This window comes from Pseudomonas sp. SK, assembly GCF_012975065.1.
GTDB classification, from domain to species: domain Bacteria; phylum Pseudomonadota; class Gammaproteobacteria; order Pseudomonadales; family Pseudomonadaceae; genus Aquipseudomonas; species Aquipseudomonas anuradhapurensis.
In genome coordinates this window covers 4,890,762-5,679,110 of record NZ_CP051857.1, presented here as the reverse complement: position 1 = coordinate 5,679,110, position 788,349 = coordinate 4,890,762, and the positions used below count along the sequence as shown (strand labels likewise).

Below are 788,349 nucleotides of genomic sequence, written 5' to 3'. Positions count from 1 at the left end.
GGATTTCCCCTGAGTTTGAAAGCCGGATGAGGCAAAAACAAACCGCCATTGTACCGGTCGAGCGTCCAGTTATCCACATGTGGACACGTTAGGAGCCATGACAAAACAGCCATTTATCGACCAAAACGGCTTCGCCTCGGTGTGAATAAGCCCTGTGGATAAACGCCCTTGAGGGCTATGCACAACCCTGAGCGTCACCCAGTTGATAACTCATCTGTGGATAACGACTGATTTAATCCACAGCTTTCGACCACGAACAAAACAAGCGCAGCACCGGTTGAAAACACAGTTATGAAACGCTGCACGCATTGATTTTACTGGGCTACACAAGGTTATCCACAGAAGGTTATCCACCTAAGATCTATAAGTTCTTCAGAAAAGCTTTTTATATGTCTCTTCTTTTTTTTCATGTTGTCCCCAATGTCGCTGTCCGATCAAGCACGTTGGTGATGCCAGATTGAGCCACCGTCCATCACACGCTCTATATGGAAAGGCTGGTTGGAAATTGACCTATGGGCTTGCTTTCTCTAGAATCGCCGGTCTCTTAAAAAGGGGGCCATCCCGGCCCGTCGTCGACAAACCAGGTAACACGCCATGAAACGTACTTTCCAACCAAGCACCATCAAGCGCGCGCGCACCCACGGCTTCCGTGCCCGTATGGCTACCAAGAACGGCCGCGCTGTTCTGTCGCGTCGTCGTGCCAAAGGCCGTAAGCGTCTGGCCATTTGATTTTTCGGCACAGGTGGTGAGTCAGGACTTCAGTCGGGAAAAGCGACTGCTTACACCCCGGCATTTCAAAGCGGTCTTCGACTCCCCAACCGGCAAGGTTCCAGGGAAAAACCTGCTGATCCTTGCTCGCGAGAACGGCCTCGATCACCCACGCCTAGGCCTGGTAATCGGAAAGAAGAGCGTCAAGCTCGCCGTTCAACGCAACCGCCTCAAGCGCTTGATGCGCGATTCCTTTCGTCTGAACCAGCATTTGCTTGCCGGGCTGGACATCGTGATCGTCGCGCGCAAGGGATTGGGTGAGATAGAAAACCCGGAATTGCACCAACACTTTGGCAAACTCTGGAAACGCCTGGCGCGCAGCCGGCCCGCTCCAGCAGTTACCGCCGATTCCGCAGGGGTAGACAGCCAAGATGCGTAAACTGGCCCTCGTTCCGATCCAGTTTTACCGTTACGCCATTAGTCCTCTGATGGCCAGTCACTGTCGTTTCTTCCCCAGTTGCTCCTGTTACGCTTATGAAGCCATTGAAAACCACGGCCTCTGGCGTGGTGGGTGGCTAGCCGTTCGTCGCCTGGGGCGTTGTCATCCGTGGAACGACGGCGGTTTCGATCCCGTTCCTCCCGCTCCTTCCTCCCGAACTTCTTCGATAGCCGAGTAATCATGGATATTAAACGCACGATCCTGATCGTCGCCCTGGCAATCGTGTCCTACGTCATGGTCCTCAAGTGGAACCAGGACTACGGCCAGGCTGCCCTGCCGACTCAGAATACTGCTGCCAGCACTGTTGCCCCGGGCCTGCCGGATGGCGTACCGGCCGGTAATGCCGGCGCCAGCGCCGATGTGCCGAGCGCCAATGCCGAAACCAGCGCTGCCGAACTGGCACCGGTTGCGGTCAGCAAGGACCTGATCCGGGTCAAGACCGATGTGCTGGACCTGGCTATCGATCCGGTCGGTGGTGACATCGTCCAGCTGAACCTGCCGAAGTTCCCACGTCGCCAGGACCACCCGGAGATTCCGTTCCAGCTGTTCGATAACGGTGGCGAGCGTGTCTACCTGGCACAAAGCGGCCTGACCGGTGTCAACGGTCCGGACGCCCGCCCAACTGGCCGCCCGCTGTACGCTGCCGACCAGAAGGGTTACCAGCTGGCTGATGGCCAGGACCAACTGGTGGTCGACCTGAAGTTCAGCGACAACGGTGTCAACTACATCAAGCGCTTCAGCTTCAAGCGTGGTGAGTATGACCTGACCGTCACTTACCTGATCGACAACCAGAGTGGCCAGGCCTGGAACGGCAACATGTTTGCCCAGCTCAAGCGTGATGCCAGCTCCGACCCGTCGTCGAGCACTGCCACCGGCACTGCGACCTACCTGGGCGCTGCCTTGTGGACAGCTTCCGAGCCTTACAAAAAGGTCTCGATGAAGGACATCGACAAAGGTAATTTGAAAGAAAACGTGTCCGGCGGTTGGGTTGCCTGGCTGCAGCACTACTTCGTGACCGCCTGGATTCCGGCCAAGTCGGACAGCAACGTTGTCCAGACCCGCAAGGACAGCCAAGGCAACTACATCATCGGCTACACCGGCCCGGCCCTCAGCGTGCCTGCTGGCGGCAAGGTTGAAACCAGCGCGATGCTGTACGCCGGCCCGAAAATCCAGTCCAAGCTGAAAGAATTGTCCCCAGGCCTGGAACTGACCGTCGACTATGGTTTCCTGTGGTTCATTGCCCAGCCGATCTTCTGGCTGCTGCAACATATCCACAGCCTGCTGGGTAACTGGGGCTGGTCGATCATCGTCCTGACCATGCTCATCAAGGGTCTGTTCTTCCCGCTGTCGGCTGCCAGCTACCGCTCGATGGCGCGCATGCGTGCCGTTGCACCGAAGCTTGCTGCGCTCAAGGAACGCTTCGGTGATGATCGCCAGAAGATGTCCCAGGCGATGATGGAGCTGTACAAGAAAGAGAAGATCAACCCGCTGGGCGGCTGCCTGCCGATCCTGGTACAGATGCCGGTATTCCTGGCCCTGTACTGGGTACTGCTGGAAAGCGTGGAAATGCGCCAGGCCCCGTGGATACTGTGGATTACCGACCTGTCGATCAAGGATCCGTTCTTCATCCTGCCGATCATCATGGGCGCCACCATGTTCATCCAGCAGCGCCTGAACCCGACCCCACCGGATCCGATGCAGGCCAAGGTGATGAAAATGATGCCGATCATCTTCACCTTCTTCTTCCTGTGGTTCCCAGCCGGTCTGGTGCTGTACTGGGTTGTGAACAACTGCTTGTCGATCGCGCAGCAGTGGTACATCACCCGCAGCATCGAAGCAGCCACCAAAAAAGCTGCTGCTTGACAGGCTACTGCGCTAGCCTGTGAATAAAAACGCCCCCTAGTGGGGCGTTTTTGCTATCTGTCGTTTTGTCGTAGAGGCTTTCGAGCATGAACATTGTGCGTGAAACCATCGCTGCCATCGCCACCGCCCAGGGCCGCGGCGGTGTCGGTATTGTCAGGTTGTCCGGCCCTCTGGCTGCCAAGGCCGGGCAGCTGATAACCGGCCGTACGCTGACCCCGCGGCATGCGCACTACGGCCCGTTCCGCGACGAGGAAGGGCTGGTGCTGGACGAAGGGATCGCGCTGTTCTTCCCCGGGCCGAATTCGTTCACCGGTGAGGACGTGCTCGAACTGCAGGGCCATGGTGGCCCGGTGGTCCTGGACATGTTGCTGCAGCGCTGTGTACAAGTTGGCTGCCGCTTGGCCCGCCCGGGCGAATTCAGCGAGCGCGCGTTCCTCAACGACAAACTCGACCTGGCCCAGGCTGAAGCCATCGCTGACCTGATCGAAGCCAGCTCAAGCCAGGCGGCGCGCAATGCCCTGCGTTCGCTGCAAGGGGAATTCTCGAAGCGTGTGCATTCCCTGACCGAAGCGTTGATTGCCCTGCGGATTTACGTCGAGGCGGCAATCGACTTCCCTGAGGAGGAGATCGACTTCCTGGCTGATGGCCACGTCCTGTCGATGCTCGATGCAGTACGCCTGGCGTTGTCCACAGTACAACGTGAAGCCGGGCAGGGCGCCTTGTTGCGTGACGGCATGACCGTGGTCATCGCCGGGCGGCCGAACGCCGGCAAATCGAGCCTGCTGAACCAGCTGGCCGGGCGGGAAGCTGCGATCGTCACTGATATCGCCGGTACCACCCGGGACATCCTGCGTGAACATATCCACATCGACGGTATGCCGCTGCATGTCGTCGATACCGCTGGCCTGCGCGACACCGACGACCATGTGGAAAAGATCGGTGTGGAACGCGCACTGAAAGCCATTGGCGAGGCCGACCGAGTGCTGCTGGTGGTGGATTCGACCGCGCCCGAGGCCAGCGATCCCTTTGCCCTGTGGCCGGAATTTCTCGACCAGCGGCCAGACCCGGCCAAGGTCACGCTGATCCGCAACAAGGCCGACCTGAGTGGTGAGCCGGTGGCGCTTGAGCAGTGTGATGACGGGCATGTGACGATAACCCTTAGCGCCAAAGGGGACGACCTGGGGCTGCAACTGTTGCGTGACCACCTGAAGGCCTGCATGGGCTATGAGCAGACAGCCGAAAGTGGTTTCAGTGCTCGTCGACGCCACCTGGATGCCTTGCGTCAGGCCAGCGAGCATCTGGAGCATGGCCGTGCCCAACTCACGCTGGCCGGGGCAGGCGAGCTGTTGGCAGAAGACCTCCGCCAGGCACAGCAGGCCTTGGGCGAGATTACCGGGGCATTCAGTTCTGACGACCTGCTAGGGCGGATCTTCTCCAGTTTCTGCATCGGCAAGTAATCCACAACCAGGCAAGGCCAAGGGCCGCTCCTTCGGGAGCGGCTTTTTTTTGCCCTGAATTTCATCGCAGCAGATGCCCGTAGCCAGGCGAACGGAGTGCGTGTGGGAACGGGCCTGCCCACGAAGAACGCCTCACAAAGCCTGAGATTCTGTAGCTGTACCGATATTTCGCGGTCTCGCCCGCTTTCTCCTTGTCTGTACCTAGCCGCTATCTCGATGATTTTCCTGCTCGAGGTTGAAAACGCGTTCAGGAGCCCTGTGGAAAACCCGCCTTCAGCTCCGTTGATAAGCAGGTTTTTTTTCTGAGGACAAACCGCCCTGTGGGTAAGCAGGCATTTAATCCACAGGCTAAATCGCGTTATCCAGAGCCCTCATGGCCCTCCAGCCACAGGGTTTAATTTCTATCAAAGTAGCGTGAATCATGGGCTGCGTGAGTTTATCCACAGATAAGGCTGTGCATAAGAATAAACATAAAAACAAAGCTTTTTTAAATTTTTCCTCTTTGATTTCTGTTGTCTGCCATTCATCCACAGACTGGTCAAAATTTGCTCAGACGGTTTCTTTAAAGGGGGTGAAGTCCCTATACTTGTCCGCTTACCTTCTCTATTCGCAAAAACAGGCACGAGGTGCGTGGTGGATTTCCCTTCCCGTTTTGAAGTGATCGTCATCGGCGGCGGCCATGCCGGTACCGAGGCTGCGCTTGCGTCTGCACGCATGGGTGTGAAAACCCTGCTGCTGACCCATAACGTGGAAACCCTCGGTCACATGAGCTGCAACCCCGCCATCGGCGGCATTGGCAAAAGCCATCTGGTCAAAGAGATCGATGCCCTCGGCGGCGCCATGGCGTTGGCCACCGACAAGAGCGGCATCCAGTTCCGCGTTCTGAACAACCGCAAGGGCCCGGCCGTACGCGCTACCCGTGCACAGGCCGACCGCGCCATCTACAAGGCAGTGGTGCGTGAAATCCTGGAAAACCAGCCAAACCTGTGGATATTCCAGCAGTCCTGCGACGATCTGATCGTCGAACAGGACCAGGTCAAAGGCGTGGTGACCCAGATGGGCCTGCGTTTCTTCGCCGAATCGGTGGTATTGACCACCGGTACCTTCCTCGGCGGCCTTATCCACATTGGTCTGCAGAACCATTCCGGTGGTCGCGCAGGTGATCCGCCTTCGATCGCCCTGGCCCACCGCATGCGTGAACTGCCGCTGCGCGTCGGGCGCCTGAAAACCGGTACGCCGCCACGCATCGACGGCCGTTCTGTGGATTTCTCGGTGATGACCGAACAGCCAGGCGATACACCGATTCCGGTGATGTCGTTCATGGGCAATGCCGAGATGCATCCGCGCCAGGTGAGCTGCTGGATTACCCACACCAACGCCCGCACCCACGAAATCATTGCCTCGAACCTTGACCGGTCGCCGATGTACTCGGGTGTGATCGAAGGGGTCGGCCCGCGCTACTGCCCGTCGATCGAAGACAAGATCCACCGCTTCGCCGACAAGGAAAGCCACCAGGTGTTCATCGAGCCGGAAGGCCTGAACACCCATGAGCTGTACCCCAACGGTATTTCCACTTCGCTGCCGTTCGACGTGCAGCTGGAACTGGTGCGTTCGATCCGCGGAATGGAAAACGCCCACATCGTGCGCCCGGGCTATGCCATCGAGTACGACTACTTCGACCCGCGCGACCTCAAGTACAGCCTCGAAACCAAAGTCATCGGCGGCCTGTTCTTCGCTGGCCAGATCAACGGCACCACCGGTTACGAAGAAGCCGGCGCCCAGGGCCTGCTGGCCGGTACCAACGCCGCCCTGCGGGCGCAGGGCCGTGACAGCTGGTGCCCGCGTCGCGACGAGGCCTACATCGGCGTGCTGGTGGACGACCTGATCACCCTGGGTACCCAGGAGCCGTACCGCATGTTCACTTCACGTGCCGAGTACCGCCTGATCCTGCGCGAAGACAACGCCGATCTGCGGCTGACTGAAAAGGGCCGTGAACTTGGCCTGATCGACGACCAGCGCTGGGCCGCCTTCTGCGCCAAGCGCGACGGCATCGAGCGTGAGGAACAACGCCTGAAATCGACCTGGGTACGGCCGAACACCGAGCAAGGCCAGGCCATTGTGGATAAGTTCGGTACCCCGCTCAGCCACGAGTACAGCCTGCTCAACCTGCTGGCCCGCCCGGAAATCGACTACGCCGGTCTGATCGAGGCGACCGGCGGCGAAGCGATCGATCCACAGGTCGCCGAACAGGTCGAGATCCGCACCAAGTACGCCGGCTACATCGACCGGCAGCAGGATGAAATCGCTCGCCTGCGTGCCAGCGAAGACACCCGCCTGCCTGTGGATATCGATTACTCGGGCATTTCCGGGCTGTCCAAGGAAATCCAGGGCAAGCTGGGCCTGACCCGTCCGGAAACCCTCGGCCAGGCTTCGCGCATTCCTGGCGTCACTCCGGCGGCGATTTCCCTGTTGCTGATTCACTTGAAGAAACGCGGCGCTGGCCGCGAATTGGAGCAAAGCGCTTGAGTTCCCTGGTCACCCCGCAACACGCTGAAGAGTTGTCCACAGGTGCGCGCCAGCTCGGTGTCGAGCTGAGCGCCGAGCAGCACGAAAAGCTGCTCGGCTACCTGGCCCTGTTGATCAAATGGAACAAAGCCTACAACCTGACTGCCGTGCGCGACCCCGACGAGATGGTGTCGCGTCATCTGCTCGACAGCCTCAGCGTCATGCCGTTTATCCACAGCGAACGTGACAACTGGCTGGATGTCGGCAGTGGCGGCGGCATGCCTGGCATCCCATTGGCTATCCTGCATCCGCACAAGCGGGTGACGGTGCTGGATGCCAACGGCAAGAAAACGCGCTTCCTGACCCAGGTGAAAATGGAACTCAAGCTGGACAACCTCACGGTTATCCACAGCCGGGTCGAGGCCTTCCAGCCGGCGCAACCGTTCAACGGGATCATCTCCCGCGCTTTCAGCAGCATGGAAAATTTCACCAACTGGACCCGCCACCTGGGCGACACCGGGACGCAATGGCTTGCAATGAAGGGGCTGCATCCTGCCGATGAACTGGTAGCATTGCCCGCAGACTTCACAGTGGAAAGCGAGCAGGCCCTGACCGTTCCAGGTTGCCAGGGCCAGCGCCATCTGCTGATACTGCGCCGCAAGGCATGACTGGGAACACACGCAACAATGGCTAAGGTATTCGCAATCGCGAACCAGAAGGGTGGTGTGGGCAAGACCACCACCTGTATCAATCTCGCTGCCTCGCTGGCCGCAACCAAGCGTCGTGTGCTGCTGATCGACCTCGATCCGCAAGGCAACGCCACCATGGGCAGCGGTGTGGACAAGCACGAGCTCGAGCACTCGGTCTACGACCTGTTGATCGGGGAATGCGACCTGGCCCAGGCCATGCATTACTCCGAGCACGGTGGTTTCCAGTTGCTGCCGGCGAACCGTGACCTGACTGCCGCCGAAGTGGTGCTGCTGGAAATGCAGGTCAAGGAAAGCCGCCTGCGCAACGCCCTGGCACCGATCCGCGACAACTACGACTACATCCTCATCGACTGCCCGCCGTCGCTGTCGATGCTGACGCTCAACGCCCTGGTCGCCTCGGATGGCGTGATCATCCCGATGCAGTGCGAGTATTACGCGCTGGAAGGTCTCAGTGACCTTGTGGATAACATCAAGCGCATCGCTGCCCGGTTGAATCCGGAGCTGAAGATCGAGGGCCTGCTGCGGACCATGTACGACCCGCGGCTGAGCCTGAACAACGATGTTTCGGCGCAGCTGAAGGAGCACTTCGGCCCGCAGCTGTACGACACGGTCATTCCGCGCAACATTCGCCTGGCCGAGGCCCCGAGCTTCGGCATGCCGGCCCTGGCCTACGACAAGCAATCGCGCGGCGCGCTGGCGTATCTGGCCCTGGCCGGGGAACTGGTCCGCCGCCAACGCCGTCAATCACGCACTGCACAAACAACTTAAGGAATCCGTATGGCCGTCAAGAAACGGGGTCTCGGACGTGGGTTGGATGCACTGCTCAGTGGTCCTTCCGTCAGCGCGCTCGAAGAGCAGGCTGTGAAGATCGACCAGAAAGAACTGCAACACCTGCCGGTCGAGCTGATCCAGCGTGGCAAGTACCAGCCGCGCCGGGACATGGACCCGGAGGCGCTGGAAGAGCTTGCGCACTCGATTCGCAACCATGGCGTGATGCAACCGATCGTGGTGCGCCCGATCGGCGACAACCGCTACGAGATCATCGCCGGTGAGCGCCGCTGGCGTGCTACCCAGCAGGCTGGCCTGGACAAGATCCCGGCCATGGTCCGCGAAGTGCCCGACGAAGCTGCCATCGCCATGGCGCTGATCGAGAACATCCAGCGCGAAGACCTCAACCCGTTGGAAGAGGCCCTGGCGCTGCAGCGCCTGCAGCAGGAATTCGAACTCACCCAGCAGCAGGTGGCCGACGCCGTAGGCAAGTCGCGGGTAACCGTGGCCAACCTGCTGCGCCTGATCACCTTGCCTGAGGCGATCAAGACCATGCTCGCCCATGGCGACCTGGAGATGGGCCACGCGCGTGCATTGCTCGGGCTGGAAGAAGGCCGTCAGGAAGAGGGGGCGCGTCATGTTGTCGCACGCGGCCTCACCGTGCGCCAAACCGAGGCACTGGTTCGTCAGTGGCTCAGCGACAAACCTGATCCGGTCGAGCCGAGCAAACCTGATCCGGATATCGCACGCCTTGAACAGCGTCTCGCAGAGCGCCTGGGCTCGGCCGTGCAGATCCGTCATGGCAACAAGGGCAAAGGCCAGTTGGTTATTCGCTACAACTCGCTTGACGAGTTGCAAGGCGTGCTTGCTCACATCCGCTGAAACAATTCCTGTTGTAGCGTGCAGTCGGAAATCACTACGAAGAGTTGAATAGGGGTTAATCCACCCCTATACTCTGCGCGCATTTTGTCGGCACAAATTATGCCAAGTCATAGCTGACTTGTTGGTCGACTTCCGAGGAGCAGTTGTGATGGAAATCCGCACGCCAAACCGCCTGCCTTTCCATCGCTGGGCGGTTTTTCCGGTACTGCTGGCTCAATTCGTCGTACTGCTGCTGGCAACCTTGGTGTTGTGGCAGTGGAAAGGGGCGGTCAGTGGATATTCAGGCCTTTGCGGAGGTTTGATTGCCTGGCTACCCAATGTGTACTTCGCCTGGAAGGCTTTTCGCTTCAGCGGAGCCCGGGCGGCACAAGCCATCGTCAAGTCGTTCTACGCTGGCGAGGCAGGCAAGATGATTTTGACGGCAGTGCTTTTTGCACTGACCTTCGCAGGAGTGAAGCCATTGGCGCCGTTAGCAGTATTCGGCGTCTTCGTGCTGACCCTTTTGGTCAGCTGGTTCGCGCCCCTGCTGATGAATAAAAGACTTTCGAGACCTTAGGGCGTTTGAGGCAACCATGGCAGCAGAAACCGCTTCGGGCTATATCCAGCACCACTTGCAGAACCTGACCTACGGTCAACTACCAGACGGCAGCTGGGGCTTCGCCCATTCGGCTGCAGAAGCCAAGGCAATGGGCTTCTGGGCGTTCCACCTGGACACCCTGGGTTGGTCCGTCGCGCTGGGTCTGATCTTCCTGTTCATCTTCCGCATGGCGGCCAAGAAGGCGACTTCCGGCCAACCTGGCGGCCTGCAGAACTTCGTTGAAGTGCTGGTGGATTTCGTCAACGGCAGCGTGAAGGACTCCTTCCACGGCCGTAGCCCGGTAATCGCCCCGCTGGCGCTGACCATTTTCGTCTGGGTGTTCCTGATGAACGCCATCGACCTGGTACCGGTCGACTGGATTCCTCAGCTGGCCATCCTGATCTCCGGTGACCCGCACATTCCGTTCCGCGCCGTGTCGACCACCGACCCGAACGCGACCCTGGCCATGGCCTTCTGCGTGTTCGCCCTGATCATCTTCTACAGCATCAAGGTCAAGGGCCTGGGCGGCTTCATCGGTGAGCTGACCCTGCACCCGTTCGGCAGCAAGAACATCTTCGTGCAGATCCTGCTGATTCCGGTCAACTTCCTGCTGGAATTCGTCACCCTGATCGCCAAGCCGATCTCGCTGGCACTGCGTCTGTTCGGCAACATGTACGCTGGCGAGCTGGTGTTCATCCTGATCGCCGTGATGTTCGGCGCCGGCATCCTGTGGCTCAGCGGCCTGGGTGTGGTGCTGCAGTGGGCGTGGGCTGTGTTCCACATCCTGATCATCACCCTGCAAGCCTTCATCTTCATGATGCTTACCATCGTCTACCTGTCGATGGCTCACGAAGATAACCATTAAGACCGCCTGGCGTGTCTGATAGCCTTCCCCGCTCGTTTGGGGGGAGGGCTTAAAAAGTCCGCAAGGGCATGCTGTACCAAACGATTTGTTTTACCGCTTCAAACTAAAAACCTAACCAATACGACGTAAAAGTCGGGAGGAAAGATGGAAACTGTAGTTGGTCTGACCGCTATCGCTGTTGCTCTGCTGATCGGCCTGGGTGCTCTGGGTACCGCCATTGGTTTCGGCCTGCTGGGCGGCAAGTTCCTGGAAGGCGCTGCTCGTCAGCCTGAAATGGTTCCGATGCTGCAGGTCAAAATGTTCATCGTTGCCGGTCTGCTCGACGCCGTAACCATGATCGGTGTTGGTATCGCTCTGTTCTTCACCTTCGCGAACCCCTTCGTTGGTCAGATCGCCGGCTAATCACTCGTTTCCACGAGTTGATTGGTGTGATGGACAAAGACCGAGCGAGGTGTTGGCGTGAACATTAATGCAACCCTGATTGGCCAATCCGTTGCTTTTCTGATTTTTGTACTCTTCTGCATGAAGTATGTATGGCCTCCGGTCATCACTGCTCTGCAAGAGCGCCAAAAGAAGATTGCCGACGGCTTGGACGCTGCCAACCGCGCAGCTCGCGACCTGGAGCTGGCCCAAGAGAAAGCGGGTCAGCAACTGCGTGAAGCAAAGGCACAGGCAGCCGAAATCATTGAGCAAAGCAAGAAACGCGCTGCTCAGCTTGTCGAGGAAGCCCGTGAACAGGCTCGCGTCGAAGCTGACCGTGTGAAGGCTCAGGCTCAAGCCGAGATCGAACAGGAACTGAACAGCGTCAAAGACGCCCTGCGTGCCCAAGTGGGTGCCCTGGCTGTTGGCGGTGCTGAAAAGATCCTTGGCGCCACAATCGATCAAAACGCGCATGCGGAGCTGGTTAACAAACTGGCCGCTGAAATTTAAGCGAGGGCGATCATGGCAGAACTGACCACGTTGGCCCGACCTTACGCTAAGGCTGCCTTTGAGCATGCCCAGGCCCATCAGCAACTGGCCAATTGGTCAGCCATGCTCGGCCTGGCTGCTGCGGTGTCGGAAGACGACACCATGCAGCGCCTGCTCAAGGCCCCGCGACTGACAAGCGCAGAAAAGGCCGCCGCATTCATTGAAGTGTGCGGTGACAAGTTCGATGCACAGGCACAGAATTTCATTCATGTTGCCGCGGAAAACGACCGTCTCCTGCTCCTGCCGGAGATTGCCGCCCTGTTCGACCTGTACAAGGCCGAGCAAGAAAAATCCGTGGACGTGGAAGTCACCAGTGCTTTTGCGTTGAACCAAGAACAGCAAGACAAACTCGCCAAGGTTCTCAGTGCACGGCTCAGCCGGGAAGTGCGCCTGCACGCGTCGGAGGATGCCAGCCTGATCGGCGGCGTCGTCATCCGCGCCGGCGACCTGGTAATCGATGGCTCGGTTCGCGGCAAGATCGCGAAACTGGCCGAAGCATTGAAATCTTGAGTTTGAAGGGGCAGCAGAGCAATGCAGCAACTCAATCCTTCCGAAATTAGTGAAATCATCAAGGGTCGCATCGAGAAGCTCGATGTCGGCTCCCAAGCCCGTAACGAAGGTACCGTCGTAAGCGTTTCCGACGGTATCGTACGGATCCACGGTCTGGCCGACGCTATGTACGGCGAAATGATCGAGTTCCCGGGCGGCGTATACGGTATGGCACTGAACCTGGAGCAAGACTCCGTAGGTGCGGTGGTACTGGGTGCGTACACCTCCCTCGCCGAGGGCATGAGCGCCAAGTGCACCGGTCGCATCCTGGAAGTTCCGGTCGGCAAAGGCCTGCTGGGCCGCGTCGTCGACGCTCTGGGTAACCCGATCGATGGCAAAGGTCCTCTTACCACCACCGAAACCGACGCGGTCGAAAAGGTCGCTCCGGGCGTGATCTGGCGTAAGTCGGTAGACCAGCCTGTACAGACTGGCTACAAGTCGGTTGACGCCATGATCCCGGTTGGCCGTGGCCAGCGCGAGCTGATCATCGGTGACCGTCAGATCGGTAAGACTGCCATGGCGGTCGACGCGATCATCAACCAGAAAAACAGCGGCATCTTCTGCGTATACGTGGCCGTAGGCCAGAAGCAGTCGACCATCGCCAACGTTGTGCGCAAGCTGGAAGAAGCCGGCGCCCTGGCCAACACCATCGTTGTTGCCGCCAGCGCCTCGGAATCGGCCGCGCTGCAGTTCCTGGCTCCTTACGCCGGCTGCACCATGGGCGAATACTTCCGTGACCGCGGTGAAGACGCCCTGATCGTTTACGATGACCTGTCCAAGCAGGCCGTTGCCTACCGTCAGATCTCCCTGCTGCTGCGCCGTCCGCCAGGACGTGAAGCGTACCCAGGTGACGTGTTCTATCTCCACTCCCGTCTGCTGGAGCGTGCGTCGCGCGTTTCGGAAGAGTACGTCGAGAAGTTCACCAACGGCGCAGTCACTGGCAAGACCGGTTCCCTGACCGCCCTGCCGATCATCGAAACCCAGGCTGGCGACGTTTCCGCGTTCGTTCCGACCAACGTGATTTCCATCACCGACGGTCAGATCTTCCTGGAATCGGCCATGTTCAACTCGGGCATCCGCCCTGCAGTTAACGCCGGTGTTTCGGTATCCCGCGTAGGTGGTGCCGCTCAGACCAAGATCATCAAGAAGCTGTCCGGTGGTATTCGTACCGCTCTGGCTCAGTACCGTGAACTGGCTGCATTCGCCCAGTTCGCTTCCGATCTGGACGAAGCGACCCGCAAGCAGCTGGAGCATGGTCAGCGCGTTACCGAGCTGATGAAGCAGAAGCAGTACGCGCCAATGTCCATCGCGGACATGGCCCTGTCGCTGTATGCCGCTGAGCGTGGCTTCCTGACCGACGTAGAAGTCTCCAAGGTCGGCAGCTTCGAGCAAGCTCTGATCGCCTACTTCAACCGTGATCACGCCGAACTGATGGCCAAGATCAACGTGAAGGGTGACTTCAACGACGAAATCGACGCTGGCATGAAAGCTGGTATCGAGAAGTTCAAGGCCACCCAGACCTGGTAAGCCGCAGCGGGGGCCCTGGCCCCCGCTTGCTAACCTGATAGGTGATACATGGCAGGCGCAAAAGAGATTCGCAGTAAGATTGCGAGCATCAAAAGCACGCAAAAAATTACCAGCGCCATGGAAAAAGTGGCGGTCAGCAAAATGCGCAAGGCACAACTGCGCATGGCTGCTAGCCGTCCTTATGCGGAGCGTATCCGCCAGGTGATCGGTCATCTGGCCAACGCCAACCCGGAGTACCGCCACCCGTTCATGATCGAGCGCCCTGTAAAGCGCGCCGGTTATATCGTGGTGAGCAGTGACCGTGGTCTGTGCGGTGGCTTGAACACCAACCTGTTCAAGGCCCTGGTCAAGGACATGAACGAAAACCGCGAACAGGGCGTTGAAATCGACCTGTGCGTGATCGGCAGCAAGGGTGCGGCATTCTTCCGCAGCTTTGGCGGTAACGTCGTAGCCGCGATCAGCCACTTGGGCGAAGAGCCATCGATCAACGACCTGATCGGCTCCGTCAAAGTGATGCTGGACGCCTACCTGGACGGCCGCATCGATCGCCTCTCGGTGGTTTCGAACAAGTTCATCAACACCATGACCCAAAAACCGACGGTCGAGCAATTGGTACCGTTGGTGGCAACCCCGGATCAGGATCTCAAGCATCACTGGGACTACCTGTACGAACCCGACGCAAAAGAGCTGCTGGACGGCTTGATGGTGCGTTACGTGGAGTCGCAGGTGTACCAGGCGGTGGTCGAGAACAACGCTGCTGAACAAGCGGCCCGGATGATCGCCATGAAGAACGCCACAGACAACGCCGGTGATTTGATCAGCGAACTCCAGCTGATCTACAACAAGGCGCGTCAGGCTGCGATCACCCAGGAGATCTCGGAAATCGTCGGCGGCGCTGCCGCGGTTTAACGGTTCAAATATTCAGAGGATCCAGCTATGAGTAGCGGACGTATCGTTCAAATCATCGGCGCCGTCATCGACGTGGAATTCCCACGTGACGTCGTGCCGAGTGTTTACAACGCGCTGAAAGTACAAGGCGCGGACACCACCCTGGAAGTTCAGCAGCAGCTGGGCGACGGCGTGGTTCGTACCATTGCGATGGGCTCGACCGAAGGCCTGAAGCGCGGTCTGGATGTCGTCGACACCGGCGCTGCCATCTCCGTTCCTGTTGGTAAGGCCACCCTGGGCCGTATCATGGACGTTCTGGGCAACCCGATCGACGAAGCTGGCCCGATCGGCGAAGAAGAGCGTCGTGGTATCCACCAGAAGGCGCCTTCCTTCGCTGACCAGGCAGGCGGCAACGACCTGCTGGAAACCGGCATCAAGGTTATCGACCTGGTTTGCCCGTTCGCCAAGGGTGGTAAGGTTGGTCTGTTCGGTGGTGCCGGCGTCGGCAAGACCGTTAACATGATGGAACTGATCCGTAACATCGCCATCGAGCACAGCGGTTATTCCGTGTTCGCTGGTGTGGGTGAGCGTACTCGTGAGGGTAACGACTTCTACCACGAGATGAAGGACTCCAACGTTCTCGACAAGGTAGCACTGGTCTACGGTCAGATGAACGAGCCACCAGGAAACCGTCTGCGCGTAGCGCTGACCGGCCTGACCATGGCTGAGAAGTTCCGTGACGAAGGTAACGACGTTCTGCTGTTCGTCGACAACATCTACCGTTACACCCTGGCCGGTACCGAAGTATCCGCACTGCTGGGCCGTATGCCTTCCGCAGTAGGTTACCAGCCGACCCTGGCCGAAGAGATGGGCGTTCTGCAAGAGCGTATTACTTCGACCAAAGAAGGTTCGATCACCTCGATCCAGGCCGTATACGTACCTGCGGACGACCTGACCGACCCGTCGCCAGCCACCACCTTCGCCCACCTGGACGCCACCGTCGTTCTGTCCCGTGACATCGCTTCCCTGGGTATCTACCCAGCGGTTGACCCACTGGACTCGACTTCGCGCCAGCTGGACCCGAACGTGATCGGCAACGAGCACTACGAAACTGCCCGCCAGGTTCAGTATGTTCTGCAGCGCTACAAAGAGCTGAAAGACATCATCGCGATCCTGGGTATGGACGAACTGTCCGAAGCCGACAAGCAACTGGTAGCCCGCGCTCGTAAAATCCAGCGCTTCCTGTCGCAGCCGTTCTTCGTGGCCGAAGTCTTCACCGGTTCGCCAGGCAAGTACGTTTCCCTGAAAGACACCATCGCTGGCTTCAGCGGCATCCTCAAAGGTGACTACGACCACCTGCCAGAACAAGCGTTCTACATGGTCGGCAGCATCGACGAAGCGATCGAGAAAGCCAAGAAACTGTAATCCCGGCGCCCCGAAAGGGGCGCTAATCAGGTTGAGGCAAGCAGATGGCTATGACAGTCCATTGCGATATCGTCAGCGCGGAAGGAGAAATCTTCTCCGGTCTGGTCGAGATGGTGGTTGCGCACGGCAACCTGGGCGATCTGGGTATCGCTCCGGGCCACGCGCCGCTGATCACCAATCTGAAGCCAGGTCCGATTACGCTGACCAAGCAGGGCGGCGAGCGCGAGGTGTTCTACATCTCTGGCGGCTTCCTGGAAGTGCAGCCGAACATGGTCAAGGTACTCGCCGACACCGTGCAACGTGCAGCCGACCTGGACGAAGCCTCCGCTCAGGATGCCGTCAAGGCAGCTGAGAAGGCCCTGCATGAGAAAGGCGCGGATTTCGACTACAGTGCCGCATCCGCACGTCTGGCCGAGGCCGCAGCCCAGCTGCGTACCGTCCAGCAGATCCGCAAGAAGTTCGGCGGTTAATTCCGCAGGCTTCATGTAGATTGAGAACAAGGGTAGCCATCGGCTACCCTTTTTCTTTTTTGCAACCTTAGAACCGGTCATTTCACTGACCGCCCAGGATTGGTAGCCAGTAATGTCACTCGATATCGTTATTCTCGCTGCCGGCCAAGGTACCCGCATGCGCTCGGCGCTGCCCAAGGTGCTGCATCCGGTAGCCGGCAATTCCATGCTCGGACATGTTATCCACAGTGCGCGCCAGCTTCAGCCGCAAGGTATTCACGTGGTCATTGGCCATGGTGCCGAACTGGTACGCGAGCGCCTGGCCGCCGACGACCTGAACTTCGTCATGCAGGACAAGCAACTGGGCACCGGCCATGCAGTTGCCCAGGCGTTGCCGGCCTTGACTGCCGACACCGTGCTGGTGCTGTACGGCGACGTGCCTTTGATTGAAGTGGAGACGCTGCAGCGCCTGCTGGCCAAGGCCAACTCCCAGCAGCTGGGCCTGCTCACGGTAACCCTCGACGACCCGACCGGCTATGGCCGCATCGTGCGTGACGAGCAGGGCAAGGTGACCGCTATCGTCGAGCACAAGGACGCCAACGATGCGCAGAAAGCGATCAAGGAAGGCAACACAGGCATTCTTGCCCTGCCAGCCGCACGCTTGGCTGACTGGATGGGTCGCCTGTCGAACAACAATGCCCAAGGCGAGTATTACCTGACCGATGTCATCGCCATGGCGGTGGCCGACGGCCTGGTAGTGGCTACCGAGCAGCCACACGACCCTATGGAAGTGCAAGGCGCCAATGACCGTCGCCAGCTGTCCGAACTGGAACGTCACTACCAACTGCGCGAAGGCCGCCGCCTGATGGCCCAAGGCGTGACCCTGCGCGATCCGGCACGCTTCGATGTTCGCGGTGAAGTTACCGTCGGCCGTGACGTGCTGATCGACATCAACGTGATTCTCGAAGGCAAGGTTGTCATCGAGGACGACGTCCAGATCGGCCCGAACTGCGTGATCAAGAACACCACCCTGCGCAAGGGCGCGGTGGTCAAAGCCAACAGCCACCTCGAAGGCGCCGTGATGGGGGAGGGCAGCGATGCCGGCCCGTTCGCCCGCCTGCGCCCGGGCAGCGTGCTGGAGGCCAAGGCCCATGTGGGTAACTTTGTCGAACTGAAGAACGCGCACCTGGGGGAGGGGGCCAAGGCTGGCCACCTGACCTACCTGGGCGATGCGGAGATTGGCGCTCGCACCAACATCGGTGCCGGTACCATCACTTGCAACTACGATGGCGCCAACAAGTTCAAGACCGTGATGGGCGAAGATGTCTTCATCGGCTCGAACAATTCGCTGGTTGCCCCTGTGGATATCCAGGCGGGTGCGACCACTGCAGCTGGATCGACCATCACCCAGACCGTCGAGGCTGGCGACCTGGCGGTAGCACGAGCCCGCCAACGCAACATCGCGGGCTGGAAGCGGCCGGAGAAGATCAAGAAGAACTGAGTTATACACAGCTGGTTCGATCAACAGCCGACTTATGTGAATAAGTCGGCTTTTTTGTGGGCAAGTTTTGCACAATTCCTGTAGGAGCGGCTTCAGCCGCGAACACCGGCAAAGCCGGTGCCAGCCACAGGTGGTTCTTCGCAGGCGAACCCACTTCCAGCGGTTGGCCATTTATCTTGGGCTTTTATCCACAGCTTGACGAATCGCCAATCTTAGGTTTTGATTGCAAGCATTATCTTTCGAATCGAAACTTAAGCGCGCATGTCGAAACGAAACACACCACAACGGCGGCATAACATCCTGGCATTGCTCAGCGAGCAGGGCGAGGTGAGTGTGGACGCGTTGGCCAAGCGTTTCGCCACCTCGGAAGTGACCATTCGCAAGGATCTGGCCGCCCTCGAAACCAACGGCCTCCTGTTACGCCGTTATGGTGGCGCAGTCCCGGTGCCGCACGAGCTGCTCGCTGAACCCGCCCAGCCCGTGTCTTCCTATAAAAAGGCCATTGCACGTGCCGCCGTCGGCCGTATTCGTGAACATGCACGCATCATCATCGACAGTGGCAGCACCACGGCGGCGATGATCCCTGAACTGGGGCGCCAGCCTGGCCTGGTGGTGATGACCAATTCGCTGAACGTCGCCCGCGCCATCTGCGACCTCGAACATGAGCCGGTGCTGCTGATGACGGGCGGTACCTGGGACCCCCATTCCGAATCGTTCCAGGGCCAGGTGGCCGAGCAGGTATTGCGTTCCTATGATTTCGACCAGCTGTTCATCGGTGCCGATGGCATCGATCTCGGCCGGGGTACCACCACCTTCAACGAGCTGCTCGGGCTGAGCCGGGTCATGGCCGAAGTCGCCCGAGAAGTGATCGTGATGGTCGAGTCGGACAAGGTCGGGCGCAAGATCCCCAACCTTGAGCTGCCCTGGGGCAGCGTGCACACCCTTATTACTGATGAGCGCCTGCCCGCAGCGGCACGCGAACAAATTCAAGCCCGCGGCATCAACCTGATCTGCGCCGCGATCAGCCAGGAGCAATAAACCATGTGTGGAATCGTTGGTGCCGTCGCCGAACGCAACATCACAGCCATCCTGATCGAAGGCCTCAAGCGTCTTGAGTACCGCGGCTACGACAGCGCCGGCCTGGCCGTGCTCACCCAGAACGGTGAACTGCAGCGCCGCCGCCGTATCGGCAAGGTCAGCGAGCTGGAAGCTGCGGTTGCCGCCGAGCCACTGTCCGGGCAGCTGGGCATCGCCCATACCCGCTGGGCTACCCACGGTGCGCCGACCGAAGGCAACGCCCACCCGCACTTCTCCAGCGACACGGTGGCGGTGGTACACAATGGCATCATCGAGAACCATGAAGAACTGCGCGAGGAACTGAAGGGCCTTGGCTACGTCTTCAGTTCGCAGACCGATACCGAAGTCATCGTCCACCTGATCCATCACACCCTCAAGCGCGTTCCCGACCTGACCGATGCCCTCAAGGCCGCGGTGAAGCGCCTGCATGGCGCCTACGGCCTGGCGCTGGTCAGTGCCGACCAACCCGACCGCCTGGTGGCGGCACGCAGCGGCAGCCCGCTGGTCATCGGCCTGGGGCTGGGTGAAAACTTCCTGGCCTCCGACCAGTTGGCGCTGCGCCAGGTCACCGACCGCTTCATGTACCTCGAAGAAGGCGATATCGCCGAGATCCGCCGTGACCAGGTGAGCATCTGGGACCAGGCCGGGCACAAGGTACAGCGTGAGACCGTGCAGTACCACGAAGGCGCCGAAGCGGCCGACAAGGGCACCTATCGCCACTTCATGCTCAAGGAAATCCACGAGCAGCCAAGCGTAGTGCAGCGCACCCTGGAAGGCCGTCTGGGCAAGGATCACGTCATGGTCCAGGCCTTTGGCCCACAGGCTGCCGAGCTGTTCGCCAAGGTGCGTAATGTGCAGATCGTTGCCTGTGGCACCAGCTATCACGCCGGCATGGTGGCCCGCTACTGGCTGGAAGAACTGGCGGGCATACCTTGCCAGGTGGAAGTGGCCAGCGAATTCCGCTACCGCAAGGTTGTAGTGCAAGCGGACACCCTGTTCGTCTCCATCTCCCAGTCCGGCGAAACCGCCGACACCCTGGCAGCGCTACGCAACGCCAAGGAGCTGGGCTTCCTGGGCAGCCTGGCGATCTGCAACGTAGGCATCAGCTCGCTGGTGCGTGAATCCGACCTGACCCTGCTGACCCTGGCCGGCCCGGAAATCGGCGTAGCCTCGACCAAGGCCTTCACTACCCAGCTGGTTTCGCTGATGCTGCTGACCCTGGCCCTGGGCCAGGTGCGCGGTACCCTGCAAGCCGGTGTCGAGGCCGAGCTGGTGGAGGAGCTGCGCCGCCTGCCGGCCCGCCTGGGCGAAGCGCTGGCGATGGACGCCATCGTCGAGAAGACCGCTGAGCTGTTCGCCGACAAGCATCACACCCTGTTCCTGGGCCGTGGTGCCCAGTACCCGGTGGCCATGGAAGGAGCGCTCAAGCTCAAGGAGATTTCCTACATCCACGCCGAAGCCTATCCGGCGGGCGAACTCAAGCACGGCCCGCTGGCCCTGGTAGACAACGATATGCCAGTGGTTACCGTGGCGCCGAACAATGAACTGCTGGAAAAGCTCAAGTCCAACCTGCAGGAGGTGCGCGCCCGTGGTGGCGAGTTGGTGGTGTTCGCCGACGAGCAGGCCGGCATGAGCAACGGCGAAGGCACCCACGTGATCAAGGTACCGCACATCATCGATGCCCTGGCGCCGATCCTATACACCATCCCGTTGCAGCTGCTGTCCTACTACGTGGCGGTGCTCAAGGGCACGGATGTGGACCAGCCGCGTAACCTGGCCAAGTCGGTGACTGTGGAGTAAGGCGCTGCAGTTTCTGCAGCCGTTGGTTTCTGATAACTGAAGCTGTCGCAAAGGGAGGGAGCCGCCCGTGGCTCCCTTCGGCGACAAGCACTTCCTGCCTCTGTTGCGCTCGCCGCAACCCGCTTCGCCTCTCGTCCACGCCTTTCCAATAGCTCGTCTCCTGCCACAGCGTCCTACTGGCGATAGCTTTTCACCTGTCAAAGCCGCCTGGGCCCGATGCCGGCGACACGCTATAGCACTAGCAAATCAGCGGCAGTGCCAGCTGAGAAAGGGGATAGGTGTCTAATTAAGTCACAGCAGAGGCGCAATTAAAGCGTTTGTAAGCTTGTGTGCTTCACGCCAATCTAAAGGTCGCACCTCTGTGGGGGCGATGGTGGCTGCGCTGTCACAGCCTGCAGCTGTCACTGCACGTGGTCGGTACTGGCTCGTTGTTAACCGGGGCTGCTTGGCAGTACAGGTTGTGGACGCCCGGAAGCTGTTGAGTTGATTGCCAGGAGGCACCTTGCATGGCCAGTTATGGACTGTTTCTCATCCTCGCGACCCTTACCGTATTGAGCCCCGGCCCCGGGGTGGTGCTGACCCTCTCCAATGCCCTGCGCCACGGCTGGAGCGGTGCCCTGCCGGGGATCTTCGGTATCGCCTTGGGCGCTTTCATCGTCGCTGGGCTCTCGGCCAGTAGTGTGGGGTTGGTTCTGGCGACCTCGGCAACGGCGTTCACCGTACTCAAGTACGTCGGCGCGTTGTACTTGTTGTACTTGGGCGTGAAGATGTGGCGTACCCAGCGTTTCATCCCGGAGCTCGCCGTGACCGCCACGCAACCCTGGCGGCGCTTCGTCGAAGCGTTGTCGATCCAGCTGCTGAATCCCAAGGCCGGATTCTTCTTCCTGGCGGTGTTTCCGCAATTCATCAGCCCGCAGGGCAACTACTACCGGCAGTTCTTCCTGTTGGTTTCGTCCTATGCCTTGCTCGTCGTGTTGGTGCACACCGGCTATGCGCTGATGGCCAATGGCGCCAGGGGCTGGTTGTCGACCAACCGTGGCGCGCGAATCGTCGGCAAGCTCTCCGGAATCACCTTCTTTTGCTTTGGTATTCTGATGGCGTCGGCTAGCAAATAAGACGCTGAATGGAACTTATCCGAAAGTCGCAATCTATATGTCACATGCGACACGTACCTTGGTCGTAATCGCGATAGCCACGACAAACGGATAAACAGAGTTCCCGCATCCTCATTGACTCACATTTTAATATCACCGACTATCACGCTTGCGCGGTAATCCGCGACTCACGATCTTTTCGAGCAACAACTCTAAAATGATTTGCACGGCGCATGGCTTTGCCAATTTATCGCGCCGTTAGAAACGGCAGGAACACGACATGGACAGTCGAAACCGGGACACAGATACAACATGTGATAAAAACCACCCCATCACACACCTGCACGACGAGCTGCAGCTTCAATTGTGTGATCTGAAAGATTTGAAATACGCTTACTACGCCGCTACTCATAATCGCAATGTAGAGCCGATTATCATTTCAAATTACCCGCCGAGCTGGGTTAAAAGCTATAAAGATAACAAGAGCTACCTGATCGACCCAATCATCAAGCATGGGCTGAGGGAGATCACCCCCTTCTCCTGGCACGAAGCCCTTGCCAACAGCGGTCCCGAAGGCGTGGCCTTTTTCAGGCGCGCTACCCGTTATCGAATCTGCTCGGGTACCACGTTTACCCTGCGCGATGCGTCCGGGACCTTCTGTGCCTTGAGTGTGTGCGATGCGGGTTCGCAAGTAGATTTTGATCGGCGTATGGCCAAGCAGCAAAGCCAGCTGCAAATGCTACTGATCAAATTTCATAGTTGGCTGATGACCTCGCGCACAACGGATCAGCTGTTTTCCAGTGCAGCCGATGGGCCGCTTTCCACCCGCGAACTGGGCGTGCTGCAACTGGTCATGCGCGGCAAGACCTACCGCGAAATTGCCACGGACTGTGGAATTTCAGAGCGCACAGTGAAATTCCACATGTCGAACATTTCTGGCAAATTGCAGGTCGGCAACGCCAAGCAAGCCGTCTACGAGGCCAAGCGACAGGGCATCATCTGATCAGGCAATGTGGTTGTCGGATACATCGTGCAACTGCAGGCTCAATGGCCACTGCTGGGTCTGCAGTGATGACAGCGGTTGCTTGCGCGCAATGCTTTCGAGCAGTCGCAGGCGGTTGGACGAACTGATCGGCATGTCCAGCAAATGCACCGTCTCACCCGGCGATGCCTCGCCGCTGTCGAGAATCTGGTAGTGCCAGCCGGCCTGTCGAACGATGCGTGCCATGGCATCGCTGACCACGGTGACGATCGATTTCAAGCCGGTCAGTTCGCCGTGGTCATGCATGCTGAAAAGCAACATTTCGGTCAATGGCAAGTGCGCCAGGCCCAACTTGCGTGAACGGGTCTTATCGACGAAGAAGCGGCTGGATTCAGCCATCAAGGCCCGCTTGGGCGGTGTGCAACTGAAGAAATCGCGAAAGGGGCCTTCAACCATATAAGGGTGCAACGTGTTGATCAGGCGCAGCCCCGCCAACGGTATGCCTTGGCAAGTGCCAACCAGATACGTCGTGTTCCAGTTGTCATATTCATCCAATTCAATGCCATTTCTCACCGTGACTTTCCAATTAAGGCGATCACAGAAGACATGCTTGCGTAAGCCGTACAACTCGGCAACCCAGGGATGTGGGTCACGACGGTATTCAATCTTGTGAAAGTCGATAGTTATCATATTGGGCTGTTCCCTTGCCTCAGGTATGGCGGTCGCGTGGGCGTTGGTATACAGCATGCCCTTCGAACTACAACCTGCTGATTCTATCAACTGTCGACGCTGAGCAACCTGTACTTAAGTGCATGCAGCCCGTCGGTATTTCGGCAAATACCGAGCGCCTGTACCTAGATACAGTTGTTGCCATCGCAGAATTGGGCACACTTCCCGGGTCGTTGTGTAGGACGCCAGTTTTCACAACTTACAAGACGCTATTTGCCAGGCACACGGTTGCGATGGGTATTGAAAACCCTCGTACCTTCGGCCCTGGCAGTTAGCGCCTGCACTCAATGCCGCCCTTGTTCATACACGGGTTGTCACGCCAGCACATCAATCAGGGAAGACCATGGAAAAGCCAGCCTCTCCAGCACCTCGCCGCGTCGTCGTTACTGGTTACGGTGCGATCTGCTCGCTCGGCCAGAACGCCGATGCCATCTGGGACGCGATGATGGATTACCAGATCGGCTATCGTCTGCACCGTTTTGATGACCCGACTATCCATGCGCGCTTCTTCGGTTTCATCGACGACTTCGGCCGCGAGGCCATGCGGCCGTTCTCGAAGAAGATTTCCAAGATGTTGCCTCTGTTCGCCAAGTACAGCTTGGTGGCGGCCCATGAAGCACTGCACATGGCTTATGGCGACACACCACTGGATGACGTGGTCGCACCGTTCGACCGTGGTGTCGTTCTCGGCACCGGTTGGGGAGGGCTGGACACGGCGAACTTCAACAACAACGAATACTGCCAACAAGGCATTTCCACCTCGTTCGCCACGGTCATGTCGATGTGCAATGCCGCGACGGCGGCCATCACCATGAACTGGAACATGCGTGGTGTTCAAAACAGCCCGGTGGCAGCGTGCGCAACGGGCACCATCGCCATTGGCGAAGCCTATGAAGCGATTCGTGCCGGTCGCGCGAAAATGATGATCGCCGGTGGCAGCGAATCGTTGAAAGAGCAATTCAACGTCTGGTCGATCGACGTCATCCAGGCTCTAAGCAAAGAGCAGGAAAACCCGCGCCTGGCTTGCTGCCCGTTCAGCAAAGGGCGAAGCGGTTTCATCCTTTCCGAAGGCGCGGCGGTACTGTGCCTTGAGGATTATGAGCTGGCCAAGGCCCGCGGCGCCAAGATCCTTGGCGAAATCACCGGCTACGCCAACTACTCGGACGCCTTCGACATGACGGCCCCGGCCGAGGACATGCAGGCTCGCGTGCGGGTGATCCAGGAAGTATGCAGGCAAGCCAGTGTCGATGCGCCGCACATCGATTACATCAACTTGCATGGCACCTCCACACCGCTGAACGATGTCAATGAAGCCCGCTCCATCAAACTGGCGCTGGGCGACGCTGCCCATGGCATTCCGATGTCCAGCACCAAGTCGTACACCGGCCACCTGATTGGTGCAGCAGGTTCGATGGAAGCGATCTTCTGCCTCAAAGCCATGGCCCGTGGCACGATCCCGGCAACCATCCATCTGGATGAGGCCGATCCTGAGTGCGACCTGAACTTCGTACCCAACGAGCACTTGCACGGGCAGCAACTGGACAACGTGCTGAACCTGAGCTTCGGCTTCGGTGGCGCCAATGCCGGCATCATGCTGCGCAAGGTGCATTGATCATGCAGTGGCAATTTGGCCCTGAACAGATCGAAGCGTGGGCTGATCTTTCCGGCGATCGCAACCCTATTCACTTTGACCTGGAAGCGGCGCGGCGCATGGACGCCGCGGATGTCGTGGTGCACGGCATGCTGGCGCTGCTGCCAATCAAACATCAAATGGGGCGTGCCGCCGACGGCCGCGATGAAGACTGGGTACAGTTCAAGGCGCTGCTGAAGGCGCCGGTTCTGCGCAACCGCCCTGTCGCGCTTTCCACCCGCCCGCGCAGTGCAAGCACGGCATTCACGCTGCGTTCCGAGGGCAGTGACAGCGAGCATGTGCTCGGCCATGTCTCGCAAGTTGCGCCGCCAGCGTGGGCGTCGAAATCCCCAGGCTTCGCCCTCGACCGGGAATACGTCGAGGCTTGGCTCACCCAGTTTCGAGAAGGGTTGGGCAAGGGGCTGGATGACTGGGTGGCACTGGATGCGCTGATATTTTCCCACTTCATCCGCAACCATCTGGGGGTGATCTTCGAGCGCCTGTCCGGGCAATTTGCCCAACGCCAGGTTCCTGAGCGTATCGAGGACATCACCAATCACCTGGTCGTGCAGACCAGTCACGAGATCACGTTCTGCACGCAACTGCGTTCGTTGGGCAGCTTGCAGTCCGATATCAGCTGCGAGATCGACAACATTCTCTTGATTGAAACACCAGGCAAGGCCGTTGGCACCCTCGACCTGGGAGTCGTCGTCAGCGGCCGCCATGTAATGACCATAACCCTCGGCTTGATGATTAAAACCGTTCTCACCCCCACTGGAGCGAAACAATGACCACTGTTGACCAAGTATTCACCATCGTTCGTGATCTGATCCTGGACCTCAAGGATGTCGATGAAAGCGAAGTGACCCTCGATACCACCATTGAAGCGATGGAGTTCGACAGCCTGGACTTCGTCGAGATGCAGGTGGTCGTGCAGAAGAAGATCGGCGTTGCGATCAACCCGGATTCGTTCGTCACCCGCAAGATCGCCACGTTGCGCCAGCTCTGTGAATTCATCGTCGAGCTCAAGGAATCGACTGCCGTCGAAGCCTGAGCCGCTGGACCCAATTCATGGAGGAGCAGGAAATGTCTACGCTGAACAATAGTGTGCTCGCTATTTCCCCGGCGAGGGAGTCGAAGGTTCGCAAGTTAAGCGAAGTGTCGCATCACAAGACGATGGACCACGCGACCGTACTGCCATGGGACCAGGACATCGATCGAAGCCTTTACCCCAAGGATCCCGAGCATCTGTGGATCAATGGAACACGCTATTGCGAAGGCTTGACCGACGCCCAGAAGCTGGAACTGGCCTGGCTCGAGACGGGCCGTGACATTTCCATGTTCATCTGGCTCGAGCAGACCATTCCGCCGTTGTACATGGGCTACATCACCCAGTTCCATGACCGTATTTCGCCGGACCTGCAGGAATACCTGATGATCTTTTCCAAGGAAGAGATCGTTCATACCCTCACCTTCAAGCGCTTCATGGCCAAGGCCGGCCTGCAGATCTGGAACCCACCGGTCGGGCTCTATGAGTTGCTGACCCAGACACTGCCGAAAATGGAGCCGGCGGTTGGCGTGTTGTTCACGCTGTTGATCGAATGGGTTGCCGAAATGGGCGCCATGCACACCTCCCAGGGCGCAGCGGTAGAGCCGATGACCCGCACCCTGTTCCGTGAGCATCACTATGACGAGGCACGGCACATCGCCTTTGGCCGCTGGATCAGCGAGTCCTTCTTCGAAACTGCCAGCGCTGAGTCGATCACCCAGGTCAAAGCCATGAGCCGGAAAATCATTCCGGCGCTGATCGACATGTTCACCTACAACCCCGAGATCGCGTTGCACACTTCCTTCGAGTTCCCGATTGCAGTGGATGACAAGGCAAAGATCGAAGAGGTCTGGCGTTCACCGAACAATGCTCGACTGAACGACGCCCGATTCGCCGAAATTTACGCCTGGATCGACAAGTTGGGGCTGCGGCAATGAGTTCTTCGACCTGGGACGCGATCTTCGTGGGTACCGGGATCACGAGCCTGGCCTGCGCGGCCATGCTGGTCAAGCGTGATCGCGGTGCACGCGTCCTGATGCTCGACAAGCATATTGTGGTTGGGGGCTATGCCTCGACGTTCAGCCGGCCCAAGCAATCGGCGATCTTCGATTGCAGCCTGCACAAGCTCAGCGGCATGGCGGAAGGCGGCAACCTGATCCGCATCCTGCGGGATCTGGGCCTTGAGGATGAACTGAACCTGGTCTACCCCAACGACTATTTCTGCGCCTACCAGAACGGCACGGCGCTGCCGTTGGCTAACGATGCCGACCAGGTCGAACGGCAACTGATCGAACGGTTCCCTCATCAGGCAGAGCCCTTGGTTACCTTTTTCACTCAGGTACGCACCTATGGGCGCAACGGCTACTACCAGTTCCAGATGCTCGATGGCAGTTTCGAGCCTGACATGGCGCAGTTGCGCTGGGCCCATCGTAACCTCAAGCACAAGACCGTGCGTGAGGCGTTGCACGAGTTGTTCGATGACCCCTACCTGATTGAAATCCTGGCAGCCCCTGGCATTTATGTCGGTGGCTACTCGGAGGACCTGGGCTACCTGTACTACCTGCACGTGGTGTATGCCACGCTCAATCGCGGCAACGCCTACGTTGCAGGCTCGTCCCAGCGCCTGTCCGACCTGCTGGCGCAGCAGGTCGAACAGGCTGGGGGCAAGATCATGCTCAGCACGCCTGTAGAAGAAGTGACCACCGACAGCAACGGCAATGTCACGGGGGTACGCACCCGGGCCGGAGAGTTCCATGCGCCACAGGTGTTCATCAATACCTCGCCCCATTATGCGGTGGAGCACTTGTTCCAGGCGGATGTGGACCTGACGAGCACCCGAGAGAAACTGGCCGCGTTGAAGCCGGCACGCTCGACCACCACGGTGTACCTGACCACCGATCAAGCGCCCGCACAGCTGGGGCTGCGGCATAGCGAGTCGATGCTGTTTGCTGCGGACCCCGCGTTGGCAGCCGAGCTGCGCATCAACGCCGAGCGCAGCGGTTTTCAGCCAGAGCTCTGCGAACAGGCCTTCTGGGCGATGTCCCCGATCGAGGTCACCAACTATCACGCCCTGGCACCCGCTGGCGGCAAGGTCGTGTGTATCAACGTGCTTGATTCCATCGCCCATTGGCCTGCCCGGCGTACGGCGCAATATCGCGCGAAAAAGCAACGCGCGTGTGAGGTGCTGGTGGAGCGGCTGCTGGTTCAGGTTCCTCAGCTGCGTGGCCACATTTTGCATACCGAAGTGGCTACCCCGCATACCTATGTGCGCTTCACCAACAACACCGATGGCTCTGGCTACGGGGCGATGGTGGGTACCGACCTCAAAGGGCATGTCTTCCACCATGGCTTCCCGGTGCAGGGCGTGCAGTTTCTCAGCGCTTGGGTCGCGGGCCCAAGTTATGAAGCCGCCTTTGGCTATGCCGAGATGAAAGCCAGGCAATGGAGACGGGCATGACAACGCATGCACACTCGCCCAGCTGGTTTGGAATCGCCGTTTCCAAATTGTTCATTCGCGTGATGTTCAGGCAGGTACAAGGGTGGAAGCGCGACGTGCCCAGCCGGGCCGAGGGCTTCGTCGAGACGGCCAGCGACGGCAGCAAGCTGGAAGGGGCGGTACTGCTGGCCAACCCAGCCAAAGCCAAGGGTGTCGTGCTGCTGTGCCATCCGTTCTTGAAATATGGCATGCATTACTTTTTCGAGAACGGCATCGATCAGGCGTTCCTGGAACAGGGCTACCACGTCGTTGCCTTCAACTTCAAAGGCTTCGGGCGCAGCACCATCGGTGGTCATGCATTCGCCGATGACGTCTTGTCCATTGCGCGAAAGATCGCCCGGGAATACCCAGGCCTGCCGATTCACCTGGTCGGCTGCTCATTCGGTGGCTACCACCTGTCACATGCCTTGGCACGTGACGCCTCGCCCTTCACCTCGGCCGTCCTGGACAGTGTGCCTGTCTCGGTTCGCAGCTATTTCACGCGTGGTCCGTTGCGCCTCGCCATGCGCTGGATCAGCGGGAGCCGTCTGGCAGTGCCTACCGGTACCTGTGCGATCGACCATTCCCTGAAGCATGTTCAGCACCTGCCAATCGCCTACTTCTACGGGTTGAGTGACCGCTATATCCCAGGGGCGAGCGTGGCAAGGCTGAGCCTGGATTGCACATCCCTGCATGTGGTCGGCTTCGAAGCGTGTCGCCACCTGGAAAACCACAAGAAGCACCGGGATCAGTACTTCCAGGAGATCTTCGCGTTCTTCGCCCGTGCTGAATCTCATAAACCCGTTGTAACGGCCTGACTACGGGCTCTTTGACTTAAGGAAACAGAACATGGATGTCCAACAGCTCGGCAAAGGCAAGTGGATACTCATCAGCGGCGGTACCCGCGGTATAGGGCGTGCCCTTGTGCAACACCTGTCGCGTGAAGGTTATGAAGTTGCGTTCACCTATCAGTCCTCCGCTGACGCTGCTCGCCAGCTCGAACAGGAGGTAGCCGCCAGCGGCGGCCGTGCGCATGGGCATGCCTGTGACGGTCGGGACTTCCAGTCGGTCAGTTCATTGTGCGAACAGTTGGTCAACGATCTCGGCGGCCCCTATGGCTTGATCAACAACATGGGCGTGACTGGCGACCAGCTGCTGTTCAACCTCGACGTCGAGCGCTATCGCGACGTGGTTGCGACCAACCTCGACTCGGCAGTTTATTTCAGCAAGTCATTGGTCCCGGCCATGGCTGGTGAGCGGCGGGGCAAGATTTTGCACATGTCCTCCGTCAGTGGCGTCAAGGGAAACAAGGGCCAATTGGGTTATTCCGCAACCAAGGCCGCGATGATCGGGATTACCAAGACCATGGCGTTGGAACTGGCGCGCTTCAAGATCAATGTCAATGCCATTGCTCCCGGCTACATCGCCACGGACATGATCGACCAGATCCCCGATCACGTGCGCAAGTCGATCACCGACAACATCCCCCTCAAGCGCTTCGGCGAAGTACACGAAGTTGCTGCATTGGCCAGCTTCCTGTTGTCACCGCAAGCTGACTACATCACTGGCCAGACCTTCCTGATCGACGGTGGCCTGACGGCCTGATTCGCCTTGCGCGATCTGCTGTGCGGTGATGCCCGGAGCATTCATGAGTCAATCATACGATACTGTTTTTGTAGGATCAGGGCTGGGCGCGCTCGCCAGCGCCAGCCTGATGGCCCAACGGGGCCAGAAGGTCCTGGTGGTGGAAAAGCACAATATACCCGGTGGTTACGCGAGCAATTTTCGTCGTAAAGACTTCACCTTCGATGTGTCTCTGCATTCGTTCGATGGGGTGGTCCGCGGTGCGCATTCATTCAAGGTGATCGAGGCTTGTGGCGTCGCGGACAAGGTCGAGTTTCTCCATCATCCGACGCTCTATCGCTACCGTTCTCCCGATATCGACATCACCGTCGGGCATCGCGACCTGGAAGGTTACAAACAGACCCTGTATCGCTGCTTCCCCGAAGAAATCGACAACATCGATCGGTTGTTCGCCGAGTCCAAGCGCAACTACAAGGACCTGTGTGGCTTCCTTTATTCACCCAAACCGTTCTGGATGCGATTTGTCGCTACCCCCTTCGCCTATCCGCGGGTCCTGCGCTATGGCCATGAAACGGTGGATAAGTACTTTTCCAGGTTCACCCGCAACGAACGCCTGAAGGAAGTACTGTCGGCGCAGTGGAGCTACTACGGGCTGCCGGCGAAAGACCTGGCATTCGGCTATTTCTCGTACCCCTTCATCGACTATCTGGAAAACGGCGGCTATTCGATCAAAGGCGGCTCGCAGGCGCTTTCCTCGGCATTGGTCGAGGTTATCGAGGCGCACGGCGGCCGTGTCGAACTGGAGTCGGGAGTCCAGCAGATATTGGTCGACCGAGGCAGGGTCACCGGCGTTGTCACGCGCCGATCGGGGCCGGTGAAGGCCCGCAACGTGGTGGCCAATGTTTCCCCGCATGCCGTGGTGGGCTTGGCAGGAAAACAGCACTTCCCCAGCAAGTACCTCACTCGGCTGGACAAGCTGAAGTTCTCGGTATCCGGCTTCCAGGTGTACCTGGGCCTGGATTGCCCGCTGAGTGAACTGGGTGTCGGCCCTGAGGAATACATCCACTTCTTCTCACCCGGGAAAACGCAGCGCACGCAATTCGAACATATCCAGGCAGGCGAGCTGCATCAGGACAACACCAGCTGGTCGATCAACTACTTCTCCAATGTCGACCCGTCCATGGTGCCACCTGGAAAGTCCAGCCTTGGCCTGTTCACCCTGACCGGCCCCGACGTCTGGCACTCGCTGGACAAACTGGCTTACCGCCGCAAGAAAGCCGCGCTGACCGACTTGTTGATCGCTAATGCCGAGCGCGTCATTCCAGGCCTGCGCGACCACATCGAAGTTTGTGAAGCAGGCTCTCCGCGCACCATGACCAAGTTCACCCAGAACCCCCAGGGTGCGATCTACGGCTTCGAACAAACGCCTCAACAGTCCGGACTGTTCAACCGGTTTCCGCAGAAGTATCCGGTAAAGGGGCTCTACCAGGTGGGCGCCTGGACGTTCCCTGGTGCGGGCTTCATCGGAACGATGTTGTCTGCCCGCTTGTTGGTTGACCGCTACTTCTAGGCGGTGATGTGCCCGTAAATGCGACCTCGAGAGACTAACCATGACTTATGTAGTGACTGACAACTGCATCCAGTGCCGACACACCAACTGTGTGGATATATGCCCTGCAGACGCGTTCCACCTAGGGCCGAACTTCATCGTGATCAACCCGGAGGCATGCGTCGATTGTGGTCTCTGCCTGCCGGAATGCCCTGAAGAGGCGATTCTGCCGGAGAACCGCCTGGATGGTGGTAATCGGCACTTCCTGGCGTTGAATGCCGAGCTTGCACAACATTGGCCCGTCATTCTCCAGAGCATCCCACCGCTGGGCGATTACCAGAAGTGGAGTCACCAGCCGAACAAACTTGCACACCTCGTGCGCGAAGCCGAAGCGGTCGATCCGACCCGCGACCACCATCTGCAGCACGCTTGAAGTGCCCCTGGACGAATGCCCATGCAAAGCTATGACCGCTTCAAGACGCTGGAAAGCGATACCTTCGACGTGATTGTCGTGGGTGCCGGCATTGGTGGACTGACCGCAGCCGCGACCCTCGCCAATCGTGGCAAGCAGGTATTGGTGCTGGACATGCACTATGAGATGGGGGGCTGCGCCACGGTCTTTCATCGTAAGGGCAAGGATTACGAGTTCGACGTAGGTCTTCATTACATCGGCGACTGTGGCAAGGAAGGCTTGATCCCGCGTATTTTGCGCGGGGCCGGCATCGATGATGGCGAGATCAATTTTATCGAGCAGGATCCAGAAGGTTTCGAAACCCTCTGCTTCCCCGACTTTCAATTTGCCGTGCCGCGTGGGTATGAGCGCTTCCGGGAAAGGCTCATCGAGGCGTTCCCCAAGGAAAAATCCGGCATCAACCGCTATTTCAAGATGCTGCAGCAAGTCTGGGACTTCATGGGCATCCACTCCCGGCCGCTCTCCGCGCTGTGGGTGCTGCCACGTTCGTGGATGCTGATGCGCCATTCGAAATCGACGGTTGCCCAGTTCCTCGACACCTGCACCCATGATCAGCGACTGCGCGCCATCCTGACCGGACAGCTCGGCGTTTACCATCAGCCTCCCAGCAGGGCGACCATGGCTGGCCACGCTGCGGTGGTCAACCACTTCCTGCAAGGGTCATATTACCCTTCGGGAGGGGGCCAGATGTTCTCTGACAAACTCGGCGCGGTTGTCGAACGCAACGGAGGTAAGATCCTGCTGCGTTCCAAGGTCGAACGTATCCTGGTCGAGAAGGGCCGCGCGGTAGGTGTCGAATTCAGCAACAAGCATCTGGGCAAACGTACGGTCAAGGCAGACGCGGTGATCTGCAACGCCGACATCAAGCACACCTTGCTGGACTTGATCGGACGGGACCAGCTCAAGGCGAAGACCGTCACCAGGGCAGAGCGTTTCGAAATGTCGCCGGCCATGGGCGTGGTTTACCTGGGCATCGATATGGACCTGAAGGCGATGGGTCTTAAAAACACCAACTATCGCATCTATCCCGGTTGCGACTATGAGCGTGCCTACCGTGAGGTGTTCGCCGGTCAATTCCCGGATGAGCCGCATCTGTTCATCGGTAACGCCACGATGAAGGACCCGGACAATCCGGCCATTGCCCCGCCTGGCATCTACAACCTGCAATTGATGTCGGCAGTTCCTTCGAACCCGGAAAGCTGGGGTGTTACCCAGGCCGAGGTAGCGGATGGCAGCTATCGGAACAACCCGGCGTACCTGGCGAAAAAGGAATGGTATGCCCGGCAACTGATTGCACTGGCTGAACGCGTGATACCAGGTATGTCGCAGCATATCGTGTATCAGGAAGTCTCCACTCCGTTCTCGGTGACCCGTTTCATCGGTTCAGCCGGGGGAACATCTTATGGCCTGGCATTCACTCCTGAGTACTTCCTGCATAATCGGCCGGGTACCAAAACCGAAATACGAAACCTGTTCTTGTGTGGCGCATCCACCCGCACCGGGCACGGGATATTCGGCGCTATGACGGGTGGTGTCGAAGCCGCTGCCGCTGTCGACGGGCGCAAGCTACGCTACCAGATCATGGATGTCGGCACGCGTGCCGAGGCCCAGGCGAGCACTTGAGCCCACCCAATGTCGGTCGATAACGCCCTGTAGTGCATGAGGCAGCTGGCGCCGTGCAATTCATCAAGGAGAGATGATATGTCGAATGACTACAACACCGCTTTGCTGCTGGCCGCGGGGCTTAGCCTGCTGGCGTCGATCCTGCACGTGGGGGTAATCCTGGTGGGCCCATCGTGGTATCGCCTGTTCGGCGCAGGCGAGCGTTTCGTGCGTGCGGCCCAGGCTGGGCGCTGGTATCCGGCGGTAGTAACGGCGGGCATCGCCCTGGTTCTCGCTACCTGGGGCGTTTATGCCCTGTCGGGAGCCGGAGTGGTCGATCCGTTGCCGCTGTTACGGCCGGCGCTGATCGCCATTACCGTGATCTACCTGTTACGCGGTGTACTCGGACCTTTTGCTCTGGCTGGTACCGGGCGCAGTGGCCGTTTCATCGTGGTCAGCTCGGCAATCTGCTTGTTGTATGGCCTTGTGCACCTGGTCGGGCTCATTCAAGTGTGGCAGTTGCTCAATCCCACTGGCTGATTACGTTTGGCCAGAGCAAATCGGCAAGTGCATGAAAAGGGCGAACCTCACGGTTCGCCCTTTGTTTAGGCACAGCCTTTTTCGCCGCCGTCAGATCTGCATGGCCATGCCATCCACGTTCATCGCCGCCTGGCGCAGGGCCTCGGAGCGGGTCGGGTGCGGGTGGCAGGTGAGGGCGATGTCTTCCGCCGAGGCCGAGAACTCCATGGCCACACAGAATTCGCCAATCATCTCACTGACGCTTGGGCCCACCAGGTGCACGCCCAATACTTCATCGGTCTGGGCATCGGCGATGACTTTGGCGAAGCCTTCGGTCTCGTGATTGATCTTGGCCCGGCTGTTGGCGGTGAAGGGGAATTTGCCGACCTTGTAGGCCCGCCCTTCGGCCTTGAGCTGCTCCTCGGTCTTGCCCACGCTAGCCAGTTCCGGCCGCGTGTAGATCACCCCGGGAATGAGGTTGTAGTTGACCTCATGGGGCTTGCCGGCGATGCGTTCGATGCAGGCCACCGCTTCGTCCTCGGCCTTGTGCGCCAGCATCGGGCCGGAGGTGACATCGCCAATCACCCAGATGCCCGGCACGGAAGTGCGGTAGTGTTCGTTGCCGAGCATGCCGCGCTTGTCGGTTGCCAGGCCCACGCTTTCCAGATTCAGCCCTTGGGTATAAGGGCGGCGGCCAATGGCGACCAGTACATAATCGGCCTGCAGGGTTTCCGTGCTGCCACCTGCGGCTGGCTCCAGGGTCAGGTCGACCCCGTCGTTGCTGGCATTGGCCTGGGTCACCTTGCTGCCCAGCTTGAACACCATGCCTTGCTTGGCCAATGCTTTCTGCAGGGTCTTGGCGGTTTCTTCGTCGGTGCCGGGGCAAATACGGTCGAGGTATTCGATGACCGTGACCTGGCTGCCCAGGCGACGCCATACCGAACCGAGTTCGAGGCCGATAACGCCGGCACCGATGACGACCAGGTGCTTGGGTACCTGCGGCAGGGACAGGGCGCCGGTCGAGTCGATGATGCGCTGGTTGTCGATGGCCACGCCTGGCAGCGGCGTAGGCTCCGAGCCAGTGGCAATGACGATGTCCTTGGCTTGCAGTGCGGTTTCACTGCCGTCCTCGGCCTTGACCACGACCTTGCCAACGCCATCCAGGCGACCCCAGCCCTTGATCCAGTCGACCTTGTTCTTGCGGAACAGGTACTCGATGCCCTTGGTCAGGCCAGTCACGCTCTCATCCTTCTGTTTCATCATCTGGGCGAGATTGAGGGAAGGTTGCACCTCGATACCGAGGTGGGCGAATTCGCCACCGCTGGCAGCCTCGTAGAGCTCGGACGCGTGCAACAGTGCCTTGGAGGGCATGCAGCCCACGTTCAGGCAGGTACCACCAAGGGTCGAGCGGCCTTCCACGCAGGCTACGCTAAGGCCCAGCTGGCCAGCACGGATGGCTGCGTTGTAGCCGCCAGGGCCACCGCCGATGATCACCACGTCATAGGATTTCATGGGTTCAACTCCAGGATGAGGAAGCACGAGAGGGGCACAAGGTTAAGCTGAGAAGCAAAAATTGTATACAATCTGACGCCTGGATAAGATCGACCAATGCTCGACCATGGTCTGGATAAAAGGAAACATCCCACGAATGAACTACTCTGATTCGGCGACGTTCGAAATTCCAGGCGTCGTGGCCAAATACGGACAGGAGGGTCGTTCATGCTTGCGCAACTTCCACCGGCATTGCAGAGCCTGCATCTGCCGCTGCGGCTGAAACTGTGGGACGGTAACGAGTTCGATCTGGGGCCTAGCCCTCAGGTCACCATCCTGGTCAAGGAGCCGCAGCTGATCAGCCAGTTGAGCCACCCGAGCATGGACCAGCTGGGCACGGCATTCGTCGAGGGCAAGCTGGAGCTGGAAGGGGATATCGGTGAAGCCATACGCGTGTGCGATGAGCTCAGTGAAGCGCTGCTGACCGAGGAAGAAGACGCTCCACCGCAACGGCAGGCGCATGACAAGAGCACCGATGCCGAAGCCATCTCCTACCACTATGATGTTTCCAACGCGTTCTACCAGTTGTGGCTGGATCAGGACATGGCCTACTCGTGCGCCTACTTCCGCGAGCCGGACAACACCCTCGATCAGGCGCAGCAGGACAAGTTCGATCATCTGTGTCGCAAGCTGCGCCTGGACGCCGGCGACTACTTGCTCGACGTAGGCTGTGGCTGGGGTGGGCTGGCGCGTTTCGCTGCCCGCGAATATGGGGCCAAGGTGTTCGGCATCACCTTGAGCAAGGAGCAGCTCAAGCTTGCCCGCGAGCGTGTCAAGGCAGAGGGGCTCGGCGGCAAGGTCGATCTGCAGATCCTCGACTACCGTGACCTGCCGCAGGATGGCCGCTTCGACAAGGTGGTCAGCGTTGGCATGTTCGAACATGTGGGCCATGCCAACTTGGCGCTGTATTGCCAGAAGCTGTTCGGTGCCGTGAGGGAAGGGGGCCTGGTGATGAACCACGGCATCACCGCCAAGCACGTCGATGGCCGCCCGGTCGGGCGTGGCGCTGGTGACTTCATCGACCGCTACGTGTTCCCCCATGGCGAGCTGCCGCACCTGTCGATGATCAGTGCCAGCATCTGTGAAGCGGGGCTGGAAGTGGTAGACGTGGAAAGCTTGCGTCTGCACTACGCCAAAACCCTGCACCACTGGAGCGCGAACCTGGAGAACCAGCTGCACAAGGCGGCGGCCCTGGTGCCCGAGAAGACCTTGCGTATCTGGCGCCTGTACCTGGCCGGGTGTGCCTATGCCTTCGAAAAGGGCTGGATCAACCTGCACCAGATACTGGCGGTCAAGCCTTATGCCGATGGCCACCATGATCTGCCGTGGACGCGGGAAGACCTGTATCGCTGAAAATCATGCAAGGCTGCTCCGGTGGGAGCGGCCTCGTGTCGCGAAGGGTCATGCAGGGCGATCTGGGTATTTGGTCTTGTTATCGGATAGAACAGGGTGCTCCGGCTCTCGGTCATGGCCTTCCTGGGTGTGCGGGTGGCCGCAGCAACTGTGACGTTCGCCTGCGCTGTCGTGTTCATGTCCATCATTTTCGTCGCGCGCATGTGTGCGATGCCCACGGTGCATGAGCAAATGCATCAAGGGGCAGGCCAGCACCAGCAGGAAGGGCAGATACGGAATGATGTGAGCCCTGTGCTCAAGGAACAGGAAATAGCCGGCGATCGCCAGAAAGCCCAGTAGGTACCAGTTGGTTCCCCGTGAGTGGCGGGGGCGTGATTCGGGGCGGTTCATGATGGCGCTCCTTGGACGAAACGGCACAGACGACACAACCGTATCAGGGCAGGTTCTTCTTCTGCATGATACGGCGCGCCTCGCTCATGTCCTTGTCGAACTGGCGCACGCCGCGCAAGAGCTGCACCCCGACAAAAACCGGACACAGCAGGAATAGGGCTGCCATGGCCAACGATTTACCGCTGAGCCCCATCAGATAAAGCACCGTGGCAATGCCCACACCCGTCACCAGCAGACAGAACAGCAGGATTTCGCGTTTCATGATTTCGCCTCGTGACTCAAACCGATATGGGCGCGTTTCAGCAGCGCAGAGTTGGCGATTACCGATAGAGAACTGAGCGCCATGGCGGCGGCAGCGATGATCGGATTAAGCAATCCGAAGGCTGCAATCGGGATACCGATGCCGTTGTAGAGAAATGCCCAGAACAGGTTTTGCTTGATCTTGACCATGGTTGCGCGCGACAGCTCGATCGCGTTGACCACGTCGCGTACATCGTTCTTGAGCAAGATGATGCCGCCCGTTTCCTTGGCGACATCGGACCCCGAGCCGATGGCGATACCAATGTCGGCGGCGGCCAGTGCCGGTGCATCGTTGACCCCGTCGCCAACCATGGCAACGACCTGCCCTTCGCTTTGCAATTGACGTATCACTGCGACCTTGTCGTCTGGCAACACCTCTGCAATCACCCGCCCGATACCGACCTGTCGGGCGACCGCTTCGGCAGTGCGGCGGTTGTCACCGCTCAGCAGCACGACCTTGATGTTGCTTGCCTGCAATGCCGTTACCGCTTCAGCTGCCTCTGGCTTGATGGTGTCAGCCACCGCAATCACCCCAAGCAGGCGGTTGTCGACACCAACCAGCATGGCGGTCTTGCCGTCGGCCTCAAGGCCTAGCAAGTGCTCTTCGGCTGCCTCGGTTGAAATGCCTTGGCGGCCGAACAAGCGCCGATTACCCAACCAGACTTTGCCATGGTCGATACTGCCTTGGATGCCGTGACCGGCGATCCCGCTGATGTCGGTGGCCTTTGGCAGGTGGATGTCACGATGCCGGGCGGCGCGCACTATCGCTGCTCCAAGCGGATGTTCCGAACCGGACTCCACGGCAGCAGCGAGCCCCAACACCTCGATTTCTGACGCTGTGCCAAGCGCAATCACGTCGGTTACGTCAGGTTCACCGCGGGTGATGGTGCCGGTCTTGTCGAAAACCACCGTAGTCAGTTTTTCTGCCCGCTCCAGTACCTCGCCGCCCCGTATGAGAATGCCGTTATCAGCGCCCTTGCCGACACCGACCATCAAGGCAGCGGGCGTCGCCACGCCGAGTGCACAGGGACAGGAGATGATCAGTACCGCGATAAAGGCCAACAGGCCCTGCGGAAAATTCCCAACCACGGACCAACCGAGCAATGCCAGGAGGGCGACGGCCACAACCGCGGGTACGAAGTAGCCAGTGACCTGGTCGGCCAAGCGCTGGATCTGCGCGGTGCTGCTCTGTGCTTCCTCAACCATCTTGATGATCTGCGCCAGTGCAGTATCGGCGCCGATCCTGCTCGCTGTGATCGTGAGTACACCGCTGCCATTGAGCGTACCCCCGATCACCGAGCTGCCCCGGTGTTTGTCCACCGGCATCGATTCGCCGGTCAGCATGGACTCATCCACCGTCGACTGGCCGTCACGGACTTCGCCATCGGTAGGGATCTTTTCGCCAGGCTTGACGATTAGTGTCTCGCCAGCCATGACGCTTTCAGCAGGCAGGTCGATTTCTTGTCCGTCACGCATGACATGTGCGACCGCCGGTTTGAGTTCAAGCAAGCGTCGCACTGCAGCGGAGGATTTTTTCTTGATGATCTCCTCCATGTACCTGCCGAGCAGCACGAAGGCGATTATGACTGCAGACACTTCGAAATAGACGTCACGCTCGTACACTTTCACCGGTAGGACGTCCGGGAAGAACAACACCGCTACCGAGTAGAAATACGCCACCGATGTGCCGAGGGCGATCAGGAAGTCCATGTTGATGTTGCGGGTGTGAATGGCGTTCCACGCGCCCTTGTAGAAACTCCAGCCACCGATGAACTGGACCGGAGTGACCAACAGGAAAAGCCATATCCCCCAGGTGAACCAAGGGAGCGCCGGGATTGGCACCCAGGTCAGTAGGGTGGCCCCGGCGGCCAACGCAATGAAGGCGCCCGCGCGCAGAAGGGCCAGGGCGAGTACACCGGTGAGGGCGATAGTCACGCGGGTCTTGATTGCCTTCAATTCCCTTTCTGGCGATTCGAAGGTACGCAGGCACGCATCGCTACAAAAGTAATAGGTACGGCCGCCACGTTCGCGTGACAGTGCGCTGGTCTTGTCCACCATCATTCCGCAGATCGGGTCTTTCGCCAGGTTCCTGGAGGCGGACGCCAACGGCTGGTGATTATGCTGCATAGGCGATTCGTTCATTTCGTCTTCTGCCTGCGTCGACGTTCAAGACTTGCCATGGAGCTTGCCTGACAGCCAGGCGAACAAGGTTCCGACTATCGCGCCCCATAGGGTCAGGACCAGTAATGGGCCGAGGAAAGTCATCATTCCGTAGCCCTGCGTAGTTTGCAGGCGATTGAAGTCGAGCCCGTGGAACAAGGCGTTCAGAAAAGCGATACCTTGCACCGGCCATAGCACATACAGCAGCGTGCAGATCGCATAGGAAACAGCCATGGTCAAGGCCAGGGAGAGACCGGTTTTCCAAGGAGCGTTCATGATTGTTTACCTGAACTGGGAGGTGCGTTGGACGGGATGTCGGGACTGCGACGGGTTAACCAAGGCAGGAACGCTGGCGTCTTTGCACGGTAAACGCGGTAGGCATCGCCGAAGTGCGTAAGCAATTCACGCTCTTCCCGTTTCGCAAGTTGGATGTACGCGAACAAGAGAATTGGAAACATCAGCAGGGTGATCAGGGTTGGCCATTGCAGTAAAAAGCCAAACATGATCAGCACGAAGCCGACGTACTGTGGATGGCGGATCCGCGCATAGGGGCCCTCAAGTGCAAGTCGTCCACTCGCTTGGGCTTGGTAGAGGACCCGCCACGCAGCCGCCAATAACCAGAAACCGCCCGCGATCAGAAAATTGCTGATGACGTGAAACGGCCCCCAATGCGGGTTGACCTTCCAGCCCAGCACCGTTTCGAGCAAATGCCCGGCATCGTGCGAGAGGAAATCGATGCCGGGGAAGTTGCGAGTGAGCCAGGGCATCAGCAGGTAGATTGTCAGCGGGAAACCGTACATCTCGCTAAACAGAGCCACCAGGAACGCTGAAAACATGCTGAAGGAGCGCCAATCTCGGCTTGTCTTCGGCCGGGCGAAGCTGAAGGCAAACAAGATGAACACCAGCGAATTGAGGATAACAAGCGACCAGAGGCCGTAGGCCGGCTCATTGTGGTTCATGGCGGGCACCCCTCTTTGTTACGCGCTCACTTTTTAGTTGGCATGTCCATCATCGATGACTGCTGCTCCATCATCTGCATCATCATGTTCATCATGCCCATGCCTGAACCGTCCTTGGCTCCATGCATGCCCATACAATCCATTGCGCCTTTGTCCTTGTTCATCATGGCCATGCTGTCCTTCATCACTTGCATGCCTTCCTGCATGGCAGCGTGACGTTCGGCGGGCGTCTTGGCCGCTGCCGCTTTGTCGTGTGCCGTCTGCATCTTCTGCATTTGCTCATTCATGGCTTTGGTCAGGTCGCTCGACGCGGGGGCGGGGCTCGTGGCTGAGTCAGCGGGCGCAGCGTCTGGGTGATGGGCATCTTCGGCAGAGGCGATGAGGGTGCAACCAGCCAGGATTGCAGCCAGAACGAATTTAGGATGCTTTTGCATGGTGAACTCCAGGGATCGTCAGAAGTGAACATGGACAGATAGCCGAGCCGCGAAGAAACGGCGCAGCAGGACAGCGCAATCAGTGCTTTGCCGATATGCAGTGAGGTCTAATCGTTGAGGCGGGCGAAAATCAGGCGGGCAGGGCGCTTTGATGGTGCGGGGAGCTTCAGTGCCAGAACGGCAAGGGATGACTTTTGCGCAGGACCGAGCACGATTACCAATGCCGAAGTTAACAGCAAAAGAATGGGCCAATGGAGAGGATCCAACATCTGGATCATCTGTGCTGCAGGTCTTATTGCTGCACCAGCGTCCTCGCAGTTCTGAAGACAACCATTGGCGTGGAGATCATGCGCATGGCCCACATGCAGCTCGGCATGGTGGGCAGCAGTGATATCGTGATCCGGTTGTACCAGGCAGCCATGGATCGTCATCACGGCCAAAGCTAGCACCCATGCGGCGAGGGTGAAGTACAAGATGCTTTGGCGGTGTCGACGGAACCAGTACATGAGGTATGACCTCGACCAATCAAGTCGTATTGGTTTCAATCTAGCTGGCAAAGCAAAGGCGCATTTGATCAAAGTCAAATTCCTCGAATAGCCAGCACCAATGACGACCCGAGGCTGCTCCCGCGAGTGGGCTGTGTACCTTACAGAATCGGCGAAATCAGCCGTGCAATCCGCATCCCCAGCTGCTGTAGACGATGGGTATCACGGCTGTCCTCCGCCGTGATTTCCCGAGCCTGTTCAAAGTCATTGATCAACATGTTCTCGACCTGGTCGGCGAAGCTGCGGTCGACCGTCAACAGGGTGATTTCGAAGTTCAGGCGGAACGAGCGGTTGTCCAGGTTGGCACTGCCGATCGCGCTGATGTCGTCATCCACCAGCACTACCTTCTGATGCAGGAAGCCAGGTTGGTAGCGGAACATGCGCACCCCGGCACGTACCGCTTCGAAGGCAAACAGGCTGGAGGCGGCATAGACGATACGGTGGTCAGGGCGTGACGGTATCAGCACGCGTACATCGACCCCACGCAGGACCGCCAGGCGCAACGCGGCGAATACCGCTTCGTCGGGGATGAAGTACGGGCTGGTGATCCATACTCGTCGGGTAGCGGAGTGGATCGCTTCGATGAAGAACAGCGAACAGGTTTCCTGTGGGTCGGCCGGGCCGCTTGCCAAGGCTTGGCAAAGGACGCCGTCCTCCGGGTAGGCGTCAGGCAGGATCAGCGGCGGCAACTGGCGGGTGGCCCAATACCAATCCTCGGCGAACGACTCTTGCAGGCACGCCAGCACCGGCCCGGTGATCTGCACATGGGTATCGCGCCATGGCGAGAGCTGCGGATGCGCGCCCAGGTATTCGTCGCCCACGTTATGGCCACCGACGAAACCGAGCAGGCCATCCACCACGACAATCTTGCGGTGGTTACGAAAGTTCACCTGGAAGCGGTTGAACCAGCCTCGGCGAGTGGCGAAGGCGTGGATCTGCACACCGCCTTCACGCAGGACCTGGCTGTAGCTGGCCGGTAGGGCGTGGCTGCCGACCCGGTCGTACAGGACGAATATCTGCACGCCTTCGGCAGCCTTGCGCAGCAGCAGTTGTTGCAGCGCCTTACCAAGGCTGTCGTCATGAATGATGAAGAACTGGACCAGCACCACGTCGCGGGCATTTTCAATGGCAGCGAAGATGGCATCGAACGTCGCTTTCCCGTCGATCAGCAGTTTCACCTGGTTGTTGGCCAGGCAGGGCATGCGACCAAGCTTGGGCATGGCACGCAAGGCTGCGTAGCTTTCCGACTCGCGAGCGGTGAGGGCTTCCTCTACCCATGGCCGCCAGTTGAGGTTGGCCATGGCAACGTGCATTTCCTGGTTGGCCTGGCGCCTGGCCTTGATGTAGGCGTAGAACGAACGCGCACCGAAGACCAGGTAAGGGATCAAGGTGAGGTAGGGGATGAAGAACAATGGCATGGCCCAGGCAATTGCGCCTTGGGCAGTACGCACGGTGAACAGCGCATGCAGTGCCGCGACGATACCCAGCAGGTGGACCAGGCCGAGTAGGTAACCAAAGAAGTAGGGGCTGTGGTAATCCATATGCATCCTGCCTGCCGAGTACACTTGAGTAACAGAACACGTTCCCGCTCTGCCTTGCAACCGGAAGGTGGATTTGGCGTCTAAGGCTCAGCCCGGCCCGGTTGGCCGGCTTTTTTTCCAGGAGCGTTCGTCCATGAAGATTCGTCTGCCACTGTTGGCGTTGGCCCTAGGTATGAGCAGTCCGTTGGTGCATGCTCAGATGCTGCAGCCAGGCTTGTGGGAGCTGACCACCAGCAACATGCAGGTCGATGGCAAGCCGTTACCCGACATGGAATTCATGCTCGGCCAGTTGAAGAACCTGCCACCGGAACAGCGCGCGATGATGGAAGGCGTGCTGGCCAAGCAGGGGGTGACTGTGGGTGGTAAGGGGGTGCGTTCTTGCTTGACACCAGAGCAAGTGGCAACCAACGACATCCCGCTACAGGACCCTAAGTCAGGTTGCACCCAGAAGATCACGGACCGCACCGGCAATGTGTGGAAGTTCCAGTTCAGCTGCCCGCGAGCACAGGGCAGTGGCCAGGCGACTTTCCTCAGCGACCGGGAATTCACTACCCAGGTGAACGGTACGTTCAACGCGTCGGGTGTGCAGCAGCAGGGCAGCATGAACACCCGCGCCGTGTGGTTGGGTAGGGACTGCGGTTCGGTCAGGCCGCGCAGCTGATATCCCACTGCCACTGGCTGGCCGCGACAGCATCGTGGGCATGCAGGCTTTCTGCATGTTCCACGCGTAGTTTGAAGGCGGTGCTCCAGTCGATTTGTCGCAACGCCTTGTGCAAACGCCGAGCAGCATCTTCACAGAACATCAGGTTCTGGCCATTGGCCAAGGCGAAGGCTTGTTCATCGGCGCGCTTCACTGCGGTCTGTACCGCAGTCCCCAGGCTCGCCTCCACGCAATCGATCAGCTCGGTAATTGGCAACTGCTGCTGATTGCTGCGTAGCCTCACCTGCACATGCGCGCTACTGCGTTGGCTGTGGGGTGTTGCGACGATGCCCTCGGCGCTACCAAGCCACTGCATCACCGCATACTTGTCGACTTGGTCGGTGCTGAAGTCCGCCTGGAACTGTTGCTGGATCAGTTGTCGTGCAAGCGCAGCCGAGCAGGGGCAGGTCGACGAGTAGGGAACGCAAACGGATAGTTCCACGTGGAACATTCCTTTCTCAATCTTTGCATCGACCGTTACCGCATAGCTTTTCCAGCCGTGCAAGGGGCTGACCAGAGCGGGCCTTTTCAGCAGATGTTCAAAGCGCAAACGCAGATAGGCAGCAGCAGAAAGCCCGTCATGGCTGTCCAGAAAGTCAGACAACAGCTGGCGAATGACCAGTGGCGTAAGGGGCTGGTGTTCCAGAGCTTCCAGGGCAAGGTAAAGCCGCGACATGTGGATTCCACGTGAGCTGCCGTCCACCAGGCTGACGCCAGCATCCACCGTAGCAGCCGCGATGCGCCCTTCGAAATGGATCGGCAGGGCTATCCCGCACATTCCCACCCAGTTCAAAGGCAAGGTGTGTTCCTGGGCCTGTGCGGCGATGTCGGGGAGCTTGAGCTGGGTCATTTGGCATTCCAAACAATTGGTAGGTCAGCGGCAGCCGGCGATCAAACTGCAATGCAGGCTGAAGCGCTGACCACTGGAGCTGGAAACACGGTTCACGGTGGTCCAGCCGATGCGGCGGCTATAACCCACCCAAGCCTCGCCATCGCTGGCCAGGCCGGTGAAAAAGGTCAGCGAGCCGTAGCGGCTGTTGGTTTGCGCCCAAAGGCGACGGCTATTGAAGTCGAGACCACGCAAATAGAACGTGCTGCCTTCACTGCGAACGCTGTAGTAACTGCCCTTGCCGTCCTGGCAGGCGAGCAGTGTCGCGCTGCGGGTACAGAGCGCCAATGGGCCACCCTGTGGCATGGCATACAGTGCCGTGGGCAGCGCGAGCAATAGCAGCACCGAGGCGCGTAGCAGATTCATTTTCATCCTTTGTCAGCACGCGTTCGTCGAGAACGGCTTGGCGAAATTGTATTGTTACTTTATAACATTGTGCAATGCATCGTTTCGAATGCGCTTCGCCTGAAGAGGTTTCGCCATGTCCAATCGTCTCCCTGTTACTGTGCTGTCCGGCTTCCTTGGCGCCGGCAAGAGCACATTGCTCAACCATGTGCTGCGCAACCGCGACAACCTGCGAGTCGCAGTCATCGTCAATGACATGAGCGAGATCAACATCGACGCCAGCGAGGTACAGCGCAACGTCAGCCTCAACCGTGCTGAAGAAAAGCTGGTGGAGATGAGCAATGGCTGTATCTGCTGCACGCTACGTGAAGACCTGCTCGAGGAAGTGGCACGGCTGGCTGAAGAAGGTCGGTTCGATTACTTGCTGATTGAATCCACGGGGATCTCGGAGCCGCTACCGGTAGCCGAGACCTTTACCTTCCGCGACGAACAGGGCCGTAGCCTCTCTGACATGGCGCGGCTGGACACCATGGTCACCGTGGTCGATGGCCTGAACTTCATGCGTGATTATCAGGCGGCCGACAGCTTGGCCAGCCGTGGCGAAACCCTGGGTGAAGAGGACGAGCGCTCGATCAGCGACCTGTTGATCGAACAGGTCGAGTTCGCCGATGTGTTGTTACTGAGCAAGATCGACCTGATCAGCCAGCATCAGCGCGAAGAGCTGATGGCCATTCTGCGTAGCCTTAACGCGCGAGCGCAGATCATCCCCATGGTAATGGGCCAGGTCCCGCTGGCGCGTATCCTGGATACCGGCTTGTTCGACTTCGAGCAGGCCGCCCAGGCACCCGGTTGGTTGCAGGAACTGCGAGGCGAACATGTACCCGAAACCGAAGAGTACGGTATCGCAGCCACTACCTGGCAGGCCCGGCGGCCGTTTCATCCACAGCGCTTTTTCGATTTTATCCACACGCCCTGGAGCAATGGCCGGCTGCTACGTTCAAAAGGCTTTTTCTGGTTGGCCAGCAAGTTCCAGGAGGCGGGGAGCTGGTCGCAAGCGGGCGGGATGATGCGTCATGGGCTGGCGGGCCGCTGGTGGCGCTTCGTTCCGCGCGAACAGTGGCCGCAGGATGTGGATAACACCGCTGCGATCCTGGAAAACTGGACAGCCGAGAGTGGTGATTGCCGCCAGGAGCTGGTGTTCATTGGGCAGAATATCGATTTCGCGGAATTATCCACAGCACTCGATGCATGCCTGTTGACCGATGAAGAAATGGCCTTGGGACCCATGGGCTGGTTACGCCTGCCCGACCCGTTCGGTCCATGGCAGGAGGAGGCCGCAGCATGATCCCCGTACGCACACCTGTGGATATCTTTCAGGTAAGCGGCGATATACCTCAGGTGCTGACCGAGGTGCTGCAGGACGGCGTCAACCTGGCGGTGTGGCGCCGGCGCTTGCCGGCGCAGCTGGAGGACTTTGCCGCGCTGGCCATCAGCCTTGGCCAGCCATTGGCGGACCAGCGCGTTATCGACGTGGACGAGCAGCGCATGCCGGTATTGACCGAGCTGTTGCGGGAAACGGCAGATTTGCACGGCTATGAAGCGTTCGTTGCCGATGTGAATTGGCTGCTGGCGGCCTACACCTGCCTGGTGGGTGCACGGCGGGTCGGCTTGCGCTTGCGGGTATTGGCGGGGCCCATGTGCCCACGCTTCCATGTGGATAACGTGCCGCTGCGCTTGCTTACCAGCTACGCTGGCCCGGGCACCGAATGGTTGCCCGTGCAGGCCAGTGCGTGCGTCGATTTGCGCACAGCGCAGCCGCCTGTGGATAACATTCAGCGTTTGCACGCAGGCGATGTGGCAGTGCTCAAGGGCGAGAAGTGGCATGGCAACGAAGGCGCTGGCCTGGTGCATCGTTCGCCTCCGGAGCGGCAGGGGCGACTGTTGCTCAGCCTTGACTGGCTGGCCTGACGGCGCATAGTGAGGCATTGCCATCGCCCGAAGCCACGCCATGCTGCAGAATATTCCCACCCATGTGATTGCCGGCCCGCTCGGGGCCGGCAAGACCACCCTGATCCGCCATCTGTTGGCCCAACGTCCGCGCAATGAGCGCTGGGCAGTGCTGATCAACGAGTTCGGCCTGGTCGGGCTTGATGCGGCCTTGCTCAGCCGTGACGAGGACGGGATCGCCATCGGCGAGGTCGCGGGTGGCTGCCTGTGCTGCGTCAACGGCATGCCGTTCCAGGTCGGCCTGGGCCGGCTGCTGCGCAAGTCCCGGCCTGACCGGCTGTTCATAGAGCCATCCGGGTTGGGCCATCCGCTGCAGCTGCTTGCTCAGTTGCAACAAGCCCCTTGGGCTGGGGTGCTGGCGGTACAGCCGTTGCTGATGGTCATGGATGCGCAGTCGATGGTTCGCAACGAACGGCTGGCGGAGGCGCAACAGCAGGCGCTCGATGCAGCGGAGAATGTTGTCTTCAACAAGGCAGAGTCGGTGGGTGATGCTTGCAAGGCATCGATAACAGACAGGTTTCCCGCCAAGAAAGTGTTCTGGACGATCGAAGGGCAGCTGCCCGTGTCGGACCTGCCCACTGTACCCACCAGTGCGGCTGCCAATGCCCTTGTGGATAACCTGATTCCCGACAATACGGTGATGCCCCCGGCACTCTGGGCAGACCCTGACCAGCCGATCTGCCTCGCCCAGCAAGGGGAGGGAGGTTGGAGCATCGGCTGGCGCTGGCATCCCAGCCAACGATTTTATCCACAGCGGCTGCTGGCGTTCCTGCACGCCTGGCCATGGCGGCGTGCGAAAGGGGTTATCCACACCGTGGAAGGCTGGCAAGCATTCAATGGCCTGAACGGCGACATGCCCATCTGGCAGCCCAGCGACTGGCGCCGGGATAGCCGCATCGAGCTGATTTTCGACCAGCCACAGTCGCAGCCGGCGTTACAAGCCGGTTTGAGCGAATGCCGCGTCAGCTGATCAGTTGCGCCAACGGTTGTGCTCCTGGCGCCACTGCTGCATCTCGATGACATTGTCGGCGCGTGGAGGGGTCTTGATTTCGAACGGATAGGGCGCCAGTTCGATCTGCACGCTGTGGGCGCCGAACTGGGTTATGGTACCGGGATGGCGTTGCTCACCGGTAACCGTGAATTCGAAGGCATAGACGCGCGCCAGGCGCTTGCGGCCATTGGCGTCACGGACAAAGGCGATGCGCTTGAGCGCGACGGCATCGTCGAGCAACTCGAGGTCGAGTTTGGCGCAGTGCTGTTTGACCCGTTCCAGGGCTTTTTCACGCAAACCGTGGTTGTGCCACAGCCAGGCGCCTGCCGTGGCTACCAGCATCAGGACTAAGAGGTTTTCCAGGGTCAACATTTGCATCTGCTCCAAACAGGTCGATCCAGCTTAACTGCGTCCCTGGCCTGTCGTACAGGTGGCAATCGAGTCCATACTGCGTTGCGCACAATCCTTGAAACAGCTTTGGAAATCTCCCGCATGAAACGTACTCCGCACCTGCTCGCCATCCAGTCCCACGTGGTGTTCGGCCACGCCGGCAACAGCGCGGCGGTGTTCCCCATGCAGCGTATCGGGATCAATGCCTGGCCGCTCAATACCGTGCAGTTCTCCAACCACACACAGTATGGCCAGTGGGCGGGTGAAGTGCTTGCCCCGGCGCAAATTCCTGCGTTGGTGGAAGGCATTTCCAACATTGGCGAACTGGGCAATTGCGACGCGGTGTTGTCCGGCTACCTGGGCAGTGCCGAGCAAGGCCGGGCGATTCTGGCGGGGGTCGCGCGGATCAAGGCGGTAAACCCAAAGGCTTTGTATTTGTGTGATCCAGTCATGGGGCACCCGGAGAAGGGCTGCATCGTGCCGGCGGAAGTCAGCGAGTTCCTGCTCGACGAAGCGGCCGCCACGGCTGACATCCTGTGCCCCAACCAGTTGGAGCTGGACAGCTTCTGTGGGCGCCGTGCGCAGTCGCTGGAGGACTGCGTGCGCATGGCGCGCAGCCTACTGCAGCGCGGGCCGCAGGTGGTACTGGTCAAGCACCTGGCCTACCCGGGGCGGGCCGAAGACCAGTTCGAGATGCTGCTGGTGACCGCCGAGCACAGCTGGCACCTGCGTCGCCCGCTGCTGGCGTTCCCGCGGCAGCCGGTTGGGGTGGGCGACCTGACCTCGGGCCTGTTCCTGGCCCGCGTGCTGCTTGGCGACAGCTGGCTACAGGCGTTCGAATACAGCGCTGCGGCCGTGCACGAAGTGCTGCTGGAAACCCAGGCCTGCGCCAGCTACGAGTTGCAACTGGTGCGGGCCCAGGACCGCATCGCGCACCCACGGGTGCGCTTCGAGGCGCAGCTGCTGACGCTTTAAATGGCGTCGGTCTTCAGGTCCTGGTAGCGCTTTTCCAGCTCCTGGCGGATCTGCCGGCGCTGCTGGCCCTGCAGGAAGCGGCGCTTCTCCTCGCTGCTTTGCGGCTGGCGGGGTGGTACCGGTACCGGGCGACGGTTGTCGTCGACCGCGACCATGGTGAAGAAGCAGCTGTTGGAATGGCGCACCGAGCGTTCGCGAATATTCTCGGTCACCACCTTGATGCCCACCTCCATCGAGGTGTTGCCGGTGTAGTTGACCGACGCCAGGAAGGTCACCAGTTCACCCACGTGTACCGGCTCGCGGAAGATCACCTGGTCGACCGACAGGGTGACCACATAACTGCCGGCATAGCGGCTGGCGCACGCATAGGCCACTTCGTCGAGGTACTTGAGCAGGGTGCCGCCATGTACGTTGCCAGAAAAGTTGGCCATGTCCGGGGTCATCAGGACGGTCATGCTCAGCTGGGCGTTTCCAGGTTCCATAGTGTGCTCACGGTGAGGTTGCGCTGAATCGGGCGAATGGGGCCGTTGGGGATCGTTATCTGAAGACACTTCTTTTCCCCTCATGTGAATTAGCCGTCTTGCTACGGGACGCTGGCTGACGCGCCATCGTCACGCTGATCATGCCATCAGCGGCGCTTTTCCTGCCGATCTGTTTCTGCATATTGCACCGGCTTTTTGCAGCGGAGTGCGATGTTAACCTGACCATGCCCATGCAACATGGCCACATTGCGCGTCCACAACAGTATGTACGCGCTGCTCGCACAAGGCTGCCCTGGTCGAGGAGCGGTCTGCCCCGGCACCCGCCAAAGGACGAAAAAGGGAGTATCACGCCATGCATGCCATCAGCTTCATCCAGGACCTGGCAGTGATCATGCTGGTCGCTGGCGTGGTCACCGTTGTCTTTCACCGCCTCAAGCAACCCGTCGTGCTGGGTTACATCGTCGCCGGCTTCATCATCGGCCCGCACACGCCCCCGTTCGGCCTTATTCACGATGAAGACACCATCAAGACCCTGGCCGAGCTGGGCGTGATTTTCCTGATGTTTTGCCTTGGGCTCGAGTTCAGCCTGCGCAAGCTATTCAAGGTCGGCGCTACCGCCTTTATCGCGGCGTTCCTGGAAATCGTGCTGATGATCTGGATCGGTTTCGAGATTGGCCGCTGGTTCGGCTGGAACACCATGGATTCGCTGTTCCTGGGGGCGATCCTGGCAATTTCCTCGACCACCATCATCGTCAAGGCGCTGAATGACCTGAAGATGAAGAACGAGCGCTTCGCCCAGCTCATCTTTGGTGTGCTGATCGTCGAGGACATTCTCGGCATCGGCATCATTGCCTTGCTGTCGGGCATCGCTGTCAGCGGTACGGTCAGTTCGGGCGAGGTGTTTTCCACCGTGGGCAAGCTGTCGCTGTTCATGATCGTCGCGCTGGTCATCGGCATCCTGTTGGTACCGCGGCTGCTGGCTTACGTGGCCAGGTTCGAGAGCAACGAAATGTTGCTTATTACCGTGCTAGGCCTGTGTTTCGGCTTTTGTCTGCTGGTAGTGAAGCTCGAATACAGCATGGTGCTCGGCGCGTTCCTGATTGGCGCGATCATGGCCGAATCGCGCCAGCTACTGGCAATCGAGCGCTTGATCGAACCGGTACGCGATCTGTTCAGTGCCATCTTCTTCGTCGCCATCGGCCTGATGATCGACCCCCTGGTGCTGGTCGACTACGCCTGGCCGATCGTGGTGATTACCCTGGCAGTGGTGCTGGGCAAGATGCTGTCCTGTGGCATGGGCGCGTTCATTGCCGGAAATGACGGGCGCACGTCGCTGCGGGTTGGCATGGGGCTTTCGCAGATTGGCGAATTTTCCTTCATCATCGCCGCACTGGGCATGACCCTGCAGGTGACCAGCGACTTTCTCTACCCGGTGGCGGTGGCGGTATCGGCAATTACCACGCTGCTGACACCGTACCTGATCCGTGCGGCTGACCCGCTGTCGCGCAAGCTGGGCAAGGCAGTGCCCGCCCGCCTGGCGCGGGTGTTGTCGTTGTACGGCGAATGGTTGCGCAGTATCCAGCCACAGGGTGAGGGTGCCATGTTGGCGGCGATGATCCGGCGCATTCTGTTGCAGGTGGGGGTCAACCTGGCGCTGGTTATCGCGATATTTTTCACTGGCGGCTATTTCGCCGGGCGTATCGGTAACTGGCTCAGCGAGTGGGTCAGCGATGTCAGCCAGCAGAAAGCCTTGATCTGGGGCGCAGCATTGCTGTTGTCGCTGCCGTTCCTGATTGCCGCCTATCGCAAGCTCAAGGCGCTATCGATGCTGCTGGCGGAGATGGGCGTGAAACCAGAGATGGCCGGGCGGCATACACAGCGCGTGCGCCGCGTGATTGCCGAGGTGATTCCGCTGCTGTCGTTGCTGGTGATCTTCCTGCTGCTGTCAGCGTTGTCGGCGAGCATTCTGCCGACCAGCGAGCTGCTGCTGGTGATTGTCGTGGTGGCAGCGGTGGTCGTGGCTTTGCTGTGGCGCTGGTTTATCCGCGTGCACACACGGATGCAGATCGCCTTGCTGGAGACGTTGGAGCACAGTCGCGAGAATTCGCACTGAGCAAGGCAACGCTCCCTGCGCCAACTTCACCGTCGTCCGAGGGGATGGAGCGGTAGCGATGTCGCCAGGCGCAGAAAGCCTGGCGATGTTAACTGCATTAATGGCACTGAGCCATAATTTTGCGACTGGCGATCAGCTCTCCAGCCAGACATCCCGCGCCCAGTGCCAGACAGACTCCCAGCTGTCTTCACCGATATTTTCTTCTTCGGCATCCCACAGCACCACGGTGCCGTCTTCTTCGACACAGTAGTAGTTGTCGCCATCCTGGCACAGTGGAATAAGGTCGCGCGGCACGCCGGCATCCCAGGCGTTGGCAGCAACCTCGGGCAGGTAGGTGTGCGAATGTGGGTCGGTGACGGTCACTGGCTCCAGCGAGCCGTACACCACGTCGCTGACGGTCAGCAGAAACTCCTTGAACACGAACGGAATGTTGATGAACAGCTCTTCCTCGATTTCGACCAGCAGGTCCTCGTCGGGAAGCTCGAGCGGCACCGGCACTGGCTCATTGGCTTCACGGAGTTGTTCGATCACTTCTTCCACGGTTCACTTCCTCTGACCTAGATGACAACGCTGCGCGTTATACCCTAGTAGCCCAGTCTGGCAAAAGCAAAAACCCCGGGGCAGCCCCGGGGTTTTTTGTGCAGCACGCAGCGGTTAGCCGTTCTGACGGATACCGGCGACCAGCCAAGGCTGGTTTTCGCCTTGGGCACGGACCATGTGCCAGCTTTCGCTGAACACTTCGCCCTGGTCGAAGCGCGAGCTCTTCGACACGCCACGGAAGGTCAGGGTGGCGTCGGTGCGGTCGGCACGGTCGTCGACACCGTCCAGTTGCACATCGAGGTTGTCGATGTAGGTGGACTGGAAGCCGTCACCCAGGTCAGCCCGCTCGCGCTTGAGGAACTCGAGCATTTGCGGGGTGACGAATTCGGCGATCTTGTCCATCTCGTTGGCGTCCCAGTGCTGCTGCAGGGCCTGGAAGTGGTTACGAGCGGCAGCCAGGAAGCTTTGCTCGTTGAACCAGGCCGGGGCATTGATCACCGGTGCAGCGGCGGCAGCAGGTGCGGCCGAACCACCGAAGATCGAAGGCTGGGCAGCTTGGGCGTGGGCTTCACGCTGCATCGGCGCGTGGCCTGGCATGGCCATTTGCGGCTGCTGCTGGCGGCGGCGCGCGGCGATGAAGCGGAATACCAGGAAGGCGATGAGCGCAATGATCAGGAAGTCCATGATCTGGAAGCCTTCGAAACCGTCACCCATGAACATGGAGGCCAGCAGACCACCGGCGGCGAGGCCGGCCAGTGGGCCCAGCCAGCGCGAAGCACCGCTGGCGGCCGGCGCGGCGCGGCCAGGTGCGGTCGGCGCGGCAGCAGGCGCAGTTGGCGTGGCTTGACGGGTCTGGTGGATAGGCGCGGAGCCCGAGCTCTTGCCGCCGCCAAAACGCTTGGCGTTGGCGTCCAGGCTCAGCGTCAGGCCGACGCAGAGCGCCAGAGCGATGCTAAGAAAACGTTGCATAAATGGGATATCCCCTGTTGTGGATTGCACGCGCGTCATGGTGCACAGGTTCCCAGGCACATGACCAGCGACATAATGTTTCTAGCTTTTGCCTGGATATTACCAAGCCGGCTGGGGCTGGCGCTTGCAGGAGCGGCCTGGTGTCGCGATGGGCTGTGCAGCAGCCCCAGGATTTCGACGTGGACGCTGGGACTGCCGGGGCTGCTGCGCAGCCCATCGCGACACAAGGCCGCTCCTACAATGGCCGGTGCAGGTTTCAGATGGCTTCGAGCTTGGCGTAGCCCAGCATCAGCCACTTGCTGCCTTCGGCAAAATTAACCTGCACCCGTGCCTGCGCGCCGGAGCCCTCGAAATTGAGGATCACGCCCTCGCCAAACACCGCATGTTGCACACGCTGGCCGAGGTTGAAGGTCGTCTGCGGGATATTGGCATTGGCGAACAGGTTGCTGTTGGTAGTGGCCTTGGCCCCACCAAACGGGCGGCTGACACTGTTGGACAGGCGCACTTCCTGAACCAGACCAGCCGGAATTTCACGTACGAAACGCGACACCTTATTGTAGGTCTCGCTGCCATACAGGCGGCGCGTTTCGGCGTAGGTCATGACCAGCTGGCGCATGGCGCGGGTGATGCCGACGTAGGCCAGGCGGCGTTCCTCTTCCAGGCGGCCGGGTTCTTCCAGGCTCATCTTGTGCGGGAACAGGCCTTCCTCCATGCCCACCAGGAATACATACGGGAACTCCAGGCCCTTGGCGCTGTGCAAGGTCATCAGCTGGATGCTGTCTTCATGCTCGTCGGCCTGGGCATCGCCTGCCTCGAGCGAGGCATGGCCGAGGAACGCCGAAAGTGGCGAGAGGTCGGCGTCTTCTTCGGTGGACTCGAAGTTGCGCGCCGCGCTGACCAGTTCCTCAAGGTTTTCTACCCGAGCCTGGCCCTTTTCACCTTTTTCTTCCTGGTGATAGATGATCAGCCCGGACTGCTCGATGGTGGTCTGGGTCATGGTATGCAGCGGCATGTCCACAACTTTGGCAGCCAACCCCTCGATCAGCTCGATGAACGCACCCAGGGCGCTGGCGGCGCGGCCTTTCAGGGCCTTTGCCGCCAGCAGCTGGCACATGGCTTCCCACATCGACAGCTGGCTGTGGCGGGCATGCTCACGGATGGCTTCGACGGTTTTCTCGCCAATCCCGCGTGGCGGTACGTTGATCACCCGCTCGAGGGCAGCATCATTGCCACGGCCTTCGATCAGGCGCAGGTAGGCCATGGCGTTCTTGATTTCGGCGCGCTCGAAGAAGCGTTGACCGCCGTAGATACGGTAGGGAATGCGTTCGCGCAGGAGGGCTTCTTCCAGCACCCGCGACTGAGCGTTGGAACGGTACAGGATGGCAATTTCGTTGCGTGCATTGCCCTGCTTGACCAGGCCCTCGATGGTTTCCACCACGTAGCGCGCCTCGTCGTGCTCGTTGTAGGCCGCGTACAGGGTCAGGGGTTCGCCTTCGCCCATATCGGTCCACAGCTCTTTGCCCAGGCGCCCGCTGTTATTGGCGATCAGCGCGTTGGCCGCCTTGAGGATGCCACCGGTGGAGCGGTAGTTCTGCTCCAGGCGGATCATCTCGGCGTCAGGAAAGTCGGCGGTGTACTGATGAATGTTCTCGATCTTGGCCCCGCGCCAGCCGTAGATCGACTGGTCGTCATCGCCCACCGCCATCAGGCTGTCACCGCCGCGCGCCAACAGGCGCAGCCAGGCATATTGCACGGCGTTGGTATCCTGGAACTCGTCCACCAGTACGTGGCGGAAGCGCCGCTGGTAGTGTTCGAGCAGGCCCGGATGGTCACGCCACAGGTCCAGGGCGCGTAGCAGCAGCTCGGAGAAGTCGATCACCCCGGCGCGCTCACAGGCCTGTTCATAAGCGGTATAGACGTCGCGCATGGTCGACAGGAACAGGTCGCCACCGGCCTGGATATGCTGTGGACGCAGGCCTTCATCCTTTTGCCCGTTGATGAACCACTGGGCCTGGCGTGCCGGCCATTTCTGTTCGTCCAGGCCCAGCTCGCGCATCACTCGCTTGATCAGCCGCTGCTGGTCGTCGCTGTCGAGGATCTGGAAATTCTGCACCAACCGCGCTTCCTGCCAGTGTGCCCGCAACAGGCGATGGGCCAGGCCGTGGAAGGTCCCGACCCACATGCCCGCCGGGTTGATCCCCAGCAATTGCTCGATCCGCTGGCGCATTTCAGCCGCAGCCTTGTTGGTGAAGGTCACCGACAGGATCGAGTGCGGCGATGCCTGCTCGACCTGGATCAGCCAGGCGATGCGGTGCACCAGCACGCGGGTTTTACCGGAACCGGCGCCAGCAAGCACCAGTTGACGCCCGAGCGTGGCCGCTACGGCCTGGCGTTGGGCATCGTTGAGGGAATTCAGCAGGAGGGAGAGGTCGTCTGTGTGCATCGGGCCATTCTAGGGCGCGGCAGGGGAACGGGCAAACCTCTACTGTATAAATATTCACCTTGCCAGCGGCCGTTCATCGACCCGATGGCAGGCGCCAGGCCGCCGCTCGGGCGGCCCGGTCAACCACGGTTCAGTCGATCATCTCTACGGTGCGTATTTCGCAGCGCTGCTGCGAACCGGCGTGAATGATTTCCAGCATTTTCCAGTGGGTGCCACCCGCGCGTTCAAACGTCACGGTTTTTTCCGTCAGCACTTGCGGGGCGATCTCGCCGCTGTCCAGCAGCTGAAGCTCCAGCACTTCCCAGCCTCCCCGGTGGCGTATCTTGGGTTCGACCAGCACCGGTTCGATAGCCGGGGAAGCGACCGTGACGGTGCAATGGACCTTGAAGGTCTGTTCGCCGTCGGCGATGTCATTGATTGCAACGAGATTGGCGATGGTAGCCATTGATTTGCTCCTGTGATGGTTGAAAGTAGCGACAGCGCAACTGTCGTCCCTTTCATCCATCACAGGAGCAGGGCAGTGCTTCAGCTATGCCAATGCCTGCCATGTCTGGCGAGCAGGCTGTTGGCTTGCTCCGGGCCATTGGTGCCTGCCGGGTACGGTCGTGGTGCCTGGAAGTGTTCTTCGCAACCCTTGATGATCGGGTCGATCCACGCCCAGGCCGCTTCCACTTCGTCGCGGCGCATGAACAGCGTCGAGTCGCCCTCCAGCACATCCAGCAGCAAGCGCTCGTAGGCCTCCCAGCGGCGGGTCTGGCTGAACACCTGGGCCAGGTTCAGGTCCAGGTCCACCGGCTCCAGGCGCATGCCCTTGCCCGGGCTCTTGGTCATCATGCGCAGGCTGATGCGTTCGTCTGGTTGCAACTGGATCAGCAACTGGTTGACCTGGCCACCCATGAACAGCTCATGGGGCACTGGCTTGAACTGGATGACGATCTGCGACGAGCGCCGTGCCATGCGTTTGCCGGTGCGCAGGTAGAAGGGCACGCCCGCCCAGCGCCAGTTGTCGATGTGCGCCTCGATGGCGACGAAGGTTTCGGTGTCGCTATCGTTGTCGACGTCCTTTTCGAAGTAATAGGCTGGCACTTCCTGGCCACCGATGCGCCCGGCGCCGTACTGGCCGCGCACGGTCTTGTCCTGCACGTCCTGGCCGGTGATGGGCTTGAGGGCGCGAAGGACCTTGACCTTTTCGTCACGCACCGCTTCGGCCTCGAACTGTGCGGGAGGTTCCATGGCCACCAGACACAGCAATTGCAGCAGGTGGTTCTGCAGCATGTCGCGGATCGCCCCGGCGCGGTCGTAGTAAGCGCCCCGGTTCTCGACCCCCAGGGTCTCGCATACGCTGATCTGCACATGGTCGACCTGGCTGTTGCGCCATACCGGCTCCAGCAGGGCGTTGGCAAAGCGCAGGGCCATGAGGTTCTGCACGGTTTCCTTGCCCAGGTAGTGGTCGATGCGAAATACCTGGTTTTCCTCCAGCACCGCACCAATCGCTTCGTTGATGGCGGTAGCCGATTGCAGCGAGTGGCCGATCGGCTTTTCCAGCACGATGCGCGCTTCGGCGTCGGCCAGGCCAGCGTTACGCAGGTGGTTGGCAATGGGCACGAACAGGTTGGGGGCGGTGGCCAGGTAGAAGATGCGCGTCAAGCCGCCGGGCTCGCCCAGGTAGCGCGCCAGCCGGCCAAAATCGGCGCTTTGCGAAGCATCCATGGGGAAATAGTCGACCCGCGCGGAAAACCGCCGCCAGACATCTTCGTCGAAATCGTTGCGGGCGATCTGGGCTCGGCAATGGCGTTCGGCGAGCTTGAGATAGTCGTTGCGTGGCAGGTTGCGTCGCGCCAGCGCGATGATCCGCACGGCATTGTTCAGACGGGCCTCGCGAAACAGGTGGTAGAGCGCCGGAAGCAATTTGTGCAGGGCCAGATCGCCGGTGCCGCCGAAAACCAGAATGTCGCAAGGAATAGTCAAACCACCACTCTCCACGTTCGTTTAACTGGGCGGGTTGGCGTCCATGTAGTATAACTACAAGAAAGCTACAACCCGGCCAGCCGATCATAACCGAGTCCAGCCTGTGAATCTGTTGCAACATATCGCCCAATCGCGCCACCTGCTGCGCAAATCGGAACTCAAGGTAGCCGACCACGTGCTACTCGACCCGGCTGCCGTCATGCACAGCTCCATGGCCGACTTGGCGCACAGCGTAGGTATCAGTGAACCGACCATCGTGCGGTTCTGCCGTGCCATCGGTTGCTCGGGCTTCCAGGACCTGAAGTTGAAACTGGCACAGAGCCTGGCCGCCGGGGCCAGTTTCGGTCAGTTCGCCATCCATGAAGACGACTCGGTTGCCGACTACAGCCTGAAGATCTTCGACACCACCCTGCACACCCTGATGGAAGTGCGTGAGCACCTCGACCCTCAGGCGCTGCAGCAGGCGGTAACCGCCATGGCCCAGGCGCAACGTGTGGAGTTCTACGGCTTTGGCGCCTCCGGTGCGGTGGCGGCCGATGCCCAGCACAAGTTCTTCCGCCTGCTGCTCAGCGCGGCTGCCTACTCCGACCCGCACATGCAGGCGATGTCGGCGGTGACCCTCAAGCCGGGTGATGTGGCGGTGTGCATTTCCCAGTCGGGCCGCTCCAAGGACCTGCTGATTACCGCCAACCTGGTGCGTGAGAGCGGCGCCAACCTGATCACCCTGTGCCCCAGCCAGACGCCGCTGGCCGAACTGTCGACGGTCAACCTGGCAATCGACGTGCATGAAGATACCGAAATCTACACCCCGCTGACCTCGCGCATCGCCCACCTCGTGGTGATCGACGTGTTGGCCATGGGCGTAGCCATGGCGCGTGGGCCGAGCCTGGTCAATCACCTCAAGAGCGTGAAGCGCAGCTTGCGCAGCCTGCGTTTGTCGCCCAAGTCGATCAAGGCTACCGACGACTGAACGCCTGCACCGGCCTCTTCGCGGGCTGGCCCGCTCCCACAGGGATTGCGCCGATTTCAAAAAGTGCGCGGTACCTGTGGGAGCGGGCAGGCCCGCGAATGGGCCGGTACAAGACAGTGAAATTTCACTGTTTTGTCACCATTCCACAGTCAAACCGTAAACCACCAAGGCCAGTCTGAAACTCCCGCATCCTATCTGGGAGACAGGCAATGGCTCGTGATTACGACGGTACTTACCAACCCAGCGCCAAGGCTCGCAAGCAGCAGGAAAAGGATCAGCGCCGCATGGAATACCGCCGCGCGATCGAAAGCTATTGCGACCAACGTCAACTACTGCGCGACCTGGTGGACTACCCCGAGTTGCAGGACCTCACGGTTTGGCAGGCGTCGGCGGCAATTTCCCCGAAAAACGCTCAACCAGGCCGCTGATCAGCGCACGTTCGCTACGGATGAACGCCAGGAAGGCCAAGGCAACCGGCGACTGCCGTTTGGCCTTGGACTGCACCACGCACCAGCTGCGGTACAGCGGTAGCTCCTCTACCGGCAGCTCCTTCAGCACACCGGTGGCCAGCTCAAGGTTGACTGCATGGCGGGTGAGCAAGGCAATACCCAGGCCGGCGATCACGCATTCACGCTGGGCGTCGGCCGAGGCCACTTCCAGGGTCTGGGTGAAGTGCACACGCTTGTCCTTGAAGTACTCTTCGCAGGCCTTGCGCGTACCTGAACCTTGTTCGCGGATCAGTAGCGTATGAGGTTCCAGATCCTGCAGGCGCAGTCGTTCCAGTTTGCACAGCGGATGCTCGGGTGGCGCCACCGCGACGATCGGGTTGTTGAGGAACGGCAGAAACTCCAGGCCCATGTCTTGCGGCACCATGGACATGATGATCAAGTCGTCGCGGTTGTCCGAAAGGCGGCGGATGGCCTGGGCACGGTTGACCACGGTCAGGGTCAGGTTGACCTCCGGGTGACGCTGCTTGAAGGCGGCGAACAGGTGTGGCACGAAGTATTTGGCGCTGGACTCGATCGCCAGTTTCAGTTGCCCCTGGAGTGAGCCCTGCATATCCGACAGCTGCATGTCCAGGCTCTCCAGGCGGCCGAATATGTCGCGGCTGGCACGTTGCAGGGCTTCGGCCGCTTCGGTCAGGTAGAGCTTCTTGCCTACGTACTCGAACAGCGGCTGGCCGATCAGCTCTTCGAGTTGACGGATCTGTAGACTAACGGCGGGTTGTGTCAGCGCCATCTCTTCCGCAGCGCGGCTGTACGAACGCAAATCGCACACCTCGTTGAAGATCTGCAGTTGACGCAATGTCATACGCATCAATGACTTACGCATTTTAGCCCGGCCTTCGGCAATACCTTGTTACCGCACCATAAGCTTTTACTAATACAGCGTCTAACAAATATTGATTTTTGTTTATCGACCTACAGCGCTAGGGTGAATGTGCGACTGGCCAGCGACGCTTGGTCACGCGCCGACCGGTAGAACCGGCTCGACTGTTCCTACGGCTTTGGGAAGACTCCAGTGATAAAAAAAATCCTGATCGCCAACCGAGGTGAAATCGCAGTGCGCATCGTGCGTGCCTGCGCCGAGATGGGCATTCGCTCGGTAGCGATCTATTCCGATGCCGACCGGCATGCGTTGCACGTCAAGCGCGCCGACGAAGCCCACAGCATCGGTGCCGAGCCGCTGGCCGGTTACCTGAACCCGCGCAAGCTGGTCAACCTGGCTGTGGAAACCGGCTGTGATGCCTTGCACCCGGGCTACGGTTTCCTCTCGGAAAACGCCGAGCTGGCGGAGATCTGCGCCGAACGCGGGATCAAGTTCATCGGCCCAGCCGCCGATGTCATTCGCCGCATGGGCGACAAGACCGAAGCACGCCGTACCATGATCGCTGCCGGCGTGCCGGTGACCCCCGGCACCGAGGGTAACGTTGCCGATATCCACGAAGCCCTGAGGGAAGGTGACCGCATCGGTTACCCGGTCATGCTCAAGGCCACCTCTGGTGGCGGCGGTCGGGGTATTCGCCGTTGCAACAGCCGCGAAGAACTGGAACAGAACTTCCCACGGGTCATCTCCGAAGCCACCAAGGCCTTCGGTTCGGCCGAGGTGTTCCTGGAAAAGTGCATCGTCAACCCCAAGCATATCGAGGCGCAGATCCTCGGTGACAGCTTCGGCAACGTGGTGCACCTGTTCGAGCGCGACTGCTCGATCCAGCGGCGTAACCAGAAGCTCATCGAGATCGCCCCAAGCCCGCAGCTCACCCCCGAGCAGCGTGCCTACATCGGTGACCTCGCGGTACGTGCCGCCAAGGCGGTGAACTACGAGAATGCCGGTACCGTGGAGTTCCTGCTCGCCGATGGCGAGGTGTACTTCATGGAAATGAACACCCGGGTGCAGGTGGAGCACACCATCACCGAGGAAATCACCGGTATCGATATTGTCCGTGAGCAGATCCGCATTGCCTCGGGCCTGCCACTGTCGGTGAAGCAGGAAGACATCCAGCACCGCGGCTACGCGCTGCAGTTCCGGATCAACGCCGAAGACCCGAAGAACAACTTCCTGCCCAGCTTCGGCAAGATCACCCGCTACTACGCCCCCGGCGGCCCGGGCGTGCGTACCGACACGGCGATCTATACCGGCTATACCATTCCACCGTTCTATGACTCCATGTGCCTGAAGCTGGTGGTCTGGGCGTTGACCTGGGAAGAAGCCATGGACCGCGGCCTGCGGGCCCTGGACGACATGCGCGTGCAAGGGGTGAAGACCACTGCCGCGTACTATCAGGAAATCCTGCGCAATCCCGAATTCCGTAGCGGCCAGTTCAATACCAGCTTCGTCGAAAGCCACCCCGAACTGACCAACTACTCGATCAAGCGCAAACCCGAAGAGCTGGCCCTGGCCATAGCCGCCGCCATCGCCGCCCACGCAGGCCTGTGAGGAACCCCATAATGTCCAAGAAAATTCACGTAACCGACACGATCCTGCGCGACGCCCACCAGTCCCTGCTGGCCACCCGCATGCGTACCGAAGACATGCTGCCGATCTGCGACAAGCTCGACAAGGTCGGCTACTGGTCGCTGGAAGTCTGGGGCGGCGCCACCTTCGACGCCTGCGTGCGCTTCCTGAAAGAAGACCCGTGGGAGCGCCTGCGCAAGCTGCGCGCAGCGTTGCCCAACACCCGTCTGCAAATGCTGCTGCGTGGCCAGAACCTGCTGGGCTACCGCCACTACAGCGACGACGTGGTCAAGGCCTTCGTCGCCAAGGCCGCCGTCAACGGCATCGACGTGTTCCGCATTTTCGACGCCATGAACGACGTGCGTAACCTGCGCGTGGCCATCGAGGCGGTCAAGGCTGCCGGCAAACACGCCCAGGGCACCATCGCCTATACCACCAGCCCGGTGCATACCATCGAAGCCTTCGTCAACCAGGCCAAGCAGATGGAAGCCATGGGTTGCGACTCGGTGGCGATCAAGGACATGGCCGGCCTGCTGACCCCTTACGCCACCGGTGAGCTGGTCAAGGCGCTGAAGGCCGAGCAGTCGCTGCCGGTGTTCATCCACTCCCACGACACCGCCGGCCTGGCCGCGATGTGCCAGCTGAAGGCCGTGGAGAACGGTGCCGACCACATCGACACCGCCATCTCCAGCTTCGCCTGGGGCACCAGCCACCCCGGCACCGAGTCGATGGTTGCCGCGCTCAAGGGCAGCGAGTTCGACACTGGCCTGGACCTGGAACTGCTGCAGGAAATCGGCCTGTACTTCTATGCCGTGCGCAAGAAGTACCACCAGTTCGAGAGCGAGTTCACCGCCGTGGACACCCGCGTGCAGGTCAACCAGGTGCCTGGCGGCATGATTTCCAACCTGGCCAACCAGCTAAAGGAGCAGGGCGCGCTCAACCGCATGAACGAAGTGCTGGCAGAGATCCCGCGTGTGCGTGAAGACCTCGGTTTCCCGCCGCTGGTGACCCCGACCTCGCAGATCGTCGGTACCCAGGCGTTCTTCAACGTGCTGGCTGGCGAGCGTTACAAGACCATCACCAACGAGGTGAAGCTGTACCTGCAAGGCGGCTACGGCAAGGCCCCGGGTGTAGTCAACGAGCAGCTGCGTCGCCAGGCGATCGGCAGCGAAGAAGTGATCGACGTACGCCCGGCCGACCTGCTGAAGCCGGAAATGGCCAAGCTGCGTGCCGACATCGGTGCCTTGGCGCGTTGTGAAGAAGATGTGCTGACCTTCGCCATGTTCCCGGACATTGGCCGCAAGTTCCTCGAGGAGCGCGAAGCCGGCACCCTGACGCCTGAAGTGCTGCTGCCAATTCCTGAGGCGGGCGCAGTAGCGTCCCATAGCGGCGAAGGCGTGCCGACCGAGTTCGTCATCGACGTGCACGGCGAAACCTACCGTGTCGACATCACTGGCGTAGGGGTGAAGGCCGAAGGCAAGCGTCACTTCTACCTGTCGATCGACGGCATGCCGGAAGAGGTGGTGTTCGAGCCGCTCAACGAATTCGTTGGTGGCGGCAGCAGCAAGCGCAAGCAGGCCAGCGCCCCGGGCCACGTCAGCACCACCATGCCTGGCAACATCGTCGATGTGCTGGTCAAGGAAGGCGACATGGTCAAGGTCGGCCAAGCCGTGCTGATCACCGAAGCCATGAAGATGGAAACCGAAGTGCAGGCGGCCATCGCCGGCAAGGTCGTGGCCATTCACGTGGCCAAGGGCGACCGCGTGACCCCGGGCGAGATCCTGATCGAGATCGAAGGCTGAGATAAGCCTTCATCTACAAGCGGTTAACCTCTGGGGAGCGGATGCTCCCCTTTTTTTTAACTGTGGGGCCCCAGGCCAATCACAGGGCTCAAGGCGGATGACGCCCAAGGGGGCGGGTCCACCCGCGCAGAAGCCGGCTGCTACAGCACAACCCTCAGCCTTTGCGACAGGCCTCCAGCGTTTTTACCTGGCCTGTCGGCAGTTGGTTTTCCTCGCTCAACCAGCGTTCGAATCCGGCAGCCAACGCCGGCCACTCATCATCGGTAACCGAGTACCAGGCGGTATCACGGTTATGGTCCTTTACCACCAGGTGCTTGCGGAACACCCCTTCGTAGACAAAACCAAACCGCTCCGCCGCGCGTTTGGAGCGGGCGTTGGCGTTGTTGCACTTCCATTCCAGCCGGCGGTTGCCCAGTTCAAAGGCCAGCTTGCCAAGCAAGTACACCGCCTCGGTGCCCTTGGGCGTGCGCTGCATGGCGGCACCGAAGGCGACGTGGCCGATTTCGATGCGGCCATGCTCGGGCACCATCGACATCAGGCTGAGGATGCCCTGGGCCTGGCCGTTGTTGCGGTCGATCACGGTATAGAACAGCGGATCGCGGCCGGCAGCATTACCTTCCAGCCAGCGGTCGAAGGCAGCACGTTCGGCGAACGGGCCATAGGGCAGGTAGTCCCACAGGGCAGGGTCGGCAGCCGGACCTTGCAGCATCTGCCAGAGGTCGTTGCCATGGTGCGCCGGGTCGAGCTTTTGCAGACGGATAAAGCGGCCTTCGATGGGCTCGGCCCGCGGCGTAGCGGCGGGCTTCCAGTTCAATGCGTCGTTCATGTTCGGCTTACAACTCTTTACGGAATTGGATAAAGCCCGAGCGCTCGGCAACCTGCTGGTACAGGCTGATCGCGGTGGCGTTGGTTTCGTGGGTCACCCAGTACACCTTGCTGCATTTTTCAGCCTCGGCTGCAGCATAGACGTGCTCGATCAATTGGCGGCCGATGCCCAGGCCACGCTGCGTGCTGTCCACGTAGAGGTCCTGCAGGTAGCAGGCATTGCCGATACTCCAGTTGGTCCGATGGTAGATGAAGTTGACCATGCCGACCGCCTTGCCATCGACCCAGGCCAGGGCTGAATGGGTCGGCTCGTTGGGGTCGAGCAGGCGCTGCCAGGTGCTCAGGCTCACCTCATCGGTCAGTTCGGATTTATAGAAGCGCAGATAGGCGTGCCACAGGGCAAGCCAGGCTGCGTGGTCTTGGGCAGTGACGGGGCGCAGGGTAACGCTGGGCATGAGGCTGTTCCTTCAGAGTGAGCGCATGTGCGCTGCGAGTTGGTTATCCAGATAGTCCGGGCTGGCGCCCAGGCCTTCACGCACCCCGGCAATGTCTTGCGCCGAGCGGTTCTGGCTGAGCTTGCGCGCGCCTTGCAGGCGAGCGATGGGCACACGGATGCCGACAATGGCACGGAGCATGCCGTCGATATAGTCGGCCGGGGCGTCAGCGACCTTCCACGGTTCGGTGCGGCCTTGTTCGTGGCGTTCGGTCAGGCGGCTGACGATAGCCAGCAGCGCCGGGCCATCGTGCAGCACCTCGGCCGTGCCGTAGGCATGCACGGCCAGGTAGTTCCAGGTGGGGACCACCTTGGGGTTCTCGGCCTTGCTTGGGTAATAACCGGGGCTGACATAGGCATCGGCGCCGGGAAACACCAGCAAGGCCTCGGCACCTTGTGCCAGGTCCTGCCATTGGTGGTTGGCCCGGGCCAGATGGGCATAGACCGTGCCGAACTCGCCTTCACTGGTATCGATCAACACCGGCAGGTGGGTAGCCAGCAGGCCTTGCTCGCCATGGCTGACCAGTATGGCCAGGCGGGTGTCATGCATGTGCTGGTACAGGCGACCAAGGTCGTGTTCCTGGTGGGGTTTGCTGTTGTACATGCCCGGTTTCCTTGTGCAATGACGCCATCCTAGGCAGGCTATTGGTTCCATGTAAGAGCCATTGCTGGCTATTCTGATAGGTCCAATGCCATGACCGAGCGCCCTTTAGTGTTGCCCTTCGACCCTGCCGGCATCGTCCTGGATCGCCGCCGCGGGCTCAGCCAGCAGCTGTACCAGGCGCTGCGTGCGCGGGTGCTCGACGGGCGTCTGAGCAGCGGCACGCGGCTGCCGGCTACGCGCGATCTGGCTGCCATGCTGGCGCTGTCACGCAACAGCGTGGTGCGTGCCTACGACCAGCTGTATGCCGAGGGCTTCATCGAAAGCCGGGTAGGTGATGGCACCTATGTCAGCCAGCTACCTAAACTATCCACACAAGTATCCACAGGGTTATCCCGTGGTTTATCAACAGGGTTATCCACAAAATTTGTAGAAGGCACTGGAAATTTATCCAGCCAGCCACGCCCCAGCGAGCCTTTGCGGCGCCTGGAAAATAACCATTTGCTACCGCCAAGAAGTGGTGCGCCGCGAGCGTTTCGGCTTGGTATTCCGGCGTTCGATTTGTTCCCGTTCGACGTGTGGGCCAAGCTGCAGGCGGGTTTCTGGCGCAACCCGGCGCCTGCGCAGCTCGGTTATGGCGACCCGGCAGGCGAGCCGCAACTGCGCGAGTTGGTCGCCGCCTACTTGCGTAGCTCGCGTGGGTTGAGTTGTACAGCTGCACAAATTGTGATCACCAGTGGTGCGCAGCAGGCGATCAGCCTTTGTGCACAGCTGCTGTTGCAGCCGGGAGACGGTGTGGCTGTGGAAAACCCAGGTTACCGGGCGGCGGGACATGCCTTTGCGTTGGCCGGTGGCAGGTTGCATGGCGTGCCGGTGGACGAGGATGGTTTGGACTGCCGCTGGCTGGGGCAATTGTCCGATTGCCGGCTTGCCTATGTCACGCCGGCTCACCAGTACCCGACCGGGGTGACCATGAGCCTGGCGCGGCGCCTGGAGCTGCTGGCCTGGGCCGAGCGAAGCGGTGGCTGGATCATCGAAGACGACTATGACGGCGAATATCGCTACAGCGGCGCACCCCTGGCTCCGCTGGCGTCGCTCGACCGGAACGGGCGGGTGCTGTATGTCGGTACATTCGGCAAGATCGCCTTCCCGGCACTGCGCCTTGGCTACCTGGTGCTGCCGCCGTCGCTGGCGCAGGCGTTCAGCCAGGGCAGGGCACTGGCGATGCGGCACTCGGAGGTCAGCAGCCAATGCGTGATGGCCGAATTCATGGCACGGGGGCACTTCCAGCGGCATATCCGGCGCATGCGCAAAGCGGCCTTGAGCCGACGCAACGTGCTCAAGGCCGGTTGGCCTGTGGATATACCGGGCTTGGGCAGCATGCCGGAAGTGGCGGCCGGGCTGCACGTCAAGGTGGTTGTGGATAATTTAGCCCTGGAACAAGAGCTGGTAGCCAAGGCTGAAGGTGTGGGGGTGGAGATGACTCCGCTGAGTAATTTCTGGCTCGCTGACAGCACCGAGCCTGTGGATAAGCGGGCAGGACTGGTGCTTGGATTCGCGGCGGTGCCGGAGGGTGAGATTGCCGAGGCCTTGCTGAAGTTGCGCAAGGCCTGGCGGCCGCTTCGCGGGTAAACCCACTCCCCAAGGGGCTGCACAGCACCTGCGGCCAGCGCTCTCCCTGTGGGAGCGGGCTTGCCCGCGAAGCAGGCGACTCAGGTACCGGACTTGATCCGCGTCCAGGCCCGCGTGCGTGCCCGCTCGGCATCCCGCGCCAGAGGCTTGAGGGTATACAGCTTGGTCATCGCCTCCGCCGTCGGGTACAGGTTGGGGTTGTTGCGAATCGTCGGGTTCACTTTGTCGGTGGCATCCTTGTTGGGGTTCGGGTAGCCGACAAAATCGCTGATCGGTGCAATTACCTCAGGCCGCAGCAGGTAGTTGATGAACGCATGCGCGTCTTCCGGGTTGGCTGCATTCTTCGGAATTGCCAGCATATCGAACCAGATCGGTGCTCCTTCCTTGGGCAGGCGCATGTCCACCACCACGCCATTCTTCGCATCGCGGGCGCGGTTGGCGGCCTGGGAGAAGCTGCCGCTGTAGCCGACCGCCACGCAGATATCACCATTGGCTATGTCAGCCATGTATTTCGAGGAGTGGAAATAGGTGATGTAGGGGCGGATTTTCAGCATCAGTGCCTCGGCCTGCTTGTAGTCGGCCGGCTTGTCGCTGTTTGGCGGCAGGCCCAGGTGCTGCAAGGCCAGCGGCAGGATCTCCGACGGCGAGTCGAGCAGTGCCACGCCACACTGCTTGAGCTTGGCGATGTTCTCTTCCTTGAAGATCAGGTCCCAGCTGTCCACTGGCGCGTTGTCGCCGAGCGCAGCCTTGACCTTGGCCGGGTTGAAGCCGATCAGCACGGTACCGTACATGTAAGGCACGGCAAACTTGTTGCCCGGGTCGTTGGCTTCGATCAGCTTCATCAGGGACGGGTCCAGGTGTTGCCAGTTCGGCAGCTTGCTGCGGTCCAGTGGCTGGAACACCCCGGCTTCGATCTGCTTGGCCAGGAACACGTTGGATGGCACCACCACGTCATAGCCGGAGTTGCCGGTCAGTAGCTTGGCTTCCAGCGCCTCGTTGGTGTCGAAGATGTCGTAGATCAGCTTTACACCGCTGTCCTTCTGGAACTCGGTGAGCGTTTGCGGGGTGATGTAGTCGAACCAGTTGTATACCCGCAGGGTGCGCTGTTCGGCCTGGGCCTGCAGGGCGCCGGTAGACAGCGTGGCGGCGATGAACGGGGCGAGCAGTTGCTTGAGTCGGACCATTTAGCGGGCTCCTGGTTGGCTGCGCTGGAAGCCTTCCAGCACATTGACTGCGTTGATCCCGATTTCTTCGACAGCGTAGCCGCCCTCCATCACGAACAGGGTCGGCTTGCCGAGCTGCGCGATGCGCTTGCCCATCTCCAGGTAGTCCGGGCTGTCCAGCTTGAACTGCGAGATCGGGTCGTCCTTGAAGGTGTCCACGCCGAGCGAGATCACCAGTACGTCGGCGTCATAGGCTTCGATGCGCTGGCAGGCGTCCTCCAAGGCAGCGCTCCAGGCAGTCCAGTCGCTGCCGGCGGGCAGTGGGTAGTTGATGTTGCAGCCTTCTCCGGGACCCTCGCCGGTTTCGTCGGCATAGCCGAGGAAGAACGGGAATTCGTCCTGCGGGTCGCCATGGATCGAAGCGAAGAACACATCCCCGCGGCGGTAGAAGATGTCCTGGGTGCCGTTGCCATGGTGATAGTCGACGTCGAGGATGGCGACTTTGTGCCGGCCCTGGTCGAGAAACGCCTGGGCGGCGATGGCGGCGTTGTTCAGGTAGCAATAGCCGCCCATGACTTCGCCGGCGGCGTGGTGTCCTGGTGGGCGGCACAGGGCAAACGCCGAGTGAGCGCCCTGCTGGATGGCGGCCTGGGCGGTGAGGGCCACCTGGGCGGCGCTGTAGGCAGCCTGCCAGGTACCGGCGGTGATCGGTGCCCCGGCATCGAAGCTGTAGTAGCCCAGCTCACCGTGCAGGCCGCTGGGCTTTTTCTGGCGCAGGGTGCGGGCTGGCCAGGTGAACGGCAGCAGGTCGCCTTCCTGGCCCAATGCGGCCCAGCGCGCCCAGGCGCCTTCGAAGAAGTCCAGGTAGGCGGCGCTGTGGATGCGCAGGAGCGGTGCGCGGCCGAAGTCGGTAGGGCCCTGGATGTCGCCGAGGTTGCGCTTTTTTACCTGTTCGAGCACATGGTCGGCGCGCGAAGGCATTTCGAAGCAGGGCATCAGCTTGCCGTCTATCAGCTCGCAGCGGCCATGGTGCAGGCGGTGGTCATCGGAATAGATCGTCAGCATTGTTGTTCTCCCTTGGACACTGGCGTTGGCCCATTCTCGGGTGGACGCCAGTAGGGGAGAACGACGCAAACGGCCAAAAGGGGATCGATGTGGCCAGGCTCTTTGGCCGGCTTTCCCTGTGCCGGCCCCTGCCCGGGGCACGGCTGGCGCGGTCAACCGCGAAAATGGCTGGGAGCTACACCACTCCAACGCTGGAAGGCATGGCGGAAACTGGCCGTCTCGCTGAACCCCAGCGTTTCGGCAATCCGGTAGATCGGCATCTGATTGTCGGCCAGCAACTGCTTGGCCCGCTCGAACCTCAGCTCATCCAGCAGTTGTTGATAACTGCTGCCCAAGGCCTGCAAATGCCGACGCAGGGTACGCGATGAACAGTTCATCTGCCGCGCCAGGCCCTCCAGCCCGGGCGCCGCATCCAGTTGCTGCGCCAGCAGTTGGCGGATCCGCCCCAGCCAGGCCTGGCGGCCAGTGAATTCCAGGTTCAGGCGCCGGCAACGTTCGCTCATGGCCTTGTGGGTAATCGGGTCGGCCAGCGGCAGCGGCGTGTCCAGCCAGCGGCGTTCGAAAGCAAAGGCATTGGTCTCGGCGTCGAAACCGACCGGGCACTGGAATGCATCGGCATAGAGCGCGTGGTAGCTGGGCCGAGGGTGCTCGAAGCGGGCGCCCAGCAGCGGCAGTGGGCGGCCGAGCAGGTCGTCGCAGATGACTTTCAGCGAAACCAGGCAGAACTCGGCGTTGAAGGCGGTCAGTGCCGGGCTGTCATGGCAATCGCTGGCGCTGAACCAGACCCGCTGGCCGTCGTCGAGCAAACGCAGCTTGAAGACTGTTCCCAGCAGTGCCGGATACTGCAACGCCAGGCGCAAGGCGTCACCCAAAGTGGCACTGGAGAGCAGGGCGTAACCGAGCATGCCGTAGCACGACACATGCATGCGCCGGCCCAGTTCCAGGCCGATGTCCTCGCGCCGGGCAACGGCGTTGGCGCATACCTGCAGTTCCTGCTGGGTGGTGATGCGCGCATCGGCATGCCCCAGGTCTGCCGGGCCGATGCCGCTGCCGGCCAACAGCGCCGACGCCTCGCAACCGTCTGCCTGGAAGACGTTGAGGATCAGCGAAACCGCGTTGAGGGTAGTCAGGTGGCTGTGCAGCATGCTGGGAAGTCCCGTTGGCCTGGGACGCATTATGGAGCAAGTTGTGTGCCGATATCCCGAGGGCTGCGCAGGAGCCCGAGAATCCGCAGGCAAAAAAAAAGGCCCGAAGCATAGGCTCGGGCCTTGTAAAGGTTGAGAGGTGTCTAGTCCCTCGACCTGGTGAGACTGTTTACAGCGGCCTGGTTACGCCTTCAGCGGTACCAGACGGGGAGCGATCATGTTTTCCGGGCGCAGGATGTCGTCGAGCATCGCGTCGTCCAGCAGCTTCTCCTCGCGCACCAGTTCCAGTACGCCGCGGCCGGTTTCCAGGGCAACGCGGGCGATACGGGTGGCGTTTTCGTAGCCGATGTACGGGTTCAGGGCGGTGACCAGGCCGATCGAGTGCTCGACCAGTTCACGGCAGCGCTGTTCGTTGGCAGTGATGCCGACGATGCAGTGCTCGCGCAGCATGTCCATGGCGCGCTGGAGCAGGCGGATCGAGTCGAAGATCTTGTAGGCGATCAGCGGTTCCATCACGTTCAGCTGCAGCTGGCCACCTTCAGCGGCGACGGTCAGGGCCAGGTCGTTGCCCATGATGGCGAAGGCCACCTGGTTGACCGCTTCCGGAATAACCGGGTTGACCTTGCCTGGCATGATCGAGCTGCCTGGTTGGCGCGCCGGCAGGTTGATCTCGTTGATGCCGGTGCGCGGGCCGCTGGACAGCAGGCGCAGGTCGTTGCAGATCTTCGACAGCTTGACGGCGGTACGCTTGAGCATGCCGGAGAACAGCACGAAGGCGCCCATGTCGGAGGTGGCTTCGATCAGGTCGGCAGCCGGTACCAGCGGTTGGCCGCTGATGGCAGCCAGGCGCTGTACGGCCAGGGCCTGGTAGCCCGGGTCGGCGTTGATGCCGGTGCCGATGGCGGTACCACCCAGGTTGATTTCGGTCAGCAGTTCCGGAGCCAGCGAACGCAGGCGCTGCAGGTCTTCGGTCATGGTGGTGGCGAAGGCGCGGAATTCCTGGCCCAGGGTCATCGGCACGGCGTCCTGCAGCTGGGTACGGCCCATCTTCAGTACGTGGTCGAACTCTTTACCCTTGGCAGCGAAGGCCTGGATCAGGCTGTCGAGGCTGGCCAGCAGGGCGTCGTGACCCAGCAGCAGGCCCAGACGGATGGCCGTCGGGTAGGCGTCGTTGGTCGACTGCGCCATGTTCACGTCGTTGTTCGGGTGCAGGTACTGGTACTCACCCTTCTGGTGGCCCATGGCCTCCAGCGCGACGTTGGCAATGACTTCGTTCGCGTTCATGTTGGTGGAAGTACCGGCACCACCCTGGATCATGTCGACCACGAACTGGTCGTGGTAGTCGCCTTTGATCAGGCGGGCGCAGGCTGCGGTGATGGCAGCATGCTTGGCATCGCTCAGGTGACCCAGCTCACGGTTGGCGTCGGCAGCGGCCTGCTTGACCATGGCCAGGGCCACGACCAGCTTCGGGTAGTGCGACAGCGGAACACCGGAGAGGTGGAAGTTGTTGGCAGCGCGCAGGGTCTGGATGCCGTAGTAGGCATCGGCAGGGACTTCAAGGGTACCAAGCAGATCTTTTTCGACGCGGAACGATGCAGCGGAGGACATGATGGATATCATCTCGATTTTGACCCGGCACATGCCGGAATGGCGCCAATCCTAGGCCTGAAGGCAATTTTGCGGCAAATGCTGTTGCACGCTAACCTATGCACAAACGGCATAGTGTTTCATGTGACGCCAATTGACATTCGAGCGTGTTCCATTTTGGTGCATGCCAGGAGATGTGCTTCGTGAACCTTGAAAGCAAATGGCTGGAAGACTTCAGCGCGCTGGCGGCTACGCGCAGTTTTTCCCAGGCGGCAGAACGGCGTTTCGTGACCCAACCCGCATTCAGCCGACGCATCCGCAGCCTGGAAGCGGCGTTGGGGCTACAACTGGTGAACCGTTCCCGCACGCCGATAGAACTGACCGAGGCCGGCCAGCTGTTTCTGGTCACGGCACGTACGGTTGTCGACCAGTTGAGCGAAATTCTTCGTCATTTGCATCATCTTGAGGGCGGGCAGGGCGAAGTGGTTCAAGTAGCTGCGGCCCACTCGCTGGCCTCGGGCTTTTTCCCCCGCTGGGTGGCCCAGTTGCGCAATGACGGCCTGAACATCGCCACCCGCCTGGTTGCGACCAACGTCGGCGATGCCGTGCATGCCTTGCGCGAAGGCGGCTGCGACCTGATGCTGGCGTTCTATGACCCGGACGCCGCGCTGCAGATGGACGCCGAAATCTTCCCGTCGCTGCACATGGGCACCACCGAAATGCTGCCGGTGTGCGCGGTGGACGCCGACGGCAAGCCGTTGTTCGACCTCGAAGGCGAGGGCAGCGTGCCCCTGCTGGCCTATACCGCCGGCGCGTTCCTCGGCCGTTCGGTCAACTTGCTGCTGCGCCAGCGCAACCTGCGCTATACCACGGTCTATGAAACTGCCATGGCCGACAGCCTCAAGAGCATGGCGCTGGAGGGCATGGGCATCGCCTGGGTACCGCGCCTGTCGATGCGTGGCGAGCTCGAACGGGGTGAGCTGGCGATCTGCGGCGGCAGCCAGTGGCATGTGCCGCTGGAAATCCGCCTGTATCGCTGCGCCCTGGTACGCAAGGCCAATGTCAGGCTGCTGTGGCGCAAGCTCGAGGGGGCGGCAATGGTTGACTCGAAAGTCAGCCAAAGCCCCGAAAAATAAGGGGCGACAGTTGGTCGCCGGGGTGCCTTAAACGCACCACCTTACGATATACTGCGCGGCCTTTCGACCGGATGCGTCCGGTCCTGATCAGCAAACAAGCCACGCCGGCCGTCCCGCGTGGCTTGTTGTTTTTTGACGCGCCCAAGGGCGCACAAGCGAAGAGGCTCGACGATGAGTGCACTGGTTGGCGTGATCATGGGCTCCAAGTCCGATTGGTCCACCCTTAGCCACACCGCCGATATGCTGGAAAAACTCGGCATTCCCTACGAAGTGAAGGTGGTTTCCGCCCACCGCACCCCGGACTTGCTGTTCCAGTACGCCGAAGAGGCTGAAGGGCGGGGCATCGAGGTGATCATCGCCGGTGCCGGTGGTGCAGCCCACCTGCCTGGCATGTGCGCGGCCAAGACCCACCTGCCGGTGCTGGGCGTGCCGGTGCAATCGTCGATGTTGTCGGGCGTCGATTCGCTGCTGTCGATCGTGCAGATGCCTGCCGGCGTGCCGGTTGCTACCCTGGCCATCGGCCGGGCTGGTGCAGTCAACGCCGCGCTGCTGTCGGCCAGCATCCTCGGTGCCAAATACCCGCAGTACCACACGGCGCTCAAGCAGTTCCGCACGGAGCAGACCGAGACCGTGCTGGACAACCCAGACCCGCGCCAGGCTTGAGGCTCTACCCATGAAGATCGGTGTAATCGGTGGCGGCCAGCTGGGCCGCATGCTGGCCCTGGCGGGTACCCCGCTGGGCATGAACTTCGCCTTCCTCGACCCGGCACCGGACGCCTGCGCCGCGCCACTGGGCGAGCACCTGCGCGCCGACTACGGCGACCAGGACCACCTGCGCCAATTGGCCGACGAAGTCGACCTGGTCACCTTCGAGTTCGAAAGCGTCCCGGCCGAGACCGTGGCCTTCCTTTCGCAATTCGTACCGGTGTACCCCAGCGCCGAAGCGCTGCGTATCGCCCGCGACCGCCTGTTCGAGAAAAGCATGTTCCGCGACCTGGGTATCCCTACCCCGGCATTCGCCGACATCCTCTCGCAGGCAGACCTGGACGCCGCAGTGGCCAGCATCGGCCTGCCGGCCGTGCTGAAAACCCGCACCCTGGGTTACGACGGCAAGGGCCAGAAGGTACTGCGCACGGCTGAGGACGTGGTCGGTACCTTCGCCGAGCTGGGCAGTGTGCCGTGCCTGCTGGAAGGCTTCGTCCCGTTCACCGGCGAAGTGTCGCTGGTGGCCGTGCGTGCCCGCGATGGCGAAACCCGCTTCTACCCGCTGGTGCACAACACCCATGAAAGCGGCATCCTGCGCCTGTCGGTCGCCAGCCAGGCGCACCCGCTGCAGGCCCTGGCCGAGGACTACGTGGGCCGCGTGCTCAAGCAACTCGACTATGTCGGCGTGCTGGCCTTCGAGTTCTTCGAAGTCGACGGCGGCCTGAAGGCCAACGAGATCGCCCCGCGCGTACACAACTCCGGGCACTGGACCATCGAAGGCGCCGAGTGCAGCCAGTTCGAGAACCACCTGCGTGCCGTCGCCGGCCTGCCACTGGGTTCGACTGCCAAGGTGGGCGAGAGCGCGATGCTCAACTTCATCGGTGAAGTGCCGGCTGTGGACAAGGTGATCGCCATCGATGATTGCCATCTGCACCACTATGGCAAGGCGTTCAAGGCCGGGCGCAAGGTTGGCCACGCCACCCTGCGTTGCCACGACATGGCAACCCTGGAGCGCAAGATTGCCGAAGTAGAAGCCCTGATCGACAACTGATCGAACTTCTACCTGCGGCATGCCCTCTGAAATGGCAACAAGCCAAAGCGCTGTCTAGGCTTTGGCTTGTTCCATTCTTCATTGCAGAGGGATCGCCATGGGCATCATTGGAACCATCTTCATCGGCCTCATCGTCGGCCTGCTGGCCCGCTTCATCAAACCGGGCGACGACAGCATGGGCTGGATCATGACCATCCTGCTGGGTATCGCCGGCTCCCTGTTGGCCACCTATGGCGGCCAGGCGCTGGGCATCTATCAGGCCGGGCAGGCTGCCGGCTTCCTTGGCGCCCTGGTGGGTGCGGTCGTTCTGCTGGTGATCTACGGATTCATCAAGAAGCGTTGAATACTGGGTAGAATGCCCGGCAATTCTTCCGAGTTGCCGAGCATTTCCATGCGTGCCTTTTTCCTCGCCCCCTTGCTGTTGGCCAGTGCCCTGGCCCATGCCGAGCTGCCCGAAACCGACTGGCTTGAGCTGATGCCCAAGTCGGACCAGAAGGCGCTCGAGCAGATGCCCGAAATCGACCACAATTCGCCGGAAGCCATGGGTACCTTTACCGCCAAGGGCGGCCTCAAGCAAAGCAAGGGCCTGCCGGCGGTGATGTACTCGACCAAGACCGTGGCGGCGATGAACGGCAAGGACATCCGCCTGGGCGGTTACCCTGTGCCGCTGGAGAGCGACGCCAAGGGCAACAGCACGTTGTTCTTCCTGGTGCCGTACCCGGGCGCCTGCATCCATGTGCCGCCACCACCGCCGAACCAGTTGGTGCTGGTGCGCTACCCGAAAGGCCTGAAGATCGATGACATCTACACACCGCTGTGGGTCAGCGGCACGCTGAAGGTGGAAAAGGTCAGCAACGATCTGGCCGATGCCGCCTATGCGCTGGATGCCCAGAAGGTGAGGGTGGTGGAGGATGCCGACCTCTGATGCCTTGCGGCGCGCCTCAGGTGACCGCGTACCCTTGTAGGCGCGGCCTTGTGTCGCGAAAGGACCGCACAGCGGTCCCGAGTGCTTCAGATCAAAGCGCTTCGCTCGCCACTACCAGGCCAAGCGAATGAGTTGCCCCTGGCTTCAACTCCACCAGGTCATCCCACACATTCGCCGTCTCGATGCACAGCATCCGCTGCCAGCCATCATCGGCCATGTCCGGCAACTCCTTGGCCCGCTCGGTCCAAGGGTTCCAGATCACCGCCGAACGTGACCCGCTGCTGGCCAGGGTGATCCGCCGGTTCCAGTGCGGGTCGACAATGCTCAGTTGCGGCGGGGTGGCGAGGTAGATGCGGTCAGTCTCACCGCTGAACGCCAGCGCGCCCTGCTGCTGGCGCTGCTCCCAGTCGGCCAGGGTCTCGATGTAGCCCAGCCCTTCGACACCTTCAACCCGCACCTGCCGCACATCGCTGACTGCAAAGTAGCTGTGCAGGGCCTGGCTGAGGGTGACCGGGGTATTGCCCATGTTGCGGCTGGTCAGCTTCAGTTTCAGCTCAGCGCCCAGTTCCACCAGCAACTTCAGCTCCACGTCGTGGGGCCAGTCGGGCAGCTTGCCCTGCGCTTCGGGCAGCTCGAACTCGATACGCAGCCCGTCGCCCGCTTCTTCGATGCCCAGCAGTTGCCAGTCACGGGTCCGCGCCAGGCCGTGGGCAGGTGCCTGTTCGCCGTGGTACATGGCCTGCACGGCCTGTGGGTTGCGCTGCAGGTTGCCGAACCACGGCCAGCATACCGGTACCCCGGCACGCACCGACTTGCCCTGGCGGAAGATGGCCTGGTCGCTCAGCCACAACAGCGGTGGCTGGCCAACGCACTGGTAGCTGAGGATCTGCGCGCCCTGCTGGGCGATCAGTAGTTCGGCGTGGTTGCTGCTGATACGCCAGCAGTTGAGTTCGCCATGTTGCTCGCTTACGACCTGGAAGGAAGCCATTGTGTTCATCTCATTGATTGCCAGTGGGCCTTGGACCCGGGCACATGCAATGAGTTTACCGCCGGCGTGGCTCAGCGACGAGGTACGGAGCGGGTACGGCCACTGCCATCGATGGCGACGAAGACGAACACCGCTTCGGTGACCTTGCGCCATTCGCTGGACAGCGGGTCGTCGCTCCACACTTCGACCATCATCTGGATCGAGCTGCGGCCGATTTCCAGGGTCTGGGTATAGAAGGACAATTGTGCGCCAACGGCCACTGGCACCAGGAAAGCCATGCGGTCGATGGCCACGGTGGCTACACGGCCGCCGGCGACACGGCTGGCCATGGCGGTACCGGCCAGGTCCATCTGGGCGACCAACCAGCCGCCAAAGATATCGCCAAACCCGTTGGTCTCGCGCGGGAGTGCGGTGATCTGCAAGGCCAGGTCGCCTTGCGGGATAGGATCTTCTTGTTCGAGCTCAATCATGCGATGGGGCCTCTGACCCGTGACGCTTTTCGTTGGTGTGGCGCAAAGGCCGGGTAAACGATTCAGCTTGAAACATACTACGCCGATTTCGTTTCACTGGGCGGCCGTAGGGAAACTCTGCGAAACCGCCTGACAATAATGACCGGCGTTTTCGCACAACATCCCACGTTAGCAGCAACCGTTTCCTACGAATCGCCAGTATATAGAGCATAACGGCCAGCGACGACCGCGCATTCATGAATATGTGTATGGATTTTGTATCGCTTTCGGCGCAGCTCGGCAATTTGCTATCTTCGTCCGTTACCAATCCAGAAGCCGCGTGCCAAGCGGCCTGCATGCCCCTACAAAGAGAACAATCAGCGATGACCTCCGTGCCGAGCAGTATCGAGCAGCCCTCGCGGCCGCTGACCCGCAGTGACTACAAGACTCTCTCTCTGTCCGCATTGGGCGGCGCGCTGGAGTTCTACGACTTCATCATCTTCGTGTTTTTCGCCACGGTGGTCGGCAAGCTGTTCTTCCCCGCCGACATGCCCGAATGGCTGCGCCTGATGCAGACCTTCGGCATTTTCGCCGCCGGCTACCTGGCGCGACCGCTGGGCGGCATCATCATGGCCCATTTCGGTGACCTGCTCGGGCGCAAGAAGATGTTCACCCTGAGTATCTTCATGATGGCCCTGCCAACACTGATCATGGGCCTGTTGCCGACCTATGCGCAGATCGGCCTGTGGGCGCCGGTCCTGCTGTTGCTGATGCGCGTGATCCAGGGTGCGGCAATCGGTGGCGAGGTGCCGGGTGCCTGGGTGTTCGTGTCCGAGCACGTGCCGGCACGCAACACCGGCTACGCCTGCGGGACCCTCACGGCCGGCCTGACCGCGGGCATCTTGCTCGGCTCGCTGGTGGCGACCCTGATCAACAGCGTCTACAGCGCAGAGGAAGTGGCCGATTACGCCTGGCGTATCCCGTTCCTGCTTGGCGGTGTGTTCGGCCTGTTCTCGGTGTACCTGCGCCGCTGGTTGCACGAAACCCCGGTGTTTGCCGAGATGCAGCAGCGCAAGGCGCTGGCTGAGGAACTGCCGCTGCGTGCCGTGCTGCGTGACCATCGTGGCCCGATCGTGCTGTCGATGCTGCTGACCTGGATGCTGTCTGCCGGCATCGTGGTGGTCATCCTGATGACGCCGGCGCTGCTGCAGAGCATCTATCACATCAGCCCCACCGATTCCCTCAAGGCCAACAGCCTGGCAATCGTACTGCTCAGCTTCGGCTGCATCGGTGCTGGCAGCCTGGCCGACCGCTTTGGCGCGGGTCGGGTGTTCGTGATCGGCAGCCTGCTGCTGCTGGCGAGCTCCTGGACCTTCTACCACAGCCTGCCGACCCGGCCCGAGCTGCTGTTCCCGCTGTATGCAGTGACCGGTTTGTGTGTGGGTGTGATCGGTGCGGTGCCTTATGTGATGGTCAAGGCGTTTCCGGCGGTGGTGCGGTTCAGCGGGCTGTCGTTCTCGTACAACGTGGCCTACGCGATTTTTGGCGGGTTGACGCCGATGGTGGTGACTGCGCTGTTGAAAGTGAGCCCGATGGCGCCTGCCTACTATGTGGCCGGGTTGTGTGCCGTTGGTCTGCTGGTGGGGCTGTACCTGCTCAGCAACAAGCGCTGACCTGTTGCAGGAGCGGCCTTGTGTCGCGATGGGCTGCGCAGCAGCCCCGGCAATTCGTGCCGGGTTCGTCATGTCTGGGGCTGCTGCGCAGCCCATCGCGACACAAGGAGTTGCCAGGCAGCTGATGATGGCCTTTCATCCAATTGTCACATTCAAGTCATATCGTATTCATGCGGCCTGCAGATACTTGGGCCCGTTCCATCCAACACCCCCTATTCCTGCTAGGAGCAAGGCATGAAACTGAAGCGTTTGATGGCGGCCCTCACCTTTGCCGCCGCTGGCGTTGCAACCGCCAACGCGGTAGCCGCTGTCGATCCTGCAATCCCGACCTACACCAAGACCACCGGTGTTTCGGGCAACCTCTCCAGCGTCGGTTCCGACACCCTCGCGAACCTGATGACTCTGTGGGCCGAGGCCTACAAGAAGGAATACCCGAACGTAAACATCCAGATCCAGGCTGCCGGCTCCTCCACCGCGCCACCCGCGCTGACCGAAGGTACCGCCAACCTCGGCCCGATGAGCCGCAAGATGAAGGATGTCGAACTGCAGGCCTTCGAGCAGAAGTACGGCTACAAGCCAACCGCCATCCCGGTTGCCGTCGATGCCCTGGCCGTGTTCGTGCACAAGGACAACCCGATCAAGGGCCTGACCATGGCTCAGGTCGACTCCATCTTCTCGTCCACCCGCCTGTGTGGCGCCAAAGCCGACGTCAAGACCTGGGGTGACCTGGGCGTGACCGGCGACCTGGCCAACAAGCCAATCCAGCTGTTCGGCCGCAACTCGGTATCCGGCACCTATGGCTACTTCAAGGAAGAAGCCCTGTGCAAAGGCGACTTCAAGCCTAACGTCAACGAACAGCCTGGTTCGGCTTCGGTCGTGCAGTCGATCAGCTCCTCGCTGAACGGCATCGGCTACTCGGGCATTGGCTACAAGACCGCCAGCGTCAAGACTGTTCCCCTGGCCAAGAAAGAAGGCGGCGAGTTCGTTGAAGACAACGAAACCAACGCCCTGAACGGCAAATACCCGCTGTCGCGCTTCCTCTACGTCTACGTCAACAAGGCGCCGAACAAGCCTCTGGCCCCGCTGGAAGCCGAGTTCGTCAAGCTGGTGCTGTCGCAAGCTGGCCAGCAGGTCGTGGTGAAGGATGGCTACATCCCGCTGCCGGCCAAAGTCATCGACAAGACCCTGGCTGACCTGGGCCTGTCCCACGCCGGTAACGTCGTAAAGAAGTAACTGACTGAGGGGGAGGCCGGTACTGCTGCCTGGCCTCTTCCACGAATTCCCAGCCCGAAGCCAGGCTTCCTGTGCGGCGGGCTTTCGTGCGTCACTACATTGTCATGTTTTTGTCATACGGGACCGCTAGGGTGTGCGCATGAATGATCTGGCCAACTCCACAATGACTCCAAATTCCCAGCCCGAGCGGATTGACTTCAATACGCCGGAGTTGCAACGCAAGCGCCGCATGCGCGCACTCAAGGACCGCCTGACCCGCTGGTATGTACTGGTGGGCGGGCTTGCCGTGTTGGCGGCAATCACCCTGATCTTCTTCTACCTGGCCTATGTGGTACTGCCGCTGTTCCAGGGCGCCGAGTTGACCAGCAAGAAGGCGCTGGAGCCAACCTGGCTGCAACAGGATTCCGGCAAGCCGCTGATGATCGCGCTTGAAGAGCAGAACCTGGTGGGCATGCGCGTTTCGGACAAGGGCCAGGCACTGTTCTTCGATACCAAGACCGGTAACGCGCTCAAGCGGGTCGACCTGCCGCTGCCGGCAGGCGCCCAGGTGACCTCGATCAGTACCGACCAGCCGGGGAGCCCGCTGGTGGTGCTGGGCTTGTCCAATGGCCAGGCCCTGGTGTTCCACCACAGCTACAAGATTACCTACCCCGACAACAAGAAAACCATCGACCCCGGTATCGACTACCCGTACGGCGAGCAACCGTTCGTGCTCGATGACCAGGGCCAGGCGCTGGATCACGTCAGCGTCAACGTCAATGGCGACGTCCTGCTGCTGGCTGGCTCCACTGGCGCGCACCTGCAGGTGGTCGAGCTGACCCGTAGCGAAAACATGATGACCGGCGAGGTCACCACCGAGCAGAACCGCATTGAACTGCCGCAGATGACCGAAACGGTGAAGAACATCTTCATCGACCCGCGTCAGCATTGGCTGTACGTGATCAACGGCCGCGCCACTGCCGACGTCTTCAGCCTGCGTGACAAGAGCCTCAACGGCCGCTACAAGCTGTCTGACAGCGCGGACACCGAAATTACCGCCACGGCCCAGCTGGTTGGCGGCATCTCGCTGATCATGGGTGACTCCAAAGGTGGTCTGACCCAGTGGTTCATGGCCCGCGACCCGGATGGCGAGTCGCGCTTCAAGCAGATTCGCAGCTTCCAGATGGGCAAGGCGCCGATCGTGCAGATCGACGCCGAGGAGCGCCGCAAGGGCTTCATCGCCCTGGATGCCGAGGGCAAACTGGGCGTGTTCCACAGCACCGCGCACCGTACCCTGCTGGTCGAGCAGGCTGCCGAAGGCGCCGGCATCCTGGCCCTGTCGCCACGCGCCAACCGCATCATGATCGAAGAGGGCGGCAAGCTGCTGCCGCTGAGCCTGCGTAACCCGCATCCGGAAATTTCCTTCAGCGCGCTGTGGGGCAAGGTCTGGTACGAGAACTATGACGAGCCCAAGTACGTCTGGCAGTCGACTGCCTCGAATACCGACTTCGAGCCCAAGCTGAGCCTGTCGCCGCTGACCTTCGGCACCCTCAAGGCGGCGTTCTACGCCATGGTGCTGGCGGCGCCGCTGGCGATTGCCGCGGCCATCTACACCGCCTACTTCATGGCCCCGGGCATGCGCCGCAAGGTCAAGCCGGTGATCGAACTGATGGAAGCGATGCCGACGGTGATCCTTGGCTTCTTCGCCGGCCTGTTCCTCGCGCCCTACCTGGAAGGTCACCTGCCGGGTGTGTTCAGCCTGTTCGTGATCATGCCGATCGGCATCCTGGCAGCAGGCTTTGCCTGGAGCCGGCTGCCCGAGTCGATCCGCCTGCGCATTCCGGACGGCTGGGAGGCGGCCATCCTGATTCCGGTGATCCTGGTGATCGGCTGGTTCGCCTTGTACATGAGCCCGCTGCTGGAAACCTGGTTCTTCGGCGGCGACATGCGTCTGTGGATCACCCGCGACCTGGGTATCACCTACGACCAGCGCAACGCCCTGGTGGTGGGTATCGCCATGGGCTTCGCGGTCATCCCGAACATCTACTCCATCGCCGAAGATGCCGTGTTCAGCGTGCCGCGCAGCCTGACCCTGGGCTCCCTGGCGCTCGGCGCCACGCCCTGGCAGACCCTGACCCGCGTCGTCATCCTCACCGCCAGCCCGGGTATCTTCTCGGCGCTGATGATCGGTATGGGCCGTGCGGTGGGCGAGACCATGATCGTGCTGATGGCCACCGGCAACACCCCGGTGATGGAGCTGAACCTGTTCGAAGGCATGCGTACCCTGGCCGCCAACGTGGCGGTGGAAATGCCTGAATCGGAAGTCGGCGGCAGCCACTATCGCGTGTTGTTCCTGGCCGCGCTGGTATTGCTGATGTTCACCTTCATCATGAACACCTTGGCCGAGCTGATTCGCCAGCGTCTGCGCAAGAAATACTCGTCGCTTTGATAGAAAGGTAGCGATCCGTGAAAAAGGATTCCCTCAAAGGCTGGTTCAAGAGCGGCGCCCCAGGCGTCTGGATGAGCGGCGGCGCGGTGGCCATGGCGGTGATCATGACCGTCGGCCTGCTGGCGGTAATTGCCGTGCGCGGCCTGGGCCACTTCTGGCCGGCCGACCTTGTCCAGGCCACCTACAAGGTGCCGGGCCAGGCCGATCACGTCGTCATCGGCGAAGTGGTGCAGAAGGAGGAAGTACCCCGGGCCCGTCTGAAGGGCGCCGGCTTGCCGGTACCTGACCAGGGCCCGGAGTTCATGACCCGAGAGCTGATCAAGGTGGGTAACCGCGATCTCAACGGCAGCGACTTCACCTGGGTAGTCGGAGAGTGGCTGGTCGATGAACAGCACCCAGCCGACCTGATGGCGCTGGAGCGCCGCGAGTGGGGCAACTTCTACGGTTACCTGGTCAGCGTCAAGGAAGAGGGCCGCGTGGTCGCCGAGGGGCCTGCCGCCTGGAACGAGCTGCAGGCCCGGCTCAAGCGCGCCAACCAACTCAACCGCGAGCTGCAAAGCCTTGAGAAGAAGGACATTGGTGCCATCAACCATGGCCTTGAACGCCTGCGCCTGCAGGCCCGCAAGCTGGAACTGGACGGCAAGCTGGATGCCGCTGCCCAGGCCGACATGGACGCCGACCGCGCCGAGCTGAACAGCCGCTACAAGGCCATCGAAGAGCGCCTGACCGGCCTGCACCAGGCGTTTGCGCGCGACAGCCTGGTGGCTCGCGATGCCAATGGCCGGGAAGTGGAGATCAACCTGAGCAAGGTGGTGCACGCCATCCAGCCGAACGGCATGTCGGGCTTCACCAAGCTGGCCAGCTACTTTACCAAGGTGTGGGAGTTCCTCAGCGACGACCCGCGCGAGGCCAACACCGAAGGCGGTATTTTCCCGGCCATCTTCGGTACCGTGATGATGACCTTGATCATGGCCGTGATCGTTACCCCGTTCGGGGTGCTGGCGGCCGTCTACCTGCGCGAATACGCCAGGCAGGGCCCGGTGACCCGGCTGATCCGCATCGCGGTGAACAACCTGGCCGGGGTGCCGGCGATCGTCTATGGCGTATTCGGCCTGGGCTTCTTCGTCTACGTGCTGGGCGGCTCGATCGACCGCCTGTTCTTCCCCGAGGCATTGCCGGCACCCACCCTGGGTACCCCGGGCCTGCTATGGGCATCGCTGACCCTGGCGTTGCTGGCCGTGCCGGTGGTGATCGTCGCCACCGAGGAAGGCCTGGCGCGTATCCCGCGCACCGTGCGCGAGGGCTCGCTGGCCCTGGGCGCGACCAAGGCCGAGACCTTGTGGAAAATCGTCTTGCCCATGGCCAGCCCGGCCATGATGACCGGCATGATCCTGGCCGTGGCCCGCGCCGCCGGTGAAGTGGCGCCGCTGATGCTGGTGGGGGTGGTCAAGCTGGCGCCGTCGCTGCCAGTGGACGGCAACTACCCGTACCTGCACCTGGACCAGAAGATCATGCACCTGGGCTTCCACATCTATGACGTCGGCTTCCAGAGCCCCAACGTCGAAGCCGCGCGGCCACTGGTGTACGCCACGGCGCTGCTGCTGGTGTTGGTAATCGCGGCCCTCAACCTCTCGGCAGTGTGGATCCGCAACCACCTGCGCGAAAAGTACAAGGCCCTCGACAGCTGATCCTGATCGCAAGCGTGCCGCCCCATGTGGCGCGGCCCTTTGAAACGAATTGTTAGCGTATGGAGTTGACCATGCAGCAAGAATCCCACGCCCACGGCATCGACATGTCTGCCCTGGGCCGCGACAAGCAAGGCCTGCGCCTGGCCGAAGAAACCGTGGCCATCGAAGTACCGGGCCTGAGCCTGTTCTACGGCGACAAGCAAGCGCTGTTCGACGTGCAGATGAACATCCCCAAGCAGCGCGTGACCGCCTTCATCGGCCCGTCCGGCTGCGGCAAGTCGACCCTGTTGCGTACCTTCAACCGCATGAACGACCTGGTTGACGGCTGCCGCGTGGAAGGCGCCATCAACCTGTACGGCACCAACATCTACCGCAAGGGCGAAGACGTGGCCGAGCTGCGCCGCCGTGTCGGCATGGTGTTCCAGAAGCCCAACCCGTTCCCCAAGACCATCTATGAGAACGTGGTCTACGGCCTGCGTATCCAGGGCATCAACAAGAAGCGCGTGCTCGATGAAGCGGTCGAGTGGGCGCTGAAGGGTGCGGCCCTGTGGGACGAGGTCAAGGACCGCCTGCACGATTCGGCCCTGGGCCTGTCCGGCGGCCAGCAGCAGCGCCTGGTCATCGCCCGCACCATCGCCGTGGAGCCGGAGGTGTTGCTGCTCGACGAACCGTGCTCGGCGCTGGACCCGATCTCGACCCTGAAGGTCGAGGAACTGATCTACGAATTGAAATCCAAGTACACCATCGTCATCGTGACCCACAACATGCAACAGGCGGCGCGGGTCTCCGACTACACCGCGTTCATGTACATGGGCAAGCTGGTCGAATTCGGCGATACCGATACCCTGTTCACCAACCCGGCGAAGAAGCAGACCGAAGACTACATCACCGGTCGCTACGGCTAGCAGCCCTGCGGCACAGGGAACCAGACGATTACTTGAAGCTTTGAGCTTCTTCGCGGAGCGAATGATGATCAACAAAGAAAGCCTTACCCATCACATTTCCCAGCAGTTCAACGCCGAGCTCGAAGAGGTGCGCAGCCACCTGCTGGCCATGGGCGGGCTGGTCGAGAAACAGGTCAACGACGCGGTCACCGCGCTGATCGAGGCCGATTCCGGCCTGGCCCAGCAAGTGCGCGAGGTCGACGAGCAGATCAACCAGATGGAGCGCAACATCGACGAGGAGTGCCTGCGTATCCTGGCCCGTCGTCAGCCGGCGGCGTCCGACCTGCGCCTGATCATCAGCATCTCCAAGTCGGTGATCGACCTGGAGCGCATTGGTGACGAGTCGACCAAGATCGCCCGCCGTGCCATCCAGTTGTGCGAGGAAGGCGAGTCGCCGCGCGGCTACGTCGAGGTGCGCCACATCGGCGACCAGGTGCGCAACATGGTCCGCGACGCGCTGGACGCCTTTGCCCGCTTCGACGCCGACCTGGCGTTGTCGGTGGCCCAGTACGACAAGACCATCGACCGCGAATACAAGACCGCCCTGCGCGAGCTGGTGACCTACATGATGGAAGACCCGCGCTCGATCTCGCGGGTACTGAGCGTGATCTGGGTGCTGCGTTCGCTGGAGCGTATCGGCGACCACGCGCGCAACATCTCCGAGCTGGTGATCTACCTGGTGCGCGGCACCGATGTGCGCCACATGGGCCTCAAGCGCATGACGGCAGAAGTGCAGGGCACTGCAGTCGATGACGGCGAAAAAGCTAATGTTCCGGCTGAACCTGACGATAAATAAGGTTGCTCCCGAGCATCGACGCCCGGCCTTGGCCGGGCGTTTTCGTTTGCGGTCGAGGAGCCGGCAGGCACCCGCGAACGATGTGAAGAAGTCCCGGCGTGACCAGGTTGTAGCAAATGGCCATTATTCGGCGGTAGGCTAGCCGGGATTCAGAAGGAGTATCGATGAGTAAAGTGAATGTGCTGGTTGTGGATGACGCTCCGTTCATCCGTGACCTGGTCCGCAAATGCCTGCGCAATGCCTTCCCGGGCATGACCATCGACGATGCCGTCAATGGTCGCAAGGCTATGGCGCTGCTGGGCAAGGAAGCGTTCGACCTGGTCCTGTGCGACTGGGAGATGCCGGAAATGTCCGGCCTGGAACTGCTCACCTGGTGCCGTCAGCAGCCTGAGCTGAAAAACCTGCAGTTCATCATGGTGACCAGCCGTGGCGACAAGGAAAACGTGATTCAGGCGATCCAGGCCGGCGTTTCCGATTTTGTCGGCAAGCCGTTCACCAACGAGCAATTGCTGACCAAGGTGAAAAAGGCCCTGAGCAAGATCGGCAAGCTCGACAGCGTGATGAGCAGCGGCCCTGCGCGAATCAACTCGGCGTTCGCCAACGATTCGCTGAGCGCGCTGACGGCCGGCAAACCGGAAGTGGCAAAAATCACCGCCCCCGCAGCGGCGCCGGCACCTGCCAGGCCGTTGGTCAGCGCTGCTGCTGCTGCTCCCGCTACGCCAGCACCGACCGGCCGTGGCCAGGGCCAGCTGCGCCTGGCCAGTGGCATGCAGGCCTGCGTGATCAAGGCGCTGAGCCTGAAAGAGGCCTTGTTGGTGGTTCGCCGTGGCGAAACCCTGCCGCAGGTGCTGGAAGGCGCCGTGCTGAACCTGGAGCAGGGGGAGAACGCCGAAGTCGCGCGTCTGAACGGTTACCTGCATGCCATCGTGGCGCTGGAGCCCAAGCCCGACAGTGACTGGCTGCAATTGACGTTCAAGTTCGTCGACCAGGACGCCCAGAAGCTCGACTACCTGTCGCGCCTGATTGCCCGCGGCACTGCGCAGAAGCACTTCACCCCGGGCGCCTGACCCTCGGCCCCGCGCCGCTTTCTTTGTAGCGGCGGCCTTGCGTCGCGAAAGGGCTGCAAAGCAGCCCCGGAAATCGATACGGCAACGCCGAAATCCTGGGCGGCCTTGCAGCCCTTTCGCGATGCAAGGCCGCCCCTACAAAAGCCTGCACAACCGTTGTGCCATCCGACCAACTGTCATACCCGCCGTAAAACTGGCTGCTAGTCTTCGACAGACCATAACTGTCAAAAAGCCACCATCATGCCTGCCCGCCTGCTGCTGTTCTGTGCACTGCTCATGGCTTCGGCGTCCAGCCTGGGCATGACTACCTACACGATCAACGATGATGGCCGTGTAACCTCCTATACCGACCGGCCTGGTCCCCGTGCCAAACCCTTGGTGCAGCGCGTGCCCATGGTCGAAATGCACGAAGGCCAGGTGCAGCTGAACGCGATAACCTTCGACGGTGGCGTCAGCTTCTCGGCCCGCAATCAATTGCATGTGCCGGTAGAAGTGGAGTTGCGGCTGGACAACCTGGTGAATGCCCAGGGCGGCAATGCACCGCGTATCGTGCGCCGGCTACTGCCCCCGCATAGCACGCAGATGCTCAGCGTGCTCCGTGGGCGGCCTGGCATGTTGCTGAACTATCGCTCCACCCTGCTGCAGGCCATGGGCGACCCGGGCAGGCGGCCCCAGGGCTTTCGCTATGCCTTCCCTTGGCTGGGTGGCCCGTTCCGTGTGACTCAGGGCCCCAATGGCCGAGTCAGCCATTTTGGGCCGAAAGGGCGTTATGCCATGGACATTGCCATGCCCGAGGGCACCACCATCATTGCGGCGCGGGAAGGCGTAGTGGTGAAGACGGAGAACCGCCAGAGCGGGCGCGGGCCGAACCCGTCGGGCAATTTCGTGCGGATCCTGCACCCGGACGGCACCATGGGCGTCTACCTGCACCTGATGCGCGGTTCGGTGGTCGTGACGGAAGGGCAGCGGGTGCGGCAGGGGCAGATGCTGGCCAAGTCAGGCAACACGGGCAACAGTACCGGGCCGCACCTGCATTTCGTGGTGCAGCGCAATGTGGGGTTGGCGCTTGAGTCGATACCGTATCAGTTCGACAGGCCGATCAACGGGTTACCGGACTTCACCGCGGGCAACCCTTGAGTTTGCCGGGCCTGCTTCGCAGGCCATCGCGACACAAGGCCGCTCCTACGGGGACATGCGGTCCTCTGCAGGAGCGGCCTAGTGCCGCGATGGGTTCCTACGGGACACGCGGTCCTCTGTAGGAGCGGCCTTGTGTCGCGATGGGCTGCGCAGCAGCCCCATAGGCATTCAATCCAGCTTGAGCACCTTGGCCAGGACGATCTTCGGCCCTTTCATCTTCTTGATGATGATGCGCAGCCCTTCGACCTCCAGCACTTCCTCTTCTTCAGGCACGCGCTTGAGCGTCTCATAGACCAGCCCGGCCAACGTTTCTGCCTCGATGTGGTCAAGGTCGACACCCAGCAGGCGCTCGACCTTGAACAGCGGCGTGTCGCCGCGTACCAGCAGCTTGCCCGGCTGGTAGGCGAGAATGCCGCGTTCGGCCTTGCGGTGCTCGTCCTGAATGTCGCCAACCAGCACTTCCAGCACGTCTTCCATGGTCAGGTAGCCAATCACCTTGCCATCGGCTTCCTCGACCAGCACGAAATGCGCGCCGCCCTTGCGGAACTGCTCCAGCAGCTGGGCCAGCGGCATGTGCCGCGACACGCGCTCCAGCGGCCGGGCGAGGTCGTCCAGGTCGATGGTTTCGGGCAGGTGTTCGAGTTCTGCCAACTCCAGCAGCAGGTCCTTGATGTGCAGCAGGCCGGTGAACTCCTCGCGCTCGGCGTCGTACACCGGGTAGCGGCTGAACTTGTGGCGACGCACCAGTGCCAGGATCTGCTTCAACGGCGCATGGGCGTCGATGCTGACCATGTCCTCGCGCGAGTTGGCCCAGTCGACGACCTCCAGCTCGCCCATTTCCACCGCCGAGGCCAATACGCGCATGCCCTGGTCGCTCGGGTCCTGGCCACGGCTGGAGTGCAGGATCAGCTTGAGTTCCTCACGGCTGTAATGGTGCTCGTGGTGCGGGCCGGGTTCGCCCTGGCCGGCGATGCGCAAGATGGCGTTGGCGCTGGCATTGAGCAGGTAGATGGCCGGGTACATGGCCCAGTAGAACAGGTACAACGGCACGGCAGTCCATAGCGACAGCAGCTCTGGCTTGCGGATAGCCCAGGACTTGGGCGCCAGCTCGCCGACCACGATGTGCAGGTACGAGATGACGAAGAAGGCGACGAAGAACGAGATGGCCTTGATCAGCTCGGGCGTGTCGACGCCCAGGTAGGCCAGCAATGGCTCCAGCAGGTGGGCGAAGGCTGGCTCACCGACCCAGCCCAGGCCGAGGGAGGCGAGGGTGATACCGAGCTGGCAGGCCGACAGGTAGGCATCGAGCTGGTTGTGTACCTTGCGCAGGATGTTGCCGCGCCAGCCATGCAGCTCGGCGATGGACTCGACGCGGGTGGCCCGCAGCTTGACCATGGCGAATTCGGCGGCAACGAAGAAACCGTTGAGCAGCACCAGCAGCAAGGCAAAGATGATCATGCCGAAATCGGCGAATAACGAGGTGAGGCTGATACCAGGGGAAGGGTCCATGATGGAGTTTTTACGGGTTCCGTCTTTGAGATCGAGAGAAAAAAAGTGCCAGCTCCAGCTGGCACAGGGGGTCCAATGTAGCGGCTGGGGCGGCAAAAGCAAAGGGTGATGGTCTGGTCGCGGCCGCTGTGGCGGCGGGCGCGCCCGCCAAGGGCTGCGCTGCAGCCGCGGTTTCAGCCCTTGCCGCTAGCCAATTGTGCCGGGGCAAAATGACAGGTGAAGGTGCTGCCGTGCCCCGGCACGCTGCTGATCTCCAGCCTGCCGCGGTGGCGCATCAACACATGCTTGACGATCGCCAGCCCCAGCCCGGTGCCACCGGTATTCGATGCGCGGCTGGAGTCGACCCGGTAGAAGCGTTCGGTCAGGCGCGGCAGGTGCTTGGCATCGATCCCTACCCCCGAGTCCTGCACCGACAGGTGCGCGCCCTGGGCGTCGGCCCACCAGCGGATACGGATGCTGCCCTCGTCCTGGGTGTACTTCACCGCGTTGAATACCAGGTTGGAGAAGGCACTGCGCAGCTCCGACTCACTGCCCTTGAGCTTCACCCCAGGCGCCGCTTCGAGGGTAATGCGCTGGTTGCGCGGCCCGGACAGGGCCTGGGCGTCGTTCTTGATCGCCGCAAGCAAGGCATCGACCGCCACCGGCTGGTTGTCCGACGGGTAGTCGGTGGCTTCCAGTTTGGCCAGCAGCAGCAGGTCGTTGAGCAGGGTCTGCATGCGCGAGCCCTGTTGGCTCATCTGCTGCAGGGCGCGGCCCCAGCGCGGGTTCACGTCTTCGACGTTGTCGAGCAGGGTTTCCAGGTAGCCGGTGATTACCGTCAGCGGTGTGCGCAGCTCGTGGGACACGTTGGCGACGAAGTCCTTGCGCATCTGTTCCAGCTGGTGGATGCGGGTCACGTCGCGCACCAGCATCAGGTGTTCGTTGTTGCCGTAGCGGGTGATATGCAGCTGCAAGCGCATACGGTCGTTGATCGGCGAGGGGATTTCCAGCGGTTCGAGGTAGTTTCCCGCCTCGAAGTATTCCTTGAAGCGCGGGTGGCGGACCAGGTTGGTGACTTGCTGGCCGCCGTCCTGCGGCGTCTTGAAGCCCAGCAAGGTTTCGGCGGCGCGGTTCCACCATTCGAGGTTGCCGTCGCTGTCGAGCATGATCACCGCATCACGCAGCGCGGCGGTGGACTCCTGCACCCGGTCGATCACCGCCTGCAGGCGGCCACGCACGCGTTGGTCGCGGCGTTGCAGGTGGTAGATGCTGTCGAACACCTCGCCCCACAGGCCATAGCCATCGGGTGGTGCTTCATCGGGTTGGTGGTTGCGCAGCCAGTCGTGCAGGCGCAGCAGTTGCTTGAGGGTCCAGCCCAGGTAGAGCGCCAGGCCGATGGCCAGGCTCCAGCCATAATAGCCGCTGGCCAGCCCGCCGATGAGGCAGACGGTAATCAGCAGCAGCAGGTGGCGGATCAGGGTGGCGTGCCAGTTCTGGTTCAATTGACTGTCCTTGTACAACGACGTGCAGCTTGGCGCTTTTGAACTCGATCAGCTTTTGGTCGAGAAGCGGTAGCCGGTGCCCCGGACGGTTTGTACCAGATTTTCGTAGGCTTCACCCAATGCCTTGCGCAGGCGGCGGATGTGCACGTCGACGGTGCGCTCCTCGACATAGACGTTGCCGCCCCACACCTGGTCCAGCAGTTGCCCACGGGTGTAGGCGCGCTCCTGGTGGGTCATGAAGAACTGCAGCAGGCGGTATTCGGTGGGGCCCATCTCGGCCGGCTTGCCATCGATGGTGACACGGTGGCTGATCGGGTCGAGCAGCAGGCCGCCGACTTCGATCGGTGCCTCGCTGTCGCTGGGGCCGGTGCGGCGCAGTACGGCTTTCAGGCGCGCAACCAGTTCGCGTGGCGAGAACGGCTTGGTGATGTAGTCGTCAGCACCCACCTCCAGGCCCTGGATCTTGTTGTCCTCTTCGCCCTTGGCGGTGAGCATGATGATTGGAATATCACCGGTCAGCTCATCGCGCTTGAGGCGGCGGGCCAGCTCGATGCCGGAGGTGCCCGGCAGCATCCAGTCGAGCAGGATCAGGTCCGGCTTGCGGTCGACGATGATCGCATGGGCCTGTTGGGAGTTTTCTGCTTCCAGGCAGTCATAGCCGGCCATTTCCAGGGCAACGGCGATCATCTCGCGAATGGGCGCTTCGTCGTCGACGATCAGTATGTTCCTGCCAACCATGCTCAAAACCTCTCCTGGATACGATGTCTTGGCCCGCATTAGATAACGGAATTATTGCAGCTGTGTGACAGGCTGTTGGCCGTTCTGGCGACATTCCGTGACTCAACTAGGCTTGAAAGGGCTGTTTTGCCGCAACCCGAACTCAACCCCCCGAAACGATGATGAATCCAATGACACGACATACGCTGAGCTGGATGGCCCTTTTCACTGCGCTGGCGCTACCGGGGGTGGCCTCGGCCGAGCATGCGATGGAGAAGGGCGGCATGTTGGTCGACCCCGCCGGCATGACCTTGTATACCTTCGACAAGGATACGGGCGGCAAGTCGATGTGCAATGACGGTTGTGCCAGCAACTGGCCGCCGCTGATGGTCAAGGCCACTGACGAACCGGCCGAGGGCAAGTGGACCGTGGTGATGCGCGATGATGGTTCCAAGCAGTGGGCCTATGATGGCAAGCCGCTATATACCTTCATCAAGGACAAGAAGGCCGGGGACATGACCGGTGACGGCGTGAAGGACGTCTGGCACGTCGCCAAGCCTTGAGATAGCCGGGGCCGCTGCGCGGCCCATCGCGACGCAAGGCCGCTCCTACAGGAGTGCGCGATCCCCTGTAGGAGCGGCCTTGTGTCGCGAAAGGGCTGCAAAGCAGCCCCAGAACCCTCAGCGCAATGCGTAATCCAGCACTACCCCGATAAACACCAGCATCCCCGCCCAGTGGTTGTGCAGGAACGCCTTGAAGCATGACTCCCGGTCCAGCTTGCGCGTCGACCAGTACTCCCAGGCAAAGCACGCCGCCGCGCCCAACAGGCCGAGGTGGAACCAGCCGCCCAGCTCGAAGCGGTTACCCGCCAGCAACAGGCAGCCCAGCGACAGCAACTGCAAGGTCAGGATGATGGTGCGGTCGGCGTCGCCGAACAGGATCGCGGTCGACTTCACGCCAATCTTCAGGTCGTCATCTCGGTCGACCATGGCGTAGTAGGTGTCGTAACCCACCGTCCACAGCAGATTGGCGATGTACAACAGCCAGGCACTGGCCGGCAGTTCGCCACCGGCTGCGGTGAAGGCCATGGGAATGCCCCATGAATAGGCCGCCCCCAGCACCACCTGTGGGTAGTAGGTGTAGCGCTTCATGAATGGGTAGCAGAACGCCAGCGCCACCGCGCCGAACGATAGCCACACCGTGCGGCTGTTGGTGCACAACACCAGCAGGAAACTCACCCCGACCAGGATGGCGAACAGCGCCAGCGCCTCGCGCGGACGGACCCGACCACTGGCCAGGGGGCGGTCGGCGGTGCGTTTGACGTGGCCGTCCACCTTGCGGTCGGCAAAGTCGTTGATGCAGCAGCCTGCGGCGCGCATCAGCACCACGCCGAGGCCGAAGATCAGCACGTTGGCCACGGTTGGTGAGCCGTTGCCGGCAATCCATACCGCCGACAAGGTTGGCCACAGCAGCAGGTAGATCCCGATCGGCCGGTCCATGCGGCTGAGCTGGATGAAGTCCCAGGCCCGCGGGTGCAAGCGGTTGAGCGACTTGAGCAGTTGCAGGTACATCAGCGGGTCTCCTCCCTGGCCGCTTGCCACAGGGCTGGCAGGAACACTTCTGCCACCAGCAGGTCCAGGCCGCCACGTTCAAAGCGTGAGCGGCGGCCCCATAGCGCCGTATGGGCGGCTTCGCCAGGCAACCAGGCCTGTGGGTAACTGCACACCTCGATCGGGTGGCGGATGAACGCCTGGTCGCAGAACAGCAACTCGCCCAGCGAGCGGCTGCCCAGGGTTTCCAGGTCCAGCCCGCCACGCTCCAGGGCTGTGCGGCTGGCGACGCTGCGGGCGAACACCCAGGGTTGGCCGTGGCCACGCAGGTATACCTCGCGCACCCAGCCTTCGGCACCCGCGGCGATACCCAGGGCCTGGCATTCGTCATCGCGCAGCGGCTGCCAGCCTTCGAACAGTGGCGTGACGCTGAAGTGGTCGTCGGACAGGCGGGTCAGGCGGCGGGTCAGGGAGCCTTCGTCGAACAGCCAGTCCAGGGTGGGCTGGTCGATGCCGGTCGCCAGCTGTGAATACGGCAGCCACGCGACAGCGGCTGCTTGCGGGGATTCGTACGACACGTCGGTCTGCTTGTTACATCCAGAGAGGCGGCGAGCTTAGCATGATTGCCCCGACTGCTTGCATACTGCTGGCAGGGCCGATACAAAGCCCCCACGAATCGCGCACTGCTTCTTCGCCGGTGAACCCGTCCCCACAGGCTGCGCGGTCGCTGTAGGAGCGGCTTTAGCCGCGAAGAGGCCCTTGGCAGCGCCACCAAGCCCCAACGAACCGAGGAAAACGACCTGATGAAAAAGTGGCAATGTATTGTCTGCGGCCTGATCTACGACGAGGCTGAAGGCTGGCCCGACGACGGCATCGCCCCCGGCACCCGTTGGGAAGATGTACCGGAAGACTGGCTTTGCCCCGACTGCGGTGTCGGCAAGAGCGACTTTGAAATGATCTCCATCGCCTAATCGAGGAACGCACGACATGACGTCCCCTGTGGTAATCATCGGTACCGGCCTGGCGGGCTACAACCTGGCCCGCGAATTTCGCAAGCTCGATGCGCAGACACCGTTGCTGCTGATCACCGCCGATGACGGTCGTTCCTACTCCAAGCCCATGCTCTCCACTGGCTTCGCCAAGCACAAGGACGCCGATGGCCTGTGCATGGCCGAACCGGGAGCCATGGCCGAACAACTGAATGCGGAAATCCGTACCCATACGCGTATCAGCGGCATCGACCCTGGCCACAAGCGCCTGTGGGTCGGGGAGGAAGCGGTGGAATATCGCGACCTGGTGCTGGCCTTGGGCGCCCAGACGGTACAAGCACCGATCGACGGCGATGGCGGCGACCTGGTGTTCCCCATCAACGACCTGGAAGACTACGCCCGTTTTCGCGCCGCCGCCTGTGGCAAGCGGCGCGTGCTGATTCTGGGTGCCGGCCTGATCGGCTGCGAATTCGCCAACGACATGAGCCTGGGCGGCTTCCAGGTCGACGTGGTGGCACCGTGCGAACAGGTCATGCCTACCTTGCTGCATCCCGCTGCGGCGACGGCGGTGCAGGCCGGGCTGGAAGGCTTGGGCGTACGTTTCCACCTGGGCCCGGTGCTGGCCCGTCTTGAAAAGGTGGGCCAGGGCCTGGCGGCGCACTTGTCCGACGGCAGCGTGATCGCCTGCGACCTGGTGGTCTCGGCCATCGGCCTGCGCCCGCGCACTGACCTGGCCGCCGCCGCTGGCCTGCAGACCAACCGCGGCATCAGCGTGGACCGCCAGTTGCGCACCTCGCATGCCAATATCTTTGCCCTTGGCGACTGTGCCGAGGTGGATGGCATCAATCTGCTTTATGTCATGCCGCTGATGAGCTGTGCCCGCGCCTTGGCGCAAACCCTGGCCGGCAACCCGACGACGGTCGCCTATGGGCCGATGCCGGTGACTGTGAAAACCCCGGCCTGCCCCCTGGTGGTCTCGCCGCCACCGCAGGGCCACGAAGGTACCTGGCAAGTCGAGGGGCAGGGCAGCGACCTCAAGCTGCTCTGCCTCGATGCCGAAGGCAAGCTGCTGGGCTACGCCCTCACCGGGGCGGCGGTGATGGAGAAGCTGGCGCTGAATCGCCAGTTGCCAGCCGTGATGGCATAAATAGCTGGTGTTCTGTCGGATTTATCCTGTTGTTGCCTGCACAATGGCCGCCCAGATACTGGCGCGGCCCCGGTGCACGTGCCATCCTCACTCCCGTCTGCCGCAGATTAGAGCCTGCGGTGCCTTGAGCGCTGCTCCCAGAGGCAGCACGGCATAACAACAAGAATTCCGTCAAAGAGGCTTCACTATGCGCAAACCAGAACTCGCCGCCGTCATCGCCGAAAAGGCCGATCTGACCAAGGACAAGGCCAATCAGGTGTTGAACGCGATTCTCGACAGCATCACCGGTGCCCTGGACAAGGACACCGTGACCCTGGTCGGCTTCGGCACCTTCGAAAAACGTCATCGTGGCGCGCGTACCGGCAAGAACCCGCAAACCGGCGAGCCGGTCAAGATCAAGGCCAGCAATACCGTAGCCTTCAAGCCAGGCAAGAACCTGCGCGACAGTGTCAACGTACCCGCCAAGCCGGCCAAGAAAGGCAAGTAATCGCGTCCAGATGACGCAGTGCCAGCCAAACGGGCGCCGCCAAGGCGCCCGTTATGCTTTCTGCAGGCAAAATGTTTCGAACTTGTATAAACCGTTCTGGAAAAGGATAAACTGCGCGCTTTAGTCACTTTTAGTTCGAGGCGCGTTGATGAAGTTTCGCTTTCTTCTCTGGGCCATGGGATGGTTGATGGCCCGGGCCAGCCGTAACAACCCGGCATTCCAGCAGCAGCTCAAGGGCAAGGACCTGGTGTTCCAGATGCAGACCCTGGACGGCAAGGTCGCCCGGCACTTCATCGTCAGCAACGAGCGCATCAGCAGCAAGGGCGGTGCCCACCCGCAGCCGGCCTTCGCCATTGCTTTCAAGGACGCCGCCTACGGCTTTGCCACGATGCAGGCGAGCAACAAGCAGCTGGCGTTCATGCAGGGGATTCAGGACAAGCACATCCAGATCAAGGGCAACCCGGCGTTGGTGATGTGGTTCCAGGGGTTGATGAAGTACCTGAAGCCGAAGAAGTAGGGCCGCAAAGCGGCCCCATGGCCTTAATGCGGTGCGTGGAACTGCGAAGCCAGTTCACGCAACAGGTTCTCTGCCTCGAGCACCTTGTTCACGACTTCCTCGGCCTTGTCACGGGTAATCCCCAGGCGCTCCAGCAGCTCCTCGGGAATCTCCTCCTGCGGCCCCGTGCCGATTCCCCGTGCGCGCAGCAGACGGGTGGTCAGGCAGACCAGGTTGGGGAACGCCGAATACTCGCCATCATAGGTCGGGTCGTGCTGGAAGCGCAGCGCGGCCGCCAACTCTTCCGGCATGTCCCATAGCTTCATCAGCCAGGCACCGATCTGTTCGCGGCTGATGCCCAGCAGGTGTTGTTCCACATAGGTGTGGCACAGATGCGGGTTGACCTCCAGATGGCGGCAGATCAGCGAAAAGTGGGGTGGGAACACATGGGCCAGCAGCAAGTAGCCAAAATTGTGCAGCAACCCGGCCAGGTAGGTCAGGCCCGCCTCCGGGCGTTCAGCTCGCGGCATGGCACGGGTCAGGCCATCGATGACGGCGGCGGTATAGATTGACTGCTGCCAGTACGGCGTGGCCTGTTGCGGGTGGTCTTTCGGCAGGCTCAGGGTCTTGCCCAGCGCCAGGCCCAGAGCCAGGTTGATCACCAGGTCGAAGCCCAGCACCCGCACGATGGCATCTTCCACCGAGCGAATCTTGTGGGTCGAGCCGTAGTAGGGCGATGCCGCCCAGCTCACCACCTGCGCTGCCAGCGCCGGGTCGGTTTCGACCACCCCGGTGATGTCGTCGATGCTGGCGTTGGGGTCTACCCGCAGCTTGATGATCTTTTGCGCGGTGTCGGCCAAAGGCGGGATTTCGATGGTTTCTTCCAGGCGTTTCTGAATGCGTCTGGCGGTAAAAGCCTGTACTGCCTGGCTGATTTCCCGGGTGTCGTCATGGGGGCGGTCGAGGTTGGGGCTGATCGCTTCGACCTCGAGGCCGAAGCTGCTGGCGCTGGCCTTGACCAGCATGCGCTTGAAATGCGCGCGTTCGATTTCCAGCAACAGCCCGGTCTCGCCGGACTGGATATACACCCGTTCAGCGTCGAGCAGGCTCTTTTCGTACTGGCACGGTGAACTGGTCAATGCCGGGATACCCGGCAGGGCCTTGAGCTGGTGCTTGTCGAGCATCTGCTTCAGGCGCGCCATCGACACGGCGGTAAGCTGGCGCCCGGTCAGTTCGGCCAGGCGGTTGAGGTCCAGCAGCTGACTCTGCGGGAACAGCACCAGCAAGGCGCCGATTTCGTCATCGAGCAACACGGCCTGTACCCTTGACGCCGCCGGCAGTTGCGGATGCTCCACTACCTCACGGTAGGCCACGCCGAGCTTTTCGAGCAGCAGCCTGATGACGGAGGGTGCATGTGGGGTTGCGGTGTCCAGGGCGACTTCAGTCATGGTCCGTATCCACTGATTCCTTTAAACGCGAAGTATAACCAGCCTTGGGGTAAATCTGGATCCATTATGGAACCATCGTCACACTTGGCCATATTGCTGGCCATGCCGCAGCCAGCGGTCGAGCAACGGGCTGACATGCTCCGGCCAGCGCGCAAGCAGGGCCTGGGCGGCATCACGCACAGCCGGTAACAGGTCGGCATCGCGCATCAGGTCGGCGACCTTGAACTGCAGCAGGCCGGTCTGGCGGGTACCGAGCATTTCGCCCGGGCCGCGTAGCTCGAGATCTTTCTCGGCAATGATGAAGCCGTCGTTGGTTTCCCGCATGATCCCCAGGCGCTCGCGGCCGATCTGCGACAGTGGCGGGTGATACAGCAGCACGCAATGGCTGACGGCACTGCCCCGGCCAACCCGGCCGCGCAGCTGGTGCAACTGGGCCAGGCCCAGGCGCTCGGGGTTCTCGATGATCATCAGGCTGGCGTTGGGCACGTCAACGCCAACCTCGATGACCGTGGTGGCAACCAGCAGTTGCAGGTTGCCGGCCTTGAACTCGGCCATGACCTCGGCCTTTTCCGCCGGCTTCATGCGCCCGTGGATCAGCCCCACACGCAGCTCGCCCAGGGCGCTGCCCAGCTCCTCGTAAGTGCTTTCGGCGGCCTGGCAGGTCAGTTCCTCGGACTCTTCGATCAGGGTGCACACCCAATAGGCCTGGCGCCCTTCGGCGCAGGCCGCACGCACCCGCTCGACCACTTCGAAACGGCGGCTGTCGGCCACCAGCACGGTGTTCACCGGGGTACGCCCCGGCGGCAGTTCATCGAGTACCGACGTATCCAGGTCGGCATAGGCGCTCATGGCCAGGGTACGCGGGATAGGCGTGGCGGTCATGATCAACTGGTGCGGGCACAGTTCGCCGGCCACGCCTTTCTTGCGCAGGGCCAGGCGTTGCTGTACGCCAAACCGGTGTTGTTCGTCGATGATCGCCAGGGCCAGGTGCTTGAACTTCACCTCGTCCTGGAACAGCGCATGGGTGCCGACCACCATCGGTGCACCGTTGGCAATCTGCTCCAGGGCGCTGGCGCGGGCCTTGCCCTTGAGCTTGCCGGCCAGCCAGGCCACTTCGATGCCTAGCGGCTCGAGCCAGCGCTTGAAGGTGATGTAGTGCTGTTCGGCGAGAATCTCGGTGGGCGCCATCAACGCCACCTGGTAACCGGCTTCCAGCGCCTGCAGGGCGGCCAGCGCGGCGACCACGGTCTTGCCGGCGCCGACATCACCCTGCACCAGGCGCATCATCGGCTCGTGCTGGCTGAGGTCATAGGCGATTTCGTTGGCCACCCGCTGCTGCGCACCGGTCGGCTGGAAGCCCAGGTTGGCCAGGTATTGCGCCTGCAGGCGCCGGGCCTTGGGCAGTACCGGCGCGCGCAGGCTGCGCAGGCTCTCGCGCAGGCGCTGCTGCGACAGCTGGTGGGTCAGCAGCTCTTCGAAGGCCAGGCGGTGCTGGGCCCAGTGCTGGCCTTCGGCAAGCTCGTCGAGGTCGGCGTCGGCCGGCGGGTTGTGCAGGTAGCGGATGGCATCGTCCAGCGGGGCCAGCTGGTAGTCGCGGGCCAGTTCGGCGGGCAGCCAGTCCGGCAGGCTGCGCGGGCCGAGCAGGGCCAGGCTTTGCTGGCAGAGCAGGCGCAGGCGCTGCTGGGTAAGGCCCTCGGTGGACGGGTAGATCGGCGTCAGGGTCTGCTCCACCGGTGGTGGCGGCTCGTCGCCATTCAGCGCGCGGTACTCCGGGTGGTAGATTTCCAGGCCCGAGGCGCCGGGGCGCGCTTCGCCATAACAGCGCAGGTGGGTGCCGCGCTTGAGGCCTTCCTTCTGCGCATTGCTGAAGTGGTAGAAGCGCAGGCTCAGCACGCCACTGCCGTCACCCAGGCGCACCACCAGGCTGCGGCGTTTGCCCATGGTCACGTCGGCACCGCTGACCACGCCCTCGATCACTGCGTCCTGGCCGGGGCGTAGCTGGCCGATCGGCACCACGCGGGTGCGGTCCTGATAACGCAGGGGCAGGTGAAACAGTACGTCCTGCAGGTTTTCCAGGCCGACCTTGGCGAGTTTTTCTGCCATGGCCTCGCCAACCCCCTTGAGTACCGTGACCGGGACCTTCGACAGCTCACTCATGGCTCAGGCCGGTTGTTCCGCAGGGGCCTTGGCGACCGAGCAAAGGCGGATCGAGTCGGCGAGGATCTCGATGGCCTTCGGCCGCGGGAAGCTGGCGCGCCAGGCAATGGCCACGGTGCGGAAGGGTGCTGGTGCAGTCAGCGGGCGGACCTCGATGACACCCGGGGCGTAATGGTGACTGTGCACTGCCGACAGGGGCAGGATCGACACGCCAAGGCCCGAGGCGACCATGTGGCGGATGGTTTCCAGCGAACTGGACTCGACCGTGGTGTGCCTGGACCCTTCGCCGCCCTTGTTCAGGGTCGGGCAGGCTTCCAGCACCTGGTCGCGGAAGCAGTGGCCTTCACCGAGCAGCAGCAGGCTCTTGTCGTTGAGCATGGCGGTGTCGATGGTCTTTTTCGCTGTCCACGGGTGGTCGGCCGGCATCAGGGCGCAGAATGGCTCATCGTACAGCGGCAGGGTCAGCACATCGGCTTCGTTGAACGGCAGGGCGATGATCACCGCGTCCAGCTCGCCGTTGCGCAGCTTTTCGCGCAGCACGTGGGTGAAGTTTTCTTCGATGTACAGCGGCATCTGCGGCGCTACGCGGTGCAGTTGCGGGATCAGGTGCGGGAACAGGTAGGGGCCGACGGTGTAGATGGCACCGACCTTGAGCGGGGCAGTCAGCTGGTTCTTGCCAGCCTGGGCGAGTTCGCGAATACCCTGGGCCTGTTCCAGTACCTTCTGCGCCTGGGCGACGATGCTTTCGCCGACCGGGGTCAGGCGTACCGCGCTCTTGCTACGCTCGAAGATCAGCACGCCAAGCTCGTCCTCGAGCTTCTTCACACCGACCGACAGGGTCGGCTGGCTCACATGGCAGCGTTCGGCGGCGTGGCCGAAGTGCTGTTCCTGGGCGAGTGTGACGATGTAGCGTAATTCTGTAAGGGTCATAACGTGCGTCCATGAAGTTGCGAGCCCAGCATAGCGGCTGCAATCGATAGACGCACGTTATCAGAGTTGCCGATTTGTGACAGAAACAAAGCCTCAGCGGCGGTCCAGCGAGTAGACGAACGGCGCCACGACTTCGATCGTGCCGTTGTTCAGCAGCTCGGGTGGTGGCTTGGGTACCGTGCCGGCCCGACGGATCATTTCCAGGGTCGCCCGGTCCAGGGCGGCACTGCCTGAGCCACCGGCCATGGAGTACGACACCACCTTGCCTTCGGCGTCGACCACGAAGCGCAGCCGGTTGATGCCCTGCAGGCCGCGCCGGCGCGCGTCTTCCGGGTAGCGCTTGTACTTGGCCAGGTGGCGCAACAGGTCGCTCTGCCAGGTTGGCAGGGCGTTGCTGTTGGCCGCAATGCTCGGTGTCGGCGCCGCGGACTTCTGCGGTGGCGTGTTGCTGGGCGGCGCATCCACCGTCTGTTCGGTCGGCGGGGCTTCCTTCGGCGGCTCAGGCTTTTTCTCGGGCTTGGGCGGCTGCGGTTGCGGCTTGGCCTTCGGCTTGGGCGGCTTGGCAATGGCGATCTTCGGTTTGGGAGCCTCGGCCAGCTTTGGCAGCGGTGGTTCCTCGACCGGTGCCGGCGGCTGCGGCGCTGCTTTCGGAGGGGGCGGTGGCGCAGGCTCCGGCAACGGCGCCAGCTCGACCATCATGGCTGCCGGGGGCAGCTCGATGGCCTGGGGTACCGACCAGTTGAGCGTGAGCAGCACAGCCACGGCATGGACACCCAGCACGAGGGCCAGGCTGCCGCCGTAACGCGCCAGATTGTGCCGCGTCTTCGTCATTTCTTGGCTGCCGTCTCGAGACCTACCAGGCCGACTTTCAGGTAGCCGGCCGCGCGCATGCTGTTCATCACTTCCATCAGGTCACCGTAATCCACGCCTTTGTCAGCCTGGAAGAAGATGGTGGTGTCCTTGTCGCCCTTGGTCTTGGCGTCGAGCATCGGGCCAAGCTGCTCGGGGGCCGGGACCTGATCGTCGCCGACGTACAGCTTCTGGTCGGCCTTGACGCTGACGAACACCGGTTTTTCCGGCCGCGGTGCCGGCTTGGCGGTCGAGGCAGGCAGGTCGACCTTGATGTCGACCGTGGCCAGGGGCGCTGCGACCATGAAAATGATCAGCAGCACCAGCATCACGTCGATGAACGGCGTAACGTTGATTTCGTGGTTCTCGACCAGGTCGTCACCACCTTCGTTGAGATGCAGGCCCATGGCTTACCCCACTTTCACCATGTGCGGGGCGGCGCGCTCGCTGCCCTGGTGGTCCAGGTCACGGCTGACCAGCAGCAGCACCTGGGCGGAGGCGTCGGACACCTGGGCCTTGTAGCCGGCGATGGAACGGGCGAAGACGTTGTAGATGACCACGGCCGGAATCGCCGCGACCAGGCCCAGGGCGGTGGCCAGCAGGGCTTCGGCGATGCCCGGGGCAACCACGGCCAGGTTGGTGGTCTGGGTCTTGGCGATGCCGATGAAGCTGTTCATGATGCCCCAAACGGTACCGAACAGGCCGACGAACGGCGCGGTGGAGCCGATGGTGGCGAGCACACCGGTGCCGCTGCTCATGGTACGGCCGCTGGCGTGTACCAGGCGCTCCAGGCGGAAGCTGACCCGTTCCTTGATGCCTTCCTTTTCCCGGGCATTGGCCGACAGGCGCATCTCTTCAAGCGCATCCTGGACCAGGGTATGGGCCAGGGTGCCCTCCTTGTTGGCGTGATCGCTGGCTTCTTTCAGGGTGGTGGATTTCTTCAGCAGGGCGATTTCACCACGCAGGCGACGCTTGGCACCCATCAGCTCGAAGCCTTTGGCAATCCAGATGGTCCAGGTAATGATGGAGGCGATGGCCAGGCCGATCATGACCGCTTTCACCACCACGTCGGCGTTCTTGTACATGCCCCAAGGCGAAAGGTCGTGGGCCATGCCCAGCGAGGTATCTTCAACCAGGGCTTCGGCGCTCGGGTCTGCCGCGGTCGGGGCTTGAGCCGGAGTGGCGGTAGGGGTGTCGGCCGTCGGTGCTGCGGCTGGAGCAGCGGGTGCGCTGGCGGCAGCTGGCGCGGCGGCGCTGGCGGTTGGCTCATCGGCCATGGCCACCGGGGCCAGCACCAGGCTGAGCATCAGCGCGGCGATGGCGCGCCAGGCGCGCGACGGGGTTGGCGAAGCGGAAGGTTGAATACGTGTCATGCTGGCCGGACCTGATGAAGAAAAAGTAAGCGTTCTCCAGGGCCTCGAGGTAGGCCGAGAACAATTTGGCCGCCATTATTGCAAGTAATTCTTGTTAACAAAAGTAATCTTGTTGCTTTTTTCGCCTATGGTCTAGTCACCCATCGTGTAGCGTGGCCGGGTTGATCAAGTTGGTCTAGGGAGTCCAGAGATGTCAGACCTTTCCGTGATGGTTGTGGGTTGTGGTGATGTAGGCGGGCGTCTTGCCCGGCAGATGCTGGCGCGCGGCTGGCAGGTAAGCGGCCTGCGCCGTTCGGTGGGGCAACTGCCGGCAGGTGTTGCGCCGGTGGCTGCAGACCTGGCCGAGCCATCGATGCCACCAGCCTGGCCGCAGCGTGCGCCGGATTACCTGGTGTATTGCGTGGCGGCCAGCCAGCACGACGAGGCCGGTTACCAGGCAGCCTATGTCGACGGGCTGCGCCATGTGCTGGCCTGGTTGGCCGCACGCGGCCAGCGCCCACGGCGCCTGCTGTTCGTCTCCAGCAGCAGCGTTTATGCGCAAAAGGGCGGGGAATGGATCGACGAGCGTGCAGCCACTGAGCCTGAAGGTTATTCCGGGCGGGTGATGCTGGAAGCTGAGCGGCTTGCCTTGACCAGCGGCATTCCGGCGACTGTGGTGCGCTTGACCGGCATCTACGGCCCGGGCCGCCAGTCGCTGCTCAGTCAGGTGCGCCAGGGTTACCGCTTTGCCGAAGAGCCGCCGCTTTATAGCAACCGTATTCATGTCGACGATGCCGCCAGCCTGTTGGCTTTCCTGCTGCAGGCCGATGCCGATGGCAAGGCACTGGACGGCTGCTACATCGGTGTCGACGACGACCCCGCGCCGTTGGCCGATGTGGTGGCCTGGCTGCGGGATTACCTGGGGGTTACCGAGTGGTCCGATGAACAGCGGGGGCGGCGGACGGGCAGCAAGCGTTGCAGCAATGCGCGGGCGCGGGCGCTGGGCTGGGTGCCGGTGTATCCGAGTTACAAGGAAGGCTATGCGGCGATCCTGGCGGGTAAAAACTAGCCCCCAGGCTTGATGCGGTACCCTGTGGGAGCGGGCGTGCCCGCGAATCAGGCTACGCGGTGTATGGCGCCGGCTTCGCCGGTGTTCGCGGGCATGCCCGCCCCCACAAAGGGGCGGTGCTCGGCTCGAAACAAGGCTTCAGTCCTGCTCCAGCAACCACTGGCGCTTGCCGGCCGCCAACACGGGCATCTCATCCGGCTGCGCACGGTTCACCGCCTGGAATATCTCCAGCTTGTCGCCATCGCGCTTGAAAATGAAGGGCGCGCCGCGTTGCTCATGCTCCAGCCACAGGCTGTCATTGCTGCCACCCATGGTTGCGCAATCACCCGCCAGGCACAGGGCGAAACGGTCTGGTCCCGGCAGGCCGGTGACGTTGCCGGTATCGCTGAAGCGTACGCTGGCACCTTTGCCCTGGCCGTCGATGATCTTCCAGTTGCCACCCAGATAAGCCTGGTACAACGCCTTCTCGAAGCTGCTACCCAGTGGCGCATTGGCTGCCGCTGGCGCCTTGGCCCGCACGAAAGTCTGCTTGGCGCCTTTTTGATCGATGGCTTGCAGTTCGTCACCATCGAGCGACAGCTGCTCGGTCTGGCCACCCTGGAAGCTGGCCTGCCATTGCTTGTCGCTGGCCCTCAGCTGGCCGTCGACCGCCTCGAAACCATTGCTGTAGCTGGCCTGCTGGCTGGCGACGTCGAGCTTCCACTCGAACACCGGGCCGTGCTCGTCGAGCGCCTGGCGCAGGCTGTCGCCTTTGACCGCCGCAGTGATGGCGTCCTGGTTGATCCAGGTACCGTTGAAGTCTTCGGGTTTGTGGCTGGCGCAGCCGCCCAGAAGCAGGGCTGCCAGCACGAGAGGCAGTGCTTGACGCATGACGGGTAACCTTGCAGAGGAAGGGAGGGTGACGGGCAGGGCGCCCGTCACCGGGGCATCATTCGATGACCAGAATGGCGTCCATTTCAACCTGGGCGCCTTTTGGCAGCGCGGCAACGCCGATGGCGGCGCGGGCCGGGTACGGCTGCTCGAAGTAGCGGCCCATTACCTCGTTGACCTTGGCGAAGTGGCTCAGGTCGGTGAGGAAGATGTTCAGCTTGACGATGTCCTTGAACGAACCGCCAGCGGCTTCAGCCACGGCCTTGAGGTTCTCGAAGACCTGCACGGTCTGGGCTTCGAAGCCTTCGACCAGTTCCATGGTCTTCGGGTCCAGCGGGATCTGGCCCGACATGTACACTGTGTTGCCGGCCTTGATCGCCTGCGAGTAGGTGCCGATGGCGGCAGGGGCCTTGTCGCTGTTGATGACGGTCTTGCTCATGATGACTCCTTGCGGTTGGCGGACTACGTACGCATACGGGTTATGCGGACCACACCGGTCAGGGTACGCAGCTTCTTGATCACACGCGCCAGGTGCACACGGTCGTGCACGCTGACCACCAGTTGGACCACGCTGATACGGCCGTCGCGTTCGTCCATGCTGATCTTCTCGATGTTGCCGTCGGCGGCGTTTACGCTGCTGGCCAGCAGCGCGATCAGGCCGCGCTGGTGTTCCAGTTCGACACGCAGTTCGACGTTGAACTCACCAGTGATGTCCTTGGCCCAGGAAAGCTGTACGCACTTCTCCGGGTTGTGGCGGATTTCACTGATGTTGCGGCAATTTTCCAGGTGCACGACCATGCCCTTGCCGGCTGACAGGTGGCCGACGATCGGGTCGCCCGGGATCGGCGTGCAGCACTTGGCGTAGCTCAGCACCAGGCCTTCGGTACCGCGGATCGCCAGCGGGCCTTCCGGTGCCGGCAGTTGTTCGCCTTCAGCCGACAGCAGGCGGCGCGCAACCACGTAGGCCATGCGGTTGCCCAGGCCGATGTCTTCGAGCAGGTCTTCGATCAGCTCCAGGCGGTACTCGGCGAGAATCGCCTGGATGTGCTCCTGAGGGATGCTTTCCAGGCTGCTGTCGAAGCCGGTAAGCACCTTGTTCAGCAGGCGTTCGCCCAGGCTGATGGACTCGGAGCGGCGCTGCTGCTTGAGTGCGTGACGGATGTGCGTGCGGGCTTTGCCGGTAACCACGAAGTTGAGCCAGGCCGGGTTCGGCCGTGCACCCGGGGCGCTGACGATTTCCACCGTCGAGCCGCTTTGCAGCGGTTCGGACAACGGTGCCAGGCGGCGGTTGATGCGGCAGGCGATGCAGCTGTTGCCGACGTCGGTGTGCACCGCGTAGGCGAAGTCGACGGCCGTGGAGCCCTTGGGCAGCTCCATGATGCGGCCCTTGGGCGTGAACACGTAGACCTCGTCCGGGAACAGGTCGATCTTCACGCTCTCGATGAACTCCAGCGAGTTGCCGGCACGTTGCTGCAGTTCGAGGATTCCCTTGACCCACTGGCGAGCACGAGCGTGGCTGCCCTTGGGCTGCTCATCGTCGTTGGACTTGTACAGCCAGTGTGCGGCGATACCGTTGTTGGCCATCTCTTCCATTTCGCGCGTGCGGATCTGGATTTCGATGGGCACCCCGTGCATGCCGAACAGCGTGGTGTGCAACGACTGGTAGCCGTTGGCCTTGGGGATCGCGATGTAATCCTTGAAGCGACCGGGCAGCGGCTTGTACAGGTTGTGCACGGCGCCGAGCACGCGGTAACAGGTATCGACCTTGTCGACGACGATGCGGAAGGCATACACATCCATGATCTCGTTGAAGGCGCGACGCTTGCCGCGCATCTTCTTGTAGATGCCATAGAGGTGTTTCTGCCGGCCACTGACCTCGCCCTCGATGCCGTCGGCGGCCAGGCAGTTGGCCAGCGAGTGCTCGATCTTGGCGACGATTTCCTTACGGTTGCCGCGTGCGCTTTTCACCGCCCGGTGAATCAGCGACGAGCGCATCGGGTGCATGGCCTTGAAGCCCAGGTCCTCGAACTCCACGCGCACGGTGTGCATGCCCAGGCGGTTGGCGATGGGGGCGTAGATCTCGAGGGTTTCCTTGGCAATGCGCCGGCGCTTTTCGCCAGACAGCACTTCCAGGGTGCGCATGTTGTGCAGGCGGTCGGCCAGCTTTACCAGGATCACGCGGATATCGCGCGCCATGGCCATGGCCATCTTCTGGAAGTTTTCGGCTTGCGCCTCGGCCTTGGTCTCGAAGTTCATCTGGGTCAGCTTGCTGACGCCATCGACCAGCTCGGCCACGGTCTCGCCAAACTGTTGGCTGAGGGCTTCCTTGGCGATGCCGGTGTCTTCGATCACATCGTGCAGCATGGCGGCCATCAGGCTTTGATGGTCCATGTGCATGTCGGCGAGGATGCTGGCCACGGCCAGCGGATGGGTCACGTAGGGCTCGCCGCTGCGGCGACGCTGCCCGTCGTGTGCCTGTTCGGCATAGAAATAGGCACGCCGGACCAGGTTGACCTGTTCGGGGCCAAGGTAGGTCGACAGCCGTTCGGCCAAAGCTTCTATACCCGGCATGGGTTCACCTCCTGCCGAGGAAGAGGGCCTTGCGCCGTGCGACGTCGACCAGGCATCAATCAGACAGCCTCGTTGTTCTCGTCCTCGAATGCGGCGAACACCGGATCCTCGGTGACGATCTCTTCGGCGGCGATGAATTCGTTGGTGACGATGCCTTCGGCGATTTCACGCAGGGCAACAACGGTCGGCTTGTCGTTTTCCCACGCAACGCGTGGCTCTTTGCCGCCGGTCGCCAGCTGGCGAGCGCGCTTGGTCGAGAGCATGACCAGCTCAAAGCGGTTATCCACGTGTTCCAGGCAGTCTTCAACAGTTACGCGGGCCATGGTCTTCCTCAGTAGCAATTGCGGTGGGCGTGCAGCCCGATAATGGGCAGGCGGACTCGATAGTTTAAAAAATCACCAGCCAATAGGGAAGCGCTGTTTTGTCGGGTGGATCGGTGTGGGCTTCTTCGCGGGCATGCCCGCTCCCACAAGTCCTGCACAGTTCTCACCGCCGCCGCTTTACCTGTGGAAGCGGGCGTGCCCGCGAAAGGGTCGGAACAGACATGCTCGATACATGAGCCTGACGATAACCTCAGAGCATCGCGTCACGCAACCGCGGGGTCAGCTCCTCGAACAGCGTCTGGACCGAGCGCAACGCCCGGCAGTCCGGTCGGGTCAGCAGCCACAGCTGGGTGTCGCAGCCGGGCAGCGGCCCGCTCAACGCGTCCACCCCAGGCAGGGCATGCACCATGTAGTCCGGCAGCGCCGCCACGCCCAGCCCGGCCGTGACCAACTGGGCGATGGTGGACATGCCGCTGCACTGGTAGCGCGGGCTCAACCCCGGATGCTGCTGGTTGCGCCAGACCACCGTGGGGTGGTCCTGCATCGAGTCGTCCGGGGCGATCCACGGCACGCTGGCCGGCGATTCGGCCAGGCGCTCGCGCCACTGCGGCTGGCCGCAGACCACATACGAAGTCGACCCCAGGTTGCGCCCGACCAGGTGCTCCGGCGGCGTGTTGGTCAGGCGCAGGGCAATGTCGGCATCACGCCGGCTGAGGTTGGCGAAGGTGTTGGAGGTGCCCATTTCCAGCGACAGCGCCGGGTAGTTGGGCATGAACTCGGCCAGCGCCGGCAGCAGCAGGCTGTGCATCACCGCTTCGGTGCAGGTCAGCCGTACCGTGCCGCTCACCACCTGTTCGCCACTGGTCATGGCAATGCGCGCCGCTTCCAGCGCCTGCTCGGCGCGCTCGGCCTGCTCGGCCAGGGCCTGGGCAGTGTCGGTCGGCAGGTAGCCCTTGCGGCTCTTGACGAACAGGGCCGTGCCCAGCGCCGACTCCAGCCGGCGGATCGAGCGGAACACTGTCGAGACATCGACCTTGAGCAGCTCGGCAGCCTTGGCCAGGGAGCGACCGCGTTCCAGCGCCAGGACCAGGGAAAGGTCGGCATGGGTAATCTGATATTGCATTGGTGCACGCTCTGCTTGCCGAATTGCCAATGTCTGTTGCGTTTTGGCCATTTTATAGTGAAACGGCCCCCGGGAATCAATGCGCCCGGTCGGGTAACCAATCCCCACGATGGGAAAGTGAAAAGAACAACAGCTGCAACCATCGTCGCCCGTGAGGCGCCAGCCGTATCCCCACATCGCCGCAGCAAATCATAGGATGTACAGCCATGACGTCGGTAACCCCGTGCGCCAGTTCTTCCAGCGAGATGAGTGACTTCCTCCAGGCCCATCCGGACACGCAGTACGTCGACCTGCTGATCTCCGACATGAACGGCGTGGTACGTGGCAAGCGCATCGAGCGGGCCAGCCTGCACAAGGTGTACGAGAAGGGCATCAACCTGCCGGCGTCGCTGTTCGCCCTGGACATCAACGGTTCCACCGTCGAAAGCACCGGGCTCGGCCTGGATATCGGCGATGCCGACCGTATCTGCTTCCCGATCGCGGGCACGCTGTCGGACGAGCCCTGGCAGAAGCGCCCGACCGCCCAGCTGCTGATGACCATGCATGAACTGGACGGCCAACCGTTCTTCGCCGATCCGCGCGAGGTGCTGCGCCAGGTGGTGAGCCGGTTCGACGACCTGGGCCTGGATATCTGTGCCGCGTTCGAGCTGGAGTTCTACCTGATCGACCAGGACAACCTGAACGGTCGCCCGCAGCCGCCGCGCTCGCCCATTTCGGGCAAGCGTCCGCAGTCGACCCAGGTGTACCTGATCGACGACCTCGACGAGTATGCCGACTGCCTGCAGGACATGCTCGAAGCGGCCAAGGAACAAGGCTTGCCTGCCGACGCCATCGTCAAGGAAAGCGCCCCGGCGCAGTTCGAAGTCAACCTGCACCACGTTGCCGACCCGCTGAAGGCCTGTGACTACGCGATCCTGCTCAAGCGCCTGATCAAGAACGTGGCCTATGACCATGAAATGGACACCACCTTCATGGCCAAGCCTTACCCGGGCCAGGCCGGCAATGGCCTGCACGTGCACATTTCGTTGCTGGACAAGAAAACCGGCAAGAACATCTTTGCCAGCGATGATCCGCTGCAAAGCGACGCCTTGCGCCATGCCATCGGCGGCGTGCTGGAGACCATGCCGGCGTCGATGGCCTTCCTTTGCCCAAACATCAACTCCTACCGCCGTTTCGGTGCGCAGTTCTACGTACCCAACGCGCCAAGCTGGGGCCTGGACAACCGCACCGTGGCTGTGCGCGTGCCCACCGACAGCAGCGACAATGTGCGCCTCGAGCACCGTGTCGCCGGCGCCGACGCCAACCCCTACCTGATGCTCGCGGCAATTCTCGCCGGTGTGCACCATGGCCTGACCAACCAGGTCGAGCCGGGTGAACCGATCGAAGGCAACTCCTACGAGCAGCTGGAGCAGAGCCTGCCGAACAACCTGCGCGATGCCCTGCGCGCGCTGGATGACAGCGAAGTGCTCAACCAATACATCAGCCCGGACTACATCGATATCTTCGTGGCCTGCAAGGAAAGCGAACTGGCCGAATTCGAAGTGTCGATCTCCGACCTCGAATACAACTGGTACCTGCACACGGTGTAAGCCCATGAGCGCAAATGCGGTCCCCTTGATCGGTGTCAGCGCCTGCCGCCAGCAGGTCGGCAAGAACCCGTCGCACACGGTCGGCGACAAGTATGTCGAGGCGGCCGGCTTTGCCGGCCTGCCGCTGATATTGCCGGCGCGTGACGGCGGCAGCGACACACAGGCGCTGCTGGCCCGTCTGGACGGCATTGTTTTTACCGGCTCGCCTTCAAATATCGAACCGCATCATTACAATGGCGCCCCCAGCGCGGCCGGTACCCGGCACGATCTGGCGCGCGATCGCCTGACCCTGCCGCTGCTGCAGGCGGCCATCGCTGCCGGGGTGCCGGTGTTCTGCATCTGCCGCGGTTACCAGGAATTGAACGTGGCCCTGGGCGGCAGCCTGCACCAGCGCGTGCAGGAGCTGCCCGGTTACCAGGATCACCGCGAACCCGAGGACGCACCCCTGGAAGTGCAATATGGCCCTCGTCACCTTGTCGGCATCGAGCCGGGTGGGTTGTTCGAGCGCCTGGGCCTGGCTGCGCAGTTCGAGGTCAACTCGCTGCACAGCCAGGGCATCGACCGCCTGGCCCCTGGCCTGCGCGTCGAGGCACGGGCCCCGGATGGCCTGATCGAAGCGGTATCCATGCCTGCGGCGCCGGGCTTCGTGCTTGGCGTGCAATGGCACCCGGAATGGCGATTTAGCGAAAACCCGGTCTCGCTGCGCCTGTTCCAGGCGTTTCGCGAGGCTTGCATTGCCTACGCAGCACGGGAGGGCGCACGGCAGACAGCATTCTGACGTCAGCCGAAGGTCTCGGATGACTGATTCCCGGCAGCAGCTTTCAATGAGTGAAAGCGAGCCTTGCGCGCAAGGCCAGTGAAAACAATTCCAAAATCTACGGCAAATACTCATGAGCGATTACACAGAAGCCGGCCGCCCACCCGACGTGGTGGCCGACGCGGGCAATACCCAGCGCAGCAAGGGCCTGGCCAAAGGCCGGCTGGGCTTGCTGGCCAGCGTGGTGCTGGGCATTTCCACCATCGCCCCGGTCTATACCTTGACCGGCGCACTTGGCCCGACCGTGCGCGAGGTGGGCGCCCACCTGCCAGCGGTGTTCATCGTCGGCTTCCTGCCGATGCTGCTGGTCGCCCTCGGTTACCGCGAGTTGAACTCGGCCGAGCCGGACAGCGGCACATCGTTTACCTGGTCGGCGCGTGCCTTCGGCCCGATGATCGGCTGGATCGGCGGCTGGGGGTTGGTCGTCGCCACCACCATCGTGCTGTCGAACCTGGCGGGCGTGGCCGTCGACTTCTTCTACCTGTTCCTCGGCCAGATCACCGGCCACCACGAGCTGGCGGCGTTGGCCGACAACTTGTTGATCAACGTGGTGACCTGTTGCGTGTTCATTGCCCTGGCGGTGTGGATCTGCTGTCGGGGCATCGCCACCACCATGACCGTGCAGTACGGCTTGGTGGCGCTGCAGTTGGTGGTGCTGATCGGCTTTGCCTTTGCCGCCTTCGACGGTACCACCGCGCCGCCGCCGCTGGAATTCGATTTCGCCTGGTTCAACCCGTTCGGTGTCGAGTCGTTCTCGGCCTTCGCCGCCGGGCTGTCGCTGTCGATCTTCATCTTCTGGGGGTGGGACACCTGCCTCACCGTCAGCGAAGAGTCGGTAGGCAGTGAAGAGGTACCGGGCAAGGCGGCCACCTGGACCGTGATGTTGATTCTCGGCCTGTACCTGTTCACTGCGATCGCCACCCTGCAGTTTGCCGGGATCAGCGAGTCTGGCCTGGGCCTGAACAACCCGCGCATCCAGGAAAACGTGTTCGCTCACCTGGCCGGCCCGGTCATGGGGCCATTGGCGATCCTGATGTCCATTGCCGTGCTGGCCAGTACCGCAGCCTCGCTGCAGTCGACCTTCGTTGCGCCCGCGCGCACGCTCTTGGCCATGGGCTACTACGGTGCGGTGCCGCAGAAGTTCGCCAGCGTCTGCCCGCGTTCGCAAACCCCGCGCTACGCCACCATCTGTGCCGGCCTGGCCGCGGGCCTGTTCTACGTGACCATGCGTACCCTGAGCGAGAACGTGTTGGCGGATACCATTACCGCCCTAGGCATGATGATCTGCTTCTACTATTCGCTGACCGCATTCGCCTGCGTCTGGTATTTCCGCGACAGCCTGTTCGACAGCCTGCGCCACTTCATCATGCGTGGCCTGTGCCCGTTGGTGGGTGGGGTGATTCTGTCGGTGATCTTCGTGCGTACTGCCATCGACAGCGCTTCGCCAGACTTCGGCAGTGGCTCACATGTGGGCGGGCTGGGGCTGGTGTTCGTGATTGCCGCGATCATTTCGGTGCTCGGCATCGGGCTGATGATGCTGTCGCGCATGCGCGCACCGGCGTATTTCCTCGGGGCTACCCTGCGTCAGCAGGCTACCTTGCCACTGCAGGAATAAAGCCGGGGGGCGCTTCGCGCCCCTTTCGCGACACAAGGCCGCTCCTACAACAGCACGGCGTACGCCTTCCTGTGTAGGAGCGGCCTTGTGTCGCGAAAGGGCCTCGAAGAGGCCCCGGCAATCTTCAGCCGATCATTTGCTTCAGCAACGCCGCATGACGCTGTTGCTGCTTCTTCAGCACCAGGCGGTTCGAGCGGAACACCGCTTTCAAATCCTCCAGCGCCACGTCGAAGTCATCGTTGATGATCACGTAGTCGTACTCGTCGTAGTGCACCATCTCACTGACCGCTTCTTTCATGCGCCCGGCAATGATCTCTTCACTGTCCTGCCCGCGGCCGTCCAGACGATGACGCAAGGCCTGCTGGCTTGGCGGCAGGATGAATATCGACAACGCCTGCGGCATCAGTTTGCGCACCTGCTGGGCGCCTTGCCAGTCGATTTCCAGAATCAGGTCGTAGCCCTGGTCCAGCGTTTGCTGCAGCGCACTGCGCGAGGTGCCATAGAAGTTGCCGAACACCTCGGCATGCTCAAGGAAGTCACCTTGCGCGATCAGGGCCTTGAATTCCTCGTGGACGACGAAGTGATAGTTCACCCCGTGCTGCTCGCCCGGGCGCATGGCACGGGTGGTGTGCGAGACCGAGACGCGGATCTGCGGGTCGTCCTTGGTCAGGGCGGTGACCAGGCTGGTCTTGCCGGCGCCGGAAGGGGCCGAAACGATATAGAGGGTGCCGCTGCTGTGGTTCATGGTCGGGGTGGCCTTACTCGATGTTCTGTACTTGTTCACGCATCTGTTCGATCAGTACCTTCAGGTTGACCGCCGCTTGCGTGCTGCGTGGGTCGAAGGCCTTGGAGCCGAGGGTATTGGCCTCGCGGTTGAGTTCCTGCATCAGGAAGTCCAGGCGCCGGCCGGCGGCACCGCCACCCTTGAGCACTCGGCGTACTTCGGTGACGTGGGTGCTCAGGCGGTCGAGTTCCTCGGCCACGTCGCTCTTCTGGGCCAGCAGCACCAGCTCCTGCTCCAGGCGTTGCGGGTCGAGTTCGGCCTGCACGTCGCCGAAGCGGTCGAGGATCTTCTGTCGCTGTGCCGCCAGCATCTGTGGCACCAGGGCGCGCAGGGTTGTGACTTCGCTGGCCATGTTGTCCAGGCGTTCGTTGATCAGCCGGGCCAGCTCCTGGCCTTCACGCTGGCGCCCGGCCTTGAGTTCGGCGAGGGCTTCGTCGAACAGTGCCATGGCTTCGGCATTCAGCGCCTGCGGGTCACTGGCATCGGCCACCAGCACGCCTGGCCACGACAGCACCTCCAGCGGGTTCAGCGGTGCCGGTTGCTTGATCAGGCCGGCCACTTCCTCGGCAGCGGCAACCAGTTGTGCGGCGCGCTCGCGGTCTACCTTCAGCGGTTTGCCGTTGCTGTCGTCGTTGAGGCGCAGGGTACATTCCACCTTGCCCCGCGACAGGCCCTGGCGCAGGCCCTCACGCACGGCGCCCTCGAGGTCGCGCAGGGCTTCGGGCAGGCGCAGGTGCGGCTCCAGGTAACGGTGATTGACCGAACGCAGCTCCCAGACCAGGGTGCCTTGGCTGCCGGCGCGCTCGACACGAGCAAAAGCGGTCATGCTGTGCACCATGGGGAGTACCTCGCGTAGATGAATGAACGGTGGGAGCCTCTCGGCTGCAAGGCGCAGGATTGTAGCGCAGTGGCGCCCTGGCGCCCAATCCACCCATGTTACCGAGGGCTGGCTGGCGCAGCAGGAAAAGGCGACGGGCAGCGCCGGGCGCGACAATAGGCATGTCCTCCCCGGGCCGCGGGCTCTATAATGCTCGGCAGATTCAAAGTCCCAGTACAGGTATCCCAGATGAAACGTCCAAGTGGTCGCGCCGCCGATCAGCTCCGCTCGATCCGCATCACCCGCAACTACACCAAGCACGCCGAAGGGTCGGTACTGGTCGAGTTCGGTGACACCAAGGTCATCTGCACGGTCAGTGTGGAAAACGGTGTACCGCGCTTCCTCAAAGGGCAGGGCCAGGGCTGGCTGACCGCCGAGTACGGCATGTTGCCGCGTTCCACCGGCGAGCGTAATCAGCGCGAGGCCAGCCGTGGCAAGCAGGGTGGTCGCACCCTGGAAATCCAGCGCCTGATCGGCCGTTCGCTGCGCGCTGCGCTGGACATGAGCAAGCTCGGTGACATCACCCTGTACATCGACTGCGACGTGATTCAGGCCGATGGCGGTACCCGCACTGCATCCATCACCGGTGCCATGGTCGCCCTGTGCGACGCCTTGGCGGTGATCAAGAAGCGCGGCGGCCTGAAGGCCGGCAACCCGCTCAAGCACATGATCGCCGCGGTATCGGTGGGCATGTACCAGGGTGAAGCGGTACTCGACCTGGACTACCTGGAAGACTCCGCCGCCGAGACCGACCTGAACGTGGTCATGACCAGCGCCGGTGGTTTCATCGAAGTGCAGGGTACCGCCGAAGGCGCGCCGTTCCAGCCGGAAGACTTCAACGCCATGCTCGCCCTGGCACAGATGGGCATGGCTGAAATCTTCGAACTGCAGCAGGCCGCACTGGCCGACTGAACCCAGCCAAGGAGGTGCGGGGCATGAGCGATTCCAACCTGTCGATCACCCCGCCCAGTGCCGAAGTCCGGCAGTGGGCGATGTTCTGTCACCTTTCTGCGCTGCTGGGCCTGGTGGTGCCGCTCGGGCACTTGCTGGGCCCGCTGGTGCTGTGGCACCTCAAGCGTGAGCAAGACCCTTTCATCGATGCCCAGGGCAAGGAGGCGCTGAACTTTCAGATCAGCGTGACCATTGCCGGGTTCATCTGCTTCCTGCTGATGTTCGTGTTCATCGGGCTGATGCTGTTCGCCATGCTGATGGTGGCAGTGCTGGTGCTGATCATCATTGCGGCGGTGCGGGCCAATGAAGGCAAGCCGTATCGCTACCCGATGATCTGGCGGCCGATCAAATAGCAATTGGGGCCGCTTTGCGGCCCTTCGCGGGCACGCCCGCTCCCACAGGTTCGGCGAGCAACGCTATCCCTGTGGGAGCGGGCGTGCCCGCGAAGGGCTGCAACGCAGCCCCAATAGGCGTTTAGATGGTCAACGTCCAGTCATAGTCGACAATCAGCGGCGCATGCTGGGAGAAGCGCGGCTGACGCGGCAGGCGGGCGTTGCGCACGAAGCGGCGCAGGCCCGGAGTGAGGATCTGGTAGTCGAACCGGTAGCCCAGGTTGAGCATCTCGGCCTGCTCGTTGTCCGGCCACCAGCTGTACTGGTCGCCTTCACGGCTGACTTCGCGCAGGGCGTCGACGTAACCCATCTCGCCGGTGATCGCATCCATCCAGGCGCGCTCCGGCGCCAGGAAGCCCGGCGACTGCTGGCTGTCACGCCAGTTCTTGATGTCGAGCTTCTGCTGCGCCACGTAGAACGAGCCGCAGTAGATGTACTCACGACGCTTGCGACGCTGTTTGTCCAGGTACTTGGCGAAGTCATCCATCAACTTGAACTTCTGGTTCAAGTCTTCGTCGCCGTTCATACCCGAAGGCAGCAGCAGGCTGGCAATACTGACCTTGTCGAAATCTGCTTGCAGGTAACGCCCGTAGCGGTCGGCTGTCTCGAAGCCCAGGCCGGTGATGACTGCCTTGGGCTGCATGCGCGAATACAGGGCCACACCACCTTGGGCAGGCACCTCCGCGTCGCAGGCATAAAGGAAATAGCCATCGAGCTGGAAAGCTGGGTCATCGAGTTCAAAGGCCGAGGCGCGGGTATCCTGAAGGCAGATGACGTCGGCATTCTGGGCTTGCAGCCAGCTGAGCAAACCACGCTCGGCCGCAGCCTGAATGCCATTTACGTTCACACTGATGATCCGCATAAATGGCCCCAAAAATCTCGTGCGTGTATGATACCCGAGCTCAACCCATTTAGCTAAATCCGTGGTGTCCGGGACTATCCATGCAGCCGTATCAGCGCGACTTCATCCGTTTTGCCATCGATCGCGGGGTACTGCGTTTCGGTGAATTCACCCTGAAATCGGGGCGTACCAGCCCGTATTTCTTCAATGCCGGCCTGTTCAACAGCGGTTCTGCCCTGGCCCAGCTGGGTCGTTGCTATGCGGCGGCCATCGTCGACAGCAAGATCCCGTTCGACGTGCTGTTCGGCCCGGCCTACAAGGGTATCCCGCTGGCGGCGGCGACTGCCGTGGCCCTGGCCGAGCAGCACCAGCTCGACGTGCCATGGTGCTTCAACCGCAAGGAAGCCAAGGACCACGGCGAAGGCGGCAGCCTGGTTGGCGCGCCGTTGGCCGGTGAAGTGCTGATCATCGACGACGTGATCACTGCCGGTACGGCCATCCGTGAAGTCATGCAGATCATCAATGCGCAGCAGGCCAAGGCCGCAGGTGTATTGATCGCGTTGAACCGCGAAGAGCGCGGCAATGGCGAACTGTCGGCGATCCAGGAAGTGGAGCGTGACTTCGGCATTCCGGTCGTCAGCATCGTTTCGCTGACCCAGGTGCTGGAATTCCTCGCCGATGACCCGCAGCTGAAGCAGCACCTGCCAGCTGTCGAGGCCTACCGGGCGCAGTACGGGATCTGATCCCGGCCTGGAACTGAAAAAGGCGACCTTCTTGTGAAGGTCGCCTTTTTTGTGTCGCCTGTTCCGGCCTCTTCGCGGGCATGCCCGCTCCCACAGGGTTGGCGCTATTCCTGTGAGAGCCGGCGTGCCCGCGAAGAGGTCAGTGCAAATTACCGAACAGTCAGCGCGGCTTGCGGTTGGTAATCAGGGTACCTACGCCGCTGTCGGTGAAGATCTCCAGCAGCACCGCATTCGGCACACGGCCGTCAATGATGTGCGAGCTGTTCACGCCGCCCTGCACCGCGTCCAGCGCGCATTTGATCTTCGGCAGCATGCCACCGTAGATGGTGCCGTCGGCGATCAGTTCGTTGACCTGCTCGGTGGTCAGGCCGGTCAGTACCTGGCCCTGCTTGTCCATCAGGCCGGCGATGTTGGTCAGCAGCATCAGCTTCTCGGCCTTCAGCGCCTCGGCCACCTTGCCCGCCACCAGGTCGGCGTTGATGTTGTACGACTCACCGTCGGCACCTACACCGATTGGCGCGATGACCGGGATGAAGTCGCCCTTGACCAGCATGTTCAGCAGGTCGGTGTTCACGCTCACCACTTCACCGACGTGGCCGATGTCGATGATTTCCGGAGTGGTCATTTCCGGCGTCTTGCGGCTGACGGTCAGCTTGCGCGCGCGGATCAGCTCCGCGTCCTTGCCGGTCAGGCCGATGGCGCTGCCGCCGTGGCGGTTGATCAGGTTGACGATGTCCTTGTTGACCTGGCCGCCCAGCACCATCTCCACCACATCCATGGTCGCCGCGTCGGTGACGCGCATGCCGTCGATGAAATGGCTTTCGATCGACAGGCGCTTGAGCAGGTCGCCGATCTGTGGGCCGCCACCGTGGACCACCACCGGGTTGATGCCTACAGCCTTCATCAGCACGATGTCACGGGCGAAGCCGGTCTTGAGCTCCTCGCTCTCCATCGCGTTGCCGCCGTACTTGATCACCAGGGTCTTGCCGACAAAGCGGCGAATGTAAGGCAGTGCTTCGGACAAAACCTCGGCTACATGGGAAGCGGCATCGCGATCGAGGGTCATGCAGGGCTCCTGTAAGGAACAGATAGTCGGTCAGAACGGCAGTTGCAGCTCAGGCTCTACCCGCAGCAACTGGGTACGGAAAACATCCTTGATACGTTGCAATTCGGCGTCGCTGTCGGCCTCGAAGCGCAGCACCAGCACCGGGGTGGTGTTGGAGGCGCGAACCAGGCCCCAGCCGTGGGCGTAGTCCACCCGCACACCGTCGATGGTGGTCAGGTTGGCTTCGCCCCAGTCGGCGTCGCGTTGCAGTGCATCAATGATGCTGAATTTACCCTCGTCGGTCACATCAATATTGATTTCCGGCGTGGAAATATCGTTCGGGAAGGCGGCGAACAGGTCTTCTGCGCTTTGCCCGGCCTTGCTGAGGATCTCCAGCAGGCGCGCGGCGCTGTAGATACCGTCATCGAAACCGTACCAGCGTTCCTTGATGAAGATGTGACCGCTCATCTCGCCTGCCAGCAGCGAGCCGGACTGCTTCATCTTCTTCTTGATCAGCGAGTGGCCGGTCTTCCACATCAACGCGCGGCCACCGTGCTGTTCGATCAGCGGGGTCAGGCGGCGGGTGCATTTGACGTCGAAGATGATCTCGGCACCCGGGTTACGCGACAGCACGTCCTGGGCAAACAGCATCAGCAGGCGGTCGGGGTAGACGATGCTGCCGGTATTGGTCACCACGCCGACACGGTCGCCGTCACCATCGAAGGCCAGGCCGATGTCGGCACCGGTTTCCTTGACCTTGGCAATCAGGTCTTCGAGGTTTTCCGGCTTGCCCGGGTCCGGGTGGTGGTTGGGGAAGTTGCCGTCGACCTCGCAGAACAGCGGGATCACTTCGCAGCCCAGGGCTTCGATCAATTTCGGCGCGATCACGCCAGCGGCACCGTTGCCGCAATCCACCACCACCTTGAGCTTCTTCGCCAGCTTCACGTCATCGACAATCTGCTGGAAGTAGCGGTCAAGGATCTCGACCTTTTCCACGCGACCATCGGCGCGGCTCAGGTTGTTGGTTTTCAGGCGGGTCAGCAGGGCCTGGATCTGTTCGTTGGCCAGGGTGTCACCGGCAATCACGATCTTGAAGCCGTTGTAGTCCGACGGGTTGTGGCTGCCGGTCAGCATCACCCCGGACTTGCCGGCCAGCACATTGGCCGCGTAGTACAGGGCCGGGGTAGGCACCAGGCCGACGTCGCTGACGTGGCAGCCGGCGTCGACCAGGCCCTTGATCAGCTCTTCGACCAGCATCGGGCCGGACAGGCGGCCATCGCGGCCGACCGAAACCTGCGGTTCGCCCTGGGCCAGGCTCTGTGCACCGATGGCGCGGCCGATCCAGTAGGCGGTTTCGGCGTGCAGGGTCTTGCCGACCACGCCGCGGATGTCATACGCGCGGAAAATGCTGTCTGGTAGTGCTGCGGGTACCAGGTGGGCCATGTCGTTCATCTCTGGAAGCTCCATTAGTCAAAGGCTTTCTGGGCAGGCGCAAACTGAACGCTTGGACGGTGGTTTCGCCAGAGAGTTCGCCATCCTTGGCCTGAACGGTCATCTGTCGGCTCAGTGGCTGCCAGAATGGCCGAAGCCGCCAGCGCCACGCTGGCTTTCATCGAACGCTTCGACGATGTCGAAATGGGCCTGTACCACCGGTACCAGCACCAACTGGGCGATACGTTCGCCCACCGCGATGGTGAACGCGGTGTTGCCACGGTTCCAGCACGACACCATCAGCTCGCCCTGGTAGTCCGAGTCGATCAGCCCGACCAGGTTGCCCAGCACGATGCCGTGCTTATGGCCCAGGCCCGAGCGCGGCAGGATCACCGCTGCCAGGCCTGGGTCGCCGATGTAGATCGACAGGCCGGTAGGGATCAGCAGGGTCTGGCCCGGCTCGATGATGGTGTCTTCCTTGAGCAGGGCGCGCAGGTCGAGGCCGGCGGAGCCGGGGGTGGCGTACTGCGGCAGAGGGAATTCGCTGCCCAGGCGTGGGTCGAGGATCTTGGCTTGAAGAGCGTGCATGTAACTTATTGAACCTGATTGAGCCGTTCGGCGATGAAGGCGACCAGTTGCCGGGCGATCTTGCCCTTGCTGGTCTGCGCGAAGAGGGTCTGGTGCTGCTGGCGGTCGATTACGGTCAAGGCGTTTTCTTCGCTGTTGAAGCCGATGCTGGGGTTGGCCACATCATTGGCGACGATCAGGTCGAGGTTCTTGTCCTTGAGCTTGCGCGTGGCGTAGTCGAGCAAGTGTTCGGTTTCGGCGGCGAAGCCGACGCTGAACGGGCGGTCGGCACGGCCGGCGATGGTGGCAAGGATATCGGGATTGCGCACCATCTGCAGCAGCATGCCGTCGCCGGTCGTAGGATCCTTCTTGAGTTTCTGCGTGGCAACGACTTCCGGGCGGTAGTCCGCGACCGCCGCCGAGGCGATGAACAGGTCGCACGGCATGGCCGCTTCACAGGCGGCGAGCATGTCCCGCGCGCTGACCACGTCGATGCGGCTGACCCGGTCGGGGGTTGGCAGGTGCACCGGGCCGGTGACGAGGGTGACCCGAGCCCCGGCCTCTGCGGCCGCTTCGGCCAGGGCGAAGCCCATCTTGCCGGAGCTATGATTGGTGATGTAGCGCACCGGGTCGATGTTTTCCTGGGTCGGGCCGGCGGTGATCAGCACATGCTTGCCGGTCAGTGCCTGACGCTTGAAGCTTTCCGCGGCACACCAGGCCAGGTCGGTGGCTTCGAGCATGCGGCCCAGGCCCACGTCGCCACAGGCCTGGCTGCCGGACGCCGGGCCGAACACCTGGATGCCACGGCTCTTGAGCAGCTCGAGGTTGGCCTGGGTGGCGGGATCGCGCCACATCGCCTGGTTCATGGCCGGGGCCACGGCGACGGTGGCGTCGGTAGCCAGCACCAGGGTGGTCAGCAGGTCATCGGCCATGCCTTGGGCCATGCGCGCCATGAGGTCGGCGGTGGCCGGGGCGATCAGCACCAGGTCGGCCCACTTGGCCAGTTCGATGTGGCCCATGGCCGCTTCGGCGGCAGGGTCGAGCAGGTCCATGTGCACCGGGTGGCCGGACAGTGCCTGCAGGGTCAGCGGGGTGATGAACTCTGCACCACCACGGGTCATGACGACGCGCACCTGCGCGCCGTGCTCCAGGAGTCGGCGAATCAGTTCGGCGCTTTTGTAGGCGGCAATGCCGCCACCCACGCCGAGAACGATGCGCTTGCGATACAGCCGCTGCATAGGCTTGCCTTTTTCCAGTGAGAGCGGGCGACGACGTTTGGGAATGCCTGCGGCAGAACGTCGCATGTACGAGGCGAAATAGATTAACACAGGGCCGAAATCGGTCGCAGCAAGGGTAGACGGCGGATGAATATCAGGGAGTGGCCGGCGGAAGAGCGGCCGAGGGAGAAATTGTTGCAGCGTGGAGCGGCGGTGCTTTCGGATGCCGAGTTGCTCGCCGTACTGCTCGGCTCGGGAGTTGCCGGGCGCAATGTGCTGGACCTGGCGCGAGGGCTGCTGGCGCGGTTTGGCGGGCTCAGGCAGTTTCTTGAAGCCGATCGCGACGCCGTACTGCGTGAGCCGGGCATAGGGGCCGTGAAATATGCCCAGTTACAGGCGCTTTTGGAGATTGGCCGGCGCTATCTGGATGAGAGCATCGAGCGCGCAGCGGTTCTCGAAGGGCCTGCGGCGGTACGGCGTTACCTCAAGGCCATGCTGCGTCATGAAGCGAGTGAGGTGTTCGGCTGCCTGTTTCTCGATACCAAGCACCGGCCGTTGGCGTTCGAAATCCTGTTCCGCGGCACGATCGACCGGGCCAGTGTCTACCCGCGGGAGGTGGTGCGGCGTGCCTTGCTGCATAACGCGGCGGCGTTGATCCTTTGCCATAACCATCCTTCGGGCAACAGTGAGCCGAGCCAGGACGATGTGCACCTGACCCTGTCGTTGAAGCGCGGGCTGGCGTTGATTGATGTGCGGGTGCTGGACCACATCATCATTGGCGACGGCGAGCCGCTGTCGATGGTCGAGCATGGGTGGATGGTGGCTTAGGCACTTGTGCAGCCTGTCCCGGCCTTTTCGCGGGCTCGCCCGCTCCCACAGGTATCGCACCAACCTTGAATGTTGTGCTGTCACTGTGGGAGCGGGCGAGCCCGCGAAAAGGCCGGTGCAGGTTTACCTGGTCACTGAGACCTTGCTGAAATCCACCCGCCCGAACGGGCTCACCTGATACCCCTCGACGTCCCGGCGCAGCAAGGTCGCCGCCGTCGGGTGCGCCAATGGCACCCACAGCGCCTGTTGCTGGATCAACGTCTGCGCCTGCTGGTACAGCCGGCTGCGCACGCTCTGGTCATTGGTGGTGCGCCCGGCGCTGATCAGCTGGTCCAGGCGGCTGTCGCAGAAGCGGGCGAAGTTGGTCCCCGATTGCACCGCCGCGCAGGAAAACTGCGGGCTGAGGAAGTTGTCCGGGTCGCCGTTGTCACCTGCCCAGCCCATGAACAGCAAGTCATGCTCGCCGGCCTTGGCGCGGCGGATCAGCTCGCCCCATTCGATCACGCGGATTTCTGCCTTGATGCCAACCTTGGCCAGGTCTGCCTGCAGCATCTGCGCGCCCAGGCTGGGGTTGGGGTTGAGCAGGCTGCCCGACGGGCGGGTCCAGATGGTGGTGTTGAAGCCTTCGTCCAGGCCAGCCTTGTTCAGCAGCGCCTTGGCTTTCTTCAGGTCCAGCGTATAGCCGGGCAGGTCCTTGGCGTAGCTCCAGGTGTTGGGCGGGTAGGGGCCATTGGCGGCCACTGCGGAGTCCTCGAACACCGCCTTCAGGTAGGCCTGCTTGTCGAAAGCCAGATTGATGGCCTGGCGTACCTCCGGCTTGTCCAGCGGCCGGTGCTGGCTGTTGATGGCGACAAAGGCCGTCATGAAGGCCGGGGTGGTGGCCACCTTGAGGTTGCCATCCTTGCCTGCTTCGGCAATGTCCAGTGGCTTGGGCGACAAGGCCACCTGGCACTCACCGCGCTTGAGTTTCTGCAGGCGCACATTGGCGTCGGTGGTGATGGCGAAGATCAGCGGGTCGACCGCCGGCTTGCCGGCAAAATAGTCCGGGTTGGCGCGGTAGCGCACCATGGCGTCCTTCTGGAAGCGCTGGAACACGAACGGCCCGGTGCCGACCGGCTGGCTGTTGAGCTTCTCCGGGGTGCCGGCCTTGAGCAGCTTGTCGGCATATTCGGCGGAGTAGATCGAGGCGAAGCCCATGCTCAAGGTGGCCAGGAACGTGGCGTCCGGGTGGTTGAGGGTGAAGCGCACGGTGTTTGGCGTCGGCGCCTCGATCGCCTTGATCAGGCTGCCCAGCTGCAACGACTGGGCATGCGGGTAACCACCCGGTGCGGTCTTGTGCCAGGCATGGGCGGGGTAGAGCATGCGCTGGAAGCTGAACAGCACATCGTCGGCATTCAGTGCGCGGCTGGGCTTGAAGTAGGCGGTAGTGTGGAATTTCACGTCATCGCGCAGGCTGAAGTCATAGACCAGGCCGTCGGCCGATACCGTCCAACTGGCCGCCAGGCTCGGCACCACCTTGCCTTGCTGCGCATCGAACTCCACCAGCCGGTTCATCAGCACGTCGGCGGTGGCGTTGGTGGTGGTCAGCGAGTTGTACTGCACCACGTCGAAGCCTTCGGGGCTGGCCTCGCTGCAGACGCTCAGCGGGGCAGCCTGGGCAGCGCCGGCGGCGAACAGGGCACCGGCGGCGAACACGGAGTTGAACAATAAGGAAAGGGCGGCGGCACGCATGGTGGCTCCTTGGCTGTCAGTGGCCCATCTGCCAGTGCAGTCTGGAAAAGGCCTACCCTAGTGCGCCTGTCGGGAAATGACCACACCCTTTTTTACAAAACTGGCGACGAGCGGTCGACGGCTGGCGGGGCCTGCCGCTATGCTGGCCCGGCGCGCTTGGCCGGCGCCGGAAATGTATCTTCTGTTGTTGTGGCCAAGTCTTTCTGGTATAAAGCAGCGCTCTTTTCTAGGGGCTCGGCCTGTCGCGTCAGCGTATCCGGTCGGTAAGACCTCCAGAATCACGGCGCCCAGGCGCCAAAGACTGAGAGATTAAGCGGCCAACCCATGCCGGGTTGGGCATGTGGTTTTAGAGGGCTGAGTCATGTCGAGAGTCTGTCAAGTTACTGGTAAGGGTCCAGTAACCGGGAACAACATTTCCCACGCAAACAACAAAACCCGTCGTCGTTTCCTGCCGAACCTGCAGCACCACCGTTTCTGGGTTGAATCCGAGAAGCGTTTCGTGCGTCTGCGCGTATCCGCCAAAGGCATGCGCGTCATTGACAAGCGTGGTATCGACGTAGTGCTGGCCGAGCTGCGCGCTCGCGGCGAAAAGTTCTAAGGAGAACGTCATGCGTGAATTGATCCGTCTGGTTTCGAGTGCTGGCACTGGCCACTTCTACACCACCGACAAGAACAAGCGCACCACTCCGGACAAAATCGAGATCAAGAAATACGATCCGGTTGTTCGCAAGCACGTGGTGTACAAGGAAGCCAAGATCAAGTAATTGATCGGCGACCTGAAAAAAAACCCGCCTCCGAAAGGACGCGGGTTTTTTTATGCCTGTCAGGGCCTCTTCGCCGGCTTGCCCGCTCCCACAGGGATTTCACTACTCTCAGGGGCCGTGATGTACCTGTGGGAGCGGGCAAGCCCGCGAAGAGGCCGGCACAGCCTCAGATCATTTCTGCTCGAACATCACATAGATCTTGCGGCAAGGCTCCAGCACCTCCCAAGTGCCCTTGAAGCCGGCCGGGATGACAAACCGGTCGCCCGTACGCAGGGTCTTGGCGCCACCGTCCTGGTCGCGCAGCACCGACACGCCCTGAACGATCTCGCAGTATTCATGCTCGGTGTAGTTCACCGTCCACTGCCCCACTTCACCCTCCCACACGCCAGCGGCGAATTGCCCGCAGGGGCTGGAATAATGGTTATAGACGGCCTGGTCGGGTTCGCCCTTGAGGATTTTTTCCGCCGCCGGGCGGTAGCGTTCTGCCTCGGTGATCACCTGTGCGAAGTCGATGATGCTATCAATGCTCATGCTGCGGTACCTGTTGTTGTTTAATAAAATGCACATCACTAGGCTTTTCAGCCTTTTGTGTCAAATATATTGATAGTTTACACGGCCTGGTTTAGGGTGTCGGTAGCCAGAGTGCCTTTGCCGACCGGCCCAAATTCTGACAACGCCTGTGAATCCTCAGTGCGGCGTTGCACCTAAACAAGAGGAGGAGTTTCGTATGACCACCCTGACTCGTGCTGACTGGGAACAACGTGCCCAGCAACTGAAGATCGAAGGCCGTGCCTTCATCAACGGCGAATACACCGATGCCGCATCCGGTGAAACCTTCGAGTGCCTGAGCCCGGTCGACGGACGCTTCCTGGCCAAGGTTGCCAGCTGCGACCTGGCCGATGCCAACCGTGCCGTGGAAAACGCCCGTGCCACCTTCAACGCTGGCGTGTGGTCGCAACTGGCCCCGGCCAAGCGCAAGGCCAAGCTGATCCGCTTCGCCGACCTTCTGCGCAAGCATGTCGAAGAGCTGGCACTGCTGGAAACCCTGGACATGGGCAAGCCGATCGGCGATTCCTCCAGCATCGACATCCCGGGCGCTGCCAATGCCATCCACTGGACCGCCGAAGCGATCGACAAGGTCTACGACGAAGTCGCCCCCACCCCGCATGACCAGCTTGGCCTGGTCACTCGCGAACCAGTGGGTGTGGTCGCTGCCATCGTACCGTGGAACTTCCCGCTGCTGATGGCCTGCTGGAAACTCGGCCCGGCCCTGGCCACCGGTAATTCGGTGGTGCTCAAGCCGTCCGAAAAATCGCCGCTGACGGCCATTCGCATTGCCCAGCTGGCCATCGAAGCCGGTATCCCAGCAGGCGTACTGAACGTGCTGCCAGGTTACGGTCACACCGTGGGCAAGGCCCTGGCCCTGCACATGGATGTCGATACCCTGGTGTTCACCGGCTCGACCAAGATCGCCAAGCAGCTGATGGTCTATGCTGGCGAATCGAACATGAAGCGCATCTGGCTGGAAGCGGGCGGCAAGAGCCCGAACATCGTCTTCGCCGATGCCCCGGACCTGCAGGCAGCAGCCGAGGCCGCTGCCAGCGCCATCGCCTTCAACCAGGGGGAAGTGTGCACCGCAGGTTCGCGTCTGCTGGTCGAGCGCTCGATCAAGGACAAATTCCTGCCCATGGTGGTCGAGGCCCTGAAAGGTTGGAAGCCAGGTAACCCGCTGGACCCACAGACTACCGTCGGTGCCCTGGTCGATACCCAGCAGATGAACACCGTGCTGTCGTATATCGAGGCCGGCCACAAGGATGGCGCCAAGCTGCTGGCTGGCGGCAAGCGCACCCTGGAAGAGACCGGCGGCACCTACGTCGAGCCGACCATCTTCGACGGCGTGACCAACGCGATGAAGATCGCCCAGGAAGAGATCTTCGGCCCGGTACTCTCGGTAATCGCCTTCGACACCGCCGAAGAGGCCGTGGCCATTGCCAACGACACGCCGTATGGCCTGGCGGCGGGCATCTGGACGTCGGATATCTCCAAGGCGCACAAGACCGCTCGTGCCGTACGCGCTGGCAGCGTCTGGGTCAACCAGTACGATGGCGGCGACATGACTGCGCCGTTCGGTGGCTTCAAGCAGTCGGGTAACGGCCGTGACAAGTCGCTGCACGCGCTGGAGAAGTACACCGAGCTGAAGGCGACCTGGATCAAGCTGTAATCCCAGGGGGGCTGCACGGCAGCCCCAACGATAGCCGGGTAGGCTAACGCTGCCCGGCTTCGTCGTTTCTGCTGTTCGAATTTCTGCCTGGGAGGCTGCAATGCGTTGGGGGAGCTACTTCGCCGTACTGGCATCGGTGCTCAGCGTCGGGCTGGCGCTCGGCGTGAGCATGCCGCTGGTATCCTTGCGCCTGGAGGCGTGGGGCTATGGCAGCTTCGCCATTGGCGTGATGGCCGCGATGCCGGCGCTGGGTGTACTGGTCGGCGCCAGTCTGGCCAGCCGCCTGGCTGGCTGGGTCGGCGTCCCTTCAGCCATGCGCCTTTGCCTGTGGGGCGGGGCGCTGTCGATCGGCCTGGTCGCCTTGCTGCCCAGTTATCCGCTGTGGCTGTTCTTGCGCCTGCTGATCGGTATGTCGCTGACCGTGGTGTTCATCCTCGGCGAGAGCTGGATCAACCAGTTGGTGGTCGAGCAGTGGCGAGGCCGCCTGGTGGCGCTGTATGGCAGCAGCTATGCCCTCAGCCAGCTGGCCGGGCCGTTGGTGCTGGGCTTTCTCGGCTCCGATGATGACTTTGGCTTCTGGGCCGCTACCGCCTTGCTACTGGTGGCACCGCTGATTCTCCTGGGGCGTGGCGGCGCACCGAGCACCGAAGCCTGCACTGTCACCTTCAGCGACCTGTTCGCCTTCTGCCGGCGTTTGCCGGTGATTGCCTGGGCCATCGCCCTGTTCGCCTCGTTCGAGGCAATGATCCTGACGTTACTCCCGGTGTACTGCCTGCAGCAGGGTTTCAGTACCGAAACGGCCCTGTTCATGGTCAGTACCGTGGTGGTGGGCGATGCGGTGTTGCAACTGCCCATTGGCGCGCTGGCTGACCGTATGTCGCGACGTGCCCTGTTCACCGGTTGTGCGGTGACCTTGCTGGTGTCCAGCCTGGTCATTCCGCTATCGCTGCACACGCCGCTGATCTGGCCGCTGTGGGTGTTGTTCGGGGCCAGCGCCGGGGGCTTGTTCACCTTGTCGCTGGTGTTGATCGGCGAGCGCTACCGCGATGATGAGCTGGTCCGGGCCAATGCCCATGTGGCACAACTGTGGGGCATTGGCTGCCTGCTCGGGCCATTGCTGGCAGGGGCGGGAAGCCAGTGGCTCAGTGGGCACGCGCTGCCGTTGCTGATGGCGCTGGGGGCTGCGGGGTTGGTGGTGTTGACCCGGCGGCGTGGGGCTTTCGAGCCTGCATCGGCTTGATAGAACCTGGGGCCGCTTTGCGGCCCATCGCGACGCAAGGCCGCTCATACAGGCGATATCCCCGGTAGGAGCGGGCTTGCCTCGCGATGGGCTGCAAAGCAGCTCCAAATCCGGTTACAGCATCTTTTCCAGCCCGACCGCCTTGCTGATCCAGGCATTGAACCGCCGCCATATGCCGCCCGGCTCGGAGGTCAGCATGTGCCGCTGGCCATTGTCCTCGGTCGCCCACACCAGTTTGTCGCCCACCAGCTTCACCTGGTAGCTCAATGCGGGCGCCATACCCTGCTGGGCCAGCTCGCGGGTGTACTCGGCCAGTTCCGGGCTGTCCACCAACACGCCGACCTCGGTATTCCACAGCACCGAACGTGGGTCGAAGTTGAACGAGCCGATGAAGGTCTTGCGCCGGTCGAACACGATCGCCTTGGTATGCAGGCTCGAATCCGAGCTGCCGTGGTAACTCAAGCGCCCGGCGCTGGGGTCACCGGGTTGCCGACGCAGCTCGTAAAGCTGCACGCCGTGCTCAAGCAAGGCCCGGCGGTAGGGCGCATAGCCGCCGTGCACCGCCGGCACGTCGGTGGCCTCCAGCGAGTTGGTCAGCAGCTTCACCGACGTGCCGGCGTCGGCACGGCCGGTCAGGTACAGCAGGCCAGGCTCGCGCGGCACGAAATACGCCGACATCAGGATAAGTTCGCGATGCACGTTGGCCAGGTCCGGCGCGAGCTGCTGGCTCAGCAGCAGTTGCGGGTCCGGTTCGTCATCAGCCAGCACCTTGCTTGGTGCATCCCACAGCGCCTGGGCGTGGGCCCAGATCAGTTCGTTGCGCCACACGTCCAGGCGCGGTTGTGCTTGGTAGGCCATCAAGCGGTCGTACAGGGCTTTACGTTGGGTCCTGGCTTCGGCCAACGACACTTCCAGGCGGTGGCGGCTGGCACTCAGGTCGCTGGCATCCGGATCGTGCCAGAGGAAGTCGGTGATCGGCCGGCTGAGAGCGCTGTTCCAGTACTGGTCGAAACTGTGCCCCAACTGCTCGGCGATCGGGCCTACCCCCAGCAGGTCGATGTCGGTGAAATTGAGGTTGGGCTCGGCATCGAAATACTCGTCGCCCAGGTTGCGCCCGCCGACGATGGCCATGCTGTTATCCACCAGGAACAGCTTGTTGTGCATGCGCCGGTGCTGACGCGACAGGTTGAACAGGCGGCCTACGGCGCGCGTTACACCAGTGCTGCGGCCCAGGTGCAATGGGTTGAACACGCGGATGTGGATGTTCGGGTGGGCATCGAGGGTGCCCATGATCACGTCCAGGCCATCGCTGGTGGTGTCGTCGAGCAGGATGCGTATGCGTACGCCACGGTCGGCAGCACGCAGCAGCTCATGCACCAGGGCGCGGGTGCTGAGGCCGTCGTGGACGATGTAGTACTGCAGGTCGATGCTGGTCTGGGCGTTGCGGATCAGTTCGGCGCGGGCGCGGAACGCCTCGTTGCTGTTGGGCAGCAGGCGAAAGCCGGAGCGGCCGCTGTACGGTGCAGCTTGGCGCAGCACCGAGCGGCCGAACGCCGAGTCGTTGGCCGGCAGCGCCTGGCTGGTTTCGCGGGGCGTGCCGACGCTGGCGCAGCCGGCAAGGCCGAGCAGTAGCACCAGCAGCAGAGGCAGGGCTCGCTGGAGTCTCAAGGGTGAATCGTCCTGTGCAACGAAGGCTTGAAGGGTTGGACCGTAGCGGGCGGCGCAAAGTTACGCGCCCGCGTTTTCTTCATCCAGTAGACGAAGGGCGGTTTCACCGACCTTGCGCACTGCAGCTTCGATCTGCGCTGTCGGCCGCGCGGCGAAGTTCATGCGCAGGCAGTGGCGGAATTTGCCCGAGGCCGAAAAGATGCTGCCTAAGGCAACCTGCACGCCTTGCTCCAGTAAAGCGCGGTTTAGCCGCAGCGTATCGAAATGTTCAGGTAATTCCACCCACAGCATGAAACCACCCTGCGGCCGGCTGACCCGCGTGCCCGGCGGGAAGTAGCGGGTCACCCAGTCGCTCATCAGGTCGCGGCTGCGCTGGTACTGGCTGCGCATGCGCCGCACATGGGGTTGGTAGTGCCCGGCGGCGATGAAGTCGGCAATGGCCAGCTGCGGTTGGCTGGCGGTGCTGCCGGTGCTGATATATTTCATGTGCAGCACGCGTTCCAGGTAACGCCCGGGCGCCACCCAGCCTATCCGCAGGCCGGGGGCGAGGGTCTTGGAGAACGAGCTGCACAGCAGCACGCGGCCATCGTCGTCGAAAGACTTGAGGGTGCGCGGGCGCGGGTAGGTGTAGGCCAGGTCACCGTACACATCGTCTTCGAGAATGGCCACGTCGTAGCGCTGGGCCAGGCTCAGCAAGGCCTTCTTGCGCGCCTCGGGCATGATGTAGCCGAGCGGGTTGTTGCAGTTGGGGGTGATCTGGATGAGCTTGATCGGCCATTGTTCCAGGGCCAGCTCCAGCGCCTCCAGGCTGATGCCGGTGACTGGGTCGGTCGGGATTTCCAGGGCTTTCATGCCCAGGCCCTTGAGGGTCTGCATGGCCCCATGGAAGCTCGGCGAGTCGACTGCGACGATGTCGCCGGGTTCACATACCGCGCGGATGCTGCACGACAGCGCTTCATGGCAACCCGTGGTCACCACCAGGTCGGCCGGGCTCAGGCGGCAGCCAGAGTCGAGCGTCAGCCGCGCCACTTGCTCGCGCAGGGCCAGGTTGCCGTGAATGTTGTCGTAGTACAGGCCAGGCATGTCCTGCCTTCTGCTCAGTTGGGCGAGGCTGCGCAGCAGTGGCTTGAGGGTGGGGCTGTCGATGTCGGGCATGCCGCGGCCGAGCTGGACAACATCCTGGCGCGGCGTGCTGCGCACCAGTTCCAGCACCTGTTCCCACTGTGAAATGTCCACCGGACGCTGGGCCGGGCGGCTGACGGCGGGAAGGGCAGGCAGCTGGCGGAGGGTGCTGACGAAGTAGCCGGACTTGGGTCGCGGCGAGACCATGCCGCTGTCTTCCAGCATGCGATAGGCCTGCTGCACGGTGCTCAGGCTGACCCCGTGCTCCACGCTCAGGGCGCGCACCGACGGCAGGCGCTGGCCGGGGCGGTAGAGGCCCTGCTCGATACGGGCGCCGAGCAGTTCGGCGAGGTTCAGGTAGAGGGTCACGGCATACTCCTGAGCTGCATTGGCATAGCGACCGGTACAGTTGCGTTGAAAATACAGCATTCAGTCAGTCAGCGGCCAATTCTGTATGGGAATAATAAGGCTGTATTGGATCTGTATTGCCGGTGCTTGCAGCGCGCATGCTTTCTCCACGGTATCAATCGAACGGAGAACGCAGCGATGGGTGGCATGAGCGATGTGCGCTTGCAACTGTTGGCCAAGGAACTGGAAGCCGGGCAGCAGGCCAAGGTGTTCAACGCGCCGCAAGGGTTGGGGCGTTGGGGGCTGATGCTGCATCGCTGGCATACCCGCAGGGCGTTGCTGCAGCTGACTGACGATGAGTTGCGCGACGTCGGGCTGAGCTGGGAACAGGCGCGTACAGAAGGGCGCAAACCCTTCTGGAAAGACTAGTCACGGCAGGTGCCGCTCGGTCTGTGTAGGAGCGGCCTTGTGTCGCGAAAGGGGTGCGTAGCGCCCCCAAGCCTCCAGTGTCACCGCAGGTATTGCTGGGCCGCTATGCGGCCCTTTCGCGACACAAGGCCGCTGTTACGCTTCAGATCAGCTCTTTCAGGCGATGCCACAGCATCCCCAACGCCAGCAGTGGCGAGCGCAGGTGTTGGCCGCCCGGGAAGGTGATGTGCGGCACCTTGGCGAACAGGTCGAAACGCCCGCTCTCCTGGCCGCTGATGGCCTCGCCCAACAGGCGCGCGGCCAGGTGCGTGGCATTCAGCCCATGGCCGGAGTAGGCCTGGGCGTAATAGACATTCGGCTGGCTGGCCAGGCGGCCGACCTGTGGCAGGCGGTTGGCGCCGATGCCGATCATGCCGCCCCACTGATAGTCGATGCGGACATCAGCCAGTTGCGGGAATACCTTGAGCATCTTCGGCCGCATGTAGGCGGCAATATCCTTGGGGTCACGCCCTGAATAATGGCAGGCACCGCCGAACAACAGGCGCTGGTCGGCGGACAGGCGATAGTAGTCCAGTGCTACACGCTGGTCGCACACGGCCATGTTCTGCGGCAGCAGCATACGCGCACGCTCTTCGCCCAGCGGTTCGGTGGCGATGATGTAGCTGCCCGCCGGCAGCACCTTGCCGCCCAGTTCGCGGTTGAGGTTGTTGTGGTAGGCATTGCAGCACAGCACCAAGGTCTTGGCCCGCACCCGGCCTTGCGCGGTATGTACCTGTACCTCTGGGCCGTAGTCGATGCGGGTTACCTCGGACTGCTCGAACAGCTGCACGCCCAGGCGGCTGGCCACGGCGGCTTCACCCAGGGCCAGGTTGAGCGGGTGCAGGTGCCCGGAGCCCATGTCGACCAGCCCGCCCACATAGCAGTCGGCGCCGACCACGCTGTGGATATCGTCCTTGCCGACCAGGCGCAGTTCATGGGCATAGCCCAGGCTGCGCAGTTCTTCGGCGTCTTCGGCAAAGCCCAGCAGCTCGGCAGGCTTGTTGGCCAGGTCGCAGTAGCCCCAGGTCAGGTCGCAGGCGATGGCATGCTTTTCGACCCGCTCGCGGACGATTTGCACGGCCTCCAGGCCCATCAGCTTCATGCTGCGTACGCCTTCCTCGCCGATCACCGGGGCGAACTGCTCCAGGCCATGACCGACGCCGCGGATCAGCTGGCCGCCATTGCGCCCACTGGCGCCCCAGCCGAGCTTGCGGGCTTCCAGCAGGATGACCGAGAAGCCGCGCTCAGCCAGCTCGATGGCGGTGTTCAGGCCCGAATAACCACCGCCGACGATGCACACATCGGCGCTGTGTTCACCTTGCAGGAAAGAGTGATCAGGGTGTGGCGCGCTGCTGGCGGCGTAGTAGGAGGCGGCGTGCTGCGCGCTGTGGATCATTGGCTCGGTCCTGAAGCTGGTGGGCAAGGGAAGGAGGATAAGCCGGGGCTCTGGGGTGGGCAACCGCCTGGCCTGGCGTGTCAGGGATGCTGGGGCCGCGCTGCGGCCCTTTCGCGACACAAGGCCGCTGCTGCAAGGCGCCGGTGCGCCTATAATCCGGCCAGGTTCCCTACGTTGTATTCAGCCATGTCCTGCAACCGCCACAAGATCCATTTCCTGCGCGAACTCATCCCTTCATTCGAGTGCGAACCCGGCTGCCATGACTGCTGCGGCCCGGTCACCACGTCGGCAGAAGAAATGGCGCGCCTGCCGCGCAAGTCGCAGGCCGAGCAGGACGCTGCCCTGGAACGCCTGGATTGCGTGCACCTGGGCCCCAACGGCTGCACCGTCTACGAAGAGCGGCCGATGATCTGCCGGCTGTTCGGCACCACCTCGCGCCTGGCCTGCCCGCGGGGCCGTGGCCCGGAGCAGATGATCGACCCTGCCGCCGAGCAGCTGGTCCACCAGTTCATCGCCACCACGCGCCAGGTGCTGGTCTAGCCTCAGTCCGGAATCGGCAGGCAGAGGCTTTCCTTTACCTCTTCCATCACGATGTAGCTCTTCGATTCGCGCACGTGCGGCAGCTTCAGCAGGATGTCGCCAAGCAGTTTGCGGTACGAGGCCATTTCCGAAATGCGCGCCTTCACCAGGTAGTCGAAGTCGCCCGAAACCAGGTGGCACTCGAGCACGTGTGGCAGTTTCAACACCGCACGGCGGAACTCCTCGAAGGTATCCCCCGACTTGTAGTCCAGGCTGATTTCCACGAACACCAGCAGGCTGCCCTTGAGGTGCTGCGGGTTAAGGCGGGCGTTGTAGCCCATGATGATGCCCTCGCGCTCCAGGCGGCGAACCCGCTCGGTGCAAGGGGTAGTGGACAGCCCGACTTTCTCGCCCAGTTCGGTGAAGGAAATACGCCCGTCGTTCTGCAGGATACGCAGGATGTTGCGGTCGATCTTGTCCAGCTCACGCTTGCTCTGGTGCTGGGTTCGCATAGGGGATGCCCCTCCGTGAAAGGCAATCTTGCCGAGAATTCTCGCCAATAATAGGCTTTTATATAGTGAATTGCACTGCCTTCAAATTCCTATACTGCGCGCATCCATGCCATTTCAACAAAAGACTGCGGTGCGCCGCGTGCGAGGAATAAAACGATGCGAGTTCTGGTACTTGGTAGCGGTGTAATCGGAACCGCCAGTGCCTACTACCTGGCCCGGCAAGGTTTCGAAGTAACGGTGGTCGACCGCCAGCCGGCGGTGGCCATGGAAACCAGTTTTGCCAACGCTGGCCAGATCTCGCCCGGCTATGCCTCGCCCTGGGCTGCACCGGGCGTGCCGCTGAAGGCCATCAAATGGCTGCTGGAGCGCCATGCCCCGTTGGCCATCAAGCTCACCGGCGATGTCGACCAGTACCTGTGGATGGCGCAGATGTTGCGCAACTGCACCGCCAGCCGGTACGCGGTGAACAAGGAGCGCATGGTGCGCCTGTCCGAGTACAGCCGTGACTGCCTCGACGAGCTGCGGGCCGAAACCGGCATCGCCTACGAAAACCGCAGCCTGGGCACTACCCAGCTGTTCCGGACCCAGGCCCAGGTAGATGCCGCAGCCAAGGACATTGCCGTGCTCGAACAGTCCGGCGTGCCTTACGAGCTGCTCGACCGCGACGGCATTGCCCGCGTCGAGCCGGCCCTGGCTGGCGTGAAAGACATTCTGGCCGGCGCCCTGCGCCTGCCCAACGACCAGACCGGTGACTGCCAGCTGTTCACCACCAAGCTGGCCGACATGGCCACCAAGCTGGGCGTGGAGTTCCGCTTCGGCCAGGACATCCAGCGCCTGGACTTCGCCGGCGACCGTATCAATGGTGTGTGGATCGACGGCAAGCTGGAAACCGCCGACCGCTACGTGCTGGCACTGGGCAGCTACTCGCCGCAGATGCTCAAGCCGCTGGGCATCAAGGCTCCGGTGTATCCGCTGAAGGGCTACTCGCTGACCGTGCCGATCACCAACGCCGACATGGCCCCGACGTCGACCATCCTCGACGAGACCTACAAAGTCGCGATCACCCGTTTCGACAACCGTATCCGGGTTGGTGGCATGGCTGAAATCGCCGGCTTTGACCTGTCGCTGAACCCGCGTCGGCGCGAAACGCTGGAGATGATCGTCAACGACCTTTATCCTCGCGGCGGTGACCTGAGCCAGGCCAGCTTCTGGACCGGCCTGCGTCCGGCGACCCCGGACGGTACGCCGATCGTCGGTGCCACGGCGTTCCGCAACCTGTTCCTGAATACCGGCCACGGTACCTTGGGCTGGACCATGGCGTGTGGCTCCGGTCGCCTGCTGGCCGACCTGATTGCGCGCAAGAAGCCGCAGATCAGTGCCGAAGGCCTGGACATCTTCCGCTATGGCAACAGCCGGGAAGTGGCCAAGCATGGGCAGGCTGCGCCGGCTCACCAGCAGTAAGTTCGCCTGTACCGGCCTCTTCGCGGGCTCGCCCGCTCCCACAGGAACACCACAGATGTTGAAAACTGTGCAGTACCTGTGGGAGCGGGCGAGCCCGCGAAGAACCCAACACCGATTTCAACCCGAACCACCATAAGGCAGCCGCCATGCGTCCCGCCCGCGCCCTGATCGACCTCCAGGCCCTGCGCCACAACTACCGTCTGGCCCGTGAACTGACCGGTGCCAAAGCCCTCGCCGTGATCAAGGCCGATGCCTACGGCCATGGCGCCGTGCGCTGTGCGCTGGCCCTGGAAGCCGAAGCCGACGGCTTTGCCGTGGCTTGCATCGAAGAGGCGCTGGAGCTGCGCGCCGCCGGTATCAAGGCCCCGGTGCTGTTGCTGGAGGGCTTTTTCGAGGCCAGCGAACTGGCGCTGATCGCCGAGCACAACCTGTGGTGCGTGGTGCACTCGCTGTGGCAGCTGGAGGCGATCGAGCAGACCCAGTTGCACAAGCCGCTCACTGTCTGGCTCAAGCTCGACAGCGGCATGCACCGAGTTGGCCTGCACCCCAAGGATTACCACGAGGCCTACCAGCGCCTGCTGGCCAGTGGCAAGGTCGCGCGCATCGTGCTGATGAGCCACTTTGCCCGCGCCGACGAGCTGGATGCCGATGCTACCGCCCAGCAGATCGCCGTATTCGAAGCCGCTCGCCAAGGCCTGGCCGCCGAATGCAGCCTGCGCAATTCGCCCGCTGTGCTGGGTTGGCCGCAGGCACCCAGTGACTGGGTACGCCCGGGCCTGATGCTGTACGGTGCCACGCCGTTCGAGGTAACCCAGGCCGAGGCCGAACGCCTGCAGCCGGTGATGACCCTGCAGTCGCGGGTGATCAGCGTGCGCGAGCTGCCCGCCGGCGAGCCGGTGGGCTATGGCGCCAAGTTCGTCAGCCCGCGGCCGACCCGTGTGGGCGTGGTCGCCATGGGCTATGCCGATGGCTACCCACGCCAGGCGCCGAATGGCACCCCGGTGCTGGTCGCCGGCAAGCGCACGCAACTGATCGGTCGTGTATCGATGGACATGCTCAGCATCGACCTGACCGACATACCGGAAGCGACTGTCGGCAGCCCGGTCGAACTGTGGGGCAAGCATGTGCTGGCCAGCGAGGTGGCTGCCCAGGCTGGCACCATTCCCTACCAGATCTTCTGCAATCTGAAGCGGGTACCGCGGGACTACTGCGGCGAATGAAACGCTGAAGCGGACAGGTTGAGGGGCTGTGTGTTGTAAATACTGAACGGCATTGCCATGATATCGTTCACATCCACCCCCCTTTTCCACCGTTTCAGGAGGCTCCAGCTTTGGACGTCGGCGAACGACTGCAAGCCATCCGCAAGCTCAAGGGCCTGTCCCAGCGTGAACTCGCCAAGCGAGCCGGGGTGACCAACAGCACCATCTCGATGATCGAGAAGAACAGCGTGAGCCCTTCGATCAGCTCGCTGCGCAAGGTGCTGAGCGGCATTCCCATGTCCATGGTCGAGTTCTTCTCGGTCGAGCTGGAACCTGAAAGTCCCACGCAGATCGTCTACAAGGCCCATGAGCTGATCGATATCTCGGACGGTGCGGTGACCATGAAGCTGGTCGGCAAGTCGCACCCAAACCGTGCCATCGCCTTCCTCACCGAGGTGTACCCACCGGGCGCCGACACGGGTGCCGAAATGCTCACCCACGATGGCGAGGAAACCGGCATCCTGCTGGAAGGCCGCCTGGAGCTGGTGGTCGGCAACGAGATCTTCATTCTCGAGGAAGGCGACAGCTACTACTTCGAAAGCACCCGCCCACACCGCTTTCGCAACCCGTTCGACCGGCCGGCGCGGTTGATCAGCGCGGCGACACCTTCGAACTTTTGATCCAGCGCAGTGCATTGATTCGGCAATACCCCTTTCCCGTGTAGGGTCGTTTCACGGCCTCCGGGTTCCCGCTATACTTTTCAGCGCTCGCCGATCCGTGGCCGCGAGCGTGATTAGCCACCATGAGGGTGTTCGCGTGAACCAAATCAAGAAGATGCTGGCCGTACCAGCAGCCGTATTCGCCCTCTGGGCAATGAGCGCAACCGCTGCGACCAAGGATGACATCGCCAAGCGCCTGGAGCCGGTCGGCCAGGTGTGTGTGCAGGGCCAGGAATGCAAGGGCATGGAAGTGGCCGCTGCCGCTGGTGGCGGTGGTGCCAAGACGCCGGATCAGATCATCGCCAAGCACTGCAATGCCTGCCATGGCTCCGGCCTGCTCGGCGCGCCGAAGATTGGCGACACCGCAGCCTGGAAAGAGCGTGCCGACCATCAGGGCGGCCTGGATGGCATCCTGGCCAAGGCCATTACCGGTATCAACGCCATGCCACCGAAAGGCACCTGCGCGGATTGCTCGGATGATGAGCTGAAAGAAGCGATCAAGAAGATGTCCGGGCTGTAAGAGTCCGCTGAATTGCACAAGGCCCGCCTGATTCTGGCGGGCTTTGTTTTTGGCGCGCCTGTACCGGCCTCTTCGCGGCTGAAACCGCTCCTACAAGAGCCTCACGCTCCTTGAGGCTGGCGTTGTACTTGCAGGAGCGGCTTCAGCCGCGAAGAGGCCGGCACAGGCAACCAATGACTTCCGGCCCGTGTCCAACCCCTGAACCCATGGATGTCTCAGGAGGCCCCGATGCACCTCTGCTCCATCGATCAGGCTGTCGAGCAGGTCCTGGCGCGCTTGCCAGCCCACATCCACATGGGCCTGCCGCTGGGTCTGGGTAAGCCGGTCGCTTTCGTCAATGCCCTGTATGCCCGTATACGCGAGCAGCCCGAGCGCCGCCTGACCATCTACACCGCACTCTCGCTCGGCCGTCCAGCACTGGGCGATGGCCTGCAGCGGCGCTTTCTCGAACCCTTCGTCGAGCGGGTGTTCGCCGACTACGAAGAACTCAGCTACCTCGCCGACCTGCGCAACGACAGCCTGCCGCCGAACATCCGGGTCGAGCAGTTCTTCCTGCAGCCCGGTAGCCTGCTGCACAGCGAGTCTGCCCAGCAGGACTACGTCAGCAGCAACTACAGCCACGCCGCGCGCGATATCAACGCCAAGGGCCTGAACCTGATTGCCCAGCTGGTGGCTGCCACCCCGGAGCGGCCGGTGCACCTGAGCCTGGCGTGCAACCCTGACATCACCCTCGACCTGTTGCCGATGGTCGCCAGGCGCCGTGCCGCTGGCGAAACCATCCTCATGCTTGGCCAGGTGCATGCCGAACTGCCGTACATGCCCGGCGACGCCGAGCTGCCCATGGATGCCTTCGACCTGCTGCTCGATGAAGCCGAGCAGCGTCGCCTGTTTTCCACGCCGAACATGCCGGTGAGCACCCAGGATCATTGCATCGGCCTGCATGCCAGCAGCCTGGTACGGGACGGCGGCACGTTGCAGATCGGCATCGGTGCCATGGGCGATGCGGTAGCCGCCGCCCTGCTGGCGCGCCAGGGCGACAACGCCGGCTACCGTGCCGTGCTCGATGACCTGGATATTGGCCCATGGCAAGCGCTGATCGAACGGGAAGGGGGGCTGGGTGGTTTCGCCCAGGGGTTGTATGGCTGCAGCGAGATGTTCGTCAACGGCCTGCTGGTGCTGGCTGAGGCGGGCCTGCTGCGACGCCCGGCGGATGCGCAGGGCAGCGTGCTGCACGGCGGCTTCTTCCTTGGCCCTCAGGCCTTCTACCAGCGCCTGCGTGACATGACGCTGGAACAGCGGGCGCGGTTTGCCATGACCCGCATCAGCTTCATCAACGAGCTGTATGGGCAGGAGCAACTCAAGCGCCGCCAGCGTCGCGATGCGCGCTTCATCAATACCGTGTTCGGCATGACCCTGCTTGGTGCCGGGGTGGCCGACCAGTTGGAAGATGGTCGTGTCCTCAGCGGCGTGGGTGGCCAGTACAACTTCGTCGCCCAAGGGCATGCGCTGGAAGGTGGGCGCTCGATCCTGCTGCTGCGCAGCTGGCGCGAGGCGGGCGGCGAGGTGACCTCGAACCTGTTCTGGACCTATGGCCACTGCACCATTCCGCGGCACCTGCGCGATATCGTGGTGACCGAATATGGCATTGCCGACTTGCGCGGGCAGACCGACAGCGAGGTAATTGCACGTTTGCTGGCGGTGTGTGATTCACGGTTCCAGCAGGGGCTGATCGAACAGGCAAAAGACGCTGGCAAGCTCGCCCGGGATTTCCAGCTGGATTCGCGCTTCACCGACAACACGCCGCAGCGGTTGGAAGCGATCAGGGCGAAGCATGCGCGGCTGTTCCCGGAGTACCCGCTGGGCACGGACTTTACGGCGGAAGAGCGGGATTTGCTGCGGGCGCTGAACTGGTTGAAGAGCAAGTTCAAGCTGAGCGAGGTGCTGGAGCTGGGCAAGGCAGCGCTGGATGCGCCGGGGCCAGAGGGCTATGCGAGGCACCTTGCGCGGATGCAGCTGGACCAGCCGCAGGGGTTGAAGGAAGAGCTTTACCAGCGGTTGCTGCTGGCGGGCTTACAGGCTGCAAAATAAACGCTCGGACATACTGTCCCGTGTGGGAGCGGGTTTACCCGCGAATGCGATGGCGCATCCCAAATCGCATTCGCGGGTAAACCCGCTCCCACAGAGATCGCATAGCGGCCTTATTCGATGAAAGTCACCACACCACCTTCCAGCGACTTCACCCGGGCCAGCGATTCGACGCGGTAGCCCTGGCTGTCCAGCTCGGCACGGCCACCCTGGAACGACTTCTCGATGACGATGCCCAGGCCGGCCACGGTCGCGCCGGCCTGCTTGATGATCGAGATCAGTGCCTGCGACGCCTTGCCGTTGGCCAGGAAGTCGTCGATCACCAGTACACGGTCGCTGCTGTTGAGGTGGCGCGGCGAAATGGCCACGGTGTTCTCGGTCTGCTTGGTGAAGGAATACACCGAGGCAGTCAGCAGGTTTTCGGTCAGGGTCAGCGACTGGTGCTTGCGGGCGAAAATCACCGGCACGCCCAGCTTCAGGCCGGTCATCACCGCCGGAGCGATGCCCGAGGCCTCGATGGTGACGATCTTGGTCACGCCGGCGTCGGCGAACAGGCGGGCGAACTCGTCACCGATCAACTGCATCAGCGCAGGGTCGATCTGGTGGTTGAGAAACGCATCGACTTTGAGAACCTGATCGGAAAGCACGATGCCTTCTTCGCGAATCTTCTGGTGCAGTGCTTCCACTGTGTTTACCTCGAAACAAAGGTGGCCGCTGTACGCGGCAATAGTAAAGAGTAATGGTTGATCAGCGTTTGAGCATCGCCCGGATATCGGCCAGGGCGTTGTTGCCGCGTGCCGCCTTGACCTCGACCGGCGCATCGTCCAGGCCCTCCCAGGCCAGGTCTTCCGGCGGCAGTTCATCGAGGAAGCGGCTGGGTGTGCAGTCGATGATTTCGCCGTACTGCTTGCGCTTGGCGGCGAAGGTGAAGGCCAGGGTCTGGCGCGCGCGGGTGATGCCCACGTAGGCCAGGCGGCGTTCCTCTTCGATGGTGTCGGCCTCGATGCTGGAACGGTGCGGGAGGATTTCCTCTTCCATGCCCATGATGAACACGTAGGGGAACTCCAGGCCCTTGGAAGCATGCAGGGTCATCATCTGCACGCCTTCGGCGTTCTCTTCTTCTTCCTGCTGGCGCTCGAGCATGTCGCGCAGCACCAGCTTGCCGATGGCGTCCTCGATGGTCATGTCACCCTCTTCGTCCTTTTCGAGGGTGTTCTTCAGCGCTTCGACCAGGAACCAGACGTTGCTGATGCGGAATTCGGCAGCCTTGTCGCTGGCGGTCTGCTGGCGGATCCAGTTCTCGTAGTCGATGTCGCGGATCATCTCGTGCAGTGCGGCAATCGGGTCTTCCAGGGCAACCTTGTGGCGCACCCCGTCCAGCCAGTGCTTGAAGCGCTGCAAACGCTCGGTATAGCGGGCGTCCAGGTGCTCGCCCAGGCCCAGCTCCTCGCTGGCGGCATACATCGAGATGCCGCGCTCGGTGGCGTAGTTGCCAAGCTTTTCGAGGGTGGTGGAGCCGATTTCCCGGCGCGGTACGTTGATCACCCGCAGGTAGGCGTTGTCATCGTCCGGGTTCACCAGCAGGCGCAGGTAGGCCATCAGGTCCTTGACTTCCTGGCGGCCGAAGAAGCTGTTGCCGCCCGACAGGCGATACGGCACCTGGTGATGCTGCAGCTTCAGTTCGATCAGCTTGGCCTGGTAGTTGCCCCGGTAAAGGATGGCAAAGTCGCTGTAGGGGCGGTTGGTGCGCAGGTGCAGGGTGAGGATTTCCATGGCCACGCGTTCGGCCTCGGCTTCCTCGTTCTTGCAGCGGATCACGCGGATCTCGTCGCCTACGCCCATCTCGCTCCACAGCTGCTTCTCGAACGCGTGCGGGTTGTTGGCGATCAGCACGTTGGCGCAGCGCAGGATGCGGCTGGTGGAGCGGTAGTTCTGCTCCAGCATCACCACCTTCAGGGAGGGGTAGTCCTCCTTGAGCAGCATGAGGTTTTCCGGCCGGGCACCACGCCAGGCATAGATCGACTGGTCGTCGTCGCCGACCACGGTGAACTGGTTGCGCATGCCGATCAGCATCTTCACCAGCAGGTACTGGCTGGCGTTGGTGTCCTGGTATTCGTCCACCAGCAGGTAGCGCACGCGGTTCTGCCAGCGCTCCAGCACGTCGGGGTGCTCCTGGAACAGCTTGACCGGCAGCAGGATCAGGTCGTCGAAGTCCACCGCGTTGAACGCCTTGAGCGTGCGCTGGTAGTGGGTGTAGACGATGGCGGCGGTCTGCTCGCGCGGGTTGCGCGCCTTTTCCAGGGCCTCGGGCGGCAGGACCAGGTCGTTCTTCCAGGCACCGATCATGTTCTTGATCTCGTCGATGCCGTCGTCGCCGGAGTATTCCTTCTGCATGATGTCCGACAGCAACGCCTTGATGTCGGACTCGTCGAAGATCGAGAAGCCCGGCTTGTAACCCAGGCGCTCGTGCTCCTTGCGGATGATGTTCAGGCCAAGGTTGTGGAAGGTGCACACCGTCAGGCCGCGGCCTTCGCCCGGGCGCAGCAGGGTGGCGACCCGTTCCTTCATCTCGCGGGCGGCCTTGTTGGTGAAGGTCATCGCCACGATGTACTGGGCACGGATGCCGCAGTTCTGGATGAGGTGGGCAATCTTGCGCGTGATCACGCTGGTCTTGCCCGAACCTGCACCGGCGAGCACCAAAAGAGGGCCGCCGACATAGTCACGGGCTTCCTGCTGCCGGGGATTGAGTCGGGACATGCTAGAAACCGGGGGTCGCCAGAAAATAGCCGCGCATTCTAACAGGCATGCGGCCGTTATGGCGCGACCGTCTGACGTCTGAGTCAGACTTTTGTGACCGTTCCAGTATTAGTGCAGCTAATCCTAGGCACTGAAAAAAACGTATTTGCCGGTTGGGTCCGTTTCGCGCAGGATGCACGACAAAATACGTCGGGATGTTACGCCTGCCTTTGCGCGCACAAATTTAGAAATCATTCTCATTTGTGCAGTAGCATACCCGAACTCTTCCGTTGCACCGTGAAGCCCTAAGGAGCCCGCTTGTCCACGCCTGTCGAACCTCTGCGTTTGCTGCTGTTGGCTGATGAGCCGGAATGGACCGTATTGCTGCGCGACTGCGTGCAGGCATTGGACGGTGCTGCAGTGTTGCTGACTGCTCCCAACTGGGAGGCGGTAGACAGCCTGTTCAGCAATGACCGCCAGGCTGTCGTGCTGGCCACCCCGGCTTTGCAGCCTGCACCCGGGCGCTGCGACCTGCCGACCATCCTGCTGCTCGAGCATGAGCCCGAGCTGCCACCGAGCGCGGTCAGCGATTGGCTGGTGCGCGAGCAACTCAATGCCGACAGCTTGCGCCGCTCGCTGCGCCATGTGCGTGAACGCGGCGTGCTGGTGGCCACCTTGCAGCGCCTGGCCGAGCAGGACCCATTGACCGGTATCGCCAACCGCCAGGGCTTCCAGGCCTTGCTCGCCGCGCGCCTGGCCGAGAACGATGGTCGCGGCGTTGCCCTTGGCCATCTGGACCTGGACAACTTCCGTCACGTCAACGATGCGCTTGGTCACCAGAGCGGTGACCGCCTGATCCTGCAAGTGGTGGCACGCCTGAAGCAGCAACTGGAGGCGGGTGACCAGCTGGCGCGCCTGGGCAGTGATGAATTCGCCCTGCTGATCGACACCCGCCGTGACGCCAACCGCGCCGAGTGGATTGCCGAGCGCATTGTCGAAGCGTTGGCCGAGCCCTACTGGATCGACGGCGAAAGCCTGCTGCTGGGTTGCAGCCTGGGCCTGGCCCATGCGCGGGTCCAGGGCGGGGCCGACCCGCTGATGTGGCACGCGCACATTGCCATGCGCCAGGCCAAGGGTAGCCAGGGCTGTACCTTCCATGTGTTCAACGAGCGCATCAACCGCAATGCCCGCAGCCTTGCCGACCTGGAGAGCGAACTGCGTCGCGCCCTGCGCCGTGACGAGCTGGAGCTGCACTACCAGCCGCGACTGAACCTGGCCGATGGGCGCATCGTTGGCCTGGAGGCGCTGGTGCGCTGGCGGCATGCCGAGCGTGGCCTGTTGCCGCCCAGCGAATTCGTGCCGCTGGCCGAGCAGAGCGGGCTGATCGTGCCGTTGGGCTACTGGGTCATTTCCCGTGCCCTGCGTGACATGCAGGCACTGTGCGAGGGCGGGCTGGAGCCGCTGCACATGGCGGTCAACCTGAGTTTCCGGCAGTTCCAGGACAGCCAGTTGCTGGCCACCTTGAGCCGGCTGATCATCGAGCATGGCGTCGATGCCCGCTGGCTGGAATTCGAACTGACCGAAACAGCGGTGATGCGCCGCAACGAGCTGGTACGCCAGACCATGGATGCCCTGGGTCGCCTGGGTGTGCGTTTCTCGCTGGATGACTTCGGTACCGGGTTCTCTTCGTTCGTGCACCTCAACAGCCTGCCGATCACCTTGCTCAAGGTGGACCGCAGTTTTGTGGCCGAAATGGAAATGCGTGAAGAGAACCGCAAGCTGGTGCACGCCATGATCAACCTGGCGCACAACCTCAACCTCGAAGTGGTGGCCGAGGGAGTGGAGAGTGAAGAGCAGCTGGCCTTGTTGCGCGGGTTCGGTTGTGACCAGGTGCAGGGCTTCCTGGTCAGCAAGCCGTTGCCGATGGGCGAGTTGATGGAGTTCTTGCTGGATTACAGCAAGCCGAAGCTGGTTAGCCTGTGACATCGCAGGGGAGGGCTTCGCCCTCCTGTCGCGACGCAAGGCCGTTCCTACATTGATCGGCGAACGCAGGCCCAGGTAGGAGCGGCCTTGCGTCGCGAAAGGGCTGCAAAGCAGCCCCAACGGTCACACAGACACTGCAGACCTGTCAGTCAGCCCGGCCTTCCCCAGCAACCGCTTCATCCGCCACTCAAAACCAAAGGTCAACGCCACCGCCGCACACGCCAGCCCCAGCGCCAGGCCCCACCATACCCCCACCGCGCCACCGCCCAGGGTAAAGGTGAACAGCCAGGCGCTCGGCGCCCCCACCAGCCAGTAGCACACCAGCCCGATCAGGAAGGTGGTCTTGGCATCCTTCAGCCCGCGGATCGAACCCATGGCAATGGTCTGCATGCCGTCGAACAGCTCGAACCATGCCGCCACCGCCAGCAACTGCACCGCCAGCTGGAAGATCGCCGCGAAGGCCGGGTCGTTGCGGTCGATGAACAGCCCCACCAGCGCATCGGGCAGCAGCCAGAACAACGCGGCAAAGGCAAACATGATCATCGCCCCGAAGCCGATACCCACCCGCCCGGCGCTGCGTGCCGCCAGCAGGTTGCCGGCGCCGAAGTACAGCCCCACCCGCATGGTCACCGCGTACGACAGGCCGGTCGGCACCATGAACGCCGTGGAGACGATCTGCAGGGCGATCTGGTGCGCCGCCAGCTCGGTACTGCCCAGCACGCCCATGCACAGCGCGGCGAAGGCGAACAGGCCGACTTCCACCATGTAGGTACCGCCAATCGGCAGGCCCAGCCGCCACAGTTCGCGCAGGGCCGGCAACGACGGGCGCGACAGGCCTTTGCGCAGCGGGTAGGCCGCATAGGCCGGGTGCCAGCGGATATACAGCGCCAGGGCGATGGCCATGCCCATCGACACCACTGCAGTGACCAGGCCGATGCCCATCAGGCCCAGCCTGGGCAGGCCGAACATGCCTTCGATCAGCGCCACGTTGAGCAGGTAGTTGAGCACCGTGCCTACCAGGCTGATGACCATCACCGGGGTCGAGCGGCCCAGGGCGCTGGTGAAACCGCGCAAGGCCATGAAGGTCAGGTAGCCGGGCAGGGCCAGCGGCAGCAGGGTGAGGAACTCGGCGGCCGAGGCCACGTTCTCGGGTTTTTGCCCGAACAGCAACAGCACCGGCTCAAGGTTCCACAGCACCAGCCCGGCGCACAGCGCCAGGCCCCAGGCCAGCCACAGACCGTTCTGCGCCAGGCGCGTGGCGCCGTCGATGTCGTTGGCACCCTTGCGGATCGCCACCAGTGTGCCGACTGCCGCGATCACGCCCAGGCAGAAGATCGACACGAACGAATAGCTCGCCGCCCCCAGGCCACCGCCGGCCAGTGCCTGCGGGCTGATGCGGGCCATCATCAGGGTGTCGGTGAGCACCATCAGCATGTGCGCCAGTTGCGAGGCGATCAGCGGCCCGGCCAGGCGCAGCAAAGCCTTGAGTTCGGTAGTGGGCGCGACGTGCATGGGACGGTCCTTCTTCCTGGGGCGATCAACGAAGGGCGATTCTGAGGCTTTGGTCAACTTTGCACAAAAGGATAAAAGCGATCGTTGGCATGAGTGTGACTCATGCATATATGCTCAGCGGTGATCCGTTCATAGCCCCGCATGGCAGGTGCCTCATGTCCCGTCAGCTTCCCCCGTTGTATGCCCTGCGTGCATTTGAAGCCGCCGCCCGGCTGAGTTCGTTCACCCGTGCCGGTGAGGAACTGTCGATCACCCAGAGCGCGGTCAGCCGGCATATCCGCACACTGGAAGACCACTTCGCCTGTCGCCTGTTCGTGCGCAATGGCCGCAGCCTGCAACTGACCGAAGCGGCGCGGGTGCTGCTGCCAGGCGTGCGGGAAGGCTTCGCCGCGCTGGAACGGGCCTGCGATACCTTGCGTGGCGAAGACGGCATCCTGCGCATGAAGGCGCCTTCGACCCTGACCATGCGCTGGCTGCTGGCGCGGCTGAGCCGGTTCCGGCACCTGCAGCCCGGCAACGAAGTGCAGCTGACCAGTGCCTGGATGGACGTCGACCATGTGGACTTCAGCAACGAGCCGTTCGACTGTGCGGTGCTGCTCAGTGACGGCGTGTTCCCACCAGACTGGGAGGTGCGCCGGTTGTTCGCCGAACTGCTGATACCGGTAGGTGCGCCGGACCCGCTCGCGGATGGCCCCTGGGATGTGCGACGGCTGGCCGGTATCGAGCTGCTGCACCCGACGCCGGACAAGCGCGACTGGCGCGCCTGGCTCGAACGCATGGGCCTCGGCGACCAGGTCTCGCTCAAGGGCGGGCAGGTGTTCGATACCCTGGAACTGGGCATGATCGCGGCCGCGCGCGGCTACGGCATCTCCATGGGAGACCTGCTGATGGTCGCCGAGGACGTGGCCCAGGGGCGCCTCAGCCTGCCGTGGCCGACCGCCGTTCCCAGCGGTATGGACTATTACATGGTGTGGCCGCGCACCCGCCCGGGCGGGGAGCGCTTGCGACGTCTGAGCAGGTTCCTGCAGGACGAAGCGGCGGCAGTGGATCTGCCCGATGTGCAGATCCTGCCGACGCTTTGAATGCCAGGCGCAAAGGTTTGCGAATATCCCGGTCCGACACTCAAGTATTCCCTGGCGACGCCGATCAAGTGGCACCAGCGTCCCGGAAGAGGGCGCGCTTCCCGACGACAACAAGCGGGTGGCCCACGTGATCAGGACGATCCCGGCCTCTTGCCAGGAGCTTGACCATGTCTCAACCGCGTGCCCGAATCGCCTCGCAACTGGGGGTTGCCCTCGCCATCGTGCTGGCGCTGGTGATTTCCGGCAGTACCCTATTCGCCTTGCGCTCGCTGGACGATGCCAACCTCGCCACCCGCCAGGCCCACCTGGCCAGCGAGGCGCGTTTGCTGGCCGACCAGCTCGACACCTTCCACGGCTCGCTCAAGGACAATACCCAGCGCCTCAGCGGGCTGTTCGAGCGGCGCTTCGCCTCGGGCCTGTCGCTGCATGCGGGGGAGACCGTGCAGGTCGCCGGCCAGGCCACGCCTGCCCTGTACCTGGGCAACCAGCTGCTGAACAACGACTTCCAACTGGTCGACGATTTCCAGCAGATGACCGCCGGCATCGCCACGCTGTTCGTGCGCAGCGGTGACGATTTCGTGCGTATCAGCACCAACCTGAAGAAGCAGGACGGCAGCCGCGCCATCGGTACCCTGCTGGATCGCCAGCACCCGGCCTACGCCCGGTTGCTGGCCGGGCAGATGTACGTGGGCCGCGCCGTGCTGTTCGAGCGTAACTACATGACCCGCTACGTGCCGGTGAGTGACGCCAGCGGTCAGGTAATCGCCGTGCTGTTCGTCGGCTTCGACTACACCGACGCGCAGAATGCCCAGTTTGCCAACCTGGCGCGCTTCCGCATCGGCCAGACCGGCTCGTTGGCCTTGCGCGACGAGAAGGGCGCCTGGCTGGTGCCGCCGGCCAATGCCGACCAGCAGTTGTACAGCGCCACCGCCCCCTTCGCCGAAGGGCCCTGGACCGTGGTCGCCAGCATGCCGATGGCAGAAATCCGCGAAGTGACCTGGAGCGTTGGCCTGCGCCTGGCCATCGGCAGCCTGCTGGCGATGCTGCTGGCTGTTGCCGCCACGCTGTGGCTGTTGCGCCGCAAGCTGCGCCCGCTGGACGACCTGGTGCGCCAGGCAGAAGCGCTCGGGGCGGGAGACCTGGGGGCACGCCTGAGCGTGACCAGCGATGACGAGATCGGCCAGCTGGCACGCAGCTTCAACAAGATGGGTGAAGCACTGGCGACCATGGTCGAGCACATCCGCAGTGCCTCCGAGCAGGTCAGTACCCGTGCACGCTCGCTGGCTGGCCTGTCGGCCGGTGCGTGCGAAGGCATGGACCAGCAATCCGGCGAAATCACCAGCATGGCCGGCGCGGTGGAAGAGTTCAGCGCCACCTCGATGAACATCGCCGACAACATGGCCGGCACCGAGCGCATGGCCCGTGACAACGCCCAGCAGACCCGCATCGGCCGCAATGCCATGGACGAGGCGTCGCGCTCGCTGACGCAGATTGCCGAGGCGCTCGGCGGTACCGCCACGGTGATGGACAGCCTGGGCGCCCGCTCGCAGGAAATCGGCGGCATCATCAGCGTGATCACCGCCATTGCCGAGCAGACCAACCTGCTGGCGCTGAATGCCGCCATCGAGGCGGCCCGTGCCGGCGAGCAGGGGCGTGGCTTTGCCGTGGTGGCCGATGAGGTGCGCGGGCTGGCCGCGCGCACCCGCCAGGCCACGGACGAGATTTCCAGCATGATCACCAGCATCCAGCAGCAGACCGGGCACGCCATCACCACGCTGGAGCAAGGCAACCAGCTGATGCAGGAAGGCCTGGAACGCAACGACAAGGTGGCCCAGGCGTTGGCGCGTATCGACGAGCAGAGCCGTGCGGCCGGTGAGCAGTTTGCCGTGATCAGTACCGCCACTCAGGAGCAGAGCAGTACCGCGACGGTGCTCAGCCGCAACCTGCAGAGCATTGCCCAGGCCAACGGCGAGCAACGCGAGGTGGCCAATGAACTGGCCTTTACCGCGCGTGAACTGGAAGGTTTGGCGGCACAGTTGCGCCAGGAAGTGGACCGCTTCCGCTGAAACCGCAGGGGGCGCAGGGCGCCCCCGCAATCTGAAACCTTACATCGAACCCAGGTTCAACGCCTGCGCACAGGCCTGCAGCGACCGCCGTTCGCTCAGTGCATACATGGCCAGCTCATCCTGCACCTGCATGCCCAGCGCTGCTTCGAACGCAGCGCGGTTGGCATTGCTGCCGTACTCGGCGTGCGCGTCGTCACCCAGGTTGGACTGGAAGATCCCTGCCGCACTCACCGGCAGGAAGTCCTCGTAAACCAGCGCTTCGTAGTGCACGTGACCCGCTTCGATCAGCCCTTCCAGGGTGCTCGGGCGGTCATCCTGGTCACGCGCGGCCAGGCCTTTCTCGGTGGCGAAGTAACGGAAATACGCCAGCCCCTGCTGGCGCATCTGTGCCAGGTCGTCCGGGAATTCGGCAAAGGTTTCCTTCAGCAGCGCCATGTAGCGTTCGGCATTGGCCTCGGCCGGCACGCCACCCAGGGCAGCCCGAGTGGCATCGAGCAGCTTGTCGTACAGTTGACGGCCTTTCGGCGTCAGGGCTGCACCGCGTTGCTCGATTTCGCCGAAGCGCGCGGTGTGGCTGCCTTCGCTGCCCTGCTGGTCGCTGAAGGCGACCTTTTCCTGCAGGGCCTTGAAACTGGTCTGGCGCAGCAGGATCGGGTGGCGCCGGGTGGGTGGCCCCTCGACCACCGCCTTCGGCGGGATGCCTTTGGCTGGCATGCCGGCCTGGATCGCATCGATGTCCAGCGTGCGCGGGGTCAGGTGGTTGATGTGCGGGCCCTTGAAGGCCACCACGTCGGCGATCAGGCGGTGCTGGTCGTGCAGCTGCTGATACTGCTCGGCAGTAACCGTGGCGTCATGGTGCCAGCGGAAGGTGTGCAGCGCTTCCTGCACGAATGCCTCGGCATCTGCGCCGTTCAGGCCACCGTCGCGTTCGCACTGGGCAATCAGTTCAAGGGCGCGGTCGGTGAAGATCTTGCGTTTGGCCAGGATGCTCTCTGCCAGTGCACGCAGCTGCGGGTTGTCGATCAGTTCCAGGCGCAGCAGCGAAGTGAACACGCGGAACGGGCTGACGTGCAGCGACTGCTCGTGCACTGCGCGGAAGGCGGTGGAGTGAACTGGCACCCCGGCGGAGCTGAGGTCGTAGTAGCCGACCGGCTGCATGCCCATCACTGCGAACAGGCGGGCAATGGTTGCCAGTTCTTCAGCAGTGCCGACGCGGATAGCCCCGTGGCGCTCTTGGTCCAGCCGTTCGATTTCGCCTGTCCAGCGCAGGGCCTCGGCGACTTCAGGTTGCCGGGCCATGACCTGCTGGTTGATTTCGCTCACCAGCTCCAGCAGCGTGCCGTACAGGGGCACTTCCTGTTTGTACATGAGCGACATGGCGGCAGAGAACTGCGCGCGGATGTTGTCGGGGCTGACGAAATCGTGGGCGGGCATCGCTAGCTTCCTGGTTGGGTTCGGACGCTTACATGAAAGCGGGGAATGCACTTGGCTTACAAGCGAAAAAAAGTGAGTGTGTCATTCCTTTTTTGATCGACCTCGAGGGCCTTTTCGCGGGCATGCCCGCTCCCACAGAGTTCAGACCATGCGTGGACCCTGTAGGAGCGGGTGTGCCCGCGAAGAGGCCCTCAAGCCGAGAGCTGCTCGCGAATCCACTCCACCAACGCCCGCACCTTGGGCACCTCCGCTGCATGCTCGGCATACGCCAGGTAATGCGCCCCGACACTGGGCATCGCATGGTTCCACGGCATCACCAGGCTGCCCTCGGCCAGTTCCTTCGCCGCCAGGTAGCGCGGCACCAGCGCCACGCCGCAGCCGGACTGCGCAGCGCTCAACGCCATATAGAACGTATCGAAGCGCGGCCCGTGGTAGGCGCTGACGCTTTCCAGGCCCAGCTCCAGAAACCATTCGTGCCACGCTTCTGGCCGCGAGGTGCTCTGTAGCAGCACCAGCTCGGCCAGTTGCCCGGCATCGACCAGCTCGCGGCCGGCCAGCAGCTCCGGCGCACACACCGGCACCACTTCTTCTCCGAACAGCTCCATGCAGGTAGCCCCCGGCCAGGTGCCCTGGCCATAGAAGAACACTACGTCTGCCGAACCCTGCAGCAAGGCGAACGGCTCCATCTCGTTGCGGATGTCGAGGTGGATGTTGCCGTGGCGTTTGCCAAACCCCTTGAGGTGCGGAATCAGCCAGCGCACGCCGAAACTCGGCTGGGTGGCTACCTTCAATATCTCGGTCTGCTCGCCGTAGGTGAGCACGTAGCGGCTGGACATGTCGACCTGGGTGAGGATCTTGTTGACCTCGGCCAGGTACAGGCTACCGGCTGGGGTCAGCTGCAGGCGGCGGCGGATGCGCAGGAACAGGTGGTGGCGCAGCATGTCTTCCAACTGCGCCACCTGCTTGCTGACCGCGCTCTGGGTCAGGTGCAGTTCTTCGGCGGCACGGGTAAAGCTCAAATGGCGGGCTGCAGCTTCAAAGCACTGCAGGGCGGTCATGGAGGGCACCAGGCGTTTGGACATAGCGGTCTCTGCGGCTCAAATCATTACCTGACGGAATGATATGCGGAATAAAGGTCGTTTGTTGTAGCTATGTGATCGGATTAATACTGACCCACATCATTTTTCCACCCCATCACCCGATGTAGGAGAAGCACAATGGTTGCTGGATTGCTCGAGCGCCTTGGCGTTGCTGCCGAGGCTTACACCCAGGGCGACTACCCTGTTCACACGCCGATCGACGGCAGCCAGATCGCCTCGGTGAAACTGCTCGGCAAGGCCGAGACCATCGCCCGCATCGACCAGGCGCAAGGTGCCTTCGAAGCCTGGCGCAGCGTGCCGGCCCCGCGCCGTGGCGAACTGGTGCGGCTGTTCGGCGAAGTGCTGCGTGAGCACAAGGCCGACCTCGGCGAGCTGGTATCGATCGAAGCCGGCAAGATCACCCAGGAAGGCCTGGGCGAAGTGCAGGAAATGATCGACATTTGCGACTTCGCCGTTGGCCTGTCGCGCCAGCTGTACGGCCTGACCATCGCCTCCGAACGCCCTGGCCACCACATGCGGGAAACCTGGCACCCGCTGGGCGTGGTCGGTGTGATCAGTGCCTTCAACTTCCCGGTCGCGGTCTGGGCCTGGAACACCGCCCTGGCCCTGGTGGCCGGCAACTCGGTGGTGTGGAAGCCGTCGGAGAAGACCCCGCTGACCGCGCTGGCCTGCCAGGCGCTGTTCGACAAAGCCCTGAAAGCCTTCGGTGATGCCCCGGCTGGCCTGGCGCAACTGGTAATCGGCGGCCGTGAAGCCGGCGAAGCCCTGGTCGACGACCCGCGCGTACCGCTGGTCAGCGCCACTGGCAGCACCCGCATGGGCCGTGAAGTAGGCCCGCGCGTGGCTGCCCGCTTCGGCCGCAGCATCCTGGAACTGGGTGGCAACAACGCCATGATCCTGGCCCCGAGTGCCGACCTGGACCTGGCCGTGCGCGGCATCCTGTTCTCCGCTGTCGGTACCGCCGGCCAGCGTTGCACCACCTTGCGCCGCCTGATCGTGCACCGCTCGATCAAGGACGAAGTGGTTGCCCGCGTGAAGGCCGCCTACGGCAAGGTGCGTATTGGCGACCCACGCAAGGACAACCTGGTTGGCCCGCTGATCGACAAGCAGTCGTTCGATGCCATGCAGGGTGCGCTGGCCAAGGCCCGTGACGAAGGCGGCCAGGTGTTTGGCGGCGAGCGCCAGCTGGCCGACCAGTACCCGAATGCCTACTACGTGTCGCCTGCCATTGCCGAAATGCCGGCGCAGAGCGACGTGGTGCGCCACGAAACCTTCGCCCCGATCCTGTACGTGCTGGCCTACGACGATTTCGAAGAGGCCCTGCGGCTGAACAACGAAGTGCCACAAGGCCTGTCGTCGTGCATCTTCACCACCGACATCCGTGAGGCCGAGCGCTTCCAGAGTGCTTCGGGCAGCGACTGCGGTATCGCCAACGTCAACATCGGCACCAGCGGCGCCGAGATCGGCGGTGCGTTCGGTGGCGAGAAGGAAACCGGCGGTGGCCGTGAGTCCGGTTCGGACGCCTGGAAAGGCTACATGCGTCGCCAGACCAACACCGTGAACTACTCGCGCGAGCTGCCGCTGGCGCAGGGTATCGTGTTCGATTGATGGATTGATGCTGCATGGCCGGGGGCATGGCCCCCGGTTCGCGGGCAAGCCCGCTCCCACAGGGTCCCCATAGCGTTCGAAGCCTGTGAGGATTCTGTGGGAGCGGGCGTGCCCGCGAATGGGCTGCAAAGCAGCCCCAAACAAGAATAAATTGCTGGAGCCGGGCCATGTCCGAACTGCGTCAACAATGCTTGTGGGAATTCGTCACAGAACCGAGCGTCGCCGCGCAGGCCCTGGCCGGTGAGCACAAGGCCGATGTCTGCGTGATCGGTGGCGGCATTACCGGCTTGTCAGCGGCCATCCACCTGCTCGAGCAGGGCAAGTCGGTGATCTTGCTGGAAGCCTGGAAGATCGGCCACGGTGGCTCCGGGCGCAACGTCGGCCTGGTCAACGCCGGCACCTGGATTCGCCCTGACGATGTCGAAGCCACCCTTGGCCTGCAGCAGGGCAGCCGCCTGAACAAGGTGCTGGGTGAGGCCCCGGCTGAAGTGTTCGCCATGATCGAGCGCCTTGGCATCGACTGCCAGGCCCAGCACAAAGGCACCTTGCACATGGCGCACAACGCCACCGGCATCGCCGACCTCGAGGCCCGCCACGAACAATGGCGCCGCCGGGGGGCCGATGTGGAGCTGCTGACCGGCGCCCAATGCCAGGAATACTGTGGTACCGACAAGATCTCCGCCGCGCTGCTCGACCGCCGCGCCGGCACCATCAACCCCATGGGCTACACCCAGGGCCTGGCTGCTGCGGTAGCGCGCCTGGGCGGCAAGCTGTTCCAGCAGTCGTCGGTCGAAGGCCTGGCGCGTGACGGCGATGCCTGGCGGGTGAAGACCGCACGTGGCGCCGTGCGCGCCGACAAGGTGGTGATTTCTACCGGCGCCTATACCGAGGGCGACTGGAGCAACCTGCAGAAGCAGTTCTTCCGCGGTTACTACTACCAGGTGGCGTCCAAGCCGTTGCACGGCGCTGCCGCCGACAAGGTACTGCCGCATGGTCAGGGTTCGTGGGACACCCGCACCGTGCTCAGCAGCATCCGCCGCGACGACCAGGGCCGCCTGCTACTGGGCAGCCTTGGCCGGGTCGACAACAAGCCGGCCTGGTTCATACGCAGCTGGGCCGACCGGATCCAGAGCCACTACTACCCCGAGCTGGGCAAGGTCGAATGGGAGATGCACTGGACCGGCTGCATCGACTTCACCCCCGACCACCTGATGCGTCTGTTCGAGCCAGCGCCGGGGCTGGTGGCTGTCACCGGGTACAACGGGCGTGGCAATACCACCGGGACCGTGATCGGCCGGGCATTTGCCGAATTCCTGCTGAAGGGCGAGGCGGGCAGCCTGCCGATTCCGTTCTCGCCGATGAAGGGGGTGAGTGCACCTTCGTTGCGCACTGCATTCTACGAGTCCGGGTTCTCGCTGTACCACGCGGGGCAATGCCTGAGGGTTGTGCTGTAAGCACTGGCGCTATCGCTGGCAAGCCAACCCCAACCGCGCGGGCCTCGAGACCTGTGCGGTACCTGTGGGAACCGGCCAGGCCTACTTGTGCAACCAGCTGAGGAAGCCGCCCTTCTTGATCGAAGCCGGCTTCTGCAACAACAGCGATTCCCGGCTCTGGCGCCTGAAGCGCTGCAACTTGCCAAGCGCTGCCTGCACCTCGCCACGTTGCACCAGGCAGCTTTTGACCTGTTCCTTGTCGATGCGATACAGCACGCAACTGGTCAACGTGCGGAACTCGGCAAACGAGTCATCCTCGTCGATGATGCCCTCGATCCCCAGCACCTCACCCGGCCCCATGCGCCCGGCTTCCACCAGCCGGTCGCCATCGCGGATCGACGCCGACACCACGCCGCTGCCAATCACCAGCAGGTGCTCGGAATGCTCGCCCACACCCAGGATGACCTGGTCCGCGAGGTATTCCACCGCTGTCATGCGCTGGCTCAGGGCATCACGTTCTTCATCGGTCAGCGAGCGGAACACTCGTACTTCGTCCAGTACCTCGCGCTGACGGCTGCGTGGCGGCATGGCCAGGTCCACGTTCCACATCACCCCGCTGGCCTCCAGGTGCCGGTGCGCAAGGTCGAACAGCTGGTTGCGCGCATCACCCTTGACGCCTGCGTCGGCGACGAAGCCGCTGGCCTCGTACTCTACTGATTCCAGCGTCGACGCCTTCACCGCGACCTTCGGTTTTGGCGTGGCCAGAATGGCGCTGACACCTTGCAAGGCTTTTTCCAGCGCATCGAACACGCGCTTGGGGCGCACCTTGGCTGGCACCACCACGCTGATCGATACGCCATGTACGTCGGCCGGGCGGCTGTGGTTGAGCAGCCGCGCCTTGGCTGCCACCGAGTTGGGGATCACCGCCAGGCTGCCGCTGCCGGTGAGCAGGCGGGTAGCACGCCAGTCGATTTCCAGCACCTTGCCTTCGGTGCCGTCGATCGAGATCGAATCGCCAATCTGGTAGGGCCGCGTGGTGTTCAGGATGATGCCGCTGAACACGTCGGCCAGGGTGCTTTGCAGCGCCAGGCCGATGACGATGGCCATTACCCCGGAGGTGGCCAGCAGGCCCTTCACCGGCAGCTGCAGCACATAGCCTGCCGCGGCGACCACGGCGGCCAGGAAGATCAACGCCCCCAGCACATCCTGCAGCAAGCGCCCGCCATGGCTGCCACGGGCCACCAGCAACAGGCCGAACACCACCGTTACCGTACGCGCGCCGAACAGCCACCAGCCGATGGCCAATACCGTGGCCAACAGGTTGCGCGAGACATCGTCAGGCCACGGCGGAGGTTGCAGCGGGCTCATGCCGGCGGCCACCAGCACCAGGCTGAACAGCAGGAAGATCCCCAGCCGTACGCCGATGCGCCAGGCTCGGTGCTGGAGGGGGATCAGTTGCCAGAGCACCAGGTCGAGCAGGATCAGTGCGGTGCCGAGCAACAAGGGGGAGGACTGGATGAAGGCCAGCATGGTGGTCTCGGGTGGAGGAGGGCAATGGGTAGTAATAGAGCAGGTTGGGGTGGCAGGCAATGGGGAAGAGGTCGGCATTTCCTCGCATCACAGTGCGTTGCCTGCCACTTTGCCGGAGAGGGTAACAACCGGCAATGCTATTTGTTGAGTTCGATAAAAGTGGCTGCTGACAATAGCCAGAGGAATCCTGTTATTAGAAGCCACGAGGCAATGCGCATTTTCAGTTTCATATTAACAGGAAGCCTCTTCATGTCCTCGGGATCCAGTAGTCCTCGCTTGGTGAAGAAGGTTGGATAGATAACTGTTCCGCACAAAGTTGCTATAACCGAGACGCGAGAATGCAAGGTGTTCGTGCCCCACAAGCTGATGGCAAATGCCAAGCACTTGCTCCGGGCCAAGGCACTCGTGAAGTCCAGATAATTTTTTTGAGAGGCAGTTTGTACAATGAGACCCATGCCTGACAGTAAAAGTATGAACGGCATCAAGGCCAATCCAAGCCCCCATGTGGAATCAATGAAGCTAGTCACGTTCGGTAGACTCATACAGTTTTTCTCCAGCGTATTCACCGATGCTCGTCCCTCCCACGCTTCCCACATAACTGCCAGCACCTACAATCGCAACGGCACATGCGGTGGCGCTTACCGGGCCTAGGCTGACACAAGCGAATCCAGCAACCAGTTTCCCTGCAATGGCCCCAGCGGTACCTCCTGCGAGCCCGCCGGAGAAATTACCTGCTTCCATGAACTTTATTTTTTTGCAGACATGCTCAGTGCCTGATGTACATGCTTCTTGAACTTTCAAGATAGACGACCCGCCGCCCACTGCTATTCCTACATAGCCTCCAGCCTTCAGATATTTCGAAATAACTGCGAGTTTATGCAAGTGGGTTGAGTAGCCAGGGATTTGGTCTGGTGCTCCAGCTTTGCTCCAGTGATGCACAAGGCTGCGACTGGATATTCCCAGGTCGCGGCGTAGCGTTTCATACCTGCCCAAATCCAAGCGCTTGTTCAAAAACGTCATCCTCAACTGTGTATCCAGTAGCTTGAATAGCTTACTGCGTTCGGTAAAGAACTCAGCGCTGCGCAGATGGCCGTGTTTGGAAAATTGTTGTTGATGCAACTCCTCAATCTTGCGCAAGGTGGTGGTCAGTTCATCCAGCGCTTTAGCCATCGCCGATTCACTGACGCCCATTGACAAGCTCAGTTCACTGAACAGCCCAGCAATCTCAGCCTGGTGCCGCATCATGAAGTTGGCCTCTTCCGTTGTCAGGCTCGCCAGCGCCTCCCGTGCTTGCTTCGCTGCGCTCATGACCTGCAATTCTTCCTGGGTGTAGGCCGGCCGGCTGAGGCCATCGCCAATGACGAAGATCTCGCCGGCCTTGAACCCTTGCTGATGTGTCGGGTTCAGGCGTTCCAGGATCGAGCGCGGCAGGTTGGCTTGCGGGGCACCGAGTTCAATCAGGACGTCCTGGTACGTCATGCACCGCGGAACGATGTAGAAACCGGGCGCCATGCCCTGCATTGCAGCAGTAGGCCCAGCCGAAGGCTGCCAGCCACTCATCGCGTGCGAACTTGCGCAAGCCTGTGGCAGTGCATCGCTAACGGCTGCGACCGCATTCGTGCGACGCGGGGCAGGACCTATGTGCAATGGGGCGACCACACGATTGTCGCCCAACGGGCACCCGCATCTGACCAGTGTGCCATCGACTGCCGTGGGTATGCCGTCCTGCGTCCAGCAGGCCTCGCCTTCGACCAGAGTGCCAGTTTCTCCACAGCGCGGGCAGGCAGTGGTCTTGTCACCTTCGAGCAGCCAGGCGTTGCCATTGGAACGGCCCCTGCCCTGGCTGGCGATGCAGATGGCGCCGGTGGTGGTTGTGTCTCCGTCCAGGCCTTGGCCTTTGCCGAAGATGCTGATGCGTAGGCTCATGGCTTACCTCACATTGAAGGGGAAGCCTGGAACTTAACAGTCGAAAGGTGGGAATTTTCGGGGTGAGGGTGGTTTGGGAAATGTCCTACCTGCAATAAAGATTTGGACCTACTTCACTTCTGCACGCTGTGCTTGCTGGCGAAGCATCTAGCAAAAGATCGTTCATCAAATGGAACGCTAAAGCCAAAAAACGCTTACTACCGCGCCAAAGGTCATGGTTTTAATCTTCTCCCATCAACGCGAAACACCCAACTTACTGAACATCGAAACCTTTAGGAGCAATGACCATGGCCCACTTCAAATACAACCGCCTGAACAAAGACGACGCCGCTGTCCTGCTGGTCGACCACCAGGCTGGCCTGCTGTCGCTGGTGCGTGACATCGAGCCGGACGCGTTCAAGAACAACGTGCTGGCGCTGGCCGACCTGGCCAAGTTCTTCAACCTGCCGACCATCCTCACCACCAGCTTCGAGCAAGGCCCCAACGGCCCGCTGGTACCCGAGCTGAAAGCGCTGTTCCCGGACGCCCCGTACATCGCCCGCCCAGGCCAGATCAACGCCTGGGACAACGAAGACTTCGTCAAGGCAGTGAAGGCCACCGGCAAGAAGCAGCTGATCATCGCCGGCGTGGTGACCGAGGTCTGTGTAGCCTTCCCGGCGCTGTCGGCCCTGGAAGAAGAGTTCGAAGTGTTCGTGGTGACCGACGCTTCCGGCACTTTCAACGCCCTGACCCGCGACGCTGCCCACGACCGCTTGAGCCAGGCCGGTGCACAGCTGATGACCTGGTTCGGCGTGGCCTGCGAGCTGCACCGCGACTGGCGCAACGACATCGAAGGCCTGGCGGCGCTGTGCTCCAACCACATTCCGGACTACCGCAACCTGATGACCAGCTACAACGCCTTCAACGCCAACAAGTAAGCCACGGTCCCGGGCGCCGCCAGTCGGTGCCCGGCCAGTGCAGCACACCCGTCCAATCCTCCGCCCGTCCGTCGTTGCACAGTTGCTGCGGGCAAGCTCATCCCAAGGAACGCCGATGAACACCGCATTCCAAGACAACCGCAACGTGGTGACCCTGGTCATCCAGCACAAGGTCCGCGCCGCGTCGCTGGCCGCCTACGAAGCCTGGCTCAAGCGCACGGTCAGCGCTGCGCGCCGGCAGCCTGGGCACCTGGACGTCAATGTCATCCGCCCCGATGACGGCGGGCTGCACTTCACCACCGTGGTGCGCTTCGCCGACGCCAGCCTGTTGCAGGCCTGGGTCAACTCGGCCGAGCGCCAGGCACTGGTCAACGAAGTGTTGCCATTGCTCGAAGGCGGAGACCACACCCAGGTGCATGACGACCCGGAGTTCTGGTTCACCCCGCCGAGTAACCGCGCAGCGCAACCGCCGCGCTGGAAGCAGGCGCTGCTGACCTACCTGGTGATCTGCCCGATGACCCTGATCGTTCCGCATCTGTTGGCGCCGCTGTTCGCGCGCTTTCCGCAGTTGGGCGGGGCAATCATCGGCAACCTGATCGGCAACCTGTTCGTCATCCTGCCCGTGGTGTTCTACATCATGCCCTGGGTCACCCGTCGCTGCGCCAACTGGCTGCGCGGCTGAGCAAGCCTTTACCTCGACATTTTCAAGGAGATACCAACATGAGCACGTTCGTTACCCGCGATGGCACTTCGATCTATTACAAGGACTGGGGCAGTGGCAAGCCTGTGCTGTTCAGCCATGGCTGGCCGTTGGATGCCGACATGTGGGATTCGCAGATGGAGTTCCTGGCCAGCCGCGGTTACCGCGCCATCGCCTTCGACCGCCGTGGCTTTGGCCGTTCGAGCCAGCCGTGGAGCGGCTACGACTACGACACCTTTGCCGACGACATCGCCCAGCTGATCGAACACCTCGACCTGCGCGAGGTGACCCTGGTGGGCTTCTCGATGGGCGGTGGCGATGTCAGCCGCTACATTGCCCGTCACGGTAGCGAGCGTGTGGCCGGCCTGGTCTTGCTGGGTGCGGTGACGCCGATCTTCGGCAAGCGTGACGATAACCCACAGGGTGTCGACCAGTCGGTGTTCGAAGGCATCCGCGCCGGTCTGCGTGCCGACCGGGCGCAGTTCATCGCCGATTTCGCCACGCCGTTCTATGGCCTGAACCATGGGCAGCAGGTGTCCCAGGGCGTGCAGACCCAAACCTTGAACATCGCGCTGATGGCGTCGATCAAGGGCACCCTGGACTGCGTGACGGCATTCTCCGAGACCGACTTCCGCCCGGACATGGCCAAGGTCGATGTGCCGACCCTGGTGATCCATGGCGACGACGACCAGATCGTGCCGTTCGAGACCACCGGCAAGCAGGCGGCGGAACTGATTCGTGGGGCTGAACTGAAGGTGTATGCCAGAGCGCCGCACGGGTTTGCCGTGACGCATGCGCAGCAGCTGAACGAGGACCTGTTGGCGTTCTTGCAGAAGTAATTGTGCCAGGCATTCGCGGGCTCGCCCGCTCCCACAGGTACGGCGCACGCCTCAGGCCTTGTGACCTACCTGTGGGAAACGGGCTTGCCCGCGAAGAGGCCGGCCCAGGCAGCACAAAGCTTGAACAGGGCTAACCTTCTACAACCCACCGCACATCCATCCAAGCCCTGGCCTTGCACCAACCGGCATGCTCCGCAGTTGCGCCTGCCGGCGCCGCCACCAGACGGAGAAGACCATGTCCCAGGACCGCAACGACAAGACCCGTCGCCAGTTCCTCGCCACCAGCAGCGTGCTCGGTGCCGCCGGTGCGCTCTGGTCCGCATTGCCCTTTACCGGTTCCGCTTACGCATCCACTCAAGGAGGTTCCATGACCGCCGACCTGATTCTGTTCAACGGCAAACTGCACACCGTTGATCGTGAAAAGCCCACCGCGACCGCCGTCGCCATCAAGGATGGCCGCTTCATCGCCGTGGGTAACGACGCCGAGGCCATGGCCCACAAAGGCGCCTCCACGCAAATTATCGACCTCAAGCAGCGCACGGTCATTCCGGGCCTGAATGACTCGCACCTGCACCTGATTCGTGGCGGCCTGAACTACAACCTGGAGCTGCGCTGGGAAGGCGTACCCTCGGTGGCCGATGCCCTGCGCATGCTCAAGGACCAGGCCGCGCGCACGCCTACCCCGCAGTGGGTGCGCGTGGTCGGTGGCTGGAACGAATTCCAGTTCGCCGAAAAACGCATGCCCACCCTGGAAGAAATCAACCAGGCCGCGCCGGACACGCCAGTGTTCCTGCTGCACCTGTATGACCGCGCATTGCTCAACCGCGCTGCGCTCAAGGCTGTCGGCTACAGCAAGGACACGCCTAACCCGCCGGGTGGCGAGATCCAGCGCGACAAGTTCGGCAACCCGACCGGCATGCTGATCGCCCGCCCCAACGCGATGATCCTCTACGCCACCCTGGCCAAGGGGCCGAAGTTGCCGCTGGAGTACCAGGTCAACTCTACCCGCCAGTTCATGCGTGAACTCAATCGCCTGGGCCTGACCAGCGCCATCGATGCCGGTGGCGGTTACCAGAACTTCCCGGACGACTACCAGGTGATCCAGCAACTGGCCGACAACAACCAGTTGACCGTGCGCATCGCCTACAACCTGTTCACCCAGAAACCCAAGGAAGAGCTGGACGACTTCCGTAAGTGGACCTCCAGCGTCAAGCTGCACAGCGGCACCGACTTCCTGCGCCACAACGGCGCCGGCGAGATGCTGGTGTTCTCCGCCGCCGACTTCGAGGACTTCCTCGAGCCGCGCCCGGACCTGCCGCAGACCATGGAGCAGGAGCTGGAGCCGGTGGTGCGCCACCTGGTCGAGCAGCGCTGGCCATTCCGCCTGCACGCCACCTACAACGAATCGATCACGCGCATGCTCGACGTGTTCGAGAAGGTCAACCGCGACATTCCGTTCAATGGCCTGCCGTGGTTCTTCGACCACGCCGAAACCATCACCCCGCAGAACATCGAACGCGTGCGTGCGCTGGGCGGTGGTATCGCCATCCAGGACCGCATGGCCTTCCAGGGTGAGTACTTCGTCGACCGCTACGGCGCCAAGGCTGCCGAGCAGACCCCGCCGATCAAGCGCATGCTCGACATGGGCGTGCCGGTGGGTGCCGGTACCGACGCTACTCGCGTGTCCAGCTACAACCCATGGACCTCGCTGTACTGGCTGGTCAGCGGCAAGACCGTCGGCGGCATGGAGCTGTACCCGGAAGGTCTCAGCCGTGACACCGCATTGCAGCTGTTTACCCAGGGCAGTGCCTGGTTCTCCAGCGAGCAGGGCAAGAAGGGGCAGATCAAGGTGGGCCAGCTGGCCGACCTGGCGGCACTGTCGCTGGACTTCTTCAGCGTCGACGAAGAAGCGATCAAGGGCATCGAGTCGGTGCTGACCGTGGTCGATGGCAAGGTGGTGTACGCCGCGGCAGAGTTCGACAAGCTCGGCCCGCCACAGGTGCCGGTGCTGCCGGAGTGGTCACCGGTGACCAAGGTACCGGGCCACTGGCGCGTCGGTACGCCATCGCTGGCGGCTGTGGCGCACCAGTGCGTCGGGCCTTGCGGGGTACATGCGCACAGTCATGAGAAGGCGCGGCATTCGAATGTGCCAGTGAATGACTTCCAGGGCTTCTGGGGGGCGCTGGGTTGCTCGTGCTTCGCTTTCTAAGCTGAGCTGATGTGAAGAAGGGGCCAGTATCTGGCCCCTTTTTTTGTTCCTTCAGTGCTGGCCTCTTCGCGGGCTCGCCCGCTCCCACAGGTACACCACAGCCCTCAGGCTTTGTGCGATCCCTGTGGGAGCGGGCGAGCCCGCGAAGAGGCCGGAAAAGCCAACATCAATGGTGAGCCTTGTGCTCAACTCCAGCCAACAGATGCCGGATCTTCACTTCCACCCCATCGGTCTGCAACATCCGCACTCGGGCCTCGATCTTCAGCTCACCCCGGGTCACCCGGTGGTGGTGCCGCAAATGCTCCAGCCACGACTCTTCAAAAAAGAACTCCAGCCACACTGCCGGATCGGCACTGTCGCGCATCAACCCCCACGACAATGCGCCATTGCGCTTGCGCATCGCCTCCAGCTCCCGCGCGGCCCGTTGGAAGGCTGCGGCCTTGGCCGGTTCGATATGGTATTCGACGGTGACCATCACCGGCCCGTTGTCCTGGTCGAGGTCATCGCTCAGCACCGGCACCGGCCAGTGCAGCGACGGTGTCAGCTCTTCGGCTTCGGTTTCCGGCAGCGTCACCCTGCAGGTCAGCAGGGTGCCGAAGGCCAGCCCGCCTGCGGCCAGCAGCAAGCTCAAGGTGATCGATGCATGACTGGCCAGCGTGCCCCACAGCAGCCCGCCAGCGGCCATGGCACCAAAGAAGATCAGGATGTACACCGACAATGCCCGCGCCCGTACCCAGGCCGGCACCGAAGTCTGCGCAGCCACTTGCAGGTTGGACAGCACCGCGATCCACGCCGCGCCGCTGAGCAGCATCGCTGGCAGTAGCACATAAAAGTTGCGCGCCAGCGCCAGGGCCAACAGGAACAGGGCATACAGCAGGCTGGCCAACATCACCAGGCGGTCGCGGCTGATGCGTTCGCGCAGGCGTGGCAGCAAGGTGGCGCCAGCCACTGCGCCAATCCCGATGGCCGCCAGCAGCAAGCCGAAGTCTGCTGCGCTGCCGCGCATCTCGCCACGCACGATCAGCGGCAGCAGTGACGTACCGGCACTGGCGCAGAAAAAGAACGCCAGCGCGCGTAGCATCACCGCCTGCAACGGCTTGGCACTGCGGGCAAAGCGCAACCCGGTGCGCATGGCACCAACGAAGCGCTCGGCCGGCAGCAGTGGCTCCTTCACCTCGCGTTTCCACAGGAACAACACCAGGATCACGCCAGCGAACGAGACGGCATTCAGGGCAAAGGTCAGCCACGGGCCGACCAGGCTCACCACCACCCCTGCCAATGCCGGGCCGATGGCGCGGGACACGTTGATGCCGACACTGGAAAGCGCCACTGCGTTGGCCAGGTCCTGCTTGCCCACCAGCTCCGGCGTCAGCGCGCTCCACGCCGGCATCATCAACGCCGTACCGATGCCCAGCGCCAGGGTCAGCGCCAGCAGCAAGGTGACGTTCATCAGCCCGAGCAGGGTCAAGGCTGCCAGCACAACGGCCACGCCGGACATCCACAGCTGCACCAGCAGCAGGTAGCGGCGTTTGTCGACGATGTCCGCCGCGGCGCCGGCCGGCAGGGCCAGGAAGAACATCGGCAGCGAGCCGGCCACCTGGATCAGCGCCACATGCAGCGGGCTCGCCGACAGCGTGGTCATCAGCCAGCCGGCGCCCACCTCGTGCATCCAGGTGCCGATGTTGGAGGCAATGGTGGCGATCCACAGCATGCGGAAGGTGGTGTTGCGCAACGGGCTCCAGGCGCCTGAAGGGGATGTGCTCATGATCAGAAGCTGCCTTTGAGTGGGTATTCGATGATCAGGTAGAGGCGATCGATGTCATCGCCGGCCTGGGCCTGGTTGGCGCGGTGGCTGACATGGGAGAGCGACAGGCTCAGGTCCTTGGCGGCGCCCGACTGCACCAGGTATTTCAGGTCGATGTCGCGCTCCCAATGCTTGCCGCCCTCGCCATACTGGCCTACGTAGGCGCCGCGCGCCGGGGCGTGGCTGCCGTCGATGCCACGGCCGCTGACGTAGCGGCCCATCAGGCTCAGGCCAGGCACGCCGAGGGTGGCGAAATCGAGGTCATAGCGCATTTGCCATGAGCGCTCGCCGGGGCCATTGAAATCGGCGTACTTGATCGAGTTGGCCAGGTAGATGGAGTCGCCACCGACGAAGTCGAACGGGGTGGCGCCTTCGACCTTCTGGTAGGCCAGGCTCAGCGCCTGGGCGCCGAAGCTGTATCTGCCCAGCAAGCTGTAGGCGAGGGTATCGATCGCCCCGGCGCTGGCGTTGCCGGTGTCGCGGGTCTTGTACAGGTTACCGTCCAGGCGCCAGGTGCCCTCGGCAAGGTTCAGGTTGAGATAGGCCTGGCGCCAGGTGTCCTGCAGTTGCCCGGCGTACAGCGCAGCGCCGAATGGGCCTGAGGGCGCGAAGGTAGCGCCGGCCAGGCTGATGGCGCGGTTCTCGGTGCTGGCGCCGTAGCCGCTGAAATCATCATGGGTAGCGCTGTTGTCCTGGTTGTTGAAGGCGGTGAAGCGCCCGGCCTGCAGGTGCCAGTCGGGCAGGCTGCGGTTCTCCAGCAACCAGCCGGTGGCGTATTCCGGGTGCAGGCGTTTGTCGGCGGTATCGAACACCGGGGTTTCCACGGTCATCTCGCCGTAGCGCAGCTGGGTGTCGCCCAGGCGCAGCTTGAGTGCGGCGCCGGCACTGGAATAGTCGGACTCGGCACGGCCATCGCTGTCGCGCGGCAGCAGGCCGGTACCGGCATGGCCGCGGCCACCGTCGAGCTTGAGGCCGAGAAAACCGTGGGCATCGATACCGACGCCGAGCGTGCCCTCGGTGAAGCCGGAACGGATGTCGCCGATGAAGCCCTGGGCCCATTCCTGGCGGTAGTTCTGGCCGCTGGCGGAGGGTGAGCGGAAGTCGCTGTGCAGGAAATAATTGCGGCTGAGCAGCGACCAGCCAGCTTCGTCGGCCTGGCTGAGCAACGGGCAGAGGGCAAGGGTGGTGAGCAGGACGCGGCCTGGTCCGGGGTTGGCGCGGATCATGGGGGCTCCAGCGGGGATGATCCGGGACTATGGCTGAAGCATAGGCCAGCGGTCTTGTAAGGGTGTGCTGGAAGGCAAGTCGGCTAGTCAGCGAAAGCCTGCACGATAGCTTCGATCACCGCCCGCACGCGTGCCGTACGCCGCACATCCTGATGGGTCACCAGCCAGATGTCATAAGGCTTGCCGTGCGCCCACACCTGCTGCAACCCCTCCCGCTCGCCCAGCGGCACCGGCAACTCGCCCAGCCCGAGCCCGCTGGCCAATGCCCGCCGCACCATCAACCCCGATGTGCAGGTCATGGCAATCCGCCCGCGCGCGATCGGCTCACCGGCCAGCATCACCTCCTTGCCGCTGTCCAGATAAGGTTGGTAGACCACCAGCTCATGCCCGGCAAACCTGCTGCCTGGCGCGGGTTCGCCAAAGCGCTGCAGATAATCCCGTGAGGCGAACAGGCCACTGTGCCAGCGCGCCAGCCGGCGCACCACCAGCTCCGGGTTGTCCGGTTTTTGCGTGCGCACGGCAATATCCGCTTCGCGCTGGCTGAGGTTGAGCATTTGCGTGGATGCCTGCAACTGGCGATCGCCGGCCCGGTGCTCTACGGGTTGCTGGCTGATCATCTGGGGGCGCGTGCCGGCATCCGCTGGGTGTTGCTGGCACAGCTGGCTGCCCTGGCTGTGTTGCTGGGTAGCCACGACTTGCGCCTGCTGGGGGCCGCAGCGCTGTTGATCGGCTCGTTCCCGCCCGGCATCGTGCCGCTGGCGTTGGCGCGGGTCCATCAACTGGTGCCGGGGCATGCCCGACAGAATGCCACCTGGAGCCGTGCTACGGTGTCCTTCGCCAGCTTCCAGGCCATTGCCGGCTACGCCTATTCGGCGCTGTTCGCCGCCAGCGGTGGCCACTACGGCGTGCTGTTTGCCGTGGCGGCCACTGCCGTGGTGCTGGCACTGCTGGTGGACATGCTGGTCCGGGACAATCAAGCCATGTCGCTGATGGCGAACTCCTCGGCCAGGTGATCGATCAAGGCCCGTACCGAGGGCAGCAAACCGCGCCGCGACGGGAAGATCGCGTGCACAATGCCGCAGCGCGGGTGCCAACCCGGCAACAGCTCCACCAGCCGCCCGGCCACCAGGTCCTCGCGCACCGCCACCCGTGGCAGGTGCGCGATGCCCACGCCGGCGACCACGAAATGACGCAGTGCGAACAGGTCGTCGGTGACCATGCGGGGCGTATGCGGGATGACGATGCTGTGGCTGGTGTCCTCGCCCTGGAACAGCTCCCAGTGGTATTCGCGCTGGGCGCTGCCCCAGTGCAGGCTGGGCAGCGTGCCGAGCAGTTGCGGGTCGAAGCCTTTGGGCAGTTGCTCCAGATACTGCGGCTGGCCGACCAGGCATTGGGTACTGTTGCTCAGCACCTTCATCACCATGTCGGTGTTTTCCAGTGGCGGGAAGCGCACCCGCAGAGCGATGTCGAAACCTTCGTGCAGCAGGTCGACGCGGCGGTTGGTGCTCTCGATGAACAGTTCCACCTGCGGGTACTTGAGCATGTAGCGGGTCAGCATCGGCCCGACCCAGGAGTTGAGCAGGGTCGTCGGGCAGCTGATGCGTACCAGGCCGCGCGGTTCGCTGCGGTTGCGTTCGATGATCTCCGCCGCGCCCTCGGCTTCCACGCGCATGGCCAGGCAGCGGTTGTAGTAGGCCTGGCCGATCTCGGTGAGCGAACAATGGCGGCTGGTGCGGTGCAGCAGGCGCACGCCCAGGCGGTCTTCAAGGTCGGCGATGCGCCGGCTGAGCTTTGACTTGGGCATGTCCAGCGCCCGCCCGGCCGGGGCGAAACCGCCATGCTCGACTACCTGGGTGAAGTAGTAGAGCGAGTTGAGGTCTTCCAATGATCGGTCTCCAGGCATGTGGTTGCCTGTGCTGGCCCCTTCGCGCCTGAAGCCGCACCCACAGGCGCGGCGCAGGTCCAGATCCGGCGCGATCCCTGTAGGAGCGGCTTCAGCCGCGAAGGGCCGGCACAGCAAATCCATCGTTCATAAATTAGAACGCTAAAGCCAAATTCTGCTATCTACCGCCCTAACGGTGGTGATTTTAATCTGTGCCCATCAACGCGAAACATCTCGAAATGCTGAAAAATTCATAAACCTTTGGGAGCACAGACCATGAGCAAATTCACCTACAACCGCCTGAACAAAGACGACGCCGCTGTCCTGCTGGTCGACCACCAGGCAGGCCTGCTGTCGCTGGTGCGTGACATCGAGCCGGACGCGTTCAAGAACAACGTGCTGGCGCTGGCCGACCTGGCCAAGTTCTTCAACCTGCCGACCATCCTCACCACCAGCTTCGAGCAAGGCCCCAACGGCCCGCTGGTACCCGAGCTGAAAGCGCTGTTCCCGGACGCCCCGTACATCGCCCGCCCAGGCCAGATCAATGCCTGGGACAACGAAGACTTCGTCAAGGCAGTGAAGGCCACCGGCAAGAAGCAGCTGATCATCGCCGGCGTGGTGACCGAGGTCTGTGTGGCCTTCCCGGCGCTGTCGGCCCTGGAAGAAGAGTTCGAAGTGTTCGTGGTGACCGACGCATCTGGCACCTTCAACTCCATGACCCGCGACGCCGCCCACGACCGCATGAGCCAGGCCGGTGCACAGCTGATGACCTGGTTCGGCGTGGCCTGTGAACTGCACCGCGACTGGCGCAACGACATTGAAGGGCTGGCGGCGCTGTGCTCCAACCATATTCCGGACTATCGCAATCTGATTACCAGCTATAACGCGCTGACTGCGGGTAAGTAACAGCAAGGATTCTGGTTCAAAAGGCCGACCCCGATTGCGGGGTCGGCTTTTTTGTCTGTGGATGGCTGCAATGTGCCTGCCTTGATGGCGTACCAGGGCCGCCAAGGGCTCGCCTCGAGATTTGCAGTGCCTGTGAGATCGAGCGCCGCCCGCGCGGCGCATCGCGGATAAATCCGCTCCTACATCTGTTTCGGGCCAGTTATTCCTGCACCATTGGCGCGCGCACCCTTGGCGCATGGCGGGAGATAGGTAAAGCGGCAGCAGCGATGCCTTCGATTACGAATGGGACAAACAAGGCGGACACCGGTGACCTGACAGGAGGTACTGGCCCGAAACAGATGTAGGAGCGGATTTATCCGCGATGCGCCGCGCGGGCGGCGCTCGATCTCACAGACACTGAAAACCTCAAGGCATGCGCCTGGTAGCATTGACTCAACAACCCGCCAGGCACCTCGCCTGCCCTCTGAATTCCAAAAACAAAAAGAGGGCCTAGGCCCTCTTGTCGTTTCGCTGTACCTGCCTCAATCCGCATCCGAAGCAAACAACCGCTCCAACTCCACCCGCGCCTCCTTGGCCGTCTGCATCACCTTGGCCCGGTCATCGCGCACCTGCCCCTGGGCCACCAGCACCTCTTCGTCATGCTGGGTAAACCGCTCGATGCGGTCTGCCGCCTGTTCGTCGCTCAAGCCCAACCCCACCAATGCCCGGCGGGTCATCTCGAGGCTGGAGTAGAACGTCTCGCGAATCGGTTCGGCACCGGCATCCACGAGTTTGTGCACATGCTGGCGGTTACGCGCTCGGGCGAGCACTTTCAGGTGCGGGTACAGGCGTTTGACCCGCTCTGCCGTATGGATGGCGGCCTCCGGATCATCGATGGTGATGATGAAATACTCCGCCTCACCCACCTTGGCCGCATGCAGCACCTCAGGCCGCAGCGGGTCGCCGTAGAACACCGGCACCTGTTCGAACATGCGCGTCATCTCGATGGTGTCCACCGATGTTTCCAGGGCAATGAACGGGATCTTCTGGGCGCGCAGGATGCGCGCGACGATCTGGCCCATGCGGCCCATGCCGACGATCACCACCCGTGGCGTGTCGGTCTGGATCTGCTTGTACTGCTCAGGCACTTCACGCACCGCTGGCGGGCGCTTGAGGGCGCGGGCGCAGCCAATCATCAACAGCGGGGTAATCGCCATCGACAGGGTGATGGTCATCAACAGCAGGTCGTAGGTCTGGGTATCGAACAGGCCCTGGTCCTTGCCCAGCTTGAACACCACGAAGGCGAACTCGCCACCTGCGGCCAGCACCATGCCCAGGCGCAGCGCACTGGCACTGCTCAGGCCACCCGCCAGACGGCCGACGCCGATCAGCAGCACCAGCTTCACCGCCACCAGCAACAGGGTCAGGCCCAGCAGAACCAACGGCATCTCCAGCAGCAGGCGCAGGTTGGCCCCCATGCCGACGCTGATGAAGAACAGCCCCAGCAGCAGGCCCTTGAACGGTTCGATCTGCGATTCCAGCTCGTGGCGGTACTCCGAATCGGCCAACAGCAGGCCGGCAAGGAACGCACCCAGGGCCATGGAGATACCGGCTTGTTCCATCAGCCAGGCGGTGCCGATCACCACCAGCAATGCGGTGGCCGTGGACACTTCCGGCAGGCGCGTGCGGGCCACGGCGCGAAATACCGGGCGCAGCAGGTAACGGCCACCGACGATGACCACGGCAATGCTGGCGAACACCTTCAGGCCGTGCCCAAGGCTGTCGCCACCGCTGGTGTCCGGGCCACTGGCGGCCAGCAGCGGGACCAGGGCGATCAGCGGGATCGCGGCAATGTCCTGGAACAACAGGATGGCGAACGCCAGGCGGCCGTGTGGCGCGTTGAGCTGCTTGCTCTCGGCCAGGCTCTGCAGGCCGAGGGCGGTGGACGACAAGGCCAGGCCCAGGCCGAGCACGATGGCTGCCGGTAGCGTCTGGCTGAAGCCGAACAGGGCGATGGCGCCGATCACTGCGCCGGTCAGCAGCACCTGTGCAGTACCGACACCGAACACCGACTTGCGCATCAGCCACAAACGCTTGGGCGACAGTTCCAGGCCGATGATGAACAGCAGCAAGACCACGCCCAGTTCGGAAATGTGCGCCACGCTTTCGGTATCGCGGATCAGGCCGAGTGCCTGCGGGCCGATGATCACCCCCGCAAGCAGGTAGCCGAGTACGGCACCCAATTGCAGGCGTTTGGCCAGGGGCACGGCGAGGACTGCGGCGAGCAGGAAGATCACGGCGGTTTGTAGAAGGCTGCCTTCATGTGGCATTGGCTCGTACTCCATGAGCTGCCGGGGCAGCATTAGACCAGTTTGGCGGACAATTCTGGGGGTTGTGATGGAGTCGGACAATCTGCTATTGGGGAGAAACATTGTCCCGGTACAGGTGACAACCTGTGGTGGTCTCTTCGCGGGCACGCCCGCTCCCACAGGTACAACACTGCCCCTGAGGCCGGTGTTATCGCTGTGGGAGCGGGCGTGCCCGCGAAGAAGGCAGCGCAGATCCGACTATTCACCGCCACCAAACTGTGCCCGATACTGCGCCGGCGTCATGCCAATCCGTTCACAGAACACCTTGCGCATGTGCCGGTCGCTGCCAAACCCGCACCGTGCTGCCACCACCTTCAACGGCAGGTCACTGCCTTCCAGCAACTTGCGCGCGCGGTCGATGCGCGCGTTCTGCAGGTACTGCAACGGCGTGATGCCCACCTCGCGCTGGAACGTGCGGGCAAAGTTGCGCCCACTCATGGCCACCAGGTCGGCCATCTTCTGCACGGTGAACGCCTGCTCGATATGGTCGACGATGTATGCCTGTACCCGGGCAATCGGCGAGTCATCCCGCGGCACTGCCGCCAGCAACGGCCCATAGGGCGTCTGCCCGCCCTGGCGATGACGGGCGACCAGCAGCACTTTGGCCACGTCCAGGGCCAGCGCCTTGCCGTGATCTTCGGCGACCACCGCCAGTGCCAGGTCGATACCTGCGGTGATGCCGCCCGATGTGATCAGGCAGCGGTCGATCACATAGATCTGCTCGGTTTCGACCTTGGCCTGGGGAAACGCCTGGGCCAGGCGCTCCACGTAGTTCCAGTGGGTGGTGCAGCGATAGCCATCCAGCAGCCCGGCCCGCCCCAGCAGGAACACGCCGGTACAGATGGCGCCGAAGCGCCTGGCCCGGCGCACGGCCTGGGGCAGCCAGCGCTCGATCCCGGGCAGGGCGATGTCATAGGCCCCCGGGCCGCCTGGCACCAGCAGCAGGTCGACGGCTTCCGGCAGGTCTTCCAGGCGCCGGTCAGCCAGCACTTTCAGGCCGCATGAGCCACGCACCGCTGCTGGTCCCTCGGCCAAGGTCAGCAGCCGATACTGCCGTTCTGCAGGCAGGAACCGGTTGGCAATGGCGAATGCATCCATGGGGCCGGTGACATCCAGCAGCAACATATCGTTGAACAGCACCATGGCCACGGTGCGGTGGGCGGGTTTTTCCTGCATGCCTCTTTCGCCTTGAATGCCGGCCACTGGCAGCGGCCGGAAGCTGAATACGAAACGCATCTTAAAGTATCGGCAAAACAGCCTGGGCCAGCAGCGCACAATTAACAACAATTCAGGTTTGGCTCAGGACTTTGTCATGCGCCGGGGGCGAGACTTCCTGCCATTGAACAGGAGAGTCGCCATGCACCCTGGGACGCCCGAAGCGCCGCTGCAAACCCCCGGCGCACTAACGCCCGCGCGGCTGCGCCGGGCCAAGGAACTGATGTTGCACAGCCCGTTGTCGATCATCGAGATCGCCGCGGTATGCAACCTCACCCGCAGCCATTTCTCCCGCGCGTTCAAAGTAGCTACCGGCCTGTCGCCCCAGGCCTGGCGCCTGCTGGCGCGCATGGAAAAGGCCAAGCGCCTGCTCGCCACCGAGGCGCCCATCACCCACGTGAGCCTGGAATGCGGCTTTTGCGACCAGGCCCATTTCACCCGCGCCTTCAGCCGTCTGGTCGGCCAGCCGCCGAAGGCCTGGCGTCAGGCGCAGGTACTTTCTTAAGCCAAAGCTATCCGCCGGTATAACCCCTGCGGAGAGTGCCGGCCCGTTATCCCAACCCAAGGAGTCACCCCCATGAGCCAACCCGATTACAAGCGCTTGAACAAAGACGACGCCGTGGTGCTGCTGGTCGACCACCAGACCGGCCTGATCTCGCTGGTACAGGATTTCTCGCCCAACGAGTTCAAGAACAACGTGCTGGCGCTGGGCGACCTGGCCAAGTTCTTCGGCCTGCCGACCATCCTCACCACCAGCTTCGAGCAAGGCCCGAACGGCCCGCTGGTGCCCGAGCTGAAAGAAATGTTCCCGGACGCGCCGTACATCGCCCGCCCAGGCCAGATCAACGCCTGGGACAACGAAGACTTCGTCAAGGCAATCAAGGCCACTGGCCGCAAGCAGCTGATCATCGCCGGTGTGGTGACCGATGTGTGCGTGGCTTTCCCGACCCTGTCGGCGCTGGCGGAAGGCTTTGAAGTGTTCGTGGTGACCGATGCCTCGGGCACCTTCAACGAGACCGTGCAGCAGGCAGCCTGGGTGCGCATGACCCAGGCGGGTGCGCAGATGATGAACTGGTTCTCGGTGGCCTGTGAGCTGCACCGCGACTGGCGCAACGACATCGAAGGGCTGGGCAACCTGCTGTCGCAGCGCATCCCCAACTACCGCAACCTGATGAACAGCTATGCGGCCTTGAGCTCGCGTTGATGTAGACCTGCGCCGGCCCCATCGCGGGTTTATCCGCGAAGGGGCCGGTACAGGCCAGGCTCTGTACGAAAAGCCTTGATACTTGTTCATGCTGCGTTGAAAACAGCCTGACCTGCGTCTCAAGACTTTTCGTACAGAGCCTAGGAAGGATTCACCGGCAGGGTGAAACGAATCCGGCAGCCACCCAGCTGCGATACCAGCGCCTGCAACTGCCCGCCGTGCGCCTGGGCCACCGAGCTGCAGATCGCCAAACCCATGCCCATGCCACCGGTCTTGGTGGTATGAAACGCATCGAAGACACGCTCGCGCTCGTCCGCAGCGATCCCCGGCCCGTTGTCGTCCACGCAGATCTCCACGCCATCCTCGACCAGCGCCGAGGCAATCCGCAGCAGCCCATCGCTGCGATACCCCGCCAACGCCTCCAGGGCATTGGTGATCAGGTTGAATACCAGCTGTTGCAACTGCACCGGGTCTGCCATCACGCACACCCCGGCCTGCAACTGCGTCTGCACGTCGACCCGGCTCCTGGTGGCATCGGCCGAGGTCAGGCGCACCACCTCGCGGATCAGCTCGTCCAGCTTCACCGCCTTGAGTTGCATCGGCGACTGCTTGGCCAGCGCCCGCAGCGCCCGCACGATGTTGGCGGCCCGTTCGCTGTCATTGCGGATGTCTTCCAGGCCGGCAATCGCTTCTTCCAGGTCGGGTTTGGCGCGTTTCAGCCAGCGCAGGCTGGCTGCGGCGTTGGAAGCGATGCCCAGCAGCGGCTGGCTGATTTCGTGGGCGATGGATGCCGACAGCTCGTTCATCACCTGCAGGTGCGCGCTGCGCGCCAGCTCGGCCCGCGAGCGGCGCAGTTCGGCTTCCATCTGGGCGCGGGTCTGGTTGTCTTCGGCCAGGCGGGTATAGAACTTGGCGGTTTGCAGCGACACCGCTGCCTGTGAGGCGAGGATTTCCAGCATGGCCAGGCGCTGGCTGCCGAACAGGTTCGGCACCAGGCGGTTTTCCAGGTACACCAGGCCGATCAGCACGCCCTGGATTACCAGTGGCAGGCACAGCACCGAGCGGGCATTGCGCGCCTGCAATTGCTGGCGGAAGGCCTCCGGGCAATCGCTGAGCGCATCGTTGAGCACCAGCGGCTTGCGGGTGCGCATGGTGGCGTTGATGACCGACAGCGGCGCCTGGGTCATGAACTTCTGGCAATTGTCCATGCTCACGTGCAACCCGTCATCGTCGATGTAGGCGAGGGCGGCCATCTGGAACTCGGCGCCGCTGACGATCAGCAACGCACCATGATCGGCGCCGGAGTGCTGGGTCAGGTGGCCCATCAGGGTTTCGATCAGGCCTTCGAGCAGCACTTCCTCGGACAGCGCGCGCGCGGCTTCGATGCCGGCTTCCAGGTCCAGCTTGGCCTGCTGGGTGGCGCGATAGGTCTCCTGGATTGGCTGGGTGCGCAGGAACGGGTGCAACGTCTCCAGCTGGTGCACCTTGCCGGTCGCGCCCCAGATATGGAAGCAGTCGCGGGCGATTCGCAGGTGCAGGTTGGCGCCGGAAATCAGGCCGCTGGGGATGCACACCTCGGCCAGTTGTTCATGGGCCAGCGCCTGCTCGTGGATGAAACCGGCGGCGGTGGCAGCGATCTGCGCCTGGTCGAAGCAGCGGATCGCGGCCAGGCCGTCGCCTTCGAGCTTGGCGATCACGCCTTCGACCAGCAGCAGCTTGTTGCGGAAGGTGGCCGGGTTGAATCCGGCCCAACGGCTGAAGCGTTCACGCACGGCCTGCAGCTCGCGCAGCTTGTCGGCCAGGCAGCCGGGTGCCTCCGGGCTGCCCAGGGCCAGGCCGCGGAACAAGTGGTAGTCGGCCAGGTTGATATGCGCCGGTGCTGCCCACGCGTTGTCAGCGGCCAGTGCCAGGTTGCGCATGGCCTGCGCAATATTGCCCATGTAGAAGGCGCCCATGCCGCTGAACAGGTGCTGGAAGAACCGCGTGGTGGGCGATTTCGACGGGCTAGCCGAGGCCGGGCAGGGCATGCCGCTCAGGGTGGCGACGAACGCTTGCTGGGCCTGCAGGATCTGTTCGACATCGCGGTAGCCGTGGCGGCGCACGGTGGCCAGGCCTTGCGCCACTTCGTCGATCACTTCCGGCAGATAGCGGCCCATGAACAGCGAGTCGGAAACCAGGTGGTTGCAGGCATAGCAGCTCATTGCCAGGTCGCCGCTCAGGCGCGCCGAATCGACCGCATCCAGCGCAGTGCGGCGGGCGAACTCCATGGGCGAAGTCCAGGCGCTGACCTGGTCCAGGGCCAGCAGCACGCTGGTCAAGTCAGCCTCGAAACCGTGCCGTTCGATCAGCTTGAGCGCGGCCAGGCAGCAGGCATGGCCGTCATGGTAAGCGCCGAACCGCTCGGCAATCATTACCCCATACCAGGCCATGCCGTAGGTACTGCCTGGGGCAACGCCGTGCAGCAGCGATATCTCCATGAGTTTGGCCAGGTGCAGGAAGCAGATGTCGTCCTTCACGAAAAACGATGATGACAGCGTGGCCAGCAGGCTGATCGCAACCGTTACCTCCTCCGAGTCGGTGCGCGGCAGCGATTCCAGGCAATGCCGGCCTTGTTGTTCGACCAAAGCCTGTACCTGGGCATGACTGGCCTCGACCTGTTGCCAATCGACGCCCCGTACCGGGCTCATACCCAGCAAGTCCAGGCCGGACAGGGCGCTGTCGATAGCCGCCTGATAGTCGCCGCGCAGGGTTTGCAGCAGCGCCTGCAGCCGGCACGCTCGCGCCTGGTCCAGCAACGAGCGTGCGCGCTGGCGGCACTCGGTGAGGCGCGCCTCGGCGGTGCCCGTCCGCGACAGCTGGATATCGCACTCGGTCGCCATGCAGGCGATGGCAAAGCCATGCGTGGCGCGGCTTTCCCGCGAGGCACAGTGGTGCAGCAACTGCTCGGCGGTGTGCAGATAGTCAGCGGTTTGCTCGAAGGCGCCGCCGTCGCGTGCGCGTGCTGCGGCTTCGCGTAAAAGCTGCAGGAACGCTTCGCAGTCATCCGCTGCAAACCCGCATGGGCTGGAGCGTTGCAGCTGGCTGGCGAGTTCGAACAGCACCTCGTGCAGGTACCCTGGCCAAGCCTCGCGCATGGCCAGGGCAATGCGGGCATGCAGCGAGGGGCGCTCGTGCTCGGCGGTCAGCGCGTAAGCGGCTTCCATCACGCGGTCATGCGTGAAGCTCAGGCCGTTCTGGCCCGGTTGCAGGAAACCCGCGCCAATCAAGGCTTTCAACGGTTCGCCTGGCGGCTGCGCGAGCACCTGCCGGAGCAGGCGTTCATCGCAGCGGCTGCCCGCCGCGCTGGCGACCCGCAACAGCTCGCGTTGCGCTGCCGGCAGGCGCGCCAGGCGCTGCACCATCAGGTCGGCGACATTGTCGGCGTAGCAGTGTCGGGCCACGGCCTGCAGGGACCACGACCAGCGCATGGCCTGGGTGTCGAAGGTGAACAGGTGGTCTTCGACCATGGCCTTGAGGATCTGGTTGATGAAGAACGGATTGCCGGCGGTCTTGTCGTGCACCCGTTCGGCCAGCGGCAACGCGTCCGCGGTGGCGACGTGGTAGCGCTCGCCAATCAGCTCGGTCACCGCCTCCACAGCCAACGGCTGCAGGCTCAGCGTGGTGCTGCGCAGCGCTGCGGGTATGGCCAGCGGCGCGCTGCTGGCGGGCGCGTCGTTGCAGCGGGCGAAAATCAGCAACAGGTTATCGGGCGCGTCAGCCAGCAGTTGGGCCAGCAGTTGCCGGCTGGCGTCGTCGGCCCATTGCAGGTCGTCGAAGAACAACACCAGCGGTTGCCCAGGGCGGCTGAACACCTGCAGGAATTCGACGATCGCGTGCAATTCCTTGTGCAGCGCAAGGCGCGTGAGCTTGGCCGGTAGTTGGGGCAGCGGGCCGAGGATGAGTTGCAGGTCCGGCGCCAGTTTGCCGAGCAGGCGGCCATGGCCTTTGATGCGGCGCAGGATCTCGCGACGCAGGGTGTCGAGGTCCTGGCTGTTGGTGGCCAGCAACTGGGTGGTCAGCGCACCGAGGATTTCCACCCAGGGCGTGTAGGGCACGGCCTGGGCCAGGCTGTTGCATTTGCCGACGGCCCGGTAGCCCTCGACGTCGGCCTTGAGTGCGGCTTCGACCAGGCTCGACTTGCCCATGCCGGCAGCACCGTTGACGAGCAGTACCTGTGGCTTGCTGTCGCGGCGCATGGCCTTGAGCAGCAGGGCGATGGCTTGCTGTTCGGCGCTGCGACCATACAGGCGTGCGCGGCTGGGCGCGACCGGGTCGGCGCAGCCTGGAGTGAAGGGCGCTATGGCTTGCGTGGCGGCCCACTGCCGCTGGCAGTGAGCCAGGTCCACTGCAAGGGCGCGCGCGCTCTGGTAACGGGCGTCCGGCTCTTTGGCCAAGGCCTTGGCCAGGATCAGGCTGAGGGGGTGTGGCACGTCGCTGTTTACATCGCAGGCTGCCCGTGGCTGTACGCCGGCATGCAACTGGCGCCAGTGCTGGGTGTCGCGCCCGGCCAGCGGCAGCTCGCCCAGCAATAGCTGGTAGAGGATTGCGCCCAGGGCATAGATGTCACTGCGGCGGTCGCTGCTGCTACCGTGCGGGCAAACCTGTTCCGGTGCCAGGTAGGCCCAGTTGCCGGGCGGGGTACCCTGTTCGCTGATCCGCTGTGCCGGGTCGGCGCGAAAGAAGCCCAGCCGCACCCGCTGCTGGGCACGCAGGCACACATGCTCGGGCTGCAGCGCACCGTGCAGTACATTGCGTTCGTGCGCCAGCGCCAGTGCATGCGCCGCATTCACTGCGATGTCGAGAAACGGCGTCAGCGCCACGGGGCCTTCAGCGATCAGGTCGGCGACTGAGCGGCCAGCCGGATACACCAGCAACGGGCCTTCGGCCGAGCGCACGAATGCCGACGGGATCACCGCCCACTGCGGGTCCAGTTGCAGGCGGTAGTCACGTTCCAGGCGCTGGCAGGCAGTGGGGGCCTCGAGCGGGGCGCGCACGGCGATCCAGGCCTGGTGGGTAGCCGGGTCGCGCAGGCGGAAGTAACTGAGCTCACCTTCCTGGCCCAGTGCGCTGATCTCGCATCGGTTCAGCCAGCCCTCATCGATTGACTGGTCGTAATCGATGGGCCTGTGGGCAAGGCGTTCATCGAGCATAGAGCACCCCCTGCTAGCGACATCCCGAGGCGCGAGTATACGCAGCGAGCCCAGCAAGGATGCGGGTTGCAGCTTGCTTGGCAGGAACGGGCACGCTGTTGTCCGTTATCGTCCCCTTGGGGCTGGCGGGCTTTTGTATAGTCCTCAAGCCAACCTATCCCTCGGGATAATTGTCTGAACGCGTACGCTGGCCTAGGCTGCCCAGGCAGCGAAAACGCCCGTGCCCGCGCGAGGAAGCCATGATCCGAATAGGCAATGCCCAGGTGTCGCTGGAGCGGCGCGAAGTCTTTGTCGACGGCAAGCCGATCCTGCTGGGTGGGCGTGCGTTCGAGGTACTGGCCACTTTGATCAGGGCCAACGGCCGGGTCGTCGGCAAGGAAGAGCTGTTCAGCCAGGTGTGGGCCGGCACGGTGGTCGAGGACAATAACCTGCAGGTACAGGTGTCCTTGCTGCGCAAGGCCTTTGCTGACCGTGGGCTGATCCAGACCGTGCCGCGTCGGGGTTATCGCCTGGCCGCCGAAATCAGCCTCGAAGTGCCAGGCCAGGCGATGAGCAAGGCATTGCTGCGCAGCGTGGCCGAGACCGTCGAGCCGCTTGGTGAGCGCTTGGAGGTGCCGGTGCTGGTCGTGGATGACGACCCGTCGGTGCGCACTGCTCTGGGCCGCCTGTTGCGCTCGCAGGACATCCCGCATCACTTGTTTGCCAGTGCCGAGGCGCTGTTCGAAGCCTGCCTGGAAACGCCCTGTGCCTGCCTGCTGCTGGACATGCACCTGCCCGGCACCAGCGGCCTGGAGGTACAGGAGGCACTGCGCCGGCTGGCGTTGCCCTGGCCGATCGTGTTCATGACTGGTTTCGGCACCATCCCGATGACCGTCCAGGCCATGCGTGCCGGGGCGGTGGAATTCCTGACCAAGCCGTTCGAGGAAGACCAGTTGCTGACCCTGTTGCAGGCGGTGCGCAGCCGTGCCGTGACCGAGGGACGCAAGTGGCACCACGCGCGGCAGGTCGAGGAAAAGTACCAGCGCCTGACCCAGCGTGAACGCCAGGTGTTCTCGCTGGTGGTCGGCGGTTTGTCCCACAAGCAGATCGCCCGGCAGATCGGCACCAGCGAGGTGACCACCAAGGTGCACAAGAAGAACATCATGAACAAGATGCAGTCCCGCTCGCTCGTTGAGCTGGTGGCCATGCACAACGTCCTCGGAGCACGACCTGAGGGCCTGGGCGGCGCATGAGCAGAGGGGTGTGCATCGTCGACGACGATGCGTCGGTGCGTAAAAGCCTGGCCAACCTGCTGCGTTCGGCGGGCTTCGAGACCCTGACGTTTGCCGCGGGGGAAGCCTTCCTGGCATCGCCACTGGCGGGCGAGGCGGGGTGTGTGTTGCTGGACCTGAAGATGCCGGGCATGAGCGGGCTGGAGGTACAGCGTGAGCTGGCGCAGCGGAGCTGGCGTTTGCCGGTGATCTGCATGTCGGCGCACTGGGATGATGGCTCGGTGCAGGCGGCGATGGGGCAGGGGGCGCTGGCCTGCCTGGGCAAGCCGTTTTCTGAAGAGGTGTTGCTCAAGGCGGTAGAACAGGCACTCGCCGGTAGCCGGTGATGCGCGGGCTCCGCACCAATACGGCAGTCGACCCAGCACATCTGCACAATCAATTTACCTGGCGCTGCGCAATGCTCCCGGGCTGATCGACCAGAGAGCCAGAGTCATGCCTCGCCTGAAGCCTTTCCTTGATGCCCCATCGCCACGCCTGACCGACAGCGGCCTGTTGTTCCTGCGGGTCATGGCCGCCTTGCTGCTGCTGTTCATCCATGGCCTGCCCAAACTGTTGAATTGGAGCGCAGAGCTGCAGCGCATTGAGGACCCCTTCGGCCTGGGCGCATCGCTGACGTTGGGGCTGGCAGTATTTGCCGAAGTGGTCTGCCCACTGCTGCTGATGCTGGGGGTGGCCGCACGCCTGGCTTGCCTGCCGGTGCTGGCGGTATTGCTGATAGCGCTGGTGGTGGTGCACCCGGACTGGACGCTGGAGCAGGGGCAGTTCGCCTGGTTGCTGGTGACCCTTTATGGCGGGCTTGCCTTGACCGGGCCGGGAGCCTATTCGGTTGCCGGGCTTTGCTGCCGGAGCAAGGTTGCCTGACGGATGTTGTGGTCGCTTTGCGGCCTATCGCCGGCAAGCCCCACAGGTAAAGCGCAGCCCTGACAGGCTAACTGCTCCCCGGCCGGTACTGCAGGGCCTCGGCCAGGTGCGCCCGGCCAATTGCCTGGCTACCTTCCAGATCGGCCAGTGTTCGCGCCACCTTCAGCAAGCGGTGCGCCGCGCGCAACGACAGGGTCAGCCGTTCACACGCACTCTCCAGCCAGGCCTGGTCTGCCGCTGCCAGTCCGCAATTACGGCGCAGCCCCTCAAGGTCGAGAAACGCATTGGCGCATCCCTGCCGTCTTTGCTGGGCATCCCGTGCCTCGGCAACCTTGGCGGCGACGTCGGCACTGGTTTCACCGCAAGGCTGGTTGTTCAGCGTGGTGCTCTCGCGGGCCACGGTCAGGTGCAGGTCGATACGGTCCAGCAACGGCCCGGACAGCTTGTTGCGGTACCGCGCGATCTGCTCGGTGCTGCAGCGACAGCGCCCGGATGGATCGCCCAGGTAGCCGCAAGGGCACGGGTTCATTGCCGCCACTAACTGGAACCGGGCGGGGAAGCGCACCTTGTCGCGGGCCCGGGCAATCACGATCTCGCCGGATTCCAGGGGCTCGCGCAGCACTTCCAGTACCCGCCGTTCGAATTCCGGCAGCTCATCCAGAAACAGCACACCATGGTGGGCAAGGGTGATTTCGCCCGGCTGCGGTCGGCTGCCGCCACCGACCAGCGCCGGACCGGAGGCCGAGTGGTGCGGATGGCGAAAGGGCCGCTGCGGCCAACTGCTCAGCGGTGTATGGCCACTCACCGAGCGGATCGCAGCCACTTCCAGCGCCTCGTGCTCGTCCAGCGGCGGCAGCAGCCCCGGCAGGCGGCTGGCGAGCAAGGTCTTGCCAGTGCCGGGTGGCCCGGTGAACAACAGGTTATGCGCCCCGGCCGCCGCCAACAGCAATGCACGCTTGGCCGCCAGCTGGCCTTGCACCTCGCTGAGGTCCGGGTAGGGACGTTGTTGCAGTATCAGGCCGTTGGCGGCATAGGGCGGCAGTGGTACCTGGCCGTTCAGGTGGGCGACCAGTTCCAGCAGATGCCCCACCGCATACACCACCAGCCCGCCAGCCAGGCTGGCTTCCTCGGCATTTTCCCGCGGCACCACCAGCGCCCTGCCTGCATCGCGTGCTGCCAGCGCTGCGGGCAGCACGCCCTGAACCGGGCGCAGCTTGCCAGACAAAGCCAGTTCACCCAGGCATTCAAGTTCGGTTAGCGGCGCCGTTGGCACCTGGCCATCGGCGGCCAGGATGCCCAGGGCAATGGCCAGGTCGTAACGCCCGCCATCCTTGGGCAGGTCGGCGGGCGCAAGGTTCTGGGTGATGCGCCGCGGCGGGTAGTTCAGCCCGGAATTGACAATGGCGCTGCGCACCCGGTCCTTGCTTTCCTTGACCGTGGTTTCCGGCAGGCCGACCAGGGTGAGATGGGGCAAACCATTGGCCAGGTGAGTTTCGACGCTGACCGCTGGTGCCTGTACGCCCACTTGGGCGCGGCTATGGACGAGGGCTAGGGACATGGACGCTCCGTTGTCGCTGGAAAAGGCCGCTTCCTGCGGCTTTGCAAGCATAGCGGGCACCCTGCAGGCCAGCGCAGGAAGTGTGCTTCCGGGTTTTGCGAGGCAGGTTTTGTTGCGGACTTTGATGCGCTGCAGAGAATGGATCCAATTACTTTGCGCAAGTGCCAGGTATGGCTTAGTGTTGTTGGGCAACAGCGGTTGCCATGGGATGGCACCGCAGCTTCCTTCAAATGGACTTGAGGTGGTGCTCTCGTGCAAACGCTATCCCGTACGCGACAGGTAATCCGCGACCTGGTGCAGGCCAACGCATTCGTTGAACTCAACCGCTTTTTCGACACCCTCGAAGGGCAATGGCGGCAAGCCCCGCCCGGTGAATTTCCCCTCTACCTGGCAGCTGTCGAAGGGCATCTGCTGACCGACCTGGACTGCCAGGGTGACAGGGCCCTGAGCCAGGTGCTCAAGGCGTGGATCGACGCCTGCCCCAAGGCTTATCACCCCCAGGTGGTGATGGGCTTTCACTGCTTCCAGCGGGCTTGCCAGGTGCAGGAAAGTGGCAGGCACAACGCGGCGCGTGCGCTGGCCGTCGAGCAGATCTGCGAAACCGCGACCGCGCACCTGCTACGGGCCATGGGCCGCTCCACCCAGCCCGTGGCGGCAGCCATTGGCATGCTGCATGTCTGTGCCCGGTTTCGTGAGCCGGGCTGGCTGGCCGAACTGTTCCAAGGGCAGCCGGCGCGCTACCGGCCCAGCGCTCACGCTGATGTGGAAGTGCAAGAGGCCGTGGCCCCGATTCTGGTGAGGCACGGGTTGCAGCCGTTGGCCGAACTGCCGCAGGCATTGCCAGCATGCCTGGGCTGGCGAGCCGAGCGCGAAAGCCAGGACCCTCGCTATTACTGGTTGCGCCATGCCCTGGCTGCGCGCCCCGGTTGCTTCGAGGCGGTTCAGGCCTTGGCTATTTACCTGCAGCCTCGACCGGGTACCAGCCCGGATGCGATCGAGTTGCTGGCCAATGGTCCGCTGTGCGAAGCGTGGGACGAGACCATGCGTAATGCGCTGCGCTGGATGCCTGTCGAAGAGCGGCTGACGCTGCCCCATGCTGACCAATTGCAAGCCATTGCCGAGTGGCAGCAGCTGTTCGAAGCCTGGTCGCAGCGCCCGCTGAGGCCCAGGGAGCGTGCCGTCCTGCTGGGCTGGCGCGGGGCGTTGTACAGCCGGGTGCTGCAAGACCCTTCTGGCGGCATGCGTGACATCGCCGCGAGCCTGGCGTGCCAGGCTGATCTTGCGGCCATTCCGGCCATGGGAGCCCCTTTTCGCTGTCTGGTCGAACTCATACTGCTGAACGGCATGACCGATGAAAAGCAGCTGTTACGCAGTGCCATCGAGCAGCTGTGCGAGGGCCGCTCGCATGCAGCGGCCTGCGCATTGCGTGCCGCCGGGCACCGCTTCGGCCTGTGGGGCTTGCCACGTTCCGACGAACAGGCCAAAGCCTGGGTACAGATTGCGGTAAAGCGCCAGCGTGCGGGCCGGGCGCCGGGTTTCGGAGTGCTCGACGCGGCACGACTGCTGTGGTCAGGTAACCGGCATGAAGTGGCCTGCTATCTGTACGAGCGTTTTGCCGAGCTGAACCTGCCGGGGGCAGCCCTTGCACTGTACGGCTTGTATCACGGCGAGCTGGGCGACACCCCTGAGCAATACCTGGATGACGAGGCGGCCCGGCACTGGCTGCAGCGCGCCGTGGAGGCGGGCAGCCGGCACGCCAAGTACGAACTGGCCCGTCTGCGCATGGAGGGCGATGAAGACCTCAACGATCGCGATGCCATGCTGGCGGTCCGGCATTTGCTGGACGACGCGCTGGGCAACGCGCAGACCAATGCACAAGCGCGCTTGCACCTGGGGATCTTGTTACGTCAGTTTGGCGAGCCGCAGGAGCGGGCCGAGGCGGTCGCCTACCTGCTGAGCCTGGTCGAGCACCCCGACCCATGGATTGCCGGGCGCGCCAGCGCCGAGCTGGGGCTGGCCTGGATGCAGGGGCGCGGCACCCGTAAACAAAGCCGTTTTGCCGCCATCGAATGGGTGAACCGGGCCGCCACCTTGCAGCCGGGGGATTCGGCCATCGGCGAAATCCAGGCCGAGATCCTCAATTCACGCAACCGGGTGAAGACCTTGTTCACCCAGTGCGGTGCGGCCTTGTTCCGCGGCACCCTGCACGCCAGCGAGCTGCCGCCCGTGTGAACGGTGCAGCCTGGTGGGGTTCAGGCGCGCACGTAGACCCAGGCAGTCAGGCCCGAGGCGAGGGTGACGGCGATGCGCTTGTAGTCAGCGACTTCATAGCGGTCGGCAGCCGCCAGCTCTTCTTCGCTGATCTGGAAGACCATGCCGGCGACGCTGTCGTCGGCCTGGCTGCTGGGGGACACGATGGGGTGGTGGGACTTGCCGCTGGTCGCCAGCACGGCCGGGTCGGTAATTTCGACCCAGTCCTGCCGGTAGCCAGGCATCCGGTCGGCCTGGCCAGTCAGCTCGCGGCCGAAATTGGCCAGTTGCACGGCCTTGTCCTGCAAGGTGCCGTAGGAGAACAGCAGTACCGGGTATGCGCTGGAGGGCTGCATTCACTTGTCCTGTGGGGTCGGGTTCAGCCGTGCTTCCAGCTCGGCTACTTGTTGTTCCAGGGCTTCGAGGCGGGCACGGGTGCGCGCCAACACGACCATCTGGCTGTCGAATTCATCGCGGCTGACCAGGTCCAGCTTGCTGAAGGCACCTTGCATCAGCACCTTGAACTGGCTTTCCAGTTCGGCACGGGGCTGGGCGGTATCGCTGCTGAACAGGCGCGAGGCCTGGTCGCTCAGGGCGTCGAGGAGGGCTTTGGGCGCGAGCATGGTTCGGCTGTCCACTGATACTGGGAAATGGCCGGCAGTGTAGCACGCACAAACCGGGCCTTTGAGTGAACGTTGGCCAGTGCTGCAGGAACGCGCAGTTGCACATTTTTCGAGCAAGGCGGCGAACCGCTACGCACCGAATTTGTGCATGTTTCCGGTGCTGGCGACTGGCCAATCCCCAGTTGTTCGCATAAGCCGCTGTTTTCTCGTGGCTTGGTAGAACTGGCAAGGTTTCTGCAAAGACCACTACGAGCCATGCACTGATGCGGTTCTTTGTGACCAGGCAGTGCGCATGCGGAGCCGGATGCCGACGACGCGTTACAAAGCCAACTGCTGCGCTTAGACTTGAGACGGGTTTGTTTTCCTGGGGCAAGTCCACCAAATCGGGAGAGAGTTTCATGAAGCTAGTCACAGCCATCATCAAGCCGTTCAAGCTGGACGACGTGCGCGAGTCGTTGTCGGAAATCGGCGTGCAGGGCATCACCGTCACCGAAGTCAAAGGCTTCGGTCGGCAGAAAGGCCACACCGAGCTGTATCGCGGTGCTGAATATGTGGTCGATTTCCTGCCCAAGGTGAAGATCGATGTCGCCATCGATGACAAGGACCTTGATCGGGTAATCGAAGCCATCACCAAGGCAGCCAACACCGGCAAGATCGGTGACGGCAAGATTTTCGTGGTGAATCTGGAGCAGGCGATCCGAATCCGTACCGGCGAAACCGATACCGACGCGATCTAAGCAGCAAAAAAAAGCCTCACCAAACCCAACGCCCCAGGAGAAAACAACATGACTCTGCGTAAGATCGCAGGGCTAGGAGCCCTATTGTCCCTCGTAATGCCCGGGCTTGCCCTGGCAGAGGAAGCTGCCCCAGCGCTGAACTCCGGCGACACCGCCTGGATGCTGACCGCAACGGCGCTGGTGCTGTTCATGACCATTCCAGGCCTGGCCTTGTTCTATGGCGGCATGGTGCGTTCCAAGAACGTGCTGTCGGTGATGATGCAGTGCTTTGCCATCACTGGCCTGATGAGCATTCTATGGGTCATCTACGGCTACAGCATGGCCTTCGATACCAGCGGTATGGAAAAGGGCGTGCTCAACTTCAACTCCTTCGTCGGTGGCTTCTCCAAGGCCTTCCTCAGCGGCGTCACGCCCGGGAACCTGACCTCGGCCACCGCGCTGTTCCCCGAGGCGGTGTTCATCACCTTCCAGATGACCTTCGCCATCATCACCCCGGCGCTGATCGTCGGTGCCTTCGCCGAGCGCATGAAGTTCTCCGCGATGCTGGTGTTCATGGGTATCTGGTTCACCCTGGTCTACGCGCCGATCGCCCACATGGTCTGGAGCGGTGACGGTGCCCTGATGTGGGACTGGGGCGTACTGGACTTCGCGGGCGGCACCGTGGTGCACATCAACGCCGGTGTCGCTGGCCTGGTCTGCTGCCTGGTGCTGGGCAAGCGCAAGGGCTACCCGACCACCCCGATGGCCCCGCACAACCTGGGCTACACCCTGGTGGGCGCGGCCATGCTGTGGGTCGGCTGGTTCGGCTTCAACGCAGGCTCGGCCGCTGCCGCCAACGGTACCGCCGGCATGGCCATGCTGGTGACCCAGATCGCGACTGCCGCTGCCGCACTGAGCTGGATGTTCGCCGAGTGGGTTGGCCACGGCAAACCGAGCGCCCTGGGTATCGCTTCGGGCGTGGTCGCCGGCCTGGTCGCGATTACCCCGGCTGCCGGTACCGTGGGCCCGATGGGCGCCTTGGTGATCGGCCTGGCCGCAGGTGTGATCTGCTACTTCTGCGCCACCAGCCTGAAACGCAAGCTGGGCTATGACGACTCGCTGGATGCCTTCGGCGTACACGGCATCGGCGGTATCGTCGGCGCCATCCTCACCGGCGTGTTCGCGGCCCCGGCACTGGGTGGCTTCGGTACCGTGACCGACATCGGCATGCAGGTCTGGATCCAGGCCAAAGGCGTGATCCTGACCGTGTTGTACACCGCCATCGTCACCTACGTGATCCTCAAGGTGCTGGATGTGGTGATGGGCCTGCGGGTCAACGAAGAAGAAGAGTCGGTCGGCCTCGACCTGGCTCAGCACAACGAACGCGGCTACAACCTGTAACCGCGGCGCGGTAAAAAACTTGCCCGGCTTGCCGGGCATTTTTTTTGCCAGATTTTTAGCATTTCGCGTACGGCAAACGGTTTATTCGCTACGTTTGCGACGTGGGCATAAAACTTACAAAACGTAGAGCGTTCAGGGTGCTTTGCTTTTTCTTCTGGCGCGCTAGAATGCGCGCCGAAGGGTGTTTGACAGTTGTCCGCACGCTTCGCCAGCCTTTGCTAGGCTTGCCAATAGCGAGTGGCCAGCAGGGGCTTATGGATTTGTCAGGTCCTGCCAGGAGCAGGGTCTGCTGGGTACCGCCTCCCATCAGGAGCGCCGACCCTAGGGCAGTGGCCTTACCACGGCCAGTTGAATTTTCACTGGTGGCTGCCGGTCTACGGCTGCACTGGTCTATAACTAACCTGCTTTTCGCAAGTCATGAGGTAGAACATGAGCGACGACGATCTGGAAAATGATGACCTCGAAGTAGGCGACGAAGACGAGGCTGATGATGGCCTCGAAGCTGCGGCTGATGATGTCGCCGAAGATGCCGGCGATGATGACAGCAGCCCGGCACCCACTGCCAAGGGCAAATCCAAGGCGGCCGTCTCGGTAGACGAGATGCCGAGCATGGAAGCCAAGCAGAAGGAACGTGATGCCCTGGCCAAGGCCATGGAAGAGTTCCTCGCTCGCGGTGGCAAGGTTCAGGAGGTCGAGGCCAACGTGGTCGCCGACCCACCCAAGAAGCCGGACAACAAGTACGGCAGCCGCCCTATCTGAGTGGCTGATCGTCAAGAAGCCCGCCGTCGCTGCGGGCTTTTTTGTGCCAGTTCTACAGCCTGTTCTTTGGCCCCTGTAGGAGCGGCCTTGTGTCGCGATAGGGCCGCAAGGCCGCCCCCGCCAATTCATGTTGCGAAGCTGAAACCTCGGGGGCGCTGCGCACCCCTTTCGCGACACAAGGCCGCTTCTACAGGGGTTCGCGAGGGGCCGGAGGGGAGTCTGTCAGCGCCAGCGCGCGAGCACGTCGGGTAGCTGCGACAGGCGCTGGATCTCGGCATCGGGCGCCTGCTCGCCGATCCAGGCCTTGCCCTGCGGGTTGAACCACACCGCCCGCAGCCCGGCGCGCTGGGCGCCGGTGATGTCGTCGCCGGGGTGGTCGCCAATGTGCACGGCGGCACTGGCTTCCACTTCACCGCGGCGCAGCGCCTCCAGGAACGGCGCCGGGTCGGGCTTGCCGATGCCGAGGTCTTCGGCACACAGGGCAAAGCGGAAGTAATCCGCCAACCCCAGCCGGCTCACGTCGGCGTTGCCGTTGGTAACCACACCCAGGGTGTAGTGGTGACGCAGGATCTCCAGCACCGGCTGTACTTCCGGGAAGATCTCGACCTGGTGGCGGGCATGCAGGAACACTTCGAAGCCTTCGTTGGCCAGCGCCTGCGCCTGCTTCTCGCTGTAGCCGACCTCTTCCAGTGCATGGAACAGCACCCGGCGGCGCAGGGCGCTGATACGGTGCTTGAGGCCAGGCTCGGCCTGCACCAGGCGCTCGCGGATGGCGAACAGGTGTTCCACCGGCACGCCACCGAGGATCGGGGCATTGGCTTCGAGCCAGTCGCGCAGCACCACTTCTGCGCTGGCAATCACCGGCGCGGTGTCCCACAGGGTATCGTCGAGGTCGAAGGTGATCAGCTTGATGCTCATGAGTCTGTGCCTTTGCTGCGTTTGGCCCGAGGGTGGGCGCTGTCGTACACCGCGGCCAGGTGCTGGAAGTCCAGGTGGGTGTAGATCTGTGTGGTGCCGATGTCGGCATGGCCGAGCATCTCCTGCACCGCGCGCAGGTCCTGGGACGATTCCAGCACATGGCTGGCGAAGGAATGGCGAAGCATGTGCGGGTGCAGGTGCTGGCCCAGCTCGCGCTCGCCAGCCGCCTTCACCCGCTGCTGGACTGCCCTTGGGCTGATGCGGTTGCCCTGGCGGGTAATGAACACCGCGCGGTCGCGCGGGTTGCCGATGCCTCGCAGGCGGTACCAGGCCTGCAGCGCTTCGCGGGCCTTGCGACCTACTGGCAATACGCGCGTCTTGCTGCCCTTGCCCAGCACCTGCACCAGGCCGGCGGCGAGGTCGAGGTGATCGAGGTCGAGGTTGGTCAGCTCGGACAGGCGCAGGCCCGACGAATAGAACAGTTCGAGCATGGCCTGGTCGCGGCGAGCGATGAAATCGTCGTCGACGCCACCATCCAGCAGCTGCTGTGCGCGGTCGGTGTCCAGGACCTTGGGCAACCGGCGTTCACCCTTGGGCGGGCTCAGGCCGCTGGCCGGGTCGTGCTGGCACAAGCCCTCGCGGTTGAGATAGCGGTACAGGCCGCGTACTGCCGACAGCAGCCGCGCCAGGCTGCGCGAGGACTGGCCATGATGGTGCTGGCGGGCGATCAGCTGGCGCAGTTGCTGGATCTGCAGCGCCGGCCAGCCGGCAATGCCATGTTCCTTGCAGTAGGCAACGACCTTGTCGAGGTCGCGACGGTAGCCCAGCAGGGTATGCTCGGACACCTGGCGCTCGTTGCGCAGGTGTGCGCAATAAGCCTCCAGCTGGCGTTCCATCAGCGTACCGGGCGCAGCGGCTGGGTTACGCGCGGCACAACGCGGCCAAGCACTTCGGCGATATAGCCGAGGAACAGGGTGCCGACGCTGCTCTTGTAGTGTTGCGGGTCGCGGCTGCCGATTGCCAATACCCCGTGCAGGCCTTGATATTCCAAGGCGGCGACGGCGCTGGAGCCCACTTCCCGGCGCTGTTCTTCACCAAACAGGAAGGCCAGCTCATGCTCGCGCAGGTTACCGCTGACGGTCTTGCCGCCGCCCAGCAGGGCACCGATGGCCTGCTGCGCTTCGGCATTGCTGACCCAGCGCCCGACCGGTGCAACGTTATCGCCGAACAGGATCAGGCTGACGAAGGGCACCTGGAACTCCTGGCGCAGGCTGTCTTCGACCGCCATTACCACTTCCTCCAGGCTGCCGGCATCGAGCAGGTCGAGGATCAACCGACGGGTCTTGTCGAACAGCCGGTCGTTGTCACGGGCCACGTCCATCAACTGCGACAGGCGGTGGCGCATTTCGATGTTGCGATCGCGCAGCAGCTTGAGCTGGCGTTCCACCAGCGACACGCTGTCGCCGCGTTGGTGCGGGATGCGCTGCTCGAGCAGCAATTCATCGTGCTCGGCGAAGAAGGTGGGGTGTGCGCGCAGGTACGCGACAACCGCATCGGCATCGAGCTCGGCGGACTGCTTGGGTACAACCTGGGGCTGATCGGTCATGGCGGTTACTCGTTTAGAGACGAACCTGTCCTTCGTAGACGCGTACGGCCGGGCCAGTCATCAGCACCGGTTTGCCGGGGCCGGCCCATTCGATGTGCAGGCGGCCACCGGGCAGGTCGAGGGACACCGGGGAATCCATCCAGCCCTGGCTGATCGCTGCCACTGCGGCGGCGCAGGCGCCGGTGCCGCAGGCCTGGGTTTCGCCCGCACCGCGTTCCCACACGCGCAGGTTGGCGCGGTGACGGTCGATGACCTGGAGGAAGCCGGCATTCACCCGCTGCGGGAAGCGTGGGTGGTTTTCGATTTTCGGCCCCAACTGGTGCACTGGCGCGCTACGCACGTCGTCGACCCGCAGCACGGCATGCGGGTTACCCATGGACAGTGCGGCAATCGGATATACCTGGCCGTCGACCTCCAGTGGATAGCTCAGCGCCTGCTCAGCGGCGACGAAGGGAATGTCCGCAGGGGTGAAGCGTGGCGGGCCCATGTTGACGCTGACCTGGCCGTCGTTCTGCACGTCCAGTTCGATGATGCCGCTCTTTGTTTCCACGCGGATGCGCTTTTTCGCGGTCAGGCGCTTGTCCAGCACGAAACGGGCGAAGCAGCGCGCACCGTTGCCGCACTGCTCGACCTCCGAGCCGTCGGCGTTGAAGATGCGGTAGCGGAAGTCCACTTCCGGGTTGTTCGGTGCCTCGACGATCAGCAACTGGTCGAAGCCGATGCCGGTGTGGCGGTCGCCCCACTGTTTGGCGTGCTTGGGCTGGATGTGCGCGTGCTGGCTGACCAGGTCGAGGACCATGAAGTCATTGCCCAGCCCATGCATCTTGGTAAAACGCAGCAGCATGGGCTTACTCCGGCAGCAGGCTTTCGCCAGCGTACAATTCGGCGATGGTCTCGCGGCGGCGTACTTCGAAGGCCTGGTCGCCGTCGACCAGGATTTCAGCGCAACGGCCACGGGTGTTGTAGTTGGAGCTCATGACAAAACCATAGGCGCCCGCGGACTGAACGGCCAGCAGGTCACCTTCGGCCAGGTTCAGCACGCGGTCCTTGGCGAGGAAGTCACCGGTCTCGCAGATCGGCCCGACCAAGTCGTAGGCACGGCCTTGGCCTGCCCGCGGGGTGACCGCGCTGACACCCATCCAGGCCTGGTACAGGGCCGGGCGGATCAGGTCGTTCATCGCCGCATCGACGATGGCGAAGTCCTTGTGTTCGGTGTGCTTGAGGTATTCCACACGGGTCAGCAGAACGCCGGCATTGGCCACGATGTAGCGACCCGGCTCGAACACCAGGGCCAGGTCGCGGTCGCCGATGCGCTGGCGGATGGCCTTGATGTAGTCGGCCACCAGTGGCGGCTGTTCATCGCGATAGCGCACACCGACACCGCCGCCCAGGTCCAGGTGGCGCAGGTGGATGCCACATTCGGCCAGGCGGTCGACCAGTACCAGCAGGCGGTCGAGGGCGTCAAGGAAAGGCTCGACGCTGGTCAGCTGCGAACCGATGTGGCAGTCGACCCCGACCACTTCCAGGTTCGGCAGCTGCGCGGCGCGCACGTAGATGGCCTCGGCGTCGGCGATGGCGATGCCGAACTTGTTTTCCTTGAGGCCGGTGGAGATGTACGGGTGGGTGCCAGCGTCGACGTCCGGGTTGACCCGCAGCGAGACCGGGGCAACCTTGCCCATCTCGGCGGCGACCACTTGCAGGCGTTCCAGCTCGTCGGTGGACTCGACGTTGAAGCAGTGCACGCCGACTTCCAGGGCACGGCGCATGTCCTCGCGGGTTTTGCCAACACCGGAGAACACCACGCGGTCGGCGCGGCCGCCAGCGGCCAATACGCGCTCCAGCTCACCGCCGGAGACGATATCGAAACCGGCGCCCAGGCGTGCCAGTACGTTCAGCACGCCCAGGTTGGAGTTGGCCTTGACCGCGAAGCACACCAGGTGCTCGGTGCCTTGCAGGGCGTCGGTGTAGCTGCGGTACTGGGCTTCGATGTGGGCGCGCGAATACACGTAGGTGGGGGTGCCGTAACGTTCGGCGATGGCCGACAGGCCTACGCCCTCCGCGAACAGCTCGCCGCCGCGGTAGTTGAAAGCGTTCATCTGGTTTCCTTACTGCGCTGGCGACTGCTCGGGCTCGGGCTCGGGCTGCAGCTCGGGTTGCTGCTCTTCCTGCGTCGGGGCCGGCTTGGCTTTTGGCTGGTGCTGGTGCGACTTGTGCGCTTTGCCGTTATCGCCGTCTTCAGGCAGGTACAGTGGGCCCTTCTGACCGCAGGCCGAAACGAGGCAGGCAACAGCGACCAGCGCCGCGAGGGAGGAAATCAGGCGCTTCATGGGTGAAATCCTTAGAAATATGCAGTATTGCGCCCGAGTATACCGAGCGACCGACGGCTTGCCTATGCAAGGGCAGGCCCGCCGGGCGGGCTATTCCTGGCGCCTGCCACGGCCCTTTCCCAAAGCCACGGGCACTGCGCTGGGTTCGAGTTCGTGCCGGTGCAGGCACGGCTAAAACTTTGCATTCGGCGGCAAGCGCCCGTATCTTGCCCGGCATGCCAGTAACGCAGCCAATTTCGAGGTTCCTGCAATGAGTTTGAGTGAAGCGCGTTTCCATGACCTGGTCGACACTACCCAACAGGCCCTGGAAGACCTGTTCGACGAGAGTGGCCTGGACCTGGACATGGAGAACTCCGCTGGCGTCCTGACCATCAAGTTCGACAACGGCAGCACGCTGATCTTCAGCCGCCAGGAGCCGCTGCGCCAGCTGTGGCTGGCCGACCGTTCCGGCGGTTTCCACTTCGACTACGACGAAGAAAGCGGCAAGTGGGTGTGCGAGAAGAGCGAGGAACTGCTGGGCGAAATGCTCGAGCGCATCGTCTGGGAACGGGCCGGCGAAAAGCTGGATTTCGACGAGATCTGATATGAGCGACACCCAGGCCCGGCCGCCCAAGCCGCTCTACAGCAATGTCAGCCCCGCCGTGCCGTCGCCGTGCATCAGCGTGTGTCGGTTGGACGAGCAGCGTATTTGCACGGGTTGCCACCGGCATGTCGAGCACATTCGCGAATGGCGTTCAGCCGATGACCAGCGGCGCCGGCAGATCTGCCGCGAAGCCCAGGCCCTGCGCGACCAGGCTAAGGCACACTGATCGCAGGGGCTTGAGTATTTGCCCGGCTGTGGTAGTGTCGGGTTCTGCGTCGCTGACGCAACGCCATTACAAACCCCGCCCTTGGGCGGGGTTTTGCTTTATCTGCACGATGAAAACCGCCTGTTCAAAGGAGTCTGACTGGATCATGAGCACCAAGCCTTCCCTCATCCTCACCCGATTGGACGTACAACGTCTGGAGCGTCTGATCGACAGCCTCGACGAGAATACGCCGGGTGTGCTTGCTTTGATGGGCGAGCTGGACCGCGCCGAACAGGTGGTCGGTCATGAGGAAGTGCCAGCTGGGGTGGTGACCATGAATTCGCGCGTGCACTGCCGCGAGGAAGCCAGTGGCAAGGACTACCACCTGACCCTGGTGTACCCCAAGGATGCAGGGCCTGAAGGCAGGGTCTCGGTCCTGGCGCCGGTTGGTTGCGCCTTGCTGGGATTGTCGGTGGGCGAGCAGATCGACTGGCCTGCACCGGGCGGCAAGACCCTCAAGCTGAAGCTGCTGGAGGTCGAGTACCAGCCGGAAGCGGCGGGCGATTTCGACCTGTAAGGCCCGGGGGCTTCCATCCGCCCATGGCGGGCTGGGTGGGGGCGGGTGAGCCCGCTCCCACAGCTACCGCAATGGGTCATTCGCCCAACACTTGCTCCAGGCCCTCGTTCAACGCCTGCTCCAGCTCCCGCTTGTAGCGCAGGTACAGCTGCGTCGACCCTAGCTGGTCATCCAGCAGCTCGGACAAGTCCAGGTCAGTGATATAGCACCGGTAGTGCCTGTTGCCGCGCCGCTGCCCAATGATCTGCCTGGCGACCACCGCATACAGCTGCTCGCCATGCTCCAGTTCGGAATATTCCTGCTGGTCGCAGTACAGCGTCACATGCGCAGCACCCGCCACCCCGGCCTGGATAATGGCCTGCACCTCGTAGTAGGGCTGGTCGTTACCTTCGGGGGCCGGGCGCGGCTCACTGCTGCGCGCCTTGCCTGGGCCGGAGGGCAGCAGTTGTACGTAATGGATATCCAGTGACGCTGGCCGCAGGGTGTCCATCGGCAGCCGGGCATCGCGGCGCATCACCACCGAACGCAGAAAACGCTGCAGCGGCAGCAGCAGGTGCGCTTCGTCATGCAGCGGCAGGCGTTGTTGCCACAAGGCGTTGTATTCATCCAGCACATACAGTTCGGCCCAGCTCCCCTGCAGGCGGTAGAACACCTGGATGCAGGCTGGCTGGCCCTGTTCCAGGACCAGGCGCAGGTCGTGGTCCTGCAGGGCGTTGGCGTCCAGGTACAGCGGGCTGTAGCTGCTGCGCTCTTCGCCCAGGTACGCCAGTAATGCCTCATGCTCGGCCAGGGTCGTCAGGCTGACGTGCCCGGCCAGCAGCTCAAGCACATGCGTATGCTGGGCAACCTGCAGCAGGTAGCGGTGCTCAAGGCCCTGGTCCAGCAGTAGTTGCACAGTGTCGAAGACTTCCTCCACGCGCTGGGCGATGGCCTGGGCGCGGCTCTGGCAGAAACAGCGCACCCGCATCCGTGGCCGCTGGCCGTGCAGCACCGGGCTGTTGAGGAAGTCGCGCAGGCAGCGCACCAGCGCATGTTCGCCGTCATAGCGCTGGACCAGCACTTCGTTCCAGCTGTTGAGGGTGACCTGGTCCAGGGTCAGCACCAGGTTTTCGCGCACCCCGGCATAGCTCAGCGAGTCGGTGCGCTCGGTGGTCATCAGGATGTTCAGGTCGCGGTGGTGACGCAGCGGGTCGATGGCGACATTGACCAGCAGCAGTACCTCGTCGGCAACGCTGGGCTGCAGCAGGCGCACCTCGCTGACGATCGGCAAGGGCAGGGGAATGCTCTGCTGCAGGCAGCCCACCAGGTTGAACAGCTCGATTTCGCTGAGGTCGCTGACGCCGGGGTGCAATGCCAGGCGTGTGCTGCTGTCGATCACCCCGTTGCGGTGCGCCCAGGTCAGCAATTCGATCAGTTCGCGGCAGCGTTTCAGCGGGCTGAAATGCTCCACGTCATGCGTGCTCAGGTTGCCGGTGTACAGCCCCCAGTGATGGCTGCCGGGCTCCTTGCGGTTGGGCGCCTGGACCAGCGTCAGGGTGCCTTCGGCGAGGTCCGGGGCGATGCCGGGGTTGATCAGTTCGACCTTGCCGGCGCGGCGCTCGAACGCTGCGTACAGGCGTCGGCCCAGCACATTGAGGTCGCGCTGGTCGGCGCGGCTGCTGGCGTTCTGGGTGCGGGCGAACTGGCTGAGAAAGCGGTAGCTGTGGTTCAGTTCGGCTACCAGGTCACGGCGCTCCACGGCGACTTGCTGGACTTTCCACTGGCTGCGGCTGTCGAGCAGTGTCAGCTGGCGCCTGTCCCAGCCCCATTCGTCGGTCAGGCGCTGCAGCAGCCGGCGTTGCCAGCCATTGGCCCGGGACGGGTCACTGAGCTTCTTGTTCACCTTCAGGTACAGGCTGCGGCGTACCAACTCCAGGCGGGCCCGCTCGCCACGCTGCAGCAGGTAGTGTTCGATGCGCCGATAGACCATCACGTAGGGGTCCAGCTCGTCGAGGTCGAGCTGGTTGGCGAACACGGCTTGCTTGTAGTCCAGGCTCAGGCAGCGCACGCTGGGATGTTCGCTGGCATAGGCCTCGGTCAGCAACAGCTTGAGCAGCGACTTGTAGGGCGATTCGATGCCTTTGAACAACTGCCACAGGCCGGCCCCGACGAACTCGCCAGGCGGGATGTTCGCCAGGCTGCCGAGGTCGAGGGCGTCCTGGCTGCGGATGAAGCGCTTGGACAGCAGGGTCTGGGTGTAGCTGTGGTAGTGCTGTTCCTGGTAGACCGGCACCAGCCACCACAACGGCGTGCGCCCGGCCAGCCAGATGGTGGTGCGGTAGAACTCGTCCAGCAGCAGGTAGTGCTGGGTCGTACCGCAATCGTCGGAGCCGAGCTGGCCGTCGCGTTGGCCCTGGGCGAAACCTTGTGTGTCGATCAGAAAGAAATGCGCCTCGGCGCCCAGGCTTTCTGCCCATGCCTCCAGCAGCTGGCATTTGCGCCGCAGTTCGCCCAGCAGTTCGTCGGCCAGGCCGGGGGCATGGCACACCCACAGGTCCATGTCGCTGTGCTCGGCCTGCGCCAGCGAGCCCAGGCTGCCCATCAGGAACAGGCCATGGATCGGACGCGGCGGGTTGCCGTGGCGGGCTTTGTAAGTGAACGAGCGGGCCAGGCGCTGGGCCTCGAGCACCAGCTCGGCGCTTGGTTCGTAGCCTGATACACCGGCCGGGGTGCTGCCCGACACATAGCCTGGCAGCAGCGGATGGTTCACGTGGAACAGCAGCGGCAGCAACGTCAGTACCTGTTGCTGGCGCGTCGACAAGCCTTCCAGTGCCCGCTGCAGCCGGCCCTGGTTAAGCCGCAGGAACCGCGCACGCAATGTCGCCAGGACTTTGCGGTCGATGCCTTCGTCCAGGTCGGGGCGGATTTCATGAGGGTGGTTCATTGCGCACTCGGGCCGGCCAGTGGAGCTGTGGCGAGTGTAGCCTGAGGGATCGGCGCTGGATAAGCGCCAATTGAAAGATTGACGCCATTTTGCCAGCGCGCATGGCGGCAAGCTCCAGCTTTTCCTGCCGTTGAGGCATGATGGCTGCCTTGAATGAATGACGAGGTTACCCGATGCGTGTCTGGATCGATGCCGACGCCTGCCCCAAGGCAGCCAAGGATCTGGTCGTCAAGTTCGCCCTCAAGCGCAAGTTCGAAGTGGTCATGGTCGCGGGCCAGGCTGTGGCCAAGCCGGCGTTCGCCATCGTACGGCTGATCGTGGTGCCCAGCGGCATGGACGCGGCGGACGATTATCTGGTGGAGCACGCCGTGCCCGGCGAACTGGTGATCTGCAGTGACGTACCGCTGGCCGACCGCCTGGTGAAGAAGGGCGTGGCAGCGCTGGACCCGCGTGGGCGCGAGTTCGATGAGCGCAACATGGGTGACCGGCTGGCGGCGCGCAACCTGTTCACCGAGCTGCGCGAGCAAGGCCAGGTGGGGGGAGGGCAGGCGCCTTATGGCGAACGCGAGAAGCAGGCGTTTGCCAATGCGCTGGACCGGATCATTGCCCGGCTTTCGAAAGCCTGAAGCATACGCGCCCCTGTGTAGGAGCGGCCTCGCGTCGCGATCGGGCTGCGTAGCAGCCCCTCGATTGCAGCTGCAACGCAGATAACGCTGGGGCTGCCTTGCAGCCCGATCGCGACGCAAGGCCGCGCCTACACCGGGCGCGCCAGCAAGAACCTATCCGTGCGCCAGCTCCAGCACCCGATCCACCAGCTTGTAGATACCCCCAGCCGCTTCACTGATCGACTTGGCCTCCATGTACGCCGGGGTGGTGACCAGCTTGCGCTGCGGGTCTTCGACGATATCGTGCACATCGCATTGTTCATGGGTGCCGCCCATCTTCACCACGGCCGCCGCGGTGTCTGCGTCGGTACCGATGGTGCAGACCACACCCGGCCCGTAGATCTTCGCCGCCAGCGCCGGCGATATGCAGATCAGGCCAACCGGCTTGCATGCGCTGGCGAAGGCTTCGGCCAGTGCCAGCACGTCCGGGTTGACGCTGCAGTTGGCGCCTTCCACGGCAAAGTTGGAGAGGTTCTTCGCCGCACCGAAACCGCCCGGCACGATCAGCGCATCGAAGTCCTCGGCCTTGGCTTCGCGAATGTCCTTGACCTGACCGCGGGCGATACGTGCCGATTCAACCAGTACATTGCGCGACTCGGGCATCTCCTCGCCGGTCAGGTGGTTGATCACGTGCAGCTGCGCAATGTTGGGCGCGAAGCACTGCACCTGCGCACCGCGCTGGTCGAGGCGCAGCAGGGTGATCACGCTTTCGTGGATCTCGGCGCCGTCGTACACGCCACAGCCGGAAAGAATCACCGCTACTTTTTTTGTCATGCTCATTACTCCAGTGTCGAGGCGCTAAATGTCCTCTAGTTTGGCAGATGTCGCCATAGGGGTTCTGGCACGCGCGGCCTAATCTTGGTGAATAACGCCTGAGTTCGTGCCCATGGACCTGATATTGCTGGCCGTGCCGTTCTTCTTCGTGCTGATCGCCGTGGAACTGGTAGCCGACCGTGTGCGTGGCCAGCGCAACTTCACCCTGGCCGACTCGATCAACAGCCTCAGCACCGGCGCACTGTCGACCAGCACCGGGCTGCTGACCAAAGGGCTGGGGCTGCTCACCTATGCCTTCGCCTTCGAGCACCTGGCGCTGCTGCGCTTGCCGTCGCAGGCTTGGTGGGTGTGGTTGCTGGCCTTTGTCCTGTACGACTTCTGCTACTACTGGCTGCACCGTCTGGGGCACGAGCGCAACGTGCTGTGGGCTGCGCATTCGGTGCATCACCAGAGCGAGGAGTACAACCTCACCACTGCACTGCGCCAGACCAGCAGCGGTTTCATCTTTTCCTGGATCTTCTACCTGCCGCTGGCGCTGGTCGGGGTGCCGCCAGTGGTGTTCATCACCGTGGCGTCGCTCAACCTGTTGTACCAGTTCTGGGTACATACCCGCCATATCGCCAAGCTTGGCTGGCTCGAGTGGGTGTTGATCACGCCATCCAACCATCGCGTCCACCATGCGCAAAATCCTGCTTACTTGGATCGCAACTACGGCGGCGTGTTCATTCTCTGGGACCGTCTGTTCGGCACCTTCAAGGAGGAGGACCCGGCCGAGCCGGTAGTGTTCGGGGTGACCACGCCGCTGGCCAGCTGGAACCCGCTGTGGGCCAACCTGCAGTTCTATGCCCAGCTCTGGCACGACGCCCGGCGTGCCGACAGCGTGTGGGACAAGCTGCGCATCTGGTTCATGCCCACCGGCTGGCGCCCGGCCGATGTGGCCGCCCGCTATCCGCAGGCCAGGCAGGACCTGGCGCGGTTTCGCAAGTTCGCGGTGGCCCTGGGCCGCCCGCAGCAGGCCTACGTGGCGGCGCAGTTCGTGGTTTACGTGGCGTTGGGCAGCTATCTGATGGACGTGGCCGAGCGTGTGCCAGGCGCCGCGCTGGTGCTCGGCTGGGCGCTGATGGCGTTTGGCTTGTTCGTGCTGGGCGCGCTGCTGGAGAACCGGCCGTGGGCCACGCGCCTGGAGCTGGTACGGCTGCTGGCCACTGTGCCGGCGCTGTACCTGGCCGGCGCCCTGGGCCTAGCGGTGGTCGTGCCGTTGGCCTGGCTCGTGCTCGTGGCTTATTGCCTGCTCAGCTTCTGGGGCCTGGGCCTGGCCCGCCGCCTTGCGCTCCGCACGCAAGGTCCGGAAGCGTCGGCGCAGCCATAGCAGGCCGCCCAGCGCCAGCAAGCCACCCAGCACCCATAGCTCGTAGCGCTTCACATTGCCCAGCAGGCCTTCGAGAATGGCGCCGAAGTGGTACGCGGCGGCGCCCAGGGCCACTGCCCAGATCGCCGCGCCCAGGCCGTTCAGCAGCAGGTAGCGGCGCGGCGGGTAGCCCGACAGGCCAATGGCCACCGGCATGACCGTGCGCAGGCCATAGACGAAGCGGAAACTCAGCACCCAGATGTCGGGGTGGCGGCGGATGTGGTCCAGCGCCCGGTCGCCCATTGCCTGCCAGCGCGGTTTGCGGGCCAGGATCCTGCGCCCATGGCGACGGCCCATGAAGTACCACAGCTGATCGCCGGCATAGCTGCCGAAAAACGCCACCAGGCACACCAGGTTGATGTCCATGTAGCCGCGGAATGCAAGGAATCCCGCAAGCACCAGAATGGTCTCGCCTTCAAAGAAGGTGCCTAGAAAAAGGGCGAAGTAGCCGAAATCCTGCAGGAATTGTTGAAGCATTTTCTGAGGTGCTGGCGAAATGAACGCGCAGCCTACCCCTTCGCGCGCATTCGTGAAAGTGTCCAAATGTGTCTCGACGTGAACATTTCCTACACGGAGAATGCCGGAAGGCACGCGCCACGGCTTGCCCTGCTGTGTAACACAGGCGTCATAATGGGCGCTTATCTTGCCGCTCAATTGATGATAGGGCGTTAACGTCCTCAGGAACGCCAGATGAATAATGAAGTGCTAACCCCTGTCGCGATCAAGGATGCTCAGGAACTCCCCGAAGAGATGGTGCAGACCCCGCCAGACCTGCCGCCGGCGCCCCAGCCCGTGGTAGAACCAGTGGCCCCGGCGCCTGCGCCGGCCCCGGCGATCACCGTCCCCGGCCTGGACGACAGCAGCCTGTACATTCATCGCGAACTCTCGCAGCTGCAGTTCAACATCCGCGTACTGGAACAGGCGCTGGATGAAAGCTACCCGCTGCTCGAACGCCTCAAGTTCCTGCTGATCTTTTCCAGCAACCTCGACGAGTTCTTCGAGATCCGCGTCGCCGGCCTGAAGAAGCAGATCAATTTTGCCCGGGAACTGGCCGGTGCCGACGGCCTGCAGCCGCACCAGGCACTGGCGCGCATCAGCGATCTGGTACACAGCGAAGTGGAGCGCCAGTACGCGATCCTCAATGACGTGCTGCTGCCAGAGCTGGAAAAGCACCAGATTCGCTTCATCCGCCGCCGTTACTGGACACCCAAGCTCAAGACCTGGGTGCGCCGCTATTTCCGCGACGAAATCGCCCCGATCATCACCCCGATCGGCCTCGACCCGACCCACCCGTTCCCGCTGCTGGTGAACAAGAGCCTCAACTTCATCGTCGAGCTCGAGGGGGTCGACGCCTTCGGCCGCGATTCCGGCCTGGCGATCATCCCGGCCCCGCGCCTGCTGCCGCGGGTCATCCGCGTGCCGGAAGAGGTGGGTGGTGCAGGGGACAACTATGTGTTCCTGTCGTCGATGATCCACGCACACGCCGACGACCTGTTCCAGGGCATGAAGGTAAAGGGCTGCTACCAGTTCCGCCTGACCCGCAACGCCGACCTGGCGCTGGATTCCGAAGAGGTCGACGACCTGGCCCGCGCGTTGCGCGGCGAGTTGTTCTCGCGTCGCTATGGCGATGCCGTGCGCCTGGAAGTGGCCGATACCTGCCCGAAACACCTGTCGGACTACCTGCTCAAGCAGTTCAGCCTCAGTGAAAGCGAGTTGTACCAGGTCAACGGCCCGGTCAACCTCACCCGCCTGTTCAGCATTACGGGCCTGGACAGCCACCCCGAGCTGCAATACACGCCGTTCACCCCGGCGATCCCCAAGCTGCTGCAAAACGCAGACAACATCTTTAGCGTGATCGGCAAGCAGGACATCCTGCTGATGCACCCGTTCGAGTCGTTCACCCCGGTGATCGACCTGCTGCGCCAGGCGGCCAAGGACCCGCACGTGCTCGCCGTGCGCCAGACCCTGTACCGCTCCGGTGCCAACTCGGAAATCGTCGACGCGCTGGTGGACGCGGCGCGTAACGGCAAGGAAGTCACTGCGGTGATCGAACTGCGTGCGCGTTTCGACGAAGAATCCAACCTGCAGATGGCCAGCCGCCTGCAGGCCGCCGGTGCGGTGGTGATCTACGGTGTGGTCGGCTTCAAGACCCACGCCAAGATGATGCTGATCCTGCGCCGCGAACAGGGCGAGATCGTGCGCTATGCGCACCTGGGTACCGGTAACTACCACGCCGGCAACGCCCGCCTGTACACCGACTACAGCCTGTTGACCTCCGACGACGCCCTCACCGAGGACGTCGGCAAGCTGTTCAGTCAGCTGATCGGCATGGGCAAGACCCTGCGCATGAAGAAGCTGCTGCACGCGCCGTTCACCCTGAAGAAGGGCATGCTCGACATGATCGCGCGGGAAACCCAGTTCGCCCTCGAAGGCAAGCCGGCGCACATCATCGCCAAGTTCAACTCGCTGACCGACGCCAAGGTCATCAAGGCGTTGTACAAGGCCAGCCAGTCGGGCGTGAAGATCGACCTGGTGGTGCGTGGCATGTGCTGCCTGCGCCCGGGTATCCCGGGGGTTTCGCACAACATCCAGGTGCGCTCGATCATCGGCCGCTTCCTCGAGCACACGCGGGTGTTCTACTTCCTCAATGGCGGTGAAGAGCAGATCTACCTGTCCAGCGCCGACTGGATGGAGCGCAACCTCGACAAGCGTGTCGAGACCTGCTTCCCGGTGGAAGGCAAGAAGCTGCTGCTGCGGGTGAAGAAGGAGCTGGAAGGCTACCTGACCGACAACACCCACGCCTGGACCCTGCAGCCAGACGGGCGCTACGTGCGCAGCACGCCGACCGGCAACCAGAACCCGCGGAGTGCCCAGGCGACCCTGCTGGAGCGCCTGAGCAACCCGGTCCTCAACGTACGCTGAGGACGAAGCCGACCCGGGCCAGCCACTCCGCCTCGTTGGCGAAGTCGGCCTGGGTCAGCTGGTTCTGTTCCAGCCAGCCTTGCGGGAATACCACGTCCAGGCAATCGCCGGCAGCCTTCAGTTCCACCTTTGGCATCTGCTGGTTGCCGCGGATGTGGTGGAACAGGATGGCGAAGCGCAGCAGCACGCACAGGCGCAGCAGCTTGACCCCTTCCTCGCCCAGCTCGGCGTATTTGTCCTTGGGGATGTTGCGGCGGTGGCCGCGTACCAGCAAGGCCATCATCTGCTGGTCCTCGCGGGAGAAGCCCGACAGGTCGGAGTGCTCGATCAGGTAGGCGCCGTGCTTGTGGTAATGGTAATGGGCGATGTCCAGGCCGATCTCGTGCACCTTCGCCGCCCAGCCCAGCAGGTCGCGCCAGTTGCCGTCCTTCAGGTCCCAGGCTTCGGCGACCTGGTCGAATGCGTGCAGCGCCTTGCGCTCGACGCGTGCAGCCTGGCCCTGGTCCACGTGGTAGCGCTCCATCAGCGAGTTCAGGGTGCGCTCGCGCACGTCTTCGTGGTGGTGGCGGCCCAGCAGGTCGAACAGCACACCCTCGCGCAGGGCGCCGTCGCAGTGGTCCATGCGCTGCAGTTCCAGCGCATCGAAGATCGCCTCGAGAATCGCCAGGCCGGCCGGGAAGATGGCCCGACGGTCGGGTTTGACGCCGTCGAAGTCGATCTTGTCGACTTCACCCAGCTTGAACAGTTTGCGCTTGACCCAGGCCAGGCCCTCGGCGTTGACCTCGCCATTGCCCAGGCCACCGGCCTTGATGGCTGCGCCGATGGCGCGGATGGTACCGGACGAGCCGATGGCCTCGTCCCAGGTCAGGCGATGCAGGGCATTCTCGATGCTCATCAGTTCCAGGCGCGCGGCAGTGTAGGCCTGGGCGTAGCGGGCCGGGGTGATCTTGCCGTCGCGGAAGTAGCGCTGGGTGAAGCTGACGCAGCCCATCTGCAGGCTTTCGCGCAGCAGCGGTTCGAAGCGTTGGCCGATGATGAACTCGGTACTGCCGCCGCCGATGTCGGCGACCAGGCGCTTGCCGGGTGTATCGGCCAGGGTATGCGACACGCCGAGGTAGATCAGGCGCGCTTCTTCGCGACCGGAGATGACCTCCACCGGGTGTCCGAGGATGGCTTCGGCGCGCTGGATGAATTCGTTGCGGTTGCGCGCTTCGCGCAAGGCGTTGGTACCGACGATGCGCACCGAGCCGGCGGGCATGCCGTTGATCAGCTGGGAAAAGCGCTTGAGGCAGTCCAGGCCCCGTTCCATGGCTTCTTCGCTGAGCTTGCGCTCGTCGTCGATGCCGGCGGCCAGCTGAACCTTCTCGCCGAGCCGCTCGAGGATGCGGATTTCGGTATGGTGGGCCTTGGCCACGACCATGTGAAAGCTGTTGGAGCCAAGGTCGATGGCGGCGATCAGGGACAGGTTCTTCGCGATGGTATGCGGCATGATCTGGTTGTTCTCGGTCGTTAACCCGGCAATCGTGCCACGATAGCAGGCTATCGCCAACGCGTGGCATACAGCCGTTGAGCAGGCCTTGATGCAAGGCAATGTGCCATTCGATGCTATGACACTGGCATGACAGTTTCGATTCGTGGCGTCTTGCACAACTATAGTTACACTCAATCGTCCGCGGCTTCCTGTAGGAGTCGGGTGCGGCTATGATGGGCAACGTTTTTTATTGCTTACGACCTTGGAGATTTCCATGAGCGACAAAATCAAACACGTCACCGACGCCAGCTTCGAAGCCGAAGTACTGCAGGCTCAGGGCCCGGTGCTGGTCGACTATTGGGCTGAATGGTGCGGCCCATGCAAGATGATCGCTCCGGTTCTGGACGACATCGCTGACACCTACGAGGGCAAACTGACCGTCGCCAAGCTGAACATCGACGAGAACCAGGAAACTCCGGCCAAGCACGGCGTGCGTGGCATCCCGACGCTGATGCTGTTCAAGAACGGCAATGTCGAGGCCACCAAGGTCGGCGCACTGTCGAAATCGCAGCTGGCCGCGTTCCTCGACGCCCACCTGTGATAGCAAAAAGCCCCGCGAATGCGGGGTTTTTTTTGCCTGCAAAGGTCTGCGGCGGTACGATTTCCACCGTCAAAACCACTAGACGTCGAAAAAAGCAAGTGTTACATTCGGCCTCGCACTGCTTCTCCAGTGCCCTCTACACGCCGTCGCCGAAGCATCCCTAATTCGAATCAGTACGCGATCCTGTCGCCATCTAGCGGCGCGGCTTCATTAAGCCAGAAGCTTAATTCTCCCTTCTTACATGATTACGTCATTCCCCTTATGAACCTGACTGAACTCAAGCAAAAGCCGATTACCGATCTTTTGGAAATGGCCGAACAGATGGGCATCGAAAACATGGCCCGTTCGCGCAAACAGGACGTGATTTTCGCCCTGTTGAAGAAGCACGCGAAAAGCGGCGAAGAGATCTCGGGTGACGGCGTGCTGGAGATTCTCCAGGATGGTTTCGGTTTCCTGCGTTCGGCTGATGCGTCCTACCTGGCCGGCCCCGACGATATCTACGTCTCGCCCAGCCAGATCCGCCGCTTCAACCTGCGTACCGGCGACACCATCGTCGGCAAGATCCGCCCACCGAAGGAAGGGGAGCGTTACTTCGCCCTGCTGAAGGTCGACACCATCAACTTCGACCGCCCGGAAAACGCGAAGAACAAGATCCTGTTCGAAAACCTGACGCCGCTGTTCCCGAACAAGCGCCTGAAGATGGAAGCCGGTAACGGCTCCACCGAAGACCTGACCGGCCGCGTCATCGACCTGTGCGCGCCGATCGGCAAAGGCCAGCGTGGCCTGATCGTGGCGCCGCCGAAGGCCGGCAAGACGATCATGCTGCAGAACATCGCGGCCAACATCACCCGTAACAATCCCGAGTGCCACCTGATCGTCCTGCTGATCGACGAGCGCCCGGAAGAAGTTACCGAAATGCAGCGTACCGTGCGCGGCGAAGTGGTTGCCTCCACCTTCGACGAGCCACCAACCCGCCACGTGCAGGTTGCCGAGATGGTGATCGAGAAGGCCAAGCGCCTGGTCGAGCACAAGAAGGACGTAGTCATCCTGCTCGACTCCATCACCCGTCTGGCGCGTGCCTACAACACCGTGATCCCGAGCTCCGGCAAGGTACTGACCGGTGGTGTCGACGCCCATGCCCTGGAGAAGCCGAAGCGCTTCTTCGGCGCCGCGCGTAACATCGAGGAAGGCGGCTCGCTGACCATCATCGCTACCGCGCTGGTCGAAACCGGCTCGAAGATGGATGAAGTGATCTACGAAGAGTTCAAGGGCACCGGCAACATGGAACTGCCACTGGACCGTCGCATCGCCGAGAAGCGTGTGTTCCCGGCCATCAACATCAACCGCTCGGGTACCCGTCGCGAAGAGCTGCTGACCGCCGACGACGAACTGCAGCGCATGTGGATCCTGCGCAAGCTGCTGCACCCGATGGACGAAATCGCCGCCATCGAGTTCCTGGTCGACAAGCTCAAGCAGACCAAGACCAACGACGAGTTCTTCCTGTCGATGAAGCGCAAGTAAGCGTTTCAGGCCAGGCAGTAATTGGGGCCGCTTCGCGCCCCTTCGCGGGCACGCCCGCTCCCACAGGTTCTGTGTGATCCTTGTGGGAGCGGGCGTGCCCGCGAAGGGGCGCGAAGCGGCCCCAATGCATTTTTGCCCCCAAACAGAGCCCGAACGGCGCTACACTCTGCACCCCGACCGATACGGCCAACATGAGGCTCCTGCATGCAGTATCGCGACTTGCGCGACTTCATCCGTGGCCTGGAACAGCGCGGCGAGCTCAAGCGCATCCAGGTTCCGATCTCCCCAGTGCTGGAAATGACCGAGGTCTGCGACCGCACCCTGCGCGCGAAGGGCCCAGCATTGCTGTTCGAAAAGCCCACCGGCTTCGACATCCCGGTGCTGGGCAACCTGTTCGGCACCCCGGAGCGCGTGGCCATGGGCATGGGCGCCGAATCGGTGGCGGAACTGCGCGAAATCGGCAAGCTGCTGGCCTTCCTCAAGGAGCCCGAGCCGCCGAAAGGCCTGAAGGACGCCTGGTCCAAGCTGCCGATCTTCAAGAAGGTCGTGTCGATGGCGCCAAAGGTGGTCAAGGACGCGGTGTGCCAGGAAGTGGTGGTCGAGGGTGACGATGTCGACCTCGGGGCGCTGCCGATCCAGCACTGCTGGCCGGGCGACGTCGCACCGCTGATCACCTGGGGGCTCACCGTTACCCGCGGCCCGAACAAGGACCGCCAGAACCTGGGCATCTATCGCCAGCAGGTGATCGGCCGCAACAAGGTCATCATGCGCTGGCTCAGCCACCGTGGCGGTGCCCTGGACTACCGCGAGTGGTGCGAGAAGCACCCCGGCCAGCCGTTCCCGGTCGCCGTGGCCCTGGGGGCGGACCCGGCAACCATCCTTGGCGCGGTGACGCCGGTGCCGGATACCCTGTCGGAATATGCCTTCGCCGGCCTGCTGCGTGGCAACCGTACCGAGCTGGTCAAGTGCCGGGGCAGCAGCCTGCAGGTGCCGGCCACCGCCGAGATCATTCTGGAAGGGGTGATCCACCCGGGCGAGATGGCCCCGGAAGGCCCGTATGGCGACCACACCGGCTATTACAACGAAGTGGACAGCTTCCCGGTGTTCACCGTCGAGCGCATCACCCACCGGCAGAAACCGATCTACCACAGCACCTATACCGGCCGCCCACCGGATGAGCCGGCGATTCTCGGTGTGGCACTGAACGAAGTGTTCGTGCCGATCCTGCAAAAGCAGTTCCCGGAAATTGTCGACTTCTACCTGCCGCCGGAAGGCTGTTCGTACCGCATGGCGGTGGTCACCATGAAAAAGCAGTACCCAGGCCACGCCAAGCGCGTGATGCTGGGTGTGTGGTCGTTCCTGCGACAGTTCATGTACACCAAGTTCGTTATTGTCACCGACGATGACATCAACGCCCGCGACTGGAACGATGTGATCTGGGCCATCACCACGCGCATGGACCCCAAGCGTGATACGGTAATGATCGACAACACGCCTATCGACTACCTCGACTTTGCGTCGCCGGTATCGGGGCTGGGGTCGAAGATGGGCCTGGACGCCACGCACAAGTGGCCGGGCGAGACGACACGCGAATGGGGGCGGGTCATCGTCAAGGACGAAGCCGTTACCCGCCGTATTGATGAGCTGTGGGATCAGTTGGGAATAGATTGATGCAGGTAACGTTGCAGCCGTCCGGGGCGGTGTTGGCGCTCGAACCCGGGGAACGGATCCTGGATGGAGCGCGGCGGCTGGGCTATGACTGCCCGAACAGCTGCCGCAATGGCAATTGCCATGTTTGCGCCGCGTTGCTGGTCGAAGGCCGGGTTTGCCAGGATGGCGAGGTCCGCGACCATGGTGAGCTGTTTACCTGCATAGCCGAACCGCTGGAGGACTGCGTGTTGCTCTGGGATGGTGTGCTCGCCCTGGGCGAGCTGCCGGTGCGCAAGCTGGCGTGCAGCGTCAGTGAGTGCGTCGAGGTGGGTGGCGATGTCTGGCGTGTGCGGTTGCTCGCGCCGGCCGGCAAGCCGCCGCGCTACCACGCTGGGCAATACCTGATGATCGAGCGCGACGGCGGCAAGCAGGCGGCGTTTTCGCTGGCTTCCGCCCCTCATTCCGGGCGTGAGCTGGAGTTGCATGTGCTGGCGCGCGAGCCCAGCGCCGAGCAACTGATTGCCCAGCTGCAGCGCGACCGCCTGGCGCGCATCGAAATGCCGTTCGGCGACACCCACCTGGCCGAGCTGCCTGACGGGCCGCTGGTGCTGATCGCCGCCGGCACAGGCATGGGCCAGATGCACAGCCTGGTCGAGCATTGCCGGGCGCAGGGCTTCCGCCACCCGGTGCACCTGTACTGGGGCGTGCGCCGGCCCGAGGACTTCTACCAGATCGAGCATTGGCAAGAATGGCAGCGCCTGCCCAACCTGTTCCTGCATCAGGTCGTCAGCGACCTGTGCGGCTGGGAAGGCCGTTGCGGCATGCTGCATGAGGCGGTCTGCGAAGACATTGCCGACCTCAATACCGTGCATGTCTATGCCAGCGGCTCGCCAAACATGATCTATGCCACCCTCGATGCCCTGGTCGAAGCTGGCATGGATGCGCACCGCATGCGCGCGGATGTGTTTGCCTACGCCCCGCGCGGTTAATAACCGAAGTTTCAAAGTGTGGGTATAAGGCGGTAATTGTTACCGCCTTGGCTAATAACTTTCACGCCGCCTGGAATAATAATTCCCAATCGTCGGAATGCCCGATGAAAATTTCGACATATACTTGAGCTGACGCACCGGTCTGTCTTAGGTTATGCATGTCTCCCGTGTGGGAGTTGGCTTGCCGGCGACAGGGCCGGCACAGGCGGTATACTACGACTGCCTCGAATCGTTTTTCGCTACATGCGTAGTTCACAGGGAATTATGGCGGCAGCTTATGTCGGCACTTGAAAGTTCGTCCTGGAAAGTTACTTATCCTCCCTCGCTCGACTTCGGTCAGCAATTGACCCACGAGCAACTGTACAACTCCATGCAGAGCACCATGTCTCGCCATCAGGGTGGGCCGGTGTGGCTGTTTGCCTATGGTTCTTTGATCTGGCGACCGGAGTGCAACTCCGTGGAGCGCCAGCGCGCCCGGGTGCACGGTTACCACCGGGGCTTGTATCTGTGGTCGCACGAACACCGCGGCACCCCGGAAACTCCTGGGCTGGTATTCGGTCTGGACCGGGGTGGTTCGTGCAGTGGCTTTGCCTACCGGTTGGAAGAAAGCAACCTGGATGACTCGCTGATGGCCCTGTGGCAACGCGAAATGCCGTACCCGGCGTATCGGCCGCACTGGCTCAACTGCCGGCTGGGTGATGGCAGCAAGGTACAGGCGCTGGGCTTTGTGCTGGAGCGGCACCTGCCGTGCTATGCCGGGAACTTGCCAGATACCTTGCTGAGCCAGATCCTGGCCAGCGCCAAGGGGCGTTATGGCACTACCCGTGATTATGTCGAGCAGACCTTGAATGCCCTGCGTAGCCACCAGATGCCCGATCGCAACCTCGAGGCACGGTTCCGCCGTTGCCATAACCTGCGGGAAGTTTAAGTATTTCCGGGGCCGCTTTGCGGCCCATCGCGACACAAGGCCGCCCCTACAGGGGAATGCGTAACCCTGTAGGGGCAGCCTTGTGTCGCGATGGGCTGCGCAGCAGCCGCAAAATCAGTGAGCCAACACCACCAGCTTACCCACAGCCTGCCGCTGCCCCAGCCTCTCAATGGCGGCGCCCGCCTCAGCCAGTGGATAAGTCTGCGACACCAGCGGCTTCAGCTTGCCTTCGGCATGCCAGGCAAACAGTTGTTGGAAGTTGGCCGCATTGTCCTGTGGCTGGCGCTGCGCAAATGCTCCCCAGAATACCCCCAGCACCGCAGCGCCCTTGAGCAACACCAGGTTGGCTGCAAGCTGCGCAATCGTCCCGCTGGCAAAGCCCACCACCAACAACCGGCCATTCCAGGCCAGCCCGCGCACCGCCTGCTCGAACAGCTCACCGCCCACCGGATCATAGATCACGTCCACGCCCTGGCCGCCGGTCAGGCGCTTGATCTCGTCACGCAGGCTGGCCTGGCTGTAGTCGATCAGTTCATCGGCGCCGGCCGCCTTGGCCACGGCCAGTTTTTCCGCACTGCTGGCCGCCGCGATCACCCGTGCGCCCATGGCCTTGCCGATCTCCACCGCCGCCAGGCCTACCCCACCGGATGCGCCCAGCACCAGCAGGGTTTCACCTGCCTGCAGTTGGCCACGCTGGCGCAGGGCATGCATGGAGGTGCCGTAGGTCATGCCGAATGCTGCAGCGGTGGTGAAGTCCATGCTCGCCGGCATCGGCAACACGTTGTAGAACGGCACCGCCACCTGTTCCGCGAACGCTCCCCAGCCGGTGAGCGCCATGACCCGGTCGCCGACCTTGAAGGCGCCGGCCTTTTCTCCGACCGCGGCCACCACGCCGGCTGCCTCGCCGCCGGGGGAGAACGGCAATGGTGGCTGGAACTGGTACTTGCCTTCGATGATCAGGGTGTCGGGAAAGTTGACCCCGGCAGCCTGCACATCCAGCAGGATCTCGTTGTTCTTCGGTACCGGGCTGGCCACCTCTTCCAGCACCAGGTCACGCGCCGGGCCCAGGGTTTTGCACAACACAGCTTTCATCGGGGCTATTCCTTTGCGGGTAATGGCCGATAAGTGTAGGAGGGCCGCCTGAGCGGTCAACGAGCATGGCCGGTCCTGATGGCGTGGCATAAGCCCAGGCTTGGGTTTGAGCGGTGTGCTGGGTAAGCTGGCGACAACTGTATTGAGGAGCGAATTCGTGAAAGCGTGGATCTTGATGGTGCTGGCGCTGCTGCTGCCGGCTGCGGCCATGGCCGAGGAAGCCAAGGAAGGGGCGCCCAAGGTCGCCTACATCAGCCTGAGCCCGCCCTTTGTCGGCAACTATGCCCTCGACGGCAGCCCGCGGCTGCGCGTGTACAAGGCCGATGTGGCCCTGCGCGTGACCGGCGACGAAGCGGCCAAGGCGGTGAAGCATCACGAGCCGCTGATCCGCAACCAGTTGGTGGCGCTGTTTACCCAGCAATCGGTGGAAAGCATGAGCAATGTCGAGGCCAAGGAGCATCTGCGCCAGGAAGCGCTGAAGCAGGTGCAGCAGGTGATGGAGGCGGAAGAGGGCAAACCGATCGTCGAAGACCTGCTGTTCAACAACCTGATCGTGCAGTGACCTGCAGCCCGCGTCGCTCGTGTTCGCGGGTCAAGCCCCTGCCATAGGGGCTCGCAAGCCTGGCGCCCAGTTCAGGACGCCAGGCTACGGCGAAACCGTGCCAGGGCCACGCTGAAGAACACCAGGCCGATCACGGCCAGCGCCAGGACGTCCGGCCACACCACTGTCCACCCGGCATCACGGAACAGGATTGCCGCGCCAAGGCTGACGAAGTGCGTCGATGGCGAGCCCTGCATCAGCCATTGCAACCACTGCGGCATGCTGTCCAGTGGTGTGCTGCCGCCGGACAGCATCAGCATCGGGATGATCACCGGGATCGCCAACAAGCCGAACTGCGGCGTCGAACGCGCCAGGGTGGCGAGGAAGATGCCCAAGGCAGTACTGGCGAACAGGTACAGCGCCGTCACCGCCAGGAACAACCCCATCGAGCCGGACAGCGGCACGCCCAGCGCACCCTTGACCACCACCACCAGCGAAATCCAGGTGCAGATCACCACCACCAGCGCATTGCTGGCGATTTTCGCCAGCATGATTTCCAGGGCGGTCAGCGGCAGCACCAGCAGGTGGTCGAGAGTGCCATGTTCGCGCTCGCGCAGCAGCGCGGTGCCGGTGAGGATGATCGCCAGGATGGTGATGTTGTTGACGATCTGGATCACCGCCAGGAACCAGCCACCCTCCAGGTTGGGGTTGAACAGGGCCTTGGCATTGATCGCGATCGGGCTCTGGGCGTCCGCCCGCTGGCCGTAGTCGAGCAGCTCGCGTTCGAAGATGCGGCCGATATAGCCGGCGCCCATGAACGCCTGGCTCATGGCGGTGGCATCGACGTTGATCTGCAGCTCCGGCGAGCGCCCGGCCAGCAGGTCGCTCTGGAAGTTCACCGGCACATTGATGACGAAGGTGTACTGGCCGCTGTCCATGGCCTGGTCCAGGCGCTCCGGGGCCAGCGGCACGGCGGGCTGGAACTCGGGCGGTTGCAAGGCTTCGCTGAGCTTGCGGGACAGCAGGCTGTGGTCTTCGTCGACCACTGCAACGCTGGCATTGTGCACGCCGATCACCGAACCGGCTGCCGGCATGTAGATGGCCACGCTGAAGGCGTACAGCAGGAACAGCAGCAACACGCTGTCATGGCGCAGGCTGGTCAGTTCCTTGAGGCCCAGGCGCAGGGTGTGGCTGAAGTGCGACATGTCAGGCCTCCTGCTTCTTCAGCATGGCCAGGCTGAGGCCGGTGAATACGGTGAAGAAGCCCAGCAGGATCAGGCACTGCGGCCACAGTTCGCGCAGGCCCAGTGCCTTGGTGAAGGTGCCCACCGCAATATCGAGAAAGTAGCCCGCCGGGAACAGCTGGCCCATCACCGCCGCTGCACCGTCCAGCGACGAGCGTGGCACGATCAGGCCGGAAAACTGGATGGTCGGCAGGCTGGTGATGATCATGGTGCCGAGGATGGCGGCGATCTGGGTGCGAGTGAAAGCCGAGATCAGCAGGCCCAGGCTGGTGGTTGCCAGCAGGTAGGCCAGGCCGCCACAGGCCAGGGCCAGCACGCTGCCCTTGAGCGGTACGGCGAACAGCCAGCGGTTCATCGCCACCAGCAGCGCCAGGTTGACCAGGCTCACGGCCAGGTACGGCATCTGCTTGCCGAGCAGGAACTCCAGGCGGGTGAGCGGTGTGGCGTAGAAGTTGGTGATGGCGCCAAGTTCTTTCTCGCGGACGATGCCCAGCGCGGTAAGCATGGCCGGGATGAAGGCCAGGATCAGGGCCATCACACCCGGGCCGATGGCATTCACGCTGACCACGTCCTGGTTGTAGCGAAAACGTGTTTCCAGGCGCACCAGGTCCTGGCGTGGCTGTGGCTGTTTGCTGGCCTTCGCCAGCTGTTCGAGGTTGGCCTGGTGCACGGCTTCCACGTAGTTGCGGCTGGTTTCGGCGCGGAACGGCATGCCACCGTCGAGCCAGGCGGCCACCACCGGTTGGCGGCCGGCATACAGGTCGCGGCCAAAGCCGGGCGGAATCTCCAGCGCCAGCTTGATCTCCGAGCGTTGCAGGCGCTGGTGCATGTCGCGGGAATCGCGGATCAGCGGTTGCTCGGCGAAATAGCGCGAGCCACGGAAGGCTTCGAGGTAGGCGCGGCTTTGCGGGCTCTGGTCTTGATCGTGGACGGCGAAGGCGAGGTTTTCCACATCCAGCGAAATGCCATAGCCGAAGATCACCATCATGAACATCGCACCCAGCAGGGCGAAGGCCAGGCGTACCTTGTCGCGCAGCAGTTCCTTGCCCTCGCGGCTGGCCACGGCCAGCAGGCGCCGCAGGCTGAAGCCTTGGCGTAGCGCCGGTGCAGGCGTGGCGGCCTGCTCCAGCACGGTGCTGTCGGTGGTCGGCGGGGCCAGCTCCTGGGCCTGTTCCAGGCAGCGCACGAACGCGTCTTCGAGGGTGTCGCCCTGGTACTGGCGCTGCAGGGCATCCGGCGTGTCGCAGGCCAGTACCTGGCCGGCGTGCATCAGCGAGATGCGGTCGCAGCGCTGCGCTTCGTTCATGAAGTGGGTGGACAGGAAAATGGTCACGCCCTGCTCGCGTGACAGTTCTACCAGCAGGCGCCAGAAGTCGTCGCGGGCGGCCGGGTCGACACCGGAGGTGGGTTCGTCGAGAATCAGCACTTCCGGGCGGTGCAATACTGCGACCGCCAGCGACAGGCGCTGGCGCAGGCCGAGGGGCAGGGCGCCGGACGGCTGGTTGGCAATGGCGCCGAGGTCGAAGCGCTCGATCACTTCATCGATGCGTTGGGCGCTCTCCGCCTTGGGCAGGTCGAACAGGCGCGCATGCAGGGTCAGGTTCTGCCGTGTGCTGAGCTCGCCATACAGCGAAAAGCTCTGCGACATGAAACCGACCCGCTTGCGCGTGGCCAGGTCGCTGGCATCCACCGGACGGCCGAGCAGGCTGGCGCTGCCCTCACTGGCCGGTATCAGCCCGGTGAGCACTTTCATGGTGGTAGTCTTGCCGCAGCCGTTGGAGCCGAGAAAGCCGAAAATTTCCCCGCGACCAATGGCGAAACTGACCTTCTTCACCGCCGTGAAGTCGCCAAAGCGCAAGGTCAGGTCGTGGGCTTCGATCGCCACCGGGCCGTCAGACGCCGGGCGTGGCGGGATGATCAGCGGCGGGTGTTGCGCCTTGCCCGCACCCTGGTAATGGGTGAAGGCATCGTCCAGCTTGCCGCTGGGGGTGGCCGCAGCCAATTCGTGGCTAGGCCCGGCGGCCAGCAGGCGGCCGCCATCGAGCATCAGGCAGTGCTCGAACTGTTCGGCTTCTTCCATGTACGCGGTGGCCACCAGCAGGGTCAGTTGCGGGCGCTGCGCGCGAACCTCTTCGACCAGCTCCCAGAAGCGCCGCCGCGACAGCGGGTCGACGCCAGTGGTCGGCTCATCGAGGATCAGCAGGTCCGGCTCGTGGATCAACGCACAACACAGGCCCAGTTTCTGTTTCATGCCGCCTGACAGCTTGCCCGCCGGGCGCTCGGCGAAGCGCTGCAGGTCGGTGGCCTGCAGCAGGTTGGCCATGCGCTGCTCGCATTCGCGACGGCCAAGGCCGAACAGGGTGGCGAAAAAGCGGATGTTCTCGCTGATCGACAGTTCCGGATAAAGGTTGTTGCCCAGCCCTTGCGGCATGAACGCCACTTTGGGGTACAGCGCCGCGCGGTGGCGCCGCTGACGGATCGAACCACCCAACACCTGCAGTTCGCCCTGTTGCAGGCGCTTGACCCCGGCGATCAGGCCCAGCAGGGTCGACTTGCCAGCCCCGTCCGGACCGATCAGCGCGCAGCGGGTGCCAGCCGGCAGGCTGAAGCCGAGGGTGTGCAAGGCCGCCAGGTCGCCATAGCAATGGCTGATGCCTTCGGCCAGCAGTGCCGGGGCGTTCATTGCAGGTTGGCCGGCCAGTCCACCTCAGCCGTGCGTACATAGCCGGCACCTGGCATGCCCGGTTTGGCCTGCGGCACGGCGCCCGGGTCACTCAGGCGCAGTTTGACCCGGAACACCAGCTTCTGCCGTTCGTCGCGGGTTTCCACCTGTTTGGGGGTGAACTGGGCCTTGGCGGCGACGAAGGCTACTTTCGCCGGCAGCGCCCGCTCGGGCAGGGCGTCGAGCACGATGCGCGCCTGATCGCCGACGGTCAGGCGGCCGCTGGTAGAGGCCGGCAGGTACAGGTTCATGTACTGGTCGCTGGGGTCGATCAGCATCAATACACGGCCGCCGGCACCCAGCACTTCACCGGGTTCGGCCAGGCGCAGTTGAATGATGCCGTTGATCGGTGCGCGCAGGCTGCTGTCGTCGATTTCGCTGGTGAGTTGCGCCACCTGGGCTTCGGCAGCACCGATGGCAGCCTTGATGGCGGCCAGCTGGGCGCGGGCGGCGACCACCGCTGCGTTTGCCGTGTCGAAGCGCGCCTGTTGCTGGTCAAGCAACTGCTGGCTGGCGTATTTGCGCTGGAAAATCTCGCGCACACGCTTGAGTTCCTGGCTGGCCAGCAGCAGTTCGCTCTGGCGCAGCTGCACGCTGGCCTGGGCCGCGGCATAGTTTTCCCGGGCGCGCAGCACTTCGGCTTCGGCCTGGCTGCGTTGGGCTTCCATGGTGCGCGTGTCGATACGTGCAAGCAATTGCCCGCGGGTGACCTTGTCACCTTCATCGACCAGCACTTCGGCCAGGCGGCCGGGGATCTTGCTGGCGATTTGCACTTCGGTGGCTTCGAGGCGACCGTTGCCCATGCTCAGGCCTTCGGGCAACTGGTCGTGCAGCGACTTCCAGTACCCCAGCCCAGCGGCTGCCGCAAGCAGGGCGAGCAGCGCGGTGGCGAAGATTCTGGGGGCGTATCGGTTCATCGTTCTGCATCCTTGCGGTCATGCACATTGCATCATGGCCTGCGGCCATGGGTGGTGTGTTGATATTGGTCAAATCCATGACGGGGCCTGCCCCGCAGCCCCATTTGGTTTATGACCTTAGCCGCAGTTTCAACGCAAAGCGACAATCACCGCCCATTGCTCGGCAGTCACCGGCATCACCGACAGGCGGCTGCCCTTCTGTACCAGCGGCAGTTCGGCCAGGCCGGCCTGCTGTTTCAGCCAGCCCAGTTCCAGCACCCGTGGCAGCGTCTGCACATGGGCCACATCCACCGCGCTCCACGGGTTCTTTTCCGGCGTGGCCTTGGCATCGTGATAAGGGCTTTGCGGGTCCAGCGCGGTTGGGTCCGGGTAGGCCGCGCGGGTGATTCTGGCAATGCCGGCGATGCCCGGTTGCGGGCAACTGGAGTGGTAGAAGAAAAATTCGTCGCCAACGCTCATGGCCCGCAGGAAGTTACGTGCCTGGTAGTTGCGCACGCCGTCCCAGCGCGCTTCGCCGAGGCGGCCAAGGGCTTCGATGGAGAGCTCGTCGGGCTCGGATTTCATCAGCCAGTAGGCCATGGAGGTGCTCCTGAAATGGTTTGAAATAACCTGTTGCACGAAACCGACAGCCGGTTGACGTCAAGGTTTGCGTGTAGACGCAGGTTGTCGGAAAATGCGCCCCGATAAAAGCACGATGCTCCGGCGGTACCCAGAAAATCGCCGAGCGCTGGACAGTTTGCCGGGGGGGCAATCTTCGATGAATCAACGCAACAAGCCAGACTTGCTGTGGGTCTTGGTGTTCATTTTCGGCCTGGGTGTGGTCACTACCGGTTATGCGCAAGGGTTCTGGGAGCGCAAGCTGGACAACGCCTACCAGATGCCGGTCGACGCCAGCCAGCCACAACGTTGATCCCCCTCGCTGGCGCCCTTCAACGTGGCGCCAGGTACCAGCCGCGGTCCGAGACCGTGCCCTGCAGCGGTACATCCCAGCTGGCCTGCGCCAGCCGCTCGACCTTCTGGCATTCATGCGCCAGCCCTAACAGCAATGGCTTTTTCCAGGTCTGGCGACGCGCCTGGTAGGCCAGGCTGCGATCATAGAAGCCGCCGCCCATTCCCAGGCGCCCGCCCACTTCGTCGAAACCGACCAGCGGTAGCAGGATCAGGTCCAGCGACCAGATCGGGCGCTGGCGCTTGCGCTCGGTGACTGGCTCGGGAATGCGAAAGCGGTTGGGCTTGAGCTTTTCGCCCTGTTCGAAGCGCTGGAACACCATTCGTGTGCGTGGCCAGGCATGGAGTACCGGCAGGTAGACACGCTTGCCACGGCGCTGGGCCTCGCGCAGCAGCAGGGCAGGGTCGATCTCGCCGTCATTGGGCAGGTACAGGGCAATGTGCCGGGCCCGGCGGAATAGCGGGTGTTGCGCCAGCTGGCGGTACAGGCCGACAGCGGCCTGGCGTTGCTGGGCCGGGGTGAGGGCGCGGCGGGCATTGCGCAGCAGGCGGCGAAGCTGGGGGCGGGTGAGCGGCGCGGTGTCGGTCATGGCACGAGCGGTCCCAAGTGTGTTGGCCGACATGGCCGACCAAAACGAATTGCCCGCCGGTAGAGGCGGGCAAGAGAATTCAGGCTCCCCGATAAGACCGCTATCGGTGTAGCCCTTGAACCCGAAAGTTCAAGGTGGAGATTGCAGGGGGCGTTAAGGCTTTCCGTCGGGCGGACATGCACACCGGCCCCAGCGTGCAACCCCCGTGGTTGTGCGTATCGGCTCAGGGACATAACCGACTGGCGCATCCCCCAGGGAGTGGCGCCAGTATACCAACCTCAGCCGATTTTGGTATCCGCATCGTCGGACAGCGCCTGATCGACCCGCTCCAGCAGGTCGCGCACCTGTTCGCGGGTGGTACCGCCGGCCGGCGCATCATTGCGGTCTTCCTGGCGGTGCAGCATTTCGTGGGTGATGTTCAACGCGGCCATGACCGCGATGCGGTCGGCGCCGATCACCTTGCCGCTGCTGCGGATCTCGCGCATCTTGCCGTCCAGGTAGCGCGCCGCGCTGACCAGGTTGTTGCGCTCTTCCGGCGGGCAGATGATCGAATATTCCTTGTCGAGGATCTGCACGGTGACGCTATTGCTTGAACTCATGAGTCTTGCTCCAGAGCCTTGAGGCGTAAAATCATCGACTCGACCTTGCGCCTGGCGATCTCGTTCTTTTCGATGAGGTGGGCGCGCTCTTCGCGCCAGGATTTTTCCTGAGCTACTAGGAGTGCATTTTGCCGTTTTAGTTGCTCGACGCGTTGGATCAGCAACTCGAATCGGCTCATCAGTGCCTGCAGGTCGTTCTCTTGCGTGGGTTGCACTCGATTCGCTCCGTCATTGAGTCACCGTGGCGATGATGATGCCTCTCGCCGGGCGGCGACGGCCAGTGCCGATGGTCTTGGCGCGCCTGCCGGTGCTAGGATACAAGGTCTCCATTCTAGTCATTGCGCCGTCTGGCGCCTAGCTGCCCATGCCCAATACCCAATCGCCCTACATCGCCTTCGCCATGCTGCTGTCCAGCAATGGCCATCCTGTCACCCCGGCCGAACTGCACGGCCTGCTGATCGGCCGCAGTTGCGCCGGTGCCGGCTTCGACGCCGAAGGCTGGCTGGCCGATGCCGCCCAGCTGCTGGAAACCGAACCTGGCGACACGGTGCGCAACGCCCTGGTTGGCCTGCAGGAAATGGTCAAGGGCGAGCTGACCAGCGACGACATGGCGATCGTCCTGCTGCTGCCTTCCGACGACGCTGCCCTGAGCGACCGTGCCACCGCACTCGGCCAGTGGTGCCAGGGCTTCATTACCGGTTTCGGTCTGAATGCCGGTGGCAAGGAGCTGTCCGACGAGGCCAAGGAAGTGCTGCAGGACCTGGTGGCCATTTCCCAGGTCCAGGAAGCCCTCGAAGAGTCCGAGGACGGCGAGAGCGACTACATGGAGGTCATGGAATACCTGCGTGTGGCACCACTGCTGCTGTTCTCCGAGCTGGCCAAGCCGGCCGCCCCCGCGCCCAAGCCATCGCTGCACTGATCAACCGGGGTAGTCTGCCCATGAGCCACATTCCCAAAGCCGAATATGCCCGTCGGCGCAAGGCGCTGATGGCGCAGATGGTCCCCAACAGCATCGCCATCCTGCCCGCCGCTGCGGTTGCCATTCGTAACCGCGACGTCGAGCATGTGTACCGCCAGGACAGCGACTTCCAGTACCTCAGCGGCTTCCCCGAGCCGGAGGCGGTGATCGCGCTGATCCCGGGGCGCGAGCATGGCGAATACGTGCTGTTCTGCCGTGAACGCAACCCCGAGCGCGAGCTGTGGGACGGCCTGCGTGCCGGCCAGGAGGGCGCGGTGCGCGACTTTGGCGCCGACGATGCCTTCCCCATCACCGACATCGACGAGATCCTGCCGGGCCTGATCGAAGGCCGCGAGCGGGTCTACAGCGCCATGGGCAGCAACCCCGAATTCGACCGCCGGCTGATGGACTGGATCAACGTGATCCGCTCCAAGGCACGCCTGGGCGCCCAGCCGCCGAACGAGTTCGTTGCGCTGGATCATCTGCTGCACGACATGCGCCTGTATAAATCAGCGGCGGAAGTGAAAGTGATGCGTGCTGCCGCAGACATCTCGGCACGGGCCCACGTGCGGGCCATGCAGGCCTGCCGGGCCGGGCTGCATGAATACAGCCTGGAAGCCGAGCTGGACTACGAGTTCCGCAAGGGCGGGGCGAAGATGCCGGCCTACGGCTCGATCGTCGCGGCCGGGCGCAATGCCTGCATCCTGCACTACCAGCAGAACGACGCGCCGCTCAAGGATGGCGACCTGGTGCTGATCGATGCCGGCTGCGAGATCGACTGCTACGCCAGCGACATCACCCGTACCTTCCCGGTCAGCGGGCGTTTTTCGCCCGAGCAGAAGGCCATCTACGAGCTGGTGCTCAAGGCCCAGGCGGCGGCGTTTGCCGAAATCGCCCCGGGCAAGCACTGGAACCACGCCCACGAGGCGACCGTGCGGGTGATCACCGAGGGCCTGGTGCAACTGGGCCTGCTCCAGGGCGAAGTGCAGGCCTTGATCGACAGTGAGGCCTACCGCGCCTTCTACATGCACCGCGCCGGGCACTGGCTGGGCATGGATGTGCATGACGTGGGCGAGTACAAGGTTGGCGGCGAATGGCGGGTGCTTGAACCCGGCATGGCGCTGACCGTCGAGCCGGGCATCTATATCGGCGCCGACAATCAGGCCGTGGCGAAGAAGTGGCGCGGCATCGGTGTAAGAATCGAGGATGACGTGGTGGTGACCAGGCAAGGCTGTGAAATCCTGACTTCGGGCGTGCCGCGCACGGTCGCCGAGATCGAGGCGCTGATGCAGGCAGCGCGCAAGGACGTCGCATGAACCGGGTGAATCTGGCGATCATCGGTGGCGGCCTGGTCGGCGCAAGCCTGGCCCTGGCCCTGCAGGCCGGGGTCAAGGCGCGCGGCTGGAAAATCCTGCTGATCGAGCCGTTCGCCCCCGGCGACAGCTTCCAGCCCAGCTATGATGCGCGCTCGTCGGCACTGTCGTTCGGCACCCGGCAGATCTACCAGCAGTTGGGCTTGTGGCAAGCGATCGAGCGCCGCGCCGAGCCGATCCGGCAGATTCATGTTTCCGACCGTGGCCGCTTCGGCGCTACCCGCCTGGATGCCCAGGAAGAAGGCGTGCCGGCGCTGGGTTACGTGGTGGAAAACGCCTGGTTGGGCCAATGCCTGTGGCAAGGCCTGGACACTGAAGTGGTGAGCTGGCGCTGCCCGGCGGAAGTGACCTCGATGCAGGCGATCGAAGGTGGCTACCGGCTGATGCTGAACGACGACACCCAGCTTGAATGTGACCTGGCGGTGCTTGCCGACGGTGGCCGCTCCGGCCTGCGCGAACAGCTGGGCATCCATGTGCGTCACACGCCCTACCAACAAAGCGCGTTGATCGCCAATATCACCCCGGGCGAGGCCCACGGTGGCCAGGCCTTCGAGCGTTTCACCGAAGCCGGCCCCATGGCCCTGCTGCCGCTGCCGGAAAACCGCTGCGCGCTGGTCTGGACCCGCCAAGGCATGGATGCGCGGCGCCTGGCCGATATCGACGAGCGCCACTTCCTGCGCGAGTTGCAGGCGGTGTTCGGCTACCGCCTGGGCGCGCTGCGCCAGGTTGGCGCGCGGCACCTCTACCCGTTGTCGCTGATCGAGGCCGAGGAGCAGGTGCGGCCGCACCTGGTGGTGCTGGGCAACGCCGCGCACAGCCTGCACCCGATTGCCGGGCAGGGCTTCAACCTGTCACTGCGTGACGTGCAGGCGCTGGCCGAAGCATTGCTGGCCGGCCCGCAGTGGCCTGGCGACCTGACCACCCTGCAGGCTTATCAACAGCGCCAGCGCCTGGACCAGGCCTTGACCATCGGTTTTTCCGATCAGGTTACCCGCCTGTTCGGCAGCAGCCAGCCGTTGCTGGCCGCCGGGCGCAACCTCGGGCTGCTCGGGCTCGACCTGCTGCCGCCGGCGAAAAGCTGGTTTGCCCGCCAGGCCATGGGCCTGGGCACCCGCGCCGATTCGCGGGGGCAGGCATGACCGCTGATGCACGCCGGCTGGCGCGCCGCGCGCGCCTGTTGCGTTGGCGCCTGAACCTGTTCCCGCCGCACCTCGGCGCCGGTATCCGCGTGCAGCACATCAGTGCAGACCTGCGCAGCGTCAAGGTAGCGATGAAGCTGACCCGCTGGAACCGCAACTACGTCGGTACCCAGTGCGGCGGCAGCCTGTACGGCATGGTCGACCCGTTCTACATGCTGTTGCTGATCGAGCAGCTGGGGCGTGACTACATCGTCTGGGACAAGGCCGCCAGCATCGATTTCATTTCACCGGGCAAAGGCCCGGTGTATGCCGAACTCCATGTCGATGACGTGTTGCTGGACGAGATTCGCCAGCAGACCGCCACTGGCAAGAAGTGCCTGCCGCGGCTGCAGGTCGATATTCGCGACGGCGCCGGCGAGCTGGTGGCGCGGGTCGATAAAACCCTATATGTGCGGCTCAAGCCGCAAGCGAGGCTGGCGTAAGGCATGGAAATGCGCGCAGATCTGTTGATTGTCGGTGCCGGTATGGTCGGCAGCGCCCTGGCCCTGGCGTTACGCCACAGCGGCCTGCAAATCCTCTTGCTCGACGGTGGCCCGCTGGCGGTCAAGCCGTTCGATGCCCAGGCCCCGTTCGAACCGCGAGTCAGCGCGCTGTCGGCGGCCAGCCAGCGCATCCTCGAACGCCTGGGCGCCTGGGATGGCATTGCCCGGCGGCGCGCCACGCCCTACTCGGACATGCATGTGTGGGACGGCAGTGGCACCGGCCAGATTCACTTCTCGGCTGCCAGCGTGCATGCCCAGGTACTTGGCCATATCGTCGAGAACCGGGTGGTGCAGGATGGCCTGCTGGAGCGCCTGCATGACAGTGACATCGGCCTGCTAGCCAACGCCCGGCTCGAACAGCTGCGCCGCTCGGGCGATGAATGGCTGCTGACCCTGGCCGACGGCCGCCAGCTGCGCACGCCGCTGGTGATCGCCGCCGACGGCGCCAACTCGGCGGTGCGCCGTCTGGCTGGTTGCGAAACCCGCGAGTGGGATTACCTGCACCATGCCATCGTCACCAGCGTGCGTTGCAGCGCCGGGCACCAGGCCACGGCCTGGCAGCGTTTCACCGATGAAGGGCCGTTGGCGTTCCTGCCGTTGACCCGCGATGGCCAGCAGGACTGGTGCTCGATCGTCTGGTCGACCACGCCGGAGCATGCCGAGCAGTTGATGGCATTGGATGAAGCGGCCTTCGTGAAGGCCCTGCAGCAGGCTTTCGAGGGGCGCCTGGGGGATGTCCTGCAGGCCGACCCGCGGGTGTGCGTGCCGTTGCGCCAGCGCCACGCCAAGCGTTATGTGGATGAAGGCCTGGCCTTGATCGGCGATGCTGCGCATACCATTCACCCGTTGGCCGGGCAGGGGGTCAACCTGGGCTTCCTCGATGCTGCTGTGCTGGCCGAGGTGCTGGTCAATGCCTGCGAGCGTGGCGAGCGGCTGGCGGATGTGAAGGTGCTGAGCCGTTACGAGCGCCGACGCATGCCGCACAACCTGGCGCTGATGGCGGCGATGGAAGGGTTCGAGCGGTTGTTCCAGGCCAACCCGTTGCCGTTGCGCTGGTTACGTAACACTGGCTTGAAGCTGGTGCAGCAGATGCCGGAGGCCAAGGCGCTGTTCGTGCGCCAGGCGCTGGGTTTGACCGGTGATCTGCCGGATCTCGCCAAGGCATGAGATTGCTGGAGTCTGTGGGAGCGGGCATGCCCGCGAAACAGGCAACGCGGTGTATGGCACCGGCTTTGCCGGTGTTCGCGGGCATGCCCGCTCCCACAGGAACCTCGCAACTGTTACCCTCTGCAACATCCAGTAACGGCTAGGTAGATGAGCCGGAAAATGGGATTCACTACCATTTGTGCCTCTCATACGATCCGAGGAGCGCTTTCCATGTTGCCACGCAAGCCCCTACTGGCCGCCCTGGCCCTGACCCTGTTCGGCGGCACTGCCCAGGCGGCGGACGAAGTGGTGGTGTACTCCTCGCGCATCGACGAGCTGATCAAGCCAGTGTTCGATGCCTATACCGCCAAGACCGGGGTGAAGATCAAGTTCATCACCGACAAGGAGGCCCCACTGATGCAACGCATCAAGGCCGAGGGCGACAACGGCGTGGCCGACCTGCTGCTGACCGTCGATGCCGGTAACCTGTGGCAGGCCGAGCAGATGGGCATCCTACAGCCGATCCAGTCCGACATCATCGACCGCAACATCCCGCCGCAGTACCGCGCTTCGTCGCACGACTGGACTGGCCTGAGCCTGCGCGCGCGCACCATCATCTACTCCACCGAGCGGGTCAAGCCGGAGGAGTTGAGCACCTACGAGGCCCTGGCCGACAAACAGTGGGAAGGCCGCCTGTGCCTGCGTACGGCGAAGAAGGTGTACAACCAGTCGCTGACTGCCACCCTGATCGAGACCCACGGCGAGGCGAAGACCGAGCAGATCGTCAAAGGCTGGGTCAACAACCTGTCCACCGACGTGTTCTCCGATGACAACGCGGTGATCCAGGCCATCGAGGCCGGCCAGTGCGACGTGGGCGTGGTCAACACCTATTACTACGGCCGGCTGCACCAGCAGAACCCGAAACTGCCGGTGAAGATCTTCTGGCCCAACCAGGGTGACCGTGGCGTGCACGTGAACCTGTCCGGCATCGGCCTGACCAAGCATGCGCCACACCCGGAGGCGGCGAAGAAGCTGGTGGAGTGGATGACTACTGAAGAGGCGCAGAAGCTGTTTGCCGACATCAACCAGGAGTTCCCGGCCAACCCGAAGGTCAAGCCATCGGACGAAGTGGCGGCGTGGGGCAGCTTCAAGGCCGACAGCATTCCGGTGGAGATCGCCGGCAAGCGCCAGGCTGAAGCGATTCGCTTGATGGACCGGGCTGGCTGGAACTAAGCGCCAGGCTTTATCCTTCCGGGGCTTATCAGGCCTTTTCGCGGGCACGCCCGCTGCCACAGGTTGGCCACTGCCTTTGGCGCATGTGTGGTCCCTGTGGGAGCGGGCATGCCCGCGAACGACCGCAAGGCGGTCGCAAATCATCCACAGAGACATTCTACTTGCCGCACACCGCCCAACGCCGCTGGTACCTCCCGGTCGCCCTGATCGCCGCCCTGGTGCTCCTGCCCCTGAGCGTGTTGCTGCTGTCGTGGCAGTCGATCGACCTGCAGATCTGGTCGCACCTGCTCGACACCCAGATGAGCCGCCTGCTGGGCAATACCCTGACGCTGGTGGTGGGCGTGGGCATCGGCGTCACCCTGCTGGGTGTCAGCCTGGCCTGGCTGACCAGCCTCTGCGAGTTCCCCGGCCGGCGCTGGCTGGACTGGGCGCTGATGCTCCCGTTCGCCATCCCTGCCTACGTGCTGGCGTTCGTCTTCGTTGGCCTGCTGGACTTCGCCGGCCCGGTACAAAGCGCCTTGCGCGAGCTGTTCGGGCCAATGCGCCTGCCGCGGGTGCGTTCGACCGGTGGGGTGATCATCGTGCTGGTGCTGGTGTTCTACCCCTATGTCTACCTGCTGGCGCGCAGCGCCTTCCTGGCCCAGGGCAAAGGCCTGATGGAAGCGGCGCGGGTGCTTGGGCTGTCCCCGCTGCAAGCATTCTGGCGCGTGGCGCTGCCCATGGCGCGGCCGGCTATCGGCGCCGGGATAGCCCTGGCGTTGATGGAAACCCTGGCGGACTTCGGCGCCGTGGCGGTGTTCAACTTCGACACCTTCACCACCGCCATCTACAAGACCTGGTACGGCTTCTTCAGCCTGTCCAGCGCAGCCCAGCTGGCCAGCCTGCTGTTGCTGGCGGTGATGCTGGTGCTGTACGGCGAACGCCGGGCACGCGGCGCCAGCCGCAGCGGCAACGAGCGCCCGCGCGGGCAGGCGCTCTACCACCTGCGTGGGATCAAGGCGTTGCTGGCCAGTGGCTGGTGCCTGCTGGTGTTCGCCTGCGCCTTCGTCATCCCGCTGTTGCAACTGCTGAGCTGGTTCTGGCAGCGCGGCCGGCATGACCTGGACGAGCGCTACGTCGGCCTGGTGCTGCACACCCTGTACCTGGGCGGCATGGCGGCGCTGGTCACGGTGAGCGTGGCGCTGCTGCTGGCCTTTGCACGGCGCCAGGCACCGACGAATGCCATCCGCGCCGGGGTCGGCCTGGCCAACCTGGGCTATGCCTTGCCTGGTTCGGTGCTGGCGGTATCGATCATGCTGGCCTTCAGCTACCTCGATAACCAGCTGGTCATCCCGCTGTCCAGCTGGCTGGGCGGGGCTGGCAAGCCACTGTTGCTGGGTAGCCTTGCTGCGTTGCTGCTGGCCTACCTGGTGCGCTTCATCGCGGTGGCTTACGGGCCGCTGGAAAGCAGCCTGGAGCGTATTCGCCCGTCACTTCCCGAGGCATCGCGCAGTCTGGGTGTCGGTGGCATGAGATTGTTTTTCAAGGTGTATCTGCCGCTGCTGGTACCGGGTGCCCTCAGCGCCGCCTTGCTGGTATTCGTCGACGTCCTCAAGGAAATGCCGGCCACCTTGCTGATGCGCCCGTTCGGCTGGGACACCCTGGCCGTGCGGGTGTTCGAGATGACCAGCGAGGGTGAGTGGGCACGTGCATCGCTGCCGGCACTGAGCCTGGTGCTGGTGGGGTTGCTGCCGGTCATCGGCCTGATTCGCCGTTCGGCTCGTCGACCCGGTCACAGTCACTGAGGGTGTCAGCCCGCGCCCTTGCGGCTACAATGCGCGGCACTCGCGCGGCGGGTCCTACACAAGAAGAGCTGACGACCCAACGTCATCGACCGCCGCCGCTTCGCCACGCCCGGAAGGAGAAACCCATGGGACAGCGCACGCTTTTGTACGACCTGCACCTGGCGCTGGGCGCCAAGACGGTCGATTTCGGTGGCTGGGACATGCCCCTGCACTATGGCTCGCAGGTCGAGGAGCACCATCAGGTGCGCAGCGATTGCGGGGTGTTCGATGTGTCCCACATGACCGTGATCGATGTCGACGGCAGCGACGCCACTGCCTGGTTACAGCGCCTGCTGGCCAACGACGTGGCCCGTCTCGACGATATCGGCAAGGCACTGTACAGCCCGTTGCTGCAGGAGCAGGGCAAGGTCATCGACGACCTGATCGTCTACCGCACCGAAGCCGGCTACCGCCTGGTCACCAACGCCGCCACCCGGGCCAAGGTACTCGATTGGCTGGCCGCACAGCGTGCCGGTTTTGCCGTGGACTTCCGGGTCCGTCCCGACCTGGCCATTCTCGCCATCCAGGGCCCGCATGCACGCGAAAAGGTCGCCGCCCTGCTCAGCTCCGCGCGCGCCGCGCTGATTCGCGAACTGCGCCCATTCGAGGGCATTGCCGAAGGCGACTGGTTCATTGCCCGCACCGGGTATACCGGTGAAGACGGCCTGGAGATCATCCTTCCTGGCGAGCAGGCCGTGGCCTTCTTCAACGACCTGGTCGGCGCCGGCATTGCCCCAAGCGGCCTTGGCGCCCGCGACACCCTGCGCCTGGAAGCCGGCATGAACCTGTACGGCCAGGACATCGACGAAGCACACACACCACTCACTTCCAACCTGGGCTGGAGCATCGCCTGGGAGCCCGCCGAGCGCAACTTCATCGGCCGCGCCGGCCTGCTGGCGGAAATCGAACAAGGTGTACAGGAAAAACTGGTCGGCCTGGTGCTGGAAGAGCGTGGTGTACTGCGTGCCCACCAGGTGGTCCGGGTGGCAGGGATTGGCGAAGGGGAGATCACCAGTGGTAGTTTCTCGCCTACGCTGAGCAAGTCCATTGCCCTTGCACGCGTACCCATGGCCACCGGCGACCGGGCCGAGGTGGAAATTCGCGGTAAGTGGTACCCGGTGCGGGTGGTCAAACCGACCTTCGTGCGCCACGGCAAGATCCTGATCTGAACAATTTTCAACCGGCGGGCGTACCGCTGAGCCAAATCGAGGAATTCAAGACATGAGCGATATCCCTAGCGACCTGCGTTTTGCCGAGAGCCATGAGTGGGCCCGCCTGGAAGCCGACGGCACTGTGACCGTGGGTATCAGCGACCACGCCCAGGAAGCCCTGGGTGACGTGGTGTTCGTTGAACTGGCCGAGGTCGGCAAGGCGTTTGGCGCTGGCGACGCCGCCGGTGTGGTCGAGTCGGTGAAGGCCGCTTCGGACATCTATGCCCCGGTGGGTGGCGAAGTGATTGCGGTCAACGAGGAGCTGGCTGAAAGCCCGGAACTGCTCAACGAAGCACCTTACGAAGCCTGGATCTTCAAGCTGAAGCCAAGCAACCCGGCCGAGCTGGACAAGCTGCTGGATGCTGCTGGCTACAAGGCTGCCATCGGCGAGTAACTGCAGGATCCTTGGGGCTGCTTCGCAGCCCTATCGACACCAGGCCGGTCCTACAGGCGATCGCGATCCATTGCAGGAGCGGCCTTGTGTCGCGATGGGGGCGCAAAGCGCCCCCGGCAGTCGCCAGGCGAAAACAAGTTTCCCCGCACAATCGGCAATCCCTTCCTAGACTTGTAAGTCTCCATGAGAGCAGGCCTAGGAAGAGAGCGTCGTCATGTCCCAGTCGCCATCCCTGCATCAACTGCAAGAGCCCAACCCTTTCCTGCGTCGTCACCTGGGCCCCGATGCTGCAGAGCAGCAGGCCATGCTCAATGTGCTTGGCGTTGCCAGCCGCAGTGAGCTGATCGAGCAGACCGTACCGCCAGACATCCGTCTCGATCGCCCGCTCGACTTGCCCGCTGCGCTGGACGAACAGGCCGCCCTGGCCAAACTCGCCGGCTACGCCGCACAGAACCAGGTCTGGACCAGCCTGATCGGCATGGGCTACCACGGCACCATCACGCCCACGGTCATCCTGCGCAACGTGCTGGAAAACCCTGGCTGGTACACCGCCTATACCCCCTATCAGCCCGAAATCGCCCAGGGCCGGCTGGAGGCGCTGCTGAATTTCCAGCAGATGGTCATCGACCTTACCGGGCTGGCCCTGGCCAATGCCTCGCTGCTCGACGAGGCTACTGCTGCCGCCGAAGCCATGGCATTGGCCAAGCGGGTGGCACGCAACAAGAGCAATGCCTTCTTTGCCGACGAACATTGCCACCCGCAGACCCTGTCGGTGCTGAAGACTCGCGCTGAGGGCTTTGGCTTCGAACTGATCGTCGACGCTGTGGATAACCTTGGCAAACACGCGGTATTCGGTGCTTTGCTGCAGTACCCCGACACTCATGGCGAAGTACGCGACCTGCGCCCGCTGATCGACCAGTTGCACAGCCAGCATGCACTGGCCTGCGTGGCGGCGGACCTGCTCAGCCTGGTGGTGCTGGCGCCGCCTGGGGAACTGGGTGCGGATGTGGTACTGGGTTCGACCCAGCGCTTTGGCGTACCGATGGGGTATGGCGGCCCTCATGCGGCCTATTTCGCCTGTCGCGACGACTACAAGAGGGCCATGCCGGGGCGCATCATCGGCGTGTCGCGTGATGCTCGTGGCAACACTGCCCTGCGCATGGCACTGCAAACCCGCGAGCAGCATATCCGCCGCGAAAAGGCCAACTCCAACATTTGTACGGCACAGGTGCTGCTGGCCAACATTGCCGGCTTCTATGCGGTATACCATGGCCCTGAAGGCCTGCAACGCATCGCCCAGCGCGTGCATCGGTTGACCTTCATCCTGGCCGCAGGCCTCGAAGCCAAGGGTATCCGGCGGTTGAACCAGCATTTCTTCGACACGCTTACCGTGGATGTCGGTGGCGCCCAGGCGGCCATCATCGAAAGCGCCGAAGCCGCGCAGGTCAATTTGCGTATCCTTGGCCGCGGGCGCCTGGGCGTGAGCCTTGACGAGACCTGTTCGGAGCAGACGGTGCTGCGCCTGTTCGACATCTTCCTGGGCGTGGACCACGGCCTGGACATTGCCGCTCTCGACCAGCTCGCCCTGCCCGAAGGGATTCCAGCGAGTTTGGTGCGGCGCACGCCGTTCCTCGCGCACCCGGTGTTCAACCTGCACCACAGCGAAACCGAAATGCTGCGCTACCTCAAGCAACTGGAGAACAAGGACCTGGCGCTGAACCAGTCGATGATCCCGCTGGGCTCGTGCACCATGAAGCTCAACGCTACCAGCGAGATGATCCCTATCACCTGGCCGGGCTTTGCCCAGTTGCACCCGTTTGCCCCAGCCGCCCAGGCCGCCGGCTACAAGGCGATGATCGACGAACTGGAAAGCTGGTTGTGCGCTATTACCGGCTTCGATGCCATCTGCATGCAGCCCAATTCCGGTGCCCAGGGCGAATATGCCGGCCTGATGGCCATCACCCGCTACCACCGCAGCCGTCACCAGCCGCAACGCACCTTGTGCCTGATCCCGTCCTCAGCCCACGGTACCAACCCGGCCTCGGCGCAGATGGCCGGCATGGAGGTGGTGATCGTTGATTGCGACGAGCATGGCAACGTCGACCTGGCCGACCTCAAGGCCAAGGCGCACGCCGCCGCAGACCGCCTGTCGTGCCTGATGATCACCTACCCGTCGACCCACGGCGTATACGAAGAGGGCATTCGCGAAATCTGCGAAGTGGTGCACCAGCACGGTGGCCAGGTGTACATGGATGGCGCCAACCTCAACGCCCAGGTGGGGCTGGCGCGCCCGGCCGATATTGGCGCCGACGTTTCCCACATGAACCTGCACAAGACGTTCTGCATACCCCACGGCGGTGGCGGCCCCGGCATGGGCCCGATCGGCATCCGCGAGCACCTCAAGCCGTTTGTTGCCAGCCACCCGGTGGTGCCGGTACCCGGCCTGGAGCCGAACAACAGTGCAGTCAGTGCCGCGCCCTGGGGGAGTGCGAGCATCTTGCCGATCAGCTGGATGTACATCGCCATGATGGGCCCGCAGCTGGCTGACGCCAGCGAAGTGGCGATCCTCTCGGCCAACTACCTGGCCAGCCAGTTGAGTGGCGCCTTCCCGGTGCTCTACCGTGGGCGCAACCAGCGGGTGGCGCATGAATGCATCCTCGACCTGCGGCCGCTGAAGGCACTGACCGGCATCAGCGAAGAGGACGTGGCCAAGCGCCTGATGGATTACGGCTTCCATGCGCCGACCATGTCCTTCCCGGTGCCGGGCACGCTGATGGTCGAGCCGACCGAGAGTGAGTCGAAGGCCGAGCTGGACCGGTTCGTCGAGGCGATGCTGGCGATTCGCGCGGAAATCGGCGAAGTGCAGGAGGGTAACTGGCCGGCGGAAAACAATCCGCTCAAGCATGCGCCGCATACCCTGGCTGACGTGCTCGGGGTGTGGGACCGGCCCTATAGCCTGGAGCAGGCAGTGGCGCCCAGTGCCCACGTACGCCAGCACAAGTACTGGCCGGCGGTGAACCGGGTCGACAATGTGTATGGAGACCGAAATCTGTTCTGCGCGTGTGTGCCGGTGGAGGCTTATCGGTAGCTAGCCTGCGCCGGCCTCTTCGCGGGTAAACCCAGCGATAGCCCAGAACTTGCGCTATCCCTGTGGGAGCGGGCATGCCCGCGAAGCAGGCGACGCGGTTACTGGGCTACCGCGTTCTTGGCCAGAATGGCATTGGCCAGTTCCATGTCGGTGGCCTGCAGGCCCGGGTTCTCTGCGCGGGCCTGACGAATCGCCGCTTCCAGGAACGGCCCACGGATCGCACCCTCGCTGGCCACGAAGCTGCCAGCGTCATCCTGCGCCGCCATCACCAGCTTGTGGTCCCCCGAGGTCAGGTAGCTGGATGCCGTGGTAGCACCGGTGGTCATCACGTTACGCCAGAAGGTATCGGCCATGGCCGAGCCAATAGGCAGCGAAAGCAAGGCAGCGGCGGCGATGGCGGTTTTGAGACGCATGTTGAAACACCTCGAAAGGGGTGGCGGTTGAAGATGCGCGGTTGGATTGGCGGTAAAGAGGTAAGTTCCTTGAATACAAGGCGTTTTTACCTATGAACAGACCCGTAGCACTTCCTCCTGTCGGGTCTGCCCGCTGGCCACCTTGGCCTCCCCGCAAGCGCGCAGGTCGAGCAGGCCATCGGCCTTTGCCTGGCGCCGCAGGCTGGCCAGATCGCTACCTGGGCCTATCTGTGCACGTAGGCTGTCGCTGGGTACCAGCAGCTCGAACAAGCCGGTGCGGCCGTGGAACCCGGTACCCCGGCAGGTGCGGCACGGCTGGCTGCCGGGTGCGGCCACTGTGCCGCGGCAATCGGCGCACTGCGTACGCACCAGGCGCTGGGCCATGACGCCGACCAGCGTTGCCTTGATTAGGTAGTCGGCCACGCCCAGCTCTTGCAGGCGGGTGATTGCACTGCAGGCGTCGTTGGTATGCAGGGTGGACAGCACCAGGTGGCCGGTCAGCGCCGCCTGTACCGCCACCAGGGCCGTTTCGCGGTCGCGAATTTCGCCGATCATGATGATATCCGGGTCCTGGCGCAGCAGGGCCCGTACACCGTTGGCAAAGCCCAGGTCCAGGGCGGGCTGCACCTGCAACTGGTTGAAGGCAGGCTCCAGGCGTTCGATTGGGTCCTCGATGGTGCACAGGTTGACTTGTGGCGTGGCCAGCAGCTTGAGGCTGGCGTATAGCGTGCTGGTCTTGCCGGAACCGGTCGGGCCGGTGACCAGGATAATCCCCTGACGCTGCTGCAGCAGGCGTTGCCATTGCGTCAGTTGCGACCCTTCCAGGCCGAGGCGATCGAAGCCCTCCTGCAGCTGTTGCGGGTCGAACAGGCGTAGCACCAGTTTCTCGCCGAACGGGGTCGGCAGGGTCGACAGCCGCAGCTCCACCTCGGCGCCGCCAGGCAGGCAGCTTTGCAGGCGGCCATCCTGCGGCCGGCGTTTTTCCGCAACGTCCATGCGTGCCAGATGTTTCAGGCGGCTGACCAGCGCCAGGGTGACCCCGGCCGGGAACGCATATACGCAGTGCAGCAGACCGTCGATGCGGTAGCGCAGCTGGCCCTGGTCGCGGCGGGGCTCCAGGTGGATGTCGCTGGCGCGTTGTTCGATGGCGTACTGCAGCAGCCAGTCGACGATATGCACGATGTGGGCGTCGTCGGCGCTGGCCTCGGCCTGGCGCTTGCCCAGTTCCAGCAACTGTTCGAGTTCACCGAGGCTGGCCGACTGCTGGCTTTGCGCGCCCTTTACCGACTGAGCCAAGCGGTGCAAGGACTGCCCTGCCTGACGAATTTGCAGCGGGCTGGCCAGCACGCGACGTATCGGTCGGCCCAGGCTGCGGGCCAGGTCCGCGTACCAGTCGTCCTGGTACGGCTGGGCGCTGGCGACTGTGACACCGGTGTCGTCGGCGGCGATGATGAGGATGCCATGGCGCTGGGCGAAGGCAGGGGAGATCAGGCCGCTGATCTGCGTCAGGTCGAGTTGCATCGGGTCGATGCGCAGATAGGGTTGGCCGACCTTGTGCGCCAGCCATCGGCAAAGGCCGTCCAGGTCCAGGGCCTGGCCAGGGTGCTGGCGGTCCTCCAGGGTGCAGGCAGCGATTTGCTCCAGCGGGTGGCTGATGGGATGGCTGGCGGCGTGTTCGAGTACTCGCAGGGTGTCGTTGGCGTGCAGATGCTGGTCGGCGAGCAGGGCCTGGAGCACGCGCCTGAGGTCGAGTGCCGGGTTGTCGGGGGTGTGCATGGGGGGCGTCCGTGCCTGATGAGGAAGTGCTGATCAAGGCTAGCCGGGCAGCGGAAGGTTATCGGGAGCGAAAGGTTTCGGGATTTTGCTGTGCCTGTCCTGGCCCTGCCGCCGGCAAGCCGGCTCCCGCAGCTACAGCGCGATGTTCGAGCCTGCGGTGATCTTTTGGGCGCTGGCCTGCCGGCAATAGGGCGGGTAACTGCTCACCCAATCGCCAGTTCCAGCCGCTGCAGGTTGGTCAGGCTCACCTCGCCCACGCACACCAGGTTGCGCAGCTTCTGCGCGATCACCTCGGCCCGGTGCCAGCTCAGGCCACCGATGCCGACCTCGATATCCAGCCAGTCATCCTGCTGGCTGACCTGCACGCTGTGCGGGGTCAGGAATTGCAGGGCAAACAGGTTGAGGACCCGGCACAGGCTGTCAGGCTCGGCTTCGGCCTGCAGGCGGTAGTGCACGGTGCTATGGGCGTTGGTGGCGGCCCAGGCGTCGGTACGGGGTTGTGCGTTCATGCTGGTCTCCGCAGATGTGGGAGAAATTCTTGCACGTTGGCAGGGGTATTTTTTCGCTATGATTCAGGCGTTTCCCTGTAATAGCGAATAGAAATGTTCGTGATATGACGTTTTGGAGAATAGTCAATGCACAGCGAGCTGGACGCCTACGACCGCCGTATCCTCGAACTCTTGCAGGAGGACGCTTCGCTCTCCAGCGCGCAGATCGCCGAACGCGTGGGGCTGTCGCAATCGCCGTGCTGGCGACGCATCCAACGCTTGAGGGAGGAGGGGGTGATCCGTGGGCAGGTGACGCTGCTGGACCGCAAGAAGGTCGGCTTGAATACGCAGATCTTCGCCGAAGTGAAACTGAATGCTCATGGCCGCTCCAACTTCACCGAGTTCACCGAGGCGATCCGCGGGTTTCCGGAGGTGCTGGAGTGTTATGTGCTGATGGGCTCGGTGGACTTTCTGCTGCGGATCGTCACGTCGGATATCGAGGCTTATGAGCGGTTCTTCTTCGAAAAGCTATCGAACGTGCCAGGGATTCAGGAGGTGAACTCAATCGTGGCGCTGTCGGAGATCAAGTCCACCACCAGCCTGCCTCTGTCGCGGTGAAGCAGCTTCAAGCCCGTTGACGCTATCCCCTGTAGGAGCGGCCTTGCGTCGCGAAAGGGCCGCGAAGCGGCCCCGGCGATATCAGCAGCGTGGGGGCGCTTCGCGACGCAAGGCCGCTCCTACAAAGGCAACATGAGCCTTCAGAGGGGCTCACGCCTTGAGCAAGTGCTTCCAGCCGCGGCTCTGATCAACAACCCTTGCCTGTTCCACACGTGCTTCCAGCACCTCGTCGCTGATCGGCTGCTCGGCCAGCTCGTGCAGCTTCTTCAGGTCGCCGTACAGGCGGTCCATCTGTGGTGCCTCCAGCACCTGGCGGGCATGGTGCAGCCAGGCCAGCAGCTGCTCGATACGTGGCAATTGCTCGGCCAGGTCTTCCGGGCGCTGGGTGTACAGCGGCAGCTTCAACGCACGGCCCTCTTCGCCTAGCAGGTGTGCCAGCCAGCTGGCCAGTTGCGCCTTGCCCTGGCGCTCGCCACGGCCCTTGCGCTCCACGGTCCAGGCACGCGCCAGCAGCCAGCGCGAGGTTTCCAGCGAGAACTGGCCCCAGCGCACGTCCTCCAGCTCTTCGGCGAACTGTTCGGGGGCGGCACGGCGAATGTCTTCGTCATCGTTGCCAGCCTGCACCAGCGGGCGCCAGTCTTCCAGCAGCGCGTCGAGGCTGCTGCGCAGCTCGCGGGTGGTAGCGCGTGGGGCGGCCTGGCCCAGGCTGGCGGTAAGGGCACGCAGCTCACTCAGGCACTCGACCCAGTCCTGCAGCAGGCGCCAGTGACCATTGTGGCGGTACTGCTCGGCCAGGCGCTGGCTGCTGCCCAGCAGTTGCCAGGCCAGTGCCGCATAGGCATCGTCGACAGCAGTTTCGGCTTCCAGCTCGGCGTGTGGCAGGCCCAGCTCGTAGCTGTCCGGCTCCAGCAGGCGGTAGCCGCGCTCGGCCTTGCTGATGTCGCAGGGCATCAGCGGCAGGCTGGCGGCCAGCTCGGCAGCCAGTTCCAGCAGGGCCTGGGGCTCACCTTCGCGCAGCTCCAGTTCCAGCTCGCAGATCTCTTCCTTGCGCTTGCCGGCGATCACGAAGCCTTGGTCCAGCGCCGCCTCGATCACCACCTTGCTCTTGCCGCGGCCCCAGGCGATTTCGGCGTATTCACGGCTGAAGTCGGTGGTGAACAGCGGTTTGATGGTTTTCTTGTCGAGGTTGGCCAGTTGCTCGGGCCAGCAGGTGGCGTCAAGCTTTTTCAGGTCGAGCTTGACCTTGTCCAGCGGCCATTCGTATTCATTGCGCTCGGACAGGCCGGCGACGCTCTGGCCGCGGCACTTGAGGGTCTGGATGATGGCCTCGCCGTCGCGGCGCAGGCGCAGGGCGACACGGGCGGCGGAAAGCTCGCGCTCGGGCGTGTCGAAGTACTGGTTGAGCAGTTCGCGGGTCTGCCAGCCGGACTTGTTGCGCTTTTTCAGCAGAGGGTGCTCGCGCAGGGCGGCAAGGGTCTCGCGGCTGGCGCGGAGCTTGAGTTCGGTTTCTTTGTGCATCACAGGCTCGAAGGAGGGGCGTGGTTGGCGGAGAGTCTACAGTAGTCGGCCGTCAACGGTTTATTCCAGACAGCGGATAGTCCTATGATGGGGCACGTTTCCGAGGAGTACGGGCATGCCGTTGCCAACGTTGAAAGACCAGTTCGCCGCCTTGATTGCCGCGCCCTCGGTCAGTTGCACCCAGCCCGCACTGGACCAGTCCAACCGCCAGGTCATCGACCTGCTGGCCGGCTGGCTGGGCGACCTTGGCTTCACCTGTGACATCCGTCAGGTGAGCCCCGGCAAGTTCAACCTGCTGGCCAGCCGTGGCAGTGGCCCAGGCGGCCTGGTGCTGGCCGGGCACAGCGACACCGTGCCGTATGACGACCAGCTATGGGCCAGCGACCCACTGAAGCTGACCGAAGTGGATGGCCGCTGGGTCGGCCTGGGCAGCTGCGACATGAAGGGCTTCTTCGCCCTGGTCATCGAAGCGGTCATCCCGCTGCTGGAGCATGACTTCAAGCAGCCGCTGCTGATCCTGGCCACCTGTGATGAAGAAAGCTCGATGTCCGGGGCCCGCGCCCTGGCCGAAGCCGGCCAGCCGCTCGGCCGGGCGGCGGTGATCGGTGAGCCGACCGGCCTGCGGCCGATCCGCATGCACAAGGGCATCCTCATGGACCGCATCGATATCCTGGGGCGTAGCGGTCATTCTTCGGACCCAAGCCTGGGCCGTAGCGCCATGGAGGCCATGCACGCGGTGATGGGCGAGTTGATGGGCCTGCGCCAGCAATGGCAGCAACGCTACCGCAACCCGCAATTCAGCGTGCCGACCCCGACCCTCAACTTCGGCTGTATCCATGGCGGCGACAACCCCAACCGCATCTGCGGCCAGTGCGCCCTGGAATTCGACCTGCGCCCGTTGCCGGGCATGGACGTGGAACAACTGCGCGCGGCCATCGGCGCCAAGCTGGCGCCCGTGGCAGAGCGCTTCGAGGTGCGCATCGACTATGCGCCGCTGTTCCCGGAGGTGCCGCCGTTCGAGCAGGCTGCCGATGCCGAACTGGTACAGGTAGCGGAGCGCCTCACCGGCCATCGCGCCGAAGCGGTGGCGTTCGGCACCGAAGCACCTTATCTTCAGCAACTGGGCTGCCAGACCATCGTGCTGGGCCCTGGCGACATCGCCTGTGCCCACCAGCCCGGCGAATACCTTGAAATGTCACGAATCGAGCCTACCGTGCGTCTATTGCGTGACCTGATCCGGCATTACTGCCTGAACTAAACGTCAACCGAGTTGATTCGTTCCTGCCTAGAGGAGACCGCGCGTGACCGCAAGCCTGTTCCGACGATGATCCTGAACGCCCCCTGTATCGCCGTTCTCCGTCCACTTATCCACAGGCCCTGTCATGCCCGACTACGTCAACTGGCTGCGTCATGCCTCCCCGTACATCAATGCCCATCGCGACTGCACCTTCGTGGTCATGCTTCCTGGCGATGGGGTGGAACACCCTAATTTCGGCAACATCGTCCACGACCTGGTGTTGCTGCACAGCCTCGGTGTGCGCCTGGTGCTGGTGCATGGCTCGCGCCCGCAAATCGAAAGCCGCCTGGCCGATCGTGGCCTGACCCCGCATTACCACCGTGGCCTGCGCATCACCGATGCCGCTACCCTGGATTGCGTGATCGATGCCGTCGGTGCCCTGCGCCTGGCCATCGAGGCGCGCCTGTCGATGGACATTGCCGCTTCGCCGATGCAGGGCTCGCGCCTGCGCGTGGCGTCCGGCAACCTGGTCACGGCGCGGCCGATCGGCGTGCTCGAAGGGGTGGACTACCACCACACCGGCGAAGTGCGCCGGGTCGACCGCAAGGGCATCAGCCGCCTGTTGGACGAGCGTTCCATCGTGCTGCTGTCGCCGTTGGGCTATTCGCCAACCGGGGAGATCTTCAACCTGGCCTGCGAAGACGTGGCCACCCGTGCCGCCATCGAACTGGGTGCCGACAAGCTGCTGCTGTTCGGCGCCGAGCCGGGCCTGCTGGACGAGGACGGCAAGCTGGTGCGCGAGCTGCGCCCACAGCAGGTTGCCCCGCATCTGCAGCGCCTGGGCAGCGATTACCAGGCCGAACTGCTGGATGCTGCCGCAGAAGCCTGCAAAGGCGGGGTGGCGCGCAGCCATATCGTCAGCTATGCCGAGGACGGTGCCCTGCTGACCGAGCTGTTTACCCGTGGCGGTGGCGGTACGCTGGTTTCGCAGGAGCAGTTCGAAGTGGTGCGCGAGGCGAGCATCGATGATGTCGGCGGCCTGCTGGAACTGATCAGCCCCCTGGAAGAGCAGGGCATCCTGGTGCGCCGTTCGCGCGAGGTGCTGGAGCGGGAGATCGAACAGTTCAGCGTGGTCGAGCGCGAAGGCATGATCATCGCCTGCGCGGCGTTGTACCCGATTGCCGATTCCGACGCCGGTGAGTTGGCGTGCCTGGCGGTGAACCCGGAGTATCGCCACGGCGGGCGCGGCGATGAGCTGCTGGCGCGAATCGAGGGCCGGGCGCGGCAGGCGGGGCTCAAGACCCTGTTCGTGCTGACTACGCGAACTGCGCACTGGTTCCGCGAGCGCGGGTTTGCGCCGAGTGGCGTGGAACGGCTGCCGGCGGCGCGGGCTTCGCTGTACAACTACCAGCGCAATTCGAAGATCTTCGAGAAGCCGCTGTAAGCCTGTATTGGCCTCTTCGCGGGCTCGCCCGCTCCCACAGGTTTCAAACCTTGTGATTACCCTGTGGGAGCGGGCAAGCCCGCGAAGCAGGCGACACCGATCTCAAACGAGAACGCCGCCCTTGGGGGCGGCGTTTTCGTTTACACGGTATGCAGGTACCAGTTGTACTCGAGGTCGGAAATCGAATGCTCGAATTCCTCCAGCTCGCTCTCCTTGCACGCGACGAAGATGTCGATGTACTTCGGATCGATGTACTTGTTGAGGATCTCGCTGTCGTCCAGCTCGCGCAGTGCATCGCGCAGGTTGTTCGGCAGGCTCTGCTCCAGCTGCTCGTACGAGTTGCCTTCGATCGGCTCACCCGGCTCGATCTGGTTGGTCAGGCCATGGTGCACGCCAGCCAGCACGGCAGCCATCATCAGGTACGGGTTGGCATCGGCACCGGCCACGCGGTGTTCGATACGTACGGCGTCCGGCGAGCCGGTCGGCACGCGCAGGGCCACGGTGCGGTTGTCCAGGCCCCAGCTTGGCGCGTTCGGTACATAGAACTGCGCACCAAAGCGACGGTACGAGTTGACGTTCGGGCAGAGGAACGCCATGGACGCGGGCAGGGTCTCGAGCACACCGCCGACAGCGTGACGTAGCGCGGCGTTCTGCTCGGGATCCTCGCTGGTGAAGATGTTGTTGCCATCTTTGTCCAGCACGGAAATATGTACATGCAGGCCGTTGCCTGCCTGGCCCGGGTAGGGCTTGGCCATGAAGGTGGTGTCCATTTCATGGTCGTAGGCGATGTTCTTGATCAACCGCTTCAGCAGTACGGCGTAGTCGCAGGCCTTGAGCGGGTCGGCAACGTGGTGCAGGTTGACTTCGAACTGCGCCGGGGCGCTTTCCTTGACGATGGCGTCGGCCGGGATGCCTTGTTCCTTGGCGCCTTCGAGGATGTCCTGCAGGCAGTCGGCATATTCGTCGAGGTCGTCGATCAGGTAGACCTGGGTCGACTGTGGGCGTTTACCCGAAATAGGCGAGCGCGGCGGCTGCGGGCGGCCGTTCACGTTCTCCTGGTCGATCAGGTAGAACTCCAGCTCGAACGCGGCACAGATGGTCAGGCCCATCTCGGTGAACTTGCTCACGACCTGGCGCAGTACTTCACGCGGATCGGCGAAGAACGGCTCGCCTTCGAGCTCGTGCATGGTCATCAGCAGCTGGGCGGTCGGGCGCTTCTGCCAGGGTTCGTTGGAGAGGGTGCCAGGGATCGGGTAGCAGATGCGGTCAGCATCGCCGATGTCCAGGCCAAGCCCGGTGCTCTCGACGGTGGAACCGTTGATGTCCAGGGCGAAGAGGGAGGCAGGCAGGTTGATGCCTTTCTCGTAAACCTTGTGGAGGCTGGTGCGCTCGATGCGCTTGCCACGCACCACACCATTCATATCTGCAATCAGAAGGTCAACGTAGAGAACCTCAGGATGTTCCTTAAGGAACGCGTTCGCTTCGTTAAGCTGAACGGCACGCGGGGGTACCGACATGATGCAACACCTTTGTTGTTAAAAATATCAATCAAGGGGGGCTTGCAGGTCCAGTCAATCGAAAACCCAAACTGATGTCAAGCCAACCCCATGATGCCCTGAAATGGCTCATCGACGGCAGATTTGCTGCATATCGGGGCAAGCCATTATCCGCTATTTACCGCATGAAGGGCTATCTCCGACGAGCCGTGTTTTATTTTTTACGGAGGTGTTGTGTAAAAAAATGAACAAGGCTAAGCTCGGTCTCAACCCAGAACACAATAATACGAGGGTCACATGGTCCGCTTGCCGCGACCTGAAAGCACTGCCTGCGCAGTGCTATCGGGTACCTCCGTCAATTTTGCAAGCTTCGTCAATGGCGTGGCCGCCATGGCCGCAATAATTGACGTTTGGCAGCCTCGGACTCGCCCTCGCAGCGGCTTGCCGCCCTTCGTTTCGTCTTCCTGCCCTTCGAACTCATTACGGATGCAGCTGTTTTCAGTGTATCCACTGTGGCTCTGCGCGGGGGTTTTTGCTTTAGCAATGTACTCCATCCAGAATCAATGCGCGGCCCACCTTACCTCCTGAGGTATTTATGAGTAACAACCTCGACCAGCTCACCGATTGGTTGAAAGAGCACAAGATCACCGAAGTCGAATGCATGATCAGCGACCTGACCGGCATCACGCGCGGCAAGATTTCACCCACCAACAAGTTCATCGCCGAAAAAGGCATGCGCCTGCCCGAGAGCGTGCTGCTGCAGACCGTGACCGGCGACTACGTCGACGACGACATCTATTACGAACTGCTCGACCCGGCGGACATCGACATGATCTGCCGCCCCGACGAGAAGGCTGTGTTCCTGGTGCCGTGGGCCATCGAGCCGACCGCGCAGGTTATCCACGACACCTACGACAAGAAGGGCAACCCGGTCGAGCTGTCGCCGCGCAACGTCCTGAAGAAAGTCCTCAAGCTCTACGCTGACAAGGGCTGGCAGCCGATTGTCGCGCCGGAGATGGAGTTCTACCTGACCAAGCGTAGCGAAGACCCGGACTTCCCCCTGCAGCCCCCGGTAGGCCGTTCGGGCCGCCCGGAAACCGGCCGCCAGTCGTTCTCGATCGAAGCCGCCAACGAATTCGACCCGCTGTTCGAAGACGTCTACGACTGGTGCGAACTGCAGCAGCTGGACCTGGACACGCTGATCCATGAAGACGGCACGGCGCAGATGGAGATCAACTTCCGTCACGGCGACGCCCTGCACCTGGCCGACCAGATCCTGGTGTTCAAGCGCACCATGCGCGAGGCCGCGCTCAAGCACAACGTGGCCGCCACCTTCATGGCCAAGCCCATGACCGGCGAGCCTGGCAGTGCCATGCACCTGCACCAGAGCGTGGTCGACCTGGCCACCGGCAAGAATATCTTCAGCAATGAAGATGGCAGCATGAGCGAGCTGTTCCTGCACTACATCGGTGGCTTGCAGAAATTCATCCCCGAGGCGTTGCCGCTGTTCGCGCCCAACGTCAACTCGTTCCGCCGCTTCCTGCCCGACACCTCGGCGCCGGTGAACGTGGAATGGGGCGAAGAGAACCGCACCGTCGGCCTGCGCGTGCCGGACGCCGGCCCACAGAGCCGCCGGGTCGAGAACCGCTTGCCAGGCGCCGACGCCAACCCCTACCTGGCGATTGCCGCCAGCCTGCTGTGTGGCTACATCGGCATGGTCGAAGGCATCGAGGCCAGTGCGCCGGTGCAGGGCCGTGGCTACGAGCGCCGCAACCTGCGCCTGCCGCTGACCATCGAGGACGCCCTGGAGCGCATGGAAAACAGCCGCGCGCTGGTGCAGTACCTGGGCAAGAAATTCATCACCGGCTACGTCGCCACCAAGCGCGCCGAGCACGAGAACTTCAAACGCGTCATCAGCTCCTGGGAGCGTGAGTTCCTGCTGTTCGCTGTCTGATCAACCCTGAGGCCGCCCGCGCGGCCGCCGGAAACTGGAGAGGCACATGAGCGTCAACAACCCGCAAACCCGTGAATGGCAAAACCTGAGCGGCGAGCACCACCTGGCACCCTTTTCTGACTACAAGCAGTTGAAGGAAAAGGGGCCGCGCATCATCACCAAGGCGCAAGGTGTGCATTTGTGGGATAGCGAGGGGCACAAGATTCTCGACGGCATGGCTGGCCTGTGGTGCGTGGCGGTGGGCTATGGCCGTGAGGAACTGGTGCAGGCGGCAGAAAAGCAGATGCGCGAGCTGCCGTACTACAACCTGTTCTTCCAGACCGCCCACCCGCCTGCGCTGGAGCTGGCCAAGGCGATCACCGACGTGGCGCCGGCAGGCATGACCCATGTGTTCTTCACCGGCTCCGGCTCCGAAGGCAACGACACCGTGCTGCGCATGGTCCGCCACTACTGGGCCCTGAAAGGCAAGCCGCAGAAGCAGACCATCATCGGCCGTATCAACGGCTATCACGGCTCCACCGTGGCCGGTGCCAGCCTGGGCGGCATGAGCGGCATGCACGAGCAGGGCGGCCTGCCGATTCCTGGCATCGTGCATATTCCGCAGCCGTACTGGTATGGCGAGGGCGGCGACATGACCCCGGACCAGTTCGGCGTGTGGGCGGCCGAGCAGCTGGAGAAGAAAATCCTCGAAGTTGGCGAAGACAACGTCGCTGCCTTCATCGCCGAGCCGATCCAGGGCGCCGGCGGCGTGATCATCCCGCCGGACAGCTACTGGCCGAAGGTGAAGGAGATCCTGGCCAAGTACGACATCCTGTTCGTCGCCGACGAAGTGATCTGCGGCTTCGGCCGTACCGGCGAGTGGTTCGGCTCCGACTACTACGACCTCAAGCCAGACCTGATGACCATCGCCAAGGGCCTGACCTCGGGTTACATCCCCATGGGCGGTGTGATCGTACGTGACAAGGTGGCCCAGGTATTGAGCGAAGGTGGCGACTTCAACCACGGTTTCACCTACTCCGGGCATCCGGTGGCGGCAGCGGTGGGCCTGGAAAACCTGCGCATCCTGCGCGACGAGCACATCGTCGAGAAGGCGCGCAGCGAAGCGGCACCGTATTTGCAAAAGCGTTTGCGTGAGCTGCAGGACCACCCGCTGGTGGGCGAAGTACGCGGCCTGGGCCTGCTCGGTGCGATCGAGCTGGTCAAGGACAAGGCGACCCGCAGCCGTTACGAAGGCAAGGGGGTAGGCATGATCTGCCGCACGTTCTGCTTTGAAAACGGCCTGATCATGCGTGCGGTAGGTGACACCATGATCATCGCGCCACCGCTGGTCATCAGCCACGCAGAGATCGATGAACTGGTGGAAAAGGCGCGCAAATGCCTCGACCTGACACTCGAAGCGATTCGCTAAGCGTTTGCTAGTCTAGCGGTGTGACATTAAGTGGTTACAAGGCCTTGCTTTCCTTGAAACAGAGCCTTGTAACTTGCCAGACTAGCGGTTGTTTCAGTCGCCGCGCGCTCTGCACCGTAGGTCCTGGCTACTGAACAGATGGCTAAATAAAAATTCCGGAGCATTACGCATGAATAAAATGGGCAAGACGTTGCTGGCCGCAGCCCTGATGGGCGCCATGGCCACCGCTGTTCAGGCTGAAGACAAGGTGTTGAACGTCTACAACTGGTCGGACTATATCGCGCCAGACACCATCGCCAAGTTCGAGAAGCAGACCGGTATCAAGGTCAAGTACGACGTGTTCGACAGCAACGAAACCCTCGAGGCCAAGCTGCTGGCGGGCAAGTCGGGTTACGACATCGTGGTGCCGTCCAACAACTTCCTGGCCAAGCAGATCAAGGCCGGCGTGTACGAGGAGCTGGACCGCTCCAAGCTGCCGAACTGGAAGAACCTCGACCCGGACCTGCTCAAGGCCGTTGGCGATGCCAGCGACAAGGACAACAAGCATGCCTTCCCATACATGTGGGGTTCGATCGGCATCGGCTACAACCCGGAGAAGGTCAAGGCCGCGCTGGGCGTGGACAAGATCGATTCGTGGGATGCGGTGTTCAAGCCTGAGAACATCGCCAAGCTCAAGAGCTGCGGCGTGAGCTTCCTCGACGCACCGACCGAAATGCTCCCGGCTGCGCTGCACTACCTGGGCAAGCCGACCGACAGCACCAAGAAGGAAGACCTGAAGGCCGCCGAGGAACTGTTCCTCAAGATTCGTCCTTCGATCACCTATTTCCACTCGTCCAAGTACATTGGCGACATGGCCAACGGCAACATCTGCGTAGCCGTCGGTTACTCGGGTGACCTGGAACAGTCCAAGGCCCGTGCTCACGAGGCCGGCGACAAGGTCAAGGTTGAGTACGTGATTCCGAAAGAGGGTGCCGGTACCTTCTACGACATGGTCGCCATCCCCAAGGATGCCGAGCACAAGGACGCTGCCTACCAGTTCATGAATTTCCTGATGCAGCCGGAAATCATGGCTGAAATCACCAACGCCGTGCGCTTCCCGAACGGCAACCAGGCGGCTACCCAGTTCGTCGACAAGGAAATCACCAGCGACCCAAGCATCTATCCGCCAGCTGAAGTGAAGAAGCAGCTGTATGCCATCGCTGCTCCTGAAGCCAAGGCCCAGCGTGACATCACCCGTAGCTGGACCAAGATCAAGTCGGGCAAGTAAGCCCGATGCAGCACCTCTGGGCCGGGATACCCGGCCCAGAGCCAGTGAAAGGCAATTGATGATTGCGGCATCGAAGCTGCGAAGGTAAGTTGCGCGCCGGTTTTGCGTGTGCGGCAGCATTGTCGCTACCCAGGCACTGATTGTGAGGAGCACCCACTTGTCCATTTCTGTATTCCGCAAGGCCTTGATGGCTGGTGCGGGCCTGACGCTGGCATGCAGCGTCCAAGCGGCGCCTACGGTGCACTTCTACAACTGGTCCGACTATATCGGCCCGACCACACTCGCGGACTTCGAGAAAACGACGGGCATCAAGCCCGTGCAGGACGTGTTCGATTCCAACGAAACCCTGGAAGGCAAACTGCTGGCCGGCAACACCGGCTATGACGTGGTGGTGCCATCCAACCATTTCCTCGGCAAGCAGATCAAGGCGGGCGCGTTCCAGAAGCTCGACAAGAGCCTGCTGCCCAATTACGCCAACCTCGACCCGGCGTTGATGAAGCGCCTGGAAAAGAACGACCCGGGCAATCAATACGCGGTGCCATACCTGTGGGGCACCAACGGCATCGGTTACAACGTCGACAAGGTGAAGGCCGCGCTGGGCGTGGACACCATCGACTCCTGGGCGGTGCTGTTCGAGCCCGAGAACATGAAGAAGCTCGCCAAGTGCGGCGTGGCGTTCCTCGACTCGGCTGACGAAATGTTGCCGGCGGTGCTCAACTACATGGGGCTGGACCCCAACAGCAGCAACGCCAAGGACTACCAGGCCGCCGAGAAGAAACTGCTGGCGGTACGCCCGTACGTGACCTACTTCCACTCGTCCAAGTACATCACCGACCTGGCCAATGGCGATATCTGCGTCGCGGCGGGGTTCTCGGGCGATGTGTTCCAGGCCAGGACCCGCGCCGAAGAAGCGAAGAAGGGTGTGCACCTGGCCTACGCCATTCCCAAGGAAGGCGGCAACCTCTGGTTCGACGTGCTGGCGATTCCCAAGGACGCCAGGAATGTCAAAGAGGCGCATGCCTTCATCAACTATTTGCTGAAGCCTGAGGTTATCGCCCAGGTCAGTGATTACGTCGGTTACGCCAACCCGAACCCCAAGGCTGGCGACCTGATGGACCAGGCCGTGAGGACTGACGCCGCGGTTTACCCACCGCAGGAAGTGCTGGACAAGATGTTCGTGAATGCAGAGTTGCCACCCAAGGTGCAACGGCTGATGACCCGCAGCTGGACCAAGGTCAAGTCGGGCAAGTAAATATCCAGGCCCGTGGCGGCACCTGCAGAGCAGGCCACGCGGGCACAAAAATCTTGTTGGGAGTTTCACTCATGGCAGTTGCCTCCGGTGCCTATAAAAAAGCCCTCGAGGGTGGCCAGCAACCCAAGCAGGTGCTGGTCAAGATCGACCGGGTCACGAAAAAATTCGACGAAACGGTAGCCGTGGACGATGTGTCCCTGGAAATCCGCAAGGGTGAGATTTTCGCCCTGCTGGGTGGCTCCGGTTCCGGCAAGTCGACCTTGCTGCGCATGCTGGCCGGCTTCGAGCGCCCGACCGAAGGGCGGATTTTCCTCGATGGCGTCGACATCACCGACATGCCGCCCTACGAGCGGCCGATCAACATGATGTTCCAGTCCTACGCGCTGTTCCCGCACATGACCGTGGCGCAGAACATCGCCTTCGGCCTGCAGCAGGACAAGATGCCCAAGGCCGAGATCGACGCCCGCGTGGCCGAGATGCTCAAGCTGGTGCACATGACCCAGTATGCCAAGCGCAAGCCGCACCAGTTGTCTGGTGGCCAGCGCCAGCGCGTGGCCCTGGCCCGCTCGCTGGCCAAGCGCCCCAAGCTGCTGCTGCTCGACGAGCCAATGGGCGCATTGGACAAGAAGCTGCGTTCGCAGATGCAACTGGAACTGGTGGAAATCATCGAGCGCGTAGGCGTGACCTGCGTGATGGTGACCCACGACCAGGAAGAGGCCATGACCATGGCCCAGCGCATCGCCATCATGCACCTGGGCTGGATCGCCCAGATCGGTTCGCCGGTGGACATCTACGAGACCCCCACCAGCCGCCTGGTGTGCGAGTTCATCGGCAGCGTCAACCTGTTCGACGGTGAAGTGCTCGACGATGCCGAGGGCCACGCGATCATTGCCAGCCCCGAGCTTGAGCGCAAGATCTACGTTGGCCATGGCATCACCACCTCGGTGGAAGACAAGCACATCACCTACGCCTTGCGCCCGGAAAAAATGCTGGTCACCACCCAGCAACCGACCTGCGAGCACAACTGGTCGCGCGGCAAGGTCCACGACATCGCCTACCTTGGTGGCCACTCGGTGTTCTACGTCGAGCTGCCGAGCGGCAAGATCGTCCAGTCGTTCGTGGCCAACACCGAGCGCCAGGGCACCCGGCCGACCTGGGGCGATGAAGTGTACGTGTGGTGGGAAGACGACAGCGGCGTGGTACTGCGGTCATGAAACCTCGCAAGCTCAAGCGAGCCTTCCAGCGCATCATCCCGGAGGGGCGGCACCTGGTGATCGGCGTGCCGTTCATCTGGCTGTTCCTGTTCTTCATGCTGCCGTTCTTCATCGTGCTGAAGATCAGCTTCGCCGAAGCCGACGTGGCGATCCCGCCCTACACCGAGATCTACAGCTACGTCGAGGACAAGGTCCAGCTCGTGCTCAACCTGGCCAACTATGGCCTGCTGACCGAAGACGAGCTGTACATTTCGGCCTACCTGGGTTCGCTGAAGATGGCCTTCTTCAGCACCCTGCTGTGCCTGTTGATCGGCTACCCGATGGCCTATGCCATTGCCAATGCCAAAAAGGAAACCCAGACGGTCCTGCTGTTGCTGATCATGATGCCGACCTGGACTGCGATCCTGATCCGCGTCTACGCCTGGATGGGCATCCTCAGCAACAACGGCCTGCTCAACGGCTTCCTGCTGTGGATCGGGTTGATCGACCAGCCGCTGCAAATCCTCAACACCAACCTGGCGGTGTATATCGGTGTGGTCTACTCGTACCTGCCGTTCATGATCCTGCCGCTGTTCGCCAACCTGGTGAAGCACGACCCGAGCTTGCTCGAAGCCGCTTCCGACCTGGGTTCGAGCACCTTCAACAGCTTCTGGAAGATCACCGTGCCGTTGTCGAAGAACGGCATCATCGCCGGTTGCATGCTGGTGTTCATCCCGGTGGTGGGTGAGTTCGTGATTCCGGAACTGCTTGGCGGCCCGGAAACCCTGATGATCGGCAAGGTGCTGTGGCAGGAATTCTTCAACAACCGTGACTGGCCGGTGGCGTCCGCGCTGGCGGTGGTGATGCTGGCGATCCTGATCGTGCCGATCCTGCTGTTCAACCGCAGCCAGGCCAAAGAAATGGAGGGCAGGGCATGAAGCGCTTCAGTTTCTCCAAGCTGATGCTGGTGCTCGGCTTGCTGTTCATCTACCTGCCGATGCTGATCCTGGTGATCTACTCGTTCAACGCCTCCAAGCTGGTAACTGTGTGGGGCGGCTGGTCGGTGAAGTGGTACGTCGGCCTGCTCGACAATACCCAGCTGATGGGTTCGGTGATGCGCTCGCTGGAAATCGCCTGCTACACGGCGGTGGCGGCGGTGGCACTGGGTACCCTGGCGGCATTCGTGCTGACCCGGGTCACCCGCTTCAAGGGCCGCACGTTGTTCGGCGGCCTGGTCACCGCACCGCTGGTGATGCCCGAGGTGATCACCGGCCTGTCGCTGTTGCTGTTGTTCGTGGCCATGGCGCAGATGATCGGCTGGCCGCAGGAGCGGGGCATCGTCACCATCTGGATCGCCCACACCACGTTCTGTGCGGCGTATGTGGCGGTAGTGGTGTCGGCACGCCTGCGTGAGCTGGACCTGTCGATCGAAGAAGCGGCGATGGACCTGGGTGCCAAGCCGTGGAAGGTGTTCTTCCTGATCACCATCCCGATGATCGCGCCGTCGTTGGCGGCGGGCGGCATGATGTCGTTCGCGCTGTCGCTGGATGACCTGGTCCTGGCCAGCTTCGTCTCCGGCCCGGGTTCGACCACCTTGCCGATGGAAGTATTCTCGGCGGTGCGCCTGGGTGTGAAACCGGAAATCAACGCCGTGGCCAGCCTGATCCTGCTATCGGTGTCGCTGGTGACCTTCCTGGTCTGGTACTTCAGCCGCCAGGCCGAAGAGCGTCGCCGCAAGGCGATTCAGCAGGCCATCGAGGAGGGTGCGGCAGCCAACGCTTCGCAGCCGCAGGTCAAGCGGCCGACGCAGGTGGCTGCTTCGGCCTGATCCGGCCTCTACGCGGGCTTGCCCGCTCCCTCAGGGACATCACAGCCTTAAGGTCAATGGTGATCCCTGTGGGAGCGGGTTTACCCGCGAAGGCCGCAGCACCTATTCAAAGCCAGGCTGCATCCCAATGTGGATAGTCCCTGACGCTTCTGACCAAGCCGGCTCGCAAGGGGTTGGCAATAATGTATCTGGCAACATGCACCGTGCTCTCCTCCCGCCGCAGTGCACGGTCCTGATATCCAGGCTGCCACACCGGATCATGCTCAACCCCCGCCTGATGCAAAACCAGACTGGACCTGGATTTGAACCTGCGCATCAAAGTGCCTAGCGTCGTGCCTTTCAATTCGATTAACCAATGCAGATGGTCGGGCATCAGCACCCAGGCCAGAGACCGGCATGCGTATTCCTGGTCAGATTTCCGAAGTTGGTGAATGACCAGCCGGGCATGGTGGAAATCATGGAACAGCGGCTTGCGCTGGTGGGTGACGGTGGTCAGCAGATAGAGCCGGCCAAGTTCTGAATAGCGACCGCGGCGAAGCAGGTGAGACTGAGCTCGCGACATTGGCTTCTTCCTTGAAAAGCAGATGGCTTTTCAAAGGTAGTGGCTGAGATGCAGGTGCTGTGTAGATGATGGTTTCTGGATATGGCAGAGATTTGTGGATGGCAGTACCGGCCCTTTCGCGGGTGAACCCGCTCCCACACGGTCATGTGCAGCCTCAGGGTTTGCGCAATCCCTGTGGGAGCGGGTTTACCCGCGAAGAGGCCCGCACAGGCGCTGAAAATGCCGAACTGATCCTCGTCAGTGCTGTTTATCGAACCCTGAACTACGCTGACAGTCGCATCCCACAAATCATTTGTGCGCAAGCAAGGAGCCTGCATGACGTTGTTGCGTCCGCTGTCGGTCGTTTGCCTGGGGCTGTTGTACCTGCTCACGGGCTGTAGCAAGGAAGAAGTTCCCGAGACACGGCCCCGGGTTGGCGTGCAGCAGGTCCAGCCGACCGACTTCGCCGCCAGAGTCACCCTGACCGGCGATGTCCAGGCGCGGGTGCAGACCGACCTGTCGTTCCGCGTCGGCGGCAAGATCATTTCGCGCAGCGTCGATGTCGGCGACCACGTCAAGGCCAACCAGGTGCTGGCGCGCCTGGACCCGAAAGACCTGCAAAACAACGTCGACTCGGCCAAGGCCGAAGTGTTCGCCGCCCAGGCGCGGGTCACCCAGAGCAGCGCCGCTTTCGTACGCCAGCAGAAACTGCTGCCCAAGGGCTACACCAGCCAGAGCGAATACGACGCCGCCGAGGCCGCCCTGCGCAGCGACCAGAGCGCACTCAAGGCCGCCCAGGCGCAATTGGCCGATGCCAATGAACAACTCAGCTACACCGCCCTGGTTTCCGAAGCCGATGGCGTGATCACCGAGCGCCAGGCCGAAGTCGGCCAGGTGGTGCAGGCGACCATGCCGATCTTCAGTCTGGCCCGCGACGGCGACCGCGATGCCGTGTTCAACGTCTATGAGTCGCTGCTGGTGGCGCCGCCCAGTGATGCCGGGGTGATCGTCAGCCTGCTGGACGACCCCAAGGTAAAGGCCCATGGCTTCGTCCGCGAAATCACCCCGACGGTGTCCGCGCAAAGTGGCACGGTACAGGTCAAGGTCGGGCTCAGGGACGTGCCGCCGGCAATGCAGCTGGGCGCACCGGTAACCGCCACCACCAATGCCGAGGGGCGACCCAGTATCGAACTGCCGTGGTCTGCCTTGACCAAGGCACTGCATGAGCCAGCGGTGTGGGTGGTGGGTGAGGGCGACAAGGTGGAACTGCGCAAGGTCGAGGTCAGCCGTTACCTCACCGGCCGGATCGTGATTGCTCGTGGCCTGAAGGGTGGCGAAACCGTGGTAGTCAATGGCGGGCAGTTGCTGCACCCCGGCATGCAGGTACAGAAGATCGATGCCAAGGCCAAAGGGGGTGAGCTATGAAGCACCTGCTGATGCTGATGTCGGCCGGCATGCTGTTGCTCGGCTGCAGCAGCGAGGAAGAAGCGCCGGAGCCGATTCGGCCGGTGCTGTCGGTCAAGGTCGAGCCCCAGGTGCAATCGCAGCTGGGCCGCTTTGCCGGCTCTATCCAGGCGCGTTTCGAAAGCACCCTGGGTTTTCGTGTGTCCGGGCGCATCGCCCGACGCTGGCTGGATGTGGGCGCCCAGGTGAAGCCGGGTGACACCTTGGCCACGCTCGATCCCACCGACCAGCAGAACCAGTTGCGCGCCGCCGAAGGCGACCTGGCCAAGGTGCAGGCGCAATGGATCAACGCCCAGGCCGATGCCCGTCGCCAGCAGCAGCTGTATGACCGCGGCGTTGGCGCCCAGGCCCAGCTGGATATTGCCCAGACCAACCTGAAAACCACCAGCGCCGCATTGGAACAGGCGCGCGCGGCGGTCAGCCAGGCCCGTGACCAGCTCGACTACAGCACCCTGCGTAGCGACCACGCTGCGGTGATCACCGACTGGAAAGCCGAAGCCGGGCAAACCGTCACCGCCGGCCAGGCGGTGGTGACCCTGGCCCGGCCGGACGTGAAGGAAGCGGTGATCGACCTGCCGATCGGCCTGGCCGAGCAGTTGAACAAAGGCCTGACCTTTACCGTTGCCTCGCAACTCGACCCGACCATCAACACCACGGCCAGCCTGCGCGAACTGGAACCCCAGGCCGACGCCACCACCCGTACCCGCCGCGCCCGCCTGAGCCTGGCCAGCACACCCGCGGCGTTCCACCTGGGCACCGCCATCAGCGTGACCCTGAGTTCGGCGGTGACGCCACGCAGCGAGTTGCCCCTGAGCGCCTTGCTCGAGCGCGATGGCAAGACCCAGGTGTGGGTGATCGACCCGCAACAGAAAACCGTGGCCACCCGCGACGTGGCCCTGATCGACCGCACCGACCAGAGCATCGTCCTGACCTCCGGTGTACAGCCCGGTGAGCGGGTGGTGACGGCAGGCGTGAACAGCCTCAAGCCTGGCCAGAAGGTGACCTTCGACGAGGATGCGCAATGAAAGGAAGCTTCAACCTGTCCGACTGGGCACTCAAGCATCAATCGTTCGTCTGGTACCTGATGTTCGTTGCGCTGCTGATGGGGATCTTCTCCTACTTCAACCTGGGCCGCGAGGAAGACCCGTCGTTCACCATCAAGACCATGGTCATCCAGACCCGCTGGCCCGGCGCGACCCAGGACGAGACCCTGTACCAGGTCACCGACCGCATCGAGAAAAAGCTCGAGGAGCTCGACTCGCTCGACTACACCAAAAGCTACACCCGCCCGGGTGAATCCACGGTCTACGTGTACTTGCGCGATACCACCAAGGCCAAGGACATCCCGGAAATCTGGTACCAGGTGCGCAAGAAGATCCAGGACATCCGTGGCGAGTTCCCGGCAGGCATCCAGGGCCCGGGGTTCAACGACGAGTTCGGCGACGTGTTCGGCTCGATCTATGCGTTTACCGCCGATGGCCTGACCCTGCGCCAGCTGCGCGACTACGTGGAGCAGGCGCGGGCCGAGGTGCGCGACGTACCCAACATCGGCAAGATCGAGCTGATCGGCACCCAGGACGAAGTGCTGTACCTGAACTTCTCCACCCGCAAGCTGGCAGCCCTGGGCATCGACCAGCGCCAGGTGATGCAAGCGCTGCAATCGCAGAACGCGGTGACCCCGGCCGGGGTGATCGAGGCCGGCCCGGAGCGCATTTCCGTGCGCACCACCGGGCAGTTCGCTTCGGAAAAGGACCTGCAAACCGTCAACCTGAAGATCAACGACCGCTTCTTCCGTCTGGCCGACATCGCCGACATCGAGCGCGGCTACGTCGACCCACCTTCGCCGATGTTCCGCTACAACGGCCAGACGGCGCTGGGCCTGGCTATCGGTATGAAAGCCGGGGGCAATATCCAGGTGTTCGGTGCGGCACTGAAAAAACGCATGGACCAGGTGATCGAGGACCTGCCGATAGGCGTCGGGGTGCATACCGTTTCCGACCAGGCCGTGGTGGTCAAGCAGGCGGTCGGCGGCTTCACCAGTGCGCTGTTCGAGGCGGTGGTGATCGTGCTCGGGGTGAGCTTTGTCAGCCTGGGGGTGCGCGCCGGCCTGGTGGTGGCCTGCTCGATCCCGCTGGTGCTGGCCATGGTCTTCGTGTTCATGGAATACAGCGGTATCACCATGCAGCGTATTTCGCTGGGTGCGCTGATCATCGCCCTGGGCCTGCTGGTGGATGACGCGATGATCACCGTGGAGGTCATGGTCACGCGGCTGGAGATGGGCGAGAGCAAGGAGCAGGCGGCAACCTTCGCCTATACCTCCACGGCGTTCCCGATGCTCACCGGCACCTTGGTCACCGTGGCCGGGTTCGTGCCCATTGGCCTCAATGCCAGCTCGGCGGGCGAATATACCTTCACCCTGTTCGCGGTGATTGCCGTGGCCCTGCTGGTGTCGTGGATCGTGGCGGTGTTCTTTGCCCCGGTGCTGGGGGTGCATATGCTCAGCAGCAACCTCAAGGCCCACGATGCCGAGCCTGGAAGGCTCGGCCGGGCCTTCGAGCACGGCTTGCTGTGGTGCATGCGCAACCGCTGGCTGACCATCATTGGCACCGTGCTGCTGTTCGCCCTGGCGATCTTCTGCCAGCGCTTCGTGCAGAACCAGTTCTTCCCGTCCTCGGACCGCCCGGAAATCCTCGTCGACCTCAACCTGCCGCAGAACGCCTCGATCGAAGAGACGCGCAAGGTGGTCGACCGCTTCGAGGCGCGGATCAAGGACGACCCGGACCTGGTGCACTGGAGCACCTACATCGGCCAGGGCGCGATCCGCTTCTACCTGCCGCTCGACCAGCAACTGCAGAACCCGTATTACGCGCAGTTGGTGATCGTCAGCAAGGGCTTCGAAGAGCGCCAGGGCATGATGGCGCGGCTGCAGAAGATCCTGCATGAGGAATTCGTCGGCATCGGTACCAACGTGCAGTCGCTGGAAATGGGCCCGCCGGTGGGCCGGCCGATCCAGTACCGGGTCAGCGGCGCCAATATCGACGAGGTACGCAAGCATGCCATCGAGCTGGCCACCTTGCTCGACCAGAACGAGCACATTGGCGAGATGATCTACGACTGGAACGAGCCGGGTAAGGTGCTGCGGGTGGAAATTGCCCAGGACAAGGCGCGTCAGCTGGGCTTGTCGTCGGAAGACGTGGCCAATGTGATGAACAGCATCGTCAGCGGCGTCCAGATCACCCAGGTCAACGACAACATCTACCTGGTCGACGTGGTTGCCCGCGCCCAGGACAGCGAGCGCGGCTCGCCGGACACCCTGCAGAACCTGCAGATCCTCACGCCCAACGGCACCGCGATCCCGCTGCTGTCGTTTGCCACCGTGCGCTACGAGCTGGAGCAACCGCTGGTGTGGCGCCGTGACCGCAAGCCGACCATCACCATCAAGGCCTCGGTCAATGGCGACATCCAGCCCACCGACCTGGTGGCCCAGCTGAAGCCGAAGATCGACGAGTTCGCCAGCAAGCTGCCGGTGGGCTTCGAAGTGGCTACCGGCGGTACGGTGGAAGAGAGTGCCAAGGCGCAAGGGCCGATCCGCAAGGTGATCCCGCTGATGCTGTTCCTGATGGCGACCTTCCTGATGATCCAGCTGCACAGTGTGCAGAAGCTGTTCCTGGTGGTCAGCGTGGCACCGCTTGGGCTTATCGGCGTGGTGCTGGCGCTGGTGCCCACCGGCACGCCGATGGGCTTCGTGGCGATCCTCGGCATTCTCGCGCTGGCGGGCATCATCATTCGTAACTCGGTGATCCTGGTGACCCAGATCGACGAGTTCGAGGCCCAGGGCTTGTCGCCGTGGGATGCGGTGGTGGAGGCCACCAATCATCGGCGCCGGCCGATCCTGCTGACCGCGGCGGCGGCGAGCCTGGGCATGATCCCGATCGCCCGCGAGGTATTCTGGGGGCCGATGGCCTACGCCATGATTGGTGGGATCATCGTGGCGACCCTGCTGACACTGTTGTTCCTGCCAGCGTTGTATGTGGCCTGGTACAAGATCCGCGAGCCACAGAAAAACTCCTGAAACCCTACAGCAAACCCTGTGGGAGCGGGTTTACCCGCGAATGCGATGGTGGAGCCGCTGCCGCATTCGCGGGTGAACCCGCTCCCACAGGGGCTTCTGTCGCTTTCAATATCGCCTTTTTGTTTGGTTATATAAACATTCTTAAACAGTATTTTTAAGAATAACATCGCCTCACTACTATTGCCTCAAGCCAGGCGTAATTCCCCTTCAAACCTCAGCCCGGCACCCTCATTCCAAGGAGAACGAGCATGAGTGCATCTCTGCGTAGCATCGACGGTCAGGACGAAGCCACCATTCTGCGGGAAATCCAGAGCGCCCTGCGCGACCTGCGTTTCGGTGCGGTGGAGATCACTGTGCACAACGCTCAGGTCGTACAGATCGAGCGCAAGGAGAAATTCCGCCTGCAACAGCCCGGCAACAAGACCGGCTGATCGCCTACCCATCCAAAACTAGAAAAATGCCAATCGGGAGCTTCACCATGTCCATCCGCCGTTATGCGCTCGCCGCCCTGGCCAGCGCTGTTTTTGCCGGTTCCGCCATCGCCAAGGACTACGAACTGCTGAACGTGTCCTACGACCCGACCCGTGAGCTTTATCAGCAATACAACGCCGAGTTCATCAAGCACTGGCAACAGGCCCACCCGGGCGACACGGTGAAGATCCAGCAATCTCACGGCGGCTCGGGCAAGCAGGCCCGTGCGGTGATCGACGGCCTGCGCGCCGACGTGGTGACCCTGGCCCTGGCTGGCGACATCGACGAAGTCGCCAAGCTTGGCAAGACCTTGCCCGCGGACTGGCAGAAGCGCCTGCCGGACGCCAGCACCCCGTATACCTCGACCATCGTGTTCCTGGTGCGCAAGGGCAACCCCAAAGGCATCAAGGATTGGGGCGACCTGGTCAAGAAGGATGTGTCGGTGATCACCCCCAACCCGAAGACCTCCGGCGGCGCCCGCTGGAACTTCCTCGCCGCGTGGGCCTATGGCCTGAAGACCGGGGGTAGCGAAGACAAGGCCAAGGCCTACGTGCAGGAGCTGTTCAAGCACGTGCCGGTGCTGGATACCGGCGCCCGTGGCTCGACCATCACCTTCGTCAACAACGGCCAGGGCGACGTGCTGCTGGCCTGGGAAAACGAGGCCTTCCTGGCGCTGAAGGAAGACGGTGGCGCCGACAAGTTCGAAATCGTCGTGCCATCGCTGTCGATCCTGGCCGAACCGCCGGTGGCGGTGGTCGACAAGAACGCCGAGAAGAAGGGCAACACCGAGATCGCCAACGAATACCTCAAGCACCTGTACAGCCCGGCCGGGCAGAAGATTGCGGCCGAGAATTTCTACCGCCCGCGTGACGCCAAGGTGGCTGCCGAGTTCGGCAAGCAGTTCCCGAGCCTGGAACTGGTCACTATCGACAAGGACTTCGGTGGCTGGAAGACTGCACAACCCAAGTTCTTCAATGATGGCGGTGTGTTCGACCAGATCTATCAGGCACAGTAAGCGCCACGGAAAAGCGGGGGCCGCTTGGCGGCCCTTTCGCGACGCAAAGCCGCTCCTACAAGGAATACGCGAGCTTCTGTAGGAGCGGCCTTGCGTCGCGAAAGGGCTGCAAGGCAGCCCCAGGATTTACAAGCCTGCACCGGCCCGGGATTGATCCCGGGCTTCGTGCGTTCAACCAGGGATATTTATGTCACGCCGTATTTCCCCCGTCATACCCGGCTTCGGGCTGACGCTGGGCTACACCTTGGTGTATCTCAGCCTGATCGTGCTGATACCGCTGGCCGCCATGTTCGTGCATGCCGCGCAGCTGACCTGGGAGCAGTTCTGGAACGTCATCAGTGCACCGCGGGTGATCGCCGCGCTCAAGCTGAGTTTCGGCACCGCCCTGTTCGCCGCCATCATCAACGGCCTGATCGGCACCTTGCTGGCCTGGGTGCTGGTGCGCTACACCTTCCCCGGGCGCAAGGTCATCGATGCGATGATCGACCTGCCATTTGCCCTGCCCACCGCCGTTGCCGGCATCGCCCTGACTGCCCTGTACGCGCCTTCGGGCTGGGTCGGCCAGTTCGCCACCGACCTTGGCTTCAAGATCGCCTACACCCCGCTGGGCATCACCCTGGCCCTGACCTTCGTCACCCTGCCGTTCGTGGTGCGCACGGTACAACCGGTACTGGCCGACATCCCGCGCGAAGTCGAGGAGGCCGCTGCCTGCCTGGGCGCCAAGCCGCTGCAGGTGTTCCGCCATGTGCTGGCGCCGGCGCTGCTGCCCGCCTGGCTCACCGGCTTTGCCCTGGCCTTTGCCCGCGGTGTGGGCGAGTATGGTTCAGTGATCTTCATTGCCGGCAACATGCCGATGAAGACCGAGATCCTGCCGCTGCTGATCATGGTCAAGCTCGACCAGTACGACTACACCGGCGCGACCGCCATCGGCGTATTGATGCTGGTGGTTTCCTTCATCCTGCTGCTGCTGATCAACCTGCTGCAGCGCCGCATCGAAACCCCTTGAAGGAGGCCGGCATGTCCAGTTCAACCCTGAATGCAACCGCCGCCGCCAACGCCGCCCGCCGTGGCAGTGCGACTTCGCGGCGCGTCCTGATCAGCCTTGGCTGGCTGGTATTCGCGCTGTTCCTGTTGCTGCCGCTGGTGATCGTGGTGTCGCAGGCGCTGAAGAACGGCTTTGGCACATTCTTCGAGGCGATCCTCGAACCGGACGCGTTGTCGGCCTTGAAGCTGACCCTGATCGCGGTAGCCATTTCGGTACCGCTCAACCTGGTGTTCGGCGTCAGCGCCGCCTGGTGCGTGAGCAAGTACACCTTCCGTGGCAAGAGCCTCCTGGTCACCCTGATCGACCTGCCGTTCTCGGTGTCGCCGGTGATCGCCGGCCTGGTGTACGTGCTCATGTTCGGCGCGCAGGGCCTGTTCGGGCCGTGGCTGCAGGACCACGACATCCAGATCGTGTTCGCCCTGCCGGGCATCGTCCTCGCCACCATCTTCGTCACCGTGCCGTTCGTGGCCCGTGAACTGATCCCGCTGATGCAGGAGCAGGGCACGCAAGAGGAGGAGGCTGCGCGCCTGCTCGGCGCCAATGGCTGGCAGATGTTCTGGCATGTGACTTTGCCGAACATCAAATGGGGCCTGATCTACGGCGTGGTGCTGTGCACCGCGCGGGCCATGGGCGAGTTTGGCGCCGTGTCGGTGGTGTCAGGCCATATTCGCGGCGTGACCAACACCTTGCCGCTGCACGTGGAGATTCTCTACAACGAGTACAACCACGTGGCGGCCTTCAGCGTGGCCAGCCTGCTGCTGATCATGGCGCTCTTCATCCTGCTGCTCAAGCAGTGGAGCGAGAACCGTATTAACCGCCTGCGCCATAGCGCCGCGGAGGAATGATTCATGTCGATCGAAGTTCGTAACGTCAGCAAGCGCTTCAACAGCTTCCAGGCACTGGACAACATCAACCTGGACATCAACAGCGGCGAGCTGGTGGCCCTGCTTGGCCCGTCCGGCTGCGGCAAGACCACCCTGTTGCGCATCATCGCCGGGCTGGAAACCCCCGACCAGGGCAATATCGTGTTTCATGGCGAAGATGTGTCCGGCCATGACGTGCGTGACCGCAACGTCGGTTTCGTGTTCCAGCACTACGCCTTGTTCCGCCACATGAGTGTGTTCGACAACGTCGCCTTCGGCCTGCGCATGAAGCCCAAGGGTGAGCGCCCGAGCGAGAGCAGGATCGCCGAAAAGGTGCATGAGCTGCTGAACATGGTGCAGCTGGACTGGCTGTCCGACCGCTACCCCGAGCAGCTGTCCGGTGGCCAGCGCCAGCGGATCGCCCTGGCCCGTGCGCTGGCAGTGGAGCCCAAGGTGCTGCTGCTGGACGAGCCGTTCGGTGCGCTGGACGCCAAGGTGCGCAAGGAGCTGCGTCGCTGGCTGGCGCGCCTGCACGAGGACATCAACCTGACCTCGGTATTCGTCACTCACGACCAGGAAGAAGCCATGGAAGTGGCTGACCGCATCGTGGTGATGAACAAGGGCGTGATCGAGCAGATCGGCTCGCCGGGCGAGGTGTACGAGCACCCGGCCAACGATTTCGTCTACCACTTCCTGGGTGACTCCAACCGCCTGGCCTTGAGCGAAGGGCACCATGTGCTGTTCCGCCCGCACGAAGTGTCGCTGTCGCGGCACGAGACCGAGGGACACCATGCTGCAGAGGTGCGCGATATTCGTCCGCTGGGCGCTACCACCCGGGTGACCCTGAAGGTGGAAGGGCAGAGCGAGCTGATCGAGGCCGAGGTGGTCAAGGACCACGACAGCCTGACCGGGTTGGTGCGCGGCGAAACATTGTTCTTCCGGCCGAAGGTCTGGCAGAAAGTGGCGGATATCTGAGCCGCCTTCGAACCTGAGAAACCCGGGCGTCGTCCCGGGTTTTTTCATGCCTGGCGGGGGGGCCGGGCCGCTGCGCAAGCCTGCAAATCCATGCATTGCGCGCATATTTTGCATGCGCCTGACGCACCGCTTTTTCCCGGCCCCGGCCGCAGCCCACGGAATTCGCGGCTTCGAAGCCATCACAGAAAACGCATATTCATTTACATTCTAAGCATAATTTCAAACATTCCTTTAAGGGATAAGAGCCCTGGTTCCATGATTCAGCCACACCCTGAATCGAGACCCTGGGAGTTTTATCAATGGGTAATGTCCAGTCGGCCATGAAGGCCTACGACCAGCCATGGCGCACCGCTCCGGGTGACCTGGTCGAGCTCGGGCGCACGCTTCGCCTCCCGCTCGGCCAGCTGCGCCTGCAACGCACGCCGGTCAGCGGGCTGAAGCGCCGCGACAAGCTGGCGCTGGGCCTGCTGGCGCTGGCGCTGCATGCTGCGGTCGCCTACTGGATCAGCCGGGCGCCAACGCCGGAGCTACCGGTGGTGCCGCCGCAGGTGCCGCCCATGACCATCGAATTCGCCGCGCCGGCCCCGCCTGTGGTCGAGCCGCCGCCACCCGCCCCGGCACCACCCGTGGTCCAGCCGCCACCGCCTCCGGTGGTCGACGAACTGGCCAGCAAACCGAAAGCCAAGCCCAAGCCGGTGGTAAAGCAACCACCCAAGCCACAGCCCAAGCCGCTCGAAGCTGCGCCGCCGGTGCCGGTAGCCGCCCCGGCAGCGCCGGCACCTGCGCCTGCCGCGCCGGCCCCGATAACCCCGGCATCGGCGAACGCCGCGTACCTGAAGAACCCGGCGCCGGAGTACCCGCAGTTGGCCCTGCGCCGTGGCTGGGAAGGCAGCGTGCTGTTGCGCGTCGAGGTGCTGCCCAGCGGCAGGCCCGGACAGATCCAGGTCCAGAAGAGCAGTGGCCGCGATGCCCTCGACGCCGCCGCGCTGGCGGCGGTCAAGCGCTGGAGTTTCGTCCCGGCCAAGCAGGGCGACGTGGCCCAGACCGGCTGGGTCAGTGTGCCGATCGATTTCAAGCTTCGCTAATTTCCGCAGAACACAGGAAGACACATCATGAGCCTGCTGGCATCCCCTCTCGAATCCGTTGAAAGCGCAGTCATCTGGCTGTTGATTGGTTTCTCTGTCGTCACCTGGGGCCTGGCCCTGGTCAAGGCCGTGCAGTTCGTGCGGTTGAAGCATCAGGACAAGCGCTTCCAGCAGCAGTTCTGGGCCGCCTCGAGCCTGGACTCGGCCGCCGAACCCAGCCACGAACTGCCGGGCCCGGCTGCACGCGTGGCCCAGTCCGGCTACGCCGCCATCGCCGTGGGCGATACCCAGGCCAGCGACTTGAGCCACGCCATCAACCATCAGGACCGCCTGGAGCGCGCGCTGCGCCAGCAGATCGTGCGGGAGCGCCGCTCGCTGGAAACCGGCCTGGCGGTGGTCGCCAGTATCGGCAGCACGTCGCCCTTCATCGGCCTGTTCGGCACCGTGTGGGGCATCATGGAAGCACTCAAGGGCATCAGTGCGGCCGGCTCTGCCAGCCTTGAAACCGTCGCCGGGCCGATTGGTGCGGCACTGGTGGCCACCGGTGTGGGGATTGCCGTCGCGGTACCGGCGGTGCTGGTCTACAACTATTTCCTGCGCCGCCTCAAGCTCACTGCCGCCGACCTCGATGACTTCGCCCACGACTTCTACAGCCTGGCGCAGAAGAGTGCCTTCCGCGTACTGGTGCACCCGACCGTGCATCCCTATCAGGGCGGCTTCACCCAGCCAGTGAAGGAGGCATCCTGATATGGCCTTCTCGACCCAGGATACTGACGAAGTCCTCAGCGAAATCAACGTTACGCCCTTGGTGGACGTCATGTTGGTGCTGCTGGTGGTGTTCATCGTCACCGCGCCGCTGCTGACCAACGCGATCCCTGTCAACCTGCCCAAGACCGAGGCCGTGGCGCCGGTGGAGCAGAAGGACCCGCTGGTGGTCAGCATCGATGGTGACGGCAAGCTGTTCATCAACAAGGACCAGATTCAGCCAGATCTGCTGGAAACCAGCCTCAAGGCCGCCAAGGACCAGGACCCGCAAGTGCGTGTGCAGCTGCAGGCCGACGACGGTGTCAACTACGGCGAAGTGGCACGGGCCATGGCGGCGATCGAACGTGCGGGCATCAGCAAGCTGGCGGTGATTACCGCGCGCTGAACCCGGCAATCTTCTTCAGGCAAGTGCTTAGGGGCCATATCTCTTGGCAGGGGATGGCCCTTTTTTTTTGCCCTGCGCGATCCCGTGTAGGAGCGGCCTTGTGTCGCGATGGGCCGCAAAGCGGCCCCAGGACCAGCAGCTGCGGTTCGTCAGGAAAATCCGGAAAGCAGATTTGGGGCCGCTTTGCGGCCCATCGTGACACAAGGCCGCTCCTACAAAGGGATCATATCAGCATTGAATTTTGGTTATTAATAAATAGCTTCTTATTCCTTTACTGATATAACTGCCGCCCTATACTGGTCTCCAAGCACGCAAACCCACTGGAGGCGTCCCCATGCGCAACGAGTCGATCCGTTACCTGATTGTGCCGGGCTGGCAAGGATCGCCAGACAATCATTGGCAAAGCCACTGGCAACGCACCCTGCCCAACAGCGCGCGGGTCGAGCAGCAGGACTGGCTGACCCCGCAGCGCCAGGACTGGGTGCAAGCGCTGGAGCTGGCGATCGCTGCAGAGCGCTCGCCGGTGATCCTGATTGCCCACAGCCTGGGCTGCGTCACGGTCGCCCATTGGGCCGCCCAGGCCAGCCCGGCACTGCTGCGACGGGTGCGTGGTGCCTTGCTGGTGGCCCCGGCGGATGTCGAGCGGCCCAGTTGCGCACCCGCCTTGCGCAACTTCGCGCCGATCCCGACCGAGGCCCTGCCGTTCCCCAGCCAGGTAGTCAGTTCGGACAACGACCCGGCCGTGAGCGTGCCACGGGCGCTGTACCTGGCCCAGGCCTGGGGCGCCGAAGCGGGGCTGCTGACCAACGCTGGGCACATCAACGTCAAGTCCGGCCATGAGCGCTGGGAACAAGGTTTCGCTTACCTGTATCGCTTGCAGAACCGGGTCGAGCAGCACGCTTTGCGCCGCGCCTGATTACCCAGACTGTCTACCGTTTGCCGACGCCCGGCCACTGCAGGCCTGGGGCGGGAGTTTGTCATGACTTTTCAAAACCCGTTTGGCCAGCCGCTGCTGACTTTCCCCGAACTGGACAAGAGCCCACTGAGCATTCGCGCCAAGGCGCTGGTTTTCATCGACCCGCGTTCCCAGCAGTTGCGTGAGCAACTCGAGCGCCTGGCACCGCAGCCCTTGCCAGTGCTGATCCGTGGTGAAACCGGCACCGGCAAGGAACTGCTGGCTCGGCAGATCCACCGCGCCAGTGACCGCGGCGGGTTGTTCGTGTCGGTCAACTGTGCGGCCATCAGCCCCAACTATGCCGAAGCCGAGCTGTTCGGCTACAGCGCCGGCAGCCATGGCGGTACGGCCAGCAGCCGCGCCGGCTGGTTCGGCTCGGCCAACGGCGGCACGCTGTACCTGGACGAGATTGCCGACTTGCCGTTGGCGATCCAGGGCAAGCTGCTGGCCGCCCTGGAAAACCGTGAGGTTACCCGGGTCGGTGCGCAGCAGCCGCAACCGGTGGATGTACGCCTGGTGGCCGCCAGCAGCATCGACCTGGCCCGGGTCGTGCGCGCAGGACGCTTCAACGAGCGCCTGTACCAGTACCTGCGCGAAGGGGCGCTGGAGCTGCCGCCGTTGCGTGAGCGGCCAGGCGATATCCTGCCACTGGCCGAATACTTCGTGGGCATCTACAGCGTGCGCCTGCAACGGCCGGTGCCGTTGGTGAGCGAGGCCGCGCAACAGGTGCTGGAAGCGCACCTGTGGCCGGGCAACACCCGCGAACTGGAAAATGTCATCCACTTCGCCTTGCTGGTGAGCGAGGGTGAAGAAATTGTGCCGGACGACCTCGATTTAGCCAGCCCGGCGCGCTAGACGTCGCTAATGAACAAAGTGACTGATGGCAGTTTGTTTTTGGAATAAGCAGCTAATTAAAAGATATTTTTGCGGAATAAAAAATCTAGGTATCGTCCATCCCACGCCCGCTGATGAACCGGTTGGGCACCCGATTCGCCATCGTCGATGGCCAGACCAGAACAAGGACCACCATGAAGAAGACCCTGCTGACCACTGCCCTGGCCGCTGCCCTGTCGTTCGCCGGCCTGGCTGCTGCCGCCGAGAAACTGGTGGTTGCCGCTACCCCGGTACCGCACGCTGAAATCCTCGAGCTGATCAAGCCGACCCTGGCCAAGGAAGGTGTAGACCTGCAGATCAAGGTATTCACCGACTACGTGCAGCCAAACGTGCAGGTTGACCAGAAGCGTCTGGACGCCAACTACTTCCAGACCCTGCCATACCTGCAGAACTTCAACGAAGGCAAGGGCACCCACCTGGAAACCGTGATCGGTGTTCACGTCGAGCCGTTCGGTGGCTACTCGAAGAAGGTCAAGAACCTGAGCGAACTGAAAGAAGGCGCCACCGTTGCCATCCCCAACGAGGGTAGCAACAGTGGCCGTGCCCTGCTGCTGCTGCAGAAGGCTGGCCTGATTACCCTGAAGGACCCGAAAAACGCCCTGGCCACGCCCAAGGACATCGCCGAGAACCCGAAGAAGCTGAAGTTCCGCGAGCTTGAATCGGCCATGCTGCCGCGCGTGCTGGACCAGGTCGACCTGGACATGATCAACACCAACTACGCCCTAGAAGCCGGCCTGAACCCGGCCAAGGATGCGCTGGTGATCGAAGGCAGCGACTCGCCATACGTGAACTTCCTGGTCGCCCGCCCGGACAACAAGAACAGCGAAGCCATCCAGAAGCTGGCCAAGGCCCTGACCAGCCCGGAAGTGAAAGCTTTCATCGCCAAGAAGTATGAAGGTGCCGTACTGCCGGCGTTCTGATCCGCAGCCGTATGAAAAAAACGCCGACGCATTCGTGTCGGCGTTTTTGTTTCTACAGGGTTGTCACAGGCTCTGCCGGCGATAGGCTGCAAGGCAGCCCCGGCAATCTCACGGGTTGCGCGGCAGCCAGTTCAGCAGGAATTCATTGACCACCCGTGGGTTCTCCAGGCTGGAGATATGCCCGGCGAAGGGGATCTGCGCCGCCAGGCAACCAATGAGCTGCGCCATTTCGATGGACTCTGCTGGTGGCCGTGGAATGTCCTGGTCGCCACAGACCACGATGGTCCGCTCGCTGGCCAGCTCACCCAGCCGTGACAGCAGGTCAGGTCGGCCAAAAATCACTCGCCCCAGGGGATCGAGGCTTTGCCGAATAACTTCGGCACTGCTCGCCTTCAGTGCTGCCCGGAAGCTTTCCCGCACCTGCGGCACCGTCTGCCCGCCCGCGTGGAAGAAGATCGGCACGACGATATCCAGCAAGGGCTCCGGGAACATGCCTGCGCCACTGGCCGCGTCCAGCAGGCCGAAATACTTGAGCCGGGTCGCCTCCGGTTCGGCGCCGAGGTAGGTATCCATCAATACCAGGCGGTCGACCCGCTGGGGGTGCTCCAGGGCCAGCTGCGCGCCCCACATGCCACCGACCGACAGGCCGACCAGGTGGCATTGGCCGATATCCAGGGCATCCAGCAGCGCCAGGTGCTGGCGGGCCAGGGCGCTCATGTCGGTGGTCGTGGCGGGCGGGGCGTCGGAGCCGCCGTGGCCCCACAGCTCGGGCACGATGACGCGAAAGTGCGCCGACAGGGCCTCGATCTGTGGCTGCCACATGTCGGCTGACCACAGGTAGCTATGGCCGAGCAGCACCGGGAAGCCCTGGCCCTGGTCGACGTAGCTCATCCGGGCGCCGTCGATTTCGATGAAGTGTCTTTGCATGGAGTGGGTCTCGGCTGGAGGACTGTAGAGTATTTGAAATTGTCGGGGCCGCTGTGCGGCCCATCGCGACACAAGGCCGCTGCTACAGGGTGGGCGCGGAAGCAGACCCTCACGGCCCTGGCACCAATCGCAAGGTGCTCTGCGCTGGAATCACGCCCATCTGCGCCCGCTGGTATTGCCCCTGCACATAGCCCTCGGCCTGGTCCGCGTAGTGCCCGTCGAACGGCACGCCACTCTGCCCGACCGGGTTGCTGGTCAACGCCTGCCCAGCATCGGCAAAGTCGATCAACCGCCGCGTAGACGGCCCATAGGTCACCGGCCAAGGCGCCGGGCCGATCTTCGCCGAGAGGTTGTTCGGTACCTCATGGGTACCCGGCGCGGCGAACGGGCCGACGTTGAACAGCAGGTGCAGTGGCTTCTTCACCCCAAGCGGGTGGTTGTGGGTCAGGGTGTGGGCCTTGCCCCACTGCCAGCTGGCCGGGTCGTTGCCCAAGGTGTCGCGCAGGTGCTTCAGGCTGTGCTGCCAGGCCGTGCGCACGATGGCGGTACGGTCGCTGCGCTGGTTGTCACCACGGCTGTTCCACCAGGGCGAATCGGCATCCGCCGCCAGGCGCGGCAGCGCGGCGTCGATGGCGCGGGTGCTGATCAGCACCGGGAACCAGGTATCGCCCAGTTCGTCATGCAGTGCGGCAAACGCCAGTTCGTAGAGGAACTGGTTGAACAGCGTGGCGCTGACCGAATCCAGCGGATAGTCACCCGCCCAGGCGGCCAGTTGCTCCACCAGCTCCTTCTCTTCGTCACCCTCGGCCACCGCGCGCAGTGTTGCCAGCAGCGGGGCAAGGGTACGCGGGCCATAATCGCTGGCGGTGCCCAGCTGTAGCGTCTGGCTGTTTTGCGTGTCCCACTTCACCTCGGGGTTGGCCAGTTGGTTGTCGAGCTGACGGCCACGGTCCGGCAGGTTGTAGTAACCCGGTATCGGCACCGCTGCCGGCGGTTGGTAATTGGCCGACACGATATAGCCACGCGCCGGGTTCTCCTGCTGCGGGTTGACGCTGAAGGGGTAGAAGCCGAGCTTGTCGGCCTGGGCGCTGGCGCCGTCGAGAATGAAGGCCGGGTCGACCCCGTCGGGGCGGATCGGCAGCTGCGCCGCCGCCCACCAGCCAATGTCGCCACGGGCATTGGCCCAGACGAAGTTCAGCCCGGGCGCGTGCACCTTGGCGGCGGCTTCGCGCATTTTGCTCAGGGTGTCGGCACGGTTGATCTGGTAGAAGCCATCGAGGATCGGGTTTTCGGTTTCCAGGAATGCCCACCACATGGCGATCGGCGTGGGCCCGGCGGTGGCGCCCAGTACGTCGTTGACGATCGGGCCGTGGGGCGATCGGCGCAGGCTGAGGGTCACCGGCGCTGCGCCTTTCACGGCGATCTGCTGCTCGGACTTCTCCAGCGCCTGCCATTGGCCATCGATCATGACCTGGTTGGCGTCAGCCGGGTTGGTGCGTTCGGCAATCAGGTCGATGTCATCGTTCTGGAACATGGTCAGGCTCCAGCCGAAGTCGCGGTTGTGGCCGAGCAGGGCGAACGGGTTAAGTGCCTGGAAGTAGCCGTACAGGTTGAAACCGGGCGCCGACAGTTCGGCCTCGTACCACACCGCCGGCACGGCGAAGCCGATATGCGGGTCGCCGGCCAGCAACGGCTTGCCGCTGCGGGTACGGCTGCCGGATACGGCCCAGGCGTTGCTGCCTTCGAACTGCGGGATGCCGGCCGCGCCGAGCGCCTCATGGCTAAGGCGGGCGAGCGCCTCCAGGCTATGCCAGTCGGCAGCGGCCAGCGGCGTACCCAGGGCGCCCTCCGGCTGCCAGCCGAGGTCGAAGATGCCCAGGTACTCGGGGCCCAGCTGGTCACGGATATAAGTCAGTGCCGGCTCGGTACGAAAGGCAGCGGCGAAACTGTAGGCCATGTAGCCGGCAATGCTCAGGGTGTCTTCGGCGGTGTATGGGCGCGGGGTGATACCGAGCAGGTCGAACTCGACGGGCTTGGGGTGACTGGCCTGCCAGTGGTTCACACCATCGAGATAGGCCTGCAGGGCCTGCCAGGCAGGGGCCTGGCGGTCCTGACGCGCGGCCATCAGCGCCGCCTGTTCGCGAATGCGCAGGCTGCGGAACAGGGTGTCGGTGGGTAGCAGCTTGTCGCCCAGCACTTCGGCCAGCTCGCCACGGGCCAGGCGGCGCAGGATTTCCATCTGGAACAGCCGGTCCTGGGCATGCACATAGCCCAGCGCACGGTACAGGTCTGCCTCGCTCTGCGCCTGCAGGTGCGGCACGCCGCGGGCGTCATAGCGCACGCTGACCGGCGCTTGAAGGCCGGCGATGGCCACTTCGCCCTCGCGTTGCGGCAGTTTGCCCTGCACGTACCAGTATCCGGCGCCTGCGGCCATGGCAACCACTACGGCCAACAGGGTCAGGCTGCGCTTCATTCAGGCTCCTTGTGCATTCAAGCGAAAAATGTGGTCCGATCATGGGCGGATTCGCGAACAGAGCATAGTCCCCAGGAAGGAGTTTCCATGTCCCTCAGCGAAAAACAGAAAATGCTTACAGGCCAGCTCTATCATGCTGGCTGCCCCGAGCTGCAGGGCGAGCAGATCGCCAACAAGCACTGGATGCACCGTTACAACAACAGTGTCGAATTGCTCAACGACGCACGGCATGGGCTGCTGGCCGAGCATTTTGGCCAGGTTGGCGAAGGCGCGGTGATCCGCCCACCGTTCTATTGCGACTATGGCTACAACATCAGTGTCGGTCGCAATACCTTCATGAACTTCAACTGCGTGATTCTCGATGTGTTGCCGGTGCGTATCGGCGACGACTGCCAGATCGGCCCCAACGTGCAGATCTACACCGCCGACCATCCGCTCGACCCCGAGGTGCGACGCACCGGGTTGGAAAGCGGGCGGCCGGTGACCGTCGGCAACAACGTGTGGATTGGTGGTGCAGCGATCATCCTGCCGGGGGTGACCATTGGCGACAACGCCGTGGTAGGTGCCGGTAGTGTGGTGACGCGGGATGTACCGGCGGGAGCGACGGTGGTGGGTAACCCTGCGCGGGTGCGCGGATAATATGAAAAGCCCTGCGGTTTCTGCCGCAGGGCTTTGTGGGTCAGGCGGGCTTGAAGCCGGGTTTGCCGTTGGCGGCGCGCCATTCTTTAATGCGGTTTATGACGCCTTGAGGGCTTTTGTCCGAGCCTGCTGGAGGGCGTGTCAGAACATCAGCCCCATCAGGGTGTTCGGTGATTTTTTTGAAATTGGAAATGATCCTGTCTCGAAAGCTCTCTAACTCAGTACCGCGGCGGCCCGCTCGATTTTCGTACAGTTCTGTTATGAGCGCGAGGAATTCATCTTCTGTGTAATCCTCCAGTTTGCCCTTGAGTGTCATTGATTGCTCTCCTTGTGGTGATCAATATGAACTCGCGGTGTCATGAGTACAAGATTGTCCAGATCATACACTGCGCCACCGCTTGCGATTTCATGCTTATGATGGATCTCCAGCTTTATTCGTCTTCCTACCCAATGACTCTCGGGGGCGTAAGGAGCAATGCCATTTCGCATGTTGTCAGCGTTCAGAAATTCTAGATGCTGTTTGAACACCTCATCCGCAGCGATCTCCATCCAGATTGCTTCCCGTAGATTATCGAACCTGCTGAACCTTCGCCCCCTCAGCCTTTCCGCAATCCTCGTGGGAATTGGCGCCCCTGCCGCCGTGCTTGCTGCGTCCAATACCCTGTCTGGCGTAAGCACCCCATTACCGCTGGCAACTCCCGGAATATTGCGGGGGCTGCGCAACATCACATAGATCGGCGCCAGTCCTGAGTCTGCTGGAAAGATGATGACGTAGTCGTCGATCTGCAGTTCGGGCAGTTCGGGGAAGGTGCGGATGTCCGCCTGTGGCGGCACGGCAATACTGCCTGGGCGATGTTTCTGCAGGTCCTCGACGATGGTGGCGCCGGGGATCATGTTGCCGCTCTTGTGGTCCAGCTCGTCCAGGGTCGTGGGTGGTGTGGCCGGGTGCCATAGCAGCGTCGCGCCACCGGGGCCTTCGGCAGTGAAGCGGTAGGCACCGTGGGCAGCATCCCACTGCGCCTGGCGAACGCGTACATCACGCAGCAGACCGCTGCCGTCGGTGGCCGCAAGGTATAGTTCGGTTTGCGTGCCCTGCGGCACTGCGTTCATTCGCAGCGGCAGTTCGAGAGCCTGGCCCGCCCTGCGGTGTGCTTCTTGGGTCAGGTCCGCATCGGGTGTCATCTGCACCAGCGGAACACTCACGCCCATGCGCTCGCCATCACCCAAGCGTGCGGAGTAGAGCATCAGTGGTACGTACCTGACGATGCCTTGCGCGGCACTCGCAAGTAGTTGCGCGGCGGCTCTGGCGAGGGCCTTTCCGAGGTCTTGCCAGATAGCTTCGAATAGCGCTGTGCCACCGCTGGAAGTGGTCAATACCAGCGCGTGTCGGGTACTGGCTGTCCAGGCATTGAAGGTGGCCGGTGTGTTGCTGGGCGTATGCCCAGACAGGGCGGCGAGCAGGTGTTGTTCATCGAAGGCGGCGGTGATGGCGCTGTCGGCCCGCGCCTGCAGCTGCCTTACCGCTGCTTGTTCCATAGCGGATATGGCTGCATACCTCGCGGTGTTTTCTTGCACCTGGGTTTGCAGCTTGGTCAGTTCAGCCTTGCGGTCGCTGGAAGCAGTCCGGGCTCGGTTCAGAGTGAAGTCGATCCACTGCGAGGACGCTGTCAATTGACGCTGGCGCGCATGTCGGGTGGCATAGGTCTCCATTAGCAGCGTGCGGGCCTTGAGTGCGTCGGAAATTTCGCGTTCCAGCTCGCGGCTGTGTTCCAGTGCTGCCTGTTCGGCAATGTCCTCGTGCTGGTGGCGCTCGAAGGCTGTGAGCAGGGTTTGCAGAGCGCCTTGAGCCTGCTCGAAAGCGTGGCTGGCAGCGTGCGTGTTAATAAGCGCGTGCTCGAGCTGGTTGACCATACGGTCGATGTCGCCGTTGTGGCTTGCTTTCCATCTGGCTGTGGACAGGGCCGCGCTCAGGCTGTGACGGCGGCTGGTCAGTCGGCTTTGCTGGCGCTGCAGATGCTTGGCCTCGAACGCGGCGCGGTAGGAGTCAAGCCAAGACTGGCGTGGGTCGGCCGGGCTGGTCGGGCCGCGGGCGACGGCCAGGAATTCGTTGAAGGTGCGATGCTCCGGGTCACGGCCAAAAAAGCTGTCGGCTTGTTGCCGTGCGCTTTGCAGGCGTGCCCCGAGCAGAGTGGCGAGCAGGTCGGCAGCTGCAATGCGCCGCTCGATGGATTGCACTTCGTCAAGACCGGCAAGGGAACCCGCATGGTCTTGAAGGGCTTGGTCGAGCTCTTGCTCCAGCGTGGTCTGGCGCTCTTCATACGCTTGCTTGACCTGACGCTTGTCTTGCTCGATCAGCGGGATCAGGTCGATGACCAGGTGGCCGGGTCGAAAGGTCGACGCCAGATAGTGAGACGGTATGCGGTTGTGGCCCCAAAAATATTGCGGGACTGGTGGAAGACGGGGGGCGTTTACAATGCTGTCGGCTAGCTCGACGGATCCGTGTTGAGACATACAGTTTCTCCATTGCTCTGTATGTCGCTACGGTAAGAATCCTCCTGGGGGCTGCTGCTGTAGATAATCCTTGGGTGCTTGCTATCTACCAGGGGCAATAGCACCCTGAGGCAAGGGTGTTGTCGGCCTGTACAGGCCGGTTCGCGAGCAATGCCTTTAACACCGGCTCGATGAAGCTGTTGCTGGCGTTGCACACGGCGCCCTCGCTGTAGGGGCCGAAGTAGGCGAGGTTGCCCTGCCTGTCCCAGATGGCCACGGCCGGAGAGGCCGGCAGCCGTTCGCTACCGGGCAGACTGGCGATGGGCTGCAGGCTGCTCAGGTTGGCCGGCAACTGACCATGGCTGCCTGGCTTTTGCAGCACATGAAAGATCACCCCTTGCTCGGCAAACTGGCTGACCAGCTCGCCCAGGTGCTGCTGGTTGCCGACGTTGCACGGGCAGGCCGGGTCCCAGAAGTGCACCACACGAATCGGCCCGGGGCCGGCCATTTCGCTGGGTAGCTGCAGTTGGCTGCCGTCGAACAGCGTGGTCTGGTTGTCGAACGGACGCAGGTAACGAGCCTGGAAGGTTGTGTAGGCCTGCCAGAGGATGGCGGCTCCGACCAGCAGGGCGACTGCTATGCACAGCGGTTTGATGATCCGGTTCTTCATGAAGGTCTTCCGCGGTCCCCTTGCAGGAGGTGGTCGTTCGAAGCTGAGCAAGCTTGCCACGACGCCGGCCAGAGCTGAATATCGCAGATCAATACTCGCTTCGTTGTGGATGTACCGATGCCCGCCGCCTTTCATCCCGACCTCCTGCGCACGAGCCTGGGGCCGTTGACCGCTCGCCAGCCGTTGTCGGCCCAAGGCCTGGAATACCAGCGCTTCTATGGCCTGAACCTGCCGGCGCAAAGCTGGCTGGGCGGCTTTCAGGCCGCAGGCTTCGATCTGGTCGGGCAGGTCTGGTTACCCGAGCAGGCCAACGCGACGCTGTTCCTGCTGCACGGTTACTACGACCATATGGGGCTCTATCGGCATGTGATCGAGTGGGCGCTGAAGCAAGGATTCGCCGTTATCAGCTGCGACCTGCCCGGCCATGGCCTGTCCAGTGGCGAGCGGGCCAGTATCAGTGATTTTGCGCTGTACCAGCAGGTGCTGGAGGCGTTGTTCGAACAGGCGCGCATGCTGCGACTGCCACGCCCGTGGCATTTGTGCGGGCAGAGCACCGGTGGTGCGATTGCCGTGGACCACCTGTTGTACCAGGGCGCGCAGAGCCCCATCGATGGCCAGGTCATCCTCTTGGCACCGCTGGTTCGGCCCTGTTCCTGGCGCTGGTCGAAGTTGAGCTACCGTGTGCTGCGCCACTTCGTCAATGGTATCGAACGGCGCTTCAGCGAGAACACCAACGACCCGGCCTTCCTGCCGTTCCTCGAAGCTGACCCGCTACAACCACGCCGCTTGCCAACGGCCTGGGTGGGAGCCCTGATCGCCTGGGTCAAACGCATCGAGGCCGCCCCGTGCAGCACGCGGCGGCCATTGATCGTGCAAGGGCAGGCGGATGGCACGGTGGACTGGCCCTACAACCTTGAAGTGCTCAAGGCCAAGTTCGCCGAACCGCAGATCCTGCTGTTGCCCGAAGCTCGCCACCACCTGGCCAACGAGCTGCCGGGCATTCGCCAGCGCTACTTCGACTTCATCGACCAGCGCCTGGGCTGATCACTTCAGGTCGCTGCTGCTCTGGCCCACCGCCAGGCCTGCGCGAACGGCGGCCAGGGCGGCCTGGTAGTAGGCCTTGCCGTCAGGCGATTCGGCAAAGGTGGCAAACTCTTCCAGCTCGGCGTCGGAGAGGTCGCGGTAGACATACAACAGGGTGTTGTTGAGGTCTTCGCCGATCTGGCTCATCAGGCGCTGGCGCTGGCCGTCGAGCAGGCCTTGGGCCTGGCCGTTACCGAACAGGCCGGGGATCATCGAACTGAGGCTGTCGGCGGCAACGCCCGCAATGGCCAGGCTGACTTCGGCGCCGGCCTCGCGCGCCGGCAGGGCCTGGGCCAGGTGGCCGATGATCAGCAGGCGGTCATCGCTGGCCTGGATCTTCGGCAGGCCTTTGGCGTTTCTGGCCAGTTCATCCTTGCGCGTGGCCTTGAGTTCGGCTGCCACCACCTTGCGCCCCAGCGGCGACTGGAAGAACGCCAGCGCCGGCGCCGGATTGGCCAGGGTCGCACGCAGTTTTGCCTGGGCGCGACGGTCCACGGCCTGGGCCTGGAAACGCTGGTTGCTGTTGTTGACCAGCGCCTGGTACACGGCAGGCGGCAGACTGTTGCGGTAGCGTTCCTGGGCAGCGGTCAGGGCATCGTTGAAATGGGCGCGCTGGTCAGGCCAGCCGGCGGCCTTGTACAGCCGATCCAGGTTGTCTGCCCAGACAGGCACGGTGCAGATCATCAGCAGAATCAGGGAAAACAGACGGCGCATTCAGGACTCCTGTCGGCAGGCGGCTATTGTCCTTGGCCCGGCGCCGGTTTGTCGAGATATCCGCGTACTTGTCAGCCAAGTGGCGCTGTGCGGCGGCATGGCTAATGGATATGATGCGCGCCATGCATATTACCCCTGAACACCCGATGCTCGCGGCCGTCGTCGACGATCTGGCCACCCATGGCTGGTCGCAGCAGGCACTCTTTCTGCCTGCCGACCTGGTGCGCGGGCTGGCAGCCGAATGCCGGCGCCGTGATGCCGAAGGCGAACTCAACCCTGCCGGGGTTGGGCGCGGTGTTGCCCAGGAGGTGCGCGAAGCCATTCGCGGCGACCACATCCAGTGGGTCGACCCCGGCCAGGGCGAGGCCTGCGACCAGTATCTGGCCGCCATGGACCAACTGCGTCAGGCCATCAACCGGGGCCTGTTCCTGGGCCTGGAAGATTTCGAGTGCCATTTTGCCCTGTATCCGCCAGGGGCATTCTATCGCCGGCACCTGGACCGTTTCCGCGACGATGACCGGCGCATGGTGTCGGCGGTGCTGTACCTGAATGAAGGCTGGCAGCCGCAGGACGGTGGCCAGTTGCGCATGTTCCTGGCGGACGGTGTCGAACACGATGTGCAACCGGTGGCGGGTTGCCTGGTGGTGTTCCTGTCCGGTGAGGTGCCGCACGAAGTGCTGCCGGCCGGGCGCGAGCGGCTGTCGTTGACCGGCTGGTTCCGGCGCCGTGGCAATGACCCGTTCTGAGTTGCCCAAGGTGCTGGTCAGCGCCTGCCTGCTGGGGCAGCCGGTGCGTTATGACGGCCGTACCAGCGGCTACCCCGAGCTGTTGCAGCGGTGGCAGGCCGAAGGGCGTGTGGTGCCGTTGTGCCCTGAAGTCGCAGGCGGCTTGCCGACCCCTCGGGCACCTGCAGAGATACCGGGTGGGCAGGGCGCAGCGGTGCTCGACGGTGACAGGCAGGTGCTGACGGTGAGCGGTGAAGATGTCAGTGCGCAGTTCATTGCCGGGGCGCAGCAGGCGCTGGAACTGGTGCGCCGGCATGGCATCCGCGTGGCGGTGCTGAAGGCCGGCAGCCCTTCGTGTGGTAACCGCTTGACCTACGACGGCACGTTCAGTGGCGTGAAGGTGGCCGGGGAAGGGGTGACCACGGCGCTGCTGCGGCGGGCTGGGGTGCAGGTGTTCAGCGAGCTGGAGCTGGAACTGGCGGAACAGGCGCTGGCGGGCAAGGCGCTTACTGCCCGGCCACCGTATTCGGTACACCCTTGAACCACTTCTGCTCGAGTTCGGCAGTCCGCCCGCTGTCCTTGAGCCGCTGCAATGCGTTGTTCAGCGCACTTTGGAAAGCCGGGTTGTCCCTCTGGAACGGGATCACCAGCTGTTTCTCGCCAAACGGCTGGCTTACGTCGAGCGCACCATCAGCCTTGGGCGTTTCACTCGGCGGGGTCAGGGCAATGTCGTACTTGCCACTCTCGACGCCCGGCAGGACCTCGGCTGCGGGGGCTTCGATGAATTCGGCGCGCAGGTCCAGCTGCTTGGCCAGGTCCTGGCCAAACTCCACGTCGAAGCCAGTCAGCTGGTCGTTTTCCTTGAAGGCGTATGGCGAGTTGCCGACCGGCACGGCAATACGCAGTTCGCCCCGGTCGGCAACTTCGTCTATCAGCTCGGCCTGTGCCAATGGCGTAATCAGCAGTGCCAGCAGTAGTCCAATGGTCGAACGCATGAAAGCCCCTTTCTTCTTGGCAGGTGAATAACGCCCGCTACGGCTTTTTTCCTCGCCGGGGTCGAGCGCAGCCTATGACCTTGAAGCTTCGGCGATGTTTGACCGTGACGGAAATATTTCTACCTGTCGATGTGAACATATGGGCGTCCATATCAACTAAGGTGAATTACCGCCGCCGTTGGATCGCAGGCGGGGGCCAACAAGTGAATCACAGGAGAAGTGAATGAACAGCCTATTTTCGCGTGCTGCCGTTGCGGGTCTGCTGATGGGAGCATCGGTGCTGGCCAGTGCCGCAGATGCATTGAAAAGCCAGGAGCCGCCCAAGGAGGCCAAGGTCTTCATCGTTTCCCCCGCCGATGGCGCCACGGTCGACAAGACCTTCACCGTCAAGTTCGGCATCGAGGGCATGGCACTCAAGCCTGCCGGTGACCACACCCCGCATACCGGCCATCACCACCTGCTGGTGGATGTGGACAAGGAGCCGGTGGCCGACATGCCACTGCCAACCAGCCTGATGCCGGAAAAAGGCGTGGCGCTGCCGGATGGGCCGCAGGTGCTGCACTTCGGCAAGGCGCAGACCGAAACCACCATTACCCTGACCCCGGGCAAGCACACCCTGCAGCTGATTCTGGGTGATCAGTATCACGTGCCGTTCAAGCCAAGTGTCGAGTCGCAGAAAATCACGGTTGAAGTGAAATAAAAAAAGGGAGGCCATCGAGGCCTCCCTTTTTCATGTCACCCGCAAATCAGAACAGGACGCGCGAGCGGATGGTGCCCTTGACCTGTTGCAGCTTCTCTTGCGCCAGGTCCGAGTACTCGGCGTCGACGTCGATTACCACGTAACCGACCTTCTCGTTGGTTTGCAGGAACTGGCCCGAGATGTTGATGCCGTTCTCGGCGAAGACCTTGTTGATCTCGCTGAGCACGCCCGGGATGTTCTGGTGGATGTGCAGCAGGCGGTGCTTGCCTGGGTGCGCCGGCAGGGCCACTTCCGGGAAGTTGACCGAGGACACCGAGGTACCGTTGTCGCTGTACTTGACCAGCTTCTCGGCCACTTCCAGGCCGATGTTGGCCTGTGCTTCGGCGGTGGAACCACCGATGTGCGGGGTCAGGATCACGTTGTCCAGGCCACGCAACGGGCTTTCGAACTCTTCGTCGTTGGAACGCGGCTCGACCGGGAATACGTCGATGGCGGCGCCGATCAGGTGCTTGTCCTTGATCGCGGCAGCCAGGTGGTCCAGCTCGACCACGGTGCCACGGGCGGCGTTGATCAGGATCGAGCCCTTCTTCATGGCACGGATTTCCTTCTCGCCGATCATCCACTGGGTGGACGGCAGTTCAGGCACGTGCAGCGAGACGATGTCGGCCAGGCCCAGCAGTTCGTGCAGGCTGGTGACCTGCACCGCGTTGCCCAGTGGCAGCTTGGTCAGCGGGTCGAAGAAGTACACCTGCATGCCCAGGCTTTCGGCCAGGACCGACAGTTGGGTACCGATCGAGCCGTAGCCGACGATGCCCAGCTTCTTGCCGCGGATCTCGAACGAGTTGGCCGCGCTCTTGATCCAGCCGCCACGGTGGCAGGAGGCGTTTTTCTCAGGGATGCCGCGCAGCAGCAGGATGGCTTCGGCCAGTACCAGTTCGGCCACCGAACGGGTGTTGGAGTATGGCGCGTTGAACACGGCGATACCGCGCTCGCGGGCAGCTTCCAGGTCGACCTGGTTGGTGCCGATGCAGAAGCAGCCAACCGCGACCAGTTTCTTGGCGCAGTCGAAGATCTCTTCGGTCAGCTGGGTGCGCGAACGGATGCCGATGAAGTGGGCATCGGCGATCTTTTCCTTCAGCTCGGCTTCCGGCAGCGAACCAGTGAGGTATTCGATGTTGGTGTAGCCGGCGGCCTTGAGGGTATCGACCGCGTTCTGGTGCACACCTTCAAGAAGAAGGAACCGGATCTTGCTCTTGTCGAGAGAAGTCTTGCTCATCTGCGTAAACCTGTATCCCGGAGAAAAAATGGCGAGGGGTGATGCCAGGCGCCAGGGCTGCCTTAGCATGAACAGCGGGAGGGCTATGCTAGCATACGCGACACAATCTGAGCTTATCCCGACAGGTGAAGAGTGCTCAGGGTGACTATGAATAAGTCGAGAGTTCCAGCGATGACCCATCCCGCTGTAATTGATGAACTGATGACCTTGGTCGACCCTGGCAAGGTCCTGACCGACGCGGCTTCCCTGGACGCCTATGGCAAGGACTGGACCAAGCATTACCCACCGGCACCCAGCGCCATCGTGTTCCCCAAGACGGTGGAGCAGGTGCAGGCGATCGTCCGCTGGGCCAATAGCCACAAGGTAGCGTTGGTACCCTCTGGCGGGCGCACCGGGCTTTCCGCGGGAGCCGTGGCGGCCAATGGCGAAGTGGTGGTCGCCTTCGACTACATGAACCAGATTCTCGGCTTCAATGCCTTCGACCGCACTGTGGTTTGCCAGCCGGGGGTGATCACCCGGCAGCTACAAGACTTCGCCGAAGAGCAAGGCTTGTATTACCCGGTGGATTTTGCCTCGAGCGGCTCCAGCCAGATTGGCGGCAACATCGGCACCAATGCCGGCGGGATCAAGGTGATTCGCTACGGCATGACCCGCAATTGGGTGGCCGGGCTGAAGGTTGTCACCGGCAAGGGCGAGTTGCTTGAGCTGAACAAGGGCCTGGTCAAGAACGCCACCGGCTACGATCTGCGCCAGTTGTTCATCGGTGCCGAAGGCACTTTGGGCTTCGTGGTCGAGGCCACCATGCGCCTGGACCGTGCACCGCGCAACCTCACTGCCATGGTGCTGGGTACCCCGGACTTCGATTCGATCATGCCGGTGCTGCATGCCTTCCAGGGCAGGCTGGACCTGACCGCGTTCGAGTTCTTCTCCGACAAGGGCCTGGCCAAGATCCTGGCGCGCGGCGACGTGCCGGCACCGTTCGAGACTGCTTGCCCGTTCTATGCCCTGCTGGAATTCGAGGCCAGTACCGAAGAGGTGGCCAACGAAGCCTTGGCTACCTTCGAACATTGCGTCGAGCAAGGCTGGGTGCTGGACGGGGTGATGAGCCAGAGCGAGACCCAGCTGAAAAACCTGTGGAAGCTGCGCGAATACCTGTCGGAAACCATCTCGCACTGGACGCCATACAAGAACGACATTTCGGTAACCGTGGCGAAGGTTCCGGCGTTCCTGCGTGATATCGACGCGATCGTCGCCGAGCATTACCCAGATTACGAAGTGGTGTGGTACGGCCACATCGGCGACGGCAACTTGCACCTGAACATTCTCAAGCCCGAGCACATGAGCAAGGACGAGTTCTTTGCCTCGTGTACCAAGGTCAACAAGTGGGTGTTCGAAATCGTCGAACGCTACAACGGCTCGATCTCCGCCGAGCATGGTGTGGGCATGACCAAGCGCGACTACCTGGGCTACAGCCGCTCAGCCGAGGAAATCGCGTGCATGAAGGCAATAAAGGCCGTGTTCGACCCTAACGGCATCATGAATCCGGGTAAGATCTTCGCACCTGAATAAAAAGCAGTATCCAGAGGAGTCGGCCATGAGTTACCAGCACCAGTACGTAGACGGCACGCGCATTCACTTCCCGCTGGGCAAGGTCGTGTGCATCGGCCGTAACTATGCCGAGCATGCCAAGGAACTGGACAACCCCATCCCCACCGAGCCGCTGCTGTTCATCAAGCCGGGTAGCTGCGTGGTACCGGCCGAAGGTGGCTTCAAGATCCCGACCGAGCGTGGGTCGGTGCACTATGAGGTGGAAATCGCGGTGCTGCTGGGCAAGCCGCTGTCGGCACACCCGACCGAGGAAGAGGTGCTGGACGCGATTTCCGGTTATGCCCCGGCGCTGGACCTGACCTTGCGCGACGTGCAAGCCAAGCTGAAAGAGAAGGGCCTGCCGTGGGAACTGGCCAAAAGCTTCGACGGCGCCTGTGTACTGCCGCCGTTCGTGTCGGCTGCCAGCTTTGACGACGTGAGCGACATTGCGGTGCGCTTGACCGTCAACGGCGAAGTGCGCCAGGACGGCAACAGCAAGATGATGCTCAACCCGATCGTGCCGATGATTCAGCACATATCGGCACACTTCTCGCTGCAGGCGGGGGATGTGATCCTCACCGGCACCCCGGCGGGCGTGGGGCCGTTCAGTGTCGGTGACGAAGTGGTACTGGAGCTGCCAGGTGTGAGCCGCTTCGAGAGCCGGTTGCTTTGAGCCTGAACCGTATCGCCTTCTTCGCGGGTAAACCCGCTCCCACAGGTACTGCGCAACCCTCAAGGGCGGCGCTATGCCTGTGGGAGCGTGTTCACCCGCGAAGAGGCCAGACCTGTTTACCGATTTTTCACACCCAATCCGGATAATGCGCGGATCTACGCCCATTTCACCAGGAACCTCGCATGCCATCTACCTCCAGCGCCCCGGCAACCGCCAAGCGCCGTTTCTACCTGCGCTGGCCCTTCGGCCTGGCCGTGGCGGCACTGATCGGCTATGGCGTGGCCGTGGCCATGCATTGGGATGACCGTGGCGCGCTGTGGGTCAAGGAAAGCTTCGAAAGCACCGCCGAACGCAGCGAAAGCGTGTGGCTGCCGAATTACCGGGTCGACATCGATGCCAAGCCGCTGCCGGGCATGGCGGATGACGAAGCCTCCGACGTGGCATTCAACCCGCGCACCCGCACCCTGTTCGCAGTGATGGGCAAGAACCCGTTCCTGGTCGAGCTGAACCTGGATGGCGATGTACTGCGCAAGATCCCGCTCAACGGCTGGAACAATCCGGAAGGCATCGCGGTGCTCGAAGACGGCCACCTGGCGATTACCGATGAGCGCTTGCACGACCTGACCGTGGTCAAGGTGGATGCCCAGACCACCGCGCTGAACCACGATGACTTCCAGAGCCACGACCTGGGCCAGTCGGTGAAAAGCAACAAGGGCTTCGAAGCGGTTGCCTGGGACCCGCTACGCCAGCGCCTGGTCATCGGCGAGGAGCGCCCACCCAAGCTGTATACCTGGAACAGCGATGGCCGTAGTCCGCTCAAGGGTGACAAGCAAGCGTTGCCCAGCGATGAGCTGGACCTGCGCAACCTCTCGGCGCTGAGCGTCGACCCGCGTACCGGCCACCTGCTGGTGCTGTCGGCCGATTCGAACATGCTGCTGGAGCTGGACGAGCAGGGCCAGCAAGTCAGCTTCATGACCTTGCTGGGCGGCTTCAACGGCCTGCAGGACACCATCCCGCGCGCCGAAGGGGTAGCCATGGACGACCAGGGCAACCTGTACATGGTCAGCGAACCGGCGTTGTTCTATCGCTTCAGAAAGAACTGAGCCGAATATCAGAATTTTCTGATGCTGGCATTAAGCTTTATTTCAGTTGTTCATGGTTAGATTCGTCACCCCTATGTCGAGTCTGTACACATGCGCCGTTTTGTTCGCCCCGCTCTTGTCCTGGCCGTTGCCGGCCTGTTCCTGCTCGGTTGGGCCGGGCAGGAGTTCCGCTTGTTCGAGCGTGGCTGGTTCAACCTCAAGGCCTGGTGGCAGCCTGCGCAGCAGAGCATCGGCCTGGACCGCTACCGGGTAGTGGTCGAGGCGCAGCCGGTCGAGGGGTTGGATGATGACCTCTCGGCGCTGACCTACGACCCCGACCGCAAGACCCTGTTCACGGTTACCAATGCCCGTTCCGAGCTGATCGAGCTGTCGCTGGACGGTCGCATCCTGCGCCGGGTGCCGCTGACCGGCTTCGGCGACCCGGAAGCCGTCGAGTATGTAGGGCCGAACAGCTATGTCATCACCGATGAGCGTCAGCAGCGGCTGATTCGCGTACGCCTTGACGACGACACCATGTTCCTCGACGCCGGCGATGCCGAGCAGCTGACCTTGGGCATAGGCCGGAACGGCAACAAGGGCTTCGAGGGGCTGGCCTACGATTCGGCCGGCAAGCGCTTGTTCGTGGCCAAGGAGCGCGATCCGATGCTGATCTACGAAGTGCGTGGTTTTCCGCATGACAACCCCGAACAGCCTTACGCGGTACACGTGGTGCAGGACAGCAAGCGCGATGCACGGCTGTTCGTGCGCGACCTGTCGAGCTTGCAGTTCGACGAGCGCAGTGGGCATTTGCTGGCGCTGTCTGACGAGTCGCGGCTGGTGCTGGAACTGGATGTGGAAGGGCGGCCGCTGAGCACCCTGTCGTTGCGCAAGGGCTTCCAGGGGTTGCAGGCGACGGTGCCGCAAGCGGAGGGGATTGCGATGGATGAGGCGGGGACCATCTACCTGGTCAGTGAGCCGAACCTGTTCTATGTGTTCAAACAGCCAGCGCAGTGAGGGTTGGTGGGGCTGCTTTGCAGCCCATCGCGACACAAGGCCGCTCCTACAGGAAATTGAGCTGCGCCCCAGATGTTGGACACCTGTCCACCATCTGGGGATTTTCATGAGCCCATCGAGGCACAAGGCCGCTTCTGCAGGAAATCGCGTACCTCTGTAGGAGCGGCCTTGTGTCGCGAAACGAGGGCGAAGCCCTCGCCGCAGGTTACTCGGCCTTGAGGCTTTTCACGCCTTCAGAGGTGCCCAGCAGCAGCAGGTCCGCCGGCCGTGCCGCGAACAGGCCGTTGGTCACCACGCCAACGATGGCGTTGATCTGCGCTTCCAGTTCTACCGGGTTGGTGATCTGCAGGTTGTGTACATCGAGGATCACGTTGCCGTTGTCGGTGATCACGCCCTCGCGGTACACCGGGTCGCCGCCCAGTTTGACCAGTTGGCGTGCCACGTGGCTGCGGGCCATGGGTATCACTTCGACCGGCAGCGGGAACGCACCCAGTACCGGCACCAGCTTGCTGGCATCGGCGATGCAGATGAAGGTCTTGGCCACGGCGGCAACGATCTTCTCGCGGGTCAGGGCTGCGCCACCGCCCTTGATCAGGTTCAGGTGCGCATCGCTCTCGTCGGCACCGTCCACGTAGAACTCCAGTTCGCTGACGCTGTTGAGCTCGTAGACCGGGATGCCATGGCCCTTCAGACGCTGGGCGGTGGCCTCGGAGCTGGCGACCGCGCCGTCAAAGGCGGTCTTGTGCTGAGCCAGGGCGTCGATGAAGAAGTTGGCGGTCGAACCGGTACCGACGCCGACAACGCTCTTTTCATCCAGCTTGGGCAGAATGAAGTCGACAGCGGCCTGGGCGACGGCCTGTTTGAGTTGGTCCTGGGTCATGCGGGCTCCGAGAGGGGCAGGGCGGTTTTGAAAAGGAGCCTAGTATAACGGCTCGCACGGCTTTGCTGTGGTCGCCCGACGTAGCGCTGGGGTAGACTCCAAGCCCTTGTCCCGCGGCCCAGTGATGCATTCCCGATGCTCGAACAGTACGTCAAGAAGATCCTCACCTCGCGCGTCTACGACGTTGCGGTCGAAACCCCGCTGCAGAGCGCCGGGCAGCTGAGCAAGCGCCTGGGCAACCAGATCCTGCTCAAGCGCGAAGACCTGCAACCGGTGTTCTCGTTCAAGATCCGCGGCGCCTACAACAAGCTCGCCCAGCTGAGCGCGGAAGAACTGGCCCGTGGCGTGGTCACCGCCTCGGCCGGCAACCACGCCCAGGGCCTGGCCCTGGCTGCGCGGGAAATGGGCATCAAGGCTACCATCGTGATGCCCAAGACCACCCCGGAGATCAAGATCGAAGGCGTGCGTTCACGCGGTGGCAAGGTGGTGCTGCATGGCGACACGTTCCCCGAGGCACTGGCCTATTCGCTGAAGCTGGTGGATGAAAAGGGCTTCGTCTACATCCACCCCTACGACGACCCGCACACCATTGCCGGGCAGGGCACCGTGGCCATGGAGATCCTGCGCCAGCACCCTGGCCAGCTGGACGCGATCTTCGTGCCCGTGGGTGGTGGCGGCCTGATCGCCGGCATTGCCGCGTACGTCAAGTACCTGCGCCCGGAAATCAAGGTGATCGGTGTCGAGCCGGACGATTCCAATTGCCTGCAGGCGGCCATGGCAGCCGGCGAGCGCGTGGTGCTGCCACAGGTCGGGCTGTTTGCCGACGGCGTGGCGGTGGCGCAGATCGGCCAGCACACCTTCGATATCTGCCGTCACCATGTGGATGAGGTGGTGACTGTCAGCACCGACGAGATCTGTGCCGCAATCAAGGATATCTATGACGATACCCGCTCGATCACCGAACCTGCCGGCGCGTTGGGTGTGGCTGGCATCAAGAAGTACGTCGAGCTGTACGGCGTGACTGGCCAGACCCTGGTGGCCATCGATTCGGGTGCCAACGTCAACTTCGACCGCCTGCGCCATGTGGCCGAACGTGCCGAGCTGGGTGAAAAGCGCGAAGCGATCATTGCCGTGACCATCCCGGAGCGCCCCGGTAGCTTCAAGGCCTTCTGCGAGGCCATCGGCAAGCGCCAGATCACTGAATTCAACTACCGCAAGCATACCTCCGACGAAGCGCACATCTTCGTTGGCGTGCAGACCCACCCGGAAAACGACCCGCGCGCGGCATTGGTACAGCAACTGACCGAGCAGGGCTTCCCGGTAACCGACCTGACCGACAACGAGCTGGCCAAGCTGCATATTCGCCACATGGTCGGCGGGCATTCGGCGGGTGCCAGCGACGAAATGGTCCTGCGCTTCGAGTTCCCCGAACGGCCGGGGGCGCTGTTCAATTTCCTCAACAAGCTGGGCGGGCGCTGGAATATCTCGATGTTCCACTACCGCAACCACGGCGCGGCTGACGGGCGCGTGGTGGCAGGGCTGCAGGTGCCGGAGGACGAGCGGCACCTGGTGCCGGCGGCGTTGGCCAAGATCGGCTACCCGTACTGGGACGAGACTGATAACCCGGCTTACAAGCTGTTTCTGGGCTGAGCAGCTAAGCTGAGCCAGATATCTCGTCTTTTGTAGGAGCGGCCTGGTGTCGCGATGGGCCGCAAGGCGGCCCCGGCAATGTGTGAGCATGGCCGAGACCCCGGGGCCGCTTTGCGGCCCATCGCGACACAAGGCCGCTCCTGCACAGAGAAAGGCTGCTGCCAACATGGCCTGGTAAAGGACAATTCGCACATGGAACACCTGACCACCTTCAAGACCCTGCACATCCTCGCCACCGTAATCCTGCTGCTGGGCGCCCTGGGCCTGGCAATCTGGACCGTACGCGCCCGTCGCCAGGGCGATGCCGAGGCCTACGCCAAGCTGCTGCGTCGGCCGCTGGTGTTCGTCTGGCTGGTGATGGGCCTGTGCCTGGTGAGCATGCCGTTCAGCGGCTGGTGGCTGGTACACCTGGTGGGGTGGCCGCTGGGGCAGGCCTGGGTGCTGGCGTCCAGCGTCATCTATATATTCGGCGCGTTTGCCGTGTGGTGGCTGCTGGTGCGGCTGAACCGGCTGCGCAAGGCCGAGGTAGTGGGGTTGCGTTTTACCTTGGCGCTGGCGGTGTTCAGTGGGGTCTGCTTGCTGTCCATCGCCGGGCTGATGGGCGCCAAGCCCGTCTGAAGGCCTTGTGCTCGTTGTGCCGGTCCGTTCACGGGTAAACCCGGGCCCGCACAGGGTGCCTCAATCGCGCAACGAGAGCACCGGCCAGCCGCGCTTCTCGGCCTCGGCCCGCAGGTTCGGGTCCGGGTCGACCGCCACCGCCTGCGTTGCCCGCTGCAGCAACGGCAGGTCATTCATCGAGTCGCTGTAAAAGCAGCTGTTCTCCAGGTCGAAGCCGTTCTCCAGCATCCAGCGTTCCAGCCGCGTCACCTTGCCTTCACGGAAACAGGGTATATCGGTACTACGCCCGGTATAACGGCCATCACGCATCTCGCATTCGGTCGCCAGCAACACGCGAACCCCCAGGCGCCGGGCAATCGGCGCGGTGACGAAGCGGTTGGTGGCGGTGATGATCACCAGCTGGTCGCCCGCTTTGCGGTGTTGCTCCAGCAGGGCCAGCGCCTTGGGCAGGATGATCGGCTCGATGCAGTCGCGCATGAAGTCGCGATGCCATTCGTCGAGCTGGGCCACGGACGTTGCCGCAAGGATTTCCATGGAAAAGGCCAGGTAGGCCTGCAGGTCCAGCGTGCCGTTCAGGTAGTTCTGGTAGAAGGCATCGTTGCGTTGCTTGTAGGCAAGCGGGTCGACGATGCCGCGCTCGCACAAGTAATCACCCCAGGCATGGTCGCTGTCGCCACCGAGGAGGGTATTGTCCAGGTCGAATAAAGCCAGGCGCATCGCGGTCACTCGCATCAGCCACAGGGTAGGCCCGCAGAATACGGAGTTTTCACACGGCTGCACATAAGCTTGGCGGGCGCGTTGCTGCGCTCGCAAGCTTTGTGGAACAATGCGGTGACATGCGTTTGCGAGGTTGCTGCCGTGATCGACCCGGATGGTTTTCGCCCCAATGTCGGAATCATTCTCACGAATGATGCCGGGCAGGTGCTATGGGCTCGACGGATCAACCAGGATGCCTGGCAATTTCCCCAGGGTGGCATCAACCCTGACGAGACGCCGGAAGACGCCCTGTACCGCGAGCTGAACGAAGAAGTTGGCCTGGAACGCGATGATGTGGAAATTCTTGCCTGCACCCGTGGCTGGTTGCGTTATCGTTTACCCCAGCGACTGGTACGCACGCATAGCCAGCCGCTGTGCATCGGCCAGAAGCAGAAGTGGTTCCTGCTGCGCCTGGTCAGCAACGAACAACGGGTGCGGATGGACCTGACCGGCAAGCCGGAATTCGACGGCTGGCGCTGGGTCAGCTATTGGTACCCGCTGGGCCAGGTTGTGACATTCAAGCGCGAGGTCTACCGACGCGCCCTGAAAGAGCTAGCACCGCGTCTGCTGACGCGCGACTGACGACGGAGTTCGACCCCGAGCCATGCTCAATACGCTGCGCAAGATCGTCCAGGAAGTAAACTCCGCCAAAGATCTCAAGTCGGCGTTGGGGATCATTGTCTTGCGTGTCAAGGAGGCCATGGGCAGCCAGGTCTGCTCGGTCTACCTGCTCGACCCGGAAACCAACCGCTTCGTGCTGATGGCCACCGAAGGCCTGAACAAGCGCTCCATCGGCAAGGTCAGCATGGCCCCCAACGAAGGCCTGGTTGGCCTGGTCGGTACCCGGGAAGAGCCGCTGAACCTGGAAAACGCCGCCGATCACCCGCGTTACCGCTACTTTGCCGAAACCGGCGAAGAGAAATTCGCCTCCTTCCTTGGTGCACCGATCATCCACCACCGCCGGGTGGTCGGGGTATTGGTCATCCAGCAAAAGGAGCGGCGCCAGTTCGACGAGGGCGAGGAAGCCTTCCTGGTCACCATGAGCGCGCAGCTGGCCGGGGTTATCGCCCATGCCGAGGCGACCGGCTCGATCCGCGGCCTCGGCCGTCAGGGCAAGGGCATCCAGGAAGCGCGCTTCGTCGGTGTGCCGGGCTCGCCTGGGGCCGCCGTGGGGCGCGCGGTGGTGATGCTGCCGCCGGCCGACCTGGAAGTGGTACCGGACAAGACCGTCGATGACATCGACGCCGAACTGAGCCTGTTCCAGAACGCCCTCGAAGGCGTGCGCGACGACATGCGCAAGCTGTCCGCCAAGCTGGCTACCCAGCTGCGCCCGGAAGAACGCGCGTTGTTCGATGTGTACCTGATGATGCTCGAGGACGCGGCCCTGGGCGGTGAGGTGACCGAAGTCATCAAGACCGGCCAGTGGGCCCAGGGCGCCTTGCGCCAGGTGGTGGGCGAGCACGTCAACCGCTTCGAGCTGATGGACGATGATTACCTGCGTGAGCGCGCCTCCGACGTCAAGGACCTCGGCCGGCGCCTGCTGGCCTACCTGCAGGAGGCCCGCTCGCAGTCGCTGGTGTATGCCGACAACACCATCCTGGTCAGTGAAGAGCTGACCCCGGCGATGCTCGGCGAAGTGCCGGAAGGCAAGCTGGTCGGCCTGGTCTCGGTGCTGGGCTCGGGCAACTCCCACGTCGCCATCCTGGCCCGTGCCATGGGCATCCCCACGGTGATGGGCCTGGTCGACCTGCCCTATTCCAAGGTCGACGGCATCGAGATGATCGTCGACGGCTACAAGGGCGAGGTGTTCACCAACCCCAGCGAAGTGCTGCGCAAGCAGTACAGCGATGTGGTCGAGGAGGAACGCCAGCTGGCCCGCGGCCTGGATGCCCTGCGCGAACTGCCGTGCGTTACCCCGGATGGCCATCGCATGCCGCTGTGGGTCAACACCGGCCTGCTCGCCGACGTGGCCCGTGCCCAGCAGCGCGGTGCCGAAGGGGTGGGCCTGTACCGCACCGAAGTGCCGTTCATGATCAACCAGCGCTTCCCCAGCGAGAAGGAGCAGCTGGCCATCTACCGCGAGCAGCTGGCGGCATTCCACCCGCTGCCGGTGACCATGCGCACCCTCGACATCGGCGGCGACAAATCGCTGTCGTACTTCCCGATCAAGGAAGAAAACCCGTTCCTTGGCTGGCGCGGTATCCGCGTCACCCTCGACCACCCGGAAATCTTCCTGGTGCAGACCCGCGCCATGCTCAAGGCCAGCGAGGGCCTGAACAACCTGCGCATCCTGCTGCCGATGATTTCCGGCATCCATGAGCTGGAAGAGGCCCTGCACCTGATCCACCGCGCCTGGGGCGAAGTGCGCGACGAAGGGACCGATGTGCCAATGCCGCCGGTGGGCGTGATGGTCGAAATTCCTGCGGCGGTGTACCAGACCAAGGAGCTGGCGCGGCAGGTGGACTTCCTCTCGGTCGGTTCCAACGACCTGACCCAGTACCTGCTGGCCGTAGACCGCAACAACCCGCGTGTGGCCGATCTGTATGACTACCTGCACCCAGCGGTGTTGCAGGCGCTCAACACGGTGGTGCGCGACGCCCACGGCGAAGGCAAGCCGGTGAGCATCTGTGGCGAGATGGCCGGTGACCCGGCGGCGGCGATCCTGTTGATGGCAATGGGCTTCGACAGCCTGTCGATGAACGCCACCAACCTGCCGAAGGTGAAATGGATGTTGCGCCAGGTGAACCTGAGCAAGGCCAAGGAGCTGTTGGTGGAAGCCCTGAGCCATGACAACCCGCAGGTTATCCACAGCTCGCTGCAGCTGGCCCTGAAGAACCTGGGGCTGGCACGGATGATCGGGCCAGAGGCCAATAAAACCCTGTGAAGTGCCGGGGTCGCTTTGCGGTCCTTTCGCGACACGAGTCCGCTCCTACAGAGAATGCAATTGCCCAGGGATACGCGATCCCCTGTAGGAGCGGCCTCGTGTCGCGAAAGGGCTGCAAAGCAGCCCCCTTGGCCCTCAAACCATAAGATCTACTTCCCCCAGGTGGCCACCAAACGGCCCGAAACTGCGCTCAACCAGTCGCCTTCTGCCCTGATCATCGACCAACAGCACGGTACTCGCCCGCGTGCCATAGTTCTGGCTGGCAATGAACACACTCGACAGCAGTTTCTCGGTCGCCAATCCCACCCCGGTCTCCGGCAACTCGCCTTCCGGCGCAGGTTCGGCATCGGCCAGCAAGGCCAGCAACCGCTGCGGGTCTGCCGTCTCCAGCAAACCCTGCAGCCCGCTGCGCGCCTTCACCAGCTTCGGCCATGGCGTATCCAGCCCGGCGTTGGATAACCCGTACACCCCGGCCTCGAGCAAGCGCGGTGCGGCCTCCCGCGCATGCAGGTAGCCAAGCTGTCGGCCATCGCCCACCAACAGGTTGAACCCCGAATACTGATCACTACGGCTGGCCACCTGATCCAGATAGGCCTCGACCCCCAGCTCAGCCTGCAGGTAGGCGGCTACCAGCTCGCCGCGTGAACGTGGACCCAACGGTTGCCGTGGGTCGCGGATATTGGTCAGCGCCGCGAAACGCCCTTGCGGACCCACCCCCAACCAGGTTCCGCCGGCCTCCAGGTCGCGCCCGGCATACACCCCTGGTGCGTCTTCCCAGGCTGCCAGGGCCTGGGTAGGGCGCGCATAGAACTCGTCGCGGTTGGCCGCCACCACCAATGGCAGGGCATGCCCTGGTCGCCAGGCGAATACGATCAGGCACATCGTTCGAGCCTCTGAGTGTTTTTGCCACTGTACCCACAGCGGTGGGGCTGATCCATCCTGACACAGACTTCACTAGAGCGCCGAGCCCGGCTTCCGTTACCATGCCGGATTGTTTTTAGGGGGAAGACGAATGGAATTCGTGCTCTATCTGGTGTTGGGCGCCTGTGCCGGTGTGCTGGCCGGGTTGTTCGGTGTGGGTGGTGGCATCATCATCGTGCCGGTGCTGGTATTCAGCTTCACCTTGCAGGGGTTCGATGCCTCGGTGCTGACTCATCTGGCGGTCGGTACATCGCTGGCAACCATCGTCTTCACCTCGATCAACGCCGTGCTCGAACACCATCGCAAAGGCGCGGTGCAGTGGCCGATCTTTGCCTGGATGACCCTCGGCATTCTCATCGGCGCCGGTATCGGCGCCAAGACCGCCTCGCTGATCCAGGGGCCGCTGCTGCAGAAGATCATTGGCGTGTTCGCCCTGGTCATCGCCGCCCAGATGGCCCTGGACCTCAAGCCCAAGGCCAGCCGTGGCATCCCCGGCAAACCCGCGCTGGTCGGTGCCGGTGGGGTGATCGGCTGGGCCTCGGCCATTTTCGGCATTGGCGGTGGTTCGCTGACCGTGCCGTTCCTGACCTGGCGCAGCCTGCCCATGCAGCAGGCGGTGGCCACGTCCTCGGCCTGCGGCCTGCCGATTGCCGTGGCCAGTGCCCTGAGTTTCATGCTGCTGGGCTGGAATGAGGCGCACCTGCCGGCTCATAGCCTGGGTTACGTGTACTTGCCGGCGCTGGTCGGCATTGCCGTGACCAGCATGTTTTTCGCCCGCTTCGGCGCGCGCCTGGCGCACAAGTTGTCGCCACGTTTGTTGAAGCGCCTGTTCGCAGCCTTGCTGTTCTGCGTCGGGCTCAGCTTTCTGATTTGAACCGAGAGGAAGTTCCATGCTGCCTTACCCGCAGATAGATCCCGTGGCCGTAGCCATCGGGCCGCTGAAAATCCATTGGTACGGCCTGATGTACCTGGTCGGCATAGGGGGTGCCTGGTTGCTCGCCTCGCGCCGGCTGAACCGCTTCGACCCCACCTGGACACGCGAAAAGCTCTCCGACCTGGTGTTCTGGCTGTCGATGGGGGTGATCGTCGGTGGCCGGCTGGGCTACGTGCTGTTCTACGATCTGCACGCCTACCTGGCCAACCCGACGCTGATCTTCGAGGTCTGGAAAGGCGGCATGTCGTTCCACGGCGGCTTCATCGGCGTGATGCTGGCGGCCCTGTGGTTCGGCAAGCGCAACAACAAGTCGTTCTTCGAGCTGATGGACTTCGTCGCCCCGCTGGTGCCGATCGGCCTGGGCGCCGGGCGCATCGGCAACTTCATCAACGCCGAGCTGTGGGGCAAGCCGACCGATGTGCCGTGGGCGATGATCTTCCCGCCGTTCAGCGACCCGGCGCAGCTGCCACGTCACCCGTCGCAGCTGTACCAGTTCGCCCTCGAGGGCGTGGCGCTGTTCGTCATCCTCTGGCTGTTCTCGCGCAAGCCGCGGCCAACCATGGCGGTGTCGGGCATGTTCGCGTTGTTCTACGGCATCTTCCGCTTCATTGTCGAATTCGTCCGCGTACCGGATGCCCAGCTCGGCTACCTGGCCTGGGGCTGGCTGACCATGGGTCAGATTCTGTGCGTGCCGATGATCCTGGCTGGCCTCGGCCTGATCTGGTGGGCTTATAATCGCAAGCCCACGGCGAAACCCGCCTGATTAATCCCACGGCAGGGGCGATCCTCCTGCCGTTCTTGCTACAGGTAAGCCATGAAACAGTATCTGGACCTGGTCCGCGACGTCATCGAAAACGGCACGCTGCAGGGCAACCGCACCGGCATCCGCACCATCAGCCTGCCGGGCGCCATGCTGCGTTTCGACTTGCAAAAGGGCTTCCCGGCCATCACCACGCGCAAGTTGGCGTTCAAGTCGGCGATCGGCGAAATGGTCGGTTTCCTGCGCGGTGTGAAAAACGCCGGTGAATTCCGCGAACTGGGCTGCAAGGTGTGGGACCAGAATGCCAACGAAAACGCCCAGTGGCTGGCCAACCCGTTCCGCCAGGGCCAGGACGACCTGGGCGAGATCTACGGCGTGCAGTGGCGCCAGTGGCCGGGCTACAAGCGCATCCCGCTGAGCAACCCGGCGGCCATCGAGATGGCCGAGCAGGCAGGCTTCCGCCGCATTGCCCAGGACGAGGAGGACGGGGTCGCCTTCGTCATCCTGTACAAGGCCATCGACCAGGTGCGTCAGTGCCTGGACACCATCGCCAACGACCCGGGCAGCCGGCGCATCCTGTTCCACGGCTGGAACTGCGCGCAGCTGGACGAAATGGCGCTGCCGCCATGCCACCTGCTTTATCAGTTCCACCCGAACGTGGAGACCCGGGAAATTTCCCTGACCCTCTACATCCGCTCCAACGACCTGGGCCTTTTATATGACGCAGCTAATAACGCACAGTACGTGCTAGCAGCGTAAAAAAATTTGCCTCTCTCCCGACTTTATCTTGACCTTGACAAGTTGCACATTCTGCATAGGATGGGCGGCCTTCAAAAGGGGGTAGTCGGTGAAGGTTGTAGTCACACAAAATCAAATGATCGACCTAGGCGGGTCGATGCTCAACGAAGACGGGCCACACGCAGCTGGCCTGGCATCCGTGACGGCGGTGGGGCTTTTTGACTCAGAAGAGAGGCTCGTTCCGCTTGTAAGTGAGTACCTCACCCAAGCTATTAAAACCGCGAATCTCTCCTTTGCTTCTGCTGAAACATATGGGCGAAATATCGGCTACTTGCTCGAAAACCTTAAAGGAACTACCACGTTCCACAATTCATCTTGGGATGAAATCCTCCTCAATGTAAGCCAGCAGGGAATCGCCAGATACTTCATTCATCTGCGCGAGGTTGAAGGTTTGTCGTCGGTAACTATCCGGAACAGAGATGGTTGTTACGCTGCCCTATTCAACGACTTCTTGTGTGTTGGCCGCAATCATCAACCCGCTCTGCGAGAAGATAATCCGTATGCAGCTGGATTCATTTCCCCGCCGCCGAAGAAGAAACTGATCGAGCCATGTTCGCTCAAAGATCTGAAGGCACTCATCTTGAGCACTGAAAGTGAAAGGGAACGGGTTCTCCTGCAGACAATATTTGATGCGGGTATTCGTCGGAGCGAGGTTGGCAGGATTACTCTTGGTGCGGTCAACAAAGCCCTGGAATTCTCCCGCGCTAACTTCATCGGTGAAAACGATATTGAGTGGATACATCCCGATTATTGCCCACTTTTCATCGAGGGTAGCAAGGGGCGCGGGCAAGAGCTTAAAGAGCGATATGCAATTGTGAGTAAGTCTACGCTTGAACGTATCAAGCGCTATCATGCTACTCCTTTGTACCGAAAATACGCGAGACAGTATGAGTCCGCCGATGTCACTCCCTGCTTTTTCAACTCAGAGGGCTCTCCATTCAACGCAGATTCTGTCAGCAAACTGCTTGAGCGGGTATCGGAGCGAGCTATAAAAAGTAAGCGGCTAGATCGCAGTGTCTCTCCGCACAAGCTTCGCCATGGACATGGGTACGAAATCATGACCAGCCCTGACTTGGGTAAGACCTATTTGGATAATCTGGTCGCGGCTCAGTTGTCGTTGGGGCATAGCAGCAGCGCCACTACCGAAAGGCATTACCTTCAACTTCCGCAAGAAGTCTTCCGCATCTGCCATTCCTCTAATGGAAAGATAGCAACTAAGGAAAGTAGCATGGCGGCCCTCGTTGCCGAGACCGCGCTCAAAATCCGTTTGGGAGATAAAAAATGACTACTCATGAGCGCGCCATCGGAGGCATGCGGGTATACAGCTGGTTGAAGGAGCTGGAAGAGGATCCGCACGGTTACTACGAGATCGAACTTAGTGATAATGATAGCGGAATGTATGCTCCGCTCACGCTAAGTGCTTCTTATATTGCAAGCAAAGATCTTAACCCGTCACTTGAGGTATTCGAGTTGGCGGAACAGAAAATCATCTTGGATATGTGCATCAGTGGAGCAATCCATCTTGGTGAGTCTGCTGCGGGGTGCAATTGGCGCCTAAAGGTCTTGGGTTGGTACAAGAGCCTTCCAGAGGAGGATAAGCGCAAGCTTCCTATTTTCGGCAACAAGCTGAGCATTCGTCGCGGTCTTACATTGGTGCCAGGCTTAGAGGGCATTGAGTCCCAGCTGAGTCGCTACGCCAGCGTTGCCAGCGCTTATAATGAAATCAACCAAGACCTTCAGCGCCTTGGAGTAATCTCCAGCGACTACCAAACTGTCAAAGAGCGGCGCGAAAACAAAGAAGAATACGTTCCTCAGGAACCTATCCTCGTTGATTTTAAGCGCCTGCGAATGAAAGAGTTCGTGACCGTAGCCGACCTTGAGGCAGCCTCAGAGGTTAAGCCATTCAATGATCTCAAGCACGCATTTGCAATTGCTTCGTTGAAAACGGCGAGCGATTCGGGCGAGCGCAACTACCTCGACGCGTTCAACCTTGTGTCGCGGTTTTTCCTTGAGCGTGGGCTCACCGGAGGCGAGCCTATTGCTGCTACCTTGGATGCGTTTATCCTTCCTCGCTTCTATAGCCATCTGGAGCAGATGATTGTCCGTGGTGAATCGTCTCCAAGCTTTGCCAATACTCTGCTCAGTGCGTTTCGTAAAACGCTCACCACTATCAAGAACCTGAAGGGCTACGCTGGGCCTGACTTTGTCAACTGCCAGGGGTTCGATGCTGACCGAGTCACTGATCAGTATCGTCCGTATACAAGTTCCGAGCGTCGACGGATCGCCGCATGCGTAGATGAAGACATCTTGCGCAACAATGCGCTCGCGCAGCCATATCAGTTATCCGGTGTTGGTGAGGATCCTGTCGGCTCCAATGGCCAAGTGAAAAAGGGATTCGGTACGCTCGACAATGCCCGGTGGATTTTCGAAAACAAACTGAACTGCAATGTGGTAGGTACGAGATCGAGAACTAGGGGTGATTCATACACTGATGCCTTCTGGGGCATCGTTAGTCGTTCTGGTGTAGGCCTGCGTGAGCTCCTAGAGAGCTGGGGTACGCATTATGTTATCGACTCCCAAGTTATCGCACCGTATGCGATTAAATTGGGACAAATAACGGGTCTTAATGCGGATTCGCTAAAATATCTGAATTTGGACGACTTCGAGCCGCAGCATGAGCTGACCGGGCGTGCCTGCTTGAAATATTGGAAGGAGCGCTCAGGGGGCGGAAAGGTGATGCCCGTTGATCTATTTGATGCGGATATCACCTGGCTCACCACTTCTCAGGCTGAAGCGGTAGCGAAAGTCTTCAAGGACGTGGAGGCCCTCACCGAGGGGTTCCGTGGCGCTGCGCCTGAGAAAGCGAGAAACAGCCTATTCATCTGGCAATCGAGTTCGCCCGGCGCTTTCCTTGAGGTTAAGTCGTTTACCACGGGTAAGAACGGGTTCGTAACGGTCGTTTTCAACAGCTATGCGCAGCGAAAGGGCATCCTCAGCGATGAAGGCACCCCGCTCAACCTTACTCCCGCACGCCTACGTCCGAGCTTCATCAGCGAGCTGGTTGAGCGTGGTGTGCCGATTCGTGAAATCCAGTTGATTCTGGGCCACAAACACATCAAGACCACCCAGGCATACCTCGATCGGATGGACTTCAACACCATTGCGCGTGCCAAGCTAGATGTGGCGCTACGGCAGCTTCACGACCGTGCGGTTGGGGCAGCAGACCTGGCTATTGCGCCCAAGCCGAACGAGACACAGTCCGCAAATCTTATCGAGGTCGTACAGCTCGATGCTCCAGTGGTAGTGTTCAAGACGCCATTGGCAAGCTGCAAGAACATCTTCAACCCCCCAGATTTCATCAAGAAGTTGAGCACTTATGTACCTGGACGGCCATGTTCCATGTACAACATGTGCTTGGGCTGTGAGAATGTCCTGCTCACTGCTTCCAACCTGCCTGAGCTATTTGCCATGGAGCGGGATTATCGAAAACTTGCTGAGGTCAGCCGAGTGATGGATACCCCTTATGGGCATGTAGTGCATGAGAATTTGTCGCTGCTCGAAAGTATCCTTGGTGATAAATCTGATTTTACTGCTGATGAGCTTGCCGAAGGTCGTCGTCTCGCTGAGTTCGTAGATACAACTATTCTTATTGATGGCGTGGGGTTGTAGTATATGGAACAGTTCGAATTTTCAACTCTACTGTCTTTCGCCAAGTACCGAGAAACCGTATCTGCGATTCTGCTTCAGTTGAAGTCAGGTGATGATGATATTGCTTCGGGTGAAGCTCTCAAATTTCTGAATTATATTCAGTCATTACAGGTATCCAAGCTTTCCGCCTTTGTTTCGCCGGTCTGGGACTTCAATGCGGACTATCCGAATGCATCACGGCACATTCGCGGAGCGAAGCTGCGAATGGACTTCACAAAGTACCCGAATATTCCTGAGTTTGCGATGCTTGAGTTGCGAACTGCCTTCATGCTTATTTTGAAGGGGATTAGTGGAGTGCCGGAGCAAGGAAGCTCCATGCGAATTTCCAAGGCGCTTCCAAAACCTAATACAGTAATAGCTAGATTCGAAGCTGGATTACGATTCTTAGATAAAACCTTTTCGGCTGCAGTCCAAGAGTTAGGGCGGGAACATGTTGAACGCGAATTTCTGTCGGTTCACATGCTGCCTTCTCACTTGTACGAGGAAGCTGCGAAAGACTTTGAATATGTCTTTGATAATGCTTTGGAAGTTTTTTTTAAAGGGCTTCGCTCTGGATATCTCGTAGAGAATGTCTTTGGCTCATGCTTGCCAGTTGTAAACCTTTCAACGCTAAAATGGAAGCTTCTTGGTAAAGCTAAACGTCCTGAGGGAGAGGAGAAAAAGAAGCGACAGGTGCTTCCAAACGACGTTTTTGAAGTATCCTCGCGCGCTTCCTCGCTGGCCATCGTCGATTTTCTTGACGCTATGGGTGAAAGGGTTGTCGATACTCTTACTTTGAGTCGGCGCAACTCGGAAAAACAATTATTAAGTCATATATATGGATTGTGTCCGCTCAAGTTTAACGTGTATGTTTATAAGCGTCTTGCGTACAAGGGTTTTCCTAAGAGTGAAGTCTCCAAGGTGGTTGGGGATACGTTTTTTGATTTAAGCTATTACTTTTTTACAGACGCTCTAGATGCGGTGAAGATGTATTCTGAAGATACTGGCTCAAAGATTGACGATGGGTTTAGGTATTATTTGAATTATGTTAACTATGCTTGTATGTACGTCATTGGCCAGTATACAGGCATGCGCCCTTCTGAATATGCCGAACTTTTGGCGAGTTCCTGCTTAATATTTGATGGCACTTACTGGGTGTTGAGAAGTAATGTCAGTAAGCAAGAAGATAACCTAGTCGAACTCTTTGATGACTTCTGGTTGGCGATTCCGATTGTTCGCGATGCTGTGCGTGTTGCTCAGTTACTTGCCAAATATAAGAATAACGATTTCATTTTTTCGAACGTCGACACGGTGCCCTTTGGCAAGCAGGGTCAGCCGCTTGGTGGTGCCGGCTCCAAGGAGACGCTAGATAAATTCTTCAAGAAGGTTCTGACTCCTGAGCAGTTCTCCGACCTCGACTTCAATGCTTATATGATGCGGCATACGCTCGCCTATCAACTGTACCGTGCGGATGTGGGCCTTCCCTTCATCTCTCACCAGCTGAAGCATTTCGGCGAAATCGTAGGGGTGGGCCATTCTGAGCGGGGTTTCAGTAAGACAACGCTGGGATACGGCGAGATCGCTGACATGCTGACGAAGAACGGAGGCAAAGGCGTCAGCGGCAAGTCCTTTCGACATGACGCCGAGGTTGAGAGCATCAAGCAGCGATTCGATCCTGATGGCAGTTATGCCGGTGTGAACGCTGCAGCCCACAAGGAGCGTTTGCAGAGGGTCTTCAAAGGTTACATGGCATCCGGACACACCAAGGACGATATCTTTGAGGCCATGGCTGAACAGCACATCGCTGTCATCAGCGTGGGCCAGGGCTTCTGCTACGGTGGCGGGCCCATGGAGTTCGATGAATCGATCCCCTGCATCGGCGGGCTTCGCTGCAACCCGAACCGTTGCGAAAATGCTGTCGTCAGCAAGGCCAACGCCCCTGCCTGGCGAGATGTGTATTATCAAAACAAGAAGCTGCTGGAGAACCTTGAGTACGCCCATCTGCATGCCCAAAGCAAAGCTGCAATGGAAGAGGCCTACGGGGTGCTTGAGCTGCTGGGAGAAGAACTCTGATGACGGATTCCCACGCTTTCGATCAGAAAAACAAAGAAGATTTTGATCGTTATTCTGAGCTGCTCGCGCAAGCGCTTCTGGATATCGCGGCGAATGACTCACTGAAAGCAACGGCGGCAGAACTGAGCCGGCTAACGGGTATTCACCGCAATACTATCAGGCAGCGTGTATGGCCTCTGGAACGGCTGGAGACCATCAAAGAAAACCGGCGCATTGAAGTTCTTCGCCAACAGGTCACAAAAAAGAAACCAGTTGATCCTGTGGTGCTTCTGACTGAAAAGCTGGAGAACGCAAGGGTTGAGATTCTTCATTGGTTCACTAAGTGCAGGGATGCGGAGGAAGAGCATCAGAAGAGCGAAAGAAAATATATTAACATGGTAAGTTCTCGAGATACTTATCAAAACCTTCTGGCGGATGCTAACAAGCGGCTCTTGGACTCGCAGAAGGAAATTGATAGACTCAAGCAGGTTATCAGTATCCTGGAAGCTGCCCAGGCGGAGAAAATTTCATGAAAAGCTACCTGGAACTACTGACAGACGTTCTAGAAAACGGTGCGGTCAAAGATGATCGCACTGGTACCGGTACTGTGAGTGTCTTTGGTCGTCAGTTTCGCCATGACTTGTCGAAAGGCTTTCCATTACTTACAACTAAGAAGCTGCATTTCAAGAGTATTGTTAATGAGCTGATTTGGTTCCTTAATGGTGATACCAATATTAAGTGGCTCAATGAGAATGGCGTGAAGATTTGGAATGAGTGGGCCACCGAAGACGGTGATCTAGGCCCGGTCTATGGCAAACAGTGGACAGCCTGGCCTACCAAGGACGGCAAGACGATCAATCAGATCGACTATGTCGTCAATGCGCTGAAGACGAACCCTAATAGCCGACGGATCTTGTTCCATGGGTGGAATGTCGAGTTCCTCCCTGATGAGAAGGTGAGCCCGAAAGAGAACGCCAAAAACGGCAAGATGGCACTCCCTCCGTGCCACCTGCTGTACCAGTTCTATGTTGTGAACAACAAGCTGTCTTCACATTTATTCATCCGTTCGTCCGACAGCTTCCTCGGCCTGCCATACAATACGGCGTCCTTGGCGTGCTTGACCCACATGCTGGCTCAGCAGTGCGACCTGGATGTAGGTGAGATCGTGATTTCGTTGAGTGATGTCCACATCTACTCCAATCACATGGAGCAGGTGAAAACTCAAATCGCTCGTGAGCCTCGGCAGCTGCCTGAGTTGAAGCTGCTTCGCAAGCCGGCATCGATTTACGATTACAAGTTCGAAGATTTCGAACTCGTTGGCTACGACCCGCACCCTCACATCGCGGCAGCCGTCTCGGTCTGATTGACCTGGCATACGATTACCGGCCCTATGGGTCGGTTGTCGTGTTCAGCTGACTTCCCGCCGGCAGTACAACTCGGGGAGCCTACAGCGCCCCCTGGTGAGAATTTGAAGGCTCAACTGCTCAGGCCTTCCGCTCCCCCGCTGGCATGTGCCAGAACTTGTGGACGGTGGAATAAGGCATCCCCAGCTTCACTGAGGTCGCTTTCTGGCTGAGGCCTTCAGCCTTGCAGTCGAGGATTGCTTTGATCCTGTCTGGAGGAGTCGGCGGCTTGCCGGATTTGGCTGCTATCAGACTCCCATTCGAGAATTGCGCAGGCAGGCTTTCCATCACACGCATCTCACGAAGCTTACTCAGCTCTGTCCAGAGGTGCGTCATGAACTCTTCAAGTTGTTCTTGGCGCTCGTAGCAAGCGGCAGCTGCGAGGAGTGCTACCGAGTCGACGTCCAAGCGTTTACTGATGTCTTCGAGCATCTCGAAGCTGATGTTGGATTTCGCGTGCTCGATCCTGTGCAAATGCCGAGGCTCCACCGTGGATGCGAGCTGTTCTTGGGACAGGCCGCGAGCGGCACGAGTGGTGCGGAGCACGGCTGCCAGGGTGTATCGCGTTGGCATGGTAGAGCTTCCCGCAAAGGGAAGCATAAGGCCACACTGAAAATTCTACATCCACGTACTATAGGCAGTGAATGTAGAATGGTGTTATGGTGGCGCCATCCGTTCCCGCATGTGGCTTTTGTTCTCAAAGCACGATCATCCGTGGGCGCGAGATTGTCAATTTATATGAATTGTTTAAGGGCGAAGTGCTAGCTAGATGCCCGCGATTGATAGGTGGAGTGTGTTGTGCTGGTCACCCAAAGAACCGAACTACGAGGGCAGTTTTTAGCTCTGGACAGCCTGAATTTGTTTTGGGATTCAGCAAGCCTCAATCCTGATTGCTATTACTTTGTCGTTGAAGGAAGTGGCTTCGTTAATGGCTGTTTAGGCCCCTCCGTGCGTTTGGTGTCGAGCGTTGAGGTTGTAGATTCCCTCTGCAAAGGGGATGCAGTGGATTTTTTAAGCGTTAATAAAGTCCAGCTACTCGCCCCTCCAGCGATGACCAATCAATCCGAGTTCTCGATGAAGCTGCTCTCCGAAATTCGGATCAAGGAAGGTACCCAGCCGACCCCGGTGTACGAATTTGTCACGAGTGATGGCCACGTCTATTCGAGCGCGAGAGGCTGAATCATGGTCATCTCGTTGGATGAGATAACGGAGTTTCTTTACGGCGCCGGGGAGCTATTGGAGGGTTGGACAGGTACGAGAGTTGACCTAGTTCAAGCTGCGCACGAACGCTTTTCAGGTAAAGCGTTTTGCCTGGTGCAGCGCTGGATTCTGGTAGAGCTGCCTCCGGAAGAGGTTGAGACGTTACCGAATGGAATAGCGCCCATGGTGATCTTTGCCCATGACGTGATCCATGACAGCCGGAGGCGCTTTGCGCCACGCTCCTGGGTGAGATCCACGTATGCGGTTTCGTTCGAGCACCCGTGCATGTTTGAAACGAAAAGCACGGTCTACCTTCTCGTCGGAGATGGTTACAGGAAGCAGGCGAAGCTCGAGCTGGTTTTGTCGTTGCAGCCGTAGAGCATTCCAGATTTTTGAGCCCGGCCCCCTCTGGGTGGCCTTGGATGGGCGACGTAGCCTTCCGCAGCGTGGAGTACGGGGTTCCGTATGAAGGTTTTGGTTTTTTCTGATTTGCACTTGGAGTTTGCTGACTTCCAGCCACCTTCAGTAGACGCGGATCTCGTTGTACTTGCAGGCGACATTTCAGTGCGTAGCCGGGGTGTGCATTGGGCAAATGAGGTCTTCGATTGCCCGGTGATTTATGCCTGCGGCAACCACGAGCATTACGGCGGAAACGTTGACCGGACGTTGGCCAAAATGTGTGAGGCTGCTGCGCACCACGTGCATGTGCTGGACAACCAGAGCATCGTCATTGGCGGCGTCCGTTTTTTGGTCGCTACGGCTTGGACGGATTACACCGCAACCGGTGATTACAGGGCCGCGATGCGGGAGTGCGCAGAGTGGATGACTGACTTCAAACGGATCCGCGTCGGTACCGGCTACAGCAAGCTTCGCCCAGTCGACCTCATTGCCCGGAACATTGCTGCTCGTGCTTACCTGGCCTCAGAGCTCGCCAAGAGCTTTGACGGTTCGACCGTCGTGGTCACGCACCATTGCCCTATCCCTGAGGTCGCCGGGAGTGGTCATGAGGGTCACTTGGGGGCTGCTTATTTCAATGCTTGGCACGACTTGGTAGCGCAGGCCGACGTGTGGATTTTTGGTCATACGCATCACGCGGTGGACAAAGTCGTTTTTGGCTGCCGTGTGGTCTCCAATCCGAAAGGATATCCGGGTGAGCGTACGGGGTTTTCTCCGGAGTTCACCGTCGATATTTGAAAGCCGCTTAAGCGGTCAGCACCAAGTGCATTGGTATGGTTTAGACGCATTAACAGGATGTGTGAATGGCAGATCAAATGAAGGAATACTGCGGTGAAGAGCTCTCTACTTTTCAACTCAAACGGGTCATCCGGGCAATGGCTCAGAAGTACCCTATGCCCATCACGGCTTACCTGAGTGATGTGGTCATCTCGTCCGACTGCGCGCTCGGTGTTGTTTTTGGTCAGATGGTTCAAGGACATGGGTCGCACATGCGTGGCTACACGCTGAGGACGGAGCCGATCTACACCCTGTCGAAGATAGGGCGGTATTGGGTGATCTCCTCGAAATGCGGGAATTACGTGCTGACGACCTTCAGGCGCGGCACAGGCCGTGACAGCCTTCGAGCATTGATCGCAACAGCCGACGAGCCGGATTCGCGTTCAGCAAGGCAGCCAGGCGCCTTGACGGGCGCCTGAAGACGCGAATGGTTCATCAACTGACCGTCGAAAGCAGCGTCCGCAGGAAATCTTTTCGGCGCTGGATGCTGCTCAGGATTACGTAGTCCCTTTCGCCGTCTGGGCGGAGATGGCCAGCTTCGACCAGGCCGAAGATGAAGCCTTCTGCCTTGGCTCTTGCCACGCAAAGGTCTTGCTCGGTTGTGCAGCTGTGAATGTCATCAACGAGGCGTTTCCAGCACTCGCTCTGACGCCTGCCGGTGGCATCGGCGGCGAAAGCGGGCGCATGGATAAGGGACGCGTAATAGCCAGGACGCGAGGTGGTGCTCAAGGAGGGTTCTCCTAGGGAATGGGGATGGCAAGGCTATCACGCGTTTATTCATTCGCCTGTTAACAGTCCGGCCATGGAGCGCTCAGTTCAGACGTAGCAACGATCACGCAAGGAGATTGAAATGGTCAAAAGCCGCATACCGCTCTCTAGCTGTCCAATCGAGGAAACTCCAGCGATCACCATCCCAAGCAGCGTCGCAAACGCAATGGAACGTTCCTTTGGGGTCGAGATAACGGGGTACTTGTCGAGTGTGCGATATGGGGCCGGTGAGCTATCCCTCAAAGGGATCGTTTTCGGTGATCGCGAGCGTCGCTTCGAGGATGGATCGTCGATCATCACATCAATCGTCCTCGACTTCCAAGAGCTTCAGGGCTTCTTGGTTGTACGAACCTTACGCAGTGTCTATGTGGTGTGCGATTGGGCTGGCGAATGCGCTCGTGAGAATTCGGAAACCAGGCACTGAGTGTATGGCTTGAGTCCTGATGAGCGAGTTAAAGAGTGGGATAAGGAATGAAGCTCTCGCGATTAGATGAACCTAACGAAATTGTCGACGTCACTTGTGACGGCTGTGGGTGTTCTACGCGTGGGAGTGAGGGCGATTTTCAGTTTGGAACACTGCACGGAGCATGGGGTAACGGGGCGACACACCAGAGTGAGGTGTACGAGTTGCACCTCTGTGAAAGCTGCTTCTTCACTCAGCTATCAGGCATCAAGCGAGCGCGGTGGCTCGGCATGATGTTCGAAGAAAAAGCGGACGCCTTCCTGGCCGATGAAGCCTTTGGGCGGATAGAAAACTCCACGAGGGGCAGGGATTGAAGCGGGATCGATGAGGTTTTGCTCTTCGGTAGATCCTGCAGGTGGTTGATGGCCATGAGCCATTGAAAGGCGACTTCCGAAAATATTTTCAAAGACCCCCCTTGAAATTTTTTTTGCGGGACGGAGTATATTATTTGTAATCAAAAATAAGCTGCTCTCTCCCACCTTTCCCCCGTCACTCATCGAATACCCTTCAGCTGCTTCTATTGCTTTGCTTTTTCTTTGTCCATGGCTATTCGCTATTAACAGGAAGGTCGACTGGCTTTTGATGCTTTTTTTATCAAAGGCTACGATGTCTCCTGCCTTGAGCCGTCGTAGTGGTAATCGCTTATCCGGCCGCTAGGCCGGCTAGCTTTTCTATTGACCTCAAATGCAGAGCGGCTTAGATTTTTTTTGAGCAGCCCTTACCACACCTCGGTGGCCGTGACGCCGTTTCCGAGCCCGTTCGTGGTCAATTTGAAGGCACCAATGGGCGGTTTAGGTTGGCGTCGCGGCCGATAGCTCTTGGCTAGCCCAGGTATCTTCCATGAAGGATTATCAGGCCAGGTTGAATGAGGCCACCGCAGATCTTCACTACTGCGATTTGATCTTCACGAGCCAAGAATCTGCTGAGTTGAAACGGCTGGCCAAAGAGCTTCAGGCAGCCGGTCAACACCCAGGACTGGCTGGGGTCGTGAGCTGCATCCTCGAGAATACAGGAGGTGGTAGAGAGGGATGATCGACATACTCAACGCCCCTCAAGCCTGAGTAATCTTGAGCTCACGCCACCCGGAACCTTTGTCCATTGGAGTAGCAGTCATGAAAGACCTCAGCAAAATGCTTCCTCATGATCATCCGATGTACGCGGAAGCCGTCGAGGCGTTGAAGGCGTATCACCAGGCGCAGGATGGCGGTATTACTGGTGCTGAGCTTGAGCGGCTGCGTTTGCTCACTGATCACCGCTTCCAGGCGGTCACGGACTATCAGCTTCAGGCTCTGGGCGGCCCGGCAGTGACCAGTCATTGAACGATGATACTGGTTAGTCAACTGGCACTCTTAAGTATGAGTTTCGAATTAGGCCCAATTGGGCAGTACTTTTTCACTTCGATGTAGCAGTCGAATATGACAAACTATCCTCTTGTTGAAACAACCATCTAGGAAGAAGCATATGTCTCGTCTCGCCGAATTCCGACGCTTAGAGCAGCAACTCGCTCAACAGCTCGCAGAGCTGGAAGCTATGAAAGGTGATTCCGCAATCAAGGCGGAGATGGAATTTGAGGAGAAGCTGCGCGCCTTACTTGGCGAGTATGGCTACACCCTTCGGGATGTCATCAACATCCTGGATCCGCAAGCAGGCAGCCGCCGTCAAGCTCCCCAGCCTCAAGAGAAGTCCGTTCGCAAACCACGTGAAATCAAGGTATACAAAAACCCGCACAATGGTGAGCTAGTGCAGACCAAAGGCGGTAACCACGCTGTTTTGAAAGCTTGGAAAGCTGAACATGGTGCTGAGACTGTGGAGTCGTGGCGCCAGTAATCATCGCGTTTTGATGAGGTGTGGGCCCGATAGATAGCCTCATCTGGTAAATCGCCGACGAGGAAATGAACCCTTCAGCGGTAAATCAATCCCCCGTCGCGGAGAGTCGGAGACCCCGAGCTACACCATTAAAAAAACCGCCTGTTGGCGGTTTTTTTGTTTCCGTCTCGACCTGGCTTGGGCAATCCAAGAACGATCAAATGAAGGGTGTCTTCGTGCTGGTCATTAGCTGGTCTAGCTTCCTTTAGTTGTACCGGTTTCTGATCCGCCCGGGTTAGCGCCCCCTCGCGGCGTCATCCACTCCCTCTGACCGATCACGACAGGCGGTAGCTTGACACCCAAATCACGCAGGCCTAATCTACCTACCAGTAGATAGACAAGCGAGGAGGTACTACTCATGCAGTTCAAAGGTCGTAAGCTTCTGGTTGTAGGTGGTACGAGCGGCATCGGTCTTGAAACCGCACGTATGGTGGCGGAACAAGGCGGCTCAGTCGTGATCGTGGGTAACCGTGCCGAAAAGGCCGAAGCGGCCCGTAAAGAGCTGGCAGCTCTGGTAGGTGAGAATAAGGTCATTGCTTATTCGGCTGACCTCACCGACTTCGCTAGCGTGAAGGGATTGATCGAGAAACTGGCTGCCGAGCACAAGGACATTGATCTGATGGTCAACTCCGCCGGCATCTATTATCCAAAGGCCTTCGTTGAGCACTCGTTGGAGGACTACGACAACTTCCTCAACCTCAATCGCGCCATTTTCTTCCTGACCCGTCACGTAGCTGCAGAATTGGTCGCGCAGAAAAAGCATGGCTCGATCGTAAACGTAACTGCTGCTGCTGCCCGCCAGGCCGTTGAAGGTGTACCCGCATCAGCTTACTCAATGGCCAAGATCGGCCTGGACACGCTCACTCGCCACGCAGGTGCAGAGTTGGCAGAGCATGGTATCCGCGTGAATTCGGTAAGCCCTGGCATTGTGGAAACCAAGATTTTCGAACGCTTCATTCCTGGTGATCAGCTGGATGGTGCCCTGAAGGACTTCAACAATTTCCACCCGCTGGGCCGCAACGGCACTCCGCGTGATGTCGCTGAATCGATCGTCTTCCTGCTGTCGGACAAGGCGTCGTGGGTAACTGGCGCGGTGTGGGATGTTGACGGCGGGGTCATGGCCGGTCGTAAGCAAGGCAAGTAACATACTGGTAGTGGCCGGAATCGCTCTTTTCTGGTCGAGCGATTGTGGCAGGAGAATTTATGACACTGGCAACACGGGACGCATTGATTCAAACCGCTGAAGGGCTGATGCGTACCAAGGGGTATGCGGCATTCAGCTATGCAGATCTTGCCGATGCGGTAGGTATTCGAAAGGCGAGCATTCACTACCACTTCCCGACGAAGGAAGACCTTGGGATTGCGATCGTTGAAGAATATGTATCTCGGGTGGAGGCTGAGTTCGAACGTATCGAAATCAATCACCCAAGTGCACTGGACAGACTTCATGCGTTTTTCGTGTTGTTCCATGCCAGTACTGAAGGTGGGCTTCTACCACTGTGTGGTGCGCTGGCCGCTGAAATGGCTGCGTTGCCCGAGGGGCTGCAGCGACAAACGCGCAGGTTTTTCGATGTGCAGCTGTCCTGGTTGACCGGAGTCATGGAGCAAGGAATCGCCTCAGGAGAAATCACCCGAGGTAGGGGCTCCAGAGAGAAGGCTTATTTGCTGTTGAGCATCCTTGAAGGTTCCAGCTTCATTAACTGGGCCACCAACGAAGATGACCATGTGAACAAGGCAGTAATTTGGATGATCGCAGAGTACTGATCTCTGCAAGAGCACAGGGTCGAAGCGCTGTCCGTGTCGGCCCATTTTTTGGCTAATCTTACCTATCAACTAGTAGGGTGGTAATCATGTCTAGCATGCCTAATTGGGAACAAACCATCACCGACGTCAGTGCCCGCCTGAAAGAGTTCGGCGCACATTCGCCTGACACCCTGCGGGGCGTGGCAATGCTCGGTAACGCCGGCAACAAAACCAATCACCTGGACGCGAAGACTCGCGAGCTGATCGCGCTGGCGGTGGCAGTAACGACTCGCTGTGACGGCTGCATCGCGTTCCATGCAGCGGAAGCCAAGAAGCTTGGCATCACGACCGAGGAAGTCGCTGAGGCACTTGGAGTAGCAGTGAACCTGAATGCCGGCGCGGCGGTTGTTTACAGCACCCACGTGCTGGATGCCATGGATCGTAGCTGATAGCCCAGGCCGTTCTTTGTGACAGCAAAGGTGCAGAGGAAAGTTATGAAAAAGATCACGGTTGAAGTCTATTCCGACTTTGTCTGTCCCTGGTGCTGGATAGCAAAGAAGCGATTGGAGCAGGCAATCGGCGCTCTTCCGAGCGACGTAGAGGTTGAAGTTGTACCCAGGGCCTACCGCTTGGCCAAAGGCATGCAGCCCATCGCATTCGAGAAGGCACTGGTGCTGAAGACAGGTAGCCGGGCTCGTGCACAGGTCTTCATGGAAGCTATTCAGGAAGTCGCCTCTCTTGAGGGCTTGGACTACCGCTTCGATGTGATGCGTTTCGGGGACACCAGTGCGGCGCATCAGTACGTGAAAGCCATTTCGAGTCCGACGCTACAGGCGAAATATGTAGAGCGACTCTACGCAGCTGGAACTACAGAGGGGCGCGACATTTTCGATGAGCGAACACTTAGAGATCTTGCAGCTGAAGTTGGTGCTGCTGACCTCTTTGGATTCGATTCTTCGGAAGCAGCGATTCTCAGCGATGAAGCAACCGTTAAGGGCCTTGGCACCGGCATCCCATTGTTCGTTGTCAATGGCAACCGCTATCTCTCAGGGGCCCAAGAGATTGAGGTGTTCTCCAAGGTGCTGAAATCAGCTGTTGAGGATCTTTCGAACGATGGAGAGAGCGTGAGTGGAGCAAGTTGCTCGATTTCTGGTTGCGAGAGCTGACCAGGCCATCGCCTTCACCTGTTTTTTATTTCTGATTTTTTATCCACGATTTTGAGAGGAACTGAAAATGGACAAGCATCTCAACGGTATCGATGTCGCTGCTCTGCAAGCCTTTGCACAGGGCGTCGCTGAAGATCCAGCCAAGCGTCACGCACGCTTCAAAATCAACACCAAGTGGGAACATCAGACCCGCACCGTGGCGACCATTGACCGCTTCCACCTGAGCGGCACCGACTACCCACGAAACGTCCAGATCGCGGCTGATGAGCCGCTGGAGCTGCTGGGTACCAACTCTGCCCCCAACCCGCAGGAGCTACTCATCTCTGGCCTGAACGCCTGCCTCTCAGTTGGCTATGTGGTGAACGCGTCGGCCATGGGCATCACTATCCACAGTCTGGAAATCGAAACCAGTGGCGAGCTGGATCTGCGTGGCTTCCTGGGCCTGGACGAAAGCGTCAACCCAGGCTTTGACGAGATGAGCTACGTGGTGCGCATCCACACCGATGCACCTGCAGAAAAAGTGGAAGAGCTGCATCGCATCGTCACCAAGACTTCCGTGAACCTCGCCAACTTCTCGAAGGCCATCCGCATGGTGCCCAAGCTGGAAGTTATCGCTGGTCAACCAACCGCCTGATTCACGAAGTTGTTTGCAGAGGTAGATCATGAAAAAGCTGTTTACTCCTTACGACCTGGAAGGCCTCAAACTCGCCAACCGCGTTGTGATGGCCCCAATGACCCGCACCCGGACGGAAGACAATGTGCCGTCCGAGCTGACCGCTCTGTACTACGCGCAGCGGGCCTCGGCGGGCCTAATTATCACTGAAGGCCTGCCGATCTCCGACGAGGGGCGCGGTTACCTGTACACCCCCGGCATTTACACCGACGAGCAGACCCGCGCTTGGCGCGAGGTAACTGATGCCGTTCATGCTAAAGGCGGCAAGATCTTCGCCCAGCTGTGGCATGTAGGCCGGATGTCTCACGAATCGCTGCAGCCTGGCAACGCAGCGCCTGTTTCGGCAAGTGCCGAGCCTGCTGTGGGCACTACGGTTTACGCCTGGACTGCACCCGGTGTGGCTGGCCCGGTCGCACCGAGTGTCCCGCGTGCTTTAACTGTGGATGAGATCCACCGCGTGACCGAAGACTTCGTTGCCGCCGCACTGCGAGCGGTGGATGCGGGCTTCGATGGTGTGGAGCTCATGGCGGCTAACGCATTCCTGTTCGACCAGTTCCTGAGCAGCCAAATCAACACGCGTACCGATGAGTACGGCGGCTCGATTCAAAACCGACAGCGCTTCTTGCTGGAAACGGTCGACGCGATTGCTGATGCCATTGGCAGCTTCCGTGTCGGTGTTCGTATCTCGCCGTTTGGGCGCCTGTATGACCTTCGCCCGTACCCGGAAGAGGAAGCAACCTGGAACAGTGTTGCTGCCGAATTGAACGAGCGCGAATTGGCCTTCGTCCATCTGAACTACCAGCCAACACTGGACGCGGTTCCATTCCCGGATGGTTTCTACAAGCAGTTCCGCTCGCTCTATAAGGGCACGGTCATTGGCGCAGGTGGCTTCACCGCTGAGCTGGCAGAAGCGGAGCTGCAGAACGGCAATCACGATCTGATCGCCTTCGGCACCTCCTACATCGCCAACCCCGATCTGGTGGAGCGGATGCAAAACGGCTGGCCTCTGGCCCCCAGCGATCATTCCACGTTCTACGGTGTGATCGGGGCAAAAGGCTACACGGACTACGCGCCTTACCAGGCTTGATCAGGCGTGTTGATCATCGGAATACCCAATAACTGAAGGAGTGCGGTTATGCCATTGGTAACTGTGAAAGGCATCGAAGGTGTTTTCTCTGCGGAGCAGAAGGCAGAGATCATCAGCAAGATCACCGACGCCATGGTCTCGGTTGAAGGCGAGAAAATGCGTGGTGTGACCTGGGTCATCTTCGAAGAGGTGAAGAGCGGTGACTGGGGCATCGGTGGTGAGCTCATTACCACTGACAAAGTCAGAGCTATGCAAAACGCCTGACAACCTTCCAATGCTGCATCGCAGCATCAGTGCAATGTGCCCTGGCGTTTACTCGCTCCAGGGCATTTTGCGTTTCAAGGGCTGAATTACGATCAGGCCCTCGAGAGCTTTCGTAGTGCCGGCTTCATGCCGTAGATGCCAAACAGCGAAGACTGAATTTTATTGAGCCTTGCTTGAAAACGGATCGTTTGTCACCCCCACGCCAGATCGAGACCATGACGTCACCCCAAACAATAACCAGAGGTGGTAATCGTGGAATCGGTACTCAAACTTGACCCAACCGCAGGCGGTAAGAAGCGCATTTCGATTTATCAGCCTGAACAGGAAGGGCTCATCTTCCCCGAGATCCCTGAGTTCAAGAACTTCGAAGAAGAGCGTCAGTACCGCAAGAAGCACCTGGTGGCTGCGTGCCGCGCATTCGCCGAGCACAGCCTCGATTACGGCTTTGCTGGTCACCTGACTGTCCGTGATCCAGAGTTTCCTGAGCTGTACTGGACGAACCCGATGGCCGTTCACTTCTCACAGGTCAAGATGTCCAACCTGATCCTGGCCGACCACAAGGGCAAAGTGGTTCAGGGTGACTACGCCATCAACCGTGCCGGTTTCGTGTTGCACGCTGCCGTCCACGAAGCGCACCCGGACATCGTTGCGATGTGCCACGCTCACACCATCTACGGTGGCGCATGGGCCTCCACCGGGCGTCCGCTGCTGCCGATCACCCAAGATGCTGCCGTGTTTTTTGAAGACCACGTCGTCATCACTGCAGAAGCCGGCGCCGTTGCGGTGGAGACCAAGGCTGGTAACGCCGTCTGCGATTACTTCAAAGACGTGCGCGCTGCTATTCACCAAAACCACGGCCTGCTGACCGCGAGCCGCCACAGCATCGACGAAGCCGCATTCTGGTTCATCGCTCTGGAACGCTGCTGCCAGCAGCAGTTGCTGATCGAGGCCTCTGGCATCACACCAAAACTGGTGTCGCCAGAACGTTGCCGCTACAGCCGTGAGAACGTGGGCAGCCCCTTCATTGGCTGGCTGCACTTCCAGGCGCTGTACGACAAGATCGCGGCTGAGCAGCCTGACATGTTCTCGTAACGCCCTCTGGCGCTGTCCGTCCGGGCGGCGCCTCTTCCTTACCGCACAATAACAATGACTGGAGATAGGCAGATGCCTAATGCTCTTGATGCTGCCTGCGTCCCCGATTCGCGTTCCATTCCGGACGAGTCAAAGCTGTACGCGCGCTTAACCCTTCGACTGATCCCCTTTCTCTTTCTGTGCTACGTGTTCGCTTACCTGGATCGGGTGAACGTCGGCTTTGCCAAGTTGCAGATGCTCGACGAACTCAAGTTCAGCGAGACCGTGTACGGTCTTGGGGCCGGGATCTTTTTCTTCGGTTACTTCATCTTTGAGGTGCCGAGCAACATGATGCTGCACAAGATCGGCGCTCGTCGGTGGATCGCCCGCATCATGGTCAGCTGGGGTGTACTGTCAGCCTGTATGGTGTTCGTACAAACGCCCGCCATGTTCTACATGCTGAGATTCCTGCTGGGGGTTGCTGAGGCCGGATTCTTCCCCGGTATCATCCTTTACCTGACCTACTGGTTCCCGTCTTCCCGGCGCGGGAAAATTACTGCGATGTTCCTCACTGGCATCCCCATGGCGGGTGTCCTGGGCGGGCCACTCTCGGGGTGGATCATGTCGACCACTCACGGGTGGCATGGCTATTCAGCCTGGCAGTGGCTGTTCGCCCTTGAAGCAATACCTTCGATCATCGCCGGCTTCGTCGTCCTCTTCTACCTGCGGGACAATCCGGACGATGCCAAGTGGCTCACTACAGAAGAGAAGGCCGTTTTAAAGCGTAATCTTCAGGGAGAAGACCAGTCGCACCATGGACACTCTGCTTTCAGCGCCTTCACCAATCCCAAGGTGTGGCTGCTGAGTGCAGGCTACTTCGGCGTGATGATGGGCTTGAACGGAATCACCTTCTGGCTTCCGTCGCTGATCAAAAACTCGGGAGTTCAGAATGCGGCGGAAGTCTCACTGCTAACCACTATCCCGTATGCCCTGGCGACGATTGCCATGGTCATGACCGGGCGTCATTCGGACAATGTACTAGAGCGTCGCTGGCATGCGGCGGTGCCTGCGGTGATCGGCGCCTTGGGGTTGGTGCTCGCCACCACAACAGCGCAAAACCCCATGTTGACGGTGGCATTTCTCTCGGTGGGTGCCATGGGCGTGATGACTGCTATGAGCCAGTTCTGGTGCTATCCGCCTGCATTCCTAGGCGGTGTAGCGGCGGCGGCAGGAATCGCGATGATCAACTCCATTGGCAACCTGGCGGGGTTCATCAGCCCCTACTTGATCGGCTGGGTGAAAGACACCACTGGTTCTACCAGCATCGCGCTCTACTGCATCGCGGCTGCGCTGGTGTGTGCTGCGGTGGTCTGCCTGGCGATGCCCAAATCGGTGGTGAATCGCTAGCAAACAAATGTCGATACCCGCCGAGCGATCATGGCGGATCGAGGCGGGTGCCGACCGATTGAATGAAGGCGGAGAGGCATGGGTTGGAGTTCTCCATGTTCCAGACCATCCCCAAGGTGATCTCGGGTGCGTTGGTAATTGGAATGAACAGAACCGAGTCTGGATTCGATTTCGACATGGACGTTGGAATGATCGAGACGCCGAGACCTTCACCAACCAGATTGACTATCGTCCCTTGCAGCTGGGTGTACATCCGCACGCGAGGTTCGAATCCACTGTCTCGACATAGTTTGAAGATTGTGTCGTGCAGGGCGGAGGCGGTGTCGCGAGGGCTCAAGATGAAGGGCTCATCAATGAGGTCTTGGACTGTTACCGACTTTTTGCGTGCCAGCGGATGATCTCCCGGCACCGCGATACTCAGGGACTCACGCTGCAATTCCCGATATTGATACGGTGGCTGAACCGTGGCTTTGAAGGTCAGGCCAATATCGCACTCTCCGGTCTCGACAGCTTTCATCAAGGCGCCAGGTATCAGCTCGCTCAGTTCAAGGTTCACACCGGGAGCGTTTACAGCGTAGGACTTGATCATCTTGGGTAGGCCAGACCAGGCGATCATGGACGTAAATGCGATACGCAACTCCCCCTTCTCGCCCCGAGCGACAGCTTGAGTGGAGCGAATCGCCGAGTCCATAGCCTGTATGACTAGTTGCGCGCTTCGTTGAAACTCGGAACCTGCAGCGGTGAGCTCCACCGACCGGGAGGTGCGAGCGAACAGCCGGCAGCCTAGCTGAGATTCAAGATCAGCAATCTGCCGACTCAGCGAGGGCTGCGCTACGTTTACCTGCGCTGATGCTTTGCCGTAGTGCAGGTGGTCGGCCAAGGCAAGAAAGTAGCGTAAGTGGCGATGTTCGATCATTGATGCTCCAGAGGTATCGATCTGATACTTCATAGTCATTGGACTGCATTGGTCGGCGATTTTAATCTATGCAGGCCTAAAATCCCCTCCAAACGTGGAAGTCATGTACACCGTCCTTGCAATCGTTTTGCCGATCTTTGCCCTCATCCTCGCAGGCTTCATCTGCCGCAAGACCAACCGACTCGGAGACCAGGCCGCCTCCGAGATCAACAAGATGGTGGTATGGCTCTGCCTACCCGCGCTGCTGTTCAAGGTGACCGCGACCGCGTCGTGGGCTGAAATCTGGCAGCCTGGCTTCATCATTTCCTTCGGAGCCGGCACGCTGGCCATTTTTGTCGCTACTTTGATTTGGCGGTTGAGTACCGGCCACAGCCTTGCCACTTCAAGCATCGACGGCTTGAGCGCTGGCTATGCGAACACTGGCTACATCGGCATTCCGCTGTGTGCGATTGTCTTCGGCCATCCAGGTCTTCAACCGGCGCTCATTTCGACGATCATCGTTGTGTGCCTGCTCTTCGCCATTGCGGTGATCTGCATCGAAATCGGCTTGCAGGAAGAGCGGCATCTCGGCAGAGCAGTAGGGGTCGTAGTGAAGGCGCTGTCCAAAAACCCTCTGGTGATTGCGCCCATCGCTGGGGCTGTATGGGCAATGACAGGTATTCCGCTGGCTCACCCAGTCATGAGCTTCCTCGACATGCTCGCTACGGCTACCACGCCTTGTGCTCTCGTTTCGCTTGGCCTGTTCTTGGGCCAGAAAACGGTCAAGTCGACTGGAGGGAAGAGCAACCCTTGGCCGCTGGTCACCATCAAGCTCGTGGGACAGCCGCTACTGACCTGGTTCCTGGCGTTCAAAGTCTTCGCTCTGCAGTCTATGTGGGCCAATTCCGCGCTGTTGCTCAGCGCCTTGCCCACCGGTACTGGGCCCTTCATGCTGGCTGAATTCTATCGTCGGGAGGCAGGGCTTATCTCCCGCACCATCCTGATCTCCACCCTGGGTTCCCTGGCTACCCTAACCGGGCTGATGATCTGGATGAATACGGGTATTGCAGGGGCCTAGGGTTAGCCGTTGCTGCTGACAGTGGAGCGGTGAAGGGCGAGCATCAAGCTTCATGGATCTGGTTCATGATCCATTCCTTGAACCGCTCAATTTTGCGGCTCCCTTTCATCGAGCCACGGTAGCAGAGGAAATGCATCTCCCGCTGCAAGGGAGGCTGATGTCCATTCAGTACGACCAGAGAGCCTTGGCGCAACTCTGTCTCTGCCAGACGGGTGGACTCCAGGGCAATACCCAGCCCATCCGCTGCGGCGGAGAGGACGAGCGCGGCACGGTCGAACGACAAACCGCCCAAGTCTGCGCGTTCGGCAATCCCTTCATGGCGGAACCAGTCGCTCCAGCGCACTGGGCTCAGTTGGGAGTCGATAAGTGAGCCAGGCTTAAGCAGGTGCAGTTCGAGCGTCTGGGAAGCGTCGAAGAACTGCTTCGAGCTCATGGGGGCGATAGTCTCCAACCCCAGAGGTTCGGCAATCACGCCCACCCGCTGGATCGGCGCCCCGTAGGTGATCGCAATGTCGATCTCCTCGTGTCGGGTGAGCTCAGGCGGCGTGGCGCTGGAAGTGAGGCGGATATGAAGCGGATTGGGTTCACTGACGAGGCGAGCGAGGCGTGGTGAAAGCCATTTGGAAGCAAAGCTTGGCGAGCAATGAACGGCCAGGTGCAGTTGCTCGGCGCTCGGCATCCACATAGAAAGTGCAGACTCCAGGCCGTCGAGCGCGACGGTCAAGCGCTGGGCAAGCGCCCGCCCCTGGATCGTCAACTCCACCGAGCGAGGCTGACGTTTGAACAACTCCATGCCCAGAGTGGCCTCCAGCTTTCTGACCTGGTGGCTAACTGCCGAGGCGGATAGATGGAGCTCATCGGCGGCGGCAACGAAGCTTTCCAGGCGCGCAGCAGCTTCAAATGCTTTGATTGCGGCGAAGTTGGGAATCTTTCTCATTATTATTAGGTTAGGCTCAATTTAATTCAACCTTGGGTGAAAAGCCTTCGTTTGTCAATCCATACGCCTAAAGTCAACTATGGGTCTCCAAAAACAATAAAAGATGAGGTAGGCACTATGGATCCCTTGCTGCGGATTGAACCAGCATCTAACGGAAAGCGCCGCATTTCGGTTTATCAACCTGAACAGCAGGGTCTGATCTTTCCGGAAATTCCTGACTTTAAAAGTTACGAAGAAGAGCGGCAGTATCGTAAGAAACATCTCGTTGCAGCCTGCCGTGCATTCGCGAAACACAGTCTCGATTACGGTTTCGCTGGTCACCTGACAGTACGCGACCCGGAATTCCCGGAGTTGTACTGGACGAACCCAATGGCCGTCCACTTCTCCCAGGTCAAGCTGTCCAATCTGATCCTCGCGGATCACGAGGGTAAGGTGGTACAGGGCACCTACGCGATCAACCGGGCCGGCTTCGTTCTGCACGCCGCCGTTCACGAAGCGCATCCTGACATCGTCGCTATGTGCCACGCCCATACGATCTATGGTGGGGCGTGGGCTGCAACCGGGCGACCACTTCCGCCTATCACCCAGGATGCGGCAGTTTTCTTTGAAGACCACGTCGTCATCACTGCGGAGGCCGGCGCCGTTGCAGTCGAGGCCAAGGCCGGCAAGTCGGTCAGCGAATACTTCAAGGATGTGCGTGCGGCCATTCACCAGAACCACGGCCTGCTCACCGCCAGCCGGCATAGCATCGACGAAGCCGCATTCTGGTTCATTGCGCTGGAGCGGTGCTGCCAGCAGCAACTGCTGATCGAAGCCAGCGGCATCACGCCGAAGCTGGTATCGCCTGAGCGCTGCCGTTACAGCCGTGAAAACGTGGGCAGCCCTTTCATTGGCTGGCTCCATTTCCAACCCATCTACGACCAACTCGTGGCAGAACAGCCGGACATGTTCTCCTGACCCTCTCTGCAGCAGCGCCGAACCTGGAAAGGCGCTGCTGCACGATTCGACGCCTACAACTACAAAATCATTCGGAGATTGGCATCATGTCTAATACTCTAGAGGCACCCTATGCCGTCCAGGATTCAGCAGCTGAGTCCCAATTGTATACCCGTGTGGCCTTGCGACTTATTCCGTTTCTCTTTATCTGCTATGTGTTTGCCTACCTTGATCGAGTGAATATTGGCTTCGCTAAACTTCAAATGTTAGATGAGTTGAAGTTCAGTGAAACAATTTATGGTCTGGGTGCCGGGATATTCTTTCTTGGTTATTTCATCTTTGAAGTTCCGAGCAACATCATTCTGCACCGGGTAGGTGCGAGACGCTGGATCGCCCGGATCATGATCAGCTGGGGCATCCTTTCGGCCAGCATGATCTTCGTTCAAACGCCGACGCAGTTTTACGTGTTGCGCTTCCTGCTCGGGCTAGCAGAAGCTGGCTTCTTTCCCGGCATCATTCTGTACCTGACCTACTGGTTCCCGCCGTCCCGCAGGGGCAAGATCACCGCAATGTTCATGACCGGCATACCAATGGCGGGCGTCATTGGTGGCCCTCTGTCTGGATGGATCATGGCTTCTACGCATGGTTTGATGGGGCACTCGGCTTGGCAATGGCTGTTCTTCCTGGAGGCGCTGCCATCGATCATTGCAGGTGTCGTCGTGCTGTTCTATCTGCAGGACAAGATCGACGATGCCAAGTGGCTGTCTGCGAGCGAGAAAGAAACGCTGAAGCGTAACTTGGAGAAAGAGGGTGGGACGAAGGAAGTTCACTCGGTGTTCGGCGCATTCCGCAACAAGCGAGTATGGGTACTGAGCTCAGGCTACTTCGGCTTCATGATGGGGCTATACGGTGTCAGCTTCTGGCTGCCATCGCTGATCAAAAGTTCGGGCATCCAGGAAGCCTCCACGGTGTCGCTGCTCACCACCATCCCTTATGCGTTCGCTACCGCAGCGATGATCTTCACCGGTCGTAGCGCTGACCGCAGCAAGGAGCGTCGTTGGCATGCCGCTGTGCCGGCAGTGCTCGGTGCGACAGGACTGGTGCTCAGCACCCTAACGTCGGGCAACCCTGCGGTTTCGCTTGTCTTCCTGTCGTTGGCTACCATGGGAATCATGACCGGGCTTTGCCAGTTCTGGTGTCTGCCTCCAGCATTTTTGGGTGGGGCTGCGGCTGCGGCAGGTATCGCCATGATCAACTCGGTCGGTAACCTAGCGGGCTTCATCAGCCCCTACATGATTGGCTGGGTGAAAGATGTCACCTCATCCACTGACCTGGCGCTGTACTGCATCGCAGGCTCGTTGATCTTCGCGGCGTTCATCTGCCTCATGATGCCCAAGTCCATCGTCAATCGATGAACTCCTCCAGGCGGGTGCCCGGTTTCCCGGGCGCCTGTCTTACCCTTGCGACAGCAGATGACCGACGCGGTCGATCAGGTTTTCCCTGGCTTGCGTGGTATGGATGTCGGTCAGACTGCCTGCTGCCTCCACATCGCCAGCTGAAATAGCAGCGGCGATTTCCTCGTGCTGATCCCAGATAGTGTCGCGTTGGGCTGAAGATTGCAGCACAGCGCCCATGGCGCGGCGCAGGTGCACCCAGTAAACCTGAGCGCTCTGGGCAATTAGAGGGTTTCCGGAGGCTTCGTAGATGGCGTTGTGGAAAGCCACATCGGCGTCGATCATTTCCTTGATGTTCTTGCCCTGGGAAGCCTTCCGACCGCGCTTGATCAGCGCCGGGTCGAGCTGGAATTTGCGGGCAGCGGCCATTTTGGCAGCCAGATTGTCCAGGGCTCCACGAATCAGGTAGAGGTTACGAATCGAGTCCGTGGTCAACGGGGTCACCAGCAGGCCTCGCCCCGGCGCATCCTGAACCAGGCCATCCTTCTTGAGCAACCTCAGCGCCTGCAGCACAGGTGACCGGGAGATGTTCATCTGCTCGGCGATTTCTTCCTGCGTCAGGCGTGCGCCGGGTGCCAGCGAGCCGTCGCTGATGGCATCGAGCAGAGCCTTGTAAACCTCATCCACGTAGTCCGTGCGCGACTGGATACGCTTGAGCGTGCTTGTCATTGATAGACCTCGCCGAAGATCGGCTTCCCCCACTGAAAGCTGCATTGTCCACTTTCTCCCGTGTCATTCAAATTTTCCTTGACTCCCGTTCAGTGTAGGTCAAGACTGTGAACTCTGTATACAGAGTACAGAACGCGAAACCCCGAACACAAAAACAAGAAGGTCTGACTGACATGAAGCTGTTCTACGATAAAGATGCTGATTTGAGCCTGCTGCAGGGGCTCTGCGTGGCGATCATCGGCTATGGCGCTCAGGGGCATGCTCACGCCCAGAACCTCCGTGACAGTGGCATTGATGTCATCGTCGGTTTGCGTCAGGGTTCGGCGTCGTCGAAGAAGGCGCTGAATGCCGGTCTCGCGGTGAGCACTGTTGCTGAGGCCGTTGCCCAGGCAGACCTGGTCATGATGCTGATTCCTGATGAGCTGATCGCGGATGTCTACCGCAGCGACGTCGAGCCGCATCTGCGCCGCAACGCCACCCTGGCCTTCGCCCACGGTTTCAACATTCACTACGGTCAGGTAAAGCCTCGCGCCGACCTTGATGTGATCATGATCGCGCCTAAAGCGCCCGGTCACACCGTGCGTTCGACTTATCAAGCAGGCCATGGTGTCCCGGCACTGATCGCCGTGGAGCAGAACACCTCCGGCCATGCAGTCGAACTGGCCCTGGCCTACGCCTCTGCCATTGGTTGCGGCAAGGCCGGCATCATCGAAACCAACTTCCGCGAGGAGACCGAGACTGACCTCTTTGGTGAGCAAGCCGTGCTCTGCGGTGGCACCGTCGAGTTGATCAAGCTCGGTTTCGAAACATTGGTGGAAGGCGGCTATTCGCCTGAGCTCGCCTACTTCGAATGCCTGCACGAACTCAAGCTGATCGTCGACCTGATCTATGAAGGCGGCATCGGCAACATGAACTACAGCATCTCCAACAACGCCGAATTCGGCGAGTACGTCAGCGGGCCGAGGATCGTGCCGGCTGAGACCAAGGACAGAATGCGTGAGCTGCTCACCAGTATTCAAAATGGCGAATACGCCAAGGACTTCATCCTGGAAAACAAGGCAGGCAATCCCACGCTCACTGCCCGGCGTAGCCTGCTGCAACGTCACCAGATCGAAGTGGTCGGTGAGCGCCTGCGCGGCATGATGCCGTGGATCCAGGCAGGCGCTCTGGTCGACAAATCCATCAACTGATACCCCAAGGAACACAAACAGTACCCGTAGCAACATTGCGTTCGAACAATATGTATACAGAGTACGAATACCGTATCCCGTATCTAACAATAAGCCTGAGGCAATGAAAATGACTGAGAAATTTGATAAGCATGATGATCAACGTGGTGCAGGCGGCAACGGCGCTGCCGTTCCCAAGAAGCTGATCGCTTACGGTGGCTACTACACCAACAACACTCCGAACCATGACCCAGAGCTGACCGAAACCGGCCCCGGCACGCCAGCTGGCGAGTACCTACGTCGCTTCTGGCACCCGGTCTGCATGTCGTTGGAGCTCACCGATACGCCTCGCTTCCTGAAGATCATGGGCGAAGAGTTGGTGGCATTTCGCGACGGTAGCGGCCAAGTAGGTGTGCTGCATGCCCACTGCTGCCACCGTGGTGCTTCGCTGGAGTACGGTGCCATTCAGGAGAAGGGCATCAAGTGCTGCTATCACGGTATGGTCTTCGATGTGGATGGTGCCTGCCTCCATGTCCCGTTCCCTGCCGGCGAGGAAAAGGAAGGCGAGAAATATGCCTGCTCTATCCGCCAGGGTGCCTATAAGGCGTTCGAGCGTCACGGGTTGGTGTTCGCCTACATGGGCCCGCCTGATGAAGAGCCACCGTTCCCAGAATGGGAGCAGAATTTCACTGTGATGGAAGGCGACGAGCTGGTTCCATACAGCAACTTCCAGCACTGCAACTGGCTGCAGGTGCAGGACAACGCGGCTGACAACTTCCACCCCACGGCCCTGCACTCTGCGAAAAACGTTGTGGGCGGTCAGTTCCAGGGCACCACTTTCGACGAAGTCGGCGCCGCCTCGATGGAAGTCGCTCCGGACATGCAGTTCATCCCGGTTCACCAGGGTCGTAGTCTGGCCTGTGCGGGCGCTCGTCGCGTGAACGACGACCGCATGTTCCTGCGTATTCAGCATCAGGTATTGCCGAACCTCAGCCTGCATGCCTACACGTCGGAAGACGGTTCGGCGAAGAAGCTGTTCAGCCGCTTCCACATCGTCCGCTGGACTGTTCCTGTGGATGACGAAAACTCCAAGATGATTGGATGGCGCGTCATGGGCCCAGGCATCGACACCCGTGGCGTCGGTGACAAGAGCATGGTCGGCTACGAGACCATCGACTTCTTGGAAGGCCAAGTGGCCATGCGTCGTCCAGAGCGCTTCGGCAAATACAAGCTCGAAGACATTCCACCGATTCCGTCCAACCACCGTGAACGTCACAACTACAAGGAAGCTCAGTACGCTCCAGGGGACTACGAGGCCATCATCAGCCAACGTCCAATTGCGGTGCACTCGCTGGAGAACCCGACCAAGTTCGACGCCGGCCTGTATGCGTTCCGCAAAATGCTGCGCGATGGCATCCGTGGCACCAACCCGCAAGCTGCGGCAGCTGGTTTCGCCCAGTGGTTGCGTGACGTGGGCGGTGAGCCGAACAGCTACTGCACCGGCAACGTGTTCAACATGCCCAGAGCCGCGACTCCGGAACAAGAGGTTATCAATCGCCGCAAGCTCGCAAGGGAGGCAGTGGCCATCCTCACCGAAGCTGACAAGCTCAAGGGCAAGGAGCGTGCGGATTTCGTCACGGCACGGTTCGAGCAGTTGGAACAGAGCTTCAAAGAACAATAAGAAGAAAGCGCGGGCCCTGGGCTACCTAGGGCTCCCGTGCCTTGGTGAGAGGTGATGACGATGACATCTTTAGCAAATCCCAACCCAGCGTTGCTGGAACTGTTGATCCGTCGCGTTACCCGCGAAGCCCAGGGGATCAACTCATACGAGCTCGTTGATCCGAATGGTGGTGCGCTTCCACCATTTACAGCCGGCTCACACATCGACATCCATCTGCCCAATGGAATGGTCAGACAATATTCGCTGAGCAATTCGCCCGCCGAGCCTCATCGGTACGTGATCGGTGTACTGCGTGATGAGCGAGGGACTGGCGGCTCCATCGCGGTTCATCAGCTGCATGTCGGCGAAACCGTGAGGGTCAGTGTGCCGCGTAACAACTTCATGCTGAGCAAGGAAGCTCGCAAGTCCATCCTCTTGGCCGGTGGCATCGGCGTCACGCCCATGAAATCGATGATGCATGCACTGGAGTCGGCGAAGCAGGAGTATGAGCTCCACTACTGTTGCAAAGGCCCCGAGTTCGCTGCGTTTTCAGAGGAGATGGAAGAGCTGATCGGGGAAGGAAAGGTCGTCCTTCATTTCGATGGCGGGGATCCCTCCAAGAGCTTCGACCTACAGTCATTCCTGAAAGACGCCCCCGAAGGTTGCCACGTGTATTACTGCGGGCCTGCAGGCTTCATGAACGCGTGCAAGGAAGCCGCTGCTCATTGGCCTGCTGGCACAGTTCACTTTGAGCACTTCAAGGCACCCGTGAAAGCACCTGAGCCGGCAAGCGCGGAGCAGAGCAATGGTTCGTTCGTCGCACGCATAGCCAGCAATGGCGAAGAGATCGTCGTCCAGGCCCACGAGAATCTCGCGCAGGTGCTTCAGGATGCGGGTTACCCAGTCGAGACTTCATGCCAGTCGGGGCTGTGTGGCACCTGCAAGATTCGTTATCTGGAAGGAGAAGTCGACCATCAGGACTACATCCTCGACGACTCCGAAAAAGGTAGCTGCCTGACCGCGTGCGTTTCGCGTGCGAAGTCCAAGCTTCTCGTGCTTGACCTGTAGGCCTGGTGAAACACATGAACGTCACCAAGCTGGAAAGCTTTCTGGCGACTGTTGACCTGGGAACAGTGAGCGCCGCTGCGGCACAGCTCGGCATTGGTCAGCCGGCTGTCACCAAGCATCTGAACGCGCTGGAGGCAGAACTGGGCGTCGAGTTGTTCGTTAGTGCATCACGGCGAACGCTGCTCAGTCCTGCAGGCGCGAAAGTGTTATCCACAGCGCGAGTGATCGTCGCGGCAGTGGATTCGCTGCGAGCCGAGCTGGAAACGGCACGGAGCCATTAAAGGTTGCATATGGAACTTGGCCCCGGTGAGGTACTGCCGGGGCATTTTTTTGCCTTGCATCCATGGGTATGAACAACCCCGTTCAGCACGTTGTGCCTATTGTACGCGACACCCACCCATCCTGTTGAATCTCCAATCAACAAGCCTAGCTCGGCAGGTCTGGGTTGCCGCCTGTAGATGATTCCAGGTATGTCCGGCAGCCACAGCATGAGCGGTCTTGATGCTTTCACATATCGGTACTAATACTAAGGTACTGCCGGAAGAGGGATGATCATGCAGACGCGATTTGTTGTGGTTCCTGCTGTACCAGTGGAGAAAGAAATCTTCCCTCGTCGCACCGGCCTTCCCACCGCTCTTGGAGCAGGCTACGACCTTTACGATACCCATCAGAAAACTCGGCTCACCTGCAATTTCTCAACACGCGCCGAAGCTGATTACGAATGTTCCTGCAGAAACAATCAGCAGGCCGCGAGTGGGGCGAGCTATGCAGGGCATGGCTGAAACCATCACAGATCCCCTCAGAAAATCGCCCTGAATTTTCCTCAGCTTTCATGAGCTGACCAGGTGGCGTTGACCAGGTGCCATCAAACCGTTTAACTGTACGCATATACAGTAAAGGCGTTTTCGTCATGATCACTTTCCTTGGCTCGCTCGACCCCAGCACCACAGAGCTCCCTCTGTACTCATTTCAAGTGCCGGCAGGCTTTCCGTCTCCTGCTGCAGACCACATGGAGAAGCGGCTCTCCCTGGACGAGCTCTTCGACATCCGAGCCCCACACATCTACCTCGTCAGGGTTGAAGGCGACAGCATGATCGGTGCTGGTATCTACCCTGGAGACCTTGTGCTGGTCGACCGCTCCATACCGCCAGAGCCAGGTCATATTGTGATCGCTGCGGTGAACTGCGAACCGCTGTGCAAGCGCTTAGGTCGTGAGGGCACCCAGGTAGTGCTGCGTTCCGAGAACCCTCGTTACCCGTCCAGGTATCTCCTGGAGGGAGAGGAGCTCGAGATCTGGGGTGTGGTGACCTACAGCGTGCGTAGCCATGCCAAGCTCTGATCGCGTATTTGCCCTCATCGACTGCAACAGCTTTTATGCGAGCTGTGAACGGGTGTTCCGCCTCGACCTTCGCACCAAGCCCGTCGTAGTGCTCAGCAACAATGATGGCTGTGTGATAGCAAGAAGCGCGTGCGCGAAGCCATTTGTGAAGATGGGCGAACCGTACTTCCAGATCAAAGACAAGCTCCGTAAGCACGGCATTGTGGCGTGTTCGTCGAACTACTCGCTCTATGGCGATATGAGTGAGCGGGTCATGTCGGTTATCGAGTCCATGGTGCCCGCTGCCGAGGTCTACAGCATCGACGAAGCCTTCGCTGAGCTCACGGGCATCCCTGGAGACCTCGAGCGCCTGGGCCGGCAGATCCGAGCGGAGGTCTATCGGCGTACAGGTATCCCCGTTGGAGTCGGCATTGCCTCGACAAAAACGTTGGCGAAGCTGGCCAACTACGCTGCCAAGAAATGGCAGAACCATACCGGTGGTGTCGTCGATTTGCGCGATGACGTGAAGCGCAACTGGGTGCTCAAGAAGTGCGATGCGGGAGACGTCTGGGGTATCGGTCGTCGCCTTTCCGCCCACCTGGCGGCTATGGATATCCGCACTGCTTGGGAGCTGGCCCATGCCGACGCCTGGTCGCTCCGAAAGCAGTTCAGCGTGGTGGTGGAGAAGACAGCCAGGGAGCTGGCCGGCACCACATGCCTCGAATTGGACGAGCCCGACCCACCCAAAAAGGAGATCTGCTGCAGCCGTATGTTCGGTACCCGCCTGACCGAGCTAGCTCCGATTAAAGAAGCGGTGGCCACCTATACGTCCAGGGCTGCCGAGAAGCTTCGTGCCCAGCATTCGCTCTGCAAACGGCTACGGGTGAGCATCCGCACGGGCATGTTCAATCCGGACGAGGCGAAGTATGCCAACGGCGTCCTGGTCGAGTTGCCATATCCAACGGACGATACGCGTTTGCTGACAAAGGCAGCGCAGGAGGGCGTGGAGCGAGTATTCCGTGAAGGTTTCCGCTACAGCAAGGCAGAGGTGTTGCTGCTCGACCTCAGCCACTCGAACGAAATCACGGATGACCTGTTTGCGGCTGCTCAGCCGGTGGCGACCGAGAAGCTCATGGGTGTGCTCGATGCGGTGAACGGCAGGTGGGGCAAGGGGACGATGCGGCTGGCAAGCGTGCCAGTGGATCCCTCATGGGGCATGCGCCGGGAGATGATGAGCCAAAGCTTCACCACACGAGTTGACGAGCTATGGACTGTCTACTGCAAGTGAAAGGCTAGGACAGCGGTAGGCTTGTTGGTGAGTTTTTTCCGCTGCTGAGTGCCTGACATTTAGAGCTAACAAAGGGGAAAGCGATCTATGAAGGCATTCTCGGAATGCACTGCGTGTAACCGTCGATTTCGTCCAATCCGCCTCGCCCTTGAGAGCTCATCCGGGTTGCTGCAGTTGAGGGTGTAATTCTCTGAATGCTTTTTTAAAAAAGCATATGTTGCTTTTGAGAATGTTCCATGGGATGCTTTTCGCAATCTGAAAAGGAGTCTCCCATGAGCGACATCATTTCCTTGATCGAGAACGTTGCTAAGACCAAGAGCGACCTAGCTTCCGCATCTATTCGGATGCCCAAAGAGCTCTATTCCTTCATTGAAGGGCTGGCTGACCATCTCGATATGAGCCGTCAGGAGACTATGCTCAAGCTTCTTGAAAAAGGCGTTGAGCTAGCCAAGGTCGCGCTGAAGCTCGATGACGAAGTGGAAGCTGCAGCAGAAATTGAGTCCCTACCGGTCTCAAGCTTCCACATCCTGAACACGAACAAGCGCCATAGCGTCGAGGATCATGAGCGCATGCTAAGCGAGGGCTGTGCGGCTGCATTTTATGCGCCCTGGAAACTCAACATTGACCGCATCAACCAAGGTGACGTCGTCTTCCTGTACGAGAACGGCAAGGGCATCGTTGCTTACGGCAAGGGCACAGGCGTTACCAAAAAGCGCATGCACGATGGCCATATCGACGAATGCCATTATCAAGAGCTTGAAGGGTTTGAGCGCCTGGAAAAACCGATCTCGGCTGCGGAGATCAAGAAGACGGTTCAGAAGAACGTCGTGCTCCTCCGGACGATGTCTCCGATGCCGGAAGGTCAGCTACTGCTGGATCTGATCAAGAAACGTGGGTAAACGTGGGGGAGCCCAGAAAGCAAAAAACCGCCAAATAGGCGGTTTTCTGTGAAACGTTTTCTTCTGCAGTATATGCCCTAAGCCATCGCGAGGTTCCGGTAGTGCTCCAGCATTCCCCGCTGGTGCTAAAAAGATTACGATCTGTGCTTCGAGCTGGCCATCTTTCATGCCTTTTCTCACGTGGACAATTCTTTGTAAAGCTCCAGCTCGCGTCGTTCGGCCTCTAGGGCGGCAATCCGAGAGGCAGCTTCAATGTCTGTGGTGGCATAGGGGTGCTGCTGAAAACTCGCCTACTGCGGCGTTAACATGATTTTAATTTTTGGGCTGACATGCATGGATCTCACGGTTGAGGGTAAGAAAATAAAGCGCTTGTTGCCTAGCTCGGCCGAGTTGCTGATGTGGTTCATAGTTCCATTTGCGTTAATATTGCGATTAGTTATTTTTTTGCCGCCTGATTATCGTGCTATTGATTATCTTTTGGGTGAATACTACTGGGATGTGATTGTTTCTATCCTTCTAATTGTATTTCCGATATTTTTCAGGCAGATATTTGCAAGCTTGCCCCTGGAATATCTTCTTAAGGATAGATCTTCAACTAATCATTCGGTAGTGAATGTTGGAGGCGACTATTTTGCGACCTCAAAAGCTTCCGGTGCGGCGGGAACTACCGCCGAAAAGGGATTTGAGAACTCGAGTGGCAGGGAGCTTCTATTCATCCACGCTGAGAGATCGCGGAGTTTGGCGAAGGGGATCTACGGGCGCTCAGGGGTATACTTGCTGCTCGGTGTGTTGGTGGCATTCTCAGGGTTAGTATTTTTCTATAGTCAGACGGCTAAAATTGACGTTCCGAATGAGGTCGGAAATCTACTACTTTTGTTGGCGCCAAAGTTTGGGATTTTGTTTTTCATCGAGTTTGTTGCCTTTTTCTTTCTTCGTCAATATCGGTCAGCTATGGATGAGTTTCGCTATTACGAATCTATTGCCCGTAGACGTGAGGAGGTAAGCGCGCTACTCTTGCTGTCGGCTGAGTCTGAACCACAAATTAATCCTATGGAGCTTATCAAGAGAGATTCCTATTTTTCGAAGGTTTCTGCGCTTGAAAAAGATCAGTCAACTGAGATTCTTGAAGCAAGAAAGCTGGAAAAGGGTGAACTTGAGCTCTTAGAAAAAGTCGTAGATACACTTGCTAAAGTTAAGCGCTGAGGATAAATGGGCTGCCACTCCTTTTGGCGAGTCCAGGTTCTTGGAAGGGCGGCGTCACCCCGTCGGCATTCGTGTAGAGGCTACAAGCTGATAGGTGGCGCAGGAAAGCGTCTGCTTTCGTAGCCTCCCTATCAGCGCAACCCCTGTGGTCTTATTCAGATTGGGCGATGTCCATCCAGCAACTCTTGCCCTTGGCGAACCACAGATGCAACGGCCTCAATGGTTGAATTCAGATTTTGGGCCTCTTCCGGCATTCTGAGGCTAAGGTAAGTGTCCCGAACTACCGATACTCGGATAAGAATTTCCTTAAGCATATTGTTGTAGAGTCTTATCTGTAGCCAGAAAAAATTTAGATTTTTTTCTTTGTATAGCTGCGAAAGCTGATATTGCATTGTTCCAAATCTTCGGAAAAGCCCTGGCTCCTTTTCAAGCTCATCGTCAATGTAGTCGCCAGGATCTTCGATTTGCCTAAGTTGATGTATGAGGAGTTTACTGCTGTATCGATGCGGGTTGGTTATTGATTCTATTTTATAGAATTCAAGATATCCGCTGCTCTGCATGAATTCAGATATTTGTTGGTCATACTCTGGGTGAGCAAGCAGGAAGCTGTTGACATCATTAAGTGTTTGGATATCCCATTTTTTAGCTAACTCCTCATTCTCACTTACTAGATGTCTGACCTTGCCTAGCCAGTCAAAGGTTTGCCGCTGATGCGTCTGGTTTGGATCCTCCGTCATCGCGAAGGTAACCTCTGCTTCGCTAGCAGGCCTAACCACCCCTAGAACGGGCTCAAAGGCTTTGCACAGCGAGAGTTGTCTCGGAGTGCAGAAAGCGGGGTTTCTGAGATTGATGAGATCGAAGTTTGCGTGTTCAAAGGACTTTGCTACCAAGCGAGAGCAGAACTGTCGTTCACTTTCCTTGTGCCGCAGTAGCGATCTCGCTCTTACCGTGATTGCCTCATTGACCGAGTAAAGACTTCCAACCTTCGATTGTGCATAGTCGCATATAGCATTTACCTCTTCTTCGGAAATTGGCCGTTTGGCGCGTAGTACAAGAATATCAGTTGCTCTGTCAAAGATCAGGCGCTGTGGACTTTTGGAAAAAACACCATCGAGAGTGGCTTCGATTGTGGTTCCTCCGATGTAAAGGGCAGCATGAGAGTATCTGCTTGCGGTGGCGGCTCGGATCCCCAGACTGGTGAGGCTCTTATCACCGGTCAGAAGGATATCGGCACGGCGGAGCAGTGATCGCTCTAGGATGAATTTATTGGAAGACATCGAAAGTCCTTCTTCTAGTTCTCAAATATGATTTTCATTGAGGGGTAGTGACGAAGGCCATGATTGACATTTCTGCCGCCTACGGCTCATCGGCGCCTATTTCTGGTATGGCCGGAGACGTGATGCGATCTCACCGCCACGGGGCCATTGCGGGTGTTTCGGATGTGACCGCTTCGAACGTGCCCACTGACATGCTGAAAGATCGGCCAATCGGGCAGGAATGACAGCTCCTGGGTGTGGTGCCGATAAACCTCAGGCATGTATTTCTTCAGGTACTCCTCCAGCGAGTCCTCTGCCACCTCGAAGTTGTAGACCCGCCAGTAGGCCTCGACTAGGTCTCGGTTTCGGCGAAGGTAGTAGCGCTCGAGCCATCCTGGGTTATCCGTCTCGTATTCGTATTTTGCCAACGCAGCTGCGTCGCTCAGCGATGCCTTGAAGCCCTCCTTCCAAGCCAGTAGCAGCATCAGGAGCACGCCTACGACGGCCATATGATCTTTGTCGTAGGTGAAGGAGTAGACGGCTGCCGGCGAAGCAAATCCGAATGCCAGCCAGCCAATCACAGTGAAGGGAAAGAACAGGATCGGAGCAATGAGCAGGACAAGCGCGGAGACGAACCAGGCTCCGAGAACGTCCGACAGCTTGAGCCAAATATTCGGCATGAGTTCCCTCTGATCATCCAGTTCTGAGCCTGAAGGCCTAAACGAGCGTTACCAAGGTGATGGCTAGATGGTGGCAGCTCGATGGTAGCCTAACGGCTGACTAGCAAGGAATACGTGAACGACTTAGGGCGCTTCTCAGGTGCAGGAATGGCGGTTTGGAGGCGGGATGATAACGGGGGAGGCGACGTGTACGAGGGGGCGAAATGAGTATTTATATTCCAGAAACGAAAACCCCGGCTCAAGGCCGGGGCGGGTGTTTCGTGGTCTTTGCAAGGAGTCGTAAGCTTTCGCTCATTGGAGCTCAATGCCAACCGTTTTTCAATCCTACGAGCGGTTGACACTGATGTCAACCCCCTTTATACAGGCACCTGGCCAGTAGGAAGCCGAGCATGCCGCATACCATCCAGTATAGACCCCAGCTGATCGACCACCTCATCAGCTCTCACCGAATCGCCAGCTACAGCAAGGTATTTTCGACCAGCAATGACGCTGAGCTAGTGGGGGCCTACCTGTGGAACTCGCACGTATGTGGCGTTCTCTACCCCCTACTCAGCGCGGCGGAGGTCACGTTGCGGAACTCGATTGACACCGCCCTGACGGCTGATCTTGGGAAATTTTGGTGGAAGGCAAAGACGCTTAAGTACAAGAGCTTTACTCCCGGAGGCCAGGTGCCCGATGCGGTCGCGAAACTGACTAAAAATTTCGGGTCGGCCTTCAACACCGCCTGGTACGAGCGCAAAAACCGGCAGGTCAGTGGGCAGCCAGACCACCAAGAGGTCGTATCCAAAACGGAATTCTCCACGTGGGAATTCGTTCTGGACAACGAATATATGGGCAACAACCTTATCTGGCCGAAGAATCTTGGGCGGGTTTTCAAGGGCCAGTGGCCAACGAGTCAGGCGAGCGCCATGCTGGCCGGGTGCAAAGATCAGGTTGCGCTGGTAAGGAAGTTCCGAAATCGAGTGTTCCACCACGAACCCGCTTGGAAGCGCTTCAACGTCAATGATGAGCACCAAGCAGTGGCCCACCTGCACGAGAAAATCAGCAAAATCACTGAGCTGATCTCATGGATTTCGCCCGAAAAGATCGACCTTCTAGAGAGATCCGGGGTGATCCGAACGGCCTACCGTGCCTGCTCCGTGGCCGAAATCGAACGGTTCAAGTACCAGTCTAAGACGAGCACGGTCAACAGCATGGTCAAGCTCATCAAGGTTGCAGAGGCTGCAAGCGCTGGCAATGAGGTTATGAAAATCGCGGTGTATGGAAAGCGGAAGGCGGTCTATACCCTCCAGGCTGACTGATAGGTGTTCTGCTGGCCGCCTCCGAGTCCTGCCCGCCCTCCCGATATCAACCAGGCGAGCGGGCATCATCCTTCAGCTCTCTGTGGGGCTACGACGATTGCGCTGGCACAGGCTTAAGGTTCATCTGGGCCTCGAAAATCAGCAGGTCACTTTCTTCGTTCTTTCTCATCAGTGCGATTACATGGGAACTGACCTCAATCTCACCATTCGCATTCATGCGCACATACCGAGGGTATCGATCAAGCAACAGTTCGGATAATCCGCGACTGTAGCCTTCGCGAATCAATTTGATTTTTGATTCATCATCGGTGCCGTATTTGACTCGCTTGTAGAAGCTAGGCTCGACGGCTCCCACCCCGTTAAGGATTTCAAGGAACCTGAAGATCTTATTATCAAAAAAGTCATCTTCGTCTTTAAGCCTTACAATTGCGAGATTGACTCGTTCTACGTCGTTCTTCCGTGAAATTCTTACATAGTGAGCGCTATGGCTATTTCTGTACTTGGTGTCGCCCCAGCTTGACACGTATACATAGTCGGTGCCTTTCGTTTGGGGGAGATCTTCCCAGTACTTTAACGTGTGCCTGATAATTTGTTTTGTAGTGCGCTTTTTTAGTTTCCAATCCAGGAACATTGCGTAAAAGTCCAAGGCTGCCTGATTTTTTAGGCGCAGCATGTCGCTATTTTTTGTTCCTGCATGAAACTTTTCGATGAAACAAGTCTTGATGTCGGTTAAGAGCCGGTCTGCGGTATTGATTGGCCCATTCGCCTCGAGTGATAGGCTAATGGCTTCGTCCACTTCTTCTTCTGAAGCAAATACGTCGATTTCGCTGACGCTGTTGGCGATCATTAAACGGCCAACCTCTGTCTTTACATATTTGCATTCTTCGCCAGTGACAACGCCTGGCTGAAGATTTTCAAGTCTAGATACCGCGTCCTTGTGGCGTAGGGCGGCCTTGTCATCACTTATGTCTGATGCTTCGAGGAGAACATTGTTGACCGTGTCTTCGTCTTCCTGCGAGACGTTTACGGAATTTTCGTAGAAGGTCTTGAGATTCGCTCTCTTGTGGGTGTACTCATCAACACCCAAAAGGTAAATGCTGGACTCAAGCTTTTGCAGTGCAGAACCCGCCTTGGGGTCAAATACCTCACTGAATCTGTTTACCCGTCCAATCAAATTTTTGAACTGTGAGGAGGTCAGATTTCCTTTTCCTTTGGAATAGTCAAATATAAACAGTCGTTCGATTGGTAAGTTTACACCTTCAAGCAACGTTGAGTTGCATACCAGGTATTTCATTGCCTTGGACTGGTTGAACAAATTTTCAAGATAAAGGCGGATGGTGTCTGGGATTGAACCGTGATGATACATCACACCCTTTCGTAGGCAGGCGATGAGTCGATAGCGCTTGTCGAACGTTTCTTCGAGTTCGTCGCAAGCTGTTTGAATCAGTGGGCATTCAATGTTTGGCAAGCTTTCGGCTAGCTCAAGCGCAAATTGCTCAATCCGTTTTTTGGTGTTCCCATATATAATGTTCTTGGCTAGTGATTCACTTTTTATAAGATCAAAACAATTATTGTGCTTGCGATCTAGGTCAATCCAGTGGTTAAGGAAGTGGTCATAGAGCTTAAGCTTTCCATCATTTTTTCCCGTTCTGAAGTCTCTGACAAGGAAGCGCTCGGATTTAATATACTCATCAATCCTGAATCCCTTCGGTGTCATGTCCAAGTAGCGAACACGGACATTAAGCTCGTTGCAAAGAAACGGGGTTAGAAACTTGAAGGAAGCGTCGGGGTTACGAGCACCCAAGATACATAGCATTGTGGCCAATAGTTCGTTTCGGCTATCGCCTTGGAGGAGGTTGTGTGCCTCGTCCACGAACACCATGTCGAACTTTAAATAACTATGCTCATTAAGCATGCGATTCAGTCGTTCTTGAGTCAGCACAAAAACGCGGCTATTTCGTTCAGGAGAATACATCTCGGGATGCGTGATGACTTTGCCCATGTCGTTGATGTCAGCATAAATCAACCGCTTTTTTGTCTGAGCTAGTAAGGCTTTTGACGGTACAAGAATGAGTACACGTTTTTCAGGATTGTCTCTAACGGACTTGATGATCAGCTCTGATTTGCCGTAGGAGGTCGGAGCTACTACAACTGATGAATTTTCATACTCGGCTTGTACGAAAGTTCTCAAAATATCCTGCTGCTCTGTAAGCACCATTCCTTGGTCGCGGAAGGTATCTACATAGCTGCTCACGATATTCTGGATAAAAGAGTTACTCAGCCGTTCATCTTGTTCAAACGACTTTCCGATAGCGGCAGAAACTGGAAGAAGGCCGCTGTTCACGGCTACGTCGTAAAGAGGCTCGTATCGGCCAGTAAGGTTTCCATAAAATAGGGTGATTCGATAACCTAGACGCTTAATCTCTGCCGCGCTGTGATTAAGTAGTAATACAGCAATAGCGAGCAGCTTTACAGTTTCCCCGTCGGACATTTCGTGACCGCGCAGAAGGTTCATGTAGATGTCTTTGAAACGGGTTTTTGCTAGTTCCTTAATGGTGATCTCTTGCATTTAGCATCCTGCCTCTGTGCGGAGGAAATCTTCTAGTTTCTGAAGCGTTCCTTTCTGTAGCGATAGCACTAGAACGGTTTTGAATATCGGGTTGGCTATCAGCTTGTTTGTGAAATGTTCGACTGTCTTCTCTTCTACTTTTCGCGTCGCATCGTTGAATAGCGCAGATACCAGAACGACATTGTTGTCTGAGGCAACAGCAGTGTTCAGGTAGGCGTTGTCACCCTCTAGACCTAGAATCTCAAGAACTGATTCTTTGTAGCCTTTACTTTCACTGATTGATTTCTGGGCGGCATTGATCGCGTTGTGCCAATGGTTCGTTTCGGCCTCGGCAAGTCGACCCTTTAAGTCATCTCGAGCCTTGGCCAGCAAGGCACTAGTAGCTGCGCAAGAGGTTCTTGTGCCTGCTCCGCCCGACTTCACCTCGGTGATCCACACTTCATTCGAAGCGGATTCGTACAGGACGAGGTCAAAGCCTTTCCTGATGTGTTTTTCTTCCATGTTGAAGAACGGGGAAATGACATCGAAGCTATCAAGCTTTTTAAGAATGATCACGTGTGCCAGGAGTTCTCCAAGCATACCAATGCGCGTCTTATCATCTTTAGTCGAATAGCGATCCCAGAATGATTTGAGGGTGGCTGCATACTTGAACATGATCGAGCTGCGGCTGGCGAGATCGGCGCCATGGCAGATACGCGTTAGGTTGTCTCGTATCGTGGTCTTTAGCTCATCAGAAAAGTTTTCAACACAGCACACTGCGTACTGACCGGTTTGCTTGAAGATTACGCCATCCATAACACGATCTTTCCAAAGGGGCCGCAGCCTTTGCTTTCCCCATCGCCGGAGGCGACAGGACTCGAGGATTTGGCAGCCAAGAATCAGCTCTCCGGTGAGCTCCTGCGCTCGCGATAGAGAGGCAATTCACGGCAATAAATGCCATGGAGGCACTGTGCCATTTAGTAGGAAGTATAGCGAGAGGGAGGGGATGTGGACGTGGTTGACCCGACGAACGCTGGTTGGCCGCTAGGCCACGTAAACACTGGGCTTGAGCCGCATGTGATTGCTGCATATATGCCTTGCTATTCGTGTCGTACTGTGCGATATTTGTTTTGCACACAAGCACTTGCGGCGTGAAAGCCAGAATCTACGGTGAAATGTGCATGTATGGTGTCGGAAGAAATTTTTGGGTACACCGTTCAACCTCACCGAAGGCGCGGCCCTGCTGTCGCTGTTCGGTCGCCTGACCGGCTACACCCCGCGGTGGTTCACCTACTTCATCGGCGATGCCCATGTGTATGAAAACCACCTGGACATGCTCAACGAACAGCTCAAGCGCGAGCCGCTGGAAGCGCCGAAGCTGGTGATCAGCGACCGCGTGCCGGCGTTTGCCGAGACTGGCAAGTACGAGCCGGAGTGGCTGGAGAAGATCGAGCCAAGTGATTTCTGGCTGGAAGGGTATGAGCACCATGCGCCGATGACGGCGCCGATGGCGGTCTGACTGATCGCTATTGCCTGAACTGGCCTATTCGCGGGCACGCCCGCTCCCACAGGTACAGCGCAGCCTTCAGGTGCGGCGCGGTCCCTGTGGGAGCGGGCGTGCCCGCGAAGCTTTTTGGGCTCAATGCCCGTGACTACGCCCCACATGCGAATGCTCGGTATCCGGCACCGATACCGCCCCGTTCGTTTCCAGTTGCTGCAAGATCGCGCACTCAGCCCCCTGTGCATTGCAGCGCCGCCGTAGCTCCACCAACTGCTCCTGCAACGCCACCAGGCCATCGATGCGTGCCTGCACATGCTCGATATGCTCGTCGATCAGCGCATTGACGCTGCCGCACGAATCGTCGGGGCTGTCGCGCAGGCGTAGCAGGCTGCGGATTTCGTCAAGGGTCATGTCCAGGGTGCGGCAGTTGCGGATGAAGGTCAGCCGCTCGACGTGAGCCTGGGTGTACAAACGGTAGTTGCCCTCTGTACGCGCCGGCTCCGGCAGCAGTTGTTCGCGCTCGTAATAGCGGATGGTTTCCACCGCGCAATCGGTGGCCTTGGCCAGTTCTCCGATTTTCATCACCCAATCTCCAGCAAGTGGCTTGACCCTATAGTGGCTACAGGGTGTTCACTTGGCAACAGGCGCAAATCAAGGACGCACTCATGAACCAGCCTGTCAGCCACGAACATAAGCATCACCACCACGCCCACAGCTGCTGTGAAGCCTCCGCCGCACCTGCCAAGGTGCAGGTCAGCGCGCAGGCCAGCAGCCACGCCCAGCTCAGCCGTTTCCGCATCGAGGCCATGGACTGCCCCACCGAGCAAACACTGATCCAGGACAAGCTGGGCAAGCTGGCGGGCATCGAGCAGCTGGAATTCAACCTGATAAATCGCATACTCGGCGTACATCACACCCTTAACGGCACTGCCGAAATCGAGCAGGCCATCGGCAGCCTGGGCATGAAAGCCGAGCCGCTTGGCAGTGCAGATGAAGGCACCCGCCGCGTGCCTCAATCGGCCAAGGCTCGCTGGTGGCCGCTGGCATTGTCGGGCGTTGCCGCGCTCGCCGCCGAAATCGTGCACTTCTGGGCGCTGGCACCAGAATGGGTGGTGGCGGCCTTGGCGCTGGCGGCAATCCTGGGCTGTGGCCTGGGTACCTACAAGAAGGGCTGGATCGCCCTCAAGAACCGCAACCTCAATATCAACGCGTTGATGAGCATTGCCGTGACCGGCGCCGTGCTGATCGGCCAGTGGCCGGAAGCCGCCATGGTGATGGTGCTGTTCACCGTCGCCGAACTGATCGAAGCCCGCTCATTGGACCGGGCACGCAATGCCATCGGCGGCCTGATGCAGCTCGCCCCGGACATGGCCACCGTGCGCCAGGCCGATGGCCAATGGCACGAAACGGAGGTGCGCGAGGTGGCCATCGGTGCCTTGGTGCGGGTACGCCCCGGCGAGCGCATCGGCTTGGATGGCGAAGTGACAAGTGGGCAGTCCAGCGTCGATCAGGCGCCGATCACCGGCGAAAGCCTGCCGGTGGAAAAGGCGGTTGGCGACAAGCTGTTCTCCGGCACCATCAACCAGGCGGGGGCGCTGGAGTTTCGCGTCACCGCCGCTGCCGGGCAATCGACCCTGGCGCGGATCATCAAGGCGGTCGAGGAAGCCCAGGGTGCGCGGGCGCCGACCCAGCGCTTCGTCGACCGCTTCGCGCGCATCTACACCCCGGTGGTGTTCGCCATTGCATTGGCCGTGGCGGTAATACCGCCGCTGTTCCTGGCGGGCGGCTGGTCCGACTGGGTCTATCGCGCCCTGGTGCTGCTGGTGGTGGCCTGCCCGTGTGCCTTGGTGATTTCAACCCCGGTGACCATTGTCAGCGGCCTGGCCGCCGCCGCACGCAAAGGTATCCTGATCAAGGGCGGCGTGTACCTGGAGGGCGGCCGCCATCTGGACTTCCTGGCGCTGGACAAGACCGGCACCATCACCCATGGCAAGCCCGTGCAGACTGATGCCAAGGTACTGGAGCCGCTGTTCGAAGGTCGCGCCCAGGCCCTGGCCGCAAGCCTGGGCGAGCGTTCGGACCACCCGGTGTCGCGCGCCATCGCGCAGTTCGGCAGGCAACAAGGCCTGGCCCTGGCCGAGGTCGAAGATTTCGCGGCCCTGGCCGGCCGTGGCGTGCGGGGTACCATCGCTGGCGAGGTCTACCACCTGGGTAACCACCGCCTGGTCGAGGAGTTGGGGTTGTGCTCGCCGCAACTGGAGGCCCAGCTGGATGCGCTGGAGCGTCAGGGCAAGACGGTGGTGCTGCTGCTCGACCGCTCCGGCCCGCTGGCTTTGTTCGCCGTGGCCGACACAGTCAAGGACAGCAGCCGCCAGGCCATCGCCGAGCTGCATGAATTGGGCATCAAGACAGTCATGTTGACCGGGGACAATCCGCATACCGCCCAGGCCATCGCTGCCGTGGTCGGCATCGACCGCGCCGAAGGCAACCTGCTGCCCGGCGACAAGCTGCAGAGCATCGAAACGTTGTACGCCCAGGGCCACCGGGTGGGCATGGTCGGGGACGGCATCAACGATGCGCCGGCGCTGGCCCGTGCCGAGATCGGTTTTGCCATGGCGGCGGCCGGTACCGACACCGCCATCGAAACTGCCGATGTTGCGTTGATGGACGACGACTTGCGGAAAATCCCGGCCTTCGTCAGGCTGTCGCGGCAAAGTGCGGCGATCCTCATGCAGAACATCGTTCTGGCGTTGGGTATCAAGGCAGTATTCCTGGCGATCACCTTTGCTGGCATGGCCACCATGTGGATGGCAGTGTTCGCCGACATGGGCGTCAGCCTGCTGGTGGTGTTCAACGGCTTGCGCCTGTTGCGCAAATAAGAGGACGTGCATGCTGAGTTCGGAGCTCAAAGCCTTCTACATGGTGGCCCGCCTGGGCAGCATCACTTTGGCGGCGAAGAAGCTCGGGCTCAGCCAGCCCACGGTGACTACGCAAATTCGTAACCTGGAAAGCCAGTACGCGGTGGAGCTGTTCTACCGCGGCGGGCGGCGCCTGGTGCTGAGCGAAGAGGGCGGGCGCCTGCTGCCGATGGTCAAGGCGCTGCTGCAGCAGGAGGCCGACATCGAATTCGAACTGCGTAACAGCGGCCAGGCCCAGGGCAGCTTGCGCATTGCGGCCACCGCGCCCTACTACATTCTCGACCTGGTGAAGATCTACCGTGAACGCCTGCCGCAGGTGGAGGTGGCAGTGGAGATCGGCAATTCGCAGCAGGTGCTGGAGATGCTCGAGGAGTACCGGGTAGATATCGCCGCTTCGTCGCAGCTGGTGGAGGATACGCGGTTGGTGCGGCGCGTGCTGGGTACCGACCCGCTGGTGGTGGCGGTGCACCGCAACCATCCGCTGGCCCATCACCAGGCGGTTTCGATCGAGGCGCTGGCCGGGCATTGCCTGCTGCTGCGCGAGAAAGGCTCGACCACGCGCAAGCTGACCGAGCAGATGATGCGGGAAGCCGGGGTGACGGCCGGCACGTTGCTGGAAATTGGCAGCCGTGAATCGATCCGCGAGGCGGTGTTGCGCAATATCGGCATCAGCGTGATTGCCCGGCACGAAGTGCCGCACAACCCCGAACTGCGGGTGCTGGCACTGGAAAACGCGCCGGTGATGCACGAGTACTTGTATTGCCTGAAGGAGCGGCGTCAGGCCAGGTTGCCGGCCGCTTTCCTGGGGGTGGCACAAGAGGTGGCGGGTCCGCGTTTCTGATTCAAGACCGGCACAGCCTGTAGGCGCGGCCTTGTGTCGCGAAAGGGCTGCAAAGCAGCCCCGGGATTTCAGCTTCACCGCAAAAAACTGCTGGGGCTGCTTCGCAGCCCTTTTGCGACACTAGGCCGCTCCTACAAAATCTGCCTATACCACTATTGCCGGCTTTTGCCCTGAAGCCACACAACCTTCGCATAGCCTTCCTAGCATGGCCCCATCTCTTCGATGAGGCCCTGCCATGAACCCCACCACCTCCGGCGCACCGATGAAAGTGCGCAACATCCACAAGCGCTTCGGTGCCTTCACCGCGCTCAATGATGTCTCGCTGGACATCAACGCCGGCGAGCTGGTGTGCCTGCTGGGCCCGTCCGGCTGCGGCAAGACCACCCTGCTGCGCTGCATCGCCGGCCTGGAGCACCAGGACAGCGGCACGCTGTTCATCGGCGAGCGTGATGTCTCCGCGCTGCCACCCCAGGCCCGGGACTACGGCATCCTGTTCCAGTCCTACGCGTTGTTCCCCAACCTGAGCGTCGAAGCCAACATCGCCTACGGGCTGGCCGGCAGCGGCCGCGATCAGGCCCGCCAGCGGGTGGCCGACATGCTCGAACTGGTAGGCCTGGTCGGTAGCGAGAAAAAGTACCCTGGCCAGCTCTCCGGTGGGCAGCAACAGCGTGTGGCCCTGGCCCGTGCGCTGGCACCGGCGCCCTCCCTGCTGCTGCTCGACGAGCCGATGTCGGCGCTGGATGCCCGCGTGCGCGAGCACCTGTGCAGCGAATTGCGCCAGTTGCAGCGCCAGCTGGGCATCACCACGCTGATGGTCACCCACAACCAGGACGAAGCCATGCTGATGGCCGACCGCATTGCGGTGATGAACAACGGCCGGGTCGAGCAGTACGCCACCCCGCAGGCAATCTACGACCAGCCCGCCACGCCATTCGTTGCCGAATTTGTCGGCCAGGGCAACTGGTTGCCGTTCCAGCGCAGCGGCGACAGCCATGCCCAGGTGGGCGGCATGAACATGCGCCTGGCGCCGGGTGCGGCCCAAGCCAGCAGTGGCCGGCTGTTCTGTCGCCCGGAGGCGATCGCGGTCAACCCGCCGGTACCCGAAGACAACCTGTTCCCGGCGTTGATCCGCGAGATCACCTTCCTCGGTAACCGCTGCCGCATGCGCTTCGAGCTCAAGGCCCTGCCAGGCCATGCGCTGCTGGCCGAGCTGGCCCCCGAGGCCATGCCACGGCTGGGCTCGCAGGACATCTGGGTGGCACTGCCGCCACAGTGCCTGCAGGTGTTTGCCTGAGATGGCCGCGCCAATGTCCCTGCCGTTGAGCCAGGCCCAAGCCGCTCGAAACGCTGGCGTCGCCCGGGGTGACCGGTTGTTCGTCGTCGGCGGCAAGAGCCTGCTGCTGATCCTGCTGCTGGTGGCGGTGCTGATGCCGCTGCTGGCAATCTTCTGGCGCGGCTTCAGCGCCGAAGCGGGCCAGGGTGGCGGCCTGGTGGCGGCAGGCGAGCTGTTCGCCAGTGCCAACTTCCACTGGTTGCTGGGCAATAGCCTGGCGGTCGCTTCCACCGTCGCGGCCATCGTGGTGCCACTGGCCTATCTGTTCGCGTATGCGTTGCAACGCACGCTGATCCCGGCCAAGGGCCTCTGGCGGGGCATTTCCCTGTTACCGCTGCTCGCGCCGTCGATGCTACCGGCCATTGCCCTGGTCTACCTGTTCGGCAACCAGGGGCTTCTGCGCGGGTTGCTCAGCGACAATATCTATGGCTTCTGGGGCATTGTGCTGGGCGAAGCCATCTACACCTTCCCACATGCGCTGATGATCCTGCTGTCGGCCCTCTCACTGGCCGATGCACGCCTGTTCGACGCCGCATCCAGCATGGGCGCCGGGCCGTGGCGGGCCTTTGTCAGCATCACCTGGCCGGCCACGCGCCAGGCAGTGTTTGCGGCGTTCTGCCTGGTGTTCACCCTGACCATCACCGACTTCGGCGTACCCGTCGTGGTTGGCGGTGATTATCAGGTGCTGGCGCTGGAAGCCTACAAGGCCGTGGTCGGCCAGCAACAGTTTGGCCGTGGTGCGTTGATCGGCATGGTGCTGCTGGTGCCGGCGCTGTTGAGCTTTTCCGTCGACGCCTGGCTGCGCCGACGCCAGGGCGAGGCCATGAGCGGTCGTGCCCAGGTGTTCGAGGCAAAGCCGTCACGGGCCCGCGATGCCTGCTTCCTGGCCATCGTGCTGCTGGTGTGTGCGGCGTTGCTGCTGGTGATTGGCATGGCGGTGTATTCGTCGCTGGTTACCTTCTGGCCCTACAACCTGTCGCTGTCGCTGCGTCACTACATGTTCGAGGACACCGCCGGAGGCGGCTGGCTGGCCTATCGCAACAGCGTGACCATGGCCGTCGGCACTGCGCTGATCGGCAGCATGGTGATCTTCACCGGTGCCTACCTGATGGAGAAGACCCAGGGCCAACGCCTGCTCAACCAGGCGCTGCGCTTGCTCAGCTTCATCCCCATGGCTGTGCCGGGCCTGGTACTGGGCCTGGGCTACGTGTTCTTCTTCAACCTGAACGGCAACCCCTTGCACGTCTTCTATGGCGGCATGGGGCTGTTGGTGGTGTGCACCATTGCCCATTACCTGACCACCGCACAGATGACCGCGACCACCGCGCTGCGCCAGCTCGACGGCGAGTTCGAGGCCGCCGCGCTATCGCTGAAGGCTCCGCTGTACCGGCACTTCCTGCGGGTGACCGTGCCGATCTGCCTGCCGGCGCTGCTGGACATCATCCGCTACTTGTTCGTCTCGGCGATGACCACCGTCTCGGCGGCGATCTTCCTGTACAGCCCCGACACCATCCTGGCTGCCGTCGCCGTGCTGAACATGGACGACGCCGGCAACGTCGGCGGTGCCGCCGCGATGTCCACCCTGATCCTGCTGACCAGTGCTGGCGCTTCACTGTTGCTGGCCGCAGCCTCACGCGGCCTGCTGCGCCGCTCCCAAGCCTGGCGCCAACGCGCCGCGACCGTCTGACCTGTAAGGAACCTACCCATGCACAAGCACCTTGCAATTGCCGCTGCCGTTTCCGCCGTGTTCAGCCTGCAGGCCTCGGCCGCGGCTACCCAACTGACGGTCTACACCGCGCTGGAAGCCGAACAGCTGAAGAGCTACAAGCAGGCCTTCGAGAAGGCCAACCCGGACATCGAGATCAAGTGGGTCCGTGACTCCACCGGCATCATCACCGCCAAGCTGCTGGCCGAGAAAGACCGCCCGCAAGCTGACGCCGTATGGGGCCTGGCAGCATCGAGCCTGGCCATCCTCGATCACAACGGCATGCTTGAAGCCTATGCACCCAAGGACCTGGACAAGATCGCCGGCAACTATCGCGATGCTGCCAACCCGCCAGCCTGGGTCGGCATGGACGTGTGGGCTGCCACCCTGTGCTTCAATACCATCGAGGCCGAGAAGCAGGGCCTGAGCAAGCCGGTCAGCTGGCAGGACCTGACCAAGCCCGAGTACAAGGGCAAGATCGTCATGCCCAACCCGGCCTCGTCCGGCACCGGCTTCCTGGATGTCAGTGCCTGGTTGCAGACCTTTGGCGAGCCGCAGGGCTGGGCCTACATGGATGCCTTGCACGAGAACATCGGCCAATACGTTCATTCCGGGTCCAAACCGTGCAAGCTGGCGGCGGCGGGCGAGTTTCCGATTGGCATCTCGTTCGAGTACCCGGCCGTGCAGCTCAAGCGCCAGGGCGCGCCGCTGGACATCGTGCTGCCGAAGGAAGGCCTGGGCTGGGAGATCGAGGCGACCGCAGTGATCAAGGGCTCGCCGAAGGCGGATGCGGCCAGGCGCCTGGCTGATTTCTCGGCCAGCCCGGCGGCCATGCAGCTGTACAAGGAGAACTTTGCCGTGCTGGCCGCGCCGGGTATCGCCAAGCCACAGACCGAGTTGCCGGCGGATTACGAACAGCGGTTGATCAACAACGACTTTGCCTGGGCTTCGCAGAACCGTGACCAGATCCTGGCCGAGTGGCGCAAGCGCTATGACGGCAAATCGGAGAAGGTCGCCCAGCAGTAACCCGCACTGGCCTCTTCGCGGGCGTGCCCGCGCAGCATCCAGCACCGCAATCACGCCAGGAGAAGGCTGTTATGCCTACCCCAACCCAGATCATCGACAGCATCTTTGCCCTTTACCAGCGCCACGGCAATGACGATTACATCGGCGAGGCCATCACTCAGCTCGAACATATGTCCCAGGCCGCGCAACTGGCCATGGCCGAGGGCTTTGACGATGAAGTGGTGCTGGCGGCGTTCTTCCACGACATCGGCCACCTGTGCGGCGGTGACGCCAGCATGGGCGGCTATGGCGTGGTCAGCCATGAACGCATCGGCGCCGAGTACCTGCGCCGCTGTGGCTTTGGCGAGCGCATGGCGCGGCTGGTGCAGAACCACGTGGAGGCCAAGCGCTACCTGACCTTGCGCCAGCCGGGGTATTACCAGCGGTTGAGCGAGGCGAGCCGGCGCACGCTGGGATATCAGGGGGGCGTGATGAACGAGGCCGAGGCGGATGCGTTCGAACGCGACCCGCTGTTCGAGGTGAGCTTGCGGATGCGGGATTGGGACGAGAGAGCCAAACAGGTCGACGTTGCGCTGCTCGACCTGGATGAGTTGAAACAGAAGGCGCTGGCGTTACTTTGAAATGCTGACTGCCAGCACTGGCCCAATCGCCGGCTTGCCGGCGATGAGGCCAGGCCTGCAGGCTCAGATCTGCGAAACCAGCGCCTCCAGTTGCTCCTGCCGCTCCGCCTGGTTCAGCTTCGCCCCAGGGCTCAGGGTGGACCACTGCGGATGCGCCCGCGCCTTCACCAGTGCCTCCGGCAACTTGCCCTCACGCCAGGTCTGCTCATCCAGCGCTTCCAGGCGAATGCTGTCCTGCGCTGCATGCCCGCGATTTTCCAGCGCGACCTGCAACTGCTGCTGACGCAGGGCCAGCAGGCGCAACACGGTATCGTCCACGGTCAGCTCGCGCTTGCCTTTCAACTTGCCCATCAGGCGCGACCCATAGTTGCGGGCGGTTTGCAGCGCGCCTCCGGCAATTGCCCCGGCCAGTGCCGCCGCGCCGAGGGTGAGGCCGCCTACCAGTAGGTCGACCCCGGCACCGGCCGCAGCACCGGCCGCCACACCGCTGCCCAGGCGCACGCCGAGCAGTTTCAAGGTCTCCGGATTGAACAGGTCGTCGCCCCAGCGGCCATCCAGCAACGGCAGGTCGCTGGCATGGGCATCCTCGCGGCGAAAGGCATACAGCTTGAGCAACGCTTCGACACAGCGCTGTTCGCGCTGGCGTACCTCTTGCCGCAGCGCCTCGATGGCCCGGGCCTCGGCCGCTGGCTCGGCCTCGACACTGCGCCGGCAGGCGGCGCAGTCCAGCAGCAGCTCGGCGATCAGGCGCTTGCCGCTGTGCCGGCGTGCCAGGCGCTGCGCCTGCTGGTCGTCGATCAGCCGCTGCAAGGCCGGGCGGGCGTTTTCCAGCAGTAGCGCCAGGCTTTCGTACAACCGGCGCTCGCCATCCTCTGGCGGGGCCACGCTGTCGAACCGCACCAATGCGTGAAGGCCAAGGCGGGCGAGGGCTTCACGCCATTGCGGCTCGCGATGCGCGTGGCTGGCGACGAAGTTGAGCACCGGTAGCAGCGGCTTGCCGCAGCTGGCCAGTACCTCCAGCTCGTCGCGGTACTTGGCCAGTACCGGCTCGCGGGCATCGATCACATACAGGCCGGCATTGCTGGCCAGCAGCTGGCGCAGCACCTTGGCCTCCTGTTCGAAACGCTGGCGCGCTTCGCTGCCCTGCAGAAAACGCTGCAGACGGGCCGGGCCGTCGAGGCGCTCGCCCGGGCGGTCCAGGCGTTCAAGGTAGTCGAGCAGGGCGATGGCGTCTTCCAGGCCCGGGGTGTCGTACAGTTCCAGCAGGGGCTCACCGTCCACCGACAGCCGCGCCCCTTCCACATGGCGGGTGGTGCTGGGGCGGTGGGATACCTCGCCGAAGCCGACGTCACGGGTCAGGGTGCGCAGCAGCGAGGTCTTGCCGACGTTGGTGTGGCCGACCACGGCCAGTTTCAGTGGCTCAGTCATGGCCATGCTCCAGCCAGGTCAGTGGTGAGGTATCGGCATGTGGCAAGCCAAGCCGGTCGAGGGCTTCGTGCCAGTCACCCAGGCGCTGCGCGTCCAGGGCCTGGCCCGGTGCGGCCTGTAGCAGCCAGATGCGGGTTGCGCCGGCATTGCGTGCCAGTTCGGCGAGCAGCGCCAGGCTGCCACGGTCGGGCGAGCGGCGTGGGTCGCAGGCAATGGCCAGGCGCGCCGGGGGGAAGCGGCTGAGCTGCTCCAGCAGCCGGTTACGCGATTCACGGCTATCGAGCACACCGGCATCGGTCACGCTTTTCGGCAATGTGGGTGGCCAGGGGCGCTGGTCGTCCAGTTCCAGGCCGACCAGCAGTGCGCCGCTGCTGCCGCTTTCCAGCTGGCCGGCGGTGAACGCCGGCAAGGCATCGGGCGCGGCGTCCTGTACGCCGATGCGTTCGCTGCGTGGCATCAGCGCTTCACGCAGCTGCGCGTAGCCGGGCAGGCTTAGGTCCAGCGCCAGGCGCTCACGGCCCTGGCGCCAGCGCCACAGGCACAACCCGGCCAACAGCAGACGCGGCAGCAGGCCATAAACCAGCACCACGCCGAGCAGCCAGCTGGCCCAGGCCTGCCGTGCCAGGTCCAGGGCCGGGAGGCTGCCGCCGCTCGCACGGATCATGCCCTCGTCGGGTACGGTGAAGCCCAGCAGCGAGGGCAGGGCGCCCAAGGCCTGGGTCAGGTGGATGAACGGGTCGGCAGCGAGCAGGGTGGTTTCCCAGACGAAGCCATAGCGGCGGGTGGCCAACAAGGCCAGCAGCATGCCCAGCGCGCTGATCATCGCCAGCAGCCACAACCCGTGCACCAGCAGGCCGAGCAACCAGCGGCTGAGACGCTGGCGCTGCAACAGCACCAACAGTGCCGGGGCCAGGTGCGCGGCCCTGGCGTCGCGGGCGAAGCGTTCGCTCAGCCACAGCCACAGGCGGCCCAGCCCGGCGCCATACTCGCCGCTGGCGGCAAAGCCGATGGCCCAGCCCAGCAGCATCAGCAGGTCAAGCCCGAGCAGGCTGCCCAATGCCCAGAACACATTTACCGGGCGCTGGCCATCACCGAGGGCCGCCAAGGCCAGCCCCGCGCCGCTGAGCATGGCCAGTATCAGCAAGGCCAGCAGCGCCAGGCGCGCGCCCTGTTTCCAGTGGCGCAGGGCGACGCTCATGCCGTCGCGTTCAGCCAGGAACAGCGCACGGGTTTCAATCCGGGTCGCCAGGTCACCTCCCGCTTGGCGGGCACGGCGGTTGGCTTCCTGGTCCTCCAGGGGGCCGGCATGTTCCTCGCGCAGGCGTACCGCTTCGGTGAGCCAGCGCTTGTCCAGGAAAGTCGGAGCAGTCACAAGGTCTTCCATTGCACAGGTCAGGGCAGAAGCATAACCCACACGCCCGGTGCTATCCTCGCTGGCATGAATACATCACTCCCTCTCAGCCTGATCGCGGCGCATGCCGAAAACCGCGTGATCGGCATCGACAACTCCATGCCCTGGCATCTGCCGGGGGACTTCAAGTACTTCAAGGCCACCACCCTGGGCAAGCCGATCATCATGGGGCGCAAGACCTGGGATTCCCTGGGGCGGCCGCTGCCCGGGCGCTTGAACATCGTGGTCAGCCGCCAGGCAGGGCTGGAGCTGGCCGGTGCCGAGGTGTTTGGCTCACTGGAACAGGCCCTGGTCCGCGCCGAGCAGTGGGCGCGTGAGAACGGTGTCGATGAACTGATGCTGATTGGTGGGGCGCAGCTGTATGCGCAGGCGCTGGAGAAGGGGCTGGTCAGCCGGATGTACCTGACACGGGTGGAATTGGCGCCGGAAGGGGATGCCTGGTTCCCGGAGTTTGATCAGGGGCAGTGGCGGCTGGTGTCGAGCGAGGCACAGGCAGAGGAAGGCAAGCCTGGGTATCACTTCGAGGTTTGGGACAAGGTTTGAGATTTTAGGGCTGCTTTGCAGCCCATCGCGACACAAGGCCGCTCCTACACGGATACGCGTTTCCCTGTAGGAGCGGCCTTGTGTCGCGACAGGGGCGCAACGCGCCCCCCGGCAATCGGTCAGGAATGACTCAATTCGGCATGCTCATCGCCGGCCAGCACATCCTTGTCGGTCTCTTTGAGCAGTTGGCTGGTCACCACGCCCGCGGTCATCGAACCGTTCACGTTCAGCGCCGTACGGCCCATGTCGATCAGCGGTTCGACCGAAATCAGCAACGCCACCAGTTCCACCGGCAGGCCCATGGCCGGCAGCACGATCAATGCGGCGAACGTCGCCCCGCCACCCACGCCTGCCACCCCTGCCGAGCTCAGGGTAACGATGGCCACCAAGGTGGCGATCCACAGCGGGTCGAAGGTATCGATGCCCACCGCAGGCGCCACCATCACCGCCAACATGGCAGGGTAGAGGCCGGCGCAGCCGTTCTGGCCGATGGTGGTGCCGAACGAGGCGCTGAAGCTGGCAATTGACTGCGGCACGCCCAGGCGGCGGGTTTGCGCTTCGATGTTCAGCGGAATGCTGGCGGCGCTGGAGCGGCTGGTGAAGGCGAAGGTCAACACCGGCCACACCTTGCGCAAGAAGCGCAGCGGGTTCACACCGCTGGCGGCGAGAATGACGCCGTGCACCACGAACATCAGTGCCAGGCCCAGGTACGACACCACCACGAAACTGCCCAGCTTGACGATGTCTTGCAGGTTCGAGCTGGCTACCACCTTGGCCATCAACGCCAGCACGCCATACGGGGTCAGCTTCATCACCACCCGCACCAGGCGCATCACCCAGGCCTGCAGGGTGTCGATGGCCAACAGCGCACGCTGGCCCTTCTCGGCATCGTCCTTGATCAGCTGCAGCGCGGCCAGGCCGAGGAATACGGCAAAGATCACCACGCTGATGATCGAAGTCGGTTTCGCCCGTGCCAGGTCACCCACCGGGTTGCTGGGGATGAATGACAGCAGCAACTGCGGGATGTTGAGGTCGGCGACCTTGCCGGCATAGTCACTGTGGATGACCTGCATGCGTGCGCTTTCCTGGGCGCCAGCCACCAGGCCTTCGGCGCTGAGGCCGAACAGGTTGGTCAGGACGATGCCGATCAATGCCGCGATGGCAGTGGTCAGCAGCAGGGTGCCAATGCTCAGCACGCTGATGCGGCCCAGCGACGAGGCATTGTGCAGGCGCGCCACGGCGCTGAGGATCGAGGCGAAGATCAGCGGCATGACGATCATCTGCAACAGGCCGACATAGCCGTTGCCGACCAGGTCAAGCCAGCTGATGGTGGCCTTGAGCACTGGGTGGCCTGCGCCGTACAGCGTGTGCAGGCCCAGCCCGAAGACCACGCCCACCACCAGGCCCAGCAGGACTTTCCTGGCCAGGCTCCAGTGGCTGCGGCGGGTTTGCGCCAGGCCCAGCAACAAGGCCAGGAACGCCAGCAGATTAAGGGACAGCGGCAGATTCATTGAAGCTCCAGCGGAAAAAGGCAAAAGAGGCATCGCCTCTGTGAGCGATTGCGAACGGAAATGCTAACAGCCTGAAAACAAACGAATTTATACGCATATGGAATGTGCATAGTCGTTTATGGAATAACGCGCTGTCGCGGATGGCAATGAGCGCGGCGTTTGCAGCTGCATGAGGGTCGTTATGAAAGGCCGTCGACGGCGGTTGTTGCACTAGCGTTTCGGGGTCATTTCAGGAGATTCGTAGATGAAATTTGCTCCGAAAGCTGTCGCTGCCGCCCTGTCCCTGCTGTTCAGTATCGAAACCTTCGCCACCGAGCTCAAACACTGGCCGGCCGAGGCCGCCAAGCAGCTCGACAGCCTGATCGCCGCCAATGCCAACAAGGGTAACTACGCGGTGTTCGACATGGACAACACCAGCTACCGTTACGACCTTGAAGAGGCCTTGCTGCCATTCATGGAGAACAAGGGCCTGCTGACCCGCGACAAGCTCGACCCCTCGTTGAAGCTGATGCCGTTCAAGGACACCGCCGACCACAAGGAAAGCCTGTTCAGCTATTACTACCGGCTGTGCGAAGTCGACGACATGGTTTGCTACCCGTGGGTAGCCCAGGTGTTCTCGGGCTTCACCCTGCAGGAGCTGAAGGTGCAGGTGGATGAAATGATGGCCTCCGGCAAGCCGATCCCCAGCACCTACTACGAAGGCGACCAGGTCAAGACCATCGAGGTGCAGCCGCCCAAGGTCTTCACGGGCCAGACTGAGCTGTACAACAAGCTGATGGAGAACGGTATCGAGGTCTACGTGATTTCCGCCGCCTCCGAGGAGCTGGTGCGCATGGTCGCGTCCGACCCCAAGTATGGCTACAACGTGAAGCCGGAGAATGTGATTGGTGTGAGCCTGCTGCTGAAGGACCGCGCCAGCGGCCAGCTGACCACCGCGCGCAAGCAGATCACTGCCGGGCACTACGATGCCAAGGCCAACGCCGGGCTGGAACTGACCCCATACCTGTGGACCCCGGCCACCTGGATGGCCGGCAAGCACGCGGCCATCCTGACCTATATCGATGAGTGGAAGAAGCCGGTACTGGTGGGCGGCGACACCCCAACCAGTGACGGCTACATGCAGTTCCATGGTGTGGATGTGGACAAGGGCGGTATCCACCTGTGGATCAACCGCAAGGCCAAGTACATGGACCAGATCAACGGGATGATTGCCAGGAATGCCGCCGCGCAGGCCAAGGAAGGCTTGCCGGTGACGGCGGACAAGAACTGGGTGGTCGTGACGCCGGAGCAAATTCAGTAAGCCTTGGGGCTTGTCCCGGCCTCTTCGCGGCTGAAACCGCGAAAGGGCCTTGCAGGCAGAAAAAAACCGGCGCTCAGGGCGCCGGTTCTTTTTTCTCTCTGTCAGGCCTCAAAGCCCTTCCAGCATCGCCTTGTTACGCACAGCACCCTTGTCGGCACTGGTCGCCAGCAGGGCATAGGCCTTCAGCGCGGTGGTCACCTTGCGTGGGCGCACTTCGGCAGGCTTCCAGCCCTTCTTGTCCTGCTCGACGCGGCGTTGGGCCAGTTCTTCGTCGCTGACTTGCAGGTTGATCGAACGGTTGGGGATGTCGATCAGCACCTTGTCGCCGTCGCGCACCAGGCCGATGGCACCGCCAGCCGCGGCTTCCGGCGAGGCGTGGCCGATCGACAGGCCCGAGGTGCCGCCCGAGAAGCGGCCATCGGTGAGCAGGGCGCAGGCCTTGCCCAGGCCTTTGGACTTCAGGTACGAGGTCGGGTACAGCATTTCCTGCATGCCCGGGCCGCCTTTCGGGCCTTCGTAGCGGATGATCACGATGTCGCCGGCCTTCACTTCGTCGGCGAGGATGCCGCGCACAGCGCTGTCCTGGCTCTCGAAGATCTTCGCGGAACCTTCGAACACCAGGATCGATTCGTCGACACCGGCGGTTTTCACCACGCAGCCATCCAGCGCGATGTTGCCGTACAGCACGGCCAGGCCGCCTTCCTGCGAGTAGGCATGCTCGACGCTGCGGATGCAGCCTTCGGCACGGTCCAGGTCCAGGCTCGGCCAACGGGTCGACTGGCTGAACGCGGTCTGGGTCGGGATGCCGGCAGGGCCTGCCTTGAAGAAGGTGTGCACGGCTTCGTCATCGGTCTGGGTAATGTCCCATTTGGCGATGGCTTCTTCCATGCTGCGGCTGTGCACGGTCGGCAGGTCGGTGTGCAGCAGGCCGCCACGGGCCAGCGAGCCGAGAATGCTGAAGATGCCGCCGGCGCGGTGCACGTCTTCCATGTGGTACTTCTGGATGTTCGGCGCCACCTTGCACAGCTGCGGCACTTTGCGCGACAGGCGGTCGATGTCGCGCAGGTCGAACGCCACCTCGGCTTCCTGGGCTGCAGCCAGCAGGTGCAGGATGGTGTTGGTCGAGCCGCCCATGGCGATGTCGAGCATCATGGCGTTCTCGAACGCCTTGAAGTTGGCGATGTTGCGCGGCAGTACCGACTCGTCGTTGTCGCCGTAGTAGCGCTTGCACAGCTCGACGATGGTGCGGCCGGCCGTGAGGAACAGCTGCTCGCGGTCGGCGTGGGTAGCCAGGGTCGAGCCGTTGCCCGGCAGGGCCAGGCCCAGGGCTTCGGTCAGGCAGTTCATCGAGTTGGCGGTGAACATGCCGGAGCACGAGCCGCAGGTCGGGCAGGCGCTGCGCTCGTATTCGGCGACCTTTTCATCGGAGGCCGAAGAGTCGGCAGCGATGACCATGGCGTCGACCAGGTCCAGGCCATGGCTGGCCAGCTTGGTCTTGCCGGCTTCCATCGGGCCGCCGGAAACGAAGATTACCGGGATGTTCAGGCGCAGTGCGGCCATCAGCATGCCGGGGGTGATCTTGTCGCAGTTGGAGATGCACACGATGGCATCGGCGCAGTGGGCGTTGACCATGTACTCCACGGCGTCGGCGATGATCTCGCGGCTTGGCAGCGAGTACAGCATGCCGTCGTGACCCATGGCGATGCCGTCATCGACCGCGATGGTATTGAACTCCTTGGCCACGCCACCGGCGCGTTCGATCTCGCGGGCGACCAGCTGGCCCAGGTCCTTCAGGTGCACGTGGCCCGGGACGAACTGGGTGAACGAGTTGGCGATGGCGATGATCGGTTTCTTGAAGTCTTCGTCCTTCATCCCGGTAGCGCGCCACAGGGCACGGGCGCCGGCCATGTTGCGGCCTTGGGTGGAAGTCTTTGAACGGTAATCAGGCATGAAACACTCCTGGCGGCTTAATCAGGTCACAAAAAGGGGAGTGAGCTTCTCTGGTCCTTTGTACCGCAGGCCGGTTGCCACTGGCACGGATGGGGCCGAGGACTGCGCGGGATCGCCGCGTGCCTGGCCAGAGCTCATAAACCCGCCGGGGATGACTGGCGATGAATAGGCCGATTCTACACCGCTGAGGCGGTGAGGGAATGGCGATGTGGCCGGGCGGTGGTTTTGGCCTAACGCTTGGTACTTGTAGGACGCTTCCGAAACGCCAGCCCATGGGCTGACCGGCCCGCCTCGAATGACTACTATCCGGGCGCCGCATGTGCGGTTTCACGAGATACCCCTCAATGGACCTTCCCAGTTACCGGTTCAGCACGAACCTGCAATCTGGCACTGAGCGCGCCGCCGCCAGGGCTGCCGAAGGCTTGAGCCAGCAAGGCTGAAGTCTGTGGGCGCCTGGGACGGCGCCTGGAGAACTTCATGCAAGATCAAATCGATAAAAACCGCTTTCTACCGGACACCGATGCAGCCCTGCAGGCGCAGCAGCGCGAAGCGACCGAGGATTTTCACAAAGGCGCTTCGATCACCAACCATGTTGGAAACCTGCGGGATGCCACCCTTGGGCTGCTTTACCGCAAGCGTGTGCTATGGCTGGTGCTACTGGTGTTCGGCAACCTGTTTTCCGGGGCGGGTATTGCCGCGTTCGAGGAAACCATAGCCGCACACATCGCCCTGGTATTCTTCCTGCCGCTGCTGGTGGACAGCGGCGGTAATGCCGGCGCCCAGTCGGCGACGCTGATGGTACGTGGCTTGGCCACCGGGGACGTGGTCATGCGTGACTGGTGGCGCATGCTGGGGCGTGAATTCGGCGTGGCGCTGGCGTTGGGCGCAACCATGGCCATTGCGGTGGCATCTCTGGGGGTGCTGCGGGGCGGGCCGCAAATCGCGTTGATTGTTGCCAGCAGCATGGTGCTGATCGTGCTGCTAGGCAGCCTGATCGGCATGAGCCTGCCGTTCCTGCTCAGCCGCTTCAAGCTGGACCCGGCCACCGCCAGTGGGCCGCTGATCACATCGATTGCCGATGCGGCGGGGGTACTGGTGTATTTCGGCATAGCGACGCAGGTATTGGGGATCTGACGCCAGTTTTGACCATCGTGCTTTTGTAGGCGCGGCCTTGCGTCGCGATGGGCTGCGGAGCAGCCCCTTTCGACCATGCACAATGGCCGAAATCCCGGGGCCGCCTTGCGGCCCATCGCGACGCAAGGCCGCTCCTACGGAAGCAATTACGGTGGCGGTCAGCTGTTGGGCAGCAACCGGCAGGTGATGCTCTTGATGTAGCGGGTTTCGGCGATGGCCGGGTGCACCGGGTGGTCCGGGCCCTGGCCGCCGCGTTCGAGCAACTGCAGGTTGCGGTCCAGGTGGCGGGCGCTGGTCAGCAGGATGTTGTGCAGGTCGTCCTCAGGCAGGTGCATCGAGCACGAGGCGCTGACCAGGATGCCGTCCTTGGTCAGCATGCGCATGGCCTGTTCGTTCAGCCGGCGATAAGCCGCTTCACCGTTTTTCAGGTCTTTCTTGCGCTTGATGAAGGCGGGTGGGTCGGCAATGATCACGTCGAAGCGCTCTTCGGCGGCCTTGAGCTCGCGCAGCGCCTCGAACACGTCGCCTTCGATGCAGGTCAGCTTCTCGCTGATGCCGTTCAGTGCGGCGTTGCGCTCCACGCCATCCAGGGCGAAGCCCGAGGCATCGACGCAGAACACTTCGCTGGCGCCGAAGGCACCGGCCTGCACACCCCAGCCACCGATGTAGCTGAACAGGTCGAGCACGCGCTTGCCTTTTACATACGGTGCCAGGCGGGCACGGTTCATGCGGTGGTCATAGAACCAGCCAGTCTTCTGACCTTCACGCACCGGGGCTTCGAACCTGACGCCGTTCTCTTCCAGCGGCACCCAGTCCGGCACTTCGCCGTAGACGGTCTCGACATAACGCTGCAGGCCTTCGGCGTCACGCGCGGAGGAGTCATTCTTGAACAGAATGCCACTGGGCTTGAGCACCTGCACCAGGGCTGCAATCACGTCGTCCTTGTGCGCTTCCATGGTGGCCGAGGCCAATTGCACCACGAGGATGTCGAAGAAGCGGTCGACCACCAGGCCTGGCAACAGGTCGGAGTCGCCGTAGACCAGGCGGTAGCACGGTTGCTCGAACAGGCGCTGGCGCAGCGACAGGGCCACGTTCAGGCGGTGCACCAGCAGCGACTTGTCCAGCGGCAGCTTGGCATCGCGCGACAGCAGGCGGGCACAGATCAGGTTGTTCGGGCTCAGTGCAACGATGCCCAGCGGCTTGCCATTGGCTGCCTCGAGAACAGCCTGCTGGCCGGCCTGAAAGCCCTGCAACGGGGTCGCGGTGACATCGACTTCGTTGCTGTAGACCCACAGGTGGCCGGCGCGCAGGCGGCGGTCGGCATTGGCTTTGAGGCGAAGGCTGGGCAGGGACATGACGTCGCTCCGGAAAAAAGAGCGGGATTATAGCCTGTCTGCCTATCTATCGGTGTCAGGCTCGACAAACTGCGGCCTCATCGTCGGCAAGCCAGCCACCACATGGGCTGCACCGCCTTGGCGGCGTGCGCCTTACCTGTGGAGGCTGGCTTGCCAGCGATGAGCCCGCTAGCGCCAATCAGGCCGTCAGTGCCTTGATCAACTGCTGGCTGAACGCCGGAATGTCATCGGGCTTGCGGCTGCTGATCAGGTTGCCATCGACCACCACTTCTTCATCCACCCATTCCCCCCCGGCATTGCGAATGTCGTCCTGCAGGGTCTTGTAGCTGGTCATCCGCTTGCCCTTGACCAACCCGCATGACACCAGCAACCAGCCGCCGTGGCAGATCACCGCCAGCGGCCTGCCGGCCGAGTCATGGCTTTTCACCAGTTTCTGCGCGGCGGGGATGAGCCGAATCGTGTCAGAATTTTGCACGCCGCCGGGCAGCACCAAGGCATCGTAGAGGTCCAGGTGGGCGCCTTCGAAGGTGGCATCCACGGCGAATTCATCCGCCGGCCGGTCATGGTTCCAACCCCGTACAGTGCCTTCCCTGTCGCTGAGGATATCCACCACCGCGCCGCTCTGTTCCAGGGCTTCACGGGGCCCGGTCAGCTCCACCTGCTCGAAGCCATCGGTGACCAGAAAGGCCACGCGCTTGCCGTTCAGTTCCGCACTCATGGGCCTTGCTCCTTTTTCGATGGGTGTGAAAAAAGAGGCCCGTGGCGCTCAAGGAAAGTTCCGACGTTACGATTCAGTGGTTGGTCCCTTGCCGGTCTAGAAGGTTAGAATCGCCCGTCCCGAACGAGTATGCACGTATGTCCCAGGAACTCAGCGCCGAACAGATCCAGCAAGCCTTGCAAGGCATCACCATCCCGCCGCAACCGCAGATCATGGTCGACCTGCAGTTCGAGCAGTACATGCCCGACCCGGACCTGGAAACCATCGCCAAGCTGATTTCCCAGGACCCGGGCCTCTCGGGTGCCTTGCTCAAGCTGGTCAATTCCCCGCACTTCGGCCTTTCCAACAAGATCGGTTCGATCCAGCGCGCGGTGAACCTGCTGGGTAGCCGTTCGATCATCAACCTGATCAACGCCCAGTCGATCAAGGGCGAAATGAGCGACGAGACCATCGTCACCCTCAATCGCTTCTGGGACACCGCCCAGGATGTGGCGATGACCTGCCTGACCCTGGCCAAGCGCACCGGCATCCAGCCTGCAGACGAGGCCTATACCCTCGGCCTGTTCCACGACTGTGGCGTGCCGCTGATGCTCAAGCGCTTCCCGAACTACATGGAGGTGCTGGAGCAGGCCTATGCCACGGCCGATGAGGAAACCCGGATCGTCGACACGGAAAACCGTGCTTTCAACACCAACCATTCGGTGGTCGGCTATTTCACCGCCAAGTCCTGGCGGCTGCCCGAACACCTCAGCGCGACCATCGCCAACCACCACAATGCCCTGGCGGTGTTCCGCGACGAAAGCTCGCGCAACACCCAGAGCCAGCAGAAGAACCTGCTGGCGGTGCTGAAGATGGCCGAGCACATCTGCGCCTCCTACCGGGTGTTGGGCAACCAGTCGGTGGACCACGAGTGGCGCGTGGTCGGCCCGCTGGTGCTCGATTACATCGGCTTGTCGGAATACGATTTCGAAAACCTCAAGCAGAACATTCGCGAGTTGGGCGGGCACTGACACATGCCGGAATTACCCGAAGTAGAAACCACCCGGCGCGGTATCGCGCCGCACCTGGTGGGCCAGCGCGTCAGCCGGGTGGTGGTGCGTGACCGGCGCCTGCGCTGGCCGATTCCCGAAGACCTGGATGTGCGCCTGTCGGGGCAGCGCATCGTCAGTGTCGAGCGGCGCGCCAAATACCTGTTGATCAACGCCGAGGTCGGTACCCTGATCAGCCACCTGGGCATGTCGGGCAACCTGCGCCTGGTCGAGCTGGGCTTGCCGGCAGCCAAGCATGAGCACGTCGACATCGAACTGGAATCGGGGCTGATGCTGCGTTACACCGACCCGCGCCGCTTTGGCGCGATGCTGTGGAGCCAGGACCCGCTCAACCACGAACTGCTGCTGCACCTGGGCCCGGAGCCACTGACCGACCTGTTTGACGGCGAGCGGTTGTTCCAGTTGTCCCGCGGGCGCTCGATGGCGGTCAAGCCGTTCATCATGGACAACGCCGTGGTGGTGGGGGTGGGCAACATCTACGCCACCGAGGCCCTGTTTGCCGCCGGCATCGACCCCCGCCGCGCGGCAGGCGGGATCTCACGGGCGCGCTACCTGAAGCTGAGCATCGAGATCAAGCGGGTGCTGGCGGCGGCGATCGAGCAGGGCGGTACCACCTTGCGCGATTTCATCGGCGGTGATGGCCAGCCGGGGTACTTCCAGCAGGAATTGTTCGTGTATGGGCGCGGCGGGCAGCCGTGCAAGGTGTGCGGCACGCAATTGCGCGAGGTCAAGCTGGGGCAGCGGGCCAGCGTGTATTGCCCGCGTTGCCAACGCTGAGGTGTTTCGCTGCAGGTTGTAGGAGCGGCCTTGTGTCGCGATGGGGCGCGCAGCGGCCCCAGGAATTTCAGCTCAGCTGCAGAAGTTGCCGGGGCCGCTGCGCGCCCCATCGCGACACAAGGCCGCTCCTACAGGTGCCGCGCAGGCCTGTGGGTTCAGGCCTTGCCGGTAATCCGGCGATACTTGGCCATCAGCTCTTCTTCGGTTTCCGGGTGCGCTTCATCCAGCGGGATGCAGTCGACCGGACAGACTTGCTGGCATTGCGGCTCGTCGTAATGGCCCACGCACTGGGTGCACAGGTTAGGGTCGATCACGTAGATCTCTTCGCCTTGGGAGATGGCCTCGTTCGGGCACTCGGGTTCGCAGACGTCGCAGTTGATGCAATCGTCGGTGATGATCAGGGACATGGGGACTCCGGCCGGGGCTCAGCGCCCGGGCATGTTCAACGCAGTGGGCACAATTGTGCCGCATTCGCGCCCGCAGTGCACGCGGGCGCGACAATCAGCTGTCTGGCTTACTTCCGGAAGCGTTCGGTCAGCGCGTCGGCCACCACCGGGTGGACGAATTTGCTGATATCACCACCCAATGCGGCGATTTCCCGGACCAGGGTCGAGGAAATGAACGAATAACGCTCCGAAGGCGTGAGGAACAGGCTCTCGACATCAGGGGCCAGTTGCCGGTTCATGTTCGCCAGCTGGAACTCGTACTCGAAGTCGGATACCGCCCGCAGGCCGCGCAGGAACACGTTCGCGCCCTGTTCCTTGGCAAAATGCGCCAACAGCGAGGAGAAGCCGATGACTTCGACATTGGGCAGGTGCTTGGTGACCTCACGGGCGAGCTCCACCCGTTGTTCCAGCGGGAACAGCGGGTTTTTCTTGGGGCTGGCTGCCACGGCGATGATCACGTGGTCGAACAGCCGCGAGGCGCGTTCGACCAGATCGCCATGGCCTTTGGTAATGGGGTCGAAAGTACCCGGGTACAACACTCGGTTCATCGCGTCATCCTGGCTGGAGTGCGTTGGGGAGTCGGATGGTAGCGCAGCGACTGCGCCCGGCCAAGTCATGCGGCCGGCTGATGGCACTATAGACAGGGGCCGTGTTCGTTGTCATGCGCTGTGTGCCAGGCGGGCGATCAGGGCCTCGCTGAGCCTGGCGCTGATGGCATACACCGACAATTGCGGGTTGGCGCCGATGCTGGTGGGGAACAGCGAACCGTCGTGAATCGACAGGTTTTGCAGCTGGTGATGGCGGCCCAGGCTGTCGCATACCGCCTGGCGCGGGTCCTCGCCCATGGCACAACCACCCATCACGTGGGCGCTGCCCAGGCGCGTGCGAAACGGCTCCAGGCGCAAGCGGTCGATCATGGCCAAGGCCTGTTGCAGGCTGGACGCGGCACTGGCATCGCTGTGCACGGCGGTAACCTGGGTGGCGCCGGCGGCGAACTGGATTTGCGCCATGCTGCGGTAGGCGCGGCGCAAACCGTCGTATAGATAGTCACTGAGCGGATAGTCGAGCACGGGTGAGCCATCGCCGCGCAGCTCCACGGTGCCACCCTGGCTTTGCGGGTGAAAGCCATCGCGCAGTAGCGCCAGCATCACATGGGTATGTGGCAGCTCGGCCATGCGTCGGGCATTTTCCTCGCCGTATCCGCCCAGCAGGGTGCTGGCCAGGGCCGGGTGCAATGGCGGTACCTCCAGCTTGTAGCCAATCGGGCCATCGACGCCACCTTGCCATTGGAAGTGGTCGCTGTAGACGGACTGCGGGGCGCCGTAATAGGGGTCGATACGCTCGTTGAAGCGGGCCGCGCTGAAGTTCACCAGGTGCAGGAAGGTCCGTTTGCCCAGGCGGCCGTGCGGGTCGGGCGCGGCGGACCGCAGCAGCAGCGCCGGGCTGTTGATGCCGCCACCGGCAACCACGTAGTGACGGGCGCGAATGCGCACCAGGCGGCCTGTAGGGTGTAGGCCCTGGCTGTCCAGCGCCTGGCAGGTCAGGCCGAGGATGCGTTCGCCGTTGTGCTCGAAGCGCTCGGCCCGGGCCAGATAGAGCAGCTCGCCGCCTTGCTCGAGGGTGGCGGGAATGCGGGTCACGAGCATTGATTGCTTGGCATTCACCGGGCAACCCATGCCGCAGTAGCCCAGGTTCCAGCAGCCGCGCACGTTGCGTGGGATCACTGCCCAGCGGTAGCCCAGCTGCTCGCAGCCACGGCGCAACACGTCGTTGTTGGCATTCGGCGGCAGCGCCCAGGGAGTGATGCCCAGCTCCTGTTCGATGCGTTCGAACCACGGGCGCATCTGGGCTTCGCCCAGGCCGCTCACGATGTGCGCCGACGCCCAGTGCGCCAGCGTCTGGGGCGGGGTGCGAAAGCTCGAGGTCCAGTTCACCAGCGTGGTGCCGCCCACGGCCCGGCCCTGAAGGATGGTGATGGCGCCATCCTTGCTCATGCGGCCCAGGCCTTCCTGGTACAGGCTGGCATAGGCTTCGTTTTCCAGCAGATGGAAATCGCTGCTGGTCTTCAACGGGCCTTCTTCGATCAACAGCACCTTGAAGCCGGCGGCACTGAGCATCTGCGCGCTGGTAGCACCACCGGCACCGCTGCCGATCACCGCAACATCGGCCTCCAGGGTGAGGTCTTGCTCCAGGCGCGAGGCGTCGTGGGTAATCCAGCCGCGCTCCAGGCCTTGGCGAAACGGGTCAGGTACAGGCATCTGCGCTGCTCTTCGTTGTCAGATCTTCGGTGGGCCTGGGTAGCCGCAGGCGGCCCAGGATTCAGGGCGTTCATACCAGGCCATCTGCAGCAATTGCAGCAGCGATGCGTGACCCATGCGCAGCAGGTTCAGTGAGCTGTCCTGCCAACGCTGCAGGAAGGCCCTGACTTGCGCGGGGCTGGCGTGTTCCCAGGCACCCCAGATTCCCGTCAGCGGGCCGCGAGTCAGCGGCAGGCTGAGCACGTCGAACAGCTGCCGGGTGAGCTTGAGCATTTCTGGCGACAACGCCGACAGCTTGTGGTCGAGACTGTGCAGCACCAGGGTTTCGGTGGCCTGCGTGCCGGCCAGTACCACCGGGATCAGCGCACCCAGTAGCGGCAGGTCATCGTCGCGCAGGATGTCGTAGCCGGTCGCGGCGGTTTGGGCGCGGCAACCGACCAGGCTGGTGCCGGCCAGCACGAGGCTGGCACCCAGGCTGAAACGCAACAGTTCGCGGCGGTGCATGGGCTGCCCCTCAGCGGATGAACAGCTTGTAGACCAGGCGTTGCAAGGCTTTGCCATAAGGCGGGTAGATCAGCCGTGCGGTATTGAGACGTTGCTTGGCCAGTACCGCCTTGGCCTTGCTGAAGGTCAGGAAGCCGTCGCGGCCATGGTAGTGGCCCATGCCCGAAGGCCCGATGCCGCCGAATGGCAGGTCGTCCTGAGCCACGTGAAGCAGGGTGTCGTTCAGGCACACACCGCCGGAATGGGTGTGGCGCAGTACCTGCTCCTGGCCAGCGCGGTCATAGCCGAAGTAGTACAGCGCCAACGGGCGCGGCCGTTGGTTGACGTAGGCCAGCGCCTGCTCGAGGTCGTCGTAGGGCACCAGCGGCAGCAGTGGGCCGAAGATCTCGTCCTGCATCACCTGCATGTCGTCATGCACCCCCAGCAACAGGTGTGGTGGCAGGCGCCGGCCCTGGCGGGTTTCGTCAGGGTACAGGTCGAGCACCTGCGCGCCTTTGCCGCGGGCATCGTCCAACAGCCGTTGCAAGCGCTGCAGCTGGGACGGGTTGATGATAGCGGTGTAGTCGGGGTTGTCGGCGATGCGCGGGTACAACCGGCGCACAGCCCGCTGGTAGGCGTCGCTGAAGGCTTGCAGCCGCTCGCGCGGCACCAGCACATAGTCGGGGGCGACGCAGGTCTGGCCAGCGTTCAGCGTCTTGCCGAAGGCGATGCGCTCGGCGGCGCTGTCCAGCGCTACGTCAGCCGAGACAATCGCCGGTGACTTGCCGCCCAATTCCAGTGTGACCGGGGTCAGGTTGTGTGCCGCAGCCAGCATCACCTGACGCCCCACGCTGGTGGCGCCGGTGAACAGCAGGTGGTCGAAAGGCAGGCGAGCAAAGGCCTGGCCTACCTCGACCTCGCCGAGCACCACGCTGACCAGGTCACTGGGGAACACCCGTTCCAGCAGCTGTTTCAGCGCCAGGCCCGTGGCCGGTGTAGCTTCGCTGAGCTTGAGCATGACCCGGTTGCCGGCTGCCAGGGCGCCGGTCAGCGGGCCGATGGCGAGGAACAGCGGGTAATTCCACGGCACGATGATACCGACCACGCCCAAGGGTTGATAACGCACCTGCGCGCGGGCCGGCTGGAAGGCCAGGCTGACCCGGCGCCGGCTGGCGCGCATCCAGCGTTGCAGATGCTTTTCGGCGTGGCGCAGGCCTTGCATGCAAGGCAGCAGCTCGGCCAGCAAGGTCTCGTCGGCGCTGCGCCCCGCAAAATCCTGGCCGATGGCATCGATCAACTGCGTCTGATCGGCCAGCAAGGCCTGGCGCAGGCTTTTCAGCCATTGCCGCCGCTGCGCTGCGGGTGGCAACGGGTTGCCGGCAAAAGCCCGACGCTGGGCAGCGAACATCGCCGCCAGGTCGGTGTCGGATTGCACAAGAGGCAGGGCGCTAGGCGTATTCATGGCAGCGTCGAGTCCGGGCCGGAAATCCCTAGAGCCTATACTCTAATTCGGCCGATGGTGGGACTTTTTTCGCGCTTTCGGGCGGTGCACTCCACCCTCGATACGCCGTAAGATGACCTTTTGATGAAGCCCGCAGACTGGGAGCCGAGCATGGCGCCGCGCATGAAGACCCGAGAGCGCATCGTGCAGAACAGCCTGGAGTTGTTCAACCAGCAGGGTGAACGCAGCGTCAGTACCAACCATATTGCCGCACACATGGAAATCTCACCCGGTAACTTGTACTACCACTTCCCCAACAAGCAGGCGATCATCGCCCTGTTATTCAGCCAGTATGAGGAACTGGTGGACAGCTTCCTGCGCCCGCCGCAAGGCCGGGTAGCGACCGTCGAGGACAAGCGCTTCTACCTCAAGGCCCTGTTGGCAGCGATGTGGAACTACCGCTTCCTGCACCGGGACCTGGAGCATCTGCTGGACAGTGACCCGGAGCTGGCCGCCCGTTACCGACGCTTTTCCGAGCGCTGCCTGCGCCAGGGCCAAGCGATATACCGTGGCTTCGTCGAGGCGGGCATCCTGGCCATGACCCCTGCACAAATCGAATCGCTGACCATCAACGCCTGGATCGTGCTGACCTCCTGGGTACGGTTTCTCAGTACCACGCGGGAGCATTCAGCACACCTGGGGGAGGAAGCGTTCAAGCGCGGCGTCTACCAGGTGCTGGTGCTGGAGCTTGGCTTCGTCACCGATAATGCCCGCAATGCCGTGGATGCCCTGTGCCAGGAGTTCCATGTACCGTTCAACCAGGCCCTGGAGCAGTAGCTGGGGCCCAAGTGCCATCGATCAGGAGATTGTCATGCCCCTTGCGCAATTGATCACCCCGCAGCAGTTGGCCGAGCGTCTGGGCTCGCCCAAATTGGTGATACTCGACTGCCGCTTTGCTCTGGAGGATGTGGACTATGGCCAACGCAGCTATGCCCAGGGGCACATTGCCGGGGCGCATTTTGCCGATCTGGAGCGTGACCTGAGCGGGCCGGTGAGCAAAGGACGCACCGGGCGCCACCCGTTGCCCGATGCGCGCCGGCTGGTCGAACGCCTGCGCGAGTGGGGCCTGGACAATGACAGCGAGGTGGTGCTGTACGACGACGGCCCCGGTGCCTTTGCCGCCCGGGCGTGGTGGCTGCTGGCCTGGCTGGGCAAGCGCAGCGGTGTGGCAATCCTCGACGGCGGGCTGAAGGCCTGGCATGCGGCACACCTGCCGCTGAGCCTGGACCCGCCAGCCAAGCGGGAAGGCACCTTCGCAGGTGAGCCGGACGCCAAGCTGCTGATCGATGCCGGGCATCTGGCCAAGCGCTTGGGTGCAGATGACCTGACTTTGCTCGACGCGCGTGCCTTGCCGCGGTTTCGTGGGGAAGTGGAGCCGATCGACCCGGTGGCGGGGCATATCCCAGGCGCCCAGTGCGCAGCGTTCACCGACAACCTGGGGGCTGACGGGTGCTTCCTGCCGGCGGAGCAGCTTAGACAGCGCTTTGCTGAAAAGCTGGCGGGGCGTGCGCCAGAGCAGCTGGTTGCCTATTGCGGGTCAGGCGTGACCGCCTGTCACAACCTGTTTGCCCTGGCCCTGGCGGGGTACCCGCTGGGCAAGCTGTATGCCGGATCCTGGAGTGAGTGGATCAACGACCCGGCGCATGGCGTAGCGACTGACGAATAAGCAGTACCGGCCTCATCGCCGGCCTGTTGGCGATGAGGCCGGTACTGCTCTACTGGCCTTGCAACAGCCATTGCGGAATCCGCCGTTCCAGGTAATACCCCGGGTTGCGCAGGCTGCCATCGACGAACCCCACATGGCCGCCCCGGCTGTGCAGTTCGAAACGGGTCTGCGGCGCCAGTTCACGCGCCGTGGGCAGGCTGTGGCCTGAAACGAATGGGTCGTCGCTGGAATGGATGATGAGTGTCGGCGTGCGGTTGCGGCCGAGGAAGAAATGGCTCGATGAGCGGCGATAGTAGTCGTGAGCGTCGCGAAAGCCGTTCAGCGGCGCCGTGACCTTGCCATCGAAGTCCCAGAACGTGCGCAGCTTGCCCAGTGGTTCCAGCCGTTGCAGCGTTGCCAGCCGCTCATGCAGGCCGTTGTCGTGAAAGTGCCGCTGCTTGAGTTGCACGTAGGCCAGCATCTCGCGCATGAAATGCGCCTGGTACACCTTCGAGAAACCCTGGCCGATACGGTCAGCGCAGTGGTCCAGACGAAACGGTACCGACACCGCTACAGCGGCTTCCAGCTGGCTGGCGAGGCCGCTTTCGCCCAGGTACTTGAGCAGCACATTGCCCCCCAGCGAGTAGCCCACCGCGTACAGCGGTGCCAAGGGGCGCTGGGCACGCAGGTGGCTGACTATTTCTGCCAGGTCTTCGCTGGCACCGGAGTGGTAGCTGCGCGGCAGCAGGTTGGGTTCGCCCGAACAACCGCGCCAGTTCACTGCCACGCTGGCCCAGCCGCAGCCCTGCAACGCTTGCTGCAAGCCTTTGACGTAGGGCGAATGGGATGAGCCGGTCAACCCGTGCAGCACCAGTACCAGGGGAGCATGGGGTTGGTGCGGGCCGTGCCAGTCCAGGTCGATGAAGTCGCCATCGGCCAGCCACAGTCGCTCGCGGTTGCGCGGCAGGTCGGGCAACTTGCGCCACAGAGGCCCCCACAGGGTTTGCAGGTGAGGGTTGGACAGGCCGATGGCCGGACGGAAGGTGGCGCTGGAGCTGGGCATGCTGGGCGACTCGTGATGTGCCTGCCTAGAGTGCCATGAAACAGCGCCACTGTACCTGCGCTATTGGTCGGTAGGCGGTAGCGGTTGCTGCTCGACGCCAGGGCCGACACTTACCAGGACCTTCTGGCCGAGATTCAGCCGACGTTGCATGACCGAGCGGACATCTGTCGGGGTGATAGCACCGATGCGCTCGATGCAGGTGTTCAGATAATCGTCCGGCTGGCGTTGATAGGTAATTTCGGCAAGCAATGCTGCCACACTCTGGTTCTGCGCAACGGTACGCAGCAAGCTACCGGCCAGTTGCTTGCGGGCGAGCTGCAATTCCGCCTGGGTTGGCCCTTTGTCGATGAACTCGTGCAGCAAGGTTTCTACCAGGGCCTGGGAGGCTTGAGCGTATCGGGACGCGATATCCCATTCAATGGCGAACACGCCTCCCGCGCTCAATGACGTTATCGTGCTGTAGATCGAGTAGGTAAGGCCGCGACGTTGGCGCAATTCTGTCATCAACCGCGATTCGAAGCCGCCTCCAAGTACAGCGCTAGCCATTAGCAAGGGCAGAAACTCGGGGTCGTTGGCCGGCACATCGATGGGCAGAGCGAACCAGTTCGTGGTACTTGCACCGGGCTGCTCGATATTGATCGTTGCGCTGGTTGCCACAGGTGCGGGGGGCAGTGCAGCGGCTGTCCAGCCCTGGGGTAAGGCCTGGCTGATCCGTTGCGCGATAGCTTGGGCTTCGCTCAAGGAAAGGTCCCCCACCATGACCATTTCCAGGTTGCTGGCAGCATAGGCGCGTCGATGGAACCTGCGCAGGTCCTGGACGGTTACCGCCTGTATTCCCTGATGGGTACTTCCCAGATAGTTGCCATAAGGGTGGCCATGGAACAAATGGCGGAACGCTTCGCTGCACGCCCTCATGTCAGGCTGCCGTTCTTGCGATGCGGTCAGCCGTTGTAATTGCGGTTTTATCTTGTCCAGTGCAAGCGGCGCAAATGCAGGATTGGCAGCCAGGTCGATGAACAGCTCCAAGGCAGCATCGAGTCTTGCCTTGTTGCCAAGGCTGCGCAGGCTGAGCGTGGCGTGCTCCAGCCCTATCTCTTTCTTGGTGATCGCGCCCAGGCGCTCCAGGCGCTCGGCATGTTGGGCAGCCGTATGTCGCTGGCTGCCCTCGTCAAGCATGTAGAGCGTCAGGGCTGCCAGGCCAGACTGGTCAGTGTCCTGGCTGGTGCCCGCCTTGAAACGCAGTACCACGTCGACGATTGGTAGCCCGCGAGCTTCGATGAACCTGACGCCTGTGCCGCCCTGCGTGGTCCAGCCCTGGACTGGCGTATGCAGAGTGGCGAGCTGGTTCAGGTCTAGCCCTTGGGTCGACAGCAAGTTGCTACCGATGCTGCTGGGTAGGGTTGGTTGTGGCGAGGTCGAAGTAACGTCATGCATGAGTGCTCTCCTTGGAGTGCATGAAGGTCATGGCTGCTCGCGATTCGGTAAGGTATTCGTAGGCGGCCTGAGCGACTTGCTCGACCGTTACCGCCTCTATGGCTTGTTGTTCGGCATCCAGGGCGACCGGGTCCAGCCCGCATGCAGCCTGTTTGCCGATGGCGTGCGCCTGTTTGTTGATGTCATCTCTTTCGAACAGTTGCCTGGCCAGCAGGCGTGCCTTGGCGCGCTCAAGGTCCTGTTTGGTGGGGGCCGCCTGGCGAAAAGCGTCTACTTCGAGCATCAAGCGCTCGGCCGCGGCCTCTGGCGTGACGTGCGGGCTGCAGATTGCATAAAGGGCCAGCATGCTGTCGCCGCGTTGCCAAGGCTCATAAGTCGCACGCATGCCTTCGACAAGCCGCACCTCCAGCACGAGTAGCCGCTGCAGCCTGCTGGCGTGACCATTGGCAAGAATTTCGGGCAGTAACCGCAGCGCATAGCCTTGGGTATCCGACCTGGCGGTGCATTGGCTAGGCACGTTGAAACCGAGGGCCACGCCTGCGTAAAGCCCCGGCAGGCGCAGTGTCTGTTGGCGTTTGGTTGGGTTGGCGAGCCCCATCGGTACCCGGCGTGCGGGGAGGCGATGCGCCGGTATTTCAGCGAAATGCCTGGTGACGAGTGTTTGTAGCTGAGCCAGGGTTAGGTCGCCGGCTACTGCAAGTGTGGCGTTGTTGGGGTGGTACCAGGTCCGGTACCAGGTTTGGGCCGCTGCAAGCGTTATATGTTCGAGATCGGTTTTGTGGCCAATCACCGGCGTGCCATAGCCGGAATCGCCATAGCTCAACAAATGGTGATGTTCCAGGGCAAGCATCAGCGGGTCGTTATCGATATTTTCACGCCGCTCGGCCATGACCACCGCCAGCTCCCTGGCAAATGGCAAATCGCTGAGGGTAGCGCTGGCCATGACATCGGCCATGGCCTCAAGGGCAATTTCCACGCGGTTGGCCGGTAATATGAGCGGGAAGACGGTGGCATCCGAGTAGGTGAAGGCGTTTGGATTGCCACCCAGGCGGGTCATGAGCGTCGAGTATTCGCCTGGCGCCAGCTTGCTGCTGCCTTCAAAAAGCAGATGTTCCAGGGCGTGGGACAGGCCGGTGTGGCCCTGCGGTTCGTAACTGGACCCGACGTGATACCAAAGTTGCACGCTGACCAGCGGGGCGCGGTGATCTTCGCGCAGGTAGACGCGCAAGCCGTTGTCGAGGATCAGGGATTGCACCGCGCTGGTTGGCGTGGGCGGGGAGGGGCGATCGGCCATTGTTGAAGAGCTCCTGCAAGAACGAAGGAGCAGCTTCAATGATGGTAGGGGTGGGTTGGCGGTAACTAAATACGCCCACCCATGCTAACCGGTCAGCCCCGCTGCCAGAGTGCGTAGTACACCTGGCCGGTTTTCTTCTCGCGGTGCAGGCGCCAGTTGCCAGGAAGCTGCAAGGTCGACGGCGCGGTTTCGCTTTCGGTGTAGACCCAGGCCTGTTGATGCAGCCACTGGTTCTGCTCCAGCAGGTTGCAGGTATTGGCCAGCAGGTCCTGATGGAACGGCGGATCGAGGAACACCACGTCGAACTGCTGCTTGGCCGGGCTCTGCAGGTAGCGCAGGGCATCCGTCTGCAGGATCTGCCCGCGTGGGCAGCGGAGGATTTCGAGGTTGTTCTTCAGGTTGGCGATGGCGGCCGGGTTGCTGTCCAGCGCCACGGCGTCCTCGGCGCCGCGGGACAAGGCTTCGAGCACCAGGGCGCCGCTGCCGGTGAAGGCGTCGAGGACACGGGCGCCTTCAATATAGGGCGCCAGCCAATTGAACAGGGTTTCGCGCACGCGGTCGGGTGTTGGCCGCAGGCCTTCGCCGTCCGGTACCGCCAGGCGGCGGCTGCGCCACTCGCCAGCGATGATGCGCAGGTGGCCCTGGCCCTTGCTCTGGCCCGATTGCGGGCGGGCGGGAGGGGTGGATCTCGGCATTAGTGCTCCGGTACCCCGAGCGCTTGCTCGGAGGGTTTGTCAGTAGGTGCTGGCAGCGGCTTTTGTGGCACTTTCGGGCCAACGGTGACCATCACCAGTTTATCCGCTGACAGGTGTTTGTTCATGGCTACCCTGACCTGTTCGACGGTGAGTGCCTGGGACTGCTGCATGAAGTCCTCCAGCCAGGTCAGCGGCAGGTTGTAGAAGCCAATGGCGCCCAGTTGGCCGACGATGCTGGCATTGCTGGCATTGGACAGCGGGAAGCTGCCGGCCAGCTCGCGCTTGGCGTCGTCCAGTTCCTGCTGGGTGGGGCCGGTCTTGAGGTAGTCGGTGAGAATGTCTTGCACCAGCTTGAGCGTACCTTCGCTGAGCTCGGCACGGGTTTGCAGGTTGATCATGAATGGGCCGCGGACCTGCATCGGGCTGAACGCCGAGTATACCCCGTAGGTGAGGCCACGCTTTTCACGCACCTCGCTCATCAGCCGGGTACCGAAGGCACCGCCACCGAGGATCTGGTTGCCCAGCGACAGCGCTGGCCAGTCCGGGTCCTGGCGGTCGATACCGAGTGTCGCCAGCATCAGGTGGGTCTGCGCAGTCGGGAAGTCAATGTGGTTCAGGGTTGCATAGGTTTCAGTGGGTTGGGGCGGTGCTGGCAGTGCCGGGCCCTTGGGCAGGCCTGCGGACACTTGGGCAGCAATGCTTTCGGCTTCGGCGCGACTGAGGTCGCCGACCAGGGCGATGACTGCATTGCCGCCGGTGTAGGCCTTGGCATGGAAGGCACGCAATTGTGCCAGGCTTATCCCTTTGATGGCTTCGGGGGTGCCGTCGCTTGGGTGGGCATAGGGATGCTCGCCGTAAAGGTTGGCGAACAGCGCCTTGCCAGCGATCTTGCCGGGGTTCTGCTTGTCGTATTCGAAGCCAGCCAGCATCTGGTTCTTGATGCGCTTGAGCGCATCTTCCGGGAAGGTCGGTTTGCCGGCCACCTCGGTAAACAGCTTCAAGGCCGGCTCACGCTTGTCCTTGGCGCTGAGGCTGCGCAGCGAGGCCACGGCCATGTCGCGGTAGGAGCCGTTGCCAAAGTCTGCGCCCAGGCTTTCGAAGCCTTCGGCAATGGCGGTCACGTCCTTGCCGGCCACGCCTTCGTTGAGCATGGCGTTGGTCAGGGCGGCCAGGCCTGGCACGCTGCCATCCTGACTGCTGCCGGCAGCGAAGGTGACTCGCAGGTCGAACATCGGCAGCTCGCGGGCCTCGACGAACAGCACCCGCGCGCCTTCGGCGGTGTTCCAGTGCTGGATGTTCAGCTGGCGCCGGCTGGGCGCCTTGCCATCCAGCTCGGCCAGCGACTGCAGGGTATTGGCCGGGCGTGCGGCGTTGCTTTCGGCCTTGGCGAGGTCGTCGGCCACGGCCGGGGCGGCCAGCACGGCCGCCAGCGCCAGGGCACGGATGCCGGTGCTCAGCAGGGTTGGGCGCGGGACGCGGCGGTCACTCATGAGCGGACTCCTCGGGCAGTACATGGGCAACGCTCAGGCGTTCGCGGGTGAAGTAGGTGCGCGCTGCGTGCTGGATGTCTTGCGGCGTAACGCGCTCGAGTTCATCCAGTTCGCTGTCGATCAGCTTCCAGGACAGACCGACGGTTTCCAGCTGGCCGATGGTGGTGGCCTGGCTGCTGATGGAATCACGGTCGTAGACCAGGCCGGCGATGACCTGGGCGCGCACGCGCTCGAGTTCCTCGGTGCTGGGTGGGGTGGTCTTGAGCTCGTCCAGCAGTTGCCAGATGCCCTTTTCCACGTCCGCCAGGGACTTGTGCTTCTGCACGTTCGGTGTGGCCGAAACCAGGAATAGGCTGTCGCCGCGGGTGAAGGCGTTGTAGCTGGACGAAGCGCCGGCCACCAGTTCCTGGCCACGCTCCAGGCGCGCCGGCATGCGCGCGCTGTAGCCGCCGTCGAGCAGCGCCGAGATCAGGCGCAGGGCATGCACCGTGCGTGGGTCCTTGGCTGTGGCCAGGCCGGGAACGTTGAAACCGTAGATCAGGCTGGGCAGTTGGGTGCGTACGTGCAGGGTCAGCTGGCGCTGGCCGGGTTCGGCCAGTTCCAGAGGCAACTTGGCCGGCGGCACGGCACGCCTGGGGATGCTGCCGAAGTACTTCTGCGCCAGGCCCTTGACCTCGTCGACAGTGACGTCGCCCACGACGACCAGGGTGGCATTGTTGGGGGCGTACCAGGATTCGTACCAGTGGCGCAGCTCCTCGACCTTCATGCGCTCGAGGTCGGCCATCCAGCCGATGGTCGGCGTGTGATAGCCGCTGGCCGGGTAGGCCATGGCGCGGAACAGCTCGAAGGCCTTGGCGTTGGGCTGGTCGTCGGTGCGCAGGCGGCGTTCTTCCTTGATTACCTCGATTTCGCGGCTGAACTCGTCGGCAGGCAGGCGCAGGCTGGCCAGGCGGTCGGCCTCCAGCTCCAGGGCCACCGGCAGGCGGTCGCGGGCCAGCACCTGGTAATAGGCGGTGTAGTCATCGCTGGTGAAGGCGTTTTCCTCGGCACCGATGTCCCGCAGGATGCGCGATGCCTCGCCAGGACCCACCTTGGCGCTGCCTTTGAACATCATGTGTTCCAGCGCGTGGGACAAGCCGGTCTGGCCCGGGGTTTCGTAGCTGGAGCCAACCTTGTACCAGATCTGCGAGACGGCCACCGGGGCGCGATGGTCTTCGCGCACGACCACTTTCAGGCCGTTGTCGAGGATGAACTCGTGGGTGGGTTGCACATCGGCGGCAAAGGCTGCGAGCGGCAGGCAGAGCGTGCCGAGCAACAGGCCTGCGGCACGGCGGGCTAGAGCATTCATACGGTGTTTAACCTGTTCGGCGGCCCGCTGGGTTTAGCGTCGGCGGGCCAGGAGGTGCTAGGATACTGATCCGGTTGCCTGGCGACCATGCCTGTCGCCGTTCTGGCCCACAGGACATCAAGACAAAACGTTGCGCATGAACCAGCCGGCTTCAAGATAGTCTGTTCTGCGTAGAGAGAATTCCCGATGCGCCGTAGCTGGCCCATCGCTACCCTGAGATAGCCGTCTTCCATGTTTGGTTCCAACGACGACAAAAAAGCACCGGCCGAGGCTGGTGAGAAGAAAGGCCTGTTCAGCTGGTTTCGCAAGAAGCCGCAGCAACCCGTGGGGGCGGGCTCGCCCGCGAATGAAACCCACGCCGTCGAGCAGCCTGCCGCCGCTCCGGTAGAGGCCCCTGCCGCCGAAGCGCCGCAGGCCACAGAGCCTGGTCAGGCCGCTACGGCCCCAGCGCCGGTCGAGCCGCAGCCGGTCGCCGAAGCAGCCCAACCCCCGGTAGCCCAGGCGCCGGCACCCGAACCGGTCGCTTCCCAGCCATTGCAGGCCCCCGAGCCTGAGCCGGTCGCTTCCCAGCCACTGGTGGCGCCAACGCCGCAGCCGATTGCGTCGGTACCCTTGCAGGCGGCTCCGGTCGAGCCTGCTACGGCGGTGGAACCTGCCGCGCCGGTCAGCAACCTGGTATTGCCGGTTGCCGAAGAACCTGTGGCGTTGGTACCGGACCTGGAACCGAAGGCCCCGCCTGCCATCCCGGAACGCCCTGCGCCAGAACCCGTCGCCCCTGTGGCTGCGGCCGCAGCGCCGGTCGAGCCTGCACCTGCGCCGACCGAGCAGGCCAAGCCCGGCTTCTTCGCACGCCTCAAGCAGGGCCTGTCGAAGACCAGCGCCAGCATCGGCGAGGGCATGGCCAGCCTGTTCCTGGGCAAGAAGGTCATCGATGACGACCTGCTCGACGAGATCGAAACCCGCCTGCTGACTGCCGACGTCGGTGTGGAAGCGACCTCGACCATCGTCCAGAACCTGACCCAGAAGGTCGCCCGCAAGCAGTTGGCCGATGCCGATGCCCTGTACAAGTCGCTGCAGGAAGAGCTGGCTGCGCTGCTGCGCCCGGTCGAACACCCGCTGGTGGTCCAGGCGCAGAACAAGCCCTACGTGATTCTGGTGGTTGGCGTGAACGGCGCTGGCAAGACCACCACGATCGGCAAACTGGCGAAGAAGCTGCAGCTCGAAGGCAAGAAAGTGATGCTGGCCGCCGGTGACACCTTCCGTGCCGCGGCGGTCGAGCAGTTGCAGGTGTGGGGCGAGCGCAACCAGATCCCGGTGATCGCCCAGCACACCGGGGCCGATTCCGCGTCGGTGATCTTCGACGCCGTGCAGGCCGCCAAGGCCCGTGGCGTCGACGTGCTGATCGCCGATACCGCCGGCCGCCTGCATACCAAAGACAACCTGATGGAAGAACTGAAGAAGGTCCGTCGGGTTATCGGCAAGCTCGATGCCGAAGCGCCGCACGAGGTGCTGCTGGTGCTGGATGCAGGCACCGGCCAGAACGCCATCAGCCAGGCCAAGTACTTCAACCAGAGCGTCGAACTGACCGGCCTGGCCCTGACCAAGCTGGACGGCACTGCCAAGGGCGGGGTGATTTTCGCCCTGGCCAAGCAGTTCAAGCTGCCGATCCGTTTCATCGGTGTCGGTGAAGGCATCGACGACCTGCGCACCTTCGAAGCCGAGCCGTTCGTCAAGGCTCTGTTCGCCGAGCGAGACTGACCATGATCAGATTCGAACAGGTTGCCAAGCGTTATCCCAATGGTCATGTGGGTTTGCATGAGCTGAGTTTCCGGGCGCGCCGGGGCGAATTCCTGTTCGTCACCGGGCACTCGGGGGCTGGCAAAAGTACCTTGCTGCGTCTGCTGCTGGCCATGGAACGCCCAACCAGCGGCAAGCTGATGCTGGCCGGGCAGGACCTGGGGCAGATCAGCAACGCACAGATCCCGTTCCTGCGCCGGCAGATTGGCGTGGTATTCCAGAACCATCAGCTGTTATTCGACCGCACGGTGTTCAACAACATCGCCTTGCCGCTGCAGATTCTCGGCCTGTCCAAGGCCGAGGTCGCCAAACGCGTGGATTCGGCCCTGGAGCGCGTGTCGCTGGCCGACAAAGGCGAGCTGTTCCCGGCCGACCTGTCCACTGGGCAGCAACAGCGGGTGGGTATCGCCCGCGCCATCGTGCATCAGCCGGCCCTGCTGCTGGCCGACGAACCCACCGGTAACCTCGACCCGCGCCTGGCTGCGGAGATCATGGGCGTGTTCGAGGACATCAACCGCCTGGGCACCACGGTATTGATCGCCAGCCACGACCTGGCACTGATTGCGCGCATGCGCCACCGCATGCTGACCTTGCAGCGCGGCCGCTTGATCGGCGATGGGGAGGCCGGGCAATGACCACTACACGCACACCTAAAGTTTCCGAGCGGGTTGCGCCGAAACCGGCCGACCCGCAACCGGCAAGGAAAAAACACGGTGATGACGATGACGGCCCGGATTTCCGCACGCTGCTGCATGCCTGGCTGGAAAGCCACCGTGCCAGCCTGGCCGACAGCCTGCGCCGCCTGGGCAAGCAGCCGATCGGCAGCTTCTTCACCTGCCTGGTGATGGCGGTAGCGCTGAGCATGCCCATGGGGCTGTCGCTACTGCTGAAGAACGTCGAAAAGCTTGGCGGCTCGTGGCAGCGCGCCGCGCAGATTTCGCTGTACCTCAAGCTCGATGCCGGCAGCCGCGAAGGCGAGGCGCTGCGCGACGAGATCAAGGGCATGCCTGGTGTGGCCGACGCGCTGTATGTCAGCCGCGAACAGGCGCTGGAGGAATTCCAGCAGCAGTCCGGCCTGGGCGAAGCCCTGCGTGAGTTGCCCGACAACCCACTGCCGGGCGTGGTAGTAGTGACCCCGACCGAGGTCGACAAACCGGCGCTGGAAGCCTTGCGTCAGCGCTTGTCCGAGCTGCCACGGGTAGAGGTGGCGCAGCTCGACCTGCTGTGGGTCGAGCGCCTGGCGGCGATCCTCAAGCTGGGTGACCGTTTCGTCTTCGGCCTGGCTGTGATGCTGGTTTCTGCCTTGCTGTTAGTAATCGGTAACACAATTCGGCTACATATTGAAAACCGCCGCACCGAGATCGAAGTGATCAAGCTGGTCGGGGGCACCGACGCCTACGTGCGCCGGCCTTTCCTGTACATGGGGGCCCTGTATGGCCTGGGCGCAGGCCTGTTGGCGTGGGGTATCCTGGCGTTTGGCCTGAACTGGCTGAACGAGGCGGTGGTAGGGCTTTCCGGCCTGTATGGCAGTGACTTCGCCCTGGGCGGGGTGCCGGCGTCCGATGGTCTGTCGCTCTTGATCGGAGCGGTGCTGTTGGGGTATATCGGTGCATGGATTGCAGTCGCCCGCCACCTGAACGAGCTGGCGCCGCGATAGTTTTTATATGCCAGCATTGACAAATTCTTCACTATGGAACTTGTACCGTCGTTCCAGGTCAATGTTGGCAGCGCCCAAAAGGTGCGAGTTTGGTAAGTCGGAGGTTCTTGAATGACCACATCGTTGCAACCTGCCTATGCCCTGGTACCCGGTGCAAACCTGGAAGCCTACGTGCACACGGTCAACAGCATTCCGCTGCTGACGGTCGAGCAGGAGCGTGATCTGGGCGAGCGTCTCTATTATGAGCAGGATGTCGAGGCCGCTCGCCAGATGGTGATGGCCCACCTGCGTTTCGTCGTACACATCGCCCGTAGCTACGCCGGCTACGGGCTGGCCCAGGCCGACCTGATCCAGGAAGGCAACGTTGGCCTGATGAAAGCCGTCAAGCGCTTCAACCCGGAAATGGGTGTGCGCCTGGTGTCGTTCGCCGTGCACTGGATCAAGGCGGAGATCCACGAGTTCATCCTGCGCAACTGGCGTATCGTCAAGGTGGCCACCACCAAGGCCCAGCGCAAGCTGTTCTTCAACCTGCGCAGCCAGAAGAAGCGTCTGGCCTGGCTGAGCAACGACGAAGTGCACCGCGTAGCGGAAAGCCTGGGCGTTGAGCCGCGTGAAGTGCGCGAGATGGAAAGCCGCCTGAGCGGCCAGGACATGGCCTTCGACCCGGCAGCGGAAGCTGACGACGACAGCGCCTTCCAGTCGCCTGCGCACTACCTGGAAGACCACCGTTACGACCCGGCGATGCAGCTGGAGGATGCCGACTGGAGCGACAACTCCACCAGCAACCTGCACGAAGCGCTGCAAGGGTTGGACGAGCGTAGCCGCGACATTCTGTACCAGCGCTGGCTGGCGGAAGAGAAGGCCACGCTGCATGAGCTGGCGGACAAGTACAGCGTTTCGGCTGAGCGGATTCGCCAGCTGGAGAAGAATGCGATGAACAAGGTCAAGGCGCTGATCGCGGCCTGATCGAGCCCTGACTGCAAGGAAAAGCCGCTGGCCCAGATAGGGTGAGCGGCTTTTTTTTGCGCAAGCCTTGAGGGCCTCTTCGCGGGCGCGCCCGCTCCCACAGGTACTGCACAGGCCTCAGGGGTAATGCTGGTCATGTGGGAGCGGGCGCGCCCGCGAAGAGGCCCTCAAGGCTTGCGCGAAGTGTCGAGCTGCATCAGGTAGCTGGGCCCACCCAACTGGCTCATCTGCCGCCGAATCCATCCGGCCCGGCTGGCCACATAGGCGCTCGGCCGACTGGCACTCCACTTGATCGGGCTTGGCAGCACGGCCGCCAGCTGCGCCGCCTGCTGGCGGCTGAGGCGGCTGGCATCAACGCCAAAGTGGTAACGCGCCGCCGCCTGGGCGCCGAATACGCCCTTGCCCCATTCGGCGCTGTTCAGGTAGACCTCGAGAATCCGTTCCTTCGACCAGAACAGCTCGATCAGCGCGGTGAACCAGGCCTCCAGCCCTTTGCGCAACCAGCTGCGCCCGGACCACAGGAACAGGTTCTTGGCCACTTGCTGGGTCAAGGTGCTGGCACCACGAATGCTGCCGCCACGCTCGTTGTAGGCCAGCGCCGCCTGGATGGCCGGAATGTCGAAGCCCCAGTGGTTGGCGAACTTCTGGTCCTCGCCAGCGATGACCGCGACCTTGAGCTCGTCGGAGATGTTTTCCCAAGGTTCCCAGTCCCGCTGCAGGTCGATCGGCTCGCCATCCACCCAGGACTGCACTTTGCGTTCGACCATCAGCGCTGTGCCGGGTGGTGGCACCCAGCGGAACACCAGCACCAGCACGATGCTGCCGGCAGCGAACCAGAGCAGGGCACGGGAGAGGCGGCGAAGAAGGGTTGGCAGCATGGCGATGGCTTGGCCGTACGGGTGGAAGGGGCCATTATACAGACCCGATCCAAGGAGTCGTCCCATGCTTCGCAGCTTCCTGATGCTCGCCGCCTTTTTCGGCTTTACCGGTGTCGCCTTGGGCGCTTTTGCGGCTCACGGCCTGAAAAGCCGGCTGACAGCCGACTACCTGGCGATCTTCCAGACCGGTGTGACCTACCAGCTGGTGCACGCCCTGGCGATCCTCGCTGTCGCGGTGCTCTCGGCCCACTTGCCCGGGCGCCTGGTCGGCTGGGCGGGCGCGCTGTTTGCCCTGGGCATCGTGCTGTTCTCCGGCAGCCTGTACCTGCTCACCCTCAGCGGCCTGGGCAAGCTCGGTATCATCACCCCGCTTGGCGGGCTGTGCTTCCTCGCCGGCTGGTTGTGCCTGGGCCTGGCGGCGTGGCGGCTGGGCTGACCGAGTGGTCCACAATCGCGACTAATGGCGCGCGCCGCCCTTGGGTTGCAGGGTGGTTCGGCGCTAGAATGCGGGCCCCCCAAAGCACAATGGTGGCCGTGCGCATGCGCATTCAACTGAACGGTGAACCTTACGAACTGCCCGCTGGCGAATCCGTCGCGGCCCTGCTGGCCCGCCTGGAACTGACCGGGCGCCGCGTCGCGGTGGAGCTGAACCTGGATATCGTGCCGCGTAGCCAGCACGACACTACGCTGCTGAATGATGGCGACCAGGTCGAAGTGGTCCACGCCATTGGTGGCGGCTGACCGCGGCCCGGCGGTTCACCTGCAAGCCCTGCAACCTTTTCCCGAGGAACAACCATGAGCAACGTTCGCAGCGACAAGCCCTTCACCCTGGCCGGGCGTACTTTCCAGTCGCGCCTGCTGGTCGGTACCGGCAAGTACCGTGACATGGAAGAAACCCGCCTGGCCATCGAGGCCTCGGGTGCCGAAATCGTCACCGTTGCCGTGCGCCGGACCAACATCGGCCAGAACCCGGGCGAGCCGAACCTGCTCGACGTGTTGCCACCGGACCGCTACACCATCCTGCCGAACACCGCAGGCTGCTACGACGCGGTCGAGGCCGTGCGCACCTGCCGCCTGGCCCGCGAACTGCTGGATGGCCACAACCTGGTCAAGCTGGAAGTGCTGGCCGACCAGAAAACCCTGTTCCCCAACGTGATTGAAACCCTCAAGGCCGCCGAAGTGCTGGTCAAGGACGGTTTCGACGTGATGGTCTACACCAGCGACGACCCGATCATCGCCCGCCAGCTGGCCGAAGCCGGCTGCATCGCGGTCATGCCCCTGGCTGGCCTGATCGGTACCGGCCTGGGTATCTGCAACCCCTACAACCTGCAGATCATCCTGGAAGAATCCAAGGTGCCGGTGCTGGTCGATGCCGGCGTGGGCACTGCTTCCGACGCCACCATTGCCATGGAAATGGGTTGCGAAGCGGTGCTGATGAACTCGGCCATTGCCCACGCCCAGCAACCGGTACTGATGGCCGAGGCCATGAAGCACGCCATCGTCGCTGGCCGCATGGCCTACCTCGCCGGCCGTATGCCGAAGAAACTCTATGCCAGCGCCTCCTCGCCGCTGGAAGGTCTGATCAAGTAAGAGCCCCTGATGACTGAATCGCACGATACGCCGAGCACCCCTGACGGCGAAGCCCGCCCGCACCGCCGCATCAAGAGCTTCGTGATGCGCGCCGGGCGCATGACCGAAGGCCAGCAACGTGGCCTGGAGCAGGGCGGCCCGCTGTACATCCTGCCGCTGGCCGACAGCCCGGTGGACTATGACCAGGTGTTCGGCCGTTCGGCGCCGCGCACCCTGGAGATCGGCTTCGGCATGGGCCATTCCCTGCTGGAAATGGCGGCTGCCGCACCGGAGCAGGATTTCATCGGTGTGGAAGTGCACCGCCCGGGCGTGGGCGCGCTGCTCAACGGCGTGCTGACCCAGGGGCTGAAGAACCTGCGGGTGTATGACTGCGATGCTATCGAGGTGCTGAACCGCTGCGTGGCGGACAACAGCCTCGACCGGCTGATGCTGTTCTTCCCCGACCCATGGCACAAGGCGCGCCACCACAAACGGCGCATCGTTCAGCTGGAGTTCGCCGAGCTGGTACGGCGCAAGCTCAAGCCGGGTGGCGTGTTCCACATGGCTACCGACTGGGAACCGTATGCCGAGTACATGCTGGAAGTGATGAGCGCTGCCCCGGGCTATCGCAACCGTGCGGCCGACGGCACCTATGTGCCACGCCCGGAAGAGCGCCCGATCACCAAGTTCGAACGCCGTGGCGAGCGGCTGGGGCATGGGGTTTGGGACTTGAAGTTCGAAAAGGTGGATTGATCGGCCGATATGGCCTTTCCACGAGAAAAACCGCCTTGAGAAGGGCGGTTTTTTTTTGCGACGGGATTGAGCGAGCCGGCTGACAACCATGGCCTCACAGGCAGGGTCACGTTGCAATAAACGTAGGAGCGGATTTATCCGCGATGCGCCGCGCGGGCGGCGCTCGATTTCCGCCCAGGCACAACAACAACGGCTTGCGCCCGCTGCCTGCAGATCACCATCGCGTTGCGCCGGTGTGGATTGGCTCAGCCGCGCCGATCAGCCACCACCCCAATCAGCACCAGCACCACCAGCAACACCGGCGCCAGTGCATAGTTGTTGAACTGGCCCAGCCCCTTCACTACCCACGGTGTGGCATAGATCAACGCCGCACCACTGCCGATCATCACCAGCAAGGCCATGAATGGCACGCGCAGGGCGCCGGCCAAACCGCCCAGGCGCTGTTCCACCCAGCCTTTGATATCGGTGCCGAACAGCACCAGCAGGCAGCCTACCAAGGCCAGCGAAATCTCCGACAGGTTGCTGCGGCTCCAGCGGGAAACCGTCGCGAGCAGATCAAGTACCAGATCCATGGGTCATCCTTAGCTCAAGAAATACTGCAGCAGGTCATTGAGGAACAGCTGGCCTCGTGGCGTGGCCACCAGTCGATCCGCTTCGACCTGCAAAAGGCCCTTTTGTTCGGCGGCGCGCCGCGCTTCACGCAGCTGTTCCAGAGGCAACCCGGTGCGCTGGGTGAACAGTTCGGCCTCTACACCCTCGGTCAGGCGCAGGGCATTCATCAGGAACTCGAACGGCAGTTCGTCGACCGGCAGCAGCTTCTCGCCGGCCTTGAACGGCTTGGCCAGGTTCAGGTAGTCCTTGGGCAGGCGGGTTTTCCAGGTGCGCAGGATGCGCCCGTCGGCGAAGGTCAGTTTGCCGTGGGCACCGGCACCGATGCCAATGAAGTCGCCAAAGCGCCAGTAATTGAGGTTGTGCCGCGCGGCGCGACCAGCCTGGGCATAGGCCGAGACTTCGTACTGGCGGAAGCCGTGCTCGGCCATCAGCGCCTGGCCGGCTTCCTGGATGTCCCAGAGGATGTCGTCCTCGGGAAGCTCCGGTGGCTGGTTCCAGAACACCGTGTTCGGCTCTACCGTCAGCTGGTACCACGACAGGTGCGTGGGCCCCAGTTCGATCGCCTGGCGCAGGTCGCCCAGCGCGTCGTCCAGCGACTGCTCGGGCAGGCCGTGCATCAGGTCCATGTTGAAGTTGTCGAAGCCGGCGGCACGCGCCATGCCGGCGGCGCGGACCGCTTCATCGCCATTGTGGATGCGCCCCAGCGCCTGCAGCTTGGCTGGCTGGAAGCTCTGCACACCGATGGACAGGCGGTTGATGCCGGTTTGCCGGTAGGCCTTGAACTTGTCCTGCTCGAACGTGCCCGGGTTGGCCTCCAGGGTGATTTCGATGTCTGGCGCAAACGCAATGCGTTGCTCCACGCCTCGCAGCAGCCGGCCGAGGGCATCGGCGCTGAACAGGCTGGGCGTACCGCCACCGAAGAAGATCGAGCTGATCGGCCGGCCTTGCACCGCGGCCAATTCCTGGTCGAGGTCGCTCAGCAGGGCTGCGACATAGGCATCTTCTGGCAGATCAGGCCCGGCGGCGTGGGAGTTGAAGTCGCAGTAAGGGCATTTGCGTACGCACCACGGGATGTGGATGTACAGCGCCAGCGGCGGCAGGCTGGTGAAACCCGCCGCGCCGGGGTTGGACAGCGTGTCGATCATGCCAGGCCCAGACGTTGACGCAGCAGGGCCATGGCGCGCGCGCGGTGGCTGAGCTGGTTCTTGTCCGCAGGGGCCAGTTCGGCGCTGGAACAGCCGCGCTCCGGTACCCAGAACAGCGGGTCATAGCCAAAGCCGTGCTCGCCACTGGCCTCGAACATGATGCGCCCGTGCCACAGGCCTTCGCACAGGATCGGCAGCGGGTCGTCGGCATGGCGCACCAGTGCCAGCACGCAGACGAACTGCGCACCGCGCTCGGCTTCGGGCACATCTTTCAGGGCCTCGAGCAGCTTGGCGTTGTTTGCTGCATCACCCTTGCCGTCGGCATAGCGCGCCGAATAGATGCCCGGGGCACCACCGAGGAAGTCCACTGCCAGGCCGGAATCGTCGGCCAGGGCTGGAAAGCCGGAAATGCGTGCGGCATTACGTGCCTTGAGGATGGCGTTCTCGACGAACGACAGGCCGGTTTCTTCCGGCTCCACCTGGCTGAACTCGCCGATCGAGCGCAGCTGCACGGACGCGCCGAGCATGGCCTGGAGTTCCTTGAGTTTGCCGGCGTTGTGGCTGGCCAATACGAGTTGCTGGAAATTCATCATTCGCCTGGGAACACTTCCTGGTTGAAGCTGAGGGAATTGCTGATGCCGCCGGTTTCGATGTTGAGGTCGAAGGTGACGGTCTCTGCGTGGTCGATCTTGAACTGGGCGATGTAGTACACCGCGCCTTGCTCGTTGATCTGCTTGAACGACAGCGGGCTGCTGCGCCCGGTCAGGTCCTTGACCGTGCCGCTGACCACCGCCATGGCGGGTTTGTTGGCGCGGCGCACGGCAATGTTGAGCACGCCCTGGTTCTTGCTGCGTACCAGGCCGGTGGCTGCAGCCACCTCTGGTGTCAGCATGCTCGAGGTGAATGCGCTGTAGTGCACCGTCACGTCGCCAAACACTTCCTTGCGCTCGGGGCGGGCAGCATCGGCAGCCAGTGCCGGCAGGGCCAGGCACAGACTGATCAGGAACAGGGCTAGGCGACGCATGGGGTGGTTCCTCCGCTGGGCGTCAGACAGCGAGCTGGTGCTCTCGCAGGCCCGGGCTGCTGACGCGGTAGATACCGATCTCACCTAGAAGATTAGGCCAAAGCCGGCCACCCCACCCATTACGGTGCAAGTGGTCGACAGCCAGGCGGTCAAGCACCCTGGCCTTGCGTTCGTGCACCAGTTCCTCGAAGTCGGCAAAGGTGCAGAAGTGGATGTTCGGCGTGTTGTACCAGGTGTATGGCATGAAGTCCGACACTGGCATGCGGCCCTTGGTCGCCAGGTACCAGCGGCAACGCCAGTGGCCGAAGTTGGGGAAGGTGATGATGCACTGGCGGCCCACGCGCAGCATCTCGTCGAGGATGCGGTCGGGGTACTCCACGGCCTGCAGGGCCTGGGTCATGATCACCACGTCGAAGCTGTTGCTGGCGAAGTTGCCCAGGCCCTTGTCCAGGTCCTGCTCGATGACGTTGACGCCCTTGGCCACGCAGGCGGCGATGTTGTCAGCGTCGATCTCCAGGCCGTAGCCGGTGACCTGCTTGCGGTCACGCAGTGAGGCCAGCAGTTCGCCGTTACCGCAGCCCAGGTCGAGTACCCGGCTGCCGGCGGGAATCCAGTCGTGGATGATTTCCAGATCGGCTCTCATGCTGTCCTCAGATGGCAATGCGGTTCATGTAGTTCGCGAAACCCTGCATGTAGCGAGGCGTGGGGATCAGGAAGGCATCGTGCCCATAGGGCGAATCGATCTCCAGATAGCAGACGTTCTTGCGTGCGGCCATCAGGGCGTTGACGATTTCGCGCGAGCGGGCCGGCGAGAAGCGCCAGTCGGTGGTGAACGACATGATGCAGTAATCCGCCTTGACGTGGGCCAGGGTGGCCGCCAGGTCGCCGCCATGGGCAGCAGCCGGGTCGAAGTAGTCCAGCGCCTTGGTCATCAGCAGGTAGGTGTTGGCGTCGAAACGCCCGGAAAACTCTTCGCCCTGGTAGCGCAAGTAGCTTTCGACCTGGAATTCGACGCTATGGAAGTCGTAGTTGAGCTTGTCGCTCTTCAGCTCACGGCCGAATTTTTCACCCATCGAGTCGTCGGACAGGTAGGTGATGTGGCCGACCATGCGCGCCAGCATCAGGCCACGCTTGGGGATCACGCCCTGGTCCTGGAACGAACCACCGTGGAATTCGGGGTCGGTGAGGATGGCCTGGCGCGCCACTTCGTTGAAGGCGATGTTCTGTGCCGACAGCTTGGGCGCCGAGGCGATATCGACACAATGGCGCACGCGCTCGGGGTAGCTGATGGTCCACTGCAGCGCCTGCATGCCGCCCAGGCTGCCGCCGACCACAGCAGCCCATTGCTGGATGCCCAGGCGTTCGGCCAGGCGTACCTGGCTGTGCACCCAGTCTTCCACGGTCAGCACCGGGAAATCCGCGCCATAGGGCTTGCCGGTGGCCGGGTTGATGCTGCTGGGGCCGGTACTGCCGTTGCAGCCGCCCAGGTTGTTCAGGCTGACCACGAAGAAGCGGTTGGTGTCGATCGGCTTGCCCGGGCCGATGCAGCTATCCCACCAGCCCGGCTTGCGGTCGGTGGCGGCATGGTAGCCAGCGGCATGATGGTGGCCGGACAGGGCATGGCAGATCAGCACGGCGTTGCTCGCGCTGGCGTTGAGGCTGCCATAGGTCTCGTAGACCAGTTCATAACTGGCCAGCGAGCGGCCACAGGCCAAGGCCAGCGGTTCATCGAACCGGGCTGTTTGCGGTACTACCAGACCGACGGAATCTTCGGGAAAGACAGTGGACATCGACCCTGCTCACGCTTGACGGAGGCGTCAGTCTAAAGAGCGCTACCCCCAGCGGCAAGCACGGGCTTGCCACTGGAAGCAACCAGGGCCGGGGGCGGCTCAGATCATCCGCCACAGCTCTTGTGGCATGCCGGCGTAGGCGGCCAGCGGCGGCATCACGAACGACTGGATCACCTGGATCGCGAGGAAGGCGAAGATCGGCGAGATGTCCATGCCGCCCAGGTTGGGCACGATGCGGCGGAACGGTGCCAGCACCGGTTCGCTGATCTGGTAGGCCAGCTCGGCGGCCGGGTTGTGGCTGTTGGGGGCGACCCAGGAAACGATCACCATGACGATCATCGCCACCCAGAAAATCTTCAGGAACAGCGAGGTGATCCCGATGATCGCCCACATCAGCAGGTGCAGGATGTCGCCGAAGGTACCGTAGGTGACCATCAGCACGAAGCCCATCAACAGCGCCTGGATGACCACCGACAGCAGCAGCGACGAGGTGTCCAGCCCGCCGACACTGGGGATGATCCGGCGAATCGGCTTGAGCAGCGGTTGGGTGGCGCGTACCGCGAACTGGCAAAGCGGGTTGTAGAAGTTGGCCTTCACCAACTGCAGCACGAAGCGCAGCAGGACGATCACCAGGTACAGGCTGACCAGGGTTTGCACCACGAAGATCGCGGCGCCGGACAGTGCATTCATCTGGAACTCCTTATTTGCCCAGTTGTTCGGCCAGTTCCGCAGAGCGCGTGGCGGCAGCCTGCAGGGCCTGCTCGACGATGGCTTCGAAGCCGCTGGCCTGGAATGACTTGATCGCCGCTTCGGTGGTGCCGGCGGGCGAGGTGACACGGCGGCGCAGCTCGGCGGCATCGACATCGCTGGCGACCGCCATGCGCGCGGCGCCCAGGGCCGTCTGCAGAGTCAGCTGGGAAGCGGTTTCGCGTGGCAGGCCGAGTTTTTCCCCCGCCGCGGTCATGGCTTCGATCAGCAGGAAGAAGTACGCCGGGCCACTGCCCGAAACAGCGGTCACGGCGTCCAGTTGCTGTTCCTGCTCCAGCCACAGGGCGGTGCCTACGGCCGACAGCAGTTGCTCGGCCTGCTGGCGCTGCTCGGCGGACACCTGTGCGGTGGCATACAGGCCGCTCACGCCTTGGCGCAGCAGGGCAGGGGTGTTGGGCATGCAGCGTACCACCGGGCGCGCGCCAACCCAGCTTTGCAGGCTGGCGCAGGTGATGCCGGCGGCGATGGAAACGATCAGCTGGCCGTCCTGCAGGTTGGGTTGCAGGGCCTGGCAAACGGCTTTCATGACCTGTGGCTTTACCGCCAGCACGATGACGTCGGCGCCGTCGATGGCCTGGGCGTTGTCCTCGAAGGTATCGATGCCGTGTTCGGCCTGGATGCGGCTGCGGGTCTCGGCGCCCGGGTCGCTGGCGCGGATCTGCGAGGCGTCCAGGCCCTGGGCACGCAGACCACCGATCAGGCTGGCGGCCATGTTGCCGGCGCCGATAAAGGCAATACGTGTCTTGCTCATGTCAGGTCCTTGTTGGAAAGAGTGAGTAAAGCATGGGATCAAGCGTGGCCGCTGTAGTCGCGGGCACCGAACAGGGCAGTACCGATACGCACCCACGTCGCGCCCTGGGCAATGGCGGCTTCCAGGTCGTGGCTCATGCCCATGGACAGCGTATCCAGGCCAAGCCCGAGGTCTTCCTGCAGCTTGCGCAGGGTGGCGAAGGCGGCCTCCTGGGCGGCGCGGTCAGCGGTGGGTTCGGGAATGGCCATCAGCCCGCGCAGGCGCAAGTTGGGCAGCGCGGCTACTGCCTTGGCCAAGGCCGGCAGGTCGGCTGCTGCGCAGCCGGACTTGCTGTCTTCGCCGCTGACGTTCACCTGCAGGCAGATATTCAGCGGCGCCAGCCCGGCAGGGCGCTGTTCCGACAGGCGTTGGGCGATCTTCAGGCGGTCCACGGAATGTACCCAGTCGAAATGTTCGGCGATGGCTTTGGTCTTGTTCGACTGAATGGGGCCGATGAAGTGCCAGATCAAGGGCAAGTCGCTGAGTGCCTGCTGCTTGTTCAGCGCTTCCTGTAGGTAGTTTTCCCCCACATCGCGCACGCCAGCGGCGTGGATTTCGCGGATGGCGCTGGCGGGCTTGGTCTTGCTCACGGCCAGCAACTGGACGCTGGCCGGATCACGCCCAGCAGCCTGGGCAGCACTGGCGATACGGGCGGAAATAGCGGAAAGGTTGTCTGCTAGGGTGGACATGGACTGATGCCGGCGGCTTTAGGGTTTGCGGCATTCTACCTACTTGCAGGCCTTTGGGGAGTCTCATGGATGTGACCGACCTGTTGGCCCTGGCCGTGGATGCGGGCGCTTCCGACCTGCATCTGGCGGCAGGCCAGATACCGATGTTGCGCCTGGATGGCGAACTGCAGCGCATGGCCATGCCGGCCTTGAGCTTGGCATCCTTGACCGAGGGCATGGCGGCGATGCTGGACGATAAGCAGCACCGGCAGTGGGTCCAGGGCAGCGAACTGGACCTGGCGCTCGATTGGCCTGTGCTTGGGCGCTTCCGGCTGAACCTGTTTCGCCAGTTGCATGGCCCGGCGGTCACCTTTCGCCTGGTTCCGGAACGCATCGCCAGCCTCGATGAACTCGACCTGAAGGATGTGTATCGAGCTGTTGCGCAGTGCAACGATGGCTTGATCCTTGTGGGCGGGCCGACTGGCAGCGGCAAGTCCAGTACCTTGGCGGCGCTGCTCGACCAGTTGAATCGAGAGCGGGCGCTACACATCATCACCCTGGAAGATCCGATCGAGGTTATCCACAGCAGCCTACGCAGCCTGGTCACCCAGCGCGAGATCGGTCGCCATTGCGAAAGTTATGCACAGGGGCTTCGCAGTGCGCTGCGCCAGGACCCGGATGTGATCATGATTGGCGAGCTGCGCGACCTGGAGACCATCCGCCTGGCGTTACGCGCTGCCGAGACCGGCCACTTGGTGCTGGCAACCGTGCACACCCGCTCGGCAGCCAACAGCATCGACCGCCTGGTGGAGGTGTTTGCGGCGGAGGAAAAGGCGCTGGTGCGGGCGATGCTGGCTGATGCGTTGCGCCTTGTGGTGGCGCAGGTGCTGGTCGGGCGTGTGGGGGGCGGGCGGGTGGCTGCGCGGGAACTGCTGGTGGCGACGCCGGCGGTGCGCAATCTGCTGCGCGAGGGGCGGATGGCGCAGTTGTGTTCGGTGATGCAGGCGGGTGGTGCAGACGGGATGCGGACGATGGAGGGGGCGATGCGAGGACTGAGGGAGCGAGGGCTGATTGAGGACTTGTAGTGGCTGTACCGGCCCCTTCGCGGGCACGCCCGCTCCCACAGGTATGGCGCTGCGGTACCTGTGGGAGCGGGCGTGCCCGCGAAGAGGCCGATACAAGGAGAGCGCCGATCTGATCAGCGCTTGGCCAGGTTCAGTTGCTGCTGTTCTTTTGGCAACACTCGCTTGGCTACTACGTAATGCTGCTGCCAGTAAGGCTTGCTCAGGGTGTCGATGCTCACCCGCTTGCCACGACGCGGGGCATGGATGAAGCGGTCGTTGCCCAGGTAGATGGCAACGTGATTGACCCGGCGGCTCTTGATATTGAAGAAGATCAGGTCGCCCGGTTTGAGGTCGCCCTTGGCCACCTTGACCCCGTGGCCCTGGGCCATGGCGTTGGAGGTGCGCGGCAGGTCGACGTCGGCGACATCATTGAAGGCGTACTTGACCAGCCCGCTGCAGTCGAAGCCTTTTTTCGGGCTGCTGCCGCCCCAGACGTAAGGGGTGCCGAGCACATTCACCGCACGGCTGAGCACATCACTGCTCTGCTTCGGCGACATGGCAATGGTTGGGCCGCTGCTGCGGCTGCTGGCGGCATTGCTCGGGCGGCTGCGCAGCGTGGTCTGCTTGACCGGTGCGTGTCTCACCGAGGCATTGCTGGTGTAGCCGGTGAAACCATTGGGAAGACGTTGCTCACGATTGGTGGCGTGGGCGGCCAGGGGCAATAATAGGCAGAGGGTCAGCCATGTCTTGAGTAAAGGCGGCATAGATGAAGCTCTTATGAATAGTTGTGTGTTGGGCGCGCAACTTTATAACAGCTTTTTGATCAATCTTTGATCCGTTGGTCGACTGTCCGGGTGCCGTACGTCGGCCTGCGACGAGAAAGTCACATTTTTTTTTAGAAAATTTTCGGATAACCCGCAGGAGCTATGCATGAACAGTTATCAGGGAGCGCCGTTTCACGATACCCACAGCAAGACCATCGGCTACCTGTTGTGGATTTTCGGCTTCACCGGGTCGCATCGCTTTTACTACGGCAAGCCCGTCACCGGCACCATCTGGTTCCTGACCCTGGGCCTGCTGGGTATTGGCTGGTTGATCGACCTGTTCCTGATCCCGTCCATGGACCGTGAGGCCGACTTGAGGTTCCAGTCCGGGCGCATCGACTACAACATCGCCTGGATCCTGCTGACCTTCCTCGGGGTGTTCGGCCTGCACCGGTTGTACCAGGGCAAGTGGGTGACCGCGATCATCTACTTCTTCACCGGCGGGCTGTGCCTGGTGGGAGTGCTGTACGACTTCTGGACGTTGAACAGCCAGGTGTCCGAGCGCAATGCGGTACGGGCTTGAGGGCCCTGGGGCTGCTTTGCAGCCCATCGCGACACAAGGCCGCTCCTGCAAAGATCGGATAACCCCTGTGGGGTTGTCGCGGTCTCTGTAGGAGCGGCCTCGTGTCGCGATAGGGGCGCAAGACGCCCCCATACGCAGGTTACTGGCGGGTTTGCCGCTGTTGCAGCAACAGGTTGCTGAAACCAGCCCCGGCCAGCTGCTTCTGCGCCCCGGTCAGCTGCTCGCGGTTGCTGAACGGGCCGACCATGACGCGGTACCAGGTTTCGTCCTTGACCGTGCCCGACTCCACCTTTACCGCCTGGCCCAGCAGGATGATCTGCGCGCGCACCTTGTCGGCGTCAGCCTGCTTGCGGAACGAGCCAGCCTGGAGGAAGAACTGCGTGGTCGCCGCTGGCTTGATCACCGGTGGCGCCGGCGGCGGGGTCTGGCCCATCAGCGCCGCCTGGGCCCGCGCCGTGTCGATCTTTGCCGCTTCGGCAGGGGTCACCGGTGTCACCGGTTGCGCCGGGACGGGCGGTGTTTTCTCGGGCACGGCTTCCGGCGGCACGATCACCTCGGTCTCCGGCAGCAGGGTATAGAAGTCATACTTCGGCTTCACCGGCTGCTGCGATGCGGCTTGTGTCGTCTTGCCGGCTTCGGCCACTTTTTCCGGCTTCTGCTGCTCGGGCTTGGCCCGCTTGATGTCGTCGCCACCAGGCTCGAGCTTCATCAGGAACACGATGAACGCGCCTACAGTCAGGCCGACCGCCAGCCATACCCAACCGGGAATCGGCTGCTTGGCCGGCGCCGTCTGACGGCTGGCGCCGCGTTTTGGGGCAGGTTTTTTCTTGGCAGCCAACTTACATGCGCTCCAGGGTTTCCAGGCCGAGCAGTTCCAGACCTTGCTTGAGGGTGCGGCCAGTCAGGGCCGCCAGACGCAGACGGCTCTGCTGCTGTTCTGCAGTTTCGGCGGCGAGGATCGGGCAGTTCTCGTAGAAGCTGGAGAACAGCCCTGCCAGGTCGTACAGGTAGCTGCACAGTACGTGCGGTGTGCCCTTGTCGGCCACGTTGTTGAGGATTTCGCCAAACTGCGCCAGGCGCGCGGCCAGGTCCTGTTCGTGCGGGGCCTGCAGCACGATGTTGCCTTCGACCTGGTCAAAGGCCTTGCCCAGCTTGCGGAACACGCCGGCCACGCGGGTGTAGGCGTACAGCAGGTAAGGCGCGGTGTTGCCTTCGAAGTTGAGCATCAGCTCGAAGTTGAAGCTGTAGTCGCTGGTGCGGTGCTTGGACAAGTCGGCGTACTTCACCGCGCCGATGCCCACCACTTCGCCGATGCGGCGCAGTTCTTCGTCGGCCAGGCTCGGGTTCTTCTCCTTGACCAGTGCGTAGGCGCGCTCCTTGGCCTCGGTGAGCAGGTCGATCAGCTTCACGGTGCCGCCGTCACGGGTCTTGAACGGGCGGCCGTCGGCGCCGTTCATGGTGCCGAAGCCCATGTGTTCCATCTGCATCGGGTGGCCGACGAAGCCTGCGCGGCGTGCGACTTCGAACACCTGGTTGAAATGCAGCGCCTGGCGCTGGTCGACGAAATACAGGGCACGGTCAGCCTTGAGCACGTTGCTGCGGTAGCGCACGGCGGCCAGGTCGGTGGTGGCGTACAGGTAGCCGCCGTCGGCCTTCTGCACGATCACTGGCAGCGGCTCGCCTTCGCTGTTCTTGAACTCCTCGAGGAATACGCACTGGGCGCCCTGGTCTTCGACCAGCAGGCCCTTGGCCTTGAGGTCGGCTACCACGTTGGCCAGGTCGGCGTTGTAGGCGCTCTCGCCCATCACGTCGGCCATGGTCAGCTTGACGTTGAGCAGCTCGTAGGTCTTCTGGCAATGCGACAGCGAGATGTCCTTGAAGCGTGTCCACAGCGCCATGCAGTCCGGGTCGCCGGCCTGCAGCTTGACCACCAGGCCGCGCGCCCGGGTAGCGAACTCTTCGGACTCGTCGAAGCGCTTCTTGGCGGCGCGGTAGAAGTTTTCCAGGTCGGACAGCTCGTCGCTGGTGATCGGGTTTTCTTCCAGGTAGGCCAGCAGCATGCCGAACTGGGTACCCCAGTCGCCCACGTGGTTCTGCCGGATCACCTCGTCGCCGAGGAATTCCAGCACCCGCGCCACGCTGTCACCGATGATGGTCGAACGCAGGTGGCCGACGTGCATTTCCTTGGCCAGGTTGGGGGCCGACATGTCGATCACCACCTTCTGCGCAGGGCCAGCCTTGCGTGCGCCCAGGTGGGCGTCGGCCAATGCGGCATCCAGGCGGTTGGCCAGGGCGGCGGTGTTCTGGAAGAAGTTGAGGAAGCCGGGGCCGGCGATCTCAACCTTGCTGATGTCGGCACTGGCGGGCAGGGCGTCGATGAGTTTTTCCGCCAGGTCGCGTGGTTTCATGCCGGCCGGCTTGGCCAGCATCATGGCGATGTTGCTGGCGAAGTCGCCGTGGGTCTTGTCCCGGGCGTTTTCCACCTGAATCGCCGGCGACAGCCCTTCAGGCAGCACACCGTCGGTGACGAGTTGGGTGAGGGCTTGCTGGATCAGCTGGCGAATGGTGTCTTTCATGGGGATCTCTTTTCGACCGCAAGCGCGGTGAGCGCTTGGATGCGCAGGTGGAAAAACTGGACATTATCCGTGGCTGGGAGCGGGTTGCCAACCTTTGGGTCCGCTTTGCAGCCCATCGCGACACAGGGCCGCTCTCCCACAGGGGGGCGCGATCCCGCTGCAGGAGCGGCCTGGTGTCGCCATGGGCTGCAAGGCAGCCCCGGTATCAGTAAAGGTCTACCGGGTCGACATCCAGCGACCAGCGCACCTGGCGCCCGCTCGGCATCTGCTCCAACACTAGCAACCAGGCACTGATCAGTCGATGCAAAGGCGCGCGGGTATTGGCCTGTATCAACAGTTGCGCGCGGAAGCGCCCGGCCCGCCGTTCCATGGGCGCCGGCACCGGCCCCAGCAGCTCGATGCCCGCCAGGCGCTGCTCGGCTACCAGGCGCTCGGCTGCGGCGCAGGCCTCGTCAAGGAAGCCTTCGGCCTGCCCGGGGCGGTGCGCTTCGGCGCGCAGCAGTGCCAGGTGCGAGTAAGGCGGCAACCCCGCGGCCCGGCGCTCCTGCAAGGCTTGTTCGGCAAACGCGAAGTAGCCCTGTTCGGTCAGTTGTACCAGCAGGGGATGGTCGGCCAGGTGGGTCTGGATGATCACCTTGCCAGGCTCTTCGGCGCGCCCGGCACGCCCGGCCACCTGCACGATCAGTTGTGCCATGCGCTCGCTGGCGCGGAAATCACCGGAGAACAGCCCGCCATCGGCGTCGAGGATTGCGACCAGGGTCACCCGCGGGAAGTGGTGGCCCTTGGCGAGCATCTGGGTGCCGACAAGGATGCTCGGCTGACCACGCTGGATGGTACTGAACAGGTTGTGCATGGCGTCCTTGCGCGCCGTGCTGTCGCGGTCCACGCGCAGGATCGGGTAATCCGGGAACAACACCTTCAGGCGCTCTTCGGCCCGTTCGGTGCCGGCGCCAACCGGGCGCAGGTCGACGTGGTTGCATTGTGGGCACTGCTGCGGCAGGCGTTCGTCATAACCGCAATGGTGGCAGCGCAGCACGCCGGAGCGCTGGTGCACGGTCATGCGCGCGTCGCAGCGCGGGCATTCCGACAGCCAGCCGCAGTCGTGGCACAGCAAGGTCGGGGCGAAGCCGCGGCGGTTGAGGAACACCAGCACTTGCTGGCCGGCCTCCAGTGTCTGCCGGATGGCCTGCTGCAACGGGCCGCTGATGCCACTGTCCAGCGGCAGGCTCTTCACGTCCAGGCGCAGCATGCGCGGTGGCCGTGCACCGCCGGCGCGCTGGTTCATGCGCAACAGGCGGTAGCGCCCGGTCAGGGCGTTGTGCAAGGTTTCCAGCGACGGCGTGGCCGAGCCGAGCAGGATCGGGATGTTCTCCTGGTGGGCGCGCACCAGCGCCAGGTCGCGGGCGTGGTAGCGCAGGCCTTCCTGCTGTTTATAGGAGCCGTCATGTTCTTCGTCGATGATGATCAGGCCGGGGTTTTTCATCGGCGTGAACAATGCCGAGCGGGTACCGATGATGATGTCCGCCTCACCGTCCCGGGCCGCCAGCCAGGCATCGAGTCGCTCGCGGTCATTCACCGCCGAATGCAGCAGGGCGATGCGGGCGTTGAAGCGCTGTTCGAAACGCGCCAGGGTTTGCGGGCCGAGGTTGATCTCCGGGATCAGCACCAGCGCCTGCTTGCCGGCTTCCAGGGTTTCCCGGATCAGTTGCAGGTAGACCTCGGTCTTGCCGCTGCCGGTCACGCCAGCCAGCAGGAACGCCGCGAAGCCGCCGAAGCCTTCGCGCACGGCGTCAAAGGCTTCGCGTTGCTCGTCGTTGAGCGGTAGTTCGGGTTGTGCCAGCCAGTGCTCGTGGCGCAGCGCCGGCAGGTGGCGGCGCACCTCGATCTGCACCAGCTCCTTGGCCAGCAGCAGGTCGAGGCTGTCCTTGTTCAGGTTGAGTTTGGTCAACAGGCTGTGGGCCACGCCATGCGGGTGCTGGGCCAGGGTCTTGAGCGCGTCGCGCTGGCGTGGGGCACGGGCGATGCGCGGGTCTTCCAGGCGGGCGCCGGGGGCGACGTGCCAGAAGCGCTCCTGGCGCATCTCGGCGGGTTCGCCCTGACGCAGCAGCGTTGGCAGGGCCCAGCTCAGGGTATCGCCCAGGCTGTGCTGGTAGTACTGGGCAGTCCACAGGCACAGCTTGAACAGCGACGGCGGGATCGGGGACAGCGGGTCGAGCAGGGCGCTGGCCGCTTTCAGCTTGTCTGCCGGCACTTCGCTGTGCTCGCAGACCTCCACCAGCACGCCGATCATTTCGCGGCGGCCGAACGGCACGCGGATACGCATGCCCGGGGTCAGGGCCTGGCGCGCCATGCTCGCCGGTGCCTTGTAGTCGAACAGGCGACGCAGCGGGGAGGGCAGGGCAAGGCGCAGGATGACGTCGGACACGCGGAAAGTCTCGGAGGGCGTTTCAAGAACTGGCGAGCCTAGCAGACGACGGTCGGTGCAAGCGACAACTTGCACTGGCGCGACGCTCTGGTATTATTCGCCGCCTAATTACGTGCGGTATTCAACAATTGGTGTTGGGTGGCGGCACGCAGCTCGAGGAAGTGACCATGAAAGCAGATATTCATCCGAACTACGAAGTAGTTGCAGTCACCTGCAGCTGCGGCAACAAGTTCGAAACTCGTTCGACCCTGGGCAGCACCCTGGCGATCGACGTTTGCAACCTGTGCCACCCGTTCTACACCGGTAAGCAGAAAGTCCTGGACACCGGTGGTCGCGTACAGAAGTTCGCCGATCGCTTCGGTATGTTCGGTACCAAGAAGTAATCATGCGCATGGCGAGCCCCTCGGGTTTCGCATTGCTGCAAAAAAAGGCGCCCCTTGTGGGCGCTTTTTTTATGGGCCTCATCTGGCACCTGCCGGCCCAGGCGTTCTGCCCGCTGCCGGACAGGCCGCAGCAGGTGGCGGTGCGCCAGGTAGTAGATGGCGATACCTTGCGTCTGGTCGATGGCCGCAGCGTGCGGCTGATAGGCATCAATGCCCCGGAGATCGGCCGTAACGGGCGTAGCAGCGAACCCTATGCGGAGGCCGCCAAGCGGCGCCTGCAGGCATTGGTCAAGGCCAGTGACGGGCGTGTCGGCTTGGTGCCGGGCATCGACAGCAAAGACAAATACGGCCGAACCTTGGCGCATATCTACGCCAGCAATGGCGACAATCTGGAAGCACAATTGCTCGGCGAGGGTTTGGGCTATCGGGTGGCGGTTGCCCCTAATGTGCGCCTTAGCGCTTGCCACCAGCTGGCCGAGCAGGCGGCGCGCAAGGCTGGCGCTGGCTTGTGGCGACGCTCGCCAGTGCTGCGTGCCGAAGAGCTGCGGCAGTCCGGTTTCGCCGTTATCGCTGGCCGTATCCAGGCGGTGCAGCGCAACCGTGGCGGAGTTTGGCTGAACCTGGACGATGCCGTGGTGCTGCAGGTTCCCGCTCGTCTGCAACGCAACTTCCCCGCCAGCTTCTTCGATAACCTCAAGGGACGCCAGGTCGAAGCGCGCGGCTGGGTGCTGGATCGTTCCCGCAAGGGCGGCCTCAAGCCAGGGCAGCGGCGCTGGGTGTTGCCATTGACCGATCCAAGCATGTTGGAACGTACTTCAGGCTAAAAGTTGTAGACATTTCGCTATTGGATTGTACACACTGTGAGCCGTATGCCCCGTGGGTTATAGCGTAAAGTCGTAGGCTAAAGGCCTTGACACAAGTGACCGGCCAGTCTTGTGGCTCCCCGGCTCTTTGCGTATCCTCGGCGGTCCGTCAGAACAGTAAACAGCGGAATGCCCACCATGTCAGACCTGAAAACCGCCGCTCTCGAATATCACGCCCAACCTCGTCCGGGGAAACTGAGCGTCGAACTTTCCAAGCCCACTGCCACCGCCCGTGACCTCGCCCTGGCCTACAGCCCAGGTGTTGCAGAGCCGGTGCGTGAAATCGGCCGTGATCCAGAGCTGGCTTACAAATACACCGGCAAGGGCAACCTGGTTGCGGTGATTTCCGATGGTACTGCCATCCTCGGTCTGGGCGACCTCGGCCCGCTGGCCTCCAAGCCGGTCATGGAAGGCAAGGGTGTACTGTTCAAGCGTTTCGCCGGTATCGACGTGTTCGACATCGAAGTGGAATCGGAAAGCCCGCAGGCGTTCATCGACACCGTTCGCCGTATCTCGATCACCTTCGGTGGCATCAACCTCGAAGACATCAAGGCGCCTGAGTGCTTTGAAATCGAGCGCACCCTGATCGAGCAGTGCGACATCCCGGTATTCCACGATGACCAGCACGGTACCGCCATCGTGACCGCAGCCGGCATGATCAACGCCCTGGAAATCGCCGGCAAGAAGCTGGAAGACGCCAAGATCGTCTGCCTGGGCGCTGGTGCTGCCGCCATCTCCTGCATGAAGCTGCTGGTGAGCATGGGCGCCAAGGTCGAGAACATCTACATGATCGACCGCAGCGGCGTGATCCACGCTGGCCGCGACGACCTGAACCAGTACAAGGCGCAGTTCGCCCACGCGACCGACAAGCGCACCCTGGCTGACGCCCTCAACGGTGCCGACGTGTTCGTCGGCCTCTCGGGCCCGAACCTGCTGAGCGCCGAAGGCCTGAAGTCGATGGCCGCCAACCCGATCGTGTTCGCCTGCTCGAACCCGGACCCGGAAATTTCGCCAGAGCTGGCTCACGCCACCCGCAGCGACGTGATCATGGCTACCGGCCGTTCCGACTACCCGAACCAGGTCAACAACGTACTGGGCTTCCCGTTCATCTTCCGTGGTGCCCTGGACGTCCGCGCCAAGCGCATCAACGAAGAAATGAAGATCGCTGCCGCCATCGCCCTGAAGGACCTGGCCAAGCTGCCAGTGCCGAAGGAAGTCTGCGAAGCCTACGGCGTCGAAGGCCTGGAGTTCGGCCGCGAGTACATCATTCCGAAGCCGCTGGACGCCCGCCTGATCACCGTCGTTTCCGACGCCGTGGCCAAGGCTGCAATCGAATCCGGCGTAGCGACCCTGCCGTATCCGAAGCACTACCCGCTGACCAGCGTGGATGACGTGTTCAACGGCTGATTGCAGCTGAGCGACACAAAAAAGCCCCGGCTCGCATGAGCCGGGGCTTTTTGTTTGCCGTCCCGATGGGCACGGCCCCTGTAGGAGCGGCCTTGTGTCGCGATGGGGCGCGCAGCGGCCCTACGATGGCAACTTCGCCGCGGGTATCGCCGGGCCGCTGTGCGGCCCTTTCGCTACACAAGGCCGCTCCTGCAGGGAGGCGGCCTGACTGCGCTCTGCGTCAGAACAGATCCATCGGCGCCGCTTCATCCGCCGGCAGCGGGCTGCCCGGCGCCGCTCCGGTGCCCAGTTCGTCCACCGAAGGCGGCGAATCCTCGGCCTTGAACAGCTCGAAGTAGGCATTTGGCGTGCTGGGCGAGGCGGCGCGACCGCTGACCGGGTCGACGCGCAGGCTGAGGATGCCTTCCGGCTCGGCAGGCGCATGCTCAGGCTTGTCCTTGAGTGCCGCACCCATGAAGCTCATCCAGATCGGTAGCGCCACGGTGCCGCCATACTCGCGGCGGCCAAGGGTCTCAGGCTGGTCGAAACCGACCCACACGGTGGTCACGTAGTCGGCGTTGTAGCCGGAGAACCAGGCGTCCTTGGACTCGTTGGTGGTACCGGTCTTGCCGGCCAGGTCGGTGCGGCCCAGGGCCAGCGCACGGCGGCCGGTGCCGCGCTTGATCACGTCCTGCAGCATGCTGGTGAGGATGTAGGTGGTCCGCCCGTCGATGATCTGTTCGGCCACGGCTGGCGCCTGCGGTGCAGAGGCTACCTGGCTGAAGGCAGGTGGGGCCTCGCCCGGCATGGCGGCGGTGCTGATCGGCTGTTCGGCTGCTGCCAGGCCAGCATGGTCCTCGGCACCCTGCGGTACGCGCGGCGGGTTGGCGGTGAACAGGGTTTCGCCGCTGCGGCTCTCGATACGCTCGATCAGGTACGGGGTTACCTTGTAGCCGCCGTTGGCAAAGGTGCTCCAGCCAGTGGCGATTTCCATCGGGGTCAGCGTAGCGGTGCCCAGCGCCAGCGACAGGTTGCGCGGCAGGTCCTGCTTGTTGAAGCCGAACTTGGCAATGTAGTCGATGGTGCGGTCCACGCCCATGGCCTGCAGCAGGCGGATCGACACCAGGTTGCGCGACTTGTACAGGGCCTCGCGCATGCGGATGGGGCCGAGGAAGGTGTTGGTGTCGTTCTTCGGTCGCCAGACCTTGTCCAGGTACTCATCGACGAACACGATCGGCGCATCGTTGACCAGGCTGGAAGCGGTATAACCGCTATCCAGGGCAGCACTGTAGATGAACGGCTTGAAGCTCGAGCCCGGCTGGCGCTTGGCCTGCATGGCACGGTTGTAGTTGCTCTGCTCGAACGAGAAGCCGCCAACCAGCGCACGGATGGCGCCGCTGTAAGGGTCGAGGGTAACCAGCGCGCTCTGTGCGCCAGGCACCTGGCTGAATTTGAGCTTGCCGTCCTCCAGGCGCTGGACGCGTACCAGGTCGCCGACCTGGGCGACATCTGCCGGTGATTGCGGCGCACGGCCCTGGGCGTTGCTGTTGATGAACGGGCGGGCCCATTTCATGGTATCCCAGGCCACCAGTTCTTCCTGGCCGCTACGGGTCAGCACCTTGAGGCCGGCCTTCTCGACCTGGGTGACGATGGCCGGCTCCAGGCCGCCCAGCATGCGCTGTTTGCCCAGTTCCTGCAGCCAGGCCGCCTGGGTGCGGCCGGGGAAGCGTGCTTCCGGCCCGCGGTAGCCGTGGCGCTCGTCATATTCGGACAGGCCGTTGAGGATGGCCTTGTTGGCCATTTCCTGCATGTCGCTGGGCACCGTGGTGGTGACGCGGAAGCCTTCGGTGTAGGCGTCGCTGCCATAACGGCCGACCATTTCGGCGCGGGCCATTTCGGCGATATAGGGTGCATTAACTTCTGGCGCGGGCACGTGGTAGCTGGCGTTGAGCGGCTCGGCCAGGGCAGCCTGGTAGCTGGCCTCGTCAATCTTGCCGAGCTTGTACATGCGGCCGAGGATCCAGTCGCGGCGCTCCTTGGCGCGCACCGGGTTGGCCAGCGGGTTGAAGCGCGACGGGGCCTTGGGCAGGCCGGCGATCATCGCCATCTGCGCCAGGCTCACATCGCGGATCGACTTGCCGTAGTACACCTGCGCAGCGGCGTCGATGCCGTAGGCACGGTTGCCCAGGTAGATCTTGTTCACGTACAGCTCGAGGATCTCGTCCTTGGTCAGCTCTCGCTCGATCTGCAAGGCCAGCAGGATCTCGTTGGTCTTGCGCGAGAAACTGCGCTCGCTGGTGAGGAAGAAGTTCTTCGCCACCTGCATGGTGATGGTGCTGCCGCCGGTCTGGATATGCCCGGTTTTCACCAACTGGGTCGCGGCGCGCATCAGGCTGCTGGGGTCGACACCGTAGTGATTGAGGAAATTGTCGTCCTCGGCTGACAGAAGCGCCTGGATGAACTGTGGGGGAATTTCCGCGAAGCGGATCGGCGAGCGGCGCATTTCGCCGAACTCGGCAATCAACTTGCCATCGCTGCTGTACACCCTGAGGGGGATCTGCAACTGGATGCTTCTGAGCGATTCGACCGAGGGCAGGCTGGGGCTAAGATACAGAAACGCACCGCTCACACCGAGTACGAGCGCGCAGATGACTGCGACGGAAGACCACCAGAAGAACTTCAGCAGGCGTATCAAGGCTTTTCGGTGTCCAGGTTGGGAGTGGATTGCACGCAGGTCCGGCGGACCAAAAAACGCTGGGCATTATAAGCATTTTTTAGCCTCTCCGGGTTACCGGTCAGGCTGCCCGTCGCCTCGATGCGCTGGCGCGGCCCGGTGTTGGCGCGGGGTTGCGACGGATCGTTGCGACAGACGACAAGGAAGCCACCATGCTAGGACGCTTCGGCAAGGATGCGGGTTCACTCGTGGGGGTGGAAATAGCCCCTGATACCGTTCGGATCGTGCAACTGCAACGGCGCAACCGGCGCTACCGGGTGCGTGTCTCGGCACAGGAGCCGTTCGAAGCGCCGGTCGGCCAGGATTGGCTGGCAGAGCCGGCAGCCGTGGTGGCTGCCTTGCGCCGCGCCTGTCGTCGCAGCGGCCTGGGGCAGCGTCGGGTAGCGCTGGCATTGCCCGCCAACCTGGTGATTTGCAAGCTGTGCCAGCTTGCGCAGGGCCAGGACGAGGCGGACATGGAGGCGCAGCTGCTGGCCGACGCAGAGCGGCTGTTTCCATTTCCGCTGGAAGACCTGGCCCTGGATTTTCAGGTAATGGGCGGCTCCCGCGCTCAGCCAGGTTGTGTCGAAGTGATGGTGGCGGCGTGCCGACAAAGCGCGATGGCGCCCCTTGAAGCCATGGTCGAGGAAGCCGGGTTGCAGTTGGAGGCCGTGGAGGTCGACAGCATTGCCCTGTGCCGCCTGTTGCCACAGGGCAGCCTTGAGGGGGCTGCACTGCTGCGTATCGACGTGCACGGCACAACGCTTTATGACTGGCAGCCGGGGCGACTGCAGCAACGTCGGGATCTGCAAGTGGCAGAGGCGGGCATGAAGGGGCAGCTGCCCGAGTGCCTGCAGGCGCTGCTTGCCGATGGGCCGCGGCCGGCATGCCTGTGGGTTGCCAGCAGCTCACCCATCGACCCGGGCTGGCTGCAAAGCCTGAGTGCCCGATTGCACGTGCCCTGCCGGCTTCTGCCTGGCTTGGCCGGCCTTGGGCAGGTCGATGGCTCGATGTTGCTGGCTTGCGCCCTGGCCCTCGGTGGGGTGCAGTCATGATGCGCCTGAACCTGCTGCCCTGGCGGGAACGGCAGCGCCAGGCCGGGCTCCGGCGCCTGCGCCGACAATTGGTCGCTGGCGCAGTGCTGGCCTTGTGTGCAGTGATGCTGGTCGACCAGCTGGCCCGTCAGCGCGGCCAGCAGCAAGCGTTGGCCCACGACCTGCGTCAGGCAGCCCTTGCAGCGCTACGCGAGCAACTGCAACCGCTGGCCGATGTGCGTGAACTGCATGAAACCCTGCTCGCCCGGGCGATGACGCTGGAGAGCCTGCGTGCCCACCAGGATGTGTTGGCCGGCGTGTTCGCGGACCTTGAGGGGGCGTTGCCGCAAGGTATCCGGTTGCTCGATCTCAGCCTTGAAAACGGCCGCCTGCAAATGACCGGGTTGGCCACCTCCGGTGCCGTGGTCGCGCAATTCATGCGCGACCTGGACCGCTCGGGGGCATTGCTCGGGCTGGAGCTCAAGCGCATCGAAAGCTTGCCGGGCGGCGATGAGTTTGTGCTCAGCGCCCGTGTTTCGGCGTTCTGGTCATGAGGCCAGCGCAGGTGCTGGCCTGGCTAGCGGTGGTCAGCCGCGCCCGCCGCTTCCGGCTGCTGGCGCCAGGGCTGGTGGCAGTGGCGGTATTTGGCCTTGGCTGCGCGATTCGTCTGCCGGCAGTGTTGCAACAGCAGGCGCAGGAGGATGCCCGGCACGTCGAGCTGGCTGAACAGCAGGCAGCCAGCGCCGCGCACCTGGCCGAACTGGAGCAGCTGCAGGCTTCCGTGGCGGTTGCCGAACGGCGTTTGCAGGAGGCGCACTGGCAACTGGCGGCTGGCGAGGGCATGAGTGATCTGCTCGAGCGCCTGGCAGCGTTGGGTCATGCGCACGGTTTGCTCATCGAGCGGGTCGTTGTACATGAGGAGGAACAACAGGCTGGCTTTCGCAAGGTACCGCTGGAGCTACAGGTGGTGGGGCGCTACGCAGCCTTGCGCCAGTGGCTGGACGACTGGTTCGGCCAGGCGCGTGTGCTGCGCAGTGGTGACCTGCGGCTCGCGGTGGCCGATGGCCAGCCTGGCCTGCTGCGCCTGCAGTTGCGGCTTGATACCTATCAGGCGCTGGCGCCCACAACGGCACCCGCTGTGCTGGCGCAAATGCCGGCCCGGGCGGCGACGGTAGTGCCGGCAATCGATCCGTTTGCCTCCGGGGCGTCGCGGCTGCCGAGCGCCGGGCTGGCCAGTGTGCCATTGGCGCAGGTGGAAATGGTCGGCAGCCTGTCGCGCGGAGCTGCGCACGAAGCACTGCTGAGGGTGGCTGGCAGGCTCTATCGGGTGCGCCCGGGCGATCGGCTGGGGCGTGACCAGGGGGTAGTGACGCAAATCGACCAGCGTCAGGTCGAAGTACGTGAGCGGGTGTTCATGGCGGGGGGCTGGCACCAACGCACGGCGCTCCTGACCCTCGCAAAGCGCCTGGGCAAGGAGGCCCCGGACCAGGATGAAACGATTGATGAAGTTGGTGCTGGCAACCCTGCTGTCGATTCCACTGGCGTCGGCAACGCCGTATCAGGGTGAGCCGCTGTCGCTGAATTTCCAGGATGTGGAGGTGCGCGCCGTGTTGCAGGTGCTGGCAGATTATGCCGGCGTGAACCTGGTAGCCAGCGATGCCGTACAGGGCAACGTCACCTTGCGTTTGCAGGATGTGCCGTGGGACCAGGCGCTTGACCTGGTACTGCGCAGCAAGGGCCTGGCCCGGCGCCAGGAAGGCAATGTGTTGCTGGTGGCGCCTGCCACCGAGCTGGCCACGCAGTCGTTCGATACCCGGGTGGGGCAGGCGCTGGAGGCGCAGTTGCAACCACTGCGCCGGGAGTTGCTACCCATCCACCATGCCAAGGCTGCCGAACTGGCGGAGTTGCTCATGGCAAGCCTGGCGGATGACGGCATCCTTGCCGGGCGGGGCAGCCTGAGTGTCGATGAGCGCACCAACACGCTGGTGCTGCACCAGCCTGCCGAGCGTCTTGCCGAGTTGCGGCAACTGGTGGCGCAGCTGGACGTGCCGGTGCGTCAGGTGGTGATCGAGGCGCGTATCGTCGAGGCCAACGTCGATTACCAGAAGAGCCTGGGGGGGCGCTGGGGTGGGCCGCTGTACCTGGAGGACCCGCAGCCGGGTAAGGACCTGTTCGTCGACCTTGGCCTGGAGCGTGCTGGCAGCAGCATCGGCCTGGGCTTGCTGCGTGGGGGCGTGCTGCTCGACCTTGAGCTCAGCGCCATGGAAAAGAGCGGCAACGGCGAGATCATCTCGCAGCCCAAGGTGGTTACCGCCGACAAGGAAACGGCCAGGATCCTCAAGGGCACCGAGGTGCCTTACCAGGAAACCAGCAAGAGCGGCGCCACCTCGGTAGCGTTCCGCGAAGCCTCGCTGTCGCTGGAGGTGACCCCGCAGATCACCCCGGACAACAAGGTGATCATGACCGTCAGGGTGACCAAGGACGAGCCGGATTACGTCAATGCCTTGAACGACGTACCGCCGATCCGCAAGAACGAGGTCAATGCCAAGGTGCGCGTGACGGACGGCGAAACGATCGTGATCGGTGGCGTGTACTCGACATCGCAAAACAATGTGGTCGACAAGGTGCCATTTTTCGGCGATCTGCCGTATGTTGGGCGGCTGTTTCGACGCGATGCATTACAAGAGAAAAAATCCGAGCTGCTGGTCTTCCTGACTCCGCGTATCATGAGTGACCAGGCGATTGCTGTGAGTCGTTGATTCTGTGCGAAATTTGATACTTGTGGGGCCCATGGGTGCTGGTAAAAGCACCATCGGACGCCTATTGGCCAAAGAGCTGCGCCTGCTGTTCAAGGATTCCGACAAGGAAATCGAACTGCGCTGCGGCGCCAACATCCCGTGGATTTTCGACAAGGAAGGCGAGCCGGGTTTCCGTGATCGCGAACAGGCGATGATCGCCGAGCTGTGCGCACTCGACGGCGTGGTACTGGCCACCGGCGGTGGCGCGGTGATGCGCGAAGCCAATCGCCAGGCGCTGCGCCGCGGTGGCCGGGTGATCTACCTGCATGCTTCGGTGGAGCAGCAGGTTGGCCGCACCGCGCGCGATCGCAATCGCCCCCTGCTGCGCACGGCCAATCCCGAGGCAACCTTGCGCTCCTTGCTGGAGACGCGCGACCCGCTGTACCGCGAAATCGCCGACCTGGTGGTGGAAACCGACGAGCGGCCGCCACGCATGGTGGTGATCGATATTCTCGAGCGCTTGCAGCAGTTGCCGCCCCGTTAACCCGGGACTATTCTCGGCCACCAGCGCCGAGGCGAGGTTGAACGTTACCGCGTGGGCCGCCCCAACGGCGCCGCGCCCAAGCACATTGTGGGGATACATGCAGACACTAAAGGTCGACCTGGGCGAGCGTAGCTACCCGATCTACATTGGCGAAGGCCTGCTGGACCAGCCCGAGCTGCTGGCACCGCATATCGCCGGGCGGCAGGTAGCCATCGTTTCCAACGAAACCGTCGCGCCCCTGTATCTCGAACGCCTGAGCCAGACCCTGGGTGCCTATGCGGTACTGCCGGTGGTGTTGCCCGATGGCGAAGCCCACAAGAACTGGGAAACCCTGCAGCTGATCTTCGACGGCTTGCTGGCGGCGCGCCACGATCGCCGCACCACCGTGGTTGCCCTGGGTGGCGGTGTGATCGGTGACATGGCCGGGTTCGCCGCCGCCTGCTACCAGCGCGGTGTCGACTTCATCCAGGTGCCGACCACGCTATTGTCCCAGGTCGACTCCTCGGTAGGCGGCAAGACCGGTATCAATCACCCGCTGGGCAAGAACATGGTCGGAGCCTTCTACCAGCCCAATGCGGTACTGATCGATACCACCACCCTGAAGACCCTGCCGGCGCGCGAGCTGTCCGCCGGCCTGGCCGAAGTGATCAAGTACGGCCTGATCTGCGACAAGCCATTCCTCGCCTGGCTCGAGGATAATATGCAGGCGCTGCGTGCCCTCGACCCGGCAGCGCTGACCGAAGCCATTCGCCGCTCCTGCGCGGCCAAGGCCGCGGTAGTGGGGGCCGACGAACGTGAGTCGGGCGTGCGTGCCACGCTGAACCTGGGGCATACCTTCGGGCATGCCATCGAGACCCACATGGGCTATGGCGTGTGGCTGCACGGCGAAGCCGTGGCGGCGGGCACGGTGATGGCCCTGGAAATGTCCATGCGCCTTGGCTGGATCAACCAGGCCGAGCGCGATCGCGGAATCCGCCTGTTGCAGGACGCAGGCTTGCCGGTGGTGCCACCACAGGAAATGACCCCGGCGCATTTCATGGAGCACATGGCGGTCGACAAAAAGGTGCTCGACGGTCGTCTGCGTCTGGTGCTGCTGCGCCAGATGGGCGAGGCCGTAGTCACCGACGACTATCCGAAAGAGATTCTACAGGCCACGTTGTCGGCGGATTACCGCGCGATCGTGGCCCAGCTTTGAGGTTGTGACAGCGCAATGACCAGTTTGCATGCCGATGAGGCCTTTCTCGACCATTACCAGTTGAGCCACGATCCGTTCGCACCCCGCGTGCCCGGCTTCAAGTTCTTCCCGGCCCAGCGCAAGCCCGTGCTCGGCCAGTTGCACCACCTGGCGCGCTACAGCCAATTGATGCTGGTGGTCAGCGGCCCGCTGGGCAGCGGCAAGACCTTGCTGCGCCAGGCCCTGGTGGCCAGCACCAACAAGCAGGCGGTGCAGAGCGTCGTGGTGTCTGCCCGGGGCGCCAGTGACGCCGCCAGCGTACTTGGCCAGGTCGCACAGAGCCTGGACGTGGCGCAGCCTGAAATGCAGGCGATCCTGGCCAAGGTGGTGCAGCTGGCATTGACCGGCCAGGAAGTGTATTTGCTGGTGGACGATGCGGAACAACTCGACGAGTCGGCACTCCAAGCGTTGCTGGAATTGGCCGCTGGCGTGCCGGAAGGGCGTCCGCATGTGTTCCTGTTCGGTGAGCCTTCGCTGATTGCCGGGCTGGATGAGCTGAATATCGAGGAAGAACGCTTCCACATCATCGAGCTCGCCCCCTACAGCGAAGAAGAAACCCGCGAGTACCTGGAGCAGCGCCTGGAAGGGGCTGGCCGGGGCATCGAGGTGTTCACCCGCGAACAGATCGTCGATATCCATGAAAACTCTGACGGTTGGCCTGGCAACATCAACCAGGTCGCCCGTGACACTTTGATCGAAGCCATGATCGCCAGCCGCTCGACGGCCAAGCGACCATCCATGGGGTTCAAGATGCCTAAAAAACACGTGCTCGCGCTGTCCGCTGTGGTCGTGGTCGCCGTTGCGGCCGCGGTATTGATGCCCAAGAAAGGTGACAAGGCGCCTGCCGAAGCGCCCGTCGCCCAGGCCCAGTTGCCACTGGGTGAGGGCCAGGGCAACGCTGGCAACCCAGCCATCGAGTTCTCGGGGTCGTCCCAGCCGATGCCGCTGCCACTGGTTGGCCAGTCACAGCCGGTAATGCGCGAGCCGCTGGCCCAGGCCGCAGGCATGGGCGAGGGCGAAGAGGGCAGCCCGGCTGGTGATACCGCGTTGCAGCCTGGCAACCCGCCGCCTACCGTGACCACCATCGCGCCACCGCAAGGCGTGCAGGCAGGTCCGGCGCCGGTACCTGCCCAGCCTGTCGCCGTTGCCCCGGCCCAGCCGGTACAGCCGGTGCAGTCACAGCCGGTTGCGCCTGCGTCTAAACCTGTTGCAACCCAGCCTGCCAAGGCGGTTGCGCCTGCCAAGCCTGCCTCGGCGCCGACCCAGGTCGCCGTGGCCAAGCCGGTCGCCAAGCCTGCCGAGAAGCCGGTGACTGGTGGCGGTGGCAACAGTGGCTGGTACACCGGGCAAAAACCGGGCAACTACGTGGTGCAGATCCTCGGTACCAGCTCCGAAGCGTCAGCCCAGGCCTTCGTCAAGGCCCAGGGTGGCGACTATCGCTACTTCAAGAAAAACCTCCAGGGCAAGCCGCTGTACGTCGTCACCTACGGCAACTTCGCCAGCCGCGATGCTGCGGTTGCGGCAATCAAGAACTTGCCAGCGAAGGTCCAGGCTGGTAAACCTTGGCCACGTACCGTCGGCAGCGTTCAACAAGAGCTTGCCACGGCTCGCTGATTACCTTCCGGGCGGCAACACCCCGCTGCCCAGTTGCTGAGCGATTACAGAACTTCGACTAGCCTGCTGCGCCCGAGCGCGGCAGGCTTTTCTGTCCCAGACTGCCGGCCACAAGCCTTACTTGCAGTCATGGCTGAAACGCTTCAGACTCGAGCCAAGCTGCTATCACGGCGCATGGCGTAAAAACATTCAAAATTGCGACATAAATTTTCAATGGTGAGACATGAAAATTTGTGAGCATCGCTGTCGCTGTGCAACAATGGTTTTCCATGGCCACCGCAAAAAGCTGGCGTTTGATCGGCGTGGATGGTAAGTGGTTGTTAAAAAAGAGATTTACCTCCGTTGAGAGGTGAACCTGGTGAGAATGTGTCTATGAAAACAGGTCTGTACCATCCCGAAGAATTCAAGGACAACTGTGGTTTTGGCCTGATCGCCCACATGACGGGCGAACCGAGCCACCACCTTCTGCAAACCGCCATGCAGGCATTGACTTGCATGACTCACCGCGGCGGCATCAACGCCGACGGCAAGACCGGTGACGGTTGCGGCCTGCTGATGCAGAAGCCCGATCAGTTCCTGCGTGCCGTGGCCCAGGAGCATTTCGCCGTCGAGCTGCCCAGGCAATATGCCGTCGGCATGGTGTTCTTCAACCAGGACCCGGTCAAAGCCGAAGCAGCGCGTGCCAACATGGACCGCGAAATCCTCGCCGCCGGCCTCAAGCTGGTCGGCTGGCGCAAGGTGCCGATCGACACCAGCGTACTCGGCCGCCTGGCCCTGGAGCGCCTGCCGCAGATCGAGCAGGTGTTCATCGGCGGCGAAGGCCTGAGCGACCAGGAATTCGCCATCAAGCTGTTCAGCGCCCGTCGCCGTTCGTCGGTGGCCAACGCCCACGATGTCGACCACTACATCTGCAGCTTCTCGCACAAGACCATCATCTACAAAGGCCTGATGATGCCGCGCGATCTGGCGGCGTTCTACCCGGACCTGGGTGACGAGCGCCTGCAAACCGCGATCTGCGTGTTCCACCAGCGCTTCTCCACCAACACCCTGCCGAAATGGCCGCTGGCGCAGCCATTCCGCTTCCTCGCCCACAACGGCGAGATCAACACCATCACCGGCAACCGCAACTGGGCCATGGCCCGTCGCACCAAGTTCGCCAACGACCTGATCCCCGACCTCGAAGAACTCGGCCCGCTGGTCAACCGCGTCGGTTCCGACTCTTCGAGCATGGACAACATGCTCGAGCTGATGGTTACCGGTGGCATCGACCTGTTCCGTGGTGTGCGCATGCTGGTACCGCCAGCCTGGCAGAACGTCGAGACCATGGACGCCGACCTGCGCGCCTTCTACGAATACAACTCCATGCACATGGAGCCGTGGGATGGCCCGGCCGGTATCGTCATGACCGAAGGCCGCCACGCGGTGTGCCTGCTCGATCGCAACGGCCTGCGCCCGGCGCGCTGGGTGACCACCAAGAACGGCTACATCACCCTGGCGTCGGAAATCGGCGTATGGGACTACAAGCCAGAGGACGTCATCGCCAAGGGCCGGGTCGGCCCGGGGCAGATCTTCGCCGTCGACACTGAAACCGGCCAGATCCTCGATACCGATGCCATCGACAACCGCCTGAAGTCGCGCCACCCGTACAAGCGCTGGCTGCGTCAGCATGCCACGCGCATCCAGGCGACGCTGACCGACGACCAGGGCGTGGCCAGCTACGACGCTGACCAGCTCAAGCAATACATGAAGATGTTCCAGGTCACCTTCGAAGAGCGTGACCAGGTACTGCGCCCGCTGGGTGAACAGGGCCAGGAAGCGGTCGGTTCGATGGGGGACGACACGCCGATGGCGGTGCTGTCGCAGCGCGTGCGCTCGCCTTACGACTTCTTCCGCCAGCAGTTCGCCCAGGTGACCAACCCGCCGATCGACCCGCTGCGCGAAGCGATCGTCATGTCCCTGGAAATCTGCCTCGGCGCCGAGCGCAATATCTTCCAGGAGTCCCCGGAGCACGCCTCGCGGGTGATCCTCAGCTCGCCGGTCATCTCGCCTGCCAAGTGGCGCTCGCTGATGAACCTGGAGCGTGAAGGCTTCGACCGCCAGCTGATCGACCTCAACTATGAAGAGAGCGTCGGCCTGGAGGCGGCCATCCGCAACATCGCCGACCAGGCTGAAGAAGCGGTGCGCAGCGGCAAGACCCAACTGGTGCTGAGCGACCGCTACATCGCCCCGGGCAAGCTGCCGGTGCATGCCTCGCTGGCCGTTGGCGCGGTGCACCACCGCCTGACCGAGCAGGGCCTGCGCTGCGACAGCAACATCCTGGTGGAAACCGCTACCGCCCGCGACCCGCACCACTTCGCGGTGCTGCTGGGCTTCGGTGCCTCGGCCGTGTACCCATACCTGGCCTACGAAGTGCTGGCCGACCTGATCCGCACCGGCGAAGTGCTGGGTGACCTGGACGAAGTCTTCAAGTACTACCGCAAGGGCATCTCCAAGGGCCTGTTGAAGATCCTGTCGAAGATGGGCATCTCGACCATCGCCTCGTACCGCGGTGCGCAGCTGTTCGAAGCCATTGGCCTGTCCGAGGAAGTGGTTGGCCTGAGCTTCAAGGGCGTGTCCAGCCGCATCAAGGGTGCGCGCTTCGAAGACCTGGAAAGCGACCAGAAGCTGCTGGCTGCCGAAGCCTGGAGCGCGCGCAAGCCGATCCAGCAAGGCGGCCTGCTGAAGTTCGTCCACGGTGGCGAATACCACGCTTACAACCCGGACGTGGTCAACACCCTGCAGGCTGCGGTGCAACAGGGCGACTACGCCAAGTTCAAGGAATACACCACGCTGGTGGACCAGCGCCCGGTGTCGATGATCCGCGACCTGCTGAAGGTGAAAGTGGCTGACCAGCCGCTGCCGCTGGAGCAGATCGAGCCGCTGGAGGCCATTCTCAAGCGCTTCGACTCCGCTGGTATTTCGCTGGGCGCGTTGTCGCCAGAGGCGCATGAGGCGTTGGCCGAGGCCATGAACCGCCTGGGTGCGCGCTCCAACTCCGGTGAGGGCGGTGAAGACCCGTCGCGCTACGGCACTATCAAGAGCTCGAAGATCAAGCAGGTGGCCACCGGTCGCTTTGGCGTGACCCCGGAATACCTGGTCAACGCCGAAGTGCTGCAGATCAAGGTTGCCCAGGGCGCCAAGCCCGGCGAGGGCGGCCAGCTGCCAGGCGGCAAGGTCAACGGCCTGATCGCCAAGCTGCGCTACGCGGTGCCGGGTGTGACCCTGATTTCGCCACCACCGCACCATGACATCTACTCGATCGAAGACCTGGCCCAGCTGATCTACGACCTCAAGCAGGTCAACCCGCAGGCCCTGGTATCGGTCAAGCTGGTCGCTGAAGCCGGTGTCGGCACCATCGCCGCCGGTGTGGCCAAGGCCTACGCTGACCTCATCACCATCTCGGGTTACGACGGTGGTACCGGTGCTTCGCCGCTGACTTCGATCAAGTATGCCGGTGCCCCGTGGGAGCTGGGCCTGGCCGAAACCCACCAGACCCTGCGCGGCAACGACCTGCGCGGCAAGGTACGGGTACAGACCGACGGTGGCCTGAAAACCGGCTTGGACGTGATCAAGGCGGCCATCCTTGGCGCCGAGAGCTTCGGCTTCGGTACTGCACCGATGATCGCCCTGGGCTGCAAGTACCTGCGCATCTGCCACCTGAACAACTGCGCTACCGGCGTGGCCACCCAGAACGACAAGCTGCGCAAGGACCACTACATCGGCACCGTCGACATGGTGATCAACTTCTTCACCTTCGTCGCCGAAGAAACCCGTGAATGGCTGGCCAAGCTGGGCGTGCGCAGCCTGGGCGAGCTGATCGGGCGTACCGACCTGCTCGATGTACTGCCAGGCGACACCGAGCGCCAGCAGTACCTCGACCTGTCGCCGCTGCTGGGCAGCTCGCACATCCCGGCGGACAAGCCGCAGTTCTGCGAAGTAGACAAGAACCCGCCGTTCGACAAGGGCGAGCTGGCCGAGAAAATGGTCGAAATGGCCATGCCGGCCATCCGTGACCAGGCCGGTGGCGAGTTCAGCCTCGACATCTGCAACTGCGACCGCTCCATCGGTGCCCGCGTGTCGGGCGAGATCGCCCGCCTGCATGGCAACCAGGGCATGGCTGCAGCGCCGATCACCTTCCGCTTCAAGGGCACTGCGGGGCAGAGCTTCGGCGTGTGGAACGCCGGGGGCCTGAACCTGCACCTGGAAGGCGACGCCAACGACTACGTCGGCAAGGGCATGACCGGTGGCAAGATCACCATCGTGCCACCAGCCGGCAGCCCGTTCGAAACCCAGCACAGCGCCATCGTCGGCAACACCTGCCTGTACGGGGCCACTGGCGGCAAGCTGTTCGCTGCCGGTACCGCGGGCGAGCGCTTCGCTGTGCGTAACTCTGGCGCCCACGCGATTGTCGAGGGCACTGGCGATCACTGCTGTGAATACATGACCGGCGGCTTTGTCTGCGTGTTGGGCAAGACCGGTTACAACTTCGGTTCTGGCATGACTGGCGGCTTCGCCTACGTGCTCGACATGGACAATACCTTCGTCGACAAACTCAACCACGAGCTGGTGGAAATCCAGCGGATCAGTGGTGAAGCGATGGAGGCCTATCGCAGCCACCTGGCGCGAGTTCTTGCCGAGTACGTCGAGGAGACCGGCAGCGAGTGGGGGCGTGAGCTCTCGGAGAACCTGGACGACTACGTGCGGCGCTTCTGGCTGGTCAAGCCGAAGGCGGCCAACCTGAAGCAACTGCTGTCCAGCACCCGTGCCAACCCGCAGTAACAACAGCTGCAAGTGACGGCCCCGTGCGCGGGGCCTGTCGTGCTCAAGTGATCGTCTTGCAGCTTGCAGCCTGAGGCTGGCAACTGCGGTAAAGAGGTTTTGAAAAATGGCTGAACGTCTGAACAACGACTTCCAGTTCATCGAAGTGGGCCGCAAGGACCCAAAGAAAAAGCTGCTGCGCCAGCGCAAGAAGGAGTTCGTGGAAATCTACGAGCCGTTCAAGCCGCAGCAGTCCGTGGAGCAGGCGCACCGCTGCCTGGGCTGCGGTAACCCGTATTGCGAATGGAAGTGCCCGGTCCACAACTTCATCCCCAACTGGCTGAAGCTGGTTTCCGAAGGCAACATCCTGGCGGCGGCCGAGCTGTCGCACCAGACCAACACCCTGCCGGAAGTGTGCGGCCGCGTATGCCCGCAGGACCGCCTGTGCGAGGGCGCCTGTACCCTTAACGACGGCTTCGGCGCGGTGACCATCGGTTCGGTCGAGAAGTACATCACCGACACCGCCTTTGCCATGGGCTGGCGCCCGGACATGTCCAAGGTCAAGCCCACCGGCAAGCGTGTCGCCATCATTGGCGCCGGCCCGGCCGGCCTGGGCTGCGCCGATGTGCTGGTGCGTGCTGGGGTGACCCCGGTGGTATTCGACCGTAACCCGGAAATCGGCGGCCTGCTGACCTTCGGCATTCCCGAGTTCAAGCTGGAAAAGACCGTGCTCAGCAACCGCCGCGAAGTGTTCACCGGCATGGGGATCGAGTTCCGCTTGAACACCGAGGTGGGCAAGGACGTGACCATGGAGCAACTGCTCGCCGAGTACGACGCGGTGTTCATGGGCATGGGCACCTACACCTACATGAAGGGTGGCTTCCCCGGTGAGGACCTGCCGGGCGTGCACGACGCGCTGGACTTCCTGATCGCCAACGTCAACCGCAACCTGGGCTTCGAGAAGTCGCCGGAAGATTTCGTCGACATGCAGGGCAAGAAGGTGGTGGTGCTCGGGGGTGGTGACACCGCGATGGACTGCAACCGTACCTCGATCCGCCAGGGCGCCAAGTCGGTGACCTGTGCCTATCGTCGTGACGAGGCGAACATGCCGGGTTCGCGCCGTGAGGTGAAGAACGCCAAGGAAGAAGGCGTGAAGTTCCTCTACAACCGCCAGCCGATCGCCATTGTCGGCGAAGACAAGGTCGAAGGCGTGAAGGTGGTCGAGACCCGTCTGGGCGAGCCGGATGCGCGTGGCCGCCGCAGCCCTGAGCCGATCCCGGGTTCGGAAGAAATCCTGCCGGCCGATGCCGTGGTGATCGCTTTCGGCTTCCGCCCAAGCCCGGCGCCGTGGTTCGAGCAGCATGGCATCCAGCTGGACAGCCAGGGCCGCGTGGTGGCGCCGGAGAAGGGCCAGTTCAAGCACCAGACCAGCAACCCGAAGGTATTTGCCGGGGGCGACATGGTGCGTGGTTCGGACCTGGTGGTGACGGCGATCTTCGAAGGGCGTACTGCTGCCGAGGGGATCCTCGACTACCTCGAAGTCTGATGGCACATAGGGGCCGCTTTGCGGCCCATCGCGACACAAGGCCGCTCCTACAGGGATCGCATATGTCCTGTAGGAGCGGCCTTGTGTCGCGATGGGCTGCAAAGCAGCCCCAAAGGCTTTTTTGTATACAAGATTGCTTGATCCATGGCATCCAATAGACAAAACGCATGGCCCTGACCGTGCCTTTTGCGCTGGCGTCTGAGAAAATGCCCGCACTTTTTTTCCGGATGCCGACATGACTGCCCTGAAGAACGATCGTTTCCTGCGTGCACTGCTCAAGCAACCCGTAGACGTCACCCCGGTGTGGATGATGCGCCAGGCCGGCCGCTATCTGCCGGAGTACCGCGCCAGCCGCGCCAAGGCCGGTGACTTCATGAGCCTGTGCATGAACCCGCAGTTCGCCTGCGAGGTCACCCTGCAGCCGCTGGACCGCTACCCGCTGGATGCGGCGATCCTGTTCTCGGACATTCTCACCATCCCTGACGCCATGGGCCTGGGCTTGTACTTCGAAACCGGCGAAGGCCCGCGCTTCAAGAAGGTCATCAGCACCCCGGCCGATATCGAAGCGCTGCCAATCCCCGACCCACAGAAAGACCTCGGCTATGTGATGGACGCGGTCAGCACCATCCGCCGCGAGCTCAACGGCCGCGTGCCGCTGATCGGCTTCTCCGGTAGCCCATGGACCTTGGCCACCTACATGGTCGAAGGCGGCTCGTCGAAGGACTTCCGCAAGACCAAGGCAATGGCCTACGACAACCCGCAAGCCCTGCACCTGCTGCTGGACAAGCTGGCGCAGTCGGTGACCAGCTACCTCAACGGCCAGATCCTCGCTGGCGCCCAGGCCGTGCAGATCTTCGACACCTGGGGCGGCAACCTGTCGGCGGCGGCCTACCAGGAATTCTCCCTGGCCTACATGCGCAAGATCGTCAGCGGCCTGATCCGCGAGCACGAAGGGCGCAAGGTGCCGGTAATCCTGTTCACCAAGAATGGCGGCCTGTGGCTGGAAAGCATCGCCGAAGCCGGTGCCGATGCGCTGGGCCTGGACTGGACCTGCGAGATCGGCGATGCCCGGCGCCGCGTGGGTGCCAAGGTGGCGTTGCAGGGCAACATGGACCCAACCGTGCTGTACGCCAAGCCCGAGGCCATCCGCAAGGAAGTCGCGCGGATCCTGGCCAGTTACGGCCATGGCACAGGCCACGTGTTCAACCTGGGCCACGGCATCACCCCGGAAGTCGACCCGGAGCACGCAGGCGTGTTCATCAATGCCGTGCATGAGCTGTCGGCGCAATACCATCAGTGAGCTGATCGCTGAAAGCCGAAGCCCGGCCAAGTGCCGGGCTTTTTGTTGCGTTAAGTTTTAATTCAGCGATCGTCGCTAATCTGGTCCTATCGAAACCAAACAGGACCTGATCCTCATGAAAACCCGCTACCTCGCCCTGATCCTCGCACCGCTGTTCAGCACTGCCGCCCTGGCTGCCGGCTACACCGGCCCCGGTGCCCAGTCGGTTACCACCGTTGCCGCCGCCAATGACGCTGCCGATGACACCCCAGTGGTACTGCAGGGGTTTGTGACCAAGAAGATCAACAACGACGACAAGTACGAGTTCAAGGACAACACCGGCACCATCACCGTGGAAATCGATGATGAAGACCTGCCGCAGATGCCGTTCAACGACAAGACCCGGGTCAAGCTGACGGGTGAGGTGGAGAAGCACCTGATGAGCCGCGAGGTGGATGTGGACCTTGTGGAAATCGTCAACTGAACCCCGGCGAAAGCCTGCCAATGCGCAGGCTTTCAACTGTGTTGGCCTGTATGCATCGAATAGAGCAGAACGAAAGGCTTTCCTTGCGGGCAACCTGCTGTTGTGGTTGTTACAGACAAATCACCAGGAGTTTGGCTTTCGACCTGACCAGTTTTATCTGACTGCGGGCGCTTGTTACCGGCGAATACTGTTCAGCCTCCGACGAACAGCTTTCAAAGGCACAACCCATGAAATTGCCAGACCTGCACTACAGGCCTTTCAGGCTTTTCTCAATACCAGCGCTCACCTGTCTTTTCTACCTGGCGCTATCGATCCAGATGCCTGCTGCATGTGCCGCCGTTCTGCCCGAATGGCAGCAGATTGGTGATATCGACGCTCAACCTGACCTGGAAATAGGGGATCAGGTGCGTGCCTTGGCGCTGACCAACAGAACCATTCGTGAAGAACACTCTGCGATCATTTCGATAACGGAAGAGAGCGAAAGGCGCGGTGGCAACTGGTCGCGCAAACTCGCGCAACGCATCAATGCAGTCAATGCGGATTTCCCTATCCGTGCAGGCCAATTGCACACCAGTGGCAGTATCCAGCCAGTTGTCGGAAAAAACGCGATCTACGCAAGCCATGAAGCAGTGGTCAATGGCTTTGAGCTGATCGTTGTCAGGGCACCCGACAGGGCGGTGAAGCCGCAGGATATTCAGCCCTTCTATGGCATTTACGAGGGCAAGACGAGCGTGAGCTTTACCGTAACAACCGATCGTCCGATCTACATGATTGCGACCTTGCTGAACCAGCGCGGCGTCTCGGTAGGTTCCACCACCGAATGGGTGGATACGCGTACCAAATCCATTTCTCTTGATGCGCGCAGTGCGCCAGGAACCCATACCCTGAAACTGCAGGCCGTACATGACTCGCTGTGGGTTATCGACGAAAAGCGTTTCGTGGTTGAGGTGATACCTGCAGCGGGCGAACGTTATGACTTCATCTTTCCAGCGGCATTGTCCGGCTACCAGTCGGGCACTCGAGTTTTGCAACCCAAGACAGGTGATATCTACGAGTGCAGGTCATTCCCGCGCGAAGGATGGTGCAGAAATTACTCCCACAACGACAGCCAATATGAGCCGGGTATCGGTGAGGCATGGCAGGAAGCCTGGATCAGACGTTGATGTGTTTGCAGCAGGCGGGTGGCCCTGGCAGCCACCTCTCGGTCAGGCGGTCTTCGGCGCCAGCCTGCTCAGGTGCAATGCCACCAGCAACGCCACCGCCAGCAGACTGCCAATGAACAACCCGATGCCATTCCAGCCCCACTGGTGCCAGAAAAAACCACCCGTGGTGCCCGCTACGCTCGACCCTGCGTAATAGCTGAACAGGTACAGCGATGAAGCTTGCCCCTTGGCTTTCAGCGCCCGGCGGCCGATCCAGCTGCTGGCCACCGAATGCGCGCCAAAGAAGCCGAAGGTGAACACCAGCATGCCCAGGATCACCGCCGCAAGCGGGCTGGCCAAGGTCATCAGCAAGCCACTCGCCATCACCACGATACTGGCCCAGAACACCTTGCGCCGGCCCAGCTTGTCGGCCAAAGCGCCGACCTGCGCCGAGCTGTAGATGCCCGACAGGTACACCACCGACAGCAAGCCGACCAGCGCCTGGTTCATATGGTAGGGCTCGGCCAGCAGGCGATAGCCGATGTAGTTGAACAGGGTGACGAAGGCGCCCATCAACAGGAAGGCCTCAAGGAACAGCCAGGGCAGGCCGGCATCCTTGAAGTGCATGACAAAGCCATCCAGCAGGCTACGCGGGTTCATTGCCTGTGGGCGGAAGTTGCGCGACTCGGGCAGCACTTTCCAGAACACCAGCGCGGCTGCCAAGGCCAGGCCACCGATGGTCAGCATCGCCGTATGCCAACTGACGAAATCGATCAATACACCCGTGATCAGGCGCCCGCTCATGCCGCCAATGGCATTGCCGCCAATGTACAGGCCCATGGCCAGGCCGATGTGCTGCGGGTGGATTTCCTCGCTCAGGTAGGTCATCGCCACTGCCGCCAGGCCGCTCAGCGACAGGCCGACCAGAGCGCGGGTGGCCAGGACCAGCTCCCAGCTGGGCATCACCGCGCTGGCCAAGGTGGACAGGGCCGCGCAAGCCAGGGCAAACACCATCACCGGCTTGCGGCCGATGCGGTCGGAAATGGGCCCGGTGATCAACAGGCCGAACGCCAGCATCGCCGTCGATACCGACAGCACCAGGCTGCTTTGCGCCGCGTTGATGGCAAATTCCTTGGACAGCAGCGGCATCATCGGCTGTACGCAATACAGCAGGGCGAAGGTGGCGAAGCCGCCGCTGAACAGCGCCAGTACGGTCTTCAGGAAGGCAGGCGTGCCCTTTTCGATCCACATTTCGTTCAAGGGGGCGGGTTCCGGCTCGGCAGGAAGGGGCGCTACGGCAGTTTTCACGGGCGGGGACCTCTGACGCAATGAAAAAATCATATAGCTGGCTAATGATTAGTTCCAATATATTGTTCGACCTATTTAAGATGTTTAGCGACTTGTTCGGAGCCGATCATGGAACTGCGCCACCTGCGGTACTTCATTGCCGTGGCCGAGGAATTGCACTTTGGCCGTGCCGCCCAGCAACTGGGCATCTCGCAGCCGCCCTTGAGCCAGCAGATCCAGGCGCTGGAGCAGGAACTGGGCGCGCGGCTGTTCGAACGCACCAACCGGCGGGTCGAGCTGAGCGAGGCGGGGCGGTTGTTCCTCGACGAAGCCCGCCAGGTGCTGGCGCAGGTGGAAAAGGCGGCCGATGTGGCGCGGCGGGCGCAATTGGGCGAGCTGGGCGAAATGAAGATCGGCTTCACCTCCTCGGCTCCGTTCACCTCGAAGATTCCCAAAGCCATCCATGCGTTTCGCCAGCGCTTCCCGGCGGTGCACCTGAGCCTCAGGGAAATGAGCAGCCGCGATGTCGCCGAGGGGGTGTTCGATGAATCGATCGAAGTGGGGCTGATGCGGCCGATGCCGCTGCCGGAAGGCTTGCTGGCCACCGAGCTGTTCAGCGAGCCGCTGGTGGCGGTGATCAACGCGTCGCACCCGCTGGCCGAGGGCACTGACCATGGCCTGCACATGGCGGCGTTGGCCCATGAGCCGTTCGTGTTCTTCCCGCGCAGTTATGGCAGCGGCTTGCATGCGCAGTTGCTGAGCCTGGCGCGGCAGGCGGGGTTCAGCCCGCATTTCGCCCAGGAGGCGGGCGAGGCGATGACCATCATCGGCCTGGTGTCGGCGGGCCTGGGGGTTTCGGTGCTGCCGGCGTCGTTCCAGCGCATGCGCATCGAAGGGGTGGTGTACCGCACCTTGCTCGATGAAGGGGCGATGACGGCGGTATGGCTGGTACAGCGCGAGCGCGGCAGGTCGGCAATGGCCAAAGCGTTTGCCGAGTTGCTTACGGGGCGGGTGGCTGGCGAGGCAGTCTAGTTGCCCGACCCGGCTTGATCGCCGGCAAGCCAGCTGCCACCGCCGCTGCATCGGCTCCAAGGCATGGGCGCTACCTGTGGCAGCCGGCGTGCCGGCGATAAGGCCAGAGCAGGCAGTACAACACCGTTGCTCCGGGCAAATGGCACTGGCCATTGCTGCCGCGCCGCCACATACTCGGGCATTCGTTGAAACACGGAGGTCAATCATGCGGCGCGTGGTGTTCAATCAGAAAGGTGGCGTGGGCAAGTCGAGCATCGCCTGCAACCTGGCGGCGGTCAGTGCCAATGAAGGCTACCGAACCCTGCTGATCGACCTGGATGCCCAGGCCAACTCGACCCAGTACCTCACCGGGCTCACCGGCGAGGACATTCCCATGGGCATCGCCGATTTCTTCAAGCAGAGCCTGTCCAGCGGGCCGTTCAGCAAGAAGAACAAGGTCGATATCTACGAAACCCCGTTCGATAACCTGCACGTGGTCACTGCCACTGCCGAGCTGGCCGACCTGCAGCCGAAGCTGGAGGCCAAGCACAAGATCAACAAGCTGCGTAAGTTGCTCGATGAACTGGACGAGGATTACGAGCGGATCTATATCGATACGCCTCCGGCGCTGAATTTCTACGCGGTTTCCGCGCTGATCGCCGCCGATCGCGTGCTGATTCCCTTCGACTGCGACAGTTTCTCGCGCCAGGCCCTGTATGGCCTGCTGGCCGAGATCGAAGAGCTCAAGGAAGACCACAACGAAGACCTGGTGGTCGAAGGCATCGTGGTCAACCAGTTCCAGTCCCGCGCCAGCCTGCCGCAGCAGATGCTCGATGAGCTGCTGGAAGAGGGCCTGCCGGTGCTACCGGTGTACCTGGGCAGTTCGGTGAAGATGCGTGAATCACACCACGCCAGCCTGCCGCTGATTCACCTGGAACCCAGGCACAAGCTGACCCAGCAGTTTGTCGAGTTGCACGATTTGCTTGAGGAGAATGGCTGAGGATCTTCAGCGCCTGTGAGACCGAGCGCCGCCCGTGCGGCGCATCGCGGATAAATCCGCTCCTACATCTGTTGCAACGTGCCGAACCTGACAGGCCAGGGTTGCCCGCCGTGGTGCTTGTCTCAAGTTAGGTGAGGCGGCATCAATGCCCACTTCAAAATCCAGGCATGCAAACAAGGCTGACACCATGGCCTTACAGGCATGGCCACGTTGCAACAGATGTAGGAGCGGATTTATCCGCGATGCGCCGCGCGGGCGGCGCTCGATCTCATAGGCGCCACCTTGCGTAAGGTGTTCGCCTGGTTGCCCTGATGCAGTCCGAAGCGGAGCCAAATGAACTCGTCACCGCGATAGAGCGATATGAAGATGCTCATTACCCTATCCCAACGGAGCTCTAAACCCCCTGGCTACGCAGCCATTCCAGCAACGACTGGAGTGGAAACGCCCCGGCCTGGCGGCTGATCTCACGGCCGTTCTTGAACAGGATCAGGCTGGGAATCGAGCGGATGCCCAGTTGTCCGGCGAGGTTGCGGTTGGCCTCGCTGTCGAGCTTGGCCAGGCGGCAGCGGCCGCTTAGCTGGCGCGCGGCCTGTTCGAAGGTGGGAGCAAACGCCTTGCACGGGCCGCACCAGTCGGCCCAGACGTCGACCAGCAGCGGCAGGTCGCCCTTGATCTGGCTGGCATAGCTCGCTTCGGTGAGCACGAAAGGGGCGTTGAGCAGCACATCCTGTTTGCAGCGGCCGCATTTCGGGGCGTCGCCCAGCCGCTCGGCAGGCAGGCGGTTGAGACCGTTGCAGTGGGGGCAGGGGATTACCAGTGGCTCGGACATGTCGTTTCCTTGAGATTTTGGGGCTGCTTTGCAGCCCATCGCGGCACAAGGCCGCAGCTGCAAGGATACGCGTATGCCTGTAGGAGCGGCCTTGTGTCGCGATGGGCCGCAAAGCGGCCCCAGGATTCATGATGAACAGCTGATTTCCAGGTGCTTGCCCCACTCCGGCGGCCGTTCGGCGTAGGCCTGCATCCCGGCTTGCTCTTCAAATGGCTTGCTCAGCACCTGATGCAACCGTCGTACTTCACTGTAGTCCCCCGCTTGCGCCGCTTCGATGGCTTTCTGCGCCAGGTAGTTGCGCAGCACGTACAGCGGGTTTACCGCATGCATCCGTGCCCGACGCCCTTCGGCATTTCCGGCTTCGCGCTCGCAGCGGGCCAGGTAGTCGGCCGCCCAGGCATCGAAACCGGCCAGGTCGATGAAGTCGTCGCGCACCACCTTCAGCGCTTCGGCTAGCGGCTTGTCACCCAGCTTGCGGAAGAACAGGTTGTAGTCCACGCCGCCGCTCTGCATGCGCTGCAACAGGCGCTCGACCAACGCCATGTCGTCGTCCTCGGCAGTGGTCAGGCCCAGGCGGCGGCGCATCAGGTCGAGGTAATGGGCCTGGTAAAGCGGCAGGAACAGCCCCAGTGCCTCCTTCAGCGGTTCCACTTCGATCACGGTGGTCAGTGCCTGGGCCAGAGCACTGAGGTTCCAGTGAGCAATCGGTACCTGGTTGGCATAGCTGTAGCGGCCACGGTCGTCGGAGTGGTTGCAGATGAAGTTGGCGTCGAAATCGTCCAGGAATGCATAAGGGCCGAAGTCGAAGGTGATGCCGAGAATCGACATGTTGTCGGTGTTCATCACGCCGTGGCAGAAGCCGTAGGCCTGCCAGCGGGCAATCAGCTCGGCGTTGCGCTCGACGATGCTGCGGAACATGGCCAGGTAGGGCTGCTCGGCATCACGGCATTCGGGATAGTGCTGGTCCAGCACGTGGTCGATCAGCACGCGCTGCTGCTCGGGCTGTTTGGTGTAGTAGAAGTATTCGAAGTGGCCGAAACGCACGTGGCTGTGCGCCAGGCGGGTAAGCATGGCCGCGCTTTCACGGGTTTCACGCCACACCGGGGTGCTGGAGCCGATGACGCACAGTGCCCGGCTGGTGGCGATGCCCAGGGCGTGCAGCGCTTCCGAGGCGAGGAACTCGCGGATCGATGAGCGCAGCACGGCGCGGCCGTCACCCATGCGCGAATAGGGCGTCTGGCCGGCGCCCTTGAGGTGCAGGTCCCAGTGCTCGCCGGCGTCGTTGAGTACTTCGGCCAGCAGCAGGCCGCGGCCATCACCCAGCCGGGGGTTGTACGAGCCGAACTGGTGGCCGGAATAGACCATCGCCCGTGGGTCGGCCTGGTCCCACAACTTGTGGCCGCTGAACAGCTCGGCGAACAGGGGCAGTTCGGCCTGCGCTGGGTCGAGGTCGAGCAGGGCCATGGCCGACTCGCTCGCTACCACCAGGCGTGGCTCGGCGATGGGATCGGGGAGCACCTGGGTGGAGAACGCGTCGCCCAGGCGAGCGAAGCGGTTGTCGAAGGTGAGTTGGTCGAGGGCTTTCACGGGCTGCTCCTGGAAGTCGGTGCCATTGGGGCCGCGTTGCGGCCCATCGCCGGCAAGCCAGCGCCCAGCGAAGGTGTGTGGAGCCTGAGAGCAACACAGTTCTGGTGGGCGCTGGCTTGCCGGCGAACGAGGGCGAGGCCCTCGCAGGCATTCTGGGCGTTCATGCCCTATGGAGTCCACTTACACCGGCTGAGTGCCATCCGATTTTGGCTGCTCCACCGGCACCAGCTGTTGCTTGCCGCCTTTCTGGTCCATCAGGAACACCTCGACCTGGCGCACCGAGATCTTGATGTTGTGCGCCTTGAACTCGCGGTTGATGTAGCGGTTGATTTCGTCCAGCGTCGGGTTGCGGTCGCCCAAGTCGCGTACGTGCATGCGCAGTTCATGGTCGAGCGAGCTTTCGCCGAAGTTGAGGAAGTACACGATCGGCTCCGGGTCCTTGAGTACCCGTGGGTTCTCATGGGCGCCCTTGAGCAGCAGCTCGCGCACCAGGTCCAGGTCGGAGCCGTAGTCGATGCCCAGTTTCAATGTCACCCGGGTGACCGTGTCGGTCAGCGACCAGTTGATCAGCTGGCCGGTGATGAAGGTCTTGTTGGGGACGATGATGTCCTTGCGGTCGAAATCGGTGATGGTGGTGGCGCGGATGCGGATCTTGCTCACCGTGCCCGAGAGGTTGCCGATGGTGATGGTGTCGCCGATGCGCACCGGGCGTTCGAACAGGATCATGATGCCGGAAATGAAGTTGGCGAAGATCTCCTGCATGCCGAAGCCCAGGCCCACCGACAACGCGGCTACCAGCCACTGCAGCTTGTCCCAGCTGACCCCCAGGGTCGACAGGGTGCTGACGATGCCGACGCCGACGATGGTGTACGACAACAGCGTGGTGGTGGCGTAGGCGCTGCCCTGGGCCAGGTTCAGGCGTGACAGTACCAGGACTTCCAGCAGGCCCGGCAAGTTGCCGGCTAGGGCAAAGGTAATGCCGACGATGACCAGCGCGCCGAGCATGTCGCCGAGGCTGATCGGTACCATGCTGGCGGCGGCGCCGGTGCCGCTGGTGTATTCGTAGAGGACGAAGTTGTTGAGGTAGGCGAACACCGAGATCAGGTCCGACCACACCCAGTACAAACCGGCGATGAAGCCGCCGAGCAGGGCCAGGCGGATCAGGCGCAGCGACTGCTGGTTGACCTGTTCGATGTCCAGGGTCGGCTCTTCGGTGATGACTTCGCCATCCAGCCCCTCCTTGGCTGCCGCCCGCTTGCTCAGCGCGCGTTGGTAGGCCAGGCGCCGTGCCGCCACCGACAGGCCGCGCACGAACGCGGCCTCGATCACCAGCCAGAACAGCAGCAGGTAGAGGGTGTAGATCAGCCGGTCGGTGAGTTTCAGCGCGGTGTAGTAATAGCCGAAGCACACCGCCACGAACAGGGCGATGGGCAGCGCAGTGAAGGCTACGCCCACGGCCTTGCGGAACAGCGAGGTGTCGCGGTGTGCCGGGCTGCTGAGCAGCAGGCGGCTGAGCAGCCAGGCCATCAAGGCATAGCAGGTCAGCACCACGCCGATGCCCAGCACGTCGTCGGCCAGGGCCGATGGCTGATGCTCGGCCACAGCCACTACCCCGACCAGCGCCAGCACCACGGTGCCGAGGCGGCGTACCCAGCCGCGCAGGAACTCGACTTGCGGCTTGTGCCAGCGGAAGTGGATTTCCGCCACGCCGCCGGGGGCAAGGATGCGGTAGGCGGTGTAGAACACCAGCCAGGCCTGCGCCAGTTGCCAGAGGGCGGCGCCGAGGTTGGCGTTCTGCCCCCGGGCGTCGATCTGCAGGGCATAGCTGCACAGGGCCAGGCCCAGGCTGACCGGCATCGCCAGCAGGATATTGATGAGCAGCGCCTGGGGCGTATGCCACTGGCTGTCGCGGCGGAAATGGCCGATGTCCTGGTGCACCTTGCCCAACCGCTGGTACAGGTATTTGCGCCGCCACAGCAGGGCGCCGATCACCAGCAACAGCGGCAGGAACAGCAACGGGCGTTGGCTCAAGCCGTCGGCCAGTTCCTTCAGGCCCGAGCCCCACGGCAAGTTGGCGACCTGATCAGCCAGGCGCTCCGGTACGTAGCGCAGCCAGTCCCAGTCCAGCGGCTTGTTGCTGGGGATCCAGAACATCTGCTCGTCAAGGGTGGTCCGCAGGCTCTGGGCGGTGGCCAGCAACTGCTTCTGGTTGAGCTGCAAGGTGATCGATTCGTTGAGCAGCGCCGACAGCTCGCGGTTCAGCCGCTCCAGCAGGTCGCTGCGGGTGATGGCCACTTCCAGCAGGGCTTTGCGTAGCTGCGGCGTCACCTCTTCCTGCGGCTGGGCGGCCAGCAGCTTGTCGACGTAGGTGACCGGGTTGTTCATCTGCTCGCGTTGCTGATTGACCTCGAACTGGTACAGCCGGGTATCGGCGATCTGGTCAGCGAGGTCGCGGTCCAGCTTCAGGTGCGGCAGGGTCTGCTTCTGCTTGTAGAGGATCTTGGACAGCAGCAGGCTGCCCTTGAGCACGTTGATCTGTTCGTCCAGCGCCTGGTCGGCCTGGGTCAGGCTGTCCAGTTGCTGCTTGGTACGCAGGTTCTGCTGGGTCAGTTCGTTGAGCCGATCGGTGCTTTTGAGCAGGTAGTCGGAGAGCTTGAGGTTGGCCGCGCTTTCGGTCGCCAGCAGGCTGCTGCCGCCGGCTTTCTGGGCCTCGATCGACTGCTGGGTGACCGCTTCCTGGGACTGGGCCAGGCGCTTGTCGTTGATCAGGGTTTGCAGGTCCTGGATCTCCTGCTCCATACGCGCGGCGCGTTCGATCAGCAGGTCGTGGCGGGCGTTGCCGAGGTCTTGCAGCAGGCTGTTGCCGGCCAGCTCCTGGCGGCGCAGCAGGGTCAGGGCGTTGAGCGAGGCCAGTTCGGCATTGAGCTGGTTACGCTGGTCGGCGTTGATCGGTTTGCCCGCATCCTTGCCGGTCTTGAGAATGCTGTTGATCTGCTGGGTACGCGCCTGGGCGTTGCTGATTTCCGCCTGGGCACGTTCCGGGCGGGTTTGCGAATTGATGATCAGGCTGTTGGCTTCGGACAGCGCCTTCTGCAGCTCGCCCTGCTGGGTGCTGCGTTCGCTGAGCATCTGTTCCAGTTGCGGCACGCTAAGGCTGGCGTAGCGCTGCGCCACCGGCTGTGGCTTGCTTTCCTTGAGCCTGGCCAGTTCATGCTGGCTGTCGCTGGTTTCTTTCGGGGCCCCGGCCAACTGCTGCTTGAGCGCGGCGAGCTTCTTGTCGTTGTCTTCCTTGCTGGCGAGCAGGCTGAGGGTTTGCTCCAGTACCTGCTGCAGGGCCTTCTGCTCGGCCTCGGGCAGCTTGCGCTCGGCGATCTTGTCGAGGCTGTTCTGGATACTGGCGGTGGTCGGGGCTTCTGCCGCAGTGGCTGCAAAAGAGAGAGACAGGCACAGCCCGAGCAGGGCTGTGCGGAGATACGCGCGCAGGGACATAGGCAGGCTACTTGTGAATCAGGCAAACGAAGTTTAGAGGAACAATCCTGGTCCGGGTCGCGTTCCTTCGGGGAATCTGACGCCTACTTTCTGAATCTTGTTCCCGTCCATGGTGGCCACGGTCCAGATCGTGCCATGCCATTCGACCTGGTCACCTACTACTGGAGCGCCTCCGACCTTCTGTCGGATGAATTGCGCCAACGGCATTTTCGCATCCAGGCCATCGAGTTTCAGGCCGTACAGCGCCGCCACCGCACCCAGCTCGGCATCGCCTTCGAGTACGAAGTCGCCGAAGAAACGCAAGTCCAGGCCGCGTTGCGGCGCCTGGCTGAACAGTTTGCCCAGGGCTGGCAGGTTGTGCTCGTGGCCGATCACGCAAAGCATGTCGCCGACTTCCAGCACGGTGCTGCCCGACGGGTGCAGCAGTTGCTCGCCCCGGAACAGTGCGGCGATGCGCGTGCCTTCGGGCATTTTCAGCTCGCGCAGGGCGGCGCCGATGCACCATTTTTCCGCACCCAGGCGGTAGACGAACAGTTCCCACTCGCTGGTCAGGTGAACTTCCAGCGCAGAGCGGGAGATCGGCGCCGGGTCGGGCGGTACGGTCACTTTCAATAGCTTGGCCATCCACGGCAGGCTGGTGCCTTGCACCAGCAGCGACACCAGCACGATGAAGAATGCCAAGTTGAAGAACAGCTGGGCATCCGGCAGGCCGGCCATCAACGGGAATACCGCCAGGATGATCGGTACCGCACCGCGCAGGCCAACCCAGGAAATGAAGCCCTTTTCACGGCCATGGAAGGCCTTGAACGGCAGCAGGCTGGCGACCACCGACAGCGGTCGCGCCACCAGGATCATCCACAACGCCAGGCCCAGTGCAGGCAGGGCGATGGGCAGCAAATCGTGCGGGGTGACCAGCAAGCCCAGCACCAGGAACATGCCGATCTGCGCCAGCCAGGCCATGCCATCGAGCATGTGCAGGATGCCGTGGCGGCTGCGGATCGGCTTGTTGCCCAGCACCAGGCCGCACAGGTAGACGGCAAGGAAGCCACTGCCGTGCAGGGCGTTGGTCAGCGAGAACACCACCAGGCCGCCAGCGATGACCAGGATCGGGTACAGGCCGCCTGCCAGGTTGATGCGGTTGACCAGCTGCAGCATCAGCCAGCCACCGCCCAGGCCCAGCAGCCCACCAATGCCGAACTCGCGCAGCAGGTGGGTGAGCAGGCTCCAGTGCAGGCCGGTCTGGCCGCTGGCGATCATGTCGATGAGGGTGACGGTGAGGAACACGGCCATCGGGTCGTTGCTGCCCGATTCGATTTCCAGGGTCGCGGTCACCCGCTCGTTCAGGCCTTTGCCACCGAGCAGCGAGAACACCGCCGCGGCGTCGGTGGAGCCGACGATGGCGCCGATCAGCAGGCCCTGGATCAGGCTTAGGTCGAACAGCCAGGCGGCGACCATGCCGGTGAGGGCGGTGGTGATCATCACCCCGACGGTGGCCAGCGACAGCGCCGGCCACAGGGCCACGCGGAAGCTCGCAACCCGTGTACGCAGGCCGCCGTCGAGCAGGATCACGGCCAGTGCCAGGTTGCCCACCAGGTAGGCGGTCGGGTAGTTGTTGAAGATGATGCCGCCACCATCGACACCGGCGATCATGCCGACCGCAAGGATGATGACCAGGATAGGGATGCCCAGGCGCGACGACAGCGAGCTGACCAGGATACTTGCGCCCACCAGCAATGCGCCGATCAGAAACAGGCTGTTGATGGTGCTGGCATCCAAAGGCAGGTACTCCGGGGTGGCGCGGGAAGATGACTTGACTCGCAAGTCGCGTGCCAATCGATTCTAACCTGATGAATTGGCAGCATGTAAAGCGATTATGCACACGGAGAAAAGGCACCGCTGTGGGTGCCTTGAGGGATGCCGACAAGTGTACCTCTGGCAGCGCATGGCTGCGCAGTGGCCTGGTCAGGCCAGATCGGCGGCGCGGCGCAAGAGCGTGGCAGTCTCGTCCCAGCCGAGGCAGCCGTCGGTGATGGAAACGCCATAGCGCAGATGCGTCGACAGGTCCTGTCGACCCGGGTTCAGATTGCTCTCCAGCATGATGCCGAAAAGATCATGATTGCCCGCACGTCGCTGTGCCAGTACTTCCTCCAGGACTTGCGGTTGGCGGGCATAATCCTTGCCGCTGTTGGCGTGGCTGCAATCGACCAGTAAACGCGGGGCAACGCCTGCCGCCACCAGTTGGGCTCGCGCCTGCGCGACCGCCTCCACATGGTGATTGGCGCCGTTGCGCCCGCCTCGCAAAACCAGGTGGCCGTCGGTGTTGCCGATACTGCTGATCAGCGCCGGGCGACCGCGCACGTCAATGCCAAAGTAGCGGTGCGGGTGGGCGGCGCTGCAAATGGCATCGCAGGCCACGCCCAGGCTGCCATCGGTGCCATTCTTGAACCCGACGGGAACATCAAGGCCGCTGACAAGCTCACGGTGAATCTGCGATTCGCTGGTCCTGGCGCCTATCGCGACCCAGCTGAGCAGGTCGCTGAAGTAATGGGCGGCCATGGGTTGCAGCATCTCGTTGGCCAGCGGCAGGCCGAGCCCGACCAATTCGAGCATCAGCGACCTGGAAAGCTCCAGCCCAGCCTGCATGTCGTCGCTGCCATTGAGATCCGGGTCATACATGAGACCCTTCCAGCCGACGGTGGTGCGTGGTTTTTCCACATAGGCGCGCATAACAATCAGCAGGCGGTCTTGCAGCTCGTTTGCGAGGTCAGCCAGCCTGCCGCCATACTCTACAGCTGCCGGCCCATGATGCAGCGAACAAGGGCCGGCAATCACCAGCAAGCGTGGATCGTTACCATGGACAATCTCCCGGATTTGCTGGCGCTGCCAGTGGACCTGTTGCGCCAGCTGGCCGTCCAGTGGCAGTGCGGCTCTCAGCGCGTAGGCGCTGGGCAGTGTCTGGATGACGGACTCCACGGCCGTGGCTGCAGAGTCGAGAGAGGGCGAACGCGAAAGGGCAATGGTGCTCATGTCTGACATCCTGGTTGTCGTTCTAAACAGGCACGGCCAGGCCGCGCATGCGAATGGCTGCGAGGCAGGGTGCGAGGGGGGAGATGGACTTGACGCGTTATCGGGTTCGGACTTTGGGCATTGCGACCTCCAGTGTTCAGCATCCATTCCAAACAGGTCATGCCTGGGTTGGCCACGGGCTCTGTACCTTCCGAGCCCGTGGCGGCAGGGTCAATCCACCAGGGTGTCCCGCGCCAGCAGTTCGGCGAAGTCGTCGATGCTGAGCGTGCCGAGGTCGTCGCCGGCACGGCTGCGCACGGCGAGTGTGCCGCTGTCTTTCTCGCGGTCACCGATTACCAGCAGGTACGGCACGCGCTGCAGCGTGCTTTCGCGGATCTTGTAGCCGATCTTCTCGTTGCGCAGGTCAGCCTCGACCCGCAGGCCGCGTTCGCGTAATTGCTGGCGAACCTGCTCGGCGTAACCGTTCTGTGCATCCGTCACGGTCAGCAACATGGCCTGGACCGGTGCCAGCCAGGTGGGGAAGACTCCAGCATGGTGCTCGATGAGGATGCCAATGAAGCGCTCGAGCGAGCCGACAATTGCCCGGTGCAGCATTACCGGGCGACGGCGTTGCGAGTGTTCGTCGACATACTCGGCACCCAGGCGGTCGGGCATGTGATAGTCAACCTGGATGGTGCCTACCTGCCATTCGCGGCCGATTGCATCGCGCAGGTGGTATTCGATCTTGGGGCTGTAGAAGGCCCCTTCCCCTGGCAGCTCTTCCCAGGTCACGCCACAGGCGGACAATGCCGAACGCAGCTGGTTTTCGGCCTTGTCCCAGACCTCGTCGCTGCCCAGGCGCTTTCCGGGTTCGGGACGCAGGGCGATCTTCACCGCCACGTCCTCGAAACCGAATGCTCGGTAGACCTTCTGAGCCTGGTGGTGGAAGGTGCTAATTTCCGATTCGATCTGCTGCTCGGTGCAGAAGATATGCCCGTCGTCCTGGGTAAAGGCGCGCACCCGCATGATGCCGTGCAGGGCCCCCGAGGGCTCATTGCGGTGGCAACCGCCGAATTCGCCATAGCGAATCGGCAGCTCGCGGTGGCTGCGCAGGCCGAACTTGAAAATCTGAATATGCCCTGGGCAGTTCATGGGCTTGAGGGCGTATTGGCGGTTTTCCGATTCGGTGACGAACATGTTCTCCTTGTAGTTGTCCCAGTGTCCCGAGCGGCGCCACAGCGAGCTGTCCACCACCTGTGGAGAGCGCACCTCCTGGTAACCGCTGTCGCGATAGACCTTGCGCATATATTGTTCTACCGTCTGCCAGATCGCCCAGCCCTTGGGGTGCCAGAACACCATGCCTGGCGCCTCTTCCTGTTGATGGAACAGGTCGTACTGCTTGGCCAGCTTACGGTGGTCGCGCTTCTCCGCTTCCTCCAACTGCGACAGGTAAGCCTTGAGCTGCTTGTCGTTCAACCAGGCAGTGCCATAGATGCGGCTGAGCATTGCGTTGCTGGAGTCACCGCGCCAGTAGGCACCGGCCACCTTCATCAGCTTGAATGCCCCAAGCTTGCCGGTATCAGGCACATGAGGCCCGCGGCAAAGGTCAGTGAACTCTCCCTGCTGGTACACCGAAAGGGTTTCGCCGGCCGGAATGTCCTCGATGATCTTCACCTTGTACGACTCGCCCAGGCTGGTGAATAGATCGATGGCCTGCTGGCGCGGCAGCTCCCGACGTTGTATCTGCAGTGCGCTTTCGACGATCCGGTGCATCTCCGCCTCGATCAACGGCAGATCATCCTGGTTGAAAGGGCGTTCGGCCACGAAGTCGTAGTAGAAACCATTGTCGATCACCGGGCCGATGGTGACCTGGGTACCTGGGTAGAGGCGCTGCACGGCTTGTGCCATCAGGTGTGCAGTGGAATGGCGGATGACTTCCAGTGCCTCCTCGCTTTTGCTTGTGACGATCTCGACCGTGGTATTGCCAGTCAGCATGTATGAGGCGTCAACCAGGCGCCCGTCGACCTTTGCCGCGAGTGTTGCGGCCGCCAGGCCACTGCCGATGGACATTGCCAGTTGCTGGACGTTGAGCGGCTCCGGGAATTCCTTGCGACTGCCATCCGGTAGAGCGATAGAGATCATGTTGTTTGCTGCCCGTGTAGTTTGACGTTGGCGCCAAGGCACCGGTGTAGAGAACCTTGCTCGTTCCTGTGCAAGGGTTTTGCAACGTTATCACCCTTCATATGACCAAGCGCCATTTTGCAGGTACGGTTTCATCTTGTTGCTGGTCTCCAGCCATTCGCGATATGGATCGCTGGCCTTGACGATGCCGCTGCCGGCAAAGATGTGCACCTGCGCTGCGGTTACCTTGGCGGTTCTGATCGCCAGCGCGAAGTTGCACCGGCTCGCCAGGGTGAGGTAACCCAGGCCACCAGTGAAAAACTCCCGATCGATGTACTCGAAACGGCGGATGCGCTCGCCGCTCACGCCCAGCGGCTTGCCCCAGATGGTCGCAGGAGGGTAGACGGCCGCCAGCGCATCGAACACGTTCGAACCACTCGCCAGTTCGCCTTCGATGCGGCTCTTGAGATGCTGTACATACCCCAGGTCGATGACATTTCGGGATTCGCACACATCGAGTGAACCCGGTCGGCAGACCTGCTGAAGTTGTTCGAGGAACAGCTGGGCGGCTGTTTCGTGCTCTTCCAGTTCCTTGCTGTCCGACAGCAGTTCCTGGCGATAGCGGTCGCGCTTAAGTGCCTCGTCAGAGCTCTTTCGGGTTCCCGCCAGCGGCTCCACGACCACCTTGCTGCCATCAGTGCGTATCAGGGTCTCCGGTGAGATGCCAATCCACGCCGGTCCGCTGTCCCAGCGGAACAGGTATTCGTAGTGCGGGTTGGGCCGCGGTGCGACCTGATCGAGCAAGTGCAGTGGGTCCACCGGCTCGCTCATGCTCAAGCGGACTTCACGGCCTATCACCACCTTGTCCGCTTCGCTTGTGGCCATCTCGCCGAGCAGGTCGAGCAGGTTGTCGACATAGTTGCTGCACGGAGGGATCAGCTCGCAGCGGCTGACTGCGGGCAATACCGGGTAGGTGTGCGGAGCCAGTTGGGCCACGATACGTGCGATCTGTGCGCACAGCTCGGCATTGAAGGTCGCCCCGCTGATACGCCCAGGCTCCACCCACAGGAACAGGGTCGGCAGGGTCATGATCAGTGGCTCGTGCAAACGTTCGGGATGCGTGGCGCAGCGCCAGCCACCCAGCAGGGGGACGTCGCGAGGCAGGCCAGCCAGGGCTGGCGAGCTGCTGCTCACGGTCTTCCAGAATTGCGCCACGCCCTTGAACAGCTGTTCGTGAAACGACTGCTGGTCGTCCATGTGTAGCGTATCGCGGCATAGCACGCGGTCGTGGTCGAGCCAGTCGATACGAAGTGCCTGCGGTTCGCACGTCGCACGAAGACGATATTGGTTGCCGAGACCCACCAGCGAGCGGTCATGCCCATCGGTATGTTCGCTGAACACGCAACTGAACTGCTCGGCAAGTTCGGGGAAGGCACGACTCATTTCGGCGAGCAGAGCCGTGCCAGCGTCGTGTACGCCGAGCGCAGGCGTTGGCAGGGGAAAGTCGAAGTGGCTGATCATGCGCAAATTGGCTCCTTGAATGCCTGGGCCAGATGGCTGCAGAGCTGCAGTTCCCGTTCGAAGTCGGTCGGGGCTGGCAGTGGCGGCACGGCCGCGGCGTAGTTCGCAGCCTGCCAGCGGTGCACCAGGCCGTGCGGGCGGCTGCCTGGTTGTATGGCGCTGCGTATGTTGCGCAAATTGTCACCAGGGTCGAACAGCCAAAGGCTGCCGTCGTGTCGCGGCGGGGTATCACACAGCAGCAGCGCAGTCCCGTGCGGCTGCGCCGGGTTGGTCTCGGCAACCCGCTGGGCGATTTGTGCCGGGCTGAGCCCGTGCACCGCCAAGGCAAGCGGCAGGGCCAATGTTTGCGGCCAGGCTGGCTGCAGCTGGTTGTCGAACAGCCTGAGCTGGCTACCCGCTCCAGGGTAGCCAGCCGTGATGGCCAGGTAGCTCTCGCTCAGGCCTTGCAGCTCGTGTGCCTGCGACGGGGTGGCGTGCAGGATCGTCAACACCGGGCCACCGGTCATCCACTGCAGGTAACGACGCAAGCGCTGGCTGGTCATCTCGAGCGCCTGGCGATCGACGCGCGCTTTGGTTGGCAGCTCGATCCACTGAATGAGGGCCTCACCTGCCAGGACTTTACCCAGAAGTTGGCCCATTGGTTCGCTGCAGGCCCTGCCTGGTGCCGTTTGCGCGTTTGCGGACGCAGACCTGGCAAGGGACGAAATCGTGAAATTCATGGCAATCTGCCTCGCAATATCCATGACGTGCACTCAACCAAAGGTGGCGCCGCCGTCCATGACCAGGTTTTGCAGGGTGATGTGGTTGGCATCGTCCGACAGCAGGAAAGCGATACCGGCAGCGATGTCCTGGGGTTCGGCGATCTTGCCAAGCGGGATGCCGATGCGATGCAGGCCGAGGTCGCCCTCGACCATGCGCCGGTCCAGGGTTTCGTCGTGGCCGGCCAGTTGGTGCAACATCGGGGTACGGGTAGAGCCGGGCGATACCACATTGCAGCGCACACCTTGCCTGCCGAGCTCCAGGCCCATGCATCGGGTGAGCATGGCCACGGCGGCTTTCGAGGCGCAGTATCCGCTCAGGTTCACCCGCGGCGTGGTAGCGGCGTTGGATGCAACGCTGACGATGGCCCCACGGTGTCTTGCCAACATGCAGCGGGCCACGGACTGCGATACATGGAAGGTGCCGTGCACGTTGATCTCGAACAGCCGCAGCCAGGCCTGCGCCGACAACTGTTCGAAGGGCCCTGCCTCCATGACGCCTGCGGCATTGACCAGACCGTCGAGTGGATATTGCTCGTCGATGCGGCTGACCAGGCTCGTGATGTGCTCGCGGTCGGTGATGTCGGCCGCATGAAGCTTGACCTTGTCCGAGCGCAGTTCCGCCGTGAGTGCCTCCAGGCCAGAACTGTCGCAGTCCAGGGCGATCACCGTGGCGCCCTCGGCCAGCAGGCGCCCGGCCACTGCGGCACCAATACCACTCGCAGCACCCGTTACCATGACGGATTTTCCGGCGAAACGCTTCATACCGAGGCTCCACTGGCTTGTACCTGCAGGCGCAGCTCAATCAGCTGTACCCAGGCGCGGATGCTGCGGCGCTCGAGCAGTTCCAGAAAGCTCACCGGCAGGCCTGCCTGTTGCCATTGCTCGAACAGCATCAGCAGGCGCACTGAGTCCAGGCCCAGTTCGACCGGGTCGTCCATTTCCGCAACGCGCTCCAGGGGTAGCGCCAGGCAGCGGGCGATATCGCCGGGAATATCGTGGGCCACCTGTGCCGGGGCAAGGGCATCAAGCAACTGCTGCGTCGACAGCACTACGCTCGAACAGTGGGCCATGTGCTCGAGTGCCAGTTGATGACGTTCCAGGGAAAAGTCACCCAGGGCATCGGCTACCACGAATGGCTGGATGTCCGCCATGAAGGCATCGGTGGCGGTGGTCAGGCAACCAATGTGTGCGTAGACCCCGCAGATGATCAACTGGTCGCGCCCCGCCAGTTGCAGTCGTTCGAGCAAGTCGGAGCGGGCGAAGGCGCTGTAGCGGTGCTTGACCAGCATGACGTCACGCTGAGGGTCGGGCGCCAGGCCGGCGACGATGCCAGGGCTGACACCATCCTCGGCCAGCCCCGGGCCCCAAAAGTCGCACAACAGACCGCGCGATTCGACCTGCTGGTTACCGGGCTGGGCTGTGTAGAACACCGGGATACCGAGGTCGTGGCATGTAGAACGCAGGGCCTGGATGCGCTGTACCAGGGCGTCGACGAAAGCTTGCGAGGCATAGGGCTTGAGAAAGTGGTTCTGCATGTCATGGATCAACAGTGCCGCCCGTTCGGGGGTCGGCGTCCAGGGCAGCGCTGGCCGGTTCAGCATGATGTGGCTCGGAACCTGGTAAAGCTCGATCTGTGGAATTGCCATCGGAATATCCTTGAGAGCGTAAAGGGCGGGTCACGCCGCGTATTGGTGGCGCAGCACCTTTTTGTCGGTCTTGCCCAGGGTGGTCTTGGGCAGGCTCGCCAGCCAATGGAACTGGTCGGGGATGCGCTGTGCTGCGACGCCGCGTGCCTGCAGATGAGCCTTGAGCGAATCGGTGTCGCAGCCCAAGCCGGGGGCGGCGACCAGCACTGCGCAGGAGCGCTCGCCCAGGTGCGGATCGGGTACGCCGATCACCGCCGCTTCCAACACCCCGGGGTGGGCCAGCAGGTGGCCCTCGATTTCCTCGGCGGCAATTTTTTCGCCGCCGCGATTGACCTGGTCTTTGTGGCGGCCAGTGACGACGAGGCAGCCGTCCTCACGCAGGCGGACCACATCGCCGGTTCGATAGAAACCATCGGCGGTGAAGGCTCGGGCGTTGTGCTCAGGCGCGTCGAGATAGCCGCGAATGGTGTACGGCCCACGTACCAGCAGATGCCCCGGTTGTCCGACGACGACCGGCTGGTCGTCATCATCGACCACCAGGATTTCGTCCAGCGGGCTCATCGGCCGTCCTTGGGTGTGCAGTCGCTGGTCAAGGTCGCCAGCCAGGTCGGTATAGCAAACCAGTCCTTCGGACATGCCATAGACTTGCTGCAAGGTGAATGCGAAGCTGTCACTCAAACGCGCCGCAACGTCATCGCTCAGACGGGCGCCGCCAACTTGCAGGAAGCGCAGGCTGGTGAGGTCGTGCTGGCGTGGCGCGTGCAACCAGGCTTGTGCCAGGCTCGGGACCAGGGCGGTGAAAGTGACCGCTTCGCGGGCAATGCTGGCAAAGCAGGCTGAGCCGCTGGGGTCGGCCTGCATCACTACCCGGCCGCCGGCGAGCAGGGTGCCGATGAAGCCGGGAGAACTCAGGGTGAAGTTGTGCCCTGCCGGCAGCACGCACAGGTAGACGCTTTGCGGGCTCAACTGGCAAATCTTCGCACTGGCACGGATGCTGTAGAGATAATCGTCGTGCCGACGCAGGATCAGCTTGGGCATGGCGGTGCTGCCACCGGACAGCGTGATCAACGCCGGTGCGCGGCTGTCGCGGGGCGGTACCGGCAGGTCCCGGCCGTACAAGCTAGCGTAGGGCGTGAACTCTGCCGCATCGCCCAGCACGATCACATGACGAACCGGGCCGGCAAGGTTGTGCAGTTCACGGGCGATATCCCGATAGTCGAAACCGACGGCGTGGTCCTTGATCATGTAGGCCACGGCCTTGCTGGCCTGGACGATGTGGGTGATCTCGTTGCGCCGGTCGGTGGGCAAGGCGAATACCGGGACCACGCCCAGGCGGAACAGTGCGAAGGTGGTCTCGATGAACTCCAGCACATTGGGCAGCTGCACCACCATGCGGTCGCCCGGGCGCAGCCCCAGGCGGGTGAAGCCATCGGCGAGCTGGTTGCAGCGGCGGTCAAGTTCTGCGTAAGTGATGCGGCGTTCCCCGTCTACCACCGCGACCTGCCCTGGGGTCAGGCGGGCATGCTGGGCAATGCAGGCATCAAGGGTTTCACCGGTCCAGGCGCCTTGCTGACGGTAGTAGCGCTCGAAGCGCTCCGGCCAGTACGGCGCGTCCAGACCTGGCAGTTGGGGCGGCTCTGGCTGGGCGTGGTTGTGCAGGTGGTCGAGGCAATGCTGGCGCGAGGCGGGGCCGAACGCCACTTGCCAGCCAGCCGGCAACGGGCTGAAGCTTGGCCACAGCGAAGGCTGCAAGGCACCGTTGCGCAGTAGCAGGAATTGGCCATGCGCGGCGTCGAACGGGTTGTGGAAGTCACGCAGCACATGCTGTGCCCGCCGTGCCTGGGGCTTCGCCAGCGCCGCGTTGTGGCGCAACAGCACTTGGGCGAGCGCCTCCGGCTGTTCGCTGACGAAATAGTGGCCGCCGCCTTCGATCACATCCAGAGACACCTTCGGGCTGTAGGCCTGCCAGTCGAGATAGCGGCTGGCGTAGTCCGGAGTCAATGGGTCGGCGCTGCCTACGATCACATGAATAGGTGCGCGCAAGGTGCCGTGGCCCCTGGCTTCGTTGCTGAAGAATGCAGCGGTCTGGCCGGCATCGTGCTTGGTCATTCGGGCAATGGCGGCCAGGCTTTGCGCGTCCGGAACCTCCTTGAACCCTCCCAACTCCTGCAGGAAACCGATGATCTGCTCGCCCGAGCGCTGCGCCACCTGGTGTTCGACCTCGTGAGGCTGTAGGTCCAGCAGCATGCCGCCGATGGTCAACCCGCGCAGATCGGCGCCGGCCTGCTCCAGGCGACGGCTGATGTCCAGCGCCAGCGCATTGCCGGCGCAGTGCCCGTAGACCAGCAACGGCCCTTGCACCTTGGCCAGTACCTCGGCAACGACACCGGCGGCGATCGTGGTGTTGTCCGCGAACGGTTCGTCGGCGCGCACCACATCGTGGCCTGGCAGGCGCACGCACAGGTAATTGAACGAGGTGCCCAACTGCTCGACCAGCTGCCGATAGGCAAACACGTTACCGCCAGCGAATGGCACCAGTAACAAGGTGGCTCGGTCGGCACGAGCGCTGGCCCCCATGGCCTGTGTCCAGCTGGTTTCGGCTGCGCCCATGCCGTTGTGCCGCAGGTAGTCGGCGCAGCCGCGGGGTGTTGGCTGTTCGAACAGTTGCAGTACGGGCAGGCCCATGTCACGGCACAGACCGATGGCCTTGATCGAGTCGCCACCGATGCTGAAGAAGTCGTCATCCATGCCGATGCGTTGTACATCCAGATGCGACGACCAATGGGCTAGCACCTGCTCGTCAAGGCTGTCTCTTGGCGGTTCCAGGTGGCGGGTGGCGTTCGACTCGATGGCCGGCAGCGCGCGACGATCGAGCTTGCCGTTGGCGGTCATGGCAAATGCCTGTTGGACGCCGATCGCTGCGGGCACCATGTACGCCGGCAGGTTGGCGCGCAAATGATCGCGTAATGCTTCGCTGTCCACATCCGCGGTTGCATAACCCGGTGCCGGCACCACGTGGGCGATCAGTCGTGGGTCGTTGGCTCGGTCATTGACTACCAGGGCCACGGCATTGGAAACCGATGCATGAGCCCGCAGGCAGCTTTCGATCTCACCCAGTTCAATGCGGTATCCGCGCAGCTTGACCTGCTGGTCGGCACGCCCGATGTATTCAAGCTCGCCGGCGGCCAGGCGAATTGCAACATCGCCACTGCGGTACATGCGTTGTCCCGCAGCGCCGAACGGATCGGCGACGAACCGCGTGGCATCCAGTTCAGGACGGGCCAGGTAACCCTCGGCCAAGCCTTCACCACGGACATACATTTCGCCTTGCGCCCCTTCCGGCACAGGTTGCAGGGCATCATCCAGGACCAGGATATCCATGTCGGCGTAGGGCCGGCCTATCAGGCTGCCGGCATTGGCTAGCACCTGCTCGCGGGAAATGAAGCGGTGGCAGGTGTTGATGGTGGTCTCGGTGATGCCGTACAGGTTCAGCAACTGCGTGTTTGCCGGCCGCGGCAGATCGAACCATGGGGCCAGGCGGCCCAGGTCGAGTGGCTCGCCGCCGAAGCATTGGTATCGCAGCTTCATGCGTGCAACCAGCTCGGGATGATCAGCTTCGGCTTCCATGAACCGGTAGAACGCGGAGGGGATCTGGCCGAACACGGTGACTTGCTCACGTACCACAAGATCCAGCAAGGCATGAGGGTCGCGGGTGGTGGCTACCGGCACGATCACCAGGCGCCCACCATGCAGCAGGGCGCCCCACATTTCCCAGACAGAGGCGTCGAACATATAGGCGTGGCAGGCTGTCCAGACGTCGCTGTTGCGGTAGTCGAACCAGGGGTGTGTACTGCTGAACAGTCGCACCACGTTATGGTGGCTGATGCAGACGCCCTTGGGTTTGCCGGTGGAACCTGAGGTGTAGATGATGTAGGCCCTGTCGTGCGGTTGCGGGCCGCACGCCGGGGGCCGATCCGTAGCGTCTTGCAGCGCCTGCAGGGTGGCTTGGGCATCAATGCTCAGCAGTTGGCTTTCCGCTTGCAGGCCGCAGGCTTTCGTCGCAGTGTTCTCGCCGCATAGCATGAAGTCTGCGGCGCATTCTTCAATAATCCCGGCCAGGCGTTCTTGCGGCGCATCGGGGTCCAAAGGCACATAGGCCGCACCACATTTGAGTACGGCCAGGATGGCCACTATCGTTTCCAGCGAACGCTCCAGCAACAGGGCAACGGTGCGCTGCGGCGAAGCCGTGCGGGACGGCAGGCGTGCTTTGAGCAGGTGTGCCAGGCGGTTGGCCTGGTTGTCCAGCTCCCTGTAGCTCAATGAGCGTTCGCCCAAGGTCAGTGCGGTGGCATCGGGCGTGGTGCCAACCCAATGAGCGAAGCCGTCGAGCAGTGTCGATTGTGCCTGGCCGGTTGGTTGTGGTGCTGGGCAGACCTGGTAAGGGTAGGCGGCAAGCTGGCCGAGCGGGCGCTCGACGTCGGTGGCGAATGCCTCGATGAATGCGAGGAAACGCTCCACATGGGTGCCTAGCGCCTTGCCATCGTACAGATCAGGGTTGGCCATACCGCATACCCGCAGCCCCTGGCCCGGGACGGGTTGAACCAGCAGCGACAGATCGTCGGCTGCGCCGGCACTGAGCACTTCGACTTCACCGGCAAGCGGGCCGAACACCAGTGCAGGCGAATAGATGTCGATATTGATCTGAGGCCCGGTCAGGCGGCGTCCATCACCCAGCAGGTTGCAATCGCGGCGGATATCCTCGGCCCGGTAGCGCTGGTGTTCGCGCATGCTGGCGAGCGCCTTGGCTGTGGCTGTTACCAGTTCGCCAACGCGTGTCCATGGGTCGATTTGCAGCTGCAAAGGCAGCACGTTGGCCAAGGTGCAAGGAACATCATGCGCCTGTGTGTGCAGGCGGTTCATCATCGGAATACCAACGACCACGTCCCGCTGGCCGGTACTGCGACCGATGAACGCGCCGAAGGCAGCGATCAGTACCTGCAGCCAGTGGCTCTGCGATTGGCTGGCGCACTCACGCAAACGTTGGAAGGCCGCTTCGGACAACAGGCCGCGGTGCAGCAAGGCTTGCCGGGTCGGCAGCTTGACCTGTGGATTGAGGCTGGCCACGGTCAGGCTGCTGTCGACCTGCTGCTGCCAGTAGTCGCGGTCGCGAGCGAAGTCGGGTGATGCCTGGTAAGCCTGTTCCGCTTCCAGCACCTTGTGCAGCGCGCCCAGTGGCGCTGCGTTGACGGAATGGCCAGCCTGTTCGCTGTACAACGCCGCCCAGCGCTTGAGGAACAAGCCAAGTCCGACACCGTCCAAGGCGATGTGATGGCTCTTCACGTACAACCAGTCAGGCTGTCCGGCGATACGCACCAGGCTTGCCTGCAGCAGCGGGCCCTGCCCCAGGTCAATGGCGAGCGCCAGGTCGCTGGCCAGCCACTGGCGTGCCAGGCTTTCGCTGGCAAAGGCGTGCTCGGCTAGCGAGTACTCGGATGTGGCGATGATCTGCTGCTGTACCTGCCCATGCGCCTCGTGGACTTGTGCGCGCAGGCCGATGCTCTCGCCCATCACCTGATTCAGGGCAACCGCCAGGTGCTGCGCGTCCACCTTGCCGTCGAAGCGCAGCAGGCTGGCAATGTTGTACGCGGCGCTGTCGCTGGCCAACTGCTGCCCGAGCCAGATTGAGCGCTGGGCGGCAGTAAGCGGGAGTGAGGTGGCGACTTCCATTTCAAACGACTCCATTCTGTGACCGGGGCACGATTGCTCAGGCTTTGGGCAGGTGCTGCTGTTTCTGCACCGCATCGAAGAAACGCTCGCAAAGGTACGAGCGGGTATCCGGGGCGACCCGGGCATCAATCAGCACGGGACGGTCCATCGCCAAGGCTTCGGCAAGCTGTTCGCGTAGTTGCTCCGAAGTGTGTGCGGTGAAACCCTGCACCTTGTGGAAGCGCGCTATGTCGATGAATTCCAGGTCTGGCTGCTCGGTCAGGGGACGGTCCTGAGGCTTGCCCGACAACGAGGTCCAGCGCCGGTTGTTGAGGACCACCACGATGGGGCTGGTGCCGAAACGGGCAGCGTGCATCAGCTCGTTGCCGGTCATGTGGAATGCTCCGTCGCCCACCAGTACCAGCGGGCGTTTACCGCTTGCCAGTTGGTAGCCAATGGCGCCTGGGACGGCCAGGCCCATGCTCATGTACAGGGAAGACGCCAGCACATCGCGCGGGAACATGCCCAACGACATGAAGAAGGCATCACCGCAATCGACGATCAGGTCAAGGTCGGGAAGCGCGCTGAACACCCTGTTCAATTCATCGATGATTTCGTACGGGGTCAACGGTGAATCAGCGGCGAGCAGCTGTTCTGGCGCACTGGGGTGGATGAAGGCGGCCTGCTCCGCTTCTAGTGGCGCCAGGGTTTGACCATGCCGGTGTGCCGAAGCAGCCAGGCCCAGCAAGGCGCGCAAGAAGGCTTCGGTGCTCAGCTCGTAGCGTTGCCGACCGACCATCACCACGCCGTCATTGGCGTGGATCAGCCGACCACCGGCAATCTGGCTGGCTATGCCCATATTGACGTCGGAGTTGGGTTCGCCAAGGAGCATCAGCACGTCGCAACTGTCGACCAACGTCTGGGTCAGGCGGGAAGGTGAAGCCGGGCCGGCGTAGATGCCTCGATAGTGGGCATGCGTGGTCGGCAAGCCGCCCCGCGACATCGGTGTTTCGACCCAAGGCAACCCGAGCGCCTCGCTCAGCGCCAGTGCTTCGGCACCGAGGTGCCCGCGTTTGACATCCAGGCCGGGCACCAGCACCGGCTGCTGGGCCTGGTCGAGCAGTTTCAGTGCCTGTTCGGCCGCGCTCAATGCATGTTGGTCGAACAGGGCTGGTTGACGCCCCAGCGGTGCCCGTCGTGGTGTATGGCGTACCTTGTGAAGGAAGAGGTCGCGAGGGATTTCCACATACACCGGCCGTGACTCATGCAGGGCGATGGCGATGGCTTCGCGCAGCTGGTCCTGGGCTTGGTGCGGGTCGTCGATGCACGCCTGATGCACGGTGATTTCTTTCATCAGCCGCAGCTGGGTGCCATGGTCGACAATGGTGTGGTGAGCGAACATCGAACCCTGGCGTTCCTTGTGCCCGGGCGACCCGGATATCACCACCAGCGGCAGACGTTCCACGTAGGCTTGGGCGATGCCGTTGATGGCGTTCAGGGCACCCACGCCGTAGGTGAAACATACAGCGCCGGGCGCCTGGCCGCCGAGCGCGTAGCCCAGGGCGGTGAGGGTGGTGCTGTACTCGTGTGACATGGTGCGCAGGGTCAGGCCGGGAGTGCCCAGCATTTCCCGCGACAGCTGCATGGTGAAGTCACCGGGAATGCAGAACAGGTCATTGATCTGGCTTTCAACCAGCACATGGCCCACGAGTTGCCCAAGGGTCATTTCCTGGGACGCGGTGAAAAGCCGGGTCAGCATGTTCATCGCTGGATACCTCGCTCGATCAGATGGCGATGCGCTTCGTCAATCTGCCCGTCGAACGAGTACGCCAGCGGGGCCAAGGGGAAGCCAGCCAGCAGCTCCTTGACGCGGTTGGCGACCCGCGCAGGTTCGGTGCGCTTGAAGTACAAGTCGGCTACCAGCCCGGCCACCTGGCGGAAGTCGTCCTCTCGCATACCGCGGCGAGTCATGGCCTGTACGCCCAGGCGAATGCCATGAACGCCTGGCTTGCCGGGTATCTCGATGTTGGTAGAACGGATGCCACCGGCATGCAGGCTGTCGACGCACATGGCCAGCGCTTGCTGCAGCGTGCCGACGGCGAAGTGCACCTGATGGGTTTCGGTGAAGCCGAACGATTCGCCCGAAACTTCCAGGCCGAGCTCGTGCAGTTGCTGCGCCAGGGACTTGGCGTTTTTAACCATCTGCTGCGCGTAAGCCATCCCGAACACTTCCATTTCCTTGAAGGCCGCCCACATCGATGGCAGCAGTTCGGCGTGGCAGTTGCTTTGCAGGTGCGGGCACACCCACATCGAGGTATCTACCAGCAGTGGGTGCTGAGCGGATTTGAAGGCGATGTAGCCCTTTTGCGGGCCGGGGATGGTCTTGTGGGTATTGCCATGGACAGCGTCGGCGCCACAGGCCAGAGGCGAGTCGAACACACCGCCCAGGATCAGGCCGCCGTCATGGCTCATGTCGTAGGTCAGGGCGCATGATTCCGGCAGTACGGCGCGAATCTCCGCCAACGGTTGCCAGCGCAGCTTGAAAGACTGATCGAGGATGACAATTCGGATGTGCGGGTTGCGGCGCACCATGTCATCGAGCTTGGCGACATCGATCAGCAGGCTGCGCGGATCGACCGGAAGGTGGAAAATTTCGATGCCCATCTTGCTCGCCAGTTGCTCAAGCGCGAAGTGCCCACCGTCGCGATGAGCAAAGTGCACGAAACCTTCGCCTGGCTTGCACGCCGCCAGCATCAATGCCTGCTCCGCGGGTGAGCCACCGTTGGGTCGCCAGTCGAATGCCTGTGCCCCCAGCATGCGCCGGGCCAGCCCGCGCAGGTCGTCGGCGATCTCGTTCATCTGCCCTGGTTCGGGGAAGTGCCACTCGCCCAGCGGTACCGGGAAGGGGAAGGAACAGTGATAGAAGGCCCCGGCGGTGCTGCCGGATGTCAGGCGTACCAGTTCGCTTGGGTAGTTCTCGTTGGCAGTCAGGCTCAGGGTGTCCTGGCGGTACTGGTAATCCTGGTCGAGGGTCTGAGCCAGCCATTCGATGAGCGGGCCGGCGTTGTGCTTATCCTGGTTCATGTTCAGCGGACTCCTGTCTGTGAAAACACTTCCGGTGTGACGTCGAGCAATGTCTGACGAGGGCCGCCGACGACGTCGTATTCGATCTGGCAGGACTGCTCGATGATGGCGTGGTAGAGCTGCTCGATCAGCTCTGCCGGCACATTGAGCGTACGCCCGCGTTTGGTGCAGCGGCTGACCACCTGCCTGACCCGCTCGGGCTGCATCACGGCGGTGCTGCTGCCTTTTTTGCTGCCGGCCACTTCACGGATGATGTCCAGCCGCTGTGCGATCAGGTCGATCAACTGGTCGTCGATACGGTCGATTCGATCGCGATGGCTGCTCAGCCCTGCGCCCTCGCCCATGGGGCCGGGCGCATACGCCTGGATCACTTCGAACAGTTGCCTGCAACTGGCTGCCAGTTGTGGCTGGGCTGGTTCGAGGTGGTTGCGAAGGCTGGCCATGGCGGCCAGGAACTCGACGTGGGCGTCGTTGCGGGCGTGTATATCGAGACGTTGCAACTGGGCAAAGGCGTTCTCGCGGGCTGTAGCCGAAGCCGGGTTGCCGGCCTGGATCTCCCAGTACACGTCTGGATGGTTGGTCATCATGCGCGCCAGCAGGCAGAGCATGACCTTGAACGGTGGTGGCCCCAGTTCGATCAGTTGCGCCAACGGCACGCCACTGGCGGCCAAGGTGTGACCGAAGGCGAGTACCATCGAGTGGCCAACTGTCTGCAAGAGAGCCATAGCGTGGTCGTGCTGCTGCGCTGTCAGCGTGAACAGGCGCATGCCGCGGCTTTCCAGACGTTCGCAGAGGTCGTCCAGGGCCGCGTCGGGCTGGTAGGGTACCACCACCACCGGTCGCCCTTCTGGCGGCAGGTCACCCGAGAACATCGGGTTGAGCCCAGCCACCGCCTGCGGCAGCGAAACGTCACGGATCAGCGTGGCGAAAGTATTCTTGATAGACAGCGTTTCGACCAGCAGGCAGTCCAGCGCCAGATGCGGCAGCAACCCGGGGAGCGCCTGTAGTAGCACCTTCTCCGAGAGCGCCAGTACCAGCAGATGCGCAGTGGCGAGGCGTTGGCACAGGAGCGGGGAAGGCGCACAGACATCGCCTTGCATGACGTCATAGCCTTGCGGTGCCTGGATTGTTGCCAGGTCGACGCCGAGCACATGCAATCCGGATGCACTCAGCTGTTCGCAGAGCATCCGCCCTATCGATCCGGCGGCGCCAACGACGATCGCATGTCTTTCGCTCGGGTAGGGCACAGTTGTCATGCGCATACCTCGTCGAGAAGGGCTATTGCTTCTACCACGCCACTGGCCTTGACCACGGTCTCGAGGTATTCGCTTTCCGGGTCGGACAATGCGGTGATAGCCCCGCCGACACCGAAACGAGCCTGGGCGTTGTGTACTGCCACGCTGCGGATCAAGATGCTCAGGTCGCAGGCACCACCCAGCGAAAGCCACCCCAATGAGCCCGAGTAGGCTCCCCGCGCGCCTTGCTCAAGCTCGCCGATAATCTGCATGGTGCGTTTTTTCGGCGCGCCGGTCATCGAGCCGCCGGGGAAACTGGCCTTGATGCAATCCAGTGCCTGCATACCGGCTTTCAGCTGGCCCTGGATGGTCGAGACTAACTGATGAGCGTGCGAGTAACTCTCCACCACGAACAGGCCTGGCACGTTGACCGAGCCTATTTGGCATACCCTGCCCAGGTCGTTGCGCAGCAAATCGACAATCATCAGGTTTTCAGCAAGGTCCTTTTCGTCCTGGCGCAGTTCGTCGAGTTGCCGCTGGTCCTCCCTGGGATCGTGGCTGCGAGGCCGGGTGCCTTTGATCGGCTTGGCCTCGGCCTGGCCGGAACGGTCCACCTTGAGGAACCGCTCAGGTGACGAGCTGGCCATTTCGAAACCGGGGATGGCGTAATAGGCGGCGTGGGGCGCCGGGCTGAGCTCGCGCATGATCCGGTACAGGGCGTAGGCAGAATGCTCGAACGGCAGTTCGACCAGGTTGGTCAGGCAGACCTCATAGGTTTCGCCATCGACGATCTGACGCTGGGCCTCAAGGATCTTCTCGATATACGCCGGTTTGTTGTGGCGGGCCTTGGCATGGGCAGCAATCCATTGCTCCACCTGGTCCAGCGACATGTGCCGGGGGCGCTTGGCCAAGGGCTGGGCGGCAGGCAGAGCCTGCAAGCGGTTACCGGTTTGCTCCAGCCAGGCCCTGGCAGCCGGTTGGTCGTAGTCATCCTTGAGCAGATGCAGCAGGTAGCTGCGGTTCTCCTGATGGTCGATCACAAGCATGCGCGTGGCGAGCATGAAGCACGCATCGGGAGCCGGAGATGTCCAGGCCGGGTCGGCCAATGTGGCCACCTTCAGCTCGTAGCCCAGAACCCCGACATAACCCAGGTTGAAGTCGAACGGCAATTCGTCGGGGCAGGGTGTGCGCTGGGCAAGCATGTGCTCACCGAGCCAGGCGAGAAAGTCCTCGGCGGGCTCCTGCACAGTACCTTCCATGCGGCGGATCTCGACGCTGGCGCTTTCCTGCTTGTAGCGCAGCACCTCGGCCCAGCGGCCTTGCGAGTCACCCATGAAGGTAAAACGGGAGAACCCGGGGATCACCACACTGCTCTCCAGCAGGAAGCGGGCCGGGGACGGGGCGAACTCTTGCTCGAAGGCCGCCAGGGTGTCGGGCACATGGTCAAAGGCCCGGAATTCGACACGGTTGCTCATCTAGAATCTCCGGAAAAGCTGGCGATGGCTGTCAGCAAAGGCCACCTTGGTGCTGGTGTGCGAGGTCGCGGAAGTTGCCAAGCATTTGCAGGCCCGCTTCGGTGCAGATGGATTCGGGGTGGAACTGAATGCCGTGCAGTGGCCTGTCCTTGTGGCGGATGCCATGGATCATGCCGTTCTGGTCCCAGGCGCTGACGACGAACGGTGATTTGATCTGGCGCACCATCAGCGAGTGATAACGCACCACGGTCAGGTCGGCAGGTAGCCCGGCAAATACGCCCTGGCCGTCATGCTTGATAAGGCTCATACGCCCGTGCATCGGTTCGGGGGCGTGCACCACGTCCATCCCGTGCAGGTGGGCCATGCACTGGTGTCCCAGGCACACACCCAGCACAGGCACGCTGGCATCGCGGATGATGTCTTCGCTCAGGCCGACATCGGTCTTGCGCGCCGGGGTTCCTGGGCCGGGTGAAATGATGATGGCGGCATAACGGTTCAGGTCGATGTCCGCTGGGGAAACATCGTTGGTGAAGACATCAGGCTCTTCACCGCAAACCTGGCCCATGAACTGGAAGAGGTTGTAGGTAAACGAATCGAAGTTGTCGACGATCAGGGTTTTCACGGCCGCTGCCCTCCTGTCAGGCGCTGACGTAGTCGCGGTCGGCGAAGGCTTCTCTGACCTGTGGCAGGTCGAGGATGCCCATCTGCCGCAACAGCCGGTACAGACGCTGCAGAATCGATTTCTTCATGCGCGCATGGTCGGCATGGAAGGTCGGGTCGGATTCGTGGATTACCTGTTCGGCCTGTTCTGGCGTCAGGCCGCAATGGGCCAGCATGCGGCGTTCGAAGCGTCGCTCGGGGTCGATATCCAGGAAGTCGTCGAGATAGGCGGGGAGCATCAGGCCGAAGCGCTCGCGGGTGCTTTCCGGCAGTGTTGGCCAGCGCTTTTTCATCAGATCAGCGAAGAACCGCGAATGGCGCCCTTCGTCGCGTACATGGTCAACCATCAGAGTCGTGAACGATTGGCTCAGCTGACGTTCGCGTCCGAGGTTGGCCACTTCGTCAGTAAGCACATTCTCTGCGATGGTCACGGCCAGTAGCTGGAACTCGGTGCGCAGCGATTCGGGCAATTGCGCATAGGCGCGCGCTGTCGCATCCAGCTTCTGGTTGCTCTGCGGAACTTCGATAGCCTCGATACCGCTTTTTTCATTCATCTGCGTCAGGTAATCAAGGGCCACATGGGCGTGGTACCCCTCGTCGATGATCACGGTGAGCGCTTGCAGTTTTTCCTCATTGCCAATGCCTGGGAATTTGTCGTGCAACATATCCAGGCAACATTGGATAATAAACTTGGTCTCCAGCAGCCCTACGTTATACAAAAATTGATAGGCCGCCTGGGTCAACAGGTAATTCCTGATATGCTTGCCGTGAGTCTGAATGATCGGATGCTCACACATCGCACAGCGGGAGACGGGATAAATTAATTGTTCACCGTCATACTCCGGGACGATGATTCGCGGTGTGCTGCGCACAGTCGCTTTTGCATACCAATGGTCATTGATCAAGTCGAGACTCATTTTTTTTCCAGTCAGGTGGGTTGGAAACACAGGGCGAAGCGCCCGCCGATCAGTTCACGGTGATCCAGGAGGCGTACAAGGGTTGGCCGTATTTGGTGCAGACCTGGCCGGCGCGAGAGGCATCTATGCCAACCTTGCGCAGCAGGCGCTCGATACCCAGCGGTGACACGGTTATCAACTTGCGCGCCCCATGTGCCGCTGCGCAGCGCAATGTCGCTTGCATCAGGGCAATAGCGTTGGGGGAGGAAATCTGCCGCTCGGCACGGCAGGGGGCGTCGCCGACGGCGGCGAAGCGTGATAGCTCCCAGACCTGTTCACTGGCGGGCAGCGGCTGGCCGGCCATGAGTTCGGGAAATACCTCACTGAGTAAGTAAGGTGTGGCGGTACTCAATAAGCGCGCCACGCCGACTACTTGTTTCTGTTTGTCCCGAGCTAGGATGTAGACTGTATCGTCTCGATCGAACTGGTCAAATTCCGAATCTACTTCGCAGTCCAGTTTCCACCCGAGCTGCCGGACAAATACTTCATATCGATATTGCGCCATGGCCGAGCGCAGGCTGGCATCCAGTGTTTCCAGCGTACCCGTGATGAATTCCATTTATTAGGCTCCGCAAACTTTCCGTGGCGGAGCTATTAGATACAACAGTTACTGAATGTGTAACCTACCAAAATGGGTAGGGCGGCCGTCATTCGGCTGTCATGTTGCCGAATTGCTCACGGCGTCAGAACAGCAACCCAAGCATGGCCGCGCGTACCACAGCAGCGGTCTTGTTGGCCGTTTTGAGCTTGCGCACCGCATTCTTGATATGGAAGTCGACGGTGTTCTTGGAGACCGTGAGCAGGTCGGCAATTTCACTGGCCGATTTGCCATCAGCAGTCCACTTGAGTACTTCACGCTCGCGCTCGGTGAGCTCCGGGGCTTCGGCATTCCGGTGCCGGCGGTTGAGAATTGAGCTAAGCGAGACGTGGGCGGTGCTGGCCAGCCAGCGCAGTTTGTCGCCGTTCTGGTGTAACTCGCGTTCGCTGATAGGTGTGTCGCTGCGTGCTACGGTGAGCATCGCACAGCTACCGCCGGTGTTGAGTATGGACTGCGACAGGCCTTTGCGCAGCCCATGCCCACGGGCTTCCTCCCACAGGTCGGATGCTTGAACGTAAAGCTGGTCGCTCCAGATGATGGGCCGCTCCGACTGCCGCCCGAGGGCGATGGTGGGGTCTTTTTCCAGATACCTGGCCTTGCTGTAACGCTCCTGCCAGGAGGCAGGGTAATTGTTCAGCATGATCGCCTTGGGGCTGGAGATAGGGTAAGGCACCTGCAAACCATAGGCGCAGTAGTTGAAATCCAGCGCAAGGCTGGCCTCCATGATCAACGCGAAGATAGCGTTTTCGTCGCTGACACGTTCCAGTGCATGAAGAAGCTCGATTTGCCAACCGTCCATGTTTGTTCTCGTTGCCTCTGGTGTGGAAAAGCCAATTCGGCTTACTTGGCCTCCTGGCCAGCGCAAAAATATGGCACCTCAGGCCAGAAATGCCAAATTCATGACGGATATTTCATCAGCGGCGGGATTCGCGGGGAGACTGGTGACGAGCGGGGCAGGAGAAACGAGCGCTCAAATGCACACCGGCATGCAGGGTTGACGTTCGAGAAGGGAAACAGGCGCAGTTGTCGCCATGGCCTGGTAAGCATGCTGCGACAGCGGGGGATGGAGGAGGCTATGGAGTGGGTGCATAGCCATTGCGGCAGTGGGTGAGGCAGGCCTTGAGCTGGCCCGTCTCACCCAGGTCTAGGATCAGCCTTGCTTGACCTCACGCAGCGGCTTGCCCTTCACCGGTGCGCCATTGGCCACATAGTACTTGGCGGTGCTGCGCGGCAGCGGCTTGCGGCCACGGATCTTGTCCGAGATCTTCTCGGCGATCATGATCGTGGTGGCGTTGAGGTTGCCGGTGATGATGATCGGCATGATCGACGCATCGACCACACGCAGGCCTTGCATGCCGTGCACGCGGCCTTCGCCGTCGACCACCGCCATGTCGTCGGTGCCCATCTTGCACGAGCAGGACGGGTGGAAGGCGGTTTCGGCGTGCTCACGGATGAACTTGTCCAGTTCTTCGTCGGTCTGCACGTGCGCGCCCGGGCTGATCTCGCGGCCACGGTACGGGTCCAGCGCCGGCTGGGCCATGATTTCGCGGGTCAGGCGGATGCCGTCACGGAATTCCTGCCAGTCCTGTTCGGTCGCCATGTAGTTGAACAGGATGCTTGGGTGCTGGCGCGGGTCCTTCGACTTGAGGCGGATACGGCCGCGGCTGGGCGAACGCATCGAGCCCATGTGCGCCTGGAAGCCGTGTTCCTGCACGCCGTTGGAGCCGTTGTAGTTGATGGCCACCGGCAGGAAGTGGTACTGGATGTTCGGCCATTTGAATTCAGGGCGGGTACGGATGAAACCGCCAGCCTCGAACTGGTTGCTGGCGCCGATACCGGTGCCGTTGAACATCCACTCGGCGCCGATCGCCGGCTGGTTCCACCACAGCAGCGACGGGTACAGCGACACCGGCTGGGTGCAGGCGTACTGCAGGTACAGTTCCAGGTGGTCCTGCAGGTTTTCACCAACGCCCGGCAGGTCATGCACCACCGGGATGTCGAGGCTTTCCAGCAGGGCGCGCGGGCCAACGCCGGAACGCTGCAGCAGTTGCGGCGAGGCGATGGCACCGGAGCTGACGATCACTTCCTTGCGGGCGCGGGCTTCGACGCGCTCTTCGCTGTCGCCGACCAGGTAGGTCACGCCGATGGCGCGCTTGCCGTCGAACAGTACGCGATCGGTCAGGGCGTGGGTGACGATGGTCAGGTTCGGGCGCTTCTTGGCCTGGTCCAGGTAGCCACGGGCAGTGCTGGAGCGGCGACCGTTCTTGGTCACGGTGCGGTCCATCGGGCCGAAGCCTTCCTGCTGGTAGCCGTTGAGGTCTTCGGTGCGCGGGTAACCGGCCTGTACGCCGGCTTCGACCATGGCGTGGAACAGCGGGTTGTTGCCGGCTTTCGGCGTGGTCACGCTGACCGGGCCTTCGCCGCCGTGGTAGTCGTTCGGGCCGATGTCACGGGTTTCGGCCTTGCGGAAGTACGGCAGGCAGTCCAGGTAGGTCCAGTCTTCCAGGCCTGGCAGTTCTGCCCAGCCGTCGAAGTCCATGGCGTTGCCGCGGATGTAGCACATGCCGTTGATCAGCGACGAGCCACCCAGGCCCTTGCCACGACCACACTCCATGCGGCGGCCGTCCATGTGCGGCTCCGGGTCGGTCTCGTAGGCCCAGTTGTAGCGGCGGCCCTGCAGCGGGAAGGCCAGGGCGGCCGGCATCTGGGTGCGGAAGTCGAAGCGGTAGTCGGGGCCGCCGGCTTCCAGCAGCAGTACAGTGACGCCGGCGTCTTCGGTCAGGCGGGTCGCCAGGGTGTTACCGGCCGAGCCGGCACCGACGATGATGTAATCGTATTCTTTGGACATGAAAGTACCCTCATGTTGGCGGTGATCAGGGAGCGGAAACGCCCGTGCACAGCGGCACGGGCGTGGCTAGACAGGGTTTAGAAAACCGAGTTGTAGCCGCCCAGCTCGACCTGGACCGACTTGATGCGAGTGTATTGGGCCAGTGAGCTGATGCCGTTCTCACGGCCGACGCCCGACTGCTTGTAGCCACCCACCGGCATTTCGGCTGGCGATTCGCCCCAGGCGTTGATCCAGCAGATACCGGCTTCCAGCTTGTGGATGATGCGGTGGGCGCGGCTGATGTCGTTGGTGCACACACCGGCGGCCAGGCCGTACTCGGTGTCGTTGGCACGGCGGATGACTTCTTCTTCGGTTTCGTAGGTGAGGATGCTCATCACCGGGCCGAAGATCTCTTCCTTGACGATGGTCATGTCGTCGGTGCAATCGGTGAACACGGTCGGGGCGACGAAGGCACCCTTGGCGAAAGCACCTTCGGTCATGCGCTCACCACCGCACAGCACGCGGGCGCCTTCTTCCTTGCCCTTGGCGATGTAGCCGAGCACGCTTTCCATGTGCTGGAAGCTGACCAGCGGGCCGAAGTTGGTGTTCTCGTCTTCCGGGTTGCCAGCGCGAATGCGTGCAACGCGCTCGACGATCTTGGCTTCGAAAGCCGCCTTCATTGGCGCCGGGATGAACACGCGGGTGCCGTTGGTGCAGACTTGGCCCGAGCTGTAGAAGTTGGCCATCATGGCGATGTCGGCGGCCTTGTCCAGGTCGGCGTCGGCGCAGATGATCAGCGGCGACTTGCCGCCCAGTTCCATGGTGACTTCCTTGAGCGACGAGCTCGAGGCGCTGGCCATGACCTTCTTGCCGGTGGTGGTGCCGCCGGTGAAGGACACTTTCTCGATACGCGGGTGCTCGGTCAGCCAGGTGCCGACTTCGCGGCCGCTGCCGGTGAGCACGTTGAACACGCCGTTCGGCAGGCCGGCTTCGGTGTAGATCTCGGCCAGCTTGAGGGTGGTCAGCGAGGTCACTTCCGACGGCTTGAAGATCATTGCGTTGCCAGCGGCCAGGGCCGGGGCGGATTTCCACAGGGCGATCTGGATCGGGTAGTTCCACGCGCCGATACCGACGGTCACGCCCAGCGGCTCACGGCGGGTGTAGACGAAGGACGACTCACGCAGCGGGATCTGCTCGCCTTCGATGGCCGGTACCAGGCCAGCGTAGTATTCCAGCACGTCGGCGCCGGTGACGATGTCGACGTAGCGGGTTTCCGAGTACGACTTGCCGGTGTCCAGGGTTTCCAGCATGGCCAGTTCGTCGTTGCGCTCGCGCAGGATGTCGACGGCGCGGCGCAGGATGCGCGAACGCTGCATGGCGGTCATCGCGGCCCAGACTTTCTGGCCGCGCTCGGCGCTTTCGACGGCCTTCTCGACGTCGGCCTGGGTGGCACGTTGCACGTGGGCGAGGACTTCGCCGGTGGCCGGGTTGATGGCTTCGAAAGTGGCATCGCTGCCAGCGTCGACGTAAGCGCCATCAATGTAGAGTTTTTGCGTTCCGAAACGGGCCATAGTGTCCTCGCAAGTGCAGTGTGTGGTTGGCTGCGCGTCACGCTCCTGCCGGGTCGACAAGTGCCGTGCGTGCTTGATCAGCAGCCTGGTTGTTGGTGTCCAGGGTGTGCTGTTTAGCCAGTTGTAGTTCCATGTATTCGTAAGCAATCCGTATCGCCTGGTCGGTGTCGAATGCATCACCCGACAGGGCACCACGCAGCCACAAGCCGTCGATCAACGCCGCCAGGCCGCGGGCTGCCTTGCGCGCATGGTAGAGCGGCAGGGCGCGGCGGAACTGGCAGCACAGGTTGGAATACAAGCGGTGGTCGTTGATCCGCTGCAACCTGTGCAAATCGGGCTGGTGCATGCTGGAAGCCCAGAAGGCCAACCAGGTTTTCATTGCCGGGCCGTTCACCTGGCTGGCATCGAAGTTGCCCTCGATGATCACTTTCAGGTGGGCGCGCGGGCTGTCGTCCGTCAGGGCCTGGCGACGTGCTCGAACACCTTCGTTGAGCATGTTCATGATGTATCCCATCGTCGCTGCGATCAGGCCGTTCTTGTCCCGAAAGTAGTGACTGATGATGCCGTTCGACACACCGGCCAAACGGGCAATCAGCGCAATGCTGGCATCTCCCAGTCCGACCTGATCGACCGCCTGCAACGTGGCTTCGATCAACTGCTGGCGGCGGATGGGTTGCATACCGACCTTGGGCATCTTGCTATCTCCTCAGGCCTGCGAGCAGGCGACAGGCGCTGACTCGGCGAAGGCCAGTCTATTTTGTTTTGATTGAACGTTCAATCAATAAAGAATAAGCTCTGCGACAATTTGTGCCATTGACAGTTTTTCAGGCGGTCTAAGAAGCACGGATTGACACCCCAGGAAATCGCGTAACCCCCGGAATACAAGGCGTTGACGGGCATGAGCGATGCGAATGCAGATTCTGCCGTGCGCTCGTCGAGCCTGCGGCAGGCCCTTGGAGCGGGCGGGGTGGGCTGTGGCTAATGCGCACACCTCGACCGAGGCGTGGCAGTGGCGACAGGCCATCTGTCTGATTTTTTGCAACGTATCGATTCGGGATCACGGTTTCCAGGGTGCCTTTTATAACACCTGACGCAGTGGGGATATTCCACCAATTGCTCGGGAACACTGATTAGCCTCCATAGCCGCACTGCCCGGAGCATTCGTGCAATGAGTTCTGCCTCACTTACCAAACCCCCCGCCGAGAGGGTCCGGGTCAACCGCGTGGTGTTCTTCACCTCCGCGCTGATGATCCTCGTTCTGACTGCCTTGCTTATCGCTGTACCCGAAACTGCCGGCCAGGTGCTTGGCGTGGCCCAGAAGTGGCTGACGCGCACCTTTGGCTGGTACTACATGCTGGTGATCTGTGGTTACCTGCTGTTCGTCGTCTACCTGGCTTTCTCCGACTACGGCAAGCTCAAGCTTGGCGGCAAGGACGACGAGCCCGACTTCAGCTATGGTGCCTGGGCCGGCATGCTGTTCTCCTCGGGTATCGGTATTTCGCTGCTGTACTTTGGCGCCTCCGAGCCGCTGGACCACTACTTCAACCCGCCGGAAGGTACCTCGGCCAGCCTCGAGGCCGCGCGCCAGGGCTTGCAGCTGACCTTCCTGCACTGGGGCCTGCATGGCTGGGCAATCTACGCCCTGGTCGGCCTGGCCGTGGGTTACTTCGCCTACCGTCATAACCAGCCGCTGGCCCTGCGTTCGGCGCTGTACCCGCTGGTGGGCGAGCGTTGGGTCAAGGGTGCCGCCGGCAACGCCGTGGACATCTTCGGCATGTTCGTGACCCTGCTGGGCCTGGTGACCAACCTTGGCATCGGCGCGATGCAGGTGGCCTCCGGCCTGGAATACCTGTTCGGCATGGACCACAGCAAGACCAACCTGCTGGTGGTGATCCTGGTCATGGCCGGGGTGGCCACCGTGGCTGCGGTCTCGGGTGTGGAAAACGGCATTCGTCGCCTGTCCAACCTGAACATCATGCTGTTCAGCGGCTTGCTGATCTTCGTGCTGCTGGGTGGCGAAACCCTGTACCTGCTCAACGGCTTCGTGCAGAACATCGGCGATTACCTCAACGGTATCGTGCTGAAGACCTTCGACCTCTACGTGTACGAAGGCTCGGGTGACAAGTCCGAGCGCTGGCTGGGCTTGTGGACCGTGTTCTACTGGGCCTGGTGGATCTCCTGGGGCCCGTTCGTAGGGATGTTCATCGCCCGTATTTCCAAGGGCCGCACCGTGCGCCAGCTGGTCATGGGCGTATTGCTGATCCCGCTGGGCTTCACCCTGGCCTGGTTGTCGATCTTCGGCAACACGGCGCTGGACCTGGTAATCAACCAGGGTGCGGTGGAACTGGGCAAGACTGCGCTGGAACAGCCGTCGATGTCGATCTACCAGCTGCTGGAATACTTCCCGGCTGCCAAGATTGTGATCGGTGTGGCGGTGTTCGTCGGCTTCGTCCTGTTCCTCACCCCGGCCGACTCCGGCGCGGTGATGATGGCGAACCTGTCCTGCAAGGGCGGCAAGGTGGACGAAGACGCCCCGCACTGGATGGTGGTGTTCTGGTCGGTGGTCATCACCCTGGTCACCATCGGCCTGCTGTTCGCCGGTAATTTCGAGGCCATGCAGACCATGGTGGTACTGGCGGGGCTGCCGTTCTCGGTGGTGCTGGTGCTGTTCATGTTCGGCCTGTACAAGGCGATGAAACAGGACGTGGTGGTCGAGCAGGAGCGTGCCGAGCTGGCCGCCCGTGGCCGTCGCGGCTTCAGTGAGCGCCTGACCCAGCTGGAACTGCAGCCGACCCAGGCCGTGGTGCAGCGCTTCATGGACAAGCACGTCAGCCCGGCGCTGAAAGAGGCCGCCGCGCAGTTGCAGACCCTGGGCTTCGAGGTGGAAACCCGTGTTGGCCAGTCGCGCAACATGATGGGCCTGCGGGTGATGATGGAAGAGGGCAACCCGTTCGTCTACGAAGTGAGCCTGGACGGCTACCTGGCGGCGCCGAGCGAAGCGCCGGTGGAGGGTGAGCCGGAAGTCCGTCAGCGCTTCTATCGAGCCGAGGTGTACTTGCACGATGGTAGCCAGGAGTACGACCTGATGGGCTTTGCACCAGAGCAGATCGTGCGCGACGTGCTGGACCAGTTCGAAAGCCACCGCCAGTTGCTGGGGCGTGTATACAGCTGACGCTGGTGCATTGAAGAAAAGGCCTTGCCCGACAGAGCAAGGCCTTTTTTTTTGAGCAATATGTACTGCGGGTAACGGGCCGGCTTGCCGCAGCCTAGCGTTTTTCGAGGCGGAGGCACCCAGCATGACCCCTACCCAGGTTCCAGTCTTTGATTTCAGGCAGGCCGTTGCCAGGCAGTTCGACGATCGGCCGACCCTGCGCCAGGTCGCCAGTGCACAGCTGCTGCGCGTGTTGCTGGCGGAGTTGCCATGGTTGGCCAATGTCACCCCAGCCTTGACAACGGCCGGCCCGCTGACACTGGACAGCCCAGAGCCCTACACCAACTATTGGACCACCGGCCCCTTGGTGGACCGGGTTCTGCAAGCCTTGCTCGATCCGCAACCGCTGAACCTCGAGCCACTGGCTGATGGCCGCCATTACAATCTCGGGCTGACTGGCGTCTATCGTTTCCCCGGCTCGGAAAGTGAACTCGATACCCGTCGGTTATCAGGCCTGTCATCTGCGCTCAATGAGCTGGTGGCGGAGCTTCCACAACACTTCTGCGAGGCTCAGCTCGAGTACTGGCGGGCCAAGGGCAGCGCCGGCGTCAGTCGCGACGAATGGTTGCAGTTGCTGCTCAGGATCGCTCTGCTGCGCAGCTTGCCTTTGCAAGGGCTGGCCCCCCAGGAGCAAGCGTGTATCCGTGGCCTGCTACACGGCGGTGACGACCAGCCTCCGGTGTACTTCGTCCAGACCCGGCTGACCAGTGCGTCCCTGCAACACGAGCAAATGCAATGCCAGATGTTGGTTTGTGGCGAGTGGGATGAACGCGAGGTCATTCTGTGGTGCGCCCCTTCGGGGGCGGTACGCAGCTTCGACTCGCTGAGCGCGTTTGGCCTCGCATTGCGTGACGAAATGGCCCAAGTCTATGCCTTTGAACAGATGAGTTGGCAACGCTATCCAGCCTACGGCAATGTGTTTGCCCAGCAGGTTTCGCTTTTGCTCGACACGCTGCTGCAACGGATTGAGCGAGCCCGCTATCTTGGCATCAAGGATATTGCGGCCCTTGAGCAGCGTTTTGCGCTGCTTGGCGACCCTTCGTCCTGGTTCGAGGTGTATCAGGATGACACCCCGGCAGTGACAGCACCTCCGGGTTTGCAGGGCGGCGTTGCGCAGGACAGCTTTGCGTGCAGTGCCGCGTTGCTGCAGATCGCGTTGTATCAGCTCGACTCGGGAGGCGTCGCAGCGCTGGATGGCATTCAGTCGCTGACCGATTACGCTCGCCAGAAGCTGGTCGCGCAAATCCGCGAGGATCATCGGGCTGACAGCTCACCGGACGAGCTGATGTTCGACCTTTACCTTGCCCGTGGGGTGCCGGGAGGATCGGCAACAGGCACTGGCGGCGGCGAACCACTCGTTTTCGCTGGCAGCAAGACGCTCACCGAATTCGCCATCGGTAACCTTGATTCCCTCAAGGGCGCGAGCATTGAGCGCATTTATCTGCACAACGGAGGCGAAGTGCCGCCATGGCTGGACGCCAACGCTGCCAGAGCGCTTGTCACCAAGGTAGATATCGGCAGCCATTACCCTGCCTATGTCGCTGCGCAGCTGGACGATCCGGCCAGGCGCGCGGAACGGGTCAAGCGTCTGGGGGGGGAATGGCGTGCGGCTCTGCTCGCCACTGCGATCACTGCCAAGCTGGACGGAAAGATCAGAGAGCCAGGGCTGCAATGTGTAGTCGACTTCTGTGCCGGGCAAGTCGACGCGGACACGCCGCGCATGACGTTGATGCCGTTGGCATTCAAGCGCAGCGCAACGTCCACGAAAACGGACATGGTGCGCTGCATGTACATCCTGTATTGCGCAGAGCCCTCATTGGCATTGCTTTACCGCCCTTTGTTCGCGCAGGACACGCTTCGCGAATATTCCAGCTTGCCGGCTTTGCTCGAGCATGTGCGCGAGTCGAAGATTCTGCAGGACAGCATTCTCGACTGGATGGAGCCGAGCGTCAGGGCAATATACGACCATGGAGGCTTCAGCGAACCCCACATCAGTGCCATTGGCATCGATCCTTACGTTCAGCCTGTGCGTCCGGAACCTGCCCAGCTGGCCATCAGCTACTGGCGTAGCGACATTGACGAGAAACTGTATGCGGCGAATCGGGATTTGCTGGTCAGGCTCGCTGACGACCAGTCTGTATCCAATGCCGAGAACCGCTGGCAAAACCTGTGCGAGGGCGCGTGGCTGTTGTTCGATGTCGTGACGTTGGCAGTCCGTGGCCCAGTGGCATCCATTGCCTGGTTGGTGCAACTGCTGGCTTCCTTGGAGCACGATCTTGAAGCCCTCGAGCGTGACGACGAGTTCGATCGTGCGGCTGCAACTGCCGACCTGATGCTGAACATGGGCATGGTGTTGCTGCATGCCAGGCAACCCGCCCAGGCAATGCCGAGGCATGAATTGCCCAGCGCGGCAGTAGTCGAAGGGCCTGAGGCACAGCGCGGGGCTTTTGCCGAGATCGCTGTCGCTCCGCTGGAGGTGGCGCCGGCATCTGGCGAGGCGTTGCCTGGCCCCTGGCTTGATCATGCCTACCGAGGCCGGGGTGGCGTCAACTGGTTACCGGAACAACTGAAGAAAAAACTCATGGCCATGCGTTCAGGTGTATCGCTCAATGGCCTGAAACCGTTGAGTGCCGGCGAAGCGGCGGGGTTGTACCGCATTGACGATAACTATTACGTAGCCTTGGGCGGGTATGTCTACCGTGTCGAGCAAAAGCCCTATGGCGTGCAGGTGGTCGATGCCAAGGGAGCCCCAGGGCCCTGGCTGAGTTTTGCCGAAGGCTTCTGGCGAGTCGACGCGTCACTCTGCCTGAAGGCCGGTATGCCGCCCAAAGCCGCCCGCGATCGGCTGGCGACCCGGTTTCGCGAACTGCATCAAAAGGTCAACCAGCTAGACCAACAGGTCGACCTTGCACGAGAACAATTCGGCAGGCTGGCCCTGAGTTCGCTGGAGTCGAAGCAAAAGCTGCAAACCCTCAGGGACCTCAGAGCCAAGGCAGCCGAAAAACAATCCTCGCTGCCCGAGGGGGACGAGGCAGCGAATTTGCAAGGTCTGCTACAGCGCTACGATGAACGCATAAACGAGTTGGAACGAAACGACTTCGAGCAAAGGGACCAGTCGATACAGCACCGGGAGGCTGCAGTCAGCGCCGAAAAGGCAATACTGCAGCTGCTGGCGATCATCAGGGAACCCAAATACACCAGCGAACGGCTGAAAGGCGGTTGGGATCCGGTGCTTACACAGCACGAGGCCACTGTTCGTGAGGGGCTTATTCGCAATAACGACTTCATCATCAATGGACTGTGGAGCCTTGTGGACTATCCCGAACTGGTCGAGATGCAAAAGGCCCTGGATGGGCAGCCAATTGCTGAAGTCGTTCAGTTGTATCGAAGGTTTCGCCTCAAACTGGAGGCCGTTGTCGGCATGCAGGAACGCATCCTCACGGGATACGAGAATCTCGATCAGGTGTTAGCCGATACTCCAGACAATTTCACGGTTAGTGGTTCGTCGGGCGAACCTGGGCGCACCGTTGGCCAGTTTATTGCCAAGCGCGAGTTCAGTACGGTTCAGCTGCGTTTCAACCAGGTATTGAGCCTGGCGGAACTGGCGTTGCATCAAGACAGCGGCACCGGTCAAAACCTGATTGCCGGCTACAAGGAGGAACTGGCTGGCCTGAGCCTGCGCAATGCGGCTGAAGCTCACGGTGAACTGGACTTTGCCAGGCTGACGGCCCAGGACAGGATTGTCATCCTGCAGGAAGCCTGGGACGAATACAGTGCTGCACTGCTTAACAGCGACCGCATTCGCAATGAGGGTGGGGCCCTGATCGAGCCGACGATCATCGATCGATACCGGGAACATGTCGGCAAGCTCAAACTCGATGCTGGCAGTCGCCTGGTCGAGGCAGTTCGTGAGCAGGATGACCCCAGCGTGGCCGCCAAGCGTACGCCTTATGCGGTGTCCAGCGTGCCGCAGCAGGTGGTGCGTAATGCTCAGGGCCAGCTATTGATCGGAACCGAGATCGAATTTCAGGGGCAGCAACTGTTGGAGGTGCGCGAGGCCGTCAGCAATCGAGTGTTGGCCACCTTCGAAAAAGTGGGGGACGACTGGCGCCAGCGTGAGGATGAGCGTCCGTTGTTATCTGACGAAGCCCCCCCCAGCGATCTGGCCATGTGGGTGCAGTCACTGTTGGACGAGAACAATTCCGTGCGGGTGAAAGCCAAGTCATACGTTCAGAACGATATCAAGGGTGCCTTGCTTGCCCAGTTGTTCGACCAGCAACTGGACAAACTGGCTCAGGCAGCGAGCACCGTGCGTGCTGCGGGTGGCAATGACGCACTGCTGAGGACCGTGGAGCGAGAGGTGGATGCGCTACGTGCAGAAAAGAAGCTGCAGCTCATCACCCTTTACACGGACACCAACTATCCCTCCGCCGAAGCCCTGCGCTTTCTCCACGCCGAGGGCCTGATCGAGGTCGAATACTGCGAGCGCCGAACCATGCAGGACAATAGTGCCTTTGATGAATATCGGGTGATGCGCCTACCGGGCAGACGTAACCTGTGGGCCGCACACTTCCATTTCCGGTCGCCTGACGATTTCGCCGAGGATTTCACTGCCGGCCACCTGAAGATCTGGAGCCAGCGTCGCATGAGCAGCCGCCTCGCTGCAATTTCGGGGCAACGGCTGCACCGCGGCAGGCTGACGCTGGAGCAAGCCAGAGGGATCATTCCGTTCCATTGAGCCGCCGGGTCACAAGGCGCAACCTGCGGTACCCGGCGTTCATGCCCAGGTACCGCAGGCTCGGGCGGCTTGTTACGGTGCAGTAGCTTGCAGCAGGTCGCTGCGGAACTCAGAACTTTGCCCAATCACATCGATGGCGACACTGCACAGCTTCAACGGCAAGGCCGAGCCCGGAATGTCGCGGCTCTGTGCGCGCAGCAGGCGATAGCCTGACTGGTCATTGCAGTCTGTCGTTGCCGGTGCACCACGCTTTACCCGGTAGAACACGACATCAGGGTCTCGCAGCCAACTGATGCGTGCGCCACCGTCGGGCAAGTGTTCAGTCATCACCCGAGCCATGGGCCTGCCCGGTGGCAGCAGGTCCACCTTGACGCTAAGGCTGTTGGCCATCAGCGCCCGAGATGGCAGTTGCTCTGGCGACTGTATGCCGATCAGGCACAAGTAGTGAGTACCGGGCTCGGGGCCGATCGGGTCATTGATCAGGGTTTCGCTCGAAGAAATGGTGCCGCTGTAGCCAACCGGGTCTTCGCAGGCGAGTGCGTCTGTGCTGGTTTTGTAGCGGTAGCGCGGTGTATCGATCAGGAACTGGAAGCCCCAGCGCGCAGGCTCTAGGGGCTCATCAGCCACGCCTCGGGCCTTGGTCAGTGTTTTGAAGCTGTTGCCCTGTGGCTCGAGTTGAAAGCCCGGCAGCAACTGGCAATCTTCCAGGTCGAGGTCTGCGCGCCCTGCACTGAAGCAGCCATTAAGGCGTTGCACCGGGATTGCACCAACCTCGTTGTCATGCAGGCTGTTGGCAATGCTGACCAGGCGATTGCTGACGGTGTCCACGACCGGGCTGCCGGAGGCGCCCTCATCCAGGCCTTGGCAATCGTTACGCTTGGCATGGCGCCATACCCAGCTACCGACACTGGATGTGCCCTGGGAGCGCTCGGTACAGGTGTACAGGCGCAAGCCTTTGCCGATCGAACTTGGCTCGCCGGCTATCTGGACTGCATTTCCCGATGGCGGGGATATGCCGGGTTTGACTGGCGTTATACCGAGCGCCAACAGTTCCTCCAGTGTGGCGTCGAGCTCCAGAAGCGCAAGGTCGGCACCCTGCAAGCTGTTCCATACGGTTCGTTTCAGGCGCACGGTATGGCGCTGGTCTTGTGTATCGAGGAAATAATTGAAACTGATGCTGCCGCTGATCGCCTGGTCCACGAGAACCTTGCCATTGATGCCGCCAACGCAGTGACCGGCTGTCACAACATAGGCCGGTGCAGCCGGGTCGCTATTGGCGTCGCGGCTGTCCAGCAGCGTACCGATGCAGTGCCTGTTCTGTGAAATCAGCCGACCGACACCGGTCCACTGGGAGCTTTGTCCAGCGTTGTTGTACAAGGTTACCGGCTCGGCGAACGTGCTGGCAGGGGCATTGGCGCCAGCCAGGTTGCTGAATAGCGTCAAGCCCAGTGTCGCCAGGATCGATGGTTTTAGCATGTCGTACCTCCTTGGGATGGAGGACGAAGGGTGAAGCCGCTATCGGGGTGTTTGGCGGTACATAGGTGAAGAGCACGCTCAGCGATTGCTGTAGCGGCCATGCCTGCCATGCGCCGGCATCGCCTGGTTGCTCCGTTCGGCAATCATCTGTGGCAGGTCGAGCAAGGTTATCCCCTGGCCTTTCAGGCGGGGCAGCTCGCGTGCCAGCACCTCCAGCGTTTGCGGGTAGGGATGGCCGATCAACACTGCCGAGCCTTGCTTGTGCGCCAGGGCGATACCTTGTTGCAGTTGCTCGGTAATGGCCTCGGTGGTGCGCACGTCGTCGAGAAACACATCCCGCGAGACATGTGCCAGGCCTTGTGCCTGAGCTTCGGCTGCGGCCACCGTGGCGGCGCTGGTGCGGCTGTCGACGAAGAACAGGTGACGCCGTTGCAACTCGCCCATCAGCCAGGCCATGGCTTCGCGCTGGGCCGTCATGCGGCTGCCCATGTGATTGTTGATGCCAGCAGCGTAGGGCACCTTGAGCAACGCGCTGTCCAGGCGCTGCGCCAGCGCTTCGATGGGCAGGCCAGGGTGCCAGGCATAGGGCCCGGTGGCCGGGTCCATGGGCATGTGCAGGATGACCGTCCTGCCGGCCTTGTGTGCCTGGCGGGCGAAGTCGGTGGCATGTGGGGTATCAGGCATGATCGCCATGGTCACCGGCCCGGGCAGGGCCAGGGTGCGACTGTCACGCTCGGGGCTCTGGCCCAGGTCGTCGATGATGATGCTCATATAGGCCTTGCCGGCCGGTGCCGCGTGCGCGACCCCGGCCAACAGGCAGAACAACAGACACAGCAGATAACGCATGGGGTGGGTCAGTCGCCCTTGGTGATGTTCAGGCCTTTGAGCAGGCTCAGGGCCTGGCTCAGCTGGAAGTCGTCATCCTGTGGCCGCTCCTTGCGCTTGCCGCTGCCGGTCGGGCGGTCGGCGCCGCCGTTGCCGTTGCCCAGGTGGCCCTGCAGGTCGGCTTCCTTGAAGTTGTCGGTGTCGGCTTCGGCGGTGAGCTTGGCTGGGCGCACTTCGATGTCGGGGACGATGCCCTGGGCCTGGATCGAGCGACCATTGGGGGTGAAGTACAACGCAGTGGTCAGCTTCAGGGCGCGGTCGTTGGCCAGCGGCAGCACGGTCTGCACCGAGCCTTTGCCGAAGCTGTCGGTACCCATCAGCACGGCGCGCTTCTGGTCCTGCAGGGCGCCGGCGACGATTTCCGAAGCCGAGGCGCTGCCGCCGTTGATCAGCACCACCAATGGCACGCCTTCGCTGGCATCGGCCGGGTCGGCCGAGAAGCGCAGCTCGGAGTTGGCGATGCGGCCCTTGGTGTAGACGATCAGGCCCTTGGTCAGGAAGTGGTCGGCCACTTCCACCGCCGATTGCAGCACGCCACCGGGGTTGTTGCGCAGGTCCAGCACCACACCGCGCAGCTTCTTGCCGTTGTCCTTGCGCAGCTTGGCCAGGGCCTTGCCCACTTCGTCGCCGGTCTTGACCTGGAACTGGGTGATGCGAATGTAGCCGTAGTCGTTTTCCAGCAACTGGCTCTTCACGCTCTTGACCTGGATGACTGCACGGGCAAGGGTCACGTCGAACGGGGTACCGCCATCGCGCACCAGGGTCAGGGTGATCTTCTCTCCGACCTTGCCGCGCATCTTGTCGACCGCCTCGGTCATGGTCTGGCCACGGGTCGGGGCGCCGTTGATCTTGACGATCAGGTCGCCCGCCTGCACGCCGGCGCGCGAGGCCGGGGTGTCATCGATGGGCGAGACCACCTTGATGAAGCCGTCCTCCTGGCCCACTTCGATACCCAGCCCGCCAAACTCGCCGCTGGTGCTTTCCTGCAGCTCCTGGAAGTCCTCGGGGCCGAGGTAGGCCGAGTGCGGGTCGAGGTTGCTGAGCATGCCCTTGATGGCGTTTTCCAGCAGGGTCTTGTCGTCCACCGGCTCCACGTAGGCCGCCTTGATGCGGTCCATGACCTCGGCGAAGGTACGCAGCTCCTCAAGCGGCAGGGGAGCCTTGGCGGTCACCTCGGTGGCCGGTACCGCTGCTGGCTTGGCCGGCTCTGCGGCAGTGGCCAGGGGCGCGCCCACCGCCAGGGCGATGGACAGGGCCAGCTGGGTGAGACGAGGCGAGTGCAGCATGTCGAACGAACTCCTGATCCTGTAAGCGCTCCCTGCGGAGCATCGGCGTGGCCCGTGGGCTACGCCGTAGAAATTTGACTAGCCCCGGCACCATTGCGAAGGGTCGGTAGGCCGGCCCTGCTGGCGAATGGCGAAATACAAGCCGGCGGCATCCTGGCCGCCGCTGTCGCCAACGGTGGAAATGGCTTCGCCGGCCTTGACGATATCACCGGCGCTCTTGAGCAGGCTCTGGTTATGCCCATACAGGCTCAGGTAACCGTTGCCATGGTCGAGGATGACCAGAAGCCCGGCACCGCGCAACCAGTCGGCAAACACCACACGCCCGCCGTGCACGGCACGTACCTGGGTGCCCGGGCTGGCGCTGATCATTACCCCGTCCCACTTGGCACGGGCATCGCTGCCGCGGGCATCACCGAAGCGCGCCAGCAATCGACCATTGACTGGCCAGGGAAGTTTTCCCCGCGCAGCAGAAAATGCGCCACCGTAGCTCGCGCCGTCGCTGGAAACCATCGGGCCCAGGGTGGTGCGGGCCTTTTTCGGTGGCTCTGCGGGTTCGCTGTCCTGCTCGCGGGCGGCGGCCGCAGCCAGGGCCTCTTGCTGGCGGCGTTTTTCCGCCTCCTGCTGGGCCAGCAAGGCTTTCTTGCGCGCCTCCTCGGCCTCGCGGGCCTGGCGGGCAAGGGTTTCCTCGATGGTCTTGAGTACTTTGGCCAGGTCGGCCTGGTCCTGCTCGCGCGACTGCAGCTTCTGGTCGCGGTCCTTCATGTCGCTGTTGAGCTTGGCCAGTACCTGCTGGCGTTTGCCACGTTCGGCTTCAAGGGCCTGGCGGCGGCTGTCGAGGTCGGCGCGCTGGGCCAGCAGCTGTTGCTGCTGGGTGGCAATGTCCTTCTCCACGTTGGCCAGCTGGCGCAGGGTCTCGTTGAAGGTGCGCAGCTGCTCCAGGCGCGCCTTGCTCAGGTAGTCGTAGTAGGTGAGGGTGCGGGCAAACTTCTCGGGGTTCTGCTGGTTGAGCAGCAGCTTGAGGTATTCCTCACGGCCGTTCTGGTAGGCCGAACGGGCCTGGATGGCAATCAGTCGTTGTTGTTCAACGCGGGCGCTCTGGAGTTTTTTTTTCTCGGTATCAAGGCGCTCCAGCTCGCCCTCGGTCTTTTTTAGTTCTTGCTGCAGCGCCTCCACCTGCTTTTCGAGGTTGCCGATATCGGTCTCGGTGGCTTTGAGGTCCTTCTGCACACCGGCCTTTTCTTCCTGGAGCTTGCTCAGCGTCTTCTTGAGCTCGGCAATATCCTGGCGGGTGGCGTCCAGTTGCTGCTGGGTCTGTGCACGCTCATCGGCAAAGGCCGGACTGAGCAGGCAAGACAGGGCTAGGAGGATCAGGGCGCGAAGCATGGGGTTTGGCGTACCAAGGATGGAGACTGGCCTAGTATGCCCGCGTGGGCGTGCAAAAAAAACGCCTCGCTGCGGGTGCAGGGGGGCGTTTGTCTGGAATTCATGTGGAAAGAGGGCTGCTGCGCAGCCCTTTCGCCACGCAAGGCAGCTTCCAAAGGCATCACGCGATCCCTTGGAGGAGCGGCCTTGTTTCGCGACGGGCCGCAAAGCGGCCCCTTTACCACGAGGTCAGGCGTCAACCAGGATGGAGGTTCCGGTCATTTCCACCGGCTTTTCCAGCCCCAGCAGCTTCAGCATGGTCGGCGCCACGTCGGCCAGCACGCCGCCATCACGCACTTTCAGGTTGCGCTTGCCAACATAGATGAACGGCACCGGCTCGGTGGTGTGCGCGGTGTGCGCCTGGCCGGTGCTTTCGTCTTCCATCTGCTCGACGTTGCCGTGGTCGGCGGTGATCAGCGCTTCGCCGCCCACCTTGTCCAGCGCGTCGACGATGCGGCCGACGCAGCCATCCAGGGCCTCGACAGCCTTCACTGCCGCCTCGAATACACCCGTGTGGCCAACCATGTCGCCGTTGGCGTAGTTGACCACGATCACGTCATAGCGTTGCTGCTCGATGGCTTCGACGATGCGGTCGGTCACCTCCGGCGCGCTCATTTCCGGCTGCAGGTCGTAGGTGGCGACCTTCGGCGACGGGATCAGAATGCGCTCTTCGCCTTCGAACGGCTCTTCGCGGCCACCGGAGAAGAAGAAGGTCACGTGCGCGTACTTCTCGGTTTCGGCAATGCGCAGCTGGGTCTTGCCGTTTTTCGCCAGGTACTCGCCCAGCACATTGTTCAGGCTGGCCGGAGCAAAGGCGGCAGGCGCCGGGATCTTCGCCGAGTACTGGGTGAGGCCGATGTAGGCTGCCAGCTTGGGCAGGCGGGCGCGCGGAAATTCGTTGAAGTCGGCTTCGACGAACACCCGCGACAACTCGCGGGCACGGTCGGCGCGGAAGTTCATGAACACCACGGCGTCGCCATCTTCAACCTTGACCGCTGCGCCGATGCGCGTGGCCTTGACGAACTCGTCGCTCTCGTCACGCGCGTAGGCAGCTTCCAGGCCTGCCAGGGCGGTGTCGGCAGTGTATTCGGCAGCGCTGTCGACGATCAGGTTGTAGGCGGCGCTGACGCGGTCCCAGCGGTTGTCGCGGTCCATGGCGTAGTAACGGCCAATGAGGCTGGCGATGCGGCCCTTGCCCAGCCTGGCGAATGTTGCATCGAGCAGTTCGATGGACGATTGCGCGCTGCGTGGTGGCGTGTCGCGGCCATCGAGGAAGGCGTGCAGGTAGATCTTTTCGGCGCCCCGTTGCGCAGCCAGTTCGGCCATGGCCACCAGGTGGTCCTGGTGGCTGTGCACGCCGCCGTCGGACAGCAGGCCGAGGATGTGCACGGCCTTGCCGGCACTGGCTGCCTTGTCCACCGCAGCGGTCAGCACCGGGTTTTCGAAGAACTCGCCGTCGCGGATGGCCTTGGTTACCCGGGTGAAGTCCTGGTAGACGACGCGCCCGGCACCAAGGTTCATGTGGCCGACTTCGGAGTTGCCCATCTGCCCGTCCGGCAGGCCGACATCCATGCCCGAGCCGGAAATGAGGCCATGCGGCTGGCTGGCGCGCAGGCGGTCATAGACCGGTGTGTTGGCGGCGTAGATGGCGTTGTATTCGGGGCTTTCGCTGTGGCCGAAGCCATCCAGGATGATCAGGACCAGGGGTTTGGGCGTACTCATCAATCAAACTCACGGTTGTTCAAAGATGATAAAGACACGCATTTTAGGGCAAATACGCCAGCGGCGGCGAATATTCGTCCCATCCCCCGACCGGCGCGCACGGGCTGGCAGGGTGAAGGTGGCTTTGCCGCCGGCCCGTCGGGCTTTGGTGGTAATAAGGGTGCTGTGTATACTGGCCGACATTTTCAATCGCCTGGAACACCGCTGATGGTTGCTCACCTGATTCAATTCGCGACAGATCACTACATCCTGGTTGCGATCTTCGTTGTTCTGCTGGTCCTGCTGCTGCTCAATGAAATCCGTCGTGGCGGCCAGAGCTTGAGCAATGGCCAGCTGACCGCTCTGGTCAATGCTGACAAGGGCCTGGTCCTCGACATCCGCCCGTCCAAGGAATACGCCGCAGGTCATATCGTCGGCGCGATCAACATTCCGCAGGACAAAGTGGTCAACCGTCTGAGCGAGCTGGAAAAGCACAAGGCGAAGACCCTGATCGTCGTCGACGCAATGGGCCAGCAGTCGGGTGCTATCTGCAGCGAGCTGCTCAAGGCTGGCTACACCGCCGCCAAGCTGAGCGGTGGCGTTTCCAGCTGGAAAGCCGATAACCTGCCACTGGTGAAGTGATATGAAGCCCGTCATCGTCTACTCCAGCGACTACTGCCCCTACTGCATGCGCGCCAAGTACCTGCTCGAGAGCAAGGGCGTGGCCTTCGAGGAAATCAAGGTCGACGGCAAGCCACAGGTTCGTGCCGAGATGAGCCAGAAGGCCGGCCGCACATCGGTGCCGCAGATCTGGATCGGCAGCACCCATGTCGGTGGATGCGATGACCTCTATGCCCTGGAGCGCGCCGGCAAGCTCGACGCGCTGCTGGCGGCCTGATTTGCCCAGCATTCAAAAACATTAGGATAAGGACCTGCCATGACTGACCAACAGACCAACGGCGCTGCTGCAGAAGACAACAGCCCTCAGTTCTCCATGCAGCGCATCTATGTGCGCGATCTGTCGTTCGAGGCGCCGAAAAGCCCGCAGATCTTCCGCCAGTCCTGGGAGCCGAGCGTAGCCCTGGACCTGAACACCAAGCAGAAGGCCCTGGAAGGCGACTTCCACGAGGTGGTGCTGACCCTGTCGGTTACCGTGAAAAACGGTGAAGAGGTCGCGTTCATCGCTGAAGTGCAGCAGGCCGGTATCTTCCTGATCAAGAACCTGGATGCGGCTTCGATGAGCCACACCCTGGGCGCGTTCTGCCCGAACATTCTGTTCCCGTATGCCCGTGAGACGCTGGACAGCCTGGTGACCCGCGGTTCGTTCCCGGCCCTGATGCTGTCGCCGGTCAACTTCGACGCCCTGTATGCGCAGGAAATGCAGCGCATGCAGGAAGCCGGCGAAGCGCCGACCATGCAGTAATAGCTGCCGGTATCAGGAAAGCGCCTCTCGGGGCGCTTTTTTGTTGCCTGTGCCGGCCCTTTTTCGCGGGCCCGCCCCCACAGGTAGGGCGCCGCTTTCAAGTGCTGCGCTGTACCTGTGGGAGCGGGCACGCCCGCGAAAAGGCCGGTACGGGCGCAAGATCAGCTCCCGGCGAACCCGTTCTGCCGCCATGCCTCGTACACCGTCACCGCCACGGTATTGGACAGGTTCAGGCTACGGCACCCTGGCCGCATCGGCAGGCGCAGGCGCTGTTCGCCCGGCAGGCTGTCCAGCACCTCGGCTGGCAGGCCTCGGCTCTCCGGCCCGAACAAGAAGGCATCGCCCGGCTGGTAAGCCACTTCGTGGAACGGCCGCGAGCCCTTGGTGGTGAACGCGAACAGCCGTGGGTTACCGAGGCTTTCCAGGCATCCGGCCAGGCTCTCGTGGCGCTTGAGCGTGGCATACTCGTGGTAATCCAGCCCTGCGCGTCGCAGGCGCTTGTCATCCAGTTCGAAGCTGATGGGCTCGATCAGGTGCAGGTCGCAGCCGCTGTTGGCGCACAGGCGAATGATGTTGCCGGTATTCGGCGGAATTTCTGGTTGAAAAAGGATGACGTGAAACATGCACGGCTCCAAGCGTGAAGATGACGGGCATTCTACCCCTGAACCGGACGAGCGTTCGAAGGCGTTGCCGCGGGTGATGCTGTCGCTGGCGATCGTCGGCTTGATGGTCGGGCTGATGATCGGCCGCCTGACCACGCCCGAGGAACGCGAACTGCAGCAGGTGCAGGTGGTGCAGGATGGCCTGGAGCTGTGGTTCAACGCCGAGCCCCAGCTGCACGGTGAGAATGTCGAGGGCACGGTGGCGTTGTTGTTCGAGGCTCAGGGCAAGCGCCAGCAGGGGCAATTGAGCCTGCAAGGCAAACCGGTGAGCTGGAAAGTGCAGAGGAGCAAGGAAGGCTTGCTGCTGACGGTGGTCGCCGCGCGCCCTCTGCACGGCGAATGGGCCGGTGCAGAGGACGCGGGGCGCTGGCGGGTGCAGGTGAAGCTGCACGAATAAAAGAGGGGATTTCCCGGCCTGCCTGTACCGAGGTCCCCAAAACGGGCGGTGTTGCGAATAAAAGAGGGGTTCACCCGGCCTGCCTGTACCGAGGTCCCCAAAACGGGCGGTATTGCGAATAAAAGAGGGGTTCACCCGGCCTGCCTGTACCAGGGCCCCCGAAACTGGGTATGTATTGGCTATTGCAGGGGGCGTGCCAAGTTTGAAGAGCCCGCGAATACTGGGCTTTCATGGGGATTTGGCCGGTTTTTGAGGGTATTTGTGCCTTCGGGAGGTGCATCGGGCACAGGATCGGTGCATCGTGGGCTGAAATGGCTGGGGCCGCTGCGCGGCCCATCGCGACACGAGGCCGCTCCTACAGCAGAATGAGCTGCGCCCCAGATGGAGGACAGTTGGCCAACATCTGGGGCGCAGCTCAGAACACGATCAATTGTAGGAGCGGCCTTGCGTCGCGATGGGCTGCGCAGCAGCCCCAAAGATCGAAGGGGTTATACGCTGATCAGTGGTCATCCCCCTCCTCATCATCGCCACCCGCCACGTTCATCCCCAGCTCCTTGATCTTGCGTGTCAGGGTATTGCGCCCCCAACCCAGCAGCAGCGCCGCATCGCGGCGGCGCCCGGCGGTATGCTTGAGCGCCGTCTCGATCATGATCCGCTCGAAGCTCGGCACGGCGCTGTCGAGCAGGTTCGACTGGCCACGGGTCAGCGCCTGGTCGGCCCACTGGCGTAGCGCCTGCTCCCAGTTGGTGACCGGTGCAGCATCCTGCGGCAGGTTCAGCAGCTCGGGCGGCAGGTCGCCGATCAGCACCTCGCGGCTGGAGGCCATCACCGTGATCCAGCGGCAGGTGTTCTCCATCTGGCGCACGTTGCCCGGCCACGGCAGATTGCGAATGAATTCTTCGGTTTCCGGCTTCAGGATCTTCGGCTCGACCGCCAGTTCCTGGGCGGCACGGGCCAGGAAGTGACGGGCCAGGGCCGGGATGTCTTCGCGCCGGTCGGCCAGCCGCGGGATGTGGATGCGGATCACGTTCAGGCGGTGGAACAAGTCCTCACGGAACTTGCCGGCCTGCACCAGCGACTCCAGGTTCTGGTGGGTGGCGGCGATGATGCGCACGTCGACCTTGACCGGCACGTGGCCGCCCACGCGGTAGAACTCGCCATCGGCGAGGACCCGCAGCAGGCGGGTCTGGGTGTCGGCGGGCATGTCGCCGATCTCGTCGAGGAACAGCGTGCCGCCATCGGCCTGCTCGAAGCGGCCGCGGCGCAGGTTGGCTGCGCCGGTGAAGGCCCCTTTCTCATGGCCGAACAGTTCCGACTCCATCAGGTCCTTGGGGATGGCGGCCATGTTCAGGGCAATGAACGGTGCAGCCGCGCGCGGGCTGTGGCGGTGCAGGGCATGCGCCACCAGCTCCTTGCCGGTACCGGACTCGCCGTTGATCAGCACGGTGATGTTGGAGTGGCTGAGGCGGCCAATGGCGCGGAACACCTCCTGCATCGCCGGTGCTTCACCGATGATTTCCGGCGTGCGCGCAAGGTTCTGCGGTACGTCCAGCCCTTGTTGTTCCTGGGCGTGCTGATTGGCGCGTTTCACCAGCGAGACCGCTTCGTCGACGTCGAATGGCTTGGGCAGGTACTCGAAGGCGCCGCCCTGGTACGACGCCACGGCGCTGTCCAGGTCGGAATGGGCGGTCATGATGATGACTGGCAGGCGCGGATGCTGTTCGCGGATCTGCGCCAACAGGTCCAGGCCGCTGGTGCCGGGCATGCGGATATCGGAAATGATCACGTCCGGTTGCTGGCGTGCCAGGCGGCCCATCACGCCGTCAGCGCTGTCGAAGCTCTGGGTGGTCATGCCTTCCTGTTGCAGGGCTTTTTCCAGGACCCAGCGGATGGAGCGATCATCGTCGACGATCCATACGGTTTCACTTCGGCTCATGAGGCGGTGGCTCCTTGTTCCAGAGGCAGGTAGATCGAAAAGGCGGTGTGGCCTGCATGGCTTTCACACTCGATCAGGCCCTGGTGCTGGCTGATGATGTTCTGGGTAATGGCCAGGCCCAGCCCGGTACCGTCCGGGCGGCCGCTGACCATGGGGTAGAAGAGGGTGTCCTGCAGTTCCGGCGGGATGCCGGGACCGTTGTCGATGATTTCCACGCGTGCCACCAGGCGATGGCGCACGTGGCCAATGGTGAACTGGCGCAGGGCTCGGCTGCGCAGGGTGATGCGGCCCAGGCGCAACTCGTTCTGCGAACTGATTGCCTGCATGGCGTTGCGCACGATGTTGAGCACGGCCTGGATCATCTGCTCGCGGTCGATCAGCACGTCCGGCAGGCTGGGGTCGTAGTCGCGCACCAAGGCGATGCAGCCCTGGCTTTCCGCTTCGACCAGGCTGCAGACCCGCTCCAGTACTTCGTGAATGTTGGTCATGGCCAGCGACGGCAACTTGTTCGAACCGAGCATGCGGTCGACCAGGTTACGCAGGCGGTCGGCCTCCTCGATGATCACGTTGGTGTAGTCGCGCAGGCCTTCCTCGGGCAACTCGCGCGCCAGCAGCTGGGCTGCGCCGCGAATGCCGCCGAGGGGGTTCTTGATTTCGTGGGCGAGGCCGCGCACCAGCATCTTGGTGGTTTCCTGCTTGCTCAGCTGGGCCTCCTCCTTGGTGATGCGCAGCAGCCGGTCACGCGGGTGCACTTCGAGCAGCAGCAGGGTCTGGCCCAGGTGCAGGATTGGCGTTACCGCGTAGTCAACGGTGATGGTCTGCCCGGTCAGCGAAGTGAGCTGCGCTTCGCGCTTGGTGAACGGGTGCGCCTGCTCGACTGCCTGGCGCAGGGAGCTGAGGGCTTCGCTCGATTCGGTGAACAGCTCGCTGATGAACTGCCCGTGGCTGCGCTGCCCACTGACCGCCAGCAGCATTTCCGCAGCCGGGTTCATGTATTCCAGGCACAGCTCGGCGTTGAGCAGTAGCGTGGCAGTGGTCAGGTTGTCCAATAGCAGACGGTGCTGTGCATCGCTGATGGTCATAAGGCGTCGTTGACCTCTTTTGGCGCTTGTCGACTATGGCTGTGGCCAGGGCCGGACGCGCGGTGGAATCCGCTGATGCAAGCAAAATGCAAGAAACAAACCAAGGCTCCGAAAAGAAGCGGATTTTGCCTATCAGGGCCCGGAATTGCGCTAATTCGGGCCAGAATGGCCTGATGTATCGGTTCTCATGACCTGTTTTGGGCGACGGCAGCGGCGATTGGCACACATCAGTGCACCAATATGGAGCATAGAGGAATTTGGAGCCTGGCTGCGCGTGGATGCGTGCAACAGATCCGCTGCCGGCTACTCAGCCTGCCGCAGGCGTGGTCATTCCCTGTTTCGGCACCCGTTGTGGGCATTGTTCCGCTGGCGTGAAGGGCGCGATACCTGTGGCGCTGGCATAAAACACCAGGATTTCGGCGGGGGACTCTGCTGTGCGCCCTCGATGCAGGCCGCCTACGATCTCGGCCAGGGCATCGCCTGCGTTGAGCATTACCCGTATGCCAGCAGCGTTCTCGACTTCGATCTGTCCAGCGAGCAGGTAGCCGGCATTGGGGGCCAGGTGGCAATGCCAGTCCATGGTCGTGCGCGCAGGGATGCGGATCTTCATCAGCGACAGTTCGGGGCGACCACTGGGGTAGGTCGTGTAGGGTGTCTGGTCCCAGGCCACTTGCGTGCGCAGGAGGGTTTTGGCTTCTATCGCGTCCGCTTGTTCTGGGGTGTTGCCACAACCGGCAATGAACCAGGCAGTGAGCAGGAGCAGGGCAGTTCGCATGGCAATCTCCTCGTTTCAGGAGAGTGGATTGTGCGGACTCAGCGGGGGCCTTGTTTGTAGGAAGCATCTGAATCGGTAGGGCTTGAAACAAAAACGGCCTTCATAAGAAGGCCGTTTTCGGTGAACTCATCGACGCAGGCGCGCCGATCAGATCAGCAGCTGTAGTACAGCTCGTATTCCAGCGGGTGTACGAAGGTGCGGACCTTGATCTCTTCTTCGCTCTTCAGCTCGATGAAGGCATCGATGAAGTCGTCGGAGAACACGCCGCCCTTGGTCAGGAACGCACGGCCTTTGTCCAGCTCTTCCAGGGCTTCTTTCAGGCTGCCGCAAACCTGCGGAATGTCCTTGGCCTCTTCAGGCGGCAGGTCGTACAGGTTCTTGTCGGCCGCATCGCCTGGGTGGATCTTGTTCTGGATACCGTCCAGGCCGGCCATCAGCAGGGCCGCGAAGGCCAGGTACGGGTTGGCCGATGGGTCCGGGAAGCGTGCTTCGATACGGCGGGCTTTCGGGCTGCCGACGTAAGGAATACGGATCGAGGCGGAACGGTTGCGAGCGGAGTAGGCCAGCATTACCGGGGCTTCGAAACCTGGGACCAGACGCTTGTAGGAGTTGGTCGACGGGTTGGTGAAGCCGTTCAGGGCCTTGCCGTGCTTGATGATACCGCCGATGAAGTACAGGGCGGTGTCGGACAGGCCGGCATAGCCTTCACCAGCGAAGGTGTTCTTGCCGTCTTTCCAGATCGACATGTGCACGTGCATGCCCGAGCCGTTGTCGCCGTACAGTGGCTTCGGCATGAAGGTGGCGGTGCGGCCGTAAGCGTCGGCAACGTTGTGCACTACGTATTTCAGGGCCTGTACTTCGTCAGCCTTCTTCACCAGGGTGTTGAACTTGACGCCGATTTCGTTCTGGCCGGCAGTCGCCACTTCGTGGTGGTGGACTTCGACGGTCTGGCCCATTTCTTCCAGTGCGTTGCACATGGCAGTACGGATTTCGTGGTCGTGGTCGAACGGCGGGACCGGGAAGTAGCCGCCTTTCACGCCCGGACGGTGGCCCTTGTTGCCGCCTTCGATGTCAGCGCCGGTCATCCACGAGCCTTGCTCGGAGAAGATCTTGAACATCGAACCGGAGATGTCCGACTGGAACTTCACTTCGTCGAAGATGAAGAACTCTGGCTCGGGACCGGCGAATACGGTGTCACCGATGCCGGTGCTCTTCAGGTACTCTTCGGCGCGCTTGGCGATGGCACGTGGGTCACGGTCGTAGCCCTGCATGCTCGACGGGTCGACGATGTCGCAGGTCAGGATCAGGGTCGGTTCTTCGGTGAACGGGTCCAGGACGGCAGTTTCATCGACCGGCATCAGGATCATGTCGGAGGCTTCGATGCCTTTCCAGCCAGCGATGGAGGAACCGTCGAACATCTTGCCGACTTCGAAGAAGTCGTCGTCCAGTGCATCACGCGCCGGCATGGTCACGTGGTGCTGAGTGCCTTTGGTGTCCGTGAAACGCAGATCAATCCACTTGACGTCATGATCTTTGATGAGTTGAACCGACTTCGACATGTTGTCCTCCGGATGGTCTAGGGCGCGGTGGGCCGCTGCCCTGGAAAAAGGGTGTTGCCGGGCGCGGATAGTCGGCCAAGCGTACCTGCCTCACAAGGGAGCAAATTGCATGCCAGTGCCCGAAAATGGCGAGTGCGGGATAAAAAGGGGCGTTTGTAGGCATCTGCCGGGCTTGGAGCGAGCGAAAGTGCACACTTAGGAGGCATGAATTCAGTGTAGAGCACCAAATAAGTGCATCGCGTAACGGGTGTGCTTTGTTTGAGGGCCTCATCGCGGATAAATCCGCTCCTACCGGGTGTGTGCTCGCGAGGAGGCCGGCACAGGCGCCGCAAATCCTGCCTCCTGCATTTATCTGAAAGCTTCTGATCAAAAGTTGGTCAAATCCTGAGCAATTTCCGCTATAATTCGCGCCCCTCATTTTCGGCAGGCCCTGCGCGCGCTGTTAACCAATGAAACTTATCGTCAAAGTCTTCCCAGAAATCACCATCAAGAGCCGGCCGGTGCGCAAGCGCTTCATCCGCCAGCTCGGCAAGAACATCCGCAACGTGCTCAAGGACCTCGACCCTGAGCTCGCGGTGGAGGGTGTCTGGGACAATCTCGAAGTGGTCACCCGCGTCGAAGACGAGAAAGTCCAGCGCGAGATGATCGAGCGCCTCACCTGCACCCCGGGTATCACCCATTTCCTGCAGGTAGAGGAATACCCCTTGGGTGACTTCGACGACATCGTTGCCAAGTGCAAGCACCACTTCGGCCACTTGCTGGCCGGCAAGCACTTCGCCGTGCGCTGCAAGCGCGGTGGCCACCATGACTTCACCTCGATGGACGTCGACCGCTACGTCGGCAGCCAGCTGCGCCAGCAATGCGGCGCCGCCGGTATCGAGCTGAAGAACCCGGATGTACTGGTGCGCATCGAAATCCGCGACCAGCGCCTGTACGTCATCCATAGCCAGCACAACGGCATCGGCGGCTACCCGCTGGGTGCCCTGGAGCAGACCCTGGTGCTGATGTCCGGTGGCTTCGATTCCACCGTGGCGGCCTACCAGATGATGCGCCGTGGCCTGATGACCCATTTCTGCTTCTTCAACCTCGGCGGCCGTGCCCACGAGCTGGGCGTGATGGAAGTGGCCCACTACCTGTGGAAGAAGTACGGCAGCAGCCAGCGCGTGCTGTTCATCAGCGTGCCGTTCGAAGAAGTGGTCGGCGAGATCCTCAACAAGGTCGACAACAGCTACATGGGCGTAACGCTCAAGCGCATGATGCTGCGTGGTGCAGCCCATATGGCAGACCGCCTGCAAATCGATGCGCTGGTGACCGGCGAGGCGATTTCCCAGGTGTCCAGCCAGACCCTGCCGAACCTGTCGATCATCGACTCGGCCACCGACAAGCTGGTGCTGCGCCCGCTGCTGGCCAGCCACAAGCAGGACATCATCGACCAGGCTACCGAGATCGGCACCGCCGACTTCGCCAAGCACATGCCAGAATATTGCGGCGTGATTTCGGTGAACCCGACCACCCATGCCAAGCGTCACCGCATGGAGCATGAAGAAAAGCAGTTCGACATGGCCGTGCTGGAGCGCGCCCTGGAGCGGGCCAAGTTCATTTCCATCGACCACGTGATCGATGAGCTGGGCAAGGACATCGAAATCGAGGAAGTGACCGAGGCGCTGCCCGGCCAGATCGTCATCGATATTCGTCACCCCGATGCCCAGGAAGACCAACCCCTGGTGCTGGACGGTATCGAAGTCCAGGCCATGCCGTTCTACGCGATCAACAGCAAGTTCAAGCACCTGGACGCCAACCGCCAGTACTTGCTGTATTGCGACAAAGGTGTGATGAGCCGTCTGCACGCACACCACCTGCTCAGTGAGGGACATGCCAATGTGCGTGTTTATCGTCCGGCATAAGACGCCAGGGCTGTATGGCGGCAGCATCCGCCATCGCCCTCCCGACCATCGGGCCCGCTGAGCCTCAAAGCGTACATATTCGCCGCCTACACTGGCGGCAACCGAATCCTCTGATCGAGATACAGTTGTGATCGAAAATCTGCGTAACATCGCCATCATCGCCCACGTTGACCATGGTAAAACCACCCTGGTCGACAAACTCCTGCGCCAGTCCGGCACCCTGGAGCGTAACGAGCTCAACGACGAGCGCGTGATGGACTCCAACGACCAGGAAAAAGAGCGCGGCATTACCATCCTGGCGAAAAACACCGCCATCAACTGGAACGGCTACCACATCAACATCGTCGACACCCCCGGCCACGCCGACTTCGGTGGCGAGGTTGAACGTGTAATGTCGATGGTTGACTCGGTGCTGCTGCTGGTCGACGCCCAGGACGGCCCGATGCCGCAAACCCGCTTCGTGACCAAGAAGGCCTTCGAAGCCGGCCTGAAACCGATCGTTGTCATCAACAAGGTCGACCGCCCGGGCGCTCGTCCTGACTGGGTCCTGGACCAGATCTTCGACCTGTTCGACAACCTCGGCGCCACCGACGACCAGCTGGACTTCCAGGTTGTCTACGCCTCGGCCCTGAACGGCATCGCCGGCCTGGACCACACCGCCATGGCCGAAGACATGACCCCGCTGTACCAGTCGATCGTCGACAACGTTCCGGCGCCGAAGGTTGACGTCGATGGCCCGTTCCAGATGCAGATTTCCGCTCTGGACTACAACAGCTTCCTCGGTGTTATCGGCGTTGGCCGTATCGCCCGTGGTCGCATCAAGCCGAACACCCCGGTTGTTGCCATCGACACCGAAGGCAAGAAGCGTAACGGCCGTATCCTGAAGCTGATGGGTCACCACGGTCTGCACCGCGTCGACGTCGAAGAAGCCCAGGCCGGCGACATCGTCTGCATCAGCGGTTTCGACGAGCTGTTCATCTCCGACACCCTGTGCGACATGAACCACGTCGAAGCGATGAAGCCGCTGACCGTTGACGAGCCAACCGTTTCGATGACCTTCCAGGTCAACGACTCGCCGTTCTGCGGCAAGGAAGGCAAGTTCGTCACCAGCCGTAACATCAAGGAACGTCTGGACAAGGAGCTGCTGTACAACGTTGCCCTGCGCGTTGAAGAAGGCGACTCGGCTGACAAGTTCAAGGTTTCCGGCCGTGGTGAGCTGCACCTGTCGGTACTGATCGAAACCATGCGTCGTGAAGGCTTCGAGATGGCTGTGGGCCGTCCTGAAGTGATCATCCGCGAGGTGAACGGCGTCAAGCAGGAACCGTACGAGAACGTCACCATCGACATCCCTGAAGAATCCCAGGGCAAGGTCATGGAAGAAATGGGCCTGCGTAAAGGCGACCTGACCAACATGGCGCCGGATGGCAAGGGCCGTGTACGTCTGGAGTACAACGTACCTGCTCGTGGCCTGATCGGTTTCCGTAACCAGTTCCTGACCCTGACCAACGGTGCCGGCATCCTGACCTCGATCTTCGATCGCTACGACACCATGAAGCCAGGCCATATGTCCGGCCGCCTGAACGGTGTACTGGTATCGATCGAGACCGGCAAGGCGCTGACCTACTCGCTGGAAACCCTGCAGGCGCGTGGCAAGCTGTTCATCGAACACGGCCAGGACATCTACAACGGCCAGATCATCGGCCTGAACAGCCGTGACAACGACCTGGGCGTGAACCCGACCAAAGGCAAGAAGCTCGACAACATGCGTGCTTCGGGCAAGGACGAAGTCATCGCCCTGGTGCCGCCGGTTCGCCACACCCTGGAACAGGCCCTGGAATTCATCCAGGACGACGAGCTGTGCGAAGTCACGCCGAAGTCGATCCGCCTGCGCAAGAAGATCCTGGACGAAGGCGAGCGCACCCGCGCAGCCAAGAAAGCCAAGGCTTGATCGTCTAGCTTGAGCTGAAAGAAACGCCCCTGGTCGCAAGCCCAGGGGCGTTTTTGTTTCTGCGGCGGAAGGTCTTGTAATCCTTCTCTCAAGCCTATGTCAGTTGCGTCTCTTGAGACGGTCGGCGCCTTGTGAGCCACCCCAGAGCCCCATAACGTGAAGTGCTTTCTTGCCCAGGAAGCATGCTCATGAAGTATCGATTTGCACTGGCCATCCCTTGCCTGCTGGCCAGTTTCCATGCCAGTGCCCTGCAGGACTGCAGCGGCCTGCATCCGCAGAAAGTCGTCCATTGCCATATCGGCAATGTGCGGCAGGCGCCATTGGAGTACACACTGCTCGAAGAGGCTTCCGGGCCTGGCTACACCTTCCGGCGTTTGCAGATGGTCTCCCAGTCATGGGCACCCGCTCCGGTGGTGGCACCACGCCGTTGGGAGCACGATGTCGAATTGCACAGGCCACTGGATGCCGTGCCTGGCAAGGCTTTGCTGGTGGTGAACAACGGCGTGCGCCACGGGCCGGCGCAGACCCCGGACTATACGCGCGAAGTGCTTCGCGAGTTGGCTCTTGAGACGCGTACGGCGGTGGTCATGATCAGCGACGTGCCCAACCAGTATGTAACCTTCGATGACGCCGAAAAGCCGATGCGCGAAGACGACGCCGTGGCCCACACCTGGGCGCATTCGCTGCGAGGCGCTGCGCCGGAGCTGCCATTGCATGTGCCGATGGCCGCTGCGGCAAGCCGGGCGATGGACCTGGCCGAGCTGGAGTTGCGAAAGCAAGGGCTGACGGTCGAGCGCTTCATCATCACGGGTGCCTCCAAGCGCGGTTGGAGTGCCTGGCTGACGGCATTGGCCGATGAGCGGGTGATGGCCATCGTACCCAGTGTCATCGACATCGCCGACACCGCAGACATGCTCACGGGCCTGCGCATGCGCTATGGCGGCCACTGGCCGCTGGCGCTGTGGCCCTACCAGCAGGCCGGCGTGCTGCAGCAGCTGGGGAGCCCCGGTTTCGACCGGCTGATGGCGATGATGGACCCGATGCACTACCTGAACGAGCCAGGGCAGCGCCTGGCCATGCCCAAATACCTGGTTTCTGCCAGCGGCGATGATTTCTTCGCCCCGGACCCGGTGACCGATTATCAGCAGCGCCTGCCCGGCCAGATCAGCCTCAGGGTATTGCCGAACTCAGACCACGGCGGGGTGCGCCAGGCGGTACTCAGCACCCTGGTGCCGGCGATAACGCGCTTGCGCGATGGCGTGCCTCTGCCGAGCGTGCAGGTGTCGGCAAACCTGCAATCCGGGTATCTCGACGTCGACCTCTCCGAACCGCCGGTAGCGGTGAAGGTATGGACCGCGAGCAACCGCCGCGACCGCGACTTCCGCTATGCCTGCGGGGTGCGCTACCAGTCCGAGACGCTCGTTCCTGCGCAACACTTCACTTTGCAGCGCGTGCCACCGGCAGAGGGCTGGCAGGCACAATTTGTCGAGGCGAGGTTCGCAGACGGCTTCATTGCCACCAGCGCGGTGAATGTGTTGCCACGGACTTCTCCCGACCATCCGCCAGCACAACAGGGAGGCGCGTGCAGAAGCTTCCCTGCTGACGCAAAGTGAAGGGCTGGCCTGCCTGCGTACAGCTACGCCGGCGGGCGCCTAGCGCGTGACCGCCTTGGGCTTGTAGGCACAATACCCCGGGCGCGGCCCAATCTTGGGATGGTTGCGGCAGGTGTCCGGACGCTTGTCGTAGATGGTGCACAGGCGGCTCTTGCGGTCCAGGTACAGGCAGTCGTCGTTGCTCATCCGGGTCAGGGTGAAGATCCCCGATTTCTGGTTGAAGCGTTCGATGATGCCTTCCTTTTGCAGGCGCTTGGCGATGTTCTTTGGTGGTTCGTCTTTTTCGAACTCGTCGACCACACCGATACGGATCAGATCCTTGATCTTCACCTCCACTGGCAGGGTGCAGCAGGTCGAATGGCAGCCATGGCACATGTTGCTGGTGTAGCGCTGCCAAGTCTCCAGGCGGTCGACTTCGGCGGCGGCGATCAGGGTCGTTTTCATCGTTATGGGGGTGAATCACGGTCTTGGGGCGCGCGATCATACCGGAATCGTTCAATTTATGAACAACCTTTTGACCGATTGCGTGACCGGGGATGAAAACCGCGAACCCAGGCTTTCGCTCTCTGTCGAAGCGTCTAGGCTGAACAGTCTCCCTCCGTATTCGTCAACTTGCCCGAGGATGCCGCATGTCCCAGGAACCCAAAGCTCGTGACGCCGAGGTGGCCGAATTTCGCGCCGCTGTACTGGACAAGCTGACCTACGCGGTTGGCAAGGACCCGGAGCATGCCTTCGACCACGACTGGTTCGAAGCCATTGCCCTGGCCGCACGCGATCACATGGTCGACCACTGGATGGACCACACCCGGCAGGCTTATCGCCGCAGCCAGAAGCGGGTCTATTACCTTTCCCTCGAATTTCTCATCGGCCGCCTGCTGTATGACAGCCTGAGCAACCTGGGCCTGCTCGACATCGCCCGCGACGCCCTGGAAGGGCTGGATGTAGACCTGGAGCGTATCCGCCTGCTCGAACCCGATGCCGCGCTGGGCAACGGTGGCCTGGGCCGCCTTGCCGCGTGTTTCATGGAGAGTATGTCGACCCTCGGTATTGCTGCCCACGGCTACGGCATCCGTTATGAACACGGGCTGTTCCGCCAGGCCATGGTCGATGGCTGGCAGCAGGAGCAGACCGAGAACTGGCTGGATTTCGGCAACCCCTGGGAGTTCGAGCGCGCCGAGGTGATCTACCCGATCAGCTTTGGCGGCAGTGTCGAAACGGTGCATGACACGCACGGCCAGCAACGCCAGGTATGGTGGCCGGGCGAAACCGTGCGGGCGGTGGCCTATGACACGCCAGTGGTCGGCTGGCGCGGTGCCAGCGTCAATACCCTGCGCCTGTGGCGTGCGCGGGCGCTGGAAGAACTGCACCTGGAGCGCTTCAATGCCGGCGACCATCTGGGCGCCGTGGCCGAGGTGGCGCGGGCCGAAAGCATCTCGCGGGTGCTGTACCCGGCCGACAGCACCGAGGCCGGCCAGGAGCTGCGCCTGCGTCAGGAATACTTCTTCGTTTCGGCATCGCTGCAGGACCTGCTGCGGCGACACCTGAACATGCATGACAACCTGCTCAACCTGCCCGACGCGGCGGCTATCCAGCTCAACGACACCCACCCGTCGATCGCCGTGGCCGAGCTGATGCGGCTGCTGGTCGACCAGCATGAAATCCCCTGGGATACCGCCTGGGAGCTGACGGTGGGTACCCTGGCCTACACCAACCACACGTTGTTGCCCGAGGCCCTGGAAACCTGGCCGGTGGCGCTGATGGAGCGGATGCTGCCGCGGCACATGCAGATCATCTACCTGATCAACGCCTACCACATCGACGCACTGCGAGCGAAAGGCCTGCACGACTTCGATGTGCTGCGGGCGGTGTCGCTGATCGAGGAAGACAATGGCCGCAGGGTGCGCATGGGCAACCTGGCGTTCCTCGGCTCGCACAGCGTCAACGGGGTGTCGGCGCTGCACAGCAAGCTGATGAAGAGCACGGTATTCGCCGAGCTGCACAAGCTCTACCCGCAACGGATCAACAACAAGACCAATGGCATCACCTTCCGCCGCTGGCTGTACCAGTCCAACCCGCAGCTGACGGCCATGCTGGTCGAGGCGCTGGGCCCGGAGCTGCTGGACGACCCGGAAGGGCGCCTGGCCAACCTGGTACCGTTCGCTGAAAAAAGCGGTTTCCGCAAGCAGTTCGCTGCCCAGCGGCTGCACAGCAAGCGTGCCCTGGCCAGCATCATCCAGGACCGCCTGGGCGTCACGGTCAACCCCGAGGCGTTGTTCGACGTGCAGGTCAAGCGCATCCACGAATACAAGCGCCAGTTGCTCAACCTGCTGCACACCGTGGCGCTGTACCAGGCCATGCGCAACGACCCGGGCACCGACTGGGTACCGCGGGTGAAGATTTTCGCCGGCAAGGCCGCCGCCAGCTATCACCAGGCCAAGCTGATCATCAAGCTGGCCAACGACATTGCCCGCGTGGTGAACAACGACCCGACGGTGCGCGGCCTGCTCAAGGTGGTGTTCCTGCCCAACTACAACGTCAGCCTGGCCGAAAGCATCATCCCGGCAGCCGACCTTTCCGAGCAGATTTCCACCGCCGGTTACGAAGCGTCCGGTACCAGCAACATGAAGTTCGGCCTGAATGGCGCGCTGACCATCGGCACGCTGGACGGCGCCAATGTGGAAATGAGCGAGCAGGTCGGGGCCGACAACATGTTCATCTTCGGCCTCACCGCGCAGCAGGTGGAAGCGCGGCGGCGCTCCGGGGACTTCGGTGCCAGTGCGGCGATTGCCGCCTCCAGCCGCCTCAACGACGTGCTGCAGGCCATTCGCAGCGGGGTGTTCTCGCCGGATGACCCCTCGCGCTACAGCGCATTGATCGATGGGCTGGTGGCCTATGACCGCTTCCTGGTGTGTGCCGACTTCGATGCTTACTGGGATGCCCAGCGCCGGGTCGAGGAGTTGTGGCACAAGCCCCAGGAGTGGTGGCGCATGGCGGTGCTGAATACCGCGCGGATGGGCTGGTTCTCGTCGGACCGGACCATTCGCGAATATGCCAGCGAGATCTGGAAGGCTCTGGACTGATTCAAGCCTGTACCGGCCCATTCGCCGGCACGCCCGCTGCCACGCAGAACGCATGGGGGCGGGCGTGCCCGCGAATGGGCCCACAACCAGACCATCGGCCTGGCGCCCGCTGAACTACCGACCTATTGTGCCGTCTGAGAGCCGTGGCGAGTCTCATCACTCGCTAGCCCGCAACTCTCCCTGTAAACTGCGGGGGTTTTTATCCCCCCAATCCTTTCGGAGCCATACATGTCCCGCGTTACCCTGAGTCGCTATCTGATTGAGCAGACCCGCAGCAACAATACCCCTGCCGATCTGCGCTTCCTGATCGAGGTGGTGGCGCGTGCGTGCAAGGAAATCAGCCACCACGTGTCCAAAGGCGCCCTGGGCGGGGTGCTGGGCAGCATGGGCACCGAGAACGTGCAGGGCGAAGTCCAGAAGAAACTGGACGTGATTTCCAACGACATCCTGCTGGAGGCCAACGAGTGGGGTGGCCACCTGGCCGGCATGGCTTCCGAGGAAATGGACAACGCCTACCAGATCCCGGGCAAATACCCGAAAGGCGCCTACCTGCTGGTCTTCGACCCACTGGACGGCTCGTCCAACATCGACGTCAACGTGTCGGTCGGCACCATCTTCTCGGTACTGCGTTGCCCCAACGAGTACCTGAGCCAGAATGAAACCCTGAACGAAAAAGCCTTCCTGCAGCCAGGCACCCAGCAGGTCGCCGCCGGTTATGCCATCTACGGCCCGCAGACCATGCTGATCCTGACCCTGGGCAACGGCGTCAAGGGCTTCACCCTGGACCGCGAGCTGGGCAGCTTCGTCCTGACCCACGAAAACATCCGCGTGCCGGAAAGCACCGCCGAATTCGCCATCAACATGTCCAACCAGCGCCACTGGGAAGCACCGGTGCAGCGCTACGTGGGCGAACTGCTGGCAGGCGAGACCGGCCCGCTGAAGAAGAACTACAACATGCGCTGGATCGCCTCGATGGTGGCCGACGTGCACCGCATTCTCACCCGTGGCGGCCTGTTCATGTACCCACGTGACGCCCGCGAGCCGAGCAAGCCGGGCAAGCTGCGCCTGATGTACGAAGCCAACCCGATGTCGTTCATCATCGAACAGGCCGGCGGCGCCTCCACCAACGGTTACGAGCGTATCCTCGACATCCAGCCAGAGAGCCTGCACCAGCGCGTGTCGGTGATCCTCGGCTCGAAGGAAGAGGTCGAGCGCGCCACCGCCTACCACAAGGAGTAAGTCATGCTCGCACCTTGGCAGCCGTTGCTGGAGTGGTGGTTCGGTTGGGGCACCAGTCCCCAGGCCGTGGCTGACGAGAAGAGCACGCTGTGGTTCGGCAAGCATCACGATGCCGAGGCCCATGCGCTGTTTGGCGAACTGGTCGAGCACGCCCTGGCGGGCGGGCTCGACGAATGGCAGCAGAGTCCGCAGGGTTGGCTGGGCCTGCTGATCCTGCTGGACCAGTTGCCGCGCATGATCTATCGCGATACGCCACGTGCCTTCGAAGGTGACCGGCGTGCCCAGGTAGTGGCCATGCAGGGCTTGCAGAAGGGCTGGGACTACCAGCTGCTGCCGATCCAGCGAGTATTCGTGCTGCTGGTGCTGGAGCATGCCGAGGTGCTGGACTGGCAAAACCTGTGTGTCGAGCGCTACCAGATGCTGCTGGACGAGCAGCCTGAGGCGAACCGCCGCCTGTTCGAAGGCTTCCTCGACTATGCCGAGCAGCACCAGCGGGTAATCGCCCGGTTCGGGCGCTTTCCGCACCGCAACCTGGTGCTGGAGCGGCCCAGTACCAGTGAAGAAATGGATTTTCTGCTGGAGCCCGGTTCCAGGTTCTGAGGCCGTGGTACCTGCTACGCCTGCCGTTACGATGAAAGGCCGCGTCTGTCCAGGCGCGGCCTTTTTCTATTCGCAAAAGACTATTTCTTTGTGATTAATCGCACAGTAGTGGCCATCCGACCAATGGTGTAGGGGAAAGGGGGGGCGGGCAGGGAACCTGGGAGGGATTTTTCCGTCGAAGGTCACTGCAGGCCACTCGCCTGTATCCCCTGTCCAGGAGTGTCCTTCATGTCGTTGCGTTCCCTCGCCCTGTTGTCGCTGTGCGTCGTCCTGACTGCCTGCAGCAAGATCAATCAGGAAAACTATTCCAAGATCAAGGCCGGTATGAACAAGGCCGAGGTCGAGCAGTTGCTCGGCACGCCGACCGAGTGTTCCGGCGCGTTGGGCATGAGCAGCTGCACCTGGGGGGACGAGAAGAGCTTCATCAGCGTGCAGTACGCGGCTGACAAGGTGCTGATGTATTCCGGGCAGGGCCTCAAATGAGGCGCCTGTACCTGCTGATGGGGGTATGCCTGGCGTTGCTGCTGGGCGGCTGTGCTGGCTCGGTACACGACCCGCTGGCGCCGAAAACCGCTGGCAACGTCGACCTCAAGCGCTACCAGGGCAAATGGTACGAGCTGGCACGCTTGCCGATGCGCTACCAGGACGGTTGTGAGCAATCCGAGGCGCACTACAACCTCAGGGTCGATGGCAGCCTGGGTGTGCTCAACCGTTGCCGCACCATGGGTGATGAATGGCTGCGTGCAGAAGGGCATGCGAACATTCAGGAGCCGGGCCACACCGACAAGTTGTGGGTCGAGTTCGACAACTGGTTCACCAAGCTGGTGCCAGGCGTGGCCAGGGGCGAGTACTGGATTCTGTATGTGGACGAGCGTTATCGCACGGCAGTGGTTGGCAGCCCGGACCGCAAGCACTTGTGGCTCCTGTCGCGAACGCCGACGCTACCGGCCTGGGAGCGCGAGAACCTGATGTCCCGGGCACGGCAGCAGGGGTATGACACCAGCCGCTTGATCTGGCGCGCTTCGGACCAGCAGATCGTCAAGATGCATTGAATGGCTGGGGCCGCTTTGCGGCCCATCGCGATACAAGACGAGCGGCCTTGTGTCGCGATGGGCTGCAAGGCAGCCCCAATACATCTACCCCAACAGCTGGCGCAACACCCCGGCAAACGCCCGCCCGCTTGCCTCTTCTTGCGCATGTCGGCCCTGGCGCACCACCCACTGCCCATTCACCATTACATCGCGCACCTGCCGATCACCACCAGCAAACAGCCAGCGGTTGAGAATGGCATCACCCTCGGCCATGGCGATGTAGGGATCCTGCCCATCGAGCACCAGCCAGTCGGCACGCTTGCCCACCGCTAGTTCCCCGACTGCCTGCCCCAACGCCTGCGCGCCACCGGCCAGCGCGGCGTCATACAACGTGCGCCCGACCATCGGCTGGTCGCCGCGATACAAGCGGTTGCGCCGCTGGTCTCGCAGCCGCTGGCCGTATTCCAGCCAGCGCAGTTCCTCCACCACGCTCAGCGATACATGGCTGTCGGAGCCGATGCCCAGGCGACCGCCCTGGGCCAGGTAGTCCACTGCCGGGAAGATCCCGTCGCCCAGGTTGGCTTCAGTGGTCAGGCACAACCCGGCCACTGCGCCGCTGCGCGCCATGGCGCTGACTTCATCCGGCTCGGCATGGGTGGCATGCACCAGGCACCAGCGCCGGTCGACGTCCACATGCTGGTACAGCCACTGCAACGGGCGCTGGCCGCTCCAGGCCAGGCAGTCATCGACTTCCTTCTGCTGCTCGGCGATGTGGATATGTATCGGGCATTGCTGGTCGCTGGCTGCCAGCACTTCGGCAATCTGCCCAGGCGTCACCGCCCGTAGCGAGTGGAAGCACAAACCCAGTTGCTGCGTTGCTTGCCCGGCCAGCAATGGGGCCAGTCGTGCCTGCAACTGCAGATACCTTTCGGTGGAGTTGATGAAGCGCCGCTGCCCGTCGTTCGGCGCCTGGCCGCCAAACCCGGCATGGCTGTACAGCACCGGCAGCAGGGTCAGGCCGATGCCGCTGTCGGCTGCGGCCGCGCTGATGCGGCGGGACAGCTCGGCCGGGTCGGCATAGGCCTGGCCAGCCTGATCGTGGTGCACGTAATGGAACTCGGCCACCGAGGTGTAGCCGGCCTTGAGCATCTCGATGTACAGCTGGCGGGCAATCACCTGTAGTTGCTCCGGGCTGATCTGGCCGACCAGGCGGTACATCAGGTCGCGCCAGGTCCAGAAGCTGTCGTTGGGGTTGCCAGCCACCTCCGCCAGGCCCGCCATGGCCCGCTGGAAGGCATGCGAGTGCAGGTTGGGCATGCCTGGCAGCACAGGGCCGCCAAGGCGCTCTGCGCCTTCGCCACTGGCATCGGCTGCGATTGCCGCCAGGGTGCCGTCGGCGGCTACCTCGAAACGGACATTGTGGGCCCAACCGGTGGGCAGGAGGGCACGTTCGGCGTAATAGGCGGGCATTGCGCTATCCTGTTATTGTTCAGCTTGTATATACATATACAGCCGTTTGCCTGCCGGGTAAACTCCGGCAAGCTACCATCAATCTATTCGCACAAGGATCAAACGCCGTGCCGACACCTTCTGTTTCCGCGCTGGTGGCCCAAATGGGCGAGGGCCCGGCGCCATTGTACGCCCGGGTCAAGCAGATGATCGTCCAGCAGATCGAGAATGGCAGCTGGCCGCCGCACCACCGTGTGCCTTCCGAAAGCGAGCTGGTCAGCCAGCTGGGCTTCAGCCGCATGACCATCAACCGCGCGTTGCGCGAGCTTACCGCTGAAGGGTTGTTGGTACGCATGCAAGGGGTCGGCACCTTCGTTGCCGAGCCCAAGACCCGTTCGGCGCTGTTCGAAGTCAACAACATCGCCGACGAGATTGCTGCCCGTGGCCACCAGCATAGTTGCCAGGTGATCACCCTGGCCGAGGAGGCCGCCGGCTCCGAACGCGCGCTGGCCCTCGATATGCGCGAAGGCCAGCGGGTGTTCCATTCGTTGATCGTGCATTATGAAAACGGCGTCCCGGTGCAAATCGAAGACCGTTACGTCAATGCACAGATCGCCCCGGACTACCTCAAGCAGGATTTCACCCGGCAGACGCCCTACGCCTACCTGTCCCAGGTAGCGCCACTGACTGAAGGCGAGCACGTTGTCGAAGCCATTCTCGCCGAGCCTGACGAATGCAAGCTGCTGCAGATCGAGCAAGGTGAGCCGTGCCTGCTGATTCGCCGCCGTACCTGGTCCGGTCGCCAGCCTGTCACCGCGGCGCGGTTGATTCACCCTGGTTCCCGTCATCGCCTGGAAGGACGTTTCAGCAAATGAGCCAACTGCAATGGTTGCGTGCCAAAGACTACCCGCGCATGCCGTGGAAGAACGGTGGCGGCTTCACCGAGGAAATCACCCGTGACGCAGGCGACGGGCTCGAGGGGTTCGGCTGGCGCCTGTCGATAGCCGATATCGAGGCCTCCGGTGGCTTTTCCACCTTCGCCGGGTATCAGCGCATCATCACCGTGCTGCAAGGCGATGGCATGCGCCTTACGGTGGATGGCCAACCCAGCCGCCCACTGGTGCCCTTCGACGCCTATGCGTTCAGCGGTGAAAGCCAGGTGAACTGCTCGCTGCTGGGTGGGGCGATCCGCGACTTCAACCTGATCTATGCACCACTGCGTTACCGTGCGCGACTGCAGTGGTACCACGGCGGCAGCCGGCTGTTCAGTGCCGCCAGCACCGTACTGGTGTTCAGTGGCCAGGCGCAGTTGGCGGTGACTATCGACGGCCAACTGCAGCCGGCGCTGGGGCTGTATGACTGCCTGCACCTGAGCGGTAACGACCGCCTCCTGGAGGTGGAAGTGCTCGGTCGCTGCTGTGTCATCGAGCTGACCGCGCTTTCCTGAGTACCCGCCGGCCCTTCGCAACCAGGCGAAAGGGCCGCGCCGCCCCACCAAGAGTTACCCGGTAACGCCCCGAAAAGGTCTGGCCTGTTACCGAATGCCCCAAGATGGCGCAACGCCTTCTGATCCTCGTCTCCCTCTCCAATCGCCTCTCCAGTTTTTTTAGTTTTTCTGCATCCCTTGCGGCATGCGGGCTGCAACGCCATGGACGGGGTTGCAAAAACGCCCAGCGAAGCAACTTGGCCGTTCAATTGCATATGCTTGTATGTACAAGTAAAGCCAAGTAGGCGAAAGTGGATAGGCCGTCCACTTCGCGCTGTACAGACCGCACCACTGGCCCGCCGATCGCGTCGGGTTTTGGATAGATCGCTCGAGGAGCACTTTTCGTGACTGACAACAAGCTGAACAAATTCCGTGACGTCGAGATCCGCGCCCCGCGTGGCAACAAGCTGACCGCCAAGAGCTGGCTGACTGAAGCGCCGCTGCGCATGCTGATGAACAACCTCGACCCGCAGGTTGCCGAAAACCCGAAAGAACTGGTGGTGTATGGCGGCATTGGCCGCGCCGCACGCAACTGGGCTTGCTACGACAAGATCGTCGAGAGCCTGACCCAGCTGAACGACGATGAAACCTTGCTGGTGCAGTCGGGCAAACCGGTCGGTGTGTTCAAGACCCACGCCAACGCCCCGCGCGTGCTGATCGCCAACTCCAACCTGGTACCGCACTGGGCCAACTGGGAGCACTTCAACGAACTGGATGCCAAGGGCCTGGCCATGTACGGCCAGATGACCGCCGGCAGCTGGATCTACATCGGCAGCCAGGGCATCGTCCAAGGCACCTACGAAACCTTCGTCGAGGCTGGCCGCCAGCACTACGGGGGCAGCCTCAAAGGCAAATGGGTGCTGACCGCTGGCCTGGGCGGCATGGGCGGCGCACAGCCACTGGCAGCGACCCTGGCCGGCGCCTGCTCGCTGAACATCGAATGTCAGCAGAGCCGTATCGATTTCCGCCTGCAGACCCGCTACGTCGACGAGCAGGCCCACGACCTTGACGACGCCCTGGCGCGCATCGCCAAGTACACCGCCGAAGGCAAGGCGATTTCCATCGCCCTGCATGGCAACGCCGCCGAGATCCTGCCGGAACTGGTCAAGCGCGGCGTGCGTCCGGACATGGTCACCGACCAGACCAGCGCCCACGACCCGCTCAACGGCTACCTGCCGGCGGGGTGGACCTGGGAGCAGTATCGCGACCGTGCGCAGACCGAGCCGGCCGCCGTGGTCAAGGCCGCCAAGCAGTCGATGGCCGTGCACGTGCAGGCCATGCTCGACTTCCAGAAGCAAGGCGTGCCGACCTTCGACTACGGTAACAACATCCGCCAGATGGCCAAGGAAGAGGGCGTAGCCAATGCCTTTGACTTCCCAGGATTCGTCCCGGCGTACATCCGCCCGCTGTTCTGCCGCGGTATCGGCCCCTTCCGCTGGGCCGCGCTGTCCGGCGAGGCCGAGGACATCTACAAGACCGACGCCAAGGTCAAGGAACTGATCCCGGACGACGCCCACCTGCACCGCTGGCTGGACATGGCCCGCGAGCGCATCAGCTTCCAGGGCCTGCCGGCCCGTATCTGCTGGGTTGGCCTGGGGTTGCGGGCCAAGCTGGGCCTGGCATTCAACGAGATGGTGCGCAGTGGCGAGCTGTCGGCCCCGATCGTGATCGGTCGCGACCACCTCGACTCCGGGTCGGTTTCCAGCCCCAACCGCGAGACCGAGGCCATGCAGGACGGCTCGGACGCTGTGTCCGACTGGCCGCTGCTCAACGCCCTGCTGAATACTGCCAGCGGTGCCACCTGGGTCTCGCTGCACCACGGCGGCGGCGTAGGCATGGGCTTCTCCCAGCACTCTGGCATGGTCATTGTCTGTGATGGCACCGACGCGGCGGCCGAGCGAATCGCCCGCGTGCTGACCAACGACCCGGCCACCGGGGTGATGCGTCACGCCGACGCGGGTTACCAGATCGCGATCGATTGCGCCAAAGAGCAGGGTCTGAACCTGCCGATGATCACTGGCTGATAGCCCCCTGGGTGCTGCGGGTTGATCCACGCAGCACCTTTAGGGAGCCAGCTTTTTTCTTGCAAGGACTGCCGAATTCCACTTTCAAGTTTGGGAGCGTCACGCAATGAAAACCAACAAGACCTTGCTTGCTTCGCTGTTCGCCCTTGGCCTGCTCGGTGCTGCCGGTAGCAGCCAGGCCGCTGGCTGGTGCGAGTCTGGCAAGCCGGTGAAGTTCGCCGGATTGAACTGGGAAAGCGGCATGCTGCTGACCGACGTGATGCAATTCGTGCTGAAGAATGGCTACGGCTGTTCGACCGACAGCCTGCCGGGCAACTCCATCACCATGGAAAACGCCCTGGGTACCAATGACATCCAGGTATTCGCCGAAGAATGGGTTGGCCGCAGCGAGGTCTGGAACAAGGCCGAAGCCGCCGGCAAGGTGGTCGGTGTCGGTGCTCCGGTCGTAGGGGCGGAGGAGGGCTGGTACGTGCCGCGCTACGTGATCGAGGGCGACGCCAAGCGCAACCTCGAAGCCAAGGCACCGGACCTCAAGCGCGTGGCCGACCTGGCCAAGTATTCCAGCGTGTTCAAGGACCAGGAAGAGCCCAGCAAAGGCCGCTTCTACAACTGCCCGGCCGGTTGGACCTGCGAGCTGGACAACACCAAGATGCTCAAGGAATACGGCCTGGAGAGCAGCTACACCAACTTCCGCCCCGGCACCGGCCCGGCGCTGGATGCCGCCGTGCTGTCGAGCTACAAGCGCGGCGAGCCGATCCTGTTCTACTACTGGACACCCACCCCGCTGATGGGCCAGGTGGACCTGGTCAAGCTGCAGGAAAAAGACGGCGTGGACAAGACCGTGTCGATCAAGGTCGGCCTGTCCAAGGCCTTCCACGACGAGGCGCCGGAGCTGGTCGAGGTGCTGCAGAAAGTCAACTTGCCGATCGACCTGCTGAACCAGAACCTGGCCCGCATGACCAAGGATCGGATCGAGTCGCCCGCGCTGGCCAAGGCGTTCCTCAAGGAACATCCTGAAGTCTGGCAGGCCTGGGTCAGCGAAGAGGCTGCCAAGAAGATCAACGCGGCGCTCTGAGCGTCCTCAGCTGATGAGTGGAACCTATGTTTCCTGACAACCTGACATTCTCCATCGCCGACTGGGTCAACGGCTGGGTCGACGCCCTGGTGACCAACTATGGGGATGTGTTCCGGCACATCTCCGACACCCTGCTGTGGGCGATCGTCAGCCTCGAAGGCGCGTTGCGTGCAACGCCGTGGTGGTTGATGCTCGGCGTGGTGGCAGTCATCGCCTGGCACGCCACCCGGCGTGTCCTGCCGACCCTGGTGATCACCGGCCTGTTGTTCCTGGTGGGCGCTGTCGGCCTGTGGGACAAACTGATGCAGACGCTGGCGCTGATGCTGGTGGCCACGCTGATCTCGGTCCTGGTGGGCATCCCCCTGGGCATCCTGTCGGCGCGCAGCAACCGCCTGCGCGCGGTGCTGATGCCGCTGCTGGACATCATGCAGACCATGCCCAGCTTCGTGTACCTGATCCCGGTGCTGATGCTGTTCGGCCTGGGCAAGGTGCCGGCGATCTTCGCCACGGTGATCTACGCTGCGCCACCGCTGATCCGCCTGACCGACCTGGGCATTCGCCAGGTCGATGGCGAAGTGATGGAAGCGATCAACGCCTTCGGCGCCAACCGTTGGCAGCAACTGTTCGGCGTGCAACTGCCGCTGGCGCTGCCGAGCATCATGGCCGGTATCAACCAGACCACCATGATGGCCCTGTCGATGGTGGTGATCGCCTCGATGATCGGCGCCCGTGGCCTGGGCGAGGACGTGCTGGTCGGTATCCAGACCCTCAACGTCGGCCGTGGCCTGGAAGCAGGCCTGGCCATCGTGATTCTCGCGGTGGTGATCGATCGCATTACCCAGGCCTATGGCCGGCCACGCCATGAGGTGAGCAAATGAGCATGCAGCCGATCAGCAAGATCGAAGTGAAAAACGTCTTCAAGATCTTCGGCGACCGTGCCGACGAGGCCCTGCAGTTGATCCGCAACAACCACGGCAAGGACCAGGTGCTGGCGCAGACTGGTTGTGTGGTTGGCGTCAACGACCTGTCGTTGTCCATCGGCAGTGGCGAGATCTTCGTGATCATGGGCCTGTCCGGTTCGGGCAAGTCGACGCTGGTACGCCATTTCAACCGCCTGATCGACCCCACCAGCGGGCAGATCCTGGTCGATGGCGAGGACATCCTGCAGTACGACATGGACGCCCTGCGCGAATTTCGTCGGCGCAAGATCAGCATGGTGTTCCAGAGCTTCGGCCTGCTGCCGCACCGCAATGTGCTGGACAACGTCGCCTACGGCCTGAAGGTGCGCGGCGAGAGCAAGCAGCTGTGTGCCGAGCGCGCCCAGCAGTGGATCGAGACCGTCGGCCTGAAGGGCTACGAGAAGAAGTACCCGCACCAGCTGTCCGGCGGCATGCGCCAACGGGTCGGCCTGGCACGGGCGTTGGCGGCGGACACCGACATCATCCTCATGGATGAGGCGTTCAGCGCCCTCGACCCGCTGATCCGCGCCGAAATGCAGGACCAGCTGCTGGAACTGCAGAAAACCCTGCACAAGACCATCGTGTTCATCACCCATGACCTGGACGAGGCCGTGCGCATCGGCAACCGCATCGCCATCCTCAAGGATGGCCGCCTGATCCAGGTCGGCACGCCGCACCAGATCCTTCACGACCCGGCCGACGAATATGTCGACCGCTTTGTCCAGCGCCGCGCGGTCGCGGTATGAGAGGCAGCATGTCGCAGGTCGATACGGTCATTCTCAGCGGCGCTGCACTGCGCTGGCAGGACATCGCTGCGGTCGCCCGCCAGGGGGCTTGCCTCGAGCTGGCCCCGCAGGTCTGGGCGCGCATCGACAATGCCCAGGCGATCGTTCGCCATATCGTCGCCAGCGGTGAGCGCGCCTATGGCGTGAACACCGGGCTGGGCGCGCTGTGCAATGTGTCGCTGCAGGGCGAGCAGCTCAGCCAGCTGTCACGCAACACCTTGCTCAGCCACGCCTGTGGCGTTGGCCCGGCGCTGGCTGATGATCAGACCCGGGCGATCATCTGTGCGGCCATCTGCAACTACAGCCATGGCAAGTCCGGTATCCAGCGCAGTGTGGTCGAGGCATTGCTGGCATTGCTCAACCACGGCATCACGCCGCAGGTGCCGTCACAGGGCTCGGTAGGCTACCTGACCCACATGGCCCATGTCGGCGTGTGCCTGTTGGGCATCGGCAAGGTCAGCTACCGGGGGCAGGTTGTCGATGCCGCCCAGGCCCTGGCCGATGAAGGCCTGGCGCCGGTACAACTGGGTGCCAAGGACGGCCTGTGTCTGGTCAATGGCACGCCGTGCATGACCGGGCTGGCCTGCCTGGCCCTGGACGATGCCAGCCAGCTGCTGCAATGGGCCGACGTGATCGGCGCCATGAGCTTTGAAGCGCTGCGCGGTCAGATCGATGCCTTCGACCCCGAGATCATTGCCCTCAAGCCACATCCCGGCATGCAGGTGGTGGGCGCGAACCTGCGGGCGTTGCTGGCCGACAGCGAAGTGATCGCGGCCAGCAAAGGCATCCGTACCCAGGATGCCCTGAGCATCCGCTCGATCCCCCAGGTGCACGGCGCCGCCCGCGACCAGCTGGCGCATGTGCAGAAGCAGATCGAGGCCGAACTCAACGGCGCCAACGACAATCCGTTGCTGCTGGGCACGCCGGACGCCTTCCGGGTGGTTTCCCAGGCCAACCCGCACGGCCAGTCGGTGGCCCTGGCTGCCGACCTGCTGGCGATTGCCATGGCCGAGATCGGTGCGATCGCCGAGCGCCGCCTGGACCGCCTGGTCAACCCGCTGGTCAGCGGCCTGCCGGCGTTTCTGGTCAGCAACCCAGGGGTCAATTCGGGGATGATGATCGCCCAGTATGTGGCCGCCTCGCTGTGCGCGCAGAATCGCCAACTGGCGCAACCGGCAGTGCTCGACAACTACGTCACCTCCGGGTTGCAGGAAGACCATCTGAGCCTGGGCACCAATGCCGCCCTGAAACTGCACCAGGTGCTGGAGAACTGTTTCCAGATTCTGGCCATCGAGTACCTGCTGGCCGCCCAGGCATTCGAATTCCTCAACGGCCAGCGCTTCGGCGTTGGTACCCATGCCGCTTGGCGCCTGCTGCGTGAGCAGGTGCCGGCGTACCTGGAAGACCGCTGGCTGGCGCCGGACATCGCCCGCGCCGCCGCGCTGCTGAAATCCTCGCCCGCGCCGCAGCCTGTGCTGCCGGCCGCGCACTGAACAATAGAAAGGAGACGTTACGTGGAAGCCCTGAACCTCATCCCTGGCCAGCTGACCCTGGCCCAGCTGCGCCGCATCCACCAGGCGCCGCTGCACCTGAGCCTGGATGCCTGTGCCGGTGCGGCCATCGACGCCAGCGTTGCCTGCGTCGAGCAGATCATTGCCGAAGACCGTACCGCCTATGGCATCAACACCGGTTTTGGCCTGCTGGCCTCGACCCGCATCGCCAGCCACGACCTGGAAAACCTGCAGCGCTCGCTGGTGCTGTCCCACGCTGCCGGTGTCGGCGCGCCGCTGGACGATGACCTGGTCCGGCTGATCATGGTGCTGAAGATCAACAGCCTCAGCCGTGGCTTCTCCGGCATCCGCCGCAAGGTCATCGACGCGCTGATCGCGCTGGTCAACGCCGAAGTCTACCCGCACATTCCGCTCAAGGGTTCGGTGGGGGCCTCCGGCGACCTCGCCCCGCTGGCGCACATGTCGCTGGTACTGCTCGGCGAAGGCAAGGCCCGCCACAAGGGCCAGTGGCTGCCGGCCACCGAAGCCCTGGCGGTCGCCGGCCTCGAGCCGCTGACCCTGGCCGCCAAGGAGGGCCTGGCCCTGCTCAACGGTACCCAGGCTTCCACCGCCTATGCCCTGCGTGGCCTGTTCCAGGCCGAAGACCTGTATGCCGCGGCCATCGCCTGCGGCGGCCTGAGCGTCGAAGCGGCATTGGGCTCGCGCTCGCCGTTCGATGCGCGTATCCACGAAGTGCGTGGCCAGCGTGGCCAGATCGATACCGCTGCCTGCTTCCGTGACCTGCTGGGCGATTCCAGCGAAGTCTCGCTGTCGCACAAGAACTGCGACAAGGTCCAGGACCCGTACTCGCTGCGCTGCCAGCCGCAGGTCATGGGTGCCTGCCTGACCCAGCTGCGCCAGGCCGCCGAAGTGCTGGGCATCGAGGCCAACGCCGTGTCGGATAACCCGCTGGTGTTCGCCGCCGAGGGCGACGTCATCTCCGGCGGCAACTTCCACGCCGAGCCGGTGGCCATGGCCGCCGACAACATTGCCCTGGCCATCGCCGAAATCGGCTCGCTCAGCGAGCGCCGCATCTCGCTGATGATGGACAAGCACATGTCCCAGCTGCCGCCGTTCCTGGTGGAAAACGGCGGGGTCAACTCCGGCTTCATGATCGCCCAGGTCACCGCTGCCGCCCTGGCCAGCGAGAACAAGGCGCTGTCGCACCCGCACAGTGTCGACAGCCTGCCGACCTCGGCCAACCAGGAAGACCACGTGTCGATGGCCCCGGCTGCCGGCAAGCGCCTCTGGGAAATGGCCGAGAACACCCGTGGCGTGCTGGCCATCGAATGGCTGGGCGCCTGCCAGGGCCTGGACCTGCGCAAGGGCCTGAAGACCTCCGCCAAGCTGGAACAGGCGCGCCAGGCGCTGCGCAGCGAAGTGCCGCACTACGACCGTGACCGTTTCTTCGCGCCCGATATCGAAAAGGCCGTGGAACTGTTGGCCAAGGGCTGCCTGACCGGCCTGCTGCCGGCGGGTGTGCTGCCAAGCCTGTAATGCCCCGGGGCCGCTGTGCGGCCCCCTCGATCTCACGACCACAAAAACAACTCAAGGACGTGACATGCAACAAGCTCAAGGTCTCAAGCGTGGCCTGTCAGCCCGCCATATCCGTTTCATGGCCCTCGGCTCCGCCATCGGCACCGGGCTGTTCTACGGCTCCGCCTCGGCCATCCAGATGGCCGGCCCGGCCGTGCTGCTGGCCTACCTGATCGGTGGCGCTGCCGTGTTCATGGTCATGCGCGCGCTCGGTGAAATGGCCGTGCACAACCCTGTTGCCGGCTCGTTCGGCCACTACGCCAGCACCTACCTCGGCCCCATGGCCGGCTTCATCCTCGGCTGGACCTACGCTTTCGAGATGGTCATCGTCGCCATTGCCGACGTCACCGCCTTCGGTATCTACATGGGCTTCTGGTTCCCGGAGGTGGCCCGCTGGATCTGGGTGCTGGGCATCGTCTTCGTGATCGGTGGCCTCAACCTGTGCAACGTCAAGGTATTTGGCGAGATGGAATTCTGGCTGTCGCTGCTCAAGGTCGGCGCCATCGTCGCGATGATCCTGGCCGGCCTCGGCATCATGGCCTTCGGCTTCAGCCAGGCAGGCAACGGGCAGGCCGTGGGCATCAGCAACCTGTTCGAGCACGGTGGCTTCATGCCCAATGGCGTAGGTGGCCTGATCGCCTCCTTTGCCGTGGTGATGTTTGCCTTCGGCGGCATCGAGATCATCGGCGTCACCGCCGGTGAAGCCAAGGACCCGCAGCGCGTGATCCCCAAGGCGATCAATGCCGTGCCGCTGCGCATCCTGCTGTTCTACGTACTCACCCTGCTGGTGCTGATGTGCCTGTACCCGTGGCCACAGATCGGCAGCCAGGGCAGCCCGTTCGTGCAGATCTTCAGCAACCTGGGCATTGGTTCTGCCGCCGCCGTGCTGAACATCGTGGTGATTTCCGCCGCGATCTCGGCCATCAACAGCGATATCTTCGGCGCAGGCCGCATGATGTATGGCCTGGCCCAGCAAGGCCACGCCCCGCGCGGCTTCGGCAAGTTGTCCAGGCATGGCGTGCCGTGGATGACCGTGGTGGTGATGGGCGCTGCGCTGCTGATCGGCGTGCTGCTCAACTATCTGATCCCGGAGAATGTGTTCCTGCTGATCGCCTCGATCGCGACCTTTGCCACCGTATGGGTGTGGCTGATGATCCTGCTCACCCAGGTGGCGATGCGCCGCAGCATGAGCCGCGACCAGGTCGCCAAGCTGCAATTCCCGGTACCGTTCTGGCCTTATGGCCCGGCCATGGCCATTGCGTTCATGGTATTCATCTTTGGTGTGCTCGGTTACTTCCCCGATACCCAGGCGGCATTGTTCGTCGGCGTGCTGTGGGTGGTGTTCCTGGTGGCGTCCTACCTGCTGTGGTGCAAGCCGCGCGCAGGGCAGGGCCAGCCGGCAGCGGAGCCGGCCGAGCTGCACCGCTAGCAAAGGAGATTGTGCATGACAACCCTCTGGCAGCACTGCCATGTGGCAACCATGGCCGAGGGCCGTTACTCGGCCATCGAGGACGCGGCCATCGTCACCCGTGACGGGCTGATCGAATGGATCGGCCCGCGCGCCGAGCTGGCGCCGGTCGAGGCTGAACGCACGGTGGACCTGGGCGGCGCCTGGGTCACCCCCGGGCTGATCGACTGCCACACCCACGCGGTGTTCGGCGGCAACCGCAGCGGCGAGTTCGAGCAGCGCCTGCAGGGCGTGAGCTATGCCGAAATCGCCGCCCAGGGTGGTGGTATCGCCAGCACCGTGCGGGCGACCCGCGCAGCCAGCGAAGACGAGCTGTTCGCCAGTGCCCGTCAGCGGGTCCAGGCGCTGATGCGCGATGGCGTGACCACTGTCGAGATCAAGTCCGGCTATGGCCTGGACCTGGCCAACGAACGCAAGATGCTGCGCGTGGCCCGGCGCCTGGCTGACGAGCTGCCGCTGGCAGTGCGTAGCACCTGCCTGGCGGCGCACGCCCTGCCGCCGGAGTACGCCGGTCGGGCCGACGACTACATCGCCCACATCTGCGACGAAATGCTGCCAGCCCTGGCTGCCGAAGGCCTGGTGGACGCAGTGGATGCCTTCTGCGAGCACCTGGCGTTCTCCCCGGCCCAGGTCGAGCGGCTGTTCATCAAGGCGCGCGAGCTGGGCCTGCCGGTCAAGCTGCACGCCGAACAGCTGTCGTCGTTGCATGGTTCCAGCCTGGCGGCGCGCTACCAGGCGCTGTCGGCCGACCATCTGGAGTTCATGACCGAGGAAGATGCCATCGCCATGGCCAAGGCTGGAACGGTCGCCGTGTTGTTGCCGGGGGCGTTCTACTTCCTGCGCGAAACCCAGTTGCCGCCGATGGACGCGCTGCGCCGCCACGGGGTGAAGATTGCCCTGGCCAGCGACCTCAACCCCGGCACCTCGCCTGGGCTGTCGCTGCGGCTGATGCTGAACATGGGCTGCACCTGCTTCCGCCTGACCCCAGAAGAAGCCCTGGCCGGCGTCACCGTGCACGCTGCCACGGCGCTGGGCCTGGGCGGCAGCCACGGCTCGCTGGAAGTAGGCAAGGTGGCCGACTTCGTCGCCTGGCAGATCGAACGCCCTGCCGACCTGGCCTACTGGCTGGGCGGTGACCTGCCCAAGCGCGTGGTGCGCCTGGGCCAGGAAATTCCCAATTGAGTGAGACACGATGGACAAGGTACTGAGTTTTCACCAAGGCCACCTGCCGCTGTTGATCAGCATGCCGCATGCCGGCCTGCGCCTGAGCGACGCCGTGCGCGACGGCCTGGTCGAGCCGGCGCGCAGCCTGCCGGACACCGACTGGCATATCCCGCGGCTGTACGATTTCGCCCGCGAGCTGGGCGCCAGTGTGGTAGCCGCTGAGTATTCACGCTTCGTCATTGACCTGAACCGGCCGGATGACGACAAGCCGCTGTATGCCGGAGCCACCACCGGGCTGTACCCGGCCACGCTGTTCGAAGGCGAACCGCTGTTCCAGCCCGGCATGCAACCGACAGGCGAAGAGCGTGCGGCCTATCTGGAACAGATCTGGCGCCCTTATCACAGCACCCTGCGCCGTGAGCTGGACCGGCTGCGCGCGCAGTTCGGCTACGCCTTGCTGTGGGATGCCCATTCGATCCGCTCGCTGATTCCGCACCTGTTCGACGGCAAGCTGCCGGATTTCAACCTGGGCACCTTCAACGGCGCCAGTTGCGATGCGGAACTGGCCGAGCGGTTGCAAGCGGTATGTGCCCAGGCGCAAGGCTACAGCCATGTGCTCAACGGGCGCTTCAAGGGGGGGCATATCACCCGTCATTACGGCGACCCGGCCAACCATGTTCATGCGGTACAGCTGGAACTGGCGCAAAGCACCTACATGGAGGAAACCGAGCCGTTCACCTACCGTGAAGACCTGGCCCGGCCGACGCAGCAGGTACTGAGGGGGCTGTTGCAGGCACTGCTGGCGTGGGGCGCGGAGCGGTACGGGCGGTAACCTTCGGCGGTTGAAAACGGCGACGCGATGCAGGGCATGCGCGTCGCCAGTCAGCAGGCCTCAGTTGCCAGCGTTGCTGTTGATCTGCGCGAGGGTGAGTTCACGCAGCAGCTCGCGCTCTTCCTGGTGCTTGTCTTCCAGCAGGCCTTGCTGCAGGTTCAACTCGTCCTGAAGCGGGTGGTCCTTGCTGGCTAGTTCAAGCACACGCATGCGGAAGCGTGCCTCTATTTCGGCAAAACGATCGGCATGTTCGACCCGCAGGCGCGTGGTCCAGTCGCTATTCGCCAGCATATAGTCGATCAGTGCATCGCTCAGTTCACTTTGGCGGACCTTTTCCAGCACGCTGGCCAGTTCACCGGCCGCCAGGTTCGCGGCACCTCGGAAACGCATTCTGTCGGAAAGCGGCAGGTCCAGCTCCCTGGCCAGTTCGCGGCGGTAGGCCAGTCTCACCGAGACGTGGTCACCCGAGCCAGTCCTGTGTTTGGCCAGTTCCTCCAGCTGATTGATGCGGAACAGTTGCAACAGGCGTCGGTGCAGTGCTTTCAGTGTATCGCCAGCGTCGATCAGCAGGTGCTGGTTCATCAGGTACAGTTCGATATCGTTGAATGTCTGCAGTGCACCATCATGGCAGGTGGGCACCACCTTGGTCACCGGGTCAGGCAAGGCGTCCACGGCGATTTGCTCCATGGTCGCGCGTTCTATCTCGTTGCTGGCTGCCGCCACCAGAACCAGGCGCACCCGCTCGCAGAAGGTGGTTCGGGTTTTGGGATCGGCGTAGGGAGCGGCATTGTGCAAACGGCCCACCAGGCGCAGCAGGTCACTGCCCTCCAGGCGTGCCCAGCAGTCCTGCAAGGCCTCGTTCTGTGCCTCGTTGCCGAGCATCCAGTCCTCCAGCCTGGGCGTATCGTCGCCGAGCAGGGGGAAGTGAGGGTGATCGAGGGAGCCTTCGCTCGAGGAATCGACCAGCTGCAGGTTACCGGGGATATCCAGGGCGAAGGAGTAGCTGTGCTGGCTGTCCGAGAATGCCCGCACGCGCAGGATGGTATCGAGTGGTAAGGGGTTGTCGAACAGCGCGATCGACGAAATCGGCATCGGGTTGTTCAAGTTCGACAGGATGTGCTCGGGCAACTGGCTGATATTGTTCGAGCTCAAGTCCAGCAGCTCGAGGGGCAGCAGGCTGTCACACCAGCTTGGCCAAGCCTGGAGGTTCATGTTGGTCAGCGCCAGTGATTGCAGGTTGTGGGATAACTGTGCTGGCACCTGGTTGATGGTCCCCACACGGTTGCCGGACAGGTCTATCGAGGTGAGCTGTTCCAGCCGTGCGAACACTTCCAGCATGGACTGGTCGATCTCCAGGCCCATGTTGCGAAACTCCAGGAAAGTAAGCTGCGGCAGGCGCATCAGGGCCGAGGCCAGTGCTGGGGTGGCTGCCTGGTGGCCATCGATGGTCAACCGGGTGACATTGGGAAAGCGCCGCAACAGTTCATCGAGCTGCGAAGCGCTGCCACGCAGACGGGTCAGGCTCAACGCCCGTACGCGCTCGCCGAAGAACGCTGGAAGCCGTCGGGGAAAATGCTCGATGGCCACATCCTCGAGGTGCAGGCGCAGGTATAGCTGGCCCCGCTCCTGCTGCTGCCAGAACTCACTGATCGCGGTGCCGATGCGCTGCCTGTCCGCCAATGCTTCCTGGGTCAGCGGGTTGCGCGAACTGGAGGCGTGGGCCCAGCCATCGATCGCATCACGCATCTGCTGGCGCTCATTGCGGATACGGGTGAGTTGCTCGGTAAGCGCGGCAGACTGGTCGGTGCTGATACCGGACATGTCGACACGCTCATTGAGCAGCAAGCGCTGCAGGTCGTTCTCATTGATGCTGTTGCCCTGCAGCGAGATAACCGGCGGGGTGGCCATGGTGCCTGCTTCATTGAGCAGGAACGAAGGCAACGACCTGAGGTTGTTGTCGCGCAGGGACAAGTGGGCGATGCGCCCAAGGGCATCGCTGCCAATGCCGATGGGCCATTGAGACAACTGCATCTGGTTCAGGCCCAGGTAATCCAGGGACAGTTCGTGGAAACTCGGGCTGTTGTTCTGTGCCACGCGATTGCCGCTCAAGTCCAGGTAGCGCAATTGGCCGAGCCCCGACAGCAGGCTCAGGTCGCTTTCGGACAGCGCGATGTTCTGGTTGGTCAACGTCAGCCGCTGCAAGCCCGGCAGGGTCTCGGTAATGGTAGGAATGCTGAACAGGAAGGAGGATGGGGTGGCCCTGGGATCATAGGCCCGGCTGATTTCCAGGGACTCGATCTGTGGCATCTGCCTGAGCAGGCGTTGCAACAGGCGCTCGTTCTGCGCCCAGCCTGCCAGGGCGCCCGAAGGCAGGTCGACCAGGCTGAGGCTGCGCACGCGGGTATTGAAGAAGTCGGGCAAGGTCAGAGGAATGTCGGCCAGAGGAACGCGGGTAATCCGTAGCTCGGCGGCATGCCCGGCGCTTTCGTCCAGCGCGACGTCGTACCAGTGTTGCAGGATCGCTTCACGCAGGTTGTCGTAGTCGCGTGCTGCCTGGTCGGTTGCCGGGGAAATGGCTTCGCTCCAGTCATCCAGCCGGCTTAGCAGTTCGTTGCGTTGTTCAAGCAACACCTGCAGATGTTCGAGGATCTGCAGCGGTGTACGGCCGGTGCCGGTGAGTGCCAGCAGTATCTGGTCTGCCGAGCGGCCGGTATGCGTGACCAGCCCTGTGGCTTCGACGGCTTCGAGCAGGCGTTGACGGGTAACGCCTTGTGCGGCCGCGCCGCCGCCACTGAGCGGGTAGCCCAGGCGGCCATCGGCCAGGCGCATGGGCGAGCGGTAGCCGGGGCGCACCGGCTGCATGCCCAGAAGCGCCCGCAGTGCCGGGCGGGGTAGCAACGGGCTTTCCTGGACCAGGCGCTCAAGGGCCTGCTGGTCGGCGATTTCCATTGCGGTCATGGCTGCCGGCAGCGCCTTGTACAAGGCCGCGTAGAGGCTTGGGTAGAGGCTGATGGCTGCACCCGGCTGGCTATCGTCGTGGACGATGTACCCTGCCTCGGCATGGGTAATGGTCTTGTACGGATGCCCGTCCAGCGGGCCCAGCTCATAGTCCTGAGCCGGCCACGACAGGCGCTGCAGCAGCCTCACCCGGGTTTCGGCCGGCCAGCCCGGTAGCTGCGCCAGGGTATGCACGATCAATCGGTCGCTGTCCCAGTTCGGTACGCAGGACAGGTACAGCCCTTCGTAGGCGCGGGCAAGACGGATCTGGTGCCGGTAGACACGCAGTTCTTCGCTGAGGCGCAGCGGCACCTTGCCGCTGTCGAGCAACTGCAGTTCGCTGGTATCGGCGGCGCGCGCCAGTTCGTTGGCGAACACCGCCGGCAGCTGGGGGTAAACCCGCTGGAGGGCTTCGGCGCCCGGTGCGAGGGTAATCGGCAAGGTGCTGTAAGCCCTGTGGAATTCGGCAGGGCGAGTGCTGCTATCGGGTAGCAGGCGGAGGCTGTCGTCCAGCTTGAAGCGTTGCAGGGTATCTTCGAGCAAGGCTGGCAGCCGCTGGTTCGCTGCCAGGGCCCGGCGCAGTTGCTCTTCGTCGCAGCCGCTGAGGGCCACGATGCGTTGCAGGGTCGTCTCGTCGAAATGCGCGTTCAAATGGCCGATACGACGCAACAGCTGCATGCCTGACCAACTCAGCGGTCGATCCGTTTCCAGCAACCAGGCGCCGGCGCCATTGTGCCGTACGGGTGGTTGATAGCGGCGAGGATTTTGCGGGTGCTGCAGGCGATACTCCCCGCTGGCTGCGGCCTGCTCGACGATGTACTGGTCGCCCTGCACAACCAACCAGTGCCTGCCGTCGTGCTGGCGTAGGCCGAACGCGTCTGCTTCCAGGCCTTCGGGCAGTCTCTCGCTGCTCTGGTAGGGCGCCAGGTCGGGTTTCCACAGGCGAACCTGGCCATCGGCTGTTTCCACATCTTCCAGTTCCTCGATGAATGACGGCGTTTCCACCGGAATACGCTCTATTTCTGCTTCCTCATCATCGCTGGCGACAGGCTCCTGCCCCTCCACGACAGCGCCGGCCTCACCGCCCTGTGCGCCCCTCAATGCCTTGGCTGCCGCGCTGAGCGCGGCCATCAGCGCCACGTTCTCGACCACATCGACCAAGTAGCCATAGGCAATGTCGCGCTCGTCGTTTTCCCAGGCCTCGATGCCGTCATACACCTCGAAGGCCAATTGAGTCACACACACGGCCAGCATGGCCTCACCCAGCCCAGGCACGAAGAACCCGGCGATGTTCAAGGCGGTCAGCACGCGCCCCGCTATCAGTTCCCGGTGCGCCTGAGCGGTGCGCCGGTCGACGATCTCGGTTGGTATGGCATGAAACAGCACATCCTGTTCATGGCGCTGGGTTTTCTGGAAGGCCATGACGCCCTGGAATGCGTGGCTGAATGGTTTTGCCACCGGATACAGGGCGGCATGCAGGTCCGCAACAGGCTCGCGGATCCCTCGGGTACTCCAGCCCAGTGGCGTGAGTCGGTCCTTGAGCCGGGCGATGACTGATGGTTTGTCGCGGTCGCCGATGTGTTTGTCCAGATAGTGGATATCGGCCTGCAGCCTGTCGCCGAGCTCGGCCAGCAAGGCTTGCTGGCTGGTGAACTCCTTGAGGGGCAGCGTGCTGTCTTGCGGGATATACAGGGCCACGGCCTGATGATCGGCTGCCTGCAGGGTGATGAGCACGACGCCGGTCAGTTCCGCTTCCCACAAGTCGAGCAAGCTGAACGTTACGGTCGAGTCGGCCGCCGTCGCCTGGTCAAGCGGCGCGGCGAGGGCGGCGCTGTACAGCGTTTCGCTGATGTCCCCCTTGAGCCGGGCGAAATGCAGCGACTGCCTGAACGCCGAGACTTCGGCGCGCCCCAAGGTTTCATAGACGGCCAGTGCGGCTGCGTCGGCGTCTGCCTGGGGCATGCCCCCAGGGTAATAGATGGCATGCACCTGTTCATGGTATTTGCCGCCGATGTCCAGGGTGCGGCACAAGTCGGCAAACGCTTCGGCGGTGATACCCACGGCATTGGTGATCGGCACCGTGCCCATGAAGCGCCGGTGATCAAGGATGACCGATTTCTCCAACAAGGCACCGGGCGCGTCCATGCCATGCTCGGCAGCGGCGGCCTGGTCAAAGTTGTGCAGCGCGCAGTGCAGCAGCGAGCGGGTGGCCCGGTCGATCGCCTGACGGCTGTCGATCGCATTGGCGGTGTCAATCAGGCGGGCATCGACCAGATAGGTGTGGCGTACGTCCAGGTCCAGCCCGAAGCGCTGCTTGATCGCATCGGTCAGCGTTGCGCTGGCGTAGGTTTCCAGGTCTGGTAGGCGCTCGAACAGTTTGTCTACCTGCGCCTGATGCCCGCGGTGGCGTGCATGTTCTTCCTGCCAGGCAGTGGCGACGTCCGGTTGCTGCTGGATAGCTGCCGGCAGCCAGGCGGGGGCCTGTTGCCAGTTGCGCATCGCGCGGTGGGTTTCGGGCGGGGCAAGCTTGAGCCAGGCGGGGATCTTGCGTTCGATGGTGGCGTAGTGAACGCCAGGTTGGGAAATCGCTGGGTTTGGCATATCGGCGGCCTTGCTTGAAAGGGCAAGGGACTATCACCGGGTGGCCTGGCCCGTGTGAGGTAGATATGTCTGCCGCTGCGCAGCGGACGTATCAGCGAGGACGGTGCTGAAAGCGCAATTCAGGTTTATGATGGCCCACGGCCGAATAATCCTCACACGGAGTGCGCAATGCAGACCCTGTACCCGCAGATCAAACCCTACGCCCGGCACGATCTGGCCGTGGAAGCGCCGCATGTGCTGTATGTCGACGAAAGCGGCTCGCCAGAAGGTCTGCCGGTGGTATTCATCCACGGTGGCCCGGGGGCTGGCTGCGACGCCCAGAGCCGTTGCTACTTCGACCCGACGCTGTATCGCATCATCACCTTCGACCAGCGCGGCTGTGGCCGCTCCACGCCGCATGCGAGCCTGGAGAACAACACCACCTGGCACCTGGTCGAGGACCTGGAGCATATCCGCGAGCACCTCGGCATAGACAAGTGGGTGCTGTTCGGCGGCTCTTGGGGCTCTACCCTGGCCCTGGCCTACGCCCAGACCCACCCTGAGCGGGTGCATGGCCTGATCCTGCGCGGCATCTTCCTGTGCCGTCCCCAGGAGATCCACTGGTTCTACCAGGAGGGCGCCAGCCGGCTGTTCCCCGACTACTGGCAGGACTATATCGCGCCAATCCCGCCGGAAGAGCGCGGCGACCTGGTTGCGGCCTTCCACAAGCGCCTGACTGGCAACGACCAGATCGCCCAGATGCACGCCGCCAAGGCCTGGTCCACCTGGGAAGGCCGCACTGCCACCCTGCGCCCCAATCCGCTGGTGGTCGACCGCTTCTCCGAGCCGCAACGCGCCTTGTCGATCGCCCGCATCGAATGCCACTACTTCATGAACAACGCGTTCCTCGAGCCGGACCAGCTGATCCGCGACCTGCCGAAGATTGCCCACCTGCCGGCGGTGATCGTGCACGGTCGTTACGACGTGATCTGCCCGCTGGACAATGCCTGGGCGCTGCACCAGGCCTGGCCGAACAGTGAGCTGAAGGTGATTCGCGATGCCGGCCACGCGGCTTCCGAGCCCGGCATCACCGATGCCCTGGTGCGTGCTGCCGACCAGATGGCCCGACGCTTGCTCGACCTGCCGCTGGAAGAAGCATGAGGGGCCTGCTGCAGCGCGTGCGTGGCGCACGGGTCGAGGTGGCTGGGGAAATCGTCGGCGCCATCGACCAGGGGTTGCTGGTGCTGGTGGCGGTCGAACCCGGGGATTCGCCCGAGCATGCCGACAAGCTCTTGCACAAGCTGTTGAACTACCGGGTATTCAGCGATGAGCAGGGCAAGATGAACCTGTCGCTGAAAGATGTTGGCGGCGGGCTGTTGCTGGTTTCCCAGTTCACCCTGGCGGCGGATACCCGCAATGGCATGCGTCCGAGCTTCTCGACGGCGGCGCCACCGGCCCTCGGTGCCGAGTTGTTCGACTATCTTTTGCAGCAGGCCAAGGCCCGGCATGGCGACGTGGCGAGCGGGCAATTCGGCGCGGACATGCAAGTACACTTGGTCAATGATGGCCCCGTAACATTTATGTTACAAATATGAGGTCGAAAAACCCCCTGTTCACAGGAAAACAAGGGGTTTTGTACGATAAATAGTTGTTCCAGCCTGATGCGTTGTAACGCGACCTGCTGGATAATCGCGCGCTGCATGGACCTGCGTTCGCAGGTTCGTTTCACTTTGACTCGAGCATTGTCTGGATCCGTTTGGGGAATCATTACGCCCTCACGGGGTCCGAACAGTGCTCGCCAACCCGGCATTTGTCGCTGGCCGTTGGTTTCATGATCTGTTTTCGGCGAGGGTTGCTCGTGATTGTTAGTCCACAAAAAGCATCAAGAATCCCCGGCAACGGGCTGCGCAAGGCTCTGATGGCCAGTGTGGCACTGGTCGGCCTGATGAGCGCGGGCCAGCTGTGGGCATTCAATCTTGACGATGTTGCAGCCAAGGCAAAGGATCTGGCCGGCCAGAAGTACGAAGCCCCAAAAAGCAACCTGCCGGCAGTGTTCCGCGACATGAAGTTCGCGGATTACCAGAAAATCCACTTCCTGCAGGAAAAGGCCGAGTGGGCCAAGGACAAGACCCCCTTCAAGCTGTCGTTCTATCACCAGGGCATGCACTTCGACACGCCGGTGAAGATCAACCAGGTCACCGCCACCAAGGTCGAGGAAATCAAGTACGACCCGAGCCGCTTCGAGTTCGGTGACGTGCCGCACGACCCGGAAACCACCAAGAACCTGGGTTACGCTGGTTTCCGCGTGCTGTATCCGATCAACAAGGCCGACAAGCAGGACGAGATCATGACCCTGCTTGGCGCCAGCTATTTCCGTGTGGTCGGCAAGGGCCACGTGTACGGCCTGTCGGCGCGTGGCCTGGCCATCGACACCGCGCTGCCGTCGGGCGAGGAATTCCCGCGCTTCACCGAGTTCTGGGTGGAGAAGCCCAAGCCGACCGACAAGCACCTGGTGATCTACGCGCTGCTCGATTCGCCGCGCTCCACCGGCGCCTACAAGCTGACCCTGCGCCCTGGCAACGACACCGTGGTCGACGTGCAGTCCCGCGTGTTCCTGCGTGATCACGTCAGCCGCCTGGGCATCGCCCCGTTGACCAGCATGTACCTGTTCGGCCCCAACCAGCCGTCCAAGGTCCTCAACTATCGCCCGGCCCTGCATGACTCCGAAGGCCTGTCGATCCATGCTGGCAATGGCGAGTGGCTGTGGCGCCCGCTGAACAACCCGAAACACCTTGCCGTGAGCAACTTCAGCGTCGAGAACCCGCGCGGGTTCGGCCTGATGCAGCGCCAGCGCGCCTTCAGCGACTACGAAGACCTCGACGACAACTACCAGAAGCGTCCGAGCGCCTGGATCGAGCCGAAGGGTGACTGGGGCAAGGGTACCGTCGACCTGGTGGAAATCCCGACCGCCGACGAAACCAACGACAACATCGTGGCGTTCTGGAGCCCGGAGAAGCTGCCTGAGCCAGGCAAGCCGTTCGAGTACGCCTACCGCCTGCACTGGACCATCGACGAGCCGAAGTTCCAGGCCCCCGAGCTGGGCTGGGTCAAGCAGACCCTGCGCTCGACCGGTGACGTCAAGCAATCCAACCTGATTCGTCAGCCTGACGGCAGCGTGGCCTTCCTGGTCGACTTCGCCGGCCCGGCGCTGGCGGCCTTGCCGGAAGACACCGCCGTGCGCAGCCAGATCAGCGTCGGCGACAACGCCGAGGTGGTCGAGAACAACCTGCGCTATAACCCTGAGACCAAGGGCTGGCGCCTGACCCTGCGGCTGAAGGTCAAGGAAGCCAACAAGTCGACCGAAATGCGTGCCGCGCTGGTGCGTGACGTGCCGGTCGAAACCACCAAGCCTGCCGCGGAAGCCAAGCAGGACAAGGCCGCAGCCAAGCATGCCAAGGCCGACAAAGCCGCCAAGGCCGAACAACCTGCCGCCGATGCGGCGCCCACCAACGGGACCCCGGCCACCACCGAGAAGGTGCTGACCGAGACCTGGAGCTATCAGTTGCCTGCCGATGAGTAACTCAAGCGCAAGGCCGGAATCGCTGCGCGAATACCTGGCCCACCTACCACTGAGCGACGAGCAACGGGCGGAACTCGCCAGCTGCACGTCCTTCAGTGAGCTGCACCAACGCCTGGCGGCCAACCCGGCCGCCAGCTCTGCCGAGGCCGTGCAGGCCTCGGTGGGCCCGCGCCTGACCGTAGGCAGCGCCGCCGAGCTGGAAGACGCCGAAATGCTCGGCGTCGACGGCAGCGGCCGCCTGTGCCTGAAGATCGCCCCGCCGATCAAGCGCACCAAGGTAGTGCCCGAGCCGTGGCGTACCAACGTGCTGATCCGCATGTGGCGGCGCATGACCGGCCGTGCCAATGCGCCGCAGCCGCCCAAGCGCGAGCTGCCGCCGGCACGCTGGCGCACGGTCGGTTCGATCCGCCGTTACATCCTGTTGGCGCTGATGATCGGCCAGACCATCGTCGCCGGCTGGTACATGAAGGGTATCCTGCCGTACCAGGGCTGGTCGTTCGTGGACTTCGACGAAGTCGCCAACCAGCCGCTGTGGGACACCGTGGTGCAGGTATGGCCGTATGCCCTGCAAACCTCCATCCTGGTTCTGTTCGGCATCCTGTTCTGCTGGGTGTCGGCAGGGTTCTGGACCGCACTGATGGGCTTCCTCGAGTTGCTCACCGGGCGTGACAAATACAAGATCTCGGGGAGCAGCGCCGGTAATGAGCCGATCGCGCCCGAGGCGCGCACTGCGCTGGTGATGCCGATCTGCAACGAAGACGTACCGCGGGTGTTCGCCGGCCTGCGTGCGACGTTCGAGTCGGTAGCCGCCAGCGGCAACCTCGACCGTTTCGACTTCTTCGTGCTCAGCGACACCAACGACACCGACATCGCCGTGGCCGAGCAACAGGCCTGGCTCGACGTGTGCCGCGAAACCAAAGGCTTCGGCCGTATCTTCTACCGCCGCCGTCGGCGTCGGGTGAAGCGCAAGAGCGGCAACCTCGACGACTTCTGCCGTCGCTGGGGTGGCGAGTACAAGTACATGGTCGTGCTCGACGCCGACAGCGTCATGAGCGGCGAGTGCCTGAGCAGCCTGGTGCGCCTGATGGAGGCCAACCCGGACGCCGGCATCATCCAGACCGGGCCGAAAGCCTCCGGCATGGACACCCTGTACGCGCGCCTGCAGCAGTTCGCCACCCGCGTGTATGGCCCGCTGTTCACCGCCGGCCTGCACTTCTGGCAGCTGGGCGAGTCGCACTATTGGGGCCACAACGCGATCATCCGCATGAAGCCGTTCATCGAGCACTGCGCCCTGGCGCCGTTGCCGGGCAAGGGGGCGTTCGCCGGTGCGATCCTGTCCCACGACTTCGTCGAGGCCGCGTTGATGCGCCGCGCCGGTTGGGGCGTGTGGATCGCCTACGACCTGCCGGGCAGCTACGAAGAATTGCCGCCGAACCTGCTCGACGAGCTCAAGCGTGACCGCCGCTGGTGCCACGGCAACCTGATGAACTTCCGCCTGTTCCTGGTCAAGGGCATGCACCCGGTGCACCGCGCGGTGTTCCTCACCGGGGTCATGTCGTACCTGTCGGCGCCGTTGTGGTTCCTGTTCCTGGTGCTGTCGACCGCGCTGTTGGCGACCAACACGTTGATGGAGCCGCAGTACTTCATCGAGCCGTACCAGCTCTACCCGCTGTGGCCGCAGTGGCATCCGGAGAAGGCCGTGGCGCTGTTCTCCACCACCATCGTGCTGCTGTTCCTGCCCAAGCTGCTCAGCGTCATCCTGATCTGGGCCAAGGGCGCGACCGAGTTCGGTGGGCGGATCAAGGTCACCCTGTCGATGCTGATGGAGATGCTGTTCTCCATGCTGCTGGCGCCGGTGCGCATGATCTTCCATACCCGCTTCGTGCTGGCCGCGTTCCTCGGCTGGGCGGCGACCTGGAACTCGCCGCAGCGTGACGACGACTCCACGCCCTGGAGCGAAGCCGTGCGCCGGCATGGCCCACAGACCTTGCTGGGGATTGCCTGGGCGGCGCTGGTGGCCTGGCTGAACCCGAGCTTCCTGTGGTGGCTGGCGCCCATCGTCGGTTCGCTGGTGCTGTCGATCCCGGTTTCGGTGATTTCCAGCCGCACTCGCCTGGGCCTGGCGGCCAAGGACGAGAAGCTGTTCCTCATCCCCGAGGAATACGCCACCCCGCAGGAGCTGCTGGCGACCGACCAGTACACCCACGAAAACCGCTGGCATGCCCTGCATGATGGCTTCGTGCGCGCTGTGGTCGACCCGCGGCAGAACGCCCTGGCCTGCGCCATGGCCACGGCCCGTCACGGCCAGGCGGCACCGATCGAGGCGCTGCGTGCCGAGCGTGTGGCCAAGGCGATGGAGGTCGGGCCGAAGGGGCTGGACCTCAACACCCGCCTGGCCCTGCTCAGCGACCCGGTGGCGCTGAGCCGCCTGCACGAACAGGTGTGGGCGGAGCACAATGCGGCGTGGATCGATGTGTGGCGTGCATCGATAAAGAACGACCCGCATTCGCCGCTGTTGCCGCTGCATCCGGAGAATGAAGGCCAGCCGGCACTCGTCGGCGCCTGATCGGGCCTCTTCGCGGGCACGTCGGATCGCCGCACCGCCGCTCCCACAGGTACAGCGCATGCCTCAACGGCTGTGCAGTACCTGTGGGAGCGGCGGTGCGGCGATCCGACGTGCCCGCGAAGCTTTTAGGGCCTTGCCTCGATTTTGGCCAACAAAGTCCCCCCCAGCTCTAGGTCCCCGGGCCGCCATGCGTTAGCATCCCTCTCCGATATGCCGCATCGGCCAGTACGGCCGTGCCAACAATAAGATTCGCTACTTTTCTTGTTAGGGGACCTGGTGATGATCAAGAAATACCTTTCGCGACTGCTGGTCGGTGTCACCGCCCTGGTCGCGGTGACTGCGGCCCAGGCGGGGGCCATCGATGACGCGGTCAAGCGCGGCACCCTGCGGGTGGGCATGGACCCGACCTACATGCCGTTCCAGATGACCAACAAGCGTGGCGAGATCATCGGCTTCGAGGTCGACATCCTCAAAGCCATGGCCAAGTCCATGGGCGTCAAGTTCGAGCCGGTCTCCACCGCCTATGACGGCATCATCCCGGCCCTGCTGACCGACAAGTTCGACATGATCGGCAGCGGCATGACCCTGACCCAGGAACGCAACCTGCGCCTGAACTTCAGCGAACCCTTCATCGTGGTCGGCCAGACCCTGCTGATCCGCAAGGAGCTGGCGGGCGAGATCAAGTCGTACAAGGACCTGAACAACGAAAAGTACCGCCTGACTTCCAAGCTGGGCACCACCGGTGAAATGGTCGCCAAGAAGCTGATCGGCAAAGCCAAGTACCATGGCTACGACAACGAGCAGGAAGCGGTAATGGACGTGGTCAACGGCAAGGCTGATGCCTTCGTCTACGACGCGCCTTACAACGTCGTCGCCGTGGACAAGGCCGGTGCCGGCAAGCTGCTGTTCCTCGAAGAACCCTTCACCTACGAGCCGCTGGCCTTCGGCCTGAAGAAAGGCGACTACGACAGCATCAACTTCATCAACAACTTCCTGCACCAGATCAAGCACGACGGGACCTACGATCGTATTCACGACAAGTGGTTCAAGAACAAGGACTGGCTGAAGGAAATGGAATAAGGCCCAGGCCACAAGCCCGGCTTTATGACCCCGACGCGCAGGCAAACCCTGCGCGTTCGCATTTACGGAAGTACCCCACGTGATCAAACACAAGAAAGCCCAGTGGCCCTGGCATGGCCTGACCGCTCTGGTCCTGGTGGGCCTGGCGTTCAGCCTGTACCTGGCCACCTCGATGATTTCCTACGAGTGGCGCTGGAACCGCGTACCGCAGTACTTCGCCTACAAGGCCGAGGAAGCCCAGCGCGCCGCCGGTTACGGTACCGTGCAGGAGATCGTCATCTCAGGTGACAGCGCTCGCGTCACGCTGAAGGACGAGAACGGTGACGAGCAGGTGCTCGACGTGGCCAAGGACAGCCTGCAACTGGCCCGTGGCGATGATGTCGCCGAAGGAGACCAGGTTGGCGTTACCCGCCACTGGGCCGCCGGCCCACTGGCCTGGGGCCTGTGGACCACCCTGTGGATTTCGGTGGTGTCCGGTGCCCTGGGCCTGGTCATCGGCCTGTTCGCCGGCCTTTGCCGGCTGTCCAGCAACCCGACCTTGCGTGACCTGTCGACGGTCTATGTCGAACTGGTGCGCGGTACTCCGCTGCTGGTCCAGATCTTCATCTTCTACTTCTTCATCGGCACCGTGCTCAACCTGTCCCGCGAGTTTGCCGGGGTGGCCGCGCTGGCGCTGTTCACGGGCGCCTACGTGGCCGAGATCGTGCGTGCCGGTGTGCAGTCCATCGCCAAGGGCCAGAACGAAGCCGCCCGCTCGCTGGGCCTGAATGCGGGCCAGTCGATGCGCCATGTGATCCTGCCGCAGGCGTTCAAGCGTGTGCTGCCGCCGTTGGCCGGCCAGTTCATCAGCCTGGTCAAGGACACCTCGCTGGTCTCGGTGATCGCCATCACCGAACTGACCAAGAGTGGCCGCGAGGCCATCACCACTTCGTTCTCGACCTTCGAGATCTGGTTCTGCGTGGCAGGCCTGTACCTGCTGATCAACCTGCCGCTGTCGCACCTGGCCAGCCGGCTCGAGCGGAGGCTTGCGCAAAGTGATTGAAGTCCGTGACCTGCTGAAAGTCTTCGACACCCGTGGCCACGTGGTCCGCGCTGTGGATAACGTCACCACCCAGGTCGCCAAGGGCGAAGTGGTGGTGGTGCTCGGCCCGTCGGGTTCGGGCAAGTCGACCTTCCTGCGTTGCCTCAACGGCCTGGAGCATTTCGACCAGGGCCATGTGGCCATCGACGGCCTGCAACTGGCCGACCCGAAGACCGACATCAACGCCTACCGCCGCGAAGTCGGCATGGTGTTCCAGCACTTCAACCTGTTCCCGCACATGACCGTGCTGGAAAACCTGTGCCTGGCGCAGAAGGTGGTGCGCAAGCGCAACAAGGCCGAGCGCGAGGCCAAGGCCCGGGCGCTGCTGGAGAAAGTCGGCATTGCGCAGAAGGCCAACGAATACCCGTCACGCCTGTCCGGCGGCCAGCAGCAGCGGGTGGCGATTGCCCGTGCCCTGGCCATGGACCCGAAAGTGATGCTGTTCGACGAGCCGACCTCGGCGCTGGATCCGGAAATGGTCGGCGAGGTGCTGGACGTGATGAAGACCCTCGCCCAGGAAGGCATGACCATGGTCTGCGTCACCCATGAAATGGGCTTTGCCCGCGAAGTGGCGGACCGCGTGCTGTTCTTCGACCATGGCAAGTTGCTGGAAGACTCGCCGCCAGCGGCATTCTTCGCAGCGCCGAAGGACCCACGCGCGCAGGCCTTCCTGCGCCAGGTGCTGTAACCACCGGGGCGCTTTGCGCACCTTTCGCGGCACAAGGCCGCTCCTACCGGGAAAAGCGCGCGACCCCAGGGGAAATCGCGATCACCTGCAGGAGCGGCCTTGCGTCGCGAAAGGGCTGCAAGGCAGCCCCGGCAATCTCAAATGCTGAACCGCCTCACCATCCCCCGCAGCTGTTGCCCCAACTGCTCCAGCTCGCCGCTCGAAGCCGCCGTCTGTTCACTGGCCGCGCTGGTCTGATCCGACACGTCCCGCACATTCAGCACACTACGGTTGATCTGCTCGGCAACCACGCTCTGTTCTTCACTGGCCGTGGCGATCTGCTGGTTCATGCCCTGGATGCTCGACACCGTGTCGGTGATCTGGCTCAACGCATGCCCGGCCCGGCGGCTCAGTTCCACGCTTTGCTCGGTCAGGCTCTTGCTGTTGTCCAGTAGTCGGGTCACTTCGTCGGTGCCATTGTGCAAGCTGTCGATCAGTTGGCCAATTTCTTCGGTCGCGGTCGACGTGCGCTGGGCCAGGCCACGGACTTCATCGGCCACCACGGCAAAGCCGCGCCCGGCCTCACCGGCCCGCGCCGCTTCGATCGCTGCGTTCAGGGCCAGCAGGTTGGTCTGTTCGGACACCGACTTGATCACATCGAGGATGCTGCCGATGCGCTGGCTTTCGCCGGCCAGGTGCTGCATTGCCGCCAGGCAGTGGTCCATCTGCCCGGCCAGCTGTTCGATCCGGCCGATGGCCTCGGCCACCACCTGGTCGCCCATCTGCGCCTGCTGGTCGGCATTGGTCGCAGCCAGCGAGGCCTGTTCGGCGTTCTGCGCGACTTCCTGCACCGTGGCGCTCATCTGGTTCATGGCGGTGGCCACCTGGTCGGTTTCCTCGCGCTGCTGGTTGATGCGCAGCTTGGTATCCTCGCTGCTGGTGGCCAGCTCCGAGGCCGCCTGTGACAGTTGGCCGACACCCTGGTCGATACCGCCGATCAGCTCGCGCAGGCTCAAGGTCATGTCGCGCATGCTGCTTTGCAGCTGGCCCATCTCGTCACGGCGCTGCACGGCTTCGACCTGGCTCAGGTCGCCCTTGGCAATGCGCGCGGCTACGGCCAGGGTCTGGCGCAGCGGCTGGGTAATCTGCAAGGTGATCAGCCAGCCGGCCACGACACCCACCAGCAGCGCCAGCAATGCCACGCTGGTCAGCAGCGAGCGGGCGGCCAGGGCTTCGCTGTCGCGTTGCTCGACCTTGCGCTTGCCCAGTTCCAGGCTTACGGCACGCAATTCGTCGCCCATGGTTTCCAGGTTGTTCTGCAGCTGCTCGACGCGCACGGCGGCGCGGCGGTACTGGTCCAGGCTGGCCCGGTACTTGGCCAGTTCGGCCCCAGGCTGTTCGCTCAGGGCGCGGGGCAAGCCCAGCGGGGCAAGGCCCCTGAGCAGTTGTTCAAGGCTGCTGTCAGCGGCATCGAGGGCGCTGTTTCCTACCTTGGCGAAGTCCTCGACGGGAGAAAAGGTGTAGGCCGGCACCAGGCTCTGCTGGTTGGCACCGTCGATATGCCGGCTTACGGTGTCCATCAGGCCGAGTACGCCTCTTTGCTGGCTATCGGTACCCATCCTCAGCAAGGCCTGGGTCTGCAGTTCGTCGATCGCATCGTTGAGTTTCTGCTCCTGGGCCTGCATGGCCTGGCGCAGGGCAATACGGTCAGCGACGCTGCGTTGCAGTTCGCTGAAATCGTCACGCAGGCGCTGCAGCAAGGCCAGCTTTTCGCTGAGTATCTGCCGTGATTCGTCGACGTTGCTGCGTTGCTGCAGGGTGGTCAGCCTGTCGTTCAGCTGATCGAGAATGCTGATTATCCGCGATCGGCTGGTGTCGTCGTTGAGGACTCGGTAGGTGATGCGCTCTGCGCGCAGGTCCTTGGTCAGGTCGTTGATCAGGCCGATCTCGCTGAGTTGCTGCGAGCGCACGATAGCGCCATCCAGCGCGCGCCAGCCGCTGATCGTAGTGGCCAGGGTAAGCAGCAGCACCACGGCAAAGCCGAGGGCCAGCTTGGCACCGACACTGATGTTGCCGAGCTTGCGGTTGAGGTAGCCGAGCATGGTGAGTCTCCGTGCAGTTGGGGGAGGGGGCCGGCGCATTGCCAGCATCACACCCCTGCCAATCGGCAGCGGAGTTGTAGGACTTGACCTGATAATCAGGTAGGAAATTTCACTTCAGCAAGTAGGAATGATGTGCCTGTGCTGGCCCCTTCGCGGGTAGACCCGCTCCCACCGGTACTGCACTGCCCTTGAGAGCGGTGGTATCCCTGTGGCAGCGGGTTTATCCGCGCAGAGGCCAGCACAGGCAGCCCATGGTTCAGGTCAGAGCCTGAACCGCCCCACCAAGCCCTGCAGGTGGGTACCCAGGCGCGCCAGCTCCACGCTCGAGCTGGCCGTCTCTTCACTGGCCGCCGAGGTCTGGTCGGAAATGTCCCGCACATTCATCACGCTGCGGTTGATCTCCTCGGCTACGGCCGTCTGTTCTTCCGCCGCCGTAGCGATCTGCTGGTTCATCGCCTGGATCGACGACACCGTCCGGGTGATGGTTTCCAGCGAGCTGCCGGCGCGGCGGGTCAGTTCGACGCTGCTGTCGGTCAACTGGCGGCTGCTGTCCATCACGCTGGCCACGCGCTGGGTGCCGCTTTGCAGGCCGGCGATCAGCTCTTCGATTTCTTCGGTGGATTGCTGGGTTCGCTGGGCCAGGCTGCGTACTTCATCGGCAACCACGGCAAAGCCACGCCCGGCCTCGCCGGCACGGGCCGCCTCGATCGCCGCGTTGAGGGCCAGCAGGTTGGTTTGCTGGGCCACCGACTTGATGACATCGAGCACGCTGCCGATCTTGTCGCTCTCGGCCTTGAGCTGGTTCATCGCTTCGCTGGAATTGATCACTTCACCCGCCAGGCGCTCGATCTGCGCCACCGCCTCGCCCACCACGCGGTCACCTTCGCGGGCCTGCTGGTCGGCCATCAACGCGGCTTCCGAGGCCTGCTCGGCATTGCGTGCCACTTCGTGCACGGTGGCGGTCATCTGGTTCATCGCGGTCGCCACCTGATCGGTTTCGACCTTCTGGTTGTTGACCCCGGCGCTGGTCTGTTCGGTCACCGCCGACAGCTCCTCGGCAGCGCTGGCGATCTGCGTGACACCGTCGCCGATACCGCTGATCAGTTCGCGCAGGCCCTGGGTCATGCGCTGCATGCTGGCTTGCAACTGGCCGAGTTCGTCGCGGCGCTGGACCTGCTGCTGCTGGGTCAGGTCGCCACTGGCCACACGTTCGGCGGCGTGCAGGGTCTGGCGCAGCGGGATGATGATCTGCCGGGAAATGCTCCAGGCCGCCAGCAAGCCCAGGGCCAAGGCCAGCGCAGTGGCCAATGCCAGCAGGCGCTTGGCCTGGGCGGCGCCGGCATCGCGTACCTCGGTCTGCGAAGCGGTCATCGCCTGGCTGGTCTGCAGCAGCACCGTGCCGTGCTCAACCATGCTCTGCAGAGCATGCTCAGTGGCGGCCTGGGCATCGCCAAACTGGGTAAGCGCGTCGCGGTAGCCGGCCATGGCGGTGGCGGCATCGTCGAGGCTGGCAGCATGTTCTGCAGGTACCTTGGCCGGCAGCGCACGCAGCTCAGCCAGGGCCTGGTCAATCGCTTTCAATGCCGTTTGCTGGAAGTCGGCGTTGCCGCTGTAGGTGTAGCCGCGCACCTGGAAGCGCGCCTGCTGCAGCAATGCGCTCACTTCCACTGCATGCTGGTACTGGCTGATATCGCCGCCCTGTTGCAGCGCCCGTTGCACTTTGCCGACCAGTTCCGTCGCCTTGTCGGCGGTGTCGCCAAGCACACCGCGGCTGGCCTCGCGGCGCTGGCCGGCCTGCTTCAGCTCGCTGAACGCCTGCTGGTAGCCGCGCACGGCCTCACGCTGTTGCTCCAGCCGCTGGCGGTCGGCAGGTTGCTCGATCTGCGTGAGCATCAGTTGCACCTGGCGGTCGAGATTGCCCAAGGCTTTTTCCAGCTCTGCCACCGAGGCGTCGTCACGCTGGCGTTGGTATTGCTGGCGGGCGATGCGCAGTTCCTGGGTATATTGCTGGATGAGCGAGATGTTACCCAGCTTGTCGCCACGGTTGACGATGCTGTCCATGCCGTACCAGCCAGTCAGGGTAATGGCCAGGGTCAATAGCAGCACGAGGCCGAACCCCAGCCCCAGTTTGCGACTGACGCTCACGTTGCCCAACGATTGGGCGATCCATTGATACATGTGAAACTCCCTGGCCGGCTTGGCAGCACGATATCTGTTGTTGTTGCCAAGGCCATCGGCGCGCGGGAGGGAAACTTTATGGGTAAAAGTTGACTTGTTTGTCAGAATATTCGCGCGAGCAGCGCTGTCACCGCGGTCTCTACCCGCAGGATGCGCTCACCCAGTTGCACCGGCGCCAGGCCGGCCTTGCCCAACAGCTCCACTTCGTAGGGGATCCAGCCGCCCTCCGGGCCGATGGCCAGGGTCACCGCTTGCTCCACGGCACGCGGGCAGGCAGGGTAGGGGCCAGGGTGGCCGACCAGGCCCAGGGTGCCTGCGGCGATGGACGGCAGGCGGTCCTCGACGAACGGTTTGAAACGCTTTTCGATGATCACCTCCGGCAGCACGGTGTCGCGCGCTTGTTCCAGGCCGAGGATGAGGTTTTCGCGGATGCTGTCGGGGTGCAGGAAGGGCGTTTGCCAGAAACTTTTCTCGACCTTGTAGCTGTTCACCAGGATCAGCCGCGGTACGCCCAGGGTGGCTACGGTCTGGAACAGCCGACGCAGCATTTTCGGGCGGGGAACGGCGAGCACCAGGGTCAGTGGCAGCTTGGCCGGTGGTTGCTGGTCGAAGACGACTTCCAGTTCGGCCTCGTGGGTTTCCAGGCCCACCACCGTGGCCTTGCCCATCAGGCCGTTGATACGGCCCACGCGCAGGTTGTCGCCCACCGCCACGCGGTGAATCTCCTGCATGTGGGTGAAGCGCCGGTCGGCAAGAACGACGCGGTCGGCCGCGACGAAGTCGGCCTCTTCAAGGAGCAGCAGGTTCACGGTTGGGTCGCTGGTGGCTGGTCGTTATGGTCGTTGGTGGCGTGGGCTTCGCTGCGCTTGCGGATCAGGCTGCCGCATAGCACGCCGATCTCGAACAGCAGCCACATGGGCACCGCCAGCAGGGTCTGGGAGAAGATGTCCGGCGGGGTGAGGACCATGCCGACCACGAAACAGCCGATGATCACGTAGGGGCGGATCTTCTTCAGGTACTTCACGTCGACCACGCCGATCCACACCAGCAGTACCACCGCCACCGGGATCTCGAAGGCCACGCCGAAGGCGAAGAACAGCGTCATCACGAAGTCCAGGTAGCTGGCGATGTCGGTCATCATCGACACGCCTTCCGGCGTGGCGCTGGCGAAAAAGCCGAAGATCAGCGGGAACACCAGGAAATAGGCGAAGGCCATGCCGGCGTAGAACAACAGGATGCTCGACACCAGCAGCGGGATGGCGATGCGCTTTTCATGGCGGTACAGCCCGGGCGCGATGAAACCCCAGATTTGCTGCAGGATGAACGGGATCGCCAGGAACAGCGAGACGATCATGGTCAGCTTGAACGGCGTCAGGAACGGCGAGGCCACGTCGGTGGCGATCATCGTGGCATTGGCCGGCAAGTGTTCGCGCAGCGGTGCGGAGACCAGGGTGTAGATCTGCTGGGCGAAGGAGAACAGCCCGGCAAAGATCAGGAAAATGACGGCAACGCAGCGCAACAGGCGCGTACGCAGTTCGGTCAGGTGCGACACCAGTGGCATCGGCTGGTCGTGTTCCGGGTTCTCGCTCATGGGGCTCGCGGCGGTTGGGGCGGTTCGGCAGGGCTGGCTGGGGCGGCAGCGGCGTCCACCGGCCGGGGCTCGAGCCCGCCAGGGGGCTGCACGGTTGCACTGGTAACCGGCGGCTGGGCCGGTGGGGTCATCGGGTTGAGGATGCGCTTGGCTTCCTCTTCCATCTGCAGGATGTGTTCGTTGTGCAGCTGGCGACGGATTTCGTCGGCGCCGATTTCACGCTCCACTTCCATCTTGATGCTATTGAAGCTGCGCTTGAGCCGCCCGATCCACAGGCCTGCCGTGCGCGCGGCACCGGGCAGGCGCTCGGGGCCGAGCACCAGCAGGGCGACCAGGCCGACGAGCAGCAGCTCGCTGAAACTGATGCCGAACATGGGTCAGTCTTTCCGCTGCGGCTCTTGGACCGGCTGGGCCTGGCCTTCGATGGTGTGGCCCTGGCTCTGCTGGGCGGTGTTGTGCACGGGCGGAACGGGCTGGGCAGGCGGCGGGGTGTGCTCGGCCGGCTTGTTCTCTTCTTCGCTCATGGCCTTGCGGAAGCCCTTGATCGACTCGCCCAGGTCGCTGCCGAAGTTCTTCAGCTTCTTGGTGCCGAACACCAGGACCACGACGACCAGCAGGACGATCCAGTGTTTCCAGTCAAAGATACCCATTTCGTACTCCTGAAAAATGTGTGTACAGCAAATCGATCCGGCAACACGCTCCCTGTGGGAGCAGGCATGTCGAGGCGTCGAACCGCCGCGAACACCGGCGTAGCCGGTGCCATGCACCGCGTCGCATTCTTCGCGGGCACGCCCGCTCCCACAGGCGCCCGTCAGGCAGTAGGCGTTCGTGCGGCCTTCTCATCGTGCCCGGACAGCCCGAAACGGCGTTCCAGTTCATCCAGCACGGCTTGCGGGTGCTGGCCCAGTGCGCTGAGCATCACCAGGCTATGAAACCACAGGTCGGCAGTTTCGTAGATGACATCGCTGTAATCCTTGCTGAGTGCGGCGTCCTTGGCGGCGATGATCGTCTCCACCGATTCTTCGCCGAGCTTCTCGAGAATCTTGTTCAGGCCCTTGTGGTACAGGCTGGCCACGTAGGAGCTGTCGGGCGCCGCTTGCTTGCGTTCTTCAAGCACTTCGGCCAGGCGATTGAGGGTGTCGCTCATGTCAGTGTCCTGCGCTGTAGATGGCATCCGGGTCCTTCAGGACCGGGTCGACGGTTTTCCACTGGCCGTCTTCGAAAACACGGTAGAAGCAGCTTTCACGGCCGGTATGGCAGGCGATATGGCCCAGTTGCTCGACCATCAGGATGATCACGTCGGCATCGCAGTCCAGGCGCATTTCATGCAGCTTCTGCACATGCCCGGACTCCTCGCCCTTGCGCCACAGCTTGCCACGCGAACGCGACCAGTAGATGGCGCGTTGTTCGGCGGCGGTCAGGGCCAGCGATTCGCGGTTCATCCAGGCCATCATCAGCACGCGTCCGGTCTTGTGGTCCTGGGCGATCGCCGGTACCAGGCCTTCGCTGTTCCACTTGATCTCGTCCAGCCAGTCTTTCATCGTCGACTCCAAAGCGGGCCCGCTCCTGTGCCGGGCCCTTTGCGCTAGTGTGCCAGCCATGCGCGCGGCTGGCTATTGGCGCACGATCAGGTAAAGGCCAGCGGCCAGCATCAACCAGGCCGGCCAGGCGCTTGGGGCGGCCAGGCTGGCAGCCTCGGCGGCGCCGGCGGCCAGCACCGCGCCGCCACCCAGCAGGCCGGCACCGAGCAGGCGCAGCGGCCAGCGGTCGCCCTGGCGGCGACGTTCCGGCAGTTGCGGATCGTGCAGGTGCGGTTGTGACAGGCGTTCGAGCACGTCGCGGGCCATGTCGGCCAGGTGCGGCAGCTGTTCGACCTGGCTGTGGATGTTGCCAAGCACGGCTTTCGGGCTCATGCGGTCGCGCATCCAGCGTTCGAGGAACGGCTTGGCGGTACTCCACAAGTCCAGGTCGGGGTACAACTGGCGGCCCAGGCCCTCGATGTTGAGCAGGGTCTTCTGCAGCAGCACCAGTTGCGGCTGCACTTCCATGTTGAAGCGCCGGGCGGTCTGGAACAGGCGCATCAGCACCTGGCCGAAGGAAATATCCTTTAACGGTTTTTCGAAGATCGGCTCGCACACGGTGCGGATGGCGGCCTCGAATTCGTTGACCTTGGTATGCACGGGTACCCAGCCCGAGTCGATGTGCAGCTGCGCCACGCGACGGTAGTCGCGCTTGAAGAAGGCGATCAGGTTGCGCGCCAGGTAGTCCTGGTCCTCGTCTGTCAGGCTGCCGACGATGCCGCAGTCGATGGCGATGTATTGCGGGCTCCAGGGCCGGACCGTGCTGACGAAGATGTTGCCGGGGTGCATGTCGGCGTGGAAGAAGCTGTCGCGGAACACCTGGGTGAAGAATACTTCCACGCCGCGCTCGGCGAGCATTTTCATGTCGGTGCGCTGGTCGGCGAGGGTGGCCATGTCGGTTACCGGGACGCCGTAGATGCGCTCCATCACCAGCACCTTCGGCCGGCACCAGTCCCAGTACACCTGCGGCACGTACATCAGCTCGGAGCCTTCGAAATTGCGCCGTAGCTGGCTGGCGTTGGCTGCTTCGCGCAGCAGGTCGAGTTCGTCGTAGATGGTCTTTTCGTAGTCACTGACGATTTCCACCGGGTGCAGGCGGCGGGCGTCGGCAGAAGCACGCTCGGCGCCTTTGGCGATCAGGAACAGCCAGGCAATATCGGCAGCGATTACCGGCTTGAGGCCCGGCCGGACCACCTTGACCACGACCTCTTCGCCGCTTTTCAGGCGGGCTGCATGAACCTGGGCCACCGACGCGGAAGCCAGTGGCTCCACGTCGAAGCGGCTGAATACCTCTCCCACCTTGGCGCCGAGCTGTTCCTCGATCAGCGCCACGGCCTGTTGCGGGTCGAATGGCGGTACGCGGTCTTGCAGCAACATCAGCTCGTCGGCGATGTCGGTTGGCAGCAGGTCGCGGCGGGTGGACAGCAACTGGCCGAACTTGATGAAGATCGGCCCCAGGTCCTGCAGGGCCAGGCGCAGGCGTGCGCCACGGTTGAGCTCGGACGGCTTGCGGGGCAGCCAGCGCCATGGCATCAGCAGGCGCAGGCTCATCAGCCACCATGGCAGCGGGTAGTCGAACAGCAGGTCATCCAGCCGGTACCGGATGACTACGCGCTGGATGCGGAAAAGACGGCGGACGGCGAGCAGCTTCATGCGTTATCGCTGGTATCAAGGGATTGGGAGAGGCGCTTGATGCGCGCCTCGAGGCGTTCTGTATCAAGCTTGAGGGCATCGAGTTCGCTGAAGGCGGCTTCGGCTTCGCGCTTGCCGACCAGGGTGCGGGATTCTTCGGCCAGGTATTCGGAAAGGTTCTGGCTGAAGCGTGCCAGGCCCTGGCGGGTCCAACGCACTCGCAGGCGCAGGTGACCCGCCAGCATCGCCGTGGCAACCGGGCCGAGCCAGCGTTGCAGCTCGTGTTCCCAGTCCAGTTCCAGGTCCTGCAGCACCCCGAACAGGTCGAGCAGCACGGCACTGTCACCATGCAGCTCGACCTGCGGGCTGTGCAGCACGGCAGTCTTGTCCCTGGCCAGGGCCAGTTGCGCCAGGCTGCCGGCCGGGGCGCGCAGGCTGCAGTCGACCTCGCCCTCCCAGTGGGCAGCCAGCATCAGGCCCTCTTCATCGGGCAGGATGAACACCTGCAGGGCCGGTTGGCGGCAGTCGATCTCGATGACCTTGCCTTCCAGCGCGGCCAGCCGCGGCAGGGCCGTGCTGTCCATGCGCAGGACGCGGTTCAGGCCATGTTCGACGCTGGCGAACAACCCGGCCAGCAACATCAGGGCTTGATTCCCCGGTGCACGGCGACGATGCCGCTGGTCATGTTGTGATAAGTGACGCGGTCGAAACCGGCGTCGACCATCATGGCCTTGAGGGTTTCCTGGTCGGGGTGCATGCGGATCGACTCGGCGAGGTAGCGGTAGCTGTCGGCATCGTTGGTGATCAGCTTGCCGGCCAGGGGCATGAAGGCGAACGAGTAGGCGTCGTAGGCCTTGGACATCAGCTTGTTGGTCGGTTTGGAGAACTCCAGTACCAGCAGGCGGCCGCCCGGCTTGAGCACCCGCAGCATCGAGCGGATGGCTTCGTCCTTGTGGGTGACGTTGCGCAGGCCGAAGGCAATGGTCACGCAGTCGAAATAGTTGTCCGGGAACGGCAGTTTCTCGGCATCGGCCTGGACGAACTCGATGTTGCCGGCCACGCCACGGTCGAGCAGGCGGTCACGGCCGACCTTGAGCATCGATTCGTTGATATCGGCGAGCACCACCTGCCCGGTCGGGCCGACCAGCCGCGAGAACTTGGCGGCCAGGTCGCCGGTGCCGCCAGCGATGTCCAGCACGCGGTTGCCGGTGCGTACCCCCGACAGCTCGATGGTGAAGCGCTTCCACAGGCGGTGCATGCCGCCGGAGAGCACGTCGTTCATCAGGTCGTACTTGGCCGCCACCGAGTGAAACACTTCGGCGACTTTCTTCGCCTTCTGGCTTTCAGGGACGTCCTGGTAACCGAAATGGGTGGTGGGTTCGGCTTGGTCGCCTTTGCGCTGGTCGTTCATATCGCTTCACCGGAAAAAATTACCGCCATTCTAGGGCGAATGGGCGGATTTGTCTTGGCGGGGTGTGCCAGTGGGCAGGGGCGGGCATAATGCCCATTATGTCTTCATCTTCAGGAACACCTGCATGACACAGATCAGCGTTGAACGCTCACATTCCCTCGGCCGTGATGCCGCCCGTGCCAAGGCCGAAGCGCTGGTGGACAGGCTGGTTCGTGAATACGACCTCAAGGCCACCTGGAACGGCGACCGGGTCGACGTGGCGCGCAGCGGTGCCAACGGCAGCGTGCATATCTTCGATGACCGCATCCGGGTCGAATTGAAGCTGGGCATGATGTTGTCGATGATGAGCGGCACCATCAAGGGCGAAATCGAGCGGGCACTGGACAAGGCCCTGGCCTGAGGCCAGGGCGGTCGGCAGCAAGGTGGCTGTCACTGGGCCGGGAAGGGGATCACACCCTCGACCTGGGCCAGGCGCAAGTCGCTACGATAGATCTGCAAGCGCTCCGCTGCGCTGCTGGCCTCTTCCATTTGCGCGTCGCGGGCCTTGCCCCGCGGCTCCCAGAATTTCAGGTGGCCTTTGACAAAGGCCCGGGCCGGGGCATCTGCGCTGCGGTAGTGGAAGTGCGCTTCCCAGAGTACCGCTTGGGGCGCCTGGACGTCCCTGATCTGGTACACGTCGAGATAGTCGTCGGGCTTGCTCAGCGCCTTGCGTGCGGTAGTCCGGGCAATTTGCAGGCGCTGCTGCTCGCTGAGGTAGCGTAACGCCTTGCTGTCCGGATGACGGGTGTTCAGGTAGACATTCGTGAGCAGGCGGCTTTTTTCAAGCGTGACCGTTTCGACAGCCTGGTTCAGCTCACCTACCAGTTCGAGGTCTTTCGGTTTGTGGCTGCTGGCCAGTTGCTGCGAAACCTCACGCATATCTTCTATCTGCCAGTCCATCAGGTCGGCCAGGCTGTTCGGCTCCTCGGTATAGAGCGCGGCGACTGCCATGCGCTTGTCCTTCTGCGCCAGCAGGCGGGCTGCACGGTGCCGCAGTTGCGCCCGGTCCGGCGCGGCGGGCTGCTGTTGGCCGGGCACCTCGAACCATACGCCGTCCCGTTGTTCGTACTGGCCAGCGGGTTGTTGCGTGAGCGGGTTGCGCTGGATGGCCTGGTTGCCTTCGCGCCCTGGCTCGACCAGCAGCGAACGGCCTCGAGAGGTGTGTATCACTGTGCGCCTGCCGGCCCTGACGCGGTGGGTGACACGCGGCGCTGCCGGCGGGGCGCTGGTCTCGATACCAGTCAGGGCCGTGTTCAGTTCGACTTCGGTCAGCTTCACCAGGGCTTGCAGTTGCGCGACGTAATCCGCAAGCATGGCCGCGTCGATGGCTGGGTCTTCATAGGTTTGCAGGTAGCTGGCCTTGCCCAGTACGGCTCGATACTCACGCAGTGCATCGCCGAGAATCTCCGCCTGTTGCGAGTAGGGCAGGTTGGCTGCGGCCAGGCCGTCGTGGCTCCACAGCATCGAAGAAAAATGCTGGTCGCAGAGGGCATCCTGTAATGGCAGCAGTTCGGCGGCTGTTTCAGGGGTGAGCAGGCTCTTGTCCAGTGTCAGGTAGGCCATGTCGCTGAGGGTTTGCGCACGTACGATCAGCGTCGAATAGGGGCGCAGCTCGATGGCCTGCTCGATTTTGCTTTTCTTCTGGGCATAACGGACGCGGTTATCATCGAGTGCCAGGGGCAATGTCTGGTCCAGCCTTTCGCTGACCACCAGAATGCGCCGGGCGACATCGAGAGCATCGCGCGTGGCCTTGCGCAGCTTGGCATAGCGCGACAGTTGCTCCTGCCCCACCGGGAATTTCTGCAAGCCACGGGCAAGCTCCCGAAGCTGCTCATGGTCTGGCAGCTCGAACAGGCGACGGAGCAGCAGCATGTCGTTGTCGATGGCGGTCTCGGTCCACTCGCTGAAGCTGTGTTCGATGCGGCCAGCAGGGTCGTATCTGGCAAAGCGCGGTTCCAGCATCTGCCTGAATGCGTCGACGTTCTCTTTCAGCACCGTGGCCTGTTTTTCCAGAAACAGGCTCACCCCCTTCAGGTCGAGCAAATGAAGTTCGCGCAGTGCCAACAGTTGCTGACGTTGCGTCTGGAGGGCCTCTGGCAGTGGGCTGCGCTGGGTTTCGGGAAGGGCCTGGTAAGCCACGTTGAACGCTGCTGCCAGGTCATCATAGTCCTGCAGCTTCAGACGGCTTTTCTCCATGAGCGGTTCCAGCCTGGATAATGTCGTTCGGTTCGCCTTGGTGGTTTCCAGCAATTGCTCGTAGGCCTGGCGGTTGTGCGAGCGGACCTGTTCGGTATTGGGCATGCCGCCGGGCCCTGAGACGTTGATCACCCATTCCTCATTCCAGCGGGTCAACCATGGGCCTCGGCTGCGCTCACGGCCGACGATGTGGTAGCCGTCGTCGGCACCACCCCATTGCGCGACCCATTCGCTGCTGCTCTCGTCCGGGCCGATGATTTGCAGGCCACCCCAGGTCTGCTGCACCTCGAAGGCGATGTCTTTGAGTTTCACGTAGTATCGCTGGTCCACTTCGTACAGGCCGCGCAGCCGCCCCGTGCCCAGTGGCGTATAACCCTGTAGTGACTGCCTGGCCTGCAGCCTGACCAGTGCCTGGATCCCTTCCGGCGTGACGTTGGCCAGGCGCTGGTTGGCACCCCAGCTATCCACGCTGATGGGCCGTGGCCGTGGCTCCGCCGTGGGTCTTGCCCAAGGCCGCTCTTGCATTGGTCCGGCCGAACGCCCTGATGCTGCGTTGCGCTCGACAGGTTCGCTGAAGCGCACTGCCACAGGTGCTTCAGTAGCTGATGTGGCATGCGCCACGCGATGGGCCAGCAGCATCGCCAGGTTGGTCAACAGATCGGTGGCCGCCACGATCCGCTCATCGCGACCGCCATCGGCCAGTATTGCCAGGTCGTCCTTGGCCGCCGACAGCGCTGCCAGCAGCCAGGCGACGTTGGCCAGCAATCCGGACCAGAATACCGTTGCGGTATTGAACACGGCCCAGGCAGCCTCTTTCGCCAAGGCCCATCGCTCCTGCGCATTGGACACGCTCTGGGTGGATGCGACGTGGAGGATGGCTTCGACCCTGGCATCGAGCAGCTGGCTGTCGAGGTTGTCTGTCCAGGCCTCGAACGAGGCATTCACTGGCCGCCCGAGATTGTCCAGCACGGTGGCTGCCAGCGCCGCGTCGACGCCGAGCAGGTGCGCCAGGCTGGACAGCTTGGGGTGCAGGTGAGGGAAGTTGAAGCCATCGTTTTCATAGACTTCGCGTGCCTCGTCCTTAAGCCAGTGCAAGACGCTGCGCTGCAGTTCGCCCTGCTTGCGGATAGCCAGCATCAGCGACGCCAGGCTGGCAAATTCCAGCAGCGCCTGGTCGGCATAGAACGGTCGGTACAAGACCCAGCTATTCAGGCCCGGCAGTTCGATGACGAACATGCCATGCGCCCGATCACTTGCCGAGGCGCCGGGCGCGCAGAGAAAGGCCAATGGGGCGATACGCGGTTGTTGGTGGGTGCCGCCAGCCCCTTTGCAGAAGCTTGACAATGCCCGCCGGGCGTTTTCGCTGAGCCCATGGCTGATACTGGCCTTGAGCACACTGAAGCGCAGCCCGGAACGCCATTCCCAGGCGTACTGCCTGATCCGTTCTGCCCTGCGTGGTTGTGCCTCGACCTGGTCGCGCAGAAAACGCGGGTATGAACCACCGATATCCACCTGGTGGATCAACCTGTGCACCTTATCGATGCTCAGCCAGCTGTCAGCCGGGGCACTGATCCGGGTCATGACTTCGTTTGCCGGCAGGCGGGCGACGGCCAGGCTGGTCAGGCTTTCGTGGCGCAGGAACAGGTATTGCGGGCTTTGCGCTGACGTATTCGGGATCAGTTGGGACACGGCAATCAGCACCGTGTCAGGATCGTAGACGGCGTTGTCGGGATAGCTGGCCTGGATCTGTTCGCGTAACCGGCGGTTGGCATATTGCTCTATGGTTTCGATATCGCCAAGCGAGGTCGCGCCCCCGCTGTGGCCCTGGTGGGCGGCGAGATCAAGCAGTGCTGCGTGGTATTCGAAGCGGTCTGCGGCCGTAGCCCCTGCGAGCCAGCCTGGCAGCTGGAGGGCTGGCACGCCTTCGACCAGGTAGGGCTGCTGCAAAAAGTGCAGCGATGGATCGCTGACCCGCGCATAGGCGTCTTCCATTTCGCTGACTGTCTGCACGTGTGCAAGGCTCAGGCGGCGGATATCGTCGAGGATCACGTTGAGCATTTGCCTGGCTTGGTAGGCAAACGGGTCGCCTTCTAGGGCAGTACGCGACCAGGTCAAGCGGTCGAAGTGATAACGTTCAGCCATTTCGTCCTGTAAGGCGGCCGAGAATGCTGCCTGGTCCGGGTAGCTCCGAATGGTGCCGCAGGGTTTGCACCACAGCAGCTGGCGAGCACCGCGTGTCGTGCTCAGCAGCAGGTCTGGCACCGGCCGTTCGAAGGCCTGCCGGCCAACGCCGAACTCGAGCCGCATGGCGCTGATCGCGATGCCGGTTCGAGTGCCATCGAGCATGGCATATAGCGTGGCTTTCGCATCTGCATCAAGGCCTTGGCGCTGCACATTGTTGAGCAGTGCCGCCTTGATCAGCAGCTCAAGCCAATGCAGGCGGGATACCCCCGAAAGTGGCTCCGAGCCGTTCCAGAAACTGATCTGGGCCTGCTGAAACGCCTCTGTCAGGGTATCCAGGAGGCCATCGAGATCGCTGGACACCTTGTACATGTCCAAGGTTATCCCAGGCTGGGCAATGCTGTTGGCACCTTGTTGTTGGGCGAGGAAGACCTGCGGCGGACTGATGCTCAAAGCGTCCGAATCCTTCAGCTGCAGGTGTTTGCCGGTACGCAAGTGTTCCAGTAGTGCATCCAGCAGCAAGGGTTGCCGGGCGGGTTCATCTTGGCCGGCTGGAGCCTGGAGAATGTGGAAATCATCAAGCGATGCCAGCTGCGGGTGATTGCTGCGGATAAACGGGTAGCGGTCGACAAGGGCATTGAAGCCTTGCAGGGACAATACCTCGCGCAGGCCCGGGCGTTTGCCGAAGCAGCTTGCTACCCGTTGTCGGAAAGTGGCTATGGGGGTGGAATCGGTCATGGCATCGGGCTCCAGTCAAGTGGGGCCCGGCAGGCTAGGCGATACGGCCTTTGCTGCTGCGGTATATGTATGGGTACGCCGTGCAGCTTAGGGTGAGGTTTCTAATTTTTATCCCTACCTTGTGCTCAAGCCCAACCTCCATGGGCGGTTCCTCCTCCACTCATGAGCATGAGGTACAGAGCATGGCCAAGGTGACTGTGAAGAAAAAGGACGACGCCCCGGGTACGTTGGGCGAGGTGCGCGGTTACGCGCGCAAGATCTGGCTGGCGGGTATCGGCGCCTATGCACGCGTGGGCCAGGAAGGCTCCGACTACTTCAACGAGCTGGTCAAGGCCGGTGAAGGTGTCGAGAAACGCGGCAAGAAGCGTATCGACAAACAACTGGACGCGGCCAACAACCAGATCGATGAAGCGACCCAGGCCGTTAGCCGCGTCCCTGGGCGAGTCGAAATTCAACTCGACAAAATCGAAAAAGCTTTCGACGCACGGGTAGGGCGCGCCTTGAATCGCCTGGGCATTCCGTCTAAACATGACGTTGAGGCGTTGTCCATCAAGCTTGAACAGCTGCATGAGCTGCTTGAGCGCGTCGCGCACAAACCATAAGGAGAGCAGGATGGCTGGCAAGAAGAACACCGAGAAAGAAGGCAGCTCCTGGGTCGGCGGGATCGAGAAGTACTCCCGCAAGATCTGGCTGGCGGGGCTGGGTATCTATTCGAAGATCGACCAGGACGGCCCGAAGCTGTTCGACTCGCTGGTGAAGGATGGCGAGAAGGCCGAGAAGCAGGCGAAGAAGACCGCTGAAGACGTGGCGGAAACCGCCAAGTCGTCGACCACCTCGCGCGTGTCTGGCGTCAAGGACCGTGCGCTGGGCAAGTGGAGTGAACTCGAAGAGGCTTTCGACAAGCGCCTGAACAGCGCCATCTCGCGCCTTGGCGTGCCGAGCCGCAACGAGATCAAGGCGCTGCACCAGCAGGTGGACAGCCTGACCAAGCAGATCGAGAAACTGACCGGTGCTTCGGTCACGCCGGTGTCGTCGCGTGCTGCCGCCAAGCCGGCCGCGAGCAAGGCCGCAGCCAAGCCACTGGCCAAGGCTGCGGCGGCCAAGCCTGCGGCGAAAACCGCAGCGGCCAAGCCGGCAGCCAAGGCAGCAGCGGTAAAACCCGCAGCCAAGACGGCAGCGGCGAAGCCTGCAGCCAAACCAGCGGCAGCCAAGCCCGCGGCAAAACCGGCAGCGGCCAAGCCAGCGGCAGCGAAGAAGCCAGCAGTGAAAAAGGCAGCAGCCAAACCTGCAGCCGCGAAACCGGCAGCGCCTGCTACCAGTGCTGCGCCAGCTGCGACCGCCGCCCCGGCACCAGCCGCCGCCCCGGCCAGCAGCACACCGTCGGCAGCCAATGGCAGCGGTACCCTGACCTGAGACCGCGTCACCTGCTTCGCGGGCTCGCCCGTTCCCACAAGCATCGCGCCGATCATCTGGTCAGCGCAGGCCCTGTGGGAGCGGGCTTGCCCGCGAAGGCCACGGCACCGAAACACCAGGCCTACCCCTCCAGATAGCGCACCGCCAACTGCTCCGCCGCCGCCCGTGCCTGGGCCTGCAGATGCGGCGCCACCAGCATCATCACCTGGTACACCACGATACCCACATCCCCCTCGCGCCCCAGCACCCGCTGATAATCCAGCGAGAACATCAGGGTCAGGGTGATCTGCTCCACCAGTTGCCCCAGCGCCTGGGTCTCGCTTTCGACCTGCCCCTGGCCCTTGAGGCTGGCCAGCAACGCCGCGAGCGTACGCTTGAGCGCGTTGATCAGGCTGCGCATGCCGCGCGCCAGCTTGGGCAGGCGCCCGGTCAGGTTCGACAGGTCCTGGAACAGGAACCGGTATTGCGCCATGTGTTCGACAATCAGGTGCAGGAACAGCCAGTAGTCTTCGGCGTCCAGGCGCACCTCGAGCGGTGGGTCGAGCAAAGGCATCAACGCCTCTTCGAAGCGCTCGAACAGGCCGAGGACAAGGGGCTCCTTGCCATGGAAGTGGTAGTACAGGTTGCCTGGGCTGATGCCCAGTTCGTTGGCGATTTCCAGGGTGGAAACGTTCGGCTCACCTTGCTGGTTGAACAGCTGCAAGGCGCATTCGAGGATTCGGTCGCGAGTCTTCATCCCGGCGGCATGCTCATCGGGTCATCACGTAGGTACCCGGTGCGGGCCCCAGCGGTGGGTAGGTGGCATTGCCCAGCTCGCTGCGCGGTGCCTTGAGCGGGCCGGAGCGCGGGGTGATCCAGTCCAGCCACAATGGCCACCAGCTGCCTTCGCTGCGCTTGGCATCGTGGAACCAGGCGCGCGGGTCGCCGGGCAGCTTGGGGTTCGCCAGGTAGTAGGCCTTGGGGTTGCCCGGCGGGTTGATGATGCTCTGGATGTGCCCGCTGTTGGCCAGCACGAAGCGGCGCTCGCCGCCCAGCAGCAAGGCCGAGCGGTACACCGCGTCCCACGGGGTGATGTGGTCGTTGCTGCCGGCTACGGTGAAGCTGTCCAGGTCGACTTGGTGCAGGTCGATGGGCGTACCGCACACCTCCAGACCGGCCGGATGGGTCAGCGGGTTGAGCTTGAAGAAGTCCAGCAGGTCGCCATGCAGCGCAGCGGGCAGGCGCGTGCTGTCAGCGTTCCAGTAGAGGATGTCGAAGGCCGGTGGCGTCTTGCCGAGCAGATAGTTGTTGACCCAGTAGTTCCAGATCAGGTCGTTGGGCCGCATCCAGGCGAAGATCCTCGCCACCTCGGCGCCGTCCAGCACGCCACGCTGGTAGGAGCGGCGCTTGGCGGCCTCGATGGTCTGCTCGTCGGCGAACAGGCTGGCGGGGCTCTCGAACTTGCTGTCCAGCAGGCTCACCAGGTAGGTGGCGCTGCGCACCCGGCGCAGTTGGTGCCTGGCTTGCAGGTGGCCTTGCAGCGCGGCCATGGTCAGGCCGCCGGCGCAGGCGCCCATCAGGTTGGGGTCGCGATTGCCGCTGATGCTGCGGCAGGCGTTGAGCGCCTCCTCCAGCGCTTGCACATAGCTGGACAAGCCCCATTCGCGATGGCGCGGGTCGGGGTTGCGCCAGCTGATCATGAACACCTGCAGGCCGCTCTTGAGCATGTATTGCACGAAGCTGTTGGTCGGGCTCAGGTCGAAGATATAGAACTTGTTGATTTGCGGCGGCACCACCAGCAGCGGGCGTGCATGTTGTTTTTCGCTCATCGGCTTGTACTGGATCAGCTCCAGCAAGTCGTTGCGAAACACCACCGCGCCAGGTGTGGCGGCCAGGTTGCCGCCCACCTCGAAGGCGCGCTCGTCCACCTGGCGGGGCAGGCCGTCGTTGTGGCGCAGGTCGTCGAGCAAGTGGGCCACGCCGCGCACCAGGCTCTGCCCGCCGGTATTGAACAGCTCCTTGACCGCCAGCGGGTTGAGCAGCGAGTTGCTGGGGGCCAGGGCGTCGTTGACCAGATTGAACAGAAAGTGCGCCCGCGCCCGGTCATCGTCGTCCAGATAGCTTTCCTCGATCCACAGGCGGGTCTGCTTCTGCCAGGCCAGATAGGCCTGCAGGCCGCGGCGGTAGAACGGATTCTGGCTCCAAGTAGGATCGTTGAAGCGTGGGTCGCGCGGGTTCGGCTGGTAAGGTGTGTCGCCCAGCAGCACGCGACCCAGTTGGCCGCCCAAGGCCAATAGATGATGGGCGGTATGCAGCGGGTGGCGCAGGCCATGGCGGCTGACATTGCGCAACGTCGACAACAGGTCACGCCCGCGCAGGCCGAGGATGGCGTTCTGCACATTCATGCGGGTGGCGGGAAGCGTTGGCGTTCCTTTGGCCGGTTTGTCTTTCATGGCAACACTCCCTCGTCTGAGCCGTTTCGCTGTCGAGACCTTCGCCGGCAATGCCCGCTCCCGCAGGTTCAGCGCCGTCCCTGTGGGAGCGGGCGCGCCCGCGAACAAGGCCGCATCGATCTACCCGCCCGAAGCCGGGCGAGGGTGCATGACGGCGCGCTGTCGTTCTTGCTGAAGGAAACTCATGATGATCGGGGCGACGGCCTCGGCCCGGGTGATCAGGAACAGATGACCGTCGTCGATAATGTGTAGCTGGGCATTGGGAATCCGCCAGGCCAACAGGCGCATGTTGATCAGCGGGATCAGCGGGTCGTCGTCACCGGCCAGTACCAGGGTTGGCTGCTGGATCTTGTGCAGCCAGTGGATGCTGGTCCAGCCAAGCCCGGCGAACAGTTGCCAGTAGTAACCCATCTTGCCCCCGGAGCGCACCTTGGCGGCATGCTGCATGGCCAGGTCCGGATCGCGCCGGAAGCCACCGCCATAGATCAGCGGCGCAATGCGGATAACGTGCGACGGTTGTACGTAGCGGCGCGGGCTGGCCATCATCCACAGCACCTTGGGCTTGCCTGGCACCATCACGGCACCGGCGGCGGTAGCAGCGAGCACCAGCTTCTTGCAGCGTTCGGGGTAGTCGTGGGCGAACTGCTGGGCCAGGGCACCGCCCCAGGACACGCCGATGACGTTGACCTGGCCGTAATCGAGGTAATCCAGCATCCGTGCCGTGAGCTTGGCCAGCCCGGGGAACCGGTACGGGTGGCGAGGCGTTGACGAACCGCCGACCCCGGGTACATCGAAGGCGATGACTTCCAGGTCCGGGTCCAGTGCTTCGATGAACGGGAACACCAGCTCCAGGTTGGCGCCGATACCGTTGAAGATCAGCAACGGCGTCAGGTGCGGCTTGCCCGGGCGGACGGCGGTACGGATGGACTGGTTATCCAGCTCTACAGTCCTGAAGATATAGGGTTGCGGCATGCGCATGACTCTTGGGTGAATGAACACCGTGGCGCCCGCAGGTGGCCACGGCGCTGCAGCTCAACGCTCGTGAACGTACGTACCCGGGGCGGCTTCGCCGGCGGCGTAGGCCCGGTTGCCCAGGCGCGTCGGCGCCTTCTTCAGCTCACCGGCGCGCTCGGCCAGCCAGCTTCGCCAGTGCAGCCACCACGAGTCGGCATGCTTGGTGGCATTTTCCTGCCAGGCCAGCGGGTCACCCGGGCGGTCGGCACCGGTCATGAAGCGCGCCTTGGGGTTGCCCGGCGGGTTGAGGATGCTCTGGATATGCCCGCTGTTGGACAACACGAATTCGATCTTGCCGCCGAACAGGTGCGCCGAGCGGTAGCACGACTGCCACGGAGTGATGTGGTCAGCGGTGCCGGCCACGCTGAAGATGTCGCATTGCACCTGCTTCAGGTCGATCGGTGTGCCACACACTTCCAGGGCATTGGGGCGGGTCAGCGGGTTGCTCTTGAACATTTCGATCAGGTCGCCATGGAAGGCGGCCGGCAGGCGCGTGGTGTCGTTGTTCCAGAACAGGATGTCGAACACCGGCGGCTCGTTGCCAAGCAGGTAGTTGTTGACCCAGTAGTTCCAGATCAGGTCGTTGGGGCGCATCCAGGCGAACACCTTGGCCATCTCGCTGCCTTCGAGCACGCCGGCCTGGTAGGAGTGGCGCTTGGCGGCCTCCAGGGTTTGCTCGTCGACGAACAGCGCCACCTGGGTATCCACGGTGGTGTCCAGCACGCTTACCAGCAAGGTCAGGGCATTGACCTTGTTCTCGCCCAGGGCGGCATAGTGGCCCACCAGGGCGGTGCAGGTAATGCCGCCGGAACAGGCGCCGAGCATGTTCAGGTCCTTGCTGCCGGTAATCGCCAGCACCGCGTCGACGGCTTCCTTGAGCGCATCGATGTAGGTCGACAGGCCCCATTCGCGCTGGGCCTTGGTCGGGTTGCGCCAGCTGATGATGAAGGTCTGTTGCTGCGAGCGCAGGCAGTAGCGCGCCAGGCTCTTTTCCGGGCTCAGGTCGAACACATAGAACTTGTTGATCTGCGGCGGCACCACCAACAGCGGACGGGCGTGTACCTGCTCGGTGATCGGGCTGTACTGGATCAGCTCCAGCACATCGTTGCGGTACACCACGGCACCTTCGCTGGTGCCCAGGTTCTTGCCCACTTCGAAGGCATCCATGTTCACCTGGCTGGGCATGCCACCGTTGTTGACCACGTCCTTGGCCAAGTTGGACAGGCCGTCCAGCAAGCTCTTGCCGCCGGTTTCGAAGAAGCGCTTGACCGCCGCAGGGTTGGACAGGGTATTGGTCGGCGCCATGGCCTCGGTCATCAGGTTGATGACGAACTGGCCGCGGCTGATGTCCTGGGGCGACAGGTCGCTGCTACCGATCCAGTCCTGCAGCTCCTTGCGCCAGGCCAGGTAGGTCTGCAGGTAGCGGCGGTAGAGCGGATTGTGGCTCCAGGCCGGGTCGTTGAAGCGACGATCATCGCTTTCCGGGGCCAGGCTGGATTTGCCCAGCAGCACATTCTTCAGCTCCAGGCCGAAGTGGGCCACATGCTTGGCGCTGTGCAGCGGTTGGCGCACGGCCTGGCGCAGCACGGTACGTGCCGAACTCAACAGGTCCTTGCGACGAATACCGATGACCGGGTTCAGCCCCAGGGTGTTTTCCGAGGCTTGCCGCTGCAGCTCATCGTTGTTCTTGTTACTCATCTACGACGCTCCGTTGTCCTGAGACGAGTACCGGTTTGCTGTGACGGGTGCACAGTGCTGAGCCCGGTACTGCTACTCGGGTGACCAGTGATAAGGAACAGCGGTGCTGCGAGGGTGCTGATTACCTGCAAGGTGATGCAGGGAACTTGCCACTCCCCATTGGTTACCCGACTTTCATGTAATGCGCAAGACAGCCCTTCATTGGGCTGTCTGTAGGGCATTCAAACAGATGATTCTAGAAAATGCGCTCTAAACCCCGGGGCCCTTGCGCTAGAGCATCAGTTTGACCACCGACTCGGCGGGGTCGCGGGATTTGCCGGCCTTGTGCAGCTCGTCGAGGTACTCGGCCCACAGTTGTTCCTGGCGCAGGCACAGCTGTTCGAGGTATTCCCAGGTGAACAGGCCGCTGTCATGGCCGTCGTCGAAGACCAGTTTCAGTGCATATTGGCCGGCAGGCTCCAGGCCGCTGAGGCCGACGTTGATCTTGCCGAACTGCAGGATGGGGTTGCCGTGGCCCTGGACCTCGGCGGAGGGGGAGTGCACGCGCAGGAATTCGGCGGGCAGGTGGTAGACCTCGCCGGGGGCATAGGTGAGGCTGAGGGTTTTCGAGGCTTTGTGCAGGTTGATGGCGGTGGGCAGGCGGGCCATGGGCAGAATCTCTCGGGAGCTGATGAAGCAAGCTTCCAGCTTATGATGGAGGGATTCAAGGGCCTCTTCGCGGGCACGCCCGCTCCCACAGGATCATCACATGCTTTGGGTCTGTGGTGATCCTGTGGGAGCGGGCGTGCCCGCGAAGCAGTCGACGCCGTTTTTACAGGATGTAACGCGACAGGTCTTCGTTCTGCGCCAGCTCACCCAGGTGGCTGTTCACATAGGCCGCGTCGATCTGGATCGGCGCTTCGTCATGGGTGCTGGCCAGGTCGCCGGCACTGAACGACACCTCTTCGAGCAGGCGCTCGAGCAAGGTGTGCAAGCGGCGGGCACCGATGTTCTCGGTCTTCTCGTTGACCTGGTAGGCGATTTCGGCCAGGCGCTTGATGCCGTCCGCCAGGAACTCGATGTTCAGCCCTTCGGTCTTCAGCAGGGCCTGGTACTGTTCGGTCAGCGACGCGTGCGGTTCCTGCAGGATACGCTCGAAGTCTTCCGGGGTCAGGGCCTTGAGTTCCACGCGGATCGGCAGGCGGCCTTGCAGCTCGGGCACCAGGTCGCTCGGCTTGCTCAGGTGGAAAGCACCCGAGGCAATGAACAGGATGTGGTCGGTCTTGACCATGCCCAGCTTGGTATTGACGGTGCAGCCTTCGATCAGCGGCAGCAGGTCACGCTGCACGCCTTCGCGGGACACGTCGGCGCCGCCAACGTTGCCGCGTTTGGCAACCTTGTCGATTTCGTCGATGAACACGATGCCGTGCTGCTCGACCGCTTCCAGGGCCTTGGCCTTGAGTTCTTCCTCGTTGACCAGGCGGCTCGCTTCTTCGTCGCGAACCATCTTCAGCGCTTCCTTGACCTTCAGCTTGCGGGCCTTGCGCTTGCCTTTGCCCATGTTGGCGAACAGGCTCTGCAGCTGGTTGGTCATTTCTTCCATGCCGGGCGGCGCGGCAATTTCGACGCCCACGGCATCGGCGACTTCGATCTCGATTTCCTTGTCGTCCAGCTGGCCTTGGCGCAGGCGCTTGCGGAACAGCTGGCGGGTGTTGGAATCGGTGCTGGTCTGCGCGGCTTCCTCGGCAAAGCTGCTGACCCGCGCCTGCGGCAACAGGGCATCGAGGATGCGATCTTCGGCGGCATCTTCGGCGCGGTGGCGCACGCGGATGATTTCTTGCTCACGCAGCATTTTCAGCGCGGCATCGGCCAGGTCGCGGATGATCGACTCGACGTCGCGGCCGACGTAGCCCACTTCGGTGAACTTGGTGGCTTCGACCTTGAGGAACGGCGCGTTGGCCAGCTTGGCCAGGCGGCGGGCGATTTCGGTCTTGCCGACGCCGGTAGGGCCGATCATCAGGATGTTCTTCGGTGTTACTTCGGCACGCAGCTCGGCAGGGAGCTGCATGCGGCGCCAGCGGTTGCGCAGGGCAATGGCCACGGCGCGCTTGGCGTCATCCTGGCCGATGATGTGGCGGTTGAGTTCGTGGACGATCTCGCGGGGGGTCATGGACATGATCAATAGGGGCCTTGGGCAGATGAGTCAGCGTGGAAAAGCCCCCGCACCGGGCGGGGGCGCCAGAACAGCTGAATCACTCGGCCAGGTCCTGCTCCTCGATGGTCAGGTTGTGGTTGGTGAAGACGCAGATGTCGCCAGCGATGTTCAGGGCGGTCTCGGCGATTTCCCGGGCGGAAAGGTCGGTCTTGTTCAGCAGGGCGCGTGCAGCGGCCTGGGCGTATGCACCGCCGGAACCCATGGCGATCAGGCCGTCTTCGGGTTCGACCACGTCGCCGTTGCCGGTAATGATCAGCGAGGCATCCTTGTTGGCTACCGCCAGCATGGCTTCCAGACGGCTCAGGGAGCGGTCGGTACGCCATTCCTTGGCCAGTTCGACGGCAGCACGGACCAGGTGACCCTGGTGTTTTTCCAGCTGGCCTTCGAAGCGCTCGAACAGGGTGAACGCATCGGCGGTGGCGCCGGCGAAGCCCGCGATGACCTGGCCGTGGTAGAGGCGGCGCACCTTCTTGGCGTTGCCTTTCATCACGGTGTTGCCGAGGGATACCTGGCCGTCGCCGCCCATGACGACTTTGCCATTACGGCGGACAGAAACGATGGTGGTCAAGGGGAGAGTCTCCACGCAGCGGGGCGAAAGTGCCTGATGCAGACTCATATGGGGGTGGGGGGAAGGATTTCAACCGTAGGGGATGAATGGTCGCGCTTGGCAGGGGGCACCGTGCAAGGGCATTCGCGGGCATGCCCGCTCCCACAGGGGACAGTGATCTGCTGTGGGAGCGGGCGTGCCCGCGAATGGCTTTTACTCAGGCCTCGTGGCAGACATGCCCGTCGACCAAGGTATACCGCACCGCACCCGGCAGGCAGTGGCCGATGAACGGGCAGTTCTCGCCTCGCGAGAACCACTGCTCGCCAGCCACGGTCGAGGCTTGCGGGTCGAACAGCACCAGGTCGGCGGCGCCGCCCGCCTTCAGCTCGCCGGCCGGCAGGCGCAGGGCCGCTGCCGGGCCGCTGCTCAGGCGTGCCAGCAGGGTCGGCAGGTCGAGCAGGCCGTCTTGCACCAACGTCATGGCCAGTGGCAGCAGCAGCTCGACGCTGCTGATGCCAGGCTCGGTAGCCCCGAACGGGGCCAGCTTGGCGTCGCGCTCGTGTGGCTGGTGGTGGCTGGAAATCGCCTGGATCACCCCCGACTTCACTGCCTCGCGCAGGCCGTCACGGTCGGCGGCGGTGCGCAGCGGTGGCTGCACGTGGTAAAGGCTGGAGAATTCATGCAGCGATTCGTCGGTGAGGATCAGCTGATACAGCGCGACATCGGCAGTGACCGGCAGGCCCAGGGCCTGGGCTTGGGCGATCAGCCGCGCGCCGCGGGCGCTGGTGATCTGGCTGAAGTGCGCACGTACGCCAGTCTGCTCCACCAGCAGCAGGTTGCGCGCCAGGGCCACGGTCTCGGCGGTTTCCGGGATGCCCGGCAGGCCAAGGAAGCTGGCCATGGCACCTTCATGGGCCAGGCCGCCCTGGGCCAGGTCGTGGTCCTGGGAGTGGAACACCACGGTCAGGTCGAAGGTGGCAGCGTATTCCAGGGCGCGCGCCAGGGTACGGTTGTTGGGGATTTCCTTGAGGCCGTTGCCGAAGGCCACGCAGCCGGTGTCGCGCAGGGCCACCAGCTCGGCCAGCTGCTCGCCTTCCAGGCCCTTGGTCAGGGCACCGATCGGGTAGACCTTGCTGTTGGCGGCCTCGCGGGCGCGGTCAAGGATCAGCTCGGCCACCGCCGAGGTGTCCAGCACCGGCTTGGTCTGCGGCGGGCAGCACAGGCTGGTGACGCCGCCGGCCACGGCAGCACGGGTTTCACTGGCGATGTTGCCCTTGCGGCTGTAGCCCGGCTCGCGCAGCGACACGCCAAGGTCTACCAGGCCAGGTGCGGCGACCAGGCCGGCGGCGTGGATCGTGCGGCTGGCGCTGAACCCGGCCGGGGCGGCGCCGATGGCGGCAATGCGGCCGCCGTCGAGGTGCAGGTCGGTGACCTGGTCGAGGCCACTGTTCGGGTCGATGACCCGGGCGCCGAGAATACTGACGGTCACTGGGCGTTCTCCTGGTCGAATTGACGTTGCGCGTTCTGCCCGCTCATGGCCATGGACAGCACGGCCATGCGCACGGCGATGCCATAGGTGACCTGGTTGAGGATCACCGAGTGCTTGCCATCGGCCACTGCCGACTCGATTTCCACGCCGCGGTTGATCGGGCCGGGGTGCATGACGATGGCGTCGGGCTTGGCGCCGGCCAGGCGCGCGGTAGTCAGGCCGAACAGGCGGTAGAACTCGCCTTCGCTGGGCAGCAGGCCGCCGGCCATGCGCTCACGCTGCAGGCGCAGCATGATCACCACATCGACGTCTTTCAGGCCTGCGGCGAGGTCGGTGTAGACCTTCACCCCGTACTGCTCGATACCAACGGGAATCAGGGTTTTCGGGCCGACCACGCGAATGTCCGGGCAGCCCAGCGCCTTCAGCGCGAGCATGTCGGAGCGGGCCACGCGCGAGTGCAGGATGTCACCGACGATGGCCACCGACAGGTTCTCGAAGCTGCCCTTGTGGCGACGGATGGTGAGCATGTCGAGCATGCCCTGGGTCGGGTGCGCATGGCGGCCGTCACCGCCGTTGATCACCGCAACTTCGGGGCACACGTGCTCGGCGATGAAGTGCGCGGCGCCGGAGTCCGAGTGGCGTACCACGAACATGTCGGCGGCCATGGCTTCGAGGTTGCGCAGGGTGTCGAACAGGGTTTCGCCCTTGCTGGTCGAGGAAGTCGACACGTTCAGGCTGATCACGTCGGCCGACAGGCGCTGGGCTGCCAGTTCGAAGGTGGTACGGGTACGGGTCGAGTTCTCGAAGAACACGTTGCACACGGTCTTGCCGCGCAGCAACGGGACTTTCTTCACGGCCCGGGCACCGACTTCGAGGAAGGAGTCGGCGGTGTCGAGGATCTCGGTGAGCAGTTCGCGGGGCAAACCGTCGAGCGAGAGGAAGTGGCGCAGCTGGCCCTGATCATTGAGCTGCAGCGGGCGCTTGGCGTCGATTGGCGTCATCGCGAGGGGACTCTTAAAGGGCGGAAGCGTTGGCGAGGTCCTGGCGCTCGAGGGCGAGCGGTGCGGGTCCGGTCAATTTTACCCGTTCATGGGGCGCCAGCGACAGGGTGGCGCCGAGCACATTCGGGCGGATTGGCAGTTCGCCGGCATCCAGGTCCAGCAGGCAGACCAGGGTGACGCTGGCCGGGCGGCCGTAATCGAACAGTTCGTTGAGTGCGGCGCGGACCGTACGGCCGCTCATCAGCACGTCATCCACCAGCACCAGGTGCTGGCCCTCCACCTCGAACGGCAGTTCGGATGGCCGCACCTGCGGGTGCAGGCCGTTCTGGCTGAAGTCGTCGCGGTAGAACGAGACGTCCAGGGTGCCCATCGGGCTGCTGTCGCCCATGGCTTCCTGCAGGGCCTGGGCAACCCAGACGCCGCCCGTGCGGATACCGATATAGCGTGGCTCGGTAATGGCCCGGCGGGCCAGGTGGGCGCGAAGGTCGACAGCCATCTGCCGAATCAGCTCGGCGGGATCGGGTAGGCTCATTGCGGGCTCCTTGGAAGGGTGCGCCGGGCGGGCCCGGCGGCAAAGATGATCAGGTGTTGGCCTCCAGCCAGCCTTGCAGCAACAAGGCGGCGGCAATGGCATCGACCGGGTTGTCACGGTAGCTGCCGCGCTGGCCGCCACGGGCCATGCGCTCGCCTTTGGCCTCGAAGGTGGTGAGGCGCTCATCGTGGGTATGTACCGGCAGGTTGAACCGGCCATGCAGGCGGCGGGCGAACTTTTCGGCGCGGGCGCTCATTTCGCTGGGGGTGCCATCCATGTTCAGCGGCAAGCCGACGACGATGGCATCAGGCTTCCACTCGGCAATCAGCTTTTCTACCTGGGCCCAGTCCGGCACACCGTTCTGCGCCTTCAGGGTGCACAGCTCGCGGGCCTGGCCGGTGACTACCTGGCCGACGGCCACGCCGATCTGTTTGCTGCCGTAGTCGAAACCCAGCAGCAGGCGTGGTTCAGGTTGCAGTTCGGCCATCAGGCGTGGCCCGCCTGGCTGGTCAGCAGGTTCAGGTTGATACCCAGGCTGGCGGCTGCGGCTTCCAGGCGCAGGTCGCTGGCCAGGCCGAAGATGATTTCCGGGTCGAACGGGCAGTTGAGCCAGGCGTTGTCGGCAAGCTCGGCTTCCAGCTGGCCCGCCTCCCAACCGGCGTAACCCAGGGTAATCAGGCTCTTCTGCGGCCCCACGCCTTCGGCGATGGCGAACAGCACATCCTGCGAAGTGGACAGTGACAGGCCCTGCAGTTCGACCGTGGCCTGGTAGCTGCATTCGCTGCTATGCAGCACGAAGCCACGGTCGGTCTGTACCGGGCCGCCTTGGTAGATCGGCACCTGCAGGGTGCTGGCCGGCGGCGCTTCGTCCGGGCGCAACTGTTCGAGGATGTCGGCCAGGTTGAGTTCCTGCGGCCGGTTCACCACCAGGCCCATGGCGCCATGGGCGTTGTGCTCGACGATGTACGTGAGGGTCTGGGCGAAGTTCGGATCGGCCATGTGCGGCATGGCGATCAGGAACTGATGCTTGAGGTAGCTCGGCGTGAGGTTTTTCATGGAGGATAGTGTGGCGCCAGGTGGCGAGGCTGACAAGGTGCTCGGCACGGCCGATTTGGGGCTGCCGCGCAGCCGTTTCGCGACACCAGGCCTCTGCTACAGGCCTCGCGCGGTCCCTGTAGGAGTGGCCTGGTGTCGCGAAACGGCCGCAAAGCGGCGCCCGGCAAGCTCGGATCAGTTACTGGACAGACGGTCCCCACGGGCAAAGCGCCAGGTGCGGATGATTTCCAGTCGGTCGAATTCGGCCAGGTCGCCGGTAAACGGCGCGAACGGCGCCGCCAGCCGCACGATGCGCTGGGCCGCCTGGTCGAGCACCGGCTGCCCGGACGACTCCAGCACCAGCACCTCGTACAATGAGCCATCGCGGTTGATCGACACCATCATCCGCAGGTTGCCGTAGATCTGCTGCCGCCGCGCCTCCTCGGGGTAGTTGAGGTTGCCCACCCGCTCGACCTTCTTGCGCCACTCTTCCTTGTACCAGGCGCCCTTGTCGCGCATGGTCGATGCGGCATTCAGGCGATGGATGCGCGGGCGCTTGGCATACATCTGCTGTTCGTTGGACAGCTCGGCTTCGAGGCTGGCGATCTGGCTCGACAGCTGCGAACTGTCGAACTCCGGCGTGGCGGCCGCAGGTTTTGGTTGCGGCTTGCTTTCCTTGGGCTTGGGCTCGACCTTCTGCGCTTTCGGCGCCTTGGTCGCCACAGCGGATTTTTCCGGCACCGGCGGGGGCGCCACTTCGGGCTTGGCCGCAGGCGGCGGGGTGACCTTGTTGATCTTGCTGTCCTGGAACGGCGCCACCTCGGTGGTGGTGGGCACCGCCTTCTTGTCCAGGGTGCCGCTACCCTGCTGGTTGTCCTGGGCCTGGAAATCGGCCTTTTCCGGCCGCTTCTCGCTCTTGAACGAGGCCAGGGTGATGTCCATGGTCTGGCGGATTTCCGCCGGCTTGACCACGGTGAAACCCACGCCAAGGATCAGCGCCAGGTGCACCAGGGCAGCCAGGAACAGGGTAAAGCCAAGCCGATCCACCGGGCGAACGCGCGGTGGCAGCAGGTCGGCGGGGATGTCGGCAGGCAGCGTCATCAGGTATCCAGCAACCGCAGGGCGGGGCAGCAGCTCAGTCGAAAAGGACCGGCATCATACCCCACTCCGCGCATTTGCTCCGCGTCGGCGGTCAGCGCGCCTTGAGCTTGCGATCAATGGCATCCATCAGCTTGCCACCAATGTCGGTGTTGTACGCCGCGTCGATCTCGCGGATGCAGGTGGGGCTGGTGACGTTGATTTCGGTGAGGTAGTCGCCGATCACATCCAGGCCGACGAACAGCAGGCCCTTTTCGCGCAGGGCAGGGCCGACCTGGGCGGCAATCCAGCGGTCGCGCTCGGTCAGTGGGCGCGCCTCGCCACGGCCGCCGGCCGCCAGGTTGCCACGGGTCTCGCCGCTGGCCGGGATGCGCGCCAGGCAGTAGTCGACCGGCTCGCCGTCGATCATCAGGATGCGCTTGTCGCCATCCTTGATCTGCGGCAGGTATTCCTGGGCCATGATCTGCTGGTTGCCGTGCTGGGTCAGCGTTTCGAGGATCACCGACAGGTTGGGGTCGCTCTTGCGGTGGCGGAACACCGAGGCGCCGCCCATGCCGTCCAGCGGCTTGAGGATCACGTCGCCGCGGCTGTCGGCGAACTCGCGCAGGATGTCCACGCGGCGGCTGACCAGGGTCGGCGCCATGCACTGCGGGAACTGCGTGGCGAACAGCTTTTCGTTGCAGTCGCGCAGGCTCTGCGGGCGGTTGACCACCAGCACACCTTCGCGCTCGGCCTGTTCCAGCAGGTAGGTGCTGTAGACGAACTCCATGTCGAAGGGCGGGTCCTTGCGCATCAGCACCACGTCCAGCTCGGCCAGTGCGCTGTCCTGCTCCTCGCCCAGCTCGAACCAGCGGGCCGGGTCGGCGAACACCTTCAGCGGGCGCATCTGCGCGCGGGCCTGGCCGGCACCCAGGTACAGGTCGCGCTGCTCCATGTAGAACAGGCTCCAGCCGCGTGCCTGGGCGGCCAGCAGCATGGCCAGCGAGCTGTCCTTCTTGTAGGAGATGGACGCGATGGGGTCCATGACAATGCCGAGGCGAACGCTCATGGGGTGGTTCCTCTTGGCGGCGCGTGGCCGCGGTAGATCGAAAGTAAAGTGGCTCAGGGTGGCGCCGTGAACGCCGCTGGTCAAGGGGCGTGGTAGATGGAACGGGCACCCGGAGTGTGCTAAAAATGCCTGTCATAGCGCTGTGCAACAGGCCTTTGGGGCTGCTGCGCAACCCTATCGCGACGCAAGGCCGCTCCTGCAGGAGATCGCGGTCCCTTGTAGGAGCGGCCTTGTGTCGCGATAGGGGCGCGCAGCGGCCCTACGATTTCCGCATTATCAGCGACGGTAGCCCAACAGATGGAACAACCCCTGAAGGTGATGGTGATCGACGATTCGCGCACGATCCGCCGCACCGCACAGATGTTGCTCGGTGAAGCGGGCTGCGAGGTGATCACCGCCAGCGATGGCTTCGATGCCCTGGCCAAGATCGTCGACCACCAGCCCAGCATCATCTTCGTCGATGTGCTGATGCCGCGTCTGGACGGCTACCAGACCTGTGCGGTGATAAAGCACAACAGTGCCTTCAAGGACACCCCGGTGATCCTGCTGTCGTCACGCGATGGCCTGTTCGACAAGGCCCGCGGCCGGGTGGTCGGGTCCGACCAGTTCCTGACCAAGCCGTTCAGCAAGGAAGAACTGCTCGATGCGATCCGTGCCCATGTGCCCGGTTTTGCCGCAACCCAACAACACGCACCCTGACTGCGCCCCGCCATGGCACGGTCTTTCTTTCCTGATGGGGAAACAGCATGGCCCGAGTTCTGATTGTCGACGACTCGCCGACAGAGATGTACCGATTGACCGGATGGCTGGAAAAGCACGGCTTCCAGGTGCTCAAGGCCAACAACGGTGCCGATGGCGTGGCCCTGGCCCGGCAGGACAAGCCAGACGCGGTGCTGATGGACATCGTCATGCCCGGCATGAACGGCTTCCAGGCCACCCGCCAGCTCAGCAAGGACCCGGAAACCAGCGCCATCCCGGTGATCGTGGTGACCACCAAGGACCAGGAAACCGACCGGGTCTGGGCTACGCGCCAGGGCGCTCGTGACTTCCTCACCAAACCGGTGGAGGAGGACGCCTTGATCGCCAAGCTCAAAGAGGTGCTGGGGGCTTGACCACCCGCCCGCAGGGCGCGTCGCTGACCGCCTTCGAGTTGTTGCTGGACATCGACCGGCGCTGCCGCCTGCTGGTCGCCGACCAGCCGCCGCAGGACCAGCGCCTGCAACAGTGGAGCGGCATCGGCTTCCGCATTGCCGGGCAGTGGTTCGTGGCGCCGATGGGCGAGGTCGCCGAGGTGCTGCGCGAACCGCGCAGTAGCCGTGTCCCCGGCGTGCAGCCGTGGGTGTGCGGGGTGGCCAACCTGCGTGGCCGGCTGCTGCCGGTGATGGACCTGAGCAGCTTCTTTGGCCTGGGCCAGGCCGCCCCGGGCAAGCAGCGGCGGGTGCTGGTGCTGGACCACGATGACCTGTTCGTCGGCCTGCTGGTGGACGAGGTCCTGGGCCTGCAGCACTTTGCCCTGGACAGCCTGCAGTTGTCGCCACCGCAACCGCTGATCAACGCCGCTGCGCCCTTCGTGCAGGGGCACTTCCCGCGTGAACGCAACTGGGCGATCTTCAGCCCCTTCGCCCTGGCCCAGGCGCCGGGCTTTCTCGATGTGGCGTTATAGGACCTGCGAACGTGAACAAGCCTGCCCCTCCCGTCACCGCGACCACCGTGACCCCACGTACCCGCAGCATTGCGCAGATCACCGTACTGTTCCTGATCCTGATCCTGTCGATCATCCTGCTGTTCGCCAACTTCGCCTACCTCAACACCCAGTCCAACTACGACAAGCAGTACATCGGCCATGCCGGCGAATTGCGCGTGCTGTCGCAACGTATCGCCAAGAATGCGACCGAAGCCGCCACGGGCAAGGCCCTGGCGTTCAAGCTGTTGTCGGACTCGCGCAACGATTTCGAACGGCGCTGGGGTTACCTGCGCGAAGGTGACAAGTCCACCGGCCTGCCACCGGCGCCACCGGCGGTGCGTGACGAGATGGAAGCGGTACGCCGTGACTGGGAAAACCTGCGCAGGAACACCGACACCATCCTGGCCAGCGAACAGACCGTGCTGTCGCTGCACCAGGTAGCGGCGACCCTGGCCGAGACCGTGCCGCAGCTGCAGGTGGAATACGAAAAGGTGGTGGAGATCCTGCTGCAGAGTGGCGCCCCGGCCAGCCAGGTGGCGGTGGCCCAGCGCCAGCTGCTGCTGGCCGAACGCATCCTCGGCTCGGTCAATACCGTGCTGGCCGGCGACGACAGCGCAGCCCAGGCGGCCGATGCCTTTGGTCGCGATGCCGGGCGCTTTGGCCTGGTGCTGGAGGGCATGCTCAACGGTAACGCGGCAATCCAGGTGACCCGCGTCGAGGATGCCGACGCCCGCACGCGCCTGGCCGAAATCGCCGAACTGTTCCAGTTCGTCGCCGGCTCCGTGGACGAGATCCTGGAAACCTCGCCCGAGCTGTTCCGGGTACGTGAAGCCGCAGGCAACCTGTTCAGCCTGTCGCAAACCCTGCTCGACGAGGCCTCGCACCTGGCCAACGGCTTCGAGAACCTGGCCGGCGGGCGTACCCTCGACACCGTCGGCGGCTACATCCTCGGCTTGCTGGCGCTGGCCTCGATCATCCTCATCGGCCTGGTCATGGTGCGCACCACCAACCGCCAGCTGCGCGAGACGGCGGAGAAGAACGAACGCAACCAGCAGGCGATCATGCGCCTGCTCGACGAAATCGAAGAACTGGCCGACGGCGACCTGACCGTGACCGTGTCGGTAACCGAAGACTTTACCGGCGCCATCGCCGATTCGATCAATTATTCGGTCGACCAGCTGCGCGACCTGGTCGCTACCATCAACCACAGTGCATTGCAGGTCGCCGCCGCCGTACAGGACACGCAGAACACTGCTCGCCAGCTGGCCAAGGCCTCGGAACACCAGGCCGAGCAGATCAGCGAGGCGTCCGAGGCAGTCGGCGACATGGTCGAGTCGATCGACCGGGTTTCGGCCCACGCCTACGAGTCGGCGAAGGTGGCCGAGCGCTCGGTGGCGATCGCCAACAAGGGCAACGAGGTGGTGCACAACACCATCAATGGCATGGACAACATTCGCGAGCAGATCCAGGACACCGCCAAGCGGATCAAGCGCCTGGGCGAGTCCTCCCAGGAAATCGGCGATATCGTCAGCCTGATCGACGACATTGCCGACCAGACCAACATTCTTGCCCTCAACGCGGCGATCCAGGCCTCGCTGGCCGGTGAGGCCGGGCGGGGTTTTGCCGTGGTCGCCGATGAAGTGCAGCGCCTGGCGGAGCGTTCCTCTTCGGCCACCCGGCAGATCGAGGCGCTAGTACGTACTATCCAGGCCGACACCAACGAGGCGGTGATCTCCATGGAACAGACCACCGCCGAAGTGGTACGCGGTGCGCGCCTGGCCCAGGATGCTGGCGTTGCCCTGGCCGAAATCGAAGGGGTTTCGCAGAACCTCGCCGACCTTATCCACAGTATTTCCGACGCTGCCCAGTTGCAGACTTCGTCGGCCGGGCAGATTTCCCACACCATGGCGGTGATCCAGCAGATCACCGCACAAACCTCCGCCGGCTCCAGCGCCACTGCCGACAGTATCCGCCACCTGGCTCGCATGGCCAGCGAGATGCGTCGTTCGGTGTCCGGGTTCACCCTGCCGCCACCTGCAGAGCCCATGACGAGCCCTAGTGAAGCGCCGCGCTGAGGAATGCCAATGGCCGTAGCTGCAATAAGCCCCGAACGCCACGATACCGTGGCGCTGGCCTGGACCAAGGCCGCCATCCTCGACTGCCTGGCCCAGGCGCGGCAGGCGCTGGAGCGCTTTGCCGGGGAACCGGGCGAGCTGTCGATGCTGGCCTTCGTGGTCGACAACCTGCACCAGGTGCACGGTTGCCTGCGCATGCTCGAGCTGCGCGGTGCCACCCGCCTGGCCGAGGAGCTGGAACTGTTCGCCAAGGCCTTGGCCGAAGGCCAGGTCAGCCCCCGAGGTGATTGCCTGGGCGCTTTGTTTCGTGGCCTGGAGCAACTGCCTTCGTACCTGGAGCGCCTGCGCGGTGCCCGCCACGACCTGCCGCTGGTGATGCTGCCGCTGCTCAATCAGCTGCGCGCGTGCCGTGGCGAGGAACCGTTGGCGCAGGCCAGCCTGATCAGCGGCGCCACGCAGCGCTTTGCCGGTGCCGACGACCTGGCCAACCTCGACCTGTCGCTGGGTAACTGGCGTGAGCAGATGCAAGCCGGGCCGGGCCGCGATGCCCTGCGCTCGGTGGTGACCGCGCTGTGTGACGACCTGATGCGGATCAAGGAACGCCTGGACCAGTTCGTGCGAGGCGACCGCCAACACAACGAGCAGCTCGATGCTCTACTGGCACCGCTACGCCACGTGGCCGACACCCTGGCGGTGCTGGGCTTCCAGCAGCCACGCCGGGTGATCATCGACCAAGTGCTGACGCTGCAGGCGCTGGCCCAGGGCGAGCGAGCAGTGGATGACGCGGTGTTGATGGACGTGGCGGGGGCGCTGCTGTACGTCGAGGCTACGCTGAACGGCATGGTCGGCCCGCTGGAGGAGAACGGCCAGGGCGGCCTGCCGGGCTCGGACCTGGCCGAGATCCGCCAACTGGTGCTGAACGAGGCGCTGAACGTGCTGCAACAGGCCAAGGACCTGATCGGCGATTGCCTGGAGTCCGGTTGGCCACGGCAACGCCTGCAGCCCTTGCCGGGGTTGTTGCAGCAGGTTCGCGGGGCGCTGGCGATGTTGATGCTGCCGGCCGTGGCCGAACTGTTCGATGGTTGCGCCGGTTATGTACAGCGCTGGCTGCAGCACCTGGAGGTGGAGCCGCCAGGCGACGAGCTGACGCACCTCGCCGAAGCCTTGAGCGCAGCCGAATGCTACCTGCAATGGCGGGTCGCCGACCCGTTGGCCGATGGCCAGCCGTTCATCGACATGGCCCGCGTCAGCCTGGCGACGCTGGGCGTGCAGTGCACCCAGGTCGATGCCACTGCAAGCCACGATGGTAGCGCCGATGGCATTGATGACGAGCTGCGCGAAGTGTTTCTCGACGAAGCGGGTGAATTGCTGCCGGAAATCGAGCGCCACTGGCTGCGCTGGCGGGCCGACAACCAGCAGCATGAGGCACTGAAGGAAATGCGCCGTGCGCTGCATACGCTCAAGGGCAGTGGCCGCATGGTCCATGCCGAGGCGGTGGCCGAGCTGGCCTGGGGCGCCGAGCACCTGCTCAACCGGGTGCTCGAGGGCCGCAGCGTGCTCAGCCCGGAAGGCGTGGTGGCCTTGCAGCGGGTGTTCGTCCACCTGCCCGACCTGCTGGCCGATTTTGCCGCCGGCCAGTTGCCGCAACTGAGCGAAATCGAGCAACTGGCCGGGCACCTGCATGCCCTGGCCGAAAACGCTGCGCCGTTGGCAGCGGACCTGGGCGGCCTCGACCCGCAATTGCTGGACATCTTCCGCAGCGAGGCGCAGGGCCACCTGGCCAGCCTGGATGCTTTCCTGCGCGATGCCGGCGACCACGACACGCCGGTCAGCGATGGCCTGCAGCGCGCCTTGCACACGCTCAAGGGCAGCGCGGCCATGGCCGGCGTCATGCCGGTGGCCGAACTGGCCACTGCCTTCGACCGCCTGGCGCGTGAATACAAGGGCCACCAGCTGCCGCTGCAAATGGCCGAGATCGAATGGCTGGAAGCCGCGCGCTCGCTGTTTCACCTGGGCCTGGCGCAACTCGACAGCACGCCGCTGGCAGCCATCCCCGGCGCCGCCGAGCTGATTGAGCAGGTCGGCCAGGTGGTGGACGAACGCCTGGCCAGCTTGCATGACGACCCGCAGCATGCGCGGCGCAGCAAGCGTGACCCGCAGCGGGTGGCCAGTTTCCTGGCCCAGGCCATGGATATCCTGCTGGATGCCGAATCGTTGCTGTCGCGCTGGCGTCAGCAGCCCGGCCAGCGCGACCCGCTGGACACCCTGCTCGACCAGCTCACCACCCTGGGCCACGCGGCACACCTGGCCGACCTGCGGCAAATGGACGATGTGTGCGAGGCCCTGCTCGACCTGTACGGTGCCGTGGAGGAGGGCAGCCTGCCCGCCGATGCGCGCTTCTTCGCCCAGGCCCAGCAGGCCCATGAAGCCCTGCTGGACATGCTCGACGAGGTGGCGGCCGGGCAGGACATTGCACCCCGCGCCGAGCTGGTCGACAGCCTGCGTAATCTGCTGGACCAGGCCCTGGCGCCGGAGGCCACTGGCCTGGTTGGCATCGACACGGTCACGCCGCTGCACCCGGACATGGACCTGGGCGCTGCCCTGGGCCTGGGGCTGGCGCACAAGCCTGTGCCGCCGGCTGCGGCGGAGCCGCTGGTCGAAGAGCCGGAAAGCCCTGGCGCAGAGCTGCTGGAAGTGTTCCTTGAGGAAAGCTCGGACATCGTCGAGAGCGCGGCTGCGGCGTTGGCCCGCTGGCAGGCCGACCCGCGCAGCAGCGTCGAGGTGGACAACCTCATGCGCGACTTGCACACCCTCAAAGGTGTGGCACGCATGGTCGAGATCGCGCCAATCGGCGACCTGGCCCATGAGCTGGAGTTTCTCTACGAGCTGTTGGCCGCGGGGCGCCTGCCGCCGAGTGCGCCGCTGTTCGCCCTGTTGCAGAACTGCCATGACCGCCTGGCGCACATGCTCGATGCCGTGCGCCTGGGCCAGCCGCTGCATGCCGCCACGGCGCTGATCGACTACATCCGCAACTTCAGCAGCGCGGCGCTGACCGACAGTGCTGCGGGCCAGGGGCCGGTCGGTGCCGCTGCCAGCGAGGCGCCAGCGGCGGTACCGGAGCGGGCGCCAGGCGACATGGTCAAGGTCGATGCCGAGCTGCTCGACGAACTGGGCAACCTGGCCGGTGAACACTCGATCATCCGTGGGCGCATCGAGCAGCAGGTCAACGATGCCCAGTTCACCCTCAACGAGATGGAAACCACCCTCGAGCGCATGCGCGACCAGTTGCTGCGCCTGGACATCGAGACCCAGGGGCGGATTTCCAGCCGCCAGCAGTTCGAAGGCGATGCCTATGACGACTTCGACCCCCTGGAGATGGACCGTCATTCGCAGCTGCAGCAGCTGTCGCGGGCCCTGTTCGAGTCCGCCTCGGACCTGCTCGACCTCAAGGAAACCCTGGCCCAGCGTGCCCAGGAGGCGCACAGCCTGCTGCAACAGCAGGCGCGGGTGAACAGCCAGTTGCAGGAAGGCCTCACCGCCACCCTGATGGTGCCCTTCGAGCGCCTGGTGCCGCGCCTGCAGCGCGTGGTACGGCAGGTGGCCAGCGAGTTGGGCAAGCAGGTCGAACTGGTGGTCGGCAATGCCGAGGGCGAGCTGGACCGCAGCGTGCTCGAACGCATGGTGGCGCCGCTGGAGCACATGCTGCGCAATGCCGTCGACCATGGCCTGGAAAGCCGGGAAATGCGCCTGGCTGCCGGCAAGCCGGAGCAGGGCACCATTCACCTGAATTTACTGCACGAAGGCGCCGACATCGTCATCGAAATGACCGACGACGGTGCCGGCGTGCCGCTGGAAGCGGTGCGACGCAAGGCCATCAAGCGCGGCCTGCTGGACCCGCAGGCACATTTGAGCGATCACGAAATCCTCCAGTTCATCCTGCGGCCGGGCTTTTCCACTGCCGAGAAGATCACCCAGATTTCCGGCCGCGGCCTGGGCATGGACGTGGTCCACGAAGAGGTCAAGCAACTGGGCGGCTCGATGAGCATCGAATCGGCCCCAGGCAAGGGCGCGCGCTTCCTGATTCGCCTGCCGTTCACCGTGTCGGTCAACCGTGCGCTGATGGTGCATCTGGGTGAAGAGCAGTACGCCATCCCGCTGAACACCATCGAGGGCATCGTCCGCGTGCCGCCCGCCGAACTGGCGGCGTGCTACCAACTGGACGTGCCACGTTATGTGTACGCCGGCCATGAATACGAGTTGCGTTATCTGGGCGAACTGCTGCAAGGCATGCCGCGCCCGGCCTTGCTGGGGCAAAGTGTGCCGCTGCCGGTGCTGCTGGTGCATTCCCAGGAACAATCGTTTGCGATCCAGGCTGACGCCCTGTCGCCCAGCCGGGAAATCGTGGTGAAGAGCCTGGGGCCGCAGTTTGCTGCGGTTGCCGGTTTGTCGGGGGCGACATTGCTGGGCGATGGCCGTGTGGTGCTGATTCTCGACCTATTGGGCCAGTTGCGTGGCCAGCAGCGGCGCCTGGCGCGCCTGCCGGGTGGCGGTGCGGCCCAGCGCCAGGTAGTCGGGCCGGCGCCGCGGCGGGCCTTGCTGGTGATGGTGGTGGACGACTCGGTCACCGTGCGCAAGGTCACCAGCCGCCTGCTCGAGCGGCATGGCATGAGCGTGCTGACGGCCAAGGACGGGGTCGATGCCATGGCCCTGCTGGAAGAGCACCGCCCGGATGTGCTGCTGCTGGATATCGAGATGCCGCGCATGGATGGTTTCGAGGTCGCCACGCGCATCCGCCGCGACGAGCGGCTGAAAGACCTGCCGATCATCATGATCACCTCGCGCACCGGGCAGAAGCACCGCGACCGAGCCATGGCCATCGGCGTCAATGAATACCTTGGCAAGCCGTATCAGGAATCGGTCCTGCTGCAGAGCATCGCCCACTGGAGCCAGGCCCATGCTTGAACTGATCGCCGGCCAGCGCAGCAGCCTGACCGGGCTGTTGCTGCCGTTGGGTGACCGTACCCTGGTGTTGCCCAATGTCGCGGTGGCCGAGTTGAGCGGCCAGCGCAACGTGCTGTGCCAGCGCGGCGAACCGGCCTGGCACCTGGGCTGGATCGACTGGCGCCAGCAGCGCCTGCCGCTGATCGGCTTCGAGGCCGCCTGCGGTGGCGAGACCCCCTGCGGCGAGCGGGCCCGTGTGGTGGTGCTGAATGCCCTGGGTGATACCGGCCTGCGCTACCTGGCGCTGCTGCTGCAGGACATCCCGCGCTCGTGCAAGCTCGACAGCCAGCTGAACTATGTGGACGTGGCGCTGGGCCGCCTGGAACTGGCCGCGGTGCAGGTGGGCGAGCAGGTGGCGCGGGTGCCGGACCTGGTCGGGCTGGAGCGGCTGGTGCGTGACGCTGATCTGCAACCTGACCTTGGTTAGGATATGAAGCAAAGCGCTTGGTCGTTTGGCTGACGCGGTCGTTGTAGGAGCGGCCTTGTGTCGCGAAAGGGTCGCGAAGCGGCCCCAGGATCTCATTGCCACGGCATAAATTGCAGGGGCTGCTCCGCAGCCCTTTCGCGACACAAGGCCGCTCCTACAGGGCGCGTGCGAGCCTGACAGGCCGCGATAGGGCCGGAACAGACTGGCGCAGGAACCCAGCCCAGCGCAGGAGGTCTGTGTTTGCATGTACTACGGTGAACGCTTCAACGCCTGGACTCACCTGGTCGGTGCTGTCCTGGCCTGTATCGGTGCCATCTGGCTGATCGTGGCCGCGGGCCTGCAAGGCGACCCGTGGAAGATCGTCAGCTTTTCCATCTACGGCAGTACCCTGCTGTTGCTGTACAGCATCTCTACCCTGTACCACAGCACCCGTGGGCGGGCGAAGGTGATCATGCGCAAGCTCGATCACTTGTCGATCTACCTGCTGATCGCCGGCAGCTATACGCCGTTCTGCCTGGTCAGCTTGCGCGGCCCGTGGGGCTGGAGCCTGTTCGGCATCGTCTGGGGGCTGGCAGTAATCGGCATGCTGCAGGAGATCAAGCCGCGCTCGGAGGCGCGCATCCTGTCGATCATCATCTATGCGGTGATGGGCTGGATCGTGCTGGTGGCCGTGCAGCCGCTGCTGCACGCGCTGGGCACTGCCGGCTTCGCCTGGCTGGCTGCCGGCGGTGTGTTCTACACCGTCGGCATCCTGTTCTTTGCCTTCGACAGCCGCTTCCGCCACTGGCACGGCATCTGGCATCTGTTCGTGATTGCCGGCAGCCTCATGCACTTCGTGGCGGTGTCGTTCTATGTGCGTTAGCTAGAAGTCGCCCCACAACTGCTGCGCCACCGACAGGGCTACCACGGGGGCGGTTTCGGTACGCAGCACCCGTGGCCCGAGGCGCGCGGCGTGGAAGCCAGTGGCTTTGGCCTGGTCAACCTCTGCCTCGCTCAGGCCGCCCTCCGGGCCGATCAGGAAGGCCAGCGTGGCCGGCCTGGCATGGCTGGTGAGGGGTTCGGCGACTGGGTGCAAAACCAGTTTCAGGTCGGCCTTGGCACTGTTCAACCATTCGCCCAGGGTTACCGGCGGGTGGATGACTGGCAAGGTCGAGCGACCGCACTGTTCGCAGGCACTGATCGCTACCTGGCGCCAATGGGCCAGGCGCTTGTCGGCGCGTTCGTCCTTCAGCCGCACTTCGCAACGTTCGCTGACGATCGGGGTGATTTCATTTACCCCCAGTTCGGTGGCCTTCTGGATCGCCCAGTCCATGCGCTCGCCGCGGGACAGCCCCTGGCCGAGATGGACATGCAGCGGTGAATCGGCCTGGCCGGCAAGGGCCTGGTCGAGGCTGACGCGCACGGTTTTCTTGCCCACTTCGAGCAGCTGGCCACGGTACTCCTGGCCGCTGCCGTCGAACAGCTGCACGGCGTCGCCGGGGGCCATGCGCAGCACGCGGCCGATGTAGTGGGCCTGGGCTTCGGGCAGGTCGTGCTCGCCGAGGCTCAGGGGGGCGTCGATGAAGAAACGGGACAGTCTCATGGGGTGCTCGTAGGAAAAGGTGTACTCGTCCCTTGTAGGAGCGGCCTTGTGTCGCGAAAGGGCCGCGCAGCGGCCCCGGCGGTTTGTACATCACCGCTGAAATACTGGGGCTGCTACGCAGCCCTTTCGCGACACAAGGCCGCTCCTACAAGGGGTATGCGGTCAGGTCTGCAAGCCTAGCCCGGGTCGCGGAAGTCGGGGTGGAAGTTGGCCGGTACCGCCACGCTGACGCTTTCACGGGTGGCGATGTCGATACCCTCGCTGGCCACTTCGGCGAGGAAGTCGATCTGCTCCGGGGTGATCACATAAGGCGGCAGGAAGTACACCACGCTGCCCAGCGGGCGCAGCAGGGCACCACGGGTCAGGGCATGCTCGAATACCTTCAGGCCGCGTCGCTCCTGCCACGGGTAGGCGACCTTGCCGGCCTTGTCCTTGACCATCTCGATGGCCAGGGCCATGCCGGTCTGGCGGATTTCGGCGACATGGGCATGCTCGGCCAGGTGTGCGGTGGCACTGGCCATGCGCGCAGCCAGGCCCTTGTTGGCTTCGATCACGTTGTCCTGCTCGAATATGTCCAGCGTCGCCAGTGCGGCAGCACAGGCCAGCGGGTTACCGGTATAGCTGTGCGAGTGGAGGAACGCGCGCAGGGTCGGGTAGTCGTCGTAGAACGCCTGGTAGACCTTGTCGGTGGTCAGGCATGCGGCCAATGGCAGGTAGCCACCGGTCAGGGCTTTGGACAGGCACAGGAAGTCCGGGCGGATGCCGGCCTGCTCGCAGGCGAACATCGTGCCGGTGCGGCCGAAGCCCACGGCGATCTCGTCGTGGATCAGGTGCACGTCGTAGCGGTCGCAGGCCTCGCGCAGCAGCTTGAGGTACACCGGGTGGTACATGCGCATGCCGCCAGCGCCCTGGATCAACGGCTCGACGATTACCGCACTGATCGAGGCGTGGTGTTCGGCCAGGGTCTGCTCCATGGCCTGGAACATGTTGCGCGAATGCTCCTCCCAGCTCATGCCTTCGGGGCGCAGGTAGCAATCGGGGCTGGGCACCTTGAGGGTGTCGAGCAGCAACGCCTTGTAGGTTTCGGTGAACAGCGGCACGTCGCCGACCGACATCGCCGCGATGGTTTCGCCATGGTAGCTGTTGGTCAGGGTTACGAAGCGCTTCTTGCCGGGTTTGCCGACGTTCTGCCAGTAGTGGAAGCTCATCTTCAGCGCCACTTCGATGCACGACGAACCGTTGTCGGCATAGAACACCCGGTCGAGCCCGGCCGGGGTCATGGCCACCAGGCGCTCGGACAGCTCGATCACTGGCTGATGGCTGAAACCGGCCAGGATCACGTGTTCCAGCTGGTCGACCTGATCCTTGATGCGCTGGTTGATACGCGGGTTGGCGTGACCGAACACGTTGACCCACCAGCTGCTCACCGCATCCAGGTAGCGCTTGCCTTCGAAGTCTTCCAGCCACACGCCTTCGCCGCGCCGGATCGGGATCAGCGGCAGCTGCTCGTGGTCTTTCATCTGGGTACAGGGGTGCCACAGGACCTTGAGGTCACGTTGCATCCACTGATCATTGAGGCCCATGGGCACTTCTCCTGGCTTGCGGCTTGGTTCGACCGCGTAAGCCTAAGCAATGCCGCAGGGCAGGACAACCGCTGTGGTTCAATGGCGCTGGGCGCCGCTGCAATCGAGCCTGCGGGTGACCGCGTCAATGGCAAAAATGTCAGTTGGCAAAAGCACTTGATGTCGCTGTGCTGGCAGGGCCGACGGACCTGACGTATTCTTAACGCATCTCTCTCGGGGCATTCCTGCCTCTACCCGTTTCTGTAACCCCTGACTCGGAGTTCGCCGACATGGCTGCTGCTTGGGTGCGCCTGTGCGCGTTGGTATTGATTGGTGTGTCCAGCGGCGCCGCGCTGGCAAAGGACAAGACACCTTCGGCAATCGTCGTGGGTGGCGGCCTGGCGGGCCTCACGGCCGCCTATGAGCTGCAGAACAAGGGCTGGCAGGTGACACTGCTGGAAGCCAAGCCAGGCATGGGCGGGCGCTCGGGCCTGGCCACCAGCGAATGGATCGGCAATGCCAAGGCGCATCCGGTGCTCAACCAGTACCTCGAGCGTTTCAAGATTGAAACACAGCCGGCACCGGAATTCGTGCGCACCCCCGGTTACCTGATCGACGGCGAGTATTTCAGCGCCACCGACCTGGCCAGCAAGCAGCCGGCCACTGCCGAGGCCATCAAGCGCTACGAGAAAACCCTCGACGACCTGGCGCGATCGATCGACGATCCGCTGAATCCGCAAGCCACCAGTACGCTGTTCGCCCTCGACCAGATCAACGTCTCCACCTGGCTGGACAAGCTGCAACTGCCGGCCACCGCCCGCCAGCTGATCAACCAGCAGATCCGTTCCCGTTACGATGAACCGTCGCGCCTGTCGCTGCTGTACTTTGCCCAGCAGAACCGTGTTTACCGTGGCGTCAGCGACCGTGACTTGCGGGCTGCGCGCCTGCCGGGTGGCAGCCCGGTGCTGGCCCAGGCCTTCGTCAAGCAGCTGAAGACCATCAAGACCAATTCGCCTGTGACGGCCATCGTCCAGGACAAGGACGGCGTCACGGTCAAAGTCGGCAGCGTCGGTTACCAGGCGGATTACCTGGTGATGGCCGTGCCGCTGCGCGCCCTGGCCAAGATCCAGATGACCCCGAGCCTGGACAGCCAGCACCTGGCAGCGATCAAGGGCACCAACTATGGCTGGCGCGACCAGCTGATGCTCAAGTTCAAGAAACCGGTGTGGGAAAGCCGTGCGCGCATGTCCGGCGAAATCTTCAGTAACGCCGGCCTGGGCATGCTGTGGATCGAGCCGGCGCTCAAGGGTGGCGCCAACGTGGTGATCAACCTGTCGGGCGACAATGCCCGCTTGCTGCAAGCGTTCGGTGACAAGCAGATGGTCGACCAGGTGTTGATCCGCCTGCACGCGTTCTATCCGCAGGCCCGTGGTTCGTTCACTGGCTACGAGGTCAAGCGTTACAGCACCGATGCCGGTACCGGTGGCGCTTACCTGGCCTATGGCCCGGGGCAGATCAGCAAGTACTGGCGCTTGTGGGAGCGCCCGGTGCAGCGCATCACCTTTGCCGGTGAGCATACCGACGCGCTCTACCCCGGTACCCTGGAAGGTGCCCTGCGCAGTGGCCAGCGTGCGGCGAACCAGGTGCAGGACCTGCTGGCGGGCAAGTCGTTCGACCCGGCCAAGGCGGCACCGGTGGCGGCTGCCGCGGCTGGCGTCGTGGCGGCCAAGCAGAACAAGGACGGCGGGTTCTTCTCCAATCTGTTCGGCGGTTCTGCCGACAAGGGCGACAAGGCCCCCGCGAAAGCCGAGGCGAAAAAGGTCGAAGAAGCCAAGCAGGACAAGCCAGGCTTCTTCTCGCGGCTGTTTGGCGGGGCGGACAAGCCTGAAGTGAAAGCCGAGCCGATTGCCACGGCGGAACCGGTGTCGCCGACTCCTGCGCCAGCGCCGCAAGTTGCACCGGCCCCGGTTGCGCCAGCACCTGCGCCGGTGGCCAAGGAAGCGCCGGCCAAGCCTGCGGCAACCAAGGCCGCACCCGCCAAACGTGCCCCCGTGCACAAGCCAGCTCGCAAGCCTGCCGAAACCAGGAAGGCCACTGCCAAGTCTGCACCTGCCAAGAAAGCCGTGGTCGATACCCAGGCCAAGGCCGGTTGATTCGTTGATTGTATCGACCCTGTTGCCGGCTTGCCGGCGATAGGGCCGATACAGGCAAGCACTGATCTCCCAGTATCGTTAATGTTTCCTTAATGGGAAGCTTTCAGAATTAATATCGGATTTCTCGATAATCCAGAGCAATTTTTTCCGCTTTTCTTCGATACGTTTCGCGTTAGTCTGTGCACAGCTTTCACGGAGAAACAGGTCAACATGCAACTGCGCAATTCACCTTCTCGCTACGGCGTGGTCAGCATCGTCATGCACTGGGGCGTGGCTCTGGCAGTCTTCGGCCTGTTCGGCCTGGGCCTGTGGATGGTCGGTCTCGACTACTACAGCCCTTGGCGCAAGGCTGGCCCGGACTTGCACAAGAGCATCGGCCTGGTCCTGCTGGCGGTGATGCTGCTGCGGGTAGTCTGGCGTTTCATCAGCCCGCCGCCACCGGCACCGGCCAGCCACGGCGCATTCACTCGCCTGGCCGCCAAGCTGGGGCACCTGGCGCTGTACGTCGGGCTGTTCGCGGTGATGATCGCCGGCTACCTGATCTCCACTGCCGACGGCGTGGGTATACCGGTGTTCGGCCTGTTCGAAGTGCCGGCACTGGTCAGCGACCTGCCTGACCAGGCCGACCTGGCTGGGATGATTCACCTCTGGCTGGCCTGGGGTCTGGTGATTTTTGCCGTACTGCATGCCCTGGCAGCGCTCAAGCACCATTTCATCGACCGTGACGCGACCCTGACCCGCATGCTGGGCCGCAAAGCTTGACTCTCAACCTCAATTGCATAGGAAGGAAGTAAGGATGTTGAAAAAGACTTTTGCCGCTCTGGCGCTCGGTACCGCACTGATCTCCGCCGGCCAGGCCATGGCTGCCGAGTACAAGATCGACAAGGAAGGCCAGCACGCCTTCGTCGACTGGAAGATCAGCCACCTGGGCTACAGCTTCATCCACGGTACCTTCAAGGATTTCGACGGTAACTTCACCTGGGACAGCGCCAAGCCTGAAGCCAGCAAGATCAATGTCGACCTGAAAACCGCCAGCCTGTGGTCGAACCACGCCGAGCGTGACAAGCACATCGCCAGCGCCGACTTCCTCGACGTGAAGAAGTACCCGCAAGCCAAGTTCGTCTCCACCAGCGTCAAGCCGACTGGCGACAAGACTGCTGACGTGACCGGCGACCTGACCCTGCATGGCGTGACCAAGCCGGTGACCTTCAAGGCCACCTTCAACGGCGAAGGCAAGGACCCATGGGGTGGCGAGCGTGCCGGTTTCAATGCCACCACCACGCTGAACCTGAACGACTTCGGCATCAAAGGGCCGGGCGCTACTTCGCAGACCCTGGACCTGGATATCAGTCTCGAAGGTGTCAAGCAGAAGTAATTCAGACCTGCTGAAGACCGAGGGGCTGCTTTGCGGCCCTATCGCGACACAAGGCCGCTGCTACAGGGTAATGAGCTGCGCCCCAGATGTTGGAAACCTGTCCACCATCTGGGGCGCAGCTCATTACGTTATTCCTGTAGGAGCGGCCTTGTGTCGCGATAGGGCTGCGAAGCAGCCCCTCGGTATTTCTCTCTGTCAGCCCTTGCGGGTCAGCAGTGCCGGGCGCTCACCACGCGGACGGCTTGGCAGGTCATCCAGTTGCTCGGGTGTCGGGTAACGGTCGAGCTTGGATTCCTTGCGGATGATCACCGGTTGTTTTTCCGGCTGGCGCGGGTTGCGCACGGCCGGCTCTTGCCGGGTTACATCGTCGCGGGCGGGACGGCCACGGCCGGCGCCGCCATCACGACGGGCTCCGCCACCATTGTTGGCGCGGGCCGGGCGTTTCTCGCCGCCACCGCCGCTGCGCTGCTGGCCGCCCGTACGACCTTGGCCACCGCTGTTGCTGCGCTGGCCGGTGCCTTGGCCGGCATTGCCGCCCGGGCGGCGATTGCGACCCTGGCCCTTGCCGTTCTGGTACGGGCTGACATAGTCGGCACGGTTGCCGAAGTTGTCGATTTCGTCGTCCAGGAACTCTTCCGGGTCGCGGTCGGCAGGCACTTTCGGCACGCTGGTGCTGGCTTGTTGCTGCTGCTGACGTGGCTTCTTGTCGCGCGGTTTGCGCGGCTGTTGCTTGTCACCCGCCTTGTCTTTCTCGGCCGGCTTGTCCGCAGCCTGCTGCTTGGCCTTGCCTTTATCCTTGCCCTTGTCCTTGCGGCCGCCGTTGGCGTCTTTGCCGCCTTCGCCACGGGCCTGCTGGTTACGCCCGCCACGGCCATTGTTCTGCGGGCGCTCGCGTACTTCCGGCTTCTCCGCTTCTACCTGGCTGGCGTCGAAGCCCATCAGGTCGCCGTCCGGGATCTTCTGCTTGGTTACCCGTTCGATGCTCTTGAGCAACTTCTCTTCATCCGGCGCGACCAGGGAAATGGCCTCGCCCGAGCGCCCGGCACGGCCGGTACGGCCGATACGGTGAACGTAGTCTTCCTCGACGTTCGGCAGCTCGAAGTTGACCACGTGGGGCAGCTGGTCGATGTCCAGGCCGCGGGCGGCGATGTCGGTAGCGACCAGTACCCGCACGCTGTTGGCCTTGAAGTCGGCCAGGGCCTTGGTGCGGGCGTTCTGGCTCTTGTTGCCGTGGATAGCGGCAGCGGTCAGGCCGTGCTTTTCCAGGTATTCGGCCAGGCGGTTGGCGCCGTGCTTGGTGCGGGTGAACACCAGCACCTGCTCCCAGGCACCGAGGGTGATCAGGTGCGCCAGCAGCGCGCGCTTGTGGCTGGCGGGCAGGCGATAGATGCGCTGCTCGATACGCTCGACGGTGGTGTTCGGCGGGGTCACCTCGATCCGCTCCGGGTTGTGCAGGAGCTTGTCGGCGAGGTCGGTGATGTCCTTGGAGAAGGTGGCCGAGAACAGCAGGTTCTGGCGCTTGGCCGGCAGGCGGGCAAGTACCTTCTTGACGTCATGGATGAAGCCCATGTCGAGCATGCGGTCGGCTTCGTCGAGTACCAGGATTTCCACATGGGCCAGGTCGACCTTGCCTTGGCCGGCCAGGTCGAGCAGGCGGCCCGGGCAGGCGACCAGGACGTCGACACCCTTGGCAATGGCCTGGATCTGCGGGTTCATGCCGACGCCGCCGAAAATGCAGGCGCTGACCAGTGGCAGGTCGCGGGCGTACACCTTGAAGCTGTCGTGGACCTGGGCGGCCAGTTCGCGGGTCGGGGTCAGGACCAGCACGCGGGGCTGGCGTGGGCCGTGGCGCTGCGACTTGTCGGGGTGGCCGGCCGGGAACAGGCGCTCAAGGATCGGCAGGGCGAAGCCGCCGGTTTTACCAGTACCTGTCTGTGCAGCGACCATCAGGTCGCGGCCTTGCAACACGGCGGGAATCGCCCGCTGTTGCACCGGGGTCGGCTGGGTGTAGCCCGCAGCCTCGATAGCGCGGACAAGAGCCTCGGAGAGACCGAGGGAAGCAAAGGACATGGGCAATCCTGTTCTCGTGTGGGCTGGGCCCGTGTGGGATGTTCTGCCTGGCGCGACGGGCATCGGTGGGATGCGATCGCGTCCGGTCCAGCTGGGCTTTCACTGCACATCCAAGTAACGGAGGGTGGACGCTAAAAGGTGCGTCGATGCCGATCGGGATGCCTGTTGCGAGGCCGAGCGTCCGGGCGTGAGCCGGGCGGGAAGGCCCGAGTATAACAGAGCTATCGCGCCGTGCTGCTTTCCTGCTGCTCAACGGCGTTGGGAATGTTTCCGATGTCGCCTGTGTAGCGCTGGCTGATTGCCGCGTAGGCCGGTTCCTGCTTGAAACGCCGCAGTTCTTCGGCAAAGGCCTGGGCCAGCAACTCGCGCCCAGGCTTGCGTACCAGGGCCAGGTATTGCGCCTGGCGGTTGATCACCAGCGGCAATACCTCGACTTGCTGTTGCAGGCCCAGGTGCCGCAGCAGGTAATGGCCGACCCTGCGGTCGGTGACTGCCAGGTCGATGCGGCCCAGGACCAGCTTGCCGAAGTTGGCTTGGTGGGTAGGGGCGGCTTCGCGTTTGAAGTAGGCGGCCTCGTTGAACGCTGCACCATAGCTGTAGCCGGGCGAGGTGCCGACGGTGAAGCCGGCGAGATCGCCCAGCTTGCTGACCGGATGGCGACGTGCACTGGCCTGGAACAGCACGAACTCGACATCCGACATGGGCTCGGCGGCGTAAACCAGGTAGGGCTGGCGTGACTCATTCTGGAAGACGTCGAGGATGCCGTCGGCCAGGCCTTGCTCGATCATTGCCAGGCAGCGCTTCCAAGGCAGGATCTGCACCTCCACCTCGATGCCGAGGCGTGCGAACACCTGGGTGGTGACCTCGTAGTCGATGCCACGCAGCTGGCCGTCCTGTAGATACACGTAGGGTGCCCAGTCATCGGTCACCAGGCGCAGGCGCTCGCCCAGGGCCAGGGGGCTCAGGCAGGCGAACAAGAGGATCCACAACAGACGGGCGACGTACGGCATGGCCGGAGATTACAAGCTCGGTCTGTTCAAGACCAGCGCCCCCGGCATCCAAAGTGAGCGAGGCCGCTCCTGCAGGCAGTTCAGCCCTGCGAAGACCGCAGCAGATGCGCCTCGATGTCCTTGCGCCGCTCGCCCAATGTCAGGCGCAGCCCCGGATGGCGCAGGCACTGGCGCAGTTGCTCGGGCTGCATGTGGCCATGACGGGCATTGAGGTTTTCCAGTGCCTTGTCCCACCAGGCCGGCGCACAGGCACGGTCGAACTCGTTGGGGTAGTGGTAGCAGCCATACAGCAACTCGCGGGCGAACTGGCGTTCGTGGCTGGGCAGGGTCATGCTCAGTGCCTTGTAGCCCAGGCGTTGCAGGGCCGGCGGCCGTGGCAGCTGGTCGTTGACCAGGTGCACGTCAGCCAGCGCGGCGTCGCTCAGCGGGTCATGGCCATGCTTGCGCAGCCAGGCCTGGATCTTGGCGCGGAACTGCGCCTTGCGGCTCCAGTAGTGGTGGATGACGTCGGTGCATTCGGCCAGCTCCAGGGTGCGGTAGGCTGCCACCGCCAGGCAGAATTCCTCGAGGGTATAGGCCTCGCGAGCCAGCGGGTGGAACTCGTCCATCATGGCGATGGAGCGGTCCAGGGTGCCTGCATCCTGCGCCGTGAGGCCGATCACCCCGGAGTTGACCAGCGGCATCTGGCAATCGGCAAGGCCGCGGGACTCGAGGATGGCCAGCAGGTTCTTGTACAGCAGGCATTTCTGGTTGCTGCCATAGCGTGCGCCGATGGCATTGCACAGCAGGCGCCCTGGGGCTACCCGGGCGAACAGCTCCAGCGGCGACTTGCGGAAGAACGTGTCAGTGTCGATCAGCACTGCCAGTGGGTGTTGCTGCAGCACTTGGCGCAGCAGCACATGCTTGCTGCGAAAGTGATACCCGTGAGGGGCGTTCCAGGCCTGGCGCGTGGCTTCGTCGAGCACGTGCACGCTTACCGGCAGGCCGGCATAGGGCTGCGGGTTGTCGGTGTAGACCTGGATGTCCATGGCTTCGCCTGCTGCGCTGTCCAGGTGGGCCAGGGCGCTGATGATGCTGAAGCAGGCTTCCTGGTGGTAGGTCGCCGGGCCAAAAGCCAGGTAGACGAGCTGTGGATGCGAGTGCTGCATGGCAGGCAAGACCTGTGTAACCGAAAAAAATAAGGCTTTAGTCTATGACCAAAGCCTTAATCGGTTGTTAAACAGGTTTTGCAAAAAATTTCAGCGCGGCAGCTTCAGATTGTTCCAGATGGCCAGGCTCGGTTCGGCCTGGTTCAAGGTATAGAAGTGCAGGCCCGGTGCGCCGCCCTGCAGCAGTTGTTCGCACATGCGGGTGATCACCTCTTCGCCGAATGCCTGGATGCTGGCGGTGTCATCGGCATAGGCTTCCAGCTGCTTGCGGATCCAGCGCGGGATCTCGGCGCCACAGGCGTCGGAGAAGCGTGCCAGTTTGCTGTAGTTGGTGATCGGCATGATGCCGGGCACCACCGGGATATCCACGCCCAGCTTCTGTGCGCGCTCGACGAAGTAGAAGTAGCTGTCGGCGTTGAAGAAGTACTGGGTGATGGCGCTGTCGGCACCGGCCTTGACCTTGTGCACGAAGTTGGCCAGGTCGGCCTCGAAGTTGCGCGCTTGTGGGTGCATTTCCGGGTAGGCGGCCACTTCCAGGTGGAAGTGGTCAGCGGTTTCCTGGCGGATGAACTCGACCAGGTCGCTGGCGTAGCGCAGTTCACCACTGGCCATGCCCATGCCCGAAGGCAGGTCGCCACGCAAGGCGACGATGCGCTTGATGCCGGCAGCCTTGTACTCGGCCAGCAGGGTGCGCAGTTCGGCCTTGGTGTCACCCACGCACGACAGGTGCGGCGCGGCGGGCACCTTCACTTCGCTTTCCAGCTGCAGCACGGTGTTCAGTGTGCGGTCGCGGGTCGAGCCACCGGCACCGTAGGTGCAGGAGAAGAAGTCCGGGTTGTAGGCGGCCAGCTGGCGGGCGACGCCCATCAGCTTTTCGTGGCCGGCATCGGTCTTGGTCGGGAAGAACTCGAAACTGTAGCGGCGTTCCTGGGACATCAGACGTTCCTCTAGCAGCCAGCCTCAAGCAGCAAGCTGCAAATAGAAGCCAGATCGGTGATGGCCGATCTGGCTTGGGCATCGTTCAACAAGTTTGAGCCTGGGCTGCAAGCGGCATGGGGCGTTTTCGCACCTGTCTGCCGCTTGCAGCTTGCCGCTTGTCAGTAGCGGTAGGCGTGCGGCTTGAACGGGCCTTCTACGGTAACGCCGATGTAGTCGGCTTGCTGCTGGGTCAGCTGGGTGACCACGCCGCCGAAGCCGCGGACCATTTCCAGGGCCACTTCTTCGTCGAGCTTCTTCGGCAGCACTTCAACGGTCAGGCGTTCGGCTTTCTTCTCGGCCGACAGGTCGGCGAACTTCTGCTGGAACAGGAAGATCTGTGCCAGTACCTGGTTGGCGAACGAACCGTCCATGATGCGGCTTGGGTGGCCAGTGGCGTTACCCAGGTTGACCAGGCGGCCTTCGGCCAGCAGGATCAGGTAGTCGTCGTTCTGTGGGTCGAAGCTGCCGGCGCCGGTGCGGTGGATCTTGTGCACCTGCGGCTTGACCTCTTCCCAGGCCCAGTTCTTGCGCATGAAGGCGGTGTCGATCTCGTTGTCGAAGTGGCCGATGTTGCAGACCACGGCGCGCTTCTTCAGGGCCTTGAGCATGTTGGCGTCGCAGACGTTGACGTTACCGGTGGTGGTCACGATCAGGTCGATCTTGCCCAGCAGGGCCTTGTCGATGCTGGCTTCGGTGCCGTTGTTGATACCGTCGATGAACGGCGAAACCACTTCGAAGCCGTCCATGCAGGCCTGCATGGCGCAGATCGGGTCGACTTCGGTGACCTTGACGATCATGCCTTCCTGGCGCAGGGACTGGGCCGAGCCCTTGCCCACGTCACCGTAGCCGATCACCAGGGCCTGCTTGCCCGACAGCAGGTGGTCGGTACCACGCTTGATGGCGTCGTTCAGGCTGTGACGGCAGCCGTACTTGTTGTCGTTCTTGCTCTTGGTGACCGAGTCGTTGACGTTGATCGCCGGGACTTTCAGCTCGCCCTTGGCCAGCATGTCCAGCAGGCGGTGCACGCCAGTGGTGGTTTCTTCGGTGATGCCGTGCACGCGCTCCAGTACCTGCGGGTACTTCTTGTGCAGCAGTTCGGTCAGGTCGCCACCGTCGTCGAGGACCATGTTGGCATCCCATGGCTGGCCATCCTTGAGGATGGTCTGCTCCAGGCACCACTCGTATTCTTCCTCGGTTTCACCTTTCCAGGCGAACACCGGGATGCCGGCGGCGGCGATGGACGCGGCGGCCTGGTCCTGGGTGGAGAAGATATTGCAGGACGACCAGCGCACTTCGGCACCCAGGGCAACCAGGGTTTCGATCAGCACGGCGGTCTGGATGGTCATGTGGATGCAGCCCAGGATCTTCGCACCCTTGAGCGGTTGCTCGGCCAGGTACTTGCGACGCAGGCCCATCAGTGCAGGCATTTCCGATTCGGCGATGATGGTTTCGCGACGGCCCCAGGCGGCCAGGGAGATGTCGGCGACTTTGTAATCGGTAAAACCAGCAGGCATGTTTGCAGCGCTCATGAGAGCCTCCATTCGTAATGTGCGAATGGGCGCCGTTGTGCGTTGAGCGTCCGCGGGAGCGGACAACGCCCCATCCGAGCCTGACAGGCCTAGCCTGCTGCAGCGCCCCTCGGACGGGTGGCGGGCATGGCACCGCTGTGGGCAACCATGTGAAGCGGCGGAGATTATAGCCGCGCCCGCTGGCTTGCCCAAGGTTTTCTGTCGATTAATCGCGACGATAGTCGATGTTCAATGGAGCGACAGCGACCGCTCTGCCATCATTGCTACACCGTAGCCAAGCAGGTCAGGAGTACAGATGAACTTTCACACCCGCAAATGGGTTAAACCCGAAGACCTCAACCCCAATGGCACGCTGTTCGGTGGCAGCCTGTTGCGCTGGATCGATGAAGAGGCGGCGATCTACGCCATTGTCCAGCTGGGCAACCAGCGCGTGGTGACCAAGTACATATCGGAAATCAACTTCGTCAGTGCCTCGCGCCAGGGCGACATCATCGAGCTTGGCATCACCGCCACCGAGTTCGGCCGCACCTCGATCACCCTCAAGTGCGAAGTGCGCAACAAGATCACCCGCAAGGCCATTCTCACGGTCGACAAGATGGTCTTCGTCAACCTGGGCGAAGACGGGCTGCCGGCGCCCCACGGGCGCACCGAGATCAAATATATCCAGGACCAGTTCCCGGATTCGGCGGTGGAGTGACGATTTCGGGGCTGCAAAGCAGCCCCGAAAACCTCATGGCTGGGCGCTGACCTTGCGCACCACCCGGCCAATGCTCAAACCCTGCACCAGGATCGACGACAGCACCACGATGTAGGTGATCGACAGCAGCAGGTCACGTTCCTCGCCCAAAGGCAGCGACAGCGCCAGGGCCACCGACACCCCACCGCGCAGGCCACCCCAGGTCAGCACCCGTACCGTGCCCTTGGGCACCGGGCGCCAGCGCCGCAGCAGGACGATCGCCGGGGCCACGGTCAGCAGCCGCGACAGCAGCACCGCCAGGGCCAGCACGCCACCGGCTGCCAGGTGCAGCCAGTTGAACGGCAGCAGTAACAGCTCCAGGCCGATCAGCGCGAACAGCAGGGCATTGAGCATGTCGTCGATCAGCTCCCAGAAACCGTCCATGTAGCGGCGGGTCATGTCGTTCATTGCCAGGTTGCGTCCCAGGTTGCCGATGATCAGGCCGGCCACCACCATGGCGATCGGCGCCGAAACGTGCAGTTCGTAGCACATGGCCGAGCCACCGATGACCAACGCCAGGGTCAGCATCACTTCCACCTGGTACTGCTCGACGCTCTTGATCATGCGGTAGGTGGCGTAGCCGATCAGGCCGCCGAACACTACCCCGCCGATGGCCTCGCGGGCGAACAGGATCGCCGTGTCGGTCATGCTCGGGGTTTCGCCCAGGCGGATGATGCCGAGCAACACGGTGAACACCACCACTGCGGTGCCATCGTTGAACAGCGATTCGCCGACAATGGTGGTCTTGAGCGGCTTGGAGGCATTGGCGGTACGCAGCGCGCCAAGCACCGCGATCGGGTCGGTGGGCGAGATCAGGGCACCGAACAACAGGCAGTAGATCAGTGGCACCTGCCAGCCGAACAGGGCGAACACCCAGTGCGACAGGTAACCGATGACCACGGTGGCGATCAGCACACCGACGGTGGCCAGCAGGCCGATCGGCCAACGGTAGCTGCGCAGGTCGGCGAGGTTGACGTGCAAGGCGCCGGCGAACAGCAGGAAGGCCAGCATCCAGTGCATCAGCAGGTCGTTGAAGTCGATCTGGTTCATCAGCCCTTCGACGCGTGCTTCCAGGCCGGGGAAGCCGATCAGGCTCAGGCCCTGCAGCATCAGGGAGAACAGCAGCGCCGTAACCATCACGCCAATGGCGGGGGGCAGGCCGATGAAACGGTAATTCACATAGGTGAGGAGGGTGGTGAGGCAGATAAATGCGGCAACTAGTTCAAGCATCCCGAATCCTGTAGCAGTGGCTTCCAAGTCATAACCCGAATGGCTCGGGCAGTTCTTTGATGATCTGGCGAGGGCTTCGGGGCACAGGATTTGACCAGAATTGCTGGAAGCGTTCCGGGTGTTTACAGCTGGAGGGTGCAATTATGGCGGCGAGGTGCAGGTCACGATATTTTCAGCGCCTGTGAGATCGAGCGCCGCCCGCGCGGCGCATCGCGGATGAATCCGCTCCCACATCTGTTGCAACGTGGCCATGTCTGTGAGGCCATGGTTGTCAGCCGGTTTGCAAGGCTCAAGCCATGCGCCAGGGCTGGCAACCATGGCGTAACAGGTTCGGCACGTTGCAACAAATGTGGGAGCGGATTCATCCGCGATGCGCCGCGCGGGCGGCGCTCGATCTCACAGGCGCTGAATCCCCACCGCCGAACACATCCCAGGCAACCCGACCGCCAACGCTATATATTCATCCCTCGAAAACGTCACAAGGACCCAACGGTGTGCTGGCAACTTCCCTGGTACTGATCGCCGCCTTGCTGCATGCGACCTGGAATACCCTGATCAAATTCAGTGGTGAGCGCCTGCTGGTGATCGCCAGCATGGACACGGTGGCGCTGGCTTTCGCGGTGCTTGCCGTGGCCTTCGCCGAGGTGCCGCCGGCCAGCGTCTGGCCTTGGCTGCTGGCGTCGGCGTTGGCCGAGCAGTTGTACCGCTTCCTGCTGATCCAGGCCTACCGCGTCGGCGACCTGGGGCTGGTCTACCCGCTGATGCGCGGGCTATCGCCCCTGGTGGTGCTGGCACTGACCCTGGCCTTTGCCGGCGAATCGCTGAGCCAGCAGCAGATCATCGGCATCCTGCTGATCCCCTGCGGCATGGCCTGCCTGTTGTGGCAGGGCGGTGGCGGTGAGCGGCTACCCTGGTCGATGCTGCCGGTGGTTGCCCTGATCGGCCTGTGCATCGGCTGCTACACCTGGTTTGACGGCCAGGCCGTGCGCCTGTGGGGCAAGCCCTGGGACTACCTGGTGTGGCTGACATTGCTCAGCGCCTGGCCCTTTCCATTGCTGGCCAGCGTGGCGCGACGTGCGCCGTTCGTGCTGTTCTGGCGCCTGCAGTGGCGCCTGGGGCTGGCAGTCGGGCTGTGCGTATTGCTCAGTTACGCCCTGGTGCTGTGGGCCATGCACCTCGGCTCGGTGGCTGAGGCGGCGGCACTGCGGGAATTGAGCGTGATCCTGGTGGTAGTGCTGGGCATGCGCTACCTCAAAGAACCTTTTGGCCGGCCCAGACTCCTAGCTTGCGGGCTGGTGTTGGCCGGCATGTTGATAATGAAGCTTTGACCTCAAGACTGAACAAGGAGTCCTGCCTATGACCGTTGCCCTGTGGTGCATTCTGATCGCGTTGGTACTGCCACCCCTGTGCGGCCTGGTCGCCAAGGTGAGCAGTGGCCGCTTCGGCCTGAAAGACAACCACGATCCGCGCGCTTTCCTGGATACGCTTTCCGGCCTGCCACGTCGCGCGCATGCCGCCCAGCAGAACAGCTACGAGGCCTTTCCGGCGTTTGCCGCGGCGGTGCTGGTGGCCGATATCGTCGGCAATGCCGAGCAGGTGACCCAGGATGTGCTGGGGGTGATGTACATCACCAGCCGCTTGCTCTACATCATCTGCTACCTGGCGGACTGGGCCGTGCTGCGCTCGTTGGTATGGTTTGCCGGCATGGCGATGATCGTGGCGTTTTTCGTGGTTTCCATCTGAAAACTGGCGTGCTCCCCGTGGGCGCGGCTTCTGCCGCGACCACCGGCAAAGCGGTGCCCTGCACCGTGCGATCTTTTCGCGGGAGCGCCCCCACCGGGCACGCCTGACCTCAGGGAACCTTGGGCACCTCAGGCAACGGCTTGCCCTTGGGCCACAGCATCCAGATCTGCCCTTGCTGCTTCATGTTCCCGGCCAGTTCCCCGGCTTCCGGGCCGGTGCCCCAGAACAGGTCGGCCCGCACCTCACCCGTAATTGCCCCTCCGGTATCCTGAGCCGCCACCGGGCGTACCACCGGGGTTGCGTCCGGGCGGGTGGTGGATAGCCAGAGCAGGCTGCCCAGCGGAATCACCTTGCGGTCGATGGCTACGCTGTACCCAGCGGTCAGGGGCACGTTCAGTGAACCGCGCGGGCCTTCGTTGCTGTCGGGGCGGGTGCTGAAGAAGACGTAGCTGGGGTTGCTGGCAAGCAGCTCCGGTACCCGCTGCGGGTTGGCCTGGGCCCAGGCGTGAATGGCGCCCATGCTCACTTCTTCCTTTTTCAGCTGGCCTTGTTCCACCAGCCAGCGCCCGATCGGCCGGTATGGATGGCCGTTCTGGTCGGCGTAGCCCAGGCGCAGCTGGCGGCCGTCCTCCAGTTGCACCCGACCGGAGCCCTGCACCTGCAGGAACTGCAAGTCCATAGGGTCGGTCAGCCAGGCCAGCACCGGTGCCTTTACGCCGTTGCGGTTGATGACCTCGGCGGTGTCGTAAGGCTTGAGTACCCGCCCGTCGAGGCGACCACGCAGGCGCTTGCCCTTGAGCTCGGGGTACACGCTGGCCAGGTCGACCACGATCATGTCATCAGGAATACCGTAGACCGGCACGTGGTTGCTTGCCGATTGCTTGAGGCTGCCGGGGTAGACCGGTTCGTAGTAGCCGGTAATCAGGCCGTGGGCGTTGTTCTCGGCGGAGCGCAGGCCGTATACCTCCAGGTTCTGCTCGAGGAATGTGCGCACCTGGGCGGCGCTGGCGGTGGCACTGCCGGCGGCTTCGCAGGTGGCCGCCCACACCGGGTCGCGCACGAGCTTCTCGCAGCCGCTGCGCCAGGCATAGAAGCCGGCTAGCAAGTCTTCGTCGCTGACGGCCGGCAGGTCGTTCCAGGTGGCCGGGACGTAGGTGGCAATGGCGTGGGGCTCCGGCCTGGCGTTCTCGCCGCCGTTGCAACCGGCCAGCAAAGCCAGCACCGGGAGCGTCCAGGCCAGATGGCGCAGGGCTGATTTCATGTGTGTATTCCTGTCATGGGCGAAGATGAATATTCGCCCCTGTTTTTCATGTGGCTATTGGTGTTTGGCCTGTGGGCGGCGATACTGGCCGCCCCTTTGCGTAGGCCGAAGTGAGTGCGATGTTGAAGCGATTGACCGTTGTTCTGCTGGCAGCATTGACCCTGGGCGGTGCCTTGAGTGGTTGCGACCGGGTCGACCCCAACTCGCCGTTGGGCAAGCGCAAGGTAATCTTCAAGGACATGCTCAGAACCAGCGAAGACCTTGGCGGCATGTTGCGTGGCCGGCTGCCCTTCGACGGGGTGAAGTTCGCCGCCGGCGCTCAGCAACTGGACAACCTCGCGCGCCAGCCCTGGCAGCACTTTCCACAGGTGCGTGATGGTGGCGACAGCAGCGCACGCGCCGAGGTATGGGAGCGCCAGGCACGTTTTCATGACCTGGCCCGGCAACTGGAAGGCGTCACTGGCGAACTGGTCGATGTCACCCGCAACCAACCGCTCGACGCTGCGCAATTGAAGGCGCCGATGGACAAGGTCGAAGCGGCGTGCAAGGCCTGTCATAGCGAATTTCGTAACCATTGATGGCTTGCAAGGCTCTGGCTGCAAGCGCGACACAAGGCCACGCCGGCAGTGATCGCGTTTGTCGCCGGCCTTAGCGGTCCAGGTCTTCCACCGCTTCCTGCAGTTCCTTGCGCGACTCGGCCAGCTTGTCCTTGCGCTTGTTGATCTTCTCGGAATCGCCTTTCTTCTCGGCCTTTTTCAGGTCCTTTTCGCGCTGCGCCACTTCGTGACGGGCTTCGAGCACTTTCTGCTCGCGTTCCTTGCGCAGGCCGGCATCGGTGCAGTTGTCGACCCCACGCAGCGCCTCTTCCAGCCCCGAGACCTGGCCGCTGTTGCCTTGGTCACGGGCAATCTTCAGCTGGTTCTCGATGGCGCTGCGCTTGGCCGCGCAGCCAGTCAGGCCGGCATCCGGCTCGGCAGCCTGTGCGGCGCCAGCGGCCAGGCCAATTGTCGCCAGCAGGAAAAGGGTCGAAATACGTTTCATGAAAAGCCTCCTTGACGGGGCGGGGCAGCAAAAGTTGGGGGAAATCCTGCCTTGGTTTTGCTCATTTAGAAACCCTTGTTACGCCTTTCTGGTGGAATCTCGGAATGGTCCTGCAGGTAAATGGGTAAAAATTCATTGCCCGATGCCCTGGCCCTCGACCCGAAACCCGTCGATGCCGGCCATGCCGAGCTGGCTGGCGATGCTTTGAACCTCGTGGCCGGTGAAGAATTCCACAAGCTGTTGCCCGCGCTTTTCGCCGATACCGGGCAAGGCTTGCCATTCGGCGGCGGTGCGCGCAGCCAGCTCGGGCCAGTTGCCGGTCACCGCCAAGCCTGCTGGTGTGGGGGCACCAAGTGCACGCAGCCATTGGGCAAAGGGCCGTGAGCGGGCTTGCGCGAAACTGCCCAGCAACTGCGCCGCCGTGGCGTCGCTGATCCCCGCGACCAGGCCCAGGCGCTCGGCGTCCAGATGCAGCCAGTCGGTCATCGACGTCACCAGCCCGGCGGCCACCAGACGGCGCCAGGTGCCAGGGCCCATGCGCGGCAGTGCCAGCCCCTGTTTGCCGCTGAGCCAGGTGAGCCGGGCACTGAACTGCTCCTCACAGCCGGCCACGGCCTGCCAGCAACTCTGCGCATGATACTGGCCGGGCTGCGGCGCGGTGACTGGCTGGCGCTCTACGGCGCGGTGCACCACCTGTTCCAGGCGCGGGATGGTCAGCCCGGCAAGGCTCACCGCGACCTGGTCACCGGGACGGATGTCGAGGCTCTGCCAACGTGCCAGCGAACCCAGGCTTACCTGGGTGATCCGCCGGTCATCGAGGGTGACTGGCAGCACCTGCAGCACCGGCGTAACCCTGCCGGTGCGGCCGATGCGAAAGCGGACTTCGCGAACTTCGGCCAACGCCTGCAGGTAAGGGTACTTCCAGGCTGCGATCCAGTAGGGCGCCCTGGCCTGCCAGCGCTCGGCGGACGGCCGGTTGCCCTGGCGCAGGACCACACCATCGCTGGCGAAGGGCAGGGCGGTGCGGTACCAATGATCGCGCCAATGGGCGGCATCCTGCGCTGTGTCGATGGCGACGCTGTAGTCCTGGCTTTCGGGAAAGCCCAGTTGTGCCAGCTGTGCAAGGCGCTCGGCCTGTTGCTCGGGGCCTTGTGGCCAGTCCCAGACGAACAGGCCGATGCCATTGCCCTGCTCATTGCTCAACACCTTGCGTGCCAGCAGCCCGGCCACCGTACTGCGGGCGTTGGCGCTGCCCGCCCGGGCTTGCACATGCGCGTCCAGGCGCCAGTACAGTTCGCCTTGCAACAGCAGGTCCACGGGCTGCGGCAGCTGCCGGGTGATTGCGCCCAGGCTCGGGATGTGGCGGCTCCAGTCATACCCTTGCACCCCATCGCCGCGGCTGATCAATTGCACCAGGCGGCCCTGCCGGTAGACAAGGGTGACGGCTACGCCATCGACCTTGGGTTGTACCCACACCCCACGCTTGCCGGCCAGCCAGCGGACCACGGCCTGCTGGTCGGGTAACTTGTCGACCCCGGTATGCGGTACCGGGTGGGGGACCGGCCCGCGGGCACTGGCCAGGGGCGATGCAGTGGGCGCCAGGCCAAAGCACTGCTGCAGGTGGGCCAGGCGCTGGCGGCTCTGGTCGTATAACTCATCGGCCACCAGCGCAACGCCCTGGCGATGGTAGTGGTCATCCCAGCGGGCGAGCGTGCTGCGCAACTGGGCGGTTTCAGTGGCGGCTTGCTCCGCGCCCCAGTCGGGGCATTGACCAGCCCGCGTCAGCGGGGCCTGGAGTATCAGCAGCAGGGTAAACAACAGCATGAGTGGCATGGCCAGCATCCTTGCATGGCGTGTGGGAGACCTCAGCCTAGGCAGGCCAGGTGCGCGACGCCACGCAGGGTTTGTCAGCCGATATGTCACAAAAAAGCCCCTGCCGATCAATCGGCAGGGGCTTTTGCCCAGCGCTGCAGGAAAAGTTACAGGCCGGCAGCGTCACGCAGCGACTGGGCGCGGTCGGTACGCTCCCAGGTGAAGGTGGTGAAGGTGTCGTCGCCGACAGTCTTCTGCTGCGGGGTACGACCGAAGTGGCCGTAGGCGGCGGTTTCCTGGTACATCGGGTGCAGCAGGTCGAGCATGGTGGTGATGGCGTATGGACGCAGGTCGAAGCACTCGCGCACCAGCTGGACGATCTTGTCATCGGAAACCTTGCCGGTACCGAAGGTGTTGATCGAGATGGAGGTCGGCTGGGCCACGCCGATGGCGTAGGAAACCTGGATCTCGCAACGTTCGGCCAGGCCGGCGGCAACGATGTTCTTGGCCACGTAACGGCCAGCGTAGGCGGCGGAGCGGTCGACCTTGGACGGGTCCTTGCCGGAGAACGCGCCACCACCGTGGCGGGCCATGCCGCCGTAGGAGTCGACGATGATCTTGCGCCCGGTCAGGCCGCAGTCACCCACCGGGCCACCGATGATGAAGCTGCCAGTCGGGTTGATGTGGTACTGGGTACCCTTGTGCAGCAGTTCGGCCGGCAGGGTGTGCTTGACGATCAGCTCCATCACCGCTTCCTGCAGGTCTTTCTGCGAAACCTCAGGGTTGTGCTGGGTCGACAGCACCACGGCGTCGATGCCGACCACCTTGCCGTTTTCGTAACGGCAGGTGACCTGCGACTTGGCGTCCGGGCGCAGCCATGGCAGCAGGCCGGACTTGCGCGCTTCGGCCTGGCGCTCGACCAGACGGTGCGAGAAGCAGATCGGTGCCGGCATCAGTACTTCGGTTTCGTTGCTGGCATAGCCGAACATCAGGCCCTGGTCACCCGCGCCCTGGTCTTCCGGCTTGGAGCGGTCCACGCCCTGGGCGATGTCCACCGACTGCTTGCCGATGATGTTCATCACGGCGCAGGTGGCGCCGTCGAACCCGACGTCGGAGCTGTTGTAGCCGATATCGATGATGACCTTGCGCACCAGGTCTTCGAGGTCGACCCAGGCCGAAGTGGTGACTTCGCCGGCGATGATGGCAACACCGGTCTTGACCAGGGTTTCGCAGGCTACGCGGGCGTATTTGTCCTGGGCGATGATGGCATCAAGGACGGCGTCCGAAATCTGGTCGGCGATCTTGTCCGGATGCCCTTCGGACACGGACTCGGAGGTGAAAAGGGAGTATTCGCTCATCTCGAAGGTTCCTGAAATTTACCGATGGTGTATGTCGCCAGCCGTCCGCTGAAAATGGCGGACCTGGATCTGGAAACCGTTACGCAAGCCCACGTACAGGCTGTCCCCCGGGGCCAGCCCGGCTGCCGTGGCCCAACGGGCCAGGTCGTCCTGTTCAAAACCGAGCCAGAGGTCGCCGCAGGCTTCCCGCGCCCAGCCCTGGTCATGGCTGCACAGTTCGGTGACCAGCAGGCTGCCGCCTGCCTTCACCCGCTTGGCCAGCTGGCGCAGGGCCAGGGCCGGATCGCTGAAATGGTGCAGGACCATGTTCAGCACAACGCAGTCGGCTTCCACATCCGTTGCACCCAGTGCATCGGCCAACTGCAGGTTTACATTACCCAGACGTTCACGTTCGCAGACCTGGCGTGCCAGTTCGAGCATGGTCGGGCTGTTGTCCAGCGCGGTGACCCGGGCAAAGCGGCGTGCCAGGTCTGGCAGGAAGCCGCCGTCACCGGGGCCGACCTCCAGGGCACTGGCGGCCGGGTCGAAATTCAGCTTGTCGAGCAGCGCCAGCAGGCTTTCGCGATACTGCGGCAGGCCGGCGATCAGGTCCTGCTGGGCGCGAAACTTCTCTTCCACACGCAGGAAGAAATCCTGGCTGGTGGCGGCACGACGTTGCTGTACCTGGGCAATGCGCGCTTGCACCTCGGCTGGCAGGGCCAGGTCGTCGACCTCTTCGAGCAGTGCCGCATGCAGCCTGCCGCCCAGGCGCAAGCTGTCGGGCAGGGCACGGCGGTAGAAGATGGCGTTGCCTTCGCGGCGGGTGGCGACCAGCTCGGCCTGGGCCAGCACCTTCAGGTGGTGGCTCATGCCCGATTGGCCAACGCCGAAGATCTGCGCCAGTTCCAGCACGCCGAACGAGTCGTTGGCCAGGGCGCGCAACACGTTCAGGCGCAACGCGTCGCCACTGGCTTTGCACAAGGCAGCCAATGCTTCGCATTGCTCGGGGATCAATTGCGCACGAAGGTTCATGGGGCGGCAGTCTAGACAGGCATCGTTGCCCTAGCAAGGGCAATATCAAAAAGTTTTGATATTGGGTGATGAGCGGGACGGTTCGCCCGGTTTTGCCCCGAATTGAAGCCCGATCACAGGAAAATCCCCCGACTGCGACCATACGTCATTGCCCCAAGCCCCCCCAGTGGGCGAAAATGGCCGCCTTTTTCGTGACACCACCTATTCAAGCCCCCCAGGAGATCAGCGATGCCCAGCCGTCGTGAACGTGCCAACGCCATTCGTGCCCTCAGCATGGATGCCGTGCAAAAGGCCAACAGCGGCCACCCAGGTGCCCCCATGGGCATGGCGGATATCGCCGAAGTGCTTTGGCGCGACTATCTGAAGCACAACCCGAGCAACCCGAATTTCGTCGACCGCGACCGCTTCGTGCTGTCCAACGGCCACGGTTCGATGCTGATCTACTCGCTGCTGCACCTGACCGGCTACGACCTGTCGATCGACGACCTCAAGGCCTTCCGCCAGCTGCACAGCCGCACCCCGGGCCACCCGGAATACGGCTACACCCCGGGCGTCGAAACCACCACCGGCCCGCTCGGCCAGGGTATCGCCAACGCCGTGGGCTTCGCCCTGGCGGAGAAAGTGCTGGCCGCCCAGTTCAACCGTGACGGCCACAACATCGTCGACCACAACACCTACGTGTTCCTTGGCGACGGTTGCATGATGGAAGGCATTTCCCACGAAGTCGCCTCGCTGGCCGGCACCCTTGGCCTGAACAAGCTGATCGCCTTCTATGATGACAACGGCATCTCCATCGACGGCGAAGTGCACGGCTGGTTCACCGATAACACCCCGGCGCGCTTCGAAGCGTACAACTGGCAGGTGATCCGCAATGTCGACGGCCATGACGCCGACGAGATCAAGACCGCCATCGAGACCGCCCGCAAGAGCGATCGTCCGACCCTGATCTGCTGCAAGACCATCATCGGTTTCGGCTCGCCGAACAAGCAGGGCAAGGAAGACTGCCACGGCGCACCACTGGGCAACGACGAAATCGCCCTGGCCCGCCAGGCGCTGAACTGGAACCACGGCCCGTTCGAAGTCCCGGCCGACATCTACGCCGAGTGGGACGCCAAGGCTGCCGGTGCCAAGGCTGAAGCCGAGTGGAACCAGCGTTTCGAGGCCTATGCCAAGGCTTATCCGGAGCTGGCTGCCGAGTTCCAGCGTCGTGCTGCCGGCGAGCTGCCGGCCGACTTCAGCGAGAAGGCCCAGGCCTACATCAACGAAGTGGCGGCCAAGGGCGAAACCATCGCCAGCCGCAAGGCCAGCCAGAACGCCCTGAATGCCTTCGGCCCACTGCTGCCCGAGTTCCTCGGCGGTTCGGCTGACCTGGCCGGTTCCAACCTGACCCTGTGGAAGGGCTGCAAGGGTGTCGAAGCCAACGATGCCAGTGGCAACTACGTGTTCTACGGTGTGCGCGAGTTCGGCATGACCGCCATCATGAACGGCGTTGCCCTGCACGGTGGCCTGGTGCCTTACGGCGCGACCTTCCTGATGTTCATGGAATACGCCCGCAACGCCGTGCGCATGTCGGCGCTGATGAAGCAGCGGGTGATCCACGTCTATACCCACGACTCCATCGGCCTGGGCGAAGACGGCCCGACCCACCAGCCGATCGAGCAGCTGACCAGCCTGCGCAGCACGCCGAACCTGGACACCTGGCGCCCGGCCGACGCGGTGGAATCCGCCGTGTCCTGGAAATACGCCCTGGAGCGCAAGGACGGCCCTTCGGCACTGATCTTCTCGCGCCAGAACCTGCAGCACCAGGCGCGTGACGCCCAGCAGATCGCCGCCATCAGCCGCGGCGGCTACGTGCTCAAGGACTGCGCCGGCGAGCCTGAGCTGATCCTGATCTCCACCGGTTCGGAAGTGGGCCTGGCGGTTCAGGCGTTCGACAAGCTGACCGAGCAAGGCCGCAAGGTGCGTGTGGTTTCCATGCCGTGCACCAGCGTGTTCGATGCCCAGGACGCTGCCTACAAGCAGTCGGTATTGCCGCTGGAAGTGGGGGCGCGCATTGCCATCGAAGCCGCCCATGCCGACTTCTGGTACAAGTACGTTGGCCTGGAAGGTCGCGTCATCGGCATGACCACCTACGGTGAGTCGGCGCCGGCTTCGGCTCTGTTCGAAGAGTTCGGCTTCACCGTCGAGAACATCCTCGGTACTGCCGAAGAGCTGCTGGAAGACTGATGTGAAGATGGAGGGCGGTGACGCCCTCCAGGTCGTGCAAGGGGAGGGCTTTGCCCTCCATCGCGATACAGGGCCGCGCCTACAGGGTACTGCGCATGCAGCCCCTTGTAGGCGCGGCCTTGTGTCGCGATGGGCCGCAACGCGGCCCCAACAGCCATCATGCGTTAGCGAGCCAACGAATGTCCCACCCGCGTCCCTACAAAGTTGCACTCAACGGTTATGGCCGTATCGGCCGCTGTGTCCTGCGCGCGCTGTTTGAGCGGGGGGCGAAGGCCGGTTTCGAGATCGTCGCGCTGAACGACCTGGCCGACCAGGCCAGCCTGGAATACCTGACACGCTTCGACTCCACCCACGGGCGTTTTCCTGGTGAGGTGAAGGTCGATGGCGACTGTCTGCATATCAATGGCGATTGCGTGAAGGTAATGCGCAGTGCCACCCCGGAAGGCATCGACTGGGCCGCCCTGGGCATCGACCTGGTGCTGGAGTGCTCCGGCGCCTACCACACCCGCGCCGATGGCCAGCGCTTCCTCGACGCTGGTGCACCGCGGGTGCTGTTCTCGCAGCCGATGGCCAGCGAGGCCGATGTCGACGCCACCGTGGTCTACGGCATCAACCAGGCCTGCCTGACCGGCCGTGAGCGCCTGGTGTCCAACGCCTCGTGCACCACCAATTGCGGCGTGCCGCTGCTGCGCGTGCTGGACCAGGCGTTCGGTATCGAGTACGTGCAGATCACCACCATCCACTCGGCAATGAACGACCAGCCGGTGATCGACGCCTATCACCACGAAGACCTGCGCCGCACGCGTTCCGCCTTTCAATCGGTGATCCCGGTGTCCACTGGTCTGGCGCGTGGCATCGAACGCCTGCTCCCGGAACTTGCCGGGCGAATCCAGGCCAAAGCGGTACGCGTACCGACCGTCAACGTCTCGTGCCTGGACATCACCCTGCAGACTGCCCGTGATACCAGTGCGGCCGAGGTCAACCGGGTGTTGCGCGAGGCGGCGCTGGAAGGCCCGCTGAAAGGCTTGCTGGCCTACACCGAGTTGCCGCATGCCAGCTGTGATTTCAACCATGACCCGCATTCGGCGATCGTCGATGCCAGCCAGACCCGTGTTTCCGGCCCGCGCCTGGTGAACCTGCTGGCCTGGTTCGACAACGAATGGGGGTTTGCCAACCGTATGCTCGACGTTGCCGAACACTATCTGCACGTCGTCCACCCCACCCGCAACAAACAGCCCTGAAGGACTGCATTCATGACCGTGTTGAAGATGACCGACCTCGACCTGCAAGGTAAACGCGTACTGATCCGCGAAGACCTCAACGTGCCTGTGAAGGACGGTGTGGTTGCCAGCGATGCGCGTATCCTGGCAGCGCTGCCGACCATCAAGCTGGCCCTGGAGAAGGGCGCGGCGGTAATGGTCTGCTCGCACCTGGGCCGTCCGACCGAAGGTGAATTTTCGGCCGAGAACAGCCTCAAGCCAGTTGCCGACTACCTGAGCAAGGCCCTGGGCCGTGAAGTGCCGCTGGTTGCCGACTACCTCGAAGGTGTCGAGGTCCAGGCCGGTTCCCTGGTGCTGTTCGAGAACGTGCGCTTCAACAAGGGCGAGAAGAAGAACGCCGACGAGCTGGCGCAGAAGTACGCCGCCCTGTGCGACGTGTTCGTCATGGACGCTTTCGGTACCGCCCACCGCGCCGAAGGCTCGACCCACGGTGTTGCCAAGTTCGCCAAGGTCGCTGCTGCCGGCCCGCTGCTGGCAGCCGAGCTGGATGCCCTGGGCAAGGCCCTGAAAGCCCCGGCCAAGCCGATGGCCGCCATCGTTGCCGGCTCCAAGGTGTCCACCAAGCTGGACGTGCTGAACAGCCTGAGCGCAGTCTGCGACCAGCTGATCGTCGGCGGCGGCATCGCCAACACCTTCCTCGCCGCCGCTGGCCACCCAGTGGGCAAGTCGCTGTACGAGCCTGACCTGGTCGACACGGCCAAGGCCATCGCTGCCAAGGTCAGCGTGCCGCTGCCGGTCGACGTGGTGGTTGCCAAGGAATTTGCCGAAAGCGCCGAAGCCACCGTCAAGGCCATTGCCGAGGTTGCCGCCGACGACATGATCCTGGACATCGGCCCGCAAACCGCTGCCAACTTCGCCGAGCTGCTGAAGTCGTCGAAAACCATCCTGTGGAACGGCCCGGTCGGTGTGTTCGAGTTCGACCAGTTCGGCAATGGCACCAAGGTGCTGGCCAAGGCCATCGCCGATAGCGCGGCATTCTCCATCGCTGGCGGCGGTGACACCCTGGCGGCGATCGACAAGTATGGCGTTGGCGCCGATATCTCCTACATTTCTACCGGTGGGGGCGCCTTCCTCGAGTTCGTCGAGGGCAAGGTCCTGCCGGCCGTGGCAATTCTGGAAGAGCGGGCCAAGGCCTGATGACGTCGGCGCTTGGCAAAGGGAGTGGCCTGATGGTCAAGCAATTGCCTGTGATGATGCTGGCTGGCCTGCTGAGCGCCTGCGCCGGCAGCCCGGCCTCCGACAGCGACCCGGCGCAACCGCCCAAGGGCGGCTGCTACCAGTCCGAGTGGCAAGCCGAGACCGTGCCGGTCATCAGCAAGCGCGTGGGCCCGGAAGGCCTGGAAAAGTACGACGAAGACCACCAGCGCAAGGCGCCGGGTTGCCCTTGATCGGGTAACAGGCAACCTGAAGGCTGATTTGTGGTCTTGAGGTAGGGCCCGCTGTGCGGCCCTTCGCGGGCTTGCCCGCTCCCATAGGCATAGCGCTTGAGCTGTGGGAGCGGGCAAGCCCGCGAAGGGCTGCACAGTAGCCCCAAATCGAGGAAGCTGAATGAAAGCGCTTTTGGCCGTGACGGCCCTGGCGACACTGGCAGGATGCTCGCTGCTGCAGCCGGCGCAACCCGCCCCGGCGGATGACTGGACCCGTTGGGTCTGCGACAGCCAGGCTGAAGTGCTGTGGCGCTTCGCCGATGCGCAACGTGACCAGGTCGATGTGCGCCTGGGTGGCGGCGACCAGGTCTACCGGCTCAAGGCCGAGCCCGGTGCATCGGGTGCGCTGTACAGCGATGGCATGCTGGCCTTCCATACCAAGGGCGAAGAGGGCCTGGTGTATTGGGTGGCGACCAACGATCTGATTGGGCGGGGCTGCAAGGCACCGTGACTGGCCGGGCCGCGAGGGTGGCCCACACTACTTGAACAGCAACCGCCCCTGCGGCAGGCTTGCACGAAACAAACGACGCTTGTCGGGAGAGAGATACACCATGGCACTCATTAGCATGCGCCAGATGCTGGACCACGCCGCCGAGTTCGGTTACGGCGTACCAGCTTTCAACGTCAACAACCTCGAGCAGATGCGCGCCATCATGGAAGCGGCCGACAAGACCGACTCGCCGGTGATCGTCCAGGCTTCGGCCGGTGCGCGCAAATACGCTGGCGCGCCGTTCCTGCGTCACCTGATCCTGGCTGCCATCGAAGAATTCCCGCACATCCCGGTGTGCATGCACCAGGACCACGGCACCAGCCCTGACGTCTGCCAGCGTTCGATCCAGCTGGGCTTCAGCTCGGTGATGATGGACGGCTCGCTGGGTGAGGACGGCAAGACCCCGACCGACTACGAGTACAACGTCCGCGTTACCCAGCAGACCGTGGCCATGGCTCACGCCTGTGGCGTTTCGGTAGAAGGCGAGCTGGGCTGCCTGGGTTCGCTGGAAACTGGCATGGCCGGTGAAGAAGACGGCATCGGCGCCGAAGGTGTGCTGGACCACAGCCAGATGCTGACCGACCCTGAAGAGGCTGCGGACTTCGTCAAGAAGACCCAGGTCGACGCCCTGGCGATCGCCATCGGTACCAGCCACGGTGCCTACAAGTTCACCAAGCCACCAACCGGTGACGTGCTGGCGATCGACCGCATCAAGGAAATCCACAAGCGCATCCCCAACACCCACCTGGTGATGCACGGTTCGTCCTCGGTACCGCAAGAGTGGCTGGCGATCATCAACCAGTACGGCGGCGACATCAAGGAAACCTATGGTGTACCGGTCGAGGAAATCGTCGAAGGCATCAAGTACGGCGTGCGCAAGGTCAACATCGACACTGACCTGCGTCTGGCTTCCACCGGTGCCATCCGCCGCCACATGGCCATGCACCCGAGCGAGTTCGACCCACGCAAGTTCTTCGCCGAGACCGTCAAGGCCATGCGTGACGTGTGCATCGCCCGCTACGAAGCTTTCGGCACCGCCGGCAATGCCTCGAAGATCAAGCCGATCTCCCTGGAAGGCATGTTCCAGCGCTATGCCAAGGGCGAACTGGCCGCCAAGGTCAACTGATCGACTGGCAACACGAAAAACCCGCAGAAATGCGGGTTTTTCATTTTTCGCGTTCAGAATATTGCTGCTGCCGTACAGGCTCGGCCCACAGGCGCTGGATAAACCACGGCGAACCGACCGTTAGTCGGCTACGGTACAGTTAAGTCCCTGATAGCGTTCTGATTGCATTGCGTGTTATTCGCGTAGAGCTAGAGTACTAATGGATCCAAGTGTATTTTGAAGTCGGTCACATAATAGAGAAGCAGCATGGATGGCGCTCACGCTCTACCACAGCCACTGGATGGCAATTCGGTTCTCCTGGTGGTAGACGATTACCCCGAGAACCTCATCAGCATGCGGGCGTTGCTGGCCCGTCAGGATTGGCAGGTGTTGACGGCAAGTTCGGGTATGGAAGCCTTGAACGCATTGCTCGAACATGAAGTCGATCTGGTCTTGCTGGATGTACAGATGCCGGAAATGGATGGCTTCGAAGTCGCCCGGCTGATGCGCGGCAGCCAGCGTACCCGGCTGACGCCGATCATCTTCCTCACCGCCAACGAACAGTCCGAAGCGGCCGTGCTCAAAGGCTATGCCAGCGGCGCCGTGGACTACATGTTCAAGCCGTTCGACCCACAGATCCTCAAGCCCAAGGTCCAGGCCCTGCTCGAGCAGCAGCGTAACCGGCGCATGCTGCAACGCCTGACCCGCGAGCTGGAAGCGGCCACGGCGTTCAATGCGTCGATCCTGGAAAACGCCGCCGAGGGCATCCTGGTGGTGGATGCGCAGGGCATCATCAGCTTTGCCAACCCGGCCATATCCAACCTGTTGTCCACGCCGGTAGCACAGCTGCAGGGCGCCCGCCTGCTCGATCTGGTGCAACTGGCCAATGCCAGCCTGTGGGAGGACTCGGGCTTCTACCAGGCCTACCTGGGCAGGCAGATCTTCCGTGTGCATGATGCCCAACTGCGCACCTCTGGCGCTGAGCTGTTGCCCGTGGCGTTGTCCTGCGCACCGCTGCCGGTCGACCAGCAGGCCATGGTAGTGACGGTGCTGGACATGTCGGTGGTGCGCAACCTGCACCAGCAGCTGGAGTACCAGGCCGTGACCGACCCGCTTACCGGCCTGCTCAACCGCCGCGGTTTCTACCAGGCCGCCGAAGGCGCGCTGTTGCGCAACGAGCGCTCGGACAAGTCGCAGGCATTGATGTACATGGACCTGGACGGCTTCAAGCGCATCAACGACTCGCTTGGCCACGACGCCGGTGACCGGGTGTTGCGCTGGGTCGCCGAGCAGCTCAAGGACTGCCTGGGCAGCGAGGCGCTGCTCGCGCGCATGGGCGGCGATGAATTCACCGCGCTGTTCGACGGCCTGCCCTATCCGGAGCAGGCCGGGCGGTATGCCGAGCGGCTGCTCGAACGCGTGTCCATCAGCCACGAGGTGGACGGCTTCGATGTGTGCCTTGGGGTTAGCATTGGTATCGCCACCTACCCGGACTGCGGCGCCAACGTCGAAGGCCTGTTGCGTGCTGCCGATGCGGCGATGTATGCGGCCAAGCAGGCGGGGCGCCAGCAGTACCGCTTCTACGACCAGGAACTCAATGGCCGGGCGCGGTCACGACTGATGCTGGAAGACAGCGTGCGCGCGGCCATCGAGCAGCAGGACTTCACCCTGGTGTACCAGCCGCAGGTCGCCTTCGCTGACGGTCACCTGCGTGGTTTCGAGGCGTTGCTGCGCTGGCAGCACCCCAGTGTTGGCGATGTGCCGCCGGGGTTGTTCATCCCGCTGCTGGAGGAAGCGCGCCTGATCAACCGCCTGGCCAGCTGGATCTACCGTCAGGGTGCGGCCCAGCGCCAGGCCTGGTGCCAGCGCTTCGCCGCAGACCTGGTGCTGGGTATCAGCCTGAGCCGTGCGCAATTCGTCATGCCGGGCCTGGTCGAGGAATTGCAGCGGGTAATCCAGCTGTACCAACTGGACCCGACACAGCTGGAAGTGGAAGTGGCGGAAACTTCGTTGATGTACAACATCGATGCGGCGGTGAAACAGATCCACCGCTTGCGCGAACTGGGTGTACGGGTAGCGCTGGACGATTTTGGTGCTGGCGACTGTTCGTTGCGCATGTTGCGCGACCTGCCGATCGATACGCTCAAACTCGACCGCCACCTGGTGGCGCGCCTGCCCGACTCGGCGGTGGATGCCGCGCTGGTGCGCAGCGTTATCAGCCTGTGCGCCGACTACCGCATCACGGTGATCGCCGAAGGCGTGGAAACCCCGGTTCAGGCGGCCTGGCTGAAGGCCAATGGTTGTCAGTACGTGCAGGGTTTCCTGGTGGCTTACCCGATGACGGCAGCGGATGCCAGCAGTTTCCCGGCGATTTTCTCCTGGCCCCAGCCTTGATTGGCTAGAATCGGCATTCGCCATACCGAAAGCCGCACCATGACTGTATTACGTTACCTGCAAGCCTACCCCCCGCACGTGCAGCAGCAGGTGCGGCAGATGATCGACAGCGACCGCCTGGGCGAGTATCTGCAGCGCCGCTACCCTGACCGCCATGATGTACAAAGCGACAAGGCGCTGTACGGCTATGCCCAGGACCTGCGCCAGCAATACCTGCGCAGCGCGCCGAACCTGGACAAGGTGCTGTTCGACAATCGCCTCGACCTGACCCACCGGGCCCTGGGCCTGAACACGGCGGTGTCCAGGGTGCAGGGCGGCAAGCTCAAGGCGAAGAAGGAAATCCGCATTGCCTCGCTGTTCAAGGAGGCAGCGCCGCAGTTCTTGCGCATGATCGTGGTGCACGAACTGGCACACCTGCGCGAGCGTGATCACAACAAGGCGTTCTACCAGCTCTGCCAGCACATGGAGCCGGACTACCACCAACTGGAATTCGACCTGCGCGTCTACCTGACCTATCGGGAGCTGCCGGGCAACTGTTAAGGACCATGCAGCATGGAAGTGAGCAAGACCAAGAGCAGCTTCTACCGCCGTCTGTACGTGGCCTGGCTGATCGACAGCCAGACCGCGACCAGCGTGCCCGCCCTGATGGAGGCCACCGGCATGCCACGGCGTACCGCCCAGGACACCATCGCCGCGCTGGCCGACCTGGATATCGTCTGCGAGTTCGAGCAGCAGGCAGGCGCGCGCAATCACGCCGGGCACTACCGTATTCATGACTGGGGGGCGATCGACAAGCAGTGGATCATCCGCCACCTGCGGCAGATTCGGGAAGTGCTGGGTTACCCCTGACAATCCGCGCCGTATGCGCAATGTCGCCTGCTGGATATGGGCTTCGGCCAAAATAGAGGCTAAATGACACTATTGGCCGCTGTCCTGCACACGCGCTTTGTGTAATCTCATCGGCAGTTGCAAAGAAGACCGCCCTGACAATGTGTGCTCCCTCATTGCGAAAAGGACTTGAGCATGCGGCCACTGCTATGTGTTCTGGGATTACTGGCAATGATGCTGGCAACTCCCGCCCTGGGTCTGGACAAGCTGCGCCTGGTGGCAGACAACTGGCCACCGTTCACCGACGCCGGTATGCCGGGCGGCGGCCTGGCGACCAGTATTGTCACCACCGCGCTGACCCGGGCCGGCTATACCAGCGAGTTCGAAGAGGTGCCGTGGGCGCGGGCGTTGCTCGGCATAGGCGAAGGGCGCTACGACGTGCTGATCAACGCCTGGTACAACGATTCGCGTGAACGTATCGGGCAGTTTTCCTCCGCCTACCTGAATAACCGCATTCGCCTGCTGCAGCGCAAGGGCGAGGCGTTCCGCCATGAACGCCAATCCGATTTGTACCCCTACAGTATTGCGGTGGTGCGTGGATACGCCTATTCCCCGGAGTTCGACAACGACGCCCAGCTGCGCAAAGTGCCGGTGCGCAACTTTTCCTCGGCGGTACGCATGCTGGCAGCAGGTCGGGTGGACCTGGCAGTGGAAGAGGAGTACGTGGCCCGTTACAACCTGCAGCGCGAACCGCAGGCGGTGCGTGACGCAGTGATGCTGGTGGAACCGCCGCTGGGAGAGAACACCCTGCACATCCTGGTCAGCTTGAAGCATCCCGAGCATGCACGGATCGTCGAGCGGTTCGAACGGGCGATTACGGCGATGAAGGCCGATGGCAGCTATGCGCGGCTGCTGCGCCAGTATGGTTTCTGACCCCTGGCGCCTGTACGGGCCGCACAACAATCAGCCCGGCGCACCCTCCTTGATCAGGTGCGCTGCCAAGGTCCGCAAGGGTGCCAACTGCCGGCAGATCAACGCCAGCTGCGTCTGCACCAGGCGTTGGTGTTCGTCCAGCTCTTCCGGCATCTGCTCCAGGGTATTGGCCAGCGCCTCTTCGGCATCACTGTGAATCGCCACCGGCGACCGCGCGGCCAGGCCATTGGCGATCTCGTCCAGGCTGCTGGCCAGGCTTTGCCCGGCACCTTCGATCAATTGTTCCTGCACCTCCGCCGGCAAGGCGGTATCGCGGTGCGCGCCCAGCCCGGAGAGGTAGCTGAGCAAGGTATGCGACAGCACCAGGAAGCGGAAACCGACGTCGGCTTCCTTGCGGAAGTGCCCCGGCTCCATGAGCATGTTGGCCAGGGTGGTGGACAGTGCCGCGTCGGCGTTGTGGGCGTTACGCCGGGCCAGGCGGTAGGCGAGGTCGTCGCGCTTGCCGTGGGCATACTGCTGCATGATCTGGCGCAGGTACACGCTGGCGCAGGTCAGGGTATTGGCCAGCACCTTGTTCAAGCGTCGCCCCTGCCAGTCGGGCAGGAACAGGAATACGGCAAGAATGGCGATCAGGCTGCCCACCAGGGTATCGAACAGGCGTGGCAGGAACAGGCCGTAGCCATCGCCGATCTGGTTGAAACAGAACAGCACCATCAGGGTGATGGCTGCCGTGGCCAAGGTGTAGCGGGTGGTGCGGTTGACGAAGAACACCACCCCGGCGACCACGGCGAACAACGACTGCACGACCGGGTTGGGGAACAGGTCGAACAACGCCCAGCCGACGGTAAGGCCGAACGCGGTACCGACTATCCGCTGCCCCAGCTTGCGCCGGGTTGCACCGTAGTTGGGTTGGCAGACGAACAGGGTGGTGAGGATGATCCAGTAGCCTTGGGTCGGGTGGATCAGGTGCACCATGCCATAGCCGATCGACAATGCCAGCGGCAGGCGCAAGGCATGGCGGAACAGCAGTGAGGTCGGGGTCAGCTGGGTGCGCAAGCGCGTCCACACGTCCTTCAGCGAACGTGGCGAGCGGTCGAGCAGGCTGCTGTCGCTGGCATCGGCCAGGCTGTCCGGGTTGCTGGCCGCACTGAGCAGGCGGTCCAGCGTCGCCAGGTTGGCCGCCAGCGCCCTCAGCGAGCGCAACAGGCCGCGCCACGCCGGGTTGCTCTGGATACGCAGGTGTTCCAGCGAGGCGTTGAGGTCCTCGAGGGCTTCGGGATAACCGCTGGCCAGCACGAACGGCTGGCGCAGGCGGATCGAACGGGCCAGCTCCTGGCAGGACGAGCCCTGTTTGCGCAGCAGGCGTTGGCAGCGGAACATCACGTCGCTGTGGAAGAACGCCTCGGTCAGGGCGTTGTACGGGTAATGCGAGGCGCTGACCCGCTCATGGATGTCCTGCGCCAGGAAGTACAGCTTGAGGTAGCGGCTGACCTTGGAGTTGGGCTGGCTGTTGCCTACCCGGTGCAGGATGATCTCCTTGGCCGTGTTGAGGGCCGCCACCACCTTGCCGTTCTGCTGGGCCAGCTCCAGGCGCCGCGCTTCGATATCGAGGGTGCGGATGGGCTCGAACAGGCTGGCCTTGAGCTTGAGGTAGCTGCCCAGCTCGAAGAACAGCTTGGCCAGGCTCTGTTGCACCGGCTGGTTGGAAAACAGCGCTTGCCACAGCACCGACAGCAGCCCGTACCAGGCCGCACCTGCCACCAGCAGCAACGGTTCGTGCCAGAAGTCGGTGACCAGGCCGCCGCGCTGGTCCACACCGATCATGGTGTAGACCGATGTGATCAAGGTCGCCGAGGCGATGGCGCCGTAGCGTTCGCCCAGCGCCCCGAGCATGGTCAGGCTGAAGGCGGCGACCGCCAGGGCGATGACGAAGATCCAGGGGTAGGGGAACAGCAGCTCGACTGCCAGCGCGGCGATCGCGAAACACACCAGGGTAACGGCCAGGGCGCTGAGACGGCCCTGCCAGCTGTCATCGGTTTCCGCCAGGGCGCTGGCGATGATGCCGAGGAACAGTGGGATCAGCAGGGCCATCTCGTTCTGGTACCAGCACAGGGCCAGGCTGCCGGTGAGGGCGATGGTGACCCGGATGCTGTAGCTGAACTTGTCTTGGCCCCACAGGCGACGCAGTGACTGACGGAACGAGCTCGATGACATGATGGCCTGCTGGGCAGTGAGCGATTGAATGCATGGCGGCACGGTCAGCAAGAAGCGTTCCGTGCTGCTGAATGGATTCTACTCTACACGAACTGCGCAGCGGCATTGGCGGAGGCCCAGGCCCACTGGAAATTGAAACCGCCCAGGTGGCCGGTGACATCGAGTACCTCACCGATGAAATACAAGCCAGGGCTCTTCAGCGACTCCATGGTCTTGGACGATACTTCGCGGGTGTCCACCCCACCCAAGGTCACTTCGGCGGTGCGGTAGCCCTCGGTGCCGGCCGGTACTACCTGCCAGTTCGCCAGCTTGTCGGCGATCTGCGCCAGTTCTGCCGAGGTGTACTGCTTCATGGGCCTGGACTCGAACCACTGCTCGGCCAGCAGGTTGGCCAGCTTGCGGGTGAATACCTCGCCCAGCACGGTCTTCAGTTCGGCGTTGGCGCGTTCGGCCTGCATCTGTTGCAGCCAGGCCAGTGCATCGCGGTCGGGCAACAGGTTGATCTCGAGCGTGTCACCGGCCTCCCAGAACGACGAGATCTGCAGGATCGCCGGGCCGCTCAGGCCGCGGTGGGTGAACAGCAGGTTCTCGCGGAAGCTGGTGCCGTTGCAACTGGCGGTGCAATCCAGCGAGGTGCCGGACAGCTCGCTGCACAGTGCCTTGAGTTGGGGCTCGGTGATGGTGAATGGCACCAGGCCGGCGCGGGTCGGCAGCAGGGTGTGGCCGAACTGGCGCGCCACCTGGTAGCCGAAGCCGCTGGCACCCAGGGTCGGGATCGACAGGCCGCCGGTGGCGATCACCAACGACTGGCAGGCGAACTGGCCAGCGCTGGTCTGCAGCAAGTAGCCGCCTTCGGTCTTCTCGATCTGTTCGATGCTGGTGTGCATGCGGATCTCGGCACCAGCCTCGTCGCATTCGGCCAGCAGCATGTCGAGGATGTCGCTGGCCTTGTTGTCGCAGAACAGCTGGCCGAGCTTCTTCTCGTGGTAGGCCACGCCGTGCTTGCACACCAGCTCGATGAAGTCCCACTGGGTATAGCGGGCCAGGGCCGATTTGCAGAAGTGGGGGTTGTGCGAGAGGAAGTTGCCGGGTTCGGTGTACAGGTTGGTGAAGTTGCAGCGCCCGCCACCGGACATGAGGATCTTCTTGCCCGGTTTGTTGGCGTGGTCGAGTACCAGCACCCGGCGGCCGCGGCGGGCGCTGAGCTGGGCGCACATCAGGCCGGCGGCGCCGGCGCCGAGGATGATCACGTAGGTGGAGTGCACGGTGTTACCTCTTCAGGATTACTGGGGCTGCTTTGCAGCCCCTTCGCGACACAAGGCCGCTCCTACAGGAGTTTGCGAGCCCCTGCAGGAGCGGCCTTGTGACGCGAAAGGGCCGCAAAGCGGCGCAAAATCAGGTCAGACGATGCGGACTTTCAGCGAGCGCCCCTTGATCTTGCCGCTGTTCAAGCGCTGCATGGCCTGCTTGGCCAGCGTCCGCTCCACGGCAACAAAGGCCTGGAAGTCAAAGATCGCAATCTTGCCCACCTGCTTGCCCGGGATCCCGGCGTCCCCGGTCAGCGCGCCAAGGATGTCGCCCGGGCGCAGCTTGTCCTTGCGCCCGGCGGCGATGCACAGGGTGCTCATCAGCGGCAGCAGCGGCTCGCCGCCCTTGCTCTTCAGGCTGTCCAGCTGGTCCCAGCGCAGCGGGCTTTTCTGCAGCGCTTCGATGGCCTGGGCGCGGTGGCCCTCGGCAGGTGCCACCAGGCTGACCGCAATACCTTTTTCGCCCGCACGGCCAGTACGGCCCACACGGTGCACATGGATTTCCGCATCACGCGCCAGCTCGACGTTGATGACCATGTCCAGGCCATCGATGTCCAGGCCGCGTGCCGCCACGTCGGTGGCCACCAGCACCGAACTGCTGCGGTTGGCGAACATGGTCAGCACCTGGTCGCGGTCGCGCTGTTCCAGATCGCCGTGCAGGGCCTGGGCAACGATGCCCTTGGCGGTCAGGTGGGCGACCACGTCCTCGCACTGCTGCTTGGTGAAGCAGAACGCCACGCAGGACTGCGGGCGGTAGTGGCCGAGCACGCGGGTGACGGCCTCCAGGCGCTGTTGCGGGTCGATCTCGATGAAACGCTGCTCGATCTGGTTGTCGGTATGCAGGCTCTCGACCTTGACTTGTTGCGGGTTGCGCATGAAGTCGGCGGCCAGTTGCTTGATACCAGCCGGGTAGGTGGCCGAGAACAGCAAGGTCTGGCGGCGCGACGGGGTCTTGCCGATGATGCTGGCGATGGCGTCGAAGAAGCCCATGTCGAGCATGCGGTCGGCTTCATCCAGCACCAGGGTGTTCAGGCCGTCGAGTACCAGGGTGCCCTTGTCCAGGTGCTGCTGGATGCGCCCCGGGGTACCGACGATGATGTGCGCGCCATGCTCCAGCGAAGCGATCTGCGGGCCCAGCGAAACACCGCCGCACAGGGTCAGGATCTTGATGTTGTCCTCGGCGCGGGCCAGGCGGCGCAGCTCCTTGGCCACCTGGTCGGCAAGCTCGCGGGTGGGGCACAGCACCAGCGCCTGGCAGCCGAAATAGCGCGGGTTGATCGGATTGAGCAGGCCGATGCCGAAGGCGGCGGTCTTGCCGCTGCCGGTCTTGGCCTGGGCGATCAGGTCCTGGCCCTTGAGGATGACCGGCAGGCTCTCGGCCTGGATCGGCGTCATCGAGGCATAGCCGAGGGCGTCCAGGTTGGCCAGCATGGCGGCGGACAGCGGCAGGGAGGCAAAGGCGGTGGAGTCGGTGGTCACGAGGCGGGCCTGCGTTGCGAAGCGAAAAATGCCGCATAGTCTACCAGCCTCGTGGCCATTCGCCCTACGACTCCATGTGTTGTTCCGGACGACGGGCACGCCTTCCGTCCGTCGGTGCCAGCTGCAGGAAGATCGCCGCCGCGAGCATGGCCATCACACCAATGGTCACGAAGGTCAGCTGGAATGCTCCCAGGGTGGTTTCCACACCCTCGGCGCTGCCGGCAGCGGTAAAGCCGCCAAGCAACGCGCCGGCGCAGGCCACGCCCAGGCTCAAGGCCAGCTGCGCCACCACCGACAGCAGGCTGTTGCCGCTGCTGGCGCTGGCGTCGTCAAGGTCGATCAGGGTCACCGTGTTCATCGCCGTGAACTGCATGGAGTTGACGGCTCCCAGCAGGCCGAGCTGCAGCAGCAACACGGCATAAGGGGTTTGCTCATCGACCAGGCCGAGGCTGGCCAGCAGCACGCCCAGCAGTAAGGTGTTGCCGGTAAGAATGATGCGGTAGCCAAAGCGTTCGATCAGCGGCCTGGCGATGGACTTGGCGAGCATGGCCGCCGCAGCCAGCGGAATCATGCTCATGCCGGCTTGGGCCGGCGAGTAGCCCAGCGCCACCTGCAGCAGCAACGGCACCAGGAACGGAAGGGCACCACTGCCCAGGCGGGCGAACAGGTTGCCGAGGATGCCGATGGCAAAGGTGCGCACGCGGAACAGGCTGGGTGAGAACAGGGGCTCCGGGTCGCGCCCGGCGCGCAGCCAGTAGGCCGCCAGGCAGGCCATGCCGGCGAACAGCAACAACATCACCCGCAGGTGTGGCAGGTGCAGTTCACCCAGACCCTCCATGGCGATGGTGATCAGCACCATCGCCGCACCAAACAGCAGGAACCCCGGGCCGTCGAAGGTGGTGCGTTCGGCGCCGCGCAGGTCGGGGATGAACTTCCACACGGCATAGCAGCCGACCAGGCCAACGGGCAGGTTGAGCAGGAAGATCCAGTGCCAGCTGAGAATTTCCACCAGCCAGCCGCCGACCGTCGGGCCCAGCAGCGGGCCGAGCAGGCCGGGAATGGTGATGAAGCTCATGATGCGCACCAGCTCGGTGCGTGGGTAGGCGCGCAATACCACCAGGCGCCCGACCGGCAGCATCAGCGCACCGCCCAGGCCTTGCACCACCCGGGCGAAGATCAGGAAGCCGAGGCTGTTGGCCGCTGCGCACAGCAGCGAGCCGAAGCTGAACAGCAGGATGGCGCTGAAGAAGATGCGCTTGGTACCGAAGCGGTCGGCGATCCAGCCCGAGGCGGGGATCAGCAGGGCCACAGTGAGCATGTAGGCGACGATCACGCCTTGCATGCGCAGCGGGTCTTCGGCCAGCGAGCGGGCCATGGCCGGCAATGCGGTGTTGAGGATGGTGCCGTCCAGAGACTGCATGAAGAAGGCGATGGCCACCACCCAGGGAATCCAGCGGGCGGTAACGGGGTCCAGCGGGGTGCGTTCGGGCATGACTTCCTCGTTTGTCAGTACCGGCCCTTTCGCGGGCAGGCCCGCTCCCACCGGTAGCGCATCGCATTCGATGAGGGTGCAATACCTGTGGGAGTGGGCGTGCCCGCGAAGAGGCCGGTGGTGTCTATCACAATGTCAGAGTCAACCCTTTGACCAGCGCCCCCGGCAAATGACTCGACCCGGTACTGCGCTGCCCGTAGGTACTGGTCGATAGAATCATCTCGCGCTCACGGGTCAGGTCCTCCAGCTGGTTACCCAGCAAGTTGTACAGGCTGTCATCGAAGCGCATGGTGCGCACCGGCCCCTGGATCTGCCCATTTTCCACCCAGAACGTGGCGAAGCGGGTCAGCCCGGTCATCCGCGCTGCCGGCAGGTCCGAGTAGTTCAGGTACCACAGGTTGCTGATGTACAGCCCGGTGCCGAGCCGCTCAAGCACCTGTTCGCTGGGCAGGCTACCTGGTGCAAGGCTGAGCGCGCATGGCGATTCGTAGCTGTCGGCGCCATTGGCCAGCAGCTCGAATTCGGCCGAGCTGCGTGCGCTGACCAGCCGCTGCCGTGCCTCGCCTTGCTGGATCAACGGCACGTCCAGGCGCGGCGAGCCTTCATCGGAGAACGCCGGGCTCAGTGAGCCGCTGACCTGCTCGCTGAAACTCACCAGCGGGCTCAGCCGCGCATCGCCGTTGTAGAGGCGCTGCAGGGCGCTGTTGCCGGTGGCCAGGGCCTGCGCAGAAAAGCCGCCCCAGCACAACATGCCAGCGATTTCGTCCATTGCCGCCGGGGCCAGGTAGGCGCGGTAGCTGCCAGGCTCCAGGGTAACTGCCGGGCGGCCGAGGAAGCCCAGTTGTTCTCGTGCCTGGCGCAGGCGCATGGTGAAGTCGTCAGCACGCCACAGCTGCCCTGCGTAGTTGGCCTTAACCGCCTCGGCGTTTTCGTGGAACAGGCTCCAGTCAAAGTTGAAGCTGTTGGCCTGGTGCCAGCCAAAGGCCCCGAACGAGCTGGCGAAGCCCCGGCAGATGGGGCCGGCGGCATAGATGCCGACCAAGTCCAGGTCGCCGGCTTCGCGCTCGAGCAGGGCCAGTACTTCATGCAGTTCGGGCAGCGGCTGTTGCTGCTGGCTGTGGCTGTGCCAGGCGCTTTGGTCCAGGCGCAGGTATGGGTCGACGGCCAACAGCGGCAAGGTCTGGCGCAGTTGTTCAAGGGCAGTGTCCAGGCGCTGGCTATCGAGTAGCGGGTCACCACTCAAGGTCACCTGTTGCTCCGCCTGACGGCCCTCGCGGATCAGGCGCAGTTGCGCACTGGCCTGGCTCACTTCGCCGGCCTGGCGCACCTTGGCGTGATTGAAGCGTACGAACTGCGACTGCTCGGCACTGTAGCCGAGGGTGAACTGCTCGCCCGTCCGCAAAGCTTTGTTCAGCGCCGCGACCAAGGTTTCGAAAGCGTTCTTCACGAGGCGTCTCCTCCGAATACATCGATCTGGCGGAACACGCAGGCTGGCGAGGCGTGACCAACCCGTACCACCTGGTTGGGTTCGCCCTTGCCGCAATTGGGTGTACCCAGCACCTGGAAGGTGCTGCAATCACCGACCGCCGCCAGGTTACGCCAGAAATGCGCGGAAATGCCGCGGTAGTTGGGGTTCTTGACGATGCCCTTGAGTTGGCCCTCTTCGATCAGCTGACCCCATTCGCAGCCGAACTGGAATTTGTTGCGGGCGTCGTCGATGGACCAGGAGCGGTTGGTGCGCATCAGGATGCCGTGCTCGATACCTTCGATCAGCTGGCTCAGCGACTTGTCCCCCGGCTCGATGTTGAGGTTGGCCATGCGGTCGATCGGCGCACGGTTCCAGCCGCAGGCGCGGCTGTTGGCCACGCCGTCGAGGCCGGAGCGGAACTGCGACAGCGCACCGCCCAACGGGCGCAGCAACAGGCCGTCGCGGATCAGGAACTGCTTGCTGGCCGGGGTCCCGTCGTCATCGAAGCTGTAGCTGGCCAGCTCTTCGCCGATGGTTGGGTCGAAGGTCACGTTCAGCAGGCTGGAGCCGTACTGCAGGTGGCCGAAATCGCTGGTTTTGACGAAGCTGGTGCCGGCGTAGTTGCGCTCGTCGCCGAGGATGCGGTCCATCTCCAGCGGGTGGCCGATCGATTCGTGGATCTGCAGCATCATCTGGTCCGGCATCAACAGCAGGTCGCGCGGGCCGCTGGGGGTGTTCGGCGCCAGCAGCAGTTGCAGCGCCTCGTCTGCCACCCGGCGGGCGGCACCCACCAGGCCGCAGCGCTCGATGACCTCGAAGCCGCCCTGCTGGCCGAAGTTGTCACGGCCCAGGCTGCGGCTCTGACTGTCCTGGCCGTCGCTGGCGGTGACCCCGACGCCGGGGAACAGGAAGCGTTGAGCATGGCGCAGTTGCGCGCCGGCCGAATTCAGGTAGGTCTGCTCGACCAGGCTCATGCCCAGGCTGGCTTGCCAGTCCACCAGGCGGCTGTCCTTGGGCACGCTGGCCGATTCTGCCGCGAGCAGGCCAAGGCAGTCGGCAAGGGAGGGCACAGGCTGGTCGAAGTTGGGCGAAACGTGGTCATGGTGGGCACTGGTCACTGCCTGCCCGCGCAGGTCCAGCAGGCTGTGCCGGGCGATCTGCCGGGCCAGTGCCTCGGCTTGCTCCAGCGCGCGTTGCAGGCCGGCCTGGGACAGGTCGGCGGTAGCGGCATAGGCTTCCACGCCGTTGATCCGCACGGTGAGCATGGCGCCTTCGTCCTGGCTGAACAGCGGTGGCTCTGCGACATTGCGGCGTACCGACAGGGCCTGGTGCGACTGTTTCACATGACGCAGGGAAAACAACTCGGCCGTACTGCGCAGCGCGGCGAAGCGCTGGCGCAACAGGGCGCTGGAATCGAACATGCGGTAGCCTCCGTGTACACGGTGGCTCCCCCTAGAACCACCCGTCTTGCATGACGAGGCAGGTATCGTCGCGCGCCTCGAGCAATGCCAGCTCATTATGGCAGCCTGGTACCTCCCAGGTCAGGAAATAACGTGCGGCCTGTAGCTGCGGCGTGGCCCGCACCGCTGCACCACTTCGATCAAAGAAAGACCCTACGCATCAATAGGAAAAGGGCGACAGACTTTTTTGTGGGAGCAAGGAGCTTGACTCATGGCATTGGGTTCCGGTAACGCCCAATATAATTTTCGAACGGAGGGGGTAAATGGACCCATTGACGGCAAGGAAGTACGTTTGGTGGGGGTGGGGCGGCCTGGATGCTCTGTATCTCTTGAATTACATGCTAAGAAATCTCTTGGCCGGCAAGCTGCCTTTTTACTCGGATGCGCTGAGCACATTGAACATGATTGAAGATCATGGCAGCTATGCAACTGTATTTATAGCGCTGGGATGGGCGCTGCAATTATCTATGCTTGCAAGTTGCATATTGCTGTTCTGCCGGAGCGGTTGGGGCGTGCGACTGGTCTGGCTGCAGTTGCCGTTCCGTCTATTGCTGTTTGTACCCTCCGCTTCAGTATTGTTCTCTTACATAGGTTTTCATTTTCCCGCTGGTTCGGTTGCGTTGCTGCTACTCGTAGTTGTTTCCGAACTTGCGAAGGTCTGGAGTCTGTGGTTCTTCAAGGAAAGGCAGGTGCCAACGGCAAAGGGTGACTGACGTTCACGGTCATACCCTATATCGAGTAATGGAGTGGCCTGTTGTCGGCTTCAGGTGAGCGATGCCCACGGGACTGAAGTGGAATAGAGGGAGGCCTCCGTACCCACGGAGGCTGGCCTTAGAACCACCCGTCTTGCATGGCGAGGCAGGTATCGTCGCGTGCCTCGAGCAATGCCAGCTCATTATGGCAGCCTGGTACTTCCCAGGTCAGGAAATAACGTGCGGCCTGTAGCTTGCCGAGGTAGAAGTCGCGGTCGGTGGGGTTGTCTTTCATCAACCCGAGTTCGGCGTGGATCGCCTGCTCCAGCCAGCGCCAACCGATCACGCAATGGCCGAAGGCCTTGAGGTATAGCGCCGAGTTGGCCAACGCATTGGTGACCTTGCCCTGGGCCAGGTCGCCGAGCAGGGTCAGGGTTACCGCTTGCAGGCGGTTGACCAGTTGCTCAAGTGGCTGGCGCAGTGGGTCGAGGTTGGGGTGATGGCTGGCGCGCTCGCCGGTGGCGCCGATCAGGCGGATCAGTTGCTTGAGCCCAGCACCGTTGTGCTGTGCCAGCTTGCGGCCCAGCAGGTCAAGTGACTGGATGCCCTCGGTGCCTTCGTGGATGGGGTTCAGGCGGTTGTCGCGATAGTACTGCTCCACCGGGTATTCCCGGGTGTAGCCGTGGCCGCCAAGAATCTGGATCGCCAGTTCGTTGGCCTTGAGGCAAAATGTCGAAGGCCAGGACTTGACGATCGGGGTCAGCAGGTCGAGCAGCTCTTGCGCCTGTCTACGGGCGCTTTCATCGGCGGCGGTATGGCTGTCGTCGAACAGGCGTGCGGCGTACAGGCCCAGATCGAAGGCGCCCTCTACATAGGCCTTCTGTGCCAGCAGCATGCGTTTCACATCCGTGTGCTCGACAATCGGCACCGCCGGGCTGTGCGGGTCCTTGTTGTCCGGTAGCCGGCCCTGCGGCCGCTGGCGGGCATATTCCAGCGAGTACAGGTAACCGGCGTAGCCGAGCATCACTGCGCCCATGCCAACGCCGATGCGTGCTTCGTTCATCATCTGGAACATGCAGGCCAGGCCCTGGTGTGGCTGGCCGACCAGGTAGCCAACACACTGGCCGTCGTCGCCGAAGTTCAGCGCGGTGGACGTAGTGCCACGCCAGCCCATCTTGTGGAACAGCCCGGACAGCAGCACGTCGTTGCGTGGGCCGCGGCTGCCGTCCGGGTTTACCAGGTACTTCGGCACGATGAACAGCGAGATGCCTTTCACCCCGGGCGGGGCGTCCGGCAACTTGGCCAGTACCATGTGCACGATGTTTTCCGACAGTTCGTGGTCGCCGCCGGAAATGAAGATCTTGTTGCCCTTGAGCCGGTAGCTGCCGTCACCGGCAGGCTCGGCACGGGTGCGGATATCGGCAAGCGAAGAGCCGGCATGAGGTTCGGTCAGGGCCATGGTGCCGAAGTAACGGCCCTCGATCATTGGCTGCAGGAACAGGCGCTTCTGTTCTTCGCTGCCGAAGCTTTCGATCAGGTTGGCTGCGCCCATGGTCAGGAACGGGTAGGCCGTGGTGCCTGCGTTGGCGGCCTGGAAGTGGGCGAAGCAGGCCTGTGAGACCAGGCTGGGCAACTGCATGCCGCCGACCTCGAAGTCGCGGTTGGCGTTGAGAAAGCCGGCTTCGAGGAAGGCGTCGATGGCGGGTTTCACTTCCGGGATCAGTTCGGCGCGGCCGTCCACATAGCGCGGCTCGTTTTCATCGGCTTTGCGGTTGTGCGGGGCGAAGAACCTTTCGGCGATGGTGCGGGCGGTGGTGAGCGCCGCATCGAAGGTTTCGCGGCTGTGTTCGGCAAAGCGCGGGCGCTGGGTCAGGGCTTCGGCGTCGAGCACTTCGTAGAGCTCGAAGGCCAGGTTGCGGGGGCTGAGCAGGGTCTCGGGCATGGTCGCGGTCCTGAGGCGGGATGCTGCGAGTTTAGGCGGATAGGGTGGGGTGGGGGAGGTTAATAGGTCTGGGTGATATGGGGTGAGAAGGGGGGAGGGCATACAGGTGCTTGCCTCGATTCTTTCTGCGCCTGTGAGATCGAGCGCCGCGCGGGCGGCGCTCGATTTCATAGGCGCAAAACATCTCGAGACAAGCGCGCATAAAAAAGGAGAGCCGAGGCTCTCCTTTTTTCTTCAACAACCCTCAGCCATCAGCCAATGGTCATCAGGCTGGCGTTACCACCCGCCGCCGCAGTGTTCACACTCACCGCCCGCTCGATCACCAGGCGCTCCAGCGCAATCTGATGATCCCCGCTGGACAGCCCGTGCACACCGACGATCGCCCCGGCACGCTTGGCCACCTGCTGGCACACGCCGCGCAGCTGGTCCGAGTCGCCATGGTGGATCACGGCGTCGAACGCCACTTCGTCCTTGCTCCAGTCCGCCACCAGCTTGACCTTGGCCTGCAGCTCTTTCGGCAGGCGAGCGCGCAGGGCCTTGCCAGGTTCGCCGTCTGCCCACACCGCCGAGCTACCTACAGCCAGCACTGCGGCGAACTGCGCCAGCAGGTCGGCTTCGTTGTCAGCCAGGCACAGCACGTGCTCACGCGGCAGGATGGTATAGCTGTTGCGCTCGCCGGTCGGGCCTGGCAGCAGGCGGGCGATGCCGCTCTGCGACTGGCTGGCAAACTGGCTGCACAGCGCGGCCAGGTCGGCATGCTGGTTGCTCTCGGCCCAGGCTTTCAGGCCGTGCAACGGCTTGATCAGCTGCTCGTGCAGGCTGCGGTCCGGCTTGCCTTCGCCGTCCTGCTGCTGGAAGTGGCGGCCGATCGCGTCCGCCGGGCGGGTCGACAGCAGGCGGTACAGGTACAGCGGGCCGCCGGCTTTCGGGCCGGTGCCGGACAGGCCTTCACCACCGAACGGCTGCACGCCAACTACGGCACCGACAATGTTGCGGTTGACGTACATGTTGCCGGCATTGGCGGTTTCCACCACCTTGGCGATGGTCTCGTCGATGCGGGTGTGCACGCCGAGGGTCAGGCCGTAACCGGAGTTGTTGATCTGCTCGATCAACTGGTCCAGATTGCGGCGGTTGTAGCGCACCACGTGCAGCACCGGGCCGAAAATCTCACGCTTCAGTTCGTCGAAGCTTTCCAGTTCGATCAGGGTCGGCATGACGAAGGTACCGCGCTTGATCTCGGCAGCATCGGCAATCGCCACCTGGTAGACCGGGCGGCCTTTCTCGCGCATGCCCTGGATGTGCTTCTCGATGCCGGCCTTGGCTTCGGCGTCGATCACCGGGCCGATGTCCACGGCCAGGCGGTCCGGGCTACCCAGGCGGCTTTCGGCCATGGCGCCCTTGAGCATTTCGATCACGCGGTCGGCGGAGTCTTCCTGCAGGCACAGCACGCGCAGTGCCGAGCAACGCTGGCCGGCGCTGTCGAAGGCCGAGGACACCACGTCGATCACCACCTGCTCGGTCAGCGCCGAGGAGTCGACGATCATCGCGTTCTGGCCACCGGTTTCGGCGATCAGCGGGATTGGTCGGCCCTGGTTGTCCAGGCGGCCGGCGACGTTGCGCTGCAGCAGGCGGGCGACTTCGGTGGAACCGGTGAACATCACGCCCTTGACGCGCTCGTCACCGACCAGGCCGGCACCGACGGTTTCGCCGCGGCCTGGCAGCAGTTGCAGCACGCCTTCCGGAATGCCGGCTTCCAGCAGCAGGCGCACGGCCTGGGCGGCGATCAGCGGGGTCTGCTCGGCCGGCTTGGCCAGCACCGGGTTACCGGCGGCCAGGGCCGCGGCCACCTGGCCGGTGAAGATCGCCAGCGGGAAGTTCCACGGGCTGATGCACACCACCGGGCCCAGTGGGCGGTGGGCGTCGTTGCTGAAGTCGTTGCGTGCCTGCACCGCGTAGTAGCGCAGGAAGTCTACCGCTTCGCGCACTTCGGCAATGGCGTTGGCGAAGGTCTTGCCGGCTTCGCGGATGAGCAGGCCCATCAGCGGCTGGATCTCGGCTTCCATCAGGTCGGCGGTGCGTTCCAGGATGGCAGCACGTTCGGCTGGCGGGGTGGCCTGCCAGATCGGTGCGGCATTCAATGCGCACTGGATGGCGTTGTCGACGTCGGCGACAGTGGCTTCCTGCACGTGGCCGACCACGTCGCGGTGGTCCGCCGGGTTCAGCACGGCGACGGCAGCGCTCTCGCTGGCGGCGCAGGCCAGCAGCGGGGCGGCTTTCCAGTCGTTGTGGGCAGTGGCCAGCATGGCGCAGGACAGCGACGCCAGGCGATGTTCGTTGGCCATGTCGATGCCGGCCGAGTTGGCCCGCTCGCTGCCATACAGCTCACGCGGCAGCGGGATGCGCGGGTGCGGCAGGCCGATGCTGCCTTCCTGGGTGCCCATGCGCTCGATGCTGGCGACCGGGTCGGCGACCAGCTCCTGGATGGAGATCGAATGGTCGGCGATGCGGTTGACGAACGAAGTGTTGGCGCCGTTTTCCAGCAGGCGACGCACCAGGTAGGCCAGCAGCGTTTCGTGGGTGCCGACCGGTGCATAGACACGGCACGGGCGGTTCAGCTTGCCTTCGGAAATCTTGCCGACCACCTGCTCGTACAGCGGCTCGCCCATGCCGTGCAGGCACTGGAACTCGTACTGGCCCGGGTAGTAGTTCTGCCCGGCAATGTGATAGATGGCCGACAGGGTGTGGGCGTTGTGGGTGGCGAACTGCGGGTAGATGGCTTCAGGCACGGCCAGCAGCTTGCGGGCGCAGGCCACGTAGGACACGTCGGTGTACACCTTGCGGGTGTAGACCGGGTAGCCTTCCAGGCCTTCGACCTGGGCGCGCTTGATCTCGCTGTCCCAGTAGGCGCCTTTCACCAGGCGGATCATCAGGCGGTGGCGGCTGCGCTTGGCCAGGTCGATGACGTAGTCGATCACATAAGGGCAGCGCTTCTGGTAGGCCTGGATGACGAAGCCGATACCGTTCCAGCCGGCCAGCGAAGGTTCGAAGCACAGGCGCTCGAGCAGGTCGAGCGACAGCTCCAGGCGGTCGGCTTCCTCGGCGTCGATGTTCAGGCCGATGTCGTACTGCTTGGCCAGCAGGGTCAGCGACAGCAGGCGCGGGTACAGCTCTTCCATCACGCGCTCGTACTGGGCGCGGCTGTAGCGCGGGTGCAGGGCCGACAGCTTGATCGAGATACCCGGGCCTTCATAGATGCCACGGCCATGGGAGGCCTTGCCGATCGAGTGGATGGCCTGCTCGTAGGACGCCAGGTACTTCTGCGCGTCATGCTCGGTCAGTGCGGCTTCGCCGAGCATGTCGTAGGAATAGCGGAAGCCCTTGGATTCGAAGCGGCTGGCGTTGGCCAGGGCTTCGGCGATGGTTTCGCCAGTGACGAACTGCTCGCCCATCAGGCGCATGGCCATGTCGACGCCCTTGCGGATCATCGGCTCGCCGCTCTTGCCGATAATACGGGTGAGCGAGGCAGTGAGGCCGGATTCGTTGTGGGTGGAGACCAGCTTGCCGGTCAGCAGCAGCCCCCAGGTGGCGGCATTGACGAACAACGACGGGCTGTTGCCCAGGTGTGGCTGCCAGTTGCCGGTGCTGATCTTGTCGCGGATCAGCGCGTCACGGGTGCCCTTGTCGGGGATGCGCAGCAGGGCTTCGGCCAGGCACATCAGTGCCACGCCTTCCTGGGACGACAGCGAGAACTCCTGCAACAGGCCCTGGACGATACCGGCACGGCCGCCGGCGCTCTTCTGGTTACGCAGTTTTTCCGCAAGGCCTGCGGCCATCTTGTTGGTCGCCTCGGCCAGCGGGGCGCTCAGGCGAGCCTGCTCCAGCAGCATCGGCACCACTTCCTGTTCGGGGCGGCGGTAGGCGGCGGTAATCGCCGAGCGCAGCACCGACTGCGGCAGGATGCTCTCGGCGAACTCGAGGAAGCACTGGTGGCTGTGGTCGGGCTGGATTTCGCCGGCGTCGTCGGCCAGGTTGCTGGCGTGACCGTTGAGTTCGGTCAGGGTGGCACCACCCTCGAGCTTCTCCAGGTAGTTGAAGATCGCTTGCTTGATCAACCAGTGCGGCGTGCGGTCGATGGACTGCGCAGCTGCCTTGAGTCGCTCACGGGTCGGGTCATCGAGTTTGACCCCAAGGGTGGTCGTCGCCATTTCTTATCCTCGTTATTGCCACGGCTGTGGCCTAAGCTGGCGCCAAGAGTAGCTGTAGGACAATTCGGGTGCAACCAGGTGCAACCCTAATTTTCGATGAAAAAGGTGCAACTCGTCAGCTGCTCGGCCGTGCCCGCTGAAAAGGCGTTTTTTCGGTGCGTTTTATTCTGAAAAACGCCCTCATTGCTCCAAAAAGGAGCAAAAAACGGGCTTTATCGGAAAATGCGCTGGCAGGTGCAACTTGCAGGTGAAAAATGGTTGCACCCGCTTCGCGTTGTTGCATAGCATTCGCCGCCTGGGTGCAACCGCCATGGCTGCGGTTGTGCATGAGATAAAAACAAACGCCAGGGCACACATATGGGCAACCCACTAACGATCACGTTCGTGATCTACATCGCGGCAATGGTGCTGATCGGCTTCGCGGCCTATCGCTCCACCAAGAACCTTTCCGATTACATCCTTGGCGGTCGCAGCCTGGGCAGCGTGGTTACCGCGCTCTCCGCCGGTGCTTCCGACATGAGCGGCTGGCTGCTGATGGGCCTGCCGGGCGCCATCTACTTCGCCGGTTTGTCCGAAGCCTGGATTGCCATCGGCCTGACCGTCGGCGCCTACCTGAACTGGCTGTTCGTCGCTGGCCGCCTGCGCGTGCAGACCGAGCACAACGGCGATGCACTGACCCTGCCGGACTACTTCTCCAGCCGTTTCGAAGACCACAGCGGCCTGCTGCGGATCATTTCGGCCATCGTGATCCTGGTGTTCTTCACCATCTATTGCGCTTCCGGCATCGTTGCCGGTGCCCGCCTGTTCGAAAGCACCTTTGGCATGTCCTACGAAACCGCCCTGTGGGCCGGTGCGGCGGCGACCATTGCCTACACCTTCATTGGTGGCTTCCTGGCGGTGAGCTGGACCGATACCGTGCAGGCATCGCTGATGATCTTCGCGCTGATCCTCACCCCGGTGATCGTGCTGATTTCCACCGGCGGCTTCGATCAGACCTTCGCCGCTATCGAGGCGGTGAACCCGGCTCACTTCGACATGTTCAAGGGCGCGACCTTCATCGGCATCATTTCGCTGATGGGTTGGGGGCTGGGCTACTTCGGCCAGCCGCACATCCTGGCGCGCTTCATGGCCGCCGATTCGGTGAAGTCGATCGCCAAAGCTCGTCGCATCTCCATGACCTGGATGATCCTGTGCCTGGCCGGTACCTGTGCCGTGGGCTTCTTCGGCATCGCCTACTTCTCGGCTCACCCTGATCTGGCTGGCCCGGTCACCGAGAACCACGAGCGTGTGTTCATCGAGCTGGCCAAGATCCTGTTCAACCCGTGGGTCGCCGGTGTGCTGCTGTCGGCCATCCTGGCCGCCGTCATGAGTACCCTGAGCTGCCAGCTGCTGGTGTGCTCCAGCGCCCTGACCGAGGACTTCTACAAGGCCTTCCTGCGCAAGAACGCTTCGCAGGTCGAGCTGGTGTGGGTCGGTCGCCTGATGGTGCTGGCCGTGGCCCTGATCGCCATCGCCATGGCCGCCAACCCGGAAAACCGCGTGTTGGGCCTGGTGGCCTACGCCTGGGCCGGTTTCGGTGCCGCATTCGGCCCGGTGGTGCTGATTTCGGTGCTGTGGAAAGGCATGACCCGTAACGGCGCGCTGGCCGGTATCGTGGTCGGTGCGCTGACCGTGATCCTGTGGAAGCACTTCGACACCCTCGGGCTGTACGAGATCATCCCGGGCTTCCTGTTCGCCAGCATCGCCATCGTCGTGGTGAGCAAGCTGGGCAGTCCTTCGAAAGCGATGGTCCAGCGCTTCGAAACGGCTGATGCGGCGTATCACGCTGACAAGTAATACCGGTTGAATCGGCGGCGCCTGCTTCGCGGGCCTGCCCGCTCCCACAGGAACTCCACAGCATTTGAGGTCTGTGCAGGCCGTGTGGGAGCGGGCAAGCCCGCGAAGCAGCCCCCGCCGATCGACAGGCAGGCCTGACTCCGCCTGCAAGGCAAGGTAAACTTGCCACCCCCGCAGGAGTTGCCATGAATTATCGTCACGCCTTCCACGCCGGCAACCACGCCGACGTCCTCAAGCACATCGTGCTGACCCGCCTCATCGCCCTGATGTCGCGCAAGGAGCAGCCGTTCGCCTACATCGACACCCACGCAGGGCTCGGCCTGTACGACCTGCAAGGTGACCAGGCAACCCGCACCGGCGAATACCTGGAAGGGGTGGCCCGCCTGTGGAATCGCGATGACCTGCCGGCCATGGCCGCTGACTACCTGCGCATCATCAAGCGCCTGAATGCTGATGGCGAGCTGCGCTATTACCCTGGTTCGCCCGAGCTGGCCCGCCGCCTGATGCGCCAGCAGGACCGCGCCCTGCTCAACGAGAAGCACCCCGAAGACGGGCCGCTGCTCAAGGAAAACATGAAGAAGGACCCGCGCGTGGTCGTGCACCTGGGCGAAGGTTGGCATGTGCCGCGCGCCCTGCTGCCGGTGCAGGAAAAGCGCGCGATCATGCTGATCGACCCGCCGTTCGAGCAGGCTGATGAATTGAAGCGCTGCACCACGGCGATGAAAGAAGCGATCAGCCGCATGCGCCAGACGGTCGCGGCCATCTGGTATCCGATCAAGGACCAGCGTTCGCTGACCCGTTTCTACCAGGACCTGACCAGCACTGGCGCACCGAAACTGCTGCGGGTCGAGCTGTACGTGCACCACCAGGACAGCCCGCAGGGCCTCAATGGTTCCGGCCTGGCCATCGCCAACCCGCCGTGGGGCCTGGAGGAAGAACTGCGCGAGCTGCTGCCATGGCTGGCCAAGGAGCTGGCGCAGACCGCCGGCAGCTTCCGCATGGACTGGCTGATCGCCGAGTAGGCTGCACCGCGATCCCCTGTAAGCGCGGCCTCGTGTCGCGATGGGCCGCAACGCGGCCCCGGCAATATTTGCGGCGAAGCTGAAAACCTGGGGCCGCTTTGCGGCCCGTTCGCGACACAAGGCCGCTCCTACAACGACCGCGCAGTTCGTGATGTTTGCGTTATAATCCCGCCCTTTAGCCGCCACCCGCCCAATGGGCCGCTGGCGCATTTCTACCGAATGAAGAGGCTGATCCCTTGGCATTGACGATTCTTGGCCTGTCCGGCGCCCTTAGCCATGACCCTTCCGCGGCCCTGTACATTGACGGCAAGCTGATTGCCGCCGCCGAAGAAGAGCGCTTCGTGCGTGACAAGCATGCGAAGAACCGCATGCCCTACGAGTCGGCGAAGTTCTGCCTGGAGCAGGCCGGCATCAAGCCATCCGATGTCGACGTGGTAGCCATCCCGTTCGCCCCGATCAGCCTGTTCGGCAAGGCACGCTGGCACTACGCCAAGCGTTACTGGTACGCCCCGGACCGGGCCCTCGACGCCATCCTGATGGGCAACCGCCGCTACAAGCGCTACCGCAAGAAGATCGTCTGGTGCCTGGAGCAGCTGGGCTTTGACCCGAAAAAGGTCAAGATCGAGCCGGTCGAGCACCACCTGGCCCACGCCTCCAGCGCCTACCACTGCTCGGGCTTCAAGGAAAAGACCGCGATCCTCGGCATCGACGGTAAAGGCGAGTACGCCACCACCTTCTTTGGCTATGGCGAAAACGGCAAGATCCACAAGATCAAGGAATTCTTCGATCCGGATTCGCTGGGTGGCCTGTACGGGGCAATCACCGAGTTCCTCGGCTTCGAGATGCTCGACGGCGAGTTCAAGGTCATGGGCATGGCGCCGTATGGCGATGCCAGCAAGTACGACTTCTCGCGCCTGGCCAGCTTCGAAAACGGCGAACTGGTGATCAACACCGAATACGCCAACGTGATCGGCCTGCGCCGCTATAAAGAGAAGGGCAAGGGCTTCTACTTCTCGCCGAAGCTGATCGAATGGCTGGGCCCCAAGCGCGAAGGCGACATCGCCGACGAGCCCTACATCCATTACGCGGCCAGCATGCAGGCGCTGTTCGAGAAAATCGCCCTGCAGATGATCGACCATTACCTGGGCGACACCCTGCGGGAAACCGGCAAGCTGGCCTTCGCTGGCGGCTGCGCACTGAACGTCAAGCTCAACCAGAAGATCATCGCCCGTTCCGATGTGAAGGAGCTGTTCGTGCAGCCCGCTTCCGGTGACGCCGGTACCGCTGTAGGTGCTGCCGCCTACGTTTCCCACGCCCGTGGCGTGCCGGTCGAGAAGATGGAACACGTCTACCTCGGCCCGTCGTACTCCAACGAGGACGTGATCGCCGCCTGTGCCCGCCACCCGAACGCGCCGAAGTGGCGCAAGCTCGACGACATGCCGCAGCGCATCGCCCGGATCATGGTCGATGGCAACCCGGTGGCCTGGTTCCAGGGGCGCATGGAGTTCGGTCCGCGTGCCCTGGGTGGCCGTTCGATCATCGGTTGCCCGAGCGTGCCGGGCGTGGCCGACCGCATCAACGAGCAGATCAAGTTCCGCGAGCGCTGGAGACCTTTCTGCCCGTCGATGCTCGACACCGTCGCCCCGCAGATGATCAAGGTCGACCACCCGGCGCCGTTCATGACCTTCACCTTCGAAGTGGCTGAAGAGTGGAAGACCCGCGTGCCGGAAGTCGTCCACGAGGATGGCACGTCGCGGGCCCAGGTGCTCAAGCGCGAATACAACCCGCGCTACTACGACATGATGAAGGCGTTGGAAGACCTCACTGGCAACGGCGTGTCGCTCAACACCTCGCTGAACCGCCGTGGTGAACCGATGATCTGCTCGCCGACCGACGCCTTGAACATGTTCTTCGGCTCGGACCTGCAGTACCTGATCATGGAAGACATCCTGGTTGTGAAGGACGGTGCGGCCGCGTATGACCAGCCGCTCTGAACCGCGCATCCTGCAGTTCTGCCATGGCTATGACGGGCCGTTCCTGGACTGTGCCCGTCAATACGCCAGCCTATTCCAGGGGCATGGCTACCAGGTGACCACGGTGTTCCTCACCGGTGCTGCCGACCCGCAAGTGGCGGCCGGCTGTGCGTCGGACGAGGTACTGTTCCTCGAGTTCAGCTCCAAGGCCGTGCGTGGCCTGAAGCTCGGCGCTATCCGCGCGTTGCGGCGGATAGCGGCCGAGCGCAATTTCGCCTTCTGCATTGCCCATCGTTTCAAGCCGATCTATGTGGCGCTGCTCGGTACCGGCCTGCCGGTGATTGGCGTGCACCATGCCTTCGGCGACTATCAGCGCAAGGGCCGCCGGCTGTTCGCCAACCTGTTCAGCAAGCGCTTGAGCCTGCTCGGGGTGTCGGACGCCGTGCGTGATGACATGCGCCGCTGTCTGCCGCAGTGGCCGGCAGAGCGTATCCAGACCTTGTACAACCGCATCGATATCGACGCCCTGCAAGCGGCCCTGGTGCCGCGCGCCGAGGCTCGCCAGGCCCTGGGCCTGGATGCGCAGGCGTGGATTGTCGGCAATGTCGGGCGCCTGCACCCGGACAAGGACCAGGCCACCCTGTTGCGTGGCTTTGCCGAAGCGCTGCCGGGGCTGCCGACTGGCGCACGCCTGGCGATCCTCGGCAAGGGCCGCCTGGAGGCCAGGCTCAAGGCGCTGGCCGCCGAGCTGGGCATTGCCGGGCAGGTCGATTTCCTTGGTCAGGTGCCGGACGCGCGCCGTTATTTCCAGGCGTTCGACGTGTTCGCCCTCAGTTCCGACCATGAGCCGTTCGGCATGGTCCTGCTCGAGGCCATGGTTGCCGGTGTTCCAGTGCTGGCCACGGCCTGTGGCGGTGCGCGCGAAGTGGTCGAAGGGGTTGGCGTGCTGTTCCCGCTCGGCGATGCCGGGCAGCTGGCCCAAGGCCTCAAGCACCTGGCCGTGCTCGATGTGGCGCAGCGCCAGGCCTGTGCCGAACACATGCTGCAGCGCCTGCGTGAGCGTTTCTCCGACCAGGCGGTGCGCGAGGCCTTCTGGCAACTGCCACAGGTCCGCTCACTGGTAGGGAAGGCCTGATGCTCAACCGTATCCAGGCTTTCCGCGAGCGCGGTTGGCAAGCCATCGACGCCACGGCCTACGCCGAGGCATGGGCGCGCTTTGGCGGCAGTGTCGCCACCCATCCGCGGGTCGTCGAACAGTTGGCCGACCTGGCGCAGATCCCGGTGCGTTATCTGGGCTGGTACCAGGCCGGTGAGCTGAGGGCTGCCATCCCGACCTGGGGGCGCCACTTGGCGCTGTCCAAGGAGGTGCTCAAGCGTGCCGGCAAGAAAGCCCTGTTCGACCTGGGCAATGCCGAGATCATCCTGCCGGCGGCGGCCGATGCCGCGGCGCCGTTGCGCCATGCGGCGCGCTACCTGTCCGAACTGAACCAGGGTCGTTTCAGTGGCCTGAAGGTGCAGAAGGAACAGCTGGCCATGGCTCGCGCCCCGGAAGACCTGTCGAAGAAGTTCCGCTACAACCAGCGCCGCGAGCTGCGCCTGCTGGAGGAGGCGGGCGGCGTGGTGCGCCCGATCAGCGACTTCACCGCGCAGGAAATTGCCAGCATGTACTGCGAGCTGTTCCAGCGCCGCTGGGGCTTCCCGGCCACCGGTGCCGAGCGCATGGCTGACGTACTGGAACGCCTGCACGAGCTGCTGATCGGCTCGGTGCTGCTGCTGGACGGCAAGCCGATTGCGATCCAGCTGGTATACCGTGTCGAAGCGCCGGAGTGGCTCAGCGTGGAGTACATCAATGGTGGCGTCGACCCGGAAACCAAGGCCTTCAGCCCTGGCAGCGTACTGAGCTTCCTCAATACCCAGGCCGCCTGGGAGGACGCCCGTGCGCGCAACAAGCCGCTGCGGTTCTCGTTCGGCCGTGCCGACCGCGAATACAAGGACCGCTGGTGCAACCCCGTGCCGGTGTATCAGGCGTGAGCCGCAAGCAGCAGTTGCTCAAGCGCCATCGGCGCAACAAGCGCCTGGGCTTGCTGGTGGGCCTGGTCGCGCTGATCGCCCTGGGGCTATTCAGCTGGTGGTGGCTGCCGCTGCTGCTGTTGCCGCTATTGTGGGCGGGCCACGAAGCCTGGTTTGCCGACCATCTGTTCTATGCGCCTGGCGAGGACTACGCCTACGATTTCGGCGATCAGGCCCGGGCGGTTGCCGCCAGCCTGGACGGTGGCCTGCTCAAGGCCGACTGCGTGCTGCAAGGCAACGAAACCCTGGTTCTCGAACTGCGGGTAAAAAGTACCTGGCTGGGGCGTTTCTTCGACCCGATCGTCGAACTGCTGGCCGGTGGGCAGGGCGACCGGCAAACCTTCGAGCGCGGTGTCGATGGTATGCGTTTTCTCAACCTGACCGGCCTGGCCACGCCTTTGCAAAGCGGCTCGTTGCGCCTGCGGGGCCGCCATTGTCGCTTGCTCGGCCAGCCGCGCCTGTGGATAACCCCGGCGGTTGATTTGCAGCGGCGGCGGGTGATGGTGATCGCGCCGCATGCCGATGATGCCGAGCTGGCCGCTTACGGCCTCTACAGCCAGGCCGACGAAGCCTGGGTGGTGACCCTGACCGCCGGTGAAATCGAGGCTGAGCACTACCAGCAGATGGGCCTGGCCAAGGCCGAGGCTGCGCGGTTGAAGGGCCGCCTGCGGGCCTGGGACAGTATCGCCGTGCCACGCTGGGCCGGTGTGCCAGAGTCGCGTTGCGTGCAGCTGGGCTATTTCTGCCTGCAGCTGCCTGCCATGCAGGCCGCGCCAGACCAGCCGGTTGCCTCTCGTGAGGCCGAGCTCGCCGATGTCCGTGTATTCCGCCAGTTCAACCCGTTCCCGATGCCGGCCGACGCTGATGGTGCGCCGACCTGGCACAACCTGCTGGCCGACCTGCGGGCCGTGCTGGAAATGGCCAGGCCGCAGGTGCTGGTGATGCCACACCCGCAGCTCGACCCGCACCCTGACCACATCTGCGCCCAGGCGGCAGTGCTGGAGGCCTTGCAAGGCCTGGCCTGGCAGCCGCAAACCGTGCTTTGCTACGCCAACCACCTGCATGACAACGACCGCTGGCCGATGGGCAACAGTGGCGATGGCGTCGCCTTGCCACCGCAGTTGCGCGCGGACCAGGCCTGGGCACCCTGCAGCCTGGTGCTGGACCTGCCGACCCAGCGTGACAAGGCCATGGCCCTGGGCATGATGCACGACCTGCAGCCGCCGGCGCCGTTCAAGCGCCGTGTGCGCCGCGTGTTGCAACGCTGGCTGGCCGGGCGGCGGCCATCGCCTTACGGGGAGAACGAATTCTTCCGCAAGGCCGTGCGCCGACATGAACTGTTCTGGCGGCGTGAGCTGTAGCCTCCCCATGGTTGACCGCGATGGCGCAGAGCGCCCAAGGAAAGCAATGAAAGTCCTATTTCTGGTGCAGAAGGAACAGCGGGCGATTCTTGACCGCCTGTACGATGGCGTCGCGGCCAACTGCGAATGCGACCTGCGCTGGCTGACCAGCGAAGACCAGCGCAACCTGCGCCGCTATTTCAAGCGGGAAGTGCAGGTCGAGCGCTATGACCGCATCGTGTTCTTCCTGCGTTTCAAGCAGGAGATTCGCCAGGCGGCGTTCATCCGCACGGTGCCGAATCTGGTCATCCTCGAGCATGACGCCTACCAGAACTACATCCCGTGCAAATACACCGGCAAATTCAGTGCGCACTACCGTAAGCTGCCATGGGCGCGAGTGATCAGCTCTGGCTACATGGTCAGCGAGCGCCTGCGCCAGGAAGGTTTCGATGCCGTGTTCGTGCCCAAGGGCTACGACGAGCAGTTGCTGAGTGACCAGGGGCGTGAGCGTGACATCGAACTGGCCTTTGTCGGCAGCACCAACAGCGTGGCCTACAGCGGCCGCAAGGCGCTGCTGGACGAGCTGGGCCGGGTCGAGAACCTGGTGGTGACCCGCACCAAGTCGGGTGAGGACTACTGCAACACGCTCAACCGCATCCGCTTCTTCGTCAGTGCCGACGTCGGCATGGGCGAATACATGATCAAGAACTTCGAAGCCATGGCCTGTGGCTGTGTGTTGCTGGCATATGACCAGGGCGAGCAAGAGAACCGCGCGCTGGGCCTGCAGGACATGCACAACGTGGTGTTCTATGACAGCATTCCGACCTTGCAGGAAAAGCTCCGCCGCTTGCGCGCGGAACCTGAACTGGCCCGGCGGATTGCTGAAAATGGCCGCCATCTGGCGGTTTCCCGTTTTAGTTTCGCCGCAGTTGGACGTAGCATCGTCGACCATATGCGCCCGGCGCTCAGGCCTCACCCGCCGTTGTCTGCATGGCAGCGGTTGCGTCTGACGCTGGGGATCTAACCGAACATTTTTCGGTCCTAGACAGCGAAAATCGACAGTCGCTACGTGGAGGGAGTCCGGTGCGCTTTTCAAATGAGAGTGATGTCACGCTTGTCGTGACTAGCTGTGGGCGGTTCGATCTGCTCAAAGATACCCTTGAGAGTTTCGACCGTTGCAACACCGCGCCGATTCGTGAGGTCTTCATCACTGAAGATTCTGGTGACGAAGCCGTGCATGGCGCTGTGCCGGAGCACTGGAAACCGCACTGCAAGGTGTTCGTGAACCAGCCAAAACTTGGCCAACTGCCGTCTATCGACCTGGCCTACAGCCACGTCAGGACGCCCTATATCTTCCATTGCGAGGACGACTGGCATTTCTATCGCCAGGGTTTCGTCGAAGATTCCCGCGCCGTTCTTGAGCTCCGTCCGGACATCCTGCAAGTATGGCTGCGCAGCCATGCCCACGATCTGGCTGTGCACAGCCCCTACATTCGTCTGGGCGAGCGCTTGTCGATCGGCGGCGTACCCTGCTACCCGCTGCTCTCCGACAAGGCCGAATGGCAGGCATTTTCGCTCAACCCGGGCTTGCGCCGGTTGAGCGATTACCAGCGCTGCGCGCCATATGCCGCCTATTCCGGGGAGAAGGCCCTTTCCCGTCGTTACGCGGAGCTGAACCTGTCTGCCGTGACCCTGGAAGGTGATGCGGTGCTGCACACCGGATGGGGTAACCACGTGACCTTGCCCGTTGAAGTGGAACGCAAGGCCAGGCGCCGTCAACGTGATCGGATGAAACTGGCATTGACGCTGGTTGCGGGTGCCTTGATTGGGGTAGGTATCAGCCTCCTGGTTCAATGATGTCGCTGTCCCACCTAACATGAGCGGGAGAGGACTCATGAACATCGTCAATGTGATGTGGGCCGGCGGAGCGCCGTACATGTCCATCCACAAGGTGCATCGACAGGTGCTGTTGCACGCTGGCGCCGATGCCCGGATCAGTAACTGGTTGCTGCTTGGCAGTGGGCTTTGTTGCGGGCTTGGGTCGACCCGCGAATGGCACCTGCCGTCACGTGCGCTGAAAGGGCGGCACCTTTGGCGACTGCTGCGTCCATGGCTGCGCATGCGCCTGCACAAGGCGCTGGTGGCGGCGCAGGCGGACATCCTCCTGCTCGACGGTGTAGGGGTGGCGCGCCTGCTGTTGCCGACCTTGCAGCGGCTGCCGCAGGTGCGGGCCAAGGTGCTGTTTCACGGCGAGACGCGCCTGGATGCCAGTGACGTGCGCCTGTTGCGCATGCTGCCCGCTGAGCGCCTGAGCGTCGCGGCGGTTTCGCAGACACTGGCCGAGTCGCTGCAGCGTGACCTTGGCAGGCCGGTGCAGACCCTGCGCATGGCGCTTGATCCGCAGGCTTTCGCTGCGCCGTTGTTGGGCCGGGAGGCGGCCAGGCAGGCCCTGCAATTGCCTCCGACAGCTGGGGTGATGCTGGGGGCCGTAGGGCGATTGGTGCACAGCAAAGGTTTCGAGATGCTGATCGAAGCGTTCGCCAAAGCCAGCGCGCGTCAGCCGGGCCTGCAATTGGCGATCGTCGGCGCTGGGCCCCTGCACCGGATGTTACAGGCCCGTATCGACGCCCTGGGCCTTATCGGCCGTGTTCATCTGTGCGGGCACCGCGACGATCTGCAACAGCTGTATCGGGCATTCGATTGGCTACTGATACCTTCGCGCTCCGAAGGCCTCGGGCTGGTGGTGCAGGAGGGCGTCATGGCCGGTGTGCCGCTGGTATGCAGCGACCTGCAGGTGTTTCGCGAGCAGTTGGGGAGTACCGGTGGTTACCTGCCGGTTGGTGATGAGCAGGCCTGGGCCGAGGCGATCGAGCGCTGCGCCTCGCTCGATGGCCCCGCAGTTGCCGAACAGCAACACCAGGCACTTGCCCCGGAACAGGCCTGGCAAGCATTCTGCAGCGGTTGCCACAGCCTGTTGCGCAACTGATGCTCAGCGGGCGAGCAATGCCGCCTCGAAGGCGGCGAGGGGGAACCGCTCGCCGAGCTTTTCCCGTTCGATATAGCGCACCATGTGCTGGACGTTGCGCCGGACCATGCGCGCCGACAGCGGCGGGCGCAGGAAGCGCATGTCAGCCACGTCGATCAGCCCCAACTGCTGGTCGGGCGTGACCACTACATTGCCCAGGTGCAACGAGCGGAAGTACACCCCGCTGCGGTGCAACTGGTGAATCAACTCGATCAGCCGCGGCAGGTAAACGTCCCAGCTGAACCCTTCATCACGCGACATCTGCAACAGGGTGCGCCCTGGCAGCGGCCGATACAGCACGGCGGTGCGGCCTGGCAGGTCGAGCTTGTGCTGGCTGATTACCTGCAGGGTAGGAATACCCATTTGCGCCAGGCGTGCGGCGTTGTCGACGAAACGTTGCGAGTATGGACGCAGCAGTGCAGATGAAATCAGCCGCTTCCTGCGAAAAACCTTGAGGAAATTACCATCCGCGAGCAGGTAGACTTTCGCACCATGGCTATCTGCCTCTAGCACCTGGGCGCCTAGTGTCAGCTGATCGAAGTCGACCTGGTTGAGCCGGGAGCATTGCATGAAAAGAGCCTTGTCATCGGGCGAACGAAATGACCGGCAATAATGCCGAAAATAATGTTGTTGCACCATTGGATGGTGTATTTGATTCATCGGGGGAAAGGATGTTGTATCAGAAAAGCTGGGCGAAGGCCTGGTTGGGCTTTGGTCTGGTCTGGTTCCTGGCAGCGATTGCCCTGGCGCCGAGCAACAAGGTCTATCAGCAAGGCCTGGTGTTGTTCCTGTGGTTGCCGACGCTGGTCCTGGCATGGTCTGCCAGGCAGGTACTGGTGCAGGCCTGGAAGCGTCAGCCCGCTTTATGGGGGAGTGTGCTGTTGCTGTTGGCGTGGAGCGCGCTGAGCCTGGCATGGTCGGTGGGCGAAGAGCCGGGACGTGAGGCCAAGCGCCTGCTCTACATTCTCGTGTTCCTGTTGGCGTTCCCGTTGCTCGCGCAGCTTGGCCAGGCACGCATTCGCCAGTTGCTGCTGGTCGGTAGCGCTCTACTGGCCGTTGCTGCACTGGTTTCGGTGGTTCATTTCTACGCCATGCAGGGCTTCCCTTTGCTGGCTCGCCTGCAAGGCATCGGCGAAATATCGCACCCGATCCTGGGCGCCTACGTCATCGGTTCGGCCGCGCTTGTCCTGCTGTACCAGCCGCCACAGCAGCGCGGCCTGCAGCTGGCGTGGCTGGCGGCCCTGGCTTGTCTGGGGCTGTTCGTCATGCTCAGCCAGAGCCGTGGGGCCGTGCTCGCCCTGGCGCTCACGGTGATTCTCGCCCCGCTGTGGTTCCGCGATCGCCACAGCCGGGTGTTTGCCATGCTGGCCGCCCTCGCCACCGGCCTGGCCTTGTATTTCCTGTATGACCTCATCGCCCACCGTGGCTCGTCCTATCGGCCGGAAATCTTCCATTCCGCGATCGACATGATTGCCGCGCATCCCTGGACCGGCCTTGGCCTGGGTGCAGCCTACGACGTGACGGTCGGAAAAATGCACTTCGACCACACACACAACATGTTCACCCATGTCGCTGTAGAGCTGGGCCTGCCCGGCATGCTGCTGTGGGTCATGGTTTGGCTGTACACGCTGGGTGAAATCGTGCGGGCACGTGGCACCCTGTTCGGCAAGGTCCTGCTCGGTTTCTGGGTCTACTCGACGCTGGCCATGCAATTCGATGCCGCCAGCCTCACCGGTACGCCGCGTGCCGAATGGTTCATCAGCTGGCTGCCGGTGGGCCTGGTCATGTTGCTGCCATGGGGGCGTGCCGAAAATGATGCCTGTGGTAAAATTTCCGGTTCAACCTGAACAGCGAGCTCGATAATGGCCGAAACACCGCGACCGGCGGAACACACCTCCAGCCTGAAGATCTACTTCCGGCTGTTGAGCTATGTGAAACCCTATGTCGGCATTTTCCTGCTGAGCATCATTGGTTTCGTGGTCTTTGCCTCGACCCAGCCCATGCTGGCCGGCATCCTCAAGTATTTCGTCGATGGGCTGAGCAACCCCGAAGCGGTGTTGTTCCCCAACGTCCCCTACCTGCGCGACCTGCAACTGTTGCAGGCGGTGCCGCTGCTGATCATCCTGATCGCCGCGTGGCAGGGCCTGGGTTCGTTCCTCGGCAACTACTTCCTGGCCAAGGTATCCTTGTGCCTGGTGCACGACCTGCGCGTGGAGTTGTTCAACAAGTTGCTGGTACTGCCCAACCGCTACTTCGACAACCACAACTCCGGGCACCTGATCTCGCGCATCACCTTCAACGTGACCATGGTCACCGGTGCGGCCACCGATGCGATCAAGGTGGTGATCCGTGAAGGCCTGACGGTGGTGTTCCTGTTCGCCTACCTGCTGTGGATGAACTGGCACCTGACCTTGGTGATGGTTGCCATCCTGCCGGTGATCGCGGTAATGGTCAGCGTCGCCAGCAAGAAATTCCGCAAGCAGAGCAAGAAGATCCAGGTGGCCATGGGCGACGTCACCCATGTCGCCTCGGAAACCATCCAGGGCTATCGCGTGGTCCGCAGCTTCGGCGGCGAAGCCTACGAGGAGCAGCGTTTCGCCAAGGCCAGCCAGAGCAACACCGACAAGCAGCTGCGCATGACCAAGACCGGCTCGCTGTACACGCCGATGCTGCAGCTGGTGATCTACTCGGCCATGGCTGCGTTGATGTTCCTGGTGCTGTTCCTGCGCGGTGAGTCCACTGCCGGTGACCTGGTGGCCTATATCACCGCCGCCGGCCTGCTGCCCAAGCCGATTCGACAGCTTTCCGAGGTCAGTTCGACCATCCAGAAGGGCCTGGCCGGTGCCGAGAGCATCTTCGAGCAACTGGACGAAACGCCTGAAGTGGACACCGGTACCGTCGAAAAGGAGCGGGTGGAAGGGCGCCTGGAAGTGCGCAACCTGAGCTTCACCTACCCCGGTACCGAGCGCGAAGTGCTCAGCGACATCAGCTTCGTCGCCGAGCCTGGGCAGATGATCGCCCTGGTCGGCCGCTCGGGCAGCGGCAAGTCGACCCTGGCGGCGTTGATCCCACGCTTCTATCACCACGACCAGGGGCAGATCCTGCTCGATGGCGTGGAGATCGAGAACTACCGCCTGCGCAACCTGCGTCGCCACGTTTCGCAGGTGACCCAGCACGTCACCCTGTTCAACGATACCGTGGCCAACAACATCGCCTACGGCGACTTGGCCGGGGCACCGCGCGCCGACATCGAAGCTGCTGCGGCCGATGCCTATGCCAAGGAGTTCGTCGACCGCTTGCCGAAAGGCTTCGATACCGAAGTGGGCGAGAATGGCGTATTGCTCTCCGGCGGCCAGCGCCAGCGCCTGGCCATTGCCCGGGCATTGCTGAAAAACGCACCGCTGTTGATCCTCGACGAAGCCACCTCGGCGCTGGACACCGAGTCCGAGCGGCATATCCAGGCTGCCCTGGACCATGTGATGCAAGGCCGTACCACGCTGGTGATCGCCCACCGCCTGTCGACCATCGAGAAGGCCGACCAGATCCTGGTAATGGATCAGGGCCGTCTGGTCGAACGCGGCACCCATGCCGAGTTGCTTGCGGCCAATGGCCATTATGCCCGCCTGCATGCCATGGGCCTGGATGAGCCGGCCAAGGCCGATATCACCTGAACCTTCGTTGATCGGGGCCGTCACGGCCCCGATTGTCACGGGAATTTTCCTGGGCTGATATGGCCGTAAAGCCGTCGCCAACCCTGTGCTAATATCCTGCCCCTGTTCATTATTTCCATATGGGTTGCCCATGAAGTTGTCCATGCCGCGTTTCGATCAAGCCCCGGTACTGGTGGTCGGCGATGTCATGCTCGACCGCTACTGGCATGGCGGTACTTCGCGTATCTCGCCGGAAGCGCCAGTCCCGGTGGTCAAGGTCGATCAGATCGAGGATCGCCCCGGCGGCGCGGCCAACGTTGCCTTGAACATCGCCGCCCTGGGTGCACCGGCGGCGCTGATCGGCGTCACCGGCCAGGACGAGGCCGCCGACAGCCTGGCCAACAGCCTGCAGGCTGCCGGCGTGCGCTCGGTGTTCCAGCGCATCGCGCACCAGCCGACCATCGTCAAGCTGCGGGTCATGAGCCGTCACCAGCAGCTGCTGCGCATCGATTTCGAAGAACCGTTCGCCACCGACCCGCTGTCGCTGGGCGCCGAGGTCGACAACCTGCTCGAAGGCGTCAAGGTGCTGGTCCTGTCCGACTACGGCAAGGGCGCACTGAAAAACCACCAGAGCCTGATCGAGGCGGCCCGGGCCAAGGGCATTCCGGTGCTCGCCGACCCCAAGGGCAAGGACTTCTCCATCTACCGTGGCGCCAGCCTGATCACCCCGAACCTCAGCGAGTTCGAGGCCATCGTCGGCCGTTGCGCCGATGAGGCCGACCTGGTCGCCAAGGGCCTGCAGCTGCTGCAGGATCTGGACCTGGGGGCCTTGCTGGTGACCCGTGGCGAGCACGGCATGACCCTGTTGCGCAGCGGCCAGCCGGCGCTGCACCTGCCGGCGCGGGCGCGGGAAGTATTCGACGTGACCGGTGCCGGCGATACCGTCATCTCCACCCTCGCGGCAGCCATCGCTGCCGGTGAGGACCTGCCGCACGCGGTGGCCCTGGCCAACCTGGCGGCGGGTATCGTGGTCGGCAAGCTGGGTACGGCGGCGATTAGCGCCCCCGAACTGCGCCGGGCCATCCAGCGTGAAGAAGGCTCCGAGCGCGGTGTGCTGGGCCTGGAGCAACTGCTGTTGGCGATCGACGACGCGCGGGCGCACAAAGAGAAGATCGTCTTTACCAACGGTTGCTTCGACATCCTGCATGCCGGGCATGTCACCTACCTGGAGCAGGCCCGTGCCCAGGGTGACCGCCTGATCGTCGCGGTCAACGACGATGCCTCGGTCAGCCGCCTGAAAGGGCCGGGTCGGCCGATCAACAGCGTCGACCGGCGCATGGCCGTACTGGCCGGGCTGGGCGCGGTGGACTGGGTGATCAGCTTCCCGGAGGGTACCCCGGAGAACCTGCTGAGCCAGGTCAAGCCGGATGTGCTGGTCAAGGGTGGTGACTACGGCATCGACCAGGTGGTTGGCGCCGATATCGTCAAGGCCTATGGCGGTACCGTGAAGGTGCTGGGGCTGGTCGAGAACAGCTCGACCACGGCGATCGTCGAGAAGATCCGCAAGCACTGACCTGCCCTTGGGGGCCGCTTCGCGGCCCATCGCGACACAAGGCCGCTGCTACAGCAGGCAGCGCAACGCCCAGGTTTGCGCGGTCCCCTGTAGGAGCGGCCTTGTGTCGCGATGGGCTGCGCAGCAGCCCCCGGATCCTACTTGTGCAGCGAAGTGCGCGCCCGCTCCAGCAGCGCCCGCGCCTTGTCTCCAAAGCGCTGCAGGTGCGAGGCCCGCACCGGCTTGCTTTCCACTAACCCCTGCTGCTTCACCCAATCCTTCCAGCGCACCCGCTCTTCCTTCACCACCCAACCCTCCTGGTGAGCAAAACTTTCAGCCAGGTGTAGCCCCCGCGTGCTTGCCGGTACCAGCTCATCCTTTTTCAGCGTATACAGCTCGGCCAGTGGCTGGCCGTCCTGCAAAGGCATCAGGTACAGGTCCGGCCGTTTGCGGTTGAGCCGCGCCACCAGTTGGTCACCTTCGAGCCGCTCATCGACGTGGAACAGGCTGAGCTTCTTGGCCTCCCGAGGTACCTGCAGGCGCATGTCATAAATCAGCTGCAACGAAGCGGTAGGCAGGTGTACATAGGCTCGTGGCCGCTCCAGCAGCATCAGTTTGCCGCAATGCACCGGGCGCGCAGCACCGGACTGCGGGGTCAGCACAAAGTGTGGGTTTTCGCGGTAGTGCAGGGCAGCGGCGTAGGGCACTGGCAGCCAGGTATCGTTGAAGCGCCCGCCCAGCCAGCCTTCCGGGGTTTCCAACAGGCATTCCTCGGCCACTTCCTGCACCGCAGTGTGCAACGGCAGGTTCAGTTCCTGCGCCGGCACGTAACCGGAAATCAGCTTCAGCACCACATCGCCACGGTCTTGCCGGCGCTGGCGTACCAATACCCAGTAATCACGGTTCTGCCAATGCAAGGTCAGTCGCACCGACACGCCCAGGTTGGCCAGTTCCACCACGAAGCGCTGCGCATCGGGCAACTGGATGGCCTTGCGCCGCTGTTGGGTCTGGGCGAAATTCAGCGGCATGCCGATGCTCTGGTAGATCAGCCCCTCGGGCGTGGCCTCGACATGCAGCGGCAGGGTCTTGAAGTTGCTCGGGTTCTTGCGGATCAGCGTACGCGCCACGAGGCTCCTCCTTGCGTCGGGTCAGTCTCCAGGCCAGTAGGCCAGGGGCAACTCAATGCCGGCCCAGAATACGGGCGACGGTCGCCACGTTATGGGCCAGGTGCAGCGGATTGATGGTGCCGACGATAGCACTGCTGACACCCGGATGGGCAAACAGCAGCTCGAAGCTGGCTTGCACCGGGTCCACCCCTGGGGCCAGGCAGATATGCCCGCTGGCCAAGGCCTTCTTCACCAGAATGGCCTTGCCGTGCTCGGCAGCGTAGTCCAGCACCGGGCGTTCTGCCTGCTCGTTGAGGTTGTAGGTGACCATGGCGCAATCGCCTTGCTCCAGCGCCTTCAGGCCGCCGACGACAGTCTTGCCGGACAGGCCATAGCCGAGGATCTTGCCCTCCTGCTTGAGCTCGGCGAGGGTCTGGTACACCTCCTGCTGTTCGAGTATGGCCAGGTCGTTGCCGTCGGAGTGCACCAGCACCAGCTCGATGCGGTCGGTTTCCAGGCGCTGCAGGCTGCGCTCCACCGAACGGCGGGTGTGGGCAGCACTGAAGTCGAAGCGTGACTGGCCGTTGTCGAATTCTTCGCCGACCTTGCTGACGATCACCCATTCATCACGCTGGCCGCGCAGCAGCGGGCCCAGGCGCTCTTCGCTGCGGCCGTAGGCAGGTGCGGTGTCGATCAGGTTGATACCCAGCTCGCGGGCCTGGGCCAACAGCAGGCGGGCGTCGTCATCACCGGGGATGGTGAAGCCGGTGGGGTACTTGACGCCCTGGTCGCGGCCCAGCTTGACCGTGCCCAGGCCCAGCGGCGAAACCTTGAGGCCAGTGCTGCCCAAGGGGCGGTGGAAGTCGTGCAGGGTTGGCAGGCTCATGGCAGCAGTTGCTCCCAGGCCGGTACGCCCAGTGGTGGGCGTGGCAGGTCGGGTAGGTCCGCCTGGGCCTGTGGGTGGATGCCGTCACGCTCCAGGTGGGCGATTACCCGGTCGCTGAAGTCCGGCGCCAGGGCCAGCTTGGTCGGCCAGCCGACCAGCAGGCGTTGCTGGTCGGCGAGGAAGGCGTTGTCGGGGCGCACCAGGCCCGATTGTGCTGGTTCCGCGCGGCTGACCCGCAGGGTGGCCCAGCGCACCTGGCTCTGGTCGACCCATGGCAGCAGGCTGGCGATTTCCTTCTGTGCCGCCGCGATTTGCGCCGACGGCTCGCGGGCGACGCCATCGGCCTCGGCCAGGTCGCCGCCCAGGTACCAGACCCACTGGCCATCGGCGGCCGGATGGGTGGTGACGGTCACCCGCGGCTTCGGCCCGCCACCCAGGCAGTGGGCATAAAGCGGCTTCAGGTTGGCGCCTTTGGCCATGACCATGTGCAGTGGGCGGGTCTGCATGGCTGGCTGGTTCAGGCCCAGGGCATGCAGCAAGTCTTCGGTGCCGGCGCCAGCGCTGAGCACGATGCGCTGGGCGCGGATGTCGCGGCCATCCACGCACAGGCCGACCAGCTCGTCAGCCTCGCGCAACGGTTCGATGCGCTCGCCGGCCAGCAGGCTGTCACCCGCCAGTTCGGCCAGGTTGGCCAGCAGGCTGGGCACGTCGACGACCAGTTCGGCCAGGCGATAGACCTTGCCCTTGAAGGCGCGGTCCTGCAGTGCCGGTGGCAATTGCTCGCCCTTCACCTGATCGACCCGGCCGCGCACGGCCTTGCTGGCGAAGAAGCTGGTGAGGTTGCCGGCCAGGGTGCCTGGCGACCACAGGTAGTGGGCGTCGGACAACAGGCGGGTATGGGTAAGGTCCAGCTCGCCGCTGCCATTCAGCGCTTCGCGCCAGCGGCGCGGCATGTCGGCGATGGCTTCCGAGGCACCGGTGAGGGCGCCGTGCAGGGCGTATTTGGTACCGCCATGGATGATGCCCTGGGACTTGATGGTCTGCTCGCCGCCAAGGCTGGCGCGCTCCACCAGCACTGTCGAATAGCCCAGGCGGCGCAGGCGGGCATTGAGCCAGAGGCCTGCGACCCCGGCGCCGACGATCAGCACGTCAGTGGAAATGGCGGATGGCATGGCGGTACCTCGAAGACTGGGACAGCTGGCAAGTATACAGAGTATACCTGCGAGGGCCCTATCGCCGGCCAGCCAGCCTACAGGGGGAGCGTTGGCCCAGCGGCCTGCGCTACCCCTGTGGGAGCTGGCTTGTCGGCGACAAGGCCCTCGCAGGCGGCATCAATGCCCAGCCGTCTTCGAAAACAGCTGGATCACCACCACCCCACCCACGATCATCGCCATGCCCAGCATGGCCGGCACATCCAGCTTCTGCCCATAGATCACCAGCGCCGCCACACTGATCAGCACGATCCCCAACCCAGACCAGATGGCATAGGCGATCCCTACCGGAATGCTACGGACTACCAGGGTCAGCATCCAGAACGCGATCGCGTAGCCAATCACCATCAGCAACAGCGGCAGCGGCGTGCTCAGGCCTTTCACCGCTTTCATCGAGGCGGTGGCAATGACTTCGGCGCAAATGGCGATGGCGAGGTAGGTGTAGGCATTCATGACGGGATCCTCCGGTGACAGGCCGCAGATTCTAGACTCACCCTGGATGGGGTAAAGTCATTACCTATCAACAGTGGAGATAGGTCGATGGCCGAACAGTGGAACCTCGAACAGTTGCGCACGTTCCTGCGGGTCGCCGAATTGCGCTCGTTCTCCGCCGTGGCCCGCGAACAACGCAAAGCCCAGTCGGCGATCAGCAGTGCGATTGCCATGCTTGAAGCCGACCTTGGGGTGACCTTGTTCGAGCGCAGCAGTGGGCGCCAGCCCAAGCTGACCGAAAACGGCAGTGCCCTGCTGCTGGATGCCCGTGAACTGTTGCGCCAATGCGAGCGCCTGGATGGGCGCGCGCTGGCGCTGATGCGTGGGCAGGAGGCCTTGCTGCGGGTGGCCCAGGACGAAGCCATGCCCTACCAGCCGGTCATCGACAGCCTCGACGAACTGGCCAGCCGCTACCCGTTCCTGGAAGTGCAACTGGCCAGCGGCGCGCAAGGCGATGTCGCGCGCAAACTGGTGGAGCGACGTGCCGACCTGGGGCTGTTTTTCAATCACGAAAGCATCCCGGCCTCGTTGGACCGGCGTGCCTTGGGCAGCGTGGAAATGGTTACCGTGTGCGCGGTCGGCCACCCGCTGGCAGGCGAAGGCCGGGTCACCCGCCAGCAACTGGCCCGCCACCGGCAGTTGCTGATCACCCCGCAGCAAAGTGGCTACCCGGGCGGCGAGGCGATCAGCCCGCAGGTGTGGCGCGCCGACAGCTTCTACGCCATGGCCGAACTGTTGATGCGCGGGCTGGGCTGGGCCTGGCTGCCGCGACACGTGGTGCAATACCCGACCTACCAGGCGCACATGGTCGAACTGGACAGCGAGTGGCGACCGCCGGCCCTGGTGGCGGAACTGGCCTGGCGCCGTGACGCGCCCTTGGGCCCGGCCGCACAGTGGTTGGCCGAGCGCTTTGCAGTGCACCTGCGCGCGATCGGGTAAACTCCGCCGCCATGAACAGAACACTCTATACCTTGCTGTTTCACCTGGGCCTGCCGCTGGTTGCGCTGCGCCTGTACCTGCGCGCGCGCAAGGCGCCGGCCTATGGCCAGCGCATCGGCGAGCGCTTTGCCTGCAAGCTGCCGGCCATGCGCCAGGGCGGCATATGGGTACATGCCGTTTCGGTGGGCGAGAGTATCGCTGCGGCGCCGATGGTGCGTGCCTTGCTCAAGGCCTACCCTGGGCTGCCGATTACCCTGACCTGCATGACGCCCACCGGTTCCGAGCGTATTCGCGCCCTGTTCGCCGACGAACCACGCGTGCAGCATTGCTACCTGCCGTACGACCTGCCTTGGGCGGCGGGGCGTTTCCTCGACCATGTGCGGCCGAAGCTGGGCATCATCATGGAAACCGAGCTGTGGCCCAACCATATCCACCAGTGTGCCCGGCGTGGCATCCCGGTGGCCTTGGCCAACGCGCGTCTTTCCGAGCGTTCGGCCCGTGGCTATGGGCGCTTTGCCAAACTGACCCGGCCAATGCTGGCCGAGATGAGCCTGATTGCCGTGCAGACCGAAACCGAGGCCCAGCGCTTCCGTGAGCTGGGCGCGCGCCCCGAGTGCGTGCAGGTCACCGGTTCGATCAAGTTCGACCTGAAGGTCGACCAACAACTGCTGCCACGGGCCAGGGCATTGCGTGAACAGTGGGGGGCCGAGCAGCGCCCGGTGTGGATCGCCGCCAGCACCCACGAAGGCGAGGATGCCTTGATCCTGCAGGCGCATCGGCAGTTGCTGCAGGTACATGGTGATGCGTTGCTGATCCTGGTGCCGCGTCACCCCGAGCGGTTCGCTGCGGTGCACGCGCTGTGCAGCGAACAGTTCACCAGCGTGCGTCGCTCGGCCGGTACCCCTGTCGATGCGCAGACGCAGGTGTTGGTCGGCGACACCATGGGCGAGTTGCTGTTCCTCTATGCATTGGCCGACATTGCCTTCGTTGGCGGCAGCCTGGTAGCGACCGGTGGGCACAACCCGCTGGAGCCCGCAGCGCTGGCCTTGCCGGTGCTGATGGGGCCGCATGTGTTCAACTTCCTCGAGATCAGCGCCATGCTGCGCGAGGCGGGGGCGTTGCAACAGGTGGACGATGCCGACGGTTTGGCCGAGGCCGTGCGCCGGTTGATTGAGCTGCCGCAGGATGCCCAGCGCATGGGCGAGGCGGGCAGAGCGGTGATGCAGGCCAATCAGGGGGCGTTGCAGCGGCTGCTCGATGGCCTTGGTAACCTCATCTGATCTCCGGATAGATCCTCACAGCGATGTGATCCCTGTAGCAGCGGCCTTGTGTCGCGATGGGGCGCGCAGCGGCCCCGAGTACAGCAAACCCGGTCCATCTCAATGACCGACTGTGCTCCCCCAGGGCCGCTGCGCGCCCCATCGCGACACAAGGCCGCTCCTGCACGCTTCAGGGGCGCCGTTCGAAGTTCTTTGCCGCCGCCGCAGCCAGGTCCGGCGGCAGGAAGTCCTTGTCCGGGTTGTAGTCCGGTTTCAGGTACTGCTTGAGGTCCTGCAGGTCCTGCGGGCTGAGGGTGCCGGCGGCCTGCTTCAGGCTCAGGTTGTCGAGGATGTAGTCGTAGCGGCTGTTGTTGTAGTCGCGCACCGAGGTATACAGCTGGCGCTGGGCGTCGAGCACGTCGACGATGTTGCGGGTACCCACCTGGTAGCCGATTTCGGTGGCTTCCAGTGCGCTCTGGTTGGAGATGATCGACTGTTTGCGCGCTTGCACCTGTTCCACATCGGTGTTCACCGCGCGATGCAGGTTGCGGGTGTTCTCCACCACCTGGCGGCGCAGGCTCTCGCGTTGCTGCTCGCTCTGGCTCAGGCGCTGGTAGGCCTCGCGCACCTGCGAACTGGTCAGGCCGCCGCTGTAGATCGGGATATTCAGTTGCAGGCCGACGCTGGTCTGCTCGACATCACCGCTGTAATGCACCCCTGGCAGGGAAGGGTTGGTGAAACCGAGGCTGTCGTTATCACCTTTCTGGTACTTGGCCACCGCATCCAGCGTCGGCGCATGGCCGGCCTTGCGCTGGCGCAGCGTCTCCTCGGCAGCGGCAACCGCATAGTTGGTCGCCAGCAGGTTGAGGTTCTGGCGCCCGGCAGTCTCGACCCAGGCCTTGGCGTCGTTCGGGGTAGGTACCTGCACCGGCAATGTGTGGACCACGCCCTGGATCGACGTGTAATCACGGTTGGTCAGCGTCACCAGGGCCTCGAAGGCATCCTGTACCTGGCGTTCGGCAATGATCCGGTTGGCGCGTGCAGTGTCGTAGCTGGCCTGCGACTGGAGGACATCGGTCTTGTCCGACAGGCCCACATCGAAGCGCTCGTTGGACTGGTCCAGCTGGCGCTTGAACGCGGCTTCCTCGGCCTTGGTAGCAGCCAGGTTGTCCTGGGCCCGAAGGACGGCGAAATAGTTCTGCGCAGTTTGCAATATCAGGTTCTGCTCGGTGGCCGACAGCTCCAGTGCTGCTTGTTCATTGACGGCCTCGGCGGCCTGCAACTGGAACCAGCGGTCAGCGCGGAAGATCGGTTGGGCCAGGGTCGCGCTCCACGAGTTGCCGCTGCGGTTGGAGGTCATCGACGGCTCATCCAGCTTGGTGCGCGTGTTCATCATCTCGGCACCGGCCGACAGGTTCGGTAGCAACCCGGCACGCGCCTGCGGCACCACTTCGCGACGGGCGCCGTAATCGGCGCGGGCTGCGGCCAGGTCAGCGTTGTTGTCCACCGCTTCCTGGTAAACGCTGACCAGGTCGGTTTTCACTGTAGAGGGCACGTCCGCTGCCCAGACCACTCCGTTGGACGCACAAGACACGGCTATTGCCAGTGAGAGTTTGCGCAGCATAGAGGCAATCCTTGTACGAAGTTTAATTACTGAACTGTTGAGTATCGAGCGACGGGCCAGTGTAGTGCCATGCGCACCCGGCAACAATGCTCGGCGTACCTTTCATCATCCGCGCATTTACCCGCTTGGCTTTGCCGACCACTCCAGTCTAGACTGCGCATGTTCTTGTCGGGGTGCCTTGAAGCAAAGGCTGAGATCGCAAAGTTGCGGATCCCGTTGAACCTGATCAGGTTAGCGCCTGCGTAGGGAACAAGATTGCTCGCCTTCCCGGCCAGCCTCTTGTGCCAGGTCCGGGAATGTCACAGCTGCATGCAGCTTCAGGCACCCCCATATCCGGCACTGCACCCGTTAAGGGGTGCGTCCGCGCCTTTCAGGTTCACCCCGACATTCCACTGCCTGGAAGCCGTCTGGAGAGCCTGTGATGACCAAACAAGAAAAAGCGATAAACCTCAGCGAATCGGCACAAGTCGATCAGCAGTCCGTACAACCGTTCCCGCGCTCGCGCAAGGTATATGTCGAAGGCTCGCGCCCTGACATCCGCGTACCCATGCGTGAAATCAGCCTGGACGATACCCCGACCGATTTCGGTGGCGAAGCCAATGCCCCGGTGCTGGTCTACGATACTTCGGGCCCGTATACCGACCCCAACGTGGTCATCGACGTGCGCAAGGGCCTGGCCGATGTGCGTTCGGCGTGGATCGAAGCCCGCGGTGATACCGAACGCCTGGACGGCCTGAGCTCCAACTTCGGGCAGCAGCGCCTGAACGATGCCGAGCTGGCCAAGCTGCGTTTCGCCCACGTGCGCAACCCGCGCCGTGCCAAGGCCGGCGCCAACGTCTCGCAGATGCACTACGCCCGCCAGGGCATCATCACCGCCGAGATGGAATATGTGGCCATCCGTGAAAACATGAAGCTGCAGGAGGCCCGCGCCGCTGGCCTGCTGAACGAGCAGCATGCCGGCCACAGCTTCGGTGCCAATATCCCCAAGGAAATCACCCCCGAATTCGTTCGCCAGGAAATTGCTCGTGGCCGCGCGATCATCCCCGCCAACATCAACCACCCGGAACTGGAGCCGATGATCATCGGCCGCAACTTCCTGGTGAAGATCAACGGCAACATCGGCAACAGTGCCCTGGGTTCCTCGATCGAGGAAGAAGTGGCCAAGCTGACCTGGGGCATCCGCTGGGGTTCGGACACGGTCATGGACCTGTCCACCGGCAAGCACATCCACGAAACCCGCGAGTGGATCATCCGCAACTCGCCGGTGCCTATCGGCACCGTGCCGATCTACCAGGCCCTGGAAAAGGTCAATGGCGTAGCCGAAGACCTCACCTGGGAGCTGTTCCGCGACACCCTGATCGAGCAGGCCGAGCAGGGTGTGGACTACTTCACCATCCATGCCGGCGTGCTGCTGCGTTATGTGCCGCTGACCGCCAAGCGCGTCACCGGTATCGTCAGCCGCGGTGGCTCGATCATGGCCAAGTGGTGCCTGGCGCATCACAAGGAAAACTTCCTGTACACGCATTTCGAAGAGATCTGCGAGATCATGAAGGCCTACGACGTCAGCTTCTCGCTGGGCGACGGCCTGCGCCCGGGCTCGATTGCCGACGCCAACGATGCTGCGCAGTTCGGTGAGCTGGAAACCCTCGGTGAACTGACCAAGATCGCCTGGAAGCACGACGTGCAGTGCATGATCGAAGGCCCCGGCCACGTGCCGATGCAGTTGATCAAGGAAAACATGGACAAGCAGCTGGAGTGCTGCGACGAGGCGCCGTTCTACACGCTCGGCCCGCTGACCACCGATATCGCCCCAGGCTACGACCACATCACCTCGGGCATTGGTGCCGCGATGATCGGCTGGTTCGGTTGCGCCATGCTCTGCTACGTCACGCCCAAGGAGCACCTCGGCCTGCCGAACAAGGATGACGTGAAGACCGGCATCATCACCTACAAGATCGCCGCGCATGCTGCCGACCTTGCCAAGGGCCATCCGGGCGCGCAGATTCGTGACAATGCCTTGTCTAAGGCGCGCTTCGAGTTCCGTTGGGAAGACCAGTTCAACCTGGGCCTGGACCCGGACACCGCCCGTGCCTTCCACGACGAGACACTGCCGAAGGAATCGGCCAAGGTCGCGCACTTCTGCTCGATGTGCGGGCCGAAGTTCTGTTCGATGAAGATCACCCAGGAAGTACGTGAATACGCTGCCAAGATCGAGACCGTGGACGTGACGGTCGAGCAGGGCATGCGCGAGCAGGCCGAGCGGTTCCGCCAGGAAGGCAGCCAGCTGTACCACAAGGTCTAAGCCGCAGCGCTAACCCTGTAGAAGCGGCCTTGTGTCGCGATGGGCCGCGAAGCGGCCCCGGCAATTTCAGTCGCGAAGCTGAAAGCCCGGGGCCGCTTTGCGGCCCTTTCGCGACACAAGGCCGCTCCTGCCACGACCGCGTCCAATCAAACTACCTTGCCGAGTGCCTGCAAGCATGACATCACCCAGCCAATTCTCCCCCGAACACCCGGTCCCCACCGCCCAGCGCATCTTCGGCGCCCGCGACCTGTTCTCGCTGTGGTTCTCCCTGGGCATCGGCCTGATGGTGTTGCAGGTCGGCGCCATGCTGGCGCCTGGCCTGGGCCTGGCCAGCGCGATGCTGGCGATTGCCCTGGGCACTGCTGTCGGGGTGTTGTTGCTGGGCGCCGCCGGGGTCATCGGTAGCGATACTGGCCTGTCGGCCATGGGCACCCTGAAACTCAGCCTGGGTGGCTACGGCGCGCGCTTGCCGGCGCTGCTGAACCTGTTGCAGCTGGTAGGCTGGGGCGCGTTCGAAATCGTCGTCATGCGCGATGCCGCCAGCCTGCTGGGCGCGCGCGCATTCGGCGACGCCAGTGCCTGGAACAGCCCGATGCTCTGGACCCTGTGCTTTGGCGCCCTGGCCACCTTGCTCGCGGTCAGCGGGCCGCTGGCGTTCGTGCGCAAGGTGTTGCGCGCCTGGGGTATCTGGCTGCTGCTGGGCGCCTGCCTGTGGCTGACCTGGAACCTGTTCGCCAAGGCCGACCTGGCCGAGTTGTGGCAGCGTGCCGGCGACGGCTCGATGTCGTTGGCGGTGGGCTTCGACATCGTCATCGCCATGCCGTTGTCCTGGCTGCCGCTGATCGCTGACTACTCGCGCTTCGCCCGCAACGGCAAGCATGTGTTCGGCGGCACGGTAGTGGGCTATTTCATCGGCAACACCTGGCTGATGAGCCTGGGCGTGGCCTACACCCTGGCCTTCGCTGCCAGTGCCGAAGCCAACGCCTTGCTATTGGCCCTGGCAGGGGCCGGCATGGGCATCCCGCTGCTGCTGATCCTGCTGGACGAGGCGGAGAAGGCCTTCGCCGACATTCACTCGGCGGCAGTCTCCACAGGCGTGCTGGTGCGCCTGAAGGTCGAGCACCTGGCGCTGATCATTGGCGTGCTGTGTACCCTGATCGCGCTGCTGGCGCCACTGGCGCAGTACGAGAACTTCCTGTTGCTGATCGGCTCGGTGTTCGCACCGCTGTTCGGCGTGGTGCTGGTGGACCATTACCTGATCCGTCGTCGGCGCCTGCCGCTTCAGGTACGCAACCTGCACTGGCAGGCGTTGCTGGCGTGGGTGGTGGGCGTGGCGGCTTATCATGTCATCGCCGCACAGGCGCCGGACCTGGGGGCGACCCTGCCAGCATTGCTACTGGCAGGGCTGGTGCATGGGCTGCTGGGTTTCAGCCGCGGCCGGGAAACAGCTCAGGCTTGAGTACGCCATTCAGGCGCGGGTAGGGGATTTTCAGTTCCACGTGGCCCATGGAGTAGGGCGCGATGGCATAGACCTCGTACTTCACCACCACCGCGCCGTAGGTCAGGGCGATGTGCGGCGAGTGCTTGAATGGCCAGGTCTTGATGAATTCGGCGTCCTTGTCCATGCCCACGCTCATCAGCCAGGCACGGTGCGATTCCTCGACGGTTTTCCAGAAGGTGTCTTCCTGGCCGGGCAGCAGCATGTCCTGCAGGGTCAGTACCTTGTCGAGCTTGCGCGAATAGTTGATGAAGCCGCGACCGGGCATGCCGTGGGCGCCGCCGCTGTCCAGGTAGCTGGACAACTCGATGATCACCAGTCCGTCATGCTGTTCACGTACCTTGGCCTGCAGGTAGCTGCTGTTGCGCTTGTCGGCAGTGGCCAGGTATTGCTGCTCGTAGGCTTGCAGGGTAGTCGGCGTGTTGCCGTGCTGGTTGTCTTCGGTCAACTGCAGCAGGCGTTTTTCGACGATGCCATCGAGTTTGGGCAGGGCCGGGAAGTGGATGGTGTCGATGTTCACCAGCGGGCAGTCACTTTCGCTGCAGCCGGGTTTGACATGCTCCCAGGCATCGCGCTTGACCTCGAGCGGCGCCCGGTAATTGGGCGTGAACAGGCTCTGGCAGGCGCCCAGGGCCAGGGCCAGCACGGCCACGGAAGTCAGTTTGACAAGTGTCATGGTGATCCTTGCAGAACAGGGAAAGTCGGCCTTTGACCGTCTGCGCGGCCTTCAGTTCGCCACTAAGCTAACAGAGAGCGAGCGCGCTGTCCCGACTGCGCGAACGGTAACCGGAAAGGGGTGAAACCCGCTGGCGTGCGGAGTAGGATGGCGCGATGCTGTAAACGAGGTAATGAGGATTTCCATGTCAGACACGTTGAACTCAGTGCCCAAGGCGGTCGAGATCGTCAAGCGGGATAACTGCTTCCAGGGCTTCTACCGGCTCGACAAGGTGCACCTGCGCCACGAGTTGTTCGCCGGGGGCATGGGCCGCGAGATCAGCCGCGAACTGTTCGTGCGCCATGATGCGGTGTGCGTGCTGCCCTATGACCCGCAGCGCGATGAAGTGGTGCTGATCGAACAGTTCCGGGTGGGGGCCATGGGCAAGATCGACAACCCCTGGCTGATCGAGATGGTTGCCGGGTTGATCGACAAGGACGAGCAACCTGAACAGGTCGCCCACCGCGAAGCCGAAGAAGAGGCCGGCCTGGCCTTCAGCGCGCTGTGGCCGATGACCCGTTACTTCCCGTCGCCCGGTGGCAGTGACGAATACGTTCACCTGTACCTCGGCCGTTGCAGCAGCGAAGGCGCGGGTGGCCTGCACGGCCTGGAGGAAGAAGGCGAAGACATTCGCGTGCGTGTATGGTCGTTCGAGGATGCCTTGCAGGCCGTGCGCGACGGGCGCGTTTGCAACGCGGCAACCATCATCGGCCTGCAATGGCTGGCGCTGAACCGTGACGAAGTACGAGGTATGTGGAAGTGAACCTGCTGCGCGAGCGTTATCGGGTCGACCTGGTCGGGCTGCAGGCAGCCTGCGAGGCCAACTACGCCCGGTTGATGCGCCTGTTGCCAGACATGCGCACCACCCAGAGCTCGCGTCGCATCGGCATGACCCAGGGCGACCAGATGCTCGGCGTACTGGTGCTCGACGTGGTGCTCGCGTGCCCGTACACCACCACCCTGCACGTGCGCCAGGAGCACAGCCTGCCATGGTTGCCGGTACCGCACCTGGAAGTGCAGGTGTACCACGATGCACGCATGGCCGAAGTGGTCAGCGCCGAGCATGCCCGGCGCCTGCGCAGCATCTACCCCTATCCCAACGCGGCCATGCACCAGCCGGACGAAAAGGCCCAGCTCAACCTGTTCCTGGGCGAATGGCTGAGCCACTGCCTGGCCTGCGGCCACGAGCTGGCAAGCGTTCGCTGAATTGTGACGTGGTTTGGCTGCGGGTGTTTGCTCGCAACCGTTGTACCGCCATAATCCGTGCTGAATCCGTTCGAGGAGACGGCCGTTGCCGCAGCCAGATCAATCGCGCCCCGTACATGTGGTGCAACTGACCGATGCCCACCTGTTCGCCGACCCGGCCGGCAGCATGCTGGGCCTCAATACCCGCGACAGCCTGCGCCATGTGGTAGCCCAGGTGCGCCGCGAGCAAACACTTGTCGACCTGCTGCTGTGCACCGGTGATCTGTCCCAGGACGCCAGCGTGGCGTCGTATGAAGCGTTTCGCGAACTGACCACGCCGTTCGCCGTGCCCACTCGCTGGTTGCCAGGCAACCATGACGAGGCGCGGTTGATGGCGCAGGTTGCCCCCGAGCTGGTGCAGGCGGTGACCGATATCGGTGCGTGGCGCATCGTCATGCTCAACACGGCGGTGCCCGGGGCGACCCACGGGTGGTTGCAGGATGATCAGCTGGCGCTGCTGACAGCGGCCTTGGCGTCGGCGGGCGACCGGCACTGCCTGGTGTGTTTCCACCATCAGCCGGTGGACATCGGTTGCGCCTGGATCGCGCCGATCGGCTTGCGCAACGCGCAGGCACTGTTCGCAATCGTCGACGCTTATCCACAGGTGCGGGCGCTGCTCTGGGGGCATGTGCACCAACCCTGGGATGAAATGCGCGCGGGTCGGCGTTTGCTGGCCACGCCGTCCACTTGTATTCAGTTCGCGGCAGGCAGCGAGGACTTCAAGGTCAGTGAAGAGCAGCCTGGGTACCGCTGGTTGCGCCTGCACGCCGACGGGCGGCTGGAGACCGGAGTGGAGCGGGCGTTGGACTTCGAGGTGAAGCTCGACTTCGATAGCCCGGGGTATTGAGGATCTTGCGGCTGCTGCGCAGCCGATCACCGGCGATGGGCGCGCAGCGACCACGGCGCTCTTGACGAAATTGTTGCGAAAGCCGTGACACTGCGTCAAAACCCGGCGAACGCGCTACACTGCGCGTCCCTGCGCCCGCATCATCAGGCGCCAAGCCACAGATAACCGGGGGCAGCATGTCGGGTTCCATCCTCTATATCCATGGCTTCAACAGCTCGCCACTTTCGACCAAGGCGCGCCAGCTCGCGGCCGTCATGCAGCAGCTCGGCATGGCCGACCAGTTGCGCGTGCCCGCCTTGCACCACCACCCGCGCCAGGCCATCGCCCAGCTCGAAGCGGCCATCGCCGAACTGGGTGCGCCACTGCTGGTAGGCAGTTCGCTCGGCGGCTACTATGCCACCCATCTGGCCGAGCGCCATGGCCTCAAGGCCCTGCTGGTGAACCCGGCGGTAGCGCCGCACAAGCATTTCGACGGGTACCTCGGCGCCCAGCGCAATCACTACAGCGGTGAAACCTGGGAACTGACCCATGATCACGTGCAGGCCCTGGCCGAGCTGGAAGTACCGGCCCCGGTGGACGCCAGCCGCTATCAAGTGTGGCTGCAGACCTCCGATGAAACCCTGGACTATCGCCACGCCGAACGCTATTACCGTGGCTGTGCCCTGCGCATCCAGGCTGGCGGCGACCACAGTTTTCAGGGCTTCGCCGAGCGCCTGCCGGCACTGCTGGCCTTCGCCGGCATTGCCCGTGGGCAGTATGCAGCGCTCGATTTTTCTGTATTTTGACTTTTTGCATTCACCAGACTGACGACGAGACCCCATGGCCAATCCCAGCGCTAGCGCCTATAACGCAGACGCCATCGAAGTCCTCTCGGGCCTTGACCCGGTCCGCAAGCGGCCGGGCATGTACACCGATACCAGCCGCCCCAACCACCTGGCCCAGGAAGTCATCGACAACAGCGTCGACGAAGCCCTGGCCGGCCACGCCCGTTCGGTGCAGGTCATCCTCCATGCCGACCACTCGCTGGAAGTCAGCGACGATGGCCGCGGCATGCCGGTGGACATCCACCCGGAAGAGGGCGTGTCGGGGGTCGAGCTGATCCTCACCAAGCTGCACGCCGGCGGCAAGTTCTCCAACAAGAACTACCAGTTTTCCGGCGGCCTGCACGGTGTGGGTATCTCGGTGGTCAACGCCTTGTCGACCCAGGTGCGCGTACGCGTCAAGCGCGACGGCAACGAATACCAGATGACCTTCGCCGATGGCTTCAAGGCCAGCGAACTGGAAGTGATCGGCTCGGTTGGCAAGCGCAACACCGGCACCAGCGTGTACTTCAGCCCCGACCCCAAGTACTTCGACTCCCCCAAGTTTTCCATCAGCCGCCTGAAGCACGTGCTCAAGGCCAAGGCCGTGCTGTGCCCGGGCCTGCTGGTCAGTTTCGAGGACAAGGCCAGCGGCGAGAAGGTCGAGTGGCACTACGAAGACGGCCTGCGTTCCTACCTGGTCGACTCGGTCAACGAATTCCAGCGCCTGCCCGACGAGCCGTTCTGCGGTAGCCTGGCGGGTAACAAGGAAGCCGTCGACTGGGCCCTGCTGTGGCTGCCCGAAGGTGGCGACAGCATCCAGGAAAGCTACGTCAACCTGATTCCCACCGCCCAGGGTGGCACCCATGTCAACGGCCTGCGCCAGGGCCTGCTGGACGCCATGCGCGAGTTCTGCGAATTCCGCAACCTGCTGCCGCGTGGGGTGAAGCTGGCGCCGGAAGACGTCTGGGAACGCATCACCTTCGTGCTGTCGATGAAGATGCAGGACCCGCAGTTCTCCGGGCAGACCAAAGAACGCCTGTCGTCGCGCGAAGCGGCGGCGTTCGTTTCCGGTGTGGTCAAGGACGCCTTCAGCCTGTGGCTCAATGCCCACCCCGAGCTGGGCATGCAACTGGCGGAGCTGGCCATCAGCAATGCCGGGCGCCGCCTCAAGGCCAGCAAGAAGGTCGAGCGCAAGCGCATCACCCAGGGCCCGGCGCTGCCCGGCAAGCTGGCCGACTGTGCCGGCCAGGACCCGATGCGGGCCGAGCTGTTCCTGGTCGAAGGTGACTCGGCCGGTGGTTCGGCCAAGCAGGCACGCGACAAGGAGTTCCAGGCGATCCTGCCGCTGCGTGGCAAGATCCTCAACACCTGGGAAGTGGACGGCGGCGAAGTACTGGCCAGCCAGGAAGTGCACAACATCGCCGTGGCCATCGGCGTCGACCCGGGTGCCACCGACCTTGCACAACTGCGCTACGGCAAGATCTGCATCCTCGCCGACGCCGACTCCGACGGCCTGCACATCGCCACGCTGCTCTGCGCGCTGTTCGTCCAGCACTTCCGTGCCCTGGTCGAGGCTGGCCATGTGTACGTGGCCATGCCGCCGCTTTACCGCATCGACCTGGGCAAGGAAATCTACTATGCCCTCGACGAGGCCGAGCGCGATGGCATCCTCGACCGCCTGGTGGCCGAGAAGAAGCGCGGCAAGCCGCAGGTCACCCGCTTCAAGGGCCTGGGCGAAATGAACCCGCCTCAGCTGCGTGAAACGACCATGGACCCGAACACCCGGCGCCTGGTGCAACTGACCCTGGACGACGTGCAGGCCACCTGCGAGCTGATGGACAAGCTGCTGGCCAAGAAGCGCGCGGGCGACCGCAAGAGCTGGCTGGAAACCAAGGGCAACCTGGCCGAGGTCATGGTTTGATTCGGTGGCTTCTGGCTGCCTGCCTGGCGCTGCTTGCCCTGCCGAGCCTGGCGGGCAACTGGCCAGAGCTGAAACTGAGCGGCGAACACCCGATCGACGGCATGCGCGGGGGCAACCTGTCCGGCCTGGTGGAATGCCGGGGCGCGTTGTGGGGCGTGTCCGACCGCGACGACGATCGCATCTACCGCTTCGACCGGCAGGATGCGACCTGGCGTGCGCAGCCGCTGTCCTTCACCGCGCCGCCGGTGCCGGAAAGCGGCCTGCCCTGGGGCCTGAAGTCGCGCAACTGGGCGGCCTCGTATATTCGCGGCGGTGAGCTGGACTTCGAGGGCATCACCTGCGACCAGGCGGGCAACCTGTACCTGGTCAGCGAGGCCCATGCCGGCGTACTGCAGCTGCCGCTGGACGGCCAGGTGGATTGGCTGAAGATCGACCCGGCCATGGTCCGCCAGGCCCGGGCCAGCGGCATGCTGCTGAACTTCAATGCCTTGTTCGAAGGCCTGGCCATCAACCCGGCAGGTGACCGCCTGTGGCTGGCTGCCGAACGTGAGCGGCGTGGCCTGGTGGCTATCGAGCGCCAGCAGTCGGTGTGGACCTGCGGGCGCAGCTGCGTCCTGCTGAGCGAAGCCGGGGTCGAGATGCAACCGCCACAGATGCCCGATGCCCAGGCCCAGTCGCGTGACTTTGCCGACCTGGCCTGGTTCGAGGGCAAGTTGTTCACCCTCGAACGCAACGCCTACCGCATCTGCCGGCGTGCTGCCGACAACGGTGAAGTCGAGCGCTGCTGGTCGTTCGCTGCCGACGCGCTGGTCGAGTCGCGCCGCTATCAGCAACCGTACGGCCTGGCCGAGGCATTGGTAATCGATGCCGAAGGTGCCTGGATCGGCGTGGACAACAACAACGGCGCCCGCGCTGATGGCGAGACGCGACCGATCGTCTGGCGTTTCGATGCACCGCAGGGCGGCTGGAGCGCCAAACCATGAGCCAGGCACCGGGCAAGCGGGCTGGCAAGGTACTGATGATCGTCGCCTGGGCGGCGGCGCTGTTCCTTGCCACGCGCTTCTTCGGCCAATGGGAAGACCGCCAGCGCAACCCCAATGCCCAGGTGCAATCGTCGCATGGCGAAGGCTTCATCGAAGTGCGCTTGCTGGGCAACGGCCAGGGCCACTTCGTGATGGATGGCGCGATCAACGGCCAGGTTGTGCATTTCATGCTCGACACTGGCGCCACCGACGTGGCGATCCCCGAGGCGTTGGGCCGCAAGCTGGGCCTGGAGCGCGGCAGCCCGGTGCAGCTGAGTACCGCCAACGGTCGCACCGAAGGTTACCGGACGCGCCTGGCCAGCCTGCAGTTGGGGGATATCCGCCTGCACGATGTGCGCGCCATCGTGGTGCCGGGCCTGGATGGGCAAACCGTATTGCTGGGCATGAGTGCCCTGAAACAACTTGAATTTACCCAGCGCGGCGGCACCATGTTGCTGCGCCAGAACCTGAAATGACGAGGCCCGCATGAGCGACTCACTGGAACTCAGCCTGGACGGCGTCGAACGCCGCTCGCTGGCTGACTTCACCGAACAGGCCTACCTCAACTATTCCATGTACGTGATCATGGACCGCGCCCTGCCGCACATCGGCGATGGCCTGAAGCCGGTGCAGCGTCGCATCGTCTATGCCATGAGCGAGTTGGGGCTCGATGCCGACGCCAAGCACAAGAAATCGGCGCGTACCGTCGGCGACGTGCTCGGCAAGTTCCACCCCCACGGCGACTCGGCCTGCTACGAGGCCATGGTGCTGATGGCGCAGCCGTTCAGCTACCGCTACACCCTGGTCGACGGGCAGGGCAACTGGGGTGCGCCGGATGACCCGAAGTCGTTCGCCGCCATGCGCTATACCGAGGCGCGGCTGTCGCGCTATGCCGAAGTGCTGCTCAGCGAAGTCGGCCAGGGCACCGTGGACTGGGTGCCGAACTTCGATGGCACCTTGCAGGAGCCGGCCGTGCTGCCGGCGCGCCTGCCCAACATCCTGCTCAACGGCACCACCGGTATTGCCGTGGGCATGGCCACCGACGTGCCGCCGCACAACCTGCGCGAAGTGGCCACGGCCTGTGTGCGCCTGCTTGACGAGCCCAAGGCCAGCATCGAGCAGCTGTGCGAGCACATCCAGGGGCCGGACTACCCGACCGAGGCCGAGATCGTCACGCCGCGGGCAGAAATCCTCAAGATGTACGAAAGCGGCCGCGGCTCGATCCGCATGCGTGCGGTGTACCGCGTGGAAGACGGCGATATCGTCGTCACCGCGCTGCCGCACCAGGTTTCCGGGGCCAAGGTGCTGGAGCAGATCGCTGCGCAGATGCAGGCCAAGAAGCTGCCGATGGTCGCCGACCTGCGCGACGAGTCGGACCATGAGAACCCGTGCCGCATCGTCATCATCCCGCGCTCCAACCGCGTGGATGTCGACGAGTTGATGCAGCACCTGTTCGCCACCACCGACCTGGAAAGCACCTACCGGGTCAACGTCAACATCATTGGCCTGGACGGCCGCCCGCAGCTGAAGAACCTGCGTGCGCTGCTGCTGGAGTGGCTGGAGTTCCGCACCGCTACCGTTCGTCGCCGTCTGCAGCACCGTCTGGACAAGGTGGAGAAGCGCCTGCACCTGTTGGAAGGTTTGCTGACCGCGTTCCTCAACCTGGACGAGGTGATCCACATCATCCGCACCGAGGACCAGCCCAAGCAGGCGCTGATCGCCCGTTTCGAGCTGACCGAGATCCAGGCCGACTACATCCTCGAGACTCGCCTGCGGCAGCTGGCACGCCTGGAAGAAATGAAGATCCGTGGCGAACAGGACGAGCTGCTGAAAGAGCAGGCCAAACTGCTGGCCCTGCTGGGTAGCGATGCCAAGCTGCGCAAGCTGGTACGCAGCGAGCTGATCAAGGATGCCGAAACCTATGGCGACGCCCGCCGCTCGCCGATCGTCGAGCGCGCCGAGGCCAAGGCGTTGTCGGAAAACGAGCTGATGCCGACCGAGCCGGTCACCGTGGTGCTGTCGGAAAAGGGCTGGGTACGCTGTGCCAAGGGCCACGACATCGACGCCACCGGCCTGTCGTACAAGGCTGGCGATGGCTTCAAGGCCGCAGCCACCGGGCGCTCCAACCAGTATGCCGTGCTCATCGACTCGACCGGCCGCAGCTACTCGCTGGCCGCCCACAGCCTGCCTTCGGCGCGGGGCCAGGGTGAGCCGCTGACCGGCCGCCTGACGCCGCCAGCCGGAGCTACGTTTGAATGTGTGCTGTTGCCGGATGACGACGCGCTGTACGTGGTGGCCTCGGATGCCGGCTACGGCTTCGTGGTCAAGGGCGAAGACTTGCAGGCCAAGAACAAGGCTGGCAAGGGCTTGCTCAGCCTGCCCAACGGTGCCAAGGTCATGACCCCGCGCCCGGTCGCCAATCGCGAGCAGGACTGGTTGGCGGCAGTGACCACCGAAGGCCGTCTGCTGGTGTTCAAGGTCAGCGACCTGCCCCAGCTGGGCAAAGGCAAGGGCAACAAGATCATCGGGGTGCCAGGCGATCGAGTGGCCAGTCGTGAAGAATTTGTTACCGATCTGGCGGTGCTTGCCGAGGGTGCGACACTTGTATTGCAAGCCGGCAAGCGTACCCTATCCCTGAAAGCGGACGACCTCGAGCATTACAAGGGCGAGCGTGGACGGCGCGGCAACAAACTGCCGCGAGGGTTCCAACGAGTCGACGGATTGCAGGTGGAAGTGCCGGCATAACCGGCTGAAATGTCTGGAGCGGCAATTTCAGCGCCGTTCCGGGCAGAAATGCTGGAGTCGGACGGTTATTTCGCGGATGATATGGCCCTTGCGGTGCCGGCGTGGCCGTGTGCCCGTTTGAATTTATATGTATCACTGCGGTTGGCCTGTTGGCGGCCGCCTGGATGGGATGATGAAACTTCTGCGCCTTCCATTTGCGCTGTTGATGACTGGCCTGCTGGGCCTAGGCGGGTGCACCATGCACCAGCCGGTTGCCCTGTACCAGCTTGACAGTGGTGATCCTGGCCAGCCTTCGCAGAGTGCAGGCATGGCCGTGGTGCTCGGCCCGGTATCGGTGGCCGATTACCTGCAACGCGAAACATTCCTGCAGCGTCAGGCCGACGGCAGCCTGAGTTCGGCGACCGACGGTCGTTGGGCCGGTAGCCTTTCGGCAGATATCGACCAGTTGCTGGTACGCCAGCTTGCCTGGCGCCTGGACAGCCAGCGCGTGGTGCTGGCGCCGGCGACCGCCGGTTTCACTCCGGACGTGCAGGTGCTGCTGTCGATCACTCGCCTGGACTCGGGCAAGGACCAGCCGGCCATCCTGGACGCCCAGTGGCGCCTGCTGGACCGCCGTGGCCATGTACGCGACAACCGCATCGTTCACCTCGAGCAGCAGCACGAGGGCAGCGAGGCGTCGCAGGTGCAGGCGCAGGGCCAGTTGTTGCAGAAGCTGGCCGAGCAGTTGAGCTCCGCAGTGAAGCCGTTGGCCAACCAGCCTGCCATTGCCGAAGAGGCGCCGAAGAAGGCAGCTGCACCGGTGCAGGTGAAAAAGGCTCCGGAGAAGTCCAAGATCCCGATGGCTGCGCCGATTCGTACCGATATGGAAGTCTATCGGTTCTGATCGAACTGCCAGCCACAAAAAAGCCCGCTGCGTTGCGGGCTTTTTTGTGGCTGCAAGGTTGGCGCCGTCCTGTAGGAGCGGCCTTGTGTCGCGATGGGCTGCGCAGCAGCCCCAGCAATCTTCGCGACACCAATGAATCTGGGGCTGCTGCGCAGCCCATCGCGACACAAGGCCGCTCCTACAGCACGTCAGCCTGTGCCGGTCAGGCCCGGCGCTCGTGCATCCGCGCCAACTGCCGTTCCAGCATCGACGGGTAGGGCTCCATCAACCGTTCCACGCAGCAGGCGCCTTCCGGGCTGGCAATCGGGCGAATGCGGGCGCGCTGGCGAATCAGCGTGTCATCGCTGATCTGCCGCTCCACCAGCAACAGGTTGCGGCTGTGTTGCGACAGCGCCAGCGCGTCCTGGGCCTTCTCGGCCATCAGCAGGTCCACCAGTTCCAGCCCTTGCAGGTCGTTACCCAGGGCCAGGCCCAATTGCAGCTGCAAGGTGATGCCGCTGTCCGCCACTTCGATCTGCAGGGCATGGCCCAGGGCGCGCAGCAGCTCGCCACAGCAGATGGCGTTGGTCAGGTAGTCCTCGCCACAGTCGCGGCTGTGGAACAGCACCAGGGTGCTGCCGTCGTTGAGCGTGTGGGTTTCACCGTCGTAGAGCGAAGCAGCGTGCTCCAGGCAGTCGCGGTAGCGCTCGGTCAGCTCGGTCAGGCGCGTGCGTGGCAGGCGGCGCAGCTGTTCCTGCGAACCCAGCTGCACGGCCAGCACGGCACTGTACTGCGGCTCGTCGGACTCGACGACCGAGGCCTTGGGCATGTTGTCGTCGTCGAGCAGGCCGGCGAAGGCCTCGTCGTCATCCTCGTGCGCCTGGGTGGCAACCCTGGCGCGTGGGGCGGCCTTTGCCGCCGGGGCATCGCCGTGCAGGTCATCGAACGGCTCGTCGTCGTCTTCCTCTGGCTCCGGCTCGTGCGGCGGTGGCGGGGCCAGGCGCGCGTGCAACTGGCGGGCGATATCGCCGATTTCGTCCTGGCGATCGGTGGCCGGCGTGTAGGGTTGCGGGTCACGCAGCCACACCCGCAGTTGCAGCAGCGGCAGGGTGATGAAGCGGCCCTGGCGCAGGCTCAGGGTCAAGGCCAGCACCAGCAGGATGGCGGCAAGGATGCCCATGCTCTGCAAGCTGATCAGCATCGGCTGTTGGAACTGGCTCATGTCCAGGCTGATGCGCAGTTGCCCGGCGGTCACGTCCTGGAAGGTGATCTTGGTCTGGTACAGGCCCTCGGCCTCGCCCAGCAGGCTGTTGCGCGGGCGCTGGCCGGCTTCGGCGAGGATGCGGTTGTCCACGCTGTAGATGGCGGCATGGGCCACCAGCGGGTTCTTCACCAGGTTGCCCAGCAGCACGTTGAGGCTGAGGATATCGTTGGCTACCAGCAGCTCGGTCGCCGAGGTGGCGGTCTGGGTGGTCAGGCTCTGGCCCAGGGCATCGGCCTGCTCGTGCATGGCCTGCTTGAACTGCAGGCCCATCACGCAGGCGTAGATCACCAGCGCCAGCGCCACCAGGAAGATGTTGGTGCAGGCGATACGCAGTGCCAGTGGCACGCGACGTTGACTCAGGGCGCGATAGATCATCAGGAAGAAGTTGTCTGGTTTGACGGGCGTGGGCCGGTTCACTGAGCTCGGCTCTTAATGGCATGAAAGTGTGGGGAGTATAGCGAGCCGGGTTTTGTCGGCAAAGTATCGTTGGCGCCCGATGGTCACGGAAAATCGGTAGAATGCGCATTTTTCATCGAAGTCGGAGCCAGGTTGTGCGCGAAATCGTCCTGATCAACATCACCGGTGAGGACCGTCCCGGTCTCACTGCGGCCATCACCGGCGTCCTGCTGCAGGGCGGTGTGAGTATCCTCGACATCGGCCTGGCCGTCATGCACGGCACCCTGTCGTTCGGCATCCTGGTCGACATCCCGGACAACGAAGTGGCTACCGCCCTGCTGCAAAGCGTGCAGGCGAAGGCCCACGAACTGAACCTGCAGGCCCGCTACACGCCGATTTCCGAGGCGGACTACCAGCACTGGGCCGACGGCCAGGGCGAGGCGCGCCACATCGTCACCCTGCTTAGCCGCAAGATCACCCCCGAACAACTGCAGCGGGTGAGTGCGGTGATCAGCCAGTATGGCCTGACCATCGAGCGTATCGAGCGCCTGTCGGCCCGTGTGGCGCTGGATGCCCACGCCGGCAAAGGCAAGGCGGCCATCGAGATTTCCGTGCGTGGCGTGCCCAGCGATGGCCAGGCCCTGCGTGCCGATTTCTTCGCCCTGGCCGAGGAACTGAGCATCGACATCGCCTTCCAGAAGGACGACCTGTTCCGCCGCAACCGTCGCCTGGCGGTATTCGACATGGACTCGACGCTGATCGAGGCCGAGGTCATCGACGAACTGGCCAAGGCTGCCGGGGTCGGCGAGCAGGTGGCGGCCATCACCGAGCGCGCGATGCGCGGCGAGCTGGATTTCCGTGCCAGCTTCAAAGAGCGCATGGCACTGCTCAAGGGCCTGGATGTGGGCGTATTGGACGAGATCGGCGCGTCGCTGCGCCTGACCGAGGGGGCCGAGAACCTGTTCGCTGAACTCAAGCGCCTGGGTTACAAGACCGCGATCCTGTCCGGTGGCTTTACTTACTTTGCGCGCCAGGTGCAGGCGCGCCTGGGTATCGACTACGTGTTCGCCAACGAGCTGGAAGTGGTCGATGGCAAGGTGACCGGCGTGGCCGTGGAACCCATCGTCGATGCCCAGCGCAAGGCCGAGCTGCTGCAGAAGCTGGCCAGCGAAGAAGGCCTGGAGCTGGAGCAGACCATTGCCGTGGGCGATGGCGCCAACGACCTGCCGATGCTGTCGCTGGCTGGCCTGGGCGTGGCGTTCCGCGCCAAGCCGCTGGTACGCCAGTCGGCCAAGCAGGCGATTTCCACCCTGGGGCTGGATGGGGTGTTGTACCTGCTGGGCGTACGTGACCGCGACGCGCGCGGCTGATCCGAGAGTCTTGGGGCTGCTTCGCAGCCCATCGCGACACGAGGCCGCTCCTACAGGATTTTCGCAGTTTCAGACTACTGCACTGTCCTGTAGGAGCGGCCTCGTGTCGCGATAGGGCCGCAAAGCGGCCCCAGGTTCTATCAGGCAATCAAGCCTGCGCAGGCATCGCCAACTGTTGCCCCATGCGCACCGCAGAGCCGGCACCCAGCGTCTCGGCCCATTTCACCTGCTCTGGCCCGAACAGCACGATGGCGGTCGAGCCCAGCTTGAAGCGGCCCAGCTCGGCGCCTTTTTCCAGGTGGATTGGCGCGCGGCTGGCTTCGTCGTAACGGAAGGTCTTCAGTTCGCGCTTGGGCGGCGTTACCAGCCCGGCCCACACGGTTTCGATCGAGGCGACGATCATCGCCCCCACCAGCACCACGGCCATCGGCCCGCGTTCGGTATCGAACAGGCACACCACGCGTTCATTGCGGGCAAACAGCTCGGGGACGTTCTCGGCGGTGGTCTGGTTGACCGAGAACAGGCGGCCCGGCACGTAGACCATTTCACGCAGGGTGCCGGCCAGCGGCATGTGCACGCGGTGGTAGTCCTTTGGCGACAGGTAGATGGTAGCGAACTCGCCGCCCATGAATGGCGCGGCCATCGCCGGGTCGCCGCCCAGCAGTTCCTGCGCGCTGAAGCCGTGGCCCTTGGCCTGGAAGATGCGGCCGTGCTCGATCGGGCCAAGCTGGCTGACGGCACCGTCGGCCGGGCACAGGATGGCACCCGGGGTTTCATCCAGCGGGCGCGCGCCTGGCTTCAGGGCACGGGTGAAGAACGCGTTGAAGTGCTCGTAGGCGCTCAAGTCTTCGACCAGGGCTTCGGCCATGTTCACCTGGTAGCGCTTGGCGAACCAGGCGGTAAAGGCATCCTTGAACCAGCGCACGCGGCATTCGGCGATGCAGCCGGCCAGGCGCGACAGCAGATGGTGCGGCAGCAGGTACTGGCTGATGATGAACAAACGGGATTTCATGCAGGTTCCTTAAACTTCTACAGGCGTGTCCGGGTGGTTGCCCCATTCGCTCCACGAGCCGGCGTAGGCCTTGACGCGTGGGTAGCCGAGGGCCTTGGCCACCAGGTAGGTGAAACCGGAGCGGCGGTGGGATTGGCAATGGGTGATCACTTCCTTGTCGGGGGTGATCCCCAGGTTCAGCAGGACTTCGGCGATGTCCGGGCGGATGCGCAGGTGGTCGTTGAGGTCCATGCCGGCTGTCCACTCGAAGTTGATCGCGCCGGGAATGTGGCCGCCCCTGGCTGCCAGTACTTTCTCGCCGCGGAATTCCTGCGGGCCACGAGCATCCCAGATGACTAGGTCTTCCGCGCCCAGGCGGCTTTGCAGGTACTCGCGGGTGGCTGTGGGGGCCGTGTCGATGCGCAGCTGCACGGGGGTATTAGCACTGGCGGGCACTTCGGTGGAGAGCTTGTCGGCCGGCCAGGCCTGGATGCCGCCGTTCAGGTAGTGATAGCGCTTGTGGCCGATCACATCGAGCAGCCAGATGAAGCGCCCGGCCCAGCCGCCACCTTCATCGTCGTAGACCACATACACCGCATCGTCGCGGTGGCCGAGTTCGCTGAACAGCCTCTCCAGATCGGCCTGGGCCGGCAGCAAGCCGGGCGCAGGCGACTGGCCGAGCTGGGTGCGCTTGCCTTCGACGAAGCGTGCGCCAGGGATATGCCCGCTGACATAGCGGTTGCTGCTGCTCAGGTCGACCAGGATCAGCTGTTTCGAATCCAGGCGTGGCAGCAGGTCTGCGGCTTCAATCACCAACGGCAGGCCGGAAAAGTCAGTCATCCACGGTCTCCAGTGTGGAAAGAGGGGCGATTGTAGCGCAAGGCTCAGGCCTTGCGGTTGGCGAACAGCGACAGCGCTCGCTCGGTGCATTGTGCCGTCTTGCCGAAGGCTTGCACGCTGACATCGGCCAAGGGTCGGCTGCCTTGGTCGGCCACCACCAGCATCAGCACCTGGTCATTGACCGCCAACGAGCGTAGCAGTGCGTGCTCGCTGCTGAACAACGCCCGCAGCGGGGCCGGCAGCAACGCCGAGAGCTGGCTGTGGTTTTCCGGGGTGATGCGCAATTGGCCGGCCTGGGCCAGCAGCTTTTGCAGCAGTTTGTTCGCTGACACTTGCAGGGCAAGCGCCCCGGCCTCCTTGGGCAGGCCGGCGAACTGCTGCACACGCAGCTGATCGCTGGCCTTGTCCAGGCTCAGCAGCAGGACGCGCTGCATGCCGCAGGCCAGCAGGGCCTCGAGGGCCTGGGTGGCCAGGTGCACGCTGTTGGTGAACGGGCTGGGCTGGGCCAGCAGGTGCTGGCACAGCTTGCGCCAGCGCGTCAGTTCGTCGTTGCTGGGCGGTGGTGGTGCCAGCATGTCCGGGTGCGGACGGCGCTGGTGCCAAGGCCAGATCAGCGCTTCGGCCGGGTGGAACAGGGCGTGCTGGGCGTGGCGGCGCGCACTCGCCGCAGCCTGCTGGTGCACCTGCTGCTGCACGTCTTCCAGCGAGGTCTGCAGGTACAGCGCGGTCAACAGCTGCCAGCGCAGCAGGTGCGGGTTGTCCCAGCCCACCTGCGCCGCCAGGGCCAGGTTGTTGGCCAGCAGCACGGTGTTGGCCGGCTGGTTGAACCAGCGGCGCAGGCCGGGCTCGGCGTCCAGGCGATGCTGTTGGCTGAGCAGGTCCGGGTCGCGGGCGATGGCAAGCACCTGGGCCAGTTGTTCGCGCTCGTCCAGCAGCAGGTGGTAACCCTGGGTCACCCATTGTGGCAGGCGCCAGTACTCTGCCATGGCCTGGCACAGCGTGAGGATGCGCACGCCAAACAGCTCCTGCTCGACATGAGCGGCGTCCTCGCCCTTGTGGATAACCCGCAGTTCCCAGGTGTCGAGCAACTTGGGGTAGGCCAGCGCCAGCGGCCAGAGTGGCGACAGGAACAGCAGGCTGCCCCAGTGGATTTCCTGCCACAGCCGTGCCAGGCGGCTGGCGAACAGGCCGCTGGCCTGCTGCGAGGCGTGCTGGCTGATCAGCTGGAACTGGCACAGTACCGGTGGGATCTCTTCGACGGGCACCGCCGGCAGGCGCTTGAGCAGCTGTTCGCTGCGCTCCAGGCCGAGGCGGTTGAGGGCGATTTCCAGGCTCTCGGCCGGTTCGGCGAGGCTGGCATTGGTGGGGTGATTGGCTTCGCGCATCACCGACAGCACCAGTGCCGGGCTATCCTGCATCAGTTCGGCGATATCGCGCAGCGAGCGGCGGCTATCGTGGATGGCGTTCATGACCCGGTCGTAGCTGTGCTTCGGCACGGGGATGCGAATACTCTCGAGCAGCTTTACCCAGGCCTCTAGCGTACGTGGGGCCTGAGCGGGCACCTTGGTTTCAATTGTCATTTTGACATCAGTCCGAACTGGCTTTTCGCAATGAGTGGCTATAGTCTGGCGCAGTTCTGCCGATAAGTAGAAGAAGAGTTTTCAGGCTCCCGTCTCTTCCCCTGACCACGACAGCAAGTGCTTTGAACCTATGGCTAAAATTATCGGCATCATCGTCGTATTCGCGAGCGTGCTCGGCGGATACGTACTCTCCCACGGTAAGATCGCGGCACTGATCCAGCCGTTCGAAGTACTGATCATCGGCGGTGCGGCCTTCGGTGCATTCCTGCAGGCCAACCCTGGCTACATGACCATGCACGTCATCAAGAAGTCGATGAAGATGTTCGGCTCGCGCTTCAGCCATGCCTTCTACCTGGAAGTGCTGGGCCTGGTGTACGAGATCCTCAACAAGAGCCGTCGTGAAGGCATGATGGCCATCGAGGCCGACATCGAGGATGCAGCAGCCAGCCCGATCTTCGCCAAGTACCCGACAGTGCTGGGCGACGAGCGCATGACCGCATTCATCTGCGACTACCTGCGCATCATGTCCACCGGCAACATGGCGCCGCACGAGCTCGAAGGCCTGTTCGACATGGAGCTGTTGAGCATGAAGGAAGAACTCGAGCACCCGTCGCATGCGGTGAATGGCATCGCCGACGGCATGCCAGGGTTCGGTATCGTTGCGGCGGTACTGGGCATCGTGGTGACCATGGCCTCGCTCGGCGAGGGTGACCAGGCCTCCATCGGCCTCCATGTGGGTGCGGCGCTGGTAGGTACCTTCTTCGGTATTCTGGCGGCCTACGGCTTCTTTGGCCCGCTGGCCAAGTGCCTGGAGCACGATGCCAAGGAAGAACTGAACCTCTACGAATCGATCAAGGCTTCGCTGGTGGCCTCGGCCTCGGGCATGCCGCCTTCGCTGGCGGTGGAATTCGGGCGCAAGGTGCTGTACCCCAAGCACCGCCCAAGCTTTGCCGAACTGGAACAAGCGGTTCGCGGTCGCTGAGTCATGGAGAACAATCAGCCCATCATCGTCAAGCGCGTCAAGCGCTATGGCGGCGGCCATCACGGCGGCGCCTGGAAAATCGCCTTTGCCGACTTCGCCACGGCGATGATGGCGTTCTTCCTGGTGCTGTGGCTGTTGTCCACGGCCACGCCGGAACAGAAGATCGCCATCGCCGGTTACTTCAAGGACCCGATCGGCTTCTCGGAAAGCGGTACGCCCTACATCATCGACCTGGGTGGCTCGCCGCAGCTGGCGCCGGAAAAGACCATCAACCCCGAAGCCAAGTCCGAGCCGACGCCTGATACCAGCATCCAGCTGGACAAGGACCAGGTCGAGACCATGGCCGAGCAGGTCGAGCGTGAGCGTCTGGAGTTGTTGCTGCAGGAGCTGCAGAACAAGGTCGAGGAAAACCCGCAGCTGCAGAAGTTCAAGGACCAGATCCTGTTCGAGATCACCCAGGACGGCCTGCGCATCCAGATCATGGATGCCGAGAACCGGCCAATGTTCGACATCGGCAGCGCGCGCCTGCAGCCGTACTTCGAGGACATCCTGCTGGCCATGGCCGACACCATCAAGGCGGTGCCGAACAAGATCAGCATCAGCGGCCACACCGATGCCAAGCCGTATGCAGGCAGCGGTGAGTTCGGCAACTGGGAGCTGTCGGCCAACCGCGCCAACGCCGCGCGTCGTGCGCTGGTGGCCGGTGGCTATCCGGATGGCCAGGTGGCGCGCGTGGTGGGGTATGCCTCGTCGTCGCTGTTCGACCGCAACAACCCGTTCAACCCGGTCAACCGCCGCATCGACATCATCGTGCTGACCAAGAAGGCCCAGCGCAACATCGAGGGTGAGCAGGGCGCGCCAGAAGCACCGGCTGCCGAGCCTACACCTCCGGCCGCTGCGGCACCGGCTGTGCCAGGGGGGGCCGAGCAGGCACCCATGCAGCCGCGTGAACTGCGCCAGAAGCTGAACATCTTCGAAGAGGGGACGTTGAAGATGGATGAGGCCAAGGAGCAGTAAACCCTACAGGATCGCGCTGTAGCTCAAGCAAGCGCGGAACCTGTGGGAGCGGGCTTGCCCGTGAACACGGGCGAAGCCCGTGCCAACCACCGCGGTGCCTGCTTCGCGGGCACGCCCGCTCCCACAGGATTGGCGTGGCCCTTGAGCCTTGTGTAGTACCTGCGGGAGCGGGCAGGTCAGTAGGCGTCTTCCGGCAGGCTGGCGATGATCGAGCGGTAGCTGCTCATGCGCTGCGGCTTGATGCGCCCCTCATCCAGCGCCTTGAGCAGCGCACAGCCCGGTTCGCGATCATGCTTGCAATCGCGGAAGCGGCAGGTGCCGAACAGGTCGCGGAACTCGATGAAGCCATCTTCCACATCGCTGCGGCTGACGTGGCCGAGGCCGAATTCGCGGATGCCCGGTGAGTCGATCAGGTCCCCGCCATTAGGGAAGTGGTACAGCCGCGCGGTGGTGGTGGTGTGGGTGCCCTGGCCAGACCATTCCGACAGGTCGCCGACGCGGGTACCGGCGTCCGGCAGCAGGCTGTTGACCAGCGACGACTTGCCCACCCCCGACTGGCCGACGAACACGCTGATGTGGCCGTCGAGCATCTGCTGCAGGCGTTGCATGCCGTCACCCTGGTGTGCCGATACTTCCAGCAGCGGGTAGCCCAGCTCGCGGTAGACCTCCAGCAACGCCTGCAGGCCCGGGCCGTTCTGCTCATCGATCAGGTCGGCCTTGTTCAGCAGCAGCAGCGGGCGAATGCCGGCGTGCTCCGCCGCGACCAGGTAACGGTCGATCAGGTTGGGGTGCGGTTCGGGAGCGGGAGCGAAGACGATCACGATCAGGTCGACGTTGGCCGCCACCGGCTTCAACTGGCCGTGGTTGTTCGGCCGACACAGCTCGGTGCTGCGCGGCATCTGCGCGACGATCACGCCGATGCCCTGGTTGCCCGCGCGCCAGACCACCCGGTCGCCGGTGACCAGTGCCGGCAGGTTGGCGCGCAAGTGGCAGCGGAACACCTGGCCTGCGGCTTCGCCGTCCTGGGCCTCCACTTCTACCTGCACACCGAAGTGCGCGATCACAAGGCCCAACTGCTCCGGCCCCAGGTCGCCACCCTCCAGTTCCTGCAACACGTGTTGCTCGCGTTTGGCCGCACGCGCGGCGCGCTCGTTCTGGATTTTTTCGATGCGCCAGTTCTGGCGGCGGTTGAGCTGGCGTTTGGCCATGAAGGTTCCGTGCGTGGTGGGGCGGGTTGAAAACGGCAGGCAGTTTAGCACGCCAGGCAGCGGATCATTTCGCTGGCCTTCGTGCCGTGAATGGGCGCGCCCTGGCCACTACGCTACTATGAACGCCTATACGAGGAGCCCCTGCATGCAAAACCCACAGAACCTGATCTGGATCGACCTGGAAATGACCGGCCTGGATCCGGACAGCGACGTCATCATCGAGATGGCCACCATCGTTACCGACAGCGAGCTGAACACCCTGGCCGAAGGGCCGGTGATCGCCATCCACCACAGTGATGAAGTGCTGGCACGCATGGACGAGTGGAACACCCGCACCCATGGCGCTTCGGGCCTGACCCAGCGCGTGCGCGAGAGCAAGGTGGGCATGGCTGAAGCCGAGGCGCAGACCATCGCCTTCCTCGAACAGTGGGTGCCAAAAGGCAAGTCGCCGATCTGCGGCAACAGCATCTGCCAGGACCGGCGCTTCCTCTACCGCCACATGCGCAACCTGGAAAACTACTTCCACTACCGCAACCTGGACGTCTCGACCTTGAAGGAGCTCGCTGCACGCTGGGCGCCATCGGTACGTGACAGCTTCAAGAAAGGCAACACCCACCTGGCGCTGGACGACATCCGCGAATCGATCGCCGAGCTGCGCCACTACCGCGAGCACTTCATCAAGCTGTGAGTCGAAAAGGCGCAGATATTCTCTCTGCGCCCCCTTTTGGTGCCATGTGCAACTGGTTAGACTGCGCGCCTTTATCGCCTGCCCGCACGGACCCCGCGCCATGTTGTTGATGCTCTACCTGATTGCCATCACCGCCGAAGCCATGACCGGTGCGTTGTCTGCCGGCCGTCGCGGCATGGACTGGTTCGGCGTGGTGCTGATTGCCTGCGTCACCGCCCTGGGTGGCGGTTCGGTGCGTGACGTGCTGCTCGGGCACTACCCGCTGACCTGGGTGAAGCACCCGGAGTACCTGGTACTGACCAGTTGTGCAGCGCTGTTGACCATTTTCATCGCGCCGATGATGCGCCGCTTGCGTTCGCTGTTCCTGGTGCTCGATGCCCTGGGGCTGGTGGCCTTTACCCTGATTGGCTGCATGACTGCGCTGGAGATGGGGCAGGGCATGCTGGTGGCATCCCTCAGTGGGGTCATTACCGGGGTGTTTGGCGGAATCCTGCGGGACATCTTCTGCAACGACATTCCCTTGGTGTTCCGTCGCGAGTTGTACGCCAGTGTCTCGTTTGCGGCGGCCTGGTTCTACCTAGGCTGCGTGTACTTCAAGGTGCCGGCGGAGCAGGCGATGCTGCTGACGTTGTTTGGCGGCTTCCTGTTGCGCCTGCTGGCGATCCGCTTCCACTGGGAAATGCCCAAGTTCCACTACAACGACCAGCAGTAACGCAGTCCTGGCACAACATGGCCCCTGTGGGAGCGGGCGTGCCCGCGAACACCGGCAGAGCCGGTGCCATCCACCGCGTTGTCTGATTCGCGGGCACGCCCGCACCCACAAGGGTGGCGTAAGCTCTGGGGCTGGTTTGCTATTGAACGCCGTGCTGCGCCAACGCCCACTCCACGTGTTCGCGCACCAGCTCCGAGGCATCCTCGCGCCGCGCTTTCAAGGCTTCGATCACCGGGATCGTCGACGGCGCATTGCCCAGCCCCACCGCCAGGTTGCGCAACCAGCGCTCGTACCCGGCCCGGCGCAGCGGCCCGCCCTCGGTCTTGCGCAGGAAGGTCCGTTCATCCCACAGGAACATCTCGGCCAGTTCGGCGTTTTCCAGGCCATGGCGTGGCTGGAAGTCCTGCTCCTGGCTGGGCCTGGCAAAGCGGTTCCACGGGCAGACGATCTGGCAATCATCGCAACCGAACACCCGGTTACCCATCTTGGCGCGCAGTTCGACCGGGATCGGCCCCCTCAGCTCGATGGTCAGGTAGGAGATGCAACGCCGCGCATCGAGCACATAGGGCCCGACGAATGCCTGGGTCGGGCAGATGTCCAGGCAGGCCTGGCAACGCCCGCAATGCTCGCTGGCAGTGGCCTCGTCCACCGGCAGCGGCAGGTCGACGAACAGTTCGGCGAGGAAGAAGTAGCTGCCTGCCTTGCGGTTGAGCAACAGCGTGTTCTTGCCGATCCAGCCCAGCCCGGCCTGCTCGGCCAGGGCCTTTTCCAGCACGGGGGCGCTGTCGACGAAGGCGCGGTAGCCGAACGGGCCGATGGCTTCCTGGATGCGGTCGGCCAGGAACTGTACGCGTTTGCGCACCAGCTTGTGGTAGTCCCGACCCAGGGCATAGCGTGACACGTAGGCTTTTTCCGGCTGTGCCAGGCGCTGCGCCATCTGCGTGTCGCCGGGTAGGTAATCCATGCGCAGCGATACCACACGCACCGTGCCGGGGATCAGTTGCTCCGGGTGTGCGCGTTTGCTGCCATGGGCGCCGAGGTATTCCATCTCGCCCTGGTAGCCGGCATCGAGCCAGCGTTGCAGGTGATGTTCGTGTTCGCCAAGGTCGACCCCGGCGATGCCCACATGGGCAAAACCGAGTTCTTGGCCCCAAATCTTGATGGATTGGGCCAGTTGGGCGAGGTCAGGCGTACAAGCGGACATGGATGGGCAAGGCATAACGGGCTCAGGTGCGTATAATTCTGCCAGACATTGGAGCCTTTGACCGCATGCCGCAGACCAAACACCCCAGCCATGCCCCGCAACTGCTCAGCAGCGTGAGCGTCGCCCGCCTGCCGGCGCGGCAGGCACAGGCCCACAAAGGCGACTTCGGCCATGTGCTGGTGGTCGGTGGCGACCTCGGTACCGGGGGCGCCGCGTTGCTCAGTGCCGAAGCCGCGCTGCGCTGTGGTGCCGGCCTGGTCAGTGTGGCAACCCGCCCTGAACATGTTGCTGCCGGCCTGACCCGCATGCCCGAGGCCATGTGCCTGGGGGTCGAATCGGCCAACCAGTTGATGGCGGTGCTGGAGCGTGCTTCGGTGCTGGTGGTCGGCCCCGGGCTGGGCCAGGCGGCCTGGGGCCGCAGCCTGCTGTCGGCGGTGGCCAATGCCGAGCGCCCGCAAGTGTGGGATGCCGATGCCCTGAACTTGCTGGCGCGCACCCCGCTGGCCTTGCCCAGTGGCAGCATTCTCACCCCGCACCCGGGGGAAGCGGCGCGGCTGCTGGGGATTTCTACCGAGGCGGTGCAGGTCGACCGCCAGGGCGCCGCGCGCAAGCTGGCGCGGCGTTACAACAGTGTCTGCGTGCTCAAGGGCGCTGGCACGCTGGTCGCCGACCCGGCCGGGCAGCTGCTGCTGTGCGAGCGCGGCCACCCGGCCATGGCCGGTGCCGGCCTGGGCGATGTGCTGACCGGCGTGCTGGCGGCGCTGTTGGCCCAGGGCCTGGATGCCTGGCAGGCCGCTGGGCTGGGAGTATGGCTGCACGCCTGTGCGGGCGAACGCCTGGGCGTCAAAGGTAGAGGCCTGGCCGCCAGCGATCTGGCACCGGTCATTCGAGAGTTGTTGGAGGAGCATTCTGCGTGTCTGGCTTAAACCTGTTTCTGGCCGATGAAGCGGCCACGGTCAAATTCGGCGCACAACTGGCCGAGGTGACCGGCGGTCACGGCGTGATCTTTCTGGAAGGTGACCTGGGCGCGGGCAAAACCACGCTGTCGCGTGGCCTGATCCGTGGCCTGGGCCATACTGGTGCAGTGAAAAGCCCGACCTTCACCGTGGTCGAACCCTACGAAATCGGTGAGGTCCGAGCTTTCCACTTTGACCTGTACCGCCTGGTCGATCCGGAAGAGCTGGAATTCATGGGCATTCGTGACTATTTCGAGGGCGACCCGCTGTGCCTGTTCGAGTGGCCACAAAAGGGTGCGGGCGTTTTGCCAAAGCCTGACCTGACCATTACCATAAGCCCCCAAGCGGGCGGACGCTCGCTGAACCTTTCGCCGCAGGGGGCTCGCGGCGAGGCCTGGTGCGTGGCACTGGCCGAACATCATAAACAGTAAGTGGGGTAGGTATGCGCATACGCGCACTGGTCGCCATCGTTGGGCTGCTGCTGACAACGGTGACCGTTGACGCTCTGGCCGTCACTCAAGTCAAGAGCATGCGCCTGTGGCGCGCGCCAGACAACACGCGGCTGGTCTTCGACCTGTCTGGCCCCGTGCAGCATAGCGTCTTCACCTTGAGCGCACCGGATCGCCTGGTTATCGACATCAATGGTGCGACCCTGGCCGCGCCATTGAACGTGGCCACCTCCAACACGCCGATCAGCAGCGTGCGTTCGGCCCAGCGCACCCCGACCGACCTGCGTGTGGTGGTCGACCTGAAAAAATCGGTCACCCCGAAAAGCTTTACCCTGGCGCCCAATGCCCAGTACGGCAACCGCCTGGTGGTCGACCTGTACGACCAGGAAGCCGACGCTATCGCCGCCACTGCGCCAACCCCGCCACCGACGCCGGCGCAAGCGCCTGCAACCACGCCAGCCGTGCCGGTCACCCCGGCCCAGCCTGCCATCAAGCTGCCGCCGGTGCCCAACGGCAAACGCGACATCGTGGTGGCCATCGACGCCGGCCACGGCGGCGAAGACCCGGGCGCTTCCGGCTCGCGTGGCCAGCATGAGAAGGACATCGTGCTGCAGATCGCCAAGGAACTGCAGCGCCAGATCAACAGCGAAAAAGGCTTCCGGGCCGAGCTGACCCGCACCGGCGACTATTTCATCCCGCTGCGCAAGCGCACCGAGATCGCCCGCAAAAAGGGCGCCGACCTGTTCATCTCGATCCATGCCGATGCCGCGCCGTCCCGTGCTGCCTTCGGTGCCTCGGTATTCGCCCTGTCCGACCGCGGCGCCACTTCCGAAACCGCGCGCTGGCTGGCCGACACGGAAAACCGTTCCGACCTGATCGGCGGTGCCGGTAACGTCAGCCTCGACGACAAGGACCGCATGCTCGCCGGGGTATTGCTCGACCTGTCGATGACCGCCACGCTCAGCTCCAGCCTCAATGTCGGGCAGAAGGTGCTGGGCAACATGGGGCGTATCACCTCGCTGCACAAGCAGCGTGTGGAACAGGCCGGCTTCATGGTGTTGAAGTCGCCGGACATCCCGTCGATCCTCGTTGAAACCGGGTTCATCTCGAACAACAACGAAGCCGCCAAGCTTGCTACCGCGAGCCACCAGCAGGCCCTGGCCCGTTCGATCCACACCGGTGTGCGCCAGTACTTCCAGCAGAACCCGCCGCCTGGCACCTACATTGCCTGGCTGCGCGACACCGGCAAGATCGCCGCAGGCCCGCGTGAGCACACGGTCCGTCCTGGCGAGACCCTGGCGATGATCGCGGTCCGCTACCAGGTCAGCGTGACCAGCCTGCGCAACGCCAACAGCCTCAAGAGCGATGAGCTGAAGGTCGGCCAGCGCCTCGATATCCCTGCCACCACCTTGGCCGCGCAATGAGTGGCGGTTCGCGCATCCAGCTGCTCAGCCCGCGGCTGGCCAACCAGATTGCCGCCGGCGAGGTTGTCGAGCGGCCGGCTTCGGTCGCCAAGGAGCTGCTGGAGAACAGCCTGGACTCTGGTGCCCGACGCATTGATGTGGAAGTAGAGCAGGGCGGCGTCAAGCTGCTGCGAGTGCGTGACGATGGCAGCGGCATTTCCGCCGATGACCTGCCGCTGGCCCTGGCCCGCCACGCCACCAGCAAGATCCGCGAGCTGGAAGACCTCGAAGGGGTATTGAGCCTGGGCTTCCGCGGTGAGGCCCTGGCCTCGATCAGCTCGGTGGCACGCCTGACCCTGACCTCGCGAACCGCCAGTGCGAGCGAAGCCTGGCAGGTGGAAACCGAAGGCCGCGACATGACTCCCCGGGTGCAGCCAGCGGCGCATCCGGTCGGCACGTCGGTGGAAGTGCGCGACCTGTTCTTCAACACCCCGGCGCGGCGCAAGTTCCTCAAGGCCGAGAAAACCGAATTCGACCACCTGCAGGAAGTCATCCGGCGCCTGGCACTGGCGCGCTTCGATGTCGGCTTCCACCTGCGCCACAACGGCAAGAGCATTCTCAGCCTGCACGAAGCCCACGACGAAACCGCCCGTGCACGGCGGGTAGGCGCCATTTGCGGCCCGGGCTTCATGGAGCAGGCACTGCCGATCGACGTAGAGCGCAACGGCCTGCGCTTGTGGGGTTGGGTCGGCCTGCCGACCTTCTCGCGCAGCCAGGCCGACCTGCAGTATTTCTTCGTCAATGGCCGTGCGGTGCGCGACAAGCTGGTCGCCCACGCCGTGCGCCAGGCCTACCGTGACGTGCTGTTCAATGGCCGGCACCCGACCTTCGTGCTGTTCCTGGAGCTGGAGCCCAACGGCGTCGACGTCAACGTCCACCCGACCAAGCATGAAGTGCGTTTCCGCGAAGGGCGCTCGGTGCATGATTTCCTCTATGGCACCCTGCATCGCGCCTTGGCCGACGTGCGCCCGGAAGACCAGCTGGCCGCGCCTGCCGCCGTGCCCGAGATCATCCGCCCCAGCGGGCCGCTGGCCGGTGAATTCGGCCCACAGGGCGAAATGCGCCTGGCCTCGCCGGTGCTCGAACAGCCACGCGCCCCGCAGCAGTCATATGCCGGCGGCAGCGGCGCAGGTTACCAGTACCAGTACACCCCGCGGCCCGCGCAAGCGCTGCCGGCCGCCGAGGCGCAGGCGGTGTATCGCGAGTTTTACAAGCCGCTGGAGGAAGGTGTGGTCGCGGCGTCGGCGTTGCCCGAAAGCCAGGGCGATATTCCCCCGCTGGGCTACGCGCTGGCCCAGCTCAAGGGCATCTACATCCTGGCCGAGAACGCCATCGGCCTGGTGCTGGTGGACATGCACGCGGCCCACGAGCGCATCATGTACGAGCGCCTGAAGGTGGCCATGGCCAGCGAAGGCCTCAGTGGCCAGCCGCTGCTGGTGCCCGAGACCCTGGCCCTGAGCCAGCGCGAAGCCGACTGCGCCGAAGAGCACGCGCAGTGGTTCCAGCGCCTGGGCTTCGAGCTGCAGCGCCTGGGCCCCGAGACCTTGGCGATCCGCCAGATCCCGGCGTTGCTCAAGCAGGCCGAGGCCAACCGCCTGGTGCAGGATGTGCTCGCCGACCTGATGGAGTACGGCACCAGCGACCGTATCCAGGCGCACCTGAACGAGCTGCTCGGCACCATGGCCTGCCACGGCGCGGTGCGCGCCAACCGGCGCCTGGCGATCCCCGAGATGAACGCCCTGCTGCGCGACATGGAAAACACCGAGCGCAGTGGCCAGTGCAACCACGGCCGTCCCACCTGGACCCAGATGGGCCTGGACGACCTGGACAAACTCTTCCTGCGCGGTCGATGACATGAGCGGCAAGCCCCCTGCAATATTCCTGATGGGCCCTACGGCAGCCGGCAAGACCGACTTGGCCATCGAGCTGACCAAGGTCCTGCCCTGTGAACTGATCAGCGTCGATTCGGCGCTGGTCTACCGCGGCATGGACATCGGCTCGGCCAAGCCTTCGAAGGAGATCCTCGCGGCCTACCCGCACCGGCTGATCGACATTCGCGATCCGGCCGAGAGCTATTCGGCTGCGCAGTTCCGGGCCGATGCCCTGGAGGCCATGGCTGAAATCACTGCCCGCGGCAAGATCCCCTTGCTGGTCGGCGGCACCATGCTCTATTACAAGGCATTGCTCGAGGGGCTGGCCGACATGCCGGCCGCCGATGCTGCGGTACGTGCCGAGCTGGAAGCCCAGGCCGAGGCCCTGGGCCTGGCCGAGCTGCATCGCCAGCTGGCCGAAGTCGACCCGGAGTCGGCGGCGCGCATCCACCCCAACGACCCGCAACGGTTGATCCGGGCGCTGGAGGTGTACCGGGTGAGCGGCGAGAGCATGACAGTCCATCGCCAGCGTCAATTCGCGGAAAGTCGCGGCGCAGACGCAGGCGCTGGCGGACATTTGCCCTATACTGTCGCGAGTTTGGCGATTGCTCCTACAGATCGTCACATTTTGCATCAGCGAATTGCGTTACGATTTTCGCAAATGTTGGAACAGGGCTTTGTCGAGGAGGTCCGATCGCTGCGAGCCAGAAGTGACTTGCACGCCGGGCTGCCGTCTATACGGGCAGTGGGATATCGGCAGGTCTGGGACTACCTTGACGGCAAGCTGACTGAGAATGAGATGCGTGAACGCGGTATCATCGCTACCCGGCAGCTGGCCAAGCGGCAGTTCACCTGGTTGCGTGGCTGGCCTGAAGTGCATTGGCTTGACAGCCTGGCCTGCGACAATCTGTCCCGCACCTTGAAATACCTCGGGGCCATCTCCATATTGAGCTGAGTCCCTGCTGATTGCCGTCTATTCTTGCGAAGGGGCGGCCTAATTTATCGATTTTCTTGATTTTCTATTATTGATCCTTACAGGAGTGCGGCATATGTCAAAAGGGCATTCGCTACAAGACCCTTACTTGAACACCTTGAGAAAAGAAAAGGTCCCGGTATCCATTTACCTGGTCAACGGCATCAAACTGCAGGGCTCGATCGAATCCTTCGACCAGTTCGTGGTACTGCTGAAGAACACCGTCAGCCAGATGGTCTACAAGCACGCCATCTCGACCGTGGTTCCTGCACGTCCGGTTCGCCTGCCAAGCCCGTCCGATTCCGATCACGGCGACAGCGAGCCAGGCAACGCCTGATAGGAGCCTGCATTGTTCTTTGAGCGCCACGGTGGTGGTGAGCGGGCGTTGCTCGTTCACTTGGAAGGTCAGAACCCTGAGGCGCGCGAAGACCCGCAGGAGTTTCAGGAGCTGGCATTGTCGGCCGGTGCCGACATCGTCTCGCTGGTCACGGTGTCAAGGCATCAGCCTTCCGCCAAATACCTGATTGGCACTGGCAAGGTCGAGGAGTTGCACGACCTGGTCCATGCCGAACAGGTAGACCTGGTGATTTTCAATCACACCCTCACGCCCAGTCAGGAGCGCAACCTCGAACGCGTGTTCGAGTGCCGTGTGCTCGATCGTACCGGGCTGATCCTCGATATCTTCGCCCAGCGGGCGCGTACCCATGAAGGCAAGCTGCAGGTCGAACTGGCCCAGCTCGAGCACATGAGCACGCGGCTGGTTCGCGGCTGGACCCACCTTGAACGGCAGAAGGGTGGTATCGGCCTGCGCGGCCCGGGTGAAACCCAGCTGGAAACCGACCGCCGTCTGTTGCGGGTACGTATTCGGCAGATCAAGTCACGCCTGGAAAAGGTGCGCAGCCAGCGTGAGCAGGCGCGTCGCGGGCGCAAGCGCGCGGATATCCCGTCGGTGTCGCTGGTGGGTTATACCAACGCCGGCAAATCCACGCTGTTCAATGCCCTGACCGCATCCGAGGTATATGCCGCGGACCAGCTGTTCGCCACCCTCGACCCGACCCTGCGCCGGCTCGAACTGAACGACCTGGGGCCGATCGTGCTGGCTGACACCGTGGGTTTCATTCGCCACCTGCCGCACAAGCTGGTCGAGGCATTTCGGGCTACGCTCGAAGAGTCGAGCAACTCCGACCTGTTGCTGCATGTGATCGACGCCCATGAGCCAGAGCGCATGGAGCAGATCGAGCAGGTACTGGCGGTGTTGGGCGAGATTGGTGCCGAAGGGTTGCCGATCCTCGAGGTGTATAACAAACTCGACTTGCTCGAAGATGTCGAGCCGCAGATCCAGCGCAATGCCGATGGCAAGCCTGAGCGGGTCTGGGTATCGGCACGCGATGGGCGTGGCCTGGAGCTGGTCGGCCAGGCGATTGCCGAGTTGCTGGGGGATGATCTGTTTGTCGGTACCCTGTGTCTGGAGCAGCGTTTTGCCCGCTTGCGCGCGCAATTCTTTGCCCTGGGTGCCGTGCAGAGTGAAGCGCATGATGAAGAAGGGCGCAGCCTGCTGAGCGTGCGACTGCCCAGGGTGGAACTGAATCGCCTGGTCAGCCGCGAAGGCATGGAGCCGCAAGTGTTTGTCGAGCAACACACTTTGCAATAAATGCTCGTCGAGGTCGCCGGGCAGCAGTGACAGGCATTCTGTAGCATTGGACGGCGCGCCGTGGGCGCGTCTTTGCTTTATCAGATGGAGAGCGCTATGGCTTGGAACGAGCCGGGTGGCAACTCGAACAATCAGGATCCCTGGGGCGGCCGCCGTGGTGGCGGTGGCGGCGGTGGTGACAAGAAAGGTCCGCCGGATCTGGACGAGGCCTTCCGCAAATTGCAGGACAGCCTGAACGGCATGTTCGGCAGTGGCAAGAAACGTGGCGGCGGCGACCGCAATGTCGGCAAGGGCGGTGGCCTGGGCCTGCTGGGCATCGGCCTGGCGGTACTGGCGGCCATCTGGCTGTACAGCGCCGTCTATGTCGTCGACGAGCAGGAGCAGGCCGTGGTGCTGCGCTTCGGCAAGTACTATGAAACGGTCGGTCCTGGCCTGAACATCTACTTCCCGCCGATCGATCGCAAGTACATGGAAAACGTCACGCGTGAGCGTGCCTACACCAAGCAGGGCCAGATGCTGACCGAAGACGAGAACATCGTCGAGGTGCCGCTGACTGTGCAGTACAAGATCAGCAACCTGCAGGACTTCGTGCTCAACGTCGACCAGCCTGAGGTGAGCCTGCAGCACGCGACCGAAAGCGCCCTGCGCCACGTGGTGGGTTCCACCTCGATGGACCAGGTGCTGACCGAGGGCCGCGAGCAGATGGCCGTGGATATCCGCGAACGCCTGCAGCGCTTCCTCGACAACTACCGCACGGGTATCACCGTTACCCAGGTCAACGTGCAGAGCGCGGCAGCCCCGCGTGAAGTGCAGGAGGCCTTCGACGACGTGATCCGTGCCCGTGAAGACGAGCAGCGTGCGCGCAACCAGGCCGAGTCCTACGCCAACGGCGTGGTGCCGGAAGCGCGTGGCCAGGCCCAGCGCATCATCGAGGATGCCAACGGTTACCGTGACGAAGTCATTGCCCGTGCCAAGGGTGAGGCCGACCGCTTCACCAAGCTGGTTGCCGAGTACCGCAAGGCTCCTGACGTGACCCGTCAGCGCCTGTACCTGGAGACCATGCAGGAGGTCTACAGCAATTCGAGCAAGGTCATGGTGGCAACCAAGGACGGGCAGAACAACCTGCTCTACCTGCCGCTGGACAAGATGGTCGAAGGCAGCCGCAACCCGTCCGCGCCAACCACCAGCGTGTCGCCATCGGTCAACGATGCGGCCGCCCGTGCGGCGCAGGACCTGCAACAGCAACAGCAGCCGCTGCGCACTAGGGAGAGCCGCTGATGAGCAACCGATCGCTGATCGCCCTGATCGCCGCCGTGGTCCTGGCCATCGTTGCCTGGAACAGCTTCTATATCGTGTCGCAGACCGAGCGTGCGGTAATGCTGCGCTTCGGTAAGGTAGTCCAGGCGGATGTCCAGCCGGGCCTGCACGTGAAGATTCCGTACGTGAACCAGGTACGCAAGTTCGACGCCCGCCTGATGACCCTCGACGCCCCGACCCAGCGGTTCCTGACCCTGGAAAAGAAAGCGGTGATGGTCGACGCCTACGCCAAGTGGCGCGTCAAGGATGCCGAGCGCTTCTATACCGCTACCTCCGGCATGAAGCAGATTGCCGACGAGCGTCTGTCGCGTCGCCTGGAAAGCGGCCTGCGTGACCAGTTCGGTAAACGTACCCTGCACGAGGTGGTTTCCGGTGAACGTGACGCGCTGATGGCTGACATCACTGCATCGCTCAACCGCATGGCCGCCAAGGAGCTGGGTATCGAGGTGGTCGACGTACGCGTCAAGGCCATCGACCTGCCGAAGGAAGTCAACCGCAGCGTGTTCGATCGCATGAGCACCGAGCGTGAGCGTGAAGCCCGCGAGCACCGCGCCAAGGGTAACGAGCTGGCTGAGGGTATCCGTGCCGATGCCGACCGTCAGCGTCGTGTACTGCTGGCCGAGGCCTATCGCGAGGCAGAGGAAACCCGCGGTGACGGCGACGCCCAGGCGGCCGCCATCTACGCCAAGGCCTACACCCAGGACGCCGATTTCTATGCGTTCTACCGTAGCCTGCAGGCCTACCGCGAGAGCTTCTCGAGCAAGAGCGACGTGCTGGTCCTGGACCCGAAGAACGAGTTCTTCCGCTTCCTGGACAAGAGCAAGCCGTGATGCTCAGGCCCTGATTCCAGTGCAGCGGCCCCCGCCTGGCAGCTAAAACGCCTGGCGGGGTGCATCCTGATGGAAAAGGGGTGTATGATGAGGCAGCCGGGAAATTTCCCGGCTTTTTTGCGTCTGCAAGGTTGATTGGCAAACCGCCAGTTGACGGTTTGGTCAGGTCGCATGGCAATTCGAGGGTATCGGGTACGGTGGCTGCGCTGGGATCAGTGCTGCCCGCTGCTGTGCGCGATACCGGCTTTACTGACGGCTCGCCTGCTGGCAAGCCACCCGGACCAGAGGGGAAATGGCGTAATGGCAACGGTAGACCGCTGGCTGCTGCCAGATGGCATCGAGGAAGTACTGCCACCTGAAGCTGCGCGCATCGAAATCGCGCGCCGCCAGGTGTTGGACCTGTTCCAGAGTTGGGGCTACGAACTGGTCGTCACCCCGCATATCGAGTACCTGGAGTCGCTGCTCACCGGCGCCGGCCAGGACCTGGATCAGCGCACCTTCAAGGTGGTGGACCCGCAGTCCGGCCGCCTGATGGGCTTCCGCGCCGACTTCACCCCGCAGGTGGCACGCATCGATGCCCACACCCTGCGTCGTGAAGGCCCGAGCCGCCTGTGCTATGCCGGTAGCGTGCTGCACGCCCAGCCGCGTGCCCTGTCCACCTCGCGCAGCCCGATCCAGCTGGGTGCCGAGCTGTACGGCGATGCCAGCCCTACCAGCGATGTCGAAGTCATCAGCCTGATGCTCGCCACGCTGCAACTGGCCGACGTGCCGGATGTGCACATGGACCTCGGCCACGTCGGTATCTACCGCGGCCTGGCCCGTGCTGCCGGCCTGTCTGGTGCAGTCGAGCAGCAGCTGTTCGACGCCCTGCAGCGCAAGGCCGTCGATGAGGTCCAGGCGTTGACCGCCGACCTGCCGAAAGACCTGGGCAACATGCTGCGCGCGCTGGTCGAGCTGTGCGGTGGGCGTGAAGTACTGGCTGACGCCCGCGTGCGCCTGGGCCGTGCCCCGGCCAGCGTGCTGGCGGCGCTGGACGACCTGCTGGCGATCGCCGATCGCCTGGCGTCGCGCTTCCCCGACCTGCCGCTGTACTTCGACCTCGGCGAACTGCGCGGTTACCACTACCACACTGGCGTGGTGTTTGCCGTGTTCGTGCCTGGCGAAGGCCAATCGATCGCCCAGGGCGGGCGCTACGACGACATCGGCGCCGACTTTGGCCGGGCGCGCCCGGCTACCGGTTTCTCCACGGATTTGAAGACCCTGGTCACACTGGGGCGAGCGGAGGTCGTATTGCCAGCTGGCGGCATCTGGATGCCGGACAGTGGCGATGCGGCCCTCTGGCAGCAAGTCTGCCAGTTGCGCAACGAGGGCCAGCGTGTGGTCCAGGCTCTGCCTGGCCAGCCGTTGAGTGCTGCCCTCGAAGCGGATTGTGATCGGCAATTGATTCAGCAAGACGGGCGCTGGCAGGTTCTGCCGCTGACCCAGTGAGTTTCTGCGTCGGCAACAGGCCGACAACCAAGTTTGCGTGAATGAGGACCAATGTAATGGGTAAGAATGTCGTCGTCCTGGGCACCCAGTGGGGTGATGAGGGCAAAGGCAAGATCGTCGATCTGCTGACCGAACATGCTGCCGCCGTAGTGCGCTACCAGGGTGGCCACAACGCGGGTCACACCCTGGTGATCAATGGTGAAAAGACCGTTCTGCACCTGATTCCCTCGGGCATCCTGCGTGAAGGCGTACAGTGCCTGATCGGCAACGGCGTGGTCGTTGCACCGGACGCGCTGATGCGTGAGATCACCAAGCTGGAAGAGAAGGGCGTACCGGTGCGTGAGCGCCTGCGCATTTCCCCGGCTGCGCCGCTGATCCTGTCGTACCACGTGGCCCTGGACCAGGCCCGCGAAAAAGCCCGTGGCGAAGCCAAGATCGGCACCACCGGCCGCGGTATCGGCCCAGCCTACGAAGACAAGGTCGCACGTCGCGGCCTGCGCGTCGGCGACCTGTTCCACCGCGAGCGTTTCGCTGCCAAGCTGGGTGAGCTGCTGGACTACCACAACTTCCAGCTGGTGAACTACTACAAAGAGCCGGCCATCGACTTCCAGCAGACCCTGGACGAGTGCATGGCCTACGCCGAACAGCTCAAGCCGATGATGCTCGACGTCACTGCCGAGCTGCACAACCTGCGCCGCGCCGGCAAGGACATCATGTTCGAAGGCGCCCAGGGTTCGCTGCTGGACATCGACCACGGTACCTACCCGTACGTTACCAGCTCCAACACTACCGCTGGCGGTATCTCCACCGGTTCCGGCGTTGGCCCGATGTACCTCGACTACATCCTCGGCATCACCAAGGCCTACACCACTCGCGTGGGTTCCGGTCCGTTCCCGACCGAACTGTTCGACGAGACTGGCGCTACCCTGGCCAAGCGTGGCCACGAGTTCGGTTCCACCACTGGCCGTGCCCGTCGTTGCGGCTGGTTCGATGCCGTCATCCTGCGTCGCGCCATCGACGTCAACAGCATCTCGGGCATCTGCCTGACCAAGCTGGACGTACTGGACGGCCTGGAAACCATCAACATCTGCGTGGGCTACAAGAACGAGAACGGTGCCGTCATCGACGCGCCTTCCGATGCCGACAGCTACATCGGCCTGGAGCCGGTGTACGAAGAGATGCCAGGCTGGAGCGAGTCGACCCTGGGCGCCAAAACCCTGGAAGAACTGCCAGCCAATGCGCGTGCCTACATCAAGCGCATCGAAGCGCTGATCGGTGCGCCGATCGACATCATCTCCACCGGCCCGGACCGCAACGAGACCATCGTGCTGCGTCATCCGTTCGCCTGATCTGCCTTCCAGGCTGATCTGACGCCGTGGCCCTGAAAGGGGCTGCGGCGTTTTCATTTGTGCTTTCCTGAACCGGCCTCTTCGCGGGCTTGCCCGCTCCCACAGAGCCTCCACAAATTTCAGAATGTGCGGGGTCCCTGTGGGAGCGGGCAAGCCCGCGAAGAGGCCGGTACAGGAAAACCCATTGCTAAACCTTGGCACTTATCCCTGCTGCCCCCGGCACAACCCTTGCTGTAAGAAGCTTCTGAAGATGCCATCAAAGTAGTGGCGCCAGAATACACGAGGGTTACACCGTGTCTGCCATCCTCTCACTGTTACGAAGCCGCCTTTTGCGGCCTGTGTTTGTTGCCCTTGGTATCGCTCTTTTGGTGCAGGTGCTGGTGGCCGTTGCGCTCACCCGCAGCACGGTCACGGCCCTGGAGGCCGAACTGGGCGAGCGCCTGGGCAACGACAGTCGCGAACTCGCCGGCGACCTCGAGCAAGCCGGGCAAGATGTCCGCTCGGGCCTCGACAGCCTGTCCAGCAGCACCCGCCAGCGCCTGAGTGCAGGGTTGTCGGCACGCCTGCAAAGCGAACAGCAGCAACTGCGCGGTACCCTGGAAAAGAACCTCAAGGACTCCACCAACGACATGGCCCAGCTGCTGGCCTCGGTGGCCCCGCGTGCGATCTGGGACAACGATGTACCGGTGCTCTCGGACTTTGCCCGGCGCGCCCAGCGCAACCCCAACGTGTTGTTCGTGGTGTATGACGATGCCCAGGGCCAACACCTGACCCGCTACCTGAACCGGCAAAACCCGATCAACCAGGCGTTGATGGACAAAGGCCAAGGCGAGCGCGCGCTGGACAAGGTGATCGATGCCGCCCGACGTGACCCGGCGGTGTACTTCGTCGAAGCCTCGATCAGCCCCAATGGCGCAGAAATCGGCAAGGTGATCATGGGCGTTTCCACGGCCGGCATCGATCAGGAGCTCAAGGCCCTCGACCAGCGCTTCACCGCCCTGATCGCCAGCGGCGAGCAGCTGGTTGGCGATAGCCTGGTCGGTGCGGCTGCCGACAGTGGCAAGACCCTGCGTGAGCGCCTGGAAAAGGCGCAGGGCAGTGCTGCTGCCATGCAGGCCAACACCGCCCAGACCGTGCGCGATGCCGCCGCCGAGCTGCGCTGGCGGATCGGCCTGGGCCTGGTGCTGGTGGGGCTGGGCGTTCTGTTGGTGGTGGCCGTGGTGCTTGGCCGTCGGGTGCTGAGCAAGCTGCGCCTGTTGATTGCTGCGCTCGATGACCTGGCGGCCGGCGAAGGCGACCTCACCAAGCGCGTGCCGCTGGACAGCCGTGACGAAATCGGCGACATGGCCTCGGCGGTAAACCGCTTCGTCGACAAGCTGCAACCCATCGTGCGCGAGGCCGGCGAGGTGGCCCAGCGTACCGGGGTCGAGATCGGCGCGATGGCCCAGCGCAATGCGGGCGCCGATGCCGCCGCTGCGTTGCAGCGCGATGAAGTGGCGGCCAGCCTGCGCGACCTGTCGAGCATGGCTGATGAAGCCCAGGCCGAAAGCCATGCGATGCAGGCGGCGCTGCAGCAAGTCGTGGATATCCGCCAGGCCACCAATGAAAACAGCCGCACTTCGACCCAGCTGGCCGGCTTGATCGAGAACCTGGCCGAGCAGGTGGAGACCGGCTCGCAGGTGATCGAGCGGCTGGCCAAGCAGAGTGAACAGATTGAAGTGGTGCTGACGGTGATCCACGGTATTGCCGAACAGACCAACCTGTTGGCCCTCAACGCTGCCATCGAGGCTGCCCGGGCGGGCGAGACCGGGCGCGGGTTTGCCGTTGTGGCTGATGAAGTGCGGGCATTGGCGAGCAAGACGCAAAGCTCCACCGGTGACATCCAGGCGCATATCGCCGCCTTGCAGAAAGGTGCGAAGGAAGCCGTGGCGACCATCAGCCAGGCCGGGCTCAAGGCCAGCGAAGGGCTGCTGGTGCTGCGCGACAACGAGCGCCGCCAGCAGTCGGTGCAGGTGGCGGTCGAGCAGGTGCATGCGGCGATCGGCCTGGCGACCCGGGCCGCCGAACAGCAGGCCCATGGCGCACAGGCGGTACGCGGGCGGGTGGAGAACATCCATGCACAGGCCGAGCGCTCGGCCGAGGTGGTGATGCAGACCACGGCCAGCAGCAAGGTACTGGATGACCTGGCCGCGCAACTGCGGGCAAGCCTGGGCCAGTTCAGGGCCTGATGCGATCGCTGTAGGAGCGGGCCTTGCGTCGCGATGGGCTGCGCAGCAGCCCCGGCGATTTGTGCGTTGGCGTCGATATCCTGGGCTGCTGCGCAGCCCATCGCACACAAGGCCGCTCCTACAAGGGGCTGCGTTGCTATGATGGCGGCGACAGATGGCAAAGGGAGTTGTTCATGTCTGCGCAACTGGTTGCCGCCCCGGCGGAGCTGGATTTTCTTCATTGCGATGGCACCGTCGTCACTGCGCCAATGACCGCCTTCCAGGCCTACTGCGCCATGACCTCGCACGTTCCGGGCTGGCTGGCCGTGGCCTTCCGCCTGCGCGATGGCATCTCGCGGCGGTTCCATGTTGCCGCCATCCACGGTTTCTCGTCACGCAGGCCCGAGCAGGTGCCGGCCGTGGGCGAGCTTCTGGATTTCTTCACTGTCGAGGCGATCAGTGACCGGCAACTGGTGCTGACTTCGCGCGACACGCACCTGGCGGTAATGGTGAGCCTGGACCTGGCTGAAGCGGGGCAGGGGCGGCAACACTTGCGCGTTACCACCTCGGTGCAGTGCTTCAACAGGTTCGGCCGCCTCTACATGCTGCCGGTCGGCAAGGCTCACGGGCCTATCGTGCGGCGCATGCTGCGCAACATCGCCTGAAGGCCGTTTCGCGGGCAAGCCCCGCGAAGCAGGTTACGCCTTGTTCAGATACATCCGCGTAGTCAGCAGGTAAACCGGCAACCCTGACACCACGATCAGCAGTGCCGCGTAAGGCGCTGCTGCCGCGAACTCGACGTTGGCGGTATGGGCCCACACCTCGGTGGCCAAGGTGGTCATGCCGGTAGGGCTGAGCAGCAATGTCGCGGTCAATTCCTTCATGGCATCCAGAAACACCAGCGCAAAGGCCGCTGCCATGGCCGGGAAGATGATCGGCAAGGTCACCCGGCAGAACGCGGCAAAGCTGTTCGCGCCCAAGGTGCGTGCGGCTTCCTCCAGCGTCGGCGAAGCCTTGTTCAACGCAGTACGCACAGGCGACTGGGCCAGTGGCAGGAACAGCAGCGCGTAGGCGAGCAGCAACAAGGCCGTGGTCTGGTACAGCGCCGGTACATAGTGCAGGGCGAAAAACACCAGGGTCAGGGCAATCACCAGGCCGGGCAGGGCGTGCAGCAGGTACGGCAGGCGTTCGGCCCAGATTGCCAGGCGGCCTTTGTAGCGCACCACCAGGAAGCTGATCGGCAGTGCCAGGAGCACGCAGAAGCCGGCACCACCAAGCGACACCGACAGTGAGGTGAACAGCGCCTTGGAGATGGCCGCTACCGGGAAGGCCGCTGATGAGCCCACGCTCAGCCAGTAGCCGAGCATGGCCAGCGGAATGCCGCTGCCCAGCACTGCCAGGGCGACACAGAACAGCTGCGCCAGTACGGCCCAGCCGCGTAGCCGCACCGGCTGCGCGCGGCGTGCCACGCCCTGGCCGATGCGCACGTGGCGGGCCTTGCCGCGCACGCGCAATTCCAGCCACAGCATCACCAGGCACAGCGCCAGCAGTACTGCCGAGAGCATGGCCGCATTGGCATTGCTGAACTCCAGTTCGAACTGCTGGTAGATCGCCGTGGTGAAGGTCTGCAGGCCGAGAATCGACAGCGCGCCGAACTCCACCAGCATGTGCAGGGCAATCAACAGCGCACCGCCGAGCATCGATGGCCACAGCAGCGGCAGGGTGACCTTGACGAATACGCCCCAGCGGCTGCAACCGAGGGTGCGTGCCGATTCCTCCAGCGAGGTATCGAGGTTGCGCAGGGTCGCCGCCACCGGCAGGAACACCAGCGGGTACTTGGACAGGGCCATGACCAGGATCGCCCCGCCCAGGCCTTCGAAGTCCGAGCTCAGCGATACCCAGGTGAAGCTGCTGACGAACGACGGTACGGCGAACGGCAGGCACAGCACCACGCCCCACAGCCTGCGCCCGACCAGGTTGCTGCGCTCCAGCAACCAGGCCAGGGCCAGGCCGACCACCATGCAGGCCAGCGTCACCCCGACCATCAGCATCAGGGTGTTGCGCATCAGCCCCCAGACAAACGGCCGCCACAGCAGGTGCAAGGCTTCGCGCCAGCCGGCTTCCCAGGCTTTGATGGCGACATAGGCCAATGGCAGCAAGCTCATTGCCACCAGGAACAGCACAGGCAGCACCACCCAGACGGAAGGGCGCTTGCGGCGCGGTACGAAGCGTACCGGTACCGGCTCGGACAGGGCGGCAGTCATCAGAGCAGGCCGACCTCGCGTTCAAGCTCGATGGCTTCCTCGGCATTGCCCAGGTCCGCCGGCGAGATCTTTGGCGGGCGCAGCTCTTCGAACGGCTTCAGGCCACGGTCGGAAACCATGCCCTTGTGCAGCGGGTACTCGGCGGTGGTCTGGGTGATCACCCGCTGGCCTTCTTCGCTGGCCATCCAGTTGAGCAGGGCCTGGGCTTCCTTCGGGTGCTTGCTGGCCTTGACCGCTGCAGCACCGGAGATGGTTACCAGGTTGCCGGCATCGCCATCGGCCAGGTAGTACAGCCTGGAATCGAGCTTGCCGCGCTCGCGTTCCAGTGCATACCAGTAGTAGTTGTTCACCAGTACGGCAGCGACTTCGCCTTTTTCCACGGCCTTCAGGGCGACCATGTTGTTGGTGTAGGTCTTGCCGAAGGCTTTCAGGCCGGTGAGCCATTCTTCGGTGGCTTCGCGCCCGTGCATCTTCAGGATGGCCACGGCCTGTTCCTGGAATGCGCCGCTGGTGGGTACATAGCCGACGCGGCCATCCCATTCAGGGCCGGCAAAATCCATGACGGTGGTTGGCAGGTCTTTCTCGTCGATCTTCTTCGGGTTGTACACGACGACCCGGGTACGTGCAGTGACGCCCATCCAGGTGCCGTTGGCGCCAACGTACTCCTTGGGCAGCATGTTCAGCGTGGCATCGTCGATCTTCGCCAGCAGGCCCAGCTCGCCCAGGTTGTTCAGTGGCGGCGATTCTTCGGTGTAGATGATATCGGCCGGCGAGCGGTCGCCTTCCTCGATGATCTGGCTGGCCAGCTGGTTGCTGCTGCCCTTGCGAATATTGATGTGGATACCGGTCTTGGCCTCGTAGGCCTTGGCGATGGCTTCGCCGATTTCCTTGTGCTGGCCGTTGTACATGGTCAGGGTGACCGGTGCATCTGCCATGGCGGCCGGAGCGCCGATGACCAGGCTCAGCACGGCGGCGGCCAAGGTACGCATCAGCGGTTGCGGGCGGATCGTCATGCGGGTACTTCCTCGCTTACGGCTACATATTTGGAAACAATGGTAAACGAAATCGTTTCTCAAGTGGCCGGATGAGGAGAAATTCATGGGGCAGATCGCCTTGGGCCTTTTGGCGCCTGTGAGATCGAGCGCCGCCCGCGCGGCGCATCGCGAATAAATTCGCTCCTACGTTTGTTGCAACGTGGCCATGCCTGTGAGCCCATGGTTGCCAGCTGGCTTGCAAGACTCAAGACGTGCACCAAGGCTGACAACCATGGCGTAACAGGTTCGGCACGTTGCAACAAATGTAGGAGCGAATTTATTCGCGATGCGCCGCGCGGGCGGCGCTCGATCTCACTGGCGCCAGAGCAATCCCGGCAGGAGAGGGCGACACAAAAATCGCAGGCAAGAAAAAACCCACTAGCAAGCTAGTGGGTTTTTGTATGGTGCCCAGGAGAAGACTCGAACTTCCACGACCGTTAAGTCACTGATACCTGAAACCAGCGCGTCTACCAATTCCGCCACCTGGGCAAAGCTTTACATCATCTGCAGAAGGCGACTATCGTTCGCTTTCACACAGTAGTAACAGATCCTTGGTCATCTGTTACTTGAAAATATTTGGTGCCCAGGAGAAGACTCGAACTTCCACGGCCGTTAAGCCACTGATACCTGAAACCAGCGCGTCTACCAATTCCGCCACCTGGGCACACATTCGAGATTAAAAGATGCTTTACAGCGTCGTTCATCTCTACTACAACTTCGGGGTTGTCCGTCGTTGTGGTGCGCACTATACGGACGGTCCGGGGGGCTGTAAACCCCCTGAGCAAAAAAAATTTCAAAAAATTCAACTTGTTGATTCCGCAGGCCTATTCCTGCCCGCCGGAGGTGCCGGTGGGGCTGTCCAAGGCTGACATTTCCGGTTTCAATACGCCTATGCCAGAATTCCTATCTATATACCCCAAGGTGAACCCCTTCTGATGGCCGATTGGCAATCCCTCGATCCCGAGGCCGCTCGCGAAGCGGAAAAATACGACAACCCCATTCCCAGCCGTGAGCTGATCCTGCAGCGCCTTGCCGACCGTGGCGAACCGGCCGCGCGCGAGGAGCTGGCGGCCGAGTTCGGTCTTCACGACGAAGACCAGATCGAAGCCCTGCGCCGCCGCCTGCGCGCCATGGAACGTGACGGCCAGCTTATCTATACCCGGCGCGGCACTTATGCCCCGGTGGACAAGCTGGACCTGATCTGCGGCCGCGTCTCCGGCCACCGTGACGGCTTCGGCTTCCTGATCCCCGATGACGGCAGCGAAGACCTGTTCCTCAGCCCGGCGCAGATGCGCCTGGTGTTCGATGGCGACCGCGGCCTGGCCCGCGTGTCTGGCGTCGATCGCCGTGGCCGCCGCGAAGGCGTGCTGGTCGAGATCATTTCCCGTGCCCACGAAAGCGTGGTCGGCCGTTACTTCGAAGAAGGCGGCATCGGCTACGTGACCCCGGACAACCCGAAGATCCAGCAGGAAGTACTGGTCACCGCCGGGCGCAATGGTGGCGCGAAGATCGGCCAGTTCGTCGAGATCAAGATCACCCACTGGCCAACCCCGCGCTTCCAGCCGCAAGGCGATGTGGTCGAAGTCATCGGCAACTACATGGCGCCGGGCATGGAAATCGACGTTGCCCTGCGCAGCTACGACATCCCGCACGTCTGGCCCAAGGAAGTGATCAAGGAAGCGCGCAAGTTCCGCTCCGAAGTCGAAGAGAAGGACAAGGAGAAGCGTGTCGACCTGCGCCACCTGCCGTTCGTTACCATCGACGGCGAGGACGCCCGCGACTTCGACGATGCGGTGTATTGCGAACCACTGGGCAAGCTGCGTCTGTTCTCCGGCGGCTGGCGCCTTTATGTGGCCATCGCCGACGTGTCCAGCTACGTGCGCCTGGGCTCGGCCCTGGACGTCGAAGCCCAGCAGCGCGGCAACTCGGTGTACTTCCCCGAGCGCGTGGTGCCGATGCTCCCCGAGGAGCTGTCGAACGGCCTGTGTTCGCTGAACCCGCATGTCGATCGCCTGGCCATGGTCTGCGAAATGACCATGAACAAGGCCGGCCAGATGGTCGACTACCAGTTCTATGAAGGTGTCATCCACTCCCACGCCCGCCTGACCTACAACAAGGTCAGCAGCATGCTCGAGCACTCCCGCACCCGTGAGGGCAAGGCGCTGCGCGAGGAGTACAAGGCAGTCGTGCCGGACCTGAAGAACCTGTACAACCTGTACAAGGTACTGGTAGCTGCCCGCCACACCCGGGGCGCGATCGACTTCGAGACCCAGGAAACCCGCATCATCTTCGGCGACGAGCGCAAGATCGCGGAAATCCGCCCGACCGTGCGCAACGATGCCCACAAGCTGATCGAGGAGTGCATGCTGGCGGCCAACGTGGCCACCGCCGAGTTCCTGCAGAAGCATGGCGTGCCTGCGTTGTACCGCGTGCACGACGGCCCGCCGCCAGAGCGCCTGGAAAAGCTGCGCGCCTTCCTCGGCGAGCTGGGCCTGACCCTGCACAAGGGCAAGGACCCGTCGCCGAAGGATTACCAGGCCCTGCTGGCAAGCATCGCCGGGCGCCCGGACTTCCACCTGATCCAGACCGTGATGCTGCGCTCATTGAGCCAGGCGGTGTACAGCACCGAAAACAACGGCCACTTTGGCCTGAACTACGAGGCGTACACCCACTTCACCTCGCCGATTCGTCGCTATCCGGACCTGCTGGTGCACCGCGCCATCCGCAGCATCATCCGGTCCCGGGTCGATACCCCGCACGTCAAGCGTGCCGGCGCCATGAGCATCCCCAAGGCGCGTATCTACCCGTATGACGAGAACACCCTCGAGCAACTCGGCGAGCAGTGCTCGATGACCGAGCGCCGGGCCGATGAAGCCACCCGTGACGTGGTCAACTGGCTCAAGTGCGAGTTCATGAAAGACCGCGTGGGCGAGACCTTCCCGGGCGTGATCACCGCAGTGACCGGGTTCGGCCTGTTCGTCGAACTGACCGATATCTATGTAGAAGGCCTGGTGCACGTCAGTGCGCTGCCGGGTGACTACTACCACTTCGACCCGGTGCACCACCGCCTGTCCGGCGAACGCACCGGGCGCAGCTTCCGCCTGGGCGACACGATCGAGGTCAAGGTCATGCGCGTCGACCTGGACGAGCGCAAGATCGATTTCGAAGTGTCGGAAAGCACCCTTGCCGCGCCGATCGGCCGCAAGCAGCGTGGCGCCGCACCGGCTGCCGGCCAGGCCGAGCAGGCTCCGGTCGAGGCCAAGGCCACGCCGAAGCCGCGCAGCCGCAAGAGCGAGACCGCCGAGGCGTACTTCCCGAAGGACGCCGTGCAGCGTAACGCCGAAGTGCGCAAGAGCCGCGAAATGAAGAAGGCGCTGATGAGCGAGGCGCGCAGCAGCGGCCATGCCGGCAGCAAGTCGGACAAGGGCGGCAAGGCCTCTGGCAAGCCGACCAAGCACCGTAAAGGCCCGTCGAAGTCCGGCGCGCCACGCAAGAGCAAGAACAAGTCATGAGTCAGCTGGAAAAGATCTACGGCGTGCACGCCGTGCAGGCATTGCTGCAGCACCATCCGAAGCGGGTCAAGCAGATCTGGCTGTCGGAAGGGCGCAGCGAGCCGCGCATCCAGGCGTTGCTGGCACTGGCCGCAGAAAACCGCGTGGCGGTTGGCCAGGCCGAGCGTCGCGAGCTGGATGCCTGGGTCGAAGGCGTGCACCAGGGCGTGGTTGCCGAGGTGAGCCCAAGCCAGGTGTGGGGCGAGTTGATGCTCGAGGAGCTGCTTGAGCGTAGCGAAACGCCACCGCTGATCCTGGTGCTGGACGGCGTCACCGACCCGCATAACCTCGGTGCCTGCCTGCGTACCGCCGATGCGGCCGGTGCCACGGCGGTGATCGTGCCCAAGGACAAGTCTGCAACCCTGACCCCGGTGGTGCGCAAGGTGGCCTGCGGGGCGGCGGAAGTGATCCCGCTGGTGGCCGTGACCAACTTGGCGCGCACTCTGGAGAAACTGCAGCAGCGTGGCCTGTGGGTGGTCGGTACCGCTGGCGAAGCCGAGCAGGAGATCTACCAGCAGGACCTGACCGGGCCGCTGGTGATGATCATGGGCGCGGAAGGCAAGGGCATGCGCCGGCTGACCCGCGAGCATTGCGATTTCCTGGTGAAGCTGCCGATGGCCGGTAGCGTCAGCAGCCTGAACGTCTCGGTGGCGACCGGGGTTTGCCTGTTTGAAGCCGTGCGTCAGCGGCAGGCCAAGCGCTGATCGATAGCCTGTACCGGCCTCTTCGCGGGCACGCCCGCTCCCACAGGTAATCTGCAATGCCAAAGGCTGCGCTGAACCTGTGGGAGCGGGCGTGCCCGCGAATGGGGCCTTGCACATTGTGAATATGTTTCTGGCTGTTCAAATAATCGCCAATTTCCTTGCTTGTGTGTCCCGCCTTCTCTACAATTGCGCCCCTTGCCGAGCTGGCAGGTGCGCATGTGCCTCTACTCCCTGGCAAGACACACCAGTGTCATTCACTCCTTGTCTGACCAGATCCACTGGCAGACTACTAACCCGTAAGGAGCATTCATGCGTCATTACGAAATCATCTTCCTGGTTCACCCGGACCAGAGCGAGCAAGTCGGCGGCATGGTTGAGCGTTACACCAAGCTGATCGAGGAAGATGGTGGCAAGATCCACCGCCTGGAAGACTGGGGCCGTCGTCAACTGGCCTACGCAATCAACAATGTTCACAAGGCTCACTACGTGATGCTGAACGTTGAGTGCACCGGCAAGGCCCTGGCCGAGCTGGAAGACAACTTCCGCTACAACGATGCCGTTATCCGTAACCTGGTCATCCGTCGCGACGAAGCCGTTACCGGCCAGTCCGAGATGCTGAAGGCTGAAGAAAACCGCAGCGAGCGCCGTGAGCGTCGTGAGCGTCCTGAGCATGCTGAATCCGCCGACGGCGACGACAGCAATGACAGCGACTCCAGCGATAACGCTGACGAGTAATCCACGGACCTTTAGAGGAGCCTATTAAATGGCACGTTTCTTCCGTCGTCGTAAATTCTGCCGCTTCACTGCTGAAGACGTGAAAGAGATCGACTTCAAAGATCTCAACACCCTGAAAGCTTACGTATCCGAAACCGGCAAGATCGTTCCAAGCCGTATCACCGGTACCAAAGCTCGTTATCAGCGTCAGCTGGCTACCGCTATCAAGCGCGCCCGCTTCCTGGCCCTGCTGCCCTACACCGACAGCCACGGCCGCTGAGACCGGGTCGTCGACAAGCAGTAAGGGATTAGCATGCGAGCGTTAGCAAGTTTCATCATGCGCGGTCGTGTGCAGGCCACCCTGGTGGTGGTCATCAGTGCGGTATTGCCGCTGCTGTTCTGGTTGAGTGCCGCTGCCGGCAGCCTTGTGTTGCTGCGGCGTGGGTTCAAGGATGCTACAACGGTCATCGCCGGCGGCCTGCTGGCCGGGCTGGCCGTGTGGGTCATGGGCGATCCGATCACCTTCCTGGTGATCGCGGGTGCCCTGGGCCTGGCTGCGCTGCTGCGCGCCGAGCATCCCTGGAGCCGGGTGTTGCTGGTCAGTGCCGTGTTCGCCGTGGCTTTCAGCCTCGTGCTCGATCTGGCGCTGGCGCAAACCTTCGACGGGCTGGCCAAGGCGTTTGCCGAAGCCATGCCGAAAATCGAAGGGCAACCGGTGCTTTCCGGTGAGCTGATCCGCCCCGTGCTGGTCGCTTCCACAGCAGTGACGGTGCAATTGTTCAGCGTGTTGGCCCTGGTGCTGGCGCGCTACTGGCAGGCAGCGTTGTACAACCCTGGAGGCTTCGGTCGCGAGTTTCGCGCCCTGAAGTTGCCGAAACAGACCATGGCGGTCTTGGTGGCAGTGATGGTGGTGGCCCCGTTCATCGGGCCGCAGTTCATCGTCCTGGCATCGGCCTCGAGCCTGGTACTGGTGCTGGCCGGCATCGCCTTGATGCACGGGCTGGTGGCGCAGGGCCGACTGGCCGGTTTCTGGCTGGTGGGGATGTACGTGACGTTGCCGCTGATCATGCAGCTGATTTATCCGTTGCTGGTGGTTTTGGCCATTGTCGACAGCCTGATTGATTTTCGCGGTCGCAAGTCCCCCAAGGGGAATGACTCCGCGAACGGTGAAGGTTAAAAGTTAAGAGGTTTTACCAAATGGAACTGATCCTGCTGGAAAAAGTCGCTAACCTGGGCAACCTGGGCGACAAAGTAAAGGTTAAGGCTGGTTACGGCCGTAACTTCCTGCTGCCATTCGGCAAGGCCACCGTTGCCAACGCCGCCAACCTGGCTGCGTTCGAAGAGCGTCGCGCCGAGCTGGAAAAAGCAGCCGCTGACAAGAAAGCTTCGGCTGAAAGCCGCGCTGCCCAACTGGCCGAGCTGGAAGTGACCATCACTGCCACCGCTGGCGACGAAGGCAAGCTGTTCGGTTCGATCGGCACCCACGACATCGCTGACGCCCTGACCGCCTCCGGCGTTGAAGTGGCCAAGGCTGAAGTTCGTCTGCCGAACGGCACCATCCGTCAGGTTGGCGAATACGACGTAGCCGTGCACCTGCACAGCGACGTTGAAGCCACCGTACGCGTGGTCGTCGTAGCTGCCTAAGCTGCGCTGACTGGCTGGCTCCTCGTGAGCCGGGCGGTTAACATCGGGCACGGTCCTGTTTTTGACAGGCCGTGCCCTTTGTCTTTTTCATCCTCAAGAATTCTTTCGTGGCCATGAACGAGATCACCACCCCCGAACAGCTTGACCTGCAAACCGCAGCCCTGAAGGTGCCGCCGCATTCCATCGAGGCCGAACAGGCCGTGCTCGGTGGCCTGATGCTGGATAACAACGCCTGGGAGCGGGTACTGGACCAGGTATCGGACGGCGATTTCTACCGGCATGACCACCGCCTGATCTTCCGTGCCGTGCACAAGCTGGCGGACGCCAACCAGCCCTTCGACGTGGTCACGTTGCATGAGCAGCTGGACAAGGAAGGCCTGTCCTCGCAGGTCGGCGGCCTGGCCTACCTGGCCGAGCTGGCCAAGAACACCCCGTCGGTGGCCAACATCAAGGCCTACGCCGCGATCATTCGCGAGCGTGCCACCCTGCGTCAGCTGATCAGCATCAGTACCGACATCGCCGACAATGCATTCAACCCGCAAGGGCGCAATGCCGAAGAAATCCTCGACGATGCCGAGCGGCAGATCTTCCAGATCGCCGAGGCGCGGCCGAAAACCGGCGGCCCGGTAGGGGTCAACGAACTGTTGACCATGGCGATCGACCGTATCGACACGCTGTTCAACTCCGACAGCGACATCACCGGTGTTTCCACCGGCTTCACCGACCTGGACGAGAAGACCAGCGGCCTGCAGCCGGCCGACCTGATCATCGTTGCCGGCCGTCCGTCGATGGGCAAGACCACCTTCGCCATGAACCTGGTGGAGAACGCCGTACTGCGTACCGACAAGGCGGTGCTGGTGTTCTCCCTCGAGATGCCAGGTGAGTCGCTGATCATGCGTATGCTGTCGTCGCTGGGCCGTATCGACCAGACCAAGGTGCGTTCCGGTCAGCTGGACGACGACGACTGGCCGCGCCTGACTTCGGCCGTGAACCTGCTCAACGACCGCAAGCTGTTCATCGACGATACCGCCGGCATCAGCCCCTCGGAAATGCGCGCGCGTACCCGGCGCCTGGCCCGTGAACACGGCGAAATCGCCATGATCATGGTCGACTACCTGCAGCTGATGCAGATCCCCGGTTCGGCCGGTGACAACCGTACCAACGAGATCTCCGAGATCTCCCGCTCGCTCAAGGCCCTGGCCAAGGAGTTCAACTGCCCGGTGATCGCCCTGTCGCAGCTGAACCGTTCCCTGGAACAGCGACCGAACAAACGCCCGGTGAACTCCGACTTGCGTGAGTCTGGTGCGATCGAGCAGGACGCCGACGTGATCATGTTCGTCTACCGCGACGAGGTGTATCACCCCGAGACCGAGCACAAGGGCGTGGCAGAAATCATCATCGGTAAACAGCGTAACGGCCCCATCGGCTTCGTACGCCTGGCATTCATCGGCAAGTACACCCGCTTCGAGAACCTTGCACCGGGCATGTACAACTTCGACGACGACGAATAACCGGGCCCGTGCAGGAGCGGCCTTGTGTCGCGATCGGGCGCGAAGCGGCCGTAAAACCTGCGAACCAGGTTATCGCTGGCACATTGCGGTCCGCTGGCTTGCGGCCTGTGTCGCGCCCGATCGCGACACAGGCCGTTCCAACAGCGCGACCTTGCTCATCGCTATCCATGAATCCGACAACCATCGTCGGATTTGGTCAAAATTTGTGCTATATTCCGCGCCCGCGATTTTCCTGCACACCAGAACCGGTCACTGACATGCAAGCAGCCAAACCACTCTACGACTATCCCAAGTACTGGGCCGAATGCTTCGGGCCAGCACCTTTCCTGCCGATGAGCAGGGAGGAGATGGATCTGCTCGGCTGGGATTCCTGCGACATCATCATCGTGACCGGCGACGCCTACGTCGACCACCCGTCGTTCGGCATGGCCATCATCGGCCGCCTGCTGGAGGCCCAGGGCTTCCGCGTGGGCATCATCGCCCAGCCGAACTGGCAGTCGAAAGACGACTTCATGAAGCTCGGCGAGCCGAACCTGTTCTTCGGCGTGGCTGCGGGCAACATGGACTCGATGATCAACCGCTACACCGCGGACAAGAAGATCCGTTCCGACGACGCCTACACCCCCGGCGGCCTGGCCGGCAAGCGCCCGGACCGGGCCAGCCTGGTCTATAGCCAGCGCTGCAAGGAAGCCTACAAGCACGTGCCGATCGTGCTGGGTGGCATCGAAGCCTCGCTGCGCCGGATCGCCCACTACGACTACTGGCAGGACAAGGTGCGCCATTCGATCCTGATCGACGCCAGCGCCGACATTTTGCTGTTCGGCAACGCCGAGCGCGCAGTGGTCGAAGTGGCTCAGCGCCTGGCCAGCGGCGAGAAGATCGAAAGCATCACCGACGTGCGCGGTACTGCCTTCGTGCGCCGCGACACCCCCGAGGGCTGGTACGAGATCGACTCCACGCGCATCGACCGCCCGGGCCGCGTGGACAAGATCATCAACCCGTACGTCAACACCCAGGACACCCAGGCCTGCGCCATCGAGCAGGCCAAGGGCGAGGTGGAAGACCCGAACGAAGCCAAGGTGGTGCAGATTCTCGACAGCCCGCGCATGACCCGCGACAAGTCGGTTATCCGCCTGCCGTCGTTCGAGAAGGTGCGTAACGACCCGGTGCTGTATGCCCACGCCAACCGTGTGCTGCACCTGGAAACCAACCCCGGCAACGCCCGCGCCCTGGTGCAGAAGCATGGTGAAGTGGATGTGTGGTTCAACCCGCCACCCATTCCCATGACCACCGAGGAAATGGACTACGTGTTCGGCATGCCTTACGCCCGCGTGCCGCACCCGGCCTATGGCAAGGAGCGCATCCCGGCCTACGAGATGATCCGTTTCTCGGTGAATATCATGCGCGGCTGCTTCGGTGGCTGCACCTTCTGCTCGATCACCGAGCATGAAGGCCGCATCATCCAGAACCGTTCGCACGAGTCGATCCTGCACGAGATCGAGGAGATGCGCGACAAGGTGCCGGGCTTCACCGGTGTGGTCTCCGACCTGGGCGGCCCGACCGCCAACATGTACCGCATCGCCTGCAAGAGCCCTGACATCGAGAAGCACTGCCGCAAGCCGTCGTGCGTGTTCCCGGGTATCTGCGAGAACCTCAACACCGACCACAGCTCGCTGATCGAGCTGTACCGCAAGGCGCGTGCCCTGCCGGGTGTGAAGAAGATCCTGATTGCCTCGGGCCTGCGCTACGACCTGGCCGTGGAGTCGCCGGAATACGTCAAGGAGCTGGTCACCCACCATGTCGGTGGCTACCTGAAGATCGCCCCGGAGCACACCGAGCGTGGCCCGCTGGACAAGATGATGAAGCCGGGCATCGGTACCTACGACCGCTTCAAGCGCATGTTCGAGAAGTTCTCGAAAGAGGCGGGCAAGGAGCAGTACCTGATCCCGTACTTCATCGCCGCGCACCCGGGCACCACCGACGAAGACATGATGAACCTGGCCCTGTGGCTGAAGGGCAACGGCTTCCGCGCCGACCAGGTGCAGGCGTTCTACCCGTCGCCGATGGCCTCGGCCACGGCCATGTACCACTCGGGCAAGAACCCGCTGCGCAAGGTGACCTACAAGAGCGAAGGCGTGGAGATCGTCAAGAGCGAGGAGCAGCGCCGCCTGCACAAGGCGTTCCTGCGCTATCACGACCCGAAGGGCTGGCCGATGCTGCGTGAAGCGTTGCAGCGCATGGGCCGCGCCGACCTGATCGGGCCGGGCAAGCACCAGCTGATCCCGCTGCACCAGCCGCAGACCGACAGCTACCAGAGCGCGCGCCGCAAGAACTCGACCCCGGCGGGCAGCCACAAGGTGGGCAAGGAGCAGAAGATCCTTACCCAGCACACCGGCCTGCCGCCACGTGGCAGTGATGGCAGCAAGCCGTGGGACAAGCGCGAAAAGGCCAAGGCCGAGGCGTTTGCGCGAAACCAGCAGGCGGCCAAAGAGCGCAAGGAAGCGGGCAAGGGCGGCAAGGGTAAAAAGCCGCGCCAGCCCGTGATCCCGCGCTGATCAATGGTTCAGTGCGTATTCGGCAAGCCTTCGAACACCCGGAGGCTGCCGTTGCGCATCAGGCTCTGCAACTTGAACAGCACTTCGGTGCACGAGGGGCAGACCGGCAGTTTCGAGTACAAGGTTGCTGAGCTGATGGTTTCGAAGTCGATGCCATCGATCTTGAGCTTTTCCATGATGTGATTTTCCGAATCCCCCATCCTGGGGTTCGGGCTGCTTTTGACGAACTTCCACGGCGTCGATGTATCGGGAAGCGCAAACGAGGGCTTGCGCTTCCTCAGGTCGCCGCGGGTCGGTTGCGCATCGATATAGCGAGTTCCGTCCGGGCTGACCGCGACGTTCCCCTCTCTCCGCCATCCGGAAAAGCTTGGCGAATCTGCCCCTTTGATGAAGCGCGTAAGCTTCGTTTCGAAGCGTTTGCCTGCATGTCCCGACACGCTGAAATAGACTGCGGATGTGCCGGGCGTGGTATTGAAGGTGAGTTTCAGGTAAGCCAGGTTCTGTTGCCTGGCAATGGCCTTGATGGCTGTGGGTTGGGTTATGCGGTCAATGTCGTAGCGTTGCCGTGGGCTGAGAATCCGGTTGAGTTGGGTGGCAATGTCGTCGAGGTCCGCGTTGGCGGTGTTTCGACTCACCGTACCCCATGACATGGCCGCAGCGCGGGTAGTCCGGTTCAGGCGCAGCTGGGTGAAGTGGCAATACAGCGCAGCCTGTGCCGCCGTGGTGCCCATGTTGAAATGATTGGTCATGAACACATCGAACTGAGGCAGGCCTCGGTAGTTCAGCAGGTGTTGGGTGACTTTCGCAAACTGGGCGTTCAGTTCTTGCGGGCTCAGCGGAAGGATCTTCACATGCGCGTCGTAACTGCCAGCGTAGATCAAGGCGAGGGTGTCGTTTTCATCGGGTGATAGCGGAATCGGCTGCCTTGGGCTGAACTTCGCAAGCGTCACCACGCCGTCCCCCGGGCTCCAGCGCCCGCTGTAGTAAACACCAGGGTCGACACGTGTCACCAAAAATGTGATGCCATCCGAGCGACGCGGGGCAAGCACCGCAGAGAGCGTGTGGCTTTCGTTGAAACCTGTGTAGATGCCGCCCTGGGTCCTGATGGCCTTGAACACATCGTTGCCACCGATTACTTCTACTTGCAGGGTGGAGTTGTACTGGTCATAGCTCAGTACATTGTTTTTTGGTTTCTGTTTCGTGCTTCGCAGCTGCCATGCCTTGCCGTCGAAAACGTACTTGTAGTTTTGCGTCCGTACTAGCCGATCGTTGAACCACGGGACGACGTCACGGCCTGGGGTGTGCTCGCTGGGAAACGTTCCGCTGCCAATCAGGCAGATAGTTTTATCACGGCCACGCAGGCGACGGCAGCGGGACAGGTTCGCCAGCGGTTTCTGGCTTCGCAACGCATTTCTCTCGACCCGTTGCAGGATCATGCCCACTCGTTTGTAGAGTAGGTCGTTGGACTTCAGGAACAAATCGTCCCCCCAGCGGACCCATTCCTTGGACAGGCCAGGCAACGAGTCGACGATTTGCGCCGTTGCCCCATGGGTATTGATCAGCAGCACTTCGGGCGGCCTCAGGCTCAGGCTGCCGAAGTCGTCGATTTCCACGAGCCTTGGCCCGTAGGGTCTGGCTGTGTGAAGGTCGACCAGATAACGGGCAGATGCGTGCGCTTGGCTTGAGTGCACCCATTGAGTGACAACCCGTGGTTGCTGTTCCACACGCCGTAATTGGTAGCCAGGCTGTTTCCCCGGGTAGTTGCCTGCGAGGTTGGGCTTTACACGCGTCATGCCAGCACTGTAGTTCACCTTGCTCAGTGTTTTCCGGATGGCTTTCACGGCCGTACGCAGTTGACCAAGTGCACTTGCCGTCAATTGCAGGATCTTCAGCCCTGCGCTTGCCGATAGGTGTACCAGCCCGTAAAACGGGATGATCGTGCCTGCAATGTTGTGGCTGGCGACGATGGACAGTCGGGTGAATGACCGCGTCAGGTCGGGCACACTCAGGCGCGCGCTGATGTATGCTGCGCGGACGCCGGACCTGGAACCCTTGATGAGGGTGCGCAGGGCAACGGTTTGCAGCTGCTGCAGGGCGACACGGCTGGCGGACCCGATCTGTCTCAAGGGGGTGCCAATCATGATCAGGTCCATCAGGCTGGTTGCGATGCCTTGGCGTACCAGCCCAGGGCGGTCTTCCCTTATCCCCTGGATGAGGTCCTCTACCGGTTTCCAGAATGGAATCGCGGCCTTGAACAAGCTGTACAGCCGGTTCGGCGCCTCGCCTGCAGCCATGCCCCTGGCTTGCTGGCGAAGGCTGGCCGTGGCTGCCAGGAAGTGCGTTGCGCATGCCTGCGAGGCGAAACGGTCAAGCAGTTGCTTGAAGGAATGGCCCGTGCCCGGGATGCGAACGAGGGATTGGATGATGACGCTGGACCTCTGCCCGCTCCGTGGCACTGCCGGGCCTTGATAGGCATCCCAGTCCAGCGCCTGACGGGTGCCGACTTGCCAGCCAGAGTGGCTGTTCGAGCCTGACGGGTTGCCGTGGAATGGCTTGGGGTAGTGGATCTGGCCGCCTTCGCTGAAGTCAAGGTCGCCACGCCGGACAATTTCCCCCACCAGTGGGAACACTTCGTAGCAACGCCGTTTGCCTGATTTGACCACGCGCATCAGCAACCCGGCGCGACCGACCAGATGGCTGATGCCCGTAGTCTCGTCATGGGTGACCGTTCGGCCACTCGCCACCCTCACTTGAAACAGTTCAAGCTCAGCCTGTTCGATGAAGCGACGCTCTGAGGCAGGCAACTGAGCGAGCAGCTCCGTGAGTTGCCATTTCAGTGCGGTTTCGAAGTTGATGAGCCATGTGTCGAAATCACGCTCGAACCTGTCGCTGATATCCGGCAGGCCCAATGTCCCTAGGCTACGGCTGCCCGATGGGCTCCAAGTCGCGAGATCGCCGGCGACATAGACTTCCCAGGCAGGACGCGAGTGGGTTTTGTCCCAGGTGGTGAGACCCCCGACGCCCCTGATGGGCTCGGTCGAATAACACGGCGTCTCCGGGTCGATGTCAAACTTGCGCAATAGCGCCTTGGCTATCTCGAAACGCACGGGCATGGGAGTGGAAAGCTTGGCGACGCAGTCGAGCAACTGCGTCTGGTAGGCCTGGAAATGAGTATCCGCCTTTTTCACATCGGTTTCACTGAACGTCTCGTTGCGGGACTCGGCAATCTTGGTATTGGCCACTGCCCACTCCAGCACCGGCTGGCTTGAGGCGCTGTCAAACAGCGGCACAAAGTCAACTGGATGACTTTTTTTCAATGTGTGAGGCAGCAGCAGGATTTCCGTGCTCGACTTGCGGCGAGTGTCGCCTGGGCTGAGCAGTTCGCCGAGGTTCACGGCGCTCTGGAAATGGACCCAGCTTGCACTGCTGCGATAGACCATCTCGCCTGGCAGGTCGCTGATCTGCCAAGCCGCCGGGAAACGGGGCATGAGCAAGTAACGGGCAAGTGGCAGGTGGCTATGCTGGGTCAACACTTTGCTACTGAGCAGGTGCTCGTCCAGCGCGGTGAAGATCTCGTCGATGGTCATGCCCGTATGGCTGGCACTGGTGAAATCGAAGCCCAGCAGGTTGTTGTCCGGGGCCAGGGCCAAGGCCAGGCAGTGGCGCAACAGTTTCAGCCAGAGAATGGGAGACTGGGCTTCACTGGGGTCCGAGCCGAACCAATGCAAGGCTTTCTGAACGCGGGCCATGAGGTCACGCATGCACGACGCTTGTTCGGCGTCGGCCAGCAGCGTAGCCGGTTGGTGAATCTTGTCTGGGATATTCTGCTCTTTACCCCAGGCTGCCAGGATGGCGTCGAACAGAATGCCCTGGCCAGGTTCGAACGCAGCGGCCATCTCGTCGACAATCAGGCGATTCTGTTCGATGCTCAACAGCGGGTGAGCGTCGGCGCTATGGCGGATGAGGTGGTCGAACAGCAGTTCCTGCAGCTCACCCAGGTGCAAGTGCAACGCTTGAAGCTCTTTTGCCGAGGTCGGTATTGGCTGGCCAACCTGTGCGAGCGCCTTTACCGCCCACTGCTGTCTGCCGAAGTTTTCCGGCAACTCCAGTGTCGTGCAGTACTCGCGCAGGTGGGTGATATTGTCGAGTCTTGGCGTGTTCCACGCGGCGTAGGGTGGAACGAAGGGAGTCGTATTGACGTTCATGGCTGGAACCTGAGAAGGGTGGGGCCTCAAGTTCAGCAACAGTCAACCGGCCTGGTGTGTTAGTTATCCATGCAATTGCCAAGGCTGCGCTCGCGCTCCACCCACTTTGGCAGCACTGGCGACTCGAACCGCTCCATCCCGTCCAGCAATTCATCGGCGTGCTGCGCCAGCAGCAACATCGCCCGATGCTGTGGGCGCACGAAGCCTTCTGCGACGATATGGTCGAGGAACCCGCCCAGCTTCTCGTAGAAGCCATCCACATCGAGCAAGCCCAGTGGCTTGGCGTGATAGCCCAGTTGCCCCCAGGTCCATGTTTCAAACAACTCTTCCAGCGTGCCCAGCCCACCCGGCAGGGCAATGAACGCATCGCTCAGCTCGGCCATGCGTGCCTTGCGCGCGTGCATGCCGTCGACCACTTCCAGGCGGCTGAGGCCCTTGTGGCCGATTTCGGCATTCATCAGGCTTTCCGGGATGATCCCGATCACTTCGCCACCGGCTGCCATGGCCGCGTCGGCAACGGTGCCCATCAGGCCAACCGCGCCACCGCCATAGACCAGGGTCAGGCCGCGGCGGGCAATCGCCTGGCCCAGCGCAACGGCCGCTTCACGATAGGCAGGGTTGGCGCCGATGCTGGCGCCGCAGAACACACAAACGGAACGTACGGGCATTGCTCATCTCCAGTCACTCAGGCTGACAGGGTAAGGCCCATGCCCTGCAGTTCCAAGGCAGGTTTCATTCCGGACGGGAGAATTCGCAGATTGCACCGGTGGCGCCATGGGCATAGGCCGCCAGCAGGCTGTTCATCAGGCTACCTAGGGTCATTTCGTATTGCTCCTAAATGAGAGGTTGTCCCATCGTCCAATAAAAGGGCATGATGTGCTCTTGAATTGGTTGTATACAATCGATTGAACAATTCTACTGGCTGACCGCTTGACACCCCCTTGACCCATATCAGCAAGGGGCTGAACGGTTTCAGGCAGTCTCGCAATTGATAAAACCCTGCCAAGGAGATTCATGATGTTTGCGAAAGCTGTAGCGGTATCCCTGCTGACCCTCGCCAGCGCCTCTGTCTTCGCAGCCGAGTGCTCGGTAACTGTCGACTCGACCGACCAGATGTCCTTCAACACCAAGGAAATCGTCATCGACAAGAGCTGCAAGCAATTCACTGTGAACCTGGAGCATTCGGGCAAACTGCCGAAGAACGTCATGGGCCACAACATTGTCATCAGCAAGGCAGCTGATATGCAGCCGATCGCTACCGAAGGCCTGAGCGCTGGTATCGATAAGGCCTATCTGAAAGAGGGTGACGAGCGTGTCATCGCTCACACCAAGATCATTGGCGCGGGCGAAAAAGATTCTGTGACCTTTGATGTGTCCAAGTTGGCAGCTGGCACAGACTACGGCTTCTTCTGCTCGTTCCCAGGCCACATCTCGATGATGAAAGGCACGGTCGTCGTCAAGTAATCAAAGCTGTGTAGGCTGTTCGGGCCTATTCGCGGGCTTGCCCGCTCCCACAGGTACACCACAATGCTCAGCAACTGGTGTACCTGTGGGAGCGGGCGAGCCCGCGAAGCTTTCAAGGGGCGAACGGCAGTTCGCGCTTGTGCTGGGTCTTGCGGTAGGTGGCGACGATGATGTCGAACGCTTCCTGGTCAACCGGCAGCCCATGCAGGAAGGCATCGATCTGCTGGTAGGTCACGCCATGGGACGCTTCATCCGGCTTGCCCGGCTCGAGGTCTTCCAGGTCTGCGGTCGGCACCTTCTCCACCAGTGATTCCGGCGCACCAAAGCTGCGCGCAATCGCCCGCACCTGGTTTTTCACCAGCCCGCTCAGCGGCGCCAGGTCGCATGCCCCATCGCCGAACTTGGTAAAGAAGCCCATCACCGCTTCGGCAGCGTGGTCGGTGCCGATCACCAGGCCCCCGCGTGCACCGGCCAGGGTGTACTGGGCAATCATGCGGGTGCGTGCCTTGACGTTACCGACGACGAAATCCACCAAGGTCGGCGAACCGTTCTTCAGTTCCTCCACTTCGCCAGCCAGGGCTTTTACCGCCGGGGCGATATCGATGGTGTGTACTTCATCGGCCTTGATCACCTCCAGGCAGGCCTGGGCGTCATGTTCGTCATGCTGGACATGGTAAGGCAGGCGCACCGCGATGAAGGTATAGGCCTTGTCACCGGTCTCGGCGCGCAGCTCGTTGATGGCGCGTTGGGCGAGCAGGGCCGCGGTCAGCGAGTCGACGCCGCCGCTGATGCCCAGCACCAGGGTCTTGAGCCGGGCGTTGGCCAGGCAATCCTTGATGAACGCCACGCGCCGGGCCACTTCGGCCTCGAGCGCGGCGGCGTCGGCGAACGGCGGCTGTACCTTCAGCGCCTGGGCAATCTCTTGCTGAACCGCTTGCATGGGTTACTCCTTGCTGGGGACTTTGAATACGTGGCGCATATAGGCGACGAAGTTCTCGTCGCGGCATTGGGTCTTGGCGGCTTCGTCGGAAATCTTCGCCACTGGCGCGCCATTGCAGTCGGTCATTTTAAGCACGATGCTCATCGGCGCCACGCCCGGGATGTCACAGGTGAGGTTGGTGCCGATGCCAAAGCTCACGTTGATGCGACCGCGCAGGGCGCGGAAGATTTCCAGGGAACGGGTCAGGTTGAGACCATCGGAGAACACCAGGGTCTTGGTCATCGGGTCGATACCCAGTTTCTGGTAGTGGGCGATGGCCTTTTCTGCCCAGGCCACCGGTTCGCCGGAGTCATGCCGCAAGCCGTCGAACAGCTTGGCGAAGTACAGGTCGAAATCGCCGAGGAAGGCATCCATGGTGATGCAGTCGGTCAGGGCGATGCCGAGCAGGCCGCGGTACTCGCGCACCCAGCAGTCCAGCGCGGCGATCTGGCTGTCGATCAGCCGCGGGCCGAGTTGCTGGTGGGCCATGATCCATTCGTGGGCCATGGTGCCCAGCGGCTTGATATCCAGTTTCCATGCCAGGTCGACGTTGCTAGTGCCGACGAAGCGGGCCGGGAAGTCGTCGCGCAGTACGCGCACCACTTCTTCCTGCACCCGGCTGGAAAAGCGTCGGCGGGTGCCGAAGTCGGCCACCTGCAGTTCGGCCAGTTCCTCGGTGCTGGCATGCGCGCGCAGCCAGTCGAACTTGCGGTATAGCTGGTCGCGGGCTTCGGCAAGGCGCATGCGGGGGTGCAGGTGGCGGTTGCGCACCTCGCTGATGATTGCCAGCAATGGCACTTCGAACAGAATCACGTGCAGCCAGGGGCCTTTCAGGCGCAGGAACAGTTGATCGTTCTCTATCCCCAGGCGCACGTAACGCAGGTTGAAGCGGAACAGGCGCAGAAAGCGCAGGAAGTCAGGCTTGAGAAAGCTGATGCGTTCCAGAAAGGCCAACTGGCCGTCATCCAGGGTGAGGTCGCTGAGCTTTTCCAGCTGCTGGCGGATCTCGCCAAGATAGGGGCGCAGGTCCTCGCCGTTGCGGCAGCGGAATTCCCATTCGACGTCGGCGTCCGGGTAGTTGTGCAGCACGCCCTGCATCATCGTCAGTTTGTAGAAGTCGGTGTCGAGCAGGTTGTGCACGATGCGCTCGGCGAATGCGCTCTCGCTCATCAAAGGGGCTCCGGAAGCGGCGAATGGCGGACATTGTGCCAGCCTTTTGCGCCTCGTGTGGCTGTTCCGGCCTCTTCGCGGGCTTGCCCGCTCCCACAGGAACACCACCGAGCTCAGGAACGGTGCAATACCTGTGGGAGCGGGCGAGCCCTCGAAGAGGCCGGAACAGCCAAAACAGCGTGTTTTTCGGTGCGCGCGCAGGCCTTGTAACGGTGCTGCCTGTAGCAGTCGCGCACCAGCGGTGTGCAGTTCGGTGACGTCCGCTGTTACAGGCCGGTTGCACGTAAACACTTGCCGGGGTTGCAATGATGGCACACGACGGTTGCTCCTTGTCTGTACGTGCGGTGGCGCCCGCCGCGTGGCAGACGGTTGCACGCTCAATAAAGAAAAGGCCGTCGGTCGCCTGCAGGCGCCCTGCGCGGTGTGTTTTCCCGCAACCCAAAAGCGCTGGCACGGCCCTTGCTCTGAGCACAGTGCTGAGAAGTTGTAGTGCCAACCAAAAAAACTCTAGGAGCACCACCTCATGTCGCAGACGTTTTACAAGAAAGGTTTCCTGGCTCTGGCCGTAGCTACGGCACTGGGTGTTTCTTCGTATGTTCAGGCCGACATCAAGATCGGTGTAGCGGGCCCGATGACCGGGGCAAACGCAGCGTTTGGCGAGCAGTACATGAAAGGTGCGCAGGCAGCGGCCGACAAGATCAACGCCGCCGGTGGCGTGAATGGCGAGAAAATCGTCCTGGTCAAGGGCGATGACGCCTGCGAACCGAAGCAGGCCGTGGCCGTGGCCAACCGCCTGGTCGACCAGGACAAGGTGGTCGGCGTGGTCGGCCACTTCTGTTCTTCCAATACCATCCCGGCTTCCGAGGTGTACGACGAGGCTGGCGTGATCGCCATCACCCCTGGCTCTACCAACCCGCAGGTGACCGAGCGCGGCCTTTCCGCCATGTTCCGCATGTGCGGGCGTGACGACCAGCAGGGTATCGTCGCTGGCGACTACATCGTCGACGTGCTCAAGGGCAAGAAGGTCGCGGTGTTGCACGACAAGGACACCTACGGCCAGGGCCTGGCCGACGCGACCAAGGCGCAGCTGGAAAAACGCGGTGTCAAGCCGGTGCTGTACGAAGGCCTGACCCGTGGCGAGAAGGACTTCAGCGCCGTGGTCACCAAGATCCGCTCCACCGGTGCCGACGTGGTGTACTTCGGTGGCCTGCACCCGGAAGCCGGCCCGCTGGTGCGCCAGCTGCGCGAGCAGGGCCTGAAGGACGTCAAGTTCATGTCCGATGACGGCATCGTCACCGACGAACTGGTGTCCACCGCAGGCGGCGCGCAGTACGTCGATGGCGTGTACATGACCTTTGGTGCCGACCCGCGCCTGCTGCCGGACAGCAAGGCGGTGGTGGAGGAGTTCCGCAAGAACGGCACCGAGCCGGAAGGCTACACCCTGTATGCCTACGCCTCGCTGCAGGCCCTGGCCGCTGCCTTCAACGGCGCCAAGTCGAACAAGGGCGAAGACGCTGCCGAGTGGCTCAAGGCCAACCCGGTGCAGACCGTCATGGGCGAGAAGAAGTGGGACAAGAAGGGTGACCTGACCGTGTCCGACTACGTGGTCTACCAGTGGGATGCCCAAGGCAAGTACCACCAGCTGGAAAAACAAAAATAACAACGGCCCACGGCCCGGGTTCACGCCCGGGCCCAAGCCCCGCGGTACCTGTCTTTATCCGTAGATCTGCACAGTACTGCGCTGCGAGGGCCGCCTAGTCGCAAGGCCCGCCGTGGTCGGCGCTCGTGCAATCTCAATCAGGTGAGATTGCGTTATGGATGGTATTTTCCTGCAGCAACTGGTCAACGGCCTGACCCTCGGGTCGGTCTATGGCCTGATCGCCATCGGCTACACAATGGTCTATGGCATCATCGGCATGATCAACTTCGCGCACGGCGAGGTGTACATGATTTCCGCGTACCTCGCGGCAATCAGCCTGGCATTGCTGGCTTACTTCGGTATCGAGTCGTTCCCCCTGCTGATGCTGGGCACCCTGTTGTTCACCATCGTCGTCACCGGTGTGTACGGCTTCACCATTGAACGCATCGCCTACAAACCCCTGCGCAACTCCACCCGGCTGGCACCGCTGATCAGTGCCATCGGCATTTCGCTGATCCTGCAGAACTACGCGCAGATCAGCCAGGGCGCCCGCCAGCAAGGCGTGCCGACCCTGCTCGAAGGCGCCTGGCGCGTCGAAGTAGGCACCGGCTTCGTGCAGCTGACCTACACCAAGATCTTCATCCTGGTGGCCGCATTCGTGGGCATGGGCCTGCTCACCTACGTGATCAAGTACACCAAGCTCGGCCGCATGTGCCGGGCTACCCAGCAAGACCGCAAGATGGCCTCGATCCTCGGCATCAACACCGACCGGGTGATCTCCTACGTGTTCGTCATCGGTGCGGTGATGGCCGCCCTGGCCGGCGTGCTGATCACCATGAACTACGGCACCTTCGACTTCTATGCCGGCTTCATCATCGGCATCAAGGCGTTCACCGCCGCGGTGCTCGGCGGGATCGGCTCGCTGCCTGGCGCCATGCTCGGCGGGATCATCCTGGGTATTTCCGAGTCGCTGTTCTCTGGCCTGATCAACTCCGACTACAAGGACGTGTTCAGCTTCTCGCTGCTGGTGATGATCCTTATCTTCCGCCCGCAAGGCCTGCTGGGTCGCCCGCTCGTGGCTAAGGTGTGAACATGTCCATTGCCAAAACTGCCGTTGTTCCCGAAACCAAGGGTTTCGACCTTAAACGCAGCCTGCTGGAGACCATCGTCGCCGGCCTGCTGGCACTCATCGTGTTTGGCCCGGTCGTCGGTGTGGTCCTCGATGGCTACAGCTTCAATGCCGAGCCGCGTCGCGTGGCCTGGCTGGTCGGCGGCGTGATGCTGGGGCGCTTCCTGCTCAGCCTGTACCTGCAGACTGCCGCCGGCACCCGCATGCTGCAGGGCTTCGAGAGCGGAGGCTCGGGTGTACATGTGCGCGCGCCGGGCTACGTGTCGCGCCTGCGCTACATCATCCCGGCGCTGGTGGTGATTGCCATCGTCTTCCCGATCTTCGCCAACAAGTACCTGTTGACCGTGGTCATCCTTGGCCTGATCTACGTACTGCTCGGCCTCGGCCTGAACATCGTGGTCGGCCTGGCCGGCCTGCTCGACCTCGGCTACGTGGCGTTCTATGCCATCGGCGCCTACGGCCTGGCGCTGGGCTACCAGTACCTCGGCCTGGGCTTCTGGAGCGTGCTGCCACTGGCGGCCATCGCAGCAGCGCTGGCGGGCTGTATCCTCGGCTTCCCGGTGCTGCGGATGCACGGTGACTATCTGGCGATCGTGACCCTGGGCTTCGGTGAGATCATTCGCCTGGTACTGAACAACTGGCTGTCGTTCACCGGTGGCCCGAACGGCATGCCGGCGCCGTCGCCGACCTTCTTCGGCCTGGAGTTCGGCCGCCGGGCCAAGGACGGTGGGGTACCGATCCATGAGTTCTTCGGCTTCGAATACAACGCCAACCTCAAGTTCGTGTTCATCTACGCGGTGCTGTTCATGGTCGTGCTGGCGGTGCTGTACATCAAGCACCGCCTGACCCGCATGCCGGTCGGCCGGGCCTGGGAAGCACTGCGCGAGGACGAGATCGCCTGCCGCTCGATGGGCCTGAACCATGTGTTGGTGAAACTCTCGGCGTTTACCCTGGGCGCCTCCACGGCTGGCCTGGCGGGGGTGTTCTTCGCGACCTACCAGGGCTTCGTCAACCCGTCGTCGTTCACCTTCTTCGAGTCGGCACTGATCCTGGCCATCGTCGTGCTCGGCGGCATGGGCTCGACCGTGGGCGTGGTCATTGCGGCCTTCGTCCTGACCGTGGCGCCAGAGCTGCTGCGCAGCTTCTCGGAATACCGGGTGCTGCTGTTCGGTGTGCTCATGGTGCTGATGATGATCTGGCGACCGCGTGGGCTGATCCGCATCAGCCGTACCGGTGTGACCCCGCGTAAAGGAGTGGCGCCATGAGCGACGATATCATTCTCTCGGTCGACAACCTGATGATGCAGTTCGGTGGCATCAAGGCGCTCAGCGATGTCAGCCTGAAGGTCAAGCGCAACCAGATCTTCGCCCTGATCGGCCCCAACGGCGCCGGCAAGACCACGGTGTTCAACTGCCTCACCGGCTTCTACAAGGCCAGCGGCGGGCGCATCGAGCTGAATGTGCGCGGCAGCCACACCAATGTCATCCAGCTGCTCGGCGAGCGTTTCCAGGCTGCGGACTTCGTCTCGCCGGCGCGCTTTGCCAACCGCCTGTACTACAAGATGTTCGGCGGTACCCACCTGGTCAACCGCGCCGGCCTGGCACGGACCTTCCAGAACATTCGCCTGTTCAAGGAAATGTCGGTGGTGGAAAACCTGCTGGTGGCCCAGCACATGTGGGTCAACCGCAACCTGCTGGCCGGGGTGCTCAACACCAAGGCCTACCGCAAGGCTGAAAGCGATGCGCTGGACCATGCATTCTACTGGTTGGAGGTGGTCGACCTGGTCGATTGCGCCAACCGCCTGGCCGGTGAATTGTCGTACGGCCAGCAGCGCCGCCTGGAAATCGCCCGGGCCATGTGCACGCGGCCGAAGATCATCTGCCTGGACGAACCGGCGGCTGGCCTGAACCCGCAGGAAACCGAGGCCCTCAGCCGCATGATCCGCGTGCTGCGCGACGAGCACGACATCACCGTGGTGCTGATCGAGCACGACATGGGCATGGTCATGAGCATCTCCGACCATATCGTGGTGCTCGACCACGGCAACGTGATTGCCGAAGGCGCGCCGCAGGATATCCGCCACAACCCGACGGTGATCGCCGCCTACCTGGGTGCCGATGAAGAGGAACTGGTATGACTGCACCCATTCTCGAACTGAAGGACCTGGACGTGTTCTACGGGCCGATCCAGGCGCTGAAAAAGGTGTCGATGCACATCAACGAGGGCGAGACGGTCAGCCTGATCGGCGCCAACGGTGCCGGCAAGTCGACCTTGCTGATGTCGATTTTCGGCCAGCCGCGGGCAGCGTCGGGGCATATCGTCTATCGCGGCACCGACATTACCCGCAAATCGTCGCACTACATCGCTTCCAACGGCATCGCCCAGTCGCCGGAAGGGCGCCGGGTGTTCCCCGACATGACCGTCGAGGAAAACCTCATGATGGGCACCATCCCCATCGGCGACAAGCATGCCGACGAAGACATGCAGCGCATGTACGAGCTGTTCCCGCGGCTGAAGGAGCGGCGTAACCAGCGGGCCATGACCATGTCCGGTGGCGAGCAGCAGATGCTGGCGATTGCCCGGGCGCTGATGAGCCGTCCGAAGTTGTTGCTGCTGGACGAGCCATCGCTGGGGCTGGCGCCGATCGTGGTCAAGCAGATCTTCTCGACCCTGCGCGAACTGGCCAAGACCGGGATGACCATCTTCCTGGTGGAGCAGAACGCCAACCATGCACTGAAACTCTCGGACCGGGCCTATGTGATGGTCAACGGGCAGATTCGCATGACCGGCACAGGGCAGGAGCTGCTGGTCAACGAGGAAGTGCGCAACGCTTATCTGGGCGGTCATTGAGTGGTATCCGGGGCTGCAAACGCAGCCCCGTTCGCTATGTGGACAACCTGTTTCACATCGTTCCGGAATTACTCCACAAGCGCGTCGCAAGCCATTGTTTGCACAGGCTGATATTGTCCACGGTTAATGTGGAGCCGCCTGTGGAAAACATGGTGGCACCTGGCGCGAGCCCTTGAAAAGCAAGGGTTGCAGCTGCATGGTTATTTTTTGATCAGAAGCCTTCTCTGGGTGATTTTCACTGCTCTGGCGAGCCCTGCAGCCTCGGCCAACGCAGCGAACAGCCTGTGGATAACTCTGTGAAAAACCCTTGGACAGACCGCTGCACGCGGCATGCTTGAAAGCCTTGCGCCATCACCTTGAAGATATCCACCGACCCCGCCACGCTGAAAGGGTTCCGCCCAGCAGACAAGTTGCCCCCAATCCATGGGGAAAGTCTTGTGGATAACATGCGCATAGCTGGCGCCGCGCCCTCTGCTGCAAGGGTTTGCCGGTTATGAACAAAAAATGACCAGGGGCCTCGACGGCTTGCTGCCAGCGCCCGGCGCGGGCATGCTGCAAAGTTGCCGATGACAACCTACCGTGAGGAACAGAGCATGACGTCCACCGTATTCATCACTGGCGCGACTTCCGGTTTCGGCGAGGCGACTGCTCGCCGCTTTGCCGAGGCCGGCTGGAAACTGGTCCTCACGGGTCGTCGCAAGGAGCGCCTGGACGCCCTGTGCGCCGAGCTGTCAGCCAAGACCGAAGTGCATGGGCTGGTGCTCGACGTGCGGGATCGCAAGGCCATGGAGCAAGCCATCGCCAACCTGCCGGCAGGCTTCGACAAGTTGCGAGGGCTGGTCAACAATGCCGGCCTCGCGCTGGGCGTGGATGCGGCGCAGAACTGCAGCCTGGACGACTGGGAAACCATGGTCGATACCAACATCAAGGGGCTGATCTACACCACCCGCCTGCTGCTGCCACGCCTGATCGCCCATGGCCGCGGCGCCTCGATCCTCAACGTGGGCTCGGTGGCAGGCAACTACCCGTACCCGGGCAGCAACGTGTATGGCGGTACCAAGGCGTTCGTCGGCCAGTTCTCGCTGAGCCTGCGCTGCGACCTGCGCGGCACCGGGGTGCGCGTGAGCAACATCGAGCCGGGCCTGTGCGAGAGTGAATTCTCGCTGGTGCGCTTCGGCGGCGACCAGGCCAAGTACGATGCGACTTACGCCGGTGCCGAGCCAATCCAGCCGCAGGACATCGCCGAGACCATTTTCTGGATCCTCAACCAGCCGGCGCACATCAACATCAACAGCCTGGAGCTGATGCCGGTTAGCCAGGACTGGGCAGGGTTCTCGATCGACCGGTCAGCCAAGGGTTGAGTTTCCACCTGGTCGGCTAGTGCGCCCTTTGTAGCAGCGGCCTTGTGTCGCGAAAGGGCTGCGAAGCAGCCCCGGCAATTTGTGCATATACGTTGAAACCCCGGGGCTGCTCTGCAGCCCTTTCGCGACACAAGGCCGCTGCTACAGGGGCAATGCGCATCTACGGGCCGCTGCAGCGTCAGCCCAGGCGTTGCAAGCCTTCCAGGCACGTCGCTAGGTGGTAGGGGGTGGTCGAAGGCATATCATGCCGGCTGACCGCTCCCTCGCCGTCCCGGCACTCATACCAGCCCGCTTGCCGCAGGAACCGCGCTTCCAGCGCCTGCAACTGCCCCGCCAGCTTCGCCTCGCCCCCCGCACGCAGCACCAGCGCCCGCAGGTATTCCGCCTGCGCCCAGATGCGCTGGGTGGCATCCAGTACCTGGCCATCCACAGCCAGCATCGCCACCACTGCCCCATCCTTCACCCCGTACTGCTCGGCAAAGCCGAACGCCCGGTCGATGGAGGCATGCAGCGGCGTGCCACGCAGCAGCGGCGAGGTATGCAGTAGATAGAACCACTCGAACTGGTGCCCTGGTTCGAACCAGTTATCCACAGCACCGCGGGGTTTTTCCAGCATCAGGCCATGGGCCGGCTCGATGAAGTGCGCCTGCAGGGCTTCGCACAGCTGCAGCAGCGACTGCCGGGTATGTTCGTCTTCACGTACTGCCAGCACTTGCAGGAACGCTTCGGCCAGATGCATCTGTGGGTTCTGCAGCGGGCCGCTGCCCAGGTCGGCCCAATCTTCGCCCAGGCTGGCTTCGTACAGGCCATCGTCACGGGCGAACTGCTGGTCGATGATGTCCAGCGCTGCATTCAAGGTGGACTCCACCAGGCTTTCGCGCACCTTGCCCCAGTAGTGCGCGCAGGCGAACACGATGAAGGCATGGGTATACAGGTCCTTGCGCCGGTCCAGCGGCTTGCCCTGGGCGTCGATACTGTAGAACCAGCCACCGTGTTCGGCGTCGTGGAAGTGCTTCTGCAACGAGCGGAACAGGGCCGCCGCGCGTTCGGCGGCGCCGGGCTGTCCGATGCGGCTGCTGAACAGGTACAGCTGGCGCGCGCAGGCCATGGCCCGGTAGCGCTGCACCGGCAACGGCCGCTGCTCGGCGTCCAGGGCTTCGTAGGGCAGGGCCATGTCGGCGTTCCAGCCCGGGCCTTGCCACAACGGCACGATGCGTTCGGCGAAATGCTGGTTGAAGCGGGCCAGTTCGGGCAGGGTGTGGCGGGGGTTGGACATTTAGGCGCTCGTCGCTGTCGGGCAGGGCGCCATGGTAGCAGAACTGGGGTTTTCGGTAGCCTGTGCCGGCAAAGAGGCCAGTACCGGCAACGATCAGCCCGGGTTGCCCAACCCCTGCCAGTGCCGCGCGCCGACGAAGATGAAGCGCAACTGCTGGGTGATCTTTTCCTGCGGCGTCAACGCCTGTGGATAACCTGGCTCCGGGCTGTCGATCAGTTCCGGCAGGGTGGCGAACACGGTCTTCACCACCAGGTCGGCCATCACCGCCAGCGCCGCGCCGTCCAGATGCTGCCAGCGCTTCATCCGCGCAAGGTCAGTGGCCAGGTCGTCGCTGATGTCCTGGCGCAGGCGGGCAATGGCCTGGCGAACTGCCTGCGACCCGCCGTACTGCTCGCGGGCGAGGAACAGGAACTGTGCGCGGTGGGCGGCGACCACGTCGAGGAAGATACGCACCGAGGCATCGGTAATGCCGCCCAGCTCGAATTCGTTGTGGCGCACCAGGCGGATGGTCTGGCGGAACGTGGCGTCGACCTCGGCCACCAGGGCCAGGCCCAGGGCGTCCATGTCGGAGAAATGCCGGTAGAAGCCGGTGGGCACGATGCCGGCGGTCTTCGCCACTTCGCGCAGGCTGATACTGCCGAAACCACGGCCGCTCTCCATGAGCTGGCAGGCGGCATCAAGCAGGGCCTGGCGGGTCTGTAGCTTCTGTTCGGCGCGCGGCAGCATGGTGCGAGCTTCTGTGACGGTGAGGCTGGGCACTCTAGTGAAAAAAACAAAGCCCGGTCAATGGACCGGGCCTGGAGGGGAGGCGGTGTTGCGACAGAGATTGTTCTTTTCGGCCATGGTGATCAGCTCACACGGCTGATTTCGACCAGGCGATCGGAACCACCTTCGGCAACGCGGCCAGAGCGTTCGATCAGGCGATCGGAGCCACCTTCGGCGACACGGCCAGTGCGTTCGATCAGGCGATCGGAACCACCTTCGGCAACGCGGCCAGTGCGTTCGATCAGGCGATCGGAGCCACCTTCGGCAACGCGGCCAGTGCGTTCGATCAGGCGATCGGAGCCACCTTCGGCAACACGGCCAGTGCGTTCGATCAGGCGATCGGAGCCACCTTCGGCAACGCGGCCAGTGCGTTCGATCAGGCGATCGGAGCCACCTTCGGCAACGCGGCCAGTACGTTCGATCAGGCGATCGGAGCCACCTTCGGCAACAGTCTTCAGCGGCTGGGCGATCTCGGCAGCGCTGGAGCGCGATTCGGCCGTCAGGTGTTGCTCGTCGGCTGGCAAGGCAAAAGCGTTGGCAGCCAGAATGGACAGGGTCAGGGTCAGCAGGTGGCGTTTCATGATTTCGGTGCTCCTCTCGGGGGCTGGAAAGTGGGTACGGAGCCAATGCTACGCCGGGTAACGCCAGAGAGAAGTTCATACGGGTAATGGTAACAATCGACCAGATTGATAGAGATCTCGAACGGCTCTAGAACAAGGTTTACGGCTTGAATGATGGCTTTTTGCGATTGCTGCAGGCCGGTTACACATCCAGCCTGACGCGACGAATTGCTGAACAAATGGCCAGGAAAAACTTCGTTATCATGGGCCAACCATAAAACCCCGCGGGTTTTCGTCAGTCCGAGATATTGAATGCCCCGCTGCGCCTGTTTCTGTGCCATACCGCAAGGAGAATCACGCAATGACGCGTCCCGCCAGAATCCTCGTCTGGACCTTCACCAGCCTGCTCACCTTGTTGGCGATCCTGGTGGTGGTCATCGCCACCTTCGACTGGAACCGCGTCAAACCCCTGCTCAACGACAAAGTCTCAGAAGCCCTGCAACGGCCCTTCGCGATCAATGGCAACCTCGCCGTCGAGTGGCGCACCGAAGCGCAAGAGGGCGGCTGGCGTGCCTGGGTACCCTGGCCGCATTTCATTGCCGAGGACCTGAGCCTGGGCAACCCGGCGTGGCTCAACGAGCAGAAGATGGTCGGCCTGGAACGTGTGGCGTTCCGCCTGGCGCCGTTACCGTTGCTGTTCCGGCAGATCAGCATCCCGCGCATCGACCTGACCAAACCCACTGCCAGCCTGACCCGTCTGGCCGATGGCCGCGCCAACTGGACCTTCGACTTCGGCCCCAAGGATGACAACGCCGAACCTTCGAAATGGCAGCTGGACATCGGCGCCATCGGCTTTGACCAGGGCAATGTCAGTTTCGATGACCAAACCCTGAAAACCAGCATGAAGGTGCAGATCGACCCGCTGGGCAAGCCAATACCGTTCAGTGACATCGTCGGCAAGGCCAGGGCCGAGAAGGCCGGTGCAGCGCAGGATTACGCCTTCGGCCTGAAGGTGCAGGGCCGCTACAAAGGCCAGCCGGTGGCCGGCTCCGGCAAGATTGGCGGCCTGCTGGCCCTGCAGGACGCCAGCCAACCGTTCCCGCTGCAGGCCGATGTGCGTATCGCCGACACCCATGTGGTGCTCGCCGGTACCCTGACCGACCCGCGCAACCTGGGCGCCCTCGACCTGCGCCTGCGCCTGTCCGGGGCCAGCCTGGGCAACCTCTACCCGCTGACCGGTGTGACCCTGCCGGACACCCCGGCCTATTCCACCGATGGCCACCTCAGCGCCAACCTGCACGCGGCGCAAGGGGCGACCTTCGATTACCAGGGCTTCAACGGCCAGATCGGTGACAGCGATATCCATGGCGACCTGGTCTTCGTTGCCAGCCAGCCACGGCCCAGGCTGTCGGGCAACCTGGTATCCAATCAATTGCTGTTCAAGGACCTGGCGCCACTGATCGGTGCCGACTCCAATGCCGAACAGAAAACCCGTGGTGGCGCCGGCAAGCAGCCGCAAGGCAAGGTTCTGCCGGTGGAGGAGTTCCGCACCGAGCGCTGGCGTGCCATGGATGCCGACGTCACCTTTGCCGGCAAGCGCATCGTGCACAGCGCGCAATTGCCCTTCAATGACCTGTCGGCCCACGTGATCCTGGAAGATGGCCTGCTGCGCCTGGAACCCCTGCGTTTTGGCGTGGCCGGTGGCAACCTGGCCTCGCAGATCCGCCTGGATGGCCGCAACGTGCCGCTGCAGGGGCGTGCCCGGTTGACCGCGCGGGGCTTCAAGCTCAAGCAGCTGTTCCCTGGTTTTGCGCCAATGCAGACCAGCTTTGGCGAGTTGAATGGCGATGCCGACATCACAGGCCGGGGTAACTCGGTAGCTGCGCTGCTGGGTACGGCCAATGGCGACCTGCGCATGCTGGTCAACGATGGCGCTATCAGCCGGAGCCTGATGGAGATTGCCGGGTTGAACGTGGGCAACTACGTGGTCGGCAAGCTGTTCGGCGATGAAGACGTGAAGATCAATTGCGCAGCAGCCGATGTCGGCATCAAGGATGGGTTGGCGACCACGCGCCTGTTCATCTTCGATACCGAGAACGCGATCATCTACATCAACGGCACGGCCAATTTCGCCAGCGAGCAGCTGGACCTGAAAATCACCCCGGAATCGAAAGGGCTGCGGCTGTTCTCGCTGCGCTCGCCGCTGTACGTGCGCGGGCCGTTCGCCAAGCCCAGTGCCGGGGTGCAGGCGGTGCCGCTGGCATTGCGCGGGGCGGGGATGGTGGCGCTGGGCGTGGTGGCCGGGCCGGCGGCGGGCTTGCTGGCGTTGGTTGCCCCCAGCAGCGGGGATGACCCGAACCAATGCACGCCGCTGTTGCAGCAGATGAAGGCGGGCAAGGCGCCAGCTGCGGTGAAAGGCAAGCAATGAGGGGGCCGCGTTGCGGCCCATCGCCGGCGAGCCAGCTCCCACAGGTACCGCGCCGGCTTCGACTTGACGCGACACCTGTAGGAGCGGCTTCAGCCGCGATCACCGGCACAGCCGCGATCACCGGCACAGCCGGTGCCATCCACCACGCCGCCTGCTTCGCGGATGAATCCGCTCCTACAGTTGACGCCGTACCAGTAGGAGCGGCTTCAGCCGCGATCACCGGCACAGCCGGTGCCCCCCACCGCGCCGCCTGCTTCGCGGATAAATCCGCTCCTACAGTTGACGTGGTACCGGTAGGAGGGCGCTGGGCTGCCGAGCAGCCCCTGGCAATTACAACCCTTGCAGCAGATCGGACATATCGTCCGCGTGTTCTTCTTCCTGGGCCAGGATGTCCTCGAAGATCCGCCGCGTGGTCGGGTCCTTGTCACCGATGTACTGGATGATCTCGCGGTAGCTGTCGATGGCGATGCGCTCTGCCACCAGGTCCTCCAACACCATCTCCTTCAGCGTGGTACCCGCCACGTACTGGGCGTGCGAGTTCTTGCTGAGGTTGTCCGGGTTGAAGTCCGGTTCGCCGCCCAGCTGCACGATACGCTCGGCGAGCCTGTCGGCGTGTTCGGCTTCCTGGTTGGCATGCTCCAGGAATTCTTCGGCCGCTATGCTGGCTTTCACCCCCGAAGCCATGAAGTAGTGGCGCTTGTAGCGCAGCGTGCACACCAGTTCGGTCGCCAGGGCTTCGTTGAGCAGGCGGATGATGCGCTCACGGTCGGCGTGGTAGCCCTCGGTCACGGCGCCGTTCTCGACGTGCTGGCGGGCACGCTGGCGCAGGGTTTGCACATCGGTCAGTTCAATCGCAGTCATGTTCATCTCCGAAAGCATCAAGGTGGTCATGGCGTGTCCTGTGGGTGTCATGCGCCGTGGGCGGCGTCGCTGTCTTCCTGGCGTTGCTTGCAGGTCTTGAAGCCTTTGGCATCGACATGGCCAGTGGCGTCGAAGCGCACGTAATAGGGCTGCTGGTGGCCGTCGCGGTTGAGGATGTAGTCGTTGCAGGTACCGCCGTGAGGCAGGTCGGTCACGTTGGATGGGCTACCGCCGATAGCGATGACCTTCTGCATGGTCATGCCATTTTCCACCTGCTTGACCAGCGGTTCGTCGCGGTAGGTGACGTAATCCACGGGGTTTTCCGGGCGGCTGCCACAGGCGGCGAGGGTGGCGCTAGCCAGGAGGATTGCCAGGGTCTGTTTGTACATGGTCCCGCTCCTTGCAAAGGGTCTGTTGGCTTTGGAACCGCAGCGGGTGGCCAGAGTTCGATTGCGCTGTTCATCAGGGCCGCTGTAGTGTGGGTCGGTCGTCCACGGAAAGGGGCTGGCCATGCCACAGGAATTGACCACGCGATACCCGTTGGTGCTGGTGCCGGGCATGCTGGGGTTCGTGCGGGTGGTGCTCTACCCCTACTGGTTCGGCATTGTGCCGGCACTGCGCAAGGGCGGGGCGCAGGTGTTCCCGGTGCAGGTTTCGCCGCTGCATTGCAGCGAGGTGCGCGGCGAGCAACTGCTGGCAATCATCGAAGACATCTGCCAGCGCCACAATGTCGAAAAGGTCAACCTCATCGGCCACAGCCAAGGTGCCCTGGACGCACGCTACGCTGCTGCCAGGCGGCCCGAGCGGGTGGCGTCGGTCACCTCGGTGGCCGGGCCCAACCAGGGTTCGGAACTGGCCGACTACCTGGAACGCAGGGCACCTGGCGATTCGCCCCAGGGGCGCCTGCTCAAGGCCTTGCTGCACGGTATTGCCGTGCTGCTGGTGTGGCTGGAAACCGGCTGGCGCCGCGACCCGCTGCCGGTGGATGTGCACGCTTCGCACCAGGCACTGACCAGCAGCGGGGTGGCACGCTTCAACCAGGCTTATCCACAGGGGCTGCCAGATAGCTGGGGTGGGGAAGGGGCCTATCAGGTCGATGGCGTGCGCTATTACTCCTGGTCCGGTACCTTGCAGCCCGGCCTGACCGACCGGGGGCGCAATCGTTTCGATGGCAGCAACTACTTCTGCCGGCTGTTCGCGCGCAGTTTCGTCAAGGAAAAGGGCCAGTGCGATGGCATGGTCGGGCGCTTCAGCTCGCACCTTGGGCAAGTGATTGGCGACGATTACCCGCTCGATCACCTCGACATCGTCAACCAGTCACTGGGCGCCATCGGCAGGGGCGCCGAACCGGTGCGGCTGTTCACCGAGCATGCTGCCCGGCTCAAGGCGGCGGGGCTCTAGCGGCGGATCGGCGTGGTCCAGCGCTCGGCCAGCAGCACACCGGCCAGGGTCAGCAAACCGCCGAGCAGGTGATAGCGGGCCAGCTGTTCATCGAGTGCCACGGCGGCGATCACTGCGGTGGCCAGGGGCAGCAGGTTGAAGAACAAGGTGGTGCGGCTTGGCCCCAGGCGGTGCACGGCCTGCATCCACAGCAACGGCGCAATCATCGAGGCCAGCACGCAGGCGTAAAGCACCAAGCCGATGTTGTGGCTGTCCAGGCCGGTCTTTTCCGACAACAGGAACAGCGGCAGCAGTACCACGATCGCCACCAGCACCTGCAGGTACAGCAACTGCATCGGTGGCAGGCGCAGTTGCCACTTCTTCAGCAGGAAGCTGTACAGCGCATAGGCCAGGGTGGCCACCAGCATCAGCAGGTCGCCGCCGTTCAGGCCCTGCCGCAGCAGGCTTGCGGGGTCACCGGCGCTGACCACTTCAACCACACCAAAGAATGACACCACGGCACCCAGCAAGGCGCCGTAGCTGAGGCGCTGGCCCAGCCAGGCGATCGACAGCGCCAGCGCCATCAGCGGCATCAGCGAAAGGATGATGCCCATGTTGGTGGCGCTGGTGATGCCGGCGGCGAAGTACGCCAGGCTCTGGTACAGCGCCATGCCGAGCACGCCCAGCACGGCCACCTTGGCCAGGTGCGGGCGGATGGCTGTGCGGTTGCGCCATACGGCAGGCAGCAGGAACGGGGTGAACAGCAGGGCGGCCAGCAGCCAGCGGTAGAAGCCGATCTCGGCGGGGTGGATGGCGCCGGCGGACATCTTGGTGACCACCGTGTTGCCGGCCCAGATGAGCATGGCGGTGAGCGGAAAGAGGTAGTTCATGGAGCGAGATACTCGTTGCGGGCAGATTGGGCTGCTTTGCCGGCCATCGCCAGACAAGGCCGCTACGATACGAGATCGCCTATGCCGTGTAGCAGCGGCTTTGTGTCACGATGGCCTGCGCAGCAGGCCCCGATGCCACTCATTATCAACTGTCTGTCTACAAGCCTATACTTCCAGCCAGACAACCCACCCCGCGAAACAGTCAGCATGCCGCGCAAGTACCTCGACATCCCCCAATTCACCCAACTGCCGGCGCCGGTGTATTTCCGCCACGACGAATTCGGTGCCGACACCCACAGTGCCTTGCACCGCCACACCTGGGGTCAGCTCAACTACACCGCCCACGGCGTGATGCAGCTGGACGTCGCCGGGCAACGCTTCCTGTCGCCGCCGCAGTATGCGGTGTGGGTGCCGCCCGATACCGAGCACGGCTGCTACAACCCGCACGCCATCGTGTACCGTTCGATCTACCTGGACCGCAGCCTGTGTGCCGCCTTGCCGCAGCAACCGTGCAGCCTGATCATCAGCGATATCCTCAAGGCCATCCTCGCCGACTTCGCCCGGCGCGACCTGCGGGTAGCCGAGGGCGAGCGCGACCAGCGCCTGGTACAGGTGCTGCTCGACCAACTGCTGCTGGCACCGACCCAGGCCTGCTACCTGCCGTTGGCCCACAGCGAAGGTCTGCGCCAGGTGCTCGATGCCCTTGCCGCCGAGCCCGGCGACAACCGCCCGCTGGCTGACTGGGCTGCGCGGGTGCATGTCAGCGAACGTACCCTGGCCCGTCAGTTCCTGCGTGAACTGGGCATCAGTTTCGGCGAATGGCGCCTGCGCCTGCGTTTCCTGCGCGCCATCGATGCGCTGGAAGCCGGCTTGCCGATCCAGGCCATCGCCTTCGACCTTGGCTACAGCAGCGCGTCAGCGTTCATCGCCATGTTCCAGCGCCAGGCCGGATGCACACCCGAGCAATACCGTCGCCAGGCGCGGGCAAAGCGCTGAGAATTCTTGGCTACACTCAGCTCGACCCCCGCGCATCGGGCGCGGAGCCAAGGAGACCACTCCATGAAAGTGCTGCAGATCCCTTTACTGGTATTGGCGGTGTTGTTCAGCGCCCAAGGCTTCGCTGCCACGACCGCGCAGCAGGAAAAGATGAAGACCTGCAACGCCGACGCCACCGCCAAGGCCCTGAAAGGCGATGAGCGCAAAGCCTTCATGAGCACCTGCCTGAAGAAGGAGGTGCCACAAACCCAGCAGGAGAAGATGAAAACCTGCAACGCTGACGCCACCAGCAAAGCCCTCAAGGGGGATGAGCGCAAGGCGTTCATGAGTGACTGTCTGAAGAAGAAATGACCTGCGCCTATGCCTGCAAGCGTAACGCTGGCAGACTGCGGGTCTTTCCCGTTGTCTGCCGTTGAGGCTGTATGACCTTCACCCCCCGCCAGGTCACCCTGGCCAGCTGGATCATCGTATTTGCCGGCCTGTTGCTGGCGTTGCCCCTGAAATTGCTGCCAAGCCTGCTGGCCGGTCTGCTGGTGTTCGAGCTGGTCAACATGCTCACCCCGCGGCTGCAGCCGCTGATTGCCGGGCAACGCGCGCGCTGGCTGGCCGTAGCACTGCTTGGCACACTGGTGGTCATCACCCTGGCCTTGCTCATCGCCGGCGCCTTCAGTTTCCTGCTGCACGAGGCAGAAAACCCCGGTGCCTCGCTGGACAAGTTCATGGCCCTGGTGGAGCGTGCCCGCGGGCAGCTGCCGCCGTTCATCGAAGGCTACCTGCCGGCCAGTGCGGCGGAGTTCAAGGTGGCCATCGGTGACTGGATCAAGAGCCACCTGAGCGACCTGCAACTGGTCGGCAAGGGCATGGCGCACATGTTCGTCACCCTGCTGATCGGCATGATCCTCGGTGCCATCGTCGCCTTGCAGCGCATCCCTGACATTTCCCGGCGCAAACCCCTGGCGGCGGCGCTGTTTGAGCGCCTGAGCCTGCTGGTGCAGGCGTTTCGCAACATCGTCTTCGCGCAAATCAAGATCTCGCTGCTCAACACCACCTTCACCGGCATCTTCCTGGCGATGGTGCTGCCGATGTTCGACGTGCACCTGCCGCTGACCAAGACGCTGATCGTGCTGACCTTCCTGCTCGGCCTGCTGCCGGTGATCGGCAACCTGATGTCGAACACCCTGATCACCATCGTCGGCCTGTCGCTGTCGATCTGGGTGGCGGCGGCGGCGCTGGGTTACCTGATCATCATCCACAAGGTCGAGTATTTCCTCAACGCGCGGATCGTGGGCGGGCAGATCAGCGCCAAGTCATGGGAATTGCTGCTGGCGATGCTGGTGTTCGAGGCGGCGTTCGGCTTGCCGGGGGTGGTGGCGGGGCCGGTCTACTATGCCTACCTGAAGAGCGAGCTGAAGCGGGCGGAGCTGGTCTGATTCTTCAATAGCCTGTAGCGGCCCATTCGCGGGCTTGCCCGCTCCCACAGGTATTGCACAGGTCTTGGGTACTGTGCGGTCCCTGTGGGAGCGGGCAAGCCCGCGAATGGGCCGGCACAGGCTGAAGAGCCTGGCTCAGGCCACGCCGTAGCGCTTGCGTGCCTCGATGGCCAGCCCGCTGCCAATGCTGCCAAAGATGTTGCCTTCCACATGCCGCGCATTCGGCAGCATCGCCGCCACGCTGTTGCGCAGCGCCGGGATCCCGCTGGAACCGCCGGTGAAGAACACCGTGTCGACCTGGGTCTCGCTGACACCCGCCTTGGCCAGCAATTCGCTCACGCTGCCACGCACGCGCTCCAGCAACCCTTCGATAGCCGCCTCGAACAACGTGCGGGACAGGTCCACGCCCAGCTCGCGCTCGATGCGGCCGAGGTCGACGCGCCGGCTCTGCTGCTCGGTCAGCTCGATCTTGCTGGCCTCCACTTCCATCGCCAACCAGTGCCCGGCACGCTCTTCGATCAGCTTGAACAGGCGGTCGATGCCCAGCGTGTCCTCGATGTCGTAGCGCATGCTGCCCAGGGCCAGTTGCGACTTCTGCGAGTACAGGGCGTTGATGGTGTGCCAGGTGGCCAGGTTGAGGTGGTAGCTGGTGGGCATCAGCGCGCCGCTCTTCATGCGGCTGCCGTAGCCGAACAGCGGCATCACGCCCTGCAGGCTCAGTTGCTTGTCGAAGTCGGTACCGCCGATGTGCACGCCGCCGGTGGCGAGGATGTCGCTCTGCCGTTCGGCGACCAGGTGGCGCTCGGGCGACAGGCGGATCAGGGTGAAGTCCGAGGTACCGCCGCCGATATCGACGATCAGCACCAGCTCTTCGCGGCTGATGCCCGACTCGTAGTCGAAGGCCGCGGCAATCGGCTCGTACTGGAACGACACGTCCTTGAAGCCGATCTTGCGCGCCACTTCGGCCAGGGTGTCCTCGGCCTCCTGGTCCGCGGCCGGGTCTTCGTCGACGAAGAACACCGGGCGGCCCAGCACTACCTGGTCGAATTCGCGGCCGGCAGTGGCCTCGGCGCGTTTCTTCAACTCGCCGATGAACATGCCCAGCAGGTCCTTGAACGGCAGGGCGCTGCCCAGCACGCTGGTATCGTGCTTGATCAGCTTGGAACCCAGCAGGCTTTTCAGCGAGCGCATCAGGCGCCCTTCGTAGCCTTCCAGGTACTCGTGCAGCGCCAGGCGGCCATACACCGGGCGACGTTCCTCGATGTTGAAGAACACCACCGAGGGCAGGGTGATCTTGCCGTCTTCCAGGGCAATCAGCGACTCGACACCCGGGCGGTGCCAGCCAACCGTGGAGTTGGAGGTGCCAAAGTCGATGCCCAGGGCGCGGGCCGGGGATACGTCAGACATGGGGAATGAGCTTCCGGAGGCAAAACGGCCGCGCAGTGTATGCCAGTTGGCCACAGAATCAAGACCGGTCGTCTGCCCTGGAGCAAACCCAAAGCGGTCTTGAAAGGCTATGCTTGAGCCCTATCTTCAGTGGCAACACGCACATTCACATTGGTGATCCATAGATGGACTTCAAAGACTACTACAAGATACTTGGCGTAGAGCCCACGGCGGACGAGAAGGCGATCAAGGCCGCGTACCGCAAGCTGGCGCGCAAGTATCACCCCGATGTCAGCAAGGAGCGCGACGCCGAGGAAAAATTCAAGGAGGCCAACGAGGCCTACGAAGTGCTGGGCGACGCGCAGAAACGTGCCGAGTTCGACGAAATCCGCAAGTACGGCGGCCAGCATGGCCGGCCGTTCCAGGCGCCACCGGGCTGGGAAAGCCGTGGCGGTGGCGGCGGCTTCGAGGGCGGTGATTTTTCCGACTTCTTCAGTTCGATATTCGGTGCCCGGGGTGGCAACCCCTTTGGTGGCGCCCGGCAACAGCAACGCAGTGCCGGCAGGCGAGGGCAGGACGTGGAGCTTGAACTGGCGGTATTCCTTGAAGAGACCCTGAACAAGGAGTCCAAGCAGATCAGCTTCCAGGTGCCGCAGACCAATGCGATGGGCCAGCGCACCGGCTTCACCACCAAGACCCTGAACGTGAAGATCCCGGCCGGGGTGACCGATGGCGAGCGTATCCGCCTCAAGGGCCAGGGCGCGCCGGGCAGCGCAGGCGGGGCCAACGGCGACCTGTTCCTGACCATCCGCATGGCACCGCACCCGCTGTTCGATGTCGAAGGTCATGACTTGATCATTACCGTGCCACTGGCACCGTGGGAGGCTGCCCTGGGCACCAAGGTGGCGGTACCGACCCTGACCGGCCAGATCAACCTGACCATCCGCCCCGACAGCCAGACCGGCCAGCGCCTGCGGGTCAAGGGCATGGGCCTGTTGAACAAGAAGGGCGAGCGCGGCGACTTGTATGCACAGCTGAAGGTGGTGATGCCCACCACCTCCGATGCCACTACCCGTGAACTGTGGACCCAGCTTTCCGAGAAGGCGGCGTTCAACCCGAGGACACAATGGAGTAAGTGACCATGAGCAGCACCCTGATCGTTCAACTGGACATGCGTACCTTGTGTCAGGAGGCCGACCTCACGGCTGACTGCGTGATCGAAATCGTCGAGCACGGCATTGTCGAACCCTCCGGGCGAACGCCGGAGGACTGGTTGTTCGACGATCAGGCGCCGCTGCTGGCCAAGCGCGCGGCCAAGCTGCACGAGGAGCTGGAGCTGGAGTGGGAAGGGGTGGCCCTGGCGCTGGAGCTGTTGCAGGAAGTGCGGCAGTTGCGCAGCGAGAACAGCATGCTGAGGCAGCGCTTGGGCAGGTTCATCCAGATGTGAGCTGCTGCGAATGATGGGCTTGTGTAGGAGCGGATTTATCCGCGATGGGCTGCAAGGCAGCCCCAGATCGCCGCTCTGGATCAAGACTGTCGGGGCTGCTTTGCAGCCCATCGCGGATAAATCCGCTCCTACAGGGGGCGCACTAGCGCTGTATCAGTTGGGTTCAGCCCCTGGGTTCAGCACCAGTTGCATGAAGGTCAAGTCCAGCCAGCGGCCAAACTTCACCCCCACCTGGGGCATCTGCCCGGTCACCACGAAGCCCAGGCGCTGATGCAGGCGCACCGACGCGGCATTACCGCTTTCGATGGCCGCTACCATCACATGCTTGCCGCAACCACGCGCACGCTCTATCAGTGCCGCCATCAGCTGCGGCCCCAGGCCTTTGCCACGCTGGTCGCCACGGATATACACCGAGTGTTCCACGGTATGGCGAAAGCCCTCGAACGGCCGCCAGTCGCCAAACGAGGCATAGCCGAGCACGCCGCTGTCATCCACCGCCACCAGGATCGGGTAGCCCTGCTGCGCCCGTGATTCGAACCAGGCCTGGCGGTTGCCCAGGTCCACCGGGGTTTCGTTCCAGATCGCCGTGGTGTTGCGCACCGCGTCGTTGTAGATGTCGAGGATGCCCGCCACGTCGGTGGGCAGGGCGTCGCGGATGTGGTGAGTCATGACAATGTCTCGCAGGTTCGTTGGGCGCAGGTTAAATGGTTACCAGCCCGCGCACACCTTCCGCCTGCATGTTTTCGCCACGGCCACGCTGGATGATCTCGCCACGGGCCATCACCAGGTACTGGTCGGCCAGCGCCTCGGCGAAATCATAGAACTGCTCCACCAGCAGGATGGCCATGTCGCCACGTTCGGCCAGGCGGCGGATGACCGCGCCGATTTCCTTGATCACCGAAGGCTGGATGCCTTCGGTCGGCTCGTCGAGGATCAGCAGGCGCGGGCGGCTGGCCAGGGCTCGGCCGATGGCCAGCTGTTGCTGCTGGCCGCCGGAGAGGTCGCCGCCACGGCGTTGCTTCATCTGCTCGAGTACCGGGAACAGCTCGTAGATGAACGCTGGCACTTCACGGGCTTCGCGGGCGGGGAAGCGCGACAGGCCCATCAGCAGGTTTTCCTCGACGCTCAGGCGCGGAAAGATCTCGCGGCCCTGGGGTACGTAGGCGATGCCGGCATGGACCCGTTGCTGGGGTTTGAGTGCGGTGATCGGCTTGCCTTCCCATTCGATGCTGCCGTCGCGCACGGGTACCAGGCCCATCAGGCAACGCAGCAGGGTGGTCTTGCCCACCCCGTTGCGCCCCAGCAGGCAGGTGATTTCACCGACCCTGGCTTCGAAGGACAGGCCGCGCAGGATGTGGCTGCCGCCGTAATACTGGTGCAGGGTGTCGATCTTGAGCATGTGTGTATTCCTGAAATTGTTGCTGTGCCTGTGCCGGCGCTTTCGCGGGCTCGCCCGCTCCCACAGCTACTGCACAGCTCTGGAAGCTGGTGCAAAACCTGTGGGAGCGGGCAAGCCCGCGAAGAGGCCGGCACAGGTTTCCATGGCTAGCGGCCCAGATACACCTCGACCACCCGCTCATCCGCCTGCACCTGCGCCAGCGACCCTTCCGCCAGCACACTGCCCTGGTGCAGCACGGTCACATGGTCGGCAATGCTGCCGACAAAGCCCATGTCATGCTCCACCACCATCAGCGAGTGCTTGCCGGCCAGGCCCTTGAACAGCTCGGCGGTGAACTCGGTCTCGGCATCGGTCATGCCGGCTACCGGCTCGTCCAGCAACAGCAGTTGCGGCTCCTGCACCAGCAGCATGCCGATCTCCAGGAACTGCTTCTGCCCGTGCGACAGCAGGCCCGCCTGGCGTTGGGCCAGCGGCAGCAGGCGCAAGGTGGTCAGCACCTCGTCGATGCGCTGGCGCTGTTCACCGTTCAGGCGCGCGGCCAGGCTGGCCCACACCGACTTGTCGGTCTTCAACGCCAGCTCCAGGTTCTCGAACACGCTCAGTGCTTCGAACACCGTGGGCTTCTGGAACTTGCGCCCGATCCCGGCCTGGGCGATCTGGTATTCGCTCATGCGGGTCAGGTCGAGGGTGTCGCCGAAGAAGGCGCTGCCGGTGTCGGGCCGGGTCTTGCCGGTGATCACGTCCATCATCGTGGTCTTGCCGGCACCGTTGGGGCCGATGATGCAGCGCAGTTCGCCGACACCGATGTACAGGTTCAGCGCGTTGAGGGCCTTGAAGCCGTCGAAGCTGACGCTGATGTCTTCAAGGCTGAGCACCGTGCCATGGCGGGTGTCCAGGCCAGCCTTGCGGCTCTGGCCCAGGCCGATCGCATCGCGGCCGCTGCCGAGGGTGTCGAACACCGGTTCGAGCATGAATTCCGGGTGGACCGGGGGCACGCCTCTCATGGCTGGCTCCTTTTCTTCAGCAGGCCCACCACACCTTTGGGCAGGTACAGGGTGACCAGGATGAACAGCGCGCCGAGGAAGAACAGCCAGAACTCCGGGAAGGCCACGGTGAACCAGCTTTTCATGCCATTGACCAGGCCGGCACCGAGCAGCGGGCCGAGCAGCGTGCCGCGCCCGCCCAACGCCACCCACACGGCGGCTTCGATGGAATTGGTCGGCGACATTTCGCCAGGGTTGATGATGCCCACCTGCGGCACGTACAGCGCGCCGGCCAGGCCGCACAACACGGCACTGAGCACCCACACCAGCAGCTTGAAACCGCGCGGGTCGTAGCCGCAGAACATCAGGCGGTTTTCCGCGTCGCGTACGGCGGTGAGCAGGCGGCCGAACTTGCTGCGGGTCAGGCCCCAGCACAGGTACAGGCTGGCCAGCAGCAGGCCGACGGTGCACAGGAACAGCACGGCACGGGTACCCTGGGCGGCGATGTCGAAACCGAGGATGGTGCGAAAGCTGGTGAAGCCGTTGTTGCCGCCAAAGCCGGTCTCGTTGCGGAAGAACAGCAGCATGCCAGCGAAGGTCAGGGCCTGGGTCATGATCGAGAAGTACACGCCCTTGATGCGTGAGCGGAAGGCGAACCAGCCGAATACCAGCGCCAGCAGCCCGGGTGCCAGCACCACCAGGCACAAGGCCCAGGCGAAGTGCTGGGTGCCGGCCCAGTACCAGGGCAGTTCGCTCCACGACAGAAAGGTCATGAACCCCGGCAGGCCGTCACCGGCGGCCTGGCGCATCAGGTACATACCCATGGCGTAGCCACCGAGGGCGAAGAACAGGCCGTGGCCCAGCGACAGCAACCCGGCATAGCCCCAGACCAGGTCCAGCGCCAGGGCCACGATGGCGTAGCAGAGGATCTTGCCGACCAGGGTCAGGGTGTAGGCCGACACCTGCAGGGCATGCTCCGCCGGCAACAGCGACAGCAGCGGCAGGGTTACCAGCAGCAGGACGACGACGGCGCCGATGGCCAGCGACAGGCGCGGCCCGGCCTTTTGCGTAGCAGTGACAAGCAGTGGCTGGTTCATCAGTCGATTACCCGTCCCTTGAGGGCGAACAGGCCTTGCGGGCGCTTCTGGATGAACAGAATGATCAACGCAAGGATGAGGATCTTGCCCAGTACCGCACCGATCTGCGGTTCCAGCAGCTTGTTGGCTATCCCTAGGCCGAAGGCTGCCCACAGGCTGCCGGCCAGCTGGCCGACACCACCGAGCACCACCACCAGGAACGAGTCGATGATGTAGCTCTGGCCGAGGTCGGGGCCGACGTTGCCGACCTGGCTCAGGGCCACGCCGCCCAGCCCGGCGATGCCCGAGCCGAGGCCGAAGGCGAGCATGTCGACGCGCCCGGTGGAAACGCCGCAGCAGGCTGCCATGTTGCGGTTCTGGGTAACCGCACGCACGTTCAGGCCCAACCGCGTGCGGTTGAGCAGCAGCCAGGTGAGCAGCACCACGGCCAGGGCGAAGCCGATGATCACCAGGCGGTTGTACGGCAGCACCAGGTTGGGCAGCAGCTGGATGCCACCGGACAGCCAGGCCGGGTTGCTGACTTCGACGTTCTGCGCGCCGAACAGCAGGCGGATGGCCTGGATCAGGATCAGGCTGATGCCCCAGGTCGCCAGCAGGGTTTCCAGGGGGCGGCCATAGAGATGGCGGATCACCGTGCGCTCCAGGGCCATGCCGACCCCGGCGCTGACGGCGAAGGCCACCGGCAGGGCGAGCAGCGGGTAGAACTCGATGGCGCCGGGGGCGTAGCGCTGCAGCAGCACCTGGACCATGTAGGTGCTGTAGGCACCGAGCATGAGCATTTCGCCGTGGGCCATGTTGATCACCCCGAGCAGGCCGAAGGTGATCGCCAGGCCCAGGGCCGCCAGCAGCAGGATCGAACCCAGCGACAGGCCGCTGAATGCCTGGCCGAGCAGTTCGCCGACCAACAGCTTGCGCTGCACCTGGGCCAGGCTGGTTTCGGCTGCGGTGCGTACGCCCGGGTCGGCTTCCGCGCCCGGTTGCAGCAGGGCTTCGAGGCGGGTGCGCGCCAATGGGTCACCGGTTTCGCCGAGCAGGCGCACGGCAGCCAGGCGTACGGCCGGTTCGCTGGCGCCCAGTTGCAGGTTGGCCAGCGCCAGGCCGAGGGCTGCGTGTACGGCAGCGTCCGGCTCAGTGGCGAAGCGTCGGTCGAGGAAGGCCATCTGCGCCGGCTGCGCGCTCTTTTGCAACTGTTGGGCGGCGGCCAGGCGCGTGGCGCTGTCATCGCTGAGCAACTGGTGGCTGGCCAGGGCGTTGTCGATCAGGCCGCGCAGGCGGTTGTTCAGGCGCACCTTGCGGGTGTCGTCGGCGCCGATGCGGCCTTGGCGCAAGTTCTGCAGCAGCGGCAGGCGCGCAGCATCCGGCTGCGCTGCCCAGCCTTCGAGCAGTTGGGCCTGCTCGGCGGGCTTGGCGCTGAGGAAGAATTCGCCCTCGCTGGCCTGGGTGGCCAGGGGTAATAGCAGGAGCAGGGTGAGCAGCAGTCTGAGCATGCGGGCAATCCTGGAAATCGGGGTTGGATTCTTCGCGGGCATGCCCGCTCCCACAGGTACAGCAGAGGCCCGGTGGGAGCGGGCGCGCCCGCGAATAGGCTGCAAAGCAGCCCCAATGCACTCAGTTACCTTTCACTGCATAGTCAGGCCGCTTGTCATTCCCCGGAATGAACGGGCTCCAAGGCTGCGCCCGCAGCGGCTGCTCGGTTTCCCATACCACACTGAACTGGCCGTCATCCTGGATCTCGCCGATCATCACCGGCTTGTGCAGGTGGTGGTTGGTCTTGTCCATGGTCAGGGTGAAGCCCGACGGTGCCTTGAAGGTCTGCCCGGCCAGTGCCTCGCGCACCTTGTCGACGTCGGTGGACTTGGCCTTCTCGGCGGCCTGGGCCCACATGTGGATACCCACGTAGGTGGCCTCCATCGGGTCGTTGGTCACCGCCTTGTCTGCACCCGGCAAGCCCTTGGCCTTGGCGTAGGCCTTCCAGTCGGCGACGAACTTCTGGTTGACCGGGTTATCCACCGACTCGAAGTAGTTCCACGCCGCCAGGTGCCCCACCAGCGGCTTGGTGTCGATGCCGCGCAGCTCTTCTTCGCCCACCGAGAACGCCACCACCGGCACATCGGTAGCCTTCAGGCCCTGGTTGGCCAGTTCCTTGTAGAACGGCACGTTGGAGTCGCCGTTGACGGTGGAGATGACCGCGGTCTTGCCGCCGGCGGAGAACTTCTTGATGTTGGCGACGATGGTCTGGTAATCGGCATGGCCGAACGGGGTGTAGACCTCTTCGATGTCCTTGTCGGCCACGCCCTTGCTGTGCAGGAAGGCGCGTAGGATCTTGTTGGTGGTACGCGGGTAGACGTAGTCGGTGCCCAGCAGGAAGAAGCGCTTGGCGCTGCCGCCGTCTTCGCTCATCAGGTATTCGACGGCCGGGATGGCCTGCTGGTTGGGCGCAGCGCCGGTATAGAACACGTTCGGCGACATTTCTTCGCCCTCGTACTGCACCGGGTAGAACAGCAGGCCGTTGAGCTCTTCGAACACCGGCAGCACGGATTTGCGCGACACCGATGTCCAGCAGCCGAACACCACCGCGACCTTGTCCTGGGTCAGCAGCTGGCGGCTCTTTTCAGCGAACAGCGGCCAGTTGGAGGCTGGGTCGACCACCACCGGTTCGAGCAGCTTGCCATTCACGCCGCCCTTGGCGTTGATCTCGTCGATGGTCATCAGCGCCATGTCCTTGAGCGAGGTCTCGGAAATCGCCATGGTCCCGGACAGCGAATGCAGGATGCCGACCTTGATGGTCTCGGCGGCCTGGATACTCCAGCTCAGGCCCATCGCCGCGATCGATGCGCTGAGGGTAAAGGCCTTGATCAGACTGCGACGCTTCATGTGCTCTCTCCGCTGAGTTTTTTTTAGGGTGTTGGGCAAGCGGAGAGGGGTGTTGCAAGGGGTGTGCCTGGTGGCTCGAGGCCCCTATTAGAGGGGTTGTGCGAGGTGTTGGGGCGTGGGTTGGATCCAGGTTGGTGCCTGGGGGATTGGTGTGCACAGGATTGGGGCCGCTGTGCGGCCCATCGCGACACAAGGCCGCTCCTACAGGGAAGCGCGCACCTCAGGGAAACGCGTACGCCTGTAGAAGCGGCCTTGTGTCGCGATGGGCTGCACAGCAGCCCCCGAGGCCATCAGCCGTTACGCACCGCCGTGCGCGGATGGCGCTTGCTGCGTACGAACTGGTAGGTCACCGCCAGCAGCACGAACCAGATCGGCGTCACCAGCAACGCCGAGCGCGTGTCTGCCTCCAGGCTCAGCAACACCAGAATGAAGGCGAAGAACGCCAGGCACACGTAGCACATGAAGCGCCCGCCAGGCATCCTGAATTTCGACGCCTGGTGCAGCGCCGCGCGGTGCTTGCGGTACTGCAGGTACGACAGCAGGATCAGCGTCCAGACGAACATGAACAACACCGCCGAAACGGTGGTGATCAGGGTAAATGCTTCGATCACGTTGGGCACCAGGTAGATCATCACCGCCCCCAGCAGCAGGCAGGTGCAGGAGAAGTACAGCCCGTTGGCCGGCACCGAGCGGCTCGACAGCTTCTCGAACGCCCCGGGTGCATCACCCTCCTGCGCCAGGCCATATAGCATGCGGCTGGTGGAGAACACGCCGCCGTTGGCCGACGAAGCCGCCGAGGTCAGCACCACGAAGTTGATGATGCTTGCCGCCGCCGGCAGGCCGGCCAGCACGAACAGTTCGACGAACGGGCTCTTGCCCGGCACCACATCGCGCCAAGGGGTCACGGCCATTATCGCGATCAGGGCCAGCACGTAGAACATGATGATCCGCACCGGGATCGAGTTGATCGCCCGTGGCAGGGTGCGTTCCGGGTTCTTCGCTTCGGCGGCGGTGGTGCCCACCAGCTCGATCCCGACGAAGGCGAACACGGCGATCTGGAACCCGGCAAAGAAGCCCATCAGGCCGTTGGGGAACATGCCGCCATCGTTCCACAGGTTGGCCAGTTGCGCAGTGCGCCCGCTGGGCGATGTGAAGCCGCTGATGACCATGTACAGGCCGGTCGCGACCAGGCCGAGAATGGCGACGATCTTGACCAGGGCAAACCAGAACTCCAGCTCACCGAACATCTTCACCGTCACCAGGTTGAGTGACAGCAGCACGCCCACGCAGGCCAGGGCCGGGATCCACTGTGGCAGCTCGGGGAACCAGAACTGGGTATAGGCGGCAATGGCGACCACGTCGGCGATGCCGGTGACCACCCAGCAGAACCAGTAGGTCCAGCCGGTGAAATAGCCGGCCCAGGGGCCCAGCAGGTCGGCGGAGAAGTCGATGAACGACTTGTAGTTGAGGTTCGACAGCAGCAGTTCGCCCATGGCGCGCATGACGAAGAACAGCATGAAGCCGATCAGCATGTAGACGAAGATGATCGACGGCCCGGCCAGGCTGATGGTCTTGCCCGAGCCCATGAACAGGCCGGTGCCGATGGCGCCGCCGATGGCGATCAGCTGGATGTGACGGTTGGTCAGGTTGCGTTGCAGATGTGGCTCATCTGGCGGGGTGGGTGAAGTTTGCGTCATGGGCTGCATTCCATTGGACAATCGGTCGTCTTGGCGGAGGTAGCCGGCTAGGCTAACACGCACGTTCCAGATTGGCGCGCGACAGATCGACTCGACTTTTGGGTAGCAGTGTTTTGCCTGTGCCGGCCTCTTCGCGGGCTTGCCCGCTCCCACAGGTACGCCACAGGCGTCGAAATCTGTGATGATCTTGTCGGCGCGGGCGAGCCCGCGAAGAGGCCGGCACAGGCCAACACTCAAGCGCTGGCCAGCACCCGGCCGCGCCTGACCACCAGGCTATCCACCAGCCACATCACCACCATCGACACCCCCACCAGCGGAAACACCACCCCCAGCACCAGCATCACCGCCACTGCCGTCTTCCAGCGCGGCAGGTCATGGCGCAGCGGTGGCACGCCCAGCCCGCCTTGCGGCCGGCGCTTCCACCACATCACCAGCCCGCTCACCGAGCCCAGCAGGATCATCAGGCATACCAGCAGGATGATGACCTGGTTCAGCGCCCCGAACATCTTGCCTTCATGCAGCATCACCCCCAGCTCGGTGGCCCGCGCTACCGTGCTGTAGTCCTGCCAGCGCACGTCGGCCAGGACCTTGCCGGTGTACTGGTCGACATGCAGGGTGGCGTCGTTGCGGGGGTCGTCGGCGAACACTGCGATGGTGAACACACCGTCGGCCGTGATCGGCAGGGTGATGCTGTAGCCCGGTTCGACCTGGCGCGCGCTGGCGATGTCCTCGACCTGTTGCACGCTCACCTGCGGAGCGGCGGGCCGCTCCGACATCATGTGATGCCCGGCGTGTTCGGCGTGCGCACCGGACTGCGGCATTGGCGTGTTCTCCACCGCCCAGGGCACGGTCTGGCGGTGCGCATTGTTCAATTCACCCGCCTGCTGGTCCGACTTGGGTACGTCGTTCCACATGGCCGCCGGAAAGCGGTTCCACAGATCGGCGTATTGCTTGCCCCACAGGCCGGTCCAGGTCATGCCGCTGAGCAGCATCAGCAACAGCAAGGCCGAGCCCCAGAACCCCGTCACTGCATGCAGGTCGCGCCACAACAGGCGGCCGCGCGCCGATAGCCGTGGCCACAATACGCCGGCGCCGTTGCGCCCGCGTGGCCACCACAGATACAGGCCCGACACCACCAGTACGATGCCCCAGCCCGCAGCCAGCTCCACCAGGCGGTCGCCGAGCGTGCCGACCATCAATTCACCATGCAGGGCGCGGGCAATGGCCTGCAGGTTCTGCTTGCCGTCCTGCTCGCCGAGAATCCTGCCGCTGTAAGGGTCGACGAACACGTTCAGTTCACGCCCACCGTCATGCACCACGAACTGCGCGCTGCGCTCGGCGTTCAGCGGCGGCAGGTACTGGCCGACGTGGCCCTTGGGATAGGCCTGGCGCACTTCGGCCAGCAGCGTGTCGGCGCCCTGCCGGTGATGGCCGGCTTCGACCACCATCAGGTCGCGGTACAGCAGCGGGTCGAGTTGCGGCTTGAACAGGTAGATGATACCGGTAACCGCCAGCAGGATCATGAACGGGGCCACGAACAGCCCGGCATAGAAGTGCCAACGCCAGGCCAGGTTGTAGAAATTGATGCGTGTTCCTCTCATGGGAACCTCCAGTTTTACCAGCTGAAGGACGCAACACCAGGTTGCGCCCGCGGTTGTTGTCAGAAGCTGAAATCGACCTTGGTCCAGAACGTCCGGCCTGGCTCGTTCACCGGTTGTGGGTCGGTGGCCGGGTAGCCGAACCCGGCGTTGCCGGCCAGGTTCAGGTGCTCGGCGTAGGTCTTGTCGAACAGGTTGTCGACCCCGGCGCTGAGCTTGAGGTGGTTGCTGACCTTGTAGGCGCCATTGAGCGAGAACACGCCGAAGCCGGCGCTGTCGTCGTAGTCCTTGCCGACCACATTGCCCTGGTTCTCGGCGATGCGGTTCTGCGCCGCCGCCAGCCGCCACAGCGTACCCACGCTCCATACATCGCGGCTGTAGGTCAGGCCCAGGCGGCTCTCGAGGGGCGGCATCTGCGGCAGTGCCGTACCGTCGCTGCTGTTCTTGCCCCAGGCGTAGGCCAGGGTGGCGTCGGCCTTCCAGTGGTCGGTCAGCTGATAGGCCGCCCCCAGTTCGCCACCCATGATGCGGGCGTCGATGTTCCGTGCCTGCGAAGTGCTCATGCCCATCATGCCGCTGCGGTAGTCGAACAGGATGTAGTCGCGGATCTGCCCGACATAGCCCGAAGCCCAGGCCTCAAGGCGCTCGGTGCGGTACTGGATACCGAAGTCGAGCTGGGTGGTCTTCTCTGGCTTGATACCGTCGAAGGCGTTGGCCGCACCGGGTGGTGCCAGCTTGGGCGAGAACAGCTCCCAGTAGTCGGGGAAACGCTGGGCATGGCCAAGGCCGACATAGGTGGTGGCCGGGACGGCTGCCAGGTCGTGCTCGTAGCGGACAAAGCCGCTCGGCAGGGTGTCGGCGCGGGTGTCGCCATTGGTCGCGCTGTTTGCGCGGAAGTCGCGGGCCGAGGCGCGGTCCAGGCGGGCACCGGTAATCAGGCGGTCTTCACCGCTGACGTACCAGGTCAGTTCGCCAAAGGCGCCGTAGTTGTGGAAGTCGGCGTCCTTGGTCCAGGCCTGGCCCTTGTGGGCATCCACGCCCATGCCGCCGCGTTTGCGGTGTTCGTTGGTCTGCGCGTCGATGCCACCGATCAGCTGCACATCGGCCCAGCGCCAGGTGGCCTTGATGCGTGCGCCCAGGGTGCGGCGGTCGACGTTGCTGACCATTGGCATGCCCATCATGCCGCTGCCCGACGGTGTACGCAGGCTGTAGTTGTCCATCACATGGTCGGCGTAGTTGTAGTAGACCTGCGTCTCGACCTTGTCGAGCACCTCGCCGAGGTTGGACTTTTCAAAACGCAGCCCCAGGCTTTCGCGCTTGAACTGCGAGCCGTCCATGCCGCGCCCGGCATAGCGAGCCTCACCGTCGCCCTTGCCGGCGGTGAGCTCCAGCAAGGTGTCCTGGTCGGGCGTCCAGCCGAGGGCGACATCGCCGTTCCACTTGTCCCAGCGGGATGGCACGGTGTTGTCGCTGCCGTCGTGGTAGTCATCCGAGCGCGACTGGTTGCCGACAAAGCGGGCGTAGGCCTGGCGGTTGCCGGCGGCGGCGTCCAGTACCTTGTCGAAGCGGCCGTTGGAGCCGGCCAGCAGGCTGGCGTTGACCCGGCTGCCGAGGCTGCCGAACCGCTCCGGCTCGCGCTCGAAGAGGATGGTGCCTGCCGAGCCGCCTGGGCCCCAGATCACGCTTTGCGGGCCTTTGATCACGGTCAGGCGGTCGTAGGTTTCCGGTGAAATGTACGAGGTGGGCGCGTCCATGCGGTTCGGGCAGGCGCCGAGCATCAGCCCGCCATTGGTGAGGATGTTCAGGCGCGAGCCGAACATGCCGCGCAATACCGGGTCGCCGTTGGTACCGCCGGCGCGGATGGCGGAAAACCCCGGGATGGTTTTCAGATAGTCGGCGCCGTCGCTGGCCGGCACTGGCTGGCGCGGGTCTTTCGGGTTGGTGACCACGGTCAGCGGCGAACTCGGGGCTACGGCGGTGATTACCGTCGGCCTCAGCTCAGGTGCGTCGTGGGCATGGCCTTCATGGCCGGGTTCGGCGGCCAGTGCTACGGGCGCGAGCAGCGAGCCGCACACGGCGGCGAGGGCCCCACGCAGGGACCAGGCAAAAACAGGGGTGCAGCCGGACATAATGATTCCAGTCGATCAGTCATGAGTCGGCACGAAGCCGCCTGGCTCCGTGCAAAAAATGGTGTGGTCAGACGTTGATCGAGGAGGGAGGGGCGCGGCTGCGCGCGCCGGGGAATACAGCCTGCCGGGCATGGCCCTGGCGCGTGGGAGCGAGCAGTTGGGTGGTGGCAACGACGCTGTCGGCGCAGAGCGGGCTGAGTGCCTGCGGCAGGGCCGGGCAGTTGAACAGCAGGCTGCAATAACCGCACTTTTCCCACATCACATGCAGCTGGCCATCGCCAGCCTGGCCGTGATGGGTGTCGCCAGCATGCTGATGGCCGGCCGCCATCGGCATGCTCATGCCAGCAGGGTGGTCCATCGGCATCGACTGGGAAATCAGCGGGCCGATGAAGATCATCCACATGGCGAACAGGCTCAGCCATACGCCACCGGCGCGCCTGCGTTCAGGGCGGGTGGTACGGCTGGAGCTGTGGCGCGGCAGGCTCATGGCGAGTGCCTGTCAGCGGGTGTCAGTGCGCGTGTTCGTGGGCTTGCGGCGGGTCCGCTGGCGCCTGCTTCTGCACGGCCACTTCAACGGTGATGTCGCCGGCCTTCTCGAAGTGCAGGGTCAGCGGGAAACGCTTGCCATCGCTGAGCAGGCTGCGGTCCCTGGGCTGCATCAGCATCACGTGGTAGGCGCTGGGGGCGAAGGTCAGGTCCTTGCCGGCGGGCACCACCACGCTGGGCACCTGCTGCATCTTCATGGCGCCGCTGGCGCTCATGGCATGTTCGTGCAGTTGCGCATCGTCAGTGATCGGGCTGTCGACACCGAGCAGGCGGTCGTCGGCCTGGCCATTGTTGTGAACCACGAAGTACGCCGCGACGTTGGGCGCGTTGGGAGGCAGCTGCAGCGACCAGGGGTGGGCGATATGCAGGTCGCCCACGCTGTATTCGTGGGCATTGGCAAAGGCGCCGGGCAGCAGCAGGGCGGCCACGACGAGGGCGTGCTTGAGCATGGTGAATCTCCGTTTCTGTTCAGGTTCAGGCAGACAGCGTGATGAACTCAGGCCAGCGGAGAGGCACGGGGGTTGAGGGCCGGCCACAGTTGGCGCGGCGTGGGTTGATTAGCGGCGGCAGGTGGCGGCAGCCCGGCGAAGCGTATCGGCGGGTTGTGCAACTGCGGCGGGTAACTGGGCAGGGCCAGCAGCGGCGCGGCGCCAGAGCAGCACCAGCAATTCATCGGGCTGGCGCTGTCGTCGCTCTGCGGGCCGAGGTCGATCTTGGCCAGGGCCTGGACGTCGACCTTGGCCTTGTTGGCCATGCTGGAACAGAAAGCCCCCCACAGCAGCTGTTCGGCCGGGCCCTTGGGCGCAGCAGAGGACAGCGGCATGGCCAGCAGGTTGAACAGCACTGCGAGGCAGGCTATCCAGGCGATGTGCCGACGTGGGGGCATGGAGAGATCCGGTCAGGAATCGTGGTGGCTATTGTAAGGCCGAGTATAGGTAAAAATGGCGGGGTGCGGTGAAGTGACGCAGGTGGGCAGTTGAAGCGGTGTCGCCTGCTTCGCGGGCTCGCCCGCTCCCACAGGATTACCTACAGCCTTGAGAGCGGTGGTGTACCAGTGGGAGCGGGCAAGCCCGCGAAGAAGGCCAAACCAATCTCAAGCCTTGCTACGCCCCATCAGCCCACGCACGGTCTCCTGCAGGTCTGCCGGCAACACCACCACCTTGGCGTTGCTGCTGCCCGCCAGGTTTTCCATCGCCCCTACATAGCGCTCGCCCAGCAGGTACATCGCCGGCACGGTCTCGTTGCCGACCGCGTCCTTGACCAGCGAAATCGCCCGCGCCGAGGCTTCGGCCAGGCTGATCTGCGCTTCGGCATCCAGCCTGGCAGCCTGCAAGCGGGCTTCTGCTTCCAGGATCGCCGCCTGCTTGGCCCCTTCGGCGCGGGTTACATCGGCCTTGCGCTCACGCTCGGCGGCCGCCTGGCGCTCCATGGCCAGTTGCATGTTCTCGGAAGGTTTGATGTCCTGGATTTCCACCGAGCGCACGGTCACGCCCCAATCTTCGGTCTGCTCGGACATGGCTTCACGCAGGCGCGCCTTGATCTGCTCGCGGCTGGACAGCGCTTCGTCCAGGTCCATGGCACCGACGATGGCGCGCAGCGAGGTCATGGTCAGGCTGGTGACGGCGAACGAGAAGTTCTGCACGCCGTAGGAGGCCTTCTGCGGGTCGACCACCTTGGCGAAGCACAGGGCGTTGGCGACGATCACCGCGTTGTCGCGGGTGATGATTTCCTGCTCTTGCACATCGAGGATGATGTCCTTGGTCGGCAGGCGGTAGGCGACCACGTCCATGTAGGGGATGACGATGTTCAGGCCGGGCTTGAGCGTGCTGTGGTAACGGCCAAGGCGCTCGACGATCCATTCCTCGCCCTGGGGCACGATACGCACCCCCTTGAACACGGTGATCAGGACGAACAGGGCGATGGCGGCGACGACGATGAGGCTGGTCATGACAGGCAATTCCTTTTGGTGCAGGTTCAGGCCCGGATGACCCGGGCGGTATTCCCTTCGATGGCGGTAAGGCGTACCCGCTCGCCGGCGGCGATCTCGCTGTCGGCGATGCAGGTCCATTCTTCGTTGCCGAGAACTGGCTTCTGGAAGCGTACCCGGCCTTTCTGGAACTCCGAGACGGCAGCGGTCAGCAGCCCGACTTCACCGATTACGCTGTCTGCGGTCCAGCGTACATCCGGTTTGCGCCGGAACAGCTTGAACCACAGTGCCGTGGTGATTGACGAGAGCAGCACCCACAGCAGTACCTGCATGTCCAGATGCAGGCTGGGAGCGGCCAGCGAGATAAGCGAAACCAGCACGGCACCGATGCCGAACCAGAGGATGAAGAACGTCGGCAGGACCAGTTCGAGCAGCATCAGCGCGATGCCGAAGACCAGCCAGATCCACCATTGCATGTCCATATGGGTAGCGCCTTCCAGAGGGAGGAGGCGAGTTTAAGGCAGCAGGGCGGCAGAGGGCCACCTGAAGGCTGAACGAAAAGCCCGAAATGGCTGTAGGACTATCTTCTGAGAAGTGACGCAATCTCGTGTAGGAGCGGCCTTGTGTCGCGATCGGGCTGCGTAGCAGCCCCAGGAGTTCAGCACTGCACACGAAATTGCTGGGGCTGCTGCGCAGCCCGCTCGCGACACAAGGCCGCTCCTACAGGCCGAGTGCTGCAGCCAGGTCATGCAGCGATGCGAATACCCGGTCCACAGCTGGCAGCACCGGGCGCTTCAGCACCAGCACCGGCACGCCCAGCTCCCGCGCCACCTCCAGCTTCGGTTCGGTCGCCACGCTGCCGCTGTTCTTGCTGATCAGCACATCGATGCCACGACGCTGGAACAAGGCCCGCTCATCGTCGATATGGAACGGCCCACGCGCGCCAATCACTTCACAGCGCTCGTTGCCAGGGCACGCTTCCAGCGCGCGCAAGGTCCAGAACTGCTCGGGCGGAATTTCCGCCAGGTGCTGCAGCGGCTCACGCCCCAGGGTGAACAGCGGCCTGCGGAACGGCTTGAGGGCGTCGATCAACCCGGCCCAGTCGTCGACCTCGCGCCAGTCGTCCCCCGGCCGTGCCTGCCAGGCCGGGCGGCGCAATGCCCAGCAGGCGATACCGGCGCTGCGTGCCGCGATGGCGGCATTGCGGCTGATCTGCGCGGCGTAGGGGTGGGTGGCATCGATCAGCAAGCTGATGCCCGCCTCGCGCAGGTAGCCGGCCAGGCCCTCGGCACCGCCAAAGCCGCCTACCCGCACCTGGCATTGCAGGTCCTGCGGCACGCGGCCGATGCCGGCCAGGCTGTAGACGTGCTGCGGGCCAAGGCGGCGAGCGATGGCCAGGGCTTCGGTGATGCCGCCCAACAGCAGGATGCGCCCGTTCATGGCACGCCCGCCCGGCCAACGATGCCGCCCTGGCGGTCGATGGCGAATACCTCCACGTGCACCTCGGCCGGCACGATGCTGCGGGCGAAGGCCAGGGCATGGGCGCAAACCGCATCACCCAGCGTAATGCCGGCGGCATGGGCCAGGGCCAGGGCCTGCTGGCTGGTGTTGGCTGCCCGGATCGCCGCCTGCAGCGCTTCGTCAGCGCCGATGTCCGCAGCCCAGCCGGCCAGTTGCGGCAAGTCGATGCTGGAATGACGGCTGTGCAGGTCCATGTGCCCGGCCGCCAGCTTGCTGATCTTGCCGAAGCCGCCACACAGGGTCAGGCGTGGTACTGGCACCTTGCGCAGGTGCTTGAGCACCGCGCCGACGAAGTCACCCATTTCGATCAGGGCGATTTCCGGCAGGCCGTAGACCCGGCGCATGGTGTCTTCGCTGGCGTTGCCGGTGCAGGCGGCAATATGCGTGTAGCCATTGGTATGGGCGACGTCGATGCCTTGGTGGATCGAGGCGATGTAGGCCGCACAGGAAAACGGCCGGACGATGCCGCTGGTGCCGAGGATCGACAGCCCGCCAAGAATACCCAGGCGCGGGTTCATGGTTTTCAGCGCCAGCTGCTCACCGCCCTGCACATTGACGGTGACCTCGAAGCCACCGGCATAACCGCATTCGTCCGCCAGGCTTTGCAGGTGTTCGCTGATCATGCGCCGCGGCACCGGGTTGATGGCCGGCTCACCCACGGCCAGCACCAGCCCCGGGCGGGTCACGGTACCGACGCCGGTGCCGGCGACAAAGCGGATGCCCGCTTCGGCCAGCAGGCGCACCTGGCTGTAGAGCAGGGCGCCGTGGGTCACGTCCGGGTCGTCACCGGCATCCTTCAGCGTCCCCGCCTCGGCGCTTTCGCCGTTCAGGCGGCAGAACTCCAGGCGCATCTGCACCACCTTGCCCTTGGGCAGGGTGATACTCACGGCATCGCTGCTTGTGCCGCTCAGCAGCAGGCGAGCGGCTGCCAGGCTGGTGGCGGTGGCGCAGCTGCCGGTGGTCAGGCCGCTGCGCAGGGGGGCGGGCTGTTCACGGGTTTCTTCACGCATCGGCGGGCTTCACGACGTCCAGCAGGGTGATCGGCAGCGCCTGGCGCCAGGTGTCGAAGGCGCCCAGTGGCTGGGCATGCGCGACGTGGATGCGGGTCAGCTCACCGCCGTGGCGTTCGCGGAACTGCGCCAGGGCCAGTTCGCTCTGCAGGGTCACTGCATTGGCTACCAGGCGGCCGCCGGGGCGCAGGCTTGCCCAGCACAGGTCGAGCACGCCGTCGCGGGTGACGCCGCCGCCGATGAAGATGGCGTCGGGTTGTTCCAGGCCGTGCAGTGCTGCCGGGGCCTTGCCGCGTACCAGTTGCAGGCCGGGTACCCCCAGCGCATCGCGGTTGTGCTCGATAAAACCCTGGCGACCCTCGTCGGCCTCGATGGCCAGGGCCCGACAGGCGGGGTGGGCGCGCATCCATTCGATACCGACCGAGCCACAGCCCGCGCCGACGTCCCACAATAGTTCGCCGGGCTGCGGCGCCAGGCGGGCGAGGGTAATGGCACGGACATCGCGCTTGGTCAGCTGGCCGTCGTGGCGGAAGGCGCTGTCCGGCAGCCCGGCGAGGCGGTGCAGGCGAGGGGCATGTGGCGCGGCCCGGCATTCGATGGCCACCAGGTTGAGCGCAGCGACCTGGGCATGTGGCCAGTCCTCGGCAGAGCCGGAAAATTCACGTTCCGCTGCCCCGCCCAGATGCTCGAACACCCGCAGCCGGCTCGGCCCGAAACCACGCTCGCGCAACAGCGCAGCAATCGCCGCCGGGCTGTCGCCGTCGTTGCTCAGCACCAGCAGGCGCGCGCCACTGTGCAGCTGGGTATTCAGTGCAGACAGCGGGCGGGCGACCAGTGACAGCACCTGCACGTCCTGCAGTGGCCAACCCAGGCGGGCGGCGGCCAGGGCGCAGGACGAGGGCATCGGTAGCACGTGCATTTCTGTTTCAGGCACCTGGCGTGCCAGGCTGGCACCGACGCCGTAGAACATCGGATCGCCGCTGGCCAGCACGCACACCGGTTCGCCGCGCAGGGCCAGCACCGGGGCGAGGGAGAACGGGCTCGGCCAACCCAACCGCTCGCCGGCCACGCAGCGCGGCAGCAGGGCCAGCTGGCGCGGGCTGCCGAAGATCCGTGCCGCGCCCAGCAGCGCGCGCCGGGCTTGCTTGCCCAGGCCGCTGAAGCCGTCTTCGCCGATGCCTACTACTGTCAGCCAGGGTGCCATGTATACCTCTTCAGAATCTTGGGGGCCGCTGCGCGCCCGCAAAATTTCAGCGCAAACTCGAATGATGCTCGACCACCGGCTTTTCATGCCGCCGGACAAAGCAGGCATAATACCGCGCCTTCTACACTCAAGCGCATTTTCACAGACTGCCGGATACCCCATTGACGCAGGCCCATACCCCCCAAGTAACGCCCCGCCCCTCGGCCTGTCCGGGGTTGTGGCGTATCGTCAGTGCCCGGGATGGCGGTATTTGCCGCATCAAGCTGGCGGGTGGCCTGCTGCTCGCCGACCAGGCCGACGCGGTGGCGACGGCGGCCGAGCGTTTTGCCGGCGGCGTGATCGAGGCCACCAACCGCGGCAACCTGCAGATCCGCGGCATCGGCAGCGACCACCAGGGCCTGGTCGAGACCTTGCTCGCTGCCGGCCTGGGCCCGCGTGATGCCGCTGGCGACGATGTGCGTAACCTGATGCTCAGTCCGCTGGCTGGCCATGATCCGGCCATGCTGCTGGACGCTCGGCCGCTGGCCGGGCAGATCCTCGACCTGCTGGAAGGTACCCCGCGCTTTCATCAGCTGTCGGCCAAGTTCGCCGTGCAGCTGGATGCCGGCGAGCGCCTGGCCATGCTCGAACATCCTCATGACCTGTGGCTGTCTGCCCTGCATCTGCAGCAGCAGACCTGGCTGGCGTTCGGCCTGGCGGGCTGCCCGGCTGACGGCCAGGTGCTCGGCGCGGTGCCACTGGAGCAAGGCCTGACACTGGTGCGTGCCGTGCTGGAACGCTTCCTCGACCTGGCCACCCCGGCCCAATCGCGCATGCGCCAGTTGCTCGCAGTGTGTTCGCCAAGCGATTTCATCGACGGCCTTGGCCTGGCCATCCGCCGCGATGCCGCCGTGCTCGGCTGGCGACGTGAAGCGTACGATGCCCCATGGCTGGGTGTGCTGCCCCAGGCGCAGGGGCTGGCCTTGGGCGTTGCCCCGCCGCAGGGCCGCCTGACCCCGGCCATGCTGCGCGGGGCCGCCCGTGTCGCCCGTGAACTGGGCGATGGCAGCCTGCGCCTGAGCCCTTGGCAAAGCCTGGTGCTGACCAATATCCAGGCGCAAGCCGTCGCCCAGGCCCAAGCCGCCCTGGGCGCCCTGGGCCTGCTGTGCCACGCCCATGAGCCGCTGGCCCGGATCAATGCCTGCGCTGGCAGCAGTGGCTGCGCCAAGGCCCTCGGCGAAACCAAGGCCGACGCCGTTACCCTGGCCGCGCTGCTCGGCCCGGGTGCACCTGGCAGCGTGCACTTGTCCGGTTGCCCCCGATCCTGCGCCGTGGCCCATGTTGCCCCGGCCACCCTGCTGGCCCGCTCGCCGGGCCGTTATGACCTGTACCTGCGTGATGCCAGCCAGCCGGGCTTCGGCGCCCTGCGCGCCACCGACCTTACCTTGAATGAAGCAGGCGCCATGCTCGACCTGCCGACGGAGCACCTTGATGATTGACTACATCCGCGATGGCCAGGAGATCTATCGCAATTCCTTCCGGATCATCCGTGAGGAAGCCCGACTCGAGCGGATCCCCGCAGACCTCGAAAAGCTCGCCGTGCGGGTGATTCACGCCTGCGGCATGGTCGAGGCCATCGATGGCCTGCAGTTCTCCGAAGGCGCCGGCCGCGCCGGGCGCGAAGCGCTGCAGAGGGGGGCGCCGATCCTGTGCGATGCGCACATGGTGGCCGAAGGCATCACCCGGGCGCGCCTGCCAGCCGACAACCAAGTGATCTGCACCCTGCGCGACCCGAGCGTGCCGGGCCTGGCGAAAGACGCCGGCAATACCCGCTCCGCCGTGGCCCTGGAGCTTTGGCGGCCGTACCTGGAAGGCAGCGTGGTGGTGATCGGCAATGCCCCCACTGCATTGTTCTACCTGCTGGAAATGCTCGACGCCGGTGCGCCCAAGCCGGCGTTGATCCTCGGCTTCCCGGTCGGCTTCGTCGGCGCCGCCGAGTCCAAGGCGATGCTCGCCGCAGACAGCCGTGGCGTGCCGTTCGTGATCATGCAGGGCCGCCTGGGCGGCAGCGCGATGGCCGCTGCCGCGGTCAACGCCCTGGCCACGGAGGTAGAATGATGGCGCCGCGTGGACGTCTGCTCGGCCTCGGCGTAGGCCCTGGCGACCCTGAACTGATTACCCTGAAAGCCCTGCGCCTGCTGCGTGAAGCGCCGGTGGTCGGCTATTTTGTGGCCAAGGGCAAGCGCGGCAATGCCTTTGGCATCATCGAGGCGCACCTGCAGCCCGAGCAGACCCTGCTGCCGCTGGTCTACCCGGTCACCACCGAAGCCCTGCCGGCGCCGTTGTCCTATGAACAGGTGATCAGCGATTTCTATGACGAGGCCAGCGTGCAAGTGGCCGAGCACCTGGATGCCGGCCGCGACGTGGCGGTGATCTGCGAAGGCGACCCGTTCTTCTACGGTTCCTACATGTACCTGCACGACCGCCTGGCGCAGCGCTATGAGGCCGAAGTGGTGCCCGGCGTCTGTTCGATGCTCGGTGGTGCCTCGGTACTGGGCGCGCCGCTGGTGTATCGCAACCAGAGCCTGTCGGTGCTGTCTGGCGTGTTGCCCGCCGAAGAGCTTCGCCGTCGCCTGGCCGACGCCGATGCGGCGGTGATCATGAAGCTTGGCCGCAACTTCCCCAAGGTACGCGAGGTGCTGGCTGAACTGGGCCTGGACGGCCGCGCGCTGTATGTAGAGCGGGCGACCATGGCCAACCAGAAGATCGTGCCGCTGGATCAGGTCGACCCACAGTCGTCGCCGTACTTCTCGCTGATCATCGTGCCGGGTGAAAAATGGCAGGGCTGAACATGCACAAGGCTCCGGCGATTGTCATTCTGGGCCAGGGCAGCCTGGCCACGGCGCAGCGTATCCGGCAATGTTATCCACAGGCGTCGATCCATGGCCTGCAAGGCCGGGTCGAAGGGGCCGACCTTTCCTACAGCGCGTTCGGCGATACCCTGCGGGCGCTGTACCTGCAGGACACGCCGATCATTGCCCTCTGTGCTGCAGGGATCGTGATTCGCAGCCTGGCCAGCCTGCTCAGCGAGAAGGGCGTGGAACCACCGGTGCTGGCGGTGGCTGAAGACGGCAGCGCCGTGGTACCGCTGCTCGGCGGCCTGGCGGGCGTGAACCTGATGGCGCGCGAAATCGGCGAAGCGTTGGGCGTTGCTGCGGCGATTACCACCAGTGGCGAACTGCGCTTCGGGACCTGTCTGCTGAGCCCGCCACAGGGCTACGCGCTGGCGGATATCGAGCAAGGCAAGCGCTTTGTTTCCGACCTGCTGGCTGGCGAAACAGTGCGCATCGAAGGGCATGCGCCGTGGTTGCAGCAGGCGCAGCTGCCTGCCAGTGACGAGGCTCGGCGCACCATCCATGTAGGGCCTCAGGCGCGTCCGGCCAGCCGCAACGAACTGCTGATTCACCCGCGCTCGGTGGTAGTGGGTGTTGCCGGTGGCAATCTGCATGGCATTCGCGCCGCCTTGCAGCAGGCCGGTATCGCCGAGCCTTCGCTGGCGTGTGTGCTGGCGGACGAACAAACCATGGCCGATAGCGCACTGCACGAAGCCGCCCAGGCACTGGGCGTTGCCTTGCGTTTTGCCGCCAAGCCGCAGGATGTCGCCGGCATGCTGGCCGAAGCATTGCCAGACGCGCAACTGATCGAGGTGGCCGACATGGTCATCGCGGTGGCACCTGCACCGGTCGAGGTGGCGCGGGTTGGCCGCCGGCGTGGGCGCCTGGCGGTGATCGGCCTCGGCCCGGGCGCTGCCGAGCTGATGGTACCGGCGGTCAAGGCCGAGCTGGCGCGCGCCGAAGATGTGCTGGGTTACGAAACCTACGTACGCATGGCCGGCCCGTTCCGTGACGACCAAGTGCTGCACTGCACCGACAACCGCGAAGAGATGCAGCGCGCCCGGCATGCCTTCGAACTGGCGGCCCAGGGCCATTCGGTGGTGGTGGTGTCATCGGGCGACCCGGGCGTGTTCGCCATGGCGGCTGCGGTACTTGAAGCGCTGCATGAATCCAGCGACCCTGCCTGGCATCGCGTTGACCTGGAGATCCTGCCGGGGGTGTCGGCTTCACTGGCGACGGCCGCGCAGGCTGGAGCGCCACTGGGGCATGACTTCTGCGTGATGTCGCTGTCGGACAACCTCAAGCCCTGGTCGATCATTGAAAAGCGCCTGGACCTGGCGGCGCAGGCCGACCTGGTGCTGGCGTTCTACAACCCGATTTCCAAAGCCCGGCCGCATCAGCTCGGCGTGGCGCTGGAGGTGGTACGTCGGCACCGTGAGGGGACTACGCCCGTAGTCCTTGGCCGCGACATCGGTAGGCCGGGGCAGACGCTGAAGGTAGTCACATTGGCCGAGCTGGTGCCGGAAATGGTCGACATGCGCACCATGGTGCTGGTGGGCTCCTCGACAACCTGCGTGTTTCCTCGCCTGGCTGGCGGGGTATGGGCGTACACGCCACGCTGGTACCCCTCGGCCAGCTGATTGCCGCGGAAACCCTTCAGCGCGCTGCATCGCCAGCGCGCTGGCTAGGGTGGTTGCCCCTGAATCGAGGGCAACCATCAAGGAGTTTCCCCATGTCCGATGAAAAGCAAATCACCACCACCAGCGACACCGCCATTCTGGTTGAAGGCAACCTGCTGGCGTGTGGCGCCGGTATGTCTGCGCAAAACCGTCATGATGTAATGAACGCCTTCCATTTCGCCACCCTGGTGGCCGATAAGGCTTTCGATGCCGAAACGCAATGCCGCGAATGGTACGACAAGTTCGTCGATGTCATGCGTGACCTCGGCTACACCATCCCGCGCCGTAGCTTCGAGCTAGAAACCTCGGCAGAACTGTCTGTCACCGTCGGTGCTGTTGCCATACGAGCGATCGGTGTGGCGGGTTCGGCGATGCTCGGCGGTACCAAGCTGGGTGAACTGGCGAAGCTGGCGTTCGACAAGCTGAGCACCGTCGAACATGACACCAAGGTCCTCGACCACAAACGCAAGAACAAGGCGCGTGGCATGGTCGGTATGGCTGCCTGCGTCGAAACCGCAAACAACGATGTGGTTTTGGTGGTGAGCTGCATTCAAGCATCTGCGCCGAACCTTGATGACGACGTCCTGGGCATCCAGTGGAAGCTGGAGAAAAACTACTACTACGCCGGCATGGCGGTGCTCACGCTCAACAACTTCGTCTATGACAAAGTCCGCGAAACCGTGGAAAACAAAATCGGCGTGCGCAGCGTCGAGAATGTTCTGCAGTACGACATCTGACTGCTGGGCGGCGTTGTAGTGACGCCGCCTCATTCATTTCAGGGTGACGAGGCAACGGTTATGGATAAAGCAGTTGAGCAACTGATGTTGATTGGTGGAACGGCATTGCTGTATCCCGCCGGCACGGGCGAGATCCAGCGCCAGGCCGCTTTCGACTCGATTCTCTACGCGCAGTTGGTGGCCAACAGGAACGTGGGCTCACGCTTTGACGACTACCAAGGTTGGTACCACGCCTATCGAGAGGTCTACGGCCAACTGGGCTGGATCAAGCTGGCCAGCACTCACGATTTCAAACAACTGGGGCAGCCTTCGCGAAACACGCGGATCCAGCCACTGGAAGCCTGGCTGAGGATGTGCTCGATACAGCATGAGGCGGTATTGGCCGCCTTCAAGTCAGGCTTGGGCATGTCAAGCGGAGGTTTTCGCCACCTGTTGAAATTTGCCACGCAGGGGGCGGATCTGGTGATCGAGCTTGGTCTGCTAAAGCCGGGGCCGGCGCTTGACCTTTGCAGTATCACTTTGCAGTTCGATAGGCCAATCGCTGATATTCCGCTGGATTCGTTGCTGCGCGAGCAGGCATTGAAGGGCCAAGCCGAGTTCAACGGGGTGTCCTTGGTACTCGATAACGGGCGCTTCCAAGGCCAGCGAGAGGCGCTGCAAACACTGATGAAAAGCAAGGATGCCCAGGGGGAATATCGCTTTGACCCTTATGCTGCAATCAGGAGCGCATCATGAATGAGAGCAGTTCAGCCGTGATCGGCGCGGGAATCGTTTCGTTCCTGCCAGGGGTTTCTGCAGTGCAGGGAAACAAGGTGAAACTGGCCTTGGCCATGGCCGAGCGAGCTACCGAGACGGCATACAAGGAAGGCTTGATCAAGGACTGGTTGGCCTACTACCGCAACCAGCTCAAGTTCATGGGCTGGGACGCAGTGTCTGCCGAGCAGGTGCACTGGCCCGAGGAAAGCCGCGCCAGGCAGACGGACCAGGTGCTGGCTACCATTGCGGCAACCGCCGGCGACCATTTCGCCTCGGCAAGCAGCCGCTCCATGCAGAGTCTGCTGGCCAAGCCGTCAGCGCTGCAATCGCTTGAGCGCTATGCCTACGAGCGGCAGCATTTCCAGCTACTGCCCTGCGCACCTGCCGGAGCGAATCGTGTCGACATGGTGCTGTGCCACGAAACGGACACGCGCGCGGCGTTCCGCGCGGGCTTCATCAGCCACAAGCGCAGCCATAAGAACGTGCGTGCCGAGTTGGTACGCTTCAATATCCTTGCCTTCGAGCAGAGCTTCCTGCCCAAGGTGCAGGATCGTGTGGTTCAGGTTTGCCTGCAGCGCATACTGGAGTACGGCGTCTAGGGTGCCAGGTAGCCTTTGATACCGGTGAAGATGATCTGCGCGGCCAGGGCACAGACGAACAGCCCCATCAGCCGGCTGACGATCTGCAGGCCCTGGTCGCCGAGGATGCGCTCGATGCGGTGCGAGAGGTACAGCACCAGGCCGACAGTGAAGCTGGCCAGTGCGATGCTGATAATGGCCAGCACCTTGTCGTCCCAGTGTGGGTGGCCCACCCCCATTACCAGCAGTGCGCCGATGGTACCGGGGCCGACAGTCAGCGGGATGGTCAGCGGTACGATGGTGACATCCTGCTGCACGTTGTCTGCCTGGACCGCCGACTTGCCTTGGGCCATGCCCAGTGCCGAGATGAACAGCACGCTGCCGGCGCCGATGCGGAAGGCGTCGGCGGTGATGCCGAAAATACCGAAGATCGCCCGCCCGAACAGGTAAAGCAGGGCACTGGCAATGAGCACGGCAATCGCCACCTTCCAGGCCAGTTGCTTGCGCTCCTTGCTGGAGTGGCCGCGGGTCAGGCTGATGAAGCACGACAGCACGAAGAACGGGCTGTAGAGCACGAGCATTTTCAGGTAGACGCTGAACAACTCATGGAGCATGGGGTAGCCCCTGGCAGGAAAGGTGTGGGCAAGTGTATCAGCAGCATCAGGGTTGCCTGTACAGACAATACCGATCAGGAGGTAGGCGCCGGGTCCACCTTGGTTTCCCGCTGACTGGCCCAATACTGGATCAGCTCGCGCAACTGCGACAATTCCACCGGTTTGGCCATGTGCCCGTCCATCCCGGCCAGGCGCGCGCGTTCCTTGTGTTCGGCAAGAATGTGCGCGGTCAGCGCCACCACCGGGGTGCGCTGGCGCTGGTTGGCGGCTTCCCAGGCGCGTAGTTGCTGGGTGGCCGAGAAGCCATCCAGTATCGGCATTTCGCAGTCCATCAGCACCAGGTCATAACGCTGCGCCTTCATTGCTTGCAAGGCTTCTTCGCCATTGCTGGCGGTGTCGGGCTCGAGGTTGAGCTTGCCCAGCATGCCACGGATCACCTTGGTCGAAATGCTGTTGTCCTCGGCGACCAGTACGCGGAAGTCGCCAGGCAGCTCCAGCGCCTGTGCGGTGCCGGGCGGGCTGGCAGGGATGGCCTGCTCGCGACCGCGCTGGGCCAGTTCTTCGGCGAGGGTGGTCTTCAGCGTGTAGCCGGCCACCGGCTTGGCGAGAATCCGTTTGACCCCGGCGTTGCGTGCAATGACCTTGCTCGGCGCGTTGCTGATACCGGTGAGCATCACCACCAGGATGTCGTGGTTCAGGCTCGGGTCTTCCTTGATCTTGGCGGCCAGTTGCATGCCGGTCATGCCCGGCATGTTCTGGTCCAGCAGCACGGCGTCGAAATAGTCGCGCAGATGGGCCTTGGTGCGCAGCAGGGCCAGGGCTTCCTTGCCCGACGGCACCGCGCTGACGTTCATGCCCCAGGCGCTGCACTGCTGTACCAGCACCTTGCGGCAGGTGTCGTTGTCGTCCACCACCAGCACGCGGGCGTCACGTAGCGGGCCGTCGAGATCGGCCGGTGGCTGCTCCAGGCGCGAAGGGTCGAGTGGTAGCGCCAGCCACAAGGTATTGCCCATGCCGCTGCTGCTCTTGATGCCGAACTCGCCTTGCATCAGGCCGATCAACTGCTTGGCAATGACCAGCCCGAGGTGGCCGCCCAGCTTGTTGCTGGAGAGGAAGTGGTGGCTGTGCAGTTCGGCTTGCAGCAAGGCTTCGCGGTCGGTAGCGGGCATCGGCTCGCCGCTGTCCTGCACGGCAATGCGCAGGCGCGGTACCTCGCCCCGTTGGTCCAGCGCCACTACCAGCAGGATTTCGCCCTGATCGGTGTTCTTCAAGGCGTTTTCCAGCAGGCTCGACAAGGCCTGGCGCAGGCGTGTGGGATCGCCACTGATCACCCTTGGCACTTGTGGTTGGGTAAAGCTGATCAGTTCGACGTTCTGCTGCTCGGCCTTGGCGCGGAAGATGTTCAGGCAATCCTCGATCAGCGCATTGAGGTCGAACTGCACGTCATCCAGTTCGATTTGCCGGGATTCCAGCTTGGAAATGTCGAGAATCTCGTTGATCAGCGTGAGCAGTTCGTTGCCGGCGCTGTGGATGGTCTGCACATAATCGCGCTGCTTGACCGACAACGGGGTGCCCAGCAGCAACTCGGTCATGCCCAGCACCCCGTTCATCGGCGTACGGATTTCGTGGCTGATCTTGGCCAGGAATTCGGCCTTGGCGTTGATTTCGGCATTGCTGGCGGCCAGGGCGCGGCTGGCGCTGAAGCGCTCCTCGCTCATTCGCCGCAGACGTTCGCTGACCGCCAGGTTGAGCAGCAGGCCGCTGGCCACGGTCAAGCCCAGCAGGATGCACAGCAGCCAGGGTGTTGGCGTGCGGGTGAGGCCAAGCAGCGCCGGCAGCAGCACCAGGCCGCCGAGGTTGAACACCACCATCGCCAGGCTGAACACCCGCGCCGGGGCATAACCCTTGTACCAGTGATAACTGCTGACCAGCAGCATGCTGACGCTACCCAGGGCCATCAGGGCGTAGGTCATCAGGTTCAGCGGCAGGGTGTCGACGAACAGCAGTACCAGCCCGCTGACACCGACCACCAGCATGTCGCCCTGCAGCAGGCGATTCAGCCGCGGTGAGTTGCACGGTGCGAAGAAATGCTGGGTGAAATACAGCCCCGCCAGGCCGGCCAGGACCAGCGTGAGGTAGGCGGCGGGCGTCTGTGCGCTGTGCCAGACGTGCCACCAGGGGCCGCTGAGGTTCAGCAGGATCAGGCCGCTGAGCAGCATCAGGCCATGGTAGAGCGCGAGGATCAGGGCGGTGCTGGAGCGGCTGTAGAAGAAGCGGATCAGGTTGTGCAGGATCAGCATCACCAGGCCGCCGAACAGCATGCCGAACAGCAGCGGCTGGCGTTGGTCGGAGGCGGCCACGGCCGCAGGCTCCAGGCTGATGGCCGGGCGCAGTTGGTGCTCGGAGACCAGGCGCAGGTAGATGTCTACCGGTTGCTTGCTGTTGGGCAGGGGTAAGACATGGTCGCTGCCACGCAGGGTCGGGCTGGCATTGCCAGCCTGGCGGCCGTGGTGCAGCTGACGCAGAAGCTTGTCGCCTTCGAGGGCGTAGAGGTCCAGGCCGGACAGGTCTGGGGCGAACACCCGCAGCAGTTGTTCCTGCTCGCTGGGGGCCAAACGGTAGTGCAGCCACATGGCCTGTTCCGCCGGAGCGGCATCCAGGTCGGCGAGGGCCAGCGGGCTGAACTGGTTGCGGTAACGCTCGGAGCGCACGTCGCTCAGTTGCAGGTTGGCCTGTTCGTCGAGCAGCATGGCCCAGCCTCCGTCATGTTCGGCGGCAGCCGGGAACAGGCAGAGCAGGGTCAGCAAGCTGACGATCAGAACTGAGGCAATCCGAAGCCGACGCACTACGAAATCCCTTCTTAGCCTAGGTGCCAGGTAGTAACTATGCGCGGCGCGCCAAGTCGAAGGCAAGGCCCGCGCGGGGCCCTGTCGACGAGCCGGGGGCCGTGCGCCTGGGTTTTTCCAACCCTGGGCGTCACGGCGCTCCGGTAAAGCTTACTGCTGGTGCTCACCGCGCTCGCGGGCAATGGCCCGGTAGCCGATGTCGCTACGGTAGAAGCTGCCGTTCCAGCTGACTTCCTTGGCCAGGCGATAGGCCTGCTGCTGGGCGTCGGCAACGCTGGCACCCATGGCGGTGGCGCAGAGCACGCGGCCACCGTTGGTGACCACCTGGCCGTCTTTCAGCGAAGTACCGGCATGGAATACCTTGCCTTCGATCTTGGCCGCTGCATCCAGGCCGTTGATCACATCACCCTTGGCATAGTCACCCGGGTAACCGCCGGCGGCCAGCACCACGCCCAGGCTCGGGCGCGGGTCCCACTGGGCTTCGACCTTGTCCAGCGCCTTGGCGAATGCAGCCTCGACCAGCAGCACCAGGCTCGACTCCAGGCGCAGCATGACCGGCTGGGTTTCCGGGTCGCCGAAGCGGCAGTTGAACTCGATGACCTTGGGGTTGCCCGCCTTGTCGATCATCAGGCCGGCGTAGAGGAAGCCGGTATAGACGTTGCCTTCTTCGGCCATGCCACGCACGGTCGGCCAGATTACCTGGTCCATCACGCGCTGGTGCACATCGGCGGTGACCACCGGGGCAGGGGAATAGGCACCCATGCCGCCAGTATTCGGGCCGGTGTCCTGGTCGCCGACGCGCTTGTGGTCCTGGCTGGTGGCCATGGGCAGCACGTTCTGGCCATCGACCATGACGATGAAACTGGCTTCCTCGCCGTCGAGAAACTCTTCGATCACCACGCGCGAACCGGCGTCACCGAAGGCATTGCCAGCCAGCATGTCGCGCACGGCGGCTTCGGCTTCCGCGAGGGTCATGGCGACGATCACGCCTTTGCCGGCGGCCAGGCCATCGGCCTTGATCACGATCGGCGCGCCTTTTTCCTGCAGGTAGGCCAGGGCTGGCTCGATTTCGGTGAAGTTCTGGTAGTCGGCGGTCGGAATCTTGTGCCGGGCCAGGAAGTCCTTGGTGAAGGCCTTGGAGCCTTCCAGCTGGGCCGCGCCCTTGGTCGGGCCGAAGCAGTCCAGGCCACGGCTGCGGAACAGGTCGACGACACCGGCGACCAGCGGCGCTTCCGGGCCGACGATGGTCATTTGTACGTTCTGCTCGGCGAAGTCGGCCAGTTGTTCCAGCGCATTGACGTCGATAGCGACGTTTTCGCACTTGGCTTCGGTGGCGGTGCCGGCGTTGCCCGGGGCAACGAAGACTTTCTCGACACGTGGGTCCTGGGCGACTTTCCAGGCCAGGGCGTGTTCACGACCGCCGCTGCCGATGATCAAAACTTTCATGTCAAAACCTCGAGTTCTTTCGGGCGAGAGGCAAAACCTCACGCTGTACGAGGTCGCAGTGAAGCAGGTAGATGCAAGGCGGGGCCGGTTTCGATGAGCGGAGTTGCCTTCTGGCAATGAGCATCAGCGAAACCGGCCCCAACGCAGCAGATGCCTGCTTCAGTGCGGCCGATTGCCGTAAATCAGTGGCGGAAGTGGCGCATGCCGGTGAAGACCATGGCGATGCCAGCTTCGTCAGCGGCAGCAATCACCTCGGCATCGCGCATCGAGCCACCTGGCTGGATCACGGCGCTGATACCCACTTTAGCTGCGTTGTCGATGCCATCACGGAACGGGAAGAACGCATCCGATGCCATGACAGCTCCCTGTACCTGCAGGCCGGCATGCTCAGCCTTGATGGCCGCGATGCGGGCGGAGTTGACGCGGCTCATCTGGCCGGCACCGACGCCGATGGTCTGGCGCTGCTTGGCGTAGACGATGGCGTTGGACTTGACGAACTTGGCCACTTTCCAGGCGAATACCAGGTCGTGGATCTCTTGCTCGGTCGGTGCGCGCTTGGTCACGATCTTCAGGTCATCGGCGCTGATCATGCCGATATCGCGGCTCTGCACCAGCAGGCCACCGTTGACGCGCTTGAAGTCCCAACCGGCAGCGCGCTCGGCTGGCCACTCGCCGCATTCCAGCAGGCGGACGTTCTGCTTGGCAGCAACCACCTCGCGGGCGGCCTGGGAGATTTTCGGTGCGATGATCACTTCGACGAACTGGCGGTCGACGATGGCCTTGGCGGTTTCGCCATCCAGCTCGCGGTTGAAGGCGATGATGCCACCGAACGCCGACTCGGTGTCGGTCGCGTAGGCCAGGTCGTAGGCCTTGCGGATACCGCCTTCCTCTTCAGGTACCACGGCAACGCCGCACGGGTTGGCGTGCTTGACGATGACGCAGGCTGGCTTGACGAAGCTCTTCACGCATTCCAGCGCGGCGTCGGTGTCGGCCACGTTGTTGAACGACAGCTCCTTGCCCTGCAGCTGGATGGCGGTGGAAACGCTGGCTTCGCCTTTTTTCGCCTCGACGTAGAACGCCGCGCTCTGGTGCGGGTTCTCGCCGTAGCGCATTTCCTGGGCCTTGACGAACTGGCTGTTGAAGGTGCGCGGGAACTCGCTGCGGCCTTCGGTGCTGAGGGTTTCCTTGGCCTGGTCGATGGTGCCCATGTAGTTGGCGATCATGCCGTCGTAGGCGGCGGTGTGCTCGAATGCCTTGAGCATCAGGTCGAAACGCTGGGCGTAGGTCAGGCCGCCGGCCTTGAGGCCTTCGACGATGCCGGCATAGTCGCTGGCGTTGACCACGATGGCCACGTCCTTGTGGTTCTTGGCCGCGGAACGGACCATGGTCGGGCCACCGATGTCGATGTTCTCGATGGCGGTCGGCAGGTCACAGCCAGGCTTGGAAATGGTCGCCTCGAACGGGTACAGGTTGACCGCCACCAGGTCGATCGGCTTGATGCCGTGCTCGTTCATGATGGCGTCGTCGATGCCGCGACGGCCGAGGATGCCGCCGTGGATTTTCGGGTGCAGGGTCTTGACCCGGCCATCCATCATTTCGGCGAAGCCGGTGTAGTCGGCCACTTCCACCGCGTTGACGCCGTTGTCCTTGAGCAGCTTGTAGGTGCCGCCGGTGGACAGGATCTCGACACCGAGCTGCTGCAGCTCACGGGCGAATTCGAGGATACCGGTCTTGTCGGAGACGCTGATCAGGGCGCGGCGGACTGGCAGGCGGGTAGTCTGGTCGGTCATTTCGGATTCCAATAACGCGGTGGAGTCAGCAAAAAAGGCGCCTCTGTTCAGGGAGCCGCCTTTTCTGGTTGGGATTCTGGCTTACAGCAAGTCGTACTGCTTGAGCTTCTTGCGCAGGGTGCCTCGGTTCAGCCCGAGCATCTCGCTGGCCTTGGTCTGGTTGCCCTTGACGTAGTTCATCACGCTTTCGAGCAGGGGCGCCTCGACTTCGGAGAGCACCAGGTTGTACACGTCCGTCACGGTCGCGCCTTCCAGGTGGGCGAAGTAGTTGTGCAGCGCCTTCTCGACGCTGTCGCGAAGGGTCTGGCCTTCTTCGCTCGGCGTGTTCAGGTGCTGTTTCAGGTTGGCGTTGTCGCTCACGGGCGTTGTTCCACTCACAAATGTCTCGGTCATCATCGTCATGCGGCCACCCCTTGTCCGTCCTCTGTCTCAAGGCTCTGTCGACGTTCGCTGAAAAACGCACGAACGTTGGCGCACTGCGCTTGTGTGTCTTCCAAAGCGTTGAACCGGGAGCGAAACTCCTTGCCGCCGGGTCGTGTTGCCAGGTACCAGCCAACGTGCTTGCGGGCGATACGTACGCCCATCACATCGCCATAGAAGGCATGCAGCGCGGCCAGGTGCTCCAGCAGGATGCGTTCCACTTCATCCAGTTGCGGCGCTGGCAGATGTTCGCCAGTGCGCAGGTAATGCTCGATCTCGCGAAAGATCCATGGCCGCCCCTGGGCAGCCCGGCCTATCAGCAGGCCATCGACACCGGTGGCGTCCAGCACCGCCCGGGCCTTTTCTGGCGAGGTGATATCGCCGTTGGCAAAAACCGGGATCGACACCGCCTGCTTGATGGCAGCGATGGTGTCGTATTCGGCTTCGCCGGTATACAGGTCGGCGCGTGTGCGGCCATGTACCGCCAGCGCCTGGATGCCGGCCTGTTCGGCGATCTTCGCCACATTCAGGCCGTTCTTGTTCGCCCGGTCCCAGCCGGTGCGAATCTTCAGCGTCACCGGGACGTCCACGGCGCCAACCACGGCGTGGAGAATCTCGCTGACCAAGGCTTCATCTCTCAATAAAGCAGAGCCTGCGGCTTTGTTGCAGACTTTTTTTGCCGGGCAGCCCATGTTGATATCGATGATCTGGGCACCCGCTTCGACATTGGCTTGCGCCGCCGCTGCCATCATCTGCGCATCACCACCGGCGATCTGCACCGAGCGTGGCTCGGGATCACCTTCATGGATGCGGCGCAGGCTCGACTTGCGGCTGTTCCACAGGCTCATGTCGCTGGAGACCATTTCCGACACCACCATGCCGGCGCCCAGGCGCTGGCAAAGGGTACGGAAAGGCTGGTCCGTAACGCCGGCCATGGGCGCGAGGATCAGGTTGTTACGTAGTGTGTATTGGCCGATGCGTACCGCCGACATAGGTGATCCCTGTTGTGGGGCCGAATCTTGGAGTCTGAAAAAGGGTTGGCATGATACCCGCTCTCGGTGACCGGATAAAGATGGGTTTGGATAAAATCTGAACAGTTGTCGGCTTATGCCATTTGGTATGGAGAAGGGCTTGGGGCTGCTTCGCAGCCCTTTCGCGACACAAGGCCGCTCCTACAGGCGAGCGCGATCTCCCGTAGGAGCGGCGTTGTGTCGCGAAGGGGCGCAAGGCGCCCCCGCCGGCATGACGTTCATTCCGGCGAACGGAAGCTGAGGCTGTAGTTGACTGCCTTCGGCCCGGGGTCAAGGATGTCCAGGGCGATATGGATCGGGGTCTGGCTGGGCATCTCGCCACGCCCGGCCAGTTCCCCCGAGAGGTACTCGCTGGGCTTGAAGCGTCGGCTGGCGATCAGCTGGCCATTGAGATCGGCGAAGCGCAGCTCCAGCAGCGGGAATGGCTGGGCGAACGGCGCGCGGTTGTAGATGATCGCATCGACGATCAACGCGCCCTTGAAGTCCGGGTGGCTGCGCACCACCAGGTTGCTGCTTTTGATCCGGGCAATATCGACGCGGGTCGGGACTTCGCACCCGACCAACGGGCAGATTTGCTGGAAGAGCGGCCGGTACTGGTCCTGACGGGCCATTTCGTCGAAGTGGAACCACACGTACTGGAACGCCAGCATGCCTGCGGCGAGCAAGGTCAGGAAGCCCCACAGCAGGCGTTTGCCCCAGTTCGGTGCGGGCTTCTCCCAGCCCAGCTGCAATGGGTCGTCGACCACGTCGACCAGCGGCTCCTTGCGTGCCGGGCGCTCTGGCTTGGCGGCAAAGCCGGGTTCCAGGCGTTCGCCGGGCAGCGGCTCGACAGGGTCGTCATCGTGCGCCGACAGGCTCAGCGCCAGCGGTTCGTCGTCGCGCGCGTTCAGGCCTTTTTCCGCAGTTTCGTCATCGCTGGCACGCAGTGGTTCGTCGAAGGCGGGGTGGTCATCGTCGACGGCATGGCGCACCGGCGGCTCATCGTCGAAGTCCAGCTCCAGGCTACCGCCCAGGGTTGGCTCGGTGCGCTCGCCCGGGGCAGGTTCGAGATCCAGCTCCAGCGGCTGCAGCACCGGGGCCGGCTCATCTGCCTGTGGTGGTTCGAAAGGTTCATCGGTGGCCGTGCCGAACAGGTCGTCAGCGTGTTCGTCCGGCTGCAAGTCGTCGCGCCGGGCCTGCAACCCGTCATCCTGCTCGGCCGGGCGTGCCGGTACGGGTTGGCCGCGACGCTCCAGGCGTTCCAGCTCCTTGTCGAGATCGAGGGCGTCCAGTGCCTGGGCGGTGAGTGCCCAGTTTTCGTCGGCAGCGCTGCTGTGCTGGTCGACAGCCGGCTCGTGCGCCACCGTTGGCTCGGCCGCCGGCGCGTCAGGCACCGCCGGCTCTGGCGCCGGCACCACAGGTTGACTGGCCGTACTGGTGCGGTTCTGCTCCAGCAACTGCCTGGCAGCATTGAATACCTGCAGGCAGTGGCCGCAGCGCACCACGCCGCGGGCCACGCTCAGTTGGTGGTGAGTGACGCGAAAGCTAGTCTGGCAATGCGGGCACTGGGTGACGAAACTGTCGGTCATGCGGCGATCCGGGAGCTGTGCAGAAAGGTATTCTAGGCCGGCTTAACGGCGCCGACCACTGATGCGGACCCAGCCGTCACGCAGGACGATCGGGTCCAGTGCGAAGTCGGCGGCGTAGGCGGCGGCCACTTCTTCACCCTGTTCGGCGAGGATGCCCGACAGCGCCAGCAGGCCCCCGGGGCGGACCAGGCCGGACAGTTGCGGCGCCAGCGACACCAGCGGGCCGGCAAGGATGTTGGCAACCAGCACGTCGGCCTGCATCGCCGGCATGTGCTCGGGCAGGTACAGCGCCAGCTTTTCGTCGGCGATGCCATTGCGCTGGGCGTTGTCGCGCGAAGCCTCGATGGCCTGCACGTCGATGTCGGTACCCACCGCCTCGCGGGCGCCCAGCAGCAGCGCGGCGATGGCCAGGATGCCCGAGCCGCAGCCGAAGTCCAGCACCTGGGTGCCTTCGAGCTGCTGGCCGTCGAGCCATTCCAGGCACAGGGCGGTGGTCGGGTGGGTGCCGGTGCCGAACGCCAGGCCCGGGTCGAGCAGCAGGTTCACCGCGTCCTTTTCCGGTGCTTCGTGCCAGCTGGGCACGATCCACAGGCGGCGGCCGAAGCGCATCGGCTGGAAGTTGTCCATCCAGCTGCGTTCCCAGTCCTGGTCCTCGATCACCTCGGCCTGGTGCTCGGGAAGCTCGGCACCGGTCAGCAGGCGCAGGTGGGAGAACACCTGCTCGGGCTCGGCATCGGCCTCGAACAGGGCCAGCAGGTGGGTGTGCGACCACAGCGGGGTGGTGTTGAGGTCTGGCTCGAAGATCGGTTGATCCTCGGCATCCATGAACGTGACCGAGACAGCGCCCACTTCGAGCAGGGCGTCTTCGTAGGTTTCGGCTTGTTCCGGGCTGATGGCCAGGCGTACTTGCAGCCAGGGCATGGCGGGCACCTTTGGTAAATCGACAGGGGCAGCCCCAGGCTGCGCGAAGGCTGGCAGTTTACGCGAGTGCGGGGGATTTGTGGATCGGCTTGGCAAGGGGGCGAGCAGCGCCCCCGAAATCCATCAGACAAAACACAGGGAGAGCGACTCGGCTATGTAGGCCGGCTTGTCCTCGCCCTCGATCTCCAGGGTGGCGATCGCCTTGAGCAGCCACTGGCCTGGCTTCTTTTCCGACACCTCTGCCAGCTCTACCTTCAGCCGCACCTGGCTATCGACCTTGACCGGCTGGATGAAGCGCACGCTGTCCAGCCCATAGTTCACCACCATTTTCAGCCCTTGCGGCAGGACCAGGATGTCCTCGATCAACTTGGGGATCAGCGACAAGGTCAGGAAGCCGTGGGCAATGGTGCAGCCAAACGGAGTCTGCGCCGCCTTGACCGGGTCCACATGGATGAACTGGAAATCACCCGTGGCTTCGGCGAACAGGTCGATGCGCTGCTGGTCGATCTTCAGCCAGGCCGAACGGCCCAGTTCCTTACCAACGTACTGCGAAAGCTCTGTAACCGGTACATAGGGCATCGCGGGCTCTCCAAATTGTCAGTTGGTACGAATGTGCAAGATCAGCACGGCGAACCGTTTCAGTCAAGTTGCAGGTATTTCGGCGAATATCGGTATATGACGGCCATATGCTTATAATGACAGCCGTGCACGAGGGAGATGCTTATGCTGTTGCGTGGTCTGACCTGGCTGGTGCTGTTCCAGTTGCTGGGTACGGCGATCAACCACTTGTTGGTGCCGTTTCTGCCGGGGCCGATCATCGGCCTGTTGCTGCTGCTGTGTTTTCTCATGGCCCGTGGCGAGGTTGGCAAGCCGCTGAACGAGGCGGCCAGCAGCCTGCTGCGCTACCTGCCGCTGTTGCTGGTGCCGCCGGCAGTAGGGGTGATGGTGTATGCCAGGGACATTGCCGCCGACTTCTGGGCCATCGTCGGGGCGTTGCTGATTTCCTGCCTGGTGACCCTGGCGTTTGTCGGCGTGCTGATGCAAAAGCTCATCCAGCGCCAGGGCCGACGAGAGGAGCAGCCATGATGCTTGACTGGCAAGGCGCGCTGGACGCGGTGGTGCACCATCCCTTGTTCGGTATCGGCATTACCCTCGGTGCCTACCAGGTAGTGCTGGCCGCCTACGAGAAGACCCGCTGGATCTTCCTGCAGCCGGTGCTGGTGTCGATGCTGCTGGTGATCGGCGTGCTGCTGCTGTTCGGCATCGACTACCGCGAATACCGCAAGAGCACGGAGATCATGAACATTCTGCTGGGGCCTGCCACCGTGGCCCTGGCCGTGCCGCTGTACCTGAACCTGCGGCGTATCCGCCAGCTGTTCTGGCCCATCTTTACTACGCTGGTAATCGGAGGCCTGTTTGCCACGCTGTTCTGCCTGGTACTGGGCTGGTGGTTCGGTGCGGAACACATGATCCTGATGACCATGGCGCCAAAATCGGTGACCTCGCCAATTGCCATGCTGGTGGCCGAGCAGATTGGCGGGGTGGCGGCCCTGGCGGCGGTGTTTGTGTTGATTACCGGCGTGATCGGGGCGATCTTCGGCCCGGCGCTGCTGAGCCGCTTTGGCGTGCACAGCCCCGAGGCACGCGGCATGGCGTTGGGGGTGACCGCGCACGCGGTAGGTACTTCGGTGGCCCTGCAGGAAAGTGACGAATGCGGCGCCTTTGCCGCGCTGGCAATGAGCCTGATGGGCGTGGCCACGGCGGTGTTCCTGCCGCTGGCGGTCAGCCTGGTGGCTTGAGGACTTGTAATGACGTTACCGCTGTTTCCGCTCAATACCGTGCTGTTTCCTGGCTGCTTTCTCGATCTGCAGATTTTCGAGGCGCGCTACCTGGACATGATCGGGCGCTGCATGAAGCAGGGCGAAGGTTTTGGCGTGGTGTGCATCCTCGAAGGCGAACAGGTCGGCAAGGCGCCGCCGGTAGTGGCCTCGATCGGCTGCGAGGCGGTGATCCGCGACTTCGTGCAGCAGGATAACGGTTTGTTGGGCATTCGCGTCGAAGGTGTGCGGCGCTTCAACCTGGCAAGCACCGAGGTGCAGAAGGACCAGTTGTTGATGGGGCAGGTGCAATGGTTGCCGGAGCAGGCGGACAGCCCGTTGCTCGAGGCCGACGATGACCTGCTGGCGTTGCTGGTGGCGCTGGGCGAGCACCCGATGGTCGAAGCCCTGGACATGCCGCGCCCGGTGGACGGACGGCAGGCGCTGGCGAACCAGTTGGCGTACCTGTTGCCGTTCATGGAGGAGGACAAGCTGGACCTGCTGGCCCTCGACTCACCGCAGCAGCGCCTGGGCGAGATCCAGAAGCTGCTGGAGCGGATTCAGGGCGAGCTGTTTGCCTGACTGCCTGGCCCTGCTGCTGGCCCTTGCAGGAGGGGCTTTGTGTCGCGAAAGGGCTGCGAAGCAGCCCCAGGACTTCACACAGCCATAAATTGCCGGGGCTGCTTCGCAGCCCTTTAGCGACACAAGGCCGCTCCTACAGGGCCGCAATCAGTACTGATAGCGCAACAACGCCTGCGGCAACGCATGCATGGCAAAGAACGCCAGCAACGCGATGCAGGCCGGCACTATCAGCCACCACGCCCGCAGCGGCAAGGCCGGCAAGGTCTGCCGCCGCTGTACCAATGCCAGGCTCAGCGCACATACACAGCACGCCAACAGGGCCCCGGCGAGGATGTCGGTCGGCCAGTGCGCCCCCAGGTAAACCCGCGACAGGGCTATCGCCAGCGCCGGAATGCAGCCCAGCATGACCCAGGTCAGGCGCATCCGTGGCGGCTGCCCGCGCCCGGCCAGCACGGCCATGACCAGAAAGAACGCGAACGACGCCGAGCTGTGCCCGCTGGGCATGCTGTAGCTGGTCAACGGGTCGCTGAGCACCTCCGGCCGGGCCCGGGCGAACAGCCATTTCAGGGTGCCATTGGCAAGCGCCGTGCCCATCAGCGCGCTCGCGGCGAACAGGGCATGACGCCATTGCCGGGCTAGCAGCAGCAGGCCGGTCAGCAGGCCGCCCAGGAACAGTTGGGTGCGGAAATCACCCAGCCGGGTCACCACGACCACGGCGCCATCGATGGCCTGGCTACGGTGCTCCTGCACCAATGTCATCACACCCTGGTCGAATTCGTGCAGGTAGGGCCAGCCCAGGAACACCCCGGCCAGGGCCGCCAGGCTCATGCCGGCGATCAGCCGGGTGCCGTGGCGTTGATCACGGATGCTGGTGTTCAGGCTGAGCCCGATGATGACGGCCAGGGTGCCGGCGATGATACCGGCATCCAGCCAGAAGCCTTCCGGCAGCGGCAGGCGCATGGCGGCACCTGTGGCCCAGCCGGGCAGCAGGTAGGCCACCGACCAGCCCGCGCCGGCCACCAGGCTGACGGCGATGAAGCGTGGCAGCGGCATGTCGAACATGCCGGCGACCATCGGCAACATGGGCCGCAGCGGCCCGATGAAGCGCCCGACCAGCAGGCTGGCAATGCCGTAGCGCTGGAAATAGGCTTCGGCGCTGCCGATCCATTCCGGGTGGTGACGCAGCAACGGCAGGCGGCGGATGTTCTGATGGAAGTACTTGCCCACGGCATAGGACACGGCGTCACCCAGCAGGCCACCGAGAAAGCCCAGCAGCAGCGTTTCGCCCAGGCTGAAGGTACCACTGCCGGCCAGCACCGCGACCGCGAACAGCAGCACGGTGCCCGGTACGATGATGCCGGCAATGGCCAGGCATTCGATGCAGGCCACCAGGAAAATTGCCAGGCCAAGCCACTGTGGGTTGGCGCTGAGCCAGCCGGTCAGGCTGTCGAGCCATTGGCCCATGGTTCAGCTTCCTTGTTCGAGAATGAAGAAGTCGCGGCCTTCGACTTGGCCTCGACGCAACGGGTTCCGCGTGCAGAAACGGGCGTATTCGGCATCGACGAAGCGGTAGGGCAGGTGCTCGTCGCGGCCGTGCGGGATGCCCAGGCGGGCCGTCTGGATGATCCGCGGCACGGCGTTGCGGCAATCCTCGACGTACAGGCGCTCGGGGTCGAAGCGCTGGGCGTCCCAGTGTGGCACCTTCAGGCCGAGGGCGCGGCACAGCAGCGTCTGCCCGGCGCACAGGCGCTCGGCCGGGCGCAGGTTGCCGCTGGCGTCGGGGTTGTTCAGTTGCATCTGCGCCAGGCTGTTCGGCCCCGAGACGGCGTCCTGCCAAGGATAGGCGGACTTGATCAGCACCGCGTTGCCCGGCCCGTGGGCGCTGAAGTTCAGCGAGTCGCCGCCACGCGCGTAGTACATGTAGATGTGCCCGCCATCGAGAAACAGCGCCTTGCGCTTTTCGGTGTAGCCGAGCGAGGCGTGGCTGCCTTTGTCGCTGAGGTAGTAGGCCTCGGTCTCGATGATCCGTGCGGCCAGCCACAGGTCGCCGTGGCGGTGACGGATGACCTTGCCCAGCAGGGCCTTGGCCAGGGTCTGGGCGTCGCGGTCGAAGAAGCTGTCGGGCAGTGCTGGCATGCGGGGCAGTTCGCGGTTGGGAAGGCGGGGATGATAGCAATGAATGACTTAATCGAGGCTGAACCGGTGGGGTGATTGATTGGTATCTGCATGTTTCGGTGTTGGTTGAGCCGAAGGGGTTCGCCTTGGGGCGGGCGGCGCGCGATCTCACGGGTGCCACAAGAAGCGGGTCGAGCCCAGCCATTTTCGACCATCCGCCACCCACCGCTGGGCGTACACCTGCGCGGCAGTTATAATCAGCCGATTTCCCCTTCGCCAAGACACCGAACCCATGACTGAGTCCGTTCTTGACTATATGACCCGCCTGGGTCGCGCTGCCCGTGAGGCTTCCCGGGTGATCGGCCGTGCCAGCACCGCGCAGAAGAACCGCGCCCTGCAAGCTGCCGCCGACGCGCTGGATGCTGCCCGTGCCGAGCTGACCGCCGCCAACGAGCGAGACCTCGCCGCCGGCCGCGCCAACGGCCTGGAGCCGGCCTTGCTCGATCGTCTGGCGCTGACCCCGGCGCGTATCGACGGCATGATCACCGGGCTGCGCCAGGTGGCCAGCCTGCCAGACCCGGTCGGTGCCATCCGCGACATGAGCTACCGCCCATCGGGTATCCAGGTGGGCAAGATGCGCACGCCGCTGGGGGTGATCGGGATCATCTACGAGTCGCGTCCGAACGTGACCATCGATGCTGCCAGCCTGTGCCTGAAGTCGGGTAACGCGACCATCCTGCGTGGCGGCTCCGAAGCCATTCATTCCAACCGCGCGATCGCCACCTGCATCCAGCGTGGCCTGGCTGCAGCCGGCCTGCCGGCGGCCGTGGTGCAGGTGGTGGAAACCACCGACCGCGAGGCCGTGGGTGCGCTGATCAGCATGCCGGAATTCGTCGACGTCATCGTGCCGCGCGGTGGCCGTGGCCTGATCGAGCGCATCAGCCGCGATGCCCGGGTGCCGGTAATCAAGCACCTGGACGGTATCTGCCACATCTATGTCAGCCGGCACGCCGACCTGGACAAGGCCTGGCGTGTGGCATTCAACGCCAAGACCTATCGCTACGGTATCTGTGGCGCCATGGAAACGCTGCTGGTCGACCAGCAGGTGGCCGAGCGCTTCCTGCCAGAGATGGCCCGTCGTTTCCAGGAGAAGGGCGTAGAGCTGCGTGGCTGCGAGCGCACCCGGGCCATCATCGAGGTCAAGCCGGCCACCGAGGCCGACTGGCACACCGAATACCTGGATGCGATCCTGTCGGTCCGTGTGCTCGACGGCCTGGACCAGGCCATCGAGCACATCAACCACTATGGCTCGCACCACACCGACTCGATCATCACCGAACACCAGGGTGAGGCGCGTCAGTTCATGGCCGAAGTCGACTCGGCGTCGGTCATGCTCAATACCCCGACCTGCTTTGCCGACGGCTTCGAGTACGGCCTGGGTGCCGAGATCGGCATCTCCACCGACAAGCTGCATGCCCGCGGCCCGGTCGGCCTGGAAGGCCTGACCTGCGAGAAGTACGTGGTGATCGGCGATGGCCAGCTGCGCGGCCAGGAGTCCTGCTGAGTTGAGCAAGGCCCAGGCAGTCCGGCGCATCGGCATTCTAGGCGGCACCTTCGACCCCGTGCACATCGGCCACCTGCGCAGCGCGCTGGAAGTGGCCGAGTTCATGGGGCTGGACGAGCTGCGCCTGTTGCCCAATGCCCGGCCGCCGCACCGCGACACCCCGCAGGTGGCCGCCAAGGACCGCCTGGCCATGGTGCAGAGCGCCGTGCAGGGCGTGCCCTGCCTGAGCGTGGATGCCCGTGAGCTGGCACGCGACAAGCCGTCGTACACCATCGATACGCTGGAGTCGATCCGCGCCGAACTGGCGGCCAACGACCAGCTGTTCCTGGTGCTGGGCTGGGATGCCTTCTGCGGCCTGCCCGGTTGGCACCGCTGGGAAGAATTGCTGCAACACTGTCACATCCTGGTGCTGCAACGCCCGGATGCCGACGTAGAACCCCCTGACGAGCTGCGCAACCTGCTGGCTGCGCGCTCGGAGAGCGATCCCACCGCCATGTCCGGCCCGGCGGGAAACATTTCGTTCGTCTGGCAGACGCCGCTTGCGGTGTCGGCTACACAGATCCGACAGCTGCTGGCCAGCGGCAAGTCGGTGAGGTTCCTGGTGCCGGACGCCGTACTGGCCTACATCGAGGCGCACGAACTGTATCGTGCGCCTAACTGACGGTGCCCCTGGCACCTCATCCAACGAGTTGAACGAGTTTTATATGACCAAGCAGAAAATCCACGGCGAAGAACTGGTCGCCCTGACCAAGGCAGCGCTGGAAGACGTCAAGGCCCAGGACATCCAGGTCATCGACGTGCGCGACAAGCACAGCCTGACCGATTACATGATCATTGCCACCGGTACCTCCAACCGCCAGATCAACGCGATGCTGGAAAAGGTCCGCGAAGCGGTCAAGGCCAAGGGCGCCCAGCCACTGGGTGAAGAAGGCAAGGGCGACAGCGACTGGGTACTGCTGGACCTGAACGACGTCATCGTGCACATGATGACCGCCGCCGCCCGCCAGTTCTACGACCTGGAGCGCCTGTGGCAGGGTGCCGAGCAGAGCCGTGCCGCCGATGGCAAGCACCACAGCCCGGACCAGGCCCACGAGTATTCCGAAAAGCTCAAGGACCGGGAATAAGGAAAGCGCTGTGCGTCTGCGCCTGATCGCGGTCGGCTCGCGCATGCCGAAGTGGGTCGAGGAAGGCTGGCATGAATATGCCAAGCGCCTGCCCGCCGAGCTGTCGCTGGAGCTGGTGGAAATCCCGCTGAATACCCGTGGCAAGAATGCCGATGTCGCCCGCCTGATTCGTCAGGAGGGCGAGGCCATGCTGAGCAAGGTTCAGCCCGGGGAGCGCATCGTCACCCTCGAGGTCCATGGCAAGCCCTGGAGTACCGAGCAACTGGCGACCGAGCTGGACCGCTGGCGCCTGGATGCGCGCACGGTGAATTTGATGGTGGGCGGCCCGGAAGGCCTGGCGCCGGAGGTCTGTGCGCGTGCCGAACAACGCTGGTCGCTGTCGCCGTTGACCCTGCCGCACCCGTTGGTAAGGATACTCATCGGCGAGCAGATCTACCGCGCCTGGACCGTGCTGTCCGGGCATCCTTACCACAAATGAGCCTGTAAGCAGCCCGATGTCGCAGCCGATCCGTCTCAAGGACCATGAGAAAGACGCCCGCCTGGTGCGCAACCGCGTCGTGGTGGGCGCAGTGGCGGTCGTGCTGCTGGTCTGCGTGCTGATCGCGCGGCTGTACTACCTGCAGATCATCCAGTACGACTACCACTCGACGCTGTCGGAGAACAACCGGGTGCATGTGCAGCCGATCCCGCCGACCCGCGGGTTGATCTTCGACCGTAACGGGGTGATCGTTGCCGACAACCGGCCCAGCTTCAGCCTGTCGATGACCCGTGAACGTGCGGGTAACTGGCAGGAAGTGCTGGATACCATCGTCGAAGTGCTGGAATTGACGCCCGATGACCGCGCCCTGTTCGAGAAGCGCATGCGCCAGGGACGCCGGCCGTTCGAGCCAGTGCCGATCCTGTTCGAGCTCAACGAAGAGCAGATTGCCCGCGTGGCAGTGAACCAGTTCCGCCTGCCGGGTGTGGAAGTGGTGGCCCAGCTGGTGCGCCATTACCCGCAGGGTGCGCATTTCGCGCATTCGGTGGGGTATGTGGGGCGGATCAACGAGAAGGAGCTGAAAACGCTCGATCCGGTGAACTACAGCGGCACCCACCACATTGGCAAGACCGGCATCGAACGGTTCTACGAAGACGCCCTGCACGGCCAGGTGGGCTACGAGGAAGTCGAGACCAACGCTCGCGGCCGGGTGCTGCGCGTGCTCAAGCGTACCGACCCGAAACCGGGCAAGGACATCGTGCTGAGCCTGGACATCAAGTTGCAGGAAGCCGCCGAGGCCGCCCTGGGTGGTCGGCGCGGCGCCGTGGTGGCACTCGACCCGCGTACCGGCGAGGTGCTGGCAATGGTCAGCCAGCCCAGCTTCGACCCCAACCTGTTCGTCACCGGCATCGGTTTCAAGGCCTATGCCGAACTGCGCGACTCGATCGACCGGCCATTGTTCAACCGCGTGCTGCGCGGCCTGTACCCGCCGGGTTCGACCATCAAGCCGGCCGTGGCCATCGCCGGCCTGGACAGTGGTGTGGTCAATGCCGGCAGCCGGGTGTTCGACCCGGGTTACTACCAACTGCCCAACTACGACCACAAGTACCGCAACTGGAACCGCACCGGCGATGGCTGGGTCGACCTGGACACCGCGATCATGCGTTCCAACGACACCTACTTCTACGACCTGGCGCACAAGATGGGCATCGACCGGCTGTCCAGCTACATGAACAAGTTCGGTATCGGCCAGCGGGTTTCCCTGGACATGTTCGAAGAGTCCGCCGGGCTGATGCCGTCGCGGGAATGGAAACGTGCTACCCGTCGCCAGGCCTGGTTCCCCGGCGAAACCCTGATCCTCGGTATCGGCCAGGGCTACATGCAGGCCACGCCGCTGCAGCTGGCCCAGGCCACCGCGCTGATCGCCAACAAGGGCGTATGGAACCGCCCGCACCTGGCCAAGACCATCGAGGGCCAGCCGCCGGTGGACGACAACCCCATGGACAACATCGTGCTGCGTGACAAGTCCGACTGGGCCAAGGTCACCCATGGCATGGAGCAGGTGATGCACAACGCCCGTGGTACCGCACGCAAGGCGGCCATCGGCGCGCAGTACCGCATCGCCGGCAAGAGCGGTACCGCCCAGGTGGTGGCGATCAAGCAGGGCGAGAAGTACGACCGCAACAAACTCCAGGAGCGCCACCGCGACCACGCCCTGTTCGTCGCCTTCGCCCCGGCCGACGACCCGAAGATCGTGGTATCGGTGATGGTCGAGAACGGTGAGTCGGGCTCGGGTGTTGCCGCGCCGGTGGTACGCCAGGTGATGGACGCCTGGCTGCTCGACGAAAACGGCCGGCTCAAGCCCGAGTTCGCGCCCGCCACCGTTACCCAGGAATCAGCCCTGTGATGAACAATTTCGATCGCATGCTCTCCAGCGAGGATGTGATGCGTCGGCGCGCCAGTTTTCTGCAGCGCATCCACGTCGACGGCCCTTTGCTGGTCATTCTGCTGACCCTCGCGGCTGGCAGCCTGTTCGTGCTGTACTCGGCCAGTGGCAAGAACTGGGACCTGTTGCTCAAGCAGGCCACCTCGTTCGGCATCGGCCTTGCGTCGATGTTCATCATCGCCCAGCTGGAGCCCCGCTTCATGGCGCGCTGGGTGCCGTTGGCCTACCTGGTCGGGGTGATGCTGCTGGTGGTGGTCGACGTGATGGGCCACAACGCCATGGGCGCCACGCGCTGGATCAACATTCCCGGGGTGATTCGCTTCCAGCCCTCGGAGTTCATGAAGATCATCATGCCGGCGACCATCGCCTGGTACCTGTCCAAGCGCACCTTGCCGCCACATCTCAAGCACGTGGCGATCAGCCTGGTGCTGATTGGCGTGCCGTTCATCCTGATCGTGCGCCAGCCCGACCTGGGTACAGCGCTGCTGATCCTCGCCTCCGGTGCCTTCGTGCTGTTCATGGGCGGGCTGCGCTGGCGCTGGATCCTCAGCGTGCTGGCGGCGGCAGTGCCGGTGGCGGTGGCGATGTGGTTCTTCGTCATGCACGACTACCAGAAACAGCGGGTACTGACCTTCCTCGATCCGGAAAGCGACCCGTTGGGCACCGGCTGGAACATCATCCAGTCCAAGGCGGCGATCGGCTCGGGCGGGGTATTCGGCAAGGGCTGGCTGCTCGGGACGCAGTCGCACCTGGACTTCCTGCCGGAAAGCCACACCGACTTCATCATTGCCGTGCTCGGCGAGGAATTCGGCCTGGTCGGCATCTGCCTGTTGCTGATCGTCTATCTGCTGCTGATCGGCCGTGGCCTGGTGATTACCGCCCAGGCGCAGACCTTGTTCGGCAAGCTGCTGGCCGGCAGCCTGACCATGACCTTCTTTGTCTATGTATTCGTCAATATCGGGATGGTCAGCGGCCTTCTGCCCGTGGTGGGCGTGCCGCTGCCCTTCATCAGCTATGGCGGAACTTCGTTGGTGACGCTGCTGTCAGCGTTTGGCGTTCTGATGTCGATCCACACGCACCGCAAATGGATCGCGCAGGTTTGAATAAGGTGAACAATTTCATGCAAGCAGTGCGTAACTGGGCTGCCCGTTGTGCGCCGTGGGTCGGCGCGGTGGGCCTGTTCGGCGCTGTACAGCTGGCCCATGCCGGCGACTACCGGGACTCGCCGCAGGTGGCCCAGTTCGTTGGCGAAATGAGCCGCGACTACGGTTTTGCCCCTGAACAGCTGATGGGCGTGTTCGCTGAGGTGCAACGCAAGCAGTCGATCCTCGACGCCATTTCGCGCCCGGCCGAACGGGTAAAACCGTGGAAGGACTACCGGCCGATGTTCATCACCGACGCGCGCATCGCCCGCGGTGTGGATTTCTGGCGCCAGCACGAGGCGGCGCTGGCCCGGGCCGAGCAGGAATATGGCGTACCGGCACAGTACATCGTCGCCATCATTGGCGTGGAAACCTTCTTTGGCCGCAACACCGGCAACTACCGGGTGATAGACGCCCTGTCGACGCTGAGCTTCGACTATCCGCCGCGGGCCGACTTCTTCCGCAAGGAGCTGCGCGAGTTCCTGCTGCTGTCTCGCGAAGAGCAGCTCGACCCGTTGACCCTCAAGGGCTCCTACGCCGGCGCGATGGGCTTGCCGCAGTTCATGCCGAGCAGCTTCCGCAACTTTGCGGTGGACTTCGATGGCGACGGCCACATCAATATCTGGAACAACCCGGACGATGCCATCGGCAGTGTCGCCAGCTACTTCAAGCGCCACGGGTGGGTGGCCGGTGAAGGTGTGGTCAGCCGCGCCTGGGTGGATGGCGAGCGGGCCGACGAGGGCCTGACCACCGGCATCGAGCCGGTGAAGACGGTAGGGGAGTTGCGCGCGCTTGGCTGGTCGGTTCATGATTCCCTGCGCGATGATCTGCCGGTTACCGCCTTCCGTCTCGAGGGCGACAATGGCCCTGAATACTGGATGGGCCTGAAGAACTTCTACGCGATCACTCGCTACAACCGCAGCGTGATGTATGCCATGGCGGTGCATCAGCTTTCGGAACAGCTGGTTCAAGCACGGGGCGTCAACTAATGCGCGCAATCATCTCTGCCAATTCTTTCAAGCTGCTGACCTGCCTCGCCGTTGGCGTGCTGCTGGCCAGCTGCTCTTCCAGCCGCCCGACCCAGCAAGGTAGCGGCAACGTGGTGCGCACCCAGCCGGGCCTGGATATCAACCGTGCGCACAAGGACGGCGCGCCGTGGTGGGACGTGGATGTGAGCAAGATCCCCGATGCAACGCCGACCGTGCACACTGGCAACTACAAGGCCAACCCGTACACGGTACTGGGCAAGACCTACTATCCGATGCAGGACGCGCGCAACTACCGCGCCGAGGGGACTGCGTCGTGGTATGGCACCAAGTTCCACGGGCAGAACACCGCCAACGGCGAGCTGTACGACCTGTACGGCATGAGTGCGGCGCACAAGACCTTGCCGCTGCCAGCCTATGTGCGGGTGACCAACCTGGCCAACGGCCGCAGCGTGATCCTGCGGGTCAACGACCGTGGGCCGTTCTACTCCGATCGCATCATCGACCTGTCCTATGCCGCGGCGAAGAAGCTCGGTTACGCCGAAATCGGTACCGCGCATGTGCGCGTCGAGGGCATCGACCCGCAGCAATGGTGGGCCCAGCGTGGCCAGACGCCGCCGATGGTGCTGAAGGAGCCGCAAGTGGCCCAGACCCAGGCGATCCCGGCCAGTACCGGGCGCGTCGAGCAATGGACGCCACCGCCGCAACAGCACGCAGCGCCTGTGGTGCCGGTGCAGGTTGGCGGCAACAACGTGCCGGCCAGCAGCAGTGGCGGCAGCTTCCTGCAGGTGGGCGCCTTCGCCAACCCGGACGCCGCCGAACTGCTGCGTTCCAAGCTCAGCAGCATGGTCAGCGCGCCGGTATTCATCAGCTCGATCGTGCGTAACCAGCAAACCTTGCACCGCGTGCGCCTGGGGCCGATCAGCAGCCAGGGCGAGATCCAGCAGGCGCAGGACAGCATCCGCCTGGCGAACCTGGGGCAGGCCAAGCTGGTCACAGCTGACTGACCGCGTTGCCTTCTTCGCGGGCACGCCCGCTCCCACAGGGGCATGCGAAACCCTGTGGGAGCGGGCGTGCCCGCGAAGAAGGCAACACCAAACTGTCGGTTTTGTCATGAATTGCCGGGCGCAGGCATGTACAATGTCGGCTTTTGCCCGCAGCGACATAACGCCGCATTTTGCCGGGCCAGGCCTATGGCCACAAAACTAGACTGACTGGCGCTGGGCACATGATCTTGCCCAGGGAAATTCAGACCATTAGCGATTTTCGAGAGACGGATGAACATCACCAACCTTGCCAAACGACTTTGCCTGCCCGTACTGCTGATGATCACGCCGGCCGCCTTCGCGGCTGAGCAGATGACGCCGGCGCCACCGCAACTGGCAGCCAAGTCCTACGTACTCATGGACGCGTCCAGCGGCAACGTGCTGGTCGAGAACAACGGTGACGAGCGCCTGCCGCCAGCCAGCCTGACCAAGCTGATGACCGCCTACATCGCCACCCTCGACATCCGCCGCGGCCAGATCGGTGAAAACGACCCGGTAACCGTCAGCGAGAACGCCTGGCGTACCGGCGGTTCGCGCATGTTCATCAAGGTGGGCAGCCAGGTGACCGTCAGCGACCTGCTGCACGGCATCATCATCCAGTCCGGCAACGACGCCTCGGTCGCCCTGGCCGAGCACATCGCCGGCAGCGAAGATGCCTTCGCCGACATGATGAACAAGACTGCCGCCGACCTGGGCATGAGCAACAGCCACTTCATGAACCCGACCGGTCTGCCACACCCGGACCACTACTCGTCGGCCCATGACATGGCGACCCTGGCGCGCGCGATCATCAACGTCGACCCGGCCCACTACGCCATCTATTCGCAGAAGGAATTCTTCTGGAACAACATCAAGCAGCCGAACCGCAACCTGCTGCTGTGGCGTGACAAGACCGTCGACGGCCTGAAGACCGGCCACACCGACGAAGCCGGCTACTGCATGGTGGCTTCCGCCGTTCGCGACGGCCAGCGCCTGATCGCCGTGGTGTTCGGCACCAACAGCGAGCAGTCGCGTGCGGCAGAGACCCAGAAGCTGCTGACCTACGGCTTCCGCTTCTTCGAAACCCAGACCTTCTACCAGAAGGGCACCGAGCTGACCAAGGCGCCAGTCTGGAAAGGCGCCACCGCCGAAGTGAAAGCTGGCCTGGCCGAAGACCTGACCATGACCATGCCTAAAGGCCAATTGAAACGCCTTCAGGCTTCGATGACCATGAACCCGCAGCTCACCGCACCGATCGCCAAAGGTGACGTGATCGGCAAAGTGGAAGTCAAACTGGACGAAAAAGTGGTTCACAGCGCCGACCTGATCGCCCTTGATGGCGTCGAGGAAGGTGGTTTCTTCCGCCGTATGTGGGATAGCATCCGTCTATTCTTCTACGGGTTGTTCAACTGATACGTGACCTGCATGCCCCCGCGTATCCCGCGGGGGCGTTGTTGTTGCCACGGCTTATGAGGCCGTTTCCGCCATGAGCGAACCAGACGTCAAGTCGCACAAGATCGAATTCCCCTGCGACGATTACCCGATCAAGGTCATCGGCGATACCGTGGTCGGTTTCCGCGACACGGTGATCGAGATTCTCAGCAAGCACGCCAAGGTCGACCTTTCCACGCTGGCCGAGCGCCAGAGCAAGGAAGGCAAGTACACCACCGTGCAATTGCACATCGTGGCCGAAAGCGAGAACCAGCTGCACGATATCAACAGCGCCCTGCGTGCTACCGGCATCGTGAAAATGGTGCTCTGATGTCCGCCTGCCTCGGTTTTCGCGAGCTTGGCCTGCAGCCCTATGAACCGGTGCTGGAGGCCATGCGGCGCTTCACCGAGCAGCGCAGCCCGGACAGCCAGGATGAAATCTGGCTGGTCGAGCACCCCGCAGTCTTCACCCAGGGCCAAGCCGGCAAGGCCGAGCACCTGCTGGTGCCATGCGACATCCCGGTGGTGCAGACCGACCGCGGTGGCCAGGTGACCTACCATGGCCCCGGGCAACTGGTGGCCTACCTGCTGCTGGATGTGCGCCGGCTGGGCTTTGGTGTGCGTGAGCTGGTCAGCCGTATCGAGCAGACCCTCATCGACCTGCTCGCCAGTTATGATGTCCAGGCCGCGGCCAAGCCCGATGCGCCGGGCGTCTATGTCGACGGAGCGAAGATCGCCTCCCTCGGCCTGCGAATCCGCAATGGCCGTTCGTTCCACGGCCTTGCCCTGAACGTGGACATGGACCTTGCGCCATTCCGCCGAATCAACCCCTGCGGCTATGCGGGGCTGGCGATGACCCAGCTGCGCGACCTGGCAGGTCCTATCGAACTCGACGAGGTCAGGACAAGGCTGCGCGGACAGCTGGTCAAGCACCTCGACTACGCTGAGCAGACGACCCTTACGGGCGGAATCGACTGATATGACAACTGTGCAAGAAGCCGTGCCGAACCTGATACCTACCCAGGATGCCACCCAGCGCCCAGCGCCGAAGAAAGTGGAAGCCGGGGTCAAGTTGCGTGGTGCCGAGAAGGTGGCGCGCATCCCGGTGAAGATCATCCCCACCGACGAGCTGCCGAAGAAGCCCGACTGGATCCGCGTGCGTATCCCGGTTTCGCCCGAGGTAGACCGCATCAAGCAACTGCTGCGCAAGCACAAGTTGCACAGTGTGTGCGAAGAGGCTTCCTGCCCGAACCTGGGCGAGTGCTTCTCCGGCGGTACCGCGACCTTCATGATCATGGGTGACATCTGCACCCGCCGCTGCCCGTTCTGCGACGTCGGTCATGGCCGGCCGAAGCCGCTGGACCTGGACGAACCGAAGAACCTGGCCATCGCCATCGCCGACCTGCGCCTGAAGTACGTGGTGATCACCTCGGTGGACCGCGACGACCTGCGTGACGGCGGGGCCCAGCACTTCGCTGACTGCATCCGTGAAATCCGTGCGCTGTCGCCGGGCGTGCAGCTGGAAACCCTGGTGCCGGACTACCGTGGCCGCATGGACGTTGCCCTGGAGATCACCGCGCAAGAGCCGCCGGATGTGTTCAACCACAACCTCGAGACCGTACCGCGCCTGTACAAGGCCGCGCGTCCGGGGTCGGACTACGACTGGTCGCTGGACCTGCTGCAGAAGTTCAAGCAGCTGGTGCCGCATGTTCCGACCAAATCGGGCCTGATGCTGGGCCTGGGTGAGACCGACGACGAAGTGATCGAAGTGATGCAGCGCATGCGCGAACATGACATCGACATGCTCACCCTCGGCCAGTACCTGCAGCCGTCGCGCAGCCACCTGCCGGTGCAGCGTTTCGTCCACCCGGACACCTTCGCCTGGTTCGCCGAGGAAGGCTACAAGATGGGCTTCAAGAACGTTGCATCCGGGCCGCTGGTGCGTTCTTCGTACCACGCTGACCAACAGGCCCACGAAGCCAAGATCAAGCTCTGATCAACGGTTGGGCCACCCATGCCGATGCGCGCCGAAAGGCGCCATCGGCATTTTTGTTGATGGGGTTTCCTGCTGGCCGGGGCCGCTTCGCACCGGCAGAATCAGGCCCCCAGGACTTGCAAGGAGTTGCATGTGAATTGCCTTGAGCGTACCGAACCTTGCTTGCCGAAGGCGTTGCCGCGCGACGCCTGCTTTGCCATCGTCGCCCCCGCCGGCCCGGCCCGGCTGGATAGCGAGAAGGCCACCCGCTGGTTTACCGAGCGCGGCTACCGTTGCCGGATCTACCCGGGGGCCCTGCAGGCGCAAGGTTACCTGGCGGGCGCGGACCAGCAGCGCTTGCAAGACCTGCATGACGCTTTCGCCGACCCGGCGATCGGCGCCATCCTGTGCATGCGTGGCGGGTACGGCAGCATGCGCCTGCTCGACCAGCTCGATTTCGAGCTGATCCGGCACAACCCCAAGCCGCTGATCGGCTACAGCGACATTACCGCGTTGCACACGGCGATTTACCGCAGGAGCGGGCTGCTCACCTTCCATGGCGCAATGCTCAATGCCGACCTGCTCGGTGCCAAGCAGCCGCCGACCGAGGCTTCGCTGCTGGCACAGCTGGGTGGCCAGGTGCGCAGCGGCGAGCCGATCGTGCACCCGGCCGACTACGCTTTGGCCTGCGTACAGCCGGGCGTGGCCAGCGGGCCGCTGCTAGGCGGCAACCTGTCGATGCTGGGGGCGACCTTGGGGACCATTGCCGAGCTTGATACCAAGGGCTGCATCCTGTTCATCGAGGACATCAACGAACCGTTGTACCGGGTCGACCGTCTGCTGACCCAGCTGCGCCTGGCGGGCAAGCTGGAAGGGATCAAGGGCGTGCTGGTGGGGGATTTTGCCGGGATTACCACCGCGGCGTTGACGCCGTTGCTGCAGGATATCTTCGGGCCGCTGGGCGTGCCGGTGCTGGCCGGGTGGCGCAGTGGCCATTGTGATCCGAATGTGTGCTTGCCGCTGGGGGCCAGGGTGCGGCTGGACAGTGTCGAGCAAACACTGGTGCTGGAGCAGGATCTGTTCAGGGCTTGAGCTTGCCGGGGCTGCCTTGCAGCCCAGCGCGACACCAGGCTGCTGCTACAAACGATCGACAATCATCGGGATTGCGCGGTCCCTGTAGCAGCGGCTTGTGTCGCGAAAGGGCCGCATGGCGGCCCCAGGACCCTCACTGCTGGCGCAGGCTCTCAAGCAGCTTGTGGGTCGGGTAGCCATCCGCCGGCCAGCCCAGCCCCTGCTGGGCGTTGCGGATCGCCTTGCGGGTATTGGCGCCAATGATACCGTCAGGGTTCCCCGCCTCATGCCCATTGCTGTTCAACAGGTTCTGCAGCTCCATGCGCTCGCTGCGGCTGAGCGGCAGGTCTTCCTTCGGCCAACTGCCGGCGATGAAGCCCCAGCCAGTGAAGCGGTCCCCCAGCAGGCTCACCGCCAGCGCATAGGACGACGAATTGTTGTACTTGAGGATGGCGCGGAAGTTGTCCAGCACCAGGAACGCCGGGCCACGCGCGCCCGCTGGCAGCAGCAGGGCGGCAGACAGCTGGTTGCTGCCCACCGGCAGTTGCGTCCCCGCAGGCAGTTTCACGCCCTGCGCCAACCACTCGCTCACCGGCTTGCGCAGTGCGCCATCGGCTTGCCAGTAATCGAAGCCTGCTGGCACCTGCACCTCGAAGCCCCAAGGCTGGCCACGCTTCCAACCCGAGCTCTGCAGGTAATGCGCGGTCGACGCCAGGGCATCCGGGGTACTGTTCCAGATGTCACGGCGGCCGTCACCGTCGAAATCGACGGCATGGGTGTTGTAGGTGGTCGGGATGAACTGGGTCTGGCCCATGGCCCCGGCCCACGAGCCACGCATGGCCTCAGGCTGGATGTCGCCATGCTGGATGATCTGCAGCGCGGCGATCAGCTGGTCCTGGGCAAATTGCGGGCGCCGGCCCTCGTAAGCCAGGGTGGCCAGCGAGCGGATGACCGACTTGTTGCCCTGGAACTGGCCGAAGTTGCTTTCCATGCCCCACACCGCAACCAGCACCTGGCGGTCGACGCCATAGCGCTGCTCGATGAGCGTGAGCAACTCTGCATGTTGTTCCAGCAGCTTCTTGCCATTGCGCACGCGCAGCGGTGACAGGGCGCCTTCGAGGTATTCCCACACCGGGCGGGTGAACTCCGGCTGGCTGCGGTCGGCCTTGATCACGTCCATGTCAGGGGTGATGCCGAGGAATGCGCGGTCGAAGGTATCCGGCGAAATACCGGCTTGCAGGGCTTGCTGGCGGAAACCGGCCTGCCATTGCGCGAAAGTTTGCAGAGGCTGGATTTCAGTGCTGACGTCTGGTGTTGTGCCGGGCAGGGTCACCACCGGAGTGGGCTGGGCGGGAGCCAGCGGCAGGGTATCGGCGGCGGTGGGCTTTTCTGCGCAGGCCACGAGCAGGATGAAACTGGAGGCCGCGAGCAGCTGACGGGTTTTCCAGCGGGGGAGAAGACTGAGAAGCATGCACAGATCCAGAATTGCAGGTCAGGTGACGACCATATCATGCCTGCGCTTGCGATGCTTTCATGCGGCCAAAAAGTACGAAGCCTCCCAATCTCTCGATTGGAAGGCTTCGCGGCGGTAGCTGCCTTTGCCCTTGTTCGGTCGTTCCTGGCGGCAGCGGAACAGGGGCTGGGCGACGATGGACTTGGCCTTGTTGGGGCCGTGCTTTTTCGGCTGTTTGCTCATGGCGGGGTTCCCCGGTTTGGTGGTTTTCGCGGCGCACTGTAGGGCCCTGGGCAGCTGGGGGCCAATTGATTGTGTATATCGTCGAGATGCAGGGGGCTGCCTTGCAGCCCTGTGGGAGCGGGCGTGCCCGCGAACACCGGCGAAGCCGGTGCCATCCACCGCATCGCCTGATTCGCGGGCCCGCCAGCTCCCACAGCGGCCCCAGTTACTCGGGGGGGAGTGCCAGGCGCTGACCAGCCATCAGCAGCGACAAGCGCGCCAGGCCGGTCCACGGCGAGCCTTCGGCCTGCCCCTTGATCTGCGCATCGATACGCTGGGCATCCTGCAGCAACTGCGCCCAGCGCTGTGCCGACAGGCGCTGCAGGGCTTTGCTGACTAGCGGCCGACGTTTGTCCCAGATCGGTGGACGGGCCTGGCTGAAAGCCTTGTCCAGCGGTACGCCCTGACTGAATTGCTGGGCCAGCCCGGCCAGCTGACGCAGCTCACGGGCCAGGGCCCAGAGAATCACCGGGGGCTCCACGCCTTCACCGCGCAAGCCTTCGAGCATGCGCAGGGCATGCGCGGCTTCGCCATTGAGAATGGCATCGACCAGGCCGAAGACATCGAAGCGGGCGCTGTCGGCGACGGCGGCCTGCACGGTCTCTACGGTGATCTGGTTGCCTTCGGCCAGCAGCTTGAGCTTCTCGATCTCTTGCGCGGCTGCCAACAGGTTGCCTTCGACACGTGCGGCGATCAGGTCGACGGCGTCCCGCTGTGCCGACAGGCCGGCCTGCTGCAGGCGCTGGTTGATCCACTGTGGTAGCTGGTGTACGTCCACCGGCCAGATCTGGATGAACTGGCAATGGGGGCCTTCTATCAGCGCCTTGCCCCACTTGGTCTTCTGTGCGCTGCCGTCGAGCTTGGGCAGGCTGACCAGCAGCAGGGTGTCCTCGGCGGGCTTGGCGCAGTATTCCATCAGCGCGGCAGCGCCCTTGTCACCGGGCTTGCCGGAGGGCAGCCGCAGTTCCAGCAGGCGCCGCTGGGCGAACAGCGACAGGCTGGCACCAGCCTGGAGCAGGGTGCCCCAGTCGAAGTTGGCGTCGGCGCTGAACACCTGGCGCTCGTCGAACCCCTGCTGGCGCGCAGCGCTGCGGATGGCATCGGCGGCTTCCTGGCACAGCAGCGGATCGTCGCCGCTAACCACGTAGACTGGAGCCAGCGCACCTTGCAGGTGTTTGTTGAGTTGGGCGGGGGCGAGCTTCATGGTGAGCAGGCGGGGCACCCGAGGGTACCCCGCTCGGGCTTAGTTGCCCGGTACTTCCAGTGGCGATTGCTGAGGCGTTTCGGCCTGCTGGCGGCGGGCGGCCTCCAGCGCGGCGGCTTCGGCCTTGGCGCGTTCGTCGGCTTGACGCTGCAGCTCGTCCAGCTGCGACGGGGTCAGCATCTGCAAGCGAACCATCATCGCATTGACCAGGTCACGGCGCATTTCTTCACGGGCGCGGTTGGCTTCCTCTTCAGAGCCGGTGATGTTCGAGCCGTCGCGCACGTAGATCTTGCGCACTTCCAGCTTGTCGCTCATCAGCTCCAGGTTGTTCAGGCCCTGGATACTGTAGTTCAGCACGGTGGTCAGCTCGTACTCGGCGGTACGGTTGCCGCTGTTGTAGGTCGCCGAGCGCTCGCGCTCCTGCTCGTTGGTCAGCACCAGGCGATACGGTGCGCCGGCGTGCACGTTGACGCCGCTGCGTTCCAGCGTTTCACGCAGCTGGACCACGGTCGGGCCGTAGGCGTTGCGCGCGCTGACGTCCATTTCCTTCACGCTCAGTTCGGTGGAACCGGTGCCGCGCAGCTGGAAACCGCAGGCGCTGAGCATGACCGCCAGGCCAATTACCAGCAAATTGCGTTTGATCATGTTGTTGCTCCCTTGTGGGCCTGTTCCGCCCGCCCGCAGTGGCTGCGGGCGGGCGTTGCCATCAGTTGGCGACGATGTTGACCAGCTTGCCCGGTACCACGATAACCTTGCGGATGGTCAGGCCATCGATGAAGCGCAGGACGTTCTCGTTGCTGCGCGCAGCCGCTTCGATTTCTTCACGGCTGGCGGCGGCCGGCATTTCCACCTGGCCACGCAGCTTGCCGTTGACCTGCACCACCAGGGTGACGGTGTCCTGTACCAGGGCCGCTTCGTCGACGGCTGGCCAGCTGGCGTCGATGACCGCCTGCTGGTGACCCAGCTGTTGCCACAGCTCGTGGGAGATGTGCGGGGTGATCGGGGCCAGCAGCAGGGTGACGGCTTCGAGGCCTTCGTGCAGCAGGGCGCGGTCCTGTTCGGTGGCCTGCGGGGCCTTTTCCAGTACGTTCATCACGGTCATCACCTGGGCGATGGCGGTGTTGAACTTGTGGTACTGGCCGACATCGGTGCTGGCCTGCTTGATGGCAGCGTGGATGGCGCGGCGGATGACCTTCTGCGCGTCGTCCAGGGCGGCGACGTCCAGCTTGCCCGGCAGGCCCTGGGCGACGTGGGCCTGGGCCAGGCGCCAGACGCGACGCAGGAAGCGGCTGGCACCCTCGACGCCGGAGTCGGACCATTCCAGGCTCATGTCGGGTGGCGAGGCGAACATCATGAACAGGCGGCAGGTGTCGGCGCCGTACTGGTCGATCATCGATTGCGGGTCGACGCCGTTGTTCTTCGACTTCGACATTTTTTCGGTACCGCCGATTTCCACCGGCAGGCCGTCGGTTTTCAGGCGGGCGCCAATGATCTTGGCCTTGGCATCGCGCTCGACCTCGACATCGGCCGGGTTGAACCAGTCCTTGCCGCCGTTGCTGGCCACGCGGTAGTAGGTTTCGGCGACCACCATGCCCTGGGTCAGCAGGTTCTTGAACGGCTCGTTCGAGGTGACCAGGCCTTCGTCACGCATCAGCTTGTGGAAGAAGCGTGCGTACAGCAGGTGCAGGATGGCGTGCTCGATACCACCGATGTACTGGTCGACCGGCAGCCAGTGGTTGGCCGCTTTCGGGTCGACCATGCCACCTTCGTAGTTCGGCGAGGCGTAGCGGGCGAAGTACCAGGACGACTCGACGAAGGTGTCCATGGTGTCGGTTTCGCGCTTGGCTGCGGCGCCACATTTCGGGCAGCTGCATTCGTAGAATTCCGGCATGCGTGCCAGTGGCGAACCGGCGCCATCCGGTACTACGTTCTCCGGCAGGGTGACCGGCAGTTGGTCTTCCGGCACCGGTACGTCGCCGCACGACGGGCAATGGATGATCGGGATCGGGCAGCCCCAGTAGCGCTGGCGGCTGATACCCCAGTCGCGAAGGCGGAACTGGGTACGCGACTTGCCCAGCTCCTTGCGGATCAGGGCCGCTTCGATGGCGTCGAAGGCACCGGCGAAGTCCAGGCCGTCGAACTCACCAGAGTTGATCAACTGGCCATGCTCGCCATAGGCGGCCAGCCACTCGCTGCCGACTTCATCGCCAGCGCTGGTGCGCACCACCGCCTTGACCGGCAGGTTGTACTTGTGGGCGAACTCGAAGTCACGCTCGTCGTGGGCCGGTACGGCCATTACAGCGCCATCACCGTAGTGCATCAGCACGTAGTTGGCGACCCACACCGGCAGCTTCTCGCCGGTCAACGGGTGCTCGACCAGCAGGGAAGTGGCCATGCCCTTCTTCTCCTGGGTGGCCATGTCGGCTTCGGCAACGCTGCCGCTCTTGCATTCGTCGATGAACGCCTGCAGCGCCGGGTTGCCCTGGGCCGCCTGGGTAGCCAGCGGGTGCTCGGCGGCGACCGCGACGTAGGTGGCGCCCATCAGCGTGTCGGGGCGGGTGGTGAAGACCTTGAGGGTACCTCCGTGGCCAATGCTGGCCTGGTCGTACGGGAACTGCACTTCCATGCCGCGCGACTTGCCGATCCAGTTGCGCTGCATGGTCTTGACCTGCTCGGGCCAGCCCGGCAGCTCGTCGAGGCTTTCCAGCAGCTCGTCGGCGTAGTCGGTGATGCGGAAGTAGTACATCGGGATTTCGCGCTTTTCGATCAGCGCGCCCGAACGCCAGCCACGGCCATCGATGACCTGCTCGTTGGCCAGTACGGTCTGGTCCGCCGGGTCCCAGTTCACGGTGCCGTTCTTGCGGTAGATGATGCCTTTTTCGAACAGGCGGGTGAACAGCCACTGCTCCCAACGGTAGTAGTCAGGCTTGCAGGTGGTCACTTCGCGTGCCCAGTCGATGGCCAGGCCCAGGCTCTTGAGCTGGGTCTTCATGTAGTTGATGTTTTCGTACGTCCACTTGGCCGGGGCGACGTTGTTCTTCATCGCCGCGTTTTCCGCGGGCATGCCGAAAGCGTCCCAGCCCATCGGCTGCAGCACGTTCTTGCCCAGCATGCGCTGGTAGCGGGCAATCACGTCACCGATGGTGTAGTTGCGCACGTGGCCCATGTGTAGCTTGCCGCTCGGGTACGGGAACATCGACAGGCAGTAGTAGGTGTCCTTGCCTGGCTGTTCGGTAACAGCGAACGATTGTTGCTCGTCCCAGAACTTCTGGGCGGCGGCTTCGATATCACGGGGCGTGTATTGTTCGTGCATGGCTACTTTTTGCTGAGAGGGAAGAGACCTTGTTCCAGGCAGCGGAACCTCGCTGCGTCCGGCACTCCGGTGTCGTTTAGAGTGAACGCCGTAGCATACAGCAGCGCCGCGCATCGTGGGAAACCTTCGTTGCTTATGCCCGCTGGTCGCGGCGCGCGGCTGCTTTTTGCAACAACGCTAAGCTCAGGTGTGGGGGGAGATATTCTTATCTTCAATGAGGTGAACGGATGGGAGAGACGCAGCTACCCGCAATCAAACCGGAGCTATACGAACGCCTGATCGACCGGCTTGGCCTGGCACTGGAAGTGGCCAGGACCTCGGTGCGATTGCGCGACGAGATGCCAGCTGAACTGGAGTTGCGTGGCCTGAGCCATGCGGAGTTCGAACTGATCAAGGCCTACCTGGATTCCCTCCCGGAGCGCCACAATGCCTGTGTCGGCAGTTACCCACAAGCGGAGCCGACATCGGCCAAGATCATCTGGCTCAAGGACAAGAAACGCCCCGCCAGTTCGGCGAGATCCAGGACGCTGCCGCATCGCTAGCCGTTCAGGACGCCAGGCGCAGGCTATAGCGCGCCGGTTCTCAAAAACTTGCATATCTCATGATCGGCGCCGGCTGCAATCTTGTTGGCCGGCGTCGATCCTTCTAGGCTGCACGCCTGACCAGGAGGTGTGGCCGATGGCTTTGCGATTCTTCATCAAGCAATGGTTGATGCCGCCGGGCATCCTGTTCCTGCTGCTGTTGGCGGCATGGTGGCTGCGCGCGCGGCGGCCGCGGCTGGCCGCGCTGTGCTTTGCCGTGGGCCTGGCAGGCCTGTGGCTGATGAGCTTGCCGCTGGTGATGCAGCAAACGGCACGTGTGCTGGAAACGGAGCCGCCGCTGGCCGTGACCGACTGGGCGGGCCTGGCAAGTCGGGCAGATGCCATCGTGGTACTGGGAGCAGGGCGTGAACGCGGTGACCCGGCCTGGGGCGGCAGCGACCAGCCCACGGCCACTGCCCTGGAGCGCATGCGCTTTGCCGCACGGCTGGCCAAGGCCTCGGGCCTGCCGGTGCTGACCAGTGGTGGCTTGCACTATGGCTCGCCACCGAGCGAGGCGCAGTTGATGGCGGACTGCCTGCGTGAAGATTTCGGCGTCGAGGTGAAATGGCGGGAGGAGGCCAGTCGTACCACCTGGGAGAACGCCCAGCTGTCTGCCAAGGTGCTGCAGCCGTTGGGGATTCGCCGGGTGGTCGTGGTCACCCAGGCGTGGCACATGCAGCGCTCGCGCTGGAGTTTCGAGCAGGCGGGGTTCGAGGTGGTGCCGGCGCCGGTCGGGTTCCTCGGGCGTGATCATGCGCGGCCGTTTGCCGGCTTGCTGCCGGAAAGCCGGGCGCTGTGGCAGAGCGGGCAGTTGCTCAATGAAGGGGTGGGGCTGGTGGGGTATCGGCTGTTCTACTGAGCCTTGTGTTGCCTGTGCCGGCCTCTTCGCGGGTGAACCCGCTCCCACAGGTACACCGCAGGCCATGGGCTTGTGCGGTCCCTGTGGGAGCGGGTTCACCCGCGAAGAGGCCAGTACAGGAAAACTCAAACGGTCTTGGCAATGCGCCCCGCCAGCAACGCCCAACCCAGCAGCAATGCGCAGACGATCGCCAGCGGCCACGAGCGCCATTGCAGGTACGGCGTCAGTTGCTGCATCGGCACTACCTCGCCATACAGCACCGCCTGCTGGAACTGTGGAATCTGCGTGGTAATGCGGCCAAACGGGTCGATCAGCGCGGTCACACCATTGTTGGTGGCGCGGATCATCCAGCGCCCGGCCTCCAGCGCCCGCATCTGTGCCATCTGCAGGTGTTGCAGCGGGCCGATCGAGGTGCCGAACCAGGTGTCGTTGCTGATCGTCAGCAGCAGGTCGCTGCGAGCAGCCAGGCTGGCGGCGAACTCGGGGTAGACCACCTCATAGCAGATGTAAGGCGCAATGTGATAGCCCTTTGCCTGCAGCAGCGGCTGGTCTTCCGGGCCGCGGGCGAAGTCCGACATCGGCAGGTTGAAGAACTCGATCAGGCCTCGCAGCATGTCCTGCAGCGGCACGTATTCGCCAAACGGCACCAGCTTCTGCTTGAGGTAGGTGCCGTCGCCCTCACCGGTGACAGTGATGCCGTTGTAGTAGCGGCGTTGGTGGTGCACCACTTCGCGCACCGGCACGCCCGTGATCAGCGCCGAATTTCGCCCGGCGGCGAAGCGCCCCATCACGTCGATATAACCCTGGGCCTGGTCCTTGAGCACCGGTACGGCGGTTTCCGGCCACACCAGCAGGTCCACCGGCCGGGAGCTGAAGCTCAGGTCACGGTACAGCGCCAGTTGCGCGTCGATGTGCGCCGGGTCCCATTTCAGCTCCTGCTCGACGTTGCCCTGGATGGCCGCGACCTTCAACGGGTCGCCTGCGGGCTTGGTCCAGGCATGGCCCTTGAGCGCCAGGCCCAGTAGCCATGGCGCGAGCAGCAGCAGGCAGGCGACCCCCAGGAAGGCGGGGCGCGCGCGCAGGCGGTGCAGGTTGCACAGCAGGGCGGCACTCAGGGCCAGGGTGAAGGAGATCAGCCAGACGCCGCCCAGCGGGGCCAGGCCGGCCAGCGGGCCGTCCAGCTGGCTGTAGCCAGCGTAGAGCCAGGGGAAACCGGTCAGGAACCAGCCGCGGAAGGCCTCTTGCAGCAGCCACAGGGCGGCGAAGCACAGGGCGTCGGCCAGCGGCGCTTCGTCGCGCCGCAACCAGCGTGCCCACAGCCAGGTGGGCAGGGCGAAGAACCAGGCCAGGGCGGCGAAGAACGCCAGCAGCAGCAGGATCGCCAGCAGCGGCGAGGCGCCGCCGTAGGTGTTCATGCTGACGTAGATCCACCAGGTGCCAGCGCCATACAGGCCGAAGCCGAACCACCAGCCACGCCACATGGCCTGGCGCGGGCTGAGCTCGCGCAGGCCAAGGTAGAGCACGGCGATGGACAACAAGGCCAGCGGCCAGATGTCGAATGGCGCCAGGGCCAGGAGGGTGGAAGCGCCGGCCGCCAGGGCCAGCAGGTTACCGGGCCAGCCGGGGCGGGTGATCCAACGCATGTTCGTCCTTAACGGGTGATCGGTGTCAGGCGCAGCAAGTGTATCCGCCGGCTGTCGGCGTTGAGAATACGGAACTTGTAGGGGCCGATCTCGGTGGTTTCGTTGCGCTTGGGCAGGTGGCCGAAGGCGCTCATCACCAGGCCGCCCACCGTGTCGAATTCGTCATCGGAGAATTCGCTGTCGAAGAACTCGTTGAAGTTCTCGATCGGGGTCAGTGCCTTGACCAGGAAGTCACCGCTCGGCAGCGGCTTGATGTAGCTGTCTTCCTCGACGTCGTGCTCGTCCTCGATGTCACCGACGATCTGCTCCAGCACGTCTTCGATGGTGACCAGGCCGGCCACGCCGCCGTACTCGTCGATGACGATGGCCATGTGGTTGTGGTTGGCGCGGAATTCGCGCAGCAGCACGTTCAGGCGCTTGGACTCGGGCACGAAGGTGGCCGGGCGCAGCAGGTCCTTGATGTTGAAGCTGTCGCCGTTCTCCTTGAGGATCAGCGGCAGCAGGTCCTTGGCGAGCAGGATCCCCAGCACATCGTCGTGGCTTTCGCCGATCACCGGGTAGCGCGAGTGCGCGGCGTCGATCACCGCCGGCAGGAACTCGCGTGGCGACTGGCTGGCCTTGATGCTGATCATCTGCGAGCGCGGCACCATGATGTCGCGCACCTGCAGGTCGGCGACCTGGATGGCGCCTTCGACGATGGTCAGTGCTTCGCTGTCCAGCAGTTTGTTCTGGTGCGCTTCGCGCAGCAGCTCGAGGAGCTCCTGGCGGTTTTTCGGCTCATGGGCAAAAGCCTGGGTCAGTTTACCCAGCCAGGACTTCTGCCCGTTGCTCGATCGATCTTCGCTCATGGCGGTTCTCGTGATCCTTCGTGTATCAGTGTGTGATTGAGTCGGTTTCATCATCGGCGTAAGGGTCGGGGTGACCCAGTTCTGCCAGCAATTCCCGTTCCAGGCCTTCCATTTCCTCGGCTTCCTCATCCTCGATGTGGTCGTAGCCGAGCAGGTGCAGGCAGCCATGGATAACCAGGTGCGCCCAGTGCGCTTCGAGCGCCTTGCCCTGTTCGGCCGCTTCGCGCTCGACCACCGGTACGCAGATCACCAGGTCGCCCAGCAGGGGGATATCGAGCAGGTCATCGGGCACGTCGGCCGGGAACGACAGCACGTTGGTCGCGTAGTCCTTGTGCCGGTAGGTGTGGTTCAGCTCACGCCCCTCGGCTTCATCGACCAGGCGAATGGTCATTTCCGAATCGGCGCTACGCTGGCGCAGGGCCAGTTCGCACCACCGGCGGAAGGCGGTGTCATCCGGGGCGGCGGCATCCGTGGCCCGTTGAATGTCGAGTTCAAGCATCTTTGCCAGGTGCCTCGGGCTTGGCCTGGCGGGCATCGAAGCGGTCGTAGGCTTCGACAATGCGCTGCACCAGTGGGTGACGAACCACATCCTTGGGCTGGAAGTGGGTGAAGCTGATCCCGGGAACGTCCTTCAGCACTTCGATGACGTGCGCCAGGCCCGACTTGGTGCCACGTGGCAGGTCGACCTGGGTGATGTCGCCGGTGATGACCGCCGTGGAGCCGAAGCCGATACGGGTCAGGAACATCTTCATCTGCTCAAGGGTGGTGTTCTGGCTTTCGTCGAGGATGATGAAGCTGTTGTTCAGGGTGCGGCCACGCATGTAGGCCAGCGGGGCGATCTCGATCACCTGGCGCTCGATCAGCTTGGCCACGTGTTCGAAACCGAGCATTTCATACAGGGCGTCGTACAGCGGGCGCAGGTACGGGTCGATCTTCTGCGCCAGGTCGCCGGGCAGGAAGCCGAGCTTTTCGCCTGCCTCGACCGCCGGGCGTACCAGCAGGATGCGGCGCACCTGTTCGCGTTCCAGCGCGTCCACGGCGCAGGCCACGGCCAGGTAGGTCTTGCCGGTACCGGCCGGGCCGATGCCGAAGTTGATGTCGTTGGCCAGGATTTCCTTGACGTAGCGCTGCTGGTTGACACCGCGCGGGCGGATATTGCCCTTGCGCGTACGCAGCGACACGCTGACCTCGTTGACCGCCGGGTTGTCGATGTTCTCGACAGTCGACTCCTGCAGGTACAGGTGCACGGTTTCCGGCGACAGGTCGGTGGCCTTGGTCTCGCGGTAGAGACGGCGCAGCAGTTGCTCGGCGGCAGAGGTGGTCTTGGGTTCGCCGATCAGTTCGAACTGATTGCCGCGGTTGCGGATTTCGATGGCCAGGCGCTGTTCGATCAGGCGCAAGTGCTCGTCGAACTGGCCGCACAGGTTGGCGAAACGGTGGGCCTCGAAAGGTTCGAGGATGAAACGATGGGGTTGTATGGGTGCGTTCAAGGTCGTTTTTAGCCGCTCGACGGCAATGAAGGTGAACTCAAGAATAACCCTTGAATGGCAGTGGCGAAAGCACTGAAACGTCCAACGGTATGTACGGCCTGTTCCGGCCTCTTCGCGGGCCCGCCCGCTCCCACAGGTACCGCACCGCTTCGAAGGTGGGTGCAATACCGGTGGGAGCGGGCTTGCCCGCGAAGGGGCCGGTACAGGTATGATGCCCGCCTTTTCTTACGCATGTGTTATCCCGACGAACATGAGCAAGCGCGAACCTGCCATCTATAAAGTGATCTTCCTCAACCAGGGGCAGGTCTTCGAGATGTATGCCAAGCAGATCTACCAGAGCGACCTGTGGGGCTTCCTGGAAATCGAGGAGTTCGTCTTCGGCGAGCGCTCGCAGCTGGTGGTGGACCCGAGCGAAGAAAAGCTCAAGAGCCAGTTCGACGGGGTGATCCGCAGTTTCGTGCCGCTGCATTCGATCGTGCGCATCGACGAGGTGGAGCGCCTGGGCACCGCCAAGATCAGCGAAGCCAAGGGTGGCGGCAACGTGATGCCGTTCCCCATGCCGATGCCGGAGAAGTAACCCTCAGGGGAGTGGCGAGAACGGCGTGCGCCCCTCGGCGTTCTGCAGTTCCAGCAGGTACTTGCGGAAGATCTGGCCGAGCACCTGGGTGGCATGCTCCAGCTCGTCGCGGGGCATTTTCTCGGTCACTTCGTCAGCCATGTCCAGCGCATCCTCGGCGCCGTTGACCGCAGCCATCTTCAGCAGGATGTAGGCCTGCACATTGTTGGCCTTGACCCCTTCGCCACGGTAGAACATGGCACCCAGGCGGTACTGGGCTTCGGCATGCCCTTGCAGCGAGGCCTTCTGCAACCAGTCCAGGGCTTTGTCGAAGTTTTTCGGGGTTTGCGAGTAGTAGTAGTCGCCAAGTTCGAATTGCGCCTGGGCATCCCCCGCCGTCGCCGTCTGTTCGCAGGCCTTCAGGGCGTTTGCCAGGTCTTCAAGCTGCACATTCAGGGTGCAGCGGCCCGTCGCCGGAATCAGCAACGAGTTACCGCCCTCTGCCAGGGCCAGCAGGGGCTGAAGAAGCAACAGGCAGCCCAGGGTCAGGGCGCGGCCGGTGCGGTTCATGGGGATCGACTTACCTCTGCAAAGCTGCGGCCAATGTCTCTGGTGGCACATTATGGGATAAGCAGCGCCAACCTTACAAAGTTTTACTCGAATTTCTGTTTGGTTGGGGAGTCGGCTGATTGTGCAGGGTTATTTATTTGCTGTATCGGCCTTTCCAGGTAGGCCCGCTGCCACAGGTATACGCATAACCTGTGGCAGCGGGTTTGCCCGCGAAGGGGCCGGCCTGGCTGGCAGTTACTTCAGCGCAGCAAAGGCCTTTTCTGCTGCATCCAGGGTGATCTGCAGCTCCTTGTCGCCATGGGCAATGGAGGTGAAGCCCGCCTCGAATGCGCTCGGCGCCAGGTACACGCCACCGTCGAGCATCAGGTGGAAGAAGCGCTTGAAGCGCTCGGCATCGCTGGCCATCACGTCGTCGAAGGTGACGATGTCGTCGGCGCCGCTGAAGTACAGGCCGAACATGCCACCGGCCTGGGTGGTGACGAACGGCACGCCAGCAGCATCGGCGCGTTGTTGCAGGCCGTCGAGCATGCGGCTGGTGTAGTCGGTGAGCTCGGCGTGGAAGCCCGGGCGGCTGATCAGCTTGAGGGTGGTCAGGCCAGCGGCCATGGCCAATGGGTTACCCGACAGGGTACCGGCCTGGTACACCGGGCCGAGCGGGGCGATGCAACCCATGATTTCGCGCTTGCCGCCAAAGCAGCCGACCGGCATGCCGCCGCCGACGATCTTGCCGAAGGTCGACAGGTCCGGAGTGATGCCGTAGTGGCCCTGGGCACCGCCCAGGGCAACACGGAAGCCGGTCATCACTTCGTCGAAGATCAGTACCACGCCGTGCTTGTCGCACTGCTCGCGCAGGCCCTCGAGGAAGCCGGGCGCCGGTGGCACGCAGTTCATGTTGCCGGCCACCGGCTCGACGATGATGCAGGCCACGGTCTGGCCAACTTCGGCCAGGGTCTTCTCGACGGCGGCGATGTCGTTGAACGGCAGGGTCAGGGTGTGCTTGGCGAAGTCCGCCGGCACGCCAGCCGAGCTTGGCACGCCCTGGGTCAGCAGGCCGGAGCCGGCCTTTACCAGCAGGCTGTCGGAGTGGCCGTGATAGCAGCCCTCGAACTTGATGATGGCATCACGGCCGGTGTAGCCACGGGCCAGGCGGATGGCGCTCATGGTGGCTTCGGTGCCGGAGCTGACCATGCGCACCATTTCCATGGACGGCACCAGCGAGCAGACCAGGTCGGCCATTTCGGTTTCCATGGCGGTCGGCGCGCCGTAGGACAGGCCGTGCTGCAGCTGCTGGCGTACCGACTCCAGTACCTCTGGATGGCCGTGGCCGAGAATCATCGGGCCCCAGGAACCAACGTAGTCGACGTAGCGCTTGTCGTCCTCGTCAACGACGTAGGCGCCTTCGGCATGCTTGAAGAACAGCGGCGTGCCGCCAACGCTCCGGAAAGCGCGGACCGGCGAATTGACGCCACCGGGAATGTGCTTCTGGGCTTGGGCGAACAGGGCTTCGGAACGGGACATGGAAGGTTCTCTCGAATCAGGATGCGAACAAGGCATTGAAGGCGCGGGCGCGGCGGGTGACTTCCTGCGCGCTGTCGGCACCGAACAGGCCGTGGATCACCGCCAGCAGGTCGGCACCATGGGCGACCAGCGGGGCGGCGTTGTCGAGGGTGATGCCGCCGATCACCGCGATCGGCAGTTTCACCTGGGCGCGGGCCTGCTCCAGCAGTTCGATGCTGGCCGCGGGGGCGCCCGGCTTGGTGACCGAATTGAAGAAGCGGCCGAAGGCCACGTAGCTGGCACCTTCCTTGGCGGCCTGGGCGGCCAGGTCAAGGTTGGCGTGGCAGGTGGAGCCGATGATCGCCTGGCGGCCGAGCAAGGCGCGGGCTGGGGTCAACGGGCCGTCGGTCTGGCCCAGGTGCACGCCGACACCCAGGCGCGCGGCCAGTTCGGCGTCGTCGTTGATGATCAGCTGGGTGCCGTAGCGCTCGCAGAGCTTCATCAGCCCTTCGGCCTCGCGCAGGCGCCGGGCCGCGTCGTCGCTCTTGTCGCGGTACTGCAGCAGGCATACGCCGCCGTCCAGTGCCGCTTCGACATGCGAGAGGAAACGGCCGGCGAGCAGCTGGCTATCGGTGATGGCATACAGACCACGTAGCTTCATTGAAGGCCTCGTATCAGGAGCAGAAATCCAGCGGCAGACGGCGTGGTACGAACTGGCCCTTGCCCAGTTGCTCGGCGTCACGCAGGGTGCGCCAGGTGTAGTCCAGGGCGCTGCGCACGGCACTGTCCAGTTGCTCGCTCAGGGCCAGGCGCCCGGCCAGGGCACTGGCCAGGGTGCAGCCCGAGCCATGGTAGCTGCCCGGCAGGCGCTGGCACGTCCAGGTGTGGCGCTGGCCGTCGCGGCTGTAAAGACGGTTGTGAATTTCGTCCTCGTCGCCGTGACCGCCGGTAATCAGCAGGTGTCTACAGAATGGCAGCAGTTTTTCCGCACACTCATCGGCGCTGCCTTCGGGCAGTTCGGCCAGGATGCGTGCTTCGGGCAGGTTCGGCGTGGCGATGGTGGCCAGCGGCAACAGGCGTTCGCGCAGGGCGTAGCCCACCTCGTCCTTGCCCAGGCGGCCACCACCACCGGCACGCAGCACCGGGTCGCACACCAGCGGCAGGTGCGGGTGCGCGGCCAGCAGCTCGGCGACGGTGTCGACCATCTCGATCGAGCCGAGCATGCCCAGCTTGACGGCGGCTACCGTGGAGTCGGCCAGCACGGCGTTGGCCTGCGCCAGCACCCACTCGCGGTCGAGCACGCGGAAGTCGGAAACGTTGACGGTATCCTGCACGGTCAGGGCGGTCACCGCGGGTGCGGCGTGACAGCCTTGGGCGAGCAGGGCTTCGATATCTGCCTGCAGGCCGGCGCCGCCACTGGGGTCGTGGCCGGAGAGACAGAGGACAACGGGGCGGGAGCTGTAGATATTCATGGTCGGCGAGCTTACCACCAATCCTGTTTGGGCGGATCGTCCTGCCAATGGGTTTTGTTGATCGTGTAGTCAGCTTTTTCTTTCGTTTCTTTCTGAAAGCATTGATTTAGAGCCTTTTCTTTGTGCAGAGATGTGGCCGATTGCCAGGTTGCGAAGCTATGCTAGAGTGCTCGGATAACTCGACAAACGGGTTCTGCCGGATCAGGTCGTCTCAAACGGATAGGAGGCAACCGCGACTCGACCGGACAGGCCATGCTGGGGCTGTATGCGCTATTTGCTGATTGTGCTTCTGGGGGTATTGCCCTTGCTGGCCGGAGCGGTCGATTTCGACGACGCGACCGGTCATCTTCCGCTGGGCAAGGCCATGCAGGTCTATGAAGACCCCGCTGCCAGCGCCAGCATCGCTCAGGTCACCGCCCCAGAGTTTGCCAAGCGCTTTCGCCCTCACCACGAAGAGGTGCTGAACGCCGGTTATTCCACCTCGGTATTCTGGCTCAAGGTCGAACTGCGCCCCCTGGCTGCACCTGGTGCAGCCGCCCGGCAATGGCTGCTGGAGCTGGCCTATCCGCCGTTGGACCACCTCGAGCTGTACCTGCCTGATGGCAGCGGCGGCTACCGCCTGGCCCGGCGCACCGGCGACGCCTTGCCCTACGACAGCCGGCAGATCCGGCAGAACAACTACCTGTTCGAGCTGCAGCTGCCGCCCGGCCAGGTGACCACCGTCTACCTGCGCCTGCACAGCCAGGGCTCGCTGCAGGCGCCGCTGGCGCTATGGTCCGCCGAGGCCTACCTGGAAGCGCAGCCTACGCGCCTGTACGTGCTGGGAATGATCTATGGCGTGCTGTTGGTGATGCTGGTGTACAACCTGTTCATCTACCTCAGCGTGCGCGACGTCAGTTACCTCTACTACATCCTCTATATCGCTTCGTTCGGCTTTTACCAGGTGTCGGTGAATGGCGCCGGCGTGGCTTACCTGTGGCCTGACAGCCCCTGGTGGGCTAATGCCTCGACGCCGCTGTTCATCGGTGCTGCTGGGCTGTTCGGCTGCCAGTTCGCCCGGCACTTCCTGCAGTTGGCCAGCATCAGCCGTGGCTTCGACCGGCTGCTGCAAGCGCTGATGCTGGGGGGCGCGCTGGTCATGGTACTGGCCGTCACCATGCCTTATGGCGTGGCCCTGCGCATGGCCACGGCGCTGGCACTGTTGTTCACCGTGAGCATCTTCAGCGCCGGGCTGTACGCCTGGTGGCATGGCTTGCGCGTGGCGCGCTGGTTCATCATTGCCTGGACGGCATTCCTGCTCGGCGGCCTGGCCAACACCCTGATGGTGTTGGGCTACCTGCCGAATGTGTTCATCACCATGTATGCCAGCCAGCTGGGTTCGGCGCTGGAGGTGGCCTTGCTGTCGCTGGCCCTGGCCGACCGCATCAACAACTTGCGCGAGCAGCAGGCGCAGACCTTGCGTGACGCCGGGCGGACGCTGGAACAGTTGAACCTGCAGCTGGCCAGGAGCAACCGCCTGAAAGATGAGTTCCTGGCCAGCGTGACGCATGAGCTGCGCACGCCGATGAACGGTGTGATCGGCTCGCTCGAGCTGATGGACACCCTGCCAATGGAGGCCGAAATGGCCCAGTACCACCGCACTGCAGTGGGCTCGGCGCAGGGCATGATGGACATGGTTGATGCGATTCTTACCCTGTCTGAACTGCAGGCCGGCCGCCTGCGCGCGCAGCCGGCGCCGTTCAGCCTGCGCTCGCTGCTGCACGGCTTGCGCGCCGGTTATGCCGGGCAGGCGTTGGGCAAAGGCCTGTACCTGAGCCTGGACATCCCGGCCGAACTGCCGGACGGGTTGCTGGGCGATGGACAGAAACTGGCCCGTTGCCTGGGGTGCCTGGTGGATAACGGCCTGAAATTCACCCACCAGGGTGGGGTGCTGATCCAGGTGCGCGGCCGCCGGGTAGGGCCGCACGACCTGGCACTGACGTTCATTGTCAGCGACAGCGGCATTGGCTTCGATGACCTGGACCAGTCGACCTTGTATCAGCGCTTCTTCCAGGTCGATGGTTCGATGACCCGGCGGTATGGCGGGCTGGGGATTGGCTTGTCGATCTGCCGGCAGATGGGCGAGTTGCTGGGGGCACGGTTGGCGCATGAGTCGACGCGGGGGTTGGGCAGCCGGTTCGAGTTGAGTTTGAACATGGCTATTGCGCAGGTGCAGATGGCATCGAATGTTCTGCAGACGCGACGGTCGCTTTAGAGATTTTCGCAGGCTTTGTTGGGGCTGCTTTGCAGCCCTTCGCGGGCACGCCCGCTCCCACAGGTTTGGCGCTCAGTCCAGGCAATGCGCGATCGCTGTGGGAGCGGGCATGCCCGCGAAGGACCGCAAAGCGGCCCCAGGACATGCCCTGACCGCACCTGCACTTCCTACAACAACGCCAGACTCTTCCTACGCTTCAGCACTGGCAACTCCATCCCCTGCGAAATACCCTACAACCCCTGTCGACACGCGTCTGATTGTTCCTGCAAATCCCGCGCTCTAGGCTTTTCCAGTCGCTGACGGTTCAGCGATCGGGTGTGGAAACCTGGCAAGATCTATGGTGCGTGTCGTTATGACAGCTGTACGCGGGAGGCCTTTGGGCCTACCGGGTTCGCATCATGCCTGGTTTTCCACCCCGTGTGCAGCTGTCACCCCTATGTGTGGAAACGGACGGGTGGCACATATTTCCATGGTGCCGAACTCATGAACGACGAAACCAAAACCACCCCTGGCGTTACCTACTTCTACCAAGGCGAAGGCCAAACCCACCCACTGTTCCGCATTGCCGAGGGCATCCCCTGTCGCAGCGCCCGTGAGCAGGCCTCGGAGCTGATGGGCTATGCGCGGGACTTGTCGCTTACCGGTTTGATGGATGGCGACCAGCAATTGATGTGGGCTTCGCACTACTTCGCAGCAATGGCCAAGGCGCTGATGGATGATGCCGAGCTGGGTTTGATGCGCTGAGTTTTGTTTGGCTGCACCGGCCCTTTCGCGGGTGAACCGGCTCCCACAGACTTGTGTATAGACTGAAAGATGCGCTATCTCCGTGGAAGCGGGTCTCCAGGCAAGACTAGGCATCGCGGGTTACTGCATTAATGGTGCGTAAGCCAATGCCTTCTCGGATATAAAGAATTCCCAGCCCACTAGCATTAGGATGGGGCGCGAAACATCAGAGTGACACCGAGCGCACATGACGGCTCTCATTTTATCAGTTTCATTAGAAAATATGTCGCTACCCAGGCAATGCCAATGGTGTTTAGCGAAGATGCAATAAGTATTTTTCTTCTTAAATGCCTAGGGAATTGCAAGTGATCTTGCTCATCCAATAGTCCGCTCCGAATGCTTGAAGCGGGGGATCCAATAGCGCCAGCGATTACAGAAATAACTAGAATTCTGGAGCCTATTTTTTTCTCTCCCCACATGCCGGTCGCAAATGGGAGGCACGCGCTCCGTTGGAGTGCTGAGGTCATTTCTTTATACTGGCGAGAGCATGCGATGTGAAGATCAGATACAAGCCCGAGTAAGACGAGGCAGATAGGTGTGGCTAACAGGAATAGCCTTAGTTTGACGTCAAGGTAATCAATCATCGCCAAAGACCTCGAAGACTAATTCGCCTAACTCCTCACCCGCTTCCATACCTCCGATGCTGCCGGCCAAAGCGCCTCCGCCAGTGATGACTATTCCGCATGCTATGGCGTAACGCCCAGCTCTCCAGCAAACCTTTGCAGAGATTTTGCCCGCAAGTTTTCCTGCCAACCAGCCACCAGCTAAGCCACCGGAGAAATTACCGGCCTCTGTAACGCTTACTTGTTTACAATCACTTGTATTGCCTTCTTTGCATACCTCTGAAATTTTCAGAGCAGATCCGCCCCCACCAATCGCAATGCCAATATGTCCTCCGTTTTTTAAAAATTTGGCCATCTTGGCTAGCTTGTCCAAATGTGTCGAGTAACCAGGGATGTGTGTCGCTCCCCCCCCGCTTTACTCCAGTGGTGCACCAAGCTTCTTGACGATATTCCTAAGTCCCGGCGCAGGCTTTCATAGTTTCCTAGATTGAGGCGCTTGTTTAGTAGGGTTGCTTTCAGGTTTGTACTTAATTGCTTGAACAGTTTTTGACGCTCGGCAAAGAACTCCGGATGCCTAAGATGCCCATGCTTAATGAATTGATCTTTATGCAAGTCTTCAATTTTACGCAGTATGTCGCTGAGCTCATCCAGCGACTTGCCAATCATCGCCTCGCTCACACCCATCGTCAAACTCACATCGCTGAGCAGCCCGGCGATCTCGGCCTGATGGCGCATCATGAATTCGGCTTCCTCCGGCGTCAGTTCTGCCAACGCTTCCCGCGCCTGTTTCGCCGCGCTCATTGCAGTCAGTTCTTCACGCGTGCACATCGGCCGCCGTAAACCGTCACCAATGACAAAGATCTCACCTGCCTTGAACCCACGTTCATATGTCGGGTTCAGTCGCTCCAGAATCGAGCTCGGCAAATTGGCCTGCGGCGCGCCGAGTTCTGCCAAGACGTCCTGGTACGTCATGCAACGCGGAACTATGTAGAAGCCAGGTTCCATGGCTTGCGCAGCGGTTGAGGGCTGGAATGCACCAGGTTGATAGCTGCTTCTTGCCTGATTACTCGCTTGAGCCTGTGGCGGTGCTTCGTTAACGGCCTCAGGTACAGGCGCCCTCCGCGGCGCCGGAGCTGCGTGTCCACCGGCAATCAGGCGATTGCTGCCCAATGGGCAGCCACATTGCACCAACGCTCCGTCCAGCACCGTGGGAATGCCATCCTGCTGCCAGCGGGATTCGCCTTCGATGAGGGTGCCTTCTTGCCCACAGCGCGGGCAGGGGGTGGTCTTGTCGCCTTTGAGCAGCCAGTCGCGACCGTGCACGCGTCCCCTGGCCTGCCCGGCAATGCAGATGGCGCCGGTGGTGGTTTCGTCCCCGTCCAGGCCCTGGCCTCGACCGAATATATTTATGCGCATGCTCTGCCTTGCCCTTTTTGAGGTGGAGGCCATGAAGCTAGCAGGCGGTAGCCGGGAATATTCAGGTCGAGGAGGGTTTGGGAAGGGTCCTACAATAGGCATGGATTTGGACTACAGCGCATTTGATGGCCGTGCCGGGATTTGAGGCCGGGGCTTCGCACTACTTCGCAGCAATGGCCAAGGCGCTGATTGATGATGCTGAGCTGGGTTTGATGCGCTGACCCCGGTATTGGCCCCACCGGCCTTTTCGGGAGCAAGCCCGCGTTCACAGGGATGAAAAGGTACACGATCCCTGTGGAAACGGGATGTTAGTTGTATAGATGGTACGTTAATCCAAACCAAGCTGCGCCAAAGTACAGTAGGTAATTGCAAATCAGTAGTTGTCTTTTCAATGATTTCGGAAATTTTTCAATATCACTTTGGTTTAGTTTGTGGTTGCGAATATGCAGATTTTTTATGGGGAAGAATAATACGGCTGACACGGTTCCGATGAGGTGTAGCCTTGAGCGAAGGCTCTTCTTTCCCCATATTGCAATATTCAGCTTCAACCAGTAGCTACTTGGTAATGCAGAAATCATAATGTCGAGGCTCTTAGACCAAGCCAAGCGAGCATAGAGTGCCAAGCCAGTCATGATCATGAGGCACGGCACTGCTGCCATTAACAGTTTTGTGGTTTGTGATGGCAGGTCAATGAAGTCCCGTCTGTTTTGTATTTTAATGAATGGTTTTGCCAAACCACCCGATCGATCGGTTATTTCATTTGTGAGTCGGTTTTTTGGGGGCTAATAATAAATATCGGTTAGTATTAGCCAGAATGATCCAGTTAATAGCAGCCATGACGCAGTGCGCATTCTGTTTTTTAGATGGGCGGGAAAGGCGGATGCTTCCTTTGTATCGAGAAGATTCCTTTTTATAAAGAAGCTAGGGAGTAATGCAACTCCGGTCAGCGTGGCGACAACTGATATTCGAGAGCGCAGGCTTTTATTGCCCCATATCTGAACTGCACGTTTCAGGCATTGGCTTTTTTTAAAGGATTTTTCGATGTTTCGATAGTTTGGTTTTCGGGCAAGATTTATTAGCATGGTGAGCCCCGCTAGTATAAGCATGAAAGGTGTGGCCAGGAAGAGTAAACGCCATATGGCGTCTTGTAAGTCAATCATGCTCGATGAGCTCATACAGTTTTTCTCCAAGATATTCACCTCTGTGCATACCCATTTCGCTCCCGGCGAATGATCCTGTACCTACAATTACAATCGCGCATACACTTCCGCTTAAAGCCCCGAGGCTGAGGCAAGCAAAGCTTGCGACTGTTTTCCCAACGCATGCTCCTGCCGTACCTTCTGCGAGACCTCCTGCAAAACTTCCTGACGAGAGGGCAGGGGTGGTCTTGTCGCCCTTGAGCAGCCAGTCTTTACCTGGCCTGGTCGGCAATGCAGATGGCGCCAGTGGTGGTTTCGTCCCCATCCAGGCCCTGGCCTCGGCCGAAGATGTTTATGCGCATGCTCATGGCGCGCCTCTTTTTTAGAAGTGGAAGCCAGGAACCTAGCAGCCTCTAGGCGGGTATTTTCAGGCTGGGGAGGGTTTAGGAAGGGCCCTACAATGAATAGGGATTTGGACTACAGCGCTTTTTGATGGCGGTGCGGGAATCGGGTTAGGGCCGAGATGCTCCCCCTACCACACGTTTAGTCATTAATGTCACTTTGACTGGCCCACAGGGAGTGCTTCACTGGGGCTTCAAGCTACCCGGATCCAGGAGCCCCCGATGAACCTGCACCAGTACGCTGAAACCCACGAAGTCACCAACCAGCCACCGCCGCTCGACGGTGCCAACCTGTACCGCCTCGACCTGCCGCTACAGGAATGGTCACGGCGTTTCGGTGCCGGTTGGGCCGAATCGCGGATCGATGCCTACGGGGCCTTGGCCGGCGGCCCGCTGATGCAGGCAGGCTTCCTGGCCAACGCGCACAAACCGGAGTTCATCAGCCACGACCGTTACGGCCATCGTATCGACCTGGTCGAGTTTCACCCGGCCTATCACGAACTGATGCGTACTGCCGTCGAGCATGGCCTGCCTTCGCTGCCGTGGGCCGAGCCTCGCCCCGGCGCGCATGTGGCTCGGGCGTCGATGACCTACCTGCACAGCCAGGCCGAGGCCGGCAGCGGGTGCCCGCTGACCATGACCTTCGCCGCTGTCCCGGCGCTGCGCCTGCAGCCAGAACTGGCCGAGTACTGGCTGCCGAAAATCCTCGCCTGCGAATATGACCCGCGCAACGTCGGCGACCGCCACAAGGCTGGGGTCACCCTGGGCATGGCCATGACCGAGAAGCAGGGCGGCACCGATGTACGGGCCAACACCACCCGGGCCTATCCAGTCGGCGCGGCGGGCCCGGGCCAGGCCTATGAGCTGGTCGGGCACAAGTGGTTCTGTTCGGCGCCCATGTGCGATGCCTTCCTTACCCTGGCGCAAACCGAAAAAGGCCTGAGCTGCTTCCTGCTACCGCGCCATCGCCCGGATGACAGCCGCAACCAGTTCTATATCCAGCGCTTGAAGAACAAGCTGGGCAACCACTCCAACGCCTCCAGCGAGGTGGAGTTCCGCGGTGCCCTGGCATGGATGGTCGGGGAGGAGGGGCGAGGGGTGCCGACCATCATCGAAATGGTGGCCATGACCCGCTTCGACTGCATGGTCGGCTCCAGCGCCCTGATGCGTCAGGCGTTGACCCAGGCGGCCCACCACTGCGCGCACCGCAAGGTTGGCGGGCGGTTGCTGA

General features: G+C 62.9%; 695 protein-coding genes, 2 tRNA genes, 1 other RNA gene, 11 pseudogenes and 2 riboswitches (1 of these 711 cut by a window edge). Of the genes and pseudogenes, 397 read left to right on the top strand and 312 right to left on the bottom strand.

The annotated features are described in order from the left end of the window. The first annotated feature begins 594 nt into the window (after positions 1 to 594). The 23 genes from rpmH to HG549_RS25775 all read left to right on the top strand — a co-directional run bounded on the left by rpmH (position 595) and on the right by HG549_RS25775 (position 23,116). Positions 595 to 729, top strand: a complete 135-nt coding sequence (gene rpmH / locus HG549_RS25885) for a 50S ribosomal protein L34 (protein WP_003253163.1) — start codon at positions 595 to 597, stop codon at positions 727 to 729. 13 nt (positions 730 to 742) lie between these two features. Next, positions 743 to 1,147, top strand: a complete 405-nt coding sequence (gene rnpA / locus HG549_RS25880) for a ribonuclease P protein component (protein WP_170034354.1) — start codon at positions 743 to 745, stop codon at positions 1,145 to 1,147. Further along, complete coding sequence (yidD, locus tag HG549_RS25875; protein ID WP_075046823.1) at positions 1,140 to 1,385, top strand: membrane protein insertion efficiency factor YidD; 246 nt, start codon at positions 1,140 to 1,142, stop codon at positions 1,383 to 1,385. Before rnpA ends, yidD begins: the two co-directional genes overlap by 8 nt. A 2-nt stretch (positions 1,386 to 1,387) precedes the next feature. Further along, positions 1,388 to 3,070: a membrane protein insertase YidC gene (gene yidC, locus HG549_RS25870; protein WP_170033990.1), complete on the top strand. Its 1,683-nt coding sequence runs from the start codon at positions 1,388 to 1,390 to the stop codon at positions 3,068 to 3,070. An 86-nt stretch (positions 3,071 to 3,156) separates the two neighbouring features. Next, positions 3,157 to 4,527, top strand: a complete 1,371-nt coding sequence (mnmE, locus tag HG549_RS25865) for a tRNA uridine-5-carboxymethylaminomethyl(34) synthesis GTPase MnmE (protein WP_170033988.1) — start codon at positions 3,157 to 3,159, stop codon at positions 4,525 to 4,527. Positions 4,528 to 5,160: 633 nt separating this feature from the next. Beyond that, positions 5,161 to 7,053, top strand: coding sequence for a tRNA uridine-5-carboxymethylaminomethyl(34) synthesis enzyme MnmG (mnmG, locus tag HG549_RS25860; RefSeq protein WP_170033986.1), 1,893 nt, complete (start codon positions 5,161 to 5,163; stop codon positions 7,051 to 7,053). Beyond that, positions 7,050 to 7,700 carry a 16S rRNA (guanine(527)-N(7))-methyltransferase RsmG gene (rsmG, locus tag HG549_RS25855; RefSeq protein WP_170033985.1) on the top strand — a complete coding sequence of 217 codons (651 nt, stop codon included), beginning with the start codon at positions 7,050 to 7,052 and terminating at the stop codon, positions 7,698 to 7,700. The genes mnmG and rsmG overlap by 4 nt, the downstream gene beginning before the upstream one ends. An 18-nt stretch (positions 7,701 to 7,718) precedes the next feature. After that, a complete protein-coding gene (locus tag HG549_RS25850; RefSeq protein ID WP_060499722.1) occupies positions 7,719 to 8,510 on the top strand; it encodes a ParA family protein in 792 nt (263 codons plus the stop codon). A gap of 9 nt (positions 8,511 to 8,519) precedes the next feature. Next, on the top strand, positions 8,520 to 9,392 hold the full coding sequence (locus HG549_RS25845; protein ID WP_170033983.1) for a ParB/RepB/Spo0J family partition protein: 873 nt from the start codon (positions 8,520 to 8,522) through the stop codon (positions 9,390 to 9,392). Positions 9,393 to 9,540: 148 nt separating this feature from the next. After that, a complete protein-coding gene (locus HG549_RS25840) occupies positions 9,541 to 9,948 on the top strand; it encodes a F0F1 ATP synthase subunit I (protein WP_008092225.1) in 408 nt (135 codons plus the stop codon). Between the two features lie 16 nt (positions 9,949 to 9,964). Beyond that, on the top strand, positions 9,965 to 10,834 hold the full coding sequence (gene atpB, locus HG549_RS25835; RefSeq protein WP_023383137.1) for a F0F1 ATP synthase subunit A: 870 nt from the start codon (positions 9,965 to 9,967) through the stop codon (positions 10,832 to 10,834). A 144-nt stretch (positions 10,835 to 10,978) separates the two neighbouring features. Beyond that, the gene (gene atpE, locus HG549_RS25830; protein ID WP_003097235.1) at positions 10,979 to 11,236 is read left to right on the top strand and encodes a F0F1 ATP synthase subunit C; all 258 of its coding nucleotides are present in this window, start codon (positions 10,979 to 10,981) and stop codon (positions 11,234 to 11,236) included. A gap of 57 nt (positions 11,237 to 11,293) precedes the next feature. Then, positions 11,294 to 11,764, top strand: coding sequence for a F0F1 ATP synthase subunit B (locus HG549_RS25825; protein WP_023383136.1), 471 nt, complete (start codon positions 11,294 to 11,296; stop codon positions 11,762 to 11,764). A 12-nt stretch (positions 11,765 to 11,776) separates the two neighbouring features. Further along, positions 11,777 to 12,313 (top strand): F0F1 ATP synthase subunit delta, encoded by a 537-nt coding sequence (locus HG549_RS25820; RefSeq protein ID WP_043214190.1) that lies wholly within the window; start codon positions 11,777 to 11,779, stop codon positions 12,311 to 12,313. A gap of 21 nt (positions 12,314 to 12,334) precedes the next feature. Further along, on the top strand, positions 12,335 to 13,879 hold the full coding sequence (atpA, locus tag HG549_RS25815; RefSeq protein ID WP_087500987.1) for a F0F1 ATP synthase subunit alpha: 1,545 nt from the start codon (positions 12,335 to 12,337) through the stop codon (positions 13,877 to 13,879). 48 nt (positions 13,880 to 13,927) lie between these two features. Then, entirely contained in the window at positions 13,928 to 14,788 is an 861-nt protein-coding gene (gene atpG / locus HG549_RS25810) for a F0F1 ATP synthase subunit gamma (RefSeq protein WP_170033982.1), read from the top strand. 27 nt (positions 14,789 to 14,815) lie between these two features. Next, on the top strand, positions 14,816 to 16,192 hold the full coding sequence (atpD, locus tag HG549_RS25805; RefSeq protein WP_170033980.1) for a F0F1 ATP synthase subunit beta: 1,377 nt from the start codon (positions 14,816 to 14,818) through the stop codon (positions 16,190 to 16,192). A 44-nt stretch (positions 16,193 to 16,236) separates the two neighbouring features. Then, on the top strand, positions 16,237 to 16,662 hold the full coding sequence (locus HG549_RS25800; protein WP_023383131.1) for a F0F1 ATP synthase subunit epsilon: 426 nt from the start codon (positions 16,237 to 16,239) through the stop codon (positions 16,660 to 16,662). A gap of 112 nt (positions 16,663 to 16,774) precedes the next feature. Next, positions 16,775 to 18,142, top strand: coding sequence for a bifunctional UDP-N-acetylglucosamine diphosphorylase/glucosamine-1-phosphate N-acetyltransferase GlmU (gene glmU / locus HG549_RS25795; protein ID WP_170033978.1), 1,368 nt, complete (start codon positions 16,775 to 16,777; stop codon positions 18,140 to 18,142). A 261-nt stretch (positions 18,143 to 18,403) separates the two neighbouring features. Then, entirely contained in the window at positions 18,404 to 19,180 is a 777-nt protein-coding gene (locus HG549_RS25790) for a DeoR/GlpR family DNA-binding transcription regulator (protein ID WP_170033976.1), read from the top strand. A 3-nt stretch (positions 19,181 to 19,183) separates the two neighbouring features. Then, positions 19,184 to 21,019, top strand: a complete 1,836-nt coding sequence (glmS, locus tag HG549_RS25785; protein ID WP_170033974.1) for a glutamine--fructose-6-phosphate transaminase (isomerizing) — start codon at positions 19,184 to 19,186, stop codon at positions 21,017 to 21,019. Between the two features lie 506 nt (positions 21,020 to 21,525). After that, positions 21,526 to 22,134 carry a LysE family translocator gene (locus HG549_RS25780; RefSeq protein WP_170033972.1) on the top strand — a complete coding sequence of 203 codons (609 nt, stop codon included), beginning with the start codon at positions 21,526 to 21,528 and terminating at the stop codon, positions 22,132 to 22,134. A gap of 259 nt (positions 22,135 to 22,393) precedes the next feature. Beyond that, a complete protein-coding gene (locus HG549_RS25775) occupies positions 22,394 to 23,116 on the top strand; it encodes a LuxR family transcriptional regulator (RefSeq protein WP_170033970.1) in 723 nt (240 codons plus the stop codon). Here the strand turns inward: HG549_RS25775 and HG549_RS25770 are convergent, their stop codons facing one another. Continuing rightward, the gene (locus tag HG549_RS25770; protein WP_170033968.1) at positions 23,117 to 23,785 is read right to left on the bottom strand and encodes an acyl-homoserine-lactone synthase; all 669 of its coding nucleotides are present in this window, start codon (positions 23,783 to 23,785) and stop codon (positions 23,117 to 23,119) included. Positions 23,786 to 24,167: 382 nt separating this feature from the next. On the opposite strand from HG549_RS25770, the gene HG549_RS25765 reads away from it, so the two are divergent. The 11 genes from HG549_RS25765 to HG549_RS25715 all read left to right on the top strand — a co-directional run bounded on the left by HG549_RS25765 (position 24,168) and on the right by HG549_RS25715 (position 34,725). Beyond that, positions 24,168 to 25,436, top strand: coding sequence for a beta-ketoacyl-[acyl-carrier-protein] synthase family protein (locus HG549_RS25765; protein ID WP_170033966.1), 1,269 nt, complete (start codon positions 24,168 to 24,170; stop codon positions 25,434 to 25,436). Between the two features lie 2 nt (positions 25,437 to 25,438). Continuing rightward, positions 25,439 to 26,245, top strand: a complete 807-nt coding sequence (locus HG549_RS25760; RefSeq protein WP_170033964.1) for a MaoC/PaaZ C-terminal domain-containing protein — start codon at positions 25,439 to 25,441, stop codon at positions 26,243 to 26,245. Beyond that, positions 26,242 to 26,508: an acyl carrier protein gene (locus HG549_RS25755; protein WP_170033962.1), complete on the top strand. Its 267-nt coding sequence runs from the start codon at positions 26,242 to 26,244 to the stop codon at positions 26,506 to 26,508. The genes HG549_RS25760 and HG549_RS25755 overlap by 4 nt, the downstream gene beginning before the upstream one ends. Before the next feature lie 32 nt (positions 26,509 to 26,540). Further along, on the top strand, positions 26,541 to 27,440 hold the full coding sequence (locus HG549_RS25750; RefSeq protein WP_170033959.1) for a diiron oxygenase: 900 nt from the start codon (positions 26,541 to 26,543) through the stop codon (positions 27,438 to 27,440). Beyond that, positions 27,437 to 28,960, top strand: a complete 1,524-nt coding sequence (locus HG549_RS25745) for an NAD(P)/FAD-dependent oxidoreductase (protein ID WP_170033957.1) — start codon at positions 27,437 to 27,439, stop codon at positions 28,958 to 28,960. The genes HG549_RS25750 and HG549_RS25745 overlap by 4 nt, the downstream gene beginning before the upstream one ends. Further along, a complete protein-coding gene (locus tag HG549_RS25740; protein WP_256666038.1) occupies positions 28,945 to 29,796 on the top strand; it encodes an alpha/beta hydrolase in 852 nt (283 codons plus the stop codon). Before HG549_RS25745 ends, HG549_RS25740 begins: the two co-directional genes overlap by 16 nt. Before the next feature lie 31 nt (positions 29,797 to 29,827). Continuing rightward, a complete protein-coding gene (locus HG549_RS25735; protein ID WP_170033955.1) occupies positions 29,828 to 30,583 on the top strand; it encodes an SDR family NAD(P)-dependent oxidoreductase in 756 nt (251 codons plus the stop codon). A 43-nt stretch (positions 30,584 to 30,626) separates the two neighbouring features. Next, positions 30,627 to 32,132 (top strand): NAD(P)/FAD-dependent oxidoreductase, encoded by a 1,506-nt coding sequence (locus tag HG549_RS25730; RefSeq protein ID WP_170033953.1) that lies wholly within the window; start codon positions 30,627 to 30,629, stop codon positions 32,130 to 32,132. A 40-nt stretch (positions 32,133 to 32,172) separates the two neighbouring features. Then, positions 32,173 to 32,544: a ferredoxin FdxA gene (gene fdxA / locus HG549_RS25725; protein WP_170033951.1), complete on the top strand. Its 372-nt coding sequence runs from the start codon at positions 32,173 to 32,175 to the stop codon at positions 32,542 to 32,544. 21 nt (positions 32,545 to 32,565) lie between these two features. Beyond that, positions 32,566 to 34,206 carry an NAD(P)/FAD-dependent oxidoreductase gene (locus HG549_RS25720; protein WP_170033949.1) on the top strand — a complete coding sequence of 547 codons (1,641 nt, stop codon included), beginning with the start codon at positions 32,566 to 32,568 and terminating at the stop codon, positions 34,204 to 34,206. Positions 34,207 to 34,284: 78 nt separating this feature from the next. After that, the gene (locus HG549_RS25715) at positions 34,285 to 34,725 is read left to right on the top strand and encodes a hypothetical protein (protein WP_170033947.1); all 441 of its coding nucleotides are present in this window, start codon (positions 34,285 to 34,287) and stop codon (positions 34,723 to 34,725) included. Between the two features lie 90 nt (positions 34,726 to 34,815). Here the strand turns inward: HG549_RS25715 and lpdA are convergent, their stop codons facing one another. Continuing rightward, a complete protein-coding gene (gene lpdA, locus HG549_RS25710) occupies positions 34,816 to 36,216 on the bottom strand; it encodes a dihydrolipoyl dehydrogenase (RefSeq protein WP_170033945.1) in 1,401 nt (466 codons plus the stop codon). A gap of 207 nt (positions 36,217 to 36,423) precedes the next feature. On the opposite strand from lpdA, the gene cfaB reads away from it, so the two are divergent. Continuing rightward, positions 36,424 to 37,608, top strand: a complete 1,185-nt coding sequence (cfaB, locus tag HG549_RS25705) for a C17 cyclopropane fatty acid synthase CfaB (RefSeq protein WP_170033943.1) — start codon at positions 36,424 to 36,426, stop codon at positions 37,606 to 37,608. Positions 37,609 to 37,656: 48 nt separating this feature from the next. Here cfaB and HG549_RS26425 read toward each other — a convergent pair whose 3' ends face one another. From HG549_RS26425 to cls, 8 genes are all read right to left on the bottom strand, one after another. Further along, complete coding sequence (locus HG549_RS26425) at positions 37,657 to 37,998, bottom strand: DUF2933 domain-containing protein (protein WP_170033941.1); 342 nt, start codon at positions 37,996 to 37,998, stop codon at positions 37,657 to 37,659. Between the two features lie 43 nt (positions 37,999 to 38,041). Next, positions 38,042 to 38,260 (bottom strand): hypothetical protein, encoded by a 219-nt coding sequence (locus tag HG549_RS25695; RefSeq protein WP_170033939.1) that lies wholly within the window; start codon positions 38,258 to 38,260, stop codon positions 38,042 to 38,044. Then, complete coding sequence (locus HG549_RS25690) at positions 38,257 to 40,440, bottom strand: heavy metal translocating P-type ATPase (RefSeq protein WP_170033937.1); 2,184 nt, start codon at positions 40,438 to 40,440, stop codon at positions 38,257 to 38,259. Before HG549_RS25690 ends, HG549_RS25695 begins: the two co-directional genes overlap by 4 nt. Positions 40,441 to 40,464: 24 nt before the next feature. Beyond that, on the bottom strand, positions 40,465 to 40,734 hold the full coding sequence (locus HG549_RS25685) for a DUF5676 family membrane protein (protein ID WP_170033927.1): 270 nt from the start codon (positions 40,732 to 40,734) through the stop codon (positions 40,465 to 40,467). Beyond that, complete coding sequence (locus HG549_RS25680; RefSeq protein ID WP_170033925.1) at positions 40,731 to 41,417, bottom strand: isoprenylcysteine carboxylmethyltransferase family protein; 687 nt, start codon at positions 41,415 to 41,417, stop codon at positions 40,731 to 40,733. Before HG549_RS25680 ends, HG549_RS25685 begins: the two co-directional genes overlap by 4 nt. A gap of 26 nt (positions 41,418 to 41,443) precedes the next feature. Continuing rightward, the gene (locus HG549_RS25675; protein ID WP_170033923.1) at positions 41,444 to 41,851 is read right to left on the bottom strand and encodes a hypothetical protein; all 408 of its coding nucleotides are present in this window, start codon (positions 41,849 to 41,851) and stop codon (positions 41,444 to 41,446) included. A 107-nt stretch (positions 41,852 to 41,958) separates the two neighbouring features. Continuing rightward, entirely contained in the window at positions 41,959 to 42,357 is a 399-nt protein-coding gene (locus HG549_RS25670; protein ID WP_170033921.1) for a hypothetical protein, read from the bottom strand. 140 nt (positions 42,358 to 42,497) lie between these two features. Further along, on the bottom strand, positions 42,498 to 43,937 hold the full coding sequence (cls, locus tag HG549_RS25665; RefSeq protein WP_170033919.1) for a cardiolipin synthase: 1,440 nt from the start codon (positions 43,935 to 43,937) through the stop codon (positions 42,498 to 42,500). 133 nt (positions 43,938 to 44,070) lie between these two features. Here cls and HG549_RS25660 point away from each other — a divergent pair, with 133 nt between their 5' ends. Continuing rightward, positions 44,071 to 44,598: a DUF3617 domain-containing protein gene (locus HG549_RS25660; protein WP_170033917.1), complete on the top strand. Its 528-nt coding sequence runs from the start codon at positions 44,071 to 44,073 to the stop codon at positions 44,596 to 44,598. Here the strand turns inward: HG549_RS25660 and folE2 are convergent. Beyond that, positions 44,582 to 45,487, bottom strand: coding sequence for a GTP cyclohydrolase FolE2 (folE2, locus tag HG549_RS25655; protein WP_170033915.1), 906 nt, complete (start codon positions 45,485 to 45,487; stop codon positions 44,582 to 44,584). The genes HG549_RS25660 and folE2 overlap by 17 nt on opposite strands. Before the next feature lie 24 nt (positions 45,488 to 45,511). Further along, a complete protein-coding gene (locus tag HG549_RS25650) occupies positions 45,512 to 45,892 on the bottom strand; it encodes a glutamine synthetase (RefSeq protein ID WP_170033913.1) in 381 nt (126 codons plus the stop codon). Positions 45,893 to 46,007: 115 nt separating this feature from the next. On the opposite strand from HG549_RS25650, the gene zigA reads away from it, so the two are divergent. The 3 genes from zigA to HG549_RS25635 are packed head-to-tail and all read left to right on the top strand — an operon-like array spanning position 46,008 to position 48,848. Then, the gene (gene zigA / locus HG549_RS25645) at positions 46,008 to 47,216 is read left to right on the top strand and encodes a zinc metallochaperone GTPase ZigA (protein WP_170033911.1); all 1,209 of its coding nucleotides are present in this window, start codon (positions 46,008 to 46,010) and stop codon (positions 47,214 to 47,216) included. Beyond that, positions 47,213 to 47,839, top strand: coding sequence for a DUF1826 domain-containing protein (locus HG549_RS25640; protein WP_170033909.1), 627 nt, complete (start codon positions 47,213 to 47,215; stop codon positions 47,837 to 47,839). The genes zigA and HG549_RS25640 overlap by 4 nt, the downstream gene beginning before the upstream one ends. Before the next feature lie 40 nt (positions 47,840 to 47,879). Continuing rightward, entirely contained in the window at positions 47,880 to 48,848 is a 969-nt protein-coding gene (locus HG549_RS25635; protein WP_170033907.1) for a GTP-binding protein, read from the top strand. Here HG549_RS25635 and HG549_RS25630 read toward each other — a convergent pair whose 3' ends face one another. Next, a complete protein-coding gene (locus HG549_RS25630) occupies positions 48,849 to 49,241 on the bottom strand; it encodes a DUF3301 domain-containing protein (RefSeq protein WP_170033905.1) in 393 nt (130 codons plus the stop codon). It lies immediately after the preceding gene. A 120-nt stretch (positions 49,242 to 49,361) separates the two neighbouring features. Here HG549_RS25630 and pdxY point away from each other — a divergent pair, with 120 nt between their 5' ends. After that, positions 49,362 to 50,234 carry a pyridoxal kinase PdxY gene (gene pdxY / locus HG549_RS25625; protein WP_170033903.1) on the top strand — a complete coding sequence of 291 codons (873 nt, stop codon included), beginning with the start codon at positions 49,362 to 49,364 and terminating at the stop codon, positions 50,232 to 50,234. Here pdxY and HG549_RS25620 read toward each other — a convergent pair. Next, positions 50,231 to 50,716, bottom strand: a complete 486-nt coding sequence (locus tag HG549_RS25620; RefSeq protein ID WP_009683536.1) for an acyl-CoA thioesterase — start codon at positions 50,714 to 50,716, stop codon at positions 50,231 to 50,233. The genes pdxY and HG549_RS25620 overlap by 4 nt on opposite strands. A gap of 352 nt (positions 50,717 to 51,068) precedes the next feature. Between HG549_RS25620 and HG549_RS25615 the strand changes: the two genes are divergently transcribed. Continuing rightward, positions 51,069 to 52,829, top strand: coding sequence for a cation:proton antiporter (locus HG549_RS25615; protein ID WP_170033901.1), 1,761 nt, complete (start codon positions 51,069 to 51,071; stop codon positions 52,827 to 52,829). A 132-nt stretch (positions 52,830 to 52,961) separates the two neighbouring features. Here the strand turns inward: HG549_RS25615 and HG549_RS25610 are convergent, their stop codons facing one another. The 5 genes from HG549_RS25610 to zwf form a co-directional block, all read right to left on the bottom strand. Beyond that, complete coding sequence (locus HG549_RS25610; protein ID WP_170033899.1) at positions 52,962 to 53,369, bottom strand: SMI1/KNR4 family protein; 408 nt, start codon at positions 53,367 to 53,369, stop codon at positions 52,962 to 52,964. A 114-nt stretch (positions 53,370 to 53,483) separates the two neighbouring features. Further along, entirely contained in the window at positions 53,484 to 54,338 is an 855-nt protein-coding gene (locus HG549_RS25605; protein ID WP_170033897.1) for a Tim44 domain-containing protein, read from the bottom strand. A 256-nt stretch (positions 54,339 to 54,594) separates the two neighbouring features. Next, positions 54,595 to 56,781 (bottom strand): DNA helicase II, encoded by a 2,187-nt coding sequence (gene uvrD, locus HG549_RS25600; protein ID WP_170033895.1) that lies wholly within the window; start codon positions 56,779 to 56,781, stop codon positions 54,595 to 54,597. A 130-nt stretch (positions 56,782 to 56,911) separates the two neighbouring features. Next, positions 56,912 to 57,226: a hypothetical protein gene (locus HG549_RS25595; protein WP_170033893.1), complete on the bottom strand. Its 315-nt coding sequence runs from the start codon at positions 57,224 to 57,226 to the stop codon at positions 56,912 to 56,914. An 80-nt stretch (positions 57,227 to 57,306) separates the two neighbouring features. Next, a complete protein-coding gene (gene zwf, locus HG549_RS25590; protein ID WP_170033891.1) occupies positions 57,307 to 58,749 on the bottom strand; it encodes a glucose-6-phosphate dehydrogenase in 1,443 nt (480 codons plus the stop codon). Positions 58,750 to 58,852: 103 nt separating this feature from the next. Here zwf and hexR point away from each other — a divergent pair, with 103 nt between their 5' ends. Continuing rightward, complete coding sequence (hexR, locus tag HG549_RS25585) at positions 58,853 to 59,719, top strand: transcriptional regulator HexR (protein ID WP_011536461.1); 867 nt, start codon at positions 58,853 to 58,855, stop codon at positions 59,717 to 59,719. Between the two features lie 209 nt (positions 59,720 to 59,928). Further along, positions 59,929 to 60,147, top strand: a complete 219-nt coding sequence (locus HG549_RS25580; protein WP_170033889.1) for a PA3496 family putative envelope integrity protein — start codon at positions 59,929 to 59,931, stop codon at positions 60,145 to 60,147. Here the strand turns inward: HG549_RS25580 and HG549_RS25575 are convergent. Beyond that, a complete protein-coding gene (locus HG549_RS25575) occupies positions 60,089 to 61,051 on the bottom strand; it encodes a LysR family transcriptional regulator (RefSeq protein WP_170033887.1) in 963 nt (320 codons plus the stop codon). The genes HG549_RS25580 and HG549_RS25575 overlap by 59 nt on opposite strands. A 189-nt stretch (positions 61,052 to 61,240) precedes the next feature. Between HG549_RS25575 and HG549_RS25570 the strand changes: the two genes are divergently transcribed. Then, positions 61,241 to 62,656 (top strand): acetyl-CoA carboxylase biotin carboxylase subunit, encoded by a 1,416-nt coding sequence (locus HG549_RS25570; RefSeq protein ID WP_170033885.1) that lies wholly within the window; start codon positions 61,241 to 61,243, stop codon positions 62,654 to 62,656. An 11-nt stretch (positions 62,657 to 62,667) separates the two neighbouring features. Further along, positions 62,668 to 64,476: a sodium-extruding oxaloacetate decarboxylase subunit alpha gene (oadA, locus tag HG549_RS25565; RefSeq protein ID WP_170033883.1), complete on the top strand. Its 1,809-nt coding sequence runs from the start codon at positions 62,668 to 62,670 to the stop codon at positions 64,474 to 64,476. Between the two features lie 154 nt (positions 64,477 to 64,630). Here oadA and HG549_RS25560 read toward each other — a convergent pair whose 3' ends face one another. The 3 genes from HG549_RS25560 to HG549_RS25550 are packed head-to-tail and all read right to left on the bottom strand — an operon-like array spanning position 64,631 to position 66,398. After that, positions 64,631 to 65,302, bottom strand: a complete 672-nt coding sequence (locus HG549_RS25560) for a GNAT family N-acetyltransferase (RefSeq protein WP_170033881.1) — start codon at positions 65,300 to 65,302, stop codon at positions 64,631 to 64,633. 7 nt (positions 65,303 to 65,309) lie between these two features. Continuing rightward, positions 65,310 to 65,756 carry a GNAT family N-acetyltransferase gene (locus tag HG549_RS25555; RefSeq protein ID WP_170033879.1) on the bottom strand — a complete coding sequence of 149 codons (447 nt, stop codon included), beginning with the start codon at positions 65,754 to 65,756 and terminating at the stop codon, positions 65,310 to 65,312. 12 nt (positions 65,757 to 65,768) lie between these two features. Beyond that, on the bottom strand, positions 65,769 to 66,398 hold the full coding sequence (locus tag HG549_RS25550; RefSeq protein WP_170033877.1) for an FMN-binding negative transcriptional regulator: 630 nt from the start codon (positions 66,396 to 66,398) through the stop codon (positions 65,769 to 65,771). A gap of 90 nt (positions 66,399 to 66,488) precedes the next feature. On the opposite strand from HG549_RS25550, the gene HG549_RS25545 reads away from it, so the two are divergent. Next, positions 66,489 to 68,027, top strand: a complete 1,539-nt coding sequence (locus HG549_RS25545) for a PLP-dependent aminotransferase family protein (protein WP_170033875.1) — start codon at positions 66,489 to 66,491, stop codon at positions 68,025 to 68,027. A gap of 80 nt (positions 68,028 to 68,107) precedes the next feature. On the opposite strand, the gene HG549_RS25540 is transcribed toward HG549_RS25545, so the two are convergent. The 4 genes from HG549_RS25540 to aspA form a co-directional block, all read right to left on the bottom strand. After that, positions 68,108 to 69,211, bottom strand: coding sequence for a polyamine ABC transporter substrate-binding protein (locus HG549_RS25540; protein WP_170033873.1), 1,104 nt, complete (start codon positions 69,209 to 69,211; stop codon positions 68,108 to 68,110). Then, the gene (locus HG549_RS25535) at positions 69,212 to 70,255 is read right to left on the bottom strand and encodes a histone deacetylase family protein (protein WP_170033872.1); all 1,044 of its coding nucleotides are present in this window, start codon (positions 70,253 to 70,255) and stop codon (positions 69,212 to 69,214) included. Between the two features lie 152 nt (positions 70,256 to 70,407). After that, entirely contained in the window at positions 70,408 to 71,400 is a 993-nt protein-coding gene (locus HG549_RS25530) for an AraC family transcriptional regulator (protein ID WP_170033870.1), read from the bottom strand. A gap of 183 nt (positions 71,401 to 71,583) precedes the next feature. Further along, positions 71,584 to 73,008, bottom strand: coding sequence for an aspartate ammonia-lyase (aspA, locus tag HG549_RS25525; protein ID WP_003260072.1), 1,425 nt, complete (start codon positions 73,006 to 73,008; stop codon positions 71,584 to 71,586). A gap of 182 nt (positions 73,009 to 73,190) precedes the next feature. Here aspA and HG549_RS25520 point away from each other — a divergent pair, with 182 nt between their 5' ends. The 5 genes from HG549_RS25520 (at position 73,191) to HG549_RS25500 (ending at position 76,804) form a co-directional block, all read left to right on the top strand. Beyond that, a complete protein-coding gene (locus HG549_RS25520) occupies positions 73,191 to 74,123 on the top strand; it encodes a LysR substrate-binding domain-containing protein (RefSeq protein WP_170033868.1) in 933 nt (310 codons plus the stop codon). A gap of 171 nt (positions 74,124 to 74,294) precedes the next feature. Next, the gene (purE, locus tag HG549_RS25515) at positions 74,295 to 74,786 is read left to right on the top strand and encodes a 5-(carboxyamino)imidazole ribonucleotide mutase (RefSeq protein ID WP_170033866.1); all 492 of its coding nucleotides are present in this window, start codon (positions 74,295 to 74,297) and stop codon (positions 74,784 to 74,786) included. A 10-nt stretch (positions 74,787 to 74,796) separates the two neighbouring features. Beyond that, complete coding sequence (locus HG549_RS25510; protein ID WP_170033864.1) at positions 74,797 to 75,879, top strand: 5-(carboxyamino)imidazole ribonucleotide synthase; 1,083 nt, start codon at positions 74,797 to 74,799, stop codon at positions 75,877 to 75,879. A 97-nt stretch (positions 75,880 to 75,976) separates the two neighbouring features. Continuing rightward, positions 75,977 to 76,222: a GlsB/YeaQ/YmgE family stress response membrane protein gene (locus HG549_RS25505; RefSeq protein WP_003253308.1), complete on the top strand. Its 246-nt coding sequence runs from the start codon at positions 75,977 to 75,979 to the stop codon at positions 76,220 to 76,222. A 48-nt stretch (positions 76,223 to 76,270) separates the two neighbouring features. Next, positions 76,271 to 76,804 (top strand): DUF3299 domain-containing protein, encoded by a 534-nt coding sequence (locus HG549_RS25500; protein ID WP_170033862.1) that lies wholly within the window; start codon positions 76,271 to 76,273, stop codon positions 76,802 to 76,804. Positions 76,805 to 76,895: 91 nt separating this feature from the next. Here HG549_RS25500 and HG549_RS25495 read toward each other — a convergent pair whose 3' ends face one another. Together HG549_RS25495 and HG549_RS25490 are read right to left on the bottom strand one after the other, a co-directional pair. Further along, complete coding sequence (locus tag HG549_RS25495; RefSeq protein WP_170033860.1) at positions 76,896 to 77,792, bottom strand: D-hexose-6-phosphate mutarotase; 897 nt, start codon at positions 77,790 to 77,792, stop codon at positions 76,896 to 76,898. Between the two features lie 71 nt (positions 77,793 to 77,863). Continuing rightward, complete coding sequence (locus HG549_RS25490; RefSeq protein WP_003253317.1) at positions 77,864 to 78,262, bottom strand: acyl-CoA thioesterase; 399 nt, start codon at positions 78,260 to 78,262, stop codon at positions 77,864 to 77,866. A gap of 362 nt (positions 78,263 to 78,624) precedes the next feature. Here HG549_RS25490 and HG549_RS25485 point away from each other — a divergent pair, with 362 nt between their 5' ends. The 8 genes from HG549_RS25485 to HG549_RS25450 all read left to right on the top strand — a co-directional run bounded on the left by HG549_RS25485 (position 78,625) and on the right by HG549_RS25450 (position 89,207). Then, entirely contained in the window at positions 78,625 to 79,914 is a 1,290-nt protein-coding gene (locus HG549_RS25485) for an MFS transporter (protein ID WP_170033858.1), read from the top strand. A 234-nt stretch (positions 79,915 to 80,148) separates the two neighbouring features. Then, positions 80,149 to 81,147, top strand: coding sequence for a phosphate ABC transporter substrate-binding protein PstS (locus HG549_RS25480; protein WP_170033856.1), 999 nt, complete (start codon positions 80,149 to 80,151; stop codon positions 81,145 to 81,147). Between the two features lie 139 nt (positions 81,148 to 81,286). Beyond that, positions 81,287 to 83,575, top strand: a complete 2,289-nt coding sequence (locus HG549_RS25475; RefSeq protein ID WP_170033854.1) for an ABC transporter permease subunit — start codon at positions 81,287 to 81,289, stop codon at positions 83,573 to 83,575. 71 nt (positions 83,576 to 83,646) lie between these two features. Further along, positions 83,647 to 85,263 (top strand): phosphate ABC transporter permease PstA, encoded by a 1,617-nt coding sequence (pstA, locus tag HG549_RS25470; protein ID WP_170034350.1) that lies wholly within the window; start codon positions 83,647 to 83,649, stop codon positions 85,261 to 85,263. 71 nt (positions 85,264 to 85,334) lie between these two features. Next, positions 85,335 to 86,168, top strand: a complete 834-nt coding sequence (pstB, locus tag HG549_RS25465; RefSeq protein ID WP_170033852.1) for a phosphate ABC transporter ATP-binding protein PstB — start codon at positions 85,335 to 85,337, stop codon at positions 86,166 to 86,168. A 64-nt stretch (positions 86,169 to 86,232) separates the two neighbouring features. Next, positions 86,233 to 87,003, top strand: a complete 771-nt coding sequence (gene phoU, locus HG549_RS25460; protein WP_170033850.1) for a phosphate signaling complex protein PhoU — start codon at positions 86,233 to 86,235, stop codon at positions 87,001 to 87,003. 164 nt (positions 87,004 to 87,167) lie between these two features. Further along, positions 87,168 to 88,070, top strand: coding sequence for a response regulator (locus HG549_RS25455; protein WP_170033848.1), 903 nt, complete (start codon positions 87,168 to 87,170; stop codon positions 88,068 to 88,070). Positions 88,071 to 88,310: 240 nt separating this feature from the next. Further along, complete coding sequence (locus HG549_RS25450) at positions 88,311 to 89,207, top strand: M23 family metallopeptidase (RefSeq protein WP_170033846.1); 897 nt, start codon at positions 88,311 to 88,313, stop codon at positions 89,205 to 89,207. Between the two features lie 168 nt (positions 89,208 to 89,375). Here HG549_RS25450 and HG549_RS25445 read toward each other — a convergent pair whose 3' ends face one another. The 3 genes from HG549_RS25445 to phoB form a co-directional block, all read right to left on the bottom strand. Beyond that, positions 89,376 to 90,716, bottom strand: coding sequence for a hemolysin family protein (locus HG549_RS25445; RefSeq protein WP_170033844.1), 1,341 nt, complete (start codon positions 90,714 to 90,716; stop codon positions 89,376 to 89,378). Positions 90,717 to 90,889: 173 nt separating this feature from the next. Then, on the bottom strand, positions 90,890 to 92,215 hold the full coding sequence (phoR, locus tag HG549_RS25440; protein WP_170033842.1) for a phosphate regulon sensor histidine kinase PhoR: 1,326 nt from the start codon (positions 92,213 to 92,215) through the stop codon (positions 90,890 to 90,892). Between the two features lie 30 nt (positions 92,216 to 92,245). Beyond that, complete coding sequence (phoB, locus tag HG549_RS25435) at positions 92,246 to 92,935, bottom strand: phosphate regulon transcriptional regulator PhoB (protein WP_003253341.1); 690 nt, start codon at positions 92,933 to 92,935, stop codon at positions 92,246 to 92,248. Between the two features lie 170 nt (positions 92,936 to 93,105). Here phoB and HG549_RS25430 point away from each other — a divergent pair, with 170 nt between their 5' ends. Then, positions 93,106 to 93,477, top strand: coding sequence for a hypothetical protein (locus tag HG549_RS25430; protein ID WP_170033840.1), 372 nt, complete (start codon positions 93,106 to 93,108; stop codon positions 93,475 to 93,477). Positions 93,478 to 93,594: 117 nt separating this feature from the next. On the opposite strand, the gene ubiA is transcribed toward HG549_RS25430, so the two are convergent. Both ubiA and HG549_RS25420 read right to left on the bottom strand, forming a co-directional pair. Further along, on the bottom strand, positions 93,595 to 94,485 hold the full coding sequence (gene ubiA, locus HG549_RS25425; RefSeq protein ID WP_170033838.1) for a 4-hydroxybenzoate octaprenyltransferase: 891 nt from the start codon (positions 94,483 to 94,485) through the stop codon (positions 93,595 to 93,597). Further along, positions 94,485 to 95,042: a chorismate lyase gene (locus HG549_RS25420; RefSeq protein WP_170033836.1), complete on the bottom strand. Its 558-nt coding sequence runs from the start codon at positions 95,040 to 95,042 to the stop codon at positions 94,485 to 94,487. The genes ubiA and HG549_RS25420 overlap by 1 nt, the downstream gene beginning before the upstream one ends. 225 nt (positions 95,043 to 95,267) lie before the next feature. Between HG549_RS25420 and HG549_RS25415 the strand changes: the two genes are divergently transcribed. From HG549_RS25415 to HG549_RS25400, 4 genes are all read left to right on the top strand, one after another. Next, positions 95,268 to 95,435, top strand: a complete 168-nt coding sequence (locus tag HG549_RS25415) for a rubredoxin (protein WP_170033834.1) — start codon at positions 95,268 to 95,270, stop codon at positions 95,433 to 95,435. Positions 95,436 to 95,451: 16 nt separating this feature from the next. Continuing rightward, entirely contained in the window at positions 95,452 to 96,600 is a 1,149-nt protein-coding gene (locus tag HG549_RS25410; RefSeq protein ID WP_170033832.1) for an NAD(P)/FAD-dependent oxidoreductase, read from the top strand. A gap of 187 nt (positions 96,601 to 96,787) precedes the next feature. Next, positions 96,788 to 97,087 (top strand): HU family DNA-binding protein, encoded by a 300-nt coding sequence (locus HG549_RS25405; RefSeq protein WP_170033830.1) that lies wholly within the window; start codon positions 96,788 to 96,790, stop codon positions 97,085 to 97,087. 148 nt (positions 97,088 to 97,235) lie between these two features. Further along, positions 97,236 to 97,604 (top strand): SCP2 sterol-binding domain-containing protein, encoded by a 369-nt coding sequence (locus tag HG549_RS25400; protein ID WP_170033828.1) that lies wholly within the window; start codon positions 97,236 to 97,238, stop codon positions 97,602 to 97,604. 23 nt (positions 97,605 to 97,627) lie between these two features. On the opposite strand, the gene HG549_RS25395 is transcribed toward HG549_RS25400, so the two are convergent. From HG549_RS25395 to exbB, 6 genes are all read right to left on the bottom strand, one after another. After that, positions 97,628 to 99,031 (bottom strand): aminoacyl-tRNA deacylase and HDOD domain-containing protein, encoded by a 1,404-nt coding sequence (locus tag HG549_RS25395; RefSeq protein ID WP_170033826.1) that lies wholly within the window; start codon positions 99,029 to 99,031, stop codon positions 97,628 to 97,630. A gap of 78 nt (positions 99,032 to 99,109) precedes the next feature. Then, positions 99,110 to 101,188 carry an ATP-dependent DNA helicase RecG gene (gene recG / locus HG549_RS25390; RefSeq protein WP_170033824.1) on the bottom strand — a complete coding sequence of 693 codons (2,079 nt, stop codon included), beginning with the start codon at positions 101,186 to 101,188 and terminating at the stop codon, positions 99,110 to 99,112. A gap of 3 nt (positions 101,189 to 101,191) precedes the next feature. Further along, on the bottom strand, positions 101,192 to 102,118 hold the full coding sequence (locus tag HG549_RS25385; protein WP_087500924.1) for a hydrogen peroxide-inducible genes activator: 927 nt from the start codon (positions 102,116 to 102,118) through the stop codon (positions 101,192 to 101,194). Between the two features lie 93 nt (positions 102,119 to 102,211). Then, a complete protein-coding gene (locus HG549_RS25380; RefSeq protein ID WP_170033822.1) occupies positions 102,212 to 102,949 on the bottom strand; it encodes an energy transducer TonB in 738 nt (245 codons plus the stop codon). Then, on the bottom strand, positions 102,946 to 103,374 hold the full coding sequence (gene exbD / locus HG549_RS25375; protein ID WP_170033820.1) for a TonB system transport protein ExbD: 429 nt from the start codon (positions 103,372 to 103,374) through the stop codon (positions 102,946 to 102,948). Before exbD ends, HG549_RS25380 begins: the two co-directional genes overlap by 4 nt. A gap of 3 nt (positions 103,375 to 103,377) precedes the next feature. Beyond that, positions 103,378 to 104,340 carry a tonB-system energizer ExbB gene (gene exbB / locus HG549_RS25370; protein ID WP_170033818.1) on the bottom strand — a complete coding sequence of 321 codons (963 nt, stop codon included), beginning with the start codon at positions 104,338 to 104,340 and terminating at the stop codon, positions 103,378 to 103,380. Between the two features lie 190 nt (positions 104,341 to 104,530). Between exbB and HG549_RS25365 the strand changes: the two genes are divergently transcribed. Continuing rightward, positions 104,531 to 105,388, top strand: coding sequence for an SDR family oxidoreductase (locus HG549_RS25365; protein WP_170033816.1), 858 nt, complete (start codon positions 104,531 to 104,533; stop codon positions 105,386 to 105,388). 138 nt (positions 105,389 to 105,526) lie between these two features. Here HG549_RS25365 and HG549_RS25360 read toward each other — a convergent pair whose 3' ends face one another. From HG549_RS25360 to HG549_RS25340, 5 genes are all read right to left on the bottom strand, one after another. Beyond that, on the bottom strand, positions 105,527 to 106,258 hold the full coding sequence (locus HG549_RS25360; RefSeq protein WP_170033814.1) for a hypothetical protein: 732 nt from the start codon (positions 106,256 to 106,258) through the stop codon (positions 105,527 to 105,529). Positions 106,259 to 106,316: 58 nt separating this feature from the next. Beyond that, positions 106,317 to 106,697, bottom strand: a complete 381-nt coding sequence (locus tag HG549_RS25355) for a RidA family protein (protein WP_009684531.1) — start codon at positions 106,695 to 106,697, stop codon at positions 106,317 to 106,319. Between the two features lie 23 nt (positions 106,698 to 106,720). Next, the gene (gene spoT, locus HG549_RS25350; protein ID WP_170033812.1) at positions 106,721 to 108,829 is read right to left on the bottom strand and encodes a bifunctional GTP diphosphokinase/guanosine-3',5'-bis pyrophosphate 3'-pyrophosphohydrolase; all 2,109 of its coding nucleotides are present in this window, start codon (positions 108,827 to 108,829) and stop codon (positions 106,721 to 106,723) included. A 59-nt stretch (positions 108,830 to 108,888) separates the two neighbouring features. Further along, positions 108,889 to 109,152, bottom strand: a complete 264-nt coding sequence (gene rpoZ, locus HG549_RS25345; protein WP_003253383.1) for a DNA-directed RNA polymerase subunit omega — start codon at positions 109,150 to 109,152, stop codon at positions 108,889 to 108,891. 250 nt (positions 109,153 to 109,402) lie between these two features. Then, on the bottom strand, positions 109,403 to 110,275 hold the full coding sequence (locus tag HG549_RS25340; protein ID WP_013974798.1) for a LysR family transcriptional regulator: 873 nt from the start codon (positions 110,273 to 110,275) through the stop codon (positions 109,403 to 109,405). Positions 110,276 to 110,520: 245 nt separating this feature from the next. Between HG549_RS25340 and HG549_RS25335 the strand changes: the two genes are divergently transcribed. From HG549_RS25335 to HG549_RS25325, 3 genes are all read left to right on the top strand, one after another. Then, positions 110,521 to 111,864, top strand: coding sequence for a glutamine synthetase family protein (locus tag HG549_RS25335; RefSeq protein WP_372241591.1), 1,344 nt, complete (start codon positions 110,521 to 110,523; stop codon positions 111,862 to 111,864). Between the two features lie 4 nt (positions 111,865 to 111,868). Further along, positions 111,869 to 112,642 (top strand): gamma-glutamyl-gamma-aminobutyrate hydrolase family protein, encoded by a 774-nt coding sequence (locus HG549_RS25330; RefSeq protein WP_170033809.1) that lies wholly within the window; start codon positions 111,869 to 111,871, stop codon positions 112,640 to 112,642. A 112-nt stretch (positions 112,643 to 112,754) separates the two neighbouring features. Further along, positions 112,755 to 114,296 (top strand): APC family permease, encoded by a 1,542-nt coding sequence (locus HG549_RS25325; protein ID WP_170033807.1) that lies wholly within the window; start codon positions 112,755 to 112,757, stop codon positions 114,294 to 114,296. Positions 114,297 to 114,420: 124 nt separating this feature from the next. On the opposite strand, the gene gmk is transcribed toward HG549_RS25325, so the two are convergent. Both gmk and HG549_RS25315 read right to left on the bottom strand, forming a co-directional pair. Then, positions 114,421 to 115,041 carry a guanylate kinase gene (gmk, locus tag HG549_RS25320; protein WP_170033805.1) on the bottom strand — a complete coding sequence of 207 codons (621 nt, stop codon included), beginning with the start codon at positions 115,039 to 115,041 and terminating at the stop codon, positions 114,421 to 114,423. 13 nt (positions 115,042 to 115,054) lie between these two features. Continuing rightward, a complete protein-coding gene (locus HG549_RS25315) occupies positions 115,055 to 115,918 on the bottom strand; it encodes a YicC/YloC family endoribonuclease (protein ID WP_170033803.1) in 864 nt (287 codons plus the stop codon). Between the two features lie 228 nt (positions 115,919 to 116,146). Between HG549_RS25315 and rph the strand changes: the two genes are divergently transcribed. Then, positions 116,147 to 116,869: a ribonuclease PH gene (gene rph, locus HG549_RS25310; protein ID WP_170033801.1), complete on the top strand. Its 723-nt coding sequence runs from the start codon at positions 116,147 to 116,149 to the stop codon at positions 116,867 to 116,869. Positions 116,870 to 116,892: 23 nt separating this feature from the next. Next, on the top strand, positions 116,893 to 117,261 hold the full coding sequence (locus tag HG549_RS25305; RefSeq protein ID WP_170033800.1) for a DUF4870 domain-containing protein: 369 nt from the start codon (positions 116,893 to 116,895) through the stop codon (positions 117,259 to 117,261). 121 nt (positions 117,262 to 117,382) lie between these two features. Here HG549_RS25305 and HG549_RS25300 read toward each other — a convergent pair whose 3' ends face one another. Then, positions 117,383 to 118,162: an exodeoxyribonuclease III gene (locus HG549_RS25300; RefSeq protein WP_003253401.1), complete on the bottom strand. Its 780-nt coding sequence runs from the start codon at positions 118,160 to 118,162 to the stop codon at positions 117,383 to 117,385. 80 nt (positions 118,163 to 118,242) lie between these two features. Here HG549_RS25300 and pyrE point away from each other — a divergent pair, with 80 nt between their 5' ends. Then, positions 118,243 to 118,884 carry an orotate phosphoribosyltransferase gene (gene pyrE / locus HG549_RS25295; RefSeq protein ID WP_170033799.1) on the top strand — a complete coding sequence of 214 codons (642 nt, stop codon included), beginning with the start codon at positions 118,243 to 118,245 and terminating at the stop codon, positions 118,882 to 118,884. A 160-nt stretch (positions 118,885 to 119,044) separates the two neighbouring features. Here the strand turns inward: pyrE and argB are convergent, their stop codons facing one another. The 4 genes and pseudogenes from argB to coaBC all read right to left on the bottom strand — a co-directional run bounded on the left by argB (position 119,045) and on the right by coaBC (position 123,165). Continuing rightward, on the bottom strand, positions 119,045 to 119,950 hold the full coding sequence (argB, locus tag HG549_RS25290; protein ID WP_170033798.1) for an acetylglutamate kinase: 906 nt from the start codon (positions 119,948 to 119,950) through the stop codon (positions 119,045 to 119,047). A 30-nt stretch (positions 119,951 to 119,980) separates the two neighbouring features. Further along, positions 119,981 to 121,348: pseudogene (locus tag HG549_RS25285) on the bottom strand (phosphomannomutase/phosphoglucomutase); the annotation flags it as partial. 144 nt (positions 121,349 to 121,492) lie between these two features. Continuing rightward, positions 121,493 to 121,948 carry a dUTP diphosphatase gene (gene dut / locus HG549_RS25280; protein ID WP_170033795.1) on the bottom strand — a complete coding sequence of 152 codons (456 nt, stop codon included), beginning with the start codon at positions 121,946 to 121,948 and terminating at the stop codon, positions 121,493 to 121,495. A 5-nt stretch (positions 121,949 to 121,953) separates the two neighbouring features. After that, positions 121,954 to 123,165, bottom strand: coding sequence for a bifunctional phosphopantothenoylcysteine decarboxylase/phosphopantothenate--cysteine ligase CoaBC (gene coaBC / locus HG549_RS25275; protein ID WP_003253409.1), 1,212 nt, complete (start codon positions 123,163 to 123,165; stop codon positions 121,954 to 121,956). A gap of 126 nt (positions 123,166 to 123,291) precedes the next feature. On the opposite strand from coaBC, the gene radC reads away from it, so the two are divergent. Further along, positions 123,292 to 123,972 (top strand): DNA repair protein RadC, encoded by a 681-nt coding sequence (gene radC / locus HG549_RS25270; RefSeq protein WP_170033793.1) that lies wholly within the window; start codon positions 123,292 to 123,294, stop codon positions 123,970 to 123,972. A 123-nt stretch (positions 123,973 to 124,095) separates the two neighbouring features. Here the strand turns inward: radC and HG549_RS25265 are convergent, their stop codons facing one another. After that, entirely contained in the window at positions 124,096 to 125,703 is a 1,608-nt protein-coding gene (locus tag HG549_RS25265) for an ABC transporter substrate-binding protein (protein ID WP_170033791.1), read from the bottom strand. A 361-nt stretch (positions 125,704 to 126,064) separates the two neighbouring features. Between HG549_RS25265 and rpmB the strand changes: the two genes are divergently transcribed. Continuing rightward, entirely contained in the window at positions 126,065 to 126,301 is a 237-nt protein-coding gene (rpmB, locus tag HG549_RS25260; RefSeq protein ID WP_003258972.1) for a 50S ribosomal protein L28, read from the top strand. Positions 126,302 to 126,311: 10 nt separating this feature from the next. Further along, on the top strand, positions 126,312 to 126,467 hold the full coding sequence (rpmG, locus tag HG549_RS25255; RefSeq protein WP_003253507.1) for a 50S ribosomal protein L33: 156 nt from the start codon (positions 126,312 to 126,314) through the stop codon (positions 126,465 to 126,467). 171 nt (positions 126,468 to 126,638) lie between these two features. Here the strand turns inward: rpmG and HG549_RS25250 are convergent, their stop codons facing one another. Next, positions 126,639 to 126,998: a cupin domain-containing protein gene (locus HG549_RS25250; RefSeq protein ID WP_170033789.1), complete on the bottom strand. Its 360-nt coding sequence runs from the start codon at positions 126,996 to 126,998 to the stop codon at positions 126,639 to 126,641. Positions 126,999 to 127,194: 196 nt separating this feature from the next. On the opposite strand from HG549_RS25250, the gene HG549_RS25245 reads away from it, so the two are divergent. Together HG549_RS25245 and HG549_RS25240 are read left to right on the top strand one after the other, a co-directional pair. After that, positions 127,195 to 128,688 (top strand): aldehyde dehydrogenase, encoded by a 1,494-nt coding sequence (locus HG549_RS25245; RefSeq protein WP_170033787.1) that lies wholly within the window; start codon positions 127,195 to 127,197, stop codon positions 128,686 to 128,688. A gap of 100 nt (positions 128,689 to 128,788) precedes the next feature. Continuing rightward, a complete protein-coding gene (locus HG549_RS25240) occupies positions 128,789 to 129,928 on the top strand; it encodes an MFS transporter (RefSeq protein WP_170033785.1) in 1,140 nt (379 codons plus the stop codon). 114 nt (positions 129,929 to 130,042) lie between these two features. Here HG549_RS25240 and HG549_RS25235 read toward each other — a convergent pair whose 3' ends face one another. After that, positions 130,043 to 131,596 carry a phospholipase D family protein gene (locus HG549_RS25235; RefSeq protein WP_170033783.1) on the bottom strand — a complete coding sequence of 518 codons (1,554 nt, stop codon included), beginning with the start codon at positions 131,594 to 131,596 and terminating at the stop codon, positions 130,043 to 130,045. A gap of 60 nt (positions 131,597 to 131,656) precedes the next feature. After that, the gene (locus tag HG549_RS25230; RefSeq protein WP_170033781.1) at positions 131,657 to 133,087 is read right to left on the bottom strand and encodes a PLP-dependent aminotransferase family protein; all 1,431 of its coding nucleotides are present in this window, start codon (positions 133,085 to 133,087) and stop codon (positions 131,657 to 131,659) included. 177 nt (positions 133,088 to 133,264) lie between these two features. Between HG549_RS25230 and HG549_RS25225 the strand changes: the two genes are divergently transcribed. After that, the gene (locus HG549_RS25225; RefSeq protein WP_170033779.1) at positions 133,265 to 133,495 is read left to right on the top strand and encodes a DUF1127 domain-containing protein; all 231 of its coding nucleotides are present in this window, start codon (positions 133,265 to 133,267) and stop codon (positions 133,493 to 133,495) included. Positions 133,496 to 133,637: 142 nt separating this feature from the next. Here the strand turns inward: HG549_RS25225 and HG549_RS25220 are convergent, their stop codons facing one another. Beyond that, the gene (locus HG549_RS25220; RefSeq protein WP_170033777.1) at positions 133,638 to 134,930 is read right to left on the bottom strand and encodes an FAD-binding oxidoreductase; all 1,293 of its coding nucleotides are present in this window, start codon (positions 134,928 to 134,930) and stop codon (positions 133,638 to 133,640) included. 186 nt (positions 134,931 to 135,116) lie between these two features. Between HG549_RS25220 and HG549_RS25215 the strand changes: the two genes are divergently transcribed. Then, positions 135,117 to 135,470 carry a YkgJ family cysteine cluster protein gene (locus HG549_RS25215; protein ID WP_170033775.1) on the top strand — a complete coding sequence of 118 codons (354 nt, stop codon included), beginning with the start codon at positions 135,117 to 135,119 and terminating at the stop codon, positions 135,468 to 135,470. 2 nt (positions 135,471 to 135,472) lie between these two features. On the opposite strand, the gene dadR is transcribed toward HG549_RS25215, so the two are convergent. After that, positions 135,473 to 135,961: a transcriptional regulator DadR gene (dadR, locus tag HG549_RS25210; RefSeq protein ID WP_003258963.1), complete on the bottom strand. Its 489-nt coding sequence runs from the start codon at positions 135,959 to 135,961 to the stop codon at positions 135,473 to 135,475. Between the two features lie 156 nt (positions 135,962 to 136,117). Between dadR and dadA the strand changes: the two genes are divergently transcribed. The 5 genes from dadA (at position 136,118) to HG549_RS25185 (ending at position 141,948) form a co-directional block, all read left to right on the top strand. After that, complete coding sequence (dadA, locus tag HG549_RS25205; protein WP_170033773.1) at positions 136,118 to 137,422, top strand: D-amino acid dehydrogenase; 1,305 nt, start codon at positions 136,118 to 136,120, stop codon at positions 137,420 to 137,422. Between the two features lie 146 nt (positions 137,423 to 137,568). After that, a complete protein-coding gene (alr, locus tag HG549_RS25200) occupies positions 137,569 to 138,642 on the top strand; it encodes an alanine racemase (RefSeq protein ID WP_170033771.1) in 1,074 nt (357 codons plus the stop codon). A gap of 110 nt (positions 138,643 to 138,752) precedes the next feature. Next, positions 138,753 to 139,301 carry a cupin domain-containing protein gene (locus tag HG549_RS25195; protein WP_013974777.1) on the top strand — a complete coding sequence of 183 codons (549 nt, stop codon included), beginning with the start codon at positions 138,753 to 138,755 and terminating at the stop codon, positions 139,299 to 139,301. A gap of 154 nt (positions 139,302 to 139,455) precedes the next feature. Further along, positions 139,456 to 139,860, top strand: coding sequence for a cytochrome c5 family protein (locus tag HG549_RS25190; protein WP_170034348.1), 405 nt, complete (start codon positions 139,456 to 139,458; stop codon positions 139,858 to 139,860). A 228-nt stretch (positions 139,861 to 140,088) separates the two neighbouring features. Next, on the top strand, positions 140,089 to 141,948 hold the full coding sequence (locus HG549_RS25185; RefSeq protein WP_170033769.1) for an acetyl-CoA hydrolase/transferase family protein: 1,860 nt from the start codon (positions 140,089 to 140,091) through the stop codon (positions 141,946 to 141,948). 110 nt (positions 141,949 to 142,058) lie between these two features. On the opposite strand, the gene HG549_RS25180 is transcribed toward HG549_RS25185, so the two are convergent. After that, on the bottom strand, positions 142,059 to 142,631 hold the full coding sequence (locus HG549_RS25180; protein WP_009683322.1) for a xanthine phosphoribosyltransferase: 573 nt from the start codon (positions 142,629 to 142,631) through the stop codon (positions 142,059 to 142,061). 61 nt (positions 142,632 to 142,692) lie between these two features. Continuing rightward, positions 142,693 to 144,702: a DNA helicase Rep gene (gene rep / locus HG549_RS25175; protein ID WP_170033767.1), complete on the bottom strand. Its 2,010-nt coding sequence runs from the start codon at positions 144,700 to 144,702 to the stop codon at positions 142,693 to 142,695. 297 nt (positions 144,703 to 144,999) lie between these two features. On the opposite strand from rep, the gene HG549_RS25170 reads away from it, so the two are divergent. Next, positions 145,000 to 146,664 (top strand): bifunctional diguanylate cyclase/phosphodiesterase, encoded by a 1,665-nt coding sequence (locus tag HG549_RS25170; RefSeq protein ID WP_170033765.1) that lies wholly within the window; start codon positions 145,000 to 145,002, stop codon positions 146,662 to 146,664. 123 nt (positions 146,665 to 146,787) lie between these two features. On the opposite strand, the gene HG549_RS25165 is transcribed toward HG549_RS25170, so the two are convergent. Next, complete coding sequence (locus HG549_RS25165) at positions 146,788 to 148,176, bottom strand: NorM family multidrug efflux MATE transporter (protein WP_170033763.1); 1,389 nt, start codon at positions 148,174 to 148,176, stop codon at positions 146,788 to 146,790. Between the two features lie 155 nt (positions 148,177 to 148,331). Between HG549_RS25165 and HG549_RS25160 the strand changes: the two genes are divergently transcribed. The 3 genes and pseudogenes from HG549_RS25160 to HG549_RS26415 all read left to right on the top strand — a co-directional run bounded on the left by HG549_RS25160 (position 148,332) and on the right by HG549_RS26415 (position 151,324). Then, on the top strand, positions 148,332 to 149,258 hold the full coding sequence (locus HG549_RS25160) for a LysR substrate-binding domain-containing protein (protein ID WP_170033761.1): 927 nt from the start codon (positions 148,332 to 148,334) through the stop codon (positions 149,256 to 149,258). Between the two features lie 167 nt (positions 149,259 to 149,425). Continuing rightward, positions 149,426 to 150,418 (top strand): annotated as a pseudogene (locus tag HG549_RS26420) (Cache 3/Cache 2 fusion domain-containing protein); the annotation flags it as partial. 45 nt (positions 150,419 to 150,463) lie between these two features. Beyond that, on the top strand, positions 150,464 to 151,324 hold the full coding sequence (locus HG549_RS26415; RefSeq protein ID WP_372241590.1) for a methyl-accepting chemotaxis protein: 861 nt from the start codon (positions 150,464 to 150,466) through the stop codon (positions 151,322 to 151,324). Positions 151,325 to 151,363: 39 nt separating this feature from the next. Here the strand turns inward: HG549_RS26415 and HG549_RS25150 are convergent, their stop codons facing one another. Then, the gene (locus tag HG549_RS25150) at positions 151,364 to 152,758 is read right to left on the bottom strand and encodes a VOC family protein (protein WP_170033757.1); all 1,395 of its coding nucleotides are present in this window, start codon (positions 152,756 to 152,758) and stop codon (positions 151,364 to 151,366) included. A 191-nt stretch (positions 152,759 to 152,949) separates the two neighbouring features. Further along, positions 152,950 to 153,840 (bottom strand): LysR family transcriptional regulator, encoded by an 891-nt coding sequence (locus tag HG549_RS25145; protein ID WP_170033755.1) that lies wholly within the window; start codon positions 153,838 to 153,840, stop codon positions 152,950 to 152,952. A gap of 135 nt (positions 153,841 to 153,975) precedes the next feature. On the opposite strand from HG549_RS25145, the gene HG549_RS25140 reads away from it, so the two are divergent. Together HG549_RS25140 and HG549_RS25135 are read left to right on the top strand one after the other, a co-directional pair. Then, entirely contained in the window at positions 153,976 to 155,466 is a 1,491-nt protein-coding gene (locus tag HG549_RS25140) for an aldehyde dehydrogenase family protein (protein ID WP_170033753.1), read from the top strand. 167 nt (positions 155,467 to 155,633) lie between these two features. After that, positions 155,634 to 156,920 (top strand): FAD-binding oxidoreductase, encoded by a 1,287-nt coding sequence (locus HG549_RS25135; RefSeq protein WP_170033751.1) that lies wholly within the window; start codon positions 155,634 to 155,636, stop codon positions 156,918 to 156,920. 81 nt (positions 156,921 to 157,001) lie between these two features. On the opposite strand, the gene HG549_RS25130 is transcribed toward HG549_RS25135, so the two are convergent. Together HG549_RS25130 and HG549_RS25125 are read right to left on the bottom strand one after the other, a co-directional pair. Next, complete coding sequence (locus HG549_RS25130) at positions 157,002 to 158,429, bottom strand: mechanosensitive ion channel family protein (protein ID WP_170033749.1); 1,428 nt, start codon at positions 158,427 to 158,429, stop codon at positions 157,002 to 157,004. 519 nt (positions 158,430 to 158,948) lie between these two features. Next, the gene (locus HG549_RS25125; protein WP_170033747.1) at positions 158,949 to 160,355 is read right to left on the bottom strand and encodes a PAAR domain-containing protein; all 1,407 of its coding nucleotides are present in this window, start codon (positions 160,353 to 160,355) and stop codon (positions 158,949 to 158,951) included. Positions 160,356 to 160,642: 287 nt separating this feature from the next. Here HG549_RS25125 and ycaC (HG549_RS25120) point away from each other — a divergent pair, with 287 nt between their 5' ends. From ycaC (HG549_RS25120) to HG549_RS25105, 4 genes are all read left to right on the top strand, one after another. Next, a complete protein-coding gene (ycaC, locus tag HG549_RS25120; RefSeq protein WP_170033745.1) occupies positions 160,643 to 161,272 on the top strand; it encodes an isochorismate family cysteine hydrolase YcaC in 630 nt (209 codons plus the stop codon). A gap of 115 nt (positions 161,273 to 161,387) precedes the next feature. Then, on the top strand, positions 161,388 to 161,954 hold the full coding sequence (locus tag HG549_RS25115) for an antibiotic biosynthesis monooxygenase (RefSeq protein ID WP_170033743.1): 567 nt from the start codon (positions 161,388 to 161,390) through the stop codon (positions 161,952 to 161,954). A gap of 38 nt (positions 161,955 to 161,992) precedes the next feature. Further along, positions 161,993 to 162,811 carry an alpha/beta fold hydrolase gene (locus HG549_RS25110; protein WP_170033741.1) on the top strand — a complete coding sequence of 273 codons (819 nt, stop codon included), beginning with the start codon at positions 161,993 to 161,995 and terminating at the stop codon, positions 162,809 to 162,811. 367 nt (positions 162,812 to 163,178) lie between these two features. Then, entirely contained in the window at positions 163,179 to 165,020 is a 1,842-nt protein-coding gene (locus tag HG549_RS25105) for an amidohydrolase (RefSeq protein ID WP_170034346.1), read from the top strand. Positions 165,021 to 165,186: 166 nt separating this feature from the next. Here the strand turns inward: HG549_RS25105 and HG549_RS25100 are convergent, their stop codons facing one another. The 3 genes and pseudogenes from HG549_RS25100 to HG549_RS25090 form a co-directional block, all read right to left on the bottom strand. Beyond that, a complete protein-coding gene (locus HG549_RS25100) occupies positions 165,187 to 166,785 on the bottom strand; it encodes an MFS transporter (protein WP_170033739.1) in 1,599 nt (532 codons plus the stop codon). Positions 166,786 to 166,787: 2 nt separating this feature from the next. After that, a complete protein-coding gene (locus HG549_RS25095) occupies positions 166,788 to 168,050 on the bottom strand; it encodes an OprD family porin (protein ID WP_170033737.1) in 1,263 nt (420 codons plus the stop codon). Between the two features lie 83 nt (positions 168,051 to 168,133). After that, positions 168,134 to 168,625 (bottom strand): annotated as a pseudogene (locus tag HG549_RS25090) (LysR substrate-binding domain-containing protein); the annotation flags it as partial. On the opposite strand from HG549_RS25090, the pseudogene HG549_RS26110 reads away from it, so the two are divergent. Continuing rightward, positions 168,626 to 169,063, top strand: a pseudogene (locus tag HG549_RS26110) (YbfB/YjiJ family MFS transporter); the annotation flags it as partial. Here HG549_RS26110 and HG549_RS25080 read toward each other — a convergent pair. Further along, a complete protein-coding gene (locus HG549_RS25080) occupies positions 169,024 to 169,935 on the bottom strand; it encodes a LysR substrate-binding domain-containing protein (protein WP_170034344.1) in 912 nt (303 codons plus the stop codon). The pseudogene HG549_RS26110 and the gene HG549_RS25080 sit on opposite strands and share 40 nt — an antisense overlap. A gap of 273 nt (positions 169,936 to 170,208) precedes the next feature. Here HG549_RS25080 and ycaC (HG549_RS25075) point away from each other — a divergent pair, with 273 nt between their 5' ends. Beyond that, complete coding sequence (gene ycaC, locus HG549_RS25075; protein WP_170033731.1) at positions 170,209 to 170,838, top strand: isochorismate family cysteine hydrolase YcaC; 630 nt, start codon at positions 170,209 to 170,211, stop codon at positions 170,836 to 170,838. A 521-nt stretch (positions 170,839 to 171,359) separates the two neighbouring features. On the opposite strand, the gene HG549_RS25070 is transcribed toward ycaC (HG549_RS25075), so the two are convergent. Continuing rightward, positions 171,360 to 173,147 carry a monovalent cation:proton antiporter-2 (CPA2) family protein gene (locus HG549_RS25070; protein ID WP_170033729.1) on the bottom strand — a complete coding sequence of 596 codons (1,788 nt, stop codon included), beginning with the start codon at positions 173,145 to 173,147 and terminating at the stop codon, positions 171,360 to 171,362. 237 nt (positions 173,148 to 173,384) lie between these two features. After that, positions 173,385 to 174,362 (bottom strand): GlxA family transcriptional regulator, encoded by a 978-nt coding sequence (locus HG549_RS25065; protein WP_170034342.1) that lies wholly within the window; start codon positions 174,360 to 174,362, stop codon positions 173,385 to 173,387. Between the two features lie 181 nt (positions 174,363 to 174,543). Here HG549_RS25065 and HG549_RS25060 point away from each other — a divergent pair, with 181 nt between their 5' ends. Then, positions 174,544 to 174,906 (top strand): helix-turn-helix domain-containing protein, encoded by a 363-nt coding sequence (locus tag HG549_RS25060; RefSeq protein WP_170033726.1) that lies wholly within the window; start codon positions 174,544 to 174,546, stop codon positions 174,904 to 174,906. A gap of 72 nt (positions 174,907 to 174,978) precedes the next feature. Beyond that, positions 174,979 to 175,605 (top strand): isochorismate family cysteine hydrolase YcaC, encoded by a 627-nt coding sequence (gene ycaC / locus HG549_RS25055; protein WP_170033724.1) that lies wholly within the window; start codon positions 174,979 to 174,981, stop codon positions 175,603 to 175,605. A gap of 140 nt (positions 175,606 to 175,745) precedes the next feature. Here ycaC (HG549_RS25055) and HG549_RS25050 read toward each other — a convergent pair whose 3' ends face one another. Continuing rightward, on the bottom strand, positions 175,746 to 180,794 hold the full coding sequence (locus HG549_RS25050) for an ATP-binding sensor histidine kinase (protein WP_170033721.1): 5,049 nt from the start codon (positions 180,792 to 180,794) through the stop codon (positions 175,746 to 175,748). A 239-nt stretch (positions 180,795 to 181,033) separates the two neighbouring features. Between HG549_RS25050 and HG549_RS25045 the strand changes: the two genes are divergently transcribed. The 3 genes from HG549_RS25045 (at position 181,034) to HG549_RS25035 (ending at position 182,926) form a co-directional block, all read left to right on the top strand. Next, positions 181,034 to 182,026: a response regulator gene (locus tag HG549_RS25045; RefSeq protein WP_170033719.1), complete on the top strand. Its 993-nt coding sequence runs from the start codon at positions 181,034 to 181,036 to the stop codon at positions 182,024 to 182,026. Further along, positions 182,023 to 182,391, top strand: coding sequence for a response regulator transcription factor (locus tag HG549_RS25040; protein ID WP_170033717.1), 369 nt, complete (start codon positions 182,023 to 182,025; stop codon positions 182,389 to 182,391). The genes HG549_RS25045 and HG549_RS25040 overlap by 4 nt, the downstream gene beginning before the upstream one ends. A gap of 106 nt (positions 182,392 to 182,497) precedes the next feature. Beyond that, complete coding sequence (locus HG549_RS25035; RefSeq protein WP_170033715.1) at positions 182,498 to 182,926, top strand: DoxX family protein; 429 nt, start codon at positions 182,498 to 182,500, stop codon at positions 182,924 to 182,926. A 67-nt stretch (positions 182,927 to 182,993) separates the two neighbouring features. Here HG549_RS25035 and HG549_RS25030 read toward each other — a convergent pair whose 3' ends face one another. Beyond that, complete coding sequence (locus tag HG549_RS25030; RefSeq protein ID WP_170033713.1) at positions 182,994 to 184,484, bottom strand: YifB family Mg chelatase-like AAA ATPase; 1,491 nt, start codon at positions 184,482 to 184,484, stop codon at positions 182,994 to 182,996. Between the two features lie 252 nt (positions 184,485 to 184,736). On the opposite strand from HG549_RS25030, the pseudogene HG549_RS25025 reads away from it, so the two are divergent. Beyond that, positions 184,737 to 186,783, top strand: a pseudogene (locus HG549_RS25025) (DUF4034 domain-containing protein). Here HG549_RS25025 and HG549_RS25020 read toward each other — a convergent pair. After that, the gene (locus tag HG549_RS25020; RefSeq protein WP_170033709.1) at positions 186,737 to 187,090 is read right to left on the bottom strand and encodes a gamma-glutamylcyclotransferase family protein; all 354 of its coding nucleotides are present in this window, start codon (positions 187,088 to 187,090) and stop codon (positions 186,737 to 186,739) included. The pseudogene HG549_RS25025 and the gene HG549_RS25020 sit on opposite strands and share 47 nt — an antisense overlap. Beyond that, on the bottom strand, positions 187,091 to 187,357 hold the full coding sequence (locus HG549_RS25015) for an accessory factor UbiK family protein (protein WP_170033707.1): 267 nt from the start codon (positions 187,355 to 187,357) through the stop codon (positions 187,091 to 187,093). A gap of 398 nt (positions 187,358 to 187,755) precedes the next feature. On the opposite strand from HG549_RS25015, the gene glnK reads away from it, so the two are divergent. From glnK to sutA, 3 genes are all read left to right on the top strand, one after another. Beyond that, positions 187,756 to 188,094, top strand: coding sequence for a P-II family nitrogen regulator (gene glnK / locus HG549_RS25010; protein ID WP_002555808.1), 339 nt, complete (start codon positions 187,756 to 187,758; stop codon positions 188,092 to 188,094). Between the two features lie 48 nt (positions 188,095 to 188,142). Beyond that, positions 188,143 to 189,474, top strand: coding sequence for an ammonium transporter (locus tag HG549_RS25005; protein WP_170033705.1), 1,332 nt, complete (start codon positions 188,143 to 188,145; stop codon positions 189,472 to 189,474). Positions 189,475 to 189,903: 429 nt separating this feature from the next. After that, the gene (sutA, locus tag HG549_RS25000; protein ID WP_170033703.1) at positions 189,904 to 190,233 is read left to right on the top strand and encodes a transcriptional regulator SutA; all 330 of its coding nucleotides are present in this window, start codon (positions 189,904 to 189,906) and stop codon (positions 190,231 to 190,233) included. 222 nt (positions 190,234 to 190,455) lie between these two features. On the opposite strand, the gene HG549_RS24995 is transcribed toward sutA, so the two are convergent. From HG549_RS24995 to HG549_RS24970, 6 genes are read right to left on the bottom strand one after another with little or no spacing between them, the layout of a single operon-like run. Beyond that, positions 190,456 to 191,151 (bottom strand): HAD family hydrolase, encoded by a 696-nt coding sequence (locus HG549_RS24995; RefSeq protein WP_170033701.1) that lies wholly within the window; start codon positions 191,149 to 191,151, stop codon positions 190,456 to 190,458. After that, complete coding sequence (xerC, locus tag HG549_RS24990) at positions 191,148 to 192,047, bottom strand: tyrosine recombinase XerC (RefSeq protein ID WP_170033699.1); 900 nt, start codon at positions 192,045 to 192,047, stop codon at positions 191,148 to 191,150. Before xerC ends, HG549_RS24995 begins: the two co-directional genes overlap by 4 nt. Continuing rightward, positions 192,047 to 192,757 carry a DUF484 family protein gene (locus HG549_RS24985; RefSeq protein ID WP_170033697.1) on the bottom strand — a complete coding sequence of 237 codons (711 nt, stop codon included), beginning with the start codon at positions 192,755 to 192,757 and terminating at the stop codon, positions 192,047 to 192,049. The genes xerC and HG549_RS24985 overlap by 1 nt, the downstream gene beginning before the upstream one ends. Positions 192,758 to 192,770: 13 nt before the next feature. Beyond that, positions 192,771 to 193,601, bottom strand: coding sequence for a diaminopimelate epimerase (gene dapF, locus HG549_RS24980; protein ID WP_170033695.1), 831 nt, complete (start codon positions 193,599 to 193,601; stop codon positions 192,771 to 192,773). 4 nt (positions 193,602 to 193,605) lie between these two features. Beyond that, positions 193,606 to 194,853: a diaminopimelate decarboxylase gene (lysA, locus tag HG549_RS24975; protein WP_170033693.1), complete on the bottom strand. Its 1,248-nt coding sequence runs from the start codon at positions 194,851 to 194,853 to the stop codon at positions 193,606 to 193,608. 9 nt (positions 194,854 to 194,862) lie between these two features. Continuing rightward, complete coding sequence (locus HG549_RS24970) at positions 194,863 to 195,084, bottom strand: lipoprotein (RefSeq protein ID WP_170033691.1); 222 nt, start codon at positions 195,082 to 195,084, stop codon at positions 194,863 to 194,865. Between the two features lie 250 nt (positions 195,085 to 195,334). On the opposite strand from HG549_RS24970, the gene cyaY reads away from it, so the two are divergent. The 3 genes from cyaY (at position 195,335) to rnk (ending at position 196,449) form a co-directional block, all read left to right on the top strand. Beyond that, positions 195,335 to 195,667 carry an iron donor protein CyaY gene (gene cyaY / locus HG549_RS24965; RefSeq protein ID WP_170033689.1) on the top strand — a complete coding sequence of 111 codons (333 nt, stop codon included), beginning with the start codon at positions 195,335 to 195,337 and terminating at the stop codon, positions 195,665 to 195,667. A 1-nt stretch (position 195,668) separates the two neighbouring features. Continuing rightward, positions 195,669 to 195,893, top strand: a complete 225-nt coding sequence (locus tag HG549_RS24960) for a DUF1289 domain-containing protein (protein WP_170033687.1) — start codon at positions 195,669 to 195,671, stop codon at positions 195,891 to 195,893. 145 nt (positions 195,894 to 196,038) lie between these two features. Beyond that, on the top strand, positions 196,039 to 196,449 hold the full coding sequence (rnk, locus tag HG549_RS24955) for a nucleoside diphosphate kinase regulator (protein ID WP_170033685.1): 411 nt from the start codon (positions 196,039 to 196,041) through the stop codon (positions 196,447 to 196,449). A gap of 76 nt (positions 196,450 to 196,525) precedes the next feature. Here the strand turns inward: rnk and HG549_RS24950 are convergent, their stop codons facing one another. Further along, positions 196,526 to 199,372 (bottom strand): class I adenylate cyclase, encoded by a 2,847-nt coding sequence (locus HG549_RS24950; protein WP_170033683.1) that lies wholly within the window; start codon positions 199,370 to 199,372, stop codon positions 196,526 to 196,528. Between the two features lie 173 nt (positions 199,373 to 199,545). Between HG549_RS24950 and HG549_RS24945 the strand changes: the two genes are divergently transcribed. Continuing rightward, positions 199,546 to 199,998, top strand: coding sequence for a YaiI/YqxD family protein (locus tag HG549_RS24945; RefSeq protein WP_170033681.1), 453 nt, complete (start codon positions 199,546 to 199,548; stop codon positions 199,996 to 199,998). Between the two features lie 153 nt (positions 199,999 to 200,151). Here the strand turns inward: HG549_RS24945 and elbB are convergent, their stop codons facing one another. Further along, positions 200,152 to 200,811, bottom strand: a complete 660-nt coding sequence (elbB, locus tag HG549_RS24940; RefSeq protein WP_170033679.1) for an isoprenoid biosynthesis glyoxalase ElbB — start codon at positions 200,809 to 200,811, stop codon at positions 200,152 to 200,154. 112 nt (positions 200,812 to 200,923) lie between these two features. Here elbB and HG549_RS26105 point away from each other — a divergent pair. Beyond that, positions 200,924 to 201,502 (top strand): annotated as a pseudogene (locus tag HG549_RS26105) (sterol desaturase family protein); the annotation flags it as partial. Positions 201,503 to 202,051: 549 nt separating this feature from the next. On the opposite strand, the gene HG549_RS24930 reads toward HG549_RS26105, so the two are convergent. After that, positions 202,052 to 202,696: a DedA family protein gene (locus HG549_RS24930; RefSeq protein ID WP_170033677.1), complete on the bottom strand. Its 645-nt coding sequence runs from the start codon at positions 202,694 to 202,696 to the stop codon at positions 202,052 to 202,054. Between the two features lie 213 nt (positions 202,697 to 202,909). On the opposite strand from HG549_RS24930, the gene ppk1 reads away from it, so the two are divergent. After that, the gene (gene ppk1 / locus HG549_RS24925; protein WP_170033675.1) at positions 202,910 to 205,141 is read left to right on the top strand and encodes a polyphosphate kinase 1; all 2,232 of its coding nucleotides are present in this window, start codon (positions 202,910 to 202,912) and stop codon (positions 205,139 to 205,141) included. On the opposite strand, the gene ppx is transcribed toward ppk1, so the two are convergent. Beyond that, positions 205,128 to 206,630 carry an exopolyphosphatase gene (gene ppx, locus HG549_RS24920; protein WP_170033673.1) on the bottom strand — a complete coding sequence of 501 codons (1,503 nt, stop codon included), beginning with the start codon at positions 206,628 to 206,630 and terminating at the stop codon, positions 205,128 to 205,130. The two genes, ppk1 and ppx, sit on opposite strands and share 14 nt — an antisense overlap. A gap of 256 nt (positions 206,631 to 206,886) precedes the next feature. Here ppx and trxA point away from each other — a divergent pair, with 256 nt between their 5' ends. The 5 genes from trxA (at position 206,887) to HG549_RS24895 (ending at position 212,301) form a co-directional block, all read left to right on the top strand. Continuing rightward, complete coding sequence (trxA, locus tag HG549_RS24915) at positions 206,887 to 207,213, top strand: thioredoxin TrxA (RefSeq protein WP_170033671.1); 327 nt, start codon at positions 206,887 to 206,889, stop codon at positions 207,211 to 207,213. A gap of 261 nt (positions 207,214 to 207,474) precedes the next feature. Further along, a complete protein-coding gene (rho, locus tag HG549_RS24910; protein WP_003253661.1) occupies positions 207,475 to 208,734 on the top strand; it encodes a transcription termination factor Rho in 1,260 nt (419 codons plus the stop codon). A 204-nt stretch (positions 208,735 to 208,938) separates the two neighbouring features. Further along, positions 208,939 to 210,405: a 4-hydroxy-3-polyprenylbenzoate decarboxylase gene (gene ubiD, locus HG549_RS24905; protein WP_170033669.1), complete on the top strand. Its 1,467-nt coding sequence runs from the start codon at positions 208,939 to 208,941 to the stop codon at positions 210,403 to 210,405. Next, the gene (locus HG549_RS24900) at positions 210,405 to 211,373 is read left to right on the top strand and encodes a CDP-6-deoxy-delta-3,4-glucoseen reductase (protein ID WP_170033667.1); all 969 of its coding nucleotides are present in this window, start codon (positions 210,405 to 210,407) and stop codon (positions 211,371 to 211,373) included. The genes ubiD and HG549_RS24900 overlap by 1 nt, the downstream gene beginning before the upstream one ends. Positions 211,374 to 211,650: 277 nt before the next feature. Continuing rightward, on the top strand, positions 211,651 to 212,301 hold the full coding sequence (locus HG549_RS24895; protein ID WP_170033665.1) for a gamma-glutamylcyclotransferase: 651 nt from the start codon (positions 211,651 to 211,653) through the stop codon (positions 212,299 to 212,301). A 114-nt stretch (positions 212,302 to 212,415) separates the two neighbouring features. Here HG549_RS24895 and HG549_RS24890 read toward each other — a convergent pair whose 3' ends face one another. Beyond that, complete coding sequence (locus HG549_RS24890) at positions 212,416 to 213,393, bottom strand: NADPH:quinone oxidoreductase family protein (RefSeq protein WP_170033663.1); 978 nt, start codon at positions 213,391 to 213,393, stop codon at positions 212,416 to 212,418. Positions 213,394 to 213,550: 157 nt separating this feature from the next. Here HG549_RS24890 and HG549_RS24885 point away from each other — a divergent pair, with 157 nt between their 5' ends. Continuing rightward, positions 213,551 to 213,955 (top strand): flagellar basal body-associated protein FliL, encoded by a 405-nt coding sequence (locus tag HG549_RS24885; RefSeq protein ID WP_170033661.1) that lies wholly within the window; start codon positions 213,551 to 213,553, stop codon positions 213,953 to 213,955. A 71-nt stretch (positions 213,956 to 214,026) separates the two neighbouring features. Here HG549_RS24885 and HG549_RS24880 read toward each other — a convergent pair whose 3' ends face one another. The 4 genes from HG549_RS24880 to HG549_RS24865 form a co-directional block, all read right to left on the bottom strand. Further along, entirely contained in the window at positions 214,027 to 215,139 is a 1,113-nt protein-coding gene (locus HG549_RS24880; RefSeq protein WP_170033659.1) for an ABC transporter permease, read from the bottom strand. A gap of 1 nt (position 215,140) precedes the next feature. After that, positions 215,141 to 217,861 (bottom strand): ribosome-associated ATPase/putative transporter RbbA, encoded by a 2,721-nt coding sequence (rbbA, locus tag HG549_RS24875; protein WP_170033657.1) that lies wholly within the window; start codon positions 217,859 to 217,861, stop codon positions 215,141 to 215,143. Next, positions 217,858 to 218,817: an HlyD family secretion protein gene (locus HG549_RS24870; protein WP_170033655.1), complete on the bottom strand. Its 960-nt coding sequence runs from the start codon at positions 218,815 to 218,817 to the stop codon at positions 217,858 to 217,860. The genes rbbA and HG549_RS24870 overlap by 4 nt, the downstream gene beginning before the upstream one ends. A gap of 129 nt (positions 218,818 to 218,946) precedes the next feature. Beyond that, positions 218,947 to 219,396: an EVE domain-containing protein gene (locus HG549_RS24865; RefSeq protein WP_170033653.1), complete on the bottom strand. Its 450-nt coding sequence runs from the start codon at positions 219,394 to 219,396 to the stop codon at positions 218,947 to 218,949. A gap of 178 nt (positions 219,397 to 219,574) precedes the next feature. Between HG549_RS24865 and HG549_RS24860 the strand changes: the two genes are divergently transcribed. Then, entirely contained in the window at positions 219,575 to 219,727 is a 153-nt protein-coding gene (locus HG549_RS24860; RefSeq protein ID WP_170033651.1) for a hypothetical protein, read from the top strand. Between the two features lie 19 nt (positions 219,728 to 219,746). On the opposite strand, the gene HG549_RS24855 is transcribed toward HG549_RS24860, so the two are convergent. The 4 genes from HG549_RS24855 to HG549_RS24840 all read right to left on the bottom strand — a co-directional run bounded on the left by HG549_RS24855 (position 219,747) and on the right by HG549_RS24840 (position 221,133). Beyond that, positions 219,747 to 220,355, bottom strand: coding sequence for a 5-formyltetrahydrofolate cyclo-ligase (locus HG549_RS24855; RefSeq protein ID WP_170033649.1), 609 nt, complete (start codon positions 220,353 to 220,355; stop codon positions 219,747 to 219,749). 81 nt (positions 220,356 to 220,436) lie between these two features. Then, positions 220,437 to 220,616, bottom strand: a non-coding RNA gene (gene ssrS, locus HG549_RS24850) — 6S RNA. A 17-nt stretch (positions 220,617 to 220,633) separates the two neighbouring features. Next, positions 220,634 to 220,954 (bottom strand): cell division protein ZapA, encoded by a 321-nt coding sequence (locus HG549_RS24845; RefSeq protein ID WP_003259368.1) that lies wholly within the window; start codon positions 220,952 to 220,954, stop codon positions 220,634 to 220,636. Next, positions 220,951 to 221,133, bottom strand: coding sequence for a TIGR02449 family protein (locus tag HG549_RS24840; protein WP_170034340.1), 183 nt, complete (start codon positions 221,131 to 221,133; stop codon positions 220,951 to 220,953). Before HG549_RS24840 ends, HG549_RS24845 begins: the two co-directional genes overlap by 4 nt. A 185-nt stretch (positions 221,134 to 221,318) precedes the next feature. Here HG549_RS24840 and HG549_RS24835 point away from each other — a divergent pair, with 185 nt between their 5' ends. The 10 genes from HG549_RS24835 (at position 221,319) to gcvP (ending at position 233,861) form a co-directional block, all read left to right on the top strand. Next, positions 221,319 to 221,873, top strand: a complete 555-nt coding sequence (locus HG549_RS24835) for a YecA family protein (RefSeq protein WP_170033647.1) — start codon at positions 221,319 to 221,321, stop codon at positions 221,871 to 221,873. Between the two features lie 20 nt (positions 221,874 to 221,893). Beyond that, positions 221,894 to 223,228, top strand: a complete 1,335-nt coding sequence (pepP, locus tag HG549_RS24830) for a Xaa-Pro aminopeptidase (protein ID WP_170033645.1) — start codon at positions 221,894 to 221,896, stop codon at positions 223,226 to 223,228. Continuing rightward, positions 223,225 to 224,424, top strand: a complete 1,200-nt coding sequence (ubiH, locus tag HG549_RS24825) for a 2-octaprenyl-6-methoxyphenyl hydroxylase (RefSeq protein WP_170033643.1) — start codon at positions 223,225 to 223,227, stop codon at positions 224,422 to 224,424. The genes pepP and ubiH overlap by 4 nt, the downstream gene beginning before the upstream one ends. Continuing rightward, positions 224,421 to 224,906 (top strand): DUF4442 domain-containing protein, encoded by a 486-nt coding sequence (locus HG549_RS24820; protein ID WP_170033641.1) that lies wholly within the window; start codon positions 224,421 to 224,423, stop codon positions 224,904 to 224,906. The genes ubiH and HG549_RS24820 overlap by 4 nt, the downstream gene beginning before the upstream one ends. 9 nt (positions 224,907 to 224,915) lie before the next feature. Next, a complete protein-coding gene (locus HG549_RS24815) occupies positions 224,916 to 226,133 on the top strand; it encodes a 2-octaprenyl-3-methyl-6-methoxy-1,4-benzoquinol hydroxylase (protein ID WP_170033639.1) in 1,218 nt (405 codons plus the stop codon). A 210-nt stretch (positions 226,134 to 226,343) separates the two neighbouring features. Next, positions 226,344 to 227,345, top strand: coding sequence for an extracellular solute-binding protein (locus HG549_RS24810; RefSeq protein WP_170033637.1), 1,002 nt, complete (start codon positions 226,344 to 226,346; stop codon positions 227,343 to 227,345). 161 nt (positions 227,346 to 227,506) lie between these two features. Then, positions 227,507 to 229,129: an iron ABC transporter permease gene (locus tag HG549_RS24805; RefSeq protein WP_170033635.1), complete on the top strand. Its 1,623-nt coding sequence runs from the start codon at positions 227,507 to 227,509 to the stop codon at positions 229,127 to 229,129. 125 nt (positions 229,130 to 229,254) lie between these two features. Beyond that, positions 229,255 to 230,337, top strand: coding sequence for a glycine cleavage system aminomethyltransferase GcvT (gcvT, locus tag HG549_RS24800; protein WP_170033633.1), 1,083 nt, complete (start codon positions 229,255 to 229,257; stop codon positions 230,335 to 230,337). A gap of 52 nt (positions 230,338 to 230,389) precedes the next feature. After that, the gene (gene gcvH, locus HG549_RS24795) at positions 230,390 to 230,773 is read left to right on the top strand and encodes a glycine cleavage system protein GcvH (RefSeq protein ID WP_170033631.1); all 384 of its coding nucleotides are present in this window, start codon (positions 230,390 to 230,392) and stop codon (positions 230,771 to 230,773) included. Between the two features lie 214 nt (positions 230,774 to 230,987). Next, a complete protein-coding gene (gene gcvP, locus HG549_RS24790; protein WP_170033629.1) occupies positions 230,988 to 233,861 on the top strand; it encodes an aminomethyl-transferring glycine dehydrogenase in 2,874 nt (957 codons plus the stop codon). A 98-nt stretch (positions 233,862 to 233,959) separates the two neighbouring features. On the opposite strand, the gene HG549_RS24785 is transcribed toward gcvP, so the two are convergent. The 3 genes from HG549_RS24785 to HG549_RS24775 form a co-directional block, all read right to left on the bottom strand. After that, the gene (locus HG549_RS24785; protein WP_170033627.1) at positions 233,960 to 234,274 is read right to left on the bottom strand and encodes a DUF2388 domain-containing protein; all 315 of its coding nucleotides are present in this window, start codon (positions 234,272 to 234,274) and stop codon (positions 233,960 to 233,962) included. Positions 234,275 to 234,364: 90 nt separating this feature from the next. Continuing rightward, on the bottom strand, positions 234,365 to 236,050 hold the full coding sequence (locus HG549_RS24780; RefSeq protein ID WP_170033625.1) for a GspE/PulE family protein: 1,686 nt from the start codon (positions 236,048 to 236,050) through the stop codon (positions 234,365 to 234,367). Between the two features lie 203 nt (positions 236,051 to 236,253). Beyond that, positions 236,254 to 236,559, bottom strand: a complete 306-nt coding sequence (locus HG549_RS24775) for a hypothetical protein (protein ID WP_170033623.1) — start codon at positions 236,557 to 236,559, stop codon at positions 236,254 to 236,256. 126 nt (positions 236,560 to 236,685) lie between these two features. On the opposite strand from HG549_RS24775, the gene HG549_RS24770 reads away from it, so the two are divergent. Next, on the top strand, positions 236,686 to 237,156 hold the full coding sequence (locus tag HG549_RS24770; RefSeq protein WP_170033621.1) for an Lrp/AsnC family transcriptional regulator: 471 nt from the start codon (positions 236,686 to 236,688) through the stop codon (positions 237,154 to 237,156). A gap of 150 nt (positions 237,157 to 237,306) precedes the next feature. On the opposite strand, the gene HG549_RS24765 is transcribed toward HG549_RS24770, so the two are convergent. Further along, complete coding sequence (locus tag HG549_RS24765; RefSeq protein WP_170033619.1) at positions 237,307 to 238,674, bottom strand: CYTH domain-containing protein; 1,368 nt, start codon at positions 238,672 to 238,674, stop codon at positions 237,307 to 237,309. 115 nt (positions 238,675 to 238,789) lie between these two features. Here HG549_RS24765 and argE point away from each other — a divergent pair, with 115 nt between their 5' ends. Then, entirely contained in the window at positions 238,790 to 239,932 is a 1,143-nt protein-coding gene (gene argE / locus HG549_RS24760; protein ID WP_170033617.1) for an acetylornithine deacetylase, read from the top strand. A gap of 124 nt (positions 239,933 to 240,056) precedes the next feature. Then, complete coding sequence (argA, locus tag HG549_RS24755; protein WP_170033615.1) at positions 240,057 to 241,355, top strand: amino-acid N-acetyltransferase; 1,299 nt, start codon at positions 240,057 to 240,059, stop codon at positions 241,353 to 241,355. 140 nt (positions 241,356 to 241,495) lie between these two features. On the opposite strand, the gene HG549_RS24750 is transcribed toward argA, so the two are convergent. Further along, positions 241,496 to 242,872 carry a glutamine synthetase family protein gene (locus HG549_RS24750; protein ID WP_084856533.1) on the bottom strand — a complete coding sequence of 459 codons (1,377 nt, stop codon included), beginning with the start codon at positions 242,870 to 242,872 and terminating at the stop codon, positions 241,496 to 241,498. Positions 242,873 to 243,446: 574 nt separating this feature from the next. Between HG549_RS24750 and HG549_RS24745 the strand changes: the two genes are divergently transcribed. From HG549_RS24745 to HG549_RS24715, 7 genes are all read left to right on the top strand, one after another. After that, positions 243,447 to 244,805, top strand: coding sequence for a glutamine synthetase family protein (locus tag HG549_RS24745; protein WP_170033613.1), 1,359 nt, complete (start codon positions 243,447 to 243,449; stop codon positions 244,803 to 244,805). A gap of 46 nt (positions 244,806 to 244,851) precedes the next feature. Continuing rightward, the gene (locus tag HG549_RS24740) at positions 244,852 to 246,213 is read left to right on the top strand and encodes an aspartate aminotransferase family protein (RefSeq protein WP_170033611.1); all 1,362 of its coding nucleotides are present in this window, start codon (positions 244,852 to 244,854) and stop codon (positions 246,211 to 246,213) included. A gap of 169 nt (positions 246,214 to 246,382) precedes the next feature. Next, positions 246,383 to 247,480: a polyamine ABC transporter substrate-binding protein gene (locus HG549_RS24735; RefSeq protein WP_170033609.1), complete on the top strand. Its 1,098-nt coding sequence runs from the start codon at positions 246,383 to 246,385 to the stop codon at positions 247,478 to 247,480. A gap of 157 nt (positions 247,481 to 247,637) precedes the next feature. Further along, the gene (locus HG549_RS24730; RefSeq protein ID WP_170033607.1) at positions 247,638 to 248,732 is read left to right on the top strand and encodes a polyamine ABC transporter substrate-binding protein; all 1,095 of its coding nucleotides are present in this window, start codon (positions 247,638 to 247,640) and stop codon (positions 248,730 to 248,732) included. 71 nt (positions 248,733 to 248,803) lie between these two features. Beyond that, positions 248,804 to 249,946, top strand: coding sequence for a polyamine ABC transporter ATP-binding protein (gene potA, locus HG549_RS24725; protein ID WP_170033605.1), 1,143 nt, complete (start codon positions 248,804 to 248,806; stop codon positions 249,944 to 249,946). Between the two features lie 35 nt (positions 249,947 to 249,981). Beyond that, positions 249,982 to 250,863, top strand: coding sequence for an ABC transporter permease subunit (locus tag HG549_RS24720; RefSeq protein ID WP_170034338.1), 882 nt, complete (start codon positions 249,982 to 249,984; stop codon positions 250,861 to 250,863). Next, the gene (locus HG549_RS24715; protein WP_170033603.1) at positions 250,860 to 251,753 is read left to right on the top strand and encodes an ABC transporter permease subunit; all 894 of its coding nucleotides are present in this window, start codon (positions 250,860 to 250,862) and stop codon (positions 251,751 to 251,753) included. Before HG549_RS24720 ends, HG549_RS24715 begins: the two co-directional genes overlap by 4 nt. A 106-nt stretch (positions 251,754 to 251,859) precedes the next feature. On the opposite strand, the gene HG549_RS24710 is transcribed toward HG549_RS24715, so the two are convergent. Then, the gene (locus tag HG549_RS24710; protein ID WP_170033601.1) at positions 251,860 to 252,315 is read right to left on the bottom strand and encodes a transposase; all 456 of its coding nucleotides are present in this window, start codon (positions 252,313 to 252,315) and stop codon (positions 251,860 to 251,862) included. Positions 252,316 to 252,630: 315 nt separating this feature from the next. On the opposite strand from HG549_RS24710, the gene HG549_RS24705 reads away from it, so the two are divergent. The 14 genes from HG549_RS24705 to HG549_RS24640 all read left to right on the top strand — a co-directional run bounded on the left by HG549_RS24705 (position 252,631) and on the right by HG549_RS24640 (position 267,203). After that, positions 252,631 to 253,719, top strand: a complete 1,089-nt coding sequence (locus tag HG549_RS24705) for an efflux RND transporter periplasmic adaptor subunit (protein WP_170033599.1) — start codon at positions 252,631 to 252,633, stop codon at positions 253,717 to 253,719. Continuing rightward, entirely contained in the window at positions 253,716 to 254,783 is a 1,068-nt protein-coding gene (locus tag HG549_RS24700; protein WP_170033597.1) for an efflux RND transporter periplasmic adaptor subunit, read from the top strand. Before HG549_RS24705 ends, HG549_RS24700 begins: the two co-directional genes overlap by 4 nt. Beyond that, the gene (locus HG549_RS24695) at positions 254,780 to 257,830 is read left to right on the top strand and encodes an efflux RND transporter permease subunit (RefSeq protein WP_170033595.1); all 3,051 of its coding nucleotides are present in this window, start codon (positions 254,780 to 254,782) and stop codon (positions 257,828 to 257,830) included. The genes HG549_RS24700 and HG549_RS24695 overlap by 4 nt, the downstream gene beginning before the upstream one ends. Positions 257,831 to 258,078: 248 nt before the next feature. Then, a complete protein-coding gene (gene oscA / locus HG549_RS24690; RefSeq protein WP_003258557.1) occupies positions 258,079 to 258,261 on the top strand; it encodes a sulfur starvation response protein OscA in 183 nt (60 codons plus the stop codon). A 47-nt stretch (positions 258,262 to 258,308) separates the two neighbouring features. Beyond that, on the top strand, positions 258,309 to 259,316 hold the full coding sequence (locus tag HG549_RS24685) for a sulfate ABC transporter substrate-binding protein (protein WP_170033593.1): 1,008 nt from the start codon (positions 258,309 to 258,311) through the stop codon (positions 259,314 to 259,316). Positions 259,317 to 259,503: 187 nt separating this feature from the next. Continuing rightward, positions 259,504 to 260,322 (top strand): sulfate ABC transporter permease subunit CysT, encoded by an 819-nt coding sequence (gene cysT / locus HG549_RS24680; protein ID WP_170033591.1) that lies wholly within the window; start codon positions 259,504 to 259,506, stop codon positions 260,320 to 260,322. Positions 260,323 to 260,333: 11 nt separating this feature from the next. After that, on the top strand, positions 260,334 to 261,206 hold the full coding sequence (cysW, locus tag HG549_RS24675; protein WP_170033589.1) for a sulfate ABC transporter permease subunit CysW: 873 nt from the start codon (positions 260,334 to 260,336) through the stop codon (positions 261,204 to 261,206). A gap of 3 nt (positions 261,207 to 261,209) precedes the next feature. Next, the gene (locus tag HG549_RS24670) at positions 261,210 to 262,199 is read left to right on the top strand and encodes a sulfate/molybdate ABC transporter ATP-binding protein (protein ID WP_170033587.1); all 990 of its coding nucleotides are present in this window, start codon (positions 261,210 to 261,212) and stop codon (positions 262,197 to 262,199) included. Positions 262,200 to 262,498: 299 nt separating this feature from the next. After that, on the top strand, positions 262,499 to 263,284 hold the full coding sequence (locus tag HG549_RS24665; protein ID WP_170033585.1) for an energy transducer TonB: 786 nt from the start codon (positions 262,499 to 262,501) through the stop codon (positions 263,282 to 263,284). A gap of 27 nt (positions 263,285 to 263,311) precedes the next feature. After that, the gene (locus HG549_RS24660) at positions 263,312 to 264,031 is read left to right on the top strand and encodes a MotA/TolQ/ExbB proton channel family protein (protein WP_170033583.1); all 720 of its coding nucleotides are present in this window, start codon (positions 263,312 to 263,314) and stop codon (positions 264,029 to 264,031) included. Position 264,032: 1 nt separating this feature from the next. After that, complete coding sequence (locus tag HG549_RS24655; protein ID WP_170033581.1) at positions 264,033 to 264,434, top strand: biopolymer transporter ExbD; 402 nt, start codon at positions 264,033 to 264,035, stop codon at positions 264,432 to 264,434. Positions 264,435 to 264,768: 334 nt separating this feature from the next. Then, positions 264,769 to 265,350 carry an alpha/beta hydrolase gene (locus tag HG549_RS24650; protein ID WP_170033559.1) on the top strand — a complete coding sequence of 194 codons (582 nt, stop codon included), beginning with the start codon at positions 264,769 to 264,771 and terminating at the stop codon, positions 265,348 to 265,350. Between the two features lie 63 nt (positions 265,351 to 265,413). Next, positions 265,414 to 266,244, top strand: a complete 831-nt coding sequence (locus HG549_RS24645; RefSeq protein ID WP_170033557.1) for a sigma 54-interacting transcriptional regulator — start codon at positions 265,414 to 265,416, stop codon at positions 266,242 to 266,244. A 173-nt stretch (positions 266,245 to 266,417) separates the two neighbouring features. Next, positions 266,418 to 267,203 (top strand): MetQ/NlpA family ABC transporter substrate-binding protein, encoded by a 786-nt coding sequence (locus tag HG549_RS24640; protein ID WP_170033555.1) that lies wholly within the window; start codon positions 266,418 to 266,420, stop codon positions 267,201 to 267,203. Between the two features lie 108 nt (positions 267,204 to 267,311). Here the strand turns inward: HG549_RS24640 and HG549_RS24635 are convergent, their stop codons facing one another. Then, positions 267,312 to 268,130, bottom strand: coding sequence for an alpha/beta fold hydrolase (locus tag HG549_RS24635; RefSeq protein ID WP_170033553.1), 819 nt, complete (start codon positions 268,128 to 268,130; stop codon positions 267,312 to 267,314). Positions 268,131 to 268,239: 109 nt separating this feature from the next. Then, positions 268,240 to 270,603, bottom strand: coding sequence for a penicillin acylase family protein (locus HG549_RS24630; protein ID WP_170033551.1), 2,364 nt, complete (start codon positions 270,601 to 270,603; stop codon positions 268,240 to 268,242). An 87-nt stretch (positions 270,604 to 270,690) separates the two neighbouring features. Between HG549_RS24630 and HG549_RS24625 the strand changes: the two genes are divergently transcribed. After that, the gene (locus HG549_RS24625; RefSeq protein ID WP_170033549.1) at positions 270,691 to 271,242 is read left to right on the top strand and encodes a sugar O-acetyltransferase; all 552 of its coding nucleotides are present in this window, start codon (positions 270,691 to 270,693) and stop codon (positions 271,240 to 271,242) included. 40 nt (positions 271,243 to 271,282) lie between these two features. Here HG549_RS24625 and HG549_RS24620 read toward each other — a convergent pair whose 3' ends face one another. From HG549_RS24620 to HG549_RS24610, 3 genes are all read right to left on the bottom strand, one after another. Beyond that, the gene (locus tag HG549_RS24620; RefSeq protein ID WP_170033547.1) at positions 271,283 to 271,558 is read right to left on the bottom strand and encodes a bacteriocin immunity protein; all 276 of its coding nucleotides are present in this window, start codon (positions 271,556 to 271,558) and stop codon (positions 271,283 to 271,285) included. Then, the gene (locus HG549_RS24615) at positions 271,555 to 273,753 is read right to left on the bottom strand and encodes an S-type pyocin domain-containing protein (protein ID WP_170033545.1); all 2,199 of its coding nucleotides are present in this window, start codon (positions 273,751 to 273,753) and stop codon (positions 271,555 to 271,557) included. Before HG549_RS24615 ends, HG549_RS24620 begins: the two co-directional genes overlap by 4 nt. Before the next feature lie 85 nt (positions 273,754 to 273,838). Continuing rightward, positions 273,839 to 274,402 carry a DUF6436 domain-containing protein gene (locus HG549_RS24610; protein ID WP_170033543.1) on the bottom strand — a complete coding sequence of 188 codons (564 nt, stop codon included), beginning with the start codon at positions 274,400 to 274,402 and terminating at the stop codon, positions 273,839 to 273,841. Positions 274,403 to 274,519: 117 nt separating this feature from the next. Between HG549_RS24610 and HG549_RS24605 the strand changes: the two genes are divergently transcribed. Then, complete coding sequence (locus HG549_RS24605; RefSeq protein WP_170033541.1) at positions 274,520 to 275,446, top strand: alpha/beta hydrolase; 927 nt, start codon at positions 274,520 to 274,522, stop codon at positions 275,444 to 275,446. Here the strand turns inward: HG549_RS24605 and HG549_RS24600 are convergent, their stop codons facing one another. After that, positions 275,447 to 276,199 carry a DUF2059 domain-containing protein gene (locus HG549_RS24600; RefSeq protein ID WP_170033539.1) on the bottom strand — a complete coding sequence of 251 codons (753 nt, stop codon included), beginning with the start codon at positions 276,197 to 276,199 and terminating at the stop codon, positions 275,447 to 275,449. Positions 276,200 to 276,312: 113 nt separating this feature from the next. Here HG549_RS24600 and HG549_RS24595 point away from each other — a divergent pair, with 113 nt between their 5' ends. Further along, entirely contained in the window at positions 276,313 to 276,945 is a 633-nt protein-coding gene (locus HG549_RS24595) for a 2OG-Fe(II) oxygenase (protein ID WP_170034336.1), read from the top strand. Then, positions 276,932 to 277,465 carry a DUF523 domain-containing protein gene (locus tag HG549_RS24590; RefSeq protein ID WP_170033537.1) on the top strand — a complete coding sequence of 178 codons (534 nt, stop codon included), beginning with the start codon at positions 276,932 to 276,934 and terminating at the stop codon, positions 277,463 to 277,465. The genes HG549_RS24595 and HG549_RS24590 overlap by 14 nt, the downstream gene beginning before the upstream one ends. On the opposite strand, the gene HG549_RS24585 is transcribed toward HG549_RS24590, so the two are convergent. Beyond that, a complete protein-coding gene (locus HG549_RS24585) occupies positions 277,431 to 277,919 on the bottom strand; it encodes an ABC transporter substrate-binding protein (protein ID WP_170033535.1) in 489 nt (162 codons plus the stop codon). The two genes, HG549_RS24590 and HG549_RS24585, sit on opposite strands and share 35 nt — an antisense overlap. Positions 277,920 to 278,142: 223 nt before the next feature. On the opposite strand from HG549_RS24585, the gene HG549_RS24580 reads away from it, so the two are divergent. Beyond that, positions 278,143 to 278,619 carry a DUF4399 domain-containing protein gene (locus HG549_RS24580; protein ID WP_170033533.1) on the top strand — a complete coding sequence of 159 codons (477 nt, stop codon included), beginning with the start codon at positions 278,143 to 278,145 and terminating at the stop codon, positions 278,617 to 278,619. Between the two features lie 46 nt (positions 278,620 to 278,665). Here HG549_RS24580 and serA read toward each other — a convergent pair whose 3' ends face one another. Next, a complete protein-coding gene (gene serA / locus HG549_RS24575) occupies positions 278,666 to 279,895 on the bottom strand; it encodes a phosphoglycerate dehydrogenase (RefSeq protein WP_170033531.1) in 1,230 nt (409 codons plus the stop codon). A gap of 171 nt (positions 279,896 to 280,066) precedes the next feature. On the opposite strand from serA, the gene HG549_RS24570 reads away from it, so the two are divergent. The 4 genes from HG549_RS24570 to HG549_RS24555 all read left to right on the top strand — a co-directional run bounded on the left by HG549_RS24570 (position 280,067) and on the right by HG549_RS24555 (position 284,251). Further along, positions 280,067 to 281,464: an FAD-binding oxidoreductase gene (locus HG549_RS24570; protein ID WP_170033529.1), complete on the top strand. Its 1,398-nt coding sequence runs from the start codon at positions 280,067 to 280,069 to the stop codon at positions 281,462 to 281,464. A 25-nt stretch (positions 281,465 to 281,489) separates the two neighbouring features. After that, on the top strand, positions 281,490 to 282,155 hold the full coding sequence (locus HG549_RS24565; RefSeq protein ID WP_170033527.1) for a fumarylacetoacetate hydrolase family protein: 666 nt from the start codon (positions 281,490 to 281,492) through the stop codon (positions 282,153 to 282,155). Positions 282,156 to 282,337: 182 nt separating this feature from the next. Beyond that, on the top strand, positions 282,338 to 283,258 hold the full coding sequence (locus tag HG549_RS24560) for an SdiA-regulated domain-containing protein (RefSeq protein ID WP_170033525.1): 921 nt from the start codon (positions 282,338 to 282,340) through the stop codon (positions 283,256 to 283,258). Positions 283,259 to 283,348: 90 nt separating this feature from the next. After that, the gene (locus HG549_RS24555; protein WP_170033523.1) at positions 283,349 to 284,251 is read left to right on the top strand and encodes an SdiA-regulated domain-containing protein; all 903 of its coding nucleotides are present in this window, start codon (positions 283,349 to 283,351) and stop codon (positions 284,249 to 284,251) included. Positions 284,252 to 284,456: 205 nt separating this feature from the next. On the opposite strand, the gene rpiA is transcribed toward HG549_RS24555, so the two are convergent. Then, complete coding sequence (gene rpiA / locus HG549_RS24550; RefSeq protein ID WP_170033521.1) at positions 284,457 to 285,131, bottom strand: ribose-5-phosphate isomerase RpiA; 675 nt, start codon at positions 285,129 to 285,131, stop codon at positions 284,457 to 284,459. Positions 285,132 to 285,266: 135 nt separating this feature from the next. Here rpiA and ilvA point away from each other — a divergent pair, with 135 nt between their 5' ends. Together ilvA and HG549_RS24540 are read left to right on the top strand one after the other, a co-directional pair. Beyond that, entirely contained in the window at positions 285,267 to 286,781 is a 1,515-nt protein-coding gene (gene ilvA / locus HG549_RS24545) for a threonine ammonia-lyase, biosynthetic (protein ID WP_170033519.1), read from the top strand. A gap of 192 nt (positions 286,782 to 286,973) precedes the next feature. After that, the gene (locus HG549_RS24540; protein ID WP_170033517.1) at positions 286,974 to 287,399 is read left to right on the top strand and encodes a DUF2269 domain-containing protein; all 426 of its coding nucleotides are present in this window, start codon (positions 286,974 to 286,976) and stop codon (positions 287,397 to 287,399) included. 60 nt (positions 287,400 to 287,459) lie between these two features. On the opposite strand, the gene HG549_RS24535 is transcribed toward HG549_RS24540, so the two are convergent. Further along, a complete protein-coding gene (locus HG549_RS24535) occupies positions 287,460 to 288,116 on the bottom strand; it encodes an HAD family phosphatase (protein ID WP_170033515.1) in 657 nt (218 codons plus the stop codon). A gap of 141 nt (positions 288,117 to 288,257) precedes the next feature. Between HG549_RS24535 and HG549_RS24530 the strand changes: the two genes are divergently transcribed. Both HG549_RS24530 and ptsP read left to right on the top strand, forming a co-directional pair. Next, a complete protein-coding gene (locus HG549_RS24530) occupies positions 288,258 to 288,737 on the top strand; it encodes an RNA pyrophosphohydrolase (RefSeq protein ID WP_003249017.1) in 480 nt (159 codons plus the stop codon). A gap of 22 nt (positions 288,738 to 288,759) precedes the next feature. Beyond that, positions 288,760 to 291,039: a phosphoenolpyruvate--protein phosphotransferase gene (ptsP, locus tag HG549_RS24525; protein ID WP_170033513.1), complete on the top strand. Its 2,280-nt coding sequence runs from the start codon at positions 288,760 to 288,762 to the stop codon at positions 291,037 to 291,039. Between the two features lie 135 nt (positions 291,040 to 291,174). Here ptsP and HG549_RS24520 read toward each other — a convergent pair whose 3' ends face one another. Continuing rightward, a complete protein-coding gene (locus HG549_RS24520; protein WP_170033511.1) occupies positions 291,175 to 291,921 on the bottom strand; it encodes an NRDE family protein in 747 nt (248 codons plus the stop codon). A gap of 130 nt (positions 291,922 to 292,051) precedes the next feature. Between HG549_RS24520 and HG549_RS24515 the strand changes: the two genes are divergently transcribed. The 8 genes and pseudogenes from HG549_RS24515 (at position 292,052) to HG549_RS24480 (ending at position 301,554) form a co-directional block, all read left to right on the top strand. Further along, positions 292,052 to 292,834: a sulfite exporter TauE/SafE family protein gene (locus HG549_RS24515; RefSeq protein ID WP_170033509.1), complete on the top strand. Its 783-nt coding sequence runs from the start codon at positions 292,052 to 292,054 to the stop codon at positions 292,832 to 292,834. Positions 292,835 to 292,850: 16 nt separating this feature from the next. After that, positions 292,851 to 293,657 (top strand): prolipoprotein diacylglyceryl transferase, encoded by an 807-nt coding sequence (gene lgt / locus HG549_RS24510; protein ID WP_170033507.1) that lies wholly within the window; start codon positions 292,851 to 292,853, stop codon positions 293,655 to 293,657. Between the two features lie 51 nt (positions 293,658 to 293,708). Further along, positions 293,709 to 294,368: pseudogene (locus HG549_RS24505) on the top strand (thymidylate synthase); the annotation flags it as partial. A 181-nt stretch (positions 294,369 to 294,549) separates the two neighbouring features. Continuing rightward, entirely contained in the window at positions 294,550 to 295,737 is a 1,188-nt protein-coding gene (locus HG549_RS24500) for a site-specific integrase (protein ID WP_230684661.1), read from the top strand. Further along, positions 295,734 to 298,121, top strand: a complete 2,388-nt coding sequence (locus tag HG549_RS24495; RefSeq protein WP_170033503.1) for a site-specific integrase — start codon at positions 295,734 to 295,736, stop codon at positions 298,119 to 298,121. The genes HG549_RS24500 and HG549_RS24495 overlap by 4 nt, the downstream gene beginning before the upstream one ends. 3 nt (positions 298,122 to 298,124) lie before the next feature. Then, positions 298,125 to 300,212 carry a site-specific integrase gene (locus HG549_RS24490; RefSeq protein WP_170033501.1) on the top strand — a complete coding sequence of 696 codons (2,088 nt, stop codon included), beginning with the start codon at positions 298,125 to 298,127 and terminating at the stop codon, positions 300,210 to 300,212. After that, entirely contained in the window at positions 300,212 to 300,724 is a 513-nt protein-coding gene (locus HG549_RS24485) for a hypothetical protein (RefSeq protein ID WP_021783586.1), read from the top strand. The genes HG549_RS24490 and HG549_RS24485 overlap by 1 nt, the downstream gene beginning before the upstream one ends. Then, positions 300,721 to 301,554, top strand: coding sequence for a thymidylate synthase (locus tag HG549_RS24480; RefSeq protein ID WP_021783587.1), 834 nt, complete (start codon positions 300,721 to 300,723; stop codon positions 301,552 to 301,554). Before HG549_RS24485 ends, HG549_RS24480 begins: the two co-directional genes overlap by 4 nt. A 121-nt stretch (positions 301,555 to 301,675) precedes the next feature. On the opposite strand, the gene HG549_RS24475 is transcribed toward HG549_RS24480, so the two are convergent. Further along, entirely contained in the window at positions 301,676 to 302,167 is a 492-nt protein-coding gene (locus HG549_RS24475; protein WP_021783588.1) for a helix-turn-helix domain-containing protein, read from the bottom strand. 225 nt (positions 302,168 to 302,392) lie between these two features. Between HG549_RS24475 and HG549_RS24470 the strand changes: the two genes are divergently transcribed. From HG549_RS24470 to HG549_RS24455, 4 genes are all read left to right on the top strand, one after another. After that, entirely contained in the window at positions 302,393 to 302,773 is a 381-nt protein-coding gene (locus HG549_RS24470; RefSeq protein WP_031322386.1) for a hypothetical protein, read from the top strand. 3 nt (positions 302,774 to 302,776) lie between these two features. After that, on the top strand, positions 302,777 to 303,172 hold the full coding sequence (locus tag HG549_RS24465) for a hypothetical protein (protein WP_021783590.1): 396 nt from the start codon (positions 302,777 to 302,779) through the stop codon (positions 303,170 to 303,172). 87 nt (positions 303,173 to 303,259) lie between these two features. Next, positions 303,260 to 303,988, top strand: a complete 729-nt coding sequence (locus tag HG549_RS24460; RefSeq protein WP_047934421.1) for a metallophosphoesterase — start codon at positions 303,260 to 303,262, stop codon at positions 303,986 to 303,988. Between the two features lie 65 nt (positions 303,989 to 304,053). Then, positions 304,054 to 304,446: a hypothetical protein gene (locus HG549_RS24455; protein WP_170033499.1), complete on the top strand. Its 393-nt coding sequence runs from the start codon at positions 304,054 to 304,056 to the stop codon at positions 304,444 to 304,446. Positions 304,447 to 304,462: 16 nt separating this feature from the next. Here HG549_RS24455 and HG549_RS24450 read toward each other — a convergent pair whose 3' ends face one another. Both HG549_RS24450 and HG549_RS24445 read right to left on the bottom strand, forming a co-directional pair. After that, positions 304,463 to 304,756 carry a hypothetical protein gene (locus tag HG549_RS24450; RefSeq protein WP_021783593.1) on the bottom strand — a complete coding sequence of 98 codons (294 nt, stop codon included), beginning with the start codon at positions 304,754 to 304,756 and terminating at the stop codon, positions 304,463 to 304,465. Between the two features lie 702 nt (positions 304,757 to 305,458). Next, on the bottom strand, positions 305,459 to 305,755 hold the full coding sequence (locus HG549_RS24445) for a hypothetical protein (protein ID WP_170033497.1): 297 nt from the start codon (positions 305,753 to 305,755) through the stop codon (positions 305,459 to 305,461). A gap of 343 nt (positions 305,756 to 306,098) precedes the next feature. Here HG549_RS24445 and HG549_RS24440 point away from each other — a divergent pair, with 343 nt between their 5' ends. The 12 genes from HG549_RS24440 (at position 306,099) to HG549_RS24385 (ending at position 314,535) form a co-directional block, all read left to right on the top strand. After that, entirely contained in the window at positions 306,099 to 306,290 is a 192-nt protein-coding gene (locus HG549_RS24440) for a hypothetical protein (RefSeq protein WP_021783596.1), read from the top strand. Between the two features lie 80 nt (positions 306,291 to 306,370). After that, positions 306,371 to 306,577, top strand: coding sequence for a hypothetical protein (locus HG549_RS24435; protein ID WP_021783597.1), 207 nt, complete (start codon positions 306,371 to 306,373; stop codon positions 306,575 to 306,577). Between the two features lie 142 nt (positions 306,578 to 306,719). Then, on the top strand, positions 306,720 to 307,085 hold the full coding sequence (locus HG549_RS24430) for a histone-like nucleoid-structuring protein, MvaT/MvaU family (RefSeq protein WP_021783598.1): 366 nt from the start codon (positions 306,720 to 306,722) through the stop codon (positions 307,083 to 307,085). Between the two features lie 397 nt (positions 307,086 to 307,482). Beyond that, positions 307,483 to 308,268 carry an SDR family NAD(P)-dependent oxidoreductase gene (locus tag HG549_RS24425; RefSeq protein WP_021783599.1) on the top strand — a complete coding sequence of 262 codons (786 nt, stop codon included), beginning with the start codon at positions 307,483 to 307,485 and terminating at the stop codon, positions 308,266 to 308,268. A 59-nt stretch (positions 308,269 to 308,327) separates the two neighbouring features. Further along, complete coding sequence (locus HG549_RS24420; RefSeq protein ID WP_021783600.1) at positions 308,328 to 308,888, top strand: TetR/AcrR family transcriptional regulator; 561 nt, start codon at positions 308,328 to 308,330, stop codon at positions 308,886 to 308,888. Between the two features lie 95 nt (positions 308,889 to 308,983). Further along, positions 308,984 to 309,316: a carboxymuconolactone decarboxylase family protein gene (locus HG549_RS24415; RefSeq protein ID WP_009681453.1), complete on the top strand. Its 333-nt coding sequence runs from the start codon at positions 308,984 to 308,986 to the stop codon at positions 309,314 to 309,316. 45 nt (positions 309,317 to 309,361) lie between these two features. Further along, positions 309,362 to 310,033 carry a DsbA family oxidoreductase gene (locus HG549_RS24410; protein WP_021783601.1) on the top strand — a complete coding sequence of 224 codons (672 nt, stop codon included), beginning with the start codon at positions 309,362 to 309,364 and terminating at the stop codon, positions 310,031 to 310,033. A 67-nt stretch (positions 310,034 to 310,100) separates the two neighbouring features. Beyond that, a complete protein-coding gene (locus tag HG549_RS24405; protein WP_021783602.1) occupies positions 310,101 to 310,667 on the top strand; it encodes an OsmC family protein in 567 nt (188 codons plus the stop codon). A 28-nt stretch (positions 310,668 to 310,695) separates the two neighbouring features. Beyond that, on the top strand, positions 310,696 to 311,793 hold the full coding sequence (locus tag HG549_RS24400; protein WP_082044636.1) for an alkene reductase: 1,098 nt from the start codon (positions 310,696 to 310,698) through the stop codon (positions 311,791 to 311,793). A 48-nt stretch (positions 311,794 to 311,841) separates the two neighbouring features. Further along, positions 311,842 to 312,057: a 4-oxalocrotonate tautomerase family protein gene (locus tag HG549_RS24395; RefSeq protein ID WP_009681449.1), complete on the top strand. Its 216-nt coding sequence runs from the start codon at positions 311,842 to 311,844 to the stop codon at positions 312,055 to 312,057. Between the two features lie 252 nt (positions 312,058 to 312,309). After that, complete coding sequence (locus HG549_RS24390) at positions 312,310 to 313,149, top strand: class II aldolase/adducin family protein (RefSeq protein ID WP_009681448.1); 840 nt, start codon at positions 312,310 to 312,312, stop codon at positions 313,147 to 313,149. A 72-nt stretch (positions 313,150 to 313,221) separates the two neighbouring features. Next, positions 313,222 to 314,535 carry an MFS transporter gene (locus HG549_RS24385; protein WP_021783604.1) on the top strand — a complete coding sequence of 438 codons (1,314 nt, stop codon included), beginning with the start codon at positions 313,222 to 313,224 and terminating at the stop codon, positions 314,533 to 314,535. 28 nt (positions 314,536 to 314,563) lie between these two features. Here HG549_RS24385 and HG549_RS24380 read toward each other — a convergent pair whose 3' ends face one another. After that, positions 314,564 to 315,451, bottom strand: coding sequence for a LysR substrate-binding domain-containing protein (locus HG549_RS24380; protein WP_170033495.1), 888 nt, complete (start codon positions 315,449 to 315,451; stop codon positions 314,564 to 314,566). A 103-nt stretch (positions 315,452 to 315,554) separates the two neighbouring features. On the opposite strand from HG549_RS24380, the gene HG549_RS24375 reads away from it, so the two are divergent. Then, positions 315,555 to 316,508, top strand: coding sequence for an AEC family transporter (locus tag HG549_RS24375; protein WP_021783606.1), 954 nt, complete (start codon positions 315,555 to 315,557; stop codon positions 316,506 to 316,508). 43 nt (positions 316,509 to 316,551) lie between these two features. Here HG549_RS24375 and HG549_RS24370 read toward each other — a convergent pair whose 3' ends face one another. Continuing rightward, positions 316,552 to 317,445 (bottom strand): LysR substrate-binding domain-containing protein, encoded by an 894-nt coding sequence (locus HG549_RS24370; protein WP_170033493.1) that lies wholly within the window; start codon positions 317,443 to 317,445, stop codon positions 316,552 to 316,554. 117 nt (positions 317,446 to 317,562) lie between these two features. Here HG549_RS24370 and HG549_RS24365 point away from each other — a divergent pair, with 117 nt between their 5' ends. Further along, positions 317,563 to 318,402, top strand: coding sequence for a class II aldolase/adducin family protein (locus HG549_RS24365; protein WP_046784304.1), 840 nt, complete (start codon positions 317,563 to 317,565; stop codon positions 318,400 to 318,402). Between the two features lie 86 nt (positions 318,403 to 318,488). Continuing rightward, positions 318,489 to 319,796, top strand: coding sequence for an MFS transporter (locus HG549_RS24360; RefSeq protein ID WP_170033491.1), 1,308 nt, complete (start codon positions 318,489 to 318,491; stop codon positions 319,794 to 319,796). 39 nt (positions 319,797 to 319,835) lie between these two features. Here the strand turns inward: HG549_RS24360 and HG549_RS24355 are convergent, their stop codons facing one another. Further along, positions 319,836 to 320,504, bottom strand: a complete 669-nt coding sequence (locus HG549_RS24355) for a GntR family transcriptional regulator (RefSeq protein ID WP_039612635.1) — start codon at positions 320,502 to 320,504, stop codon at positions 319,836 to 319,838. A gap of 173 nt (positions 320,505 to 320,677) precedes the next feature. Between HG549_RS24355 and ilvC the strand changes: the two genes are divergently transcribed. The 9 genes from ilvC to HG549_RS24310 all read left to right on the top strand — a co-directional run bounded on the left by ilvC (position 320,678) and on the right by HG549_RS24310 (position 329,109). Beyond that, positions 320,678 to 321,694 carry a ketol-acid reductoisomerase gene (gene ilvC / locus HG549_RS24350; RefSeq protein WP_009681438.1) on the top strand — a complete coding sequence of 339 codons (1,017 nt, stop codon included), beginning with the start codon at positions 320,678 to 320,680 and terminating at the stop codon, positions 321,692 to 321,694. A gap of 109 nt (positions 321,695 to 321,803) precedes the next feature. After that, entirely contained in the window at positions 321,804 to 323,354 is a 1,551-nt protein-coding gene (locus HG549_RS24345; protein WP_170033489.1) for a Rieske 2Fe-2S domain-containing protein, read from the top strand. A 60-nt stretch (positions 323,355 to 323,414) separates the two neighbouring features. After that, positions 323,415 to 324,401, top strand: coding sequence for a PDR/VanB family oxidoreductase (locus HG549_RS24340; protein WP_021783613.1), 987 nt, complete (start codon positions 323,415 to 323,417; stop codon positions 324,399 to 324,401). 14 nt (positions 324,402 to 324,415) lie between these two features. Beyond that, positions 324,416 to 324,682 (top strand): LysR family transcriptional regulator, encoded by a 267-nt coding sequence (locus HG549_RS24335; protein WP_021783614.1) that lies wholly within the window; start codon positions 324,416 to 324,418, stop codon positions 324,680 to 324,682. Positions 324,683 to 324,949: 267 nt separating this feature from the next. Then, on the top strand, positions 324,950 to 325,183 hold the full coding sequence (locus tag HG549_RS24330; protein WP_021783615.1) for a hypothetical protein: 234 nt from the start codon (positions 324,950 to 324,952) through the stop codon (positions 325,181 to 325,183). A 128-nt stretch (positions 325,184 to 325,311) separates the two neighbouring features. Beyond that, positions 325,312 to 325,740, top strand: coding sequence for a LexA family transcriptional regulator (locus HG549_RS24325; RefSeq protein ID WP_021783616.1), 429 nt, complete (start codon positions 325,312 to 325,314; stop codon positions 325,738 to 325,740). Further along, positions 325,727 to 327,007: a translesion error-prone DNA polymerase V subunit UmuC gene (gene umuC / locus HG549_RS24320; RefSeq protein ID WP_170033487.1), complete on the top strand. Its 1,281-nt coding sequence runs from the start codon at positions 325,727 to 325,729 to the stop codon at positions 327,005 to 327,007. The genes HG549_RS24325 and umuC overlap by 14 nt, the downstream gene beginning before the upstream one ends. A gap of 272 nt (positions 327,008 to 327,279) precedes the next feature. Beyond that, a complete protein-coding gene (locus tag HG549_RS24315) occupies positions 327,280 to 327,906 on the top strand; it encodes a hypothetical protein (protein ID WP_028686717.1) in 627 nt (208 codons plus the stop codon). Between the two features lie 333 nt (positions 327,907 to 328,239). Continuing rightward, positions 328,240 to 329,109 (top strand): hypothetical protein, encoded by an 870-nt coding sequence (locus HG549_RS24310; protein WP_170033485.1) that lies wholly within the window; start codon positions 328,240 to 328,242, stop codon positions 329,107 to 329,109. Positions 329,110 to 329,264: 155 nt separating this feature from the next. On the opposite strand, the gene HG549_RS24305 is transcribed toward HG549_RS24310, so the two are convergent. Next, complete coding sequence (locus HG549_RS24305; RefSeq protein ID WP_170033483.1) at positions 329,265 to 330,386, bottom strand: YiiX/YebB-like N1pC/P60 family cysteine hydrolase; 1,122 nt, start codon at positions 330,384 to 330,386, stop codon at positions 329,265 to 329,267. 86 nt (positions 330,387 to 330,472) lie between these two features. Beyond that, positions 330,473 to 331,045: a hypothetical protein gene (locus HG549_RS24300; RefSeq protein WP_170033481.1), complete on the bottom strand. Its 573-nt coding sequence runs from the start codon at positions 331,043 to 331,045 to the stop codon at positions 330,473 to 330,475. Positions 331,046 to 331,434: 389 nt separating this feature from the next. Here HG549_RS24300 and HG549_RS24295 point away from each other — a divergent pair, with 389 nt between their 5' ends. Continuing rightward, a complete protein-coding gene (locus tag HG549_RS24295) occupies positions 331,435 to 332,346 on the top strand; it encodes a CAAX protease (protein ID WP_047596032.1) in 912 nt (303 codons plus the stop codon). A gap of 88 nt (positions 332,347 to 332,434) precedes the next feature. Here the strand turns inward: HG549_RS24295 and HG549_RS24290 are convergent, their stop codons facing one another. Together HG549_RS24290 and HG549_RS24285 are read right to left on the bottom strand one after the other, a co-directional pair. Then, on the bottom strand, positions 332,435 to 334,915 hold the full coding sequence (locus HG549_RS24290) for a DEAD/DEAH box helicase (RefSeq protein WP_170033479.1): 2,481 nt from the start codon (positions 334,913 to 334,915) through the stop codon (positions 332,435 to 332,437). Continuing rightward, a complete protein-coding gene (locus tag HG549_RS24285) occupies positions 334,916 to 335,710 on the bottom strand; it encodes a Hachiman antiphage defense system protein HamA (protein ID WP_047596034.1) in 795 nt (264 codons plus the stop codon). A 388-nt stretch (positions 335,711 to 336,098) separates the two neighbouring features. Here HG549_RS24285 and HG549_RS24280 point away from each other — a divergent pair. Further along, positions 336,099 to 336,413: pseudogene (locus tag HG549_RS24280) on the top strand (thymidylate synthase); the annotation flags it as partial. A gap of 120 nt (positions 336,414 to 336,533) precedes the next feature. Here HG549_RS24280 and cadR read toward each other — a convergent pair. After that, complete coding sequence (gene cadR, locus HG549_RS24275; protein ID WP_170033477.1) at positions 336,534 to 336,977, bottom strand: cadmium resistance transcriptional regulator CadR; 444 nt, start codon at positions 336,975 to 336,977, stop codon at positions 336,534 to 336,536. Between the two features lie 83 nt (positions 336,978 to 337,060). Here cadR and HG549_RS24270 point away from each other — a divergent pair, with 83 nt between their 5' ends. The 6 genes from HG549_RS24270 to HG549_RS24245 all read left to right on the top strand — a co-directional run bounded on the left by HG549_RS24270 (position 337,061) and on the right by HG549_RS24245 (position 344,838). Next, on the top strand, positions 337,061 to 339,274 hold the full coding sequence (locus HG549_RS24270; protein ID WP_170033475.1) for a heavy metal translocating P-type ATPase: 2,214 nt from the start codon (positions 337,061 to 337,063) through the stop codon (positions 339,272 to 339,274). A 10-nt stretch (positions 339,275 to 339,284) separates the two neighbouring features. Then, on the top strand, positions 339,285 to 340,154 hold the full coding sequence (locus HG549_RS24265) for a LysR family transcriptional regulator (RefSeq protein ID WP_170033473.1): 870 nt from the start codon (positions 339,285 to 339,287) through the stop codon (positions 340,152 to 340,154). A gap of 235 nt (positions 340,155 to 340,389) precedes the next feature. Continuing rightward, positions 340,390 to 341,448: a putative 2-aminoethylphosphonate ABC transporter ATP-binding protein gene (locus tag HG549_RS24260; protein WP_170033471.1), complete on the top strand. Its 1,059-nt coding sequence runs from the start codon at positions 340,390 to 340,392 to the stop codon at positions 341,446 to 341,448. Position 341,449: 1 nt separating this feature from the next. Continuing rightward, on the top strand, positions 341,450 to 343,174 hold the full coding sequence (locus HG549_RS24255) for a putative 2-aminoethylphosphonate ABC transporter permease subunit (protein WP_170033469.1): 1,725 nt from the start codon (positions 341,450 to 341,452) through the stop codon (positions 343,172 to 343,174). Positions 343,175 to 343,192: 18 nt separating this feature from the next. After that, a complete protein-coding gene (locus HG549_RS24250) occupies positions 343,193 to 344,218 on the top strand; it encodes a putative 2-aminoethylphosphonate ABC transporter substrate-binding protein (protein ID WP_170033467.1) in 1,026 nt (341 codons plus the stop codon). Between the two features lie 71 nt (positions 344,219 to 344,289). Continuing rightward, on the top strand, positions 344,290 to 344,838 hold the full coding sequence (locus HG549_RS24245) for a phosphonate degradation HD-domain oxygenase (RefSeq protein ID WP_170033465.1): 549 nt from the start codon (positions 344,290 to 344,292) through the stop codon (positions 344,836 to 344,838). 63 nt (positions 344,839 to 344,901) lie between these two features. Here the strand turns inward: HG549_RS24245 and HG549_RS24240 are convergent, their stop codons facing one another. Both HG549_RS24240 and HG549_RS24235 read right to left on the bottom strand, forming a co-directional pair. Beyond that, on the bottom strand, positions 344,902 to 346,266 hold the full coding sequence (locus HG549_RS24240; protein ID WP_170033463.1) for a GTPase/DUF3482 domain-containing protein: 1,365 nt from the start codon (positions 346,264 to 346,266) through the stop codon (positions 344,902 to 344,904). Continuing rightward, positions 346,259 to 347,650, bottom strand: a complete 1,392-nt coding sequence (locus tag HG549_RS24235) for a DUF2868 domain-containing protein (protein WP_170033461.1) — start codon at positions 347,648 to 347,650, stop codon at positions 346,259 to 346,261. The genes HG549_RS24240 and HG549_RS24235 overlap by 8 nt, the downstream gene beginning before the upstream one ends. A gap of 54 nt (positions 347,651 to 347,704) precedes the next feature. Here HG549_RS24235 and HG549_RS24230 point away from each other — a divergent pair, with 54 nt between their 5' ends. Then, positions 347,705 to 348,220 (top strand): dihydrofolate reductase, encoded by a 516-nt coding sequence (locus HG549_RS24230; protein ID WP_170033459.1) that lies wholly within the window; start codon positions 347,705 to 347,707, stop codon positions 348,218 to 348,220. A gap of 119 nt (positions 348,221 to 348,339) precedes the next feature. On the opposite strand, the gene HG549_RS24225 is transcribed toward HG549_RS24230, so the two are convergent. Then, positions 348,340 to 349,731, bottom strand: coding sequence for an L-cystine transporter (locus HG549_RS24225; protein WP_170033457.1), 1,392 nt, complete (start codon positions 349,729 to 349,731; stop codon positions 348,340 to 348,342). Between the two features lie 244 nt (positions 349,732 to 349,975). On the opposite strand from HG549_RS24225, the gene HG549_RS24220 reads away from it, so the two are divergent. Beyond that, positions 349,976 to 351,031: a haloacid dehalogenase-like hydrolase gene (locus HG549_RS24220; RefSeq protein WP_170033455.1), complete on the top strand. Its 1,056-nt coding sequence runs from the start codon at positions 349,976 to 349,978 to the stop codon at positions 351,029 to 351,031. A gap of 108 nt (positions 351,032 to 351,139) precedes the next feature. Here the strand turns inward: HG549_RS24220 and ilvD are convergent, their stop codons facing one another. Then, positions 351,140 to 352,981, bottom strand: coding sequence for a dihydroxy-acid dehydratase (gene ilvD / locus HG549_RS24215; protein ID WP_170033453.1), 1,842 nt, complete (start codon positions 352,979 to 352,981; stop codon positions 351,140 to 351,142). Positions 352,982 to 353,458: 477 nt separating this feature from the next. Between ilvD and HG549_RS24210 the strand changes: the two genes are divergently transcribed. After that, a complete protein-coding gene (locus tag HG549_RS24210; RefSeq protein ID WP_170033451.1) occupies positions 353,459 to 354,115 on the top strand; it encodes a magnesium transporter in 657 nt (218 codons plus the stop codon). A gap of 158 nt (positions 354,116 to 354,273) precedes the next feature. Here HG549_RS24210 and HG549_RS24205 read toward each other — a convergent pair whose 3' ends face one another. Both HG549_RS24205 and HG549_RS24200 read right to left on the bottom strand, forming a co-directional pair. Beyond that, a complete protein-coding gene (locus HG549_RS24205; protein ID WP_170033449.1) occupies positions 354,274 to 355,470 on the bottom strand; it encodes a class I SAM-dependent rRNA methyltransferase in 1,197 nt (398 codons plus the stop codon). 178 nt (positions 355,471 to 355,648) lie between these two features. After that, positions 355,649 to 356,188: a type 1 glutamine amidotransferase domain-containing protein gene (locus tag HG549_RS24200; protein WP_170033447.1), complete on the bottom strand. Its 540-nt coding sequence runs from the start codon at positions 356,186 to 356,188 to the stop codon at positions 355,649 to 355,651. A 191-nt stretch (positions 356,189 to 356,379) separates the two neighbouring features. Here HG549_RS24200 and HG549_RS24195 point away from each other — a divergent pair, with 191 nt between their 5' ends. Then, complete coding sequence (locus HG549_RS24195; protein ID WP_170034334.1) at positions 356,380 to 357,198, top strand: HDOD domain-containing protein; 819 nt, start codon at positions 356,380 to 356,382, stop codon at positions 357,196 to 357,198. 3 nt (positions 357,199 to 357,201) lie between these two features. Beyond that, entirely contained in the window at positions 357,202 to 358,014 is an 813-nt protein-coding gene (gene mutM, locus HG549_RS24190; RefSeq protein ID WP_170033445.1) for a bifunctional DNA-formamidopyrimidine glycosylase/DNA-(apurinic or apyrimidinic site) lyase, read from the top strand. A 155-nt stretch (positions 358,015 to 358,169) separates the two neighbouring features. Here the strand turns inward: mutM and HG549_RS24185 are convergent, their stop codons facing one another. The 5 genes from HG549_RS24185 to HG549_RS24165 form a co-directional block, all read right to left on the bottom strand. Further along, entirely contained in the window at positions 358,170 to 358,421 is a 252-nt protein-coding gene (locus HG549_RS24185) for a YfhL family 4Fe-4S dicluster ferredoxin (RefSeq protein ID WP_013974644.1), read from the bottom strand. A 107-nt stretch (positions 358,422 to 358,528) separates the two neighbouring features. Beyond that, positions 358,529 to 359,008 (bottom strand): pantetheine-phosphate adenylyltransferase, encoded by a 480-nt coding sequence (gene coaD / locus HG549_RS24180; protein ID WP_170033443.1) that lies wholly within the window; start codon positions 359,006 to 359,008, stop codon positions 358,529 to 358,531. A 111-nt stretch (positions 359,009 to 359,119) separates the two neighbouring features. Continuing rightward, entirely contained in the window at positions 359,120 to 360,718 is a 1,599-nt protein-coding gene (locus tag HG549_RS24175; RefSeq protein ID WP_170033441.1) for a GMC family oxidoreductase, read from the bottom strand. Positions 360,719 to 360,736: 18 nt separating this feature from the next. Next, positions 360,737 to 361,222 (bottom strand): twin-arginine translocation pathway signal protein, encoded by a 486-nt coding sequence (locus HG549_RS24170; protein ID WP_170033439.1) that lies wholly within the window; start codon positions 361,220 to 361,222, stop codon positions 360,737 to 360,739. Between the two features lie 10 nt (positions 361,223 to 361,232). Further along, complete coding sequence (locus HG549_RS24165) at positions 361,233 to 362,663, bottom strand: coniferyl aldehyde dehydrogenase (protein WP_170033437.1); 1,431 nt, start codon at positions 362,661 to 362,663, stop codon at positions 361,233 to 361,235. A 150-nt stretch (positions 362,664 to 362,813) separates the two neighbouring features. Here HG549_RS24165 and HG549_RS24160 point away from each other — a divergent pair, with 150 nt between their 5' ends. Then, positions 362,814 to 363,479 carry a TetR/AcrR family transcriptional regulator gene (locus HG549_RS24160; protein WP_170034332.1) on the top strand — a complete coding sequence of 222 codons (666 nt, stop codon included), beginning with the start codon at positions 362,814 to 362,816 and terminating at the stop codon, positions 363,477 to 363,479. A gap of 34 nt (positions 363,480 to 363,513) precedes the next feature. Next, positions 363,514 to 364,368 carry a sulfurtransferase gene (locus HG549_RS24155; RefSeq protein WP_170033435.1) on the top strand — a complete coding sequence of 285 codons (855 nt, stop codon included), beginning with the start codon at positions 363,514 to 363,516 and terminating at the stop codon, positions 364,366 to 364,368. A gap of 49 nt (positions 364,369 to 364,417) precedes the next feature. Here the strand turns inward: HG549_RS24155 and HG549_RS24150 are convergent, their stop codons facing one another. From HG549_RS24150 to HG549_RS24125, 6 genes are all read right to left on the bottom strand, one after another. Continuing rightward, positions 364,418 to 365,410: a hydrolase gene (locus HG549_RS24150; RefSeq protein ID WP_170033433.1), complete on the bottom strand. Its 993-nt coding sequence runs from the start codon at positions 365,408 to 365,410 to the stop codon at positions 364,418 to 364,420. A 60-nt stretch (positions 365,411 to 365,470) separates the two neighbouring features. Further along, positions 365,471 to 366,844 carry a pitrilysin family protein gene (locus tag HG549_RS24145; protein WP_170033431.1) on the bottom strand — a complete coding sequence of 458 codons (1,374 nt, stop codon included), beginning with the start codon at positions 366,842 to 366,844 and terminating at the stop codon, positions 365,471 to 365,473. Continuing rightward, positions 366,837 to 368,138 carry a pitrilysin family protein gene (locus HG549_RS24140; protein WP_170033429.1) on the bottom strand — a complete coding sequence of 434 codons (1,302 nt, stop codon included), beginning with the start codon at positions 368,136 to 368,138 and terminating at the stop codon, positions 366,837 to 366,839. The genes HG549_RS24145 and HG549_RS24140 overlap by 8 nt, the downstream gene beginning before the upstream one ends. Positions 368,139 to 368,230: 92 nt before the next feature. Then, positions 368,231 to 368,833 carry a 16S rRNA (guanine(966)-N(2))-methyltransferase RsmD gene (gene rsmD, locus HG549_RS24135; RefSeq protein WP_170033427.1) on the bottom strand — a complete coding sequence of 201 codons (603 nt, stop codon included), beginning with the start codon at positions 368,831 to 368,833 and terminating at the stop codon, positions 368,231 to 368,233. Beyond that, the gene (locus HG549_RS24130; protein ID WP_170033425.1) at positions 368,833 to 370,323 is read right to left on the bottom strand and encodes a pitrilysin family protein; all 1,491 of its coding nucleotides are present in this window, start codon (positions 370,321 to 370,323) and stop codon (positions 368,833 to 368,835) included. Before HG549_RS24130 ends, rsmD begins: the two co-directional genes overlap by 1 nt. Continuing rightward, positions 370,316 to 371,671 (bottom strand): pitrilysin family protein, encoded by a 1,356-nt coding sequence (locus HG549_RS24125; RefSeq protein ID WP_170033423.1) that lies wholly within the window; start codon positions 371,669 to 371,671, stop codon positions 370,316 to 370,318. The genes HG549_RS24130 and HG549_RS24125 overlap by 8 nt, the downstream gene beginning before the upstream one ends. Positions 371,672 to 371,902: 231 nt before the next feature. Between HG549_RS24125 and ftsY the strand changes: the two genes are divergently transcribed. From ftsY to rpoH, 4 genes are all read left to right on the top strand, one after another. Continuing rightward, positions 371,903 to 373,429 (top strand): signal recognition particle-docking protein FtsY, encoded by a 1,527-nt coding sequence (ftsY, locus tag HG549_RS24120; RefSeq protein WP_170033421.1) that lies wholly within the window; start codon positions 371,903 to 371,905, stop codon positions 373,427 to 373,429. A gap of 2 nt (positions 373,430 to 373,431) precedes the next feature. Next, positions 373,432 to 374,103, top strand: a complete 672-nt coding sequence (gene ftsE / locus HG549_RS24115; protein WP_056794328.1) for a cell division ATP-binding protein FtsE — start codon at positions 373,432 to 373,434, stop codon at positions 374,101 to 374,103. Continuing rightward, positions 374,100 to 375,125 (top strand): permease-like cell division protein FtsX, encoded by a 1,026-nt coding sequence (ftsX, locus tag HG549_RS24110; protein ID WP_170033419.1) that lies wholly within the window; start codon positions 374,100 to 374,102, stop codon positions 375,123 to 375,125. Before ftsE ends, ftsX begins: the two co-directional genes overlap by 4 nt. 111 nt (positions 375,126 to 375,236) lie before the next feature. After that, a complete protein-coding gene (gene rpoH, locus HG549_RS24105; RefSeq protein ID WP_170033417.1) occupies positions 375,237 to 376,091 on the top strand; it encodes an RNA polymerase sigma factor RpoH in 855 nt (284 codons plus the stop codon). Between the two features lie 167 nt (positions 376,092 to 376,258). Here rpoH and mtgA read toward each other — a convergent pair whose 3' ends face one another. After that, entirely contained in the window at positions 376,259 to 376,969 is a 711-nt protein-coding gene (gene mtgA / locus HG549_RS24100) for a monofunctional biosynthetic peptidoglycan transglycosylase (protein WP_170033415.1), read from the bottom strand. 64 nt (positions 376,970 to 377,033) lie between these two features. On the opposite strand from mtgA, the gene HG549_RS24095 reads away from it, so the two are divergent. From HG549_RS24095 to trmB, 4 genes are all read left to right on the top strand, one after another. After that, on the top strand, positions 377,034 to 377,405 hold the full coding sequence (locus HG549_RS24095; RefSeq protein WP_170033413.1) for a DUF423 domain-containing protein: 372 nt from the start codon (positions 377,034 to 377,036) through the stop codon (positions 377,403 to 377,405). 104 nt (positions 377,406 to 377,509) lie between these two features. Beyond that, positions 377,510 to 377,710: a sulfur carrier protein ThiS gene (thiS, locus tag HG549_RS24090; RefSeq protein WP_170033411.1), complete on the top strand. Its 201-nt coding sequence runs from the start codon at positions 377,510 to 377,512 to the stop codon at positions 377,708 to 377,710. 54 nt (positions 377,711 to 377,764) lie between these two features. Then, the gene (locus tag HG549_RS24085; protein WP_043208630.1) at positions 377,765 to 378,559 is read left to right on the top strand and encodes a thiazole synthase; all 795 of its coding nucleotides are present in this window, start codon (positions 377,765 to 377,767) and stop codon (positions 378,557 to 378,559) included. Between the two features lie 9 nt (positions 378,560 to 378,568). Beyond that, positions 378,569 to 379,291, top strand: coding sequence for a tRNA (guanosine(46)-N7)-methyltransferase TrmB (gene trmB / locus HG549_RS24080; protein WP_170033409.1), 723 nt, complete (start codon positions 378,569 to 378,571; stop codon positions 379,289 to 379,291). A 245-nt stretch (positions 379,292 to 379,536) separates the two neighbouring features. On the opposite strand, the gene HG549_RS24075 is transcribed toward trmB, so the two are convergent. The 9 genes from HG549_RS24075 to HG549_RS24035 form a co-directional block, all read right to left on the bottom strand. Then, positions 379,537 to 379,863 carry a DUF3392 family protein gene (locus HG549_RS24075; protein ID WP_023378203.1) on the bottom strand — a complete coding sequence of 109 codons (327 nt, stop codon included), beginning with the start codon at positions 379,861 to 379,863 and terminating at the stop codon, positions 379,537 to 379,539. Between the two features lie 9 nt (positions 379,864 to 379,872). After that, complete coding sequence (hemW, locus tag HG549_RS24070) at positions 379,873 to 381,048, bottom strand: radical SAM family heme chaperone HemW (protein WP_170033408.1); 1,176 nt, start codon at positions 381,046 to 381,048, stop codon at positions 379,873 to 379,875. Further along, positions 381,045 to 381,641, bottom strand: a complete 597-nt coding sequence (gene rdgB, locus HG549_RS24065; RefSeq protein ID WP_170033406.1) for an RdgB/HAM1 family non-canonical purine NTP pyrophosphatase — start codon at positions 381,639 to 381,641, stop codon at positions 381,045 to 381,047. Before rdgB ends, hemW begins: the two co-directional genes overlap by 4 nt. Then, positions 381,638 to 382,072, bottom strand: a complete 435-nt coding sequence (locus tag HG549_RS24060) for a DUF4426 domain-containing protein (RefSeq protein ID WP_170033404.1) — start codon at positions 382,070 to 382,072, stop codon at positions 381,638 to 381,640. The genes rdgB and HG549_RS24060 overlap by 4 nt, the downstream gene beginning before the upstream one ends. A gap of 22 nt (positions 382,073 to 382,094) precedes the next feature. Then, positions 382,095 to 382,715: a methionine biosynthesis protein MetW gene (metW, locus tag HG549_RS24055; protein WP_170033402.1), complete on the bottom strand. Its 621-nt coding sequence runs from the start codon at positions 382,713 to 382,715 to the stop codon at positions 382,095 to 382,097. A 7-nt stretch (positions 382,716 to 382,722) separates the two neighbouring features. Beyond that, on the bottom strand, positions 382,723 to 383,862 hold the full coding sequence (locus HG549_RS24050) for a homoserine O-acetyltransferase (RefSeq protein WP_170033400.1): 1,140 nt from the start codon (positions 383,860 to 383,862) through the stop codon (positions 382,723 to 382,725). Between the two features lie 99 nt (positions 383,863 to 383,961). Beyond that, positions 383,962 to 384,552: a YggT family protein gene (locus HG549_RS24045; protein WP_170033398.1), complete on the bottom strand. Its 591-nt coding sequence runs from the start codon at positions 384,550 to 384,552 to the stop codon at positions 383,962 to 383,964. Between the two features lie 10 nt (positions 384,553 to 384,562). Beyond that, positions 384,563 to 385,381 (bottom strand): pyrroline-5-carboxylate reductase, encoded by an 819-nt coding sequence (gene proC, locus HG549_RS24040; protein ID WP_170033396.1) that lies wholly within the window; start codon positions 385,379 to 385,381, stop codon positions 384,563 to 384,565. Positions 385,382 to 385,419: 38 nt separating this feature from the next. Next, positions 385,420 to 386,109 (bottom strand): YggS family pyridoxal phosphate-dependent enzyme, encoded by a 690-nt coding sequence (locus HG549_RS24035; protein WP_170033394.1) that lies wholly within the window; start codon positions 386,107 to 386,109, stop codon positions 385,420 to 385,422. 65 nt (positions 386,110 to 386,174) lie between these two features. Between HG549_RS24035 and HG549_RS24030 the strand changes: the two genes are divergently transcribed. Continuing rightward, positions 386,175 to 387,173, top strand: a complete 999-nt coding sequence (locus tag HG549_RS24030; protein ID WP_170033392.1) for a type IV pilus twitching motility protein PilT — start codon at positions 386,175 to 386,177, stop codon at positions 387,171 to 387,173. A 113-nt stretch (positions 387,174 to 387,286) separates the two neighbouring features. Here HG549_RS24030 and HG549_RS24025 read toward each other — a convergent pair whose 3' ends face one another. Then, positions 387,287 to 387,916, bottom strand: a complete 630-nt coding sequence (locus HG549_RS24025) for a C40 family peptidase (protein WP_170033390.1) — start codon at positions 387,914 to 387,916, stop codon at positions 387,287 to 387,289. Positions 387,917 to 388,082: 166 nt separating this feature from the next. Between HG549_RS24025 and HG549_RS24020 the strand changes: the two genes are divergently transcribed. After that, positions 388,083 to 388,499 carry a TM2 domain-containing protein gene (locus HG549_RS24020; protein WP_170033388.1) on the top strand — a complete coding sequence of 139 codons (417 nt, stop codon included), beginning with the start codon at positions 388,083 to 388,085 and terminating at the stop codon, positions 388,497 to 388,499. A gap of 139 nt (positions 388,500 to 388,638) precedes the next feature. Here HG549_RS24020 and HG549_RS24015 read toward each other — a convergent pair whose 3' ends face one another. The 3 genes from HG549_RS24015 to HG549_RS24005 form a co-directional block, all read right to left on the bottom strand. Continuing rightward, positions 388,639 to 389,337, bottom strand: coding sequence for an SPOR domain-containing protein (locus tag HG549_RS24015; RefSeq protein WP_170033386.1), 699 nt, complete (start codon positions 389,335 to 389,337; stop codon positions 388,639 to 388,641). A gap of 1 nt (position 389,338) precedes the next feature. Then, positions 389,339 to 391,075, bottom strand: a complete 1,737-nt coding sequence (gene argS, locus HG549_RS24010) for an arginine--tRNA ligase (protein WP_170033384.1) — start codon at positions 391,073 to 391,075, stop codon at positions 389,339 to 389,341. Positions 391,076 to 391,280: 205 nt separating this feature from the next. After that, positions 391,281 to 393,500, bottom strand: coding sequence for a primosomal protein N' (locus HG549_RS24005; RefSeq protein ID WP_170033382.1), 2,220 nt, complete (start codon positions 393,498 to 393,500; stop codon positions 391,281 to 391,283). Between the two features lie 167 nt (positions 393,501 to 393,667). Here HG549_RS24005 and rpmE point away from each other — a divergent pair, with 167 nt between their 5' ends. The 3 genes from rpmE to HG549_RS23990 all read left to right on the top strand — a co-directional run bounded on the left by rpmE (position 393,668) and on the right by HG549_RS23990 (position 396,153). Next, the gene (gene rpmE, locus HG549_RS24000; RefSeq protein ID WP_003257833.1) at positions 393,668 to 393,883 is read left to right on the top strand and encodes a 50S ribosomal protein L31; all 216 of its coding nucleotides are present in this window, start codon (positions 393,668 to 393,670) and stop codon (positions 393,881 to 393,883) included. A gap of 2 nt (positions 393,884 to 393,885) precedes the next feature. After that, positions 393,886 to 394,707 carry a thermonuclease family protein gene (locus tag HG549_RS23995; protein WP_170033380.1) on the top strand — a complete coding sequence of 274 codons (822 nt, stop codon included), beginning with the start codon at positions 393,886 to 393,888 and terminating at the stop codon, positions 394,705 to 394,707. A 177-nt stretch (positions 394,708 to 394,884) separates the two neighbouring features. Then, entirely contained in the window at positions 394,885 to 396,153 is a 1,269-nt protein-coding gene (locus tag HG549_RS23990) for a malic enzyme-like NAD(P)-binding protein (protein WP_119371725.1), read from the top strand. A gap of 220 nt (positions 396,154 to 396,373) precedes the next feature. Here the strand turns inward: HG549_RS23990 and HG549_RS23985 are convergent, their stop codons facing one another. Continuing rightward, positions 396,374 to 398,824: a penicillin-binding protein 1A gene (locus tag HG549_RS23985; protein WP_372241587.1), complete on the bottom strand. Its 2,451-nt coding sequence runs from the start codon at positions 398,822 to 398,824 to the stop codon at positions 396,374 to 396,376. Positions 398,825 to 399,018: 194 nt separating this feature from the next. Between HG549_RS23985 and pilM the strand changes: the two genes are divergently transcribed. From pilM to HG549_RS23925, 12 genes are all read left to right on the top strand, one after another. Continuing rightward, a complete protein-coding gene (gene pilM / locus HG549_RS23980) occupies positions 399,019 to 399,900 on the top strand; it encodes a type IV pilus biogenesis protein PilM (protein WP_170033376.1) in 882 nt (293 codons plus the stop codon). Beyond that, on the top strand, positions 399,897 to 400,433 hold the full coding sequence (locus HG549_RS23975) for a PilN domain-containing protein (RefSeq protein WP_170033374.1): 537 nt from the start codon (positions 399,897 to 399,899) through the stop codon (positions 400,431 to 400,433). Before pilM ends, HG549_RS23975 begins: the two co-directional genes overlap by 4 nt. Further along, positions 400,430 to 401,446 carry a pilus assembly protein PilP gene (locus HG549_RS23970; protein WP_256666017.1) on the top strand — a complete coding sequence of 339 codons (1,017 nt, stop codon included), beginning with the start codon at positions 400,430 to 400,432 and terminating at the stop codon, positions 401,444 to 401,446. Before HG549_RS23975 ends, HG549_RS23970 begins: the two co-directional genes overlap by 4 nt. Further along, positions 401,370 to 402,638 carry a type IV pilus secretin PilQ gene (locus HG549_RS23965; protein ID WP_170033372.1) on the top strand — a complete coding sequence of 423 codons (1,269 nt, stop codon included), beginning with the start codon at positions 401,370 to 401,372 and terminating at the stop codon, positions 402,636 to 402,638. Before HG549_RS23970 ends, HG549_RS23965 begins: the two co-directional genes overlap by 77 nt. 4 nt (positions 402,639 to 402,642) lie before the next feature. Then, positions 402,643 to 403,161 (top strand): shikimate kinase AroK, encoded by a 519-nt coding sequence (aroK, locus tag HG549_RS23960; RefSeq protein WP_170033370.1) that lies wholly within the window; start codon positions 402,643 to 402,645, stop codon positions 403,159 to 403,161. Between the two features lie 97 nt (positions 403,162 to 403,258). Then, positions 403,259 to 404,356: a 3-dehydroquinate synthase gene (gene aroB / locus HG549_RS23955; RefSeq protein WP_170033368.1), complete on the top strand. Its 1,098-nt coding sequence runs from the start codon at positions 403,259 to 403,261 to the stop codon at positions 404,354 to 404,356. A gap of 15 nt (positions 404,357 to 404,371) precedes the next feature. Beyond that, complete coding sequence (locus tag HG549_RS23950; protein ID WP_170033366.1) at positions 404,372 to 406,009, top strand: SPOR domain-containing protein; 1,638 nt, start codon at positions 404,372 to 404,374, stop codon at positions 406,007 to 406,009. A gap of 372 nt (positions 406,010 to 406,381) precedes the next feature. After that, the gene (gltB, locus tag HG549_RS23945) at positions 406,382 to 410,827 is read left to right on the top strand and encodes a glutamate synthase large subunit (RefSeq protein ID WP_170033364.1); all 4,446 of its coding nucleotides are present in this window, start codon (positions 406,382 to 406,384) and stop codon (positions 410,825 to 410,827) included. Positions 410,828 to 410,933: 106 nt separating this feature from the next. Next, entirely contained in the window at positions 410,934 to 412,352 is a 1,419-nt protein-coding gene (locus HG549_RS23940) for an FAD-dependent oxidoreductase (RefSeq protein ID WP_170033362.1), read from the top strand. Positions 412,353 to 412,587: 235 nt separating this feature from the next. Beyond that, the gene (gene hemE, locus HG549_RS23935; protein ID WP_170033360.1) at positions 412,588 to 413,652 is read left to right on the top strand and encodes a uroporphyrinogen decarboxylase; all 1,065 of its coding nucleotides are present in this window, start codon (positions 412,588 to 412,590) and stop codon (positions 413,650 to 413,652) included. 115 nt (positions 413,653 to 413,767) lie between these two features. Then, positions 413,768 to 414,115 (top strand): YgiW/YdeI family stress tolerance OB fold protein, encoded by a 348-nt coding sequence (locus tag HG549_RS23930; RefSeq protein ID WP_170033358.1) that lies wholly within the window; start codon positions 413,768 to 413,770, stop codon positions 414,113 to 414,115. A gap of 227 nt (positions 414,116 to 414,342) precedes the next feature. After that, positions 414,343 to 415,278 (top strand): hypothetical protein, encoded by a 936-nt coding sequence (locus HG549_RS23925; protein WP_170033356.1) that lies wholly within the window; start codon positions 414,343 to 414,345, stop codon positions 415,276 to 415,278. A gap of 42 nt (positions 415,279 to 415,320) precedes the next feature. On the opposite strand, the gene HG549_RS23920 is transcribed toward HG549_RS23925, so the two are convergent. After that, the gene (locus HG549_RS23920; RefSeq protein ID WP_256666143.1) at positions 415,321 to 416,508 is read right to left on the bottom strand and encodes an MFS transporter; all 1,188 of its coding nucleotides are present in this window, start codon (positions 416,506 to 416,508) and stop codon (positions 415,321 to 415,323) included. Positions 416,509 to 416,673: 165 nt separating this feature from the next. On the opposite strand from HG549_RS23920, the gene HG549_RS23915 reads away from it, so the two are divergent. Together HG549_RS23915 and HG549_RS23910 are read left to right on the top strand one after the other, a co-directional pair. After that, positions 416,674 to 417,576 carry a LysR family transcriptional regulator gene (locus HG549_RS23915; RefSeq protein WP_170033352.1) on the top strand — a complete coding sequence of 301 codons (903 nt, stop codon included), beginning with the start codon at positions 416,674 to 416,676 and terminating at the stop codon, positions 417,574 to 417,576. 205 nt (positions 417,577 to 417,781) lie between these two features. Continuing rightward, complete coding sequence (locus HG549_RS23910; protein ID WP_170033350.1) at positions 417,782 to 418,555, top strand: ParA family protein; 774 nt, start codon at positions 417,782 to 417,784, stop codon at positions 418,553 to 418,555. Between the two features lie 394 nt (positions 418,556 to 418,949). Here the strand turns inward: HG549_RS23910 and trxC are convergent, their stop codons facing one another. From trxC to betI, 22 genes are all read right to left on the bottom strand, one after another. Further along, complete coding sequence (gene trxC, locus HG549_RS23905; RefSeq protein ID WP_170033348.1) at positions 418,950 to 419,384, bottom strand: thioredoxin TrxC; 435 nt, start codon at positions 419,382 to 419,384, stop codon at positions 418,950 to 418,952. A 126-nt stretch (positions 419,385 to 419,510) separates the two neighbouring features. Further along, positions 419,511 to 420,971, bottom strand: coding sequence for a protein adenylyltransferase SelO (gene selO, locus HG549_RS23900; protein WP_170033346.1), 1,461 nt, complete (start codon positions 420,969 to 420,971; stop codon positions 419,511 to 419,513). A 180-nt stretch (positions 420,972 to 421,151) separates the two neighbouring features. Beyond that, positions 421,152 to 424,460 (bottom strand): mechanosensitive channel MscK, encoded by a 3,309-nt coding sequence (gene mscK, locus HG549_RS23895; protein ID WP_170033344.1) that lies wholly within the window; start codon positions 424,458 to 424,460, stop codon positions 421,152 to 421,154. Positions 424,461 to 424,493: 33 nt separating this feature from the next. After that, positions 424,494 to 426,236: a potassium/proton antiporter gene (locus HG549_RS23890; RefSeq protein ID WP_170034328.1), complete on the bottom strand. Its 1,743-nt coding sequence runs from the start codon at positions 426,234 to 426,236 to the stop codon at positions 424,494 to 424,496. Positions 426,237 to 426,422: 186 nt separating this feature from the next. Further along, complete coding sequence (locus HG549_RS23885; protein WP_170033342.1) at positions 426,423 to 427,487, bottom strand: 3-deoxy-7-phosphoheptulonate synthase; 1,065 nt, start codon at positions 427,485 to 427,487, stop codon at positions 426,423 to 426,425. Positions 427,488 to 427,697: 210 nt separating this feature from the next. Further along, complete coding sequence (gene thrS / locus HG549_RS23880; protein ID WP_170033340.1) at positions 427,698 to 429,608, bottom strand: threonine--tRNA ligase; 1,911 nt, start codon at positions 429,606 to 429,608, stop codon at positions 427,698 to 427,700. Positions 429,609 to 429,698: 90 nt separating this feature from the next. Next, on the bottom strand, positions 429,699 to 431,108 hold the full coding sequence (locus HG549_RS23875) for a chorismate-binding protein (protein WP_170033337.1): 1,410 nt from the start codon (positions 431,106 to 431,108) through the stop codon (positions 429,699 to 429,701). Further along, positions 431,105 to 431,746, bottom strand: coding sequence for a hypothetical protein (locus HG549_RS23870; protein WP_170033335.1), 642 nt, complete (start codon positions 431,744 to 431,746; stop codon positions 431,105 to 431,107). Before HG549_RS23870 ends, HG549_RS23875 begins: the two co-directional genes overlap by 4 nt. 114 nt (positions 431,747 to 431,860) lie before the next feature. Further along, the gene (locus HG549_RS23865; protein ID WP_170033333.1) at positions 431,861 to 432,631 is read right to left on the bottom strand and encodes a 2,3-dihydro-2,3-dihydroxybenzoate dehydrogenase; all 771 of its coding nucleotides are present in this window, start codon (positions 432,629 to 432,631) and stop codon (positions 431,861 to 431,863) included. Continuing rightward, complete coding sequence (locus tag HG549_RS23860; RefSeq protein WP_170033331.1) at positions 432,628 to 433,515, bottom strand: isochorismatase family protein; 888 nt, start codon at positions 433,513 to 433,515, stop codon at positions 432,628 to 432,630. The genes HG549_RS23865 and HG549_RS23860 overlap by 4 nt, the downstream gene beginning before the upstream one ends. A gap of 30 nt (positions 433,516 to 433,545) precedes the next feature. Beyond that, the gene (locus HG549_RS25895) at positions 433,546 to 439,242 is read right to left on the bottom strand and encodes an amino acid adenylation domain-containing protein (protein ID WP_178118830.1); all 5,697 of its coding nucleotides are present in this window, start codon (positions 439,240 to 439,242) and stop codon (positions 433,546 to 433,548) included. Positions 439,243 to 439,279: 37 nt separating this feature from the next. Beyond that, positions 439,280 to 440,986 (bottom strand): thiamine pyrophosphate-dependent enzyme, encoded by a 1,707-nt coding sequence (locus tag HG549_RS23835; RefSeq protein ID WP_170033329.1) that lies wholly within the window; start codon positions 440,984 to 440,986, stop codon positions 439,280 to 439,282. Beyond that, positions 440,983 to 442,305, bottom strand: a complete 1,323-nt coding sequence (locus tag HG549_RS23830; RefSeq protein ID WP_170033327.1) for a hypothetical protein — start codon at positions 442,303 to 442,305, stop codon at positions 440,983 to 440,985. Before HG549_RS23830 ends, HG549_RS23835 begins: the two co-directional genes overlap by 4 nt. A gap of 2 nt (positions 442,306 to 442,307) precedes the next feature. Continuing rightward, positions 442,308 to 443,561, bottom strand: coding sequence for a chorismate mutase (locus tag HG549_RS23825; protein WP_170033325.1), 1,254 nt, complete (start codon positions 443,559 to 443,561; stop codon positions 442,308 to 442,310). After that, positions 443,558 to 445,015: an aminodeoxychorismate synthase component I gene (pabB, locus tag HG549_RS23820; RefSeq protein ID WP_170033323.1), complete on the bottom strand. Its 1,458-nt coding sequence runs from the start codon at positions 445,013 to 445,015 to the stop codon at positions 443,558 to 443,560. The genes HG549_RS23825 and pabB overlap by 4 nt, the downstream gene beginning before the upstream one ends. 31 nt (positions 445,016 to 445,046) lie before the next feature. Beyond that, the gene (locus tag HG549_RS23815; RefSeq protein ID WP_170033321.1) at positions 445,047 to 445,637 is read right to left on the bottom strand and encodes an aminodeoxychorismate/anthranilate synthase component II; all 591 of its coding nucleotides are present in this window, start codon (positions 445,635 to 445,637) and stop codon (positions 445,047 to 445,049) included. 16 nt (positions 445,638 to 445,653) lie between these two features. Beyond that, positions 445,654 to 446,592: a diiron oxygenase gene (locus tag HG549_RS23810; RefSeq protein ID WP_170033319.1), complete on the bottom strand. Its 939-nt coding sequence runs from the start codon at positions 446,590 to 446,592 to the stop codon at positions 445,654 to 445,656. A 49-nt stretch (positions 446,593 to 446,641) separates the two neighbouring features. After that, positions 446,642 to 447,190 carry an acyl-homoserine-lactone synthase gene (locus HG549_RS23805; RefSeq protein ID WP_170033317.1) on the bottom strand — a complete coding sequence of 183 codons (549 nt, stop codon included), beginning with the start codon at positions 447,188 to 447,190 and terminating at the stop codon, positions 446,642 to 446,644. A gap of 124 nt (positions 447,191 to 447,314) precedes the next feature. Next, a complete protein-coding gene (locus HG549_RS23800; RefSeq protein WP_170033316.1) occupies positions 447,315 to 448,028 on the bottom strand; it encodes an autoinducer binding domain-containing protein in 714 nt (237 codons plus the stop codon). A gap of 351 nt (positions 448,029 to 448,379) precedes the next feature. Beyond that, positions 448,380 to 450,077 (bottom strand): choline dehydrogenase, encoded by a 1,698-nt coding sequence (betA, locus tag HG549_RS23795; protein WP_170033314.1) that lies wholly within the window; start codon positions 450,075 to 450,077, stop codon positions 448,380 to 448,382. A gap of 77 nt (positions 450,078 to 450,154) precedes the next feature. Continuing rightward, complete coding sequence (gene betB, locus HG549_RS23790; protein WP_170033312.1) at positions 450,155 to 451,627, bottom strand: betaine-aldehyde dehydrogenase; 1,473 nt, start codon at positions 451,625 to 451,627, stop codon at positions 450,155 to 450,157. Positions 451,628 to 451,664: 37 nt separating this feature from the next. After that, positions 451,665 to 452,321 carry a transcriptional regulator BetI gene (gene betI / locus HG549_RS23785; protein WP_170033310.1) on the bottom strand — a complete coding sequence of 219 codons (657 nt, stop codon included), beginning with the start codon at positions 452,319 to 452,321 and terminating at the stop codon, positions 451,665 to 451,667. Positions 452,322 to 452,852: 531 nt separating this feature from the next. Between betI and HG549_RS23780 the strand changes: the two genes are divergently transcribed. Together HG549_RS23780 and HG549_RS23775 are read left to right on the top strand one after the other, a co-directional pair. Beyond that, a complete protein-coding gene (locus HG549_RS23780) occupies positions 452,853 to 454,799 on the top strand; it encodes a BCCT family transporter (protein ID WP_256666142.1) in 1,947 nt (648 codons plus the stop codon). 124 nt (positions 454,800 to 454,923) lie between these two features. Beyond that, entirely contained in the window at positions 454,924 to 459,576 is a 4,653-nt protein-coding gene (locus tag HG549_RS23775; protein WP_170033306.1) for a dermonecrotic toxin domain-containing protein, read from the top strand. A 72-nt stretch (positions 459,577 to 459,648) separates the two neighbouring features. On the opposite strand, the gene HG549_RS23770 is transcribed toward HG549_RS23775, so the two are convergent. The 5 genes from HG549_RS23770 to gpmI all read right to left on the bottom strand — a co-directional run bounded on the left by HG549_RS23770 (position 459,649) and on the right by gpmI (position 466,370). Further along, on the bottom strand, positions 459,649 to 461,052 hold the full coding sequence (locus HG549_RS23770) for a trypsin-like peptidase domain-containing protein (RefSeq protein ID WP_170033304.1): 1,404 nt from the start codon (positions 461,050 to 461,052) through the stop codon (positions 459,649 to 459,651). Positions 461,053 to 461,130: 78 nt separating this feature from the next. After that, positions 461,131 to 461,898 carry a divergent polysaccharide deacetylase family protein gene (locus HG549_RS23765; RefSeq protein WP_170033302.1) on the bottom strand — a complete coding sequence of 256 codons (768 nt, stop codon included), beginning with the start codon at positions 461,896 to 461,898 and terminating at the stop codon, positions 461,131 to 461,133. 8 nt (positions 461,899 to 461,906) lie between these two features. Next, a complete protein-coding gene (locus HG549_RS23760; protein WP_170033300.1) occupies positions 461,907 to 463,223 on the bottom strand; it encodes a S41 family peptidase in 1,317 nt (438 codons plus the stop codon). A gap of 78 nt (positions 463,224 to 463,301) precedes the next feature. Then, positions 463,302 to 464,606, bottom strand: a complete 1,305-nt coding sequence (locus HG549_RS23755; protein ID WP_170033298.1) for a murein hydrolase activator EnvC — start codon at positions 464,604 to 464,606, stop codon at positions 463,302 to 463,304. A 228-nt stretch (positions 464,607 to 464,834) separates the two neighbouring features. Next, positions 464,835 to 466,370 (bottom strand): 2,3-bisphosphoglycerate-independent phosphoglycerate mutase, encoded by a 1,536-nt coding sequence (gene gpmI / locus HG549_RS23750; RefSeq protein WP_170033296.1) that lies wholly within the window; start codon positions 466,368 to 466,370, stop codon positions 464,835 to 464,837. Between the two features lie 204 nt (positions 466,371 to 466,574). Between gpmI and HG549_RS23745 the strand changes: the two genes are divergently transcribed. Genes HG549_RS23745 through secB form a run of 3 tightly spaced genes read left to right on the top strand, consistent with a single transcriptional unit; the run spans position 466,575 to position 467,769 of the window. Continuing rightward, a complete protein-coding gene (locus HG549_RS23745) occupies positions 466,575 to 466,988 on the top strand; it encodes a rhodanese-like domain-containing protein (protein ID WP_170033294.1) in 414 nt (137 codons plus the stop codon). A 1-nt stretch (position 466,989) separates the two neighbouring features. After that, a complete protein-coding gene (gene grxC / locus HG549_RS23740; protein ID WP_003249204.1) occupies positions 466,990 to 467,244 on the top strand; it encodes a glutaredoxin 3 in 255 nt (84 codons plus the stop codon). A gap of 39 nt (positions 467,245 to 467,283) precedes the next feature. After that, entirely contained in the window at positions 467,284 to 467,769 is a 486-nt protein-coding gene (gene secB, locus HG549_RS23735) for a protein-export chaperone SecB (protein ID WP_170033292.1), read from the top strand. 161 nt (positions 467,770 to 467,930) lie between these two features. Here secB and trmL read toward each other — a convergent pair whose 3' ends face one another. Continuing rightward, positions 467,931 to 468,392, bottom strand: a complete 462-nt coding sequence (gene trmL, locus HG549_RS23730; RefSeq protein WP_170033290.1) for a tRNA (uridine(34)/cytosine(34)/5-carboxymethylaminomethyluridine(34)-2'-O)-methyltransferase TrmL — start codon at positions 468,390 to 468,392, stop codon at positions 467,931 to 467,933. On the opposite strand from trmL, the gene HG549_RS23725 reads away from it, so the two are divergent. Beyond that, positions 468,391 to 468,828 (top strand): hypothetical protein, encoded by a 438-nt coding sequence (locus tag HG549_RS23725; RefSeq protein ID WP_170033288.1) that lies wholly within the window; start codon positions 468,391 to 468,393, stop codon positions 468,826 to 468,828. The genes trmL and HG549_RS23725 overlap by 2 nt on opposite strands. Before the next feature lie 499 nt (positions 468,829 to 469,327). Here the strand turns inward: HG549_RS23725 and ntrC are convergent, their stop codons facing one another. The 4 genes from ntrC to glnA all read right to left on the bottom strand — a co-directional run bounded on the left by ntrC (position 469,328) and on the right by glnA (position 474,180). Beyond that, positions 469,328 to 470,764: a nitrogen regulation protein NR(I) gene (ntrC, locus tag HG549_RS23720; RefSeq protein ID WP_170033286.1), complete on the bottom strand. Its 1,437-nt coding sequence runs from the start codon at positions 470,762 to 470,764 to the stop codon at positions 469,328 to 469,330. Then, positions 470,761 to 471,846, bottom strand: a complete 1,086-nt coding sequence (gene glnL, locus HG549_RS23715; RefSeq protein ID WP_170033284.1) for a nitrogen regulation protein NR(II) — start codon at positions 471,844 to 471,846, stop codon at positions 470,761 to 470,763. The genes ntrC and glnL overlap by 4 nt, the downstream gene beginning before the upstream one ends. A 307-nt stretch (positions 471,847 to 472,153) precedes the next feature. Then, a complete protein-coding gene (locus HG549_RS23710; RefSeq protein WP_170033282.1) occupies positions 472,154 to 472,621 on the bottom strand; it encodes a cupin domain-containing protein in 468 nt (155 codons plus the stop codon). A 152-nt stretch (positions 472,622 to 472,773) separates the two neighbouring features. After that, positions 472,774 to 474,180 (bottom strand): type I glutamate--ammonia ligase, encoded by a 1,407-nt coding sequence (glnA, locus tag HG549_RS23705; RefSeq protein ID WP_170033280.1) that lies wholly within the window; start codon positions 474,178 to 474,180, stop codon positions 472,774 to 472,776. 449 nt (positions 474,181 to 474,629) lie between these two features. Between glnA and thiI the strand changes: the two genes are divergently transcribed. The 3 genes from thiI to HG549_RS23690 all read left to right on the top strand — a co-directional run bounded on the left by thiI (position 474,630) and on the right by HG549_RS23690 (position 479,645). Next, complete coding sequence (thiI, locus tag HG549_RS23700; protein ID WP_170033278.1) at positions 474,630 to 476,084, top strand: tRNA uracil 4-sulfurtransferase ThiI; 1,455 nt, start codon at positions 474,630 to 474,632, stop codon at positions 476,082 to 476,084. A gap of 127 nt (positions 476,085 to 476,211) precedes the next feature. Further along, positions 476,212 to 478,032, top strand: coding sequence for a translational GTPase TypA (gene typA / locus HG549_RS23695; protein ID WP_170033277.1), 1,821 nt, complete (start codon positions 476,212 to 476,214; stop codon positions 478,030 to 478,032). A 188-nt stretch (positions 478,033 to 478,220) separates the two neighbouring features. Then, positions 478,221 to 479,645, top strand: a complete 1,425-nt coding sequence (locus HG549_RS23690; protein WP_170033275.1) for a PhoPQ-activated protein PqaA family protein — start codon at positions 478,221 to 478,223, stop codon at positions 479,643 to 479,645. 39 nt (positions 479,646 to 479,684) lie between these two features. Here the strand turns inward: HG549_RS23690 and HG549_RS23685 are convergent, their stop codons facing one another. After that, on the bottom strand, positions 479,685 to 480,089 hold the full coding sequence (locus HG549_RS23685) for a YkgJ family cysteine cluster protein (RefSeq protein ID WP_170033273.1): 405 nt from the start codon (positions 480,087 to 480,089) through the stop codon (positions 479,685 to 479,687). Positions 480,090 to 480,274: 185 nt separating this feature from the next. Here HG549_RS23685 and HG549_RS23680 point away from each other — a divergent pair, with 185 nt between their 5' ends. From HG549_RS23680 to HG549_RS23660, 5 genes are all read left to right on the top strand, one after another. Next, complete coding sequence (locus tag HG549_RS23680) at positions 480,275 to 482,725, top strand: glycogen/starch/alpha-glucan phosphorylase (protein ID WP_170033271.1); 2,451 nt, start codon at positions 480,275 to 480,277, stop codon at positions 482,723 to 482,725. A gap of 228 nt (positions 482,726 to 482,953) precedes the next feature. Continuing rightward, positions 482,954 to 483,964 (top strand): class 1 fructose-bisphosphatase, encoded by a 1,011-nt coding sequence (locus HG549_RS23675; RefSeq protein WP_170033269.1) that lies wholly within the window; start codon positions 482,954 to 482,956, stop codon positions 483,962 to 483,964. 3 nt (positions 483,965 to 483,967) lie between these two features. Continuing rightward, entirely contained in the window at positions 483,968 to 484,564 is a 597-nt protein-coding gene (locus HG549_RS23670; RefSeq protein ID WP_170033267.1) for a DUF924 family protein, read from the top strand. 228 nt (positions 484,565 to 484,792) lie between these two features. Continuing rightward, entirely contained in the window at positions 484,793 to 485,047 is a 255-nt protein-coding gene (bamE, locus tag HG549_RS23665) for an outer membrane protein assembly factor BamE (RefSeq protein ID WP_003249234.1), read from the top strand. Then, positions 485,044 to 485,616, top strand: coding sequence for a lipocalin family protein (locus HG549_RS23660; protein WP_170033265.1), 573 nt, complete (start codon positions 485,044 to 485,046; stop codon positions 485,614 to 485,616). The genes bamE and HG549_RS23660 overlap by 4 nt, the downstream gene beginning before the upstream one ends. Before the next feature lie 84 nt (positions 485,617 to 485,700). Here HG549_RS23660 and HG549_RS23655 read toward each other — a convergent pair whose 3' ends face one another. After that, positions 485,701 to 487,065 carry a formimidoylglutamate deiminase gene (locus HG549_RS23655; RefSeq protein ID WP_170033263.1) on the bottom strand — a complete coding sequence of 455 codons (1,365 nt, stop codon included), beginning with the start codon at positions 487,063 to 487,065 and terminating at the stop codon, positions 485,701 to 485,703. Positions 487,066 to 487,208: 143 nt separating this feature from the next. Here HG549_RS23655 and hutC point away from each other — a divergent pair, with 143 nt between their 5' ends. The 11 genes from hutC to hutG all read left to right on the top strand — a co-directional run bounded on the left by hutC (position 487,209) and on the right by hutG (position 499,923). Beyond that, the gene (gene hutC, locus HG549_RS23650; RefSeq protein WP_170034323.1) at positions 487,209 to 487,919 is read left to right on the top strand and encodes a histidine utilization repressor; all 711 of its coding nucleotides are present in this window, start codon (positions 487,209 to 487,211) and stop codon (positions 487,917 to 487,919) included. Then, the gene (locus HG549_RS23645; protein ID WP_170033261.1) at positions 487,916 to 488,491 is read left to right on the top strand and encodes a HutD family protein; all 576 of its coding nucleotides are present in this window, start codon (positions 487,916 to 487,918) and stop codon (positions 488,489 to 488,491) included. The genes hutC and HG549_RS23645 overlap by 4 nt, the downstream gene beginning before the upstream one ends. Before the next feature lie 383 nt (positions 488,492 to 488,874). Continuing rightward, the gene (gene hutU / locus HG549_RS23640; RefSeq protein WP_170033259.1) at positions 488,875 to 490,554 is read left to right on the top strand and encodes a urocanate hydratase; all 1,680 of its coding nucleotides are present in this window, start codon (positions 488,875 to 488,877) and stop codon (positions 490,552 to 490,554) included. Between the two features lie 106 nt (positions 490,555 to 490,660). Continuing rightward, the gene (locus tag HG549_RS23635) at positions 490,661 to 491,629 is read left to right on the top strand and encodes an ABC transporter substrate-binding protein (protein ID WP_170033257.1); all 969 of its coding nucleotides are present in this window, start codon (positions 490,661 to 490,663) and stop codon (positions 491,627 to 491,629) included. 26 nt (positions 491,630 to 491,655) lie between these two features. Then, positions 491,656 to 492,507 carry a proline/glycine betaine ABC transporter permease gene (locus tag HG549_RS23630; RefSeq protein WP_170033255.1) on the top strand — a complete coding sequence of 284 codons (852 nt, stop codon included), beginning with the start codon at positions 491,656 to 491,658 and terminating at the stop codon, positions 492,505 to 492,507. After that, positions 492,504 to 493,334 carry a glycine betaine/L-proline ABC transporter ATP-binding protein gene (locus HG549_RS23625; RefSeq protein WP_170033254.1) on the top strand — a complete coding sequence of 277 codons (831 nt, stop codon included), beginning with the start codon at positions 492,504 to 492,506 and terminating at the stop codon, positions 493,332 to 493,334. Before HG549_RS23630 ends, HG549_RS23625 begins: the two co-directional genes overlap by 4 nt. A gap of 8 nt (positions 493,335 to 493,342) precedes the next feature. Continuing rightward, entirely contained in the window at positions 493,343 to 494,866 is a 1,524-nt protein-coding gene (gene hutH, locus HG549_RS23620) for a histidine ammonia-lyase (RefSeq protein WP_170033252.1), read from the top strand. 21 nt (positions 494,867 to 494,887) lie between these two features. After that, entirely contained in the window at positions 494,888 to 496,420 is a 1,533-nt protein-coding gene (gene hutH, locus HG549_RS23615) for a histidine ammonia-lyase (RefSeq protein ID WP_170033250.1), read from the top strand. Positions 496,421 to 496,484: 64 nt separating this feature from the next. Then, the gene (locus HG549_RS23610; RefSeq protein ID WP_170033248.1) at positions 496,485 to 497,888 is read left to right on the top strand and encodes an amino acid permease; all 1,404 of its coding nucleotides are present in this window, start codon (positions 496,485 to 496,487) and stop codon (positions 497,886 to 497,888) included. Positions 497,889 to 497,903: 15 nt separating this feature from the next. Then, positions 497,904 to 499,109, top strand: coding sequence for an imidazolonepropionase (gene hutI, locus HG549_RS23605; RefSeq protein ID WP_170033246.1), 1,206 nt, complete (start codon positions 497,904 to 497,906; stop codon positions 499,107 to 499,109). Between the two features lie 10 nt (positions 499,110 to 499,119). Then, positions 499,120 to 499,923 carry an N-formylglutamate deformylase gene (gene hutG / locus HG549_RS23600; protein ID WP_170033244.1) on the top strand — a complete coding sequence of 268 codons (804 nt, stop codon included), beginning with the start codon at positions 499,120 to 499,122 and terminating at the stop codon, positions 499,921 to 499,923. 60 nt (positions 499,924 to 499,983) lie between these two features. Here hutG and HG549_RS23595 read toward each other — a convergent pair whose 3' ends face one another. Next, positions 499,984 to 505,521 carry an NEL domain-containing protein gene (locus tag HG549_RS23595; protein ID WP_256666013.1) on the bottom strand — a complete coding sequence of 1,846 codons (5,538 nt, stop codon included), beginning with the start codon at positions 505,519 to 505,521 and terminating at the stop codon, positions 499,984 to 499,986. A gap of 168 nt (positions 505,522 to 505,689) precedes the next feature. Here HG549_RS23595 and pip point away from each other — a divergent pair, with 168 nt between their 5' ends. The 7 genes from pip to HG549_RS23560 all read left to right on the top strand — a co-directional run bounded on the left by pip (position 505,690) and on the right by HG549_RS23560 (position 514,495). Further along, the gene (gene pip / locus HG549_RS23590) at positions 505,690 to 506,661 is read left to right on the top strand and encodes a prolyl aminopeptidase (protein WP_170033242.1); all 972 of its coding nucleotides are present in this window, start codon (positions 505,690 to 505,692) and stop codon (positions 506,659 to 506,661) included. Next, positions 506,658 to 507,095: a D-aminoacyl-tRNA deacylase gene (gene dtd, locus HG549_RS23585; RefSeq protein ID WP_170033240.1), complete on the top strand. Its 438-nt coding sequence runs from the start codon at positions 506,658 to 506,660 to the stop codon at positions 507,093 to 507,095. Before pip ends, dtd begins: the two co-directional genes overlap by 4 nt. 263 nt (positions 507,096 to 507,358) lie before the next feature. Next, positions 507,359 to 509,080 (top strand): glucan biosynthesis protein G, encoded by a 1,722-nt coding sequence (locus HG549_RS23580; protein WP_218576019.1) that lies wholly within the window; start codon positions 507,359 to 507,361, stop codon positions 509,078 to 509,080. Next, positions 509,073 to 511,646, top strand: a complete 2,574-nt coding sequence (gene mdoH, locus HG549_RS23575) for a glucans biosynthesis glucosyltransferase MdoH (RefSeq protein ID WP_170033236.1) — start codon at positions 509,073 to 509,075, stop codon at positions 511,644 to 511,646. Before HG549_RS23580 ends, mdoH begins: the two co-directional genes overlap by 8 nt. Before the next feature lie 282 nt (positions 511,647 to 511,928). Then, positions 511,929 to 512,726, top strand: coding sequence for a transporter substrate-binding domain-containing protein (locus tag HG549_RS23570; protein ID WP_170034319.1), 798 nt, complete (start codon positions 511,929 to 511,931; stop codon positions 512,724 to 512,726). 79 nt (positions 512,727 to 512,805) lie between these two features. Then, positions 512,806 to 513,768 (top strand): amino acid ABC transporter permease, encoded by a 963-nt coding sequence (locus tag HG549_RS23565; RefSeq protein ID WP_170033234.1) that lies wholly within the window; start codon positions 512,806 to 512,808, stop codon positions 513,766 to 513,768. Further along, entirely contained in the window at positions 513,761 to 514,495 is a 735-nt protein-coding gene (locus HG549_RS23560; RefSeq protein WP_170034317.1) for an amino acid ABC transporter ATP-binding protein, read from the top strand. The genes HG549_RS23565 and HG549_RS23560 overlap by 8 nt, the downstream gene beginning before the upstream one ends. A gap of 137 nt (positions 514,496 to 514,632) precedes the next feature. Here HG549_RS23560 and HG549_RS26410 read toward each other — a convergent pair whose 3' ends face one another. The 12 genes and pseudogenes from HG549_RS26410 to ubiE all read right to left on the bottom strand — a co-directional run bounded on the left by HG549_RS26410 (position 514,633) and on the right by ubiE (position 524,968). Continuing rightward, entirely contained in the window at positions 514,633 to 515,337 is a 705-nt protein-coding gene (locus HG549_RS26410) for a methyl-accepting chemotaxis protein (protein WP_372241586.1), read from the bottom strand. 198 nt (positions 515,338 to 515,535) lie between these two features. Then, a pseudogene (locus HG549_RS26405) lies at positions 515,536 to 516,576 on the bottom strand (methyl-accepting chemotaxis protein); the annotation flags it as partial. A 261-nt stretch (positions 516,577 to 516,837) separates the two neighbouring features. After that, positions 516,838 to 518,754, bottom strand: a complete 1,917-nt coding sequence (locus tag HG549_RS23550; protein WP_170033230.1) for a methyl-accepting chemotaxis protein — start codon at positions 518,752 to 518,754, stop codon at positions 516,838 to 516,840. A gap of 101 nt (positions 518,755 to 518,855) precedes the next feature. Beyond that, positions 518,856 to 519,563, bottom strand: coding sequence for a 16S rRNA (uracil(1498)-N(3))-methyltransferase (locus tag HG549_RS23545; protein WP_170033228.1), 708 nt, complete (start codon positions 519,561 to 519,563; stop codon positions 518,856 to 518,858). After that, a complete protein-coding gene (gene tatC / locus HG549_RS23540; protein WP_170033226.1) occupies positions 519,560 to 520,345 on the bottom strand; it encodes a twin-arginine translocase subunit TatC in 786 nt (261 codons plus the stop codon). Before tatC ends, HG549_RS23545 begins: the two co-directional genes overlap by 4 nt. Then, a complete protein-coding gene (gene tatB / locus HG549_RS23535; protein ID WP_170033224.1) occupies positions 520,342 to 520,719 on the bottom strand; it encodes a Sec-independent protein translocase protein TatB in 378 nt (125 codons plus the stop codon). Before tatB ends, tatC begins: the two co-directional genes overlap by 4 nt. 3 nt (positions 520,720 to 520,722) lie before the next feature. Next, positions 520,723 to 520,995, bottom strand: a complete 273-nt coding sequence (locus HG549_RS23530; protein ID WP_170033222.1) for a twin-arginine translocase TatA/TatE family subunit — start codon at positions 520,993 to 520,995, stop codon at positions 520,723 to 520,725. A 161-nt stretch (positions 520,996 to 521,156) separates the two neighbouring features. After that, the gene (locus HG549_RS23525) at positions 521,157 to 521,492 is read right to left on the bottom strand and encodes a phosphoribosyl-ATP diphosphatase (protein WP_170033220.1); all 336 of its coding nucleotides are present in this window, start codon (positions 521,490 to 521,492) and stop codon (positions 521,157 to 521,159) included. 1 nt (position 521,493) lies between these two features. After that, on the bottom strand, positions 521,494 to 521,886 hold the full coding sequence (gene hisI, locus HG549_RS23520) for a phosphoribosyl-AMP cyclohydrolase (protein WP_013974544.1): 393 nt from the start codon (positions 521,884 to 521,886) through the stop codon (positions 521,494 to 521,496). A gap of 72 nt (positions 521,887 to 521,958) precedes the next feature. Then, a complete protein-coding gene (gene ubiB / locus HG549_RS23515; protein WP_170033218.1) occupies positions 521,959 to 523,578 on the bottom strand; it encodes a ubiquinone biosynthesis regulatory protein kinase UbiB in 1,620 nt (539 codons plus the stop codon). After that, positions 523,575 to 524,198 carry an SCP2 domain-containing protein gene (locus tag HG549_RS23510; protein WP_170033216.1) on the bottom strand — a complete coding sequence of 208 codons (624 nt, stop codon included), beginning with the start codon at positions 524,196 to 524,198 and terminating at the stop codon, positions 523,575 to 523,577. The genes ubiB and HG549_RS23510 overlap by 4 nt, the downstream gene beginning before the upstream one ends. After that, positions 524,198 to 524,968: a bifunctional demethylmenaquinone methyltransferase/2-methoxy-6-polyprenyl-1,4-benzoquinol methylase UbiE gene (gene ubiE / locus HG549_RS23505; protein WP_170033214.1), complete on the bottom strand. Its 771-nt coding sequence runs from the start codon at positions 524,966 to 524,968 to the stop codon at positions 524,198 to 524,200. Before ubiE ends, HG549_RS23510 begins: the two co-directional genes overlap by 1 nt. Positions 524,969 to 525,092: 124 nt before the next feature. On the opposite strand from ubiE, the gene HG549_RS23500 reads away from it, so the two are divergent. Continuing rightward, positions 525,093 to 525,368 (top strand): polyhydroxyalkanoic acid system family protein, encoded by a 276-nt coding sequence (locus HG549_RS23500; RefSeq protein ID WP_170033212.1) that lies wholly within the window; start codon positions 525,093 to 525,095, stop codon positions 525,366 to 525,368. A 29-nt stretch (positions 525,369 to 525,397) separates the two neighbouring features. Here HG549_RS23500 and HG549_RS23495 read toward each other — a convergent pair whose 3' ends face one another. Then, entirely contained in the window at positions 525,398 to 530,122 is a 4,725-nt protein-coding gene (locus tag HG549_RS23495; protein WP_256666010.1) for a hypothetical protein, read from the bottom strand. 182 nt (positions 530,123 to 530,304) lie between these two features. Here HG549_RS23495 and HG549_RS23490 point away from each other — a divergent pair, with 182 nt between their 5' ends. Next, complete coding sequence (locus HG549_RS23490; protein WP_085621735.1) at positions 530,305 to 530,724, top strand: phasin family protein; 420 nt, start codon at positions 530,305 to 530,307, stop codon at positions 530,722 to 530,724. Between the two features lie 10 nt (positions 530,725 to 530,734). Further along, positions 530,735 to 531,535 carry a phasin family protein gene (locus HG549_RS23485; RefSeq protein ID WP_170033210.1) on the top strand — a complete coding sequence of 267 codons (801 nt, stop codon included), beginning with the start codon at positions 530,735 to 530,737 and terminating at the stop codon, positions 531,533 to 531,535. Positions 531,536 to 531,656: 121 nt separating this feature from the next. Here HG549_RS23485 and HG549_RS23480 read toward each other — a convergent pair whose 3' ends face one another. The 14 genes from HG549_RS23480 to gshB form a co-directional block, all read right to left on the bottom strand. Beyond that, positions 531,657 to 532,271 carry a TetR/AcrR family transcriptional regulator gene (locus HG549_RS23480; protein WP_170033208.1) on the bottom strand — a complete coding sequence of 205 codons (615 nt, stop codon included), beginning with the start codon at positions 532,269 to 532,271 and terminating at the stop codon, positions 531,657 to 531,659. A 13-nt stretch (positions 532,272 to 532,284) separates the two neighbouring features. Beyond that, positions 532,285 to 533,967: a class II poly(R)-hydroxyalkanoic acid synthase gene (phaC, locus tag HG549_RS23475; RefSeq protein ID WP_170033206.1), complete on the bottom strand. Its 1,683-nt coding sequence runs from the start codon at positions 533,965 to 533,967 to the stop codon at positions 532,285 to 532,287. Between the two features lie 120 nt (positions 533,968 to 534,087). After that, entirely contained in the window at positions 534,088 to 534,939 is an 852-nt protein-coding gene (gene phaZ / locus HG549_RS23470; protein WP_170033204.1) for a poly(3-hydroxyalkanoate) depolymerase, read from the bottom strand. 60 nt (positions 534,940 to 534,999) lie between these two features. Beyond that, positions 535,000 to 536,679, bottom strand: coding sequence for a class II poly(R)-hydroxyalkanoic acid synthase (phaC, locus tag HG549_RS23465; RefSeq protein ID WP_170033202.1), 1,680 nt, complete (start codon positions 536,677 to 536,679; stop codon positions 535,000 to 535,002). 270 nt (positions 536,680 to 536,949) lie between these two features. Next, the gene (locus HG549_RS23460; RefSeq protein ID WP_085621741.1) at positions 536,950 to 537,327 is read right to left on the bottom strand and encodes a gamma-butyrobetaine hydroxylase-like domain-containing protein; all 378 of its coding nucleotides are present in this window, start codon (positions 537,325 to 537,327) and stop codon (positions 536,950 to 536,952) included. Between the two features lie 163 nt (positions 537,328 to 537,490). Next, positions 537,491 to 538,834 (bottom strand): ATP-dependent protease ATPase subunit HslU, encoded by a 1,344-nt coding sequence (hslU, locus tag HG549_RS23455; RefSeq protein ID WP_170033200.1) that lies wholly within the window; start codon positions 538,832 to 538,834, stop codon positions 537,491 to 537,493. Between the two features lie 76 nt (positions 538,835 to 538,910). After that, positions 538,911 to 539,441 (bottom strand): ATP-dependent protease subunit HslV, encoded by a 531-nt coding sequence (gene hslV, locus HG549_RS23450; RefSeq protein ID WP_025340909.1) that lies wholly within the window; start codon positions 539,439 to 539,441, stop codon positions 538,911 to 538,913. A gap of 196 nt (positions 539,442 to 539,637) precedes the next feature. Next, positions 539,638 to 540,909, bottom strand: coding sequence for a dihydroorotase (locus HG549_RS23445; RefSeq protein ID WP_170033198.1), 1,272 nt, complete (start codon positions 540,907 to 540,909; stop codon positions 539,638 to 539,640). Beyond that, positions 540,906 to 541,910: an aspartate carbamoyltransferase catalytic subunit gene (locus HG549_RS23440; protein WP_170033196.1), complete on the bottom strand. Its 1,005-nt coding sequence runs from the start codon at positions 541,908 to 541,910 to the stop codon at positions 540,906 to 540,908. Before HG549_RS23440 ends, HG549_RS23445 begins: the two co-directional genes overlap by 4 nt. Before the next feature lie 13 nt (positions 541,911 to 541,923). Then, positions 541,924 to 542,442 (bottom strand): bifunctional pyr operon transcriptional regulator/uracil phosphoribosyltransferase PyrR, encoded by a 519-nt coding sequence (gene pyrR, locus HG549_RS23435; RefSeq protein WP_170033194.1) that lies wholly within the window; start codon positions 542,440 to 542,442, stop codon positions 541,924 to 541,926. A gap of 49 nt (positions 542,443 to 542,491) precedes the next feature. Then, complete coding sequence (gene ruvX, locus HG549_RS23430) at positions 542,492 to 542,929, bottom strand: Holliday junction resolvase RuvX (RefSeq protein WP_170033192.1); 438 nt, start codon at positions 542,927 to 542,929, stop codon at positions 542,492 to 542,494. Then, on the bottom strand, positions 542,929 to 543,498 hold the full coding sequence (locus tag HG549_RS23425; RefSeq protein ID WP_170033190.1) for a YqgE/AlgH family protein: 570 nt from the start codon (positions 543,496 to 543,498) through the stop codon (positions 542,929 to 542,931). Before HG549_RS23425 ends, ruvX begins: the two co-directional genes overlap by 1 nt. A 174-nt stretch (positions 543,499 to 543,672) precedes the next feature. Further along, positions 543,673 to 544,578 carry an energy transducer TonB gene (locus HG549_RS23420; protein WP_170033188.1) on the bottom strand — a complete coding sequence of 302 codons (906 nt, stop codon included), beginning with the start codon at positions 544,576 to 544,578 and terminating at the stop codon, positions 543,673 to 543,675. A gap of 91 nt (positions 544,579 to 544,669) precedes the next feature. Beyond that, positions 544,670 to 545,623 (bottom strand): glutathione synthase, encoded by a 954-nt coding sequence (gene gshB, locus HG549_RS23415; protein WP_170033186.1) that lies wholly within the window; start codon positions 545,621 to 545,623, stop codon positions 544,670 to 544,672. 297 nt (positions 545,624 to 545,920) lie between these two features. On the opposite strand from gshB, the gene HG549_RS23410 reads away from it, so the two are divergent. The 7 genes from HG549_RS23410 (at position 545,921) to HG549_RS23380 (ending at position 555,672) form a co-directional block, all read left to right on the top strand. Then, a complete protein-coding gene (locus HG549_RS23410; RefSeq protein ID WP_170033184.1) occupies positions 545,921 to 546,322 on the top strand; it encodes a PleD family two-component system response regulator in 402 nt (133 codons plus the stop codon). A 47-nt stretch (positions 546,323 to 546,369) separates the two neighbouring features. Next, a complete protein-coding gene (gene pilH, locus HG549_RS23405; RefSeq protein WP_170033182.1) occupies positions 546,370 to 546,735 on the top strand; it encodes a twitching motility response regulator PilH in 366 nt (121 codons plus the stop codon). After that, positions 546,732 to 547,286, top strand: a complete 555-nt coding sequence (locus HG549_RS23400) for a chemotaxis protein CheW (RefSeq protein ID WP_170033180.1) — start codon at positions 546,732 to 546,734, stop codon at positions 547,284 to 547,286. Before pilH ends, HG549_RS23400 begins: the two co-directional genes overlap by 4 nt. Positions 547,287 to 547,333: 47 nt before the next feature. Next, a complete protein-coding gene (locus HG549_RS23395) occupies positions 547,334 to 549,382 on the top strand; it encodes a methyl-accepting chemotaxis protein (RefSeq protein WP_256666141.1) in 2,049 nt (682 codons plus the stop codon). Positions 549,383 to 549,391: 9 nt separating this feature from the next. Then, positions 549,392 to 554,344, top strand: coding sequence for an Hpt domain-containing protein (locus HG549_RS23390; protein ID WP_170033176.1), 4,953 nt, complete (start codon positions 549,392 to 549,394; stop codon positions 554,342 to 554,344). Then, complete coding sequence (locus tag HG549_RS23385) at positions 554,337 to 554,810, top strand: chemotaxis protein CheW (protein WP_170033174.1); 474 nt, start codon at positions 554,337 to 554,339, stop codon at positions 554,808 to 554,810. Before HG549_RS23390 ends, HG549_RS23385 begins: the two co-directional genes overlap by 8 nt. A 244-nt stretch (positions 554,811 to 555,054) precedes the next feature. Continuing rightward, positions 555,055 to 555,672: a hemolysin III family protein gene (locus HG549_RS23380; protein ID WP_170033172.1), complete on the top strand. Its 618-nt coding sequence runs from the start codon at positions 555,055 to 555,057 to the stop codon at positions 555,670 to 555,672. Here the strand turns inward: HG549_RS23380 and HG549_RS23375 are convergent, their stop codons facing one another. Next, complete coding sequence (locus tag HG549_RS23375) at positions 555,673 to 556,392, bottom strand: 16S rRNA (uracil(1498)-N(3))-methyltransferase (RefSeq protein WP_170033170.1); 720 nt, start codon at positions 556,390 to 556,392, stop codon at positions 555,673 to 555,675. Between the two features lie 176 nt (positions 556,393 to 556,568). Further along, positions 556,569 to 557,975 carry an adenosylmethionine--8-amino-7-oxononanoate transaminase gene (locus tag HG549_RS23370; RefSeq protein ID WP_170033168.1) on the bottom strand — a complete coding sequence of 469 codons (1,407 nt, stop codon included), beginning with the start codon at positions 557,973 to 557,975 and terminating at the stop codon, positions 556,569 to 556,571. Between the two features lie 269 nt (positions 557,976 to 558,244). Between HG549_RS23370 and HG549_RS23365 the strand changes: the two genes are divergently transcribed. The 3 genes from HG549_RS23365 to HG549_RS23355 all read left to right on the top strand — a co-directional run bounded on the left by HG549_RS23365 (position 558,245) and on the right by HG549_RS23355 (position 561,482). After that, positions 558,245 to 560,107: a flavin monoamine oxidase family protein gene (locus tag HG549_RS23365; RefSeq protein ID WP_170033166.1), complete on the top strand. Its 1,863-nt coding sequence runs from the start codon at positions 558,245 to 558,247 to the stop codon at positions 560,105 to 560,107. A 210-nt stretch (positions 560,108 to 560,317) separates the two neighbouring features. After that, the gene (locus HG549_RS23360; RefSeq protein ID WP_170033164.1) at positions 560,318 to 560,869 is read left to right on the top strand and encodes a cytochrome b; all 552 of its coding nucleotides are present in this window, start codon (positions 560,318 to 560,320) and stop codon (positions 560,867 to 560,869) included. A gap of 34 nt (positions 560,870 to 560,903) precedes the next feature. Continuing rightward, positions 560,904 to 561,482 carry a YceI family protein gene (locus HG549_RS23355; protein ID WP_170033162.1) on the top strand — a complete coding sequence of 193 codons (579 nt, stop codon included), beginning with the start codon at positions 560,904 to 560,906 and terminating at the stop codon, positions 561,480 to 561,482. A gap of 195 nt (positions 561,483 to 561,677) precedes the next feature. On the opposite strand, the gene HG549_RS23350 is transcribed toward HG549_RS23355, so the two are convergent. The 5 genes from HG549_RS23350 to ahcY all read right to left on the bottom strand — a co-directional run bounded on the left by HG549_RS23350 (position 561,678) and on the right by ahcY (position 568,217). Further along, on the bottom strand, positions 561,678 to 563,552 hold the full coding sequence (locus tag HG549_RS23350; protein WP_170033160.1) for a DEAD/DEAH box helicase: 1,875 nt from the start codon (positions 563,550 to 563,552) through the stop codon (positions 561,678 to 561,680). Between the two features lie 221 nt (positions 563,553 to 563,773). Further along, positions 563,774 to 564,562 carry an ABC transporter substrate-binding protein gene (locus tag HG549_RS23345; RefSeq protein ID WP_170033158.1) on the bottom strand — a complete coding sequence of 263 codons (789 nt, stop codon included), beginning with the start codon at positions 564,560 to 564,562 and terminating at the stop codon, positions 563,774 to 563,776. An 80-nt stretch (positions 564,563 to 564,642) separates the two neighbouring features. Continuing rightward, positions 564,643 to 565,710, bottom strand: a complete 1,068-nt coding sequence (locus tag HG549_RS23340; protein WP_170033156.1) for a hypothetical protein — start codon at positions 565,708 to 565,710, stop codon at positions 564,643 to 564,645. Positions 565,711 to 565,800: 90 nt separating this feature from the next. Continuing rightward, positions 565,801 to 566,646: a methylenetetrahydrofolate reductase [NAD(P)H] gene (metF, locus tag HG549_RS23335; protein WP_085621759.1), complete on the bottom strand. Its 846-nt coding sequence runs from the start codon at positions 566,644 to 566,646 to the stop codon at positions 565,801 to 565,803. 161 nt (positions 566,647 to 566,807) lie between these two features. Further along, on the bottom strand, positions 566,808 to 568,217 hold the full coding sequence (gene ahcY, locus HG549_RS23330; RefSeq protein WP_170033154.1) for an adenosylhomocysteinase: 1,410 nt from the start codon (positions 568,215 to 568,217) through the stop codon (positions 566,808 to 566,810). A gap of 20 nt (positions 568,218 to 568,237) precedes the next feature. Continuing rightward, a riboswitch (S-adenosyl-L-homocysteine riboswitch) is annotated at positions 568,238 to 568,334 on the bottom strand. Positions 568,335 to 568,512: 178 nt separating this feature from the next. Between ahcY and HG549_RS23325 the strand changes: the two genes are divergently transcribed. Continuing rightward, positions 568,513 to 568,914 carry an acyl-CoA thioesterase gene (locus HG549_RS23325; RefSeq protein ID WP_009399312.1) on the top strand — a complete coding sequence of 134 codons (402 nt, stop codon included), beginning with the start codon at positions 568,513 to 568,515 and terminating at the stop codon, positions 568,912 to 568,914. Positions 568,915 to 568,947: 33 nt separating this feature from the next. On the opposite strand, the gene HG549_RS23320 is transcribed toward HG549_RS23325, so the two are convergent. After that, complete coding sequence (locus tag HG549_RS23320) at positions 568,948 to 570,183, bottom strand: sodium:proton antiporter (protein ID WP_170033152.1); 1,236 nt, start codon at positions 570,181 to 570,183, stop codon at positions 568,948 to 568,950. A gap of 494 nt (positions 570,184 to 570,677) precedes the next feature. Here HG549_RS23320 and HG549_RS23315 point away from each other — a divergent pair, with 494 nt between their 5' ends. Then, positions 570,678 to 571,511 (top strand): EamA family transporter, encoded by an 834-nt coding sequence (locus tag HG549_RS23315; protein ID WP_170033150.1) that lies wholly within the window; start codon positions 570,678 to 570,680, stop codon positions 571,509 to 571,511. Positions 571,512 to 571,539: 28 nt separating this feature from the next. Further along, on the top strand, positions 571,540 to 571,926 hold the full coding sequence (locus tag HG549_RS23310) for an MAPEG family protein (protein WP_170033148.1): 387 nt from the start codon (positions 571,540 to 571,542) through the stop codon (positions 571,924 to 571,926). 109 nt (positions 571,927 to 572,035) lie between these two features. Here the strand turns inward: HG549_RS23310 and HG549_RS23305 are convergent, their stop codons facing one another. After that, the gene (locus HG549_RS23305; protein WP_170033146.1) at positions 572,036 to 573,187 is read right to left on the bottom strand and encodes a murein transglycosylase A; all 1,152 of its coding nucleotides are present in this window, start codon (positions 573,185 to 573,187) and stop codon (positions 572,036 to 572,038) included. A gap of 119 nt (positions 573,188 to 573,306) precedes the next feature. On the opposite strand from HG549_RS23305, the gene HG549_RS23300 reads away from it, so the two are divergent. Then, positions 573,307 to 573,765, top strand: coding sequence for a cytochrome c (locus HG549_RS23300; RefSeq protein ID WP_170033144.1), 459 nt, complete (start codon positions 573,307 to 573,309; stop codon positions 573,763 to 573,765). Positions 573,766 to 573,835: 70 nt separating this feature from the next. Here the strand turns inward: HG549_RS23300 and HG549_RS23295 are convergent, their stop codons facing one another. The 4 genes from HG549_RS23295 to HG549_RS23280 form a co-directional block, all read right to left on the bottom strand. After that, entirely contained in the window at positions 573,836 to 574,228 is a 393-nt protein-coding gene (locus HG549_RS23295; protein ID WP_170033142.1) for a DUF1090 domain-containing protein, read from the bottom strand. Between the two features lie 132 nt (positions 574,229 to 574,360). Next, on the bottom strand, positions 574,361 to 576,061 hold the full coding sequence (gene ligB / locus HG549_RS23290) for an NAD-dependent DNA ligase LigB (protein WP_170033140.1): 1,701 nt from the start codon (positions 576,059 to 576,061) through the stop codon (positions 574,361 to 574,363). Between the two features lie 146 nt (positions 576,062 to 576,207). Then, positions 576,208 to 577,398 carry a methionine adenosyltransferase gene (metK, locus tag HG549_RS23285; protein WP_170033138.1) on the bottom strand — a complete coding sequence of 397 codons (1,191 nt, stop codon included), beginning with the start codon at positions 577,396 to 577,398 and terminating at the stop codon, positions 576,208 to 576,210. An 18-nt stretch (positions 577,399 to 577,416) separates the two neighbouring features. Then, entirely contained in the window at positions 577,417 to 578,409 is a 993-nt protein-coding gene (locus HG549_RS23280) for a metalloregulator ArsR/SmtB family transcription factor (RefSeq protein WP_170033136.1), read from the bottom strand. 228 nt (positions 578,410 to 578,637) lie between these two features. Between HG549_RS23280 and tkt the strand changes: the two genes are divergently transcribed. The 10 genes from tkt to HG549_RS23230 all read left to right on the top strand — a co-directional run bounded on the left by tkt (position 578,638) and on the right by HG549_RS23230 (position 589,092). After that, complete coding sequence (tkt, locus tag HG549_RS23275; RefSeq protein ID WP_170033134.1) at positions 578,638 to 580,635, top strand: transketolase; 1,998 nt, start codon at positions 578,638 to 578,640, stop codon at positions 580,633 to 580,635. Between the two features lie 179 nt (positions 580,636 to 580,814). After that, positions 580,815 to 581,876 carry an erythrose-4-phosphate dehydrogenase gene (gene epd / locus HG549_RS23270; protein WP_170033132.1) on the top strand — a complete coding sequence of 354 codons (1,062 nt, stop codon included), beginning with the start codon at positions 580,815 to 580,817 and terminating at the stop codon, positions 581,874 to 581,876. A 12-nt stretch (positions 581,877 to 581,888) separates the two neighbouring features. Further along, entirely contained in the window at positions 581,889 to 583,052 is a 1,164-nt protein-coding gene (locus HG549_RS23265; RefSeq protein WP_170033130.1) for a phosphoglycerate kinase, read from the top strand. Next, complete coding sequence (locus HG549_RS23260; protein ID WP_170033128.1) at positions 583,052 to 583,303, top strand: hypothetical protein; 252 nt, start codon at positions 583,052 to 583,054, stop codon at positions 583,301 to 583,303. Before HG549_RS23265 ends, HG549_RS23260 begins: the two co-directional genes overlap by 1 nt. Before the next feature lie 160 nt (positions 583,304 to 583,463). Then, positions 583,464 to 583,793 carry an MliC family protein gene (locus HG549_RS23255; RefSeq protein ID WP_170033126.1) on the top strand — a complete coding sequence of 110 codons (330 nt, stop codon included), beginning with the start codon at positions 583,464 to 583,466 and terminating at the stop codon, positions 583,791 to 583,793. 100 nt (positions 583,794 to 583,893) lie between these two features. Then, on the top strand, positions 583,894 to 584,958 hold the full coding sequence (gene fba, locus HG549_RS23250; RefSeq protein ID WP_170033124.1) for a class II fructose-bisphosphate aldolase: 1,065 nt from the start codon (positions 583,894 to 583,896) through the stop codon (positions 584,956 to 584,958). 246 nt (positions 584,959 to 585,204) lie between these two features. Further along, positions 585,205 to 587,331: a bifunctional diguanylate cyclase/phosphodiesterase gene (locus HG549_RS23245; RefSeq protein WP_170033122.1), complete on the top strand. Its 2,127-nt coding sequence runs from the start codon at positions 585,205 to 585,207 to the stop codon at positions 587,329 to 587,331. Between the two features lie 39 nt (positions 587,332 to 587,370). Beyond that, complete coding sequence (locus tag HG549_RS23240) at positions 587,371 to 587,871, top strand: M48 family metallopeptidase (RefSeq protein ID WP_170033120.1); 501 nt, start codon at positions 587,371 to 587,373, stop codon at positions 587,869 to 587,871. Positions 587,872 to 587,883: 12 nt separating this feature from the next. Further along, positions 587,884 to 588,180 carry a helix-turn-helix domain-containing protein gene (locus tag HG549_RS23235; protein ID WP_170033118.1) on the top strand — a complete coding sequence of 99 codons (297 nt, stop codon included), beginning with the start codon at positions 587,884 to 587,886 and terminating at the stop codon, positions 588,178 to 588,180. Between the two features lie 174 nt (positions 588,181 to 588,354). Further along, the gene (locus HG549_RS23230) at positions 588,355 to 589,092 is read left to right on the top strand and encodes an ABC transporter substrate-binding protein (RefSeq protein ID WP_170033116.1); all 738 of its coding nucleotides are present in this window, start codon (positions 588,355 to 588,357) and stop codon (positions 589,090 to 589,092) included. A gap of 30 nt (positions 589,093 to 589,122) precedes the next feature. On the opposite strand, the gene yccS is transcribed toward HG549_RS23230, so the two are convergent. The 7 genes and pseudogenes from yccS to HG549_RS26400 all read right to left on the bottom strand — a co-directional run. Next, positions 589,123 to 591,306 carry a YccS family putative transporter gene (gene yccS, locus HG549_RS23225; protein WP_170033114.1) on the bottom strand — a complete coding sequence of 728 codons (2,184 nt, stop codon included), beginning with the start codon at positions 591,304 to 591,306 and terminating at the stop codon, positions 589,123 to 589,125. An 83-nt stretch (positions 591,307 to 591,389) separates the two neighbouring features. Next, positions 591,390 to 592,571 carry an NAD(P)/FAD-dependent oxidoreductase gene (locus tag HG549_RS23220; protein WP_170033112.1) on the bottom strand — a complete coding sequence of 394 codons (1,182 nt, stop codon included), beginning with the start codon at positions 592,569 to 592,571 and terminating at the stop codon, positions 591,390 to 591,392. Positions 592,572 to 592,706: 135 nt separating this feature from the next. Further along, positions 592,707 to 594,044 (bottom strand): ATP-dependent RNA helicase DbpA, encoded by a 1,338-nt coding sequence (gene dbpA / locus HG549_RS23215; protein ID WP_256666140.1) that lies wholly within the window; start codon positions 594,042 to 594,044, stop codon positions 592,707 to 592,709. Between the two features lie 112 nt (positions 594,045 to 594,156). Then, entirely contained in the window at positions 594,157 to 595,584 is a 1,428-nt protein-coding gene (gene mdtD, locus HG549_RS23210; RefSeq protein WP_170033108.1) for a multidrug transporter subunit MdtD, read from the bottom strand. A gap of 127 nt (positions 595,585 to 595,711) precedes the next feature. Next, entirely contained in the window at positions 595,712 to 597,031 is a 1,320-nt protein-coding gene (locus HG549_RS23205) for a TldD/PmbA family protein (RefSeq protein ID WP_170033106.1), read from the bottom strand. After that, positions 597,028 to 598,473, bottom strand: a complete 1,446-nt coding sequence (locus HG549_RS23200) for a TldD/PmbA family protein (RefSeq protein ID WP_170033104.1) — start codon at positions 598,471 to 598,473, stop codon at positions 597,028 to 597,030. The genes HG549_RS23205 and HG549_RS23200 overlap by 4 nt, the downstream gene beginning before the upstream one ends. Before the next feature lie 31 nt (positions 598,474 to 598,504). Then, positions 598,505 to 598,621, bottom strand: a pseudogene (locus HG549_RS26400) (hypothetical protein); the annotation flags it as partial. Between the two features lie 154 nt (positions 598,622 to 598,775). Between HG549_RS26400 and HG549_RS23195 the strand changes: the two are divergent. Beyond that, entirely contained in the window at positions 598,776 to 599,225 is a 450-nt protein-coding gene (locus HG549_RS23195; protein WP_170033102.1) for a hypothetical protein, read from the top strand. A gap of 118 nt (positions 599,226 to 599,343) precedes the next feature. Here HG549_RS23195 and HG549_RS23190 read toward each other — a convergent pair whose 3' ends face one another. The 3 genes from HG549_RS23190 to HG549_RS23180 all read right to left on the bottom strand — a co-directional run bounded on the left by HG549_RS23190 (position 599,344) and on the right by HG549_RS23180 (position 605,634). After that, positions 599,344 to 601,146, bottom strand: a complete 1,803-nt coding sequence (locus HG549_RS23190) for an acyl-CoA dehydrogenase (protein WP_170033100.1) — start codon at positions 601,144 to 601,146, stop codon at positions 599,344 to 599,346. Positions 601,147 to 601,397: 251 nt separating this feature from the next. Next, entirely contained in the window at positions 601,398 to 605,351 is a 3,954-nt protein-coding gene (gene putA / locus HG549_RS23185; RefSeq protein ID WP_170033098.1) for a trifunctional transcriptional regulator/proline dehydrogenase/L-glutamate gamma-semialdehyde dehydrogenase, read from the bottom strand. Between the two features lie 115 nt (positions 605,352 to 605,466). After that, a complete protein-coding gene (locus HG549_RS23180) occupies positions 605,467 to 605,634 on the bottom strand; it encodes a hypothetical protein (protein WP_170033096.1) in 168 nt (55 codons plus the stop codon). Between the two features lie 74 nt (positions 605,635 to 605,708). Here HG549_RS23180 and putP point away from each other — a divergent pair, with 74 nt between their 5' ends. The 9 genes from putP to HG549_RS23135 all read left to right on the top strand — a co-directional run bounded on the left by putP (position 605,709) and on the right by HG549_RS23135 (position 616,578). Beyond that, complete coding sequence (gene putP / locus HG549_RS23175) at positions 605,709 to 607,187, top strand: sodium/proline symporter PutP (protein WP_170033094.1); 1,479 nt, start codon at positions 605,709 to 605,711, stop codon at positions 607,185 to 607,187. A gap of 185 nt (positions 607,188 to 607,372) precedes the next feature. Next, positions 607,373 to 608,209, top strand: a complete 837-nt coding sequence (locus tag HG549_RS23170) for a 23S rRNA (adenine(2030)-N(6))-methyltransferase RlmJ (RefSeq protein WP_170033092.1) — start codon at positions 607,373 to 607,375, stop codon at positions 608,207 to 608,209. Between the two features lie 236 nt (positions 608,210 to 608,445). Further along, positions 608,446 to 610,203, top strand: a complete 1,758-nt coding sequence (locus tag HG549_RS23165) for a carbamoyltransferase (protein WP_170033090.1) — start codon at positions 608,446 to 608,448, stop codon at positions 610,201 to 610,203. Further along, a complete protein-coding gene (locus tag HG549_RS23160; RefSeq protein ID WP_170033088.1) occupies positions 610,187 to 611,317 on the top strand; it encodes a glycosyltransferase in 1,131 nt (376 codons plus the stop codon). The genes HG549_RS23165 and HG549_RS23160 overlap by 17 nt, the downstream gene beginning before the upstream one ends. Beyond that, positions 611,317 to 612,213 carry an antimicrobial resistance protein Mig-14 gene (locus tag HG549_RS23155; protein WP_170033086.1) on the top strand — a complete coding sequence of 299 codons (897 nt, stop codon included), beginning with the start codon at positions 611,317 to 611,319 and terminating at the stop codon, positions 612,211 to 612,213. The genes HG549_RS23160 and HG549_RS23155 overlap by 1 nt, the downstream gene beginning before the upstream one ends. Next, positions 612,210 to 613,613 carry a PIG-L deacetylase family protein gene (locus HG549_RS23150; protein ID WP_170034313.1) on the top strand — a complete coding sequence of 468 codons (1,404 nt, stop codon included), beginning with the start codon at positions 612,210 to 612,212 and terminating at the stop codon, positions 613,611 to 613,613. The genes HG549_RS23155 and HG549_RS23150 overlap by 4 nt, the downstream gene beginning before the upstream one ends. Positions 613,614 to 613,659: 46 nt before the next feature. Beyond that, positions 613,660 to 614,616: a glycosyltransferase gene (locus HG549_RS23145; protein ID WP_170033084.1), complete on the top strand. Its 957-nt coding sequence runs from the start codon at positions 613,660 to 613,662 to the stop codon at positions 614,614 to 614,616. A 59-nt stretch (positions 614,617 to 614,675) separates the two neighbouring features. Further along, on the top strand, positions 614,676 to 615,449 hold the full coding sequence (locus tag HG549_RS23140) for a glycosyltransferase family 2 protein (RefSeq protein ID WP_170033082.1): 774 nt from the start codon (positions 614,676 to 614,678) through the stop codon (positions 615,447 to 615,449). Between the two features lie 37 nt (positions 615,450 to 615,486). After that, positions 615,487 to 616,578 carry a glycosyltransferase gene (locus HG549_RS23135; protein WP_170033080.1) on the top strand — a complete coding sequence of 364 codons (1,092 nt, stop codon included), beginning with the start codon at positions 615,487 to 615,489 and terminating at the stop codon, positions 616,576 to 616,578. Between the two features lie 3 nt (positions 616,579 to 616,581). On the opposite strand, the gene HG549_RS23130 is transcribed toward HG549_RS23135, so the two are convergent. Continuing rightward, positions 616,582 to 617,187, bottom strand: coding sequence for a toluene tolerance protein (locus HG549_RS23130; protein WP_170033078.1), 606 nt, complete (start codon positions 617,185 to 617,187; stop codon positions 616,582 to 616,584). Between the two features lie 101 nt (positions 617,188 to 617,288). Between HG549_RS23130 and HG549_RS23125 the strand changes: the two genes are divergently transcribed. The 3 genes from HG549_RS23125 (at position 617,289) to hldE (ending at position 621,840) form a co-directional block, all read left to right on the top strand. Further along, entirely contained in the window at positions 617,289 to 618,464 is a 1,176-nt protein-coding gene (locus HG549_RS23125; protein WP_170033076.1) for an O-antigen ligase, read from the top strand. A gap of 15 nt (positions 618,465 to 618,479) precedes the next feature. After that, positions 618,480 to 620,288 carry a lipid A export permease/ATP-binding protein MsbA gene (gene msbA / locus HG549_RS23120; RefSeq protein WP_170033074.1) on the top strand — a complete coding sequence of 603 codons (1,809 nt, stop codon included), beginning with the start codon at positions 618,480 to 618,482 and terminating at the stop codon, positions 620,286 to 620,288. Between the two features lie 130 nt (positions 620,289 to 620,418). Next, positions 620,419 to 621,840 carry a bifunctional D-glycero-beta-D-manno-heptose-7-phosphate kinase/D-glycero-beta-D-manno-heptose 1-phosphate adenylyltransferase HldE gene (hldE, locus tag HG549_RS23115; RefSeq protein WP_170033072.1) on the top strand — a complete coding sequence of 474 codons (1,422 nt, stop codon included), beginning with the start codon at positions 620,419 to 620,421 and terminating at the stop codon, positions 621,838 to 621,840. A gap of 137 nt (positions 621,841 to 621,977) precedes the next feature. Here hldE and HG549_RS23110 read toward each other — a convergent pair whose 3' ends face one another. The 4 genes from HG549_RS23110 to HG549_RS23095 form a co-directional block, all read right to left on the bottom strand. Further along, positions 621,978 to 622,946, bottom strand: a complete 969-nt coding sequence (locus tag HG549_RS23110) for a metal ABC transporter ATPase (RefSeq protein ID WP_170033070.1) — start codon at positions 622,944 to 622,946, stop codon at positions 621,978 to 621,980. A gap of 52 nt (positions 622,947 to 622,998) precedes the next feature. Then, complete coding sequence (locus tag HG549_RS23105) at positions 622,999 to 623,811, bottom strand: aldo/keto reductase (RefSeq protein WP_170033068.1); 813 nt, start codon at positions 623,809 to 623,811, stop codon at positions 622,999 to 623,001. Further along, entirely contained in the window at positions 623,808 to 624,983 is a 1,176-nt protein-coding gene (locus tag HG549_RS23100) for an FAD-binding oxidoreductase (protein ID WP_170033066.1), read from the bottom strand. The genes HG549_RS23105 and HG549_RS23100 overlap by 4 nt, the downstream gene beginning before the upstream one ends. Before the next feature lie 159 nt (positions 624,984 to 625,142). Then, positions 625,143 to 625,475, bottom strand: coding sequence for a multidrug efflux SMR transporter (locus tag HG549_RS23095; protein ID WP_170033064.1), 333 nt, complete (start codon positions 625,473 to 625,475; stop codon positions 625,143 to 625,145). Positions 625,476 to 625,562: 87 nt separating this feature from the next. On the opposite strand from HG549_RS23095, the gene HG549_RS23090 reads away from it, so the two are divergent. Further along, a complete protein-coding gene (locus tag HG549_RS23090; RefSeq protein ID WP_170033062.1) occupies positions 625,563 to 626,453 on the top strand; it encodes a LysR family transcriptional regulator in 891 nt (296 codons plus the stop codon). A gap of 11 nt (positions 626,454 to 626,464) precedes the next feature. Then, positions 626,465 to 627,733, top strand: coding sequence for a lipid IV(A) 3-deoxy-D-manno-octulosonic acid transferase (gene waaA, locus HG549_RS23085; protein WP_170033060.1), 1,269 nt, complete (start codon positions 626,465 to 626,467; stop codon positions 627,731 to 627,733). Between the two features lie 169 nt (positions 627,734 to 627,902). On the opposite strand, the gene HG549_RS23080 is transcribed toward waaA, so the two are convergent. Further along, positions 627,903 to 629,336 (bottom strand): TolC family outer membrane protein, encoded by a 1,434-nt coding sequence (locus HG549_RS23080; RefSeq protein ID WP_170033058.1) that lies wholly within the window; start codon positions 629,334 to 629,336, stop codon positions 627,903 to 627,905. 159 nt (positions 629,337 to 629,495) lie between these two features. After that, positions 629,496 to 629,602: riboswitch (TPP riboswitch) on the top strand. Between the two features lie 155 nt (positions 629,603 to 629,757). On the opposite strand from HG549_RS23080, the gene thiC reads away from it, so the two are divergent. Then, the gene (gene thiC / locus HG549_RS23075) at positions 629,758 to 631,638 is read left to right on the top strand and encodes a phosphomethylpyrimidine synthase ThiC (RefSeq protein ID WP_170033056.1); all 1,881 of its coding nucleotides are present in this window, start codon (positions 629,758 to 629,760) and stop codon (positions 631,636 to 631,638) included. A gap of 175 nt (positions 631,639 to 631,813) precedes the next feature. After that, on the top strand, positions 631,814 to 633,097 hold the full coding sequence (gene cytX, locus HG549_RS23070) for a putative hydroxymethylpyrimidine transporter CytX (RefSeq protein WP_170033054.1): 1,284 nt from the start codon (positions 631,814 to 631,816) through the stop codon (positions 633,095 to 633,097). On the opposite strand, the gene HG549_RS23065 is transcribed toward cytX, so the two are convergent. Then, positions 633,066 to 633,812 carry an RsiV family protein gene (locus HG549_RS23065; RefSeq protein WP_170033052.1) on the bottom strand — a complete coding sequence of 249 codons (747 nt, stop codon included), beginning with the start codon at positions 633,810 to 633,812 and terminating at the stop codon, positions 633,066 to 633,068. The genes cytX and HG549_RS23065 overlap by 32 nt on opposite strands. A gap of 184 nt (positions 633,813 to 633,996) precedes the next feature. Here HG549_RS23065 and HG549_RS23060 point away from each other — a divergent pair, with 184 nt between their 5' ends. From HG549_RS23060 to HG549_RS23020, 9 genes are all read left to right on the top strand, one after another. Continuing rightward, complete coding sequence (locus HG549_RS23060) at positions 633,997 to 634,614, top strand: NUDIX domain-containing protein (RefSeq protein ID WP_170033050.1); 618 nt, start codon at positions 633,997 to 633,999, stop codon at positions 634,612 to 634,614. Continuing rightward, entirely contained in the window at positions 634,605 to 635,057 is a 453-nt protein-coding gene (locus HG549_RS23055) for a DUF1249 domain-containing protein (RefSeq protein ID WP_114170587.1), read from the top strand. Before HG549_RS23060 ends, HG549_RS23055 begins: the two co-directional genes overlap by 10 nt. Positions 635,058 to 635,142: 85 nt before the next feature. Continuing rightward, positions 635,143 to 635,943, top strand: coding sequence for a 3',5'-cyclic-AMP phosphodiesterase (gene cpdA / locus HG549_RS23050; RefSeq protein ID WP_170033048.1), 801 nt, complete (start codon positions 635,143 to 635,145; stop codon positions 635,941 to 635,943). Between the two features lie 176 nt (positions 635,944 to 636,119). Then, the gene (locus HG549_RS23045) at positions 636,120 to 636,728 is read left to right on the top strand and encodes a YqiA/YcfP family alpha/beta fold hydrolase (protein ID WP_170033047.1); all 609 of its coding nucleotides are present in this window, start codon (positions 636,120 to 636,122) and stop codon (positions 636,726 to 636,728) included. Between the two features lie 34 nt (positions 636,729 to 636,762). Beyond that, positions 636,763 to 638,667 (top strand): DNA topoisomerase IV subunit B, encoded by a 1,905-nt coding sequence (gene parE, locus HG549_RS23040; RefSeq protein WP_170033045.1) that lies wholly within the window; start codon positions 636,763 to 636,765, stop codon positions 638,665 to 638,667. Further along, complete coding sequence (locus HG549_RS23035; protein WP_170033043.1) at positions 638,664 to 639,650, top strand: esterase-like activity of phytase family protein; 987 nt, start codon at positions 638,664 to 638,666, stop codon at positions 639,648 to 639,650. The genes parE and HG549_RS23035 overlap by 4 nt, the downstream gene beginning before the upstream one ends. Further along, the gene (locus HG549_RS23030; RefSeq protein ID WP_170033041.1) at positions 639,647 to 640,165 is read left to right on the top strand and encodes a TIGR02281 family clan AA aspartic protease; all 519 of its coding nucleotides are present in this window, start codon (positions 639,647 to 639,649) and stop codon (positions 640,163 to 640,165) included. Before HG549_RS23035 ends, HG549_RS23030 begins: the two co-directional genes overlap by 4 nt. 10 nt (positions 640,166 to 640,175) lie before the next feature. Further along, the gene (gene parC / locus HG549_RS23025; RefSeq protein ID WP_170033039.1) at positions 640,176 to 642,434 is read left to right on the top strand and encodes a DNA topoisomerase IV subunit A; all 2,259 of its coding nucleotides are present in this window, start codon (positions 640,176 to 640,178) and stop codon (positions 642,432 to 642,434) included. A gap of 172 nt (positions 642,435 to 642,606) precedes the next feature. Then, complete coding sequence (locus HG549_RS23020; RefSeq protein WP_170033037.1) at positions 642,607 to 643,317, top strand: membrane integrity-associated transporter subunit PqiC; 711 nt, start codon at positions 642,607 to 642,609, stop codon at positions 643,315 to 643,317. Positions 643,318 to 643,519: 202 nt separating this feature from the next. On the opposite strand, the gene HG549_RS23015 is transcribed toward HG549_RS23020, so the two are convergent. Further along, on the bottom strand, positions 643,520 to 644,977 hold the full coding sequence (locus HG549_RS23015; protein ID WP_170033035.1) for an AhpA/YtjB family protein: 1,458 nt from the start codon (positions 644,975 to 644,977) through the stop codon (positions 643,520 to 643,522). Between the two features lie 134 nt (positions 644,978 to 645,111). Here HG549_RS23015 and serB point away from each other — a divergent pair, with 134 nt between their 5' ends. Then, the gene (gene serB / locus HG549_RS23010) at positions 645,112 to 646,326 is read left to right on the top strand and encodes a phosphoserine phosphatase SerB (protein WP_170033033.1); all 1,215 of its coding nucleotides are present in this window, start codon (positions 645,112 to 645,114) and stop codon (positions 646,324 to 646,326) included. A gap of 148 nt (positions 646,327 to 646,474) precedes the next feature. On the opposite strand, the gene asd is transcribed toward serB, so the two are convergent. The 3 genes from asd to HG549_RS22995 are packed head-to-tail and all read right to left on the bottom strand — an operon-like array spanning position 646,475 to position 649,737. Further along, positions 646,475 to 647,338, bottom strand: a complete 864-nt coding sequence (asd, locus tag HG549_RS23005; protein ID WP_170033031.1) for an archaetidylserine decarboxylase — start codon at positions 647,336 to 647,338, stop codon at positions 646,475 to 646,477. 9 nt (positions 647,339 to 647,347) lie between these two features. After that, a complete protein-coding gene (locus HG549_RS23000) occupies positions 647,348 to 648,157 on the bottom strand; it encodes a rhodanese-like domain-containing protein (protein ID WP_170033029.1) in 810 nt (269 codons plus the stop codon). Between the two features lie 44 nt (positions 648,158 to 648,201). After that, positions 648,202 to 649,737, bottom strand: coding sequence for an HDOD domain-containing protein (locus tag HG549_RS22995; RefSeq protein ID WP_170033027.1), 1,536 nt, complete (start codon positions 649,735 to 649,737; stop codon positions 648,202 to 648,204). Between the two features lie 130 nt (positions 649,738 to 649,867). Between HG549_RS22995 and motA the strand changes: the two genes are divergently transcribed. Both motA and motB read left to right on the top strand, forming a co-directional pair. Then, positions 649,868 to 650,719: a flagellar motor stator protein MotA gene (gene motA, locus HG549_RS22990; RefSeq protein WP_170033026.1), complete on the top strand. Its 852-nt coding sequence runs from the start codon at positions 649,868 to 649,870 to the stop codon at positions 650,717 to 650,719. A gap of 3 nt (positions 650,720 to 650,722) precedes the next feature. Next, entirely contained in the window at positions 650,723 to 651,736 is a 1,014-nt protein-coding gene (gene motB / locus HG549_RS22985) for a flagellar motor protein MotB (protein WP_170033025.1), read from the top strand. A gap of 176 nt (positions 651,737 to 651,912) precedes the next feature. Here the strand turns inward: motB and rsgA are convergent, their stop codons facing one another. Beyond that, positions 651,913 to 652,944, bottom strand: coding sequence for a small ribosomal subunit biogenesis GTPase RsgA (gene rsgA, locus HG549_RS22980; RefSeq protein ID WP_170033024.1), 1,032 nt, complete (start codon positions 652,942 to 652,944; stop codon positions 651,913 to 651,915). A gap of 145 nt (positions 652,945 to 653,089) precedes the next feature. On the opposite strand from rsgA, the gene orn reads away from it, so the two are divergent. Both orn and HG549_RS22970 read left to right on the top strand, forming a co-directional pair. Then, on the top strand, positions 653,090 to 653,632 hold the full coding sequence (orn, locus tag HG549_RS22975; RefSeq protein ID WP_170033023.1) for an oligoribonuclease: 543 nt from the start codon (positions 653,090 to 653,092) through the stop codon (positions 653,630 to 653,632). Positions 653,633 to 653,732: 100 nt separating this feature from the next. After that, complete coding sequence (locus HG549_RS22970) at positions 653,733 to 654,344, top strand: trimeric intracellular cation channel family protein (RefSeq protein ID WP_170033022.1); 612 nt, start codon at positions 653,733 to 653,735, stop codon at positions 654,342 to 654,344. Between the two features lie 139 nt (positions 654,345 to 654,483). Here HG549_RS22970 and queG read toward each other — a convergent pair whose 3' ends face one another. Further along, positions 654,484 to 655,548, bottom strand: a complete 1,065-nt coding sequence (queG, locus tag HG549_RS22965) for a tRNA epoxyqueuosine(34) reductase QueG (protein WP_170034311.1) — start codon at positions 655,546 to 655,548, stop codon at positions 654,484 to 654,486. 65 nt (positions 655,549 to 655,613) lie between these two features. On the opposite strand from queG, the gene HG549_RS22960 reads away from it, so the two are divergent. From HG549_RS22960 to HG549_RS22900, 14 genes and pseudogenes are all read left to right on the top strand, one after another. Beyond that, the gene (locus HG549_RS22960) at positions 655,614 to 656,474 is read left to right on the top strand and encodes an NAD(P)H-hydrate dehydratase (RefSeq protein ID WP_170033021.1); all 861 of its coding nucleotides are present in this window, start codon (positions 655,614 to 655,616) and stop codon (positions 656,472 to 656,474) included. Between the two features lie 2 nt (positions 656,475 to 656,476). Further along, complete coding sequence (tsaE, locus tag HG549_RS22955) at positions 656,477 to 656,935, top strand: tRNA (adenosine(37)-N6)-threonylcarbamoyltransferase complex ATPase subunit type 1 TsaE (protein ID WP_189665780.1); 459 nt, start codon at positions 656,477 to 656,479, stop codon at positions 656,933 to 656,935. 11 nt (positions 656,936 to 656,946) lie between these two features. Beyond that, entirely contained in the window at positions 656,947 to 658,377 is a 1,431-nt protein-coding gene (locus HG549_RS22950; RefSeq protein ID WP_170033019.1) for an N-acetylmuramoyl-L-alanine amidase, read from the top strand. Beyond that, positions 658,374 to 660,269, top strand: a complete 1,896-nt coding sequence (mutL, locus tag HG549_RS22945) for a DNA mismatch repair endonuclease MutL (RefSeq protein ID WP_170033018.1) — start codon at positions 658,374 to 658,376, stop codon at positions 660,267 to 660,269. Before HG549_RS22950 ends, mutL begins: the two co-directional genes overlap by 4 nt. A 1-nt stretch (position 660,270) precedes the next feature. After that, positions 660,271 to 661,242, top strand: a complete 972-nt coding sequence (gene miaA / locus HG549_RS22940; RefSeq protein WP_170033017.1) for a tRNA (adenosine(37)-N6)-dimethylallyltransferase MiaA — start codon at positions 660,271 to 660,273, stop codon at positions 661,240 to 661,242. A gap of 94 nt (positions 661,243 to 661,336) precedes the next feature. Continuing rightward, entirely contained in the window at positions 661,337 to 661,597 is a 261-nt protein-coding gene (hfq, locus tag HG549_RS22935; protein ID WP_015272006.1) for an RNA chaperone Hfq, read from the top strand. Between the two features lie 12 nt (positions 661,598 to 661,609). Further along, positions 661,610 to 662,911 carry a ribosome rescue GTPase HflX gene (gene hflX / locus HG549_RS22930; protein ID WP_170033016.1) on the top strand — a complete coding sequence of 434 codons (1,302 nt, stop codon included), beginning with the start codon at positions 661,610 to 661,612 and terminating at the stop codon, positions 662,909 to 662,911. A gap of 96 nt (positions 662,912 to 663,007) precedes the next feature. Next, positions 663,008 to 664,189, top strand: coding sequence for an FtsH protease activity modulator HflK (hflK, locus tag HG549_RS22925; RefSeq protein WP_170033015.1), 1,182 nt, complete (start codon positions 663,008 to 663,010; stop codon positions 664,187 to 664,189). Further along, entirely contained in the window at positions 664,189 to 665,058 is an 870-nt protein-coding gene (gene hflC / locus HG549_RS22920) for a protease modulator HflC (protein ID WP_170033014.1), read from the top strand. The genes hflK and hflC overlap by 1 nt, the downstream gene beginning before the upstream one ends. Before the next feature lie 300 nt (positions 665,059 to 665,358). After that, complete coding sequence (locus tag HG549_RS22915; protein ID WP_170033013.1) at positions 665,359 to 666,546, top strand: ATP phosphoribosyltransferase regulatory subunit; 1,188 nt, start codon at positions 665,359 to 665,361, stop codon at positions 666,544 to 666,546. 56 nt (positions 666,547 to 666,602) lie between these two features. Next, a complete protein-coding gene (locus HG549_RS22910; RefSeq protein ID WP_170033012.1) occupies positions 666,603 to 667,895 on the top strand; it encodes an adenylosuccinate synthase in 1,293 nt (430 codons plus the stop codon). 629 nt (positions 667,896 to 668,524) lie between these two features. Beyond that, positions 668,525 to 669,217: pseudogene (locus HG549_RS26395) on the top strand (methyl-accepting chemotaxis protein); the annotation flags it as partial. Positions 669,218 to 669,238: 21 nt separating this feature from the next. After that, entirely contained in the window at positions 669,239 to 670,123 is an 885-nt protein-coding gene (locus tag HG549_RS26390; protein ID WP_372241585.1) for a methyl-accepting chemotaxis protein, read from the top strand. 173 nt (positions 670,124 to 670,296) lie between these two features. Further along, entirely contained in the window at positions 670,297 to 670,767 is a 471-nt protein-coding gene (locus HG549_RS22900; RefSeq protein ID WP_170033010.1) for a DUF2867 domain-containing protein, read from the top strand. Between the two features lie 33 nt (positions 670,768 to 670,800). Here the strand turns inward: HG549_RS22900 and HG549_RS22895 are convergent, their stop codons facing one another. From HG549_RS22895 to HG549_RS22880, 4 genes are all read right to left on the bottom strand, one after another. Then, a complete protein-coding gene (locus HG549_RS22895; RefSeq protein WP_170033009.1) occupies positions 670,801 to 672,366 on the bottom strand; it encodes an iron ABC transporter permease in 1,566 nt (521 codons plus the stop codon). Next, the gene (locus tag HG549_RS22890) at positions 672,366 to 673,379 is read right to left on the bottom strand and encodes an extracellular solute-binding protein (RefSeq protein WP_170033008.1); all 1,014 of its coding nucleotides are present in this window, start codon (positions 673,377 to 673,379) and stop codon (positions 672,366 to 672,368) included. Before HG549_RS22890 ends, HG549_RS22895 begins: the two co-directional genes overlap by 1 nt. Positions 673,380 to 673,802: 423 nt before the next feature. Next, positions 673,803 to 673,889: transfer RNA gene (locus HG549_RS22885), tRNA-Leu, on the bottom strand. A gap of 88 nt (positions 673,890 to 673,977) precedes the next feature. Next, positions 673,978 to 674,064, bottom strand: a tRNA-Leu gene (locus tag HG549_RS22880). A gap of 271 nt (positions 674,065 to 674,335) precedes the next feature. Between HG549_RS22880 and rnr the strand changes: the two genes are divergently transcribed. The 8 genes from rnr to HG549_RS22840 all read left to right on the top strand — a co-directional run bounded on the left by rnr (position 674,336) and on the right by HG549_RS22840 (position 684,079). Further along, entirely contained in the window at positions 674,336 to 676,912 is a 2,577-nt protein-coding gene (gene rnr / locus HG549_RS22875; protein ID WP_170033006.1) for a ribonuclease R, read from the top strand. After that, entirely contained in the window at positions 676,909 to 677,655 is a 747-nt protein-coding gene (rlmB, locus tag HG549_RS22870; RefSeq protein WP_170033004.1) for a 23S rRNA (guanosine(2251)-2'-O)-methyltransferase RlmB, read from the top strand. Before rnr ends, rlmB begins: the two co-directional genes overlap by 4 nt. A 309-nt stretch (positions 677,656 to 677,964) precedes the next feature. Then, positions 677,965 to 678,390: a 30S ribosomal protein S6 gene (rpsF, locus tag HG549_RS22865; protein WP_013974420.1), complete on the top strand. Its 426-nt coding sequence runs from the start codon at positions 677,965 to 677,967 to the stop codon at positions 678,388 to 678,390. 28 nt (positions 678,391 to 678,418) lie between these two features. Continuing rightward, positions 678,419 to 678,649 (top strand): 30S ribosomal protein S18, encoded by a 231-nt coding sequence (rpsR, locus tag HG549_RS22860; protein ID WP_003249563.1) that lies wholly within the window; start codon positions 678,419 to 678,421, stop codon positions 678,647 to 678,649. Between the two features lie 33 nt (positions 678,650 to 678,682). Then, a complete protein-coding gene (locus HG549_RS22855) occupies positions 678,683 to 679,546 on the top strand; it encodes a hypothetical protein (protein WP_170033002.1) in 864 nt (287 codons plus the stop codon). Between the two features lie 20 nt (positions 679,547 to 679,566). After that, a complete protein-coding gene (gene rplI / locus HG549_RS22850; RefSeq protein ID WP_003249568.1) occupies positions 679,567 to 680,013 on the top strand; it encodes a 50S ribosomal protein L9 in 447 nt (148 codons plus the stop codon). A 113-nt stretch (positions 680,014 to 680,126) separates the two neighbouring features. Beyond that, complete coding sequence (gene dnaB / locus HG549_RS22845) at positions 680,127 to 681,524, top strand: replicative DNA helicase (protein ID WP_170033000.1); 1,398 nt, start codon at positions 680,127 to 680,129, stop codon at positions 681,522 to 681,524. A gap of 257 nt (positions 681,525 to 681,781) precedes the next feature. Next, entirely contained in the window at positions 681,782 to 684,079 is a 2,298-nt protein-coding gene (locus HG549_RS22840) for a YgiQ family radical SAM protein (RefSeq protein ID WP_170032998.1), read from the top strand. Between the two features lie 8 nt (positions 684,080 to 684,087). Here the strand turns inward: HG549_RS22840 and HG549_RS22835 are convergent, their stop codons facing one another. Both HG549_RS22835 and HG549_RS22830 read right to left on the bottom strand, forming a co-directional pair. Continuing rightward, positions 684,088 to 688,284, bottom strand: coding sequence for a hypothetical protein (locus HG549_RS22835; protein WP_170032996.1), 4,197 nt, complete (start codon positions 688,282 to 688,284; stop codon positions 684,088 to 684,090). A 59-nt stretch (positions 688,285 to 688,343) separates the two neighbouring features. After that, complete coding sequence (locus tag HG549_RS22830; RefSeq protein WP_170032994.1) at positions 688,344 to 688,952, bottom strand: TIGR00730 family Rossman fold protein; 609 nt, start codon at positions 688,950 to 688,952, stop codon at positions 688,344 to 688,346. 349 nt (positions 688,953 to 689,301) lie between these two features. Between HG549_RS22830 and azu the strand changes: the two genes are divergently transcribed. Continuing rightward, positions 689,302 to 689,748 carry an azurin gene (gene azu / locus HG549_RS22825; RefSeq protein ID WP_170034309.1) on the top strand — a complete coding sequence of 149 codons (447 nt, stop codon included), beginning with the start codon at positions 689,302 to 689,304 and terminating at the stop codon, positions 689,746 to 689,748. 112 nt (positions 689,749 to 689,860) lie between these two features. On the opposite strand, the gene nadE is transcribed toward azu, so the two are convergent. Together nadE and pncB are read right to left on the bottom strand one after the other, a co-directional pair. Next, a complete protein-coding gene (nadE, locus tag HG549_RS22820; RefSeq protein ID WP_170032993.1) occupies positions 689,861 to 690,688 on the bottom strand; it encodes an ammonia-dependent NAD(+) synthetase in 828 nt (275 codons plus the stop codon). A 3-nt stretch (positions 690,689 to 690,691) separates the two neighbouring features. After that, the gene (gene pncB / locus HG549_RS22815; protein WP_170032991.1) at positions 690,692 to 691,897 is read right to left on the bottom strand and encodes a nicotinate phosphoribosyltransferase; all 1,206 of its coding nucleotides are present in this window, start codon (positions 691,895 to 691,897) and stop codon (positions 690,692 to 690,694) included. A gap of 523 nt (positions 691,898 to 692,420) precedes the next feature. Here pncB and HG549_RS22810 point away from each other — a divergent pair. From HG549_RS22810 to HG549_RS22785, 6 genes are all read left to right on the top strand, one after another. After that, positions 692,421 to 693,557, top strand: coding sequence for a branched-chain amino acid ABC transporter substrate-binding protein (locus HG549_RS22810; RefSeq protein ID WP_170032989.1), 1,137 nt, complete (start codon positions 692,421 to 692,423; stop codon positions 693,555 to 693,557). A gap of 154 nt (positions 693,558 to 693,711) precedes the next feature. Continuing rightward, positions 693,712 to 694,626, top strand: a complete 915-nt coding sequence (locus tag HG549_RS22805; RefSeq protein ID WP_013974411.1) for a branched-chain amino acid ABC transporter permease — start codon at positions 693,712 to 693,714, stop codon at positions 694,624 to 694,626. A gap of 2 nt (positions 694,627 to 694,628) precedes the next feature. Further along, on the top strand, positions 694,629 to 695,930 hold the full coding sequence (gene livM / locus HG549_RS22800; RefSeq protein WP_170032987.1) for a high-affinity branched-chain amino acid ABC transporter permease LivM: 1,302 nt from the start codon (positions 694,629 to 694,631) through the stop codon (positions 695,928 to 695,930). Next, entirely contained in the window at positions 695,927 to 696,802 is an 876-nt protein-coding gene (locus tag HG549_RS22795; protein ID WP_019098909.1) for an ATP-binding cassette domain-containing protein, read from the top strand. The genes livM and HG549_RS22795 overlap by 4 nt, the downstream gene beginning before the upstream one ends. Next, positions 696,799 to 697,515: an ABC transporter ATP-binding protein gene (locus tag HG549_RS22790; protein WP_170032985.1), complete on the top strand. Its 717-nt coding sequence runs from the start codon at positions 696,799 to 696,801 to the stop codon at positions 697,513 to 697,515. The genes HG549_RS22795 and HG549_RS22790 overlap by 4 nt, the downstream gene beginning before the upstream one ends. A 593-nt stretch (positions 697,516 to 698,108) precedes the next feature. After that, a complete protein-coding gene (locus HG549_RS22785) occupies positions 698,109 to 698,876 on the top strand; it encodes an SDR family oxidoreductase (RefSeq protein WP_170032983.1) in 768 nt (255 codons plus the stop codon). Between the two features lie 178 nt (positions 698,877 to 699,054). Here HG549_RS22785 and HG549_RS22780 read toward each other — a convergent pair whose 3' ends face one another. The 3 genes from HG549_RS22780 to HG549_RS22770 form a co-directional block, all read right to left on the bottom strand. Next, entirely contained in the window at positions 699,055 to 700,152 is a 1,098-nt protein-coding gene (locus HG549_RS22780; RefSeq protein WP_170032982.1) for an AGE family epimerase/isomerase, read from the bottom strand. Between the two features lie 93 nt (positions 700,153 to 700,245). Then, a complete protein-coding gene (locus HG549_RS22775; protein WP_170032980.1) occupies positions 700,246 to 700,878 on the bottom strand; it encodes a TetR family transcriptional regulator in 633 nt (210 codons plus the stop codon). A gap of 122 nt (positions 700,879 to 701,000) precedes the next feature. Further along, positions 701,001 to 701,498, bottom strand: coding sequence for a phage infection protein (locus HG549_RS22770; protein WP_170032978.1), 498 nt, complete (start codon positions 701,496 to 701,498; stop codon positions 701,001 to 701,003). Positions 701,499 to 701,838: 340 nt separating this feature from the next. On the opposite strand from HG549_RS22770, the gene HG549_RS22765 reads away from it, so the two are divergent. Next, positions 701,839 to 703,905, top strand: coding sequence for an AsmA family protein (locus HG549_RS22765; protein ID WP_170032976.1), 2,067 nt, complete (start codon positions 701,839 to 701,841; stop codon positions 703,903 to 703,905). A gap of 330 nt (positions 703,906 to 704,235) precedes the next feature. Here the strand turns inward: HG549_RS22765 and HG549_RS22760 are convergent, their stop codons facing one another. Continuing rightward, positions 704,236 to 704,766, bottom strand: coding sequence for a bacterioferritin (locus tag HG549_RS22760; RefSeq protein WP_170034307.1), 531 nt, complete (start codon positions 704,764 to 704,766; stop codon positions 704,236 to 704,238). A 47-nt stretch (positions 704,767 to 704,813) separates the two neighbouring features. Continuing rightward, a complete protein-coding gene (gene osmE / locus HG549_RS22755) occupies positions 704,814 to 705,155 on the bottom strand; it encodes an osmotically-inducible lipoprotein OsmE (RefSeq protein ID WP_170032974.1) in 342 nt (113 codons plus the stop codon). 121 nt (positions 705,156 to 705,276) lie between these two features. Here osmE and HG549_RS22750 point away from each other — a divergent pair, with 121 nt between their 5' ends. Then, positions 705,277 to 706,167, top strand: a complete 891-nt coding sequence (locus HG549_RS22750) for a triacylglycerol lipase (RefSeq protein ID WP_170032973.1) — start codon at positions 705,277 to 705,279, stop codon at positions 706,165 to 706,167. Here HG549_RS22750 and HG549_RS22745 read toward each other — a convergent pair. Beyond that, a complete protein-coding gene (locus HG549_RS22745; RefSeq protein ID WP_170032971.1) occupies positions 706,164 to 707,036 on the bottom strand; it encodes a DMT family transporter in 873 nt (290 codons plus the stop codon). The genes HG549_RS22750 and HG549_RS22745 overlap by 4 nt on opposite strands. 207 nt (positions 707,037 to 707,243) lie before the next feature. Between HG549_RS22745 and HG549_RS22740 the strand changes: the two genes are divergently transcribed. From HG549_RS22740 to HG549_RS22730, 3 genes are all read left to right on the top strand, one after another. After that, on the top strand, positions 707,244 to 708,032 hold the full coding sequence (locus HG549_RS22740; protein WP_170032969.1) for a helix-turn-helix domain-containing protein: 789 nt from the start codon (positions 707,244 to 707,246) through the stop codon (positions 708,030 to 708,032). 63 nt (positions 708,033 to 708,095) lie between these two features. Next, positions 708,096 to 708,383, top strand: coding sequence for a PsiF family protein (locus HG549_RS22735; RefSeq protein WP_170032967.1), 288 nt, complete (start codon positions 708,096 to 708,098; stop codon positions 708,381 to 708,383). Positions 708,384 to 708,454: 71 nt separating this feature from the next. Next, positions 708,455 to 709,462 (top strand): AI-2E family transporter, encoded by a 1,008-nt coding sequence (locus HG549_RS22730; protein ID WP_170032965.1) that lies wholly within the window; start codon positions 708,455 to 708,457, stop codon positions 709,460 to 709,462. Between the two features lie 135 nt (positions 709,463 to 709,597). On the opposite strand, the gene HG549_RS22725 is transcribed toward HG549_RS22730, so the two are convergent. Beyond that, positions 709,598 to 710,869, bottom strand: a complete 1,272-nt coding sequence (locus HG549_RS22725; protein ID WP_170032963.1) for an Hsp70 family protein — start codon at positions 710,867 to 710,869, stop codon at positions 709,598 to 709,600. 164 nt (positions 710,870 to 711,033) lie between these two features. Between HG549_RS22725 and cbpA the strand changes: the two genes are divergently transcribed. Further along, positions 711,034 to 711,987, top strand: a complete 954-nt coding sequence (gene cbpA, locus HG549_RS22720) for a curved DNA-binding protein (RefSeq protein ID WP_170032961.1) — start codon at positions 711,034 to 711,036, stop codon at positions 711,985 to 711,987. 2 nt (positions 711,988 to 711,989) lie between these two features. After that, complete coding sequence (locus tag HG549_RS22715; RefSeq protein WP_170032959.1) at positions 711,990 to 712,295, top strand: chaperone modulator CbpM; 306 nt, start codon at positions 711,990 to 711,992, stop codon at positions 712,293 to 712,295. Positions 712,296 to 712,448: 153 nt separating this feature from the next. Here HG549_RS22715 and HG549_RS22710 read toward each other — a convergent pair whose 3' ends face one another. From HG549_RS22710 to cbiE, 17 genes are all read right to left on the bottom strand, one after another. Continuing rightward, the gene (locus tag HG549_RS22710) at positions 712,449 to 712,964 is read right to left on the bottom strand and encodes a GNAT family N-acetyltransferase (RefSeq protein WP_170032957.1); all 516 of its coding nucleotides are present in this window, start codon (positions 712,962 to 712,964) and stop codon (positions 712,449 to 712,451) included. A 31-nt stretch (positions 712,965 to 712,995) separates the two neighbouring features. Beyond that, positions 712,996 to 713,694, bottom strand: a complete 699-nt coding sequence (urtE, locus tag HG549_RS22705) for an urea ABC transporter ATP-binding subunit UrtE (RefSeq protein ID WP_170032955.1) — start codon at positions 713,692 to 713,694, stop codon at positions 712,996 to 712,998. A 146-nt stretch (positions 713,695 to 713,840) separates the two neighbouring features. Next, positions 713,841 to 714,698: an urea ABC transporter ATP-binding protein UrtD gene (gene urtD, locus HG549_RS22700; RefSeq protein WP_170032953.1), complete on the bottom strand. Its 858-nt coding sequence runs from the start codon at positions 714,696 to 714,698 to the stop codon at positions 713,841 to 713,843. Next, positions 714,695 to 715,774: an urea ABC transporter permease subunit UrtC gene (gene urtC / locus HG549_RS22695; RefSeq protein WP_170032951.1), complete on the bottom strand. Its 1,080-nt coding sequence runs from the start codon at positions 715,772 to 715,774 to the stop codon at positions 714,695 to 714,697. The genes urtD and urtC overlap by 4 nt, the downstream gene beginning before the upstream one ends. Continuing rightward, a complete protein-coding gene (urtB, locus tag HG549_RS22690) occupies positions 715,774 to 717,261 on the bottom strand; it encodes an urea ABC transporter permease subunit UrtB (RefSeq protein ID WP_170032949.1) in 1,488 nt (495 codons plus the stop codon). Before urtB ends, urtC begins: the two co-directional genes overlap by 1 nt. 121 nt (positions 717,262 to 717,382) lie before the next feature. Then, a complete protein-coding gene (gene urtA, locus HG549_RS22685; protein WP_079229882.1) occupies positions 717,383 to 718,648 on the bottom strand; it encodes an urea ABC transporter substrate-binding protein in 1,266 nt (421 codons plus the stop codon). 290 nt (positions 718,649 to 718,938) lie between these two features. Continuing rightward, a complete protein-coding gene (gene cycA / locus HG549_RS22680; protein WP_170032947.1) occupies positions 718,939 to 720,345 on the bottom strand; it encodes a D-serine/D-alanine/glycine transporter in 1,407 nt (468 codons plus the stop codon). A 233-nt stretch (positions 720,346 to 720,578) separates the two neighbouring features. Then, complete coding sequence (locus HG549_RS22675; RefSeq protein ID WP_170032945.1) at positions 720,579 to 721,946, bottom strand: PepSY domain-containing protein; 1,368 nt, start codon at positions 721,944 to 721,946, stop codon at positions 720,579 to 720,581. A gap of 59 nt (positions 721,947 to 722,005) precedes the next feature. Further along, the gene (locus HG549_RS22670; RefSeq protein WP_170032943.1) at positions 722,006 to 724,072 is read right to left on the bottom strand and encodes a TonB-dependent copper receptor; all 2,067 of its coding nucleotides are present in this window, start codon (positions 724,070 to 724,072) and stop codon (positions 722,006 to 722,008) included. Between the two features lie 67 nt (positions 724,073 to 724,139). Beyond that, complete coding sequence (locus HG549_RS22665; RefSeq protein WP_170032941.1) at positions 724,140 to 724,559, bottom strand: DUF2946 domain-containing protein; 420 nt, start codon at positions 724,557 to 724,559, stop codon at positions 724,140 to 724,142. Positions 724,560 to 724,581: 22 nt separating this feature from the next. After that, positions 724,582 to 725,067, bottom strand: a complete 486-nt coding sequence (locus tag HG549_RS22660) for a copper chaperone PCu(A)C (RefSeq protein ID WP_170032939.1) — start codon at positions 725,065 to 725,067, stop codon at positions 724,582 to 724,584. A gap of 47 nt (positions 725,068 to 725,114) precedes the next feature. Beyond that, positions 725,115 to 725,504, bottom strand: coding sequence for a DUF2946 domain-containing protein (locus HG549_RS22655; protein ID WP_170032937.1), 390 nt, complete (start codon positions 725,502 to 725,504; stop codon positions 725,115 to 725,117). Between the two features lie 207 nt (positions 725,505 to 725,711). Next, positions 725,712 to 726,566 carry an SPFH domain-containing protein gene (locus HG549_RS22650; RefSeq protein ID WP_170032935.1) on the bottom strand — a complete coding sequence of 285 codons (855 nt, stop codon included), beginning with the start codon at positions 726,564 to 726,566 and terminating at the stop codon, positions 725,712 to 725,714. 26 nt (positions 726,567 to 726,592) lie between these two features. Beyond that, a complete protein-coding gene (locus HG549_RS22645) occupies positions 726,593 to 727,027 on the bottom strand; it encodes an NfeD family protein (protein WP_170032933.1) in 435 nt (144 codons plus the stop codon). Positions 727,028 to 727,265: 238 nt separating this feature from the next. Continuing rightward, the gene (locus tag HG549_RS22640) at positions 727,266 to 727,985 is read right to left on the bottom strand and encodes a cobalt-precorrin-6A reductase (protein ID WP_170032931.1); all 720 of its coding nucleotides are present in this window, start codon (positions 727,983 to 727,985) and stop codon (positions 727,266 to 727,268) included. Further along, positions 727,982 to 729,076 carry a cobalt-precorrin-5B (C(1))-methyltransferase gene (locus HG549_RS22635; RefSeq protein WP_170032929.1) on the bottom strand — a complete coding sequence of 365 codons (1,095 nt, stop codon included), beginning with the start codon at positions 729,074 to 729,076 and terminating at the stop codon, positions 727,982 to 727,984. Before HG549_RS22635 ends, HG549_RS22640 begins: the two co-directional genes overlap by 4 nt. Continuing rightward, positions 729,069 to 730,280, bottom strand: a complete 1,212-nt coding sequence (gene cbiE, locus HG549_RS22630) for a precorrin-6y C5,15-methyltransferase (decarboxylating) subunit CbiE (RefSeq protein ID WP_170032927.1) — start codon at positions 730,278 to 730,280, stop codon at positions 729,069 to 729,071. Before cbiE ends, HG549_RS22635 begins: the two co-directional genes overlap by 8 nt. A gap of 146 nt (positions 730,281 to 730,426) precedes the next feature. Between cbiE and cobG the strand changes: the two genes are divergently transcribed. From cobG to HG549_RS22595, 7 genes are all read left to right on the top strand, one after another. Beyond that, positions 730,427 to 731,758, top strand: coding sequence for a precorrin-3B synthase (cobG, locus tag HG549_RS22625; protein ID WP_170034305.1), 1,332 nt, complete (start codon positions 730,427 to 730,429; stop codon positions 731,756 to 731,758). Then, complete coding sequence (locus HG549_RS22620; RefSeq protein WP_170032925.1) at positions 731,751 to 732,377, top strand: precorrin-8X methylmutase; 627 nt, start codon at positions 731,751 to 731,753, stop codon at positions 732,375 to 732,377. The genes cobG and HG549_RS22620 overlap by 8 nt, the downstream gene beginning before the upstream one ends. Continuing rightward, positions 732,374 to 733,108: a precorrin-2 C(20)-methyltransferase gene (locus tag HG549_RS22615; protein ID WP_170032923.1), complete on the top strand. Its 735-nt coding sequence runs from the start codon at positions 732,374 to 732,376 to the stop codon at positions 733,106 to 733,108. The genes HG549_RS22620 and HG549_RS22615 overlap by 4 nt, the downstream gene beginning before the upstream one ends. A gap of 2 nt (positions 733,109 to 733,110) precedes the next feature. Continuing rightward, positions 733,111 to 734,793: a precorrin-3B C(17)-methyltransferase gene (gene cobJ, locus HG549_RS22610; RefSeq protein WP_170032921.1), complete on the top strand. Its 1,683-nt coding sequence runs from the start codon at positions 733,111 to 733,113 to the stop codon at positions 734,791 to 734,793. Positions 734,794 to 734,885: 92 nt separating this feature from the next. Then, complete coding sequence (locus tag HG549_RS22605; RefSeq protein ID WP_170032919.1) at positions 734,886 to 735,569, top strand: hypothetical protein; 684 nt, start codon at positions 734,886 to 734,888, stop codon at positions 735,567 to 735,569. A 60-nt stretch (positions 735,570 to 735,629) separates the two neighbouring features. Next, positions 735,630 to 736,304, top strand: a complete 675-nt coding sequence (locus HG549_RS22600; protein WP_256666003.1) for a hypothetical protein — start codon at positions 735,630 to 735,632, stop codon at positions 736,302 to 736,304. Further along, positions 736,301 to 736,924: a hypothetical protein gene (locus HG549_RS22595; protein ID WP_170032917.1), complete on the top strand. Its 624-nt coding sequence runs from the start codon at positions 736,301 to 736,303 to the stop codon at positions 736,922 to 736,924. Before HG549_RS22600 ends, HG549_RS22595 begins: the two co-directional genes overlap by 4 nt. On the opposite strand, the gene HG549_RS22590 is transcribed toward HG549_RS22595, so the two are convergent. The 9 genes from HG549_RS22590 to HG549_RS22550 form a co-directional block, all read right to left on the bottom strand. Then, on the bottom strand, positions 736,921 to 737,517 hold the full coding sequence (locus HG549_RS22590; RefSeq protein ID WP_170032915.1) for a MarC family protein: 597 nt from the start codon (positions 737,515 to 737,517) through the stop codon (positions 736,921 to 736,923). The two genes, HG549_RS22595 and HG549_RS22590, sit on opposite strands and share 4 nt — an antisense overlap. Before the next feature lie 74 nt (positions 737,518 to 737,591). Next, positions 737,592 to 740,363, bottom strand: coding sequence for a hybrid sensor histidine kinase/response regulator (locus HG549_RS22585; RefSeq protein WP_170032913.1), 2,772 nt, complete (start codon positions 740,361 to 740,363; stop codon positions 737,592 to 737,594). A 150-nt stretch (positions 740,364 to 740,513) separates the two neighbouring features. Beyond that, positions 740,514 to 741,809, bottom strand: coding sequence for a phosphoribosylamine--glycine ligase (gene purD, locus HG549_RS22580; RefSeq protein ID WP_170032911.1), 1,296 nt, complete (start codon positions 741,807 to 741,809; stop codon positions 740,514 to 740,516). A gap of 182 nt (positions 741,810 to 741,991) precedes the next feature. Beyond that, positions 741,992 to 743,599 carry a bifunctional phosphoribosylaminoimidazolecarboxamide formyltransferase/IMP cyclohydrolase gene (purH, locus tag HG549_RS22575; protein WP_170032909.1) on the bottom strand — a complete coding sequence of 536 codons (1,608 nt, stop codon included), beginning with the start codon at positions 743,597 to 743,599 and terminating at the stop codon, positions 741,992 to 741,994. Positions 743,600 to 743,680: 81 nt separating this feature from the next. Next, positions 743,681 to 744,001 carry a DNA-binding transcriptional regulator Fis gene (gene fis / locus HG549_RS22570; RefSeq protein WP_012274390.1) on the bottom strand — a complete coding sequence of 107 codons (321 nt, stop codon included), beginning with the start codon at positions 743,999 to 744,001 and terminating at the stop codon, positions 743,681 to 743,683. Then, a complete protein-coding gene (gene dusB, locus HG549_RS22565; RefSeq protein ID WP_170032907.1) occupies positions 743,998 to 745,011 on the bottom strand; it encodes a tRNA dihydrouridine synthase DusB in 1,014 nt (337 codons plus the stop codon). The genes fis and dusB overlap by 4 nt, the downstream gene beginning before the upstream one ends. A 257-nt stretch (positions 745,012 to 745,268) precedes the next feature. After that, positions 745,269 to 746,618: a DUF3426 domain-containing protein gene (locus HG549_RS22560; protein WP_170032905.1), complete on the bottom strand. Its 1,350-nt coding sequence runs from the start codon at positions 746,616 to 746,618 to the stop codon at positions 745,269 to 745,271. Positions 746,619 to 746,660: 42 nt separating this feature from the next. Then, positions 746,661 to 747,539: a 50S ribosomal protein L11 methyltransferase gene (gene prmA / locus HG549_RS22555; protein WP_170032904.1), complete on the bottom strand. Its 879-nt coding sequence runs from the start codon at positions 747,537 to 747,539 to the stop codon at positions 746,661 to 746,663. 123 nt (positions 747,540 to 747,662) lie between these two features. After that, complete coding sequence (locus HG549_RS22550) at positions 747,663 to 748,118, bottom strand: MaoC family dehydratase (RefSeq protein WP_170032902.1); 456 nt, start codon at positions 748,116 to 748,118, stop codon at positions 747,663 to 747,665. A gap of 144 nt (positions 748,119 to 748,262) precedes the next feature. Between HG549_RS22550 and HG549_RS22545 the strand changes: the two genes are divergently transcribed. Genes HG549_RS22545 through HG549_RS22535 form a run of 3 tightly spaced genes read left to right on the top strand, consistent with a single transcriptional unit; the run spans position 748,263 to position 749,938 of the window. Beyond that, a complete protein-coding gene (locus tag HG549_RS22545; protein WP_170032900.1) occupies positions 748,263 to 748,625 on the top strand; it encodes a CidA/LrgA family protein in 363 nt (120 codons plus the stop codon). After that, positions 748,622 to 749,338, top strand: a complete 717-nt coding sequence (locus HG549_RS22540; protein ID WP_170032898.1) for an LrgB family protein — start codon at positions 748,622 to 748,624, stop codon at positions 749,336 to 749,338. The genes HG549_RS22545 and HG549_RS22540 overlap by 4 nt, the downstream gene beginning before the upstream one ends. A gap of 9 nt (positions 749,339 to 749,347) precedes the next feature. Further along, positions 749,348 to 749,938 carry an LON peptidase substrate-binding domain-containing protein gene (locus HG549_RS22535; protein ID WP_170032896.1) on the top strand — a complete coding sequence of 197 codons (591 nt, stop codon included), beginning with the start codon at positions 749,348 to 749,350 and terminating at the stop codon, positions 749,936 to 749,938. Between the two features lie 147 nt (positions 749,939 to 750,085). On the opposite strand, the gene HG549_RS22530 is transcribed toward HG549_RS22535, so the two are convergent. Both HG549_RS22530 and HG549_RS22525 read right to left on the bottom strand, forming a co-directional pair. Then, a complete protein-coding gene (locus HG549_RS22530; protein ID WP_170032894.1) occupies positions 750,086 to 751,402 on the bottom strand; it encodes a bifunctional DedA family/phosphatase PAP2 family protein in 1,317 nt (438 codons plus the stop codon). Positions 751,403 to 751,405: 3 nt separating this feature from the next. After that, a complete protein-coding gene (locus HG549_RS22525) occupies positions 751,406 to 752,074 on the bottom strand; it encodes a DNA-3-methyladenine glycosylase (RefSeq protein WP_170032892.1) in 669 nt (222 codons plus the stop codon). A 271-nt stretch (positions 752,075 to 752,345) separates the two neighbouring features. On the opposite strand from HG549_RS22525, the gene HG549_RS22520 reads away from it, so the two are divergent. From HG549_RS22520 to HG549_RS22460, 13 genes are all read left to right on the top strand, one after another. Further along, positions 752,346 to 753,617 carry a glutamate-5-semialdehyde dehydrogenase gene (locus HG549_RS22520; RefSeq protein ID WP_170032890.1) on the top strand — a complete coding sequence of 424 codons (1,272 nt, stop codon included), beginning with the start codon at positions 752,346 to 752,348 and terminating at the stop codon, positions 753,615 to 753,617. After that, entirely contained in the window at positions 753,586 to 754,278 is a 693-nt protein-coding gene (gene nadD, locus HG549_RS22515) for a nicotinate-nucleotide adenylyltransferase (RefSeq protein WP_170032888.1), read from the top strand. Before HG549_RS22520 ends, nadD begins: the two co-directional genes overlap by 32 nt. A 43-nt stretch (positions 754,279 to 754,321) precedes the next feature. Then, the gene (gene rsfS, locus HG549_RS22510; protein ID WP_170032886.1) at positions 754,322 to 754,741 is read left to right on the top strand and encodes a ribosome silencing factor; all 420 of its coding nucleotides are present in this window, start codon (positions 754,322 to 754,324) and stop codon (positions 754,739 to 754,741) included. A gap of 10 nt (positions 754,742 to 754,751) precedes the next feature. Continuing rightward, on the top strand, positions 754,752 to 755,219 hold the full coding sequence (gene rlmH, locus HG549_RS22505) for a 23S rRNA (pseudouridine(1915)-N(3))-methyltransferase RlmH (protein ID WP_003249722.1): 468 nt from the start codon (positions 754,752 to 754,754) through the stop codon (positions 755,217 to 755,219). A gap of 16 nt (positions 755,220 to 755,235) precedes the next feature. Next, positions 755,236 to 757,125 carry a penicillin-binding protein 2 gene (gene mrdA, locus HG549_RS22500; RefSeq protein WP_170032884.1) on the top strand — a complete coding sequence of 630 codons (1,890 nt, stop codon included), beginning with the start codon at positions 755,236 to 755,238 and terminating at the stop codon, positions 757,123 to 757,125. 38 nt (positions 757,126 to 757,163) lie between these two features. Next, positions 757,164 to 758,267 carry a rod shape-determining protein RodA gene (rodA, locus tag HG549_RS22495; RefSeq protein WP_170034301.1) on the top strand — a complete coding sequence of 368 codons (1,104 nt, stop codon included), beginning with the start codon at positions 757,164 to 757,166 and terminating at the stop codon, positions 758,265 to 758,267. Positions 758,268 to 758,284: 17 nt separating this feature from the next. Continuing rightward, positions 758,285 to 759,295 carry a lytic murein transglycosylase B gene (gene mltB / locus HG549_RS22490; RefSeq protein WP_170032882.1) on the top strand — a complete coding sequence of 337 codons (1,011 nt, stop codon included), beginning with the start codon at positions 758,285 to 758,287 and terminating at the stop codon, positions 759,293 to 759,295. After that, a complete protein-coding gene (locus tag HG549_RS22485; RefSeq protein ID WP_170032880.1) occupies positions 759,295 to 760,299 on the top strand; it encodes a septal ring lytic transglycosylase RlpA family protein in 1,005 nt (334 codons plus the stop codon). Before mltB ends, HG549_RS22485 begins: the two co-directional genes overlap by 1 nt. Before the next feature lie 270 nt (positions 760,300 to 760,569). Beyond that, the gene (locus HG549_RS22480) at positions 760,570 to 761,730 is read left to right on the top strand and encodes a D-alanyl-D-alanine carboxypeptidase family protein (protein WP_170032878.1); all 1,161 of its coding nucleotides are present in this window, start codon (positions 760,570 to 760,572) and stop codon (positions 761,728 to 761,730) included. Positions 761,731 to 761,803: 73 nt separating this feature from the next. Further along, positions 761,804 to 762,079, top strand: coding sequence for a DUF493 domain-containing protein (locus HG549_RS22475; RefSeq protein ID WP_085625758.1), 276 nt, complete (start codon positions 761,804 to 761,806; stop codon positions 762,077 to 762,079). Beyond that, on the top strand, positions 762,079 to 762,726 hold the full coding sequence (gene lipB / locus HG549_RS22470; protein WP_170032876.1) for a lipoyl(octanoyl) transferase LipB: 648 nt from the start codon (positions 762,079 to 762,081) through the stop codon (positions 762,724 to 762,726). Before HG549_RS22475 ends, lipB begins: the two co-directional genes overlap by 1 nt. Before the next feature lies 1 nt (position 762,727). Further along, on the top strand, positions 762,728 to 763,744 hold the full coding sequence (lipA, locus tag HG549_RS22465) for a lipoyl synthase (protein ID WP_256666001.1): 1,017 nt from the start codon (positions 762,728 to 762,730) through the stop codon (positions 763,742 to 763,744). Between the two features lie 132 nt (positions 763,745 to 763,876). Beyond that, a complete protein-coding gene (locus HG549_RS22460; RefSeq protein ID WP_170032874.1) occupies positions 763,877 to 764,815 on the top strand; it encodes an LD-carboxypeptidase in 939 nt (312 codons plus the stop codon). Between the two features lie 133 nt (positions 764,816 to 764,948). Here the strand turns inward: HG549_RS22460 and HG549_RS22455 are convergent, their stop codons facing one another. The 5 genes from HG549_RS22455 to leuS all read right to left on the bottom strand — a co-directional run bounded on the left by HG549_RS22455 (position 764,949) and on the right by leuS (position 771,046). Beyond that, positions 764,949 to 766,265, bottom strand: coding sequence for a lytic murein transglycosylase (locus tag HG549_RS22455; protein WP_170032872.1), 1,317 nt, complete (start codon positions 766,263 to 766,265; stop codon positions 764,949 to 764,951). A 60-nt stretch (positions 766,266 to 766,325) separates the two neighbouring features. Beyond that, positions 766,326 to 766,490 (bottom strand): alternative ribosome rescue factor ArfA, encoded by a 165-nt coding sequence (gene arfA, locus HG549_RS22450; protein WP_170032870.1) that lies wholly within the window; start codon positions 766,488 to 766,490, stop codon positions 766,326 to 766,328. 205 nt (positions 766,491 to 766,695) lie between these two features. Further along, positions 766,696 to 767,733, bottom strand: coding sequence for a DNA polymerase III subunit delta (gene holA, locus HG549_RS22445; RefSeq protein ID WP_170034297.1), 1,038 nt, complete (start codon positions 767,731 to 767,733; stop codon positions 766,696 to 766,698). 39 nt (positions 767,734 to 767,772) lie between these two features. Continuing rightward, positions 767,773 to 768,378, bottom strand: coding sequence for an LPS assembly lipoprotein LptE (lptE, locus tag HG549_RS22440; protein ID WP_170032868.1), 606 nt, complete (start codon positions 768,376 to 768,378; stop codon positions 767,773 to 767,775). Positions 768,379 to 768,439: 61 nt separating this feature from the next. Continuing rightward, positions 768,440 to 771,046: a leucine--tRNA ligase gene (gene leuS / locus HG549_RS22435; protein ID WP_170032867.1), complete on the bottom strand. Its 2,607-nt coding sequence runs from the start codon at positions 771,044 to 771,046 to the stop codon at positions 768,440 to 768,442. Between the two features lie 227 nt (positions 771,047 to 771,273). On the opposite strand from leuS, the gene HG549_RS22430 reads away from it, so the two are divergent. Further along, positions 771,274 to 771,588: a hypothetical protein gene (locus tag HG549_RS22430; RefSeq protein ID WP_170032865.1), complete on the top strand. Its 315-nt coding sequence runs from the start codon at positions 771,274 to 771,276 to the stop codon at positions 771,586 to 771,588. A 136-nt stretch (positions 771,589 to 771,724) separates the two neighbouring features. Then, complete coding sequence (locus tag HG549_RS22425; protein WP_170032863.1) at positions 771,725 to 772,486, top strand: YdcF family protein; 762 nt, start codon at positions 771,725 to 771,727, stop codon at positions 772,484 to 772,486. Positions 772,487 to 772,611: 125 nt separating this feature from the next. Here HG549_RS22425 and lnt read toward each other — a convergent pair whose 3' ends face one another. The 4 genes from lnt to HG549_RS22405 are packed head-to-tail and all read right to left on the bottom strand — an operon-like array spanning position 772,612 to position 776,467. After that, entirely contained in the window at positions 772,612 to 774,129 is a 1,518-nt protein-coding gene (lnt, locus tag HG549_RS22420; protein ID WP_170032861.1) for an apolipoprotein N-acyltransferase, read from the bottom strand. A gap of 8 nt (positions 774,130 to 774,137) precedes the next feature. Further along, positions 774,138 to 774,977 carry an HlyC/CorC family transporter gene (locus tag HG549_RS22415; RefSeq protein ID WP_114170710.1) on the bottom strand — a complete coding sequence of 280 codons (840 nt, stop codon included), beginning with the start codon at positions 774,975 to 774,977 and terminating at the stop codon, positions 774,138 to 774,140. 25 nt (positions 774,978 to 775,002) lie between these two features. Then, positions 775,003 to 775,476 (bottom strand): rRNA maturation RNase YbeY, encoded by a 474-nt coding sequence (gene ybeY / locus HG549_RS22410; protein ID WP_170032859.1) that lies wholly within the window; start codon positions 775,474 to 775,476, stop codon positions 775,003 to 775,005. Further along, positions 775,469 to 776,467 carry a PhoH family protein gene (locus tag HG549_RS22405; protein ID WP_170032858.1) on the bottom strand — a complete coding sequence of 333 codons (999 nt, stop codon included), beginning with the start codon at positions 776,465 to 776,467 and terminating at the stop codon, positions 775,469 to 775,471. The genes ybeY and HG549_RS22405 overlap by 8 nt, the downstream gene beginning before the upstream one ends. Positions 776,468 to 776,717: 250 nt before the next feature. On the opposite strand from HG549_RS22405, the gene HG549_RS22400 reads away from it, so the two are divergent. Further along, positions 776,718 to 777,044, top strand: coding sequence for a DUF1820 family protein (locus tag HG549_RS22400; protein ID WP_170032856.1), 327 nt, complete (start codon positions 776,718 to 776,720; stop codon positions 777,042 to 777,044). A gap of 3 nt (positions 777,045 to 777,047) precedes the next feature. Here HG549_RS22400 and HG549_RS22395 read toward each other — a convergent pair whose 3' ends face one another. The 4 genes from HG549_RS22395 to HG549_RS22380 form a co-directional block, all read right to left on the bottom strand. After that, the gene (locus tag HG549_RS22395) at positions 777,048 to 777,593 is read right to left on the bottom strand and encodes a tetratricopeptide repeat protein (protein WP_170032854.1); all 546 of its coding nucleotides are present in this window, start codon (positions 777,591 to 777,593) and stop codon (positions 777,048 to 777,050) included. 234 nt (positions 777,594 to 777,827) lie between these two features. Continuing rightward, complete coding sequence (gene hemL / locus HG549_RS22390) at positions 777,828 to 779,111, bottom strand: glutamate-1-semialdehyde 2,1-aminomutase (protein ID WP_170032852.1); 1,284 nt, start codon at positions 779,109 to 779,111, stop codon at positions 777,828 to 777,830. A gap of 16 nt (positions 779,112 to 779,127) precedes the next feature. After that, entirely contained in the window at positions 779,128 to 779,751 is a 624-nt protein-coding gene (thiE, locus tag HG549_RS22385; RefSeq protein WP_170032850.1) for a thiamine phosphate synthase, read from the bottom strand. A 13-nt stretch (positions 779,752 to 779,764) separates the two neighbouring features. Continuing rightward, the gene (locus HG549_RS22380) at positions 779,765 to 780,562 is read right to left on the bottom strand and encodes a hydroxymethylpyrimidine/phosphomethylpyrimidine kinase (RefSeq protein WP_170032847.1); all 798 of its coding nucleotides are present in this window, start codon (positions 780,560 to 780,562) and stop codon (positions 779,765 to 779,767) included. Between the two features lie 265 nt (positions 780,563 to 780,827). Between HG549_RS22380 and HG549_RS22375 the strand changes: the two genes are divergently transcribed. Further along, positions 780,828 to 782,816, top strand: a complete 1,989-nt coding sequence (locus HG549_RS22375; RefSeq protein WP_170032845.1) for a hybrid sensor histidine kinase/response regulator — start codon at positions 780,828 to 780,830, stop codon at positions 782,814 to 782,816. 483 nt (positions 782,817 to 783,299) lie between these two features. Further along, positions 783,300 to 783,560, top strand: a complete 261-nt coding sequence (locus tag HG549_RS22370) for a DUF3077 domain-containing protein (RefSeq protein ID WP_170032843.1) — start codon at positions 783,300 to 783,302, stop codon at positions 783,558 to 783,560. A gap of 615 nt (positions 783,561 to 784,175) precedes the next feature. On the opposite strand, the gene HG549_RS26160 is transcribed toward HG549_RS22370, so the two are convergent. From HG549_RS26160 to HG549_RS22355, 3 genes are all read right to left on the bottom strand, one after another. Further along, on the bottom strand, positions 784,176 to 784,517 hold the full coding sequence (locus tag HG549_RS26160) for a hypothetical protein (RefSeq protein WP_306092891.1): 342 nt from the start codon (positions 784,515 to 784,517) through the stop codon (positions 784,176 to 784,178). 5 nt (positions 784,518 to 784,522) lie between these two features. After that, a complete protein-coding gene (locus tag HG549_RS22365) occupies positions 784,523 to 785,578 on the bottom strand; it encodes a PAAR domain-containing protein (protein ID WP_306092890.1) in 1,056 nt (351 codons plus the stop codon). 782 nt (positions 785,579 to 786,360) lie between these two features. Continuing rightward, on the bottom strand, positions 786,361 to 786,738 hold the full coding sequence (locus HG549_RS22355; protein WP_170032841.1) for a hypothetical protein: 378 nt from the start codon (positions 786,736 to 786,738) through the stop codon (positions 786,361 to 786,363). A 602-nt stretch (positions 786,739 to 787,340) separates the two neighbouring features. Between HG549_RS22355 and HG549_RS22350 the strand changes: the two genes are divergently transcribed. Beyond that, positions 787,341 to 788,349 carry the 5' portion of an acyl-CoA dehydrogenase family protein gene (locus HG549_RS22350; protein WP_170032839.1) on the top strand. Its footprint extends 644 nt past the window's final position, so the window shows 1,009 of its 1,653 coding nt (coding positions 1–1,009); it begins with the start codon at positions 787,341 to 787,343; its stop codon lies beyond the right edge, outside the window.

What these genes read in the sequence shown, in the direction of transcription:
- HG549_RS24160 (WP_170034332.1), top strand. Translation starts at nt 362,814, where the DNA reads ATGGCGCCGCGCATGAAGACCCGAGAGCGCATCGTGCAGAACAGCCTG.
- HG549_RS24225 (WP_170033457.1), bottom strand. Translation starts at nt 349,731, where the DNA reads ATGAATCTGCCGCTGTCCCTTAATCTGCTGGCGTTCCTGGCCTTGTTG.
- motB (WP_170033025.1), top strand. Translation starts at nt 650,723, where the DNA reads ATGGAGAACAATCAGCCCATCATCGTCAAGCGCGTCAAGCGCTATGGC.
- HG549_RS25745 (WP_170033957.1), top strand. Translation starts at nt 27,437, where the DNA reads ATGAGTTCTTCGACCTGGGACGCGATCTTCGTGGGTACCGGGATCACG.
- HG549_RS24900 (WP_170033667.1), top strand. Translation starts at nt 210,405, where the DNA reads ATGCAGGTAACGTTGCAGCCGTCCGGGGCGGTGTTGGCGCTCGAACCC.
- dadR (WP_003258963.1), bottom strand. Translation starts at nt 135,961, where the DNA reads ATGCGAACCCAGCACCAGAGCAAGCGTGAGCTGGACAAGATCGACCGC.
- trxA (WP_170033671.1), top strand. Translation starts at nt 206,887, where the DNA reads ATGAGCGACAAAATCAAACACGTCACCGACGCCAGCTTCGAAGCCGAA.
- pncB (WP_170032991.1), bottom strand. Translation starts at nt 691,897, where the DNA reads ATGAGCGAGAGCGCATTCGCCGAGCGCATCGTGCACAACCTGCTCGAC.
- HG549_RS24555 (WP_170033523.1), top strand. Translation starts at nt 283,349, where the DNA reads ATGCGCCGTTTTGTTCGCCCCGCTCTTGTCCTGGCCGTTGCCGGCCTG.
- HG549_RS24985 (WP_170033697.1), bottom strand. Translation starts at nt 192,757, where the DNA reads ATGACCGATCAGCCCCAGGTTGTACCCAAGCAGTCCGCCGAGCTCGAT.
- HG549_RS23390 (WP_170033176.1), top strand. Translation starts at nt 549,392, where the DNA reads ATGGCCGTAGCTGCAATAAGCCCCGAACGCCACGATACCGTGGCGCTG.
- HG549_RS25315 (WP_170033803.1), bottom strand. Translation starts at nt 115,918, where the DNA reads ATGGTGCACAGCATGACCGCTTTTGCTCGTGTCGAGCGCGCCGGCAGC.
- HG549_RS23245 (WP_170033122.1), top strand. Translation starts at nt 585,205, where the DNA reads ATGGATGGCGCTCACGCTCTACCACAGCCACTGGATGGCAATTCGGTT.
- phaC (WP_170033202.1), bottom strand. Translation starts at nt 536,679, where the DNA reads ATGAGTAACAAGAACAACGATGAGCTGCAGCGGCAAGCCTCGGAAAAC.
- ybeY (WP_170032859.1), bottom strand. Translation starts at nt 775,476, where the DNA reads ATGCTTGAACTCGACATTCAACGGGCCACGGATGCCGCCGCCCCGGAT.
- HG549_RS24075 (WP_023378203.1), bottom strand. Translation starts at nt 379,863, where the DNA reads ATGGATCTGGTACTTGATCTGCTCGCGACGGTTTCCCGCTGGAGCCGC.
- HG549_RS24245 (WP_170033465.1), top strand. Translation starts at nt 344,290, where the DNA reads ATGCCTACCCCAACCCAGATCATCGACAGCATCTTTGCCCTTTACCAG.
- HG549_RS25510 (WP_170033864.1), top strand. Translation starts at nt 74,797, where the DNA reads ATGAAGATCGGTGTAATCGGTGGCGGCCAGCTGGGCCGCATGCTGGCC.
- glmU (WP_170033978.1), top strand. Translation starts at nt 16,775, where the DNA reads ATGTCACTCGATATCGTTATTCTCGCTGCCGGCCAAGGTACCCGCATG.
- HG549_RS23835 (WP_170033329.1), bottom strand. Translation starts at nt 440,986, where the DNA reads ATGAACATGCTGACCCGGCTTTTCACCGCGTCCCAGGAAATGACCCTT.
- HG549_RS24445 (WP_170033497.1), bottom strand. Translation starts at nt 305,755, where the DNA reads ATGAGTGACGGGGGAAAGGTGGGAGAGAGCAGCTTATTTTTGATTACA.
- HG549_RS25640 (WP_170033909.1), top strand. Translation starts at nt 47,213, where the DNA reads ATGATCCCCGTACGCACACCTGTGGATATCTTTCAGGTAAGCGGCGAT.
- parC (WP_170033039.1), top strand. Translation starts at nt 640,176, where the DNA reads ATGAGCGACTCACTGGAACTCAGCCTGGACGGCGTCGAACGCCGCTCG.
- HG549_RS24660 (WP_170033583.1), top strand. Translation starts at nt 263,312, where the DNA reads ATGAGCCTGCTGGCATCCCCTCTCGAATCCGTTGAAAGCGCAGTCATC.
- HG549_RS25160 (WP_170033761.1), top strand. Translation starts at nt 148,332, where the DNA reads ATGTCCCGTCAGCTTCCCCCGTTGTATGCCCTGCGTGCATTTGAAGCC.
- HG549_RS23925 (WP_170033356.1), top strand. Translation starts at nt 414,343, where the DNA reads ATGAAATTGCCAGACCTGCACTACAGGCCTTTCAGGCTTTTCTCAATA.
- ntrC (WP_170033286.1), bottom strand. Translation starts at nt 470,764, where the DNA reads ATGAGCCGAAGTGAAACCGTATGGATCGTCGACGATGATCGCTCCATC.
- dtd (WP_170033240.1), top strand. Translation starts at nt 506,658, where the DNA reads ATGAGGGGCCTGCTGCAGCGCGTGCGTGGCGCACGGGTCGAGGTGGCT.
- HG549_RS24330 (WP_021783615.1), top strand. Translation starts at nt 324,950, where the DNA reads ATGATCATGCAGACGCGATTTGTTGTGGTTCCTGCTGTACCAGTGGAG.
- ubiB (WP_170033218.1), bottom strand. Translation starts at nt 523,578, where the DNA reads ATGAAGCTGCTCGCCGTCCGCCGTCTTTTCCGCATCCAGCGCGTAGTC.
- exbD (WP_170033820.1), bottom strand. Translation starts at nt 103,374, where the DNA reads ATGGGCCTGCATCTCAACGAAGGTGGTGACGACCTGGTCGAGAACCAC.
- HG549_RS24715 (WP_170033603.1), top strand. Translation starts at nt 250,860, where the DNA reads ATGAAGCGCTTCAGTTTCTCCAAGCTGATGCTGGTGCTCGGCTTGCTG.
- HG549_RS25850 (WP_060499722.1), top strand. Translation starts at nt 7,719, where the DNA reads ATGGCTAAGGTATTCGCAATCGCGAACCAGAAGGGTGGTGTGGGCAAG.
- rpmH (WP_003253163.1), top strand. Translation starts at nt 595, where the DNA reads ATGAAACGTACTTTCCAACCAAGCACCATCAAGCGCGCGCGCACCCAC.
- dbpA (WP_256666140.1), bottom strand. Translation starts at nt 594,044, where the DNA reads ATGCTGGCCAACCTGGACGCCCTCGGCTATGCCTCGATGACGCCGATC.
- argA (WP_170033615.1), top strand. Translation starts at nt 240,057, where the DNA reads ATGCCCGACTACGTCAACTGGCTGCGTCATGCCTCCCCGTACATCAAT.
- HG549_RS24600 (WP_170033539.1), bottom strand. Translation starts at nt 276,199, where the DNA reads ATGCGCCGTCTGTTTTCCCTGATTCTGCTGATGATCTGCACCGTGCCT.
- purH (WP_170032909.1), bottom strand. Translation starts at nt 743,599, where the DNA reads ATGACCGACCAGACTACCCGCCTGCCAGTCCGCCGCGCCCTGATCAGC.
- rplI (WP_003249568.1), top strand. Translation starts at nt 679,567, where the DNA reads ATGGAACTGATCCTGCTGGAAAAAGTCGCTAACCTGGGCAACCTGGGC.
- betB (WP_170033312.1), bottom strand. Translation starts at nt 451,627, where the DNA reads ATGGCCCGTTTCGGAACGCAAAAACTCTACATTGATGGCGCTTACGTC.
- HG549_RS23180 (WP_170033096.1), bottom strand. Translation starts at nt 605,634, where the DNA reads ATGCAACAACGCGAAGCGGGTGCAACCATTTTTCACCTGCAAGTTGCA.
- hflC (WP_170033014.1), top strand. Translation starts at nt 664,189, where the DNA reads ATGAGCAACCGATCGCTGATCGCCCTGATCGCCGCCGTGGTCCTGGCC.
- HG549_RS23930 (WP_170033358.1), top strand. Translation starts at nt 413,768, where the DNA reads ATGAAAACCCGCTACCTCGCCCTGATCCTCGCACCGCTGTTCAGCACT.
- HG549_RS24060 (WP_170033404.1), bottom strand. Translation starts at nt 382,072, where the DNA reads ATGCGTCGCCTAGCCCTGTTCCTGATCAGTCTGTGCCTGGCCCTGCCG.
- HG549_RS24030 (WP_170033392.1), top strand. Translation starts at nt 386,175, where the DNA reads ATGGATGTGACCGACCTGTTGGCCCTGGCCGTGGATGCGGGCGCTTCC.
- hisI (WP_013974544.1), bottom strand. Translation starts at nt 521,886, where the DNA reads ATGAAAGACTGGCTGGACGAGATCAAGTGGAACAGCGAAGGCCTGGTA.
- HG549_RS22395 (WP_170032854.1), bottom strand. Translation starts at nt 777,593, where the DNA reads ATGAACCGCACCGGCCGCGCCCTGACCCTGGGCTGCCTGTTGCTTCTT.
- HG549_RS25775 (WP_170033970.1), top strand. Translation starts at nt 22,394, where the DNA reads ATGGACAGTCGAAACCGGGACACAGATACAACATGTGATAAAAACCAC.
- HG549_RS23090 (WP_170033062.1), top strand. Translation starts at nt 625,563, where the DNA reads ATGGCCGAACAGTGGAACCTCGAACAGTTGCGCACGTTCCTGCGGGTC.
- glnL (WP_170033284.1), bottom strand. Translation starts at nt 471,846, where the DNA reads ATGACCATCAGCGATGCACAGCACCGTCTGCTATTGGACAACCTGACC.
- HG549_RS23100 (WP_170033066.1), bottom strand. Translation starts at nt 624,983, where the DNA reads ATGCCATCCGCCATTTCCACTGACGTGCTGATCGTCGGCGCCGGGGTC.
- HG549_RS24745 (WP_170033613.1), top strand. Translation starts at nt 243,447, where the DNA reads ATGAGTAACAACCTCGACCAGCTCACCGATTGGTTGAAAGAGCACAAG.
- HG549_RS24845 (WP_003259368.1), bottom strand. Translation starts at nt 220,954, where the DNA reads ATGAGTTCAAGCAATAGCGTCACCGTGCAGATCCTCGACAAGGAATAT.
- rpmE (WP_003257833.1), top strand. Translation starts at nt 393,668, where the DNA reads ATGAAAGCAGATATTCATCCGAACTACGAAGTAGTTGCAGTCACCTGC.
- HG549_RS22650 (WP_170032935.1), bottom strand. Translation starts at nt 726,566, where the DNA reads ATGACCAGCCTCATCGTCGTCGCCGCCATCGCCCTGTTCGTCCTGATC.
- HG549_RS25800 (WP_023383131.1), top strand. Translation starts at nt 16,237, where the DNA reads ATGGCTATGACAGTCCATTGCGATATCGTCAGCGCGGAAGGAGAAATC.
- HG549_RS25385 (WP_087500924.1), bottom strand. Translation starts at nt 102,118, where the DNA reads ATGACCCTTACAGAATTACGCTACATCGTCACACTCGCCCAGGAACAG.
- HG549_RS25360 (WP_170033814.1), bottom strand. Translation starts at nt 106,258, where the DNA reads ATGCGTCAAGCACTGCCTCTCGTGCTGGCAGCCCTGCTTCTGGGCGGC.
- HG549_RS24425 (WP_021783599.1), top strand. Translation starts at nt 307,483, where the DNA reads ATGCAGTTCAAAGGTCGTAAGCTTCTGGTTGTAGGTGGTACGAGCGGC.
- HG549_RS25720 (WP_170033949.1), top strand. Translation starts at nt 32,566, where the DNA reads ATGCAAAGCTATGACCGCTTCAAGACGCTGGAAAGCGATACCTTCGAC.
- metF (WP_085621759.1), bottom strand. Translation starts at nt 566,646, where the DNA reads ATGTCCCAGGAACGCCGCTACAGTTTCGAGTTCTTCCCGACCAAGACC.
- purD (WP_170032911.1), bottom strand. Translation starts at nt 741,809, where the DNA reads ATGAAAGTTTTGATCATCGGCAGCGGCGGTCGTGAACACGCCCTGGCC.
- hutC (WP_170034323.1), top strand. Translation starts at nt 487,209, where the DNA reads ATGGGCGAGGGCCCGGCGCCATTGTACGCCCGGGTCAAGCAGATGATC.
- HG549_RS23635 (WP_170033257.1), top strand. Translation starts at nt 490,661, where the DNA reads ATGAAAACCAACAAGACCTTGCTTGCTTCGCTGTTCGCCCTTGGCCTG.
- HG549_RS22655 (WP_170032937.1), bottom strand. Translation starts at nt 725,504, where the DNA reads ATGCCCCCACGTCGGCACATCGCCTGGATAGCCTGCCTCGCAGTGCTG.
- cytX (WP_170033054.1), top strand. Translation starts at nt 631,814, where the DNA reads ATGACATCACCCAGCCAATTCTCCCCCGAACACCCGGTCCCCACCGCC.
- HG549_RS25215 (WP_170033775.1), top strand. Translation starts at nt 135,117, where the DNA reads ATGTCCTGCAACCGCCACAAGATCCATTTCCTGCGCGAACTCATCCCT.
- atpD (WP_170033980.1), top strand. Translation starts at nt 14,816, where the DNA reads ATGAGTAGCGGACGTATCGTTCAAATCATCGGCGCCGTCATCGACGTG.
- potA (WP_170033605.1), top strand. Translation starts at nt 248,804, where the DNA reads ATGGCAGTTGCCTCCGGTGCCTATAAAAAAGCCCTCGAGGGTGGCCAG.
- HG549_RS24570 (WP_170033529.1), top strand. Translation starts at nt 280,067, where the DNA reads ATGACCCATCCCGCTGTAATTGATGAACTGATGACCTTGGTCGACCCT.
- hemL (WP_170032852.1), bottom strand. Translation starts at nt 779,111, where the DNA reads ATGTCCCGTTCCGAAGCCCTGTTCGCCCAAGCCCAGAAGCACATTCCC.
- HG549_RS24375 (WP_021783606.1), top strand. Translation starts at nt 315,555, where the DNA reads ATGTACACCGTCCTTGCAATCGTTTTGCCGATCTTTGCCCTCATCCTC.
- HG549_RS23310 (WP_170033148.1), top strand. Translation starts at nt 571,540, where the DNA reads ATGACCGTTGCCCTGTGGTGCATTCTGATCGCGTTGGTACTGCCACCC.
- HG549_RS23145 (WP_170033084.1), top strand. Translation starts at nt 613,660, where the DNA reads ATGAAAGTCCTATTTCTGGTGCAGAAGGAACAGCGGGCGATTCTTGAC.
- HG549_RS23950 (WP_170033366.1), top strand. Translation starts at nt 404,372, where the DNA reads ATGACCAGTTTGCATGCCGATGAGGCCTTTCTCGACCATTACCAGTTG.
- rpsR (WP_003249563.1), top strand. Translation starts at nt 678,419, where the DNA reads ATGGCACGTTTCTTCCGTCGTCGTAAATTCTGCCGCTTCACTGCTGAA.
- HG549_RS24290 (WP_170033479.1), bottom strand. Translation starts at nt 334,915, where the DNA reads ATGCAAGAGATCACCATTAAGGAACTAGCAAAAACCCGTTTCAAAGAC.
- HG549_RS25185 (WP_170033769.1), top strand. Translation starts at nt 140,089, where the DNA reads ATGCACCTCTGCTCCATCGATCAGGCTGTCGAGCAGGTCCTGGCGCGC.
- HG549_RS25100 (WP_170033739.1), bottom strand. Translation starts at nt 166,785, where the DNA reads ATGAGCACATCCCCTTCAGGCGCCTGGAGCCCGTTGCGCAACACCACC.
- HG549_RS23915 (WP_170033352.1), top strand. Translation starts at nt 416,674, where the DNA reads ATGGAACTGCGCCACCTGCGGTACTTCATTGCCGTGGCCGAGGAATTG.
- HG549_RS24165 (WP_170033437.1), bottom strand. Translation starts at nt 362,663, where the DNA reads ATGAATACGCCTAGCGCCCTGCCTCTTGTGCAATCCGACACCGACCTG.
- HG549_RS23680 (WP_170033271.1), top strand. Translation starts at nt 480,275, where the DNA reads ATGTCCCAGGAACCCAAAGCTCGTGACGCCGAGGTGGCCGAATTTCGC.
- HG549_RS25135 (WP_170033751.1), top strand. Translation starts at nt 155,634, where the DNA reads ATGTCCGAACTGCGTCAACAATGCTTGTGGGAATTCGTCACAGAACCG.
- HG549_RS25770 (WP_170033968.1), bottom strand. Translation starts at nt 23,785, where the DNA reads ATGATAACTATCGACTTTCACAAGATTGAATACCGTCGTGACCCACAT.
- HG549_RS24465 (WP_021783590.1), top strand. Translation starts at nt 302,777, where the DNA reads ATGGTCATCTCGTTGGATGAGATAACGGAGTTTCTTTACGGCGCCGGG.
- HG549_RS22770 (WP_170032978.1), bottom strand. Translation starts at nt 701,498, where the DNA reads ATGAAACGCCACCTGCTGACCCTGACCCTGTCCATTCTGGCTGCCAAC.
- HG549_RS25140 (WP_170033753.1), top strand. Translation starts at nt 153,976, where the DNA reads ATGGTTGCTGGATTGCTCGAGCGCCTTGGCGTTGCTGCCGAGGCTTAC.
- phoB (WP_003253341.1), bottom strand. Translation starts at nt 92,935, where the DNA reads ATGGTTGGCAGGAACATACTGATCGTCGACGACGAAGCGCCCATTCGC.
- HG549_RS25545 (WP_170033875.1), top strand. Translation starts at nt 66,489, where the DNA reads ATGACCGAGCGCCCTTTAGTGTTGCCCTTCGACCCTGCCGGCATCGTC.
- HG549_RS25095 (WP_170033737.1), bottom strand. Translation starts at nt 168,050, where the DNA reads ATGATCCGCGCCAACCCCGGACCAGGCCGCGTCCTGCTCACCACCCTT.
- HG549_RS22675 (WP_170032945.1), bottom strand. Translation starts at nt 721,946, where the DNA reads ATGAGAGGAACACGCATCAATTTCTACAACCTGGCCTGGCGTTGGCAC.
- HG549_RS24175 (WP_170033441.1), bottom strand. Translation starts at nt 360,718, where the DNA reads ATGCCTGTACCTGACCCGTTTCGCCAAGGCCTGGAGCGCGGCTGGATT.
- HG549_RS25540 (WP_170033873.1), bottom strand. Translation starts at nt 69,211, where the DNA reads ATGGTCCGACTCAAGCAACTGCTCGCCCCGTTCATCGCCGCCACGCTG.
- HG549_RS24535 (WP_170033515.1), bottom strand. Translation starts at nt 288,116, where the DNA reads ATGCGCCTGGCTTTATTCGACCTGGACAATACCCTCCTCGGTGGCGAC.
- HG549_RS23045 (WP_170033047.1), top strand. Translation starts at nt 636,120, where the DNA reads ATGTCGGGTTCCATCCTCTATATCCATGGCTTCAACAGCTCGCCACTT.
- HG549_RS24420 (WP_021783600.1), top strand. Translation starts at nt 308,328, where the DNA reads ATGACACTGGCAACACGGGACGCATTGATTCAAACCGCTGAAGGGCTG.
- HG549_RS23595 (WP_256666013.1), bottom strand. Translation starts at nt 505,521, where the DNA reads ATGCCAAACCCAGCGATTTCCCAACCTGGCGTTCACTACGCCACCATC.
- HG549_RS24870 (WP_170033655.1), bottom strand. Translation starts at nt 218,817, where the DNA reads ATGAACCGATACGCCCCCAGAATCTTCGCCACCGCGCTGCTCGCCCTG.
- HG549_RS23320 (WP_170033152.1), bottom strand. Translation starts at nt 570,183, where the DNA reads ATGCTTGAACTAGTTGCCGCATTTATCTGCCTCACCACCCTCCTCACC.
- HG549_RS24435 (WP_021783597.1), top strand. Translation starts at nt 306,371, where the DNA reads ATGAAAGACCTCAGCAAAATGCTTCCTCATGATCATCCGATGTACGCG.
- HG549_RS25790 (WP_170033976.1), top strand. Translation starts at nt 18,404, where the DNA reads ATGTCGAAACGAAACACACCACAACGGCGGCATAACATCCTGGCATTG.
- HG549_RS23355 (WP_170033162.1), top strand. Translation starts at nt 560,904, where the DNA reads ATGTTGAAAAAGACTTTTGCCGCTCTGGCGCTCGGTACCGCACTGATC.
- HG549_RS24335 (WP_021783614.1), top strand. Translation starts at nt 324,416, where the DNA reads ATGAACGTCACCAAGCTGGAAAGCTTTCTGGCGACTGTTGACCTGGGA.
- phoU (WP_170033850.1), top strand. Translation starts at nt 86,233, where the DNA reads ATGATCAACAAAGAAAGCCTTACCCATCACATTTCCCAGCAGTTCAAC.
- ftsY (WP_170033421.1), top strand. Translation starts at nt 371,903, where the DNA reads ATGTTTGGTTCCAACGACGACAAAAAAGCACCGGCCGAGGCTGGTGAG.
- mdoH (WP_170033236.1), top strand. Translation starts at nt 509,073, where the DNA reads ATGAGTAACTCAAGCGCAAGGCCGGAATCGCTGCGCGAATACCTGGCC.
- HG549_RS23670 (WP_170033267.1), top strand. Translation starts at nt 483,968, where the DNA reads ATGCTCGCACCTTGGCAGCCGTTGCTGGAGTGGTGGTTCGGTTGGGGC.
- HG549_RS23810 (WP_170033319.1), bottom strand. Translation starts at nt 446,592, where the DNA reads ATGAGTCTCGACTTGATCAATGACCATTGGTATGCAAAAGCGACTGTG.
- HG549_RS24950 (WP_170033683.1), bottom strand. Translation starts at nt 199,372, where the DNA reads ATGAACCACCCTCATGAAATCCGCCCCGACCTGGACGAAGGCATCGAC.
- urtB (WP_170032949.1), bottom strand. Translation starts at nt 717,261, where the DNA reads ATGCTCAGACTGCTGCTCACCCTGCTCCTGCTATTACCCCTGGCCACC.
- rpiA (WP_170033521.1), bottom strand. Translation starts at nt 285,131, where the DNA reads ATGACCCAGGACCAACTCAAACAGGCCGTCGCCCAGGCCGCTGTCGAC.
- HG549_RS23990 (WP_119371725.1), top strand. Translation starts at nt 394,885, where the DNA reads ATGTCAGACCTGAAAACCGCCGCTCTCGAATATCACGCCCAACCTCGT.
- HG549_RS24815 (WP_170033639.1), top strand. Translation starts at nt 224,916, where the DNA reads ATGCGCGCAGATCTGTTGATTGTCGGTGCCGGTATGGTCGGCAGCGCC.
- HG549_RS24930 (WP_170033677.1), bottom strand. Translation starts at nt 202,696, where the DNA reads ATGCTTCAACAATTCCTGCAGGATTTCGGCTACTTCGCCCTTTTTCTA.
- HG549_RS22600 (WP_256666003.1), top strand. Translation starts at nt 735,630, where the DNA reads ATGGATAAAGCAGTTGAGCAACTGATGTTGATTGGTGGAACGGCATTG.
- radC (WP_170033793.1), top strand. Translation starts at nt 123,292, where the DNA reads ATGAATATCAGGGAGTGGCCGGCGGAAGAGCGGCCGAGGGAGAAATTG.
- hslU (WP_170033200.1), bottom strand. Translation starts at nt 538,834, where the DNA reads ATGTCCATGACCCCCCGCGAGATCGTCCACGAACTCAACCGCCACATC.
- HG549_RS24325 (WP_021783616.1), top strand. Translation starts at nt 325,312, where the DNA reads ATGATCACTTTCCTTGGCTCGCTCGACCCCAGCACCACAGAGCTCCCT.
- HG549_RS25535 (WP_170033872.1), bottom strand. Translation starts at nt 70,255, where the DNA reads ATGCTGACGATCTATTCCGATGACCACCGCCTGCACCATGGCCGCTGC.
- tatC (WP_170033226.1), bottom strand. Translation starts at nt 520,345, where the DNA reads ATGAGCGAGAACCCGGAACACGACCAGCCGATGCCACTGGTGTCGCAC.
- urtD (WP_170032953.1), bottom strand. Translation starts at nt 714,698, where the DNA reads ATGAGAGGCGTGCCCCCGGTCCACCCGGAATTCATGCTCGAACCGGTG.
- HG549_RS25475 (WP_170033854.1), top strand. Translation starts at nt 81,287, where the DNA reads ATGAATGATCTGGCCAACTCCACAATGACTCCAAATTCCCAGCCCGAG.
- HG549_RS25240 (WP_170033785.1), top strand. Translation starts at nt 128,789, where the DNA reads ATGCGTTGGGGGAGCTACTTCGCCGTACTGGCATCGGTGCTCAGCGTC.
- miaA (WP_170033017.1), top strand. Translation starts at nt 660,271, where the DNA reads ATGAGCGGCAAGCCCCCTGCAATATTCCTGATGGGCCCTACGGCAGCC.
- cls (WP_170033919.1), bottom strand. Translation starts at nt 43,937, where the DNA reads ATGGATTACCACAGCCCCTACTTCTTTGGTTACCTACTCGGCCTGGTC.
- nadD (WP_170032888.1), top strand. Translation starts at nt 753,586, where the DNA reads ATGGCCAGCTGCGCGGCCAGGAGTCCTGCTGAGTTGAGCAAGGCCCAG.
- cobJ (WP_170032921.1), top strand. Translation starts at nt 733,111, where the DNA reads ATGCACAAGGCTCCGGCGATTGTCATTCTGGGCCAGGGCAGCCTGGCC.
- HG549_RS23920 (WP_256666143.1), bottom strand. Translation starts at nt 416,508, where the DNA reads ATGTGGATCGAAAAGGGCACGCCTGCCTTCCTGAAGACCGTACTGGCG.
- HG549_RS24380 (WP_170033495.1), bottom strand. Translation starts at nt 315,451, where the DNA reads ATGATCGAACATCGCCACTTACGCTACTTTCTTGCCTTGGCCGACCAC.
- spoT (WP_170033812.1), bottom strand. Translation starts at nt 108,829, where the DNA reads ATGCCGGGTATAGAAGCTTTGGCCGAACGGCTGTCGACCTACCTTGGC.
- HG549_RS23300 (WP_170033144.1), top strand. Translation starts at nt 573,307, where the DNA reads ATGTTGAAGCGATTGACCGTTGTTCTGCTGGCAGCATTGACCCTGGGC.
- HG549_RS22855 (WP_170033002.1), top strand. Translation starts at nt 678,683, where the DNA reads ATGCGAGCGTTAGCAAGTTTCATCATGCGCGGTCGTGTGCAGGCCACC.
- trmL (WP_170033290.1), bottom strand. Translation starts at nt 468,392, where the DNA reads ATGTTTCACGTCATCCTTTTTCAACCAGAAATTCCGCCGAATACCGGC.
- HG549_RS24515 (WP_170033509.1), top strand. Translation starts at nt 292,052, where the DNA reads ATGGAATTCGTGCTCTATCTGGTGTTGGGCGCCTGTGCCGGTGTGCTG.
- HG549_RS23745 (WP_170033294.1), top strand. Translation starts at nt 466,575, where the DNA reads ATGGTTGCTCACCTGATTCAATTCGCGACAGATCACTACATCCTGGTT.
- trxC (WP_170033348.1), bottom strand. Translation starts at nt 419,384, where the DNA reads ATGTCCGAGCCACTGGTAATCCCCTGCCCCCACTGCAACGGTCTCAAC.
- lptE (WP_170032868.1), bottom strand. Translation starts at nt 768,378, where the DNA reads ATGATCAAACGCAATTTGCTGGTAATTGGCCTGGCGGTCATGCTCAGC.
- HG549_RS22835 (WP_170032996.1), bottom strand. Translation starts at nt 688,284, where the DNA reads ATGAACGTCAATACGACTCCCTTCGTTCCACCCTACGCCGCGTGGAAC.
- HG549_RS24185 (WP_013974644.1), bottom strand. Translation starts at nt 358,421, where the DNA reads ATGTCCCTGATCATCACCGACGATTGCATCAACTGCGACGTCTGCGAA.
- HG549_RS24405 (WP_021783602.1), top strand. Translation starts at nt 310,101, where the DNA reads ATGGACAAGCATCTCAACGGTATCGATGTCGCTGCTCTGCAAGCCTTT.
- HG549_RS22780 (WP_170032982.1), bottom strand. Translation starts at nt 700,152, where the DNA reads ATGTCCAACCCCCGCCACACCCTGCCCGAACTGGCCCGCTTCAACCAG.
- ubiH (WP_170033643.1), top strand. Translation starts at nt 223,225, where the DNA reads ATGAACCGGGTGAATCTGGCGATCATCGGTGGCGGCCTGGTCGGCGCA.
- HG549_RS23255 (WP_170033126.1), top strand. Translation starts at nt 583,464, where the DNA reads ATGAAAGCGCTTTTGGCCGTGACGGCCCTGGCGACACTGGCAGGATGC.
- betI (WP_170033310.1), bottom strand. Translation starts at nt 452,321, where the DNA reads ATGCCCAAGGTCGGTATGCAACCCATCCGCCGCCAGCAGTTGATCGAA.
- HG549_RS25505 (WP_003253308.1), top strand. Translation starts at nt 75,977, where the DNA reads ATGGGCATCATTGGAACCATCTTCATCGGCCTCATCGTCGGCCTGCTG.
- HG549_RS22525 (WP_170032892.1), bottom strand. Translation starts at nt 752,074, where the DNA reads ATGCCAGCACTGCCCGACAGCTTCTTCGACCGCGACGCCCAGACCCTG.
- secB (WP_170033292.1), top strand. Translation starts at nt 467,284, where the DNA reads ATGACTGACCAACAGACCAACGGCGCTGCTGCAGAAGACAACAGCCCT.
- HG549_RS22715 (WP_170032959.1), top strand. Translation starts at nt 711,990, where the DNA reads ATGAGCAGCACCCTGATCGTTCAACTGGACATGCGTACCTTGTGTCAG.
- parE (WP_170033045.1), top strand. Translation starts at nt 636,763, where the DNA reads ATGGCCAATCCCAGCGCTAGCGCCTATAACGCAGACGCCATCGAAGTC.
- HG549_RS25530 (WP_170033870.1), bottom strand. Translation starts at nt 71,400, where the DNA reads ATGCTGCACAGCCACCTGACTACCCTCAACGCGGTTTCGCTGATCCTC.
- thiE (WP_170032850.1), bottom strand. Translation starts at nt 779,751, where the DNA reads ATGAAGCTACGTGGTCTGTATGCCATCACCGATAGCCAGCTGCTCGCC.
- HG549_RS25005 (WP_170033705.1), top strand. Translation starts at nt 188,143, where the DNA reads ATGACTCTGCGTAAGATCGCAGGGCTAGGAGCCCTATTGTCCCTCGTA.
- HG549_RS25500 (WP_170033862.1), top strand. Translation starts at nt 76,271, where the DNA reads ATGCGTGCCTTTTTCCTCGCCCCCTTGCTGTTGGCCAGTGCCCTGGCC.
- oscA (WP_003258557.1), top strand. Translation starts at nt 258,079, where the DNA reads ATGAGTGCATCTCTGCGTAGCATCGACGGTCAGGACGAAGCCACCATT.
- HG549_RS22480 (WP_170032878.1), top strand. Translation starts at nt 760,570, where the DNA reads ATGAACATCACCAACCTTGCCAAACGACTTTGCCTGCCCGTACTGCTG.
- mltB (WP_170032882.1), top strand. Translation starts at nt 758,285, where the DNA reads ATGCAAGCAGTGCGTAACTGGGCTGCCCGTTGTGCGCCGTGGGTCGGC.
- HG549_RS23410 (WP_170033184.1), top strand. Translation starts at nt 545,921, where the DNA reads ATGGAACAACCCCTGAAGGTGATGGTGATCGACGATTCGCGCACGATC.
- HG549_RS24565 (WP_170033527.1), top strand. Translation starts at nt 281,490, where the DNA reads ATGAGTTACCAGCACCAGTACGTAGACGGCACGCGCATTCACTTCCCG.
- HG549_RS23800 (WP_170033316.1), bottom strand. Translation starts at nt 448,028, where the DNA reads ATGGACGGTTGGCAAATCGAGCTTCTTCATGCACTGGAACGTGTCAGC.
- HG549_RS22915 (WP_170033013.1), top strand. Translation starts at nt 665,359, where the DNA reads ATGGCAACGGTAGACCGCTGGCTGCTGCCAGATGGCATCGAGGAAGTA.
- osmE (WP_170032974.1), bottom strand. Translation starts at nt 705,155, where the DNA reads ATGTACAAACAGACCCTGGCAATCCTCCTGGCTAGCGCCACCCTCGCC.
- HG549_RS25110 (WP_170033741.1), top strand. Translation starts at nt 161,993, where the DNA reads ATGAGCACGTTCGTTACCCGCGATGGCACTTCGATCTATTACAAGGAC.
- rpmB (WP_003258972.1), top strand. Translation starts at nt 126,065, where the DNA reads ATGTCGAGAGTCTGTCAAGTTACTGGTAAGGGTCCAGTAACCGGGAAC.
- HG549_RS24605 (WP_170033541.1), top strand. Translation starts at nt 274,520, where the DNA reads ATGCCCGCCGCCTTTCATCCCGACCTCCTGCGCACGAGCCTGGGGCCG.
- HG549_RS24295 (WP_047596032.1), top strand. Translation starts at nt 331,435, where the DNA reads ATGCCGCATACCATCCAGTATAGACCCCAGCTGATCGACCACCTCATC.
- HG549_RS23630 (WP_170033255.1), top strand. Translation starts at nt 491,656, where the DNA reads ATGTTTCCTGACAACCTGACATTCTCCATCGCCGACTGGGTCAACGGC.
- HG549_RS24640 (WP_170033555.1), top strand. Translation starts at nt 266,418, where the DNA reads ATGAAGAAGACCCTGCTGACCACTGCCCTGGCCGCTGCCCTGTCGTTC.
- orn (WP_170033023.1), top strand. Translation starts at nt 653,090, where the DNA reads ATGCAAAACCCACAGAACCTGATCTGGATCGACCTGGAAATGACCGGC.
- hfq (WP_015272006.1), top strand. Translation starts at nt 661,337, where the DNA reads ATGTCAAAAGGGCATTCGCTACAAGACCCTTACTTGAACACCTTGAGA.
- ilvD (WP_170033453.1), bottom strand. Translation starts at nt 352,981, where the DNA reads ATGCCTGATTACCGTTCAAAGACTTCCACCCAAGGCCGCAACATGGCC.
- HG549_RS23770 (WP_170033304.1), bottom strand. Translation starts at nt 461,052, where the DNA reads ATGCTAAAACCATCGATCCTGGCGACACTGGGCTTGACGCTATTCAGC.
- HG549_RS23460 (WP_085621741.1), bottom strand. Translation starts at nt 537,327, where the DNA reads ATGGCCCGCCTGCCCACCGCCATCAACCTGCACAAAGCCTCGAAAACC.
- mscK (WP_170033344.1), bottom strand. Translation starts at nt 424,460, where the DNA reads ATGTCCCTGCGCGCGTATCTCCGCACAGCCCTGCTCGGGCTGTGCCTG.
- betA (WP_170033314.1), bottom strand. Translation starts at nt 450,077, where the DNA reads ATGTCCAAAGAATACGATTACATCATCGTCGGTGCCGGCTCGGCCGGT.
- HG549_RS22595 (WP_170032917.1), top strand. Translation starts at nt 736,301, where the DNA reads ATGAATGAGAGCAGTTCAGCCGTGATCGGCGCGGGAATCGTTTCGTTC.
- HG549_RS24880 (WP_170033659.1), bottom strand. Translation starts at nt 215,139, where the DNA reads ATGTCGCACTTCAGCCACACCCTGCGCCTGGGCCTCAAGGAACTGACC.
- HG549_RS25750 (WP_170033959.1), top strand. Translation starts at nt 26,541, where the DNA reads ATGTCTACGCTGAACAATAGTGTGCTCGCTATTTCCCCGGCGAGGGAG.
- HG549_RS25065 (WP_170034342.1), bottom strand. Translation starts at nt 174,362, where the DNA reads ATGCAGGAAAAACCCGCCCACCGCACCGTGGCCATGGTGCTGTTCAAC.
- mutL (WP_170033018.1), top strand. Translation starts at nt 658,374, where the DNA reads ATGAGTGGCGGTTCGCGCATCCAGCTGCTCAGCCCGCGGCTGGCCAAC.
- bamE (WP_003249234.1), top strand. Translation starts at nt 484,793, where the DNA reads ATGTCGTTGCGTTCCCTCGCCCTGTTGTCGCTGTGCGTCGTCCTGACT.
- HG549_RS25605 (WP_170033897.1), bottom strand. Translation starts at nt 54,338, where the DNA reads ATGCAACGTTTTCTTAGCATCGCTCTGGCGCTCTGCGTCGGCCTGACG.
- HG549_RS24785 (WP_170033627.1), bottom strand. Translation starts at nt 234,274, where the DNA reads ATGCGTCTCAAAACCGCCATCGCCGCCGCTGCCTTGCTTTCGCTGCCT.
- HG549_RS23265 (WP_170033130.1), top strand. Translation starts at nt 581,889, where the DNA reads ATGACCGTGTTGAAGATGACCGACCTCGACCTGCAAGGTAAACGCGTA.
- HG549_RS24610 (WP_170033543.1), bottom strand. Translation starts at nt 274,402, where the DNA reads ATGAAGAACCGGATCATCAAACCGCTGTGCATAGCAGTCGCCCTGCTG.
- HG549_RS24300 (WP_170033481.1), bottom strand. Translation starts at nt 331,045, where the DNA reads ATGCCGAATATTTGGCTCAAGCTGTCGGACGTTCTCGGAGCCTGGTTC.
- thrS (WP_170033340.1), bottom strand. Translation starts at nt 429,608, where the DNA reads ATGATCTCTATCGCTCTACCGGATGGCAGTCGCAAGGAATTCCCGGAG.
- fdxA (WP_170033951.1), top strand. Translation starts at nt 32,173, where the DNA reads ATGACTTATGTAGTGACTGACAACTGCATCCAGTGCCGACACACCAAC.
- HG549_RS24865 (WP_170033653.1), bottom strand. Translation starts at nt 219,396, where the DNA reads ATGGCCTACTGGCTGATGAAATCCGAGCCCGACGAGCTCTCCATCGAA.
- HG549_RS25615 (WP_170033901.1), top strand. Translation starts at nt 51,069, where the DNA reads ATGCATGCCATCAGCTTCATCCAGGACCTGGCAGTGATCATGCTGGTC.
- rsfS (WP_170032886.1), top strand. Translation starts at nt 754,322, where the DNA reads ATGACCAAGCAGAAAATCCACGGCGAAGAACTGGTCGCCCTGACCAAG.
- HG549_RS24095 (WP_170033413.1), top strand. Translation starts at nt 377,034, where the DNA reads ATGCTTCGCAGCTTCCTGATGCTCGCCGCCTTTTTCGGCTTTACCGGT.
- HG549_RS24205 (WP_170033449.1), bottom strand. Translation starts at nt 355,470, where the DNA reads ATGTCCCTGCCCAGCCTTCGCCTCAAAGCCAATGCCGACCGCCGCCTG.
- HG549_RS23765 (WP_170033302.1), bottom strand. Translation starts at nt 461,898, where the DNA reads ATGCGTTATCTGCTGTGTCTGTTGTTCTGCCTGTTGGCCGGGGTCGCG.
- HG549_RS24635 (WP_170033553.1), bottom strand. Translation starts at nt 268,130, where the DNA reads ATGCAAAGACACTTCATCGAAATCGACGGCGCCCGGATGAGCTACGTC.
- HG549_RS22455 (WP_170032872.1), bottom strand. Translation starts at nt 766,265, where the DNA reads ATGCTTCTCAGTCTTCTCCCCCGCTGGAAAACCCGTCAGCTGCTCGCG.
- HG549_RS24735 (WP_170033609.1), top strand. Translation starts at nt 246,383, where the DNA reads ATGAATAAAATGGGCAAGACGTTGCTGGCCGCAGCCCTGATGGGCGCC.
- leuS (WP_170032867.1), bottom strand. Translation starts at nt 771,046, where the DNA reads ATGCACGAACAATACACGCCCCGTGATATCGAAGCCGCCGCCCAGAAG.
- HG549_RS23200 (WP_170033104.1), bottom strand. Translation starts at nt 598,473, where the DNA reads ATGTTCGATTCCAGCGCCCTGTTGCGCCAGCGCTTCGCCGCGCTGCGC.
- HG549_RS24460 (WP_047934421.1), top strand. Translation starts at nt 303,260, where the DNA reads ATGAAGGTTTTGGTTTTTTCTGATTTGCACTTGGAGTTTGCTGACTTC.
- HG549_RS25895 (WP_178118830.1), bottom strand. Translation starts at nt 439,242, where the DNA reads ATGGAAGTCGCCACCTCACTCCCGCTTACTGCCGCCCAGCGCTCAATC.
- ftsE (WP_056794328.1), top strand. Translation starts at nt 373,432, where the DNA reads ATGATCAGATTCGAACAGGTTGCCAAGCGTTATCCCAATGGTCATGTG.
- HG549_RS24430 (WP_021783598.1), top strand. Translation starts at nt 306,720, where the DNA reads ATGTCTCGTCTCGCCGAATTCCGACGCTTAGAGCAGCAACTCGCTCAA.
- phaC (WP_170033206.1), bottom strand. Translation starts at nt 533,967, where the DNA reads ATGAAAGACAAACCGGCCAAAGGAACGCCAACGCTTCCCGCCACCCGC.
- HG549_RS23995 (WP_170033380.1), top strand. Translation starts at nt 393,886, where the DNA reads ATGCGCATGGCGAGCCCCTCGGGTTTCGCATTGCTGCAAAAAAAGGCG.
- HG549_RS24655 (WP_170033581.1), top strand. Translation starts at nt 264,033, where the DNA reads ATGGCCTTCTCGACCCAGGATACTGACGAAGTCCTCAGCGAAATCAAC.
- HG549_RS23965 (WP_170033372.1), top strand. Translation starts at nt 401,370, where the DNA reads ATGAAACGATTGATGAAGTTGGTGCTGGCAACCCTGCTGTCGATTCCA.
- HG549_RS24780 (WP_170033625.1), bottom strand. Translation starts at nt 236,050, where the DNA reads ATGCACACCCCCGACAACCCGGCACTCGACCTCAGGCGCGTGCTCCAG.
- zigA (WP_170033911.1), top strand. Translation starts at nt 46,008, where the DNA reads ATGTCCAATCGTCTCCCTGTTACTGTGCTGTCCGGCTTCCTTGGCGCC.
- HG549_RS24775 (WP_170033623.1), bottom strand. Translation starts at nt 236,559, where the DNA reads ATGAACGCACAACCCCGTACCGACGCCTGGGCCGCCACCAACGCCCAT.
- HG549_RS25305 (WP_170033800.1), top strand. Translation starts at nt 116,893, where the DNA reads ATGAGCGATTCCAACCTGTCGATCACCCCGCCCAGTGCCGAAGTCCGG.
- HG549_RS24150 (WP_170033433.1), bottom strand. Translation starts at nt 365,410, where the DNA reads ATGCCCAGCTCCAGCGCCACCTTCCGTCCGGCCATCGGCCTGTCCAAC.
- cadR (WP_170033477.1), bottom strand. Translation starts at nt 336,977, where the DNA reads ATGAAAATCGGAGAACTGGCCAAGGCCACCGATTGCGCGGTGGAAACC.
- HG549_RS23805 (WP_170033317.1), bottom strand. Translation starts at nt 447,190, where the DNA reads ATGGAATTCATCACGGGTACGCTGGAAACACTGGATGCCAGCCTGCGC.
- HG549_RS24765 (WP_170033619.1), bottom strand. Translation starts at nt 238,674, where the DNA reads ATGCACAAAGAAACCGAACTCAAGCTCCGCGCCAGCCGCGAGACCCTT.
- HG549_RS22830 (WP_170032994.1), bottom strand. Translation starts at nt 688,952, where the DNA reads ATGCCCGTACGTTCCGTTTGTGTGTTCTGCGGCGCCAGCATCGGCGCC.
- aspA (WP_003260072.1), bottom strand. Translation starts at nt 73,008, where the DNA reads ATGTCCTCCGCTGCATCGTTCCGCGTCGAAAAAGATCTGCTTGGTACC.
- HG549_RS23280 (WP_170033136.1), bottom strand. Translation starts at nt 578,409, where the DNA reads ATGAACCTTCGTGCGCAATTGATCCCCGAGCAATGCGAAGCATTGGCT.
- HG549_RS23065 (WP_170033052.1), bottom strand. Translation starts at nt 633,812, where the DNA reads ATGACACTTGTCAAACTGACTTCCGTGGCCGTGCTGGCCCTGGCCCTG.
- dapF (WP_170033695.1), bottom strand. Translation starts at nt 193,601, where the DNA reads ATGCTGCTGCGTTTTACCAAGATGCATGGGCTGGGCAATGACTTCATG.
- HG549_RS22735 (WP_170032967.1), top strand. Translation starts at nt 708,096, where the DNA reads ATGAAAGTGCTGCAGATCCCTTTACTGGTATTGGCGGTGTTGTTCAGC.
- HG549_RS22355 (WP_170032841.1), bottom strand. Translation starts at nt 786,738, where the DNA reads ATGATTGACTTACAAGACGCCATATGGCGTTTACTCTTCCTGGCCACA.
- HG549_RS22760 (WP_170034307.1), bottom strand. Translation starts at nt 704,766, where the DNA reads ATGACTGCGATTGAACTGACCGATGTGCAAACCCTGCGCCAGCGTGCC.
- HG549_RS22545 (WP_170032900.1), top strand. Translation starts at nt 748,263, where the DNA reads ATGCTGTTGCGTGGTCTGACCTGGCTGGTGCTGTTCCAGTTGCTGGGT.
- rph (WP_170033801.1), top strand. Translation starts at nt 116,147, where the DNA reads ATGAAACGTCCAAGTGGTCGCGCCGCCGATCAGCTCCGCTCGATCCGC.
- dadA (WP_170033773.1), top strand. Translation starts at nt 136,118, where the DNA reads ATGCGAGTTCTGGTACTTGGTAGCGGTGTAATCGGAACCGCCAGTGCC.
- HG549_RS25495 (WP_170033860.1), bottom strand. Translation starts at nt 77,792, where the DNA reads ATGGCTTCCTTCCAGGTCGTAAGCGAGCAACATGGCGAACTCAACTGC.
- HG549_RS24050 (WP_170033400.1), bottom strand. Translation starts at nt 383,862, where the DNA reads ATGTCCACTGTCTTTCCCGAAGATTCCGTCGGTCTGGTAGTACCGCAA.
- ycaC (WP_170033724.1), top strand. Translation starts at nt 174,979, where the DNA reads ATGAGCCAACCCGATTACAAGCGCTTGAACAAAGACGACGCCGTGGTG.
- HG549_RS23775 (WP_170033306.1), top strand. Translation starts at nt 454,924, where the DNA reads ATGACCCCTACCCAGGTTCCAGTCTTTGATTTCAGGCAGGCCGTTGCC.
- msbA (WP_170033074.1), top strand. Translation starts at nt 618,480, where the DNA reads ATGGCCGAAACACCGCGACCGGCGGAACACACCTCCAGCCTGAAGATC.
- HG549_RS24145 (WP_170033431.1), bottom strand. Translation starts at nt 366,844, where the DNA reads ATGCATGACGTTACTTCGACCTCGCCACAACCAACCCTACCCAGCAGC.
- HG549_RS22775 (WP_170032980.1), bottom strand. Translation starts at nt 700,878, where the DNA reads ATGCTGCCGCGCGCCGAACAGAAGCTACAGACCCGCCAGGCCCTGCTT.
- exbB (WP_170033818.1), bottom strand. Translation starts at nt 104,340, where the DNA reads ATGACACGTATTCAACCTTCCGCTTCGCCAACCCCGTCGCGCGCCTGG.
- recG (WP_170033824.1), bottom strand. Translation starts at nt 101,188, where the DNA reads ATGAGTGAGCTGTCGAAGGTCCCGGTCACGGTACTCAAGGGGGTTGGC.
- queG (WP_170034311.1), bottom strand. Translation starts at nt 655,548, where the DNA reads ATGTCCGCTTGTACGCCTGACCTCGCCCAACTGGCCCAATCCATCAAG.
- rpoZ (WP_003253383.1), bottom strand. Translation starts at nt 109,152, where the DNA reads ATGGCCCGCGTAACTGTTGAAGACTGCCTGGAACACGTGGATAACCGC.
- HG549_RS25165 (WP_170033763.1), bottom strand. Translation starts at nt 148,176, where the DNA reads ATGCACGTCGCGCCCACTACCGAACTCAAGGCTTTGCTGCGCCTGGCC.
- HG549_RS24665 (WP_170033585.1), top strand. Translation starts at nt 262,499, where the DNA reads ATGGGTAATGTCCAGTCGGCCATGAAGGCCTACGACCAGCCATGGCGC.
- metK (WP_170033138.1), bottom strand. Translation starts at nt 577,398, where the DNA reads ATGAGCGAATACTCCCTTTTCACCTCCGAGTCCGTGTCCGAAGGGCAT.
- pilM (WP_170033376.1), top strand. Translation starts at nt 399,019, where the DNA reads ATGCTAGGACGCTTCGGCAAGGATGCGGGTTCACTCGTGGGGGTGGAA.
- HG549_RS25580 (WP_170033889.1), top strand. Translation starts at nt 59,929, where the DNA reads ATGGCTCGTGATTACGACGGTACTTACCAACCCAGCGCCAAGGCTCGC.
- HG549_RS23660 (WP_170033265.1), top strand. Translation starts at nt 485,044, where the DNA reads ATGAGGCGCCTGTACCTGCTGATGGGGGTATGCCTGGCGTTGCTGCTG.
- HG549_RS23760 (WP_170033300.1), bottom strand. Translation starts at nt 463,223, where the DNA reads ATGCTGCACTCGCCTCGTCTCACCCAGCTGGCCCTGTCCATCGCCCTG.
- phaZ (WP_170033204.1), bottom strand. Translation starts at nt 534,939, where the DNA reads ATGCCGCAACCCTATATCTTCAGGACTGTAGAGCTGGATAACCAGTCC.
- cysW (WP_170033589.1), top strand. Translation starts at nt 260,334, where the DNA reads ATGTCCAGTTCAACCCTGAATGCAACCGCCGCCGCCAACGCCGCCCGC.
- HG549_RS23860 (WP_170033331.1), bottom strand. Translation starts at nt 433,515, where the DNA reads ATGGCAATTCCACAGATCGAGCTTTACCAGGTTCCGAGCCACATCATG.
- ppk1 (WP_170033675.1), top strand. Translation starts at nt 202,910, where the DNA reads ATGAATAATGAAGTGCTAACCCCTGTCGCGATCAAGGATGCTCAGGAA.
- HG549_RS23940 (WP_170033362.1), top strand. Translation starts at nt 410,934, where the DNA reads ATGGCTGAACGTCTGAACAACGACTTCCAGTTCATCGAAGTGGGCCGC.
- HG549_RS24155 (WP_170033435.1), top strand. Translation starts at nt 363,514, where the DNA reads ATGCCCCTTGCGCAATTGATCACCCCGCAGCAGTTGGCCGAGCGTCTG.
- HG549_RS25555 (WP_170033879.1), bottom strand. Translation starts at nt 65,756, where the DNA reads ATGCCCAGCGTTACCCTGCGCCCCGTCACTGCCCAAGACCACGCAGCC.
- HG549_RS23440 (WP_170033196.1), bottom strand. Translation starts at nt 541,910, where the DNA reads ATGACGCCAATCGACGCCAAGCGCCCGCTGCAGCTCAATGATCAGGGC.
- HG549_RS24995 (WP_170033701.1), bottom strand. Translation starts at nt 191,151, where the DNA reads ATGAGCATCAAGCTGATCACCTTCGACCTCGACGATACCCTGTGGGAC.
- HG549_RS25300 (WP_003253401.1), bottom strand. Translation starts at nt 118,162, where the DNA reads ATGCGGATCATCAGTGTGAACGTAAATGGCATTCAGGCTGCGGCCGAG.
- urtC (WP_170032951.1), bottom strand. Translation starts at nt 715,774, where the DNA reads ATGAACCAGCCACTGCTTGTCACTGCTACGCAAAAGGCCGGGCCGCGC.
- epd (WP_170033132.1), top strand. Translation starts at nt 580,815, where the DNA reads ATGTCCCACCCGCGTCCCTACAAAGTTGCACTCAACGGTTATGGCCGT.
- yccS (WP_170033114.1), bottom strand. Translation starts at nt 591,306, where the DNA reads ATGTCATCGAGCTCGTTCCGTCAGTCACTGCGTCGCCTGTGGGGCCAA.
- HG549_RS25845 (WP_170033983.1), top strand. Translation starts at nt 8,520, where the DNA reads ATGGCCGTCAAGAAACGGGGTCTCGGACGTGGGTTGGATGCACTGCTC.
- HG549_RS22535 (WP_170032896.1), top strand. Translation starts at nt 749,348, where the DNA reads ATGACGTTACCGCTGTTTCCGCTCAATACCGTGCTGTTTCCTGGCTGC.
- HG549_RS23365 (WP_170033166.1), top strand. Translation starts at nt 558,245, where the DNA reads ATGGCTGCTGCTTGGGTGCGCCTGTGCGCGTTGGTATTGATTGGTGTG.
- HG549_RS22785 (WP_170032983.1), top strand. Translation starts at nt 698,109, where the DNA reads ATGACGTCCACCGTATTCATCACTGGCGCGACTTCCGGTTTCGGCGAG.
- argB (WP_170033798.1), bottom strand. Translation starts at nt 119,950, where the DNA reads ATGACCCTCGATCGCGATGCCGCTTCCCATGTAGCCGAGGTTTTGTCC.
- HG549_RS23480 (WP_170033208.1), bottom strand. Translation starts at nt 532,271, where the DNA reads ATGAAGACTCGCGACCGAATCCTCGAATGCGCCTTGCAGCTGTTCAAC.
- coaBC (WP_003253409.1), bottom strand. Translation starts at nt 123,165, where the DNA reads ATGCAGCGGCTGTATCGCAAGCGCATCGTTCTCGGCGTGGGTGGCGGC.
- thiC (WP_170033056.1), top strand. Translation starts at nt 629,758, where the DNA reads ATGACCAAACAAGAAAAAGCGATAAACCTCAGCGAATCGGCACAAGTC.
- ilvA (WP_170033519.1), top strand. Translation starts at nt 285,267, where the DNA reads ATGCTCGAACAGTACGTCAAGAAGATCCTCACCTCGCGCGTCTACGAC.
- HG549_RS24345 (WP_170033489.1), top strand. Translation starts at nt 321,804, where the DNA reads ATGACTGAGAAATTTGATAAGCATGATGATCAACGTGGTGCAGGCGGC.
- HG549_RS24620 (WP_170033547.1), bottom strand. Translation starts at nt 271,558, where the DNA reads ATGACACTCAAGGGCAAACTGGAGGATTACACAGAAGATGAATTCCTC.
- pip (WP_170033242.1), top strand. Translation starts at nt 505,690, where the DNA reads ATGCAGACCCTGTACCCGCAGATCAAACCCTACGCCCGGCACGATCTG.
- HG549_RS22725 (WP_170032963.1), bottom strand. Translation starts at nt 710,869, where the DNA reads ATGTCTGACGTATCCCCGGCCCGCGCCCTGGGCATCGACTTTGGCACC.
- HG549_RS22970 (WP_170033022.1), top strand. Translation starts at nt 653,733, where the DNA reads ATGTTGTTGATGCTCTACCTGATTGCCATCACCGCCGAAGCCATGACC.
- HG549_RS23155 (WP_170033086.1), top strand. Translation starts at nt 611,317, where the DNA reads ATGCTCAACCGTATCCAGGCTTTCCGCGAGCGCGGTTGGCAAGCCATC.
- HG549_RS24305 (WP_170033483.1), bottom strand. Translation starts at nt 330,386, where the DNA reads ATGTCTTCCAATAAATTCATCCTAGAGCGATCACTGCTCCGCCGTGCC.
- lnt (WP_170032861.1), bottom strand. Translation starts at nt 774,129, where the DNA reads ATGCGTTGGATCACCCGCCCCGGCTGGCCCGGTAACCTGCTGGCCCTG.
- elbB (WP_170033679.1), bottom strand. Translation starts at nt 200,811, where the DNA reads ATGACAAAAAAAGTAGCGGTGATTCTTTCCGGCTGTGGCGTGTACGAC.
- HG549_RS26160 (WP_306092891.1), bottom strand. Translation starts at nt 784,517, where the DNA reads ATGGCCAAATTTTTAAAAAACGGAGGACATATTGGCATTGCGATTGGT.
- HG549_RS24455 (WP_170033499.1), top strand. Translation starts at nt 304,054, where the DNA reads ATGGCAGATCAAATGAAGGAATACTGCGGTGAAGAGCTCTCTACTTTT.
- HG549_RS25150 (WP_170033757.1), bottom strand. Translation starts at nt 152,758, where the DNA reads ATGCCCGCCCACGATTTCGTCAGCCCCGACAACATCCGCGCGCAGTTC.
- HG549_RS25045 (WP_170033719.1), top strand. Translation starts at nt 181,034, where the DNA reads ATGATCCGAATAGGCAATGCCCAGGTGTCGCTGGAGCGGCGCGAAGTC.
- hemW (WP_170033408.1), bottom strand. Translation starts at nt 381,048, where the DNA reads ATGATCGACACGCTGTCCAACCCCGGCGCGGCGGGTTTCACCAGCCTG.
- HG549_RS24700 (WP_170033597.1), top strand. Translation starts at nt 253,716, where the DNA reads ATGAAGCACCTGCTGATGCTGATGTCGGCCGGCATGCTGTTGCTCGGC.
- HG549_RS24695 (WP_170033595.1), top strand. Translation starts at nt 254,780, where the DNA reads ATGAAAGGAAGCTTCAACCTGTCCGACTGGGCACTCAAGCATCAATCG.
- HG549_RS25340 (WP_013974798.1), bottom strand. Translation starts at nt 110,275, where the DNA reads ATGCAATATCAGATTACCCATGCCGACCTTTCCCTGGTCCTGGCGCTG.
- HG549_RS24340 (WP_021783613.1), top strand. Translation starts at nt 323,415, where the DNA reads ATGACATCTTTAGCAAATCCCAACCCAGCGTTGCTGGAACTGTTGATC.
- aroB (WP_170033368.1), top strand. Translation starts at nt 403,259, where the DNA reads ATGCAGACACTAAAGGTCGACCTGGGCGAGCGTAGCTACCCGATCTAC.
- ubiD (WP_170033669.1), top strand. Translation starts at nt 208,939, where the DNA reads ATGCAGTATCGCGACTTGCGCGACTTCATCCGTGGCCTGGAACAGCGC.
- motA (WP_170033026.1), top strand. Translation starts at nt 649,868, where the DNA reads ATGGCTAAAATTATCGGCATCATCGTCGTATTCGCGAGCGTGCTCGGC.
- uvrD (WP_170033895.1), bottom strand. Translation starts at nt 56,781, where the DNA reads ATGCACACAGACGACCTCTCCCTCCTGCTGAATTCCCTCAACGATGCC.
- mdtD (WP_170033108.1), bottom strand. Translation starts at nt 595,584, where the DNA reads ATGCCCGAACGCACCCCGCTGGACCCCGTTACCGCCCGCTGGATTCCC.
- HG549_RS22640 (WP_170032931.1), bottom strand. Translation starts at nt 727,985, where the DNA reads ATGAACGGGCGCATCCTGCTGTTGGGCGGCATCACCGAAGCCCTGGCC.
- trmB (WP_170033409.1), top strand. Translation starts at nt 378,569, where the DNA reads ATGACTGAATCGCACGATACGCCGAGCACCCCTGACGGCGAAGCCCGC.
- HG549_RS26415 (WP_372241590.1), top strand. Translation starts at nt 150,464, where the DNA reads ATGGGTGAAGCACTGGCGACCATGGTCGAGCACATCCGCAGTGCCTCC.
- HG549_RS22910 (WP_170033012.1), top strand. Translation starts at nt 666,603, where the DNA reads ATGGGTAAGAATGTCGTCGTCCTGGGCACCCAGTGGGGTGATGAGGGC.
- HG549_RS23095 (WP_170033064.1), bottom strand. Translation starts at nt 625,475, where the DNA reads ATGAATGCCTACACCTACCTCGCCATCGCCATTTGCGCCGAAGTCATT.
- HG549_RS25575 (WP_170033887.1), bottom strand. Translation starts at nt 61,051, where the DNA reads ATGCGTAAGTCATTGATGCGTATGACATTGCGTCAACTGCAGATCTTC.
- HG549_RS24315 (WP_028686717.1), top strand. Translation starts at nt 327,280, where the DNA reads ATGAGCGACATCATTTCCTTGATCGAGAACGTTGCTAAGACCAAGAGC.
- HG549_RS25330 (WP_170033809.1), top strand. Translation starts at nt 111,869, where the DNA reads ATGAGCGCAAATGCGGTCCCCTTGATCGGTGTCAGCGCCTGCCGCCAG.
- HG549_RS23725 (WP_170033288.1), top strand. Translation starts at nt 468,391, where the DNA reads ATGCACGGCTCCAAGCGTGAAGATGACGGGCATTCTACCCCTGAACCG.
- HG549_RS23910 (WP_170033350.1), top strand. Translation starts at nt 417,782, where the DNA reads ATGCGGCGCGTGGTGTTCAATCAGAAAGGTGGCGTGGGCAAGTCGAGC.
- HG549_RS22365 (WP_306092890.1), bottom strand. Translation starts at nt 785,578, where the DNA reads ATGCGCATAAATATATTCGGTCGAGGCCAGGGCCTGGACGGGGACGAA.
- HG549_RS23170 (WP_170033092.1), top strand. Translation starts at nt 607,373, where the DNA reads ATGAATTATCGTCACGCCTTCCACGCCGGCAACCACGCCGACGTCCTC.
- HG549_RS25595 (WP_170033893.1), bottom strand. Translation starts at nt 57,226, where the DNA reads ATGGCTACCATCGCCAATCTCGTTGCAATCAATGACATCGCCGACGGC.
- HG549_RS22615 (WP_170032923.1), top strand. Translation starts at nt 732,374, where the DNA reads ATGATGGCGCCGCGTGGACGTCTGCTCGGCCTCGGCGTAGGCCCTGGC.
- HG549_RS22425 (WP_170032863.1), top strand. Translation starts at nt 771,725, where the DNA reads ATGGCTTTGCGATTCTTCATCAAGCAATGGTTGATGCCGCCGGGCATC.
- serA (WP_170033531.1), bottom strand. Translation starts at nt 279,895, where the DNA reads ATGAGCAAGACTTCTCTCGACAAGAGCAAGATCCGGTTCCTTCTTCTT.
- HG549_RS22415 (WP_114170710.1), bottom strand. Translation starts at nt 774,977, where the DNA reads ATGAGCGAAGATCGATCGAGCAACGGGCAGAAGTCCTGGCTGGGTAAA.
- rlmB (WP_170033004.1), top strand. Translation starts at nt 676,909, where the DNA reads ATGAGTCAGCTGGAAAAGATCTACGGCGTGCACGCCGTGCAGGCATTG.
- rdgB (WP_170033406.1), bottom strand. Translation starts at nt 381,641, where the DNA reads ATGATGAATTTCCAGCAACTCGTATTGGCCAGCCACAACGCCGGCAAA.
- HG549_RS22540 (WP_170032898.1), top strand. Translation starts at nt 748,622, where the DNA reads ATGATGCTTGACTGGCAAGGCGCGCTGGACGCGGTGGTGCACCATCCC.
- thiS (WP_170033411.1), top strand. Translation starts at nt 377,510, where the DNA reads ATGCGCATTCAACTGAACGGTGAACCTTACGAACTGCCCGCTGGCGAA.
- HG549_RS24260 (WP_170033471.1), top strand. Translation starts at nt 340,390, where the DNA reads ATGAACCCCACCACCTCCGGCGCACCGATGAAAGTGCGCAACATCCAC.
- HG549_RS25015 (WP_170033707.1), bottom strand. Translation starts at nt 187,357, where the DNA reads ATGCTCGCGCCCAAAGCCCTCCTCGACGCCCTGAGCGACCAGGCCTCG.
- mtgA (WP_170033415.1), bottom strand. Translation starts at nt 376,969, where the DNA reads ATGCTGCCAACCCTTCTTCGCCGCCTCTCCCGTGCCCTGCTCTGGTTC.
- HG549_RS24835 (WP_170033647.1), top strand. Translation starts at nt 221,319, where the DNA reads ATGCCCAATACCCAATCGCCCTACATCGCCTTCGCCATGCTGCTGTCC.
- HG549_RS25560 (WP_170033881.1), bottom strand. Translation starts at nt 65,302, where the DNA reads ATGAACGACGCATTGAACTGGAAGCCCGCCGCTACGCCGCGGGCCGAG.
- HG549_RS25840 (WP_008092225.1), top strand. Translation starts at nt 9,541, where the DNA reads ATGGAAATCCGCACGCCAAACCGCCTGCCTTTCCATCGCTGGGCGGTT.
- HG549_RS22790 (WP_170032985.1), top strand. Translation starts at nt 696,799, where the DNA reads ATGACTGCACCCATTCTCGAACTGAAGGACCTGGACGTGTTCTACGGG.
- HG549_RS22380 (WP_170032847.1), bottom strand. Translation starts at nt 780,562, where the DNA reads ATGAATATCTACAGCTCCCGCCCCGTTGTCCTCTGTCTCTCCGGCCAC.
- HG549_RS23625 (WP_170033254.1), top strand. Translation starts at nt 492,504, where the DNA reads ATGAGCATGCAGCCGATCAGCAAGATCGAAGTGAAAAACGTCTTCAAG.
- HG549_RS23125 (WP_170033076.1), top strand. Translation starts at nt 617,289, where the DNA reads ATGTTGTATCAGAAAAGCTGGGCGAAGGCCTGGTTGGGCTTTGGTCTG.
- HG549_RS26410 (WP_372241586.1), bottom strand. Translation starts at nt 515,337, where the DNA reads ATGAGCGCCACGGTGCAGGAAGTCGCGCAGAACGCCGAACAGGCCTCG.
- HG549_RS22375 (WP_170032845.1), top strand. Translation starts at nt 780,828, where the DNA reads ATGCGCTATTTGCTGATTGTGCTTCTGGGGGTATTGCCCTTGCTGGCC.
- pdxY (WP_170033903.1), top strand. Translation starts at nt 49,362, where the DNA reads ATGAAACGTACTCCGCACCTGCTCGCCATCCAGTCCCACGTGGTGTTC.
- HG549_RS23420 (WP_170033188.1), bottom strand. Translation starts at nt 544,578, where the DNA reads ATGACGCTGCCTGCCGACATCCCCGCCGACCTGCTGCCACCGCGCGTT.
- HG549_RS23190 (WP_170033100.1), bottom strand. Translation starts at nt 601,146, where the DNA reads ATGCCCGAGACCCTGCTCAGCCCCCGCAACCTGGCCTTCGAGCTCTAC.
- HG549_RS25225 (WP_170033779.1), top strand. Translation starts at nt 133,265, where the DNA reads ATGGGTGGCATGAGCGATGTGCGCTTGCAACTGTTGGCCAAGGAACTG.
- coaD (WP_170033443.1), bottom strand. Translation starts at nt 359,008, where the DNA reads ATGAACCGAGTGTTGTACCCGGGTACTTTCGACCCCATTACCAAAGGC.
- pstA (WP_170034350.1), top strand. Translation starts at nt 83,647, where the DNA reads ATGAGCGGCGGCGCGGTGGCCATGGCGGTGATCATGACCGTCGGCCTG.
- tatB (WP_170033224.1), bottom strand. Translation starts at nt 520,719, where the DNA reads ATGTTCGGCATCAGTTTCAGCGAGCTGCTGCTCGTCGGCCTGGTCGCC.
- HG549_RS23305 (WP_170033146.1), bottom strand. Translation starts at nt 573,187, where the DNA reads ATGAAATCAGCCCTGCGCCATCTGGCCTGGACGCTCCCGGTGCTGGCT.
- HG549_RS24475 (WP_021783588.1), bottom strand. Translation starts at nt 302,167, where the DNA reads ATGCCAACGCGATACACCCTGGCAGCCGTGCTCCGCACCACTCGTGCC.
- ubiA (WP_170033838.1), bottom strand. Translation starts at nt 94,485, where the DNA reads ATGTACCTGCAACTGCTCAAGTCGCTCAACCGCTTGCACCCGCGGGCC.
- HG549_RS24490 (WP_170033501.1), top strand. Translation starts at nt 298,125, where the DNA reads ATGGAACAGTTCGAATTTTCAACTCTACTGTCTTTCGCCAAGTACCGA.
- proC (WP_170033396.1), bottom strand. Translation starts at nt 385,381, where the DNA reads ATGAGCAAGACACGTATTGCCTTTATCGGCGCCGGCAACATGGCCGCC.
- HG549_RS25485 (WP_170033858.1), top strand. Translation starts at nt 78,625, where the DNA reads ATGACCTCCGTGCCGAGCAGTATCGAGCAGCCCTCGCGGCCGCTGACC.
- HG549_RS24415 (WP_009681453.1), top strand. Translation starts at nt 308,984, where the DNA reads ATGCCTAATTGGGAACAAACCATCACCGACGTCAGTGCCCGCCTGAAA.
- HG549_RS23490 (WP_085621735.1), top strand. Translation starts at nt 530,305, where the DNA reads ATGGCCAAGGTGACTGTGAAGAAAAAGGACGACGCCCCGGGTACGTTG.
- gcvT (WP_170033633.1), top strand. Translation starts at nt 229,255, where the DNA reads ATGGGACAGCGCACGCTTTTGTACGACCTGCACCTGGCGCTGGGCGCC.
- HG549_RS24480 (WP_021783587.1), top strand. Translation starts at nt 300,721, where the DNA reads ATGAAAAGCTACCTGGAACTACTGACAGACGTTCTAGAAAACGGTGCG.
- HG549_RS23375 (WP_170033170.1), bottom strand. Translation starts at nt 556,392, where the DNA reads ATGAGACTGTCCCGTTTCTTCATCGACGCCCCCCTGAGCCTCGGCGAG.
- HG549_RS23655 (WP_170033263.1), bottom strand. Translation starts at nt 487,065, where the DNA reads ATGCCCGCCTATTACGCCGAACGTGCCCTCCTGCCCACCGGTTGGGCC.
- HG549_RS25125 (WP_170033747.1), bottom strand. Translation starts at nt 160,355, where the DNA reads ATGAGCCTACGCATCAGCATCTTCGGCAAAGGCCAAGGCCTGGACGGA.
- HG549_RS24595 (WP_170034336.1), top strand. Translation starts at nt 276,313, where the DNA reads ATGCGCGCCATGCATATTACCCCTGAACACCCGATGCTCGCGGCCGTC.
- HG549_RS25760 (WP_170033964.1), top strand. Translation starts at nt 25,439, where the DNA reads ATGCAGTGGCAATTTGGCCCTGAACAGATCGAAGCGTGGGCTGATCTT.
- rsmD (WP_170033427.1), bottom strand. Translation starts at nt 368,833, where the DNA reads ATGCCGAGATCCACCCCTCCCGCCCGCCCGCAATCGGGCCAGAGCAAG.
- HG549_RS23485 (WP_170033210.1), top strand. Translation starts at nt 530,735, where the DNA reads ATGGCTGGCAAGAAGAACACCGAGAAAGAAGGCAGCTCCTGGGTCGGC.
- HG549_RS24360 (WP_170033491.1), top strand. Translation starts at nt 318,489, where the DNA reads ATGTCTAATACTCTAGAGGCACCCTATGCCGTCCAGGATTCAGCAGCT.
- HG549_RS22665 (WP_170032941.1), bottom strand. Translation starts at nt 724,559, where the DNA reads ATGAGCCTGCCGCGCCACAGCTCCAGCCGTACCACCCGCCCTGAACGC.
- HG549_RS23235 (WP_170033118.1), top strand. Translation starts at nt 587,884, where the DNA reads ATGGAAGTGAGCAAGACCAAGAGCAGCTTCTACCGCCGTCTGTACGTG.
- lpdA (WP_170033945.1), bottom strand. Translation starts at nt 36,216, where the DNA reads ATGAAATCCTATGACGTGGTGATCATCGGCGGTGGCCCTGGCGGCTAC.
- HG549_RS24140 (WP_170033429.1), bottom strand. Translation starts at nt 368,138, where the DNA reads ATGGCCGATCGCCCCTCCCCGCCCACGCCAACCAGCGCGGTGCAATCC.
- HG549_RS25675 (WP_170033923.1), bottom strand. Translation starts at nt 41,851, where the DNA reads ATGCAAAAGCATCCTAAATTCGTTCTGGCTGCAATCCTGGCTGGTTGC.
- HG549_RS25380 (WP_170033822.1), bottom strand. Translation starts at nt 102,949, where the DNA reads ATGACGAAGACGCGGCACAATCTGGCGCGTTACGGCGGCAGCCTGGCC.
- HG549_RS24270 (WP_170033475.1), top strand. Translation starts at nt 337,061, where the DNA reads ATGAACCAGCCTGTCAGCCACGAACATAAGCATCACCACCACGCCCAC.
- HG549_RS22605 (WP_170032919.1), top strand. Translation starts at nt 734,886, where the DNA reads ATGTCCGATGAAAAGCAAATCACCACCACCAGCGACACCGCCATTCTG.
- HG549_RS22745 (WP_170032971.1), bottom strand. Translation starts at nt 707,036, where the DNA reads ATGAACTACCTCTTTCCGCTCACCGCCATGCTCATCTGGGCCGGCAAC.
- putA (WP_170033098.1), bottom strand. Translation starts at nt 605,351, where the DNA reads ATGGCGACGACCACCCTTGGGGTCAAACTCGATGACCCGACCCGTGAG.
- atpG (WP_170033982.1), top strand. Translation starts at nt 13,928, where the DNA reads ATGGCAGGCGCAAAAGAGATTCGCAGTAAGATTGCGAGCATCAAAAGC.
- HG549_RS25060 (WP_170033726.1), top strand. Translation starts at nt 174,544, where the DNA reads ATGCACCCTGGGACGCCCGAAGCGCCGCTGCAAACCCCCGGCGCACTA.
- HG549_RS25820 (WP_043214190.1), top strand. Translation starts at nt 11,777, where the DNA reads ATGGCAGAACTGACCACGTTGGCCCGACCTTACGCTAAGGCTGCCTTT.
- HG549_RS22960 (WP_170033021.1), top strand. Translation starts at nt 655,614, where the DNA reads ATGCCGCAGACCAAACACCCCAGCCATGCCCCGCAACTGCTCAGCAGC.
- HG549_RS23975 (WP_170033374.1), top strand. Translation starts at nt 399,897, where the DNA reads ATGATGCGCCTGAACCTGCTGCCCTGGCGGGAACGGCAGCGCCAGGCC.
- HG549_RS25115 (WP_170033743.1), top strand. Translation starts at nt 161,388, where the DNA reads ATGAACACCGCATTCCAAGACAACCGCAACGTGGTGACCCTGGTCATC.
- HG549_RS24485 (WP_021783586.1), top strand. Translation starts at nt 300,212, where the DNA reads ATGACGGATTCCCACGCTTTCGATCAGAAAAACAAAGAAGATTTTGAT.
- cyaY (WP_170033689.1), top strand. Translation starts at nt 195,335, where the DNA reads ATGAGTTTGAGTGAAGCGCGTTTCCATGACCTGGTCGACACTACCCAA.
- HG549_RS23385 (WP_170033174.1), top strand. Translation starts at nt 554,337, where the DNA reads ATGCTTGAACTGATCGCCGGCCAGCGCAGCAGCCTGACCGGGCTGTTG.
- rnk (WP_170033685.1), top strand. Translation starts at nt 196,039, where the DNA reads ATGAGCACCAAGCCTTCCCTCATCCTCACCCGATTGGACGTACAACGT.
- HG549_RS25635 (WP_170033907.1), top strand. Translation starts at nt 47,880, where the DNA reads ATGCTGCAGAATATTCCCACCCATGTGATTGCCGGCCCGCTCGGGGCC.
- HG549_RS25220 (WP_170033777.1), bottom strand. Translation starts at nt 134,930, where the DNA reads ATGATCCACAGCGCGCAGCACGCCGCCTCCTACTACGCCGCCAGCAGC.
- HG549_RS22620 (WP_170032925.1), top strand. Translation starts at nt 731,751, where the DNA reads ATGATTGACTACATCCGCGATGGCCAGGAGATCTATCGCAATTCCTTC.
- HG549_RS25250 (WP_170033789.1), bottom strand. Translation starts at nt 126,998, where the DNA reads ATGAGCATTGATAGCATCATCGACTTCGCACAGGTGATCACCGAGGCA.
- HG549_RS25050 (WP_170033721.1), bottom strand. Translation starts at nt 180,794, where the DNA reads ATGCTCGATGAACGCCTTGCCCACAGGCCCATCGATTACGACCAGTCA.
- HG549_RS24820 (WP_170033641.1), top strand. Translation starts at nt 224,421, where the DNA reads ATGACCGCTGATGCACGCCGGCTGGCGCGCCGCGCGCGCCTGTTGCGT.
- HG549_RS26425 (WP_170033941.1), bottom strand. Translation starts at nt 37,998, where the DNA reads ATGAACCGCCCCGAATCACGCCCCCGCCACTCACGGGGAACCAACTGG.
- HG549_RS25410 (WP_170033832.1), top strand. Translation starts at nt 95,452, where the DNA reads ATGACGTCCCCTGTGGTAATCATCGGTACCGGCCTGGCGGGCTACAAC.
- HG549_RS24255 (WP_170033469.1), top strand. Translation starts at nt 341,450, where the DNA reads ATGGCCGCGCCAATGTCCCTGCCGTTGAGCCAGGCCCAAGCCGCTCGA.
- HG549_RS24770 (WP_170033621.1), top strand. Translation starts at nt 236,686, where the DNA reads ATGCACAGCGAGCTGGACGCCTACGACCGCCGTATCCTCGAACTCTTG.
- HG549_RS23340 (WP_170033156.1), bottom strand. Translation starts at nt 565,710, where the DNA reads ATGCAGCACTCGCATCCACAGCTCGTCTACCTGGCTTTTGGCCCGGCG.
- HG549_RS25265 (WP_170033791.1), bottom strand. Translation starts at nt 125,703, where the DNA reads ATGCGTGCCGCCGCCCTTTCCTTATTGTTCAACTCCGTGTTCGCCGCC.
- HG549_RS22430 (WP_170032865.1), top strand. Translation starts at nt 771,274, where the DNA reads ATGGGAGAGACGCAGCTACCCGCAATCAAACCGGAGCTATACGAACGC.
- HG549_RS23875 (WP_170033337.1), bottom strand. Translation starts at nt 431,108, where the DNA reads ATGATCAGCCACTTCGACTTTCCCCTGCCAACGCCTGCGCTCGGCGTA.
- mnmE (WP_170033988.1), top strand. Translation starts at nt 3,157, where the DNA reads ATGAACATTGTGCGTGAAACCATCGCTGCCATCGCCACCGCCCAGGGC.
- HG549_RS25355 (WP_009684531.1), bottom strand. Translation starts at nt 106,697, where the DNA reads ATGAGCAAGACCGTCATCAACAGCGACAAGGCCCCTGCCGCCATCGGC.
- livM (WP_170032987.1), top strand. Translation starts at nt 694,629, where the DNA reads ATGTCCATTGCCAAAACTGCCGTTGTTCCCGAAACCAAGGGTTTCGAC.
- HG549_RS23080 (WP_170033058.1), bottom strand. Translation starts at nt 629,336, where the DNA reads ATGCTGCGCAAACTCTCACTGGCAATAGCCGTGTCTTGTGCGTCCAAC.
- ligB (WP_170033140.1), bottom strand. Translation starts at nt 576,061, where the DNA reads ATGCCACTCATGCTGTTGTTTACCCTGCTGCTGATACTCCAGGCCCCG.
- HG549_RS24560 (WP_170033525.1), top strand. Translation starts at nt 282,338, where the DNA reads ATGCCATCTACCTCCAGCGCCCCGGCAACCGCCAAGCGCCGTTTCTAC.
- HG549_RS24855 (WP_170033649.1), bottom strand. Translation starts at nt 220,355, where the DNA reads ATGACCGACACCGCGCCGCTCACCCGCCCCCAGCTTCGCCGCCTGCTG.
- rpsF (WP_013974420.1), top strand. Translation starts at nt 677,965, where the DNA reads ATGCGTCATTACGAAATCATCTTCCTGGTTCACCCGGACCAGAGCGAG.
- lipA (WP_256666001.1), top strand. Translation starts at nt 762,728, where the DNA reads ATGACAACTGTGCAAGAAGCCGTGCCGAACCTGATACCTACCCAGGAT.
- HG549_RS25035 (WP_170033715.1), top strand. Translation starts at nt 182,498, where the DNA reads ATGCCTCGCCTGAAGCCTTTCCTTGATGCCCCATCGCCACGCCTGACC.
- HG549_RS22400 (WP_170032856.1), top strand. Translation starts at nt 776,718, where the DNA reads ATGAGCAAGCGCGAACCTGCCATCTATAAAGTGATCTTCCTCAACCAG.
- HG549_RS25630 (WP_170033905.1), bottom strand. Translation starts at nt 49,241, where the DNA reads ATGTTGACCCTGGAAAACCTCTTAGTCCTGATGCTGGTAGCCACGGCA.
- glnA (WP_170033280.1), bottom strand. Translation starts at nt 474,180, where the DNA reads ATGTCGAAGTCGGTTCAACTCATCAAAGATCATGACGTCAAGTGGATT.
- dusB (WP_170032907.1), bottom strand. Translation starts at nt 745,011, where the DNA reads ATGTCGGCGGTACGCATCGGCCAATACACACTACGTAACAACCTGATC.
- HG549_RS25400 (WP_170033828.1), top strand. Translation starts at nt 97,236, where the DNA reads ATGAAGTTTCGCTTTCTTCTCTGGGCCATGGGATGGTTGATGGCCCGG.
- xerC (WP_170033699.1), bottom strand. Translation starts at nt 192,047, where the DNA reads ATGGAACGCCAGCTGGAGGCTTATTGCGCACACCTGCGCAACGAGCGC.
- HG549_RS25190 (WP_170034348.1), top strand. Translation starts at nt 139,456, where the DNA reads ATGCTGGCCGTACCAGCAGCCGTATTCGCCCTCTGGGCAATGAGCGCA.
- HG549_RS25145 (WP_170033755.1), bottom strand. Translation starts at nt 153,840, where the DNA reads ATGTCCAAACGCCTGGTGCCCTCCATGACCGCCCTGCAGTGCTTTGAA.
- HG549_RS23870 (WP_170033335.1), bottom strand. Translation starts at nt 431,746, where the DNA reads ATGGGCCAACTTCTGGGTAAAGTCCTGGCAGGTGAGGCCCTCATTCAG.
- HG549_RS23500 (WP_170033212.1), top strand. Translation starts at nt 525,093, where the DNA reads ATGACACAGATCAGCGTTGAACGCTCACATTCCCTCGGCCGTGATGCC.
- HG549_RS22730 (WP_170032965.1), top strand. Translation starts at nt 708,455, where the DNA reads ATGACCTTCACCCCCCGCCAGGTCACCCTGGCCAGCTGGATCATCGTA.
- HG549_RS22900 (WP_170033010.1), top strand. Translation starts at nt 670,297, where the DNA reads ATGTCTGCGCAACTGGTTGCCGCCCCGGCGGAGCTGGATTTTCTTCAT.
- cfaB (WP_170033943.1), top strand. Translation starts at nt 36,424, where the DNA reads ATGCTTGCGCAACTTCCACCGGCATTGCAGAGCCTGCATCTGCCGCTG.
- HG549_RS23325 (WP_009399312.1), top strand. Translation starts at nt 568,513, where the DNA reads ATGAACTTTCACACCCGCAAATGGGTTAAACCCGAAGACCTCAACCCC.
- metW (WP_170033402.1), bottom strand. Translation starts at nt 382,715, where the DNA reads ATGAGAGCCGATCTGGAAATCATCCACGACTGGATTCCCGCCGGCAGC.
- HG549_RS23710 (WP_170033282.1), bottom strand. Translation starts at nt 472,621, where the DNA reads ATGCGAACTGCCCTGCTCCTGCTCACTGCCTGGTTCATTGCCGGTTGT.
- HG549_RS25685 (WP_170033927.1), bottom strand. Translation starts at nt 40,734, where the DNA reads ATGAACGCTCCTTGGAAAACCGGTCTCTCCCTGGCCTTGACCATGGCT.
- HG549_RS23525 (WP_170033220.1), bottom strand. Translation starts at nt 521,492, where the DNA reads ATGAGCGACACCCTCAATCGCCTGGCCGAAGTGCTTGAAGAACGCAAG.
- lgt (WP_170033507.1), top strand. Translation starts at nt 292,851, where the DNA reads ATGCTGCCTTACCCGCAGATAGATCCCGTGGCCGTAGCCATCGGGCCG.
- ycaC (WP_170033745.1), top strand. Translation starts at nt 160,643, where the DNA reads ATGGCCCACTTCAAATACAACCGCCTGAACAAAGACGACGCCGCTGTC.
- HG549_RS23130 (WP_170033078.1), bottom strand. Translation starts at nt 617,187, where the DNA reads ATGCAATGCTCCCGGCTCAACCAGGTCGACTTCGATCAGCTGACACTA.
- dut (WP_170033795.1), bottom strand. Translation starts at nt 121,948, where the DNA reads ATGCACGCTCTTCAAGCCAAGATCCTCGACCCACGCCTGGGCAGCGAA.
- HG549_RS23645 (WP_170033261.1), top strand. Translation starts at nt 487,916, where the DNA reads ATGAGCCAACTGCAATGGTTGCGTGCCAAAGACTACCCGCGCATGCCG.
- cycA (WP_170032947.1), bottom strand. Translation starts at nt 720,345, where the DNA reads ATGACGCAAACTTCACCCACCCCGCCAGATGAGCCACATCTGCAACGC.
- HG549_RS25620 (WP_009683536.1), bottom strand. Translation starts at nt 50,716, where the DNA reads ATGGAACCTGGAAACGCCCAGCTGAGCATGACCGTCCTGATGACCCCG.
- HG549_RS25490 (WP_003253317.1), bottom strand. Translation starts at nt 78,262, where the DNA reads ATGATTGAGCTCGAACAAGAAGATCCTATCCCGCAAGGCGACCTGGCC.
- HG549_RS24740 (WP_170033611.1), top strand. Translation starts at nt 244,852, where the DNA reads ATGAGCGTCAACAACCCGCAAACCCGTGAATGGCAAAACCTGAGCGGC.
- HG549_RS23675 (WP_170033269.1), top strand. Translation starts at nt 482,954, where the DNA reads ATGTCCCGCGTTACCCTGAGTCGCTATCTGATTGAGCAGACCCGCAGC.
- HG549_RS22740 (WP_170032969.1), top strand. Translation starts at nt 707,244, where the DNA reads ATGCCGCGCAAGTACCTCGACATCCCCCAATTCACCCAACTGCCGGCG.
- HG549_RS24240 (WP_170033463.1), bottom strand. Translation starts at nt 346,266, where the DNA reads ATGACTGAGCCACTGAAACTGGCCGTGGTCGGCCACACCAACGTCGGC.
- urtA (WP_079229882.1), bottom strand. Translation starts at nt 718,648, where the DNA reads ATGAAGCGTCGCAGTCTGATCAAGGCCTTTACCCTCAGCGCATCGATC.
- atpA (WP_087500987.1), top strand. Translation starts at nt 12,335, where the DNA reads ATGCAGCAACTCAATCCTTCCGAAATTAGTGAAATCATCAAGGGTCGC.
- HG549_RS25735 (WP_170033955.1), top strand. Translation starts at nt 29,828, where the DNA reads ATGGATGTCCAACAGCTCGGCAAAGGCAAGTGGATACTCATCAGCGGC.
- HG549_RS23425 (WP_170033190.1), bottom strand. Translation starts at nt 543,498, where the DNA reads ATGAAAAACCTCACGCCGAGCTACCTCAAGCATCAGTTCCTGATCGCC.
- HG549_RS25245 (WP_170033787.1), top strand. Translation starts at nt 127,195, where the DNA reads ATGACCACCCTGACTCGTGCTGACTGGGAACAACGTGCCCAGCAACTG.
- HG549_RS24170 (WP_170033439.1), bottom strand. Translation starts at nt 361,222, where the DNA reads ATGCACCGCCGCGAACTGTTGCGTTTCAGCCTGGGTGCCAGCCTCGTG.
- HG549_RS25650 (WP_170033913.1), bottom strand. Translation starts at nt 45,892, where the DNA reads ATGAATCTGCTACGCGCCTCGGTGCTGCTATTGCTCGCGCTGCCCACG.
- HG549_RS24500 (WP_230684661.1), top strand. Translation starts at nt 294,550, where the DNA reads ATGCTCAACGAAGACGGGCCACACGCAGCTGGCCTGGCATCCGTGACG.
- HG549_RS24945 (WP_170033681.1), top strand. Translation starts at nt 199,546, where the DNA reads ATGCGTGTCTGGATCGATGCCGACGCCTGCCCCAAGGCAGCCAAGGAT.
- HG549_RS25455 (WP_170033848.1), top strand. Translation starts at nt 87,168, where the DNA reads ATGAGTAAAGTGAATGTGCTGGTTGTGGATGACGCTCCGTTCATCCGT.
- HG549_RS24495 (WP_170033503.1), top strand. Translation starts at nt 295,734, where the DNA reads ATGACTACTCATGAGCGCGCCATCGGAGGCATGCGGGTATACAGCTGG.
- HG549_RS23825 (WP_170033325.1), bottom strand. Translation starts at nt 443,561, where the DNA reads ATGACAACTGTGCCCTACCCGAGCGAAAGACATGCGATCGTCGTTGGC.
- HG549_RS25365 (WP_170033816.1), top strand. Translation starts at nt 104,531, where the DNA reads ATGTCAGACCTTTCCGTGATGGTTGTGGGTTGTGGTGATGTAGGCGGG.
- dnaB (WP_170033000.1), top strand. Translation starts at nt 680,127, where the DNA reads ATGAACGAGATCACCACCCCCGAACAGCTTGACCTGCAAACCGCAGCC.
- HG549_RS23755 (WP_170033298.1), bottom strand. Translation starts at nt 464,606, where the DNA reads ATGCTTCGCGCCCTGATCCTCCTAGCCCTGTCTTGCCTGCTCAGTCCG.
- rpoH (WP_170033417.1), top strand. Translation starts at nt 375,237, where the DNA reads ATGACCACATCGTTGCAACCTGCCTATGCCCTGGTACCCGGTGCAAAC.
- HG549_RS23105 (WP_170033068.1), bottom strand. Translation starts at nt 623,811, where the DNA reads ATGAGCCTGCCAACCCTGCACGACTTCCACCGCCCCTTGGGCAGCACT.
- HG549_RS22475 (WP_085625758.1), top strand. Translation starts at nt 761,804, where the DNA reads ATGAGCGAACCAGACGTCAAGTCGCACAAGATCGAATTCCCCTGCGAC.
- umuC (WP_170033487.1), top strand. Translation starts at nt 325,727, where the DNA reads ATGCCAAGCTCTGATCGCGTATTTGCCCTCATCGACTGCAACAGCTTT.
- HG549_RS24890 (WP_170033663.1), bottom strand. Translation starts at nt 213,393, where the DNA reads ATGAAAGCTGTGTTGTGCAAAACCCTGGGCCCGGCGCGTGACCTGGTG.
- pilH (WP_170033182.1), top strand. Translation starts at nt 546,370, where the DNA reads ATGGCCCGAGTTCTGATTGTCGACGACTCGCCGACAGAGATGTACCGA.
- cbpA (WP_170032961.1), top strand. Translation starts at nt 711,034, where the DNA reads ATGGACTTCAAAGACTACTACAAGATACTTGGCGTAGAGCCCACGGCG.
- HG549_RS23510 (WP_170033216.1), bottom strand. Translation starts at nt 524,198, where the DNA reads ATGTTGCTGGCCGGGTTGTTCGCCAGCGTCGAACATGGCCTGAACCGC.
- HG549_RS25660 (WP_170033917.1), top strand. Translation starts at nt 44,071, where the DNA reads ATGAAGATTCGTCTGCCACTGTTGGCGTTGGCCCTAGGTATGAGCAGT.
- HG549_RS25765 (WP_170033966.1), top strand. Translation starts at nt 24,168, where the DNA reads ATGGAAAAGCCAGCCTCTCCAGCACCTCGCCGCGTCGTCGTTACTGGT.
- HG549_RS24615 (WP_170033545.1), bottom strand. Translation starts at nt 273,753, where the DNA reads ATGTCTCAACACGGATCCGTCGAGCTAGCCGACAGCATTGTAAACGCC.
- yidC (WP_170033990.1), top strand. Translation starts at nt 1,388, where the DNA reads ATGGATATTAAACGCACGATCCTGATCGTCGCCCTGGCAATCGTGTCC.
- sutA (WP_170033703.1), top strand. Translation starts at nt 189,904, where the DNA reads ATGAGCGACGACGATCTGGAAAATGATGACCTCGAAGTAGGCGACGAA.
- HG549_RS22370 (WP_170032843.1), top strand. Translation starts at nt 783,300, where the DNA reads ATGAACGACGAAACCAAAACCACCCCTGGCGTTACCTACTTCTACCAA.
- HG549_RS25395 (WP_170033826.1), bottom strand. Translation starts at nt 99,031, where the DNA reads ATGACTGAAGTCGCCCTGGACACCGCAACCCCACATGCACCCTCCGTC.
- HG549_RS22895 (WP_170033009.1), bottom strand. Translation starts at nt 672,366, where the DNA reads ATGACTGCCGCCCTGTCCGAGCCGGTACCGGTACGCTTCGTACCGCGC.
- HG549_RS23550 (WP_170033230.1), bottom strand. Translation starts at nt 518,754, where the DNA reads ATGTATCAATGGATCGCCCAATCGTTGGGCAACGTGAGCGTCAGTCGC.
- HG549_RS23885 (WP_170033342.1), bottom strand. Translation starts at nt 427,487, where the DNA reads ATGAGCACCATTGCCCTTTCGCGTTCGCCCTCTCTCGACTCTGCAGCC.
- atpE (WP_003097235.1), top strand. Translation starts at nt 10,979, where the DNA reads ATGGAAACTGTAGTTGGTCTGACCGCTATCGCTGTTGCTCTGCTGATC.
- HG549_RS24285 (WP_047596034.1), bottom strand. Translation starts at nt 335,710, where the DNA reads ATGGATGGCGTAATCTTCAAGCAAACCGGTCAGTACGCAGTGTGCTGT.
- HG549_RS22795 (WP_019098909.1), top strand. Translation starts at nt 695,927, where the DNA reads ATGAGCGACGATATCATTCTCTCGGTCGACAACCTGATGATGCAGTTC.
- HG549_RS23160 (WP_170033088.1), top strand. Translation starts at nt 610,187, where the DNA reads ATGACCAGCCGCTCTGAACCGCGCATCCTGCAGTTCTGCCATGGCTAT.
- HG549_RS23060 (WP_170033050.1), top strand. Translation starts at nt 633,997, where the DNA reads ATGTCAGACACGTTGAACTCAGTGCCCAAGGCGGTCGAGATCGTCAAG.
- gshB (WP_170033186.1), bottom strand. Translation starts at nt 545,623, where the DNA reads ATGAGCGTTCGCCTCGGCATTGTCATGGACCCCATCGCGTCCATCTCC.
- mrdA (WP_170032884.1), top strand. Translation starts at nt 755,236, where the DNA reads ATGTCGCAGCCGATCCGTCTCAAGGACCATGAGAAAGACGCCCGCCTG.
- pepP (WP_170033645.1), top strand. Translation starts at nt 221,894, where the DNA reads ATGAGCCACATTCCCAAAGCCGAATATGCCCGTCGGCGCAAGGCGCTG.
- gmk (WP_170033805.1), bottom strand. Translation starts at nt 115,041, where the DNA reads ATGAACCACAGCAGCGGCACCCTCTATATCGTTTCGGCCCCTTCCGGC.
- HG549_RS24020 (WP_170033388.1), top strand. Translation starts at nt 388,083, where the DNA reads ATGAACAGTTATCAGGGAGCGCCGTTTCACGATACCCACAGCAAGACC.
- HG549_RS24125 (WP_170033423.1), bottom strand. Translation starts at nt 371,671, where the DNA reads ATGAATGCTCTAGCCCGCCGTGCCGCAGGCCTGTTGCTCGGCACGCTC.
- ubiE (WP_170033214.1), bottom strand. Translation starts at nt 524,968, where the DNA reads ATGAACGACCAGCGCAAAGGCGACCAAGCCGAACCCACCACCCATTTC.
- HG549_RS22560 (WP_170032905.1), bottom strand. Translation starts at nt 746,618, where the DNA reads ATGACCGACAGTTTCGTCACCCAGTGCCCGCATTGCCAGACTAGCTTT.
- HG549_RS24590 (WP_170033537.1), top strand. Translation starts at nt 276,932, where the DNA reads ATGACCCGTTCTGAGTTGCCCAAGGTGCTGGTCAGCGCCTGCCTGCTG.
- glnK (WP_002555808.1), top strand. Translation starts at nt 187,756, where the DNA reads ATGAAGCTAGTCACAGCCATCATCAAGCCGTTCAAGCTGGACGACGTG.
- HG549_RS22890 (WP_170033008.1), bottom strand. Translation starts at nt 673,379, where the DNA reads ATGACGATCCGCCCGCAACCGCTGATGCGTACCTTGGCCGCCGCCGTG.
- fba (WP_170033124.1), top strand. Translation starts at nt 583,894, where the DNA reads ATGGCACTCATTAGCATGCGCCAGATGCTGGACCACGCCGCCGAGTTC.
- HG549_RS22670 (WP_170032943.1), bottom strand. Translation starts at nt 724,072, where the DNA reads ATGTCCGGCTGCACCCCTGTTTTTGCCTGGTCCCTGCGTGGGGCCCTC.
- yidD (WP_075046823.1), top strand. Translation starts at nt 1,140, where the DNA reads ATGCGTAAACTGGCCCTCGTTCCGATCCAGTTTTACCGTTACGCCATT.
- rsgA (WP_170033024.1), bottom strand. Translation starts at nt 652,944, where the DNA reads ATGGCCAAACGCCAGCTCAACCGCCGCCAGAACTGGCGCATCGAAAAA.
- atpB (WP_023383137.1), top strand. Translation starts at nt 9,965, where the DNA reads ATGGCAGCAGAAACCGCTTCGGGCTATATCCAGCACCACTTGCAGAAC.
- HG549_RS23000 (WP_170033029.1), bottom strand. Translation starts at nt 648,157, where the DNA reads ATGACTGACTTTTCCGGCCTGCCGTTGGTGATTGAAGCCGCAGACCTG.
- HG549_RS23195 (WP_170033102.1), top strand. Translation starts at nt 598,776, where the DNA reads ATGGACCCATTGACGGCAAGGAAGTACGTTTGGTGGGGGTGGGGCGGC.
- ilvC (WP_009681438.1), top strand. Translation starts at nt 320,678, where the DNA reads ATGAAGCTGTTCTACGATAAAGATGCTGATTTGAGCCTGCTGCAGGGG.
- HG549_RS23970 (WP_256666017.1), top strand. Translation starts at nt 400,430, where the DNA reads ATGAGGCCAGCGCAGGTGCTGGCCTGGCTAGCGGTGGTCAGCCGCGCC.
- HG549_RS24410 (WP_021783601.1), top strand. Translation starts at nt 309,362, where the DNA reads ATGAAAAAGATCACGGTTGAAGTCTATTCCGACTTTGTCTGTCCCTGG.
- HG549_RS25070 (WP_170033729.1), bottom strand. Translation starts at nt 173,147, where the DNA reads ATGCCACATGAAGGCAGCCTTCTACAAACCGCCGTGATCTTCCTGCTC.
- HG549_RS24670 (WP_170033587.1), top strand. Translation starts at nt 261,210, where the DNA reads ATGTCGATCGAAGTTCGTAACGTCAGCAAGCGCTTCAACAGCTTCCAG.
- rnr (WP_170033006.1), top strand. Translation starts at nt 674,336, where the DNA reads ATGGCCGATTGGCAATCCCTCGATCCCGAGGCCGCTCGCGAAGCGGAA.
- ppx (WP_170033673.1), bottom strand. Translation starts at nt 206,630, where the DNA reads ATGCCGCATACCATCGCGAAGAACCTGTCCCTGATCGCCGCCATCGAC.
- HG549_RS25325 (WP_170033807.1), top strand. Translation starts at nt 112,755, where the DNA reads ATGAGCGATTACACAGAAGCCGGCCGCCCACCCGACGTGGTGGCCGAC.
- HG549_RS22590 (WP_170032915.1), bottom strand. Translation starts at nt 737,517, where the DNA reads ATGCTCCATGAGTTGTTCAGCGTCTACCTGAAAATGCTCGTGCTCTAC.
- waaA (WP_170033060.1), top strand. Translation starts at nt 626,465, where the DNA reads ATGAACAGAACACTCTATACCTTGCTGTTTCACCTGGGCCTGCCGCTG.
- hutH (WP_170033252.1), top strand. Translation starts at nt 493,343, where the DNA reads ATGTCGCAGGTCGATACGGTCATTCTCAGCGGCGCTGCACTGCGCTGG.
- HG549_RS25445 (WP_170033844.1), bottom strand. Translation starts at nt 90,716, where the DNA reads ATGGACCCTTCCCCTGGTATCAGCCTCACCTCGTTATTCGCCGATTTC.
- HG549_RS22660 (WP_170032939.1), bottom strand. Translation starts at nt 725,067, where the DNA reads ATGCTCAAGCACGCCCTCGTCGTGGCCGCCCTGCTGCTGCCCGGCGCC.
- HG549_RS24540 (WP_170033517.1), top strand. Translation starts at nt 286,974, where the DNA reads ATGGAACACCTGACCACCTTCAAGACCCTGCACATCCTCGCCACCGTA.
- lipB (WP_170032876.1), top strand. Translation starts at nt 762,079, where the DNA reads ATGTCCGCCTGCCTCGGTTTTCGCGAGCTTGGCCTGCAGCCCTATGAA.
- rep (WP_170033767.1), bottom strand. Translation starts at nt 144,702, where the DNA reads ATGTCCCGACTCAATCCCCGGCAGCAGGAAGCCCGTGACTATGTCGGC.
- HG549_RS25020 (WP_170033709.1), bottom strand. Translation starts at nt 187,090, where the DNA reads ATGCAGCCCTCCAGCGCATACCCGGTACTGCTGTTCTCCTACGGCACC.
- HG549_RS24265 (WP_170033473.1), top strand. Translation starts at nt 339,285, where the DNA reads ATGCTGAGTTCGGAGCTCAAAGCCTTCTACATGGTGGCCCGCCTGGGC.
- hflK (WP_170033015.1), top strand. Translation starts at nt 663,008, where the DNA reads ATGGCTTGGAACGAGCCGGGTGGCAACTCGAACAATCAGGATCCCTGG.
- HG549_RS23495 (WP_256666010.1), bottom strand. Translation starts at nt 530,122, where the DNA reads ATGACCGATTCCACCCCCATAGCCACTTTCCGACAACGGGTAGCAAGC.
- HG549_RS24580 (WP_170033533.1), top strand. Translation starts at nt 278,143, where the DNA reads ATGAACAGCCTATTTTCGCGTGCTGCCGTTGCGGGTCTGCTGATGGGA.
- HG549_RS22765 (WP_170032976.1), top strand. Translation starts at nt 701,839, where the DNA reads ATGACGCGTCCCGCCAGAATCCTCGTCTGGACCTTCACCAGCCTGCTC.
- HG549_RS22810 (WP_170032989.1), top strand. Translation starts at nt 692,421, where the DNA reads ATGTCGCAGACGTTTTACAAGAAAGGTTTCCTGGCTCTGGCCGTAGCT.
- HG549_RS24310 (WP_170033485.1), top strand. Translation starts at nt 328,240, where the DNA reads ATGGATCTCACGGTTGAGGGTAAGAAAATAAAGCGCTTGTTGCCTAGC.
- HG549_RS23690 (WP_170033275.1), top strand. Translation starts at nt 478,221, where the DNA reads ATGAAGTATCGATTTGCACTGGCCATCCCTTGCCTGCTGGCCAGTTTC.
- HG549_RS22750 (WP_170032973.1), top strand. Translation starts at nt 705,277, where the DNA reads ATGCCACAGGAATTGACCACGCGATACCCGTTGGTGCTGGTGCCGGGC.
- mutM (WP_170033445.1), top strand. Translation starts at nt 357,202, where the DNA reads ATGCCGGAATTACCCGAAGTAGAAACCACCCGGCGCGGTATCGCGCCG.
- oadA (WP_170033883.1), top strand. Translation starts at nt 62,668, where the DNA reads ATGTCCAAGAAAATTCACGTAACCGACACGATCCTGCGCGACGCCCAC.
- HG549_RS24235 (WP_170033461.1), bottom strand. Translation starts at nt 347,650, where the DNA reads ATGGAAGACCTTGTGACTGCTCCGACTTTCCTGGACAAGCGCTGGCTC.
- HG549_RS25105 (WP_170034346.1), top strand. Translation starts at nt 163,179, where the DNA reads ATGACCGCCGACCTGATTCTGTTCAACGGCAAACTGCACACCGTTGAT.
- HG549_RS25430 (WP_170033840.1), top strand. Translation starts at nt 93,106, where the DNA reads ATGACACGACATACGCTGAGCTGGATGGCCCTTTTCACTGCGCTGGCG.
- ftsX (WP_170033419.1), top strand. Translation starts at nt 374,100, where the DNA reads ATGACCACTACACGCACACCTAAAGTTTCCGAGCGGGTTGCGCCGAAA.
- HG549_RS23020 (WP_170033037.1), top strand. Translation starts at nt 642,607, where the DNA reads ATGAAACTTCTGCGCCTTCCATTTGCGCTGTTGATGACTGGCCTGCTG.
- HG549_RS24210 (WP_170033451.1), top strand. Translation starts at nt 353,459, where the DNA reads ATGCAAGATCAAATCGATAAAAACCGCTTTCTACCGGACACCGATGCA.
- hemE (WP_170033360.1), top strand. Translation starts at nt 412,588, where the DNA reads ATGACTGCCCTGAAGAACGATCGTTTCCTGCGTGCACTGCTCAAGCAA.
- HG549_RS23350 (WP_170033160.1), bottom strand. Translation starts at nt 563,552, where the DNA reads ATGTCCTTTGCTTCCCTCGGTCTCTCCGAGGCTCTTGTCCGCGCTATC.
- tkt (WP_170033134.1), top strand. Translation starts at nt 578,638, where the DNA reads ATGCCCAGCCGTCGTGAACGTGCCAACGCCATTCGTGCCCTCAGCATG.
- HG549_RS22645 (WP_170032933.1), bottom strand. Translation starts at nt 727,027, where the DNA reads ATGGACATGCAATGGTGGATCTGGCTGGTCTTCGGCATCGCGCTGATG.
- HG549_RS24750 (WP_084856533.1), bottom strand. Translation starts at nt 242,872, where the DNA reads ATGTCGGTACCCCCGCGTGCCGTTCAGCTTAACGAAGCGAACGCGTTC.
- HG549_RS22995 (WP_170033027.1), bottom strand. Translation starts at nt 649,737, where the DNA reads ATGACAATTGAAACCAAGGTGCCCGCTCAGGCCCCACGTACGCTAGAG.
- gltB (WP_170033364.1), top strand. Translation starts at nt 406,382, where the DNA reads ATGAAAACAGGTCTGTACCATCCCGAAGAATTCAAGGACAACTGTGGT.
- HG549_RS25040 (WP_170033717.1), top strand. Translation starts at nt 182,023, where the DNA reads ATGAGCAGAGGGGTGTGCATCGTCGACGACGATGCGTCGGTGCGTAAA.
- urtE (WP_170032955.1), bottom strand. Translation starts at nt 713,694, where the DNA reads ATGCTCAAGATCGACACCCTGCACCAGTATTACGGCGGCAGCCACATC.
- HG549_RS25740 (WP_256666038.1), top strand. Translation starts at nt 28,945, where the DNA reads ATGGAGACGGGCATGACAACGCATGCACACTCGCCCAGCTGGTTTGGA.
- HG549_RS24400 (WP_082044636.1), top strand. Translation starts at nt 310,696, where the DNA reads ATGAAAAAGCTGTTTACTCCTTACGACCTGGAAGGCCTCAAACTCGCC.
- HG549_RS25680 (WP_170033925.1), bottom strand. Translation starts at nt 41,417, where the DNA reads ATGAACCACAATGAGCCGGCCTACGGCCTCTGGTCGCTTGTTATCCTC.
- HG549_RS25480 (WP_170033856.1), top strand. Translation starts at nt 80,149, where the DNA reads ATGAAACTGAAGCGTTTGATGGCGGCCCTCACCTTTGCCGCCGCTGGC.
- HG549_RS25780 (WP_170033972.1), top strand. Translation starts at nt 21,526, where the DNA reads ATGGCCAGTTATGGACTGTTTCTCATCCTCGCGACCCTTACCGTATTG.
- HG549_RS22530 (WP_170032894.1), bottom strand. Translation starts at nt 751,402, where the DNA reads ATGGGCCAATGGCTCGACAGCCTGACCGGCTGGCTCAGCGCCAACCCA.
- rho (WP_003253661.1), top strand. Translation starts at nt 207,475, where the DNA reads ATGAACCTGACTGAACTCAAGCAAAAGCCGATTACCGATCTTTTGGAA.
- holA (WP_170034297.1), bottom strand. Translation starts at nt 767,733, where the DNA reads ATGAAGCTCGCCCCCGCCCAACTCAACAAACACCTGCAAGGTGCGCTG.
- HG549_RS25730 (WP_170033953.1), top strand. Translation starts at nt 30,627, where the DNA reads ATGAGTCAATCATACGATACTGTTTTTGTAGGATCAGGGCTGGGCGCG.
- HG549_RS24810 (WP_170033637.1), top strand. Translation starts at nt 226,344, where the DNA reads ATGTTGCCACGCAAGCCCCTACTGGCCGCCCTGGCCCTGACCCTGTTC.
- HG549_RS25130 (WP_170033749.1), bottom strand. Translation starts at nt 158,429, where the DNA reads ATGCTGGCCTTCATCCAGTCCTCCCCCTTGTTGCTCGGCACCGCACTG.
- ptsP (WP_170033513.1), top strand. Translation starts at nt 288,760, where the DNA reads ATGCTCAATACGCTGCGCAAGATCGTCCAGGAAGTAAACTCCGCCAAA.
- HG549_RS25335 (WP_372241591.1), top strand. Translation starts at nt 110,521, where the DNA reads ATGAGTGACTTCCTCCAGGCCCATCCGGACACGCAGTACGTCGACCTG.
- lysA (WP_170033693.1), bottom strand. Translation starts at nt 194,853, where the DNA reads ATGAACGCTTTCAACTACCGCGGCGGCGAGCTGTTCGCGGAGGGCGTA.
- HG549_RS24250 (WP_170033467.1), top strand. Translation starts at nt 343,193, where the DNA reads ATGCACAAGCACCTTGCAATTGCCGCTGCCGTTTCCGCCGTGTTCAGC.
- HG549_RS24370 (WP_170033493.1), bottom strand. Translation starts at nt 317,445, where the DNA reads ATGAGAAAGATTCCCAACTTCGCCGCAATCAAAGCATTTGAAGCTGCT.
- alr (WP_170033771.1), top strand. Translation starts at nt 137,569, where the DNA reads ATGCGTCCCGCCCGCGCCCTGATCGACCTCCAGGCCCTGCGCCACAAC.
- HG549_RS26390 (WP_372241585.1), top strand. Translation starts at nt 669,239, where the DNA reads ATGGCCTCGGCGGTAAACCGCTTCGTCGACAAGCTGCAACCCATCGTG.
- HG549_RS24895 (WP_170033665.1), top strand. Translation starts at nt 211,651, where the DNA reads ATGTCGGCACTTGAAAGTTCGTCCTGGAAAGTTACTTATCCTCCCTCG.
- HG549_RS24705 (WP_170033599.1), top strand. Translation starts at nt 252,631, where the DNA reads ATGACGTTGTTGCGTCCGCTGTCGGTCGTTTGCCTGGGGCTGTTGTAC.
- HG549_RS22520 (WP_170032890.1), top strand. Translation starts at nt 752,346, where the DNA reads ATGACTGAGTCCGTTCTTGACTATATGACCCGCCTGGGTCGCGCTGCC.
- ruvX (WP_170033192.1), bottom strand. Translation starts at nt 542,929, where the DNA reads ATGGCCGAACTGCAACCTGAACCACGCCTGCTGCTGGGTTTCGACTAC.
- HG549_RS22635 (WP_170032929.1), bottom strand. Translation starts at nt 729,076, where the DNA reads ATGCGTGAAGAAACCCGTGAACAGCCCGCCCCCCTGCGCAGCGGCCTG.
- HG549_RS24045 (WP_170033398.1), bottom strand. Translation starts at nt 384,552, where the DNA reads ATGAATGCACTGTCCGGCGCCGCGATCTTCGTGGTGCAAACCCTGGTC.
- pstB (WP_170033852.1), top strand. Translation starts at nt 85,335, where the DNA reads ATGCAGCAAGAATCCCACGCCCACGGCATCGACATGTCTGCCCTGGGC.
- HG549_RS23260 (WP_170033128.1), top strand. Translation starts at nt 583,052, where the DNA reads ATGACGTCGGCGCTTGGCAAAGGGAGTGGCCTGATGGTCAAGCAATTG.
- gcvH (WP_170033631.1), top strand. Translation starts at nt 230,390, where the DNA reads ATGAGCGATATCCCTAGCGACCTGCGTTTTGCCGAGAGCCATGAGTGG.
- HG549_RS24395 (WP_009681449.1), top strand. Translation starts at nt 311,842, where the DNA reads ATGCCATTGGTAACTGTGAAAGGCATCGAAGGTGTTTTCTCTGCGGAG.
- HG549_RS24200 (WP_170033447.1), bottom strand. Translation starts at nt 356,188, where the DNA reads ATGAGTGCGGAACTGAACGGCAAGCGCGTGGCCTTTCTGGTCACCGAT.
- ycaC (WP_170033731.1), top strand. Translation starts at nt 170,209, where the DNA reads ATGAGCAAATTCACCTACAACCGCCTGAACAAAGACGACGCCGCTGTC.
- HG549_RS23610 (WP_170033248.1), top strand. Translation starts at nt 496,485, where the DNA reads ATGCAACAAGCTCAAGGTCTCAAGCGTGGCCTGTCAGCCCGCCATATC.
- HG549_RS24365 (WP_046784304.1), top strand. Translation starts at nt 317,563, where the DNA reads ATGGATCCCTTGCTGCGGATTGAACCAGCATCTAACGGAAAGCGCCGC.
- HG549_RS22840 (WP_170032998.1), top strand. Translation starts at nt 681,782, where the DNA reads ATGCAAGCAGCCAAACCACTCTACGACTATCCCAAGTACTGGGCCGAA.
- HG549_RS24685 (WP_170033593.1), top strand. Translation starts at nt 258,309, where the DNA reads ATGTCCATCCGCCGTTATGCGCTCGCCGCCCTGGCCAGCGCTGTTTTT.
- pyrE (WP_170033799.1), top strand. Translation starts at nt 118,243, where the DNA reads ATGCAGCCGTATCAGCGCGACTTCATCCGTTTTGCCATCGATCGCGGG.
- HG549_RS24355 (WP_039612635.1), bottom strand. Translation starts at nt 320,504, where the DNA reads ATGACAAGCACGCTCAAGCGTATCCAGTCGCGCACGGACTACGTGGAT.
- asd (WP_170033031.1), bottom strand. Translation starts at nt 647,338, where the DNA reads ATGAAATCCCGTTTGTTCATCATCAGCCAGTACCTGCTGCCGCACCAT.
- HG549_RS22485 (WP_170032880.1), top strand. Translation starts at nt 759,295, where the DNA reads ATGCGCGCAATCATCTCTGCCAATTCTTTCAAGCTGCTGACCTGCCTC.
- HG549_RS23030 (WP_170033041.1), top strand. Translation starts at nt 639,647, where the DNA reads ATGAGCCAGGCACCGGGCAAGCGGGCTGGCAAGGTACTGATGATCGTC.
- nadE (WP_170032993.1), bottom strand. Translation starts at nt 690,688, where the DNA reads ATGCAAGCGGTTCAGCAAGAGATTGCCCAGGCGCTGAAGGTACAGCCG.
- HG549_RS24085 (WP_043208630.1), top strand. Translation starts at nt 377,765, where the DNA reads ATGAGCAACGTTCGCAGCGACAAGCCCTTCACCCTGGCCGGGCGTACT.
- argE (WP_170033617.1), top strand. Translation starts at nt 238,790, where the DNA reads ATGCCGTTGCCAACGTTGAAAGACCAGTTCGCCGCCTTGATTGCCGCG.
- grxC (WP_003249204.1), top strand. Translation starts at nt 466,990, where the DNA reads ATGAAGCCCGTCATCGTCTACTCCAGCGACTACTGCCCCTACTGCATG.
- HG549_RS24440 (WP_021783596.1), top strand. Translation starts at nt 306,099, where the DNA reads ATGAAGGATTATCAGGCCAGGTTGAATGAGGCCACCGCAGATCTTCAC.
- HG549_RS23295 (WP_170033142.1), bottom strand. Translation starts at nt 574,228, where the DNA reads ATGAAACGTATTTCGACCCTTTTCCTGCTGGCGACAATTGGCCTGGCC.
- gcvP (WP_170033629.1), top strand. Translation starts at nt 230,988, where the DNA reads ATGTCCCAGTCGCCATCCCTGCATCAACTGCAAGAGCCCAACCCTTTC.
- HG549_RS24645 (WP_170033557.1), top strand. Translation starts at nt 265,414, where the DNA reads ATGACTTTTCAAAACCCGTTTGGCCAGCCGCTGCTGACTTTCCCCGAA.
- hutI (WP_170033246.1), top strand. Translation starts at nt 497,904, where the DNA reads ATGACAACCCTCTGGCAGCACTGCCATGTGGCAACCATGGCCGAGGGC.
- glmS (WP_170033974.1), top strand. Translation starts at nt 19,184, where the DNA reads ATGTGTGGAATCGTTGGTGCCGTCGCCGAACGCAACATCACAGCCATC.
- HG549_RS25670 (WP_170033921.1), bottom strand. Translation starts at nt 42,357, where the DNA reads ATGTACTGGTTCCGTCGACACCGCCAAAGCATCTTGTACTTCACCCTC.
- HG549_RS24970 (WP_170033691.1), bottom strand. Translation starts at nt 195,084, where the DNA reads ATGAAGCGCCTGATTTCCTCCCTCGCGGCGCTGGTCGCTGTTGCCTGC.
- HG549_RS25550 (WP_170033877.1), bottom strand. Translation starts at nt 66,398, where the DNA reads ATGTACAACAGCAAACCCCACCAGGAACACGACCTTGGTCGCCTGTAC.
- fis (WP_012274390.1), bottom strand. Translation starts at nt 744,001, where the DNA reads ATGACGATGATGACCGAGACATTTGTGAGTGGAACAACGCCCGTGAGC.
- ahcY (WP_170033154.1), bottom strand. Translation starts at nt 568,217, where the DNA reads ATGAGCGCTGCAAACATGCCTGCTGGTTTTACCGATTACAAAGTCGCC.
- HG549_RS24840 (WP_170034340.1), bottom strand. Translation starts at nt 221,133, where the DNA reads ATGAGCCGATTCGAGTTGCTGATCCAACGCGTCGAGCAACTAAAACGG.
- HG549_RS23865 (WP_170033333.1), bottom strand. Translation starts at nt 432,631, where the DNA reads ATGAAGCGTTTCGCCGGAAAATCCGTCATGGTAACGGGTGCTGCGAGT.
- rbbA (WP_170033657.1), bottom strand. Translation starts at nt 217,861, where the DNA reads ATGAACGCCCCGGCACTGCTGGCCGAAGGCATCAGCCATTGCTATGGC.
- HG549_RS24860 (WP_170033651.1), top strand. Translation starts at nt 219,575, where the DNA reads ATGAATCAACGCAACAAGCCAGACTTGCTGTGGGTCTTGGTGTTCATT.
- HG549_RS23380 (WP_170033172.1), top strand. Translation starts at nt 555,055, where the DNA reads ATGTACTACGGTGAACGCTTCAACGCCTGGACTCACCTGGTCGGTGCT.
- HG549_RS23345 (WP_170033158.1), bottom strand. Translation starts at nt 564,562, where the DNA reads ATGCCGTACGTCGCCCGTCTGTTGTGGATCCTCTTGTTCGCCTGCCTG.
- HG549_RS24710 (WP_170033601.1), bottom strand. Translation starts at nt 252,315, where the DNA reads ATGTCGCGAGCTCAGTCTCACCTGCTTCGCCGCGGTCGCTATTCAGAA.
- HG549_RS25030 (WP_170033713.1), bottom strand. Translation starts at nt 184,484, where the DNA reads ATGTCCCTAGCCCTCGTCCATAGCCGCGCCCAAGTGGGCGTACAGGCA.
- HG549_RS24385 (WP_021783604.1), top strand. Translation starts at nt 313,222, where the DNA reads ATGCCTAATGCTCTTGATGCTGCCTGCGTCCCCGATTCGCGTTCCATT.
- HG549_RS24585 (WP_170033535.1), bottom strand. Translation starts at nt 277,919, where the DNA reads ATGCGTTCGACCATTGGACTACTGCTGGCACTGCTGATTACGCCATTG.
- pabB (WP_170033323.1), bottom strand. Translation starts at nt 445,015, where the DNA reads ATGAGCAACCGTGTCGAATTCCGGGCCTTTGACCATGTGCCCGACACC.
- hutG (WP_170033244.1), top strand. Translation starts at nt 499,120, where the DNA reads ATGGACAAGGTACTGAGTTTTCACCAAGGCCACCTGCCGCTGTTGATC.
- HG549_RS24960 (WP_170033687.1), top strand. Translation starts at nt 195,669, where the DNA reads ATGAGCGACACCCAGGCCCGGCCGCCCAAGCCGCTCTACAGCAATGTC.
- HG549_RS22805 (WP_013974411.1), top strand. Translation starts at nt 693,712, where the DNA reads ATGGATGGTATTTTCCTGCAGCAACTGGTCAACGGCCTGACCCTCGGG.
- HG549_RS23830 (WP_170033327.1), bottom strand. Translation starts at nt 442,305, where the DNA reads ATGAACCAGGATAAGCACAACGCCGGCCCGCTCATCGAATGGCTGGCT.
- thiI (WP_170033278.1), top strand. Translation starts at nt 474,630, where the DNA reads ATGAAACTTATCGTCAAAGTCTTCCCAGAAATCACCATCAAGAGCCGG.
- HG549_RS23685 (WP_170033273.1), bottom strand. Translation starts at nt 480,089, where the DNA reads ATGAAAACGACCCTGATCGCCGCCGCCGAAGTCGACCGCCTGGAGACT.
- argS (WP_170033384.1), bottom strand. Translation starts at nt 391,075, where the DNA reads ATGAAAGACACCATTCGCCAGCTGATCCAGCAAGCCCTCACCCAACTC.
- HG549_RS22550 (WP_170032902.1), bottom strand. Translation starts at nt 748,118, where the DNA reads ATGCCCTATGTACCGGTTACAGAGCTTTCGCAGTACGTTGGTAAGGAA.
- HG549_RS25690 (WP_170033937.1), bottom strand. Translation starts at nt 40,440, where the DNA reads ATGAACGAATCGCCTATGCAGCATAATCACCAGCCGTTGGCGTCCGCC.
- pyrR (WP_170033194.1), bottom strand. Translation starts at nt 542,442, where the DNA reads ATGAGCCTACCCGATCCCGCCGAGCTGATTCGGCAGATGGCTGTCGAC.
- HG549_RS24130 (WP_170033425.1), bottom strand. Translation starts at nt 370,323, where the DNA reads ATGAGTGACCGCCGCGTCCCGCGCCCAACCCTGCTGAGCACCGGCATC.
- HG549_RS24230 (WP_170033459.1), top strand. Translation starts at nt 347,705, where the DNA reads ATGAATACATCACTCCCTCTCAGCCTGATCGCGGCGCATGCCGAAAAC.
- putP (WP_170033094.1), top strand. Translation starts at nt 605,709, where the DNA reads ATGGGCAACCCACTAACGATCACGTTCGTGATCTACATCGCGGCAATG.
- HG549_RS25695 (WP_170033939.1), bottom strand. Translation starts at nt 38,260, where the DNA reads ATGAAACGCGAAATCCTGCTGTTCTGTCTGCTGGTGACGGGTGTGGGC.
- arfA (WP_170032870.1), bottom strand. Translation starts at nt 766,490, where the DNA reads ATGAGCAAACAGCCGAAAAAGCACGGCCCCAACAAGGCCAAGTCCATC.
- rodA (WP_170034301.1), top strand. Translation starts at nt 757,164, where the DNA reads ATGCGTCGGCGCGCCAGTTTTCTGCAGCGCATCCACGTCGACGGCCCT.
- HG549_RS25450 (WP_170033846.1), top strand. Translation starts at nt 88,311, where the DNA reads ATGCCTGCCCGCCTGCTGCTGTTCTGTGCACTGCTCATGGCTTCGGCG.
- HG549_RS23360 (WP_170033164.1), top strand. Translation starts at nt 560,318, where the DNA reads ATGCAACTGCGCAATTCACCTTCTCGCTACGGCGTGGTCAGCATCGTC.
- HG549_RS24025 (WP_170033390.1), bottom strand. Translation starts at nt 387,916, where the DNA reads ATGCCGCCTTTACTCAAGACATGGCTGACCCTCTGCCTATTATTGCCC.
- purE (WP_170033866.1), top strand. Translation starts at nt 74,295, where the DNA reads ATGAGTGCACTGGTTGGCGTGATCATGGGCTCCAAGTCCGATTGGTCC.
- rpmG (WP_003253507.1), top strand. Translation starts at nt 126,312, where the DNA reads ATGCGTGAATTGATCCGTCTGGTTTCGAGTGCTGGCACTGGCCACTTC.
- HG549_RS25755 (WP_170033962.1), top strand. Translation starts at nt 26,242, where the DNA reads ATGACCACTGTTGACCAAGTATTCACCATCGTTCGTGATCTGATCCTG.
- HG549_RS24035 (WP_170033394.1), bottom strand. Translation starts at nt 386,109, where the DNA reads ATGTCCACCCTAGCAGACAACCTTTCCGCTATTTCCGCCCGTATCGCC.
- HG549_RS23230 (WP_170033116.1), top strand. Translation starts at nt 588,355, where the DNA reads ATGCGGCCACTGCTATGTGTTCTGGGATTACTGGCAATGATGCTGGCA.
- HG549_RS23240 (WP_170033120.1), top strand. Translation starts at nt 587,371, where the DNA reads ATGACTGTATTACGTTACCTGCAAGCCTACCCCCCGCACGTGCAGCAG.
- HG549_RS23530 (WP_170033222.1), bottom strand. Translation starts at nt 520,995, where the DNA reads ATGGGTATCTTTGACTGGAAACACTGGATCGTCCTGCTGGTCGTCGTG.
- cbiE (WP_170032927.1), bottom strand. Translation starts at nt 730,280, where the DNA reads ATGGCACCCTGGCTGACAGTAGTAGGCATCGGCGAAGACGGCTTCAGC.
- HG549_RS25415 (WP_170033834.1), top strand. Translation starts at nt 95,268, where the DNA reads ATGAAAAAGTGGCAATGTATTGTCTGCGGCCTGATCTACGACGAGGCT.
- cysT (WP_170033591.1), top strand. Translation starts at nt 259,504, where the DNA reads ATGTCACGCCGTATTTCCCCCGTCATACCCGGCTTCGGGCTGACGCTG.
- HG549_RS25715 (WP_170033947.1), top strand. Translation starts at nt 34,285, where the DNA reads ATGTCGAATGACTACAACACCGCTTTGCTGCTGGCCGCGGGGCTTAGC.
- HG549_RS24220 (WP_170033455.1), top strand. Translation starts at nt 349,976, where the DNA reads ATGAAATTTGCTCCGAAAGCTGTCGCTGCCGCCCTGTCCCTGCTGTTC.
- HG549_RS23370 (WP_170033168.1), bottom strand. Translation starts at nt 557,975, where the DNA reads ATGGGCCTCAATGATCAGTGGATGCAACGTGACCTCAAGGTCCTGTGG.
- HG549_RS24630 (WP_170033551.1), bottom strand. Translation starts at nt 270,603, where the DNA reads ATGAAGCGCAGCCTGACCCTGTTGGCCGTAGTGGTTGCCATGGCCGCA.
- hldE (WP_170033072.1), top strand. Translation starts at nt 620,419, where the DNA reads ATGAAGTTGTCCATGCCGCGTTTCGATCAAGCCCCGGTACTGGTGGTC.
- HG549_RS24650 (WP_170033559.1), top strand. Translation starts at nt 264,769, where the DNA reads ATGCGCAACGAGTCGATCCGTTACCTGATTGTGCCGGGCTGGCAAGGA.
- HG549_RS25405 (WP_170033830.1), top strand. Translation starts at nt 96,788, where the DNA reads ATGCGCAAACCAGAACTCGCCGCCGTCATCGCCGAAAAGGCCGATCTG.
- HG549_RS22950 (WP_170033019.1), top strand. Translation starts at nt 656,947, where the DNA reads ATGCGCATACGCGCACTGGTCGCCATCGTTGGGCTGCTGCTGACAACG.
- azu (WP_170034309.1), top strand. Translation starts at nt 689,302, where the DNA reads ATGTTTGCGAAAGCTGTAGCGGTATCCCTGCTGACCCTCGCCAGCGCC.
- HG549_RS22710 (WP_170032957.1), bottom strand. Translation starts at nt 712,964, where the DNA reads ATGACTCACCACATCCGCGACGCCCTGCCCACCGACGTGGCGGGCATC.
- HG549_RS24520 (WP_170033511.1), bottom strand. Translation starts at nt 291,921, where the DNA reads ATGTGCCTGATCGTATTCGCCTGGCGACCAGGGCATGCCCTGCCATTG.
- HG549_RS23135 (WP_170033080.1), top strand. Translation starts at nt 615,487, where the DNA reads ATGAACATCGTCAATGTGATGTGGGCCGGCGGAGCGCCGTACATGTCC.
- HG549_RS24625 (WP_170033549.1), top strand. Translation starts at nt 270,691, where the DNA reads ATGTCCCTCAGCGAAAAACAGAAAATGCTTACAGGCCAGCTCTATCAT.
- prmA (WP_170032904.1), bottom strand. Translation starts at nt 747,539, where the DNA reads ATGCCCTGGCTGCAAGTACGCCTGGCCATCAGCCCGGAACAAGCCGAA.
- folE2 (WP_170033915.1), bottom strand. Translation starts at nt 45,487, where the DNA reads ATGACCCAGCTCAAGCTCCCCGACATCGCCGCACAGGCCCAGGAACAC.